The following is a 922746-nucleotide window of genomic DNA, read 5'->3' on the forward strand; positions in this document are numbered from 1 at the left end:
TCTATCCCTTGACTTTTTAAGTAGTAAGCAAGACTCTTCCAATAGTGACCTGTTGGCTCCATTCCTACTAATACATAATCTAAGTTATATTTCGCCTTTAATTGTCTGATTGAATCTAATAGACATTCGAAAGATTCTCTGGTATTCTTTATAAGGAACGGCTTTTTTATATATTCACCATTTACTACAAATTGACCATAGTGATTTTCCTTTGCTATGTCTATCCCTAATATTAATGTGTTAGGAACTATAATTCGATTATTCATATTGTTTTCCTCCTGATATAGATTGTTGTTGTCTTCTTGCAAGTGACACAATATATTTATATCAGGTTTTTTTATTTCATTCAAAGTCTAAAACTCTTTATTACAGGAATACTTGTATAAAATTTTAGAGTTTATTTATGCTTAAGAAATTAAATTATTATTTGAAGACAGAATACACTGCTATTATTTGATGCCTATTAATTATTTGTAAAGTTTATGTTATTAGCTTGTTGAACTACAGCATTAAGAAACTGTGATAGTCAGGCCAAATTCAACAGAGGCACTCGCCTTGGAAAATGTTGACTAAAGTATGGTTTTTTAGTATAATAATATTAGTCCAATATCAGACTAATATTATTTAGAAGAGGTTTTTACTATGGAATGGGTTTATTTAATTTTAGCTATTATTCTTGAAACCTTAGGAACTACTTTTATGAAGAATTCTGAAGGATTTACAAAATTACTACCAGCACTAGGAACACTTTTAACATATGGGTTATGCTTTATTTTTCTATCAATGTCATTAAAGAAGATACCTGTTAGTGTAGCATATGCTGTATGGGGAGCAGCAGGAATTACTATTATATCAGTGATAGGAATTTTTGTTTTTAAAGAAAGTGTCAGTGTGTTAAAAATGGTATCTATACTTTTTATTGTATTAGGGGTCATAGGACTAAATTTCAGTGGTGTTAGTCACTAACTTCTTTTATAATTAGGGTAGTATTATTTTATAATTGAAGGAAGAGTGTACAAGACATGAGTGAAGAAAAGGAATTTACTGAACTATTATATGTTTATTATCGATCTTGGTTTAAAATTAATGATATTTATCGTGTTTGGTCGAGGAGACATGAAATTCAAGATACAACCTTGTTTACTTTGTATGTAATAAATAAAAGTTCCCCTTATTGTACTCAAAATGAAATTCGAGATAAATTGAGTTTGCCGAAACAAACAGTCTCGTTAATACTATCTGGACTTGAGAAAAAAGGATATATCTTGAGAGAATTGAACCCTAAAGATCGTAGGAACAAAATTGTTAGATTTACGGATAAGGGAAGTCAATATGCAAGCAGTATACTTGAAAAACTTAAATTAGCAGAAGTAGAGGCTTTTGGGAATATGTCACCAGAACAAAGAAGAATTATGGTAGAGAACCTTTGTTTGTTATCTAATCTATTGGATAAAAGTCTTTCTAAATAATGTGACATTAATTAAATGGAAAATCATTATTTGAAAATTGAATAATACGGTGTATTATATAATTAAGAATTATCCATTTAGAAAAGTGGTGATAATATGAAAGATAAACGTTTTGAGACTGTATTTAACCAAGGGGTCATGGAAGGCTATAGGATAATAGTCGACAGAGAAACTGGAGTAAACTATTTATATGTTAGCAATGGAAGTTCTGGAGGGTTGACTGTATTGCTCGATTCAGAAGGAAAACCGGTTATAACAAAGAAACAAATTTAAAGTATAAAACACTGTATTATTCAAAGGAATTTTACGGTGTTTTTTATATTTGTAATATGAATTTTATGTGAATTAGTTAGATAATAACGAAATATATAATAACTTATACTCTGCAGGCTTTAATGGCATTTTTTATATAAAAGTATTAAACATATTAATATGGTTTATGAAAATATATTAATTGCAAACGCTAAATAAGTTACTCACAGAGGCATTATGGAAATGGTATTGGATGTTGAGGTACTATACTTATATTAAATGGCACAATGATTTACCAATATATCAGGTACTTATGGTACTAAAGAAACCAGAAAATGTTAGGAATATTAAAGGAAGTTTTGAAAGTACAGTACAGGGTTTAGAAGTGATGAAATACAACTATAAAGTTATAAAAGCCTATGAGATAGATAAAAATGAAATACTAAGTCAAAAGAATATAGTATTATATCCACTCAGGGTATTTATGAATCATGATGGAGAAACTGAAGAAGAGCATATATTGGAATGTTTAACAGCGGTAGAAGGATTAAAAGATGCGGATTATTATTTTCTTCTGGTAGAATGTTTGAAAAAGCTTTATCAAAAGAGTGAGTATGAAAAATTTGTAAAGGAGGAGATTTATATGTCATCGGCATTATATAAAGAGCCTTATGAAAAAGGTAAAGAAGAAGGACTACAGGAAGGATTAAGAGAGGGATTAAGAGAAGGCGAATTAAAGGGTGAAACAAAAACTCTTGCAAGGACTGCAGTAAAGCTCTTAATTAAGAAATTTGGTATAATACCAGATGATTTAAAACAGAGTATGCAAAAATTAGATGTGCCAACATTAGAAATTATAATTGATAATATTTTAGAATATGAAAATTTAGAACAGGTAAAAAAGTATATTCATCAGGCTGTAAATATTAAACAGAGGTTATAATTGTGGAGTTATACAAAATAAAGAAAATATATTTTTCAGTTATTATGGCACGAAAATAAATGAATAGTGCAATTCTTGTGGCAATATTGTAAATAAAGATGAAAATTACTGTAGTAAATGCGGTAAAAAATTATAAGAAAGAATCAGGCTTTGCAACCTGACTCTTTTTTTTACGTGTAATAGATGGATATGTAATTGTAGTAACAATAAATTAACTATATGATAAATTAATTGAAAACGGAATTTAACATATGTACTTTAAACTTAAAGGGGTATTATAAATATATATGTTAACTAAAGTTAAAGTGAAATCAAATAAACAAAGACTATAATTATGGAGTTATGAACGTTATGAATAATAGCAATATAAGGATAATTTACACTATATTTGTTTTTGTGATATTAGCGGCTTTTGATAACATTATTATAGGGCTGTTTCCACCACTTTTTTCCTCTATAGCAGTAGATTTGAATGTACCTTTATCTGCCTTGGGCATTGTTTCGGCTATTAATATATTAGTAACTTCCATTTCATCAATTTACTGGGGCTATCTGTCTGGTAAATTTAATCGGAAGAAACTTGTTATCACAGGAACTATTTTTTGGTCGGTATCAGTATTTTTAACATCCCACAGCAGTACTTATGTTCAGCTTCTTATTTTTCAGATATTTACTGGAATAGGATTGGGGTGCATAGCGTCAATTGGATTCAGTGTGTTAACTGATTATATTCCATATAAATTTAGAGGAATGCTTTTAAGCCTTTGGGGAATGTCACAAGGCTTTGGCGGAATAGCAGGATCACTAATGGCTTCACTTATTGCTGCCGCCACAAATTGGAGAAGACCCTTTGAAATTGTCAGTATAATAGGGCTTTTATTAATTGTTTTATATTTTTTTATAAAAGAACCTGAATTAGGGGAATCAGAACCTGAATTAAAAGAGCTCATTAAAAAAGGGTATGAATATAATTACAACATTGAGCTTAATCATTTATATGAAATAGCCTCCAAGAGCAGTAATGTTTTACTGTTTTTTCAGGGATTTTTTATGAACATTACAACTGGAAGTTTAATATGGCTTCCAACATTATATATTTCCAAAATTCAACATGAACATTACAGTATAAAAACAGCAACTATTGCTGCAGGATATATCTTCGCCTTGTTTCAAATAGGTGGTTTGACTTCGGGATTTTTTGGATACCTTGGAGATGTATTTCAAAGAAAAAATTATAAAGGAAGAGCTATTATAACTTCACTATTTGTTTTTATTACAATACCTTTTTATTTAGCAATGTTTATATTACCAATGAATAACTTATCATTGCCACATGACAACAATCCTGCTTTAATTTTTTTTAGTTTATTGAAGCAAATAGCTGTAAATCCTTGGATGACCTCAATGTTTGTATTGTCTCTTTTGGCTTCAGCAGCTCAATCTGCCAATACACCAAATTGGCTTGCACTTATAACGGATGTAAATCTTCCTGAACATAGGGGAACGGCCTTTAGTGTAGCTAATTTGGCTGGGAGTTTAGGAAGAACTTTGGGCAATGTAGGTGTTGGTTTTTTACTTGCTATTGTTTCTTTATATAAAGGTGAACCTTATAACTATGTAATTACGTTAATAATATTTCAGCTATTTCTTATTCCTTCAGCTTTATGCTATATAAAGATGGCTAAGAGTAATGATAGGGATATTAGAAAAATTAAATCGATTCTTTTTAAAAGATCAAAGTTAAATTGATTAAAATAAATAAACTAAATTTTATGTAATGTTTATTAGATTTATTATATAGATCTAACTAATGGAAAGGATGATATTATGACTAAAAATATACTTGTTATTTCTGCTGAGTTTACAGGACATGGACATAAAAGTATAACTGAGTCTTTATATGAAAAATTCAAAGATCATAGTGATGTTAAAATTTATATTATAGATGGATTTTCATTAGGAGGAAAACTTCTGAAAAGCATAGGTAAATCCTATGGTCCAATTACTAGAAATGTTAAAGAATTGTGGAGACTAATATGGAATTTATCGTCAATTAAACCATCATTGGTTAATAGGTTAATTGAGTCAGAAATAAAATATAATTTTATACAGGTATTAGAAAAAATAAAACCTGATTTAATTCTATCTGTGCATCCCAATTTTAATGGTTCTATTATAAATATATTAGAAGAATATAAAATAAAAATACCAGTGATTACTTTAATTGCAGATTTAGTAAGTATATATCCATTATGGGCAGATAAAAGAGCTGATTATATTATAAGTCCAACCCAGGAGGCAAAAGATAAGTGTGTTGAATTTGGTGTTTCAGAAGAAAAAGTACAAGTATTGGGATTTCCAGTTCGTTCAAGGTTTTATGAGCATACAGCAAGTTCCAAGGAAAGTAATTACTATGATATTGATAAACCTCTAAAATGTTTAATAATGAGTGGCGGTGAAGGTGTAGGAAATATGAGGAGAATAGCAGAAAATCTTCTTGATAATTTTAATTGTACTGTAAAAGTTATTGCAGGGCGTAATAAAAAATTAAGAAAAAAATTAGAAAAATCATTAACAGCAAAATATGGCCATGCTGTTCAAATATATGGATTTATGGAAAATATACAAGATTTAATGCTAGATTCTGATATTGCATTCACAAGGGGAAGCCCTAATGTTATGATGGAAGCCATAGCATGTAATGTGCCTTTAGTAATAACAGATGCTTTGCCTGGACAAGAAGCAGGAAACCCCAAATTTGCTGAGAAATATAATATTGGAGTAGTGTGCAAAGATATTAAAAACATACAAAATACTATAAGTAACTTACTTGCAAATAATGCACAGAAACTAAATCAAATCAAAAAATCTCAAAAAAGGTATAGTGACCCTTATGTTCCAAATAATATTGTGAATTTTATTTTAAATATAGATTGCCTAAATAGTGAAGTTGCAATACCGGGCATAAGTTTGGGATTTATAAAAATCCGTTAGCAATTACAGCTAAGATAAAGCTTAAAACTAGCTTGACTGATGTTACTTTTGCTGTAACTGATGGGGAGTGTCAGAGCTTAGATGGAATATCTGGGATACAGGTAGAAACCTTGAAGAAGGTTTATTTGCCGAAGATGTTATTAGGAATATAGTTCAAAAATATGATGGTGATGAATTTATAAATTCTTATAATAATTATGTTCAGGATGTCAATAAAACTTCTACAAAATCAATTTTTTCAATCAGAAGGAAGAGTAGGAAATTAATTTTATCCCTACTCTTTTTTTATTTTAATTAAGTTCTCAGGGAGTTAAAGCAGTTTTACTGGGTACACAAGTGTTGGCATTCCTGTTACTATAACCGACAAATAGATATTATTTGAATATCGTAAAGCAAGTTTTTGGATAATATAGCAGTTGTGATCATGGATAAAATTAGCGATGGCAAAGTATAAAATATAGTTTTTTTTCACAGCTGTAATAAGAACAAAATTAACTAAAAGTATTGAGCCTAAGGTAGAGATTTAAAAAAATAGAATCAGTAAAAACACTAAGAACGATGTGATATGATTGATTAATTTTAAGTGTATAAGAAAGTATATTGACAAATTAAGTTGGTAGAGCTATTATAGTTATAACAACTTATTTTAAGTAGGTGATAGTTTGGAAACACAATATGATTATACCAAATTAGTTGGGTATTTAATAATTAAAGGTGAGGTGTGCATTAAGAGAAAAATTCTTAGCTTGTTTCTAGAAAAGGGGTACCCTATTACCTTTGAGCAATGGACAGTACTAAATGTATTATATATGGAACCTGGTTCAATTCAAAGCGAAATTGCTGTAAAAACGTACAAAGATAAAACTAATGTAACTAGAATACTGGATGTACTTTCGAAAAATGGGTATGTAGTAAGAGAAAAACATGAAAATGATAGGAGAAGCTCATGTATTTACCTTACGGATGCAGGAAGGAAAATGTTTGAAGACCTTATACCCTATATTAAGTTAATTAATGAGCAATTTAGGAAAGATATATCTGATGAAGACTTAGGAATTTTTCTAAATGTATTAGAGAAGATATGTAAAAATGCCGAATAGGCATTTAAATTTTCTATAATAGTTGTTATAACTATAGTATGTATAACTACAAGGAGTTCAGTATATTTCAAGGAGGCGTTTTATGGTAAAGTTAACCTTAAAGGAAAAGTTCGCATTCCATCTTATTTTTAGCGAAAAGAAAACTTATTACAGGTGGTATGGAAGATTTTTATCTTTTGGAGTAGAGTATGAAAGAATAAAAAGAGTAGTAAGTAGAATTTCTAGTTGGTTACAATGGTGCAATGAATGGACTAAAGAAGGGAATCATTTATATAATATGGCAGAAGAGGCTTTACAAAATGGATATGCAACAAAAGCAAGAAAATTGTTTCATGAGGCAGTAGGCTGTTATCATATAGGTCAGCATATATTTTTCATTGATAGTACCCAAAAAGAAAGTACACAAGAGAAAGCCAGAAAAAGCTATAAAAAAGCAATCAGTTTATATGATGAAAAAGAAAAACCAATACGAATAGATATACCCTTTAATGGTGTTAAAATCCCAGGATACTTAAGACTTTCTGATAGCAACAATAAACCACTTATAATTTTTGTAAATGGCATGGATAATATTAAGGAAGCAGAAGGGCATTTCCAAGGGACATTGTTTAAACAACAGGGGTTTAATCACTTTACTTTTGATGGACCCGGTCAAGGAGAGATGTGGCAGAGGATGAAATTTGATGCAAAGGAATATCATAAGGCAGTGTCGGCTATTATTGATTGGTTTGAAGAACAAAAAATATATGAGATTGACTTAGCTAAAATTGCACTAGTGGGCTTTAGTCTTGGAGGGTATTTAGCACCAATATGTGCAGCATATGATTCAAGAGTAAAAGCGGTAGTTGGAAATAGCGGACTTGTTTATATAGGTGGATTAAAGGGGTTAAAAGCTCTAAACCCAATTTGGCAGAGAGGAGTTACTTATATGACTGGGTGTGAGAACTTAGAAGAGGTAAGAGATAAGTTCGACTGGGATATTGAAGAACAACCCAATTTAAAAGTACCTTTACTTTTCTACCATGCCGGGAAAGATGAGGTGATGCCGTCACCAAAAGTTCATGCAGAAAAAATGATGAGATGGGCAAAAGGTGAAAAAACTCTTAAGTATTATGAGAACGGTGAACATTGTACTCAGAATTATTTAGATGAAGTATTTCCTGAGATTATAGATTGGTTTAAGATAAAACTTGAAGGATAACATAATACCAGATGATTTAAAACAAGGGATACAAAAATTAGATGTTCCAACATTAGAAATTATAAAATTATAAAAATATAAGATTTATGACAATAAGATAAGAAAGGGAGATAAAAAAAGAGGAAGTTTCTACATCAAAAATACTCTTAATCATAGTTAAATAGTGATATAATAAAATTGTAATTAATATGCAGTCGTAAAATTAGGCGAATAAATCGTATATTTTATGGAGGTGCAATATGAGAAATTATATAGGAGATGTATTTTATACAGAAGATGAGTTTGAAGATATTCAGGCCAATTTTAATGGGAAAGCTGAATATGATAATGGAGCCATTTATTTAAGTTCTAACACTTCTCAAAAGCATAATATTATATTAAATAATATAAATGCATACTTAACATTATATTTTAGGGAAAAAAATTGTAGGGCATATACTGAACAAATAGAGGTTATCTTTAAAAGTGAAAATGATATAAAAAAATATAAGCCAGACATATTTGTTATGTGTGGTAATGCTGAAAAAAAAGGTGAAAGTTTCTTAACATCACCAAAAATAATTTTTGAGATTCTCTCAAAATCTACTTCTAAATTAGATAAGGGAGCAAAATATTATACTTATGAAAAATACGGAGTATTGGAATATAACCTTGTAGACCAGAATGGGTTTATCATTCAACACACCTTGATAGATGGATTATATGAAATAACCAATACTTTCAAAAAGGGAGATAAGTACATTAGTTCAATATTTACAGATTTGATTATTGATATTGATTTAATTTTTAGTGAATAATTAATAAAGGCATTAAGAAACGAATGATTCATATAATCTTATCATGGATGAGAAAGTTTAATTATTATCGTTGTAATATCCCCTTTCGAAATTCCAAAACTACTTGGATAATATAATTATTCTAAAGAGATATGTAAGTGTAAAAAAGTATGAAGAAAATTATTTAGGAGGTATAGAATGAAACGAATATCATTTAAGCGACCAACTAATTATTATGATGAGAGAATCAAGCAAGTAGATGAGAAAATTTGTCAATTAATAAAACAACGTAAGGAAATTTCAAATAATAATCCAGGTTATCCTCCTCTTGAATACATAGCTAACTGGGCAGAAAAATATGATTTATACGACGACCTATTAAGATTGATATTTGCTTCACTATGGAATGATAAAATATACAGACCTTTAATTGAGCCAGAAGGATTTTATAGGAATTTACCAGTATTAAAGTCGCTTGAAATAGATAATAGGCTCTTTTCTGTAGTTTCTATCCGTCAGTATTCTAACTCCAGTATTGTGAATTTCAATATAGATTGGAATGACACAAGTGATTTATCAGAGTATCAGTCACAGCATACTCATTTTGAATTATCTATAAGTGAAAAATATAATTGCCGAATGATGAATGGAACAGGTGGAGATGGGCATTTTCACTATGACTTTATTGTATCACCGCCATTACCAGACAATATTTCTGGGGTTGAATTAGTTTTTAAAGAATATACTCTTCCATTTACAGATATACCTATAGGTCACGATGTTATAATACAACTGTAATAAATAATTTGAGTTGGTTTATATTAGATTTAAGTGTTGTATATTTAGGGATATATTCTAAATAGTTAAGTGGGTACTGCTGCTGTTAAATAAAAAGTAGTACCTTTTTATTTTTGGGGTATACTAAGGATTATTATAGTATGGAAAGGAAGTGATAAAATGACTAACTTAATGACTGGAATACCCAATAGACTGGCTAAAGAAAAATCGCCATATCTTCTTCAACATGCTTATAACCCTGTTGATTGGTATCCTTGGGGAGAGGAAGCCTTTTCTAGAGCAAAAGCAGAAGATAAGCCGATATTCCTATCTATTGGGTATTCCTGAAATTAGTGGTTATAGTAGTCTTGTTGCCATTGGTGTCATGTTATGGCCAAAGAAAGTTTTGAAGATAGTGAAGTTGCTGAAATATTAAATAAATATTTTGTATCTGTAAAAGTAGATAGAGAGGAAAGGCCTGATATTGACAGTATTTATATGAGAGTTTGCCAATCTATTACTGGCAGTGGAGGATGGCCACTTACAATTATTATGACTCCTGAACAAAAACCTTTTTTGGCAGGAACGTATTTTCCTAAGGATAATATGGGAGAAGCTTTAGGACTGATAGCTATCCTAGAATATATACAAAAGGCGTGGAAAGATAACAAAGATCAGCTTCTTAAAGAAGGAGATAGTGTGCTGGACATAATAAATACCTTAAATAAAAACTCATCAGGAGAATTATCACAGGATATTCTAAAAAAAGCTTTCTTGGAATTTAAACAGAATTTTGATACTTTATATGGAGGCTTTGGAGGCTACCCTAAATTTCCTTCAGCTCATAATTTACTTTTCCTTTTAAGATATTTTTATAAAACTAAAGATGCTTTTGCACTGAAAATGGTAGAAAAAACTTTGGAGTCTATGTATAGAGGAGGTATGTATGATCATATAGGATATGGGTTCAGCAGATATTCTGTAGATAGAAAATGGCTTATACCTCATTTTGAGAAAATGTTATATGATAATGCACTTATTGCTATGGCTTATTTAGAAACTTTTCAGGTTACGGGAAATAAAAAATATGCCAAAGTAGCAGAGGAAATATTTGAATATGTTTTAAGGGATATGACCTCTAAAGAGGGTGGATTTTATTCTGCAGAAGATGCTGATTCAGAAGGAGAAGAAGGGAAATTTTATATGTGGTCTCAGGAAGAAATAAAAGATATACTGGGACAGGAACAGGGAAGTAAATTTTGTTATTATTTCAATATAACATCACAGGGTAATTTTAGAGGGAAAAATATACCCAATTTAATAGGGAATTCCATATTAGAGGAAGATGCACAATTTATAAAAAATTGCAGAGAAAAATTATTTAAGTATAGAGAAAAAAGAGTGCATCCACATAAAGATGACAAGATTTTAACTTCATGGAATGGTTTGATGATTGCAGCTATGGCATTGGCAGGAAGAGTGTTAAATAATAGCAAATATACTTTGGCGGCAAAAAAGTCTGTAGATTTTATTTATAAAAATTTAATTAGAAAGGATGGCCGATTATTAGCCAGATATCGTGAAGGGGATTCATCTTTTTTGGGTTATGCAGATGATTATGCATTTTTGATATGGGGATTAATAGAACTATATGAGACAACTTATAATCCAGAATATCTAAAAAATGCATTGGAACTGAATCAGAACTTTTTAGAAATTTTCTGGGATAGTGAAAATGGAGGTTTTTTTCTTTATGGAAAGGATAGTGAGAAACTAATAATAAGACCTAAGGAAATATATGATGGACCGACTCCTTGTGGAAATTCTGCAGCTGCATTAAATTTACTTCGGTTGTCTTATTTAGCCACAAGTTATGAATTTGAAGATAAAGTAAAACAGTTGTTTGAAAATTTTGCAGATGAAATAGAATCATCGCCAATATCATGTTCCTTTTCATTAGTGGCATTATTATTTTTTAAATATCCTGTTAAACAAATTATCATATCTGCAGGAGAAAATATTAATGAAGCAAGAAAAGTGTTGGATATGATAAATAAAAAGTATAATCCCTTTACCGTTTCAGTTTTGTATTCTCATTTAAATAAAGAATTGAAAAATATATGTCCATCTATAGAGGAATATATAGCTATTAGGGGTAAGGTTACTGTGTACGTTTGTGAAAATTTTACGTGTAAAGAACCTATAACAAATATGGATTTATTGAAGGAGATACTATCAAGGGATTCTTAGATTCAGGTGGGGGTTTACTCATATAGCAGCATTTAGATAAAAATTTTTAAAATTTTATACTTTATATTTTTATTTTAGTAAATAATAAATATGAAAATGGTAAAAAATGAAAGCATTATGATTGACATTAGTATAAAATTTAGGTATAATAAACCTATGTATAAAGGCATTGTGTTTGTGGAGGTATAGATGTTTGATAAATAAAAAATGTATCCATAATAAAGTAGTGGTGTTTATATATTAATAAATATATAGATGTTGCTGTGTTTTTGTTTTCATGCGAGAAGGCAGGCTGCTGACTGGATAAACCAGAGGCTTAAGAATAAAAGATAGAATTATATGTATAATTTTATATTGACTAGATAAACTAGAAATATATTAAAAAAATTTATTATTAAGTCGAAGGAGGATTTTAAAATGGAAAAAATGATGGGAACAAAAATGAATATGATGATGGGAAAGGGTATGATGATGAACAATAATATGATGGGAATGGATATGTCGATGCCTATGACACAAATGAATACAATGATGATTCCACGTGTAACTATGAAGATGGAAAAATGCGAAAATGGTATGAAAGTCATGTGTATGACAAAGGATGAAACTGCAGCTGCTATGATGCAGAATCTTTGCTCTATGTTAAGTGGTGGAATGGCTAGTATGTCTATGATGATGAACGGAATGAAAATGATGGAATGCAACATGATGATGGGAATGTGTAAATTTGAAATGAGCATGGACGGCATGATGATGTCATGGACTAGTGGAGATGACATGATGTGTAAAATGATACAAAAGTGTTGCGATTGTATGATGAATATGATGGAATGCGGATGCACTGCTGTAATGTGTATGAATAATACTCCAGTTTGCTGCTGTTAATAAAAACATAAAATAAATAATTTTTTAAGTAATCAAAATTAATGATTTAATTTAAAGAAATTGTGGCGATTTCTTTATAAAATACTTATCAATAGCAAAGTACTTGTACATTCAAGTACTTTGTATTTTTTATAAGGTATCAACAGCAAACTTTGCATTTTAAACAATGTAATTTATGAAAAATAAAAAAATCTACTTCAAATAAGGAAAAGAAAGTAGATTTAATATCTTAAAAATTAATATTCTATTCTATCCTTATCTGTCAGGATTCATCTCCTGCAGGAATTGACACCAATACATTCTAATGAAAAATGCTGGTTGTCGGGTTTCATCGGGCCAGTCCCTCTACCTCTCTCGATAAGTTATTTAATTATAATATTATTATAATCTAAATTATATTAGTAGTCAATACATTTTTTCAATTTAACTTTGTTTTTGATATTACAGAAGATATTTTCTTACTAAAGACTATCTGGCCATTTGAAAATAGCTTCTTTATAAATTGTGTTAGAAATTATAAAAGTTTAATTTTAATTATGAATAATATAATTTTAGATGAATTGGAATTGAATTTCAACAATATAGAGAAGGAAATTTTTGAGTAGGAAAGATATTGATGTCAAGGGAAATTTTGTGCAATATAAATTAACTGTTGACATATTAAATCATATGATGTTATAATAAGTGAAATTTATAAGTATAAAATTAAGTTTTGAAAAATTAATACGTTATACTCTTATCAAGAGCGGTGGAGGGACTGGCCCTTTGAAACCCGACAACCGGCATTAAATTTTAAATGTATCGGTGTCAATTCCTGCAGAGTTGTTTATAATATTCTGAAAGATAAGAAAAATAGTGTTTTATAAAATAACCTGGTAAAAAGCTATTTTCCTTATAAGGAAAATAGCTTTTTAGTTAATATAATAATTTTGAGTATAATCTGTATTTGATTTTAAAAAAAGCATTTAGGAGGAATATTCATGGATATAGAGAGTAGATTTTTAAGTATTATTAATAATAATTTTAAAGAGGATAATAAAGATGCTTTTGCTATTTGCCCTAAAATATTTTATAGTGGTTTAAGTGAAAGCGAGGTTTGTTCTATGCAGCAGATTTATAATTTAGCATATAATAAGGCGGTAGAAAAGATTGAGAATAAGTATAGAGGTTTTTATATATAGGATATAGAATTAAATTTAAAAGGTAAAAATAGAAATATAAATAAAAAGAAGTTTTTTAAACTTCTTTTTATTTATGTAATAATTTAGATTTTCAATGTGATTGGAAGAACTAAAAATATTAGTAGTATAAGTATGTTGAAATATGTGATATAAACAAATATAGTTTGACATTATGGTGAATTTTGCATTATAATATAAAAAAATAGATGATAATGATAATCGTTATTGTACTGAAATATAGTTTATATTAAAATAAATATTACATTATGATCAGTAATAATTGTTAAATATTATGTACTTAAATAATTATTATTTTAAAAAGGGGTGGGATGGTATGATAATGAATAATACTTTTTTTAGGTATATTACCTATAGTTTAGCGTTTTTTGTGGTTGATGGAATTATAAATAAAAATGGAAACAAAAATTTAAATAATAAAAATACTCATATTAATGTACCGAGTTTTAAGGGGATTGTGGAGGTTAAACATTATCTGCCAGGAAGAATCAGATTGTATGTACCTGTATTAAAAGATGATCTAGCGGCGAGAGAGGTTCTTATAAACCAACTGAGTAAAATTGAATTTATTGAATTAAAGGATATAAACATTTTTATAGGTACTATGCTTTTAAGTTTTGATATACAAAAAATAAAGCCTATGCTTGTAGTAGGTATTATCGTAAAACTCCTTGGGCTTGAGGAAAGCATAAATAATAGTGAGGAAAGTCTAGTTAAAAAAGAAATAAATAATTTAAAAAGCAGCCTTAATTTAGCTGTATATAATAAGACTAATGGAATATTAGATTTTAACTCTATTATTACATTAGGACTGCTTGCATCTGGTATAAATTCATGTGTAAAAAATCAGGGAGTACGTCCTAGCGGGATAAGTTATTTATGGTGGGCTTACTCTACCATTAAATAAAGGAGGAGTTTTATGGAAAATTTAAAAAAACATATTTTTAAATATTTTGCCAAAGTAAAGCTTGTTCACAGCATGCCGGGCAGATTGAGATTGAAATTGGTGAATGTTTCAAATATACCTGAAGAATATAGTTATTATATAAAATATTTAAAAGATGCTCTATGCATTCTTCCAGGTATAGATAAGGTTAAATTTAACCATGTAATAGGAACTATACTTATAGAGTATAGTGTGGACAAGGCTCATGAGGAAAAAATATTAAAATGGATAGATACCATAATAAAAGTAGGATCAGATAATTTTCAACTTATTAAAGATTATGGTGAAAATGATTTAGAGTATGTGGTAGATACATTAGAACAACAGCTTAAAGATGTTGTTCATAAAATTTGATGTTGCTTTTGGTTGGGAGGAGTTTAAATGGCATTAAATAAAAATATACCTCTATTTAAATGCAGTGTAATACATACTATGCCTGGTAGGGTACGAGTTGGGTGTAGAGCTTTTCAATATTTAAGTAAGCTCAATAGTAAGATAGAAAAAAATCTTACAAGTATGAGAGCTATAAAAAGTGCAAAGATTAATAATATAACTAAAAATATACTTATATTCTATGACAAAAGGTTAACGTCACAGGATGAGATATTGATTTTATTGAAGGAGGTTGTTTCTAAATATTCAATTACCGTATATAAAAATGAAAGGGAGGATATAGGTAGAAGAACATCACAAGTAAAAGAAGTGAGAGAAGAATCTACTGAAGACATTCTAAAGAGAGTAGCTGTAAATGCTGGAACTTTGAGTTATTCTTTAATTACAAAACAAAATTGGAGTCTTATATCAGGTACATCTATATTTAGTAAATTTACTACTATCCCTGCACTTATAAGTATAGGATTAATAGCTCCCCTTTTCAAGACTGGAATAGGGTCTTTTAGATATTCTTTAAAGCCTAATGCAGATACTTTAACTATAATTTCAATTATTTCAAGTTTGCTTTTGGGAAAAGATGTTTCAGCTCTTACAATAATAATGCTGTCAGATGTAGCGGAGCTTTTGACTGCATACACAATGGAAAAGACCAGAGATTCTATAAAGAATATGATTGATTTAAATGAAGAATATGTGTGGAAACAATTAGAGGATAAAACAGTTAAGAGGGTTTTAGTAAAGAGTATAAAAGAAAAGGATATTGTGGCAATACATACAGGGGAAAAGGTATGTGTAGATGGCAAAGTTCTGTCAGGAGTGGCAGTTGTGGATGAGGCATCTATAACTGGGGAATTTGAACCAAGTGTAAAAAGGACAGGCAGTTATGTATTTGCAGGAAGTATAGTGAAAAATGGTAATGTGACTGTTACCACTGAAAAAGCCGGGGATAATACAGTGGTTTCTAGAATAATACATCTTGTAGAGGAAGCTGCATCTAAAAAAGCTCCTATACAGGATTATGCAGATAAATTTGCAAGTTACTTGGTGCCGTTTAATTTTGCTTTTGCAATTCTTACATATTTTGCAACAAAAAGTGCATTTAAAGCACTGAATATGCTTATTATAGATTATTCCTGTGGAATTAAATTGTCTACGGCTACAGCTTTTTCAGCAGCTATTAATACAGCAGTGAAAAACGGAGTACTTATAAAAGGTGGAAATTATATTGAATCTCTTGCAAAGGCAGATACGTTAATATTTGATAAAACTGGAACGTTAACGGAAGGAAGACCTCAGATAGTTAGTATAATCTCATCAGATAAAACTATAAAAGAAGAGGATATAATAAAAATAGCTGTGACAGCAGAGGAAACCTCCAGTCATCCTATGGCGAAGGCTGTAATCAGGAAGTCAGGACAACTGGATATTGGAATTTCAAAGCATGGAGATATTGTCACCTATGTTGGAAGGGGAAATGAAACCACTTTAGAAGGGAAAATAGTAAAGGTGGGAAATAAAGCTTTCATGGAAGAGAGTAATATAGATACATCCCAGTTAGAAAGTGAAGAGGAAATGCTTATATCAAGGGGAGAAAGCATAATATATGTATCTTTTGACGGCAAGTTAATTGGCCTTATTGGAATACAGGATAAAATGAGAGATAATATGAGAAAAACAATAAATAATTTAAGGCATAAGGGTATAGATGAGATAATACTTCTTACAGGAGATCTAAAGGAACAGGCTGAGATAGTAGTAGATAAAATGGGGATAGACAGTTATGAAGCTGAGCTTTTGCCGGAAAATAAGGTACAAGCTGTATTGAAAGTTCAATCTCAGGGTTCCAAAACTGTAATGGTAGGAGATGGCATAAATGATGCACCTGCTCTTGCCTATGCCAATGTAGGAGTGGCTCTTGGAGGAAGCAGTACAGATGCGGCTTTAGAAGCATCTGATATCAGCATTCAAGGAAATGATCCCATGATGCTGACTTCTGTAATAGACCTATCAAATAAAACTATGAATATAGTAAGGCAAAATTTTGGACTTGTAATAGGTATAAATAGTTTGGGGCTTGTATTAAGTGCAGCAGGGGTGCTGCCTGTATTTTGGGGAGCTGTGCTTCATAATTCAAGTACCATACTTGTAGTGTCTAATTCATTAAGATTGCTTTTTCATAATATGGAGAGGGGGATATAAATGGAACAACCTAAAATAATAATTTTATTCAGAACGAATAATAGATTAAGACTCAAATTATCTCATCCGTTGAGAAATATAAGACAAGCTATCTGCGCAATGGAAGAAAGAGAAGGGGTAAAAAAAGTAGAATATAATCCTGTCACCAAGTCTGTACTTGTACATTTTAACTTATTTAAAATAGAATTGGAAGAAGTAATTTTAAGAATGCTAGTTATTTATTCTAAACAATATGATATGGTTCCAATTAAATTAGTAAGTAATACACCTACAAGGAATATACCTTCTCTTGCTATGTATTCTGTGGGATTTATTATAGCAGCATCAGCTATGAAATTTTTGGGGTTAAATTCAAATAAGAATGTAAGTGATTTATTAAATTGGGCTGCACTTGGGACTACTGCAGGAGCTATAGTGGAACATGGCTACAATGAAATAAATGAAAAGGGTGCTTTTGACCCTGAGGTAGTTTCTATTATGTATCTTTTGAACTCTATAAACAAGAAAAACTTTATAACTGCATCTGCTCTTACATGGATAACCACTTTTGGAAGACATATTTTAGATCTTCGCTATGATGAATTATCTATAAAAGTTAAAGAAGTGAAAGATATATGTACAAATGAAAGTTATTTTGAGATATCGCTTTATCATGGAGATGATCTTTATAAAAAGATGAATTTTGTAAGGGCTTTTCTAACAAATTTCATAGATAGACAGAATTTTTCCTATGGGGGAAATATACTTATAAATAGACATGGAATGGTTATGGGAAGAAATGGGTATGATAGCTTTAATAAAAAGTGCAGTCAAATTATAATGAATAATTTTTAAATTAAAAATAACTTTAAGGAGGAATATAATTTATGTTACAATCAATTAATAGTGATCACATTAAAGGAGCATTGGTAGGGGTAGGAGTATGTGCAGTAGGGTATTATGTGTACAGGAGAAATCAAAGACAGGTAGATTCTTTTTTAAAAGAAAAAGGAATAGATGTATGCAGGAATACATCTAAAGATTATAGAACCATGTCTTTAGAAGAACTTATGGAAACTAAAGAACTGATAGAAGATATAATAGCAGAAAGAGGATCAGCTGATGAAGTAGAAGATGATAAAGATTCAAGCAGTGCTGTTGAAACAGAACAATAATTGAGCTTTGGATATAAAGTGGTTCCCCCTGGAATTTTATGGGGAACTGCTTTTATTTTTTAAAATTTTAATTTGAAAATTGGTGACGGGAATTAAGAGGGTAAGATTGATTACTTTAGATACAATCTGTGATATACTATAGTTTAAATAATTTCTATTAATAAGTATAATACTCCTATTAAATTAATCAATATTTATTGGGAATTAGAATAATATATAATCTAAATATTAAAACTAAATGGGGGTGCATGAAAATGACTTTAATGGATTTTTTGCTTAGGGTGATCACAGCTCTTATTTTAGGTGGAATTATTGGAATTGAGAGACAATATAGGCATAGGATGGCGGGGATTCATACAAACGCATTGGTATGTGTAGGCTCTTGTCTATTTGTATTTTCTTCTTTTTTAATAGACACAGGAGATAAAACACGTATTGCAGCTCAAGTAGTCACTGGTGTAGGATTTTTAGGCGGCGGCGTGATAATGAGAGATGGATTTAATATAAAAGGATTGAATACTGCAGCTACACTATGGTGTACAGCTGCAATTGGAGTATTGGTAAGTGTAGGGGATCTTACCTATGCCTTTATAGGTGCACTGGTTGTGGCAATTCTTAATAGTTTGTCTGCACCTATTTCCAAAAGAATATATAAAGTAAAATCACAACAAGGAGATGAAGAAGAGTATTTATATACCATAAGTATAAAGTGTGATGAAAATGAAGAATTCCACATAAGAACTTTTTTAATGCATATGTTGGCAGAAGAAAAAATAGTTCTTAGAAATTTGGAAAGTGATAATACGGAAACTCCAGGGGTTGTTTTTGTCACATCTAAAATTATGAGTATGGGGAAAAATGATATGAGTATAGAAAAGATAGTAAGTAAAATAAGTTTAAGTTCGGGAGTTTTAGCAATTGGATGGGAAGTAAGCCAATAATATTTATTGGATTTTGAGAGGAGATTTGTTTATGGAACTATTAGTAAAGAGAATTAATAAGGAAGCTATTTTGCCATTTTATGCACATGAAGGAGATGCAGGACTTGACTTATTTTCTGTAGAAGAAGTTTTAATAAAACCTATGGAAAGAAAATTAATAGCTACAGGTATAAAAATTCAGCTGCCTCCAAATACAGAGGGACAGGTGAGACCAAGGAGTGGACTTGCATTGGCACATGGCATTACTCTATTAAATTCACCGGGAACCATAGATGAAGGATATAGAGGGGAAATAAAAGTTCTTATGATAAATTTAGGACAGGAAAATTTTTTAATAAAAAAGGGTATGAAAATTGCCCAGATGGTTATAAAACCTATAGAACAAGTATTAATAAAAGAAGTAGTAGAATTAAAGGATACAGAAAGAGGAGAAGGGGGATTTGGCTCTACAGGAACCATGTAACAGGCTATTTTATAATTAAGAATTAAGAGTGATCAAAATGGTATGCTTCACTCTTAATTTAAATCTTTACAATATTAGAATTGGAATAGCTGGCCCCTGTGAGTTATTATTAGAGATTCAGAAGGAAGATTTTTGGTAAGAGCTGCAAAATCCTTTGTTATTCCATATTTATTCCAAAAATGCATTGGTATAAAAAATTTAGGTTTGACTTGGTCTATGAAATATTCTCCTCCTAAAGAATAATATTCTTCCAGTCTTGGATCCACTGGAAAAAATGCGAAATCTACAGTTTCATGTTTCAATTTATGTATTTCTCTTTCAAAATTTTCTTTGGCAGAGACCTGTTCTTCTTTTGGTTCATCCTTCCAGTACCATAAATTCAAGTCTCCGGCGTGAAATATATTAATTCCATCCACTGTAATAAAAAAGGATACTCCTATATCTGTAGAACCATATGTTTTTATATATATATCATTTAAATTTAGTTCCTTATAAGGAGAGAATTTATAGTAATTTTTTTTAAAATTCTCAATGTGTATATCACTACTAAATATATATCTTATAGAAGAATTTAATTCCTGCCATTTTAATATTCTTGGATTGAAATGATCAGGATGACTGTGGGAACAGAACACTAGTATGTTTTTTTTATCTTTTAGAATATCTTCTGAAATGAATCCTTTTTCTAAGGTTTGATCCAAAGGGTTAAAAGAATCCTTGTAATAGTCGAATATTAAAAAGTGGTTTGAAGTTTCTACTGCAAAACCACTGTGATATAAATAATAAATTTTAATATTATAATTTTTCATGAATTTTCACCTTCCTGTGATTTGAATTGTTATCATTATATCATAATAATAATATGATATTGTGATATAATGGTAAATAAGAATATAAAGGAGAGTGATAATTATGAGATTTGTATTTGATCATAATAACATAAATGTATTAAATCTAGAAAAAAGTATAAAATTTTATGAAGATGCACTTGGATTTAAAGAAATAAAAAGGATAGAAGCAGAGGATGGCAGTTTTATATTGGTATTTATGGGAGATGAAACAGGAAAATATAAAATAGAACTTACATGGCTGAGAGACAGGGTGGAACCTTATAACCTTGGAGATAATGAAATTCATATGGCTGTAAGAACAGATGATTTAAAATCTGCATATGATTACCATAGCAAAATGGGATGTATATGTTATGAAAATAAACAAATGGGACTTTATTTTGTAAAAGATCCAGATGGATATTGGACAGAGATTTTAAGCCTTTAGAAGAATCACTTCATTAAAGTAGTCTACTGAATAAATTGATTTAAAAGGGATATAATTATAAAAAATTGATTTGGAGGTTAAAATATTGAATAATGTTAATCTTATAGGTAGGCTTACTAAAGATGCACAAGTAGTTGAAATGAAGTCTGGCAATAGAAGTGTCATAAATTTTATTTTAGCAGTGAACAAGGATTTTATAAATGACAAAGGGGAAAGGGAGGCAGACTTTATCCCCATTTCTTACTGGAGCAATCATGGTGAAAAGTTATGTTTATATTTAAAAAAAGGTAAGCTTATAGGAGTAAATGGCAGAATATGTATTAAAAGTTCTGTTAAAGAAGAAATAAAAAAATATTTTACCACTGTTGAGGCACATAAAATTGAATTTTTAGAACATAACAAAGAAGTTTTAGCATAATTTTAAAGAATATTATTTAAAGTAGAATAATTAAGGCAAACTTTGGGGGTGGCCTTAATTTTTTATACTTCAATATGAATGCAGAGTGTGATTCATAATGTAGTTATAGACATTATCTTTATCTAATTTTATCCAATGCGGTAAATTAGCTAATACTTCCTTTTCAAAGTAGGAGATAAGCAGGTCTAAATGCTTGGATAAGTTCTTTCCCTAAAGGATAACGTATTCTAAGTGCTAAAGACACTAGGGATACTGTTAATAAGGTTCAAATAGAGAAAAGTATTTTTCTATAGTAAACTCCACCTGAATCTAAGAATCACTTGATCCTTCATTGACAGAAGTGTAACTACATTGATAAAATGTAATTATATATGTAATTAGTGAGTTTAATTTTTAAATTGAGCATAGGCCCTATTAAATTGCTAAAATTAAGCTGGGGAGGGTGAGGTTGATTTTATGGAGAAAAAAAGGATACTTATAAGTAAGGATTGTGTAGATAAAATAATTTTGGGATTGAAAAGTATAAAGGTAAGCACCACAAATAAAGTAATAGTAGAAAATATAGAAAAATTATTGAATTTATTGAAAAAAGAGTTAGATGAAGAAAGCATTCCTTTAAAGGATAGAATACTTGAGAAAATGAAAGAAACAAAAGGGATAGACCCGGATATGAATGCCAACTTGTATATATTGTATCGTAACTTAGATAATGAACATATCACTGAACAGCAAGCTCAGGAGTTATTTGACACCTATGTAAAAATGGAATCCTATAATAAAAAAATTTATTAATGTAGATTTTTAATATATATACGATATATTATATAAAGGAGGGAGCTTTGTGAGGTTAAATTACAATATGCCAGCTTTAACTATGAATTTCATTCAAAAGCAGGCCTTAAATAGACAGAGTGGAAATTTACTAAAAATATCTAGCGGATATAAAGTAATTACTGCCAAGGACAATCCTGGTGCATTAGTAAAAAGTGAGAATATAAGAATGCAGATAGGAGGTCTTCAATCTGCTACTAGAAATGTTCAAGATGGCGTAAGTATGCTTCAAAGTGCAGAAGGTGGGCTGCAAGAAATTACAAACATGATTCAGAGAGTAAGACAGCTTACTGTACAGGCTGGTGGAGTAACTAATGAAAATGACAAGAAAATAATACAAAATGAAATAGATGAAACTTTGAATGGAATAAATTCTATGGCCAATAATACAGAATTTAATGGACTAAAATTATTGGGAAAGAACAAAAATTTAACCATGCCCGTAGGAGGAAATTCCGGAGAAAGCGTTATCATACCACAGATAGACTTAACTGATGGCAGTGAAAGTGTTATTTCGGAGTTATATAAAATTAAAACGGCCCAGGGAAAAGATATATTAGGAGATGACAATAGTGATGCATTAGAGGCTATAGATAGTTCTTTAAATACTGTGCTCTCTTTAAGGAGTCAATATGGTGCACTGGAAAACAGATTTCAAGCTACTTACGATAATATGCAGGCTTTAACTGACAGTATGACTTCTGCCGACAGCAGTATACGAGATTGTGATATAGCAGAGGAAATGATGAATTATTCTAAGGAAAGCATAATTATACAATCATCTACGGCTATGATTGTACAAGCAAATAAATTGCCTCAGGATGTTTTGGAGGTATTGAGAAATATTAAATAATACTTAAATTTAGCGTAAATATATAAAGGATACTTATTTAAAAAGTAAGTATCCTTTATATATTTATATTAAATGATTATGATATGGACTTATTTTTAATTCATAATATGTCATTATATTTTAAAATAATTTATTATATGTTTTTAATTGTCACAAATTATTTTTTTTTTTGTATATTTAAGGTAGATTGTAGTATACAATTATGTTAAAATAAAGTATATTAGGTATAAAGTTTTAATTGAAAATAAAATAAGATTAAAATTTTGATGTTTATGCATAGGATAATACCTTATATTTCCATGGAAAGGAGAAGTTTATAGTGTATATAGGAAATGTGTCAAATGATGAAGTGGTAAATGTCTTATTAAAAAAAGGATTAGATGCTGCGTCAGAAAGAAGCAAAGCTATATCCGATAATCTGGCAAATGTAAATACTGCGGGATATAAGAGAAAATATGTCACTTTTGAGGAATCTTTGAAAGATAGTGTATATAATTTGGAGCTTAAAACAGATGATGAAAAACATATTAAAATAGGAAGTAATTATGGACAAATAGAAACAAAAACGGACAGCAGCAATAGTATGACAGAAGATGGGAATAATGTGGATATGGATACTGAAATAGTAAATCAGGCAGCTAATACTCTTATGTACAGTGCACTTGTAAATCAAATGAATAGCAGATTATCTATGGAACGTTATGTAATAAGTGGGAAATAGGGAGGGAAATTTATGATTCAGGCTTTTAACACTTTAAGAATAAGTGCCAGTGGCCTTTCGGCAGAAAGGCTTAGAATGGATACTATAGCTTCTAATATGGCTAATGTGGAAACTACTAAAGGAGCTGATGGAAATCCCTATAGGAGAAAGATAGCGGTATTTCAAGAAAATTTGCAGAAACAATTAAATAAAGCTGGAAGATATGAAAATGTATCGCAAGGAGTAAAGGCTGTGGGCATAGTTGAAGATAATTCTGAATTTAAAAGGGTATATGATCCAACTAATGCAGATGCAGATGCAGATGGATATGTGTCTATGCCAAATGTAAATGTATTGAATGAAATGGCAGATATGATGGTAGCAGTTAGATCTTATGAAGCCAATTTAAGTGCCATTTCTGCAGAGAAGAGCATGTTTTCAAAAGCTCTAGATATAGGAAAGTAGGGAAATATATAAATGAAAATAAATGAGTATGTACCTGATAGTAGTATATTTGATTTTGATAAGATAAGTGGAAGTAATAATGGGGAAGATAAAAATTACATATCTGATTTTGCTTCTGTGCTAAAAAATGAATTAGATGAAGTAAATAACAAACAAATAGAGGCCAATAATAGTACAGAAGAATTTATACAAGGGGATAGAGTGGATATACATAATGTTATGCTGGATACTGAGGAAGCAAAGATGTCATTAGAACTTGCAGTGCAAATTAGAAATAAATTTGTGGAGGCATATCAGGAGTTGAATAGAACGCAGATTTAGAAGGAGTGCTAATTAATGGGTAAGCTATCACAAATTTTCAAAAATTTAATAGATAAATTCAAGAAACTGAGTAAGAATAAAAAGATAGCTTTTGGAGTGATAACAGCAGGAATTATAGCAGCCATTGTGTTTGCAGCAATATCACTTGGAAAAACAAAATATGCAGTTTTATTTTCTAATATGGATTCTAAGGATTTATCTTCTGTTTATAAACAGCTTCAGGACGATAAAGTGGATGTGAAAGTGGAAGGAAACTCTATTTTAGTTCCTGAAGGTGAAGTAGATGCAACTAGGATGAAAGTACTTTCAGAAGTTGAAATTACTAATGGCAGTGAGGGATTTGAACTATTAGATCAGAATAAATTGGGGAGTACGGATACAGAAATTAAAATAAATTATCAAAGGGCTCTTCAGGGAGAATTGGAAAGAACTATAAAGTCACTTCCAGAAGTGGAAAATGCAAGGGTACATCTTGTACTACCTGATGATACTGAATTTGTGAAGGATACAAGTCCGGGAAGTGCGTCTGTGACTTTAAAATTAAAAGAAGGACAAGAATTAAGCAAAGAACAGGTAAAGGCGTTGGTTTCTTTGGTGTCTGGTGCTGTTAAAAATGTACCTAAAGAAAATGTACAGGTTATAGATGATAATATGACTTTACTGTCTAAAGATTTATTTGAGGATGAAGCTAATAGTGAAGATAGTACTATTCCAGCTGAAAAACAACAGCAGCTTAAGGAGCAATATGAGAAGAATTTGGAGAAGAACCTATTGAGTATGCTTCAGGCTGTGTATGGAAAGGATAAAGTTCAAGTTAAAGTAAATGCGGATTTGGATTTTGATGCGGTACAACAGAATTCCACAACCTATGATAATAATAGTGTTGTAGTAAGTGAGCATACAATAAATGAAACAAACCAGGGGGATGCAACCAACCAAACTGGAAGTCCTGTAGATAACAACATGAGTAATACAATTACAAATAACACTACAGGAGGAAATTCAACCTATAATGAGACTACAAGAAATTATAATGTACCTAAGGTAGAACAAAAAACTGTAAAGGCTCCAGGAAGTGTAAAAAGACTCACAGCATCAGTAGCTTTAGATGGAGATGTGGATGATGCCACTAGAACAGCTATAAGAAATTTAGCGGTTTCAGCCATAGGATATGATGGTAACAGAGGAGATACCATAAGTGTAGAAGGGTTACCTTTTGATACCACGGCTCAAGATAATGCTAAAAAGGATATGGAAGATATGGAACAGGCAGAAAAGACAGCAAAGAGAAATAGATTATTTGCAATTATAGGAGGTATTGCAGCAGCAATAATTGCTACCATAATTGGGGTTATAATATGGAGAAGAAGACATGCAGAGGACGAGTTATTTGAAGATGAGCTTAGACCGGGAGGTATAGATGTAGTTATAGGTGATGAAGATACTAAAGCTAGTGAAAAGATTAAATTTAAGCCTTTGGAACTTGAACAGGATACAGAAGATGTTCATATTGAAAGAGAAATAAAGAAATATGCAAAGGATAAACCTGATCAAGTGGCAGATATAATAAAATCGTGGTTAGCTGAAGATGAGAGGTGATAAAAATGGCTAAGGACAATCAAAAGTTAACTGGTGTACAAAAAGCAGCCATATTGTTTATAACTCTTGGACCGGAAGCTGCTGCAGGAATATTGAAAAGATTGCCAGAGGCTGAAATACAAAAGATAACTTATGAGATAGCTAATATCAACTCAGTAAAGTCAGAGCAGAAAAAGGAAATACTTCAGGAATTTATGGAGATGAATAGAGCTCAGGATTATTTACTAGAAGGGGGAGTAGATTACGCCAGGAATCTTTTATCTAAAGCCCTTGGAACACAAAGAGCTATGGAAATATTAGATAAAGTTATAGAGGCCACCCAGCAATTTAGGCCTTTTGCCATAGCCCGAAAGGCAGATGCTCAGCAGCTTTTAAATATAATAGGTGATGAACATCCACAGACTATAGCACTTATACTTTGTTATCTTCAGGCAGATAAATCCGGTCAGATACTATCTGAACTTCCTGAAAGTATGCAGGCTGAGGTTGCATATAGAATAGCTACAATGAGTAATACATCACATATGGTAGTAAAAGAAATAGAAAAAGTGCTGGATAACAAACTCTCCTCTGTGGTTAAATCAGATATAAAAGTAATTGGTGGTGTAGAGACAATTGTAGATATACTAAATCAAGTGGATAGAACTACAGAAAAAAATATTACGGAAGGTCTTGAAAAACAAGATGCGGAACTGGCAGAAAAGATCAAAGAATCCATGTTTGTATTTGAGGATATTATCACTCTTGATGATGTATCTATTCAGAGAGTACTCAGGGAAGTGGATACAAAAGAACTTTCACTGGCTCTTAAAGGATGCTCAGAAGAGGTATCAGAAACTATATTTAGGAATCAATCCAAGAGAGCCGCTGCAGCATTGAAAGAGGACATAGAGTTCTTAGGACCTGTTAGGCTTATGGATGTGGAAAAGGCACAGCAGAGAATTGTAAATATTATAAGAAGATTGGATGAAGCAGGGGAAATAGTTCTTGCAAGAGGAGGAGAGGATGCAATCATCGTATAAAATTATAAAAGGTGACAGCATAAGTGGAAAGGGTGCTAAAAATATAGTTACAGTGTTTGAAAAGAATATTATTGAAGAAGAAAATAAAGATAACTCAATTATAAATAGTTATTCCAAAATAGTGAAATCCATGATAGAAGATGCACAGCGAAAAAGGGAAGAAATACTTTCCAAAGCCTACGAAGAAGCTGGAAAAATTGAAGAGGAAGCTTATAAAAACGCAAATGAAAAAGGATATAAAGAGGGATATGAAAAAGGATATGAGGATGGCTCTAAAAAGGCTTATGAAGAAGGATATACTAAAAATATAGAAAAGGCCAGGATTGAGGGAGAAGATATAATAAGCAAAGCAGACTCAATCTTGAAAGCTTCTGTGGAGGAAAAGAATAGATATTTAAAGGAAAAGGAAGAAGAAATTAAAAGATTTATGGTAGATTCAATAGAAAGCATTTTGAAACAGGAAATTAAAGATGAGGATAGCCTAAATACTATGGTATTTAATGAACTCTCACAGGTAAGAAATATTGAAACCTTTATAATAAAAAGTAGAAAAAAGTATTGTGACCAGTTTAAAAATCAGGTGGATATATGGAGAGAAAGGCTGCCTTTTAAAGGAGATATTTTTATAATACCTGATGAAACTTTAGAAGAAGGTACTGTAGTTATAGAAAAAAATAATGGGAAAAGTATCTTTTCTGTAGATATAGCCCTAGAAAAAATAAAGGAAATATTTAAAAATGTAGAATAACAAAAGTATTTAGTTTAAGGTGATGGTTACATGATAAATTTGAATTTTTCTGAACTAAATAGGAAAGTAAAAGTTGCCAATTTTACCTACCAGGAAGGTATTGTGAAAAAAGTAATAGGATTAACCATAGAAGTGGAAGGGATAAAAGCTTTTGTGGGAGAGGTATGTAATGTATATAATGAAGAAAATGGGAATATAGCCTGTGAAGTAGTTGGGTTTAAAGAAAAAGATGTAATATTAATGCCCCTTGGAGAACTTATTGGAATTTCACCAGGATGTAGAGTTGTACCTGGCAGGAGACCTTTAAGTGTAAAATGCTCAGAAGAATTATTTGGCAAGGTTCTAGATGGCCTTGGCAATCCTCTGGGTGAAAATGAAATTTCATCCGGGGTTTTATATGAATTGGATGCAGATCCACCAGATCCGTTAAAGAGAAAAAGAATTAAACAAGTGATTTCTACAGGAATACGGGCTATAGATGGGTTCTTGACCTGTGGAGAGGGACAGAGAATTGGTATATTTGCAGGAAGTGGAGTGGGAAAAAGTACAACCCTTGGCATGATAGCCAGGTATGCAGAAGCAGATGTGAATGTAATAGCACTTATAGGGGAAAGAGGAAGAGAAGTCAGGGACTTTATAGAAAAGGATCTGGGAGAGGAAGGACTAAAAAAATCCATTATAGTATGTGCTACTTCAGATAAACCGGCCTTAGTTAGATTGAAAGGAGCCTTCACTGCCACAGCCATTGCAGAGTACTTTAGGGATAAAGGCAAAAAAGTTATACTTATGATGGATTCAGTTACCAGATTTGCTATGGCTCAGAGAGAAATTGGACTTGCAGTAGGAGAACCTCCTGCAACCAAAGGATATACTCCTTCTGTATTTGCAAAACTTCCTAGACTTATGGAAAGATCTGGAATGTCTGACAAAGGTTCCATTACTGCCTTTTATACAGTTCTTGTGGATGGAGATGATTTAAACGAACCTATTGCAGATGCCGTTAGGGGTATATTGGATGGACATATAGTATTGTCTCGGTCTCTAGCTAATAAAAACCACTATCCGGCTATAGACATACTATCTAGTATTAGCAGACTTATGTCAGAAATAACTGAAAAATCCCATAAGAAAAGTGCTTCTTTTGCGAGGGATATGTTGTCTGTATATAAGAATTCTGAGGATTTGATAAATATAGGGGCTTACATTAGAGGAAATAATCCTAATATTGATATGGCAATAAATTATTATGACGGTATAATAAATTATTTAAAACAGAGTATGGATGAATATTCTTCCTTTGATAATAGCATAAACAGACTAATAGGTATGTTCAATTTAGGAAGTAATTAAAAAGCATTGTATTGTTGCCTATATAAGGAGGAGATAACTTGAAGGCATATAAGTTTAGGCTTCAAAAGCTTCTTGATATGAGAGTGGATAAAGAAGAGGAATGTAAAATTGAATTTAAGCGGGCTCAAAATGAAAGCTTTAAAGCAAAAGAAAAACTCATGGAGATGAAAGAAAATTACAGAAAGTATAATAATTTTTCGGGGTCTAGTTCTGTTATAGAACAAAAGATAAGACATATTTATATAAATAACTTAAGTTACAATATAGGTGAAACTGTTGAAGAGTTAAATCAAAAAGAAAAAGTTGTAGAAAGTAAAAGGGAAGAGTTGAAGCAGCGCCAAATTGATAGAAAAACTGTAGAAGTGTTGAAAGACAAGTACATAGATGATTTTAGAAGAGAACAAAATAGAATTGAACAAAATTTAAATGATGAATTTGCCCTTTATGGATTTATTAGAAATTTTAAAGCTAGATAGATAATTATTGAGTTGAGATAAAATAGTCGTTGAAAGGAGGTGAAAAATAAATGATAGATTTAAATAGTATACAATTAAATAATGTTTCCAGTACTAAAGTTAATAATAGCAGTAAAACTTCTAAAGATACTTCCAATGATTTCAGTACTCTATTAAAAACTTCTTCAGATAATAATACAGTAAAAAATAAAGACACATCTGTAGATAGAGCAAAAAATGAAACTTTAAAAGATAATGATGGAGATAAAACCTCTGTTGATAAAAATTTAAGTGGCAAAAAAGTTGAATTAAATGAAAAAGTGAAAAGTGAGTTAAAGAAAGCTGGTTTTAGTGAAGAAGATATAGAAAATTTGGAGGAAGACTTATCCCAGGGCAACATAAGCCAGAATGCTTTGATGTATTTAATAAATATATTGTTTAAAAGTGAGGATAATTCAACAGACAACTTGAATCTTCAGGGGAATAATGATGAATTTATAGAACAGATAAGTAATAAAATAAGCAGTGAAATTTTACAAAATTTAAACTATATTTCATCAGCTAATGAAGAACAAAATACAGCTGCTGTAGGCAGTGATGTGATATCTAAAATTATTAAGGAAAATGTAACTAATCTTTCGGATATTTTAGAGCAATTTGGAACATCACAGGAGTTTAATGATAAGCTTATAGAAAAATTAAATAGCAGCATTTCAGCCAGATTATCTCAGGAAGGAAGTATATATGACAAGGTTAAAAGTGAAATTAACACTGCATTGAAAAAAGAACTGAGTTTAAGTACACCTCAAGAAGAAAATATTAATAATTTATCTATATTAAAGCTGCAAAGTCAATATGACTCCAGTAAAATAGATGCAGATAACACTATTTTGCCTACATCATCACAAGGAGTATCCAATAATAACTCTGGTGATTCAGAGGAGAAAAATGCACAGTCGTCTATGGGAAATGGTACAGCTAAAAGTGAAGAAAGTATACTTCAGAAAATTATAGATGGCGGATCTTCAGAGGATAAAATTTCTAAAGTTACTACTTTTATGACTCATTTAAAAAATATGGATACAAACAATTCTGTACAGAATTTAGGGGAAATGGTTATAAATAAAAACTCTTTTGATTCAGATATAATAAAAACTTTGAAGTATATGGACATAAATAATGTTAAAGAGTTAACTGTTAAGATAAATCCTAAAGAATTAGGGGAAATTACTATAAATCTTACTATGCAGGAAGGAAAATTAAAGGCAGTGTTAACAACCTCAAATAAAGAAGCATATAATCTTTTAAATGCTAACTTACAGGATTTATCTAATAAGATTCAGACTAATGATATAAAGATTCAGGGATTATCTTTAAATATATATAGTGAAGATGCTACCTTTTTTAGGGACGAAAGTGGAAAAGACCAGCAGCAGGGCAGTGGTCAACAAAATAAAAATTCAACTTTAAATAATATAGTGGAAGATGAACAAGGTACTCAAAATGACTATTATTACAACAATAATGTAAATATACTGGCATAGGTTAAAAGTGAGATAAAGGAGGCGAATTATGTCAATAACACTGGATAATATGTTAAATCAGAGTTATAATCAAGCCTTTAGGACATTAGCGGCCAATACAAGTACCCAAGATACTCAAGAAACCTCAGATGACAATAATACGTCTGATGATACCCAAAAATATTACTCCATTTCATCCGATAAAAGTTCAGACACTACGGAAAATGGAACTAAAATAGTAAAAAAGAATACCGGATATGACATGGATTTAAATATGTTTTTAAAAATACTCTGTGCAGAACTTGAAAATCAGGATCCTACAGATAGCAGTTCACAAGGTTCAACGGAGTATATAAGCCAGTTGGCACAGTTTTCTGCTCTTCAGCAAATGATGAACTTGAATAATACAAACAAAGTTACTACAGCAAATTCACTTGTAAATAAATATGTAACTTTAAGCGATACGGATTCTGAAGGAAACTACATTACAGGTAAGGTAGTTGGAGTGGTGAAAGATGGAGATGACGTTGAACTCAAGTTAATAACAGGTACAACCACAGATTCTGATGGTAATACCTCTTATAAGACCGAGAATTACAACATAGATGATCTGCTTCAGGTGGATGATTCGGAGGCATATAATACAACTACTGCTGATATGATGTTTTTAAATGCTGCATCGATTATAGGTAAAAAAGTTGAAACAATCCAAAAGGATAGTAATGGAAACTATTATAGTGGAACTGTTCAATCTGTATCTCGGGGGACAGATGGCATAACTGTAAAAGTAAAAATTTCTGATGATGAAATTAAAGATTTCTATTTTAGTGAGATTTCAAAGGTGGAAGACTCATAAAAAGTGAGTGTGATGTCTATGGCATATAGAGTTATCAATGGCAAATTGCACTTTGCAGAAGAGCTGCCGCAAGTATGTAACAAACTGGATTATGTAAATGAAACTTCTAGTAAGGTGTCTTTTAAAGATACCCTAAATAACCAGATTAATAAGACAAATGGCTTTACCATATCAAATCATGCAGCAGAAAGACTTAAGAGTAGAAATATAAATTTAAGTGAAAAAGATATGAAAAATATAAACTCTGCTATAAATAGGGCAGAAGATAAAGGATGCAGAGAATCTGCACTGCTTTACAAAGACACAGTATTTATTACTTCCATAAAAAATAGAACTGTGATTACGGTTATGGATAAAAACTCAAGTGATAATAATGTATTTACCAATATAGACAGTATGGTAATAGTGTAGATGAAATTAAATGGCTGGACCTTAGGGAGGCCAGGTTCTGCGGAGAGAGTGAAACAGAACAAGTTTATTAAATTATTTAAAATTGGAGGGAAATAGATATGTTGCCATCGATGTATTCAGGGATTAGCGGCCTTAGAGCTAATCAGCAAAAATTAAATGTGATTGGAAATAACATAGCTAATGCTTCAACCACAGCATTTAAAACTCAAAGTATGAATTTTCAGGATATGATAAGTCAAAATCTTTCGGATCCAAGTGCACCAAGTACTAGCATAGGAGGAGTTAATGGAAAACAAAGTGGTCTTGGAGTGCAAATAGCAGGTATAAGCACAGATTTTACCACAGGAAGTATGGGGACTACAAATAGAAATTTAGATTTTGCAATAGATGGAACAGGATATTTTGTAGTAGGTACAGGTAAGCTGGGAGAAACTTCGGATGATACAGGAATTTCAATTGATGAAGATAATAATATACTGGGCGGGGGAGACAATGAAGTAGAAAATACCATAGAGGCCCATTATACAAGGGATGGATCCTTTTATTTGGATACCCAGGGCAATCTGATAAACCAGAATGGATACAGAGTTATGGGTTATCTGGTAACAGATGAAAACAACACTTCTACCATAACTTATCTGCAAAATGATACAGAGGATACATTTCAAAATGCTGTACAGTTTGTGGATGCCAATGGTACTGTAACTTCAGTTACGGATAAATTGGTACCACTATCCATTCCAAATTATATAACTAAGGATGATCAATTAGTAAAGGTTAAATCTTTTTCTGTAGGTAAAGATGGAATTATAACGGCGCAACTTACAGACTCAACTACAGCTGTTTTAGGCCAGATAGCTATGGTATCCTTTCAAAATGAAGGAGGACTTGTAAAAGAAGGAGGAAATGTTTATACTACATCCTCAAATTCAGGACAGCCTATAGTAATGAGTGGAAAAGGCGCTGAAAATGATAATAGTGAAGGTTATGGTCAAATAACCCAGGGATTTCTTGAAATGTCAAATGTGGATCTGGCACAGCAGTTTACAGATATGATAGTGGCTACAAGGGCTTTTCAGGCAAATGGCAAGATAATAACTACAGGGGATACTATATTGGAGGATCTAATAAACTTAAAAAGATAGCAGATAGTTTTTAGTTTAAAATATGTTGACTTTAAGATAAATAATAATTTATCTTATATGTCAATATATTTTAAAAACTGAGTTTCTATAGCCTAGTAATTACTTTACTTGAAATGTGCATATATTTGAGTTTATAATAAATTACATATTTTCATGATTTTGTTTATAAATTTTACATTGAATACTATGTAGGAGGATGTTAAAATTTATAAGGACTTTGAAAAATATTGATATATTTTAAGGAGGCATTTTATGATAAAACTTACAGGATTAGATGAAAAAGAATTTGTTATAAATTCAGATCATATAGAGAAATTAATAGAAATTCCACAAAGTGTAATTACTCTTGTAAATGGAAATAAATATATAGTCAAGGAATCCAATGATGAGATAATTGAAAAAATCATAGAATACAAGAGAAAAATATATATTTAGTCAATATGAAAAATTAATTTACAATTTTGCATAATATTTTGAAAGGAGAAAACACAGTGGAAAATAAAGAGAAAAAAAATGGTGGCGTGGGCTTAAAAGTAATTTTAATAGTGTTTTTTCTTGTGGCAGCGGTTGGAGCTGGGGTGTTTTTTGGATATAGTAAATTTTTAAGTGATAAAAATACAAATTCTAACGAAAATATGACTACTTCAAATGTAACCCAAACACAAACACAAACTCAAAGTGGAGAAAGTTCAAGTTATCTGCAGCATGTAGTTTCAGCTAAAACCTTTGACTTGAGTGAATTTACCATAAATTTAGCAGATGAAGATGGAAAAAATTATTTAAAGGTAAATGTATATCTTGGTTATGACAGTAAAAAATTGACTGATGAATTAACAGAAAAAACTCCAATTATAAGGGATGCTATTATAGAGGTTCTAAGGACTAAAAAGGTAGAAGACATAAATGACAAAAATATGGATAATATAAAAATAGAAATTATTCAAAGGATAAATCCAATGCTGGAAAAAGGAAAAATAAATAATGTATATTTTAGTGACATATTAACGCAGTAGTATATATGGATAGTTTTTTATAATTTGACTTAACATGGAGAAATTTATATGGATCTTGAATTATGGTGGATGATTTTTAAAATAATTATATCTTTAGGTTTCATACTCTGTCTTATATATATATCAGTAAAATATGGTGGAGGTAAACTTCAAAGTATTCAAAATGGCAGATATATAAAGGTAGTGGAGAGAACTCAGATTTCAAAAGAGAACAGTTTGTTAATAGTGAAAATTGGAGATAAGGCGTATGTGATTTCGTCCACTAATAGTAGGGTTGAAATAATATACGAATTAAATGAAACAGAAATATCAGATATGGAAAAAAAGAGAAATGTATATGAATATAAGAATTTAAAAGACTTATATAATAAAATGGAATTAAAAAATATTTTAAGGAAAACTAATGAGAATATTTTAGTTAAAAAACTTAAGGGTAAAAAGGAAGATAAAGATGAAAGGTAAATTCCACACAAATAGTATAATTATTTCAGTTTTAGTGGTATATTTTATTATTTTCACAGTTCATACAGTTCACGGCGCACCTACGGATTTTCCTATACCTAATATAGATATCTCTGTAGACAATGCTTCCACACCTCAGCAGTATGTGGGTAATATAAAGTTACTCATAATGCTTACAATACTTACGCTGCTTCCATCTATTATAATGATGATGACAAGTTTTGTAAGAATTGTAGTGGTCTTTGGATTCTTGAGAACTGCCATGGGAACTCAACAGTCTCCTCCTAATCAGGTATTAGTTGGACTTGCTCTTTTTCTTACGGTATTCATTATGTTACCTGTTTATGGAAAAATAAATTCTGAGGCCATACAACCCTATCTGCAAAATAGTATAACTCAAGAACAGGCTATAGAAAAGGGAGCCAAGCCCCTTAGAGAATTTATGTTAAAGCAGACAAGACAAAAGGATCTTAAATTGTTTGTGGATGAAGCCAAATTAAATTATGAGGTTACAAAAGACAATGCACCTCTTTATGTGGTGATTCCTGCGTACATAATAAGTGAATTAAAAACCGCCTTTCAAATCGGATTTTTGCTTTACATACCTTTTATGATAATAGATCTGGTGGTAGGAAGTGTGCTTATGTCTATGGGAATGTTTATGCTTCCGCCGGTTATGATATCACTTCCATTTAAACTTCTTTTATTTGTAATGACAGATGGATGGTATTTATTAGTAAAATCTTTAATTATAAGTTTTTCATGAGGGGGATTATATGAGCGAAAATATGGTAATGGGTATTATAAGAGATGCAATACAGACAGGGCTTTTGATTTCTGCACCTATCTTAATAATTTCCATACTGGTAGGTCTTATAATAAGCATATTTCAAGCAACTACCCAGATACAAGAGCAGACTCTCACCTTTGTACCTAAGTTAATAGCCGTAGCGATAGTAGGACTCCTTACTGGAAGTTGGATGCTTCACCAGATAGTAAGTTTTACTGAAAGAATTTTTACATATATAGCTAATATAACTCAGTGAAGAGACAATTAAGAGTTAATAATTAAGAAAGTTTTTTATGTATAAGTTAAATCATATTTAGGAATCTATAATAAAATTGATGGAGTGGGTAATTTGATAGATACTTTGTATTTTACAGCTTTAATACTTGTAACATTAAGAATATTTTGCTTTTTTACAATGATTCCTATATTTTTTCCAAATGGTACTCCTAATATAGTAAAAGTGGGATTGACTTTAGTTATAGCTTATATACTTTTACCAGGAATCGATTATTCTACTGTAAATACCATAAGTAGTACTATACCTTTTGTATATAATTGTATAAATGAGGCTGCGGCAGGGTTGACATTAGGCTTTCTGGTAAGCTTGTGCTTTACAGCTTTTAGGATCGCAGGAAGCTATATGGATTTACAGGTAGGACTTTCTATGATGAGTATGTTCGATCCAAATTCCAGCAGTAATACCACTCTACTAGAACGGCTCATGTATTGGTTCTGTATGGTAGTTTTTCTTGCTGTAGATGGACACCATATGCTGATAAGATCTCTCATAGATAGTTTTGCTGCTATAAAGCTGGGGAGTTTTTTTTTAGCACAGGGTTCTATTAATATTATAATAAAAGCATTTATAATGTATTTTTCTATAGCTTTAAAAATAGCAATACCCATACTGCTTATAATTTTGATAGCGGATTTAACTATGTCTCTTATTGCAAGAACTGTTCCACAACTTAATATAATGATACTTGGACTTCCAATTAAAATATTAATAGGGCTTGGCTCCTTCTGCTTTGCACTTCCTATATTTCTAAAAATTATGGGGAATTCTTTTCAAGCCATACCAGACTCTATAAAGGGATTCTATAATACACTGCCGCTGCTTATAATATTTGCATCTGATGATAAGACAGAGGAAGCTACTCCGAGGAAAAAAAGTGATGCTAGAAAAAAAGGACAGATTCCAAAGAGTAAAGAAATAGCCCTGGCTCTCACTCTTCTGGCTTCTACACTGGTTATACTTGCCCTTGGGGGATATGTAGGCTCTCAAGTAAAAGCTACTATGATAACATTTTTTAATAATTATCTGGTTATGTCTTTAGATTATGCCAGTGTGCAAAAAATAACTTTTATAACCCTTTGGAGATTAGCAATAATATTTTTACCTGTGGCTGTGCCTATACTTGTCATGGGGGTTTTAGCAAATTTTTTCCAAACCAGAGGACTTGTGACTTCTCATCCCTTAAAGCCGGATTTTTCAAAGCTAAATCCCATAAATGGATTTAAGAGAATGTTTTCCATGAGAGCTGTAATGGAACTTTTGAAAAGTCTTTTTATAATAACTGTAGTTGGAATTATAGGAGTGAAATTCGTAAAGGATAATTATCTATATATAATGACTTTAAGCAGTTTGAATTTTGAAAGTATAGTAAAGGCCATTTCAAAGCTTACAGTAAACATATTTTTTAGAGTAGCTATGATAATGATAATTATAGCTATAATAGATTACATATTTCAGATTTTTCAATACAATAAAGATTTAAAAATGTCTAAGCAGGAGGTTAAAGAGGAGTATAAACAGGATGAGGGAGATCCACAGATTAAAAGTAAAATAAAGCAAAAACAAAGGGAAATGGCTATGAGGAGAATGATGCAGGAAGTTCCAAAGGCTACAGTAGTAGTAACAAATCCTACTCATGTAGCTGTAGCGCTTAAATATGAAGAGAATCAAAATGCACCTGTAGTTTCGGCGAAAGGACAAGATTTAGTAGCTCTTAGAATAAAAAAAGTGGCCAAAGATTGTGATGTTCCTATAATTGAAAATCCACCTCTTGCAAGACTTATATACAAAGAGGTAGACCTGGATAAAGAGATTCCTATGGAGATGTATCAAGCAGTAGCAGAGGTATTGGCTTTGGTTTATAAGATGAGGTGATATTTTTGGAAGGAAGCAAAAGAAGATTTACTTTAAAGAACAATGTAGATATAATAATGGCTCTTGTAGTTATTATGATAGTGTTTATGATTATAATACCTATGCCGCCGGAACTTTTAGATATTCTTATGTCTTTTAATATAACATTATCTGTAATAATTATACTTTTAACCATGTTTACCACAGAAGTACTTCAATTTTCGGTATTTCCTACACTACTTTTAATTACAACTTTATTTAGATTAGCCCTCAATGTATCTTCTACAAGGCTTATATTAAAGGATGGTTATGCAGGAGAAGTTATAAATTCTTTTGGAAATTTTGTTGTAGGTGGAAATTATATTGTAGGAATAATTATATTTTTGATTATAGTAATTATACAGTTTATAGTAATAACCAACGGTGCCGGCAGAGTATCTGAAGTTTCAGCTAGATTTACACTGGATTCTATGCCTGGTAAGCAGATGAGTATTGATGCAGATTTGAATTCAGGATTGATTGATGAAAATGGTGCCAGAGCCAGAAGGTCCAAACTTCAGATGGAGGCAGATTTTTATGGAGCTATGGATGGTGCTTCTAAATTCGTAAAAGGTGATGCTATAGCAGGACTTGTAATTATGGTGGTAAATATAATAGCGGGAATAATAATTGGGGTTGTGGTAATGGGAATGGATATTTCAACATCAGCTCAAACTTATACTAAACTTACCATAGGTGATGGGTTAGTAACTCAAGTTCCAGCTCTTTTAATATCTACAGCCTCTGGTATACTTGTTACCCGTTCTGGAAGTAGTGAAAATTTTGGTACTGTGGCTATGAGACAGCTTACTGGATTTCCTAAAGTAATAGCTATGGCAGGAGCAGTTCTTCTATTTTTAGCAATTATACCTGGGCTTCCTCATCTGGCATTTTTTATATTGGCAATAGCTTGTGGCATAGCAGCTTATCTCCTATATAAAGATGAAAAAGAGCAGAATATGCAGCAGATTGAAATGGAAAATCAAGAAATGACTGAAATAGAAAATAAGGAACCGGAAAATGTAATGAATCTCATATCTGTAGAACCTATGGAAGTAGAAATAGGTTATGGTTTAATACCACTTGCAGATGAGAGTTCAGGGGGAGATTTACTTCAGAGGATAACTTCAGTTAGAAGACAATGTGCCATTGAAATGGGGATAATAGTACAGCCTATTAGAATTAGAGATAACCTTCAGTTAAAGACTAATGATTATGTTATAAAGATAAGGGGTACTGTAATGGCCAGAGGAGAACTTATTCCAAATATGCTGTTATGCATGGATCCCACTAATTCCAATGTTGCTATTCAGGGTATAAGTACTGTGGAGCCTTCTTTTGGACTGCCAGCTACCTGGATTAACAGAGATCAAAGAGAAGAAGCAGAAATTAAAGGATTGACAGTAGTAGACCCTACCACTGTCATGGTAACTCATTTAACAGAAACCATAAAAAATCACTCCTATGAATTACTTGGAAGACAGGAAGTTAAAATAATAGTAGATTCTGTAAAGGAAAAATATCCTACAGTAGTAGAGGAACTTATACCGGATTTACTTACAATAGGAGAAGTTCAGAAAGTACTTCAGAATCTCTTAAGAGAGAGGGTATCTATAAAGGACATGGTAACCATATTAGAGTCTCTGGCGGATAATTCAAGAAGCACAAAAGATATTGAGCTTCTAACAGAATATGTAAGATTCTCTTTGGGAAGAAGTATATGTAATTCTTTCATAGATGAAAATGGTGCTGTAGTAGTAGTTACTTTATCACAAGAATTAGAGAGTTTAATAGGCGGTAATATTCAGAAATCTATGCAGGGTTCCTTTCCTTCTGTAGATCCTGAAACTACAAATAAAATATTAAATTCTATAAAAAAAGTTCTGGATTCAGTTTATTTCTATGAAAATCAGCCTATAATATTGGTTTCGCCTAAAATAAGGGCACCTTTTAGAAAATTAATTGAGATGGTATTTCAGTCTGTAAATGTGCTATCGTTAAATGAAATACCAAATGATGTGGAGATAAAGACTGAAGGAGTGATTTCAATATAATGATCATTAAAAGATATAAGGCCAATAACATGAACGAAGCTATTACTAGAATCAGATATGAGTTAGGTAATGAAGCTATAATTATAAGTCAGAGAAAGATTAGAAAAAGTGGAATAATAGGTTTTTTTTCCAAAAGGATCTTAGAGGTTACTGCAGCTGTGGACAACAAAAAAGAAGAGGATAAAAAGAGACGTCATGATAATAAAGATGATATGAAACAAAGTGTTGAGGCTATAAAAAGAATAATAGATAATAAAATCAAAGATACAACTTTAGATGATAAAGCTGTACCAAATAATATTATAAAAAGTTCCAATACACCTAGAGGATTTTATGAAAATAGTATAATAGATAAAAATAATGATGCTGTGATAAAAGAAGTACAACAGATGAAAAATATGTTAAATGAAGTGATACAAGGTTCTTATGGAAATATTGGAAAAAGCAAGCTTCAAATAAGACTTGAAAATAGTGACTTTAGCCATGGTGTAGTAAAGAAAATATTAAATAGTATAAATGCAATGGATGATGATAGAGAAGAAGAGGAAAAATTAAAAGAAGTAGTAAAAGGCATGATAAAAGTGGATAATAAAGAACTAGAACATGTGGTTGTTTTAGTAGGACCTACGGGAGTGGGTAAAACAACCACCATTGCAAAGCTTGCTGGAAAACTTGTGCTTATTGAAAAGAAAAAAGTAGGTCTTATAACCATAGATACATATAGAATAGGAGCAGTAGAACAGCTTAGAACTTATGCAGATATAATGAATATACCTTTTCAGGTGATATTCTCCATGAAGGATATGGCAAAAGCTATAGATAATATGAAAAGCTGCGATATTATCTTAATAGATACTACAGGAAGAAGTAGTAAAAATGAGATGCAAATATCGGAGTTAAGGGCATTTATAGACAAGGTTCAGACCAGTAATGTACATTTAGTAATAAGTTGTACTACTAAAAATAAAGATATAGATGTAATAGTAAATGGATATAAGAAGTTAAATTACAGTGACATAATAATAACTAAGTTGGATGAGACATCAACTTATGGTTCTATATTGAATATATTACAATTAGCTAAAAAGCCTATAAGTTTTGTTACAACAGGACAAAATGTACCAGAAGATATAAAAATTATGGAACCTGAAGAATTAGCAAAGCTTGTATTGGGAGAGGATATTATATGCTAGATCAAGCTGAACAATTGAGAAAATTAGCTCAGGTAGATAAACAATCCAAAGTAGACCCGGTGTGTAATACAAAACCTAGGATAATAGCAGTTGCTTCTGGTAAAGGAGGGGTTGGAAAAAGTAATTTTGTAGTAAATGTATCTATAGCTTTACAAAAAATGCACAAAAAAGTTCTAATATTTGATGGGGATATGGGTATGGGCAATGATGATGTGCTTATGGGATTTTTACCTAAATATAATGTGTACGATATAATCTTGGGGAATAAAACTATAGAAGAGGTTATTATTAGAGGGCCTTTTGGAGTAAAATTGCTTCCAGGAGGAACTGGAATTTTAAAGATTGAAGGTATAACAAAAACTCAACGGGAGAATTTTATAAAAAAATTATCTTCTTTAAATGATGTGGAGTATATAATATTAGATACAGGAGCTGGAATAAACAGGGACGTGTTGGCTTTTATAAGTTGCTGCGAGGAGTTTATTACAATAACTACACCAGAACCTACTTCACTTACAGATGCATATAGTTTGTTAAAAGCTGTAAATCACTTTAAGTTGAAAGATAGAGCCAAGGTAATTATAAATAGAGTTATAGATATTAAAGAAGGAGAAAAAACTTTTAATAAATTTAACAGTGTAGTAAATAAATTTTTGAGTATTGAACTTGAGTATCTAGGATACATATCAGATGATAAAAATCTTATACAAGCTGTTAGAAATCAAATTCCACTTTTGATAAACTATCCAAATTCACAAGCTTCAAGAGATATAAATTTTATAGCAAATAAGCTCACAGGAGTTAAAAATTTTGAATCAAAAGCTAATGTTCAGAATTTATTTAAGAAAATTTTTAATATTTTTTCATAAAAAGATTAAAGCATACTATGACAGAATATAAGAAAAATGAAGGGAGACTAAAATTATGGCTTTGGCAAATGAATTAAATATAAAAGAAGAACTAGTTAAAAAATATCTTCCTCTAGTGAAATATATCGCGTCTAGAGTCATAATAGGAAAGACTAAATATATTGAATATGAAGATTTAGTCAGCTATGGAACTTTAGGTTTGATGGATGCCATAAATAAGTTTGATAAGGATAGGGGTATGAAATTTTCCACTTATGCCTCCATAAGAATAAAAGGTTCTATGATAGATGAGTTGAGAAGAAATAGTCCTATTTCCAAAGGGGCTATGGACAAGCTTAATAGATATAATGCAGCAGTGGAATATCTTCAAGGAGAATTAGGCAGAGAACCTAATAGTGTTGAAATATCAAATAAACTTGGGATATCTTTAAAGGAAATGATGGAAATTGAGAATTATATAAATTATATATCTATGGTTTCCTTAGAGGATCTGGTATTTTCCGATGAGGATAATATTCCTATTATGGGCACTATAGAAGATACTAAAAGCCCCAGTCCGGAAAGGAGCCTGGAGGAGAAAGAAAAATTAAAATATTTAGCCAAAGCTTTAGAAATTTTAAATGAAAAAGATAATTTAGTACTTACTTTATATTATTATGAAGAGTTAACATTAAAAGAAATAGGTCATATTTTAAATGTATCTGAGTCTAGGGTATGTCAACTTCATAGTAGGGCAATAGTGCATTTGAGAAAAGCCATGGCAAAGTTGAAATATATGTAAATTTATAGTGAGTAATTAGATGTTTTAAAAGAGGAGTTAATATGAATTTAATTATACTGATGATTATAATAGGAATACTTCTTATAGTATTGAATTTAAATGCAGTGATTAAGGAAAAGAAATCTTTTCAACATCAATTGACTGTGAAACAAAATAGCATGGAGGATTATAGAGCTGAAATTGCTAAGATAAAAAAGGAATTTTCAGAAACAATACTCAAACTTCATGAGGAAATAGAAAATTTAAGATATGAAAGAAAAAATCCAGCTGCTGAAGTAATGCTTTATAATGGCAGAGGCCAAAAAATTACTGAAAATATTGGCTTGGATAGTAATGAGACAGATAACAATTCAAACTATAACCCGGTTAATATTTTAGAAAATGAAAATAAGGATGGATACAGTGAAAATATTATTGTAAAGCAATCTGAAGAATCCACCAGCGGCGAACAGGAAAGAGAAACTGGCAATAATGTTAAAATCCATAAAATAAGAGAATTGCTTAAAGAAGGTATGTCTATAAATGAGGTGTCTGAAAAAACGGGCATTGATAAGGGGGAGGTTTTATTAATAAAAGAGTTATATACAGAATAAAATTAATTTTTGATTTTTTTAGCGATAGAAAAATATTAATAGGCATAGGTATAGGTATTCTAATAGCTACATTTGTTATGAGTGGTGTAAAAATTCAATATGAAATGAGTAAAAGTCAAATTGAGGATAAGGCCCGTTCTATGGGAATGAAATATCCAGATGAAATGAAGGTTATCAATAGTGGGGAGGAAAATAAATGATTAGAAGCTTTTATACAGCTGTATCTGGTATGATAGTTCAAGAGGCAAAGCAGGATGTAATAACAAATAATTTAGCTAATGTAAATACTGTTGGATTTAAACAGGACAACTTAAAAAGTATTCCATTTAATGAAGTACTTATACAGAATTATGATAAAGTAGTAAATGGAAAAAATGTAAGGAATGTAATAGGTTCTATGACACTAGGAAGTGAAATAGATTCAGTGGATACAGGATTTACTCAAGGTACTATAGAGTCCACTGACGTATCTACAGATTTTGCTATTGATGGTAGAGGATTTTTTACAGTTCGGAGAGAAGACGGAAATGAGTTTTACACAAGAGACGGACATTTTCATGTAAATACACAGGGAATACTGGTAGATGATTCTGGAAATACAGTTATAGGAAGAGATAATCAGACAGGAGCACTGGGTGCCATAAATGTAGGTGATGGAGATATGACTTCAGATGCTTATGGAAATATAAGTATAGATGGAAATGAAAGGTATAAAATATATACGGTAGATTTTAATGACTATAATGCCTTAACTAAGGTTGGAGATAATTTATATACTGGAGAAAATGCAGCAGAGATAAATACAGTAGTGAAACAAAAATCACTGGAAAAATCCAATGTAAATCTAGTAAATACAATGTCTGATTTAATAACCACTATGAGGACCTTTGAAACAGATCAAAAGGTAGTTCAGTCAATAGATGGAACTTTAGATAAATTGATAAATGAGGCGGGAAAAGTATAGAGTATATAAGAATTACTTTAGGAGGGATTTTCATGCTTAGAGCTATATGGAACAGTGCAAGTGCCATGAATGCCGAACAGGAAAAACTCAATAGTATATCTAACAACATGGCAAATGCAGAGACTGTTGGTTATAAAAGAGAGGTTGTAAATTTTCAGGATCTGGTATATGAAACTTTAGATAGAAATGGATATCCGGTCAATGATGAAGGGGAAAACACTATTAACGGTACGGGAGTTAGAACTACAAACTGGCTTAGAGATACTTTACAGGGCAGCCTTCAGGAAACAGGGTTAAAAGCAAATATGGCAATAGACGGAGAAGGATTTTTTAGAGTGACTCTTCAAAACGGTACTCAAGGCTATGAAAGAGCAGGAAATTTTAATGTGAATTCAATGGGAGAATTGGTGGATCCAGATGGAAACAGGCTGGAGGTAAATCTTACAGAAGAAGGAACTAATTTGATGAATTCAGGAGTTTTACTTAATAATGATAATTTTACAGTAGATAAAAAGGGACAAATATATGTGAATGTAGATGATAACAGTGTATTATATGGAAAGATAAATGTATATAATGCAGTAGGGCAGGACTCTATGTTATCCATTGGCGATAATATATACCTGCCAGCAGAGAATGTTCAAATCACTGAAAATCAAGATGCAAATATACTTCAGGGGTATTTAGAGCAATCCAATGTGGATCTGGGCAGGGAAATCACAGATATGATATTAGCTCAAAGAGCTTTTGCCCTGGGTGCAAAAGGGCTTACCACTGCTGATGAGATGTGGGGACTTATAAATAATATGAAAAGATAATTTTATGTAAACATATGTATTATATAAACATATAATGTATAGATGTAATATTTTCAGGAGGAGTTATATTATGTACAGGTGGCCAGATATGGAGCCGGATGAATATATGGACGAAAATGATGATATGTATGATGACATGGAGGATGATTATCAATACCCTATAGATATGTCTTATTATTATGAACCTGCTTTTTATAGAATGTATCCTGTTTTTATGGGTGGTGTAAATCCATATATGGGACATATGTATCCGGCGAATTACATGCCTCAAATGCCCCCACCAATATATCCTTATTATGAGGGATATTCCATGCCTTATTACAGGCAGGATTTAGATGAAGAAGAAGAAGATTTAAGAGAAGAGAGTATTAAAGAGGATAAATTAGAAGAAGAGGATGAAGCAGATCATTTAGAGTACTTAGAAGAGAATGTATTACCATATGATGAAAATTGTGATGTAAAGATGAGAACTGTAGATATGTCAGATATACGCGATTAATTATATAAAAGACCTGAAAAAGTATACTTTTTCAGGTCTTTTATATATTTTAAATTAAAAAATAATGAACAAATGTATATAAATATATACAAACAGTTAAATTACAATGATATAATAATAAATAGCTTATTAGAAAAATTTTTAATATTCTTTTATAATTTTTGTAAGGAGAAGAGGTAATATGAAATGCAAGGTTGAGTTTGTGATTAATAACAGAATTGAAATAGATGATGGTGGAGAAGTATATAAAAGTAATATTCAGGATGTATCGGAAGATTATATAGGTATAAGTGTTCCTACATGTAATCATAAGTATATGTCTCTTCGAAAGGGAGATAAAGTGGAGGGAATATACTATGAAGGAAAAAATATATATAAATTTTTTACGGTGGTTATTGGGCGTAAAATAGAGAAAATACTTATAATAATGCTTAGAAAACCAGAAAAAGTGGAACTTTTTCAAAGAAGAAATTTTGTAAGGGTGCCTTTGATAGTAGATATATTGTGTGCATTGATTCCTGTGGAAAAAAGTTTAAATAATTTAAATGATCAAGTAGAGGTATTTAAAGCATGTTCTTTAGATATGAGTGGTGGAGGAATGAAAATCATTGTAGATGCCAGTTTAAAAGATAAATTAAAACTGGGAGATAAGATTATGATAACACTTCCTCTTGAAAATGATAGATTGGATGTAAAAGGAAAACTGATTAGAATTCATGAGAATAGAGAAAATAAAAAATTAATATGTGGAGTATCTTTTGTAAACCTAGATAGATCAAACAGGGAAAAGATAATAAGAGGACTATTTCAAATAATGAGAGAACATATGAAAAAAGGTGTAAAACAGGATTAGAGCATAATGCAGGTTATTATTAATAACCTGCAAGTTTTATATATTTAGTTTTTTAAGAAGACATTGCGGCAGTAAGAGGTGGTATAACTTGTTTTTTTCTTGATAAAATGCCAGGTACATAGGCTCCATTATCTATTAGATTTACTCCAAAAGCCTTGGAGACAATATCTTTTTGTGTACCTGCAGCTATGAGTTCAGAACCTTCCCTTAATAAATCCGTTACCATAAGTATTATAAGTCCGAATTCTTCTTCAGAAGATTTTAATCCCATAAAATCCAATACATCCTGCCTTATGCACTTGAATTCTTCAGCATCCATAATTTGAACCTGACCAACTCCTACTTTAACATCAGAAATATTGAAAGTTTTAAAATCTTCATTTAATATCTCCTGTGGAGTTTTTCCCTTAAGAGAAGAAGAAGCTTTGAACATTTCTTTTGCAAAAGCTTCAGGATTTATGCCAGCTATAGCAGATAGCCTTTTTAACATCATTTTATCTAAATCTGTAGAAGTTGGAGATTTAAATAATAAAGTATCTGAAATTATAGCAGCACAGAGAAGTCCGGCAGTTTTTTGAGAAGGCCTTATTCCGTTTTCAAAAAACCTTGAGGCTACTATAGTTCCTGTAGATCCTACAGGTTCATTTCTAAAGTATATAGGAGAACCAGTCTTTACATCACCTATTTTATGGTGATCCAGTATTTCTAGAATTTCTGCATCCTCCAGTCCCTGGACGGATTGGGTTTTTTCATTATGATCCACAAGTATTACTCTTTTTTTGTTTTGCGAAATTAAATGATATCTGGAAATATTTCCTATGACTTTATTTTCAGAGTCTACTACGGGATAACTTCTATATCTGGTTTTTAACATGACTTCCCTTACTTTATCTATAAAGTCATAAGTTTTAAAAGACAATATATCGTCCTTTTTCATAACATATCCCACAGGAATACTTTGGGGAATCAATCTGGAAGTAGTAAAGGTATCAAAAGGAGTAACTATAATTGTACACTTCATTTCATCTGCCTTTTTTATTATGTCTTCATCTACTGTGTGGTTGCCTGTTATTATCATAAGAGAAGCTTTGCAATTTAGTATTGCATCCTGTGCATCCTGTCTGTCACCGCATATTACTATATCTCCTTCTTCTATCATAGCTGTCATACTTTCAGGCTGCATGGCAGCAACTATAATCTTTCCGTTAAATGTGGAGTTTTCATCAAAGGTATTTAGACATTTAGCTGAAAGAGTGTCTAATATGTTCTCAAGAGTGGTACCACTTTTTTCTATTATGTTGGCATTCCATATATCCATATAATAAGAGGTTACATTTGACTGAGATGCAATTCCTATTAACCTATCTTCTTCATCTACAACAGGAAGAGTCTTTACACTGGTCTTACTTATCATGGACCATGCGGTTTTTAAAGAAGTCTGTGGAGAGATAGGGTTTACACTATCGATATCTAAATCTGAAATCTGAGCTTTAACATTTGTCATTAACCTTTGGGGTTTTACATTAAAATAATCCAGCACAAACTGAGTTTCTTTATTTATATCTCCCAATCTTATGGGAATTGCATTTAAACCTGTTTTATTTTTAAATTCTGCATAAGCTATGGAAGAGCATATGGAATCCGTATCTGGATTACTATGTCCCGTGATGTATATAATGTCGTTCATAAATTTTTCCTCCTAAATATCAAGTGATTGTTAGGTTCAGTTGGAGTTTGCTTATAAGAAATACTTTTCTCCATCTGAACCTTACAAGAACTTATCCAAAGGCTATAATACATAACCCTTGGAATCACTTCATTGGTATACAAACAATAATATTATAGCAAAACTCTAATTAATTATCTACATGCAATAGTAACAGCATTCATATAAATAGAGATTATTCTGTCATAATGTAAGCTGAAAAGGGCATATATTAGTTGTATAAAATAAATATCCTGGAGGGATAGAATTGGTAGATGAGAGAGAATTAGAAAATGGATTAACTCAAGGGGAAGCAGAGAGAAGACTTAAAAAGTATGGTGCTAATTTACTAGAAAATAAGAAGAGAATATCCCCAGTAAAAATATTTCTTTCCCAGTTTAATGATTTCATAACCTGGATTCTTATAGTAGCTACTATAATATCTGGATTTATAGGGGAGAGGGCAGATGCTGTAACTATACTTATTATTGTAATTATGAATGCCATATTAGGATTTGCTCAGGAATTTAAAACGGAGAAATCTCTGGAGGCATTGAAAGAATTGGCATCTCCCACATCAAAAGTGATTAGAAGTGGTAAATTAAAGGTTATAAATGCCAGAGAATTGGTTATAGGGGATGTAGTACTCTTGGAAACAGGAGACAAGGTACCTGCAGATTGTGTTCTAATGTCTGAAGGTAATTTTATGGTAGATGAATCTATTTTAACTGGGGAATCTTTAGGGGTAGAAAAAAGTACTTCAGGGAAAAATAATTCTATATACATGGGCACCATAGTTGTAAAAGGCAAAGGGAAAGCAAAAGTAGTAGCAACGGGTATGGATACAGAGATGGGAAAGATAGCAGGTATGCTTCAGAATATTGAAAAGGAGAAATCCCCTCTTAAAGAAAAGCTCTCTTCTTTGGGAAAAGTATTAGTTGTAATATGTATAGTAATATGTATTATGGTAACTTTAACTGGTATGTGGAGGGGACAGGATAAATATCAGATGTTTCTGGTAGGAGTGAGCTTAGCAGTAGCTGCTATTCCAGAGGGGCTTACAGCTATAGTTACAGTTGCACTTGCCCTTGGAGTATCTAGGATGCTAAAAAGAAATGCTTTAGTGAGAAAGCTGCCTGCTGTTGAGACATTAGGGTGTACTTCCATAATATGCAGTGACAAAACGGGGACTCTTACTGAGAATAAAATGACTGTTAAGGCTTTATACTTTAATGGAAAAATGCACAAATTAGAAAAGATGAGTTTACCAGAGAATATTCTTATGAAAAAAGCTTTTACATATTGTAATGACTCTAACTTTGATCCTAAGAAAAAGAAGATTTCAGAGGCACTTATGGGAGATCCTACGGAAACGGCCCTTATAAAAGCTTTTTTTAAAGAAAGTAAATCTTTGAAGGATTTTTTAGATAAAGGCAGTAGAATTTATGATATACCCTTTGATTCAGATAGAAAAATGATGTCTGTTATAATGAAGGAGGGCTTGAAAAAGGTATGCTATGTAAAAGGGGCACCAGAAAGGGTAATAAATAAATGTAAATATATATTAGACAGAGGACAGGTAAAACTTTTTACAGCTATTGAAAAAAACAAGGCTTTAAAGTCAGTGGAAAATATGTCTTTTGATGCACTTAGATGTATAGCATGTGCTTATAAGGATAAAGAAGTTTATGCTAATAAGTCTCTTGAGAATAATTTGATCTTTATAGGAGTAGCAGGAATCATAGACCCTCCTAGAAGTGAAGTAAAAGATGCTGTGTTAAAATGCAAACTGGCGGGTATAAGACCTGTTATGATAACAGGGGATCATAAAAATACGGCTTTTGCCATAGGAAAAGAATTAAATATATGTAAAAGTCAAGGAGAAGTTATAACGGGAGAAGAATTAGACAAGCTAAACGATAAACAGCTTTCAAGCCGAGTAAATGATATATCTATATTTGCAAGGGTTAATCCGGGGCATAAGTTAAGAATAGTTAAAGCCTTTAAATCCAAAAACAATATTGTTGCCATGACAGGAGATGGGGTAAATGATGCTCCAGCTGTTAAGGAGGCAGATATAGGAATTTGCATGGGTATATCTGGAACAGATGTAACTAAAGAGGCATCTTCTATGATACTATTAGATGATAATTTCAAAACTATAGTATCTGCAGTGGAAGAGGGAAGGGTAATTTATAATAATATAAGAAAGTTTATACGATATTTGCTGTCCTGTAATTTAGGGGAAGTTTTGACTATGTTTTTAACTTCTTTATTTTATCTAGATACTCCACTGCTTCCTATACAAATATTGCTGGTAAATTTGGCTACAGATGGGCTTCCTGCCATAGCCCTTGGGGTAGATCCACCCCAGGGTGATATAATGAAAGATAAACCAAGAGCTAAAGATGAAAGTATATTTGCAAGGGGACTTAGTGAAAAGATAATTGTAAGAGGGGCATTGATTGGAGTTTGTACGGTACTTGCCTTTGTAGTAGGTCTTTATTTAGGATTTGGACTTAAAACTTCAAGAACTATAGCTCTTTGTACTCTTATAATATCACAACTTATACATGTATTTGAATGCAGATCAGAAAATCACTCTTTATTTGAGATAAGCTTATTTACAAATATTTATCTTATAGGTGCGGTAGCTACATCTATTGTTATGCTCTTATGTATACTCTATGTGCCATTTCTTCAAGGAATATTTCATACCTATCCTTTAGGTGTTTCACAATGGCTTATAGTGATATTCTTTTCTGGCATAATTGCATTTATCAATGGTATATATTTATACTTTAAATAATATTTAAATAATAAATGCAGGAATTGTTTTTTGCAATTCCTGCATTTATCATTTAAATCTCTTTATTTTTTGTACTTTAGGCATTTTGCCTTCTATAGGTATTAAGTCTTTTTTTGAAGTAATATTCCTTATGTTTATAAGGTCTAAGCTCTCTCTGTTTCCCTTTCCTCTTTTTCCCTTAAGACCTTGAACCAAAACTAAATTTCCCTGATTTATAGATATAAATTCCGGTTTTTTAAACCACTTTTTTCTGATATAAGAACACTTTACTATATTTTTACTTCTTTCAGGTCTGACTAAAAGAGTTACTGTTAATTTATTAAATATCCATAGTATAGTTTTTCTGGTTATTTTAACAGACACTACAGTACCTTGTACTTGAGTCAATCTATCTCCATATTTTTTTAAATAGGATTTTGTATAGTATTGTGCAATCTTCTCTTTAAAACTCATATAATATTAACCCCTTTATTACTTTATTTTTATCATAAGGCTGTAAGTAGCTAATACTCTCATCTTTTTTAAAGTTGGGAGATAAGCACTGCTGATTTCCTTTATAAGTTCTTCTAATATTTAGATGGAGAAAAGTATTTGCTGTGAGCAAACTCCATTTTAAACTTTAGAGACACTTGATAGGAAATTCTACTTGAATATAAGAATAATTTGATATTAAGGCCAAATATTCAACGGAAATAACAGACAAAATTTTATTATATTATATCATAGTTATGTATATTTTTAAAATATAACTGTTTATTCTTAAATTATAGTTTCCATATTAGTTTTATATATACTTATTTCTCATTTTCGTTCCTAAATAAGTTTTTAGGAATATTATTATATTAAGTAGCTAAAAAAGGGGGAAGAGATATGGATAGGGAGTTGTCTAAAGAAAAAATTATATATAATTTTAAATTATATGATATTGATTTTGCTCATCAAGATAAACATGATATAAGTAAAACATTTAAATTTATACCTGAATATAAAGAAGTATATGAAAAGATTAACATGGCATTGAAAATAAATAAAGAAGGATACAATATATATCTTATAGATGATTTTTCTGGAGATAAACTTGAGAATATCATGGAATTTATAAAAAGTACCATGGAAAACAAAAATCCTTTGCAAGATATATGTTATGTGGTAGTGAAAGATGTGAAAAAACCTAAAGTATTATTTTTAACTTCAGGTAAGGGCAGAGAATTGAAAGTTATGCTGAGAAAGGTGCAGAAGAAGTATTTTGAATGTACCTATGAATTTTATAATGGTTCTTCCCACAGGGAAAAAGAAATTCTGGTAGAAGAACTTCAGAAAGAAAGAAGCAAATTGATAAATGAAATTGTAGAAATATCCAACAAAGAAGGATTTACCTTGAAAATCACTGAAAATGGCTTTAATTTTATTCCTTTAAAACAGAATGGAGAAATGATGAACGAAAATGAATATGAAATACTGGGAATGAAAGAAAAAGAAAATATAATAGACAAAGTAAATATATTAAAAAATAGTTCAGAAGAAATACTTGACAAATTAAAGAATATAGAACTTGACCAAATTGAAAAAATTAAATTTATTATAAATAGCTATTATGAAAAAGAAACAGAAGACATAAAGAAAGAGTATTTAAAATTATTTAAAGAAGATAATGAAGCTTTAGAATTTCTGAATCAGGCATGCAGTAATATAGAAAATGAAATAAAGGATATATATTCTATAAGCTATGAAGATGATAAAGAGAATATATCCAGGATAATTTATAGATATTCTGTAAATGTTCTTGTGGATAATAGTGAAAATAAAGAACCTCCTATAATTTTTGAAGAAGATCCAAATGTGAATAATTTACTTGGAAGTGTGGAATATGAGAATATAAATGGAACCTATACTACAGGGGTAAATCTCATAAGACCGGGGTCTCTTTTAAAGGCAAATGGAGGCTGCTTAATACTTAGGGTAAGCAGTCTTTTAAATAATAAATCAGCTTACTACTATTTTAAAAAATCTATTATAAGCGGTAAAATCGATTTAAACTATGATAGAGGATATTTGGAACTATTGTCTTTAAGCGGATTAAAACCAGAACCTATAAAATTTAATGAAAAAATAATACTCATAGGAGATTATAATACCTATGATTTATTATATAGTTATGATGAAGATTTTAAAAAGATATTTAAAATCAGAGTAGAATATAATGCCCTTTTAAATATCAATAAAGAAACAAAAATATCTTTTCTAGGGAAAGTATTTTCCATATGCAGAAGCAATAAACTTCATGATGTGGATGAAGAAGGTATAAAAGAGCTGGCAAAATTTTTGTCGAGAAAAGCCGAGGATAGAGATAAATTGTTTATGGATGATTATGAATTGGAAAGAATTCTAATGATTTCAGACAATAGGGTGATAAAGGATGGAAGAAAAATTATAACTGGAACAGATATTATAAATACGGCATATGAAGAGGAATTAATAGAGAAAAGAATGATGGATATGTATAGGGCGGGACAGATATTTATAGATATAACCGGAAAAGTAGTAGGTCAGATAAATGGTCTGTCTGTCATTAATACAGGATATTTTAATTTTGGTAAACCTATAAAAATAACATGTACTTGTTTAAAGGGTAATGGAGATGTTATAGATGTACAAAAGGAAAGCGACTTAAGTGGTAAAATTCACAATAAGGCCATAAATATTCTTAAGGGATATATAAAAAGGCTAACGGGAGGGTATGATAAGTTTTCTGTAGATTTTTATTTAAGCTTCGAACAAGTATATGGACAAATAGATGGTGATAGTGCTTCTGTAGCTGAAGTAATAAGTATGATATCTTCACTTTCTAAAATAGGAATAAGACAAAATATAGCGGTAACAGGATCCATAAATCAGTTTGGAGAAATACAGCCTATAGGAGGGGTAAACGAAAAAATAGAGGGATTTTTCAAGATATGCAAAATACTAGGGGGAACCAAAGGCAAGGGAGTGCTTATTCCAAACTCCAATATTAAAAGTCTGGCCTTAAAAAATCCTGTGGAAAAAGAAATAGAAAAGGGTAATTTCCATATTTATTGTATGTCTAACTTGAAAGATGCAGTGGAAATTCTAATGGAAAGAGATTATAATACTGTAATTCATACAGCCAAAAGAGAACTAAAAAAATATTCTTCAAATAGGTAAAAATATGTGTGAATATAATTGACAATGTACTTATGTTCATTGTCAATTATACATTTAAACATTAAATCTAAAATGGACTACATCTCCATCTTTCATTATATAGTCTTTACCTTCAAGTCTATAGTAGCCTTTTTCTTTTGCAGCTGACTCTGAGCCGCATTCTACAAGTTTGTCATAGGATATAATTTCTGCCCTTATAAATCCCTTTTGTATATCAGTGTGTATTTTGCCTGCAGCTTCAGGAGCTTTTGTTCCCTGCTTTATTGTCCAAGCCCTTACTTCTGGAGTTCCAGCAGTTAAAAAACTCATAAGTCCCAGTAATTTATAACTGGCATTTATTAATTTATCGAGTCCTGCTTCACACAGCCCATATTCCTTTAACATCTCCAGTTTTTCATCCTCTTCTAAAGAAGAAAGTTCTTCTTCTATTTTAGCGGAGATAACTACTACCTGAGAATTTTCATTTTTGGCATATTCCTTAACTTTTTTAACAAATTCATTTTCCAAATTTCCAGAAATTAAGTCGTCCTCCGATACATTGGCTACATAAAGTACAGGTTTTGTTGTCAGTAAAAAGAAATCTTTAACAAATTCTTTTTCTTCTTTTGATAATTCTAAAGTCCTTACTGGCAATCCTTTTTCTAGATGGTCTTTTACCTTTAACATAATATCATGCTGGAATTTTGCATCTTTATTTCCGCTTTTAGAAAGCTTTTGTATTTTTTCTATTCTCCTATCCATCACTTCTATATCTGAAAATATAAGTTCTAGGTTTATAGTTTCAATATCCCGGATAGGATCTATATTTCCATCCACATGTACTATGTTTTCATCTTCAAAACATCTTACTACATGAACTATGGATTCTACTTCTCTTATATGGGATAAAAATTTATTTCCAAGGCCTTCTCCTCTGCTGGCACCTTTAACTAAACCCGCTATATCATAGAATTCAATGGCGGTATGTATCTTTTTTTTGGAACTATACATTTCTTCCAGTACATCCAGTCTTTTATCTGGGACGCTTACCACTCCTACATTGGGCTCTATAGTGCAAAAAGGGTAGTTGGCAGATTCTGCCCCTGCTTTTGTTATGGCATTGAATAAAGTGCTTTTTCCTACATTCGGTAATCCTACAATTCCAAGTTTCATTTATGTACATTCCCTTCTCAATTAGTATAAGCTAGTGTAAGATTCATTTAAAATTATACTCTACAAATAATATTATTTCAATAATCAAGTGATTCTTAGGCTCAGATGGAGTTTGCTATAGAGGAATGCTTTTCTCCATCTGAACCTTATTAACAGTATTCTTAGTGTCTTTAGCACTTAGAATACGTTATCCTTTAGGGGAAGAACTTATCCAGGGGCGTAGCAGTGCTTATTCCCCCACCTTTGAAGAAGCTGGTGAAGAAGCTGGGGGTGTTAGCAATGGTAGCGTTCGGATAAAGCACTTTAATAGATTTTAAAAAAATATTAAAATTATAATAAAAAAAGAGGAATTTACATGTTAGTATAGAATATTAATTTTTAGTGATTTAAACAGTTATTAAAAAAAAGTAAAATAAGTATCATATTAACAAATTATAAGTTTAAAACAGCAAAATTGGAGGATACTTTTTATGGAATTCAAGCATATACCTGTGCTATTAAAAGAAACTATAGATAGCTTAAATATTAAACAAGATGGAATCTATGTGGACTGTACTTTAGGGGGAGGAGGCCATTCTTTAGAAATATTAAAGAGGTTATCTGACAAAGGAAAATTAATAGCAATTGATCAGGACATTTCTGCCATTAATTGGTCAGGAGAAAGATTAAAAAATTTTAAGAATGTTATTTATGTACATAATAATTTTTATAATATACAACAAATTTTAAAGGAATTAAAAATTGATAAAGTGGATGGTGTAATTATGGATCTAGGAGTCTCTTCTTATCAATTAGATGAAGGAAAACGGGGATTTAGTTATATGAAGGATGCTCCTTTAGATATGAGGATGAATAGAGATAGTTCATTATCTGCTTATGAAATAGTGAATCAGTATAATGAAGAAGAACTTTGTAGAATTATAAGAGATTATGGGGAAGAAAATTTCTCCAGAAGAATAGCAAAATTTATAGTAAAGGCAAGGGAAGAATCTCCAATAAGTACTACACTACAGTTGGTAGATATAATAAAAAAGGCTATACCTTTAAAATTTCAAAAAGAAGGTCATCCTGCAAAGAGAACCTTTCAGGCCATACGTATAGAGGTAAATGAAGAACTCAAAATACTTGATAGGGCAGTGGAGGATAGTGCAGCAAATTTAAATACAGGAGGAAGGATAACCATTATAACATTTCATTCTTTAGAGGATAGGATAATAAAATCCAAATTTAAAATGCTTGAGAATCCTTGCACTTGTCCAGCGGACTTTCCCATATGTGTATGTGGGAAAAAACCTATTGTAAAGATTATAAATAAGAAGCCGATAGTTCCTACAGAAGAAGAAAAATCTATAAACCCGAGAAGCAAAAGTTCTAAATTAAGAATAGCTGAGAGAATTTAGTTCTAAAGTTTAGGTGAGGTGAATAAAGTGATATTAATGAATGAAGAAGATATGGTAAATGGTAATACCGTTCTACAGCCAGAGTACAGACCTTATATAGAAACTGAAGAAAAAAAATATGGCAGTAAAAATACAGGGAAAGATAAAAAGAACCGTATAAAAGTAAAGAAAAAGCTTAAGATTATAAGAAATATAGGTTTAGCTTTTATAGTAGGTGTTATTTTGGTGTATAGGTATTCTGTAATATATAATATGCAGACTGAATTAAATTCTGTAGAAATGAGTATAGATAACGTTGGCAGAGAAAATGAAAATTTAAAAGTAGACCTGGTAAAATATAATAATTTGCAGTACATAGAAAACACTGCTGTAAATAAACTTCATATGATAGTTTCAGACACAGGAAAAGCGGTTTATGTAAATATAGATAAAAAAACTGTAAAAACACAAGAGGATGTAGATGAAATAAAAACACAAAAAGGAATTTTAAATAAATTGAAGCAATTAATATGGAGGTAAGTAATTTTGTCTAAAATGGAATATAGGGACAGGGTGATTATCAGAAAGAGAATGATAATTGTTTTTAGCTTCCTGTTTATGGCATTTTTTTTGTTGATAATTAGAATGTGTTATGTAATGATATATAATTCACCTAAACTTAAATCTATGGCAATAGCTCAGTGGACAAGTGACGTGAAAATTGATGCCAAAAGGGGGAGGATTTTAGATAGGAATGGAAATGAGCTGGCAGTTAGTGCAAATGTTTATAGAATAGATTTAGATATGAATACTTTAAGAAGTACTATGGAGGAGAAGAAAATATCACAAGATAAAGTGGCTAGTGATCTTGCAAGTGCCCTTTCTATGGAAAAAAGTGAAGTATCTAAGATATTAAATAAAACTCTTCCAGGAGGGCTTCCTATTGCTTCGGCTACTTTAAAGAGAAGAGTTGAAAAAGATGCAGCAGATAAAGTTTCTGCTTTAAATTTAAATGGAGTTTTAATATCAGCAGATACCAAAAGATATTATCCAAATAGCAATTTTTTAGCTCAGGTACTAGGACACACTAATTCAGATGGAGTTGGTCTTACTGGAGTAGAACTTTATTATAATAAGGAACTAGCGGGAACCCCTGGCAGGAGAATTGCAGAATTAGATAGGAAAAGTGAGGAGCTTCCCTACACTATATCAGAATTTACAAAACCTGTAGATGGAAAGGATATAGTTCTTACTATAGATGAAATGATTCAGCATTTTGCAGAAAAGTCCGCACAGCAAGCATTAAATGATTATAAGGCCAATGCAGTTTCCATAATAGTTATGGATCCTAAAACGGGAGAAATACTTGCCATGGCCAATAAGCCGGATTATGATCCAAATAATCCCTGGATAGAAAATAAAACCTATGATGAATTACAGAAGATATGGAGAAATAGAGCGGTAAGTGATACCTTTGAGCCGGGTTCTATATTTAAAGTAGTAACTGCACAAACTGCCCTTGAGACAAATTCTGTAGGAGAAAATGATACTTTTTCTTGCGATGGAAGTATAACCATTGGCAACAGAACCATACACTGCTGGCAGACTTCCGGTCATGGAGTGCAAACTTTTCCAGATATACTTAAAAATTCCTGTAATGTGGGATTTGCCGAACTAGGAAAGAAGATAGGAAAAGAAAAATTAAATGCCTACATACAAAAGTTTGGTTTTGGACAGAAGACGGGAATAGATTTGCCAGGGGAAGCTAAGGGGATAATAAAAAAGACAGAGAATATAAGTGATATAGATTTAGCTACTATTTCCTTCGGACAAGCGAATACTGTGTCTGCAGTTCAGTATTTAAGGGCCTTTAATGCAGTGGCAAATGGAGGTACTTTAATTACTCCTCATGTTATGAAGGAAATACAGCATTATGATGAAAGCAAAGGAAAAGAAATTGTTGATGAAGAATATAACGTTAAAAATAACAGCAGTAAAATATTAGATGAAAATAAGACTGCACAGCTTAGAGGATATTTAGAGAGGGTAGTTTCAGAAGGTGGAGGTAAAAATGCCTTTATAGATGGATACCATATAGCGGGAAAAACTGGAACAGCACAAAAAGCTGGAGTTGGAGGATATCAGGCTGGAAAATATGTAGCATCTTTTGCAGGAATGGCTCCTTCAAGTGATCCAAGGATAACAGTATTAGTATCCATAGATGAGCCAGATCCCTATAATTATTATGCAGCTCAAACAGCTGCTCCTACGGCAAAACAGCTTTTTGCAGATATATTTAATTATCTTGCCATAAAAGGAGATTCAACTTCTGGAGATAGTAGTACAGCACAAAGTAATAGTACGGGAATTATTAGTACAGAGAAGGGCGATTAAAGTTATTGTTTACAGTTGGCTTTAAGAAAATTATAATAAAATAATGGAAGAGTCAATAGAAAATTAGTTTAAGGCATGCAATACCGTTATATATACAAGTGTTGCATGCCAATGCTATGTATAAATTTGATTTCATTGCTTTGGCTGAATTTAAAAGTAAATTCTATAATATAATTTAGGAGATGATATTTTGAATCTAAAAGACGTATTGAGGGGAATAGATTACAAAATTATTAAAGGAAAAAATGATTTAGATATAGAAGAAATTCAATATGATTCAAGAAAAGTTAAAACTGGAGATTTATTTGTATGTATTACCGGATATGTTACTGATGGACACAAGTATATAGAAAGTGCCTGTAAAAATGGAGCAGCAGCAATTGTAGTAAGCAAGAAAGTTGATTTCATTCCCGATTGCACTGTAATAGAAGTAAAAGATACCAGAAAGGCATTGGCACTCATTTCATCAAATTACTATGATAATCCTGCTGAAAATATGAAAATAATAGGTATAACTGGTACCAATGGCAAAACCACCTCTACATTTATGGTAAAATCTATATTGGAGACTGCGGGTTATAAAGTGGGAGTGGTAGGTACCATATCAAATTATATAGGAAACAAAAAGATACCTTCCCATAGGACTACACCTGAATCTTTAGAACTTCAGAAATTATTCAAGGAAATGGTAGATGATGGTGTGGATTATTGTGTTATGGAAGCATCTTCTCATTCCTTATACTTAGATAGGGTATATGGAGTAGAGTTTTGTCAGGCTCTATTCACAAATTTAACCAGAGATCATCTGGATTTTCATAAAACCTTTGAAGAATACTATAAATCAAAAATTATTTTGTTTAAAAATACAGTTAATTCTGTAATAAATATAGATGATAAATATGGAGAAAGGGTATATGGAGATGCCAAGGGTAAAAAATTAACCTATGCTATGGATAAAAATGCAGATTTAATGGCGGATGATTTAAAAATTCATTCCAGAGGAGTAAATTTTAATATATCATATGAAGGGAATACAAAGCATATAAATTTAAATATACCAGGAAAGTATAATGTAATGAATGCTCTTGGAAGTGCAGGGGTTTGTCTGGCCGAAGGAATAGATTTAAATATTGTAAAGAAGGGATTAGAAGATATGCCTTCTGTGCCAGGCAGATGTGAAATAGTCACAAAATCATATGATTTGGGATATGAAGTTGTAGTAGACTATGCTCATACTCCAGATGGACTTGAAAATATATTAAAATGTGCTAGGGAATTTACCAAGGGAAAACTTATTTCTGTATTTGGATGCGGTGGAGATAGGGATAGCACCAAAAGACCTATAATGGGAAAAATAGGTACAGAACTTTCTGATTTTGCAGTGGTAACTTCTGATAATCCTAGGGGAGAAGAGCCTATGGCTATAATAAAGGATATACTAACAGGTATTGAAAAAAGCGATTACATTGTAATTGAAAATAGAAAAGAAGCCATAAAGAAGGCTATGGAAATGGCTGAAACAGGAGATGTAGTAGTTATAGCGGGAAAAGGCCATGAAGATTATCAGGTTTTAAAGGATAGGACAATACATTTTGATGAAAGAGAAATAGTAGCAGAAATCATAGAGGAATCCACAGTTAACAATTAACAATTCACGATTCACAATTGTGAATTGTGCATTGTGAATCGTAAACTGTGAACTGTGAACTAAAAAAGGGGTGTTGTTTTTTGGAGCATATGAGTTTTGATGATATAGTTAGCGCTGTATCGGGGAAAGTAATACTAAAAGGGAAATATGCCGATTATAAAAATATAAGTACAGATAGTAGAAAATTACAACCAGGGGATATATTTATTGCCTTAAAAGGAGAAAAATTTAATGGGAATGAATATGTAGAGAGTGCAAGTAAAAGAGGAGCATCTCTTTGTATTATAGATGAAGTAAAATTTCAAAGTGAAGAAATAGGTGAATTTACCACTATAATTAAGGTTGAAAATGGAAATACCGCACTACTTGAACTAGCAGAGTTTTATAGAAGCAGGCTTGATGTAAAAATAATAGGTGTTACAGGCTCTGTGGGAAAAACTACCACCAAGGATATAATTGCAGCTGTACTTGGCGCTAAATTTAAGGTATTTAAAACAGAAGGAAATTTTAACAATCAGATAGGCCTGCCTCATATGTTATTTAAATTAGATAATAGTTATGAAGTGGCAGTGCTTGAAATGGGGATGAACCAGAGAGGTGAAATACATAATATGGTTAAGGCTGCACGCCCTGATATAGCAGTAATAACTAATGTTTTAAGAGCACATATAGGAAATTTGGGAAGTAGAAAAAATATATTAAATGCCAAACTTGAAATAACAGATTTCTTTTCTAAGGAAAATATATTAATTATAAACTCAGATAATGATTTATTAAGTACTCTAGAGGAAAAAAATTTTACTTTAAATAGAGTAGGATTGGGAGAAAATTCGGATGTTTCAGCTTATGACATAGTATTGGAGGAGGACTGTATTGAATTTAAGGTGTATGAAAATAATGTTAAAACAGAAGAAAAGTTTTTAATAAATATGCCGGGAAAATATAATATAGTAAATTCCCTTTTAGCTATTTCTTGTGGAAGACTTTTAAATATGAGTTATGATGAAATAAGAGAAGGCATTGAAAATATAAAACTTACTTCCATGAGAATGGAAATAATCAGGGAAAAAAAATTTACCATAATAAATGATTGTTATAATGCAAATCCTGAATCTATGAAAGCAGCTATTGATGTTTTGAAGGGGTTTAAATCAAGTAGAAAAATAGCTGTACTTGGTACCATGGGGGAATTAGGGGAAGAAGCATATAAGATGCACCAGGAAGTTGGAATGTACGCAGGAGAAAAGGATATAGACCTCTTAATAGGTATTGGAGAATATAAAAAGGATTTTGAAAGAGGGTTTAAATCAGCTAATAAAAAAGGAAATTTTATGGGTTTTGATAAATATGAAGATTTAACAGATTTTATTTTAAAATATATTGAAAGAGGGGATACCATACTTGTAAAGGCTTCTAGATTTATGAAATTCGAAATTATAATAGAAACACTAAAGAAAAGCAGCAGCTATTAGGAGGTGAAGACCCTTTTTATTTAGGGCATTTATATGTATAAACTTATCTGTTCTGTATTAATAGCATTTTTTATAGCTATGGTAGAAGGACCTATTTTAATTCCACTTCTACATAAGTTTAAATTTGGGCAGAGTATAAGGGAAGATGGTCCAAAAACTCATCTTAAAAAAGCAGGTACTCCAACTATGGGTGGAATAATATTTATACTGGCAACTTTTATAACTATGGCAGTAATAGTAAAAAAGCCCTCTGATGAGGCTATGATAGCTTTATATGCTTTTATAGGATTTGGAATAATTGGAGCCATTGATGATACTTTAAAAATAGTAAGAAGAAAAAATTTAGGACTTAGGGCCTATCAAAAAATGATATTATTGCTGGTTGTATCTGGAATATTTGCTTATTATTCTGCTAATAATCCATATATAGGGACTTCCATAATAATTCCTTTTAAAAGGGATACCTGGGATTTGGGTGTATTTTATATTCCTTTTATAATAGTGTATTTTGCAGCTACTACAAATGCAGTAAATTTAACAGATGGACTTGATGGATTGGCCACATCCGTCACACTCTTGGTAATGACTTTTCTGGCATTGGTAAGCTTTGCTATGGGACATATCACCTTAGCTGTTTTCTGTGCAGTCTTAGCCGGTGCACTTTTGGGATTTTTGAAGTATAATGCTTTTCCAGCACAGATATTTATGGGAGATACGGGTTCATTGGCACTTGGAGGTGCCGTGGGTGCAGTAGCCATGATATTAAAACTTCCATTATTGGTTATAATAATTGGAGGAATATATGTATTAGAGGCATTATCTGTTATACTTCAAGTGTTTTCCTTTAAATTTACAGGCAAAAGGATATTTAAAATGGCTCCTATACATCATCATTTTGAACTTTCAGGCTGGCACGAAACCAAGGTAGTTTCTGTGTTCTGTATAGTTACAGTAATACTATGTCTTTTAGGGTTTTTATCTTTATAAAATTTAGATAAAATGTAGGAGTTTTACATATTTCTGTGGGCCTTGTAAAGTAATAATCTAGGAGGATTTTTATGAAAATTGATAAATCAGATGCTAAAATGAGTTCTATAGACTTTCCATTATTTACAACTATAATGTTATTAACGGCTATTGGGGTAGTAATGGTTTATAGTGCAAGTTCTTACAAAGCATTTTTTGATAAAACCACACAAGACAGTATGTATTTTTTAAAGAAACAAGGCTTATGGGCACTGATAGGAACATTTTTTATGTTTTGTACAATTAAAGTGAATTATAGAAAAATAAGAAAATACACAAAAGTACTTATGATAATATGTGTGGTATTTTTGCTTATTGTATTTGCTTTTGAATCTACTAATGGTGCTCAAAGATGGATAAGGGTGGGAACTGTTGGATTTCAGCCTTCAGAATTAGCTAAATATATTGTGGTGTTATATATGGCAAGAAGCATAGAAGTTAAAGGTGGAAGGAAAATAGAAACACTACTCTATGGAGTAATTCCCTATCTTTTAGTATCAGGATTTTATGCAGGACTTGTATTTGCAGAAAAAAATCTTAGTATAGCAGCTGTAATAATGATAGTTACTCTTATAATTTTATATGTTTCCGGGGCTAAAATTATCCACATGCTTGGAGTTGTGGGGGTGGTAGGACTTGGAGGAATAGCTGGTATAATATTTGAACCTTATAGAATGGCTAGATTTACAAGCTTTTTAAATCCCTGGGCAGATCCTAAAGGAAGTGGATATCAATTAATACAATCCCTTTTAGCATTAGGTTCTGGAGGAATATGGGGGATGGGACTTGGAAAATCAAGGCAAAAATGTTATTACATACCGGAGCCTCATACTGATTTTATATTTTCTATAATTGGAGAGGAACTTGGGCTTATAGGATGTACAGTTGTGGTAGTTTTATTTGTGGTACTTGTATGGAGAGGTATTGTAATTGCAATAAAGGCTAAAGATACTTATGGCACTTTAGTAGCTACTGGAATAACTTCAGTTATTGCAGTGCAGGCTATAATAAATATAGCAGTTGTAACAGGGGCTATGCCGGTAACAGGAGTTCCATTACCTTTTATAAGTTATGGTGGATCGTCACTTGTAATAAATATGATAGCCATGGGAATACTTTTAAATATATCAAGGCAAAGCAGATATGGTTAGATTATGGCATTACAAAATCTGTAATGCTATAATTTATATAATTAATACTTTTGTAATAAAAAATATATAAAAATTTAATGGATATTTTTAATGAAATTAATTTTATTAAATGTTAATATGTATATGTATTTTAAGTTTATTATTTCATTTGTGATGTTAAAGTGAGTTGATATAATATGAGCAAGCTTTTAAAAAAAACAGATAATCAATTGATTCTTAAGAGAAGGAGAAAAAAAAGGTTAAAAAAGACATGCATGGGTATGATTTTCCTCATAGCAGTATTTCTTATACTATGTTTAAAGTTGCCTTATTTTAATATACAGCATATTAGAGTATATGGTAATAAAAGTATTTCAAGTAGTGAAATTATTCGTAATTCCAAAATGTATACAGGGAATAATATATTTTATATTAATCTAAGGGATATAAAAGACAATATATTGACTAACCCTTATATAAGGGAGACTACAATAACTAGAGTTCTTCCTAATACCATAAATATAAATGTTAAAGAAAGGTCTTCTATATTTTATTGCCAAAACAGTGATACATATTTTGTTATAGATAAAACAGGTATTTTGCTTGAGGAAAGAGGCAACATAAATAATATGCAGTTAGTAAAATTAGAAGGTATAAATTATACTAACAAGGATATAGGTAAAACTACAGAAAGTAAGGATGATAGGAAAATTAAGGCCATAACTGCTTTTGGAAATATGGTTGAAAACAATGACTTGTCTTTTAGAGTAACTGATTTAGATGTGAGTAATCCCATAGATATTAAGGCCTATTTTAACAATATATGTGTAAAATTAGGAACTGTGGATGATATAGATAAAAAAATAAATAGAGCGGTAAATGTATTATTAGATGCAAATTTAGTTAGTGCTAAAGGATACATAGATGTAAGATTTAATAGCAATCCTGTATTTTTTACTGAAAATTAGGAGGAAAAAAATAAAATGCGTAAGTTAACCTCTCAAATTAGTATGGCTTTGGTATGCGGTATACTTGGATTTATGCTTGCTTACCAGTTTAAAGTACTTATGAAACAAGAAAATGCCTTTAATTTAAGTAGAGAAAATGGCACAGATATCACGGTAGAGATAGAGCAGTATAAAAAAGAAAAGAGTGCTTTGGAGACAAAAGTAAGTGAGCTTCAAGATAAAATAAAAGACTATGAAGACGCTATGGCAAATAAAAGTGACTCTACAAAAAGTCTTCTGAAAAATTTGGAGGATAGTAGAATGCTTACAGGAGAAGTAGATGTAAAAGGACCTGGTATAATAATATACTTGACTCCAAATAGTAAGCTCTTTACCAATAATAATATTGGTAATCATATAACTGATAAGGATTTAGCTTATTTGGTAAATGAACTTAGGTTTGCAGGGGCAGAGGCTATATCTATAAATGATATAAGGATTGTTTTGAGGACAGGCATAAGAACTGCAGGCAATTATATACTTATAAACGATGAAAAAATATCACCTTCAAGTAGAATAGTAATAAAGGCTATAGGAGATAAAAATCTACTCTACAGTGCCATGGGATTTCCTGAAGTGTTTACAGATCTGAAAACCATATGTGAGGTTAAATTTGAAAAATCAGACAGCATAAATATAGAAAAATATAGTGGCACATATAAATTTGAGTATGCAAAACCTGTAAAAGAATAGTAGGATGTGGTGAAAATGATAGGCTTTATTGGTCTTATACTAGGAATAATTATAGGAATAGTCTGGAATGTGAATATTCCAGATAAATTTTCCCCTTATATGTCTGTGGCGATTCTAGCCTGTTTAGATTCTGTGTTCGGTGCTATAAGGGCTAATCTGTCTAAGCATTTCCGATTAGATATTTTCATATCTGGATTTTTTGGAAATGCAGTACTGGCAGCAGCACTTGCTTATTTGGGAGACAAGCTTGGAGTACCCATATATTTAGCGGCAGTCATAGTTTTTGGAGGAAGAATATTTGATAATTTTGCTATTATACGAAGGCTGTTAATAGAAAAAAGCAAATTACGTCAATGAGGTGAAGTAGATGAAGGCCACTGAAGCCAATATTTTTGTTTTTATAGCTTCTGTAATTATAGGTATACTTATATCTATGAATATAAGTATTTACAAGGGAAATACTAAAAAAACAGTATTTTTAAGTGCAAAACAATATCAAGATGCATATAGTTATAAAAATCAGCTTTATAGTGAAATATTATCATTAACAGGTCAGTATAATGATAATTACGATAAACTAAAAAAATATATGGATAATGAGGAAAATGAAGCTCAGCTTATAGGCACTATAAATGAAGAGATAGATAAAGCTAATATATTACTTGGAAAGGTAGCTGTGGAAGGTCAGGGAATAAGTATATATTTAGATGATGCTACCATGGAAGATGGACTGGATGTATTTGAATATCAGATGAGAATTGTTCATAATACTGATATTATACAGGTAATAAATGATTTAAAAAATGCAGATGCAGAAGCAATTTCTATAAATGGACATAGAATAGTAGATAGTTCTGAAGTATATTGCAGCGGACCTTTTTTAAGAGTGAATGGAGTGAAGATTGCAGCTCCCTTTTTAATTGATGCCATAGGAAATAAAGATGTACTTTATAATTATATGATATCAAATGAAAATTATTTAAAGACAATGATGGTTAGAAAAATAAAGGTCAATGTGGAAAAGTCTGATAATATACAAATACCTGCTTATAATGGAGAATATAAAGTACATTTTATGAAGAAGGAAAATTAAATATTTTTATACTTTCTGTGATATATAAATTTATTAGAAATTAATAAAAAAAAATAATTTTTGAAGGAATTTTAATATCTATGAAGAATAAATAATCTATGAGGTATTTTTGTAGTGTTTATTAAAGTTGTGCTTAAAGATATAAGGAGACGGTATTATTGTCAATTAAGGAGAATTTAAGTAAGATTGAAGAAGATTTAAGGGAAAGTAATGTTATTTTAGTAGCAGTCTCAAAGACAAAATCTATTAAAGATATACAAAAAGTCTACGATTTAGGTATTAGAGACTTTGGAGAAAATAAAGTTCAGGAATTTGTAAATAAAGAATCTAATTTACCCGAAGATATAAAGTGGCATTTTATAGGACATCTTCAAAGAAATAAAGTAAAATATATAGTAGGTAAGGTAGAACTTATTCATTCTCTGGATAGTGTAAAACTCCTCCAGGAATTAGAAAAACACTATAAAGCTAAAAATTTGACTGCAAATGTGCTTATTCAAATAAATATAGGACGTGAAGAAAATAAGACAGGCATATATTTAGAAAATTTAGAAGAATTAATAGAAGCCTGTGGGTTATGTACTAATGTTAAAGTTAAAGGCCTTATGTCTGTAATTCCCATAGGAGATGAAAAAAGTTGCAGAAGTTATTTTCGAAAAATGAAGTATATTTTTGAAGATTTAAAAAATAAGAGGTTCACAAACATTAGTATGGATATACTATCTATGGGTATGACTCATGATTATGGTGTGGCTGTTGAGGAAGGCTCTACTTTAGTAAGAATTGGGGAAGGTATATTTGGAAAGAGAAATTATAATAATAAATAGGAGGTATTTTTTATGGCTGGCAAGATGATAAACAAAATGATGGGATTCTTGGGGTTAGAAGATGATTTGGAAGAGGATATAGAAGAAGTTGAAGAGGAAAAAAATTCAAAAAATGATTTTACAGATGTAGAAAGTATTATGAATTCTAAAAGACAAAATAAAGTTGTAAGCATACATACTACAATATCAGCTAAAGTTAGGATAGTTAAGCCAACTACCTATGAAGAAGCAGCGGATATATGTGATGAACTTAAAAATAGAAAGATTATAGTTATAAATACTACAGGATTAGAAACCAGAATAGCTCAGAGATTGTTGGATTTTATGGGTGGAGCAAGTTATGCATTGGGTGGAGATCTGGAGGAAATAGAAAAGGGAGTATATATACTTTCCCCGTCTAGTGTAGAAGTTAGCAGTGATTTAAAAAATGAGTTATCTGCAAAAAAAATATTTGGCTGGAAATAATAGTATAAATAAAATAATTGGAGGCAAAAATGATAAGCAGTACTTTAGCCGTTGCAATATCTCTTTTATTTAGATTTCTTGAGGCTGCTATTATATTGGATGTAATTTTATCATGGATTATGCCAGGAAGAGGTAATGCCTTTGTAGAACTTTTGCATGTGTTTACAGAACCTCTTATGAGACCGGGTAGAATGCTTCAGGAAAGAATTATGCCTGGGCTTATGATAGATTTTTCACCTATAATAGCTTTTTTTATGATAGATATAATAAGGGGAATTGTATTTGCAATAATTGGAATGTTTATGTGACAACTTGCAGAAATTTCAAAGGAGAGTTATGGACAAAAATACTTTTTTAAGTAAATTTCACTTTCATAATGAAAGTGAAATACTATCTATATACGATAAAATAATTTTAGCAAATAAAATTCATAAAAATATATTTACGTCGGAGTTTTATCCCCCAAATCTTTGGAAGACCTTAGAGGATTTTAAAGAGCAAGTCGGGATAAATGTGTATAGCTATGGCATATTTGAAAATGCAGAAAGAAAGATTTTAGTATTTTCACAAAGTGAAGTATTAGATTATCCTGTAAGGCTTATGAAAATAAAATGCAGCTCCAAGTTTGTCAGACTTCAACATAAAGATTATTTAGGGGCACTTATGGCACTGGGAATTAAAAGAGGAAAATTTGGAGATTTGATAGTAAAAGAAAATAATGAATGTTATGCAGCTGTTTATGAAGATATAAGTGATTATGTATATATGAATTTAAGCAGTATAGGAAAATGTGAATGTAATATAACTTTTTTGGATACTAATATAACTGAAATTCCTGACTATGATTTTAAAACTTTTGATATAAATACTTCATCACTTAGAATTGATTGTTTACTGAGTTCCATGTGTAGAATATCTAGAAGTAAATCAGAAGAGCTTATGAAACAAGGCAAGGTACTTTTAGATTATTTGCCTGTGACTAAAAAAGATAAAATTATAAATGATTCTGGGTGTGTTATAACTGTGAGAGGATATGGAAAGTTTAAAGTTGTAAAAAAGTTAGGTTATACTAAAAGAGGAGGATGTAAACTTCACATAAAAAAATTTAATTGATTTGAGGTGCTTAGTATGTTGATAACTGCTGGGGAAATAACAAATAAAGAATTTAAAAAAGGTCTTAGAGGATATAATATAGATGAAGTAGATGAATTTTTGGATAAAATAGCAGAGTCTTATGAAGCTATGTGTAAGGAAAATTCTCTTTTAAAAGAAAAGCTTCAGCTTATGGAAGATAAAGTAAATCATTATAACAAAATGGAAAATACCATAAAAGGAACCCTCCTGTTAGCTCAAAATACCTCTGAACAGGTTAAGGAGAATGCAAAAAAGGAAAGTGAGTGTATATTAAAAAATGCCAATGATACCGCCCAGAAGATAATAGATAAGGCTCATAGTGATGTAATTCAAATTAATGATGAATTTGAGAGGGTAAAGCAGGAATTTAGTAAATTTAGAACAAAGTTTAGAAGTTTCGTCAAAACTCAATTGGAAATGTTTGATGATATGGAAAAAGATTTTGTAAAAAACTATGATATAGGCTATGAGGTAGATGAAATTCCTGAAGAGAATATTCAGGTGAAAAGTATAGAAAAAGTAGAACCAAAGGGTATTGAATTCTCTCCATCCTTAAGAGAAAGTAATTTAAATAAGGAAGAATATGCAGAGCCTATCGTAGATAAAGATGATGTATATGTGGATAAGTATGATACCAAAGAAATAGGTGACATTAAAGATGAAATTTTTACAGAGGAAGATGAGTTGGAAGAGATTAAGAATTTCTTTGTAAGAGGATAAAAAAAGGCCACTCTGAAATTAGAGTGACTTTTTTATTTCCAAGGTTTCTATATGTGTAAAAGTTGACAATTTAGAGTAAGTTATATATGCTATTTAGTAAGATTGAAAGAGGTGGGTGTATTTATTATGATTATTGGAATTATTGGAGCTATGGACGAAGAACTAGAGATAATATTGTCTGAATTAAAAGTTCATAAAACCCGATTGAAAGCTAATATGAAGTTTAATTCAGGAAAGTTATATGGTAAAGATATAATAGTGGTAAGAAGTGGTATAGGAAAAGTAAATGCAGCAATATGTACTCAGATACTTATAGATGATTTTAAAGTGGATATAATAATAAATGTGGGTATTGCAGGGGGAGTGGCAGAGGATATATATCCTGGAGATATAGTTATAGCAGATAATTTGGTACAGCACGATGTTAATGCTGTAGCCTTTGGATATGAAATAGGACAAATCCCTAGAGTAGATACATATGATTTTAAATGTGATAAAAAACTTATAGAAGAAGTTAAAAATGCTTGTTCTAAAATGGAAAATAAAAATAGTTTTGTGGGAAGAATAGTTACAGGAGATGAATTTGTTTCAAGTGCAGAAAAAGTAAAATATTTGTACAAGGAATTCAATGCTCTTGCTTGTGAAATGGAGGGCGGAAGTATTGCTCAGGTAGCTTATTTAAACAATGTGCCTTTTGTTATAATAAGATCTATATCAGATAATGCAAATAATGGTGCCAGCATAGAATATGAAAAATTTGCACCTATAGCTATAAAAAATTCTACAGAAATACTGAAAAGTGTAATTAAGAACTTGTAGTGAATGTAAAACAATAAGACTGGAGGCATTTAATGGAGATATTTATAATACTACTAGGGATTGCAGCAGATAGGCTTACCAAAGTGTGGATCATGCAAAATTTATCTGAAAATTCTCATATGGATGTAGTGAGCAATTTGGTGTCCCTTCTTTATATAAAGAATAAAGGGGCCGCCTTTGGAATTTTACAAAATAAATTATATTTGCTTGCTGCAATAACAATAGTTGTAATCATAGGCATGATATATTATATTTTTAAATTCAAGCCTCAATCAAAAATAATTAAAATAAGTCTGTCACTTATAATAAGTGGAGCTTTGGGTAATTTGATAGATAGAATACTATATAAATATGTAGTTGATTTTATAGCATTTCATCTTGGAGATATTTACTATTTCCCTATATTTAATATAGCTGATATTTTAGTGGTAACAGGTACTATAGCATTGGCATTTTATTTGTTAAAGGAAGAAAAATATGAAAATTAGAAATTTTTTAGTAAACGATGATGAAGAAAATTTAAGATTGGATTTATTTATTTGCAAACATATTCAGGATAAATCCAGATCCTATATTCAAAATTTAATAGAAGATAATTTGGTAGAAGTGAATCATAGGATGAAAAAATCCAATTATAAAACTAAAATGGGAGACAACATTAAGGTTTCTTTACCGGATGCTGTGGAACTTAATATAAAAGGGGAGGATATAGAGCTTGATATACTATATGAAGATAGTGATGTAATTGTGGTAAATAAGCCTCAGGGAATGATAGTGCACCCAGCTTCAGGAGTGTATACAGGTACTTTAGTAAATGCACTTTTAAATCACTGCAGAGAGGATTTGTCAGGTATAAATGGAATTGCAAGACCAGGTATAGTACATAGGATAGACAAGGATACTTCTGGAATACTTGTTATTGCCAAGAATGATATATCTCACAATAAATTATCAGAACAGTTAAAGGATCATTCTATGACCAGAGAGTATATAGCCTTAGTTGAAGGAATTATAAAAGAAGAGAAAGGAAGTTTAGATAAACCTATTGGAAGACATAAAAAAGATAAAATAAAAATGGCAGTGGTAGAAGGGGGTAAAAGGGCTGTCACCCATTATGAGGTAATTAAAAGATTTAAAGAGTACACTTTGGTTAAATGTATACTTGAAACAGGAAGAACTCATCAAATAAGAGTGCATATGTGTTATTTAGGACATCCTGTTGTGGGGGATCCGGTGTATGGGTATAAAAAACAGAAGTTTAATTTAAAAGGCCAGCTGCTTCACGCTCAAAAGTTAGGGTTTATACACCCAAGTACAGGTACATATATGGAGTTCCAGGTGGAAGTGCCGGGGTATTTTAAGAGAATAATAGATATTTTAGATAGTTAATAATTAATAGTGAAAAGTTAATGGAGATTTCCGGTATTCACCGAAAATCCGCCAAATTTGAATTTCGATAATTTAATTATATTTTTAATTTGAATTTTTTAATTCAGCAGCACTTTGCTGTGGTAGTATTAAATTTAATATTATTCCTATAATAGTTGAAAGTGCAACCCCAGATATTTGTACTGGAGAACCTCCCAAGGTAAAATCTAAAGAAGCTCCTCCTATGCCTATTACTATTATTACAGAAGCCAGTATAAGATTTCTGTTTTTACTAAAATCTATTTTATCTTCTACAAATATTCTAAAACCAGAAGATGCTATTATACCAAAGAGAAGTATACTTACCCCGCCTATTACAGGCATGGGCATATTCTCAATAAGAGTGGCTACAGGTCCTATAAAGGATAAAACTACAGCTATTACTGCAGCACCACCTATAACCCATACACTATATACTTTAGTTATAGCCATAACACCTATGTTTTCTCCATAAGTTGTGTTTGGAGGTCCTCCTGTAAAACCTGCAAACATTGTGGCTACACCGTCTCCCAGTATAGATCTGTGAAGACCTGGTTCCTTTGTAAAGTCTCTGCCAACTACATTGTTGGTCACATAGACATGGCCTATATGTTCTGCCAGAGTAACGAAGGCAATGGGAGCCATAAGCAGCATGGCATTTATATTAAACTTAGGAAACATAAAAGCAGGTACTTTAAAGAAACTACTGGATAGTATAGAATTTATAGCTTGTTTAGGTATAATACCTAAAGCCAGTGAGAGTATATAACCTACTATCATAGCTACCAGTATAGGTATCACAGCAAGAAAACCTCTAAAATACATACTTCCAATTACTCCTACGGCTAGTGTAACTACTGAAACTGTTATCCAGGCCCACCTTGGAACATTTTGCATTTGATCGTTTATAAAAGAAGGATTAAGTCCAGCCCAATTTATGGCTGTACCTGCAAGACCTAAGCCTATAACTATAACTATAGAACCCACAACCACAGGGGGAAGAGCTCTATTTAGCCAATTTACGCCACAAAGTTTTATTATAATTGCTACAATTATGTAAACCAATCCAGAAGCTATTACACCAGAGAGCATGGCTTCCGGTCCATAGTTTTTTGAAGCTATAAGTATTGGAGTTATAAAGGCAAAAGAGGAACCTATATATGCTGGAAGCTTGGCCTTAGTACACAGTATATACAAAAGAGTTCCTACACCACTACAGAATAAAGCAATGGATGGACTCATGCCAGTAAGTATTGGTACAAGTATAGTAGCACCTACCATGGCGAACAAATGTTGAAAACTCAGCGGCAGGGTAATCTTTAAAGGTAGTTTTTCTTCTACGTCTACATAATTTTTCATTTACAAACACTCTCCATTATTTTAAAAACTTTAGACTTCATATATTTTTACGGAATTACATTCATCTATTTCTGAAATTTCTACAGATACTATTTCGTCTCGAGATGTAGGAATATTTTTACCTACATAATCGGCTCTTATAGGAAGCTCTCTATGACCTCTATCTATTAATACAGCCAGCTGTATTAATTTTGGCCTTCCAGAATGTATGATTGCATCTATTGCAGCTCTTGCGGTTCTTCCAGTATAAATTACATCATCTACTAATATTATTTTTTTATCTTCTACATCTATTGGATGTGATTTTTTTAGGGCAGGTTGATCAGATAATCTGCTTAAATCGTCTCTGTAAAGACTTATATCTACACTTTCCACCCTTAACTTAAGTTTTTCAATTTTATAAATGTTTTCTGATATTCTTCTTGCAAGAGGATATCCTCTCCTTTTTATACCCACAAGTACTATATCTTCTGCACCCTTGTTTTTTTCTATTATTTCATGAGATATTCTGGTCAGAGTTCTATTCATGGCTTTTTCATCAAGTATAAGTGCTTTTAATTTCAATAGTTTCACCTCCTTATATTGTGTTAATTAAATAAAAAAGCCCTTCTCCAAACGAGAGGGCATAGAAGTATCTATTTTAATTGCCTTATTGACCTCACGGGATCATTTTAAAGGATATTAAATTTCTAATTAATTATAAGATAGTTTATAGGGGATTGCAAGTTTTTCATGAATTTTTGAATTTTAGTCTATTTGCTCAATAGAAGGCTTCTCAGGGGTTATGTATATAGTTTTATTGGAGTAGTATATTACCATTCCAGGTTTAGCTCCATTTGGTTTATGCATATTTCTAACCTCTGTATAATCTACAGCTACTTTTGAAGAATTTCGGGCTTTGCTATAATAGGCAGCAAGACTGGCAGCCTCTTCCAGAGTCTTGTCTGGAACTTTACCAAAATTTTTTACTATTACATGGGAACCTGCAGTATTTTTTGTATGAAACCATAAGTCTCTTTTGTCTGCAAATTTTAAAGTAAGGTAGTCATTCTGCAGGTTGTTTTTACCTACGTATATTTCTATACCGTCACTTGATATAAACTTTGCAGGTTTGAAAGCTTTAGTTTTTTTCTTATTTGTTGACTTTTTAAATTTAATATACCCTGTTTCCATAAGTTCTCTTTTTATTTCTTCAATATGATCATAACTGTCAGAATTTTTTATATTTATAAATACAGAATTTAAGTATTCAATTTCTTCTTTAGCTATTTTTAATTGTTCTTCAGCTGCTTTTTCTGTTTTCTTTAGTTTATTATATTTTTTGAAATAGCTTTGAATATTTTCAGAAGGTGTCTTGTTTATATCTAATTTTATGGTTATATATTCTAATATATTACTATAATAATTTTGAACTTTTATTTTGGAATCTCCTTTATGTATATTATAAATATTTGAAGTAAGCAGCTCTCCCTGTATTCTATATGTATCCTTATTGTTACAATCTTTTAAATTCTCCATTAAAATTTTAACTTTTTTATTACATCGTTCTAAGTTTATATTTATTAGTTTCTGCATATCAGAACTTTTGCTGTTCAATCTGTCTGTTTTATCTTTTTCATAATAAAAATCATCTATAAGTTTGGAAGGAGTGGAATAATGTACTTCCACGCAATCTTTTAAATAAGTCAATTTGCTGCAGTAGAAGTCTTTCATTTTTCCATCCTTAGTATAATAGGCAAAATAAAACTCGTTATCTTTAAACTTAGAAAAAATTTTGCTGCAGAAACCATGTAAAACAGTTATAGTTGATTCTTTAAAAATATCCAGTTCGGCTAACTTTAATTCAGATAGCATGTGATATAGTTCTTTTGAAAAAGAAGTACTTACACCTGTGAATATTTTAGAAAAAGATTTATTATCTAGGAATTTCATGTTTTGCAGTACATGTTTGAATTCTTCTCTTTTGTAACAAAAAGGATTCAATTTATTAGAAATAGGCGGAAAAATATATTTAATTCCAGGAAACAAGGATCTTATGGAATTAATTTCTGGTGTTATGTGTTTTATACTATCCATAATTATAGTGTCTTTTTTACGAATTAAAGTTATATTGCTGTGTTTTCCCATTATTTCTATGACCAGGGTATATATGTTGTCAAAACCTAATTCATTTAAGCTTTGAAAGTCTAAAAATATTACCCTATCTGTATCCAATTGGGATATATTAATTAATTTTGATGAATTCAAATATTTTCTTAAAATCATACAAAACATAGGAGGCTGCAGGGGATTTTTTTTATTTTTATCCGTAATATGTATTTTAGGATATATTGAACTAGAACTTATTAACAATTTATAGGGCGTTTTTTCATTTCTAATAGTTAATATTATTTCGTCTTTTTCTGGTTGATTTACTTTTTCAACCTTTCCTCCCAATAACTTTAATTTTAATTCTTGTAAAATGCTGTGTATAAAAATACCATCTAAGGCCATAAGGTTCACCCTCTCATATAGTTGTATATCTAATAGATTATATCATTTTAAATTTTTAAAATAAAGTTACAAAATTATTGTTGATAAAAGGGTAATACAGTAGTAAACTTAATTTGAAATATTTAGTGTATTTTATAGGAGGGCGAAATATAAAAATGAGATTTACTAAAATGCATGGAACGGGAAATGACTTTATAGTTATTGATGATAGAGAAAATAGATTTTTAGGAAAAGAAGAAGAACTTGCCTTAAGGCTTTGTAATAGACATTTTGGTATAGGAGCAGATGGAATATTAATAGTAAGAAATAGTGATATTGCACCTATTAAAATGGTAATAATAAATTCAGATGGATCCTATGCATCCATGTGTGGAAATGGAATAAGATGTTTTGCAAAATATATATGGGAAGAGAATTTAGTAAAGGATAAGATTTTAAAAATTGAAACAGGAGATGGAATAAAGGAGGCCGTTCTAACCATAAAAAATGGAAAAGTAGAAGAAATTACCATTAATATGGGAATGCCTTCTTTTGCTCCAGAAAAAGTACCCGTTGAGTTTAAAGAAGAAGTTATAGAAAAAGAAGTAAAAATTAAAAATAAAAATTATATTATAACTACTTTATTCATGGGAGTTCCTCATACAGTTATATTTGGTAAGCTTGAAGATTACGATGTGGCTGAAGGGGAGTACATTGAAAAATACCCTGTATTTACCCAGGGAACTAATGTTAACTTTTGTGAAATTGTAAATGAAAAAGAGGTAAAAGTGAAAACCTGGGAGAGAGGTGCAGGACCTACTTTGGCCTGTGGTACTGGAAGCTGTGCCTGTGTTGTAGCCGCCAATAAAATTGGCCTTACAGGAAAAGAAGTTAAAGTTTCAGTGCCAGGAGGAATACTGTTAGTAGAAATAAAAGATGATAATAGCGTGTTTATGACAGGTCCTGCAGCAATTTCTTTTAAAGGGGAATATGATATTTAATGCAATATTTTAAAAAAGTTATACTTTTTATGATGCTGTTTATTGTGAATGTTACTTTGACTGGGTGTGTTAATAAAAGAGAAGATGAAACTGAAAAAGTAAAAATACCTAATTATTCTAGTACCATTGTAGCTGAAAGTAATGAAAATGAAAAAAAGGTGTATAATGTTGATAATTATAACTTGTATGAAAATGGAACAACTGATGATGCAGCGCAAGTATTATATGACAAAGAAAAATCTCTCTATATATATTTAGTTGATAAGGATGCTGTGGGGAAATCTGCTGGCAACAAAATAATAGTAATAGATAAGGGAGTTAAAACTGAAATTAAAGATTTTTTTTCTGCTGTGGATATAAAATTAAATTCTTCTGGAGATAAAATCGCCTATAGGACCTTTAAAAATGATTCCCCAGCTAGTGCACAGGGAATGAAGATATATGATTTAAAAGGTAAAAAATATGTAAAACTTAACTCTAATGTATTAGTTTCAGGTAATCTATATAGATGGCTTGATGATCACAGAATAATATATTATGGTAGTATGGAAAATAAAAAAGATTCTGATAAAATATATATATATGATTTAAATACCTCTAAGGAACAAGTCTATTTAGAAGATACTAAAGGGTATTGTATCTATTTCACTTCTTTGGGAAATAATTTATTATTTCTTTCAAGAACAGGAGAAAGTTTATATTTATATTATTATGAAGATAAAAATAAGAAATTCAAACTTTTAAGTGATGATTTTGGAGAAATATATAAATCTCTGTCAGAAGAGGAAAATGAAACTATATTTTTCTTTGCAAATGTGGGAGAAAAAGGTACAGCAGTGTATAAATTTACGGCTGATAACTATGAATTAAAAAGAATTACATATGATTTTCCTCAAAATATCAAAATTTCTTCGGAAATGTCTAGAGATGAAAAAGGCAATGTGTATTTTGTAGGGTTTGAAAGTGAGGAAAGCAGCGGAGAGATATTTATGTATGATATAAATGAAAAATCCACAAATATTATATCGGATCATGAAGGAAATTATAATATTTATGGAGATAGGAGTAAAATAGGATTTAATTAATAATAAAAAGTACTGTGAAAATTTATTTACTGTACTTTTTATTATTTTAATTTTAAAATAAATGTTTAAAAAATTATATGCTGGATATAATTTCAGGTATATAAATTAATAGAAAGTGAGAGGTATAATGTTTTCTGTGGAATTAAAATATATAGATATTGAAGACGTTGTTTTAGACACAGAAATAGTTAAGAAGATACCAGAAGAAATAGCCAGGGATAATTGCTTGATAGCTTTAAAAAAGGTTAATGAAAAATTTATTATAGTCGTAGGTAAAAAATTAAATTTTCCATTAATAGAACAGCTAAAATTTATATTGGGCAGTGAATTATTATTTTTCAAATCAAATCAAAAGAAAATATATCAGTTAATAAATACTTATTATTGCAGACAAAATTTAGATCTTGCCTTAAAAGACATAAAATTTCATAAAGACATTTCAGAATTGACAATAAACTTCACATCTTACGGAAATAAATTTCAAAATTCTCCAGTGGTAAAGGCCATTAATTATATAATAGATAAAGCAATAGATGAAAGAGCCAGCGACCTGCATATAGAGCCCTTTCAGAGCAGTGTAACTATAAGGATGAGGATAGATGGAATAATAGGGGAGTATATTAAAATTCCTCTAAATGTATATCCACTTTTATGCGCCAGAATAAAAATAATGGCAGATATGAATATAGCAGAAAAAAGAATGCCTCAAGATGGCAAAATAAAATATGTTAAACAAAAACTAAACTATGATTTGAGAGTTTCTACACTTCCCACTATATATGGGGAAAAAATAGTTATAAGAATCTTATACAAAGATGAAGGTATAAAGCACTTAAATACTCTGGGCTTTTTAAAACAAGATGAAAAAAAAATAAGAAATATGATTTCTAAAGGTCATGGACTCATTTTAGCAGTAGGTCCCACTGGTTCTGGTAAATCTACAACTCTGTATTCCATTTTAAATACTATAGATAAACATGAAAAGAATATAGTAAGCATAGAGGATCCTGTGGAATATACTGTGGACAGTATAAATCAGGTAAATGTAAATAGTAAAATAGGGCTGGATTTTGCCAAAGGGCTTAGAAGCATATTAAGACAGGATCCAGATGTAATAATGCTTGGAGAGATAAGGGATGAAGAAACAGCACATATAGCCATAAGAGCAGCAGTAACAGGTCATTTAGTCATAAGTACACTTCATACAAATGATGCCTTTGAATCCATAGTAAGGCTTAAGGATATGGGCATAGCGGAATATTTTATTGAAGATGCATTAATAGGAATAATATCTCAGAGATTAGTTAGAAAAATATGTCCCTATTGTAAGACTAAATATGTGCCTTCATTTAGAGAAGTTAAAGAATTAAATTTGCTTTCTACAGATGTACTGTATAGGGGAGAAGGATGTATAAAATGCAATTATACGGGGTATAAGGGTAGGACAGTAGCCTATGAAATAGTCCATAGTGACCACATTGAAAAAGGATGTTTAAAAAATAATATTTCTAATATTAGAGAAAAGGTTAGACAATCAAATATGGTTTCACTCAGGCAGAATTGTATAGGGCTTATTAAATCAGGGGTTACTACTTATGAAGAGTTTCTAAGGGTAAGTTTTTAGTGAAATGAGGTGGTAAAATATAATAAAATATTGGGCACTTAATAAAAGTGGAAAAAAAATTAAGGGGCATTGTGAGGAATTTGAATTTGAAAAGCTTACATATGATTTAAAAGAAAAGGATTATTTTATATATAAGCAAGCCTTTGTAAAAAAATATAGAGAATTCTTATTAAAAAGAACTAATGTATTAGACATAAGCATTTTATGCAGTCAATTAAGTCTTATGCTAAATACGGGTATACCTTTATTTAAGTCATTTGAAATTTTAGAGACTCAATACAATAAAAGTAGGCTTAAAGTGGCTTTAAAAACTGTAAAAGAAGATGTTATAAAGGGCAGCAGTATACATGAAAGTATGAAGAAAGTTAAAAACATATTTCCGCAATTTATGATTGAGACTGTTAAAATTGGGGAAGAAGCAGGGAGACTGGAGGAAATATTAAAAAGATTATCCTCTTATTATGAAAAACAATATAATATAATGGCTGCTGTAAAGAATGCCCTTACATATCCTTTGTTAATTTTAATAACAAGCATGATTGTAATGGTATATTTGATGACTAAAATAATCCCCCAATTTGTAGATATCATCCTGTCTGCAGGAGGAGAAGTGCCTATTTTAACTAAGGCAGTAATATATAGTTGTGAATTTTTAAGACACCACTATATGAAAATATGTATAGTGTCCATACTAGCGGCAATTTTATTACATAAACTCAGTAAAAATGATAAGGTGGAAAAAGTTTCAGAAAGTATTAAAATGAAAATTCCTTATTTTAAAAAAATATACATAAACTTAATCATTTTTAAAATATGTTCTTCCATGTCCATACTTATGAAGTCAGGAATAAATATAGTTAAAGCTTTAAGAATTACAGGAGGATTGTTAGAAAGTAAAGTTATGACTGAAAGGATAGAACAGTGTGTAAGATGTATGGAGCAGGGAGAAGGTATATATAGCGCTTTAAATAGATTGCAGATAAATGACAGTATATTTTTATCACTTATTAAAACAGGTGAGGCTGCAGGTGAAATGGAAGAAATATTCTCAAGTCTTGAAGAATTGTTTGAAAACGATATAAATAGGTGTTTTAAAAGATTGACTAAGGTTATAGAACCTGTCGTAATAATATTTTTATCATTATTTGTAGGGATATTTGTCATAGCAGCTCTTATGCCAATTTTCAGCATAATGGATACTACTTTATAATATGCATTTCTTATCTGAACGCCAGAATTAGCTAATACTCTTCTATAGCAGACTCTATTTGAACCCAAGAATCACTTGATTAAAAAGGAAAGGAGGTGGAACATGAGAAGAACAAAAGTATTTAAGAACTGGAAAAGAGAAGGATTCACACTTATAGAACTTATGCTTGTAGTGGCAATAATCTTAATTCTTTTAGGGTTTTTGATTCCCAAATTTTCATCGTATCAAAACAAGGTAAAGACTACTAAGGCAATAAATACAGCTAAACAGATTCATACAGCAGCTATGGCCAGTTATGGAGATAACGAAGGAAATTTCAATGGAGAAGATGTGGAAAGTTATGTATCGGAACTTACTTCTGCAGAAAATCCACAGGTTCAAGAGGATTCAAGCAATACTCAATTTATAACAGTAAATTACAAAAGTGATGAAAATACATATACCTTAGAGATAGATGCAAAAGGTAATTCCTGTATAGTGAAGCAGGGAGAAAAACAAATATACCCTAAATAGATTAAATTTATTCCAAGGAGATAATTTATGATGCTTGAGATTAAGTTAAAAGGATTTACTCTTATAGAATTGATTCTAGTAATAGGTCTATTTTCCATACTTTTAAGTTTTACTCTAATTAATATGGGAGCTTTCAGCAGTATGAAAAATAGAATAGATGTTGATTTAACTGGTAATAGAATCATAAATTTTATAAATAATTCCAAGATTTATTGCAGGGATAAAGGTAAACAAGGGGGATACATATATTTTAATGTGAAAGATGGGAACATAACTTTCAGCAGTGGTCTGGAAGAAATATTTAAAATGGAATTACCAGAGGGTTTTACTTTAAATCAAGTAAGTAATGACAATAGAATAAAAATAGATAATAGGGGTATTACTGCAGACGCCTGCAGTATAAAATTTAAAGATAGAAAAGGAGAAATGCATTGTCTTACCATGTGTGTTGGAACAACTTATGTGGAATTCAAATATTAAAGTGCAGTATAAACAGTATTTTAAAAAAGATAGAATATTAATTAAAAAAGGATTTACTTTAATTGAAGTATTATGCAGTATAACAATTTTTTCAATATTGTTCATGACAGCTATCTCTATACAGTTAAATTCATTCAAAGTAAAAGAATATAATAAAGATTTATATAATTCCATTTTGATTATGGAGTATATTAAAAATAATATTATTTACAATTGCAGTTATGATGAAATTATGTATTTAAATAGTATGAATAAAAGATATATAAGCTGTAATGATTTAAATTTCCACAGTATTAAGGATAATAATCTAATTAATTTAGCCTCAGATGAAGTACCTGATGAGGAACCCTATGTTGTTTTAAGTATATCAGGATCAGAAGTCTTAAAGGTGAATTTACAATTTTATGAGAATATATATGGTAGTATAAAAGTTCGGGAGTGTGAATTCTATAAGGGAAACTATAAAAAATAAGATAAAGATTAAAAAGGGCTTTACAATTATAGAAATGGTTATGGTTTTATCATTAATAGGTATAATAATTAATCTTCCAATAACTGCCCTATCAAAATACATGAAGTTACATAGAGAAGAAATAAATTATAGCAGAGAGAATTTTTATGTGAATGAAGCATTCATTATAATTGAAAATGAAATAAAGAATGCAAAATATGTAGATATAAAAGATAATATGATAATTCTAAGAAGATATGACAATAAAGGGTATGATTATATAAAGAAAAATAAAGGCACTGCAATTGTAATTTCTTATGGAGCCGTTAATTCATCTAGTGTAAATAACATATTAAAGAATATAGAGAATTTTCAACTTGAAAGACAGGAGAAAGTATTCTATGTATCTATAAAGATGAAGAGAGGTGAGACTTATAGGAGATGCTTTGCCATAGAAAGAGAGAAGTTAAGGGAGGATTCATATTAGTATATGTGCTATTTATAGGATGTATTTGCATTCTTATTTCACTTGGATGCTATAGTATGGAAATGAATATCAGATCTAATGGAGTAGACACACATAAACAAACTTTTAAAATTAATATAACAGAAAAATATAAGGAATATCTTCTTACTGAATTAAATCAGTATATATGTGAAACTATATTATGTGAGACGACTAATGTGAAAGAGTATATGAATTCTTTAGATAATTTTAGAATATATTTTGAGGAATCCTGCATTTATTATGATGGAAATACAGATTGTTTCATTATTGAATATGTGATTGATGGGGATTTTTACAAACAGGAAACCTTTGAATATGAAATAAAAGGTAAGGATGCGGTATTTAGTTGTATAGATTATTCCTTTAAGAAAGGAGATTGAAAAATGTGGCAAAAATCATTTTTAGAGGTAGGAGGAAAAAACATAATTTATAGAGAAATATATAAGAAAAATTTTTTCGTAAATTTATTTAATAGAAGTAAAAAAAGAATTATTTTTTCAAATAAGCTTCAGGATATTAAAGTTAACTTAAAAAATAAAAAATTATGTATATTGGTTCATGGGGAAGAGATATATATAACATATATGGATTTACCAAAAATAAAAAGAGAAAATCTTTATGAGGTTGTAAGAAATGAATTAAAAAGTAGATTTAAAAATATGGATAATATAATGTTTTCCTATGAAATAGTTAAGCATAGTAAACACAGCTTAGGGCTAATTGTTTTTTGTATGAATTGGAGTAATATGAATATAGCAAAAGTATGTAATGATAAAGGAGGTAACATTAAAGGAATAATGCCTATTCAATTTTATATTTGGTCAACTTATAAAGATAAATTAGGAAAGGGAAATTATATATTTACTTTAATTAAAGAGGATACCTTGTATCTTATGGCTTGTGAAGGTGATAAGGTTGTATTTAATAATGTATTTAAAAATATAATTATTAAAGAAGAATTTTTAGGGATTTTAGAAGAATTTAAATTTAAATTAAATATTCTAATCCCCAAAATTAAGTTTTCTACCATAGTATTTGTAAATTTTCTATATAAAGACATAATAGAAGCTTTATGTAAAAAATATACTTGCAAGGATTTGGGCAATTTTAGTATTAAATAATAATAAAGCCCTATTAATATACACTAAAATTTAAATATGTCTGAATTCAAGAGGGGTAATTTTAATTATGAAAAACATATATTTTTTACCATACTGGTATATACAAAATAAAGAGAATAAAAAAAGTAAAAATCTGAAAATTTTTATTTTAATAATTTTAATTTTTAATATTATAATATTCAATATATATTCAATAAATAAAGGTAAACTCAGCAGCATAGAAAATAAATTGAAGGAGCATACTTTTATAGGAAAGTCACAATACAGCAGGGATAATACTATTAAAAGTTTCATGGATTTTTATGATTATATATCTAAAGAGAAAAATTTTAAAAGTATGAATATTGAAAACAAAAACATAGAAATAGATATAATGGGAAAGGAACAAGAGTGTCTCTCTTTAATTAAAGATATAGAAAATTCTAATAAATTTGTGGTAAAAAACTTTAGTTGTTTGGGGAATGATAAGGAAGAAAATACAAACTGGAAAATAAATTTGTTTTTAAAGTGATTCTATTTGAATTAAGGTGGAATATTAACTATGAATAAGGTAAATAATTTATATAGAGTTATTATAATATTTTTAATTTGTATAGGTGGTATACTTTTGGTAAAGAATTATAAAGTTATTTCTCTTATAAAATATCAAGATAATAAACTTCAATTGTTAGAGAAAAAAGAAATTAAAAAAAACTATAAAATAAGTTATGCAAAAGTTTTAAGTGAATTAAATAATATAGAAAATCTTAATATACTAAACTTCACAAATTCCAATAGTGAAAGTTTGTCACTTCAAGCTGAAATAATAGGAGATAAAAATAAAGTAAAGAGTGTTTTAACGCAAATTAAAAATACTGATAATTTCTATAGTATATCAAGTATTAGAATTCAACAGGAGGAGTTAAATAACATGAAAGTAGTAACAGATATAAAATTTAGAAAAAATGAGTAATATTTTCTGAATTTACAGATGGTATACAATATATAGTGCAATGTTAAATAAAAATATTTATTAGTTTTTATTTAAAGATGTTTAAATAATATGTTTGCAAATAATCATTAGTTTTGATAAAATAACATTGTTTAAGGTAATACTGTAGGGCCATTTAGTACAGTTTTTAATACAACTTACAGCATTTTTCAGCATAAAGGTTCCGCTGTATTTGTTGTTATTTGGTGAGTAGTGGTTTTTAAATTTTAAGGGAGTAATAAAAGTCCCATAGGTAAAGGTTTAATATGTATAAAAGTGTTATTCCCTATTAGAGAAAAGGGGGTAATTTAAGTGTTCAAAAAAAGAATTGAGAAATTAAGAAAGGCTATGAGGAAAAAGGACATTGATGGGGTCTTGCTGGTGGGAGATGTCAATAGAAATTATTTAAGTGGATTCACAGGAAATGAAAGTTTTTCTGTTATAACTTGTGATAAAGCTTTTTTTATAACTGATTCAAGATTTACAGAACAGGCCAGGCAGCAAGTTAAAGATTATGAAGTGGTAGAGTATGGCAGAGGTGTTTCCCTTATAGATTTTTTGAATGACTTGTTAAATAAAATAGATGTTAAAAGAATTGGATTTGAAGAAAACATACTTTCCTACAGTCAATATACTCTTTATACTAATAAATTACAATGTGAATTTGTTCCCATGGATGGAATTATAGAAAAATTAAGAACAGTAAAAGACGAATTTGAAATAGAATCAATACAAAAGGCAGCTGAGATTGCAGATAAAGCTTTTGAACATATAGTGAAATTTACAAAATGTGGTATGACAGAGAGGGAAATAGGTTTAGAGTTAGAATTTTATATGAAAAAATTAGGAGCTAAAGAGTTGTCTTTTCCATCTATAGTTGCATCTGGAATAAGATCCAGTCTCCCACATGGGGAAGCAACAGATAAAATTATAAATAAAGGCGAGTTTTTGACATTAGATTTTGGATGCATATTTAATGAGTACTGTTCTGATATGACAAGAACGGTTGTAATAGGCGAGCCAACGCAAAAAATGTTAAAAATATACAATGCTGTGCTGGAAGCTCAACAATTGGCTTTAAAGGAATATAAGCCTGGAACACCTGCTGCAGATGTAGACAGCATAGCTAGGGGCTATATAGAAAGAGAAGGTTATGGAAAGTATTTTGGCCACGGCCTAGGACATGGAGTGGGAAGACAAATTCATGAAGCACCTACCATATCATTTAAGAATAAGGATAAGTTAGAAGTGGGTATGGTGGTTACAGATGAACCAGGGATATATATACCAGATTTTGGAGGAGTCAGAATAGAAGATTTACTAGTAGTTACAGAAAAAGGAGGAAAGGTTCTATCAAAAGCCTCAAAAGAGTTAATATGTATAGGGTAATTATATAATATAATATTATATTATTATAATAGATCATAAAACTAGATAAAAATTGAAAAAGGTCGAATAAGAATAAGAAAGGGGTTAAAGCCGTTGTATCAACATTTTATATGTTGATTATGTAGGGTGATGTACATCCGAATTTATGTCCTTGGAGTGTAAGACCAGACCGAAATTAGCTAATTGCGAAATCGATGCATTATGAAGGGGAAAGTAAACTTAAGATTCATATGATCTAAGTTTACATGACGGCATAGATATAATGATATCAGCAGGAGATTTAAGAAAAGGAACTACTTTTGAACAAGATGGACAAGTGTATACAGTAGTAGACTTTCTTCATGTAAAACCAGGTAAAGGAGCAGCATTTGTGAGAACAAAACTTAGAAATGTTATAACGGGATCAGTTACTGATACTACTTTTAATCCCAGTGCCAAATTGCAAGAAGCAGTTATAGAGAGAAAAGAAATGCAGTACTTGTATTCAGATGGAGAATTGTATTATTTTATGGATCAGGAGACTTTTGAGCAAATTCCACTGGAATATGCAAAGGTACAGGAAGCAATAAAATTTTTAAAAGAGAACATGTTTGCTATAATAAAGTTTTATAAAGGAGAGGCATTTTCTGTGGAAGCTCCAAACTTTGTTGAACTTCAGGTAACCCATACAGAACCAGGAGTTAAGGGAAATACTGCTACAAATGTGTTAAAGCCAGCTACTCTTGAAACAGGAGCAGTTGTATCAGTACCTATATTTGTAAATCAAGGAGAAACCATAAGAGTTGATACAAGAAGTGGAGAATATATGGAAAGAGTTTAGGAAATACTAATGGCAAAATAAATTTAAGGATGTGGTATCATGCATTCTATTATATCTAAAGTATCTTATCTTAAAGGTTTAGTAGACGGGTTAAAAATTGATAAAAATACTAATGACGGAAAAGTTATTATAGAAATTGTAAATGTACTTAAAATTATAGCAGAGGAAATAGAGAACATATCTGAAGACCAGAAGGATATGAGGGCTTATATAGATTGTATGAATAAAGATCTGGCAGATCTTCAAGATAACTTATATGATGATGATTACGAGGCTTATAAAGATGAAGGAGAAAATTTTACAGAAATTCAATGTCCTAATTGCAATGATATGGTATATGTAGATAAAGATATATTAGAAAGAAGAAAAGAGTTGACATGTCCAAATTGCCATAACAATATATATATTAAAGATGATGATGTAAAAGATGAAGAATAAGATTGCATTGTTATCCCCCACTTTGAAGAATGGCAGCATTCAGATAAAAAATACCACTAAGGTCCTTGGATCTTGGTGGTATTTTTTATTTTTTTATTTATGTGGAATAATTCATGGAAAATAAAAATAAAAATTAATATAAAAGAAAGGAGATGAAAGATATAGATACTAAAGAAATTTTAAATATTATACCTGAAAACTTGAAAAGGGCCATAGGAGATTTAATAAAATCCCCTGATTTGCAAGAAATAAGAATAAGGACAAATAAACCTTTAATAATGCAGCTGGGCAGAAAAGAAGTTGTAGTTCAATATGTACCTAAATTAGAGGATTTAAAGGTGATAGTCCAAAGAATGAGTAATTATTCCATTTATGCTTTTGAAGAAGAAATTAAACAAGGATATATAACCATTAGAGGGGGACATAGAGTTGGCATATGTGGAAGGTGTATTATCGAAAAGAATGAGGTAAAAACTATAAAAGATATTGCATCTATAAATATAAGGATATGTAGAGAGATTATAGGGTGTTCTGATTCTATTATGAAGTTTATTTTAAAAAAAGATAAAGTAATAAATACTATAATAATTTCTCCACCCAAGTGTGGGAAGACTACCCTTATAAGAGATATTGTAAGAAATATTTCTCAAGGGATGAAAAGCTTAGGGCTTACAGGAAAAAAGGTTTGTGTAATAGATGAAAGAAGTGAGATAGGAGCTTGTTTTAATGGAATGCCCCAATTAAATGTAGGCATGAGAACAGATATATTAGATGGATGTCCTAAAAGTCAGGGTATAATTATGGCCATTAGAAGCATGTCTCCAGAGGTTATAGTTTGTGATGAGATTGGAACCTATAAGGATATGGATAGCATTTTAACTGCTCTGAATTCTGGAGTAAATTTAATTACTACTATTCATGGTTATGGAACAGAAGATTTGTACAGCAGACCTGTGTTTAAGGAAATAGTTGAGAATAAAGTATTTAAAAGAGCCGTAGTATTAAGCAGCAAAGAGGGCTCTGGTACAGTAGAATATATATATAATTTTTTAAATGATTCAGTAATATGGAGGCCATAAAAATGGTGAAATTTTTAGGATGCATTATGATATTAGCTGCATCTACAGGAATAGGTGTTATATATGGGGAAGGATTTAAAAAGAGAGTAAGACAGCTAAAAGAAATACAAAGGTGTATGTATCAGCTTCAAAATGAAATAATATACACTCATACACCTCTGCCAGAAGCTATTTTAAATACTGCATGTAAAAGTGTAAATCCTGTTAAGGACATATTTAAAGACATTTCTCAAATGTTAGAAAAAAATTCTGTCGATAGTGTGTATGAAGCTTTCAGCCATACATTAAAGGCTAGGGAAAATACTTTGAATTTAAAAAAAGAAGATACAGCTGCTTTGTTAGATTTATCTAGAACCCTTGGGGAATCAGATATAGAGGGACAGAAAAAGATGTTTTCACTAACACTCGAAAATATAAAAGAACAAATAGAAACTTCTCAAATTTTAATGAGTAAGAATTTAAAAATGTGCAGAAGTTTGGGTTTTTCATTAGGAGCCGTAATAGTAATAATTTCAATTTAAGTAATTTGTTTATGCTTTTTATGGTTTCTGGATGGTTAATGGGAAGGAAAAGGGGAGATAATCAAATGATGGACATAAGTTTAATTTTTAAGATAGCAGGGGTAGGCATAATTGTTATCCTTATAAATAAAGTTTTAGAATCCAGCGGCAAAGGGGATTATGCAGTGGTAACCAACTTAGCGGGAATTTTAATTGTACTTATGATGGTAATAGACTTGGTAAATAAATTATTCAATACAGTTAGAACTATGTTTCAACTTTAGGAGAGCGCCATGGAGATAATTAAAGTAGTAGCATTTGCATTTGTTGCATTATTTATAGTATTACTGTTTAAAGATAGAAGAGATGATATAGCAGTTTATATAAGTATAGTTTCTGGGGTTATGATATTTTTATTTATGATAACCAAGATAACTGCCATACTGCAATTTATACAGCAATTAGCAGCTAAGGCAAATATAAATTTTATTTATTTAACCACTGTATTTAAAATACTTGCTATTGCATATTTGGCTTCTTTTTGCAGTGAGATATGCAGGGATGCAGGACAGGGGAATTTAGGAGCAAAAGTTGAATTTGCAGGTAAAATTTTAATTTTAGTACTTGCAATTCCTATACTTATGGCTGTATTACAGTCAATTTTAAAGATTATGTAGGTGTTAATTATGAAAAATAGTGTATTGATATTAACTATAGTTTTATTAATATGTTTTAATGTACAAGCTTTTGATACAAACACTGCAGAAACAAATACACAAAGTAAAATAAATGTGGAAAATACTCAACAAAATACTGTGAAAAATGAAGAAGATGGAAGTGATCAGGAACAGATAAATCAATTCTATGATTATATAACAAATATGAAGACGGATAATGAGTTATTAAATGACATAGATGTGAAAACCTACGTGAAAAATTTTTTAAAAAGTGGAGAAGGAGGTATATCATTTAAAAAAATTTTAAGTGCAGTAATGTCCTATGGGGTAAGAGAGTTGAAAGCATCTTTAAAGTTATTAGTACTTTTAGTAATAATATCAATTATATGCACTCTTCTTACCAATTTACAAAGAGCCTTTAGCAGTGAACAATTATCTAATATAGCATATTTTGCATGTTACTCACTTATAATAATAATAATGTCAAAGAGTTTTTATATAGGAGTGGATATAGCCAAATCTGCTATAAACCAAATGACAAGTTTTATGGTAGCCTTAATACCTGTGCTTATAACCTTAGTAGCTTCTGTAGGAGGTTTTGTAGAAGCCGCAGTTATGGATCCAATCATAATAGGAGCTATAACTATAAGTGCAAATTTATTTATGTATATTATAATTCCTGTAATATCCATGTCCTTTGTACTTCAATTTGTAAATAACTTATCTTCCGAGTATAAGATAGACAAATTGACCAAGCTTTTAAATCAAGGTGCATTATGGACCCAGGGAATTATAATGACCATATTTATAGGGGTAATAACTATAAGAGGAATTACTTCAAAGACTATTGATCAGGTTACAGCAAAAACAGCCAAATTTGCAGTAGACAATTTTGTACCTATAGTAGGCAAGAGTCTGTCAGATGCTATATCTACCGTAGCTGGATATTCCGTATTATTAAAAAATGCATTGAGCAGTTTAGGGCTCATAGTAATTATAGCGATGCTTTTATTTCCTATAATTAAATTAATAATTATGATAGTTTTGTATAAATTAACAGCAGCCCTTATAGAACCTATAAGTGATGGAAGATTGGTGAACTGCATAAATTCTGCAGGAGATTCTCTTATACTTATAATGTCTTGTCTAATATGTGTGTCTATAATGTTCTTTATAATGATATCAATTGTAGCTTCAGCAGGAAGAGTTATGATATGAAAGGGGTGAAATGTTATGATTGAATCCCTGAGACAGTGGTTAATAGGCATATGTACAGCTGTATTTTTCATTACTGCCATAGAGATGCTTTTACCAGATAATAGTATGAAAAAATATTGTAAATTTGTATTGGGGCTTATATTGATTACAGTATTTATTAATCCGTTGATAAAGATATTTAATAAAGATTTTGATATAAACAGCTATACAGCAAAAGCTATAGAGAGCTTTGAAGAGAATACTAAAAGTGAAAAATCTTTAAAAGATTTTAATGAATATAAGGAAAAAAGTAAAGCAGACACCATAGAAGCTTTTGAAAGTAATCTCAAGTTAAGCTGTGAAAAAGACTTAAAGGAAAAATATCCAGATGGAAATTATAAGGTAATGGTGGAGGCTGCCTATGATGAGGAAAACAATATTGTATATATAAAAAATATGAATGTAGAAATTCAAAAAGGTAGTGTTGAAAAAGTGAAAAAAGTAGATGTAAGTGGTAAAACTACTTCTGTAAGTAATTTTGATGAAGAAAATAATGAGCAGTGTAATAAGATAAAGAACTACTTAAGCAAGGAATTAAATGTATCGGAAGATGTGATACATGTAAATTCTTGATGAGGAGGGGTAATTTTGAATTTTAAAAAATGGCTTAACGAGCTTCTTAAAAAAGGTGATAAAAAAAATTCTAATGATAAAAAAAATATTACGAATTTGGCCATAGTATTTTTAATAGGATTGCTCATAATTATAACTATAAATTTTTTTAGTGGTTACAGTAAAAATACATATAATAATTTAAATAGTAATAAAAGTAGTAGCACAGATGATACTAAAAAGGATACCACTGAAGAATCCACCTCCACAGATGAAAATAGCTCCCATGATTATGAAGAATCCATACAAAAAAATTTAAAAAATACTTTAGAACAGATAGAAGGGGTAGGAAAAGTAGAAGTCATGATTAGTTTTGAAAGTGGAGAGGAACATGTACCAGCAGTAAATGTAAATGATACAACTAATACCACAGAGGAGAAGGATAATGAAGGAGGAACGAGAAATACTACTCAAAAAAATAATGGAAGCACAGTGGTTATCACAAACGATGGGAGCAAATCAGAACCACTCATAGTAAAAACATACAATCCAAAAATCTCAGGGGTGTTTGTGGTAGCTGAAGGAGCTGAGAATAAAATAACTGAACTTAGGATATCAAAGGCTATAACTGATTTATTTGGATTATCCGAAGATAAGGTAAATGTATACCCTATGAAAAAGTAGTATATAAGTCTACCTTTAAGCATATAATTTTTTAGAGTTAGACATCTTAGAATAAATAATAAATCAAAGATGTCTTATATAGAGGGGGAATTAAAATGAATAAAAAGCAGGCAGTTATAATTGTAACTCTTTTAGCGTTAATAGTTTGTGTAGGAGTAGTTGCTACAAAACTCAATAGTCCTATAAATTATGTAAATGGTTTAGATAATAATGGAACTAGTAATAGTACAGTATCATCAAGCAGCACTAAAAGTAAAAGCACAGAGTCTGGTACTACACAATCTAAAGATAGTGAGTCTCAATTTTTCGAAGAAACAAGACTTACAAGAGATCAAAAAAATGCAGAAACTCTCCAAACCTTAAAAAATTTTATAGATGACCAAAATGTATCTCAGGATAATCGTACAGATGCTGAAAAAAAATATACTGCCCTGGCTATGAATGCAAATTATGAAATGAAGATAGAAAATACTTTAAAAAGTAAGGGGTATGAGGATGCCATATGCTCTATAGAAAATGATAAGGTTAGAATAATAGTTAAAAATAAAGAAAAATTAACAGATAAGAATACACGAGAAATAAAAGATGTGGTTATGAGTATTTCTAAATTGCAGGATGTGGAGATTGAAGTGAAGGAAAACTAAATTTTTAAGATTAAATGCAGTAAGGATAGTTACATAATAGATATAACATATGTGAAAATAATAATGAGTTAAAAATAGTTAAATTAATTGTAAAAGAAAAATTCATTTGATATAATGTATCTAATGTTAATCTTTCCATGATGTGAAATCTAGGAGGTGCAGTTATGGAAGAAAATATGAATAATGAAATTAACATGGGTATTGTAAAAATATCTGATGAAGTTGTAGGCGTAATTGCAGGTCTTGCTACTACGGAGATAAATGGAATAGTTGGAATGAGTGCCAGTCTTGTAGGGGGGATTACCCAAATACTAACAGGTAAAAAGAATTTATCAAAGGGCGTCAAAGTGAGTGTAGGAGAAAATAATGCAGCTATAGATTTATTTGTGGTAGTAGAGTATGGAGTAAGAATTCCTGATGTGGCCTTAAAGGTTCAACAAAATGTAAAAAGGGCAGTGGAATCTATAACGGGATTGGAAGTTTCAGCTGTAAATATACATGTGCAAAATGTTATGATTTCTAAGGCAGAAGAAAATGATGATATTGATATTATGGAAGAGTAAAATACTAACACCCTCTATGTTAAGAGGGTGTTTATGTTTAATGTGTGTATTAAAATGCTTAGATTATGTATAAATATATATTTGTATATAGATATACTTGAACTAGTATATTAGTTTAAGTATAATTATATCTGAAATGACAATAATTATTTTTAAAAGAGTATATATCCAGGCGGGAGGAAAAGATGAATAGAAAAAAGACTAGAGAATTGACCATGAAATTATTATTTCAAATGGCTATAAATAAAGAAAAAGCTGATGTCATTATATCAAATTTAAAAGAAAATATTGAAATGGAGCAGACAAGTCAAAAAAATAGTACATCACAAATTTATGGAGAAAATACCGGTGATTTGAAAAATATAGATATAGATTATGTAATAAGAGTGCTAAAGGGAATAGAAAAAAATGAAGATATGCTAAATATGGAGATTGAAAAATATTTGAGAAATTGGAAGCTGAATAGATTATCTAAAGTAGATTCTGCAATTCTAAAAATTTGTACATATGAATTTTTACACGAAGATGATATACCTGAAAAGGTATCTATAAATGAAGCCATAGAATTAGCTAAAAAATATTCATCTGAAAAATCTGCCTCATTTATAAATGGAGTGCTTGGAAATATGATAAAAGATGAAAAATAAAAAAGTGATAATATATAAGAGGTAAGGTATGTATATTAAAACGTTAACAGTGTCTGATATTAACCGTTACATAAAGAAAACTCTGGATAATGATTTTATACTTGGTAATTGTTCTGTTAAAGGAGAAGTTTCGAATTTTAAGTTTCACAGCAGTGGACATATGTATTTTTCTTTAAAAGATAAGTTTAGTAAAATAAATTGTATCATGTTTAAAAGTTCAGTGGAAAGGTTGAATTTTATGCCAGGAGATGGCATGAAAGTTATAGTTAAAGGAAGAATATCCCTATATGAAAAAGAAGGGGTATATCAACTTTATTGTAGTGAAATGAAGCCGGAGGGAATGGGAGAATTATATCTGGCTTTTGAAAAACTAAAGATAGAATTAGAAAAAAAAGGATTATTTGATATTTCACATAAGAAAAAGATACCTATCTATGCTAAAAAAATAGGAGTAATTACATCACCTACAGGAGCAGCAGTTAAAGATATAATAAATGTAACTAGAAGAAAAAATAAAAAAATAGAACTTTTAATTTATCCTTCACTAGTACAGGGAACAGGTGCTAGTGATAATATTATAAAGGGGATTGAAGCTTTCAATTCCATGGAAGATGTAGAACTTATAATTATAGCAAGAGGAGGAGGTTCTATAGAGGAGCTTTGGTGCTTTAACGATGAAAAATTGGCAGAAGCTGTGTATAGTTCTAAAAAACCTATAATAACAGGAGTTGGACATGAAATTGACTATACCATAGTGGATTTTGTATCTGACATGAGGGCACCTACCCCTTCTGCTGCTGCGGAAATTGGAGTTTTCAGTTTGGAAGAATATGTGCAGAAAATATTAAATTATAAAAATAAGCTCTATAATAGTGTTAAAAATACAGTAAATGATAAAAAGAATAGACTGGCTTTTGTGAAAAAAACTTTAGAAGTAAATAATCCTTTAACTTACATAGCAAATGAATATGAGAATATAGACAAAATCAAAGAATCCTTAGACTTCAAAATGAAAGTAACCATTAATGAAAAAAAAGAAAAACTAGGGAAAATAAATGCACTTCTTTCTGCCCATAATCCATTGAATATTTTAAATAAAGGATATTGTATAATAGAAGATGAACAGAAAAATGTTATATCTTCTATAGAAGAACTAAATAAAAAATATAAAGTTGATATTACCATGAAAGATGGAACTTCCAAAGTTGAGCTTATTCATTACAAAAAGTGAGGTGATTGTGGATTTATGCCTAGGAAAACAGAAACTTATGAAAGCATAATGTTAAAACTGGAAAATATAGTAGCATCTATGGATAGTAGTGAGTTGTCTTTGGAAAATAGTTTAAAAAATTATGAAGAAGGGGTAAAACTCTGCAATAAGTTATATAAGATTTTAAATGAAGCTGAAGAGAAAATAAAAGTTCTTACTGAAGAGGGAGAAAGGGATTTTGATATTGAATCTTAAAATTACGGAATGGAGAAGTATACTATGGAAATTAAAAGGGTATTTAAATCTCTAAAGGAAGAACTAGATATATATTTGATGGAATATATGAAAGGCAGGGGAACCTATAATAGAAAAATATATGATTCCATGGAATATAGTTTAAATGCAGGAGGCAAGAGAATAAGGCCTATGTTGTTTCTTCTAACCTATAGAATGTATAATACAGATTATAGTAAAGTTATGGATATTGCAGCGGCTATAGAAATGATACATACTTATTCTTTGATTCACGATGACCTGCCTGCTATGGATAATGATGATTTAAGAAGGGGAAAACCTACAAATCACAAAATATTTGGAGAAGCTATTGCAATACTCGGGGGAGATGCTCTCTTAAATGAAGCCATGAGCATTATGTTTAGGCACTGCATAGGAAAAGGGGAAAATGCCATAAGGGCTTGTAGCATTATTTCTGAAAGTGCAGGGGCAGAAGGAATGATAGGAGGGCAGACAGTAGATATTTTAAGCGAAAATGTAAAAATACCTGTAGATAAGCTCTATTATATGCACAGTAGAAAAACAGGAGCAATAATAAAAGCTTCAATAGTTTCTGCTGCAGTATATGCATCCACTGGAGAGAAAGAAATAGACAAATTAAAATGTTATGGTGAAAAGTTAGGATTGGCATTTCAAATAAAGGATGATATATTGGACGTATTAGGTGATGATGCTGTTTTGGGAAAAAAGACAAAAAGCGACTTGAATAATAATAAGACTACCTTTGTAACTGTTTATGGATTGGATAGATGTGACAGAATGTGCAGCGAAATTACGAAAGAGTGTATGGAAATTTTAAATGAAATAGAGGGAGATACCTCTTATTTAAAAGAGTTAACTCTGTTTTTATTAAACAGAAAAAAATAAAGTATTATGACACAGTAGAGTATTCAATTTCTATTATTATTGTGTAAAAGAGGATAGGTAAAATGTTTAATTTATTAGATAATTATAAAGATGTAAATGACATAAAAAAAATGTCTTTAGATGAGAAAAAACAGCTGGCTTTAGAAATTAGAGAATTTTTAATTGAAAATGTGTCTAAAACGGGAGGGCATTTAGCATCCAATTTGGGGGTTGTAGAACTTACATTAAGTTTATTTAGTATTTTTGATTTAAATCATGATAAGCTTATATGGGATGTAGGACATCAAGCTTATGTGCATAAGCTTCTTACAGGAAGAAAAGATAAATTTCATACCTTAAGACAATTTGGAGGAATAAGCGGGTTTCCTAAAAGATGTGAAAGTGTGTATGATTTCTTTGAAACTGGACACAGCAGTACTTCCATATCTGCAGCACTAGGTATGGCCAGAGCTAGAGACTTAAAGGGAGAAAAACATAATGTGGTGGCAGTTATAGGAGACGGAGCATTAACGGGAGGAATGGCACTGGAGGCACTAAATGACGTAGGCTACAGAAAGACAAAACTTATAATAATACTAAATGACAATCAAATGTCCATAGGGAAAAATGTAGGAGGAGTATCTAGATATTTAAATAAATTAAGAGTAGATCCAAAGTATAATAAATTTAAAGAAGAAGTGGAAAGTACATTAAAAAAAATACCTAATATAGGGAAAGGTATGGCTAAATATCTTGAAAGATTAAAAAATGGAATAAAAAAAATGGTAGTATCGGGAATGTTCTTTGAAGATATAGGAATAAAGTATTTAGGGCCCATAGATGGACATAATATAAAGGACCTTACGGAAGTTATGACTGCTGCAAAAAAAGTAAATAATCCAGTTATTATTCATGTAATAACTAAAAAAGGCAAGGGTTATGAATTTGCAGAGAAAAATCCAGGTAAATTTCATGGAATAGGGCCTTTCAATTGTAATAATGGAGAGATAGCAGCTACCTCCACCAATACATATTCCAAGGTCTTTGGAGATGAAATGGTAAACTTAGCAAGAGAAGATAAAAAAATAGTAGTTATAACTGCTGCCATGAGGGATGGCACTGGACTTCAAAATTTTGCAAAAGAATTTCCAGAAAGATTTTTTGATGTGGGAATTGCAGAACAACATGCTGTAACTTTAGCAGGAGGAATGGCAGTGGAAGGATTAAAACCTGTATTTGCAGTTTATTCTACTTTTCTTCAGAGAAGTTATGATCAGCTTCTTCATGATATATGTATTCAAAAGCTGCCGGTGGTTTTTGCTGTGGACAGGGCAGGAATTGTGGGAGATGATGGAGAAACTCATCAGGGTATATTTGATTTGTCCTATTTAACTGAAATGCCTAATATGACTGTTATGTCACCTAAATGTATGGCTGAACTTACACATATGCTAAAGTGGGCATTAAATCAAAATTATCCTATAGCTATAAGGTATCCTCGGGGAGGGGATAATGTATACCTTACGCCTTTAGAAGATTTTGAATTTGGCAGATGGGAATATATTTTAAATAAAGGGAAAATAGCATTGGTAGCCCAGGGAAGAATGGTGGAGCATGCAGTCTTGGCGGCAGAAAAACTTGAACAAATGGGAATTTTAGTAAGAGTTATAAGTGCCTGTTTTATCAAGCCCTTAGATAAGGTGATGCTTCGGGAGTTGGTGGAAGAGGATGTGACTATTATAACTATTGAGGATAATATAATAAGAGGCGGTCTTGGATCCTATATATTGGAGTATGTAAATACATTACATAGAAAAGTAGATGTAATAAATTTAGGATTTAAAGATGAGTTTGTAACACATGGGAAACCAAGTATTTTATATAAATTGTATGGACTTGATACAGAAAGTATTGTAGATAAAGTACTTAAAGTAGTGAAATTAAGTGGTATATTTTAAAAGTGACAAAGGAGTTTGTTATGTCAGAACCAAAGGAAAGAATAGATGTACTTTTAGTAGATAAAGGTATTTTTTCCTCAAGAGAGAGGGCAAGAGCCAGTATTATGGCAGGAGAAATATTTGTAGATGGACGGAGAGTAGATAAGTGTGGACAAAATATAAAAAGAAGCTCTAATATAGAATTCAGAGGAGAAAAGCTTCCTTTTGTGAGCCGAGGAGGGTTAAAATTACAAAAAGCCTTAAAAAAATTTGATATAGTTTTAAAAGACAAGGTATGTCTGGATATAGGAGCATCTACGGGGGGATTTACGGACTGCATGCTCCAGAATGGAGCTAAAAAAGTATTTTCCATAGATGTAGGATACGGTCAGTTTGCGTGGAAGCTTAGAACAGATGAGAGAGTAGTATGTATGGAAAGGACAAATATAAGGTATGTAACTTTTCAGGATATAGGGGAATATTGTGATTTTGCAAGTATAGATGTTTCCTTTATATCACTTAAAAAAGTTCTACCTGCAGTTATAAACTTATTAAAGGAAGATGGAAGTATAATAGCTCTTATAAAACCCCAGTTTGAAGCAGGAAGGGAAAAAGTGGGGAAGAAAGGAGTAGTTAGAGAACAATCTACCCATATAGAAGTTATTAAAGCAATTGTAACTTTTTTAAAAGAAAATAATTTAAAAATAATTTCTCTTGATTATTCACCTATAAAGGGACCCGAAGGAAATATAGAATATTTAATATATTTTACCAAGGAAAAAGAAATAAATGAATTGTTTGAAGAAGAGGATATAAATACTATAGTAAGATCATCACATGGGGAACTGAATGGAGAGGAACTATGAAGAATATAGGAATTAACGTTAATACAACAAAAGATCCAAATAAAGAAATGCTCAATTTTATAGTAGAAAGTATAAAAAATATAGATAGAAGTGTAAATATAAAGACATATGAAAATTGTATGGGGCTTGATGAAAATGAAAGCAGCAGTCTGGATGTAATTATAGTACTTGGAGGAGATGGAACTATATTAAACACTTCTAGAAATGTACTTAGATCAAAGACTCCTATACTTGGAATTAATATAGGTCACTTAGGTTTTTTGGCACAGGTGGAAATAAACAGTGTGGAAGCTGCACTAGAGAAACTTTTTAAAGGAGAGTATACAATTGAAAAAAGGGATATGATTCAGTGCACCTACAATGAAGGTAATAAAATAAAAAGGTACGATGGATTAAATGATGTGGTATTATATAGGGGAATTAAGTCAAGAATACAAAGATATGATGTGTATATAAATGATGCTTTTTATAATAGTTTTAGTGGAGATGGTATTATTATCTGTACCTCTACAGGGTCTACGGCATATAATTTATCTGCAGGGGGTCCTATAATACACCCACTCTTAGATGTATTATGCTTAACACCTATGTATTCCCAATTTTTTGCATCTAGAAGTATCGTATTAGACAGTAGATCTCGTATAAGTATATCAATAGAAAAGAATTATGAAGATTCATTTTTATCTATTGATGGCCAAAAATGGGTAGCAGTGAATGGCTCTCAAACCATAAAAATAAATAAATCCAAAAACAAAAGAAGACTTATTAAGTTTGATGATGCCTATTTTAATACACTTAGAGAAAAAATTATTTTTAATGCAAAAGGATGTGAAGGTGGAATATTATGAAGGTAACTAGACACGCTAAAATACTGGAGATTATTAATTCAGATAATATTGAAACTCAAGAGGAATTAGCAGAAAAACTTAAAGGCAGCGGCATGAATGTAACTCAAGCTACTGTTTCTAGAGATATAAAAGAGCTGAAACTTATAAAGGTATTATCAGATAATGGGAGATATAAGTATGCAACTATATCTCGTACGGAAAGTTTTTTATCTAATAAGCTTGTAAATATATTTTCTCAAACTGTAGTAAGCGTTGAAAATATAGATAATTTTGTGGTTATAAAGACTATTTCAGGCTCTGCCTCTGCAGCAGCGGAAGCTATAGATTCTCTAGGTTTTATAGGTATAGCAGGAACTATAGCCGGAGATAATACTATATTTGTAATGGCCAGGGACAGAGAGAAAGCTCACGGTATAACTCAAAAGATGAAAAAAATGATTTCACAATAGGAGGATATACTATGCTGCTTCAATTAAATATAAACAATTTTGCCCTTATAGAAAAATTAATTATATCTTTTGAATCAGGCTTTAATATACTTTCTGGAGAAACCGGAGCAGGCAAGTCAATACTCATCGATGCCATAAATTATGTCATGGGGAGTAAATTTAATAAAGATTTAATAAGAACAGGTAAAAATAAAACTTTTGTGGAAGCTGTTTTTACTATAGAAAATCCTAAAACTTTTGAAATATTGAATGAAGAAGATATTTCTGGAGAAGAGAACATGGTTATAATCAGCAGAGAATCCTTTCAATCTGGAAGAACTATTGCAAAGGTAAATGGAAAGTCTGTTTTAATATCTAATTTAAGGAAAATAAGCAGTACATTACTGGATATACATGGACAACATGATAGTCAGAACTTGTTGGCAGAAGAAAATCATATAAATTATTTGGACTATTATGGAGAAAGTGTTCTTCATAGCCCATTAAAGGATTATAGAAAAAAATATGAAAGTTTAAATGATGTTAAAAGAAAAATATATGAAATATCAGAAAAAGAGGGGGATAGAGAAAAAATTGTAGATTTTCTAAAATATCAGATAGATGAAATAGATTCTGCAAATTTAGTAGAAGGAGAAGAAGAAAAATTAAATGAAAAATTCAAAATTTTCTCAAATCGGGAAAAGATAAATTCTGTTATCAATGACTGTTATATAAAATTATACAGTGGAAAAGAGGGACAAATTTCCGTATATGATAGTTTAGGAGTAATTATAAAACAATTGAATTCCATAAAAAATATTATGCCTGAAATTGACAATATACATAATTCCTTTGAAAGTATATATTATGATGTAGAGGGAAATATAGAGGATTTAAGGAGTATTAAAGATAATTTTTACTATGATGTAAATGAACTGGAGTACATAAATAATAGAATAAATGAGATTAATAATTTTAAAAATAAATATGGGAGTAATATAGAGAATATACTAAATTACAGAGATAAAATGAAAGCTGAATATGAAGAAATGAAAAATATGTCTCAGGTTATAGAAAAATTAAATTTGGAAAAAATAAAATTAGAAGAGTTACTTAAATTAAAAGGTGAAGAAATCCATAAAATAAGAAGTAGGTTAGCAGAGGATTTAGAAAAAAAAATTAAAAATGAATTGGATTTTGTAGGACTTGAAAAAAGTAAATTTAAAATACAAGTTAAATTGGAAGATAAATTTACTTCAAAAGGCATGGATGATGTAAAATTTTATATAGCTACAAATCCCGGAGAACCATTGAAGCCCCTAGAAAAAATTGTATCTGGAGGAGAACTCTCCAGAATAATGCTGGCATTAAAAACAGTGTTTATAGACAAGGATTTTATTCCCTCTGTTATATTTGACGAAATAGATACGGGTATAAGTGGGAGAATAGCACAGTGTGTAGCAGAAAAAATGTATGCAATATCTAAAAAGCATCAGGTATTTTGTGTTACCCATCTTCCTCAAATTGCATGTATGTCAGATATTCACTATTGGGTTTCAAAACAGGTAATTGATAATATGACCTACACTAAAGTTAAAAAAATGGATAAAAGGGAAAAGGAATGTGAAATAGCCAGAATGATAGGAGGCAGTGAAGTTACAAAAATTACTTTAGAACATGCAAGAGAACTTATTAATATGGCGGATTTAAAAAAGGATAAAATTAAATAGTATTAATTTTATAAGTTATCTCTAAAGTATATAAAATGATAAATTATTTTTATGAGTACTTCAAGAGGTGACTTTTAACTTTTTGTATAAAATTTATATTCTAAAACAATACATTAACTCTAAATGAAACTATATGATAGCATAATAACATATTTAAAAGGGCAACTTAAAGCTAAAGAAGCAGTATAAGACAGGAGGCAAAACCATGGCAAAAAAATTTAGAAATATTCTGTATTGGATGTTAATTCCTATCCTGTTTGTAATATCAGTTGCCTATTATAAAGAAAATATATATAAAAATATTCATTGGTTTCAAAATAATAAAATGAAATCTACATTTAATACAGTGGCAGCTAGTGATGTTACTGTATATTTAGGTGGTCAGCCTATCGGGGTAAAGTTAAATACTAAAGGAGTCCTGGTAGTGGCTTTTTGTGATGTAGAGACTTCAAAAGGTAAGGTTTCAAGTCCAGCTGCATCAGCTGGAATACAAATAGGGGATAATATAATTAAAATAAATGATACTGTGGTAAAAAATTCTGAACAGACTCAAGCTGAAATAAATAAGACAAAAGGTAAAGATATTAAAATAGTAATAGAAAGAGATGGAAACAGTATAGAAAAGGTAGTAAAAGCTGTTAGTGGTATAGATGATAATAATTATAAAATAGGTTTATGGATAAGAGATTCTACTGCTGGAATAGGAACTCTAACCTTTTATGATGAAAAGAGTGGTATGTTTGCTGCATTAGGCCATCCCATAATAGATATAGATACAGGCACAAGATTGAATATAAATTCAGGAGAAATAGTAGAATCTTCTATTGTATCGGTTAAAAAGGGTGCCAAGGGAAATCCAGGGGAGTTGAAAGGTATATTTGTCAATGAAGAAGCTAAGCTTGGAAATATAGAAAAGAATACGGAATGCGGGGTATTTGGCAAGGGAAACAATAAGCTTAAAAAAGGAAGCAATTGTATTAAAATCGGTCTTAGAAATGAAATTAAAGAAGGTCCCGCTAAAATTTTAACTACCGTAGATGGGGATAATCCTGAGTTTTATAATATAGAGATAGAAAAATTGTTGTCACAGGATTTACCAGGACCTAAAAGTATGGTTATAAAAGTTACAGATAATAGGTTATTAAATAAAACAGGAGGAATAGTTCAAGGTATGAGTGGAAGTCCCATAATTCAAAATGATAAATTAGTGGGAGCAGTAACCCATGTGCTTATAAATAAACCTGATGTAGGGTATGGAATTTATATAGATTGGATGTTAAAAGATACAAATATATTGTCAAAATAAAAAATGTAGATAAAAGTTATAAAGGATTTGAGTAAATATAGAAAATATGGTAAAATAATATTGTAAAAGATAGCATTTTAAATGCTATCTTTTACATTTATATCATTAAGATAAATATATAAAAATTTTTTTATATAAAAAAGAAGGAAATAAAATTCCTGTGTCGAATTTATTAATTTGTTAACATATGGGAATTTATTAAAAAGGGGAGTGGTAAATATGGAAGAATCAAAAATAAGTGTAGTTATTGCAGATGATAACAAAGAATTTTGTAATATTTTAAATGATTATCTTTTAAATCAAAGAGATATAATGGTTACAGGTATTGCAAAAGATGGAGTGGAAGCTCTTAAGCTAATTGAAGAAAAAAGACCGGATTTAGTGGTATTAGATATAATAATGCCTCATCTTGACGGACTTGGAGTATTAGAAGAATTAAATAACATGAATGTGGAGCCAATGCCTCGGATAATAGTTCTATCTGCAGTGGGACAGGACAAGATAACCCAAAGAGCTATAACACTTGGTGCAGATTATTATGTAGTAAAGCCCTTTGATATGGATGTATTTACTCAGAGAATTAGACAGATGTTTAATAGCGTTATAAGCAGCGGGGAAGAGGTGAAGAAGACCGTATCTTTTATAGATGCAGGAGAAGTAAGGGTACAAAGAGATAATCCTACTGATTTGGAACAGGAAATAACAAATATAATACATGAGATAGGTGTACCTGCACATATAAAAGGATATATGTATTTAAGAGAGGCAATAACCATGGTAGTAAATAATATGGAATTATTATCTGCAGTTACAAAAGAACTATATCCATCCATAGCAAAAAAATATAATACTACTGCCAGCAGAGTTGAAAGGGCAATAAGACATGCGATTGAAGTAGCTTGGTCAAGGGGGCAGGTAGAAACTATAAATAGAATATTTGGATATACCATACATAATGATAAAGGCAAGCCAACAAATAGTGAGTTTATAGCTATGGTTGCTGATAAACTAAGATTAAAAAATAGAGTTAGTTAAATTATTTAGGATCTTCCGTTTATTTGCTGGATATGAATGGAAGATTTTTTTAAATATAAAAATCTAATAAGTATAATAAGCATTTAATTGACAAGAATAATGTTGAAGTATAAAATTGATTACAATGAATAGGTTCAAATAGATAACTTGAGTATAGGGTTTAAAAGAGGTTGATTTAACAATCCAATAAAGGTAGAGGTGTTTAACTATGAGTTTTTTTGAGAAGACCATAAGTAAAGAAACAATATTTAATGGAAAGATCATTGATTTAAATGTTCATACAGTTGAATTACCAAACGGGAAAACAAGTAAAAGGGAAATAATAAATCATGCAGGTGGAGTTGCAATAATTGCTTATAAAGACAGTGAAACTTTATTTATGGTGGAACAATTCAGAAAACCCATAGAAGGGGTTTTACTTGAAATACCTGCAGGCAAGATTGAAAAAAATGAAGATGTGCTTGAATGTGCTGAGAGAGAATTGGAAGAGGAGATAGGTTATAGGGCTAAAGAACTTAAATACTTAGGAAGAATAGTTACAAGTCCTGGATTTTGTGATGAATATATATTTATTTATAAGGCAGAAGAATTGTATAAAGGAAGAGATGACTTAGGAGATGAAGATGAATTCATAAATATTAAAGAGATTAAAATAGATAGAGTCAAAGAAATGATAAAAGAAGGAAAAATAATAGATGCAAAAACTATTTGTGCTCTTATGATGATATAATGTGTTTTTAACGGATAGTAAGTGTTATTTGTTTTTGTGCAACTAATATAAAGTCATATAACTCTTTTGTAAATCATAAATTAATTAAAAGAAGATGATTAACAAAAGGGGGATGAGATTATGTTAGAAAATAAAGCGCTAAGTTTAATAAATAGACATATTAAAAATAATTTTTGGCTGTATATTATAAGTTTAGTATGCTTTTTCACCGGAATAGTTATTGGAATATATAGTGTTAGATATATGGGTGGATTTGAAAAAAGTGATCTTTTAAGCTATCTCAAGAATTTCACTAAAGTAGTAGATTCAGGAAATGTAAATTATAAATCTATATTTTTAGAAACTTTAAAAAATAATATTCCCATAATTTTAATGGTATGGTTTTTGGGACTTACAATGATAGGAATACCTGTAATACTTATAATAGATATAATAAAAGGATTTACCATAGGATTTACTATGAGTTTTGTAATAAGCAGCATGGGGATTAAAGGAATGTGGTTTTCATTTCTTGGAGTGTTACCACAAAATATAATATACATACCATGTATAATATTTTCTTCTGTGCTTGCTATGGAATTTTCGCTTATGCTTTTTAAAGATAGAGCAAGAGTTCCATGGAAATCCCACATTCTAGTTAGATTTACATCTTATTCTATGTCTTTTCTGCTTGTGTGTATTATAATGTTTATAGGTTTTTTTATGGAATCTTATCTGACTCCTAATATGATTAAGTTTATTGTAGTAAGTTCCATGAGGATATTATTATGATTTTAGATGAACAAAAAACAAATTTTATTATAGAAGTATTGAAGTGCTTTTTCATATTAGTGTTTTTTGGAATGTTTTTACCTAAATTTATAGATTTAGTAATATATAATCTCGTAGTTAAGTCTCATTCCTATGATAATAGTATATTTGTGTACAATATATTTAGTAAAAATATAGATATAATATACAATTATATTACTGTTTTTAATGAATTTATAAAATTTTAACTCCCGAAGAGTAGGTGATAATTTTGGAAAGCTTTTTACTGGGCTATGCAGAACAACTGGAGAAAAAACACATGAGTAAAAATACGTTAGATGCATATATTAGGGATATAAATAGATTCTATAATTTTATAAAGAAGAGAGAAGGAAACTTAGAAGAAGTGGAAGTAGTGTCCATAATGGCATATGTACAGTACCTTCAAAAAGAAGGCAAGGCAATTTCATCCATAGTTAGAAATATAGTTTCTCTTAGAAATTTCTATAAATATCTAATGGTTAAGGGAGTAATAAACGAAAATCCTCTTTTGTACTATGAAATCCCTAAAGTAAAGCATAATATACCCAAAGTTCTAACTGTAGATGAGGTAGACAAGCTTCTTGATTCTCCAGATTCTACTACCTATAAAGGAATAAGGGATAAAGCTATGCTTGAGATAATGTATGCTGCAGGAATGAAGGTGATGGAACTTTTAACTTTAACTATATATGATATAGATCTAAAATTTTCATATATACGTTGTAAAAGTCTTAGGAACAAAGAAAGACTGGTGCCTATAGGTTCTGTGGCAGTAGAATATTTAAAAAATTATTTAGATATAAGACCCCAATTAAATATATATAATTTGGATACTTTGTTTTTGAATTTAAGAGGTGCAGCCATGAGTCGCCAGGGATTTTGGAAAATTGTAAAATACTATGCAAAAGAATCTAAAATAGACAAGGATATAAATGCCTTTACTTTAAGACATTCTTTTGCAGTACATTTGCTTCAAAATGGTGCAGATATTAAATCTGTACAGGAACTTTTGGGACATAAAGATTTATCTGCTACCCAAATATATTCTGCAGTACTAAAGAAGAATAAAATTGCAGAAGTATATAAAAAAGCTCATCCACGGGCATAATTAACATGTGTTTTAAATAGTTTTGTATAGTGAAGAGAGGATGAGCTTATATGAAGAGAGTAATTTTAATAGTATTTGACAGTGTAGGTATAGGAGAATTACCAGATGCAGAAGAATATGGAGATGTAGGAAGTAATACTTTGGGAAATATATCAAAAGCTGTAGGAAGACTTGAAATTCCAACTCTGTACAAATTAGGGATTGGAAATATACAGGGAGTTAAAAATTTAAGCGGATGTGAAAAACCTATAGGGAATTTTGGAAAGTGTGCTGAATTATCCAAGGGAAAAGATACTGTAACGGGACACTGGGAAATGGCAGGGATTGTTCTAAAAATTCCTTTAAATACTTATCCCCAGGGATTTCCTGAAGATATAATAGAAGAATTTCAAGTTAAAATCGGTAGAAAAGTCCTTGGGAATAAAGTGGCATCAGGTACGGAAATAATAAATGAACTGGGAAAAGAACATGTAGATACAGGATACCCTATAGTATATACTTCTGCAGATAGTGTATTTCAAGTGGCTGCCCATGAAAAAGTGATTCCACTGGAGGAATTATATAAAATATGTAAGATAGCCAGAGAAATGCTTCTAGGAGATAGAACCGTAGGAAGAGTAATTGCAAGACCTTTTATTTATGACAAGGGAAAGTATGTAAGAACTTCAAATAGAAAAGATTTTGCACTTGATCCTCCAGGAAAAACCATGCTGGACTATATAAAGGAAGCTGGATTAGATGTAATGGCAGTAGGTAAAATAGAGGATATATACAATAAAAGAGGAATAACAGAGGCAGTTCATATAAAAAATAATATGGATGGTATAGACAAAACCTTGGGTTATATGAAAAAAAATAAACAGGGACTTATATTTACAAATTTAGTTGATTTTGATATGCTGTATGGCCATAGAAATGATGTAGAAGGATATGCTAAAGCTCTTGTAGAGGCAGATAAAAGGATTCCTGAAATAATTTCTAATATGAATGAAAGGGATGTACTTATAATAACTGCAGATCACGGGTGTGATCCAACTACAAAAAGTACAGATCACTCCAGAGAATATATACCTGTTTTAGTGTACGGGAAAAATTTAAAAGCGTGTGTAGACATAGGTATAAGGAAAAGTTATTCTGACATAGGCAAAACTATATTAGAACTTTTAGATATAAAAAATGATCTTCAGGGAATTAGTTTTAAAGACTTAATAGACAAATAATTAAAAGGTAATTAAAAGGACATAAAAATCTTTCAAGTATTTGTTTATTCAAGCGCGGCAAGTAGCTAATATTCCTATCTTCTTCAAAGTGGGAGATAAGCGCTGCTGTGCGCCTGGATAATATCTTAAGGGAGAAATTTAGTATGGATATGAAATATATAATTCAGAAAAAAAAATCTGGTAGAAGTTTAACGTCAGAAGAAATAGATGAAATGGTACAGGGATATATAAAGGGACAAATACCTGAGTATCAGATGTCAGCTTTTCTTATGTCAGTTTGTTTTAAGGGCATGACTGAAGAGGAAACTGCAAATTTAACCATGTCTTTTGTTAATTCTGGAGATAAAGTAGATCTATCAGATATTAAAGGTATAAAAGTAGATAAGCACTCCTCTGGAGGTGTAGGGGATAAAATTAGTTTAATTGTTGTGCCTTTAGTAGCTTCACTAGGTATACCTGTGGCTAAAATGAGCGGTAGGGGATTAGGCCATACCGGCGGCACCATAGATAAGTTGGAATCCATAGAGGGTTTTAACACCCGGTTAAGTAAAAATGATTTTATAAGCAATGTAAATACATATAAAATGGCTATTGTAGGTCAGTCGGGAAATCTGACTCCGGCAGACAAGAAGATTTATGCATTAAGAGATGTTACTTCCACAGTAGATAGTATTCCTCTAATAGCAAGCTCAATTATGAGTAAGAAAATAGCTTCAGGGGCAGATGCAATAGTTTTAGATGTAAAGGTAGGTTCTGGTGCATTTATGAAGTCTTTGGGTGAAGCTAAGGATTTAGCAAGAACTATGGTTTCAATAGGTAAATCCCTCAATAAAAAAACTATAGCATTGGTTACGGATATGAATCAGCCGTTAGGACATGAAGTGGGAAATGCCAATGAGGTTAAAGAAGCAATAGAAGTATTAAAAGGTAAGGGTGCAGAAGACGAAACTTTAGTGGCACTTGCCATAGCTTCTTACATGGCTGTATTAGGTGGGGCATTTCAAGATGTAAATACTGCATATAAGGCTTTAGAGGAATTGATCAAGTCAGGCAGGGCAATAGAAAAATTCAGGCAATTGGTAGAGATACAAGGAGGAAATCCCCAGGTAATTGATAATCCCAAGTTGTTTCCACAGGCACAGAATCATATAGATATAAAAGCTCATAAGAGTGGATATGTATATAAGATTCAGGCTGAATCCATAGGACGGTCTGCAATGTTACTTGGCGCTGGAAGAAAGACAAAGGAGGATATAATTGATTTATCTGCCGGAATTACAATGGTTAAGAAAGTGGGAGATAAGGTTTCCTTGGGGGATACGCTCTGTATTTTGCACAGCAATATGAATGATTGTATGGAAGCGGAAAAAATAGCTCTAAATGCTTTTTCTATAGGGGTTACAAAACCGCCTGAAATTCAGTATATTTACGATGTTATAGAGTAAGGAATCTTCAAATTGTTATATGAGCGCTATCATTATAAGTATGATGTTAGTGCTTTATTTTTGATGAAAAGGTAAAAATAAGTTATAATTATATAAAATAACGAAAAGGATTGATACAATAAGATATAAGGTTAGTATAGAAAAGTGGTGAATTTATGGTTAATAATATTGATTTACCTAAGATAAAGCAAAAAATAATATTTATGCAAAGTAACCTGAATAAATTAAAGAAATTGCAAAAGATTTCTAAAGATATATTTATAGAAGATTTTAGAAATGTAGACAGTGCTAAGTATTTATTACAGGTGACAATTGAAGCTATGCTGGATATAAGTAATCATATAATAGCTAGAAACCGAATGGGGAAACCGAAGACTAATAAAGAAAGTTTTGAAATACTTGCAAAAGAGAGTATTATAGATAGAAAGTATGTAAATATCTGTTTTGCTATGGTTAAACTTAGAGAAGGAATTGTTCATATGTATTTTGATATTAATGATGAAATGATTTATGAAATAACTCAAAATAATTTAGAAGATTTCGAAGCTTTTATTCAAACTATAATTAAAAATATTAATCTATAAGTAAATTATTAATTTTATCCGAACAGCTACCATTGCTAATACTTCCATCTTCTTCAAAGTGGGAATAAGAACTGCTACGCCCCTGGATAAGTTCTTCCCCTAAAGGTGTGTTGTTTTTTTCTGCTAGAATTATAGTATTATGAGGTATTGTGTTGGAGAAAGTATGGAATTAAAGGCTTTATTGGTAATAATTTATTTTATCTATGAGATTAAAGTTGACCTTTGAGAATTTGAATATTAAGGATTCTCACAAGGCCACTATTATATACTTATAAAGTATGTGCAATTTTGTTTAACTCTTCAGACATAGAAGATATTTCTTCTATGCTGGCTGTAATCTCTTCTGAAACAGCAGCTTGTTCCTGAATTGAAACTAGTGAATTTTGGCTTTTTTCACAGGTTTTATTTACTTTTTCTTTGATAGAGTCAGTTAATTCTTTAATTTTTGGAACTGTGCCCTTGGATTGTTCAGACAGCTTTCTAATTTCCTGTGCAACAACACCAAATCCTTTTCCTGACTCTCCGGCCCGGGATGCTTCAATGGAAGCGTTTAATCCAAGCATGTTGGTTTGATTGCCAATCTTACTAATAAAAGATGACACTTCATTGATTTCTTCTGATAATTTTATTATCTCATTAATATCTTTATTGAGTTCTTTTTCATTTGTATATATGGCGGATGCAGATGCTGCCAATTGTGAAATTACGGAAGCTATTCCTGCAAGATTGTGTTCGAGGCCTGATGACATATCCCGGAGATTACTAGCAATTACCTTAGGTATTATTATACCCAAAGTAGCTACAACTTCCTGTGAATTATCCTCATCAAATAATGGATAACATGTTGTAAGGGTAGGTACTCCATGTGCTGTGCTGTCCCGTTCCAGTGAAATTTGTTTTTTTGTTTTTATAGCTTTGGCGGCAGTATTATCTTCATTTAAATTATATCCCACCTGGAGACGAGGTATATCAAATTTTTTTGAAGGCTGTCTATAAGCAATCTTCTCTAAATCTGTCATATAAAGAAAAGCACCCTCTGGGTACATTTCGGCTAAGATTGGTGCAAAATCAGTAAATGATTTTGCTGCAGGATGTAATCTTGGAAATACAATGGAGAATGCTCCTATGGGTTGGTTTTTTTCATTAACTAAAGGTTGAGCCAGTGTTGTTAACCTCATTCCGTAAAGGGAGCGGGGAACATTTTGTATTATTGTCCTGTTTTCTTTTATTGCCCTGCCTGCTATACTGTTAGAATTCAATTTTTCTCCAACATGGAATATATTTAAATCAAAATCTTTTGATGCCTTTCTCCAAACGAATGTGTCTCCTTCTATAATTAAATATAAAACTCCTCCTGATATTATATCAACATGTAATTCTGCTATAGCTTTTAAATAATCTATTCCATTTATAGAAATCATTATAATAACTCCTTTCTTAAAATCAATATAAGTTAAATATAGGGGTTAATGATTAATTTCATAATTTCATAAATATTTAAAAAGTTCATAATAGTATTTATATTTTATCATTTTAATTTTTATATTTCAATCCTGTTTTATAATTAGTCCTGTCTAAATATTGTATCATTGCTAAAAATATATAGAATAATTAGTTATTTTAATATATAATTAATAATGTAGAACTATAGTATAATGTGGTATGGTACAAATTAGAATGAATTAATATATTTTTTATAGAAAATTTCTAAATAGTAAATATTTTTAATGATATTTTAATATTGAACTTGTGGTTGAAAGTTAAAAAATAACTGTAAAAGGAGGAGACTAATTGTTGCGAAATATGTAGTAGAATCTATAAAGATCTTATTGTGAATTTTAATATTGTTAATGACAATTGTTCTATATTATTAGCTTAATTAATTGTAAATTAAATAAGTCTTATAGAATTCTATAGATTTTGGCAACGGTGCTGCAATAATGTATGTTGTGTTATTTATAGCCATAATATCAATATTTTTTATATTTAATTACATTAATATAAAAAAGAATAAAGAGTTAGTTGAACTTAACAAGAAATTTAAATTACAAAGAATGTATTTTGAAGAATTATTTAAGAATTCTCGAGATGGAATTGTTATAATTGATAATAAAGATAGAATTATAAACGTTAATGAATCTTTTGAAAAAATTTTTCAATATAAATTTGAGGAAATAAAAGGTTTATTTGCAAATGATGTTATTGCAAGCTTCAATATAGAAGATGCTTTTCAGTTTTCTAACATAATCATGCATGGTGGTACTGTTAACGCAGAAACTAAACGAAAAAGAAAGGACGGCTCCTTAGTAGATGTAAATATAATTGCTTTTCCCTTTATATTTGATACAAATCAAGTTGGATTATGTGCTATGTATAAGGATATTGGTTATAAAAAAAAGTCAGAACAGGAATTGCAACTGCAGAGGCTTTATTTTAGTCAACTTTTAGAGAACTCTCCTGAGGCTATATGTATGCTTGATAACGAAGATAGAATTATTGATGTGAATCCTGCATTTGAAAAACTCTTTGGATATACCAAAGAAGAGCTTAAAAATTATTATATAAATGATAGGATTGTTCAAAAAGAGGCAATTGGAGAGGCAGTTGGTATTTCTAAAAGTGTTATGAATGGAAATATTGTAGGATATGAAACCTTTAGGATGAGAAAAGATAAAAGTTTAATTAATGTGCATATACTTGCCCACCCTATATTATTTGAACACAAGCAAATAGGTGTATTTGGAATATATAAGGATATAACCGAACAAAAATGCTCAGAGAAAGCATTAAAGGCAAGTGAATATACTTTTCGCACACTCTTTGAAAGTTCGTCGGATTCAGTTATTATCGTGGAAAATAGTAAAATAATTGATTGTAATACAGCAGCTGTGGAAGTGTTGGGTTATGCATCTAAAATGGGGATAATCGGAAAAAGCCCATATGAGATTTCACCAGAAAAACAACCTGATGGAAGTATATCTAAAAAGAAACAAGATGATATATTAAAAAAAGCTGTTGAAAAGGGAAAATTTAAATTTGAATGGTGGAATGAAAAAATTGATGGGACTCTATTACCTGTGGAAGTTATGATGACCGCTATTTTACTTAATGGAAAAAAAGTTTTTCATTGTTTGTGTAGAGATATCACTGAGAGAAAAGAAATGGAACAGAAGTTGAAGTACTTAAGTTATAGAGATCAGTTGACATCTTTATATAATAGAAGGTTTTTTGAAGAAGAGTTAAAACGAATGGATGTAAAGTATAATTTTCCTTTGACTGTTGTTATGGCGGATGTAAATGGCCTAAAACTCATTAATGATTCTTTTGGACATACTGTAGGGGATGAACTTCTTAAAAAAGTATCGGAAGCTATGGAGAAAGGATGTCCAAAGGAAGGTGTTGTTGCTAGATTAGGTGGAGATGAATTTGTGATCTTGATGCCTAGAACAGATCTGTATAAAGCTAGACAAATTATAAATGATATTAAAGGTATGTTATTAAAAGAAAAAGTAAATTCTGCTTATGTAGATGTATCTTTTGGATATGAATGTAAAATAAATAATGAACAAAAAATTGAAGAAGTTTTAAAAAAATCAGAAGATAATATGTATAAGAGAAAGCTTTTTGAAAGTCCTATTATGAGGAAAAAAACTCTAGATTCCATTATTAAAGCTCTTTATGAGAGAAATGAAAGGGAAGCGCAGCACGCTCAGAAAGTTTCTGAATTATGTGAAAATATGGGTAAAGCTTTGGGATTACCAGAAAGTGAAATTGAAGAACTTAAAACTTTGGGATTATTTCATGATATAGGAAAAATAGCTGTGGATGAAAGTATACTTAATAAAGTAGAGGATCTTGCCTCATATGAGTTAGAACAATTGAAACGCCATTCGGAAGTAGGGTATAGAATACTAAATACAGTAAGTGATATGACACAAATAGCTAGATATACACTAGCACATCATGAAAAGTGGGATGGAAGCGGATATCCAAAATGTCTTAAAGGAGAAGAAATACCCCTTCAGTCAAGGATTATAGCTATAGTGGATGCCTATGATATTATGATTAATGAAAAAAGGAATGGAAAAACTCTAACAGAAGATATGGCGGTAAAAGAATTGAAAAAAAATTCAGGAACTTGTTTTGAACCAAGGTTAGTGGGGATATTTATTGAAAAGGTATTAAATAGGCCCTTAGTTGAAGAAGATACTGGGTAGTTAAGCATATAATTTAAGCGTATATCTCATAATAACAAAAAGATATTTTTAAATTTGTGAGGTGGTTGTTATGGATTTTAATGATGTAATAAAACTAAGAAGAAGCATAAGAAAATTTAGACCTGATGCTGTAGAGGACTCTCATATAAAGGAAATATTAGAAGCTGGCAGAATGGCGCCATCTGCATCAAATCTCCAATCTACACGATATGTAGTGATAAAAAGTGAAGAAGTAAGGAAGGAGATGGAGCAGTGTACTTTACCCTTTGTTACTAAAGCTCCAGTTATAATAGTATGCTGTACAGATACAGAAGTATTTTTGACTGCAGCCAAGAGATCCCGGGAATTAATAAATTCGGGAGCCTTTGAAGATAACGGCGAGGATAGAGAAAAAATCAACAAATATAAAGAAACCACTACATTGAATAAAGAAACTGCCAAAGCTTACTTATGGGAAAATGCAGGTATTGCTGTTGAACATATGGTATTAAAAGCAGTTGATTTAGGACTTGGAACTTGCTGGGTGGGGATTGTAGACCGTGAAAAAGCTAAAAAAATATTGAAATTGGAAGATAGATATGATATAGTGGCACTTCTTCCAATTGGATATCCAGATCAAGATCCATCTCCAAGGCCAAGGCTACCTATGGACGAAATACTTTTAAAGGAGATATAGAATAATATATTTTTAAATTTCATTAGTTACAGGGTTTTTAAACTATTCCTAAATTATAATTAATGCTCCCTCTGATTTTCAAATACGCAGAGGGAGCGTTTTTGTAAGCTATTTGATTTTAACAAGTACGTAAAAATCAATTCCTGTAATATTAAAAATTTTATTTTCCATGTCCACATTTCCGTATATATTTGAAAATATTAATTTGACTTTTATATTAGTATTTTCTTCAGACAGTGTCATTTCCTCCTGGGGCAGGGAATTTTCTTCTGGTATTATAGAGTGTTTTTCTATAAGTCCATTTATAAAAATATTTAAATTTTTAGTGTAAAGTTCATTTCCCCCATGATTGATTTTTATAGTAGAGGTATTATAGTCGTATGAAGCGGTGAAGCTGGAATTTGAAGGAGTATTCTCATCTTTAATGTTGGTAACATGAAATAAATAGTCATAATTTTCTATATTTATAGCTTGTTCTGCTTTATTTCTTGTAAAATTAAAATATTCCTTAGTAAAGTTATTTCTTGGAGTGCTAAAAGCAAATCCAAATATATCCTTTGTGTCACCTAATTTAAAGCCTTGCGGCAGGTAGTTAACTTCTTTAAGACTGTGGTTTCTATTAAAATAATCAAGTATACTGTTTATTTGAAATTTATCTTCTTGGGAGATATTATTAGAGACTTGTATTTGTTCGTTTTTTAGCATGTTATTTTTTATAAGAATTTTTTCGAATCTGTTGTTCTGGCTTAATTTTGAGATTGAATAGCTGCTTGTAGGGCCAAATACAGAAATAAGTGAAATTATAGAGAGAGTAACAGGAATCATTATATTCTTTGGCTTTTTAATAAATGATAAGTATACCATTATAAAAAATAGCCATATGCCTAAAATAACTATAAAATATCTATTTTCTGTTACACCGTAGGCATTTATTCTCATGCCTATGGATATAAACATCATTACAATAAGAGGTAATATAATTTTAGGGAAAAATTTTAAAAATTTATTTTGCCAGAGGTTTTCTTCTTTAATTGGAGTGATAAAAAACAATACTATAGTAACAATAATTGAGTACCATATAACTAAATGTGAAACCATACCTATAGGCCATTTGCTTGTTACTATTATTTTCACAAAATATATATAGAGTATTATTGTATATGCCGTCAAAAGAGGCATTATAATATATAACAGCAATATCTTTAATAGCTTAGGATAAGATTTTACAGGTACCTCTTTATGTTTAGAAGGTATTCCGGAAAGAAAATAAGACATTGAAAATAAAAATATTACAAGTAACCATGTGTAATAGTAAATCTTAGTTAAAACTTTTATTTCAAGCAATTTATCTATGGTAAATAAAATAGCTGAAAGTCCCAAATATAATATAATGGAATAAATCACTGTTATAAAAAATGATTTAAAAACAGTTATGACATACATTTCAAAATTTTCTTTTTTCACAAGATAAGGGATAAAAAGAAATGCCATGTATAGGGAAAGACTAACAGCAGAGTACCTGGTGATGGAATATAGTTCTGTGTTCCTTAAAAACAAGAAATAATATAGGATTAAAAATATGATTCCTAGAATATGACTTCCTATAAAAATTATAGGATTTTTCTCCTGGTCTTTTTTCTCTAAAAAAAGTTTTATGCAAAGTGAAACTGGAATTCCTAATGCAAAAATTAAAGATAGTCTGTATAATAAGTCTTTATCTGATGAAGTAGTTTCTGATATTATTATAAGTACTAGAGCAACAGAAGCCGAAAATAGTATAGTAAGTGGAAATCTCTTGAAGCTGGAATATAAACCCATTAAAAGTTTTTTAGTATAATTTATAAGTTTCATAGTGACCTCCCTGTGATTATAGTATATTATATTTAATATATTATCATAAATCATTTGTAAAATGGTTGAAGCTGAAGATAATATGTATAAAAAGAAAGTGTAGTAGAAGAAGTTATGGAAGTGCTTTATCAGAACAACAGGCCATAAGAGAATTACAAAAAAATGCTTATATACAGTTTGAACCAGAACTTATAGAAGTGTTTATTGAAAAAGTATTAAATATGTGTTTTTTATTTAAATAAAGGGGATGATATTTTTATGGATAAGAAAATTAATACACTGTATTTTAGTGCTACAGGCACTACTGAAAAAATAGTATGTGAAATAGCAAGGGAAATTTCAAAAGATATTAATGGTAAAATAATGAACATAAATAATATTGATTTTACATTGCCAAAAGTTAGAGAGGAATCTGTTTCTTTTTCAGAACAGGATATTGTTATTGTGGGGGTTCCTGTTTATGCAGGGAGAGTTCCAAATGTATTATTAAAATACTTGAGTTCTGTTAAAGGAAATGGGGCATTGGCTGTTTCGGTGGTGGTTTATGGCAATCGAAATTATGATGATGCTCTAATAGAATTGAAAGACATACTTGAATTAAATGCTTTTAAGGTCATTGGGGCAGGCGCCTTTATAGGAGAACATTCATTTTCTAAAATTCTTGCAAAAGGCAGGCCGGATGAAAAAGATATAACTGCAGCAAGGAATTTTGCCCACAGTATATATGGTAAATTTGTAACTGGATATGAAATAAAGAGTTTTACTGTAAAGGGAAATAAACCTTATAGAAAGTACTATAAACCTAAAAATAAAGAAGGAGTTCCGGTTGATATTAGAAAAGTTACTCCAAAAACCGATGATAATTGCACTGATTGCAAAATTTGTGTAAATGTCTGTCCTATGGGATCTATTGATTTTAAGGATGTATCTAAATTAAATGGTATTTGTATTAAATGTGGCGCCTGTATCAAGAAATGCCCTCATGGTGCAAAATATTATGATGACGAAGATTATTTAAGACATAAATATGAATTGGAAATTGATTTTGCCTCTAGAAAAGAACCGGAATTATTTATATAATGTTTTTATCCGAACGCTACCATTGCTAATACCCCCATATTTTTCAAATGGGGTATAAGCACTGCTATGCGCCTGGATAAGTTCTTCTAAGGTTCAGATGGAGAAGGGCATTCCTTGTAGCAAACTCCATCTGAACCTAAGAATTACTTGATAATTTAAATTAAGAAAAGAGGTATGAATTGTGTATTTTAGTAAAAAAGGTAAAGAAAACACTAAAGATACTGTAGAATTGGCATTAAGAACTGCCAGAGAAAAAAATATAAAATATATTGTGGTAGCTTCCTCTAAGGGAGATACTGCCAAATTTATGAAGGGAATCAAAGATTTACAGGTAGTGGTTGTAACACATGCAAATGGTTATCCTGAAGAGGGGAAAATGGAATTTCCAGCAGATATTCGAAGTTATCTGGAGAATAACGAAATAAAAGTATTGACCACTACCCATGTGTTAAGTGGGGCAGAAAGAGGAATCAGCAAGGTTTTTGGCGGAGTTAACGCTGTTGAAATAATTGCTCAGACCCTGAGAACCTTTGGCCAGGGTACTAAAGTTTGTGTAGAAATTGCAATAATGGCCTTGGATGCAGGATTTATACCTTATGGGGAACCGGTTATTTCTATAGGAGGTTCTGCTCGTGGAGCTGATACAGCATTGATACTTACACCTTCTCATGCCAGCAGTGTATTCAGTACCAAAATCCATGAAATTATCTGCAAACCTTCGTATTATTAATATTAAAAATTTTCAATACAACAGTATCATTTAGATATTGTTGTATTTTTTTATATGCTTATGTGATAATATTATTAATTTCGGGAAAAAATACATTTGAAGGGAGGAGAAAATAAAATGAAAAAAAGACAGATTAGTTCTATCTTACTTAGTATGCTTTTAATAATGGTTTTAATAATAGGACTTGGGAGTACAGTAGTTAAAGCAAAAGCTTTAACTGAGGAAGATAAGCAAGAAATTAAATCTATAAAGGCGGATTTGAGTATAAATGCAAAATCTGCATTACTTATGGAACCAACGAGTGGTAAAGTCATATTTGAAAAAAATGCTAATGAAAAATTAGAACCTGCTTCTGTTACCAAGATAATGGATATGCTTTTAACTATGGAAGCTTTGGATTCAGGAAAAATATCCCTGGCAGACAAAGTTACCGTCAGCGAGAATGCAAAGAAGATGGGTGGAAGTTCTATGCTGCTGGATACAGGAGAGGTTAGAAGTGTAGAGGATTTGATAAAAGGTATAGGAATAGCTTCTGGAAATGATGCTGCGGTTGCCATGGCAGAGTACTTAGGAGGTACGGAAGAAGCTTTTGTGCAGCTTATGAACAAAAGAGCAAAAGAGCTTGGAATGAATAACACACAATTTAAAAACTGTACGGGACTAAGTCAGGAGGGACATTATACTACAGCCTATGATATAGCACTAATGTCTAGTGAATTGTTGAAACATCCCAATATATTAAAATATACAGGAACTTATATGGAGACCATATCAGAAGGGAGAAAAAGTCCTATAGAACTAGTAAATCATAATAAGTTAGTCAGATTTTTTAAAGGGTGTGACGGGTTAAAAACAGGGTTTACAAATTCTGCTAAATATTGTATATCAGCTACTTCAGTAAGAGATGGTGCTAGAATGTTAGCTGTGGTCATGGGCTCTCCTACTTATAAAGAAAGAAATAAAGAAGCAAGTATGCTTATGAATTATGGATTTTCAAAATATACTTCCATCAATGTTTTAAAGAAAGAAGATGATATAGAAAAAGTTAATTTAAATAAAGGGGGAGACAAATTTTTTATGGCAAAGTCATCCTCGGATTTAAAGGTGACAGTTGAAAAAGGAAAGGAAAATAAGATCACCTGCAGGTGTGTTATAAATAAAAATAAAAGACAGTATAAAAAAGGTGAAAAGGTTGGATATTGTGATGTGTATATAGATGGAGAATTAAAAGGTAAGGTGGATTTACATAGTGATAGAGATGTAAAAAAACCGGGTATATTAGGAAATTTTAAAGATAATCTTAAAAATATTGTAAATGGGGGAGTATAATATACATATATTTATTATATAGTATAATAATACAAGTAGGAAATTCAAATTTAGTTGTATTTTAAAACATTTTAAGTAGATTGCAAGTTTAAAACAGTAATATACTTAAAAGACTAATTGAATTTCCGCCCAATTATCTGGTTATATTTTTAGGGAGGAGCCATTATGAATATCTTAAAATCTTTTACTAAAGATGAAATGGAGATTATAGAGGCAATAAGAGATTTATGTATAAAAAAAGGTGTAAGAGCCTATATAGTAGGTGGAGCTGTCAGGGATGCAATACTTCAAAATAAAATAAAAGATATTGATATATGTGTAAATTATAATCCAAATAGCATTATAACACATATAACACAATTGAAAGGGGTAAAATACTATAAGTATTATAAAAATTTTCAAACTGCTGCTGTAACTTTTCAAAATGGGGTTTGTATAGATTTAATAAGATGTAGAAAGGAATATTATAAAAAATATGGAGAGCTCCCCAAGGTGGAACCTTCAGACATATATGATGATCTGTATAGGAGAGATTTTACCATAAATTCACTGGCATATGATATAGTAGGAAATAGTATATTAGATGTTTATGGCGGCATAGATGATATAAAAAATAAGGTTCTTAAAAAGATACATTTTAATAGTTACAGAGAAGATCCTACCAGGATATTTAGAGCTGTAAAATATTGTGTAAGGTATGGATTTTATTTAGAAGACAAATGGGAAATAGAAAAGTGTATTAATGGAGATATATTTAATACAATAAGTAATGATAGAATAATGAAAGAAATATATTCTCTATGCTCTGAAATAAATTGGATAGGAAATATTCGTTTGTGTAATGATTTGAAAATATTTAATATTAATGGACAAGCATTGGAAGTTGAATATTCTGATTATGGAAAAGATTTGATTTCCATCTATAAAAATATAGATATGAGAATTTTGAGATTATTTTATTCCCTAAGAGATAAAGTCTATGTTAACATATTAATAGAAAACTCAATTTTAAATAGAAAATTGAAAAATACAATAAAATATTTTTCAGAGGAACTGCATGTGGTAATTAATTCTATAAAAAATACTTTAGATAACTATAAATTATATCAGTTGTTAAAAAGTATGAATGACTATGAATTGATATTCTTGAGTTGGTATTATGAGCTAAATTATAAAATTTATAATTATATAAATAACATGAGTACTTATAAACTGAGTTTAAATGGCAATGATATAATTGATCTTGGTATAAAAGAAGGTAAATCTATAAAGAAGATTTTGAATGGTGTAATGAAGATTGAATTAAATACAGCATTAAAATGGGAAAAAGAATATCTATTAAAAAACATAGGAGAAATGTATAAATGCCTTTAAATATAAAAATAGAAAATTTTCAAGGACCTTTCGATTTACTACTTCATCTTATAAAAAAAAATAAGATGAATATATATGATATAAAAATCCATAATATTACAGAACAGTATATTCAATACATAAACAATATGAAGGATATGGATCTGGAGGTGACCTCGGAGTTTATAGTTATAGCAGCATCACTTATAGAAATAAAGTCTAAAATGCTTCTGCCTAAACCTAAATTGGATGAGTCTGCTGGAGATGATGAAAAAGATCCAAGAAAACAACTGGTGGATAAGTTATTGCAGTATAAAAGATTTAAAGCAGCAGCGGAATTCCTTAAGGAAAGAGTGTTAAATATAGGTAAGATGTACGGGAAAATGCCAGAGATAATTGAAGTAAAGAATAAACCTGAAAATATGGAAGAGATCTTAAAAGGTACAGATATGGAAAAATTACATGAAATATATAAGAAACTTATTGATTTATATACAAACAAATTAAATAAAGAGAATACAGTTAATAAAAATATAACTGTAGATAAATTTAAACTAGAAGATAAGATGGAATATATAGTAGAAATTTTAGAAAGTAAAAAAAAGATTAGATTTTCAACTGTTGTAGAAAGCTGTTCTTTTAAAATAGAGAGAATTATAACTTTTGTTGCACTTTTAGAATTGGTGAAGCTTAGAACTATATCTATAATGCAATATAAAAATTTTAGTGAAATTTATATAGAAAGGGTAATTGAATATGGAGGAGAATCTTAATGAAAGTATATGTAAAATCGGTGAAAGTAATAGTATATCCAAGGATAACTATTTTTCTATAATAGAATCTCTGTTATTTGTATCTGGAGAACCCCTGACGTTAAAACAAATTGCAGCCATAATAGGATGCAATTTAGAATATACCAGAGACTTGATAAATGAGATGGCTTTTGAATATAAAAACTGCACTAGAGGTATAAAAATATTAAATAGTAATGATAAATACAGCCTGGTTACCAAATCTGAAAACAGCAGTTATGTGGAAAAATTGCTGAAAAATAATTTAAGACAATCTCTCTCTAGAGCAGCTCTTGAAACTCTAGCCATTATTGCCTATATGCAGCCTGTAACAAGGATAGATATAGATGAAATAAGAGGGGTAAAAAGTGATAGAGCATTAATGACTTTAATGGAAAAAAAGCTTATAGAGGAAAATGGAAGGTTAAGTGTTCCGGGAAGACCCATACTTTATGTTACAACGGAAGAGTTTTTAAAATATTTTGGATTAGATAGCATAAAAGAAATTCCTGGAATAGATGATTTAATTGACAATTATGAGTCAGTTTATAAATCAAATGAATCTTAAAAGAATTTATCTAAATTTTAGAATTGGCTAATACCCCCATCTTCTTCAAAATGGGGGATAAGCAATGAGGCGTGTCTGAGAAAGATATGAAAATTTACCTGTAACAAACTTTAAATTTAAGAGGAGGTTTTTTCTTTACTAGTCTCTTCTTCCTTTTTATTATCTTTTCCATCTTCTTTTCTGTGTGTGTTTTCTGGGTTCTTACATTTTGAACTTCCCATTCCTTTAATTAAATCCATTATCTGAGGAATGGAATCTACTATTTTATCATAGGTATTATTTTGATTTAAGGATAGAAGTCTTATGGAGTCACCTTTGGTAACTAAAAAAGCCACAGGCTTTACTGTAACCCCGGCTCCAGAGCCTCCTCCAAAAGGATATTCTAAATTAGATGTATCTTGATTATTAGAATTGAACTCACTTCCTCCAGATACAAAGCCTAAAGATACCTTTGAAATGGGTATTATGAAAGAACCATCTTTTGATTCTACCGCATCTCCTACTATAGTATTTACATCTATCATATCTTTCAAATTTTCCATGGTGCTTTTTAATAAGTTTTCTATAGGATGATTATCCATTGAAACTCCTCCTTTGAACTTTTAATAGTAAATTATAACTTACTCCTTTATCAAGTGATCTTTGGGCTCAGCTGGAGTTTACTGTAGAGAAATGCTTTTTCTCCACCTGAACTTTATAAGAATTTATCCAGGCGCGTGAACCTGCTTATCTCCCTTTGAAGAAGATGGGAGTATTAGTTAACTGCTGCGTTTGGATAAATATTTTATGTATGAAGAGGATTTAGTTTTTTAAGTTTTTTTCTATATTTAGCTAAAAGTATACCTGTATATATAATTTTAGCTAAACTTATGTAAATTATACTATTTATCTGTATTTTTAAATGCAAATTGTTAAAGTCAGGGGTTACGTAAATTTGATTTTGTTTTATGATGAATATTTTAGATAAAATGTTTAAAGTTAATGTATTTATTAAGGGTATAAAGCCATAAACTAAAGCTGTGTGAGCTGCATCTTCAAGGCCATAGGCAATTTTTATATCTATTTTAAGAGTAGATTTGAATTTTATTTCATCAACAAAATTTAAATTGTTTTTTATAGTCCTTATAAAAAGGGGTAATCTATTTTTTACTTCAGGATAATTCAAGGAGTAGTTATCCTTAATTGACTTAATTTTATTTGAAATATTTAAATTATAAACTTTAAAGATAAAATTTTTTTTAGAATATTTTATTTTTATTTTTACGGGAAAGGGAATAAAAAAAAGAACAATAAATAATGTAATAAATAAAAAAAAGAATAAGCCCATAATTTCCTCCATTTAATAGTATTTGTCTTTACTAATTTTTAACTATATAAAGAATTATATACTTATTTAGTAATAATTTTAATAGTAATATATTTATTTAAGGTAAAAATACTTAGTATTAATCAATAATAAGAGGAGAAGTAATTTATGAAAAGTATGGGATTAAAAAAAGTAAATATAATAATATTTTTTATTATATTTAATAATATATGTTGTTATAATGTATTTGCAGAGGGAGAACAGGGGATTATTAAAGCGCCTAATGTAAGTGCTAGATGTGCCGTAGCTGTGGATAGTAATTCTAAAGTAGTAGTATATGAAAAAAATGCTTATGAATTGGTTCCAATGGCAAGTACAACTAAAATAATGACAGCCCTTGTAGCTATGAAGTATGGAGATTTAAATAAAAAAATAGATATATCCCCTAAAGCTGCTTCCGTAAGAGGTTCTACAGTAGGCTATAAAAAGGGTGAGAGTATATTATTAAAAGAACTTTTATTTGGACTTATGTTGAGATCGGGAAATGATGCTGCCATAGCCATTGCAGAAGGCATTAGTGGAAGTGTAGAAGAGTTCGCAAAGCTTATGAATGAATATGCAGGTGAATTAGGTGTAATAAATACTCAATTTCAAACCCCTCATGGGCTGGACAGTGAAGGTCACTATTCTACGGCTTATGATCTTGCTCTGGTTACTTCGGCAGCTAAAAAAGAACCTTTATTTAATGAAATTGTAAGTTCTAAGGATGTGGATGGAGAAAAAAATAAATTTAGCAGAAGCTATCACAATATAAACAAAATACTGTGGCAGATTCCAGAAGCAAATGGAGTCAAAACTGGATATACTGGAAAGGCAGGAAAGTGTTTAGTTACTTCTGTAGCTATTGAAAAAAATGATATTATAATAGTGGTTTTAAATTCTCCTGGAAGATGGGAGGAAACAGATAAAATATATGAGTATGTAAATAAAAATTATAAGTTTGTAAAATTATTTTCCAAAGGAGATATTGCAGCAGAATTGAAGATCAATAGAAATAATCTAAAATTACAATGTGAAGATGATATTGTATTACCTATAAAAAATGGATTTAAATATACTACAAAAATTATAAAACCTCAGAAAATAGCATATAACGTAAAAAAAGGTGATAAAATAGGAATGCTTTGTGTATATGAAAATGATAAAAAAATATACAGCACTGCTTTAATAGCTTCCAGAGATGTAAAAATAAGAGGATTTATGCATAGAATTTTTGGCTTCAGGGGTAATGTAAATCCCCCTGAAGTTTCAATTGATTTTCAAATACCTAAATATCAAGCGATTCTTAGATAAAGCTTAAATTAAAGATAAAATAAATTTTCTTTTTTTGAATCTTCATTTAAGTTAAATCTTTTTATCTCAGGTAAGTCTTTGTCTTCTATATTCTTGAGTATATTTTCTAGTAATTCTTCATTAAATTTAACATTATGCCTTATACTCATTTTATTATCAATCCTATAGTCTATATAATCTGGAGTATTTTGTACCACATAGGTAGGAAAAAGGCTTTCTATAGATCTATATATAAGTGCATATTGATATATTGAAGCATCTATAATATTTCCATTATATACATTGAAACAATGGGCAAAACTTCTACTGTAATTGTCATTTATACGGAGACATAATATACCTTGAACTGCGGGTACATCCATATCTATACGATTACATAATTGATTTATAAGTGAAGCCATTAAAGGTCCATTATTTGAAATAGTATATTTGTCTATACAGTATTTACAGACATTTTTAAAAAATGCCTTTTCAGAAATTTTCATGCCTACTCACCTCCTGTTGAAATCATATTTTTAATAATATAATCTATTATTTTACATTGAAACAATTGATATTTAGGAAGTTATTTGTGCTATAGAGTGAGTCAATTCTCTATTACCTTTTAAATCTATCCATATTGGAAATTGCTAAATTATTTAATTTATCTGAAATTGATATAACTTCCTGCAAATTTGCATTGGTCTCTTCAATGGCAGATGTCTGCTGTTCTGTAGTTTCTAGGGTAGAATTTGATGTTTCTACAGTTTTGTCTACAGATTCTTCAATTTTTTTAGTAAGATCGGATATTTTCATGGCGGTGTTTTTGGAATTTTCAGATAATTTTCTGATTTCTGTAGCAACTACTCCGAAACCTCTACCCATATCTGCTGCTCTAGCTGCTTCTATAGCAGCATTTAATCCAAGCATTTTGGTTTCATCAGCTATACTTTTTATGGAATCTAATATGGAATTAATTTCCGTAGATATATTTTTTATATTAATGATTTCTTTATTTAAAGAATGTTGATTATTTGAAACATTAACTGAGGATGCTGACAATTCTTCCATTATGGCAGAAATCTGATTTAAATTGTCTGAAAGAACCTGAGAGGTTTTTTTCAACTGAAGTTCTTCATATCCTATTTTGGAAAGTGCATTTATAATAATATACAGTACTTCTGCCGCTGCTGTTATATTTTTTCTAGTAGTAATTTTTACTCTGCCTACGGCTTCTAAATATTTATTTTCATCAATACCTATTTCTTTTGCATTCTTTTTGTATATTGCGTCTTCTGGAGTAGAAGTTAAAATTTGACCACCTAAAATTGTTCCAATCTGCTGACCTGCAACTAATATAGGTGCCGCAAAATCTATCAATCCAGCATGACAGGTGTAAACGTAAGGTTTTCCCGTTCTTGTTGCCTCCAGTCCCCCTCTTTTATGGGATTCAGCACAGCGTCTAGTGCCAACATCCGTAGATTGGGTGAGTCTCAAACAAAAATCAGTATAAGAGCTTGGCTTAGTTACAGGATTTCCATCCATATCTACAGTTACACTGGCAATATCCATACTTTCAGCAAAGTTATCTTGAAACTTTTGGAGTAGATCAATATCGATAATATCCTTTATCTTAAGTGAACTTATATCAGATTCAAGTGAATTTGCATAGGATCTAAATGAACTTATATTAGAGTCTGTTGGCTTTTTAGTAATCATTTTTAACATAATTTTAACCTCCCCATAGAAATAATAAATTTGAATTATGAAAAACTGTTATATGTAATATTTTACCATATAATGCTGTAATGTTTCCTACTAATATATATAGTATATAATATATAAATATATTAGTATATACTATTATAATAGTATATTTATATTATTCAAGTAAAGGGTAATTTAAACTGTTATTGAAAAATATTGAGGAATTAGTAAATCAATTATAATTTTAAATACATATTAAAAACTATTCAAAAAAAAGCTAAAAAATTTTAAAATTAAAAAATGAAATCCCTCATATTTCTATATGAAATTTAAAAAAATGATGTATAATATATAGTGAAAAGTTTAGAATGTTTTAAAATACCAACAGTCAAAACTAATTAGTACAGTTATAAAAAAATTATGATACAGTATGAAAATTTATGGTATAATTATAGAAATAAAGGAGCAATGTCATATATTTAGAAAAGGCCAACAAATAAACAAGGAGATGTAATCAATGAAAAAGGAATCAGAGGGCATCGTAATTGAAACAACAGAAGATTTTGCTAGGGTTAAGGCGAGCAGACATGGAGACTGCAAGAATTGCGGTGCTTGTCCAGGCGATAATGCTACGGTGTTAGATGCTAAAAATCCTATTGGAGCAAAAGCTGGGGAACATGTCATTCTTGAAATGAGGGAACAAAATATGATAAGAGCAGCCTTTGTAGTATATATAATGCCTATTATATCAATTTTTTTAGGGGTTTTGGTTGGAACATGGATATTTAATGCTGTGGGGTATTATGAAATGGTATTTAAGGTAGCAGGTGGAATAGTGTTTTTTGCTATATCACTTGTATATATAAAAGTATTTGACAAGGCAACAGCTAAAAATGATGCCTCTAAACCTGTAATTAAAAAGGTATTATAATTGAAGTCAATTTTACGGCTCCTTTTAAATTAAATATGGTTTTTTATTAAATTAGAGGAATGTTTATTCTAATTTAACTTGTTATGTTGAATTTTATTTAAGGATTATAATTTTATATTAGAGTATAGATATTATTTACCTATACTCTAATATGGAAATTATTTTATATGTTAGTTTGTAAAAACTAATATTTTCACAATTAAATTTTAAAATTATTATTGAAAGAGGTGTTAAAAGTGTTAAAAAGTTTTCTGGGCGGAATACATCCTAATGATAACAAGAAGTACACCGCCAATAAGCCTATAGAAGTAGCACCTATACCTGATAAGGTATTCATTCCCGTTAGACAGCATATAGGTGCTCCTACATCTCCTATAGTGAAAAAAGGTGATGAGGTTAAGAAGGGACAGCTTATTGCTAAAAGTGATGCTTTTGTATCAGCTAATGTACATTCTTCTATTTCTGGAAAAGTTGTAGATGTGGCTGAATATCCACACCCTGGGTTTGGAAAATGCCTCACTATAGTCATTGAAAATGATGGAAAGGATGAATGGATAGAGGGAATACCAATTTCTAGGAATTGGCAGGATTTAAGCGATAAGGATATAATGAGCATAATAAGAGAAGCTGGTATTGTAGGAATGGGAGGAGCTACATTCCCATCACATGTGAAACTTTCACCGCCAGCAGATAAAAAAGTGGAATTTTTTATCTTAAATGGAGCTGAATGTGAGCCTTATTTAACATCTGATTACAGATCTATGCTGGAATATACAGATAGGATAGTATCAGGTGTTAAAATTATTATGAAAATCTTAAAAGCAGAACAGGGATTTGTAGGTATTGAAGATAATAAAAAAGACGCTATTGAGGTTATGGAGAAAGCTTTTCAAGGAACAGGTGTACAAGTTGTTGCACTTCCTACCAAATATCCTCAAGGAGCTGAAAAGATGCTTATAAAGGTGTTAACAGGAAGAGAAGTTCCATCAGGAAGACTTCCTATGGATGTAGGTGCAGTTGTTCAAAATGTAGGTACATGTATTGCAGTCAGTGATGCGGTGGAAAAAGGTATTCCACTTATACAAAGGGTTACAACTTTAAGTGGAGGAGCTTTAAAAGAACCTAAGAATTTACTGCTTAGGATAGGAACTACTTTTAAGTATGCCATTGATCTTTGTGGTGGATTTAAAGAAACTCCAGTTAAGGTTGTTATGGGTGGACCCATGATGGGATTTGCACAATCTAATTTAGAAGTACCTATACTAAAGGGTGTATCTGGTATACTTTCATTGTCTGAAAGTGATGCAAACACAGGAACAGAAACTGCATGTATTAGATGCGGCAGATGTTTAAATGCCTGTCCTATGAGCTTGAATCCAAGTATGTTGAGTATTCTTGGCCAAAACAATTTATATAGAGAAGCTAAAGAAGATTATAACCTTTTAGATTGTGTGGAATGTGGCAGTTGTGTATATGTGTGTCCTGCTAAGAGAAATATTGTACAATATGTTAAATATTTAAAAGCTGAAAATGCAGCTCAGGCAGCCAGAGATAAAGCTGAAGCAGAAAAAAATAAAGAGAAAGTTGCAAAATAATGTAAGGGGTGATTGTAAAATGGCAGAAGCACAAACAAAAAAAGATATTTTTACGGTTTCAACATCACCACATATTCGTTGTGATGAATCTATTTCTAAAATAATGTGGAATGTTAATTTAGCATTGGCTCCAGCAGCAATTTTTGCTATATATAACTTTGGCATTCCAGCACTAAAAACTATGGTAGTAGGTATTCTAGCTGCTGTGATTACAGAATATGCAGTTCAAAAAATAAGAAAGAAACCTGTAACTATTAAAGACGGAAGTGCTTTTTTAACAGGACTTTTACTTGCTATGTGTCTTCCACCTGGAATTCCTGCTTATATGGTTGCTATAGGAGCATTTATAGCTATAGCAATAGCTAAACATTCCATGGGGGGACTTGGATATAACATATTTAATCCGGCTCATATAGGAAGAGCAGCTTTAATGCTTTCATGGCCTGTAGCCATGACTACATGGACAAAGCTTACCACAAGTGTGGATACTGTAACTAGTGCTACTCCTCTTGGAATTTTAAAACTTGATGGATATTCAAAGTTAGTTGATACATTTGGAGGAACAGGAGCACTTTATAAGGCATTATTTATAGGTACTCGTAATGGCAGTATAGGGGAAACCTCTACAATATTGCTTGTTTTAGGCGGACTTTATCTTATATATAAACGTTATATCAATTGGCAGGTTCCTGTAGTAATGATTGCAACTGTAGGCATACTTACCTGGGCTTTTGGCGGAACTTCAGGATTTTTCACAGGAGATCCTATTTTCCATATGATGGCAGGTGGATTGGTCTTTGGCGCTTTTTTTATGGCTACGGATATGGTTACTATACCTATGACAGTTAAAGGACAGATTATTTTTGCTATAGGTGCAGGAGCTCTTACCTCCCTTATCAGATTAAAAGGTGGATATCCTGAAGGTGTTTGCTATTCAATATTATTAATGAATGCAGTTACTCCTTTAATAGATCGTTTTATACAGCCAGTTAAATTTGGTGCTAGGAAATAACTTCTTATGGATAATTATATAAAAAACACGTTTAAGATTACTAAAAATTTAACAATCCCAGTTAAATTTGGGACAAGGAGGTAGGCTCATGGAGAATAATAACAGTGTATTTAAGATTACTAAAAATTTAACAATTACATGCTTTATAGCTGGAGTTATAATTGCTTTAGTTTATTATATAACTGCTCCGGTAGCAGCACAGAAACAAATTGAATTAAAAAATAAAACTATGCAAAGCTTAGTTAAAAATGCAGATGATTTTAAATCTGTAAGTGGCAAGACAGATTGGTATGAAGCAAAGCAGGGAAGCAATACAGTTGCTTATGTATTACCTGCGGAAAGTAAAGGATATGGTGGGGCTATAACTATGTTGGTAGCCGTTACTCCAGACGGAAAAGTAATAGGTTTTAGTATATTGTCTCATAATGAAACACCGGGACTTGGAGCTAATGCGTCAAAAGACTCTTTTACATCACAATTTAAAGGTAAAACAGCTGAGGATCTTTTAGTTGTAAAAGATAAGTCAAATCATAAAAATATTCAAGCTATGACAGGTGCTACAATTACTTCAAGAGCTGTAACTAAGGGAGTGAAAGAGGCAGTTGAAAAGGTTACTACGTTTACGGGGGGTAAATAATTATGAAAGGATTATGGAATATATTTAAAAAAGGATTAGTTTCAGAAAATCCTATACTTGTTCTTGCACTTAGCTTATGTCCGGCACTGGCAACAACTAGTTCTGCTGTAAATGGTTTGACTATGGGACTTTGTGTATTGTTCGTTATAACTTGCAACAATACAGTAGTTTCTATAATTAAAAAATTTGTAAATCCTAAGGTCCGTGTACCAGTATATATAACCTGTATAGCAACCATAGTTACTGTAGTGGAACTTGTATTAGAAGCTTATGCACCTGAATTATACAGTCAATTAGGAATATATTTGGCACTTGTAGTTGTATTTGCTATAATACTTGCCCGTGCAGAGACATTTGCTTCAAAGAATCCTGTAATACCATCCTTCTTTGATGGATTGGGAATGGGTTGTGGATTTACTTTAGCTTTGGTTTTAATAAGTATAATACGTGAGTTATTTGGTGCAGGAACTATATTTGGAATACATGTAATGTGGGCTTCTTATAATCCTGCATTGATTATGATACTTCCACCAGGAGCTTTTATATTAATTGGATATTTAGTGTCCTTGGTAAAAGTTTATAATCAGCATGTGGAGAAAGTCAAAATGAAAAAGTTAGAACAATTAAGTGGAGGTGAGGTATAGTATGGCTTATTTAACTTTGTTTATAAGTGCAGTAATTGTAAATAACTTTGTTTTAACGAGGTTTTTGGGACTTTGTATATTCTTTGGAGTTTCTAAAAATTTAGATGCCTCATTAGGTATGGGTATGGCTGTTACTTCAGTTATTACTTTAAGTTCTATGCTTGCCTGGGTAGTTTATACTTTTGTACTTGTACCTTTTAATCTAGTATTTCTAAAAACTGTAGTTTTTGTACTTTTAATTGCAAGCTTTGTACAACTTTTAGAAATTATTATAAAAAAACAGGCACCTGCACTTTATAATATGTGGGGAATATACCTTCTTTTAATAGCTACAAACTGTGTTGTACTTGGTGTACCACTTATAAATGCTGAATCTAATTATGGATTTATAGAAAGTGTAGTTAATAGCATAGGTTCTGGTCTTGGATTTGCCCTAGCTATAGTTTTAATGGCAAGTCTTAGAGAAAAATTAAGATTAGCGGATGTACCTAAACCCCTAGAAGGTCTTGGAGTAGCTTTTATTTTGGCAGGAATGCTGGCTTTGTCCTTCATGGGTTTTTCAGGCATGATTTCGCTTTAGAAAGGGGCTGGTGAAATGCAGACAGCAATTATGGTTTTAATAGTAATGACCATTATAGGACTTTTGTTTGGACTTATTTTGGCCTATGTAGATAAAAAATTTGCAGTAGAGGTAAATCCACTTATAGAATTGGTAGAAGATGTACTCCCAAAGGGACAATGTGGAGGATGCGGGTATGCAGGATGTAAGGCATATGCAGAGGCGGTTGTGCTGGACGAAAGTGTTTCTCCTAATCTTTGTGTACCTGGGAAAGAAGAAGTTGCAAAGGCAGTGGCAGAACTTACCGGTAAGTCTGCTGGAGATGTTGAAGCAAAAGTTGCTCATGTAAGATGTTCGGGAGATTTATCAAATACAGTAAAAAAATATGACTACAAGGGAATAAAGGATTGTACTGCGGCAAATTTACTTCAGGGAGGACCTAAAGCCTGTGAGTATGGATGTTTAGGTTTTGGAACTTGTGTAAAACATTGTCCTTTTGATGCATTAACTATGGGGTCTAAAGGGTTACCAATAGTTGATACATTTAAATGTACAGGCTGTGGTTCTTGTGAAGCTGCTTGTCCAAAGAGCGTAATTCAACTGAGACCTTTAGGTTCAAAAGTTCAAGTTAATTGTAATTCTAAAGATAAGGGTGCACAGGTACGTAAATCCTGTAAGGTAGGATGCCTTGGATGTGGACTATGCATGAAAAACTGCTCCTATGATGCTATTAAGCTGGAAAATAATTTAGCAGTAGTGGATCACCATATCTGTATTGAAAAATGCAGTGAAGCTACTTGTCTTGCTAAATGTCCTACAGGAGCCATTAAAAAAATTACAAGTGCCATGGATTTGCAAGAGCAAAGTAAAGAAGAAGCTGCGGCAAATTCATAATTAGATGATAAAAACATGCTGCAGAAAAAACTGCGGCATGTTTAATTCCACCTGAACCTCTGAATTACTTGAGCGATCAGGAATCCAAGAAACTTTTAAATATGGGAATTCTACTTAAATTGTCCATTAGGAATTTTGTACACCAGCCTATAAAATATCCTGTTATTATGGCAGATATTAAAAGTACAGGCAGGTATATATATATTTTAAAGTCCTGAATTATAATAGATGCTATTAATAACTGACCTATATTATGAAATATGGCGCCGCATATGCTTATAGTCCAAAGACTCATGGAATTTTTAAAATATTTATATAATATAATCATAACTAAATTGCTTAAAATTCCACCAGCTATGCTGAACATAAATGCGGTCATTGTACCGTTGAACATTGAACCTAAAAGAGTTCTTAAAAGCATTACCAGTAATGCTTCCTTCCAGCCTAAAAGTATTAAAGTGGCCAGTGATACTGTATTAGACAATCCTAGTTTGATTCCAGGAAATAAAACTGGAATCTGTGCTTCTATTATATATATGACTAGAGCCATGCCTACTAGAAAGCTTAAAAAAACTAATTTTTTTGTTTTATTCATTTTTACACCCTAAGTATTTTTATTATAGAAAATTGTCACAAATGATCTAGTTATGATTTTACTATAATAGAAATTTATTTACAATGTTTATTGTAAAATTCACCCTTGTAAAAATGTAAATCAACTAAGAACCAATATAACTGTTGCCGTCCAGAGGAATTAATACTTGAAGTTCAGGTGGTTTAGATAAGTTTCCTACAGCATATATGGTATAAAATCTATCTCCACGTAATCGTATATTAGGTACATATAGAATTCTTTCATCGGAACTAGAAGACCTAGCTTCTATGGTATAGGTTCCAGGATCTACAGGTATATATGGAGTTATCTCTTTGTAAGATACATTTGAAAAAAGTGTATTCCCATCAGGAAGAACTACATTTAGGGTAGGTGCTTCAGGGGAAAGATGACCAAATCGTATAAATGCTTTACCTGGAATTTTAGGGCGGCGGACATCTTCTATAGATAGAAGGTCTATATTTGGATACTCATCTATGGCAGCCAGAGTAAATATTTTTTCCGGAGGTATGAATAAACTCTTATCTATAAGCGGATTTACAGTATTTCCAGAAGGAAATACTTTTATATGATATGTTCCAGAAGGTATAGTTACATAATCTGAAAAGTATTTATACAGTAAATTTCTAAACATAAGTCTATCGTTTAAATATACATCTATTGCAGGAGAATTTGGACTGGCATTTAAAAATCTTATATGGGATACAGCTCTAAATTTAGGAGCCCTGTAAAAATTCCGGGCACAATAAGGACAAATGAACATTAATAATTCACCTTTCATAAATTTATACAATAATAATATATGTATATAATCATATCTGTGATACAATTATATGAGATTTATAAAACAGAATTATATTAATACTGTTTAAAAAGATACTTACCTAAATAATATAAATTTAAAGAGGCTGGAATGTCACTTATATCTACATAGTCCATAGGATATTCTCCATCCCAGGGATAGATACACACATACTTTTCATTATATATGTCTATTAATAATTTTTCTTTGTTAAAGGTGAATGTAATTCTATAGGGAGATTTTTCCGGAAGATCTTTAGGTTTTGTAATAAAATTCTTCTTTTTAAGGGAAGACAGCATATTTTTTATATCTACAATATTATCTTTATCTAAATTTATTTCATCGTGAAAATTATTTTCTTCCATAGTACATTTTAATGGAGAAGATAAGGTTAAATTTTTAGCAAGTAAGTTTGTGTAATAAAAATTGTTTGGTTTTCGGGGATTAAATATATCATTGTTTAATTTATAACTAAGTCCTGCAAGAAATATAACCGGTATTAAAATTAATAAAAATTTTTTCAATTTATATCACACCTGACATAGAGTATTATAGTAAAATCTATGTTTTTATTTTAAGGGTTATACCTTAAATTTAATAATATATTAGTAATAAAAGTAGGAGGTTTTACATAATGAATTATAAAATTATTGCAGTAGATATGGATGGAACCCTTTTGGACGATGAGAGGCTGATACCAGAGTATAATAAAGATATGATATATAAAGCTATAAAGTTGGGAGTAAAATTTGTCATTTGTTCGGGAAGACCTCCTATGGCATTAAAGTTTTATTCTGAAATGGTATTTCCAGATGAACCTGTAATATGCTGTAATGGAGGGGTAATAATGGGAGAAAATAAAAATGTTATTAAATCAGTTCCCTTGAATAAATACAGCTTACTAAAGGTTATAGATATATTAAGAGAAGAGAAAGATACCTATTATCATTTTTATGACGATTTCGGACTTTATAGCGAGCAATTTAGGTATACCACTAAAAAATTTTATGATATTAATAATAGTCTCAGTGAAAAATTCAAGATGAAAATTACAATTGTAAAGAATTCAAAAACATTCATAAAACACTGCAGATGTAACATAACTAAAATAGTAGTTATAGACGAGGATGTAGAATATCTGGAGAGATTGAGAGATAAAATAGCTAAAGTTCCCGGCATAACAACTACAAAGTCAGATTTGTATAATATTGAAATAGTCAGCAGGGGTGTTTCAAAAGGCAGTGCTCTGGAATTTTTGGCACATTATTATAATATACCTATGGAGCAGTGCATAGCTGTGGGGAATGATGAGAATGATAAGAGTATGATTAAAACTGCCGGTCTTGGGGTAGCTGTATTTAATTCACGGGAAATTTTAAAAAAATCTGCAGATTACATTACAGAAACAGATAATAATAGTGGTGCTGTAGGAGAAGTTATTAAAAAATTTATATTGTAAAATATATTGACAACTATAAAATTTAGTTTTATAATATTAAATAACAATTTTAAAAGTTAAATCCTATGAGCAGGAGTAGTAAGTATTATAATTTAGGCTAAGAGAGTCTGAGATGGTGGGATTCAGACGCTAATGTTAATGCCGAATGGATCTGTAAGGTGTGATGTGAATTAATAGTAGCAATATCCGGTAGTCTACCGTTAAAAAGACAGGGTATCGAGAATATTCTCCGTACCTGAAAGAGAGAGTTTTATTTGGGTGGCTAAGAAATTGGGCATTTCTTCCTAAAAGGGAGAAATGCCTTTTATTTTTGATTGTACCATCTAATATAAGATTAATATGGGTGGTACCGCGGAAAATACACTTCGTCCCTTTTAGGGGATTGAAGTGTATTTTTTTAGTAACTTTGGAGGTGAAAAAGTATGTTAAATTTAAATGAAAGTGAATTTAATCTATTAAAAAATAATAAAGATGTCTTTCCTGTAATATGTAAATTAAATGGAGATGAAATAACGCCTATAAATATATTTTATAATCTAAAAGGTGAAAATAAAATAATAATGGAAAGTGTGGAATTCAATGAACAAAAGGGAAGATATTCTTTTATAACATGTAATCCCTATATGGAAATAAAAAGCTTTAAAAATGACATATTTGTAGAGCATAAAAATTCTAAATTTAAATTTCAAGGTAAAATAATGGACTTTATAGAGAAGTACATGGATATAAATTACAACACAAATTCAGTAGATATACCTTTTATTGGAGGGGCTATTGGATATGCGGGATATGACGTAATAAAACAGTATGAAAATATAAAAGATGATAATGAAGATGACTTAAAGATTCCTGAAAGTTACTTTATGTTCTATAAAAATTTAATATGCTACGATCACTTAAAGCATAGACTGATTTTAATATACAATGTGTTTCCAGAAGATGATATAAGTTATGAAGAAATCAATAGTTATTTTCAAATATTATACAGGCAGATTACTGGAAAAATAAAGGTTCATAATATTTCTAATAGTTCAAAAAAAGCGGAAGTTACTTCTAATTATACTAAAGATGAATTCTGTAGAAATGTAGAAAAGGCCAAAGAATATATAAAAAGCGGAGATATATTTCAGGTGGTTATTTCTCAAAGGTTAAAATGCAGCACTGAGCTTAAGGCCTTTGATATTTATAGAAAGCTGAGATATGAAAATCCATCCTCCTATCTTTTTTACATGGATTTTAAGGATTTTCAGGTAGTAGGCTCATCTCCAGAGAGGCTTGTGAGTGTGTATGGAGACAGGGTCAGCACTAACCCCATTGCAGGCACGAGAAAAAGAGGAACAAGCAGAGAAGAGGATGAAAAATTAAAAAATGAGCTTATAAATGATGAAAAAGAAAGGGCAGAGCATGTTATGCTGGTGGACCTTGGAAGAAATGATATAGGAAAAGTAAGTGAATTTGGAACCGTTGAAGTCACAAAATTTATGGAAGTACAGAAGTATTCCCATATTATGCATTTGGTATCTGAGGTTTCAGGAAAGCTAAGAAGTGGAATATCAAGTTTTGGTGCTTTTATTTCCTGTCTTCCTGCAGGTACGGTATCAGGGGCCCCTAAAATAAGGGCCATGGAAATAATAGATGAAATTGAAGATAGAAAAAGACTTCTCTACGCAGGAGCGGTGGGATATTTTTCTTATAACAAAAACATGGATACTTGTATTGCCATAAGGACAGTAGTTATTAAAGAAGGTTATGCATATATGCAGGCTGGCGGAGGCATAGTATATGATTCTGATCCTGAATCAGAGTATGAGGAATCTTTAAATAAGGCAAAGGCATTAATGGAGGTGGTGTAGTTGATATTGATGATAGATAATTATGATTCTTTTACCTATAATCTTTATCAATATATAGGAGAATTGTATGAGGATATAGTGGTAGTTAGAAATGATGAGGTTTCAGTGGAGGATATAGAGAAATTTAAAAACTTGCAGGGTATAGTTATATCTCCGGGACCTGGAGTACCAGAAGATTCAGGTATATGTATTGAGGTAATAAAAAAGTACGGAAAAGATATACCTATTTTAGGAATATGCCTTGGTCATCAAGCCATAGCCGTGGCCTACGGCGGAGATGTAGTCAGGGCAAAGGAAATACGACACGGCAAAACATCTATGGTGGAGCATGTAGAAAATGAATTATTTAAAGGAATTAAAAGTCCTATTAGAGCCATGAGATATCATTCTTTAATAGTGGATGAAGAATCCATAATTCCTACCCATATTATTAAAATTGCAGAAAGTGATGATGGTGTTTTAATGGGTATAAAGCACAGTGTTTACCCGGTGTATGGACTTCAATTCCATCCTGAGTCCATATTGACAGAATGCGGACGCGGTATAATAAAAAATTTCCTGCAGGAGGTATGTCATGTTAAATGAGGCTATAAAAGAGGTTTTATCAGGTAAGGATTTATCTGAAAGTCAATCTGAACAAGTTATGGAAAATATAATGAATGGACAGGAGCCTTCTACCCTAATAGCTGGTTTTTTAATAGCACTAAAAATGAAGGGAGAATCCATTCCAGAGATAACCGGCTGTGCAAAAGCTATGAGAAATATGGCAGTACCTGTAAAATTAAAATCTCAATATGCCATTGATACCTGTGGTACTGGAGGAGATGGGGGAAGGACTTTTAATATATCTACTGCAGCGGCTATTATAGCAGCTTCTGCAGGAGTAAAAGTAGCTAAGCATGGAAATAGGGCAGTGTCCAGTAAAAGTGGAAGTGCAGATGTGTTAAAAGAGCTTGGAATTAATATAAATTTAGAAAAATCCAAAGTTGAACACTGTATTGATAATGTGGGAATGGGATTTTTATTTGCACCTAGCTATCACAGCGCTATGAAAAATGTGGCAGGTATCAGAAGAGACTTAGGGGTTAGAACTATATTTAATATATTAGGACCTCTTACCAATCCTGCATTTGTGAAAGGACAGGTTATGGGAGTATATGACAGAGAACTTTTAGAGCCAGCAGCTAAAACACTTTTAAATTTAGGATGTGAAAGGGCCATGGTAGTTCATGGCGGAGACGGATTAGATGAAATTACAACTACTACGGTAACTTATGTATGCGAAGTTAAAGATGGAGAAATAAGAAAATACACTTTGTCTCCTGGAGATTTTGGTATAAAAACTACTTTTTACAAAAATATTGCAGGGGGTACTGCCAGGGAAAATGCGGCTATAATAATGGATATATTAAAGGGCAAAACTGGCCCTGAAAGGGATATAGTGGTGTTAAATAGTGCAGCTGCAATTTATATAGGCAAAAAGGCGGAGGATTTAAAAGAAGGGGTTCTAAGAGCCAATGAACTTATAGACTCTGGAAAGGCTTATGCCAAGTATGAGGAAATTTTAAATTACAACAATTGAGGCAGGTGTTGTGGGATGATATTAGATGATATAGTAGGCGTAAAGAAGAAGGAACTGGAGATTAGAAAGGAAAGTAAACCTCTAAGAGATATTGTAGATGAACTTAGCAGAATAGATGAATTTAAAATTAGAAATTTTAAAGGTGCCCTGATAAATGACAATATATCCATTATAGGGGAGATAAAAAGGGCATCTCCCTCTAAAGGTATAATAGACCGTAAATTTCAATTTGAAGGTATATGCAGCACATATGAAACACTGGATATAGATGCTGTATCTGTGCTTACTGAGCAGCATTATTTCAAGGGAAAGGATGAGTATTTAAAGAAGGCTAAAGAGTTTATTTCAAAACCTTTGCTGAGAAAAGATTTTATTGTAGATGAATATCAAGTTTATGAATCAAAGCTTTTAGGGGCAGATGCGGTACTTCTGATAGTGAGAATTTTAAAAGAAAATTTAGGCAAGTTTTATAAGATAGCTTCTTCCATAGGACTTCAATGTATTGTAGAGGTCCATAATAAAAGTGAACTAGATATTGCCCTTAAAATAGAACCGGAGATAATTGGAATAAATAACAGGAATCTTGAAAATTTTACTGTGGATTTAAAAAATACAGAAAATTTAATTAAGTATATACCGGAGCATACCGCTGTAGTTTCAGAAAGTGGAATAAAAACAAGTGTGGATTTCAAATATATAAAAAGTCTTCCTATAAATGGGGTATTAATTGGGGAGGGACTTATGAAAAAAGTTTATGATATAGAGAGTATCAAAAAATTCATAGACAGTGTAAAAAATGGATGACTTTCAATAGATAATTGGAGATGAGTGCACATTGATTAAAGTGAAGATATGCGGCCTTAAAAGAGAAGAGGATATTAAATGTGTGAATAAATATAAACCGGATTATGTAGGATTTGTATTTTCAAAGAGTAAGAGACAGGTAAATTTGGAGCAGGCTAAAATGCTTATAGCAAATTTAGATAGTAGTATTAAAAGTGTGGGAGTTTTTGTAGATGAAGCTTTAGAATATGTATACAACACATCAAAAATTTTAGCACTGGATGTAATTCAATTTCATGGCTCAGAAGATGAAGAGTATATGAGGCATTTTAATGAATTTACTATTTGGAAAGCTTTAAAAGTGAGGTGTAGGGAAGATATTCTAAATTTAAATTATAAATATGCAGATGGAATAGTTTTAGATAACAAGACAGCTGGAAGTGGGAAATGTTTTGACTGGGATATTGCAAGAGATATTAAAATTAAGAAGGACTTAATACTGGCAGGAGGTATCAATGAAGAAAATGTTGAAACTGCAGCTTATATAGTTAGTCCAAATATAGTGGATGTGTCCAGCGGCGTGGAAAGCCAGGGATATAAGGATTCCAGTAAAATAAAAATGTTTATTGAGAAAGTGAGGAATATTAAGTGAATAAATCATATGAAAATTCAGGAAGATTTGGCAGGTTTGGAGGACAATATGTACCGGAAACAGTTATGACTGCACTTATGGAACTTGAAGAAAGTTTTAACGAAGCAAAAGAGGATAGTAAATTTATTGATGAATACATGTACTATTTACAAGAGTATTCAGGAAGACCTACACCACTTTATTATGCGGAAAACCTTACTAAAAATTTAGGTGGTGCAAAGATATATTTAAAAAGGGAAGATTTAAATCATACCGGTGCACATAAGATAAACAATGTACTAGGACAGATACTTCTGGCAAAGAGAATGGGAAAGAAAAAGGTAATAGCAGAAACCGGTGCAGGACAGCATGGAGTGGCGGTAGCTACAGGGGCTGCCATGTTTCAAATGGAATGTGTCATATATATGGGAGAAGAGGACTGCAGGCGGCAATCTTTAAATGTGCTTAGAATGAAGATATTAGGGGCAAAAGTAGTTTCTGTAGAGTCAGGTACTAAAACTTTAAAGGATGCGGTAAATGAAGCTCTTAGAAAATGGGTGGAAAATATTGAAGATACCTTTTATGTAATGGGTTCTGTGGTGGGGCCTCATCCTTATCCAACTATGGTAAGGGATTTTCAAAGGATAATAGGGGATGAAACAAGAGAGCAGATTTTAAAAAAGGAAGGACGACTTCCCGATTATATAATAGCATGTGTGGGAGGTGGAAGTAATTCTATGGGTATTTTTTATCCTTTTGTAGAAGATAAAAGTGTAAAACTTATAGGAGTTGAAGCGGCAGGACTTGGGGTAGACACAGATAAACATGCAGCCTCTATGGCTAAAGGCTCTGTTGGAGTGCTCCATGGCATGATGACTTATCTCATTCAAGATGATGAAGGACAGATACTTCCTGTTTATTCTGTATCTGCAGGACTTGATTATCCCGGAGTAGGACCGGAACATGCCTATTTAAAAGATACAAAAAGGGCGGAGTACACTTATGTTACAGACCAAGAAGCACTGGATGCCTTTGGATATTTAAGCAGGTGTGAAGGTATAATACCGGCTCTTGAAAGTTCCCATGCGCTGGCCTATACAATGAAATTGGCACCTGAACTTTCAAAAGAAGAAATAGTTGTAGTAAATATCTCAGGACGGGGAGACAAGGACGTAGATACTATTTCAGAACTTAATATATTTGGGTAAAATTTTACAAAATATGGAGGATGTTTATGAACAGAATTGATTTTAAATTTAAAGAGTTAAAAGATCAAGGTAAAAAAGCACTTATACCTTTTGTGACAGCAGGAGATCCTAGTCTGGATACTACAGTTAATATTGTGCTTGAAATGGATAAAAAAGGAGCGGATATAGTGGAGATTGGAATACCCTATTCTGATCCACTGGCAGATGGCCCTATCATACAGGGTTCTTCTCAAAGAGCAATAGAGGGAGGGGCTAAAATTAAAAATATTATGGAAACTATAAAAAAAATAAGGGAAAAAAGTGAAATTCCACTTGTGTATTTGGTGTATTATAGTTCTATATTCAAATATGGTGTGGAAAGGTTTGTATCTGAGGCCTCTGCCGCAGGCATAAATGGAATTATAATACCGGATCTTCCTATAGAAGAAAGGGGAGATATAATGGATATAGTGGGAAAATATGAAGTTCATTTAATACCTCTTGTAGCACCTACTTCAAAAAGAAGAATTAAGGAAATAGCAGGCGGAGGCTCCGGCTTTGTATACTGTGTATCTAAAAATGGGGTAACTGGAGTGGAGGAACAAATCAAAACGGATATTAAAGAGTATATGGAGCTTGTAGGCAGTTATACAAAACTTCCTAAAGCTTTGGGATTTGGAATTTCAGGACCTGACATGGCAAAAGCCTTTAAGCCTTATTGTGATGGAATAATAATAGGAAGTGCTATAATTGATATTATATATAAATGTAGGGATGAAAAAGAAATATTAGACAAGGTAGGTGCATTTATTTCAGAGGTTAAAAAGAGTTTGGAATAAGGGGTAATCATTTTTTTTATGTCACTTATAGGTTATAATATATACTAAACCTTAAAGTTTTGAATTAGGGTCATTGTATGTATTAGGTTTAGGAGTGATATTTTTGGAAGAAAGAAAACAGATTCAGACTAGATTGAGAAGAATAGAAGGACAGATAAAAGGCATTGAGAAGATGATTGAAAGTGATATATGCTGCAGGGATATTTTAATACAAATTGCAGCGGTGAGGGCAGCAGTAAACAAGGTAGGAGGTCTGGTACTTAAAAATTATGCCAGAACCTGCCTGGTAGAAGATGAAAATAATAAAGCTAAAAATGATAATATAGAGGCTTTTTTAGAAACTTTTACTATGTTTCTAAAGTAAACAGTATAAAAGCAGAAGGATTAAAGTTGATTCATTTTAAAAAGTTTTCTTCTAAAAAGCGCAGCGGCCTTGAATATGGAGGATACTAAAAATATACCTACAGCTATAGTTCCTGCAATCTCCAGGGTGTTAAGGCCTGTAGACAGTGATTCATTTATATGGCCCTGTATAGACTGGAGCATGGTATTATACATTCCCCACCCTGGAACTAATGGAATAATTGAATATATTATAAAAGTTGTTGCAGGAGTTTTCAGCACTCTAGCCATTATTTCTGAATAGATGGATGCAAATACTGAAGCTGTGAAAAAACACAGTAGGCTGGAAGAATTCACATAGTGTGAAGAAAGTAGATAAAAAAACCAGGTAAATCCTCCACCTAAGGATGAAAATATTAAATTTTTCCCCCTTACATTTCCAAGTATACTGAATGATAAAGTGGCAATTAGGATATATATAGAATTTATTATCATAGAGCTATTCCTCCTATAACAAACCATAGTTTTAATACAACTCCTGTGCCTATGGCAATGGCTACAGCCACTAGAAAGGCTTCTATTCCCCTGGAAATACCAGAGATCAAATCCCCTGCAATGGTATCTCTTATGGCATTTGTTATGGAAAGCCCTGGTACCAGAAGCATAATGGAACTTATTATTATGGTATCTCTGTTAGAACCTATATTGTATTTAATGCTTATAAGTGCTATTAAAGCAGCTATAGAGCCGCATAATGTGTTTATAAAAAACTCATTTGCCCTAAGAAAATTAAGACTTCTAGAAGTTAAATTTATTAAAAGTCCTATAAAAAATGCTACTATAGAGTCTTTTATGTTCCCTCCGAAGGCAAAACAAAAAAAAGTTGTGGCTAGTCCTGAAAATAATAAGGTTATTTTGAGATTATAGGGACTAGAGGATTCAATTTTATTTAGTTTGATCTCCACTCTATATAGAGAATAATTATTTTTTTTTATATTTCTTGACAGGTTATTCACCCTGGATATTTTTTCTAAGTCCAATGTTCTATGGCGTACTCTTTTTATTACTGATATGGTTTGGCCGCATTCATCAGAGGCGGATACTATAATTACGTTTAAAGTTACAAAAGCATCTATACTGAATATACTATAACTGTTTCCTATTCTGGTTATGGTTTCTTCAACCCTATATATTTCAGCTCCGCTTTCCAGCATTATTTTTCCGGCATAAGCTGCCATATGTACTATTTTATCAACGTTCATAGATGATATTCTCCTTGCATGGAATAAATGATGAGATTATTATATCATAAAATTTGTGTTTATTATTCACAAAGTATACTTGTGTAAATTGAAGTTATAAAGTAATATGGTAATGAAACTGAAGGATTATAAAACTTATATTTTCAAAGGAGTGAATAGTACATGGATTTTAATGAGTTAAAAAATACTGATAAAGATATCTATGGAATAATTGAGGAAGAATGGGAAAGACAAAAAAATGGTATAGAACTCATTGCTTCTGAAAATTTTACAAGTAGAAGTGTAATGGAAGCCATGGGATCCTTTTTAACAAATAAATATGCAGAAGGGTATCCAGGCAAAAGATATTACGGAGGATGTTACATAGTAGATAAGGCAGAAGATTTGGCAAGAGACAGGATGAAAAAACTTTTTAATGCAGAGCATGTAAATGTACAGCCTCATTCAGGTTCACAGGCAAACATGGCTGTTTATATGTCTGTTTTAAAGCCGGGAGATACAGTTCTTGGAATGAGTCTAAATCATGGAGGTCATTTAACTCATGGAAGCAAAGTAAGTTTTTCAGGTAAATTATATAATTTTGTTTCCTATGGATTAAATAGTGATACGGAAATAATTGATTATGATGAAATGAGAGAATTGGCACTTAAACACAAGCCTAAGATGATAGTTTCCGGTGCCAGTGCCTACCCAAGGAAAATAGATTTTAAAAAGATAAGGGAAATATGTGATGAAGTGGGAGCCTACATGATGGTAGATATGGCCCATATTGCAGGGATTATTGCTGCAGGAAGACACGAATCTCCAGTACCTTATGCAGACTTTGTTACAACTACTACCCATAAAACATTGAGAGGACCTAGGGGAGGGGCAATAATATGCAAGGAAAAATATGGCGCTGCCCTTGACAAGACCATATTTCCAGGAATACAGGGAGGACCTTTAATGCATATTATAGCTGCCAAGGCAGTTTGTTTTGGAGAGGCACTAAAGGATGAATATAAGGAATATATAGATCAGGTAATAAAAAATGCCGAGGTCTTTGGAGAAGAGTTGGTGAAGTACGGATTCAGACTTGTAAGCGGAGGCACTGATAACCACCTTTTATTAGTAGATCTTACCAATAAAAATATTACGGGAAAGGATTTGGAAGAACTTTTAGATAAGGTAAACATAACTGTAAATAAAAATGCCATTCCTTTTGATAAGTTAAAACCAAATGTTACAAGTGGTATTAGAGTGGGAACTCCAGCTGTAACTACCAGAGGATTTAAAGAAGAGGAAATGAAAAAAGTAGCTTATTTTATCAACAAAGCGGTGGAAAATAAAGAAGGGGACTTGTCAGCTATTAAAAAGGAAGTAATAAAATTATGTGAGGCTTTTCCTCTTTATGAATAAGTCATTTTTAAATTTCAACTGTCTGTTTTAGCACAGGCAGTACTTTTTTGAAATTAAATTAAAGTTTAGGGTGTATTTATTTTTACAAAGCTAATAATATTCTAGAATATTTATGAATACAATTTATTAAAATAAATATAATGGGGTTGAGCTATATGATAAAAAAAGGAACTTTTATTGAAGTAAAAATAGTACACCATAACGAAAATAAAAACACAGTTAATGTGTTTTTAAGAGGAAATTGCTTGAAAAGCTGTGAGGTAGGAGAATATACAGAAATACTCACAACTACAGGTCACATAGCTGGAGGCATAGTTTCTGAAAATAACTTTTTTTATAGTTCTTTAGCTTCAAATGGTAAAAATATACAAGGGATACTTCTTATTAGAGAAAAAAGATAAGACTATACTGCATATTGTTCACAAAAAAATATATATATGATATAATATATGCGAATAATTTTGATAAAAATATAATAAACGTTCGAAAAAAAATAATAAAACAAGGAGAAAGTGCAATGAGTGTTAAAAGACTGTTCGTAGAGAAGAAAAAAGGATTTGACATAGAAGCTCAGGGACTTCTCAAAGATATTAGAGAAAGTCTTGGTATTTATCATTTAGAAGATATAAAAGTAGTAAATCGTTATGATATAGAAAATATAGATGATAGGGAATATGAAAAATCCAAATATATAATATTTTCGGAAAAAACTGTAGATAACATATATGAAGAAGAAATAGATATGGAAGAAAATACGAAGGTTTTTGCTGTAGAGTATCTTCCCGGCCAGTATGATCAGAGAGCGGATTCTGCATCTCAATGTATTCAAATATTAACTCAGAGTGAAAAGACACAGATTGCATCTTCAAAGGTATATATTCTCTATGGGGATATATCAGAGGAGGAATTTGTAAAGATAAAAAATTATTGTATAAATCCTGTGGATTCAAGGGAAGCCTCTTTGGAAAAGTTAGACAGCTTGGAAAGTGAATTAGTTATACCAGAGTCTGTGGAAATATTAGATGGATTTATAGAAAAAGATAAAGAAAAACTTGAGGAATTTATAGAAACTAAAGGTCTTGCCATGAGTATAGAAGATTTAATCTTCTGTCAGAGGTATTTTAAAGAAAAAGAGGGAAGAGATCCTACTATAACGGAAATAAAAGTAATAGATACATATTGGTCCGATCACTGCAGACATACTACTTTTATGACCGAATTAACTGATGTATCCATTGAAGATGGAAAGTTCTCAACTCCCATAAAAAACACTTATGAAGACTATTTAAAATTAAGAAATAGAATATATACTGAAAATAAAAAACCTGAATGTCTTATGGACATAGGCACCATTGCTGTGAAAAAATTGAGAAAAGATGGAAAACTAAAAGATTTAGATGAATCAGATGAAATAAATGCATGCAGTATAGTTGTAGATGCAGATATAAATGGGAAAAATGAAAAATGGCTTGTAATGTTTAAAAATGAAACCCATAACCATCCCACAGAGATTGAGCCTTTTGGAGGAGCTGCAACCTGTCTTGGAGGGGCAATACGTGATCCACTGTCTGGAAGATCCTATGTATATCAGGCCATGAGAGTTACAGGGAGTGGAGATCCAAGAACCAAGGTGGAGAATACACTGAAAGGAAAACTCCCACAGAAGAAAATAACCCTAGGAGCGGCAGAAGGGTATAGTTCCTATGGAAATCAGATAGGCCTTGCAACTGGAATGGTTTCTGAAATATATGATGAAGGATATGTGGCAAAGAGAATGGAAATAGGTGCAGTTATAGCTGCAGTTCCCTTTGAAAATGTAAAAAGAGAAAAACCCGTAACTTCCGATGTAATAATACTTTTAGGTGGAAGGACAGGAAGAGATGGCTGTGGCGGAGCCACAGGTTCTTCTAAAAAACATACAGAATCTTCAATACTCACATCTGGAGCAGAAGTACAAAAGGGTAATCCAGTCACTGAAAGAAAAATTCAAAGGTTATTTAGAAAGCCAGAGGTAAGCAAGCTTATTAAAAGGTGTAATGACTTTGGTGCAGGAGGAGTATCTGTAGCCATAGGGGAACTTACAGAAGGGCTTGAAATAAATTTAGATTTGGTACCTAAAAAGTATGAAGGTTTAGATGGAACTGAACTTGCCATTTCAGAATCTCAAGAACGTATGGCAGTGGTTGTATCGAGAGAAAATCAGGACAGGTTTATAGAATATGCAAGGCAGGAAAATTTAGAGGCAACTAAAGTAGCTGATGTTACAGGGGATAACAGATTAAAGATGTTCTGGAGAGGGGATGCCATTGTAGATTTAAGCAGAGAATTTTTAGATACCAATGGAGTAAGGGCATCAGTGGAGGTTAAAGTAAAATCTCCTGAGGATAAAAGCTATTTTCAGAAAAATATTTCAGATAAAAAGTATGAAAATAATAACATAAGAGAACTGTGGATTAAAACTTTAAAAGATTTAAATGTGTGCAGTCAAAAAGGACTGGTGGAGAGATTTGACAGCAGCATAGGTGCTTCTACTGTACTTATGCCTTTTGGAGGAAAATATCAGGATACCCCTACAGAAGCTATGGCAGCAAAATTGCCTGTATTAAATGGAGATACCAATACTGCCACAATAATGAGCTATGGGTATAATCCAGATATTGCTAAGTGGAGCCCTTTTCATGGAGCAGTTTATGCAGTGGTGGAATCTGCAGCTAAAATTGCAGCTTCAGGAGGGGATGTAAATAATATAAAACTTACTTTTCAGGAGTATTTTGAAAAACTTGGCAAAGAGCCGGAAAGGTGGGGGAAGCCTTTTTCTGCCCTGCTTGGAGCCCTTTATGCCCAAGAACAATTTGGCATAGCAGCTATAGGTGGAAAAGACAGTATGTCAGGAAGCTTTAAGGATATGGATGTTCCACCTACTTTAGTTTCATTTGCAGTTAGTACAGCAAGAGCTGACAAAATTATATCCCCAGAGTTTAAAGGTTATGAAAATTATGTAGTGGTTATACCTGCATTAAGGGATGAATTTTCTCTTCCAGATATTAAAAAACTCAAAGAAAATTATGGCATCATAAATAGTATGATTAAAGAAGGTCAAGTGTTGTCTGCCCATACCGTAAAAAGTGGGGGAATATGTGAAGCTGTGAGCAAAATGAGTTTTGGAAATAGAATTGGGATGAAGTTTAAAGATGATATAAGTTTCAAAGAATTATTTTCTCCAGAGTATGGTTCTATTATACTAGAAATAGATTCAAAAATAGATGTTGATGAAAAGCTTAAAAACACAGGGTTTAAACTCATTGGATTTACTCAAAAAGATCAATTTATAGAAGTAAATGGAGAAAAAATATCTATTTTGGATATGGTAGGTTCTTGGGAGGAAAGTCTTGAAAATATTTTTCCTACTTACGTTCCAGAAGAAAATAAGAAAATAGAAGTAGAATATTTTAAAAGAAATAATAAAATTTCTCCCGCCGTAAAAATAGCAGTTCCAAAGGTGATTATACCTGTATTTCCTGGAACTAATTGTGAATATGATACAGAAAAAGCCTTTAAAAAAGCAGGGGCTCAAGTAGAAACTGTTATAATCAAAAATTTGGCAGGCACGCAGATAGAGGAATCTGTAGATGCAGTTGTAAAGGGAATAAATTCTTCCCAGATTATTATGCTTCCCGGAGGATTTAGTGCAGGAGATGAACCGGAGGGTTCAGGTAAATTTATTGCCACCTTTTTTAGAAATTCTAAGATAAAAGAAGCCGTAATGGAGTTTTTAAATAAAAGAGATGGCCTTATGCTTGGAATATGCAATGGCTTTCAAGCCCTTATAAAATTAGGACTTGTACCTTTCGGGAAAATAAGAGATATAGATGAGTCTTGTCCTACCCTTACTTACAATAAAATAGGAAGACACGTATCTACCATAGTAAACACAAAAGTTATTTCCAATTTATCTCCATGGTTTAATAATGCAGAGGTAGGAGATATTCATTCCATAGCAGTTTCCCATGGAGAGGGAAGATTTGTGGCGGCAGAGGATGTTATTGACAAACTCAAAATTAAAGGTCAGATAGCAACACAATATGTAGATCTAAATGGCAATGCCAGCTGTGATGTTAGATTTAATCCAAATGGTTCCTACTTTGCAGTAGAGGGTATAACAAGTCCAGATGGGAGAATACTTGGTAAAATGGGACATTCAGAAAGAATAGGAGAAAATGTATTTAAAAATATTCCAGGGGAAAAAGATCAAAAGTTATTTGAGGCAGGAGTGAACTATTTTAAAATTTAAGTTATTCCTTATGTTATATAAAGGTGAAGTGTAAAAAGCTTCATCTTTTTTATTATTCCTTATAGAATCCTTATAATTATAGATTATTATTTAATCGAACAGGAGGATAGATTAATAATGAATGATTTAATTTTAGAGACTAAAGGGCTTTGTAAAAATTTTAAAGGACAAATGGCGGTAAATAATATATCGCTCAGAGTTAGGCGCAATTCTATTTATGGATTGCTTGGGCCAAATGGAGCGGGAAAGTCTACAATATTAAAGATGATAACCGGGATGCTGCGTGCAAGTAGTGGAGAAATTTTATTTGAAGGTCATAAATGGAGTAGAAGTGATTTGAAAAATATGGGGGCTTTAATAGAGAATGCACCGCTTTATGGAAATCTTACTGCAAGGGAAAATTTAAAGGTGCGTACAATAGTACTAGGATTACCGGATAGGAGAATTGATGAAGTACTTGAAATAGTGGATTTGAAGAATACAGGCAAGAAAAGAGCGCATCAATTTTCTATGGGAATGAAGCAGAGGCTCGGAATTGCAATTGCACTTTTAAATAATCCAAAGCTTTTGATCTTAGATGAGCCTACTAATGGACTGGACCCTTTTGGTATACAAGAACTTCGTGAATTAATTCGATCTTTTCCGGCACAGGGGATTACAATAATACTATCAAGTCATATATTGAGTGAAGTTGAACAAGTAGCTTGCCAAATTGGGATTATCTCAGGTGGAATTTTAGGGTATCAGGGGGATATGAAAAAGGGAGAAGACCTTGAAAAGTTGTTTATAGAGGTTGCAGGAAAATACAGAAGGGATGGGGAATAGCATGGGAGCTTATTTTAAATCAGAGTACTTGAAAATAAAACACACCTTTATAGGAAAACTTATCTTTATTGCCCCCTTTTTGCCAATAGCACTGTCCTTTGTTTTAACCACAAGATATTTTGAAATTGACAGTTACAATTGGTGGTATGTAATGCTTTTTCCAGGAATGATATCTTTATTATGTACATTAGTTGTTGTTAAAGATAAAAAAATGAAAAATACGGCAGTGCTTTCCTTACCTGTAGATTTAAAAAAGATTTGGATGGCAAAAGTGCTTGCATGTGTATGCATGATTGTGGTTGCATCTATGATTCATTTATTTGGCTCTGTATTCATAGGAAATGTTTTAGGAATAGGAAAATTTGGAAGTATTCCCATGATAAATGCAGTATTTGCAAGTATAGTTTTAATAATAACATTTCTATGGCAGATACCTTTATGTATGTTTTTAGCAAGCAAGATAGGAATGTTTTCTACAGTATTAATTAATATTGTTTGTTGTTTTATATTGGGAGTGATGACTGCTGTTAGTGATACACTATGGATGATACCCTATGCAGTTCCATCAAGACTTATGATTCCAATCATAAAAGTTTTGCCAAATGGGCTTAGAGCTATTCAAGAGAGTGAGACTTTTAGAACGGAATTATTATCGGACAGCGTTATATTACCTGGTATTATAATTACAGTTAGCTTATTTGTCATACTTACATTTGCCACTGCAAACTGGTATAAAAAACAGGAGGCGAAGTAATATGTGCACACCTATTAAATTTATAAAATCCGATTTCTATAAAATCCGTCGTACTGCAATGTTTTGGATACATATTATAGTTCCAATATTGATTTCATTATTATTTGTTGCATATTATGGAACTTCAACTGCAGCAGTAGATAATGTTTCTAAGATGGGGCTGTATATGCAAATTTTATCCGTGGGATTTCCACTAATAATTGGAATTGTCTGTGCCATGGATGTGGAACAAGAATACGATGCAGGGAACTTTCAGGGGCTCCTGATGTCAGAACACAAGCTTTTAAGCTTTTCAAGTAAAATATGTATGCTGCTTTTTATGGCATTTTTTTCTCTTATTATTGCCATCGGCATTTTTGTATTAGGATTGGAATTTTTAGTTCATAAGGATGTATTTAATTTCTATATTTATGGAAATATAATTTTGATTTTATTATTTAGTCAAATATTTTTGTATATACTACACTTATTATTAAGTTTTTGTTTTGGAACAGGAGTCTCCATAGGACTTGGAATAGCAGAAAGTCTGGTTTCAGCTCTTATGCTTACAGGACTTGGAGATGTAATAGGCAAATGGATTCCGTGCAGCTGGGGCGGCAGAATAATTCAAAATTATATTATATTGAATAGTGATGTATATGATATTAATGTACTACTGTATAAATTTCAGGGATTATATATGAATGAATTTAAATTAGGAATATATATTTGTGGCATTGCAACTATCATATTGTTTTTATTAAGTTTAATATGGTATAACTATTTTGAGGGAAGAAGTGAAAATTAGAAGGAAGTGATAGTATGGCGAATATACTGGCAGTTGATGATGAAGAGGGAATTCTTAAAATTATAAAAACAGCACTTTCAAGAGAAGGACACAGGGTTACCACGGCCTGCGATTTTTCATCTTTCCCTGTTGAAAGATGTTTGGATTATGATTTGATTTTACTAGATGTGATGATGCCAGATATAGATGGGTTCACTCTTTGTAAAAACATTCGTGACATAGTAGATTGTCCTATTTTGTTCCTGACTGCAAAGACTATGGAGGAAGACATTGTAAAAGGACTTGGCATGGGTGGTGATGACTACATCACAAAGCCCTTTGGAATCAATGAACTGCGCTCAAGAGTGGCAGCACACCTTAGAAGGGAACACAGGGAAAAACATAATAGTTTTATTGTATCTGGAGTGAAGTTCAGACTTTCGGCAAAAGAGGTGTTTATAGAAGAAAAACAGATACCTCTTACAAAAAGTGAGTATGAAATCAGTGAATTCCTTGCCATAAATCATGGGCAGGTGTTTTCAAAGGAAAAAATATATGAGACTATATTTGGTTTTGACGGTGAAAGTGACGGCTCAGCTATTGTTGAACATATAAAAAACATAAGGGCGAAGTTTGCAAGGGCAGGTTCTTCTCCAATTGAAACAGTTTGGGGGATTGGATACAAATGGGTTTAAAAGGTAAAAAAAGTTTGAAAGGTATATTTATCAGATATATATTATGCTTTTGTCTCGCAACAATTTTACTTTTAGTAGTATATTCATTTTTAGTTGTTGTGATGATTGAAAAGCATTTTATATTACCTGCCAATTATTCAGAGAAGAAGATTGAAGAAAACAGCAGTGCCATTTTGAATGCAGATAAGGTGACTAAAAATTTAATACCTCAGGGATGTAATTATGGTGTTTATGATGAAAAAGGCAGTATGCTTTATGGAAGTTTTACAGTTGAACAAGCTAAGCAAGCATGGAGGGCAATGAAGAATAATCAAAATATTATTTTTGGAGATCGCTATTATAAGGTATTTCATAGAAAAAAAGACATTTGTATTATTCAATATTCTATTAAGGCACAATTTGAATCACCTTTAATTAGAAAACATTTGGCAAATGTAGAGTTGTTAGGAGTAGTTTTATTTTTGATATTATTTATAGGAGAAGTTGTTCTGCTGGCAGTGGCATTTGGAAAATACCTATCTAAAGAGATTAAAGTTTTAATTGAAGTTTCAGATAACATAAAGAGAAAGCATCTTGACTTTGAGCCTAAACATTCTGATATTCATGAAATTGAAGAAGTCATTAATTCTTTAGATGATATGAAAAATGCATTAAAGGAATCTTTAGAAAAACAATGGGATATGGAAAAATTAAGGAAAAATCAAATTTCTGCATTGGCACATGATATAAAGACACCGCTTACCATAATAAAAGGAAATTCGGAATTAATGAAGGAAGATGGTAATATAAAATATAATGACTATATTTTAAAAAGTGCAGATGAAATTGAAAAATACTTAAGAATTCTTATAGATATTACAAAATCAGAAGATACACTGATCTTAAAGCAGGTTAAAATAAAGACCAAAGCATTTTTTGAAAGAATTGTAGATAAGGAAAGTGCGTTAGCTTCTGAAAAAAATCTTGAACTCATAAGTGAAGTGGAAAGTGCACCTGAATTTTTTTATGGGGATGAAGAACTTTTATATAGGGCTATTATGAATGTAATTTCAAATGCAATTGAGTACTCCCCGGAGTTTGGAAAATTGATTTTTAAAATTTATGGATGTAAAAATGAACTTGAGTTTTCAATTGAAGACAGTGGACATGGATTTTCAGAGGAAGAACTGAAATTTGCAGCAGAGCAGTTTTATAGGGGAGACAAGAGTAGAATTTCAAAGAATCATTATGGCATGGGACTATTTATTACAAATTCATTTATAAAGTTAAGTGGCGGAATTATGAAATTATCAAATTCTGAACAAATTGGCGGCGCAAGGGTAATTTTGAAAGTACCATCATTATCCAAATCTATCACAACCAATTAAGGGAATCAAGTGTCCGCTGGAACTTGACACAGATAAATTATTGTAATTTGTTGTTTATTTTAAATACCTATGGTTTAATTGAATTAGTGGAAAATAATATATTATGCTGGGGGGAGATGTGTAGATGACAAAGCCCATAATTATGACGGATGCCAGTTGTGATTTGCCAGGCAGTTTTATTATGGAAAAGAAAATTCCCTTTTTAGGTTTAATCTGTAACTTCAAGGGCAAGGATTATGAGGACAGTTTTGGAGAGTCTTTGAGCTACAAGGAATTTTATGAAGGATTAAGAAAAGGTGAATTACCCTATACATGTCAGATAAACGAATATAGATTTACTGAAAAATTCAAAGAACTGCTAAAGGAGAAAAGACCTATAATATACATAGGCCTGTCCTCAGGAATAAGCGGTACTTTCAACAGTGCAAAGCTGGCAAAGGAAGAGGTGTTAAGCCAATTTGAAGGTGCTGATATAACTTTAATAGATAGTAAATCAGCATCAATGGGGCTGGGTATTTTAGTATATAATGCTTATTATATGGCAGAGAATGGGTGCACTAGAGATGAAATTGTAAACTGGGTGGAAAGTAATAAACTTAAAATGAACCATTGGTTTATGGTGGAAGATTTAAAATATTTAAAAAAAGGAGGGAGGATACCTTCATTTAAAGCTAATGTAGGCTCTCTCTTAAATGTAAAACCAATTATGTGTATTCAAGAAGATGGAACTTTAAAAAGTGTAGTTAACCTTAGGGGGAGAAAAAAGGCAATTAAATGTATTGCAGAGAAGTTTAAAGAAAAAAGTATGTATACGGAAAATCAGATTATAGGTATTTCACATGGAGATTGTTTAGAAGATGCAATGTTCCTTGAAAAAATTATAAAAGAAGACTTTCCAAATAATAAATTTATTATAAATATACTGGGATTTGGTATGGCTGCTCACTGTGGATGCGGCACCCTTTCTTTGTTTTTTCTGGGAAATGGAAGATAGATTATTTTAAATTATGGTTCACCAGAGATACTGGAGACTTAGCTTCCTTAGCATAATAAGGATTTGCTTAGTCTCTTTTTATTTTTATGTGAGTATTTTAAAAGAAATATAAAGTTTACATTGTTTTAATACACTTTACATTCTTAAATTATATACTATTTTTAATTATTGGATATAAACCGATTTTTTAAAAGGAGGAAATCTATGAAAACTATTAAACATAAGATAATATTGGTAATCTCAATTACATGTATATTAAGTCTATTGGTGTCTTCAGCAGTCAGTTATTTTATATTTTACAATTCTATAATTGGAGAATCTAAAAATAAGATTTCAGCACAGTCGGATAAATATGCGGAAATTATTAATGGTTGGATTGAGGGGCAGGGAAAAATAGTAAGTGAGATTGGTGATAGTATACAACATATGGGAACTTCAGATGATAAAAAACTTTTGGAGTATTTAAAGAAAAAAACAGATTCAAATTCTTATTCTCTAGCAGTATATGTAGGTTTTAAGAATAAAAAATATTTAGACGGTTCCGGATGGGTGCCTGACAATACATTTGTGTGTACTGAAAGAATATGGTATAAAGATGCTGTTGAAAAAAGAGCACTGACCTATTCCGAACCATATGTGGACGCAGAAACAAAGAAAATGGTAGTATCCATATCTAAACCCATAATAGAAAATAATGAAGTGGTTGCAGTTGTAGGTTCTGATATCAGATTAGATACAATCACGAGTATTATAGATAAGGCAAAGCCTATAAGTAATAGCTATGCTTTTTTAATTGATAATAAAAATAATTTTATGGTTCATCCTAATAAGGATTTTAAGCCCACAGCAGAGGGAGCTAAAAATATTACAAAAGTAATGGATGGACATCTTTCAAACATATTGAATAAAAATATAATTTTGAATCAGGATTATGATGGCAAAGAAAAGTATTTTACTACTTCAAAAATTAATTCCTGTAACTGGACAGTCGGTTTGGCAGTGCCTAAAGCTCAATTGGAAAAACCATTGAGAGAATTAATCTGGTGGTTGACATTAGTAATTGGTGCTTCATTAATATTAGCAGTGTTGATTTCCATGTATTTTGGCAAAAGGATAGGAGATCCCATATTATCTCTGGTGAAAGTAGTAAATAAAGCTTCAAATTTTGATTTGACTTCAGATCATAGATTTGATTATCTATTAAAAAGAAAAGATGAAATAGGACAACTTGCAAATGCATTTAATATTATGAAGGAAGAATTAACCGGATTAATCGAGGATATATCACATAATTCCCAAAAGATGAGTATAGAAAGTAAAGAGTTCTCTGAAATTGTGAAGGAAATATCTTCAAAAATTCAGGAAACAGGCAGTGCTGTAAGAAGTATAACAGATGTTGTACAGGAGTCAGGTGCAGTATCGGAAGAAATCAGTGCATCTATAGAAGAAGTGGATTCTAGCATAAATGAGCTTTCAGGTAAGGCCGAGGAAGGAAGCAATAATGCAAATGAATTTAGACAAAGATCTGAGCATATAAAGGCTAAAGTCAAATCCATTATAGAAAATATTCAAAATTTATATAATGAGAAAGAAGAAAATGTAATAAAGGCAATTGAAGATGGGAAGGTGGTGGAAAATATAGTAATGATGGCAGATACTATTTCCAGTATAGCAGAACAGATAAATTTACTTGCCCTTAATGCATCAATAGAAGCTGCCAGGGCAGGACAACAGGGGAAAGGATTTGCAGTAGTGGCTGAAGAAGTTGGAAAGCTTGCAGAACAGTCTTCACAGGCAGTATCAGGTATCCAGGAGACTATTATAAAAGTCAAAGAGGCATTTGAAAAACTTTCTTATACCGCCAATGAGATATTACATTTTATAAATGGTGATATATACTCTCACTTTATGAGTTTTCAAGATATTGGAAATCAATATTATAATGATTCAGATTATACAAGTAGACTGTCTAATGAGATAGCGGCATTTTCCCAGCAGATTACCGCTACAATAAACCAATTAAGTGAAGCAGTTCAATTTATGGCATTAAATATACAAAATTCATTAGGAGATGCAGAAACAATAAGAACAAATATTGATAAAAATACTAGATCAATAGGACAAGTTGCTATAACAGCCCAAGGACAAACAGAAATGGCAGAAAAACTTAATAGAACAGTAAAGAAATTTAAAATTTAGATTCTGTTTAAAAATGGTGTTAATATTATGATAATCTTTAATAGAAGTGAAATCAGCTTCCATTAAAGATTATTATATTGATATCTATTTAAAAAAACATTATCTATATCTAATAATTTGTAAAATTAAAGTTACTTATAAATTTTTTATATATTATATTGCTATTTTCAAGATTAACTGATAGAATAGCATTAATAATTTAATTTAGCACTACATTGAATTAAAGCGATAAAATAAGGAAGTGATTTCTATGGCTAATTGGAGAAAATATATACCAGAGGGAACAAAGGATATTTTATTTCAAGAATGTAAAAAGAAAGTACAGATAGAAAATATATTAAGAGAAATTTATATAAATAGTGGATTTTTAGAGGTTAAATCCCCAACTTTAGAGTTTTATGATGTATTCAATATAGAAAATTCAACCTTGCCTCAGGAAAAAATATATAAATTAATTGATGGACAAGGAAGAATATTAGCTTTAAGAGCAGACATGACCACCCCTATTGCAAGAATTGTGGGGACTAAGTTAAAGGATGCAGTTTATCCTTTAAGGCTTTGTTATACTTCAAATGTATATAGAGTTAATGAGAGTTTAAATGGTAAAAATAGTGAAATAACTCAATCAGGAGTGGAAGTTGTAGGAATAAAGGATATTAATGCAGATGCAGAAGTGATTATAATGGGAATAAAAGCTCTTTTAAATTGTGGACTTGAAAATTTTAAAATAGAGATTGGCCATGCAGAGATGTTTAAAGCGTTGGTGGAAGATGTAAATCTTGATTATGAAGAGAAAGAAAAGTTGAGAGAAAGCATAGACACTAAGAACTTCACTGCGTTGAATGAAATTCTTCATGAAAATAAAGACAAATTTGAAAAAAGTTCTTTAAATATTTTAAAAGAACTTCCAAAGTTATTTGGAGGTATAGATATAATTGAAAAGACATCCTGTATCACTTGTAATAAAAGGGCCATAAGAGCTTTAGAAGATGTTAGAAAGGTGTATGAAATTGTAGAGAGTATAGGACTTGGGGAATATCTGTCCGTAGATTTAGGAATGGTGTACCATATAGATTATTATACTGGAATAATATTTAGAGGGTATACTCAGGGTTTTGGAGGAAACATACTAAGTGGGGGAAGATATGATAATTTGATAGCACAATTTGGAGAAAATAAACCGGCTACAGGATTTGCCATAGATGTGGATGGAATAATTAAATCCCTTCAGACAAATGGGAATTTTTCTGATAAAAATGATGAAAAAGTGCTTGTCTATTATAACAAACAAAATTTCAAAGAGGCATATGAAAGAGCACAAAGCCTCAGAGAGAAGGGAATAGTTGCAGAGATTACCCATTTTGATGAAGAAAAAGAGGCCAGAGAATATGCACATAGCAAAAATATGAAATTCTTAAAAATATAAAGTATTTAAAAGTAGACAATTAATATGTGGGTTGTTGTTTGTTTTTAGATACTTAAAGAAATGGAGAAATTGATATGGATGGTGAAAGAAAAATCAAAATAGCTCTAACTAAGGGAAGAATAGAAAAAGAAGCTGTAAAGATATTTGAAAGAGCTGGTGTAGATTGCAGTGAAGTTATAAATAAGGGGAGAAAACTTATTTTTCACAATATGGAAAGCAATATAGATTTTGTATTGGTGAAAGCTCCTGATGTACTCACTTATGTGGAGCATGGTGTAGTGGATGTGGGAATAGTTGGAAAAGATACTTTGCTTGAGCAGGATAAAAACTTTTATGAAGTGTTGGATTTGGGATTTGGAAAATGTAAATTTTCACTGGCTGGTCTTAAAAATTCTGATTTTTATTCAGGATATAACAGAAAAAAAATTGCCACTAAATATCCAAATGTAGCAAGGAGTTATTTTAGAAAGCTGGGGCAGGATGTGGAAATTATAAAAATAGAAGGATCTGTGGAACTTGCACCTATACTAGGGCTTGCAGATGCCATAGTAGATATAGTGGAAACAGGCAGTACCTTAAAAGAAAATGGTCTTGTTGTCTATAAAGATATATGCAGCATAAGTGCGAGGATGGTAGTTAATATGGCCAGTATGAAAATGAAAAAAGAAGAGATAGAAAAAATAATAAATAAGGTGCAAGTGCAGATAAATGAAATGGAAAAAGCTGCAAGGTAGGAGGGAGTCCATGAAAGAGGAAATCATAAGTATTATAAAAGCAAATACAAAAGAGGGAAAAAAATATTTTCATGACCTTAGAAATAAGGAGGAAGAAACACATAATAATGTGATTTTAGAAGTAAATGAAATACTTGAGCAGGTTAAGAAAAAAGGAGACACCTCACTTATAAAATATACTAATAGGTTTGACAGCTATAATGTGACAAAGGAGAATATGCTGGTAACCCAAAGCGAAACAGAAGATGCTTATAAATTAGTAGAAGATGAGTTTATAGAAGCGTTAAAAACAGCTTCTGAAAATATAATGTTTTTTCACCAAAAACAGAGAAGAAATTCCTGGATAACTACAAAAGAAGATGGAATAATACTTGGACAGCAAATAAGACCTTTGGAAAAGGTAGGCATATATGTACCTGGAGGAACGGCGGCATATCCATCTTCCGTACTTATGAATACTATTCCAGCCAAGGTAGCTGGAGTAGAAGAAATTATAATGGTGACACCTCCTATGAAAGATGGAACTATAAATCCTAGTATTTTGGTGGCTGCAGATATAGCAGGAGTAGACAAGATATATAAAGTGGGAGGAGCTCAGGCTGTAGGTGCACTGGCTTTTGGTACTGAGAGTATTAATAAGGTGGACAAAATAGTGGGGCCAGGAAATGTATTTGTAGCTATGGCTAAAAAAAGTGTGTATGGTTATGTGGACATAGATATGATAGCAGGACCTAGTGAAATATTGATAATTGCAGATGAGGGGGCAAAGGCGCCCTATCTGGCAGCAGACTTAATGTCACAGGCAGAGCATGATCTAATGGCTTCCTCCATACTTATTACCACTTCTGAAGATTTAGCCGAAGAGGTGAAAAAAGAGCTTGAAAAACAGATAGAACACTTAGAAAGAAAAGATATAATAAGAAAATCCTTGAAAGATCATGGAGTTATAATGCTGGTAGAAAGTATAGAACAGGCTTTGGATATATCAAATAAAATAGCTCCAGAACATCTGGAAGTTTGCATAAAGGATCCTTTTATGGTACTTGGGGATATAAAAAATGCAGGTTCTATATTTTTAGGGGATTTCTCACCGGAACCTTTAGGGGATTATATGGCAGGCCCTAACCATGTGCTGCCTACCAGCGGTACTGCTAGATTTTTTTCTCCTTTATCTGTAGATGATTTTATAAAAAAATCTAGTTTTACACATTATTCAGAGAAGGCACTTTTAAAGATAGGAGATAAAATTGTAAAATTGGCACAAGGGGAAGGGCTTACTGCACATGCTAACTCCATAATGGTAAGGAATAAAGCTTAAAAGGAGAGAGAAAACTATGATAGAGAAATTATTTAAACGAAATCTTCAAAATTTTGTACCCTATACTGTACCTAAATTGGATTATGAAATAAAATTGGATGCTAATGAGAGTTTTTTAAAACTAGATGATTATATGATGGGAAAAATATTAAATAAAATAAAAGATGTGGAGTTTAATAGGTATCCCGATGCCGGGGCAGAAAAAGTATGTAGGGCATATTCTAAATATGTTGGCATAAACAGAGAAAATATAATGGCAGGAAATGGCTCAGATGAACTTATACAGATTATTATAGCTGCACTTGTAGATAAGAATGAAAATATAATGACTGTAGAACCTGATTTTTCTATGTATGGAAATTATTCAGAAGTAGGTGGAGGGAAGGCTTTAATTTTTCAACTGGATGAAGAGTTCAATTTGGATGTAGATAAGCTTATAGAAAGTGTAAATGTGGAGAAAGTGAAAGTATTATTCCTGTCAAATCCCAATAATCCTACAGGAAAAGTTTTAAAAAGAGAGCAGATATTTAAAATATTAAATGGATGTAATTGTGCAGTAGTTGTAGATGAGGCCTATGTTGAATTTCATGAAGAAAGTATAGTAGACAGCATATATGAATATGAAAACCTCATAGTACTTAGAACCTGTTCAAAGGCCATGGCTTCAGCTGCCATAAGATTGGGATTTTTAATTACCAATTCTTTTATGTTAAATGAAATAAAAAAAGCAAAACCTCCTTTTAATGTAAGTTCTGTAACTCAGGCCATAGGTGAAACTGTACTTAAGGAAACAGAATATATAAAAAAATCTCTAGAGAATATAAAGAATGAAAGAAGTTTTTTAATAGATAAATTAAGTGCTTTTAAAGATTTTAAATTATATCCTACCTGTGCAAATTTTATACTTATAAAATTTAAAGATGCAGAATTTGTGTATAAATATCTCCTTAAAAATAAAATAGTTGTTAGAAATTACAAACAGGGAAGACTTAAGGACTTTTTAAGAATAACCGTGGGAAGCAGAGAAGAAAATGAGGCTGTTATAAATAATTTAAGTAAAATACTAAAATAATTTTCAGAAGGAAGGTGTCTTATTGAGAATAGGAGAAATTTCAAGAAAAACCTATGAAACGGATATAAAAGTGAAAATAGATTTAGATGGCAGGGGAAAATATAATATTGATACAGGTATAGGATTTTTTAATCACATGCTTTGTATGATAGCAAAGCATGGAATTATGAATATGGATATATATGCAAAAGGGGATTTAGATGTAGATTTTCATCACACCGTAGAGGATGTGGGAATATGTATTGGAAAATCCATAAAAAGGGCACTAGGAGATAAAGGGGGTATAAGAAGATATGGAACTTTTTTTATACCTATGGATGAAAGTTTGTCTATGTGCTCTGTAGATTTAAGTGGAAGACCCTTTTTAGTTTTTCAGGGAGAATTAAAAAACTCCAAGGTAGGAGAAATGGATACAGAGCTTATAGAGGAATTTTTTAGAGCACTTGCTTTTAATGCTGAAATGACTCTTCATATAAAGGTTTTTTACGGTAAAAATACTCATCACATTATAGAATCTGTTTTTAAATCTTTTGCCCATGCTTTAAGAGAGGCAGTATCCATAGATGAAAAAATAGAAGGTAGCTTGTCTACCAAGGGAATGATTTAATAAGGAGGGGATATTTTGATTTCTATTATAGATTACGGAATGGGAAATTTAAAAAGTGTAAAAAAAGCATTAAAATATATAGGGGAAGAAGCCCAAATAACTTCAGATAAGGATTATATAGAGAATAGTCAGGGAGTGATACTGCCGGGAGTAGGTGCTTTTCCTGAAGCTATGAAAAACCTAAGAAGCAAGAAACTGGATGTAGCTATAAAAAATGCTGTGGAAAAAGGGATACCGCTGCTTGGTATATGCCTTGGAATGCAGCTTTTATTTGACACTGGAGAAGAAATAGAAAACTGCGAGGGATTAGGTCTTATACCGGGAAATGTAACTAAGCTTTATGGAAATATAAAAATACCTCACATGGGGTGGAACAGTTTGAATTTAAAAAGGGAATGTGCCCTGCTGGAGTATATTCCGGAAAATAGTTATGTGTATTTTGTACACTCTTTTTATGCAGATATGAAATATGAAGAAAATTTAAACGCCTGCAGTGTTTATGGAATTGAGGTGCCTGCAGTTGTAAGTAATGGAAAAGTGTATGGAACACAATTTCATCCCGAAAAAAGTGGGGATGTAGGTATAAAGATGTTAAAGAATTTTGTAGCACTTTTAAATAAATAAAATTAGCTTATTTTAAGGAGGCGGCTTTATATGATAATACTTCCTGCTATAGATTTAAAAGGAGGAAAATGTGTCAGATTATATAAGGGGGATATGAATTCACAGGAGGTTGTGGCAAAAGACCCTTTGGAAACAGCACTAAAATTTAAAAGTGAAGGTGCCCAGTATTTACATATGGTAGATCTAGACGGGGCGTTAAAGGGAAATGGCGAAAATTTAGATATAATATCTAAAATAGTGAAGAATGTAGATGTACCTATAGAAGTTGGCGGAGGAATAAGGAATATAGAAACCATAGATAAATTTATAAAACTAGGTGTAAGTAGAGTAATACTTGGAACGGCGGCACTAAAGGATAAGGAACTGGTAATAAAAGCTGTAGAAAATTATGATGAAAAAATTGCTGTGGGAATAGATGCAAAAGATGGCGTACCTGCAGCAGATGGCTGGACCACTCTTAGTAAAACAAATTATATAGATTTTGGGAAGGAAATGGAGAAAATAGGAGTACAAACTTTGATTTTTACAGATATAAGTAGAGATGGAACTTTAGAGGGAACTAATTTAGAACAGCTTTTAAAACTTAAAAATTCAGTTAAATGCAATGTAATAGCTTCAGGTGGCATAAAGGATATAGAAGACATTAAAAGTCTTAAAAAGGAAAATGTATATGGTGCCATAGTTGGAAAAGCTATATATGCTAAAACACTTTCTCTAAAAGAAGCCATAGAGATAGGAGGAAATTAAAAATGCTTACTAAAAGAATAGTTCCATGTTTAGATGTAAATATGGGAAAAGTAGTAAAGGGGATAAACTTTGTAAATTTAAAAGATGTAGGAGATCCTGTAGATATAGCACAGTATTATAATAAACAGGGGGCGGATGAAATAGTATTTTTAGATATTACAGCCACCTATGAGAAGAGAAAAACATTAATTGACGTAGTTGAAAGAACTGGAGAAAAGGTATTTATTCCCCTTACTGTAGGCGGTGGAATATCAGGAATAGATGATTTTAAGGTTATACTTAGGGCAGGGGCAGATAAGATATCTGTAAATTCAGCGGCTATAAGAAATCCCAATTTAATATATGAGGCCGCAGATAAATTTGGTTCCCAATGTGTAGTAGTTGCAATAGATGCAAAAAAGAGAGCAGATGGCCAGGGTTGGGACGTATTTATAGAAGGTGGAAGGAAGAATACAGGAATAGATGCCATAGAATGGGTAAAAAAAGTGGAGAGTTTGGGTGCTGGAGAAATACTTCTTACAAGTATGGATGCAGATGGCACTAAAAATGGATATGATATAGAACTTACTAAAGCAGTAGCTGAATCTGTAAATATTCCTGTAATAGCTTCTGGAGGATGCGGCTCTTTAGAGGATTTTTACGATGTATTTGAAGATACTGGTGCAGACGCAGCCCTTGCAGCTTCTTTGTTTCACTATGGAGAGTTAGAAATAAAGGATGTAAAAGAATATCTTCATAAAAGAGATATTCCTGTAAGATTATAAGGAATAGTTCTTGTAAAAAATATAATTATGGAATATATTAAAATAGGTGATAATATGGAAAAGGAAATTTTAAAAAATATAGATTTTAAAAAAGGGCTTATTCCTGCTGTAATTCAAGATTTTGAAAATGGAGAAGTGCTTATGGTGGCATACATGAATGAAGAATCTTTAAATAAAACTATTGAAACGGGAAAGACCTGGTTTTGGAGCAGATCCAGAAAAGAGTTATGGAATAAAGGATCTACCTCCGGTCATTATCAATATGTAAAGAGTATAAATGTAGATTGTGATTATGACACACTTTTAATAAAAGTGGAACAGATAGGAGCTGCCTGTCATACTGGAAATAGAAGTTGTTTTTATAGAAGTATATAGTTTAAATAATAAAATTTTAAAAGGAGTAGTTATTGGTGGAATTACAAAGTGTGGTAGAAGAATTATATAATGTTATAAAAGATAGAAAAGAAAATCCAATAGAGGGTTCCTATACTAATTATCTATTTAAAGAAGGACTGGATAAAATACTAAAAAAAGTTGGAGAAGAGAGTTCAGAAGTTATAATTGCCAGCAAGAATGATAATAAAGAAGATAAGATTTGTGAAATATGTGATCTTATATATCATGTTTTAGTTTTAATGGCAAATGAAAATATAACTCTGGAAGAGTTAAAAAAAGAACTTGAAAAGAGAAGGCAAAAAATATGCAACAAAAAGCTGGACAGAAAAGCTATAGAGAAAATATAATTTTTCATGCTATTATGAGCTGCATATAAGTTAACAAATATTTAAGCATTTAAATAGTAAATATTTAAGAATTAATATCTATAATAAGAATTATAGAAGTTTAAATGTGAAAACTTTATTTAGGAGCTGATGATAGCTTGAAAAATATAAAATTAAATATTATACCTTTAAGTCTCATGCTTGTAATACCTGTAATAAATATAATTTATAGAAAATTAAACAATCCTCTCAATGGATGTTATAATCTAGTCACTTTTTTAGATAAACAGGTGCCCTTTATAAAAGAGTTTATAGTTATATATTGGGCATGGTATCCTTTTTTGATATTAGTACTGGTATATTTTTGCTTTAACTACAGGAATATTTATTATAAAACTATGATCACCATAATTTTAGGAATGCTTCTGTGTTATATGACCTATTTTTTCTTTCAGACAACAGTACCTAGACCTGCCCTTTACGGCAGAGATATTTTTATAGGTATTATTAAGCTTACCTATAGATGGGATAAGCCCTTTAATTGTTTTCCCAGCATACATGTCTTGACAACTTATGCAGTTATGAGGGGATGTGTGGAAGGGGTAAAAAATAAGTTCAATAAAATAAGTATAAATTTTACGGGTATATTTATAATATTATCTACTCAATTTGTAAAACAACATGTAATTTTAGACTTGATTTCTGCTATAATATTAGCAGAGATATTATATAGATTTGCTGCAGGATTTATCTTAGAAAAATGTGAAATGATATTTTCAAATAAATATATTAATATAAATAGTGAACAATAAGCAGTTTTGACAATTAAATTACATTCAAATTTTGGAGATAATGAATTATAATATAAGTATGAGTTTTTAGGAGGGGTAAAAATGGATAATTACAAATTGCTGTCTGACTTAGTGGAAGCGTCTACAAAACCTATATTGGATGCTAAAGGCTATTGGCAGACAAGTATAGTAAATGTTTTAAAAGCAAAACGTGAAGAATTTGGGGATCTTAATGCTTATAGCCTGGAATTAAAAGCTGACATTGTATACATAATGACAGTATGGAGAAAACAAAGAAAGGTTATATATGACTGGGTGGAAAAATCAGCACTGCCTTCAGTAATCGAAGTAAGCAGTATGCTCTCAGATATCGACAATACCTCAAAAACAGAGGTGGTAGATGGAGATGTAGTTTTAAAATCAGGGGAACCTTTAGGCGATGATGCTGCAAATATAGTTAAAAAATATAACTTCATAGAGAATATGAATAAAAGGGTAATGTTCATGGAAAGAGAATATTTTTATTGCCGTATAAGAGATAACATACTTTTAAACGTATACCAATTCATATGGGAAAATGGAGAATTGGGAGCTGAAGTGGTAAGAGATTGTACTAAAGAAACTGTGGATAAAGTGGCTGATTTAATTTCACGCTGTGCTGACGAATGTGTGAAGGTAAATGAATTTGTTTAAGTAATAAAAAAATTATAAATTTAATAAAGAGAGAAGGTTTTATCATTAATTATATAATAATTTAGTTGATGTTATTTGACAGTTAATGTTTTTGACTTTCTCTTAATTCTTAATTTTAGGGAGGATTATGCAGTGTTTGATACACACATACATACAATTTTTTCTACAGATTCAAATATGCAAATAGAAGATGCAATAAAATATATGAGAGAAAAGAATATATCAGGTATAGTAACAGAACATATGGATATTAATTTTCCCAAAAAAGATTCATTTTGTTTTAATGTAGAGGATTATTTTAATTCATATTCTAAATATAGGGGTAATGATTTACTTTTAGGAATAGAGCTTGGCATGAAAGAGGATTGTTTTAGAGAGAGTAGTGATTTAATAAAAAATAATTCCTTTGACTATGTACTTGGGTCAGTCCATTTGGTAGAAAATCTAGATCTTTATTATGAAGATTATTATAGAGGAAAAAGTAAAAGAGAAGCCTATATTAAGTATTTTGAAGTTATACTGGGTAATTTGGATAAATTTCAATTTATAGATAGTCTAGGGCATATTGATTATATAGCAAGATATGCTAAGTTTGAAGATAAGGAAATATACTACAGGGAATTTTCTGATATAATAGATGAAATATTAAATAAGGTGATAAAAGAAGGCAAGTGTCTGGAGTTAAATACACGAAGACTTGATAAGGATATATCAGTAAAGAATATGATAAATATCTATAAAAGATATAACCAGCTGGGGGGAAAATATATAACTATAGGTTCCGATGCCCATCAAATTGAAGCTATAGGAAGTAATTTTATGACGGCAAGAGAAATTTCGCAGTTCTGTAATTTAAAAATAGTGTATTTTAAAAATAGATTGATGGAATATGATAAAGGTTTTTAGTAAATAGAGTTTTATCTGCATATTTTTTTATGGCAATATTTATAACATCATCCATGGTCACTTCCAAAACGAAATTTAAGTCTAATTGATAGTTCATAAGAATCAATCATAAATTGGTGTAGTTTTTCAAGATATAAAATACTTTCCTTTCCAATAGTTTCATATATTTCATTTAATGATGGAATTATTTGTTTGTTAAGCATCCGTTCATACACTTAATCAATAAATATGTTTTTTATGTTTTCTTCAATACATATCCATGAACGTTTTGAAAACATAATTAAAGTATGATTTTTTTTAGATTGTTTTTTTATTATCTCAGTCATACTATGTCCTATAAAATCTGTAAGTACCAATACTACATCCGTATTTTTAGGGATTTCTATTTTCTTATCCCCTTTTTTTCTACCTGTAATGTGATTAACTTTATTAATTCCACATTTGTTCAGCTTATTTTTAATATTATCAAGTCTGTCCCCTCCTACAATTAAGATGTTCATAAAAATCTCTCCTTTTTATAATATATAGATTAAGAGTATTTATAAACTTCTTTCCTATTCCAAATAGTTTAAGAAAAAGTAAAAATAAAAACTCTTCTTGTAAGATAAGTCACAAGAAGAGTTCCTTCATGCTTCTCATCTTTCAGGTTTTATACCTGCTGGAATTAGCACCGTTGAATGATGAAAAATCATTCAGGTTGCTGGGCATCATAGGGCCAGTCCCTTCGCCACTCTGGATAAGAAGTTCCGTATTCAATTGAAAAAATGATAACAGATATATATACTGTTTGTCAATAGAAAAATAAATATTTTTATATTTTTTTAAATTTAAAATAGTCATAATATTTTAAAAATATTTAAGCTAAGGGAGATTAAAATATACTTCTACAAGTCCTACTGTGATACCAGCGTAATAACAACTAATTGTGGTCGGTTATTGATTCGGACAGGGAAGAGGCTGTTTCCGAGACCTCGGCTGACCACTATTTTAGTTTGGTTCTTTTCATGCAGACCCTCAGAATATTTGGGAAAGAAGCCTTGGTTCGGTGCGAAAAGTCCCCCAACAAGGGGTAAACGTATCTGTCCCCCATGAGCATGACCACTTAAAACCAAATCAATTCCATTATCTGCATATATGTGGAACAATTCTGGTCTATGTGATAACAAGATTGTGTAGTGACTGCTCTCATTTTTCATAGCCTTCAATTTTGCATCAACTATGGCTGCATTTATCCCAGATAAATTATAGTTTGTTGTAAAGGCTGGATCATCTAGTCCTAACAACCGGATAGAATCTACACCCCATTTGATTGTAGTACCTTTATTATTCAATATGATAACTCCGGCTTCTGCCATTTGTTTTTTCAATTTTTCATATTGCTGGATTCTTGATTCATGATTGCCTGTAACATAATATACAGGGGCTATATCCACAGCACCATTGATGAAATCCAGTGCTTTTTGAACGTCTGTATGTCTGGAATCAATTAAATCCCCAGTGACAGCAATCAAATTTGGAGATGATTCCTTCACTGCCCTGAGTAATTTGCTTTGATTGTTTCCAAATTCTTCATTATGCAAATCAGATACATGAATAATTCTAAATCCGTTGAAGGAGGTAGGAATTTTTTCACTATTAATATTGATTTCCGTTTTTTGTATGGACACATTGCTCCAATATAACCAGATGGAAGAAGTAACAAGAATAATTGATAAATATGGTAATATTGTCTTACATTTTTCACCTTTTATAATTTTCATAGGACTACTCTCCCTCCATGATCATCAAATTGATATATAAATTTCTAAATTAACAAATTTGATTAAATTATTTTTTTCCCCAGAGCTTAGTTAATCTATCTTTAATTTTAGATTCAAATCCATTGGATGTTGGCTTATAATACACAGTATTTTTATGGGAATCAGGTAAATACTGCTGGTTTACAAATCCACCGTAAGAGTGTGGATATAGATAACCAGTTCCATGTGCTGATTTTTCTGCACCCTTATAATGGGCATCTCTTAAATAAGGGGGTATCCCAGAATCTCTGCGGCTTCTAACATCTTTCAGCGCAGAATCAATTGCAATGCAGGAAGCATTTGATTTTGGTGCTGAGGCTACGTATATTGCTGCTTGAGACAATGCGTATCTACATTCGGGCATACCTATCATATGTACGGCATTCATGGCGTTTGTGGCTACTATTAAGGCCATAGGGTCAGCATTTCCAACATCTTCTGAGGCCTGAATAACAATTCTTCTTGCGATAAACATGGGGTCTTCACCAGCATCCAGCATTTTTCCAAGATAGTATACTGCTGCATCAGGGGAACTGCCTCGAAGTGACTTTATAAAAGCGCTGATGGTATCGTAGTGGGATGTACCTCCTTTGTCATATAAGGCCATTTTTCTCTGGATGCATTCTTTGGCATCCAGAGCAGTTATAAAAATCTTATCTTCCTTTTTTGATGAAGTTCTAACTGCCATATCCAAAGCATTTAAGGCCTTTCTTATATCACCGTTACTATGTATAGCAAAGTAATCAAATACCTCGGGGTCTACTTCTATTTTGAGATGACCAAACCCTTTTGGACTTTCAATAGCATTTCTCAATGCTTTTTTTACGTTATCTTCAGAAAGGTTCTCTAATTGAAAAATCATAGAACGGGAAAGGAGTGCATTGTTAACCTCAAAATAGGGATTTTCTGTGGTAACCCCTATCAATATGATTATACCTTTTTCAACTGCATTTAAAACACTATCCTGTTGAGCTTTGTTAAATCTATGTATTTCGTCAATAAATAATATTGTCTTTTTAGAATAAAATTTTAAATTGTTTTCTGCTTCCTTTATAATCTTTTTTACATCTGCTGTACCAGAATTTACAGCACTCAACTCATAAAAATTTGACTTTGTTGTATTAGCTATAATTCTTGCCAATGTGGTTTTGCCTACACCAGGAGGACCATAAAAAATTACAGAAGAAATATTATCTGTAACTATTGCTCTATATAACATTTTATCTTTACCTAAAATATGTTCCTGTCCTATAAATTCTTCTAAAGTCTCCGGTCTCATTCTTTCAGCTAGAGGTTTTAGTTCTTTGTGATTTCTTTCATTAGCCATATCAAATAAATCCATAATCTCACTATCCTTTTTAAATTAGTTTATATAAAATATATAATCATTAACATTTTTAGTTTTTCTAAAGTGGGGGATAAACTTTGTTATGTGCCTGGATAAGTTATTTTAAGAGTTAGATGGAGAAAAATACCCCTCACAAACAAATTCAAAATCTGGAACCAAGAGTTACTTGATATTATTATACTGTAAAAATAATAGTTTTTAATAATATCAAGTAATATTTAGTCATTTTTATTGTAAATAGTAAGTATTACGGGATATAAATATATAATTTGAGAAAGGGAATACATTTATTGTTGACAAGTTTACTCTGATTTGATAATATGATGGGGAAGTATTGTGATTTAAAAGGAAGTGATTAATTGAAGCTATCCACAAAGGGAAGATATGGAGTGAAAGCCATGGTAGATTTGGCTATTCATTACGGAGACGAACCTTTATCTATAAAGACTATATCAGAAAGACAGGGCATATCTGAGTATTATTTAGAGCAATTGTTCTCCAATCTTAGAAAATCTAATTTGATTAGGAGTATAAGAGGATCACAGGGAGGATACATTTTAAATAGAGAACCCAAAAATATAACTGTATGGGATATAATGGGGGTCTTAGAAGGTCCTATAGAGATATCGGATTGTGTAGATGATAATAATGAAAGTTCTTGTGATAATATAGATTGCTGTGCCACTAGACTTTTGTGGAGTAGGATAAAAGATGGAATAGATGAAATTATGAAGTCTACAACTTTACAAGATATGGTGGATGATTACAATAGCATGAAACAAAACAAACTGAAAGGGGACAAATAAATGGATAAAAAAGTATATATGGATTATGCGGCTACTACGTATACTAAACCAGAAGTTTTAGAAGAGATGATACCTTATTTTACGAAAAGTTTCGGGAATCCATCTTCCTTGTATTCCATGTCAGATACTCCAAGAAAAGCTGTGGATGAAGCTAGAGGGAAAGTAGCTAAGGCCATAAATGCAGAAAAGAATGAAATATTTTTTACTGCTGGAGGATCTGAAAGTGATAACTGGATATTAAAAGGTATAGCCTTCGGAAATAAAAATAAAGGAAATCATATAATAACTACTAGTATAGAACATCATGCTGTAATACATGCCTGTAATTTTCTAGAACAGAATGGTTTTGAAGTTACCTATTTAAATGTAGATGAATATGGATTTATAAGTCTTGAAGAACTTGAAAAATCTATTAAGGATACTACCATATTGGTATCTGTGATGTTCGCAAATAATGAAGTAGGTACAATACAGCCTATAAAGGAAATAGGAGAAATCTGCAAAAAGAAAAAAGTATATTTTCACACGGATGCAGTGCAGGCTATAGGTCATGTGGACATTGATGTGAAAGCAATGAACATAGATGCCCTTTCTATGGCAGCACATAAATTTTATGGTCCTAAGGGAATAGGGGCAATGTATTTAAGAAAGGGAATAAAAATTGAAAATTTGATACATGGCGGTGGACAGGAAAGAGGAAAAAGAGCTTCCACAGAGAATGTGCCTGGAATAGTGGGTATAGGAAAAGCAATAGAGTTGGCAGTTGATGATTTAAAGGATGAATCTAAAAGATTAAGTTATTTAAGGGATAAGCTGATAACTGGGTTAATGGAAAATATACCTCATACCAAGTTAAATGGACCTAAAGGTGATAAAAGACTGCCGGGAAATGTTAATTTAAGTTTTATTGGAATAGAAGGAGAAACTATACTCTTGGATTTAAATGATGCAGGTATATATGCATCTACAGGGAGTGCCTGTGCATCTGGGTCTTTAGATCCTTCTCATGTGCTTTTATCTTTGGGATTACCTCACGAAGTGGCACATGGCTCTCTTAGGCTTACATTAGGCTTTGGAACTACAGAGGAAGATGTAGACTATGCACTAAAGGTTATTCCAGAGATAGTAGCAAGGAGAAGGGATATGTCACCCCTTTGGGAAGATTTTATTAAATCCAAAAATAAAGGAGAGAAGGTAGAACAATCATGATGTATAGTGAAAAAGTTATGGATCATTTCAGAAACCCAAGAAATGTAGGAGAAATACCTGATGCAAATGGAGTCGGTGAAGTTGGAAATCCAAAATGTGGAGATATAATGAAGATGTACATAAAAGTTGAAGACAATATAATAAAAGATATAAAATTTAAAACTTTTGGATGTGGATCTGCTATAGCATCTTCTAGTATGGCAACGGAAATTATAAAGGGAAAAACACTAGAGGAGGCATGGAGTCTTACCAATAAGGCAGTGGCAGACGCACTAGATGGACTTCCACCGGTTAAGATGCACTGTTCGGTATTAGCTGAAGAAGCTATTCATAAAGCAATAAATGATTATAGGGAGTCTCAGGGATTGGAGCCCTGGAAGATTCAAACTCATTCAGAAACCATTCATGAACATGTTCACGGACAATAGATATTTGATATAAAAAATATAACTCGTTGGAGTTATATTTTTTATTTTTACGCACAAACTACAAATATATATTTCAAAATTAAGGTGATAGTTTGTATAGAACAAGAGATTTTATCTTTAAAGATGTAGTTAACCTTTCTGGCAATTTACTGGGCTTTATAAGTGATATAATATTAAACTTTAGTGACAAAAGAGTGCAGGGGTTTGTTATTACCCCTAACAGTTTATTTAAAAAAAGTTTGAATATATTTTTAGAAGATGTGGTAAGTTTTGCATCTATAGTAGTTGTTACAGATACAAATAGAAGGAAATTGTTACAATTCAGTAATATAAAAGGTATGAATGTGGTGGATAAAAGAGGATATTTAATTGGCATAGTAGAGGATATATTATTTCATAAGAGCACTTTCTCAATAAAAGCACTTATATTGTCTGTAGGATTTATAAATAATTTCATAGATGGAAAGAAAATATTACTTATAGATGATCTGATCTTAGGAGAAAAAAATTTATTATATAGAGGAGAAAGTGAAAATTTAAGGTTTTCTAATTCGCCTTATAAGTTATTGGATTTAAAAGAAAAGGGAAGAGCTTAAAATCTAAATTGTGGAAGATGATAATATGGCGGTTGAAAAAAAGAGAAAAATTAAATATGCAATACTTGCTGCGATCTTCATAGCTTTAATAATAATTGTTTTCAAAATTTCTGTACTTAGAGAAATAATATATTTAATGCTAATATCGTTTTTAATATCCTACACCTTAAAACCTATACAAAATATTATGGCCAATAAAGGTATTAGTAAAAAAATTAGTGCTTTTATTCTCATAGCTTTGGTAGGTTTATTCATTATAAGTATATTTGCAATTTTAATACCTTCCCTTTTTAAGGAAAGTCTAAGTTTGAATAATGCCATATACAGTATTCAAAATTTAGTAGATAATATTTATGGAAAGTTAAAATTGATTCAGGGAAATAGGACAATACATGTATTAATTAACAATTTTAATAGAAAAATTGATAGGGAAGTAACTACTGTGTTCACTAGAATAATTGATTCTTTAATGAAAATGGGACAGAATATCTTGTATGTAGTGGTTATTCCTGTAATAACATATTATTTCCTATCGGAAGGGGAATGTATAAATGAAAAAGTACTTTCTACATTTCCTGTAAAAAGTAGGAGTATAATTAAAAATATAAGTTGCCATGCAGATAAGATATTGGGTAGATATATAATAAGTCAGCTTATGTTAAGTGGATTTATTGGAATAGTCACGTTTTTTATACTTTTAATCTTGAAAATAGATTTTCCTATAATACTTTCTGTTTTAAATGCATTTTTCAATATAATCCCATATTTTGGTCCCATATTTGGAGCCATTCCAGCCATAGCCATAGCTTTAATACAATCTCCTGAAAAAGCTCTATGGACAGCAGTATGCCTTTATGTGCTTCAGCAAATAGAAGGAAATATATTATCCCCTAAAGTTACTGCAGATAGTATAAGTATGCACCCATTGGTAGTAATACTTCTCCTAATAATCGGCGGAGAAATAGCAGGATTTATTGGAATGGTACTTGCAGTTCCTCTAGGGGTCATAATTAAAGTGATGTATGAGGATTTGAATTATTATATGTTTTGAATTTTTTATAGTTTGAACGGTATATAAATTTTTTTGTATTAAAGTTTCAAGTATATTACAAAATCACAAATGTTTCGTGTTTATGATATAATCAGTTAAAGCACAAGTTTTGTAAAGGAGGGAACCGCCATACAGAAAGATTTAAGTTTATGTTGCTTTCAGAATATACTCCAAAGGCATAAATTGGTGGTGATTTTAATTGCAGCGGTGCTGACTACGGCATTTCTGATGTTTTTGGTCAGGTTGCCCGGCATGATGAGCAACAAGTTAGAAAGTATTACCGTAGAGGAACAAAATGGCGTGTATGACCTGAAGGGAATTAAGAATTTTAGCCGCAGGGTGGTTATTTTGCTGCCGGGCTCGGTCTATTACCCTAATTTGCTCCTAACACCCGAAAACTACAGTACTGCAGTACCGGAGAGCACGGACAGCACGGACAGATATGACAAGCTGCGAGCTGATTATTTATCCCAGCGTTTTGTAATTAATCTGCCTAGCAGCGAAGATGTTTATATGTTGACATTTAGGCTTTCAGGTAGGCACGCCATGAGAGCCTATGTAAACGGACAATTGGTGGGTCAGAGTGGTCAGACTGGTGTGACGAAGCAGGACACTGAGGTTTGGGAAAACAATCTGACCTGCTACGCTGCACCAAAGGAGGGGAAAATGGAGATTATCCTGCAATCGGCTCAGTTTTACCACTATAAGCGTGGTGCTTCTCTGGCAACATTGAGATTGAGTATGGCATCTCAGGGATTCCATGCGGGCCTTTATGACAAAATAAAGGGCCTTCTTGTGATGGGAGCACTTTTGTGTGCAGCGGTGCTGCTGCTTTGCATTTATCTGTTGAAATGGCATACAAGAGTACCGCTCTATTTTTCTCTTGCTTGCTTTTCTATGGCGCTGCGCGAGTGTATTCAAAGTCAGGTGTGGACGTATTTTTCCTTTCTGTCGGGAAAGCTGTCTTTTATGCTTGAATATCTAAGTGTGGTGCTGCTGACCATTTTTCTGACGCTGTATTTAGCGCAGAGCCTGACCGGATGCTTCTGGCGAGTAGTTAAATACATAACACTATCCAGCTCTGGCGTATATGGTATGTGTTTACTTTTCGGTGATTCAATTTTTTACACCTCGGTGCTTATTTATTATCAGGTGCTGCTTGTGGTTTGCATAGCATGTGCTGTTGTGGGTATATTCTGGAAGATGCGATGTCCTATCGATGAGCAGGCTGCTGCTTTGTATGGAATTGCGGTTTTTTACTTTGCAGCTGTAAGTGATATTCTAATGTATAACAATGTTTTTGGGGATTTGCATCCGAAAGTCTCTGTGTCCGAAGCTGCTATGATGGTCTTTGTGCTGGCACAAATTATTTCGCTGTTTCTGACGAACAATCGCCTGATTGCCGAAGCAAAGGAAGCAGAGCAAAGAATAATCGCGGAAAAAGAAGCGCTTGCAAGCATTAACCGTATGAAAACCGAATTTTTTGGTAATATATCACATGAACTGAAGACACCGCTAGTGGTGGTTTCCGGCTATGCCCAGACTACCATGCAGCTTGTGGAACGTTCTGGTGAAATTGATCGCAAAGAAGTAACCTGTAAAATGAAGCTAATTTCCTCTGAAGTTGAGAGGTTGTCTCTGATGGTAAGGCAGATCCTCGACGTGACATGTATAGAGGAAGGGCGTATGAGAATGGATAAAGTCCTCTGCTACGTTGATGAAATTATTTATGCAGCCATTGAGACGTATTATCCCATTCTCAATAAAAACGCCAACCGGCTGGAAATACGCATTGATGGTGTACTCCCTATGATAAACGCCGACCCTGTGAGAGTTTCCAGGGTAATTGTCAATTTGATTTCTAACGCCATACGTTTTACGGTGAATGGTACAATCATTGTGGCGGCTCAAGAGAAGCATTCCTACATTGTGGTCAGTGTTGCTGATACCGGTGTAGGCATTGGTCCAGAGAAGCTTCCCTTTATTTTTGAAAGGTATAACAATAAACAAAGATCTGGTGGAGGTCAGGATATCGGCACTGGACTTGGGCTTTACATCTGTAAGTATATTATCGAAGGGCACAGCGGCAAAATATGGGTGCAAAGTGAAAAGGGAAAGGGTACAACGGTTAGTTTCACTCTTCCAGTGGGATGAGGTTAATAACGAACTTTACTGAATATGTATTCCTCTTTTCCGGTGTTTTTTAGTTCAAAGAAACTGTTTGCATCCAGTTTTAACTTCTTCCGGAGGTTTGCCACATGTACAGCAATTACCTTGGAAGTACCTGAAGATGTTCCTCCCCAAGTACGTTGGTAAATTTCTTTACAGCTTAAGCGCCGTCCGGCGAATAGGGCAAAGCAGCCAAGAAGCTGAAGTTCTTTCTGCGTTAAGTGGATGTGTTCGCCATCGAGAATTGCCTCTCCGGCCAGTAGATCGATCATCAGGGGAGGCAACTCAATTTTGCCTGCAGTCATTACTCCCGCACGTCGAAGCTGGGCTGCTACACGGGCACTCAATACGTTCAAATCATAGGGTTTTACGACATAATCGTCCCCGCCCTGAAGCAAACCTTTTACAACGCTTTCGTTTTCATCTCTGCATGTTAAAAAGATGATAGGAGCGTTTGTTTTTTTTCGCAATTCGGCACAGAAGTCCCAGCCTGTACCATCTGGCATCATAACATCCAATAGAATCAGGTCGGGTGTATACTCCTCTAGTTCCATACGTGCTTGTGAAAGAGTGACCGCACAGATGATTTCGTAGCCTTTTCCTTCGAAATATTCCCGATTAATCTCAAGAACGTCGGTTTCGTCCTCCACCATTAAAATTTTTGCTTTTCGCATCATACCACCTTGTATAATGAACATATAGTAAAAATTCATTATACTTTTCCTTTCTTAGAGATTTTTACTATAATTATCATAAGACGCTGTGGATTAGTTTTATCACCTATAGCTGGACTATTTTAATTGAGGATCTAACCACTGTCTTATGCTTATCTGTTAATTAGTTAGATAACGCATGACGTTTTATATATAGCAAGGATACATTTGCATGAGATTTGTGGAACATGGCGTATAATACTATAAAGGAGTTGTTCTTATGATTTATATTGGTATAGATATAGCAAAAAACAAACATGATTGCTGTATTATAGATTCAGATGGTGTTGTTTATAATGATTCTTTACGTATATCCAATTCCCGTCAAGGCTTTGAATTACTTTATTCTTCAATACTTTCCATTCTGCCTGACAAGGATATTTCCAACGTAAAAATAGGACTTGAATCAACAGGTCATTACAGCACCGATCTCCAAAACTTTTTGTATGCTAAAGGCTTCAAGCTCTCCATTCTCAACCCTTTAGCTACAAATCTCTTCCGTAAAGCCCAGTCTCTTAGAAAAACTAAGACTGATAAAACGGATGCATTGGTTATTGCTAAAATGCTCTTTTCTGATGATACAAAATCCTATTCTCCTGTATCATACCAGATTCAAGAGCTAAAGTCATTAACCAGGCATAGATATCGCTTAATTGGATATAGGTCTAAGTTGAAAACATCTGTCAATAGATTGGTAGATATTATATTTCCCGAGCTGCCCGATCTTTTTTGGTCAATTCATCAATCTTCTTCCTATGCCCTTTTATCCATACTTCCAAGCCCAAAAGATATAGCTGGCTGCCACCTGACCAAGCTAACAAACATACTAAATACAGCTTCCAGGGGCAAGTATGGAAAAGATAAAGCTATTTCTCTAAAGGAGTCTGCTGCAAATTCTATTGGCACTAACTCAAGGTCTCTAAGTTTTGAACTCAAGCAAACCATTAGGTTAATACAGTCAGTACAACACGAGATTGATTCCTTAGAGCTTCTCATAAAAGAAATCGTTGTTGAGATCAATTCCCCACTTATTAGTATTCCAGGAATTTCATATACCCTGGCAGCTATAATATTGGCAGAAATCGGCGATATTAAAAGATTCACCACTCCCTGTAAACTCCTGGCCTTTGCCGGATTAGATCCCTCCACCTATCAATCTGGAAAGTACACTGCATCCCATACACCCATGGTCAAACGGGGTTCTGCTTACCTTAGATGGGCCATACTTATGGCTGGGAGAACTGTTTCAATGAGAGATGCCACTTTCTCTGCATATTTGTCGAAGAAACGCTCTGAAGGCAAGCACTATTATGTTGCCATGAGCCATGTTGCTAAAAAATTGATACGTATAATATTTCATCTTCTAAAGACCAATGCAACTTTTGCTCCACAAATATAAACTTATCCATAAAAATTAATATTTTTCAAAAAGCAATTTTCCATTGCTCTTTTTGTCATGCTTTCTTTTTTAAATTAAATAACTATAAAAATCTTTTAATTTTTACTTGACTTCATATAGTTAGTCTCTATAAACAGTTTACCATATTTTTCTCAAGGTTGGAAATTCCAAAAAACAACCATTTTCGATTAAGATTTCTTAATCTTCGGCACAAAACAAATTTTTTCTGATATTTTTAAATAAATAGAAGCAATAGCAGTATAAATTGTTTGAAATTGTCCATGTATGTACTGGATATTAAATTCAGAGAACTTTTGTTCATCATTATTTTACTGTATATATTGCAGTAAACTCTAAAAAGACAAATTTCTTAATAATAAATAATATATTGAAGAAAAATTAGAATTTTATCAATTCTAACAGAAAAACAGGGAGATGAAAATAATGTCAATGAAGAACGGCACTACGAAAAAATTAAGAAATAGATGTTTGATTTTATGGGGAATAATCACAATTTCTATTTTATTATATAAAAATTATAATTATGTTCATGTTCCTAATATAAAGAATAATAAAGTAATATCTACTAATGAAGTAACTAAAGATAAAGGTTACAAAAATCAATCTTTTAAGAAGTATGATACCAATAATAGTGAAGAAGATATAGATGAAAATACATATAAGAAAAAAGATGAGAATGCAGATAAGGATATAAATAATGAAGCTAATTTATTGCATATTATGGAAAAAATATTGAAGAAAATGTATCTAATAATAGAAAAGAATATATTTATGATGCGCAAAAAGTAAAAGACATATTGGATAATAAGTTTGAAAATGATGATGAGAAAATAGCATTTCTTACTTTTGATGATGGTCCATCTACTTCTGTAACACCTCAAGTATTAGATACATTAAAAAATTACGATGTAAAGGCTACCTTTTTTTTAGTGGGACAAAACATAGAAATAAATGAAAGAAGCGAAGAACTGGTGAAACAAATGTTTGAAGAGGGACATGCTATTGGAAATCATACTTATTCCCATAATATGAGGAAATTGTATCCCGGAAATCATATTGATGTAAATTATTATATGGAGGAAGTTGAACAAGCTAATGCGGTTATAGGAAATGCTATTGGACAAAAGTTCAGTACAAGAGTATTAAGACTTCCCGGAGGATATATGTCAAGAGTATATTACAGTGATCCCAATTTAAATGAATTTGATGAAAGATTGAAAGAAAAAGATATGTACAGTATAGATTGGAATGCCTATGATTTTGATGCAGAAGGCAGATGGAAAAATTCAGAAGAGCTTTTAGAGCGTGTAAAGGAAAGCGTGGGAACTCAAGAAAAGGTGGTTATATTAATGCATGATACCTATGGTAAAGAAGAAACAGCCAGGGCATTACCTGAAATCATAGAATACTTGAAAACTCAAGGATATGAATTTAAAACAATATTGTAATGTAAAATTATAACAATAAAGAAATTTATATTTCTATCAAGTAATTTGTATCATGGGTATATATGTTATATTATGTAATTAAAAGGGAGGTCAAATATGACAAAAAAATTTTTAGGATTTATTTTTGCATTTGCTGTGATTTTATTGTTTGGAATTAATGTAAAAGCAGATTCACCGCAAGTTACCAGGTTAGGAGGGTATGATAGATATCAAACAAATACTGATATTGTAAATCAAATGTGGGAAAAGTCAGAGTATGTTGTTATAGTCAGTGGAGAAAATTTTCCAGATGCTTTAAGCGCTACAGTCTTGGCTAAGAAATATAATGCACCAATACTTTTAACTTATCTTGATTTTTATAGTGAACAGGAAGAACAATTGGATAAACTTGGAGTGAAGAAAGCTTTTATAATTGGAGGAACAGGTGTTGTACCTAAATCTATAGAGGATACTTTAAGCAAAAAAGGAATAGAATATGAAAGAATATATGGAAATGACAGGTATGAAACCTCTGTAGCTGTAGCCAATAAAATAGGTAGTGAGAATGGTATTATAGTAACTACTGGCAGTGATTATTCAGATGCTTTATCCGTATCTTCTATAGCAGGAAAATTGCAGATGCCTATAATATTGTCTCAAAAGGATGGATTAGAGTATGCCCAAAATAAATTTATATCAGAAAATAATATTCCTAAAACCTATGTATTAGGTAGTATGGATGTAATAAGCAATATTACAGCCTATACCTTTCCAAATGCTAAAAGAATAGCCATGGGAAACAGCAGATATGATAGAAATTTAGATATAATAAATACTTTTACTAGTTACATTGATTTTAGTACAGTAATATTAGCTTCTGGTGCAGATTTCCCAGATGCATTAAGTGGAACGGCCCTAGCAGCTTTAAATGGGAACCCTATAATCTTAATAGGAGAATACTCTTATTCTGGACGTACAGAAAAGGCAAATGATAATTTTATTGAAACTTTACTTGGAAATGAAGACACAAAAAATATATATGCGTTAGGATTGGAAGGAAGCATATCAGAGGATAATTTAAACAGTATAGTAAACTCCTCAAAGGCTTTAAATATTGTAAAATCAAACATAACACTTAGTTCCAACTTAAGATTTGGAAATATGGGTATGTATAGTTATGATGGTAGTGATTATTATCGAATAGCTTTATATGCTTATAATGAAGCTGCTAACGTATGGTTAATGGGTAACTACAAATATGACTTTTTAGTGGATACTAAAACTTTAGAAATTTATAAAATGTATAATGATTCAGATGATATAATACCTTTAGATGGCAATAATATAGAATCGGTAAGTGATGGAGAAGTTCCAATGTTTAATGGCATGTTAAATATTCCAGTATTTAATGGTATATTAAATATTGAGCAGGCACTGGATTTGGTTAAGTCACAAATAGAACTTGAGGCTAACGAGTATATTCATATTCCTTTTGAAGAGTCCAGGTTGATAACTACCTATGATGGTGATAAATGTTATTGTATAGTTAAAGATTATAATGAAACAGGAGATCCAGATGATAGAACTGAACTGTGTGAGTATTTAGTTAATATATCTACGGGACAAGTTACACAATGTATTCAAGGACAATATACTCCAATAAGTTAAATATATCAAGTGATTCTTAGGTTCAGGTGGAGTTTGCTTACGAGAAATGCTTTTCTCCATCTGAACCTTAGAAGAACTTATCCAGGTGCGTAGCAGTGCTTATCTCCCACTTTGAAGAAGATGGGAGTATTAGCAATGGTAGCATTCGGATAAAAAGAACCCAAGTTTTTTACATAAAAGTTCAATTTTTTAAAATTGAACTTTTATGCTTATAAATTTTCATAGGTTTACCTTGACAGATTTATTGAGCAATATTGACATGAAAGTGTATTTAAATTATAATTTGTATCATAAATGGATATGTGGCAGTGAATAGAAGAAGTAAATATATTCTTATATGTAAAGAGAGGAAGTGGATGGTGTAAAGCTTCTCATATAGGGTTTATTGAAGGCTGTCTAGGAGCCTATTATGGTGTTTGAGAGATATGGGTTTTATAGTTTTAAATCTGTATAATTAGGGTGGTACCGCGAAAAACTTTCGTCCCTTTTATGGATGGAAGCTTTTTATTTTTTAAAATTATATATGATACAATAAAAAGGAGAGATGAATATGGAAAAATTAGGGTTGAATCAAATTAGAGAAATGTATTTAAGTTTTTTTGAAAAAAAAGCACATCTGAGATTGCCCAGCTTTTCTCTAGTACCTCAGAATGATAAAAGTTTGCTTTTGATAAATGCGGGTATGACTCCACTTAAGCCTTATTTTACAGGCCTTAAGGTTCCACCTAGTAAAAGAGTAGCTACCTGTCAAAAGTGTATTAGAACTGGAGATATTGAAAATGTGGGGAAGACATCAAGACATGGTACTTTCTTTGAAATGCTGGGAAATTTTTCTTTTGGAGATTATTTCAAAAAAGAAGCAATTCCCTGGGCTTGGGAATTTATTACAGAAGTTTTGAAGCTTCCCAAAGATAGATTATATGTTACAATATATTTAGATGATGATGAGGCACATGATATATGGGTTAAAAGTACAGATGTGGATCCTTCTAAAATTTTCAGATTAGGAAAAGAAGATAATTTTTGGGAGCATGGTGTAGGTCCCTGTGGCCCTTGTTCGGAGATTTATTATGATAGAGCACAGGAAAAAATAAACAGTGTAGAAGAATTTGTAGAAGCAGCTGATAATGATAAAATAGTTGAATTCTGGAATTTAGTTTTTACTCAATTTGACAAAGATGAAAATGGGAATTATAATAGACTTTCCAACCCTAATATAGATACAGGCATGGGACTTGAGAGAATGGCTACTATAATGCAGGAAGAAAATAGTATATTTGAAGTAGATACTATAAATGCTATATTAAAGGAAGTATGTAATATATCTGGAACAAAATATAATGAACACAAAAATAATGATATATCTATAAGGATAATAACAGATCATATAAGAAGTATTACTTTTATGATAAGTGATGGTATACTTCCATCTAATGAAGGGCGGGGATATGTGCTCAGAAGGCTTTTGAGGAGGGCAGCAAAGCATGGTAAGTCCCTGGGCATAAGTGATAGATTCTTATATAAACTTTCTGATGTTGTTATAGATAATTCTTGCGAGAGTTATCCTAAATTGAAAGAGAGAGAAGAGTACATAAAAAAAGTTATAAGGCTTGAGGAAGAGAGATTTGATGAGACAATAGACAGCGGAATGAAGATCTTAAATGAATTTATAGAGGAATTAGAAAATAGTAATAGTCTGCTCCTTGAAGGGGAAAAAGCCTTTAAATTATATGATACTTATGGTTTCCCAATAGAACTTACTGAAGAAATATTACAGGAAAAAAATATGGGGGTAGACTTAGAGGAATTCAACCAAAAAATGCAGAATCAAAAGGAAATGGCAAGATCTGCCAGGACAGAAACTAATTATATGGGAGCAGAAGATACTGTATTAAATAAAATTCCCCTGTATATAGACACTGTATTTGAAGGCTATGGCAGCTTAGAGTCCACTTCAAAGGTCAAACTTATGATAAAAGAAGGAGAGTTTGTTTCTCTCTTAAGCCAGGGGGAAAAAGGTGTTATATTAGTATCTAACACACCATTTTATGCAGAAATGGGAGGACAGGTAGGAGATAAAGGTATCATATATAATGAAAATTTTAAAGGTAAGATAATAGACTGTAAAAATAATGTAGCGGGAAAAATACTTCATTTTGTCGAAGTAATTTCAGGAAGTGTAAGTTTAGAAGATACTGTTTTACTGAATGTGGATAAAAATAGAAGAGATGATATAAGAAGAAATCATACTTCCACCCATCTTTTGGGAGAGGCATTAAGGAGGGTACTAGGAGAACATGTACACCAGTCCGGTTCTTATGTAGATGAACATCGATTAAGATTTGATTTTAACCATTTTGAAGCTTTAAATGATAAACAATTAAGAGAAGTTGAAGATCTGGTAAATGAAAATATAAGAAAGGCAAAAACAGTAAACACTAATTTAATGTCTTTAGAAGAAGCAAAAAAGAGTGGAGCGGTAGCAATTTTTGATGGTAAGTATTCAGATGAAGTAAGAGTTGTTTCAATAGGAGATTTCAGCAGAGAACTTTGTGGAGGTACTCATGTAGGTAATTCTGGAGAAATAGGACTGTTTAAAATAGTTTCAGAATCAGGAATAGCAGCTGGCATAAGGAGAATAGAAGCTGTTACTGGAAGAGAGGCAGTTGAATATTTATATTCAAAAAGTGATATGCTAAAGGAGATAGCAAATAAATTTAAATGCTCTGAAAAAGAAATTGTCCATAAATTAGATTTACAATTTAATGAATTAAGGGAAGTAAGAAAAGAACTAGAAGAGTTTAAGATAAAATTAGCGGGTAGTGCAGAGGAGAGCATTTTAAATGGTGTTAAGATTGTTAAAGGAATAAATTTGTTTACAGGGATATTAAAGGATGTAGATGGAAATGCACTCAGAGAACTGGCAGATAAAATTAGAAGCAAGTCACAAAATTCAGTAGTTTTACTAGGAAGTAACGTAGAAGGAAAGGTAAACTTGGTAGCTATGGCAACTAAGGATGCGGTGGAAAAAGGAGTTCATTGTGGTAAAATTATAAAAGAAGTGGCAGCTGTTACTGGAGGAGGTGGAGGCGGCAGACCTGATATGGCTCAAGCTGGTGGAAAATTTCCAGATAAATTAGAAGAAGCAATAGGAAAATGCAGTGCGATTATGGAAAAAATAGTTAAGTAGTATACATTTTATAAAATATGCTTTATAATATATTTAATTAGAATTGTTAGCGGGGTGAATATATATGAGCAAGGATAATACCATTCAGTTTGATATTTCTGAAAGTAAGAAGGCTTTAACTAGAGAAATATTAACTGAAGTTTATGATTCGCTAATTAAAAAGGGATATAATCCTGTAAATCAATTGGTAGGGTATTTGATTTCAGGTGATCCGACTTATATAACAAATTATAATGGAGCAAGGTCATTGGTTAGAAAGCTTGAGAGAGATGAAATACTTGAAGAAGTCTTAAAAGCATATTTAGGTATAAAATAAGAATGTCCTTTTTGGACATTTTTATTTTAAATATGACAATAATAAAAATAGGAGAGTAATAATTTGAGAATACTTGGATTGGATGTGGGAAATAAAACTATAGGAGTGGCTTTAAGTGATCCATTAGGAATAACTGCGCAGGGAATTACTACTATAAAGAGAAAGGGGGAAGATAAAGATATTGAGGAACTAAAAACCATATGTGATAAATATAAGGTGGAAGTAATTGTTTGTGGGCTGCCTAAAAATATGAATGGAACTTTAGGACCTCAAAGTGAAAAGGTATTAAAATTTTGTAATATTATAGAGGAAGTTATAAATTTGCCTATAAAAATGTGGGATGAGAGACTTACTACAGTGGCGGCTAACAGAGCCATGCTGGAAGCGGATTTGTCTAGGGCAAAGAGAAAAAAAATAGTGGATAAAATGGCGGCTACCTACATATTGCAGGGGTATTTAGATAGAATTTCAAAATAAAATTATTTTTGACATTAATCTTATAAGAGAGGTAATTTTAATATGGAAAATGATGTTAGCAGTTTAATGCTGGAGGATGAAAAGGGAGATAAGGTCAAATTTCAGGTGGTGACTAAATTTGATATAGAAGATAGAGAGTATATAATTGTAGTGCCTGAGGAAAATGAAGATTCTAAGGAGGCAATAGTACTAAAAATAGTTGAAGGGGAAGATGGAAGGGAAGCATTCATAACAGTGGAAGATGATGAGGAATTCAATCAGGTTTCAGAAGTTTATGAAGCTCTGTTTAATGATTAAAATAGTTTGTTAATGTTAAAACTAAAGGCTATAAGAGAGTCTATAGCTTTTAGTTTTAATATTAACTGATTTTCAATTGACAGCTATATTATGCTATATTAGACTTATACTGTGATAGTTTGTTTTAGGAATATTTTAAATTTAAAGGTGAAACGGGGTATAGTAATGTCGAAGCTTTCTACTTCAGAAATAGAGAGGTTAAAAAATAGTTTGAAAGAAAAGGGATATAAACTTACACCACAAAGACGGGCTGTAGTAGATATTATAATAAAGAATGAAGGAAAACATCTCACTACAGAGCAGATATATGATCAGGTTAAAATTGATTGTCCTGAAATTGGCTTGGCTACAGTTTATAGGACTGTACAGCTTTTAGAGGATATAGGAGTTATATGTAAATTGGATTTAAATGATGGGTGTAATAGATATGAAATAGTCCATAGGGAAGAAAACCATCATCACCATCATCTAATATGTACTAAATGTTCTAAAATAATTGAAGTAACTGATGATCTTTTGGAGTCTTTGGAGAGAAAAATAGAAGGAAAATATAATTTTAAAATCCTAAATCATAGTCTGAAATTTTATGGTATATGCAGTGAATGTACAAAAAAATCAAAATAAATATAAATAAATATAAAGAGAAGGAGGGAAGATTTTTTTGCGTAAAGAAAAAGAAAAAGTAAAAATTATTCCATTAGGTGGATTGGGTGAAATCGGGAAAAATCTTACGGTAATAGAATTTAAAAATGATATAATAGTAATTGATTGTGGTTTGAAGTTTCCCGATGAAGAAATGTTGGGTATAGACGTGGTTATCCCCGATATTACTTACCTGAAAAAAAATATTGACAGGGTAAGAGGAATATTTTTGACCCATGGACATGAAGATCATATAGGGGCATTACCTTATGTTCTCAAGGAAATTAATGTGCCAGTGTATGGTACCAAATTAACTCTGGGTATTGTTCAAACCAAGCTAAAAGAGCACAATTTAATTGATACAGTAGATCTTAAGTGCGTAAAAGCAAGAGATGTAATTAAATTAGAGAGTATGTGGGTAGAATTTATAAGAACTAGCCACAGCATAGCAGATTCCATGGCTATTGCTATACACACTTCAGCGGGTATTATACTCCATACGGGAGATTTCAAAGTTGATTATACACCCATTGATGGAAGTGTAATTGATTTAGCCAGATTTGCAGAACTTAGCAAAAAAGGTGTAACTGTTATGCTGTGTGATAGCACCAACGTGGAAAGACCAGGTTATACCATGTCTGAAAGAACTGTGGGAGAGGCCTTTGAAAAATTTTTTGCTTCTGCAAAAAGTAGGATAATAGTAGCAACTTTTGCTTCAAATATTCACAGAATACAGCAGGTTATTACTGCGGCAGAAAAGTATGACAGAAAGGTAGCAGTTTCTGGGAGAAGTATGGAAAATATAGTAGAAGTAGCTACAGAACTAGGATATCTAGATATTAAAAAAAATACAATTATAAATATAGATAATATAAATAAATACAATGGCAATAAAATAACTATAATAACCACTGGAAGTCAGGGGGAGCCCATGTCAGCTCTTTCGAGAATGGCAGCTTCCGAACACAAGAAAGTGAGTATTATTCCGGGAGATACTATAATAATTTCAGCTAATTCCATACCTGGAAATGAGAAATTAATTTCCAAAGTTATAAATCAATTGTTTAAAAAAGGAGCAGATGTAATATATGAAGCCTTGGCGGATGTACATGTATCTGGCCATGCTTGTCAGGAGGAACTAAAATTAATACACACTATTGTAAAACCTAAGTTTTTTATACCGGTACATGGGGAATATAGGCATTTAAAACAGCATGCAGATTTAGCTATAAGCCTTGGGCTTTCTCCAAATAATGTAATTATAGCAGACAATGGTGATGTTATAGAAGTTTCCAAGGATTCTATAAGAAAAAGTGGTACAGTAGTATCTGGACAGGTATTTGTAGATGGTCTTGGGGTAGGAGATGTAGGAAATATAGTTTTAAGGGATAGAAGGCATCTGTCTCAGGATGGAATACTTACAGTAGTAATTACTATGGAGAAAGAAAGTGGAAGTGTTATTGCAGGACCTGATATAATATCTAGAGGTTTTGTTTATGTTAGAGAGTCTGAAGATTTAATGGAAGAAGCAAAAGAATTAGTGAGAAATGCTTTGAATGAATGTGAGAAAAAGCATATTACTGAATGGGCAAATATAAAGTCTAATGTGAAAGAGGTACTTAGGTTGTTTCTGTATGAAAGGACAAAGAGAAAGCCTATGATATTACCTATAATTATGGAAGTATAATGCTTCTTTATCAAGAATATTTGTAAAGTTGACATTTTAATACTATAATATTAAAATGAGTGTATTATAATTTTGATTGGATACAAGAGAGTATCCAATTTTTTCAGTATATGTATATATTTTGACACATATACATACCTAATTTCAAATTGGAGGAATAATAATGGATTTATTTACAAGAAATGACATAAGAAATGTGGCAATAATTGCCCATGTTGATCATGGCAAAACCACATTGGTAGATGCACTTTTAAAACAGAGTAATATATTTAGAGCAAATGAAAAGGTAGAAGAAAGGGTTATGGATTCTAATGCCCTTGAAAGAGAAAGAGGAATTACCATACTTTCAAAAAATACTTCTGTAGTACATAAAGGAGTTAAAATAAATATTGTAGATACCCCAGGACATGCTGATTTTGGAGGAGAAGTTGAGCGTGTGCTTGAAATGGTAGATAGTGTTTTATTAGTAGTGGATGCCTATGAAGGACCTATGCCCCAGACAAAATTTGTTTTAAAGAAGGCACTGGAGCTAAAGCTTGAGCCTATAGTTGTGATAAATAAAATAGATAGACCAGATGCAAGGGCTTCTGAAGTTTTAGATGAAATATTTGATTTATTTGTAGAATTGGGTGCCAGTGATTCTCAGCTTGACTTTCAGGTGGTATATTGTTCCGCCAAGGCAGGTTTTGCAAAGTATGAAATAGAAGATGATTCAGCTACTATGGAACCTTTGTTTGATACTATAATAAAAAATGTTCCTGCGCCTGAAGGGTATATTGATATGCCACTGCAGATGCTGGTAACCACAATAGATCATAATGAATATGTAGGCAGAATAGGTGTGGGGAAAATAACTAGAGGAACTATAAAGAAAAATCAGCAGGTTGCATTAATAAGAAGAGAAAATAAAATAGAAAATGTAAAGGTATCTAATCTGTACACATATAATGGACTTAAAAAGGAAGAAGTAAATGAGGCTAAACTTGGTGATATAGTTGCAGTTTCAGGCATACAGGACATAAATATAGGAGAAACTATTGCAGATATATTAAAACCTGAAGCTATTGCTTTTGTCAATATAGATGAGCCTACGCTGAGTATGAACTTTATGGTAAATGATTCCCCTTTTGCTGGAAAAGAAGGGAATTTTGTTACTTCCAGGCATTTGAGGGATAGACTTATGAAGGAACTGGAGACTAATGTATCTCTTAGGGTGGAAGAAACTGATTCACCTGACTGCTTTAAGGTAAGTGGAAGAGGAGAACTTCATCTTTCAATATTGATAGAGACTATGAGGAGAGAAGGATATGAGTTTCAGGTTTCAAAACCTACAGTTATATTTAAAGAAAAAGATGGAAAGAGGTTAGAGCCTATTGAACATCTTATTATAGATGTGCCGGAAGAATTTATGGGAGTAGTTATGGAGAAATTAGGGCCTAGAAAAGCTAATATGGTAAACATGACCTCTGCAGTAAATGGCTATGTTAGATTGGAATTTAAAATACCTGCAAGGGGGCTTATTGGATTTAGAAATGAATTTATGACGGATACTAAAGGAAATGGCATAATGAACCATCTTCTTGATGATTATGAAGAGTATAAAGGGGACATACCTGAAAGAACAAGGGGATCACTTGTGGTGTTTGAAACGGGAACATCCATAACCTATGGGCTCTATAATGCTCAGGAAAGAGGCACATTGTTTATAGGACCAGGAGTGGAAGTATATGAAGGAATGATAGCTGGAGAGTGTTCTAGAGCGGAGGATATAGAGGTAAATGTATGCAAAAAAAAGCATCTGTCAAATACCAGATCCTCTGGAGCTGACGAAGCTTTAAAATTAGTACCTTTAAATGAAATGACTCTGGAAAAATCACTGGAGTTTATAGCGTCAGATGAACTGGTGGAAGTAACTCCTAAAAGTATAAGAATGAGAAAGAAGATATTGAATTCGGAACAGAGAAGGAAAGCCATGAGAAAAAAATAGGAAGGATTGTTAATGGTGAAAAAAAACTTAAAAAGTATTTTTTTACTCTGTAGTTTGGCTTTAATCATAATAGCGGGTGTTTTATATTTTGTGGTGACAAGCATAAAATACCCTCTTAGGTATAATAAAGGTAAAGTAAATATCAGTATAAATAATGAAAAAAATTTATCTCAGGTGGTAGATAAATTAGAAAAAGAAAAATTAATAAAAAATGCATTTATATTAAAATGGTATATAAACAGACATTTTGGAGATATTGGAGTAAAAAAGGGAATATATTCTTTTTCTAATAATATAACTTTAGATAATTTTGAAACTTACCTAAAGACGGGAATCAAAGATGATGAACCTGTAAAAGTTTTAATACCTGAAGGATATGATATAGAACATATAGGAACTGTTTTGGAGAAAAAGGGTATAATATCAAGTGCAGATTTTTTAGAAAGCTGTAAAAACTATGAATTACCTGATTTTATAAAAGCAGATTCTGAAAGAAGATATAATTTAGAGGGATATCTCTTTCCAGATACGTATGAATTTTTAAAAGGAAGTAGTGGAAAAGCTATAATTGATGTTATGCTGGATAGATTCAATCTGGTTATAGAAGAAATAGAGAAGGATACCCATGTACAATTAGAAGGTAATAACCTTGGTGATATAATAACCATGGCTTCCATAGTGGAAAAAGAAGTGGAAATTCCAGAAGAAAGAGGAAAAGCAGCTTCTGTGTTTTATAACAGATTACAAAAAGGAATGAAGCTTCAATCTTGTGCCACAGTATTATATGCCCTAGGAGTGCATAAGGATAAAGTATATTATAAAGATTTGGAAGTTGATTCTGTGTATAATACTTATAAAGTGAGTGGACTTCCAGAGGGACCTATATGCAATCCGGGAAAAGGATGTATCCTGGCAGCTATAAAACCTTCTAATACAAACTATCTTTATTTTGTTTCCAATAATGATGGCACACATTTTTTTACGGATGATAACGAAAAGTTTTTACAGGTAAAAGAGGCTACCCAGGGAGATTGATTTTTGGAGGAAAAAATGAGTAATGTTGCACATAATTATATAGAGTGTTATATAAGATCATTAATAGAAGAACATAAGGATGTATTAAAAGAGCTAGAGGACTACGCAAAAGAAAATTCCGTACCCATAGTTCAAAGGGAAGTAGCAAAATTTTTGGAACTTATGATAAATATAAAGAAACCTTTAAAAATTTTGGAACTTGGAACAGCCATTGGTTATTCTGCAATTTTAATGAGCATAAGTTCTGGGAAAAAAAGTTTAATAACCACTGTGGAGAGAGATAAGAATATGGTGAAAGTTGCCAGATCCAATATAGAAAAGTATAAATTTATAGATTGTATTCAGGTTATTGAAGGAGACTGTCTGGAGGTACTTAAAAGTACAAAAGAAGAATATGACTTTATATTTATGGATGCAGGTAAAGGACATTACAATCAATTTCTACCTTATTGTCTTAAATTATTAGATAAGGATGGAATAATAGTGGCAGATAATGTACTTTTTAGAGGAATGGTGGCATGGGATAAATTGGTAGTGAAAAGAAAAATAACTATAGTTAAAAGAATGAGAGAATATTTAAGTAATATATCTGACAATAATAAATTTGTTACATCAATTATACCTATGGGGGATGGTATAGCCGTTACAGTGAGGAGGAATTGATATGAAGAAACCAGAGCTTTTAGCCCCAGCTGGAAACTTGGAGAAACTAAAGACAGCCATAAATTTTGGGGCTGATGCAGTTTATCTTGGAGGAAGCAGACTGAATTTAAGGGCCTTTGCAGATAACTTTACAGATGAGGAGCTAAGAGAAGGAATAGAGTATGCCCATAGTAGAGGCAAGAAGGTATTTATAACTGTAAATGTATTTCCTCACAATGAAGATTTAAAAGGATTGGAAGATTATTTAAAAAAATTATATGAATTAAAAGCAGATGCAATACTTGTGTCAGATCCGGGAATAATAATGACTGCAAAGGAAGTTGTCCCTGATTTGGAATTGCATTTAAGTACTCAGGCCAATAATGTGAATTGGAAGTCTGCCAGCTTTTGGCATAGTCAGGGTATGAAAAGGATAGTGCTTGCAAGAGAGTTATCCTTCCAGGAAATAAGAGAGATAAGGGAACATCTATCAGAAGACTGTGAAATAGAAGCTTTTGTTCACGGTTCCATGTGTATATCCTATTCAGGTAGGTGCATGCTTTCAAATTACATGACAGGAAGAGATTCAAATAGAGGCCAGTGTGCTCAACCCTGTAGATATAAGTATTATTTAATGGAGGAAAAAAGACCTGGAGAATATTTTCCTGTATTTGAAGATGATAGAGGAGCTTATATACTAAATTCAAAAGATCTCTGCATGATAGAGCATATTCCTGAATTAGTAGAATGTGGTATAAACTCATTTAAAATAGAGGGAAGAATGAAAAGTTCTTATTATGTGGCTACTGTAGTAAAAGCTTATAGAAGAGCTATTGATGCCTATTTTAAGGATCCAAAGAATTATGTGTTTCAAAATAAATGGATGGAAGATTTGATTAAAGCAAGTCATAGAGTTTATTTTACAGGATTTTATTTTGGGGATACTTCTAGTGAAATCCATGAGACTTCTTCTTATATAAGAGATTACGATATAGTAGGTATAGTGAAGAGTTATGATGGCCGCAAGGGCATAGCAGTTATAGAACAGAGAAATAAAGTTTTTGATGGAGATAATGTAGAGGTATTGAGACCAGAAGGAGACAGCTTTTATGTAAATCTAGATGATATGAAAGATGAAGAAGGTAAAAAAATAGAAGCTGCACCGGTGGCTCAAATGATATTTACAGCTAAAGTAGGTAGAGAGCTTCAAGAGGGAGATATGCTTATAAAATTAAAAAAATTGTAAATATATTTCAATAATTATTTATTGATGAATAAAATGCCTTATTTTGGACAAAAATTTAGTCTAGATGAGGTGTTTTTATGTTGAAAATAAATAGAAATTTAATAAAGAATAGGCAGTGCATTTTATTTTTAATTTTTAATATTATATTTCTGATGCTGTATTTTAAAATAATAAGCCTGCAGTATTTAAAAGAAGATGAACTTAGTGTAATGGCTAATTCTCAGTATTCCTATAAAGAATCTTTAACAGATGCCAATTATATACTATATGATTGTAATGGACAACAGCTTATGAATTATAATAAAGAGTATTATGTTGTAATATCACCAGACATATTTTTGAAGGATAATCCAGATGTGAATTCAGAAAGCATGTTGACATTAATATATACTCTTAGAAACTATAATGAGAATTATGATCTGGCTAAGGTTGGCATATTGAATACCAGTGAAAAATTATACTATCAGATTGACTTAAGTACTTATAATAAATTAAAAAATATACATGATGTAAACGGATTTTATACATATGAATATTCCCCTTTAAATAGAACTGGAGTATGGAGTATAGAAAATTTACTGTTAAATCCCAAGAGAACTGCGGATAATACAATGAAATCTAAGGATTCTCTGGAGATGAAGATATATGAAAAGACTAAGGATAATGAAAAGTCTCAAATTGTATTTGAAAGGGATGCAAACGGTAAAATAATAAACCAAAAAACTACTTTGCCTGAAAATAATGTAAATGTAAGGTTAACTTTAGATAAAAGCGTACAAAATGGCATAAAAGAAATATTAAATACCAGTGAAAACAAAAATTTTGGCCAAATTGGAGTTGTGCTAATGGAAGCCAGTACTGGAAAAATAAAAGCTCTAGTACAAAAAGATGATACAAAACCTAATGTGAATTTAGGTATTGCTACTAATCATGGTTTTTTTCCGGGCTCTACATTTAAAGTTATTGTAGAAGAAGCTGGACTTGATAAAGGCATAATAAAAACAAATGATAAATTTACCAGTAAGGGGTTATATGGAGAAGAGAGCGAAAAGTATAATGTTTTAACACCAGAGGAAGCTCTGACACTGTCTTCTAATGATGTATTTGCACAAATAGGTAATAAAGTTGGATTTAATAATTTTTATGATAATGCAAAATCTCAGGGATTATTTGACAAAGTTTTAAATTTAGATGGAGAGAAAGAAGGAATATTTGAAGTCAAAAATCCTAATGTTAGTGATGGTAGTGTAGGACTTGCAGCTATAGGGCAAAATGTAAGAATAACGCCAATAGAAGCTATAAGTATACCAAATACGGTTGTAAATGATGGAGTGTATGTTAAACCTTATTTATTAGATGCTTATGTAGATAACCAAAATAATACTATAGAATCCTTAAATACAACAAGTAACTCCGTAATAAAAAAATCTACTGCAGAAGAGATGAAAGCTCAAATGATAAATGTGGTAGAAAATGGAACCGGTGAAGCTGCATATATAGATGGTATGGAAATAGGAGGAAAGACTGGAAGCACTCAAAGGATAGAATTGACAGGACAAAATAAAAATGCAGAAGAACACTCTGATGGATGGTTTGTAGGATTTTTTAAGGTTTCTGGAAAATATTATTCTATGGCTGTATTTGTTCAAGATATAGACAAAGATAGTGAAAGTGGAGGAAACACGGCAGCTCCAATTTTTAAAAATATAGTTTTAAAGATAACACCTTATTTAAAATAAAATATAAAAAATTAAATAAATTTCTTTATATATGCACTTTTTAAAAAGGCTGTTCATAGTATATTAATAAGCACTATTAGGAGGAGCAGCCAGTGTTTTTAACAAATTGCTTATTAGACATTCTAGGAAATGTAGTGTTTATGACAGCTTATGTTACTAATAATAGTTCATTTCCTCAACCTTTAAATGATGAAGAAGAAAGATATTATTTAAGGAAATTAAAAGAAGGAGATTTGCTTGCTAAAAGTATTTTAGTGGAGAGAAATTTAAGACTGGTAGCACATATTGTAAAAAAATATTCATATCCTGGTAAAGATGTGGATGATTTGATTTCTATTGGAACTGTGGGGTTAATTAAAGCAATAGATTCCTTTGATTCATGTAAGGGTACCAGGCTTGCAACATATGCGGCAAAATGCATAGAAAATGAAATATTAATGCTTATAAGGAATAATAAAAAAATTAAAAATGAAGTATATCTTCAGGATCCAATAGGTGTAGATAAGGAAGGCAATGAAATATCTCTTATGGATGTACTAAGTAGTGATGAAGATTCTATAATTGAAATAGTAGAACAAAAAATACAAGTAAAAAAATTATATTCTAAAATAAATACCTGTCTATCTCAAAGGGAAAAAAGTGTAGTGGAAATGAGGTATGGGCTTTTAGAAGGCAAGCCAAAAACTCAGAGGGAAATAGCTAAAATTCTGGGAATATCTAGATCTTATGTATCCAGAATTGAAAAAAAAGCTTTAAAGAAGTTATATAAAGAACTAAATTATGGTGCAAAGTAATATTAGGAGCAATAATGAAAGTAGAATTAATGTTTTTAATAAATTCCATTGTATATGTTAGGTTATATATCAAAAATTATAATAAAACATATACGTGGAATTTATAATAGTATTTATATATCTTTAGGTTCTATAAAAAATAACTTTATCTAAATTTAAAATATATATAAAAATTTAGAAATAAAAGACGATTATAGATAAGGAGTAGTTTACCTAATGGCTAGCAAATTTATCTTTAGTCAATTGCATAGTGTAAAAGTAGCTGTTATGAGTCTTATTTTTATACATTAATAGTGTAAATAGCAAATGTGTGTGAAAGGGGAGCCTAAAGTGGTATCACTAAAAAATTTATTGGAAAAAACTATAGAGGAAAATGCATCAGATTTACATCTCACAGTGGGAGCGCCTCCTGTTATGAGAATAGATGGAAAACTTAAAAGATTGGGAAAGGAAAAATTGCAACCATCAGATACAGATAGATTTAGTAGAGAAATATTAGAAGAAGATTATGAAAAGTATATGAAAATTGGTGAAATTGATATATCTTTTTCTGTAGCAGGACTTGGAAGATTCAGAGTAAATGTGTTTAAACAAAGAGGGAGTAGTGCTATTGCAGTAAGAGTTGTAGGATTGAAGGTACCTACTTTAAATGAACTTAATTTTCCTCCAGTGATAAAAGAATTATTAAGTCATAAGAGAGGATTAAATCTAGTAACAGGTCCTACCGGCTGTGGAAAAAGTACAACCCTAGCAGCTATGATAAATGAAATAAATTCTAATAGAGCAGCCCATATAATAACCCTTGAAGATCCTATAGAATATTTACATAAGCATAATAAGTCTTTAATAAGTCAAAGGGAAATAGGCAAGGATTCTTTAAGCTATGCTAATGCTTTAAAGGCAGTATTAAGAGAAGATCCTGATGTGATTTTAGTCGGAGAAATGAGAGATTTAGAGACAATATCTATTGCACTTACTGCTGCTGAAACTGGCCATATGGTGCTTTCTACTTTACATACTGTAGGTGCAGCTCAAACTATAGATAGAATTATAGATGTATTTCCACCTCATCAACAACAGCAAATAAAAATACAGTTATCTGCAGTAATAAAGGGAATAGTATCTCAGCAGCTTTTATCAAAGTCAAATGGAGATGGAAGAATAGCTGCACTTGAAATTATGATTGCCACAGAGGCTATTAAAAACATGATAAGGGAAGGCAAGACTCACCAAATAGAATCTTCTATACAAACGGGTATAAAATATGGAATGAAAACAATGGACATGTCTTTAGCAGAACTTTATAGAAAAGGATATATAACTTATGAATCTGCTCTTGCCTATTCTATCGATCACAATATACTTACTCGGATGATGTCTTTATAAATAGGATATAATAAAAAATAAAACTGAAGAGTTTTATTTTTTATATAAAGCTGTTTTACAATTCTCTTAACCATGTAAAAATAATTTACATAATTAAGAGAATTGCTATAGTAATTAATTCTTATTTATGCTAAAATAACCTTGAATTAGGGGGGATTAAATTGAGCATATTTAAAGAAATAATTCTTAATGCCTCTCGTGTTTTAACTTACATGGTCTATATAATATCAATATATTATCTGTGTATATCGTTTTTTGGAATATGGAAAAGAAGGGATGAACAAGAGGTAGAGCCTAAGAATAGTTTTGCATTAATTGTAGCTGCTCATAATGAAGAAATTGTAATTAAAGATATTTTAGAAAGCTTAAATGGACTTGAATATCCTAAAGAATTATATGATGTTTTTGTTATTGCAGATAACTGTACGGATAAGACGGCAATAAAAGCTAGAGAAAAAGGTGCCCTAGTGTATGAAAGGGTTGACGGTAGTAAAAGAGGTAAAGGATATGCACTGGAATGGATGTTTCGAAAAATTTTTAACATGAAAAGAAAATATGATGCAATTGCTATATTTGATGCGGACAATCTTGTACATAAAAATTTTTTAAAAGAGATGAATAAACAACTTTCTAGGGGGTATAAAGTTGTCCAGGGATATTTAGATAGTAAAAATCCTTATGATACTTGGATAACAGGAAGCTATTCCATAGCATTTTGGACCTGTAATAGAATGTTTCAACTAGCTAGAAGTAATTTGGGATTGTCAACCCAGTTAGGTGGAACTGGTTTTTGTATAAATACAGATATTTTACAGAAATTAGGATGGGGTGCAACTTGTCTTACAGAAGATTTAGAATTTACCTGTAAGTTGGTTTTATATGGGTATAAAATAGGATGGGCTCATAATGCTATAATATACGATGAAAAGCCTCTTACACTTTTTCAATCATGGAAACAGCGTAAGAGGTGGATGCAAGGGTTTGCAGATGTATCAAGCAGATATTTTTTTAAACTTATAAAAAAATCAATAAAAACTTTTGATTTTGTTCTCTTTGATTGTGCTCTATACAGCATTCAACCTATAATAACTGTACTCATAGGATTATCTGTTGTAAGTGGAGGAGTTCAGTATCTTATGAGAACATACCACCTAATATCCAATTTTAATACAGTGGTATATTCAGTGAATTTTAATTTGCTTACAATATCAGCGGTGTTACTTTCAATATTACAATTTATATATACTCCATTTATGTTGGTTTTAGAAAAAAAATTAGATTTAAAAATATTTTTTTACTACATAGTTTATCCTATTTATGCAATTACATGGTTTCCTATCTCGGTGCAGGGTATTATGAATAAAAATGATAAAGAATGGAGTCACACTACCCACAGTCGAAGTATAAAAATAAAAGAATTAGAGAAAGTTAATTAAGGTTATAAATATAATTTTGATTTAAGGGAAAAAACTGTAGGTTTTTTCCCTTAAATATATATTAGGGTTAATTTGGAATATATCATAATATAATTAGTTTAATATTATAAATATATTCCAATATAATAACATTACTATGAATAAATTTAATATTTTATATGAAATTACTATGAAATTATATTTAAAAAAATTAATGAATTGTAAATGAAATAAAGTTTCAGGAGGAAAAAAGGCTTTGTTTTGGATAAATATGAATTTAATTCCAATCCATATTATTTAACTGTATTTGAGATTTTATTAAAATGTGATAAAATATAAGAGGAAATTTAGCTTTTTTGTTGAATATATATTTTTGACGGTTTCCTTTATTCTATGGTTGATAATTTAATACTTTAGTTAATTCAATTATAGGTAGTAATATATAATTTTATTATTAGGAATGAAGTAAGTTAAGTTGCTAGTAATAATTTGTATGAAGATTAAATTGTCCTAAGATTTGAATTAAGTAGTGTTTTTGATATATCAAATGATTTTAATATTCACATGGAGTTTGCTATGATAAATAGTTTTCTCCACATGAATTTTAGAAAAACTTATCTGGAAACGCAGTAGTGATTATTCTCTATTTTAAACAATCTGGAGATATTAGTAACAGATGGATGTTTCTGGATAAATTAATGATAAGTGGTAAAAATCCACTTGAATCCGAAAAGTCTGTTTATGAAAAAAAGGGGGACATACTTTATGAGTGGATATATAATTGGAATAGATATAGGCTCATCCAATATTTGTGCTGCAGCAGGAAAAGTGGAAAGAAACGGAAAGATGCAAATATTAGGGATAACTTCTTCAGGCTGTAATGGTGTGAAGAAAGGAATAGTTGTGGATATAGATAAAACCTCTGAATCTATAAAAAATTGCATAAGTTCATTGGAGAGAATGATAGATATTAAAATAAATGAGGCATATATATCTTTGCCTGGAGGAATAAGTGAACTTATTTGGAATAAAGGGGTAATTGCTGTATCGTCAGAAGATCGTGAAATAAGGTATAACGATGTTAAAAGAGTTTTAAAAGCAGCTAAAATTATTACTATTCCAAACGACAAAGAAGTTATAGGGGTAATACCTGAGCAGTACATAATTGACGGTTATGATAATATAAAAGACCCTATTGGTATGAATGGACTTAGACTGGAAGTGGATGCCCAGATAATACTGGCTCGTTCAACCATAATAAACAATATTTTTAAAAGTGTAAATAAGGCAGGAATAAAGGTGCTTGGAATAGTATTTCAACCTATAGCTATATCCCAAGTAGTATTAAAAGAAGAGGAGATTCAAAGGGGAGTAGCTCTTGTAGATGTGGGTTCAGAGTCTATAAATATTTATATATATGAAGGAGGAATTTTAAGAAGTATAAGTACTATAGCTTTAGGTGGAAGTATTATAACAAATGATATTGCAGTATGTCTTAAGCTTCCTTTTTCAGAGGCAGAAAAACTTAAAATAAAATATGGGAGTGTAAGTGCGGATCCAGGGAAGAAAAGCTTAAAAATAGAGGTTAATGCAGACTATAATAAGGTTAAAGTTGATTATGATATTTTAGTTCAGATTATGGAAGCTAGGGTTGAAGAATTATTCTCTATAATAGATAAGGAAGTAAGAGTTTCTGAATACTATGATAAGCTTTCAGGTATAGTTTTAGTAGGAGGGGGTATAGCTACAATAAAGGGTATAGAAGATTTTGGTAAAAATCTGTTAGAAAAATTTATGAGGATTGGAACTACGAAATATATAGGGGCCTCAAGTCCGCTGTATGTTACAGCAGTTGGTATAGTAAAGGATGTTTCTAATTCAATAAAATATAAAAATATAGATACTACAACGAATAAAAATGAAGATGTAACTAGTTATGAGGAAATAGCTGTGGGATTAGGAAAGAAGAATGATAAGGATAAACATATGGGGTTTGTAACAAAAATAAAAGAATTTTTTACGGACTTTTTTTAATAAGGGAGGTTTAGGTATTGTGTTAGATTTTGATGTAGATGTTCAGCAATTTGCACAGATAAAAGTAATAGGATGTGGCGGCGGGGGAAATAATGCAGTAAATAGAATGATAAAAGAAGGATTAAAAAATGTTGAGTTTATAGCTATAAATACAGATAAACAGGCATTAATGCTTTCACAGGCGTCGCAAAAAATACAGATAGGAGATAAGCTTACTAAAGGACTTGGAGCAGGAGCAAATCCTGAAATAGGACAAAAAGCTGCAGAGGAGAATAAGGATGAGATAACACAAGCTATAAAAGGGGCAGATATGGTATTTATTACAGCAGGAATGGGAGGCGGAACTGGAACTGGGGCGGCACCTATAATTGCAGAAATTGCTAAATCCATGGGAATACTCACAGTAGGAGTAGTTACAAAGCCTTTCCCTTTCGAGGGCAGGAAAAGGATGCTGCATGCAGAAATGGGTATAAAAAATTTAAAGGATAAGGTAGATACCTTAGTTACAATTCCAAATGAAAGACTTCTTTCTGTAGTAGATAAAAAGACAACTTTAATGGAATCTTTTAGATTTGCGGATGATATATTAAGACAAGGTGTACAAGGTATATCAGATTTAATAACCATACCTGGTCTTGTAAATTTAGATTTTGCAGATGTAAGGACAATTATGATAGATAAAGGTCTTGCTCACATGGGAGTAGGGAAAGGAAATGGAGATAATAGAGCACAGGATGCTGCAAAGCAGGCTATATCCAGTCCGCTGCTGGAAACCTCTATAGTAGGAGCTACTGGAGTTCTACTGAATATAACTGGTGGACAGGATCTTGGATTATTAGAAATAAATGAAGCTGCAGAAATAGTTCAGGAAGCGGCAGATCCTGACGCTAATATAATATTTGGAGCTGTTATAGATGAGAATATAAAAGATGAAATAAGAATTACAGTTATAGCCACAGGTTTTGAAGCTGAAAAGGATGAAATTAAAGAAGATTTAACTGTAAAAAAGGATATTAAAAAATCTCAATCCAATAATATAATCAATAGTAAAAATGAAGCTGCTGCTTCTGTGGAATATGACAAGTTTAATGAAAATGATTTAGAAATACCTGCTTTTTTAAGAAGGCAGAAAAAATAAAAAATCCACATATGGCAATTAATTGCCATATGTGGATTTTTTATTTTTTTGCATACCTTACTTTCCACAAGTTCTTCTTATATCAAAAATCAATAACAATCTACAATCACTAAAAAGTTATTAAAGGGAAAGAAATTGTTAAGAATAAAAGGAAAATTATTGGCATAATATAGAAAATAAAAATATTATATACAATTGCAAAATGACAAAATTTTCAAATTTATAAGTATATAATATAAATAGATATTAATAAATTATGGCTGGAGGTGAACAATAATTGGTTGTATATTTAGATTTATTAATTTTAATAAATTTGATAGTGAATTTTTTTCTGTTATATATTACTGGAAGAACTTTGAAATTAATGATAAATTTTAAGCGCATTTTTTTAGGAGCTTTTATAGGAAGTATATATACAATTACGTTAATTTATCCTTGCCTAAGCATTTTTTCCACATTATATTTTAAATTAATAGTGGCAGTGGTATTAGTCTATGTTTCTTTCGGTAATAAAGGTATTATAACTGACTTCAAAATTTTATGTATATTTATACTATACTCTATGCTTTTAGCAGGGATATGTATGTTTATTCAATATAATAGATATTCATATGTAAATAGTGCTATGATAACTAATTTTCCATATCAATGGCTCTTTGTTTCACTTATGATATGTTATATAACTATCGATAGATTAGTAATTTATATTAAGGATAGAAGAGACCTGTTTACCCTAGTTTACGAAGTAGATATTATATTTAAAGATAAAGAAAAAAAAGTAAAAGCTTTCTTAGATACGGGAAATGAATTACGAGAGCCTGCTACCAATCTACCTGTAGTAATAGTTGAAAAATCTGTGTTTGATAGTGTGAACTTAGAAGAGTTCGGGAAATTTTATATACCCTATAGGGTTATAAATGGTTCTAATGGAAAGCTTCTGGGATTTAAACCGGATATAATAAAAATAAATTTTGGAAAGGAGGTAAAATATAGGGAAGTTATAATTGCTCTTTGTCAGGATAAGTTAAGTCAGCTTGATGATTATCATGCTCTTTTATCTAGAGGAGTAATATAAGTAAAAACAATTGATAGTGGAGGGTAATTATGCTTAAGTTAAAAATATTATTAAATAGAATACTGACAAAATTTAAATTTGCCATAAGAAATATATATTATATAGGGGGAAATGATGTATTGCCTCCTCCTCTTAGCAAAAAGGAGGAAGAGGATTTAGTATCTAGATTAGTTTCGGGAAATGAAAAGGTAAGATCAACCCTTATAGAAAGAAATTTAAGATTAGTAGTTTATATAGCTAGGAAATTTGAAAACACAGGAGTAAATGTAGAAGATTTAGTATCTGTAGGAACTATAGGACTTATAAAAGCAGTGAATACCTTCAATCCTGAAAAAAAGATAAAATTAGCTACATATGCTTCAAGATGTATAGAAAATGAAATACTTATGTATTTAAGAAGAAATAGTAAAGTAAAGGCAGAAATTTCTTTTTATGAACCTTTAAATGTAGACTGGGATGGAAATGAATTATTGTTATCCGATATTTTAGGAACAGATAATGATGTGGTGTATAGTTTTATAGAAGATGAAGTGGATAAGCAGCTTTTGGTCATTGCCATGAAAAAATTAAGTGACAGAGAAAAAGAAATAGTTAATTTAAGATTTGGGTTAAATGGTAAAAAAGAAAAAACTCAGAAGGAAGTTGCGGACTTACTTGGTATATCACAATCCTATATTTCCAGGCTTGAGAAGAGAATAATAAGAAGACTAAGAAAAGAAATAAATAAAATGTTATAAGTTTGTCTTTAGTATAAAATTCAGCGTCTTAGTAAATACTTAAAATGCTATATATTCTAAAGGGGCTGATTACATGATAATTAATAAGGTTGAAATTTGTGGCGTAAATACATCAAAATTGCCAGTTCTAAAAGAAAAAGAAATGAAGGAACTCTTAATAAAAATGCAGCAGGGAGATAATGACGCTAGAGAAAAATTTATAAAAGGCAATTTAAGATTGGTGTTAAGTGTAATACAGAGATTTAATAACAGAGGAGAAAATGTAGATGATCTATTTCAAGTAGGATGTATAGGGCTTATAAAGGCTATTGACAATTTTGATTTAAGTCAAAACGTTAAATTTTCCACTTATGCAGTACCTATGATTATAGGAGAAATAAGAAGATATTTAAGAGATAACAATTCAATAAGAGTGAGTCGTTCTCTTAGAGATATTGCGTATAAAGCACTGCAGGTTAGGGATAAATTAATAAGGGAAAATAATAAAGAACCTACTATATCACAAATAGCTAAAGAACTGGAATTGCCAAGGGAAGAAGTAGTATTTGCACTGGATGCAATTCAGGATCCTGTATCTTTATTTGAACCCATATATCACGATGGCGGGGATGCAATTTATGTAATGGACCAAATAAGTGATACAAAAAATGTTGATGAAAATTGGCTTGAAAATATATCTATAAAAGAGGCAATGAAAAAATTAAACGATAGAGAAAAATTAATACTTAACTTAAGATTCTTCGATGGAAGAACTCAAATGGAAGTAGCACATGAAATAGGAATATCACAGGCACAAGTTTCAAGATTAGAAAAAACTGCATTAAGGCACATGAGAAAATATGTATAAAATTTTGAATTTATTGTTTGGTTTATATTAATAAAAAGATGGAGGGATTACATATATGGAATTACAAAAAGATTTATTTTCTTTAACTAATTTAAGAGATATGGAAGTTATAGATATAAATACGGGAATAAAGTTGGGATTTATAAAAGATTTAAAAGTAAATTGCGAGGAACATAGGATAATATCTATTATTTTACCTTCCCAAACAGGTAAAGTATCTTTCTTTAACAAAAATGAAGATTTGGAAGTACCTTGGGATAATGTGAGAAAAATAGGGGTGGATGTAATTTTGGTAGATGGAGAAAATATATCGGATAAAAAGTAATAATTAGTAGAATTTTCGTTCTAAAGGTGTATAATTATTTATATACTATATTAAAAAGGACGTGAATAAAATTGAAATGCCCTTATTGTGGATATGGAGAAAGTAAGGTGGTGGATTCCAGAGCTACAGATGACAAAATGGCTATAAGAAGAAGAAGAGAGTGTTTAAAATGTACTAAAAGATATACAACCTATGAAAAAATTGAAAATGTTCCCCTGCTTGTCATAAAGAAAAATATGAGTAGGGAATATTTCGATAGAACAAAAATATTAAATGGACTTATGAAAGCCTGTCAGAAGAGACCAGTTTCAAGAAAACAGATTGAAGAAATAGCAGATGAAGTGGAGAAGAAAATAAGTAATAGTGTACTCACAGAAATAAATTCTTCTGATATAGGGGAAATGATTATGGAAAGTTTAAAAAAAGTAGATGAAGTATCCTATGTGAGATTTGCATCTGTATATAGGCAATTTAAAGATATAAATACTTTTATGGAAGAGATAAAAAATTTGATTTCTAATAGATAAAGTGGTCAATAGATATTCACCACTTATTTTTTTATCCCTAATTTGTTAAATCAAAGTTAAAAAAATATATATACTGCTATTGTTTGATAAAGAATGTTAAAATATATTTAAATAAAGTTCATTATAAAGCTAAAAATATGGAGGATAATATGGAAAGAATTTTAATTGAAGGGTATGAGTTTATAAAGATAAATTTTCCAGGAGCATCAGCGGTATTTTCAACGGCTAAGAATAATTTGAATTTTAACAAGTTAGAAGACATAGGGAGAAAAAATATTAATAATTTAAAAGGTTGGTTCAATCTAAAAAGTATAGGATATTTAAATCAAGTTCATGGATGCAACAGTATAATCTATAGAGGCAATCTAGAAGATGCAGATGGAATAATTACAAATGTACCCTATGAGGCTGTAGGAGTATTTAATGCAGATTGTGTTCCTGTGCTTTTATACGATAGAAAAGAAAAAGTTATAGCGGCAGTTCATAGTGGGTGGAGAGGTACTTTATCCTGTATTGTTTTAAAGACCATAGAAAAACTTCAAAGGGATTTTAAAAGTGATCCTTTCAATATATCAGCGTGTATAGGACCACATATTTGCAGCTCTTGTTATGAAGTGGGTGAAGAGGTAATAAATGAATTTAAAAATTCAACTTTTTATAAAGATAAATATATATTTGAAGGGCGGAATCTGAGTTTAAAAGAATGCATTTTATACCAGCTAAAAGATAGTGGAGTACGGAATGAGAATATAAGTTCTTTGGATATTTGTACTTCTTGTAACACAGAATATGAGCTGTATTCTTACAGGAAAAATAAATATCAGGGAAGACTTTTTTCTTTTATTTATCTTAATTCTCCTATAAATCGTGAATCGTGAACTGTGAATCGTGAATTGTGAACTATACAAAAGGGGTGTAATCATGTCAAAAGAAAAAATATTAATAGTAGATGATGAAGAGCATATATGTGAACTTATTAAATTCAATCTTGAAAATAATGGATATAAAACCATCATAGCTTCAGAAGGAATGGAAGCACTAAAAATGGCAAAGGAGGAAAGACCAAAACTTATTTTGCTTGATGTCATGCTTCCAGGAATGGACGGGTATGATGTATGCAAAGAAATAAGAAAAGATGAGTCAATAGCCTCTACTCCTATAATGATGATAACTGCCAGAGGAGAGGAATTTGACAAGGTTCTGGGATTGGAACTTGGGGCGGACGACTATATTACCAAACCTTTTTCTGTAAGAGAATTATTGGCTAGAGTGAAGGCTATACTAAGAAGAACTGCTATAAAAACTTTAGATAAGTACTATGTGTTTGGGGACATAAGTATAGATTTTGACAGACATGAAGTGCTTAAAAATGGAGAAAAAGTAGAATTGACACTTAAGGAATTTGAACTTCTTCAGATGCTTATAAAAAATAAAGGCAGAGTTATGACCAGAGATTTTCTGCTTGATAAGATATGGGGATATGAATATGTAGGGGAAACTAGAACTGTAGATGTTCATATAAGGCACATAAGACAGAAGATAGAAAGCTGCGATAAAAAACCTAAATATATTGAAACCATACGTGGAATCGGTTATAGATTTAACTGGAAAGAATAACGGGATAAAATGAAAAAAAAATTAATGTTATCTATGGTATCTACCCTTATATTTAGTATGATAATAGCTACTTTGCTATTTATAGTGATTGAAAATCGTGAATATATAAAAAATATGAAAGATACTTTAAAATTAAACAATGAAATTATAATGAATATAATAAAAAATGAAAAAATAGAGGATAAAAGCAGTTTTCTTAAAAAAATCTTTTCAAATGAAATTATGAGGGTGACTCTTATAGACAAAAATGGAAAAGTTCTTGGAGACTCCATGGCAGAGGAGTATACCATGAGTAATCATAACTTGAGAAAAGAAGTACAAGAAGCCAGAAAGGATGGAACAGGATATGATATCAGAATAAGTGATACCACACATAAAAAAACATTATATTTTGCTACCGTCTTTGAGAATGGATATGTAATACGAAGTTCATTAACCATGCAGACAATAAAAGGATTTGAGAATAATTATTTAAGATATTATATATTTATAATGTTCTTTTCAATATTAATATCTTTAATATTTGCCTCAAGACTTTCAAGATCAATAGTAAGGCCTTTGAAAAAACTTCAATATACTACTTTTAGTATAGCCAGTGGTAACTTAAATAAAAGGGTTATAATTAATTCTAAAGATGAAATAGGAAGGCTTAGTAAAACTTTTAATCACATGGCGGATAAACTGGAAAATACATTAAAGGACTCCATAGATAAAACAAATAAACTGGAAGCTATACTAAAAAGTATGGATAATGGAGTGATAGCAGTAGATACCAGTTATAAAATTATAATGATAAATCCCTATGCAAAAAAAATATTTGGAATTTCAAAAGATGTAATAGGGGAAAATTTAATGGACAGTATAAGAGATTTTGAATTGGAAGATATATTTAAAAGCGTAAAGAAGGAATATAAAGAGATTAGAATATTAAGACCTAAAGAGAGGGATTTAAGAATAAAAACAGATTATATTATAAATAGTAATGAAAAGATAGGTATAGTGGCGGTAGTTCAGGATATAACGGATATAAAAAGACTAGAAAATATGAGATCACAATTTGTAGCCAATGTTTCTCATGAACTAAAAACTCCACTTACATCCATAAAGGGATTTGCAGAAACTCTAAAATACGTGAAGGACGTAGAAAATAGAAATAAATTTTTAAACATAATAGATGATGAAGCGGAGCGTCTTACACGGCTGATAAATGATATACTTACACTTTCTCATATAGAAAGTAATGAAATGGATAAAATGGAACTTATAAATATAAATGGAATAATGGATGATGTATGTTATATGATGAAACCTTTTGCAGGTAAAAAGCATATAAAAATCAAGAAAATAAGCTGTGAGATGCCTGATATATGGGGGGATGCAGACAGGTTTAAACAGATGGTTATAAACTTAGTGGACAATGCAATAAAATATACCAATAATGGAGGATGGGTTAAAGTTGGTACAGCACTTCAGGACAATAACTGTTTAATATGGGTAGAAGATAATGGAGTAGGTATTTCCAAAGAGCATCAGGAAAGATTATTTGAGAGATTTTATAGAGTTGATAAAGCAAGATCCAGAAGTCAGGGAGGGACAGGGCTTGGCCTTGCCATAGTAAAACATATAATTTTAAAATTTAGTGGCACTATAGAATTAAACAGTGAGATTGGCAGGGGCAGTAAATTCACAGTTAGAATACCTATAGATATTAATAATAAGCAGAAATATGATAATTGAATAATTATATAGATTAGGTTAACATCTGATATATTTTAAAATATTGGATGTTAATTTTAATTAACATAGTTATAATAAAGGATTAACTTTAGTGGAATATTATAAGTACTGTGGAAATTGAAGTTGTTTTTTTATATGAGGTTAAATCTTAAGGAGGTCTATATTATTATGAATATAAGAATACGAAGAGGTTTTTTAGCAACTATGGCTATTGTACTGACTATGGGAATATTCATAGGCTGTGGAGGAAATAATAGTACAGAAGAGGGAGATAAGAGCACCAATCAGGAACTATCCGGTTCAATAACTTTAGCAGGTTCTACTGCGCTTCAACCACTGGCAGAACAAATAGGTAAAACATTTTCAGAAAAAAATCCAAAGGTAACTGTTAATGTTCAAGGAGGAGGAAGCGGTACAGGATTAAATTTGGCACTGCAGGGTACGGCAAATATAGGAAATTCTGATGTAACTGCAGAATCCAAGCTGGATGCAGATCAAGCAAAGCAGCTGGTAGATCATAAAGTTTGTGCTATAGGTTTTGCAGTAGTAGTAAATCCTAATGTAAATGTTGATTCTCTGACTAAAGAACAGATACAGAAGATATTTACAGGAGAAGTCACAAATTGGAAAGATGTAGGCGGAAGTGATATGAAAATAAATGTTATAAACAGAACTAAGTCATCAGGTACTAGAGCTACATTTAAAGATACTGTAATGGGTGGAAAAGAGGAAAAAGAGGGACTTGGAACGACACAGGACTCCAATGGAAATGTTGAAAATGCAATTAAGACCACAGAAGGAGCTATAAGCTATTTAGCACTATCTTATTTAACAGATGCAGTTAAGGACAATGTTAAAGCTTTAAAAATAGAAGATGTTGAAGCTAGTTCAGAAAATATAATTTCAGGTAAATATCCATTCTGGTCTCATGAACATATGTATACAAAGGGAGAAGCTGAAGGTGTGACGAAAGCATATATAGATTATGTATTAAGTGATGAAAATAAAGAAACCATAAAGAAGCTTGGATATATTCCTATGAGCGATATGAAATAGAAATTATTTTAGCTGGCTGTTTAGACAGCCAGTTATTTATAAAATAAAATTTTGAGGTCGGTAAATATGGAAAAAAAATCAGTTGGGTTATCAAAGATGACAAATATAGAAAAAAAGTCATTATGGCATAAACTAAAAACAGAATATATAGGCAGATTTTTTGCTACATTTTGTGGAGCTATGATTATAGTTCTTACTTTAAGTATAATATTTTTTATAGCTTCAAAAGGTATGGCTACTTTTGTAAAAAGAGGATATCCGCTATGGGAATTTTTATTTAGTTCTAAATGGGCACCAGACGGCAGTACTCCAAGGCTTGGAGCACTTATATTTTTTGCAGGGTCTACTTTTGTTTCTTTAGGGGCAGTTATAATAAGTGCTCCCATAAGTATAGCCCTTGCTGTATTTATGCATTACATATCTCCTAAGATAGGTTCCAAAATATTGCAGCCTTCGCTGGAATTATTTGTAGGTATACCCTCTGTAGTATATGGATGGATAGGATTTAGCGTACTTATTCCATTTTTAAAGAACAGCTTTCATGGAATCGGATTTAGTTTAATAGCGGGTATATTGGTTCTAAGTATAATGATACTACCTACCATATCCAGTATATCTGCAGATGCAGTAAAAACTATTCCAAGAAGTTACATGGAGGCATCTTATGGATTAGGGGCAACCAGATGGCAGACCATAAGTAAAGTAATAGTTCCCTCTGCTAAAAATGGCATACTTACAGGAGTGGTATTGGGACTCGCTAGAGCCTTTGGAGAAGCTCTGGCAGTACAAATGGTAATAGGAAATACCATAAAATTTCCGAGTGGTCTTTTAAGTCCTACATCTACCATGACTAGTATTTTAACCATGGATATGGGAAATACAGTATCTGGTACTGCATGGAATGATGCACTATGGTCTCTGGCATTATTTCTTTTAATAATTTCTTTTGTATTTATTTTAATAATAAAGGCTATTGGAAAAGGGAGTGAGGTTAAAAGATGAATGCTAAAATGAGAGATAAGTTATGGACTGGAGTTTTTTATGGATTAACTGTTTTTATAGTACTCATTTTGGTGCTTCTAATAGGATATATATTAGTTAAAGGCATGGGATTTTTAGAACCGTCTTTTTTATTTGGAGAAGCCAAATTTGGGGAATCTGGAGGTGGCATAGGGCCTCAGTTATTTAATTCTTTTTATATGTTAATAGTGGCGCTGCTCGTAAGTGTTCCTTTTGGTGTAGGGGCGGGGATATATTTATCCCAATATGCAAAAGAAGGGATATTTTTAAATATAGTAAGATTGTGTATAGAAACGATGGCGTCATTACCTTCTATTGTAGTTGGATTGTTTGGCCTTTTAATATTTGTAAACATGACAAATTGGGGTTTTACTCTTTTATCGGGAGCCTTTGCCATATCTGTATTGAATTTACCTGCTTTAACCAGAGTGAGTGAAAATGCCATAACTGCAGCTGCTGCACCTGTAAGGGAAGCCAGTTTAGGTCTTGGAGCCACCAAATGGCAGACCATAAGCAAAGTAGTTCTTCCATCGGCTATACCACAGATATCTACAGGTATAATACTTGCTGCAGGCAGAATATTTGGAGAAGCTGCAGCTCTTTTATATACTGCAGGTATGAGTGCACCTAAATTGAATTTTTCCTACATGAGTTTAATTGATAAGGGGTCTTCTTTTAGTATAATGAGACCTGCAGAAACTTTAGCGGTATATATATGGAAATTAAATTCTGAGGGAATGGTACCTGATGCAGCTCAGATAGCTAATAAGGCTTCTGCAGTCTTAGTAATTATGGTACTGCTTTTTAATCTTATAGCCAGGGTATTAGGTAGAAAAATATATGAATCATATACAGGTAAGAAATAAGGGGGAGAGTTGATGAATATAATACAGACAGAAGACCTTGATTTATATTATGGTTCTAATCAAGCTCTTAAGAAGATAAATCTAGGTGTAGAAAAAAATTCTGTTACAGCTTTAATAGGACCTTCAGGATGTGGAAAATCAACTTTTTTAAGAACTTTAAACAGGATGAATGATTTAATAGATTCGGTTAAAATTGAAGGGGAAGTATTTTTTGAAGGTAAAAATATATACAGAGATTATGACGTTATAGATTTAAGGAAAAGAGTTGGAATGGTATTCCAAAGTCCTAACCCATTTCCCATGTCTATATATGATAATATAGCCTATGGACCAAGAATACACGGTATGAAGAAAAAAAGCGTATTAGACGAATTAGTAGAGAATAGCTTAAGAGATGCAGCCATTTGGGATGAGGTGAAAGATAGATTGGACAGAAATGCACTTGGCCTATCTGGAGGACAACAGCAAAGGTTGTGCATAGCAAGAACTCTTGCGGTACAGCCAGACGTACTTTTAATGGATGAACCTACTTCAGCACTGGATCCCATATCTACATTAAGAATAGAAGAACTTATGGATGTGTTAAAGAAGAAATATACCATAATAATAGTGACTCATAATATGCAGCAGGCAGGGAGAATATCCGATTATACCGCCTTTTTCTTAAATGGGGAAATTATTGAAGCCGAAAAAACAGAAGATATTTTTTATAAACCTAAAGATAAAAGAACAGAGGATTATATAACAGGAAGATTTGGCTAATTTTACTGAAAATACTTTTTAAATATTGTAATATATGTCATAATATAATTAATAATTGAAAAGAGGTGGTTATTATGACCAGAAAGGCATTTGATTATGCATTGGAAGAAATGCATAATGATGTATTGAGAATGGGAAGTATGGTAGAAAAACAAATTCATCAGTGTATAGAGGCACTAGTTAAACAGGATGATAATTTGGCAAAAGAGACCATAAAAAATGATGACTTAGTAGATAGTCTATATAGAGAAATAGAAGATAAATGCATAAAACTCACTGCAAAAGAACAGCCTCTGGCCATAGATCTAAGGACAATATTTACAACAGCTAGAATAATAACAGATCTTGAAAGAATGGCAGATCATGCTGTAGATATAGCTAAAATAACTATAAAGCTTAAAGGTGAAAAGTATGTAAAAAAGTTGATAGACATAGGTAAAATGTCTAAAATAGTTAATGATATGATAAAAAAGGCACTGGATGCCTATGTAGATAGAGATGTTGATGAGACCTATGTTGCTTGTAAAATGGATGATGAAATAGATAGATTATATAAGCATGTATTTAAAGAATTAATAGAGATCATGAGTGAAGATCATGATAAAATAAACCAAGCTACTCAGCTTTTATTTGTTTGTAAATATTTAGAGAGAATAGCAGATCATGTAACTAACATATGCGAGGGAACTATATATTTAGTTACAGGAGAGCAAAAAGATTTAAATGAATAGTTTATGTAGAGGTTAGGCTTTAAACTGAAGAGGGTTTAAAGTCTTTTTTTTATTTAATTTTTATTAAATTTATGGTATACTTTATAAGGTCGAAAATGTATACTTTCAATGCCGGGAGGGATATAATGTTTACTTTTACTCCAAAAGAGGATAAGTTTTATGAGTTTTTTGTGCAAACTGCAAATATTGCTTATAAAGCTTCAAAAATGTTATTGGATTTTTTAGATGATCTTGAAAATTCAGAAAAAAATTTAAAAAAATTAAAAGAGGTGGAACACCAAGGAGATAAAAAACAACATGAACTATTAGAACAGCTAAACAGTACATTTATTACTCCATTTGATAGAGAGGATATATATGTTATAGCAAAGGATACAGATGATATTATTGACCTTATAGAGTCTACAGCTAGTAGGTTTGTAATGTTCAATGTAAATGAATGTACTGATGAAGCCCGTAGTTTAAGTAAAATGATAGTTGATTGCTGCAAGGAACTGATTCTTATAATGGAAGAGTTAAAAAATATGAAAACAAGTAAACATCTAGCTAAGAGGATAATAGAAGTAAATAGGATAGAAGAACAGGGAGATACTCTTTCAAGAAAAGCTATTGGAGATATATTTAGAAAAGATATGAAGGTTATAGATGTTATAAAATGGAGAGAAATATATCAATATTTAGAAGATACACTGGATGCTTGTGAAGACTTAGCCAATGTCATTGAAGGAGTAGTAATGAAAAATGCTTAGCAGTACTTTAATTTTAACAGTAGTAATAGTAATAATTGCATTGGTATTTGATATAATAAATGGTTTCCATGATAGTGCAAATGCTATAGCTTGTTGTGTATCTACCAGGGTTATGACACTTAAAGATGCGGTAGTAATGTCAGCTTTTTTTAATTTTATAGGAGCATTTATGAGTGTAAAGGTAGCACAAACAGTGGGAAAAGGTATAGTAAATCCCAATGATATTACTCAGAATGTAATTATAGCAGCACTTTTAGGGGCTATAATATGGAATTTAATAACCTGGTATTTTGGAATACCAAGCAGTTCTTCTCATGCATTAATAGGAGGGTTAGTTGGTTCTGCTATTGTATATAAAAGTTCTTTTCTCATAATCAATTGGGGGAGTCTTTTTTTTGAAGTTATACTTTGGCTTATACTATCACCTATAATGGGATTTATAATAGGATTTGTATTTATGACTATTATGAATATGATTTTAAAAAATACAAGACCCAGTACAGTAACCAAGATTTTTTCAAAAGCTCAGATATTTTCTGCTATGCTGATAGCTTTTAATCATGGAGGAAATGATGCGCAAAAGACCATGGGAATTATAACCATGACCCTGGTAAGTACAGGTTTTCTTCAGGTATTTGCTGTTCCGTTGTGGGTAAAAGTTTGTTGTGCACTGGCTATGGCTTTAGGTACAAGCCTTGGCGGAAAAAAGATAATAAAAACTATGGGATGTAAAATGGCTAAAATGGCACCTGTAAATGGCTTTTCAGCAGAAATGGGAGCCTCAGCAGTAATATTTACTGCCACTATGTTTAATGCACCAGTAAGTACAACTCACATAATAACTACAGCCATAATGGGAGTCGGTGCATCTAAGAGATTTTCGGCGGTAAGATGGGCTGTGGTAAAAGATATAGTTTTTGCATGGATAGTAACCATACCTGGCTGTGCACTTATTTCAGGAGTTTTAGTATTTTTGATAGAGTTAATTTAATTTTTAAAAATCTCTTCTATAAATAAATTTTAGAGAGATTTTTTATTTTTTTGGTATATATGCCAAGAAACTTTAATAATTGACTAAATAGGTATATTAGAGTATATTCTAAGTGTGCAATTTGAACCTTATTAACAGTATTCTTAGTGTCTTTAGCACTCAGAATACGTTATCCTTTAGGGGAAGGACTTATCCAGGCATGTAACAGTGCTCATTTCTCTCTTTGAAAAAGATGAGAGTATTAACTATTTTAACCCTCTAGATAAAAATTTTAACTGGGAGTTGTATGCATGAAAAATAGAATCAAGGCAATTAAACCTGGAAGTATTGCCGAAGAAATGGAAATGGAAGTGGGAGATTATCTCATATCCATTAATAATGCAAAAGTTAAGGATATTATAGATTATAAATTTCTCATAAGTGATGATTATGCAGAAGTAGAAATTCAAAAAGAAAACGGGGAAATATGGACTCTGGAGATAGAAAAAGAATATGATGAAGATTTAGGAGTGGAATTTGAAGATGCAATTTTGGATAAACCTAAAAGTTGCCATAATAAGTGCATTTTTTGTTTTATAGATCAGATGCCAGAGGGAATGAGAAAAACTCTTTACTTTAAGGATGATGACTCAAGGCTGGCATTTTTACAGGGCAATTTTGTTACTTTAACCAATATGCGCAAAGAGGATATAGATAGGATAATTAAATATAAAATAAGTCCTATAAATGTATCGGTGCATACTACCAATCCCAGGTTGAGAGTAAAAATGATAAATAACAGATTTGCAGGAAATATCTATAAAGTACTAAAAAAGCTTACAAAAAATCATATAAAAGTAAATTGTCAGATAGTATTGTGTCCTGATATAAATGACGGCAGAGAACTTAAAAGAACCATAGAAGATCTTTATAAATTATATCCAGAAGTGGAAAATGTGGCAGTGGTACCTGTAGGAGTTACAAAATATAGACAGGGACTTTTTAATTTAAAACAATATAATGAAAATTCCGCCAGAGAGCAGCTGGAAATTGCAGAAGAACTTCAGAAAAAATACATAAAAGAAGTAGGAGCTCCCTTTGTAAGATTTTCAGATGAATTTTATATTATTTCAAATAAAGAAATTCCCTCTGCAGAATTTTATGAGAATTATAAGCAGTTAGAAGATGGAGTGGGAATGGTAAGGATTTTTAGAGACAATATAAAAAATGGACTCAAGGATTTAAATTTAAAGGCAAAAGGTTCATTTACCTTTATAACGGGGGATTTAGCATATGAGGAAATAAAAAATGCAGCTAAAAAAATAATGAAAACAAATCCTCATATAATAATCCATGTAAAAAAGATAATAAACAATTTCTTTGGTAACACTATAACTATAGCAGGACTTGTTACTTCAAAGGATATATTAGAACAATTAAAATGTGAAATTTTAGGCAATTATTTGATTATACCAGAATGTATGCTGCGAAAAGGATATGAACTTTCACAGTCAAATAAAAGAGTATTTTTAGATGATGTAACTCTGGAAGAATTAGAAAATTCTTTAAATAGAAAAATACTGGTATGTGATTATACAGGAAAAGATTTAATACAGACCATAAATGAAAACAGTGAGGTGGAATGACTAATGGGAAAACCAATAGTGGCTATAGTAGGAAGGCCTAATGTAGGAAAGTCTACATTATTTAATAAATTAGCAGGAAAGAGAATATCCATAGTAGAGGATACTCCGGGAGTTACTAGAGATAGGGTATATGCTCAGGCGGAGTGGCTGAATTATAATTTTACCATAATTGATACGGGGGGAATTGAGCCTGAAAATAATGACGTAATAATTTCTAAAATGCGAAGGCAGGCACAGGTGGCCATAGAGACTGCAAATGTAATAATATTTATAGTAGATGGAAGAGAAGGACTCACCGCAGCCGATAAAGAAGTGGCTCAAATGCTCAGAAAGAGTAAAAAACCTATAGTGCTTGTGGTAAATAAAATAGATAATATGAAGCAGGAAAATTATATATACGAATTTTATAACTTGGGAATAGGAGAACCCATATCTATTTCTGCATCTCAGGGATTAGGACTTGGAGATATGCTGGATAAACTGGTGGAAAATTTTAAAAATGAAGGTAATGAGGATGAAGACAGCGAATATATAAAAATAGCATTTATAGGAAAGCCTAATGTAGGAAAGTCTTCTCTTATAAACAAACTTTTAGGAGAAGAAAGGGTAATAGTAAGTGATATTCCAGGTACTACGAGAGATGCTATAGACAGTTATTTAGAAACAGATGAAGGGAAATTTTTATTAATAGATACTGCAGGAGTTAGAAGAAAAAGTAAAGTTAAAGAAGAAATAGAAAAATACAGTGTTATAAGAACATATACTGCGGTTGAGAGGGCAGATGTATGCATACTGATGTTAGATGCTACCCATGACATAAGCGAACAGGATGAAAAAATAATAGGATATGCCCATGAATTAAATAAAGCTATAATGGTTGTAATTAATAAATGGGATTTGATAGATAAGGATACAAAAACTGTAAATAAATATAAGACCAGCATAGGAAGTAGTCTCTCATTTATGTCATATGCACCTTATCTGTTTATTTCTGCTAAAACAGGCCAGCGGGTAAATAGAATTTTTAAGATGGTAAGGGAGTGTTATGATAATTATTGCAAACAGATAAAAACGGGAATTTTAAATGACATAATAGGTAAAATAGTAATGATGAAAGAGCCTCCTGTTATAGGCAACAAAAGGCTGAAGATTTATTATGTTACACAAATAGGTACAAAGCCGCCTACTTTTGTGTTTTTTGTAAATGACCCTAAGTGTATCCATTTTTCCTACAGAAGGTATATTGAAAATCAATTAAGGGACAGCTTTGATTTTACCGGAACCGGTATAAAATTAGAATTTAGGGAAAGGAAGGAATAACTTATGTGTTTATCTGTATCTTTTTTGGGAGGGGGAAGTTTTGGAACTGCCCTTTCAGTGATGCTTGGGAAAAAGGGAATAAAGGTAAATTTGTGGGATAGAAAATCGCATATAGTAGAAGACATAAATGTAAAAAGAGAAAATATACAGTATCTTCACGGTGTAGTAATTCCAGAAGGAGTGAAAGCTTCTAATAATGCAGAAGAAGTTATAAAATCGGGAAATGTTCTAGTTTTGTCAGTACCTTCTCAGGCTGTTAGAGAGGTTTGTAAAAATTTCAAAAAATTCACAAGAAAAGATCAAATAATTGTAAATATAGCAAAGGGAATAGAAGAGGAAAGCACAAAGAGACTTTCACAGGTCATTGAGGAAGAACTGCCTGACAATAAAGTAGTAATACTTTCAGGACCAAGTCATGCAGAAGAAGTGGCAAAGGATATACCAACTACAGTAGTGGTATCTTCAAAATATATGGAATATGCAGAAAAAATTCAAGATTTATTTATGACAAAAAAGTTTAGAGTTTATACAAATGAGGATATTGTGGGTGTAGAAATTGGAGGCGCTGTTAAAAATATAATTGCACTGGCTGCAGGAATTTCAGATGGAATAGGCTATGGAGACAACTCTAAAGCTGCACTTATGACAAGGGGTATTGCGGAAATAATGAGAGTTGGAGAAAAATTGGGGGGAAAAAGAGAAACCTTCACAGGGCTTACAGGTATAGGAGATCTTATAGTTACCTGTACAAGTATGCACAGTAGAAATAGAAGGGCAGGTATACTTATAGGGCAGGGAATGCCTGTAAAAGAAGCAGTGGAACAAATAGGCATGGTGGTAGAGGGTATAAAGGCATGTAATGCTTTTTATGGATTAAAAGAAAAATTACAAGTACAGATGCCTATAACAGATGCCCTTTATAAAATATTATTTCAGGAAAAAGATCCTAAATATATTGTATATGAATTAATGAGTAGAGATAAAAAAAGTGAAATATATTAATAGATACTCTCTTTAAATTACTTGCAATCACACAAATTTCACATAGATTTTTGATATTTGTACAACAAACAAAGGTTATAATTTTTCCATAGTATAATCTCACATTGTGAATGTAGGTAAAAAGGGAGTGAATTTAATGAATGGAATGAAATTAGCAAATAAAATAAGATTTACAAAAGAAAATGTGGCACTAATATTAATTGTAGCACTTTCTTCTATATTAAATTTTGTGAATTTAAGTATAGAAGGCTATGGGAATTCTTATTATGCTGCAGCTGTAAAAAGCATGACTATGAGTTTTAAAAATTTCTTTTTTGTATCTTTTGATCCGGCAGGGTTTGTATCTATTGATAAACCACCTCTGGGTTTTTGGATTCAGGCTATATTTGCTAAAATATTTGGATTTAGCGGTGTCAGTATAATTTTGCCTCAGGCTCTGGCAGGAGTAATTTCCGTTATATTAATTTATGTTATTGTGAAGAGAGCCTTTGGCAGCCTTGCAGGACTCATTTCTGCATTATGTCTTGCAGTAACCCCAGTATTTGTAGCTGCAAGCAGAAACAATACAATAGATAATATGCTTGTGATGGTTTTATTATTTGCATGCCTTGCACTTTCCATAGCGGCGGAAAAGGGAAAATTTAAATACCTCATAATAAGTATGGTACTTGTAGGAGTAGGATTTAATGTAAAGATGCTTCAGGCCTATATGGTAGTTCCTGCACTATATATAACATACCTTCTTGCTGCAAATGTTTCGGTTAAAAAGAGAGTAATCCATCTTGTAGTAAGTACCTTTGTACTTGTGGCAGTATCATTGTCCTGGGCACTAGCTGTGGACTCCATATCTGCTGCAAATAGACCTTATGTAGACAGCAGTACCAATAATACGGTTATGGAACTTATAGTAGGTCATAATGGAACGGAGAGACTATCCCTTAGTTCATCTAGTAAAGGCATGGGGGGAGGCGCATCAGGAGGAAAGGGACAAACTCCTCCACAGTTTAAAGAAAACTCAAAAGCTAATGAAGGTACATCATCTTATTCAAAAACATCCGATTATAATTCCACAGAGTTTTCAGGGCAATTTCCTGGGAATCCAAGTGGTAATGGCAAAAATATGGAGGGTGGTGCAGGAGGACAAGGTCCTGGAGGTGGAAATACTCAAGGAGGAGTACAGTCCAGCACCTTTGGAGGTCAGGCCTCTCAGGGAATCACAAGACTATTTTCAAAAAATACACTTTCAGATCAAATATGCTGGTTTATACCCCTTGCCATATTTGGATTCATAGCTTCAGCTATTAAAGAGAAGTTGAGATTCAGGTTAGATAATAATAGAAAACAAGGGTTAGCTTTATGGTTTATGTGGTTTTTACCTGTCTTTATATATTTCAGCTTCAATACAGGTACATTCCATTCCTATTATTTAACTATGCTTGCACCGCCAGTTGCAGCACTTGCAGGAATAGGAATTACTTCAATGTGGGAATTTTACAAAGAAAGAGGCTGGAAGAGCTGGCTTTTACCTGGGGCGTTATTAGTTAATGGAGGTATTCAATTATTGGTAGCCAGTTACTTTAACAGCTATTCAGGTATTGTTAAGGCATTGATGATATTAATAGCAGTTTTATGTATAATACCTTCAATAATATTGGGTGTACTAAATATTTTAAAAGGCAAAAAAACATATGAACAAGATAAAATGCTCAGAATGAAAAAGATTCTGGTAGGAGTATCAATTATAGGACTTTTAATAACACCGCTTACAGGATCTTCACAGGTATTATTTAATAAGCTCAATGGTTCTTTTCCAGCAGCAGGATTGGAACTTCTATCTTCAAACCAACAATCAGGTTCTGGTCAGCAGGGAAACTCAGGCGGTAGTCCACAAGATAATATGAATAATAGCAATTCAAAACTTATAGAATTTTTGCTTAAAAATAAGACAAATGAAAAATATCTGCTTGTGGTTTCATCCTCTAGTGATGCTGCAGATATGATAATAAGTACTGGAGAGTCTGTAATGTCTCTCGGAGGATTTATGGGGAACAATAAGGCAATTACCCTGGATGAGTTTAAAGAATTAGTAAAAAATGGAGAAGTTAGATATGTAATGGCAGGAGGTTCAGGCGGAAGCAATTCCAGTAGTGAAATTATGAACTGGGTTAAAGAGAATGGAAAAGTGGTTTCTTCAAGTGAATACAGCAATTCTAGTGAATCTACTACTGAGTCATCAAATAGTACACAAAATGACACAAGTTCAAAAAATCAACAGGGAATGGGAGGCAGAGATTCTCAGAAACAACTATATGATTTAAAAGAGTATAGAGATAGCTTGTAGGGAAAAGAATTTAAATCAAGTGATTCGAGATTCAAGGGAATGGGATTATGTATAATAATTTTCCCCTTGAATCTTTTTGTGTATTTGGTATTATTTGTTTAAAATCCCCATACTTCATGGACAGCTTTTTAAAGATATGATAAAATAGGGACGTTAAAGTATTTCACTAGCTAATTTAAGTTGAGGTGGTAATATTGGCTAAAAGAATATATTTGGTAGAAGATGAACGAAATTTAAATGTTTTACTTGAAAAGTATCTCAGAAATGAAGGGTATGATGTTACTACTTTTTTTGATGGCAGCTGTGCAAAGAAAAGAATAAAGGATATGCCGGATCTTTGGATACTGGATATAATGCTTCCAGATATAGATGGGTATGAACTAATTAAATGTATAAAACAAAATAATAAAAGTACTCCTGTTATATTTATGTCTGCCAGAAATGAAGAATTAGATAGGGTAGTGGGACTGGAGCTTGGTAGTGATGATTATTTATCCAAACCATTTTTACCCAGAGAATTGGTTATAAGGACTAATAAGCTTATAGAAAGAATATATGGAAATGAACATAATACTAAAAATACAGATATAAATATTGGAGAATATTTAATTAGTAAAAATCAAAGGATGGTTTTTTTTAAGGGAGAAGAATTGCAGCTTACCAACAAGGAATTTGAATTGTTGAGTTATCTTACAGAAAACAAAAATAATTTAATATCAAGGGAACAAATTTTAATGAATGTATGGGGAAATGATTACTTTGGTTCAGACAGGGTAGTGGATGATACTATAAGAAGGCTGAGAAAAAAAGCAGATAAGTTAACCATAGAAACAGTATATGGCTATGGATATAAATTGGTTGTGAGAGTATGAAGAAACCTAAAATAAAGTCCTTAATGTTGAGAATATGGATGACATTTACAATTATGATTCTTATAATAATATGTTGTATTTCCCTTTTATATATGTTTGTATTTAGAGCTTTTGATGAAAAGGCTAAAATTGAAGATTTAAAGGTAGCCCATAATATGTTATTAAAAAATGATAATTTTAATGAGCCTTTAAGATTTGATAAGCTGAGAAATTTGAGGGAAATACAAAATTTGGTTGTTACTATAGATAATAATGAAACCAAGATAATGGATATAAATCAGCCTCCTAATCAACCTAGACCAGAGCAGAGTGATGAAAGAAATTGGATGATCAGCTTTACTAAATATGCAGAAAGCGGCCAAAAACAGTTTAAAGAATACTATAATAACAGGAAATTCTTTTTTATTATAAGTTCAATAAAAAATCAGCAGTCTGGTAAATCTTATCTTATTACCTATATGCCCTATTTTGCAGATAATAGTATATTATATAATGTGATTATTATAGGAATTATATTTATTATTATAGCATTTTTTACTTCAAAACTTGTAGCTTCTTATATTTCAAGACCACTTAAGGAACTAGAAAATTACACTAGAAGAATATCTAATAAACAATGGGGAGAGCCCATTAAAGTTAAAAGTAATGATGAAATCGGGAGTCTGGCAGATTCTATGAATGTTATGCAAAAAAAATTAAAATATGCAGATGAGAATGAAAAGCTATTTCTCCAAAGCATATCCCATGATTTAAAAACACCGGTTATGGTTATTATGGGGCATGCCGAGGCGATTATAGATGGAATATATATAGATTCTGTGGAAAAAACTGCGGAGATAATAAGAGATGAAGCTTTAAACTTGGAAAAAAGAATTAAAGAAATATTATATTTTAATACTTTAGAATATATGTTGGAGAATAATGTGGAAAATGAAAGTGTTGATTTGGGACAGATTGTAAATAATATGATAGATAGATTTAATGTACTTAAAAATGATATCCACTGGGAATTAGATATTCATAAGAGTCTGATTTGGGGCGATATGGAAAAGATACAAGTTTCTATAGAAAATATATTAGACAATGCGCTAAGGTATGCTAAAACTACCATAAATATAAGTTTGAAGGATGAAAATGGCTTTTCCACACTTGAAATTTATAATGATGGAAATAGTATTAAGAATGAAGATATGAAACATATATTTGACAATATGTACAAAGACAAAACAGGTAATTTTGGCATGGGGCTTGCTATTTCAAAAAAAATAATAGATTTTTATGGTGGAGATATAAAAGCTGTAAATAGAGAAAAGGGCGTAAGTTTTATAATTAAGTACCCTATTAAAAGCAATCATTAATTAAAGATGGTTGCTTTTTATGATCACATAAAATTCACACAACTATTACATATTGTAACTATAATTTTTATCTATAATCTTTATAAAGATGAAGTTAAGTGAGGTGTAAAGATGTTTAAAGATAAAGTTATCTATAGTGTTGTGGTACCTTTATATAATGAAGAGCTTGTAATATTTGAAAGTTATAAAAGACTTAAAGAAGTTATGGATTCTACAGGAGAAGAGTATGAAATTGTATTTGTAAATGATGGTAGTAAAGATGGTACAAAAACTAAAGTACAATTGATTTGTAAAAAGGACTTTAGAATAAAATTAGTTAATTTTTCAAGGAATTTTGGCCATCAGGCTGCAATAACCGCAGGAATGAATATAGCTATGGGAGAGGCTATTGTTGTAATTGATTCAGATCTTCAGGACCCCCCGGAAGTTATTCTGAAGATGATAGAAAAATGGAAAGAGGGCTATGAAGTAGTTTATGGTAAGAGAGTTAAAAGAGAAGGGGAGACTTTCTTTAAAAAATTTACAGCCTCCATATATTATAAATTGTTAAAATCTATGACTAGTGTGGATATACCTACGGATGTGGGAGATTTTAGACTTATTGATAAGAAAGTATGTGATGCATTGTCCTCACTGCCAGAGAAAAATAGATATGTAAGGGGGTTGGTTAGCTGGGTAGGATTTAAACAGACCTATGTAGAGTTTGTCAGGCAGAAAAGACTTGCAGGAGAAACAAAATACCCGTTAAGTAAAATGGTTAAGCTAGCTTTAGATGGCATAACTTCACTATCTTACAGGCCTTTGTCTCTTATAAATTATGTGGGGGTTTTTCTATTAATAGCAAGCCTGCTTTCAGCAATCATTATAATTATTAAAAATATAGCTAATAAAGTTGATATTTTAAGTATGGGATTAGTACTTTCCATCAATTCATTTATGATAAGTTTATTCTTTATAAGTATGGGGATAATGGGACAGTACATTGGAAGAATATTTGATGAGGTAAAAGATAGACCAATATATATAGTAGATAATATTGTAAGTTATGAAAAAATAGATTCGAATAATTTAGATATGAAAAGCTAGGGAGCTTGTTTTTCTCTAGCTTTTTATTTTAATTATCAATGCTTTCATAAAAAGATCTAGTAATAAAATGTTACATATAAAAATATATATATACTGTTAATATTAGATTATTGGAGGGCATATTTTGGAAAATTTTGATATATACAAAGATATTGCAGAGAGAACGCAGGGGGATATATATGTAGGAGTAGTAGGGCCTGTTAGAACAGGAAAATCAACTTTTATAAAAAGATTCATGGAAATTATGGTATTGCCAAACATAAATAATGCCTATAAAAAGCAGCGGGCTAAAGATGAATTACCTCAAAGTTCTTCAGGAAAGTCCATTCATACTACAGAACCTAAATTTGTACCTAATGAAGCTATAGAGATAAATTTAGAGGGAGGTGCCAAATTTAAAATAAGAATGGTAGACTGTGTGGGATATATAGTTAAAAGTGCATCAGGATACATGGAAGGGGAAGAAGCAAAAATGGTGACTACTCCTTGGTATGATTATGAGATACCTTTTGAGGAAGCGGCGGAAATTGGGACAAAAAAGGTAATAAACGAGCACTCTACCATAGGACTTTTGATTACTACAGATGGCTCTATAACGGATATAAACAGGGAAGATTATGTGGAAGCAGAGGAAAGAGTAGTAAATGAATTGAAGTCCATAAATAAACCTTTTATAACGGTTCTAAATTCACAGCATCCTTATGACCCTGATACCGTAGCTTTAAAGAAAGAATTAGAAAACAAATATGATGTACCTGTGCAGACCATGGATGTGTTAAATATGAAAGAAGAAGATGTAACAAGTGTATTTCAGAGAGTACTTAAAGAGTTCCCAGTTAAAGAAATAAATATTGACATGCCAGAATGGATAGAAAAAATGGATACTGCACATTGGCTAAAGGTGAACTTTATAAATTTGGTAAAAGAAATGTGTGATACTATATACAAAGTTAGAGATATAGATAGGTCACTTCAAGGAGTTCGTGACATAGAATTTATAGATGAACCTGTAATAAAGGAAATTAATATGGGAGAAGGAACTGCAAGGATCAATTTAAAGCCTAAGAAAAGTCTTTATTATAGAGTACTTAGCGAAGTTTGTGAAGAAGAAATTCAAGGGGAAAGTGATTTAATCAGTATAGTTGAAAAGATGCATGAAGCTAAGGTTGAATATGATAAAATATCAGGAGCCTTGAAGGAAGTTAAAGAAACAGGATATGGTCTTGTGGCACCACAACTCTCTGAAATGAAGCTGGAAGAACCTGAAATAGTAAAGCAAGGGAATAGATTTGGAGTAAAACTAAAAGCCAGTGCCCCTTCCCTTCATTTTATAAGAGCAGATATTCAAACAGAGGTTTCTCCTATTATGGGTACAGAAAGGGAAAGTGAGGAGATGGTAAAATCTCTGCTGGAGCAATTTGAAAGCGATCCCTCTAAAATATGGCAGAGTAATATGTTTGGCAAGTCCTTAGAAATTTTAGTAAAGGAAGGACTTCAAAATAAATTATATAAAATGCCGGAAGATATTCAAGTAAAAATACAAAAAACTCTCCAAAAAATTATAAATGAGGGTAATGGCGGCTTAATATGTATTATACTATAATTCTTTTAAAGTATTTACGATAACATATTCAAAAAATCAGTAATTATATATGTTTAATTGGGAACTTTAGATAGGTTTAAATTTAATTATCTGAAGTTCTAAATTTTTGATTTAAATGATATTTGTGTGCTAGCAGTCATTATGGAAAATAGAAATAAATTTTTAATTTATTCTTTTATTATGGGCATTTTATGTTATAATCGTTTTAAAGTTATAATTTATCTCATTTATACAGGAATTTAGGGATTTTTAAATCTTCCACTAGGAATTACCTTGAAATTATTATTAGTATTTATGTATAATTAATATGGATTCATAAGGTTATATATGTGGAAGGATGAAATTATAATGATTAGAAGTATGACTGGATTTGGAAGAGGTACTTTAGAAGATGAGAATCAAAGTTTTATAGTGGAAATGAAAAGTGTAAATCACAGATACTGTGATTTGAATGTTAAAATGCCTAAAAGTCTTATGCTTTTAGAAGATAAAATGAGAAAAGTCATATTACAAAGAATAAATAGGGGTAAGGTGGATATAATTGTAACTCAAAGGAGTTCTAGTAATTATGGTACAAAAGCCGTATTGGATGAAGGTTTAGCGGATAGCTATGTAGAATGTTTTAATAGAATCAAGGAAAAATATGACATAAAAGAAAATATACCCCTAAGTCTTGTGGCTAAATTTCCAGAGGTAATAACGTTAAAAAAGGAAGAAGAAGATGTGGAACATATCTGGAAGTATCTATCACAGGCTCTAAATGATGCACTTTCCATGCTTGTAGATATGAGAGAAAAAGAGGGAGAAAAGCTTGAGAAAGATCTATCTAAAAAATGTAATTACATTTTAAGTTTATTAATTGAAGTAGGAAATAATTCTCAGGAAGTGGTAAAAGATTATAGGAATAAACTTTCCCAAAGGCTAAGGAATTTATTAGAAGAATATCCGGTGGATGAAAGTAGAATTGAAATGGAAGTGGCCTTATTTGCAGATAAGTCTAGTATCGATGAAGAAATTGTAAGATTAAATAGTCATATAGTTCAATTTCAGAAGACTTTAACTGTAGATGAACCTGTAGGAAGGAAGCTTGATTTTATATTACAGGAAATGAATAGGGAAGCAAATACTATTGCTTCAAAATCTACAAATTTAAATATAACTAAAAGCATATTAGAAATAAAAAATGAAATAGAAAAAATAAGAGAACAAATACAAAATGTGGAATGAACTAGGAGGAAATATATGGGTATAAAGTTAATAAATATAGGCTTTGGGAATATTGTCTCAGCTAATAGATTAATAGCTATAGTTAGTCCAGAATCTGCGCCTATAAAGAGAATAATTCAAGAGGCGCGAGATAGGGGTATGCTTATAGATGCTACTTATGGCAGAAGAACAAGAGCTGTTATAATAACAGACAGTGATCATGTAATACTATCAGCAGTTCAACCTGAAACAGTAGCACATAGATTGTCAACTAAAGGTGAAGAAGATGAAATTAGTGAGGTTGAAGCACAATGAAAAAAGGGCTTTTAATTGTTATATCAGGGCCTTCTGGAACTGGCAAGGGGACAATATGCAAAGAATTAATCAGCAAAAATAATTTTTGGATGTCCATTTCAGCCACTACAAGATCCCCAAGAAAGGGAGAGGTAGATGGAATAAACTACTATTTTTTTACTGAAGAAATTTTTAAGGCCAAAGTGGAGAATAAAGATTTCTTAGAATATGCAAAAGTATATGGAAATTATTATGGAACTCCTAAATCTGAGGTTTTAAAGGCAATAGATGAAGGAAAAGATGTGGTGCTTGAAATAGATATTCAGGGGGCCTTAAAAGTAAAGGAAGCTTATCCTAAAGGAGTATTTATATTTATACTTCCACCTTCAATGGAAGAACTTAAAAACAGGATTATAAAAAGAGGCAGTGAAACGCCAGAGTCTCTTATGACCAGATTTAAATCAGCGTATAAGGAAATCAATTATGTATCAAAATACAATTATGCGGTTATAAACGATACTATTGAATGTGCAGTAAAAAATATAGAAAGCATAATTGCTGCTGAAAAGTGCAGAGTAGATAGAATTAAAGATGAAATATTAAGTTCCAAGGAGGGCGTTACTTATGAACAACTCGATGATAAATCCATCTATTGTGGATTTATTGAAAAAAGTGGAGAATAGATATACTCTAGTTACCATGACTGCTAAAAGGGCAAGACAATTAATTGAAGGTTCTGAAGCTTTAGTAGATATAGATTCAACTAAACCTGTAACCATAGCTATTAAAGAAATAAGTGATAGGGCAATTACTTATGAAACTGTAAAAGAAGGTATTAAATGATGAAAGGCGAGAAAAAAAACATAGTTATAGGTGTAACAGGTGGAATTGCAGTATATAAATCTCTGGATGTTATTAGCAAATTGAAGAAAAAGGATTTTCAGATAAAGGTAGTAATGACAAAAGCTGCTGCAGAGTTTGTAACTCCCTTGAGTTTTCAAACTTTAAGTCAAAATATAGTAAATATTGATATGTTTTGTGAACCTGAAGCTTGGGATATTCAGCATATATCTCTTGCTAAAGAAGCGGATTTGATGGCAATAATTCCAGCTACTGCAAATATAATAGGCAAAGTTTCAAATGGTATAGCAGATGATCTTTTGACTACAACTATTATGGCTACCAAAGCTCCTGTAGTTTTTGCTCCTGCAATGAATACCAATATGTATAATAATCCTATTGTACAGGACAATATAAACAGGCTTAGGAAATTAGGCTATGAATTTATAGAACCATCTACAGGAAAGCTTGCTTGCGGTGATGTAGGCACAGGTAAACTTGAAAATACGGATTCTATAGTACAGGTAATTGAAAATATGCTCTATGATATAAAAGATTTAAGAGGAAAAAAGGTTGTGGTAACTGCAGGACCTACAAGAGAAGACCTAGATCCTGTAAGATATATAACTAATAAATCCTCTGGAAAAATGGGATATGCCGTAGCAGAGGAAGCCAGAGATAGAGGGGCAGAGGTAACTCTTATTTCAGGCCCTACAAATATAGAAGTCCCTTTTGGAGTTAACTTTATAGGTGTAAGTACAAATGAAGAAATGTTAAATGCAGTGCTTAAGGATTTTGATAAACAGGATATAATAGTAAAAGCTGCGGCTGTATGTGATTATAAACCTAAAATTTATTCAGATAAAAAGATAAAAAAGAATGAAAATGAATTTTTACTACCTTTAGTTAAGGATATAGATATATTAAAAAGATTAGGTCAATTGAAAGATAAACAGATTTTGGTGGGATTTGCCGCTGAAAGCAATGATTTACTTGAAAATGCGGAGAAAAAATTAAAAGCTAAAAATTTAGATTATATAGTTGCCAATGACATAACAGGTTCTGATATTGGATTTTCTTCAGATGATAATAAAGTAACTATATTGTTTAATAATGGAGATAAAGTAAGTTTAGATAAGATGAATAAAAGGCAAGTTGCCAGAAGAATATTTGATATAATAATGTCTAGATAATTTAATTTTTTAGGTATTTTAAAATATAAAGTTTATTGTTTGAGAGGGATTGGCATTTAACATACCTCTCTTATTTGATGTTTATTTAAGGGTGATTAAGTGTATATATATGCAGGTGTAATTGTAAATAACAGTTTTATAAAATTAGATAAAATTTTTACCTACAAAATACCAGAAAAATTAAAAAACAGAGTAGAGATAGGTTTTAGAGTAAAAGTTCCTTTTGGCAGGGGAAATAAAAAATTAGATGGGTTTATAGTTAGACTCTATGGTAAAGAGCAGGAACAAATAGAGATTAAAGAGATTATTGATATCTGTGATGATTTTTCACTTTTCACTAAAAAAGATTTAGAGCTTATAGAAAATATGAGGGAAAAATATTTATGTACGTATCTTGAGTGTATAAAAGTATTTATACCACCAGGAATATTTAAAGGTATAAAAAATAAGAAGAAAAATTTAATCTTTATAGGGAGGAAACTAGAAGAAAAATTTAATAAAGAACCTTATAAGAGTATTTATGAATTAATAAAGAAGAATAATGGGCTGTATACTAAAAATTTTATAAGTAAAAATTATAATATATCAATGTCCTCTCTAAATACTATGATAAAATATGGGTTTCTTTTATCAGATGAGAAAATTATAAATAGATATAATACAGTTCAATATGAAAGCTATTCAAAGAAAAAACTAAATAAAGAACAACAAAATGCGGTGGATAAAATAATAAGTTCTAATAAAAAAATATTCTTAATTCATGGAGTTACAGGAAGTGGGAAAACTGAAATTTATATGCACATAGTAGAAAAAGCCTTGGAAGAAAATAAGGAATCCTTGGTATTGGTTCCTGAAATTGTACTTACACCTCAAATGGTTGAAAGATTTAAAGGTAGATTTGGAAAAGATATTAGTGTGGTTCACAGCAAACTTTCAGAGGGTGAAAGATATGATGAATGGATGAGAGTAAAACAGGGAAAGGTAAAGGTTGCCATAGGTGCAAGATCTGCAATTTTTCTTCCATTTAAGAATTTAGGTTTTATAATAATAGATGAGGAACATGAAGGAAGTTATAAATCAGACAGCAATCCCAAATATAATGTTAGAGAAATAGGGGAAATGAAATGCAGTCAATATGAGTGTAAAATGATACTAGGTTCAGCTACCCCTTCCGTAGAGACTTATTATAGATGTAAAAGGGGAGAAATTGAACTTATAACTATAGAAAATAGAGTAAATGGAATAAAAATGCCTGAAGTGGAAATTGTTGATATGAGAGAGGAACTTTTAAATAATAACAAGTCCATGTTTAGTAGAGCTTTGTATGAGGCTATTTGTGATAGACTGATAAAAAAGGAACAAATAATATTATTTTTAAATAGAAGAGGATATTCCACTTTTGTATCCTGTAGAAAATGTGGGTATGTTTTTAAATGTAATAATTGTGATATATCCTTTACCTATCACTATGATAAAAAAAAGCTCATGTGTCACTACTGTGGAAGTGTAAGTGATATACCAAAGATGTGTCCTAAATGTTTTAGTAAATATGTAAAGTATTTTGGGCTTGGAACAGAGAAAGTAGAACAGGAAATAAAAAAATTGTTTCCAGAGGCGAATATACTTAGAATGGATTTTGATACCACAAGAAGTAAAAATTCTTATGAGAATATTTATAACAGATTCAAAAATAAACAAGCAGATATATTAATAGGTACTCAAATGGTAGCTAAGGGTTTGGACTTTAAAGATGTGACTCTTGTAGGTGTTATAGCAGCGGATGTGTCTATTAATCTACCAGACTTTAGAGCAGCAGAAAGGACTTATGAGCTTATAACTCAAGTTTCAGGAAGAGCTGGAAGAGGGGAAAAGTCAGGAAAAGTAATTGTTCAAACTTATAATCCTGAAAATTATAGTATAAGATGTGCAGCTAGTAATGATTATAAGAGTTTTTACCAGGAAGAAATCAGTATAAGGGAAAATATGGAATATCCACCTTTTGTAGATTTACTTCTTATAAATATGAGTAGTAAAAATGAAAATTTATTAATAAAAAATATACAAAATGTTGGCATATTTTTAAAAAATATGTGGGAAAAGAATGATAAAATTACACTACTAGGTCCTTGTCCCTGCCAAATATCAAAGATAAAGGAATTATACAGATGGCAGATAATATTAAAGGGACAAATAAGAAGAGATGATGCAAAAAATATTAGAAAAACAGTTTATCATTTGTTGAAACATGTTTATAATGATATAAGAGTTAGTATAGATATGAATCCAAATAATATGTTGTAGGTATAGAGTTGTTAAATTTAGATGAATTCATATAAAGAAAGGAGTTGAATAAACTGCACAATATTTATAAAATTTTTACATTTTGTAAATATTTTCATGCGGTAAAATATATGGCTTTGAGAAATGTTATAAAATATGGGGATGAGCTTCTTAGAAAAAAAAGCAGAAAAATAGATGTTATAAATAATAGAATACTTACACTGCTTGATGATATGGAAGAAACTTTGTATAAAGAATGTGGAGTAGGACTTGCAGCACCACAGGTAGGAGTTTTGAAAAGGGCTGTAGTAATAGATATAGGTGAAGGTATATTTAAACTTATAAACCCTGAAATTATATATTCTGAAGGAAGTTATATAGATGTGGAAGGATGCTTGAGTATACCAGAAATCCAGGGAGAGGTAAAAAGGCCAAAGAAAGTAAAAGTAAAGGCTTTAAATGAAAAAGGAGAAGAAGTAATAATAGAAGGAGAAGATTTGCTAGCTAGGGCATTTTGTCATGAAATAGATCATTTAGATGGGATACTGTTTGTAGATAAGATGATAAAAAAATAGGGAGGAAATAAGTATATGGATATAGTTTTCATGGGCACTCCTGATTTTTCAGTACCTTCTTTGAAGAGATTAGTGGAGGAATTTCAGGTTAGAGCTGTAGTTACACAACCGGATAGACCAAAGGGTAGAGGCAGAAAAATGACTTTTTCCCCAGTTAAAGAAGAGGCTCTAAAGTATAATATACCGGTGTATCAGCCTACAAAATTGAAAGATGATAGAGAGATAATAGATGCTTTAAAAAAAATAAAACCAGAATTTATAGTTGTGATTGCCTATGGACAACTACTTACAAAAGAAATATTAGATATACCTAAAATAGGATGTATTAATTTACATGCATCCCTACTGCCTAAGTATAGAGGGGCAGCACCTATAAACTGGTGTATTATAGAAGGAGAAGAAAAAAGTGGTAACACTACCATGTTTATGGATACAGGATTGGATACAGGAGATATTCTCCTGAGTAGTACTTTTGAAATTGGAGAAAATATGACTGCAGGAGAGCTTCACGATATACTGATGGAAGATGGGGCAGAACTTCTGGTACACACATTGAAAGGATTAAAAGAAGGCACAGTTAAGAGAAAAAAGCAGGGAGAGTCTCCTACAGCATATGCAAAAATGCTTAGTAAAGATATGGCAAAAATAAATTGGAATTTGAGCAGTAAAAAAATAAAATGTTTTGTAAGAGGTTTAAATCCATGGCCTATTGCATATACTCCATATAAACAAAAAAATATGAAAGTATATGAAGTTGCAGTATTAGATGAAATATCAAAAAAAGAAGCTGGATATATATTAGATGTAGGTAAGGAAGGAATAAAAGTGGCCTGTGGAGAGGGAGTTGTATTAATAAAAAAAATACAATTTCCAGGTGGAAAACCTATGGAAGTTAAGGAATATATAAAAGGTCATTCTATAGAAAAAGATATTGTACTAGAAAAATAATTATAGGAGGTGTAAGTTATGTTTTATTGGGATAGCAGTTTTATCATACTAATACCTGCACTCTTGGTAGCAGCTTGGGCTCAATATAGGGTATCCTCTACTTTTAATAAGTATTCAAAATATAAAAGTCTTAATGGATATACTGGAGCACAAGTAGCTAGAATGTTATTAGATAGCAGTGGTCTTTATGATGTGCCTGTAGAGTTGATACCGGGAAAGCTAAGTGACCATTACGATCCGGGAAAGCGAGTTATGAGATTATCACAGGAAGTATATCATGGAAATTCTGTGGCATCAATAGGTGTGGCAGCTCATGAAACCGGCCATGCCATTCAACATAAAAATAGATATTTACCTCTTGTTATTAGAAATTCTATTGTACCGGCAGTTAATTTTGGTTCCAATGCTTCCTGGATATTACTTATAGCAGGATTTATTTTAGGAATTAGAAGTCTTGTTACAATAGGAATATTTTTATTTACATTAGTTGTTTTATTTCAGATAATAACCCTCCCAGTAGAATTGAATGCATCAAACAGAGCATTAAAGATATTGGAAGGAAAAGCTATACTTTATTCAGAGGAACTGAATGGGGCAAGATCTGTTTTAAGAGCTGCAGCTATGACATATGTAGCAGCAGTGTTAACTGCTGTAGCTAATTTACTTAGACTTATATATATAAGCAGAGATAGAAGTTGATAAAGATATCTTAAAGTTTTTGTGGAATTTATTTGATTAAATAAATATATATTTTTAAATAGAGGTAGAATATGAATAGTGCTAGAAGTGTAGCTGTGGAAGTTGTTAAAAAAGTACTTTATGATAATGCATATTCCAGTATAGTTTTAAATAAATATTTAAATAAATTTGATTTGAATAAAAAGGACAGGGCTTTAATTACAGAGTTGGTATATGGTACTTTAAAGTATAAATATACTATTGACTGTATATTAAAGAACTTTATAAAGAGCAATTTAGAGAAAATGAATAAAGATATATTAAATATGCTTAGGATTTCTATATATCAGTTAAGATATCTGGATAAAATTCCTGAGTTTGCGGTGGTAAATGAAGCTGTAGAATTTTCCAAAAATATTTCTTTTAAACTTTCTAAACTGGTAAATGGAGTACTTAGAAATTATTTAAGAAATAAGAGTAATTTATTTTGTGGAAATAAAGAGGATAAAATAGATAGAATATGTTTTGAATATTCTTTTCCCAGATGGATGGCTGAACTTTTTATTAATCAGTATGGAGAAGAACTAGGGAAATATATAATGGGTTCACTAAATGTTGTGCCAAAAGTTACAGTAAGGATAAATACTTTAAAGACTGATTACAAACATGCATGGAATGAATTGATTATTAATGGATATGATGTAAAAAGGGGCAATGTATATAAGGAAGCTCTCATAATAAATAAGGGTAGTAATATAGAGTTAAATCCTCTTTTTGAAAAAGGGCATATTACAGTACAGGATGAAAGTGCAATGCTTGTATCTTATTTTATGGATATTGAAGAAAATATGACAGTTTTAGATTTGTGCAGTGCCCCAGGAGGAAAGTCCTGTCATATAGGAGAATTGATGAAAAACACAGGGAATGTACACTGCTATGATCTATATGAGGGCAAATTATCGCTTGTTAGGCATAATGCAGAAAGACTGGGTATTAAAAATATAGCTTGCAAAAAGCTAGATGCTGCAAAGTATTTAGAAAGCCTTAAAGATACAGCAGATAGAGTTCTTATTGATGTTCCCTGTTCGGGGTTTGGAATAATAAGGAAAAAACCTGAAATTAAGTGGAATAAAAAAGAAGATTCATTGAGAGATTTAATAGAAATACAGAGAAAGATTATTTTAAATGCTGCAAAATATGTAAAGATAGGTGGTAAGCTTATATATTCTACCTGCACTTTAAATAAGAAGGAAAATGAGGAGAATATAAACTGGTTTATTTCTCGAAATCCCCAGTATAAATTGGATAAATTATATTGTGGGGACTTTCATAATATAATTTATCATGAAGAAGGGTATATGACTATATTGCCTGATAACCATATGGATGGGTTTTTTATTGCAAGATTGATAAAACAGAGGTAGGTGCAATATATGTATAACATTCTGGATTTTAATATAGAAGAATTAGAGAATTGGATGAAAGTAAATGATGAAAGTAAATTTAGAGCATCACAAATAATGGATTGGATATATAAAAAAAATCAATATGACTTTAATTATATGACTAATATTTCTAAAAATGTTATAGAAAAATTAAAAAAAAATTTTTATATTGGTATGCCGGAATTAATAGAGAAGCAAAAATCAAAATCACAAGATACATATAAATTTTTATATAAATTTCAAGATAAAAATATTATAGAGACAGTAGTTATGAAGTATAGATATGGAAATTCAATATGTGTTTCTACTCAAGTAGGATGCAGAATGGGATGTAAATTTTGTGCATCCACGGTAAATGGAATGGTAAGGAATTTAACCAGTGGAGAGATATTAGCACAAATCTTGAAATCCCAGACTGAAATAAATGGGAGAATTTCCAATATAGTTTTAATGGGTAGTGGAGAGCCGCTGGATAACTATGATAATATTTTAAAATTTTTAAATATGGTAAATTGCAAATACAGTTTAAATATAGGACAGAGGCATATAACTCTTTCCACCTGTGGTATAGTACCTAAGATAATGGAGTTAGCAGATGAAAATTTGCAGATAACACTTGCTATATCACTTCATTCCCCTGATAACTTTAGTAGAAGAGATATGATGCCTATTGCAAATAAATATTCCATAGAAGAAATAATATATGCCTGTAAATATTATATAAACAAAACGGGGAGAAGGGTTTCTTTTGAATATGCTCTGGTTAAAGGTGTAAATGACAGCCTGGAATTTGCTGAAAGATTAGTTCAATTATTAAAAGGACTGTTATGTCATGTTAACTTAATACCTGTAAACGAAGTTAAAGAAAATGATTTTAAAAAGTCTTCTGAAGATAATATAAAGAAGTTTTACAATAAATTAATTGAAAATAAAATAGAAACTACCATAAGAAGAGAAATGGGTTCAGACATAGATGCCGCTTGTGGACAATTAAGGAGAAGATATTTAGAATCAAAAAGTTATAGAAAGGGTGTAGAAAATGGTGGGGCTCTTGTCAGACGTAGGTAGAGTAAGAAAATTAAATGAAGATTTTGCAGATTTCTATAAGAATAAAGATTTAGGAGTATATGTAATAGCAGATGGAATGGGAGGTCATAATGCAGGAGAAGTGGCAAGTAAAATTGCGGTAGAAACAATTATCTCCTATATAAAGTCTAAAGAGGAGATACATACGGAAGATGATTTGTTGAGAGCTATAAATCTAGCAAATGACAAAATTTATAAATTGTCTAGAACTAACAAAAAATTTGGTGGAATGGGGACAACTATCACAGCTTGCCTGGCTAAAAATGGTGAAATGATAGTGGCTAATGTAGGTGACAGCGGATGTTATACAATAGGTTATAGTGGAATTACAAAGATAACTAAAGATCATTCCCTTGTACAACAGCTGGTAGATGAAGGTAGTATAACTGAAGAGGAAGCAGCTATACATCCCAATAAGAATATAATAACAAGGGCCATTGGAACTAATATATCTGTGGAAGTAGATACTTTTAGGGTGAATCTTCGTGAAGTAAGAAAAGTAATGTTGTGTACTGATGGGTTATCCAATGGGGTAAGCATGAATGAGATGTATGATATAATAGTAAAAAATGACAATAAAAATAGCTGCAGACAACTAATAGAGTTAAGTAACCTTAGAGGTGGGAGAGATAATATATCAGTTATTGTATTTGAAGGGGAGTGTAAAGATGATAGGCACTGTGCTGGGAAATAGATATGAGCTATTGAAAAAAATAGGAGAAGGAGGTATGGCTGTTGTATATAAGGCTAAAGACAATCTTCTCAATAGAAATGTAGCAGTAAAAATTCTTAAGGAACAGTTTTCAACTGATGTAGAATTTGTGGAAAAATTTAAAAGAGAAGCCACAGCAGCTGCCAGTCTTTCAGATAATAATATAGTAAATATATATGATGTAGGATCTCAAGAGGATATAAACTATATTGTTATGGAATGTGTTACGGGAAGAACTTTAAAGCAGATAATAAGAGAAGAAGGAAAAATACCTCAAGATAGGGCAGTGGAAATAGCTATTCAAATAACTAAAGCTTTAAAATGTGCCCATAAAAACAATATTATACATAGAGATATAAAACCCCATAATATTCTTGTAACAGAAGATGGAATAGTAAAAGTAACTGATTTTGGAATTGCAAAGGCTTCAAATTCTGTTACAATAACTAATTCAAATAAAATAATGGGCTCTGCGCATTATTTTTCTCCTGAGCAGGCAAAGGGAGGTTTCTTGGATTTTAGAACAGATATATATTCTCTTGGCATAGTTATGTATGAAATGGTTACAGGTCGGGTACCCTATGATGCGGAAAGTCCAGTATCTATAGCCTTAAAACACATACAGGAACCTGTAGTTCCTCCTAATCAGTTAAATGAGAATATTCCTGAAAGTTTAAATAAATTGATTCTGAAAGCTGTAGAGAAAGAGCCTATAAGAAGATATCAGACTATGGAAGATATGCTCTTGGATCTGCAGAAGATAGAAAATAATCAGAAATTAAGCTTATTAAATGATGATTTTAATAAGGATATGACTCGTATAATGGATCCCGTAGATATAGATGATGATTATAAAAATGAGGATGACTATTATAATGATGAAGAAGGATCAATAGATAGATTCAAGAATAAGATAGCATTAGATCCCAAGAAAAAGAAAATTATACTTATGATAGCTTTATTTATGCTTGTAATAGTTATAGGTGGAGTTTCAGGATATTTTTATAATAAAATATCCAGCAGTTCAAGTGAAGTTACAGTACCAAATATAGTAGGTATGAAGCAGGATGAGGCTAAGAAACTTGTACAGAGTAAAAAGTTAACCTTTGTGGTAAGTGCAACTGAAAAAAGTGATAAAGCCCAAGGTACAGTAATTAGCTGTTTCCCTAAATCGGGAACAAAGGTAAAGTCAAATTCAGAGGTAAGGGTTGTTATAAGTGAGGGGCCTGCTACTTTAGTGGTTCCAAGTGTAATTGGATTAGATCTTGATACAGCAAAGGATCTTATAACAAGCAGTGGACTTAGTGTGGGAAGTATATCTTCTAAATATAGTAATACAGTAGCATGGAATCAAGTTATAAGTCAGGATCCTGAACCGGATTCCAAGGTGGAAAATAATACAAAAGTGAATATTGTAATAAGCAAAGGACCACAAGTTAAGTATGTAACAGTTCCAAGTGTTTATGGTAAAAGCATAGAAGATGCAGAATCTATAATGGCAAATGCAGGACTTAAAGTTGCAAGAAATCCTGTAGATACTTCAGATAAATCTCAAGATGGAATTGTAACTAGCCAAAGTGTAGGAGCATCACAGCAAGTTAAAGAGGGTACTACAGTAACTTTAAATTATTATAAATATACTGAACCCAAAAATACTGAAGGCGAAGGTTCCAATAATGGTGAAGGCTCAAATAACGGCAGTGGCTCAAATAATGGCAGTGGCTCAAATAATGGAGAAGGTTCAAATGACGGCGGTGGCTCAAATAATGGTGGAGGCTCAAACAATGGTGGAGGCTCAAATAACGGAGATGGTTCAAATAATGGTGGAGGTTCCAATAATGGCAGTGGATCTGGCACACCACAAAAGGAATAGAATAATATATTAAATATTAGGAGGAATTATGCGGGGAACTATAATGAAAGGAATAGGAGGATTCTATTATGTAAACACTGATAGGGGCATAATTGAATGTAGGGCAAGGGGAAAATTCAGATATAATGGATTATCCCCTATGGTAGGAGACGAAGTAGAAATTAAACTGGAAAGGGATCAGGGAATTATTGATGAAATTTGTCCTAGAATAAGTCAGTTGAAAAGACCTGCTGTAGCCAATGTAACCCAGGCGCTGGTAGTATTTGCATTTAATCATCCAGAGATAAATGAGGATCTATTGAATAAATTTCTTATAAGCTGTGAATTCAACAATTTAAAACCTATAGTATGTTTCAATAAGTTGGATTTAGCTGATGAGGAAAAGAAATTGGACGTTATAGACATGATTAGGAACACAGGATATGAAGTAATATTTTTAAAGGCAAAAGAAGGGTATGGAATTTATAAGGTAAGAGAAAAGTTAAAAGATAATATTACCGTTTTATGTGGACCCTCAGGAGTTGGGAAATCTACTATTTTAAATGCCATTTGTGGAAAGGAACTTATGGAAACGGGGCAAATAAGTCATAAGTTAAATAGAGGAAAGCACACCACAAGGCATAGTGAGATAATAGAATTAGAAAATGGGTTTATAGTGGATACACCAGGCTTTTCTTCACTAGATATAGGACATATAACTAAAGATAAACTTCAATATTGTTTCCCGGAATTTATAGAATTTATAGGGATATGTAAATTTACAGGGTGCGTTCATCACAAAGAACCTGACTGTGCTGTTAAATCAGCCCTTTATAATGACAAAATAAATAAGAGAAGATATGATTTTTATGTTAAAACTTTAAATGAGATAAGCAGTAAGAAGAAATATTAGATTATTAAACATATTGGTATAAAAGGGGAGAGGTTACCTATGATAAAAATAGCACCTTCAATATTATCTGCAGATTTTTCAAAATTAGGAGAAGAAATAAAATCCCTAGATAAATGTAAGGCGGATTTGGTACATATAGATGTGATGGATGGAAGTTTTGTACCAAATATAAGTTTTGGAATACCTATTATTAAGAGTATAAAACATCTTACCAAAATACCTTTTGATGTACATTTAATGATAGAAGAACCTGCAAGGTATGTAAAGGATTTTGTGGATGCAGGAGCAGATATTATAACGGTACATTTTGAAGCGGATAGACATTTAGACAGAACCATAGATTATATAAAGAGCTTGGGAGTCAAAGCTTCCGTGGCATTGAATCCTGCTACTTTGGTGGACAATGTTAAGTATTTAATACCTAAATTGGATATGATACTTATTATGTCTGTAAATCCCGGTTTTGGGGGGCAAAAATATATAGAGTATTGTGACAGTAAGATTAAGCATGTTAGAGAACTTGCAGATAAGTATAATGAAAATTTAATGATAGAAGTAGATGGAGGTATCACCAAAGATAATATAGCCAGAGTGGTACGTAAGGGGGCCGATGTAATAGTTGCAGGTTCATCTGTATTTAAGGGAGGAGCTATAGAAGATAATATAAGGATATTGAGAGAGGAATTTTAGTATGAAAGTGCTTATAGTATCTGGAGGGACTGCACCCTCCAGAGAACTTATCCAGGAGCAAATTAAGGATAATCCACTGATAATTTGTGCAGATGGAGGAGGAAATTGTCTTTATAATTATAAAATTATACCGGAATATCTTGTAGGAGATTTTGATTCTATAGATGGAAAAGCATTGATGTTTTTTAAAAGCAATAATTGCAAAATAGAAAAATATCCCAGAGATAAAAATTTTACAGATACTGAAATTGCCTTAAATAAGGCCGTAGATTTAAGAGCAGATGAAATAATATTTACCGGGTGTACGGGAAATAGATTAGATCATGTTTTTGCTAATTTAGGACTTCTCTTAAAGTGTAATTATTTAAGTATTAAAGGATATATAAAGGATGAAAATAATAGCATTGAATTATTACAGGGCTCCAAGATAATAAAAGGACATGAGGGACAAACTTTTTCCCTTCACGCATATTGTGACTGTGTTAAAAATTTAAGCATAATAGGAGCAAGATATAAGCTGGATAATTATGATTTGTATATGGGAGATGGAAGGACAGTATCTAATGAATTTTTAGATAAGGATGTAAATATAATATTTGATAATGGAAAGTTACTTTTAATGAGGTCTAAAGATTAGTTTTAATTTAAATATAATAGCTTCTGTTTAAAAATATTGGTAACATATAAGGAGGAACAGCATATAATATTATAAAGCAATTTGTGGGGATAATAACATGAAGAGAAGAACTAAAAAGAAAGTGGGATTAGTAGCTGTATGTATAGGTGCTGGGTTTTTAATGACAGTTATTATCCCTATATGGGGCTGGATAATAGCTGCAGGAGCTGGATTAATTTATTGTGGATGGTACTTGATAGGATGTCATAAATAAGGAGGTAGTTTAATGAAGATTATTGCATTTAAGCTTCCCGGTGCTCTATCTGCAATTATAAAATTCTTTACTAAAAAAAAAAGTAACGTTAGGTAAAACAAAAATGCAATTGTTTATAACAACTGCATTTTTGTTTTTTTATATAGCACGTTGAACCTTTCCAGAACGAAGGCATCTTGCACAAACATGTATAGTTCTCGGTGTTCCCTTAACTATAGCTTTAATCTTTCTTATATTTGGAGACCAGGTTCTTTTAGATTGACGGTGTGAATGGCTGTACTGTACACCAAATACAACGCCCTTTCCGCATATCTCACATTTCTTGGACATTTGAAAACACCTCCTTAACAGTCTTTGAATTTAAACACAAATTATTTTACCACAGAATGTATAATATGTGCAAGTAAATATATAATTTTCTTCAATACAGATATACTATTAAAAAGTAAAACTTTAATATTTGCATGTTGATAATTGTTATTATCAGGTACATAATGGCAATTAATTATTAGGTAAATATGGGAGTTCCATGTATTATTGGCTCCTTGGGAGTAAAGAGCACACTACAAATACCTTTAGATAAAAGTGAATCTGAAGCTCTTGAAAATTCTGCAAAAGTATTAAAAAAGACCATAGCACATTTAAATATTTAATTGATCTTAACCATTAATTAGAAGTATACTCTAATTAATGGATATTTTCCTGAAATCTTACTAGAACTATTGTAGGTTGAATAAATGCTTTGTTTAATATAAAATATGTTTATGGTATTATAGGAATGTAAGGAGGTTTTTATATGATAGGTAGTATTGTTGGAGAAAATGGTTATATCGATTATTCTGAGGAAGTAGTTGCTAATATAGTTGGATTATCAACCATGGAATGCTATGGAGTAGTGGGTATGGCTTCCAAGAATGCAAAGGATGGTCTCTGGGAATTAATAAAGGGCGAAAATTTGAGCAGAGGAGTAAAAATTCGTTCTAAAAATAATGAATTAATGATAGAACTTTATATAATATTAGAATATGGAACAAAAATATCTGTAATTGCAAATAATATAATACAGAGGATAAAATATAATGTGGAAAACTACACAGGACTGAAGGTTTCAACCATTACTGTAAATGTTCAGGGTGTTAGAGTCTAGGGAGGTAATTCGTAAAAATGGAATACTTAAGTATAGATGGACAGTGTTTTTACAATATGATTGTAAACGCTAGTAACAAACTAGAAGAGCAAAAAGATTTTGTGAATTCCCTAAATGTATTTCCTGTACCGGATGGAGATACGGGAACTAATATGTCTTTGACCCTTAAAAGTGCGGTAGTAGAAATATCCAATGTAAAAGGTAAATCTATAGATAATGTATCTAAAGATTTAGCTAAAGGAGCCCTTATGGGGGCAAGAGGAAACTCAGGGGTAATACTTTCACAGATATTTAGAGGTATATCTAAGGGACTCCAGGGAAAAAACAAGGTGAATTCATCAGAATTTACACTAGCTTTAGAAGAAGGTGCAAAGGCTGCTTATAAGGCCGTTATGCGTCCAACAGAAGGTACCATACTGACTATTATAAAAGCTGCAGGAGAAGGTGCTGCAAAGTCTAAAAGGGAAAATGTAACTGAACTTCTGCAGGAAGTATGTGATTATAGTAAAAGAATGTTGGATAAAACTCCTGACATGCTTCCTGTGCTTAAAAAAGCAGGAGTAGTAGATGCAGGTGGCATGGGACTTTTAATCATATTTCAGGGAATGTATGAGGCCTTAAAAGAAGGTATAGAAGAAGTATATTTAAAGAAAGCTGAAGATATAGTAACTAAATCTTCAGCTAAAAGTGTGGAATTAGAAGAAATAAAATATGGATATTGTACAGAATTTTTTATTCATCTTAAGAACTCAGATATAAGTAGTTTTAAAGATAAACTACAGACTCTAGGAGATTCCATAGTAGTGGTAAAGGATGAAGATGTTCTAAAAGTTCATATTCATAGTAATGACCCGGGGGAAATACTGTCTCAAGCAATTAAACTTGGAGAGTTGTCAAAGATAAAAATTGATAATATGAGGCAGCAGCATAGAAATATTTTAAATGCAGATGGTGGTAAAACTCTACTTGAGGATACAAATAAAGATAGTGAAGGAGAAGGATATATTTCTCAAGAAGGTATTCAGGATAAAGAATATGCTTTTATTACAGTAGCTGCAGGGGAGGGTATTAAAAGAATATTTCAGGATTTAGGGGTAGATTATGTAATAGAAGGCGGCCAGACTATGAATCCCAGTACAGAGGATATATTAAATTGTATAAACAAATTAAATGCAGAGAATATATTTGTGCTGCCAAATAATAAAAATATAATTATGGCTGCCAATCAGGCTGCAGAACTTTCAGATAAAGTAGTAAGAGTAATACCTACTAAAACCATACCACAGGGGATAACTGCGATAACGGTTTTTAATCCTGGGGAGGGATTAGAAGAAAATATAAGTACTATGGAAAAGGCTATAAGCACTGTAATCACAGGTTCTGTTACCTATGCAGTAAGAGATACTGAAATAGATGGAAAAGACGTAAAAACAGGAGACATACTAGGGATTATAGAAAGTAAAATAGAGAAGGTTGGGAAAGATATATTTGAAATATGTGATAAAATTATAAGTTACATGGTAAAAGAGCACAGTGAACTTATAAGTATATATTATGGTAAGGATTGCAATGAAGATGAAGTAAATTCTTTTTTAGAGAAGCTTGAAGATAAATATGATGATATAGATATACAGTGTTATAGTGGAGAACAGCCCCTATATTATTTTATAGTTTCTGTTGAATAAAAAAAGCCAGTTAGGGCTTTTTTTATTCTTGCAAATTATTTTAGACTTTTAGTTGAAAAAGAAAAGAATTTTATTATAGAATATATTAAGGGTAGGTGATATATATGAATATATATGATGATATTAAATCTATAAAAGGAGTGGGAGCTGTGACTGCTGGAACCCTAAATAGCTGTTGTATATTCAATATATTGGACCTGATTTTATATTTTCCCAGGGATTATGAAATTATCTCTAGCTGCAGCAATTTAAATAAAGTTGGAACTGGAAAGGTTATAATGGACTGTAGAGTAAAATCTATAGGAAAAGATATAAGGACTAAGAATAAAAAGATACTTTCTACGGTTGTATTTGAAAATGAAAGTGGAACTTTTCAAGGTAAATGGTTCAATCAGCCTTACATGAAAAACAAATTTAGGATAAATAAAGTTTATAGGATAATGGGGAAGATTGAAAGATTTAATGGAAGTATTTCTATTATGAATCCTACTTTGGTTAGTAATGAGGCAAATAGTAAAAAAGAAGATAAGATAATACCAATTTATCCCTTGAAATCTGGTATTACAAATAATATTCTTATAAAACTTATATCTAAAGTGATTCATGAAGTGGATATAGAAGAAAATTTACCTCTTTGGATAGTTAAAAAATATAAATTTTGTAATTTAAATAAAGCTATAAAGGCAATACATAAGCCAGGCAGTATAGAAGAATTGGAAGAAGCAAAAAGAAGACTTAAATTTCAAGAGTTGTTTTCCTATTCCTTGAAAATTTTAATGTTAAAAAATTATCATAGTAAGAATAAAAAGGGTATAGCTTTTAAAATAGTTCCAGAATTAAAAGAATTTAAAAAAAGAATACCCTATGAGCTTACTAAATCTCAGAATAAGGTTATAAGAGAAATATTATTAGATGAAAAAATGGAACTACCTATGAATCGATTGTTACAGGGAGACGTGGGCAGTGGAAAAACTATAGTGGCTATCATAGCTATTTTTAATGTGGCAAAAAATGGGTATCAGGCAGTTTTTATGGCTCCTACAGAAATACTTGCAAAGCAGCATTATGAAGAATGTAAAAAGTTTTTACAAGATACAGGAGTAAATATACAGTTACTTTGCGGCAGTGTTACTGAAAAAAATAAAAAAATATTAAAAGAAGATTTAAAAGAAGGGAAGATAGATATCATAATAGGAACTCACGCTCTCATAGAAGATGATGTGGAATTTAAAAATATAGGAATGGTAGTTACAGATGAACAACATAGATTTGGAGTGGCTCAAAGGAGCAAACTCATAAATAAAGGTAAACATGTAGATACTTTAGTTATGACAGCAACACCTATTCCAAGAACTTTAAGTTTATGCCTACATGGAGATTTAAACATATCTACTATAGATGAACTTCCTCCTGGAAGAAAAAAAATACATACTTATTATACAGATAAAAAATCAAAGGATAGGGTTTATAAATTTGCAGTGGAAGAGATAAAAAAAGGCAGGCAAGTATATGTAGTATGTCCTTTAGTAGAACAAAATGATAATCTACATTTAAGTTCTGTAAAAGAAATTTATGATAAATTGAAAGAAAAATATTTCAAAGACTTAGAGATAGGTGTATTATATGGTAAGATGCCATCTAGTTCAAAAGAAGAAACTATGAATAAATTTAAAAGTGGGGAAATAAAAGCCATTATATCTACAACAGTTATAGAAGTGGGTGTTAATGTACCAAATGCTGCAGTTATGATAATAGAAAATGCAGAGAGGTTTGGACTGGCACAGCTTCATCAGCTGAGAGGAAGAGTTGGAAGAGGAGAATATAAATCCTATTGTATTTTAATCGCAGATATTAAGAATGATTTCATAAGAAGAAGAATGGAAATAATGAAAAGCAGCAATGATGGATTTTTTATTGCAGAGGAAGATTTAAAAATAAGAGGTTCAGGAGAGATCTTTGGATTCAAACAGCATGGGGAAAATGAATTGATTTTTTCAAATTTATTAGAAGATATACATATATTTAAGTTAGCTAATCTAGAAGCAAAGAGGTTTTTAGAAAGCAAAGGAAGTAAAAATGAAAAAATCACAAAAGAGCTTATGGATAAACTACAAAAGGCTTTTAAAATTATAAGTTTTAATTAGCTTAATAATTTAATATAAGAGAGTGTGTAACAACCATTGAAATGGTTTTGAATAATGGAAACATATATGTTAAAATATTATAGAAAAATATAGCATATGAAATATAGAAGGTAGGGAAGAGGATTATGAGAGTAATTGGAGGTCTTGCAAGAGGAAGAAAATTAATGTCACCTAAAGGATATAATACTACAAGACCTACTTTAGACAGGGTAAAGGAAGCTATGTTTAACATAATACAAAATAGAATCTATGGTTCTTGTGTGTTAGATATATTTGCAGGTACGGGAAGTTTGGGGCTTGAAGCTGTGAGCAGAGGGGCTAAAAAATGCCTATTGGTTGATAAGGATAAGGATACATTTTCTTTTTTAAAACAGAATGTAGAAAATTTGGGTTTTAGTGAAATCTGTGAAACCATAAATAGGGATTCTTATGAATTTCTTAGACAAATTGAAATAAAAACAGAAATATTCGATATAATATTTGTTGATCCTCCATATAAAAAAAATATGATTCCACCGATTATAGAAATAGTAGGAAGTAAAAAATTGTTGTGTGAAGATGGGATTATAGTTACCAAGATTGACACTGATGAGGAGATATATGAAGGGATTAACAATATAATTTTAACAGATCATAGAAAATACGGAAATACTACAGTGTGTTTTTATAAATACAAGGAGGACTAATTATTATGAGTAGGGCAATATATCCTGGAAGTTTTGATCCTATAACCAATGGACATTTAGATATAATAGATAGGGCATCTAAAGTATTTGATGAATTAATAGTAGGGGTATTGGTAAATCCAGATAAGAAGGGATTATTTACTGTTGAAGAAAGAGTAGAATTGATAGAAAGAGTAGTAAAGGATATACCAAATGTAAAGGTTGAAAGTTTTAGTGGACTTTTAATAGATTTCATGAAGAAAAAACAAAGTCAAGTTATAGTAAAAGGACTGAGAGCCGTATCGGATTTTGAATATGAATGTCAGATGTCTCTTATGAATAAAAAACTTGATCCTAATATAGATACGGTTTTTATGATGGCTAGTGCTATGAATTCGTTTTTAAGTTCATCTTCTGTAAAACAAGTAGCTATGTTTGGGGGATGTATTGAAGGATTGGTTCCTGAAGAAGTAATTATTGACATTATTAAAAAATTCGATAAAGCTTATAAAAATTGTTGATATACCTTAGGGGGAAAGAGTATGGATGTCATCAAACTACTGGAATATCTTCAAGAGATTGTAGATACTTCTGCCAAGGTTCCTTTAAGTAAAAAAGTTATGGTGAATAAAAGTGAAGTACTGGAAATATTAGATAGAGTGATTAACTGCCTTCCAAGTGAATTAAAAAAAGCACAGTGGATAATAGAGGAAAAGGAAAGAATTTTAACTGAAGCTGTACAAGAAGCAGATGATATAAAAAAACAAAATTTAAGTTTGTTAAGACGTCAGATAGAAAATCATGATATTACAAAAGAGGCCAATATAAGAGCTGAAGAGATTATTTCATCTGCACAAAAAAATGCCAGGGCAATAAGAATAGGTGCAAGAGATTATGCAGATGAAATGCTGAGTCAATTGGATAGTGAAATATCACGTAAGAGCAGTGAAATGGTGGCAAGTTTAAAGTTAGAACTTCAAGAATTTTTAGATAGTCTAGAAGGTAGTATAAATTTAAATACTGAATCTATAAAAGATAATATAAAACAGTTAAGAGATATGAAATAATTGTTTTAACTTAAATAACAGCCAGGGTACTATAAGTAAAATCAATGTAAGTATAAATACATTACTTAAATCTCCTGTAATTTTATAGTTAGGTAAAAAAGTTTGTGTAGATAACTTGCGAAAAGATAAATTATAAAGTAAGAAACTTATTATAGAGCATATAGTTCCCTGAAGTACTTTTCCAATTACATATTTTTTTATGGATATTTTAAATTTATAAGTAAAGGAGTAAACCTGGAATATAATACAAATACCACTAAAGGTAAATAAAAAACTTATAATTATAAGTTTTAAAGTAATGGAAGCAGTAGAAGATGATATAAGGTTACACCCATTTGTCATTTCTATTACTCCGAGTAAAGTACCTTCTACTATGTCTTTGGAAATCCCTATTATATTTGAAATTTTATATACTAGGGAATTAAATAAGAGATTGTGTTTTAAAATATTATCAATTACAGAAAACGTAATTACAAATCCGCCTATAGATATACAAGTTGTCAGAGAATTTTCTATGCTTTTTTTGATGGATGTTCCCATATTTTCATGAATATAGTTATGGGTTTTATTTAAGTTGTAATTTTTATAGGATTTTCCTGCAGGTAGTAAAAGTCCCATGACAATACAGGACAAAAAATTGGATAATAACAATATGTAGCCTATAAAGGAATTTTTAAGCATGGATATTCCTACAGAACCCAATATAAATATGGGACTTGCATTAGAGGCTATGTTTAAAAGTCTTTCGCAGGTAAAAGAATCTATCATGTTTTTTTCATATAGTTCACAGGCGTATTTAGCACCTAGAGGATAACCGCAGAGCATACTTATTATTACTACAAAGCTGCAATTTACAGGAAGTTTAAGTGGTTTGCACAAGATTTTCCCTATTAATTTGGAATATATATTTATTCCATCGTAACATAGGATTATATTACACACAACCAAAAATGAAAATAGGGATGGAAATACCTTGTAAAAAAACAAGGAACTTCCCATGATTACTCCATCTATACATAGCTTTGGAGCCATTATAATTTGTACTATTAAAATTGAGCAAATTATAGTTACAATTAGATTTGTGTTCTTAAATAAAATATATAAAAGAATTATTATTGCACATATTAAAAAATAAAGTAAAAATTCCAAAGTCAATCGCCTACTTTCTAAATACAAAAACTTTAATAAATATAACATATGATTTAGTAAAGTATATTTATTAAGCAGGCTACTTATTCTAAATTTTATCCATTATAAGTGGACTTGAAATATAATCTTGATTGAAGGCTATATTTTTATTTAAAAGACTATAGCCTTTCGTAGCCATAAGATCTAATTTTAGCACATCATTTACATTTTTAGGAAGTTTTGTATATACAGGTATGGAGGAATTTTGTTTTATTTTTTTTAATATTTCCGTGCCTTTATTATTAAAACCTAAAACTCTTGCATAAGGGCATCTATTTTTTCTTAAAGCTTTTGTATCTAAATTTTCAAACCCTAAAAAAAACTGACATAGAATTCTGCTTATACGGCTGTAAGCATATCGTTTGGTTTTAGTATAATTTATAATTTGGTCATAGGAAGAAGCATTTTTTAAAGCACTTTCTATTCTATTTTCAAGTCCCTCGGATACATCAGGTAAATATTTTATATTTTTTCCATAAAATAAATTTTTATATTTTAAATAAGGTAATAGAGAATCTTCAAAAGTAAATTTATAATTGAAGTGACTTAAATCCCTTAAAATACATAGTATATTATAAGGCAAAGCCTTTTCTAGTTCCTGTGGAGAATTATTTTCTTTTAAAAAATTGCGAATAGAAGTAGCACTTGAAAAGCGGTTGTTTATGTATGTACTGTTATATGGCTCTCCGATTCTTTTTATGGACACAGGATTAATAGTACTTTTAAGTCTTGCCAGGCTCTTACAGTATTCTATTGCCAGTATATTGTTAGGTAAATGAAGTATTTCTGTTATACTGTTATTTTTAAGAGGATATTTACGGCAAAGAAATTCTTTTAAAGCATTCCCACGGGCAGAAGCATAAGACATACCCTGGTGTAGTTTTTCTTTTAGAGTCAACTTTAATTCCTCTGGTTCTTCATATAGAATTTTGCCCATAAGAGTGAGCAATTTAATATCTTCACACTCACTGCCAAAGCATAAGTTTTTAACTACTCCTAAATTTTCCAAGAGACTTACAGCCCCGTAGGCAAAAAATTCTGCAGAGGATAAACTATATAAAGCTGGAAGTTCCAGTACTAAATCAACTCCGTTTAAAAGAGCCATTTTAGTTTTGGTCCATTTATCCACTATAGAGGGAGCCCCTCTTTGTACAAAATTTCCGCTTATTACAGCAATGATGCCTTCACAATTTGTTAGGGAGCTTGTTTTTTCAATATGATATTTATGACCATTGTGAAAAGGATTATATTCCACTATTATACCAGTTATTTCCATATGATAAAGTTCCTTTCTTTGGTATTTACACTAATATTATATCAATAAGATTTTGTTTATTATAAATATTTTATAGGAAATGTTAAAAAAATAATTATAAAATATTAAAATTAGATAATTTTCCATTGAAAAATATAGGTAAAAAGGATTATAGTATAAGTGTATGATTTTAATTATATCAATTTTAAATTTGGAAGGAGAATAAAATATGAAATTAATGGAAAATATTTTTGATTTAGCCAAGGCAAATAAGAAAAAAATTGTTTTGGCAGAGGGAGAAGAAGAAAGGAACATTAGAGCTTCCGAAGAAATAATAAAGGATGGTATTGCAGACATAATTTTAGTAGGAAGTGAAAGTGTAATAAAAGAAAGTGCAGCTAAATTTGGAGTTAACTTAGCTGGAGTGGAAATAGTAGATCCTGAAACTTCAAGTAAAACTGCAGGCTATGCCAATGCCTTTTATGAAATTAGAAAGAATAAAGGAGTTACACTGGAAAAAGCAGATAAAATAGTTAGAGATCCTATATATTTTGCAACAATGATGGTGAAACTTGGAGATGCAGAGGGCTTAGTTTCAGGTGCAATACATACAACGGGAGATCTTTTGAGACCAGGACTTCAAATAGTAAAGACAGTTCCAGGTGCTTCTGTGGTTTCCAGTGTATTTTTAATGAGTGTACCAGATTGTGAATATGGAGAAGATGGATTCTTGTTATTTGCTGATTGCGCTGTAAATGTATGTCCTACTGCTGAAGAATTATCTTCAATTGCAATAACTACAGCAGAAACTGCAAAAAATTTGTGTAAAATAGAACCAAGAGTTGCCATGCTTTCATTTTCTACTATGGGAAGTGCTAGTCATGAATTGGTAGATAAAGTTACAAAGGCAACAAAACTTGCTAAAGAAGCTAGACCTGATTTGGATATAGACGGAGAACTTCAATTGGACGCTTCCATAGTAAAAAAAGTTGCGGACTTAAAAGCTCCGGGCAGTAAAGTGGCAGGAAAAGCCAATGTACTTATATTCCCTGATATACAAGCGGGAAATATAGGATATAAGTTAGTTCAAAGATTTGCAAAAGCTGAGGCTATAGGACCTATATGTCAGGGATTTGCAAAGCCTATAAATGATTTATCAAGAGGCTGCAGCGTTGATGATATAGTAAAGGTAGTGGCTGTAACTGCAGTTCAAGCACAGGCACAGGGTTAGAATTTATATATAGAATTATATAGAAGATTAATTATTTAAAGAAGAATAAGCTGTCACTTTGTGGTATAATAAAATTCAACAAAGGATAGCTTATATAAAAAAATTATGAAAGCAAGACAGGGTTATATGAAAAATTAAATTACATATTTTATAAAAATTAAAATGCAGAGTATTTAGGGCTGAAAACTTTTAAATAGTTTGCGTTTATATATTGTATAGATTCTATGGATTTTGTTACAATATTAGATAATGAAAATAGGTTTTATATGCTAAAGTTATATAAATAATAAATAGTTGTATAATTTATCATTTATGGTTAAAATAATATTAGTATATATTTTACATATTAACACTTGGCGTTTTTGAATTAGTTGTGATTTTTGTGTGCTGGGAATGAATCAATTGCTTTAATAAACTTTTGATATAGGTATCGCTTTCACTTTACTTAAATTTTTATAAGTAATGCTTTAATAATCTTACTATTGACAATTTTGGTAAATTAAAAAACACAGGAAAAGCTTAAGATTTATATATACGTAAGTTAATAATTTTATAATAATAAATGTTATAGACTCTATGTTTAAATAAAGTGAACTACGAATATTATGAGTTTCTTTAATAGGTAAAACTTTGCTCTAGTATTAGTGTATGATTGATAAATAAATATTATTAATAATATTTATCAACATGAGAAGTGTTTGTTTAATTATGTTTTATAAAAGTTTATGTATGGTATAAAATTTTGAATAAACTTGAGTTTTTAAACAAGCATTATTTAAAGTGTTTTTAATGAGATTTAAAGGGATGTGAGAACAAGGTTTTTTTAAATAACTATAAACTTAGAAGTATTATAACAAGATATAAAGATTAATTTTATTGGGAGGAAAATGTATATGAAAATATTAGTAGTAAATTGTGGAAGCTCATCTTTAAAATATCAATTAATAGATATGGAAGATGAAAAAGTTTTGGCAAAGGGCCTTGTGGAAAGGATAGGGATAGATGGTTCCATTTTAACTCATAAAGTTAATGGTGAAAAACATGTGGTAAGTGAACCTATAAAAGATCATAGGGTAGCTGTGAAATTGGTATTAGAGGCTCTTGTAGATAAACAACATGGTGTAATAAAGGATATGTCTGAAATATCTGCTGTAGGACATAGGGTTGTTCATGGAGGTGAACAATATTCAGATGCAGTTATTATAGATAATAAGGTTATGGAATCTTTAAAGGACTGCAGTAAATTGGCACCGCTGCATAATCCACCTAATATAATAGGAATAAATGCTTGCAAGGCAATAATGCCTAATGCTCCTATGGTGGCAGTATTTGATACGGCTTTCCATCATACTATGCCAAAATATGCATATATTTATCCACTACCTTATGAACTATATGAAAGATACGGAATTAGAAAATATGGATTTCATGGAACTTCCCACAGGTTTGTATCAGAAGAAGCAGCTAGGCTTATGGGAAAAGACATATCAGAGTTAAAGATAATAACCTGTCACTTAGGAAATGGAGCTAGTATTTGTGCTGTGGATAGAGGAAAGTCAATAGATACAAATATGGGATTTACTCCACTTGCAGGTTTAGCTATGGGAACTAGATGCGGTGACATAGATCCAGCTATAATACCATTTCTAACAAATGAAATAGGTATGTCTATAGATGAAATAAGCAATATAATGAACAATGAATCTGGTATACTTGGGATGTCAGGAATAAGCAGTGATTTTAGAGATGTAGAGGAAATTGCAAGTTTTAAGCATGATAGAAGAGCACAGCTTGCATTAGATGTATTTTATTATAGGGTAAAATCTTTTATAGGTTCTTATGTAGCCGTTTTAGATGGAGTAGATGCTATAGTGTTTACAGCAGGTGTAGGAGAAAATTCATCTATTGGTAGAGCTGAAATATGTTCAGGACTTACGTATCTTGGAATTACCATAGATGAAGAGAAGAATAATATAAGAGGAAAGGCTACAGAAATAACTACTGCAAATTCAAAAACAAAGGTATTCGTAATTCCTACTAACGAAGAGCTTGTAATAGCTAGAGATACAAAATTTTTAGTTCAAAAGAAAATTTCACATAAATCCAAATAATAAATATAATAAGTTTTTAAGGCCATTTAAAGATAATAACAGAGTAAATTTTAGTTTATTCTGTTATTGTCTATATTAGAATAATAACTTGACTTTTTAAGGTTACCTTTATATAATAGGTTGTGGCTAATGTATAGAGGTGAGTATTGTGGAGCTAAATATATCAGAATTGTTAAAAGAAAAAAAAGCTGAAAGAAAACTCGATCTTATAATACAAGAAGATGGGCTTTATGATGGTATGGAATATATTAAATTATTACGCCCCATAAGTTTTGTTGGGATTTTAAGTAAGGTAGAAAATGATTTTACATTAAAGGGAAAAGTTCAAGGAGTATTAGAGCTCATTTGTTCAAGATGTATTGAAAAATTTTCCTATGGATTGGATATTACCATTGTTGAAAAATTTACAAATGTTTACAAAGAAAATGAAGATGATGAAACCATATTTATAGAGGATAATGTTATAGATATTTCCCAAGTAGTACAAAATAACATTATATTAACCTTGCCCATAAAAAGACTTTGCAAACAGAATTGTAAAGGGTTATGTCAGCAGTGCGGCACTAATTTAAATAAGTTCAAATGCCAGTGTAAAAACCATGATATTGATCTAAGATTAGCAAAGCTAAAGGATATGTTCTTCACTGATTAAGGAGGTGTTTACTGTGGGAAATCCAGCCAGAAAATTCTCAAGAGCAAGAAGAGACTCAAGAAGAGCACAAACTTTTAAGTTAAGTGCGCCACAATTAGTTGAGTGTCCTCAGTGTCATGAAATGAAACTTGCCCATAGAGTGTGCAAGATTTGCGGATATTATAAAGGTAAAGAAGTTGTTTTAACTGAAAATTAGTAAAACTGCTAATAAATCTTACATAAGAATCCCATCCTGTTGTTTTATTTTATTTATAATTTACTGTGATAAAACAATTTGATGGGCTTTTTATGGTTTAATATGTTTCAAGTAGAGATATCTTATGGTATAATGTTAATATTTAATTTTAGTTCCAATAATATGTGAAAATTAAAATGTGTATACCACTAACATTTAAGGATGTGAAATAAAATTATGATAATTGCTGTGGATGGCATGGGAGGAGACTTTGCACCTTATGCAGTAGTAGAAGGTATAGTTGAGGCAGTTAAGGAACAGGATATAAATATAATTATAACGGGAAAAAAGGAACTTATTGAAGCAGAATTAAAAAAATATGAATATGAAAGAGAAAAAATACGTATTTTAGATACTAGAGAAGTTATAACCACTTCTGAATCTCCAGTAATGGCATTAAGGAGAAAAAAAGATTCAAGTTTAGTTAAGGCTCTTCAACTTGTAAAGGAAGGAAAGGCAGATGCAGCTATATCCGCAGGAAGTACCGGGGCTCTTATGTCTGGTGCAACCTTGATTGTGGGAAGAATTAAAGGGATAGAAAGAGTAGCACTTGCACCTATGATACCAGGTAAAAATGGAGCTTTTATGATTATAGATACAGGGGCTAATGTGGATTGTAAACCCCATTATCTTTTACAGTTTTCACTTATGGGAAAAATATATTTTGAAAATGTACTTAAAATAAAAGAACCTTCCATAGGTCTTGTAAATATAGGAACAGAAGAAGAGAAGGGCAATGAATTGACTAAAAATACCTATAAGCTTTTAAAAGATATGAATTTCAATTTTGTAGGCAATGTGGAACCTAGAGAGGCTACAAATGGAGATGTAAACATATTAGTTTGTGATGGATTTGTAGGAAATACAATTTTAAAAACCTATGAAGGAGTATCTTTGAATTTAATTCATATGATAAAAGAGGAAATTATGAAATCAACCACAAGTAAGCTGGCAGGTGTTTTTTTAAAGCCTGTTTTTAAAAAGATAAAAAGCAGGTTAGACTATTCAGAATATGGAGGCTCTGCTTTTTTAGGCTGCAAGGGAATATGTGTAAAAGCACATGGGAGTTCTAATGGAAAGGCTTTTAAAAATGCAATAAAACAGGCAGTAATATGTTATGATAATGAGGTTATAGATAAAATAAAGTTTGAAATAGAAAAAATATATAATAGAGAAGAATAGTGTTATAGTAAAAATAATTATAAATATATTGGAATAAAATAATTAGTACATTTTTTAGTAATAGTTGTTGTTGACGGTATGTAAGTTATATAATATTATTTATGTATAAAAATTTTTTGGAGGTAAAATTATGATTTTTGAAAAGATACAGAAAATAATATCCGAGCAGTTGGGTATAGATTCAGAGGAAATAAGTTTGGAATCATCTTTTATTGACGATTTAGGTGCAGATTCACTTGATATAGTTGAATTAATAATGGCTGTAGAAACAGAGTTTGATCTAGAAATACCTGATGAAGAAGCGGAAAAGGTGAAAATAGTAGGAGATGTAGTTGATTACATAAAAGCTCATACTGAGGAATAGCATCAAAAGATAAGGTCCCGTTTCATACGGGACTTTAAATTTAAATTTTTCTGTAGGATCAAGTATAATTTGTAAAAGTAAATTTATTCTTGAATTTGTTCATTAATCTATAATTTGGATTTTCAACAAACTGAAGAATGTATTTCAAGGGAGAAATATAAAATGGAAAAGGTAAATTATTTTGAAGAAGTGGAAAAAACATTGAACATATCCTTTAATGATAAGGAATTAATAGATACGGCGTTAACGCATAGTTCCTATGCTAATGGAAAAAAAGGAGTGAAATTCAATGAAAGAATGGAGTTTTTAGGGGATTCTGTATTGCAGCTTTGTATATCTGAATATTTATTTTTAATATATAAGAGTAAGTCAGAAGGAGAACTCACTAAAAAGAGGTCATTGATAGTTTGTGAAAATTCTCTATATGAGGTAGCTAAAAAGTGGAATATTGGTAAATATATAAAAATGAGTAAAGGAGAGGAAATTACGGGGGGCAGGGAGAGAACCTCAATACTTGCAAATTGTGTTGAAGCTATTATTGCAGCTATTTATATAGATTCTGGATATAAAAAAACAAAACAATTTATAATAGACAGTTTTAAAGATATTATAGAAAAAGCTATAAAGAATCAAATAGTATTGGATTATAAGACCAATCTTCAGGAAATTGTACAGCAAGATGGAGATATACACATAGAATATATGCTCATAAAGTACGAAGGTCCTCCTCATAGGCGAAAATTTTATACCAAGGTTTGTGTAGCTAATAATGTGATGGGAAGTGGTGTAGGATATACTAAAAAGGAATCTGAACAAAATGCGGCCCAAGATGCTTTAAAAAAATTAAAGAGTGAGGACAAATGGAATAAAGAGGGGATAGATACAAATGAAAAATAAACATTATATAATACCCATATTTGTTCCCCATGAGGGATGCCCTCATAATTGTATTTTTTGTGATCAAAGGATAATTACTGGAAATGAACAAAAGGTGGATGTTAATTTTGTTAGGAGAACTATAGAAGACTATTTGAAAACCATAAAAAGAAGTACTTCTAAAGTGGAAGTATCTTTTTTTGGAGGGACTTTTACGGCTATACCCATAGATAAGCAGAGGGAATTATTAGGGGTAGCTAAAGAATATAAGGATGAAGGGCATATAGATTATATTCGTCTATCCACAAGGCCAGATTATATTGATAATTATATACTTGATAACCTAAGGGAGTATTCTGTGGATATAATAGAACTTGGCATACAGTCACTAGATAGTGATGTACTTCTTAAATCGGGAAGAGGACATTCTAGCGAAGATGTAAAATATGCATCTTATCTTGTGAAAAAATATGGATTTGTACTTGGACATCAAATTATGGTGGGATTACCCTGTGATACTTTTGAAAAGGATATTGAAACAGTGAGGAATTCAATAAGTATGAAGCCAGATATATACAGAATATATCCCGCTCTGGTGATAAAAGGAACCGCTATGGAGAATATGTATAAAAAGAAACAGTATAGACCCTATAGGCTCTCTGAAGCAGTGGATATATGCAAAACTTTATATTGTATTTTAAGAGCTAATAAAATAAAGATAATAAGGATAGGACTTCAACCTACAGAAAATATAAATTTAGGCAAGGATGTGATAGCAGGTCCTTTTCATCCTGCCTTTAGAGAACTGGTGGAAGGTAGAATTTATAACCACATCATAGAAGAAAATATACCTGTACCTTATAAAGGAGAAATAACTATTGAAATAAATAACAGAGACCTTTCCAAACTTTATGCAAATAAAAAGGAATATTTTAAGCATATGAAGGAAAAATTTATTCATTGTTCTATAAAAGTTGTACAAGATTTCTCCATGGGCAGAGAGGCTTTAAATATATTTGGGGAAAATTTCAATAAACATATAGAGTTGAATGATTATATAATAAATAATTATAAAAATTTTTAGAAGGAGATAAGTATCATGAAGAAGAATACTAGGGATAAAATGTTAAAAGTAATAATAGTTTTAGTGGTATTTATGTTTGTAATTGGATTACTTCCAATGCTTTTTTAACAGATAAGGAGTGACTTGTCTATGTTCTTGAAAACTATTGAGATAAAAGGATTTAAGTCTTTTGCGGATAAAACGGAGTTACTATTTACAGGAGGAATCACATCTATAGTAGGCCCAAATGGAAGTGGAAAGAGCAATATTTCAGATGCGGTTAGATGGGTACTTGGAGAACAGAGTGTAAAAACTTTAAGGGGAGGCAAGATGGAAGATGTTATTTTTGCAGGTACGCAATTTAGAAAACCATTAGGTTTATGCCAGGTCTCTCTTACCCTAGACAATGAAGATAAAAAACTTTCTCTTGAGTATTCTAATATAACTGTTTTAAGGAGACTTTATAGGTCTGGAGAAAGTGAATATTATATAAATAATGTGCAGTGCAGGCTTCGAGATATCCATGAACTTTTCATGGATACAGGTATAGGAAGAGAAGGGTACTCTATAATAGGTCAGGGTAGAATAGACGCCTTGTTAAGTGGAAAACAGGAAGATAGAAGACTTCTTTTGGAAGAAGCTGCAGGTATTGTTAAATTTAGATGGAGAAGATCAGAGGCAGAGAAAAAGCTAGAGAATACAGAAGTAAATTTAATAAGAATAGAAGATATTCTACAGACCTATGAGGAAAGATTAAAACCCCTTGAACTAGAAAATAAAAAAGCTGATGAATTTTTAAGGCTATCTGATGAGTTAAAGGATAAGGAAAAAGCAGTACTTATATATTCTCTAAAAAAAATACAGCATAAAATAGATGAACTAGAGAGTTCTATAGAACGCATAACAAGCAGTAATAGAGAATCACATTTAGAGCTTACAAAATTAAAAGAGGATATAAATGGATATAATATAAGAATGGAAAATATTGTAGATGAAAGCACCAGACGTGAAAAGGATTATTATGATAAAAGAGAATTGATTAATCAGGGAGAGAATAAGATAAAACTTTTAAAACAAAAAATAGAGGATCTAGAAGGTAACATAAAAAGAAATCATTTGGAGTTAAAACAAATAGAAAATGATAAAATTAAAAAATCAGAAGGAATAACTCTGCAAAATCAAAATCTTTTAGAATTAAAAAATCGGGAAAAAGAAGTTAATATAAGTATATTGGACTATGAGAATAATATAAAAAAAATTGAAAAAGATATTTATGGCAGGGAAAATATATGTAAAAAGTTGAAAGAGGATAAAATACAGTATTTTAGTAATATTTCAAAGCTTAGGAGTCACATTATTTCAATTAAAAAAGATGGAGAAAATATTGTAGAAAAAATTGATAAATTAAAAAGTTCCTATGAAAGTTACAGTGAAGCCATTATAATAAATTCTGAGAAAAAAAATAAGCTACTTGGTGAAATTTCTAATATAAAAAAAAATATATCGGTTTACCAAAATAAGATTGATGAAAATAACAGTGGAATTTTAGAATTAACCAATATATTGAATCTTAAAGAGAATAGTCTGCAAAAACTAAATGCCCTGCATAATACATTGGAAGCAAATTATAAAATGCTTGTAAATTTTCATAAACACTACGAAGGGTATAATAGAACTGTAAAAGCACTTATGGAAAATATAAAAAACCATAAGCTGGATGTGCCTGCACAGAGTTGTTTTTTAGTGGGAGAAATAATAAGTTTGCAGAAAAAATTTGAAACTTGTATAGAAATTTCCTTGGGGAATAGTATATCCAGTGTAATAACTAAGAATGAAATTATAGCTAAAACTATTATAAAATATCTTAAAGATAATAAAATGGGTAGAGCTACTTTTTTGCCTATTTCTATAATTAAAGGGAGAAAAATTTCAAATTTACATAAATTTGAGGATATAAAAGGTTTTATTGGAATTGCTAGTGAATTGGTAAGTTACAGTAAGGAGTTTAAAGATGTTTTGGATTATATATTGGGAAGAACAATAATCTGTGAAAATATAGATAATGCTTTTGAAATAGCCAAATTAGCAGAATACAGCTTTAAAATAGTTACTTTATCCGGTGATGTAGTAAATTCGGGAGGGGCGATTACTGGAGGAAGTCTTCAAAAGAGAAGCAGCAATATAATAGGCAGAAAAAGAGAAATAGAAGAAACTTTAGTTAAAATAGAAAATACAAAAGAAACTCTACAGGTTCTAAATGAAGATATAAGAAAGGTTAAGTCTGACAAGGAAAAACTTCATTACCAAAATGAAGATTTCAAGGAGAAAATATATTCAGAGAATATAGAACTTACTAAATTACATCAGCAAAATGATACCATAGAGGGAGAAACTGAAAAATTAATAGAAAGTAGAGAAACAGCCAATAGAGAAATAAAAATGCTTTATAAGAATAAAGAAACTAACTTAAATGAATTACAGGAAGAAGAGGAAAAATTAAAAGAGTATTCTAAGGAAGAAGTTAAAAATGATGATTATATTTTAAAAATGGAAGAGGAATTAAAAGAAGCTAGAAAGCATATTACAGATTTGAAAGAAAGTCTTACCAGTTTAAAAGTAGAAAGGGCTCAGATTAGTGAAAATATTTTAAGTGGTGAGAGAGAATTGTCAAGATTGCATCAGGAAATAAAATCCATGGATGTTAAAAATAGATCTATAGTCGAGGAAATCAAACTTTCTGAAGAAATTATACATAAGAATAAACTTAATATGTATTCAAATGAAAAAGAAGTAAAAGATTTAAAGCAATATATGGAAAAACTACAGGAAAATATAGAAGAAAGTCATGTAAAAACTATTGAACTAAAACAAAAAATAAATGATAGTAACGAGAAAGTAGATAATTTAACACTTATAATAAATAAAAAAGAAACATCTCTTCATAAAATACAGCTTGAACTTACAAAATTGAATTCTCAAAAAGACAATATATATTCGAGATTAAAAGAAGATATGAATATTACCTGTGATGGGGATATAGAGTACGATGTCCAAATAGAAAATTTAGAAGAATATAAAGGCAAAATAGTACATTTAAAAAGCAGTATTTCTAAGCTTGGAGTTGTGAACCTAGGGGCAATAGAAGAATATAAAAATTTACAGGAAAAAATAATTTTCTTAAGTTCTCAAAAAGAAGACTTGATAAAATCAAAACAAGAATTAAAAAAAGTAATAGATGCAATGACAGAAAAAATGAAGGGCGTATTTAAAGAAAATTTTGTTAAGTTAAAGAAAAATTTTAATGATACATTTAGAGAATTATTCAAAGGAGGAAGTGCCGATTTGGTACTTACTAAGGGAGATGAGCTTACTGGGAATATAGATATAACAGTACAACCTCCAGGTAAAAAACTTCAAAATATAAATCTTATGTCCGGAGGAGAAAAGGGATTATCTGCCATAGCTCTTTTATTTGCTATGCTGAAGATTAAGCCTACTCCTTTTTGTATATTGGATGAAATAGAGGCATCATTAGATGATGCCAATGTATTACGGTATGCAGAATTTCTTAGGAAGTTTTCAAGGGACACCCAATTTATTGTAATAACTCACAGGAAAGGAACTATGGAGGTAAGTGACGTTTTATATGGTGTTACTATGGAAGAAAAAGGAGTTTCAAAAATAATTTCTCTAAAATTATGATATAAGGAGATGACAGATATATTATGTTTAAAGGATTTTTTGATAAATTAAAAAATGGACTTGAAAAAACTAAAAATAATTTCACAGAAAAGATAACGGATCTTTTAAGTAAGGCAGTTAATATTGACGAAGAACTTTATGAGGAATTAGAAGAGATACTTATAACCTGTGACATAGGAGTAGAAACTACACTGTATATTATAGAAAATTTAAAGAAAAAAATAAAAGAAGAAAAAATAAAAGATCCATCTCTTTTAAGTAATTCTTTAAAAGAGGTGATAATGGATATACTGGGGGACGAAGAAAACAGCATAGAACCTAGTAATACTCCGGAAATAATTCTTGTAATAGGCGTAAATGGCGTGGGAAAGACTACTTCTATAGGAAAGATATGCTGTAGGTTAAAAGATGAAGGATATAAGGTGATTATGGCTGCAGCAGATACCTTTAGGGCAGCAGCTATAGAACAGCTGGAAATATGGAGTGAGAGGGCAGGAGTGGATATAATAAAACATCAGGCAGGATCAGACCCTGCTGCAGTTATTTTTGATGCCATTCAAGCATCAAAAGCAAGAAAGGCAGATGTTCTAGTTTGTGATACTGCAGGTAGATTACATAACAAAAAAAATTTAATGGAGGAACTTGCAAAAATAAATAGAGTAATAGATAGAGAGTATAAAGAGGCATATAGGCAAACCTTTCTTGTATTAGATGCTACAACGGGGCAAAATGCCCTGCAGCAGGCTAAACAATTTATGGAAGTTTGTCCCATAGATGGCATAGTACTTACCAAATTAGATGGAACTGCTAAAGGAGGTATAGTTATATCGATAAAGCATATGTTAAATATACCGGTAAAATTAATAGGAGTGGGAGAAGGTATATATGATTTACAGGAATTTAAAAGCAGGGAATTTATAGAGGCATTATTCTAGGTGTTAAGTAAAAATACTTGACATCATTTCAAAATTTTGATATTATAAGACTCGTTAAGAAATTTTAAAGTATTTTTAAATTGAGAGGGTATTATGGAAGAGAGAGTACGGCTTTCCATATTACTTGATATATATGGAGAGCTCTTAACGGAAAAACAGAGAAATGTTTTGGATCTTTATTATAATCAGGATCTGTCTCTGGCAGAAATAGCCGAACATACCAGTACCAGTAGGCAGGCAGTGTATGATATTATAAAAAGATGCCATATGCTTTTAGTACACTATGAAGATAAATTAAATTTGATGGAAGAAAAAAAATATATAGAAGAGAATAAAAAAGGCATTATCGACTTTATAGACTCACTGTACTCTGATAAAAATACTGAAGTATTAGATAAAATAAAAAACTATATAATGAATAATATTTGAGTTTAGGAGGATTAGCATGGCTTTTGAAGGATTAGCGTCTAAGCTTCAGGAAACTTTAAAAAAGCTTAGAGGCAAAGGCAAACTTTCTGAAAAAGATATAAAAGATGCTATGAGGGAAGTAAAACTAGCACTTTTAGAGGCGGATGTTAACTATAAAGTAGTAAGAAATTTTGTTAAAAGTGTTAGTGAAAAATGTTTAGGAGAAGAGGTGCTAAAAAGCCTTACTCCTGCACAGCAGGTTATAAAAATAGTAAATGAAGAACTTACCTCTTTAATGGGTAACAGCGAAAGTTCTATTGAATATTCTTCTGATGGGTTAACTATTATAATGCTAGTGGGACTTCAAGGATCAGGAAAAACCACCATGTGTGGAAAATTGGCACTACAGCTTAGAAAAAAGAATAAAAAACCTCTTTTGGTAGCCTGTGATATATATAGGCCTGCAGCAATAAAACAGCTGCAGATAGTTGGAAAACAAATTGATATACCTGTATTTTCCATGGGTGATAAGGTAGAGGCTGTAGACATATGTAAAGGTGCAGTGACTTATGCTAAAGATAATAAGTTAAATGTAATCATAATAGATACTGCAGGTAGACTTCAAATAGATGAAGAATTGATGGATGAACTGAAACAGATAAAAGAAAATATAAATCCACAGGAAATACTTTTGGTAGTGGATTCTATGACTGGACAGGATGCTGTTAATGTGGCATCTAGTTTTAATGAACAGCTTAATATAAATGGAGTTGTACTTACAAAATTAGATGGAGATACAAGGGGAGGAGCAGCTCTCTCCATAAGAGCTATTACAGGCAAACCTATAAAATTTGTAGGCATGGGAGAGAAAATGAATGATCTTGAAGTATTCTATCCAGATAGAATGGCTTCCAGAATACTAGGTATGGGAGATGTACTTTCACTTATAGAAAAAGCACAACAGTCAATTGATGAGGAAGAGGCCAAGAAGTTAGGAGACAGGATGCTGAATAAGGAGTTTAATTTTGAAGACTTTTTAGCTCTAATGGCTCAAACTAAAAAACTAGGGCCCATAAGTAAACTTATAGAAATGGTTCCAGGAGTAAATATGAAGGAATTAAAAGGAGTAGATCTTTCTCGGGGAGAAAAAGAGATGGTAAAGATTGAAGCCATAATTAATTCTATGACCTTAAAAGAGAGAAGGAAACCTTCCATTGTAAGTGGCTCTTCTTCGCGAAAGAAAAGAATAGCCGCGGGTTCTGGTACTAACATACAGACAGTAAATAAACTTCTTAAAGATTTTGAAAAGATTAAAAAAACAATGAAACAATTTAATGGTATGAAAAAAGGCTTTAAAAAGGGAGCATTTGGTAAATTTCCTTTTTAAAATATAATAAGGGTTTAGAGGAAGAATAGTTCATTCTTGATAAGCTTCACCTGAACCTAAGAATTGCTTGATACTACTAAGGAGGTGATATTAATGGCAGTAAAAATAAGATTAAGAAGAATGGGTGCTAAGAAAGCTCCGTTTTATAGAATTGTTGTAGCGGATTCAAGATCCCCAAGAGATGGCAGATTCGTGGAAGAAATAGGATATTATAATCCTGTAACTGAGCCTACTATCATTAAATTTGACGAAGAAAAAGCTGTAAAATGGATAAAAAATGGTGCTCAACCAACAGACGTTGTAAAGAAGCTTTTTGATAAGGCAGGTCTAAAGGATAAACTTGGTAAGTAATTAACTGGGGGTGTATTAAATGAAAGAATTAGTGGAGATTATTGCTAAATCACTAGTGGATAACCCAGATATGGTTCAAGTAAATGAAATTTCAGGTGAGCAATCTATAATTCTTGAATTAAAAGTTGCACCAGAGGATATGGGAAAAGTAATAGGAAAGCAGGGAAGAATAGCTAAGGCTATAAGAACTGTAGTAAAAGCTGCGGCTATAAAAGAGAATAAAAGAGTGGTTGTAGAGATAATATAGGAGTTAGATTATCTAACTCTTATATTATCTAAACTGTATTTCTTTTGTAGTTTAAACTATGAGGAATAAAGGGGAGTATATTCCCTGTTAAATTAAAACTTAAATATCAAACCCATCATGAAGCCACTACTGCTTGTGTTGGTGGCGATTCACAAAAAAACAGGATGGTATTTTCTATGAAAGATTTTATAACGGTAGGACAAATAATAAATACTCATGGACTAAAAGGAGAACTAAAAGTATACCCTTTAACCGATGATATTAATAGATTTAAGGAACTAAAATCTGTATATGTAGAAGGTATATTGAAAAGTATAACTGGATGTAAGCTGCAGTCTAAAAAGGTTATTCTTAAAATAGAAGGTATAGATTCCATAGAAAAAGCTCTGGAGTATAAGGGCAAATATTTAGAAGTATCTAGAGAAGATGCAGTTAAACTAGAAGAAGGAAGATATTTTATTGTTGATATAGTAGGATGTAGAGTAATAGATGAAGAAGGAGTTTTTTATGGAAAAATATCAGAGGTAATACATACACATCATAATGATGTTTACTGGATAAAAGGGGATAATGAACTTTTAATTCCAGCCATAGAGGACGTAGTTTTAAAAGTAGATGTAGAAAAACAGGAAATAATTATAAAGCCGGTGGAAACATGGATGTAAAAATAGATATATTAACCCTTTTTCCAGAAATGTTTCATATATTTAATTATAGTATAATTGGAAGGGCTATTGAAAAAAATATTTTAAGTATAAATACTTTTAATATAAGGAATTTTACCCAAAATAAACATAGAAAAGTAGATGATTATCCCTATGGGGGTGGTTCTGGAATGATAATGACTGCCCAGCCTATTGTGGATTGTATAAATAGTGTAAAAGCTCAAAATAAGGGTAATGTAGTGTATTTAGGACCTAGAGGTAAAATTTTCGACCAGTCTATGGCAAAAAAACTTTCAAGAGAAAAAGAACTAATATTTTTATGCGGACATTATGAAGGGGTAGATGAAAGAGTTTATAGGCATATAGACTTAGAAATATCTATTGGAGATTTTATAGTGACTGGTGGTGAAATGGCTTGTATTCCTATTGTGGACAGCATATGCAGAATGATACCTGGTGTACTTTCAAGTATTGAAAGTTATACTGAAGAATCTTTTTATAATGGGGTACTTGAATATCCACAGTATACAAGACCAGAATTTTTCAGGGGAGATAGGGTACCTGAAGTTCTCATATCTGGTCATCATAAAAATATAAGGAAATGGAGAAGGGCAAAGTCACTTATATTAACTAAAAGTAAACGCCCGGATTTATTTGAAAGAATAGAGCTATCCAAAGAAGATAGAGAACTAATAAAATTATATGAGAATGGATATACTGATTAAATAGTTCCTATTATAATTTAAGTTATAATCACAGATTTAAATTATATATTGAAAAAAAAATATGGTTGTGATAAAATTCTTTTTGTGTCATACGGGCGTTCCTCTGTCTATGAATATTACAAGATAAGAGCGTTTAATAATTGTTTAGGAGGTTATGCACAATGTTAGATATAATAAAGCAAATAGAATCAGAATATATAAGAACTGATCTGCCTAATTTTAACATAGGGGATACAGTAAAGGTTCATGTAAGAATTAAAGAAGGAAATAGACAGAGAGTACAGGTTTTTGAAGGTATAGTTTTGAAAAGACAAAATGGTGGTGTGAGGGAAACTTTCACGGTCAGAAGAGTTGCTTACGGTGTAGGTGTTGAAAGAACATTTCCTGTTAACGCTCCTATAATAGAAAAAATACAAGTAGTAAGAAGAGGTAAAGTAAGAAGAGCCAAATTATATTATTTAAGAGATAGAGTAGGTAAAGCGGCTAAGGTAAAAGAAATATTAAAATAAAAGAGGGGCTTTATAAAGTCCCTCTTTTGTATGTTAAGGTGGTGTAGAAGTGTGTTGAAGGAATTGATAGAACTTGGCAAATCTGTAGTGATAGCTATTATAGCTGCATTTTTAATTATAACTTTTGTATTTGAAACGGTAAGTGTAGATGGGCACTCTATGGATCCTACTTTAAACAATAAGGATCGTTTAATTGTGGAAAAAGTAAGTTACTATTTTAGAGCACCAAAAGCTGGGGATATAGTGGTAATAAAATATCCTGCAAATCCTAAAGAAAAATTTATTAAAAGAGTAATTGGGGTAGGTGGAGACAGGATAAAAATTGAAAATGGAAATCTTTATGTAAATGATGTACTTAAGAAAGAATCTTATATATTAGAACCCATGTTAGGTGATTTTGATGAGGTTACAGTACCTGAAAACACTGTATTTGTAATGGGAGATAATAGAAATAATAGCAGAGACAGTAGATTTTCCGATGTGGGATTTGTAGATTATAAAATGGTAGTGGGAAGGGCAGCCCTTAGAATATATCCTTTTAATAGGATGGGGAACTTAAGTTCAGTTGTAAATTAGAGGAGAAGAAATATATGGCTATAAATTGGTTTCCTGGACACATGGCTAGGACTAAAAGAGAAATAAAGGAGAGCTTAAAATTAGTAGATGCTGTCATAGAAATAAGGGATGCCAGGATAATAAGAGCTAGTAAAAATCCTGATATAGAGAATATCTGTGGCAGCAAACCTAGAATAATATTGTTAAATAAAAGTGATTTAAGTGAAGAAAGTATAACCAAGCAGTGGATAAGTTACCTTTCTGAAGATAATGTGAGGGTTTTAGCAGTAAATTGTAATACAGGCCAGGGTCTTAAAAGCATAAGGTCTATGTTAAATGAATTATTAGAAGAAAAGCATAATAGAATGAAAAAAAAAGGTGTTGCCAAAATAGTTGATAGAGCTATGGTAGTGGGAATACCAAATGTAGGTAAATCCTCCTTTATCAATAAAATGGCAAAAAGTAGTATAGCTAAAATAGGAGATAGGCCTGGAGTCACAAAAAGTAAGCAGTGGATTAAAACTAAATTAGGAGTAGAACTTATGGACACACCCGGTATATTGTGGCCTAAATTAGAAAGTGAGGAAACACAATTAAATTTGGCTTTTACCGGTGCCATAAAAGATGAAATTATGGATATAGAAAATCTGGCATTAATGCTTCTTAAAGTATTATGCAGGGATTATCCTGATAGAGTAATAAATAGGTATAAATTAGATGCATTAAGTGAAGAACCACTGGAGAATATGAATAACATAGCAAGAAAAAGAGGTGCTATATTATCTGGAAAAGAAATAAACTATAATAGAGTGTCTATTATGCTTTTAGATGAATTCAGAGGAGGAAAATTAGGGCCTATTTCTTTAGAAAAACCATAGTTATTGAGGAGTAATGGTAATGTATAAAAGTAGTGAAAATATAAATAGGCTTACTGAAGAAATAGAAAATTCATTCTGGGATAATTTGGAAAAATTTAATTTTGAAAAGATAAAAAGAGAAGTTACTAATTTAAAAAAAGAGTATTTTAGTTTTGAAGATCACAACATATTTATAAAGATCTTAAAAAGACTAAAGGCAGATAAGAGAAAAAATGTCAATGGATTATATTTGAATTTTTATAAATTTCTTTTGAATCAAAAAAAGGAAATTGAAAGAGTAAAACAAATGTACAATTTTGATAAATATTTTGGGAATTATATATATGTAGCTGGAACAGATGAAGTAGGAAGAGGGCCTTTAGCAGGTCCTATAGTTGCAGCTGCAGTTATACTTAATTTGAATTATGTAGAAGATAAAAATTTAATTTTAGGTGTAAAAGATTCTAAAAAACTTACTCAAAAGGCTAGATATGAATTATCACAGACTATAAAAGAAAAGGCTTTAAGCTATAGTATTGCAGTTATAAATAACAAAGAAATAGATAAGAGGGGAATTTCCTGGTGTAATAATGAAGTTTTAAGAAAAGCTGTATTGGGCTTGAAATTACCTGTAGAGTTGGTTTTATCTGATGGGTATGCTGTTAAGAATTTACCAGTTCGTAATGAATTTGTAATAAAAGGGGATTCAAAAAGTGTAAGTATAGCATCAGCTTCTATTATAGCTAAAGTCTATAGGGATGAACTCATGAGAGAGTATTCAAAGGTTTATACTGAATATAATTTTCAGAGTAATTCAGGTTATGGAACCAAGGAACATATTGGTGCCATAAAGAAGTACGGCACCTGTAAAATACATAGATTGAGTTTTTTAAGAAATATAGTATAAGATAAAACATATAAAGTTATATTTGAAAAGCATCTTTAATAAGTTTTATAGATGGAACATCATTATAAGTATTAAATATAATTTCTATTACGTCAAATCTGAAATTAAATTTAAATAATTTCTTTCTCAGCATATATATATTAGCTGCTTTGTAGATTTTAAGGCGTTTAGGATAATTCACAGACTCACAGGGATTTCCATATAATTTTCCATAGCGAGACTTAACTTCTATAAAGCAAATATAATCACCATCTTTTCCTATAATGTCTATTTCACCTACTTTACATCGGAAGTTTCTTTCAAGTACAGTATATCCTATTTGATTTAAATAATTTTTAGCAATATCTTCGCCCAGGGAACCTATATCCTTGTTAAAAGAATGCATAAATTTTCCCCTTTCATTTCCAACCTTTTTTATTATTATATCATTTGTAATAAAAATTTGCATTATTCACCTATTATTTTTTATTCAGTAAACTTTTGAATCATTTGATTCTAATTGCACTAGAATTTAAGTTATGTATTAGATTAGGTATGTATATATTTATGCAAATTAATAAGAAAAATATAGAAATTACGCTTCCAATGCTTATAATATCCATGTTATTAGTTCTTACTCCAATTAGAAACAATACAATTCCGAGCATTAATCCTAGGATTACAAATGTAAAATACATAAAACCACCCTATTTCTATAAAATTTGTATTAAATGACTTTTATTACATATATTATACAGTTATTGTAAAATAAAATAAAGATTTTTTCAGAGATTTCTATAAGATTTAATAGATTTTACTTATAAAAAATCCTCATTTATAAATTTTCTATAGTATAGGGCTTCTTTTATATGAATTTCTTTTATTTGTTCACAATCATTTAAATCAGCTATGGTTCTGGATATTTTTAGTATTTTACTATAAGCTCTAGTGGTTAAATTATATTTGATATAAATTTTTTTTATTAACTCTATGGATCTTTTATTAAGTTTACAGTATTTTCTTATAAGTGAGATGTTCATATCTGAATTATAGTATATATTTTCTTTTTTAAATCTTTCTTTTTGGATATCTCGGGCATTTTCTACTCTTTTTTTTATATTTATGGAACTTTCTCCTTTAGAATAATTTTCAATATACTTGAAATCGATGGGATTTACATATGTAAATAGATCTATTCTATCTAAAAAGGGTCTAGATAATTTTGATATGTACCTTTTTCTCTCATGTTCAGTACAAGTACAGGGCCTATTGGAAGAAAAATTTCCGCAGGGACATAGATTAGTGGCCAAAATAGTTATAAAATTACATGGAAAAGTAACGGTACCAGAAGATCTGCTTATGGTTATTTTTTTATCTTCTAAGGGCTGTCTTAAAGCTTCCAATACATTTTTTTTAAATTCTAATATTTCATCTAAAAATAGTATTCCATTGTGAGCTAGGGATATTTCACCAGGCATTAGATTTTTTCCTCCTCCTACTAGAGAAACAGAAGTGCTTGTGTGATGAGGACTCCTAAAGGGAGGAGTTTTAAGCAGCCCTTCTTTTTGTGGTAAATTTCCACTTACACTATATATTTTTGTAACTTCTAAGGCCTCCTTATAGCTTAGATCAGGTAATATGGAAGGCATTCTTTTAGCCAGCATGGTCTTTCCTGACCCAGGAGCACCTGAGATAAGTATATTGTGATTTCCAGCAGCGGCAATTTCCATAGCCCGTTTACAACTTTCCTGTCCTAATACATCTGAGAAATCAGGTAAAAATTGTTTTTTGGAATATGTTTTTTTATAGTTGTAGGGAAGCAGATCTCTGTGTTCTATAAAATAGACTACTTCCTTTAGATTTCTAAAGGCATAACAGTTACTTCCCTTTATTGAAGAACATTCTTCTGCGTTATTTATAGGAACTATAAAATTTATTATATTATTTTTTATACCTTCCATTGTTATTGGAAGTACCCCTCTTATCTTATTCAAGTCTCCGCATAGGGAGAGCTCTCCCATTATTAAAAATTTTTGTGAATCGTGAAAATTTATTTGATTTGTGGCAATTAATATTCCAAGGGCTATAGGTAAATCGAATAGAGAACCTACCTTTTTTATGTCTGCAGGAGCTAGATTAACTGTTATTTTTTTTACAGGAAATTCAAATCCAGAATTTATAATAGAAGTTCTTACCCTTTCTTTGGATTCTTTTACTGAAGTATCTGCAAGACCCACTATATTAAAAGATGGAAATCCCCTTTTCACATCTACTTCAACTGATATAATATTTCCCTCTATACCTAAAAAAGAAGCTGTATTTATTTTAATAGCCATTTTATGTTATCACCTCTGGCTAATTCTTGACAATAACTTACCATTTTAATCTTCTAGATATAAAAAATATTATAATTTTTCATATGTGTTTTTTAGCATCAAAGCGTCCTTTTCAAGCATAGGACTTTCACAGATTATACATCCCTTTGCTTTGAATTTTTTTAGACTTCTTAAACATTCTACATAATTGAAATCACTTTCAAGAAAGGGTAGATGATTCCTCTCCCCTTTTTCACTATAACGAATGCCAGATATATGTATATGCATATCATTTAAAGCTTCCTGTCCAAGTCTTTCTTCTACATATTGGAGAATCTGTTTAAAATCATCATAATTTTTTAATGCACCATTATATCTAGCATGAATATGGGCAAAATCTATGCAAAGTTTACAGGAAGGTACTTCTAGGCATAGAGAAACTAATTCTTCTAAACTGCCAAATTGGCTGCCTTTACCGGTGGTTTCCAGACGATAATCTACATTTTCATGGGGAAGCTTAAGCAAATTTCCTTTTATGGTATTATAAGTATCTTCTTTAGAATCTTTTAAATAAAATCCAGGGTGAAATACCAAGCTTCTTCCTTGAATTTTAGATAGTGCAGAAGCACCTTTTATAATTCTTTCTAGCGATTTCAGTTGTTTTTCTTCCTCATCTGCATTTAAATTTATGAAATATGACCCGTGAGCTGAGAGATAAAAATTATGCTCTATTTTTTTATTTAATATGGATTCTTTATTTTTATCTGTCACATTTACAGAACGGACAAAAGGCAGTTCCATGGCATCAAGGCCCAGGTAAGCCAGATAATCTATAGCAGAAGAATAATTGAATTTAGTGCTGCCATCTCCAAGTGGAAGTCCTGATATTCCAAATAATAACTTATTCATATTTAATCTCCTCAATCAAGTGATTCTTAGGTTCAGTTGGAGTTTTCTATAGAGAAATGCTATTCTCCAGCTGAACCTTATTAACAGTATTCTTAGTGTCTTTAGCACTTAGAATACGTTATCCTTTAGCCAGGTGCGTAGCAGTGCTTATCTTCCATTTTGAAGAAGATGGGAGTATTAGCACTGGTAGCATTCGGATAAAATCTTTTATTTAATAGTTAATATAACATATAAAAACTTCCTATGTAAACTTAAGCTGATATTTTATTGCTTAAGAATAAAATATTTGAATTGTGAGCATAATCTTTACATAATTATACATGGAGGATGTGAATAATATATGAATATATATGATCTGTGGTTTGCCTCTGCACGGATGTCTAATAAAATAAAAATTGATATTATAAAGAGGTTTTCTGATATACAGGAAATATATGAGAAAAATATTTATGATAATAATTATATATATTCTGTTAAGAAAAATGACAAAATATATATGGAATTTAAAAAAGCATGGGATAGAGAACAATTGCAAAATCTAATGGAATATTGTCTTAAGCAAAGCATTAAAACTGTAAATTTTTATGAAGAAGATTACCCGGAAAGGTTAAAAAATTATGGTGATTCTCCACCAGTTTTATTTTATAAAGGGAATATTAAGAATTTAAATAACAATTTAAATGTTGCATTGGTAGGCGCTAGGGATTGTAGTTTTTATGGAGAAAATATAACTTCATTAATAAGCAAAGAAATCTCTATAAATAATATTAATGTAATAAGTGGCATGGCAAGAGGAATTGACAGCTGTGCTCATAGAGCTTCCATAGAAAGTGGAGGATATACCTGTGGAGTACTTGGATCAGGGGTAGATGTAATATATCCTTCGAAAAATAAAAGATTATATGAAGATATTTTACAGAGGGGTTGTGTATTGTCTGAATTTATCCCTAAAACAAGGCCCTATGCTTATAATTTTCCTTTAAGAAATAGAATTATAAGTGGACTTAGTGATGTTATAATCATTGTGGAGGCAGGAGGTAAAAGTGGAGCTTTAATAACGGCTGGCTGTGCGCTAGAACAGGGTAAGGATGTGATGGCGGTACCGGATTCTATATTTTCTCCTAAAAGTAGGGGAACAAATAGGCTTATAAGAGATGGAGCTCATGTGTTTACATGCCTGCAGGATTTATTTCAATTATTATCGCTTTCTTATGTAAATAAAAATTATAAAAAAGAGGATATATTAAATGATAAAGAGGAAAAAATACTTAAAATTATAGGACAAATTCCTAGGAATATAGATGAAATATGTAGGATTACTAATATTGACATAAAACAATTATATGAGTTATTATTTGAATTGCAGTTAAAAAATAAAATAATATGTCTTTCTGGTAACTATTATGTAAAAATTGAAAGTAGTAGAAGTATTATGGATTAAGGTATATTTATTTAAATGAAGAATAATATTTAGTTAATTAAAGAGACTATAAAGTGATTCAGAGGTTTAGGTGGAGTTTGCTCATTAAGGATGCTTTTTTCCATCTAGCCCTTAGAAACACTTATCTAAAGGCATAGCAGTGCCCATTCCACATTTTGAGGAAACCAGGGGTGTTAGTTAATTTCAGCCTTATGATAAATATTAATGGGTAAAATAAGGGGGTGCAGTACTCTGGATTAGATTTTTACGATAACCAGAGCATAAAATGGGACAAAAATTAGTTATAGTTGAATCACCGGCAAAAGCTAAGACCATAGGAAAATATTTAGGCAAGAATTATGTAGTAGAAGCTTCAATGGGCCATGTTAGAGATCTTCCCAAAAGTCAATTGGGAGTTGATATAGATAATGATTATAATCCTAAATATATAACTATAAGAGGAAAAGGGGAAATCTTAGATAAACTCAGAAAGCAGGCAAAAAAGAGTGAAAAAATATATTTAGCTACAGACCCAGATAGAGAGGGAGAGGCTATTTCATGGCACTTATCTCATGTTCTGAAATTAGATGAGAATGAAAAGTGTAGAATAGAATTTCATGAAATTACTAAAAATGCTGTAAAAAATTCTATAAAATCTGCACGAGAAATAAATATAAATTTGGTTAATGCTCAACAGGCTAGAAGAATATTGGATAGGTTAGTAGGATATAAAATAAGTCCAATACTCTGGAGAAAAGTTAAATGGGGATTAAGTGCAGGTAGAGTACAATCTGTAGCACTTAAGATGATATGTGAGAGAGAAAAGAAGATACTGAGTTTTGTACCTGAAGAATATTGGACTATAGAATGTATGCTTCATAAGATGACCGAAAGCAAATGTTTTAATGTAAGACTTACTACTTTAAATAAAAAAAAGATTGAAATTTCTAATAAAGATGAAGCGGATAAGATCATCAAGGAATTGGAAAGTGGGGATTTTATTGTAAAATCCATTAAAAATACTTCTAAAAATAAAAATCCTCTTCCTCCATTTATTACAAGTACTCTTCAGCAAGATGCATATAAAAAATTGAATTTTTCCACAAAGAGAACTATGTCCATAGCACAACAGCTTTATGAAGGAGTGGACATAAAAGGCCATGGGACTATAGGTCTTATAACTTATATGAGAACTGATTCTGTAAGAATTTCTAAAGAAGCTCAACAAGTCTGTAGAGATTTTATAGTAAATCAGTTTGGAAAAGAATATGTTGAATCCACACCTAGGAATTTTAAAAGTAAGAAAAATATACAGGATGCCCATGAAGCCATAAGACCTACTAACATAGAGATAACACCAGATAAAGCCAAGGCAGATTTAAAACCAGATCAGTACAAGGTATACAAACTGATATGGGACAGATTTGTGGCCAGCCAAATGGCTTCTGCAAAAATTGATGTTACATCTATAGATATAGTTAATAATAATTATGGATTAAAAGTTGGAGGTTCTAAAATAAGTTTTTACGGGTTTATGAAAGTATATCAGTATGTAACAGAGGAAGAAAAATTAGATATAGTCCTACCAAAATTAGAAGAAGGAGAACTTCTGTTAAAAAAATCCATAGATGGAAAACAACATTTTACACAGCCGCCCGCTAGATTTTCAGAAGCATCCTTGGTAAAAACTCTTGAAGAAAATGGTATAGGTAGACCTAGCACCTATGCTCCTATTTTATCTACTCTTTTAGATAGAAAATATATACAAAGGGAAAAGAAGACTTTGATTCCAACGGAACTTGGAGATATAGTAAATAATATAGTTAGTGAATACTTTAAACAGGTAGTAGATGTGGAATTTACTGCTGAAATAGAATCTAAACTAGATAACATTGAAGAAGGAAAGGATAACTGGACTAAAGTAGTAGGAAAATTTTATGAACCTTTAAAAAAAGCTATTGAGATAGCAGAAAAAGAAGTTGCAAGAATTACCATAGAAGATAAAGTCACGGATGTAAAGTGTGACAAGTGTGGAAGAAATATGGTTATAAAACATGGGAGATTTGGAGATTTTCTAGCATGTCCAGGTTATCCGGAGTGTAAAAATACAAAACCTATAGTAGAAGAACTGGATGTTAAGTGTCCTAAATGTGGAGAGAAGATTTTAGTAAAGAAAAGCAGAAAAGGTAGAAAATTTTATGGATGTAGTTCTTATCCAGACTGTGATTTTGTAAGTTGGCTAGAACCCACAAATGAGCAGTGTCCTTTGTGTCACAGTTATATGGTTAAGAAATATAGCAAATCAAAAGGAAATTATTTAGAGTGTTCTAATTCAGAATGCAAACATAAAGAGTACAAAGAGTTAGAAGATAATAAGTAATATATTTTATAAAAAAGTCTTCCTTATAAAAATTATGTAAAAACCTTGGTGAATGTTTAAATAATTTTCCAGGGTTTTTAAACTTCTAACCGGTATATGTCAGTAAATCATAGTTGAATTATAATAATTATTATGTTATCATAATTAATGGATAAAATATAATTCTAAATATTTTAAAAAGTCAAAATTATTAGCACTATGGTTTAAAAAATTCTTTTTATCAGTATTAACAAGATATACATTTTTCAAATATTTTTAAGTAAGGTTTTAATTGATTAATCATTTAGGTATATAAAATAAATTCTAGTGGCAATGAGGAGGATATAAATGTCAACATTATTAGATAAAACAAGAAAACTCAATAAGATATTACAAAAATCAGGGGTGGAACCGGTAGTTTTTGATGATATATGTAAAATATTGAGTGAAGTTTTAGGCTGTAATGTCTATGTCATAAGCAGGAAAGGAAAAGTATTGGGGTATAATTTCCCAGATGGTTTTGAATGTAGTACAGTAAAAAATAAGATAATAAGTGAAATGAGATTTCCAGAACAGTACAATAATAGATTGCTGAATGCCCATGAAACCCTTCCGAACTTATCAAATCATGGAATTTGCGTTTTTGAAGATGGAACTCCTTGTGATTTGGAGGATAAAGTTACAACTATAGTTCCTATAATAGGGAATAGGGAAAGATTAGGTACTCTATTACTTGCTAGTTTTGGAGAAAAGTTTACAGATGAGGATTTAGTTTTGGGAGAGTATAGTGCAACTATAGTAGGTCTTGAAATATTAAAGTCTAAAAATGATGAGATTGAAGAAGAAGCTAGAAAAAAAGCTGTAGTTCAACTAGCAATTGGAACATTATCTTATTCTGAATTAGAAGCTGTAGAACATATATTTAACGAGTTAGATGGAAAAGAAGGATTGCTTGTAGCATCTAAAATAGCAGATAAGGTTGGAATAACTAGATCTGTAATAGTTAATGCACTTAGAAAGTTTGAAAGTGCAGGAGTAATAGAATCCAGATCTCTTGGAATGAAGGGAACTCATATCAAAATATTAAATGATAAATTGTTAGATGAATTGAAGAAGATAAAATAATTTTATCGTGGTTAAATATTGTAATTTTTATTGAATAGATGTATACCATGTGGTATACTACATAAGGTATTAAAATACACACATTATCTAATTTATAAGTAGGTGCCCCGTGGGTTGATTTGTAAATATGAAGATAATGGAGGAAAAACCTAGGAGGGAAATATAATGTCAATTATTTCAATGAAACAATTATTAGAATCTGGTGTTCATTTTGGCCATCAGACTAGAAGATGGAATCCTAAAATGGCTTCATATATTTTTACTGAAAGAAATGGAATCTATATAATAGATTTACAAAAGACAGTAAGAAAAATTGAAGAAGCTTATGAATTTGTGAAGAAAATTGCATCTGAAGGGAAGGACATATTATTTATAGGTACCAAGAAGCAGGCACAGGAAGCTATTAAAGAAGAGGCTAAGAGAAGCAATATGCATTATGTAAATAATAGATGGCTTGGAGGTATGCTTACTAATTTCTTAACTATAAGGAATAGAATCGGGAAGTTAGAAGAATTAGAAAAAATGGAAGAGGATGGAACGTTTGAAGTTCTTTCAAAAAAAGAAGTTATAAAATTAAGAAATGAAAAGCAAAAACTTGAGAGAAATTTAGGTGGAATCAAGGCTATGAATGCAGAAAATGTAGGTGCATTGTTCGTAGTTGATCCAAGAAAAGAAAAAAATGCTATTTCAGAAGCTAAAATTTTGGGTATTCCAGTAGTTGCTATAGTAGATACAAACTGCGATCCAGATGAAGTTGATTATGTTATACCTGGTAATGATGATGCAATAAGGGCAGTAAAATTAATTACATCTAAAGTGGCAGATGCAGTAATTGAAGGAAGACAAGGGGAACAATTAGCTGAGGAGTAATTTAACTTATAGAAGTTTTATATATTAGGGTCAAATACAAGTTAGGAGAGGAGTTGAAAAACCGTTGTTGGCAATTTTTATAATTGCCAGGTAGGGTGTTATGCATCCGAATTTAAGCCCTGGGAGTACGGGACCAATGGAAAGCACAGCTTTAAAATACTATGAACAGGGAAGTAAATGTAAGATTTTTAAAAATCTTATGTTACATGACGGATATATTTATGATAACTGCACAGATGGTAAAGGAACTTAGAGAAAGAACTGGAGCAGGGATGATGGACTGCAAGAAAGCTTTAAATGAAGCAGGTGGAGATTCAGAGAAGGCTATTGAAATATTAAGAGAAAAGGGATTGGCAGCTGCAGCTAAAAAATCTGGCAGAATAGCTTCTGAAGGATTAGTCAAGACATATGTTTCAGAAGATGGGAAGGTTGCTTCCATAGTAGAAGTAAACTGTGAAACAGATTTTGTAGCGGTAAATGCGGATTTCGTAAATTTTGTAGATAATTTAGCAAAACAGATTTCTTTGTCTGAGTCCACTACAGTAGAGGAATTAAGTGAGGAAAAGTATATATCAGATGATAGTAAAACCGTAAGCGAAACATTAGTAAATTTAATTTCAAAACTTGGAGAAAATATGGCAATAAGAAGATTTGAGAGATTGGCTGTTTCAAAGGGTTTAATTGAAAGTTATATACATGGTGGCGGAAGGATAGGAGTTCTTGTTAAACTTGAATGTGAAAAAGAAAGTGAAATTTTAAAAGAAGTTGCAAAAGATGCAGCTATGCAGGTTGCTGCAACTAATCCGTTGTTTTTAAGTAAAGATACAGTAGATGGCGCTACTTTGGATAAAGAAAAAGAAATATTTAAAGTTCAAGCATTAAATGAAGGTAAACCTGAAAAAATTGCTGAAAAAATAGTTATGGGTAGAGTTCAAAAATATTATAAAGAGAATTGTTTAATTGAACAACTATGGGTAAAAGACTCTGATTTAACTATTGACAAATATTTAAAGAGCAAGTCAAAAGAAGTGGGAGCACCTATAAAAATATCTAATTTCATAAGATTTGAAAAAGGTGAAGGTATAGAGAAAAAAGAGGAAGATTTTGCTGAAGAGGTTAGAAAGCAGATAGAGGGTAAATAGTAACTTAAAAGAGGACACTGCGTGTTCTCTTTTTTAGGGTGCTAAAAAATATTTTTTTATTGTAGTTTCACTTTACTATAGTTTGGAGGTATAATATAATGTGTAATCCTATATACAAGAGAGTAATGCTGAAACTTTCAGGAGAAGCTCTTTCAGGGGATATTGGATATGGAATAGATTTCGATATAACAAAAAGTATAGCCACTGAAATAAAAAAGTTGATATCAATGGGAGTGTCAGTAGGAATCGTAGTTGGTGGAGGAAATATATGGAGAGGAAGAAGCGGCAAGGGAATGGATAGGACCACAGCAGATTATATGGGAATGCTTGCTACATGTATAAATGCTTTGGCGCTTCAGGATTCACTTGAAGATCTAGGCATAAACACAAGAGTACAGACGGCCATTGAAATGAAAGAAGTGGCAGAACCCTTTATAAGAAGAAGAGCTATGAGACATTTGGAAAAGAACAGGGTAGTAATATTTGCAGCAGGTACAGGAAACCCTTATTTTTCTACGGATACCACTGCGTCCCTCAGGGCAGCGGAAATAGAAGCAGAAATTATATTACTTGCCAAAAAAGTAGACGGTGTTTACGACAAAGACCCTTATAAATATAGTGATGCTAAAAAATTTGACAAATTAACTTATATTGAAGTACTTGAAAAGGGACTTCAGGTTATGGATTCTACAGCTACATCGCTTTGTATGGATAACGACATACCTATTTTAGTATTTGGACTTGATAAACCGGAGAACATAAGTAAAATTGTTCTTGGGGAAAAAATTGGTACGCTTGTTTGTAAAGAATAGAAATAAGGAGGTATTTTTATGATTAAAGATATTTTAAATAAGGCAGATGAAAAGATGAATAAGACTGTAGATGTTTTAGTAAAAGAACTAGCTTCTATGAAAGCAGGAAGAGCTAATCCTGCCATATTAGATAAAATAGAAGTGGAGTATTATGGTGCAATGACCCCTATAAGTCAATTAGCAGGCATATCTGTTCCTGAGGCTAGAATACTTGCCATACAACCATGGGATAAAAGTGCATTGAAATCTATAGAAAAAGCAATATTGAAATCTGATCTTGGTATAAATCCATCAAATGATGGAGAGATAATAAGACTTATAATACCTGAGCTTACAGAGGAAACGAGAAAAAATATAGTTAAGAACATAAAAAAAACCGGTGAAGATTCAAAAGTGGCTGTAAGGGGAATAAGAAGAGAATGTAACGATAAATTTAAAGCTTTAAAAAAGAAAAATGATATTTCCGAGGATGAAATTAAAAAAGGTGAGGAACAAATACAGAAAAAAACTGACATTTTTATAAAGAATATAGATGCAATACTTGAAAAGAAAGAAAAGGAGATTATGTCATTATAATTAGATTTTAAAACCTGCCAATTTGCAGGTTTTTATTAAATATAAATTTTAATGAATGGAGATATATTCATGTTAAAGTTCTTTAATTCTCATAGGAGTAAAAAAAATGAAGATGAAAAGGTACATATTGATTTAAATAATATTCCATCACATATAGCTATTATAATGGATGGAAATGGAAGATGGGCCAAGAAAAGAAATCTTCCAAGAGTTATGGGACATAAAGCAGGAGTGGAGGCCATAAGGGAGATTGTAAAAGAATGTAGTAATCTAAAAGTGAAGTATTTAACTCTATATGCTTTTTCCACAGAAAATTGGAAAAGACCTAAAGAAGAAGTTAGTTCCCTTATGAATCTCTTAGTGGAATATTTAAGAAGAGAATTTAAAGAGTTAAATGACAATAATGTTGTAATAAATTATATAGGCAATATACATAAGTTACCTTCTTTGTGTGAAAAAGAATTGATTACATCTAATAAAAATACAAAAAACAATACAGGATTAAATTTAAATTTGGCACTAAACTATGGCGGAAGAGATGAAATAGTTAGAGCATTTAAACTTATGTATGAGGATATAAATTCCGGAAAAATCAGTAAAGATAATATAACTGAAGATACTTTATCTGGGTATTTGTATACAAAAAATATGCCTGATCCTGATTTAATAATAAGACCTAGTGGAGAACAACGTTTAAGTAATTTTCTTTTATGGCAGTGTGCATATTCTGAATTTTGGTATTCTGATATAAATTGGCCGGACTTTAAAGTTTGGCACCTTCATAAAGCTATTTTCGATTATCAAAATAGGGATAGAAGATTTGGAACTGTATAATAGTAAAATATATTTATCCAAAGGCTAAAGTTAGCTGACACTCCCAAACTTCTTAAAAGTGAAGGATGAGTACTGCCATGCCCTTGGATAAGTTCTTTTAGAGTTCAGATGAAGAAAAGTATTTCTTTTATAAGCAAATTTCATCTGAACATCTGAATCACTTGATAGTTTTTTGACTGTTGATATTTTTATATACCTTATTATGGAGGTGGAGTAGTGAATAATAGATATTTGGGAGCTGTTACATTAATACCTTTTGTTTTTATATTATTTTTAGGTGGTATTTATTTAAAATATGGTATTATGATAATTTCTCTTGTAGGAATGTATGAATTTTACAAAGTAACAAAAACTAAACGTTTAAATCCAATAAATATAATAGGATATCTACTATGTATAATTTATTATATAAGTTTAAAGACAGAAGTAAATTATAAATTTTTATTTTTTACTATTATAGTGTCCATTTTTATGCTTTTATGTGTTCTGGTTGTAGATATAGAATATAATTTTTTAGACATAGCTGTCACTTTATTTGGATTTTTATATATAGCCTTATTTTTTAGTACGATAACTCTGGTAAATAAGGGTTTGTATGGGAATTATATGGTATGGCTTATAGTTATATCTGCATGGTGCTGTGATACTTGTGCCTATTATACAGGCAAGTTTTTTGGGAAAAAAAAGCTCTGTCCTAAGGTGAGTCCTAAAAAAACTGTAGAAGGAGCTATTGGAGGAGTTATTGGAAGTGCCATAGCATGTTGTTTATTCGGGGGCTTTGCCATTATAATGGGAATACCTATGCCCTTATACCACTATATAATATTAGGTATATTAAGTGGCATATTTTGCCAATTTGGAGATTTGGCTGCTTCCTCCATAAAAAGATATACAAAAGTAAAAGATTATGGTAATTTAATACCGGGGCATGGGGGTATTTTAGACAGATTTGACAGCATACTTTTTTCTGGAGTTGTAGTATACTATTACTTAGTGTTTGTTGCAGCTATTTATGTATATTAAGATTTGTTATTTAGGGAGATTTTTCATATAGATGGAAGATCTCTCTTTTTGTCTTTAAGCTATTATGCTTATGAACCCATATTATTTTGAGAATATAATAAAATATTGTAAATTATATGTAAATGATAAGGTTATTTATTTTATAACATAAATATGGTATAGTTAATCATATTAAAATTATGTTTGGTTTGTAGTTGTATTTAGTATAAGGAGTTGTTACAATGAAAAAAATTTCTATACTGGGTGTTACTGGCTCTATAGGCACTCAGGCTTTAGACATATTGAGAAAGGATGAGGAAAACTTTAAGCTTGTAGCAATATCTTCCCATAGTAGTGTAAACAAACTTTTAGATATAGTAGATGAATTTAATCCTTCCTATGCGGTATTAACTGAAAGAAATGCTTACTTAAAATTTAAGGATCATTGTAGTAATAAAAATTTAGATACCAAAATATTATTTGGAATAGATGGGTTAAATACCATAGCCGCTTTGCCGGATATTGACATGGTGCTTACTTCTGTAGTTGGAATGGTAGGGCTGGTTCCCACTATAAAGGCAATAGAATCAGGTAAAGATATAGCGCTGGCTAATAAAGAAACACTGGTAGTAGCAGGAGAGTTAGTTACAAAATTAGCAAAAAAAAATAATATAAAGATATTTCCTGTGGATTCTGAGCATAGTGCCATTTTTCAATGCATTAAAGGAAATAACTTTCAGGATATAGAAAGATTGTATCTCACTGCTTCTGGAGGACCTTTTAGAGGAAAGACTAGAGAACAGCTTTTGAATGTCACCGTAAAAGAAGCATTAAATCATCCCAGCTGGAAAATGGGAAAAAAACTTACTATAGATTCTGCTACTCTCATGAATAAAGGACTGGAAGTTATAGAAGCTCATTTTCTTTTTGATATGCCTTATGAAAAAATAAAGGTAGTAGTTCATCCCGAAAGTATAGTTCACTCTATGGTAGAATATAAGGATGGAAGCATTATGGCACAGCTTGCCAGTGCCGATATGAGACTTCCTATACAGTATGCATTAAATTACACTAAAAGAAGAGAAGCTTTAGTAGATAGGCTTGACTTTTATAATATGAAAAATCTAAGTTTTGAAAAACCTGATATAGATACTTTTAAACCGCTTAAATTAGCATATGATGCAGGAAAAATTGGAGGTACAATGCCTGCTATACTAAATTGTGCCAATGAAGCAGCGGTGGAACTTTTTCTTCTTAATAAGATTAAGTTTTTAGATATAAGCTATATATTAGAAGAGTGTATGAATAAATTTACCTATTCTAACATATACACTGTAGAAGATTTACTACATATAGAAATAAAAGTGAAGAAATATGTAAAAGATAGATTTAGTAAATAAAAGAAATATGATTAGGAGGAATACCACTTGTATATAATATTAGCTATAATAGCGTTTGGTGTGTTAATTATAATTCACGAACTGGGACATTTTATATTAGCAAAATTAAATGGTGTAAAGGTAGAGGAATTTTCCATAGGTATGGGACCTAAGCTTTTTGGAATAAAAGGAAAGGAAACTGAGTATCTTATAAAACTTCTTCCTATTGGAGGTTATGTTAAAATGCTTGGTGATGAAGGAAAAAGTGATGATCCAAGGGCCTTTAATAATAAAAGTGCTGTTAGAAAACTTAGTATTGTAGCAGCAGGACCTATAATGAATTTTATATTGGGTATAATATTGTTTTCTATTATAGCTTCTGCTAGAGGATATCTCTCTCCTGTAGTAAGTAAAACCATCTCTAATGGACCGGCAGCTATGGCAGGAATTAAGTCGGGAGATAAAATAACCAAAGTCAATGATTCCAAGATATCCACCTGGGAGGATTTTGTTACAGAAATATATACCACTGCAGGAAATCCAATCAATATAAGTTATGAACGTAAAGGAATAACAAATCAAGTAAATGTAACTCCAATAAAGGATGAAAAGGAAAATAGGTATATTGTTGGAATTGAAGGCACTCAGGTAACTAATCCTACCCTAGCCCAATCCATGTCCTATGGAGTTATAGAAACTAAGTCACTTATAAAACAGACATTTAGTTTTTTTAAAACATTATTTAAAGGAAAGGCATCTATGAATGATGTAGGAGGACCTTTGACCATAATAAAAATTTCTGGTGCGGCAGCAAAAGCAGGTATATTGAGTTTATTGGCTTTTTCAGCCTACATAAGTATACAACTTGCCATATTTAATATAATACCATTTCCAGCTTTAGATGGAGGGTATATATTGCTATTTTTATTTGAAATAGTAACAGGCAGGAAAGTAGATGATAACAAGGTAGGTATAATAAACTATGTGGGTTTTGCTATACTTATGGCTCTGATGGTATTAGTCACTGTAAAAGATATATTTTATCCTATAAAATTTTAGTTTTTATTTAAACTCTAATATTTTAAAGAAGGTGAAAAGGTGAAAAGGGCAAATACTAAAGAAATAAGAGTAGGAAAGGTGGTTATAGGAGGTAATGCTCCTATAGCTGTGCAGTCGATGACTAATACGGATACAAAAAATACAAAGGCTACCATAGAACAAATACATAATCTTAAGAAGGCAGGGTGTGATATAGTAAGATGTGCAGTACCGGATATGGAAGCCTGTGATGCCTTAAAAACTATTTTAAAAGAAGTGTCTATACCGCTGGTGGCAGATATACATTTTGATTATAAGTTAGCTATTAAGTCCATAGAAAATGGAGTGTCAGCTCTTAGAATAAATCCAGGAAATATTGGGAATATAGATAAAGTAAAGATGGTGGTGAAATCAGCAGGAGAGAGAAATGTTCCAATTAGAATAGGGGTTAATTCAGGCTCCTTAAAAAAAGATATTTTAAATAAATATGGCAGGGTATGTGCTGAAGCACTGGTGGAGAGTGCGCTAGAGCATGTTAGGATATTAGAGGATATAGGATTTTATAACATAGTTATATCCATAAAATCTTCAAATGTAAATGACATGGTACAAAGTTACAGGCAAATATCTAAATTAGTAAGGTATCCACTTCATCTTGGAGTAACAGAAGCAGGAACTTTGTGGAGGGGTACTATAAAATCTAGTGTAGGCGTAGGAACTCTTTTGATGGAGGGAATAGGAGATACTATAAGAGTTTCTCTTACAGGAAATCCCGTAGAAGAAGTTAGAGTAGGCAGGGAAATATTAAAAGCATGTGGACATCTAAAAGAAGGAATAGAATTTATATCCTGTCCTACCTGTGGGAGAACAAAAATTGATTTAATTAAGATAGCTGAAGAAGTAGAGAAAAAACTTTCTAATGTGGATAAAAACATAAAGGTAGCTGTTATGGGATGTGTGGTAAACGGACCAGGAGAAGCAAAAGAAGCAGATATCGGCATAGCAGGAGGCATGGGAGAAGGACTTATATTTAAAAAAGGAAAAATATTGAGAAGGGTAAAAGAGGAGAATTTAGTGGATGCACTTATAGAAGAAGTGAAAAATATTTGATTTTTAAATAATGTATTGTTTAAAAATTCGCTCTCATATACCATCTTTTGGAGTTATCCGAAGGCTACCATCGCTAAACCCCCATCTTCTTCAAAAGTGGAGGATAAGCGTGACTAACGCCTCTGGATAAGTTCTTCTAGGGCTCAGATGGAGAAAGGTATTCCTTATAAGCAAACTCCACCTGAACCTCTGAATCACTTGATAGGTTGAGGAGGTAAAGAATGGGTGTGGATATTGTAAAGATGCTGCAAGAGGATTTGGATTTAGACAGTAACACCATGACAGAAAGTATAAAACTTTTAAAAATACAGTATCTCAAAAAGAGTAATAAATTAAAGGTAATAGTGAAGTCACAAGAAAGCTTGGATTCTCGTATACAAAGTAAAATACGGGATATAATTAATAAAAAATTGGGAGGCTTTTGCAGTATAGAACTTATATGTTATAAGGATATATCTAATATATGCTTAAAAGATATAAGTGAGGTTCACTGGATTGAGCTTACAGGCATAATGGCTTCATATATTCCTGTATGCAGAGAATTTTTAGAAAAATGTTCTAAGGAAGTAGAGGGAGATCTGCTTAAAATTTCTACCGGAAATGAGTTTATATGTAATTTACTTAAAAATAAAAATATAGAAAAACTTATGTGCAGAACTATAAGGGATTTATTTGGTGTTGAATGTTCTGTAGTTGTAAATTATGATAAGGCGTTGAACATTAAAGATTATTTGGAGAAAAGCGAAAGAGAAGAAAAAAAATATATAGAAAGTATTTTTAAATATAGGGATGAAAAGTTTAGAAAATCCAGTGATATGTCTTCTGCAGCAAAAAAAATTGAAGAACATAAAGGGGTAGATAGAAAAGAAAATTGTCATGAGAGAAGCCCTGTAATTATAGGAAAAGCTATAAGCGGAGTTCCTGTGGAAATTGTAAGTATAACTGATATATCTAAGACAGTTATAATAAAAGGAGACATATTTAAAAAAGAAATTATAGAGACCAAGACGGGAAGAAAAATAGTTACTTTTTATATAACTGACTATACAAGTTCTATTACAGTGAAGTTTTTTCCAAAGCCTAAAGATGTAGATAGAATAATAGAGGAAATAAAAGAAGGGCTCTATTGTATGGTCAAAGGAGAAGCTGTAAATGATATTTATGCAAGAGAGTTAGTCATAATGGCTAAGGATATAGTAAAAATTCACAAAGAAGAAAAAATGGATACCTCAGAAGAGAAAAGAGTGGAACTTCATCTACATACTCAAATGAGTGCTATGGATGCAGTTAGTTCTGCATCGGATCTTATTAAAAGAGCGGCTCTGTGGGGACATAAGGCTATTGCAATAACGGACCACGGTGTAGTTCAGGCATTCCCGGAAGCTATGGAAGCGGCTAAAAAGAACAACATTAAAGTTATATATGGTATAGAAGCATATATGGTGGATGATGGTATTCCTATTGCTGTAAATGGAGATGAAAAAACATTAGATGATACTTTTGTAATTTTTGATATTGAAACTACAGGTTTCTCTATGACAAATGATAATATAATAGAAATAGGTGCCATTAAAATAAAAGAAGGAAAAGTAATAGGTAATTTTAGTGAGTTTGTAAATCCAGAAAGGTCGATACCACTAACTATTACACAACTTACCGGTATCACAGATGAAATGGTACAAAATTGTGAAAATATAAAAGCTATTCTGCCTAAATTTATGGAATTTATAGATAATTCTGTAGTGGTGGCTCATAATGCTAATTTTGATGTGGGATTTATAAAAAAGAACTGCATGGAGTTAAATTTAAAATTTAAAAATCCAGTTATGGATACCATACCTCTCTGTAAATTTTTATTTCCAGAGCTTAAAAAGTTTAAATTAAATGTAATTGCAAAACATTTAGATATATCTTTAGAAAATCATCATAGAGCTGTAGATGATGCGGGAGCTACTTGTGAAATACTTTTAAGATGTTTTAAAATGCTCAAAGAAAAAAATATTTTGAACCTTGGAGATTTAAATAAAGAATTTTTGAGTAATATAGATGTTAAAAAACAGCCTATGTACCACCTTATAATATTGATTAAAAATCAGATAGGACTTAAAAATTTATATAAAATGGTATCTCAATCCAATTTAAATTATTTTTTTAAAAAACCCCGAATGCCTAAAAGCATTATTATAAAACATAGAGAGGGTCTTATAATAGGAGGAGCCTGTGAAGCAGGTCAAGTGTATAAAGAGGTACTTGGAGGTAAAAGTGACAGTGAGTTAAAGGACATACTAGACTTTTACGACTATTTGGAAATACAACCTTTAGGAAATAATTTATTTATGGTAAGAAATGGTCTGGTAAAAGATATAGAACAATTAAAAGACATAAATAGAAAGATATGTGACCTTGGAAGTATTAATAACATCCCTGTAATAGCTACAGGAGATGTACACTTTATGGATCCTAAAGATGAAATATTTAGACGTATAATAATGGCAGGCCAGGGATACTCAGATGCAGATAATCAACCCCCTCTCTACTTTAGAACCACAGAGGAGATGCTTTCCGAATTTGAATATTTAGGCGAAAAGAAAGCAAGAGAAGTTGTGATTGAAAATACTAATAAGATTGCAGATATGATAGAAGAGGTAAAACCTATACCTGATGAAACTTTTCCTCCGAAAATAGAAGGAGCAGAAGAAGAAATTAAAAATATGACTCTTAAAAAAGTGCATTCTATATATGGGGATAATCTGCCAGAGATTGTACAGGAGAGATTGGATAAAGAGTTGAATTCTATAATAAACAACGGATATGCTGTACTTTATCTTATTGCACAGAAATTAGTGGAAAAATCTTATAAGGACGGGTATCTGGTGGGTTCCAGAGGTTCTGTGGGATCTTCTTTTGTGGCAACTATGTCTAATATTACAGAAGTTAATGGACTTCCGCCTCATTATGTGTGTCCAAATTGTAAATACAGTGAGTTTTTTACGGATGGTTCCATAGGCTCTGGAGCAGATCTGCCCGATAAAAGTTGTCCTAATTGTGGTGAAAAACTTATGAAGGACGGTCATGATATACCTTTTGAAACTTTTTTGGGATTTGCAGGGGATAAAGAACCAGATATAGACTTGAACTTTTCAGGTGAATATCAACCTGTAGTACATAAGTATACGGAAGTTTTATTTGGAAAAGATCACGTATTTAGAGCAGGAACTATAGGTACTATAGCAGAAAAAACTGCTTATGGATATGTTAAAAAATACATAGCAGAGAAGAATATGGTGCTGCCTCAGGCTGAAATAGAAAGACTTACAAAAGGGTGTACTGGAATAAAGAGAACTACGGGACAGCATCCTGGAGGAGTTATGGTAGTTCCAGATGACAATGATATACACAATTTCACACCGGTGCAGCATCCTGCAGATGATAACAGTACAGAAATAATAACTACTCATTTTGATTATCACTCTATAAGTGGAAGATTGTTAAAGCTTGATATACTGGGTCATGATGATCCCACTGTACTTAGAATGCTTCAGGATTTAACAGGACTTGATCCTAAAACCATACCTCTTGGAGAGTCAAAAGTTATGAGTTTATTCACTTCTCCAGAGGCCCTTGGAGTTAGTGAAAAGGAAATCGACTGCTCTGTGGGAACTTATGGGCTTCCGGAATTTGGAACAAAGTTTGTAAGACAGATGCTGATGGATACCCATCCAAAAACTTTTGCAGATTTAGTGAGAATTTCAGGGTTATCCCATGGCACGGATGTTTGGCTTAACAATGCCCAGTATTATATAAAGGAAGGCTACACTACATTGCAAGACTGTATAGCTTGCAGAGATGATATAATGATATATTTGATTCAAAAAGGTCTTCCCCCTAAAACGTCTTTTACAATAATGGAAATAGTGAGAAAAGGGAAGGGACTTAAAGAAGAACATGAAGCTATAATGAGAGAACATAATGTGCCTAATTGGTATATTGAATCCTGTAAAAAAATAAAATACATGTTTCCAAAAGGTCATGCAGTAGCTTATGTAATGATGGCAGTTAGAATAGCATATTTTAAAGTATACTATCCCAAGGCATATTATGCTGCATATTTTACTGTAAGGGCAAATGAGTTTGATGCAGATATAGTAGTTCAAGGGGAAGGCGCCATAAAGAAAAAAATGGATGAGCTCTATGCTCAGGGCAATAATTTAACGCAAAAGGATAAAGGCCTTCTTACCATATTGGAACTGTGTTATGAGATGAATAAAAGAGGAATAAAATTTTTAAAGGTAGACTTGTATAAATCTCATGCTACAAAATTTTTAATAGAAGAAAGTGGAATAAGAGTTCCGATGAATTCTCTGGCAGGGCTTGGGGAAAATGCTGCTAAAAATATAGTAAAAGCCAGAGAGGAAGGAGAATTTATATCTAAGGAGGATTTAAGAATAAGGGCTAAAGTTTCTAAAACGGTAATAGATACTTTAAATAACCATGGATGTTTGGGTAATCTTCCAGAAACCAACCAATTATCTTTATTTATGTAAAATTGATATATCCTTTATATGTTAAGGCATATAATTAATAAATATATAAATAATCAGTGATTTAAAGTTCTGTATAATTTTTCTTGAAATACAATGTAGAGTGTGTTAGAATAAAAGTGGTAAATCTACAGCAATTTATTTGGTATGTAGGAGTGGGTTTGAGCCCGCTCTTTCTATTTGTCAAAAACGCAGCGAAAGTTGCGTTTTTAAATTATTAATGACTGTTAACATTTCTTAAGGGAGTGTGTAACATTATATGTAAGGAGGTTTAAAATGGGTAATCATATATTGGAAGAAAGAGTATTAAAACTTATAAAACCCATAGTTGATAATTTGAATTTTGAACTATATCATTTAGAATTTAAAAGAGAAGGAAATAATAATTATTTGAGAATATTTATAGATAAAGAAGAAGGAAATATAGCACTTGAGGATTGTGAAGCTGTAAGCAGGGCAGTCAGTGATATATTAGATAGGGAAGATCCTATAAAAGATCCTTATTATTTAGAGGTTTCATCTCCAGGTATAGAGAGAACACTTTATACCCATGAACATCTTAAAAGATATATTGGATTTAATGTGATAGTTAATATACAGGGACTTTTAAAGGGAAACAAAAAGTATCAGGGAAAACTTTTGTCTTTTGATGAAAGTGTACTAAGGGTTAGTTGTGAAGGAGAAGAGATTGTTATTCCAAAAAGTAAAATTTCAACTGTAAATTTAAAAGATGATCTTTAAGAGGAGGTATATTTTGAAATGAATCAGGAATTTATAGAAGCCTTAAAAGAAATAGTTAAAGAAAAAGGTATAAGTGAAGATTTATTGTTTACAACTATAGAAGATGCATTAGTTGCTGCCTATAAAAAAAATTATGTAGGACATGGAATAAGCAATCAAAATGTTAAGGTTACTATGAATAGGGAAAATGGAGAAATTCATGTTTATTCACAGAAAAGCATAGTAGATAATGTAGTAGATGATGTAAGTGAAATAAGTTTAGAAGATGCAAAAGAAATAGATCCAAATTATAATATGGGAGATGTAGTAAATATAGAAGTTACTCCCAGAAAATTTGGGAGAGTAGCTGCTCAGGCTGCAAAACAAGTAGTTATACAGAGGATAAAAGAAGAAGAAAGAAGAATTATATATAATGATTTTGTTGAAAAAGAGGATGATATAATAACAGGTACTGTAATTAGAAAAGATAAAAACAATATACTGGTGAACCTAGGAAAAACTGAGGCGATCCTTGGACCTAACGAACAAATACCTGGAGAAAAATATAATTTCAATGATAAACTGAAACTATATATTGTAGAAGTTAAAAATACTACTAAGGGAGCTCAAATTGTAATATCTAGAACTCATCCAGGTCTTATAAAGAGATTATTTGAACTTGAGGTGCCAGAAGTATTTGATGGAACAGTCGATATAAAGTCCATAGCAAGAGAAGCAGGTTCTAGAACAAAAATTGCAGTACATTCAAATGACGAAAATGTAGATCCTATGGGAGCTTGTGTTGGACCTAAAGGTGTAAGGGTTCAAAATATAGTAAATGAGTTAAAAAGTGAAAAAATAGATATAATAAAATGGAGTAAACTTCCGGAAGAGTATATAGCAAACGCCCTTAGTCCTGCTAAGGTCTTAGATGTTACTTTGGATGAAGAAATTAAATTTGCTCAAATTGTGGTAGATGACAGCCAGCTGTCACTGGCCATAGGTAAAGAGGGGCAAAATGTAAGATTAGCAGCAAAACTTACAGGTTGGAAAATAGACATAAAGAGTAAATCACAAAGTGATGTAGAAGATGAAAAAATTGATTAAGGTGGTGCTTGTATGAAAAAGAAGAAGATACCGCAGAGAATGTGCACGGGATGTATGGAAATGAAACCTAAAAAAGAACTTATAAGAATAGTAAAAAATAAAGAAGGAGAGGTTTTTGTAGATCCAACAGGCAAAAAGAATGGTAGAGGGGCCTATATATGCAGAGATAGCGAGTGTCTTGAAAAAGCTTTTAAGAATAAAAGAATTCAAAAAAATCTTGAAATACAGATTGATGAAGTATTATATAATAGTTTAAAGGAACAAATAGAAAATGAAAAATAAATTTTTGGGTTTTATAGGGTTAATAAAACGTGCAGGAAAGCTTTTAGAAGGATATAATATATGTGAAGAAAAAATAAAAAAAAATAAAGTCTATTTTATTGTAATGTGTCATGATATTTCTGAAAATACATGGAATAAATTTTTAAATTACAGTAATAAATATAAAATACCAATCGCAAAGCTGTCATATAGTAAAGAAGAACTTGGAAATGCAATAGGAACAAAGGAGATAAAAGTTGTAGGAGTTGCAGATAAAAACATGGGAAAAAAATTATATGATTTATGGCAGCAAGAGGAAAAACTTTAGTCTCGGGGGTGAATAGTTTGTCGAAAATAAGAATTTATGAATTAGCTAAAGAATTAAATATATCAAGTAAAAAATTAATTACACTGCTTTTAGAGGAGTTTGGAGTAGAAGTAAAAAATCATATGAGTGTAATAGAGGAAGAAGATGCAGATTTAATCAAGGAGTTTATTGAAGAAAATGAAGACAAAGAGGAATATTTAGAAGATAAATATAAAAATTTACCAGAAGAAAAATCCGAAAAATTTAAAAAAAATACCGGGAATACGGTTAAAATTGCAGATAAAAATAAGGATAAACAGGATAAACCTGTAAAAAACTTGGAAGAACAAGTTTCCAAAGAAAATCATGAAGTGGAAATAGAAGATACCATAACAGTAAAAGAATTTTCTGAAAAAATAGGTAAACCCATTACAGAAGTTATAAAACAACTTATATTTATGGGAGTAATGGCAGCCATAAATCAGGAGATAGATTTTAGTACTGCGGAAAAATTAGGAGAAAAATTTGATATTACCGTATTAAAAAAGAAGGAAGATATTGATAAAGGTGTAGCAGAACAAGATGAGGATGAGGACGAAGATATTAATGTAGAAAAAAGGCCTCCTGTTGTAACTGTTATGGGACACGTAGACCATGGAAAAACATCTCTTTTAGACGCTATAAGAAAATCTAAGGTAACTGCTACAGAGGCAGGAGGAATAACACAGCATATAGGTGCCTATACCGTTACCATAAATGGGGAAAAAATAACTTTTTTAGATACCCCAGGGCATGAGGCTTTCACTGCTATGAGAGCCAGAGGAGCTCAAATAACAGATATAGTTATTCTGGTGGTAGCTGCAGATGATGGAATAATGCCGCAAACTGCTGAGGCAATAAATCACTGTAAGGCAGCAAATGTTCCTATAGTTGTAGCTATAAATAAAATAGATAGACCTGGCGCCAATGTAGATAAAGTAAAACAAGAGCTTACAGAGTATGAACTTGTACCGGAAGATTGGGGAGGAGATACTATATGTATTCCTGTATCTGCACATACTAAAGAAGGAATTGATACGCTGCTGGAGATGCTTCTTTTAACGGCAGAAATGCAGGAACTGAAGGCAAACTCAAATAGAAATGGTAAAGGTACAGTGGTAGAAGCTAAATTGGATAAGGGTAGAGGAGCGGTTGCAACACTTCTTATTCAAAATGGAACGCTTAATGTGGGAGATTCCATAATAGTTGGAAGTACTTATGGCAGAATTAGAGCCATGTTTGATGATAAAGGAAATAAAATTAAATCAGCAGGACCTTCCATACCTGTAGAAATACTTGGATTATCTGAGGTACCTGCAGCAGGAGATAGGTTTCATCAGGTTAAGGATGAGAAAACTGCAAGGGATATAGCAGAAAAGAGAAAACAAAAAATAAGGGAAGAGTATTTGCAGTCCACTCATAAAGTTTCACTGGAAGACTTATATAATCAGATAAAAGAGGGAAAAGTAAAAGAACTGAATATAATAGTAAAAGCAGATGTTCAGGGTTCTATAGAGGCATTAAAACAATCTCTTCAAAAACTTTCCAATGAAGAAGTAAAAGTTAGAGTAATACATGGTGCAGTAGGTGCTATAACGGAAACAGATGTGACCCTAGCATCAGCTTCAAATGCTATAATAATAGGATTTAATGTAAGACCTGATAGTAATGCACAAGCGGCTGCAGAAAAAGAATCTGTAGATGTAAAGACTTATAGGGTTATATATAATGCCATAGAGGATATAAAGGCTGCTATGGTAGGAATGCTTGAGCCGGATTACAAGGAAGTTATACTTGGAAAAGCAGAAATAAGGCAGATTTACAAAATATCTAACGTAGGTACTATTGCAGGATGCTATGTACTAGAAGGTAAAATGGTTAGAAATTGTAAGGTTAGAATAATAAGAGATGGAATAGTTATATTTGAATCCGAACTTGCATCTTTAAAGAGATTTAAAGATGATGTAAAAGAAGCGGCAGAAGGATATGAATGTGGACTTTCGATTGAAAAGTTTAACGATATAAAAGAGGGCGATATTGTAGAAGCCTATGATATAGAAGAGATTAAGAAAAAAGAGTTATAAATGGAGAGGTGATAATTTATGACTAATTACAGAAGCGGAAGAATAAATGAGGAAATGAAGAGGGAGATAAGTAATATAATTAGAAATGATATGAAAGATCCAAGACTTAGTGCCATGGTAAGTGTTACAAAAGTGGATGTAACAAAAGATCAAAAATATGCAAAAGTATTTGTAAGTATTTATGGAGAAGATAAATCTAAGGATGATACATTTCAGGCACTTAAAAATTCAGAAAGCTTTATAAGGAGGGAAGTAGGGCATAGAGTAAAACTTAGAAATACCCCGGAAATAATTATAGAAATGGATAATACCATAGAGTATGGTATGCATATAAATGAACTTCTCCACAAAATAAAGGAGAATGAAAAACATGATAATGAATGATATAATAAATAAAATAAAGCACTGCAATAAGATTGCAATAACTTTTCATTCTTCTCCAGATGGAGATGCCATTGGAAGTTCACTTGCATTATTTCAGGGTTTAAAAAAAATTGGAAAAGAAGTTGAACTACTTTCCAAAGAAGAAATGCTAGAAGATTTTAAATTTTTATGCGGCAGTGAAAATATAGACCACAAAAAATTTAAGGTAAGTATGGATACTGAATGTGTAATAGTGTTAGATTGTGGAGACGTAAAGAGAATAAATGCGGAGTTAAACTTCGAAAACAGAAGCTATACTATAATAAATATAGATCATCATTTATCAAATGAACTCTATGGAGACTTGAATTACGTTGACACAAATGCAGCAGCAGTATCGGAGATAATATATCAGATAATTAAACTTATGGGAATTGATATGGATAAGGATATAGCAGAGTGCCTTTATACTTCTATAATTACAGACAGCGGTTCTTTTAGATATCCTTCCACTACTTCTGTAACTCATACTATAGCAGGGGATTTAATTAATACGGGTATAGATTTTAGTGAAATACACAGAGTCATTTTTGAAAACAAAAAATTTCAGAGAATTAAGCTATATGGGAAAGCCATAGAATCTATGAAATTAGCAGTAGGGGATAAGATCTGTACTATAGAAATTACAAAGGATATGCTCTTTAGTTTAGGTATAATAAAAGATACAGATACTTCAGATATCATTAATATAGGGATGAAAATAGACACTGTGGAAGTGGGAGTTCTATTAAAGGAAGTTGAAGAAGGAGTAAAGGTAAGCCTTAGATCTAAATCCAGGGTAGATGTGAGAAAAATAGCAGAAACTTTCGGTGGAGGAGGACACTTGAGGGCCAGTGGATTTGTCATTCTAGGTAAATCTATTGAAGAGGTAAAACATATAGTACTAGCGGAAGTTGAAAAAGAGTTCTTATGATGGATGGAATTTTAAATATAAATAAACCTGAAGGTATGACCTCTTTTGATGTGGTTAGAAAAGTAAAGTTTATGTTGAAAAATAAAAAGATAGGTCATACAGGTACCCTTGACCCAATCGCATCGGGAGTGCTTCCTGTTTGTGTGGGCAGGGCTACAAAATTTGCAGATTATATGGTTCAAAGTAAAAAAATATATTTGGCCGAGTTAAGGCTTGGAATTACTACGGAAACTTATGATAGAGAAGGAAGTGTAGTAAATACTAAAGATGTTCATTTAAAAAGGGAAGATATAATAGAGGAAATTTTAAGCTTTCAAGGGGAAATAGAACAAGTGCCGCCTATGTATTCGGCACTGAAAGTAAATGGCAAGAGACTTTATGAACTGGCCAGAAAAGGCATAGAAATAGAGAGAAAGAAAAGAAAAATAACCATATATTCTATAGATATTGTAAAAATAGAATTACCCTATGTATCATTTAAAGTAACCTGTTCAAAGGGTACTTATATTAGGAGTTTGTGTAATGATATTGGAAACAATCTAAATTGTGGAGGTACTATGTGGAATTTAAAGAGAATGTCTACAGGTAATTTTGACATTGCAGATTCCATTGCTCTTGAGGATTTAGATAGTGAAAATATATTAAAATGCATTATACCCATAGACAAGGCCCTTTATGGATATCCTGAAGTTTTGGTAGAAGATAGGTATGTAAAAAAGATATTAAATGGAATAAGTATAAAAGATGAAAGTTTTTTAAATAAAACAATAAAAGATAAACTATATAGAGTTTATATAGAAGGTAATAAATTTATAGGTATTGGAATAAATAAAGATTTTCAATTTAAAATGGTAAAATTGTTTGTTTGAGGTAATCAGATATGATAGTTATAGAAGATAATTTTGAAAAGCATTTTATGAAAAGTACATATATTGCTTTAGGGAGTTTTGACGGACTGCATTTAGGGCATATGAGTTTGGTGAACAAAACTATTAAACTTGCCAAAAATAATGGTGCAAAAAGTATGGTGTTTACTTTTAAGAATCATCCTCTTAATATTATAAATCCGGATCTGGCACCTAAAATTTTAATGGATACTGAGTGCAAGGTAAGTGTATTAAGAAATGCTGGATTGGATATAATAAATATGGCAAGCTTCAATAGGGAATTCATGAAAATCCATCCCGAAGATTTTATAATTCACCTTTTAAATAACTATAGAGCTAAGGGAATAGTGGTAGGATTTAATTATAGATTTGGATATAAAAATCTTGGAGATGTGAATTTACTTAAAAAAATGAGTAAAAATTATAAGTTTTCTCTAAGTGTAATAGATTCTGTGAAATATAAAGGGCAAGTAGTCAGCAGTTCAATTATAAGGACACTTATATCAGACGAGGGAGATATGAAAAAAGTCAATAAGCTTTTGACACGTCCTTTTGCAATACAGGGGAAGGTAGTACATGGAAAACATCTCGGGAGAAAGCTAGGTTTTCCTACAATAAATTTAAATTATGATAAAAAATTTGTAATACCAAAAGGTGGAGTTTATTATACCATAGTACAGCTGGATGATGGTATATTTAAAGGTATAACAAATGTAGGGTACAATCCTACTACCTGTGACAATAAGCTGAGTATTGAAACCCATATATTGAATTTTGATGAGGATGCATATGGAAAAAATGCAAAAATACATTTTATGGAAAGAATTAGGGATGAATTGAAGTTTAATAGTTTATCGGAATTAGCTCATCAGCTAAAAAAAGACAAATTATATGCAAGTAAGAAAAAATTACAAATTAATTTTAAAAATTAATTTACAATAAGAATTTTATTTGTTATAATTACAGGCGTGATCCTTATGCTAAGAATTTCGATTTGCCGACGGCATTCTTGGGATAATGGGGAATAACAATTGGAGGTGTAACATAATGGAAAAGGCAGTTAAACAAGAAATAATGGAAAAGTATGCAAGACATGAAGGAGATACAGGTTCTCCAGAGGTTCAAATAGCATTGCTTACTACAAGAATTAATCATTTGAATGAACATTTGAAGATTCATAAAAAAGATCATCATTCAAGAAGAGGACTTTTAATGATGGTTGGTAAGAGAAGAGGACTTCTTAACTATTTGATTAAGCAAGACATTGAAAGATATCGTGCTATTATTAAAGCATTAAATTTGAGAAAATAATTTTTGGAGCGGCTTTTACCGCTCCATTATTTTAAGGAATTGTAATTTATTGAGAGGAGGGAATTTTTTAATGAATGAAGTTATCCAAACTACTGTGGCAGGAAGGACTTTAAAAGTTGACTGTGAAAAAGTAGGTATGTTGTCTAATTGTGGTATGCTGATAAGCTATGGGGATACAGTGGTTTTAATTAATGCAAATGCTTCAGATAAACCAAGAGAAGGAATAGATTTTTTTCCTTTAAGTATAGAGTATGAAGAAAGATTATATTCTGTTGGAAAAATTCCAGGAGGATTTATAAAAAGAGAAGGTAAGCCCTCAGAGAAGGCAATATTAAATGCAAGGGCAATAGATAGACCTCTTAGACCTTTATTCCCAAAAGGATACAGAAATGATGTTCAGGTGGTGTGTACAGTATTATCTGTAGATCAGGATAATTTACCTAATATAGTGGCTATGAATGGAGCATCTTTAGCACTTTGTATGTCAAGTATTCCTTTTACGACTCCTGTAGGTTCTGTTGCTGTAGGTTTAGTTGATGGAAATTTTATAATAAATCCTAATTTAGAGGATAGAGAAAAAAGTACTTTGAATCTTACTGTATGTGCTACTAAAGATAGGGTCATGATGGTGGAAGCTGGAGCATGCGAAGTGCCAGAGGACATTATGTATGATGCCATAATTTTTGGATTTGAAGAATGCAAGAAAATAGCTTTATTTCAGGAAGAAGTTATGAAAAAGTATGGCAAGAAAAAAGATGAACCTAAGCTTTATAAAGTAGATAAGGATTTAGAAGAAGAGGTAAGGGAATTTGCTTTTGATATGATAAAAGATGCTATGTATATAGTAGATAGAGATGAGAGAAATAAGGTTTTAAAAGATATTGATGAAAAATTAGAAGAGCAGTTTTCTGAAAAGTATGCAGATAATAAAAGTGATATAGCTGATATAGTATATAGAGTAAAAAAGGAAATAGTTAGAGGTATGCTTTTAAATGAGCATAGAAGAGTAGATGGCAGGGGATTTGATGAGGTACGTCCTATAAGCTGTGAAGTAGGATTTCTTCCAAGGGCCCATGGTACAGGACTGTTTACTAGAGGATTAACTCAGGTGATGACTGTTGTTACATTAGGGTCTCTAGGTGATGTACAAATACTTGATGGAGTAGGTCTTGAGGATTCTAAAAGATATATGCACCATTATAATTTTCCATCTTATAGCACGGGGGAAGTTAGACCTTTAAGAGGACCTGGAAGAAGGGAAATAGGTCATGGCGCATTAGCTGAAAAAGCACTGGAACCACTTATACCAGTGGAAGAACAATTTCCTTATACCATAAGACTTGTATCAGAAGTTTTAAGTTCCAATGGTTCCACATCTCAAGCTAGTATATGTGGAAGTACACTGGCACTTTTAGATGCAGGTGTTCCTATAAAAAGACCTGCAGCTGGGATAGCCATGGGACTTGTAACTAGTGAAGACTTATCTCAGGAAGAGATATTAACGGATATACAGGGATTGGAAGACTTTTTTGGCGATATGGATTTTAAAGTGGGGGGAACGGAGAAAGGTATTACAGCTATTCAATTTGATACTAAAATTTATGGACTATCCAATAAGTGCATAAAAGAGACCCTTGAAAAAGCAAGAACAGCTAGATTATATATACTTGAGAAGATGAAACAGTGTATTCCAGAGCATAGGGCAGAAGTATCAAAATATGCACCAAAGACTTATATAATGTCTATACCTCCTGATAAAATAAGAGATGTAATAGGATCCGGGGGAAAAGTTATCAATAAAATAATAGCAGAAACTGGAGTTAAAATAGATATAAAAGAAGATGGAAAGATATTTGTTATGTCAGAAGATAGTGAAGGTGCTAAAAAAGCATTGAAAATAATAGATGATCTTACCAGGGAGATACTGGTGGGGGAAATATATTTGGGCAAGGTTACTAAGATAACTAACTTTGGAGCTTTTGTGGAAATACACAAGGGGAAAGAAGGATTAGTCCATATATCGAAGTTAGATTTTACAAGAGTTAATAAAGTAGAAGATATAGTTTCTGTAGGAGATGAAATATTAGTTAAAGTAATTGAAATAGATAATCAGGGAAGAATAAATCTTTCCAGAAAAGATGCTATAAAGGATTCAGAAAAGAAAGAACAAAATGAGAAGGATATGCAAAAAAAGTAGCAAAATAGAAGGGCTTAGGTGCCTTTTTATTTTTTAAATTAAACTATTTTTATAATTTTGAAGTTACTAATGTGGAAAAGGGGTGACTATTTCTATTGTATAATGTATTTAAACTGGATAATGGTCTTAGAATAGTTGTAGAGGATATAGATTATGTAAATTCTGTAAGTGTGGGATTGTGGGTAAAAAATGGCTCAAGAAATGAAAATGATGAAAATAATGGGATATCTCATTTTATTGAACATATGTTTTTTAAAGGAACCACTAATAGAACTGCCCTTGAAATAGCAGAGTGTATAGAAGATGTAGGAGGACAAATAAACGCATTTACTGGCAAGGAAGCTACATGTTTTTATGTAAAGGTATTAAATTCACATTTGGACTTGGCTATAGATGTCATATCGGATATGTTATTTAATAGTAAATTTTTGCCGGAAGATATAGAAAAGGAAAAAGGAGTTATAATTGAGGAGATAAATATGAGTGAAGACTCTCCAGAAGATGTACTTTCCGATCTTCACAGCAAGGCTATGTGGGGAAAAGACTCTATATCCTTTCCTATATTAGGAAGTATAGATACTGTAAAATCCTTTACACGAGAACATTTGATAGAGTACATATCCTCTTATTATATACCGGAAAACTCTGTAATTTCCATAGCAGGTAATGTAGAGCTAAGTAAAGTTGAAAAATTAATAGAAAAATATTTTGGTACATGGACTATATTGAATAAAAAAGTAACTCATTATTCTAGACCAGAGTTTTTAAATAATCATTTTTTCAAAAAAAAGAATATAGAACAGCTGCATCTCAGCTTAGGTATACCAGGAGTGGAAAATGGTAGTGATGATCTTTATACTCTCTTAATTTTAAACAACATGTATGGAGGGATGGCTTCTTCTATATTATTTCAGAAAATAAGAGAGGAAAGAGGACTTTGTTATTCAATATATTCTTATATAACCTCTTTTAATAATGTAGGGGCAGTGACTGTCTATGCAGGATTGAATGCCAAATATGCTTATGATGTAATAGCGAGAATAAAAGATGAAATGCTAAAATTTTCAACCTCAATTATAACAAAAGATAAATTAAAAAAATTAAAAGAACAGTTAAAGGGAAATTATATATTGGGACTTGAAAGTATAAGCAGCAGAATGTTCAATAATGGAAAATCTCTTCTGCTTTTAAATAGGTTGAATATACCGGAAAATATTATAGCCAAGATAAATGAGATAGATGAGGAAAGCATTGAAAGGATAATGAAAAATACATTTTATAAAGGTATAGTAAATTCATCTTTTGTAGGAAAAGAAATAGATATGCCTGTTATAGAAAATTTATTAGAGAAGGATAGTATTTCATTTAAAAAATCAAAGAAGAATTTAATTTAGAATCACTGATTCATATATTTTAAATTATTATTTATTTCTTTATACCTAAACCCTGTAATAAGTATATTATATTACTCATAATATAATATAACAGATAAAACATAGGGGGATGTAAGTATGGATGAAAATATAAAATTTTACAGTGATATGGAAAGATATGAAATTATAAATGTAAATGATGGCAATAAATTTAATTTTTTAGGCAATAACGACATAATAGTGGATTCAGAGGGGATTTTAAAAATGCTTATTTTAAATGATGGTAAGTCAAGATTTAGTATTTTTGGAAAAAATGAATTTATAGAAGTACCCTGGGAATATGTAAAGAAAATAGGTACTAAAACTATTATAATAGATGTGGATGAAAAATCCCTTAAAAAGGTACGTTAAAATAGTATACACTAATTAACATATTATCCACTATAAGCATATTGTATAATTAGTATACGTATGGGTAAGTTCTTCTAAGGTTCGTGTGGAGAAAAGTATTTATTATGAGCAAACTCTATCTAAACCTGAGAATTACTTCATAATAAGTTGTGTAATGGAGGATTAATATGAAAATAGTGATTCAAAAATTTGGAGGTACTTCTGTTTCTACTCATGAGAGAAGAGAACAGGTAGTAAATAAAATATTAAAAGCAAAAGATAAAGGATTCTGTCCGGTTGTGGTAGTGTCTGCCATGGGTAGAAAAGGCCAACCCTATGCTACAGATACACTACTTTCATTAATAAAAGAAGATTTTAAAATTAAAAATCCTTTAGGAGTAGATTTACTTATAAGCTGTGGTGAAATCATAAGTACAGTGGTCTTAGCAGATGAACTTTTAAGTCAAGGTCTAAAGGCAGTGCCTTTAACTGGGGGACAAGCAGGTATAATTACCGATGATAATTACAATAATGCTTCCGTTTTAAAAGTAAAAAAAGAAAGATTGTTAAATTTAATTAATGAAGGCAAAATTCCTATAGTTGCAGGGTTTCAAGGAGAAAGTGAAAGTGGGCATATGACTACTTTGGGAAGAGGTGGAAGTGATGTTACTGCATCAATTTTAGGGGTTGCCCTGGATTCTGAATCCATAGAAATATATACAGATGTAGATGGAATAATGACAGCAGATCCAGGAATAGTATCAGAAGCATTTTTAATTGAACAAATAAGCTATAATGAGGTGTTTCAATTTGCAGATCAAGGGGCAAAAGTAATACATCCAAGGGCGGTAAAAATAGCCATGAGTGGTAATATACCTCTTGTTGTAAAGAATACTTTAAATGATTGCAAGGGTACAATAATAACCAATTCTGTTATAGGAGAGTCGGATAAGGTAATAAGTGGCATAACTTCTATGGATAATAGAATTCAAGTTACAGTAAGTTACAATAAAAATGATAGAATATATAATACCTTACTAGACGAAATGGCCAATAATTCGATAAGTATAGATCTAATAAATGTATTTCCGAGTAAGCAGATTTTTACTATAGATAATAAAGATATAGATAATTTTAAGATAATAGCTGAGAATTTAGAGCTTGTATATTCTTTAATAGAAAACTGCAGCAAAATAGCTCTTATAGGAAGCGGTATGAGAGGTATACCAGGAGTTATGGCCAGAATATTAAAGGTGTTGTATGAAGAGGGTATAGAAGTGCTTCAGACAGCTGATTCACACACTACTATATGGTGTCTTGTTAAAGGTAGTGAAACAAGAAGAGCCATAAATGCACTTCATAAAGAATTCTTATTGGATGTAAAGTAAAATGTATATCAATCTTCCGAAATGCATAAGATAAATTTATTTAAGGAGGAGATTGAAATGCTGCAAAAAATGAATAAGGAAATGACGGAAAATAGTACTGATAAAAAATTAGATAATATAAAAGAATTTGGTATGTCCAGTATAGCAGATGGAAACAATAAAATTCAAATACTTCCTATAATAGGCCAAATAGAAGGACATGTAACCCTTCCGCCTGAAACCAAGGCAACTAAATATGAACATGTAATACCTAATTTAATTCTCATGGAAAATGATCCTAGGGTTGAAGGGGTGCTGGTAGTTTTAAATACTGTAGGAGGAGATGTGGAAGCAGGGCTTGCTATAGCAGAAATGATAAGGAGTTTAAGTAAACCTACAGTATCGCTAGTTATAGGGGGAGGTCACTCTATTGGAGTTCCTCTTGCTACTGCTTCTGATTATTCTTTTATATCTCCCACAGCTACAATGATTGTCCATCCAATAAGGATGAATGGACTGATCATTGGGGTACCTCAGACCTTTCAATATTTTAATAAAATGCAGGAGAGGATAAATGAGTTTATAGTTAGAACATCCAGGATAACTAGAGAAAAATTAAGTGATTTAATGCTCCAATCAGATGATCTATTAAATGATATGGGGACTATATTGATTGGAAAACAAGCTGTAGAACAGGGGTTAATAGATAAAGTAGGGGGAATAAGCGACGCTATTAAAAAGTTAGATACTATGTTAGAAAAAAAATAGAACACTGAAAATCACCATAGGGCAAATCCTATGGTAATTTAATTATATAAAAGCAATAATTGGAATACAAATTATCTTTTAAGAAATATTAAAGGAAAAACAAAAACAGTGTAGAATATTTTTTATATTAGGATATACTTAATAATATACTGGAGGTGATGGCATATATGTCTAGAATTAGACAAAAAAAAAAGTACTCGTTAGATGAAGATATAAAAGGTATATTGTTAACTACACTGGGAATACTTATGATGATAAGTGTATTTGCTCCTTCTTCTTCGGGTATAGTTGGAAAGCTTATGAAGAAAATTTTAATAATAATATTTGGAGTAGGAGCTTTTATATTTCCTATGTTGATAATATTTATTGGAAGTTGTCTTATTATAAAAAGGAATAAAATAACTTTTAATAATAAATTTTATGGCATTTTACTTTTTATGGTTAACACTCTGTTAGTTATACATATGGCAGTACTGTCTGATTATAACATGGAATATAATCTATTCCTGGCTATGAGGACATTATACAATTCTGATAATGTATTTCATGGTGGCATAATAGGGGTTTTAATAGATATACCATTATTTAGATTGTTTGGAACTGTTGGTTGTTATGTTATTTTTCTGGCCGTTTACATAATATCTTTTATAATGATGAGTAAATTTACTATTTACGACATATTGAATAAGCTTAGAAGATTATTGGCTCAAAAAAATAAATCAGAAAATACTAAAATAGAAGAAAAAGTTCTGGATGAAAACAATGATGACGATAATCGAGTTAAAAATAAAGATTTTATTAAAGGATTAAATAAAATTAGAATATTAGATTTTATGAAGTATGGAAGTATGGATAAAAAAGATGGATTAGATCACAGGGAGAAAGATAAGGTAAAAAGTGATGAATATTTAAAATGCCCTGTAGAATCTGAAGAAGATACCTCTTATGAGAAAAAGTTTAATCCTGTAAATATAGAGCCTATAAGTACAGAGTTTGAAGAAGAAGTAATACAAAGTGGAGATAATTCAGTTTTTCTATATAATTTCCCGCCTTTGAATTTATTAAATCAAAATGTACAGGTAAAATTGAACAAACAGGATAAAAAAGAGTTGATAAATAGTGCTAGTAAACTGGAAGAGACCCTTGCAAGTTTTGGAGTAGATGTAAAAATACTTCAAGTTAGCAGAGGACCTTCTGTAACTAGATTTGAACTTCAACCGGGTTCCGGAATTAAAGTGAGTAAGATTGTAAATTTATCTGATGATATTGCTCTAGGTCTTGCTGCTTCTGCAGTTAGAATAGAAGCTCCAATACCGGGGAAATCTGTTATTGGAATAGAAGTTCCAAATAGGGAACTTACATCTGTTTACTTAAGAGAAGTGGTTGAGTCGGAAGAGTTTGTAAATTCCCATCATAAATTGGCCTATTGCTTGGGAAAGGACATAGGGGGAAACTGCGTGGTATCTGATCTTACAAAAATGCCTCATATGCTTATAGCAGGTGCCACAGGCTCTGGTAAAAGCGTATGCATAAATAGTCTTATAGTGAGTTTGCTTTATAAATATTCTCCAGGAGATGTTAAACTTTTAATGATAGATCCCAAGGTAGTTGAACTTAGTGTGTATAATGGGATACCCCATTTGTTGATACCTGTGGTTACAGATCCTAAAAAGGCAGCAGGCGCCCTAAACTGGGCAGTGCAGGAAATGAACAGAAGATATAAATTATTTGCAAATAATGGTGTTAGAAATATAGAAGGATATAATGATTTATTTGATAAGGGAATAACAGAGGGAAAAATTCCTTTTGTGGTTATAATAATTGATGAACTTTCAGATTTAATGATGGTTTGTCCAAATGAGGTTGAAGATTATATAGGACGTCTTGCACAAATGGCTAGAGCTGCAGGAATGCATCTGGTTATAGCAACTCAAAGACCTTCTGTGGATGTAATTACAGGAGTGATTAAGGCCAATATACCATCGAGAATATCTTTTGCAGTGTCCAGCCAAATCGATTCTAGAACCATATTAGACAGCAGTGGGGCAGAACGACTGCTTGGAAAAGGGGATATGTTATTTTATCCTACTGGTATTTCAAAGCCTGTTAGAATACAAGGAGCTTTTATATCAGAAACAGAAGTTGAAAAAATAGTACATTATATAAAGAATAATGGAGGGGAATCTAAATATGAAGATAAGATAATAGAACAAATAGATCAAGGCATACCTACTTCTAATGCAAGTAATGACTATGATGAATTTTTAGATAAAGCTATTGAAATTGTATTAAATGAGGGACAAGTATCTACATCCTTGCTTCAAAGACGATTGAGAATAGGATATAATAGGGCAGCTAGAATAATAGAAGAAATGGAAAATAGAAAGATAATATCAAAAAAGGATGGCGGTAAACCAAGACAAATTTTAATTCATGGAAAAGATGATATACCTACCTAGTTCTTCTTAGATTTGGTGGGTTTTCTAAGTAATTGTATACAAAATTAAATGTTGAAAATTTTTTGTGTAAGTTGTATATTATATGAAGTGTTTCTATGTTATTTAAAAATAACTAAATGGGAGGAGACTTAGTGGATAAATTAAAAGTTGGACTAATAAGTTTAGGCTGTGATAAAAACAGAGTGGATTCTGAGATAATACTCGGCAATGTAAAGTCCGCCTATGAAATAGTTACGGATCCTAAGTTGGCAGATTTTATAATTATAAACACCTGTGGTTTTATAGAATCGGCAAAGCAGGAGTCCATAGATACTATACTTGAAATGTCCCAGTATAAGGGAAAATACAATTGCAGGGGTATTGTAGTAACAGGGTGTCTTGCACAGAGATACGGCATGGAGCTTATGGAGCTGTTACCTGAAATAGATATAATGCTTGGAGTAAATGATTATGACAAACTGGTAGAAAATATAAATGACTTTATAAGTGATAAACAAAATAAAATTTATAACTGTGGATATAGTGATTTTAACATAAATGAAGGTAAAAGAATACTTACAACCAAGTCTCATACAGCCTATTTAAGAATTGCAGAAGGATGTGATAATTACTGTACTTATTGTATAATTCCTAAAATAAGGGGAAAATACAGAAGTAGAAGTATTGAAAATATATTACAAGAGTGTAATGAATTATCACTTAGGGGGGTTAAAGAAGTAATACTTATTGCACAGGATACTACAAGATATGGAATAGATTTGTATAATAAAAAAATGCTTCCTGAACTTATGAGAAGTATATCGAAAATTGAAGGAATAGAGTGGATTAGATTGCTTTATTGTTATCCTGAAGAAATAACGGAAGATATTATAGATGAAATAGCTTTAAATGATAAAGTATGTAATTATATAGATATTCCCCTGCAGCATATAAGTGATAATATATTAAAACTTATGGGCAGACGCGGCAGGAAAAAAGATATATTAAGAAATATAAATGAACTTAGGAAAAAAATAAAGGATATCTCAATTAGAACTACTATAATAGTTGGGTTTCCAGGAGAAAGTGAAAAAGATTTTAAAGAATTAAGGAATTTTATAGAAAATATTAAGTTTGATAATCTGGGAGTATTTAAATATTCCAGGGAAGAGGGAACTATAGCTTATAAGATGAAAGATCAAGTTTCAGAAGAATTAAAGACGGCAAGAGAAGGGGAGCTTATGATGCTCCAGAAACATATTATATATTCCATGCAAAAATACAAGATTGGAAATAAGTATAAAGTACTTGTGGAAGGGAAAAAAGAAGGTGTATGGTATGGAAGAAACTATGCAATGGCTCCAGACATAGATGGAGTTATATACATAAAAAGTAAGAAGGAACTAAAAGTAGGTACTATGATTGATGTGAAAATTACAAATAGTGTTGAATATGATTTAGTGGGAGTTGTATATGATGAATCTGGCAAATAAACTTACAATAATTAGAATTTTATTGATTCCGTTTTTTTTGATTTTTATAACTTTAGAGGATGTACCTTATGGAAAATTTATTGCAATAGTTATTTTTATACTGGCATCTATAACAGATAAATTAGATGGGTACATAGCTAGAAGTAGAAATCAAATAACTCGCTTTGGTAAGTTTATGGATCCACTAGCAGACAAACTTTTGGTTACTGCAGCGCTTATATCATTGGTGGAATATCATATAATACCTACCTGGGTTGCCATGATAATAATAGCTAGAGAATTTGCAGTAACGGGTCTTAGGGCAGTGGCTGCTTCAGATGGTATAGTAATAGCGGCAAGTCCCTGGGGAAAAGTTAAAACTGTAACTCAAATAGTTGCAATAATACTTGCTTTGGTAAATTTGAATTATAATCATGTATCTTTGGGATTTGTAAAAACTGTTATAAGTCATCCACATAAAATGTTAAATTGGATTACAGGCATTGCTATGTTTTTAGCTATAGCAGCTACTTTAATTTCCGGGCTTGATTATTTTGTGAAAAATAAAGGTGTATTAAATCCAGATAAATAGTATGTAACGTTGATTAAAAAATATCTATAGGTTTATAATTAAAATATAACTTGGATGAAATTATTGACTGTACGAATAATATGGTATATAATTTATACAGAACATATGTTCTTACAAGAAGGGAAGTGTTCTTTTGGCAAATTTAAATAATGAAAAACTACAAGCTATAGAGTCTGCTATGTTACAGATAGAAAAACAGTTTGGAAAAGGTGCAATAATGAAACTGGGAGAAAACAGCATTTTAAATGTGGATGTTGTTTCAACGGGGTGTCTTGATTTAGATATAGCCCTTGGTATAGGTGGAGTACCACGAGGAAGAGTAATAGAAATATTTGGGCCGGAATCTTCAGGTAAAACCACAGTGGCACTTCATATAATTGCGGAAGCTCAAAAAACTGGCGGAGCAGCAGCTTTTATAGACGCAGAACATGCACTTGATCCTTCCTATGCAAAAAATTTAGGAGTGGATATAGAAAATTTAATAGTATCTCAGCCAGATACTGGAGAACAGGCACTGGAAATAGCAGAAGCATTGGTCAGATCTAATGCCATAGATGTATTGGTAGTGGATTCAGTAGCTGCATTGGTACCAAAGGCAGAAATAGAAGGAGAAATGGGAGATTCTCATGTAGGATTACAAGCTAGACTTATGTCTCAGGCGCTTAGAAAGCTTACATCCTCTATAAACAAGTCAAAATGTGTTACCATATTTATAAATCAATTAAGGGAAAAAGTAGGAGTTATGTTTGGAAATCCTGAAGTTACTCCTGGAGGAAGGGCGTTGAAATTTTATTCTTCTGTGAGAATGGACGTAAGAAGAATAGATTCCATAAAACAGGGAGATACCATGGTAGGAAATAGAACAAAAGTAAAGGTTATTAAAAATAAGGTGGCCCCTCCTTTTAAACAAGCTGAATTTGATATAATGTATAATCAAGGTATATCAAGAGAAGGAAATGTACTGGATGTAGGAGTTAGGGAAGAGTTTGTTCAAAAAAGTGGAGCTTGGTTTTCATACAAGGAAACAAGGCTTGGACAAGGTAGAGAAAATGCAAAACAGTTTTTAAGAGAAAATCCAGATATTTTATCTGAGATCGAAAGTAAAATAAGAGAAAAGTATAATCTTCCTATAGATAAGGACAATTTGTCAAGTGACAAAAATCAAAATGAAAAAAGTTCCAAGGAGGATAATAAAAAGCAGGATAGTAAGAATTTATCAAAATAAGATGCTTTAAGAGTAATATTTACAATGGTGCAAATAATGGTTAGGTGCCATAATTGAGGTTTAAATTAAATCTGGCTTTTTGTTTTACCTATGGTAGTTTTAAGGGTATAATTTTTAAAATAGAAATAGGAAAAATAATAAGTAATTATTAGTATATTGAATAAAATCATATAACTTGACAATAATTCAAATATAATATAAAATTAATACAAATTCTGGTTTATCATGTATTTAGGAATTACCAATTGAATAATATGACACCTTTTCTATGCTTGCATATTTAACAGAAATATAGATTTACATAATAAGAGCAAAGGAGGTGTTCATGTGAATTACATGATAATATATGAAATTATTGCTGGTATACTAATAGTTGTTGCTATATTAATTCATTTTAATATAATGAAAAATAAAGTAGCTGCTATAAAATCACAGACTATTTATGAGTCTAATAGATTAAAGGAAGAGGCAAAAAAAGAAGCTCAATCCCAAAAAAAAGAAGCTATACTGGAAGCTAAAGAAGAAGTTCATAAATTAAGAAATGATTTCGAAAGAGAATCTAGAGATAGAAGAATTGAAATTCAAAGGCTAGAAAAAAGAGTATTGCAAAGAGAAGAATTATTAGATAAGAAGAATGATGTCCTTGAAAAGAGAGAAAGTAGCCTGGATAGAAGACAACAGGAAATTGATAAAGTGCAGGCAAAAGTGGAAGAATTATACCAGAAGCAGAGAGAAGAACTTGAAAGGTTATCAGGTTTGAGTTCTGAAGAGGCTAAGGATATCTTGTTAGAAGAGGTTAATAAAGAAATAAAACATGAATCTGCTATGATGATTAAAGAAGTTGAAACAAAGGCTAAAGAAGAAGCGGATAAAAGGGCAAGGGAAATTATAACTTCCGCTATTCAAAGATGTGCAGCAGATCATGTGGCAGAAACTACAGTACATGTTGTAACGCTTCCTAATGATGAAATGAAGGGAAGGATAATAGGTAGAGAAGGTAGAAATATAAGAACCCTTGAAACTTTGACAGGTGTAGATTTAATAATAGATGATACACCTGAAGCTGTGATATTGTCGGGTTTTGATCCTATAAGAAGAGAAGTTGCTAGAATAGCACTGGAAAAACTTATAATTGATGGAAGAATACATCCGGCAAGAATTGAAGAAATGGTTGAAAAAGCTGAAAAGGAATTGGAAAATGATATTAAGGAAGAAGGGGAACAAGCAACTTTTGAAACTGGTGTACATGGTCTTCATATAGAATTAATAAAATTACTAGGAAGGTTGAAATATAGAACTAGTTATGGTCAGAATGTTTTGAAACACTCGGTGGAAGTTGCATATCTAGCTGGACTTATGGCATCAGAGATTGGAATAGATCCAACTATAGCAAAAAGAGCAGGATTACTTCATGATATAGGCAAAGCAGTGGATCACGAAGTTGAAGGACCACATGCTATTATAGGGGCAGAAATTGCTAAAAAATACAGAGAATCACCTGTAGTTGTAAATGCTATTGGAGCTCACCATGGAGATTTGGAATTCCAATCTTTAGAAGATGTACTTGTTCAGGCAGCAGATGCTATTTCAGCAGCAAGGCCTGGAGCTAGAAGAGAAACATTAGAAGCATATATTAAACGTTTGGAAAAATTAGAAAAAATAGCAAATACATGTGAAGGCGTAGAAAAGTCATATGCCATTCAAGCGGGAAGAGAACTTAGAATTATGGTTAAACCAGAAGATATTGATGATGCAGGAGCCCTTGAAATGGCAAGGAACATAGTAAAGAAAATTGAAGAAGAACTAGAGTATCCTGGCCAGATTAAGGTAAATGTTATTAGAGAAACTCGTGCAATTGAATATGCAAAATAATTTAAGTAATAAGTAAATTAATATAACATAGAAAAGTATTCCTTTTAGATTTTGCCTTTACAAAACCTAAAAGGAATTTTTGATTTTATGTAGAATAATATATAGTAGTATCAAATAAAGTTAATATAATATTTATAGGAGGTTTATTATGGAGGTATTAAAGGTTTCAGCAAAATCAAGTCCAAATTCAGTTGCAGGAGCGTTAGCAGGAGTTTTAAGAGAGAGGGGAGCAGCAGAGATACAAGCTATAGGGGCAGGAGCGTTAAATCAAGCTATTAAGGCTGTAGCGATTGCTAGGGGGTTTGTAGCACCTAGTGGAATCGATTTAATATGTATACCGGCGTTTACGGACATTGAGATAGATGGGGAAGAAAGAACGGCTATTAAATTAATAGTACAACCAAGATAGTAATAATTAATTATTAATGTTTATAAAAGGACTTGAAAGGTATATCAAGTCCTTTTATGAGGTACTAATTTGCAAAGCTATGTTGACTATATCATATACTGTGATAAAATGTAAAAAGATGTTTAGTTAAGTATCAATATGTATAAGTATAGTGGAGGGAATTTTATGGCAGCAGTAATTGAACTGATGAGACCTAAACAGTGGATTAAGAATTTTTTTATATTTGCAGCAATTATATTCTCGGGAAATTTTTTAAAATTAGAATTATTAAAAAATAATTTATTTACATATGTTCTATTTTGTATAGGATCTTCTGTAGTTTATATATTAAATGATATAGTGGATATTGAAAAAGATAGATGCCATCCTGATAAAAAGAATAGACCTCTTCCAAGTGGTCGTGTGTCTAAAAATACAGCTTTTATCTTAGCTGGTATATTATTTGTTCTAGTATTATGTTTTTCATATATTTTATTAGATGTAAGGATTGTATTTATAATATTATTATATATTATAGTGAATGTATGCTATACTTTTAAACTTAAAAATGTAGTTATAATAGATGTTATGACTATTGCTTTTGGATTCGTGCTTAGAGTTGAAAGTGGAAGTATCGCCACAGGAGCAGAAGTATCACCATGGCTGTTTTTATGTACAATGCTTTTGTCTTTATTTTTGGCTCTCAACAAAAGAAAAAGTGAACTTACAGCTTTAAAAGATAGAAGCAGCTCTTCAAGAATGATACTGGCAAAGTACTCTGTTGAGAATATTAATAAAATGCTTACTATAGTAAATCCATCTATATTGATGGCTTACTGTTTATATACCTTTGGCTCCATACAAAGTGATACAATGATATTTACAATACCCTTTGTTTTATATGGTATATTTAGATATGAATATTTAATGGACAGAAAAAATATAGGGGGTAAACCAGAAGACGTATTTGAAAAAGATATACCTTTTTTAATTAATATATTATTGTGGATTGGAGCTGTTATAATTATAATATACTTAAAACTATAGAAAGGACATAATTTAAATATGGAAATTATGAGTTTTTGGCATAAAAGTAATGATAAACAAAAATATGGGATGACTGAAAATAATACTTACTATAATGTAATTATAGCTATTGGAATTATTTTATCAATACTATGGATAACTTTTATAGATGCGAAACCATTTTCGGATTTTGACTATTACTATACTTTGGCTGTAAACATAGCTAATGGAGGTTCTTGGGGAAATACTTATACCTCTGTAGGATATTCTATAGTGCTGGGAGGAATATTTAAACTTTTTGGAGCCAGTATATTTAAAGCAAAAGTATTCAATCTATGTATAACTTTTATAAATTATATATGTTTTAAAGCTATTTTATCTAAGATAAGCTTAAAAGAGGGAGACAGGAAAATTATATTTACAATATTTGTATTGTTTCCAAATAATATATTTTATAATAATATTTTGGGCACAGAAGTACTTTTTACATCTGTATTTCTCATAATTACATATCTCTATTTTAGTGATATCAGGTATAAGTATTTTTTCATAGGAATACTCACTGGACTAAATACAATTGTAAAACCATTTTTTATGATAGTTTTTTTTGCTTTATTTTTAGTTGATATTGTAAAACATAAAAATCTTTTAAAAGCTGTATTAAATTCCATTACTGTACTTATAGTATCTATTATTGTAATTTCACCTTGGGTGTATAGAAATACAAAATTAATGGGACAATTCACCTTTGTATCCAATAATGGAGGAATAGTGCTTTACATAAATAATAATTCTCAAAATCATTCAGGAAGATGGATGGCAGCTTCTAAAGTTGAGAATTCTATTGTAAATACTGAAGAATATAAAAAGGCCAATAAGACAGAGCAAAATAAAATGTTAAGTGATGCAGCAAAAAAATGGATAAAGAATCATCCTGTGCAATTTATAGAACTAGGATTTAAAAGACTTTATAATACGTATTTTTGGGGTGATGATGTTTTATATAGTACCTATAATAGTGGTGTAAGTGCTTATTATAATAAAGTTCTATTTGCAGTTACAAATACCATAAAAATAATTGTGTTCCTGCCAGCTATTTTATATATTTTGATATATTTTTTAAAAACACTTATTTATATATTTCAAGGAAGATCTCAAGTGCTTGATAAATTTACTGTATATTCAATTGTAATATTTTTTATGTTTACTTCTATATATTTTATAACAGAAGGTCAAGGAAGATATTCTTTCCCAGAGATATTTATAATGGTATATTGTTTCTACTTTTTTTTGAAGAATTTATTTCAGAGAGTTAGAGGATAGAACTATGATTCCATTAATACTTATATCAGTTTTTTTAGGCGCAATGGGGCAGGTACTTGTAAAATATGGTGCGGTAAATTTAGAATTGAATTTTACTATAAAATATTTGCTCCCCAGTATTTTTAACATATTAAAAAACATGCCTGTAATGTTTGGAATTATATCCTATGGATTAAGTTTTTTGCTTTGGATAAAGGTTTTAAGTAAAGTAGAATTAAGCTATGCTTATCCAATGGTGAGTTTGGGATATGTGATAACTATGATATTTTCCTATTTTGTATTTAAGGAAAATATATCTTTTATAAGGATATTAGGAGTAGCTTTTATAATACTAGGAGTAGTATTGGTTTCAAGAAGTTAGAAATGAAAATGATACATGATTTAAATTTAAATTGTAATGGAGGAATAAAAATGATACTTTCAAAAAAGGCTGAAAAAATCCAGCCATCTATAACTTTGGCCATAACTGCTAAGGCAAAAAAAATGAAATCAGATGGAATTGATGTAATAGGATTTGGGGCTGGAGAACCGGATTTTAATACTCCAGAAAATATTCAACAGGCTGCTGTAAATGCTATGAAGGAGGGATATACAAAATATACTCCTGCATCTGGTATTGCAGAACTTAAAAAAGCTATTGTGAAGAAATTTAAGAAAGACAATGACCTTAAATATGATGAAAATCAAATTATAATATCTACAGGAGCAAAACAGTGTCTTACAAATGTATTTGCGGCAACTTTAAATCCTGGAGATGAAGTTATTATAGCTGTACCCTACTGGGTAAGTTATCCAGAGCTTGTGAAACTTTCAGATGGCATACCAGTATTTATAGATACTAAAAAAGAAAATGACTTTAAATATACTGCAGAAGATTTAAAGGCAGCATATAGTGAAAAAACTAAAATGATTATAATAAATAATCCTAACAATCCCACAGGTACTATTTATTCAAAGGAGGAACTTGAAAAAATTGCAGATTTTGCAAGGGAAAAAGATATTCTTATTTTATCAGATGAAATATATGAAAAGCTTATATATGATGAAATGGAGCATGTTAGCATAGCTGGCCTGTCTGAAGATGCCTATAAGAGAACCATTGTTATAAATGGAGTTTCTAAGACCTATGCTATGACTGGATGGAGAATAGGATATGCTGCAGCAGATAAGGATATAATTAAACTTATGTCAAATATCCAAAGTCATACTACTGGCAATCCTAATTCTATAGCTCAATACGCTTCTGTAGCAGCAATAGATGGAGAAGAGTCTCAGATAGAGGAAATGGTTAGGGAATTTAAAAGGAGAAGAGATTACATGGTAGATAAAATAAGTAAAATACCAGGTGTCTCATATCTGAATCCCAAGGGAGCTTTTTATGTAATGTTAAACATATCGGAAACTTTTGGAAAGAGTGTAGATGGGGTTACCATAGATGATTCATTGAACTTTTCAGAGCAGCTTCTAGAAAAAGAAAAAGTTGCAGTGGTGCCTGGATTGGGATTTGGAATAGATGGATACGTAAGATTGTCTTATGCTACATCTATGGAAAATATAAAAGAAGGACTGGATAGAATAGAAAGATTTATATTAAATTTTAAATAAAAAAGTAGAGGTGAATTATGTGGTTTCTAGAGAAGTTATAGTTAAAAGTCCCACAGGCTTACATGCAAGGCCCGCAACTCTTTTAGTTAAAAAAGCCTCTTCATTTAAATCAGAATTATATATAGAATTTAAAGAGAAAAGAGCTAATATAAAGAGTTTGATTGGAGTACTGTCATTAGGTGTAACTAAAGGGGCCAATGTAAAAATTACTGCATGTGGCGATGATGAATCTTTAGCAGTAGAAGAAGTAGTCAGATTAATAAAATCCCTGGAGGAATAAAATAATTTAGCTATAGGGAAGTTTAGAAATAGAAGATCTTGTTTTTAAGGTCTTCTATTTTAATTTATATTATTTACAGCTATTTTTGGTTTTAAAAAATAATATAATCATATTTAATCCTGCTACTCCTATAAGTATGTATAGTATTCTTCCTATTAAATTTACAGGCTCTCCAAATATGATTCCTATTATATTAAAATTAAACAGACCTATAAGTCCCCAATTTAGTGCACCTAAAACCATTAGGATTAAAGAAACTTTATCTATGATACTGAGTTTATACATATTTTTTATTTATTGAGAGAGACTTGCTGTCTCATTTTCAATAAAAACCCACCTACCTTTGTAAAATAATCATTAATTAAAGTATATTAATAATCTTACAGAGTAGAACTTAAGTTTTATAATTATATGCATAAAATGCACAATGATTTGATTATTATGTTATAATGTGAATGAAAAATTTAATTACATATATGGAGGAATTCTTACATGAGAGATACATATAATACACCCTTAAATAGCAGGTATGCATCTAAAGAGATGAGTTACATATTTTCAGATGAAGTAAAGTTTAGGACCTGGAGAAAACTCTGGGTAGTTCTTGCAGAATGTGAAAAGGAGTTAGGACTTAATATAACCTCTGAACAAATAGATGAGTTAAAAGCTAATATGGAAAATATAAATTATGAAGATGCTAAAAAAAGAGAAAAAGAAGTGCGTCATGATGTTATGAGTCATGTGTATGCTTACGGGCTGCAGTGTCCTAAAGCAAAAGGAATAATACATCTGGGAGCAACAAGCTGTTATGTAGGTGATAATACGGACTTAATAATTATGAGGAAAGGTCTTTACATATTAAAAAGAAAAATTTTAAATGTGATAAATTATCTTACAGAGTTTGCCTTGAAATATAGAGATTTACCTACCCTTGGGTTTACCCATCTACAGCCAGCCCAGCTTACTACAGTGGGAAAAAGGGCAACACTTTGGATACAGGATTTATATTTGGATATTGAAAATATTGATTTTGTAATAGATAAAATGAGATTTAGAGGAGTAAAAGGTACTACTGGAACCCAAGCTAGTTTTATGGAATTATTCAATGGAGATGAGGAAAAAGTAAAAAAACTAGATAAGATGGTAACTGAAAGGATGGATTTTAAAGAAGAATTTATGGTTACAGGTCAAACATATACTAGAAAATTGGATTCCATAATATTAAATACTCTTTCTGAGATTTCTCAAAGTGCCTATAAGTTTAGTAATGACTTAAGATTATTGCAAAATATGAAGGAGATGGAGGAACCTTTTGAAAAAAATCAAATAGGCTCTTCTGCTATGGCCTATAAGAGAAATCCTATGAGATGTGAGAGAATAGGGGCTCTTGCAAGGTATGTAATAATAAATACTTTAAATCCAGCTATTACTGCTGCTACACAATGGTTTGAAAGAACTTTAGATGATTCTGCCAATAAAAGAATAGCTATACCAGAAGCATTTTTAGCCTTAGATGGTATATTAAATCTATATATGAATGTATCTGAGAATATGGTGGTGTATCCAAAAGTGATTGAATCTCATGTAGCTAAGGAGCTTCCTTTTATGTGTACGGAAAATATAATAATGGAAGCAGTTAAAAGAGGAGGAGACAGGCAAGAACTTCATGAAAGAATTAGAGCCCATTCTATGGAAGCAGCTAAAATGGTAAAGGAATATGGAATGGAAAATGATCTTTTAGAGAGAGTTGTAAAAGATTCTTTCTTTAAAATGACTAAAGAAGAGATACTCTCTCTTGTTGATGCTAAAAAATTTATAGGAAGAGCACCAGGGCAAGTAATAGACTTTATAGAATACAAGATAAAGCCTCTTCTAGAAAACAACAAAGAATTTTTAGGAGAAGAAGCCGAAATAAATGTTTAAATCATATTTAAGTGGTCATTTTGAGTAAATACTTTAAAAGCTGTTGGTAACTATAAAATAAAGCCTTCATATTCTGATAGTATAATGCGTTTAGAATTATGGAGGTATTATAATGAAAAGAAGAGGAAATAATATAGATGATTTAATGCAGTTAGCTTTATATATGATACCTAAATATATGAAAAGAATTGATAGGTACAATAGAAGACATTATAAGGATTTAGGGCGTGATAAAGAGTATTATGAAGAGCAGCATATGGACAATAAAGAACTTATTGAATTTATAGAAAAAAATATTCTTAAAGAAGAGGGTATTTTAACAGGGAAAAAAGATAGAGATAAACCTAAAAAAATAGAAAATGAAAAGGCAGAGAATCTGTTAGAGAACAGTATAGTTAAAAAAGTAAAAGACAAAGTGGAAAAAAGACTTGATGACTTTGACGAAAAAGAGTCTGATTCTATAGATATTGATAAGGAGAAGGAAGTACAGGATAAAAAAATATCTGAAGATAGGAATAAAAAAGAAGAAGAAAATAAAGGGCAAATTCCTAAGGTGAATGAAAAGGGTAATAATGATGAAAAACAGGAACCTGATGAAAATAAAGTTTCTGATGAAAGTAAAGCTCCTGGTGAAGAAGAGAAAAAACAGATAACAAAACCAGATGGAATTGTTAAAAAAAGATATAGCACATTATCTAGCAGTAGGCATTGTATTACGTGCAATAGGAGTATATCAAATTTAATGAATAAATTAATTGGGGAAAAATTAGATGTATGTGTTAAAGATGATAAAATGAGTATACTTAATGAAGTAAATTTGATACATTCAGATGAAGTACTAATTAAGCTTACCAATGAATTAGAAGAAAAAATTATAATACCTATGAAAAACGTAGTTGGGATACAATCAAACAAACTTTCTTCTTTGGATAAATCTTTAAAGGAAGTGCCAAAGGGTTATTATTGTACATTTGAAAAAAGAATGGAAGAGTATTTTAATTCTCTTATTGGTAAAAAGGTAATAATACAGACATCAGGACAGGGAAAATTTGCATATATATATAATAAAACTATTACTGAAGTGGGATTAGGGCTCATAGTAATAGATAATGATATGATGGTTACATTTTCAAGTATAGTACTTATAAGGGAACTGAAAGATATCCAGAGCAAGGAATTATCGGGTGATTCCTAGATTCAAGTTTGGGTAAGTTCTTCCTATATTCAGTATATGAATTTAGGAAGAACTTAATAACTAAAATCAAGAGAACGTACCTAGATTTGTGTAAATCAAATCTAGGTACGTTCTTTTTATGTATGTAGAACTGGTAATAGTGGTAATAATAAGTATAAATAATTTTTGAAAGGAGATTAAATATGAATATACTAGAAGTACCAGACATTGATTTAAAAAAGGAATTAAAGAAGTGTAATAGTATGGAAGATTTAGTAGGGAAAAATGGACTTATGCAAAGGCTATTTGGAGGTATAATACAGCAGTTTTTAGAAGCAGAAATGGAAGAACATCTTGGAAGAGAAAAATATGCAAGGCTCTCTGATGAGGATAAAGACTATAGAAATGGATACAGTTCTAAAAACATTAGAACCAGTTTTGGCCCGGTTAAAGTAGACGTACCAAGGGATAGAAAGTCTGAGTTCGAACCTAAGATAGTCAAGAAATATGAAACTGTCTGTAATGAACTTGATAAGAAAGTTATAGGTTTATATGCACGTGGTATGTCTGTAGATGATATAAAATCAGAGATAGATGAACTTTACGGGGTAGATATATCCCCTGCAATGATATCCAAAATTACAGATAAGGTCATGGATACAGCTCTAGCATGGCAAAATAGAGCCCTTGATCCAATGTATCCTATAGTATATATGGATGCTCTATATTTTAAAGTCAGAGATGAACATAGAATTGTAAATAAGGCTGCCTATGTCTGCATGGCACTTGATGTAAAAGGCCATAAAGACATTTTGGGAATATGGGTTGGCGAACAAGAAGGAGCAAAATACTGGTTATCTGTATGCAATGATCTTAAAAACAGGGGTGTTAAAGATATTTTAATAGCCTGTATGGACGGTCTTAAAGGACTTCCAGATGCAATTAAAGTAGTTTTTCCTGAAATTAACATACAAAATTGTATAATACACCAGATAAGGAATTCTATAAAATATATACCATCAAAGAATGTTAAGACTTTTATGAAGGATTTAAAAGAAGTATATAAGGCAGTTAATGAAACAATGGCAAGTAAGTCATTACAATCACTGAATGATAAATGGGGAGATAAGTATCCTATAGTTGTACAGTCGTGGCAAAATAACTGGGAAAATCTATCTACATATTTTGATTTTCCTCAAGATATAAGAAAAATAATATATACAACTAACGCCCTGGAAGGTTTCAACAGGCAGCTTAGGAAATTCACTAAGATAAGGACTGTATTTCCTACAGACGATTCCCTTCTAAAAGCCCTATACCTGGCAACCGAGCAGATAATGCTGAAATGGACGGCACCTTCTCCAAACTGGGCAAATACGCTGGCCCAATTAACCATAATGTTTAAAGATAGAATAGAGCCATATATATAAAGATAAAGCCTGTACTATTTTATATAAAGATGAATAATAATAGTATTATTGCTAACAATACTATTATTAGAAAGCTAAACCACACTATTATTAGTTATTTCCTAAAAAATAAAAATTACTACAGGAATTTAATCCTATAGTAATTTCCAAATAAATTTTATCCCGTCTATTCTATTTACACAAACCTATGGACGTTCCCAAAATCAAATTTTAATTATCCCCACTTTCAAGTTTTAATTTTTTAATTCCATATTCTATTCTTTTTAAAGATTCATCTTTTCCTATAATATCTGCAATTTCAAAGGCACCCCCTGGGGTGGATTTTTTACCTGAGAGGGCAATTCTTACAGGCCAGAGTACTATTCCATTTTTAACCTTAAGTTCTGATATTAAATCCATACAGCATTTTTCTACATTTTCCAAAGTCCATGGAGAAAGTTCTTTAAACTTCGGAAGAATTTTTTCAAGAGTCAAAAGTGAATTTTCAAGGTTTGTTTTCATCTTTTTGTGTATATATATTTCTGTGGAGTATTCTGGCAGTTCATTGAAGAAATCTAACAGTTCAGGTATTTCACTTAACACTTCAACTCTTATTCTAAGTAATTCACTTATCTTTAAAAAGTCCAAATCTTTTGAAATTACATTTTTATAATAAGGAAGAGCAAGTTTATTGAATTCCTCCAAAGGTAATTTCTTTATATATTCTCCATTCATCCATTTAAGTTTTACATTATCAAAAATAGCCGGAGATTTGTTTATATTTTTATAGTTAAATAGTTCTACCAGTTCATCTAAGTCGAATATTTCTTTTTCATTTCCGGGATTCCATCCAAGGAGAGCTATATAATTAAGTACCGCTTCCTTTAAATAACCCTTTTCTATTAAATCCTGAAAAGAGGCATCTCCATTTCTTTTGCTGAGTTTTTGGTGGGCATCTTTCATTATTGGAGGACAATGGATGTATACAGGAACTTCCCAGCCAAAGGCATCATAGAGCCTGTTATATTTTGGAGCAGAAGATAAATACTCGCTGCCCCTGACCACATGTGTAATTCCCATGAGGTGATCATCTACTACATTTGCAAAGTTGTATGTAGGGTAGCCGTCAGATTTTATAAGTATCATATCATCTAATTCTGAATTATCTACAGAAATATCTCCATAGATTTCATCATGAAAGGTTGTAAATCCACTCTCAGGATTATTTTGTCTTATAACATAAGGTATATTTGATGCAAGCTTTTCCTTTATTTCTTCCTTTGAAAGTTTGAGACAGTGCTTATCATATTTATAAAATTCCTTTTCCTCATCATACTTGTTTTTTAGGCTGTCCATACGTTCTTTGGTGCAAAAGCAATAATAAGCTTCTCCCTTATCTATAAGTTCTTTGGCATATTCTAAATATATATCAGTTCTCTGGCTCTGTATGTAAGGCCCTACAGGACCACCTATATCAGGACCTTCATCATGCTTGAGTCCTGTAATTTCTAGCGTGTGGTAAATTATATCCAATGCACCTTCTACAAATCTTTCTTGATCTGTATCTTCAATTCTCAGTATAAAATCTCCTCCATCATGTTTGGCTATTAAATATGTATACAGTGCAGTTCTTAAATTTCCAACGTGCATGTATCCAGTTGGGCTTGGTGCAAATCTTGTTCTGACTTTAGTCATTTTTCTCACTCCCATTTATTTTAAAGTAAAAACCTCTCATCCTTTTTAGACGAAAGGCTACCAATTTGCTATTACCTTTAAATGATATAATAATAGAAATATTGTGTCAAGGAAGTTTTGTATGAGGATAATTATAAAAAAGAGAAAAATAGATTAAATAAACGCAATAAAGAACATACGTAAGAAAAATTAAGTATATCATAATATAGGGGGACAAAAATAAATTTGACATATATATATGCTATTGATATAAATAATATAGCATATATATTATTTGTATCACATATATCTTTGAATAATAAAGCTAATGTATATAATAGGCTTTTATATATTTATAAAATATTTTATAGGGGGAAAAATAATGTCTATGAAAGTTGCAATTAATGGTTTTGGAAGAATAGGAAGGTTATTTTTAAGAATTGCTCAGGAAAGATTGCGTGAAGAAGTAGAAATTGTAGCAATTAATGCAAGAGCAGATAATGAAACCCTTGCACATCTTTTTAAATATGACTCTTGTTACGGAAAATTCCAAGGCACTGTGAAAGCCACAGAAGACTCAATAATTATAAATGATTCTGAAATAAAAATATTTAGAGAAAGTGAACCAGAGAATTTGCCTTGGGGTGAATTAAATGTAGATATTGTAGTAGAATCTACAGGAAAATTTAAAGATAGAAAAAATTTATACAAGCATATAGAAGCTGGTGCAAAAAAAGTTATAATTACAGCCCCTGCTAAAGAGGAAGATATAACTATAGTTATGGGTGTAAATGAAGAAAAATTTGATGTGAATTCCCATAATATTATTTCAAATGCATCTTGTACAACTAATTGTCTGGCACCATTTGCCAAGGTGTTGGATGAAAATTTTGGTATTGTAAAGGGACTTATGACTACAATTCATGCCTATACAGGAGATCAGAGATTGGTAGATAAAAGTCATAAGGATTTAAGAAGAGCAAGAGCTGCAGGAGAATCTATAATTCCAACTACTACAGGAGCAGCAAAGGCAGTGGCAAAAGTGCTTCCAAATTTAGAAGGAAAATTAAATGGTTTTGCCCTTAGAGTACCTACAGTTACAGTATCCATTACAGATTTGGTCTGTGAACTTTCAAAGCCTGCTACAGTAGAAGAAATAAATAAAGCTTTTAAAAGAGCGGCTCAGGGTCCTATGGAAGGAATACTTGGATATTCTGAAGAACCACTTGTATCTATAGATTACAAAGGGGACAATAGATCTTCTATAGTAGATGGACTTTCGACTTTAATAATGGGAGATAATATGGTTAAAGTGGTATCCTGGTACGATAATGAATGGGCATATTCTTGTAGAACAGTAGATCTTGTAAATTATATTTCACTGCAGATGGAAGAAAATCATGAACAGCCCGATAAAATAGCGGTTAATAAAGCATAGATAGGATAAGTTGCTTATATTTTATTATAATAAAAAAGTATTTCTATAGGATTATATAGAAATACTTTTTTGTATATTTTAGGTTAATGATAACTATATTTTTTATGTTTTTTATACCTTCTGGATTTGTTTTTCATAAATAAGAAAATTAGAATCAATATAAATACAGGTATTAATATTATGCTGTATATGGAAAACATGTGTTTTAGAAAAGACTTTTTTGAAAGTCCAGAATAAATTTTATAACTCTTAGAAAAATCTCTTTGTTTTACCGTAAGAATTCCAATAGGAATTTCACCTTTTAAGGATTTCATATTTACAGTTGTAATGGTGATTTTTTGCTGTAGTTCTTTTTTATTAAGATCATTATCATAGTAGGATACATTATCCTCAGTTTTAATAGGAACCTTTATGGTTTTTTCAAAATTTGTAAAAGGTAGAAATTTAAATTTCACATCTTTTTTATCAATTACGGAATCTTTTTTATGAAGAATGTAAGGTGTTTTACTATAACTCCAGTTTATTATTTTTTCCATGTCATTAAATACATAGGTGTCATTTGCATCATATATGGAATTCATGACAATTCCAAGTATTTTTCTATTATCTCTTTCATATATTGCAACAAGACATCTTCCTGCAGGGTCTGTATAACCCGTTTTTCCACCTATACAGCCATCTTTGCCCAGCAGCTTATTGGTATTCATAATAGCAAATGAAGCACCCTTAGAAGTGGTTACTGTACTGGTAGATTTATATATAGTATCTCTTATCCAGGAATTTTTAAAGGCTTCTCTGGCAATAATACTCATATCGTAGGAGGTACTATAGTGTTCTGGACTATGCAGGCCATTTGGAGTGACAAAATGAGTATTTTTCAAATTTAAGCTTTGTACTTCTTCATTCATTTTGTCTGCAAATTCAGGTATACTTTTAGATATATTTTCTGCAATAACACATGCCATATCATTAGCGGAAAACATTAAAAGTGCATCCATTACATTTTTTGCAGATATAGTATCACCTACCTCTATGGGATGTGCAGCACTATTTAAAGAAGATTGAGGCTGGGCTTTAGCTTCTGCTGTATATGCAAGCATGTCCGTTTCTTTCTTGTTTTTTTCAAGGAGAATAGCCGTTAAAAGTTTTGTAGTGCTTGCAGGATATATTTTAGTATCTGGATTTTTTTCATATATTATTTCATTCGTTTGCATGTCCACTGTTATGGCTGAAGTACCGTATATTTCAGGAAGTGTATTAGAAGATTCATCTGCGGCAGATACATTAAGATTTAAACAAAGTGTAAATATAAGTACAAACAATATGATATTATTTTTCCTTTTCAAAAAACATCACTCCATTTGTTGAAAATTTATGTATATGTGTTATCAAGTGATTCAGAGGCTTAGGTGGAGTTTGCTGCAGAGAAATACTTATCTCCATCTGAACCTTATTAGCAGTATTCTTAGTGTCTTTAGCACTTAGAATACGTTATCCTTTAGGGAAAGAACTTATCCAGGCACGTTATCTATGCTTATCTCCATTTGAAGAAGATGGGAGATAAGCACTGGTAGTGTTGGGATAAAAATATTATAATTAATTATAACATTTTACAGTATACCACATAAAAAGGGTATTTTACAGTTAGATTTTAGGAGGTAGTAAGGTGATAAAAAAAATAGAAGATATATTTAAAGAAAGAAAACCACATATTATGGGAGAATTCAGTAAAAGTGCTGTGATGATTCCCCTATGTGAATCAGGGGAAGAGATAAGTGTACTTTTTGAAATGAGAGCACTAAACTTAAAGCACCAGCCGGGAGATATATGTTTTCCCGGAGGCAGATTAGAGAAGGGGGAAATTCCAGTATGTGCAGCTGTAAGAGAAACTATGGAGGAATTAAATTTAAGTAGAGAAGATATAAAACTTATAGGGGAAATGGACTATGTTGTGACACCCTATAATTTTATAATGTATCCTTTTGTATGTAAATTAATTAGAGAAGATATATTTCCAAGTCAAAGTGAAGTAGACCACATTTTTAAGGTTCCTCTTCAGTTCTTTATAGAAAATAAACCTTTGCTTTATGAGATACCGATAGTTTCACAACCAGGAAAGAGATTCCCCTATAGGCTTATAAGAAATGGCAGAAAGTATAAATTTAGAAGGGGAACGGTAAAACAGTATTTCTATAATTATGAAAAATATACAATATGGGGATTCACTGCCCTTATTATAAAAAGATTTGTAGATATAATTGTATCAAATGACCATAATAAATAACAATTAATAAAATGAAGTTATAAATAATGGGGAGAGAACATATGATTGATAGTAATATTGAAAATGATTATGTACAAGATATGGTTAATTACTTAATTCTCGTTCATGAAAAATTAAGTAAACCCTTTGAGGATTGTTTTAAAGAAAAATTAAGTGCTCTTCAGTTTAATACACTATGTGTACTTAGATCCTATGGAAGCCTAACAATGAGAGAATTAGCTGAAAGGATGAATTTATCTAAGCAGCAAATGACTAAAATTATTGCTAAGCTTGTTAAGATTAACTTTGCTGAGCGTAATTATGATAAAGATGATAGACGTATAATTAAAATATCTGCTACAAAAGAAGCTGATGAATATATTAAATTGGAAAGCAAGGCTTTTGCGAGAAGATTAAAAGATATAGTAAATTCATTAAATGAAGAGGACCTAAAAGATTTAGAAAATGCAATTAAAAGTATGAATAAAATACTTCCTAAGTTTCCTAAGTGGTTGAGTAAGTAGGATATGAAAAAGTAGAATTTAAGCGTAACATTTAATATTCTACTTTTTACTTGTGATATTGACATTGAAGAATATACATTGTATTATAAATATAGTAGATATATGTCTATAGTAAATATGAGTTTACTATATTTGTATATGTACTATAACGTTTTATAAAATAGAAAAACGGAAAAATAGTTAAAATAATCATTAAAACTTAACATCAGATGAAAGTGTTATGCATATTATTGAATATATCAGTAATCTGTGAAAAAATTTTATGATATTTCGTTATAATACTAAAATTTCTTAAGGAGTAGAAATATGGAAAGGGATATACAGTTCGTAGCAAAGAATAATAGAGGTAAATGGATGTTATGGATACAGATAGATGGCAAGAAAGTGCTCTTAACAAATACACTAAGCTCTGAAGAAGAAGCAAAAAGTTTTATAAAAAGCTTTCTTGAAAAACCGATAAATTTAATTGAATAAGAGTTCAATTTTGAGAATTGAAAATAAGTAAATATTAAGATATTTGGACAATGCCACATAATGTACCTAGAGTTTTAGATGAATCTAAGACTTTTTTTAATGTTTAAAAATAATTGTAAGGGAGAGCTAGAGAACAGTTCAAGAAATATTCAATGTCTCTTAATATTTCACACAGAAAAACATTGATATACCACTGGAATAACATGGGTGCTGCATTAAATCGTCATAAAGGATAACTAGAATATTAAGTATAGCAGCTGCAATAAATATTTTAAATTCAGGAGGTAATGAAAATGTTAAAAATGAAGTATAAAATAATTTCAGCCGTAATGCTTGCAGCACCATTGTTAATCAATACAGGAATTGGAACAACCGTCAGTGCACATTCTGCCAGCAATAAACCTGCGGTGGTTTGTAAGTCCAAATATAAAACACCTGCAAAACCAGTAAAGAAGGTAGTAAACAAGCATAAAGTTAAGGCATCAAATGCTAAACCAGCACCAAAAGTAGTACATTCACCAGCAAATGCTCATAGATAATAGTATTCAGGTATGAATAGGCCTATTGGGATTTTCTCAGTAGGCTTATTTTCATTATTACATAAAAGGATAATATCTTGTCATGTTAGAACTTGATAATATTTTTCATTTAAAAACCAATGACGGAATTAGGAGAAGAACTTTATCGGGTATGCCGTAAAAGAATAACAGAATTAGAATATGATGTTACGGAAGGTATTTCTCAAGATGAGCAAATCACTGCATTTGAAGTACTTGCCAAAATACGAGAAAATATTACAAATGAAAAGGAGAAATAAATTTGTAATTAAATATATTATTAGATCATATTATAGTGTTTAATATGTTTATTAAATTTGACTAATATATAGGTCCAGTTTTATATATTTTAATGTTAAAGATATATAAAACTGAACTATTAGCAAAGTTAATGTTAAAAATTGATACATATTATTTTATTAATCTAATGTTTTTGATATATAAATCATTTACTAATTCATCTAAAGAGTTTTATTTTCCACGATTATGTCCGGAGCCATTAGGTGATCCGCCGTTGTGTCCGGAGCCATTAGGTGATCCACCGTTATGTCCAGCTCCATTAGGTGATCCACCGTTGTGCCCAGGATTATTAGGTGGTGCTGGTAATTCCCAACTGGTACCCCAGGCAGTAAATACATTTAATATTGAGTATTCTTGGCTTTGGGTTATAGTACCTGCTGCTACTAAAGCATCTAGTTGAGCCTTAAAAGTTGATCTTGTTGTTATTTGACCACTATAATATAAATTTAGTACTATTGTTTCTTGGCTTTGAGTTATAACACCTGCTGCTACTAAGGAATCTAATTTAGTTTGGAAATTTGCAAAAGTGTAGTTATACTTATAAACTATAGGTTGTACACCATTATTGATAGGGTGTGCGCTAACTGTTGTTCCAATTCCTGTATTTAGTAACAATGGTGCTGTAAGCATTACAGCTGAAATTAATTTGTACTTTGTTCTTGACATTTTTATTGCCTCCTAAATTTTTTATTATTATAGTACCTTTAAGTGATTTTCACTTAAATTCCTTTTCAAATAAAATTGTAATTAAGGATTATGACAACTGTATTGCGATACGGTGTGAAACTCATGTAATTTGTCCTGTAATTTCACAATAAATAACCAAATTTGTGAAAAATAGAAACATACTAAGTTTTATGTATGAAAATTATGTGATACTGGCTTATAAAATTCATATATTTATTAATTTTTACAAATATTGATAAAATTTAAACTCTTTGATGTCCTAAATAATTAGTTTTTTTATCACAAAGGCGCACAAATAAATGCCATTATTTTAAAAATATTACACAATAACTATACAAAAGATATATTTTGTATAGTTATTGTAATATATTTTTGAAAAAAATGCAAACATTTCATAATGCACTATATATTAAGTTCGGATATCAATTTTTCAACTGTATATTATGTAATTATTATACAATTATTATAAGAAATATATTATTGTATTTAATTAAATGTCATATATGCAGACATAATAATACAAAATATATCTTTTGTTTTAATAAATATATACTAATTATTTTTTTGTTTAGTTTTTATCTTTTATGCGGCCAGATAATTGATTGCTAAACTATTATATTAGATTATAATTGGAGGTAATGTCATGAATACCCTTAAAAAAACTAACGATATTGAGCAGGATGAAATAATAAAATTACATAAATATCAGTTAGAAGATATAATTCAAAATCTACCTGATGCTTTTTTTGTCTACAATAAAGAAGGCTATATTGTATTATTAAATGCCATGGCACGTAAACTATACCCTCAATTAAATGCTCAAAAGACAATAGAAGAAGCTCATAGCTGTCTTCAATATTATGATTTAGATAATAATATTATACTTCCAGATAATTTTCCAACAAGGCGAGCATTCAAAGGTAAAAAAGTAAAGAATGAGAGAGTAGTTATTAAACGATGCCATAAAATTCAAATTATAGAGGTTAATGCTACTCCTATTTTTGATGAAGAAAATAATCTGGTTTATGTGGTGGTGTCTCATCATGATGTTTCAGAATTTATAAAGAATCAGGAAGAGATTAAAGCTCAACAAGAAAAATTATTAAATGCAGAAAAATCCAGAAATGAAATTCTCGAAGAAGAAATGAAGTCAAAAGAAGAATTCTTCTATCTTATGACTCATGAGTTCAAAACTCCTATATCAGTTATAAATTTAGCTCTGCAAGCAATTGATTTAATGTATAAAAAAGAAATAACGGAAAATGTTAATAAATATTTAAATACTATTAAGCAAAATGTTAACAGGCAGCTTCGTCTGGTTAACAATTTACTTGATATCGCTCGTATCGATTCAGGTCACTTAAAGATGAATAAAAGCTGTTTTAGCATTACTCATGTTATTGAGGCAATTGTAAATTCAGTTCAATTATATGCAAAACAAAAAAATGTGATATTAAAATTTAATACTAATTTATCAAAGAAGAATATTTATTCTGATGAAGAGAAGCTGGAACGTATTTTGCTTAATCTGCTATCTAACGCTTTAAAGTTTACTCCAAGTGGAAAATCGATTATTGTAACTCTTTCTACAAAGAAATATAAAAATGAAGAAATGATTTCTATAAGTGTACAAGATGAGGGGATGGGAATACCTTTAGATAAACAAAAAACTATTTTTGAACGTTTTGGTCAGGTAGATAGCAGCTTGTCACATCAAGCTGAAGGTACTGGTCTAGGGCTGCATCTTGTCAAACTTCTAGTAAACTCTCTTGACGGTGAAATACTATTAAATAGTACAGTTGATGAAGGTAGTATTTTTACAGTGCTGCTTCCTTCAAGTAAATCTGAAATTTATTATGAGAAGACTGTATCTAACGGAACTAGTAACCAGTTTTTTAGTAATGATAATCGAATTATCCAATCTACTGCAATTGAATTTTCAGATATATATTTCTAGTAAGGTACAGGGATTATTACAGAAAATCTATTGTTACTTTTAGTATTATTGCTGTTTCATGTATAATCTGAGTTTCATAGGATAATTTAAGGCATAGAAATTACATTCCTTTGCTTTATTATATTAAGCGATATAAAACAAAGGGATGTAAATATAAAAAATAGTGTGAACTAAACACAAAGGCGAAATAGGGGCTAGAGATAGCTTTTTTATTTTGCCTTTATTTTAATGATGTATTAATATGTTTTTCAAAAGGCACTATTGAAAGGTGGATAAAGAGTGGATATTAAAATAATTCAGAGCGATAATAAATCAATTGCGATTGTTCAAAGTAATGATATATTAATAAAAGATACTCAGTCAGCTTTGAACTTTATAGCAACTATTTCGTATGAAACAGAATGCTATAGAATTGCTTTAAATAAAGAAGCTATTACAGAAGATTTTTTTAAATTAAGTACCCGCCTTGCAGGAGAAATATTACAAAAGTTTGTTAATTACAATGTAAAACTTGCTATTATTGGTGATTTTACCTGCTATTTGAGTAAATCACTGAAAGATTTTATATATGAAAGTAATAAAGGAAAGCATATATTTTTTGTTTTTAATAAGAATGAAGCAATAGAAAAATTATCTATGTAATTTTAATTTAATAACAGAAAACTTTTGAGAACTAACATATTTAGTTTCCTCAATTGTAAATTGAATTGCAGTAAGAACTTAATATATTATAGGTAAATATAATTTTGATGAGAAGAGATTGTATTTGTACTGAAGGAATTATTTTTTAATTTACAATTCCTTCAGTTATTTAATAATATTATTCTTCGTAAGTGGCAGAATACTTATGGAGTAATTGTTGTTTTAAATTCCATAGATTCTGAGATAAATCTACATAGTAGTGATGAGGATTTTCAAATCTTAATACTTCAGGCCAGAATTTAGTTATTTCTTCTTGTGCTTTATTTCTTATATGCATTACATCTGGACTTTCATATACAAGTTTTCCTTTATCGAATATTTTTACTAATAATTCTTTTGCATAGTAATTTTTTAATCTTTTCTTTTTCCAGGTAAAAGTAGGATCAAATAATTCTATAGGTTCACCTATATTGATATCTTCATTACTTAAGGCAATTAAGTCTCCTACGGCTTTATCTTCTTTTTTACTAAAAATTCTATATATCTTTTTAAAACCAGGGTTAGTTATTTTTTCTTCATTTTCACTTATCTTTATTTTAGGTATTATGTTTTTATCTTCACCTTCTACGGCAACCAATTTATATACTCCACCAAATACAGGCTCTGATTTTGCAGTTATTAATCTTTCACCTACCCCAAAAGAGTCAATACAAGCACCTTGGCTTAGAACATCTCTTATAATAAATTCATCTAGAGAGTTTGAGATGACTATGTCAACATCTTCAAGACCCGCTTCATCTAATATTTTTCTACATTTTTTAGTTAAATAGGTTATGTCTCCACTGTCTATCCTTATACCTTTAGGTTTGTATCCATTTGGAATCAAAATTTCTTTGAAAACCTTTATAGCATTGGGCAGACCGGATTTTAATACATTATATGTATCTATTAAAAGTATACAGTTATCCGGATATACCTTTGCCCAAGCTTTAAAAGATTCATATTCAGAAGGAAATAGCTGTATCCAGCTGTGGGCCATTGTACCTACTGCAGGTATGCCAAACATCTGCTCTGCTATAGTACAAGCGGTAGAGCTGCATCCTCCTATTACTGCGGCTCTTGCACCATATACAGCACCGTCATAACCCTGGGCACGTCTTGAGCCAAATTCCATTACAGGTTTGCCAGAAGCTGCTTTACAAATTCTGCTTGCCTTTGTCGCAATTAGAGTCTGATGGTTTATAGTTAAAAGTATCATGGTTTCAATAAACTGAGCTTGAATAGCAGGACCTCTTACAGTTAGCAGGGGTTCATTTGGGAATACAGGGGTACCTTCTGGTATTGCCCACACATCACAACAGAATTCAAAATTTTCTAAATAATTTAAAAAGTCTTCTGAAAATTGCTTTTTGCTTCGCAGATACTCTATATCGTCTTTTGTAAATTTCAAATTGGATAGATATTCAATTACCTGCTGGACACCTGCCATAATACAGTATCCTCCTCCGTCTGGAACACTTCTAAAAAACATGTCAAAATAGGCAATTTTAGTACCTATATTATTTTCGAAATACCCATTGTTCATGGTAAACTCATAAAAATCTACCAGCATAGTAAGATTCCTTCCGTTTCTTACGTCGAAGTTCTTTGCGTTCTCCATAATAAAAATCTCCTCTATTTATGTTTTAATTCACACAATTGTGACAAAAATTAAGTATATATAAACATTGTAATACTTAAAAGAAAATATTACAAGACTGGAGTTTAACACACTACTAGGCAGGTTTAGGAGATTTTAATATGATAAATAATTTAGATGTAAATCAAATAAAGGCAGTTAATACAAATTTTAAAAATGTAGTAATTTGTGCTCCTCCGGGTTCTGGCAAAACTACAGTTATTATAAATAGGATAAATTATTTAATAACCCAAAAAAATATAAAACCTAAAAATATAGTGGTAATAACCTTTACCAGGGCTTCTGCCCTTGATATGAAATACAGGTATCTTTCAATTATGAATAAGAATCCACTACCTTTTTTTGGTACTTTTCATTCTCTATTTTATAATATGTTGAAAAGATATAAAGGGGAGATAAACATGGTGGAATCTTTCAAAGTCTATAATTTGATTAGCTCTGTACTTATGCGTTATGTAGGATTTGTAGAAGAAGAAAAAATAAGGGGAGTTTTAAATGATATATCACTTTTTAGAAGTAGTAGTAAAAGCATGGAATATTTCAACAGTAAAATTGATAAAACTGTGTTCATACATTGTGTTATAGAATACGAAAAATATAAGTCTAAAAATAATTTAATGGATTTTGACGATTTGCAGCTGGAGGTAAAAAATATTTTAGAAACAGATAAAAATATACTTAAATATTATAATAATTTATTTACATACATACTGGTAGATGAATTTCAAGATTGTGACAGACTTCAAATAGATATTTTAAAATTAATTGGTAAAAACAGTTCTGTATTTGCAGTGGGAGATGAAGACCAATCCATATATGGCTTTAGAGGCTCTGATCCCATATGTATGGTGGATTTCAACAGGCATTTTGAAGAAGGTCAAAAATTGTTTTTAAAGAAAAATTACAGAAGCGTATGTAATATAGTTAAAATGTCTCAAAATTTAATATGTAACAATAAAAATAGAAATCTAAAATGTGTTGAAAGCAGTAGAATGAAAAGAGGAAATATTAATTTTAAAATTTTTGAAAGTGAAAAAGAACAGGCCTGCTATTTAGCCGATATTATAAAAGAAATTATAGAGGCAGGAAAATGCAGATGCAGGGATATAGCCCTTTTGTACCGTACTAATATAGAGTGTGTCAATATAATAGACAAATTATTAAAAGATGGTATAAAATTTAAATTTTTACATGGTAAGTATAATTTTTATAGTCATTTTATTTGCCAGGATTTAATATGCTATTTTAAGCTGGCCCTGGATATGTGTGATAAAGAAAGTTTTATAAGTATAGTAAATAAGCCTTTTAGATACATAGGAAAAATAAATATAGAAAAAGTCAGAAATAATAGAGTGAAGGAAAATTGTTTCGAGATTTTAAAAAATATAGAAGGAGTACCTGTTTTCCAGATTAAAGCTATAGATAAGCTTCAAAGAAACATAAAAAAATTGATAAAGATAAAACCTAAAGAAAGGGTAGAATTTATATTAGATAAATTGGAATATAAAGATTATCTACATAAACATTGTGAAAAATTAGCCTCTAATATGGAAGAGTACTATTATGTTATAGAGCAATTCAAACAAATATGTGAAGACTTTACTAGTATTTATGAATTTTTAAAACATGTTGAAACTGCAGAAGAATTTTTGCATAAAAATTTACAGGAGGAAGATGCAGTTATATTAAGTACTCTCCACGGTGTGAAAGGCATGGAGTTTAAAAATGTATTTGTAATAAACTGTAATGAGGGGGCAATTCCACACTCAAATGGTATTTTGAATAATTTGGAAGAGGAAAGGCGACTTTTTTATGTAGGCATTACTAGGGCCATAGATAATTTATATTTATGCTCTACAAGTACCATAAAAGGCAGGGCAGTGGAAGTATCTAGATTCATAAGGGAATGTAACCTGGCTGATTTGGAAGGGGTTAATTCACTGTTCAATCTTAAAGTAGGGGATTTAGTAGTTCATAAAGTTTTCGGCCAGGGAAAAATAACTGAGAGGGAAGATAAAAGGGTAAGCATATTATTTTCAGATAATATTGAAAGAAGCTTTTGTAGTTCGGTACTTTATAGGGGGCAGTTAAGCCAAAAAGAGTCAAGTGATTCAGATGTTATATGATACTATTTTGATTTTATCAATAATAACTATGTTATAAAAAATAATGTGTCGCATCTATGAAATTGAAAGTATAAACCATGCTCTTTGCTAAGAAAATAAAGTGAGTATGTTTCTATTTTCATTGGCAGCTGTAAAGCAAATCATGAATAGTTGAAAATTAAATAATGTAATGTTAAAAAATAAGAATATTTTACTGTAAAAATTATGTTCAAAATAATAAAATTATAGTATAATTACCACTAATTAATTTAAAATAGTAATTCATTGTGAATCATTAATAACAAAATACTCTTTTTCTTTTGGAATAATATTTTTTAGGACTTTTAGATATTATTAAATATTTAATTTCTTCGATGTAAATGGAGGATAGTGTAAAAAAATAAGGTTATCTACTAATATTGAGGTGAAGGAGTAATATGGAAAATTTTAAGATTACAGATCTAAAGACAAACAAACAAATTCAATTTATGAATAATAAAGTCTTTTTTATAGGTAAAATTATAAAAATAGAGGAAAAATTTCTGGTAGTATCTATTTCTAATTTGCAAGACAACTTTATAATTTTTAATGTAAATGCAGTTGCAAACTTTTTTATCATTTTTAATAATAATGCTTATTGGTGTAACTCTATAGTTATAGGGTGTAAAGCAGGTGATTATTCTCAATTGGTAATTTTAGAACGACCAAAAATTATTAATAAGATAGAGAGAAGAAACTGGCCAAGGGTACCGGCAATATTAGATATTGAATATTGTGTCTTACCCAATAATATAAATAAGCTAAGCAAGGTCACTCAAATGTGTCAAAGAATGAAAAAAAAGACATTTACCATTGATATTAGTGTAGGTGAAATAGCCATTATAACCTATGAAAAAATTGAAAGTGGAAAATTAATTTTTCTTTCTTTTAAGATTAAAGAAAATATTGTTTCTATATGCTCTGTTATTAGAACAGAAGCCAATGAAAGGAATGCAAACTTTAAGACTGCACTAGAGTTTCTGGATATTGACGTTAATCATCGAAATATTATTAATGAGTATATTGGTGAAAAAATGAAATCTAATACATAAAGAACGCAGTCTTCTTTAAATATAACAACTAAAAAATGATTTAATTTTCTTTTTAAATCTGTTTCCCATATAATCTTACATATTTGTTATCTCTTTCTTTAATATTGTATTAATTGTTTAAAAATTTGAAGGAGGGGAGAAATATTCAGGCAAGTCCCTCCTTATAATTATTTAGTCAAATGCCTTAAATGAACTACATATATTTTTAGGATCACTGCATTCCATAAGATAAGACATTATACAAACTCCCGATGCTTTTGCTCTATATACATCTATCATGCGTTCTAATTTAATTCCACCAATAGCAAGTACAGGAATAGATACAGCACAGCATACACTTTCTAAGAAATCTAATCCACGTGCAGGTACCCCTTTTTTACAATCAGTAGGGAAAATATGTCCAGCAGCGATGTAATCCGCGCCATATGTCTGTGCCTGAATAGCTTCTTCTACGGTATGAACAGAGGTACCTTTTATTTTAAAATCAGTAAGTTGTTTGTGATTTTTTAAATAAGTTTTTAAAGGCATATGAATTTTTGAAATCCCGAGTTTTTTTGCTACTTCAATGTGGGTATGGATAATTAAAGATATTTTATACTGTAAACAGATTCTCTGACACAAATAGGCAAGCTGTTCATATTCATATTCTGATAGATCCTTTTCTCGTAAAATAATTCCTTCAGGTTTTGCCCTTGCAATTTGGTTAATTCTATTTAAAAAATTATCCTTGCACAATAATCGATTAGTTACACAAATCACCATTTTATCACACCTATTATACACGAATATAATCAGTATATACTGGCTGGAGACCGTGTTTTAAAAGCATTTTGTATACATCATCCACACTTCTTGAATCAGAAATTTCAAATTGCTCGTCACTTTTTGAATCTTCTTCATGACCTCCTACACTAACTTTTACACCTGCAGAAATTTTTGTTGCACACATCCCCACTACATTATCGCGAAAACCAGCACGTTCTCTAGTAGAAATTGTAATACCAGCAAAAGGCATAAAAAGTCTATAGGACAACATGACCTGTAATAGCTGTGGTTCATAGACATCATGTGGATTTTCATTGCTATTATTGATAAACGGTCGCAGCCTTGGAGGAGAAAAAGAAATCTCTGCATGTGGATATTTCTTTTGTATAAGGTAGGCGTGGATTCCAGTAGCAAAGGCATCTTTTCTAAAATCATCCAATCCCAACAATGCCCCAAATGCTGCACCTCTCATACCACCCTTTATGGCACGTTCTTGAGAATTAAAACGGTAAGGATAAATACGTTTATTACCACTGAGATGAATTCTTTCATATGTATCTGTATTATAGGTTTCCTGATATACACATACATAATCTGCACCACAATCATGTATATACGCATATTCCTCAGTATTTAAAGGATATACCTCAATTCCCACTAGGTTAAAATAATTTGCGGCCAACTTTACTGCTTCACCAATATAGCTTACATCTGACATTCGTCGTGATTCACCTGTAAGCAGTAATATATCCTGAAGTCCTGTTTCAGAAATATTCTTTAATTCTTTCTCTATTTCTTTCATAGTCAATCTTGCACGGCGTATTTTATTATGACAATTAAATCCACAGTAAACACAATAATTCTCACAATAATTTGCAATGTAAAGTGGAGTAAATATAGACACAGAATTTCCAAAGTGTTTTTGTGTTTCATGTTTAGCTTTCTGTGCCATTTGTTCTAAAAATGGAAATGCTGCCGGTGATAACAATGCGCCAAAATCTTCAATTGTTAAATTATCCTTTATAAGAATCTCATTTATTTCTTCTTTGGTATAACGATTATAATCATAATTATCTACCATATATAACACAGTATCCATAATGCTTGAATCAATGATCTCCATATATGGTTTATACTTCATATGATCTGTTTTGATTTTTTTCACTATTTTTCTCCCATCCGACATTTAATTTTAACATGCCTATAAAATCAATATTTCAAAAACCCGGTAAGTGGACTGGAAGCTTCTGCTCCGCAGTCAAGTACACGTCCTAATCCTGCAAGATATGCCCGTCTACCTGCTTCAATAGCAGATTTAAATGCTTTTGCCATGAGACCTACATTTTTTGCTGTAGCAATAGCAGTATTGGCCATTATTGCATCAACTCCCATCTCCATTGCCTGACAAGCTTGAGATGGTTTTCCAATACCTGCATCTACAATAATTGGAATATCAATTTCATCTACCAATATCTTAATAAAATCATGAGTGAGAAGTCCTTTATTACTGCCAATAGGTGCACCCAGTGGCATAATAGCAGCAGCACCTACATCTACTAGTGAACGTGCTACATTTAAATCGGGATACATATATGGCATTACAATAAATCCTTCTTTTGCTAAAATTTCTGTTGCTTTAATGGTTTCATAATTATCAGGAAGTAAATATTTTGAGTCGTGAATTACTTCAATCTTTACAAAATCTCCACATCCCAGTTCGCGAGCTAACCTTGCAATCCTTACAGCTTCCTCTGCATTTCTGGCTCCGGAGGTATTTGGTAATAGAGTAATATCTTTTGGCATGTAATCAAGTATATTTCCCTCTCCTCCCACATTAGCACGACGCAGTGCCAATGTTGCCATTTCTACACCAGCATTATCTATAACTATTTTTGTCATTTCAAGTGAAAATTTACCTGATCCCAAAATAAAACGGGAATTAAATGCGTGTCCACCAATTATCATATTATCATTATTTTGTTTCATATTATTTTCTCCTTGTGAATGTCATTTTATCATATCTCTTCAATTCCAATAAGAAGACGTAAAATCATATTAGCCTGATGTCCTGCACAAATTTGTACTCGTGGAGCCATAAGACCATTTCCCTGACATGCAGAGCTTTCTAGATCTCCACAAATGTATAAATTTTTCATCTTTCTTTGAGTTTTAATCAAATTTGAGCTGCCATAACCTGCCATACCAGAAGCACAAACAATTTTGGAATTTGAAAGTTCTATAAGCAAATTATTAACTAGCATTGCTTTTGATTTTGGATTATCAAATGCTTCACAGACTATATCATAACTGTTAAATAACTCCAATACATTAGACTCATCTATACGAATAGTTTTCGTTTCTACTATAATAAAAGGATTAATTTCCTTAATCTGTTCAGCCAGTGCATCTGTTTTTAACATACCGAGGTGACGGACATAGTAGCTCTGGCGATTTAAATTACTTGGGTCTACTACATCAAAATCTACCAGCAATAAATGGCCTACACCTATACGTGCTAACATCACAGCTATATTAGATCCAAGTCCTCCCAGACCAGCTACAGCAACTTTTCCTTTTTTAACTTTTTCAAAAACATGTGGAGTATGTCGTGCTGCCATCATGCTTTCAAGTTCATTCATAGGTGGCATTACGCCTTTAGCGATAACATTAATTATATCCTGTGGATGTAAAATACAATCTTCTTGAATTTGAAATCCATTTATAATTAAAACATCATCTTCTTTTCCCAAAGAAGATCTTACTTCAAAAGCAGTTTTCCAGTCACCTATTTGCTTTTTTCCATTTATAATTACCTCCATAAGTTTATCCTCCTCCAACAAAATGCACAATTTCCACTGTATCCAGATCTACCAATTGTATATCTGCATAGGTTGCTCTTGGAACAATTTTGCCATTAACCTCTACAGCAACTTTTCTTAGATTATACCCATTTTTTTTTAGGAAGTACAATAAGGTTATTTCTTCTTTCAGTGGAATGAAAATTCCATTTACCTTCATTTTTCCACCTCTCTTTCCAATTTTTAATTAGTAACAAAAAAAGAATGCAAACAAGTTACACCCGTGGTGGTGTACCCCATTTACATTCTTTATCATGTAATTTACCATAAAATATATAAGATGTCAATAAAAATTTATAGAGGTCTCGGGGTAACCGTATTCTATAGTAATTTCCAATTTGCACTTATTTAAATAAGTAAGATTATGATACTATATATTAACATTGGCGGTTGCAGTAATTTCCTTTTTTCTTTTTCATTAAAAGTTTTAGGGCTTCATCTGTATATCCTGGAGCAATTATTCCATCTGATACAGATCTACTCAAAATTGTTGCAGTAGATACATCCACAATAGCACTTATAGCTGCCCAATCACCATAGGAAGACATTCTATCTGCACCTCTGGCTTTTGCATAAGTAGAAGCCACAGAAGATAATTCAATATCTTCAACAAAATATGCCTTTTTTAATACATCATTTAAAGGGAGGCTCACTACAGCACCAGCTGGACTTACATGTTTAAAAGATGCTGCTGAGGTTAATCCTAGTGTTTGTTTCAATTCTTTCACCAATTGCCATGAATTAAAGGCATCCATAAAATTAATATAACCTGGTTTACCATTCAAAATTTTAATATGGTAATACTTTATCTTTTACATAAATTCTTGAGGGATTTTGATACACATAAATTCTAAGTTATAAATCATACAACTTAATTATTCAACAAGCTATATAAAATAAACTAAAGTCTACTTGCAATTTTCTTATTTAATGATTTAACTATAAAAATTGAATAATTCACTGCAACACCGCACTATTCAAGTTGAATTTTGAATTTTGCGGTGTTTTTACATCTTTTTTATCCTATGTATCTTTTCTATTTCTTTAATTATCGTATGATGTGAGAATTTGTTTGTGGATAAGCTCTTAATTTATTCACGAATGATAATATATCCTCAAACTAGGTGAATTTTATAAATTTTAATTTATCACATCCTAGGTATAATATTCATCATACGTACTTTATTATTCATAATCAAAATAAACTTGAATATATTTTAGTATTAAATATATATCATTAACTTGGGAGAGGCTTTATTTATGGAGAATAAAAATAGCTGTCCAATGAATTTGGAAAAAGAACTTAGTGCAAGAAGATTGGCTACGGAAGCAATATACCTAGTTAAAAGTAGACAGGCAAAAAAGTTAAACTCTATATGGCTGGAGGTTACCGGATGTTCAGGGAATATTATTTCTTTTTTAAATAGTGTAAATCCAGGACTCAATTATATTTTAAATGAATTAGTTAACTTAACATACAATAACACACTGATGACATCAGAGGGAGAATTTGCTTTTGAAGCTTTGCTAGACACTTTGAATACTGAATTTATATTGTTAATAGACGGAGCAGTGTCTACTAAAGAAAATGGCATGTATAATATAATAGCCCATTACAAGGGAAAGCCTGTCACAGCCTTAGAAGCAGTAAAGATGGCAGGTGAAAAAGCTAAATATGTTTTAGCAGTAGGAACTTGTGCATCTTATGGTGGCATTTCTGCTGCAAAGCCTAATCCATCTTTGAGTAAAAGTGTATCTAATATATTGAGTCGTGAAGTTATAAAATTACCTGGTTGCCCTTGTCACCCAGATTGGGTTGTTGGCACTATTGCACATTTAGCCGCTTTTGGCAAACCCCAATTAGATAGTGAAGGAAGGCCAATTTTATTTTATGGAGTGACTATCCATGACAGATGTACAAGGAGAGGTTATTTTGATAAAGGTATTTTTGCAAAAAAATTTGGGGAAGAAGGTTGTATGTTTAAATTGGGATGTAGAGGACCTGTGACTAAAACAGATTGTCCAAGAAGAAAATGGAATGCATATGTAAACTGGCCTATTGAAGATAATACTACATGTATTGGATGTGCTAATTCAAGATTTCCAGATGGAATGGAGCCTTTTGTAAGATATTAGGATAGGAGGATTCTATGAAAAAAACTATTACAATTGATCCTATAACAAGAATTAGTGGATTTTTAGAAACTAAAATAGAAGTTGAACAAGATGTAATTATTAATGCAGAAACTAGTGGACTCCTATTTAGAGGTTTTGAAAAAATGCTTAAAAGTAGGCAGCCCTTAGATGCCATATATTTTACTGAAAGAATTTGCGGCATATGCTCTACAGCACATGCCATGGCTTCTACACTGGCATTAGAGGATGCATTGAAGGTTAATGTAAGTGTAAATGATATGTATATACGAGATTTAATGCATGGTTTTGAATTCATACAAAATCATTTGAGACAATTTTATAATTTGACTATGGCAAGTTATGTAAAAATGCCTAATATTAGTCCACTATATTCAGATCAATATGATGATTACAGACTTTCAGAAGCTGAGAATAAAAAATTAAGTGATCACTATATTGAGAGCATAAAATACAGTAGATTAGCCCATGAAGGTTTAGCTGTGTTGGGTGGCAAAGCACCTCATTCCCATGGTATTTTTGTTGGTGGAGTTACGGTAAATATGGATTCATATAAGTTGGTAAAAATTCAATCTATAATAGCTAAATTAAGGGAATTTATTAGTAATATTATGATGGAAGATATAAAAATAATTTCTGAATATTATCCGGACTATTTTGAAATGGGGCAAACTTATAATAATTTTATGAGTTATGGTATTTTTAATCATTACGCTGAACCTGAAATAAGTTATGTAAAACCGGGTGTGTTAATTGATGGAAAGAAACAAAACTTTGATAGTAGTAAAATTACAGAAAATATACTGCACAGTTGGTATGTCAGTGATAAACAGAATGAGAATCCATCAGAAGTTAATATTGATGAAATTGATTTAGCTAAGAAAGAAGGATACAGTTTTATAAAATCACCTAATTATGATGGCTATTCTATGGAAGTTGGACCTTTGGCCAGATTAATAATTGCAGGTGAATATAATGGCGGTAGCTCCTGTATGGATAGAAATGTTGCAAGGGTACTGGAGACTAAAAAGATAATAGAAATTATGAGTGGTTTGTCAAGACGCATCAAACTACTTCCTAGTAATCAAGAGGTATATAATATTCCAGATGAAAGTTTTGGTGCAGGGCTAACTGATACTACAAGAGGAGCATTGGGACACTGGGTCAAAATAGAAAATAAACTTATAAAGTACTATAATATTATAACTCCAACAGTTTGGAATATGAATCCTAAAGATGAAAATGGAAGGTTTGGAATTGGAGAAAAAGCATTGGTTGGAACTAAAATAAGAAATATAAAAGAACCTATAGAAGTGGGAAGAATTTTAAGATCTTTTGATCCTTGTGTTTCTTGTGCAACTCATTTAGTAAGTAATAAATGTGAGCTTGCTTATGTAAAGGTACTAGTATGAAGGTAAAAGTTATTGCAATAGGAAACACCTTAATGGAAGATGACGGTGTTGGTATTGTGGTTTTAGAAAAACTAAGAGAAAGTTTTGTGAAAAATAATATAGAAGTCATAATTGGAGAAACAGATTTTGAGTACTGTATTTCTTTAATAGAAGAATGTGATTTTATATTTTTTATAGATGCAGCTTACTATGGTAAAAATCCAGGAGAGTTAACAATAAATTCACTGGCTGAATACCAGTATAGCAAAAAATATTACACGCAGCATAGTTACAATGTAATAGATTTAATAAAATCATATTGTAAAACTGTTAATGGATATATTATAGGTATTGAAGTAGGTAAGGTTAGTTTTAAACTTGGTCTTAGCAGAGAGATTGAGAATAATATTAATATAATTTCAGAGAATGTTTTCAAAGAAATCTTATCTAGGTTACCCTGCAAAATTTAGGAGGATAGATAATTGGATTCTTATACTATTCAAAGTTTATATAACATTGACAAAAGAATTAATTACTATACACTGCGCATGATGGCGGTAGGATGTCCATATATTAAAAATTATTATGGAGGTCTAATAAAAAGTGAAGCAAAAAAATTGAATAAATTAGTAAATGCACTCCTTAAAAATAGTGAATTTAGGCAAAATAAAAAACAATTTACTCTTGAGGAATTATCAAAATATAATGGCGCCAATGGGAATCCTGCATATGTAGGTGTTAATGGGGTAGTATATGATTTGAGTTTAGTTCCCTCCTGGGGCGGAGGAACCCATTTTGGGTTATATTCAGGAAAAGACTTGACAGGTCAATTTACTGCATGCCATAAGGAGAATATAAAGATATTAGAAAATTTGCCCAAAGTCGGTGTCATAAAAAAATAATTTGGGAGATGATTTTTATGCATGATATCATATTACTAAGTAAAATATCACAGAGCTTAGATCGTTGTTGTAAAGAAGGAAAAATTTCAAAAATAAATAAAATGTCTATTATTGTAAATAAAGATAGCCATATTAATGATAATAATCTACTTCAATATCTTAAAAACTATAATGAAAATTTAATAGATACTTGCACAGAAATAAGCATTGAAATTGGAGACTTACCAGATCAAACTGCCATCATTAAGAACATAGAAGGTGACTCAACTGAATGACGAGCAGAAAGATAAGTATAAAAAAAGATATTTGATAAATGTATATGGTGTAGTGCAGGGAATTGGTTTTAGACCATTTGTATATAATACGGCTAAGGAATATGAAATTTGTGGATGGGTAAATAATTCTGGTGGTTGCGTTACTATTGATATAACTGGAACTTTAGATAATGTTAAAAAGTTTATACTTAAAATAACTAAAAATGCTCCACCTCCAGCTATCATAAATTCAGTGAAATGTAGAACTCTAGAATATTTATATTATGATGATTTTAATATTAGAGAAAGTTCTAATGAAAATGATACAGTAAAATTTATACTGCCGGATATGAGCACTTGTGAAGATTGTGCTCGGGATATAATGAATGATGCAGGAAGGCGATATAGATATGCTTTTACAAGTTGTACTAAGTGTGGTCCAAGATATTCTGTAATAAAAGTATTGCCTTATGATAGAAAAAATACTACTATGGATTATTTTAAAATGTGCGGTAATTGTGAAGATGAATATACTAATCCACTAGATGGAAGATTTCACTCAGAGACTAATTGCTGTAGAGAATGTGGGCCTTCATTAGTGCTTATAAATAATAAGAACCAGACTGAAAAATGTGGAGATGTAATTGATAAAACTATTGAACTAATAAAATTAGGAAAAATAGTTGCAATAAAAGGAATTGGTGGCTTTCATTTAGTATGCAATGGTAGAAATAAAAAGGCCATAAGTGAACTTAGAAATAGAAAAAAGAGGCCTAATAAGCCATTGGCAGTTATGATGAAAGAAATTCATACTGTAAAAGAATTCTGTGAACTAAATAAAAAAGAAGAACAGATTTTAACTAGCAGAAAAAAGCCAATTGTACTATTGAAAAAAAAATCTAATATAAATCTTCCAGATAATATAGCACCAGGCCAAAGAAAGCTTGGTGTTATGCTTCCTTATACCCCTATACATTACTTAATATTAGAAAAGGAGTTAGACATACTTATAATGACCAGTGCTAATATAAGTGGATCTCCAGTTGAATATAAAAATAATAGTGCATTTAAAAATCTTAAAGATGTGGCGGATTATTTCTTAATGCATGATAGAGAAATTTACATTCCAATTGATGATTCTGTTGTTAAAGTATTTAATGATGAGGAATGTGTTATAAGAAGTGGAAGAGGATATGCCCCATCAATGGAAAATATTAAGGTTGGAGATAATATTATTGCTTTAGGACCTGAAGAAAAAAACAGTATATCACTCTCTAAAAATGGTTACGTGTATACCAGTCAGTATATGGGTAATTTACAGAACTTTAATTGTTATAAAAATTATGAATATGTGTTGAATCATTTGTGTAAATTGCTAGATATAAGTCCTAAAGTATTGGTAGAAGATATGCATCCATTTTATATTTCAAGCAAGTATGGAAATAATAAAGACCGAAAAATAATAAAAGTACAGCATCATCATGCCCATATGGCAAGCTGTATGGCAGAACATAACGTTGAGGGAAAAGTTATTGGAGTCATATACGATGGAACGGGTTTCGGAGTGGACGGAAATATATGGGGCGGAGAGTTTTTTATTGCAGCAGGATATAATTTTAACAGGGTAGGGCATTTTGAATATGTAAGTATACAGGGAGGAGATACATCCATAAAACAGCCCTGGAGATGCGCTGTGAGTTACTTATATTTTTTTGGATATTCTATAAATGAATTTATAAGTGACATAGATAAAGATAAGTTCGATATAATTATTCAAGCTTTAAAAACATCATTAAATTGTTATAAGTCTTCCAGTGTTGGACGGTTTTTTGATTGTATTTCAGCTTTGATAGGCCTTGTGAGATCTATTACATATGATGGTGAAGCTGCCATAGCTCTAGAAAATATAATGGATGAGAATGTACATGAATGTTATAACTATAAAATAAAAGATGAGGGTAATGTTTTTTTAGTAGAAATTAAAGATATTATTCATGGGGTGCTGGTTGACATTAATAATAGCGTTAAAAAAAGTACAATATCTGCTAAATTTCATAATACAATTTCAAAACTTACCTGTGATTTAGTCTTTAAATTATCAAAACTATATAAAATATATAAAGTGGTTTTAAGTGGAGGAGTGTTTGAAAATGAACATTTACTTAAATCCATCTACAATGAACTTAAAAAAGCAGGATTAGAAGTTTTTTTTAATTCTAAAACACCTATAAATGACGGTGGAATTTCATTTGGACAAATTGTAATTGCAGATGAGATTATAAAGAAAGAGGGTATGTAAAATGTGTCTTGCGATTCCAGGCATAATAAAATCTATTCATGGAAATTTAGCTAAAGTGGATATTATGGGTATAGAAAAAAATGTGGATATTGAACTTATAGAAAATCCTGAAATAAAAGATTATATTTTAATACATGCGGGTTTTGGAATAGAGAAGATTGATAGAGAATATTTTCATTACTTAAAAAAGGTATTTCAAGAGGAAATAGAAAATGAGTGAAAATGAGCTCCTAATTAATTTAATTAATAAAATCAAAAACAGTGATATAGGGCGCTTCACCATAATGGAGATATGTGGTACTCATACTCAAAGTATAGCAAAAATGGGCATAAGGAAATTACTTTATCCAAAGGTAAATTTAGTATCAGGGCCAGGATGCCCAGTTTGTGTTACATCGGAAGGTTATATAGATGCAGCCATTGAACTTTTAAACAGAGATAATATTATATTGACGACCTTTGGTGATCTGATGAAAGTTTGGGGAACAAAAGAAAATTTGATAGAACAAAGAGAAAAAGGAAAGAAAATCAATATAGTATATTCTCCTTTAGATGCACTTAAAATCGCAGAAGAAAATAAAAGTTTTGAAGTAGTTTTCCTAGCAGTTGGTTTTGAAACTACTGTTCCGTTAATCGGACTCACTGTAAAAAAGGCAAAAGAAAATAATATTAACAATTTTTTTATTTTGAGTAGTTTAAAGGTTATGAAGCCAGTTTTACATAAAATATTAAAGGATGAAAATTGTAAAATTCAAGGAATTATATGTCCGGGACATGTGGCAGTTGTAACAGGTGCTGACTATTTCAAATTTATTAAGGAAAATTATAATATTGCTTCTGTAGTATCTGGTTTTGAGAGTTTAGATATTATATCTTCAATATATTTTTTAATCAAACAAAATTGTAGATGTGAAAAAAAGTTTGAAAATTTATATAGAACCTGTGTAACGCCAAATGGAAATTTACTTGCCAGGAGGATTATTAAAGAATGTTTTTTTCAAAGTAGCTGTATGTGGAGAGGTATTGGCAAAATTGAAAAGTCGGGTTTGTATTTAAATAGAAAATATGAAGAATTTGATGCTGTAAATAAATTCAAATTGACAATAGAAGAAAAAAATAAAAGTGATTGTATATGCGGTGAAATCATATTAGGGAAAAAGATTCCTTATGATTGTGAGTTTTTTGGGGGAGAATGTATTCCAGAGTCTCCAGTTGGGCCCTGCATGGTGTCTTCAGAAGGGTCTTGTTCTATTTATTATAAGTATGGGGGGTATAAAAAATAATGAATGAAGTTATTAAATTAGTTCACGGTCATGGTGGAAAACACACAAATGAATTAATTGAAAGTATCTTTTACAAATATTTTAACAACACTATTTTAGACTTGGGGGCGGATTCAGCTATATTTCCTGTAAGTCAAGGCAAAATGGCATTTACTACAGATTCTTTTGTTGTAAAACCTCTATTTTTTTCTGGAGGGAATATTGGGAAGCTTGCAGTTTGTGGTACTGTAAATGATTTAGCTGTGTCAGGGGCAAAGCCCTTATATTTAAGTGCAGGATTTATAATAGAAGAAGGTTTTCCAATTGAAACTCTTGATTTAATAGTTAAAGAAATGGCTCTGCAGTGTGAAGTTTCAAAGATTAAAATTGTAACCGGGGATACTAAAGTTGTTGAAAAAGGCTGTATAGATGGATTGTTTATAAATACTTCCGGAGTAGGTATTATTGAAAACAATTATGAAATAAAGAATGTTGAACCTGGAGATAAGATAATTGTAAGTGGGAATATAGGAGAACATGGTACTACTATAGCCCTTGAAAGGTATAATATAGATATAAAAAGCAATATTAAAAGTGATTGTGCTCCAGTTTATAGAATTATAAGCACGCTTAAAGAATACTATCCTTTTATAAAAATAATGAAAGATCCCACAAGGGGAGGGCTTGTTACAATATTAAATGAAATTTCAGACAGAGTAGGCTTAAGTGTAAAGCTCCTGGAAGAAAGTATACCCATTGAAAGAGAGATATCTGCCGTAAATCAAATATTAGGATTGGATCCACTATACATGGCTTGTGAAGGAAGAGGTGTGTTTGTAGTTAAGAGTGAAATGGCTGAGGAAATATTAAATAAGCTTCATAATTTAGAGCAGTGTGGCAATGCAAGTATCATAGGGAGCTTTACTGATGATTTAGAGCATATGGTATACATGGAAAATTCCTTTGGTGGTATGAGGATTCTAAATATTTTAGATGGAGAGATGCTGCCAAGGATATGCTAAAAGGGTATAAAAAATTATTAAGCAGAAAGAGCTTACATTATTAAAACTAATCTAAAACAGTCAAAATCATAAAAAAATAGAGAGCAATTGGGATGTATTTAATGACTAAGCAGCTTAAAATGATTTGTTGTAAAGTTTATCACTTTTTGAAGTTCATTAGTTGCATGACTTCTTATATAATCCATTATCACTTCATTTGCAACATTTCCGACAAAATGAACCTAATGTATAGTTACTTAATATAACCATATACGCCTGTCTCAATAATAATTTGTTTATGATATTATTAATTAAGTCGTAGAAATAAATTTTTGCGTGTTAAATCCTAAGTATACCATTTTAAGGAGGAACTTATATAGAACTTGAAGAAAAGGTAAAATTCCTTAAATATATGTCAATTTATAGTATATACTTTTCAGCACATAACACAGCTGCTGGTATTGTCTCCCCCTAGTGTGGTATGGTTCAGCCAATGTGGCTTATTCCAATTTATAGAAATTTTGAAAGCTATATTTCTAGGATATATAAAAAAGCATGATTTTAAGGTGTTTGGTTGGTATAGAATTGCACTTGGTATTCTTGTTATACTTATAACGATCGTTTATTTCATCCAATTTATTGAAGATACTTTGCACTTCAGTGACATTATCTATACTTTTCTGGAACTAAAAGAAGTATTTTATTCAATACTGATGATACCATATTTTGTTATTAGCTAGAGTGAAAAATACTCTAGTTTTATTTTTTATGGCTACTTTTATTGGACACTATAACTAAATCGTATATAGGTATTGATATTGCACAGTTCATAAATCTTATTCTTTTCCCTCCGAACATACCTTATCTTCTTTTATCGAAAGACTTTTTCTCGACTGTAATTCATACAAAGAGTATTCTGTCATGAAGGCTCCTGTTAATGCCAAGGGTTACCATAAATAATTGAGTTTTGAAGCTGGACATTTATAATCTATCCTATAATAAAAATCTGTGTATATTGCAAAAAAAAATGGAATACTAAGCATGAGGTGATTTACATGGAAAGTGTATGGAATTCTGAGGTTAATTTTAGAAAAAGAGAAGCCTTAAATAAAAATATAGAATGTGATATTGTTATAATAGGGGCTGGAATGGCCGGACTTATGACAGCATATATACTTAATAAGAGTGGAAGAGAAGTTGTCGTTATTGATGCAAAAAGCATCGCAGGTGGAGTTACGAAAAATACAACTGCCAAGATAACATGTCAACATGACCTAATTTATAATAATTTAATAAAGGAATTTGGTGAAGAAGGAGCAAGGCAATATGCTAAGGCTAATGGACTTGCAATACAAAAATACAAGGAAATAATTGATGAAGAAAATATTGATTGTAATTTTGAATACAAGGATTCATATGTGTATTCTTTAGATAATACCCAAAGTCTTGAGGATGAATATAATGCAGCTAAGAAGTTAGGAATCGATGCAGAATTAGTAGATGAGTTAAACCTTCCCTTTAAGATTAAAAAAGCGTTGAAATTTAAGAATCAAGCACAGTTTAATCCACTTAAATTTTTAAGACCAATTTCAGAAAAACTCACTATTTATGAAAATACAACAGCACTTGATATTACTGAAGAAAATTCTGTAGTTACAAAGGATGGAATAAAAATTAAAGCAAATAAAATAGTAGTAGCAACACATTATCCATTTTTAAATACCCCAGGCTATTATTTTATGAAAATGCACCAGGAAAGATCTTATGTTATAGCTTTAGAAAATGCTCAAGATGTAAATGGAATGTATATAGGCATTGATAAAACCGCATATTCATTTAGAAATTATAAAAATTTGTTATTGTTTGGAGGTATAACTCAAAGAACCGGTGAAAATGAGGAAGGTGGAGCTTATGATAAGTTAAGAAAAGCAGCCAAAGAATTTTATCCAAATTCCATAGAAAAATATCATTGGTCAGCACAAGATTGTATGACCTTAGATAATATACCTTACATAGGGCATTATTCATCAAAAACTCCTAATATCTACGTTGAAACGGGATTTAAAAAATGGGGGATGACAAGTTCAATGGCAGCTGCAATGATAATAAGTGATATGATTCTTGAAAATGGAAATGACTTTTCAGAAATATTTTCACCTAGAAGATTTGATGCATCGTCATCCATGGAAAATGCTGCTAATGATCTTATAATAACAGCAAAGAACTTTATTGCACAAAGAATAGATATTCCTGATAAAAATTTAGAAAATATTCAAAAAGGCCATGGCGGGGTTGTAGAATATAAAGATCAAAAGGTTGGAGTTTATAAAGATAATGATGAAAATATATTTACAGTATCAACCAAATGTGCTCATTTAGGATGTGAACTTCACTGGAATGCTGATGAATTAACCTGGGATTGTCCTTGCCACGGCTCACGATATGATTATAAGGGAAATTGGATACAAAGCCCTACAAATAAGTCTCTTGATGAAATATAAGTTTATAAATAAATGTTAAATTTCGAATTATTATACTATAAAAAATTTATCGTTAATGAATGAAAATATCCTAAAACAAATACATGAAATCTACTCGTTAAGATGGCAGGTTGAGCTTATTTTTAAGATATGGAAATCAATATTTCACATATCTAATGTAAAACCGGTAAAAATTGAGCGTTTTAAATGTCAACTGTATGGTAAGCTCATTCTGTTAGTCTTAAGTTCTATAGTTATGTTTAAAATGAGAGCTGAACTTTTGGAAAAGAATAGATTTGGGGCAAGTGAGATCAAAGCCGCATAAATAATACATGAACACATTGAAAATCTTTATTTAGTTTCATGAGAAAGACTTCAAATAACTGTAAAATTTTAACGAGAATGTATAACTGTATACGTAAAAATGGACGAAAATCACACCGTAAGGACAAAAAAATCTTCTTTGACATTCTTGGAGTTTCCTACAACCGTCAAGAAAAGAGGCGCAAATCCGCCGCATAAAACAATTTCATTATAATATAATTTAGAATTTATGTATTCAAAAAATTATAAATACATGAATCTTTTTTATTTCACTTAAATCTATACCAAACTAAACAATACATATGTTTACATCTCTAAGAAAGGGTAAACTACTTCCCTTTTGTTTTATTAGAATTTCTACATTGTTATATCTTTCAAAATTTCTCCAAAAGCAATAAAAGCACACACGAACTTAATACGCCCCAAATAGAAGGAATCTGACTTTTCGAATCTAATCAGTAATTTTCTAAAGCGATTCATCCAGGGGTAGTGGGAGCATCCGTTTCATGAAAAGGGCTATCCAAAACAATTGTAATCCAGTGTTTTGTATTCATATGGTATGCTGGCAAAATCCCTTGGTGGCTTCCTAATAAACTATTTAATGCTGGGTCGCACTTCAAGTCTAATATCTCATCACTTCCTTTTTTTGTAAAATCTAATTTAATTCTCGGTACATTCATAATTAGTCCGTACCATTTGCCGCTACCATCATGTCTAAGCACCGCATAATCTGGATATTTATCAGGCTCTGTATCAAATTTTTCCTTTACATAATCAAAAATTTCTTCTTTTTCTATCGTAAAAATGCCTCTCAAGATTCTAATTTATCGGTATTTGATAAATAATTCATATGTCACATTAATTTACATTTATAACAATTTCACAACATGCTCTTGGAGTAGGTAATCCAACTAACTGTTCTGGACATACCAGTATCGCTTGTCCTTGCTTCACTAATTCAACTATAGCTCTATGTTTATTATTTAGCATCATCTCGTGGCAATTTATACCAAATATAGTAAAGTAAATGGGATCTTTATACCCTAAAATTTTTTCATCGAACTCACGTTAATATTACAAATAAAATAAAAGGTGGAATTTCAGGGAAACATACTTTTAGATATTTGATCATTTTTTGATATATTATCAATTTAAATGAAGCAAATTAAGAGGATTCTTATATGATACTAAAATGTAAGATTTAATGTTTTTTCATTTTCTATAAATTTTATACAATGATAATTATATAAAATTTACATTAAATGTATATTAGTTTACTTATTTAGTTTTATATAAATAAAAGCAACATATTATTTTTATGTAGACATTACTAGGACCATAGATAACTTATATTTATGTTCTACAAGTACCGTAAAAGGCAGGGCAGTAGAAGTATTCAGATTCATAAGGGAATGTAACCTGGCTGATTTGGAGGGGGTTAATTCACTGTTCAATCTTAAAATAGGAGATTTAGTATTTCATAAAGTTTTCGGACAGGGAAAAGTAACTGAGAGGGAAGATAAAAGGGTAAGCATATTATTTTCAGACAATATTGAAAGAGCTTTTGTAGTTCGGTACTTTATAGTGGACAGTTAAGTCAAAGGGGAGGTGTTTATAACAAATGAAATTTCTATGACATTATTGTGTTAAGAGGATATATCCACTTTGTTTTTAATTGTATGCCTTAATGCAATCTTAATACTATAGTGGATATCGTAATGCTATATTGACTTTTACTATGCTACAATTAAAATAAAAAATAATTTTTGTATAAAGAGGTGCTTTTTAGTGGGTATTCACCAAACAAATTCAAATTTACTTACGGAGCAGCTTTTAAATATGTCCACAGAAAAAAGGCAGGGAAAGTTGAGGATATATTTTGGGTATGCGGCAGGTGTGGGGAAAACCTGTGCCATGTTAAATGATGCTCATGAAATGAAAAAAGATGGCATTGATGTGGTTGCCGGATATATTGAACCACATGCCCGTCCGGAAACTATGGCTCTATTAGATGGTCTGGAGCTTTTACCACCGCTGGAGGTACTATATAGTGGCATTATGTTGAAAGAATTTGATCTTGATAGTGCTCTTAAGAGAAAGCCACAGCTTATTTTAGTGGATGAGCTGGCCCATTCAAATGCAGCAGGATGCCGTCATAAAAAGCGATATCAGGATGTGGAGGAATTACTTCATGCAGGTATAGATGTGTATACTACCATCAATGTTCAGCATATAGAAAGTTTAAATGATGTTGTCGCCTCCATCACTGGAATTTCAGTACGTGAACGTATTCCAGACAGCGTGTTTGATGGTGCAGATCAAGTAGAACTTGTGGATATAGAACCGGATGATTTGATAGATAGACTCAATAAAGGGAAGGTATATGGTAGAGAACAGGCACAAAGGGCACTTGTCAATTTTTTTACAAAAGAGAAGCTGGTGGCCTTACGAGAGATTGCTTTACGCCGGACGGCAGATCAAGTGAACCGGGTTGCGGTATTAAACAATAAACAATCAAAAAACGGTGGTCATTATACCAATGAACATATTTTAGTATGTTTATCCTCGGCCCCTTCCAATGCCAAGGTCATACGTACAGCAGCCAGAATGGCAGATGCCTTTCATGGCACATTTACAGCACTGCTTGTGGAAACACCCCAAATCAAGGAGTTATCGGAAAAGAATATGATAAAGCTAAGAGAAAACTTGCGGCTAGCGGAGCAACTAAGTGCTCAGATTGCTACGGTGTATGGTGAAGATATTCCTATGCAGATTGCAGAATATGCCACAGCAAGTAGGGTATCAAAGATTGTCATAGGACGTTCTAACCATGTTAAGAAATGGTTTGCAAAAACCAATTTTGTAGATAGGTTGATTACGTTGGCACCCAATCTTGATATTTATATTATTCCAGATACACAGTCATCTTTTTATGTTAGAACTTATAAGTTTACAAAGCCCCTGGAGTTATCACTGCCTGATATTTTTAAATCTGCAGGTATTTTATTTGTATGTACTCTGATTGGGCTGTGGTTTGATTCTCTTGGATTCAGTGAATCAAACATTATTATGGTATATATTTTAGGTGTTTTGTTCAATGCTATGGTTACAAATGGGAAAATATACAGCGCAGTGGCATCTATATTAAGTGTACTGGTGTTCAATTATTTCTTTACATACCCTTATTTTTCTCTTTTAGCATATGATCCGGGATACCTTGTTACCTTTTTAGTTATGCTGATGGCCTCTTTTATAGCTAGTACATTGACAAAACGGGTAAAGGAACAGGCTCGTTATTCTGCACAAAAAGCTTATCGTACGGAAGTGCTTCTTGAAACCAACCGGAAATTACAGCAGGCAAAGGATAAATCTGAAATTTTCAGCGAGACGGCACATCAATTGGTAAAGCTTCTTGACAGAACTGTGATCTTTTATCCCGAGCAGCACAATACATTATCTGAACCACTTGTTTTCTCAAAGGATGGATGGGAGGGTGATCTTAAGACTTACTTGAAAACAGATGAACGTGCAGTAGCTGAGTGGGTGTATAAAAATAATAAACGTGCTGGTGCTACAACAAATACTCTTTCTGCTGCCAAATGTTTATACCTTGCGGTGCGCAGCAGTGATGTGGTATTTGCCGTTGTTGGAATTGTCATGGATAAGAAAGTACTGTTGGAGGCTTTTGAAAAAAGCCTGATGATTGCTATGTTGGGTGATTGTGCTCTGTCTCTGGAAAAAGAAAAACTCAATGAAAGGCAAAAACAGATTTCCATACAGATACAACAGGAGAAGCTCCGCGGCAATTTGCTCAGAACAATCTCCCATGATTTACGCACGCCTCTTACAAGTATATCGGGCAATGCTGGTATTCTCATGGGAAATTCTAAAGTGTTAAGCGAAGAACAAAAAAAGGGGCTTTATACAGATATTTATGATGATTCCATGTGGCTTATCAACTTAGTTGAAAATCTTCTGTCTATTACTCGAATTGAAGACGGTAAGATAAACTTGAATTTGCAGCCAGAACTTTTAGAGGAAATTATTGCAGAAGCACTGTGCCACATTAACCGCAATAGCGTGAATTACCATATCGAAACAATAGTGGATGATGAACTGATCATGGCAAAAGTGGATTCTCGTCTCATTATCCAGGTCATTATTAATATTGTAGATAATGCCATTAAATACACCCCTCCTGGGTCTCATATCGTAATTTCAGCCAAAAGGAGAAAACAATTTATTTTAGTGGAAATAGCAGATGATGGTCATGGTATCGAAGATGAGGCAAAAGACAGGTTATTCGACATGTTTTATACTGTAGACAATATCCGTGGAGATAGCCGCAGGGGACTGGGGCTTGGACTTTCTTTATGTAAGTCTATTGTTCATGCTCACGGCGGTACAATTTATGTAAAAGATAATATTCCGCAGGGTACGGTGATTTGCTTTACCTTGCAAGCACAGGAGGTAAAATTATCATGAATAAACCATTGATTCTTGTAGTGGAAGATGATAAAGCCATCCGTAAGCTTATTACCACTACACTGGAAACACAAGGGTATAGATACCATACTGCAGAAACTGGAAGTGCATCTATTTTAGAGGCAGTTTCTAGGCAGCCAGATATTATAATTCTGGATTTAGGTTTGCCTGATATAGATGGTGTCGAAATTATTAAAAAGATACGGGCATGGTCTAATATTCCCATTATTGTTGTCAGCGCCCGAAGTGAGGATAGGGACAAAATTGATTCCTTGGATGCTGGTGCAGATGATTATTTAACAAAGCCTTTCAGTGTTGAAGAGCTTTTAGCACGACTTCGGGTTAGTCTGCGTCGTATTCGCTATGATAATAAGAAGCTTCTAAAGGATGCTGCTATTTTTATAAATAACGGTTTAAAAATCGACTATGAAGCTGGCTGTGTGTGGTTGGATGGAGATGAGGTACATCTTACTCCCATTGAATATAAATTGATTTGTCTACTTGCTAAGAATGTAGGAAAGGTTCTGACGCATAATTTTATTTTACATGAAATCTGGGGAAACTATTCAAGTGATATTTCTGCTCTTCGTGTTTTTATGGCAACTCTTCGAAAAAAGATAGAAAAAGAGCCTTCAAAACCCAAATACATTCAAACTCACATTGGAGTTGGCTATCGTATGCTGAGAGTTGTGGATGACAGTGAGATCATTTAAATTGTATTTTATAAAAAAGCATAATAAATTAGATAAATACGGATAATAACTCTGTACTATTTCTTTATAAAAGTGCAGGTTATTTTTGTCGTTCAATTTTTGGGAAATATTTGAAAAAATCATCTTAATGAAGTATTAATGTGATTAAAAAAACTCTAACACTGGCTTAATAAGAAATGTGATACACTAAAGCATATTCAAGGGAAGGAGGGAATTGAAATGGATTTTTTAATGCTTGGTATCTTAGCAGTGTGTTTTATATTAGCTAAACTTTTAACTGATTGGTGCGGCCGTCATGTGGAAAAATAGTACAATAGGAGGGCTTTTTATGATATTACTTGGAATTATCATTTTAGCGTTAGGAGCATATTTGGTATATGCTCTGATAAATCCGGAAAAATTTTAATTGAAGATTGGAGGAAAATTTATGTTGCAAATCATTTTGATATTGGCAATCTTCATTGTTCTTGTTATTCCAATGGGAAAATATTTATACCATATTATGGCCAGAAAGCATACTTTTTTAGATCCAGTTTTTGACCCCATTGATGGTGCGATTTACCGTATATGTGGTATTGATAAGAAAGAAATGAATTGGAAGCAGTATGTTACAACACTGCTTGCAACCAATGCACTCATGGTACTAATTGGATATTTGATTTTAAGACTTCAGGTACTTCACATTTTTAACCCCAATGGCATCAGTGGAATGGAACCAAGTTTGTCATTTAATACCATTATCAGTTTCATGACAAATACAAACCTTCAGCACTATTCCGGGGAATCTGGACTTTCATATTTAAGTCAGATGATGGTAATTACCTTTATGATGTTTACTTCTGCGGCTACTGGATTTTCTGCTGCCATGGCGTTTATTCGAGGTCTTGGGGGGAGAACAAAAACTATGGGTAACTTTTACGTGGATTTAATACGTATTATAACCCGTGTTTTGCTCCCCATTTCCATATTAGGTGGATTACTTCTTGTTTATCTCGGAGTTCCTCAAACCTTGTCAGCCAATTTGACTGTTGGAACAATTGAAGGGAAGTTTCAGGATATTGCCATGGGACCAATAGCTTCTCTGGAAATAATTAAACATTTGGGAACAAATGGAGGGGGATTTTTTGGTGCAAATTCGTCAACGCCATTTGAAAATCCTAATATATTTACAAATATTATAGAAATAATTTCCATGATGATTTTACCAGGTGCTTGTGTAGTTGCATTCGGTCACATGGTTCATGATGGTAAAAAAGAAGAAGAAAAGAAAAATCCAAAGAGAATTTTTTTTGGAAGAGAAGGAAGGACGATTTTTGTTGTTATGTCCATAATCTTCATAATGGGGCTTGTTATCTGCTTCGTGTCTGAGAGTGCCGGAAATCCTTTATTGGCACAAGCCGGATTAAGTCAAAGCATGGGGAGCATGGAAGGTAAGGAGGTACGGTTTGGCATTGCCCAATCCTCACTTTTTACAACAGTTACGACTGCTTTCACTACAGGTTCAATCAACAATATGCATGACACTTTAACGCCTATGGGAGGATTTGTTGCACTGCTTTTTATGATGCTCAATGTGGTATTTGGGGGCAAGGGTGTAGGACTTATGAATATGATCCTTTATGCTATTCTTGCAGTTTTTATATGTGGACTTATGATTGGCCGTACGCCGGAATATCTGGGTAAAAAAATTGAAGGAAAGGAAATGAAGCTGACAGCACTGGGGATTATCATCCATCCTTTGATTATTCTAGCCTTTGCTGCACTGGCAATAGCAGTTCCAGCGGGGTTAAAAGGAATCACCAATCCTGGTTTTCATGGTTTGACCCAGGTTGTATACGAATATGCATCTTCAGCTGCAAATAACGGTTCAGGGTTTGAGGGATTGGCTGATAATACCTATTTTTGGAATATCACTACAGGGCTTGCTATGTTCTTTGGACGTTACTTATCCATTATAATTCAGATTGCCATTGCAAGTTCACTAATGTTGAAACGTCCGGTGAGCGAATCTGTGGGTACGCTTAAAACAGATACAGGAACATTTGCGGTAGCATTGCTCATGGTTATACTTATTATTGCTGCACTCACATTTTTTCCAGTGCTGGCACTTGGCCCTATTGCGGAACATTTGACTTTATGGAAATAAGGAGGAGTCTTTCATGAATAAAGATACAAAAACAAAATTTATTACAAAAGATATTCTTAGGACCTCCATATTTGGAGCCTTTAAGAAACTTAACCTCAAATATATGGTAAAAAATCCTGTTATGTTTGTGGTGGAAGTGGGTTTTGTGGTGACTATTCTCCTTTCATTCTTCCCGGATATTTTTGGAGATAAGGGGAATAACCTGCGTTTATATAACATAGTAGTATCCTTTATTTTACTCATCACAGTATTTTTTTCAAACTTTGCAGAGTCAATTGCAGAAGGTAGAGGAAAAGCACAGGCTGAAAGCTTGAAGAAAACTCAAAAAGACATGCAGGCCTGTGTTATAAGTGACGATGGAAAAGAGACTATTGTCAATGCCAGCATGCTAAAAAAGGGTGATATTGTTTTAGTAAAGGCAGGAGAATTTATTCCCAATGACGGTGAAGTAATTCAGGGAATTGCCTCCGTAGACGAATCCGCTATTACTGGAGAGTCCGCTCCTGTGGTAAAGGAAAGCGGAGGAGATTTTGCTTCCGTAACTGGCGGTACTACAGTAGTAAGTGACTGGCTGAAGATACAAATTACTTCTGAGCCCGGACATTCCTTTATTGATAGAATGATTACCATGGTAGAAGGTGCTTCGCGTAAAAAAACACCGAATGAAATTGCACTAAATACATTATTGGTAAGTTTAACCATAATTTTTCTGATTGTTATTGTTACTCTTTATCCCATAGCGGTATATATGGAGGTGCGTATTCCTATTTCCACACTTGTTGCATTAACTGTATGTCTTATTCCTACAACTATTGGAGGGCTGTTGTCTGCAATTGGTATCGCGGGTATGGATCGTGTTACCCGTTTTAACGTCATTGCTATGTCCGGTAAAGCAGTGGAAGCCTGTGGAGATGTGGATACTATGATTTTAGATAAAACTGGAACTATAACTTACGGAAATCGCATGGCATCAAAATTTATACCTGTAGGAAATGTGAAAGAGCAGGAGTTAATTCATTATGCTGTTATAAGTTCTTTAAGAGACAACACTCCAGAGGGAAAATCCATTGTAGAGCTTGGCGGGAAGCTTACTGGGATACAAAATGAAGATATACCTGGTATGGAGTTTATAGAGTTTACTGCGCAGACACGTATGAGTGGCGTGAAGCTTCCAGATGGCACAAGAATCCGCAAAGGTGCTTCTGACGCAATTGAGAAGTATGTTCAAGAATTAGGTGGTGTGATTCCAAAGGATTTAGCTGTGCAGGTAAGGGAAGTGTCAAAGCTTGGTGGTACCCCTCTGATGGTTTGTGTGAATGACAGGATTTTAGGAGTTATTTATTTGAAGGATACTATAAAAGCTGGGCTTGTAGAGCGCTTTGCAAGACTTAGGGCTATCGGAATTAAAACTGTAATGTGTACCGGTGATAACCCTTTAACAGCAGCTACTATAGCACAGGAAGCCGGTGTGGACAGTTTTATTGCAGAATGCAAACCGGAGGATAAGATTGAAGCCATTAAAGCTGAGCAGGCTGAGGGCAAGGTGGTTGCCATGACAGGTGATGGTACCAATGATGCCCCAGCACTGGCACAGGCAGATGTGGGTATTGCAATGAACAGTGGAACTTCTGCGGCAAAAGAAGCAGCCAACATGGTGGATTTGGATTCCGATCCCACTAAAATATTGGATGTTGTAGAAATCGGAAAGCAGCTTTTAATTACACGAGGTTCATTAACTACATTTAGTATTGCTAATGATGTAGCAAAGTATTTTGCAATTATACCTGCCATATTTATGGGGGTCATTCCGCAGATGAATATATTGAATATTATGTCACTGTCTACATCCTATAGTGCAATTTTGGCCGCTTTGATTTTTAACGCTGTTATTATTCCATGTCTGATTCCACTTGCCATGAAGGGGGTTAAATATAAACCACAACGTTCTGAAAAGTTGCTCACCCGTAATATGTTGATTTATGGTCTGGGAGGTATTATAGCACCTTTTGTAGGAATCAAAGTGATTGATCTTATTATTACGCCATTGCTTACGACCTTTGGCCTATAAAAAATTCTTTTTGGGGAAAAGGAGGGGGTTTTTATGGATAGCTTTCTAAAGAATGTGGGTATTATGGCAATTGGATTTCTGGTGGTCTATATCTATAAAAAGATAGTAGACTATTATGATCTTGAACAATTGGAATCTCTTGAATGTGACAAGGAGTGTGAATTCATTAAAAAAGTTGATAAAGAAATGCCCTACCATAACACCCTTGGGTTTAGAATAGGAGGTGATAAAATGAGTACATTTTTTAAAGCAATAAAAAAAACATTTTTGGTTACACTGGTGCTGCTATTAATATGTGGGCTGGCTTACCCTCTGATTATCACAGGCATCAGCCAGATAATATTTCCCAAGCAGGCTAATGGAAGTTTAGTGATGGTAAATGGTAAGAATGTTGGTTCTGCTCTTATAGGTCAGGATTTTACAGATGACAGATTTATGAAAAGTCGTCCATCTGCAGTTAATTATAATACGTATACTAAGGAAGAAAAAGATAATGGTCAGTATACTGGAGTTGGGTCTGGGTCAAAAAATTATGCACCTACCAATCCTGAACTAGTCAAACGTGTACAGAAGGACATAAATGAATTTTTAAAGGCAAATCCTTCTATTAAAAAAGAGAATATTTCTACTGATTTATTGACGGCATCTGGCTCTGGCCTTGATCCACATATAAGTCCTGAGTCCGCTGCTGTTCAAATTCCAGCTTTAGTGGAAAATACTGGTTTATCAAAGGATAAGCTGGAGACAATTGTTAAAAATAATACGCAGGGCAAAGCTTTTGGGGTTTTTGGAAGCGAGACAGTAAATGTACTGAAGGTAAATCGGGATATTGCAAAGGAATTGGGATTGTTTAATAAAAAATAAGCGGAATGTCGATGTCCTGTTTTTAAATTTTTATGATGACTTGACATAATAAAAAATTTAATGAAATATACCTAAAGTTTTCATTCTAAAATATAATTTATATAGACTTTAGGTATATTTTTGAATTGTAATATAATAAACTGTCAAATGGTGAATTTCTAGTGTTATGCTCATGGCTAATCAAAAAAAATCACTAAGGGGGTTTTATGTATGCAGGCTGTTTCAAAAATTATGAATTGTAAACTTTAAAATATTTGGGGTATGTAATTTTTAATGGTGAAATAATCGTATATTTGAAAAAGCCATTACCATATTATATTCATTGCATGCGTCTATTACTATATCGTCTCTCAATGAACCACCAGGCTGGACTATATATTTTACACCACTTTGAAATGCTCTATCAATGTTATCTCTAAATGGAAAGAATGCATCTGAACCTAAACATACTCCGGATAAATTAGATAGCCAAGATGCTTTTTCTTCCTTTGTCAGTCTATTAGGTATTTTATTAAGCACTTTATTCCATTCCTTTATCTCCACTTTAGTAATATCATCTCTTAAGTATTGTTCTATGACATTATCTTTGTTTGGTGTTGAAACGCCTTCTTTGAAAGATAAACTGAGAACAGCAGGATGTTGCCTTAAATACCATATATCTGCTTTTGATGCGGCCAATCTTGTGCAGTGTACACGGGATTGCTGTCCTGCACCAACACCAATTGTTTGACCGTCTAAAGCAAAACATACAGAATTGGATTGGGTGTATTTTAAAGTGATCATTGAAACAAGTAAGTCTCGTTTTGCTTCATCTGTAATGTTTTTAGTATTTGTCACTATATTATCAAGCATATCGTGTTTCAGTAGAATATCATTCCTTTTTTGCTCAAATGTTATGCCGAATATTTCTCTTCTTTCTATATTTTCAGGTTTATAATCATAATCCATTTTAATAATGCAGTAATTTCCTTTTTTCTTTTTCATTAAAAGTTTTAGGGCTTCATCTGTATATCCTGGAGCAATTATTCCATCTGAAACAGATCTACTTAAAATTGTTGCAGTAGATACATCAACAATATCACTTATAGCTGCCCAATCACCATAAGAAGACATTCTATCTGCACCTCTGGCTCTGGCATAAGCAGAAGCCACAGGAGATAATTCAATATCTTCAACAAAATATGCCTTTTTTAATATATCACTTAAAGGAAGACCTATTGCAGCACCGGCTGGACTTACATGTTTAAAAGATGCTGCTGCGGGTAATCCTAGTGTTTGTTTTAATTCTTTCACCAATTGCCATGAATTAAAAGCATCCATAAAATTAATATAACCTGGTTTACCATTCAAAATTTTAAATGGTAATATTTTATCTTTTACATAAATTCTTGATGGATTTTGATGTGGATTGCATCCATATTTAAGTATAACTTCAGAACTTCTCATTACTATAACCTCCAAAATAATTCAATCACTAATCTTTTGATATTAGTTGTTACTTCAAAATCCTTTGAGCTGTTGTTTCAAAGGATTATTTAGTAACTGACAGCTATTTTATTTTACTTGATTAACTTCGATAGCTCCTTAAATAACTGTGTTCCCGCCATTTTCAACAAATCGAAGAACACCGTTTCGGTGTTACTTATCACAGCTCCCATTGCCGACATTTGGGATAGACCGTTTAAGTAATTTTCTTTTGTACGAGAACATACAGCGTCACCTACAACAAACACCTGATAATTACGAGCAAGTAAATCTCTAACTGTTTGAAAAACACATACATGGGTTTCCATTCCTGTAATAATAATTTTCTTTTTTCCTGATTGTTTTAAGGTATTAATTACTTCATCAGTGCAGCTGGAAAAAGTAATTTTTTCATGGACTGATACTTCATTAATATTGTAGTGTATTTCTGGAACTGTTTTTCCAAGACCTTTTGGATATTGTTCGGTGATAATTGTGGGAATCTCTAACTTATTGGAGACAGATAGTAAGGTATTGGTATTTTGAATTACTTTTTGGGAAGTGGGCATTGCAGGAACTAGACGTTCCTGAATGTCAATAACTATTAGTGCTGATTCTTCTTGTATTAAAGTAAATTTATCCATTAAATAATCTCTCCTTTTTTAATATAGCTTAATTAAACTTTACAGTAAAAATCATTTATAATCTAAAGTAATCTATTTTATTATACAATAAAATAATCAAAAATATATGATAGAGATAGAGTTCAATATGCTATTTTAAATGGGGGTGGAAAACTATAGATTTGGTTCACAGGTAAAATATCAAAAAGAGATACCAACTGAACTTATTCTATATAGGGTAACTGCGGGATAAATGTAATAAAATTACTATATTGGACAATGCTTGACTTATTTTGTATAATTGATTCAAAGTAGCAGAGTAAATATTATGCGTAAAGTGTTAGAGAATGGGAGGTTGTCTCTAAACGAAAAGCTTAAATACTTGTTATATAAGATTTAAAGCTTACGATATAATGTTGCTTCCGCTGTTACATTAAAGAGATCTTAATATTTATTTCTTTTCTCTTTAGTGTGGCTGCATTAAAGAGAAAAGAGGTGGTTCTGTGAAAAAATTAAATTAACTTTCTGTGTAAGTTAGATTTAAATTATAACATACTGGAGGTAAGATATGTGAAAAGCAGAATGAATTTAAGATTTCTTGTTATTACAGCAGTTTTTATTGCTATTGCAATTGTTTTAAGACCCTTTGCTATAACTGTGGCTGCAGGCGGTATATTAACCATGAGAATAAGCTTTGATGCCATATGTTACACAGCACCGGGACTTATTTTTGGTCCGCTATATGGGGGAATTGCAGGGGGATTGATAGATGTATTTGGATATATGATGAAACCTATGGGTGGATATATTCCTTTGTTCACCATAACTAATATAATAGCAGGCATTTTACCTGCTGTGCTGTGGAGGGGCATAAGAAATAAAAGTAATTACAAAATTAGAAATTATTACAGTATATTCTTTATATTGCTGTTCCTAATAGGTTTTATAAATTTTATTATAGTGAAATTTATGTCTAATACTACTTTAAGCAGATTATTGATGTTTTTGGGCAAAAAATCTCAATACTTTAGTTATGGATTTATGCTGATAGGTATCATAGGTATTTTAATCTTGCTTATAAATCTATCTATTAATAAAAATTCGGGCAAGTTTCATAGTTTTATAAACAATTACTATTTTAAGATGGTAATTGTTTTAGGCATTTCGGGAATTTTTATATGTACTATAAATACCTATATTCTACTTATATTCACTCCAGCTCTTATAGCTAAAGGATTTATGTTCTTATGGATACCTAGAATAGTTGAAACTTTACTTATGACTGCAATTAATTCTTATATAGTATGCATAATTCTATATTCCTATAATTTATTTTATAGTAGAGTAGTTAAAAAGGCTTAAAAAGGATTTAGTTTATCCGATAAATATAAATACAATATGTAAAGTGAAATTTTAATATACATTATAAATATTATGTATATTAAAATTAATGTAAACACATAAACTATAAATATTAAATTCAGTATATAAAAAAATGCTATATGATTGACAAAAACTTAAGTTCAGTATTATAATTACATTACTTTTACTTTAACGGATCTTGGGAATATTAGCTAATTTTAGCGTTCGGATAAAAAGGTAAATATTAATACAGATTATTGAAAATATGCTAACTAGAGAGACTAGAGGCTGTATTTTATTATGTATAATAAGATACAGCCTCTTTAATATTAACTATATTTAAAAGTTTAACAAGATAAAGTATTTTTAAATTAAGTAACTAATGGATATATTAGTATATTTGAGTGGTTATTCATTTTGAAAAAGTTAAAATAATTTTATTGTGAGGTGAAATGTTATGAAATTTTTTGAAAAAGCTAAAACGGGGACAAAATTAATCTTAGAGCTTACTAATGTCATGAAATTTTTTAAAAGATCCAAGGTGAGAACAAAATTAATTTTACAATTTACTTTGGTTGCATTGTTTATAGCAATAGTCGGTATTATATCAATATTATCTTTAAAAATTGTGACAAATAATTCAGAGGATATGTATAATGTTGGAATACAAAGTGTTTTTGTATCAGATAACATAAAACAAAATCTGATACAAATTGAGAAAGACCTGTTAGAGTTAGTTTACGTAAGGGATGCTTCCCAAAAAACATATTTAAAAAATGACATTAAGACTATGAGTTCTAAAAATGAAAAGAATATTGCAACTCTTGAAAAACTTAAAATGAGTGCAAATGAAAAACAGATGTGGTTAGATTTCACTAAGCAACATCATCAGTATATTCTAATAAGGGAGAACATTATACAGTTTGTAGACAGTAATAATCTTGATGAAGCAGTAATACAATATGAGGTTATGGAAGAAGTAAATAATAACATTTTGAAGACTTTAGATAAATGTATTAATAATAGTATCAATAAAACAAATAATATAAATATAAAAAGTAATTCTATATACATAAGAAATAATATAATAATAGGTATATTAATGATAGCCTGTATATTGGCGGCAATAGCTCTTGGAATGTTTTCCTCGAGAAATATAAATAATTCTTTATCTAAAATAGAATCCTTTGCAGAAAGGCTTTCAAAATTTAATTTTTCCTTACCTATGAATGGGATAAAAGGAAATGATGAGTTTACCAAAACTGGAAAAGCCCTTAATATTGCCCAACAAAATATAAAAAATTTGATAAAATCACTTATAGAAAATGTACAAAAAGTTAATGTATCAAATGAAGAACTTTCTAGAGCAGTGAAAGAATTATCATTGAATTCACGGAATATAAATAATGCAGTAAAAGATATAACATTAGGTATACAGGAAACAACTTCTTCTTCAGTGCAGATAACTGCATCTATGGAGGAAGTTGATTCAAGTGTGAGTGAACTGGCAGGAAAAGCTACTGAAGGAAGTGGCAATGCCAATAAATCCAGAGAAAGAGCTTCTGAAGTCCAAATAAAAGGTGAAAGTGTTATATTAGAAGTTAAGAACTTATATGATGAAAAGAAAGATAGAATGGTACAAGCTATTGAAGAAGGTAAGGTAGTAGGTAATATAAAAGTAATGGCAGATACCATTGCAGATATAGCAGGACAGACTAATCTCCTCGCACTTAATGCAGCTATAGAAGCTGCCCGGGCAGGAGAACAGGGAAGGGGTTTTGCAGTAGTGGCAGAAGAGGTAAGAAATTTGGCAGAACAGTCAGGTAATGCAGTAACAAGCATAAAAGACACTATAGTGAAAGTTCAGAAGGCATTTAAAAATCTTTCTGATAATAGTGATGAAATATTAAAATTTATAAATGAAAATGTAAATCCTAGAATGGAACAGTTTGGTGAAATGGGAAGTCAATATTATAGTGATGCCAATTTTGTGAGTAAAATGTCTGAGGAAATAGCAGCTATGTCTGAGGAACTTAATGCTACTATAAATCAAGTTAGTGAAACAGTAAATAATATGGCTGAATCTGCACAGAAATCTTCTGAAAATACCAAATTAATAGAAGAAAGTATTCTTAAAAATACAGAATCCATAAGACAAATAGATTCAACTACAAAGGGGCAGGAGAAACTTGCACAGGATCTTAATGAAATAATACAGAAATTTCAAATATAATCTTTATTCGAAGAAGGTTCAGGTGCAGAAAAGTATTTCTCATAAGTAAATTTCACCTGAACCTTAGAAATCACTTGATTGAATGTTTAACCATATTATTATATAATTCTATTAGGCTCATATTGTTAAAATATGAGCCTAATAAGCATAGAAAAAGAGGTAATATTATGGAAAGTACTAATCTTAGTTCACAAGATATAATATTTTCATTGGATATAGGAACAAGATCTGTAATAGGCACTGTAGGGATATTAAAGGATAAAAAATTCCGTGTAGTAGCAGAGAGGTGCATAGAGCATGAAGAAAGGGCAATGGTTGATGGTCAAATACATGATGTGGCTCTTGTGGCAAATGTGGTAAATACCATAAAAAGTGAACTTGAAAAAGATTTAAGTATGAAAATAAAAGATGTGGCTATTGCCGCTGCAGGAAGGTTTCTTAGAACTATAGTAGTAAAGGAAGAAATAGAAGTAGATTATACAAGAGAGATAGATAGGAATATTATAAGAAGTTTGGAACTAACTACGGTAAAGTCTGCCGAAAAAAAAATAAATGAAAGTGTTAAGGGAAGATTGTACTGCGTAGGGTATAGTGTAAAGAACTATTATTTAAATGGATATGTTATAAGTAATCTGTTAAGTCATAAAGGAAATAATGTATCTGCAGAGGTTATAGCAACCTTTCTTCCAAGGTCTGTAATAGATAGTTTATATTCTGTTATGGAAAAGGTGGGTCTTAACGTTGTAAATTTAACTTTGGAACCTATTGCCGCCATGGAAGCTGCTGTTCCACAAAATTTAAGATTGTTAAATCTAGCTCTAATTGATATAGGAGCAGGAACTTCAGATATAGCATTAAGTAATAGGGATAGCATAAGTGCCTATGGCATGGTACCTGAGGCAGGAGATGAAATAACAGAAGTTATAGCTCAAAATTATTTAGTGGATTTTAATACTGCAGAAAGTATAAAGAGGCAGTGTGACAAGCATAAGAATATAACTTATACAGATGTGTTAGGTATAGAAAATGAAATATCATCAGAAGATGTAGTAAAACTTATAACTCCTACTGTGAAAAAAATAACAGATAAAATTGGAAGTAAAATAATAGAGTTAAATGGGGGTAAGCCTCCTAACGCTATTTTTTTGGTGGGAGGTGGGGCACATACTCCTAAATTAAAAGAGTTTTTAGCTAAAGGGCTGAATATACCGCTTAAGAGAATTGCCATGAAAGGAAGAGAAGCTGTGGTGGATTGTGTTTGTACAGATAATTCCTTAGGGAGCACGGGAGTTACAGTTTTAGGCATAGCCTTAATTTGCATAAAAAGGTTGGGACATGGTTTTATTGATATAATGTTAAATGGAAAGGTGGTAAGTCTTTTTGATTCCCATAGGCATACAGTTATGGACGCAATGCTGCATGCGGGTATAAATCCGGGTGTATTGATAGCAAAAAATGGGGATAACATAAGATTTACTTTAAATGGAATAAAAAGAGTTGCTTTTGGAACGTTGGCCTCTAGTGCGGAGATAACTGTAAATGGATTTTCCAAAAGTATAGATGAGGAAGTGAAGGAAGGGGATAACATAGAAATAAAATATGCTCTTAATGGAGAAGCAGCTTCACCTAAAATTAAGGATTATATAAAAAAAATATATTCTATAAGTTTTTTTATAAATGATATAATAGAAAATTTAGAACCTATTGCCTACATAAATAAGAATAAGGTAAGTTTAGAAAGTAATATAAATGAAGGAGATAACGTAGTGATAATTTTTCCAGAAACTTTGAGAGATTATGAAAAGTATTTTTCTCTTCATAATCAAGATAGTGAAAAATTTCTGTACTATTTAAATGGAAAGGAATTGGATAAAAATTATATAATAAATGAAGGAGATAGAATTTACAGAGTACTAAAAAATCAGGAAGAAAAAGAGCAAATTACAGGTAATATAGGGGAAAATTCAATAGAGGATAAAGTACATAAGATTACAAAAGAGAATAAGGAGAATTTTCAGCAAATAAATAAAATCAAAGAAGATAATAAAAAAGAAATAACTGTTACTGTAAATGGTAAGAATATAGTACTTAAAGAGAAAAAAGAGTATATATTTGTAGATATATTTAATTATGTGGAATTTGATTTAAGCAGGACAAAAGGAAAACTATACTTACATTTAAATGGGAACAATGCAGGATATTATGATAAGCTGTCTCAGGGAGATATAATAGAGCTTGGATGGGAATAGAGTCTTATAAATAATTGGAGGTAGAAATATGGATAGAGATTTTTTTAGTATGGCACAGTCTATAAAGAAGGAATTAATTGATATAAGAAGAGATCTTCATAGACATCCTGAACTAGGGTATGAAGAGGAAAGAACTTCTCTTAAAATAAAAGAATTCTTAAAAAAAATAGGTGTAGAATATATGGAAACTGCTAGTACAGGGGTTTGTGGAATAATAAGGGGAAAAGGAAATAAAACTATAGGTATAAGGGCTGATATAGATGCACTTCCTCTGAAAGATCATAAAAACTGCAGCTATTCTTCTAAAGTAAAAGGAAAGATGCATGCCTGCGGTCATGATGCACATACCACTATACTTTTAGGAACAGCTAAAGTTTTAAATAGCGTAAAGGACGAATTGAAAGGAACAGTAAAGTTGTTTTTTGAGCCTGCAGAGGAAACTACTGGAGGAGCTAAACTGATGGTAAAGGAAGGGGTGCTTGAAAATCCCAGAGTAGATAGGGTAATAGGACTTCATGTGGATGAAAATATAGAAGTGGGAAATATAGGCGTAAAATTGGGGGTGGTAAATGCAGCTTCTAATCCATTTACCATAAAAATTAAAGGAGTGGGAGCTCACGGTGCAAGACCCCATATGGGAGTCGATCCCATAGTTATAAGCAGCCATGTAATATTATCACTTCAAGAAATTATAAGCAGGGAACTTCCTCCAACTGATGCGGCAGTCATTACAGTAGGTTCCATACATGGAGGAACTGCTCAAAATATAATACCAGAAGAAGTTGTAATAGCTGGTACCATGAGAACTATGAGAACTGAACATAGGGAATATGTTAAAGAAAGACTCAGGGAGATAACCTCTGGTGTTGTAAATTCTATGAGAGGAAAGTATGAAATAGATATAGAAGAGAGCTATCCTTGTCTGTATAATGATGATGATGTAATTAAAGATATTTTAAAGGCAGCTTATAAGGAAATAGGAGAAGAACATGTAAAAATGCTGGAAAGTCCAAGTATGGGTGTGGAGAGTTTCGCTTATTTTTCTATGGAAAGGCCTTCTGCATTTTATTATTTAGGTTGTAGAAATGAAAGTAAAAATATAATATATCCAGCTCATGGAAGCTTATTTGATATAGATGAAGATTGCCTTCCTATTGGAGTTTCCATACAGTGCAGGGCAGCTTATGATTTTTTGAAATAAGCGGTATTGTTAATATGGTCAAATAGTATATTGGATAAATTATGCCTAAAGTTTTCATTGTAGATATGATTAAACTTTAGGTATATTTTTAAAAAATCTATCTGAAGGTATTCTTACATTACATATGAATTTTGATATAATAAATTTTATATATTGCTTTATGCAATAATAGTATTATATAATTAAATATTGTTGGTATAAAATTTCAAAATAAAAAATATTTAAGATACCAGGAGAGATAAGATGAAAGTAGAAATAGGAAGTAATGAATCAGGTCAGCGATTGGATAAATTTTTAAGAAAATGGCTTCAGGATGTACCTATAAGCGGCATATATAAGGCTATAAGAAAAGGCGATATTAAAGTAAATGGAAAAAAGACTAAAGAGAAGTATTTCCTTATGGATAAGGATATAGTAGAAGCTCAATATATAGTTTCAAAGGGGAAAAATTTTGAGTTTAATAAGGTAAACAGTAATTTTTTGAAGATAACCTATGAAGATGAAAATATGATTCTGGTGGAAAAGTGGCCGGGAGTATTAGTGCATTCAGATAAAAAGACTGATGATGTGACTTTAACAGATTATGTATTATCTCATTTATATGACAAGGGAGATTTTAAACCGGAAACAGAAGTTACCTTTACTCCTTCTCCCTGTAATAGGCTGGATAGAAATACTTCGGGTATAGTAATATATGGAAAAAACTATGAGTCGTTGAAATTGTTAAATGAAATAATAAGGGAGAGAAATATAAGAAAATATTACCAGGCATTGGTGAAGGGAAGAATAAATGAAGGTATTTATGAAGGATATATATTAAAAGATAGAAAAAATAATATTTCCAATGTATATGATTCACCTAAAAAGAATACGAAAAAAATATCTATGGATGTAAAAGTTCTTCATACCTGTGGTACCTATTCCTTAGTGGAATTGGAATTAATTACAGGTAGAAGTCATCAGTTAAGGACACATTTAGCACATTTAGGAAATCCTATAATAGGAGATACTAAATATGGCATATCTAAAATAAATAGTTTTTTTTATAACAAGTATGGATTAACCTATCAGTATTTATATGCCTATAAGGTAATTTTTAAGGATTGTACTGGAAAGTTAAGTTATATGAATAACAAAACTATATCAGAAAAGCTTCCACCTATATTTAAAAAGATAAAAAATGATATATTTAATAAATTTTAAATATTTATTGTTTTGCAAGTTTTTTGACAGGGAGTTTTAAATTATGAAAGAACAATCAACAACTAAAGGTTTTGCCATACTTTCTATGGCAGGAATGTTAGTAAAGGTATTATCTGTACTGTATATTCCTATATTGATGAAAATAATTGGAGAAGAGGGCTATGGATTATATGGCGCATCCTATCAGATATATGCCTTTATCTTTGTACTTGCCAATTCAGGCATACCTGTAGCTATATCAAAACTTATATCTGAACTTGCTGCAGTTGGAAATTATAGAGATGCAGTTAAAGCATTTAAGATAGCACGGTTTATTCTAGTAATCCTAGGTATAGTAATGGCCGCATTTCTTATGGTTTTTGCATTACCTTTAGCTAAAGCAACCCATTACAAAGAAGTGTATTTATCGCTTATAAATCTTGCCCCGGCTATATTATTTACCTCTATTGCTTCAGCATATAGGGGGTATTTTCAGGGACGGGGAAATATGACTCCTACTGCAGTATCCCAGGTAATAGAACAAATATTAAATACAATATTTACTCTTGTGTTTGCTGCATATTTAATGAGATATGGAGTGGAAGCAGGCTGTGCAGGAGGAACCATGGGAACATCTATAGGGGCTTTAGCCTCTGCAAGTTTTTTAATTATGTGCTATGGAAAAAATAACAAATTTAAAGCCCCGGAGGGTGCGCTGCAGGTAGACAATGCGAGACTTACTACCCGGGAACTTGTAAGGAAAATTATAACATATGGGCTGCCCATAACACTATGTGTAGGCATGACCTATGCTGGAAATATAGTTGATTTATGGAATACAAAAAAGAGGCTCATGGACGGAGGAATAAGTGAAATCGGAGCAACTATACTCTATGGTTATCTTACAAAATATCAACAGCTTTTAAATGTTCCAATCTCTATAATATCTTCACTATCCATGGCAATACTTCCTGCTATATCTGCAGCAGTGGCTATTAAGAATGGAAAGAAGATAAAAGATAATATAAATTATTCTTTAAGACTTTGTTTTTTAATTGCAATGCCCTGTGCAGTAGGACTTTCTGTTTTAAGTGGACCTGTATTTTCCATGCTTAAGTTTGGAAAAGGTTCTTATATTATGACCTGGGGTGCCATTGTGCTTGTACTTATGTCTATTATGCAAATTCAGACTACCATATTGCAGAGTATAGGAAAACTTTTTACTGCTACTTTTTATTCTATATTAGGTATAGCTATAAAAATATGTGTAAATTATTATCTGATTTCAATACCTGAAATAAACATATTGGGAGCGGTAGCAGGAAGCATTTTAGGATTTATTATACCTATAACCTTAAATCATAGAATTATTAAGAAATCCTTAGGAGTGAAGGTGAGTCTGATAAGTCATGCAGTTAGACCTGCACTGGCTTCTGCAGTGATGGGGGCCGTGGTGTTTTTTGTGTATTCCTCCATAAATTATATATCCCTGTTTATAAAATTTCAATATATATCAAATGCTCTTTCAACTGTAATATCTATACTAGTTGGAATGGCAACATATGCTATTGCATTAGTTCTGGTGGGAGGTATAGACAGCAGAGATATACAGTCAATGCCGGTTAGAGTAACTAAGTTGATGCCTAAATTTATATTGAGAAAAGTATTTTTAAAGAGAAAACTTCTATGAATGACCATAGAAGTTTTCCTTTATAATTTCATGCATATTTAAAATAAGAATAGTAAAATAGGTTATAATCAAACTTATACCGCATCCATATATGTTTATCCATGGAATGCCTGTAAGTATGTATATTAATACAAGTTCTATAACAGAAGAAATAAGGGAGTTTCTAAGTATTATATTTTGCTTTCCAATGCCATTTAAAATACCGAAAGTGGAAATGGAAACAAATACTACAGGAGCAGATAGTGCAGCAAATTTTATGTAGGAATCAAGATCATATCTTTTATAAAATAATTCTCCCAAATATCCAGACAGGGTAATACATAGTATCATAGTGGCAATGCCCAGAAAAAGAGATATCTTTATTATCTGAGACACCCTATGTTCTATGGCCCAATAATCTCTGTTATTCATTTTTTCAGATAAATCCGGAATCAGCACTATGGACATGGAATTTATAATGGTAATAGGCAGAAAGATTATATTAAGAGCCATACCGTCAAACTTACCTATCATGCTTAAGGCCAGGTTATATTCTATACCGGAGGCTACAAGTCTTCTTGGTACTATTAAAGTGGAAATTGCAGAAAGTGCTGTAGTTAAAAATCCATTCAGACAGAGGGGAAAAGATATAACAAGTACATTAAATAAAAGTTGTATTTTATCTTCATAGTAGGAAGAATTAAATTTTAGTCCTTTCTTTTTAATTCTATACATCATATATAAGATGGCAAAACTTATAAATTCTCCAATGGCTAAAGTCACATAGGCCGCAGTTACAGTACTCCTTATATCCTTCAAGGAAAATAAAGATATTATAATTACTATTAAGGCAATTCTTAAAAATTTTTCGGATATATCTATAATAGCTGGTATTTTTACCTGTGATATTCCATAAAAATAACCTTTAAGTATGGAAGAAAGGGCTATAAAAAATATACCGGGACACATAACTTGAATGGCGTGTATAGCTCTTGGATCCTTTATTATTTTTATTCCTATGTAAGGGGCATTTATAAATATTATACATACTATAAATGTAGCTAATACAGAGTTAAAGGTAAGAGATACATCTATAGAGTTGTTTAAATTATTAAAATCGTCTTTGCTAAAATATACAGCGGCTACTTTGGATAAGGCTGTTACCATACCTCCCGATAGTAGACATACAAATAAGTCGTATACAGGCATTATAAGCCCATAAAGCCCCATGCCCTCTGCACCTAATTTTCTGGATAATATTATAGAAAATATAAATGCAAATACAGAGGTGATTGAATTTGCAAAAATTAAAATAAGTGAACTTTTTAAAAATCGGTCTCTTTTCATAAAAACTCCTGTTTTTAAATTATAGTATTTTTAGATAGAATTATTTAATATTAATAATTATGATGATAACATGCAGTATATTCTTCTTAAATTAATAATTAAGAGGAAAGAATGATTTTTAAATACTCACTCATATGTGTGGATTTTTCTAATATATATTTAGTGATATATATATTTTAAGGAGAGTACTATATATGAAAAAGTTACTAAAATTTTTATCTATAATTGCAGTTGTAATTCTGTCAGGTAGTATGCTTAAATATTATTTCTATAAAACTCATTCAAAAATTAAAATTGAAATAAAAGATGTTACTTTAAGCTGTAACTTAAAATATAGAGGATTAAAAGGTGCGGTAGACTTTGCGAAGGATGAAAAAGGTAATTATTACATAGCCTATAAGAATAGGATACAAATTATAAAAAATCATGGAGAAAGTTATGATATATTGAAGGATTCGAATTTAAATATTTGCAGCCTGGATTATTATAAGGGGAATTTGTACTATTCCTCTGGAGATAAAGTATATGGATATTCTATAGAAGAGGATAAAAATTCCATACTTATAAATGGCATGCCAAATTATGGAGATTATAAAGATAGTTTGGTAAGGATAAGAAATGGATATATGTACATATCCATAGGAGCTGCAACCAATTCCGCAGTAGTAGGAGAGGATAATGTATGGGTAAAGAATAACCTTTATGCTCATGACGTTACTCCAGCAGATATAACCTTAAAAGGTATAAATTTTGGAAAAGAAAAGAGGGGAGCTTTTCAAAGCTATAATACCCAAAGTGTACAGGGGCAGATAGTTCCAAAACATTTTCCAGGGAATGCTTCTATTATAAGATATAACTTAACGAAGGGAAGCAGTGAAACTTTTGCATGGGGAATAAGAAATGTAAATGGAATGGATTTTACAAGTGAAGGTAAATTTATATGTACCCTAGGGGGAATGGAAAATAGAGGGAGCAGACCCGTTATAGGGGATACGGATTATATATATGAAATCAAGAAAGGGGTATGGTATGGGTGGCCAGATTACAGCGGGGGAGATCCTGTTACTTCGCCTAAATTTAAGAGTGTTAAAAATTCTCCTCTGCAATTTATACTGGCCATTCATCCAAATACCAATCCTCCGGCACCTTTATATCAGCATAAAACTGTAGGAACTATGGGTACACTTGCTGTAGATAGAGAAGGAGTTTTATCCCTAAAAAATTGTATATTTTTTTGGGATAAGTCAGATAGTATAATATACAGTTTTAGGGGAATAGGATCGCCTATGGAGGAAATTAAGTTTAACGATAAAACTAATATTTCAAGTATGAGAATATTTAACAAAGAATTATTGGCACTTGACGAAAATAAGGGTTATTTATATAGTATAAACAAAGGCAAAATTGATGAACACATAAAATCGGACAGAAACATTTACCCATATATAATCTTTGTATCAATACTATGTGTTATATTAATTTTAAAAATTCAAATTCAGTAATGAGGAGATTATTTTTTAAATGAAGCATGAAATTGAGAAAACCTATGGAAATGCTGTAAAGAGAATATTTTTTGCAGTAAATCCCATTAAGAAAAAACTTATGAAAACCAATTGTACCGTTCATAAATTCATAATGATACAATCCATTGCAATATTACAAAATGATGGATACCAGGAGGAATATAATTTTTTTAGGAAATATATAAAAGCTTTAAATGCAGGAGTAACCTGGGCGGATCAGGACTTTAAGAGTTCCAATCATTTCTATCATGTAAACAGAGAAAAAGGATTATATGGATTTTCAGATGCACTGACAGAATGTAGAAAATATTATAGTCAGTCCTTACAGCTTTTTAATATTGGTCAAATAGAAAAAGCTTTATTTTATTTCGGTGCATCCTGCCACCTTGTTCAGGATGTCACAGTTCCACATCATGTGAATAATAGGCTTTTAAACAGTCATAGAAAGTTTGAACTCTGGATAATAAGCAGACTTATGACAGATTATTCTTTCATAGCAGAAGATGGAGTTATAATATATGAAAATCTGGAAGATTTTATAAAAAATAATGCTATAATGGCAAATAGTATTTATATAAAAAATAGCAATATAGAGTCTATAAATGAAAAGTATGGTAAAATAGCTTCAGTTATTTTAAAAGAAGCTCAGAGGACTACCGCAGGCTTTATGATTAAATACTATGAAAAAGTAAAAAACTTTAAAATTCTCCCATAAAAGGGAGGATTTTTTATATTTTTCAAGAACATATATAGTGAGGCGGTGCTTCCACTATATTGATAAAGGATAGTGATATAAATGAGTAAAACTATATTCATAAATATGGAGAACCAAATATTCAGAGGAAATTTATTAGATGTGGGGCTTCATAATGAAGGTATAATATATAATGTATATAAGGAATTCAATGATAATATAAATGTAGAATATATAAATGGAAAGGAAGAAGAGGAGAATATAAAAGAGGATTATTATGATAACTGTATATTGTTGTTTTCCTTTAATAAACTATGGCTTAATTTTAAAAAGAAAAATTTTATAAAAGATATCTGTAAGTATTTAAAGGAAGATGGTTTGCTTTATATATGGGATGTAGATAAAGGCTATAATAAAATTTTTAATGGACATGTAAAAATATTAATTCCAGGAGGAAAAATAAAAAAAATAAAAATAAGAGATTTTAATATTTTGAAAAATAATTCTAAAGAAAATACAGTAAAATTATTGGATAAATATTTTAAAATTCTGGATTTGAAAAATTCAGATGGACTTTATTATATAAAAGCACAGAGGAAAAATCCGGTTTAGCTGGATAGAGAAAGGAAGTGAACATATGAAGATACTGTTAACAGCACTTAATTCAAAATTTATTCACAGTAATCTGGCAGTAAGATATTTAAAAGCCTATACTAGAGAACTCCCTTATAATTGTGTTATAAGAGAATTTACTATAAATGACAGGAGAGAAAAGATATTAGAGGAAATTATAGGGGAGAAGCCTGACATAGTGGCTTTTTCCTGTTATATATGGAATATAGAATATATTAAGTCATTAGCTGTACTTATTAAACTTGTAAATCCCTCCATTAAAATATTGTATGGAGGACCTGAAGTATCCTATGACAGCTGTAATATTTTAAAGAATATGGCAGGAGAATATATAATAATGGGGGAAGGGGAAGATACCTACTATGAATTTGTAGAGTTTCAGATAAAGTATTTCAACAAAGGGAAAGAAAATATTGATTCTCAATTTTTTTTGGATTTAAAGGAAATAAAAGGACTCTGCTTTAAATGGCAAGGCAAAATATTTTTAAATGAAGATAGAGAATTAATGGATATGAATAATATAGCATTCCCCTATGAAGAACAGGATAATTTAAAAAATAAAATTGTATATTATGAAGCCAGTAGAGGATGTCCTTTTTCATGTAAATACTGTCTTTCTTCCACTATTCATAAAGTTAGATTTTTAGACATAGAAAGGGTAAAGAGAGAAATTAAATTTTTAATAGATAAAAATATAGCTCTTATAAAATTTGTAGACAGAACTTTTAACTGTAATCCTAAATTCACCCTAGAACTTTGGAAATTTATAATAGGGTGTGATACACAAACCACTTTCCATTTTGAAATTTCTGCAGATATTCTTACGGAAGAGGAAATAGCGTTATTGAAAGAATCCCCAAAGGGAAGAATTCAATTTGAAATTGGAGTTCAAACTACCAATGAAAATGTGTTAAATAATATAAACAGATATGTTAAATTTAAAGATATAAAAGATAAAGTAAAAAAAATTAAAGCAAATAATAATATAAAACAGCATTTAGATTTGATAGCAGGACTTCCAGGGGAAGATTTTAAATCTTTTAAAAAATCCTTTAATGAGGTGTACTCCCTGCAGCCAGAAGAGATCCAAATGGGATTTTTAAAGTTATTAAAAGGCTCCCCTATGAGAGAAGAGGCTATAAAGTGGAAAATGGTGTATTCTCCCTACGCCCCTTATGAAATTCTAAGTACCAATCATATAACCTACGATGAAATTGTAGTTTTGAAAAAAATAGAACATATGGTAGATAAATATTATAATTCTGGAAAGTTTGCAAATATAATAAAGTATTTTATTCGCAAATTTGAACAGGCATTTGATTTTTATTATAGTCTTGCGATGTTTTTTCATGATAAAGGATATTTTAATAGAAGTATATCCTCTGCAGATTACTATAAAGTATTTTTAGAATTTCAGGAAGAATATTTTAATGAAAGCAGTATGGAACTTAAGGAGATAATAAAATATGATTATTTAAAATTCAATAAGAAAAAATGGCTTCCTGGTTTTTTAGTAAGGGAAAGGAGTAAGGAGGAAGAAGATTACATAAAAGAAAAAATTGAAAAAGAAAATATAAAATTATCTAAAAAGTATCATATAGAAAAATTTTTTATAAATGTAGAAAAATTATTAAAGTCATCTGTATTGGAAAAAAAAGAGGGATATGTAATATTTGATGATATGGGAAATAAAGAACTATATTTATTTCATAATATCTGAGGTATCTTTGTTTACATTCATAATAAATTAGGGTATACTGGTGTATATACATTTATTGTGGAGGAGAAAAGATGAATAACAATGTAAGAAAACTTACTTATGCAGGACTTTTAACTGCTTTAGCTATTATAATTCCTACTACTTTTGGATTCTTAAAGATACAAGCAGGACCTTTTACTGCTACACTGGCTTCTCATGTACCTATGTTTTTATCCATGTTTTTGGGCCCTTTTGCAGCAGTAATGGTGGGCATAGGCTCTGTCATTGGATTTTTGATAACCTCACCAGCTGTAATAGCTGCAAGAGCTTGTAGTCATATATTTGTTGGACTAGCAGGTGCCTATATGCTGAAAAGAGGAATTTCTTTTAGAAATGTAGTATTATTTACTTCACCTATACATGCTGTACTTGAAGCCATAGCTGTAATACCTTTTGGATTTACTATGTATAAAGTTCTTGTAGTTATAGGAGCAGGTACGTTTATTCATCATATGGTAGATGGAATCATTGCTGCTGTTATTGTGGGAATACTTGCTAGAAGCTTAAGTTTGAATTTAAAGGAAATATAATATAGTGTAGATATAATTAAAGAACAGTATGTTTTTATGCTGTTCTTTTACTTTTGTAGGTGATGTATTTTATTCTTTGAAATTGTTTTTTTGGTACTCCAAAATTAACTTGTCCAATTTTTTACTGCATTTAACAACTATATCGTCGGTAAGATCTCTTGTTTTCATTAATATGTACAAAGTCTGTTTTAGTTGATTTATTTCTATGTCCAAATTTTTTAAATAAGTTTTCATTATTACATTACTCCTCCAGGAAAAAACTATACTACTTCTATATATTTTAACAGATAATAGATAAATAAACACATCTTTTATTAGTCATTAATATACAATATAATACAAAAATCAACAATGAATGTTTATATAAAGAGTGTAAAGCTTTTATTAAACTTTAATAATCTTTTAAATAGGGGAATGTTTAAAAAAGGTTGACAATATAAAATAATTTATTCAAAATAAAGTTAAATCAATAACTGAAACTAATAAGAGGTGGAAAACATGTCAGTAACAATAGAAGATATAATAAAAGATTTAGAACTAGAGGTTATAAATAAAGGGAAAAATGTAAATGAAATAAATGTAAGTGATATAAATAGACCGGGACTTCAATTTAGTGGATTTTATAATTATTATGCCAATGAAAGAGTTCAGATAGTGGGAAAAGCTGAATGGAGTTTTTTAGATGCCATGCAGCCAGAGCTTAGGAAAAAAAGATTGGAAAAATATTTTGAATTTGATAATCCAGGAACTATAGTTACCAGAGGGCTAATACCCCACAAGGAATTTTTAGAAAGTGCTATTAAAAATAAAAGATGGATACTTAGAACCAATAATATATCCACAAGATTTATAAATAGACTTATGAATTATTTAGATGTTAAGTTGGCTCCTGAAACAAGGCTTCATGGTGTTTTAATGGATGTGTACGGTATAGGTATACTTATAACAGGAGAAAGCGGTATAGGAAAGAGTGAAACTGCCTTGGAACTTATAAAGAGAGGACATAGACTAGTAGCTGATGATGCAGTGGATGTAAAACAAATAGATGGAGTACTAAATGGAACTTCTCCATACATCACCTCGGGAATGATAGAGGTGAGAGGTATGGGTATAATTGATATTTCTGCTCTTTATGGGTTAAGTTCTGTACTTAAAACAAAAAACATTGGTCTTGTGATATGTCTGGAACAATGGAAAAAAGATGAAAATTATGATAGGTTGGGCATAGACAAGGAGTATATGAATATACTAAATGTACCTGTAAGAAAATTAAAAATTCCTATAAGGCCGGGAAGAAATTTGGCGGTTATAATAGAGGCTGCAGCTGCAAATTACAGGTATAGTCTTGTGTCTAATGTAACTCCGGTGGATGTAATAAGTGAGAGGATACAACAACTTAGAAAAGAAGATGGTGGAGATGAATAAATTTTATATAAGAAAAATCATGAAGGAAAAAAGAGATAATTTGTGTAATTTGGAAAAAGAAAAATTGGACAGCATAATATTTGAAAAAGTTATAAAAAGTGAAGAATATAATAAAGCAAAAAGTGTATTTATATTTGTAAGTTATAAAAGCGAAGCAGATACCCATAATATAATAAAGGCAGCTTTAAAAGAGGGAAAGTTGGTTTGTGTTCCTAAAGTAATATATAAAAATGGCTATATGGAAGCTGTTAGAATATATGATTTCAATGAATTAAAAGAAGGAGCCTATAAAATATTAGAGCCCCAAAATACAAATTTGAAAGTGGAAGAAACATCTATTGATATTTGTTATGTACCTGGGCTGGCTTTTGATAAAAGTGGCGGCAGAGTAGGTTATGGCGGAGGATATTATGATAGATTTTTAAAAAAACTTAGAAATGATTCGAAAAAAATTGGACTTGCCTATAGTTTTCAGATTTTAGATAAGGTTCCTATGGGAAAATATGATGTATGCATGGATGGAGTTATTTCTAATTGAGGTACTAGTAATATGTGAGTATAATGGTATCATTTACTTATAAATTGTTGTAAAATTATAAGAAGTTGTGACATTCTCTATGTAGAAAAATCTACAACTGCTAAGGCTGTCAAGCATTTCATGAATAAAGGTTATATTTATAAAAAACAGATTGAGAACGACAAACGATATTGGTACTGAAACAAGTGATAATCAACTTACATGAAGAAAAAAGGAGATAACTTCTAATAATTTTAAGGAGGTAATTAACATGGAACGCAGCGACAATCATACGAGGATTACTTTGGTAATTGTAATGATTACTTCTTTTATTACTCCATTTATAAGCAACGCCATTAACCTTGCCATCCCCTCTATCGGTATTGAGTTCGGTGGCAACCAAAATTTGCTGAACTGGGTGGTTTGCGGTTTTTTACTTTCATCTGCCGCTTTTTTGCTGCCCTTTGGACGCTTGGCAGACCAGTTTGGAAGAAAAAAAATATTCTTAATTGGCATGATATTTCTGGCAGCCTCATCCCTAGCCTGTGCTTTAGCGACGTCTCTGGTCGCCTTGGTATATTTTAGAATTTTGCAAGGAATTGCTAGCGCAATGATATTCAGCAATTCAATGGCTATTTTAACGTCAGTAGTACCGCCTGAATCCAGAGGTAAAGCATTGGGATTAAACGCCGCGGCAACATACATCGGATTATCGTGCGGTCCTGTATTGGGAGGTTTGATCACAAGTGTATTTACATGGCGTGGTGTATTTTATTTCAATCTGCTGATTGCTTTGATTATTATTGTTATGACCGTATGGAAATTGAAGGGGGAATGGATAGGGGTTGCCACTAAATTTGATATATGGGGAATTATTTTGTGTATAGCAGCTCAGGTCTTATTATTGTTTGGGTTGACTGCTCTAACGAACGGCTTACTTTATCAAGTTAGTTTTGCTGTAGGGATTTTATTATTGATCGTATTTTTCCTATACGAGAAAAACCATTCTAATCCACTCATTCCCATCGAAAGTATTATCAAAAACAGACCCTTTGCTTTTTCTAATTTAGCAACGTTAATTAACTACAGTGCAACATTCGCTTTGAGCTTTATGTTATCATTATATCTGCAAACCGCGCTGAAAATTGATACGGCTACTTCAGGACTTATTTTATTGGTTCAGCCGATCATTATGGCTGTGCTTTCTCCGGTTACGGGTACATTATCAGATAAGATAAAACCTGCGGTTCTTGCTTCATTGGGAATGGGGATCTCTGCATTGGGTCTATTCTTCTTCATTTTTCTAAGTACTCAGACCCCAATTGTGATGATAATTCTTAATTTGGCGTTTATAGGACTTGGTTTTGCTCTGTTTTCCTCACCCAATACGAATGCCATAATGAGCTCGGTTGATCAGACATTGTACGGTGTCGCATCTTCAATTATGGGTAACATGCGACTACTGGGCCAGTCTATCAGTATAGCTATTATTTCACTCATTACTTCAATTTTAATGAGAAACCTGTCAATCGGCTCAGTAGGGTATGTCGATCAGCTCATGCTCAGTTTAAGAACGGCGTTTATAATATTTGTCGTACTCTGTGTTCTTGGCGTGTTAGCCTCGCTAGCAAGAGGCGAGGTTAACAGAGAAGCAGAAGAAAATTGAGATAGAGTTGAGTTGCTCTTAAGCTTCTCACACATTGTGTAGGTAATTAAGATAATGTATGTATTGAATCTTTCCATGCAATTATTAAACGTGAATAGATAAGTCGTTTTAAAATTAAAAAGGTCAACATTCCTAAAGTAATTCTTTACAACCTAAAGTAAGCTTAATTTTCCCAAATTCACACTCCAAATAGTATGATTGAACAATAATCATACTATTTTTGCTATTCCTAAAAATCTTTATATAAAAAACCCTGGTGACTCCAGGGTTTTTATTAAAATATATTAAATTGAGTGAAATGTAAAGTATTTTTGTGATATCAAGCATTATATCCAGTTATCCTATACTTATACATAAAGTGTAAACAGGAAAGTTAGAGATTATTGTTAATGGATATGAAGAAAGTATAAGGTAATATTATATCTAAGTTGTTTAGAGTCATTTAGTATATTCTCCTTATGAAAGTAGATAATAATTTTATTGAAAAAGAAAGCATACCAGAGAATAAAAATAAAGGAGATACACTAACATGAAGAAACATGTACCAATAAATAAAGGTAAAAAAATTAAGAAACGATATAACTGGTATAAATTACTTATAGTAGGTTTTGTAACTTATATCATTGGATTAGCAGTTTTGATATTTACACATAATCCCAATATGTTTCCAGCTATAGTTATACTGGGAAATTTTCTTATACCAGTGACTTATGTGGCATTTTTTTATGAAAGACGCTATTTTAGCAGGGTAAGGATGATAGACATTTTAGCAAGTTTTTTTTATGGAGGGTTTTTAGGAACTTTTTCAGCAGGAATAATAGAACCCATTTTTATAAATAGTCTTGATTTAAAATCTGTACTCATAGTTGGGCTCATTGAGGAATTTACAAAAATTATTGGTGTTCTGATTTTAATAAGACATAGATGTAATAGTTTGAGGATAGATGGAATTATTCTGGGTGCTGCTGCTGGCATGGGCTTTGCAGCTTTAGAAAGTTCAGGATATGTTTTTACAACTTTTTTAAGAGCGGGAGGTAGTTTGTCTTTGGTTGTATATACCACTTTGCTAAGAGGAATATTATCTCCACTAGGCCATGGCACATGGACAGCAATATTAGGGGGCACCATTGTAAGTCAATGTTTCCGTGGAAATACTAAAATAAATGTAAGGGTAATTGAAGCATATATAACTGTAGTTATACTCCATGCACTTTGGGATGGTATCCCATATATAATGTCAATATTTACGTCATCTAATATTGCTTTTTTAACAGGAGATGTTATTGTAGGTATGGTAAGTGTTTTGATACTTTATATCATGTGGTGGAAGGGGAAAAAGCAATTATATTATATGAATGATTTAACTTCATAATTTCTACATAAAAGATTAGTATAATTATTATATTAATCTTTTATGAATCACTTGATTTGAGGAAGGTGGTAATGTGATGTCTCCAAAGAAAATTCTTGTGGTAGATGATGAACAAAAAATAGTAGATGTTGTAAAAGCATATTTGGAGAAGGCGGGATATGAAGTCCATACAGCTTATAATGGTACTGATGCGGTGAAATTATTTGAAAAGATTAGTCCGGCATTAATTGTACTGGATTTAATGCTGCCGGACATATCTGGTGAAGATATATGCAAAATGTTAAGAAAAAAATCCAGAGTTCCAATAATTATGTTAACTGCTAAAGTGGATGAAAAAACTGTATTGGAAGGCTTTAATATTGGAGCTGATGATTATGTAACTAAGCCTTTTAGCCCTAAACAGCTGGTGGCTAGGGTGATAGCACATTTAAGAAGAACAGAAGAGGAGGCAATACCACTTTCAAATATTTTATCATTCAATAATGGAGACTTAGTATTAAATGTCATCAAACATGAGGTAAGGAAAAATGGAATAACTGTGAATTTAACGTCTAGTGAATATAATATATTAATGACACTGGTGAAATATCCTCAAAAGACTTTTACTAGAGAGGAATTAGTAAATTTGGCTCTTGAGGAAGATTTCAATGGATTTGACAGAATTATAGATGCTCATGTTAAAAATTTAAGACAAAAAATTGAAGATAATTCTAGAGAACCTAAATATATTTTAACCGTATATAAAGTTGGTTATAGATTTGGCGGTGAGTAGCATGCAGAGAAGCCTAAAAAGAAAATTGTCTTTTTCATATATTTTTGTAGCGCTAATTTGTGTAGTTCTAATTAGTATATTAGCCAACTTTTTTTTGGAGAAACAATTTAAAAATTATGTTATACAAACCCATGAACATACCAGCCAGAATATAATAAATTCTCTAGTTCAGCTGTACAACAGCCATGGATGGAACAAAGATGTAATAGAGACTACTGGTATAAATGCACTTGAGAATGGAATTATACTTACTGTAAAAGATTTGTCAGGGAAAACAATTTGGAATGCAACTTCATACAATAATGGTATGTGTCAAGCAATGCTTGATCATATGTCAAAAAATATGATGAAGCTTTATCCAAATTGGAAAGGCAGTTATAAACAAGATGAATACCCTCTAATGAAAAATTCTCAAAAAATAGGCACTGCCATAATTGGATATTATGGTCCTTTTTACTATAGTGATAGGGATTTGATGTTTTTAAGTACTTTAAACAGAATATTAATAAGTGTGGGAATTATATCATTGTGTCTTGCTTTAATATTAGGTGTAATTATATCAGGGAGTTTGAGCAGGCCAATTTTGCGTGTTATAGAATCTGCTGAAGAAATATCAAAAGGCGATTATAGTACCAGGATTAATGAAAATTCTAATATTATTGAAATAAATAATCTTACATGTACAATAAATAATCTTGCAGAAACACTGCAAAACCAGGAAAATTTAAGAAAAAGGCTTACTGCAGACGTTTCTCATGAGCTCAGAACACCTCTTACCACACTGCAAAGTCACATGGAAGCCATATTAGATGGAATATGGGAACCCACACAAGATAGAATTAACAGCTGTCATGGAGAAATAATGAGAATAAATCGTATGGTAAATGATTTGGAAAGGCTTGCTGAGTATGAGGGAGAGAATCTTATATTAAATAAATCAGAGTTTAACATAAGTGAAGTAGTTAAAAATATTATGCTTAACTTCGAAAATGAATATGTAAGCAAGGGAATTGACCTTATTTTTAATAGTAAAGATATATTCATTTGTGCTGATAAAGACAAGATAAGCCAAATAATAATAAATTTAATTTCAAATGCTTTAAAGTATACAAAACAAGGTGGTAAGGTTTTAATTCAGGCCCATAATAAAAATGATTATCTTGAACTAATAGTTCAAGATAATGGGCAGGGAATACCAAAGGAAGATCTTCCATATATTTTCGAAAGATTTTACAGAGCCGATAAATCACGAAACAGACTTACAGGGGGAGCGGGAATAGGGCTTACGATAACTAAATCCTTAGTAGAGGCACATAAAGGAAAAATAAGCGTTGAAAGTGAATTAAATAAGGGTACAACTTTTAAGGTATCCATACCTATGAAGTAATAAAAAGGTTACAATGTTTCAAAATATTGTAACCTTTTTAGAGATGTCTTTACAGTAATTTTTTATTTCCGTAGTGAATTGCAGCAATACCCCCCGTAAGGGATAAATAACCAGTATCAATAAAACCAACTTGTTGGAAAGCAGATTGAAGTTCGGCTTTTGACATAAAGCTATTTACTGAATTCCTAAGATAATAGTAGGCAGTTTTATCCCCTGTACCTAAATAGCCTATAATGGGCAGCATATAATTAAAATATATTGCATACAGATTCTTGAAAACAGGAAGCGATGAATTTGACAGTTCCAGACAAACCAATCTTCCATCCCATTTCAAAACCCTGTAAATTTCACATAAGGCTTTTAATCTATTTTTTGCGTTTCTTAAACCAAAGGCAACAGTGACACAATCAAAACTTGAATCCTCAAAGGGAAGTTTTAGTATATCTCCTTTAATTAATTTGAATTTATAATCTTTAATAGATTGATTAAGCTTGATATTTCCCACACTGAGCATTTGTTCATTAAAGTCCAATCCAATAACTTCAGTGTTTTTGCCTACAGCTTTACAAGCATATTCTATCATTTTACCTGTTCCGCAGCATACATCTAATATTTTATCGTTTTTATTTATATTACATAGTCTAATGGCTTTTTTTCTCCAATAGCTGTCAATATTTAATGTTAATATAGTATTAAGCCTATCATAGTTATTTGCAATAGATGAGAAAATATTATATACATTACTGTTATTATTCATAAGGTATCCCTTCTTTTACATAATAGGAAGTAAAACAAATATGGTTAAATCCCAAATAGCATGAGATATAATTACACTGGAGAGACTCTTTTGCTTTTTGTACATCCATCCCCAGTATATTCCACAGACAAGGGCAGCTATGACAAGCATAATGTTCCCTGTAATAATATGAACTCCTGCATACAGAAGTGCAGTTAGAATGTACCCTTTATTTTCTCCCAATTTTTTTGATAGTGTATTTTGGATAAATCCACGCCAGTAAATTTCTTCACATGGTCCAATTATAAAGATAAGCAATAAACTAATCCATAAAAGATTCCCTTGTGTTTTAATGCTATATATGGATGATATTTGTGCATTTTTAAATGGTAAAATATAAGCAGATATAATGTTGCCTATATAAAATACCATATACAAACATACAGCTGATAAAATACCCATTACAATATTTTTTGATGTTATTTTATCTATTCTAATAATTTTAGTATCTATAATATATGATATAGATACTAAAAAAATAATAGATAAACTCATTTCCAGCCAAAAGTTAATAGGTTTTATTACAAACATTACATACCATAAAATAGCGGCAATCAATATGGTGATAAATAAGTATTTAGTATTATTTCTCTCCAAAATTTTACCCCCTTAAATTTACAACGAAAGGTATTAGTAGCGAAAGAATCAGTATAATACCAAATTGTCCTTGAAGCTGTGCTGTGTCCTTATCAAGGGACACTATACCTGAAGAAGCTGACCCAGAATATAATTTTCTTATATTTTTATGGGCTGTAGGTACAGTAATTAAACAAAATAGACTCCAAATTGGAAGTATTCTATAAAAACACATTATTATTATAGAAACATATGATAAAATTACAAAACTGAAATAAATATTTTGGGCACTGCTTCTTCCGACTATTATAGATAAAGTTTTTATTTCTGCCTTTTTATCATGACGTATATCTCTTATATCATTAGCATGTAAAATTGCAGTAGTTAATAAACCAACAGGTATGGAAATAAAAAATGCTTTCACACTTATATTTTGTGCTTGTACATAATAGGAGCCTATTAACATTAACGGACCAAATGTTAGAAATACAAGGGGAGCACCTAAGCCTCTATACTTTAAAGATAAAGGCTTTCCAGTATATGAATATACAGCTAGAGTACCTATTAATCCTATCAACAAAACCAATGCTCCTCTTTTATATGATAAAAATATTCCTATAAAAGCTCCTAAAGCTAATAAAATAAATCCCCCTGTATATACTTTTTTTGATGTTAATAGATTTTCAAGTATAACACCACTTGAACCATAAGAATCTTTTGTATCAACCCTATTTTTAAAATCATCATGGTCGCTGAGGAGGTTGGCACTTGCTTGTAATAAAACAATAGCAATTAGCGACAAGATAAAATATCCCAATTGAAATTTTGATTCTTTTATTGCAAATATGGCTCCTAAGGTTACGGGAATTATGGAACCAGTGAAGGAAAAGGGTCTTACAGCTTTAAACCATATTTTAAATTTTGTTACTAACATTTTTTCCCTTCTTTCTAATATTCCTTGATAGGTTTTGGAGAAGATTATATCTTCTCCAAATGAAAATCAAATTACATACGCATTGCCATAGGCATTGAGAATAAAATTATATTTATAACCGCTAAGAGTAACATCAGCAGTGTATAAACAGCAGAGGTACCTATTGGCTTTTTATCATCTTTACTGTTTTTTGCTATTTTATATGCAGTATAAATTGAACCTATAGTTCCCAGGAAAATTAATATATATTGAAGCGCTTGAATAGTTGAGGTATCTAGTATCGCCGCAGAGGAATGGGGAATCTGCATTCCTAAAACACCCATTGCCGTGTAAACAACTGATTTACCTTCATCAAGTAAGTGAAATAGGTTATGTGCAATATGTCCGGCCATATCTAAAGGAATAATAGCATATCCGAATTTGGTGAAATTATCCTTAAGTGAAGCGCCATTAAATTTTTTTGCTAATAAACTAGTAAAGGCAAGTAGTAAAATCGGTATTAACATTGCTACAATGAAAGTTACAGTGAATGTTACATAATAGCTTGTTGTGCCAGTGACATTTTCCAGCCATTTTAATATGCCATTCCATATATTAAGCATGGTTATATTTTGTACAAATACAATACCCATAATTACAATTGCCAGGAAAGAAACCTCTAACTTTGGTTTTTTAACCAACCATAATTCTTTGGTTGGAACACGCGGGGTCATCCTGATTGAATTATTAGGACAATTTTTTATACAGTGCCCGCATAAGTTGCATTGAGCACTGGTGTCCATAGTTCTTGGAAACTCAAACATAGGACAACCTGGGGCTGACTTTCCTCCTTTATAGCAGGCTGCAGCATTACATTTTGAACATTTTTCTGGAGTACCGCGCAGTTCGAGCATACCTGTTCTGGAATAGTTACCAGACAAACCTCCTAGAAAGCATAGATACCTGCACCATGTTCTTCTTTCAAAAAGTGCACCAGAAAGTACAACAGCTGTGGTAATCATCAAAAGAAGAACTCCGGAACCCCGGGGTGATTCTACAATACCCCAAATATGATCACTCCAGGTAATCATAAGAAATATTCCGTCAATAATCCATATGCCATATTTTTTTAAGAATTTTGGAACAGGCTTGTTACTTCCAACAAATTTTTGTACCACATCATTTAAAGTTCCAAAAGGACAAATTGTGCACCAAAATCTACCTAAAAAGAGTAAGATTATGGGTAATAAAGGCCACCATAATACCCATGTGCCTGCAGTACCGAAATTGTCATGTGCTTCTGCTGGACCGGCAATGAGTTCAAATACAATAAATGCAAAGATCAGTGCTACCGGCAGCTGAAATATTCCGGGATACCATTTACTTTTTATAAACCTAGTAAATGTCTTATTATTCAGCAGATTTATATTGTGTTGTTTGTCTGATTTATTTTGGCAATTATTATGATTTGACATAATATACCTCCTTTGGAGTTATGCATTTCTTGCTTTTTTCTTTTTTAAAGCTGCAATAACAATAATAAGTACAATTACTCCTAAAAAGCCTCCAATTATAAACCAATTAGGTCCGCTGCTAACAACATCAACATTAAAAGTTGTATTTTTATCTTGTCCATTTACAGTAAACATAGTTTTTACATCCCATGTGCCTTTATTAGTAAAATCAGCACTTCCCATATACTCGCCTTTTTCACTGCTTTCTTTTAATTCAGTAGCCATTGTTTTAGAGTCTCCCATGTCATGTGAACTCATGTCCATCGAGCCATCCATTTCAACTGTAACTTTTACATCGGCATTGCTTATTGGTTGATTATTTTCATCTTTTAACATTATTGTAAAGTCATTACTTCCTGTCATTACTTCTTCACTATTAAACATAATTGAAGCATTTATACCATCAACTTGTTTATGGATTTCTTTACCTCCACTACTTGCAAATACAAGTGATGAAAATGCCAAACCGAAAATTAAAGTTGAAATTACACTTCTAGTTATTTTTTGATTCATTTTATGATCTCCTCTTTCATTTAATTTAATTGTTTATCCGAACAGCTACCATTGCTAATACTCCCATCTTCTTCAAAGTGGGAGATAAGCAATGCTATGCGCCTGGATAAGTTCTTCCCCTAAAGGATAACGTATTCTAAGTGCTAAAGACACTAAGAATACTGTTAATAAGGTTCAGATGGAGATAAGCAGTTCCCACAGCAAGTTTCACCTGAACCTAAGAATCACTTGATTTTTGTAATTATCTTAAATACCCTTAAGCATTACTTACTTTGGGATGTGAAAAATTGATGATGTAGTTTACTAGATTTATTAAAGCTTCTTTATAACAAGAGTTTTTAAATGGTTTAACTGAATCTAGTGAATTTTTAGCAAAATTATGTGCATCCTCAAGAGTTATATTTAGAGCAGTATTCTGGTCCCCATCTATATAATCATCTACTATTTGATAGGCCATACCTAGGTTGAAACCATAGTTTTCTAGCAATGAAGCTGCTTCACCTGAAGCTCCAGACAAAGCAGCTCCCAGCTTGCAGCATATTGCCATGAATAATGCTGTTTTACCTCTAATAATTTCTAGATATACTTTCTTTGTAGAAATAGTATTTTTTGCTTGAAGAATTTCTGCAGAACACATATTTTCTGCTAATTTAACTACTTCCCTTCCATATTCTTTTGGTAATGAGTTGGTAACGATAGAGAAGGCATGAGAGTAAATAACATCGCCAGCTAGTACTGCTATTTTTCTTCCATATATTTTATTTAAAGTTTTTTGTCCCCGCCGAAGAAAATCATCATCAATTATGTCATCGTGAATTAAACTTGCACTGTGAATTAATTCAAGAGCAACAGATAATTGAATCAATTGATGATAAGTTTTTAGCGGCAGTTGTTCGTTAATTATTTTGGAGGATAATAGTGCTAAAGTAGGACGTAGTTTTTTACCTGGAATCTTAAAAAAATGATTTAAAATTTCCTGTAATGAATCTGTTCTAAAGCTTTTGTATATATTTGTTAATTCCTGTTCTACAGAGGATATCTCTCTACTTATAGGCATATACATTTCCTCAAATTTCAATTGTGATTTCACCACCTTTTTTATTTGAAATATTTAATAATTATTAGACTTAATCAACTTTTTAATAGCAGATTGTATCAACGCCTATATAATATAAACTTAGTGTGAAGATAATATGAAGAACGGAAAAAAATATATAAAAAACTAGAAAGGCGTTGATCTTTCAGGCCTTCTAGCTTTTTAAAGTTTTACTTAGATCTTCATACCATCTTCACATCAAATTTATATTATATACCCGTAAGACAGGAAATATTGAATAAATATCAAGTAAAAATATATAACTTGATTTAAATTATAAAATAAGGAGCTGATGATTCTTGCATATTTTAGTTTGTGTGAAACAAGTGCCTGATACTACAGAAATTAAAATAGATCCTAAAACCAATACCCTAGATAGATCTAGTGCACCTACTATTATTAATCCATATGATGCTCATGCTGTTGAAGAAGCAGTTAGAATTAAAAATAAATTTGGAGGTAAAGTTTCAATTATATCCATGGGTCCGCTCCAGGCACAGGAAGTGATTAAAAAATGTATAGAGATGGGGGCAGATGAAGGATATCTTCTCTCAGATAGTTCATTTGCAGGATCAGATACACTGTCTACTAGTTATATACTTGCAATGGGTATAAAGAGAATAATGGATGTAGAAAAGATTGACATGGTATTTTGCGGTAAACAAGCTATAGATGGTGATACTGCCCAGGTTGGTCCTGGAATTGCCAGCCGCTTAGGAATACCTCAGTTAACTTATGTTGAGAAGATAGAATCTTTAGATGTCAATAAAAACAATGTTGTAATATATAGAAAAATTGATAATGGGTATGAGGTTGTTCAATCTGAAATGCCCTGCTTGATTACTATTGAAAAAAATATTAATCAGTTAAGTTTTTCGCCATTACCAAATATGATTAGAGCAGTACGCTATAAATCAAAAGTCTGGGGGGTTGATTATCTTAAGGCTGATTTGACTCAATTAGGGCTTAAGGGATCTCCAACTTCAGTTCGCCGCATATTTCCTCCGCCTCAGAGAGCAGGTGGTGAGCTGCTCCATGGAAGTACAGAAGAAGTAGTAAAAATACTGGTAGATAAATTAAAGGGGGAAATAATTAAATGTCAGTTATAATTGCAGGTTTTTGTATAGGTTGCGGAGGCTGCATTCCAAATTGCTCAAATAATGCTTTGAAAATTGATTCTCAGGGCAAATTAGCAGTTGACAAAGAAAAATGCAATGAATGTGGAAATTGTGTTTCTGTATGTCCAGTGTCTGCACTAAGTATATTAGGTGATAAAAAGAGTATACAAGAAATAAGAAACATTGATAATAAAAAAAATAAGATGTTTTTAAATAAGGATACTAAATTTAATAAATATAACGGGGGTGTATGGGTTTTCGCTGAACAGCTTGAGGGTAAGCTTGCCCCTGTTACCCTTGAACTTATAGGTGAGGCAAAAAAACTTGCTTCAAAATTGAATGTGCAAGTATCTGCCGTTCTGCTGGGAGATAAGGTCGAATTTATATCAGGAACACTTTTTGAGTATGGAGCTGATAAAGTGTATCTTATAGATGATTCAGTGTTTCATTTTTACAGGGCAGAAACTTACTACAAAACTTTTTGTTATTTGATAGAAAAATATAAACCAGAAATATTACTAATGGGGGCAACTACTACAGGCAGGGATTTAGCCGGTGCTGTAGCCACGCATTTGAGGACAGGACTGACAGCAGATTGCACTGCACTGGATATTGATTTACAAAAAGGGGTACTTCTTGCTAGCCGTCCTGCTTTTGGAGGCAATATTATGGCAACAATAGTATGTGAAAATCATCGCCCGCAAATGGCTACTGTACGTCCAAGAGTTATGAAAATGCTTGATCCAGATCCGAGTAGGGAAGGTATCCTTGTAAAAGAGACATTTAAAATTAAAGAGGAGTTGCTTAAGACTAAAGTTCTTAGAATTATTAAAGAACAGGCAGAAGATATGAAACTGGAGGATGCTAAAATCATTATAAGTGGTGGCCGGGGAATGCAAAATGAACAAGGGTTTAAGCTGCTAAGGAAACTTGCAAAGGTATGTGGAGGTGTGGTAGCAGGAAGCCGTGGGGCTGTTGAGAAAGGGCTTATAGACTATAAATATCAAGTTGGACAGACAGGGCAGACTGTGGCTCCCAAATTATATTTTGCAGTAGGGATTTCAGGTGCAATTCAGCACATTGTTGGAATCCAAGGAGCTGAAACTATAATTGCTATAAATACAGATCCTGATTGTATTATGATGAAGCTTGCCACATACAGCATTTTAGGGGATGTGTTTGACATATTACCCAAATTAATTCAAGAGTTTAAGCAAGCATTACTTAATAAGGGGATTGATAATATAGGTATAAAGGGGGGTGAGCATATTGTCTGAGAAATTTGATGTTATTGTTGTAGGAGCAGGTGTTGCGGGACTTTCAGCAGCTTATGTAATGGCTAAAGCAGGACTTAATGTTATAGTTATTGAAAAGGGAAAGTACCCTGGAGCAAAAAATGTAATGGGTGGAGTATTATATCGTCATATGATGGATGAAATTATTCCTGATTTTTGGAAAGAAGCTCCACTAGAAAGGCCTATTGTTGAACAGCGCTTTTGGTTGATGGATGAGAATTCTGCAGTACAAACTGGTTACAGAGATATGGAATGGTCTAAGCCTCCCTATAATAATTTTACGGTTTTTAGAGGAAAATTTGATCAGTGGTTTGCAAAAAAATGCATTGAAGCTGGGGCACTTATTATCAATGAAACTGTTGTAAAAGAATGTATAGTGGAAAGTAATAAGGTAGTTGGTGTTTTCACTGACAGACCTGATGGGAAAATTTATGCTGATGTAGTGGTTCTTGCAGATGGAGTAAATTCACTGCTTTCTAAAAGTCTTGGATTTCATGGCGAATGGAGAAAGGATGAAGTAGCTCTTGCGGTTATGGAAGAATTAAAAATACCTTCAGAGAAAATTGAAGAACGTTTTAATCTTAATAAGGGTATGGGAGCAACTATAGAAATATTTGGTGATGGCACATTAGGAATGGTAGGTACAGCTTTTATATATACTAATAAGGAACATATATCAATTGGCTGTGGTGCTTTGCTTTCCCAGATGGCTAATAAACAAGTAAAACCCTATGAACTGCTTGAATATATAAAACAGCATCCAATGATAAAACCTTTAATTGCCGGGGGCGAGTCCTGCGAATACTATGCACATTTAATTCCGGAAGGTGGATATAAAAGTATACCTAAATTAGTAGGAGATGGTGTTATACTGGTAGGTGATGCTGCCCAGTTTGTAAATGGTATTCATCGGGAGGGTTCAAATCTTGGGATGACATCTGGACGTTTTGCTGCAGAAACTATAATACGTGCAAAGGAATTGGATGAATTTAGTGAACGTACACTTTCTTATTATCAAAAGCTAATTAAAGACAGTTTTATTATGAAAGATTTAAAAAAGTACAAAAATGCTTCTCATGTGCTTGAAGAGAATCCACATTTTTTTAATCATTATATACCTGCAGCTAATAAAGCAATGAGTGAGATGTTTACAGTAGATGGAGTGTCCAAAAAAGATAAACAAAAACTCATTATTAAACAGATGACTAAAGGAAGTTCATTATGGGGATTAGCTAAAGATGGATTTAAACTATTTAGGGCGGTGAAATAATGAGTGATATTAAAAATAAAATAAATATTGATGATAAATTGTTTTTAAATACCTATAATGTTGATATTACATCACACCTTGACATTAAGGACCCTAAGATATGTGAAAATTGCAAGGAGAAAATCTGTACTCATATTTGTCCAGCTCATGTTTACCAATGGAAAGATGGACATATTATTGTCAGTTATGAGGGATGTCTTGAATGTGGAGCATGTCGTATTTGCTGCAACCATGATAATATTAATTGGAAATATCCACGAGGAGGTTTTGGTATACAGTTTCGAATGGCATAGTGTATTTAATTATAAAAGGTTTTGGTAAATTTTATTTGCTGAGACCTTTTGGCATTGCAGGTGTATCTTCATAAAATCTTTAAATGATAGAACTTTATTATAAACTTACACAGCCAATGCCAAGTATATCCTGTCAGGGCAAGGAACGCCACAGAAAATGCAACCTTATACGGGACAGGGACAGGCTCAGACTTCAACTAATGAATCAACCCAGACGGTCTACGTTGTTCGACATGGGGTTCGTCCAAACAATAAAAGGGCTCCAGTTCCGAACGAGAATTTGGTCGGCTGTATCCTCACATATGACAGCAGCAAAATAAAAAACTAATTAATCAATCACGTTACGCACCACTCCATCAGACTGGGGCTAGCTCAAAAGTAAACTAAGCCAGTCTCTTTTTTTATAACAATTCCTGTACCTAATTCAGTTACTCTATTGGCTACAAAAAGCTGATTAGCGAATTGAGGAACCAAAATCGATAGAACATTATTTCACATCTGAATACTTTTTATTGTTTAGCATTGCTTAGCGCATTCTCTACAGACTCCATAATACCATTACTGCTGAAAGTGGCTCCTGAGACTGCATCAACACTTGTAGACTGACTATCTATAATTTCCTCAATAACTGTGCTGGCTGCCCTATCATAAAATTTTTCATCATCTTGGTAAGAAAGAGTAGTAATGTCAGTAATTTTACCATTTTTAACGACTACAGAAACTGTTGTTGTACCTCCCCTAAACCCGGTACCAGAGCCTTCATAGGTACCATCTTTATATTGTGAGCTCGTGCTAGTAGTTGCATCAGAAGATACTTCTGTATTAGACTGACTGTTTGTAACATGTTGGTCATTACTACTTGAATCAATAGTTGATGAAGAATCAGGTGAATTTGTTGATATTCTGGCATTGCTCAGCGCATTCTCTACAGCTTCCATAATACCATTACTGCTATAAGTAGCTCCTGAAACTGCATCAACATTTGTAGACTGGCTATCTATAATTTCCCCAATAACTGTACCGGATGCTCTATCGTAGAATTTTTTATCATCTTGGTAAGAAAGAGTAGTGATGTCAGTAATTTTACCATTTTTAACAATTACAGAAACTGTTGTTATGCCTTCTCTAAATCCTGTCCCAGAGCCTTCGTAAGTACCATCTTTATAAAGAGTACCTGCAGTTGCAGTACTTTGACTGCTTTGTGTTTCTGTCTGCGTATTGTTTAGCCCAGCTGCACTTACTCCAAGGTTACCTACATAATAAAAGCCTGTCATAACAGATACAGCTGCTGCTCCTGCAATAAGAGGGCGTACATCATCTCCACATACAGTCAAAGTAATATTCTTTCTTGGACACGCGGTAATACACTGCATACAATTTATGCATTCACCACTCTTTATAACATCATATTTATAAAGAGGTATTTCCATGGCACAATTGTTTGTACATATTCTGCAATCACCACATTTTGTTCTTAATTTTTGTATTTTTGCAATTTTCAGTTTTGATATAATGGCAAATACTGCACCAAGTGGACAAAGATAGCGGCAGAAAAACCTTTCAATAAACATTGAGGCAATAGTAATGAGAATAAAAAGAATAAACCCAACAGTTAGATTTACTGCTGCATAAGAAAAATCAGGTGCTTTTCCTACAGAATCTACCATTCCAAAAACATCCCAAGGACTGAAGGTACTAAATGCAGTGATGTTAAAAGTGCATATAACCAAAATTAAAAATGCTAATAAGATATATTTAAGATATTTAAAAACTCTGTCTATATTTTCATTGATTTCGAATTTTATTTTAAATACTCTACTTGATATTTTATAAATAAAATCACCAAAGGCTCCATAGGCACACATCCATCCACAGAAAAATCTGCCTATTATAATTGTAAATGGAATAATAACAACAACTTCTACTAATTGAGGAATCAGCTGAGTAAAAGCAATATTTTGCCTGATTAAAGCTACATAAATCTGCTTAATTCCTGTAAATGTATCTATGTATAGTGATGGTAGAAATATAAAAAATATGATTTGAATCAGAAGTCTTGAAACCTGTATTATTGAAATTTTAGCTTTCTTCATTGATGGTATCTCCTCTCAAAATTATCTAATAATCCTTCTGTAACAAGAATATCCTTGTTCTTCAAAATAAATATAGCTTCAGCATTAATACTTCTTAATAAAGATATTGATTTATTAATATCCTGTACAAAAAGAGCAGTACTCACAGCATCCGCATCAGTTGAACATTCGCATAGTACAGTTGCGCTTAAAAGCTCATTTTTTGATGGATATCCCGTGTGTGGATCTATAATGTGATGATACCTTTCCCCTCCTTTGATGAAAAACTGTTCATTACTGCCGGAGGTTACAACTGTCTTATTTGTGACTGATACTCTTCCGATATATTGTCCTCTAGCGGACAACGGGTTTTGAATGCCAATTCGCCAAGATGCACCTGTTGGATTATGTCCCATTGTTATAATGTTTCCTCCTAGGTTGATCAAGGCATTTTCAATTTTATATTGCAACAGCACACGTTTAACTTCATCAGCTGCATATCCTTTTGCAATACCACCCAAATCAATTGATTGTCCTTTATTTTTTAAAAAAACTGTACATTTTTTATCATCCAATAGTACATCTTGATAATTTACCAGGGGTAAAACTTTATCAATCTTTTTTCTTTCTGGTACATAATTTTGTTTTGATCCAAACCCCCAAAGTTCAGTTAAAGGCCGAATTGTTATGTCAAAGGCTCCACCTGAAGCCCTTGAAAAATCCAAGGCACGTTTTAGTAAATTAAACGTGTCAATATTTATTTTCTGTGCTTCAAGTCCAGCATAGTGATTTATTTGCATTACATCACTATCATTTTTAAAGGCAGACATTCTATAGTCAATTTCCAGAATTCTCCTACAAGCACTATTCAGAGCATCTTCACAGCTTGAACCATAAACAACTATTGTATTTATAGTTCCCAGTGCAAAAAATGTTTTTTCATATTTCTTATTGTAAGTTGTCTCTTTTAGAATCATAATGATCACCTTCTATTATGGTTATTAACTCTAAAAACTTATATTTATTAGAGTTTTCTAAAGTTTATATATGTGTTAGTTAGAATGTTAACTGAAAACTTTGTGATAACAATCAGATTTTTATGTGAAATTTATGTGATTTGAATTAATCAAATAGATGTGCTTTTCAAAACTGTTTAATTAACTTTTAGAATACTATTGATCTTTTATAATTTATAAGTATTGCCTTTTTATAATGAAGTAAGAAAATACTATAAGCTCATAGTGTGAAATTTAAATCGTTTTGTAATTAATCTATTCATTAAACTGTATTTAATTCATATTGCACCATTTCTTATAAAATACGCACATTAGTATTGTAGCTAATAACGCCATTACTGAACCGAAATAAAAAGGAGCACTATTATTAACCTTATCATATAATACACCAGCTATAAGGCTTGCAGGAAGTAAGGTCATTCCTGTTAGTGAATTATATATTCCTAGTCCTGTTCCCCTCTTATTCTTATCTATAAGGTCTGAGACTAATGCCTTTTGTACCCCATCTGTTGCTGCACTGTAAAGTCCATATAAGGCAAATAGCAAAATAATCAGGATTTTATTATTTGTTCTTCCAAAACCAAAATATATTATGGAATAAAGCATATATCCAAAGATAATAAGCCTTTCTCTACCAAACTTATCAGAGAGCACTCCCATAGGAACAGCAAATACTACAGACATAGAGTTGAATATCAAGTATACAAGAGGTATAAACAAAGCTTTTATACCAATGTCATTAGCCTTTACCAGTAACAAAGCATCAGTTGAATTACCAAGGGTAAAAATAAAAGCAATCCATAAAAACACATAATACTTAGTAGAAAAGTCCTTAAAAGCAATTTTTTTAGGGAGAGTATCTTTACTCTTTTTAGCCTCCTTCACAAAGAAAATTATAGTAAGCAATCCAAATATCCCAGGTAAAATTGAAAACATAAATACCTTACGATAATCTCCAGGGAATACTGACAAAATTGCAAAGGTAAGTAGTGGTCCTAATATAGCGCCACTATTGTCCATAGCTTTGTGAAACCCAAAACTCTTTCCTTTTTCACTATCACTTGATGAGCCCGCTACAAGACTATCTCTTGGGGCAGTCCTTATTCCCTTTCCAACTCTTTCACTAAATCTAATAACTAGAGCCTGCAAAGGTGAAGTTACTATTGAAAATAATGGAGATAAAATAGCGGTAAATCCGTAGCCTATAACCATGAAAGGTTTATTTTTGCCAATTTTATCACTCCACCAGCCTGACAGAGCTTTGAGAACTGATGCTGTACTCTCTGCAATTCCTTCAATAAGTGATACTTCTGTCTTTGAAGCACCTATAGACATTAGAAATAATGGCATAATAGCATATATCATTTTTGTAGTTGTATCAGTTAAAAAGCTAGTTATGCCAGCAAAAAAAATATTCCGTTCAATACCTAAAACTTTTTTCTCTTTTTCAATATTAATGTGTAAACACCTCCTTCTTTATTCTTGTGTTATTTACAAAAATTCACTATTACTTGTAATAGAATTATGGTTAGTGGGCTATATAAGAACTTTGTCTAGCATTAGGAGCAGAGATCTTATAAATATGGATTGAACTAAAAAGGTGTAAGAAAAAAGGCTGTTTTTGAAACACGTCTTTTTGTTTCTATACTTGTATAACAAGATTAATATATATCCTAATCACGTTTGTAATATTCTATAGATTATTATGAACATAGCAATAACAAGCCCTGAACCATATATTATTTTGTTGTATTTTGCTAACCATTTTGGTAAATATATATCAAATCCAACTTCAGGATTATCAGTGTATTTATATCCTAAAACAGTTAAAGGACATTTTCCTTTAAAAATTATTAAAATTATACCTTCAATAATTTCTAAGCCAATTGCAATCCACAAATATAAATTTATCTTATTAAAAATCCCTGTATATAATATATAGAAAAATACAAAAACATAAAAAAACCATATTATTGTATGCATTAGTTTTATATAAAATAATTTCTTACTCATACTTTTTCCTCATCTAAAATATTTACTATTGATATATTAAATTACACTTGTGACACTTCCAAAGAATAATGTATCTTAAATTATTCTCTGGAACGAGATTATACATTTAACTTTATCTCATTTTGATACTAATTTTTAATCATTTCATCTGCATGGTAAGAACTTCTTACCATGCAGATGAGACAAATTTAAAACCTAGATCTAAAGCTATTTCTTTATACTTTTTAAATACATCAGGATGAACGTATTCTACAACAGCATGGTGTTTTGAAGAAGGCGACAAGTACTGACCCATTGTAACAATGTTACAATCTACTTTTCTCAAATCTTTTAATACTTTTATAATATCTTCTTCCTTTTCTCCAAGTCCCAACATAAATCCTGATTTTGTTAAAATTGAGTTGTCCATAATCTTAACTCTTTTTAAAAGTTCCAATGAGCGCTTATAAACTGCCATTGGTCTTACTTCCTCATATAAAGCAGGTGTTGTCTCTACATTGTGGTTTATTACATTAGGGTTTGAATCCACCACTTTTTTAAGGGCAGTTTCACTTCCCTTAAAATCAGGTATTAGAACTTCTACTGTTATATTTTTATTAAGCTTTCTTATTTCCTCTACAACACTGGCAAAATGAGAAGCCCCTCCATCTTCTAGGTCATCTCTTGTAACAGAGGTTATTACTGCATGTTTCAAGTTTAATTTATCAACTGCTTGAGCTACATTAAAGGGTTCCTTTTTATCAACTTTTTCAGGCCTGCCTTTAGTTACATTACAAAATGTACAGTTCCTGGTACAATTTTTCCCAAGTATCATAAAAGTTGCCCTGCTCTTATTAAAACATTCCATTCTATTAGGACAATTTGCCTCACTACATACGGTATTTAAAGAATCGTTTTTAAGTATTTCTTTTACATCTCGAGAGACTTGTCCCGCTCTTATTTTTATTTTTAGCCATTTAGGTTTTCTCTTATACATAAAATGCAATCCCTCGTTTCCTTCTTTAATATGCTAATTTTTTAACACATCTCCATAAAATTAAATATATGACTATTTAAACATAACCTCCATAATATCTTTTTGGTTTATGTTATGCATATACCTTATAATCTTACAAATATGAATTAAACACCACATGAATTAATTATACAACACTATATTTATATATTTATTAATTGCATAGAAGTAATCTAATGTTTCATTTAAAGTAGAAAATTATAAAAAACGTCTATTGATAATAAAATCTTCATAAAATCTACATAAGATTCTTGTATAATGCAAAAGTATATATAATCTGACAAATTGGAATAAGTGTGATATTTTATATATTTAGACATTTTGCTAAAGTGTTTAATATAAACATTACATTAATTTACTAAAATACATTATTTAGTATAAATGTATTGCTTCATTCATTTACACTAAATGAGTATTAAAGTTAGGAGAGGGAGTATTGAATAAAAGATTAAAGCAGTTATTAATGGCATTAACACTTACGGTAGCAATCAATAGTGTAGTTTTTGCACAACCGGAATTAAATAGTAGTAATTCATATTCAAAGGTTCAAGAACTTGAAGCAAGTATAGAAAACTTGGACAATCAGATAGAAGGGATAATGGATAAAATCGATGATAATAAAAAGCAAATAATAGTAAAAGAACAAGATATTAAGAATTCAGAGAATGAATTAAAAAAAGTTAAAATTGATATGAAAAAACAAAAGCAATTATTTAACAACAGAGTAAGAGCGTTTTATATAAATGGTTTTAGTGGATATTTAGATATACTTTTAGACTCTAGAGGACTAGGGGACTTCATTTCGAGGGTGGACACGATTAGCAGAATTATGAGCTATGATACTAAGGTTATTTCAAATTATAAAACAAAACAAAAAGATATTGCAGATAAAGTAGACAAGCTAAAAGTAGAAGACAAAAAATTATTAGCGTTAAAATATGAGAATGAGAATAAATTAAATGAACTTAATAAAAATAAAAGTGATCAAGAAAAGCTAATAGAAGAAGCTAAACAGCAGCAGAGACAATATGCACTGGTTGAACAAAATGCTGTGAGTGCAGCTGTAAATCAGGTTGCTAATATAAGAAGTGAAGCACCTAAGATAACTCTATCTAGGGGTAGTTCGCCTATAAGTAATGATAATGTTGTAGCGTATGCTTCAAATTTTCTAGGAACACCGTATTTATGGGGTGGAACTACACCTAGTGGATTTGATTGTTCTGGTTTTACTCAATATGTATATAAACACTTTGGAATTTCTATAGGAAGAACTACATATGATCAGATAAATGATGGAGTAGGTGTATCAAGAGAACAATTACAACCGGGGGACTTAGTTTTCTTTGGTAAAGGTGGTAACCCTACTCATATGGGGATGTACGTAGGTAACGGTGCAATGATACATGCTCCTCGTACTGGAGATGTAGTTAAGATTTCACCGGTTGATAGGAGGGACTATATAACAGCTCGCAGAGTTAAATAATGTATATGTAGGAATTATGAAGTTAAACTTATGTATGAAATATCTCACATAGTATCTTTTTAATTATAATTTTTACTTTAAATTTTATTTCTCCATAAGATCTATATATGTTTTTAGTATTATTAATACAAATAATAAACTACCTATTTGGAGGTAAAAATATGCGTTACTTAAATCATGGAAATCATTCACATGAGAGTAGTGAAAATTTTGATGCTAATAATATATATAGTACTAATCACAAGCATAAAAACTATCATTCAATACTTATGATTGTGTGCTGTCTGCTTCCTTTAGTAGGGATTATTGCTATTAACTATTTTAATATTGAAAACAGATATCTAGCTTACTTCTTATTCTTATTATGTCCTTTAAGCCATATGATGATGTCTATATCTGAAAAAAGAGAAAAACATAAGTAGCAAAATCACCTCATATTCTCGGACGTAATCATTATGAAACTGCATGCAACATATTCTATTTGTCAATAATAACAAAATTCCTTTATGTATAACTTATTAGAATCTTCATAAAATCTCCATATTAATTATATATAATTAGTATTATTTCAGTAATTTAAATAAATATTCACATTTCAATTGAAACGAGAATCATAATAATGCAAAAATTAAATCCGATAGATTAATGAATAAGTTATTAATTTATTTACTGGTAATATGTTCTTTAAGTAGAAGTTATTATTTAACGTCCAGCGGGGTAAATAAGAAGATATTAATTATATAATAAGTGGGAAGGTAATAAATTATGGTAAAAATTGACAATAAGGTTCTGAATTATGTTCAGGGTAAAAATTTATGTTTTGTGGTATTCATTAAGAATACATCAATAGATTGCGATTGTGGTAACATTCATAATGATGTGAAAACTGTTAAAATTAGGGTTTTATTTGAAACTGACATAATAGACGAGGAGTTATACGATATTTATAAATATAATAATATTAAAGTATTTGTTTTAAAGGATTTAAAGATCGTTGGGGATATAAATATTTATCAAAAAGCAAAAATACCTTTTATAAAACCTATATTTGGAATTAAAGGTATCACAGCTTAATAATATCTTATTAAATAAACAACCCTGCTGATGGATTTAATCATGAAAAACAAATATTGAATAAAAAGAGGCTCCTATTGTAGAATAGAAGTATTTCTATAATAGGAGCAATTTACATGCTCATATTTATCCGAACGCGGCAATTAGCCAATACTCCCATCCTCATCAAAGTGGAAGATAAGCACTGCTACGCCCCAGGATAAGTTCTTCTAAGGTAAGTTAATAAATCTTCATTTTATCTACATAACTCTGCTATATACTATACACGAATAATAAAAATTAAAAAATTTGACATGTTTTAATATTGAAAAGAGGTGTTTAGTTTGGAATTCTTAGCAAATAACTGGTTCTACTTTTTAATATTTGGAGTAATGATATACATGATGTCCAAAGGAGGAGGATGTTGTGGAGGCGGGCATACAAATCATAATGGATATGGAGATTCTCATGAAGGAGGATGCTGCGGAGGCGGGCATGTGAATCATAAAAATATGAAGAAAGATTATGAAGAACACAGTGTAGGATATATTGAAAATTCAGTAGATATGGCACGAGATCCTGTGTGTGGCATGTATGTGTCTAAAAAGGATGCCCTATGCCGAGTAATAAATGGTAGGACATATTATTTTTGCAGTCAGAATTGTGCTGATAGGTTTGAAAGAAAATATGTAATGAAAAAAGAAGTTATATAGCAAATTTCAATAATTAGTAAAGCGAGTATAATAAGGTATTCTATTTGTAAAAATAGAAGTATATAGATTGAACAAGAATTTTAGGAGGAGGGATTAATATGATGCACGGATATTGGGGATGGGGAATGATGCCTATGATGATTGTATGTCTTTTACTTATAATCGCTATAGTAGTATTTTTCATAAGATCATTTAATGGTAGAAGCGGTTACCGAAATGACAGAAAACCAATTGAAATACTGAATGAGAAATTAGCATCCGGTGAAATAAGTGAGGAAGAATATAAAAGAAAAAAGCAAATATTAACTGAGAAACACGACATTGATAAATAGTTACAGACAAACAAAGTCATGATCACTTGTAAAGTAGAACATCATAAAATAGGAAGTCTGATATAACACATTTACTGTTTATCGGATTTCCTTGTGCCTTTGTAACATTTAAAATGGCTTAATGCCGAAGCCTTTGAACATAACAAAGGAAGCGAGAAGATAGATGAAATTATAGAACTTTTATCAAAAATAATTGTTAAATAGCACTTGTTTATGTTTATAGGGAGGGAAAATACATGGAGGCTAAATCATTTAAAATAGAAGGAATGACATGTGCATCTTGTGCTAAAGCAGTAGAAAGAGCTGCGAAAAAGCTTGATGGCGTTATAGAATCAAGTGTTAATTTAGCCACTGAAAAATTAATTATAAGCTATGAGCCCTCAAAGATAAGAGTTATAGATATAAAGAATGCAGTAGAAGAAGCTGGTTATAAGGCAATGGAAGAAGCTGCAGTAGATATGGATAAAGAGAGAAAAGAAAAAGAAATAGAACTCTTATGGAAGAAGTTCATTATATCTGCCATATTCACAGTACCCATACTTTATATGGCAATGGGTCATATGCTAGGACTTCCACTACCTGATTTTGTTAATCCCATGATGAATCCAGAAGTATTTGCTTTAACACAATTATTCTTAATTATACCTGTTATAATTGCAGGTAATAGATATTACACAATTGGGTTTAAAACACTATTTAAAGGAAGCCCTAATATGGACTCACTTATTGCAATAGGTACATCCGCAGCAGTTCTTTATGGTGTATTTTCAACAGTTAAGATTATCGGTGGAGATGTAAGTTATACTAAAGACTTATATTTTGAGTCAGCAGCAGTAATTATTACTTTAATAACTCTTGGTAAATATTTAGAATCTGTTTCTAAGGGAAAGACCTCTGAAGCTATCAAGAAACTTATGGGACTTGCTCCTAAAACAGCCATAGTTATAAGAGACGAAAAAGAAAGAGAAATTACTATTGAAGAAGTAGAAGTAGGAGATGTAATAGTAGTTAAACCAGGAGAAAAGATACCTGTTGACGGAGAAGTTATTGAAGGTATTACTTCAGTAGATGAATCAATGTTAACAGGTGAAAGTATTCCGGTAGAAAAAAATGCTGGAGATAAAATTATTGGGGCAAGTATAAATAAAAATGGAACTATAAGATATAAAGCTACTAAAGTTGGTAAAGATACAACACTTGCCCAAATTATAAAGTTAGTAGAAGATGCTCAAGGTTCCAAAGCTCCAATTGCAAAACTTGCAGATGTTATTTCAGGGTACTTTGTCCCTATAGTTATATCTTTAGCAGTTATTTCAGGTTTAGCATGGTACTTCTTTGGTGGAGAATCAGGAATATTTTCACTTACAATATTTATATCCGTTTTAGTAATTGCTTGTCCATGTGCCCTAGGTTTAGCTACCCCAACAGCAATTATGGTAGGTACAGGTAAAGGAGCAGAATACGGTGTTTTAATAAAAAGTGGTGTAGCACTAGAAACTGCCCATAAGATACAAACTATAGTATTTGATAAGACAGGTACTATAACAGAAGGAAAACCAAAGGTTACTGATATAGTTACTGTAAATGCTATAACTCAAAATGATTTATTACAATTAGCTGCATCATCAGAAAAAGGTTCAGAACATCCCCTTGGCGAGGCGATTGTCAAAGGCGCAGAAGAAAAAGGACTAGAATTTAAGAAGCTTGATTTCTTTAGAGCTATTCCTGGGCATGGGATTGAAGTCAAGATAGATGGTAAAAATATATTACTCGGAAATAAAAAACTCATGGTCGAAAGCAGAATATCATTAACAGGATTAGAAAAGGCTTCAGATAACTTAGCAGAAGAAGGTAAAACTCCAATGTATATAGCTGTAGGTGAAAAAATAGCAGGAATTATAGCTGTTGCAGATACTGTTAAGGAAAATAGTAAAAAGGCAATAGAAAAGCTTCATAATATGGGAATTGAAGTAGCAATGATAACTGGAGACAATAAAAGAACTGCCGAAGCTATTGCTAAACAGGTAGGAATAGATAGAATTCTAGCAGAAGTTTTACCGCAAGACAAAGCGAGTGAAGTAAAGAAACTTCAGGATGAAGGTAAGAAAGTTGCAATGGTTGGTGATGGTATAAATGATGCTCCAGCACTAGCACAAGCTGATATTGGTATAGCTATAGGTTCGGGAACAGACGTTGCTATGGAATCAGCAGATATAGTTCTTATGAGAAGCGATTTAATGGATGTTCCCACGGCTGTGCAATTAAGTAAAAGTACTATAAGAAATATTAAGCAAAATTTATTTTGGGCATTTGCTTATAATACAGTTGGAATACCGGTTGCAATGGGAATCTTACACATATTTGGAGGCCCACTATTAAATCCTATGATAGCAGGAGCTGCAATGAGCCTTAGTTCTGTATCAGTTTTAGCTAATGCTTTAAGATTAAAAAGATTTAAAACAGCTAGATAAATATTTAAATATAATTATATGAAATTAGGAGGAATATAAAATGAAAAAGAAGATATCAATTAAAGGAATGACTTGTAGACATTGTGCTATGCATGTTGAGGAGGCACTAAATGAAATATGTGGAGTAAAATCTGCAAAAGCCGACCTTAAAGAAAAAGATGCTGTAGTTGAGCTTGCACATAATGTAGATGATGAAAAATTTAAGACAGCTATAGCTGATGCTGGTTATGAAGTAGTCACAATAGAGACAGTATAAAGATTTAAAGACAGTAGGTAGATTTTTGAATGAATTCAATAGCTACTTAGAATCACAGGTAAGACAACTAAAATAAGGAGTGATAGCATATTAATAGTGTATTTTGTTTTTAGGAATTAATAGTGCTAATTTAGATTAAAGCTGTTGGTAAGAATTTCAACAACAGCCTTTTCATTTTTTGTATGTTATAGCATTTGGAATTTTGTAGGTTTATTCTAGGCTTTGTTCCAAGGGTTCTAATAACCCTCAATGAGCCTATAAGCAATTGATTTGCTGGAGACTTAGAAACAATAAATGTTGATATGTGGTAATTTTCATAAAACTTTTACAATATAGTGATATAATAAAAATTTAAATTTTTATTTAGAGAAGGTGATATAGTGGATAAAAGACATATTTTAGTAGTTGATGATGAAAAAGCGCTGCGAAGTTTAATGCGAGATTACCTTATAAAAGCAAATTACAGCGTCTCAGAAGCTGCAAATGGAGAAGATGCTGTAGAAGTATTTTTCAATCAAAAAATTGATTTAATCATACTTGATATAATGATGCCTAGAATGAATGGTTATGAGGTGTTGACAGAGATTAGAAAACACACAGATGTTCCTGTAATTATGCTTACCGCAAAAGATGATGAGGAAAGTGAAATATTAGGTTTTAATCTCAAAGCCGATGATTATGTAACTAAGCCGTTTTCGGCAAAGGCTCTTATGGCAAGAATAGAAGCGGTTTTCAGGCGTTATTTAAAAGAAGGGGAGCATGAAAGAATAGGAGTTCTAGAATATCATAAGAGCAAGTATGATATCATATTGGATAATAAGCCATTGAACCTGACTAAAAGGGAGTTTGAATTGTTTACATATTTATTTATAAACAAAGGGATTGTTTTAACCAGAGAAAAAATTTTAAATAATGTCTGGGGATTTAATTATGAGGGAGACATTCGAACAGTGGATGTATATATAAAAGAACTTAGAAAAAAGCTGACTAATAAAGCTGATTATATAAAGACCATAAGAGGGGTAGGGTATGAATTTGAGGTGAAACAATGAAACGATCTATTAAGATGAATATGTTTTTCGTTCTCAGTGGTCTCATTTTGGTAATGGTGCTTTTGTACTATATAACTAATGCAGTATTTCTTGAAAAATATTATACGTATAAAAAGATAAGTTTTATGACAAGCAATTATGAGCATCTGCACCAGCTATACAGTAATAACAACAATGCTTTTGAGGAAGAATTAAATACTCTTATCTACGATCATAATATAAATATTTTTGTATATCCTCAGGAAGATATGACATCTGGAATATTCCCAAGGATTCTTACACTTCTGAACAGCAAAGCATTGATACAAAGAAGTAGTATATTAAAAAAGACTGAAGATTATACCATTAGAAAAATATCCCTTAAGAAAATGTCTTCTGAAATTATTTTATTTGCTGGAAACTTAAAAGGCAATGAGAAATTAATAATGTATCTCCCAGTAGCATCAATTAGCAGCAGTGCGGAAATCTTTAATGAATTTTTGTTATATGTAGCACTAGCTGCATTAATAATAGGTATAGTAATTTCAATTATTATGGCAGAAAAGTTAACCAAGCCAATAACTGAAATTTCTAGAATGTCTGAGAACATGAAATTACTAGATTTCACCGGCAGGTATAAGGGAAATAGAAAAGATGAAATACAGGATTTGGGAGAAAATATGAATGTACTTTCCAAAATATTAGACAATACCATAACAGAGCTTAAAAATAAAAACAATAAGCTGGCACTTGATATTCATCAAAAAGATAGGATTGAAAAAATGCGTAAGAAGTTTTTACAAAATGCCTCACATCAGTTGAAGACGCCTATTACCATTGTAAAGGGCTATGCGGAGGGCCTTATGGATAATGTAGCGGATGATGAGGAAAGCAGAATAAATTATGCATCCACAATATATAAAGAAGCGGAAAACATGGAGGAATTAGTCATGAAAATCCTATCCCTTGCCCGTCTTGAAACAGATGACTATAACCTAAAATTAGAGCGTTTTGACATAAATAAACTTATTGATGAGGTCATTGAAAGGTATGCTCCACTATTTGAACAACGTCAGATAATACCTAAATTTATTCATTATGATAAAGTTTTTGCTTATGCTGATAGAAATTTGATTTCCGATGTTGTATCTAACTATTTAACCAATGCTATTCATCATGTAGATGAAAATAAGGAAATAAATATTTCTGTGAGTATATGTAAAAGTTACACACGAATTGAGGTCTATAATTCTGGCAAAAATATTCCCCTAGAGGAAATAGAAAATATTTGGCAGAGTTTTTATAAACTTGAACATAAAGATGGATATAAAGGAAGTGGTCTAGGTCTTTCTATTGTTTCTGCAATAATGGAATTGCACAATTGTGAATATGGAGTTGTAAATCAAAATAGAGGAGTTGTATTCTGGTTTCAATTGGGAAGTTAATTTTTATAAAAATAATATAAAATACGGTATTACTTTCATAAAAGTTTCATACTGCTGTCCTATACTGAAATTGTAAAATTAAAAAAAGATTTTACAAAAATAAAAAACGTGCCAGAAGCACAAGGAGGTTTTAAATATGAAGAAGGCAAAATTTTTATCAGGGGTATTAGCAAGTGCACTGATTTTAAGCAGTACAGCAGTATTTGCGGCTGACAATCAAAAACAATCACAAGGTGATGGGATAACTGCAGCGCAGCAGGCGAGCAGTTCATCTTTACAGCTTACTGAAAAATTGAATACAAGAATTGAGGAAGCAGTGTCATCAGGTAAGATCACGCAGGAGCAGGCGGATAAAATAAAAGAAAGACTGAGTAGTTCCCAAACAAAATCTAAGCTTCAGGCTTCTTTTAATGGAGACATGGGAAAATTAACAGAAAGACTGGATACTGCAGTGAAGGAGGGCAAAATAACACAAGAACAAGTAGATAAAATACTAGCAAAGCTTAATCAGAGAAAAGCAGATGTGAAAAGTAAAATTGATGCAGCTGTAAAATCAGGAAAAATAACACAGGAACAAGCGAACAACTTTCTTAATAACTAATGAAGTAGCAACTTTAAAATCCTAATTTACTATTACAAGCATAAAAAGCACCTAATTTCTTATTTGAGGTGACCCCTTAAAGTTAGACTTTATTGCGTATCAGTTTTTACTGGTACGCAATTTGTTATGCAATATTAAGCCAGATCCTGTATTCTACAGGACTCATCCAGTTTAATGATTGCTTAATTCTTCGTTCATTATAATATCGTATATATTCTTCAATAGCAGATTTCAACTCATCGTAATTATAATAAACAACACCATAATACATTTCTTGTTTCATAATCCCAAAGAAGTTTTCCATTACTGAATTGTCATGGCAATTCCCTTTACGTGACATACTTTGATATATTCTGTTTGCTTCTAAAGCGTGTGCATATGCCTTCATCTGATAAGCCCAACCTTGGTCAGAATGAAAGGTTCTGCGATACTTGCAGTCAACAGTTATTTCTATGGCTTTATTTAAAGCATTCATTATATTTACTGCGGAAGGATTCTGTGAAATTCCATAACTTATGATCTCTCGATTATACAAGTCCATAAATGGGTCAAGATAAAGTTTCTTTATTGCCATTCTTCCTTTTTCATCAACCTCATAATACTTAAATTCAGAAGTATCTGTAGTGATCTTTTGATGTGGAATACTCGTGCCAAATCGACGACGAAGCCTGTTTGGTGTGACCTTACCCACCTTACCTTTATATGAGCTATATTTTCTGCTCTTTCGGGTAAATGAAGTTACCTGAATTCCCAATTTCTGAACAATCCGTTGTACTTTCTTGTGATTCACAGCTATCCCTTGTTTCTGCAATTTACCATAAATTCGTCTATATCCAAAATCTTTATGTTCTTTACGAATCTGAAGAATTAACTGTTCTAGTTCCTCATCTGGATTTTTACGATTAAATCTTTGTTGCCAGTACATATATGTGGCTTTCGGATAACATGTAATTGCGAGAATATCTTTTAATTTGAATTCTCCTCGGAGGCTGTGGATGATTCTCGCTTTTTGTTCTGAGGTATTCCCTCTAAACGCAGCCTCCTCAGTTCTTTTAAATAGGCATTCTCGATTCGTAGTTTAAGATTTTCTTCTTCAAGTTGTTTAAGGTATTCTGCATCTGTATTTATTTTTCTACTCTTATCAGAACTAATATCTTTCGGTTGTACCACTTGTGGTCGCCGCCCTTTCATTTTGGGTTTCAAGGCATCAGGACCAGCTATTCTGTAATCATTTACCCACTTGCTTATTAATGCTGGATTATTTATTCCAACTTGTAGGGCTAATCCCTGATATGAAACTTCAGTTGTTAAGTATGATTCTACAACATGGAGCTTAAAATCTAAAGAGTAAGTTTGATTTTCTCGTTTTCTTATTAATCCATCAGACCCAAACGCATTGTATGCTGCAATCCATTTTCGTAAATCTTTTGTAGAAGGAATATTATATTTTTTTGATAGAAAAGAAACGCCTCCTGCACCTTCTAGATATTCTTGCACAACTTTCATCTTAAATTCATAACTATATTTTGCCATATAAAAACCGACCTCCCATCAGCTAGCGTTTATGTCTAACTTCTGGGGGTCGGTTCATATTCCACATTAGGTGCTTATCTGTTTTTTTGTACGTTTTTGTATTTCTTTAAAAATATCCCTTAGATAGTTTTTTATCTTTATGAATATAGACAATTTTGCTTTTTACACATTCATATTTATCTCAGGTTTTTTTCAACTTTTGATTTAACCCACTTTATGCTCACAGTTAAGAGGTCTAATAAATAAATTTTAAGGTGAGTTAATAAATCTTCATTTTATCTACATAACTCTGCTATATACTATACACGAATAATAAAAATTAAAAAATTTGACATGTTTTAATATTGAAAAGAGGTGTTTAGTTTGGAATTCTTAGCAAATAACTGGTTCTACTTTTTAATATTTGGAGTAATGATATACATGATGTCCAAAGGAGGCGGATGCTGCGGAGGCGGGCATACAAATCATAATGGATACGGAGATTCTCATGAAGGTGGGTGCTGCGGAGGTGGGCATATGAATCATAAAAATATGAAGAAAGATTATGAAGAACACAGTGCAGAATATATTGAGAATTCAGTAGATATGGCACGAGATCCTGTGTAAGGCATTTTATTTGTAAAAATAGATAAGTATATAGATTGAACAAGAATTTTAGGAGGAGAGATTAATATGATGCACGGATATTGGGGATGGGGAATGATGTCTATGATGATTGTATGTTTTTTACTTATAATCGCTATAGTAGTATTTTTCATGAGATCATTTAATGGTAGAAGCGATTACCGACGTGATAAGGAACCAATTGAAATATTGAACGAAAAATTAGCATCCGGTGAAATAGGTGAAGAAGAATATAAAAGAAAAAAGCAAATATTAACTGAAAAATATGACATTTCTAAGAATTAATTGTATCAATCTAGGTTAAGGCTGTCGGCAAGAATTTCAACAACAGCATTTTCATTTTTTGTATATTAGAGCATTTGAAATATCATATATATAATGTTAATAAATTAAAAATATTATATAAAATATATATTTATTAATTAAATCCATTCGATAATTTAGTTGATATACACTTCAAACAAAGGTTTTTAAGCTGGCTTCTTAAGAACAAGGAAAGAAACCTAATAAAAAATGAAGTGATTTTTTGGAGGGTGATTATGACAGGAAAGACACATGCAGCGGTGGGACTTTGCGGAGCGGCGTTTTTATTAGTTCCTAAAACAAGTATAGAAACTTCTATTATAGGTTTGGGTTTTGTGGTATTGGGATCATATGCCACAGATGCAGATTTGAAAATGTCTAAAGCAGGCCATGTTATAAGTGATATTATACATATGGCTATTTTGTTGTTAGGATTATATTTGGCGGATACATATCTGTTTCATTACAATGTTATAAATTTAATAAGTAAAAATATGCCCGGGCCGCTGAAAATAATAGGTATTATATTTATAATTGGCTCAATAGTTTTGGGAAGAATAACAGGTCATAGAAAATATATGCACAGCTTATTAGGCTTTATGACCATGACTATGGGAGTATGGCTCATTGCAGGGGAGTTTGCCGTTTGGTTTGCACTTGGATATGCACTGCATATGTTATTTGATTTATTAAATGAAAAGCCAGAATATCTATTATTTCCATTACCTGTGGGAGGTTTCTGCTTTTCACTGGTCAGTTCTAGAGGTGCGGCAAATACTATGATATCTATTATTAGTTATACTGCTTTTTTGTTTAAAATAGCATACATATGTATAACTTAAAACATTTTTATAAGCATTTTTAAACAGAACAGGCAGCTTACCTTGTGGGTCAGCTGTCTATTTTGTGTTTGTTTTTTGAAAGACAAAAGATTAGTATTTTGTTATTAAGTGATTCAGAGGTTCAGGTGGAGTTTGCTATAGAGAAATGCTTATTTCTACCTTTGAAAAAATGAAGTATTAGTAATTCTGGCCTTCGGATTAGAGTGAAATTATATCACTATATAACAAAATCATATCACTATATAACGCATAATTGTCTTTAAAATATAGTTGAAGTTTTGATAATATAAGGCATTATAGCAATATCTAATTTTAAAGTTATATACACAGGGGCATATTGTTCTTGTACTTGTTATCCCATAAAATATGGATAGATAATAATTTTCATTTAATAATTTTTTGAAAAAATTATTTTGCACTAACAATATAATTTAGGGGGGAGCTACATGAAAGAAAAAGGTAAAAAAACTTTATCTGTTTACAGTATAATGTTACTATTGGTATTTAGTTTTATATTCTCGATAAATGTAAAAGCTGAAAATTCATCATCAATAGGTATAAACAGGATAGGAGGAGCAGATAGATATGAAACAGCTGTAAAAATTGCCCAAGCAGGCTGGCAGTCATCTGATTATGCAATATTGGCAAACGGAGAGAATTATCCAGATGCCCTTTGTGCCGTTCCTTTAGCAAAAACTAAGGATGCTCCGGTGCTTCTGACCACAGGAAGTAATTTGAACCAGGATTCACTGAATAAGATGAAAGAGCTAAAAGTTAAGCACGTAATTGTAGTTGGCGGAAAAGGAGCAATATCGGACAATATTATAAGTGACATAAAATCACAGGGCATATCTGATGTAGAAAGAATAGGTGGACAAAATAGATATGAAACTTCCGTAAAAATAGCTGAAAAGCTAGGGACTGTTACTAAGGCGGTTGTTACCAGCGGGGAGGGATATGCAGATGCACTTTCAGCATGTACTGCTGCGGCTATAGAGAAAATGCCAATACTTTTAACAAAGAATACCGATTTACCAGATGTAACAGCAGATTACATAAAATCAAATCCTCAAATAACCACAACTTATATAATAGGAGGAACGGGTTCTATAAGTACTTCTGTTGATAATGAACTTCAATATCAAAAGAGAATTTATGGTCTTGACAGATATGAAACAAATGCCGCAGTATTAAATGAATTTGCTTCAGATTTTGACTTCAAAAATGTTTATCTGGCACTGGGAAATGGAGCTACAGGCAGTGAATTTGCAGATGCCCTTACTGGGGGAGCTCTAGCAGCTAAAATGAAAAGTCCTCTTGTAATAACAGGAAAAACTTTGAGTTCTGCTACAGAGAAATTTATTAAAGAAAAAATCTATAAAGACTGCAATCTTACAGTAATAGGTGGAACAGCTAATATATCTGATTCGCTGGCTCAACAAATTAGGGATTCCTCTGGGGCTTCTGAAACCTCTGAATCACCTACAGGCGGCAGCAGTAGTGGTGGAGGATCTGGAAGTTCAAGTTATAAAAATATTACTTCAGCAGTAAAAGAATATTCTTCCTATAAAGATATTGTAAGCAGTATAAACAATGGTGAATATTTTAAATTAGAAGATGATAATTCTGACACCATGAACCTACAATTAAAAAAAGATAATGTAAATCCCATTCAAGGTGTATTTCAAAATGCTGTGGATGTATATACTAGTACAGGGACTGTAGATGAACAACAGATAAGATATGATGTAGAAAAAGTAAATGAGGAATGGGATGTAATATATGGAAAAAATATTACCGTAAAAATTGGAGAAGATACTAAAAGTTTAAGTGCTTTTTTTGGAAGTTTAGGCTCCAAATATTTTGATAGTAATGGTAAATTAAATGCAGATATAATAGTAGAACAGGTAAATAAAAAGCTTGGAAGTGATTATGATTACGATGATTTTAGGACAAATTTAATTGAAGGTATAAAAAACTATTTTGATAATAATTCATCATTAGAGAAGAATTCATTGCAACTTAAGATTATGGGATTGAAAGTAAATAGCATTAAAAAAGGTACATCTACTTTGTATACTTCTACTTCTTATGGAAAAGATGCTTTAAATAAATTGATAGATATATTAATACCATCTGCAGATACAGATATTACTGGAGTGTATACTATTTATATAGAAGGAAATAACTATATAAAAATTGATGTTAAAAATGCAGATACTGCGCAACCCGTAAAAATGGCAATGGATATTAACTATTATTTTGTAGAGAATTCAGAAGGGAAACTGGAAGTGTTTAATACATCAGATGGACAGGGAGTTAGTGTTAAATCAGGCAGTAAGGTTTATGTACCGATGTTTGATAAAACCATTGACATACCTGGGGAAGGCGGATTGTTACAAGAACAGATAGATTGGATGACCAATAAAGAATTTTATACTTTTACTGGAAGGGAAACTTCAGATAACTCTATGATTAAATCCATAAATCTCACAGAGGAAGACCCTGCTAAGTTTAATGAAGCGTATCCTGATGGGGATTTTAAAGCTCCGGTTCATTGTTTTGTAATAGAACTTAATGATACAGTGCCAACAGATGGTGCTCCAGTAACTTTCGATGCTGATTTTCAGGCCACAGAAGAAGGATTAAAAGGATATAATGATCTAAATGGGGAAACAGAAGGATTGGCTTCCAGTATTAATTTTATATTCCAGGGCAAGCTTAATATAGCTTCTGCAGCACAACCTGTAAAAATGGCAATGGATATTAACTATTATTTTGTAGAGAATTCAGAAGGGAAACTGGAAGTGTTTAATACATCAGATGGACAGGGAGTTAGTGTTAAATCAGGCAGTAAGGTTTATGTACCGATGTTTGATAAAACCATTGACATACCTGGGGAAGGCGGATTGTTACAAGAACAGATAGATTGGATGACCAATAAAGAATTTTATACTTTTACTGGAAGGGAAACTTCAGATAACTCTATGATTAAATCCATAAATCTCACAGAGGAAGACCCTGCTAAGTTTAATGAAGCGTATCCTGATGGGGATTTTAAAGCTCCGGTTCATTGTTTTGTAATAGAACTTAATGATACAGTGCCAACAGATGGTGCTGCAGTAACTTTCGATGCTGACTTTCAAGCCACAGAAGAAGGACTAAAAGGATATAATGATCTAAATGGGGAAACAGAAGGATTGGCTTCCAGTATTAATTTTATATTCCAGGGTAAGCTTAATATAATTGATTAAATATTTATAGAAAATTTTTAGGCGTATTTTAAAGATCTATTTTACATTTTTTAAAATCTTAAGTATCGTGAATTTCTAAATACGCCTAAAGTTATAGAATGTGTCTTTTTATATATTTATAATTGTAGTTTTTGAATTTTGAGATTTAAAATTTAAATTAAAGGGGAAATTATCTATGAAAATTAACTTTGCAGCACCTAATAATGTAATATTAGAAAATAATGCTGTAAATAATATTGCTGCAGTTGTAAAACAGAAAAATGCAAAAAAGATTCTGTGTGTTTTTGGAGAAAGAATTAAAGCGACTGGTATTTCTGATATGATTATTGATACTTTAAAAAGCGAAAACGTAGATGTAATAACTTATGAGGGAGTAATTTCAGAACCTCCTAAATACATAGTAAAAGAAATTTATGAATTAGGCAGAGAAAAGCATATAGATGTCATAATAGCAATTGGAGGCGGAAGTACTATTGATGCAGCTAAAGCCGCGAATTTAATGCTAACTAATAATATGAATATAGAGGATATGTTGTTATATAAGAAGATAATTAAAAATAAAGGCAAATTTTTTATTGCAGTTCCTACTACAGCTGGTACAGGAAGTGAAGTAACTGGTGCAGCTGTTATAACTGATGAAAAACTAAAGAAAAAATTAATTCTAATTTCAAATTTTATAGTTCCAGATTTGGCCATAATTGATCCCATTTTAACATTAAAATTACCTAAAGATATAACTGTATCTACAGGTATAGATGTGTTTTCACATGCTTATGAAGCGTATACAAGCAGTAATGCTAATGATATGTCAGATACTCTAGCACTAAGAGCATTTAAAATTGTAGTGGATACATTACCCCAACTTGTTGATGATTTAAATAATGAAATTTTTAGAGAAAAAATGAGTTATGCGAGCATGTTGGCTGGCCTAGCTTTAAATGGGGCAGGATCTGGTATGGGACATACCATAGCACATTCCATAGGTGCTAAATGGAATATAGCTCATGGGTATGCTTGTGCACTGGCATCGCCGGAATCTATTAAAAACTTGGCCTTGTATATCCCACATAAAGCAGAAAAATTACTATATATACTGAATGACAGTACACAATATGAATCCTTGGGAGAAGAATTAAGTGAACAATTTATGAAGTTTAATGAAAAAGTAGGGGTACCTAACATTGAGGAATTAGGGATAGATTCCTCCAAAAATTTAGATATAATAAATTCTATAGCAGATGATGTGATTAATATGACGGCTTTATTTGGAGGAGATATTACACAGATAGATAAAAACAAAATAATGGAACAATATTCATTAATATTAAATAGGATAATTTTTTAAATTGATTTATCTAAATGGGGCAATTAGCCAATACTTCCATGTTATTCAAAGGTTTATTCAAAAAAGTGGTTTTATTATATTCAAAAATAAGGTAAAGTTGAAATATGTAGAAATATGTTGTATTATTTTACTTTACTGATAATATTTTCAGTGATATAATTTAGCATGTATTGATAATGACATTCATTATCAATACATGCTAAATTTATTTTTACAAAAAGTAAATTTAAAGAATTAATTGGCGAATTGTCTTTTTAAATAAGCAGAAAGACCAACTATAATAAGTCAAGTACTTTTTAAAAAGAAGTTATATTAAGTTTATGATTTTAAAAACTGTATGACAAAAAGACTTGCACTGCTACAAGTTTGAAATGGTTATAATTGCAAAAAAATTATGAGGTTTCTTTAATCTCATAAGGTTTATTGTTTTTTAGAACAGCATAAGTGATATGGCATAGTTTTCTGGAAACTGCACCAATACAGGTTAAATGATGTTTGCCTTCGACTCGTTTTTTCTGGTAGAAGGCATTTAAAACAGGATCATTGAATGCAGCTACTAACGCAGCCTGGAACAAAGCTTTACGCAAGTAAGGCGAACCTCTTTTACTCATAACATTATGTATGTTTTCATATTCTCCTGATTGAGAAACAGAAGCATCAATACCAGCATAGGCAACGAGCTTTTTTGGTGAATCAAATTTATTAATATCACCTATTTCACCTAGTATTGTGGCACCAGTAACAGGACCAATTCCTGGAATTGTTGTAATAGGTGATTCTAAAGAAACCATAAGTTTTTTGATTTCAGTTTCGGTATCTTTTACCTGCTGTTCAATGAAAGACATCTGCTCAATTAGAGCTTTTAGCTGGAAGGAGAAACTATCCTTGCAGAAGGTAATACCAAAGGAATTGGAGGCAGTTGATTTTAACTTTTCAGCTTTTGCGTCACCTATTTTCTTGCGACTTAGTTCTGCAAGAAGTTGTGCCAGAGTATCAGCAGAAATAGATTCAAAATCGCTGGGTGAAGAGAACTGTAAAAGAATCTCTTTTGAGGTCTTACCAAATATGTTTGAAAAAATAGATTGATATTCAGGAAATACCTGATCAAGGACACAAATAATTTTTCGCTTTAAATCGGAAATGGATGATACTAAGTATCCACGGAATCTCGTTAAGGTTCTTAAGGAAAAAATGGTTTCATCAGAAAGCACTGTTTCAACAAAAGAGCCGTAGCGTATTAAGTCTGCGATTAAAATAGAGTCAATAGTGTCATTCTTTCTTTTACGGATTTCAGTACCTTTACGCCATCCATCTGTTTGAATTGGATTGATGACATGAATAAGGAAACCTTTATCGTATAAAAAAGAATAAACGGCTAACCAATAGTGCCCAGTTGCTTCCATACCAATTTCGAAATTAGCAGGATTATCAGAATGGCTGGTAAGCTTAGAAAATAAGGCTTCGCCACCCTCAGAAGTATTAGGAAAAGAAAATGCCTTGAATGCAATCTTACCTGCATCATCCATCATGGAAGCAACATGATTATTTTTACCAATATCAATACCTAAGTAAAACATAATATCACACCTTTAAAAGAGTATTTTAGATTGGGAATCCCCTTATCTAGTAAGCGTCACTACCTCGTGATAAATACGAAGAAATACCAAATGGTATTCAACATCCAACTCATTCGCGAACTGCTTATTAGAAAGAGGTATCAGTCTTTCGAGTACGAGTTCTAAGACTCAAGGAGAAAGCGATAATCCTCTCAATCTAATAAAACAATTATCTCTCAATTAGAGAGAAAACTAAAGAATAGGTTATAGGTTTTCCTAATGAAATAACCTAAATATATTATACGAGTATTCCTGTAATAAAGAGTTTTAGACTTTGAATGAAATAAAAAAACCTGATATAAATATATTGTGTCACTTGCAAGAAGACAACAACAATCTATATCAGGAGGAAAACAATATGAATAATCGAATTATAGTTCCTAACACATTAATATTAGGGATAGACATAGCAAAGGAAAATCACTATGGTCAATTTGTAGTAAATGGTGAATATATAAAAAAGCCGTTCCTTATAAAGAATACCAGAGAATCTTTCGAATGTCTATTAGATTCAATCAGACAATTAAAGGCGAAATATAACTTAGATTATGTATTAGTAGGAATGGAGCCAACAGGTCACTATTGGAAGAATCTTGCTTACTACTTAAAAAGTCAAGGGATAGAGCTATGCTTGGTCAATCCATATCATGTTAATAAAATTAAGGAGCTTGAAGATAATAGTCCAACTAAGAATGACAAAAAAGATGCCAAGATTATTTCTAAACTTATATATCAAGGTCAATACCTAAACTGCATGTTTGAGGAAGAACTCTACGTAAATCTTCGATTATGCAGCAACAATAGGCAAGAGCTAAAAAAACAGTTTATCTCAGAAAAAGTAAGACTAATAGCGCTATTAGATGAATACTTTCCAGAATTTAAAAAGATGTTTTCAGATATCTTAGGAAAGTCCGCTTTATGTATACTGAAAACATGTCCTTTCCCACAAGATATAGTGAATATAGGAGTTTCTGAGCTTACTCAAAAGCTTCTAGATGCTACACATAATCGTGTTGGATTTAAGAAAGCAGAGCTGGTTTTTAATGCAGCTAAAACTTCAATAGGAGTGCCTGTAGGGCTTGAAGGGGCCAGATATAGATTAAGGCTTATTTTAAGGCAATTAGAAGCTTTACAAAAGGAACTAGATGATGTGGAAAAGCTCATGGAAGAATATCTTTTGCAGACAGGTTATTCAGAATATTTACTTAGCATAAAAGGTGTAGGCATAGTAACAGCTGCGGGTTTTCTAGCTGAAATTGGAGACATATCAAAATATGACAGCTATAAGCAAATACAGAAAGTGGCAGGACTTAACTTGAAAGAAACCAGCTCTGGCATGAAAAAAGGTAAAACTAAAATTAGTAAAAGAGGTCGTTCAAATTTAAGAAATATTCTATATCAGGCAGCAACTGTTATGGTAGCTAAGAATACTGCATTTAAAGAAATATATACCCATTTAACGAAAAGACAGGAAAATCAATTAACCGGAAAACAAGCAATAGTTGCACTAAGTGTAAGACTTATAAAAGTTATGTACACTTTATGCAAGAAAAAAACAACATATACACATGACAAAGTTCATGGGTTGACAAGTTATGGTATATTGAAATTTATAGTTCTTTAAGAGTAAGGTAAAGCGCGTTCAAACCCCCATAAGGGCTTAATTGACCCAGTATACGAGGATTAATGCTAGCACCTGCTCTAAAATGCAGAACGAAGGAATGTAGAGACATAGATATGTACTCCGTGAGACATGGTAGGGTAAGCATTAGAGCTATATAGGTGTGTTTCCTTCAAAATATTGGAATATCACTTACACTCTTATGCACACGTTCAACCTTCTCCATCCAGTATTACCTATATATTCAATATACTCACATATTTAAATTTAACCACTTGTTTATAAATAATGAAATTCTATGAAAATAGAAGTAAATAAAAGATAAATTAAAATTTATTGAGGTAGGAGAAAAAAATGACAAAAAATATTAAACTTTTTTGTTTGCCATATGCTGGGGGCACATCTATGTATTATATGAAATGGAAACAATATTTATGCAGCAATATTGAAGTATATCCTCTAGAAATGGCAGGAAGGGGAAAAAGATTTGGTTCAAATTTGTTTGAGAATATGTATGATGTTGTAAAGGATCTATTTAGTATATTAGCAAAAGAATTAGATAAATTAGGTGACTTTGAATATGCATTTTTTGGACATAGCATGGGAACTGTTATAATTTATGAACTAATGAAAAAAATAAAACAATATAATTACAAAGAACCCATACATATATTTATGTCTGGTAGAGTTCCACCTAGCTTTCAGGAAAAAAAATTATTTACAATTTAAGTTATGATGAATTTAAAAGAGAAATATCAAATTTAGGGGGAGTACCTGATGACATAATTAATAACAATGATGTATTTGATATATTTCTCCCTATATTAAGAGCAGATTACAAAATAATCGAAACTTATAAATTTTCAAAATCCCCTAAATGGAATTTTGACATTTCAGTATTAAATGGGAGAAATGATCCAGAGGTTGAGGATTATTATATTTCTAAATGGGACATGTATACAAATAAAAAATGTAATTTTTATTTATTTGATGGAGGTCATTTCTTTATTAATGAAAATACAGTTGAAGTTGTAGAGAAAATAAATAATATTCTTATTAGAAATTTAGGAGAAAAATCTTTTTTCAAGGAGGCTAAAATTTAGTGTTTAACAATGAAAAGTTTTTTTGGTCACCTGCGGCAAGATGGGAAAAAAAAGATGGTCAGGTAAAGATTGAAGTATTTTGCTATAAAGATTATATTGTTGAGTTATTTCCTGAATTCTATTTTTTTACACAGAAAGGTGTTTATGTAAATGACTTAATTGATAAATTTCCGAAATATGATAAGGACAGATTAAAAAGTTTTATACAGGATTTAATTAGAAAAAAGATATTAGTTGATTCTCCACTTATACCTCATGAATTATTTTATAGTGGAAATTACCTTTTTCAAAATAAACATAGTGAAAATATAAAATATGATAAATTAGAATTTGAAAATTTTAAGAGTATGCAGTTAAATAGAAATTACAAAACGCCTAAGGGTCTGAAGATAAATTTATATAGTGATGAGCAATATCCCTATTGTATAAGTGAACGAAAAACATGCAGAAGTTTTAATACAAATGAAATAATTAGTTTTGAAGTATTCTCAAAATTAATAGCTGTTTTTAGACAAAGAAGAATTAATGGACAAATTAAATATTACTATGCTAGTGCTGGAGGACTTTACCCTATAGACATATATATTTATATAAAGGAGAAGAGAGTAGAAAATTTAAAACAAGGTCTTTATTATTATAGTCCTTTAGATAATTCAATAAATATTGTAGATGAATGTTGTCATGTAAACAAAAATGCACACTATTTTATGAATCAATCTATATTTAATCAATCGGCTTTTTCAATTTTTTTTATTTATAATATGGAAGTTACAATGCCTAAATATGGTGGTATCGGATATTTATATTCGTGTATAGATATAGGTATAATGGTAAGTTCACTTACTTTTGTTGCAGGACTATATAATATTGGTTTATGTTCTATAGGAGATATGAATTTTCATAAAATAGAAAAATATTTTCAGCTTAATAAAAATCAAGTTTATATACATACAGTGGAATTAGGACTGAAGTTAGAAGATTAAAGTTATTACATTGCTGTAAAATTTATGGAAGGAGTATTACGAAATGGATTCTTATGTAAGATCGGAGAAGCTTGAAATCAAAAATTTTCCAAAAGAATTGTCGACTTTATTAAAAATAGCTGGTGACTTTTCCAGAATAAATGGAAGAGGGATATATTTTATTGAAGAAGATGAATCGGAAATATTTTTGCCGTATTATAAATTGTATGAAAATGCAGTAAGATTATGCAGTGGATTACAGAAATTAGGTGTAAAAAGGGGAGATAAGTTAATATTTCAGTTAAAAAGTGAATTTAATTTTATAAATATGTTTTGGGCATGCATAGTAGGAGGATATATACCGGTTCCTCTCCCAATTTCAAATATATATTCTTATAATTCACAAGATCTAGTTAGATTTTTAAATGTTACAGAGCAGCTATCACATCCTAAAATTATTTCTGAAAAATTATTTCAAGAGTTCTTCAATGAAGGTGCATACAGTAATTTAACTGTAATATATTTTGAAGATATTGATAAATCCTATGAACAGAATAATAAAATTCAGCTGCCTTTGCCATCTGATATTGCTTTTATTCAATTTTCCTCGGGAAGTACAGGAAATCCTAAAGGGGTTATACTTACACATAATAATTTAATTCATAATATATTTCAAATTAATGAAAAAAGTAAAAGTACCAATATGGATTTTATGGCTAATTGGATGCCACTTACCCATAATCTGGGATTAATCGCTCTTCATATTGCACCTTTAGGTGCTTTTAGTAATCAAATTAAGTTCAATACAGAGCTATTTATTAAAAAACCTGAATTATTTATGAAAAAAATAACTATTTATAAAGCTACTATGTCGGGCTTCCCTAATTTTGCATTATCCTTGCTTTTAGAAAGAATACCAGATGATGAATCTCAAAATTATGATTTATCTCATCTCAGGCTTATTTATAACGGTGCAGAACCTATATCAAATAATGTAATTCAAAAATTCAATAAAAAGTTTTCCAAATGGTATTTAAATAAAAAGGCTATGCATGCTACCTATGGAATGGCAGAAGCAAGTGTTATCATCTCTCTTCAGGATATGGATGATTCTATTATCAGTCATAAAATTATAAGAAATGAATTTTCGTTAAATAACAATATTATATATTCAGAAGACAATGAAGATACTATAGAATTTGTTGATGTGGGATATCTGCTGCCAGAAATGGAAGTCAAAGTATTGGATGATGATGATATTTTATTGGAAAATGAAAAGGTAGGTAATATTCTGGTAAAGGGTCCTAATATAACATCTGGATATATTAATGATGATGGAATGAATGAAAAATTATTTCTAGATGGATTTCTAAGAACGGGAGATTTAGGATTTGTTAAAGATGGAAGATTGGTAATAACAGGACGCAGAAGAGATTTGATCTTTTTTAATGGGCAGAATTTCTATGCTCATGATATAGAACATTTATGTGAAGAAATTGATGAAGTTGATTTTGGACAAGTGGCTGCATGTGGGGTTACAAATTATAAAAATGGTAGTGAGGAATTAATAATTTTCATACAATTTAGGGAGGAAATTAAAAATTTTAGTGAAGCTACCTTAAGAATAAAAGAATATGTAAATAGAAGAATAGGACAAAGTATTACCCATATATTGCCTGTAGAATATATACCTAAAACTGCAAGTGGGAAGATACAAAGGCAGGAGCTTGGACAGAGGTATTTGAATGGCGAATTTCATGATATCATTTTAATGATAAATGAAGAAATAAAAAACTGTAATAATAAAAATAATACAGCAAGAAATAAAATAGATTTTGATTTAATAAAGTTATGGGGCAGAATATTGAACTTGGAAAACATACGAATTCAGGATGATTTTTTTAAACTTGGAGGAGATTCTCTGAAATTAATTCAAATATGTTATGAAATAAGTAATATATATAAAGTTGATATAAATTCAAGTGAGTTTATAAAGTTAGGTAATATTTTAAATATAAGTGATTATATTCAAAATAATAAAAATTTAATAAGTGAACAAAAATATCCTGTATCAGCACCCGATACTAAAAATCTTAATGTTCCATTTCCTTTATCCGAAGTACAGTCTGCCTATTTTACAGGGAGAAACAGTGGATTTGAAATGGGAGGGGTATCAACTCATATATATTATGAAATAGAAACAAAGCTGGATATAGATAAATTTAACCAAAGTCTCAATAAGGTAATAAAACATCAGCCTATGTTGAGGGCCATAATTCTTGAAAGTGGCCAGCAGAAAATACTTGAAAGTGTGCCAAAATACAATATAAAAGTGGAAGATATAAGTGAACTCAATTATGACAGCCAGCAGGAAAGAATATTGGAAGAAAGAGATAGGATGTCTCACTATATATTTAAAACAGATATATGGCCTCTATTTGAATTCAAAGCTTTTAAGACAAATATCAACAAATACTATATGCTTATAGGATTTGATCTTTTGATATCAGATGGGACTAGCATGCGTATATTGGTGAAAGAAATAATAGAAAATTATGATTGCTTTCATAAAGGCTACCAAAAGCTTAAGTTTAATTTTAGAGATTATGTAACGGCATGCGAAGAATTTAAGATATCAAAAGTTTATGAAAATGATAAAAAATATTGGATGGAAAAACTCAAGGATTTTCCACAGGCACCTAAACTGCCTTTAAAGCAGGAGCCTTCAGAGGTGGCAAGCCCTCATTTCAAAAGACAGAATAAAATTATAAGTAAAAATATCTGGGAGAATATAAAGAAAAAGGCCAAAGAAAATAATATAACTCCTTCCGTACTTTTGTGTACAGCCTATGCACAGATACTAGGCCACTGGAGCAATGAACCTCATCATGCGATAAATGTGACTGTATTTACAAGATATCCTTTCCATGAGGATGTAAATAAAATCATAGGGGATTTTACATCAGTAATGTTACTTGATGTAGATTTAAAAACCGGTACATCTTTTTGGGAAAAGGCATCAGAGGTTCAAAGTTCTATGATGGAAGCGCTGGAGCACAGACACTACGATGGAATTAATTTTATAAGGGATATATCAAAATATAATGGATTGGGAGCAAAAGCTGTAATGCCTATAGTGTTTACAAGTCTACTGTTTTCCATGGACAATGAGGAAAAAGGAGTAGGATTTACAGAACTTGGGGATATAAAAATGGGAGTAAGCCAGACATCACAGGTATATCTGGATTATCAGGTAATGGAGATAGGGGGAAATTTATCTATAACATGGGACTATGTAGAAGAATTGTTTGAAGAAGATATGATAAATACCATGTTCCAGCAGTATGTAAAGCTGGTGGAAAGTTTACTGGAACACAGGGAATATAGACTTCAGGCAGAAGAAGAGACAATAAAATTTATAGATAATTATAACCACAGGGAAGAATTCATACCTGAAACCACCCTTCAGGAGCTGTTTATGAAAAAGGCAAAGGAATGCCCTGAAAATACAGCTCTCATATTTGAAGACAGAAGTATGAACTATAGGGAACTGGATATTAAATCAAACCAGGTAGCCCATTACTTAAAACAGCAGGGATTTGGCAGCAGTGACTTTATAGGCATAGGTAGTGTAAAAAGTTTATGAAAAACTATAAAATAATAAATTTTTAGGGCACCCATAAATGTAAGTTTGTTACAAATAACCGCAGTTGCCCTTGACAAACATTATCCAAATTTTGTTTTACCTTGAAGAGGGCGAAGGGAAAAGATATAAAGACATGACAAAAAGCCCTCTGAAAACCAATTTTAAAATTTGTCTAATTCGGTTTGTCAAGGGTTCGCTGACGCCAACAGCTGCTTTAGGGCTCAGCTAAATAGATATAAAATCTTAGGAGGTAGCCTGTGATATACAATAGTCTTGAGCTAGTTCAACAAGCTTACACCAACGAGCTGGCATGGTTTGAAGACTTTGAAGTACAGGTATTTGAACTGGAACCTTATGATTAAGTGTTGAATGAGTTCTTAGAAAATTAAAATATGCAGCAAATAATGTTACAAATGCTATAGAACCATCTGAACTATTAAAACCACAGGTTGTCCTATAACTGCCTTTAAAGGTTCTATTAAGACGTTCAATTATCTGTTTTAAAGGTCTGTATTCCTTTGAAACGTCATCATTGTTTGTAAGACCTATGACTTGAGTAATATCGAAGTTAATGTCTTCGCTTGCGAAAAAATGTTGTGCCAACAAGTAGATTGGATTACCATCAACAATGAAATTTAGTTTTTTAGGTATATCCTTAAGCTTTGATAAAACGTCGTCTAAAGCTTTAACTGCTGAAAGAGTATCTCTATTTGGTGAAACTCTATAAGAAAGAATAATTTTCTTAACAGAGTCAAAGAAAAAGAAGATATACTGCCATTTACCGTTAACTTTTATGTATGTTTCATCACCACAAAAAGAATTAGATAACTCATAATTGTAGTTATCAACAAAGGGCTTTACCACATGGGATACAGCATCAGCGTAGTTTAAAACTGTTTGATGAGATATTTTAATACCGTGAATATCCCTCATTATTGAAGCCGTCTGTCTTGAAGACATATGGTAGTTTATGTAGTAAGACATAATTAATCCTAAAGTATGAGACGAAACCATTATTTTAGGCAGACTAATTTTAGATTTAACAGGGCTTTTACTGCTAAAAGGCTTATAGTCAAAAGTAAATTCCCTAGTTATATATCTAACTTTATAGTTGTGAGGGTTATTTTTAAAGTCTTCTCTTTCTTTTTTAGTCATTGAAGCTAAATTGGTTTTATAAAAATCACACTCATCATTCTTACATTTATGCACATAAAAGTCCTTGCGAGTTTTGATTTTTTCAAGTGTTTTACCACAGTAAGGACATTTTAAAATAACGGACTTTTGAAAATAATTTTTAGGGTTAAATACTGTGTTGCATACCTTACAAAGGTATTGACCTCTGCCACCATTATTATCGTAAAGATACTGGTGGGGAGCACCACATTTAGGACACTTAACTTCTTTAGGAATGATAGTTTTATTCTTACGTGGCTTAACAGGTGTAAGTTCTTTCTTGTGACTTTCAAAATAGTTATGTAGAAGAACTTTATAATCAAGCTTTTCAGGTATTTCAAATATAGGTATTTTGTCTACCTGAAGCTTTCTATATTCCTTTTTTACTGGTTCGTCAGAGGCAGGGGTAAACATGGGTTTGCCAACTAAAAGAATAAATAATAGGTTAATCATATTGTGTAGGTAAATAATGTATTTAACAAGAAACTCGTTAATCATGCTTGTAGCTTGCTCCTTTCTTCTTTGCTGGAAATTATGACTTTGCAAATCACTAATTTACCCTAAAAGTTTGGGGGGAGCAAGTTATTTATATAAAATTGTTAAAAATAAAAGGGTTACGTCAGAAATTATATTAAAATTTTTGACAATACCTAGGCATATATGGGGAAAGAAATATGAAAACCATAGTAAATATAATGGGAGTGTTAAAGGCAGGAGCAGCGTATGTACCTGTAGATCCAAAATATCCTGAAGATAGGAAAAGATATATACTGGAAAACAGTAACTGCAGGACTATACTAAAGTCAAGTTTCTATGAAGATAAAAATTTAAGTATATACCCGGAAACAGTACCCAAAATAAAGTATAATCCACAGGATACTGCCTATATCATATACACTTCGGGAAGTACCGGGAGACCTAAAGGAGTAGTAATATCTCAAAGTGCTGTAGTAAATACCATAATAGACATAAACAAAAAGTTTGATGTAGGTGAAAAGGACAGAATAATAGGACTGTCATCCCTATGCTTTGATTTATCTGTATATGATATATTTGGAGCCCTGTCTTCTGGAGCTTCCCTTGTACAGATTAATGATGTAAGGGATGTAAAAAATGTCATGGATGTAGTGAAAGAAAAAGGTATCACCATATGGAACTCTGTACCTGCAATAATGGATATATTGCTGGAAAATATGAATTTAAATAGTATAGAAGATTATAAATATAATAATGTGTTAAGACTGGTAATGCTGAGTGGGGACTGGATAGGACTTAATCTTCCTGAGAAAATAAAAGAAAATTTTCCAGAAGCCAGGGTAATAAGCCTGGGAGGAGCTACGGAAGCTTCCATATGGTCTATATACTACCCTATAAAAGATATAAAAGACAGCTGGAGGAGTATACCTTATGGGATGCCTCTTGCAAATCAGAAATTTTATGTACTGAATTATGAAATGGAATTCTGTCCTTCAGGAGTACCGGGAGAGCTTTATATTGGAGGAAGGGGACTTGCCAGAGGATATATGGCAGATAAAGAAAAGACGGAGAATGCATTTATAGAACATCCTAAACTGGGCAGTCTGTACAGAACGGGAGATTATGGAGTACTAAATAGTGAAGGGTATATAGAATTTTTGGGGAGAAAAGATCATCAGGTAAAAATAAGAGGACACAGAATAGAACTGGGAGAAATAGAAAATGCACTGATAAAACATGAAAATATAAAAAATGCAGTGGTTGTAGACAGTAAGGATAATAAAGGAAGAAAGTTTTTGTGTGCCTATATAGTAAGTGAAGTTAGATTAAAAAGAAGTGAGCTAAAAGAATATATAGAGGGGAAACTTCCAGAATATATGGTACCTAAATATTTCGTAGATATAAAGGAGATACCATTGACAGCCAATGGCAAGGTGGATAGAAAGAATCTGCCGCAGCCAGAGGTAGAATTGGAGGATAACTATGTGGCTCCTAGAAATGAAGTAGAAAAAAAATTGGTGGATGTATGGAGTGAGATATTGAATTGTAACAATATAGGAATAGAGGATAATTTTTTAGCATTGGGGGGAGATTCTTTAACAGCAATAAAAATGTATGCAAGACTTAATGGCGAATTTGAAATTACTATAAATGATATATTTCAAAATCAGACAATTTCAAAGTTATCACAAAGAATCAAAAGTAAGAATAATAACTTAAAGTTCAGTATTGAAAAGTACAAGAAACAATATCTTCAAAGGAAAGGCATGTTTTGTGACCTAGAACAAAAATTAGAAAAAGAGTATAAGGATTACAGAAGAAAAAATAGAGAATATTATTGTGAAATTGATCTTTCCAAAGTTAAGGTATATGAGAGTATTTTAATTACAGGCTCTACAGGATATGTGGGAAGCCATTTGCTTTATGAGTTTTTAAAAAATACTAATTCTATAATATACACTATTATAAGAGGAAGTAGTAGGGATAAAGTTAAAGAAAAGCTTAAGAACAAAATAATATTTTATTTTGGATATGAATTTTATGAAAAATATAATAGTAGGATAATACCATTTAATGGAGATTTGACAGAAGAATATCTTGGATTAAATAAGGATACTTATGATGAACTTGGAAGAAAAATTCACTGCATAATAAACTGTGCAGCTAACGTGGCTCATTTTGGTGTATATGATGAACTGTATAAAACAAATGTTAAAATTGTAGAAAAAATTATTGAATTTGCCCAAAATTCAATCAAAAAAGATATATTTCATGTATCTACTACTTCTGTTGGAACAGGAAAATTGAATGGTTATTCTAATGTTCTTTATACAGAATATGACTTAGATATTGGACATGAGATTGATAATTTTTATTCCAAGACTAAATTTGAAGCAGAAAAACTTATGGTACAGGCCAGAAAAGAGGGCATTAATACCACTATATTAAGGCTTGGCAATGTGGTATTTAACTCCCAATCTGGAATGTTCCAAGAAAATATAGAAAAAAGTGCATTTTACAACTTGATAAATACTCTCGTTAAACTTGAGGCAATACCTGAATTTCCATTTGGATTTTTGGAATTTTCATATGTAGACTATGTATGCAAGGCTATGTTCTTGCTTATCACAAGAAAAGAATTACAAAATGAGATATATCATATAAAAAATTCTAAAAAAATTACTTTTAATGAATTTTCTAATTATTTACAAAAGATAGGTATTGAAATAAATAGGTACGAATATGAGAAGTTTCTTGACTATTTATACTATAATTATAAAAATGAAAATTTAAAGGATCATATTGACAGCCTATTGGTACACACATACTTAATGCCTTGGAGTGTGGAGACATTTTTTGTGGATGCTTCTGAAAAAACGGAAATGTTATTGGGAAAAATGGGCTTTAAGTGGAAAAAACCAGATGCTAAATTGATAAAGAGAATGATAGATTATGGTATTAAGGTAGGCTTTTTCGATATAAAGTTAGCAGTTAATAATTAATTCAATGCCATGACAAGGGGCTTACAATACCTTGTACACAATATATTTTAAGGAGATATAAGATGAATCAAATAAAACAAGATAAGAAGAAGTTTAAAATGACCTATTGTATAGGAACAAATTTTGATCCAGAATTGATTGAAATAATTTCAAAGTATAATAAACAAAATATCTTTAATTCTGTTTTCGGTAAATTAAAAAGTGACTTCATTGGCGGAGGTAGAGCATCTACATTTCTTCCTGATATATCTATGAAAGAATTAAAAAGTTATATTAAATTATGTCATGATAATGATTTAGCATTTAATTATCTAATAAATCCTATGTGTATGGAAAATCAAGAAGTTGAATCGAGCAGTCATATGAAAATATTAAGGTATCTTTATGAACTTATTAACATAGGAATAGATTCTATTACTATAAATTCTCCTTATTTATGTGAAATAATAAAAAAACAGTTCCCGGATTTAAAGGTAGTTATAGGATTATATGCTTATATTTACGATATACATCATGTACGATATTGGACAAACCTTGGCGCTGATGAGATAACTTTAGGACATAAAATTAACAGGGATTTTGAAGCATTAGAAAAAATGCTAATTTATACAAGAGATAAGAATGTTTCAATGAGACTTATTGCTAATAATGTATGTCTGCATTCATGTCCTTATGCTGTAATGCATGGGACAGGGCAATCTCATGCAAGTCAAAAATGTAATGCATCAAAAGCAGAATATATAGACTATTGTATATTGAAATGCTTAAATGAGAAAGTGAGAAATCCCGTTAATTTAATTAGTTCAGATTGGATTAGGCCTGAAGATATAGGATATTATGAGGAACTTTGCAAAAAGACAAATAATTATAAATTATCTATAAAACTTGTAGAAAGAACTAAGACTACAGAATTTCTTACAAGAGTTATTAAAGCTTATGCTACCCGCTCTTATGATGGAAATCTACTTGATATACTTTTATGGCCTAAAATGAGTGAAATGTTAAAAGTCCAAAAAACACCAGAGCAGATGAAATTACTTGCAAGTCAATACAATGTAGATGAGCTTACCAAATATTTTGATATATTTAATCTTCCTGAAGTATATATTGATAATAAAAAATTAAATGGATTTTTAGATAAATTCGTAAAAAATTTTGAATGTGATAAAAAACTTTGTGCTGGAATGAATAATCAAGAGTTATCAGAGGGTAGTAAAGGTGTATCTGAAATTATATGTTCCTACTGTAATGAATGGGTAAATAAAGCTATTTCTTATGACAATGATGAAGTAAAAAAATGGCTGAATAAATATGATGATGTTGAAATGGGATTAAAAGAAAGTAGAATATTTTCTAAAATTTAATTCCTAAATTAAATATATATAAATAGGAGTAATTTACCTTTTTATTTTCCTACCATATAATGAATGGTGATATATTTAGGGTGATACCATATAAAATGGTGAAGCCCTTTTTTAAAGTTAATTATTGCTTATTTACCAATCTTCATTCAAAGGGGATAAGTATTGATTATGCCCCAATAAGTAAATTCTATCTGAACACATAAATTACTTGATTCGGTGAATATTCCTGTAATTTTTTGGTCCTATGCCATAAGTTTTTTTAAAAATTCCAGCAAAATGTCCAGCATTATTATACCCTACTTTTGCTGCGATGTTTTTGATACTGTAATCTGAATCTTTTAATAACAAAAGGGCATAATTCATACGCATTTCTCTTAAATAATCATAGGCTGTAGCCCCATAAATTTGTTTGAAGGCCATTTGAAATCTTGTTGTGCTCATGTTTGCAATTTTACCTAATTCCACTATAGAAGGATAAGAAGATAGATTTTTTTTCATAAAATTAACAACTTTTTTTAAATATCTTAAATCTTTATTATCTAACTTTACACTTAAGGATTCCTGATATTGTCTTTGTTCTAGATTGTGGGTAATTAAGGATAGTATTTCTAGAATTTTGCTTTCAAAATATAGTTGCTGGGAAGTGCCTTTTGCCTGGCAATCTCTAATCTGTTGAAAAATAAAATTTAATTCAGGAATATTAGGATTTTGTGATAAAAAGTGAAAAGCGTCTTTATGATTTTTATAATCTTTTAAATATTCATGATTCAAAAAGTTATGATAATAATCTTCAGTTATTAATATTTTAGTAAAACGAGCTGGCTTTCCCACATCACAATAAGCATAGACCAATTTACTAGTATTTATATAGTAACAAATACCCCTTTCTACAAGGTTCAGTTTTTTACCTTTTATTTTAAAAGAACTGGAATCTGTTTCAAATTGACTTATCTCTAAATAATTTTGACTAATTTCAGATATACGTACAAAATTTTCTTTTGGAGTAAAATCTGCAATCAATATAAAGAATAAATTATTCCAATTGATTTTTCGAAGAAATCCTTCTCCATATTGAGGAAACATCTTATATGTACTGTCATAAGGGTAAGAAAGTTCAGGTATATATACAAAGTTTAGTTGTTTTAGGGCTATCTCATAATATTCTTCAAGGGATTTAATCAAAATAAATTCCTCCTATTTATACAAATTCATTTAATGTTTTTAGTGTAACATAAAATAATATCACGATAAAGTCAAATAATATCATAATATAACTGTAATCATGTTTAAAATATGGTTGTAATACTGTTCACATAAGGGATTACAGAGATTCTTAATTTTAAATTTGAACATGGGTATACATATTGCTTTGATATTTATTATACCATAAAATATGAATAGATAATAATTTTCATATGATAATTCTAAAATTTTTCTAAGATTATACTAAAGGAGGGAAATCATGAGGATTGCTATTGCGACAGTTACATCTAAAGATGTTTTAAATGATACAGCAACAAGAAAAAACCCATAATTAGTTAGTGAAAGGAAATGGTAAATATGAGTGGAGATAGTAGAATAAAATTAATGAGTGAAGGTAATATTTCTAAGAGTTTATTTAAATTTGGGATACCTATGATTGCAGCTATGCTTGTAAATGCACTTTATAATGTAATAGATGCTTATTTTGTAAGTGGACTTGGGACAAGTGCCATGGCTGCAGTATTTGTGGCATTTCCTATATCACTTATTTTTTCAGGAGTAGGATTGACTTTTGGAAGTGGTGGAGGATCTTATATATCTAGACTTTTAGGAGCAGGAAATAAAAATGAAGCCAGCAAAGTTGCATCTACAGCGTTATTAAGTTGTATATTTATAAGCATAATTATAGCTATATTATTTTTGATTTTTTTAAGTGATATTTTAGTTTTTATGGGAGCCACTGAAACTATATTACCTTACGCAAAATCTTATGCAATTATATTCATAATAGCATCAATAGTAAGTGCTTTTAATGTTTCTATGGGTAATCTAGCAGTATCCCAGGGTGCTTCAGTCATTTCTCTGGTTTCAATATTTACAGGTGCTATTTTAAATGTAATTCTATGTCCTGTATTTATATATGCACTTAATCTGGGAGTAAAAGGTTCAGCTATTGCAACGCTGGTGGCTCAAAGTGTTACTGCTTTAATATATATATGGTATATTTTTAGTGATAAAAGTTATGTAAAAATATCAATTTCTAATTTTTCTTTAAAGAAAGAAATTTATTCTCAAATATTTAAAATAGGAGTTTCTATGCTTATTTTACAATTATTAACAACTATATCCATGGGATTGATAAATATGGCAGCTAGTGATTATGGAGATTCTGCAGTAGCAGCTATGGGAATTGTAACTAGAGTAGTTTCATTAGGTACTTATGTTGTGTTTGGATATATGAAAGGATTTCAACCAATGGCAGGATATAATTATGGGGCGAAAAATTACACAAGATTAAGAGAAGCAATAAAAGTTTCTCTTAAATGGACTACAGGCTTTTGTGCTATATGGACAATTGTAATGTTTGTTTTTTCAAGAGTCATTGTTTCTATGTTCAGTAGTAATCTTGAAGTTATTGATATAGCCAATAGGGCGTTAAGAGCTAATAATATTATGTTTATTACATTTGGTTTTCAATTTGTATATTCAACATTATTTTTAGCAATTGGAAAAGCCAAGGCAGGGGGTATATTGAATATGGCAAGACAAGGCATATTTTTTATTCCTGTAATATTAATTTTGCCACAAATCATAGGGTTAAACGGAGTGATTTATACTCAAACCATTGCAGATTTATTTGCAACCATATTGACAGGTGTACTTGCATTAAGTATAAGAAAACAGATAAATACTTTAATAAACATGGACAAATTACGGATATAGAAAGAACAGATGTAACAATAATGTGATTATTAGGTTCAGGTGGAGTTTGTCTGTGAGAAATGCGTATCTCTACTTTAAAGAAAATGGTTTAGCTAATTACTGTGTTGGAATAAAGATTATTAAACCTGTTTGAAGAACGAAAAATAATAACATGAAAGGATAGAAAGTTTAACTTTCTGTCTTTTTATGTTCAAATGATTATCACATATGTATTGTGATGTTATTAGATTTTTAAAAATTTGTTACAATATAATTAAATCAAACTTATTTATACAGCATAATATGATAAAATCTATCTAAAAGAAAGCAGACTGGAGTGATATTATTGGAAAACAAAGAATTACCTTTAATAAGTATAAAAGATTTGAAAATTAGCTTTGGGGAAAAACAGGTGTTGAAAGGGGTGAATTTGAAGGTATATAAAGGTGAAATTATAGGATATATAGGACCTAATGGTGCAGGGAAAAGTACTACGGTGAAAATAATGCTTGGACTCATAGGGGAATATGAAGGAGAGGTAAGAATCTTAGGACAAGACATAAGTGACGGTAATATAGAATATAAAAGGAAAATAGGTTATGTACCTGAGACAGCAGAAATATATGATAGTCTTACAGCCAGAGAATACCTAACTTTTATAGGAGAACTCTACGGATTAAATTATAATGAAGTAGATAAAAAAGCAGAAAGACTTATGAAGCTATTTGGTATATATGAAGTTTACAATTCAAGAATAACTTCTTATTCTAAAGGTATGAAACAAAAAGTACTTATAATATCAAGTTTACTTCACAATCCAGACATACTATTTTATGATGAACCTTTAAGCGGATTAGATGCCAACAGCGTTATTGTAGTAAAAGAAATACTTGCAAAACTGGCACTTCAGGGCAAAACCATATTTTATTCATCTCATATAATGGATGTAGTAGAGAAGATAAGCAACAGGATAGTACTTCTTAATAATGGTGAAATTATAGCTGATGGGACTTTTGAGGATTTAAAAAATAAATCGGAGGAAAAATCACTGGAAAGAATATTTAATAATTTAGTAGGGTTCAATGAGCACAGGTCCATAGCTGAAGAATTTGTATCTATAATTGAAAAGAGGCAGCAGTTATGAAAGATTTCAGAGTATTAAAGTTTTTGGATAAGTTTCAGGGTGTATTTAAAAAATATGGTATAGATTACATTGTAATGAGAAGGATACTACAGATGAAGCTTCTCATGGATGGAAGACGAGTGCCTACAATATTAAAAAATTCTTCTAAAAAGAAAAGTGAAAATGAAAATAATTTGAAAAAGTCGTTATTATTTTATGTAATTATAGGGATAATTATGGTTCCATTTGTTCTTATGGATAAAAATTTTATGTTTCAAATGAGTTTTGTATTTGGAATTCTCATGTTTATGCTTATGACTTCCTTAATTTCTGATTTTTCTTCCGTACTTTTAGACATAAGGGATAAAAATATTATATCTTCAAAACCAGTACATAATGAAACTTTAAGTACTGCAAAAATAATTCATGTATGCATATATATGTTTTTAATAACCATTTCAATTTCTGGGACAGCTTTGGCAGCAGCCTTAATAAAACAAGGATTTTTATTTTTTTTAATATTTCTTATTGAAATAATTCTATCCGATCTATTTATAGTAATAATAACAGCTCTATTGTATCTGGTCATATTAAAGTTTTTTGACGGTGAGAAATTAAAGGATATAATAAATTATGTTCAAATAATACTATCTATAACCATAACTTTAGGATATCAATTTATAGGGAGATTATTCAATATTGTAGACTTAAAGCCAATCTTAACTCCCAAATGGTGGCAGTATTTTTTACCACCAGTATGGTTTAGTGCTCCTTTTGAACTCATATTGAAGCATAATTACAGTCATTTTATTGTGATATTTGCTGCATTAGCATTAATTGTACCCATAGTTTCCATAATTATATATGTAAAGTTTATACCAACTTTTGAAAAAAATCTGCAGAAGTTAAACAATAACGGTGTTCAGAGTAAAAAGGTTAAAGGTAAGCTGTCTATAGCCTTATCCAGTATAATATGTTCAAATAGAGAGGAAAAAATATTTTTCAAATTTGCCTCCTATATGATGAAAAACGAAAGGGAATTTAAGCTTAAGGTTTATCCATCACTGGGATTTTCATTGATTTTTCCATTTATATTTATATTCAATAACATAGGGTATAAAAGCTTATCTAACATAGCTTCCAGCAAGATGTATTTGAATTTATATTTTTGTACATTAATACTTCCCTCTGTAATCATGATGATGAAATATTCCGTAAACTATAGAGGTGCCTGGATTTATAAAACTATGCCAATTGAAAACACTGCTTCTATATTTAAAGGAACTTTGAAAGCTTTCATTGTAAAGCTTATGCTTCCGGTATATGTTCTGGAATCTATACTGTTTGTATTTATATTTGGTATCAGAATAATTCCGGATATATTTGTATTGCTTTTTAATATTTTGTTGTTTACAGTTATATGTTTTAAATTAATGAAAAAATCCCTGCCTTTCTCAGAAAAATTACAGACTTCAGCACAGGGAGAAGGACTAATTTTAATTGTTCTTATGATATTACTAGGAGCATTGGCAGGAATACATTATTTCTGTACTTTTATAAGTTATGGTATATATGTATATTTAATTATATTGATTATATTGGTCACAGTCTTATGGAAAAAAGCTTTTAATGTATCTTTGTAGATTATTTAATACAACAATTAACTAAAACTAAATTTTATGTGGGATATTGAAATGTGAATTTAGTGTAATTTTGTGTAAAAATTAGTCATATTAGTTAATTGTACGTTAATTCCGTGTTAATATTTGTCATTTTACACGTTGAATTATTGACTTGTATATTTCTAAAAATATATAATGTATGTATTGTATTGGAATTATGAGGGTTTTGTATCTGGAGGAGTTCCATATGGTTAATATCTACGCTGTTACTATAAGTGATAATGTGAATTTTCATAAATTGAATGAGTTAATGCCGTTTATTTCTGAAGAGAAACTTCACAGAGTAAAAAAATTTTATAAATTGGAAGATTTGAAAAGGGGAGTGATGTCTGAAATATTAATAAGATTTATTTTATGTAAAAACTTTCATGTAAGAAATGAAGATTTAAGTATTACAAAAAATTATTATGGAAAACCATTGTTAAGTTACCCCAAAGATATTCATTTTAATGTTTCTCATTCAGGACACTGGATAGTGTGTGCAGTACATAATCTACCAGTAGGCATTGATATTGAACAAATTAAACCTATTGATTTTAGTATTGCTCAGCGTTTTTTCTCTGAAAGTGAGTATGGCAGTATTCTAACATCAGATGAAGGTTCTAGATTGCCTTTATTTTATGAATTTTGGACTTTAAAAGAAAGTTATATTAAAGCTGTTGGAAAAGGCCTGTATATGGCACTTAATTCATTTAATATAAAACTTTGTAATGATGGCATACGGGTTGAAAGAGAAGGTAGTTTTGAGGATTGTTATTTCAAACAATATGATATAGATAAAAATTACAAACTTTCAGTATGTGCCAGAGCCAATAATTTTTCAGATAACATTATACTATGGAGTGACTTAGAATTGTATAAAATGTTCAAGGCCCTTGTGAGGTGGTAAAATGGATAAAATTAGATTAATCTGCTTGCCTTATGCTGGTGGATCATCGATGATTTACAGTAAATGGACAAAATATCTTAACAGATCTATTGAAATATACAGAGTTGAACTGGCTGGAAGGGGAAGAAGGAGAAACATACCCTTATATACAACCCTTGAAGACTCAGTTAATGATGTTTTTTTATCAATAAAAGATTTTTTAAATGACTCTTCATATGTAATATTTGGACATAGTATGGGGAGTATAATTGCCTATGAACTAAGCTGCAAAATTAAACAATCCGGTCTAAATAATCCTCTTAATATAATATTTTCAGGTTCTAATGCTCCACATGTTAAAAGTAAGAGAGAACTTTGTTATAGGCTACCTGAAGATAAGTTTAAAAATATTATCCTAGAATATGGTGCTACTCCTGCTGAAGTTTTTGAAGATAGAGTATTAGCTAGCTATTTTGTTCCAATACTCAGGGCTGATTTTAGGATTCTTGAAACATATCAATATAATGATAGAGAAAACCCATTTGATTATCCCATAACTATTTTTTATGGTATGCATGATAAATTGGTGGATGTCCAAAAAATAGATGAATGGTCAGGTTATACAAGAAAACAATGTAAGAAATACGCCTTCCAAGGAGGACATTTCTTCATAAATGATAATATGAAAAATGTGGTTGAAACTATAAATCATGTTATAACAAGTCTGTAAAATACTTATTCATAAAAAATGCATAGCCAAACTCTAAGATATAGGTTGTATTCATGAAAATTAACTTATATATAAAGAGCTGACTATGACAAATAACCAATAATATATTACACTAAAACCAGAAAAAATGCTATGTAAAATTTTATCCACGTGGCTTAAAAAACTAGAAAATTTAATGTGAAATGAAAGTATATTTTATCAGGATAACTGTCCATAAGTCAGATACTTTAATAACATATGGAAGGGGAATTTAAAGTGTGTATTAATCAAATAAATCCAGCAGATATGAAAGTGCAAGTATATGAACTTATATCAAATGTAACTGGGCATAAAATTGAAGATCTTGATTGTGAAATGTTTCTTGAAGGCGATTTGGGAATTGATTCAATTAAAATGGTAACATTGATGAATCAGCTAATGAAGCTTGTACCTACTGAACGATTAGATGAGTTTACATCTATGTATCCTATAGTACGGCTCATGTCATTGCAAACAATAGGTGAAATTGTCCTTATATTTGAGGAGTTTTACAATGTGGAGGAGTTAAGTCAAAGTGAAAAAGATGATTTAGTAATTTTGAATGCTCAATATCCATTTTTAGTATCCTATTGGTCGGTGGGGACATTAACTATTTGTTCAGGTGTAAAAATTCAGGGGTCACTTTATTTAAATCAACTGCAGGAAAGTTGGATTGAATTAGTAAAGAGGCATCCTAGTTTGCGAGGGGAATTTGATGTTTGTGAGGGAGCAAAAAGTTTTAAAGACTATAGTCTTAAAGTATTTAGTAATCCTACCTTACCTGAAATAGAGGTACAGGATATAAGACATATGCCTGAACAGGCTAAAAGCCAGACAATTAATCAGATTATTGAAGAAATTCTAAACAACTCCTTTGATATTTTTGTATACCCGCTTCATAGATTTATGGTGATTCAGATAAATGACACTGAATATGAACTAATACTTGCAAATAATCATCTGATTTCAGATGGATTGGGAAATCAGCAAATCCTCAGAGAGATACTTGAGATATATGCAGCAAAAATACAGGGTGTCAGCGTAAAATTATGGGAAAGTGTATCCCTCGGCGATTATAATAAAGTAGTTTCAGAGATGAATAATTGGAATGATCCTGAAGAAAACAAAAATTTAGATAGTTATTCTCGAGTTTGCGGGAAGGCAAAGTATAGTTTTAATCCTTTTGGCAGGGATAATGCTGATAATGAATTTGCCCAAGTTGAGACTAAGAAATACTGGATAAGTGAAAATATTACCAGGCTTCTTATGGACAAATCAAGAGCATGGAGAGTATCTTTGTTTACTCTTATAGTTAGTGCTTATTTAAAATCTGTAACACAACTGGATGAGGACAGTGATCAAATTATATTAAATTTACCTACTGGGGGGAAGGTATATCCTAGTATTGATGCAACAGGACTTATAGGGTGCTTTGCTCAGAATATGTCACTAAGCTTTAATTCGAAAGAGGCTGATGAGGATTGGGTGACATTAGTAATGAGGGTGGATAAAGAAATAAAAGATAAAATATCTGCAGGAATAGACAGGGCTCAAACCTACATTGCTGCCAAAATGGCAAAAGATGAGGATATGCTTGAAGATGGAAAGATGTCTAAAACAACAGCAGCTTTTGTACGTTCCAGCTTAAAATCAAACTTATATCTTTCTTTTGTTGGAGATACTCACATAAAAGAAAGATATGGCAGCTTAAAAATAGTTGATTATGAAGCATATACATCAACTAATGCAGGAGCCATAGATAATGTTATTGAATTATTCCAAAATCAAATCTTTATCTCATCCAATTATGATAGTTTGCATTTTCATGAAGATGATATTAATTTGTTACTTAAAAAATTTATAGATAATCTTTATTTTCTTGCAAATTATAAAATGGAAAACCAGGATGAAGTACTAAGGCTAGAGGTTTCGGAAGATAAAATGTTACTTGGAGAACTCCAGAAAATAGCCGAGGAAATTTGCTGTACATCTATCTGTGAACAGGATGTACATAAGGATCTGGAGGCTGATTTTGGAGTTGATTCTTTACAGCGTATTCGTATAATAACAAGATTGTGTAAACTTCATGAAGGGGTTGATAAAAACTCTCTTTTTGAATGCAGGACTTTAAGTGAAATGGCTTTATTAGTTGAAAAAAATCGAAGCTTAACAGAGAGCTATTCTGAGGAGAAAGAACAAATTCCATATAGACAAATTGTGAAACAGTGCAGGGCTACGCCTGATGCAATAGCTATTATGTATAAGGATGAAAGTGTAACCTATAGGGAATTAGACCGTATATCAAACAGAATTGCTAATTATTTAAAAAGTCAGGGTGTTAAAAGAGGTTCCCTTGTTGGAATAATGGTATTTCCAGGTCCTATGATGTTACTTGGAATGATAGGCATTATGAAAGCAGGTGCAGCTTATGTTCCAGTGGATCCTAGTTATCCAACAGAAAGAGTTCAATATATACTAAATGACTCAGGCATAGAAATTTTACTTACTGAGCATGGGTTAAAAACGTCATTAGAACAATTAATAAAGGAGGATTCTGTCATAAAAGCCCTTATGTATTTGGACTATGGCACTCCTTTGGGTTCAATATACAACTACAAGCAGACTTTAAAGGAACAATGGATGGCTGCCAATGATAGTGAGCCTGAAGTTATAAATTCTTCTGATGATTTAATGACAGTTCTTTATACTTCAGGTTCAACTGGAAATCCCAAGGGGGTTATGCTGGGGCATAGAGGTTATATGAATAGGTTAAAATGGCATCAGGATACTTTTAGGTTAAAGCCGGGAGAACGGGTGGCACAGAAGACATCTTGTTGCTTTGATATATCTGTCTGGGAACTTTTCTGGCCTTTAATGTATGGAGGTATAGTATGTCCTGCCAGTAAGGAAACTGTAAAAAATCCATGGAGTTTAGGAAAGTGGCTCATAGATACAAAAATAAATATAATGCATTTTGTACCATCCTTGTTTGGAGAATTTGTAAATGCTTTAGAGGATGATGATTATAACTTTAAGGATTTAAGATGGTTAATTTTTAGTGGCGAAGCGCTGCCAATGGCTACAATACAAAAATGGATAGATAAGCATGGTTTATCAATAGGGCTTGCAAATCTTTACGGACCTACTGAGGCATCCATTGATGTTACCTGTCACATAATTGACAAAAGGCCTGGAACTAATGGAGAAAACAGTATTCCAATAGGCAAACCTATTGACAATGTGTTCATCAAAAATTTAGATGAAGATATGAAAGAACTTCCAGATGGGGAAATGGGGGAACTTTGGATTGGCGGTGTTCAGCTTTCCAGTGGCTATATGAATAATAGGCAGAAAACAGAGGAAGCCTTTAAGCCTAATCCTTTTAAAGATGTTCCAGGTGATTATTTGTATCGAACAGGAGATCTAACCTCCAGAAGGCCAGATGGGAGTTATGAGTATCATGGACGCAAAGATAATCAGGTGAAGATAAGGGGATTTAGAGTTGAGCTGGGAGAAATTGAAGCAGTGCTTGGAAGTCATCCTTGTGTAAATGAAACTGCTGTAGTTGCAGTGGACTATATTCAGGGGCAAAAGCAATTATTTGCCTGGGTTTCAGGTAATAAAGTAGATGATAGTGAATTAAAAAAGTGTGTAACAAAGAAACTCCCTTATTACATGGTTCCCCATCGCTTTGAATGGGTGACCGTTTTGCCAAAGACTCCTAATGGGAAGCTTGATAGAAAAGTTTTGAATGAATTATCCCAGAGGAAACTAAAGGGTAATGTGGTTGAAGATGCACTAACCAGTGAAATACCACTGTCACCTGCACAGAATTGGCTAATGAATTATTTTGATTATCCATATCAGTGGACCGGATATACAAGGTTTTTATATAAACAGCCTTTAGATTATAAGCTATTTAACAAAGCCCTTTCAATATTAACTGATAACCATGATGTTTTAAGAAGTGTATTAGTTAATAAAGGAGAAAAATGGCAGCAGAAATTTTTGCCTTTAGGACAAAATGTGGCAGCAGATTTTTATGATGGTTCTCATATGGAGCATCAAGAGAGAGACAAAGAGGTGAAAAATTTAATTGATAAAATTATTTTAGATCTAAAAGTAGACAAATGGCCTCTCTGGAAAGTGGTTGTTGTAAGGGTAAATAGTTCTCTTTATGATATTTCTGTAATTGGACATCACCTTATTTCTGATGTTATAACAAATCAACTGTTGTTTAAGGATATATGGAAAATATATAGACAACTTATTTTGACTAAAGATGTTAAGCTTGAAAAATCCAAATCATATGGGGATTTTGTTATGCGAGTTAATGAAGAAAAGAAGAATAAAGGTATGGAATTTGTAGATTATTGGAAAAAACAATTTCCTTCAGAATTTTATTCCCTTAAGATTCCTGAGGATTTTAACCTGGGCAGTAATACTGAGCAGTCTGCCAGTTCAGAAATGTTCATTTTAGATAAGGCTAAAACACAGCAGTTGTTGACTACTGCAAAGAAATGCTTCGGAACAAGTGTGTATCCAATTTTACTGGCGCCGCTTTATAAGATGCTGCAAAGGCTTTATAACAAATCATGGATAGTAGTAAGCCATAGAATGAATGGAAGGGATCTGGGTAATAATATATTTTTCCAGACTGCAGGAAATTTTGCAATAAATTATCCACTGGGAGTTACTATAGGACACAATGAAGATTGGAATGAAACAGTCCACAAGATTACAAATGCTATGAATGGAGTTCCAATGAAAGGTATAAGTTATGATTTGATTTCAGACAATTTGCCTTCATATCTATATCCTGATTTGAATTTAGCATCCATAAGATCAAATTATCTGGGAAACAGGGATGTACCTCAATACGATATATTTGAATTTTCAAAGGATGATATTGACAGGAGATATTCCCATCCTGATCAAAAGAGAATTTCATTAATTGAATTCTTCTATTCTATAGTAAATGGTGAGTTAAATTTAGAAATAGAATATTCTAAGAATATGTACAGTGAATCTACCATAAAACGTCTTGGAGATGAATACATGAAAGTTTGTATAGAGATGATTTCCTATATCAATAATCAGAAAAATACTGAAGATAATAGTACTTTAAAGCCTCTTTCATTAATAAGGGGAAGTAAAGAGGAGGGTTTTTTATCAAACAAAAGTGTAATTGTAACTGGTGGAGGAAGAGGCATAGGAAAAACTATTGCCATTGAAATGGCTAAAGAAGGTGCTGAGATAGCTATTATATCAAGGACAGCAGGTGAATTGGAAGAAACAGCAGCAGAGATTAAAAGAATTGGCAGTAAAGTTATAACTATAACAGCAGATATCAGCAGTTATAATGCTATGGAGAATGCTGTGAAAAAAATTGCTTCTGAATTTGGTAAAATAGATGTTCTTGTAAATAACGCAGGAATAACGAAAATGGCTCCTTTCACGGATATTAAAGAAGAGGAATGGAAGAGAATTGTAGAAGTCAATTTGTTTGGAACATATAACCTGTGTTGTTTGACCATACCTTATTTTGTAAAACAAAAATCGGGTAAAATTATTAATTTGGGTTCTGATTCATCTTTTATAGGATATCCTTTGATGAGTGCTTATTCAGCATCTAAGCATGGAATTATTGGATTAACTAAATCCTTAGCCGAAGAGTTCAAGGCTAATAACATTCAGGTAAATGCAATTTGTCCGGCTATGGTAGATACAGATATGGCTCCAGGTGCATTTAAGAAAAATGCTATGTCACCTAAAAAAGTTGCCGATTTAGTTTTATTCTTATCTTCAGATAAATCAGATTATATTACTGGAGAAGCTATTAAAATTTTTGGAAAGCAGGATATGTACTGGTTTGGATCTCAGCATATATCCGCTCTCAGAGCTGCATTGAGTAAAAGATAAGGAGGAATGACAAACTATTATGAATTTAAGAGAAAATGCACATTTGCTGCTTCAAAAAAAAAATGGGTACTTTATATTGTAGGTTTATTCCTGGGAACTGCAATGGGGATCATAAATCCCCTTGCATCCACTCACCTAGAAAAAAATAATGTGGGAAACTTATATATTGGGATAATTTCATCATCTTTTTTTCTTTTTATGTCAATAGGTTCTATTCTAATGGATAAAAGAATGAGAAATAAGGACATAAAAGTAGTTATGTTATTAGGGGCATTAATTGCTGCAGGGGCCTGTGGTATTTTTCCTTTGGTTACAAACTTATTTCTCTGGCTTTTTTTAATGGTAATTATGGGGTTTGGCATAAGTGCTGATATGGTTGGAGTACAAACAATGCTCCACAATTTAACAGAGGATAATACAAGAGGAATAGTCAGTGGCTTATATTCATTTTGTTTTGCTGTAGGTTTTATATTTAGTTCTGTTATAGGTCCACAGCTATATATATATAGAACCTGGCTTCCTTTTATGGTTCCTATAGCTGCGCTCATATTGTGTCCAATAATTATAAGGTTCAATTTTAAGGAAAAACTAATATTTCCAGAAAAGCCAGAGGGAAATGTATTAGGAAAAGTATTTATTGGACTTCAGGGGGCGTTTTTATATGGTTTTACAGAAACCACTCTAATTACTCTCTATCCTATCTTTCTTCTCCGTGAAGAATATGGCCTTTCATATCTTGGATATGCTCTGGGAATATTTGTAGTGGGAAGTATTGTAGGTACTATACCTATGACTTACATTTCAGATAAGTTGGGAAGAAAGAAAACTTTGATAGTTATTATTGTTATTTCTGTATTTACGGTTTTAGGAATTATAATTTTCAATAATTTTGCTCTAAGATTAATTTTCTCATTTTTATCTGGTGCTGCTATTGGACCTATATATCCATTATCTCTGGCAGTTACAGTTGAAAATCTGGATAAAGAAGATATACCTTCTGGAACCTCATTATTTACTTTCTCTTATGGAATTGGATCCACTATAGGTCCGGTAATCTCATCTACAGCTATGAGCCTGTTTGGAAATGACTATATTTTTAGTGTGTGTCTATTAATTTTTGTTGTATTTCTTTTTACGGTCTATATTAAAAGAGGTAAATATGAGTATAATTTGAGAAACTATAATTAAGGGGATGATTACATGAATAAAGCTAAAAATAATACAAAAATGTCAACTGCCTGGGGGAAGCCTGTAACAGGCAAGTATTGCAGTAAAATAAATATTGGTAACTTATTAATAGAAGCTTCAGAAAATCAAAAGCATAGAGGGATATTGTTTATCCAGGATAATAATAAAGAAGTTTTCTTAACCTATAAACAAATACTTGAAAAGGCTATTTACTGTTTAGGAATGCTGCAAGAAAATGGTTTAAAGCAAGATGATTTTGCAATTCTTTCCTTTGAAAATAATATTGACTTTGCCATCAGCTTTTGGGCTTGTATACTTGGCGGAATTATACCTGCACCAATTTCATATCCTTCATCCTTCAAGAGGAAAAATGCTTCTTTAGAAAAGCTTATAAATGTGTGGAATACCCTTGAAAAACCTGTAATAATAAGTGATGCTTCCATGATTGGAAGTATGGAAAATAATGAGTTATATGCGGATTGTAAAGATATGTTAATGTTAGATGTATCAATTTTAAGGCAGAGTACAATAAAAGGTTCAATAAATCTGTCACCATCAGAAAAGCCTGCTTTTATACAATTCAGTTCAGGAACTACCAATAAACCTAAGGGAGTGATTTTAACACATAAAAATTTATTAACTAATATAGAAGGAATTATTGAAGGTGCAGGTTTAACTTCAGAGGATAGATTTTTTTCATGGATGCCTTATTATCATGATATGGGTTTAATCGGCAATCACTTAACATTAATTGCTTTGGGTATATTTCAGATAAACATGCATCCTGTAAAGTTTGTAAGAAGACCTGCTCTTTGGTTTGATTTAATTTCCAAACATAAAGTTACTGTAACTTCCAGCCCTAACTTTGGCTATAGATTACTGCTTAGAAAAATTACAGACAAACATCTTGAAGCTTGGGATTTAAGTTCCCTAAGATTAATTTTTAATGGAGCAGAACCCATTTTTGTACCCCTAGCTAAAGAATTTATGGAAAAATTGGCTGTATGTAATTTATCTGAAACAAGCATGTATATGGTGTATGGAATGGCTGAGGCTTGTTTAGCAGTTACTTTTCCAATTGCAGGTACTAAACCAGAAAGCCATTGTATCAGCAGAAATAGCCTTGTAAATAATTCAATAGCTGAAGAGATTGATGAAGGTAATTTTGATTCATTTCAGGTGGCCAGTGAAGGATATCCTGTTCCTGGAACGGGAGTTCGTATTGTAGATGCGCAGGGAAAAGTAGTTTTAGAAAAACAATTGGGGGAAATTCAAATAAAAGGTGACAATGTTACTTCAGGTTATATTAATAATCCAGAAGCAACCCTTAATTCCTTTCAGGATGGGTGGCTAAAAACAGGTGATATTGGTTTTATGGTTGATGGAAAGTTATGTGTAACAGGGCGTATGAAGGACATAATTTTTGTTAATGGACAAAATTTCTTTGCACATGATATTGAGTTTAAATTAGAAGAATTTGAGGGGGTAAAACCAGGCAAAGTTGTAGTATGTGCCTGGCATGATGAGAAAGAAGGAAGGGAAAAGGTTGCCTTATTTTCTGCACTTCGTATTAATAAGGATAATTTAAAAAGCTTTTATGCAAATATACTTAGTAAAATAAATGAAATTTTTGGTATTGCCATTGAATATGTTGTTCTGATTAAATCTATTCCTAAAACCACCAGTGGTAAAATACAGCGTTTTATGCTGGTACAGTCATTTTTAAATAATGAGTATGAGGGTGAAACATTTACCTCAGATGAGTTATTATTTAATGGGATAGAAAAAATAGAGAAAAGTGGAACATTCCGGCCTTTAATATCAGGACAAAATATAGATAAAATACGTGAAATTTGGTCAAAAGTACTGGACAGACCTGCAGAAAGTATAGGATATGAACAGTCATTTTTATCATTAGGAGGAACTTCAGTAAAAGCAGTGCAAGTTTTAGGTATGTTAGAAGATGAATTAGAATTAACTTTAAGCCATGATATACTTATCAATTGTGAAACTATAAGTGATATGGATGAATATATTAGAAGGTTGCATGAAGAAAATACCTCAGAAATCAATGTGACAAAGATAGCTCCATCCCTAAATAAGGATGATGACATAGCAGTAATAGAAATGGCCTGCCGTTTCCCTGATGCATCAACTCCTGAAGAGTTCTGGAATAATATCGTAAATGGAAAGTGCAGTATTGATGAAATACCTGCAGATAGATGGGATATAGATAAATACTATAGTACTGATGTTGATCCAATAAAAACAAATTGCCGTACAGGTGCTTTTATAGATAAACCTTTTGATTTTGATGCTAAATTTTTTAATATATCTGATGAGGAGGCCGCTGTTATGGACCCTCAGCAGCGAATTATGCTTGAATTAGTATTTGAAATATTAGAGAGGGCAGGGTATTGTAAGAAAAAAATAGGTGGGGAAAATTTGGGATTGTTTATTGGAGCTGGTACAAATTCCTATTATGAATATCATTTAAATACTTTAAATATGTCAAATCTCAAAAGCTTTGATAGTTTTAACTCACTTACAAAAGAAGAACAAAAGTCTATTCTTGAGGAATGGAAAAATAAGCTTGGTATAACCCATTTCCATCCTAATTTACTTGTAGATAATATTTTGAATATGGTTGCAGCTAGAACCTCTCAGGAATTTAATTTAAAAGGGCCTAGTATGGTGGTAGATACAGCCTGCTCATCCTCAATAGTGACTATTCATCTGGCCTGCCAGTCTCTTCTTAGAGGTGAATGTGAATTTGCCCTGGCAGGAGGAATTAACCTTTTACTCACTCCTACTCCATATATATATTTTAGTAATGCAGGTGCCCTGTCAACAAGCGGACTGTCAAGAGTTTTTGATTCTCAGGCTGATGGTTTTGTTCCAGGAGAAGGTGCAGGTCTAGTTTTGCTGAAGCCTTTGAAAAAAGCTTTGAAAGATGAAGATAATGTTCTTGCAGTTATCAAAGCAAGTGCGATAAATAATGATGGACATTCTATAGGAGTTATGGCACCTAACCCTGATGGCCAGCGTGAAGTAATTGAATCCTTGTATATAAATAATGGTTTCAATCCTAAGGATATACAATATGTGGAAGCACATGGCACTGGTACAAAGATTGGGGATTTAAGTGAAGTTAGAGCTCTAGACAGAGCTTTTAAAAGGTGGAGTCCTGAAGCTAATTCCATAGCTATAGGGTCAGTTAAATCAAATATTGGGCATCTTCTCAGCGGTGCGGGTATAGCAAGCTTTATTAAAGTGGTATTAGCCTTAAATAATAAAATTATGCCTCCTAATGTGAATTTAAATGAGCTTAATCCTTCTATTAAATTTGATAGAACTCCTTTTTATACTATTTTTAAGGCAAAGGAGTGGAAGGTTTCTCCAAACATAGCCAGACGGGCTTCTATTAATTCCTTTGGATTTGGAGGTACTAATTGCCATATGGTTATTGAAGAGACTCCTGAGTTAACTAAAACAAAGCCCGAAAAAATATATGAACATTCTAAGCATGTTCTATGTCTTTCTGCAAATACAAAAGAATCATTAAATCAAAAAATAAGAAATTTAGTAGAATATCTTAAAACTAATAATAAAAGTTCCTTGGGAGATATATGTTATACAGAAAATGTCACCAGAACACTGCTTAAATATCGCTGTAGTGTGGTTGCAGATTCCTGTGAAGATTTAATGGATAAGCTTCAAGAAGTGAAATTAGATCATATTGATGGTAAAGTATTCCCTAAAATAGCATTAATGTTCACAGGTCAGGGATCACAATATGTTGGCATGGCAAAACAGCTATATGAAAATCTTCCTATTTTTAGGGCATATATTGATGAATGCTCTGAAGTGTTTTTCCCTTATCTTAATGAAAAGATAACTGATTTGATTTATAGTGACAAAGCAGACGAAATGCTTCTTGCAAAGACAAATATTACACAGCCGGTGGTATTTACCATTGACTATGCTTTTGGAAAGCTCTTTACAGATTTAGGGGTTAAACCTAACTATGTGCTTGGTCATAGTATTGGTGAGTGGTCAGCAGCTTGTCTCTCGGGTATAGTAAGTCTACAGGATGCTGCAAAAACAGTAGCTGCCAGAGGCAAATTAATGGAAGAGCTGCAGTCATCGGGCAGTATGTGTGCAGTGTTTACCTCTGGAGACAAACTCCAAGGGTTACTTGAAGCTTTTGAAGGTAATGTTTGGATTGCAGCATACAATGGAACCCATCAGGTTGTATCAGGGGAAGTAAATGCAATAGAAAAATTTAGTGAAGTACTGCTAAAAGAGGGAATAGGATTTAAAAAATTAAATGTTTCCCAGGCTTTTCATACGCCGCTTATGAAGCCAATGCTGGATGATTTCAAGGCAGTATTAGAGGGGGTAACCTTTAATTCTCCTAAAATACCTGTAGTATCAAATATCACAGGGGAAATAATGAATAAACCTTTTGATACTGAATACTGGATTCAGCATATTCTTCAACCTGTAAAGTTCGAGCAAAGCTTGAAATATTTATCAGACAACTCTGTAGATACCTTTATTGAGTGTGGCCCTGATAAGATATTATCAGGAATGGCAAGAGGTATAAAAACTAGCAATACTAAAACAATTTTCACAGCTTCAGACCGCAAGAAGGATTCATGGGATACCTGTTTAGGCACATTGTCTTCACTCTTTTGCTTAGGGATTAATATAAATTGGGAAAAATTTGAGCAGGGTATTTGCTATAATAAGGTTCAATTACCGTCATATCCATTCCACAGGAGTACATATAGGCCTGATTTTGGAATGGAAAATATAAAGGTACCAAATAGCTGGTTTTATAGTTGGAACTGGAAAGCTGAATCAGACAACTCTCTTAGTTTATTACCTGCAGGGAGTGTAGTAATATTTGATGATGGAAATGGCATTGGAGAAGAATTCAAATCAATGTTTGATGAAAAAGAAAATAAAATTTATGTTGTTAGCTCAGGAAGTGAATACAGCTGGGATTCCAATAAAAATTTTATAATTAATCCATTAGTGGAGAGGGATTATGTTGAGCTTTTTAAAAACATTCCAGAACCTATAGCTGCGGTGATACATTTATGGAATTTTAAAAGGGAAGCCTGGAAATCAGAATTTATATTTGATGACGGGGTGGTTCGGGAGGATATTTACAGTATAGTGTGTATTGGAAAGGCTTCAAAAGAGCTTAATGCAGACAATATTAGATTATTGCTGGCTACAAACAGCGGCATATCTGTAACTGAAAATTATAAAATCTTTAATCCACACCAATCTATTGCTGTAACTTTAGCATTAGCTTTAGATCAGGAAAATACTTTTATAAATTCATATTGTATAGATATAGATAAAAAAGAGTATAAATCTAATAAAGAACTTGCTGAAATCCTATTTAATGAGATAGGGAAGGAAATAAATGATGAGGGTATAGTAGTTATCAGAGATGGAATAAGGTATGTAAGAGATTTAATCAACACAGGTGAATTGAATAAATCTTCAAAAATCCAGTTTAATGATGGCGAAACCTATTTGATTACGGGAGGTGCGAGTGCTGTAGGAGGTGAAATTGCCAAAGCATTTGCTAAAAAAGCTAAAGTTAACCTAGTTTTAACAGGCCGTGAGAAATTACCATTAAGAGAAGAGTGGAATACACAAATATCTAATAATGCTAAATGTGCTAAAAAGATTGAACTAATTTTAAGCCTTGAAAAACTTGGAGCAAATGTTATTTATGAAGCCGTAGATGTGACAAAAATTAATGAAATGGAAGTTCTTATAGAAAAAGTAAATAATATATATGGATCTATTCAAGGTGTAATTCATGCAGCTGGTACTTGGGATTTCTCAAGCTTTAAGCTTTTAGATAAAAGCGTTGATACAGTGAATAGTGTTATAGAACCTAAGGTGCAGGGAGCGGTAATAACTGATTATGTTACGAGAAAAGAACCTCTAAAGTTTTTTGTCATGCTTTCATCAGTATCTTCCTCGAAGAAGATCTGGTCAGCAGGACTTGGCGATTACGCTGCGGCAAATTCCTTTTTGTCCACATACAGTTTTTACAGGGCATCTGAAAATGCACCGGGAAAAACTATTGCATTAAATTATTCTCTATGGGCTAAAACTGGAATGGGCTCTAATCTTGGGAATATGGCTTCAATGGCAATAAAAGTTCAAGGGTTGAATCCTCTTCCTGCTGAGAAAGCTGTGGAAGCACTAATGAGAGTATTGTCAGATGGAAGTCAAAGAGTAATACACATTCTAGATAAGCTTGAAATAACACAGGAAAAGAAACCTCTTTCAATTAAGGTTAATACACTAGACTTTAAAAAGTCCCAAAATATCAGAGAGACTGTCTATAAAATTATTGCTGACCAATTGCAGATTCATCAGGAAGAACTGGATATAGGACAGAATTTTCTCCAGTTAGGCTTGGATTCACTGGGAGCAGTTAAGGTTATGGAAAAGTTAGGACATAATCTTGGAATAGAATTATATCCTACATTAATATTTGAATATCAAACTCCTGATTCATTGGCACAATATATTGAGAGGGTTTATTCTGGAGATTCTGATGGTGTAACAGCACAAAAAATAGATATTTCAGAAAAAAATATTTTTTCAATGGAAAAAATAAAGGATATTGCAATAATAGGTGCTAGTGTTAGAATACCAGGTGCAAATACTTTAGATGAATACTGGAGTATTCTTGAAAGCGGCAAATGTATGATAAGAGAAGTACCATCAGAAAGATGGTCATTAAAGGATTATTTTAGCACAGATGTAAACTCCTTGTATACTTCTTATTCCAAGTATGGTGGATTTATAGATAAACCCTATGAGTTTGATCCTATGTTCTTTGGTTTGTCCCCAAGTGAAGCTGCTGTTACTGATCCGCAGCAGAGAATTTTTCTGGAAATTGCATGGGAAGCATTACAGCAAGCTGGCTATGGAGGAAGATATGGCTCAAATAATATTGGAGTTTTTGTAGGCTGTGAACAAAATACCTATGCAGAACACTTTGCGAATTATGGAATTTATATGAGACTAAAGAATTACTTATCAAGTAATCACATATTTAATAACATAGGTCATGCAGAACAGGATGAAATAATGAACAGTATTTTTAATGTGTTGAAACCAGCAGAGATGCTTCCTGATTTTGTTGCAGGAAATAGTTTAAATGAGGTAGCAGCTCGGGTAAGTCACTGTCTGAATTTTACTGGGCCAAGTTTAACAATTAATTCAGCATGTTCATCTTCCCTGGCGGCACTGCACCTGGCATGTGAGAGTATTAGAACAGGACAAAGTGAAATGGCTATAGTTGGAGGTGTGAATTTGAATCTTTCGCCAACTCCCTTTATAGGACTAAGCAGAGTAACGGCCTTATCTAAAAAAGGAGTTTGTTACCCTTTTGACAGCAGGGCAGATGGTATGGTACTTTCAGAAGGGGCCAGTGCAGTACTGTTAAAACCACTAGAAAATGCCATGAGAGACGGGGACAATATACTGACTGTAATTAAAGGTTCTGCCATGAATAATGATGGACATTCTCAGGGCTTAACAGCTCCTAGACCTCAGGGACAGGCAGATGCTATAAGAAAAGCGTATTTGGAAGCAAATATTAATCCAGAAACCGTATCTTACATTGAAACTCACGGTACAGGTACACCTTTGGGTGACCCTATTGAAATTGAAGGTATGACTCACGCTTTTCATTCCTTTACATCAGAAAAAGGTTTTTGTGCCATTGGGTCAGTTAAATCTTCCATAGGACATATGTTATCCGCATCTGGAGTTACAAGTTTAATAAAAGTAGTTCTTGCACTTAAGAATAAAAAAATACCGCACACTGTAAACTATGATAAGTCAAGAAGTAATCCTAATATAGATTTTGCTAATTCTCCATTTTATGTTGTTAGTGGAGAACCAATGGAATGGAAAAGTAGCAACATGACTCCCCTAAGGGCAGGAGTGAATGCTTTTGGCTTTGGTGGAACCAATGTTCATGTAGTTCTGGAAAAAGCTCCAGACATGAGGGAATATGAAGAAGAAAGACCTCCATACCTGTTACAGTTAACTGGCAGAAATGAAAATGTGGTGAAACGCATAGCTGCTAATTTAAAGAATCACATAGAACAGCATGAAAATTTAAGTGCAGCTTCAATTTGCTTTACTGTAAATAGTGCTCAAAAGGAATTAATTACTAAGACTGCAGCAGTAGTGAAATCAAGGGCACATTTGCTGGAAGTGCTTACTTCACTTGAAAATGGCAGCAGCATTGAAGGAGTTTATAAGGGACGTTCTCACCCAAATCGTGAAAATCAAGCTTATCTTATGCTGGATGGCAACATGAAGATTTTTGAAGATTGTAAACATGATCTATGTTCCCGTTTTGCTGCATTTAATACCGCATACAGAGAATGTATGGATAGATATAAGGAGCTGAAAAATGGATATAGTGAAGAAATTGAACCTATTGATTCTTTTGCAGTTCAATATGCACTTGGCATTCTTTTAAATGATTTTAATTTAAATATTTGCGGAATAATCGCACAGGGTATGGGTATTTTGACTGCAGCGGTTTTAACAGGTTTAATAAATTTAGACCAGGCTTTGGGGCAGCTTATTCATATTAGCATTATAGAAGATGGTAACTATTCTAAGAGTAATGAAAATGCCGTGTATTTAAATTCTCCTATATTAACACCTTCAGGAGCTATTGAAGAGTTTTTGGATATTCCAATAAAGGTTATAGAAAATATTAAAAGTTTAGATGGATTTGTGAATAAAGATCAGGTAGTTATTTATCCTGGCAAAGTTGATGAAATTAAGAATAAAGAATTTTATGATGATAGATTGTTTAACTGGGTTGAGATGAATATAAATGAAAATGCTGTAGAATCTATTATAACAGCATTTGCTAAGCTTTATGTACTGGGAACTAGGTACAATCCTAATAAATTCTCTACAGGCAAGGAGAAAAAGGTGTTACTTCCTACCTATCCCTTTGAAAATGAAACCTATAAAATATCTTTTAAAGAAAAGGCAGTTGATGTAGAGGTAAATTCAGCCACTACACAGCAAAAAGGATTATTAAAGATGGATGGCTATTATACACTTTCTGATGTGGAAAGAAAATCAAGTTGTAATGGCTTAGGCAATGACTTGAAGAAGTTGATTATTTAAAAAATATAACTATAAAAACAAGCAGTAAAAATTATGCGAAGGGAGATTGGGCATGTCAAATGTAAAAAAAATAGTACTTAGTGCAGTTTGTATTGTGATTCTAGTTGTGGGCATCATTGGAGGAAAATATTTAATTTCTGTGCAGAAGTATAAGAAAGCAATTGAAGAATTAAAAATTAGTAATGTGGATTTATCAAAGGTTTCGGATGGTAAATATACAGGGTCCTATGATGTGGGGTATGTGGGCGCAAAAGTTGCAGTTACAGTTAAAAATAACAAGATTGTAGATATAACTCTGCTAAGTCATAAAAATGAAAGGGGAAAGCCAGCAGAAGTTATTCCAGAAAAGGTGGTAAAAGCTCAAAGTCTGCAGGTGGATACTATTTCAGGGGCAACAAATAGCAGTAAAGTAATTTTAAAAGCCATTGAAAATGCATTGGAGTCTGGTGAATAATCAATTGTCGGGTTGGTGGATATGTTTATTTTTTATCCTAGGCTGCAGCTATAGTTTATTTAAAAGGTTAAAAAGTATTTGTCCCAAAATAAAATTACCGGTTAAAAATTTATTAAATTACCATTGTGTTTTTTCTGTAATAGCAACAATTTTAGCCTTTATCCATGCTGGAAACAACTTAACCCACATTAGGTTTTCCAATGGATACATTAGCCTTATATTGATGATTTTGGTAACATTAATTGGAATACTTATGAAGTATTTTAAAAAAATATATGTAAGGCATAAAATGTTTTGGCTATATACTCACATATTTTTAACTATTATGCTAATTGGAAGTATTTCACTGCACATATTTAGGTATTTACTTTTATAATTTCACTTTTAAGTGAAATAGGCAGCCTTATCTTATTGATTTAGCTGTCTATTTTGCATTTATAAGTTATAAAATATATATTTGTTATTGGCTTTTGTATAATTATCTACAATTTTAATACTAAGTTTTTCTACAACAATTGTACAAGCTCAAATTTTATCTTCTAAAGATAATTCAAGTTCGGTTACTGTATATCAAAAAAATAAAATAAAAAATCTATATGCGCTTTTTCAAAGAGCTAAAAATAATATTAATGATAATGATTTAAAACTTGATATCTATATTCTACTCTTGTAGAATATACACTAAGGAGGTGATTTATATTGTCAATTATGAAAATTCCTGAATCAGAATTAGAAGTTATGAAAATTATCTGGTCTAGTGAAATTCCTGTATCTTCAAAAGAAGTAGTTAAAATTATGGAAGAAAAAAAAGGATGGAAAATTACAACTACATTAACATTACTCTCACGCTTAGGAAAGAAAAAGTTTATAACAGCAACAAAGGGTAAAAAAATTACCTACTATACACCTATAGTAACAGAAAATGAATATTTAGGGTTAGAAACAAGAGATTTCTTTAAAAAAATTCATGGAAGTTCATTAAAAAGCTTTATTACCACACTACATGAAAATAATGATATTACAGATGATGATTTAAATAAATTAGACGAATGGATTAAAGATAGGTGATAGTATGATGGAAATATTTATAAAAAATCTATTATATGCGTCTATAGTGGGTAGTATAGAAATTATGTCTATTATCGTTTTAAAAACGACTTTACTTAAACGATATACTTGTGCATTTAACTATTATATATGGCTGGCTGTAATATTCAAAATGATTACGCCTTTTAAAATTCCAATTTATATTCCAGAAAAGATATCTTATATTTTTCAACACTCTCCGAACAATGTAAAGACAATTATAGAAAGTGGAATTTCTTTAAGTGAGAGTATGAAAATAAAAAATAATGCTAATATAATAACTGCCAATTATCCTATAGAAAACTATTTTATAATACTGTTTTATATATGGCTCATTGTATCCATAATACTTTTATCTTATCATATTATTTCCTATATTATCTTCAACAATAAAATTAAACATTTCATTTATGATGTACCTGACAGTGAAATTAGAAATATATATTCAAAATTGTTAGTTGAAATGAATATTAAAAGAAAAATTTCTCTCAAGCTCTGCTGGGGAATCTCAACACCTCTGGGCATTGGAATATTTAATTCCCATATATTAATTCCTTGTGTTTCATATGATAACCAAGAATTAAAATATATCTTAAAACATGAACTTATGCACTATAAAAGACATGATATGATATATAAGATTTTATTATTAATAACTGTAACAGTATACTGGTTTAACCCTTTAGTTTATATAATGTATAAAATAGTAAGTAATGATTGTGAATTATCTTGTGATGAAGCTGTACTTAAAAAATCGAATATGAAAGAAAGAAAATTATATGCATCAACTCTTATTAATTCTTTAAGACTTAATAAAAATAATGTAATAAAGCAGAATTTAATTACAGGTTTTAATAACAATAAAAATATACTAAAAAGGAGATTAGAAAATATGTTGAATTTAAAAATAAAACAAAAAGGTGTAATTTGGGGAATCTTAATTACAGTAATAGTAGTTTGTTCATTTATAAGTGTCAATGTACTTGCAGAAGCTACTAAAAACAATAGTACATCGGCAATCGAAAATACAAAAACACAACAACAAAAAATAACAAGTGATAATTATTCTGATGCCTTACAAGAATATATTAAAGATAATCCTACTAAATTTGATAAAGATAATCCCACTAAAATTTTAGATGACTTTATGAAGGAAAATAATTTAGATCATCTTACTGTTGACTTTACTGCACCTGTTAACACAGACTAGATATTAAGTAACCAATTATCTTCCTGCTGTAGAGATCCATGACAGATGCAAGATAACACCATCCATCTTTTACAGTATGTATATAAGTTATATATGTACACCATTTTTCGTTAATAGTACTTGCATTGAAGTATCTTTTTAAGATATTTTCTTTTCCCTGTATGGTGGAACTGGATTGAACCGGCCTGAATTTTTTACATACAATGGCCCGTATACCTAATTCTCTCATAAGTCGCTGGGTTCTTTTAATGCTTATATTTATATTTGCCCTAGCTTATGATTTATTTTTATTGCACCATAACGTCCCTTACTATCTCTATAAATATCTAGAATAGAGGATTTAATCTGTTCATTTTGAATACTTCATGTACTCTGGCTGCGCCTGGAATTTTTATAAAAAGAACTTCTTGGTACGTTAAAAATCTCACACATTAACTTAATACTATAATTATTTTTGTTATCTTTAATAAACTTGTATAATACATTTAAATTTTCTTTGCAAATATGGCCATAGCCTTTTTTAATATCTCATTTTCTTTCTCCAACCTGGCCATTTTTTTTATCAATGCCTGATAACCATCTGTCGTAATAGTTTTGTTATTATCTATCTGTATAGATGTTGATTTTTTAACCCACGATTTTATTGTTGATTTAGATGCGTCATATTCGTTGTTTAACTCACTTAAAGATTTACCTGATTTATAAAGTTCTACTATTGTATTTTTAAAATCTTCTGTATATCTTTTGGATTTATTTTACATCTTTCTAGACACTCCTTTTCTTTTATTCTATATTGTTCGAATTTTTGTGTCTACATTTTTATACTAGCACCAATTATTACTATGATATATATTTGATTTTACTTTTGTTACAACTTACTGCATTATCACAATTATGTAGCAACCTTGACGCTACTCATTGAACCAAGGGCATATGATAATAGTGAACTTTTATATTCCTATTAGCAATCTCCATTCTTTTGCAGCCAATACTTTTCTAATTTTGAAGTCAGAACTCACCACTTTGAAGATAGCTTTTTAATAAACTATAAAGTACTTAGTTGAAACATATCAATTTTAGAGTAATTAACATTCGATTGACTGCTACTCAATGTAACAAGACAAATATCATTTGGTATGCTTAGTGGTATGCTTAGAAATCTTGCCTTTAAAAATATATAATTTTTATTCGGATGCAGCACTCTTTTATCTTGAGTTGTAATTATTTCTATTATATTTTCATTTACTATAGCAAATGTTCCCCCTTTAAATTCGATATCAAGAAAATTAACAGTGTCATTATTAAGGACATATTTAGTTTGGTCCTTAACGTTAAGCATATTAATGTTACGTTTCTCATCATCTATAATTGCTATGTACTCATGTGGAAATACTCTAACAACCTTGTGCTTTATTGACTCCTGATGAAATTTGTATAACTTAGGATATAATCTCTCAATTTCTTTATAATCAATTTTTTGTATTGTCTTTTCATATGCACAAACCCTATAGAACTCACCCTTATATATTGTTAAAACTAAGCCATTCTCATTCCATTCATATAAAGTTGAAAAAATTAAACTCTCTAATCCATTATTTAGATAAATCACTTTATATTCATAGTTTGCAATATCAATATGCACCATACATTCGTTATCTGGGCAAAATAGTAACATTTCTTTATTATTAATGAAAGAGGAGTACACTGTTATACCTTCAAAAATATTTAATCTTTTTATTAAATCAAGATTGTTATCAAGTATTAGTATACCATCATAGTTATCATTAATGATTATTTTATCCGATAAAACCTCCATAAAATATATATCGTTCTGCTTAAATTCTTTTGTCTTTATAAGCACTTGACTTCACCTCCAAAATAAATATTTAGTAGAAAGGCATGTATACAACAATGCCTTTCTACTGAAGATATTATTTTACATTAATCTTTTTTGTTGAGTCTACAGTTTCTGGTATTAGCTCTCCAGTTTGTGGATTAGCTTCACCAATATGATTTCCCCTCTTATCAAATACCTCCAAATGTGATGCCTCTCCTGTGTGGAAAGTATCACGGTAATAATAATTATCACCATTTTTGTAAACTTGAGCACCTTTAACCTTAATATTAGTCTTCTTATAATCTTTACTACTTAATACGGTCTCCTTATCTAATGGTACACGATTATCTTTTATGTAATCTGGAGCTTTACCCGGCCCTTTATTCCCTTCACCTTTAATCAATGAGAACAAGTCTTCACTAAAATTATGTGCTGATTTAATTGTAGCAGCACCCCTATGGGTTACAAGACCTAAACTTGCAGCGTTTAAAGCAACACCAGCAGGAGCGAGTACTACTGTACCGTCTGCTGTAAACCCTAAAAGCTCTCCCCCAGCTCCAGTTCCAGCCTCTGCAGCTCCAAATGCAAATGACCCTATATCACCAGCTAACTCACCTATTTTATATGGTATTGATTTAGCCATACTGCTTTGATTTATTCCACCAACAGTAAATACAGTCCCCCAAAAAATATTTTTATCAAGTGAATTACCTGCTCCCTATTATAAAGTCTTCTCCAGACTTCTTTATAGACTTAAGAAAACCATCATTATCTGCTAGCTCTAAAAGTGGTCCATATATATTTGTGTCACCAAACTTTAATTTTAAATTATCAGCTATCTCTTGACCATTAGCTTCCTTTATCGCTTGTCCTTTTAATTCAGCATATTCATCTTTACTTAATACTTTTTCTACATATGATAATAGCTCTTTTTCTCCATTAGTCAAGTCATTTGGATTCTTTAACATTAACTGTATTACTTTATTCTTATCTACTTGTCCATTTTCTGAAATAGCAGAAACACCCCTAAATTCAGATATTCCTACAGTTATTCCTGATATTTTTGAAAATACTGAACATATATTTTCTTCCATATCTCTTACACCATTACAATATGCATTAAATGAATCATTGAATTCTGTCAAACTTGTTGTTTGATTTTTAAGTGAATTTTGTAAATTGAGGACATTTTCTTCTAATACTTCTACCTGTCTTTCAGATCCTTAGGCTAGTTTTATTCTATCCTTTGCAATATCTACCACAGCATTTTTTGTATAGCCATTATCTACTAGATATTTGTTGAATGATTGAATACTATTTACTTTCTTATTTATAGTTGATAGCTCATATCGATTTTCAATGAGGTAGTCCCTATAGCTGGTGATGTAGAATCTTTTCATTTTTCCAGTGAAGTCTATCCCTCTACTCGCAAGAAATGCTACAAAAGCAGAAGTGTCTCCAATATAACTTTCTATTGTTTTTACACTCTTTCCATATTCTTCTAGATGTATCTTGAATCTTTGTACCAGTTCATTTAATCATGCTTACTTGTTCCTTTCATTGTTTTAGGCATAGAAAAAAGGCTAATGCCTTTTTTGTCAGCATTAGCCTTCATTATTACTATAATATATATTTGATTTTTACTTTTGTTACAGCTCACTACATTATTACAATTATGCAGTGAACTATTTTGTATCTTTTATCAATTTCCATCCATTGTTTCTGTAATTACTTTTATGCAGTTAGGATTTATAATTATTTGCAGCCAGTCCTAAATTTTTATTATTGTGATAGCATATTAAAAAATTGATTAACATTATCAGCTACTTTTTCTGTAACAGGCTGAAAGTCATCTGAATCTTCATGGTTCCATACTACAATACATGGATTAATATTCTTTCTGTAATCGAAGCATATAAAATCTCCTGCAAATAAAGTTGCTATTGGAATAACATTCATACCTATTAAATCCTCATCATCAATTAGTCTACAATCTAATTGTGTTAACACTGATGTCAAATCATACCATCCATATGTTTCATTTTCCTTTGGTTTATCAAGAAGACATAAAAATCTTTCAATTACATACTCTTTTCCGTTACTATATAGAATATTGGTTATAGGTTTACTTCCATTAAAATTTCTCAAGAAGTCCTTATATTCCATTGGTAATTCTACCCTATACGTTTTTTCGAACCATTCAATTCTTTCATTACTTGGCTTTGGTAATATTATGCTAGTTTCATCAATCTTCAACATTATCAACTCCTACCTTATCCCATATGATGACCAGTTTCCTAAGCTCCTGCCACCTTTATGATTTATAATATTGTGTATACCGAATGGTACTAATTCCATTCTACCATCAATTTCGGAATGGTGCCATGTCGTTCCTTATGGGCGACCACCTTCAATTTGACTATCAAGCCATTTAAATTGTTCCTTATCTGTAGAATTCCATAACTCTTTTGGAAGTTGTTCTACTCTTTGAATTTGACCTGCACTTTCAAAATCTGGATACCTGGTTCCAAGTTTCATTTGCACATCTGGAATTAATCTTCTATCAATTGCTTTTTGTCTAATTGCCTTACGCTGTCCCGCTGTTAGTTCAGCTCCTCCTGGTATATCTTCTGCCCAGTTCCATACTTTATTTGAATTTACTACGTCTGCATAATCATTAGCTAACGTACACTCAGCATTACTTACCCCCTGGTATGATAAGCTTGTAAAGATTAAATAAATAGTTCCTATCAAAAACTTTAATTATAGTTCTTTTATAATCCTAAAGTTACTTTTATAACTATTGTTTAATCACTCTAATTTTGAGACAATATTCTCGTATAGATAGAGGTTTACGTCCGCCCCCTTGAGGCTTCCTTGACCTCGTGACTAAGACTGTTACCTCATCTCTGCGAGATATTGCGTATAAGCTGGATGTTGGTTATATTTATATAATTCTTCGTATATCGAACCAGGATGTAACTTGCATTGAACTGGGGATTCTATCTAAATTAATATTAAAGGAGATTTTTTATGTATATTGTTGGTATTGATATTGGTAAAAATAATCATGAAGCTACTATTATTGATGATACTGGCGCTATCATTGGTAAATCACTTAAATTTACAAACTCTCATAATGGTGCAAATAAGTTAATTGAGTACATATCTAAAAATATTGGTTCTTCTGAAGTTATCTTTGATTTGGAAGCTACAGGACATTATTGGCTTTCATTATATTCATTTTTACTTGAAAAAGGCTATTCGATTAATGTTATAAATCCTATTCAATCTGATAGCTTTAGAAACCTCTATATAAGACAAACTAAAAATGATACTGTAGATTCATTTATCATTGCTGAAGTCATAAGATTTGGCAGATTCACTACAACTCAACTTGCAGATGACAAATTACTTTCACTAAGACAACTTTGCAGATATCGATTATCTTTAGTTGATAGTGTTTCTGAGCTTAAATGCAGAATAATCACGGTTCTGGATCAAGTTTTTCCTGAATATGAAAAGCTGTTTTCCGATACTTGGGGAACTAGTTCTAAAGCCCTTCTTGAAAAATATCAAACACCTGAAGATATATTAGCACTTGATATATCTGCACTAGCTAATTTCTTAAAAACACATAGTCGCGGTCAGCTTGGCTATGCCAAAGCAGAAAAAATTAAAGATGCAGCTCAAAATACTTTTGGAATTAAAATTGCTCAAAGTGCTTTTAAATTTCAACCTAAACAACTTATTGACCAAGTATTATTTATATAAAACCAAATTAAGAGTTTGGATGAAGAAATTGAATTTTATTATAATCAATTTGATTCCCATTTAATTTCAATTCCTGGTATTGGATCTATAACTGCTTCTATCATTCTTAGTGAGATTGGAGACATAACTTGCTTTAAGAATGCATCAAGCCTTGTTGCTTATGCTGGCATTGACCCTACTGTAAAACAATCTGGCCAATTCTTAGCCAATAACAGTAAAATGTTCAAGCGTGGTTCTCCATATCTATGACGTGCCTTATTTCTTGCTGCTTCAACCTGCACTTTACACGAGAGTCCTCTTAATGACTATTATAACAAAAAACGAAGTGAAGGTAAGCACCATCTTACTGCCATTGGAGCGGTAGCTCATAAGCTTACCCATATTGTTTTTGCTATTATGAGAGATAATAAGGACTACGTCCCTATGGTATAGTCCTTACTTAATATAAAGTTTCATTTTAAAAAGCATTAGTTTTAATGTTCTTTTTGTTGTACCATAAAATCCAAAGTTTCCAAAGCTTCTTTAGCAGCATCAACAATATTTTGATTATCTGATAGTAAATAATTACTTATTATATTTCTATATTGTATTTTACCACTTGACCCTAATATTGTAATGATGTTTTCTAAAATTTGACTAGATTCAACATTTAAGTATTCATTTAAAAATGATATATCAAAGTCATCTAAATGTGAAATATGTAAAAATGCTGTACAAATAACATCTATACATGCCTCTATAATTTCATTATTAGTAGTATTTAGCAACTCTTTTTTTATTTTTTCTAAATAATTTAGCGCATCATTTAATAAAATATCCTTATCGTATTCAAAAATATCTCCTATATGGTAAATTGAATTTACTAACTGTCTATCACTACTCATATTAATTTTTCTTCTCCTCTCTTATGGATTTTTTATTGGAAGGAAAACTTGGACAGGAAGCTTTAAATGATATGCATATACATATATCCGGCATTCGTTATAGTGAAAAAGGGGAGAGGAATCACCTACCCTTTCTTGAAAGTGATTTCAATTATGTAGACTGTTTAAGAAGTCTAAAAAAATTCAAAGCAAAGGGATGTATAATTTGTGAAAGCCCTATGCTTGGAAAGGGTGCTTTGATGCTAAAAAACATATATGAAAAATTATAATATTTTTTTATATCTACGGAAAATTTTTGGCGCTTACTTCTATTGTTTTGACGCTCTTTCCATCTTCCGCTAAGTGTATTTTAAAATTCTATACCAATGCATTTGTCATTGTTGTTTACCCCCTTCTTTTTCAGCGTTAGCCTTTACTGTTTCTGCCATGTACTTTTTTACTCTTGTTGCTCCTCACTGCTTTATTTAGATTATGCAGTGAATTTTTGTAAACTCTGCTTGTTCAAAACTATGAATATAATCACAACTTTACTTTATTAATATTTGTTGATTTTTTTTTGCAGTTAGTTAGCTCTATATTCTGAAGTGAGTCTAACTAATTTTTAATCATAGTACCCATTTTCGAATATAATTACTCCTTCAACGGGTTCTAAAGGGTCATCCTCTGCAAATGGAGCATATATGCCAACTCCATACTTATATGATGTTAAACCTGTATCTTCATATTCAGTCTCTTCATCCAACATCAAAAATAAGTTCTTAACATCCTTATACGATTCTCCTATTAAATTTGTTCCATTAAGTGTTACAATTGCTGGTTTGAAAAACTCTATTGCTTCACATACACCAGGGTCTTTGTAATAAACATAACACATATCAAAGGCATCTGTTTCAAATTCATCATCCTCAAACTTTTTAAATTTCCTTGGCTTGATACGTAAAATGTTCTCAATTTGTTGACTAGTCATACCTAATAAAATTTTTCCTACACCTACATATGGTTCTATTGAAAATTCCATGCTCTAAACCTCCAGTTTATTATTTAATCTTTGAATGCAGTTCTTTTGTATAATCTAGCATTTGTTGAATAGCATCATCATACTTATCTTTAAATTTTGTTCTAACATCACCAATATCCATCTGTTGAGCTTCTTCAAATTTGCCTTGGTCAATTAAATCTTTTTGAGTTTGTCTATACTGCTTTGCTTTCTTTGAACTTCCCCAACTTGCAGTATCCATATGATCTTTTGTTTCCATTCTAATACCTGGACCCTCTCCTTTAGAATATGGACTTATTGAATTAGCTGGCATATGATGAACTTGACCACCATTAGCTGGCACATCTTTATAAGCACCACCTATTTTTTCAGCTTCACTCGCCCCCCTGGTCTTTGTAGGTGAAACAAAAACAGTTCCTGCTGATATCTTTGGCTCATTAGTATAAAAAAGTTTATAACCATATAATTTATTGCTAATCACTTGACCATCTTTTGTCATTATATCATCATCAGAAAGTTCTACTCCATTAAATGTAAGTGGAGAATTTTCTGTTAAAACATAAGTATAAATATATCCATCTTTTTCATAAGTTATTTGTTTAGGCAAATTAGATATCTCATTTGGAAAATATGTCTTAATTCCTACATTAAGTCCTAAAATATCACCCTCAATATATTTTTCTGCTTCTTCATATGTAAATACGGTTTCTTTTATTTTCTTATATTCATCTTTACTTAGTACTTTTTCTACATAGGATAATAACTCTTTTTCCCCATTAGTCAAATCCTTTGGATTTTTTAGCATTAATTGTATTACTTTATTCTTATCTACTTGTCCATTTTCTGAAATAGCAGAAACACCCCTAAATTCAGATATCCCTACAGTTATTCCTGATATCTTTGAAAATACTGAACATATATTTTCTTCCATATCTCTTACACCATTACAATATGAATTAAATGAATCATTGAATTCTGTCAAACTTGTTGTTTGATTTTTAAGTGAATTTTGTAAATTGAGAACATCATCTGCAATTGGGAATGATGTAAAAGTTAAACTATTTGCTAAATTTAATATTTCTTCAAATTTAGAATTCATCTTTTTATAATTATCTATACATTCATCAACATTGTTATTTATTCTAGGTTGTCCTTCATATTGGAGCGAAATAACTCCTGTATCATCATTTGTAAGGGCTGCTCCTCCTGCACTTCTTTTTATGCAGTTTACGAAATCCTCACTTTGCTTTTTTAATCTAACTGCCCTTGGCTTTTCTTCATTTTCTAAAGCATTTTTCGTATACTTTATATCTTCTATTAAATTTGTATAAGACTCCTGTTTTTTAATATGCTCTTCCATAAATTTATCTTTTGCTTCACCTGACCATCCAGCTTCAGTAAGCTCTGCGATAGTTTTATTTATATTTTCTTTTTTTTCTTCTAATGTCTTTATAATGTTTTCATCTTCATTTATTGTATTAGTTAATTCCCCTATATCTAATTTAAAATCCATTTACTTTTCCCCCATGTACTTTAACATTAGCAATATATATCTAATTTTTACATTAATATTCATGTATTTCCTTTATTCTAATGTTTTTGTACATGTGTGTCAATATTGTTTTATTCTTCCTTTAGGACAAACGCATGAAAATATATAACTACTTGAATACTTCATGTACTCTGGCTGCACCTGGAATTTTTATAAAAAGAACTTCTTGGTACATTAAAAATCTCACACATTAACTTAATACTATAATTATTTTTGTTATCTTTAATAAACTTGTAATACATTTAATTTTTCTTTGCAAATATGGCCATAGCTTTTTTTAATATCTCATTTTCTTTCTCCAACCTGGCCATTTTTTTCATCAATACCTGATAATCAGCTGTCGTAATAGTTTTGTTATTATCTATCTGTATAGGTGTTGATTTTTTAACCCATGATTTTATTGTTGATTTAGATGCGCCATATTCGTTGTTTAACTCACTTAAAGATTTACCTGATTTATAAAGTTCTACTATTGTATTTTTAAAATCTTCTGTATATCTTTTGGATTTATTTTACATCTTTCTAGACACTCCTTTTCTTTTATTCTATATTGTTCGAATTTTTGTGTCTACATTTTTATACTAGCACCAAAATAATAAAGGGTCATTAAAACTATAAAATAATTTTTAATAACCCTTTATTCGATAAACTCATTTAATTAAAATAAAAAAAAACTAAGCTGAATATGATATTAGTAAAACCTATTAAAAAGGCACTAAGGTGAAAGTTTATTCTGGTTTTACGCAAAGTTTTATCTTCAACTGCATAATTCAATCTCAGTCTGTCTCCACTTCCAAGACTTCCAGATAATATTGCTGATAAAAGTAAAAAATGCATAAATAAATAAATTAATAAGTTTTTCTTGGTTCAGATAGAGAAAGGTATTTCTCATAAGCAAACTCCACCTGAACCTGAGAAGAAGTTGATAAAACTAATGTTGCGTTTTTTCCTTTTTTTGTTCATTAACATTATTTGTTTTGTTCTCTTTTTTATTTTTATTATCAGTTACTACATTTTTAGTTTCACTTTTTATAGTTGGTTCTGATGTCTGTTTTTTTGCATTCTTACTGGTCACTGAAGTTGAATTAGTGACAGTGGAATCTGCAGTAGTATCTGTTGTTGTAGTATCAGTTGTAGTTGATGTAGTAGTACTTGTTTCACCTGTTTGTGTATTTTCATTATTTTGGGAATCTTTCTTTGTCTGTTCTTTTGTTTCCTTTATCAATTTACCCACGCTTATCTTAGAGGCTTCTTTTTTTGTTTCAATAGCTTTTGTGAGATTTTGTTTTTCTATATCTAATGCCTGTTGTTTTTGTTGCAGTAAATCTTCTGCAGTCTTAATTGTTGTTTCATCTCCCGATTTCTTTGCTTTTTCAATGGCTGCTTTAGCTTCATTATATTGTTTTTTAGTATTATTATAAACTGTGCGTTCTTTTTTTAGAGCTAGTATAGCATCTCTTTTTGCTGTCTGCATTTCTATAACTTTTGCTACTACATCTTTTGCTTTATCTCCAACTTTATTTTGAAGTGCAGCTAATACATCAAGGGATTTTTTTTGTTTATCAGTAATTTTACTTTCTATATATTCCAGTTTTTTGAGTTTGTCTTGATTATCTACGGTTTGATTATTGTTTATCGCATCTTCAATTTTATTTTCAGCTGCGTCCATATTACTCTGATAATCATTAAGGGCTGTGTCCGCAAGATCCTTCTTATTTTTACTTACCATTACCTCGCTTTCGCCTAATCTTTCTTGAGCTATTTGAGATAACTTATCTGCTTTTGTTTCATCTGAAAAACACAATGTAACTTTTATACTATCAACTCTTTTATCTGCTGGATATAAAATACTATCTGGTGTTATACCAGCCCGATCTTTTAGAGTTGCTGTATTAGCAGCAAATGTTGTGCCGCCTATGCTTAATGTCATTATTACACTTGCTGCTAAAATTGTTATTTTCTTCATTTCAATCATCCTTTCTACATACGCATTTAACTAAATCATTAAAATATACGATGTCTTAATATATTTTAGGGGGTTTAATAAATTCCCCCTAAAATTTTTATTTATTGCGTATAATATTTATAGATGAGGTGATTTCATGCAGAATATCAGTCACTTGTTCTATGAAAACAGAAATAAATTTATTAGTGAAAATAAAAACTTTATATATAAATGTACCTATACTGTTTCCAAAAGATATCTTCAATGGGAAAATGATGACGAACTAAGCATTGCTTTAATTGCATTTAACAAAGCTTGTGATAGTTATACAGAATCTAAAGGAAACTTCTATGCATATGCAAAAATTATAATTAGAAATGCATTAATTGATTATTTTAGAAAAAATAAAAATTCACCTTTGCTTACCTTTGATAATGGTGATTATATCATGGAAAAATTAGATAACAACAATTCAATATCCAAATTTGAATTAGAACTGGAAAATAAAAATAGAGCAGATGAGATTATTGAATTAAATAAAGAACTTATAAAATATAAAATTGATTTTACTAGCCTTGTAAATAATAGTCCCAAGCATAAAGATACAAGAAATAATGTTCTAAAGCTTGTTTTCAAAATATGTAATAATAGTGAAATTAGCAATTCTATATTAAATAATAAGCAATTACCTGTTAAACAAATATGTATGTGTACTGGATTCAATAAAAAATTTATTGATAAATGGAGAAAATATATTATTGTTTTATTTATAATATTTAACAGTGAGAATTTCCTTTACATAAAGTCTTATTTAAATATAAAAGTAGGTGAAAATGATGGGTGAAAAAGAGGGGATAGTAATAAGTATAAATGGAAAATATGCTAATTTGCTTACTTCTTGTGGTGAATTTATAAAAGTAAACTGTAATGGAAAGAAGCCTAATATTGGAGAAATATTTAAAGGAGATGAAGTTTTTCATAATTTTTTTTATCTTAATGGGAAAATAATAGCAGCTGCAGCATGTATAATGTTTATATTATTTATAGGTGGAGGTGCGAAGGCTTATTATAGTCCAGTAGCTACAATTCTGGTAAATATAAATCCACATATTGAATTAAAGGTAAACTTCTTAAACAGAATTATTTCCTCCAAAGCATTAAATGGTGATGGCAGTAAAATATTAAGTCAGGTAAAAATAAATAATGTTAATATCAATAATGGTTTAAAGATAATAATTGATGAATCTAAAAAAGATAAATTTATTAATGAGGATTATATCAAAACAAAAACTATTTCTGTTAATATAAGTGGTAAAAATATAGATATTTCTGAGTTTAAATCCAATATAGAAACTTCTAATTTAAATGTTAAGATTCAATCTAATGGTAATATAATTTTAAATAAGAACTCAAATAGTAATTCAAATAGCAGTACAAAGATTACTAATAATGATACATTTAATAATCCGTCAAATAATGTAAAGTCATTAAGTAACGAAAATAATAATAAAGAATTAAATAGTAATATCAATAAGAATAGTTCTTCGGGAAAAAATGGTTCTGTTAATGGAAATAATTCTACCTTAGATAAAAATAATGATGGAGGGCAAACTAATTTAAGACAATCACAATATTTAGATGGTAATAGAATTAAAGAAGAGCAAAATTATCAGAAAAGAACTGATAAAAATGAGGATAATAACCATAATAATAATTCCAGTAAAAACAACCTATCTAAACAAAATTCCAATTCAAATGGTCATAAATAAAACATTAAGACCTGAAAAAAATAAAATCATAAATGCTTAATTTTATTAAAGAATCTGAAAGTATCAAGTGCTTCAAAGGTTCAGGTAAAGCTTATTCATGAGGAATGTTTTTCCTTACCTGAACCTTTTTCTTGTTGTATATTTTTATTATAATATCAGGTTGTAGACAAATTCTAAAAGAGATGACCTTACCTCAATAAAATAGACAACAAGAATCCATAATTATCTTAACTTTTCTTAGCATTACTATGAAACCTCCCCCATCATAAATGGAGGAATATATCCATTTGTTGAATGAATCCTATGACGGTTATAGAATAATTCTATGCATTCAAAAACAGTTTTTTTTGCCCTCTTCTCTAGTTCGGAAATTATAATCGTTTAACCATCTCATCTTAAGCTTACCCCAGAAGGTACTATGCATATTTACCTGTTTTTTCATTAGTTGGTTTAACTGAAGAATTTTCTACAATTAACTTTTTCCAGCATTGACCTGTTCTCGTATCTAAAACAACTATATATTTCTCATCAACCTTAATCATTTGATATGTACCAATTTGATTATTTTCACTTATACTTATAATGTATCTTCCAAGTATGACACTTCCACTTATTATAAATAATCCTATTATAACAACGAGTAACACTATTATATAAATATTCATGGTAGTCCTCCTATTACTTTAATTTTATCATTATAACCCATAACTATTTTTTCTAATTTTGCAGTTTCATTAAGTATTTAATATATTTTTTTGTTTTATTTAATTATATTCATAAAATGACATATTTTTTAATATATGTATAACATTATTATGGATAACTATAAAAATTATCACTGTATTGAAAATAGTTTAGGTACTGGAAACGTTGTTATAGAGTTACTAGTTTATCATTTTCATATCAAATAAAATGATGAATTAGTAAGTAGTAAACTATTTAAAATCTTGATTACTCGTATGTCAAAAGTGGATAATGTGGAGGCGTTTTTTGAAAAAGGTTAAATATATTATTAGTTTTTATAGTATATTTATAGGACTTTTAATTATTGGAGAAAGTCACATTTTTTATTTAGATAATTTTTATAATCAATTGTACGGTCTCAGCTAAATTGACTGAATCTGAAAAATAAGCTATGGCCATTGAAAGCAACAACTGCCTGTAAGCAGTTATTTAAGACACTTACAGGTAGTCAGTTATATGGTGGATAGGCAAATGCTTTTTATTTTACCATTACAACAAAATTGTCTTTACCCATAACAGCTGCATTCATTTTTGATATTTTTTTAAGAACGTTTTTATTTTGGATTACTACAAATAATGCAGACTGTTGATTTCCCCCACTTGGAGCATATTTGCCTGCCTCTAAAACGGCATTTAGTTCCTCATCCTTAATTTGTTCAGGTTTATACTTTCGTATACTTCTTCTGTTTAGCAAAGTTTTAATTGTTTCATTCATCATTAATCTTACCTCCTAATTTATTAATATATAAAAATAATTTATATAGTCTCTATACTTTTATTAAATGTATTTTCAAATTTAACTAACATTTTTATACATTAATTCTCTATATAAAGAATCTCTTTTGATGAGTTCATTATGGCTGCCAATTTCAATAATCTCACCATTTTTCATAACAATTATTTTATCAGCATTTTTTATAGTAGAGAGTCTATGAGCGATTATCAAAGTGGTTCTGTCCTTAGCAATATTGTCTATTGCTTTTTGTATTAGTTTTTCTGTTTGGGTGTCAACATTGGAGGTAGCCTCGTCAAGTACAAATATGGATGGATTATGAGCAATTGCTCTTGCAAATGAAATAAGTTGTCTTTGTCCGGCAGATAAAGTACTGCCTTTCTCCATTACTGGCTCTTTAATTCCATTTTGAAAACTGTCTACAAATTTGCTGACACAGGATACATTTATTGCTTTACTAAATTGTTCATCATCAATATTATCATACAATGTAATATTACTCTTAATGTTACCAGAGAACAAAAAAACATCCTGTAAAACTACAGATATACTTTTTCGTAAATCTTTAAGTTTTATATGATTAATATTAATTCCATCAATTAATATTTCCCCTTTTTGAATTTTATAAAATCCATTTATAAGACTAATTATAGTTGTTTTTCCAGCTCCGGTTTCGCCGACAAAGGCTGCAGTTTCTCCCTTACTAAGTTTAAAACTTACGCCCTTTAACACCCAATCTGTATTATTATATGAAAACCAAACATCTCTAAATTCTATATTTCCTTCAATATTCTTTATATCAATTCCTTCATCTAAATTTTCAAGAGTAGTTTCTTCGTCTAATAATTCAAAGATTCTATCAGCAGATACTAAAGCTGACTGTATTGTGGTGTATTGGTCTGCAAGATCGGCAATTGGGTTAAAAAACTGTTTTATATAGGTAGTAAAGGCATAGATGACTCCTAGTTCAATACTATGGTTTGATATTTTATTAATACCGTAGAATAAAAGAATAGCGATTGTAATATTTTGAAAAAAATCAGTTCCGGGTTTTAAAAGGCTGTTTAAATGAACTTGAAGCGATGTAGTTTTAAAATAACTATCATTTAATTCCAAAAACTCTTTCTTTTTCTCCTTTTCTGCTCTAAATATTTGTATGATTTTCATGCCAGATATATTTTCAGCCATAAAACCGTTAATTCTTCCTATTAAACTTTTAATATTGAGAAAATTTCTTTTGATTTTCTTCTTAAGAAGAATAAGAATGAAAGCCATTATAGGTATTACTGAAAAGGAGATAAATGTAAGTTTGATACTCATCATGAGCATTGCGTAAATAATACCAATCAGTAAGAAAAAGTCTTTAAATAAATTTATAATTACATCTGTATACATTTCACTTAGTGCTTCTACATCGTTGGTTGCCCTGGTTATTAATCTTCCAGAAGAAATTTTATCTAAATAGTGTAAGGGAAGAAACTGTATAGTTTTAAATACCCTGATTCTTAAATCTTTTATAATTTCCTGACCGGACTTATTTATTAAATTTTCCTGGGCGAAAGAAGTAAAGCTGCCTAACAATGCAGTAATTAAATATAGAAAAGCCATAAATGGAATTGAGTAAAAACCATTTTGAAAAATATTTTTTACCAAAAAATCATCAATAACGAGTTTTAAAATATAAGGTTTGGCTATTTGGGTTAAATTTACTATAAGTGCACAGATTGCTGCAATTATTACCTTGCTTAAATGAGGTTTGGCTAATTTTAAAAGTTTTACTAAACTAGTATTATGATACTTCAATTTCTTTTTCGTTATATTTATATTGTTCTCTGTAGATATCATAATATATACCCCTTTCTTTTAAGAGTTCACTGTGAGTGCCTCTTTCACATATGCTGCCATTATCTAATACTATAATTTCATCAGCTTTTTTTATTGCAGATATTCTATGAGCTATTATAATATTTGTTTTGCCTTTACGTATGTTTCTTAAATTATCTAGTATTTCAGCTTCTGTTATGGTATCTACAGCAGAAAGAGAGTCATCCAATATTAAAACGGCGGGATCTTTAATTATAGCTCTTGCTATGGCTACACGCTGTTTTTGTCCACCGGAAAGGTTAATACCTTGTTCACCAAGAATGGTATTGAATTTATCTTTAAAGGAATTTATACTATTTTGGATGCAGCTGTTTTCAGTAGAAGATTTTATGTCATCATAGGAATATAAATCTTTAAAAAATGTTATATTATTTTTTATTGTTGAAGAAAATAAAAAATTATCTTGAGGAACATATCCAAAACTACTTCTTAAGTTTTCCAAGGAAATATTATTTATATCTATTCCATCAATAAATATTTTTTGAGGTTCAACATTGTATATTCTAAGTAAAAGATTTACCAGAGTACTTTTGCCGGAACCTGTTTTTCCTATAATTCCTAAAGTATGACCTTTTGGGATCTTAATATTAATTCCACTCAAAGATTTTTCATTTAATTCAGGATAGTAAAAGTCTAAGTTTTTAAATTCTATGTTACCCTTAATTTTTAAAGAAACCAGTTTACCATTATCTTTTATTTTAGAGCTTGTATTAAGTATATCATTTAATCTATCTAGTGATGCCATACCCCTTTGATATATGTTAATAACACGGCCAATAGAAATTATAGGATTTATAATCATGGTTAAATAAGTGTTAAAGGCCACGAAATCTCCTAGGGTTATTTTACCATCTAAAACCATTCTACCTCCAATAATTAAATTAATGGCAAAACTAATATTAAAACAAAATTCAATGGCAGGGGAAAGTAGTGAAGAGGTTTTTACCATATTTAGATTGGCTTTAGTAATCCGATCATTTAATTCTTCGAAGTTTTCTATTTCTTTTTCTTCTTGAACATATGTTTTAATAACTCTAATTCCATAAATATTTTCCTGTACCTTATCTGATATAGATGCAAAACTTTTCTGGACATCTGTAAATTTCATTCTAATAAGTTTTCCTATATTCAACGTAAAGAAAATAATAAAAGGAACAGGTATTAATGTAATCAGGGTAAGATGCCAATTTATAGTCGTACACATGGCATATATAGAGGCAGTACACAATACAATGCCATTTATGGACATTGACATAGCTGGTCCAAAAGTCATTCTTATAGCTGATATATCGTTTATAGCATAAGCAATTAAGTCTCCTGTTTTTCTTTTACTATAAAATTCGGAAGTTAATTTTTGTAGGTGTACAAAAAATGTTTCTCTAAGTTCACATTCAAGTCTTCTGGAATTTGAAATAATTAAATTTCTCCATATATATGTACATAAAAACCCTCCAGCTGCTATAATTAGTATATAGAGTATATTAGTTATTACCAAATTTTTACTAAAACTGTTTATTTTTAAAATGTCAATTATTTTTCCCAGCACTTTTGGAAACAGTGATTGTATATAAGAGGATAAAATCATAAAGAATACTCCTGTAGTATAGGAAATTTTATATTTTTTTATAAAATCCCAAATTATGTTTTTTGTCATAAATTCACCTCCAAAAGTTACGTAATTAAATTTTCCTTACAGAATCTCTCTCAACTAAAGAGGTGTATATTGCAATATTTTCTTTGGGTTTATAGGGATCATTAATCTTTTTTAATAATAAATCTACAACAACTTTACAAGAATACTCAATGTTTAAATCCACAGTAGTGAGGGAGGGTACAGTTAGTGATGAAATTTGCGTATTTCCTGTACCTATAATAGATACATCGTCTGGTACATTAATATTAATGTCATGAAAAATTTTTATAAGTTCTAAAGCGGCAAAGTCAGTATTACATATCATTGCAGTTGGTTTGTTTTCTTTATTGAATAATTTAATAATTTTATCTTTATAATTATTTTTCATATCTATAAAAAATTCATTTTTCATTTTAATACCGTTCTCTTCCAGGCAGGTGCCTATTCCCATAAGTATTTCTTTATTTCGAAACAATTCATGCATATCTTCCAAGTAACCTATATTTTTATGGTTGTTTTCTATTAAATATTTACATTGTTTATAGGCACTGTTACTGAAGTTAAACCAAACAGTGTCATAGTCGTAAGATGGGGAATAACCTGAATATATGACTAGGTTGTCGATTTTAGTATTTATAAAATCAATATATTCATGATTGAATCTTCCAAGTAAGATTACACCATCATAATGTGTTCCTCTGGATAATTTATAGGGAAGATACATTTTATCCTGTCTATCCTTATCAACAAATTCAAGGTCATATTGTGCATGTGTTTGTTGAAGTATTTTTTCTATACTCTGAACTTTAATACTAAAATCAGTAACGTCATTAATTAAAGGTTTTTTATGAAGAACTAATATATTTATGCTGGATGATTTTTTACATTTTGTGTATTTCAGTTCTCTAGCCTTTTTTAGTACTTTATTTCTTAACTCGTTGCTCACTCCCGACTGGCCAGATAATGCTCTGCTTACTGACATATTAGAGATTCCAAGATTATCGGCAATATCCGAGATGGTAATTTTATTTTCTTTCAAAATTAATACCTCCTAATTTTTACGCAAATATATTATACCTAATATAAAATAATATTGCAATAAAAAAGATATATTTTAAACGTTATAAATAATTATTTATAACGTTTAAAATATATGTTGAATAAATTAAAATAAAGTATTGACATTGATATTTTATATTATTATAATAAAATACAAATAAGCGTTAAAACTGGACTTAAGAAAACTAGTTTAATATTTATACTTAATTATATACGTTATAAAAATCACATATATAACGTATATTAATAAGGTGGCGATTTTTAATTTGTGCTTTAGGTTTAGTAGAGTATTAAATCAAATCTCAAATTAAACGTAAGCTCACTTAACATATAAGAGGCTTAATTTCTCATATTAAAGTATTTGATATGGAGAATTAAGTCTTTTTATATTAACACTAATTCATAGGATATTGAAGTATTTAACAAAAATATTCATGTACTAATATTCAAAGTTTAAGGCTTATTATAAATAATACATTATAAAGAGGAGAGATTTAATATGTCAAATGTAACAGCTTTTGCAGGAGTGGATGTTGGCTCATTGGGAACAAAAACAGTAATTTTAGTGGATGGAGAGATTGCTGGATTCAGTATACTTCGTACTGGACCTAATACTGAGGAAAATGGGCTGAAGGGTTTAAATGCTGCACTTGAAAATGCGGGCCTTCAGCGTGAAGATTTAAAGTACATTATTGCTACAGGATATGGCAGGATTTCTGCACCTTATGCCAATAAAACCGTTACCGAAATAACTTGCCATGCTAAAGGGGCCAATTATGTTCATCCACAGACCCGAACTATTATCGATATGGGAGGGCAGGATTGTAAGGCTATCCGATTGGATGAATATGGTAATGTAACAGATTTTGCTATGAATGATAAGTGTGCTGCAGGAACAGGACGTTTTCTTGAAGTTATGGCAAATGTGTTGAAAGTAACTTTAGATGAATTGGGGCCATTATCTCTGAAAGCAACTGAAATATTGCCTATAAGCAGCACCTGCACTGTATTTGCGGAGTCGGAAACTGTTTCTTTGTTAGCACGTGGCGAAAAAGCGGAGAATATCATTGTCGGTATTCATCATGCCATTGCCAATAGAATTAGTGGTATGTTTTCAAGGGTTGGGATTGAAACTGACCTATTTTTCTCTGGAGGGGTAGCAAAGAATATCGGAATGAGAAAAGCATTGGAGGATGTGTTGAAAATCAACATTGCCGCTCCAGAAAAGGATCCTCAATTGGTGGGAGCAATCGGTGCGGCTGTTCTGGCACAAAATGCATGGAAAAAGTTAAAAGCATTGGATAACATCGGAGAACATCCTGTGGCATTGTAACAAAAAAAAATTGACATTCCAAAATTAATAAAGGAAATAGAAAGGAGAAAAAAATGAGTTTGTTGACACTTGAAAAAATAAATGAGGCGGTAAAGCATCGTCCCGCAGAACTGGAAAAAGCCAGGGCTGAAGGGAGAAAAGTCGTCGGCTGGTTAAATTATAATGTTCCTGAGGAATTAATTTATGCATTGGATTTGATTCCTATACATTTAGGTACTGGAGGAAATGATCGTCTGGTGGAATTGGGAGCACGCTATATTTCAGTAATGAATTGTGTTTTTACTCGCCAGGTGATAGGACTTTTTTCAGAAGGTAATGATCCATATATAAAAAATACAGATGTAGTAGTAATAGACGTCACTTGCAAGCAGTTATACCGTGTTGCTGAGATAATAAAACATTATTTTTCTATAAACACCGAAATAATTGGAGTTCCTTATAATTTTGATGTTCCTGCAGGTAAAACTTATTTTCGTAATGAAATTAAAGCATTCACAGAAAAATTAGAGAAAATCGCAGGGAAAAAAATTGAACAGGAAAAACTAGAAAAATCGGTTGAAATCTATAAAGAAATTCGTGAATCCATTAAAAGGCTTTATAAATGGCAAGCTGAACCTATTGCGCCAATTTCCTGGCGAGAAGTATATAATATCGTTCAGGCAGGATATTATCTTGATAAAGAAATCTATCTAAATCTATTAAGAGAACTTCTGACTGAACTCACAGATGCTGTACCCAGCCAGCAAGTTTCGGCAACAGAACCGAGGATTTTTGTTTCCGGGAGCATTATTCCTCCAGGAGATAGGAAAATATTAGATATAATTGAGGAAAAAGGAGGACGGGTTGTTGTTGACGATCTTTGGTCAGGTTTTGCACCTTATTTTGATACGGAAATAGAAGAACCTAGTATTGAGGGAATAAGCGATGCTTATATATTAAGGTATACTCATGCGTCCTTACCTCAGCTTAAGAATGATACAGATAGAAGACTAAAAAATATTCGCAGACTTATCAAAGATTTTCAGGCCAATGGAGTTTTATTTCACACATTAAGATATTGTGATTCGTTTACTTTCAAGGCAAATGAAACAAAAAATGTTTTAAAAAACGATGGCATTCCGTTTTTAGAGATTCATACTGAATATGCTGGTTCAGATTATGGAGCCATAGGGACACGAATTGAGGCTTTTGTGGAAATGTTAAAAGTAAGAACCCTTAATATTGTTTAGTATAGGGGTTGGGCAAATGATAAAAATACAAGCAGAAAATATCGAAAAGAGATTTCCTATTAAAGCCAATCAACGAATTTATGCAAATAGTAATAAAATAGGAGAAATTCAAGTTTTGAAAGATCTGAATCTTTCTATAAAAAAAGGAGAATTTATTACAATCGTAGGCCCCAGTGGATGTGGCAAGTCTGTATTTCTCGATATGGTTGGAGGATTAACTAAGATGTCTAGTGGAAATGTATTTCTTGATGGAAAGAAAGTAAATGGTTCTGATCCTCAGGTAGGGTATGTTTTTCAGCAATATGCTCTTCTACCATGGAGAACGGCTATATCAAATATTGAATACCCTCTGGAAATAAGAGGAATTGAACCAGCAAAGCGAAAAGAAAAGGCAAAAAAATTGATATCACTCATCGGATTAAATGGCTTTGATAAATGGCTGCCTTATCAACTTTCTGGAGGAATGCAGCAGCGTGTTGCAATTGCAAGATCTCTTTCCACTGATCCTGAGGTATTATTGATGGATGAACCATTTGCTGCCCTTGATGCTCAAACAAGAGAGTTGCTTCAAGAGGAACTTTTAAGAATTTGGGAAGGGATAAGAAACACTGTTATTTTTGTTACTCATAGTATAGAAGAAGCCATTTTTCTTGCTGACAGAGTGGTAGTTATGACTGCAAGACCTGGAAGGGTAAAACATATCATTGATATTCACCTCTCAAGGCCAAGAGGGGAAAATACCAGAGCTAGCAAAGAATTTGGAGCTTATAGACATAAAATTTGGGCTGCTTTAAAGGATGAGGTTAATAAAGCTCAAAAGGATTGGAAGTTATTTGCAGGTAATAATGGAAGATAAAGGAGGAGAAAATATGTTAAATAAAGTGGAGAAAGAACAGAATACTATCTCTTACGATGAAAATTCTAACATGATTTCAGATGAATCCAGAGGTCAATTGATAAGTAAGATTATTAATCTAAAAGGGAAAATTGGTTCCTTTTTTTGGGGAGTTCCGCTTGTGGTGCTGTTCTTTCTTATATGGGAGATTGCTCCAAGAATTGGGATTCTTAGTCCCATTTTCTTTCCGCCTTTTTCAAAGGTGGTTCATGCATTATTGGATCTTATTCTAACAGGAGAACTACAAACTAATATCATAGTCAGCCTTTCTAGGGCTTTTATAGGGTTTTTGTTTGCGGTCATTATAGCTGTACCTTTAGGTTTCATTATGGGACGATATAGTTTATTTGAAAAGGTTATGGATTTATTGATTCAGGGATTGCGTAATACTTCCCAATTTGCTCTTCTTCCTGTATTTATTATGTTACTTGGTATTGGAGAAGCATCGAAGATCGCAATGACTTTTAATGCGGCAGTATGGGTTATTTTAATAAATACTATTAGTGGAGTAAAAGGTATAGATCCTTTATTAATCAAATCCGCAATATCAATGGGAACATCTGATAAAGAACTTTTGAAAAAAATAATATTTCCAGCAAGTTTTCCATCCATTGTAACTGGAGTCCGTTTGGGTATTAAATCTTCACTTATGTCGGTAATTGCAGCTGAAATGCTTGGCGCAAAATCAGGAATTGGTTTCCTTATTCAAAATTCACAGCTAACCTATAGAATTCCACAAATGTATGCAGGAATTTTAGTTCTTACCATGTTAGGAGTGATTCTCAATTATTCTCTTGTTTGGATAGAAAAAAAAGCTACATCTTGGAAGACACAAGATGGAAATGTAACTTTCTAAATAATATAAAATGAAATTTAAAAAAGGAGAAAATAAAATGAATAGTAAGTTAGAAACAACAAAGATTTTCAAATTTCCCGAAAGTATAAAAGGAGCTTTTATTAAAACCCCTGGAATTCATTTCAAAGATGGAACTTATGTGAGTTCAGAAGAGATTTGGGATTTTATGACAGTCGAAGCCCCTATCAGATTTCCTTATGCGTATAGTCTTGAAAAAAATTATCAAAGTCGGTTATCAAGAGATGTGGAATTCTTTAGTGGAATTAAACATTCATATTTGAACCTAACTTTCAGAGATCGTTTATTGAGAGCTCACGCCAATGGTACTCCAATAGTTCATGTGCAAGGAGGACAAACAGTTGATCCTTATTTTGCTGCAGGGGCTATTCCAGTTGTTCCAGGACCATTAAGAGGATGGGCCAGAGATATGGAGGAAGGTTTGGATGTAAGATCAGCAGGCAGACGTGCAATGAAGATTATGGAATCAGGACGTCAGACCATCTCTATAGAATGTTGTAATAACCCTATTGGTTCAATTGAATCGATCCGTCAAAAACTTGTTCCTGTAGATCTAATTGCACCCTATCTTTGCTTGCGCTGCACGGATATTGCGTATGTTCTTGAGTCTTATCGAACAAGTATCAAGGACATTCCCTTGCATTTCATAGATTTTCCAGTGACCAGAGATAAGAAATGGACTGTGGAGTATGTAGCTGAATTGATATATGAATTAGTAAAAAAACTGGGTGATTTAAGGGGTGTTACTATTGCCAATGAAGATCTATGGAAAGAAATTAAACTGGAAAATAGAGGGCGTAGATTAGCTCGTGAGACGGTGGAAAGCATATGGAAAGCAAAAAAATTTCCTGTCACAAGTACGGATTTATCTAGCATCATTACTTCGGGGAGGTTTGACCGAGGTGATTCTTTAGCTAGTACAGAATTTTTAGAGCAGGCCAATAAGGAAGTTAAAGAAAGAATCAGTAAGGGGATTAAAGGTGCAGGCCTGTCAGATAAACCTGTTAAAATTCTTTCTGTTGGATCCTGTTTTGGACTTAGAGCTGATTTTGTGGAAGAAAAGGGAGGGGTTATCGTTGGTACAGACGATCATCTAAGTAAGATATATGCAGATGTCGTAGAGTCCGGTGATCCTTATGAGGAAATTGCTAAGTCAATATTATCATATAAATATGAGCAACCTACAGAACAGAGAGCCCAATATGTCATTGATTTGGTTCGTGAATCTAAAGCTGATGGTGTGGTTTGCGGATATAACTGGGGATGTAATTATCAGTCTGCTTCTTCACGTATGATTGCTGATATTGTAAAAAAAGAAACAGGAGTCCCAACAATCAATATTGAAGTTGCAGAATTAGGGTTATTGGAAGGAAATGAGCAAACTCAGAATCGACTTGAGGCATTTATAGAAATGTTGGATAATTAATATTTATACCCATAAACTTTACTTTGGTAATCAGGGGAGCCTGAGAAAATAAGTTAATATATTAAAGATTATAGAGGGAGATGAATAAATAATGTTAAAAAGCAAGAAGTCCATATGGGTTATATCCATTGTTGTTATTATTGCTTTAGTAGTAACAGGCACTTTATTCTATATTAAAGTGCAAAATAATGCTAAAGCACAGCAAAGCACTAAAGTAGAGGAAAAGGTTAATGTAATCAGAATTGGAAGCACAGCTCCAGGCCATTTTAAATTTATCTTAAGCCAACAAAAAAAATTGCTGGATGATGAGTTTAAAAAGGATGGTATAAAAATCGAGTATCATACTTTTGATGGTGGACAAAGTGTTATGACAGCTTTAGCAACTGGGAGTTTAGATATTGCTTATACCGGAACTGATCCAGCTGTGCGTACTGCTGCTTCAGGAGCAGATGTAAATTTAATAGGAATTTCAAGTTTTGATAAAGGTGGAGCATCCTACATCGCTGTTAAAAAAGATTCTCCAATAAAATCAGTTAAAGATCTTAAAGGGAAAAAAGTTGCTTTTTTAACCGGAACAATGAGACATGCAACTATTGCCAAAGCATTAAAAGCGGAAGGACTTTCTTTAGACGATATTCAGGGAGTTAATCTTGCTTTTGATGCTTCAGGCCCTGCTTTAATTCGAGGAGATATAGATGCGGTTGTTGAAAGTCTTAGTACTTTTGCGCCTTTGCTAAATACCGATACTATAAGGATTATTCTTGACGGGTCAAAACATCCAGAGTGGTCAAGCCCAAGTGCTATTTCTGCTAGTGGCAATTTTGTGAGAAAACATCCTACGCTGGTAAAAAGATTATTAAAGGTTGACCTCGCAACTTCTAAGTGGGCTGATGCTAATTATGAAGAAGCCATTAAGGTTTTTGCAGAAGGGACAAAGCAGACAGCAGAAGCAGTAAAATTGAGCTATCCAGACAAGAAATTTTATCAAGATCCTAAGATTACAGAAGATGCTATAAATGCTTTTAAATCAGAAGAGGATTTCTTAAAAGAAGCTAAACTTGCAACTGGAAGCGTAGATTACAAAAAATGGGTAAATAGTAGCTTTGTTGATGAAGTATATGGGGAACAAAGTAAAAAGTCCATAAAGAAATAAAGTAACTTTTGTGCATTGGTAAAGCCTATTATTATTGTAATTATGAGATACAAAGGATAATAAAAAATAAGACACTGTATAACTAGATTTTAATAGTCCTATAGGGTCTTACTTTTTTCTGTATCTCTTATACAGTAGAGTTGTTCAACGGAAAAAGCTACATCAAAGTCTTAAAATAAAAAATTATGTATTAGTGTTAATTTTGTAATACTAAAATTAGGAGGAAATTTAGGTGAATGTGTTATCAATGCGAGAATTGCTTGGCGAGAAGCTATTAGTGAAGAAAATATCAAATAGAATTATTAAAGGTTTTCCAGCTTTGAAGCATAAGTATTTTAGATATTTTTTAGCTGGGCAATGTATATCACTTATGGGAACTTGGGTGCAAAGAACAGCTCAGCAGTGGGTTTTTTATGATATTACCAAATCAGCATTTTTACTTGGAGTTTTAGGAGTTTTTCAATTTACCCCAATGCTTTTATTTTCTCTTCTTGCAGGTGTTTTCGTTGACAGATTTCCTAAAAAAAAGCTTTTATTAATAACACAATTTCTACAAATGATGCAGGCGTTTGTATTTGCTATATTAATATGGTCGGGACATATAAAATATTGGCATGTTTTAATATTAGCAGGTGTTTATGGTATTGTTCAAACTTTTGATATGCCCACAAGACAGTCGTTTTTTATAGAATTGGTAGGTAAAGATGATTTAATAAGTGCTATAGGAATGAATTCTACTATTGTAAATATAGCAAGAATATTAGGACCTGCATTTTCAGGTATTATATTATTTAAATTAGGACCTATTTTCTGCTTTCTTATTAATGGTTTTAGCTTTATAGCGGTTCTTATAGGATTAATTAGTATTAAGTCTTATTATGCAGGCATAAGAAAGAAGACATGTAATATCATGGATGATATTGTAAATGGTTTGAAATACATTAAGTCGCAAAAAACAATACTTACCGCAGTAATATCAATGCTTTTTGTTGGGACTTTTGCATTTAATAATGAAGTTATTATACCTGTTTATGTAAAGGAAGTTTTGCATAAATCTGCTGGAGTTTATAGTACTCTTCTATCGGCTTCTGGGATAGGTGCCCTAATTGGATCTGTAAAATTTGCTTCAAATACAAAAAGAAGATTAAATGTAATATTCATTAGTAGTTCAATTTTATCCATGTGCTTAATAACTCAAAGTTTTATTCATACATATTATGTTTCTATATTAATACTAATAATATATGGATTCTTTAATATAATTTTCATGGCATCAATTAATTTTATAATTCAAATAAATTCACGTGATGAATATAGAGGAAGAACAGTAAGTGTTTATAGTCTGGTGCTTGTTGGAACAACTCCAATCGGAAATTTATTTGCAGGGACAATAGCTGAATATTTAGGTTCTAATGCTAGTTTTCTGCTTTGTGGTGTAACAACTCTAGTATTAATGTTTTTTGTTCTTTTTAAATTTAAAGAGGTTTTTTATTCGTGAAATTCGTATATTGTTTACTAACTAAGGCCACATACTAGATATTAATTCTAGCATAGGGCCTATTTTTATAAATATGTAAGCTATAACTTTTAGTCTCCTTTATATGGTATATGATTTTCAATAAATGCTACTTCAATTCCAAGTTCTTTCTTACTAGAAAAATAAAAGTAAAAGGAACCTGCTGTTTTTATTAAGCTCTGTTTACAGTTATAAATTAGTGAAGTTAATTCTTTAATATCAAATTTACAATAATATGGTGGAATTATTAATAAATGTGTAGTAAAATTATTCTTGGATCAATCAATATAACAAAAAACTTTATTAAAAATAAGTTGAGTGAAGTGAAAATAAAAATCAGAAAACAATAATTTAGATTGGATATCCTCTAACTTTGAGTCCTCTGTAAGGGATGGTACTTCTACAGAAACTATAATGATTTTAAATAAGAGTAAGCAAATGTTTTATCTAAATAAGACTGCAGATCCTGCTTGGAAGAAGAATCGACTGCTCTAGAAAGTATAGGATGATAAAAGTGAAAGTCTTAAAACTGTTTCACAGAAATTAAATAACGTGGTAGGTGGATTTAAACTATAAAAAGTTAAAGTATTATGCTATACACTGTCAAAGAAAATGGATAAAAGGGTAAATAATGGGTGATTTCTGGGTTCAGGCGGAATCTATTTATGTAATATTTTATGAAGGATTTTTGATATTTTTAGAGAATTAAATTTACTTATAACAGTAAAAATAAGGAGGTAAAAGAGTGGAAAAAGAATTATTAGAAAATAATCAGCTTAAAAAAGGTTTAAAAAATCGTCATATGCAGATGATTGCCATCGGAAGTGCCATTGGAGTTGGTTTATTTTATGGCTCAGCTGATGCCATAAAGATAAGTGGTCCTTCAATTATTTTAGCTTATCTAATTGGAGGAGTGTTCATACTTTTTATTATGAGGGCACTTGGTGAGCTTGCAGCAGATGATCCTAATTCAGGGTCTTTTAGTTATTACGCAAATCGTTATTTAGGTCGTTTTGCGGGATTTTTTACCGGCTGGACTTATTGGTTTGAGGCGATATTATGCATTATGGCAGAAGTTACAGCTCTGGGAATTTATGTTCAATTTTGGTTTCCGTCATTTCCGAGATGGTTAACTGCTTTAATATTTTTGCTAATGTTAATTTTAATTAATTTACTTGGTGTTAAACTCTATGGAGAATTTGAATTTTGGTTTTCATTTTTTAAAGTGGCTGCTATTGTATGTATGATTATTTTTGGAGTGTTAATAATATTCTTTGGTTTTGCCAATGGAAAGCATGCTGTTGGAATTTCTAATCTTTGGGCTCATGGGGGCTTTTTTTCTAATGGAGCCGAAGGGTTTGTATTGTCATTTATTTTTGTAACATTTGCTTTCGGAGGTGTGGAACTCACTGGTGTAACTGCAGGTGAAGCAGAAGAACCTAAAAAGTCAATACCAAAAGCAATAAATAGTGTATTTTGGCGTATATTGATTTTTTATGTTGGTTCTATGTTTGTTATGCTGTCACTTTATCCGTGGAATAAAATTGGCTTAAATGGAAGTCCATTTGTGCTTATATTTGCTAAAGTTGGAATTCCATATGCTGCATCAATTATTAATCTTGTAGTGATAACAGCTGCACTTTCTGCTGTAAATAGTAACTTGTACGCTATAGGAAGGTTGCTTTATAGTTTATCTTTAAATAATAATGCTCCAAAAGCATTTGCAAAAATAGATAAATCAGGGGTACCTAAAATTGCTATTTTGTTTAGTGGTTCATTAACGTTAGTTGCTGTAGTATTGAACTATCTTATTCCTGCTAAAGTCTTTTTATATCTTTCATCAATATCAACTTTAGCCATTGTGTGTGCTTGGGGAGCTATAGTTTTAACTGAATTAAAGTCAAGAAAAGAAAAGATCTCCAATAATGAAGAAATAAATTTTAAAATGCCTTTATATCCGTTTTCATCATATATTACTATGGTGTATTTAGCGGCAGTTTTTGTTTCATTAGCATTTTTACCTAGCACAAGGGTAGCCCTCTACATTGCACCAATTTGGGTATTGATTCTGATAATTTTATATAAAGTCCTTATAAGAATGGAAGAAAAACATATCCAAAATAGTGTAGCCAATAAATAATGATTAAAATTATTAAGAAAGGACTGATTAAAAATGGACTTTAATCCTATAAGTGAAGATCCAGTAAAATTAGATAATAATTACCCTACATTAATAGATGGATTTACATGTGATAGTAATAATTCCAAACTTATGGGTACAATATATGTTGCTCAGGGAAAAGGGCCTCATCCCACGGTGCTTTTATTACATGGCATTCCCGGGTACGAACAAAATTCTGACATTGCACATGTTTTATTAAGAACGGGGTATAATGTAGTGATATTTCATTATAGGGGTAATTGGGGTAGTGAAGGGACTTATTCTATAGGACATATATTTGAAGATATAGAGAATGTAATCGAATTTTTGAAATGTAGACAAAGTGTAGAGTCTTACAGAGTAGATAGTAAAAACATAATTTTAATTGGACATAGTCTTGGGGGATTTAGTGCACTTATGGCTGCATCAAATCATCCCGAAATAAAATTAGTAGCAAGTATTGCCGGATTTAATTTTGGATTATATGGAGAAATAATTTCAGCTAACAATAATTTGGTGAAGTCGGCTATTGAAAATTTTGAATTTATTAAATCACCTGTTATTAAGGGTATTACTCCTACTAAATTTGTAGAAGAAATCATAGAACATAGAAAGAAATGGAACATACTGAATATAATAAAAAAGTTGAAAGGTCATTCAGTGCTTATGATTGGAGGAATAAGAGATAATATATCACCCATAGAGCAAAATTTTAAATTAATTGTAGAAGCTCTAGAAAAAGAAAGGGTTGATTTCAAGGAAGTATTATTAGATGGGGATCATTGTTTTTCTGATAAGAGGATAGTTCTTACAAAAGAAATATTAAAATGGCTTCAGGTATATATTAGAAAATAGTAATGGTGAGCCGTAGTTAATCCCATACTCAAATGGTTAGCCACTGCTAAGTGTTATCGAATAGGCGTCCATCATAATCTTTTAATCAAATACAATACAGAAGATGGGGATTTTATCATATTTTCCGGACCAAGTGGTTGTGGTAAAGCAACTTTATTAAATATGATTGGGGTAATTGAAAAATTTGATAATGGGGAAATAATGCGCTTGACTTAGAGTTAACTCCAAGTGGTAAAGTATAAATAGTTATATTTTTTTATAAACCTATAAAAAAGAATAGGAGGATTTAAAGATGTCAAAAAGTCTTGTTGCATTTTTTTCATATTCGGGAAATACAGAGGTTATTGCAAATGTCATAAAAGAAAATGTTGGTGGTGAGCTTTTCCAAATAAAAACAGTTGAATCTTATCCAACTAATTATAATAGAGTTGTGGATAAGGCTAGACAGGAGCAAAGTGTCAATTACAGACCGGAACTAGCAGTAAAAGTCACTGGTATGGATTCTTATGACATAATTTACATTGGTTATCCTAATTGGTGTAATACAATACCAATGGCGGTATTTACATTCTTTGAGTCATATGATTTTTCTGGAAAAACAATCATACCATTCTGCACACATGGTGGAGGTGGCATGGGTAGAAGCACAACAGATATCAAAAAACTTTGTCCAAATTCAAATGTCTTAGAAGGCTTAGCAGTCAGAGGAAGTAGTGTTAATAAAGCAGGAAAAGATGTATCAGCATGGTTGAGTGAAATTGGTGTTATTTAAGAACGCTAAGTCAAACATTTGAAAACTTTTCTATAGGACTTCTTAACCTGGAGTTAATTCTAAATAGTAAGACTTGGATATCAAAATTGAATTTATTAAATCAATATTTTTTAAAACAGGAGTGATTAAATATGGAAAAATCAAAAGTTTATTTTACAGATTTTCGTACGAAACTTGGAGAGGGTCTACCTACCAAGCTAAAAAGGCTGATTAAAGATGCAGGTATCGGACAAATCGATATGGATAATAAGTTCGTTGCAATCAAGATGCACTTTGGTGAACTTGGCAATCTAGGTTATCTTCGTCCAAATTATGCTAAAGCTGTAGCCGACATGGTGAAAGAACTGGGGGGTAAACCCTTTCTAACAGACTGCAACACTCTATACCCTGGCAGCCGTAAGAATGCCCTTGAGCATCTAGAATGTGCGTGGGAAAATGGATTCACCCCCCTTACAGTAGGATGTCCTGTTATTATCGGAGATGGATTAAAGGGGACTGATGACATCGCGGTACCTGTAATAGGTGGTGAATATATAAAAGAAGCTAAAATTGGCCATGCAATTATGGATGCTGATGTGTTTATCAGCTTAACTCACTTCAAAGGTCATGAAATGGCTGGCTTTGGTGGTACCATTAAGAACATTGGAATGGGCTGTGGTTCCCGTGCTGGAAAAAAAGATCAGCATATTAATGGTAAACCTCATATCATAGAGGAGCAATGCCGAGGCTGCCAAAGATGCCAGCGTGAATGTGCTAATAATGGTCTGTTTTTTGATGATGTAAAAAAGAAAATGACTATCAACACAGAAAATTGTGTTGGCTGCGGTCGTTGCCTAGGTGCATGTAATTTTGATGCAATCGAGTTTGCAAACTGGTCAGCCAGTGAAGAACTGAACTGCCGTATGGCAGAATACGCCAAAGCAGTAGTAGATGGCCGCTCTTGCTTCCATATTTCCCTTGTGGTGGATGTTTCACCTAATTGTGACTGCCACAGCGAAAATGATGCTCCGATACTTCCAAATCTAGGCATGTTAGCTTCATTTGATCCTTTGGCACTGGATCAGGCATGTGTGGATGCCTGTATGGAGGCTGCCCCGCTGATTAATAGCCAGCTGTCCGATAACATAGCAAAATCCGACTTTGTTGATCATCATGACCACTTCACTAACTCTACACCGGAATCGGAATGGCGTACTTGTCTTGACCATGCAGAAAAAATAGGAATCGGTACTCGTGAATATGAACTGATTGTTATTAAATAACATAAGCTGTACACAAAGATTACTGTAATCTTGAAAAACAACAAATACTAGAAGCTAATGAACGATAATCAGCAAAATAGTCCCCAAATGTTTTGAGGGCTATTTTGTTGATATTGAAACTATAGTTTTAATTCTGTTGATACTTTGATATAGACAACTCTCTATATCATGTATATAATATACATATAGAGAGTTGTCTATGTGTATATACTAATAATATGATTACAGACCAATGGAGGTGGATCAAATGAAACATAACTATGCTGAATATGTACCAATATTTAAAGCACTTGCAGATGAGACCAGATTAAAAATAGTTGATATGCTTTCCTGTGGTGAGATGTGTGCTTGTGATATTTTAGAGTTTTTTAATATTACACAGCCAACACTTTCATACCATATGAAGATTTTAACTGATTGTAATATTGTTAACGCCAGAAAAGAAGGTTCTTGGATGAAATACTCTCTAAACTTACTTAAATTTGAGACATTTGAGAAGTTCGTGAACGACATCAGTAAAAATACTGATGATTGCATATGCAAAAATTACTGCAAAAATATTAAAAAATGTTCCGATGATTCTGAGTGCAAATAAGTCTTATAGGAAATTAGAAATTTGGGAGGTTAGTAAATTTGAATAATAACAATTATTTCAATTCTGAAAGAAAGCTTAAGAAGAATTCTAAAGTAAAAATAGTAAGAATAAAGCAAAAACCTGATGATACATCTATTTCTTCTAACTATGAAACAGTACAGAACTCCTGTTGTTGTGGAAGTGAAAGCAAGGAATCATGTGAACACATTACTAAATATGATATAAAACAGAAATGGATAATTGGAGAAATAAGTACCTCACAAGGCTGTGTACCATGCATTTCTACTAAATTGTCACTTACTGATATATGGGGTACATGGAAAGTACGCTTTGGAGTAAACAGAATGAATTATAAAATCAATTCAGGACTCTATGCAGTAGGAACACCTGATAACACAGCCCCTATTCTGGTAACATCAAACTATAAACTGACCTTTGATACTTTGAGAAAAGAGCTAGATGGGCTTAATGTATGGATAGTGGTACTAGATACGAAAGGGATAAATGTATGGTGTGCAGCAGGTAAGGGCACATTTGGAACTAAGGAACTTGTGAACAGAATTTCAAAAGTAAGGCTTTCTCAAATTGTATCACACAAAACGTTAGTACTTCCTCAGCTTGGGGCACCTGGAATAAGTGCTCACCAAGTTACAAAACAGTCTGGCTTTAAGGTGGTATATGGTCCTGTGAGAGCTAAAGATATAAAAAAGTTTTTAGAATCAGGAATGAACGCCACAGAAGAAATGCGTGAAGTAAAGTTTAATATAATTGACAGGGTGGTTCTGACACCAGTTGAATTTGTGAGTACTTTTAAAATTGCCATGTTAGTTTTTGGAATAATGTTTGTTATAAATTTATTTGCCGTTAATCCCTTTGGAGTAATTGATTTTTATGCATTTATAGGTGCATTGCTGGTGGGCTGTGTTATAACCCCTATATTACTGCCATGGATTCCAGTAAGGGCTTTTGCTGCAAAAGGCTGGATTATGGGACTTATTTGGGCAGTTACTGTAAATATACTTAATGGTTGGTCTGCAATACCGGAATATGGTGCATTAAAAACCATTGCATATTTATTGATTTTGCCATCTGTAGCCTCATATTATGCTATGAACTTTACCGGATCTTCTACTTATACATCTTTTTCAGGTGTAATAAAGGAGATGAAGATAGCAGTTCCTGCAATTGCTGTTTCAATAGGACTTGGAGTAGGATTGCTTTTAGTAAACAGCTTTATTCACATTTAAGGAGGTTATTATGAAGAATAAGTATTTGAAAAATGTCTGTACACTTAAGGTTGATTCAGATAAGTGTGTTGGTTGCGGAAGATGTATTGAGGTCTGCCCGCATAAAGTATTTAATCTAAATAAAAGTAAAATTGAACTTGTTAATAAAGACGCTTGTATGGAATGTGGTGCATGTGCAAAAAACTGTGCCTTTAATGCCATTGAGGTAAAATCAGGCGTTGGATGTGCCTACGCAGTTATAATGGGATGGCTTTTAGGCACTGAACCTACATGTGATTGTTCAGGTGACAACAGCAGTGGATGCTGTTAAATAGAATGGAGTGACTTATATGAGTATCGAACCCAAAAACAAATTGTCTTTTTTAGATAAGTTTTTAACACTTTGGATTTTTATTGCAATGGCAATAGGTATTTTATTAGGTTGGGGAGTTCCAGGTTTATCAGAGGAATTATCTAAATTATCTGTTGGTACTACATCTATACCCATAGCAATTGGACTTATTGTAATGATGTATCCCCCACTTGCAAAAGTAAACTATAAGGAGATTGGAAAGGTATTTAGGAATCCAAAAGTTTTAGGATTATCACTTATCCAGAACTGGATTATAGGACCAATACTAATGTTTATACTTGCAGTAATTTTTTTGAAATCATATCCTGCATTTATGACAGGACTTATATTAATTGGTCTTGCAAGATGTATTGCTATGGTTATTGTGTGGAATAGTTTAGCTGACGGCGATACGGAATATGCGGCAGCTCTTGTAGCGTTTAATTCTATATTCCAAATTATATTTTATTCTATATACTCTTATATTTTTATTACAGTCTTACCAACTTGGATTGGTCTTACAGGTTACAAGGTAGATATATCAATGGGAGCAGTTGCTTCATCAGTAGCAGTTTATCTGGGAATACCATTTGCGTTAGGTATATTAACAAGACTTTTATTAGAACCTAAAATGGGCACTGAATGGTACACAAAAAAGTTTATTCCTAAAATAAGTCCTTTGGCATTAATTGCTTTATTATTTACTATAATAATTATGTTTACTTATAAGGGGAAATATATAGTGGAGTTACCTATGGATGTGATAAGAATAACTATACCACTTATAGTTTATTTTGCTATTATGTTTACAGTTTCCTTCTTTATTAGCTTTAAAGCTGGTATTGATTATAAAAAAACGACTACTCTTGCATTTACGGCTGCAAGTAATAACTTTGAACTTGCTATTGCTGTAGCAGTTGCGGTGTTTGGGGTAGAATCTAAAGAGGCATTTACAGCAGTAATAGGACCACTTGTTGAAGTTCCAATTATGATAGGACTTGTGAATGTAGCTCTTCATTGGGGAAGAAAGTATTTTGGTTTAAAACAAGAATAATTATATTTATTATGTGTTGTGAATTTAATTAAGAAATGATAATAAAGTACATGAGAGGAGAAAATTTATGAAAGTTGTTATAATAGGTGCTGTAGCTGGTGGAACATCTGCGGCCGCGAAAGCAAGAAGAAATGATGAAAATACAGAAATAAAAATATTTGATATGGATTACGATATATCTTATTCAGGATGCGGATTACCTTACTATATAGGAGAAGAAATACAGGATAGAGGCGATTTAGTTCCAAGAAATGCTGAATTCTTTAAGAAAAAATATAATGTAGATGTATTTAGAAGACATGAAGTTTTAAAAATAATTACATCGTATAAAGTTTTGATAGTAAAGAATTTAGAGACTAATGAGATATTTACTGAAAACTATGATAAATTAGTGATTGCCACAGGAGCAAAACCTATAGTACCTAATATACCAGGAGCAGAGAAGAGTAACGTGTTTTATTTAAGAAATGTACTTCAAGCAGATAAGATAAAAGAATACATATTAGCTCACAAACCTAAGTCAGCAGTAATAATTGGAACTGGTTTTATAGGATTAGAAATGGCGGAGAACTTAAAGAATCTTGGGATTGAAGTTACACTGGTAGAACGTCTAAATCAGGTTACTCCTGGATTAGATAGTGATATGGCTGTATATGTAGAAAAATACTTGAAAGACAAAAATATTAATGTAATTTTAGATGATTCAGTAGTTGAATTAAATGGATATGGATTAATAAATCAAGTAGTCCTGCAGAGTGGTAAAGTATTAAATACAGACTTTGTAATTATGTCTATAGGGGTAAAACCAAATGTAGAGATTGCAAAAGAAGCTGGAATTGAACTTGGAGCCAAAGGTGCTATAAAGGTAAATACAAAAATGATGACCAATATAGAAAATGTATATGCTTGTGGGGACTGTGCTGAAAGTTATTCTGTTATTACAAAAAAGTCTTTTTATAGGCCATTAGGTTCAACAGCAAATAAAATGGGTAGGATAGCAGGAGATCAGCTTTCAGGGGGCAATCTTGAATTTAGGGGTATACTTGGTACTGGTATTTTCAAAATTTTCGATATGACCGTTGCTCAAACTGGTCTTACAGAAAGAGAAGCTCTTAATGAAGGTTTTGAACCAGTTGTTTGCCATAATATCAAGCCAGATAAACCAACATACTATAATGGAAAAGAAATGGTTATTAAGGCTGTCGCAGATAAAAAAACTAGAAAGCTTCTTGGAGTTCAGATAGTAGGATATGCTGGTGTTGATAAGAGGGTAGATGTATTTGTTACTGCAATAACCTTTGGGGCTAAGGTGGAAGATTTATTTCATTTAGACTTGGCATATGCTCCACCGTTTTCAACAACGAAAGATCCTGTTATGTACACAGGAATGATTTTAGATAATGTAATAAATAGGGATAGAAAACTTATAACACCTAATGAGCTTCATAAGCTTATAGAAAGTAGAAATGATGTTACAGTTATTGATGCAAGAGTTTGTAGACAGTTTGAAGAATCTCATGTAGACAATGCTATAAATATACCACATGATGAAGTAAGAGGAAAGGTTAACCAATTGGATAAAGAAAAACCAATTGTAGCTTACTGCAATAAAGGCGTAACAGGAAATGCAGTGCAGAATATATTAATGAATAATGGATGTAAGAAAGTTTATAATATTTCTGGCGGTCATGAGAATTATAAAACACAAACTAATTAACTAGAGTGAAAAATGCTCTAGTTTTATTTTTTATGCTTATTTTCTTTTTCACTGCAAAAATATTATATTCAATTATTAGTATGAAAATAATGTTATAATACTTGATATCAATCAATTTATTTTTGTTTTGTGGAGGTAATATAACTTACTTGACTAGGGAGGATAACAAAAAAGCAATTAAATTCATATTATATAAATATAAATTATTTAGGGGGGGCTCATGATACCATATATTATAAAACCAACAGATACAATGAATTTAATTGTTACTAATCCTTATTTAAATCCTCCATACGTAAGGCCTGGAATTATAATATTTATGTCTTTACCTTTATATAGATTTGTTACTTATAATATTCTTGGAAGTACGAATAAAATAAGTAAAGCTCAGATGAATGCTTTAACTATATGGAGAAAATGTATTGTTCAGCTTGCGAGAAAACATCCCAATGAAATGTATATTAATGGACCAACAATAGAAAATAATGTAGGTTTAACATTTGATGATGGCCCTGATTCATCAGTAACACCTAGAGTATTGGATATATTAAAAAGTAATGATGTAAAAGCTAATTTTTTCTTTGTAGGAACCCAAATAAATTATTTTCCTAATATAGTAAAAAGAGCTTATGATGAAGGCCATTTAATATTAAACCATAGTTGGAATCATCTGTATTTCACCAAAATAGATATTGAAACAATAAGAGAAGAGATTATTCTTACTGAAAATAAAATAAATGACATCATTGGTAAAAGGCCAGCTTTAGTGAGACCTCCATATGGAGCAACAGATGAAAAAGTTTTAGCTGCAGTCAGTGGAACAAACAATAAAATTGTTATTTGGTCCATTGATTCCATGGATTGGGTTCAGAATATAGACAAACAAACTATTGTGAAAAATATACTTGATAATGTTAGGCCAGGTGATATTATTTTAATGCATAGTAGTGTGGGACATAAAATAAATGTGGAAATTTTACCAGAAATTATAGATGGATTAGGAAAAAAGGGTTATAGAATTGTTGATTTAAGCGTATTGCTAAAAATAAAACCATATAAGTAAAATGATTATAATATACTTAACTTCTCTTTCTAAGAAACTAATCTTCAAGATGTTGAATTTATGGAACTTGATGATATCAAAATTTTTAGCTTCTTTTACCTTAGCTGGCTCCATAAAAGGAAGCAGTGGAAATTGGGGATGTGGGAGATTCCATTTCTAAAATTCAAGACCATATTTCAAATTTAGCAAAATTGAGTGATGGATTTTTTATGAGGGTAATTTTAAAATAGATAAAGATAACACTATTAGAGTTATATGGAATAAAATAGATTCAATACACTCTGAACTCCACAAAATTGGACATGTAGTAATAGATAAAATTAAATTTGGAAATAAAAATGAAACTTTAAGTAATTCAAGTAGAGCTAAAGATTTATCGTTAGAAATTATTAAAATATTAAATGATATAAAAAATCGGGCAAATATGTTTGCTAAAAAGGGTGAAAATGTATTTTTTTTATGTATAAATAGCTCTAAATTATCAAGTAACTCTTAGTTTCAGATGGAGTTTTTTAATTTGAAAGGGGCTAGTAATTAATTGAATATGAAAAAATTAAAAAGAATAATTTTAGATAGTGAGGAAATTCTCATAGAAAAAATTTTGAAATATGCAAAAGAACGAAATTATGTAAAATATACTTCAACTTTAAAAGAGGCATGGCGAATGTCAATATCAGGGCTTTCGGAATCCCTTATAAAAGCCATTGAAAAAAATAACTCTATCCTTGAGATGGGACCAGATGATGATTTTACTAAAAGTGAAGTTGCTAAATTTGGGGTTTTAGAAGCACAAAAACATCGTTCAAGGGGTGTTACATTAGGCATGTTTCTAGGACTTATGAAATATTATCAACAAGCATATATAGATATTATTGATGAAAGTAATTTTTCACTTAAAGAAAAGAAATACTTTTCCCAGTATATTAAAAGATATTTTGACCATATAGAATTGGGCTTTACTATAGAGTGGGCAGGATTATCTGGAAAACAAGAGTTAGAAGAGCTTCAGAAATCAAATAGAGAAATGACAAATGAAAAGAATAAATACCTAACTGTCTTTGAAAGTATTTATGATCCTATTATACTTGTAGATAGAGATAATAATATTGAAAATATAAATTATAGAGCAGCAGAAGTTTTTTTAAATGCGGCTGTTCCAGGAACAAAATATTATGGAAATGTGAATATAGATGGGAAATTAGCATGGATAAATGAAGAAGTTAGTAAATTTGTTAATTCAAATAAAGATGAAATTTTACAGGAGAAAACAATTGAAACTAAAATTGGTGAAAAAACTTTTTTAGTAAAATTTAAGAAAATGCTTGATGTAAGTGAAAAGTATAGAGGGACTGTTATTATATTTAATGACATAACCCAAAGAATAAAAATAGAAAGAGAATTAAAAATTAAAAATGAACAACTTAAATATTATGCATCTACTGACTGTATGACAGGAGTTTTAAATCGCAGAACAGGGCTTATGACATTGGAAAAGGAACTATCTCTAGTATGTAAGGGGGATAGACCTTTATCCGTATGTTTTGTAGATATAGATGGATTGAAAAAAATTAATGACACCTATGGTCACGTAGAAGGAGACTGGGTGATTAATTTTATTGTGTCAAATATTAAATTACTGGTAAGAAAGATAGATACGGTGAGCCGCATGGGTGGAGATGAGTTTCTCATAATTTTTCCAAATTGTTGTGAAGAGGATGCTGAAAAAATAATCAAGAGGATATGTTGTGGATTGAAACAGCATAAAAAGCCTTTTAAATGTTCTTTTAGCTATGGAATAATAGAAATAACAAAAGACAGCAAATTCAGTGTCAATGATGTAATTAAAGTTTCAGATGAAAAGATGTATAAGAATAAATTATCAAAAAACATATCAAGGGAATGATGAATTATTTAGGTTTAAAATTAACACACTAATATAAACTGAACTTGTCATAGATAACAAATATATGAACTAAAATCATGTGAATTTTAGTTTTAGGGGACTAAATTATGGGCTATAGTTTTTATTGGTGGTGTTTTTTGTGAGAATATTAAATATAGACAATAATTTCCGGGAAATTGATGGGGATATTGAGCTCATGGATAATCATTATTGGATAATTTTATCTATAGATGAAATTGACAGACTGGATAATTTTATATCTGTAGATAGAGAAACCATAAATGAGTGTAAAAGTTTTTCACAGGTACCAAAAATAAGTTTTTTTGATGGATATATTTTTTTAATATGTAATGTACTTAACTACGTAGAAGAAATAGTGATGGCTAAAGAATTAAATGTATTTTTAAGTAGAAATTATATTATAACTGTATATAAGGACAGAATTGATATATTAGATATTCTAATAAAGGATATAAACGATTCTAAAAATTGTTTTGTACTGAAAGACAATCCAAAGGTGTGTATACTTCTCTATTATATTTTAGACAGGATAGTAGTTAGAAACCATGATATAATATCTGAACTGGAAGTTGAAGCAGACAGAATTGAAATAAGCATTTTGAAAAATCCAAGACATGAACAAATAGACAATTTAATAACTCTTAGAAGACAGGTCTATAAGATAAGAAAATATTTAAGTCCTCTTATATACATAGGAGATAGTTTAGTTATAAATGATAACCTTGTAATTGATAAAGAGAGCATGAAGTATTTTATAAATTTAAATAAGAAAATAGAGAAACTTATGTCTTCTCTTGAAAGTTTAGTTCAGGATTTAGCTTTGGTTAGAGAAGCTTTTGAATCAGAAATAGCCAATAAAACCAATGAACTTATGAAAATTTTCACAGTAATAGCAACTATATTTTTGCCTTTAAATTTAATAAGCAGCATGTATGGTATGAACTTAAAAGGAATACCATTTGTAGAACGGGATAATGGATGTCATTATGTAATATTAATTATGGTAGTTGTAGCCATAACTCTTATATGTGTATTTAAGAGAAAAAAATGGCTTTAAATTAATTTAACAGTATTGTAATAAAATTATTGTGATAAAATATAAATGGTAATAAAATGAATGTTACCATTTGTTTTTTTCATAGTATTATTGTAAGTTAAATACAGATAAGGAGAGATAGAAATGTCAAAGGATTTAACTAAAAAGTATAAATATGCCTGGGATAAATATTCAAAGAAAGATTTTAAGCTTCTCTTTGAGTTGTCAGATGGATACAAGGATTTTATGTCCAGGTGTAAAACTGAAAGAGAATGTGTAAGAGAATTTATATTAAGAGCTGAAAAAAATGGGTATAAGGATTTGGAAAGTATTATAAATGAAAAGGCTGTCTTAAAACCAGGTGATAAAGTTTATGCCAACAATAAGGATAAAACTTTAGCACTTTTTATAATTGGAAATAAAGATATACAAGAGGGTATGAGAATACTGGGAGCTCATGTAGATTCTCCAAGAATTGATTTAAAACAAAATCCTCTCTATGAAGATACAGAGCTGGCACTTTTGGATACTCATTATTACGGGGGTATAAAAAAATATCAGTGGGTTACAATTCCTCTTGCCATTCACGGGGTAGTAGTAAAAAAAGATGGTAGTAAAGTAGAAATAGTGGTGGGAGAAAAAGAGGATGAACCTGTGGTTGGAATATCTGATTTACTTGTACATTTATCTTCAACCCAAATGGAGAGAAAAGCAAACAAAGTAATAGAAGGAGAGGATTTAAACATATTAGTTGGAAGTATTCCAATTCAGGATAAGGAGGCTAAAGATAGGGTAAAACAAAATATTTTGAGGCTATTAAATGATAAATATAAAATGGAAGAAGAAGATTTTGTATCTGCTGAACTGGAGGTAGTTCCTGCAGGACCTGCTAGGGACTTTGGCCTGGATAGAAGTATGATTATGGCTTATGGACAGGATGATAGAATATGTGCATACACTTCTTTTGTGGCAATGATGAATATAAACAATCCCGACAAGACCTGTGCTACTCTTTTAGTAGATAAAGAAGAAATAGGAAGTGTAGGGGCTACTGGAATGCATTCAAGATTTTTTGAAAATACAGTGGCAGAAATTATAGCACTTTGTGGAGATTATAATGATTTAAAATTAAGGAGAGTTTTAACGAATTCAAAAATGTTGTCTTCAGATGTTAGTGCTGCTTTTGATCCCAACTACCCTTCTGTTATGGAAAAAAACAATTCAGCTTATTTTGGCAAGGGGATAGTATTTAATAAATATACTGGTTCTAAGGGTAAATCTGGATGCAATGATGCAAATCCAGAATATATAGCTGAACTAAGGAATATAATGGAAAAAGATGATGTGTACTGGCAAACTTCAGAACTTGGAAAGGTGGATCAAGGGGGAGGAGGAACTATAGCCTATATATTGGCACGATATAATATGCAGGTTATAGACTGCGGCATAGCACTACAAAATATGCATGCACCTTGGGAAGTTGCCAGCAAAGCTGATATATATGAGGCCGTAAAAGGGTATACTGCTTTTTTAAATAGAATATAACAAAAAATGCTGTATCAAGTGATTCTTAGGTTCGGTTGGGGTTTGCTATAGAGAAATGCCTATCCCCACCTGAACCTTATTTTTAGTACATGTAAAAATTAATATAGTTACATACTATTTAGTTTATCTAAAAATATATTTATTCCATCCTCATCTAAAAAAACTTCACCTATGGCATGAGAATGTTTTGAACTCTTATCTTTTTGTGAAGTGCTGCCATGGAAATCAGATCCTGCAGTTATCATTTTGTTGTATTTTTTAGCATATTCTATAAATTTATTTGTATCTTCTGCACTATTGTTAGCATAAATTGCTTCTATACCGTGGAAAGGAAGCTTGATTAATTCTTCTATATCAATGTCCTTTATAAGTACAGGATGGGCTAATACAACTAAAGCATTTAATGATTGAAGTATTTTTATGCCTTCCAATGTAGAAAGCTTTTTATTGGGAACATAAGCGGCACAGGATTCGCCTATAAAGTTTTTAAATATATCTTGAAAACTATAATTATATCCCTCATCTATAATGGCTTGAGCAATATGAGGTCTTGTAATAATTCCATGAGCATTTTTTACTATATTCTCATAAGAAATATTTATATTAAAAAATTTATTTAGATTATAAACTATTTTTTTGCCCCTTTCTACTCTGTATGAATCCATTTCTTTTAAAAAATTTTTAAATTTCAATGATATAAAAGAGGGGTCTTTGAAATAGCCTAGTATATGGACACTTTTGTTATTATATAAGGTAGATAACTCAAGGCCAGGAATAACCTTTATATTTACCTTTTCTCCTTGGTATAAAGCACTGTCTATACCAGATATGGTATCGTGATCTGTTATAGCTATTATATCCAAACCTGCTTTTTTTGAATTAGTTACTATTTCCGCAGGAGATAGTTTTCCGTCAGAAGCAGTTGTATGTAAATGAAAATCTCCTTTTTTATACAATAAAATCACCTACTTGTTAAAATTTGATATATATAAATTATACTTTAAAAAAGAAATATTTTATATAAAATATTGGATTAATATAATTTTTATATATAAAATATTTCTATTTGTAATAAATATTGACTTATTTTCATATAAACTTATAGTGTAATAATTTTTATATGGAGCAAACTTATAATGTAATATAAAACAAAGAATATAAAAAAGAATATAGAAAAAGAGGAGGAAATTAATCATGGCAAGTAACAGAACAAATAGAGTTTTAGTTCCCCAGGCTAAAGAGGCTTTGAATAGATTTAAAATGGAATCAGCAAGGGAAGTAGGAGTGAATTTAAAAGAAGGATACAATGGAGATCTTACTTCAAGAGAAGCAGGCTCTGTAGGTGGAAATATGGTTAAAAAAATGGTTCAGGCGTATGAACAGAACTTAAAATAGAATAAACATGAATTAAAGTCAGATGAAATTTATTTCATCTGACTTTTTTAATGCAATTTAATATACTTTTTAAATATTTTAATAGAAATATATAAATTCATAGAATAAATTATTTTATGCCGCTTATTTTACCTCTAAGGGCTTTTATTCGTCCATTTACATAGTTTAAAAGTTCAGGTTTATTGTCCTTTATATTCATTGGGGCATTGGAAACTATACTTATAACATTCAATCTGTTGGAATTTATTTCGCTAGCAATTTCATGAGCTAAATGCTTATCTTTGGTCTTCCAATAAGCATTATTGAATTCGTTTGCTTGTTTTTTATTATAGTATCCTTTTTCAATGCCGAATTGAAATAAATCGGCAGCAGATTCTAACTCATCCAAATCTCTGGATTTTAAAGTTTCATCAATAAGAGTTTGAAATGTTTTCATTATTATACTCCTTTTCAATAAATTGTTGGAACTAATATATCTATACTTTTAAACTTGAAATTTGTTCTATATAGACAATATTACTTATACCTTTTTTCTTTTATTTTGTCAATATCGATTTTAAATATACATAATACGAGTGCTTTATATATAAAATATTGCAGATTATATATATTTTTGTCAATATGTTAAGTTTAAAAAGATTTTTATTTTTAAATATTTTTTGTGATTTAGGTAAAGACTATGTTTATGTAAAATAAATATTTTATTGAAAAGGAGTGACTTTCGTGGGTGATACAAAAAGAGAGTCAGAGAAATCTTCTATAGGTGGTTATATAGTAAGATTTATTTTAACAGTAATTGTACTGGGGATAACTTCATTCTTAACACCTGGTTTTAGAATAGTAGGACTATGGTCTTATTTAGTGGCAGCAGTTGTGATAAGCTTAATAGACTATTTTGTAGAAAAATTTATGGGTGTAGATGCGTCTCCTTTTGGAAAAGGAATAAAGGGTTTTATAATTGCAGCTATAATATTGTATTTAACTCAATTCTTAGTGCCTAATATGAGTGTATCTATATTGGGAGCTATTATTGCATCAGTTGTTATAGGAATATTGGATGCTGTAATCCCTGGAAGAGTAATGTAAAATGTTGTTTTTTTAGATTTAATTCTTAATAATGATATAAATTACAATCTAATAACAAAATTTAATATTTTTGTTTAGAATAATTTTTACACACCGAAATTGATAAATTACTTCAATTTTGGTGTGTTTTTGTATTGAATAATATTAATATTTAATTACTAATAGAATGTTTAGTATTTTTCAATTTTTTGTTATAATTAAAAAAACAATATTTACTTGGAATTGTTTGCTTATAAATATTAGACAAAAATATATTAAAAGTTAGTTTGGATTTAATAGACCAATATTCATATATAATATAAGAGATGAACTAATTAGAGATGGAGGGATAACAAAATGTTTGAATGGAAGGATGATTATAATTGTGGCATTAAAAGGATAGATGAAGAGCATAAGAGACTCTTTGAAATAGGTGAATCTGTATACGATCTTATAATAAATGAAAACCATGTAGATTATTTTGGGGATGTTTTAAATTTAATTGATGACCTTAAAGAATATACTGTGTATCATTTTGAAGATGAAGAAAGAATAATGAAGCTTTATGATTATCCCAAGTACAAGGAACAAAAAAAAGCTCATGATGCCTTTATAAATAAAATCGAAAGTTTAGATTTGGAAGAACTAGATGAGGACATACAAAAATCTGTATTAAAATTATTGGATTTTATTTATGATTGGATATCAAAACATATACTAGGTATGGATTTGAAGTTAAAAGATTATTTTGATAGTCTAAAACCAAAAAAATCAAATGAATCAATTTAAAATATATTTTGAGCTTTGTCATAATGAGTAGAGAAATGTATTAAAATACCATTGACTAATATTTACTTATAGTACATAATGTATTTGTACTATAAGTGAATATTTAAGATAGAGGCGCAAAATTTATAAGTAAAGTTTTGGAGGTAAGCACAATGAAGGGACTTGAAAGGAAATTTTGCCGAAGTGTTCAACAGATGCTTTGATGTTGAATTAACTGGTTTTGTATAAAATATATACAAGACTGTCACAAATATAATTTGTGAAGAGCTATCATTCATTGTGGAATTAATATATTTTTATATTTATAACCTTGGGTGTACACTCTCAAGGCTATTTTTATGTTTATCTTACTTACTTCACTTATGGGGATTTTGATACCAATAAGGGGGAGAAAAAAATGGAAAGCTCAGTAGAGCAAAATAATGAGCGTGATAATGAACTAAAAAGAGGACTTAAGACTAGACATTTAAGTATGATTGCCATAGGAGGAGCTATTGGAACAGGAATATTTTTAGCATTAGGTGCTACTATTAATCAGGCAGGTCCTGGAGGAGCACTAGTAGCTTATGGCTGTATAGGAATTATGGTTTATTTTTTAATGACGGGCTTAGGAGAAATGGCTACTTATATGCCGGTTTCAGGCTCTTTTGGTGTTTATGCCACTAAATTTGTAGATCCGGCTTTAGGATTTGCATTAGGATGGAATTATTGGTACAATTGGGCAATAACTGTAGCTGCAGAAATGGTAGCAGGAGCGCTCATAATGAAATATTGGCTGCCAGGTGTACCAGCTATTGTGTGGAGTGTGTGTTTTTTAGCTGTAATAGTTTTATTAAATTTATTATCTGCAAGAGCTTATGGAGAATCAGAATTTTGGTTTGCAGGCATCAAAGTAGTAACCGTTATCGTTTTTATATTAGTAGGAGTAGCAACTATTATAGGCATATTTAATGGGAATCCAGTAGGACTTAAAAATTTTACAGTAGGAGAAGCACCTTTTGTAGGCGGCTTTAAATCTATATTCTTGGTATTTTTGATTGCAGGTTTTTCTTTCCAGGGTACTGAATTAGTGGGCATAGCTGCGGGAGAAAGTGAAAATCCAGAAAAAACCATACCAAAAGCTATTAATAGTATATTTTGGAGAATACTAATATTTTATATAGGAACAATATTTGTAGTAGGTGCCATAATTCCGTATATGAATGCAGGAGTTGACACAAGTCCTTTTACTCTGGTATTTAAAAAGGCTGGTATAGCAGGAGCTGCATCTCTTATGAATGCGGTTATATTGACTTCAGTGCTGTCAGCAGGAAACTCTGGAATGTATGCTTCAACTAGAATGTTGTATTCTATGGCTAAAGATAAGAAAGCACCTGCCTGGCTGGCAAAAGTTAATTCACGAGGAGTGCCTGTAAATTCATTGATACTTACAACAATAGTAGCATCTGCATGTTTTTTAACAGGGCTTTATGCGGAAAGTACAGTGTATGTTTGGCTGGTAGCAGCTTCAGGTCTTGCAGGATTTGTAGCATGGCTTGGTATAGCAATTTGCCATTATCGTTTTAGAAAAGCTTATGTTGCTCAAAATAGAGATTTTGGAAGATTAAAATATAAGGCTAAATTATTTCCTTTAGGACCTATAATAGCATTGGTACTTTGTATCATAGTTATCTTGGGACAAGGAGTTACTTATTTTGAAGCTAACAATATAGATTGGAGTGGAGTAACTTCATCTTATATAGGACTTCCGCTATTTTTAGGATTGTGGATATGGTATAAGAAAAAATATAGTACTAAGGTAATAAAGCTAGAAGAAGTAGATTTTGACAGTATTGAAGAGGAAGTAAAATTATAATAGATAATTTAATTGATTAATTGCTAGAGAATAGTTTATATTCTTTGGCAATTTTTTATTTTGCATATTTAATTAATGTATATTTAGCACAAATAGTCTACAGCAGTTTTGTTCTTATTAGATATATAAAATATATTGATGTTATGATAAATTATTAATAATAAAATTAGTAATTTGGAATAAATACTTATTTTTTATTTTTAATATATCAATAAGCTTCTGAAATGACTATTTTTAATCTTAGTTAAAGGGGATGGATATTATGGATTTTAGAATTGAAAGTGATTCTATAGGAGAAAAAAAGGTTCCTAAAAGTGCATATTATGGAATAAACACTTTAAGGGCTGCAGATAATTTTAAAATTACAGGACTTAAAATTCATGAAGAATTTATAAAAAGTATTGCAGAGATAAAAAAGGCTGCTGCTATAACTAATGAGGGTATTGGACTGCTTGGTGAACATATTAAAGAGACAATTGTAAAAGCTTGCGATGAGATAATAGATAGTAAATTTAAAGATCAGTTTATTACAGATCCTATACAAGGTGGGGCAGGTACATCTATAAATATGAATGTAAATGAAGTGATTTCAAATAGAGCCATTGAATTATTAGGGGGAGAAAAGGGAAATTATAATATTGTCAATCCAAATGATCATGTGAATATGGGGCAGTCTACTAATGATGTTATTCCAACAGCAGGTAAAATTACAACTATAAAACTTATTTTAAGGTGTATAAAACAGCTGAAAATATTAAAGAGAGTGTTTAAAGAAAAAGCTGATGAATTTAATGATATTGTAAAAATGGGTAGAACTCAGCTTCAGGATGCAGTACCTATTAGATTAGGACAGGAATTTAATGCCTATAGTTCAGTGATAAAAAGAGATATATTAAGATTAAATCAGGTTATAGAAAGCTTAAAAGAAGTCAATATAGGTGGAACGGCCATAGGAACAGGTATAAATGCAGATATGAGGTATCAAATAAAAATAATACCGAACCTCAACAAAATTATACAAATACAATTAAACCAGGCGGAAGATTTAATTGATTCAACTCAAAACTTAGATAGTCTCGTAATAACTTCAGCGGCTATAAAAACCTGTGCAGTTAACCTATCAAAGATAGCAAATGATTTAAGACTCATGTCATCAGGACCGAGAACAGGCTTTGGAGAAATAAATCTTCCAGCAAAACAAAATGGCTCTTCCATAATGCCGGGAAAGGTTAATCCTGTAATACCAGAGGTAATTAATCAGATAGCTTTTAATATTATTGGAAATGATGTTACCATTAATATGGCTGCAGAGGCAGGTCAATTGGAATTAAATGCCTTTGAACCAATTGTATTTTTTAATTTATTCCAGTCTATAGAAACTTTGACGAACGGTATTAATACTTTTGTTGAAAACTGCGTTCAGGGTATTACAGCAAATAGAAAAAGATGTAAGGGACTTTTAGAAAACAGCATAGGAATACTTACAGCTCTTTGTCCTTATGTAGGATATAAAGAAGCTGCTAAAATTGCTAAAAAAGCTATGAATACTGGAGAATCTGTGAGGAAGATTATTCTAAGAGAAAAAATTTTAAATGAAAGAGAAATTAACAGTGTATTAAATACTGTGGATATGACAAAACCTGGAATATCGAGGAAATATGTAGTTTATAAATAGAAATATAATTACTTAATTGTGAATAAATATATTTATAGTTTAATCCTTTATTAACACAAACTGAAAAATAATTGTAGTAGAATATATAATAAATGAAATACTGTATTGGAGGTTTTAAAATGTCAATTTTAGTTTGTGGGGGAGCAGGGTATATAGGGAGCCATATGGCAGCAGAGCTTTTGGAAAGAGGAAAAGAAATTGTAGTATTGGATAACTTTGAAAAAGGACATAAATCTGCTGTACTTGGAGGCAAGGTTTACCAGGGCGATTTAAGGGATGAAAATGTAGTGGATAAGGTGTTTAAAGAAAATAACATTGAATCAGTAATAGATTTTGCAGCTTATTCTCTGGTGGGAGAGAGTGTAGGGGAACCTCTTAAATATTTCGAAAATAATGTTGTAGGTACTTTGAACCTATTAAAGTCTATGAGAAAATATGAAGTAAAATATATTGTATTTTCTTCTACTGCTGCAACTTATGGAGAGCCTAAAAACATACCTATCTTTGAAGATGATTCAACATATCCCACTAATCCCTATGGAGAATCCAAGCTTACGGTAGAAAAGTTGTTAAAATGGAGTGATAGGGCATATGGTATAAAATATGCTGCACTAAGATATTTCAATGCGGCAGGTGCACATATTTCAGGACTTATAGGAGAAGATCATGACCCTGAAACACACTTGATTCCTATAATACTTCAGGTGGCTTTAAAAAAGAGAGATAAAATATTTATATTTGGAGATGACTATAATACAGAAGACGGAACTTGTGTTAGGGATTATGTTCATGTTATGGATTTAGCTAATGCCCATCTTTTGGCATTGAATAAAATTATTGAGGATGAAAAAAGTGGAATTTATAATTTAGGTAATGGCAGAGGCTTCTCTGTAAAAGAAGTAATTGAAGTTTCACGAAAAGTAACTGGACAAAAAATAAAAGCTGAAATTGCTCCTAGAAGAGAAGGAGATCCTGAGACACTTATAGCCTCTTCTAAAAAAGCGGAAGAAGAACTTAATTGGAAACCAAAGTATAATTCACTTGAGACAATTATTGATACTGCATGGAAATGGCATAAAGATCATTTAAATGGATTTGAAAAGTGAAATATATTAATGGGTAATTATATATTGACAAAAAAATGTTAATAGTAATATAATAAGGTGTAGGTTATGTGATTTTATTCATAACGCTTGCATAAAGTGTTATAAGCTAGAAATATAATAGATAGGCTGTATACCTATTATTTAGATATTGTGATAGGAGGAGGCCGTCTCTTAAAATAAAAGAGGCGGTTTTTTATATTATATAGTAACTTCGGATTTTTAGTTTTTATCTAAGCGCTGCCATTGATAAACTCCCATCTTCTTCAAAAGTTGGGGATAAGCAATGCTGTGCGTCTGGATAAGTTGTTCCCCTAAAGGATAACGTATTCTAAGTGCTAAAGACACTAATGTTAATAAGGTTCAGATGGGAATAGGCATTTCTTATAAGCAAACTCCACCTGAACCGCTGAATCACTTGATTTAAAAGAATAGAAATGGGAGAGGAGCTGAAAAGTGTTAAATAAAGGTATACTTATTTAACTGTTAATATGGATTTTAAAAAGTTAGCGGCAGAAGAGATTAAAAAAAATACGGATTTAGAATTGAATTTTATAGAAGGTTTGATAGAAGTACCACCAAAACCTGAAATGGGAGATTACGCATTTCCATGTTTTCAATTGGCAAAAGTATTGAAAAAGGCACCAAATATAATTTCTAAGGAATTAAAAGATAAATTGCACAGCAAGTACTTTGAAAAAATTGAAAATTTAGGACCTTATGTGAATTTCTTTGTAGATAAAAAAATATTTACTGAATATACTTTAAAAGAAATATTATTAAAAGGAGACAGCTATGGAAGTTCAGACATGGGAGAAGGAAAAAATGTAGTTGTAGAATATTCATCACCTAACATTGCAAAACCTTTCCATGTAGGACATCTTTTTAGCACTTCTATAGGAAATGCCTTATACAAGATGATAAATTTTCAAGGATATAATTGTACGAGAATAAATCATCTTGGAGACTGGGGAACTCAATTTGGAAAGCTTATAGCGGCTTATAATAGATGGTGCAATGAAGAAGAGTTAAATAGAGACCCTATAAAGGAACTTTTAAGAATATATGTAAAATTCCATGAAGAAGCAGAAAAAGATCCTTCACTTAACGAAGAAGGCAGAATGTATTTTAAAAAATTAGAGGATGGCTCGGAAGAAGAAATTAAACTTTGGAAAAAATTTAAGGATCTAAGTCTTAGAGAATTTAAAAAAGTATATGATTTATTGAAGGTAGATTTTGATTCCTATGCAGGAGAGAGTTTTTATACTGACAAAATGGATGCAGTTGTAGAAGAAATAGATAGAAAAGGACTTCTTGTTGAAAGTAACGGTGCAAAAGTAGTGCTTCTAGATGAATATAATATACCTCCTTGCATTGTAAAAAAATCAGATGGAACGACCATATATGCAACTCGTGATTTGGCTGCAGCTATATATAGGAAAAAAACCTATGATTTTTATAAGAGTATATATGTGGTGGGACTTGATCAATCTCTTCATTTCAAGCAGGTATTTACCACACTTAAATTAATGGGTAAAGATTGGGCGGACTCATGTAAGCATGTGGGGTTTGGATTAGTTAGATTTGCAAATAAAAAACTTTCTACACGAAAAGGAGATGTAATATTCTTAGAAGAACTTTTAAATAAATCTGTAGAAAAAACTCTTGAAATAATAAATGAGAAGAATCCTAAGCTTGAAGATAAGGAAGAGGCGGCTAAAAAGATTGGTATAGGAGCTGTGATATTTACCTATCTGAAAAATAATAGAGAGAAAGATATAGTATTTGATTGGAATGAAATGCTGAGTTTTGAAGGAGAAACTGGCCCTTATGTTCAATATAGCTATGCAAGGGGAAAGAGTATTCTTAGAAAATCAGGAGAAGCACCCTATGATGAAAACCAGATAGACTGTAGTAAATTGGGCAGCAAGGAGGAATTTGAACTTGTAAAGATCCTTGAAAACTTTAATAAATCTATAATAAATGCTATAAATAGATTGGAACCATTTATAGTCACCAGGTATGTAATAGATGTGGCCAAAGCTTTCAATAAGTTTTACAATGCTCATAGTATTATAAATGCAGCAGATGAGGATACTAAAAAGGCCAGATTGAATTTGGTAAAATGTACCTGTCAGGTATTGAAAAATGGATTAAATCTAATGGGTATAGAAGTAGTGGAAAAGATGTAGATGAGATTTTAAATATTTTATCTGAAGGTTGTTGGAGCTGTGATGGCTCTGAAGCTTGACGAAGGTAGGAATAAATATTGTTATTTCACCGGATAATCAGATAATATAGAAAGGAGAAGTTACGTTAAAGTAACACATATTATGGAAATTAAAGAATATGATCGTCTGGTAAATGTAGAAGGTAATGCATTTTTGAGTTGTGACATGGGAAATATAGCCTATTTTGATATAGAAACGACTGGTTTCGATAGAGAATGTGATAATATAATACTTATATCTCTTGGGAGGTTTATTGATAAAAATAAATTGTCAATAAAACAGTATTTTGCAGATACTCTACAGGATGAAAGTGAAGTATTATATAATTTTGGCATGGATATATTAAAATATGATAAATGGTGTTCTTATAATGGAATAGCCTTTGATGAGCCTTTTGTAAAAGAGAGAATGCACCGGAATAACATATACTTTGAGTTTCCTAAATATCATGTAGATTTATATAGACTCATAAGACCTTATTACAAGCAGCTGGGTATGGAAAGGTGTAACTTAAAGACTGTGGAAAAATATTTGGGTATAAATAGGAGAGATAAAATAGATGGGGGAATCAGTGTAGATTTATATAGAGAATTTTTAAAATCTAATACTGAGGATATAAAATATACCATAATGCTTCATAATTATGAAGATGTTTTAAATCTGCCTAAAATACACGAATTTGCTTTTAAAGTAAGAAATGATAAGTTACTGGTGAGAGAAAATTGTATTACAGAAAAACAAAAAAGATATTTAAAAATTCTTTTAAAGAAAAATAATGTAGATTTAAATATACAATTTGAAAAAATATCTAAAAAAGTTGCATCACAAATTATAGATTATCTGATAAAAGGGGAAAAGGACGTAGAAAAATTTGATAATATCATAAATGGCAGTTATTGATAAATGTTTAATTCAAATTAATAATATATTTAACTTTTGGAAAATTTTTAGACTTTTAAAAAAAAACATTGTATAATTAAAAAGGAGGGGTGTTGTTATGGTTCAGGAAATAATGAAATCAAATATTGTAAAGTTGAAAAAAGAAGACAGTCTGTGTAAAGCTTTAGATATGATGGATGTTCATAATGTAAATGGGGCACCTATAGTTGATGAAGATGGACAACTGACGGGCATGATAGTAAAGGCGGATATATATAGATTTTTGATGGAGGAAGGTCATTATGATACCTGTCCTGTGGATTGGGCAATGACAAAGGATGTAGTTGTGGCTAAAAGTGAAGAGGATATTATGACTGTGGCAAAAAGAATTAGAGAAAATAATATAGTAGCCATTCCTGTAATAGACGATAAAAATGTGGTGAAGGGTACCGTTTCTATCGAGGATATAATGGATTATGTAATTAAAAAGTCTTGATTTTATTATCAGGACTTTTTAAAAAATATATTTAATATTTTTTATTGGAGTTGCAAAACTAACTTACATAACATATAAGATAGTAATATTGTGTATTTTAATTTTAATAATATATAAGGAGAATGGAATATGAGTATTGCAGCTTTTTTTGATATTGACGGTACTTTATATAGAGAAGGTCTTATAACGGAAGTTTTTAAAAAATTAGTAAAATATGAAATAATACCTGGAGAAAGATGGTATAAGGAAGTAAAACCTGAATATGAAAGATGGGATAAAAGAAAGGGTAACTACGACAACTATCTTCTGAAAATGGCAAATATATATATAGAAGCTATAAAAGGACTCCATAGATCTCAAATAGAATTTATAGCTAAAACTGTAGTGGCTCAGAAAGGAGATAGGGTATATTCTTATACCAGAGATATGCTAAAATGGCATAAAGAAAATAAACACATAGTAGTAACTGTATCTGGAAGTCCTGTAGAGCTAGTTAGAGAAATGGCAATTAAATATGGATTTGACGATTATGTAGGAGCTGTATATATAAGAAATGAGGATAATATATATACAGGAGAGGTAGTTCCTATGTGGGATAGCACTAGCAAAGAAAAAGCCATAAAGATGTTAACTGAAAAATATAGTATAGATTTAGATAAAAGTTATGCTTATGGGGATACTTTAGGTGATTTTTCTATGATGAAGATGGTGAAAAATCCAGTTTGTGTAAATCCAACCAGAGAACTGGTGAGAAAGGTGTTAGAAGACCCTGAGGTAAGCAGTAGGGTAAAAATAGTAGTTGAGAGGAAAGATATGATATATAAGCTTGGAGCTTCTTGTATAAAGGAAATCTGAATCTTATATATCATAATAGTATATGAAACTGTGTGGCTAAAAGGAATTGGAAAAGAGTGGTAATGTGATAGAGAGACTTAACAATGTAGATGTTGAAAGACCTATAGTAGAAAATTCATTGAAGATAGAGAAAAGCAGGTGTATTTTTAGAGATGCTATATTTTTTGATTTAGAGCATTATATATACAAAAAACCTATATGTATAGGGGTGTTTGGATGCTGTTTTTATGACCATGAAAATGAAGTGTTAAAAGTGACACAGTATATGATAGAAAATAAAAAAGATGCAAAATTAATACTGCAGCTGGCAAAAGAATACTTTGAAAATATGATTAGAGAGAATAAAAAGTATATAGTAACCTTTTCGGGAAATAATGATTTCACAGTTATAAATTATCTTTTTGAAAAATACAATATGGAATTTAATAATATAGAAGATTATTTTATAAGTGTAGATCTGCAAAAACAGTATGAAAAAGAAATCCATAAATCTATAGGACTTAAAGCATTGGAAAAAGAATTTGGAATTACAAGAGAGGATAAAGTTATAAGCGGCTCAAATTTAGCTAAAACCTTTAGTAAAATAATTAAAGATAGCGAGTATATAAATAGAATGCCCCAGGTAAAAAAAGAAAAGATATTATTATACAATGAGCAGGATATAGTGAGCTTGTTTAACATATATACAAAATGGAATAATGTATTTATAGGTAATAAATAGTAAATTAGTGATAATTATATTTGTGATATAAAAGTTTTTGTACATTTATAAAAACTTTTATTTTTTTATTATTGTATATTTATAATGAAGTAATTCTAAGGTTAATAGGAGTTTGCTCAAGAAAAATGCTTTTTTATATGAATTTTTCAAGCACTTATAAAAAAATATTAAATTAATTTTTATAAAAAAATATTGCATATTTATTTATAAAGTCATATAATAACTACATATTTAAAAAATATGTAGTTATTATATTTTTATAGGCAATTATGATCTAAAAGGAGGTAAATTAATTTGGTACAAGTAGGCGTTGTTGGGGGAACAGGTTATGTAGGAGCAGAATTAATAAGGCTCTTATCAAATCATAACAAAATAAAAATATCAGGGATATCATCTACAAGTTATGAAGGTAAATCTATTAATAGCCTATATCCAGGTTTTTATGATTTGAAAGAACTTGTATGTGAAAAGGATGATGAGGTTATAAAAAGAAGTGATTTGATTTTTTTAGCTCTGCCTAGCGGAGTAAGTGAACCTATTGTAGAAAAGGCAGTGGCCAAAGATAAAATATGTATAGATATGGGTGCAGATTTTAGATTTAAAAATGAATCTTCATATAAAAAATGGTATGGTAAAAATTTTATTACACCAAAGTTGCATGAAAGTTCTGTGTATGGACTTCCAGAGCTAAATAGAGAATATATAAAAAAATCCCGAATTATAGGAAATCCAGGATGTTATGCCACTTCTGTTCAAATTGGTGTTTTACCCCTTATTTCTGAAGGATTAATAGAAGAAAAAGGTATAATTGCAGATTGTAAATCAGGATTAACTGGTGCAGGGAAAACTCTTAGTGAAAGTAGTCATTTTGTAAATTGTAATGAGAGTTTTAGTGCTTATAAGGTCGCAAATCACAGGCATACTCCAGAAATAGAGGAAAATTTAAATAGTGTATCAAAAGAGGAGGTAAAGCTTACTTTTATTCCACATTTAATTCCAATAAACAGGGGTATTTTGTCTACCATATATACAACCCCTAAGGGTCCAATAGATATAGAAAAAATACACCAGAAATATTGTGAATTCTATAAAGAGGAACCTTTTGTAAGAATTCTTCCTCTAGGGGAAGTATCTAAGATAAACAATGTAAGACTTTCTAATTATTGCTGTATTTCTATACATTATGACAGCGAAAATAATAAACTTATAATCATATCATGTTTAGATAATATGATAAAAGGAGCAGCAGGACAGGCAATTCAAAATATGAATATTGTATTAGGTTTTGATGAAAAAGAAGGACTTACTGCCCTGCCAGCTGTTTTTTAATTAAATTTTAAGGAGGACATTTAAGATGAATTTAGAAATTATAGAAGGAGGAATTACCTCTCCTAAAGGTTTTACAGCTTCAGGAATTAGCTGTGGCCTTAAGAAGAATAATTTGCAGGATTTAGCTCTTGTAATGTCAACTAAACTTTGTAATTCAGCAGGGGTATACACTAAAAACATAGTTAAGGGGGCACCTCTTTTAGTAACTAAAGATCATTTAGAAAATAAGAAGGCTCAAGCCATAATTATAAATAGCGGAAATGCCAATACCTGTACAGGGGAAGATGGAATAAATCATGCAAAAGAAATGTGTAAATATACAGGGGAAGAATTACAAATTGAAGAGGATAATGTACTTGTAGCTTCCACAGGAATTATAGGGGTAAAATTAAATATTGGTGCCATAAAAGAAGCCATTCCACGACTTGCTAAAAAGTTAAATAAAAATGGTGGAAAGGATGCAGCAAGGGCTATACTTACCACAGATACCTTTAAAAAGACATTGGCTGTAACCCTGGAACTTGGAGGAAAAACTGTAGTAATTGGAGCTATGGCTAAGGGTTCTGGAATGATACATCCTAATATGGCAACTATGCTTTCTTTTATTACCACAGATATAAATATAGATGCCAACCTTTTAGACAAGGCATTAAAAGAAAGTGTAAAAGTAAGCTATAATAGGATCTCTGTAGATGGAGATACCTCTACAAATGATATGGTACTTGTCATGGCCAATGGATTAGCTGAAAATTCCATTATAGATGAGGAAAATGAAGATTATAACACATTTTTAGAGGCATTAAAGAAGTTAAATATAGAATTGGCTAAAATGATTGCAAAAGATGGAGAGGGTGCTACTAAATTAATAGAATGCACGGTTATGAATGTACCTGGAGAAAAGGAAGGTGAAATTCTAGGTAAATCTGTAATATGTTCAAGTCTTGTAAAAACTGCTTTATTTGGACGAAATGCCAATTGGGGCAGAATATTAGATGCTATTGGATATTCTGGAGTGGACTTTGATATAAATAAACTGGAAGTATCCATGGAAAGTTCAAAGGGGAGTATATTGGTATTTAAAAATGGTAATCCTGTAGATTTTTCAATTGAAAAATCTGTAGACATACTTTCAGAAAATACAGTAGGCATAGTTTTAAATTTTAACTCTGGGAATTACAGTGTATGCTGCTGGGGATGTGATTTAACTTATGATTATGTAAAGATTAATGGAAGCTATATGTCTTAAGGGAGGTACGGGAGGAATTGAATTATAATGAGGTGGCAAAAATATTAGCGGAATCACTGCCATATATTCAAAAATACAGAGGAAAAACAATAGTTGTTAAGTATGGTGGCAGTGCTATGTTGGATGAACAGCTTAAAAAATATGTTATAAATGATTTAGTACTTATGAAATGTGTGGGAATAAATTTAGTAGTTGTTCATGGAGGAGGTCCATTTATTTCTTCTTATTTAAAAAAGTTAAACAAGGAAAGTATTTTTATAGATGGATTAAGATATACAGATGAAGAAACTATGGATGTAGTTCAGATGGTACTTAGTGGAAAGGTAAATAAAGATCTGGTAAAATTAATTCAAAGTTATGGTGGAAAAGCCCTTGGACTTTGTGGAATAGATGGAGCTATGATAAAAGCTGAAAAAATCTCCAAAGGCGTAGATTTGGGAAAAGTAGGAGAGATAACAGATATAAATACTGAAATCATTATAAGTTCTATAGATAATGGATATATTCCTGTAATAAGCAGTATAGCTCTTGGGGATGATAACGAAACCTATAATATAAATGCAGATACATGTACCTTTAAAATTGCGGCAGCTCTAAAAGCACAAAATTTAATACTTCTTACAGACGTACCTGGAGTTATGAGGGACATAGATGATAACTCCACTTTAATTTCAGAATTAAGGTTAAAGGATATTAAAGCTCTGTATGAAGATAATATTATAAAAGGAGGGATGTTGCCAAAAATTAATTGTTGTGTTGAGGCCATTAAGTCGGGAGTTAAGAGTGCACACATTATTGACGGTAGAGTACCTCATTGTCTTCTTGTGGAATTATTTTCAAAAGAAGGTATAGGAACTATGATTTATTAGGAGGAGATTAATTTGGATTATTTAAATTATGCAAAAGAATATCTTATGAATACTTATAACCATCTTCCTGTGGTATTCACTCACGGAGAAGGGTGTAAGTTATTTGATACGGATAATAAGGAATATCTGGATTTTACATCAGGTATTGGCGTAATGTCTCTAGGCTATGGAAATAAGAACTGGATTAAAGCTGTAGAAGCCCAACTGGAAAAAGTAGTTCATACTTCTAATATATTTTTGAATATTCCTGTATTGGAACTAGCCAAAAAATTTACTGAAATTTCAAATATGACTAAAGTGTTTTTTTGTAATTCTGGTGCAGAAGCTAATGAAGGAGCCATAAAATTAGCAAGAAAGTATAGTTTTGATAAACATGGAAAGGCTAGAAATACTATACTTACATTGAAAAAGAGTTTTCATGGAAGAACTATAACTACATTAAAAGCAGGAGGACAGGAAAAGCTTCATAAATATTTTTACCCCTTTACTGAAGGTTTTAAATATGCAGAGGCCAATGTAGAAGAATTAGAAAAATCCATAGATTCATCAATTTGTGCTATTATGATAGAACCTATTCAGGGAGAAGGAGGAATAAATCCACTAAGTGAAGAATTTATTCATAAGGTTTTTGAAATAGCAGAGAAGGAAGATATCTTGGTTATATGTGACGAAATTCAATGTGGTATAGGAAGAACAGGAAAGATCTATGGTTTTAATAATTATGGTGTTTGTCCAGATATTATATCCACTGCAAAAGGTCTTGGAGGAGGATTACCTATAGGTGCTGTGCTCTGTAATGAAAAATTGAACAATACCTTTGAATATGGAGATCATGGCTCTACTTTTGGAGGAAATCCTGTTTGTGCAGCAGGTGCCCTAGAAGTATTGAACATAATAAGTGAGGATTCTTTTTTAGAGGAAGTAAGTGAAAAAGGGGAATTTATTAAGGAGTATTTTAAAAGTAAAAATAAAAAGAACATATTAGAAGTTCGTGGAATGGGACTTATGATAGGAATAGAAATTGAAGGGGAAGCATCCAAGGTACAAAAGAAAGCTCTCCAAAAAGGTCTTCTTGTATTAACCGCAGGACCAAATGTAGTGAGATTATTACCACCTCTTATTATTCCAAAAGAAGAATTAGAAGCAGGATTAAATACACTATATGAAATTATAGAGGAAGAGTAATTTATATATTAAAAATATATTTAAATCAAGTAAAAGAAATCTGCTGTAATTTAAGTAGATTTCTTTTTATTATAATAAATAAATGTGATAATAACCTCTTTGTAAAAGTATAAATAGATATATCTATTTTATTAATATAGAGGTTACATTTATGAGGTGGTTTATTAATTTACATAAGCTTGAGAAAAAGACTATTTTACTTATGTTAGCATTGCTTTATGTGAGCATATTATTTTCTTTTGGATTTATTTACTGGGACATAGCCAATGATTCCCAGGGAGAATTTTTTATATTCCAAAATGATGTGAACATGAATACAAAGGTAGAAGCCTTTAGAAAGAGTTTGAATATCCCCATATATAATAAGGAATTTAAAGACATGGTAAAATATTTAATATCCTCTAATGAATATAAAAGACCTATTGCAAAATTAGAAGCTCCTGGATCCTCATTTTCTGCAAACATATTCGCCTTTGATAAAATATTAGGAGAAAATTGGGCTAATTATTATTATCTTTTATTTCAAAGTCAAGGTATTACCCATATAAGTATAGAAGACTTAGGAGAAGATAAAGTGAGTAGTAAATTTAATAGTAATAAGTTAAAAATATGTTTTTACAAGATAAATGAGGAGGAAAAATATAAGGATTTTAAGAGCTATAAAAAAAGTGATAAGAACAAATTTGAAAAAGTAGACAGCAAATATGTTTGGATAAATAATTATACCTTACTTTATAATGAAATTTTTAGGAAGGAATATTTTTATTATCCTCTAAATTTTTATTTTCCAAAGCTTATAGAAAACTCCATATCTTTTTTAGATGATAGTCCTTTGGTACTGAGAGCTATAATAAATGGAAATTTCAAATATCCAATATGGAATTTTATGTATTTTAGTGCTGTTACTATGACTACATTAGGTTATGGAGATATTTTGCCTAATTCTATGGTTGTTAGGATATTGGTTATGCTTGAAACTATATTTGGAGTAATTATAATAGGGGTATTTGTATCCTGTTTGTTTTGGAATAAAAAATCAAATGATTCTTAGGTTCAGGAGGAGTTTGCTGTAGGGAAATGCTTTTCTCCACTTAAACTTATGGGATTTTGAAACTAAAAAAATTTACATTATATATATTATGTAAATTTAAAGTTAAAGTAAACAAGTAGCATAGAAAAATATAAAAATATATACTATAATTATAAAAAAGTGCAAAAAACTAAAGATGAAATAGTAAACAATAAAAATTATAATAATAAAAATGGAATGGAGAGAAAACATGGAGAAAATCACTAGTTTTACAATTAATCACTTGGAACTATTGCCTGGGGTATATGTTTCAAGGCAGGATAATATTAATGGAGCAATAATAACTACCTTTGATATTAGGATGACAAGACCAAATTTTGAACCAGTAATGAATACTGCTGAACTTCATACTATTGAGCATTTGGGAGCAACCTTTTTAAGAAATCACAGCGAGTATGGCAGTAAGATAGTTTATTTTGGTCCTATGGGCTGTAGAACAGGATTATATTTATTATTAGGAAGTGATAGAGGATTTGAATCAAGGGAAATTATAGGGTTAGTTAAAGAGATGTTTCAATTTATTGCAGAATATGAGGGTGAAATTCCAGGTGCACTGCCAAAAGATTGTGGAAATTATCTTGATATGAACTTACCTATGGCTAAATATTTAGCAAAAAAATATTTAGAGAATGTGCTGGATAATATTGGTGAAAAAAATCTTAATTATCCTAAATAAAGTAATTCTTAGGCCCAGAAGGTGCTAAAATCAGCTAATCCCCCAGCTTTTTCAAAGGTGGGGATTAGCTGATTTTAGCGTTTGGGTAGGTTCTTTTCTAAAGATAAAAATTAATTCAATGACAGTATATCTTTAATTACCTCACCTGCTATTATCATTCCTGCCACGGGAGGAACAAAGGAATTGCTAGAGGGTATTTGACGTTTTGACAGGCATTTTTTTGAGCCACCAGTGCATACACAGCCTTCCTTGCAGGTTATGACTTCTTCTATTTTTGGTTTTTTAGGTATTTCCTCGGAATACAATACCTTTAAGTTTTTTATTTTTCGTTTTTTGAGTTCATGTCTCATTACTTTAGCTAGGGGACATATTTTTGTATCATAAATGTCAGATATCTTAAATTTAGTAGGATCTAGTTTATTTCCAGTCCCCATACAACTAATTATATTTATATTATGATTTTTACACCATACTATAAGGGATATTTTTGAAGATACTGTATCAATGGCATCTATTACATAATCCGTGGAAGGAGGTATAATGGCATCTATATTACTTTCATCTGCAAATATTTTATAAGATTCCACCTTACAATTGGGATTTATATCTAAAATTCTATCTTTTAAAACATCTGCTTTATATTTACCTATTGTATGGAAGTTGGCATGTATCTGTCTGTTTATATTTGTTAGACAAACAGTATCATCATCTACTATGACAATATGACCTATACCTCCTCTTACCAGAGCTTCAAGGGTAAAACTTCCTACACCACCTAAACCAAATAGTACTATAGTACTGTGTTTTAATTTTTTTAAAGCTTCTTTTCCAAACAGTAGTTCGGTTCTGGAAAGGGCATGTTGTTTCATTAAATGATCTCCTATTCATAATAGTTTAATTATTTTTAACTTAAATGACAATATTAAAATTATATAATGTACAGTATTTTTAATCAATAGTCTTATAGCACTAAGTAATTCTTATTTGGGTGGAATTTTCTATAATGTGAAGTATTAGCTTTTTAATGGATTAGTAAATTGTATCTTAAATATTAAATTTTTATCTATCGTTGAATAGTCCACAATAATAAACTATAATTAAGGGTATATAGTAATTAATTGTAAGGTTTCAAATGCTTAAAACAATACGTGAGGTAATTAAAAGAGGGTGTTTTATTATGAAAATAGGTTTGTGTCAAATGATGGTTTTGAAGTCTTCAAAAAGTGACAATGTAAAAAGAGCAAAGGAATATATACGGAAGGCTGCAAATAAAGGAGCTGACATAGTAGCATTACCGGAAATGTTTAATTGTTACTATAATATTAAGTATTTTAGAGAATATGCAGAAAAGGATAATTGCAAGGGAGAAACTTTAAGCATGTTGTCCTCTGCGGCTAAAGAGATGGGAATATATATAGTTGGAGGCTCCATACCTGAAATTGATGATAAAGGAAATATATATAATGCTTCTTTTGTATTTAATGATAAAGGAGAATTAATAGGGAAGCATAGAAAAATGCATTTATTTGATATAGATATAAAAGGTAAAATAACATTTAAGGAGTCAGATGTTTTAACTCCAGGAGACAAAGTTACTGTAATAGATACAAAGTGGGGAAAAATAGGTGTAGCTATATGTTATGATGTAAGATTTCCTGAACTTATGAGGCTTATGGCACTTCAAGGGGCAAAAATCATATTTATTCCAGCTTCTTTTAATACAACTACAGGACCATCTCATTGGGAACTGTTATTTAGAAGTGCTGCAGTAGAAAATCAACTATATACCGTAGGAATATCACCAGCAAGAAATATAAATTATTCTTATGTTGCCTATGGAAATTCTCTTATAGTAGATCCCTGGGGGAAGATATTAAATATATTAGATGAAAAAGAGGGAATACTATTATCGGAGATAGATTTGGAATATATATATGAAGTAAGAAAATCTATACCTGTATTTGAGCATAGAAGAGAGGATTTATATAAAATTACTTTAGCATGAAAAGAAAAAATATATAAGTTTTGTTAGTCAGAATATTTCGACATATACCACATAAGTAAAAATCTGTGGTATCATGATATACGGTATTTTATGTATATTTGTTTCAGTATAATAGAATAAATATATTATAAGGAAGGATTTTTGTGATGAAAGAGTTTATTTTTAATTTTACAGCTATTTTTCAAATATCGATTTTTACAATCACAATGTATTACCTAATACTTTCTTTATTTGGACTCTATAAAAGAAGAGATAATGGTGCAGAAAAATGTATGCCTAAAAATACTTTTGCACTTTTAGTAGCAGCTCATAATGAAGAGATGGTTATTGCAAAAATAATAGAGAGTCTAAAAGATATTGACTATCCCAAAGATATGTATGATATTTTTGTTATTGCGGATAATTGTGATGATGATACAGCATCTATAGCAAGAAAATATAATGTAAATGTATTTGAAAGAAAAGTTCCGGATAAAAAGGGAAAGGGATATGCACTGGAATGGATGTTCAATAAAATATTTAAGATGGATAAACAATATGATTCTATAGCTGTTTTTGATGCGGATAATTTGGTTTCAAAAAATTTTTTAATAGAAATGAATTATAAACTATGTCAAGGATATAAAGTTGTTCAAGGTTACATAGATAGTAAAAATCCCAATGATTCATGGATAACAGGTTCTTATTCAATTTCTTTTTGGACCGCCAACAGGCTTTTTCAACTTTCTAGGTCAAATCTTGGATTATCAAATCAAATCGGAGGCACAGGCTTTTGTATGAATACGGAGATACTAAAGCAGCTTGGATGGGGTGCTACTTGTTTGACTGAAGATTTAGAATTTACCTGTAAATTAGTACTAAATGGATATAAGGTAGGATGGGCTCATAATGCTGTAGTATATGATGAAAAGCCTTTAACACTAAAACAATCCTGGCATCAAAGAAAAAGATGGATGAAAGGATTTACTGATGTTGCCTCAAGGTTTTTCTTTAAACTTATAAAAAAGGCACTAAGAGATAAAAATCTCACTGCACTTGACTGTGCCATATATACTGTACAGCCTTTTGTCACCTTGTTAATAGGGCTTTCAGCTTTTATAACTATTCTACAGAATACCCATGGTTTAAATATATTTGTTATAAATATATATTTTATACCTATATTATGGAAAGCATTTAGTATAGTTCAATTTCTAGTAACCCCCTTTATAATGATGTTAGAAAATAAACTGTCAAAGAAGATGTTTTCTATATTTGTTCTATATTCCTTCAATATAGTAGTACTCGCGCTGGTGTTTGATTCACCTACTCTATTAGAGACGGTATCTGGAAGTATTTTATATCTTTTGATATTTGTAATAGGCATATCCTTATTAGGAGGTAAAAATTCTCTTAGAATATTTATATGGTATCTGCTCTATGGTATATATACTTTAACATGGATACCGATAACAATACAAGGAATATTGGACAAGAATAACAAAGAATGGAATCACACTAAACATATAAGACAAATAAGTATACAGGAAGTAGAATAATAAAATTAATCCTCAATGTATGACTGAGGATTAATTTTATTATTTAAGTATACTATAATATATTTAATATACGAGTAGGATGATAATATGATAGAAAGATTACATAAATACATGGCTGCCTGCGGGGTAGCGTCAAGAAGAAAATGTGAACATATAATATCTGAGGGAAGAGTAAAAGTAAATGGAGCAGTTATAAGTAAACTGGGAACAACAATTGATGATGAGAGAGATGAAATTCTAGTAGATAATAAAATAATAAAGAAAGAAAATAAAAAGGTGTATATATTATTAAATAAGCCGAGAGGATATATATCTTCTGTTAAAGATGATAGGGGACGCAAAACACTTCTTGATATAGTAAAGGTAAATGAAAGGGTCTATCCCATAGGAAGGCTTGACTATAACACATCAGGAGCCATAATACTTACCAATGACGGGGAAGTATATAATAATATAGCTCATCCAGGGAGTAATAAATCTAAGATATATATTGCTGCAATAAAAGGAATACCTTCTAATGAGGAAATAAAACGATTTGAAAATGGCATAGATATAGGAGGATATATAACAGCTGAGGCAAAATTTGATTTTATTAGTTCAAATAAGGAAAGTTCAAAAGTAAAAATAGAAATACATGAAGGAAGAAACAGACAGGTTAGAAAAATGTGTGATGCCATAGGCCATCCTGTAATAACTTTAATGAGAATTGCCATAGGAGATATAAAACTAGGCAATCTTAAGGAGGGAGCGTGGAGATATTTAAGTGAAAAAGAAATACAATATATAAAAGGTGGAAAGTTATTATGAAGAATGAGTTAAAATTAATTTCATCAAAAGAATTTAGTGACTATGAAGATATGTATAAAATTGTGGATTTTTTGAATAAAAATTTAAATGGTTATGGTTTTACTTTTGGAATATGCGAGAAAGATAATAAAAGTGTAATAAATATTTATAAACATGATTAAATAGTTAATTGAATAAACAATTGAATATTATATTGATAATTTACTCAATAGATGTTAAAATGAAACAAATATTGCAAAGTTGACATGGATGGAGAGAAAGGAATGAAGTAAATGGAAAGCACTAACAATCAGGACTTAATAAGAACAATTCAAATTAAATTTCCAAGATTGAGTAAAGGTCAAAAATTAATAGCTGAATATATTTTGAAACATTATGACAAAGCTGCCTTTATGACAGCTGCAAAATTAGGGGTAAATGTAGGAGTAAGTGAATCAACTGTAGTTAGATTTGCAAATGAACTTGGATTTTCAGGATATCCTAAGCTGCAGAAATCTCTTCAGGAACTTATAAAAAATAAACTTACTACGGTACAGAGAATTGAATTATCAAATGATTTTGTAAGTCAGGAAAGTCCACTGAAAAGTGTTCTAAAATCTGATATGGAAAATATAAGAGCTACTCTTGAAAAAATAAATCATAAGACTTTTGATGATGTAGTAAACAGTATATTTAAGGCAGATAAGATATATATAATAGGACTTAGAAGTTCCACTGCTATTGCAGATTTTCTGGGCTTTTATTTGAATTTGATATTAGACAATGTAAAAGTTGTAGGATATGGAATAAGTGATATTTTTGAACAAATGATAAATTTAACCAGTGACGATCTGGTAATAGGCATAGGATCTCCTAGATATGCTGTGAGAACTATTGAAGCTCTGGCTTTTGCCAAAAGCAGAAATGCTAGGGTAGTAGCTATTACGGACAGCCTTTTATCTCCTCTGGCAGCCAGAGCAGATTATACCTTGATTGCTCAAAGTAATATGACTTCTTTTGTGGATTCACTAGTAGCTCCATTAAGTGTAATTAATGCACTTATTATCGCTGTTGGATTACAAGAAAAGGAAAAAATTTCCTCTACTTTTTCAGATCTTGAAACTATATGGCAAGAATATCAAGTATATTCATTAAAGGATCAAAATTAGTTGGAAATAAGGTGTATGAATTAATGTCAAAGGTGATAGTAATTGGAGGAGGTCCATCTGGAATGATGGCAGCAATAACTGCTGCAAATAGAGGATTTGACACTATCTTGGTTGAAAAAAATGAAAAGCTTGGTAAAAAGATGTTCATATCTGGAAAGGGAAGGTGTAATATAACCAATTCAAAGGATATAAGTGAATTTTTTGATCATATTCCTGTAAATTCTCATTTCCTGTATAGTTCACTTTATTCTTTTACAAATAAGAATACTTTTGAATTTTTTGACGATTTAGGGGTAAATTTAAAAGTTGAAAGAGGAGGAAGGGTTTTCCCACAGTCTGATAAATCCTCTGATTTAATTAAAGCTATGGAAAAAGAATTGATAAAGAAAAATGTAATGATAAGGTTTAATTCTAAAATTAAAAAATTTATTTGCAAGGATAACTTTATAAAAGCAGTCCAACTTGAAGATAATTCACTTATAGAAGGAGAGTTATTTATACTCTGCACAGGTGGCATGTCCTATCCACAAACGGGTTCTACTGGAGAAGGATATAAAATGGCTGAAAGTCTAGGGCATACCATAACAAAAATTACACCGGCCCTTGTTCCTATAGAAATTGCAGAGGATTGGATAAAAATATTGCAGGGACTTTCTTTAAAAAATATAGAATTAAGTATAGTGGATTCTAATAATAATATCTTATATAGGGAATTTGGAGAAATGCTTTTTACCCATTTTGGAATTTCAGGACCTGTTGTTTTGAGTTCCAGCAGGGTAGTAAAAAATAATAGAAATTTAAGGGCAGTTATAAATTTAAAACCTGCTCTTGAGTTTCAGGAATTGGATAGAAGATTGCAGAGAGAATTTTTAAGTTATTCAAATAAAAGTTTTAAAAATTCTTTAGGAGGGTTACTTCCTAAAAAACTTATTGACATAATTTTAGATTTATGTAACATAAAATTAGATAAAAAATGCAATTCTATAACTAAAGAAGAGAGACAGAATTTAGCTGGATTATTACAAAATTTTACTATGCACATAAAAGGGCTTAGACCCATAGAAGAAGCTATAGTTACATCTGGAGGAGTGAGTGTTAAGGAAATAGACTCTTCTACCATGAAGTCTAAAATAGTTTCGAATTTATATTTTGCAGGGGAGATAATAGATGTAGATGCAAATACAGGAGGATTTAATATGCAGATTGCATTGTCTACTGGATTTTTAGCAGGAAGTAAAATTAAAAATGTATTATAAATTTAATTAAATCAATGATAATATAAATAAAGGATTTTATGTTTTTTTATAGAATATATAAGTAGGATTTTAATATGAGTAAGATTTCTCATGTAAATTTGGATATGTTTCTTGAGCAGAGAAAGGCGGAATGACATTTTGAATATATCTGTAGCAATTGATGGACCTGCAGCTGCAGGTAAAAGTACTATAGCAAATATTATAGCCCATAAATTTAATCTTATGTATATAAATACAGGATCTATGTACAGAGCTGCTGCACTTTTATGTATGAGAGAAAGAGTATGTTACAAGGATGTAGATAGGGTATGTGAAATTGTAAAATCACTTAAAATGCATTTTGAAGAAGATAGACTTATTGTAAATGGTGAAGATTTAACAGAGGGTATAAAGCATCCTGATGTAAGTAATAATGTATCTAATTATGCTGCTATTTTTAAGCTTAGAAAGTTACTTGTAAAATCGCAGCAAGATATGGCAGGAAAATTTAATGTGATTATGGATGGAAGGGATATAGGTACTGTAGTTTTAAAAAATGCACCTTTGAAGTTTTTTCTTACAGCTAGTGCCAGTGAAAGGGCAAAAAGAAGATATTTGGAATTAAAGAAGAAAAGTATAGATGTGGAGTATAATGAGATATTGGATGAGATAATTAAAAGAGATTATATAGATTCCCATAGGGAATCTTCACCCTTTGTAAAAGCAGAAGATGCTATAGAGATAAATTCATCTGGACTTTCTATTTACCAGGTGGTAGAAATTATTTCAGGTTACATAAGAAATTACATTAAAGAACATAACTAAAGGTGAATAGTATGAATATTATATTAGCAGATAAGTCTGGATTTTGTTTTGGGGTGGAGAGAGCTGTTACCGAGGCTATAAGTGCCAGAGAAAAATTCAAAAAGAAGATATATACTTTAGGTCCTTTAATTCATAATAGTGATGTAGTAAATAATTTGAAGAAAAAAGGTATATATCCTATAGAATTAGATGATATATATAGTCTCAAAGAAGATGATGTAGTTGTAATACGTTCTCACGGTGTAGCAAAAGACATATTGGCTCTTTTAGAAAGTAAAAAGATTAATGTGGTGAATGCTACCTGTCCTTATGTTTCTAACATACAGAAAAAAGTGGAAAAATACTATAAATTAGGGTATAGTATATTGATAGTAGGTGATATTAACCATCCAGAGGTATTAGGTATAAATGGATGGTGTGAAAATACTGGCATTATATCAAAGAATGGTGTCGATTTAGATAAGTTACCTTTAAAAATATGTATAGTTTCACAAACTACAGAAAAACAGTCTAATTGGGAAAAGGTGTTGAATATAGTAGCTAAAAAGTGCAGGGAGTTTATTGCATTTAATACTATATGCAGTGCCACAGAGTTCCGTCAGAAAGCCGCAGAATGCATATCAAAAAAAGTAGATATGATGGTAGTAATAGGGGGTAAAAATAGTTCTAATACCACCAAGCTTTATGAAATATGTAAAAGTAATTGTAATAATACAATTCATGTTGAAAATTCAGGAGAAATACCTGATAATATAATTAAGACTAATAAAATTAAAACTATAGGTGTTACAGCAGGAGCTTCAACACCCAATTGGATAATAAAGGAGGCAGTTTTAAAAATGAGTGATGACAAAAATTTAGAGTTAAATGAACAATTATCTTATATGGACAAAAATGATACCCAGATAATATTAGGGGAAAAAATTAAAGGTATAGTAATATCTGTGAATTCTAAAGAGGCTTTTTTAAATATAGGATATAAATCAGATGGCATACTTCCAAAATCTGAAATAACAAAGGAAGAGGATAACAATTTAGAGGAACTAATTCATATTGGAGATGAATTAGATGTTAAAGTAGTAAGAAGGCAAAATGAAGATGGATATGTGGTATTATCCAAATTGGAATTAGATAGAGAAAATGCTTATAAGGAATTGGAAGATGCAAATATAAATGATACATCTTTAAAAGTTACAGTAAAAGAAGATGTAAATGGAGGATTAGTAGCCAATTATAAAGGAGCTAGAGTTTTTATACCAGCCTCCCATGTGGAACTATATCATGTAAATGATCTTTCTCAGTATGTAGATAAGGAATTGGAAGTTAATATAATTGAGTTTAAACAAGAGAGAAAAGGAACTAGAGTAGTAGCTTCAAGAAGGGAAATTTTAAGAATTGAAAGAGAAAAAAGGGAAGAGGAAACTTGGAACAGGCTTGAAAAAGATATGGTGGTAGAAGGAGAAGTTAGAAGATTAACTGATTTTGGTGCATTTGTTGATGTGCAGGGGGTTGATGGACTTCTTCATGTATCTGAACTGTCCTGGGGAAGAGTTAATAAACCAGGAGATGTGCTGAAGATAGGTGATAAAATTCAAGTTTATATATTGGATGTAAATAGAGAAAAGAAAAAGTTATCTCTGTCTCTAAAGAAACTTATGGAGGATCCATGGAATAATGTGGATATAAAATATCCAGTTGGAAATGTAGTTCTAGGAAAAGTAGTTAGATTTGCTAATTTTGGTGCATTTATAGAATTGGAACCGGGAGTGGATGCATTAGTACACATATCCCAAATAAGTCATAAGAGAATAGATAAACCTTCAGATGCACTGGAAATAGGACAGGAAATAAAGGCTAAAATTTTAGAAGTAAATAAGGAAAGTGAAAAAATAGCTTTAAGTATAAAAGAAGTAGATGAAATTTGATATTTATTCTGGAAAATTTTCACATTTACCATTTAAAATTTAATACCCAAAGATAAAATATAGGTTATTTTACAAATATATTTACTTAAATTTAAGTAAATACTATATTTTTATATGATATACATAGGAAATCAGAGAAATCTTTAAAAAAATAGAGATTTTAAAAGTAAATTTTTAATATTAGCATTATATATTGACTTTTCTATTATTTTTGATAAAATTTAATTGTTATATTTTTTTCAAAGGGGGTAAATGTGAAAGATGAATGAATTAGGGAGACATATTTTAGCAGAGATTTATGGATGCGATGGCGAAATATTGAATAATAAAGACTTTATAGAGAAGATAATGGTAGATTCAGCTTTAAAGGCAGGAGCAGAAGTAAGGGAAGTTGCATTTCATAGATTCAGCCCTCAGGGCATAAGCGGGGTAGTTATAATATCTGAATCCCATCTAACTATTCACACCTGGCCTGAACTTGGCTATGCTGCTGTGGATGTGTTTACTTGTGGAGATAGAATTAATCCTTGGGATGCTTGTAACTACATGACTGAAAAATTTAATGCAAAAAATATGACGGCAACTGAAATAAAGAGAGGTATATTTGAACAAGTTGTAGAAGTAAAAGCCTCAAATATATAGGAGATCATCGCCGGAGGATGGTCTCTTCTTATTTTAAAGTCCATTTATTATTCTAAACAATAGGTTTAGGGGAAATTTTATATGTATGAATGTGTATCACTGGTAAAGAGGAATTTAAATTGTTTTAAAAAACTAAATTCCAAAAGAACTCTGTTTAATAATTTAAATAAAGATTTTTTTGAAATTTATGATAAATCTAGTTTTGCTAAACAGATATTCTTGAGAAGAACAGTAAAATTACTTAGAAATAACTTTGATTATATAGGTTATATTTGGACTGATATAGTATGTAAAAATGTTTATAATATAAATGCTATGAATGTATCCTTTATTTCTAATAAGGAGTCAGATAGTGTACCCTATATACATTTAATAAGTACTATAAAGAAACATTGTGTTCTAAAATATTTGTGCGAAGACAATAATTATAATTCCACACTACTTGAAGATATAGGCTTTGAGAAGAAAGAAGGTACTTTAGTTCTTTGTAGGGAATTACATGAGAGTATAGATTTGGGTATTCATGAAAACTTAAAATTTGAAATGTTTAAAAGGGGAAGAGATGAACAAAAAAGATGTAAAATACAAAATGAAATATTTCAGGAGCATAATAGAATACCTTTGACTTTAGAAGATATATATATGGAACAATTGCAGAGTTACTATTTTGAAGAGGGAGCTGTTTTTTTAAAAAGAAATGCGGAATATATAGGATACGGTCAGATTATAATAGAAAATAATATTCCCATCATAGTTAACTTCGGTATAATAGAAAAGCATAGAGGCAGGGGATATAGTAAATATCTTTTAAATTATCTTTTAAATATAATATATCAAAATGGCTTTCGTAAAATAATGATAAAGGTACGGGATTCTAACTATATAGCACTAAATTTATATAGAAGTGTTGGATTTAAGGTTAAAAAAGAAAGATTTAATTGGGAACTAGAGAAGTAATTTTTTAAAGAATAATTTTCTTATTATCAGAGTAGTGCGGAGATTTTCATAGAATAAATGAGAGTTAACTTTAAGGGTGTAGTTTTAAAGTTAACTCTTATTTATTTTATATTAAATTGCTAAGCGTTAAAGATATATCTATTTTTTAGTTTTTATATATTCTTCCAGAGCTATTTTTAATAAATTCATAGCATCTTTCAAATCACCGCAATTTAAGCAGTAAGATATTCTTATTTCATCTTTTCCAAGGCCCTCAGTAGCATAAAAACCATCAGCAGGAGCAACCATTACAGTTTTACCATCTTTATTAAAATCAGTTAGTAAAAATTTTGCAAAATCCTGTGCATCAGATATAGGTAATTTAGCAACTATGTAAAAAGCACCACTAGGTTTTCTGCATATAACCCCTGGGATTTTTTGAAGACCTTCCATTAATATATTTCTTCTCTTTTCATATTCTTTTCTTGTTTCTACAAAATAGCTGTCAGGGGTATCCTTTAAGGCTGCTGCTCCAATTTGTTCTACTGTAGGAACACATAGTCTAGTTTGACACAGTTTCATTATGTTATGCATAAATTCTTTATTCTTTGAAGCTACCAGTCCAATTCTAGCACCACAGGCACTATAACGTTTAGATATGCTGTCTACAATTATTACTCTGTCAGCTATATCCTTTAAAGTAAGTGTAGAAGTATATTTTAATCCATCATATACAAATTCTCTATAAACTTCATCTGCTATTAAGTATAAATCATGTTCTTTAACTATATCTGCAAGCATTCTAAGTTCTTCAGCCGTATATACAGTTCCCGTAGGATTACCAGGATTTGAAATCATAAGTGCCTTTGTTTTAGGGGTTATTTTGTTTTCAATTGATTTTTTGTCTGGCAAGTGAAAGCCATCTTCAGCTTTTGTTAAAAATGGAACCATTTTGGCAGAAGCCGATTCTGCGAAGCCATTATAATTTGTATAGAAGGGTTCAGGGGAAACTATTTCATCTCCTGGATCACATATTGTCATAAAAGTTAACATTATGGCTTCACTACCACCATTAGTTACTATCAGTTCTTCTTTAGAAAACTCCGTGCCCCATTTTTTGTAATATTCTATGAAGCTTTCCTGAAGTGCATCCATACCTTGTGAATCTGTATATTTTAATACATTTTCTTTAAAATTTTCAATTGCTTTAAAGAAAATATCTGGAGTTAGTACGTCCGGTTGACCAATATTTAAATGGTAAACTTTAATACCTCTTTTTTTTGCTTCTGCAGCATAAGGTGCCAGTTTACGAATGGGTGAAAACTGCATATTTAAAATTCTATTTGATAATCTCATATAAATGTCCATCCTCTCCTAAGTTCTAATATATTATATATACAATAATATAGTTTTCGAAGAAATTTTTCAACAATAATTTTTATTCCAAGCTGGTATCCTTATTTTATTTAGAATGGAAGATAGGTGTTGGTATTAAAATATTTATATTTAATGGACATTATTATTAAAAAAATATTAAATTTTTTGTTTTTAGCAGGAGTTTTATGTCATTTTGAAGAAATATTTAAATATCAAAAATAACGGAGTTTAAATGAAATGAAATGGTTGATGAAAAAGATAATTCATATTAAAAATAATTATATAATTCAGTTAATAATTTTATTAGCTATAGGAACAATTTTGTTAAATACCCTTTTTGTATATCCTGTTATAGGAAAATGTGATAATGGAGATTTTGGAAGACTGCTCCTATATGGGGGATTGTGGGATTTATCCACTACCTATGAGGGAATTTATGATAGATTCGTACACTTAAATTATATAATATCAAAATCACACATGTTCATATTTTTTGGAAAAAACTGGGTTTCGGGAAGTATATTATTAAAATTAGCAGTATTTATATCGCTGTTATTGCATCAGTTTGATAATAGGCTATTTAATATAAGATATTTAGCCTTTGTTTATTCTGTAATATTTTTATGGGGAATATTTCTTATAGTTAATTTTAAAAGATTATCTACTTTATTAAAGGCAGCAGTGGGGATATGTATTATTTTGTTTTTTACAGATACATCCTATATATCTTATTTTAATTCTTTTTACGGAGAAGCAGGCACTATTGTATTCTTTTTTTTGAATATAGGTACTTATCTTAATTTAATAACTAAAGAGAAACCTTTAATAAGGCATTTTGTATATTTTTTCATTGCTTCTGCAGGTTTTTTAACTTCTAAAGCACAGGAGCTGCCGCTGCTTGTTTTTATGCTTATAATTTATGCAGGATTATTTATTTATTATAAAGAAAAAAATTATAGAAAATGTATTATAATAGGGTCATTATTAGTCACCATACTTTGTAGTGCCTCTTATATTTCATTAACAGATAGAATGAATCAAAATAATATATACCAGTCGGTTTTCTTAGGAGTTTTAAGAGGTTCTTCCAGTCCTGAAAAAGATTTGGAGGAGCTTGGGGTGGATAAAAAATTCATGGTTTTTTACGGGAAATCTTTTTATAATAGACATTCTGGGCATGATCCTGTGGGAGAGGAGATGTTAAGGGAGTTTTATCCCAAGGTTTCTCCTATGAAAATATTGTTTTTTTATATAAAGCATCCAAGCCGGCTTTGGGAAAAAATTGTGGAGTCTGCGGAGGGCGCTTATGCTTTTAAAACACCAGGTCCTTGGAATTTTGCAAAAGGACAATATGATCCAAATAAAGCAGTGAATACCTTTAGGACTAATCTTGTAAATAATTACCCCAAAATACATAGAAATATTTTTGTTTTTATTCTGTTTTCACTAATATACTTTACTATAACATTGATTTATTTTATAAAAAATAAAAACAGGGATTTACGTCTTCTTATATTAATGTTATTATTTATTCTTGTATCAGGAGCATCTCAATTTATTTTACCGGTTATAGGCTCAGGTCATGGTGATTTTGGCAAACATTTATTTTTGTTGAATCTTTGTTATGATATTATGGTGGTAATAGCTTTAGTATGGCTTGTGCATATTATATCAAAAATTATCAGGAAAAATAAACTCTTAGATTTAATTAGAAAGTAGGTATTTAAATTGAAAAGCTATTTACCAACTATATTCTGTTTTTTGTTAATAATTTTTTTGATTGTATTTTTATTATATGGAACAATAAAACATTCTATTATTAAAGCCATAAAGGAGTTAAAAGAAAAAAATATTCTGTGATTTTATCCGAAAATCTTATTTGATGCATCTAAAATAAACCATTGATTTTTGATTATCAATCTCAATATTAGAGTACAATGAAGATAATTTTAATCTTAATTCTTCAATGGATTGAAAGGGCGGTGTAAACCAACCTTTTTTTGCCAGTAGAGAGTTGACTATGAAATCTGTGCGTTTACATTGTCCTTTAATATAAAAACACCCGCAAAAGATACCACCTTTTTTTAGAACACGTGTTGTCTCTAAAAATGCTTTTTCTTTATCAGGGAAAGCGTGGAATCCATTCATGGAAAGTATAATATCAAATGTTTCATTATTGAATTCTAGATTTCCCACATCACCTTGCATATAATTAATATTTTTAAGTTTACTATGGGAAAATCTTTTTTGGGCCTGAAGCAGCATATCCTCTGAATAATCTACACAGGTTATTTGGGCATTTGGTAACATGCTGTATTTATTTAATGTGAATACCCCAGTGCCAACTGGTACATCAAGCAATTTTCCGGCAAAATCATCTGGAATTATTTTTAAGACCTTATTAGCGATTTCTATATCATTTATACCACCCCAAAAAAACCATATATACAGTTTAGACCACCATTTTGTTTGAGTTAGTGTATCATCATAAATGTTTTTCGAAATCGCATATGCTTTTTTAATTTTGCTTTCATTCATGTTTTCACCCCACTGTAATGCAAATTTCACAACTACCTTCAATGATTATTATATCAATAATAGCAGATTTTTATAGATAGATAAAGGCATACCATATTTTTAAAAATAAACATAATCTTAGTTCAGTATGTTTATTTTTTATTGATTATTGTGTTATAATACAGTGTGAATTTAATGCCATTGGAGGTAACATGAATGGAAGATAAATTTAGAAATAAAAGTTTCTTTATTTCTACATATGGATGCCAGATGAATGAAGAGGATTCAGAAAAATTATCTGGAATACTAAAAAAGATGGGATATAAAAGAGCAGAAAATAAATTTTCCGCGGACTTGATCATATTTAATACCTGTTGTGTAAGAGAAAATGCAGAACTTAAGGTATATGGAAATTTGGGAGCTTTAAAAAAATTTAAAAAGCAAAGGCCTGAACTTATAATAGCCTTATGTGGTTGTATGATGCAGCAAAAAGGTATGGCAGAAAAAATAATAAAAAAATTTCCCTTTGTGGATATAATATTTGGAACTCATAATGCATATAAGTTTCCAGAGTATTTAAATAGGGTAAACCAGCAGAATATATCCGTAATAGAAATACAAGATAAAGAAGATGGAATTGTAGAGGGAGTTCCAATAGATAGAGAAAGCAGTGTAAAAGCTTTTGTAACTATAATGTATGGCTGTAATAATTTCTGTGCGTACTGTATAGTACCTTATGTAAGGGGACGTGAGAGAAGCAGAAAACCAGGGGATATTGAGAATGAAATAAAAGAACTGGTTTCAAAGGGATATAAGGAAGTTACGCTGCTGGGCCAAAATGTAAATTCTTATGGAAAAAATCTAAATCCAAGGGTAAATTTCAGTGAACTTTTAAGGAGAATTAATAATGTAGATGGAATTAAAAGAATTAGATTTATGACCTCCCATCCTAAAGATCTAACGGATGATGTAATAGATGTAATATCGGAATGTGATAAAATATGTGAACACATACATCTACCTGTACAATCAGGTTCTACCTGTATACTTAAGAAAATGAATAGAAATTATTCTAAGGAACAGTACTTGGCTCTTGTAAGTAAAATAAAACACAAAATTCCACATGCATCTATAACTACAGATATAATTGTGGGTTTTCCCGGTGAAACAGAAGAAGATTTTGAAGAGACATTAAAACTGGCAGAAGAAGTGGAATTTGATTCTGCATTTACATTTATATATTCCAAAAGAGAAGGTACTCCTGCCTATAAAATAGAGGAGCAAATTTCTGATGATGTAAAACATGAGAGATTTAACAGGCTTGTAGAGGTAATAAATAAATCTGCTGCTAAAAAAAATAAAGTCTATGAAGGAAGAATAGAAGAAGTATTGGTAGAAGGCCCTAGTAAAAATGACAGTACAAAACTTATGGGAAGGACCAGAACTGGAAAGTTAGTTAATTTTCAAGGAGACAAAGCTTTTATAGGTGAATTGGTAAAGGTTGAAATAACTAAAGCAACTTCTTTTTCCCTTTTAGGTAGACAGATATGATGGAAAGGAGGAAATAAGGTGGGATTGACTCCAATGATGAAGCAGTATATGGAAATAAAAGAAAATTATAAAGATTGTATACTGTTTTTTAGGTTAGGCGATTTTTACGAGATGTTTTTCGACGATGCAAAAATAGCTGCTGCGGAACTGGAATTGGTACTTACAGCAAGAGAATGTGGACTTAAAGAAAAAGCGCCCATGTGCGGAATACCCTATCATGCTGCAAAGTCATATATAGGCAGGATGGTGAATAAAGGATATAAGATAGCCATATGTGAACAACTGGAGGATCCTGCACAGTCTAAGGGTATTGTAAAGAGGGGAATTATTAAAGTTATAACTCCCGGGACTTATATGGATACCTACTTTTTAGATGAAAATGAAAATAATTATATAATGTGTTTGTACATAAACAATAAAGGTACTAATTGTGCACTATGTTTTGCAGATATATCCACAGGAGAATTTAATTGTACAGACACTCCTTTTAATTTATCCGTAATTTTAGATGAAATATGCAAGTTTAACCCAAGGGAAATGATAATTCAGGAGAATATAGATTCCAATATACTTCAGGGCATAGTGGAAGTTTTTAATGAAACTTTTAGCAGGGTAGATGAATGTTACTTCCAAAGGGGAGAAGAAGTATTAGGGGAACAGTTTAAGGATTTAAGTTTAAGGGAATATACACCTGAAGTTATAAAATGCTGTGGTGCTTTAATTAAGTATATACAACATACCCAAAAGACCAATCTTTCTCATATAAATAAATTTCAATATTATAATATAGTAGATTATTTAACTATAGACATAAATTCCAGAAGAAATCTAGAAATTGTGGAAAGTCTCAGGGAAAGCAAGAAAAAGGGTTCCCTACTTGGAGTTATAGATAAGACTAATACTTCCATGGGGGGAAGACAGCTTAGAAAGTGGATAGAGCAGCCTCTCATAGATAGGAATAAAATAATAGAGAGATTGGACTCAGTGGAGGAAATTTTAAATAATGTATGTTATCATGAAGACTTAAAGGAAGCTTTAAAGAATATATATGATATTGAAAGATTAGCAGGAAAAATATCCTCTAAAAGTGTAAATGCAAAAGAATTGAATTCTTTAAAAAGCTCCATAGAAAAGATACCTGATATAAAGGCCATATTGTCTAATTTTGAAACAAGTTTATTAAAGAATATGTATAAAAATTTAGATGAGTTAAGAGATATTTATATGTTATTGGATAAGGCTATACTAGATAACCCCTCTGTTTCTCTTAAAGAAGGAAATCTGATAAAAGAAGGGTATGATAGCGAAATAGATAGGTTAAAGGAGGCAAAAGTTAAAGGTAAAGACTGGATAGCATCTCTTGAGACCAGTGAAAGAGAACTTACTAAAATAAAATCCTTAAAGATAGGATATAATAAAGTATTTGGATATTATATTGAGGTAACTAAAAGCAATTTAAATCTGGTGCCGGAACACAGATACATAAGAAAGCAGACTCTATCAAATGCAGAAAGGTACATAACCCCAGAGTTAAAAGAAATGGAAGATAAAATTTTAGGTGCAGAGGAAAAATTGATATATTTAGAATATAATGCTTTTGCAGAAGTAAGGGATAAAGTAGAAAAAGAAGTTAGCAGAATGCAGAATTCAGCTAGAATAATTTCAGAGGTGGATTGTTTAGCTTCTCTTGCAAGAGCTGCCCTTGAAAATAATTACTGCAAACCTGAAATAACTCTTTCAGACAGAGTGTTTATAGAGGAAGGAAGACATCCTGTAGTGGAGAATATGCTTTCTACAGGAGAATTTGTATCCAATGATACAGATATTGACACGGGAGAAAATCAACTTCTTTTGATAACGGGACCCAATATGGCAGGAAAATCCACTTATATGCGTCAGGTGGCCTTGATTACCATCATGGCTCAAATAGGCAGTTTTGTACCTGCTAAAAGTGCTTCTATATCTATATGTGATAAGATATTTACAAGAATAGGTGCCTCTGATGATCTGGCCTCTGGAAAGAGTACTTTCATGGTTGAGATGTGGGAGGTCTCAAATATTCTTAAAAATGCCACTAATAAGAGTTTAATATTATTAGACGAAGTGGGTAGAGGAACAAGTACCTATGATGGATTAAGTATAGCCTGGTCTGTAATAGAATATATATGCAGGGAAAGTAAGCTTAGATGTAAGACTTTATTTGCAACTCATTATCATGAACTTACTAAATTGGAAGGTAAAATAAAAGGGGTAAAAAATTATTGTGTATCTGTTAAAGAAGTGGAAAACAACATAGTTTTTTTAAGAAAGATTATAAGAGGAGGGGCAGATCAGTCCTATGGTATTGAAGTAGCAAAACTGGCGGGCCTTCCAGAGGAAGTTCTAAAGAGAGCACGGGAAATACTAAATAGTCTTGAAACTGAAAAGACAAAAGAAAGTATGGAAGGAACCAATCTGCCAAAGAAAAAGAAAGAAGAAAAGACTTCCAGCCAGGGAGAGCAGTTAAAATTTCTAGATATAGAAAAAGAAAATTTAATCAATGAAATTGGGGATATAGATATATTAAATATGACCCCTATGGAAGGGTTTAACAAACTTTATGATATAATAAAGAAAGTTAAGTCTATTTGATAATGAGAAAGTATTTTTTAAAATAAAGGATTGATTTATAATGAAGAGAATAAATCTTTTGGATATGGATACTTCTAATAAAATTGCTGCAGGAGAGGTAGTTGAAGGACCTTCTTCTGTGGTAAAGGAGCTTCTGGAAAACAGTATAGATTCAGGAGCTAAAAATATTACTATAGAAATAGAAGATGGGGGACAAAAATCTATAAGGATAATAGATGATGGTGTGGGAATACACCCGGAGGATGTAGAAAAGGCCTTTATGCCTCATGCTACCAGCAAAATAAGTACTTTAGAGGATTTAAACAAGATATACACCATGGGATTCAGAGGGGAAGCTTTATCTAGCATAGCTGCTGTATCTCATGTAATCCTTAGAAGTAAGGTAAAAGATGAGTTTAACTATGGAAGGGAAATTTCCATAAGTGGAGGGGTCTTAAATTACATACAGGATACAGGATGCAATATAGGAACTACGGTTTTAGTAAAAGACCTTTTTTTCAATGTACCTGCAAGAAAAAAATTTTTAAAGTCTTCAGGAAGGGAAGGAGCTCTTATTTCTGATATAATAAACAGGCTTTCTTTAGCTAACCCTAATATAGTATTTAAGTTTTTCAGAGATGGAAAAAAATCTTTAGTTACCTATGGAAGTGGAGAGCTAATGGATGTTATAAGATGCATATACGGCAAAAATATATATGAAAATATAATACCTATAGAGAATCACAGCGATATAGTTTCAATTTATGGATATATAGGCAATTCAGAAGTAAGCAGGGGAAGCAGAAATAATCAAAGTATATTTGTAAATAAAAGATACGTCAAGGATAAATCTATAACTGCAGCAGTAGAAAAAGCTTTTAAATCATTTTTAACTGTAAATAAGTTTCCTTTTTTTGTGCTGTTTCTAGAGCTATTTCCTGAATTTGTAGATATAAATGTTCATCCTGCAAAGTGGGAAATAAAGTTTAGTGATTCAAGAATGATATTTAAATTTGTATTTGATACAATTCATCAGGCTCTTAGAGAAAGCTTGAAAGATTCTTTTAAAATAGATATAATAGAAGATAAAATTCTAGAGAAAGAAGAAGAATCTGTACAGACAAATAAGATTCAAATTCCTATTGATTTAAGGCCTCCAATTTATGAAAGTTATATAAAAGAGGAATATGGTAATAATGAGAAACAGGAAGATAATATTTCTTTTGAATATGGAAATACTTTAGAGGGAGGTAACACTGCAGAAGAAAATATAAGGTTAAATGATTCTTCAAAAGAGAGTAAGATTTCCAAGCTCCCTCCCTTTAAAATGATTGGTCAGTTTAACAATACATATATAATAGCAGAGGCAGCTTCTAATCTATATATTATAGATCAGCATGCAGCCCATGAAAAAATTCTCTTTGAAAAATATAAGAGCAATATAGAAAAGGAAGAAGTAATAAGTCAGATATTGATTACCCCTGTAGTTATGGAACTTACTAATGACGATTATGCATGCTACGTGGAAAATAAAGATGTATTTAAAAAGGCAGGATTTGATATAGAATTATTTGGAAATAATACTATAAATGTGAGAGAAGTACCTGTAATACTGGGAAAACCAGATATTAAAAATTTGTTTATAGACATTATAGATAACTTAAAAAATATGGGTTCTGGAGATACTGTCGAGGTAAAGTATCTTTCCATAGCTACTCTTGCTTGCAGGGCTGCCATAAAGGCAAAACGCAATCTGTCACAAGTGGAGATGGAGCATCTGCTTCATGAATTAGGATTTTTAGAAGACCCTTTTACCTGTCCTCATGGAAGGCCTACCATAGTGAAATTTACATTAAATGACTTAGAGAAAAAATTTAAGAGGATACAGTAGGGGGAGTAAATACATGAAGAAACTTTTTATACTGGCAGGGCCTACTGCAGTGGGAAAAACAGATATTTCAATAGAAGTGGCAAAAAAAATAGATGGAGAAATAATATCTGCAGATTCCATGCAGATATACAAGTATATGAATATAGGTTCTGCCAAAATTGCAAAAGGTGAAATGCAGGAAATTCCCCATTATTTAATAGATATTATTGATCCAAAAGAGAATTTTAATGTATCAAGGTATAAGAATTTGGCTGAAAAAACCATAGAAGATATATATAGTAGAAATAAATTTCCCATGTTAGTAGGGGGAACAGGGCTTTATATAAACTCTCTTATTTGCAATTATGGTTTTACAGATGCAAAAGTGGATGTAAATTATAGAAATTATCTGGAGAATTTAGCAAAAGTGCAGGGAAGGGAATATGTTCACTCTCTTTTAAAGGACATAGATGCTGTTTCCTATGAAAGGTTGTATCCAAATGATTTAAAAAGGGTTGTAAGAGCACTTGAAGTACATAAACTTACAGGAAAGACTATAGGTGAGTTTAATAGTAAAGATAGTTTATATGATATACCTTATAAAATATATTACTTTGTGCTTAATATGGATAGAGTTAAATTGTATGAGAGAATAAACAAAAGAGTGGATTTAATGATAGAAAAGGGCCTTATAGATGAAGTTAAAAATTTAAAATCCATGGGATATACTAAAGATATGCAATCTATGAAAGGCATAGGATATAAAGAATTAATCAGGTATTTAGAAGGGGACATATCCTTAGATGAAGCTGTATACCTAATTAAGAAGGGAAGCAGAAATTATGCAAAAAGGCAGTTAACCTGGTTTAGAAAAGATGAGAGAGTTATTTGGGTAAATAAAGATGAATTTACCTCAAATAAAGAAATAGTGAATTACATAATTAATACATTAGTAACTTGTTAAAATGTTAAATATTGATATAATATATATTATATCAAACATTTTTTTCTAAAATAAAAAGTAAGTACCAATAATTTTGTTATAAAACTAAAAATTGCTACAAATAAAGATTACGGAGGGAGAAAACTATGAGTAAACCAGCAAATAATTTACAGGACATATTCTTAAATGGTGCTAGAAAAAACAGGATCCCGGTTATTGTATACTTAACTAATGGTTTTCAGATTAGAGGAATTGTAAAAGGTTTTGATAATTTTACGGTTATATTAGAGTGTGATGGAAAACAAATGATGGTATATAAACATGCACTTTCTACTATTACACCATCAAAGGCAATTCTGTTTAATACTCCTGCAGCAACAGATGACAGGTCATAAACTTATTTTAAAAATTTGCACATAGAAAAGGAATAGGCAATTTCCTATTCCTTTTCTATGTGCAGGTAATACTTAGGAGGTAATAATTTTGTTAAATATAACAAAAGAAAAACTTAAAAATATATACAAAATAAAGGATAAAGTAATTTCTCTATATGAGAAGTCATTAGAAGATGTTAAAGATGAGTTCATATATTATGATGAAGTAAGGGAATATAATCAATTAAAAGTTTTGAATGCTCTTCAGGAAGAGGGGATAAGTGAATCTCATTTTACCAATTCTTCTGGCTATGGTTATGGGGATATAGGAAGGGACTCTTTAGATAGAGTATATGCCAGAGTATTTAATTCAGAAAGTGCACTTGTAAGACCTCATTTTGTAAATGGAACTCATGCACTATGCTGTGCTCTCTTTGGCAATTTACGTCCGGGAGATACCATGTTATCTGTTTGCGGAACTCCCTACGATACGCTGCATAATTTAATAGGTACATGCAGTGACAAAAAAGTAGGTTCACTTAAGGAATATGGTATAAATTATCATCAGATAGATTTAACTCTGGATAATAAAATAGATTTTAAAAGTATAGAGAAATATCTAATAAAAAATGATAAAGTAAAAATAGTACATATACAGAGATCAACAGGTTATGGCTGGAGAAAATCATTTTCCATATCAGAAATAAAGGAGATAATAGATTTTGTGAAAAAAATTCATCAGGAGTTAATATGCTTTGTGGATAATTGTTATGGAGAATTTATAGATATAATGGAACCTACAGATATAGGAGCGGATTTAGTGGCAGGATCCCTTATAAAGAATATAGGAGGAGGAATAGCACCTACCGGAGGATATATAGCGGGAAAGGAAGAGTATGTAACACAGGCTTCCTATAGGCTCACAGTACCAGGTATAGGAGGAGAATGTGGTTCAACTTTTGGAGTAATGAGATCCTTATATCAAGGATTGTTTCTAGCACCGCATATTTCTATAGAAGCAGTAAAAGGTGCCGTTTTTTGTGCTAGAATTATGGAACTTGCAGAATTTGAAGTTCTACCTAAATACAATGATAAAAGAAGTGACATAATACAGTGTATTAAATTTAATGATAAGATAAAATTAATACACTTTTGTAGGGCCATTCAGAAAGCATCTCCTGTAGATTCTTCTGCACAATGTGAACCCTGGGATATGCCGGGATATTCAGATCAGGTTATAATGGCTGCAGGAGCATTTATACAGGGTTCTTCCATTGAGTTATCTGCAGATGCTCCTATACGAGAACCCTATATAGCTTATTTGCAGGGGGGGCTTACTTTTGATCATGCTAAAATAGGAATACTTATGGCTTTATCCAGTATAATCTGACAAAGTAATTATTCATCAGGGTTAGGCTGATTTTACTCATATTGTCTATAAATGCCTATTAATCTTCCAATTATTTTACAATCATCTACTATAATGGGGGGCATATTTTTATTTTCAGGTTGTAATCTTATATGATTTTTCTCTTTAAAAAATCTTTTTAATGTGGCTTCATTTTCAATGAGAGCTACTACTATGTCCCCGTTTTCTGCAGAGTGCACTTTTTCTATTAGGGATAAATCTCCGTCTAATATACCTGCATCCACCATACTTTCTCCCTTTACCCTCAACATAAATATTTCTCTTTTGTTTTTTATATAATCCATGGGAAGTGGGAAATAATCCTCTATATTTTCTACTGCTATAATAGGCATACCGGCGGTTATGGTACCTATTATAGGCACTTCTATCATTTCTTTTTTCTGAGATTTTTCAATAACTTCTATAGTTCTGGATTTAGTGGCATCTCTTTTTATAAAACCTCGTCTTTCTAGTTTTTCAAGATAACTGTGGACGGTAGAAGTAGATTTTAATCCCACAGCAGTACATATCTCTCTAACAGAAGGAGGATAACCTTTTTGTTTAATTTGTGATTTTATAAAGTTATATATTTGAGATTGTCTGTTATTACTGCGTTCTGTCATAAGATACACTCCTCTAAATTTATTTATGTGAATTATATCACAAAAGTTGACAAATAGCAAACTTATGTTCTATACTAAGTTTACTGATTCTGAAGTTAATGTTAATATAATAAATATTATGTAAATTAAACAAAAAGTAAACCAAAAATCAAATAATTTAAAAAAGGAGTTTATTATATTTATGAATAAAAAGCAATGTATATTTAATGAAAAAAAAGCCTGTAATAACTGTAATGAGTGCAATACATGTGATTTAAATCCTAGTAAAAAGTGCAATAATTGCGGTAAGTGTCTGGAATTAGAGGGCTATGATATGAAAGCAATAAAGATTGATACAATTTTAGATGATGAAGATGAATTAAGGGATTATCAAACTGAAGAAACCGAAATAATGTCATATGACCAAAATGATTCTTATATGGAAGATATGAAAGAAGGTACTGTAGAATTTATAGATGATGTAGATGGCTTAAGAGAAATTTTAGATAATAAAGATAGATTCAAAAAGATAATTCATGAAGAGTATCCTGGATTGATAAAAATTATAAAAGACAACAAGTAATTACTTTAAGGGATAGCACCAACATTTCCGATGAAATCTGATAAACCCATGCTATAGTAAAGGAGAAAAGAATGTTAAATGCAAGAAGTTGAAAAAATTGAAAAATTTATATCTATAATCGATAAAAAGCTTAGGCCTAATATAGTTATTCGAAGTATAAATTCAGAAAAGCCAGTAGTAGTAAAACACATACCAGATTCTTGGAATTTATTAGGCTGTGGTAATTATGCTGCAGTATTTACTCATAAGGCTTTTGATGATTATGTAGTGAAAATATATGCTAAGGGAAGACCAGGATTAAAAGAAGAAGTAGAAGTATATAAAACTATTGGGAATCATCCATCTTATTCATACTTAAGTTATCATACGAGTGAATACCTAATACTTACGAGGATTAAAGGTGTTACATTATATGACTGCCTTAGACTTGGAATAAAAATTTCTTCGAAAATAATAAAAGATATTGATGAAGCTCTTAAATATGCAAGAAAAAGAGGTCTTTACCCACACGATGTACATGTAAAAAATATAATGATGGTAGAAAATAGAGGGGTTGTAGTTGATATTTCCGATTTTAAGCATACGGAATATTGTTCTTTATGGGATGATTTTAAAAAAGTTTATTACAAATATTATGTACCTATTTTTTATAAATTCACAATACCTATTCCAAAATTTATACTTGATTTAATAAGAAAAAGTTACAGAACCTATAAAAAATTTAATGGTTAATATAATAAATATTATGTAAATTAAACAAAAAGTAAACAAAAAAAACAGAAATAATAGAAATAAAGGCAAAGGCAATTGTTTTGCATCAATTGCCTTTGCCTTTATTTCTCAGTTATATTTAAAGGATTGGATTTTATGGCCTCTCTAAGCTTTTCATCATCCACATGGGTATATATTTGAGTGGTAGACACACTTTCATGGCCAAGTATTTTTTGAAGGCTTCTTATGTCCACATGACCGTATTTATACATAAGGGTGGCCGCAGTGTGTCTTAATTTATGAGGTGTATATTTTTCGCTGTCTAAGTTGGCTTTTTTTAAATACTTCTTTAACATGATTTCAACAGATCTTTTATTTATTCTAGCGTAATTTTTGCTTATAAAAAGGGCATCTTTATCCTTTATTTTATTTAAATATTCATCTCTTGAAGTCAGATAATTCTTAAGTGCCTCCAGGCAGGATTTATTCAGGTATATGGTTCTCTCTTTATTCCCTTTTCCTATTACAGTGAGGGTATCTTCTTTGATGTTGGATATATTTATACTGCAGAGCTCTGAAAGTCTCATTCCACAGTTTAAGAAAAAAGTTATAATACAGTAATCCCTTTCTTTGAACTTTCCATCAATGGACTCAAGTAAAAGCTTGCTTTCTTTTAAACTTAAGTAAATAGGGTTTCTTTTGCTTATTTGAGGGGATTCTAGTTCTAGAGCAGGATTTTCATTTATTAATTTGGCTTTGCTGCAAAGGTATTTAAAGAAAGATTTTAAAGAAGCCACTTTTCTGGCTCTGGCATAACTCTTGTTATGTCTATAGTTCTCTATAAAAGATATAAAAGCAAATAAATCACTTAAAGTTATCTGTTTTATAATATTGATATCAATATCCTTTATTTTTATGTTCTCAAATTGAGAACCCTCTTTTTCTAGTCCTTTGTAAAGCTTTAAAAATCTTAAGAACATAGTCAAATCGACTTTATAGCCTTCTAAAGTATTCTTTGACTTACCCTTAATTGTACCGAGATAATTTAAAAAATCATTTAAATATCCAGGGAGTTCTGGATTGTATATTTGGTTTAAACTATATTTCATAATATAAAAGGCCCCCTTTTTAATATATAAGATCGCTAAATAATCATTTAACGATCTTATATATTCTACAAAGGAAGGTAAAAGTCCTTCTTATTTACTTTGTTTTGGTTTACTTTTTTTAAATTAACATAATATTTATTATATTAACTACTCTATCTTTTTATTTTAGTACTGAATAATTTTCTATATTTAAGGTAAAATATAGAAATGATATATTAAATACTAAAAAGAACTGGAGGTATTTGCTGCTAAACAATCAATAATTTATATGCAGCTTATAAATTTATGAAAATAGGACTTCCAAAAGGATTATTATATTGTAAATATCATATTTTTGCAGAAACTTTTTTCAAGGAATTAGGTGCAGAAATAATAACTTCTCCTGACACTAATAGATATATACTAGATATGGGGGTAAAATATTGTGTAGATGAAGCTTGCCTTCCAATAAAAATATTTCACGGTCATGTAGCTTCCATAAAAGATAAATGTGATATAATTCTTATCCCTAGAATAATGCAACTGAATAAAGATGAATTTATCTGTCCTAAATTTTGCGGTCTTCCAGAAATGGTATTAAACAACATACCTGGCATGCCAGAGGCATTGACCTATCCTATATATGCATTTTCTAAGAATAAAATTAGAAACTGGATTTTGAATGCAGGCTTAAAATTTAGTAAAAATCTTTTAGAGATAAATAGAGCCTATGAAAAGGCCATCAAAACTCAAAAATCTCACAACTTATCATCAAATAGATTGAATAATATGGGTTTTTCTAGAAATGTAGCCCTAGTGGGTCATCCGTATAACTTATACGATAGTTTTGCCAATATGAACATAATTAAAAAATTAAATAAATTAAACATAGGTATACTTACTGAGGAAGATATAGATACAGTACAAATAAATGATGAAATAAAACACTTGTTCAAAAAACCTTTTTGGACCTTTGCCAAGAATTCCTATGGTTTTTCCACTTATGCTGCAAAAACTAAAAAAGTAGAGGGAATAATATATGTATCTTCTTTTGCCTGCGGCATAGATTCTGTAGTAATAGAGCTTATTAAAGATAGATTAAAAAACTTTCCCTTCTTAGTTCTAAAAATAGATGAACAAACTGGAGAAGCTGGTTTTGATACTAGAATTGAAGCTTTCTCGGATATGCTTGAAAGGAGATGTGAAAATTTATGAAAATAACTTTTCCGCATTTAGGAAATACATGTTTTGCAGTAAAAGCTCTATTTGATGGACTAGGAATTGACTATATAATACCTCCATTAAGTAATAAGAACGCATTGGAAATAGGTTCATTATATTCTCCTGAAGAGATGTGTCTCCCTTTTAAAATAATGATTGGTAACTACATTCAAAGTATAGAAAAAGGAGCAGATACAATTTTAATAGTAGGAAGCTGTGGTCCTTGTAGATTTGGAGAGTATTGTGAACTTCAAATAAACTTACTAAAAAATCTAGGCTATAACCTAAATTTTATAGTTATAGATTATCCTAAAGATATAGGTATAAAAGAATTTATGCGAAGAATAAATCTAATTACATCAAATAGTAAGAAAACTACTGGAGAAAAGCTCAAAATAGCATCACTAGCATTAAAAATAATTAATTTAATAGATAAAATAGAAAGCAAGGCAAAATTGTTAGCTGGTTATGAAGTTAAAAAAGGTGAATGTAAAGATATTTTAAAAGAATGTAAACAAAAAGCCTTTAAAAGTACTTCTCCAAAGGAAATGCTCCGTATATTAAAAAAATATATGGAAAAATTAAATGGAATTTCTATATGTAAAAGCAAAAATCCTTTAAGAATTTCTATAATAGGTGAAATATATACCATCATAGAACCTTTTTCAAATTTATTTATAGAAGATAAACTTATGGATTATGGTGTATCTACATCCAGATATATTACTCCAAGTTGGTGGGTTAAAAATGCAGCTCTATCTACATTAAAATTAAATTCACTTGATATAAGAAGAGCTTCTAAAGAATACCTACATCTATATATAGGCGGCCATGCCCGTGAATGTATAGGTGAAGCTCTTATATCTCATAAGCAAGGATTTGATGGTGCAATTCAAATTTTTCCTGTAGGCTGTATGCCTGAAATTGTATCAAAATCTATACTTCCTACTATATCAAAGGATAAAAACTTTCCTATACTAACTTTAATAGTAGATGAAATGACTGGGGAAGCTGGGTATACCACTAGAATTGAAGCTTTTTTAGATTTACTTGAAAGGAGAAAAAACAATGTATTATATGGGAGTTGATGTAGGTTCTGTAAGTACAGATATTGTAATAGTAGATAAAAATATAAACATATTAGATTCTCTGTACCTTAGAACAAAAGGAAGACCTATAAATGCAATTCAGGAAGGTTTTAAACTTCTAAAAAACAAATATAAGGATAAAGACATAAAAGCTGTAGGTACTACAGGCAGTGGACGACATATTGCATCCTCCATTATAGGTGCTGATGTAATAAAAAACGAAATAACTTCTCATGCTATAGCAGCTTTAAATCTAAATAATTCCGTAAAAACCATAATAGAAATAGGTGGTCAGGATTCTAAAATAATAATTTTAGAAAATGGTATTGTTTCAGATTTTGCAATGAATACGGTATGTGCAGCCGGAACTGGTTCTTTTCTTGATAGGCAGGCAGAAAGATTAGATATTCCTATTGAAGAGTTTGGAAACTATGCTTTAAAATCCAGCCATCCTGCCAGAATAGCTGGAAGGTGTGCCGTATTTGCAGAATCTGATATGATACACAAGCAACAAATGGGATATAGTAATCCTGATATAATAAAAGGACTCTGCAATGCTTTAGTTAGAAATTATTTAAATAATGTAGCAAAAGGAAAAGATATAAAATCCCAGATATTCTTTCAAGGTGGAGTTGCTGCAAATGTGGGAATGAAAGCTTCCTTTGAGGAAACATTAGGAAAAGAAATAATAATCCCTAAAGACTTCAAAGTAATGGGTGCCGTGGGAGCTGCTATTTTAGCAAAAGAATGTTTAGAAAAAAAGAAATCCCCTACTAATTTTATGGGATTCAATCTAGCAAACGTAAATTTTGTATCTAAAAGTTTTGAATGTACAGGGTGTTCTAACAGATGTGAAGTAGTAAAAATATTAAATAAAGAAAGAACAGTAGGTTTTTTCGGAGGAAGATGTGAAAAGTGGAATAAAATTATTTCAGCATAGAAAATTTCTGTGCTGAAATAATTTTATTCCACTTTACATAATATATTTGACAAAATATAGACTTATAAAATATAATTAAATGAGTAGATACTAACATATACCCTAATAATTTATGCAAAAGGATGTGGTTTGGTGGAAAAAAAGGGTCGTAAAATATTCAAAGTATTTGTTAAATTCTTGTTTATGCTTATCGGAGCCGCCATGGCAGCTGTAGCTCTGGAAATATTTTTAATTCCTAATAGTGTAATAGATGGAGGTGTTACCGGTATATCTATTATGTCTAGTTATCTCACAGGTTTACCCCTCGGGTTATTTATTTTTATTTTAAATATACCTTTTCTCATAATCGGATATAAGCACATAGGAAAAACTTTTACAATCTCTACTTTATTTTCTGTAACTGCTTTATCAATTATTGTTTCTTTTCTAGAACCTGTTAAAAGTATAACAAATGATACTCTTTTAGCCTCAGTTTTTGGAGGAATACTACTTGGAATTGGTATTGGATTAATTATGCGAAATGGTGGTTGTTCTGATGGCACAGAAATTATAGCTATAATTTTGGACAAGCGCACTGGATTCTCAATAGGTGAAGTAGTAATGATTATTAATATATTTATATTAAGCAGCGCAGGAATACTATTTGGTTGGGACAGAGCCATGTATTCCATGGTGACCTACTTTATAGCTTTTAAAATGATTGACATAACTGTAGAAGGATTAGATGAATCAAAAGCTGTATTAATAATTACTGATAAATCACAAGATATAACAGATGCTCTTCTTGCAAGGCTTGGTAGAGGAGTTACTCTATTAGATGGAAAAGGAGGATATACTAACACGCCTACTAATGTGTTGTATGTAATAGTATCTCGATTAGAAATATCTAAATTAAAATCTATAGTTAGTGATTTTGATAAAAATGCACTTATAACTATAGGACATGTAGAGGTTTCTGGAAAAAGCTATAAGAAAAAGTCAATTCATTAAGCCAGGAGTATTTTAACACAATGTTAAAATACTCCTGGCTTTATATTCTATAACAATTATTTAATTCCACATATTTTTAGTTAATGATTCAATATGTTTTTTTCTTTTTTCTGTTTCATCTACATCTATGGTTATTTTATCTCCTTGAATAATAAGGACACATCCCTCTTTTGCATTAATCGGTAATTTTATCCGTTTTATGTCTATCATAGTTCTATCTTCTTTTTCACAAACAGCATAAGGACCTTCAAACCTATCTATTATCACCTTTATTTCGTCCATTGCTAAATCCCCCTTTAATACTTTAATAAAAAACATATACGTTTACGTTTGTATTTTTTATATATTATACCATATTTTTCTAAAATCAGTCTACTTTTTTACTGATAAATATATAAACTTGATTGTTATCTTTTAAAAAATTTATATTAATAAATAATTCCAGTAATACACCTATAAATATCCAAACCATAGAATTAATTAATATATAACTTGTGAAATATGCCACATAATTTAAAGTAAAAGTGAGATTTTTTAATATATATGAATTAGACGTTATTACAAATATGGAACAAAAAATTCCTAAAGGAATCCATAAAGTTAAAAGTCCTATAAGTATCTCATTTAACTTTATAATAATAGTAGATGTGTTTTTTAATTTTCCATTAGAAAACTTGATATACAAATTCCATCTTACACTTTGAGCCAATATTAAAAGAACGGAAAAACTTATAATCATATATATAGCATAAAATAAGAATTCTTTTAATAAGTAACCTTGTCTAAAAGTTACACCCTTTACAATTAAAAATATCAATATAAACATAATTATGATCATAAGATTTTCAAAATTAAATATAAATTTTGTTTTTCCTTTAATTTTCATCCTTTCCCATTCTTCATAATTATATTTCATAGCTCCCTCCTATGCTAAGTGCTTATTTATATTTATTATATAGTATATGCTATTTTTTGTTAAGTAGGTTTTTGGGGTTTACTTTTTATTTTATTAACATAATATTTAATATGTTAATAAAATAAAAATCCATAATCAACTCAATTTAATTATGGATTTTTATTTTATTTGTTCTATTTTTTAATTTTTATTATATTGGGGTTCCTGCTGTTGTATAAATTGTTGCCTTCCTTGAAGTACTTGAAGTGCTTCATCTAGATTTTGTGCTATATTTTCAAAATCATTTTTAGCATTTTCATCCTGTGTCTCCAAAGCAAAGGTCTTCATAGTTGCACATGCGCTTTGAATTCCAGCTATGGCTTGCTGCATTTGAGTTCCAACTGTCATATTTTATCACCCCCTTCTGAAATAATTTATCCTTTGGGTTTAAAAATTAACGCCCCTATAAACCCAAATATTATAGCTGCTGAAATACCTGCACTGGTTACTTCAAAAGTTCCCGTCAAAACTCCTATTAATCCATATCTTTCAGCTTCCATAAGGGCTCCTTTTACCAGAGCATTTCCAAAACTGCTTATAGGTACAGAAGCACCTGCGCCTGCAAATTTTATTAAAGGCTCATATAAGCCAAAACCTCCTAGTATGGCTCCTATTACTACAAGAGTAGTTGTAGTGTGTGCAGGAGTAAGTTTAAATACGTCCATCATTATTTGTCCTATTACACATATTATTCCTCCTACTAAAAATGCCCAAAAAAATTTTTCCATTAACCAAAATGCACCTCTTTTCTATATTTCTATGGACACTGCATGTGCAACGCCAGGTATACTTTCCTTCTGTTGATAGGACATAGGTGACATCAGTGCCCCTGTGGCAACTATTAATATCTTTCCTAATCTTTTTCGCTCCATTTCCTTTAAAAAGTGTCCATAAGTTACTATAGCAGAACAGGCACATCCGCTAGCACCTGAAAATACAGGCTGATCTTTTTTATAAATTAGAGTACCACAATCTCTAAATACTCCCTGTGAAAATTCAAACCCGTCTCTTTTTAACATATCCTCTGCTATTTCATGGCCAATCTTGCCTAAATCACCAGTAGCTATAATATCATAATCAGAAGGTTTTCTTTTTAAATCTCTAAAATGTGCTTCAATGGTATCCACAGCAGCTGCCGCCATAGCAGCTCCCATATTAAAGGGATCTGAAACTCCCATATCCACCACTTTCCCTATGGTAGCTGTGGTAACTTTAGGTTTATCATTAGCTTTTCCAATAACTGCAGCACCAGCTCCAGTTACCGTCCATTGTGCTGTTGGAGGTTTTTGACCTCCATATTCTGTAGGATATCTAAATTGTTTTTCAGCAGCAGCATTATGGCTTGAAGTTCCACAAAGTACATACTCTGCCCCATTATTGTCAATAATAAAAGATGCCAAAGCTAATCCTTCCATAGAACTTGAACAGGCACCAAATACCCCTAAATAAGGTATCTTTAGAGTTCTTGCTGCAAAACTGCTGGTAATTATTTGATTCATAAGATCTCCGCTTATGAAAAAATTTATATTTTCATTTTTCAATTTTGAATTTTTTACAGCTAAATCACAAGCTTCTTCTAATAATTTTTTTTCAGCTTTCTCAAAACTATCCTGGCCTATCCAAATATCTTCATGAAGTAAGTCAAATTCCTTGGCTAAGGCACCTTTTGCCTCAAAGGGTCCTCCTACAGTGGAACATCCAATTATTGCAGGCTTAGACTCAAATACCCAAGATTGATGTCCCTGAATCATTTAAATCCCACCTAACCATTTAATAATTATCTGTAATGTAGCAACTACAAATGCAGCAAAAACTCCGAAAGTTATTACAGAACCGGCCAATTTGAACATATTGCCTCCTACCCCAAGCACATATCCCTCAGTTTTATGTTCTATAGCACAAGAAGCAATAGAATTAGCAAATCCAGTAACTGGTATGGCAGTTCCTGCCCCAGACCACTGTGCAATATGATCAAATACCCCAAATCCTGTAAGAATTACAGAAACTATTATTAAAACTGCAGAAGTAGGATTACCGGCAGTTGTCTCTGTGAAATTAAAATACTTTATGAACATAAATTGGAGTCCCTGACCTATGGTACATATAATTCCTCCTACCAAAAATGCTTTAAGGCAATTTTTAAGTACTTTTCTTTTAGGTTCCTTTTCCTTTGCAAGATTTTGATATTCTCTCTGCAGAGGAGTCAACTTTTTAGTCTTTTTATTTGACATATTGTCACCTTCTATCTTAATAAATAGGGCTTTAATTCCTCTAATACATTTTTTAATATAATAGAATCTTTTTCATAACTGTTCTTTAACCTTTCATCTTCTGTCTCAAGCCCAAAAGACATTAAATCTGACTGAGCTTTTTCTAGGTTAGCATATAACATTTCTCTTACATTGCATTTTGGGACTTCAATAACGTCATCAAATAAATCCACATAAAGTTCTCCTTTTGAATTTACTTGACCTATAAACACATTATCTAAGTATACTCCCAATAACTCTAGTTGAGTATTTAGCCACCCTTGATTTAATCCTAAATTACTTAAGGATTCATTTATTATGTTTCCATCCAATATTACAGTTTGAGGTGCTCCTTCAGGTGCTACCTGTATTCCTAAATCCTTTGCAGTAACTGGTTTTTTATCCGATTTTAATACCACATTCATATCTCCCGTAGATTCCATTACCGCAAATTCCACATCTGCTAAATTAAATATATTTTTAAAACGAAGTTCCCTCAGTAAATCTTCCCCACTATATCTTATTTTGCCTAAGTTTTCTTCCATAACTTTTCCTTCTTTTATAACTACAAGTTCCCTGCCATTTATTAGATCATATATAACTTTACTTTTCATACATATATAATCTAAAGCAATAGGTAACAAAAACCATACACCTAGTGCCAGCATGCCCCATACCCAGTTGCTTATAACATTTACAGAAATTAATGCTACAAGAATTGCTATTACACTATAATTTATAAAGTTAAAAGCATTCATCCTAGCTGAGTGTTTCTTTCCCATAATTCTTATAAAAGCTATGGATATAAAAAATAATAATATAGATTTAACTAAAATTGCGATCCATGGTTTCATATACAATATTCCTCCAAATCAGTTACCTTTATACTGAGGCTCTTCATACTCCAAAAATTTTAATCTTTTATCTAAATTTTGGGTTACCCCATCAACCTCTTCCAAAGCTTTTTTATAGGCAGCTTTAGCTTTTTTATTTTGTTCTTGAAGAGAATATATCCTCAAAGTACTCTCAATGCTCCTAAGCGCAACCAATGTATTTTTTACTCTTGATCCAACAGTCAATATACCATACCTCCTTATAACTTCACACTCTCCAACCCATAATTTTATCCGAACGCTTTATACTATTATTAACTTTTCACAAATAGTTTTACCATATTTAAAAGAATTATTACATATAATTAATTTTCTACAAAAATAGAGTGATGCAAACTTCACATCAATCTACCTTAAATTAATTTTAAAAATCCACAGCATATTTTTTTATTTAACTACATAATCTCTTATATAATTTTGAAAATCCCATAGATGTAGAAAACGTTCTGCACTATTATACCCTGATTTAAATAATTTTGCTCTCATTTCTTTAGAAATATTAAACTCAGTAGCCTTAACTCCAAGAGTCGGGATAAAAACAGTTCTAACTGCATATTTATCTTTTACATATATCTCCTCATTTTTACCGAGCATAGTTTCCATTATATCAAATAAATATGAAATAAAGTCAGTTTTTTTAGATTCTTTATAACTCACACTGTTTTCTACTAGTTTAAATCCTATAGTAGGCCAGGCCGGAACTTTTTCCGTATCAAATATCCAAATAGGAAAATTACTAAGTATACCTCCATCAACTATATAACTGCAGCCTTCTTTATAATGAAATTTTACTGGTTTAAAATATAAAGGTATACTAATACTCATTCTCACTGCCTCGGATATTTCAAATTTCATAGGGTCTATTCCATAATTTTTTAAATCATCTGGCAATATCAACATAGTCTTTTTTGTTATATCCGAAGCTATTATTTTAAGAGGAGATTTTCCATCTATACTTATATCTCCAAAAGTTATCTTACCTTTTTTAATCAGTAATTGTCTTATATATTTCTCCACAGCATCTGAAGAATATATACCTTTATCTTTAAAAAATGAAATAGATTTTTTTATCATGGAAAGCTCCCATATTTTTTTCTTCTTGAAAAATATTTTTTCATCCAAATTCATAATGATATCTTTCAATTCTTCCCCTGTATACCCCACTGATAAAAGAGCAGCTATTATTGCCCCAGCAGAAGTTCCTGCAAATCTATTCCATTTATACCCCATTTTTTCAAAATAACATACTGCCCCTACAAGACCTATTCCTTTCATTCCCCCACCTTCAAATACAGCATCTACTATCAATAAAATCACCTCAATATATAAATATGTAAGTGATCAAAAATAGGCTACTTTAAGAAATTGAATATTATTTAAAATAAGTGGGAAAATACATTATATACTTTATAAGGAGGATGGTAAAAATGAGAATTGAAATTCACTATAGAGGAATAAAAAACGCTAATATTGCAGTAGAAGAACTTAACCTGAATGGTTTTAACACTGCCCTTGATTTAAATGATAATTACATAGACATAAATACTATGGATTCAGATTCAGAGATGAACTTTTCAAATATAATAAATTATAGAAATTCCTTATACAGTTATCATCCTGGAAGTCCTATAATGGGCGGTTTGGGTAGTTTCAGAGAGATTGAAAACATCTGCTATAAAGTAATAGTGGATGCGGATTTTATTACGGATGATGATATTAATAAATTAAATAAAATTGTAAAAGAAACTGGTGGAGAAATTAGAACATCTATTTCACCTACTGCACCACTAGATAACCCAGATGAAACTCCAGATGAGACTGAAGTTCTTTTTTAAATTGATTCATATAATTTATAGAAGAAAAATTTTAGTGTTTTTCTTCTATAAATGCAAGTGCTGCAGCTCCTATAACACCTGCGTCTGTTCCTAAAAGTGCCGGAAATATACTTGTATTTTTACTTAATGTATCAAAACATCTTCTTTTCACTACTTCATTTATTTTATCAAAGATGATTTTTCCTCCTTTTGAAACTCCTCCACCTATAATCACAGCTTCAGGATCCAAACAAGTAATTATATTCGCTACACATATACCCAGATAATTTAAAGTTGTATCCAGTATATTTTTTGATATACTATCTCCTAATTGAGCTTCTTTAAAGACCTCTTTTGAAGTTATATTTTTATATAATGCAAGGGTGGTGTTATATCCCATCTCTACTGCTTTTTTTGCTTCTCTAGCTATGGCTGTTCCAGAGGCCATTACTTCTGCACATCCAAAATTACCACAATTACAAAGCGGACCCTGTGCATCTAAGGTCATATGTCCTATTTCCAGAGCATTTTTGGTATTACCCCTATATATCTGTCCATTTAATATTGCTCCTCCTCCTATCCCCGTGGAAACAGTTATAAACACCATATTATTAATTCCTTTTCCTGCACCAAACACGTGTTCACCTATAGTTGCGGCATTACCATCATTATCTAAAAATACGGGCATCTTAAAATGATTTTTCAAAGGGCCTACAATATTAAAATTTTTAAAGGGCAGGTTCGGAGTGCATATAATTTCTCCTTTGTCAATATCAAGAGGACCCGGAGCTCCTATTCCAATACATTTTATTTTTCTACTGCAGACTCCGCCAAAGTTCACTACTTTTTCTATGATTTTTATTATATTATCTAATATATATTTTTCTCCTTTTTCCGCTTTTGTAGGCAAGGTATACTTATATATTATTGTTCCCTTAAAATCCACTAAAGCAGCAGCTATTTTAGTGCCCCCTAAATCAACCCCTATTACATATCTTTCTTCCAAGCTGAATCTTCCTCCAAACAATTTAATTTATAAATTCTAGTTTCATAAGGCTTTAATACAAATTCTGTAGCATATTTCTCTTTATCTATGGGATAATTACCCAATAGATAATTTGAATAACTCAATTTTATTGTATCATATCTATATAACACATTAACCGCACTCAAATTACATATTACAATGGCTTTTTCACTTTTAAAACTTCTAATATATGCAAATATACTCATATGATCTTTCAAAATCATTTTGTAATCTCCATAAATAAAAACTTTATTTTCTCTTCTAATACTAATCATTTTCTTATAAAAATTAAGTATGGACTTGGAATCTTTTAATTGATTTTCCACATTAATTTTCTTATAATTTTCATTTACACCAAGCCAGGGAATACCTGTGGTAAAACCTGCATTCTTTTTATCATTCCACTGCATGGGACTTCTTGCATTATCTCTTGAGGACAGTCCTAATATTTTCATTACTTTTTCTTTAGGTACTCCCTCCTTTATCTTGGTGTAATAGAATTCTTTGCTTTTTATATCGTTATATTCTTCAATATCTTCTAGCTTTATATTGGTCATACCAATTTCCTGTCCCTGATATATGAAAGGAGTACCCTTCATCATGAAATACATAGCTGCAATACAAGTAGCGCTTTCTCTCAAATACTCATTATCCCCCAGAATAGAAACAATACGAGGTACATCATGATTTTCTATAAATAGTGCATTCCACCCTTTGTTCTCCAGCACTTCCTGCCACTTAGATAGGATTCTTTTTATATCTAATATACTTATTTTATGATATGACTGTGCTTCAAATAAATTCAAAAGTTCAAATTGAAATATCATATTAAATATGCCATCTTTTTCATTTACCCAGAGAGGCGCTTGTTCCACAGTAACCCCATTTGCCTCCCCTACAGTAACAATATCGTATTTATTAAGTACCTTTTCTTTAAGTTCTTTTAAATAATAAAAGATCCCTTGAACGTTAGTATATCTCTCGAAGGCATCTACATACCTTTCCCCTTTAACATAAGGCATTCTTTTATCAAGCACATCTTTCTTAATATGACTTATGGCATCTATCCTAAAGCCGTCTACGCCTCTTTCAAGCCACCAATTTATCATATCATATATTTCCTCACGCATTTCCTCATTTTCCCAGTTTAAATCCGGTTGATTTTTAGAAAACAAGTGAAAATAATACTCTTTGGTATTTCTGTCATATTCCCAAACAGAGCCTCCAAATATGCCTTTCCAATTATTGGGTTTCTTATTTTTTATCCCCTGCTTCCATATATAAAAATTTCTCTTAAAATTATTCCTGCAGCTTCTAGATTCGATAAACCATGGATGTAAATCACTGGTATGATTTATAACTAAATCAATTATAATCTTCATATCACGCATATGAACTTGTTTTAGAAGATCATAAAAATCATCCAATGTTCCAAACTCTGGTGAAATATCCCTATAATCGCTGATATCATATCCATTATCACAATTAGGGGATTTATACATGGGAGAAATCCATATCACATCAATACCCAAATTCTTTAAATAATCCAATTTTGAAATTATACCTTTTAAATCCCCTATACCATCCCCTGTAGAATCCATAAAGCTTCTCACATATATCTCGTAAAATACCGCTTCTTTCCACCAGAGTTGTTGTTCCATTTTAATCACCTCTTGTAATACTATACCCCAAACCCAACTATATTACAGTTTTTCTTTAGTATATCCATTTATTATTTAGAAAGATTACTTCTCCTTAATTTTTATCTCCATAATAGTTCCCTAAATAAAAAACACTATTGAGAATTGGTTTGTCAATAGTGTTCTTGTTTGAAATAACTTTCAACTATTCTCTATTTACTTAAATCAATTTTATGCAAAAACATATGAATATTTAGTGCATACAGTGTATATTACGAAGCGGTACAGAACACAGATGCTCCCGTTAGGCTAAATGAATGGTATTTGAGAAAAATATAACATAATATAATTAAAATGGACAATGGCACAATATAATTATATTATACTATATGATATAAAAAAGTTGCAAATTTTTAGTACTTGCACTTATTTTATCAATGATTGTAAGTACACAATGTTTTGGACAAGCGATTAGTAATACTATCATATAAAGGATTTTTAATAGCTAAGAATACCTATGGAACAACTAAATTAAGTGATATATGTATTAGCAGTAATCATTCAATTGATGAGAACAATTTAAATAAAATTCTAAGTACACAAAAAATAGATGTAAAAAGCGTAAATACCGTAGATGTAAAAAATATTTTACCAACAGCTCAAAAGAGCATAAATATGCAAACCTCAACATCTTATGACTGGAGATATTTACAAGTACCTATAGTTACACAAAGAACTTCAGATGGAGTACAACATGGTATGTGTTGGGCAGCTTCTGTTGCAAGTATTGTTAATTATAAATTGGGTGAAAATATAACAGCTGCTGATGTATGTAATTTAATGAATATTGGTTACGATACTGGAGCAAATGGAAATACTGCTAGCCTTGCACTTAACATATATGGTGTATCTTCATATGCAGTAGGTTCACCAATTAGTTTTCAACAAGTTACTAGTTATATTAATAATAATAAACCTGTATACATGAGATCAACTTCTAATATAGGAAACCATGCTACAGTCATAAATGGATGGATAACATCCTCAGATGGTAATGCATTACTCCTAATGGATCCTGCTTATGAATGTTATAAACAAGCATATTCTTCAGGAAATACATTTTACTTTATTTTTGGAAATACTACCATGACTTGGTATGCAACAGTATGTTTGGTTTAAATTTTAAACTAGTATGTAAAAAGATTTTCGTTGTAGGTACTTCTAATAGGGGTAATACCAGCATTGGATAAAATAAACGCTTACTAGTTACTTTACGATATATGCTTTTCAGTATATGACAAGGCGGCCGGCATTGCCTCTAATGGTAAAATTTTATTTAATAGGTGTATATATGAAAAAAATATATATTTTAATTTTTTTATTAAGTATAATAATTTGTATTTTATTATGCTTAATGTATATAAATAGAAATAATACGACCAAGAATTTTTTAAGTAAAAATATAGATACCATTTACATATATAAATTAGGTGAAATGAAATCTATAAATAGTACTGATAAAAACACTATCTTAAAATTTAAAAATTCTTTAAACTTAACAGAAATAAATGATTCAGAAAATAATTTAGAGGGTAATATATATTCAATAAAAATAGTAAATAAACCATCATCAAAAATAGCTTATCAAACTTTAATTATATTTTCTAACAAAATATATATTACATCATGTGATAGTAAAAATAATGTATTATCAAGTAAATGGTATGTGTCAAAAAATAATATTATAGATTTTTTTAATAATTTTTATTCTTCTATAAAAAATTAAAAGGCAGCTATAGATTATAAATTTGGATATAGTTTAGCTGTTGATGGATACCTTAAATTCAGAAGAATTGAGAATAGAAATACATGAAGGACTTAATGTAGTTGAAAATTGGAACTCAGCTAATTCATTTTTTATGGTAAAAGTGATGAAATATCAACAAATAAAATTGAAGATCAAGAACTTTAAGTATTAAGTCTTCATCTATTACAAAATTGTCTAGTATATATATATTGATGATACAACAAGTATTATCTCAAAAGAATATGGCTCAAAGATTCCTATAGACGCATATAACATTGTAGGACAGACTTAACTTCTATATTCTAAGTATACTCTTTAAAGCTATGAGTATACTTTTTACTTTGCTCCTGGTTAAGTAAGTAGACGGTAATCTTCACAGATACCGCCCCTCTCAGAACCGGACGTGCCCAATTAAGGTATCCGGCTCCCCATATGAACCTATTTCATAAGTAGGATTTAGATTAACTAAAGAATTGGGTTTAGGATTTACGAATGGGTAATATTCTAACAATCTGCCTATTTTATCCCAGTTTAATTTAGTTCGTTGGCTTCTCTTCTTTAACCAGTAATACATTGTGATTTTATGATTTGCCTTTTGTATTTCAGTAAGTTACCCCAATTATCACTAAAACCATAATAATTATAATATCCTTGTAGTTTTTAATTTACTTTTTCCCATATTAGACCTAGTGGAAGATTTCTATTTTCTTTTATCCACTTATTGAATTCATTAACTTTGGTCTGAAATTTCTTTGAGGCTGTTTTCCATTTTAATTTGAAATTTCCTTTTCTACTATCCTTAAACAATATTCACATTATCAGTTTCAGGTTTTATAAGTGCAAAAATTATTAATCCCCATATTGCAGATAAAAGCGAAGCTGCTATTATACTTATCTTCGCTGTAGATAATATAGCTTCATCTGAAAATGATAAAGATGAAATAAATATTGACATTGTAAATCCAATGCCTCCAAGCACACTTGCACCATATAAGTGTTTTTGGTTTACTCCTAAAGGAAACTTAGCAATACCTAATTTTACTAATATTGTTGAAACTCCAAATATACCCAATTGTTTTCCTAAGAAAAGTCCTAAAATAATTCCTACGCTAACAGGTGTTGACATAATTGTTGAAAGACTGCTCATATTTATAACTACTCCTGCATTAGCTAATGCAAATATAGGCATAATTAAATAAGAAGAACATGGTGATATTGCATGTTCAAGTTTATTTAGCATTGATTCTTTAAATACTTCTTCATCTCTTGAACCAGGTATTATCATTCCAAGTAATACTCCTGCCAATGTAGCATGTATACCTGATTTGAACATAGTAAACCATAGTACAATTCCAATAATAATAAAAATAGCTGAAGATTTCACTTTAAATTTATTTGCTAATATAAGCACACCAACAATAGCTAAGCTTAATAAAAAGTAAAACCATGATATTTCAGTGCCATAAAATATTGCAATTACAATAATTGCTCCCAAATCATCAACTATAGCCAAAGCTGTAAGAAAAACTACAATCCCCTTAGGTGCTTTTTTACCAACTAAAGAAATTACCCCTAATGCAAATGCAATATCCGTTGCCATAGGAATTCCGAAACCATTGATAGTTAGTTGATTATAGTTAAATAATGCATAGAGAATTGCCGGTACAACTATTCCACCTATAGCAGCAGCAATTGGCAGTATAGTTGTTTTTAAGGATTTAAGCTCCCCAATTAACAGCTCTTTCTTAATTTCCATACCAATTACAAAGAAAAATACTGCCATTAATCCATCATTAATCCAATGAGAAATTGGCATTGATACAGATGTTGCTTTATACCCAATTGTTATATTCTTATGTAATATTTCATTGTAAATTGGAGCAAAACTTAAATTTGCTAGTAGGATTGCAGTAACAGTGCAAATTAACAATATTATTCCACTAAAAGATTCGCTTTTAAAAAAATCTAAAAAACTATAAGTTTTACTATTTGTGTTATTTTTCATACCTCATATCCTTTCTTATATCATTAAAATTATCTTACAAAAATGAAAAGAGATTGAAAACCTTAATTAAGCTTTCCACCCCGGAAACTCAAATTACTTGAAAGTAAATTTAATAATATTCTCAACCGAATATAGTTATTAGTTGAGTTTTATTGTTGATCTGCATATCTCCACCATACAAATGTTGCTATTGCACCAGTGATGCCTGTCAAAAAAACAAGCAAAGTAAGCGATTGGAGAACTTAAGAAAATCGCTATTAAACTACAAACAGAATACGTACCAGCATTTATTAAATAAATCTGCATATTAAATCCGGGTATAGAAATTAACACCCCAATAATGGTCGCTACTAGGAATGCAGTGATGGCTAAAAATGTACTCCAAAGGATAACCGAGATAAATTTTGCAGTTATAATTATACTTCTCGCCAATGGCAAGGCAAGTAAATCCTTTATCGTACCATCTGAGTACTCCCTTCCAAAAGTCCAACTTGTAATAAATCCAAAAAGTATAATACCACCAACCGAAATCATCTGAGAAATCAGACCTAAATACGACTGCCAACCTGCAACCGATATAATTTTAGCCTTTTGCGTTATTATTCCAGACTTTTGTGCTAAATCGGGATGCATTGCTATAAACATAAATAAACTGCAAACCAAAGGCAAGAATAAGAAACTGATAACGGATATATAAAAAATCTTTGATTTTCTTATTTTAAGACATTCTGTTAACACAACTGTAAATAAAGCGTTCATCATCAAACCTCCTTTTGTGCGATAATTCTAAAAAAATACGACTCAAGCTCCTCGTTCCTTGTAAATAAAGATTTAGGAGGACATTCGTTTTTTACAAGTACTTCAGCTATTTTCTCCGGGTGCATAACAGCTTTTTCATCACAACATGTTAGAACAGATTTACTTTCAGTAATTTTGTAGCCATTATTTAAAAGTATTGATTTTGCACGATTATTATCAGTTGCTTCAATTAGTACCGTTTTCTCCCTCAAATTTTCAAAATCATGAGCATTGAACTCACTTATCAATTTTCCTTGATGAATGATACCAATTCTACTTGCTGTTTTAGAAATCTCCCCAAGCAAATGGCTTGAAATAAGTATTGTTATCCCCATGTTTGCAGCAAGATCTTTAAGCAAGTTCCGTATTTCAACAATTCCAGCTGGGTCTAACCCATTTGTCGGTTCATCCAGAATCAATATTTTCGGCATGTGTATTAGTGCTCTGGCTATGCCCAACCTTTGTTTGTTGCCCAGTGACAAAGCTTTTGATCTTTTATTGATGTGTTCAGTTAAAGCAAGCTTTTCAATGATTCTTTTTGAAACTGAAATATCTTTTATATTTCTGAGTTTCCTTGCAATTTCAAGGTTTTCATATACAGTAAGTTCGGGGTAGGCATTCGGCATTTCAACCATATAGCCAACATTTTCCCATAACCTATAATTTCCTGCATTCACAATATTGCCATTTATATAAGCCTTGCCCTCTGAAGGCTTAATCATTCCTAGCAGCATTCTTATCATTGTGGTTTTACCTGCACCGTTAAGACCTAAAAATCCATAAATTTCACCCTCAGAAACATTTAATGAAACATTATTTACTGCTGCTAATTTTCCATAATATTTAGATATATTATCTGTTGCAATGATACTATTCATAATCCTTCACAACCTTTTCAACAATGCTTTGAAGTAAAATATCTGTTATTATGCTGTTATCACTATCAGATTGATTCTGTATACAGGCTATCATTGCCTTTTGAAACACCTTAGCCACTATAGGATGTGGATAATTAAATCTAATTTTATGATTTTTAAATATTTCAAGCCTTAAAATATCAGATTTTAATTCCGCATCAACTTTTTCCTGTGGCAATTTACGATATAGAAGTTCAATTATTTCAGAATTCACCATACCAAGCAAAGGATACTCAGTAAGCTTTTCTAAGGCGGTTTTCAGAAATAGAAAAACCTTTTTCTTATCAGAATAATTATCAAACGATAGAATTGATTCAAGGTCGTTGAATAATTTTTGCTGGTAGTAAGTACTAATATCTAAAAACAGTTCTTCTTTGGTTTGATAGAATGAATAGAATGAACCTTTTGCAATGTGTGCAGCACTTGCAAGTTCATCAATTGTCACTTTTTTAATACCATGTGACACAAATAGTTTTTGTCCCTCTTCTCGTAAAATAGTAATGATTCTTTCTTTTTCAGTTTCAGTAAAACCTTTTGGCACAATATCACTCCTATCCATATGACTATACTTAAACATTTGGTCATATAGATTGTATAACAAATATATTAGTTTGTCAATAAAAATAGCTTAAGTAAACTACAGTGCCCCTTTTAAGGCATCATTACACATTACATAAGTGCTCGTCAAAATTCAACAATCAGGGAACATTCTATACGTTTATATCGTCCCTGGAATTATAATTATCTATACATTCATCTGGTGTTCTGTTTAAAAAACTTTCTTTTATAATCTATAGCTTTATATTTTACTATAGCTGCAATCCAATATTTAAATTTCCCCTTTTTCTTCCTTCAAGAAGCTTCTCATAAATTAACACGAAGTGCCTGAAGAGTTTCTGACATTTTGTTTACTCGATTTTAGATAATGTTTTTAATTATAATAAAACAAAAACAGCAACAGAAAATACCTCAATTTCCTAATGCCGTTTTTATTAGTATGATAATAACACTCTCAAATTTACTGTTTTAAAATTCTTACCGTATATTAATTGTTATGTAATGATATTAAATTTCACTATCAATAATAAATATATAAGAGTTCATGAATTAACTATTTACTTTACACTTCTTTCACTATAACCTTTTGCGCCATTCCCCTTCCCAGTGCAAGTCTGGTTTCCCCTATTTTTATAATTAAAGGTCCTTCGTCATTTCTAACCATCTGTATAACCATTCCTTTATTCAATCCCATTTCCATTATTTTTTTACATATACGCTCACTGCCTTGTATATCGTTAACCTCAGCATATCTCCCTATAGCTACACCATTTAATGGCATCATACATGGCACCTCCTCCTTTTTCTCATTCACATCTAGATCATTATCTTGTCCAACTTTAAATTATGTATAAAGTTATTCTAAAATTCAGATAAAGTTCGCCCATAACATAAATGCTACTTTTCTCTATCTAAACTAATAACTTATCCAGAAGCATGCCGATGCTTGTCCTCTGATTTAAACAATTGGGAAATAATAAAAAACGGCAATCTTCAGATAAATTTCTATTAAAAACATTCTAATAATGATATTCAATATCATTTATACATAATTTATTATAATATACTAATTTTTTTTTGTAAATACACTACACTATATCAAAGGATCATTTTTTATTGAATATACTACTTTGTAATTTAACCATTTTAGACTTTTTTCATTAAAGAATCACAGTTTTAAAATATAAAAACAGCTGGACAGATTTTCCAGCTGTTTTTATATTTTAGTGTTCATGATTTTCAGATTTATCGCAGCCAGAGCAACCACAGCCACAACCGCTGCCTCCTTTGTGAGACTTATAAGTTTTATATCCAGCAAATGCTATTATGCCAAATAAAATTACTCCAACTATGACAGTAGACATATTATACCACCGCCTCCTGTTTTTTAGAATCACTAACTTTATTATTAACCTTAACAGGTTTTCTAAATAAGAGGTAAATCAATACACAAACTAGAGCAATAGCAACAACTGTACCTATGCCAAAACCTCCGCCTGCAAACAATGAACCTAATTGATATACAATCAATGCAATAATATAGGCAAATACAGTCTGATAGCCAATAGTAGCCCATGTCCATTTTGCTGAAGCCATTTCATTACGAACAGCACCTATGGCAGCAAAACAAGGAGCACATAATAAATTGAATATAAGGAATGTATATGCTGAAAGAGGAGTAAATGCCGCTTGAAGACTTCCCCAAACCTGTGCACCGTCTTCAGCCACTTCTGCAAAACCATAAAGAATACCAAAAGTTCCTACAACATTTTCCTTAGCTATTAATCCAGTTATTGAAGCTACAGCAGCCTTCCAATCACCCCATCCAAGTGGTGCAAACAAAGGTGCAATTACATTTCCTATACTAGCAAGTATGGATTGTTCTATATCCACCATTTTAAAAGTCCAGCTAAATGAGCTTAATAACCAAACGCCGATAGTAGCAAGAAGTATTACAGTTCCTGCTTTCTTAACAAATGCTTTTGAACGTTCCCATGTATGAATGAGAACACCTTTAGCACCTGGTACATGATATACTGGAAGTTCCATTACAAAAGGAGCCGGATCTCCTGCAAAAACCCTCGTCTTTTTTAGAATAATACCTGAAACAATAATAGCTGCAATTCCTAAAAAATATGCAGAAGGTGCAACCCAAACAGAACCCGGAAATAAAGCCCCTGCAATTAAGGCAATGATAGGTAATTTTGCACCGCAAGGTATAAAAGTAGTGACCATAATTGTCATTCTCCTATCAAGCTCATTTTCAATGGTTCTACTTGCCATAATGCCTGGAACGCCACAGCCTGTTCCCACAAGAATTGGAATAAAAGACTTACCTGACAATCCAAATTTTCTAAATAGTCTATCCATAATAAATGCAATACGTGCCATATAACCACAGTCCTCAAGTAAAGCAAGACATAAGAATAATACCATCATTTGAGGCACAAAGCCAAGTACAGCACCTACACCGGCAACGATACCATCTAAAATAAGAGAATTCAACCAATGAGCAGTACCTATAGCTGTTAGAAAACCTTCCACTGCATTAGGTACAATATCAGTAAACAAAACATCATTTACCCAATCGGTCATCCATGATCCTATTGTTGAAATAGAAAGATAATAAACAAGGAACATAACAACTGCAAAAATAGGTAATGCCAAAATACGATTGGTTACAATCTTGTCAATTCTATCAGAAACTGTTAATTTACTTCTATTCTTCTTATGAACAGCTTGTTTTACAACTTTGCTTATATAAGAATATCTCTCATCTGTAATAATACTTTCACTATCATCGTCAAATTTTCTCTCACACTCATCTATAATACTTTCTATACGTTCTTTTATATCATCTGGGAGAGTTATCTGTTCTTCAATTTTCTCATCCCGTTCAAATAATTTTATAGCAAACCAGCGAGAATTTAGTCCATTTAAATTATTTTTTATAGTATTTTCAATTTCTGACAAAGCACTTTCTACGGCCTTTGAAAAAGTATGCGCTGGTGAAGAAACAACCTTCATTTTGGCAAGCTGTATTGCTTTTTCAGCTGCTTCCTTAGAGCCAATGCCTTTTAATGCAGATGTTTCGATAACTTCACAGCCAATAGCTTCTCCTAGTTTCCTTATATCTATGGTATCTCCATTTTTACGAACCATATCAATCATATTTAAAGCCATAACCACAGGCACGCCAATTTCCGTAAGCTGTGTAGTAAGATATAAGTTTCTTTCAATATTGGTACCATCAACAATATTTATAATACAGTCCGGCTTTTCATTAATTAAATAATTTCTTGAAACAACTTCCTCCAGAGTATAGGGAGAAAGAGAATAGATACCCGGTAAATCTTGAATAATAACATCTTTATGACCTTTAAGTTTACCTTCCTTCTTTTCTACAGTAACACCAGGCCAATTGCCCACGTACTGGGAACTGCCTGTTAAATTATTGAACATAGTTGTCTTACCGCTATTTGGATTACCAGCAAGAGCAATTTTAATTGACATTTACATCCCTCCTAATTGGTGTCAATCACTTTAAATTTATAACTTTTAGTGAAGTGTTAATCTAACTAACTTCTACTATTAAAGCTTCTTCTTTTCTAAGACTGAGTTCATAACCTTTTACATTAATTTCTACAGGATCTCCAAGAGGAGCTACCTTACGCACATATATTTCAGTACCTTTAGTCAAACCCATGTCCATAAATCTTCTTTTAATGGCACCTTTTCCATGTACCTTAACAATAGTAACTGTTTCACCACATTTGATGTCTTTTAATGTTTTCATATACTTATCTCCTTTCCCTTATAAATATGCTATACAATAATTCTCTTTGCCATAGATTTATTTAAGGCAATACGAGCATCTTTTACATTTACAATAATATCTCCAGCTATTTCAGCCACTACAGTTACATGTTCCCCAAGAACAAATCCGAGATGTTCCAAATGGCGGCGAACATCGTCATTACCTAGAATATTCTTAATACTACTTGTCTCTCCTACCTTTATCATTGTAATCGGCATCATAATATACTTCCTCCTCTTCTACAAATTCTACAAAAACCATGATATGAATTTATTTAAAACGTTATTTCTTCATGCTAGGCATTATTTCTTTAAAAAAACATTCTCCCCACAAATCATTATCCATACAATAACTAAATATATTTCAATTAAATTTACGATAATGACATTCAATATCATTCACTATATATTTTTATTATAATACACTAATTTTTTTTTGTAAACAGAGTATGCAAAATTGTTGTATTTTTTGCAAAAAAAATAAAATCAGGACTTAATTCGCCAAGTCCTGATAGAACTTCCTATATTTTTATTAGACCTACTGCTTTTTAGGAGCTAAAATCATAAACATATTATTCCCCTCTAATTTAGGAGCTCTCTCTACAGATACTTCCTCTCCAACTTTACCCAAAAATACATTTAAAACATTTCTACCTAAATTTGTATAATTATTTTGTCTCCCTCTAAACCTTATAGATACTTTAACCTTATTACCTTTATCCAAAAACTTTCTTGCATTATTAGCTTTAATCTCTATATCATTTTCCTCAATAGTAGCACTTAGTCTAATTTCTTTCAACTCAACAATTTTCTGATTTTTTTTAGCAAGCTTTGCCTTCTTAGACTGTTCATAGACAAACTTACTATAATTCATTATCTTGCATACAGGTGGTTTAGCCTGTGGTGACACCATCACCAAATCCATACCCTTTTCCCTGGCTATATTTAAAGCTTCCTTAGTATTTATAATAATACTATCTTTTTCCCCTACCAATCTGACTTTCTCTACTCTAATTTCTTCATTTAAGTTATTAACTTTATTAATAATATACACCTCCGTGATTTTAAATTTACCTATTTATTATTATATATAAGGATTTACCCTTCTGCAACTATAAATATACTTATTTATTGTATTATTCCAATATTTACTCATCTAAGACAAAAGCTTAAACTCTAAGTTTTTTGCAATCCGTCAATTCTCTTTTCGGAATATTCTTTGTAAAAATACTCAGACATAAAGTAATTATAGGTAAAACATAACACAATAATGCATAAGGTCCATATTTAATTGATGATATTCCTGTAAGTGCTAGAATAAACAGCGAATTTCCATTCCATGGTATTAATGGAGCCATCACAACTCCCGTATCAGATATGGTTCTAGCTAAAACATAATTTTCAATTTTCAATTTTTTATATTTATCTCTTAAAAGTTCTCCAGGTAATATTATTCCCATGCTTTGATCACAGATTATAGTTAATATAGCACTTATGATCCCTGTTTTTATAATAATCTCTTCTTTACATCTTACTTTAGAAATCATTTTATTTATTATGGGATTTATAATTCCAGTGCCACTAAATATACTGCTTAAAGCAACAGCCATCATTATTATAAAAAATATGCTGATTATTGACTGAATTCCTCCTCCCACCAATATTTTATTCAATTCTAAAGAAGTAGTATTACCTTTATATCCAAATAGTATATAACTAAAAATTTTTACTAAAGATACTTTTTGACAAAAGATACTTATTACTGTTCCTACAGTTACTCCTGCAAGTAGGGAATTAACCATCTTTATGCCCAAAAAGCATAACAAAAATATTAAAACTGGTACTAATAAAAGCAGAGGAGACATAAAATAATTTTCCCCAATAGATTTTTGGAAATCACCTAATGCATATTCTGCTATAGTATAATTTCTGCCCATATAGAAATAAACTATAGATACAATTATACAAGCAGGTAAAGTAGTCCTCAACATATATATAAGTGCTCTCTTATAAGATATTCTAATAGTAGAAATCATAAGATTTACAAGTCCTGAAATTGGAGAAAGTTTATCTGCTAAAAATGCACCTGAAACAATGGCCCCAAGGAGAATATAATCTGGAACCTGAAACACTTTTCCGAGGCCAAGTAATGCAATTCCTATAGTACTTATACATGCAACTGCAGAACCAATAAAAATTGAAACTAAGGATGTAAATATAAATGCTACAAATATTAAATTCTTGCCTATTATATAATCAAATCCATAAAACATCATAGCAGGTATGATCCCTGAAGAAAACCATATTGGAATAGTTATTCCTATGAGTACTATTAATATAAAAAGTTCCCTGCATTCTATAAAACTATTTATAATCATTATTAAAAGTTCCTTAAAAGTAAAACCACATACTTTGAACATGCATAAAGAAAAAATTACACTTATAAACAGTCCATAAAATAAAAGTACGTTAAAAACTATACACATTATAATAGATATAAGTGTAAAAGTTAAAATAAATGTTCTATGCCAAATAGAAATATTATCATTTTTCACTCTGAAACCTTCTCCCTGAATTAAAACATGTTTAAATAAAGATAAAAGATACTCTCATATATTATATTAAATAGATTATTCCATACTGTACCATGGTATCACGAAAGTTCTTAAGGTACAAGTATTTACTTCTATGAATTTAATACACTATATATTTATAAAAAACTCCATAAAAGAAGTATAGTTATTCCTATCAGCACTACTGCAATTATATAAGCTCTTATATTTATGAACAAGCTATTCTTATATTTGCCCATAATATCTTTTTTATTTGAAAGCAATATAATAAAAATTATAATAGGAATCATTATAATTCCGCCTATTATCTGAGTAATAAGTGCCATATAATTTAAAGGGAGATTAGGTACTAAAATAATTAGTGCGGCCACAGCTACACTTCCCATATATACGGCATAAAATTTATGGGCTTCTTTTATTTTATTATTTAAACTATGGGGCCAATTAAAGGCATCTGCCACACACCAGGAAGAGGATAGTGATATAGTAATTGAGGCTAGAAGGCCTGCGTTAAATATGCCAAGAGCAAATAATATACCTATACCTCTGCCAAAATAATTTGTAAAACCAAGTATCAATTCAGCAGGTCCTGCATTTTCTATATTCTGTACATGACCAAACAATGCCGCTCCAGAGATAAGTATACAAATAGCGATTATTACCTGAACTATGCATCCTATACGAATATCCAGACGTCTTGCAAAAATATGACTTTCTCCTGTACCTCCTTTATCCATATAAGCACTGTTTTGAAAAAATACCATCCATGGAGCTATTGAATTACCTGCAATAGCTGCAGTATACCATAATAAATCATTATTTCCATGGATTAGATTTAAAGACATAAAATTATATGAACTAGTCACTGCACTTGGATGAACAATAAAGGCAATTACAATAAATATCACATTGGAACTACCAATTAAAAGTGCCATTCTCTCTTTCTTCTTATATCCTGCAAATATAATAATTGATAACACAAGTATTAAGCTGATAGCTGTCCCCATCCAAATAGGTATTCCAATAACAATTAAGCCTGCAGTCATACCTATAAATTCTGTGGAAAGCATTAAAATATTTTCAACAATCAAAGCAGCTACATGATATTTTACCCAATATCCTCCATAATATTTTCCGATAAGCTTTATAAGACTGCTTCCACTTATAGTTCCAATCCTCATTGACATTTCCTGAACTGCATAAGGTATTATAATAAGAGAAATACACAGAGGTATAAATAGACTTATGCCAAATTTCATACCTGTTACACAGTAAGATATTACCCCTCCAGCATCATTGTCTCCCATGGCAGCTAAGAGTCCTGGTCCTATAACTGTCCATAATAATGTACTGCGACTTAAATATTTTTTTTCTTTTCTATCTATAGTATTATAAAATTTTGACTTACTTATATTAAATCCTTCTAATCTATTTTCATTTGAACCATTCATTATATTGTTACCTCCAAAATAGATTACATCTCTAACTGAATCTAATATCATAGTATACTTATATGTAGAAATTGTTTCTTATTTTTCAAATTAATATTGAAATAAATTCAACATTAACAAAATTATTAAAGTCAATTATACTAACGTAGTGTCTAATGCATATACTTTAATATAACTAATTATTGATTTTAGCTTAAATAACCTTTTAATTAATTAAGGAGTGAGATAAGCGTGTATGAAAACAAAAAAAAATCTGAATTAGGCTCCATGATTAGAACTTTATTAAAAGAAAATTCACTTTCTATGCGTAAATTAAGTTCTATAAGTGGAATAGATACTGCCACCATTTCAAGAATTGTAAATGGCAAACAAAGAGCAAATATGAATCACCTTAGGATTCTTTCTAAATATTTAAATGTGCCTATAAAAAAATTATTAATAGCGGACGGATATGACATGACATCTTTAAATGATGAAGATCCCATGGATTCACCTTCCCTTATAAAAAACATCCATGAGCTCTTAAAATTACCTGATTTATTAAATTACAAATGTGATTTGTCAAAAATAGAAGAAGAACTGGAAAAGTATAAAATATATGCTCTTACAGAAGAAGGGAAAAGCATCATATATAAAAATTTTAATAAAAAAATAGAAGCTGTAAATGGAGATGGTTTTTTTATAGAGGAATTAAAGGAAATGTACAAAAAATTCTGTGATGAAAGTCTTCCAGAAGAGATTCATGCCCTACTTGGAAGTGGATTGCTTTATTTTATACTTTCTGTAGATATTATACCTGATTATATATTTCCAATAGGCTATTTAGATGATATTATAGCTATAAAACTAGTACTCCATAATATGCTAGAGGTAAAACAAAAACATGAAAAAGATATGTATAAAATACTTTAAATGTATATTTACGTTAAAACTATAAACTAAGGCACCAAACCTTTAGATTTAGTGCCTTAGTTTATAGTTCTCTCAATATTTTTCTTAAAAGTAATTTTAAATTTTCAGATACCATAGATGAAGTTTTTATAACATCATCATGACTTAAGGGCTGCCTGAGTATTCCTGCCGCCATATTAGTTACACAGGATATTCCCATAACTTTCATACCACTATGATTTGCTGTAATGACTTCTGGAACTGTAGACATGCCTACTGCGTCTCCTCCTAGTACTCTTAACATATTTATTTCGGCAGGTGTTTCATAACTTGGTCCACTCATGTATACATATACTCCCTGCTGCAGCTGTATATTTAATTGAAGAGCTGCATTTTTGGCTATTTTTATAAGTTCTTTATCATAGGCCTCGGACATATCTGGAAATCTAGTTCCAAAGTCCTTTAAGTTTTGTCCTATAAGTGGATTCTGTCCAGATAAATTTATATGGTCGTTTATAAGCATAAGCTCCCCGCTTTTATAATTTTTATTTACTCCTCCTGCAGCATTAGTAACTATGAGAATTTCTACTCCCAATTTTTTCATTACCCTGATTGGAAAAGTTACCTCTTCCATTGAATACCCCTCATAATAATGAAACCTTCCCTGCATTGCAATTACATATTTACCTTCAAGATTTCCTATAACAAATCTATTCTTATGTCCTTCCACTGTAGAAACAGGAAAATGTGGTATTTCATTATAATTACAAATTCTAGGTTCTTCAATCTCCTCTGCCATGTCTCCCAACCCTGATCCCAGTATAATTCCTATCTTAGGGGTGGTTTTTATATTAAAGTTTATATACTCCACTGTTTCTTTTACCTTCATATTCAAATCCATAATTAATCCCCTTTCCAATATGTAAAAACTTTAATTCCATTATAAAAAAGAAGGCGGCATTTCACTTAAATCATAAGGTGTTTCCTGATAAACATAATAATTAAGCCAATTTGAAAACAGCAAATCCGCATGACTTCTCCATTTTACTACAGGCTTTTTATCTGGATTATCATCTGGAAAATAGTTTTTAGGTATTTTTATATGTTCACCTTTTGAAATATCTCTCATATATTCATCTTTTAATGTAAAAGGATCATATTCTGAATGGCCTGTTACAAAAATCCTTCTTCCTTTGTTGTCCAAAATCAGATAAACTCCTGCTTCTTTAGATTGTGCCAGTATAGTTAATTCCTTAACTTTTTCAATATCTTCTTTTTTCACTTCTGTATACCTAGAATGGGGTACATAAAATTCATCATCAAATCCTCGTACTAATTTTTCTTTTTCCTCTGTAACTTCATGTTTAAATACCCCAAATAACTTTTCTTTTAATATGTACTTTGGTATACCATAATGATAGTATAATCCAGCTTGTGCCCCCCAACATATATGTAATGTAGAGTATACATGATATTTGCTCCACTCCATTATCTCTTTCAATTCTTCCCAGTAATTAACCTTAGAAAATTCCAACTGTTCTATTGGAGCTCCCGTAATAATTAATCCGTCAAATTTTTCATTTTTTATCTCATCAAAAGTTCTGTAAAAATTGGTTAAATACTCTTCTGAAGTATTTTTACAGACATGAGTTTTTAAATGGAGTAATTCAACCTCAATTTGCAGTGCAGTATTACCTATAAGTCTCAGCAATTGAACCTCCGTAGTAATTTTAATTGGCATAAGATTTAAAATAGCAATTTTAAGCGGTCTTATATCTTGATGAAAAGCTACATTTTCAGGCATAATAAATATATTTTCACTATTTAAAATTTCAACAGCAGGTAGGTCATCTTTTATCTTTATTGGCATAGCATCACCTCTGAAGTTAAATTTCGCTAAATTTTATTATATCACAGCTAATTATATTTGAAAACTAAAATTTTACAAAAAAGCCGCACTATAATAACAACAATTATAGTACGGCTTTAATTTACTTTCTTTGGTCTATATATTATAGAAGAAGTATATTTGTATACAAAACATAAAGAACACAAGAATCTACCTTACACCAATATATATAATTTAATATCCAATTATAATCTTTTATTATATTGCTATAAGTTAAAAACTATAATTAAACAGTTCACCACCTATATTGATGATTCGTTCAACCATGCAGCATACCTACACAGCCATATACAACCCTTTAGCTGTATACAACCATCTCAGCACCCTGAATGACCTTCGCTGAACCTTATACAACAATTTGGGATCCTATTATAATCAATATAATTAACTATAATAAAACCTTTCACCGACATATAAGATCCACCTCTAATTGTATACATCATATTTTTTAACTTTTAGCGTGAACATTACAAAAACTTACCAAGAAGTATTTTAAAATTATCTACTAAATTTCTAAAAAACTATATACAATTTTAGGCTAGCTTATATATATTCTTAAATATAAGAACATATATAAGCTTCGGCTCAATTCTCATGCTCTTTACACTATTTAATATACCCTGATGTAAAAAAATAATTCAATAATTTTTATGTAAATTATGGAATTTAAGCACTGCTTATCCCCACTTTGATAGAAGATGGGGGTGTTAGCAATGGTAGCGATCGGATAAATTACTTTCTAAAACTATTTCAATCATGACCTAATGTAAATTACACATCATTTTAATGGTATAAACAAATACTTACAATATTGAATTTTCATTAAGAATATTATCAAATAATATCTTTAAATTGTAACTTTTATACCATTTTCAACGTCATTATTAGTGTAACTAGGTAACTTGTAAAGGGGGGTTGTAACTTATGATGGATGATGAAAAGAATACTGGGGTAGATGACATAAAATCTATTGACAGGATGTGTGGGGCTACCTGGGAAACGCTGTATCGTTTTATATACTTTAAAGTGCAAAATCGTGAAGAAGCTGAAGATATTACTCAGGAAACTTATTTTAAGGCTATTTCATATATACAAAAAAATAATATAAAAGTGGATAAATTTATAGGTTTCTTAAAAACTATTTCACTAAATATCCTGAGAGATAAATGGCGTAAAAGCAAACGGCAGGGCAGCATAGTTAACTTTGACAATATAAACCCGGAGTCAGCGTCAGTGGAAGATTGCACAGAGGATATGGCACAGCGTGAAGTTATACAAAATGCATTAAAGCTTTTAAATGAGGAACAGCGCACTGTTATTGAACTGAGAATATTAAAAGGATTCTCCGTAGAGGATACTGCAAGGCAGATGAATAAAAAAGAGGGCAATATCCGGGTTTTACAATATAGGGCATTACAAAACCTTACAAAAATTCTCAAGGATGAGCATTAAATTATGGAGGTGTGAATTAATGACTGATAAAGAAAAGAAATTAACAGATTATATTGATAGTTTAAATAATGAAAAAAAGCCTAAAGAACATGGAAACGCAGCAGATACACCTGAAATGGAGGAACTTTTTGAAACTGTAAGGTTAGTACGCAGTTTAAAAGAGCCAGCTCTTCCAGAAGATAATTATGTTAAAAATTTAGCTAATAATGTAAGTAAGCAGCTTCTGAGAGAAAAAGCATTAAAGAGGTCAGGGAAAAGACGGCTTTTAGGAATAGCTTCTGCTGCTGCAGCTGTTGCATTAATCGTTATATTAAATATACTGCGGCCTTTTGGAAAATTGGATATGGTCTATGCCATGGAGAAGGCATTTCAGGAAGTAAAAGCTTATCATGGGGTTCTTCAGGTTGTAGAAACTAATGCACAGGGAAAATCTGTAGTGCAGTCAAAAATTGAAGTATGGGCTGATAAGGAAGGAAAATATTATGTTAAAGGGTTGGAAGGATCACAAAAGGATGTGATTACTGTAAACAATGGACAAAAGAAGTGGCAGATTCAGCCCGGGCAAAAGGAAGTAGAGGTATTAGCTGCTTTTCCAGATCCCTATAGTTTTACATTTGAATTGGGCAAAGAGATAGATGACGTAAAAAATGCACTTGAAACTAAAATTGTAGGTGAGGAGAAAGTTTCAGGAAGAGCTGCTATTATAATGGAAGTAACTCCAAAGGGAGGAATCCCCTATAAAATATGGATTGATAAAGACACTAAAATGCCACTTCAAAAACAATCTGCCATGCAGTACTCCATTCAATATAAGGTATGCTATACAAATATAGATTTTATTGAAACCATTCCTAAGGAACTTTTAGCCTACAATGTACCAAAAGAGTTTAAAGAAATAGATACGAATACAGAGCAAATTGTAAATAGTCTGGAAGATGTTAAAGAAATCTTGAGGTTTACACCTACAATACCTGAAGATGTACCATCATCATTTGTTCAAAACAATATATCCATAGTAAATGATGCTAAAGTTGTTAAAATAAATTATACCTCTAAAGATAACAAAAAGAAGGTTGTGATTTTACAAAAAAAATCTGATAGTGAATTTAAGCCAGCATCTATGGCAGCTTTAGGAAAGGTAAACAACAATATAGCAGAAATTCAATCGCCTATACAAAGTGAGGCAGGAGTTCTTCAAGGACAAGGAGCTTATGCAGATATAACAGGTATAAGTTCGGTTAGGTGGAAGCAAGATGGCTTTGAATATGCTGTCGTTGGAAACACTTATTTAGAAGAGTTAGAAGTATTCATAAAGGGGTTAACTAGTGGTATAGTTGATATATCATCAAAAGAACAGTCATCAGATAAACCACAAATTGAAGTTCCTGTTGATTTAAAAGTAGAAGAACAGGAACAGAGAAATGTGGATGTAGGACATTCACCATGGAAATTAGATCCTGTTTTTGTAGCTCAGGTTTTCGCAAGTTTAAAAATTTCACCTGAAGGTATTCAAGGAGAGTATCCTATTAAATATGAAGAATTAAAGATGATTGAAAATACCGGCAAAGAGGCAATTGTAGAGGTAGGCGGAGATAAAACCACTATAAAAAGAGTGTATTTAAAAAGACTTATAAGAGAAGATAATACAGGAATATGGACTGTAGTTGGATATGACCCATTGAAAAATCAATAATAGTATTTTATTTTAAAAAAGTTGTAGTTTTCTACAACTTTTTTGCTTGGAAGAATAAATATACCATACATATGCTAACACTATTAGAAAATTAAAAAAGAGGTGTTGCTTATGAAAGTTACAAATGTTGAGGAATTAATGGAAAAATTAGAAAAGGTAAGAGAGGCACAGGAGAAATTTTCTACTTATACTCAGGAACAGGTAGATGAGATTTTCAAACATGCAGCTATGGCAGCCAATAGTGCCAGAATAAAACTTGCTAAAATGGCTGTAGAAGAAACTGGCATGGGAATTGTAGAAGATAAAGTTATTAAAAACCATTTTGTTTCAGAATATGTGTACAATAAATATAAGGATGAACAGACCTGCGGAGTTTTAGAAAGAGATGAAGGCTTTGGTATGGTTAGAATTGCAGAACCTGTAGGTGTTATTGCAGCAGTTGTGCCCACTACAAATCCCACCTCTACGGCAATATTTAAGGCACTAATAGCCCTTAAAACTCGAAATGGCATAGTTTTTTCACCTCATCCTAGAGCTAAAAGATCAACTGTTGCTGCAGCAAAAATAGTCCTTGATGCTGCAGTTGAGGCAGGGGCACCGGCAGAAATTATAGGATGGATAGATGAGCCGTCAATTGAACTTTCTCAGTTAGTAATGAAGGAGGCAGATTTAATTCTTGCTACAGGCGGGCCAGGTATGGTTAGAGCAGCTTATTCATCGGGAAAACCTGCCATAGGAGTTGGCCCTGGAAATACCCCTGTTATAATTGATGACAGCGCAAATATTAAAATGGCAGTAAATTCCATACTTCTTTCAAAAAGCTTTGACCATGGTGTAATTTGTGCTTCGGAACAGTCGGTAATGGTACTAGATGGAGTATATGAGGAAGTAAGGAAGGAATTTTCGGAAAGAGGAGGCTATATACTGAAAAATGATGAAATAGATAAGGTCAGAAAGACTATTTTAGTCAATGGAAGCATAAGCCCTGATATTGTTGGACAGAGTGCTTGTAAAATAGCAGAAATGGCAGGAGTGAAAGTGCCTGAGAGAACAAAGATACTTATAGGTGAAGTAGATTCTGTAGAACTTGAAGAACCATTCTCCCGTGAAAAATTATCTCCGGTTCTTGCTATGTACAGGGTTAAAAATTTCAATGATGGTCTGGAAAAGGCAGCAAGACTGGTTGAATTGGGAGGCATAGGCCATACTTCTGTACTTTATGTAAATACTATGACCCAAAAAGAAAAAGTGGAAAAATTCGGTGAAGCTATGAAGACAGGCAGAACCCTTATAAATATGCCGTCAGCACAGGGAGCTATAGGCGATTTATATAACTTTAAACTGGCTCCCTCATTGACTCTTGGTTGTGGTTCCTGGGGAGGAAACTCCATATCGGAAAATGTTGGACCAAAACATTTATTGAATATAAAAAGTATTGCTGAGAGGAGAGAAAATATGCTTTGGTTTAGAGTTCCTGAAAAAATTTATTTTAAATATGGTTCACTTGGAGTTGCCTTGAAAGAATTAAAGACTATGCATAAGAAGAAGGCCTTCATAGTAACAGATAAAGTTCTTTATCAATTAGGATATACAGATAGTATTACAAAAATTCTTGGAGAAATGGGAGTAGGTTATAAAATATTTACAGATGTGGAACCAGATCCAACCCTTGCCACAGCTAAAAAAGGTTCATCAGAAATGCTTGAATACAATCCAGATACTATTATATCAGTTGGCGGCGGCTCCGCAATGGATGCTGCAAAAATTATGTGGGTGATGTACGAACATCCTGAAATAAAATTTGAAGACCTGGCCATGAGATTTATGGATATAAGAAAGAGAGTTTATACATTCCCTAAGATGGGCGAAAAAGCTATGATGATTTCGGTGGCTACATCTGCAGGAACAGGATCAGAGGTTACTCCGTTTACAGTAATTACTGATGAAAAAACAGGAGCCAAATACCCTCTGGCGGATTATGAATTAACACCAGATATGGCTATAATTGATGCAGAGCTTATGATGAATATGCCAAAGGGACTAACTGCAGCATCGGGTATAGATGCACTCACCCACGCCCTGGAGGCTTATGTATCTGTAATGGCTTCAGAATATACCAATGGGCTGGCACTTGAAGCAATAAGATTGATATTTAATTATTTACCACTGGCTTATGCGGAAGGAACTACTAATGTAAAAGCCAGAGAAAAAATGGCACATGCTTCAACTATGGCAGGTATGGCATTTGCCAATGCATTTTTGGGAGTATGCCACTCCATGGCCCACAAATTAGGAGCAGCACACCATATACCTCATGGAATTGCCAATGCACTTATGATAGATGAAGTTATAAAATTTAATGCAGTAAATGATCCGAGAAAACAGGCAATATTTCCTCAGTATAAATACCCCAATGCCAAGTGGAGATATGCCAGAATAGTTGATCATCTGCAGTTAGGCGGAAATAGTGAAGATGAAAAGGTAGGACTTTTGATAAAGGCAATAGATGAGCTAAAGGAAAAGATAAACATTCCTAAAACCATCAGAGAGGCAGGAGTTGCGGAGAAAAAATTTTATGCTACCTTAGATGATATGTCGGAACAGGCCTTTGATGATCAGTGCACAGGGGCAAATCCAAGGTATCCGCTTATAAGTGAAATAAAACAGATGTATATAAATGCCTTTGATAAAGTAAGTCCTGTTGTAGAAGAAGAAAAACTAAAGATACCTGTGGCAAAAAGGTAGTGATTAAAAATTAATCACTTGATAACATAAATGGAGTATTCACATATACTATTTAAGTAGATATTCTTAGGAGGAGTATATGTGAAGTTTTACTATCCATACTTAGGTTATAAAAGAGAATGCAAGGAGGTACCCATAGCATTCCCACCCCAGCATCAACCTGTTCAGCCGGGACTTGAATATATTATGTGTCCAAGACCAATATTTAACAATCCTGATTACAGGGGAAGCGGCAAGTTACAACATAAGGTTGTCTTGATTACAGGTGGAGACAGCGGTATAGGGAGAGCTGTGTCACTAGCTTTTGCAAAAGAAGGAGCAGATATTGCCATTGTATATTTTAATGAACATAGGGATGCAAGAGAAACAAAAGAACTGGTAGAAAATGAAGGTAGTAAGTGCATTTTAATTCCTGGGGATTTGAGAGAAGAATCTTTTTGCAAACAAATAGTTGAAGATACTGTTTCTGCTTTTGGATGCTTAGATGTACTAATTAATAATGCAGGGGTACAATTTCCACAGAGTAGACTGGAAGATATTAGTACGGAGCAGTTGGAGGATACTTTCCGTACTAATATATTTCCATTATTTCATGTTACTAAGGCAGCTCTACCTCATCTTAAAAAGGGAAGTGTAATTATAAACACAGCTTCCATTACTGCCTATGCAGGCAGTAAACTCCTTATTGATTACTCATCAACTAAAGGTGCCATTGTAAGTTTTACCCGCTCATTATCCCTTTCTCTGGTATCAAGAGGCATACGTGTTAATGGTGTAGCTCCAGGGCCTGTTTGGACTCCTCTTCAACCTTCAAGTTATTCAGCAGAATATATTACAACTTTTGGTACGGATACTCCTATGAAGAGAGCAGGACAGCCCGTTGAACTTGCACCAGTATATGTTTATCTGGCATCTGATGATTCCACTTATGTTACGGGACAAATATTTCATGTAAATGGTGGAGGATTTATAGGTTCTTAAATTTCTATGAGAAGTAATTACAAAATATAATATAGCAGGATTTACTGATAAAAATGTATTGATTTCTGGCGAATATTCCATTGAGGAGTTGAAAAAAATGAATGTAACTGAAGCTGTAAATTCCCAAATACCGCTTATTAAAAATGGAAAGCCACTATTGGAGGATAAACAAGTGGCCTGTATCCTCTATATTTATGATTAGTGAGTTATAAACTAAAAAGAGAAGCATTTTTACTTCTCTTTTTGATTCAATTTATGAATTTAAATTATGCTTTACATCCTCCTCTTTGAAGAGCTGTAAGTCCTGTACGTACAATTTCTTTGATCCCATAAGGTTTCATGATTTCAATAAAAGCGGATATTTTATCTTCATCTCCAGTTATTTCAATCATCATACTCTTTTCATCCATATCAACTATATTTCCCCTAAAAGTATTTACAGTCTCCATAATTATCAATTTATTACTTGGCTCTGCAGACACCTTTACCAGTGAAAGTTCCCTATACACTGAAGGATCATCTGTTAAATCTATTATTTTTATAACTTCAATTAACTTATTCAGCTGTTTACTAATCTGTTCCACCTCATAGTCATCCCCAATAGATACAATGGTTATCCTGGATATTTCAGGATCCTCTGTGATTCCTACTGTAAGACTGTGGATATTATATCCCCTTCTACTGAACAGGCCAGCTACTTTACTCAAAACACCTGAATGATTTTCTACTAATATTGATAATATATGCTTTTTTATGGTACTCACCTCTTCCTAAAAAGTTCTTTCATGTGGATCAACAATACACTCTATTAAAAATGCTCTGTCTGAATTTAAAGCTTCCTTAAAAACTTCCTCAAATTCATTATCATTTGCCACTCTTTTTGCTAGTAATCCATAGGCTTCCGATAGTTTAATAAAGTCTGGATTAGTTCTAAAGTTAACCCCAAACTCATCAAGGGATCTATTATTTTGAATTTCTCTAACCATACCAAGTCCTGAATTATTGAAAACCACTATAATTAGATTTACATTTTTTTCAGTAACGGTACCCAGTTCAAATACACTCATCTGGAATCCACCATCACCTGCAAAAGCTATAACTCTCTTATCTGGACAAGCAAGCTTGGCTCCAATAGCTGCTGGAAGGGAATATCCCATGGTACCAAGTCCCCCAGATGTCAAAAGCTTTCTATCTCCTGTTATTCTAAAATTACGTGCACACCAGAGTTGATTTTGACCTACATCTGCTGTTAAAATAGCATCTTCTTCTACCATGTCAGATACAACCTTTAAAACATATTTAGGGTTTACCTTATCTGTAGGTTTTCTAACTACCTTTAAGCTTTCTTTCCATTCTTTAATCTCATTCAGCCAATTCTTAGTTTCTATAGGTGATATTTCTTTTGTTAACTCCGCTAAAATATTAGCACAGTCTCCAACTATTGGAATATAAGTATCCAAATTTTTTCCTATTTCTGCAGGGTCAATATCTATATGAATTATATCTGCATTTTTGGCAAAAGTTTTCACGCCAAAGGTAGTTCTATCTGAGGCTCTAGCTCCAATAAGTATTAAAACATCTGAATTTTCAGCGGCCTTATTTGCATAGGCAAAGCCATGAGTCCCTATTAAGCCCACATAATATTCACTATTTTCATTCATGCTCCCTTTTCCCATAAGAGTATGTATAACAGGTATGTGAGATTTTTCCACAAACTCTTTTAGTTCTTTTTCAGCTTTTCCCAGTATAACTCCTCCACCCACACAGATAATTGGCTTTTCACTGGTTTTAAGTCTGTCTAATACTTTATTTATCTGTTTTAAGTGTCCTTTGGTAGTAGGTTTATATCCTCTTATATTAACACTTTCAGGATATTCAAAGTCAATATCTTCTTCCATTATATCCGTAGGTATATCTATAAGTACAGGTCCTTTTCTGCCAGTATTTGCTATATAAAAAGCTTCTTTTATAGTCTTAGGTATGGATTCTGCATCTTTTACAAGAAAATTATATTTTGTAAAAGATTCTGTAGCACCTGTAATATCTACTTCCTGAAACACATCTTTTCCAATTAATACGGACTTAACCTGACCTGTAATGATAACAAGAGGAATAGAATCCATATATGCCGCAGCAATGGCTGTAATAACATTTGTTGCACCAGGGCCTGAGGTAACGACACAGACTCCCACTTCTCCTGTAGCCCTAGCATACCCGCTAGCGCAATGTCCTGCACCCTGTTCCTGTCTTACAAGTACATGTTCAATATCTGATCTCCTAAAAGCTTCATATATAGGAACTACTGTAGCACCAGGATACCCAAATACCATTCTCACATTTTCTTGTTTTAAACATTGGATAACTGCTTCAGCAACTTTCATGGTCATCTCTCCTTGTAAATTTAATTTGATATTTTTAGTAAATTCTATGTAGTGAATATTAATAGCAGATTGTAGTTAATATGCTTTTTAAGTACAAAAAAACAGACCTCTTCATGGGGCGAGAAGTCTGTCCGCGGTACCACCCAAATTTTACTCAATTAAATAACGACACATGCCGGCACGACTTACTAAATTTCAGTCTACAGCTTAAGGGTGAGTTTCAGTATAAAGTATCTATGGCTTTTCACCAATTGCCACTCTCTTTAAAATACTTATAAACCTACTTGCCCCTATCATAGCTTTTATACACCCAATTATAATATTTTTAAACATCAATAATATTGCAGTAAATATTCTTTATTATTAAAACAAACATAAAAAAACAGGCTTCCTTATGAGGCGAGAAGTCTGTTCGCGGTACCACCCAAATTTATTACTTAATTTAATAACGATTCATATCGGCACAGCCTACTACTATTTCAGCCTGCAACTCAAGGGCGAGTTCAACACAACATGCCTATGGGATTTCACCAATTCCCACTCTCTTTAAAACACTCTCTATATCTACTGTTCCCTATCATAGTTTTTACTATTTAAATATGAACTAAGTATAATATAAATCAATTTACATGTCAATAGATTTTTTAAATTTTTATATAATTCTATACATTAAAATATTGTTAAAGAGAAAATAGCAAACTCACTTCATGTGGTATTTAGCCTACATAAAGTGAGTTTCCTTGAAATAGCTGCACAATCAACATCAAGCACTATAATTTAAAATCAAATATATATTGTGAATTGTGAATCGTGAATTGTGAATTAATTCACTATCCCCTTAAAGATGTTTCTCCCATTAAATATTCGTCCACACTTTTTGCTACTTTTCTTCCATCATTTAATGCCCATACTACAAGAGACTGTCCCCGTCTCATATCACCAGCTACAAATATTCCCTCTTTTTCAGTCATATAATTTTCATCAGCTATTACATTTCCCCTGGCATCAAATTTTACTCCAAGTTCTTCCAACAGCCCTTCATGTTGAGGATGAAGGAATCCCATAGCTAAAAGAACCATATCCACTGGCTGTTGAAACTCCGTGCCAGGAACTTCCTCCATTATCATCCTGCCATTGTCATTTTTCCATTGAACCTTTACGCCTTCAAGAGCTTTTAATACTCCCTTTTCCCCTATGAACTTTTTAGTGCTTACACACCACTCTCTAATACATCCTTCTTCGTGAGAAGTTGTTACTTTAAGAGTTTTAGGGAATATTGGCCAAGGCATTTTGTCATCTCTCTCCACTGGAGGTTTTGGCATAACTTCATATTGATAAACAGCTTTGGCCCCTTGTCTTATGGAAGTACCTATACAATCCGATCCTGTATCTCCTCCACCGATAACTACTACTATTTTCCCTTCTGCAGTTACACTTTTCCCCTTAATGGATTTTTTTGACACTCTTTTATTCTGCTGCTTTAAAAAATCCACTGCAAAATATACCCCTTCAAGTTCTCTTCCTTCAATATTAAGATTCCTTGGAATAGTAGAACCTCCTGTTAAAACTACTGCATCAAAATTTTTCAAAAGTTCACAGGTAGAGTAATTTACTCCCACATTGGTATTGGTTTTAAAAACTATTCCCTCTTCTTTCATTATATTTATTCTTCTAGCTACCACATATTTTTCCAGTTTAAAATCAGGAATACCATACCTTAGTAATCCCCCTGGCTCATCCTCTCTTTCAAATACAGTAACACTATGACCTACAGAGTTAAGTTCTGCAGCTGCAGCAAGCCCAGAAGGTCCTGAACCTATTACAGCTATACATTTCCCCGTTCTTACCTTTGGAAGAACAGGTTGTACCCAGCCTTTCTCAAAAGCTTTTTCTATTATATTAAGCTCTATTTCCCTCACTGATATAGGTTCTCTGTTTACTCCAAGAGTACAAGAGCCTTCACAGAGCGCAGGACATATCCTTCCTGTAAATTCTGGAAAAGTATTGGTAAGGGAAAGTCTCTCAAATGCTTTTTTCCATTCACCTTTATATATGAAATCATTCCAATCTGGAATTAAATTTTGAATAGGACACGCCCAATTGCAAAAAGGAGTGCCACAATCCATACATCTTGCTGACTGTAAATTCAATTTATCCTCTGGAAATTTATAATATACTTCCTTATAATCTTTAATTCTTTCTTCTACTGCCCTCTTCTTTGGATTTTCTCTTTCATATTCTTTAAAACCAGTTAATTTTCCCATAATATACCTCCTACATATTAGAAGCAGCAGCTGCTTCTGATTTTTGTTGTTCAAGTATAAGTTTATATGCAGTAGGTATTACTTTCTTAAATTTGGTTTTATAAGTATTCCATTGATTAAGAATTTTTTCAGCCTTTGCACTATCTGTATATTTATAATGTTCCTTCAACAGACTATCTATCATTTCCATATCGTCACTATCTAAATTCTCCTGAATTTCTACCATTTCCATGTTGCATTTATCATTGAAAGAATTATCTTCATCCAGTACATAGGCTATACCGCCACTCATACCAGCTGCAAAATTTCTACCCATTTTACCTATAATAACTACTACTCCTCCAGTCATATATTCACAGCCGTGATCTCCAACACCTTCCACTACTGCCAAGGCCCCACTATTTCTTACAGCAAATCTTTCTCCTACACTTCCATTTAAGAACAGCTTTCCAGATGTAGCTCCATATAGAATAGTATTTCCCGCTATAATATTATTTTCTTCTACAAAAGTTGCTTCTTCTGGAGTTTTAATAATAACTTTACCTCCTGATAGTCCTTTGCCCACATAATCGTTGGCATCACCTTCCAATGTCAAAGTAAGTCCACGTACTCCAAAAGCACCAAAGCTTTGTCCTGCAGAGCCTTTAAAATTTATTGTAATAGTATCTTCAGGTAGTCCAACACTTCCATACTTTTTAGCAATTGTACCACTTAACATTATACCTACTGAACGATTTACATTTTTTATCTCCATGTTAATATCAACTTTAGATTTATCTGCTATTGCTTTCTTTGACATTTCAATAAGTTTATAGTCTAGTGCTTCACTAAGCCCATGATCCTGAGGTATTACACAATAAGATTTAATTCTCTTTGGCATATATGGTTTATACAAAATTGAAGATAAATCCAGTCCCTTGGCTTTCCAATGGTCAATAGCATCCTTTGTTTCTACCATATCTACCCTTCCAACCATTTCATTTACTGTTCTAAAACCAAGTTTAGCCATATATTCTCTTACTTCTTGTGCAATAAAAGTAAGGAAATTTATTATATATTCAGGTTTACCTTTAAAATTCTTTCTAAGTTCCGGATCCTGCGTAGCTATACCCATGTCACAGGTATTTTTATGACATTTTCTAAGCATAGTACATCCCATTACTACAAGAGCTGTAGTTGCAAATCCAAACTCTTCTGCTCCAAGCAGGGCTGCAATAATTACATCTCTTCCGGTCTTTAACTGTCCATCAGTTTGAATCCTCACCCTGCTTCTTAAATCATTTAATAAAAGTACCTGCTGGGTTTCTGATAGCCCAAGTTCCCAAGGTATTCCCGCATGTTTAATAGATGAAATTGGTGATGCCCCTGTGCCACCATCATGTCCACTTATTAATATCAAATCTGCATGAGCCTTTGCCACTCCTGCGGCAATTGTTCCTACCCCTACCTCTGAAACCAATTTAACACTGACACTTGCTTGGGGGTTTACATTTTTCAAATCATATATAAGCTGTGCCAAATCCTCTATGGAATAAATATCATGATGAGGAGGTGGCGAAATAAGATCTATTCCAGGCGTTGAGTGTCTCGTCTTTGCAATATATTTATCTACTTTTCTCCCTGGAAGCTGTCCACCTTCACCTGGTTTTGCCCCTTGAGCCATTTTAATTTGAAGTTCATCTGCATTAACTAAGTATTCAGTAGTTACTCCAAAACGTGCTGAAGCCACTTGTTTTATAGCACTTCTTTTGGAATCACCATTAGGTTCAAGTATATACCTTTCAGGATCTTCTCCACCTTCTCCTGTATTACTTCTTCCCCCTATTCTATTCATAGCTATAGCTATGGTTTCATGAGCTTCCTTACTTATAGACCCAAAAGACATAGCTCCAGTACAAAATCTTTTAAGTATTTCACTTGTTGGTTCAACTTCTTCTATTGGAATTTCTTTTCCTTTTTTAAGTTTAAATAGTCCTCTTATTGTACATAAATGCTCATCTTGATTATTTATTATATCTGCATATTCCTTATAAAGTCCATAGTTATTGGTTCTAGATGCAACTTGAAGCTTATATATGGTATCAGGGTTAAAGAGGTGAAATTCCCCTCCTTTTCTCCATGAATAATTACCCCCTACATCCAGCTGAGAAACAGGTTTTCTTATTTTATTAAATGCATTGTTATGTCTTGTAAGTACTTCCTGAGCTATTACGTCAATGCCAACTCCCCCTATTCTAGAAGGCATTCCTTCAAAATACTTATCTATAAACTCTGAATCCAGTCCTATAGCCTCAAATATCTGTGCCCCATGATAACTTTGGAGAGGAGATATACCCATTTTTGATAAAACTTTAAGTATACCCTTATTTACAGCTTTAATGTAATTTTTCTTTGCCTCCTCCGGTGTAATATCCTTCATATCACCATCTTTTATCATCTGATCTATAGTCTGATATACCAGATAAGGGTTAACTGCTGAAGCACCACAGCCTACAAGTAGTGCAAAATGCATAGTTTCTCTTGCTTCTCCTGTTTCTACTATAATTGAAACCTTTGTACGACTCTTTTCCCTGATAAGGTGATGTTGTACAGCTGACACTGCCAGAAGGCTTGGTATAGCCGCTTCATAGGAATCTACATTCTTATCGCTGAGCACTAGTATATTGTAGCCTTCCTTTATTCTCTTTGACGCCCTCTCACAAATCTTTTTAAGAGCTTCTTTAAATCCCTCTATTCCCATATCATATTTAAAAGTGATAGGTACCGTTGTAGTCTTGAAATTTTTATCTCTTAAACTCTTTATTTTTGATATTTCCTCATCTGTTAGTGTAGGACTGTATATTTCTATAAAAGGATCAATTGAAATTTCAGTATTTAATACATTTGCCTGAGTAGAACCTATATAATTAAAAAGTGACATTACAAGTCTTTCCCTCATAGGGTCTATAGGAGGATTAGTTACCTGGGCAAAAAGTTGTTTAAAATAAGAAAATAATAACTGACTTTTATTTGAAAGCACTGCAAAAGGTGCATCATTTCCCATAGAACCCACTGGCTCTTTACCATCCTTTGACATAGGCTCTATTATTCTCTTTAAATCTTCAATAGTATATCCAAAAGCTTGTTGTTTTTCCTTTAATACATCAGGAGTTATTTCCTCTTTTTCCTTAACAGAACTGAACATGTCAAGGGTAAACCTTAGCTTTTTCAATATTTCCCCATAAGGCTTCATTTTACATATTTTTTCTTTCAATTCCTTATCCTTAATGATTTTTCCCTTTTCAGTGTCTACAACAAACATTTCTCCTGGTTTTAGTTTTCCTTTTTCTGCTATATCACTTTCTTTAAATTCAAGTACTCCAACTTCCGATGCCATTACCACCAGTCCACTTTTTGTCACTATATATCTTGCAGGCCTCAAGCCATTTCTATCTAAGGTAGCACCTACTTGTATACCATCAGAAAAAGAAACCGCAGCAGGTCCGTCCCATGCCTCTATTAATGAACCATGATATTCATAAAAATCCTTTTTGTACTGTTCCATATGATGGTTTCCAAGCCATGCTTCCGGTATAAGCAGCATAAGTGCATGTGAAAGAGACCTTCCATCTTGATATAACAATTCCAGTGCATTATCAAGAGAAGCAGAATCACTACTCTGGGAATCCACTATTGGAAAAAGCTTCTGTATATCCTTCCCAAAAGTATCAGATTTAAGTACACCTTCACGCGCCTTCATCCAGTTCCTATTTCCTCTTATGGTATTTATCTCTCCATTATGGCCAAGATATCTAAAAGGTTGTGCCAAATCCCAGGTAGGGAAAGTATTGGTACTATACCTTTGATGTACCAGTGCAATAGCACTCTTAAAATTTATATCATTTAAATCAATATAAAACCTTTTTATTTGTTCTGCCAGTAATAATCCTTTATAAACTATAGTTCTACTTGAAAGGCTGCATATATAAAAGGATTTTACTGTATCGCCAAGAAGTTTTCCTACTTCATTTTCCACTCTTTTTCTAATTACATATAATTTTCTTTCAAATGCATTTTGATCTTTTAAATTTTTTCCTATAAATATCTGTCTTATAATAGGCTCTGTGCCTTTTGCTGTTTCTCCTATACTCCTATTGTCAGTTGGAACATCTCTCCATCCTAATACCTTTTGTCCTTCCTCTTCTGTCACTCTTTCAAGTATTCCTTCACACTGCAGTCTTAAAGCGGTTTCTTTAGGAAAAAACACCATTCCAACAGCATACTCTCCAGACTTCGGTAATTCCATTCCCAAATTGTCACAGCTTATTCTAAAAAATTCATCTGGAATTTGAACAAGTATGCCTGCCCCATCTCCAGTTTTAGTATCAGAACCTACTGCCCCTCTGTGAGTTAAATTAACTAAAATTTGAATACCTTTTTTTACAATATCATGGGTTTTTTCACCTTTTATACTGGCTATAAAACCCACTCCACAAGAATCCTTCTCATATTCAGGATCATAAAGCCCTTGTTTTGAAGGAAATCCCAAACTATAATTCATATCGTCAGCCCCTATCTAAAAAACTTTTGAATAAAAATGCATTTCTCTAAGCCCCAGAAATGCACCTCAAACCTATTCTTCTTTATTATCAATAAATACAATAATATCTTTAAATTTTAATTACCTCACATTAAAGCTATCATAAATTTATTAATATTTTAATAATGATTTTATCACATTTTTTTATACTATGCAAGTTTTATAAATTATAATTTCACTTTTTTATACAAATTATTTAGTGTCTCAAATCATTTATTTGCACAGAAGTTTTTATTCTTCTACTATTATATATATATTTATGTTATAATAATAAATAGTGGTTAATTTGCCCTCAAAAATAAATATAAAAATTCTAAATGAAAAGTAGTATATTCTTGTTATTTATGCAAAAATCTATAAATTTAAAACTTTAGCTTTAATATATAATCTGTATTGATATACCGCCATTAAAAGGTGGTTTTTTATATATAAATAAAAAGGAGATATGATATGTATAAAAAAAATTATAAAATGAAAAAAACAATATCAATGAAAATGTTCATTGCTGAATTTGGAAAAAACTTTTCAGAACATATGAAAAAAAGGTTGATGGAACTAGATGTAAGATGTGTGTTAACTAGAAAGGAATATGAGAATGTACTTGATTTTAAACACGTTGAACACACTATGTTTGACTGCACCCTAGACTCCACTTCAGAACCTTGTCAAAAAGAATATGCTTATGGTCAGCTTATTGTAGTTGAAGATATATTGTATTTTTCAGAAAAATGCATAGAAAACGATAAGGTTATGCAATCCCCTATTGTAAATGAAATCTATAATTCTTTAGACAGCAAGGATATGATAGTTTTCAATGATACCAACGCAAAAAAAATTGATGACACAAATATTGATTACGTTATTGATACCATGCTCACAGTCTATCCTGAAGTATCTCAGAAATATAAAGACATTATAAAACATATGAGCTTATATGATGACAAATAATAATTTAATAAAAACTGTTGTAAGTTTATTAAGGACTTATTCATATAATATAAATAAAAAATAAGTAATATTGAAGTTTAAAAATGCATTTCAGGAGGTTTATATAAATGAAAACAATATGTGTTTATTCTGGTTCTAATCCCGGTTTACACCCAGAATACCAAAGAAATGCCAGACTCCTTGGCAAAATATTAGTTGAAAATAAAATAGAATTAATATATGGTGGTTCAAGCGCAGGACTTATGGGAGAAATATCAAAAGAAGTTTTAAAAAATAACGGAAAAGTTACAGGGGTTATCCCAAGAGGACTTTTCTCAGGTGAATCAGTTCATAAAAGCTTAACCAGACTTATTGAAGTTAAAGATATGCATGAAAGAAAAAAAGTTATGTCTGATTTATCTGATGGATTTATAGCCCTTCCTGGAGGCCTTGGCACTTATGAAGAGTTATTTGAAGTTCTCAGCTGGGCTCAACTTGGCATTCATAAGAAACCTATCGGATTGTTAAATGTATTAAACTATTTTAACCCTCTTATGACTATGCTTAATACTACCTGTATAGAAGGTTTCATGAACCAATCCAGCTTAAAAATTATTTCAATATCGGACAACCCTCTCTCATTAATAGAAAAAATGAAAAATTATACTCCTCCTATAATGAAAACTAAATGGCGTGAGTTATCTTAAAATTAAATGAATGCAAAAAATTAAGCCTACTTAAATAAAGAGGCTTAATTTTATCCAATTATCATTTTACTTGTCCGTGTTTTTCATAATCAGTTATTTGAAAAATCGAGTTATTTTCATCTAAAAATACCACTATGGGTTTATGAGTTTTAGCCTCTTCTTCATCCATTTGACAATAAGTCATTAAAATAACCTTATCTCCTGGCTGTACATATCTTGCAGCAGCTCCATTTAAACAGATTACCTTACTTCCTTTTTCCCCTGCTATAACATAAGTTTCAAGTCTGTTTCCATTATTTATATCCACAACTTGAATCTTTTCATACTCAATTATGTGGGCACTTTCCATAAGCTCTCTATCAATTGTTATACTTCCTACATAATTAAGATTTGCTTCCGTAACAGTAGCTCTATGGATTTTAGACTTCAGCATATTTAACTGCATTGTTTTCCTCCCATAAAATAAAGTGTAGTTCAAACTTGATACTACCCAGCTTATTTTAACATATACAAGGCATATATTCAAAAATATATTTAAAAACAACAAATTTTTTATTAATATCTGATTTTCCTTGTAATTTTTATATATTTTTTAAACAATTTTTTCAATAACATGTTATTCTAGTTATATGATTAAATTTATAGAAGTATATTTATTTAAATTTTATAAAAAATAAATATATAAATTAAAAAATTGAAGTAGGAGAGATACTATATGAAAATCAAAAAAATTTCAACATTAACTATATTCACCCTGATATTATTAATTATTTTAGTAAACTGTAAAGAACATATTGATAAAATATATACACCTTTCAGCTCCACATCTTCAAATTCAAATTCCAGTTATTTAAATAATACCGCCACATCTTCAAATTCAAAAGACATGGCGGAAATGGCCAATATAAATTTGAGTACTGATATATATCAACAATATTACATAAACAGAGTAACCACTTTTATGAATACATATAGCGGGCATGGAAAAATAATATTCTTAGGAGATAGCTTGACAGACATTGCTGAATGGAATGAACTATTGAATAATCCCAATGTATTAAATCGAGGTATAAGTTATGATACAACTTCTGGTGCATTAAATAGAATAAGTGAAATAACAAGATTAAAACCCAGCAAAATTTTTATTATGCTTGGAATAAATGATATAGGCAAAGGGTTAACATCAAGAAATATAATAAGTAACTACTCTAAAATACTGGAAAGCATAAAAGAGAATTCCCCCAACACCACCATATATATTCAGAGCGTATTACCTATAAATAAGGATTTATTTAAAACTACTACAAATAGTAAAGAAATAATAGAGCTAAACAATTCTTTAAAAGAACTTTGCAAAAATTTTGATATTAAATATATAGACTTATACTCTCTTTTTACTTTACCTAATGAAAATAAACTTTACAAGGAATATACAGTAGATGGACTACATATAAACGGAAAAGGATATATAGTATGGAGGGATGCAGTTAAAGATTACTGTAAATAAAACAGTGTAAATAATTTTTCTTAAAGTTAACTTCTATCAGAAAACCATATTTCTATTTCACGTACTGCACTCTCTACACTATCGGAGGAATGAACTGCATTTTCAGATTTTGATAGTGCAAACTTTCCTCTTATAGTCCCTACATCTGCATCTTTGGGATCTGTAGCTCCATTTATCTTTCGAACTACTTCTACTGCATTGTCTGATTCTATAATTAAAGCACAGACTTCACCGCGTGTAATAAAATTAATCAATTCTTCAAAAAAGGGCTTACCTTTATGTTCATTATAATGCTTTTTGGCTATATCTATAGTTGGCTTTACTATCTTTAAAGCAGCTATATGTAAACCTTTTTTTTCATAAACAGATATTATCTCACCCATTAATTTTCTTTCCATGGCATCTGGTTTTATAAGAACCAATGTCCTTTCCATATATATCACTTCCTTCTATTTTTTATCAAGTAATTCTTAGGTTCAGGTGGAGTTTGCTGCAGGAACTGCTTATCTCCATCTGAACCTTAGAAGAACTTATCCAGGCGCGCAGCAGTGCTTATCTCCCACTTTGAAGAAGATGGGAGTATTAGCTAATTCTAGCGTTCGGATAAAATATTCATTAAAATCCATCATATTAAATACTTTATCAATTTATGATAAAGTATTATAAATATAATGGATTCATTTATAAATTTGGATAGTAAAATTAATCAGTTACTATTTATTTTTATTTTGTCTTGATTGTTGATTTAACTTTTTAGTTTCTTCCAAATTATTTACACTATTAGTAAAACCTGTGGAATTACTTTTTTCCCTTGACTGCTGATTTAATTGTCTGGTTTCTTGAATGTTTGAACCATTATTCGCCAAAGAATTCATAGAATTTGATGCATTTGCTTTTTTATTTCTAGATTGTTGATTTAATTGTCTGGCTTCCTGTAAATTCTTATCATTAATATTCATACTTTTATTCTCCTCCCATATTACAAATCTATAGTCTGACACTTTGAAATTACGTTTATATCTTGCCACTATTCTTTTTCATTTATACTGTAATATAATTCACATATTATTTTTTAATACAAGAGAAGAATACATTTAAAATTTAATATATCAATTGTCTAACATCAGCAAATATTCAAAGGCTTCATCTACATAACGATTATATGCATCACTATTATTAAGAACATACACTCCTGATTTCTTAGTATGACTTCCTTCACAATATCTAATTTTATATTTATTTTTATGAACAGATACATTTATACTTTTACCATTATTAGAGCTCAATTCAAATTTTTCTCCAGTAATATCCCATTTTATAACATTGCCATAAACTTTAACAGTATTTTCATTTTCATTAACTTCTACAGTAGAATTTTTTACAGAATACTTGTCTAGTACACCTTTCATATCAGCTGCAAAGTTATTAATTGCACTTAGTGCCTTTTCACTGTCAATTGTTTTACTGCATAATTCATAAATATACTTTTCTTTCCAATCCATCAGCAAACATCCCCCATATTTTTGTTTTAATTAAATTATATAATCTTTTCTTCAATATTGGAATAAAATAATATAATTTATTTTTTTATTTATATTATATGTTTAATATGTACTGACTTAAGATTAAAAAGTAAAACTTTTTTACATAATTACTGTTCTTTATTTGTTTCTCCTATATCTTTGTTTTCATCCTGCTTTTCTACTTCTGTGTCCTTCTCACCTTCTACATCTTCTACCTCATTTACATCTATGACTTCTTGTTCTTTAATGTCCTCCTGTGAATTATCGTCACAATTATATGATTCACCAAAAATTTTTGAAAGTTTTTTATTAATTATACCTATACCTATTAGAATACATACAATTCCTCCATATAGACCAATAAATTGAAATATTCCCGGCAATAATTGAGACGGCACTAATTGCCCAAGTACAACATTTGCAGAATATCCTTGAGCCACATATTGATTTACAGTTTTTCTAAATAATATAATATCATTTACTAATAATGCTATTCCAACTAGCAGCGTCACCAAAGCAGCAATATAAAAAGCAGTCCAGCTGGAAAACTTACTTGATTTTTTAGATACTCTCTTACTTTCAAATTTCATAATAATTTTTCTCCATTTCCGCCAAAAAGGCTTTTATAATAATTTTATAATAATGAATATTATTACATACTACTAAATAGTTATTACACCTATGTGTCAATATTGTTAACAATTTATAACCAGTAACACAATCACATCAATAACTCTTAGTATTATATATTATATCACATAATCCATAAATTATATGAGTTTCCTATGAGAGGAATTTTTAACACCACCCTATCCTCAACTATCCTTTTAATATCTGCCATCAAAGAGCATATTCTTTTTTATCTAAACTTGTAATAATTAAAACCATTAATACACAAAATAACACTAATATATAATATATCTGAAAAATTAATAAATTTTGCATATAATTCTTTAAAAACTATCTTTTAGATCAAGTGATTTTTAGATTTAAATTTATTGACACAAGTACAAAAAAGATGTTTAATTATATTACTGACTAGTCAGTAATATAATTAATCCAAAGGGATGAAGATATGCATTTTTGATAAGCGAACTCCATCTGAACCATCCTATTACCTAGAGTTTACAGGAGTGTTGAAATATGATAAAAAACATTATAAAAATATTCAAAAGAGATATGAAAAGCATAATAAAAAATCCAATAGCACTTCTTATTATTACAGGTGTTTGTATCATACCTTCCTTATATGCATGGATTAATATAAAAGCCGTTTGGGACCCTTATGCAGAAGTAAGAACCCGTAATATTCCTGTAGCTATAGTTAATAATGATAATGGTACAAGTTTTAGAGGTGAAAATATAAACGCCGGAAATAATATTGTTAACAATTTAAAAAATAACCATAAAATAGGATGGAAATTTGTCAATTCTAAAAAAGCCAATATAGGCATTTTAAACGGAACTTATTATGCAATGATAGAAATTCCCAAAGATTTTTCTTCCCGCCTTGTAAGTATAACCTCTGATAATCCTAAAAAACCAGAAATTGTTTATAAGGTAAATACAAAGAGCAGTCCTCTTATATCCAAAATAACCAGTTCTGCTAAAGATACCTTATTGGATTCAATAAAATCTAATTTTGTATACTCTGTTAATAAAACCATTTTCTCCTTTTTAAATACTATTGGAGAAGATGCAGATAAAAATAAAGAAGATATTATAAATTTAAAAGATAACATTATAAAATTAAATGACAATATGGATCTTATAACCTATGTTCTTGGAAATATAAAGAACAGTTCAAGTAACTTAACTCCAATACTAAATGAAATAAAAACTACTTTTCCTTTGATGAATTCAGGAATAAACATTTTATCAGAAAACAATGATAACAATAAAGACTTTATAAACTCTCTTCAGCCTTCACTAAATAATACTTTTGATAATATTGCTATAAACCTTGAGAATGCCAAAGGTGATATTTATAGAACTGAAGCTTTAATAGAAAATTTGAATTCTTTAATTACAGAGTCAAATTCTTCAAGTATAAATTCTACTGTAGACAAAATTGGCTATGAAATTGACATATTAATCAATGAGATTGACCCCATTATTGATTTCCTTGAAAAGATCAATGATTTTAAAAGCAATACCAAAATATCGGATCTGTTAAAGTCTTTAAATACTATACAGAAATCCTTAAAAAATGAAAAAAATAATATAAAGAGCCTACAAAATGAACTTACTAATACTAATCAAATTAATGAAGATATACTAAATTCTATGTCACATAACATAACAAATCTAAAAGTCCAACTAATAGATGCTCAAAATGAATATAACAAAAACACAAGAAATGCATTAAATTCAATAGCTAAAGAAATTACTGACTATACAGATAATACTTCTTCAATACTAAAATCTGTTCAGGATTTTAACAAACAGGGCGATAATGCCATGGATACTTTAATTCATGGAAGTGAATTAGTTGCTGCTGAATCTGGCAAATTGAACAGTAGATTACTTCAGTTTAAAGACAATATAAATAAATTAAGCAATGAATTAAAACTGGTTACAAACAACGATATAATACAAATAATTACTATATTGCAGAACAATCCTGAATTAATGGGGGATTTTATATCAAGTCCTTTTAATGTAAAGGAAGAAAATATATATACCGTTTCTAACTTTGGTTCATCCATGGCCCCTATGTATACGGCTCTTGCCATGTGGGTAGGTTCCATTATGCTTGTAACACTATTAAGAGTAGATGTGACCCCCTTTGAGGGAAGTGGTAACCTTACTTTAAAAGAAAAATATTTAGGCAAATTGCTGACTTTTATAGCTTTAGGTGCAATACAAGGTATTATAGTTACACTGGGAGACAAATTTTTATTACAGGTTCAAATGGTAAATGTTTTTCTCATGATAATGGTTGCACTTGTTTCAGCCATTACATTTACAGTAATAGTATATACATTGGTATCTATACTAGGTAACTTCGGAAGAGCTATTTCTATTATTTTTCTCATAATACAGATAGCAGGGAGCGGTGCCACTTATCCTATACAGCTTCAATTATTGATCTTTAGAATACTACAGCCTCTATTTCCATTTACTTATTCTGTTAGTGGTTTTAGAGAGGCTGTTGCAGGTCCCCTTATATCAACTGTAGTTTTAGATTTTGTAGTATTAATTTTAATTTCAATATTTTTTATATTAATTGGCTTATTCCTTAAAGAGCCACTGCATAATAAAATTCATAAATTCCAAGTAAAATTCAAAGATTCAGGTATAGGAGAATAGGTCAGCTTTGGAGGTAGTATATGAAAACCATATTTAAAATTTTAAAAAGAGATTTAATCAATATAATAAAGAATCCCTCAGTATTTATAGTAATTTTAGGATTTTGTGTTTTACCCTCTCTCTATGCATGGATTAATATAAAAGCTTCTTGGAATCCCTATGCTGAAATCAACACCAGAAGACTTCCCATAGCTGTAATTAACAATGACAGCGGAAGTACCTTCAACAATAAAAATATAAACATAGGCAATGAAGTTGTTAAAGAGTTAAAAAAGAATACAACTCTTGACTGGGTATTCATAGATGAATGGCAGGGAAATTACGGATTGAATACGGGTAAATATTATGCATTAATTGAAATACCACAGGATTTTTCCAGTAAAATGCTAACCGTAACAACGCAAAGTCCTGAAAAGCCTAACATTATATATAGATCTAATGAAAAATTAAATGCTGTAGCCACTAAAATTACAGACTCTGCAAAAACCAATTTAATAAACAAAATAAAAAGTAATTTTATAAAAACAGCCAGCCAGGAGGTTTTTAAGGAATTAAACTCCTTAGGAAAAGATTTAGAAACAGATAAGCCCCAAATTATACAACTAAAGGATACTATTCCTGAAACTGTTTCTAGTATAAATGACATAAAAAAATACATATCAGAAATAAATACTAGTTCAGAAGAATTACAAAAATATTTAAACACACAAAAATCTGATTTTCCTAAGTTATTACAGCAAATAAATAGTGTTCAAAATATTTTGGCACAAAGCAAATTATTGGTTCTGTCTACCAAACAAACCTTAAATTCAACACAAAACAATTTAAACAATGATATAAATGAAATTCAATCTTTAAATAATCAGATACAGGATCTTTTAACAAATTTAAATAACATAAACAAAATAAATATTGGTTCGGATTTAAATATTACCGTAATAAACCAATTAATTAATCTGGATAACTCCCTCATTAAAAAAATTAACAACACCCTTGACATTCTGGATTTCATTAATGATTTTCTTCCGAATAAAGGTGCAAGTGAACTTATAGATTCACTTAATATACTAAAAAATTCAGTACAAACTGAAAAAACATATTTAAATAGATTAAAATCTTTAATTAACAGTAATTCCTCTGAAGATAACATTACCTCAGTTATAAATGAACTATCTAATTTAAGCAACCAAATATCTATGAATGTTGTCTCTGTATCCAACGCTTTTTATCTGGACACTTATCAGTCAATAGACATTGCCACAGACAACTTAACAAATAGTTTAAATAATATAGATTTTATACTGGAATCCACAAAAGTTCTTGTTCCACAACTAAATACTTTGGCCAATTCTGAAATATTAAGCAGTAAAGCTTCAGTTAGCCAGACTGATAACTTAAATAAGAAATTAGAAGATATTCAAAGTAAACTAAATGAATTAAGCTCTAAGATGGAAAATTTAAATGAAGAAAATTTAAATGAAATAATAGATTTTATGGAGAAAAACCCGGATGAACTTTCAAATTTACTCTCATCTCCCATAAATATAAAAAATGTTGAGGTTTATAATTCAGGACTATTTGGATATGCAGTAACTCCTTTTTATACCACACTGGCAATATGGGTAGGGGTACTACTATTGTCTTCTATATTATCTTTTCACTGCAAGGATTTTGACGATAACAAAAAACTGACAGTAACACATAAATATTTTGGAAAATTAGTCCTGTTTTTAATATTATCTTTCATACAAACTATTATTACTATACTAGGGGATGTTTATCTGATAAAAGTTTACCCTCAGAGTATGGGTCTTATGATATTGATATCATTGGCCTGCAGCATCACATTTACTATTATAATATATACACTGGCATCCATATTGGGAAATATAGGGAAAGCTATTGCGGTAATAATTATGGTTTTTCAAATTGCAGGGGCCGGAGGAATTTATCCTATAGAAACTCTTCCAAAAATATTTAGTACACTTGCACCTTTTTGGCCTTTCACTTATGCCATAAGAGGATTCAGGGAAGCCATTGGTGGCCCTCTATGGAAAGATGTATATAAAGATCTTATAGCAATGGCTGGTTTTTCCTGTGTATTTTTACTTTTATCCCTTTTAAAACGACCTTTGCATAATTTGATAGAAATTTCAGAGCACAAATTTAGAGAATCAGGTCTTTAAATGAAGTACTTTTCATTCGAAATAAGTTATTGACAAAAATAAACTTTTAGTATAGAATGTAATGTAAAATCAAATTAAATCTTATCAAGAGTGGTGGAGGGACTGGCCCTATGAAACCCGACAACCAACATTTCATTAAAATGTAAAAATGTATGGTGTCAATTCCAGCAGATTATTTCTGAGAGATAAGGAAAATAGTTTTAAATTAGTTTATTATAAAAGTTATTTTTCTTACAGAAAAATAACTTTTATTTATTTTAACTCCAAAATCGAAATTTGAATAATAAAATTTTTATTTGATTGCCACTAAAACTATTATAATTTAAGGAGGGATTTTATGCCAATAAATATACCTAATAATCTTCCAGCTTCTAAAGTATTAAAGGCTGAAAATATATTTGTTATGAATGAAAATCATGCAGTAAGACAAGATATAAGACCACTTAATATAATTATATTAAATTTAATGCCCCTTAAAACCGTTACTGAAATACAACTTTTAAGATTGCTAAGTAATTCACCTATACAAGTTGATATATCTTTAATGTATTTAAAATCTCATAATTCAAAAAATACTCCTGCGGAATACTTAATTAAATATTATGAAACCTTTGAAGAAATAAAAGACAAAAAATTCGATGGTATGATAATAACTGGTGCACCTGTAGAAAAATTCGAATTTGAAGATGTTGATTATTGGAAAGAATTAACTGAAATTATGGATTGGAGCACCCGAAATGTTTATTCCACTATGTATATATGCTGGGCCTCTCAGGCAGGACTTTACCATCACTTTAAAGTTCCAAAATATGCTCTGGAACAAAAAATATCCGGTATTTTCTCTCATACTTTAAACAAGGCCAATATTAAACTTTTTAGAGGTTTTGATGATGTATTTCATGCACCACATTCCAGGTATACCTTTGTAAAAAGAAATGATATTGAAAGAGTTCCTGAACTAAAAATAATTTCTGAATCCAAAGAAGCTGGTGTCTATATAGTAGCTACAAAAGGTGGTCGTCAGATCTTTATTGCTGGACATCCTGAATATGATACTTTAACATTAAAATCAGAATATGAAAGAGATATAGCACTAAATTTACCTATAGATGTACCCAAAAATTATTTTCCAGATGATAATCCAGATAAAATGCCTTTATCAAATTGGAAAAGCCATTCTAATCTGCTATTTTTAAACTGGCTTAATTATTATGTATATCAGGAAACACCTTATGATTTAAATAAACTCTAATAATATCTCATTATAATAAATAGGAGCAAGATTTATATAAAAATTAAATCTGCTCCTATTTATTATAATTATTATTTACCAATTACTATAATCCGCATTTTTTTAATGCCTGTTTTAAATCTGCTATAATGTCACTGGCACTTTCCAGTCCTATGCTAAATCTAATATATCCTTCTCTAAACTGCTCTGGATAAAAATTAATTCTCTCATCACTTGGTCCGGTATAGACAATCAAACTTTCGTCATGCCCTAATGAAACAGCCTGGGTAATCAATTCCAGTGAATTAATAAATTTATTGTGGGTATCTACATCTGCTTTAAGTGCAAAAGCAATTATTCCAGAATACATATTCATCTGTTTCTTGGCAATATCATGCTGTGGATGGCTTTCCAGTCCTGGGTATGCTGCAAACTTTACAACCGGATTGGACTCCAGAAATTCGGCAACCTCCAGTGCAGTATCACTATGCTGTTTCATACGCAGAGGTAGAGTTACAACTCCACGCATAATTAGCCATGCATTAAAAGGACTTATTGTCCCTCCAAGATTAACCATGGCCTCACGTTTTATCTTATCTATAAGTTCTTTTTTCCCGATTACTGCCCCTCCCATGGCATCTCCATGTCCATTTATATATTTTGTCAAACTATGTATGACAAGATCAGCTCCAAGCTGTAGAGGTCTTTGTAGAAATGGAGATGCAAAAGTGCTGTCAACACTCAATAGTGCTCCAATGGATTTTGCAATTTTAGATATTTCTTCAATATCACTTATTTTAGTAGTAGGATTTCCTGGAGTCTCAATATGAATCAGTTTTGTATTTGGCCTTATTGCTTTTTTTATCTTTTCCAAATTAGAAGTATCCACAAGACTTGTTTCTATGCCATATTTATCTGGAAGATATTCATTTAGCAATCTATATACTGCTATATATGAAACATTTGAACAAATCACATGAGATTCTTTATTTAAAAAAGAAAAAAACACTCCAGCCAGTGCAGATACACCGCTTGCAAGCACTACACAGTCCTCTCCCCCTTCAAGGGAAGCTAACTTTTCCTGAAGATAAACTTGATTGGCGGAAGTGTTTCTTGTATATAGTAATTGATCTGCATCACTCCAATTTATAGAAGATGCATCTTCAGGCAGTCTATAGCAATTTGCCATAGTTATAGGACGTCTTATAGCTCCTGTTTCCTTGTCAATTCCATTCCCTACATGAATACATTTTGTTATAAAATCAATATTGTTCTTATCAATCATTTTATACTTTTCCCTCCAATATTTTATGGATGCATAATGCTGCCCGGTATCCTCAGCATTATGCAATACTAATAATTATTCCTTTAAGGTACCAATGAATTAAAAACTACTTACTAATTGTTGGTAATTCTTCTTATAAATATTTTTTATTTCATCAACTTTGTCAAATCTTTCCCAAGGAGCATCTATATCAGTTCTCCCAAAATGTCCATATGCAGCAGTATTTTTATATATAGGTCTCCTTAAATCAAGTTCTTTTATAATAGCAGCTGGTCTCAAATCGAACACTTCATTTATAATTTCCACTATTTGATCATCACTTATCACTTTACCTGTACCAAAAGTATCTACACTTACAGATACAGGTGAAGCAACACCTATGGCATAAGCTATTTCTATTTCAATTTTATCTGCTATACCTGCTGCCACTAAATTTTTTGCCACCCATCTTGCGGCGTATGCTCCTGACCTATCTACCTTTGTGGGATCCTTTCCTGAAAATGCTCCACCACCATGTCTGCCATATCCTCCATAACTATCAACTATTATTTTTCTCCCTGTAAGTCCGGAATCTGCTTCCGGTCCCCCTTTTACAAATCGTCCCGTAGGATTAATCAAATATTTTGTATGGGAATCTAAAAGCCCACTTGGTATTGCTGCTTTTATAACTTTATCTATTATATCTTTTTCAATTTCATCATGATTTACATTATCTTCATGCTGGGAAGATACAAGTACAGTATCTATTCTAACAGGTTTTCCTTTTTCGTACTCTACTGTAACCTGGGTCTTCCCATCAGGTCCTAAATAGGGAATTATATTGCTTTTTCTCACCTCTGAAAGCTTTTTTGCAAGCTTATGAGCTAATACTATAGGAAGAGGTAAATATTCAGGAGTTTCATTAGTTGCAAATCCAAACACTATTCCCTGATCTCCCGCTCCAATTGCCTCAATATTATCTTTTTCACCATTTCTAGATTCCAGAGAATCATTTACTCCAAGTGCAATATCCAAAGACTGTTCATCTATAGATGTTATTATGGCACAACTAGCTGCATCAAATCCAAATTTTGAATTACTATATCCAATATCACTTATGGTTTTTCTCACTATCTTAGGTATGTCTATATAGGCTTTAGTTGATATCTCCCCCACTAAAATTACAATTCCAGTATTAACAACTGTTTCGCAAGCAACTCTGCCATTCTCATCTTTCTCAATAATGGCATCTAATATGGCATCTGATATTTGATCGCAAATTTTATCTGGATGTCCCTCTGTAACGGATTCTGATGTAAATAATCTACTCATTTTTATTACCTCCAATTCATTACTCAATATAAAATAGCGAGTCAATTCTATATATTTTTCATTATCTTATGGGGTTTTTAGGCTTACCGTTAAAATAAAAAACTTCCTTGAAGAAACTTCAGGAAGTTTATATCCTAATCGTCTCTTATCTATCAGGCTTCTCATATTAATACCTGCTGGAATTAGCACCATGAAATACAAATCTTCTGGTTGCCGGACATCATAGGGCCAGTCCCTCCGTCTCTCTTGATAAGAAATCTATATTTAATTAACTCATTTTTGATTTAAATACACTATAAGGCTTTTGAAATATTTTGTCAATATATAAATTGAAATATATTTAATTTTTTTATAGATTAAAAATAATATATTAGCTATATTCAAGATATCTATTAAACTCCCAATCTGTTACAGATTGTTCGTAAAGATTTATTTCATTTCTTCCAATTGCTAAAAACAATTTTATAAATTCTTCATTAAAATACTTTTTAGCTATTTTGCTCTTCTCAAGTTTATCTAAAGCTTGTTCTAAATTTTTAGGTAACAATTTTTCAGTAGTTAAATATGCATCAGTAGAGGTACTTTCACATAAATTAAGTTCATTTTCTAATCCATACAATCCCCCTGCAAGACTAGCTGCAATTGCTAAATATGGATTTGCATCTGAAGAGCCTATTCTCTGCTCCAATCTACTACCTTTCCCATTGCTAAGAAGCGAGCGTACAGCTACCGTCCTATTGTCATACCCCCAAGATTCACTAACAGGCGCAAATGAATATTTATTGAATCTTTTATATGAATTAATAGAAGGAGATGTAAATGCCATGAATTCACTGGTAGTGTTGGTTAAGCCTGCAAGATATCGATTTGCAATTTTTTTGTCATGTTGAAATATATTCTTATTTAATTCTAAATTCCATAGACTCTGATGAACATGGAATCCACTTCCAGACTCTTGAGTCCAAGGTTTTGCCATAAACGTTGCATAAAGATCATACTTTCTTGCTGCTTCCTTAACTATGCTTTTTAGCAGTACAGTTTTATCCGCAGCATCTAAAGCATCACCATATTCAGTTATTATCTCAACTTGTGCAGGTCCATATTCCATATGGGTAGCTTCAAGCTCTATACCAATGTCATTTAAATTATTACGTATTTCTCCAAGGATATATTCTAATTCTAATCCCTTACTTAAGGAATAGGTATGAATTCCTTGATGCAGTTTCTGCCTCTCATTATCAAGTAGATAAAACTCCAATTCTACCCCTACTAGAGGCCTATATTTAAGCTGTTCATACCTAATAACAAGTTTTTTAAGTATCTCTCTAGGTGCATATTTAAAAATTTCACCATTTTCCTCATAAATTTCGCCAAATACAAAAGCACTGCCCTTTCTCCATGGTATCTCTCTAAATGTTGATAGTATAGGTTTCACTATTACATCTGGACATCCTGTATTAAAATCCGTAATTTCCACTCCCTCAAAAAGATTACCTTGTATATCCCAACCCAAAGAAGCTCTACATACTCCAAAACCACTTTTATAATTTTTTAAAAAACTTTTAGCAGGAATCATCTTTGCTCCCAATATTCCAAGAGTATCAGCATGCACAACTTCTATGGTATGTATGCCTTTTTCTTTAATTATTTTCTCCAATTCATCTATCAAATCTATCTATCCTCTCATTCAATAATATTTTTTATAAACAGGAAATGATGGCTTTTTATACCATGAACACTGAAAAATATATTATATTGCACTTTTCTTTCTATCGATTTTAAATTGTTCATTAATATCTTTTACGTTAACTTCAATATCAGAAACTAAATTAGGATTTTTAGCCTTACATATAAAAAACCAGATGGCACCCGCAGCTAACCATGCTAAAAACATAAATGGAAAAATATTATATGGATACACCGGAAGTGGATATATACTTCCTACAATAGGAATTAAAAGTATAATAAAAGTTACTATAGAAACTATTATATGTTTAGGCTTCAGTTCTTTTTCCTTGTACAAATATACTGGTGAAGCTATTGTAACAAGTGCATAGTTAAAAAGAAAACCGAAAGTAGCAATTGTTCCCAACCAACCATAAATATCAAATATACCATTATGAAGACATATTAGAATTATAGGGATTACTGTAGCAATTAGTGAAATTAATGCAATTGATATATGAGGTGTTTTATTATTCTTGTGGACATTGCTCATGGAAGAATTTACTATACCGTGCCTGCCTATGGAAAATAGCACCCTAGCACCTGCATTGGCACAAGCTAGGAAGCTAGCCCAAAAGCTGAACAAAGTACCTAAAGAAATGATTACTCCAAAGAAACCAACAGAATTTAAATTTGCTAGAGTGGTAAGAGGTGCTTGCGCTTCATTTAATTTAATTTTACTTCCAATATACCCAAGGACTTCTATATATGCAAATATAATAAATAAAATTCCTACTATAGCCGAACTAACTAATACTGCCTTTGGAATGGTGTATAATGGTCTTTTTGCTTCTTCCCCAAGAGAGGATGCACTTTCAAATCCAACATAACTAAAAAATGCAATTACAAGCCCTATTCTAATGCTCGAAGGTGAAACATCCTTAAGGGTTAATTGTGCCAAATCTATTTTGAAGCCATTATGAACTACTACAATGATACCTAAAATAGATATGGATATTATTGAAACAGCCTCTAATATGAGGGTAAGTTTAGCTGATAGTTTTATATCTTTATATGCCACATACCATGCAGTGGCTGCACCAACTATACCTAATGCAACAAGTGGAATATTAATTCCCAGATACTGAAGCAGTACATTTGCAAAATTTATAAAACCACTTAAAACTGCACTTGTAGTAAGCCCATATGCCAGCAGAAGTGCCCATCCTGATATAAATCCCACTGTAGGTCCAAGTCCGCTGACAATATACATGTATAAAGATCCTGAGGATGCAGATCTTGATGTAAACTGATTTAAATTTATTGCTACAAATAATATGGCTATAAGTGCAAAAGCATATGCAAGCCAGGTACCATTACCTGCAGTACCATAAACCAGAGGTATAACAAATGCTAAAGAAGCAGTAGGTGCAATGCTTCCAACAGATTGTGCCAATATCTCAATAAAAGATAAATATTCTGATTTTAAACCCACTTTATTTTCTTCAAAATTATTTTTTTTAATATTACTCATAAAAATCCTCCTGGCGCTAATTTAAATTAATTTTAATATTTTTACATACAATTTATCATACAAAAGAGAGTGAGTAATTGCTCTCTTTTGTCATAAACTTTTTAAGGCACATTTTAATGATTCAACTGTCAAATTTAATTTATCTTCATTTGATAAAATCGTATTCTTAGAACAAAAAAATGCATTCATTCTCTTACTATGGTATTCTGAGACTAAGGAATATGCAAAAAGTGTAATATAATTATCAATTAAATAAGCTGCTACTTCATCTTTTATATTTTTATCTATATCTCCATGCTTTTTACTCTCTTTAACCATTTTAATAGTATAAATACTAGTGGCCTTTCTTAATTTTTCTGATGACTTAGTTGCAAATCTTTTCATTGAACTAGAACCCAAATCACAATAAATAGAAATATAATCAGGATAATCTTCAATTAATTGTTCAATTCCCTTTAATAAATTATAGATATAATCATATAAAAACTTTGATTTTTCTACATTTGCTCTATAAACTTTCTCCTCTAATATATTTGTAATATAATCTAAAACTGAAAAAAACAATGAGTCTTTATTCTTGAAATATTTATAAAGTGCTCCATTTGAAATGCCTGCCTCTTTGCATATATTATTTATAGTTGCATGATGATACCCCTCTTCTGCAAATACACTGGCAGCTGCATTTAAAATATATGTCTGTTTTTCTCTAGATAATTGTTTAAAAGTTTTTAAAATATTTTTCCCTCCTTTTTCATCTTTTTTATTTAAAAAACCATTTTAGAGAATTGTCCATTAATTTTTTAAATAAACCATATGTACTTGAAAATGCCTTTGTTTGTTCAATTATGTTTACCTTTCTTAACCTATATTCTTCTCCAAAACAATCTTTATCGTTAAAAGTTTCAAGTAATACTTTGATATTTTTCAGCGTATATTCAGGATGAAATTGAAAACCAATAGTTGGAAACTTATTGCTAACAAAAATCTGATTTTTTGCTGTCTCTGTAAAGGCTAAGGAACTACAATTTTCAGGAAGATCATAGTGATCTGAATGGCACATAAAAGATATAAAATTTTGTCCAAGATCTTTCAATAAAATATGTTCTTCTGCCTCAGCTCTAAGCTGTACTCTAAACCATCCTATTTCTTCCTTATGGGCTTTGTACACCATTTCTCCCAAAGCTTCCGCAATAATCTGACTTCCAAGACAAAATCCTATCACTGCTTTATTGTTATTTAATGCCCACTTAATATATTCAATTTCTTTATAAAGCCATGGATCCTGTTCTTTATCCCATAGATGCTGTATTCCACCATGAAGTACTATTAAATCGAAGTCTTTAATTTCAGAAAATCTAGTGTGTTCATCTATAACTATTTTCTTAGTTTCATAATTTAAATTATCTTTTAACCAATAATCTAAATTTGTGAGCTTAGGATAGTCATTATCATGTATAAATTCAGCTATTCTCATAAGCTTCTCCTAATCTTTTAAGTTATTATTTTACTTTTTAAGATAAATTTTAAATCCTTTAGTGTAATCAAGTTATTCAGAGGTCCAGGTGGAGTTTGCTTCAGATAATTGCTTATCTCTATCTGAACCCTATTAACAGTATTCTTAGTGTCTTTAGCACTTAGAATACTGTTATCCTTTTAGGGAAAGAACTTATCCAGGCGCATTATCCTTGTTTATCTCCCTCTTTAAAGAAGATGGAAGTATTAGCTAATTGCTGCGTTCAGATAAATTAAAAAGACCAAAATTACATTCTATAACTTTAGAACATAATTTTGGCCTCTAGTTTACTAGTGAACCTTAATAAATTATAATATTTATTTTACTATTAAAATTTACTTTATTGGAAATTAAACTTTTTATATATAGTATTATAATAAAATATATTTGTCAATACAAAATTTAAATATATTTTATTATGGATAATATATTTCGAATATTTCGATACATGAATATTTTACCAAAAATATTCATAGAAATTAAATTTTATAAATTAATTATAACTTGTAAATAAAATATAAAATTCTATATATATTTTTTTCAAAATATTCATATTAAATTGACATATGAAAATATTTTATTATTTTTATGAAATTTGCTACAAATATATACAATACACGCATTTTATTTATATACAAATAAAGCCTGAATATGATACCAAACCATACCCTTGCCTATGTTTTAGCTCACCATTTACTACTACTTAATCGTGAATACTCCTACTTGAATTTCACACTTTGATTATATTACAAAAACCTTACAATAAGGCTAATTCTACAAAAAGACTTTTTCATTGAGGTATTATTAAAAATATTACCTGTGATATACATTAAAGGAAAAGATTTATTAATTTTTATTCATATATATAGATGTATATAAAAAATATTACTTTATCACCATAATATTCTGATAATTTTTAAAAATGTTTGTAATTCATTCATAAAATAGAATTAATTTATTCATATTTATTATTTATACTCTAAGATAAGTTTTTAATAAATATGTAAAAACTTAATATGAAATTTAATATAATTTCATAAAAATTTTAGGGGGTTTACTTTATGAATAAAAAAATCAAATTGTTAATTGCGTCATTAATTATTGCATCAGGCATACCAACTGTTATTCCTACTATGGCAAAAGCAGCATCAAACACTTGCAGTAGTCCAGTAGTTCAGCAGGTTTCATTGAAATATGATTTAAATAACTATTCCCAGCTTAAGAATTGTCTAAAAAACTACACAGTTGTTACTTCAAAAAATGCTTGTAAAAATAATAATTCTACTACTAAGCCAACAACAAACAACAATGGAACCAGTACTACTAAACCAACAGAAAATACCGGAAACACCGGTAATACAGGAAATACTGGACAAACTTCCACTACCACTAAGCCGACAGAAAATAGTGGACAAACTTCTACCATAAGTGCAGAAGCAAATGAAGTAATTAGATTAGTTAATGTAGAAAGAAGTAAAAATGGACTATCTCCGCTTAAGGCAAATGCTGAATTATCCAAAGTAGCCACAGCAAAAGCTCAAGATATGATTGACAATAGTTATTTCAGTCACACTTCTCCTACATATGGCTCACCTTTTGATATGATGAAGAAATTTGGTATAAGCTATACAGCAGCAGGAGAAAATATTGCTTACGGACAAAAAGATGCAGCAGAAGTAATGAATTCCTGGATGAATTCTTCAGGTCATAGAGCAAACATATTAAATTCTAATTTCACAGAAATTGGAGTTGGAGTTGCTAAAGATAAAAATGGAACTCCATATTGGGTTCAGATGTTCATAAATCCCGGAAAATAATTCCAACAACAAAGCCCAAATTATTTTTTAATATATATCACGTAAGATCGCTAAATCACAATTTAGCGATCTTATTGTAATTTATAATAATTTTGTCTATAGCTTATCAACAATTACTGAAATATTAATCTGAATTTTTCCAAAAACGTATATTTAAAAGCTGTCATCATTTAAATATACGTTTTATGACGACAGCTAGTAAATTCAAAACTAAATATCAAGATTAAAATATGCTTTGTATTGCTTCTTCCTGCTCCTGAGTGATAGTACCATCAGATACCAGATTGTCTAAAATAGAATCTATCCTGCTATTTCCTTGCTTTTCCCTTTGACCAAAAATACTTTCAAAAGCAGATTTTATAGCATCCTCCTGATCCTGACTAATAGTATTATCAGATACTAAATTATCTAAAACAGATGTTAACGCATTATTCCCTTTTTCTTGTGATTCACTTTCCGTACGAGCATTTTCAAATGCAGATTGTATAGCATTTTCTTGCTCTTGAGTAATGATTCCACTAGATACTAGACTATCTAATGGATTTATATTATTATTTTCTTCTGATTTACCTGACTTAAAAGCAGATTTAAAACTTTCTTGTATTGCAGTTTTTTGTTCTTGTGTAATAGTTCCTTCAGATACCAGGTCATCCAAAACAGAATCCACTCCATCATCTTTTCTTCCCTGTATGTGACTTTGAGCAAAAACACTTTCAAAGGCAGATTTTATGGCATCTTCCTGAGCCTGAGTAATAGTACCATCAGATACCAGGCTATCTAAGGTTGAAGTTAAACCATTATCACTTTTTTGCTGTGTTTCATTTTCTGAAAAAGCACTTTCAAGAGCTGATTGTACAGCGTTTTCTTGTTCTTGGGTAATAGTGCCGTTAGATACAAGAGTATCCAATGGATTTACATTATTGTTTTCTTTTGTTTCATCTGGTTTAAAATTACTTTCTATTGCAGTTTTTTGTTCTTGTGTAATAATTCCACTAGATACCAGATTGTCTAATGGGTTAGACACTTTATTATATGTTCCTGAATTTGTTTGGTTTGATTTAAAAGCAGCATTAAAAGCATTTTGTATAATAGTTTCTTGATCCTCAGTAATAGTCCCATTAGATACTAAATTGTCTAGAGAATTAATTATGTTTGATGTGCCCCCAGCAAAAATAGAACTTCGGTATGCTTGTCCTATACTTCCAATAGAACTTTCCGTTTTATTTTCGTCCTCATTTGTAGAAGTTTCAACTTGTGAACTTAAAATTTTTTGAATACTTTGATTATACCAGTTGATTGTGTTTTGATCATTACTTATAGTATTCATGAATATCACCCCTTCAATTTTAAAAATAGCACCAGTGCTTATCACCTTATGTATCTAATTTTGATCACACCCATGCCTATTATAAAATATTTACTGTATAACTAAAGTTTATCAACTATTTCTTAAAATTTCCTTAATTTAAAAGAGGTAATCATTATATTCATTAGCCCATAGTTTTTGTGCCTTTTTCCATATTTTCCTCACAAGATTTAATAGGTCTTGTGTCAAAATATTAATTTGCTCTACACAGGCACTTACTTCTTCTGTAGCAGCCGCTTGTGAATGTGTTATATTAGTAATATCTCCTATATTATCGACAACTTTTTCTATAGATAAATTCATATCTTTAAGGCCGCTGCCTATTTTTTCTACAGCGTTTGAACTGCTAACTGATAGCTTACGTATTTCTGAAGCCACTACTTGAAATCCACGTCCTTCGCTGCCGCTTCTTGCAGCTTCAATAGATGCATTTAGTCCTAATAAATTGGTTTCATTTGATAAATTTTTAATAAATTCTATTACTTCTTCTGTTTCCTTTGTACTAGTCTTTATTTCCTGAGCTATTTTCATGGTTTCCTGTTGAAAATTAGCCAATTCCTGAGCTGTAGTAGTTATACTTTCAATGCTCCCCACCATTTCTTTCATGGAATGATAAAAATCTTCTATCTTTTTTGAAAGCTTAATATTCAATTTTTCTTTCACCTTTTCATCTGTAATATTTCTTATAGATCCTGCAACACGCAGAGGAATCCCTTCTTTATTACGAATAGTGCCACCCTCTGCATGAAACCACCTATAGGTTTCATTCTTTAACTTAAGACGATAATCTATACTGTAAGGAGTTTTACTAGAGTAATCGTTTAAATGATCAACAAAAGCCTTTAAAGCCTTATCATGATCATTAGGATGTAATTTATCACTCCAACTGCTTAAAATGTTAGGGAAATCCTGTTCATTTGAATAACCTAGCATATGGCGAAATTCATCTGTCCACGTAAATTTGTTATCAGGATTAACTGGATCTCCGGCTATAACCTCCATATCCCATAGACCAATTTGTGAAGCTTTGTTTACCAATTCAAATCTTGTAAGTATAAATTCATTTTGCTCTTCTTTTAATTTACTATCATGAATATCATATAATAATCCTACAGTATGCACTGGCTCTCCATTACTCCTTCGCATTGTATCTCCAAGAATGCAGAACCAATGATACTCACCACTTTTTAATTTGAGTCTGCATTGTACATTATAAGGAGCTCTGGCGGAATAATCCTTTAGATGAGTAACAAAAGCTTTTAAAGTATTATCATAATCATCAGGATGTAATTTATGGCTCCAACTGCTCAAAATATTTGGGAAATCCTGTTCATTTGAATAACCTAGCATATGGCGAAATTCATCTGTCCATATAATTTTATTATCAGCATTAACCGGATCCTGAGCTATAACCTCCATATCCCATAGACTAGCATTGATTAATTTATTTACTAGTTGAAAACGCTGAACCATATAATCGACTGAACTCTGTTATGAGTCAAGCATACCATTAATATTTTCAATAACTTTTTTTATATCTGATGAGAAATTTCCATAATCGACGCGAACTTTTAAGTTTCCATGCTGTATTTGTTCTAGTATCCTTTCTGTTTCAGACAATAAGTAATTTAATTCATAATTATTACCACCAGCTTTAGATTTAAAAATCATAACATATATCTCCTTAATCATAAAATTATTTTTCAGAATTAGACTCAAGTAATTCAGAGGTTTAGGTGGAATTTGCTATAGACAATTGCTCTTCTCCATCTGGACCTTATTAACAGTATTCTTAGTGTATTTAGTACTTAGAATACGTATCCTTCAGGGGGAAAACCTATCCAGACGCATATCATTGCTTATTTCCTACTTTCAAAAATATAGTATCATTGGCTAATTCCAGCATTCGAATAAAATCCTACTAAAATAATTATACCAAAAAATAAATAAAGCATACCATGGTAATCTAAAATCTGTGTAATATTGTATACACATTTTTGTTTATTTGTCATTTCAATTCCTCATATGTAGTCTAAAATCATAACTGGTCCGAAAGCTGCTGCTGCAAGCCCAAGAGTTTTAATTCCTCATAGGTAATCTAAAATCCGCAAGTTGAAGGATATAAAACACCTGCGATAGCCATGTTTCAATTCCTCATAGGTAATCTAAAATCCATAAGCCTTTTTAATAATATCTACTACACCATTAAAGTTTCAATTCCTCATAGGTAATCTAAAATCATCTTGTTCAGCTTTTTTCTTCGCTTTAATATCTGCGTTTCAATTCCTCATAGGTAATCTAAAATCCTGCATCCCAGTTGCTATTATTTGAGGAAGGTTTGTAGGTTTCAATTCCTCATAGGTAATCTAAAATCATAGAGGTGCAAAACTACAAAGTAGCTTATATGTACTGTTTCAATTCCTCATAGGTAATCTAAAATCAAACAGAAGTTGAGTTTAATGAGAAAAGATATACTGGTTTCAATTCCTCATAGGTAATCTAAAATCCCTTTCCAGTCCAGGGAGCCAATTCATAGGAGTTCCTGGTTTCAATTCCTCATAGGTAATCTAAAATCTTTCTGGTAGAAATGCAAATACAAAGAAAGATGCATAGTTTCAATTCCTCATAGGTAATCTAAAATCGAAGCAGTAAGAATAGCATATTTTGGAGAATATAAATGGTTTCAATTCCTCATAGGTAATCTAAAATCAGAATTTAAGTTCGTTGAAGTGCGAGTACCAGTGCCGAGTTTCAATTCCTCATAGGTAATCTAAAATCTTGGAGATATAGGATACAGTCTATATTTATACGATAGTTTCAATTCCTCATAGGTAATCTAAAATCCCATCCACATATTATTATAACAGGGTTTATGAAAATATCAACATGTTAATGAAGTGTTAATAAGAATCACAAACCCTTATCATTATTCATCTTTTTAATTTATCGAACCCCGTGGTTTTTTACGCTACTAGGGGTCGACGGAAAAATTATTGGTGTTACCTTTATCATCTAATCCAAAAAATCCTTTAAATTTTTTAATTTGATATTATAATCTTTAATCCATGTTTTATAAGCTTGATCTTCCAAAAAATCAACCATTTTAGATATTTCCTGCGTTTCATTGAAATATTCCAAAGCCAGGTAGTACTGTTCCCTGTCATTTTCAAATAAAACTATTGGTGGAAAGTTATTGCCTATAAGAAGATAATTGACCAGCATCCTGCCCGTTCTTCCATTTCCATCAGCAAAAGGATGTATATTTTCAAACCAGCAGTGGAAATATGAAATCACTGTTAAAACGTTATTATCATTTATTTTCACTTCATTAATTTCTTTAAACAAAGAATCTAAGTTTTCTTCTACTTCATCAGGACTTACCCCTACGTCATGTAAGCCAACTATATAATCACCTTTTTTAAATTCTCCTGGACTTTCTCCTTTTAATAACAACTGCTCTGAAAAACAATTTTTCATCAATGCATAATGAATTTTTTTTGCTAAATCAATAGATACCTTTGAATCGTATTTTTTACATAATTTAAAAATATTTTTGCATAACTCCCTGTGATTCTCTATTTCCACAAGTGTTTTCTTATTTCCTTTAAAATCTGCAACTTTTTTCCCTTTAAAGATAGTTTCAACATCTCTCAATCTTGTCTCATTATTTTCTATTTTATTCGAAGAATATGTAAACTTAAGAAAAAATCTATCTAACAATTCTTCACTTATACCTTTTCTCCAAACTTTAATACAATCTTTATAAGACATTAAAATCCTCCTTAAATATATTCTAATCTACTCTTAAAATATAAACCACAAATATTGATACAACATTATTCCAGACTTCTACTTTCTTTTTACTTCAATGCATCCAAACCCTTGAGAATTTTTGGAGCCAATTCCTGCATTGTAGGCTATATCCATAAGTTCCTTTGAACCCTGAATCAAAAATTCTCCATCCCATCCTTTTATAACATACCCCTTATACATTACAATTCTCTGTTTTAACTTTTCCCTATATAAAGGAGTTATTGAAAAACATTTATCTGAAGGTTCTGCCCCATAATAGGCTTTATATTTATGTATCAAATTTCTTCTTATAAGTTCACTGAACTCACTTTCTAAAGGATTATAATAGTAAGTTTTGTTACCTTGATAATTTTGAAATGTACTATAGACAACTATAGGAGATTTTGTATACACTATTTCTTTTTCAGAAAGTTTACTGTAGGCACTTTCAATACCCTCTATACCAACTATATTGTTTCCAAATTTAAAATTATCCTTTGCTATCACATTTAATACAAGATAATTCAAAAATCTGTCTTCAAGGGAGGAAACAGTGAAATTGGCGTTATCAAAAAAACTTATAATTTTCTTATCTCTGTATATTTTAAATTTGCCATATATTTTTGAAAATGTAAAAAGTTTATATCTTCTATTTTCAAATTTAAATCCACAATCATGTATAAATTTTTGATAGTTTTCATTTCCAAGCCAGTTTAATATTACTGCCTGCATTATACTATTATACTGACGTACAAACTTTATAATTTATTATAAAAACTTTATAAATTTATAAAACTTATTTCCTTTTTCAATACACCCCATTTTGCCTAAGCTACTTTGGTTTGATATGATGCTCCAAAGGCTTAAATTCGGTCTCGTCAATACCTACATATTAGTAGTATCTTTCATGTGATTATCCTACTAATTTATAATTTGCTAAATCAATACTTGCATTTTTATCCCTATCAATTACAATCCCACACGCACATTTATAAATTCTATCAGATAGCTTTAAATCTTTTTTGATAGCTCCACAACATGAACATTTTTTGCTTGAAGGATAAAATCTATCAGCTTTTACAAATTCAATACCATTCCATTCACATTTATATTCTAAAGTATTTATAAACTTATTGAATGATTGTTCTTGTATAGCTTTAGATAAATGTTTATTTTTTAATAAACCAGTCACGTTCAAGTCCTCAACAACTACTCTGCTTGGCTTGGTTTTCACTATAGCATTAGTAGTTTGATGAATATGATTTAAACGTATATCGGATATTTTCTTGTGTAGTAACTTAATTTTCTTTTCAAGTTTTATGATGTTATTTGTTTTATTCGGTTTTTCACTTTTTTTGAAGGCTTTTTCAGATTTCAACTTATCATATTTCCTTGAAATTTGCCTTTGAAGTTTTAGTAATCTTTTATTCAATTTCTTAACTTTTTTAGATTTATTAATGTTTTTAAAAGGTTTATCAATATTACTTACAACAGCTAGTTCCTTTATTCCTAGATCCACGCCAATACTCTCACCAGTGAGACAAAGCTTATGGGTATTTTCTACCTCAAAACCTAAGGATAAATACCAGTGGTGTCCATTATGTTTTATTCTTGGATTAGTTACTTTTATTTTATCTTTTTTATAATTTCCTATGGGAAGTCTGCCTTCATCTTTCATCTTAACGAATCCTATTCTTTCCAATTTAATAAATTTATCTTTAACTACAAATTTATTATTTAGATGAAAAAATGAATTTTCACACTTATTTTTCTTTTTAAATTTAGGATAACCATGTTCATCTTCAAAAAACTCCTCAAAAGCATCTCCTAAGTCTTTAAGTGCTTGTTGTGGTATTTCCGAAGACACTTCTCTAATCCAAGGATATTCTTCACTATTTCTAAGCTCGGTAAATATTTTTCTTAATTCTCCTATTGATAAAGATTTCTTATTTTCCTTATAATAGCTATTTAAGTAAGCTAACCCCCAATTGTAAGTAAATCTTGCAACTCCTGCACTTTTCCACATTAATATTTCTTGCTCTTTAGTAGGGTATAATCTAACTTTAATTCCTCTAATCATCTTCAGTAAGTTCCTTAATCATCTTTTTTGTCTTGTTGGCTATCTTACCTTGAAGTCTGCAACTAAATACACTTATTATTTGAACTAAATCTTCTACAACTTCTTCTTCCTCAGTCTTTTCAGTATTATCTATAATTTCAATTTCAACATTTTTATAATCACATATATTCTTTATAAGTTCATAACCAAACCTAACAAGTCTATCTTTATACAATATTACAACTTTACTAACTTGATTTTGAAGAATAAGTTCAATCAATTCATTTAATCCTTTTTTATCATAATTAATACCACTACCAATATCACTTATTATTTTAAATTTATATCCTTTTGAAATTAAATAAATCCTTACATTTTCAATTTGTCTCTCTAATGCTTCTTTTTGTTTACTACTTGAAACTCTACAATATCCAACGACTATCTTATTGTCTTTGTTCACTTCACCATTGAATTCTTTAAGTTGTTTATCCGTATAATATCTATATCCTGTCTTCGGGTCTACATATTCAGGTTTTAACTTGTTGGCATTGTCCCAATTTCTCAATGTTTGTTGTGAACGATTTATTATTTTAGCAAATTGGCCAATTGGGTATTTTTTCATGGTATCCCCTCCTATAGATATCATAGCAAATAAATACCATCAACTCAACATATTTTATAAAGTTATTATAATAAATTATCAAAGTTTATACTTTTACCCACAAACGCTACTCTGTGGATGCTATTTCGCTCACGCTAATAGCCACTTCCTTTCAGAACGTGCAAAGACTATTTCTTCTCCTTCACCATTACGTGTTAAGGGCAGACCTTTTCGAGAATCAACCACTTATTCCCTACGGTATCTCTACCTAGTCGTTGAAGGTTCTCCATATCTTTCGACTTAGGAGCTTCCCTGCATGAACAGCCATTGTTTACAGATACTTAGGATTTAACCTTATATCCATCCTTACGTTTTTTCTACTTTCGTCCCTACATATACTGCTTTCGCGCATATTGTGGTGTAAGGCTTTAGGCGTTACCTGCAATTAAATCTGTGTCCTACACTCATTTCTGAATGTACGCAGCTAAAGTTTATAAAAATCTTTGGTCTTTATAGAATTTTATAAACTTTTTGTTACTGTATAGGTAAATTCAAACAATCTTTAAATTTTAAATTTATATTCAGTCTCATACCAATCAGCTCCAATTATTAAATTATATAAAGAGTTCCTGAGAATTTTTTACTACTCCTATTTGTTCTCTTTTTGAGTATTTTGTACTGTTAAACTTATAGATTATAACAGAATCCTCTTTTTTATCCATAATATTCTCTATTTCTATTTTTAATTTTTTAAAATTAGCCATACTGAGTTCCCCCTCAAATACAGAGTTTTGAACCCAAGTTAAATATCTCCTGCATAATTTTAAGGCTTTCCCCACTCTTTTTTCTCCAAAATCGTAAACTAAAATGACAAACATTATTACCACCTCGCTATAAAGCCGACATACTCTTCATCTTGTGTAATATGTTTTTGTATTTTATAAAGCTCCATTCTGATTAATCTCTTATAACTGACTGGTTTATTAAGATTGGGATGCTTTATGGTGGTGTAGAGTTTGCTGTTATACTCTTGTAAAAATTTCTTTTTACCACTTTCAGATAACAATATACCATTAAATTCTTCTTGAAAATCCTTTACTGTAATTATGTTTTTATTTAAAAGTGAAAATATACATCTATCCACCATTATGGGCTTAAATATTTCAGCTATATCTAAATTCAAAGTAAACCTTCTCATATTTGTAGAATGCAGATATCCTATTCTTGGATCTAGATGTGTGTGGTATATTTCTCCCAGCACGGTAGAATACATAACAGAATTTCCAAAACTTATAAGTGCATTTATATTATCCTTAGGAGGTCTTTTGCTTCTTCCTCTAAATTTAAATTCTTCGTTCTTAATTATTTTATTAAAACAAGTATAGTATTTTTCCCTTATGTTTCCTTCTAATGCCATAAGCTGTTCAATACTTTCTGTCCCTTCCATAGTTTTTGACTTATTAAAAATATCTGTTATTTCACTTTCCAGCTCAATTCCCCTGCTTTTATAGTATTTAAGAACTACTATTATATTTTCCACTGCAGTTTGTATAATTTTCCTTGCAATATTTATCCTTTTATCAAAATCTAAATAAAACTCACACTGCTTTAATATGACATATCCTGAATTATAATGTTCCCTTGGATAAAAGCTTCCCATATAATATCCAAAATAATTAAAAAAATGCAGACATATTTCTTTTTGAGATACAAAATCTAAGAATCTTTTATTTAATGTGACTTCTCCAAATATCCATATGGTATCTATTTCTTCTACAGGTATGTGTTTTTTGTTATCTTCACCTTCAAAATATATTGTATTTTCTTTTCTCTTTAATTCTCCGTCATTAAATATGTAAATGTCCTTTTTCATTTTATCCACCTCCAATTTAACTAAGCAAAGCAATATTCTCTATAGGCACAATTTTTACAATAGGGAATCTTTTTTACACCAGGAGGCTTGTCTAAACTACATATATATTCTATGTGAGAGATCATTTCGGCCAATTCTTTACTTGAAGTATCATCTAATATAACTTCTTCTCTTTTTCTCTCTTCAGGATAGAGAAGCTGACCACTGGCATGTATCCCTGCATCTTTTAAGGTCTTTAGATAAAACATCAGCTGCCATTTAGATGCTTCTTTATATTTAGATGATTTTTTGGTTTCCCCTATTACCATGTTATCCTTGGAGCGAAATATTACATCAAATTTTATATTGCCAAAACTTATTTCCTTTTTGTTTCTTTTATAAGTATTTTGGTGTATAAATCTTCCTATATCTACATTTTCATCCTGCTGATCCGGTACAATTTTTCTGGACATAAGCCATAATTCTCTTTTGCAAATATTATAATACCATAAAAACACGCCATTTATATCCAACTGTAATTCTCCCTTCCACAAATTATATTTTTATGAACTAGAATACTTTATTTACATAATTATATCATAATAATCTTTCTCATAATCATCAAAAAATGATAACTATAAAAAACAACCCAGGGGTTGTTTAAACACATTAGTAAAATTATAAAATTTTTATTATTGATTCAAATTCCTCATAGGTAATCTAAAATCCTTTAGAATATTTTCTATGTGTTTTGTTATAGTCTGGTTTCAATTCCTCATAGGTAATCTAAAATCTGAAATTTTAGGTGATGGTGGAGTCCAACAAGTAACTAGTTTCAATTCCTCATAGGTAATCTAAAATCTTAAATGAAACAATAAAAGAGTATAATGAAACAATGTTTCAATTCCTCATAGGTAATCTAAAATCCTGCTCTAAATGCAGTTACGTTAACAACAGATCAAAGTTTCAATTCCTCATAGGTAATCTAAAATCTAACTATTTTCAACCTGTTTGCTCTCAGTAAATTTAGTTTCAATTCCTCATAGGTAATCTAAAATCATGAGAAAAGCTAACATAAAGAGCATAGATTTAACTTAGTTTCAATTCCTCATAGGTAATCTAAAATCAGGCAGTTACTCCTTTGAATTTAAAAACTGAATTAGAGTTTCAATTCCTCATAGGTAATCTAAAATCTACTAGGTTCCCTTTTTCTTTGCCTTGGGATTTATAGTTTCAATTCCTCATAGGTAGTCTAAAATCTGGTAGTTATACAATTCCTTTTTCTTTGGCTAAAGCCCTGTTTCAATTCCTCATAGGTAGTCTAAAATCCAATATTTTTTCAAAACGCTCTTTTTGCTTAATCTGTTTCAATTCATCATAGGTAGTCTAAAATCTTGCTTGCATTTCCTGTATTATCCAAAGTTATAGCTTGTTTCAATTCCTCATAGGTAGTCTAAAATCTGTCACATCCATGATAGCCTGTTGTTCTTGAGGAGGTTTCAATTCCTCATAGGTAGTCTAAAATCCTGTGTAACTGCTATTGCTCCCGCATGATATTTTCGTTTCAATTCCTCATAGGTAGTCTAAAATCTTTCATTGTCATTATTCATTTCCCTCCATTTTCTTTTGTTTCAATTCCTCATAGGTAGTCTAAAATCTTTCAAGATGAAGAATATGATTGGCATATCAAAGATGTGTTTCAATTCCTCATAGGTAGTCTAAAATCTGAAAATGGTAGAAAAAACATTTGAGACTTGTTCTACGTTTCAATTCCTCATAGGTAGTCTAAAATCAGAAAAACTAGGAGCTAATGTCGGAGATACAGTGGAGGGTTTCAATTCCTCATAGGTAGTCTAAAATCGGACAAATTATTGCTATTACTAAGTTACAAGAATGTTAGTTTCAATTCCTCATAGGTAGTCTAAAATCTGAAAAGTGCTGTATTGCAGCAGTATCCTAAGAAAAAGTTTCAATTCCTCATAGGTAGTCTAAAATCTTTTTCTTACTCACATCATTTCCCTCCAATTCTTCTTTGTTTCAATTCCTCATAGGTAGTCTAAAATCCTTAGTGGATTCTAAAGAAGGAAAAACACATTCCCTTTGTTTCAATTCCTCATAGGTAGTCTAAAATCAATCTTTTATTGTATAACTGTCCTTATGTATTATAAGTTTCAATTCCTCATAGGTAGTCTAAAATCTATAAGATAGCATTTCTTGTTTTGCACCATATCTAAGTTTCAATTCCTCATAGGTAGTCTAAAATCCAGGAAAAGGAAAAGAAAGATATATGCTGGTTGATGAGTTTCAATTCCTCATAGGTAGTCTAAAATCTATTAAATCCAGATTGGACTTGCAGAGGTATGCAATAGTTTCAATTCCTCATAGGTAGTCTAAAATCTAGTCAGGAGGAATAAAGTATGATTTTTTTTAAAAGGTTTCAATTCCTCATAGGTAGTCTAAAATCGTATCCGCCTAACACGATTTTTCATTAATCAATGAGAGTTTCAATTCCTCATAGGTAATCTAAAATCAAATACGTTCTTTGATAGAAACGGAGAAGGTGCATCGGTTTCAATTCCTCATAGGTAATCTAAAATCTTAAAACGTGGAAAGGATGTAATATGTAATTTTCCTAGTTTCAATTCCTCATAGGTAATCTAAAATCCCAAGCCTTGAAGACTTAAAACAATCATTTCTTTTTTGTTTCAATTCCTCATAGGTAATCTAAAATCCCATCCACATATTATTATAACAGGGTTTATGAAAATATCAATATGTTAATGAAATGTTAACAAAAGTCATAAACCCTTATTAAATCTTATTTTTTTAATTTGTCGAACCCCCGGTTTTTTTACACTATTGGAGGTGGACGAAAAATCTATTCAGTCCTCTCAGAATCTCTCAAATTAAAATCTATACTATAACTGCACTTTATTTATCCACGAATATTTATTATTAGCCATCGCAACTATATTCATCTTTTTCTTCGCAAATACAGTCACCTATATTGATGCGACAGTTTACATCTTAATTGTATCACCATAAAAGGAAATGAACTGTTAATTTTTTCGTTTTTTGATAATACTGTAAACTGAACTGAACATCCCAAATAAAATACCAGTTATAGGAAATACAATCCAATTAATATACCATTTATCAAAAACAAGCCCACTAACTAAAAAAATACACACCGCCAAAGGCCATATTATAGCAGCAACTGCACCAATAACTTTATTATTTTCTACATTTTCTTTTGAAAAATTATCAATCCTTAAAATAAATGTAAAACTTTCTTTAATACTTCCATAATATATAAATATAAAAACAGCAATTGCTATTATAATAAGTAAGATAATTACTCCATAGATAGATGCAGTATCTCCAAAAACAGATGCTGCAAAAATTGAAACTGGAGATAAGACACAAAGACACACACCTAGTATTAAAGATACCATATAAGTTGATGTAAAATCATTATATCTCTGCTGCAATAGGGATTTTACAGAAAGGGGCACATTAAAACCTTTTTTCAAATATTTATATCTTTCAGACTTCATACCGGAATAAATAAATAGAGCCACTGCAGGTACGATCATAACGAATAATGTAATAAGACCAATCATATATCCTGTATCTTCAGAAAATCCTCTGCCAATAATACCTTCATCTACAAGAGTAGTAATTAATATTAATAAAGCAGTACCTGTAATACACAAAAACACACCTATTCCCACTAATATACCTGTTTGTTTTTTCATAGTCATATAATTCTTTACTTCTTCCTCAGTAATAGTTGGAAAATTCATCTCATCTTCATGAAGATTAACTCCAAGTTCACCGATTAATTCATCAATATTGCCAAACTCTGAAATTACAATACCAATAGCTTCATTTTCTGATTTTTTCTCACTTTTTAACTCATTGTACTTTTCCTCCATATTAATCAATAAATCATTTTTTAGTTTAAATAGTTCATCTGTTTTTGGAAGGGCGGCGAATACATTGTCCAAATAATTTTTTATAGTTTCCATTTTGTTAGCTCTCCTTGATAAATTTATTTATTACTTCTTTTGTCAAATCCCATTCCCGACACTTTTCTTTATAATACACTCGACCAAGAGGAGTAATTCTATAATAAGTACGTCTTTTTCCAAAGGTTTCATCCTTATAAAAAGACTCTATATATTTGTTTTTTTCAAGTCGATTAAATGTTGAATAAAGAGTAGTTTCTTTTATAATATACTTATCCTCAGATAACCTTCTGATATTTTTTGATATTTCATATCCATAAGATTCATCCTCTAAAAGCATAAAAAGAATGATTATATCATTATATCCCCGGATAACATCACTACTTATCAAAGAATTCACCTCATTTTACTTTATCTGTCGTAGTAATTTTATTATAACACAATTACTACGACAGATAAAGTAGTTTTTTAGATTTAAAAAATATTAGCATCTTAAATTCTGTGTGCTATTAATATAGAATGTTATTTATTTGATTTTTTATCTTTAACCACCATTATAACTATAGCGGCACAAATAATTCCTCCTACCAGTAAAAAATCAGAAATCATACACATTCCTTTCTTCAATAATTGATATAATTTATTATATATAATCCTCTTAATTTTTGATATATGGATAAATCAAATGAACCTATTTAAAAAAACAACCTCAAAGGTAGTTCCTTTACCTATTTTACTTTTTACATTAATCATACCCTGATTTCCTTCAATTATGGATTTTGAAAGTGCCAGCCCAATTCCAATAGATTCTTCACTTCTATTTGTTCTTCCCTTATAAAATCTCTCAAATATATGTTTAATTTCTTCCCTGTGTATTCCTTCGCCATTGTCCTTAACTATTATTCTAGAACATACCTGAGATTTCTCCGTAAATACCTGAACTTTCCCACCTGGTTTAGTGTGCTCAATGGCATTCTTAATTATATTTATAATAGCTTCATTTATCCAATTTGGATCATGATTAATCATAATTTCATTCTCTTCAGGATAAAATTCAACTTTAACATTTGCACTTTCTGACTTTATTTTAAGTGATTCTATAGAAGCTGTTACAGTTTTATTTATATCATTACTTTTTATTTCAAATCTTACTGCTCCTACATCAAGTCTTGCAAGTTGAAGCAAACTCTTTACAAGCCACTGAATTCTATTTAGCTGATTCTGGCTAATCCTTAAAAATTCAATTTTCTTTTCTTCATTTATTTTTCTATTTAAAAGTATGTCATTATATATTATCAAAGAAGAAATAGGAGTTTTTATCTGGTGGGATATATCTGACAGGGTATTTATTAGAAAATTTTTTTCTTTCTGAATTTGAATTAAGTTATTTTTTAAAATAGCTCTCATATTGTTAAATGTATGAGCAAGCCTTGCAAATATACCTTCGGTATTTTCATAAATACCTACATCAAAATTGTAATCTATTACATTTTTTGCTGCAAACATAAGACTCTCCAGCTTTCTATACATTTTTACATATTCCATGCTATTTATTAAAAATACAATTATAAAAAAACATGCCATAGAAAAAAGCATAGATTTACTCAAAGTACTATAATCCTCTTTTAATCCAGGTAATAAGTTTATATTTAAATTTTCCTTATAATCATACTTATTCAGTATTTTTATTCCAAACTCAACATCTTTTAAGCTGCTTTCCTTTGTTATTATAGGCACCACTTCATCTTCAAGTTCGGGGTGAATTCTTACTATTTTTCCTATTAAAGCTACATTGTTATTTATATAATCTTTTTTCACCATTTCATAACCCCTATGGAGAATAAAAGAGTTCACTGCTATAAATGCTATTGCCAGAATCAATATAATGCATGAACTCCTCTTAATTTCCGGATTTTCATAGTACAAAATCATATTATTTTACTCCCTTTCAACTTTTATATCCCACTGGTACCCAAAACCTCTTTTAGTCTTTATGTACTCAGGACTTGAAGAATCCTGTTCTATCTTTTCTCTTATCCTTTTTATATACACAGAAAGAGTATTTGTATCAAAGTACTCCCCGCTTCCATCAGTTAAATTATCCAATATCTCTTCCCTACTCATGACCCTCTGGGCATTATTCATAAATAGTAAAAGAAGCTTATATTCCTGTATGGAAAGTGCTAAATCATGTCCTCTTTTATAGGCTTCCAATGTTTCTGTATTCAAAACTATATCTTTGCATCTAAATATTTTAGGCTTATAATTATTGCTTTCTGTTCTCCTCAAAATAGCTTTAACCCTAGATACAAATTCCTTTACCCTAAAGGGTTTTGTTATATAATCGTCTGCTCCTATATCCAGTCCCAAAACTACATTTACTTCTTCATCACAGGCTGTTAGAAATATAATTGGAACCTGACTTTTTTTACGTACATATTTACATACATCATATCCATTTCCATCTGGAAGCATCACGTCTAACACCAAAATATCAAAAACTTCACTATTGAAAGCCTCTACTGCTTCCCGAGCATATGAGCATTTTACAACATCATATCCTTCATCTATAAGTGTAAATTCAATGCCAAGGGCCAGTGCTTTATCATCCTCAAGAAGCAATATTTTATTCAAATTAGCCACCTCCACTAAAAATTATATTTTAAAATATGTGTTGTAATAATCATCTGATAGATTATAACTAATCTTCTTCTCTTATGACATCTATTATATTTTCTTTTTTAATCTTTGATAGAGGTTTAATTACAGATATGAGTCCTATAAATACTGCAGCTATTGCACTAATAAATATCATATTCCATGGGATAGTCCATGTAAAATCCATAATTTTTCTCATAGGAGAAGATAATGCATAAGATAGTAGGCTTCCTACAATTCCTCCATAAAAAGCACCATATAATCCATATAGAACTCCTTCTGTTAAAATCATAAATCTTATATTTTCATAAGTCATGCCAAGCGCATTTAAAGAGGCTATTTCTTTTCTTCTTAAAACCAAGTTTGTAGTTATGGTATTTATTATATTAACGGCCCCTATGAAAGATATTACAGCTATAAACCCGTACATAAGAATTAAAAGCTGAAGTGAATCCGCTCTCCTTGACTGATTTATTTTAACTATATCTCTTAATTTTACCCCATTGCTATCACATAAAGGCTGTATGAATTCATTGAATTTATCCTCATTTTTCTCATCTTTCAACGTTATATCTGCTGTTTTAATTGGGAGGTTATCTGTATCTTTTCCAGTTATATTTTTCATAACATCTTTTGTCATTATTATATGGAAAGCCCTATTATCACCATTATAAAAATAATAAGGTTCACTTTCTACTACAGCTGCCACTTTAGCTTTAACCATGTTGTAATTTGTTAAATTGGAACCATTATTCTCTTCCGTATAATCTTCACCAGTCATGCCCTTATAGAACATGTTTTTATTTATATAAAAACTATCCCCAACTTTTAAATTGCTAATTGCACAATTATAATATTTTTTATTTACAGTTATTATATTATTTTTAACTATAATAACTCCATTTTCCTGTTTCATGTAATCAGTATCCATTTTACCATCTTTTATATAGTCTTTAATACTCGTCATTTTATCCTTGTCATATATGTCAATGACTGTATCCAGAGAATTCATAACTTGATTTTCAAAATTTACTTTTTTATATATTTCAGGTGCATTTTTATCTACATAATTGTTCTTTTCACTATCAGAAATAAAAATATTTGACTTATAGGTTCCATAGGATATATATGCTTTATCTACAAGATTATTTTTCTTTATTTTATTTATAATATCAGTCTTAAGTGAGCTATCACCACTTTTATCAATTATACCAATAACCTGAAAATGCATTTTATCACTTTCAGACGGAGCCTCTGTGAAATTTTGCATCATACTTATAAAGGCGGAAAAGAATATAAATAAGGCTATACTTATTACCATGGAAAAGACAGTGACTCTGAACTTTTTCCTATTTCTTTTTATATTTTTAAATGCCATAACACTTTCCACATTTAAAAAATTTTTAAGTATTCTTCCTCTGTTTCTATTTATCTTTTCCTTTGATATATATGCCCTACTGCTTATGGCAGCTAAAGGTGATACCTTCCCTGCAGATCTTGCAGGAATAAATGCAGATATATATACAGCTGCTAATCCTACCAGAACACTTATAATAAGTACATAGTATGGAATTACTATTTTTAAAGTCCCAAATAGTGTATCTGACATTATACTAAATACTTTACTTACCACAAACATTGCAAATATTCCCCCTAGAAGTCCCAGCGGAATCCCCACAATACTTATTATGGAAGCTTCTCTTAAAACTATTTTTCTTATCTGGGAAGGTGTGGCTCCCACGGCCCTTAAAAGTCCAAACTGTTTAATTCTCTCCATTACACTTATTTGAAATGAATTATATATAACTGCTGTAGTAGCCATTATAATTATAACTATTACTATTGCTGCTGTAGAATACAGACTTTTATTCAAATCACTGCTGCCTTCACCTAAGTAATCCAATAGATGCTTATTACTTATGCAGTTTTCCTTAAATTTCTTACTTAACTCATCTACGGTATTACGTATTCCTGCACTTTTATATATAGTCATATATATCGTTGATCTTTTCATGTCAAATTTATTTGAATAGGTCATTCCTAAAGCAATTCCACTGTACTGAGTTTGAATTTGATTTGGAATAATTCCTGTAATTTTAAAATTTTTTATCTCTCCATCAGCTGTTCTTAATTTTACAGTATCACCTATTTTGGTGGAATTGTCCATATATTTAAATATCCAATTCTCAAGTGCTATTTCCCCTTCTTTCTGTGGAAGCCTTCCTTTAATGGCTTTATAATAGTCTGGCAAAAGCTCCAGAGAATTTTTATCGAACTTATCAATTTCTATCTTCTTGCCTCCATTTACATCACATTCAAACCAGTTTTCCTGAATACCTATGGTATCAATTTTAGCATTGTTTTTTAATTCATTATAATCTTCATTACTTATATCTGAAATTTCAACATGAAATCCACCTTCTGATTTTATGGTACTTTCAATAAATGAATTTTGCAAGCTCTTTATAAAAAGTCCCACAGAGGTTATTAGGGCCACAGAAAGTATTATCCCAAAAATAGTAAGTACCGTTCTCTTTTTATTGTGTTTTAAATGTTTGTTTGTTATTTCCTTATAGCTTTTCATGTATCTATCACCCCCTATTTAAATTTACTCATTCCATTTTATCTCCCCGTCACTTATGGTAATTATCTTTTCTGCTTGCTCAGCCACATTCATATCATGGGTTATAACAATCAAAGTTTGATTATATTTTTTAGAGGACAATTTTAAAAGTTCTATAACTTCCCTGCCATTTTTACTGTCCAAATTTCCAGTAGGTTCATCTGCCAGAATCAAAGCAGGCTTATTTATAAGGGCCCTGCCAATGGATACCCTTTGCTGCTGCCCCCCTGAAAGCTGGGATGGAAGGTGCCCAATCCTATCTTTCAATCCCAACATATCTATTACTTCATTTAAATAATTCTTATCTACTTTTTCCTTATCTAAAAGTGCAGGAAGAGATATATTTTCTTCTACATCCAACACCGGTATAAGGTTAAAGAATTGAAATACAAAACCAATATTTCTTCTTCTGAATATAGCCAGCTTTTGTTCATTTAATTTATATATGTCCTCACCATCAACATACACTTTTCCATCTGTTGGCCTATCAAGTCCTCCTATCATGTGGAGAAGTGTACTCTTGCCTGAACCAGAAGCTCCCATTATTGCTATAAATTCACCTCTATTTATAGTAAAAGATACATTTTTTAATGCCTCTACCTTATTCTCTCCTTCACCGTAAATTTTTGATAAATTTTCAACTTTCAATATATCACCCATAGCTTTTCCCCTTTTTCTATAATTTGTTACAGATAATCATCTTTATTTTCATTATATTTTTTCGGCTGTACTATAGCAATGACTTCAATCTTACAACTTAAATATAAATCTTACATTTTTGTAATATTTATATTTCCATAAGCTAAATATTTTCAATACTGTTGAATTTACTTTAATTTATAAAAGCTCTGGGGATCCCCAAAGCTTTTATAAGTATTTTTATTCTTGGAAATTTATATATTTAGGTATTTTTGCAGTACTTATACCAACCTGTTACTGGAGATATTTTAGACAATTTTCGAGTAATACGGGTAGCTTTTTTAGAAACTTTTATAATGTCATATCTTTTTTAGAAATAAAATATGGTTTTTATTGTATTTATTATAAAATATACTTGGGAGTTGGTACAGTTATGAATTTTGCAATGAGACTTAGAGAACTTAGAGAAGAAAACAATTTAACCCAAGGAGCAATTGCTTCAATTTTAAATCTCACCAAAGCAAATATATCAAAATATGAACTTGGAAGACTACAGCCTAATATTGAAACACTGAAGCTTTTATCAGATCATTTTAATGTTTCAATAGATTATCTAATTGGGGTAACAAACATAAAAAAAGTGGAATCCAATTACCTCTCAAGGATTCCTATATTTCAAATTACTAAAAATCATCCATCACTATTTATCGCTGAAAATATCAGCGGATATGAATATTTTGACAAGCCTCAGGAGCTTTCTAAAAATTACTTTTTCTTTAAAATTAAAGATGACAGCATGTCAAATGCCCGTATATTTAAAGACGATTTAGTGTGTATTTGTAAACAGGATTATATAGAAGATAATAAATTAATGCTTATACAGGTGAAAAATATAGGTATTATACTAAGGAGAGTATTAAAATGTGGAGATAACTTAATAATATTACCAGAAAATCATAAATATAACCCTATAGCATTGTCTAAAAAAGATCTAGAAGAAGATTCTTTCAAAGTTATTGGTAAGGCAGTTTATGTTAAATTTTATATACACGAATAGGCAATAATCCAAATTGACTATTCGTATCTTCTCTAATATCCGGCTTCCTTATAAAATATAAAATTTTCATCTTCATAATCAAAATCCATATGACATAGAGTACTATAGATATTACTTATTTCATCTGATACTGCACCTTCATAAAATATAAATTCATCATTACCAATTATTTTCTTATACATATCTGGCAATTCGGAAATATCTTCACATCCGTAATCTTCTAATATTTCATCTAATTTAAATTTTGATAAGTTTGAATAAATAATAGAGGCAAACTCCTCAGCTAACCCTCTCAGAAGTGAATCTTCGGGTACTTTCATCATATTTAATATTTTTTCCTCTGTCAGTTCATCTTTTACACCTAAGATAAAACTTGATGAAGAACTATTGGTAACAAAATCCATTCTTATTTTCATAATTTATACATTTCCTCTCTATTGCACAATATAATACTTCTGCATAATGGGCATCCTCCCATGCAATTAACTTTTTCCCTGCAATTGGGACATGATTTTTTTAGTTTATTTCTAAAACTTTCAAATATATCACTGTTCCAGGCATCACTTATACTTTTATTTTTTAACTCCACAGACCATTTTAATTTCTGATCAAAACTACAGGGCAGAGCTTTCATATCCGGGGTAATATACATTGACCACCTAGCTGCTTCACAGGTATCAATACTATGAATATTGAAATTATTATTAAAATTTATTAATGCCGGTACACTGCAGCTGTCAAAACCTATTTTGAAAGAATGTTTTTTTGACATTATATTACTAAAGAAATTTTTTACAGGTATGTCTTCACATTTTAACACTTTATCTTCTTTGCCCAGGCCCACAGGCTTATGTAACAAAAATATAACTGCATTTATGCCTTTAGGGAAGCTATTATTATGAAGCATGTATAATGCTTCTTCAATACTTTTATTATTCAATACATAATGAATATTAACTTTCATGCCAGAATGTATAAACATGTCTATGGCCTTTGTAGTATACTCATGAAAATACCATGAGACTGCAACTGCGCCACAATATTTTTTTGTCAATTCCACTTCTGTCTCATTTAACAAAAATCCTGAGGTGGTATAATTGGGAACAATATTATTTATCCTTGTATACTTTAATATTTCACCAAAGTTTTCATGTTTATTAGGATCACCTCTTCCTCCAAGGGCTACCTGGAAAGTCTTCCCTTTTATTTCATTTATTATTGTAATATAATTTTCTAAACTCATATTTTCATCCTGTATATTCATGCCATCTTGATAGCATTGAACTCCTGCCTTTAAGCACAATCCAGATTTTCCATGAATACAATGACCCATAATTCCTATATCTATAAGTTCGGGAAAAGAAGATTGGAATGCTTCTACTCCAGTGTCTTTTCCCCTGTCATTCAATATTCCTGTTCTCATATAAAATCCATTTTCTGTATTAAATATGGAAATAAAATTATAATTTTTATCAAACTTTTTTAATATCATTAAGCTCTTTACTCCTTTAATTTACTCTCATGAGATGATTCTAGGGATCAGATTGAACTTACTTATGAAGAGTACTTTTTCCAGTGGTATATAAATATTATAATATCTTTTTTAGATACTTTCAATATATTAACAACTATTTTTTCTTAAATAGATACTGATATATTTAAATGCCACCTACATAAGGTAACTATTTTAGCTGTGCTGTCACCATAACTTAATTTTAAATACAACAAAAAGAGGTATCTAAAATAAGAATACCCCTTTCATTAAAAATATTAGCACTTCTATATCAATTTATTTATGGGACCAACAGGACTTAATATACTTACTATTTTCTCATATGGAATTTCTATTTTAAACAATCCATAGTAATAAGGTGTATATTCATAAATTTGATAATAAAGCACTAAACTATTAGGAGTTAAATAAAATTGCTGATTTTCAGTAATTCCATTGTATTCATTAATTAAAGTAATATTATTTTCTTTGATATACTGCTTTGCTAGTGGATCTAAAAATCCCTTATAATATACTTTGCTATTAAAAAGATCACTGAAACTATAAATTTGACCAGTTTTTACATTGGCTGTCATAGAAGAATACAGAGTAGAACCGTGGGCTGCCCTATTTACATAAATATACATGCTGAACAATATGCTTAAAATCCCATTTTTATTTAACATCACTTCATAATTTCCAAGCACCTCATTAAAGTCTACAACTCCAATTTGAAGTACCTGTTTTTTAAAAAGTTCACTTACCTGATTTATAATTTCATTATTGACTTTATCCACACCACTTCCTTTACAATTTAAAGGATCTATAAATGGATACTGTATACTAAAATTAGCAGGGGCAAGCTTTTGTTCCTGCAGTTTTATGGATTTTTTAAGATCTTCTTTGTAAGTGTCATTACGATAATAAGGCTCTTCAGCTTCAAAAGGATATTTATATTTATGAGGATACCTAAAGTAAATCATTCTGGATTCCTTTCATATACACGCTTTCACCCTCTATTATATTCTTCTAATTTAAATAATATGTCAAATTGCATTATCTTCCGATGTTTTTGATTTTTTCATTTTAAGTCTGATTTCATCTCCTTTATTGCGATAAAACCTTAAAGCTGTAATTGCAACTCCCACTAAACATAAAATTCCAGCAGATATATATACCCATCTCATTCCATAGATAAATATATCATCCCTGCCCTTAACATAATCCACTACCCTATATCCAATCCTGTAACTCATTCTATTATACAGAAGTAAAGTGGCAACAGCTGTACCTAAAACCAACCCCAGATTTCTAATAAGTGCATTTACACTTCCGGCTATACCAAGTTTATTTTTAGATACAGTTGACATAACCAGTGAATTATTAGGGGATTGAAACATTCCATTTCCTATAGTCATAACTACTATATATACTACTAAAATAATTAGAGAAGATTTTTCACTTAAACTGGATATTAAAAACAGACCTATGCTTGTAAGCAAAAGACCAATTAATGTAAGTATTTCCGAGCCAATCTTATCTGACATATATCCGCTAATAGGAGCCACTATAGATAATACCACAGGAGATACCATCATAAATAGCCCTGTTGCAGCAGGTGAAAATTTTAATACATCCTGAAAATAAAAGGGTAATATTATATTTGAAGCACCAATACAAATAAAAGAAATAAAGGCACATATTATACTTATAGAAAATAAGCTTTTCTTAAAAATTCCAAGTTCAAGCAGGGGAACTTGTATTTTATTTTCCACAATAATAAATATTACAAAGGATACAAATGAAATAATAAAGGCACTTATTACAAAAGGATTATTGTATCCTATACTCTGGCCTTGAAGCAGTGCTCCAAATAAAAGTACTATAAATACAGTAAATAGAAGAGAGCCTTTTCTATCTACTTTTTCCTCAACTACATTATGAGATTTTGGTAGTACTTTCATTACCATTATAAATACAATTATTCCAATAGGCACATTAATTAAAAATATATATTCCCAGCTCACAGCAGAGACAATTAGCCCTCCAATAGGTGGACCTGCCATAGAACCCAGTGCAACAAAAGTTCCTATCAGTCCAAGTGCTCTACCCCTCTCATGTTTTGGAAAAACCTGAGTTATAATTCCTTGATTGGTGGCCATTGTAGCAGCAGCTCCTATTGCCTGTACAACTCTTGCGGCTACAAGTAAAGGTAATGAATCTGTAAGCCCACATAAAAAAGAACCTAATGTGAAAACTACCAATCCGAACTTAAATACTCTCGTTTTTCCTTTTATATCCCCCAGTCTTCCAAATATTAAAATGGTAGCTGAAATGGTTATAAGAAAACTAGTAACCACCCATGAAATTTGTGCCATATTAACATTTAGTTTATCTGACATATTAGGTAGGGCCACATTTACAATGCTTCCATCCAATGTGGCCATAAAAGTAGCTGAAATAACAGTAAATAAAATTATCCATCTTTTTTCATAGGTTTGATTTTCAGTCTTATTCAATTCTTTTTCATCCTTTCGCAGTTTTTCTCCCTATATTTTTTGCCATTTTCTAAAATTTGTTCTAAAAATTCTATAGATATTTTAATCTTCTTCTTATCATTTCCCTCTATTAAAATATCAATCCAATTGTGAATGGTTTCTATGATTTCGGGAATTATATTTCTGGCCTTGTCCGTTATATAGAGCTTATATGCCCTTATATCTTCCTTATTTTCCTCTTTTTTTATATAACCCAGTGATATTAATCTTTTAATAGTTCTTGCAGACATGGATTTATCTACATTAAGTTCTCTGCTTATGTCACTTTGGCTTATACCTTCTTTTTTATTCAATACAAGTAAATATGGGTATGTACCTGTAGTAAGATTATATTTTTTAAGTTTTTTATCAATATAAACCTGGGTACATCTATATATATTGTTAGTTAACTTAATTAAAGTTTGTGCTTTATCATTCAATTCTATTTTGCCCCTTTCATTAGATAAAATAACACAATACAGTTGATTAGTCAACCATATTATAATCCATGGAATTCGCTTGTATATATCACAGCTTTAATCTATACTATACTAAAATCATGTATATGTTTAGGAGAAAATGTCTATGAATTTAAAAGAAAAAATTAAAAAACTTCCTTCTTCTCCTGGCGTATATCTCATGAAGGATTCCCTTAATAGTGTCATATATGTAGGAAAATCAAAGAATCTAAAAAGCAGAGTTGCATCATATTTTCAAAATTCAAAATCACATACTCCAAAAGTTCTAAAGTTAGTCAAAAACCTAAGAGATTTTGACTATATACTTACGGATACAGAATTCGAAGCATTTATTCTGGAATGTAAATTGATAAAACAAATAAAGCCTATATATAACAAACAAATGAAGAATACCCAATCTTATTGCTATATAAAGATTAACCAGAAATATCCTGATATTAAAATCTCCAATGAATATGTAAAAAATGATGGAAATCTTTATTTTGGACCATACTCAAGTAGAAACACAGTAGAACGAGGTATTCAGGGTATAAAGGAATGCTGTAAAATATTTTGCAGCAGCAATTTCCAAAAAGCTTCATGCTGTTTAAATTATTCTTTAGGCTTATGTTTAGGTATGTGCTTAGGCAGTACTGAAAAAAAACAGTACTCCGCTATTTTTGATAAAATAATAAATCTGCTCAACGGCACTGATAAAAGTATCATTAAAGAAATGGAATACAACATGAATAAAGCATCAGAAAAATTTAATTTTGAAAGTGCCGCTAAATATAGGGATTATATAAGTGCAGTAAATTATCTGCTAAATAAAGCCAAAATCTCTAAATTCACAAAAAAGAATAAGAATATAGCTTTGCTTGAATATTTAGAATGTAATAGTGTGAAATTTTTTCTCATTAAAGGAAATGAAATTATCTTTAGTAAAAAATATCATCTAAAATGCCTTGGTTTTGAAAAATTAAGTTCTTCCTTAAAAAGTAATATTTTATTTTACTTTGATAATAAAACTCCAAAAAAGTCCATAGAACTCCATAAGGAAAAAATGGACGAATCTCAGATAATCTATTCTTATTTAAAAAGTAAATCAGTCAACCGTACATATGTTGTGATTTCTTCCAAATGGCTTAATAATCCAAATGATACAAGTATAGATAAGGCCATTAATAAATTATTATTTCCTATATCCCATTAGATTTTAAAGCAAAAACTCTTAATTGTTAGCTCAAATAAAAAAGGTCTGCCCACAGCCAAACTATCCAGTTAGTTGTGCAGCAGATCTTTTAAGTTAATTTCATGTCACTTGATATCCTAAGTTCAATACCACTTTTCTTTTCCTGCATCATCAAATCTACCAAATATACAATTTGTGCCCCTGCTTCTACTGGAGGAGTACCACTTCTATGTATATTTGAAATTACAGTTCTTTGAGATTCAGGCTTTTTAGTACTTGATTCATAAGCCATATAGCTGCTCATACTTTCACCTGTTGCAAGTCCCGGTCTTTCACCTATAAGAATAATGGTAACTTTCGCATTTAATGCCTCGCTTATTTTATCCATGGTAGCTACCCTGGCATACTTTACAAATATAGGAGTTCCTATTTTATATCCTTTTGCTTTAAGTCCGTCAATTATTATACCGTATATATCTTCTAAATTAACTGTAATAGCCGGAGAACTTAATCCATCTCCAGCTATTATTTGAACATCCGGATTTTTTATACAGTTATCCTTTATATACTCCATAGTTTCTTTGGAAAATTTTCTTCCAAGGTCAGGTCTTTGTATATACTGTTCCTTATCTTTTACCATGGTTTGAACCTTTAAAAAATTAAGCTTATCTATAATACTTTCATCTACATGTGACCAAACTGCATCCATTGCCACTGCATGATCTGCTCTCAATTTTAGAAGAGTTTCAGTTTTATACCTAGTTCCTGCCCTGCCCACACAAATTCTTGCATTTGTTGATTTTTTCATACGCTTATATATTTCATAATTGCTATCCACAATCTCACCTCACTAGACCATTGATTTTTTTAAAAACAGTGAAGCATCTCCAGCTATATCTGTAAGCTTTCCATTTTGTAAAATACCCAGCTGTTCCAGTCTTCTTTCAAATTCTTTAATGGGAGTTTTACCTGTAATTTCTCTAAGAGTTGCAATATCATGATAGCTTGTGGATTGGTACATAAGCATTACATCATCAGCACAGGGAATTCCCATAAAATAAGCACAATTAGCATTTGTTAAAAGCATTGCTAGATTATCCATATCATTTTGTTCTGCCTTCATATGGTTTGTGTAGCATACATCAACTCCCATAGGCAAGCCAGTAAGTTTACCCATAAAGTGATCTTCAAGTCCAGCTCTTATAACCTGGCTTCCATCATACAAATATTCAGGACCTATAAATCCTACCACTGTATTTACTAAAAATGGATTATACCTTTTTGCAAAACCATAGCACCTGGCTTCCATGGTAAGTTGATCCGCACCATTGTTTCCATCCGAGGAAAGTTCTGAACCCTGTCCCGTTTCAAAATACATAAAATTTGCTCCCTTTGAATACTTATTTTCTCTCATAAGGAAGTAGGCCTCATCCATAAGGGCAGTATTTATGCCAAAATTCCTGTTGGATATTTCTGAGCCCGCTATGCTTTGAAACATCAAGTCCATAGGTGCTCCCCTCTTTAAAACCTCCATCTGGGTAGTTACATGGGAAAGTACACAATTTTGGGTTGGAATATGCCATTCAGAAGTAAACTCCTTAAATTTACACAAAATTCTGTATACACTATCTATGCTGTCATTTACAGGATTCAATCCAATTACGGCATCACCTATACCATAACTTAGTCCTTCCATAACCGATGCCATTATTCCCTCTATATCATCCGTTGGATGGTTTGGCTGAAGTCTTGAGGAAAGAGTTCCTCTTTCCCCAATTTTAGTATTACAGCATGCGGTATTACAAATTTTCTGTGCAGCATATATAAGATCCATATTACTCATAAGTTTTGTCACTGCTGAAATTATTTCAGCAGTCAATCCATCTCTTATTAATTTTATATCCCTTTCTTTGGCACTTAATATAAACTCTCTAAGTTCTCCCACTGTCATATGCTTTATTTTATTATAGGCAAACTTATCTATGGAATCTTGTATAATTCTTGTTACTTCATCTTTTTCATAGGGAACAACGGGATTATTTCTAAGATCCTCTAAAGTTATATCTGCCAATACAATTTTTGCCGCAATTCTCTCTGCAGTACTGCAGGCTGCAATTCCTGCAAGGGCATCTCCAGATTTTTTTTCATTGGCCTTAGCCAGTAAATCTTTTATATCCTTAAATTTGTATACTTTATTAAATAAAATAGTCTTTAAATTCATAGAAATCACCTGTCTTAAACATATTTAAATTGCCCTATCCTGTTCTGTAATTTTTTGTGATGCCTCCTTTTCTGATGATACTTCAGTAAATCTTGAATATACAAAATAATATATGATGGCAAGTATATAAGCACCTATTACAAAAGATACAGTTGATATATTCGAATACCCAACAGTCACAAGTAAAATTACATCAAGTACAAGGGATATTATAGGAAGTGTAATTGAAACTTTATATGGTCTTTCTAAATCAGGTTCTTTTTTTCTTAAAATTAACAGTGCCGCCATACTCACTGCATGAAGCGCAATAGCTCCAAAACTTGAAATTACTATAATTACTGAAGTACTATTTAAAAGTACAAATAGCATTCCTATAAGACTTGGTATAATTGTTGCCGCTACAGGTGAGGCTTTCGAATTCACTTTTGATAAAAATTTAGGTAGATATCTGGATCTTGACATTGCAAATATCTGCCTTGAATATCCAATTATTATTCCATGAAGACTAGCTATAAGCCCAAAAAGTCCTATAAAACTCATCAATTTAGAAAATGCATTCCCTTTTCCATATATTACATCAAGTGCATCAGGAAGAGGTGAATCAGTTGAGCCAAGTGCCTTAGCATCCATTACTCCTGCAGTACATACAAAAGTAACAAGTGCCAGCACTACAAGAGTAAGTATGGCAAGTATAAAGCCCTTAGGTACATCTTTCTTTGGATTTTTACATTCTTCTGCAGACATTGCCCCGCCTTCTGCAGCTAAATAGAACCATATGGCAAATGGTATAGCATTAAATACGCCTCCAACCCCTCCACGGAAAGCACCCTGTCCCACTATCCTTGTAATATCAATATGAGTAAAACTGGCACCTGTAAATATTACAAGTCCTACAATGGCAACAATAGTAATTATAGTTTCAATTATAGCTGCAGTTTTAACTCCCCCACAATTTATAATTACAAAAATTCCATAGAATACAAGAGCAGCCGCAGTTATTGGTACGGCCGGTATTATAAAATGAACATAGGCACCAATAGATATGGCTATAGCTGGCGTAGCAAATAAAAACTCAACTACAGAAGAAAAGCCTGCCAAAAAACCTCCGAATCTTCCCATAGCCCTAGTTGCATATTCTGCAGATCCTCCTGCATCAGGTATGGCAGTGGAAAGTTCTGCATAACTGAACATAAAAGCAGTATAAAAAACAGTTACAATTACTATTGCTATTATAAATCCCACCGGTCCTGCAAATGCCAATGCATTATTCCATCCAAAATACATACCTGATATAACCATACCAACTATAATAGCCCAAAGCTGAAATGGTGATAATGTCTTCTTTAATTCACTTTGCATTAAAAACCCTCCCAAAACTATTTATAATTTCCATCAATGAATTAATTGTTAAATATTAAAGTTTTCACAGCAACAGGTATAATTCCACCAACAGATTTCCCAATATCTATGTAATCTCCATTGTCAGTGGAAATTCCGTCTATACATATTACTTTTCTAGAAAAATTACACCCAGCTTTTATTGTCTGTCCAAGTGCCTTTGCAAAATCATTTTCTACCACAACTATAATTGGATAATCCTTTATAATTTTAAAACATTTTATTATTCCTCCAGCCATTAGCTGTATTTGCCTATAAGAAGGACTTAATGGTCCCTTAAAGGAAATGGCCACCATAGAATCACCATACATTTTAATTTTTTCTGATACATATTCATACATCACATCTTGGTCTTCTAACAAATCATCCTTTATCTTTATAATAGGTATATTTTTTATTGGCAGTATGTCTTCATCAAAAATTATGGTACTTCCGCTTATTCTTATAGAATGACTTCCTGCCCCTATTACTGTGGCCCTTATTTTTTCCTCTGGTTCCAAAAATTTATATTTACCTTCCTTTAAAATGCCTCTTATATACACTCCTAGAAGTGGTCCTATATCCTTGTACTTTAAAGTATCCTCCAGTGTATTTACCTCATAATCACTATATACAAATTCCGCAACCCCTCCTGAAAACATAAATAGTGGTGCCGTCAATTCTTTATTTTTATGCTGGATAAAAAGCTCCATTTCTTCTGAAGATAAATTTATGTTACTTCCAATTTTAAAAATAATATCTGCAGATTTACTTACAAGCATATTTAAATCACAAAATTTAGGCTTGCTGCCGATATTGATATTTAAATTTAAGCTTTCCAGCAGCCTTTCTATCTTTTCAGATATGTAAATTATATTACCGCTGTCATCAAATTCAATTAACTTTCCTCCTATATGCAGGGCAAAAGAATCCACTATTTTTCCTTCACTAAACACACATGCATTAGTTGTACCACCTCCTATATCAAAATTTACAACTTTCCCGGAAATATTTTTAGAAACCTTGTAAGCTCCGGCCCCATATGCTGCCAGTATTGATTCCAGATCAGCCCCGGCAGTTGCCACTACAAAATCCCCTGCAAAGTCTGAAAGAATATTTAAAACCTGCTGTGCATTTTCTTTCCTTGCAGTTTCTCCGGTTATTATTACTGCCCCGGTAGAAATGTGTTCTTTTTTCACATTGGCTCTATTATATTCCTGCTGTATTATGGATTTTAGTTTTTCTAAATTTATGCTTTTTCTGGATACCAGTGGGGTAAAGTATATTTTACCTTTATAAATTATTCTTTTATCTACAATTTTAACTTTTGGTACAAAAAAAGAATCCGCTGTATTTTGTATTGTGATTTCACTAAATATAACTTGTGTAGTGGTGGTACCAATGTCAATTCCCACACTTAATATTTTGTCATTCACTATTTTGGTACACCTCCTCCAAGGTTACTAAATGAAAAAGAGCCTAAAATACCTAAAATATTTTAAGCTCCGCTGCCCTCTAACTATTTATCCGAGCGCTACCATTGCTAACACCCCCATCTTCCATCAAAGTAGGGGGATAAGCACTGTTACGCGCCTGGATAAGTTCTTCTAAGTCTCAGCTGGAGAAAAGCAGTTCTCATAAGCGAACTCCACCTGAACCTAAGAATCACTTGATAAATTTTTAAACAAAAATTATAAATTTTGAATGAAATGCTCCATTGCATTTCATTTATAATTTATATACAGTTTACCATGACAATTTGTTAATGTAAAGAGTGTTTTTATAAAAAATTAATAAAATATCCTCCTATAATTTAATGTATTTCTAATGTACTTTGGTATATTAATTCTCAAACCAAAAAACTGCTTTTGTTCCGCTTTTACTTGAATCAATATTTATATCTCCATTTAATTTATCCTTTACTATGCTTTTTACGATGTCCAGTCCCAAGCTTTCATTTTTAACTAGATTTATATCAAATCCTTTTCCGCTGTCAATAACTGATATATTGGAATACATAATACCTTTTTTTATAATTATCTCTATGAATCCTTCATTTTTATCTACAAAAGCATGCTGAAGGGAATTTTGAAGTAATTCATTTAACACTATAGCTATAGATGTAGCCTTATCTGAGTCCACATAAAAACTATCTCCAATAAATTTTATATCTATCTGTTTATTGCATTGAATAAAGTTTCTAATGGCATTATCTTTAATTTTGGATAGTATATTTTTTATATCCACATCATCAATTCCATTTTGTGCCAGCACCTCATGAGTTGCAGCTATGCTAAGTATTCTGCCTATGCTTTCTTTAAATGCCTTTTTAGCTTCTTCGTTATTTATCCTCCTGGACTGCAGCCTTAAAATACTTGCTATAGTTTGAAGATTATTCTTAACTCTATGATGTATTTCTCTTATTGCCACAGCTTTTAAAATAAGCTGCTTTTCTTTTTCTTTTATATCTGTTATGTCCTTAATTAACATAACAACCCCGCATATACTGTTATTTTTTTTAAGAACAGCATACTTTATCTGCAGCGAAAAATTTCCTATTGAAACTTCAGATAATATAGAATTATTCTCCTTCAATACTTTACAAAAACTAGTTTTACTTAAAGCAAGATTATCAAATTTCATTCCCACAATCTTATCTTTATAACCAAGTTTTATGTAAATATCCTCTGCAATATGGTTAGCATAAATAGAAATTCCACACTCATTAAATATAATAATAGCATCATTAATCAGATTAAAGTCTACAGTATCAGACAGTTCTGGACTCTTTAAATTCATAAGTGTCTGACTTAACTGCTCTGTGGTTTCAGACAATATTTCCATATTTCTATTTTTACTTAAATCCTCAGTTATGTCTTTTTCCATTATAAGCACACCTATTACTTTATCCTCACTATTTTTAATAGGTACTGTATTTTGTTTTACTACTTTATTTTCCTGGGTAATTGCCTTTAAATCTGAAGTTCCCATGCCTATCTGAAGCGTTCTAAGTGCAGCTGGTTCATTTTCCATTAAAGCAAGTTCCCCCACTACTGTTCCCCTATATAAAGATATGGAATTTGAAGGCTTAGCTTCCGAAACTACAATGGCAGTTCCTGATTCTCTGGTTAGGCAGTCAATAAAAATGTCTGCTTTAACTAGATTGGATACACTTTGAAGATACTTTTCCATATTTTCTAAAATCTTTATATCTTCCTGAGATAAGTTTGTGTATGTCCTGCACAATTTTCTAAGCATGTTAATCTACCTTTCATATCCTCTTATTAAACTTCTTGAAGTCTGTAAAATAGAGCACTGCCTATCCATGCTAAGCTTTCTTATTCTTTTATAGGCATCTTCTTCTTTTATAGAATACCTGTCCATTAACATCTCTTTAGCTCTATATATTATCTTCATATCTTCAATTTTTTGCTTGGCACAAGCTGCCTCATTTTTAATGTCTTTTATTTCCTTACTTTTTGATATGGCAATTTCAATTTGTGGAATTAGATTTCTTTCATCTATAGGTTTTACAACATACCCTATAGCCCCCACTTCTTTTACCTTATCCATAAATTCTTTTCCGCTATAAGCTGTAAGCATAACTACAGCATCTGCCAAATTTTCCTTTGCTATAATTTTAGCAGCCTGTATACCATCCAGGTTTGGCATCTTTATATCCATAATGACTAGATCTGGTCTATTTATCCTGCACAATTCAACAGCTTCAAGTCCATCAGAGGCTTTTCCAACCACATTATATCCACAACATGTAAGTATTTCAAAAATATCCATTCTAGTAATGGGTTCATCTTCCGCAAGCACTATCTTGTCTTGCATATACTCCGCCTCCTCTGTAATCAAATTATGAATTAAACAGTATATTAATTATCATTTTATCACAAAATACTTATTAATTGCTATGATTTAATATTTTTTCTGCAAATTAATATTAGATCATAAATATTTTAAATTTGGACTTGTGAAAAATCATTGTAAATAAAGTTCCCTGCAAATTGAACAAGCCATTTCACGTATTTTATAATTTTCATTATTGCAGGCATTTATAATAAGAGGCCTATAAGTTTCATTATAGCTATTACGCATATAGCACAATACATCTACCTTCCATTTCCAAAGTTCTTCTGCTGATAAATAGAAAAATTTTGGCTGGACTTTCTCGCGATAAAATTCTTCTTCCATATTTAAAATATTCTCTGGAGTTAATGCAGAAGATAATTCTGCAAGGCCAGGAAATTCTTCTTCCTCCTTCCATTTTCCTTTATTCATAGGACATACATCCTGACAAATATCGCAGCCATAAATGCAATTTCCAAATGTTCTACTTAATGGTTCCTGGGGTAAGTTGCGTCCACCAAAGGTAGTTAGAAAAGAAACACACTCAGTTGGCGACATAGTATAGGGAGCAGAAAGAGATTTTGTAGGACAGGATGCTATACAACGATTACAGGCCTTTGGGCATTGTGGAACTTCATTTGTTTCTTTTAACTCCATTTCTCTGTCAGTTATCCAGGCTTCAAGATGAACCCATGAACCAGACTCTGTGTATAGGAAATTATTTCTGCGAATAATACCAATTCCAGCTTGCAAAGCTGCCCACCGCATTCCAACCACTCCAAATTTTTGATTTGTTTCCACCTTTAAACCAAGTTCCTGCATATATTTTTCTAATGCACGATTATTCTGATATTCTCTTGTATTTTTATCAATACGTGTATCAAATAAATATGACTTAGCTATATGTCCCTTTACTACCTCTGGAATTTTATACTTTCCATATGATGCCGCAAGTACCACCACAGACTTTGCCCATGGATACATTGCCAGTGGATTAAGTAAACGCTTCTGATTTTCATAAAACATCTTTGATTTTGGAACTTTTTCAATACGTTCTTTAAATTTTTCAGCATAGCCCTCCATCAAACTAATAGGAATAATACCACATTTTTCATAACCCAGTTCATAAGCCTTGTTTTGAATCATTTTCTCAATTGTATGCATATTGAGCTCCTCCTTTTATTAAGTTTATTGAATTTAACGTGTATATACACGTTAATTGACAAAAAATTTCAAGGTACTAAAGCCTCAATTTTAGAAAGTAATACTGTTAACATGTCTATATTATCTTTACCTAGGTACCCCTCCAAAAAACTTTGTGCCTTATTCCAAAGTTCTTCTGCATGCTTATAAGTTTCAATTCCCTTATGGGTTAATCTAAGTTGTCTATTTCTAGCCGTTTCCGTTGATATATCTTCTACAAATCCACTTCTCTCTAAAGGTTTAAGATTTCTCACAAGGGTAGTTCTATCTAATCTCATGATTACAGCCAATTCACTTACACTCACTGGTTCCAATTGGTTTATATGTTTAAGTAAAGAGAATTGACTTATCTTCAAGTTACTTGGCAGCAGAAATTCATTATAAATTTCTGTTATTGCTTGTGAAGCTCTTCTAATATTAAGACAGTTACAAGGGGATGGTTTTTTCTCATAAATATTTCTCTTCATAGTTATTACCTTTCTTCATTTTCGTGCATCTACACTATAAATATATTCCTTAAACAATGTTTTGTCAAATTGTATATACACAAAAAATATGTTTAATTTTTTGAGTTTTCAGTCAACTTACCTGTTGAAGACTTACCTTTGATTATCAATCTATCTTTTAAATATGTTCCTACAATCACCACAGCTGTTAAGCATAGTGTGCTGCATATAAATATTACTATAATCACAATATCACTTATATTGCCACCCCCTCTGCTGTCAATTAACCACAATGACCTCTTTTGTAAGAGATAAATTCCGGAAGGTGGCCAACTAGAAACATTTTCATTCTCTCGGTAAATATTACAGCATATTTTAGCTGCTTTTCTATGTAAGAGCTTTATCTATTTACCCTATTTTAAACTTTATCAAAAATTTAGTTTTTTCTGGAATACTTTCTACAGATATAGTCCCATTATTTTTCTCAACTAATTGTTTAGTAATATACAGTCCGAATCCATGAAGATCATTTTGTTTAACTTTTGTAGAAAAACCTCTATTGAAAATTTTTTCTATTATATTTTCAGGAATAACATCTCCATTATCGGCTATCTCAATACAAAAGCTTCTATCTTCCTTAAAAGTTATGATGGATATTTCCTTATTTTTAACATCTGATTTGATAAATGCTTCAAAAGCATTATCTACAAGATTACTTATAATACTTATTAATTCATCTTGTTCAATTTTTAGTAAACTAAAGGGTTCATTAATTATCACCTTGAAGTCTATGTTGTTTTTTACTGCATAGCTATTTTTTATGGATAATAGCCCATCTATGTAATCATTACCTGTATTCAAATATCTAAAAGAGGAATGTATTGTATCTGAAATTTTTCGTACATAACTATCTATTTTTTCTATAGTATCAGACTTATTTAACAGACATAATCCCTGTATAACATTGACATGGTTGGCAAAATCATGTTTTTCCTGCCTTATTATACTAATTATTTCTTCCATATGTTTAATGTGTTTTTCTTGAATCTTATAATTGATATTTATATTTACAGCTAATTGTTTTTCTTTTAAGCTTCTGAATTTTGATATTAAAAATACAAAGTAAATGATAAAAATAATAATGTTATAGGTTTGAATATTTTTTATATGAAAAATGCCATAGTTAATACAAAATATAAATAGAGTAAATATGCCTAATTCAATTATTAAATTAGCGAAGATAGCACCTTCTTTTTCAAATAATCTAAGTTTAGTAAAATATGAGTTAAACTTAAAAATCATAGCTACAATAAGTATTTGAAGCAAAATAGAAATTATTGTAGCTATCAATACATATGTGTTATTTAAAAAAATTTCATTTAAGTTTATGTTAAATATAAGCATTAAAATAATTTCAATAAAAGTTTCTGTAGTTAAAAGTATTGTAAGAAATAAAGAAACTATAACCGTGGAATCAAAAATTTTTATTCTTGTAATGCAGGTAAGTAATAAAATATCAAACACTACAAGAAACAGTGTATGATAAACCTTTAATATATAAAATGTACTCCAATAAGTTGCGAAAACAAATAATATAAAAAATAAGGCTGACCTAATTTTATTTTGTATTACAAATCTTTTATTATCATATAATGCCTCAAAAATACTTAAAAGAAGTAATGCTTCTATAATGTCTATAATTATTTCTCTCATAGCAATATGCATATAATTGTTCCTTTCATTCTAGGGTTTTTATAAAAATCTCTAAACACTATATTTATAAAAACCCTATAGATTATTTCAAAAGTTCATCAGGACATTTTGGTTGGTGAAGGCCCATCGTACATGTTGGATGTAAAATTATTGGTGATAAAAGCAAAGACAAAACACCTAACATTTTCATACTCTTCTTTAAGAGCCCATTTTTAAAAAATTTCATTTTTCATATCCTCCTTTTAGAATAAAAAGCTTTATTTTATAAATTCTACAATATTTTAAATTTTCCTTCTATTTTTTACAAAAAAATAAAACTTAACAAAATTAAGTTTTATTTTCCGCACAAATTGAATTAAGTTTATAATAAATTTGAAAGAATCCATTCACAAAATGAATTTGAAGGTTCAGGCGTAGGCCTTGCCATAGTACAGAGAATATTAAAAAGACATGGAGGTAAAGCATGGATAACTGCCGAAGAGAACAAAGGTGCTGTATTTTCTTTCAGCTTACCTCACAATGTTACTGAAACAAATATGAAATATGAAGTAATCTCATAAATTATTTAAACAATTCTTCTACATCTACAGTAAATCCAGTAAAAATACTGGACATTATACTGCCACTATTTTTAACAACATCAAGTTGATCATATAATCCATCATCATTAAGGCTATATATCTGCACCGTATTAATTATAGGATTTACAATCCAATATTCTTTAACACCATATTTCATATATAAGTTTAGTTTTACCACCAAGTCATTTGATTGATTGGAAGGTGATACTATTTCCATTATAAGAGTGGGTATACCAACATATTTATTGTCTTCTATACCAGTTTTATTACAAATAACAGAAATATCAGGTATTACCACCTTATCTTCTTCAATATCTTCCCTATGCAGCTGTATATCATAAGGTGCTGAAAATACTTCACAGTCTCTTCCTTCTAAAAAATTGAATAATTTAACATATAATCTACCTGATATTCTTTGATGTTTTGTAGATGGTGAAGGAGACATATATACAACTCCATCGATATATTCTAATATATCATCAGTTTCTTCCTTCATTTTATAAAATTCATCAATAGTAATGAATTTTTTCTCTGGTAAATTCATAAATTCAACTCCTAATACCAACAATTCATTTAATGACTTAAAATTGTAATTACATTTTACCATATGAATCTTCTGACACACAATCATTTCCACTGACAATCTGCACAATTCCATGTCCACCATCAACTATGACTCTATCTCCCGTATTAAGTCTTGCAGTGGCATTACCACATCCAACTACCGCTGGAATGCCAAGTTCTCTGGCAACTATGGCAGCATGAGATAATGGTGCACCAATATCTGTAATTATAGCTGCGGCCCGGGGAAAAAGAGGCGTCCAACCTACATTAGTAGTAGCTGCTACTAAAATCTCACCTTTTTTAAGATTTTCTCCATCTTCAGGATTTATAATAACTCTCACAATTCCTTCTAATTTCCCTGCTGCTCCTGCAAATCCCTTTAGTGTCTCAGAATCAGATTGGCCAGCTGCAGCTGCATTAGAGTCATAATAGTCACTTCTTCTATTTGGGTTTTGTAACCAATCAAAAGCATTGAAAGCCCCACGGATAATGGATGGCAGGGGAGGCAATTTTTTATACTTATTATAATTATCTTTTCTTGCAGCAATATGTCCTACTGCTGAATCATCTCCTAAAAGCAGATTTAAAACTTCATCAATGTATAAAAAAAATATATTATCTTCTATGCCTGTAAGTTCTCCTGCCTTGATGGCAAAAGCACGATTCACCCTAAATGCCCTTGTCCACTCTGAACGCACTGATTCCCTGAGACGTGCTGCTTTATTTGCCTTTATTATTTTTTTCTCAATGCTTCGTACCTTCCGAGGAAAGCGCTTTTTCAATTCCTCTAAAGCATTTTCATATTCTGTCTTCTGCCTATCCAGCAGACTTTCTACATTTGTATTTGATTTTTTAAATTCTTCTATTTGGTTATTAAGCCATGTTTCATTCTCCAGAGAATCCGGTATGGATAGTTCAAATTCATGGGGTCCTCTATGACCGTACTGCATTTTGTATTCATCCCTGCTCATTTGTCCCCTTATAATCTTTGATATTCCTACAATGGGGCCAAGACTTTCAAGAGATGAATTTCCCCTGAAATTTGACATTAGTATATTAGTATCCTCAATTCCCACCAGGTTTACAAGTTCATTTTTCAGTTTATTGGCAAGTACCATTTTACGGCCGCCTGCAAGCGCAATCCATAAAGCTTTAAAATTATAAGGCAAAAGTTCTTTTTTCCATAAGTTATAAAGCTCTTCTCTGCTTTTTATTTGGCCAATCCTTTTTCTCATATTTATACACCATGTAGGTGAATCTTTTAAATGGTCTGGTATTTTACTGGAACTTTCAATAATTTTCTTTAAACGATGTCCCACTGTGGGAATCATCTGTTTTATCAAACCTAACTTGGAAAATGGATAAACAGGTACCTCTACTCCCTCTGGCATTTGTCCAAATACTTCACTCATTATTCCTATAAGGGATTTTATACTCTTACCAAAAGCAGGATATATGGACAATGCATAACTTATATTTGTGTATGCCCTTCCATATACATTACCAGAAAACAGATAATATCCGGGGATTGGAGTTTGTTCTTCATCTAAATCTCTTATAATAGACCAGCTCAGCGGGGTAAAAACATCTGACATTGCCTCTCCCACATTGTTATTGGTCCAAATATAATCTCCTTCAAGAGAATCATTCCATTCATAGGTATCTGGATTACCTGTCCTCAAAGTTGTAATAGGTCTTGCTTGAAGTATATATAACTTTTCATCCTCTACAGCCCACTCAATATCCTGGGGAGCATTGTATTTTATATGAAGGCTGGATGAATACTTATATAATTTTGAGGCATACTTTTTTAAGTCTGCAGGTCCCTCATACTTTCCTTTAGGTCTGTTAAGTGTAAAAGTATGTGCATTTGACTCTCCTGATACAAGTTTTTCTCCTAATCCATATACAAAATTCCCTACCATATTCACATGACTTCCTGTAATTGGATCAGCGGTAAAAAGCACCCCGGAAATTTCAGATTGTACCATGAGTTGAACCACTACAGCAATCTGATGGGAGCTGTCTATACCCTGGATAGAACTATATACTTTTACCCTTTCTGTTTGTGTGGATTTAAAAACTATATCTATGGCATTTTTGATCTCCTCATATGTTTTTACATTGAGAACTGTTTCGAACTCTGGTTCTAAAAATATATACAAATGTACTCATTTTTAGACAATTCGCACTTATTTTATCTAAAGATAATTTTAAGCCCTGAATGTACCAGTTCATTTATATATCTTTTAAAATATACAAATTTATCCTACAACCGTATTTTAAGATTTTATAAAAATAAGTATTCAACCCTCATTTCTGATAAAACATATGCTTCTTATTATTAAGAGTTACATATATTTGTGATTAAATATTTATTTTTTATTAACTAATTTTATTTTCTAAAATCTCTTTAACTTTCTTATAATTAGTATAAAGCGTTATTTTCTTATCATATTTTCTATTTAATATATTCTTACTTGCATTTATATCTGAGTGTAATTTACCACATTTAGGACAAGTAAATACATCTAAAGTTCTTTTACCAAAGCTTCCACAAACATTACATACCTTGCTTGTGTAAGCTGGATTAATATAGGTATAGCTAATATTATTGTATTCGCATTTATATTCAAGCCTTTCTCTTACATATCCTTTAATCCATCTTGATAATTTTCTCTTAACTGATTTAGGATATCTACCACTCCAATTAACAAAGTCTAATTGTTCCATTACTATCTCAGTAGGCCTTTCCTTTTTTATTAATTGGTTTAAAGAATGGTTTATATAAGATTTAACTGTCTGTTCATATTTTTGCTTATTATGAATATATTTCACTTTTCCTAAATTATTTTCTTTTATGGTGGCAGCCTTTTTAACATCTTCTTGTTCCAAATATTGATTGTATAAAGTCCAAAATCTATTTCTTTGGGAATTTACCCTATTCAATCTTTCGGTTTCTTCATTTAAGAAATTATTCAGCTTATCTCCATAAAAATTGCCGCTTGATACTACAAATAAATATCTGTATCCTTTGTCTAAACCTATAATATTCTCTTGATTGTCATTCTTTTTAATTTGTACTTTTAAAGGCCTATGGATTTCCATCTTATTATTTACTATTTTGGTAATCAAAGTCTTACTATGTTTATTATTATCAGTCAATTTAATAGGTAATCTTTTTCCTTTTTTAGTACAAGTTATTCTTATATGTCCTTCTTTATAAGAATATAATCCCTCATCTATTGAAAATGTTCTACCTATTTTAGAATAAGGTATCTGTCCTTTATATCTTCTTGTATACCTTTTAATAAGGCCATGAAGATATTTATAATTCAAGTCTTTATTTTCAAATATTCTAGGAATATCAAAAGATTGATTGGTTAACACTTTCCAATAGTAATTGTCAAATTTCAAGACATAATTAATATAATGCTTATCTTCATTCGATAGATTATCATTTACTTTAACTTGTTCTCTAATCCTTCTTTTAGTGTTAGTCCATTGAGATTTAATATTGCTCATAGCTTCACTCAAAGCTAACTTCCAATATCTCGCAGGTAGTTTCCATTGACTATAAAAATTAGTCCTAACCCATTCATCTCTTACTTGTCTATCCTTACCTAACAATGGAATACTATTAATTCCACTGTATCTTGAATACACATAATTTTTTACATTTTTATATTGGTTTGCAATAAACAATACTTCATTTAAAGTTTGTACATCCAGTTCGTAAGAATATTGTTTTACAGTTTTCACAATAGCAGCCATTGATTCGCCTCATCTCTATTATGTATTTATACATAAGTATCCCCCATTTTGTCTACACATATTTATTATACTAATATAAATACATAAATATATTTAAAAATAATATTATTGGCTATCAGCAAAAACAATATAAAAATTAAAATAACTATGAAGTAAATAAAAAATTAAAGTTGATAAAGAACACCGTTCTGTTAATAATTATGTTTATAATTTAATGATTAAAGATTTAAAAAAATAGTTTTTAGCAAAACTCTTATAAAATTTTAAAATACGGTTGTAATTGCGAATTATTAATATGAGACATTTATACATGTTTTTAGAATGTTCACTTAGTGTCGCTAATACCAAGCAGTTCTCTTATGAACTTCCTATATTTTTATATAGGCACAGACTATATCACAATCCTCTAAACAAGGATTCTCCCCACTTCCCTATGCTTATAGGTACGAGATTTTCTCTAGTCGTTGAACTTTACCCTATTCGGGTCTTAGCTGCTGATTGCCCATTTCTAAGGCACTTAGGATTTAACCTTATGCCATCTACATTATTTTTTCTACTTTCGTAACATTCACGCTTGATTCTATTTCATATCTACGTTGTAGTTAATATAGCTTTAGGGTATTCCAGCAATTCAAGGAGTTTTGGACAATTTTACATCATCACTCTACACTCTTTACGAATGTAGGGAGCTTTTAATTCTAAAAATATACTTCTGTCTATATCTGAATATATTTAGGTATATTTTTAACAACTATAGGTTGCTCCTGCAAAAGAAGCTTTTTGAGAATCTTCACTTAAAGCAGAAGATCTAACTGCAAACAGTGACTTTCCACTTTTCTCTTTAATTGCATTTAAATAGTACTGTATTTTATTCCATGCTTCACTTTTAAGCTCTCCTTCTTGGAAAGCTGCAGGTAAAATTACAAATCCCTCCGGTACAGGATAGCCATCCTGAAACATCCTAGAAAGCATATACCCCTTACCTCCTGCAAATTTTTCAAGTTCTGGAGTAAGTTCTTTAAAACTTTTAACCATATCCAACATATCAAACACCTTCTTCCTTTATGGATTAACTATTTTAAAAATATTATTTATAAAAACAATTTTCAAGCATCTTTTTATATATATCCATTTCGGCAATGGCTTTTTCATAATTGATTTGTCTTGAAGGTGATAACCTGGCATCCTCCAGCACCCTGGCATTAAATCCCTGAAAAGTCCACATAACTACATTTATTGCTCTCTTTACATCTACATTTTCTCTAAATTTAGAAACATCAATGTTTTCAAATACTTTGGAAGAAGCACTATTCATAGCTTCTTTGTTCCTAACCTCCAAGTCATTTTTCACATCACTTGATTCTTCCACATTTGCAACCTCTATAAACTTAAGTATTTCTGGATATTTATTTAATAGTTCTAACTTAATCAGTTGAATTTGTCTCAATTTAACAAAAAAATCCTTTTCATCTAAATTAATTTTTTTATAAAATTCCTTCATACTAAGTTCTATACAGTAATCATATAAAAATAAAAATAACTGCTTTTTATTTTTGAAATAGTGAAATAACAGCCCTTTTGATATATCAGCATCTTGAACAATCTGGTTTGTAGACGCATTTTTATAGCCCTTTTGTGCAAATTCCTTTAGTGCTGCATTTAAAATACGCTGCTGTTTTTCCTCACTTAAGCTCAAAAATTTTGAAAAAATAATATCACCTTCTTCCAAATGAATTAAAATAAATTGACCACACCAGTCAATAATGAAATTATATCATTATTGACTGGTGTGGTCAATATCTGTTATTCCCAATTTTCCCATACTTCAGAATCATATCCAACAGTAGCCTGTTTGCCGTTGCGAACTATAGGAGTTTCATATAATCTAGGATTATTTAAGAGCATTTCTTCTCTTACACTGCTGCTTCTTATCTTGTCCATATTTAGTGTCTTGTATTCTTTCGCCTTCACATTGATTAAGTTATTTAAACCTACAGAAGCTTTAACACTTTCAAGTTCCCCCTTGCTGAGTCCTTTTTGGTTTAAATCTATAAATTGATACTTTATTTTTCTCTCTTTAAAATACCTTTCTGCCTTCTTGGTATCAAAGCATTTTTTAGTACCAAATATTTGAATGTTCATAGCTCCCTCCTATTATTCATTTCTCAGTGAATCCACAGGATTCAGTTTAGAAGCTCTCCTAGCTGGAACCATACCTGCAGCTACAGATACCAGTATAGTAAATAACAATGTAAATACGAAAACTGAAATATTTGCATCTATTATTTTCATGCCGGGCTGTATGCCCCCTATATTATACATTACCACAACTTTATTTATAACAATACCTAATACAAGAGCTGTTATACCTCCAAAAAGACCCCCTATAAATCCCAGGCTTCCAGCTTGAACTGTAAACATTCTGCTTATATTCTTTCTTGATGCACCCTCTGCCTTCATTATACCTATGGATTTGGTTTTTTCATATACTGCCATGGTCATGGTATTTATTACCCCTATGGATGCCACCAGAAGCACTATTATACCTGCGGCAGTTAAAAGTGCCTTTATTATAGTCATCATGGTTTTTAAGGTTTTAGTGCTTTCAACTTGTGAATTTGTAACATATCCCATTTTCTTAATACTGCTGTCCACACCTTCTACACCCTCTGCGGTATTTACCTCCACACTTATATTGTTATATCCCTTTTCCTCCATGTAATTTTCTTCCTCTGTATAATATTGTTGAATTTTTGCCGCTGTTTTACTGGAAGCTGTTATTACATTTTTTCCATTATCATAATTTTTATTTACCACCCCTGAAACTTTTGCATTTATTATAAGGGGATCTTTCTCAGGAAGTCCTGGAATAGACGGCAGATAAACTCTCATTTCTATATCTTTTCCAATAATGCTTTTATAGTCCTTTATACCAGCTTTATCCGCAAGTCCCTGACCTAAGAGTACAGAATCTTCATCTCCCTGTTTTATAATCTTCCCTGCAATAATGGGATTATATCCATATTTTTTGCTCTTCTTTTTATCTGACTTTATTTCATTTTGCTGTGAGTTTAAAAATATGGGAAGTTCCAGATTGCTTCCTTTAACATTTACCTCGGAAATTTCTTTTCCATTTATAAAAGCCCCCTGTATCTGGGTGTCAATAGATGCACTGACTTCCTCTACATTCTTCATACTCTTAAATTTATCAAGTACAGCATTGTCTATCTTTTTAAATTCACTTTTATTTTCCTGTGAATTTTTACTGCTGTTTTGTTCAGGTTTTACTTGAATTATTCTCATGGTATCCATCTGTTTTATTTGATCCAGGGCTATTTTTTGGATTCCCTGTCCAAAGCCTGCCATTAAAACCACCAGCATTGCCCCTATAGCTATGCCAAAGGATGTAAGTACAGTACGGATTTTTCTCCTGCCAAGATCTGAAAATGCCATTTTTAAACAATCTGAAAATTTCATGTAAATCTCCTCCTTATGAATTTAAAGCATCTACAGGATTCATCTTTGAAGCTTTTCTGGACGGATAAATCCCTGATATTATGGAAATGGCAATTGAAAAGGCCAAAGTAGCCAGTGGAAGCCAAAGAGGCATATTCAAATTAACAGATTGTGTTATATCCCTGCTTTTCATATACATGTTCAAGGCAAACTGAATTATGCCTAAATTTATACTGCTAAATACAATTCCCATTATACCCCCTATAAACCCTATTACTCCTGACTGGGTGATAAATATGTTGTGGATATTATTTCTATTTGCTCCTAATGACTTCATTATACCTATAAATCTAGTTCTCTCATATATAACCATAGTCATGGTATTTACAATACCCACACTGGCAACAAACAACACTATTAATCCAAGGAGGGCAAGTATTACTTTTATTACCTTAAACGAATTCTGTATTTTTTCTATCATATCCTGATAGCTGACGTATAAATACCCCATTTTTTTTATTGAATTTGTTATATCAGAAACATTTTTCGAATCCTTTGTATATACAATTACACTGTCATATCCCAAATTTTCTATGTAATCCTTCTGAAGCGAAGTATAACTGCTGATTTCTGAAGCAATATCCAGTGATGATATTATTTTTTCATCCTCATGGAACTTATCTCCTATTATCCCAACTATTTTTGCTTTAATCTGAAAAGGCTGCAGAGTAATATTGGAATTATTGGTTCTAGACTGTGTAATCAGTGCATCCTTTCCCAGAACTTCATTGTAATTTTTTATGCCCATGGAGTCCAGATATTTTTTGCTTACAAGTAATGCTTCCTTATCTGATTTTACTAAATTTCTCCCTGCAATTATAGGTTTTAAGCTGCTATCTTTATTTTTATCTCTAACAGATGCAATTTTTTCATCTGTAAAATAATTATCGTTATTGTAAAGTGCCGTTATTTTAGTTCCTTGATTATCTTCCTTATTTTCTATCTTTATATTTTCTGCAGATGTATTTACAAATGCCTGTACATTTTCTACATTCTTTATATCTTTAAACTTCTCAACGGTATCTCCACCAATCTTTTTGAACATATCATTCATGTCAATATCACCAGAGTCTGTTTCATACATATCATAATATTTAAAGTTCATTACCTGAATTTGCTTTAACTGTGAAACATCCACCTCTTTTAAAATTAAATTCTCACCTGAGGTTCCAATACTCACAAGAGTCACTATCAGCATAGTTCCAATGGCAACTGCCAGAGAAGTGAGAAAGGTTCTTCCTTTTCTGCTCCCAAGGCCATTTAAAGCCACTTTTAATATGTCTTTAAATTTCATCCTGTTCTACCTCCTGCACTTTACCATCTTTTATATTTATAATTCTCCTTGCCCTTTTTGCCTCTTCCATGTTATGGGTAACCATAATAACTGTATACCCTCTCTCATTCAAATCACTTAAAAGATTCATTATAAGTTGTCCATTTTTTGAATCCAAATTTCCTGTGGGCTCATCTGCAAAAATTATTCTAGGTTCATTTACAAGAGCTCTTGCTATACTCACCCTCTGACGCTGTCCTCCCGAAAGCTCTGTGGGCTTATTTTTTATCTTATCTTTAAGTCCCACCATTTCAAGGGCCTTTTCTGCCTTTACTTTCCTCTTTCTTTTATCAATACCAGAAAATATCAAAGGCATCATCACATTTTCAAGGGCAGTTTGTGTATTCTCAAGATTAAAGGATTGAAATACAAAGCCCACAGACTTATTTCTATACTTTGACATATCCTTATCCTTAAGCTTGCTTATATCCTTTCCGTCTATAAAAATACTTCCTGATGTAGGTGTATCAAGCCCTCCCACAAGATGCATCAAAGTAGATTTACCTGAACCTGAAGGTCCTACTATAGCTGCAAATTCGCCTTCTTTAATAGTTAAATTTACATTATCCAGTGCAATTACCTTTTCCTTACCCATATTATAAATCTTTGAGACATTTTTTATTTCTATCATATAATTTTCCTCCATTTTCAAGATAATACTATTCAGATATTCTTCTAGTGTATTATAACTATAGTACACTAGAAGAATATCTGTTGTCAATATAACTTTATAATGAGGATGTAATTAGCCAAATCCTCCAAGTTTTTCAAGATGGGGAATACACATCTTATTTTTCAGGGTATGATATTTTTTTCAATTTCCCATCTCTTAAAATATAGATTCTCTATTTCTTTTCTACTGAATTCAGTTAGAAATTGGTTACCAAATCAACTAAAAAATATCTCCAGCAATTAGAAAAAGATATTAACAAGGATCTAATAACTCATGGAAAAAATATTCACTTGATTTTTTGAGGCTATGTAGGGTTAAAGCTTCTGCTACATCTGACCGTCACAATTAAGTGACATCCTCTCACAAACAGGAAAAAGCCGCTTTGATACAATGGAAACCTCCTATCCCAAAGCCACCGCTGCCGTTAAGGGGAAAAAAGGACGCACTAATCACGCCCTCCGCACACTCTTTTTTCGATCAAGTGATTCTTAGGTTCAGGTGGAGTTTGCTTTAAGAACTGCTTATCTCCATCTGAACCTTATTAACAGTATTCTTAGTGTCTTTAGCACTTAGAATACGTATCCTTTAGGGGAAGAACTTATCCAGGCGCATAGCAGTGCTTATCTCCCACTTTGAAGAAGATGGGAGTATTAGCAATGGTAGCGTTCGGATAAAGAAAAGCAGCGGCTTTGATTTTCGTTATCAAAACCACCGCTTGGCTACCGCTGTTCTATTGAGAACTATAGACTATTAGTCGTCGTAACCGAGGTTTTTTTTTATTTTTCAATGGTAGAAGCTTTTTTGGTGTCGGGTAAAAACTTTTCTATTCCGTTCCCACCTTTAGCGCCTCACTCATAGAAACCGCATTGACTTTTTTCCTGCACAACAGCTTCGACAATTCATAGGAGACCATTACGACGACAAATCCTACTACAATGTAAAGAGGATCAATCATCAAGGGCATTGAAAAAGTAATGCTGTTTTCCAATGCTTTCATCAGCCCTCCCATTGCCGCAAAACTGAGCGGGATTCCAATGAGATACCCGAGTATCACGACAGTTGTTGAGCTATTCAGGATTAGAGAATTCACTTCCTTTTTCCGGTATCCGAAAATCTTCATCAGTGAAATCGTGTTCTTATTTTCTTCAATAATCATGGAAGTAACAACATAGATGATAAGCACTCCAATGAGAAACGCCACCGCTGAAACGAAAAAGATCAGCGACACCACGGGCGCCATGGATTCTCTTACCGCAGCAGCCTTCTCTTCCATGGACACTACGTTGTACGGCTGGTTTTCTGGAATATCCAGTAGCTTGTTACTGCCAAGCCCCGTGTAGCTTTCTTCCGGCATCCCGAATTTCTCATTATACTCGGCAAGCGGCATAAAGATAAACCTGTTATAGGAATCCGCGATACTGTCGATTTTCAACGAAAATTCCTGATAGTCCGCTTTGCGGACGATGGTAATCGTGTCTCCCGGCTTTGCCTTTAGCCGATCAGCAAGTGGCCTCGTTATAATAACCTGATTCATACTCAGTCTGTTGCCGGATTCATCCATAAGCGTATACATTGCGGAATCCGGCATAACACCAGTGACATAAAAATCTCTGTTATCATCACCCATTGGCAGAAATTTCGATGCAGAGAAAGGTTCGGAGCCCGCAGGCGGCCGCCCATTTTGCAGGTTATAGAAGACATACTCGTACTGGAAATTGTATGAGCCTTCCACATTACTTGTCAGGAGATAATCCATACCACTTTTCAGGAAAAAGCCATAGAGCAGAAGCAGTGTGGCCACTACGCAGCCGCCGAGCAGCAAGGCAAGCCGGGACAGACTGCGGAGTTGTTCCCGAATCTTGAATTTCAAAGTAAATTTAAGTTTTTCAAGATGAAACCTGCGCTCCAGAAAATTTACCTTACTCTTTTTCCTATTCCCCTTCATCAGCTCGGCGGGCGAATATTTCAGCTCTTTATGGATCACAAGGAAGCCGCTCAATCCAAGGAATAAAACGGGGAGGAGAAGGCTCGTGATGATCACAACCGGATTATAATTAATTCTGGTCAACGGTATGTCGAAGTAACCGAGCAGAAACAGCAAAAAGGCACGCACGGTAAACAACCCAATGATGGTTCCAATGACACCTCCGATTGCGGCGATAACAAGCGGGAATTTCAAATAATAGTGATAAAGTTCCTTCCTTTTATATCCTAACGCATACAATGCGCCTGCGATTACCGATTCGCGCTTGATCATCCGCCCAATGATGTTGCCAAGTAAAACAGCAGTCAACAATAGAACCGCGATAGGTACAACCTTGCTCATAAAATTTATGGAATCATTTTTCATTGTGGCAGAGTTGACCCGGCTATTTCCGCTGGTATCCGTCCATTGCCCGATGCCTATACCCCGGCTTTTCAGCATCTCTATGAATTTTGCCGACTGGGCACGCGGGCTTTCTTTCGGATGATTGAATTTCACCGCGTAGAAACTGCTTCCTTTGCCGAGCGCAGCAAAGTCCTCGCGGCTTACGACTGCAATACCAAAGTTCTGCGGCGAATATACGAGGTCCGTTTCTGATTTCAGCGGATAAATATAATTCGGCAGTGCCATAAAACCAGCAACCGTAAACTGCTTATCCATTATGGTCAGCACATCACCGATTTTATAATTTTGGGCGGCGGCAAAAGCCGGGTTGAGCAGGATTTCTCCGCTTCCGTTTAGTTCATTGCCTTCGATGATGACCGGAATATTGATTTTATCATTTTTAGTGAAAACGCGCAGCGTGATCCCTTCTAAAAGCACATAATCGATGCTTTTGCCTTCCTCAATGACCGCGTCTCCCGCCAGTTCAAGCTCGGGTAAACTATCTATGCTTTTGTCAGTTATAAAAGAAGCGTCTTCCTGCACATATCCTTTTTCAAATTCATTCGTTAGCCGTTTTAGGTTGCTACCTACTAAAACCATACCCGTAAACAGCACGCAACTTAAAAGAATCAGTAAAACGGAGCCGATATATTGCGCCTTGTTCTCGAAGAAAACACGTTTGATTCTCTTATTGATGACCATTACCATTCAATCCTTTCCGCTGGAACAATTTGCTCATTCGCCAATTCTTCCACGATTTCACCGCTCCTGAGTTTGAACACCTGGTTCGACATACCGGCAATGGCGACGTTGTGGGTGATCATCAAAATGGTGGTTCCATATTTCTTGTTCACCTCTTGCAGGAGTTTCAAAATGCTGCGAGACGTCTGAAAATCCAGCGCTCCGGTTGGTTCATCACAAAGCAGCAGCTTCGGATTTTTGACAATCGCCCTTGCAATGGATACCCGCTGCTGTTCACCACCGGAAAGCTCCCGGGGGAAGCGGTGCTTTTTATCCTGCATACCGACTGCTGCTAAAACTTCGTCAGTATCGAGAGGTGATTTACTTATATTGGATACCACTTCAATGTTCTCCCCAACTGTAAGATTGGGAATCAAATTATAAAACTGGAAGACGAAACCAACGTCCCGGCGCCGATAATCGGTTAACCCATCATCATTCAGATTGTTGATCTCAACACCGTCAACGAAAACCCGTCCACTGTCCCCGCGATCGATACCCCCGAGGATATTCATCAGTGTGGATTTTCCAGAACCGGAAGGCCCGAGGATGACGCCGATTTCTCCCTTATCGAGCTTCATCCCGATTCCTTTTAAGACTTCGGTCTTCACCACACCCGTCGTGTAGCTTTTCTTTATGTTTTCAACATCAATGAACATATCATCTTCCTCCTTTTATCGATATAAGATTTTGCAAAGAATCTGCAGATACTCGTCAAGCTCTCTTAGCATTTCCTCAGAATGCGCCTTGTAGGCGTCAACATCGTCGCCATACCGGAACAAGCTGTCGATGTAGCCATGCATCGTCCACATAATGATGTTTTGTGCCTTTTCACTGTCAATATCATCCTTGAACAGCATATTGTCATGATTGGATCTTTGGCGGACCAACTGCACCGCAATAAAGGGCGACGATTGCGGCAAATCTCCCGGAAGCCCTTCCGGAAAAACATCCTTTACTGCTGAGTCAGAGTAGGTTTTCACCAGAAACCCAAACATAAGCGGGTAACGAAAGAACATCTCTAGTTTCTGTTTTGACACAATCCTGATATTTTCAAGAAAGTCACTGCTTTCTAAAATAACCTTTCTATACTCCATAATAATAATGTCCAGTGAATACTTAATGAGAAACAGGAAAAGCCCCCTTTTAGAGCCAAAATAATGAAATATTAATCCCTTAGATATACCTGCCTTCTTGGCTATTTCATCTAAATTTGCCAGATGGTATCCTTTATTGAATTCCCTAAATGCTTCTGCGATAACCCGTTCACGTTTTTCTTCTTCCATAGTCATAATTTTATGGTCTTTGATTTTATATTCACATATAAATTCGGCATCGTCTTTCTTCCTCGCCATTAATATAACCTCCAACCTCATATTCTATTGACTTAAAAGTCAATATATCTATTTCAGTATAGCATCCGTTGACTCTGAAGTCAATAACGCATACAAAAGTTTGCATGCCATAGGGTTAGGGCATCATAGTGCTGTGAGAGCATGGACTCTATAACCTGCATTCGCCTTCACAAAACGGTAAGCAGGGCAACTGGTGGCCACAGTTGCCCATTTTCTGATTGAATATTATCTAATAATTATTCGTTCTACTCAAAAGTCAATAATTCTGATATAATATTTACAATAGATAATTATGATTATAATGCGTGTAGGTGTGGCAAATTTATATGTTGTGAGGAGTTTGAGTTGATGGATGATTCCACGAAGATAGATATGGAGGAAGCACTCCGAGCCATAGCTTCAATGATTGAGCGGAGTGAGAAAGCACAAGAAAAATTTGCACAAGGTACTTCCCAGTACACGTTGCAAAGGAACAGGATCAAAGCGCTTTATGTAGCCTCGTCATTAATAATAAATGAATTAGCAGAGAATGATGTAACAGATAAATTTACGAAAGAAGACTTGGAAAAAGCGCTTGCACCAATAGCTTCACTGATTAGCAAGAGTGAGAAAGCCCAGAAAAAATTAGACCAAGGCACCTGGCAGCATACGATGCTCAGGGATAATCTCAAAGCACTATATATAGCTTCACCATTGTTAACAAAGGCATCGAGCGAAATAAATGCCAGAAAAGAGCAGACAGAATAATATATCCGTGGTATAAGTATAATTCTCAGATAATTAATTGACGCTTTATTCAGATAAAATTTCGTCAATTAATCCATAATCTTTTGCTTGTTCAGCTGTCATATAACAATCTCTTTCCATATCTTCTTTAATTTTTTTTATGGGCTGACCCGTAAGATTAGCATATATCTCATTCAGCTTTTCTTTTGTCCTTTCAAGCCAATCACTATGAATCTTTATATCTGTGGCTTGCCCTTGAAGTCCTCCTGATATTGAAGGCTGATGAATGAGCACTTCACTATTTTGCAATGCAAAGCGTTTACCCTTAGTCCCTGATGCCAGCAGCAGTGAAGCGGCACTCCCCGACTGACCTATACTAATTGTAGAAACATCACATTTAATATAATTCATTGTATCCATAATGGCGAACCCATCTGTTACAGAACCACCGGGGCTATTAATATAAAAATGAATATCTTTATCACTGTCCTCAGATTCTAGAAAAAGCATTTGTGCTATAATTAAACTTGCTGATTCATTAGTTACCATGCCATTAAGCATTATAATCCTATCACTTAGTAGTCTTGAAAAAATATCATAAGAACGCTCTCCACGAGATGTGTGTTTAATTACCATTGGTACAAGATTACTCATATTAACCTCCTTATGCCATTTATGCAGCAATATTCGTAATTTTATTGAGATATGTTCTGATACTTATAACATTATTTGATTTATTACTTCCATACACCCTCCTGTACTTTCCTGGCGTCAAGCCATAAACTCTCCTAAAAGCTCTTGAAAATGATTCTTGAGAACCATACTGATATTTTAGAGCAATGTCCAAGATGGATTGATTTGTATGGATAAGTTCCTCTGAGGCTTTTTCCATGCGCCGCTTGTTTATATATCTGGCTGCAGATTGACCTACTATTTTATGGAATATCCTATGATAATAATACTTTGATAAATTGGCCTTTTGTGCAAGATCCTGAAGACTAATCTTATCATCTAGATTTTTTTCAATATACTTAAGCGAGTCATTCACCTTTGAGCGGTAATCCATATACATCCTCCTTTCAAGAAGATATATTAATTATATACTTAATTTAAAATTAGTTCTTGATAATTCTTGCTCAAATTACTCTCTCCTCGCATTTACCCAAAATAACTTTTTAAAGTATAATGATAACGTTCAATTTTCCAACGTTGTCTATACCATTTGATTTTTTCAACTGCTTATTCAAGGTTTTCTACAAGCAATTACATTTATATGTTTTGGAACATCTTTGAGGCTTGAATCTAAAGCGTCAAGCCACTTTTGACTTTCTTTATCTGATGTAGAGCGTTCACGTTTGGTAACCCGTTTTCCAAGTTCTTTTGGAACATGTGTCCATACATGTCTTAATAAAATGCCAAGAGGAATACCATCTACTGTTACTGCAAGAGTGGTATGATTTAACAACCCAAGATCATGTTCAGTGTTACCATATACACCTAATCCTTTAGTTGCAGGATGATCTTTATAATCTAATGTGGTAGTATCCTAGATTGCAAAGACAGTGTCATACTTTCTCATACGATCGATAGTTTGTTCTCTGTGGCTCATTAGGATTACCTCCGGTTTAACTCTATTGTTACTAAAGAATCTATATGTTGCCTGTGTTCCAGCATAGCTTTTACATGCCTGAGGTATTGAACTTTCAGGGTTTCCGTAGAAAGAGTTAGCTATTTTAGTTAACCTCTTATTTAGTCTATTATCCGCAAAAGGTGCATCATTAAATTCCTGTAGTACCCAATCATTAGTATGCATACAAACCTCCTAAATTATTTAGTCTTATATGCATATTAATATATTTATTTATGAATGTTCAAATGTATGTTTTGGCTCTGTATACGTTACTTACTAATTAATTCCCAAACTTATGTGCAATGTATAGCGTCTAACGTGGGGTTTTCTCATACAAAAAGATATAAGGATTAATGCCCTATATCTCTGAGCTTGTCATTATAACCTTACTGGTACATCTCTATCCTGAAGATATTTTTTTACATCTCTTATTTTTAATTCTCCATAATGAAACAATGAAGCTGCTAGAGTTGCATCTACACATGTATCCTTGAATACATTATAGAAATCCTCTAAGGATCCGCATCCTCCGGAGGCTATTACTGGAATATTTACTGATTCTACAACAGCTTTAGTCAATTCTATATCATAGCCTCTTTTAGTACCATCTGCATCCATACTTGTAAGAAGTATTTCTCCTGCTCCTAGACTTTCTACTTTTTTAACCCACTCTATCGCATCTATACCCGTATTTTTCCTTCCTCCTTCTATAAATACATCCCAACCCTGTCCTCCTGATCTTTTTTTTGCATCTATAGCAACTACCACACACTGTGAACCGAATTTATCTGCTGCCTCGTATATTAAATTTGGATTTCTTATGGCCGCCGAATTTACAGATATTTTATCTGCACCTGCTCTAAGTATACTCTTAAAATCATCTATATCCGATATTCCTCCTCCTACAGTGAGAGGAATAAATACTCTTTCTGCAGTTTTCTCCACTACATCAATTAATGTTTTTCTTTTTTCATAGGTAGCAGTAATATCTAAAAATACTATTTCATCTGCCCCCTGCCCGTTATAGTGCTCAGCTATTTCTATTGGATCTCCCACATTTTTCAAATTGATAAAATTTATTCCTTTTACAACCTTTCCTATATTTACATCTAAGCATGGAACTATTCTCTTAGTAAGCATATTAATTTCCCCCCATTTATATAGCTTCTTTTAAAAAAGAGTTTTTAAATATATGAGTTTCTCAATTATAAGTCTATACACACTTTCATTTTTAAGCTTTAGCGTTGTGCATAGTATATTCTTAGCTTCAACCTAATGAAAATTCATATATTTAAAATTTATTGATGAAAATATTAATATATCAAAATATATCTTTTATTTTGCACTTTGCTGTATTGTAAGTTCTACAAAATTTTTTAACATTTTAATTCCCACATCTCCACTTTTTTCAGGATGAAATTGAGTGCCATATACATTTTTCTCGTTGATAACAGCTGGTACCTCTACTCCATAGAAACTATAGGCATTTAAATTATTCTTAAATTTCAACTTAGCATAAAATGAATGCACAAAATACACATAACTATTTTGTTGTACACCTTTTAAAATTTGACACTCTTTTTCTATAGTTAAACTATTCCAGCCCATGTGAGGTATTTTTATATTTCCATGAAGTTTTGTTATATTACCATGTACAAGTCCCAATCCATTGCAATGTTCTATTTCTTCACCTGTGTCAAATAAAAGCTGCATTCCCAGACATATACCAATTAGAGGTATGCCTTTTGATACAATTTCTTTTAGTACCAAATCTAATTTTTTATTTTTTAAATTTCTCATAGTTTCCGGAAAAGCTCCTACTCCAGGCAATATAACTCCTTTGCTGCTTTCTATATCATATTTATCTGAAGTTATCTTTGATTCTGCACCTATATAACTTAATGCCTTTTGAACACTTTTTAAATTTCCCATTCCATAATCTATAATACAAATCAAAATTGTTACCCCCTTTCTGTAAATCTTTCCAAAAAGCTAGTCTATCTTCGTAAAAACACTTTCTTTATCAATTAATTATGTCATACAAATTAATGTGATTTTATGAAGAATACGGTAAAAACTAGTATGCTACTATTCTATCATTGCGACTTAACTATATACACTATATATAAATGATAGCATATTATTAATTATTTATGCAAATTTTGAATTTTTGTTATATTTGGTTCTGTAATATTATCAATTATTTATACGTTAGCGTCTCTTTACTTTTTCCATTTATTAAATAAGCATATTTTTAGTCTAAATTATATAAAATTTAATAAATATTTGCATTTTATATAGGAATTTTGAAATTTATGTAGAATATATTAATTTATGAAATTTATAATTATAAAATATTAATATGAAAGGTTTGGTTAATATGAAGATATCACTTATCAATCCACAAACTGAAGTAAACGGAATGAGAGAACTTTATGGGTATCATGAAAATTTAGGAATAGCACTTATCGCAGCTTATTTGAGAGCTAATGGACATGAAACTTCTATCTATGATCTACGTGTTGATAAACTAAATGAAAAAGAACTTGTAGATATATTAATAAATAATAATACTGATTTAATAGGATTAAGTATAAATTATGCCACTTTTCCTTCTGCATTGAAAATTGCTCAAATCCTGAAATTTCAGTCCAAACATTGTACGGTTGTATTAGGAGGAGAACATTCAACTTATTTAGATAAGGAAATTCTAGAACAGTATTCTATAATTGACTGTATTATTAGGGGAGAAGGTGAGGATACTTTTTTAAAATTAGTTAATACTAACCTGAGTTCGAAAAAATAAACTACAATTTTGTATAAATATAGATATAGAAAATGCAAAAAATAATTTAACTACAAATGAAGAAATTATTTAACATTTATTCACATTTAAAGCAATATTGTGATTAAGCTAAATGAAGATGTTTGTCCAATTTCAAGGAAGGTTTTTTAGGAAGAAAACTATATGCTGCTAGTCCAGAAACTATATTTACCATAAAGTTGGTAAGGCTTCTATGACGGCTATGCTCTATTTGACATACATTCTTCAAATGATCGTTTACGTTCTCTATAACAGCTCTTTTCCTAAGAATAATTTTGTCTTCCATACACATTAACTTGTTTTTCATATTCCTTTTTAGTTTTGTTATGAGCTGTACCCCCTTGGAATACAGTATATCTGATATTTTCTTGGACAAATAACCTTTGTCCCCAAATAATTTTCCGTAGAGTTCTTTTGAGAGTTGTTCTATAACCTCTATATTCCTGTCATCCACATTCCCGGGTGTCAGATAGAAAGAAAGAATTTCACCCTTGTCATTTATGACAAGATGAAGTTTGAAGCCATAAAACCATCCTGTTGAACTCTTTCCCCTTTCTGCAATTCCCTTGAAAACCTTGTGGGAATGGATTCTCCTGTTATGGCATACATCTAAAGTGGTGGAATCAATGAAAGAAATTCCTGTACACTTGCCAATTCTAAATTTTCTCATGTATAATAGTAGTGGAAGCAATGTTTCCTGCATTAGTTCTACAAACCTGTTATAGCTTACAAGCTCAGGGAAATAGGGTCTTAGAACAGTTGATACATACTTTATATAATAGGCTTTGAAATTTCTGTAGGCTGATAAGTGAAAGTATATGATTATTGTCATGACTTCACTAAGCGATAAGTTTCTACTTTTTATTATTGAAAAATGACTACAGTTGTTTTCCTCTATAAAATGGCTCCGGCAGTATTCTTCAAAAGCTATACAATAGTTATCAACATCGTAAAATACTTCAAATAATAAATTTTGCATAAAATCCCATCCTTTTGTTTTGTTTTTTCTCTGTATTTATATAATAAAACATTTTGATGGGATTTTTTATATCTATAAATACTTTTTTTATTTTCGAACTCAGGTTAATACTATTGAAAATAATGAAGATATTAGAAAAGTAAAAAATATTTCTTTTATTGATAAGAATGGGAAAAAATTTACTAGGACAAATGATGAATCAAGCATAACAATTTTAGATACCATTGCCTTTGCAGCAAGAGATGTTGCAATTTCTGCTATCAAAAAAAATATTCCCATAGAAATTGGAATTCTAGCTGAAAGAGGGTGTCCTTTTTCTTGTTCTTTTTGTAATGGAGATAGATTTTTCTCAAATGGTAAAGTAGGATTAATAAGAAGAAGATCCCCCTTGAATGTTGTAAATGAAATGATGTCATTAACTCCTTTATTTAAAAATAAAGAATTAATACTACATTTTTATGATGCAACATTTATTACACGTTCTGCCGATAGTAGAGCATGGATAGATGAATTTTGTTCTTTACTTGAAGAACGTAATTTGAAAATTCCTTTCGATGCTTTCATAAGATCTGATAGTTTTGATTTTGATAGAGACGAAGAACTTATTAATCGTCTTGTAAATAACGGATTAATTGGCACGTATGTTGGATTAGAGGCTGGCGATGATGATACTTTACAACTTTACAATAAAGGCATTAAATCAATCCCTATACACTATAGATAAATTGAAAAAATTTAAAATCGAAGGTTATACTAACGGAGTTATATGTTTTCACCAAGATGTAACCTTAAAAGAAGTAATGCATACTACAACATTTTTATATAAAATAGGTTTATGTAGTTTTTGGAATATAGTATCTAGAGCTGAAACTTTACCTGGTATTCCTTTAGAAAAACAAATGTCTGTACTACCAAGAAAAAATATATGGGACGTCGAAAATTATTATTTTAAAGATGAAAGAGTAACACTTTTATATAACATACTAGTAAAAATAAAATCTTCTTATTTTATTGCTCAATATGAAGATTATCTAAGCAGAAAATTAAGATATTCACTTAAACTTAAAGAGTTTTATCTTACAGATAAACTAATAAATTCTTTAAGTAAAGTTGTTGAAAAAGACATTTTAGAAATGCAAAAATCAACATATGAATTTATAGTAACTACGATTAATGGTATCGAAAACCACACTATAGTTAATTGTGAACAATATACTAAAGAAATTATTATATATGTGAGCCAAATAACTTCCAAGTTACATAATATTTATATTAAATATTCACATTTATTACACTCCAAAAGATATGTTAGCTCAGAAGTACAGGGGGTAATTTAAAATTGAGTAAAACAAAAATAATATATATTAAGTTATGTTTATCTGCATTTTTTTGGGGTGGTTCAGCTATTGCAGGAAAAATTTTATTAAAAGAGATGAGTCCTTTATCTGTGACATTCATGCGATTTTTTTGGGCTACAATTATTCTTTTTTTTGTTTGTAAATTTAATATGAAAACAATGAGAATTTCTTTAACTTTAAAAGAACACTTAGCATTATTTTTGATGGGGTTTGTAGGAATTTCTTTGTGTTATTGTTTTTATTTTCAAGGATTGAATATAAGTTCTGCATTTAATGCTTCTCTTATGGAAGCTACGATTCCATTATGTACTTTATTCATTTCTGTAGCTATAAAAAAAGAAACTTTTACAAAAAATACTTTATCAGGAGCTTTAATAGCATATTTAGGCGTTTTTATTATTATAACAAAATTAAACCTACACATTATATATACTTTAAATTTTAATATAGGTGATATTTTCTTACTTATAAGTACACTTTGTTTTGGAATATATAATGTATTGTACCGCAATATAGCACCAGATATTCCATCTATAGCTCAAACCTTCTATATTTTTTTATATGGCACAATAGGAATTATTCCTTGGATATTATATTATATGTATTCTGCTAATTATCGCATTAATACACACAATTTCTCTATTATAAGCGTATGCTGTGTAATTTTCTTATCTTTAGGCTCTTCAGTATTAGCTTATTTATTTTTTAACCAAGGGATACAAGTTTTAGGTGCATCAAAAGCTTCCATTTTTATAAACTATGTTCCTATTATTACAATTCTATTATCAATAATTATTTTAAGCTATATTCCAGCGATCACTCAAATTATTGGTTCAATTGTCGTTCTAACTGGAGTATATATATCTCAAAGAAATTCTATACATCAACAAGAGACCATAAGTGAATACTCACAGAAATAAAATTTTTGCTTGAAAGTATTACCTCTTATGTGGGTTGTAACAGCCCTATATAAGGTGGAAAGTATCTTAAATAAATTAGATAAATAAACGACAGTTTTATTTACTTTGTCCCCTAAATTTCTTTTTCTACAGTTTTTAAACCATCTAATTGAGAATATATGCTAGATATAGAAAATCGGTGATTTAAATATATCTCTTGAAAGGCAAATGCAAGATGAAGAATTTCCGTAAGACTGAAGCCTAGTAAATTTATATTAAAGCTAAAGAGCCCTTTATGAGTTTTTCATAAATGGCTCTTTTATAATTCGATTAGACAGTATACATCATCTATATTTACCAGTTTTCTTTTTTTTTAATGTAAACATGGATCTTAAATTGGTTTTCTTCAAAATCAAACACAACTTCCCAGGTTAATAAAAGTATATCTGATATTCTTAATGCTGAATTAAGTCTCAATACTATCAACGCATAATTTCTCATGTTTCCTGATCCAATTAAATACTTCTTTAAATCATTTATTTTTTTAACTGATCTTATAGGTCTACCCTTTCCATTTTTACCTCCAGTTTATTACATTTATTATCTATATATATTATATTATGTGTAACTAAAAATTTCAATTTTATATTTTAAAACATAAAAAGCAGGCATATAAATTTCAGTTCTAAAACTATTACCAAAATCAAAGTACCAAAACAATTCTAAAATAACCTTTATGGTACTTATATTTGGTTATCATTGTCTTAAAGTGGGTTTTTTCGAAATGTTGACGATACCCCATGGCTATCAAACTAAGGAAAAAATAGTACCCATTTATAAAAAATAGTACAATAAATAATAGAAATCTGTTTTTTATAGGGAGGGCTAAAAAATAGCAAAAGAAAAATTAATAACACAAAATGGAATCAAGGAATTATCAAACCATATACTAAAATACTTTTCAAAAGAAGAAGTTGAAAAGATAGCAAGAAAGGTTGGATTTGCACAAAGAGAAGGTAAATTAGCAGCATGGGAATTCCTTTATTTATGTGCATTTTCACAATTGGATGTATCAAAAGATACACTTGTAACAATGAGTGCTAATACAATTGATTTGATAGGAATAACAATATACATGACCAATATATCAAATGATATATTGATTACAAAACAAATACATGATATTTATTCATTAAGATGGCAGATTGAACTAATATTCAAGATATGGAAGTCAATATTTCACATATCTAGTGTAAAACCAGTAAAAATTGAACGTTTCAAATGCCAATTATATGGTAAACTTATTTTACTAGTTTTAAGCTCCATAGTGATGTTTAAAATGAGATCTGAACTCTTAAAAAAGAAGAAGTTTGAAACAAGTGAAATTAAAACAGCACAAATAGTGCATGAATATGTTCAAGAGCTGTATTTCAACTTTATGACACCTTCAAGTAATTTCAAAGTTTTAACAAGAATATATAACTGTATATGTAAAAATGGGCGGAAATCGCACCGTAAGGACAAAAAGACCTTCTTTGACATTCTTGGAGTATCCTACAACCATCGAGAAGGAAGGTGTGAAACCGCCGCATAAAACACTTTTATTATATTATAATTTAAAGTTCGTGTCTTCAAAAAATCATGAACACAGGAGCTTTTCTGATATGCAAAAAATCGTATTAAAATAGTATTTATTCCAAAATTTGTTTTGCCTTAATCCCTTACAGCAACTAATTTAATTCATTATTCTCGTGTCTTAGCTCGATGGTCATGTGGCACTACCCCAAATTAGGAGTGATACAAATTCAAAATAACATCACTTACTATAATTTTGAATTAATTTAAAAATAGTTTTATTTGCATTATCATTATATAATCCACTGTGATAACACACTATATTTTCTATATCATACTGAGTGAATTTCTGAAGTGATTTCACCGCTTCACCCATATCATAAGTATGCACCTGGTTAGGACCCATTAAATGCCCATCCTGAATATTCATCTCATCACCAGTTATAAGGGTTTTACTACATTCATGATAAAAAGCAATATGGCCCGGAGTATGTCCTGGGGTATAAATTACTTTTATTCCTCCACAATATGGAAGTATATCACCATCTGATACGACGTTATCAACATTAGTCTTGGAGTTAGCAAAGCCATTCTTCAGTATTTCATAGAAACTTTTCCTGTCATCAGGTGAAGTTTTTTTATTTTTCTCAATCTGTGCCAATTTTATTGGCATCTTCTCTCCTGTTATATATGGTTTTTCTATTTCATGTGCAATTACTTCAACTTTTCCGTGGAGCTCTTTTACAATACTTGCAAGAGAACCTACATGGTCTATGTCCTGATGGGTTAAAAGTATCTTGTTGATTTTTTCAAAAGTCAACCCAGCAGCTTTTACTGCTTCCCGAAACCTTTCCAATTGGCCAGGAAAGCCTGTATCTACAAGCACCATATCTTTATCATCCCACATTAATATAGGATAAATGTTGGTCATTCTGCCCATAATATTGCAAGATATTTCAATCATTTCAATACCTTCCGCTATTCTCAAATTACTACCTCCTCTCATTTACCCAAAATAACTTTTTAAATTCTACTTATTCTTTAAAAAAGCAAAAATTTTTTTTAAGATACCCTTAAAAGAAAAATTACTATTTTTATTTACTAAAGGCATTGTAGGATTTTCCAAAGATGCCTCTTTTTCCTCCTGAATGGGTTCTTTAAAAAATCCATCATATTCACATATATTTAATCTATCTTCTAAAAGAGCACCATCCACCATATAGAAAAATTTTTTTAATTTCTCTATATTTTCAATGTTATCCATAATAAACTCTATAAATTCATGCTTTTCATGGTCAATATCATCTAAATAAGAATCTTCCTTTGAAAGATCAAATACATAACCTGCCTTTATTTCTGTAGAAAGTCTCTTTATACTTCCCCTGGCCAAAAATATAATATTTATTGAGTCCTTTATCTTAGGTTCTTTCATATAGGTTATAAAGCCTAAATTTCTCCTTACTTCAAAGGGAAGTACCCTATATAGATATTTAAGTATTCCTTTTGAAGTAGAATTTATATGGCTGTAATCCACATCCAGTACAATATATATTTTTCTGCAGTATTTAACTGACTTAAAACAGGCTTTAATTAAATCCTCAAATACTTCCCTATTCATATTGGCTGCAGAAAACATGTCTTCTATAGGATTGAAGCAGTCATCCTGACTATTTAGTGGAATTTTACTTATCTGCTCCAGGGTGTTTCCTTCTTCTATATCATAATCCCTTATAAATCCTGAAGCATATATTATTTTTTCGGGGTTTTCTATATAATTTTCTCTTTCTTCTTCTGGAATTATATAACTATGGGTAAAATAACGATTTCTCTGCCCTGTATAGTCTTTTCCCACAAAAGCAGATTGGCCAATTATCATTTTGTTTCCCGTATTTGCACAAAACAGTGCCACAGGATATTTAAGTATGTCCTCTTCTCCTGCAAGCTGAGCAGGAGCTTCATAAAAACATAAATTCTGAAGAGTGTTTATTATAAATTCATTTTCAAGTCCAGAACTTTTAGCTACTGTATCATAGCCTGGGGTCTCACTGAATACTCCCTTTCTATCCCTACCTCAATAAATTTTAATTTATCTTTTATTTACTTCTATTTTCATAGAATTTCATTATTTATAAACAAGTGGTTAAATTTAAATATGTGAGTATATTGAATATATAGGTAATACTGGATGGAGAAGGTTGAACGTGTGCATAAGAGTGTAAGTGATATTCCAATATTTTGAAGGAAACACACCTATATAGCTCTAATGCTTACCCTACCATGTCTCACGGAGTACATATCTATGTCTCTACATTCCTTCGTTCTGCATTTTAGAGCAGGTGCTAGCATTAATCCTCGTATACTGGGTCAATTAAGCCCTTATGGGGGTTTGAACGCGCTTTACCTTACTCTTTTCAAAGAACTATAAATTTCAATATACCTATGCATATATTAAATTAAGCTGCTTGTTGATAACTTGTCAACCCATGAACTTTGTCATGTGTATATGTTGTTTTTTTCTTGCATAAAGTGTACATAACTTTTATAAGTCTTACACTTAGTGCAACTATTGCTTGTTTTCCGGTTAATTGATTTTCCTGTCTTTTCGTTAAATGGGTATATATTTCTTTAAATGCAGCATTCTTAGCTACCATAACAGTTGCTGCCTGATATAGAATATTTCTTAAATTTGAACGACCTCTTTTACTAATTTTAGTTTTACCTTTTTTCATGCCAGAGCTGGTTTCTTTCAAGTTAAGTCCTGCCACTTTCTGTATTTGCTTATAGCTGTCATATTTTGATATGTCTCCAATTTCAGCTAGAAAACCCGCAGCTGTTACTATGCCTACACCTTTTATGCTAAGTAAATATTCTGAATAACCTGTCTGCAAAAGATATTCTTCCATGAGCTTTTCCACATCATCTAGTTCCTTTTGTAAAGCTTCTAATTGCCTTAAAATAAGCCTTAATCTATATCTGGCCCCTTCAAGCCCTACAGGCACTCCTATTGAAGTTTTAGCTGCATTAAAAACCAGCTCTGCTTTCTTAAATCCAACACGATTATGTGTAGCATCTAGAAGCTTTTGAGTAAGCTCAGAAACTCCTATATTCACTATATCTTGTGGGAAAGGACATGTTTTCAGTATACATAAAGCGGACTTTCCTAAGATATCTGAAAACATCTTTTTAAATTCTGGAAAGTATTCATCTAATAGCGCTATTAGTCTTACTTTTTCTGAGATAAACTGTTTTTTTAGCTCTTGCCTATTGTTGCTGCATAATCGAAGATTTACGTAGAGTTCTTCCTCAAACATGCAGTTTAGGTATTGACCTTGATATATAAGTTTAGAAATAATCTTGGCATCTTTTTTGTCATTCTTAGTTGGACTATTATCTTCAAGCTCCTTAATTTTATTAACATGATATGGATTGACCAAGCATAGCTCTATCCCTTGACTTTTTAAGTAGTAAGCAAGATTCTTCCAATAGTGACCTGTTGGCTCCATTCCTACTAATACATAATCTAAGTTATATTTCGCCTTTAATTGTCTGATTGAATCTAATAGACATTCGAAAGATTCTCTGGTATTCTTTATAAGGAACGGCTTTTTTATATATTCACCATTTACTACAAATTGACCATAGTGATTTTCCTTTGCTATGTCTATCCCTAATATTAATGTGTTAGGAACTATAATTCGATTATTCATATTGTTTTCCTCCTGATATAGATTGTTGTTGTCTTCTTGCAAGTGACACAATATATTTATATCAGGTTTTTTTATTTCATTCAAAGTCTAAAACTCTTTATTACAGGAATACTTGTGTAATAATGTTGTTCAATCATTTTATTCCCTTCCCCCATCTAAATAATTCATGCAGTAAAGCAGCCACAAAAAAGGTTCATCCACTCTCACAGGATTTATACTTGTGCTGCTGTCTATTTGAAGGTTATGAGGATTACACCCCAAAGATGACACTGCAAAATATCCTGTAGTTTTAAAATATGTATCCATGGCTCCTTTGAAAGCACTGTCTACCCTGGCTAAAAATTTTCTCACTTCACCGTCAATATTTTCAAATTCATTTAAATTAAAAAACTTTCTGTGGTTGTAATTTTTAAATATATTACTGTTTTTACTTATGTATTCTTCATCATTTAAATTTTTCAGCATATCACTTTTAGTTATCACTACCGCCGTAGGTATAGGGGTTCTCTCCCTTGACTGCTTAGATATAAAATTTTCAAATAAATATACAAGTATATCTTTTGATTCTTGATATTTTTCTGTAAAGTCTCCCTTAAATTCCCTGTTCGCAATATTTATCTTTTTTCTTAGAGCCCTCATCTGCAGGGGATCTACAAGAAATATTATACCATCGGAATTCTTTATATGTTCTCCGTGTTTTTCTATATACCCCTTGTCCGTCATACCCTCTCCAGGTACGTCATAAAAAATAAGGGTAATTGGTGGTATTTTATCGTCTTTAAATTTAAAATTTTCTATAAGTGGTTCCATATGCTGTTTTGGGGTAGGGTCCGGCATTATATTCTTTTCAAAAATTCTTTCCTGGTTTTCTCTTATATCATCGTTATATGTGGAACTTCCTGCAATCATGGAAGCATCTATTCTCTCGCTAGTATATCTTTCAAGAACATATAAAAGAGTGGTCATATACACAGACTTTCCTGCCTGAGAAGCCCCTACAACGGAAATAATTTTAGAAGGTCCTCTTCCCGAGGTTATGGGAAGTTCATTATGACAATGAGGACACAGCCTTTCATTAGTACTTATATCGTACTTATCCTTAATTTCTATAAGCACTTTATCCACCCTTGTTTTACTGCTCTCTGGAAGACTTTCTGCCCTGACTACAGGGTTTATTTCTCCAAGCAGCCCTTTTCCTATCTTTTTATTGTATTCATTAAGCACTTCATCTACTGTTTTTTCATATTCAGGGTCCCCTTTTTCAGAATGAGAGGCCCTAAAAACTACCTGATCGGTTTTGAATTTTTTAAAACAAAAAGGACATTTTATCATAAAAGGCCCCTTTTCATAAGTTGCCTTTATATAATCCTTATTTTGTTTTTTTCTGTTCCCGGAAAAAATTTTCATAAAACCCATAGATTCCACTCCTTTCCTGCAAAGAGGATTCAACTTGAAAGGTATTTCTCTTACCTTCCTTTTAAAGTATAGGCACTACCATATTTATTTACATCCTTTATAAAAACTTTTACATATTCATTTTTATTTACTTTTATCTCCGGCATAATATTTTTCCCTGCAGAAATATTATCAATAAAATCAAAGGCTATACCATCTTCTCTATTAATGGGATAAGAATTTGACTTTTTCACATAGCATAATACGTCCTTATTTAAAGCTGTCTCTGAATCTATAATAATTTGCAGAACTTTTTCTTTAGAGAAAAAGTTTCTTAAAGGCTGCAGCTGTCTTATTTCATAATAGATTTCAGGCTTTCCTGTGTTTATGAGCACTTTGTTTTTCCCATTTTGCTGCTTTAAAAGTAAAATTTCATCTTCTTTTAGGGCTGCAGGAAAAATATAATATGTGTATTGACTTATTTCCTTCACAAATTCCCAGTATCCGTTAAATTCTCTGTATTCTTCTCTAGTATATAGTTTAACATTACTCTTATCTATGTCATCTAGTGAAAAATTATCCAAGGTGTTTGTTTTTACTATATACACTATATCAATATTTCCGGGCCATCTCCATCTTATAGTAAATTTATCCTTATCTAATTCCCAATGTACGTTGTATATTTCATCTTTATTGTCTAAAAGTTCAACTATTTTCATAACATTACCTTCCTTTAGATGATGAAAATCTAAACTATATGGGGCAATAGACCTGCATCAATACCGTGAAGCAGGTATTCATTTTCCAGACAATAGTTATAAAATTCAATAGAAGATTTTACATATATAATGTCTTTTGCCCCAAATCCTCCCATTAGATTCAATTTCTCAATACCGCTGCTTTTTATTTCATGTATATATCCTATTTTATAGTTTCTTGTTTTTCTGTCAAAATCAAAAGCATATTTTATAAAATCACTGCTGTAATCTCCAAAAAAATATTTTTCCTGGTACCCCTTTACATCATAATTCATAATGTGACTTTTAAGTGCAGAATTGTCCTCAAGTATATTGTATAGTTTACGATAAAGTTCTTCCCTTGAAAGTACCTTTAAATTATAGTCAGAAAGATTGACATTTGCTCTTTTATTAAACTCTTCCTCAAAAGACAGTTTAAATTCATCTTCCGTGAAAATATATTTATTGCAAAATAGTATCATTTTTTTAAGTACTTTTTCCTTTCCTTCCCTCAATAACACTGAAAGATTTCCCATATAATTATCTTCTAAGTAAAAGGCTTCACCATGATCTTTCTCAAGATTATCCAAAATATTCTTTACCACATTTTTATAATAAACTTTTACATTTTGTGATGCATAGTCATCTTCATTCTTTATTATACTGTCTTCATAGCTTTTAATCGTCTCTCCTATGCACATAAGGTTTTTTGCTTCTTCTGAAACCTCACCATGGATTTTTAACAAAATGTTCTCATACTGTTTAATTATATTTTTTGAAATATTTAATCTTAAAATTTCAAGCTTTCTTTCGTATATATCTTTAAATATTTTTGTCTTAGCTTCCTTTATCCCTTTACTTTTAACAAAAAAATTTTCAAGGCTGAACCCCTCTATAAATCTTGATTCATATAAACTGTTGATTTCATTTTTTATGTTATCTATAATTCTGTCTATAAATTTTATTTTATCTCTCAGATATTTTATTGTGGGGCCTTCTTCTCCCATCCAATTTAAAGCACAGTATAACCCAAGCTTAGTATTGTCTGTTATATTTTCCTTTACCAGAGCTTTAATTTGTGCTTCAATATTTATGGCCTCCAAATTATTTTTAGAAGGTATTATAAAATTTTCCCGAAAAAAATTTTCACATCTGTCTCCATACAATTTTTCTTCAATTTGTTTTAAAGTAAATCCTTCTACTTTTGAAACAGGTGACATCATAATGCCCTTCATATCCATTATGGATATGTGCTTTGGTAAAATATCATCAACTTTTGAATTTAAACCTAACTCATCTATCTTTAGGATTTCAGTTATAAATTCCACTTTTTTCATGGATAATTCATTTAATTTTCCTACAATTCTTTCATAGAAATCCTTAAGTACTGTTATACAAATGGCACCTCCTGGTCTCCTCACTTTAGAGAGTCCTGCTGTAACATATCTGTTTAAGGAATCTTCCCTTAGTATATTTGCCTTAAATCTTGCATTATCGTAATGCTGATTTTCCGTATTTGCGAAGTTGTCAATACTTACACTTCTATTTTTTATAAGATTTAAGTAGGCTATTATTTCATAATTATTCACCATGGAATTCTCTGGTATTATACCCTTTTCATTTTTTTCTTCCAAAACATATGTCATATAAAATACAGCTCCACTAAAACTTACGGAAAGCTCTCTATCCTCTCCATACACATCTGTTTTTTCATCAAACCTAAAACCTTCACTTTGCATATATTCTATTTCCCTGAAAAAACTTACTGAAAGGGCTCTTGAAAAAAACTCATCTTCCATATTCTTTTCCTTTACGAGAACATAAAGATCCAAAGTGCCCGTCTTAAATACTTCCAGCATTTTTTTTCTTATTAGCAGAGTTACTTCAGGAACTAATATATTCAAAGGATCATCTGAGGCAGTAACTACAGAAATGCTTATATTTTCAAAAGAATTAAACAAACTTCCACTAGATAATATTTTATCTCTTAGTATTTTTATCTTTTTATTTAAATTTTCTAATTCTTTCCTGTCACTATAAAATTTTTCCCTTATATTTTTTCTCAAAGATTTTTTATCTTTAAAATCAAACTGAAAATTAAAAGAGTCGTCTTTGTGTTCCACATTATCTGCAGTAATATTTATAAAAGCTATACCTTCTCCATTATCCCACTTATGCCTTATACTGCTTTCTATATACTTATATGCTTCTTTAACACCATCTCCTAAAAATACAAAAAGTATAGGGTTATTTGCACTCCTGACTACCTTATTATGATAAATTCTTCTTTGAATTATTGAATCATATTCCTCCTTGAAATTCTCCAATATATATTCCATAAAAATTCCTCCTGGGGAGATAGAAGGCAAGGACTCACCTTACCTTCAAAACTATTGTTCCAATTGTTTTCTTACTTCCTGCAGTCTTGAAAGCATTTCATTGTAAAAAGCAAAAAGTTCATCTCCATTTACCAATTGATACTTTCTTATATCCAATTCCCGAATACATTCTTTAAAAGTTTCAAGTAGAGTATCTATATTTAAAATAAGAGTTTTTGTATCCTCTTCCATTGAAAGATTTTCAAGTCTTCTGTCAGAGGTTACATCTATAATTACCTTATCTCTTTCATCCAGTGAAGCATATTTTTTAAATACGGCTTCATGGTGATATTCTTTTTCTTTTAAAGTATTTATAAAAGGTTCTATACTTACTTTACTGTCATCTCTACCATTGTAAATATAAAATACTCCCTTTTTCACTATGGTATCTGTATACAATGCCCTTAAAAAATTGTCCATGTCTGCCTGAGCCTTACTTAAGCCTTCTATAGTACTCTCAAGCTCTTCTTTTTTAGCCATAATTGCTTCATATTTTTCTACTTCTTGTAATAAAAGTCTGGTAAGTTCAGGAGTTCTTATAAGATTGTTTTGTGCCCTTTCCTCATCACTGCTTTCAAATATATAATATTTTTGCATATCATGGTTTTCCACAGGGGTAATTCCCTCTTTTAAAAGTTTTTCAATATCTGTTATAGCCCTTTTTATTTCCCCTATATTAGGTGTATCTTCCTGCATATCAATGCTGTACTGCTCCATAAATTCATCTATATCGAAATCCTCTGTAATAATACATTTATATCTTTCATTGCTTCCTTTTTCCGTATCTATTACACACCCAAGTTCTACTCCTCTTTTAAAAAGTTCCCTTACCTCATCATTATAGTTCTTTACCCTTTCATTTACATAAGTTGTACCCCAGGACTGCTCTGGAATAGGTGAAGGGAGATATATCCAGTTTCTATTTTCACTTTGATATAGGTGTCTTCCTATTCCATCCCTTTCAAACAGTGTTTTTTCATAAATTTCTTCATAATGCTTTATAGGAGCATAGGAATAAAGAGGTACTCCATTTTTGGTGTTGAGCCAAAATATCCTATTAGTCACTGTACTTTCCTTAATATTAATGGAATCACCCCTGTGGGAATTTCTCTTATACTCTTTAATTCCCTCAAGAATCTTTTTGGCATTTGTAGGTACTGAAACCATACTCCATGTAGGAAAATTCACAGCCTCCATGTTGTTTATATGGAAAATAGGAACTGCATCCTTGTCAAGCTTTGGTGCTATGTTATCCTTTATTATGCTGATAATGGATTTATCTTCTCCATATTGAAGACCTAAAAATTCTTCCATGGACTGGGTTATTACATTTCCATATTCTTCAGATACAAAATTTGAAATTGATCCCACCACATCTATATGAACCTCATCCAGCCATTTTTGGGATTCCTCCAAAAGTCTATAGGAAAATTTCCTCACAAGTTCATCTGCAGTCTCCTTATTTACGACCCTCTCTATATAATCTGTTAAATCCGGTACCCTAACTACCGTCCAGGAATAAGTTCTTCCAAGGGCTCCTTCTATTTCTTCACCTTTTGCCAGTATATCCCCATCTTCTTTGAATATTTTATTTAATTCATTTAATATGTCTGTATATACCTTATAGATTTTATGGTTTAGTTGACTTAAATTTTCAATTACTTTTTCATAGAACTCTATCATCCTTACAATTCTTTCTTCTTCTGCTTTTAATATATACTCCTCACTTTTTGCTTCTATGAAATCATTTTTTCTACCTTCTTTAGTGAATAAAATTGCCTTCTTAGCCTGTATGAATCTGTCCTCGGCCAGTTCATTCTTTAATTTTATTTCTCTGGATATATTAGACAGTCTTTCCTTAAGGGATGTGATTTCCACCTCCAATGTCTTTATGACACAAAAGCCCTTTGAAAATAAAATTCTAGAGGCATAAAAAGGCCCTCTTTTTGGATCCTTAAAAATCCCATCCATCAATTCCCGTGCTTCTTTTTCGATCTGACCCGGATATTGAGTTTTCACCTTATTATATTCATTTATGCAGTCTCTCAAATATTCTTTCATTTCCTCATCAATATTAACTGACTGCTTTTTTATTACATTGCTGTAGTTGTATTTTTCTCTATCTTTGTACCCTGTTATTGGCTTTCTGTTTTGAACATGCTCTTCAAATCTTTCAATTACCCCATCTTCATCCAGTTTAAGCCTTCTTATAAACTTATCCACTTCATTTTCCTCTGGAATATTATGAAACATATACTGCATTTTCTCAAAAAGTTTATAGGCAAGATATGTAGTTATTTCCTCAAGAGGCAGTACTGCAGAAGATGCTCCTATAATTACATACTTGTAGTTTGACATATAGGGTTTTGCCATATTATCAGTATTTTGTTTTAAATTACTTATATAGTCCTGTATTGCAAATACTCCACCGGATTCCCTTACTTCACTGGACATGAAGTTAACGATATTCTCCGCTGTAACATTCATGCAGTAATCATAGGCATTACTCATAGGTCTTCCATCTATATTGGTGGCAGAAATCAAGTGACACAGATTAAAAGGGGGCATTGGTGAATCCACAGTAAGTCTGTTTCTATATTTTTGTGTGAATCTCTCGTGTCTGTCTCCTATACCCATAAGATAATCCAATTCTTTAAGTGCTGCAAAACCATTTTTTATAATATAGGATTGTGCTGACTGATTATCTGCAGACCTTGACAAATTCACATCCGGTGTAAACAAATACCCCATTATATTAACCTTGTCATCACCTTTTGAACCATATATATTATTCATTATTCCCCTTACTATATAAGCTATATCTATAAAGGTACCACTGCCCGTTCCCCCTGAAAGCCCGGAAAGTATAAATACATGAAGAGTTTCTTCTTTGTCTTCCTGCAGTAATCTTATCTTCTTTTCAATACAGTCAACAATTTCATTGATTTTTGTAAACAGCAAAAGCCTCCCTACCTGTCTTACTCCCCCAGCACCATCGGTACCGCTTTCAGAAGACAGCTCCGGTGACAGCCACTCCTTTATACAATCATCCAATATTTTACGATCTTTTAAAATAGATCTTATCTCTGCATTTGACAGCATGACCAATTCACTTTGAGGGTCAAGTCCTACTCCTCCATTTCCAGGATATCTTTTATTCTTTTCTCCCTGGTTGGTTTCAAATCCTAAAAATTCTACCTTTTTAGGCTTATCTTTTCTTGTATTTGAAATAATATCCTCCTCCAGGATAAATCTCTTGTTGATTTGATATTTCAGTCTAAGCATTGCATCTATGCCGGTCCCACCAAGTCCTATTATAAGCATAGGGTTTGGTATGGTTTCTATACGTATCTTATCGCTTATAATTCCTCCACCCCTGCTCACTTCAAGATCTTGAAGATGTTCTCTAATTCTACTGTTCATAATTTATCTTCCCTTCATATAAGTTTACCTTTTAACCTATTTAGCATGAAATTCCACCAGTATGCTTTTTGGAACTTTATTTAAAAGAACTTTTATTTTATTTCCATTATAGAGCGTCACTCTTGAACTATTCTCCAGTATTTTTCCTGACTTTTGAAGAGTACAGTTTGACTTATTAACTATCTCTAAACCATCGTCATTTTTGAATACAAATTTTATGGGTTCAGTTTCTGAATATTCTTCTTTAAGCTCCAATACATCAAATAGAGTAAAACTTCCTGTGTAGCTGTCTAAATTTCTGAATTGTGGAGACAAAGCCTCACCGGTATTCTCATCTCTTATGTTTAGCTCTATACGGCCAAAGCCCCTGATACGTTTTTTCTTTATTACCATAATAATTATATAAATACAAATAGCTGCCAGTATAATTCCAATTACAGTTAAAGTTATTGGATTTTTAATAAAGGGTTTTGACTGAGTCTCAGACACAGCCCCACTGGTATTATCTCCTATAACCAGGGTATTGCTTTCCCTGTAAAAGCTGTCTCCATCTACCCTTACTTTAAGCTCATATTTTCCCTCTTCTAAATAGGAATACTCACCTTTAAATAAATTGTCTCCTGAAGTTAAAGGTATTTCCTTAGTGGAGTTGTCTTTTAGATTTTTAACAATAAGTTTTGCCCCTACATTTTTATAAAGTTCCTCATCTGTAACCTTATCTCCATTACTGGTAAAATAGGCTTGAATTTTCACCTTGTCTCCCTTACCTGGATTTTCAGGAGTAAAAGCTGCCTTCAGCTGAATATCGTAGTTAAATATATAACTTACTTTTATATCATTTCCACTTACTCCTTTAACCTTAACTGTCCACTCTCCCTTTACCGGGTTGATAAGTTTAAGCATTGAATATTTATTAGATGAGGTGAACAGGGTATTTTCAGAGGGTATTAAAACCTCCTTGCCTGAAGGATTTAAAAGTTTTACTTCTACAGGAGTACTTGAAAGCATTGATATATTGGCCTCAAGTACATTTGAATTTGGGATATTCACCTTCAATTCCTGAAAATCTCCATTAGCTTTAATAGTTCCTCCATCTTGAACCTTAAGCTTTGAATTATCTGCATATATATCCGTTAGGATGGCAGGCAGATCCGAGGCTGTATTTGTTATGTAGTTTTTACCTCCAGTAGAACTGGATATGTCACCAAGCTGGGTTTTATCTACAGTTCCATTATAATTAAGTCCTATGGTATATACAGGATAACCTTTACTTTTGCAGATTTGAAGGGCATTTTTCAAATCATTTAAAGACTCATCCTGACTCCTCTCAGGATCATTTTTCCCATCGGATAATAAAATTATAACGGGATTATTTCCACTTTTATGGCCGCTTTCCATTAATTTTACTGCTTCTAAAAGTCCCCTTCCTGTATCTGTTTTCTGACCAAGAGAAATATCCGAGGCCATACTCTTTATTCTGTCTTTGTCTTCCGATGAATTTATGCTATCTAAATTATGTTCTCTCACTATGCTGTCTGAATAGGCTACAAGACCTGCCTTGTTACCTTGAATCTGACCCATATCAAGAAACATTTTTATGGCTTCCTCCCGTATTTTTTCAGGGTCACTTTCTGCCATGGAACCACTGGAATCAAGTACAAAAATCACATCCATGCCGGTTCCAGATTGTGCTGCCAAAGCACCTGAAAAAGGAATAAAAGCCACCTGAAGTACATATATTAAGATTACAACTAAAACCCATTTAGCTTTATTTTTCACATTTATACACTCCTCACACTTTCATGTTTCCCCTTTTCTAAAAATTCAAACTTACTATTTGTCTCACCTAAAATCCACTTTACAACCTCTGCTGCAGCAGTTTCTTCATATGGGAACAAACTGCAGGAAAAGAATTTATAACTTGCAAAGTTATATTCAAATTTTTTTATTATGGCATCTTCTCCCATCTCTCGAAGAAAATCTTCTATAGGTCCATTATACCCAAACAAGTCCATTTTATTTATTACAATTGCAGAAGGTATTGCAATAAGCTTCTTAGGGTCGATTTGATTAATTTCCCTTAATGCCAGTATAAAACGATCTATAAAATCATGTATATTTATATCCATGAACCCACTTTTTACAGATTCATTTTTCTTAATATACTTTTCTCCCTGGGCCATGCACAAGGGATCTATGACAAAAATCAAACCTTCTATATACTTATAGTGCTTTTGTGTTCTTATGTTAGCTCTTGAATTAAAATATTCCCCTCCAATATCATAAAAATACAAAAGTTTTTCATTGAAAAACCTAGATGAATTTATAAAAATATTATATACTTCTGTGTGACTGTTATCAGTCTTTTCAGGTGGAATACCTTTTTTAAAGGATTCCAAACATCTTCTAATCTTATCCCCACAATTTTCATTTAGAAATTCTATATTCCATTTTCTCTCTCGTGAAATATGATCCTTTAAGGTATTTATAGCAGAATATATAAAGGAAGTTTTCCCGGAAGATTCAGGACCTACAACAGGTATACACAGGGGAGAGGATTCTCTGCTTTCAATATCTCCTCCACATACAGGACATATGGCCTTAAGTTTGAATCTTCCTCCTAAATTAGTACAGGGAATTACTTCTTTGCACTTGCACCTTCTTTTAATTATACCATAGGGTCCCGGAGTTAACATTTTATGAACCCTTCCACAGTTTGGACATATATAATAAGGTATATTAAATCTGGTTAGACACCTTGGACACACTCCTCCTATTTTCCCTCTTTTGAATTTAAACTTTTCACCACATAACACTATAAAATAAAACAGGTAAATGGGCATACTTATAATGGTTACTATTAAAAAATGTATTGAGACACAGATTACATTTATTAAATTACCCAATATATATATTACTTTTTGAGCAGTCTTTACCCTGTAATATGTAAAATATGATTTTGTATTGAGTTCATTCTTTAACATTAAAATATTACCACTGTTAATGGATTTTGCACTTTCATAAGTATTTGACAAATCCTCATACTGTTTATTAAAAAAATATTTTTCCGCTGCAGGTTCTCCCAATTTTGCCTTGGTTTTCAGTGAATATTTTCTATTAAAACTATAATTGAAGGCTTTAAAATAGCTTAATGCACACTTAAAAAATCCATAGATTATTCCTGCAATTATGCCTGCTGTACCTAAAAACACCAATGAAATAAAATTAAGCATATCTTCTAAAAATCACCTCCTGACAGTTCAATTATGGGTTTTTACTGCTTCTTAAAAAATTTAAACCGGCTTTTATTCTTATTTTTTTCATGTACTTTGGTCATAATATACTGCCATTTTGTGATGATTTGCTCCACCTGCACAAGCCTTTTAATCTTTTCTGTAAAGTAACTATTATGCTCTTTTAATTTTCTTTCAGAAATCCTTGTAAGTATATCTACAATTCTATTATCTAAAATTTCCTCTGTCTCTTCCTCCATACTTTCCATATTCTTAAATACAGCTATGATAAAATCCAAAAATATGGTATATCCCTCTATGCCATAGGCTCTTAATACATCTCTGTACTTTTTGGTGAATACAATATCTTCCAGAGTATCCATATATACATTATAAAAAATATCTGAATACACTTCACACCATAAAATCTTCTTAACTTTAAAATGTTCTCCTGCATTTTTAAGGTATACACATATACTGGATAAAAACCACCTTAAATATCCTTCATATTTATATTCATCCATATTAGAAAAATCAATTTTAATCTTTTTAAGCAGTGTAACTTTATTGTCCTCTTTGGAATTTTGAATTTTATTTCCTATATATAACAATTCTACTGTGCTCAAAGGAGTTTTTATTTTAAACCGATTTTTTATGTCTACAGACTTTTCTATAATATAATTTTCCTTTTCTGCATCTTCTATACCGATCTTTTCTTCAAAATCTGTAAAAAGTTTTTCAAGTACATTTTTACAGATTAAGTTTATTATAGAACCCTTATCTATGTAATCTATTATATTCTTATATTCTTCCAGTGGAATATCCTTATTATATAGGTATAACTCAAGAGATTCGGAAAATTTTTTATCTCTGTAATCTTGAAAAAAATAAAACACTTCCTCACAATAATTCACAAAAAAATTCTCTTTATCACCATTTTCTATTAGTTCAAAACTATATATAGAAAACAAAAAGTTCTCTGCACCATCTAATCTGTTTATTTGAGAATATATTTTTCTCTTCCACTGGCTGTCTTTATTTCCTTCATCTATAATAAAACCTGCCAGAATTTTTTCAACTTCATTACGTCTTTTAGAATAATTATTAATATAATAGGCTCTTAAAATTATCTTTGCAAAGTATTCATAATCTTTTTTAAAAAAACTTAGTATGTCTAAAATATCTTCTGGAGATTTTATTAGCATTTCCAGACACTTATTAAATAAAATAGTTATATTCTTACTTTCTCCATCCATACTAAATAGAACTTTTCTGCTTTTAGTATCACATTTATTATTAAAAATAATTATATCCCGTGCCAGGGTATTAAAATAGAACTTTGCATGTCTTACTTTTCCTCCCCTGACGTAGATTTCAATATTTTTTATTCTATCTATATTAAGTGAAGCTCGAGTAAACTGCTCTATAGACACTTGCTCTAAATTTCTTATTCTATGGTATAGATCTATTATATCCTGCAGGGGAATCTCTTCAACATCTACCAGAAGATAATGAATAGAATTAAAAAAGAATTCATAAGTTTTTGTTGTATATTTCCTGTTTTCTATTTCCAGTCCAGCTTTAAACAAAAATTTTGTTATTATCTCCAAAAGTTCCAAGTCCACCTGGGTACTTATTTTATCAAGATTCGGGTCAAGCAAATTAAAAAGCTCATAATAAGCTCTTATAGATTTATAGCTAATTGCAAAACTCAATGCTTTTTTAATGTTTTCAATGTTGGATTTTTCTATTCCTCTTTTTACTATGTTATATAGATTTACACAGTTATCTATATCTCTATCCAAGAAATTATATTCAAACTGACCTATAAAATCTATAAAAGGCATGAATATTTCCTTAGAGACTGTATAACCTACTTCAGCCAATTTTATAAAACTGCTGCTGCACCTAACTTCATAATTAGATTCCTTGGAAAAATTGTGGATATGATACCTATATGATTTCTGACTCTCTTTAAAATTAAATTTACTTCCTTTCTTATCTACACCACAAATTATATAGTTTAAATCCTCAGGATTATAACAATAGGTAGTAAAGCTAAATTGCCTGGCCAATTTTTTAGGAATACACATTAAAACTGCTCCAATCCAAAAAGGTATGTTATTTTTATCATCACAATATATTATCCTTTTTTTGCTTTCACTGTAATCCAGAACTGACTCCATAAGCTGTATAAACCCTTTTCTTTTTTTATTCACCGCATCTTTTTTAATAAATTGGCTTATGGTATCAAAATTAATTATATTACCTGGTGGTATTTCTTCCAGCTCCGGCAGATAAAGAATTTCTTCTCTATTTTGTTCTTCGTCCGTTAGAAATTCCCTAAAAACAGGAGAGCCATAAATTTCTATGGGATAAAAATCCCAGGGCTTTTGAGATATAAGCACATGACAAAAATAATTTCCATATCTTCCCGAATAATCTCTGCCTATATATTTACTGCTGCATATGCAGTATTTATTATTTTTGAGTTTAAAGGAGGAAAAGGACAGTGGAAACAATTCATCTATTTCTTCACGAGAAGGCAGTGTAGGTAGGTTGTCTGGAGGTACATATACACAATAACTTTCAATCTCTTTTCGTTCTTCATCTGTAATACCCTCTGACATAGAATACGTCTGGAATCCCATACCGGAAGATAAGCCCTTTTTACATGAAGTATAAAAAAGCTGTTTAATTGCCATAACTCACAATCACTTCCTTTTTTCTCCCTTTATCAGTTTATGTTTGTATAAAAGCCACAAAAAGGGATCTTCTACCCTATGAGGTCTTAATTTTGTAATTTTCCCATCTACAGAGTTACATCCCAGAGCAGTTAACCCAAAATATCCATATTCTTTAAAATTTAGGCTGAGCTGCTCTGCAAAATTTTCTCCTCCCCAGCTTCTGACTAAAGATTCCATAGTTCCATTCATATCCTCAAAATCTGATAAGTCAAAGCAGGCCCTGCTTATATGTTTGCTGGGATAATTTATACAGCTTGAAGGGTCTACCAGAGATTCCACTGCATCCACTTTTGAAAAAGCCACAGCCACAGGTATGTCTATAAGCTTATTCATTTTTATACCATTTGCTTTTCTGATTAGATTTGCAGTCCTTGAGAGCAAATCCTCTATTTTTGTATTTTCCTCTGGAAGCGCTGTTCCCTCTGGCAGTCTCTCTCTTACATTTTCCAGCTGCAGTGGGTCAAGAAGAAATATTATACCGGAAGAATTATATATATATCTATTTTCAGTTTTCATGGTATCTTCAGAATCCAGGTCTTCACCTGCAGTATCAAAAAAAGCAATGGTAACTACATTACTTATTCTCCTGCTTTTGAAAAATTTCCCCATAATCCCCTGTTCTTTAAATGTAAGGTTATAGATAAGAGGCTGTTTTACAGAGGAATCTGTTTTAGCAGAACGAGTTACTCTTATAAGCTCATTTCTTTTAAAAACCGGATTATAAAAATCATTTCTATATCTGTTTATGGTAGCATCATTTACTGCAGAAAGGCTGCAACTAAAGGCAGAGCCTATTTCATTCATTATTTTATTTATTAAAACTGCAATGTAATGACTTTTCCCTGCCTCTTTTGCCCCAATTACTGCAAATACCAAATCATCATATTGTCCTATGGCAAAGGGCAATTCCGCCTGACAGGTTGGACATATCTTTATATGAGTTCTCTCTCCGCATTCTCCGCAGCATATGGAATCCAGTATTTCATTTTTATTTTCCTCTCTGACTGGTTTCAGTACGATACCTTCTTTAGCATTTTTACATACGTCAGGATCATTTTTACACATAAAGTTCACATCATTTAAACTATGTTTTGAAAAACAATAGGGACATATATAATAATCTTTCTTTTTTAAGTTAAACTTCATCTGAAATCCTCCTTGGTATGTGCCTTATATTTAAAGTCACTTAAAATACAGTTTATCCTTTGCAGGGGATATTATTCTATACATTTTACTATTCACATCTTCTATAAAAAATAATTTTACATACATATTTCTTCCTATACTATCAATAGGTATAGTAAAAGACAGGCTCTCATCCCTTGTAAGCGTTTCATAATCGGTAGTAACAAGATTTTCTCCCTGGGATTTTTGAAGAGGCATATTCCCTGCTCTGCCTATTAAAACAAGTGGTGGAACATTTATTTCTTTCTTATCTGTGGATAAAACTAACTCCGCAGTTTTCAATTTTCCTAAAATATTTCTTTTTATTTTTATTTCATAGAATATTTCCTCTGGTATTTTATTTACTACAAGCCTTCTTTGTCCCTGAGAAAATATCATCTTTTTACCATATTCCACTAGGGTATAAATAGAAAAGTAGTAATTGCCCTCCACTACTCTGTCCATTGTATAGTCTCCTTCAGAGGAACCAGCCTTTCTTTCTATCAAAATGTGATGGGCAGAGGAATCTTTAGAACTTAAGGAAAATTTATCCATTCTGTAGCACAACATAACTTTATTTATACCCCGGGGCCATCCCCACTCTAAAGAAAGCTGGCCATATTTCACTTCAGCCCTTACAAAAGAAACTTCCGGAATATTATTTATATCAAATACTTCCTCTGGTGTATTGTAGAAAGGTTCATTTTCTGACATACTTTTAGTCTCAGAGTCCTGAGATATATTATTATGAGGTTTTAAATCCTCTTCTGTACTTTCCATGACCTCTATTTTTTTTATATCTTCATATTGCTTTTCTTCTATAGCTTTGCCATCAGATTCCTGTATATATACACTGTCTCCAGTTAACTCTTTTATTTTTTCTCTTATCTCATATTCAGATAATAAGGAGAATTTATTTACAAAATTATTTATTTCCTCTGTGGATATAGTATCTTTATATGAAAGTATTATATCCACTTCATCACTTAATTCCTCAAGTTCACGTTGTTTTTTCTCCTCCATAAATAATCCCCCTCAGCCTAGTACTGTATTCTAAATGCTTAGAATAATTTACCATTAAACCCCCAGTCACTTACCTCACTAAAAGTTATATATATGCTGTCTCCTGGTATATCAAGCTCTTTTTCATAAAGAGAACATATTAAATGGGTAACCTTATCTTTATATTCTCTTTCAGTAGTTCCAAATATCTTTACCTCCACAAAAGCTGCTTTATCCATTTCTTTTCCTCTAAAATAAACAGTTTTATTATCATCAAAACTTACCATGAGCCATTCTTCAGATTTTCCTGGAATTTCTGCAATAATTTCTCCCATTTTTCTCTTTAAATCTTCCTTTTGCTTTTTTGAAAGTTCCATTGTCAGTCTTGAACCTATATAAGGCATAAGCACTCTTCCTTTCTTTTACGTATTATATAATTTTGATTAAAATCCATTTTTATCATAATATGTAGTTATCTTATTAACATTATACGATAAATCCAGAAATTTTGGAGTAGTTTCTACAATATTTATTATGTTTATCAAGTGATTTTTAAATTCAGTTAGATTTTTCCCATAATATTATTATATCTAATTTTTTAAAATAGTTATGGAGCAATATAAATGACGTGCACCTTAAAAAATACACACATTGCACATTTATACTGCTCCATTTTATCCTCAGTAAATTATCCTAAATACTTCATATTTCAACTATTTCAATGAGCTCATCATCTGATTAGATTGATCTTTTAATTGTTGCACCTCTGTTGCCTGAGCATCCTTTGTAGGATACCAGCCTTTCTGTCTCATAGTATCAAAAATTTTGTATTGAACATCCTGAGCATTCTTGAAATTATTTACCAAAGTATTTCTTAAATTGACACAAGAAGTTTCTGTTATCCCTGTACTATACGCTGAAATAACCTGTTTTTCACTAGTTAAAAGGTCCTGCATAAGTTCCTTTTCATCCATAATTCTAATTCTCCTCTCTTTTATTGATGTGAATCCAAGTATGTTTTTAAAGAAACAAAATTTTGTTTGTGAACTTGAGCAGCTTCACTGCACAAATTCTTTATTTGAATATCACCGCACTTTCCTGAACAATCATTAAATTTCTTATTCATCAGTGCTTCATATCCGATTTGATCCTTTAATACCTTTAAATTGCCAGAATCTAATTGTTTTTCACCAGTTACCATAAATTTTCCCTCCTTAAACTTTTTTACAAATATATTGTTCCCTTATAAATTAAAATTATATATAAATTGAGTATATTTATTATTGGACTCGCCTTCAAACAATATCAGGTTCAATTTTTCTATTTCATATTTAATTAAACGGGAAAAATCTATTTTTCCTTTCTCAAGTTTAAATAGGTCAATCCATAAAAAAGGATTAGTCCAAAAACAGTCAATAATATTATCATGATTTTACCATTATTACTTGATATATAATTTTCCATTAAAGGTAATCTTGAGACAATCCCGATAACCCCTAAAATCCATACAAAAGGTAAAAAGGACCACCAAATCTGTCTAACTTGATTATTACGAGTAAATACGAATGCAGTAACACCAATAAGCAATATGGATATTATACAAATTCCTGATAAGTTCGATAAGTATACCGTTAAAATGGAAGGAGTAAATAATTGAATTAATACAAATAATCCTATAATTAAAATAAAAAACAGCCATATAAACAGAAAATCAGTAAATTTTTTTGTAATGATTTTTTTATAAATGCCCTTGTGTAGTATGAAAAATACGATTCCCACAACTAGAAAACTCAATATTCCATTTAAAATTAATACAAGTATATTTATCCCTTTATCCCCAGTGGTTAATGCACTCAGTAGAGAAAAGAATGAACTAATAATAAAAACCAAACCTACTAGTTTAAGAATTTCTTTCTTGCTGGCTTTTCCAAGATTGTGAATTAACTCATCTGCTGCCGCCTGCGGATTTTTTCCAAAGAATTCTTCTGCAGATTGTCCATGGTTTTGAGCAGATATTATATCCTGTAAAATTTGTAGTAATAAACTTTCTACTTCATAATCATCGTAAAATAAACCAGCGCTGCGAATATACAACAACAGCTTTTCATAATATTCTTTGTTATTATCTGTTAGTTTTTCTCGTAATTGATTATTCTCTTCAATCATTTTTTCTACAGAATTGCCTTGTTTACTCATATAGCTTTTCTCCTTTCAAACATATCAGATTGTCAACAGTAGATGCCAAGTCTTCCCACTGTTCAATAAATCCTTGGCAATGAATCTTTCCTTCTGGAGTTATATGATAGTACTTTCTATCTGGACCCTCTGGTGAAGGTTTTATTGTACTTGAAAGATAACCTTGCTTTTCTAATTTTTGTAATAATGGATACACAGTACCTGCAACTATTTTCTTAAACCCATATTCTTTTAACAACTGTACCATTTCATATCCGTATACTTCATTTCCCAAAACAACAAGAAGAACACATCCTTCAAGTACACCTTTCAAAAGCTGAGTTTGCTTCAAAGTATCCCTCCTAACCTCATCTATTATGCATTACATATTAGTTAATATTATTATAAATGAATTCAACTATTATGTAAAGCATAATAGTTGAAAATATTATCTACGCAAATACCCCGGATAACTTAGGACTTCAATTTGTTCAGTAATCTCATCCAGTAGATGTTTGGCACTATGCAATCTGTATGCCAAAATATCATGTTCTCCTAAAATATAAGCTTCAAAGTATATATTTTGACGTCTAATTCTATATCCTATATAATTAACTTTAATCACAATATTATAATTAATTGGAGGAAAATTAAATGGGATTATTTGACGGTATAATGGGAAATGCCTCTGAAGTAAATACAGATCAGGTACAAAAAGATTTTGCTAATATATTGACCTCTTCAGAAAATGTTGAAAAAGCATATAAATTAATTCGTGACATGTTCATTTTTACAGATAAAAGACTTATATTAGTGGATAAACAAGGAGTTACCGGTAAGAAAACAGAATACCACTCAATTCCATATAAAAACATTACTCACTTCAGCATAGAAACCTCAGGAAATTTTGATTTAGATGCAGAATTAAAAATTTGGATATCAGGAACTCAACTGCCTATAGAAAAACAATTTAATAAAAGTCTAAATATATATGAGCTTCAAAGTGTACTAGCCCATTATGTATTGAAATAGATTTTGTGAAAGGGTATTTGTTTTAAATAGTAAAATATCCTTTCTTCATGTTGTGAAGTATTTTATATTTTAAAATCGTTATATATAATGTAATACTAAAAATTATACTAATTGGAGATGAAATTATTATGTTTATTACAACTATCAAAGCTTTAGTTTATGAATACCTATGTGTAATATTCTTTTGTGTTATATTTCAAATAATTATGATTAAAGAAGAACATAAAAATGGACATAGGTATAGTTTAAATCATTTTGTATGGGTATACATTTTTTACATATATATAACCCTTGTACTTATTTGTACTGGTATTGGAACTATTTATGAATTTACACGATATACCAAACTACATGAAACTATTTCTATATTAACTCAATTTAATCTGATACCCTTTAACTCTATTTCTGGAGGTATTATGACGCATTTTGCAAATATCATAATGTTTATGCCTCTTGGTTTTCTTCTACCATTTATCTGGAGACAATTCAAATCACCTTGGAAAGTAATAGGTACAGCATTACTTTTTTCAATGATGATTGAATTAAGTCAACTTTTGAATATGCGATCTACTGATATAGATGATTTAATAATGAATACAATTGGAGCATTTTTAGGATGGACAATTTATTCTTTATTCAAAAAATTATTTAAAGATAACCATGAAAAACAATTTCATAATTTAGATAAAGCAACACTATCTTTTTTAGCTCATTATGAAGCTTGCTTTTATCTGATTCTTTCATTTGCAGGAGTATTTTTTCTTTATAATCCACTATTATTCTAACTTAGTCGAGTAAAAGACTACAAATATAATTTAAATTTACATTTATAGCTTTTTATTCCATAATATCTTCTATAATATCACCATCTTGCATTTTAATAATTCTAGTGAGCTGCTCAGCAATTTTAAAAATTGTATATATCATATTAAGAAAAATGTTATGGAGATTATATTGGGAAATACAAGCTGGAATTAAATGGGCAATATTAGGGCGTGCATCTATTATATATTTCTTGAAATTAAAAAGAATTGATGTAGCTGGTTTTGTGGTATTTTTGATTCATTCAATTATAAAAAACCTCAATGGCTTCTTTTAACTAAACTATAGCACATTTTTTAAAAAAATAAACCCAATTTTAAAATAAATTATCGTAAATTATAATAATTTATTTTTTTATTTAGAAATTTTATTAACTTTTTTAACTTAATAATAGGTATTAAGTGTAACTTTTTATATATTAAAATTGTCTAATTAGTGTATGATAAATTATTCTCAGATGCTTTTATAGAGGAGTGAGGTAGTGAAAGAAACAGATAAAATTCAAATTCTTGTGGATAATGCTAAAAAAGGGGATGATACATCATTTGTTGAGTTAATAAATTCTTATAAAGAAAATCTTTATAAAATGGCGTTTATATACGTTAAAAATGAACAGGATGCTTTGGATATTGTGAGTGATACTGTATATAAAGCTTATATGAATATAAATAAATTAAGAGAATCACAGTATTTTAGCAGTTGGATTATAAAAATACTCATAAATTTATCTATAAATAAATTGAAAAGTAATAAAAATATTGTTTATGTAGATGATTATAATTTATTAGATAAAGATAGCAATATTTCAGAAATAGAATTTAACATATCTAAAAATATTGACTTATATAATGCTATGGATAATTTGAGTATAAAATATAAAAACTTAATTATTTTAAAATATTTTCAGGATATGACTATTCCTCAAATTTCTAAACTTTTGGAATATCCGGAAGGTACGGTAAAAGTTTATTTACGAAGAGCATTAAAAAAATTAAAAGTTGAATTAGAAAAGGGGTATATTTAAATGAAGTATGAGCCTAAAAATGGATTTGAAAAAATTACTATATCGAACAGGCTTGATGACGTAATTAAAAAATCTATTTCAAAAGCGAAGAGGGATAAAAAAATAAGAATTATAAAACTAAAGTTGATTAAGATTAATGCTGCGATAGCTTCATTGATTATTATTTTTATCAGTAGTGTTAATTTTGTACCTGCTTTTGCAGAGTCATTAAATGATGTGCCTGTAATATCATCTATAGCCAATGCCGTACAATTTCATTATGATAAAAATATAAATAGTGCTGTAAATCAAAATTTGTCTCAAGATATAAGTAAAATTCAAAAAGATAAAAATATAAGTATTACTATTGATAATATAATTACAGATGATAAAGATATATTTATATTATATACGTTAAATGGAACAATGGCTGATGAGGATATCAAAAATCTTTTGTTGGAAAAATTTTCTATAAGTGATAACAATGGAAAAATTCTCTTGAGTAGTAATGATTTTAGGTCGCAAATACTTCCGCCTAAGCTGAATAATAAAAATGAAGATAGCTTATCGTTAAGCAATACAAATTATAAATGCATAATTTCATCATTAGGTAATTCTATTAAAAATTATTCTCAAAATAAGAAAACTTTTGGTTCAATAGAGTTAATAAGTATAAAGGATATGAAAATACCTGATGAAATAAATTTAATGGTTTCAGGTATTACTGAAGCATATAATATGTCTTACTCTAAAGAAGCTTACAGTAATTTTACTTCAAAATTCAATAGAGAGCCAAAAAATATATCTGGCAATTGGAATTTTGAAATAAAACTTGACAAAAACCTAAAATCACAAAAACCAGAAAAATATAATAATATTCCATTTTCAATTAATAATACTGATTTCACTTTAAAAAGTGTAAAAATCTACCCTACCCATACTGAAATTAGGATACAATTAGGTAAAAATAGTATCGATAAATCTCAATGTAACTCAATTGGAAGAATAATTGGAGGGGATAATAGCAAATTGCCTTATTTGACAGATGAGAAAGGAAATAAATATAGTATTTCAGGAAATGCTCTGGTAAGTATGGATTCGGAAAATTGTATAAATTTATCATTTGAAAGCCCTTACTTTAACAAAATAAATAAATTATATCTGGTGATAAATCAACTTAATTATTCAAATGGTGAACCTTATGTAAATATAAATCCAACAAAAATAAAAATTAAATAGTTTTTATATCTGTTTTTTTTTCACCTACTTTTAAGTATTATGTTTTATTATAACATATAATATCAATAAAAAAATATTATAGGGTCTATTGATAGTATTTCCAATCAATTGTATAATATTGGAAAGGAGTGGTAACTATGGAAAATAATATAATTAACAATTCTAAAATCAATATGTACAGAACTAAAGATGTTGCTGAAATGCTGAACACTAATACTCAAACAATCAGAAATTATTGTGCTACTTTTAGAAATATCTTAGATACCAATCATAAAAGTGGTCAGCATAGAAATTTCACTGTAGAAGATATCAATAAACTAAAGTTAATCAAACAGTTGTTGCAAGAAAAACATTTGACTTCAAAACAGATAATCGAATATTTTAATAATTCTAAAAATAATGAACTTAATAATTTTGATTTTAAATTATTAGTACAAGCTATATCTGATGCTATGCTCCCTCAAATAGAAGATATCATTATTAAAAATCTTCAAACGCAAACCGGTGATATTAAAGATGCTATTACCGATAAATCTGATGATATAAATAACAATATAAATAAATTGTTATTTGGTGAAGAAGAAATTAAAACTACTGTAAATCAAATTAAAAATGAACAAACTCAATATATAAGCAGGGTCCAGAGAAGAAGGAATATAAGAAAGAAACGAGGTATACACTTTTATTTAAAAAAATTTTGTTTTTGGAATTTCTTAATACCTAAGAATACCGAAACATAAGAAAACTATTAGATAAAACAAAAATTTAAAGCCCTATACTACCTGTATAAGTAGCATGGGGTTTTGGAATATATATACGACAATATCATATACATAGAAAATGGAGATTTAGTTACTAAGAGATAGGTTATAACCTGTAAATACAACAAAGATAGATGTTCCATAGCCGTCCAGTTTCATCCTGGTTTAATCCCTGATTTAATGGTGTTTAAAGGGTGTTATACTAAATTTGATTTTGATATAAAAAAATATATAAAGAGTTTTTTACACCTGTAAAATATATGAATTGCTAAAACAGTATGAACCTTTTGGACAAAGGATGTTTGAAATAGATCAGTTGAGGTTTTTGTTGGGTATAGAATCTCATGACTCCATGCTCTTTACGAACATGGGGTGCTTATCGTCTTATTGATAAATCTATAAATAATGCTTTATATTATTGCAGTTATTCATACATTTACAACTACTATTTAGTTGCACCTCTTAAATATTTATTTCATATTTATTATAAAATACAAAAATATATTAAAAGTATAATAAAAATAAAGAAAAAATAAATTTATTCTATAAAAAGATTTTTAAATATACCCATGTCTTTTAGCTGCTTTAATTGCCCTGACTCTACTATTTACCTCAAGCTTGCTGTATATATTGATTATATGAGATTTAACTGTAGCCAGTGAAATACAAAGATGCTCTGCAATTTCTTTATTTGATGCACCTGCTGCTATTTCATTAAGCACCTCAATTTCCCTTTTGCTTAAAATAGATTTTGTCTCAATCTTACAAATATTTATTATCTGCCTGTAATGCACCTTTTCTGCATAACTCAGGTTAATATAAAAGTCTGATTCATATTTCATAACAAACTTACATACAATTTCACTTTGAAAATAATAGGGCTAAAGGATTTTATCTTCACAGCTATAAAATAGTGCTTCCCTAAATAGATTTATTATTTCACGCTTTTTCGCCAAATTGTCATATATCATATTAATTTTAAAAAGAGATGCCTGCACCATTTTTAGCTTTATTTTATTTTTTCGGGAATATTTTAAAATCTCATCAGTAAGTTTTATAGCTTCTTCAATTTTTCCCTCTCTAAACAATATATTTGCATAAAGCAGTTTGCTATCCAGGCTCCTCTGTGTTTTATCCATACTTTCATAATCTGCTTTAAAACGTATCACCAGTTCACCGTAAAATTTATTCAGCCGGAAACCGTATTTTAAAAGAGAGGCCATAAATGTAATATTATTATAAGTTCTCATATTCATAAGTTCTCTAACCAGCTTAAGGGCCTCTTCTGTGTCTCCAATAACAAATTTATATTCTGCTAAATTATACCTATATCCCCTATCTGCTGAAAGAACTATACTAGAAATATATTCACCTACATTTTCAAGGCACTTTTCTGCATTCTTTAAATCCATCTGCTTTAGATAAATACCTGTAATACCTATATAAAAGTTTGTATTAAAAATATTCACATCTTCATTGGATTTTAGTATTTTATTCATCTCATTATATAAAAACTCACATTTATTGAATTCTCCCATGTCCTCTAATATCTGAGATTTTATACCAAAAGAAAAGAAGTGAATATAAAAGTTATTATGGATTGATGCATAACTCATAGCCTTATCTATAGAATTTAAAGCCTCATCATATCTGCACCGGGCATATAATAAGGATGCATCTTTCATGAGTATAAAAGCCTTTGTAGTTTCTTTCAAAGATAACTTGTCAATTTCTGAAATTGGCATAACTTCAATCTCATTTAATTTAAAAGTATCTTCCACAAACACACTTGAAAATTTAAATGCTGAGAAAGTTGAATCCCCTACCTCAATAAATTTTAATTTATCTTTTATTTACTTCTATTTTCATAGAATTTCATTATTTATAAACAAGTGGTTAAATTTAAATATGTGAGTATATTGAATATATAGGTAATACTGGATGGAGAAGGTTGAACGTGTGCATAAGAGTGTAAGTGATATTCCAATATTTTGAAGGAAACACACCTATATAGCTCTAATGCTTACCCTACCATGTCTCACGGAGTACATATCTATGTCTCTACATTCCTTCGTTCTGCATTTTAGAGCAGGTGCTAGCATTAATCCTCGTATACTGGGTCAATTAAGCCCTTATGGGGGTTTGAACGTGCTTTGCCTTACTCTTTTCAAAGAACTATAAATTTCAATATACCTATGCATATATTAAATTAAGCTGCTTGTTGATAACTTGTCAACCCATGAACTTTGTCATGTGTATATGTTGTTTTTTTCTTGCATAAAGTGTACATAACTTTTATAAGTCTTACACTTAGTGCAACTATTGCTTGTTTTCCGGTTAATTGATTTTCCTGTCTTTTCGTTAAATGGGTATATATTTCTTTAAATGCAGCATTCTTAGCTACCATAACAGTTGCTGCCTGATATAGAATATTTCTTAAATTTGAACGACCTCTTTTACTAATTTTAGTTTTACCTTTTTTCATGCCAGAGCTGGTTTCTTTCAAGTTAAGTCCTGCCACTTTCTGTATTTGCTTATAGCTGTCATATTTTGATATGTCTCCAATTTCAGCTAGAAAACCCGCAGCTGTTACTATGCCTACACCTTTTATGCTAAGTAAATATTCTGAATAACCTGTCTGCAAAAGATATTCTTCCATGAGCTTTTCCACATCATCTAGTTCCTTTTGTAAAGCTTCTAATTGCCTTAAAATAAGCCTTAATCTATATCTGGCCCCTTCAAGCCCTACAGGCACTCCTATTGAAGTTTTAGCTGCATTAAAAACCAGCTCTGCTTTCTTAAATCCAACACGATTATGTGTAGCATCTAGAAGCTTTTGAGTAAGCTCAGAAACTCCTATATTCACTATATCTTGTGGGAAAGGACATGTTTTCAGTATACATAAAGCGGACTTTCCTAAGATATCTGAAAACATCTTTTTAAATTCTGGAAAGTATTCATCTAATAGCGCTATTAGTCTTACTTTTTCTGAGATAAACTGTTTTTTTAGCTCTTGCCTATTGTTGCTGCATAATCGAAGATTTACGTAGAGTTCTTCCTCAAACATGCAGTTTAGGTATTGACCTTGATATATAAGTTTAGAAATAATCTTGGCATCTTTTTTGTCATTCTTAGTTGGACTATTATCTTCAAGCTCCTTAATTTTATTAACATGATATGGATTGACCAAGCATAGCTCTATCCCTTGACTTTTTAAGTAGTAAGCAAGATTCTTCCAATAGTGACCTGTTGGCTCCATTCCTACTAATACATAATCTAAGTTATATTTCGCCTTTAATTGTCTGATTGAATCTAATAGACATTCGAAAGATTCTCTGGTATTCTTTATAAGGAACGGCTTTTTTATATATTCACCATTTACTACAAATTGACCATAGTGATTTTCCTTTGCTATGTCTATCCCTAATATTAATGTGTTAGGAACTATAATTCGATTATTCATATTGTTTTCCTCCTGATATAGATTGTTGTTGTCTTCTTGCAAGTGACACAATATATTTATATCAGGTTTTTTTATTTCATTCAAAGTCTAAAACTCTTTATTACAGGAATACTTGTATATTTATTTTAAGTACATCATATATTTCTTTACATTTTTCAAACTCCAGATTAGCATAATTATAAAAGAAATATTGGTATGCAAAATCGGGATTTTGTATAATAAATTCTTCTGGAATTCTTTCACCATATATAAATAAAGCCATGTTTCCAGGAAGTTCTAATATACACTTCATTACACTGAAATAATCCCCAGCAAATATTAATTGCTCAATACACTGATCAAAATCTCCTAAATTTCTCATAATATCTGCTGCCTTTACATGAAACTGAATTTGGGTTTCCTTATGAATGTCTTTAAATTTTTCTTTTAAATATTCTTTCAAAATATTGTGATATCTATAAATTCCTTTTTCCTCATCAATGCATATAATTAAAATATTCTTTTTCTGAAGACTGTCCATTACTTTTTCAAAGTCAATTTCTTCTAAAAGCTGCTGGGCTATTTCCTGATTGAAATATGGCAGTATAGAAGTTACCACAACAAATTGCTTTTCTTCAGTACTTAATAACTCATATATTTCTTTAGTAAGATATTCTGTCACAAACCTGTTCTGAAAACTTAACTTCATAATATCATCTTCATTTTTTCCAACAGCACCAGCAGCCACAAGCTGCAGTCCTCCAATCCAGCCTTCACAGAGATCATTTATAAAATCCAGTATCTCCTGCCTAAAATTCACCTTTAAAGTGTCCTTTAAAAATTTTATTCCCAATTCTTTAGAAAGCTTTAAGTCATTTTCATCTATCAAAAGAAGTTTGCTATCCATATTAAGAGTACCTAAATACAAAAGAGGTTCCTGCCTTGTGAGCAAGATTACATGGACATTATTAGATACATTTTTTAGAAAAAATTCTATAGTATGAAGCAAAAAACTATCTGTAATATAATAGAAATCATCCAAAACTATAAATATGTCCTCTTGATTACTCACAGCATTAATCAGAAGTGTAAGCAGATTTTTGAGGCTGCTCTTTTCCAAATTGCAATTATATAAAAATATAAGTTCCTGCTTTGATGCCTCAAGGCACCCTCCTACTGCTTTAATAAAGTAATTCCAGAACAAGAAAACATTATTGCAGCTCTCATCAAGAGATATCCATTTTAAGTTTGAAATAGATCTTTCCTTGGCAAAAGAAGTTATAAGAGTAGTTTTCCCTGTTCCTGCACCGCCTTTAATTAAAATAACTCTGTACTCACTCATCCCATCTAGTTTTGAAAAGAGTTCTTCCCGTATTATATAATTTTTTCTAGGCTGTGGAATTTTAAGCCTTGTACTCATTAAAATCAGCTTATCATTAATCATATGCCCCTGCTCCCAATTTGAATTCTATTATATAGTTTACTTCAATCCCTTCTAAGCACATAGTCTTTTTTCATTTTTATCACGGAAAAAACAAAAAACACTAAAGATATTACTATTACATATATAACCTGCGGCAGCACTTCTAAAACTGTTTTTCCACCTTCCAATCCCTGTACAAAGCTTAAAAAGTCTTTCTGTGGAATAATCCATATAACTTTCTCAAGTATTTCATTTCCCTTTTCAAAGGAATAAAAACTTCCTCCTAGAATTGTTGTAATTATTACAATTGAACCTCCTACCATATTTGCAGTATCCGATATTTTTACAAGAGAATTAATAAACATCGAAAAGGTTATGCCAAGGGAGCATATTATTGCCAAAAAACTCCCATACTGTACTAAACTGAAGCCTATATTAAACCTTAAAATACATTTCATCATCAATAATATAAAAAATGCCGGTACAAAAATAAAGAAAAAAGTAAATATAAAATGAGACATCAAATATTTTAGAAAGGATACCGGTGAAGCTGCAATTCTTTCTATTTGTTTCAATTCCATATCTTCTGCCAGAGTAAACATGAATAAAATACACTGAAGCAAAATAAACATAAAAAGATATCCTATAATATTAGTACCTACACCTCTGCTATCTTTAACTTGTGGTACAAAACCTTCCGGCTTCCTTACTATTTTCTCCAATATTTTTCTAAAATCATCACCTTTTATTGTATCGACATGATATTTTCCATTACCCTTATCAATTATAATACCATCATACCCACCAAGTACTAGTTGGGACTTGGGAGGTTCTCTCTCCATAATAGTAAATTTAATATTATCTGATTTAAAAACCGATACCTTGCTTTTAGTTACCACTGCAATACTATATTTAACTTTTAAATTTGAAGTTAAATATACTGCTAAAATTATAGAAATCATTGTCATTAGCAGTGAAATAACAATATAATATTTTCTGCTTTTAATTCTGTAATAGTTATTCTTAAGAAAACTTATCATATATAGTCCTCCGTTCTATAAAATTTTCCACATAAAAATATAGCTATCGCAGATAATAGGATTAATATAATCACTGTAGGTAAGCAGCAGGAAAAATCTCTATCGTATATAACTTTAAAAATGTCCGTAACAATCCATTTTACCGGTGACGCATAGCTTATCTTTTCTACAGTATTTCCGAATCCATCAAGTCTGAAAAATAGTCCTCCTAATATGGCTGAAATATTTATCACAATACTTAAAACCTGGTTAGCAGTGTTTTCACTCTTGAAAATACAGCAAAACAATACTCCAAGGGCAGAAGCAAAAATCTCAAACAACATCAGTATTAAAACTATAAGACCAACATTTTCACCTCCGAAGTTAACCTTTAAAGTAATATTTAGAAGTATGATTATCAGTATGTGAAAAATAGAAGAAAAAGTAAAAGTAGCTGCTATTTTGGAAATATATATATAATCTTTAGGTATGGGAGAGTAGATTATCCTCATATTCGGCCGTTTAATACGCTCCTCCATAAAGCTATTTGAGGCTATGGTGGAAGTATTAAAAACTATATAAATCATTATAGAAATACCATAATAATCATAGGAAGTAATGATTCTCCCATAATTGCCGCTGGTTAAGAAACCTAGAATCAAAACCATTAAAAATGGAAAAACGGCAGCATAAAAAATCCACATAGGGTTAAATAATAAATTTAAGAAGTCCCTCTTGAATATCTGTAAAAATCTATACATATTTACGCTCCTAATCCCTTAATTTTCTTCCAGTTAAATTTAAAAATACACTTTCTAAACTGGCAGTTTCACAGGTTAAATTATTAATCTTAACAAAATTATTTACAAGAATTGAAATAAGCTTATCCAGATTCTCAACTCCTATTAACGTTGTAATTTCCAGTTTGCCTCTTTTTATTAAAACATCTTTTACGCCTTCTACATTATAGAAGTCTTCTAAATTAACCTTATCTGTAGAGTCCACTTCAATAATGAACCTTTTATAATTTACTATTTTTTCTTTCAATTTTTCCTTTGTTCCAGATGCTATTATCTGTCCTTTATCCATTATAATAATCCTAGTTGATATTTCTTCAACTTCCTCCATATAGTGAGTGGTATAAATAATAGTTGTGCCTTTTTCCCTCATAGTTTTAACAGAACTTAAAATGTGATTTCTTGATTGTGGATCAATACCGACAGTAGGTTCATCCATTATGAGTATTTCCGGATGATGCGCAGTGGCACAGGCAATGTTAAGCCTCCTCTTCATTCCTCCTGAAAATGTATTTACCTTATCTTTTGCCCTTTCAGCTAGCCCTGCAAATTCAAGAGCTTCGGCGATTCTCTTCTTAAGCTTATTACCCTTCAGGCCATAAAGTGAAGCAAAAAATCTAAGATTTTGTTCCGCTGAAATATCTTCATATAGTGCAATATCCTGAGGTACTATCCCCAAATGCTGTTTAAAATTCCTGTTACCTTTTTCTACTTTTTTCCCATTGTAACATATTTCCCCTGATTCATAATCCAAAGCTCCTGTAAGAACATTTATGATAGTACTTTTACCTGCTCCATTTGGGCCAAGAAAACAAAGTATTTCGCCTTTTTCTACTCCAAAAGATATACCTTTGATAACTTTACTGTCTTTATAGCTTTTTTGAAGATTTTTAACACTAATTATTTCCTTCATCTCAAACCACTCCCTTTATAACAATTATAAATTTCAGGGACAAAAATAAAATCAACCTTTCGGTTGATTTTAGATGTTGATTTATCAGTATTTTAAAATGATTAGTTAACTTTAAATATATTTTTATGATGAATACTTATATCATTATTTAAAGTTATTTTCATATTGATATTTATCATAGATTTTATAGTTGTTTAGCTACTCATAATGAGACCTTTTGTAAATTAAATTTAGTATTAAACTAATACTTTTAACTGATTCATTTTTTTTATTTCGCCGTATATGAAAATTAGAGATATCACTGCTGTAAAAAAATCAGATAATGGGACAGATACAAAAACACCAGTGACTTTAAGAAATATTGGGATGATTAACATTAATGGTATTAAAAATAAAAATGGTTTCATTATTGATAAAAATAATGCAGGCTTAGGTTTGCCAATATACTGAAAAAAACTTGCAGCAATTACTTGAACACCTACTAAAGGACTCATAAGTATCAGTACTCTTAAAATAGGAACCGTCAATGCTATTAATTCATTATTAGATGTAAAAACACCCACTATTTTATTTGTAAAACTAATAATTATAACTAAAAATCCCAATGAAATTACAACTGATGTTAAAATTCCAAGTTTTAAACTTTGTTTTACCCTATCAAATTTTTTAGCACCATAATTAAATCCTATAATAGGCTGAAGAGCTTGTCTAATTCCATACATAGGAACGGTAATAAACCCGAACATACGATTATATATACCAATTGCAGAAATATATAAGTCAGATCCTCCATAAATTCTTAATGAATTATTTAATACTATGGCTACAATTCCATAAGCCAGTTGAGTCATAAACGTGGATACTCCTAAGGAAATTGCTTCCTTTAATAACTTTATATCAATTACTAAATTTTTAACTTTTACTCCTAAAATTTTACTATTAAAACAGATGTATACCAATAAAAATATGAAACATATTATTTGGGAAATGTCTGTAGCAATGGCAGCTCCTTTTATCCCATATTTAAGTCTTGTAACCAATATGTAATCTAACGGAATATTAATTACAGGTCCTATTATCATGCTTATCATAGCAATATTAGCATGTCCTTCTGATTGTATGATGCTATTGGAAACAATACTAAAAACGAAAAAAACACTGCAATATAAAGTAATTCTAAAGAATGTTACAGCATAGGGTAGTATAGTTTCTAAGGAACCAAAAATATACAATATAGGTCTCATGAAAGCCAGTCCTATAACCATAATTAAAATTCCTAATAGAACAGAGGATGTTAATGCAGTACCCACAGCCTTTTCTGCTCTTAGTTTATTTCCGGCTCCAAGACTTCTGGAAATTATAGAAGCAATTCCAACTCCGATCATTTGAGAAAGAGCCAGTATTATTTGTTGAATAGGAAAGACTATAGTTAAAGCTGCAATTCCTAAGCTACCATTAGCTTGATTACCTATAAAAATTGCATCAATAAGATTATATAATACATTAGCTAAAAATACACTTATGGCAGGAAGAGAAAACTTAAAAAGTAGCCTTTTTATATTACCTTCCAGAATGAAATTTTCTAGTTCAGTCATTTTATTACCTCCAATTTATACCTGTTACACTCACTTAATGAAATACTATTCCCTCTAAATATCATTATTCATAAAAAACACCTCTTTTCTAAATCCAATAAAATTACATTAAAAAAATGCAATAATTTATACATATCTTAATATTCTGTATTGTCACAATTTATATTTTATACTTATATTTATCTTACTGTTATAACAGTAATACTGATATTATCCTATATCAGTGCTTATATGTTAGAATTATTTCGTCTAATTTGCTATACACAAAAACTCTATTTTAGGCTAAAATTGACGATATTAGATGATTTGCCCTAATTTTAAATATACTCAAATTTATATATAACAAAACTAACAAACTTAAAATATCTCTAAATTACTTCAAATACCTATATTATACTAATATAGATAAAGACAATTATACTTTAAGCAAAAAAGAGATTAAAGATAAATCCATCTAATAATGTTATAATATATCTTAAATTATAAATTCTAATTAACCCATTTTTATATATTAATCTGAAAGTAAAAATAGTTTATCTTTTGTTAAGCTGTAAGGTGGAGGGAATATCTATGGATAGAAAAATAACATTTTATGTAACTAGACATGGTGAAACTATGTATAATATATTAAACAAAGTACAGGGATGGTCTGATACACCATTAACCCCAAGAGGGATTAAAATAGCAAGACTTTTAGGGAAAGGCCTAAAAAATATATATTTTGTGGCAGCCTATTCTAGCGATAGTGGACGAGCAGTTGAAACAGCTGAGATTATTCTTAATGAGAGCGGAAATAAACAGATTAAATTATATCGTGACAAACGACTAAGAGAATGGGGATTTGGAAGTCTAGAAGGAGAATCTAACAAAAACTTTTTGAATATTATACTACAAGAAATGCCTGATGTTAGTATAGCACAACTTAATTATAATTTACCACAGATTTCTGAAGTGGTTGTTCGCTCTGACACTATTGCATGGGCAGAAGATTTTTATACAATTGAAACCAGATTGAAATCTGTTTTCAAAAACATGGCAGATACAATTTCACCAAGTGGTGGAGGAGATGTTTTAATTGTGACACATGCTTTTACTATTAAAACATTAATTTTTATATTTGCAAAGCACCGCCTGAATGAAGTAACAAATATAGAAAATGCAAGCATAACAAAAATAGTATATGAAAATGGAAATTTTCAAATTAGTGATATTAACAATACTCAATACATTGGATAAATAACCTTTGTCCCCGAATAATTTTCTATAAAGTTGTTCTATGACCTTTGCAATGCTTATACTGGCTCTGTAACTATTTATTGAAAACATTGGAGACACCACATAGCAAATCAGAATTATATCTGGGACCAAAAAGACCTCTATAGATTTAGGTGGAGTTTGTCACAAGGAAATGCTTATCTCCACCTAAACTTTAAAAGAACTTATCTAAGCATACAGCACTTATCTCCCGCTTTAAAGAAGATGTGAGTATATACAAATGGCAGCATTCGGATTAAAACTCCATAGCTAAGTTACATGCCTGACGAATTGCAGTGAGAACATTGCCAATACCCCCAGAATCTCCTATATTATGTACAGAAATGTTTCCAGCTGAAAGTGTATCAAACAAAGATGTATTAGGCTTTGAACCTACTGCTAGTACAATTGTGTCACAGGGAAGTTCCGCCTTAATCACTTCTTTACTTTTTGGATTAGTAGATTCTATGAAAACTCCCTTATTGGTCACTTCTGCTATTTTAGAGAAAGAATATTGTTTTACACCAAGCCGCCTTAGATCTTTCAATACAGGCCAACCGCAGCCAGGATCAAATCCAGAACCAATTTTTGCAATATCTATAATAGCTATATTACGACGGGATGTATTTAACATCATACTTATTTTCTCACTACCTTCAGATTTTTGAGATTCCATAAAATAAAGTTGTTCCTTAGAGAGAGAGGCCTCATGAGCCAAATACGCTGCTGTTTCACAGCCAACAGAACTGCCGCCAATCACTACTACATTACGGCCAGCCATCTCTTTACCTTCAAGAATTTCAGAAAAGGTAACTACAGAAATATTACCATCTCCAGGTAAACTAATAGAAGAAGGAATACTTCCAGTTGCCACTACTACCTCATAAAAATTTTCTTTCTCAATTCCTTCAATAGTAGCTTCCTTGTTAAGCACCACCTTTACACCTGTTTTCTTCAACATAGCATTAAAATAATGCACTAAATTTTGAAATTCACCTTTTGATGGAGGAGTGCTTGCCAGATGTAATTGCCCCCCAATAGTATCTTTCATTTCCCAAATAGTAACTTTATGACCTCTTTCTGCTGCTCTTATTGCAAATTCACAACCAGCAGGACCTGCACCTATAACCAGAATATTTTTTGATGGCTTAAGTTTGGTATCCTGAAGAAGGAATTCCCTGCCGGCATATCCATTTACAAGACATTCCACAGGTTTGTCAAAAAACAAACGCCCAAGGCAGCCCTGGTTACATGCAGTACAGCGGCGAATTTCCTCTACTCTACCTTCTTTTACTTTAATTGGCCAATCCGGATCAGCTATAAGCGTACGTCCCACACCGATTAAATCTGCCTGACATAAAGCTAGAGTACGCTCTGCCACAACAGGGTTATTAAATCGGTTTGAAGCCATAACAGGAACACTAACTGCATCTTTTACCCCCTGTGCCAGATACGCATAGCCTCCTTGTGGAACATCTCCAGGCAATTGAGGAATGTTGGTTTCATGCCAGCCTCCAGTTACATTTATCATGTCAATGCCAGCCTTATCTAACATTTTACAAAAAGCCACACAGTCTTCATTTGTATTGCCGCCCTTAATAAAATCATTTCCAGAAACACGCATAAAGATGGGATAATCATCTCCCACCGCTATGCGCAGGGCTGATAGTACTTCCAGTGGAAAACGACAGCGATTTTCAAAACTTCCCCCATACTCATCTTCACGCAAATTAGTAACAGGTGATAAAAACTGGCTAATCAAGTATCCTGCAGAACCTACGACTTCCACTGCATCAAAACCTGCTTTTTTTGCCCGCAGTCCAGCATCAGCCCAGTGTTTTATAACCAGTGTGATTTCATCCTTTGTCATAGCTCTTGGTGTTTCACCTGTGTAGCGAGAATAAACAGCTGAAGGGGCAAGTGCAGCATCATCTCCAGTAATATATTTGGTTCTCCCATATCTGCCGGTATGCATAAGCTGCACTGCCACTTTAGCACCACGTTTATGCATACCATCGGTAAACTCTTTATACCCCAAAATATAATCATCACTTTCGAGGCTCATAATATTGGAATATCCCCGGTAATTGTCAATAACGCATCCCCCTACAATAATTAACCCTGCACCACCCTCTGCACGTCTCCAATAATATTCATTAAATCTGGCAGTAGCAAATCCATCAGGAGTATAACCATGATGCATTGCCGGCATTACAAGGCGATTTTTTAAAATAAGACCATTTATAGTAATAGACTTAAACAAATTTCTAAAATTCATCATATTACCCTCCTCCTTGACTATAATTTAAAATTTTATCCTCCAATAGGTTTCCAGCTATTTTTGTCCCATAGATTTTGAAACTTCTTCTAAAACTTGAACCCTACCTTAATAACCTAAAGATTATACGCACTTTCAAATCCTGTTTCATAACATTTTGTATTCTTCGTATTGAAATTGTGTTGTTGTACCCAAAACATTCGAAAAACAGCTTGCAAACACCGTTGTTTTGTTTTTATGGTCTCGATTTGCCTTTCCGATCATGCATTCGTGAAAAATTCTGCTATTGCTGTGCTGCATGTATAAGTGGCATAAAAATGTCGTCTACAATCTCCGCTATGACTTCGTCGGATACGGGTTTCAGCTTTGTAATCAGCTCGTACTGCAGCAGATCCACTGGCAATGAGATGATCCGGGGCGTCAGCTTCTCAAGTCGGATTTCTCCGCGAAGTTCCGCATTTTTCAAAATCACCGCCATAGCCTCTGTCAGCTTGCTCTCTGATCTCCGCTGGATCATTTGCGGCATGGATGCGGTGATCGTGCGCCACACCAGTGGTTCCATCATAAGTCCCCTAATCGTCTCCGTGCCGATTGTTTTCAGCGGTTCAACACGCGCATACAGATAGGCATACACATCGCTGCGCAGGTTTCCGGTATCCGGTATCTCATTTGTAATTTTAGGAAAATAATATTTACGCAGAGCAGCAATCACAAGCTCAGACTTATCGGCCCAGCGGCGATAAAGGACGGATTTGTTTGTCCCCGCCCGTGTTGCGATGCTCTCCATCGTCATATGCGTGTAGCCGATTTCAGTGAGTTCCTCCCATGCGGCATTCAGGATTGCTTCTTCCAGAACTTCTCCGCGGCGGCGCGTACCTTTCTTTCGTTTATCCATGTTTTATTTCCCTCCGAACCTCAACAATAAATGTACTTCTGTCATAGAAATATATATAAAAAACTTAAGGTTTCCTATTGACAAAGTTCTATATTTATTATATCATAGTCTGAAAAGAAACTCAATGTTTCTTATTGTGACTATGAAAGGAGATTTCTCATGAGTACAGAAAATGTAAAACCGGCAAAAGAAAAACTCGATCCGATCGTGCTCAGGACTGCCATTGTTCTGGTTTTCGGTGCACTTGCGCCACTGTTCGATTCGACGATGGTCAATGTGGCCATCCATACAATTGCATCCGATATGAAAGCAGCCATTTCTACCGTACAGTGGGTCACCACGGGATACGTTCTGGCGATGGGGTTGGTCATCCCGATTTCGGGGTGGGCCACCAAACGGTTTGGATGCAAACAATCCTACATCTTCTCATTGGTGCTTTTTTTTATCGGCTCCGTGTGCTCTATGTTGTCATGGAGCATAGGAAGCATGATTGTTTTCCGAGTCATTCAAGGTATCGGCGCCGGGTTACTGATGCCGGTACTGCAAACGGAGCTTGTACAGGTTTCCGGCGGACGTAATCTCGGGCGGATCATGTCCATCATCAGCATTCCCGCTCTGCTCGGGCCGATCCTTGGCCCAGTGTTAGGAGGAATTATAGTCAGCAGTGCGAGTTGGCGCGCTATCTTTTGGGTCAATATTCCAATCTGCATCGTGGCGATCCCGTTAGCCGTATGGGGAATACCGACCGACAAGCATGTGGAAAAGAAAGCGTCCCTGGATGTGATCGGCATACTTTTGCTTTCCCCCGCGTTTGCCCTTTTGATCTACGGCATTGCCCAGGTTGCGACGCAGGTCAGATTGAATGACAGTGCAGTCTTTCCCCTTATCATCGGTATCGTTTTGATGGCGGCTTATGTCGTCTATGCTCTGAATACGAAACGGGAACCGGCTCTGAATGTGCGGCTGTTCAAATCCATCAATTTTTTCGCTTCCAATATCCTGCTGATTCTGTGCGGAATCATCACGAACGGGGCCATGCTGATGCTGCCGCTCTATTATCAAGAGGTGCGCGGAGCAAGCGCCCTGTATGCCGGATTGTGGCTGCTTCCACAAGGAATCGGCATGCTGCTCACCAGAAGCTGGGCCGGAAAAGTGGCCGACCGCGACGGCTCGCGCAATATCGTGCTGCTAAGTCTCGCTGGTATTGCAATTGGTACGCTGCCGTTTGCTTTTGCAGGTACGAATACGAATTATATCCTTCTGTCTATCGCCTTGTTGATCAGAGGGGCGGGACTTGGCGGTCTGCTGATTGCAATCATGGCATCCGCTTATGTCGGACTTCAAAGAGAGCAGGTTCCTCATGCAAGCACTGCTACGAGGATATTCCAGACTATCGGCGGAGCTTTCGGGTCAGCTATTCTTGCCACCGTCGCTCAGCAGCAGATGGCAGGTCGCGCCGACTCCGATCTTCATGCGATTGCTCATTCCTTCAACGTCTCTTTCTGGTGGGCAATCGGTTTTACTGCGGTGGCGGCGATCCCCACGCTGTTCTTGGCAGTGCGTAAAAAATCAGGACCGAAAACGGCCCTACAGGAAACAGATTCGCAGGCAGATGGACAGCAGTAAAAGCAGCATGAAACTGAGGTGCTGCTATAAATAACAATTGAATTAATTATAAGAGCTAAGGGCAAACTTGTTAAAAGAATGGACGCAAAGCAATATGGTTTAAGGTGCTTAATAGCACTATGACAGCCTGGCTGCCGTAGAGACTTTGTGTCTAAACTGCCTTCTCAGCGGCAGGTTTTTTGTCCTTGTGTGCCCAGCATGGCGTAATCTAAACGGTTAAAGTCGTGTGTTTTGAAAACTGTCATCAGCTAACCAGTAAATGTCTGGTCAATGACTGGCACAAAAAAGATTTACTCAATTATCATTTCCATAAAGCCAACCGTAAATGGTAAAAAATCAAATTTTTTAGTACCTTTATGTATAAAATCATTTTTCTGATACCATTGTTTTAAAATAGTATTTTCCTCAATAATACCAATACTCATAATTTTTCCATTTAACTTTTTAACCTTAATTTTTGCAAACACTAACAATTTTTCTCCATATCCGTAATGTCTATATTCCGGCAGGACAGTAATTTTTTCTAATTCATATTGTTCTTCACTTTTCTTTTCTAACTGCATAAATCCAACAATTTTATTATAAGCATTTATTGAATACATGAGATTCCCTTTATTTTTATCTGAAATCAATCTACTTACTTTAATAAATGCACCATTAGTAGGACAATTTTCAATAGTTAATCCAAAATCTTTTGCCACTGTCCCAAATCCTTGCCTTATAACTTCTGCACACTCTTCTAATTCATTTAATGATACTTCTTTAATAACATATTCTTTCATACCCAATCCCTCAATTTCAAATAATTTATTATAAAGGCCTGTTTCAAAATGTAAAAACTCATTTTGAAACAGGCCATCCACTAACCTTGAATACTCTCTAAATATTCATCATAGGTCAACCTTTTATCTATAAATCCATTATCAGTAAGCTGTATAATCCTATTTGCTATAGTCTGGATAAATTCATGATCATAGGATGAAAATAAAATGATACTCTTATAATCTAAAAGTCCGTTGTTTAATGCAGTAATGGATTCTAAATCCAGATGATTGGTGGGCTGATCCAAAATAAGCACATTGGCATTTTCCATCATCATCTTTGCCAGCATGCATCGCACTTTTTCCCCTCCCGAGAGAATATTCACCTGCTTTAATGCCTCTTCCCCGGAAAACAAAATCTTACCAAGAAATCCTCTAATATAGCTTTCAGATTTTTCCTCTGAAAATTGTCTCAGCCAATCCACTAAATTTAATTCCCGTTCATTAAAGTACTCTGAATTGTCCTTTGGAAAATATGACCTGGAAATGGTAACTCCCCATTTATACCCTCCACTATCTGGTTCCATTTCTCCCATAAAAATTTTAAACAATGTAGTCTCTTGAATTTCATTTTCTGATATAAAAGCAATCTTATCACCCTTTGATACTGTAAAACTGACATTATTCAATACTTTTTTTCCATCTATAATTTTTGTGATTCCGTCAACTATTAATATATCATTTCCCACTTCTCTTTCAGGCTTAAAACCCATAAAGGGATATTTTCTGCTGGAAGGCTTGATATCCTCTAAAGTTATTTTATCCAGTAACTTCTTACGAGATGTAGCCTGATTTGATTTTGAGGCATTGGCACTGAAACGCTCTATAAATCTTTGCAGATCTTTAATCTTTTCTTCTTTTTTTCTGTTTTGTTCCTTTGCCATCTTAAGTGCAAGCTGGCTTGACTGGTACCAGAAATCATAGTTTCCAGCATATATTTTTATCTTTCCATAATCCACATCCGCCATATATGTACACACTTTATTTAAAAAATACCTATCATGGGATACAACTATGACAGTACCTTCAAAATTAATAATAAACTCTTCTAACCATTTTATAGATTTAACATCTAAATGGTTGGTAGGTTCGTCTAAGATAAGTATACCGGGATTTCCAAAAAGCGCCTGTGCCAGAAGTACTTTTACCTTTTGGGCACCTGTAAGTTCAGACATTTTTTTATTATGAAGATTTATATCTATCCCAAGGCCTTGAAGCAGTGAAGAAGCTTCAGATTCTGCTTCCCATCCATTTAATTCTGCAAATTCACCTTCCAATTCAGATGCCCTTATGCCATCTTCATCTGTAAAATCAGGTTTATCATAAAGGGCATCTTTTTCCTTCATTATTTCATAAAGCCTTAAATTACCCATAATTACTGTTTCCAAAATCTCATATTCATCATATTGAAAATGATCCTGTTTTAGCACAGACATTCTTATATGCTTTGAAATACTTACCTCTCCTGTACTAGGTTCTATTTCTCCTGATAATATTTTTAAAAATGTAGTCTTTCCTGCACCATTTGCCCCTATAATTCCATAGCAATTACCCTGGGTAAACTTTAAATTTACATCTTCAAAAAGCTTTCTCCCCTTATATCTTAAACTGACATTATTTACATTAATCAAATTATACCCATCCTCTACTGTATTTTTGTCATTACGGAAGGATTATATCATAATTCAACTAAATAAGCATTAAAATTTTTTCTAATATCCCTATATACATTTATGCTGATAATACTCTTTTAAATATATAATACTTACTTTGCAGCTTTAAGCTTTGCATTCTTAATAAACAATTCAGATGGAGAAAAGGATTCCTCATAAGCAAACTCCACCTGAACCTTAGAATCACTTGATATAATAATGCATATCCCTAATTCTCCATATATTTACCTTAATTATATATGACTATATTTTTATTTTCAATTTAGTCCATTAATTTTTACAGGCAATAATCACTCTCTTCTTCCGAGAAGCTTCAGTACATCTATTTACAACCTTTAAATACAATTAAAAAACTAGAATTTAGGAATCTCTAGAATAGCCCCTCTGTTTCCTGAAGTTACCATTGATGCATATCTTGCAAGGTAGCCTGTGGTAATTTTAGCTTGTCTAGGTTTCCAATTTGCCCTTCTTCTCTCCAATTCTTCCTCACTGATTTCAAAATTAATAGAATTTGCCTCTATATCTATCTTTATTATATCTCCCTCTTCAATCAGTGCAATATTACCTCCTACTGCTGCTTCAGGAGAAACATGACCAATTGCAGCACCTCTTGTAGCACCACTAAAACGTCCATCTGTTATTAATGCCACGCTGCCCCCAAGACCTCGTCCCATAATTGCGGAAGTTGGATTAAGCATTTCTCTCATGCCAGGTCCGCCTTTAGGACCTTCATATCTTATAATAACTACATCTCCAGCCACAATTTTTCCTGTGTTTATAGCATTTAGAGCATCTTCCTCACAGTCAAATACCCTTGCAGGTCCTTCATGCTTTAACATCTCAGGTGCCACTGCAGAACGCTTTACAACACAGGAATCCGGAGCTAAATTGCCTTTAAGAATTGCAATTCCGCCAGTTGTGCTGTAAGGATTTTCAACAGGTCTTATTACCTCTTTATTTTTATTTATACAGCCTTTAATATTTTCTGCCACGGTTTTTCCTGTACATGTAATCAAATCTGTATTTAATAGATTTAGTTTATCTATCTCATTCATAACAGCATAAATACCACCTGCTTCATTTAACTCTTCCACATAATTATGTCCTGCTGGTGCAAGATGACAAAGGTTTGGAGTCTTTTCACTGATTGCATTTGCCATATCCACATTTAATTCAATGCCAGCTTCATGGGCAATAGCCGGTAAATGAAGCATACTGTTTGTACTACATCCAAGAGCCATATCCATAGTTAGAGCATTCTTAAAAGCAGCCTCTGTCATGATATCTCTAGGTCGTATATTCTTTTCTAGAAGCTCCATTATTTTCATACCAGCATGTTTTGCAAGTTTTATTCTGTCAGAATAAACAGCAGGTATTGTACCGTTACCTCCAAGTGCCATTCCAAGAACCTCTGTTAAACAGTTCATGCTATTTGCAGTATACATACCTGAACAGGAGCCGCAAGTAGGACATACCTTGCTTTCAAACTCTTCTAATTTTTCTTCAGTTATTTTCCCCCCGTTAAAAGCGCCTACTGCCTCAGATACACTGCTAAAGCTTACTTTACATCCATCTACTTTTCCTGCGAGCATAGGGCCTCCACTTACAAAAATAGTTGGAATGTTAAGTCTCGCTGCAGCCATTAAAAGTCCCGGTACATTTTTATCACAGTTAGGTACCATTACCAGCGCATCAAAAGCATGGGCCATAGCCATAGCTTCTGTAGAATCTGCAATTAAATCTCTTGTAACAAGAGAATATTTCATGCCCTGGTGTCCCATGGCAATTCCATCACAGACAGCAATGGCAGGAAAAACAATTGGAGTACCTCCAGCCATTGACACTCCTGTCTTTACGGCCTCCACTATTTTATCTAAATTCATATGACCTGGTACTATATCGTTCTTTGAACTTACAATACCTACAAACGGTCTTTCTATTTCTTCTTTTGTCAAACCCAACGCATTAAGCAGGGCACGCTGTGGTGCACTTTTAGTTCCTTTTGTTATTACATCACTTCTCACTAAAATAACCTGGTTAAGAAAACTTAGACAAACTTAACCTCTCCTTTCTATTTATTTTTATTTTTCTAAGTTTTTAAAACCAATATATTTTATTAAATCTCCATAATAATTTACAAGATTTAATTCCATATCTTTTTAATATTCTTTCTTCTATTGTTGTTATATTACATTGTTTCTTTTTAGGGTATAAAGCTGTAATATATCCTATGTAATTTTCTCCATTTTTCTTCGTATATTTAATTAAATCTCTATGTTTAAACCCTTGTAAATTCTCTATATTAGCTTTTGATTTCCTTCTCATTAGTTTAATTGCCCAATTTTTTATATTGCAGTCATCAGAATTAATTTTTAAATCAGTTATAACTAATGCATCATTACTATGATTTTTCTCTATATTCCAATCTATTCTTTTATTTGCTGTATCTCCACCAGTGGTTAATATTAATTTAGCTAATTTACTTAATTCTTTTCTAAGATATGTTTTCCCTTGCATTACATGTTGTGCATAGTCAAATCTTATATTTTTACCTTTTATCATATCTTGATAATGTTTAATAAATAATTCTTCCTTACCTTCTGTCTTTTGATGACATTCACTACATAAAGTTATAAGATTACTAAGATTATTATTACCGTGTAACCTTCTAGGAACAACATGATGTACTTCTAAAACACAACTAGATTTACCGCATTCCATACATTCACAACCATCTCTCAATATAACTGATTTTCTTATGTTTTCATCTAGCCTGTTAGATTTTTGATATTGCCATTTGTATAATTTTTTACCTTCTATTAAAGCTCTTATATCTATTGCAACATCTTCTAAATGATATTCTGTTATATTGATATATTTATTTAGTTTATTAATAACTCTTAAAATAGCATCTTTCTTTTGTTTAATACTTGGTGCAATTCGATTTTTTCTTTTACTATTTGCTCTATTATTAAATTTTTTAGGTCTATATCTTTTGTGGTATCTATGATATCTTCTATAATCTCTACGAATATCCATCAAATGTTTAACATCTTGACGTTGTTCTATTGTTCCTTTGAATATTACTTTATTTTTAGTTTTACATTTTTGAATGATGCCAATGCCTACATGTAAACTTCCATCATCTATACCACAAACAAATTCTGATTCATCTTCCTTATCCTTTATTTCCCTTTTTAATTGAATAACCATAGGATATTTATTAACTTGTATTGCTTTGTTTTTTCTAATTAAGTACCATGCTTTATTTATCTTACATGGACTTAACTTATTGCCTTTATTGTCAATAACAAAAGCATAATTATTATTTTTTATCATTTCTGATAAATCTCACTTTCGTGGAAATTTTCTTCTTGCCAATGTCATAAAGAGGACATGTGTTTCCCTGTTATCTTTACAGGACAATAGTAAAGTTTCCTGATTTGCACTCATAGAGCTTCAGACTGAAGATTACATCTAAAGGTATGTCTTTACCTTACTTTATAACGTAGTTCATTATGCTAAGATATTTTCATATCTATACACTCACTTAGGCTTGAGAACATCAAATAGTCACTATACAAAATATTAAATGTCCAATTTTGTATAATTATTTACCAACTATTTGAAGTTCCCTAGTATAATATTATTAAACTATATGCTTTTATTGTAAGTTGTGTGATGTCTGTTGTCAACTATACATTATATATTTTGAATAATTATCCCCAGCATAGCTCAACATTATAAACTTAAGGAAATTTGATTAACATTTTTGTTTATCAGGTTTCCTACTTGTATGTATACATTAAAATAAAGGTAGGGGTGGTTATATGTTTAATAGTTATATTAATAGATTTAAAAAATGATTGACTCTATTAAAACAAGTGAAAGTGAATTTGTTTAGACTATCCAGAGGGGGGCCAACATTTGCGATAAAACCAGTGCTAAGACATTAAATAGATAAAAAATCAATTTATAGTAAACATATACTAATTTATAGTATATGTTTTTCAAGGTTTGCCAATCTGAGATCTCTTGCTTTAGTGTACCTGTCCATGACTTCTACATATTTAGCATCATTTGACGTTCCATCACAAATATCACAACATAGAAAACTTCCCGATAATAAGTCATATGTAATTGTATTTTTGTTGCTGCCTTTGAATCTGAACCTCCTGTCCCTTTAAATTTGTTATAAAACTTTTGCAGTAATTCATAACTGGAGAGCCATTTACAAGTATTCTTCCAAAATATAATTTTTTATTCTGTACGGCTAGTGACTTATTTTGTTTTACCATCATAGAATTAAAAAATTTTTGCATAAACTTTACTGAATATTCGTTATATCTATCATTAAGAGCCTGGAGTGACATTAATATGTTATACTTTTAATTATGTCATCTGGCAAACATGCATCAATATTTTGATGTCGTTTAACATTCCAACCATTATCTTCAGCCCACTTTAGAAACTTTTCAATTCTGTCTTTCATTAAATTCCCCCCATATAGGAAATGCTGAAATTATCTTCCCTTTTGTTGTTAACATTCCTTCATAGTGAAATCCTACTGCCTTTCCTCTTGCATTTAATTGTCCTTCTAATATATGTTCTAATGAACCTTCTTTAAAATTTTCAACATTTTTTAAATCTGCTATTGACTTCACATAGCTGAGCTTGGGGCTGAGTTTGTCTTATTATCTTTTAGTGGTACAGTCTACTGTTTTTAGGATCTATGACTTTTTTATCACTATAAAAAGCAATGAACTAGCCTACTTATTTTCAGCTAGTTCATTTAGTCTTTTCTTCACTGCATTATTGAAATTATGCAGTAAGCATTAAGGAATGATTTTATCCATAATAGTGATACTATGGATAAATAAATATTAAAAAATGTTAAATTCTACGTGCGGAATGTAGGTTATATTGTGCCTATATGGTCTTATAGTCTAAATCATATAGCATAGTATTTTCGCAGTTAGTTTATACCAAATTTTGTAGCAAGTTCTACCTTAACTATTCAAAGTTAGTTTAAACCTGCTAGAAATTCATTAACTGCCATCTCAAATTTACTAGGATTTTTTTCCATTATGTCACTAAATAAATCTATAACTGTCTTCTTTATGGAACTATCTGAATTAGAAATAACTTTCACATAAATTTTTCGTGATGGAGCATCATTTAAAATTCGTTTATGAAGTACTTTAACCCATTCTTTAGCATGAGGATACATATCTGGTATAGCCTCTGCAAGCTTAGCTAAAGCTTCTTCTGCTCCGAACATTTTATCGTAAGATTCAATTGCATGTATTAATCCAAACATTACTTCATCATGTTCAGTTGAATCATCGAATCCTAAACACAGATATTTAATATTATTAACATCTTTCATACTAATAATATTTTCAACCGCTTGTTCAAAGTTTCTAATTTCTTCTTCTGTTTTAAGTAATCTATTATCCTTCAGCTTTTTTGCTTCAATATTTATATCCATTGTTCTTAACTCTCCTTACTTTTTATATAAATCTGGATATAGCTTCTTATTCATTTTTATCACATCTTCAAGCCCCTGTCTAATATCAGGTGTATAAAGATTGTCGTTTTGATATATACTTCTTGCATCTCGAATGTCGTGTGCTAGTGCATTACGAGGTGATAAATTTAGATAGTTTTGTAGTTTTTCCCCAGTCATACCATACGTATCAGTCAATCTATGCCTACCACCCTGACCCGGGAATGGCTGCTCCATATTCATCGCAACACCATCATTTTTAGGTACTCCTGCATTTGGTTCCATATATTTTGCTGATGGCATATGATGAGGAGTTATATTATCTCCACGTGAACCGGCATCTATCAAATCTTCATAAGTTCCAACATCACCCTCTCGAGGAAGTAGAGCTTTACTCGCCTCCTGGTATGCCTCTTTTCCCTTACCAACAATCTTTTTAGTTATATTCTTAGCAAGTTTTTCAATTTCACTAGCTCCACCAGCACCATTCATTGCAAATACAGTTCCGTTACTTAATTTGCCTGCTGCCTCTTCTACTTCTGGTGACATTCCTGCTTTTATTCCCTTGTATATCTTTCCTAATAGACTTCCTGCTCCTAGTGTACCTAGTCCAAACAACTGCTCTCCTGTACTATAGTGCTTTCCTGATACTAAATCCTTTCCTTCAACTATTTCACCTAACATTTTAAATCCACCAAATACTGGTATGAAAACAAGGGGGGTTTGCAATGTACTTGTATTCTGTGTGGATGGACTGAATGGATTTAAAGATGCAATAGGAACTGTATATCCTTTTACCAAAATCCAGAGATGTATAATTCATCAGCTGAGAAGCAGTATGAAATACATACCTTATAAAGATAAAAAGGTATTTGCAAAAGACTTGAAAGCTGTCTATGGTGCAGTAAATGAGGATGCCGCACTCGAGAATCTCATGGATGCAAAAGAAAAATGGGAAAGCAAATACCCAAATGCCATAAAAAGTTGGGAAGACAACTGGGATAACCTTGTAACTTTCTTCATGTTTCCTGATTATATCCGTAAAATCATGTACACTACAAATGCCATAGAGAGTCTTAACAGTCAGTTTAGGAAAGTAACCAAAACTAAGCTTATATTTCCAAATGACGATAGTCTCATGAAAATGTTGTACCTTGCCACGCAGAGAATAAGCAGGAAATGGACCCGTTCCTATGAAAATTGGGATATGGTTGTAAATCAGCTTAATATCTTATTCAGCAAAATATTGAACAGAGGAGCATAGAACCCACCAGGGACTCTGTCCCCGGACCCCTGAGGTTTATCCTCATGTGTTCTGTCAGGAACGGGTAAAACGGATAGTTTTTATCCTATCCGTTCCTGCATAGAACACCAATAATCGCTCAGGTTGCTCCTCAGCAGTGCCCTATATTATTATTGGCGTGTATATTATTGACCAAAAGTGGATATAATATACAATGTAATGCTGGTTGATAATTCGCAGTTATCGATACTAATTTGCATTAATTTACAAATCATAACATTCCAAAATTATTTGTCGAAAGAAAGAGAATACATATAATTATTTACACGGCCGAAAGCCTACTTCGAAAATGATACTTAGTTATTCCAAGAAAGCTTATCCATGGGATAATGCATGCATTGAATCCTTCCATGCAATCATTAAACGTGAATGGATAAATCGCTCTTTAGAATTAAAAATTATCGTCATGCATATATTCTTGTATTTGAATACATTGAAACATTTTATAATACCACAAGGATTCATAGTCATTGCAATTATATGTCACCAAATGAGTTTGAAAAAGCATATGAAAACGCCAAAGAGCTTATTACATCAACAGCAAGCTAAAATATGGAAATTGATTAGAATTTTCTCATTTTAATTTGTACTTTTTCTTGACATAGCACCATTGCTATGACCATGGGTTATTTTAATGCAATTATCATCTGATAATGGAGATCGGTATTCTCATAAAACTCATCTAATCTTGATAAAGGATGTCTGTCTACTAAAACATTAGCAATAATGGCTTCAATAGCAGTTCCCAGTGATACAATTCGTCTTTCTTTATCAAAATTTATCTTACCATTAATATATTTTGCAATCTTAAGCTTTCTGCAGTATTTTAAAATTAATGGTATAGCTCCATCCATAACAGGTTTTATATTTTTTATATTCATTTTTTCCTTCACGTACTATATTTGAACAATATAATAACATATTCTAATATCTTAGTAGAGTACTAAATCTAATTAATTATTTGCTAATTTTTACATGTGGAATGTAAGTTACTGCATTATTTAGATTATGTAGCTAATTTTCTGTAATCCTCTTCTTCAAAAACTCAATAAAATCATCTGCATAACGTTTATTAGCATTTAGAGAATAGATTGGATATTCATTTTCGTCATTCTTCATAGATAAATCAAAATAGAAAACATCATCATTTGCTTCACAAATTACAACTGCATTATCAGGATAATTTTCATTTTTTCTGTTTAATTCATACATATATACTATGTCTCCGCCAACAACAGAATCAAAGTCCTGTTCATATATACTATATATTTCTTCTCCGTAAATTTCTCCTCCACTATAGTTTTTTAACCACCATTTATAAGAATTAGGCAGTTCAAATCCTAAACGTTCTTCTGCCTTCTTTATCCATTCCTCGGATATTCCATCTCCGAAATCAGCAAACTCAACACAATTTTCCGATTCTGCAATTATGTTTTTTATTTCATCATACTTATTCATATTGTCCTCCTAATTTTAATTTGTAAAATCGTTTGCTTTATTTATCCAATAATCTTCTCTCCATGTGTCAAACACCCCTCTATTTATTCCAGAAGGCAATTCGCCAGTGTTAATATGGATTGTAGAATAGTTTTTTTGATGAAAAGATTGACTAACTTCAGCTATGGAACCCGATTGTGTTTGAGTTAAATGATGTAAGTTTATTGTTTTACCATCATATCCAATCGGAGCTCTACCAGATGCCATTCTTTCTACATTTGTACCAGTAACAGTTTTACCTTTTACCTTCCAAGAACTTATTGTATTAGGGTCAAACAAGTCATTTCTTTGATAGACTTTATTACCATTAAATTGTACAGTATTATCCCAGTACTTGTAAACTGGTTTATTAGCTTGTGTAACCCCCTGGTAGGTGAAACAAAAACAGTCCCTGCTGATATCTTTGGTTCATTAGTATAAAAAAGTTTATACCCATATAATTTATTGCTAATCACTTGACCATCTTTTGTCATTATATCATCATCAGAAAGTTCTACTCCATTAAATGTAAGTGGAGAATTTTCTGTTAAAACATAAGTATAAACATATCCATCTTTTTCATAAGTTATTTGCTTAGGCAAATTAGATATCTCATTTGGAAAATATGTCTTAAGCCCTACGACCATTCCCAAAGTAGTACAATTAATGTATTTCCATGCTTCTTCATACGTAAATATAGTTTCTTTTATTTTTTTATATTCGTCTTCTCCTAAAACAATTTTTGCATATTCTAGTATTTGCTTTTCTTCTGCTGTTAACTCTCCTGGATTCTTTAACATTAACTGCATTACCTTATTCTTATCTACTTGTCCATTTTCTGAAATAGCAGAAACACCCCTGAATTCAGATATTCCTACAGTTATTCCTGATATTTTTGAAAATACGGAACATATATTTTCTTCCATATCTCTTACACCATTACAATATTCATTAAATGAATCATTGAATTCTGTCAAGCTTGTTGTTTGATTTTTAAGCGAATTCTGTAAATTCAAAATATCATCTGTAATTAGACATATTCCTTGAATATCAAAAGTTCTATCAGAAGAAATTTGCTGAGGTAGCTACACATCAGCATAAACGAGCACTCGCATTAACATCTCGTAAATTGATTCGTTTGATTTTTGGATTGCTGGCTAAAGATCAACTCTACTCTTCAAATAGGGTAGATAAATAAATAGATTTTATATGAACATACGTTCTTTATTTGACGTATGCTTGTTAAAGTTACCCTTTTTTCTAGATTTCATTTCATCTTTTTTCATTTTGTTCTTGACATATTACCAAATTGCTTTCAATTTCTTTACATGGAAAAAGAGCCAATGCTTGTTCATTAGAAACATTGATTCTTATCGTTGTTATAACATATATTTAATTTTTCTTTTAGTTACAGCTCACTAAGCTATAATACAACACTTATTGAATTTACTCCTATTTATTAATTTCTACTATTATGCAATCTATATACACATTATTCTATATTGACTAATTGCAATAGAAAATCGCCGAAATCATCAGCTATCTTTTCATATTTTTGATTTTTATTATCTTCACCAGGTATATACGCTACTACTACTGGCTCTTTTTCTTCGTTTAAGTTGTTAAAATCCAGGCAGAATAACTCATCACCACCTGTTTCATATATGACAACTAAATTCATAGGTAAATCTACTTCTTCTCTTTCAGTAAGTGTATACCATATTCCATCTGGTACTGAAGACTCCTCAAAATCATCATCTATGACACCTAAAATTTCTTCTGCACCATAATTTCCTGCACCATATTTAATAAGAAATTCTTTATATATTCTTGAGAATTTTATTCCAAGTGCATCTTCTGCCTTCTCAATTAACTCCTCTGAACGTTCTCCAATAAAATGACACTTCTCTTTGTTTTTGCTCATAATTTCTACTGCTTTTTGATAATTAACGTAACTCATTTATTTGCCTCCTCATTACTTAAAATCATTAGCCCTGTTCTTCCAATAGGACTTTCTCAAACTATTAAATGCATTTCTATCAATTCCTGATGGAATAGTATTAGGATTGATATGGATTATACTTTTATTTTCTTGATGGAATGTTCGAGTAACTTCTGCTATTGCACTTTCATTTGTTTGAGTCATATGATGTAAGTTTATTGATTTTCCGTCTGTTCCTAAAGGTGCTAATCCTTGCTCCATTCTTTCAATGTTAGTTCTACCCATCTTATCAATTTTATTTGGATCTATTATATCATTTCTTTGATATACTTTTGTACCATTATGCTCAACTTTATCTGTCCAGAATTTTCTTCCACTAGTTGAACTAGCTTCAGCCGCCCTCTGGTATGGTGAAACAAAAACAGTTCCTGCTGATACCTTTGGTTCATTAGTATAAAAAAGTTTATACCCATATAATTTATTGCTAATCACTTGACCATCTTTTGTCATTATATCATCATCGGAAAGTTCTACTCCATTAAATGTAAGTGGAGAATTTTCTGTTAAAACATAAGTATAAATATATCCATCTTTTTCATAAGTTATTTGTTTAGGCAAATTAGATATCTCATTTGGAAAATATGTCCTAAGTCCTACATTAAGTCCTAAAATATCACTCTTAATATATTTTTCTGCTTCTTCATATGTAAATACGGTTTCTTTTATTTTCTTATATTCATCTTTACTTAGTACTTTTTCTACATATGATAATAACTCTTTTTCTCCATTAGTCAAGTCATTTGGATTCTTTAACATTAACTGCATTACCTTATTCTTATCTACTTGTCCATTTTCTGAGATAGAAGAAATACTCCTAAATTCAGATATCCCTACAGTTATTCCAGATATTTTTGAAAATACTGAACATATATTTTCTTCCATATCTCTTACACCATTACAATATGAATTAAATGAATCATTGAATTCTGTCAAACTTGCTGTTTGATTTTTAAGTGAATTTTGTAAATTGAGGACATCATCTGCAATTGGGAATGATGTAAAACTTAAACTATTTGCTAAATTTAATATTTCTTCAAATTTAGAATTCATCTTTTTATAATTATCTATACATTCACTAACATTATTATTTATTTGAAATTGTCCCCCATATTGGAGTGAAATAATTCCTGTATCATCATTTGTAAGGTCTGTCCCACCCCCACTTCTTTTTATGCAGTTTACAAAATCTTCACTTTGCTTTTTTAATCTAATTGCCCTTGGCTTTTCTTCATTTTCTAAAGCATTTTTCACGTACTTTATATCTTCTATTAAATTTGTATAAGACTCCTGTTTTTTAATATGCTCTTCCATAAATTTATCTTTTGCTTCACCTGACCATCCAGCTTCAGTAAGCTCTGCGATAGTTTTATTTATATTTTCTTTTTCTTCTTCTAATGTCTTTATAATGTTTTCATCTTCATTTATTGTATTAGTTAATTCACCAATATCTAATTTAAAATCCATTTATTTTCCCCCATGTACTAATCACTTTATTGTATTTTAACATTAGCAATATATATCTAATCTTTACATTAATATTCATGTATTTCCTTCATCTTAATGTTTTTGTACATGTGTGTCAATATTGTTTTATTCTTCCTGGATGCTGTAAAATATTTTAAGTTATTTTAAATTCATTGAGCTCTCTTCTGGCTCTCAAATTCTATTACTTAACTTTTTTAACATTTTATAAAAGCACTTATTGAAATTTTTAGAAGATTAACTTGTTATAACTATATATATCTATACGTTAATTCTGAACACACCTGCACAGCAGGTGATTTTCATATAGACAAAAATAAGTGTTAATTTTTATAATTATAAAAATTAACACTATTTTACTCTTCATATATACCCATGCCCCTCATTGCACGTATAATATGAAGCTTCATTGCAGTTTTTGCCCCCTCTGCATCTCTTTTAGATAAAAATTCCATTATCATGCGGTGATCATTTAGTGTATCTTGTATTACAACTTCATTATCATCTGACAACATAACACCCTTATCAATGGATTTATAAAGTATAGGCATAAGCCTATTCATAAATTCATTATGGGTGGCCTTTGCAATGGATTTATGAAAAGCCCTTTCAGTTTCAGTTCTGTCTTCTTTATTTAAAATTTTTTGTTCTTCTAGTCTACCATAGTAAATTATTCTTTTTATCTCCTTGTCTGTAGCCCTCTTTGCAGCATAATAGGCAGTTTCAGGTTCAAAAATCAATCTCATTTCATATAAGTCTCTGGCATTTAACTTTATTGTAGAAAGTTCCTCCAATCCAAAGTTTTCATGAAAACCTTCCTGATTTACTACAAATGTGCCTTTTCCCCTTCTAATTTCAAGAACATTACGGGCAACCAAAATACGAATAGCTTCCCTTAATGTAGTCCTGCTTACCTGCATAAGGACAGAGAGTTCATTTTCATTTGGAAGTTTATCTCCCACCGAAAACTTTTTATCTATAGTAATCATTGAAAATATATCCTCTGCAACACTTTGAGATAAATTCTTTTCTCTCCTTGGCATAAATCTCCTCCTTTTGCCTCCATATCTCTATAATATAATAAAATATTATGCCTTTCAAGAGAGATGTCATATGTTCCTCTACACATATGACATAGTATTACTATAATAATCAAGTAATTCAGAGGTTCAGGTAGAGTTTGCTATAGTGAAATGCTTATCTCCCATCTTAAAGAAGATGGGAATATTAGCTAATTCCAGCGTTGGGATAAAAACTTTACACATTTCTGGTCATATTCACCAGCACTTCTGAATTGGAAGTAACTCCCTCCAATGTAGAAGTTATTTCTTCTGTGGATGCAGCCTGTGATTCAGCCATAATTTTTGTACTGTTTATTTCTTTAATGACTTCATCTATAGCTCCTCTCATTTCTAAAAGTAATTTTGATATTTTCTTCGCCGATTCCCCACTTATTTGGGAAAGCTTTCGCATTTCATCTGCAACAACTGAAAAGCCTCTTCCCGCCTCTCCTGCTCTTGCAGCTTCAATAGCTGCATTTAAAGCTAGCAAATTGGATTGGGAAGATATGCCTGTTATGATATTCAGTATTCCATCTGTCTCTTTTATCTTTTCTCCTGTGGATTCAGCGGAGTCTACAATATTATTCATTGAACATAAAAGTTTTTGTGAATTAGCAGCAATTTCCTCTATACTTGCATTTGTCTGTTGTAATGAACTAAACATACTTTCCGTTGCCTGTTCCACCTTTAGGTGCCCAGTTAAACTCTTGCCTATGCCAACCCCTCCAATAACTTTTCCCTGTGAATTTTTAATTGGATATGAAACAGACTTAAATGGTACCCCATATACTTCTTCTGCTACTGTAACAACGTATATTTCACCATCATGAATCGTTTTATATAATGGCTCATCCACAGACAACTTCTGTCCGATTTTAATATGGAGATCAAGAGTGTCACCCTTACGATAGTACAAAAACTCATTAGTATCTGCTACAGCTACTACTATATCTTCTTGGAAAATATCTTTTAATACAGGTGCAACTTCTAAAAATGATTCAAGTATTTTTTCCATGCTTATTATGCCTCCCAAAATATCTTATTTAGTAGCTTTATTCGATTCATTTCACAAATACTTTAATACTTATATACCCATTAGGATATATTTTTCTACTTATACACATTTTTTTCTAATCTTCAATTTCAATTTATCTATCATCTTTTTATCATCGCATATTTTATTTCCCGATGTGGTAAGATAGTTTCCTGTAATTGTAGCATTGGCTCCTGCATAAAAACAATTTTCTCCAAAGCCTTCTATAAGATTTCTTCCACCTGCAAGTCTTATGAAAGCTTTAGGATTTATAAATCTAAAGATTGCTATGGTCTTTAATATTTCATTTTGGCTTAACTTAGGAGCATTTTCCAGTGGTGTTCCTTTAACCGGATTCAATACATTTATGGGAATGGATTTGGCCTCAAGCTCCTTAAGCTGAAAAGCTAATTTAACTCTATCTTCCAGGCTCTCTCCAAGTCCAATAATTCCCCCTGAACACACCTCTAGCCCTGCTTTTTTCACTGCATTTATAGTATCTATTCTTTCATCGTAGCTGTGGGTTGTACATATTTCCTTATAATATTCTCTGCTGGTTTCTAAGTTATGATGATACATTGTTACCCCGCATTGTTTCAATCTAATCAAATCTTCATATCCCAATATACCAAGTGAAGCACATAAATCTATTCTATTCTCTTTATTTAGTTCTTCATATATATCCAATACCTTTTCAAAATCTTTTCCACGAATTCCCTTACCACTTGTAACCAGAGAAAATCTATTTACTCCTTCATTTTCATTTTCCCTTGCCAATTTTAAAGCTTCTTCTTTTGAAACTAGTTCATAATTTTCTACATTGGTTTTATAATGTCCAGACTGGGCACAAAACTTGCAATCTTCAGTACAATGTCCTGATTTTGCATTCATTATAGTGCATAGATCTACTTCCACACCGCAATAAAAATTCCGTATATTATCTGCACTATGGCATAACTGTTTTACATCTACTTCTCCTTCAATACTCGTTAACTGCATAGCTTCTTTAAAATTTATAGCTTGTCCCTCTAAAACTTTTTCTTCTAAGTATTCAATAAATTTTTTCAAGTTAAACTCCCCTTCCATAATATTTTAATTAATATATACTATATATTAATATAATATCTTCATATTGTAAACCTTAAAAAAACATGGGTTTACAATAAAAAACTTATTGAGGAGAGCAGCATTACCATACTCCACCTTGAAGAAGAAGTGAGGGGATTAGCTAATTACAACCTTTGGATAAAAGTTTAAAAATTATTTTTCTCATCTACTTTTACCTGAAAATTTTGTAATAATTTCTGCTGAAATAAATGAAACTAAGGGAACTGTAAAGATTATTGCCATACTGCCAGTTAACCCCTGAATTATTTCTAAACTTACCATATCCATATTGATAAGTTGATTATAGCTTACATTATAAGAATAAATTATTATGAGCATAGTAAGTGATGCCCCTGTAAAAGCTAAAATTAAAGTATTGGCCATAGTGCCCATCATATCTTTTCCTACATTCATTCCTGACTTAAATAGCTCTTTTTTATTTATATTAGGATTAGATGTATATATTTCCTGTATAGAAGAAGCTATTGATATACTAAGATCCATTACAGCTCCTAGAGATGCTATTAAAATTCCTGCAGTTAACAATTGATATACTTTCATACCAGATACATTAGAAATCATATTGAGACTTTCAACTCCAGTTAAATTAAGACCTGTCAAATGGGCAAAGTGGCCAAATATGAGTTCAATTATCCCTGCAATTATAACACCAGATATGGTACCTAATATAGCCGATAAAGTTTTTGCACTCCAGCTATTTAATAAAAATAGTGTAACACAGGTTGTTATAATTATTACTATAATCGAGGCTAAAATCGGAGAATACCCCCTGTATAACAGAGGTATAAATAAAAATATAATACAGGTTAATGTAAATACAAGACCTAATACAGATCTAAATCCCTTTTTCCCACCTATTATGCAAATGGCAGCAAAAAAAATAAATATAAATATATATTGAATACTGGCTCTGTAATAATTATATACTGTCACACCATATGTACCACCATTAGCTGTAGAAATATCTACTATTATTTTCATGTTAGGCTTTAGATATACATTATGAGTGTCACTTAAATAATTTGTTACTTTTTTAACCTCATCTTTATGTTCTCCTGAAAGAATTTTGATTTGAGCCTCCTGAGTACCAAAATATATGTTTTTAGATTGTTTAAATTGTGTTAAAGAATTGTTTTTTACGGATACTACCTCTGCTTTTTCATATCTTATGTAAGATTTTCCATTTTGCTTATTATATGTTACAGGATTACTTACATTAAAATAGTATAAAAAAATACCAAATAATAATACCACTATTAAAAAAATTGATACTTGAAATATCTTTGAATATCTAATCATGAATACTCCTCCATGTGGCTTTAACTTAGATGTTATTTTAAAAATTATATTATATATTTTAAAATATACAATGTTAATGGAATGTACTGATAAAGGTTCTGTAAAGTTTACGTTAAATATAGAATGTTATTGTTATTTTACATAAATTTTACATAAATGAGACAGATAAAATACAAAAATATCATTAATATATATATTAGCTGTAGATGAAAATTATTTTAAGGAGGAAATTTTATGAAACAGTACGCAGAAAAAATATCATTATTTTTTCTATGCTTTTTGTTTGTACTTTCAAGTCTGGTAATACCCATACCTGTTAGTGCCGAAACTACAACAACCCAAAGTATCAGTATAGATGAAACAACAGCTTCTGCAGATGATACTATTAAAGATGTAACCCTTGCACCTGGAAAGGATCAGTCCCAATTAAATTTCACATGGTATTCCAAAAGTGCTTCAGAGCCACAGGTACAGCTTGCTCTAAAGTCTGATATGAGTGGAAGCGAATTTCCTATAGATAAAGCTCAAACATTCAATGGAGAAAAATCTAACGGAAATGATGAATATATTTCTAATAAGGTAACAGTAACAGGGTTAAAACAAGGCGTAGAATATGTATACCGTATAGGTGACGGAACTAACTGGAGCCAGGTTAACAGCTGCACTACTCAGGATATATCAAGTGGATTCAACTTTTTGCTTGCAGGAGACCCACAAATTGGTGCCGGCGGTGATCTAGCTAAAGATGGTGCAGGATGGTTAGATACATTAAATAAAGCTACAAACAAATTTTCTAATTTTAGTTTTATAATGTCCGTAGGTGACCAGGTAAATAACGGCTCAGAACTTAATGGACAAAGCAATGAATTGGAATATGATGAGTTCTTTAAACCAGATCAGCTAAAAAATATGCCTGTTTCCACAATTCCAGGGAACCATGAAAGCTATGGATCAGGCCATATTACTCATTTCAACCTTCCGAATATGTCTGATAAATATGGTATTTTTACTGACAATGGGTATGAATCAGATAAAAGCAGCGGCACTACAGGCAATGATTACTATTATGTGTATGGAAACACACTGTTTATGATGCTTAACAGCAATGATATAAATGCCCAGGACCATAAGGCATTTATGCAGGAGGCAATAGCTGCAAATCCAAACATAAAATGGAAGATAGCAGCAATGCACCATTCCATTTACAGCTCAGCAAATCATGAGACAGATGAAGATATAGCTGCAAGAAGAGTTACCCATCCAGAAGTCTTTGAGGATCTCGGCATAGATGTAGTTTTGTCCGGACATGATCACAGTTATACAAGGACTTATCAAATGTCAGCGGGAGAAGCCGTTAATGTTGAAGATGCAAAAGATGGTAAAGTTACAGATCCAAAAGGAGTTCTATATATATCTACAAACTCAGCCAGCGGTAGTAAATATTATGAGCTGCAGCAACCTGATGTGAATAACTATTATGAAGCTAAAAAAGAACAGGATCATGTTCCAACATTTTCGGATGTAAACATAAAAGATAACAGCTTCACCATTACAACTTATAGGACTGATACCATGGAAGCTATCGATACTTATACTATAAATAAACAAGCTTTTAAACAAGTAAGATTAGGTGGTTCAAATAGATATGAAACTTCAGTAAAAATATCACAAAATGGATGGACTAATGCAGATTCAGCAGTATTAGTTTCCGGGGAAGCTTTTGCCGACGCACTTAGTGCAGCACCTTTTTCAAAACAAATAAATGCACCTATACTGTTAACTTCAAATGATTCACTTGATAAAAACACAGCAGCAGAACTTTCAAGATTAAAAGTGAAAAAAGCATATATAATTGGAGGTACTGGAGTTGTATCAAGTCCAGTAGAAAATTCTATAAAAACTATGGGAATAAATACAGAGAGAATATCCGGTTCAGACAGATATGCTACTTCACTTGCAGTTGCAAAACAAATAAGTAGCCCAGGACAAGTATTTATAGCTTCTGGAAACGGATTTGCAGATGGCATATCCATATCATCTTATGCAGCCTTATCAGGAAGTCCTATACTTTTGACAGATGGCAGCCAGTTAAGTGATGATGCTTTGCAATATATAAAAGACAACAAAAGTACACCATACATAATTGGTGGAACTGGAGTTATAAATGATAGTATAGTTAAAAATTTAGAAGCTGAAAGGATATCAGGCCCAGATAGATATGCCACAAATCTTGCCGTATTAAATAAATTTAATGATAAATACAATTTATCCAATATTTATCTTGCCTCAGGAAGTGAATTTGCAGATGCCCTCTGTGGTTCTGCTTCAGCTGGTAAAGAAAATGCACCAGTTGTATTACTTAATACAAATAATTATAGTGCTATAAAAAATTATGTTAAATCAAAAACAGCAAATACCAATCGGATTGATATTCTGGGAGGAGAAGGAGTAGTATCTCAAGATATTGTTAATCAGATTTTACAATGAAAAATTACTTTCCTAATCAACAATCTTAGTATTACCTGAAATAAACTCATTACTTACTTGCATGACACCACTTAATACTGCTTTAAATAAGCAGCATTATATCCTTATAATCTGTTATTAATTTTTATCCATATAGATAGAAATAATATAACAAGTGCCAGTATCATTATATTAATACTGGCAAATTTTTTTCCTTCTTTCCAAACTTCTATACCTACTTTAACTGTATAGAAACAAATAAGAATATAAACTAATATTATTATCCATCCCATGGTTAATCCTCCTGTAGCTTTTGTGGTGGATTAAGCTGTTTTCCAAAACTCTTTATTGTTACATCAAAATTTACAGAGACTTCTGCTTTTGTATATTTATCCATCCAGTTGTACTTCTTATATTCTTCAAAAGTCCAAAATTTTTTTCTAACCTCTAATTCCCATAAAAAAGGCTCTCCACCAAATACTTCTTGTGTCTTTTTTACGAGCTTACCTGCTTTTTCTTCAAGCTGACTCTTTATTGCATTTCTCAGCAGCTGCTCATTATCTTTAACTTGAACATATTTTACAAAGCTGGGTATGGCTAAAACTTCTACTTTTACAGGTACGATAACATTAATCCTTGGTTTATTTGAACTAATGTCAATTTTAATTTTAGTATCTTTACTCTTTATCAGCCTTGCAGATACTTTATATGTTCTATCAATTGGATCTTCAAAGGTAAAAAGCATACTCTTTACTTCATTTTTAGGCCTTAAAAGTACCACAAACCTATTTTCATTACCTGTAAGACTTCCTATCATTTTTCCTCTTTTAAATACTGCTGCACCTATCATTTGGGTTGGATTACCTCCTTGCAAATCCACCTGTCCTGGAAGATAATCAGCTTCATTTCCATCATCATTAGAAGAATATCGCCTTGTCGTCGTATAAACTCCTAGAAATAAGCTTGCATTTTCTTCCGTTCTCTGTAAAAATCTATTTAAATCAGATATAGTTATAAATCCCGTATCTCTCCATCTATTTATGATAAAATCAAAATACTTATTTGTTCTATCTTCCAGTTTTGGATCATTTTTATTTAAAAATTCAGATGCTTTTTCACGACACACAAATATACTCATGGACCTTCTAAATTCCTTATCCCTAAGCGCTGCCTCTAAAACATGGAAAAATTCTGAAGTTTTCGCAAAATCTTCGCCTACAATGAGAATTCTAGCATGTGCTAGAGTAACCCTTCTGGCCACAACTACATTTGCCATATCCCTAGCTGTAATTAAATCCGGTGATTCGAAGGTAACATTTTCATTTTTTTGTTGATTAGCAGACCCACTCACATTTGCAGAACCCATGCCATATTTTACATTAGCAATCTGATATGTAATACTCAGATTATTATTTTTTCCCTTATCAATTCCTATAGCAGATACATATCCCTGCTCCTCTAGTTCCACAACATCCTTATAGCATCCGCTGCATAAAATCATCACTAAAATAGCAGTAATCAGGTAACAGATTATCTTCCTCATCACTTTTTATAATCCCCCTTCCACTGTGAAATTGCCAAAAGCACTAGGGGTAATATTATACTAACAATGGCTATTATGGGTACTGCTCTACTGTTAAAAAAATCAGAAAAATCACGTGAACTCTCAGGTATTACACTTAGTATAGCTATAAGTGCGGCTATAGGTGGAATTAGAGATTCAATTTTCATCAATTTTAACATATAGGTAAAGATAGCAGAAACTAAATATAGAGCTATGGCATAATAAATTGTAATTACTACAACCACACATGGAAAAAATATAGCCTGCAAATTTGTAATGAACCTAGTTAAATGGAGCATCCTGGTAAGTGTGTGGAAAGGATAATTCATAACTATAATAGATGGATAATCAAAAGTCATCTGAAAGAATGCAAAAGAAACACTCAGGATAAAGGCAGATACTGCCAGTGCAATTAAACTGGCATGTTTAAAGCTTTTATAATTTCTAAACATAGGATAACAAACAGATAATGCTATTATTCCCTGATAAATAAAACTATTACGTATACCTCCTATTATAATATGTTTCACACCTTTTCCTGCAACAGGAAATAAAAATTGGGTTGTTATGAGGGGTATGGAAAATAAAATAAGAGCAATAAAAATACCTATAATATAGAATATTAACATCAATGATGTTCTTGCAATGGCTTTTAATCCTAATATAGCTATAAAACAACTAGTTCCCATTAGTACAATTATCAAATAATATATGTTCGTATTAGGGAAAAAAATTGTATTAATAGCATTACAATCATCAGCTAAATTCGAGGAAATAATTGTTACATTTGTTATTAAAAGCACATAACTTATCAGAAAGCCAATATACTTTCCAGTCAAACAATAAATTATGTCTATAAGCCCTTTATCTTTATATCTCTTTAAAAGACATAATACACTTAATATTGGTAAAATTAATATTGCTGCAGAAAATATAGGAATCATCCATCCCGCATTCTGGGCAGTTTTAAACAAAACACTAGCTGTATTATTGGTGATTTTCTCAAAAAATATAATAATTATTAAAGCCGCACATTCTCTAGCACCAATTTTGCTGTGAGAATTTTGGAGCATTTAGGATCCACCACCTTACTTTATTTTTGCCTGCATTCATCCTGTGGATTCATGTTAGTAGGTCTTTGTTTTTGCTTAAATATAGGCTTTCTTGTAATAAAATCCTTAGAAGAAGGATAATATGGGGCCTTAGGCGAAAAAAATGGAATTCCAAAGGATTCAAAAGCACAGGTATAAGCTAAAAAAGCTGTGGCCAATAATCCAACTCCGTAGAGTCCACCAATGGCTCCAACTATCAAAAATGCAAACCTCCCTATTCTCACTAAAAAACTTAAGTTCATCTCCGGAATAGCAAAGGAAGATAACCCTGTAAGAGCTACAATTATTACTAACATAGGACTAACAATAGTAGCTTCTACTGCTGCCTGACCTAAAATTAGTGCTCCAACAATTCCTATGGTAGATCCCATACTTGAAGGCATTCTTACCCCTGCTTCCCTCATAAGTTCAAAAGATATTTCCATTAATATAATCTCAAATATCACAGGTAAAGGTAACTTTTCCCTTGAGGCAGCGATAGCAATAACTAAATCAGTAGGAATCATATCTACATGATAAGTAGACACCGCTATGTATATTCCTGGAAGAAACAAAGAGATAAAAAATGCAACTATTCTTATAAAGCGTAAGAAATTGCCATACATCCATCTTTGATACATATCTTCAGAGGTATGAAAAAAGCTCCAAAAGGTTACCGGTACAATAATAACATTAGGTGCAGCTCCAATTAAAAGCGCTATATGTCCCTCCTTTAAAAAAGAAGAAACTCTGTCCGGTCGCTCTGTCTCAATGGTAGATGGAAGAATTGAATAGGGTCTGTCTTCTATCCATTGTTCAAGAATAGATGCATTTTCAATGCTTTCATCGGTAATTTTACTTATTCTCACTTTGACTTCTTTAAGCAGTTCAACATTTACAATATTTTTTATATACATAATAAATACCTCATTATGATTGCCTTTGCCAACAGGCATAACTTCTGTAATTAACTGCGGATTCTTTAATGATTTTCTTATTAAGGAACGGTTACCTTCATTCCATTCAGTAAATGCTTCTTGGGGACCTTTCAATGTATTTTCAACTATTGGCTTTTCTATATTTCTATGCTGAGATTTTGAAGTATGAATAAGTAAGGCCTCATTGTACCCATCAACAAATAATATGGTGTCTCCATTTAAAATCCCTTCAATTGCATCTTTATATATACTTACTTTTGAAACAATTTTCATAGTTAAAACCTGTTCCATTAAAATTGTTCCTATATCTCCACATAGATTCTGCAGCCTAGTATACATCAGCGGCGAAATAATATGACTTTCCACTCTCTCTTTATCTACAATTGTATCCAGACATAAAATGCTTCCCTTTTTATCTAGGCACTGTATGTATATATCTTTAATAAGATAGTCTTTATTTATGGGATAAGAAAAAATTTCATTCATTTTTTCTACATTTTGATTTAAGTTTATTGATATAGGTTCTTTTATCATATTGTTATCCACAGTAGAAGCTTTCAAACATAGTCACCCCCGGTTCTATAATTTCTGGAAACTTGTTATTACATAATCTATTTAAGATATTATGTGCATTTTTTAATAAAATATGAAAAATTACAGTTAACTCTTAAATACTGCAGCAGCTTTACAATCAGAAATTGCATGATAATTCATACATTAATAATTTATAGGTTATTTTTTTAATAAATACATAAAAATTTACCTACAAAACTTGACTTTCAATAAAATAAAAAATATAATAATACGAAACAATACAAAACGTAACTAAAATACCTATTTTGAGAGATTATATAACTTTTAATACTAAAATGAATTAAAACATCTAAAAAATTGAGAGGTGAAAAATTATGAAAATAAGAACTGATTATGTAACAAACAGTAGTTCTGTAAGTTACATAATTACAATGAATGTGGACTTTATTGAGTTTATGAAGAAGAAAAAACCCGAATTTTATACTAACAATGTAAAAAGAAGTAGAATCTATAATGCAGTACGAGAAGATTTAATCAATACTGGAACAAAGGTGAAATTACTTGACAGAGAAGTATACTCTAAGAGATATGCACTTATTAAAAAGAGAGACTGTAAGTATGATATTTCATTTGATAAACCTATAGAAGATATAGACTTTTCAACTTTAAGTGAGGAAGAATTATGGTCTTATATATATGGCGAATATTTTGTAAACGGAAAACTTTCTGGCGAATTTAAAGGCTTTGGCTCTGTTCAGGTAATAAAAGATGATACTCCTCCCATAGAAAAAAATTGTGAAAATATAGCTTGCGGCAGTTGTGAAAAAAAGGATACTGATAAATGTGACAAAATCAAGTGATATTTACTGGAGGTAGAGTAGATGAAAGTAAGAAGGCATAGTAAAAATTATAACTTCTATGGAGATACTGAAACAGGAGTAACTATGCGCTGGGGAAGCTCCATTAATACTAATCCAGAATATGCACCCTGGCCTGAACTAGCGGATATTTCAATTAGCAATCATTGTACAAAAGGATGTGAATTTTGTTATAAGGGAAGCACAGAAAATAATTCTTTTATGCTGCTGGATGAATATGATTATGTTTTGTCCTCTCTAAATAGTAAAAGGTGGGGAAATGTATTTCAAGTTGCTTTAGGTGGTGGTGAACCTTTGGAACATCCATCTTTTATAAAAATAATTAAAAGAACAAATGAAAAAGGTATTGTAGCAAATTTTACAACTAACGGAATTCATCTTGATAAAACTACAATCAAATATATTAAAGATAAAGTAGGTGCCGCTGCAATATCAATAGGTACAGTGAATGAATTAAAGCTAGATAAAATAAAACTTCTTACAGATGAAGGCATAAAGGCAAATATACATTTTATCTTAGACAATACATCAATATATGAGGCTATAGACATTTTAAAAGGCAAGTATAATGATTTGCTTAAAAATATTAACGGTATAATCTTTTTAACCTACAAACCTAAAGGGAGAGCTTCTATGAATAAATGTTTAAATATAGATGAGAAGCTTGAAGAATTTACAGCCCTGACAGAAAAGAGCATGTGTACTGCCAGAATAGGTTTTGATGCCTGTTTTGTACCAGTTTTAATGAAATACACAGATGTTAACGTGGACTATATTGATTCCTGTGAATGTGGTTTTTTTTCAGTTTATATTGATGAAGAACTAAATGTAATACCCTGTTCCTTTGCCAATAATCAAAGATTTTCATACAATTTAAAAGAATATACTATGGAAACCATATGGCAGCAGAAATACGAGAATTATAGAAAAGAAATACTAAAGAATACCTGTATTAGTCATTGTAAGAACAAAATACACTGCCGTGGAAAATGTATTTATTATGATAAGTTGTCCTTTTGTTATAAAGGTCCGGAAACTGAAAAGCAGATTTTAGAAGTCTATTAAAAAATAACATTATAAGATCACAAATGCATAAGGGGGATTAAAAATGATTAAAAAAATAAGAACAATCATACTTGGATTAACTCTTATTATAGTTACTGTTAGTGTTACTGCCTGTGGTAGTAACACTAATGCTAAACAAACAACATCAGAAACTAAAAAAACTACTAGAGAAGTTACTGATATGGCTGGACGCAAAGTTAATATACCTGCTGAAATTGATAAGATCAGCTGCATACATCCTATTCCTTCACATATGGTTTGGAGATTAGCACCGAAAAAATTGGCCAGCATTGATAATCAGTTTAAAGATCGACTATTTTTTATGAATAACGAAGAGGTCAAAAGACTTAAAAGCCTTCCCATAACAGGAACCTTTAACACTGGAGATATGAGCAGAGAACAAATGCTTACCATAAAACCAGACATTATTATATCTTTAAAGAAAGATACAAATCTTGACAAAGAACAAAAGGATTATTCCTCTCCAGTAGTTGCAGCTTCAAAGGACAGTCTTTTAGATTATGAAGAATCCTGGAAACTTATAGGTAAAATAGTAGGAAATGAAAAGGAAGGAAATGAACTGGCGAATTACTGGCATAAGACCATTTCCGAAGTTACAGATAAAACATCCAAAATTCCGGAAAATGAAAAGCTGAAAGTATATTATGCTCAATCAGACATAAATAAAACAGTGGGAACAAAAAGTATTATGGCTTCAATTATACGAGATGCAGGAGGAATAAACCTTTATGATACTATTTCCATATCAAAGGCAGATGAAGAAAATGAGAGTATAACTGCTTCTATGGAGCAAATTCTTAAATTTGATCCAGATGTGATTATAACCAAAACCTCCGGAGCACGTGATGAAATACTTTCAAGTCCCCAGTGGAGGGGTATAAATGCTGTAAAAAATGAACGTGTTTATGCATCTTTAAAATACGAAATGTTAGATAGAATTCAGTCATTAATGGGCCTAGTATGGACAGCAAATACTCTTTATCCTGATAAAGTAAACCTAGATATCGATAAAGAAGTTAAAACTTTTTACTCAAAAGTATATTTGTATGACAACATAACAGATGCGCAAATACATGAGGAAATTACTAAATAACTTTAAGTGAGCAAATTTCATTTTATATATTTACAAATGGTTTTGCCCATTTAAACTAATATAAATCAAAAGGGTGATTTAAATGAAAAGTGTAAGTGAAATAGAACAAAAAGCAAGAATATCAATATGTATGTCTAATTCCATAAAAAAAGAAAAAATCAAAAAAAATAATGTTATGCTTATTCTCGTTTTAATGCCTGTAATTGCTTTCATATTATCCCTTACTCTTGGAAGATATGGCATTCCACTTTCTCAATTATTTGATATTTTTGCAGGCAAGCTTTTTAATCTTCCTATAACCTGGCCTCAAACTGTAGAAACGGTTTTATTTCAAGTTCGTATTCCTAGAATTATTGCTGCAATGATGGTGGGAGCTGCCTTAGCCACAGCAGGTGCCACATATCAAGGGTTATTCAAGAATCCCATGGTTTCTCCAGATATTTTAGGTGCCTCTGCTGGTGCAGGTTTTGGAGCTGCTATTGCTATTTTAATGTCTTTCAACATTGTAGGTATACAGTTTTCTGCCTTTTTAGTAGGACTTGCAGCTGTAATCCTTACATACACAATCGCCAGTATTATAGGTAGAGGAAATAATGCCATTTTAGTACTTGTACTTACAGGAATGGTCATTTCCACCTTGTTTTCATCTTTTATTTCTATTACTAAATATATAGCTGATCCAGAAAGCAAATTACCGGCCATTACTTTCTGGCTTATGGGAGGCCTTTCTTCTGTCAGTACAAGAGATGTAATGATTCTAATTATTCCACTAATTTTGGGAATCATTCCTATATTGCTTTTAAGATGGAAACTCAATGTTCTCTCTTTTGGAGAAGAGGAAGCCCAGGCCATGGGAATAGACACCCGTAAAATTCGTATAATAGTCATCATTTGTTCAACTTTGCTTACAGCATCATCTGTATCAGTCAGTGGGATGATAGGCTGGGTAGGACTTATTATTCCACATATAGCTAGGCTCCTGGTAGGACCCAATTATAAGCTCTTATTGCCTGCTTCTATACTTATTGGAAGTACTTTTCTACTTTTAGTAGACGATGTAGCCCGCAGTGCATTTACTGTGGAAATCCCCCTTGGGATACTTACAGCCATTATAGGTGCTCCTATATTCATTTATCTATTGTTGAAAGGAAGGAGAGGTTGGATATGAAGCTAGAAATTAAAAATGCCATTTGCGGTTATGGATCCAAAGCTGTGGTTAAAGGTATATCTGTAAATGTAAAATCTGGAGAAACACTATGTTTGCTTGGACCTAACGGTGTAGGCAAGACTACATTTTTTAAAACTATTTTAGGCTTTTTGAAATTACAAGGCGGAGAGATTATTTTAGATGGAGAAAATATCAACAATTTGTCTAGGAAAAAACTAGCTAAAGCTATTGGGTATGTGCCTCAAGCCCATACCCCTCCCTTCCCCTTTTCTGTACTTGATGTTGTTACCATGGGGCGTACTGCTCATTTAAGAGCTTTTGCATCACCTTCAAAAAATGATATAGCTATTGCAGAAGAATCTCTAGAAACTTTAGGAATATCATTTTTAAAGGATAAAATTTATACAGAAATCAGTGGAGGAGAACGGCAAATGGTTTTAATAGCAAGAGCGCTAACCCAGCAGCCAAGTATTCTTGTTATGGACGAACCTACTTCTAATTTGGATTTTGGTAACCAAATCAGAGTACTTGAGCAGATCAACTCCCTGGTAAAAAAAGGCTTAGGAGTTATTATGACTACACATTTTCCTGATCATACTTTTCTCTGTTCCAGCAAAGTAGCATTGATGCAGAAAAATAATATATTTACTGTGGGCAATGTAGATAATGTGGTTACGGAAGAAAATTTAAGGTCAGCTTATGGAGTTGATGTAAAAATTACCAGTACAGTAAATAGCCAAGGTGAACCTATAAAGGCATGTATACCTTTGCTAACCAACTAACTATTGCTAGAAATTAATAGATAATACCGATTAATTTATGAATTATGTAAGGAGATGTGTTCAACTTTGAAAAAACAGAGTTTTAAACTGTTAAATATATTTTTAATAATACTGACTTTAGTGCTGTGGTCAGCAGGATGTACAAATAAACAATCTGAACAAACCCAGAGTGAGAGTACACAATCTACTAAAAGAACTATTACAGATATGTCAGGAAGGAAAGTAATTATACCTTCCCATGTCAACCGAATAGCCATAAATGGAACGGCAATGACTCAATTAGCAGTGATGATAGGAGGTGCTGATAAAATAGTTGCAACATTGCCTTCTATTAAATCTAATCCCTGGTATATAAAAATTTATCCTAAAATAGAAACAGTATCGGCACCTTTTGATAAAGAAGTGAATATTGAAGAACTTATTAAATCAAAACCAGATGTAGTTGTATTATGGTCGGGTAAAGAAGCACTTCAGAAAAAAATAGAACAATTAAATATACCTGTAGTTATAATATCCTACGATACACCAGAAGAACTTAAAAAGTCTGTAACTTTAATGGGAAATTTACTTGGAGAAGAAGAAACTAAAAAAGCTTCTGAATTTTGTTCCTATTATGATTCTAATATAAAACGTATTACTGAAAAAACTTCATCTATTTCTGACAATGACAAGTTAAAAGTGTATTATTCAGCAGATAGCCCTTTAAGTACCGATGGAAATAACTCAATAGTTACTTCCTGGATAGAAATAGCTGGGGGCATAAACACAGCTGCACAAAATGGAGTTACAGGTATGTCTCAAACTGTTTCTATGGAAAATGTAGTCCAATGGAATCCTGATGTAATTATAGTCAGAGATGCACCTAACAAAGATGCAATTTTAAAAGATGAGCGATTTAAAGACATTAATGCAGTTAAAAATAATAAAGTTTATATAAATCCCAAAGGTGTTAATGTATGGTGTGCAAGAAGTGGTGATAATGCATTACAAGTATTATGGGCAGCTAAAACTTTATACCCTGACATGTTTACAGATATAGATATGAATAGAGAGGTAGAAGAATTTTACAAAACATATTATGATTATAATGTAAACAGTGAAGATCTAGAAGATATAATGAATCCTAAAAAATAAATTCATGAATTAAAAAGCTCATATAACATTTTGTATTCCTATGTTATATGAGCTTTAACAAATAACATTAGCCTTGCAAAATACTATGAAATAGTAGATAATATGCTTAACGATTACTACTTTAATTTAAAGTGGTTCAATTCATATTATTTTATTAAAAAGGTGGATCATTTCTATGAAAGATAAAACATCATTATCCGCACAAGAAGTAGCGGAACTTTTAGATATATCAAAAAATACAGTATATGATTTGATTAAAAAAGGTGAATTGCCTTCTTATCGCATTGGCCGAAAGGTTCGTGTTGATATTGAAGATGTTGAATATTATAAAAATAAAAGCAGAACTAATAATATTAAAATTATTAATCCTGTTACTGAACCTAAGACTCAAATACCTCAACAGCCGTTAATGGAAGACAAAAATTTTATAATATGCGGCCAGGAACTGCTTCTTGATGTATTGACACAGCACCTGGGACATTACCCAAATGAATTTCAAGTACTAAGGAGATATATAGGAGGTTATGATGGGTTAATAAACCTCTATAAAGGCAATGTTTCTGCTACTTCTTGCAATCTATGGGATTCAGACAATAACATCTACAATATACCTTATGTCCGCAGATTATTACCTGGTATTCCCTGTGTAATTGTCCGTCTTGCCTGTCACATGCAGGGTTTTTATGTCTCAAAAGGAAATCCTAAAAATATATCCTCATGGGATGATTTAACAAAGCCTGGCATTGTCATGGTGAATAGAGAAAAAGGTTCTGGTGTACGTATACTTATGGATGAACAATTTAAAAAGCTTGAAATATCCGGAAAACTTATCAATGGCTATAATGTAGAAGTTTTTTCTCATTTTGCTGCAGCCAGTGCTGTATCCAGGGGTGAGGCAGACATTGCTGTGGGAACGCAGAAAACTGCTTCCCAAGTAGAAAATATAGAGTTTATACCAATACAGAAACAAAAGTGTGATTTAGTTATAAAAAAAGAAGACTTTGATTCTCCAATTATTCAAGCAATACTTTCCGTTCTAAATTCCCAGGAATTTAAAATGGAAATTCAAGGTATTGACGTATATGATACAAGTGAAACAGGAAAAATCATAGGAGAAAGCTAATAAAAATTATTCATATTGTGCCCAGCTAATCTCCTTTGAACGGTATGCCCTTTCCCAATCATTGCCCATGATCTCCAGAATGTTAAGCATACCATCATATCCCAAATATGCTCTATCCACATATATATCTCTATTTGTGGGATTTAAAACATCAAAGGCAACCTTTATTCCTATTTCTTCTGCCATGTACTTCTCCCAGGCAGAACCAATAACTGTATCAACATAAAAATCACTTAATCCTTTTTTAATCTGATATCCATCTACAGAAAATGCCACCTTGGGTGAAATACCCAGGGTGCTTAGCTCCCAGTTGAGTACTTTTTTTGCTTCTTCTTTATCTGATTTTATCATTATAATTTCAGGAATCATTTCTAATTCTTTAAATAACATTCTCACAAGGCCAATTCCCATAGTAGCATCTGCAGATATGGCAATCCTGCAGTTCCGATAACGTGGAATTATCATAAGTGCCCTCTTTCTCAGTAAACTTATTACTTTTTCTTCTCCTTCTTTAATTATTTGTTCCACTTTGTCTTCAACACCAAAGTGCATGCCTATTGCCCTAAGCCACCTGGCAGTATTTTCTGTACCAATAGGCAGTGGAATATCAGAAAGAATTAAAGGTATATGATGTATCTTCTCCATTTTTTTTGCAAACTGATAACCTGCATCATGGCTTAAAAGTATATTAGCTGAAGCTGAAGCTGAATTTTCAATTTCTTCCATGGAAGTATTATGTGGAAGAACTGCCTGAACATTTATCCCTAATGAATTTAAAGTTTTAATTACCCAATTTAGATCTTCCCACCATGTAGGATTTAAATTTGCCTGCGGTGATATAATATTTACACTATTTTTGTATTTCTTTTTACTTTTCTTTATAAGAGGTATAATGGCATTTAGCGCTATATCCTGTCCGTCATAGCTGTTACCTCTAAATCCCCCTGCAACTATAGGTATAAGTCTTGCCTTTACCTCGGGCTGCATACTTTTACATATCCCTTCTATATCTTCACCAATTATATCCGCAGCACAGGTACCCACCACAAACATAGTTTTAGTACTAAAAGTATTATCCGCATCTTTTATAAGCTGCTTAAGTTTTTCCGAAGCTCCCATAATAACATCTGTTTCAAATAAACGGGTACAGCCTACTTTTCTCCTGGTAAAATCTATCTCATGCAAATCATATGCATTTGCCACTGTTGCTGCACAACCTTGTGGTGAATGAATAACAATACTCACATCATCTATTCCTGCTATTACGCTGGCAACACCTTCAAGAGCACATCCTAAAACCGGATCCTTGCTGTGCTCACAATTATGGAATTTTAACTCATCATACATTTGCCTCTCCTCCTATGTGCATATACTGTACAATCAGGCATATCTTGACCTAGCTTAGGTGTTAATGATTGGATAGATGCAAGGCCTGACTTTTCAGGAAAAACCATTCTTTTAGATAATGAACTCCTTGGCCTAAAAGAATATTCCAGTGCTGTTTTAACACACTTAGCCACTTTAAGTGCCCCCCTAAATCCAAATCTCGGACGATTCAGTATAGCATTTAAATCCACCAAAGGTATGGTTGGAAAGCTGAGAGAAGAGCCAAAATAAACAGCTGAATCCTCACTGAGTCCCCCAAGAAAAGCCAGCAATTCCTCTTCCGTCTGCTTCATGGATTCATATTTACCAAAAGCAATAGTACCTTTTGTAATTAAAACCTCAGGATCCAATCCAGTTTCTAATAAGTAATCTATACTGGTTTCCCTTGCCTCTGTACTCCAGGGATGAAAATTAAATATAACTGGACGCATTCCAAGATCACGTTCAAGCATATGTGCAATGGATAATGATTTAATAGCATCATGTCCCTCAACAATAGCCAGTTTCCCTTGAAGAAATTTTTTAGCTTCCTCAAATTCATCTTTTATTTCATTATATTCTCTTTCTATTAAATCTTCAGCTTCTTTTTCCATTCCTAATTTTTTAGCTGCACCTTTTAACCATTTTTTAGTGGCACTAATACCATAAGGCAATATCGTGGAGTTTAATGGAGTTCCATATTCCTCTAACATAGCGTTTCCTATAGCATAGCCTAAATCAAGACAAAGAGTACAATTTACAGCAACACTCGGTGCCCTTTTAATTTCCTCTAAAGTACAATTGCCTGCAATAACTGAATTAACCTCTGCACCCATTCCTTTTATCAACCTTACCAGTTCTTTTACATCTGTATCCACTTCAGTTCTTTCAGGTCCCATTTTACCTCCTACAATATTTACAGAATGTGCTAATCTAGCTTTTTCTTCTTCAGTAGGAGGGTCCATAAATCTTACAATTTGTTTAAATACCAGATCAAATCCACTTCTATATTCTCCTGCAAATCCTTCACAATGTATGGGCATTATTTTGGCATTTATCTCATCCTTTATTTTATCTGCCACAGCATCCACGTTATCCCCGATAATCCCAGTCGCACAGCTGGTAGCGATAAAAATTACATCCGGATGATATTTATTATCTACTTCCTTAATGGCCCCTTTTAACCCTTTCTCTCCTCCATATATTACATATTTTTCATCCATATTGGTACTAACTACTGCCTCATAAGGGGCACCACTGTTTCTACTGTTGGTTAACTTATATGATTGTTTAACTCCATAGGCACATCCGCTGGGGCCATGGGCAATAACAATGGAATTCCTTATACCACTTAAAATTTTCGTAGCTGTCCAAAACTTACAGGGACGAGTATGGCTGCCCTGCAGATTAGTTTTAATCTTGCCTTCTTTAGCTAAACGGTATAATCTACTCAATTTACCATGAAAAACAATACTATCATTTATACTATTCAATAAAATGCACCCCCTGAGAATTTAATTAATTGAGCATATTGCCCATTAATAACTAATTGATTGTTAGTCAAATGGGCAATATACTTGAAATTATTAGCTTATTGATTTATTATGAACTACCATGTATTTAAAATCCATTCTCTATCATGCTTGTTTTCCATATCAGCAAACATGGTGTTAGCAATCATGTCAGCCAGCAGCATAGCACCTTTGTATCCAATAACAGGATGTCTCCATAAACCTGACCTATCAAAAGTCGGGAATCCCACTCTAACCATAGGAATTTTGTAGTCTATTGCCATAAATCTGCCTTTAGAATGTCCCATGATTAAATCTACCTCTATTGATTTATCCTTTAATCTGCGCTCTAATTCCCACAAATCAGAATTCCATATTACTTCTATATCACAATTTGCACTCTCTTCTATTTCAGTTAATCTTTGATCCTTTTGATAAGCCTTGTTATCATCTCCCAGTAAAAGAAGTACAGGCTCTAATTCACATTCCAAACAAAACTGTGCAAGTCCTATAACCAAATCAGGATCACCATAAATTGCAACTTTTTTATTGGCAAAGAACATATGAGCCAGATTTACCATGGTATCAATGGCTAATCCACGTTCCTCAACTAATGATTGTGGTATTGGCTTACCTGTTATCTTACTGATATTTTTCAAAAATTTATCTGTATTTTTTATACCAATAGGTATATCCTCAATTACTGCTGGAACTTTAAATTTTGTTTCAAGCAGCTGAGCCGCAGCACCTCCTTCGTATTTACATAAGGCTATAGTACCAAGAGAATTTGCAGAATCTTCTATATCCTCTACTGTTGTATTCCCATATGCAAATCTGGATTTATCTGGCATAATCGGTGCCATAAATGTTTCTGTATCTATGAGTATATTTCCCTCTACGTCCATTTCTTTTAATATATGCTTAATTTCAGCTACATCACCGGGATTCAGCCATCCAGTTATAATATTTAATTTACCATTTGGCTCCCCCTTTTTTGCTAAAGCATTGACAAATGCTTTTATAGCCACATTATAACCCTGAACATGGCTCCCACTATAACTTGGGGTATGAACCGGAATAAGGGTAACTTTTCTATCAGGATGTGATTTCTTTAGCTTCCTATTCATAATTTCTACTATACCTTCAATATCATCACCTATGGTTTCAGTTGAACAAGTAGTAACAACAGGAATTATTCTTAAGTCTGGATACCTGTCTACAAGCACCTGAATTCCTTCTTCAGCATTTTTCTTTCCGCCAAAAACAGCTGCATGCTCATGTATGGAAGATGATGCCATTTCAAAATTTTCTTTAAAATGCTGTGCAAATAACAGTCTGACAAACATTGAACATCCTTGTCCACCGTGCACTAAAGGAATGCAGTCCTTTAATCCGATGGATGCAAACTCCGCACCACAAGGTTGACAATTGTATATTGGATTTACTATTCCCGCCCGTTCTTTTTCTTTTATTTTTAAGGACATACTATCACCTCTATTCTAATTTGTTAATAATTTGGATTTTTTAATTCGGCATTTAACGATCTTGTTACTACTACATCTAACAATTTTATCTGAAGGTCATTAATTACAGATTTTTTTTCTGATTCATCAAGTTCTAAAAACCACGGAAATTTCTTTTTTATAACTTCCGAAAATGCTTTTCCTTCAGTATAGAAATATTTATCCATTAATGTCTCATCTTTCACGTGCTTACCTGTACAAATTTCAAATGTAGCATCCAAAATTCCTTTTATATTCTCCTCCCTATCCCAGGAACGAGAATAAAATTGCCACAAATAACGTTCTTGAATAAACGAAAATAATTCTTCTACTCTGTTTTTCATAGATATCCCTACACCTCTCTTATATCTTCTCCGGCAAGTTCCCAAAGTGGAGATCTGGTAGCATTATATACATCTCTTGCCAAATTTACAAAACCTTCAAATCCCATGTAAGGTCCATTATGATATGCGTGTCCATTAATATATGGTATGTGCAGTTTTTTAACTAAGTCACCAACTCTAGGACCTGTAAATATCACATCCGGTTTAACTTCATCCAAAACCTCAAAGAATTCCAATTCGTTGGCATCATCTAAATAAATTGCCCCCGTTTTTCCTCTTGCAATTACTTTTTCAAAGTCTTCCTGATGTCCAAATTTTGACGACATTGCCACAACTTCTACACCTAAATCATCTTCAAGGGATTTTGTCCAGTGCCATAATCTTGGTCCACCTGTCCATATGCAAGCCTTTTTACCCTTCAATTTTTCTTTGTACCAGTCAAGTTTTGGCTTCCATTTTGCATATTCTTCAGAAATTAGCTCCTCTACTTTATCCTCTATGCCAAAGAATGTTCCTATTTTTCTCAGTCCTTCTGCAGTATAATCAAAGCCCCATGAATCAATATCAATACGAGGAATATTGTATGTTTTTTTCAATTCATTGGCTATATACCCTGCAGATCTGGCACAGTTAACTACACTTAGCTGGGCCTTATGCATGGACCTGAGGCCATCATAGGTACCATTACCTGTAAAATGGGCTATCACTTGGATTCCCATCCTGTCAAGATATCTGCTCAGAACATAGCTGTCTCCCTGAATATTATAATCTCCAATAAGATTTATGGTATATGGACTTTTGATTTCAGGTTCAAAAGTTCCTACCTTTTCATTCATCCAGCTAATATTGAACACATGGTGTCCTTTAGACTGGCTAACTCCTGCAAACCCGGCACATTCAGAACAAAATATATCTACATCCCCTAATTCTTTCTGCACTTCTCTTGCAACTGCTTTAGGGTCATCACCTATTAATGCCGTGGCACAAGTAGTATACACTATCATTCTTTTTATATCTGGAAATTCAGCAAAAGCTTCCAGCATACTTTGCTTTAATACTTTTTCACCGCCAAACACAACATGCCTTTCTTTAACATCTGTTGACCATGCATGTTTAAGCTGAAAATTATCATTGTCACTTGGATAACGCTTTGTGTGCCATGTGTTATATGCACATCCCACAGGACCATGAATTATCTGAATTGTATCTTTGAGAACTCCACCTATAACAAGCTTTGATCCGCAAAAGCTGCAGCCTCTTTCAGAAAGTGTTCCTGGAATGGTATTTACATTTGCATCAGGTAAAAACATTGTGGTGTCTTCTCCAGGCTGCTTCACATAACAATGTCTTTTTCGCTCTGGAATAGTTTCATCACACTTAAATAACTTTAATGGCATTTTTCACATACCTCCTTAATTTTTAAATATTATACTTTATTTGAAGTAAACTACCTCCACTCTGTTCATACTTTTAATTCATATATCTTTAAATCTCTAAATAATATACAAAAGAGGAGGAGGTATTTACAACAATTAGACTCATTAAGAACCTGGCAGACTTTAAGCATACATGGGAATTTTCAATTAATCTAATAGACCATATTTAATAACCATTTGTTCCAGGTCATTAATTTTTAAAGGTTTAGGTATAACAAAATTTTTATTTTCTATGATTTTACGTGCTAATTCTCCATATTCCTTTGCCTGATTGCAGTCAGCATCATATTCCACTACTGTCTGTTTATTAAACTCTGCCTTTTGAACTATATTATCCCTAGGTATAAAGTGAATCAGTTGAGTACCTATGGCATCAGTAAATTCTTCCATGAGTTCTAACTCTTTATCAACCATACGGCTGTTGCATATAATACCACCTAATCTCACTCCACCTTGATCTGCATATTTCAGTATTCCCTTACAAATGTTGTTTGCCGCATATACTGCCATCATTTCTCCAGATGCAACAATATATACTTCCTGTGCTTTTCCTTCACGAATAGGCATTGCAAATCCTCCGCATACAACGTCACCTAAAACATCAAAGTGCACAAAGTCAAGATCAGGAGAATAAGCTCCAAGCTCTTCCATTAAATTAATTGAGGTTATAACACCCCTTCCTGCACAGCCAACACCAGGTTCAGGTCCTCCAGATTCAACACAGCGGATGCCTTTAAATCCTGTTTTAATAACAGCTTCTTCTGTTATTGAATCTTCCCCTTCTTCTCTAAGTGTATCCATTATTGTACTCTGGGTCAGTTCTCCAAGTACCAGACGTGTACAGTCTGCCTTGGGATCACACCCATGAATAAAAACTTTTTGTCCATAGAAATGAGCCAGTGCTGCAGCTGTATTTTGCTGTGTAGTTGATTTACCTATTCCACCTTTACCATAAAATGCTATCTTTCTTGTCATTTTTTATTCCCCCTTTAAATTATAAATATTAAAATAATTAAGCTTTATATTGATTTTCCACTTTCAACTAATAGATATCACCTCCCTATTTAATTAATAGTTAATAATTTATAGTTACATCTGTTACTTTCCAATAACAGAAGATAACTGACAGTCAACTTCTTCAAATTTCTGAACAGCCCGGAGAATACCTTTATCTATAGGATCATACATCTCTATAGCTCTAATTCCCTCTGTTTCTAATTTTTCTTTTGGATCAAGCCCAATTCTGAGTACAAGCACTGCATCACAGTCCTTTATAGATTTAATTATTCTTGAAATTTTATCATCATGTTCATCACAGTCCTGAATTCCTGTACAATATTTATTTACATCTCTTTTTTCCAAAAATTTCACAGTACCTGAATCATATGAATAAATGTAGAATTCATCAGCATGTCCGAAATGTTGATCTATATTAATACCTGATTTGGATGAAACTGCAAATTTATACTTTTTGCCTTTAGATATACACTTTTTAAGATCATGTTTTTCTACTTTAACAGAATTTTTACTTTCACAGATTCCACATCCTGCATTTCTAAAATCTATAGAGCGATCTTGGGATAAAGTGCCTATTGCATCTGCCCTACACTGTCTGCAGTGGTACATTTGCTTTATATCAACTTCACATTCTTTCCTCATTTGATTCAACTCTATATTTGAAACCAGAGGTAAATGTTCAAATCTACTTCCTGGGACTGGTATCATCTGCATTATGTTTGTCATATATGCCCCACACTCTTTAACCTTTTTAACAACTTCTTTTATATGCTTATCATTTATTCCTTTAAGCATAACTATATTTACTTTACACACTATGCCATTTGAACATAAATACCTAAGACCTTTAAGCTGGTTATCTAAAAGTATTTCTGCCCCTTCTTCCCCCACATATTTATGGCCTAAATAGTTAACTTCCTTATATATTTTTGCTCCTATTTTTTTATCTACAGCATTTATGGTTACTGTGACATGGGATACCCCAAGTTTTATAAGTTCATTTGCATAAAGTGGAAGCATAAGACCATTAGTTGATAGACAAAATATAGTTTCAGGGGACTCTTCCCTTATAAGTGTTAAAGATTTTCTTACCTCTTGAAAATTTGCCAGTGCATCCCCAGGACCTGCTATGCCTACAACAGTTAGATTTTTCATATTACTTTTAACTACTTTAAATTTTTCAAGGGCTTCTTCCGGACTTAAAATTTCACTTGTAACTCCAGGTCTACTTTCATTTGCACAATCATATTTTCTACTGCAGTAATTACAGCTTATATTACATTTAGGAGCCACAGGTATATGCATTCTGGCAAATTTATGAGCGTTATCTCCAAAACATGGATGTATATTTGATTTCATCTCCCTATTAATTGGAACATAGATTTCACATGGATTATAATCTATAGCCCTTAAATTTTTATTTTTCAACTCAATCATCTCCTTATCAGCTTTTCATTCAGAATCTTTTATATTTACCTTAGATTACCAATTGCAGTTTAAAAACTATATTGAACCTGCTGCTCTTTTATGGTATAATTTTAGTATATACGGTTAGAATTTGGCATGTTCTAACTCATTTTTTGAGTATATCTCTTGGCATTTCCTTCACAAAACTAAGAGGTATACTCCTATGTTCATATTGACCTATCTAAATTATCTACAACCTAATTACAATTATTTTTCTATATTTCTAAATTAATTACCAATATAACTATCTAACAATAAAATATTGATTGAACATCAATCTTTTTAGATTCTTATAAAAAGTGTTAGTATGATTTTGAATAATAATTATATGAAAATATACCACATTTTTTCTAAAAAGGCAATAGTTTGATTAGTATATTATTAAAATAAATATATTATTATTAATAATATATCAGAAACATAGCATTTAAATTGATATATTATTAATTATCTAAAACTCTACTCTTTTTATTTACACATCCTCTCTTCTAATCTTTAATAGTAATAATATCACATAGCATTTTTATTCGAATTTATTTTAATTTGTATAAAACATTATATTATTATATTGTTAATATTGTAATGTAATGTTTCGTAAATTGCAATAGTATTTTGATTATTTATCAAAAAATCCATAACTTATTGATAAATAGTTAATTATACGTTGGCTTTACAAACGATTTACTATATTATTTTGGAATTCCATAATAAAAACTTATCTCGTTTTAAATGAAAATCCATTACAACAACTTGACTTTTATCAAAATAAAAAATATAATAATACGAAACAATATAAAATATATTTAAAACATCCATTTATATTGTATAATATAATTTTTAATACCAAATTATTATGTTTTGTAAAAAATATTTATCATACTTTATTGAACATTAAGGACTGATATTAAATAGAAAATATATCATCTGAAGGTCAAAAATAATGGTGAGGTGCTTGTAGTGAATTTCTTTGAAGTAATTGGAAATAGCATTCTTATTGAACTTAACAAAAAAAATTGGACTCAATCTATGTTTGCCCATAAGATTGGAGTTTCAGATGAGGTATTTAAACAAATTGTACAAGGTAAGAAAGCACTAAATGCTGTTGAAATAACTAAAATTGCAAATACTTTAGATGTAGATCCAGAAAAGCTCTTAAGGGAAGAGAAAAAAATTTACTGTGAAGATAATTTATCTGAAAAATTCGTTAACAGCTTTTATAATAAAGATAATTTTAAACTTATATATTTTATAATTGAAGAATATATAAATATGGAGGAAGATTTGCATGAATTCAAATTATCTAAAAAAAATACTTCTGGAAAATGACATCAAAAGTATCAAATCCAAAATTAATATATTGATAGAAGAAAATCACATCATTAACCCTATAATAAAAGATGATATGTTTAAGCTATTAGAATCAGTAGGTAAAGTACTCTATTATCCTATCAAGGATAATGTGTGTGCTTTTTATATTAAAATAGACAATAATCATTTCAAAGAAAATATTATCTTTATAAATACCTTCATGCCCTATGAGATACAAATATTTGCAGCAGCTCATGAATTTGCACATATTATTGGTATTGCCGGAGATCATGAAGAGCTTCTTGTAGAGGATAAAATATTTAATTATGTATTTGATAGTGTGGAGAACATAGATAAAAATGAACTGCTAGCAAATTATTTTGCCTCTGAGTTATTGGTAAAAGATATAATTTTAGAATCACAACTTCTAAAAATGAAAATAAATAAACTAGATTCTATAACTATAGAAGATATTATAAGGCTAATGGATATATTTTTATTTCCTTATAAACCTATGGTACTAAAATTATATTGTATAAGTAAAATATCCTATGAAAAATATAAAGAATTAATTAATATTAATTGTAATAATTCCATATTTCAATTACAAAATAGACTTGGTTTGTGTTCTAGGAACAACGAACTAACAAGAATTAAAAGCTTCTCTAATTTTATCGATTTAGCAATTAATTCTTATGAGATGACCGTAAGAACTTATGATAAATTAAAATATGTATTAAAATTATTTGATTTGACACCTGAAAAACTTGGTGTGAAAAAAAAATTACCTAAACATCTTTCAAAAGAAGGGTTAGAAGAGATACCTTATGACTTATAATGGAAAATACAGCTGTTTAATTTTAGATGCGGATATTTATTATAAGTTAGTACAATTTGAAGACATAAATGCTTTTATAAAAATCATTGATAATATAACAGATAAGGCCTACATACATGAATATGTTTATAAAGAAGAGATTCTCACAAAAAGAGAGCAGCTAGAACAACTGATAGCCATGAAAAAATTAGAGATATTATATCCAAAAAATATACTTGATAAGATTGGATATAGTGTGTACAAGGATTCATTTAAAATTTTATGTGAAGAGTATATAGGCCTTGAAAATCTCTGTAAAAGACACGGCCATTTAGGAGAAGTGTATTCACTAGCCATTGCAAAAGCATTAAGTATAACTATATTTATGTCTGACGAGGGCGGACTTAAGCCAATAATTAAAAGACTCTTAAATACAGGAATAAATGATATTAATATGTTCAGATTAAAAAATATTATTCATTGGATAAGACACAACCCAGAGTGTAACATTACAAGGCGGGAAGCAAAAAAAATTTTTTGCTATACCTGCAGTAAAGGAAATATAAAAAACAGAAAAAGATGTTTCGATGATATATGGAAAATTTAGATACTCTTAAATATTATAGTTGATATCTAAAATCAAAGATAATAACGTTCAAATCAAGAACGTTCATAAAATAAATAACTTTTATTAGGAGGAAATTCTATGTTAATGATTAAAGCTATTATAAGACCAGAAAAAGTAGAGTCAGTTTTATCCGCACTTTCAAATGCAGGTTTTCCCGCTGTTACAAAATATGATGTTGTAGGAAGGGGCAAACAGCAGGGGCTTCAAGTGGGTTCCATACATTATGATGAAATTCCTAAGGAAATGCTCATGATTGTTATTGATGACAATGACAAAGATGAAATAATAGATACTATAATACGCACAGCAAAAACTGGAGAAGAAGGGGCATTTGGAGACGGTAAAATTTTCACAGCACCTGTAGAGGAAGTTTACACAATAAGTACAGGCTCTAAAGAACTTTAAATAAAGGAGATGACACTATGAAAGAAATTAACGCTATTATTAGAATGAATATGGTGAGTAAAACTGCAGCTAATTTGAAAAAAGCGGGATTTCCTTGTTTTACCTGTAGAAAAGTTCTTGGACGCGGTAAAAAAATGGTAGATCTTAAGGTATCTAATGGTGAGATATCTATAAATAGACAGCAAGCAGAAAATTTGTCTGAACAACACAGACTAATATCAAAAAGATTGTTTACAATAATGGTAAATGACCAGGATGTACAAGAAGTAGTAGATATAATTATCAGCACAAATCAAACTCATAACCCAGGAGATGGGAAAATATTTGTAAAAGATGTTACTGAGGTTATACGAATAAGAACTTCAGAAACAGGTGTACTGGCTTTATAATATAAGAATTATCTGTTAAAAAATAAGGATTTATTATGTTGTTTTACACTACCTAATAAATCCTTTTTCTATTGAATTATTGTAAAATAGGCCTGATTACCTCAACATGTCTTATATTTAACAGTTACTTTAAGCCGGCCCTTTTCTTCTATTTCAACATCAGCCTTTAAACCAAAATTATCCAACTTTTTTTCAAACCACTTTGGGACATGACTGCAGTTTATTACCAATTCAGAAAAGGTTTGATTCTTGAAAAATGGAAGTAATATTTGTTTGGTAGTAATATTTGGATTCTGTTGTTGTACCTTAATAAGATCTAAAAAATAATGTCCTTCTTGCCCAATCTTAACAGGTTCACATACACACTTATCTTGAGATTGTGGAGAAGATTTTAATAATTTACGTTCTTCATCCTCCTCTGTTTCCATGACATGATCTAGAAATTCATAAGGCCTTCCGGTTATTTCCCATGAATTCACTTCAAATCTCTCTAAAATGCTGTAGGGAATTCCTCCAATTTTTCTTCCTACAAAAATTTTGCATTGTCCTAGAGATTCTACCATCTTTATAATTCTTTCTCGAATTAAATTTACATCAGTTATTTTGTATATTGAAAAAATTATTTCATCTTTTATTTTCCAGTCTTTATCTTGTTTAGTATATATTTTAACTACACCTGGTTCTAAAAAAGAAGCTATTTCTCCATTATCATTTTCTAATACTGCAATTTCTTTATTCATAATCCCTATACTAAATTTGTAATATATTTATAAATTTAGTATACTATCCCCCTTTCACAATAATATTTTAACAATTTAATTCATTATTATAATCTCTTCTAAAGCTTTCTCAATTCCTTCATCTACAGTTGTATTTATCTGAATTACTTTAATACCTTTCTGCTTTAGTTTCTTCATAGCCTCTACTCCTATTTTTAAAGTTAGCACAATATCACAGTCTTCTACAATTTCTAATATTTTAGAAATTTTCTCATCATGGTTACCACATTCCTCAACTCCTATACCGTGCCTATAGACTCTTCTTATTTCTATAAAATTAATGCCATTTTTACCATAGGAATAAATATAAAATCTATCAGTATGTCCAAAATGTTCATCTATATTCTCACCTGTCTTGCTTGAAATTGCCAGTTTATAATTATCTTTTTTATGTCTGGCATCATAGGCTTTATTTTTCCAATTTAACTTTTTATTTGTAACCCACACTTCAGGATTAGGAATTTCACAAATAACTAACCTGTCAGTACCTATTAAAAATTTACTCAAAGAATTTCTTATATCTTCATAAGATGCAGAAGTCTTTATTACGTAGGTAGTTATATCCAGATAATGGCACCAATCTTCATAACTTTGTATAGCCTCTTTCACTTTTTCGTTATTATAATCCGGATGGCTTAAATCATAACTTACCATGTACATCCCCATAGTAATCTCCTTCCTATTTCCATACAAATAAACATATAAAAAAGTTACCTTATATTATTTGGTATAAATAAGACAAATACTAATAACCTAGAGCTAATGTTTAAATAATTACTCTGACAATTTTATAATATCTTTAATTTGTTGTTCCATTTCCATTAAATCATCAAAATCTTTACAAGACACCTTGTAGCCTTCAAGCATATATAAAACTTTAGCAAACTTTACAAAATCACAATTACCGGCACGTTCTCCTATACCAGTAACAGTACAATCTACAAATGCAGCTCCGGCCTCTACTGCTCCCAAAGAATTAGCAAGCGCCATTCCAAAGTCATTATGTGTGTGTACTTCTACTTCTACCGGCACCTCCTGTCTCAATTTATCTATGTGATAAAAAATTTTCCCCGGATATAAAATACCTACTGTATCTGCATATCTAACTCTCTTTACTCCCATTTGAAAAACAGTTTCACATAATTCAACTAAAAAACTTATATCTGCCCTGCTGGCATCTTCCAATCCCACAGATACCTCATATCCTTTGTCCAAAGTGTAATCAACACATTTTTTTATAGCATTTACAACCCAGGCTCTGTCTTTCCCCAATTTGGATTTGATTTGAAGATCTGATGAAGGAATGGATATATGAATTATATCTACGCCACAATCTATAGAATGGTTTATATCAACTATGTTCATCCTATTCCATGATGATATCTTGCTGCTCAAATTGAGACTTACAATTTTTTCAATACTTATCTTTTCGTCTCCCCCCATGGATGGAATCCCCGCTTCTATCTGGGTAATACCCATATCACTTATAATTTTAGCGATTTCTACTTTTTCTTTTATACCTAATGCTACACAAGCCTTTTGTTCTCCATCTCTCAAAGTGGTATCTACAATATTAACATTCATTTTACATCCCCCCTCTTTTTCAATGCACAATTAACAATTCACAATGCACAATTTTTTTCAATGTGTAATTCACGGACTTTTCAAATTTGCAAATTCCAGCTAGATGACAGCCAGTTTTACTCAGTGGACAACTTACATTTATATATGTGACAACAAAACTATCTTATTGTAAACAGGTATTTTTAAAATCATTATAAATTTGAATTAATTCCTCATCAAAAATATTTCTCTTTAATTTAATGCTTACTTCCCTTATTTTACTTAAAAAATTATTTCCATTAATTCCTTCATAGTCTATATTTAACTCTTTAAGACGCAGCATTACTGCTTTTTTCCCTGAATGTTTTCCTATATACATGGTCCTCTTTTCTCCAATATCGTAGGGATTATACGGTTCATAGGTATATGGATTTTTTGCTATTCCATCCACATGAATACCAGATTCATATTTAAAGATATCTTCTCCAATTACAGCTTTCATACAGTAGACTTTTTCCCCTGTCAGCTGTGTATATACTTTTGCCAGTTCGCCTATTAATTTTAAATTTCCGGATACTTCACCCTCTTTTATCACTTTAAGTCCTAAGACAACTTCCTCTAGAGATGCAAATCCATAAATTTGTCCATTAAAAGCTGCTGTTATACAATCCGCCCCATCTGAACAAGCTTCCACAGCTATTGCCGTTGCCATATAAAACCTATTATCCGGACAAAAGTCCACATCTGTAGAAAAATGAGTTTTTATATTTTCTATTAATCCGCTCCATCCTGATAAATTGTATTTTACAACACCCTTTATTCTCACACAGCTTATGTCTAACTTATTAAAAATTTCATTACTTTCACTTGAGAGCAATTTATCCAAAATTTTAATGTCTGCCTCAAGTATTATTTTCTTATCTTTTAGTTTATTTAAAATATCCTCATTAAAAGTAACAGCCTTTTTATAATCCACAGCTATATATTTAAATTTAAGTTCACATTTATTTAAAAAATATATATCGCAAATATCATCTATACTGTATATATAATCTAGGTCTCTAGGCAAATTTTTAATTTTATTTAAAGTACTCTTATTTATCTCTATTAGATCTACCCCTATTTCCTTTAATAATATTAAAAAATTTTTTATCATATTTTCATGAATCTTTTCTGATCTTTTCATAATTTCCGGTAAAGTTCTATCTATAATAAATTTTTTATTATGCTTTATTATAACTGACATAATGCACCCTCCTTTATTTAATTAACATTTAAAATAGACAGTAATAATAACATTTTATGTTACAATAAGTTATATAGGGTTAGAATTTAACATATCCTAATTCATTTTTTTAAGTATACCTCTGGCATTTCCTTCACAAAACTAAAAGGTATACTCCCATATTTCCATTTTCTCGTCAAATAAACATAGTGTCATATATCCTTTTTATTTAAACATATAAGACCTGTATCATTCCAATTTAAATGTCTATAAAAATTTAATGCGGGAGAGTTGTCATTTTCCGCTAAAAGCTGCAGTCTTTTTGCCTTCTTTAAAGCTGCCCATTTCTCTATTTTAAAAAGGAGTTTTTTTCCAATGCTCCGTTTCCTGTAAACCTCTTTAACAATTAGATCTTCTACCAATACAGATATGCCTCCTTCAGCAGTTGAAATCAAAGCTTGGCCTGAGACCATTCCCACAATTTGACCATCATACTCTGCTATAAATACACACCGATTTTCCTGGTCTTTAAGCATGCTTTCAAGACCTCTCCTTTGCTTTTCCTCATTGAAAATAAAATCTTCCTCAATGGAAAAAAGGACTTTTAACAATTGAGTCATCATTTCAATATCACCCTGGTCAGCTCTCCTTATGCTTAAATCCATTTTCATAGTGAAAATTCCTCCTATCCCTATAAGAATTAAATCACTTCAATCCACACTTGGCAGCTTTATTATGTTTTACTTTGTTTCGTATTATTATATTTTCTATTTTATCAAAAGTCAAGTTTTTTAAATATTTTTTTATTAATTTATTAAAAATATAATGTTATATATAATAATATAATATTTGGATTTTGAAACTGTACTACATACTATAACATTTTTTGACATACACCTTTTTTATCCTAACGCATTAAATTGTCCTCTCCTCTGATAGGTATAGGTGAAAACCATACTTATATGTACTTATGGATACTTATTACTTATTTCATCAAAATATATAAAATTTCAATTTGCTTTAAAATGCCATTCATATTATTATAATATTATGTGGAATATTATAATAATTAAGGGAGAGTGATGTAATATGCTCAATAAAAGCAAGAGGGAAAAAATTGTTCCACTTTTTCTTCTTATGTTATTTATGACAACGTATACCCATTTCACCCCAGTTGTACATGCAGACTCAGATGAAAAGTCACAAATAACTCAATTTGAAGCCAAGAAAAATATAAGTACAATGAAAACCTGGACTATAAAATTCAGAACACCAGTAGATGAAAATTCCCTATTTATAAATGTAGCAGACTCTCAAGGAAACTTTATGAATGTAAAAATTTTTACAGACAGTTCTGGAAAATATGTTTATGTAGATCCTCCAGAAGAAGGTTACAAGCTAGGACAAACATACTATCTTAATATCTCCAAAGATATAGTATTTAAAGACCCGGGCAGATCACTTAAAAATGATATACAGATGAAATTTACAACTAATGATATAGGAACTATAAACATAGATGAAACTACTTCTATAATTACGGCAAACAATACTTTTGCATTTAATTTAATGAAAAATTTAATATCAGAAGATAATACTGAAAACATAATCATTTCCCCTTTAAGTATATCCAGCATACTTGCCATGACCCAAAATGGAGCAGCTGGGGAAACAAAACAAGAAATGTTAAATTGCATAGGACTTAAAAATATAAGTGACAGTGATATTAATAAACAGTATTATAGCCTATTAGACTATTACAACAATTTAAAATCAACTGACTTGAAAATGGTAAACTCAATATGGACAAATAAGCAAATAACTCTCAACAGTGATTTTAAAAATACAGCCGAAAAATATTATGACTCTCAGGTAAGTTCTGAAGATTTTGAGGATGCAGATACTTTAGTGAAAATAAATAAATGGGTTAACGATCATACAGGAGGTCAAATTCAAAAAATACTAGACAGTATAGATAAAGATACTGGAGCCATTTTAATTAATTCTCTATATTTTAAAGGAACATGGGAAGATCAATTTTCAACTAGTAATACAAAAAAAGAAGATTTCACTTTATCCAATGGCAATAAACTAAATATAGATACTATGCAGAATACCTCTTACGTAAATTATCTGGAAGGACCCAATTTTCAGGCAATTTCACTGCCTTATTACGACAATATGGAAATGGATATATTTTTACCTAATGAAGGCGTAAACATAAATGATTTTACCCAAAGTATTACTAAAGAAAAATTTGATACATGGATAAATAACTTTAAAAGCACCTATGTTCTGCAGCAGATTCCTAAATTTAAAATGTACTATGATGTAGATTTAAATGATACATTAAAAGCTTTAGGAATGGATAAAGCTTTCAACTCTAGAGAAGCAAATTTTACAAAGCTTACAACTAGTACTATAACAAGCCAGGAATACTTATACATAAATAAAATAAAACACAAAGCTTATATAAGTGTAAATGAACAGGGCACAGAAGCAGCTGCTGTCACAGCTGTAATCATGAACCCTACCTCTGCACGTCCTGGTAATCCAATTTATTTTAAGGCAAACAGACCTTTCTTCTTTATTATAAGAGATACCAAGACAGGAGGCATATCCTTTATGGGAAAGATGGATAATCCAAATGCATCAGACACAGAGCCAACAAATTAAATTATAAATAAAAGATTTATCCCTGCTTAGTTCGGGATAAATTTTTTTATTTAATCTCCCTTTTCAAGTCTTAGGAACATGGGATATAAAATTTCCTTTAAAAATTAGGATTCATTATTCAACAAATATCGCCTCCATATCCCATTACAAATTAGTATAACTCATTGCATTACATGTTAAAATTTTTTTAAATATATTAACAAAAACTTCTGTAAAATATAATTATTTTATGTCTTTTCTATGTTATTATTATAATTAACTTAATAATTGAAAGATTATCGTACGATTTAATACATTAAATATGTTTTCAAATTTTATATTAATATCCATTTAAATAACAATATTATATTATTTTCTATTAAGATATAATAAAGAAGGTGGTATAAAATGATTAGAATTTACACTGATGAACTAATACAAGGTATGGTTTTGGGAGATTCTATTTACTGTAAACAAACTGGCAAGTTATTGTTAGTTGGCGGCACAATACTTTCAGAAGCAACTATTAGACTCCTAAAACAAAATGGCATATCTACAGTGAAAATAGTAGATCGATATACCTTATTTGTAAAACCTACGGAGACTATTTCTAAAGAACTCAAACAAGCATTGGATCTGGAAATTATAAAACATGCTCCTGATTCTCTGGAGGCAAATACTTCTGATAATATGGTCCATGTATCGAAAATTGCAAGAGAAGTTGTTTCAAAATTAATTGAAGATGAAATTATTTTGAATTTCTGTACTGAAATGAAAATATTAAACAATGAATATTTATTTAAACATAGTGTGAATACTTGTGCCATATCACTTTTAGTAGCTGGAGCAATGGGACTTGGTAAAAATCAAATGTACATTATAGGTGCCGGTGCATTACTGCACGACATAGGATTATGTGAAATGCCTTTTTTAATTGATTTACATGAAATGACTCCTCAGCAAACTTTATTATGGCAGCAGCACCCTACATAAGGATATCATTTTACAAAAGAAAAAGCTCTCTCTCCCGAAATCACAGAAATTATACACTATCATCATGAAAAATGGAATGGCTCCGGTTTTCCTGAAAAACTTAAAGGGAACAATATACCACTAGGTTCTAGAATCGTTGCCGTATGCGGTGAATATGACAAGCTGCTTGTATTTGGAAAATATCAGCCCTATCAAGCTATTGAATATCTTTATGGAAGTGGAGGTTATTTATTCGATATTGATGTAATAAATGCCTTTACCAACAATTTGGCAGTATACCCATTAGGCTCTTTAGTGAGATTAACCACTAAAGAAGTTGGTGTAGTTGTTAATGTGAGAAAAAATTTAGGTCCAAGACCCATTGTTCGTGTATATTTTAATAGAGTAAACAGACCTTTAAGTGAAGTAAAAGATGTGGATTTAGGTATAGAAAATACTATATTTATAGAAGAAGTACTTTAATACCTATCAAATGAATTTCAGAAGAACTTATAGACCGCATCAGTGCTTATATTATACTTTGAATAAGGTGGGAATATTAGCTAATTCCGCAGATAAAGTAAAAAACACCACTACTATATTGTAATGGTGTTTTTTACCTTGATATTGTAAATAATTTCAGAAATAATATCTATTCTCTTAAAAGGCATAATAAGATAATATCCATCTACATAGGGGTAAATTTGCTCTGCAATATCAGTGGATATTTTAACTGCAAGTTTAGCTGCCTCTTCTTTTGAAATATCCTTATATTGTTTTATAATTTCTTCTGAAACCCTTATTCCGGAAATTTCATTATTCATAAAGCATGCATTTCTGTAGCTTACAACCGGAATAATTCCCCCTAATATCCTGGCAGGTAATTCTCTGCGTGCCAACTTTAGATTTTCCAGGGCCTCTTCTGTTAAAATAGGCTGTGTCAAAAACATGGCTATACCATTTTCTATTTTGGTTTTGGCTCGTTTAAGTTCAGTATTAAAATTTCTTGAATTCACATTTAGAGCACCACAGATATTAAAAGGAGATGAAAATATTGTATCATTTAAATTGGTAATATAATTTGCAAGTATTGCAGAATTAAAACTGAACATTGCCTTAACTTCATCTCTCTCAGCAGATGGTATAGGATCTCCAGTCACCACCAGAACATTGTTTACCCCTTCAATATTCAATCCTAAAAGCAGTGCTTTTGTAGCATTTATATTCCTATCTCTGCAGGTCATATGGGGAATAGTTGTGATGTCTAATTCCCTCTTTAGCTTACAGGCTAAAAGACTGCTGTCTACTCTTGCCCTTGCAATAGGACAATCTGCAATGGTTATGGCATCAATTTCCTGTTCTTTAAGAGTTCTAGCACTATTTAAAAAGAAATCTACTTCTGTATCAATTGGAGGATCCAGCTCCACTGCGATAATTTTCTTACCTTTATTAATTTTCTCTAAAAGTACATTTTTAACAACTGGTTTTTCAGTGTGAATTTTTTCTGCCTGTTTTTTTAAAACAATTTCTGATTTAGATAATTTTTTTAACTTTATAACAGTTTCTCTTATGAATTCTGGAGTTGTACCACAGCAGCCCCCTAAAATAGACACACCTTGTTTTGCAATTTCCAGCATTCGCTGGGCAAAATATTCTTTAGTGTTGTCAAAAAAGGTTCGGTTATCTATCACTGTAGGATAACCAGAATTCGGCATAACAGATATGGTTTCATTTCCTATATTAAAAGTTTTAATATACTGCAGTAAATGATAAGGGCCGGAAAAACAATTAAAACCACAGGCATCAATAGTCGGTATCTTTAAAATATTTTCTATAAGTTTTTTTCCCGACTTTCCAACTCTTGTATAGCCTTCTGGTGAAACTGCAAACTCCACCAAAATGTATGCTTCCGGATCTTTTCCTTTTATATATTCAGAGATTTCTTTTAGATATTCATCACTGCTGAAAGTTTCAAATATAAAATATTTTGCTCCAAGCTCTAAAAATAAATCCACTATTTCTTTATACCCTTCGTATAAATCCATACTTTCTAAAAATGGGATTGGCCCAATATCTGCAAAAACTAAAACATCTGTGTCCTTTGCCGCCTCTTTTGCAATTTCATACCCATTTACAATAACTTCTCTTACCCTATTAAAATCACTTTCAAGACTAACTTTATTTGCTCCGAAAGTATTGGTTTTAATTGCCATGCAGCCTGCACCTATATATTCCCTATGTATTTTTAGTATAGTATTTCTATCATAGATATTTGCAAGCTCACATTTAGGCAGTGGATTTTTAGAAATATGGGGGTAATATGTTCCCATTGCCCCGTCAAAAATTAAAGGTTTCTCTTTTATATTCATACATACTCTCCTAATTTATTCCTTACTTTTTGGGCTGCTTCCACAAGATTTTTAAGACTTGGTATAGTTTCTTTTTCACCCCGGGTTTTTAATCCACAGTCTGGATTTATCCAAAGCTTTTCTTTATTAATTTTTTCGAGCATTGAATTAATTCCTTTAACAATTTCTTCTACACCAGGTACCCTAGGTGAATGAATATCATATACGCCAGGTCCCACTGCAGTAATAAAATTATTTTTATTTAAAGCTTCAACAATGGATAGATTTGAACGTGATGCTTCAAAGGAAATTACATCTGCATCCATAGAATCAATATCTTTTACTATTTCTTCAAATTCACTATAACACATATGTGTATGTATTTGAGTAGTTGCCTTGCTGCTGCTGTGAACCAGCCTAAATGCAGGAATTGCCCAATCTAAATATTCACTGTGCCAACTGCTCTTTCTAAGAGGCAGTTTCTCTTTTAATGCAGCCTCATCTACTTGAATTATATTAATGCCATCAGCTTCAAGGTCTAAAATCTCTTCCTTAATAGCCAGTGCAATTTGAAAAGCCATTTCCTTTAAAGAAATATCCTCCCGTGGAAAGGACCAGTTAAGGATGGTTACAGGTCCTGTAAGCATGCCCTTTACAGGCTTTGATGTAATCCCTTGAGCATATTTAGAGTATTCAACGGTAATAGGTTTTGCCCTAGATACATCTCCCCATATTATAGGAGGTTTAACACAACGTGTACCATAAGACTGGACCCATGCTCTTTGTGTAAATAAGAAACCATTAAAATTTTCTCCAAAATATTCTACCATATCATTTCTTTCAAATTCACCATGTACTAAAACATCAAGTCCAATCTTCTCTTGAAGTTCTATACATTGCTTAATTTTTTCCTTTAACTTTTTTACATACTGCTCTTTTGTAATCTCACCTCTTTTAAATTTCGCCCTGGTTGATTTTACTTCAGAAGTCTGTGGAAAAGAACCTATTGTAGTAGTTGGAAGCAGTGGAAGTTTAAAAAAATCCTTTTGAATTTTCGCTCTTTCATCAAACTTTGGAAGTCTTATAAAATCTTTTTTAGTTAAATTTTTAACTTTTTTCTTTACTTCAAAGTTATCACTATTTAATTTTTTTGTAAACAGGGAAGTATTATTCTTATATTTATTTGAAGTTACATAATTTGTATCACCAAAAAGTTCCTTTAGTTCTGTAAGTTCTACTAGTTTTTCTTCTGCAAAAGCAAAATGGGATTTATAATCTTCAGATAGTTTTTCTTCATTTTTTAAAGTATAGGGAACATGCAATAAAGAGCAAGAGGTACTTATTACAATGTTATCTTTTTTAACATGCCTTGAAAGTTCATTTAAAACTATAAGGGACTTCTCATAAGAATTTTTCCATATATTTTTTCCATTTATTATGCCTGCAAAAAGAAATGTATCCTCTGGAAATCCCATATCTTTAATTAACTCTAACGATTTTTTTCCCTCTACAAAATCCAACCCTATTCCATCAAAGCTAAGAGAAGTCACTTCCCTGTAACAATCTCTGATATCTCCAAAATATGTTTGAATTAATATGTTAAGTTTACCTTTATTTTTTAATAACTCTGTATATATTCTTTTAAATATTTCTATATCATTTTCACTTAAATCCGTGACTAAAATAGGCTCATCAATCTGTACCCATTCCACTCCTAATTTATTTAATTCTATAAAAATATCTCCATATGCTTTCACTATATCTTCAATAAAATCATTTATTTTTTTTGTACCATTATAATGGGCTAGTTTAAGGAAAGTAAATCCACCTATAATTACAGGCTTTGTTTTAATTCCAATCTCCAGAGCCTCAGTATACTGATTAAAAAGTTCCTCACCATTTAGCTTAATTTCTGTATTGTCTTCCACTACCGGTACTATATAATGATAATTTGTGTTAAACCACTTCTTCATGGGAAGTGCTTTAACATCGCCTTTTTCTCCTTGATATCCTCTGGCCATTGCAAAATAGGTATCTAATTTATTAAGACCTAAAAATTTATAATTATCCGATATTACATTTAAAAGAGCTGCTACATCAAGCATTCCATCATAAAAAGAAAAATCATTTGACGGTATAAAATCAATGCCTGCCTGATCTAATAGTTTCCATTGCCTTTTTCTCAAACCTTTTACATTTTGCTGCAGCTTTTCCAAAGATAAATTTCCTTTAAAATAATCCTCTGTCCAAAATTTTAGTTCACGAAGTTCACCTATTCTAGGATAACCAATAATTGAGTTTTTCATAGCACTATATCCTTTCAGCAAAAATTTTTTCTAAGTTAATCATAACAAAAATTCCTACCTATAGTGTAAATCCAAAAAACTATTACTTGTTATAGTTACAAACTATAACAGAGAATATGATCCGGTTTAGCTAATTGTTTTAGCTGCATTTCTTCATTATTCCCACAACTATTCCAAGTATTTTAGCCTGATTGCTTCTTACCTGTATTGGCTCATATTCTTCATTTTCCGGTATTAAAAGTACTGTGTCTCCCATTTTCATAAATCTTTTTAAGGTGGCATTTTCCATATCCACTGCAACTGCCACAATATCACGGTTATCCGCAGCATTTTGTTTTTTTATAACCACTAAATCTCCATTATCTATATTAGATTCTATCATACTGTCTCCTTTTACTTTAAGCACAAAATGCTCTTCATTATTATTAAACCAATGTGCCGGCAGCCTTAATAAATCTTCATAATTTGAATTCATAAAAATTGGACTTCCAGATGCTATACTATTATATATTTTAAATGAACTTAAATCTTCTGCTGTATATTGTTCTTCTTCATCATTATCTTTTACAATTATTTCATGAAAACTATCTGAATCGAAGGTAATTGTGAACTTTTTATCGTGTTTCAAATCCATATATTTATAATTTTCTGTATTTTGAGGAAGCATATTTATATTAAATTCAGGTATATCATTTATTTCTTCAAAATCTTTATTTATTACAATGCACTGAAACCCATTAGTAACTAATCCATATTGACAACTGCTGCAGTTACTCATATAGCTTTTCAACTGGCTTAGTGCAGTAGACAAGGTCATTCCTGGGGCTTTAACTTCAGCCAATATATAGGGTATTTGTGTGTCATTACTATATATTTGTACACACACATCTATAAATCCAATTTTAGAAAAACTATTAATTTTATATTCTACTTTTAATAAGTCTTCAGGATATTTATAAGTTTGCTGCAATTCTCTTAAAAACCACTGTCTAACTTTTTCTTCATTGGAATACAGATCTAATATAACATCTTTGAAATAATATTTATCCAAGTCTACTTTATATAGTTTACTTAGTTTACAGTTATCTTTTATTTTTAAAAATTTAGGATTTATATCTTCTATAAACCTGGAAGGTCTTCCACTGCTGGTTAAATACAATTTCTCCGTAGCCCTGGTCATACCCACATACAAAAGCTTTCTTTCTATTGATTCCTGTATTTTTTGTTCCTCTGAAGCTCCATAAGAAATATGCGGTATAGTACCTTCGTTTAAGCCAACTATTATAACTACTTTAAACTCCAATCCCTTAATGGAATGCATAGTTATCAGCTTAATATTGTCACTGTCAAAATTTTCATTATTCTTGCCTACCAGAATATTAGGGATTTTATTCTGCTCCAAATTCCGTTTCATATTATTTAATATAGTTCTATTCTTTGCGACTATTACTATATCTCTTAAACTGTATTTTCTGCACAAACTATTTATTTGTTTCATTATATAAATGGATTGTTCCTTTTCATTAATAAACCCTTTATATACAGGATATGAACCTTGCTTATCGATCAATAAAGGTTTTACATAATTATCATCCTCCACAATATTTATGTCTTTCTCTATCAAGCTGTAAGCAGCCTGAGATATTTGTGTAGTGGTTCTGTAACTTTTAGATAAAATATTGCTCTTTCCAGTCATGTCAAACCCTATACTTGCAAAACTTCTCCCCTTTACAAGCCATGAATGAGTATATATACTTTGGGCAGTATCTGCTACAAACATAAAACTTGAATATTCTTTTTCAAGATAAAGAGTTTTTAAAAATTCCAATTGAGTTCTTGTAAGATCCTGACTTTCATCTACTATTATATGAGTATACTTTTTCACCACATTACTTTTGGCTTCTTCCAAAGCCATAAGAGCCATATCTCCAAAATCAATATGTCCTGATTTTCTTAATTTTTTATTATAGAGTGTCATAAGTTCAAATATAGCTCTTCTTATCTCGGAATTTTTCATGAGCTTTTGAGGACTTTCGCCGCTCTTTTTTAAGGTTCTTCCTATCCTATCTACATTTTGATATTCTTCCAATTCCATATAGTTACAGGCTTTAATCCATTCTATTTCATCTAATAGAAATTGGGAATTTTTTATATCTAATATTGAACTATCTAAAACTTTGCCCATTTGTGCAATAGATTCATTAATTAGGGTATATTTAACATTATTATCAGCTAAATCATACTTCACTCTGTTATTTTTACTATATCTTTTATAATATTTATATATAACTTTATCTATATTATATATTTCAACTTTAGATGAATCCACCTGAAATAAACTCTGGAAATCAATATTATCTTCCTCTTGTATTTTTTCATATATATACTTTATATAATTAATAAGAGTTCTATTAAAAGTTATCACCAATATTCTATCCTGTTTTTCAAAACAATAGTGGTTAAGTAAAAATGATATTCTATTTACTGCCACTGTAGTTTTTCCCGAGCCTGCCACTCCCCTTATAAGACTATGACCAGAAGGCCTTAATTGAACTAATTTCTTTTGTTCTACATTAAGCTGCATATACATATCCCCCCAAATGTAAAATTCGCACATTATGTTCACATTATAACTTATTTTTACTTTTTTATCAAAAATGCAACATTATCAATATAATAGTGATGAGCCATCCAAGCTAGCTGACAATAATTTTGAAAGTATTCTATATGATAGAGAGCAAGCCTTTCAGATACATAAAACTTTACATTGTATGGATGAACCTTATAAAGAAGCATTTACTCTCAGGGTATTTGGAGAATTGTCTTTTAAACAAATCTATTAAATTTTGGAAAAACTGAAAGCTGGGCAAGAGTTACATTTTATCGCGCAAAACAGAAAATACAAAATTTGATGTAATTAAAATCACTGATGTATGCAGACTTTCTGACGGCAGAATCGCCTATGAGGTAGAAGATATGTTTAATATTAGAGATTAAAAGGTCGTGAAAATAATTATCTAATTTCACTTTCCCCCTATATTTTTAAACATAGGGGGCTTGTAATGCTTTAATTGAACTAATTTTTTTGTTCCACATTAAGCTGCATATACATATCCCCCTAAAATGTAAAATTCGAACATTGTGTTCATATTATGACTTATTTCTGCTTTTTTATCAAAAATACAACATTATCAATAGGAATTTATTGGGAATTAACTATATATTATTGTAATTTTATAGTACATTATGTAGTATATTTTCAGAATATTTGATATAATATTTTTGGGTGAATCTATAAAAAAGATAATATTAATACCTCAAGTTAAAAAATAACTTACAAAGAATTCTCGGAAATAATCGGAAATAAATTGTTTAATCACCATGGGTGATATAAAATAAGCCGAATTTCAAAGGTAAAGAAAGGAATATAATAAGCATGGAAGAGGGTACAAATATTTTTTCAGGTTTGGAAGAATTAGGATTTACAAACGCAGACAGTATTGAAGTATATAAGAAATATAAAGAAGAAAAGATAGTAAAAGAGACCCCTAAGATAACAGAAGATATGCTTTTGTATGATAAAGAAGTTACTTGTCCAGTATGCCAGCACAAATTTTCAGTTCGTACAGTAAAAATAGCTGGTTATAGAATGAAAAAAAAAGAAAGTGATTTTTATATAAAATATGACATTATAAACCCGTACTTCTATGATGTTTGGGTATGTAATATGTGTGGTTATGCTTCTATGAAGGCTGATTTTTATAAATTAAGATCATTTGAGATAGAAAGCATACAGAAAAACATTACTCCTAAATGGCGCGGCAGAAAATATCCCACAATATACGATATTAATATATCATTAGAAAGGTATAAGCTATCATTACTTAATTATGTAATTATTGATTCCAATTCCAGTAAAAAGGCTATAAATTGCTTGAAAATTTCATGGCTATATAGAGAGCTTGGAGATATAAAAAATGAGGAATTATTCAGGAAACAAGCTCTTATAGGACTTAAGGATGCGTACTTAAACGAACAACTTCCTGTATATGGTATGAATGGTTTTACAATCTTGTATTTAATAGGTGAATTAAATAGACGTTCAAGTAATTATGATGAAGCGTTAAGGTATCTAGGAGAGGTAATAACTTCCAAAAGTGCAAATAGGAAGATAAAAAATTTGGCAATAGATCAAAGAGATTTAATACGAGAAACATTAAAGAATAATGAAGAGAATAATACAAAAGATGTTGTGGAAAGCAAGAAAAAATCGGGTTTATTTTCAAAACTATTTAAACAAAGTTGAATTTAAGGCCGTGGAAATAATAAGGTTCAGATGGAGTTTTCTATCTCCATCCGAACCTTAAAATCACTCCCTCACCAATTCCCCTACTCCTTCAGAAAAAGTAGGATGAGGGTGAATTACATGGGCCATTTGTGAAAGAGTCATACCATTTACAATAGCCAATGTAAATTGACTTATTATATCCGTTGCTCTGGCACACATAAGTTGTGCCCCAATAATTTTTTCCGTTTCCTTTTCCGCAATCACCTTCATAAAACCTCTCTCTTGCATTGTCAAAACTGATTTTCCATTTGCCATCATTGGATATTTTTTAGCGATTACATCAATACCTGCCTCTTTTGCTTTATTAGCCGTAATACCTACTACAGCAATTTCAGGATTGGTATAGACACAACCTGGAATTACTTTTACATCTAAAGATTCTTCTTTTCCCATAATATGCCTAACTGCACAAAGTGCTTCAGAGGAAGCTGCATGAGCAAGCTGTATGCCCCCAATAACATCACCAATAGCATATATGGAAGGACAACTGGTTTTATAATATTTATCCACCGAAATCTTTCCTTTTTCTGTTTTAACAGCAAAATTTTCATCAAAAAGTCCTTCTGTACTAGGCTTTCTTCCAATTGCCACAAGCACACCATCTATTTCAATATGCTGTAATTTTTCCTTTTCTCTGTAGGTACACAGAATTTTTCCTTCTTGTGTTTGTTCTAGTTTTTCCACACTGGCAGATGTATGAATATCTACTTCCTGCTTTTTTAAAATCTGCTTCAGATTGGTACCAATTTCCCTATCCATATCAGGAAGAACCCGGTTCATTGCTTCAATAACCGTTACTCTGCACCCAAAAGCACTGTACAGGGATGCAAATTCCATTCCAATAACACCGCCGCCAATAATAACAAGGTGGTGAAACAAATCCTCTTTGTTTAAAAGTTCATAGCTTGTAACAACATTTTTCAATTGGATGCCAGGAATAGGAGGAATTGCGGCACTAGATCCCGAAGCTATAATAATTCGTTCTGCCTCAATAATCTTCTTTTCTCCATTTTCACTGACAGCTACTTGATGTGCATTAACAATCTTTCCTGAAGCATAAAAAACATCTACTTTATTTTTTTGAAGTAACATTTTCATGCCACTAGAAAGCTTATTTATCACTTCTTGCTTATATTGAAGCAAAGCAGGTACATTAAGCACAGCTTTTTCCACCTGTATTCCAAACTTTTTGCTTTCCTTTATTTCCTGATAAATACCTGCTAAATGTAATAAAGCTTTCATTGGAATACATCCCCTATTTAAACAAGTACCACCTAATTTATCTTTTTCAATAACTGCAGTTTTCATTCCGGATTTTGCTGCTTCAAGAGCTGCTGCACTACCTCCGGGTCCTGCCCCTATTACAATCAGATCATATTTATAAGCCATGTTTTTCTCCTTTACATATTGTCATGAATCAACATTCCTATATCTCTTGCAACAACCTGTTCCCATCCCTTTGCAAAATTTTTAGCCAGTATATCTTTTAACTGATTTTCCTCATAAGTGCATCCAATGAGTACTTTGGGAATTCTCAAAATCAATTCCTCATCCATGGCATCAGAAAATGCATTTAACGATTTTATCTTGCCCCCCTGAACTTGAAACTGCAGTTGTATATCTCCCCAATTAAAACGTGCACACATTTCATGCTGAAATTCAATTTTTCTTCCATATTTCCATTCCCAGGATTCAAACTTCTCCTTTAAAATTTCAAACTCTTCTTTTTCAATTTGGGACTCACTAATTTTTTCAGGATTTAATCCATACACTTCTCCAAAAGATTCTATAAGCTTCTCACACATAACATCTGTTGTAAGTGATGGACAAAGCTTTCTTAAATTTATCACTCTTGATTTTACAGAACTTACACTTTTAGATTGCAATTTTTCTTTTGAAACATTAAGATACTTAGACATATCTTCAGTATTTACATCAATCAAAAGTGTTCCATGATGATAACAAAAATCACCTGACTTATAAAATGCATTCCCCGAGAACTTTCTCCCATCTACTGTAATATCATTTCTTCCTGTTTTTTCTGCATTGATTCCCAGTTTTTTCACAGCTTCTATAATTACTTGAAGCTGCATATCTACATTATAGTTATCTTTTTTAACTGCAAATGTAAAGTTTAAATTACCCAAGTCGTGATATACGGCTCCTCCCCCAGACAATCTACGTACCAAATATCCTCCATCATCTTCAAGTTCTCCTACCTTACATTCCTTCCAGCAATTCTGATTTCTTCCTATAACTACCGTATGACAATTTTGCCACAGATATAAAATGCATTCATTATCTCCTACATGAAAGGTTAAATATTCTTCAAGGGCCAGATTTTCATAAGGATAAGTTCCCTTTCCCTTTATAAATAATAACTTCTCTACCATTTACAAGACGCCCTTTCTTGTATTATTTTTACTTTCCATGTAATACTGAAGTTTAGGTTTTGTAGCTGCTAGAACTTCATCAGGTCTTCGGACTACTGTATTATACGGATACTCATGAACCTTTTCTGGTGCTTCTTCTGCCTTTTTGTATATCTCTTTAAAAACAGAAATTGCCTCATCTAATGTTTCTTTTGTCTCAGTTTCCGTAGGTTCAATCATCAATGCCTCATGGACGATTAATGGAAAATATATGGTAGGTGGATGTACACCATAATCAAGGAGAGCTTTTGCTATATCCAGCGCTAAAACTCCATGTTCTTTTTTCATATTTTTCATAGTTACTACAAATTCATGCATACAGGTTCTATCGTAGGCCACATCATAACGATCAGATAGTTTTACTCTCATATAATTAGCATTTAATACTGCATTTTCAGCTGTTTCCAAAATACCGTCCTTCCCTAACATGATAATATAGGTAAGAGCTTTTACAACTACTTGAAAATTACCGTAAAATGATTTTACATCACCAATACTTTCTTCTGTCTTATGTAACATATAAGTATCATCTTCTTGTTTTACAACTATTTTTCCTGGAAGAAATTTTTTTAAAAAATCCTTGCAGCCTACAGGACCACTTCCCGGTCCTCCTCCTCCATGAGGTGCAGAAAATGTTTTATGTAGATTAATGTGTATAACATCAAACCCCATATCTCCGGGTCTTACAATTCCCATAACTGCATTTAAATTGGCACCATCGTAATAATTTAATCCTCCTGCTTCATGAACCATTTTAGTTATTTCCAGAATATTTTTATCAAATAAGCCCAAAGTGTTAGGATTAGTCAACATAAGTCCTGCAGTATCTTCTCCAAGTACCTCTTTTAATTTAACTATATCTACACATCCGTCTTTCCCTGAAGGAATACTAATTACCTTAAACCCTGCCATAGCAGCACTGGCAGGATTGGTTCCATGTGCTGAATCCGGTACTATAATTTTATCTCTTTTTTCGTCATTTCTACTTTCATGATAAGCTTTAATCAAAAGTAATCCTGTAAATTCTCCATGAGCACCTGCCGCAGGCTGCATGGTCATGGCATCCATTCCTGTTATTTCACATAAATACTTTTCTGCCATGTAAAGCAGTTTAAGACAACCCTGCACTGTATTTTCAGGCTGCAGAGGATGAATTTTTGTAAAGCCTGAAAGAGATGCTGTTTCTTCATTGATTTTGGGGTTATATTTCATAGTACAGGACCCAAGTGGATAAAATCCATCATTAACTCCATGTGCTCTTTTTGCCAGGCTGCTATAATGTCTGCTGATTTCACTCTCTGACAACCCCGGAAGACGCATTTCGTTTTGCCTAAGTGCGCAGTTTGGAATTACAGAAGGTACATCATTTTCAGGTAATATACTGGATTTTCTTCCCGTATTTCCTTTTTCAAATAACAATTTCATTTTTTCTGCATCTCCTTTACAATACCAACCAATTTATCCATATGAACCCTGGTATTTAATTCTGTGGTACACCATAGTATTTCTTTTTCTCCTATAGGAAGTCCTCCCAAAATGTTTTCCTTCTCCAATTTTTTAAGTATTTCATCTGCATTATTATCTGAAACTGTTACAAATTCATGAAAAAATTCCTGTGAATACTTTAATTTCAGTCCCACATTTTCCAGTTCCTTTTGCAAATAATGGGCCTTTGAGGTACATTGAGTGGCCGTTTCTCTTATGCCTTCACTTCCCATAACTGCCATGTAAACTGATGCTGTCATTGCGCATAGTGCCTGATTGGAACAAATATTGGAACTTGCCCTCTCTCTTTTAATATGCTGTTCTCTTGCCTGCAGCGTCAGCACAAAGGCTCTTTTTCCATCCATATCTACAGTTTCCCCTACAATACGTCCGGGAAGTTTTCTCATCATTTTAGAAGTGGATGCCATAAATCCAAGGTAAGGTCCTCCAAAAGATAGTGGCATTCCAAGGGGCTGTCCTTCCCCAACTGCAATATCTGCACCACACTCTCCTGGTGTCTTTAAAATCCCAAGAGAAATAGGATTACAGCCCATTATAAAGCTGGCTCCCTTTTCATGCACCACCTCTGAGATTTTATCGCCATCCTCTATAATTCCATAATAATTTGGCTGCTGCATATAAAAACATGCTGATTTATCATCAAGCATCTCCTTGAGCTTTTCGTAATCTGTAACACCATCTTTTTCAGGTACAATAAAAAGTTCCCCGCCGCTGCCAAAGCAATAAGTTTTAATGGTATTCATGACTTCAGGATTTATGGTTTCAGATACATATATATCTTTTCTCTTTTTATTTCTACACATAGCCACCGCTTCTGCCGCTGCACTGGCACCATCATAAACAGATGCATTGGAAACATCCATACCTGTGAGTTCACAAATCATAGTCTGATATTCAAAAATAGACTGTAAAATTCCCTGACTGATTTCTGATTGATAGGGCGTATATGCAGTTTGAAATGTTTCTTTTGAAAGCACATTCTTTACAACAGCAGGTATATAATGATTATATGCTCCTCCCCCCCTAAAAATATATTTAAAAACTTTATTCTTTTGGGCTATTTCTTCCATTTTTACTAATGCTTCTATTTCAGATATTCCCTCAGGCAGATTTAATGCTTTTTTTAGTCTTACCTCTTTAGGAATATCATGAAATAAGTCATCAAAACTTTTATATCCTATTTCATTTAGCATCTGTAACTGTTCTTCTCTGGTATTTGGCACATAAGTTCCCATGAAATTACCTCCATTTTGTTATTCCTTTTCGCTATTTACAACTGCCTCATATTCTTCAGCTGTCAATAAGTTTTCCCTATCACTGATTTCTCCTATTTTTACAAGCCATGCTTCATAAGGAGCCTCATTGATCCATCCCGGTCTGTCTAAAAGCTCTTCATTAACTTCTTCTATCACACCGCTTAATGGTGCATATACATCCGATGCCGCCTTAACAGATTCCACATCTAAAAATACTTCCCCTGCGGTAACTTCATCACCTTCCTCTGGAAGATTTACAAATACCAGATCCCCAAGTTCACTTTGAGCATAGTCAGTTAGTCCCACCAAAGCCTTATCTCCTTCTATTTTTACCCATTCATGCGATTTGGTGTACATAAGTTCTTTTGGAAAATTCATGTTTTATTCCTCCTATTTGCTTTTTTATAAAATGGCAGCTCTACTACCTCTGCTTCTATTTTTTTTCTTCTTGCAATTACTGTTACACTGGTTCCCAGCTTGCTGTAATCCGAGGAAAGCAGTGCCATAGCTGCGGGATAACCAATATATGGGCAGTGAGTTCCAGATGTGGTGATTCCAATATTATAATCTCCTGAATAAACCTCCATATTCTCTCTTATAATACCTCTCCCCGTAACTTTTAGTCCTACCCTCTTTTTTTGTACTGCTCCCTTTCCCTTCTGCTCCAGTGCCTTTTTACCTATAAAGTCCTTTTTATCCATTTTAACAAACATGCCAAGACCTGCTTCCATGGGGGTTATTTCATCATTCATCTCATGTCCATACAAAGGCATGGCAGCTTCCAGTCTAAGTGTATCTCTGGCACCTAAACCACAGGGAATCAATCCCTCTTCCTTACCTGCATCTAAAAGAGTCTCCCATATCCTAGGTGCTTCTTCAGATTCCATATATATTTCATAGCCATCTTCTCCGGTATATCCTGTTTTTGAAATCATGCACTTTACCCCTTTTAAAGTACAGTTAAATATGCCGCTGTAATATTTCTTAGGTATTTCATCTAACTTTGCCACCTTGCTTATAACTGAAAATGATCCCGGACCCTGTAGTGCAATCTGTGCCACATCCTCTGAAATATCCTTAAATACCACATTTCCCTCACCATGAGATTTCATCCAGCTATAATCCTTATCTTTATTTGCGGCATTGACCACAATCAAATAATCATTGTATTTTACTTTATATACAATCATATCATCCACTACGCCGCCTTTTTCATTGCACATGGGACTATATCTTGCCTGGCCATCATACATTCCTTCAAAATTATTGGTAAGCAAATAATTAAGATTTTTTAAGGCATCTTCTCCTCTGCAAGTAATTTCTCCCATATGAGATACATCAAATAACCCACAGGCTTTCCGCACTGCCATATGCTCTGTTATTACTCCCCCTGCATATTGAACTGGAAGCAGATAACCTGCAAAAGGAACCATTTTCCCTTTATACTTTAGATGTTTTTCATAAAGTGGTGTCTTCTTTTCCATTGCTCCATCCCCTTTTCAATAATAAAAAAGCACATAAATAAACAACCTATTTATTTATGCGCTCTGTCTTTTATACCTGAAAGATTTTAGCTTCTTCGGTGTATTGCTACTTTCCAGAGTTTCGTCAAAATCCAGTCCTTTTACCTGAGAGTTTACTGCAACTTCCCCTTCGGTGCCGCCATATTTCTGGCAGTCTCTCCTAAATTTATCATTCGAGTATTAATTTTTATTAATAAAATATTAGCATAGCCTTTTTACAGTGTCAACAAAAACACTAAAGCTTGTATTAATTTCTTAAATTTTACCCCTTATTATTTGCAATAAAAAGATTAATGTATAAAATTATTATGAAATTCATATAATTTTTAACCTTTAGCAATATCTATACATAATATGTATTTTTTATAATTATTATGCATAAAAATTCTAGATAATGTTATACAAATTTCTCCTGTAGCATAGGATATATAGGGCTCTGAAAAAAAATATCCCTGAACCAAATGAGCACCAAATTCAACTACATAATTAAGTTCAATTTGGGTTTCCAGTCGTTAAAATGCTCTTAACATTTTAAAATATACTCTAATCTTCTTCTCTCAAAATATTTATATTTTTTCCTTTCATTATTTTATTCATATTTCTAACAGCACACATTTTTCCACACATGGTGCAGGTATCCTCATGTTCTGGAGTAGATTCTCTTCTATATCTCCTTGCTTTTTCCGGATCAATTGCCAACTCAAACATTTTTTTCCAATTGAGTTCTTTTCTTGCCTCACTCATTTTATAATCCCATTCTTTAGCACCTTTTATATTATTGCTTACATCTGCCGCATGTGCCGCTATCTTAGAAGCTATGATTCCCTCTTTCATATCTTCCAGATTCGGAAGCCTTAAATGTTCTGCCGGAGTAACATAGCATAGAAAATCTGCACCATTTGCAGCTGCTATTGCTCCCCCAATGGCACTTGTTATGTGATCATATCCTGGTGCAATATCTGTAACCAAAGGTCCAAGTACATAAAAAGGCGCCCCATGACACAGCTTTTTTTCCAGCTGCATATTAGCAGCTATTTCATTTAAGGACATATGTCCCGGTCCTTCAACTATAACCTGTACATTCTTTTGCCAGGCTCTTTTGGTAAGCTCTCCGAGAGTTATAAGTTCCTTTATCTGACTTGCATCTGTAGAATCATTAATACTTCCTGGACGGCAGGCATCTCCGAGACTTATAGTAACATCATACCTTGCACATATATCTAAAACTTTATCGTAATATTCATAAAATGGATTTTCTTTATTGTTTAGTTCCATCCATGCATATAAAAGAGAGCCTCCTCTCGACACTATATTAGTGAGCCTTTTATTTCTCTTAAATACTTTTGCAGTTTCTCTATTTATTCCCGCATGTATAGTCATAAAATCTACCCCATCCTGGGCATGCTTTTCTACTACAGCTAAGAATTCTTCCGGTGATATATCACTCAATTCCTTATCATAAAATCCTACTGCATCGTATATGGGTACGGTACCTATCATAGCAGAACACATCTCTACAATTCTTTTTCTAAACTCTTCAGTTTTACCATAGGAACTTAAATCCATTATAGCTTCTGCTTTCATTTCAATTGCAGTTTTAACTTTCTCAAGCTCCATATCTATGTTAGCACAATCTTTTGATATACCTAAATTAACATTTATTTTAGTCTTTAATCCTTGTCCAACACCCTGAGCATCTAAGGATTTATGGTTTTTATTTGCAGGTATTACTATTTTGCCTTCAGCTACAAGCTCCCTTAAAATTTCTACATCCATACCTTCTTTTTGAGATACTACTTTCATCTCTTTTGTTATAATTCCCTTTTTAGCAACATCCATTTGAGTAGTAAAATTCATACTTTATCCTCCTTTTATTGTTGGTTCTCTATACACTGACCGATTATGTTAACAGGTATTAGAACTGGCAGCGTTGGGATAGAAACCATAATAAAAAGCATGATTCCGTAGAATTATGCTTTAATTACTTAAATGCTTACACAAGCAACTTCCTACGCTGGCATTATCCAGATCAGGTTTAGGGTCAAAGAATTTACTTCTTAATCTCAGCCGGAAACACCAGCCCCCCTGTACATAATATTCAATTTTCTTATTACATAATGGTATCATAGGATTTATTAGTAATCAAGTAAAAAATATATTTCAATTTAAATTAAATCCTTTAATAAGCTTTCCTAATTTTATGGCACTTTCCTCGTTATTATTAGTTTCTGCTAATACAGATTCATTTCTATTATTAACCTGATTCACACTTGAAGCAATATCTGCGGTGGTCTTAGCCACTTCTGATACCGAAATTGCTATGTCTTCCATACTTGCTGTAATTTGATCCACAGAATCAGAAATATTTTTAGAAGATTCTGCAGATTTAGCAACTATATTTTTTAAAGTATCCCCATCTTTTTTGTATTCATTGCTAGTGGAAATTAGTTTGTCATAATCTTTTAAAACGTCCTTCTCTATAAACTCCAAAATATCTCTAGATGAACTGGAAAGCTTTTCAACTGCAGCTAAAACTATATGAACTTCACTTTGTATTTGTGCTACTGCATCTGATGATTCTTCTGCAAGTGTTCTCACCTCTTCTGCAACAACTGCAAAACCCTTTCCTTGTTCACCAGCTCTTGCAGCTTCTATTGCTGCATTTAATGCTAGAAGATTAGTTTGTTTTGATATTTCATCTATACTTAATGCCATTTCTGATATTCGATTAACAACAGTGACCTCTTTTAATGCCCTTTCTAAACTTGTTCTTGTCTTTATATATATTTCTTCTGCAATTTTTTTTGATTGGATAGAATCATTGTTGATAGTAACTGCTTTTTCCTGTATATTTAAGGCTATTTCTAATCCTTCCTGTGATTTTTGCTCACTAATATTCACTTCTTCCTTCACTGTAGTGGCCATGGATGTTACTTCTTCAACTGCAGCAGAGGATTCTTCCATTCCTGCAGATATTTCTTCTGTAGAAGCTGATATTTGTTCAATTTCAGAACTTATCTCTGAAAACATTTTATTTGTTAATTCACTGCTTCCGAGAATACTATCGCTTTCACTCCTTATCAAAATCATGCTCTTATTAAGCTTTTCAATTGCACTATTTAAACCTCTAATAGTTTGTCCTATTTCATCATTAGAAACTACCTTCATTTTAAAATTTAAATTGCCTTCTGCCAATTTAGATGCACCATCTACTACTTCTTTAATCTGAGTTAAGATACTCTTTCTTATAAAATGTGTAAATAACATACCCATTAAAATACTTACTATTAAAAAAATAATTATCTCTTTTAAAGAATCATTTACTGTTTTTTGTGAAATCTCAGCTCTTGATTGTTCTAATTGTTCTTGAAAATCCACCATATCTTGTATACTTGATAATAGTTTATTTTCCGTCTTATTTAATTCATTAAGTATATCTTGAAGCTCCTCATTTGTTACATCAATTTTCATACCTCGTTTAACTGAATTATCAAATTGTAAAAATGCACTGTCGTCATTATTTCGTATATTTTTATAAATCTCCTTACCTTTTTCAGTATAAATTAATGCTTCAAGTTGTTTTTCTTTTTCTTTATAAAGAACTCTATTTTTATCTATTATTTTCTCTTGTTCCTCCATATATTTCATGTCGCTGGTAACAGCTATATTTCTTACACTGACAGCCATTTTATTCATACACTCTCTCATATCATATGTCAAACTCAATTTTTTATTTTCTATATTCACAAGCTGGTCAATACTCTGGTTGATTTGATTTAATCCATATATCGACAATAAGCACACTCCTACTGTTAATACAGTCATTAATGAAAATCCAATTCTCAGCTTATTAGAAAGTTTTATTTTGTTAAAATTCATAAAAATCCCCCCTTTTAAGTTAAGGTATTGTCAAAAATTTTAATATAATTTCTGACGTAACCCTTTTATTTTCAACAATTTTATATAAATAACTTGCTCCCCCCAAACTTTTAGGGTAAATTAGTGATTTGCAAAGTCATAATTTCCAGCAAAGAAGAAAGGAGCAAGCTACAAGCATGATTAACGAGTTTCTTGTTAAATACATTATTTACCTACACAATATGATTAACCTATTATTTATTCTTTTAGTTGGCAAACCCATGTTTACCCCTGCCTCTGACGAACCAGTAAAAAAGGAATATAGAAAGCTTCAGGTAGACAAAATACCTATATTTGAAATACCTGAAAAGCTTGATTATAAAGTTCTTCTACATAACTATTTTGAAAGTCACAAGAAAGAACTTACACCTGTTAAGCCACGTAAGAATAAAACTATCATTCCTAAAGAAGTTAAGTGTCCTAAATGTGGTGCTCCCCACCAGTATCTTTACGATAATAATGGTGGCAGAGGTCAATACCTTTGTAAGGTATGCAACACAGTATTTAACCCTAAAAATTATTTTCAAAAGTCCGTTATTTTAAAATGTCCTTACTGTGGTAAAACACTTGAAAAAATCAAAACTCGCAAGGACTTTTATGTGCATAAATGTAAGAATGATGAGTGTGATTTTTATAAAACCAATTTAGCTTCAATGACTAAAAAAGAAAGAGAAGACTTTAAAAATAACCCTCACAACTATAAAGTTAGATATATAACTAGGGAATTTACTTTTGACTATAAGCCTTTTAGCAGTAAAAGCCCTGTTAAATCTAAAATTAGTCTGCCTAAAATAATGGTTTCGTCTCATACTTTAGGATTAATTATGTCTTACTACGTAAACTACCATATGTCTTCAAGACAGACGGCTTCAATAATGAGGGATATTCACGGTATTAAAATATCTCATCAAACAGTTTTAAACTACGCTGATGCTGTATCCCATGTGGTAAAGCCCTTTGTTGATAACTACAATTATGAGTTATCTAATTCTTTTTGTGGTGATGAAACATACATAAAAGTTAACGGTAAATGGCAGTATATCTTCTTTTTCTTTGACTCTGTTAAGAAAATTATTCTTTCTTATAGAGTTTCACCAAATAGAGATACTCTTTCAGCAGTTAAAGCTTTAGACGACGTTTTATCAAAGCTTAAGGATATACCTAAAAAACTAAATTTCATTGTTGATGGTAATCCAATCTACTTGTTGGCACAACATTTTTTCGCAAGCGAAGACATTAACTTCGATATTACTCAAGTCATAGGTCTTACAAACAATGATGACGTTTCAAAGGAATACAGACCTTTAAAACAGATAATTGAACGTCTTAATAGAACCTTTAAAGGCAGTTATAGGACAACCTGTGGTTTTAATAGTTCAGATGGTTCTATAGCATTTGTAACATTATTTGCTGCATATTTTAATTTTCTAAGAACTCATTCAACACTTAATCATAAGGTTCCAGTTCAAATACCTGTACTTCAAAGTCTTCAAACCATGCCAGCTCGTTGGTGTAAGCTTGTTGAACTAGCTCAAGACTATTGTATATCACAGGCTACCTCCTAAGATTTTATATCTATTTAGCTGAGCCCTAAAGCAGCTGTTGCCGTCAGCGAACCCTTGACAAACCGAATTAGACAAATTTTAAAATTGGTTTTCAGAGGGCTTTTTGTCATGTCTTTATATCTTTTCCCTTCGCCCTCTTCAAGGTAAAACAAAATTTGGATAATGTTTGTCAAGGGCAACTGCGGTTATTTGTAACAAACTTACATTTATGGGTGCCCTAAAAATTTATTATTTTATAGTTTTTCATAAACTTTTTACACTACCTAAGTTAAACCATTATTGCTATACATATTTTGCAAAAGCATTCCCTATAATTATATATAAAATAATGATTTTTTATATATATCGACACATATTTATATAACTTTATCATTAGTTAAATGTATATTTTACGAAAATATACATTTTGGATATGACATAATTCTACAAATTAAAAATCAACATCAAATAACTTCGCCAAATATTTTAGCGAAGTTTATAATTTTCCTTATAACTTAAATTTATATTGATCCCCAGTACTTTTGCATATATTAAAAAATGAATTATATCTTTATCTAAACCTTTTTCTAGATTTTTCAATTCCTCTTCCTCAAAACCAGAAATACTTGACAAATCTGCAAAAGTTCTTTTATTCTCTTCTCTACACTTTTTTAAAATTTCTCTTAACTTTAAATATTTTTCTTCTGCTTCTATGTATTTTTCATTTACATTCATATTATGAATCCTCCTATGAAGTGATTCTAAGGTCCAGATGGAGTTTACTTATCAAGTGATTCTTAGGTTCAGGTGGAGTTTGCTATAGAAAAATACTTATCTCCATCTGAACCTTAGAAGAACTTATCCAGGCGCGTAGCAGTGCTTATCTCCCACTTTGAAGAAGATGGGAGCATTAGCAATGGTAACGTTCGGATAAAGAATACCTTTCTCATCTGCACCTTAGAAAAACTCTTCTTAGAATTCTCTACTTCAACATTCACTGGTTATAGTAGTAATTTGGGCTAAAATGTCCTCTGTAAGTTTATTGAGTTTTTTATAATCGCTGCACTCTGTATATATCTTACATAAAGGCTCTTCTGCATCTGGCATTACCAGTGTCCATCCATCTTCAAAATTAAGTTTTACCCCTTCAATTAGATCCACGGATTTTGAAGTATTCTCTTCTATTAAATTTCTCATCAATCTCCCTTTCATATTCCAGGGACACTTTATTTCCTTTTTCATAGTATAATATTTGGGTATAATAGAGGTTATCTGTGAAAGAGTTCTGTTGCAGTTTGCCATAAAATTAATAATCATGGAACACACACTTACTGCATCCAATGTCATAAGATATGCACTTACCATATCTCTTTTATTTATACCCGTTGTATTTTTTAAGTAGGTTTCCAATATAACTTTATGGGCAGTTTTGGTTCTTATAAATTTACACCCGCATATCTTAGCCAACTTTTCCATGGTGGAAGATGCTGTAACTGGAACTACTAAAGTTCTTATGTCATGGGTTTTAAGCATAACCAATGCATTTAGGGCATCATATAGATTATCTTTTATTATACCTCCTTTTTCATCTATAATAATCGGTCTTTCACATTCTTCATCTATTTCAATTCCCAGATTGGCACTGTCCTCTATAACTTTTCGAGCCAGTCCTTCCGTATCTCCAAACTTATCATAAAGTTTTACCTCCACTTTAAGCTCCTTTAAAATTGCAGTAATTACTTCAAATACCATGGGATCTTCAATACTTAACACTGCCCTATACTTTTGATTTTTTATATTTTCAAGAGAAAATCCATTTACAAGCTGTCTTTCATAATATTCTAGACAATTGTATATATGTTCCATATGCTTGAACTTATCTGGTTTAACTCTTCTAAAATCCTCTCTTGTGAAGCTGCTTTCTATCTTTCTCTCCATGGCCCTATCTATATTGAGTCCATTTTTATCCATAAATATTATAGTAACCTTTTCAGGGGCATTCCTATTTACACATACATATATTCCTGCCTGAGCTCCAAAAAAAAGAATTGACTGTCTTATAAAGGCCATGGGCATCTTTTTCAAATCCATAACCTCCAAACCCATAGATAAAAGCCCTGTAGCCAGGGAATATTTAAACATCTGTGCCGCCCCATTATCACTGCAGGCTATGGCAACCCTGGAATCTGCCTTTAAAACAGAACCATAGGCAGAACCAAGTTTTGACACACACTCTGGAGTTATATCTACATTTATCTCTCCACTAATACCATTTTTCCCAAAAATAGATTTTGAAGCCTTTTCCTTCCATATTATATTGGAATTTACCAGAGTACCGCTTTCTATTATTTTATTTGGCCATATCTTAACTCCAGGTTTTATTATGGCCTTATCCTTTATAATGGTATCACTTCCAAGGGCAGCTTCTTCAAATACAGAACACTTTGATTTAACTTGTACTTTCTTACAAAGTACCGCCCCTCTTATTTGGGCTTTGTCTCCTATATAGCAATTATTAAAAAGTACACTTCTTTTTATGGTGGCATCAGAACATATAATATTATTCTCTCCCAGTACAGTATAAGGGCCTATCTGTGCATTTTTATATATTTTGCTTCCTTTTCCTATATATACAGGTGTTGAAATTTTAGCCTGAGGACTTATTTCACAATCTTCCCCTATCCATATGTCTTCACTATATTTTTGTGCTTTTATATTTATATTTGCAAACCCCTTTAATATATCAAAATGACATTTCATATACTGATCGATATTTCCTATATCACACCAGTAACCTTCTGCCACATATCCAAACACAGCTGCCTTTTCCTTAAGCAGAAGGGGAAAAAGTTCACTGCTAAAATCGAATTTCTTATTTTTTTCATAGTACTTAAATATTTCTGGTTCTAAAATATATATTCCTGTATTTACCTTGTCGCTAAATACTTCACCCCATCCTGGCTTCTCCAAAAAACCAGTTACTTTCCCTCTGTCATCTGTAACCACCACCCCAAATTCTAAGGGTACCGGTTCTTCTTTAAGTACCAAAGTTGCCACAGCACCTTTGCTTTTATGATAAGAAATAGCTCTGGATAAATCTATGTCCGTAAGGGCATCTCCGCTTATAACAATAAAAGTATCATTTAGAAATGCTTCTGCATTTTTAACACTTCCTGCAGTACCTAATGGAGTTTCTTCTATAAAGTAACTTATATTAACCCCAAAATCCCTGCCATCCCCAAAATAATTTATTATTTCATCCGGAAGATATTGTAGGGTGGCTCCAATATCTTCTATTCCAGTATTCTTAAGTAATTCTAATGCATATTCCATTATAGGTTTACCCATAATGGGCATCATGGGTTTAGGTATGTTACAGGTTAAGGGCCTTAACCTGGTTCCCTCTCCTCCGGCCATTATTACAGCTTTCACAACCATCACACCCTCTATCCATTTTTAATATTTACGCCTTGCTTTTTTCTTTACTTTTGGTACTGGTTCTTTTTCTTCCTGAAGTCTGACTTTTACTTTTAACACCAGCCCCTACTTTTACCTTTTTATCTTTATTTTCTTTTCTATCTTCCTCTCTACTTTCCCTAAGATCTTCATAATATTCTAAGATCTCTTCCTTTTTAAAATTATCTCTTGCAGGTTCATTGTGATTAGTTCTTGCAACTTCCGCTAAATCCTTATTTTCCTCATTTAAACTTTTATACAATCTGTAATCTTCTCTAAAAGATTCATTATTATTTCCCATCTCTAATTTCCTCCATTCCGTACCACCGGCTTCTTCTAAAACTTCATCATACATTTTCATAGTAAGAGCTGCTACTTTATCCCATGTAAATTTATCTTTTACAGTACTTTTACCATTATCACTTATATACTTAGCAAAGGCCTCATCGTGTAATAGCTGGACTACATTATCTGCTATACTATTGGAATTTCCATTTATACATTTAAGTCCGTTATCTCCATGATCCACAATCTCACTTAATCCCCCTGTATCTGAAACAACTACAGGACATCCTGCTGCCATAGCCTCCAGAGCCACAATACCAAAAGGCTCATAAAGAGATGGAAATACCGCTGCACTAGATACTCTGTATAATTTATCCTTTTCTGATTCATCCATATATCCTGTAAATAAAAATTTATCTTCCAATCCAAAATATTTGACTTTATCCTTCAATTCCTCTGTCATAGGACCTGTACCTGCTATTATAAATTTAGAATCATTGTATCTACTTATTATACTAGGAGCTGCTTCTATAAGAAGATGTATTCCCTTCTCAAAAACATGCCTTCCTATACAAAAGATTATCTTTTCATTGTCCATGGCATATTTTCTTCTGAATGAAAGCCAATCAAATTCAAATTCAAATTTATCCACATTAATTCCATTTGGAATAACCCATATCTTTTCTTCAGGAGTTGAAAACAGCTTATTTATCTGGCTTTTCATATAATTACTGCAGGCAACCACTTTCCATGACTCATAGGTAAGCATCCATTCTGTGGCAGATATATATCTTTGAGTTACAGTATTTATTCCCCCATTTCTTCCGTATTCTGTAGCATGCATAGTACATACAACAGGTATCTTAAAAGACCATTTTAAAGTCTTTGCACAAAATGCAGTAAGCCAATCATGAACATGTATTAAATCAAATTTTTCACATTCATTTATCAATCTAATAGCTCTTTCTACCATGGCAAAATTAAGCTGCATTACCCACTTTGTAAAATCCTGTGTATCTATAGCATAAGGTGTAACCCTGTGAACAAAAACTCCCTTATCATTTTCATCCACAGGCGCCCTGCCTTCTTCACAGGTAATAACATGAACTTCATTTCCCTTCTCACAAAGAGAATGGGATAAATAATATACATGATTTGATAATCCTCCTATAGTTTTAGGAGGGTATTCCCAAGAAATCATTAAAATTTTCATTATATCACTCTTTTCTTTATAAATTTTATCTTTAAAATCATCAGTAAAATTGTAAAAATTTACTGATATAGTTTTGTTTCTTATGATTTTACCTACTTATAAAAATAAGAAATTTTAAGTTCATATTTATTATAATTACTTTTCCACTTACTTATACACTTTATCATAATATTCCATAATCATTCTATCTGCTGAATATCTTTCCACCATAGCATTTACACTGGCTATCATCATTTCATTCCATTTATTTTTATCGTTATAATAAGTTTCCAAAACTTTGTTAATTAATACATCATAGAGACTTTTTCCATCATGAATATCCTGTTCGCTTTCAGTTCTACCTATAAATCCATTTCCTATCTGCCATCCTGTAACTTCATCCCAACAAGCCTCTGGCCACCATCCATCCAATGTACTTAAATTCAATACTCCATTTACAGCAGCCTTCATACCCGAGGTACCGCAAGCTTCCTTAGTAACCCTTGGATTGTTAAGCCATACATCTACTCCCCTTGTGAGTAGTGCTCCTTTTTCCATATTGTAATTATTGAGAAAAACTACAGATTGAGCATATTTTTCTTGTATACTTAAAATATGCTTTATTATCTCTTTCCCGGTAAAATCCAAAGGATGTGCCTTTAAAGATATTATTATCTGTACCTTTTTGCTTTTCAGAAGAGGTGCAATCTTTTCTTCATTACTAAATATTAAATCCCCTCTTTTATATGGTGCTGCTCTCCTTGCAAAACCTATAATCAAACTATCCTTATCTAGTTCTACTCCTTTTTCTTCATATACATACTGTATCATCCTAATTTTATTCTTCATATGGAGTTCTAACAGATTTTCTTTCTTTCTAGCAGCTTCTATAATAGACTTATCTCCCCAGGTATTTATATTTATCCCATTGGTTATACTTATAATATCACTTCTATTATGGACATTCTTCCACATTTCATTTGCCGTTCTTCCATGCATAGCTGAAACTGCATTGGACTTTTTAGAAAGTCTAAGTCCTGCTGCAGTCATATTGAAAGGATTTCCTCCTATCTCTGCTATAAAATTTCTATCCAGTCCATCATAGGCATCCATATACTGCAATATATCCAGTCCATGGGATTCGTTTCCCTCTATAATAGGAGTATGCGTGGTAAATACAATATTATTCCTGCAGTTTCTCCAGGCCTCATGAGCATCTTCCCCTCTGCCAATTCTCTCTCTTATAAGTTCAAACCCAGCAAAAACAGCGTGTCCTTCGTTGAAATGATATATATCTATATCCTTTTTCAATGCCCTTAAAGCTCTTACTCCTCCTATTCCAAGTACCATTTCCTGAGCTATTCTTTCTTCTTCAAACCATCCATATAATTGGCCTGTTATCCATCTATCCGAATTTTCAGGAAGATCTGTATCCAGCAGATAAAGTTCTGAATTGCCAAAGCAATCCACTTTCCACACTTTACAATGTACAACTCTTCCTCTTATTTTCACATTTACCTTTATTCCCGTATCTTGAAGAAAATCATACTCATAATTATAGAAAGAATCCACTATTCTCTGCTTGTCATCTATATGCTGTTCTACATAACCTTGTTTCCATCTTATTCCTATGCCAGTTACAGGAAGATTATTTTCTTTAGCCGCTTTAAGGTAATCTCCCGCCAGTATTCCAAGTCCCCCAGCATATATTTTAAAATCAGAGTTTAATCCAAATTCCATACAAAAATAAGCAACTTTGGGGCAATCTCTACTCACTATCTTAACATCTCCTTTTTCTATTTTTATAGAAGACAAATTTAAAACTTTATTATAAATATCCAATTTAATATTAAATATTTTTTACATGCATAAATTGTAATAACTGTGATAATATTATATTTTTACACTATATAATATTTACTTTCTTATTATATGTATGATAAGCTTTATTATACATGAAAACAAAGGAAAATATTAACACAGAATCAGTACTTTTATACTATTGATTGAAAAAGATAGAAAAGGTGCTGTTGTATTAGCAATTTTAAAAATCGTTAATGCAACAGCACCTTATTTATTTTGTTGAAACTCGCTTTATTTTAAGAACTTTTTTTCATATAATTAATATAGTAAATTTAAATATAGATTTTAAGAGAATTAGCAAAGAATAATAAATCTTAATTATCACAAGGAGGCAAAAATATTGAAAGAAGAAATCGTTGAAAATTTGAGAAAAATTACAGGAGAAGATTGGGTCATCAATGATTTATCCCAAATGAAAAGTTATCTATATGACGAGACTGAATCTTTAATTCGTATTAAACCCTCAGAGGATTGTATAGTAGTTAAGCCTGGTTCACCAGAGGAAATATCCAAAATATTAAAATATGCCAATGAAACATTAACACCTGTGGTTCCAAGAGGAGGCGGCACCGGTGTATGTGGTGCCGCAGTACCTATAAAACCCAGTATAATTCTTTCTCTTGAAAGATTGAATAAAATCATTGAACTGGATGAAAAAAATTTGATGATTACTGTGGAGTCAGGAGCTACTTTAGCAGATTTACTCCAATCATTAGGTAAACAGGATAAATTATTTTTTCCTATACATCCTGGAGATGAAGGTGCACAAATTGGCGGCATGGTTATGGAAAATGCGGGAGGTACAAAAGCTGTAAAGCATGGAATCATGAGAAATCATGTAAAAGCATTGGAAGTAGTCCTCCCTACGGGAGAGATAGTTAATTTTGGTGGAAAACTCTTAAAAAACAATATGGGTTATGACTTGCTCCATATGATGATAGGAAGCGAGGGAACTCTTGGTATAGTTACAAAAGCTACTTTAAGACTTTATGCAAAAAATAATTATACGGGTACACTTTTAATTTCCTTTGATACAAGGCGGGAAGCTTGTGATGCAGTACCAAAAATACTCCAGGAAGGGATTACCCCTTTAGCTGTTGAATACATGGATAGATTTATCTCAGAAAAAGCTGCAGAACACCTTGGAACTATCTGGCCTGCCACTGAAGGCTCTGTAGACTTGATGTTCATGCTGGATGGAGCTACAGAGGACGAATTATACTCAACCAGTGAAAAAATTGTAGAGATATGCGAAAAACATAATGCAGTGGATAGTATTATAGCAGAAACCGCAAAAGAGCAAAAAAATCTTTTGGACATACGCAGCAACGCCTACACTCCTTTTAAGGAACATGTAGCAGACGGTCTTGATATGGCAGTTCCTCCGTCCTCAGTACCTGACTTTTTTGATGATATAACAACCCTTGCTGAAAAATACAATACTATAATTCCAGCTGTGGGCCACATAGCAGATGGAAATATTCACAATTTCATTATGAGCGAAAATGGCAAATTACCTTCTTATTATGAAGAATTCAAACAGGAAATGTATAAAATTGCATTAAAATACGGTGGTACAATAACTGCAGAACATGGTACTGGAAAATCACGAAAAAAATATATGCCTCTTCAGTTTACCCAAAGGGAAATTGACATTATGAGTGGAATTAAAATGGCTTTTGACCCAAATAAAATTCTTAACCCCGGTACTGTGGTAGACTAAAAAATATCATAATTCAAGTTAAAAGTTAAGAGTCATGGGACAAATCACCCATAACTCTCACTTTTTAACTTATTAACTATTCATTTTGTAAAGAATAGTTAAATTGACTATTATAAAGTTTTGAATACGCTCCTCCCTTTTTAAGAAGTTCATGGTGATTTCCCTGCTCCACAATGTCTCCATTATCCATTACCAGGATCAAATCAGCATCACGAATTGTAGACAATCTATGTGCAATAATAAAGCTGGTTCGATTTTTCATAAGATTGTTCATGGCTTTCTTTATTCTTACTTCTGTACGTGTATCTACAGAACTGGTTGCTTCATCTAAAATAAGAACCTTAGGATTTGAAAGTATTGCCCTTGCGATAGTTAAAAGTTGTTTTTGTCCCTGAGATATATTTGAAGCTTCTTCATTAAGAATCATATCATATCCACCTGGAAGAGTACGTACAAATCCATCCACATATGCTGCCTTTGCTGCAGCTTTTACTTCTTCATCCTCAGCTTGAAGTTTTCCATATCTTATATTTTCCATTATGCTTCCATTGTAAAGCCAGGTATCCTGAAGAACCATGCCAAACATAGATCTAAGATCCCCTTTAGTATAATTTCTTATATCATATCCATCCACCAGAATAACACCCTTATTTACATCATAAAAGCGCATCAAAAGTTTTACTACGGTAGTTTTTCCAGCCCCTGTAGGCCCTACAATTGCTACTTTTTGTCCTGGATTTATTCTAGCGGAAAAATCATTAATCACGATTTTATCGGAATTATATGCAAATTGAACATTCTTAAATTCAACGCTGCCTACAGCATTTTCAATTTTCACAGGATTTTGAACTTCAGGAACTTCTTCTTCCTCTTCCAAAAATTCAAATACACGCTCTGCTGAAGCAGCTGTCTGTTGAAGTATATTGGATATATTGGCAATCTGAGTAATAGGCTGGGTAAATGATCTTACATACTGTATAAAAGCCTGAATATCACCTACCTCAATGGTCTTCTTTATTGCAAGCCATCCTCCTAAAACACATACGCCTACATACCCCAGATTGCTCACAAAATTCATTACAGGCATTACTATGCTAGTTAAAAATTGAGATTTCCAGGCAGATTTATAAAGAGTATTATTAAGCTTATCAAATTTTTCAATACTGTCTTTTTCTCCATTAAAAGCTTTCATAACTATATGTCCGCCATACATTTCCTCTACATGACCATTTACATGTCCCAGATAATCCTGCTGCTCCTTAAAGTATTTTTGAGAATACTTTATTATAAACATCATAATTATCATAGACAGTGGAATTATACAAAGGGCTACCATAGTCATGAGAACACTTATACTAAGCATCATAATAAATATACCAATTACAGTGGTAACGGATGTGATAATCTGTGTAAGACTCTGGTTAAGTGTTTGGCTTAAGGTATCAACATCATTGGTGACACGAGATAATACTTCACCTTGATTTGTACCATCAAAATATTTAAGGGGTAATTTATTTATTTTTTGAGAAATTTCCTTTCTCATTTTATAACTTACCTTCATAGAAACTCCAGACATTATCCATCCCTGCATATAAGCAAATAGTGAACTTATTAAATATAATGCCCCAAGTATAACTATTATTTTCCCTATATAATTAAAATCCACTCCTGTTCCACTACCTGAAAGCTTATTCATAATCCCTTCAAATAACTTTGTTGTAGCATTGCCCAGCATCTTAGGACCTATTATAGAAAAAGATGCACTAACTGCTGCAAATATAACCACAACAACCACAGAAACTTTATATTCATTCATATACCTTATGAGATTTTTCATTGTATCTTTAAAATTATTTGCTTTCTCCCCTCCCTGGATCATTCCTCCAGGTCCTCTTGAGGTCTTTTCTATTTTTCTCTTCTCACTCATGCCAACTCCTCCTTTGAAAACTGTGACAATGCAATTTCCTTATATACATCACAATTCTCCATAAGTTCTTTATGAGTACCTGTCCCTACTATACTGCCATTGTCAAGAACTATTATTTCATCTGCATCTATAATTGTGGAAATACGCTGTGCCACAATAAGGAATGTACAGCCTGCAGTTTCTTTTTTTAGTGTTTTCCTAAGTGCAGCATCTGTTTTAAAATCAAGAGCTGAGAAACTGTCATCAAACAAATAAATTTCAGGTTTTTTAAGTAGTGCACGGGCAATAGATAATCTCTGTTTCTGCCCTCCAGATACATTTGATCCTCCCTGGGAAATTTCAGTTTTGAATCCTTCTGGTTTAGTGTTTATAAATTCCATGGCTTGAGCAATCTCTGCGGCATTTTTAATATCTTTTTCCGCTGCATTCTTGTTTGCATATTTAAGATTGGATTCAATTGTACCACTAAATAAATAACTCTTTTGAGGTACATATCCTATTTTGTCACGAAGCTCTTGCTGTGATACATCTTTTACATTTACACCATTTACAAAAATTTCTCCCTTCGTTACATCATAAAAACGCATAATCAGATTTATAAGAGTAGTTTTACCCGAACCTGTAGAACCTATAAATGCAGTAGTTTTGCCTGGCAGTGCCTTGAAACTAATATTTTTAAGTATGTCCTCTTCGGCTCCCGGATATCTAAAAGACACATTCTTAAATTCCACCACACCTTTTATGCTATCATCAAAATGTTTAGGTGTTTTGGGATCTGAAATTAAAATTTCCTTTCTAAAAACCTCATCAATACGTTGTGCTGAAACAGATGCTCTAGGTATGAGAATAAACATTACTGCAAGCATTAAAAAAGCCATGATTATCTGCATTGCATATTGCATAAAGGCCATCATATCTCCCACCTGCATACTTGCATTTGCCACCTCATGGGAACCTATCCACACGATAATCAACGTTACCCCGTTCATAATAAGCATCATAACGGGCATCATACAGGCCATTACACGATTTACAAATAGATTTGTATTGGTAACATCCTTATTTGCCCTGTCAAAGCGTTTTTCTTCAAAATCTTGAGTATTAAAAGCTCTTATTACCATCATTCCTGAAAGACTTTCACGGGTTACAAGGTTAAGTCTGTCAATAAGTTTTTGTATAATCTTAAATTTAGGAAAAGCCACTGCAAATATTATAAAAATCAACCCTAAAAGTACTATAACTGCCACTGCAATAATCCATGACATAGAACTACTTTTTTGGACAGCTCTTATTACACCTCCAATTCCCATAATAGGTGCATAAAATACCATTCTTATCATAATTACCATAAGCATTTGTATTTGTGTTATATCATTAGTACTTCTTGTTATAAGGGAAGCTGTTGAAAAATCATCAAACTCTTTATTTGAGAATTTCTCCACTTTTTCAAATATATTTTTACGGAGATTCCTTGCAAGTCCTGCAGCTGTTTTAGACGCTAAAAATCCCACTATTATGGTGCATATACCACCTAATAATGATATAAGAAGCATAATCATTCCCGTATTTATGATATATCTATTCTGCATCTTATCCGTATTCATCCCCAGAGCCTTATACTCAGCCTTAACTTCTGAAACAGCAGATTGAGTTATCATGCTGTCATCTAAATTTGAGATTTTATTATCTATGCCTTTAATTATCTCTTCACGCTGATTATATGGCATGGAGGAAATTACTGCAAACAGATCTGTATTCACAGGTACTTTAAATCCATTAAAGGATATTATTCCATTTTCACTATTGGATTTAATCTTTTCAATACTAGAAACTCTAAGTATTGCCCTGCCCATTATATTATTCAGTTTTTCTCTTTCACTCTTTTTTATATCTTCAACTACAAAAATAGGCTCATTTTTAAGATTAGGATACTCCTTTAAATACTCTTCATAATCTTTACTGGACTTATCAATAAATTTATAGCTCTTAAAAACCTCTTCTTTATCTTCTTCATTCATGAGTAATTGTGTCTTATTCATTTCACTTTGTCTTATTGCCTGGGGAACTGCATCTAAAATACCCCCTTGTTGTATACCCTTATTCACAATATTAGAAGTGTAATCTGGAAGAGCCAAATCACACATAGCCTGCACAAACAAAAGTACTACGGCCATAATAATCATTGCAACAAATGGTTTTAAGTATTTTATTAATTTTATCATTATTAGATTTACTCTCCTCATTCAATAATATAGGTTTAAAATTATTTCTTTTTATTTATCAATTTTTCTAACAAATCCAACCCCTCAAGTATTTTATCAATTTCATTAGATGGAACTCCATCTATAATATCTTCAAATTTCTTCTCAATTTCACAAAAATTATCGTGAAAACTTCTTTTAAATTTTTCAGTTACACTTATATATACTACCCTCCTATCTGTCTTGCTTCTAATTCTCTTAACCAATCCCTGTGTTTCTAGTCTATCTACAATTCCTGACACAGTACTATTAGACAATCCTATCTTTTTACTTAAATCACTTATTTTCATCTGTCCATGTCTATGTAATATGCCAACAAGCATCCCCTGTGTTCCTGTAAGATTAAAGGGATTAAACCTATTTGCCATACTTTTTTTAAAAGAAAATAGAATTACTTTCATTTTGGTCACTATTAAAATACCTTTATTCTCTTCTGTCATGGATTCACCTACCTTAAATTTAAAAAATATTTTCTATCCGAATATTTTCTATCCGAATATTTTATTTATGAATCATTTTACTACTTATATTTTTTAAAGTCAACACTTTTAAAATACATATAGTTATTGAAGATGTGTCATATTAAATATAAAATAATTATATACTAATCAATTAATAATGAAAGCAGGAAATTTATATGTTACTTAACTTGTTTAGAGGAATACTTATAGGCTTAATAACAGGAATGCCTACAGGTCCTATTGGTGCCATATGTCTTAAAAATACTATAGCCTTTGGAAATACCTATGGCTTGGTATCAGGATTAGGTTCAGCACTGGCAGATAGTATCTATGCAGCACTGGCTTCCTTAAGTTTCATAATAGTGGAAAAATTTATTCTCCTGCACGGATTATATTTTCGTATCATAGGTGGGATTATATTAATTTGTTTTGGTATCTACACTTTTATAAAAGAAAAATCAGATAATAATACCTGCAAATCAGCTAAAACAGAATCATTAAATAATACTTCTTTATTTAAAGCTTTCATATCAACTTTCCTAATGGCATTTGCAAATCCACTTACAATTTTTTCTTTTATAGCTGTATTTACGGGATTGCATTTAATACATATAGGAAGAGACATGTCTAGTAGAATACTTTTGATAGTGGGAGTGTTTATAGGGAGTATGTTTTGGTGGTTTATATTAATTTTTATGACTGGTAAATTCAGTAATAAGCTAAATTCCAAAAATACAAAATTTATAAATAAAATTTTAAATTCTATAATAATATTTTCTGGAATTATAATATTCTTAGGGGCTTTTAATACATTTAATATAAGAAAGCCTCCCCTTTTACATTCAAAGTTATTTCAGGTAATTCTGAACGTAAAATACAAACTGACTCCCCACAGATATAGATAAAAATTACTATGTATGTAATCTATTAATTTTGTATAATAAAAACAGGTTTCCCAAATAGTTGTCCTAAGGGAAACCTGTAGAAAAGATTTATTACAAAATTATTTCTTTAAACATTCTTCATTATCTTCAAAAATTATATAAGGTACTGTAACTATTGCTATATTTCTTCTTCTAAGCAGCATGGTTTTAATAAATAATGCAGTCTGATTGTGTAGTATATTTCCCCACCACCTAGTAACCACAAATTGAGGAAGTACCACTGTTACCGTATCTTTAGAACCTGCTGCATATTCTTCAGATTCTATAAATTTAACTAAAGGTCCCACTACACTTCTATAAGCAGATTTCTTTACCACTATAGGTATACCTATATCATATTCATGCCATTTTGATAAAAGTCTGGCTGTAGCCTCATCATCTATTGAAACATGGAAAACTATTATATTATTGGATATTGTTCTGGCATAGTTTAAAGCCTTCAGAAACGACCTATTTAAAGTGTCTATGGGAACAATAACATATCTTTTTTGCTTTGTAAAATCTATTTCCTTAGGTCTTTCATTTACCGCAAGCTTTAACTGCTGAGCTACCTTTTTGTAATGTCTATTTATTTCTACCATAATATAAACAACTGCAGGTATTAATATAAAAACAATCCAGGCTCCCTGCAAAAATTTAGTTATACCTAATATGACAGCTGTAGCAAAAGTAACTACTGCCCCTATACCATTTATAATCGCTTTATGCCTCCAGCCTGTATTTTTTAATTTTACCCATCTTTTAAACATTCCTGCCTGTGACAAAGTAAAAGATATAAATACTCCCACTGCATATAAAGGCAGCAAACTGTGGGTTTCCCCATTAAATATAACAACAAGTATAGAAGATATTATACATAACATCATAATTCCATTAGAATACCCAAGTCTCTTTCCTCTTTTGGCAAATTGTCTAGGTGCAAATCCATCTTTTGCTATAAAAGCCAGTAATAATGGCAGTCCTGTAAAAGCAGTGTTGCTGGCCATTATAAGTATGATAGTAGTAGTTATCTGAACCAGATAAAACATAATATTGTGGCCAAATATCTGAGAAGCAAGTTGGGCAACTACTGTTACTTCAGTGTTAGGTACTGTATGATAAAGTGTGGATAGATAAGATACCCCTCCAAATATTATAAGTACAACAATTGCCAAAAGCTCCAGAACTATACGGGCATTTTTTTGTGAAGGCTCTTTAAAACTGGGGATGCCATTACTTACGGCTTCTATACCAGTAAGTGCCGTACATCCTGACGAAAAGGCCCTTATAAATAATAATAGGGTTATATTGGATACAACTTCTGGTATTTTGTATACCGGTTTAGGTACATAGCCAAATACCTTTACTTTAAATATTCCAACTATAATCATGCACAAAATAACAGCCATAAATATGTAAGTTGGAGTACCAAATACTTTAGATGATTCCCTTATACCTCTAAGGTTTCCTATGGTTATAATAACTATAAAAAATAGAGTTATAGTAACCCTATGAGGTGATAAGAAGGGTATTGCAGAAATTATAGCAGCAGTACCTGCCGATGTGCTTACCGCCACAGTTAGTATGTATCCAATGGTTAAAGATGCCCCTGCCACAAGTCCGGAAACCGTTCCTAGATTATCTTTTGCAACAATATAAGAACCTCCTCCTTGGGGATAGGCATCTATAGTTTGTCTATAAGACAATGTAACCAAGATCATTAAAAATACAACACACAGTGCTGAATAAAACATATATTTATAGGACATTATACCCAAAACCGGTATAAGTACCCATAGTATTTCCTCCCCTGCATAGGCTACAGAGGATATTGCATCACTGGATAATACAGGTAGTCCCCAAAGCACATTAAACTTTTCAGATTTAAGTTCTGTAGTTTTAAGACTCCTACCTATTAATAATCTTCCTAATTTAGATAACATTTTTACACCTCTAAAAGCAAATTTTCTTTTAACTTTAGTATGAGACGATTATATATTATTATTCAATTTTATAATAGCTTTATTTACCATATTTAAAGCTCATTTTCAATGAAATTATCCAGTTTAACTCAATAAAATAACTCATTTAATTGTTTTTCACACTTATTCTTCAATTTAATACTATTCACATTAAATCCACAGATTACTTTTTCCACTACTACAGAGCACATATACATGAATATTAAAGTATAGAGTGCCTTTGGTAAACCTCTTATAAAAATTACCATAAAACTAAAAATTCCAAATTCTCTATCTATAGTTTTAAAACCCAGTATAAATATTGGTATATTTAAAGAAAATTATCTAATCAAGTAATTCAAATGTAATTAAACTTATATTAGAACAACTCTATTTCTACCTCTAACTTTTGCCTCATAAAGTGCTGAATCTGCCCTTTCAATGCACTCTATAAAACTTATACTATGATTAAAGTTAACTAGTCCAAAACTCATGGTCATGTGAAATATTTTGTCATTATATTCAAAAATTTCATTCTCAATTATAGCTCTGATATTTTCAATTACAGATAATGCATACTTTAAATCTGTTTCAGGAAGAAAAATTACAAATTCTTCTCCTCCATACCTGGAAATCACATCCTCTTTACGTAAATTATCTTTAAATATACATGCTATTTTTTTTAAAACTTCATCTCCGCATCCATGTCCATATGTATCATTAATATTTTTAAAAAAATCCACATCTCCAATAGCCAATGAAAATGACGTAGGCCTTGTACTAATTTTTTTTATTTCACATTCAAATTTCTGCCTTAAATCTCTTCTGTTGGATAATTTAGTAAGAGGATCAATTCTAGACATATTATCTAAATACATATTTAATCTAGTCAATTTAAAATTTGCTTTATTTAGCTTACACTTTTCCTGTTCCAATAATTTATTTTTATTCTCAATTTCTCTAGTCCTATATTTTACTGCCTTTTCTAATTTAAAGTTTATACTTTTTAATTCTCTTAAATAAAGTTTATTTTCATAATGTTCTTTCATAAAGAGTTCTACAATATTTTTTATATATCTTAAAGTGTTGCAATCAGTATTTTTCGAAATATATAAGTAATAATTTGAATAATTAAGTTCAATTTTTATATATTTACAATTATTAATATTTTCTTGCAAAATAAATAAATCATCTAGATTACATAATTTTTTTAAATTAATGATTAATTCATCTGTTCTATTCATAGATTCACCGCCAATCGAGTAAAACTATCCTTATTGTATATTTTTATAGGACGACAACTATTTTACTAATATTTTCAAATTATATTTTAATTAAATAAATCAAAAACTATATTTTAAGAAAATTAATACTTTATAATAAAAGATTATATCCCATAAACAACCCTTTTTCTACTTTATAATACTTTTTTTTATGTTTATTTCATGTTTTTTATATAAAAATAAATGTATTAGAAGATAATTCTATATTATAATCTAATACATTAAATATAATAATACACCTGCTGGTGTCATTAACTATTGTATTTTCATTTTTTATAAGAAGTATCAATTACTTTAATAGCATCGATTAATTGTTCTGGTTTGCTTATAATAAGTTTATTATTATTTTCGAACTTATTTTTATCATATCCCCAGCCATATTCCACTAAAATCACATTTTTTATCCCTGCTTTTTTAGCAGAATCATAATCAGATAATCTATCACCAATTGCTATAACTTCATCCTTTCTAACATTATATTCATTAATTACAGTTTCAAATTCTTCCGACTTATCCAGCTCCTGATGTCCGTACTTATGTCCTATGACATCTGAAAAATATTTATCTATATTATAACTTGAAAGCTTTTGCATTACTTCTTCCTTGTAATTTGAAGATACTAATACCAATTTGTAACGACTGCATGCCCATGATAAGACATCTTTTATACCTTGAAAAATACCTGGTTTTTTGGTAATAATCTCTTTTCTAAATATCTCCACTGCTTTTTTTTGTTTATCAGAGTCCATGCCAAGATTGTTATAACACTCATGAAAATCATAACCATATATATTTCTAAATTCCTCAATTGTAGATGGTATTTTCACATCTAACTCACTACCTATAACTTTATATATGTCATAAATGTTAGGAAAAGAATCCACTAATACACCATCGTAATCAAAAATTATTAATTTAATCATTTTAATTCCCCCTCTAAATATAATGTCTAAATACTTATTAACATTATAAATTATTTACCATAACAATTAAACTTTTCTATATAAAATTAAAAATCCCCCTATATTTTTTTAAAAAAGTAAACGTTTTAAAGAATTATATGAATATTTTAAATATTCTTAAATATACATATATAAAATTAAAATTATACAAATTTAATCTATTAAATCTAAATTAACATATATAGTTTATCCCACAAAATCTATACTATAATTAATATTAATAGTTTATGAATATTTATGAGAAAAGTTCATTAATTCTGACTTTTAAAAGAAGGAAATATATTTTTTTTAATTTTTAGTATAATTTTAATTGACATACACATACTATAGAGATATAATAGAAAAAAGTAAAAGGACGGTGAATACATTGAGTAAGATAAACGATAAAAAATCGGTTCTAATAACTTCGGAGGTTATTGAAGAGTGTCTTTGCGAATCTTTTGATATTACAGAAAAAAATACTCTATCACGTAAAAAAAATAAGACTCATCTAAAGTAATGCCTTTGTTATACGCTATTCTATTTTTGAAAAAAAATAGAATAGATGTATGAAAAGGCTTTTTTTATTGTTATCATTTCTTCTTAGAAAGCTATTTATATATTATACATAAAATTTGTTAAAAATTTCTCCAATTATATTAACTTTACAAAATATTTACATTTATCTTCTTTTTCATATCCTGTTGATCTTGTGAATTTTAATTTTCTATTAGGTGATAAGCTAATTATTGTATTAGGAAGAATAAGTTATAAATATAGTAAAACTAAACACACTCTTTTACAAAGTGCATTTAGTCAACTGAAAATAATTCTATATTTCTTTATAAAGGTTACTTTCCTTACCAACACGAAGTTCTGCAAGTAAAGGAATTATTCTTTTAAAATGCTCAGTATTATTATGTTTTTCAATAGCTTTTCCATCTTCCCATTCTTCTATAAATGTAAGTATGGAATCATCATTTATATCTTCAAACAAGCCATAAGAAATACAGCCTGCTTCCTGTCTGCTTTTTTCAATTAATTCTTCTGCCAATTCAATAAATTTTTCTTTCTGACCTTTTTTTAACATATTTTTTGCAACTATTTTTATCATTATTATCAATCCTCTCTTAGAAATTAGAATTACATACATTTACTTAAAATATGGTACACCATTATAAGAAAGAAGTAAATGAAAGAAACCTTATCATGAATTCTATCGTATATGAATAAAAACTTCATACTGATGATAAACTATATCTATTATATAATCTATTTTTTTAACAAAAATTCTAAGGATATATGGAGTAAATCATGAATCTAAATATTTTTAAACTATTTCCTGAAATGATAAAAGATCAAAATAAATATCCTTTCCCTCACACAAATATGACCTTTAAGGCATTGGTTGATGCTGCTATACCTAAAACTCCTAAGTTAGCAGAAAATCATGGGCCTATTCAATTATTCGGAGCATTGGACTGTAATATCCATGGATATGAAATATGGATATTAAATCACTTTGTTTCTTTACATATACCTCCATTAGATGTGAATATTCATCTGGCTAACTCAACTGCAAAAATGTTGGATATGGCTGCCAGACAATTGATTGATTCCAAAGAAAATAAAAAATCTATAGATTCTAAATTATTCAGGGAAAAATATATATTTGCATCCCTTGAACCAGAAGATCGCTTTCGTGCCATAAGTCTTTTAGAGGAATTAAAAATTAATCCTGCAAATTTGCCACTGCCTTTTTATAATAATCCTGGTCTTATAGTTTCTCTGACTGCCGGAATAGTTATGTTTATTACAATAGGTTACTACACTGAATGGTCAGCCTATGGTTCAACAAGTATGGAAACACCTAATAAACGAAAATTAAAGCAATTTCCTATAGGATGGGAGCAGGTAGAATATCCAGGCCCTTCTAAAGGATACCATGCTTTCAGAGGATATTTATGAGTAAAATTCTACCTGAACCTAAAATCACTTAATCATATAAGTTCGTAAAATAGGAGGTGTATTTTATGGAAAAAGATACTGATGTAATAGTTATAGGTGCAGGAGGAGGAGGTCCGGTGGTTGCCAAAGAACTTGGTGAAAAAGGCATAAAAGTTTTATTACTTGAAGCAGGAACATGGTATGGAAACAAAAAATGGCCCAATCCACTCCAAGAACAAGGGGCCAAAAGTTCTAATACTACTGAAGACTTAAGCGATGAAATTTTACATAGATGTTTTACAGATTATGAAGGAGATACAAACGACAATGTAATTGGCAGATTTCGCTGGGGAACTGCAGATAGGCGAAAACCTGCTTGGTTTAGAAGACTTCCTCAAGGAGGCTTTGCCTGGCAAAGTTCCAGTGTAGGTGGCACTACACTGCTTTACTTTGGAAATTCTCCTAGAGCTTTTCCTTCATCTGTAAATAATACATGGCCAATTTCATATAAGGAGTTAATTCCATACTATGAAAAAGTTGAATCCACACTTCCCGTTTCTCAGGCTCCAATGACAGATAAGGAGGAGTTATTTTTTTATGGTGCTAAGAAAGCTGGATGGCCAATTTTAAAAACTCTTGATATAACAAATCCAGGATATAGAACTCAGCCTAATGCAATCTTACCTCCTGATCTTGATATAAACAATTTAGATTTTAAATTTGAATATAGTACAGAAGGCTGCACTCTTTGCGGCCATTGCATCAATGGGTGCAGCATAGGCCCTTCAGTAGAAAGAGTGGCAAAACGCTCTACACTAGTGAGTTATATTCCTTTAGCCTTAAAAACCAATAACGTAGAAGTCAGACCTAATACATTTGTTACAAAAATTTTAACGAGAAAGGATAATACGGGAAACTTAAAATCTGTAGGCATTAAATATAAGGACACATGGACAGGAGAAAATGGGGAACTTAAAGCAAAAGTTATAGTAATGTCTGCAGGTCCTATAGAATCTCCCAGATTGTGGTTAAATTCGAAACTCCCAAATAACCCCTGGATAGGAAAGGGATTGACAAATCATTGGTTTGACTGTATATCTGGAATATTTAAGGAAAAAGTTTTAATGAATATATTAGGTACCCCTGATGTACGACCCTATGTAGGTCAAAATTCGGCAGCCAGATTTGACTATCCAGGCCTTGGCGCACTCCAGGGACTAGGTGTAAGTCCTGGAATATACTCTACACTATCATATTCCCTAAGCAGATATGGCTACAATTTTTTACATAAGCCTGCCCCTGAAGAACCCTGGGATATCAGAGGAAGGGTAGTAGGCCAGGAACTTAAAGAAATTATGATGTCATATCCACAGACTTTAAGTATTTTACTATTTACTGACGATACTCCAAATGATAGAAATACTGTTACACTGGATAATCTCATAAAGGATGAAAATGGTTTTGTACCTGTAATTAAATATATACCTTCCAAAAATGATATACAAAAAAGAGATAAACTTGCAGCAATTGCAGCAGATATACTAAAGAAAGCAGGTGCTAGTAAAATTATACGCACAGACTGTACCTCTGGCCTATTAGTTCATATGCAAAGCACTATGCGTATGGGGCACGTTACTGATACAAACTGCGAAGCAAAACAGGTAAAAAGACTATTCATTGCAGACAACAGTGTACTATATAACAGCTTAGGAGGAGCTAATCCTACTCTTACAACACAGGCTCTGGCAACACGGACGGTAGAAAAAATAGTTCATAAATATTTTAATTAGTTGCAAATTTTTGCTATATCCCTAAATAAGTGATTCTATATTCAGGGGAAGTTTTTTTATCTGAATTTTAGAATTACTTATTTATCCTAATATCAAATCTCCCATTAATACTCCTGTAATTTCACTTTCTTTATTTCTAACTGGAACTGAAAGAGCTATACAATAATTATTGGTATCTACAGATATATAGGGCTCAGACTGATATTCCTTTCCTTTTATTGACTCTTTAAAATAGGGTCTGTGAGAAAAACTAGTATATACCTCTTCTTCGCTATAGTCCAATGTTATAGCTTTTCTAAGTCCATCCCTCTGTACTAGTCCAAACAATTCAAAATAAGGGTATTTATCTATATTTTTTGTTAATATTTCAGTACAAATATTATATTCCATGGTACTTAATCCTTCAATTTGTGCTACCTGCCTGAGTACCTCTAATCCTGTTTCTATGTTTCTACGTACTTCCTCATTTACATTATAATCTTTGGCAAAAGAGGATATGCCCTCCTTTAAACTCTTATTCATATCTGATAAATTCGATATAGAATCAAAGGCATTTTTCATAGCAGATAACTGTTCTTGGGAAGCTGATGCCACTTGCTGGGTAGCTGCAGAAGTATTTTCTGATATTTCACATACCTTTCTCATAAGATCTCTTATATCAATTACTTTTTTATTTTGTATATTTATAACTTTATTTATATCTTCTATGGAATCTATAGATTTTTTACTTTCTATATATATATTATCTAAATTTTCTTTTGTAGCATTGGAAAATGTTATGGTTTCACTAAATATTTTAGCTTCATTATCCATGTTAGCAGATATGTCCGTTATTTCTGATTTAATCTCATCTATTATATACTGAATTTCTTTGGCCTGATTGGAGGATATAGCAGCCAGTTTTCTTATTTCATTTGCCACTACTGCAAAACCTGAACCACTTTCTTTTGCCTTTGCAGCTTCTATAGAAGCATTTAAAGAAAGTAAATTAGTATTTTTACTTATATCATTTACTGCATCTGCTATATTTTGAATTTTAAAAGCTTTTTCATATAAATTTTTTACTTTTGATACTAATTTTATATTTAGCTCTGAAGACTGATTCATCTTTTCAATCAATTCTTCGTAAGTTTCACTACTGTGTTTTACTACTTCCATCATGGAATGAGCATTATTTGCAACCGACTCTCCATTTTGTGATATAGATTTATGTCCTTCCACAAATTCTTTAATAAGTGTCTCCGTTTTAATTACATCATTCATCTGTTCTATCATATCCTGGGATATATTATTTATAGCAGAACTGGTTTCTTCACCTGATCTCTCTACCAATAATGTATTTGAACTTAAATCTTCGCAGTAATTTACAACTTTATCAGTCATTATATTGGTTTCATTTATAAATCCCCGTATACTTAAAATCAATATATTTATACTTGAACACAGATCACTAAAAATGCTTTTATCATGTGTTTTTATTTTTTTTGTTAAATCTCCCTGGGATATCTCTTCTATAGACTTATTAATATCTTCCAAGGATTTAAGAGTCAAATTTAATATTATAAGAACAGATGTGACTAAAATTATAATTAATAAAACCCATACAATATTATTTAATATAATGCCCTTTCCTCCAATAATACTAGAAACAATAAAAACTAATAGTGTTAAAAATATCGAACTTACTCCAAATATAAGGCCTATCCTTTTACCTTTCATATTTAAAACCTCCCAAAAACAAAATTGAAATACAAAAACCTCTTCTTATAATTAAGAAGAGGCCAAAAAACCACAGCATCCTCTCATCTTTAAGGAAACATCCTTCAGGATTTAGCACATTTCTAGAATATCTAGCTGTTGCCGGGCTTCACAGGGCCAGTCCCTCCACCTCTCGTGATAAGAGCGTATATAATAATATGTATTCATTTTTTATTACAATAAATTATATACATTATGGCTATAATTTGTCAACAACTTTATAGGATTCAAAATTGATTTTTAACACTATATTTTTATCAATAACTAATTGTATTTATAATATCTTTAACTTTTACATCTGAATTAAATTCTGCATCATCTATATAGAGCATTATCACAGGATAATCAGATCTTTCATACTTAAATATATTATCACTATCCTCACTGAAAACAGTAGGATTCCTTTTTTTACACACTTCACTATCTGCATCTATAAATATTTCCACATAATTTTCTGCTCCAATTATATTTTTAGCATACTCTCTATCTTCTTTAAACCTGCTTACAGATGTAACTATGGTTATGGTACCACTATCTGCAAACAAATTAGCCACCTCAGCAATTCTTCTGGTCTGTTCATGGGCGTCCTTAGAATTGAATGTAAGATCAGAGCTAAGTCCAAACCTTAAATGAGATGAGTCAAGATAATACACTTTTTTTCCTAAATCCATGAGTTTTTTCTCAAGTTTAACTGCTATTTCATTTTTTCCGCATCCTGGAAGTCCTGTAAGCCATATAACTTTTCCTCTTTGGCCCAATCTTAATTCTCTATCCTTTCTTGATACAAGCCTCTTTCTTATGGATATATTTTTACTTTTCACATCTTTTATTTCCCTTTTTAATGAATCTTCTATATTGGAAATAATTCCGCCTCCACTTATATCATAGTCTTCTACTATTACAAATCTTCCCGTAGATTGAAACTCATTAAATTTATCAAAACAAATAGGCTCCTGGGTTTTTATAGTAACTTCAGCTACATCATTTTTCTTTAAAAAAGCCAGATTTTCACTGCTGGCCAATGTGGCTGCATCAATTATCTTATTTACAGATATTATTTTAAACTCTACTTCCTGAGTTTCAATCTTCAGTTTATAGATTTTATCCTTTACCAATTTATTATCTCCAAGCCAGAATACATTAGCATTAAATACATTTCCTACAGTAATTGGAGAATCCTTATGGCATATAACTTCTCCTCTTTTATTGTAAAATTCATCCTCTAAGGTAATTCCCACGGACATTCCTGCAGTTACTACATCTGTCTTATCCTTTTGCTGCCATACTTCAATACTCCTTACTTTTGTGGATTTCCCTGAAGGATAAATTATAATTTCATCACCCTTTTTTAAAGTACCTGATTGAATTCTACCTGCTATAATTCTTCTGCTGTCAAATTTATATACATCCTGGATAGGAAATCTAAGCTCTTTTTCTTCAATTCCCTTATCTTTTTCTATACTATCCATACTTTCTAAAACATTTTGCCCATTGTACCAAGGCATCTTATCTGATTTACTGGCTATATTTTCGCCATTTGAAGCAGAAATAGGTATATATTTTTCTGGATATATATTTATGTTATTTAAAAACTCATTAAATTCTACTTGGACTTCATTAAATCTCTTTTCCGAATAATCTACTAAATCCATTTTATTTATAACTACAAATATCTTTTTGATACCGATAAGCGAAAGAATATATCCATGTCTCTTTGACTGCTCTTGAACACCTTCTTTAGCGTCTATAACTAAAATAGCCGCCTCTGCACTGGCAGCTCCTGATATCATATTCTTTAAAAATTCCTTATGTCCTGGTGCATCTATAATTACATAATCTCTTTTTTTTGTAAAAAACTGAAGCATAGTTATATCTATGGTTATACCCTGTTTTTGCTCCTCTTCAAAAGCATCCAACAAATAGGCATACTCAAACTTTTTTCCATTATCTTCAGATATTCTCTTTACTTTTTCAATTTCACCTTCAGGCAGTGAATTAGTATCATAAAGCAGTCTGCCTATTAAAGTGGACTTTCCATGATCTACATGTCCAACCACTACTATATTTAAATTTTCTCTGTCTCTTGCCATTTAAATACCTCCTAATTTATTAAAGCCGCACAAATTACACATTCTGAATCGTGAACCATCAATTGTGCATCGTGAATTATTACATATATCCTTCTTTCCTCAATTTTTCAAGTGCATGGGCATCTGCTTTATCCTGAGCTCTTCCAGATCTTTCTGTCTCATTGGTGTTTTTAAGCTCTTCTATTATTTCATCTAAACTTGACGCATTGGAATCAATAGGATTTGTACAAGGTGCACATCCAAGGCTTCTATATCTTTTACCATTCTTCGCAAAATAAAGATCCACTACTGGAATATTCTCTCTCTTTACATATTCCCATATATCTAATTCAGTCCAGTTTATAATAGGATGTACTCTTATATGGTTACCCTTTTTAAAATCAGTCTTAAATTGATCCCAGAGTTCAGGTGGTTGATCTGTATAATCCCATTTAGATTCTGCATTTCTCTCACTAAATACCCTCTCCTTTGAGCGGGAACCCTCCTCATCTCTTCTAATGCCTACAATAAGACCTTCAAATTTGTGCTTATCTATTACCTGTTGAAGTCCATCTGTCTTTAGTGCCCTGCAGCAAACAAGTCTTCCCTTTTCCGGTCCCATACCTTCTTCTAATGCTTTAGTATTTGTGTGTACTATTAAATTTAAATTATACTGTTTTGCCACCCTATCTCTAAATTCTATCATTTCTGGAATTTTTAGTGTAGTATCCACATGTATAAGCGGAAATGGACAATTTCCGAAAAATGCTTTTTGTGCCAACCACAACATTACTGTGGAGTCCTTGCCTATAGACCATAACATTCCAAGCTTTCCAAGCTTTTTATAGGCTTCTCTAAAAATATAAATACTTTGTGCTTCTAATCTATCTAAATGATTCATTTATCATTTCCCTCTTTCTAATATCTATTTGACTCTTTTCTATTGGTCATTATTGCGATTCCAACATTATTATCATCATTTATTAAATGCCATTTTAATTCATCTCCATCTTTGCTAACATACAAATAGGAACCATTGCCGCCTATGTCTGCTCCTAAATAATACTTAATTGAACCATTTGCACATTCTTTAACACAAGCTGTACATCCCCAGCAGTCACTTTCATATTTTAAATATGCTTTCCCATGATCATCTGCATATATAAGATTTCCAGGACAGACATTTTTACATTTAAGGCATCCAATACAACTTTCCCTATCAATTTTTATGCTCATATATTTTATCCCTTTCTACTATATTTCTAAATATAATATGCACCTTTCCTTTCTTATACACGGAATTAACATATTTTACCCAATTTTTGTCATCTCTAAGAGGAAAATTGTTATTTTGCTGATAACATTTCCACCTTGTTTCACGTCTTGCCTTTAAATGGGCTATAACGACCTTGCATATATACAATCTGTCAATTAATTCATATATAAATAATAGCTCATGTAAATTCCCGGCTTTTAGTCCTCTGCTCATTTCAAGCAGCTCCTCTATCCTGTTTTCAGCTCTGCATAATTTTTCCATATTATAGCTATAATTTTGTGATATGCCTCCCGCATATTCATCCATAGTTTTCTGCATAGCTTCTTCCAACTCATAAACACTATAAAAATTTTGTTTGTTTTCAAAGAATCTATTTACTTCACTAAGTTTGTTCTTTATACTTTCTTTATCTATATACTCAATATTTACGTTTTTAATATAATTCAGCACTGAATCTGCTGCAATCTCACCTTCCGCAAAACACCCTGTTGCATATTTTTTGGGACTTCCTCCACTTACATCACCTGCACAATAAAGTCCTGTCAAAGTTGTGGCTCTTTTTGTATCTACCCAGTATCCACTAGCACCATGACCTCCCACCAAATATGGTTCAGTTCCCTCGATTTCCACATCTTCCACTCGTGAAATTCCATCTTTACTTATCCATTTTAGTGCCTGGGACGGTGCCATATTCAGATAAGCTTTTATCAAATCATCTTTCTGAATCTTGGTAATATGATTAATCTTTAAAGAACATGGCCCATTACCTTTTTTGTTTTCCATTACAGTAGCATAAAGTCTATTTATAGTTGTGGGCTTCCCGTAATCTCCCACATATTTTTCACCTTTGCCATTCACCTGATAAGCTCCTATTCCCTGAGCTATAGTTCCTGTAGGTGCTATAGTATCTTTGCACCTCAATGCAACAAATCTCATCTCAAAAGTTGTCATTTCAGCCCCTGCTCTTATTCCCATTGCGTACCCAGCTCCAGTATTGAAAGGTGAATACCACATCTTATGTTTTGAAAATCCGGGGTTATTAGGTTTATATATGCCTGATGCTCCTCCTGTTGCACATATTACTGCTTTTGCATGTATTACATAAAGTTCCTTGTGGTGGATGGAAAATCCATAGGCGCCTATAATTTTTTGCTCTTTCTGTATATAATCTATAATATTTACTCCATTCAGCACATGTATGCTGTTTTGACTCTCCACTGCATTTGAAAGTATGGGTTTAATATTTTCTCCATTTATCTTTATACTTCTCCTGCCTCTCTTTACATATTCTCCTTTTGAATCCTTTAAAATAGGAAGTCCCATATCCTCCATCTCACGGGTCACACTATTGAGTTTTTTTGCTATGGTATATACCAAATCCTCTCTTACGACTCCATTAAATTCTTCTTTCACATAATCTACAAAAGACTCAGGGGTCTCACCTTCATTTATATAGGCATTTAAAGCGTTAATCCCACCTGCAAGGCATCCACTTCTTTTTATATTTGCCTTCTCCACAATAAGTACACTTGTTTCTGGAGACTTTTTAGCTATTCTAAACGCTGCAAAACAGCCTGCCGTACCTCCACCTATTATTAATACATCAGTATGCAGTTCTTTAACCACAAATTCCATTTAATCACTCCTGTACCTTACAAGACAAAAAGTCCAATATTTTATTTACACATTGCTGAACAGTATCCAAATTGGTAGATACAACAATCTCAGGATTATCAGGTACCTCATAGGGAGAATCCACACCTGTAAAATCCTTTATTTCACCATTTCTAGCCTTTTTGTATATTCCCTTTGGATCTCTGCTTTCGCAAACTTCAATAGGGCAATCAACATATACCTCTACAAAATCTTTCCCAAGCAATTTCCTGACATTGTCTCTATCCTCTTTAAATGGAGATATAAAAGTTGAAATTGTAATAATCCCAGAATCCACAAACAGTTTACATACCTCTGCTATCCTTCTTATATTTTCAATTCTGTCTTCTTTGGTAAACCCAAGATTGGAATTTAAACCATGCCTTACATTATCACCATCCAAAAGATAAGTGAGCCTTCCCATATTATATAATCTCATTTCAAGTTCAGAAGCTATGGTAGATTTTCCAGATCCAGAAAGACCAGTAAACCATATAAGAATTCCATTTTGCCCAAGCAGTTTTTCTCTCATCTCCCTATTTACCAATGCTCTGTGCCATGATATGTTAGTTGATTTCACACTCAATAAAAATCCCTCCATTATTCTCAAACTTTTCACCATTGATGAATTAAGTTATCTTTATAGTTTATTTATTCATACCCCTGTCTTGCAAAAAAATATTTTATATATATGCAGATGTAGTATCAGATTTCAAATTGTTTTCAATAATTTCTACTTTATTATCATCATTAAATAAATATAATCTGTGCACAAGAACAATTACTTCTTCGCCTAAATTGAGATTATCCTTTTCTAGCGAATAAACTCCTGAAATTTCAGTATTTCCTATTTTAGCAGTTACTACCCAGTTGGAACCTGCAAAAGAAATATCTGTAATAGTACCTTTGTCACAGGCAAGCTCAGATTGTATTTCCCCCTTTCTTCCAATTTCAACAAATTCAGGTCTTATAATAGCTTTTGCTCCCGATGGAAGCCGCTTAAATGCTTTAAATTCACTAAAATCCTTAATAATAGTTGATTCACCAACAAATGTTGCTACAAAAGCAGTTTTGGGATTTTTATATATTTCAACCGAACTTCCTATTTGCTCAATACTTCCCAAATTAGTTATTATAATTTCATCTGCCACTTCCACCGCTTCTTCTTGGTCATGGGTTACAAATATACTAGTTATTCCCAATTTATGTATCATCTGTTTGAGCCAGGTTCTAAGTTCTTTTCTTACTTTTGCATCAATAGCAGCAAAAGGTTCATCAAGAAGGAGCAGCTGTGGTTTTGGAGCAATAGCCCTTGCAAAAGCAACTCTTTGTTTCTGACCTCCTGACAATTGACTTGGATATCTTTTTTCCAAACCTTTAAGTCCAATAAGTTCTATTAATTCTGTAACTCTTTCTTTTATATATTTCTTATCTTCCTTCTTAATAGAAAGTCCAAATGCTATATTTTGATATACCGTCATATTTCTAAAAAGAGCATAATTTTGAAAGACGAACCCTATTCCCCTTTTTCCTGGGGATATATCATTAACTAACTTCCCATCAATATAAATTTCTCCGCTATCAGCAGTCTCAAGCCCTGCAATTATACGAAGTATTGTAGTTTTTCCGCTTCCACTTGGCCCAAGCAGTCCTATCAGCTTTCCTCGTTCTATCCCAAAGGATATATTCTTCGACGCTTTATAACTTCCAAAATTTTTATTAAGGTTTCTGACTTCAACATACATATTATTTCACCTCTTTTTTCACTTTCCACTCAATAATATTCCTCAAAATTAAAATCACAATAGCTATAAATACTAAAATTGATGATACTGCAAAAGATGCAGAAAATTGATATTCATTATATAATATTTCTACATGCAGTGGCAAAGTGTTAGTTTCTCCTCTTATGTGTCCAGAAACTACAGAAACAGCTCCAAATTCACCTATGGCACGGGCACTGCACAATACTATTCCATACAGAAGTCCCCATTTTATATTGGGCAGTGTTATTTTTGTGAATATTGTCCATAAATTTGCCCCCATGGAGGCTGCCGCTTCTTCCTCATCAGTTCCCTGAGTAATCATCAGAGGTATTATTTCCCTAGCCACAAAAGGAAAAGTTACAAATATGGTAGCCAGTACTATGCCGGGCAGTGCAAAAACTATTTTTATATCATGTTGAAATAGAAAATTATAAAATAAACCGCCTCTTCCAAAAGTCAGTACATATATCAATCCAGCTATAACCGGCGAAATAGCAAATGGAAGATCTATGAGCGTAATTAAGAAATTTCTACCTCGAAATTTAAATTTTGTTGCAGCAAAGGCCATTATTGCGCCGAATATAGTATTTAAAATAACCGCCAGGCCGGAAGCTATTAAAGTAAGTTTCACAGCCGAAATAGTATTTTCCTCTGTAATAGCCATCATATATGCATCTTTACCTTTTTTAAAGGCTTCTATAAATATAAGTATCAGTGGCATTCCCAGCATTATAAATAAAAATATTATAGTTGCTGCTATGAGTAAATACTTAATTACACTAGATTTAGTATAGTATCTCTTTTCCAATTTTCTCACCCCTATGCATATTTGTTGGCTCTCCATTGAATTAAATTTATAATAAACAACATAAAAAATGAAAATACAAGCATAACCAAAGCTATGGCTGTTGCTCCCGAATAATCAAACTGTTCAAGTTTGGTCATTATCAAAAGAGGAGCTATTTCAGTTTTCATAGGTTTATTTCCAGCTATAAATACCACAGATCCATATTCACCTATTCCTCTTGCAAAAGCAAGTGAAAATCCAGTTAAAAGAGGAGCGACGAGCTGTGGAAATATTACCTTGAAAAAAATTTGTATTCTAGATGCACCTAAAATAGAAGCTGCCTCCTCTATGCTAACATTTAAATCTTCTAAAACCGGCTGCACTGTACGTACAACAAAGGGTATTCCTATAAATATCAATGCCACAGTAATTCCAAATGTAGAAAAGGATCCCTGTATGCCAAATTTAGCCAATATAGAACCAATCCATCCATTTTTTGAATAAAGTGTTGTAAGTGAAATGCCTGCAACAGCTGTAGGAAGAGCAAAGGGCAAATCTATACATCCATCCAGAAATCTTTTAAAACGAAAATCATATCGTACAAGTACCCAGGAAATAATCAATCCGAAAACAGCATTTATGCCGGCTGCTATAAATGCGCATCCAAAACTTATCTTATATGATGCTATCACCCTTGGATTTGTTACAGTTCTTATGAAATCATCAAATCCCATTTTAGATGTTTGAATCAATATTGTACTGAGCGGAATTAAAACTATTAAACTCAAATATAAAATAGCCAATCCCATGGATACATTAAAACCCGGGATAACTCTTGTCTTTTTAGTCATTTTACGCCTCCTTCCTGTATTGCTATAGTATCTGCATATAATGTATACATTATATGCAGATACTATAGCAATAGCATTATATAATAACTTCTAAGATTTAAAAATCTTAGAAGTTATTTTACCATATATAGTATTACTGTTTAGGCTGATATATCTGATCAAATGTTCCTCCATCTTCAAAATGAGTTTTTTGAGCCTTGGTCCATCCACCAAATAAATCATCTATTGTAAATAAGTTAATTTTCGGAAATTGATTTTCATATTTCTTTGCAATTTCCTCATCTCTAGGACGATAGTAATTCTTTGCAGCTATTTCCTGTCCTTCTTTCGAATACAGGTATTTCAAATACTCTTCAGCCACTTTTCTAGTACCTTTCTTATCTACTACTTTATCTACCACAGCTACCGGTGGTTCTGCAAGTATGCTCATAGAAGGCACAACTATATCAAACTTATCTTTTCCCAATTCTTTTACAGATAGGAAAGCTTCATTTTCCCAAGCTATAAGAACATCTCCTACTCCTCTTTCAACAAAAGTAGTTGTAGCACCTCTTGCACCTGAATCCAATACTGCCACATTTTCATATAACTTCTTCACAAACTCTTTTGCCTTGTCTTGATCATTATTGTTCTTCTTTAAAGCATATCCCCATGCTGCAAGATAGTTCCACCTGGCACCACCAGATGTTTTGGGATTTGGCGTTACTATGGAAATTCCTTCATTTACAAGGTCATCCCAGTCCTTTATCTGTTTAGGATTACCTTTTCTAACAAGAAATACTATAGTGGAGGTATAAGGAGAACTGTTATCTTCAAACTTCTTCTGCCATCCTTCATTAATTAGGCCCGCCTCTTGAATTGCATCTATATCGTAAGCCAAGGCTAAAGTAGCAACATCTGCTTCCTGTCCTTCTATAATTGATCTTCCCTGTTTACCTGATCCACCATGAGATTGTTTTATTGTAACATCCTGTCCAGTCTTTTCTTTCCAATATTTTGCAAAGGCTTTATTGTACTCCTGATATAATTCTCTTGTAGGATCATAAGAAACATTCAGAAGTTCAACTGATTTTTCACTTTTTGATGATCCTTCAGTATCAGTGGCACTTTGGCTTCCGCATCCTGTAAAAGATGCCAGTATAAAAATACCAATCAATGAAATTAAAATGCTAAACTTAAATTTTTTCACAAAAAATCCCCCTTTAATTTAAAAAAAGTTTTATTTTATCAAAACACTCATAAAAATCCAAGTATTTTAACTTAATACATAATTTATTCACAATTTTCTCGTTATTTTTCAAGTCAAAATAATTTTATCAGTATATACTTTTTGCTGTTTTGGTAAAAAGTATATGGGCTTTTTCATTTCATGATTAAAATTTTATGCTAACTTAACCTCCTTTTTCTAGTCAGCCCAATAAAAAACTTCCTGTGGAGAAAACACAGGAAGCTATATCCTCTTGTTTCTCATCTTTCAGGGTACACCTGCTGGAATTGGCACCATTGAATATAAAACTTATTCAGGTTGCCGGACATCATAGGGCCAGTCCCTCCGTCTCTCTTGATAAGAAATCCGTAATTAAATTTTAAGTACATTATATAACATCCAAATCATTTTATCAATAGAAAATTAACGAATTCTTTTAATGACATTTTCTTTATGTTTTAGAATACAAACATAATATCAAGCTTATTAAGTATACTCATTACTTAATTATTTACATCTATCTTAAAATTTGAAACTGTTCTCATAAGTTCTTCAGATAACTTTGCCTGATTATCAGACATATTTGAAACTTTTTTTATAACACCAATAACTTGAAGTATTTTACTCTTTATTTTATCAGCATTCTGTGAAGAATTTTTAGCATTTGTACTCATATTTTCAATTACTTCACTTACCTGTCCAACTGCAGCTGTTATTTCTTCTGTCATGGTGGCTATTTCTTCTGACACATAACTTACGAAATTAGAATCTTCATAATACTGTTTTCCCATATCACCGAAATTTTTAAGTTGTGTATTCATATCTTTACTAATGAACTCCAATGCTTGATTACTATTATTAGAAAGATTTTTAAATGCGGTTTGAACTTTGTTAATAGTTTTTTTTATTCCATCTACTGCATCTTTAGACTGCTCTGCAAGCTTTCTAATTTCTTCTGAAACTACAGCAAAACCTTTCCCATGTTCTCCCGCCCTTGCTGCTTCAATAGCTGCATTTAAAGAAAGTAAATTTATTTGCACTGCTATATCAGCTATTGTATCTGACATAACATTTATATTTTTAACTACTTTACCCTCTTCAATAGCTTTTAGTATTTTTTCTCTTATTTCATTGTGAATCACTACTATACCTTTTTCAGTCTCTTTATATTTCATTTGTACATCTTTAGCTCTTTCTTTAGCATTACTGGCATTATTACTAGCTTCCATAGTCCTTTCTGACAATTGATTTATGCTGGCATTCACTTCTTCTACAGATGCATTTATTTCTTCTGAAGATGTACTTGTATCTTGAACAGCATTATTTATTTCATTAGCAGCCAAATCTATATTTTCAAAACTAGCATCCAATTCATGTACTGATAAAACTACCTGTTGACTGGAATTTCTCATGTTCTTGGAATTTTCAATCACAATTTTAATTAAATCCTTAATATTTTTCTGAGCTTTGTTTAAATCACGACTCACTGCTGAAAATTCATCTTTGCCTAATATATCTATATATGTACAAAAATCATAATTTGCAATTCTACTTGCAAATTGCTTTATCTTTTTTAAAGGAATAGTACACTGTCTTGTAATAATTATACCTAAAATTATGGAAAATATAATTCCTAATAAAATATATATAAGTATGCCAATGCTAGCAGAATTAAAAACTTCTGCATTGTCTGTATTCGATTTCTTTGCTTCATTAAGACTTCTGTCAACAAGTGCATTAATATTATCAGACATTGGCTGCCAGCTTTCATCCATATCCCTATAATACTTATTTGCTTCATCATATTTGTCATTTTTTATTGCAGTTAATAATTTTTCTTCTAAAGATTTATAGTTTTGAAATTTCTCCATAAATTTATCAAAGTACTTTTTCTCATCTTGGCTCATAGGAAGAGTATTATATGTTTTAATATCCTGACTGTTTTCATCCATACTTTTTTGGATATCCTCAAGTAAAGCTGATAATTTATTTTCATCTCTTAAATAAACTATCTGAACAATATCGTTTTGTCTTCTAACCAACTGCTGTTTTATATCTGTCAGACTATATACACTTTGAAGATTATCACTATACATATTTCTAGAATTTAAATTTACTTTGTCTAATGAAAATATTCCTACACTTCCTATTAAAGCAATTATTATTACTATAATTAAAAAAGCTAACAACATTTTTTGTCCAATTTTTATTTTTCTTAAAAATAACATTTTTTGTCCCCTTTCATAATTGGCAATAGTTAATTTCCTATTAAGTCAAAATGATTTTGTTATATACTTTTTACCATTTTGGCATAAAGTATATATGCTTCTCTTTTATTTCATGATTATTAGAATCACTCAATTAAATAAGTATACAGGAAAAGGTCAAATTAGCCTATTTTATAGATTATAAAATTCACATCTATACATAAACTAACTTGACCTCTAGTTTTTCTAGTCAGTTCAATAAAAAGCTTCCTGTGTGGAGAAACCACAGGAAGTTATGTCCTTTCGTCTCTCATATTTCAGGTTATATTACCTGCTGGAATAGCACCATTATAATATAACTTTTAAAATGACTTGTCAACAATATTTTTAAATTTGAAATTATCCAATTCTTCACTGGTTATAATACAAAAGTTGGATTCTTCCCTGTCTCTATATTCCTGAGTACCTTTCACTTCTGTTTCTATTTTACGCTCTAAACCAGCTGCTCCTGGCACTCTAAATTTTCTTTTGTCAATTTTTTCTATAGGTATTTCTAACCATTTATTCAGCTGAGGAACCCATTCATAAGGAACTCTATAAGCCCTGTATACCATATTTAGTTTTGATTTTCCCTTACCCTCATAAGGACTTATATATTCCCAAACTATTTCATGATCTTTGGTAACCTCAAATATACGGCCATCTGATCCTTCCGTTATTAAAGTGTTTCCATTAGGAAGTCTCTGGGCATTACTTATAAATGGGCTATAAAATCTAGCGGCATCTAATGGTTGTATAAAACCAGCTTCTTCTGGAGTGTACTGCCATATTATTTTTAAAGTGATAGGATCAATTTCCAATACTCTGGAATAATCTCTAATTGCATTCCTATTTCCTGTTGGGGAACCTGGATTAGGTAATCCGTAACCAGCCCAACCTCCATTATCAAATATAAGAATATTACCTTCCCCTGGCAAACCCTTAGGTATTAAATGCACATTATGTTGTCCTATTATCCATCCCAATTTTATAAGCTCATCACTTGTATCATAATAAGGCCCTATCTTCCACACAATTTTTCCTGTCTCCTTATCTACAATAGCTATAATATTGGATTCCCTACTGTCAAGAATGATGTTTTCTGGTGAAAATCTTTTATCTCCATTATCAAACCATTTATTAGGTCCAAGTAAAGATATAGAGTTAATATGCAGCCAATCTCCTATACCACCGTCAGCTGTCCTCATATTAGGATTACGATAAAGAATATTTCTAGATATCTCATTAAATCCTAATTCATCAAAATGTTCATTTGCTCTCCACTCCCAAATAATTTTTCCATCCCATGTAACTTCAATAATTTTATCATCTAAAAGTACTTTATCAGATATTCTAGAATTTTTAACATTTTCATGTGTAAGAATAAGTGTATTACCCCTATCAATTTTTGGTGTTAATCCAGGTGCGTAATATCCAACTGGATTGCCCTCCCTCTGATAATCATGATGCTGTCTTGCCATCCACTGAGGTTCTTCTTCTGGATCTTCTATGAATTCATTTTTATTGAATTTCCAAACAATATTTCCATTCCAATCTACTTGTACTAAATCAATCATATCCTGAAATCCATATTTGGGATTTCTCTCCCCTGTGCTGCCTATAACATATCCACCTGGCAGCAGCTTATTGGGAAATCCATGTAAATTTTTCCACAACTGCAGTTCCTGCCCATTCATATCTATCAACAATGCGCCTTCATCTGCTGCCTGAAAAATAGTGTAACCACTCCATGCCTTTTCAGGATTATAAATTGTTACCCCGGTAGGATAAACACTCGGGTATCCCATAGTAATTTCCTCCATTCAAATCTAGATTATTTTATTAAATTTTTATTTGTATACAACCTTATGAAAATAAATTATTATCTTAAGCCACCCTTTTTATAGCATCTTTATTATTAACTATCCCATATTTTTTCATAGTTAAACTTGCTATAGTCACTAATATTTTGTCCGTAAAATATCCCATAAGCCCTAAGCATATCAATCCTATAAATATCCATTCTGTCTTAAAATATAATCTTGAAGTCCATATCAAATATCCTATACCTTTATTTGCAGCAAGCATTTCCGCACCCACAATGGCACCAAATGAACCACTCATAGCCAGTCTTACTCCTGTAAATATATAAGGTATGGCTGCTGGAATTATTACATTAAACATTATTTGAGATTCAGAAGCTCCAAGACATCTAGCTGCTCTTATTTTTTCTTTCTGTACACTAGACACCCCAGCTTCTGTATTTAACATAACAGTAAAAGTAGTAGCATACATAATTAAGATAATTTTCCCTTCTTCACCTACACCAAACCACAGTAAAAATAATGTTAAAAACGCAAGTGCAGGTACAAATCTAAAAAAATTCAAAATAGGATCTACAAACATTTTTATTGCTTTGATTCTTCCCATCAATACACCTATGGGAATACCTATGAGATTTCCCAAAATCCATCCTGAAAGAATTCTGCTCAAACTTATGCCAATAAATTGAAAGAGACTTCCATCTTTAATTAAATCCTCTCCCCCAGATATTACTCTCAATGGGTCCGGAAAGAAATCTGGATTTGAAAATTTGGATCCTATGCCCCAGATTATAATTATACAAACCCAAGATATAACACCCCATTTTAATAGTTTATTAAAACCTCGCATCAATTTTCCTCCCTTATGCTAACGCACTCTCTTTTTCCTGAACGTACATTTTCCCTTCAAATTCATTCAAAAGGCTTTTATATTCTTTATTAAATACACTACTGGTTACATCCCTCGGATATTGAAAATTCACATCATAAGTTTTATATATTTTAGAATCAGGCGACCTGGACATAATACCTATTTTCTGCCCAAGTATAAGGGCTTCTTGAATATCATGGGTAACGAAAATAATAGTTTTCTTAGTTTCAAGCCATATTCTCACCAGCTCCTTCTGCATTATTCTCCTAGTCTGAGCATCCAATGCTCCAAAAGGTTCATCCATTAATAATATTTCTGGATTATTTGCAAGTACTCGTGCAATTTGAACTCTCTGCTTCATACCGCCGGATAGCTCACTGGGAAATTTTTTTTCATGCCCGGATAGTCCAACTAACTTTATATATTTATCAGATATAGACGCTCTTTCTTCTTTTGCTACTTTTTTCATTCTTAATCCAAATTCTACATTTTCTTTTACATTAAGCCATGGGAAAAGGGACGCATCAGGATGCTGAAATACAACTGCCCTTTCTCTCCCAGGTTTTACCACTCCCTTGTCATTTATTAATACTTCACCTTCAGTCTTTTCAATAAAGCCTGCAATTATATTGAGTAAAGTAGATTTTCCGCACCCGCTGGGTCCCAATAGAATAAAAAACTCTCCCCCTTGTAGATTGAGATCTATATTTTTAAGAATATAATTAGAATCACCGTAGCTCTTACTTAAATTTTTAATTGTTATTGAATTTATTTTTGACATTTTAATTTTCCCCCTATTCCATGAATAATTTTAATATATGGTTTTATTTTATATTTTCAGGTTTATAAGTAAGTCTTTGTGGAAGTGCCTCTTCTAAAGGCTCCGTATCTATCTTGTCTTTTAAATTAAAACCACCCTTAATTAATTTATTGGCGGATGCATATTCATATACTTCCTGTAATTGTTTTACATCATCATCATTCAACCTTATATCATTTGAACGTGTTTTAATATCTTCTTCTAAACTATCCTTTGGAACCTTCAAAGCTTTGGCCATAATTTCAGCTGCTTCTCCTGGATTTTCACTTATATATTTAGTAGCATCATTCAACGCCAGTAATATATTTTTTCCCACATCTTTTTGTTCTAAAAATTTACTATTAGCCATCAAAAATCCGCGGAATGCAAAGGGTATATCTGCCGAACTCCCTATAATCTTAGAACCCTGTACTTTTAAAGCCTTATTTAATAAATCTCCTGAAAAAAATGCTGCTTTAACGTCGCCTTGCTGAAATGCTGAAAGAATTTCTGCATTTGCACCAAATTGTTGTTTTTTTACTTCATCTATTTTTATGTTATACTTTTCTACATACCTAGCTATAATATATTCATATACAGTTCCTCTTTGAACTCCAATTGGCTGCCCCTTTAACTCACCTGGAGAATTTATTCCGTCACGGGTTACCATTTTAATCCTACTTGCATCAAGTTGCTGAAAAAAACTAAAAATTTTTAAATCCCCACTGCTCAATCTGGAAAGTGCCGCATAATCTGCTGCCTGTCCTACATCTATTTGATTAGTCAATACAGCATCTATGGTGTCAATTCCATAAGCATATGGAATGACCTGAGCATTAATACCATATTTCTTAAAATAACCTTTATCTCTGGCAACATAAAAGATAGTTGAAAAAGCACTAGAGTCAGCTCCAATTTTAACTGTTACTTCCTTCCTGGATGAATCCGACGTACTTTGAGTTTGCGAACCACCGCCGCATCCGGCAGCTACAATCATCATTCCCACAATAAATAAAATGATTAAAGATAGTTTTTTACTTTTCACTAACATCTACTCCCTCACATTTATTTTAAATACTCTTTTCCACTCATCTTGTCATCTTCATCACCTCTCAATTTTTATTTGTTTTCTATTAAAAAATACATAATAAAAAGCCAAGCATAACCTATGAATAAAGATTTATACATAATTTAATCTCTACTATAAGTTAACTTGACCTCCAGTCTTTCCAGTCGGTCCAATAAAAAACTCCCTGTAGAGAAACTACGGGAAGTTACATTCTCCTGTTTCTCATCTTTCAGGCTAAATATATACCTGCTGGAATTAGCACCATTGAATAATAAACATATTCAGGTTGCCGGATATCATAGGGCCAGTCCCTCCATCACTCTTGATAAGAAGTTTTATATTTAAGTCTACTTTTATTTAAATTGATGTTACTATTAAACCTTCAGATATTTCCACCTGCCAGCTTTTATTCTGAAAATATACATAATCGCTCTAATACTGTAATCCAAAAAAATACCTATCATCAACCCATAAAGACCTGCATTTAAAAACTTAATTAAGCCATCGGCCATTATAAGCCTAAATATCCATAACCCTGCAATCGATGAAAATATTATATATTTAATATCTCCTGAACTTCTTAACACACTTGAGCCCGTTTTTTCAATACCTAAAAATGGTGAAACTAAAGAAAATCCTCTAATTACAACAATACTTGCAGTTACAACTTGTAAATCTTGAGAAAATAACCTTGCAAATAGAAAGGCTCCAGAAAATTCTATGGTTGTTGAAAATAAGCCAGTAAACATTGCTATCCTAATGTTTTCATAAGCATAAGCTTCCGCCTTTTTGAAATCCTTTTTTCCTAAACTTTGTCCAATAGTAGTAGTTGTGGTCAAAGAAAGTCCCAATAACGGTAAAAATGCCATAGAGTGTATACTTCCTCCAATTTGAAATGCAGCTGCTTCAACAGTCCCCATAGATACAACAAGTATTTGCTGCATTAAAAATCCTCCATTCATAATTAGGTTCTCCACACATGCAGGAATCCCAATTCTTATTATTCTCTTTATTACTTTAAAATCTACTTTAAATTTACCAAAATCAATAAGACTTACTTTAGACTTTTTCCTAAATAAAATACAAACTATTACTATCCCCCCAACGATTCGTGAAATAGTAACAGCTATTGAGGCACCTTTCACACCTAGGGAGTTCAAATAAATTACTCCTTTATACTCTAGCCCATAAATCAATAATAAACTCAATATCACATTTATTGTATTTTCAAATATAACTACATACAAAGGTGTCTTTGTATCTCCAATTCCTCTCAAACATCCCCCTGTAACCATCTCTATTACAAAAAATGGCATCCCTAAACATACAATTTTGTAATAGGTTCTAGCTAAACTCATTACTTTAAAATCAGCAGCTCCAAAAAAGGTAATTATTATTTGATTAGAAAATACAAATCCTAAAAAAGCAATAGAAACTCCAATTAATATACTCATAAATAGTGATTGTACCAAAACATATCTTGCATCTTTAATGCCTTTTTCTCCAGTAACTCTAGCAATTATTACTGATGAGCCCATGGCAAGTCCAGTGAAAATAGTTTGAAAAAAATTGACCAAATTGTTGACCATTCCAACTGCTGCAATAGATTCTTTTCCAAGCTTTGAAACTAATATAGTTGAAACTATGCCAACCATCATAATCAACATCTGTTCCATTATAGTTGGCCATGCTAGTTTTATAATATCGTGACGTATTTCTTTTCTTGAATATGTTGTATCCATTAAAGTCCCCTTCTAAATCAGAAAAAAGCTTCTAGTTTAGCTAGTTAATTAAACTGGAGTTTCTAGCCACTATTGAAATTTATCCGACAACGCAATTAAAATACATCATCATATTATCAATAATTTTCATCTAATAGAGGAATAACTTCAACACGATTTTCTCCAGGGGATTTCTTAAAGTCCAATATTTTTAACTCTGATGGATCCACTCGTATTATTATATTGTCACCTAATCCATTTTTTTTGATTCTTTCTTTAAAATTAGAATTTTTATTGCCTATTATCTCAATAGCTTTTTTAAGTTCCGCTTCATCTGTTATTTTTACAGCTTTGCCTTTTATTGTAATATTAACAAAGGATGCTAATTCTTGATTTTCATGCTGGAAAAATACTGAAACATTTGCATTATGTTTAATTTGTTCAACTTTAGCACTTCCTCCAATAGTTGAAAAATAAGTTGTATAGCCATCTACGCCAAAAGCACCTAAAACCCTTAATGCAGGAGCATTTTCACCATTTACTGTAGCTAATATTATATATTTTGTACTATTTAAATATTTCTTTATAAAATTCTTATCAATTGACATTTGTATATACCTCCAAATAATATTCAATTTACATATTTAAATAAAACTATTTTATTACAACATCCACCTGCCGCCATTTACATCTAAGCAAGCTCCCAGAATATAACTGGCATCTTCTGATGCTAAAAATAAAACTGCTTTTGCAATCTCGCCAGTGGTACCTAATCGTTTCAATGGTATATCTTCAAGAATCTTCTCTCGTTCTTTTTCTTTACGGGAATTCCATTCACTTTTAGACTTTTCACCACTGATAATTATACCCGGTGCAATTGAATTCACTGTAACACCATAATGCACCAGTTCTCTTGCCAAGTGCTTTGTAAAACCTACTACCCCAGCTTTTGCAGCTGCATAATGAGGTCCTCCAAGAATTGATATTGCCCTTCCTGCTTGAGATGCGATATTTATTATCCTACCTTGCTTTTGCCTTTTAAAATTTTCAATAACGGCCTTAGAGCAAAGAAAAACACTTTTTAAATTTCTGTCAATAACAGCATCCCATTCTTCTTCTGTTAAATCTTCCACTGTTTTTGAGCCGCTGTCACCACCTGCATTATTGACTAGTACATCTACTTTGCCATACTTTTCAATTACGGATCTGAATAAATTTTCAACCTCTGACTTTTTAGTCACATCAGCTGTTATTCCATAGCCAGTACCACCATTATCATTTATCTCATCCAATACTTTTTGTACTTCAGCTTGATTTCTTCCATTTACAATGACCACAGCTTCTCTACTAGAAAATTCTAAAGCTATTTCTCTGCCTATACCTTTAGATGAACCTGTAACAACTACAACTTTCCCTTTAAAACTCATTTTAACCTCCTATTTTGTTTTAAAGATTCTGCCTCTGACTCACTCAAGTAACAAAAGCAAAATCTATATTCCATAATTCCACTTTGACCATCACAATATAAGCATAGTTAATTTTAAACTGCTTCTTTTTTAAATACAGGCAATAATTCATCTCCTATTTTATATAAATCATGACAAAGTGTGGTAGGTGCTGCATTACAATCATACAATTGATCATAAGTAAATCCTGCTTTTCTAAATATATTATAAACTTTATATGCCATATCCAGATGCCATTCAGGTTCTGGAGTACGATGTCCCTCAAGTTCTGATCCTGGATTTGGGCACCATGCCCCTGCCAAGCATATTACTCCCTTTGATGCAAGGTATTCCACTCCTTCCAAAGTAGATTTTTTAGGCTCAATTCCAGCAACTATATTTGATCTTACCCTACCATATCCAAACACCTTTACTGCACGTTCTAGAGCTTTTATCCAGTTCTCCCAACCGCCGCATTGTTCTACTTTACCCGGACAGATACTTTTAAAAATATTCTTATCCCAAATTTCTATATTCATTGCAATTGTCCTATATCCCGCTTCCTTATATTTGTCAATCACTTCAAGATCAAGTGGAGCTCCTATAACTCCCGTTCCATTAAAGTCCTCCAGACCAGTATATTCTTTAATAGCTTCAGCTACATCAATGTAATACTCTACCTCTCTTCTCTCTGCTACAAAGCCCCCACTTATAGTAATATGTTTTGCACCATTTTTATAAGCTTCCGCTGCAGTTTCTCCTATTTGATTGGGATATTTCCACTCTATTCCCTCCTTTTCTGCATAAGTATCTTTTGTGGCATTTATATTACAAAATAGGCAATCTAATCCCTTATCTTTTAATGCACACTCATTACTATAGGCTACAAAAATAGCACCTTCTCTATTGTAGGTAGCTACATTAGACATATCCATACCATCGGAAGTTTTATAATCATAATATTTAGGATGGCTTAAAAATTCTATTGGAAATATCTCATTTTGATTTTCTGTGAGATAGTATTTATCATTTTCATACTTAATCTCATATCTGGAATTATTATCCCATCTAAAACCTACCTTTAATCCTCCTGGTGTACTGAACCCGGTGGGAAATTCAATTCCTACATGTGGCTCATGGTCATATTCAAATAATGTATGAATTTGCTTTTGATATTTTCTATTGAAATCCAAGTGTTTGAATATCTCAGGACTTACTTTTATTCCTTCGACCATAGATGCATTTTTTATGGCCAATTCTCTGTGAAGCTGTTCTTTTATATTACTCATATGAAAAAATCCTCCTACTTAATTTTGTTTAAGAATAAATAATACTGCTCTCTAATTCCTTTTTAATTTCATTAACCTTATCAAGTTTTTCCCAAGGCAAATCTATATCTGTTCTCCCAAAATGTCCATAAGCAGCTGTACTTTTATATATAGGTCTTCTCAAGTCAAGATCCCTTATAATTGCGGCTGGTCTTAAATCAAACAACTTATCTATGATTTCCACTATTCTGCCATCGCTTATCTTTCCTGTACCAAAAGTGTCTACACTTATAGATACTGGCTTTGCAACACCTATGGCATAGGCTATTTCTATTTCTATTTTATCGGATATTCCTGCCGCCACTAAATTCTTTGCTACCCATCTTGCAGCATAAGCTCCAGATCTGTCAACTTTGGTTGGATCCTTCCCTGAAAATGCACCACCGCCGTGTCTTCCATATCCTCCATAGGTATCAACTATTATCTTTCTGCCTGTAAGTCCAGAATCAGCCTCTGGTCCCCCTTTTACAAATCTTCCTGTTGGATTTACAAGATATTTTGTATTTAAATCTATCAATTCTTCCGGTATTGTCACTTTAATAACTTCATCTATTAAGTCTTTCTGAATTTTGTCATGGCTTATGTCTTTCTCATGCTGGGAAGATATAAGTATGGTATCCACCCTTATAGGTTTATCTCCCTCATATTCTACTGTAACTTGTGTTTTCCCATCAGGTCCTAAATATGGAATTATGCCTTTTTTTCTTACTTCTGCAAGTTTTCTTGAGAGTTTATGTGCCAGTGATATGGGAAGAGGAATATATTCTGGAGTTTCATTTGTTGCAAATCCAAATACCATTCCCTGATCTCCAGCTCCAATTGCTTCAATATCATCCTTTTCACCCTCTTTAGATTCCAGTGATTCATCCACTCCAAGTGCAATATCTGAAGACTGTTCGTCTATTGAGGTTATTACTGCACAGTTAGCTGCATCAAATCCAAACTTTGAATTATTATACCCTATGTCACTTATGGTTTTTCTCACTATCTTTGGTATATCTACATAGGCTTTAGTTGATATCTCTCCCACTAAAAGCACAAGTCCAGTATTTACAACCGTCTCGCAAGCCACTCTTCCGTTTTTATCCTGTTCAGTAATTGCATCCAGTACTGCATCCGATATTTGATCACATATCTTATCTGGATGTCCCTCTGTAACAGATTCCGATGTAAATAATCTACCCATTTTTATCAATCTCCTTTTTTCTATGTTTTATCTTTTCTTGTTACCATTTTAGTAAAAAGTCTATTTGCATTTATATCTTTTTAATCCTATACTTGTTCATAGTTAAAAATTCATATAACTCATGTAGTCCTTTCATATTTCACCTCCCAACTTTTATTTATTTTCTACTAAAAAATGTACAATAAAAGGCCAAGTATAACCTAATGGATAAGTTAACTCGACCTCCAGTATTCTAGTCAGTCCAAATAAAAAACTTCCTATGGAGAGAACCCATAAGAAGCTGTATCCTATTGTCTCTCATCTTTCAGGTTATATTACCTGCTGGAATTAGCACCATTGAATATGAATACATTCAGGTTGCCGGGCATCATAGGGCCAGTCCCTCCACCTCTCTTGATAAGAAGTTCTATATTTAATTATTCATCTTTTGATTTAAATTATATAATCTTTAAAATGTTTTGTCAATACCAAATTTAATTATAATTTCGAAAAATTAGTATTTTAAATTATAATAATTCTAATAATCCAAATATATATTATTTTCATTCTATTTTCGAGCAATTCTAAAGATGGTTTTCTTAAATTTACTAACCATATATATCCTTATGGACTAATTCTGTAAAAAGTTCTAAATTATTAAGCAATACATTTTTAATAGTTTGTATAGTATTTTGTAATTTTTCAGAACCGAATTGCGGATTCCAATCAGTCCACAATTCATCACTGATCGCCAAAATATTACATACATCTATTCCCCTATATTTTCCTACAACATATAGTGCTGAAGTTTCCATTTCCACAGCAGCAATACCTTTTTTCTTGTAATCCTCGACTTTACTTTTTAGCTCTCTATAAATTGCATCTGTTGTCCAAATGGCTCCAGTGGTTGAATGGATAGCTTCATTGCAAAAAGCTTTTTGTAATTGTTCCAATAGTCTTTTACTCGGCAGACCCTCGGAATTATCTTTTAAATAATGATAAGAGGTCCCTTCTTCACGAATACAATTATTTGCAATTACTATACTTCCCACAGGTATGGAGGGCTGTAGACTTCCAGCAAAACCAATTCCTATAAAAACTTTTGCACCACAAACAATAAGTTGTTCAAGTGTGCTAACCGCAGATGGCGCACCCACTGGTAGGGCGACAAAAGTTACATCTCGGCCATTAGTTGTCCAATTGTAAACAATACTATTTTTTGTCCAATTTGCCATGGGTTCTAACTGAAATTCCTCTGCAATAGTTTTTATTAAATTACCATCCCACGAGCCAATAACTATAGGAGCAATTTTGTAATCATCTATTGATATTCCTTGTCTTAATGCTAAATGTTCTAGAAACAATGCTGCATTAATTTTTTCTTCCATAACTATTTTTCTCCTTTTAATTAAGATGAACCTGCAATAATCGCAGCCTTCCCTTTAAAACTCATTTTATCCTATCTAAAATATACAGACCACACGCGCTGTATTACATCAGTTAAAATTTCTAACCAGTGTAGCTATATCTTCAAGTAAAGTAACTGCACCTTTATATCCTATATAGGTTTTATCTAAAACCACACTGTCCCATATAGGAAAGGATATATGGTGAATAGGAACATTAATTTTACCTGCAATTTCGTCTTCTAATGAACTTCCAAGTATCAATTCAACTTCACTATTTTCAATGATTTCATTTATTCTCCCTTGATCCTCTTCAAAATATAAATCTACTTCCTCTGAAGATAAAGAGCTCTCCATTTCTTTTATTAAATGCTCTTTATAAATATCCTCTGGATTATCTGTAATAATAATAGTTTTAGGTATAAGTCCTAATTCTTCTAAAAAGCTACTTATACTCGATACCAAATTTGATTCAGAAATAATTGCAAATTCTTTTTGTAAATTATATTCATAATAAAAATCCGCTATGTTTTCCAAATAATAATTGAGTCTATTCTCTTCAGACCTTATAAATTCATCTATTATATTTTCACTTATATCAAGCTGTCTGCCAATTTTTTTTATAAAAGAACCTGTATTGAAACCCACAGGTAAACTATTAAAATTTAAATAAGGTATATTATATTTATCTTTTAAATATTCTACTGCTCTTATTCCTCGAGATGAAAATACCAAATTTAATCCGGCATTAGGAATCTGCTGCCATTTTTCAATACCTTGTTCAAATCCAAATAAAGTATTTACTCTTAATCCTATAGACTCTAAAATTCTTTTTAATTCAAATAAATTGCCCTGCCAAAACACATCCTGATTTGGAATAATTCCAAATATATTTACAAATTCTTTTTCCCTTTTAGAAGATACCTCATAAATTTTAGGCAGCTGTTCAATTAAAGTTCTTACTGTAATTTCATATCCATAGTGTATATCTCCCTTAAATCCAGGAGCTTGTACATTTATAACAGGATATTTCTGTTCCTGAGCCTCTTTCGTCATAGCCGGTATATCGTCACCCACCAGTTCAGTAGCACATCCGCTTAAGACTACATATAAATCAGCATCCAGCACTTTAATGGTATTTTTTATCTGCTCTCTCAATCTAGATGTTCCTCCAAAAATCACCTGCTTTTCAATGACATTACTAGAAGACACCTGAATACCACCAGTATACCCAGAGCCTCTATTACCACTTACTTTGTTTACTCCTAAATATTGTTGAACTGCACAACCTGCAGTTGAATGTACAATAGGTACAGCTCTTTCTATATTTTCAACTGTCTGAAGTGCTCCAGAGAATGCACAGCTATTTCTTGAAGCATCAACTATGCTAGTATTATTTATATCCATACCTTATTTTACCTCCTGTTTTATATACCAATTAGTACTTCTGTTATACCAATTTTTGTTATAAGGTAACTTATCTGCTTTTGCAAGTTTCTCCACAAATTTTTTATTTTTAATTGCTTTATTAATGATCTTTATAAAATTTCTAACACCATTAAATCCCAGTATATCCAAATTATCGACAGCAACAGAGGAGATTCCAAGCTTTGCGGCTAAAACACTATGATGACTTAATCCTATATATAAATCAGGATTCAATCTATTTAAAATACTTTCCTCTTCAAAAGGCTGCCCATCTGCCACATGAAATTTTATGTTTTCATCTAAATTTTGAATATAGATTAAATCTTCTTTATTTAAATTATCTATATGATCTACAGTTATTCCCGCTAGGCTTCCTTCAAATTCTTTTATTAACTTTACAACTGAAAATGCCTTAGAAGCAGGTAAATTTATATATACTCTTAATCCATTTAATTTATTCTTATTCACATATTCTTTTAAATTATCAGAATGTTTGTAAAGTATATCTTCTACATTTTTTTCTAATCCCAAAGTTTTTGCTATACTTATAATCCAATTATTTGTCCCTTGCACACCTATAGGATATAAATTTGATAAAAATGGTATTCCATATTTTTCTTCTAGCGATTTAACAAAATAATCTCCTTCATCCTTGTTTATACTGATAGAAAGTGCTGCTTTAGATACTTTATTGATATTTTCTAATGTTGAAAATCGTGGTAATATATTTGCTTCAATACCTATTTCATTTAATAAATTTTTAATTTCATCCAGTTCTCTTTCACTTTCAGATATAGATATTAAATTTATAAGATTAGATTGAGTTTCTTCTTTTTTATTTGTAACTAAATATTTGCAAATGGCATGAAATACAATATCGCTTCCATATATTCTAGCTTTAGATTTAAATCCATCAGAAAAAATGGGAACAATTTTTATATTTAATTCGTCCTCAAGTTCAATTAAAGGAGATAAAATATCATCATTATTTATAGCTATTACAGGTGTGGCCACAATAAAAACTACACTAGGCTTATAACTTTTATATAATTTTTTTATTGCCAATTCTAATTTTTCACCACTTCCTAAAATTGAATCTTTTTCATTTAAATTGGTGACAATCCATCTTCTAGAATTAGAATTATCTTTAGATAAGATATTTAATTGAACTGCACTGCATCCAAGTGGTCCATGAATTACTATACCTGCATCATCAATACCACTAAGTGCCTGAAGAATGTATATAATCTCATCAAATGAGGTTTGAGAAAATGTTCTTATCTTCTGATCTATTTTACCTTCTTCTATACTATTTAGAATTTGATTAACATCTCCAAAATATGCACTTAAGGTATTCAACCTTTTTTCTCTTATTTGAGGTTTTCTCCTGTCCAACAATCCCATCCAAAATTCCTCCTGTTCTTAATTATCATTGTGGAATTATACACTTTACCTTAATCTACTTTATATTTTCAGGTTTATACGTAAGTTTTTCTGGAAGTGCTTCCTTTAAAGCATCCGTATCTATTTTATCTTTTAAATTAAATCCACCTTTAATCAATTTATTAGTTGAAGAATATTCATACACATCTTGCAGCTGTTTTACATCGTCGTCATTTAACCTTATGTCATTCGAACGTGATTTAATATCTTTTTCCAAACTATCTTTTGGAGCTTTTAAAGCTTTAGCCATTACTTCAGCTGCCCCTGATGGGTCTTGATTCATATATTCATTAGCATCATTCAATGCCAATAATATATTTTTTACTACATCTTTCTGCCCCAAAAATTTGCTGTTAGCCGCCAAAAATCCACGAGCTGCAAATGGTATGTCTGCCTTACTTCCTATAACTTTAGCTCCTTTTACAGTTAAAGCTTTATCTAGAAGGTTTCCAGAAAAAAATGTTGCTTGGACATCTCCTTTTTCAAATGCCGATAGAATTTCTGCATCTGAGCTAAATCCCTGTTTTTTCACTTCGTCTATTTTTATATTATATTTTTCCAAATACCTCACCATAGCATATTCATCTACAGTACCTCTTTTGACTCCGATAGGCTTCCCTTTTAATTCTTCAGGAGAATTTATTCCATCACGAGCCACCACTTTCTCTTTACTTGAATCAACTTGCTGAATAAAGCTAAAAATTTTCAAATCTCCGCTGCTTAATCTGGAAAGTGCTGCAAAATCCATTGCCAATCCAACATCAACCTGATTAGTAAGTACAGCATCTATAGTATCAATTCCATAGGAATATGGATTGATTTGAGCATTAATACCATATTTTTTAAAATAACCTTTATCTCTGGCAACATAAAAAGCAGTGGAAAAGACACTGGAATCAGCTCCAATTTTAACTGTTACTTCCTTCTTAGATGAATCTGACGTACTTTCATTTTGTGAACTACTGCCGCATCCAGTAACTATAACCATTATTACAGTAATAAATAAAACAATTAAAGATAATTTTTTAATTTTCATCAATATCTACTCCTCATTTAAATATAGGTAATAATTCATCTTCTATTTTATACAAGTCATGACAAAGTGTTGTAGGCTCAGCATTACAATCATATAATTGCTCATAGGTAAATCCTGCTTTTTTAAATATACTATATACTTTATATGCCATGTCCAAATGCCATTCCGGTTCCGGTGTGCGATGTCCTTCCAAAGCTGAACCTGGATTCGGACACCATGCCCCTGCAAAACATATTACTCCCTTTGATGCAAGATATTCTACACCCTCCAATGTAGAATTTTTAGGTTCAATTCCAGCAACTATATTGGATCTTATCTTACCAAATCCAAACACTTTTACAGCATATTCCAGAGCTTTTATCCAGTTATTCCAACCACCACATTGTTCTACCTTACCAGGACAAATACTTTTAAAAATATTCTTGTCCCAGATTTCTATATTCATTGCCATTGTTCTATATCCTGCTTCCTTGTATTTATCAATAACCTCTAAATCAACCGGGGCTCCTATAACTCCTGTTCCATTAAAATCATCTGAACCTGCATGTTCTCTAATAGATTCAGCTACATCGACGTAATAATCCACTTCTCTTCTCTCTGGAATAAATCCTCCTGTAACCGTAACATGTTTAGCTCCTTCTTTATACGCAGCTGCCACCACTTCACCTATCTGTTTTGGATTTTTTATAAAGATTTCTTCCTTTTCTGCATAGGTATCTTTGGTGGAATTTATGTTACAAAACAAACAATCCAATCCTTTGTCTTTCAACGCACATTCATTACTATATACTACAAAGATAGTACCTTCCCTATTATAGGTGGCTATATGTGACATCTCCGTACCATCTGAAGTCTTATAATCATAGTATTTGGGGCGATTTAAAAATTCTATAGAAAATATTTCTTTATTGCCTTCTGTAAGATAATAAATACTATTATCATATTTAATTTCATATCTAGAATTATTATTCCATCTAAAATTTACTTTCAATCCACCTGGAGTATTAAATCCTACAGGGAAATCAATACCATTATACGTATGATGATCCATTTCAAATAATGTATGAATTTGCTTTTGATATTTTTTATCAAAATCCAAATGTTTGAATATCAGAGGTTCCGCCTTTATTCCTTCAACCATCACTGCATTTTTTATAGCCAATTCTCTGTGCAATTGTTTTTTTATATCACTCATATAAAAATCCTCCTACTTAAAATTTTATTTACAGATGACACTACCCCTTCTAACTCAATTAAATTGAAGCGGGGCCTTCTACAACTTTAGGGTCAAACTTGTATATTTTATCCCCCCAGTTTCTAGCCCAATCTCTAAGTTCATTAACACTTAATGGATTAGGTATGCTTAAATCCTCATCTTCTGCTATAAACTTTGCTAGTTTTCTATAAATATCAGCATGTTCAGATTTTGGATTAGCTTCAATTACAGTTTTCCCATAGAGTTCACTTTGAGACACTACTAATGACCTTGGAACGTATCCCACTACTTTAGTCCCCGTTTTTCCAGCAAAATCACTCACTATTGCCTTAGAATAACTTGCACTTAATCCATTACCAATTATCCCTCCAAGCTTTGCCCCTCCAGTTGGTGCATATTTATTTATTGCCTTAAAAAGATTATTTGCAGCATAAATGGCCATAAAATCTGATGATGTTACAACATATGCTCTATCTGTAATACCATCTCTTATTGGTACTGCAAATCCGCCGCACACAACATCTCCTAAAACATCATACAGTACATAATCTGCCTTATACTTTTCGAATAAATCTAGTTCCTGTAGAAGTGAAACTGCTGCATTAATTCCTCTACCTGCACAGCCCACTCCTGGAACCGGTCCTCCAGCTTCAATACATAGAACTCCCCCAAACCCCACTTTGGAGATATCTTCTAATTTAACATTACTACTTCCTCTCAAACTATCTAATACCGTAGTAAGATAATTTCCTCCCCTTAAAGTGTTAGTGGAATCACTTTTTGGATCACATCCAATTTGTATTACCCTATATCCTGATTCAGCCAAGGCAGCACTGATATTTGAAGTAGTTGTAGACTTTCCTATTCCGCCTTTACCATAGATAGCTATATGCTTTGTCTTTTTAATCATAATAAATTTTCCTTTCTCAATAATTTTACTATGCCTATACTTTTTACTATTTTGGTATAAAGTGTATACAATTTCATTTCTCTATTTTTTCATTTCCATCACCCCACATATTCTTACTTATTTTCTACTAAATACATACACAATAAAAGGTCAAGCATAACTTATTATTATAAGTTAGCTTGACCTCCAGTATTCTAGTCAGTCCAAATAAAAAACTTCCTATGGAGAGAACCCATAAGAAGCTGTATCCTATTGTCTCTCATCTTTCAGGTTATATTACCTGCTGGAATTAGCACCATTGAATGTAAATACATTCAGGTTGCCGGGCATCATAGGGCCAGTCCCTCCACCTCTCTTGATAAGAAGTTATCTAATTCATTTTTAATTTACGTACATAATATAACTTTTAAAATGCTTTGTCAACATAAAATTTTTATTTATTATAATTTATCTTTTTATTTTCATTATATTTTACTGTCAATGCATCTTTCCAAAAGCAAAGCCGCAGCCCCTATTGAAATTGCATCCTCTTTAAAATATCCATCTCTTTTAAAAATAACCTTTTCAGGAACATATCTTACACACGTTTCATAAAACAAATCCGAATTAATTAAAGGTCCACTTAATATAACACAATTTAAATCCAATAAATCAATATAAAATTCCATACTTTTTCCCAATTTAGAGGCAGCATCAAAAATTATCTTTTCAGACAGTTCATTGTTTTTTTGAACTGAAAGGCATACCTTATTAAAATCAACATCTTGATTTGTATTGATAACCATATGCTCAAAAGCATATTCATTATCATCTACTGTTTTTATAATTCTATCTTGTAAAATTGTCCCTTCCCTTACTCTCAATCCACAATTAAAATAAGCTAGATTTTTAAATTGTTTTCCACTGCCATATAAATACTCTGCAATAGCAGCTGAATTTGCACCATTTTCACTAACTACATTACATTCCAATTTTTTTTCAAGTATTTCATCTATATTCACATCATTCCAGACATCTGTTTCAATTCCAAGTCCTACTCCAATAAGATCAATAAGCTCCAAACTTAATTCTATGTAAGCATCACTTATAATTCTTACAATTTTTTCCACAACTTCATTATATGAATTGGAAGAATCAACATAAAAACTCTTTTTATAAAAAATTTCCATTCTTAAATTTACTATGGAAACTTGTACATGAGTTTTAGATATATCTATCCCTATAATATAAAATCTACATACGTTTATATCATACAGAATAGGTTTTCTACCTCCTGTAGATTCTCCTATACATTTCTGTACTATAATACGTTTTTTTTCAAGAGGACTCATAATACGATTTAATGAAGTCAATTTCATTCCTGTTCTAAGCAGGATTTCATTCTTAGTCATGGCTCCATCTTTCTGAATTAAATTAAATATATTTTTTTCATCCGGGTTTAAATCTTTAAATAATCTATAATTGTCCACCATAATTATCATACCTTTAAAAATCAAATACAAAAAACTTACCCCTATAATAAACTGAAACCTAGGGCTATGTCAATAGCATAACAGTGAAAAATATATTATTGACAGGATTAATTTAAGTATGTTAGTATTTAAATAATTAAATATTAAATTCTTATCAAGAGAGGTAGAGGGACTGGCCCTGTGATACCCGGCAACCTGATTGTTTTCAATGGTGCTAATTCCAGCAGGCATGTATTTGCTTGACAGATGAGAAACTTGAATGAAAGACTTTCTTGTAACTCATAGCAAGGAGGTTTTTATTTTGGTTATCAAGTTTTTACGGTTTAGGAGTTTGCTCATGAGAGGAACCTATCTAGAGGGCAGTAGTGCTTGTTTACCACTTTGAAAAAGCTGAGGATATCAGCTAAATTACAGTTTTTGGATAAATTTATATTTTCTTTTTACCAAAACGGTTAAAACATCAAATGGTGTGAATTTTCTTATGCTATTTAATATTAAAATAACAAGGAGGACGTCATGAATATAAAAATAAATGGAGATCCTAAAGAAGTAAAGGATGGATTAACAGTAACAGAACTTTTAAAAATTGAAAATGTGGAAATGCCAGATATGGTTTCCGTGCAATTAAATGATGAATTTGTAGACAGAGCTAACTTTTCAACTACTGTAGTAAAAGAAAATGACAAAATAGATTTCTTATATTTTATGGGTGGTGGGACTTTTGGATTATAGTGAAAAACAAATAGAAAGATATTCAAGGCATATAATACTATCAGAAGTTGGAGTAGAGGGTCAAGAAAAGCTTCTTAATTCCAAAATACTCATAATTGGAACTGGAGGCCTTGGAGCACCTGCGGCTATGTATCTTGCAGCTGCAGGAATAGGAACCCTGGGTCTTGTAGATGGAGACAATGTGGACCTTTCCAATCTTCAAAGACAGATAATACATGAAACTGAAGATGTAGGAAAACCTAAAGTTCAGTCTGGAAAGGAAACTGTAAACCGTTTAAATCCTGATGTAAATGTAATTACCTATAATGAATTGGTAGATTCTCGTAATATTTTAGACATTATAAAAGATCAAAACTACGATTTTATTATAGATGGTACCGATAATTTTCCAGCTAAATTTTTAATAAACGATGCTTGTGTACTTTCTGAGAAGCCTTTTTCCCATGCGGGAATAATAAGATTTAATGGACAACTCACCACATATATACCAAACAATGGTACACCTTGCTATAGATGTATCTTTCAATCACCACCACCTGCTGGAGTAGTACCTACCTGCAGAGAAGCGGGAGTACTCGGTGTTATGGGAGGAGTAATAGGTACTCTTCAGGCAACAGAAGCAATTAAATATTTACTTAATCTTGGAAATAATTTAGCTGGATATCTTTTAACTTACAATGCACTTACTATGGAATTTAGGAAAATAAAATTAGGTAAAAATGAAAACTGTGGAGTATGCGGACAACATCCTACCATAAAAAATCTTATAGATTATGAACAAGCAGCCTGCGACTTAAGAACAGGAGAGTTGAAAGGGTGATTATATGATTTATATAGATAAATTAGAATATGAAAAGATTGTAGAACAAGCAAAAAATGAATTTCCTCATGAATGCTGCGGATATTTGTCGGGAAGTATATCTGGAGAGGATATATTTATAAAAGAAATATATCCTTTAATAAATATAGATAAAAGCAGTGAACACTTTTCTATGGATCCCAAGGAACAGTTTAATGCTTTAAAATCTATAAGGAATGCAGGACTTAAGATCATCGGGAACTATCATTCACATCCTTATTCTCCCTCCAGACCTTCTGAAGAAGATAAAAGACTCGCTTTCGATACTAAAATATTATACGGAATTTTATCACTTGAAAAACCTGAGCACGTATTTAATCTATTTAAAATAGATAAGGACAAAAATGTGGAAAAACTAAACTATACTATAAAATAGTTCCACATTTTTAAAAAGTAAATTAGTGGGAGTGATATTTATATGATAGCTATAAATGAAGAAAACTATAAATCTATAGAAGACATTAAAGATAAATCGGAACAATATAAACTAGCTACAATAGACCCTTTAAGATTCAAGGCCTTTAGAGTTTCCATGGGAGTATATGAACAAAGAGAAAAGGAAACCTATATGGTAAGAACCAGAATACCCGGTGGTGTTATAAACTTAGAACAATTTAAGTGCATAAGTGAACTTGGTGCAAAATATTCCCAGGGTAAAATCAGATTTACTTCAAGACAGGATATTCAATTTCAAAGTGTCAATTTAGAAAGTGTATACCCTATAATGAAATCTCTTATAGAAGTGGGAATTATTACAAAAGGTACTGGAGGAAATACTGTAAGAAATGTAGCATGTTCCCCTCTTTCCGGGGTTTCATTAGATGATGTATTTGACGTAACTCCTTATGTAAAAGCTGCTACTAATTATTTAATAAAAGATCCAACTACAATGAATCTTCCTAGAAAATACAAAATAGCTTTCTCAAATAGTAATGAAGACACTGCAAATGCTACAGTATCGGATCTTGGATTTATAGCCAAAATATTGAATAATAAAAAGGGATTTGAATTGTATGGAGGCGGTGGATTTGGAGGAAGCCCTTCAGTATCCCTAAAATTAAGAGATTTTATAGAAGCAAAGGATATTCTCTACTATATACAGGCTATGAAAAATCTCTTTGAAAAGGAAGGAGACAGAACCAATAAGAACAAAGCTAGAATAAGATTTATAGTCAAAAGACTTGGGCAGGAAAAATTCATCCAATTATTTAATGAAGAAGTAGATAAATTAAAATCATCTGTAAATCTAGATGTAGATGTAAATGAAAATGAGTTTATATTAAACACCTCGACAGATATAGTAAAAGAAGCAGCTGTATCTGAAGAATTAAAAAATATATTATTTCCTCAAAAACAGTCAGGATATTATTCTGTCTATATACATCCACAAAGCGGTCATTTAAGTACAGATAATTTAGATGCTATACTTGGCTTTGTTAAAAACTTAAATTACAAAACCTCAATCAGGGTTACAAATACTCAGGGGTTTTTTATAAGAGATCTTAAAGAAAATGATGCTGAAAAATTAATTGGTATGATCAAAGATTTTACTTCTATTTATAATATAGATAATTCTCTCACCTGTGTTGGAGCTTCCACATGTCAGTTAGGACTTTGTCTTTCACAAAATCTCTTAACTGCCATAAAAGAAGAGTTTAAAAATACTTCTCCAGAAATAAAATCCTCTCTTCCAAGATTATATATATCAGGATGTCCTAACTCTTGTGCCCAACATGAAAAAGGACAGATAGGACTTCATGGAAGAGCTAGAAGAACCGAAGGAGGACTTATACCTATGTACTCTGTTTCTCTGGGAGGAAAAGTCGGTTCAGGATGTGCCAGGATGGGAGATGCCTTTGGAGATATTCCAGCTAAAAAAGTTCCTGAATTTCTCCATGAGCTATCAAAATTAAAAGTTAATTCAAATTATGATGACTTCTATGAGTTTTTAGCTGATAAATCTTCTGATATAAAAGAATTAATAGAAAAATATAGCCACATAGAAAAATTTATTGGTGAATCGGATATTTTCTTTGATTTTGGAGCCTGTGAAAAATTCTCCTTGAAAAACAGAGGTCCTGGAGAATGCAGCAGTGGAGTGATGGATGTAATTAAGCTTGATTTATCCAATGCTAAATCTTCCCTTGCTAAATATAAGGAATCTGAAAGCCAACAGGATTTATATTCCTCTGCTGTATCTTCTGCAAGAACCCTTCTGGTACTTAGAGGAATAGATACAAATAAACCTAGGGAAATATTCAAAGAGTTTGAAAAAGCCTTTATAGATACAAGTTATGTTAAATCTTCAATAAAAAAGCTATTTGAAAATCTTATAGATTACAAGCTTGGAGATCTAGAAAATATATCTGATAAATTTTCTGAAATAGAATATTTATATAAAAAAGTTGAGGCTATGTATGAATCCTTAAATGGAAAGCTGGAGATAACTCTTCCTAAGGAAGAGCAGAAAGATACACCATTTGATGATGGAAAACAACCTGAAGAAAAAAAGGACTATGAAATCATCGATTTTAGAGGAATAAAATGTCCTATGAATTTTGTAAAAGCTAAAATTGAGTTATCCAAAATTAAACCAGGACAAAAAAGAGGATTTTATATAGACGATGGTGATCCAATAAAAAATGTACCGGAGAGCATAAAAAAGGAAGGACATAAGATAGTTTCCATAGATAGGAATTATGAAGGTTATAATCTTTTAGTTGTAGAAAAATAATATCAAATTCACAATCAGTCAACTGACATAATTATATTTGATTGTGTCAGTTGTAATGAATTGAGGTGGAACTATGAAATTCAATACTAAGCTTATACACGGAAATTTAAAAACAGATGCAACAGGTGCTACCAATGTTCCCTTGTATTTATCAAATGCCTATGCCCATACTAGTGCAAAAAAACTGGAAAATATATTTAAAGGCAGGGAAATGGGATATTCCTATACAAGAATATCAAATCCCACAGTTACTTCTTTTGAAAGAAGAATTGCCAGTATAGAAAATGGTTTAATAGCAACCTCTGCTGCCTCTGGTATGAGTGCCATCTATATTTCAATAATGAACATAGTAGAACCTGGAGATGAAATAATTGCTTCCAGCGGCTTATATGGAGGAACCTATACATTAATAAGAAATTTAAAATTATTAGGTATAAAGGTGAGATTTTTAGAAAATATAGATAAAGCAACTTTAAAAGAAGCTATAAATAAAAATACTAAGTTAGTTTTTGCTGAAACTATAGGAAATCCCAAATTAGATGTTTTGGATATAGACTCTGTATCTAAAATTTGCAAAGAAAATAACATAGTTTTAATGATAGATTCTACAATAACTACTCCCTACCTTATAAAACCCCTGGAATATGGAGCAGATATTGTAATTCACTCTACATCAAAATATATAAATGGTACTTCCAATTCCATAGGAGGCATTATAGTAGATGGCGGCAGCAACAAATATATGGATTCAAAATATGAAAATTTTAGACCTTATACTAAAAGATATGGAAAAATGGCCTTTACAGCTAAGTTAAAAGATACCATAGAAAGAGATATAGGTCCTGCCCTATCCCCCTTTAATGCTTTTTTAAATCTTACAGGAATAGAAACTCTTTCTCTTAGAATGAAGGAACATTGCAAAAATGCCTCAACTGTAGCTGAACATTTAATGCGAAATAGTAAAATAACTGATGTAAATTATCCGGGTCTTGAAAACTCAAGATACTATGATTTAATAAAAAAATATTATCCAAATGGAAGTGGAGGTATTTTGACTTTCAGGCTTGGAAGCAAAGAAAAAGCCTTTAAATTTGTAGATAATTTAAAGCTTATTTTAAACCTCACAAATATAGGTGATACTAAATCCATAATAATTCACCCTTCTTCCACCATATGTGCTAATAATACTAATGAAGAGAAACAACAGATGGGAGTTTATGAGGATTTGCTCCGTTTATCCGTAGGAATAGAAGATGTTGAAGATATACTTGAAGATATTGAAAATGCTTTAAAATACATTTAATTTTTATTCATTACTACTATTGAAAGTTCGAAGGTTTAGTAATATTGCTGCATTTAAAAATAGCACCCTTAAATTTTGTTCTTACGAAACAAAAGGGTGTCTTCTTTATTTTGGTTTACTTTATCTTTTAATTTACATAATATTTATACTGTATACTATAATTTTATCGTATAATTTTTATTTTAAAGTATTTATATCATAAAAAATAGCATCCAAGATTAAGGATGCCAATATAACTATTTAACAATTTCTATTTGTAGCCGTAGTATATGCTTTAAGTATAACATTATAATTATGTTTAGCTTTTTAAAATTTCCATTAACTCTTTTAATTTATAATGTTGATAAAATTCTTCCCCTTTTTCATCAATTGTTTTTAAATGTCTCTTAATCATAGTTTCAATTATAGACATATCCTCCAAATATTTTCTATAGGAACAAGTACATTCTACTAAAGTATTTTTATATTTACATTTTGCTCTCAAAGTATTATCCCACCTAAAAACATGACATTGGATTTCTTCATTATTGTACTTTAAATAATATGGAAAATCATCATATTTCATAAAATCACCTCTTAATTATTAACAATTTATATGTTATAAGGTTATTGTGATTATCTAAGATTTTTCCTTAACTGTACATTTTTATTTTATCTATTATTTTAATATTCCACAAAATAATTAAATATCCTTCTATATGCACAAATAATATTAAATAAACATCAAAAAATGAAAATTACCATAGGAAAATACTCCTATAGTAATTTTCAGATCAAGTGATTCAAAGGTTCATCTCATAATTTATTTTAATGCTTCTACAACTTCAATAGATTGGACATTAACTTCATAAGATTGTTTATCTTTTATAGTAATCCACAGCACCTTTTCTTTTTCTAAATTAACATTAGACAATCTTTATCTTGGATTTTAGTTGACATAAAATTAACTCTTCATTAAATAATATAATATTTTTTACATTACATATCTAATAATTTAATTAAATTATAATACTATGGAGAAATAACATGTTAAATTATGCATAACAAGCAAAATTCTTGTTTATATAGTTGAGGATTATACGTAAATGTTGTTTTAAACGAATGACTAATTAATTTCATATATAATTTAAAATTAATATAGGATAGTTAGTTAAATATTTAACTAACTATCCTATGTTTTTAACTTAATATTCCTCTTTAAAATTTTTTTGCCAATTACTCTTTTCAACTCCGTCTATTTTATCAAATACATCTTTTAAATAAAAAAATGCTTTATTAATTTCAATATCTCTTTTATTTTTAATAACACCATTTTCTTTTACGCTTTGATAAAAACTATTCTTATGCTTATTAAATCCTATATATACTTTTATACTTGCCCCAAATTCCTTATAATTACCATATAAATATGGTTCTCCTTCTTTTATGGTATTAAATATCTGTAATATTTGATCTAATTTATCCATTTTATCTGCCTCCTTCTCATCTAATAATTTTATTTTACTACGCTTGTCAACTTATTGCAATTGTGGCGTTAAAAGCTTACCAAAAATGGTCTTTCACAAAGTTTATTCTTTTCTTACCTGAATTACATAAGCTTCACATTAATATATCACTAAACAATCATATTTTTTAAGTATTATTTTATTGTCAAGAAAACTTAAATCAAAAGCCTATATTTTATTCACTAAAATAACACAGATTTCACATTGTTGGAATGTATTTTACACATAATTATTAATTATAATTTATTTCAAAAGAAAGTTAAGTTAAATCAAAATAGTGTGATAAGCACTAAATATTACGAGGAGTGAAAATAATGAAAAATTATAATAATATTGAAAATAGAGTTATTGAAGTATCAAAATATATCATGGCATCCAGAGCGACAATAAGAAATACAGCAAAAGTGTTTGGAACTTCTAAAAGTACAATACATAGGGATATGACGAAAATACTACCTCAATTAAACCCCCAAATAGCTGAACAAGTAAAAAATGTTTTAGCATATAATAAATCTATTAGACATATAAGAGGCGGCGAAGCTTTAAGAATAAAAAAACAAAAAGAACGTATGGGGATTACCCAATATACCAGTTAGAGGAAAATTCCCTTGATACTTTTATCCTGCTTTTTTACTATATCTATCAATTTTTTACGACTCATAATTATTCCATGCATTTTACATATATTTTTTTATAGTAAAATGCATGGAATTCTACGTTAATGTATTTTATCATCTTCATAAATATATTTAATCTTCATTCACAAATATTCCATTTTATTCATAGTATATCATTGTAAATAAATTTGTGGAGGTACTTCATGAGCATCAACAATGATGTTAATGACACTATAAGTAAAGAAACGCCTGAGAATTCCTATGACTTTGAAAACTCCTACGATTTTGAATCTACTATGTATTGTCCCTACTGTTCCATGCCCTATACCCGATTAATGGATGATGAGTACATGGAGGAAGATCCTTATGATGATGAGCTTGAAGACGATGAGGACTTTTCGTATTATCCTGGATATAGACGGAAAGATCCGAGAAAACGCAGAAGGAGACGCAGACGCAAAAGGGGACGTAGACGCAGACGTAAAATGCATAATATGCCAATAGGATTTATCGTACCTGTTATGCTGCCATATAGTGGTTATGACGATTGGTATTAGTATTTAGAATTCTTACTTTATATAACCTACTTAATTTGTATAATACAGAAAATAGACGCCAGTTTTATTACTGGTGTTTATTTTTTACATGATCTAAATTCATTGCATTACATAAAATTAAATTGCATTACAAGTTTTATATGGATAAATCAAATAATTTCCTAGTGTTATATATTTTAAAGTAACAAAACATTATATTGAAAAATAACCTGATATTATACACAGTTTTATCAAAAATAAAAACTCACAATAAATAATAGACGGAGGTTATTTGCATGTATTGTATTGATGCTGGAAGTATTTATTGTCCATGTCATCTTGCAGAAACTCTTAACTGCGTGGCTTGTTCTCAGCTTTCTGGTGAAAAATTCTGTCAATGTAAAAATTGGCATGGTATATGTATATATGAACAATGTATGTCAAATGGAAATAAAGTAAAAAAATTGAGAGAAACTTATACCTCATATATATTAAAAAAAGAAGTACCTCAGGATGATTTATGTATATTTACACTAAAGGCTCCCGAAGATCTTGTAAAAGAGCTAACTTATCCTGGAAGTTTTGTATTTATGAGAGGTGAAGAAAGTATAAATTATTATGATGTTCCCATATCAATAATGGAAGCTAACACAGATGAAATTTTTTTAAAAGTTGCCATAAAATTAATTGGTATAAAGACAAAAAAACTATTTCAGTTAAATAAAAACCGAAAAATACTACTTAGGGGTCCTTTTTCAAATGGAATAATGGGATTATCAAATATTTATAATGCCAAGGGTGGCACATCTTTAATTATAGCAAGAGGAATAGGTATTTCGCCTTCAATTTCCGTTATGAAAAATCTACACTGTAATAATAACAAAATTATATCTATTTTGGATACCCAATTTGAAAATAACTTTGCCAGGGAGTACTTTGAAGAGTATAGTTCTAAAACCATACACTGCAGTATATTAGATGATGGAAATATTACAGAGGAATTTAAATCTATTTTAAAGGAAATCATGGATGATGAAAATATAAATATAATTCACTGTGGTGGTTCCGATACATTAACTTATAAAATTATCCAATTAGTAGATAAATCTATAAATTTCTCCTGCTGTAACAATGCCAAAATGAACTGCGGTGAAGGAATATGCTCAAGCTGTACCAATAGCTGTGGAAATAATGGAATTAAGAGGTTATGTAAAATTCAAATGGATCCAAGAGATTTATTTAAAAATAAGGAATTATATAGGAGGTCTTTTCAATGAAGGCAGTAGTAATTGGTTCCGGTTGGTCTGGATGTGCAGCAGCTCTAACTGCTAAAAAAGCAGGGGCAGATGTAGTTATGTATGAAAAAACAGATATGGTACTGGGCCTTGGAAATGTAGGGGGCATAATGAGAAATAATGGTAGATATACAGCTGCTGAAGAAATTATTGCCCTTGGAGCAGGAGATTTAATAAATATTACAGATAGTGTCACTAGGCATAAAAATGTAAATTTCCCAAGTCACAATCACGCCTGGTTGTATGATGTAAACAAAATAGAACCAATTGTAAGAAACTATATCTTATCTAAAGGAATAAAATTGAACTTGATATCACGGGTAGTAGATGTTGAGATGAAAGGAAATAAAATTAAAGGTGTCTACACCTCTAATGGAGAATATGAAGAAGGTGATGTATTTATCGAAACTACAGGTTCCACAGGTCCTATGGGAAACTGTATGAAATACGGAAATGGATGCTCCATGTGTATACTAAGGTGTCCAACTTTTGGTCCGAGAATAAGTATAAGCAACTGTGCGGGAGCTGAAGATTTCCATGGAGAAAGGACAGATGGAAATTATGGAGCTTTTAGTGGCTCATGTAAACTTGCCAAAGAAACTTTATCTAAAGAGCTTGTAAATAAATTAGAAGAAGACGGTGTGGTTGTTCTTAAAGTTCCAAAAGAAGATATAAACTTGGATAAGCTAAAAAATAAAGTTTGCCAACAATATGCCTTAAAAGAATTTGCGGAAAATATAGTACTTCTTGATACGGGACACGTAAAACTTATGACCTCTTATTACCCCTTAGATAAATTAAGAAAAATACCTGGTTTAGAAAATGCCAAATTTATAGATCCTTATTCCGGTGGTAAAGGAAATTCTATACGATATTTATCTGTGGCACCAGTTTCTGATGACTTAAAAGTAAACAACGTAGAAAATCTATTCTGTGCAGGAGAAAAAAGTGGATTATTTGTAGGTCATACTGAAGCCATTTGTACAGGTTCTCTGGCAGGACATAATGCTGTAAGATGTGCACTTGAAATGCCTACTTTAATCCTTCCAAAGGACACAGTCATAGGGGATATAATAAGCTATGCAAATTATAAAATACGCACTAAAGAAGGACGAAAAAACAGGTATACTTTTGCCGGTTCAGAATATTTTGAGAAAATGAAAAAAACAGGACTATACACCATAAATTCAGTAGATATTAAAAATAGAATATCTGCCCTTGGTTTATCAGATGTATTTAATAAGAGTCTAACTTAAAGGTAAGGTACTTGGATTTGATTTCACATAAATCTAAGTACCTTTTTACATCTATTTATTAAGTTACAACTTCCAAATCACAGTCTCCAGTGGCTTCAATACATCTGCAATATCTTCATCTCTTTCTGTTATTCATGTACAATAAGTTCAAATACATCAGGCCTGGAATAATGACCAAATACATCAAAATCTATTCTGCTCTGAACAATTTTATCTAAGTCCAAATCTGCAACAAGTATGTCCTCCTTATTGTAAACAGGTTCAATTATGTATTGTCCAAAAGGATCAACTATACAGCTTCCGCCAGGACACATAATTTCAGGTTGTGATTCCAACTCATGATAATAATTAAGATCTGTTGGATACATACTTTTCTCCACATATTGGTTGCATCCAATTACAAAGCATCTTCCTTCTAAAGCAATATGTCTCATTGTACACTGCCATTCTTCTCTTGAATCTGCCGTAGGTGCTACATAGATTGTCACCCCTTTTGCATACAAAGCCGCACGGGCTAAAGGCATATAATTTTCCCAACATATTAATGATCCCATTCTGCCATAAGGTGTATCAACTACTGTAAGAGTACTCCCATCCCCTTCACCCCATACACAACGTTCTGTTCCAGTTGGTTTAAGTTTTCTATGTTTTCCTAAAAGTTTTCCATCAGGTCCAAAAAATAAGTTTGTACAATAAAGTGTTCTGTTTATCTCTCTGCTGTCTTTTTCTACAACTCCAATAGATAAGTAGACATCTGCTTCCTGAGCTGCTTTTCCAAGAATATCTGTAATATTCCCGGGAACTGCTACGGAACTTTCATAGTAACGCTGCCAATCTTTACGTCCTTCCATAGTTCTACTTCCTACAACAAATCCAAAAGAAAGTCCCCTTGGATACGCAGAAATAAATGCTTCAGGAAAAACTACAATACTAGCTCCCATTTCCCCTGCTTTCTTAATTAATGTAAGAGTTTTCTCAACAGTATCATCAAGATTCATAATAACTGGTGATGTTTGAACAACTGCAACTCTCACTGATTTAATAAAATTTTTTGTCATGATATCACTCCTATAATAATTTAACAAATTCTTTTCTCACTGATAAACTCCAAAGGTCGGTGAAGTTAACTCTAATGACAACAAAAATAAAGATCCCAAAAACTAAAAATGCACCCTTTGCCAAGTAGTGCATTTTTAAGCTAGAAACGCTTTAATTACTTAAAAAGTTCATCCCCGCTTTTAAAATCAAATCCAGGATGGTGGTCAAATTTTACAGCGCCAACAGATGCTTTTCCCCTTACAGCCTTACTCACAAGTGCTATACCTTCATTTCCAAATCCTGCACAAAGTTCTATGGCCTTTACACCTTGAGAAACCAGTTCTACTGCAGCTGTTTCAGCTTCACTATAGTTCTTTACCCCCACTACAGTTAACTGCAAAACAGGTGTATCTATCACTGCTCTATGAATTTTATAATCAACTTCTGGAGCAACAAATATAAATGCAGCATTAACTTTCATTTTTATGATCATTCCTTTCATCTTATTCAAGGCACAAAACACAGTAAAATTTAGTGCTATGAACAAATTTTATTTTATAATTAATCATATATTGGCATATATGCATACCTTCCCACTTTAACAATCTTCACGTATAATTATACTATATATGTCAATATCGCACTAATTCAATTTTCTAAAACCATTTTTCCTATTAAATCTTTTAATATACTAAGTATATATTAATAATCATTTGTAATATTTTAAGTATCTGCTCCTATATTCAGAAGGAGTACGCTTCATATATCTTTTAAATACTCTACCAAAATAGCTTGTCCCATTAAAACCTACCTGAAAGGCAATATTAGAAATAGAATCTTTACTTTTCAAAAGCAATTCACATGCTTTTGAAATTCTATATTCCATTAAATATTGAAAAGGTGTTACCCTTAAAACTCTTTTAAAGCTGCGGCAGCACTCACTTTTGCTAATATTTGCTGCCATTGCAATGTTATGTAATAAAATATCCTCTGAATAATATCTATGTATGTACTGAAGCGCTAATTTTACACGCTCTTCATCAAAGGAAAATACAGCTGCACACTCTTTAATATCTCTTTTTATTTCTCTCAATAGATTTAACCAGAGACTACTTAAAAAATTTCTTATTTCCAATTCATATCCATAAGGTTTTTCATTTGACAATAGGAAAACTTTCTTTAAACACTTTAAAATATTTTTTTGCCATTGAATATCGGGTGTTAAATAGATAAATTTAAAATCACTACTTTGTAAAATTGGATTCACATATTTTTTTTCAATAATTGACTCTTCAGTACCTCCTATTAAAATAGGATGAAAAACAATGGAAAACATCATACACTCATTATTGTCATAAGGTTTAATTTGGTGGAGCACATTGGAATTTACCATGATTCCCTCTCCAGGCTTTAAAATTACTTTTTGATTTTCAACAGAAAAATACATCCTGTCACACAGTGAATATGAAAACTGTAGTTCTTTATGCCAATGCCACCTAATATGGCCATCTTGAAACAAGTTAAATTTATCCGTATAGATTGCTATTGGGAAACTGTGGGAACCATGTTTTGTAGTTTCCTGTAAATTGTCATCTACTTCTATTTTTGCTACCTGCATATTTATCATCTCGCTAATATAGTTTTAAATATTGACAATATATTAATTGTTATGCATTAAAAATAATAATAAAATTATTACAGATTTATTTAAATAAATCAACATAATTATAGTAAATTAGATAATTAATTTGGATAATTACGAAGAAAGCGAGTGAGAATATGGTAAACTTTCAACCAAGAATAAAAGGAATACTACTTGTAATTACAGGGGCCATGTTTTGGGGAATATCAGGTACTGTGGCCCAATATCTATTTCACCAGAAAGGTTTTACCCCAGAATGGCTTGTTGTAGTTCGCCTCCTGGTATCAGGATTACTTTTATTATTATATACTTCTTGTAGAATCAATCATAATATATGGGATATCTGGAAACTAAAACATAATGGCCTACAACTTATATTTTTCGGCATTATAGGTATGTTAGGTGTACAATATACCTATTTCGCTGCTATCAAATATGGAAATGCAGCAACAGCCACCATACTTCAATATTTATCACCCATAATAATTACCTTTTATCTAGTCATTTCCACCAGAAGAATTCCAATCCTGCAAGAAACACTATCTGTTATACTGGCAATATTAGGCACATTTTTTATCATTACAAAAGGCAATCCTCACAGTTTATCTATTTCCAAGCTGGCCTTATTTTGGGGAATTGCTTCAGCTTTCACAGCAGCCTTCAATACATTGCAGCCCCGTTCTCTTCTTGCCAGATGGGATTCTTCAATTATAGTTGGCTGGGGAATGCTAATTGGTGGACTAGCTTTTAGTCTTATTAATCCACCCTGGAATTTTACAGGTGAATGGTCTATTGCTTCTATATTGGCTGTTATGTTTGTAGTGCTATTTGGAACTCTCATCGCCTTCTATTGTTACCTTGAAAGCTTAAAATATATACAGCCAACAGAAACAAGTATATTATCCTCTGTTGAACCTTTATCTGCAGCCTTTTTATCCGTGGTATGGCTGCATGTTCATTTTGGTGTATTTCAATGGTTAGGAACACTATGTATTATAGTTGCAATTATAATTTTATCTGTTGTAAAAAATAAAGAAGTGGTATATGAATAAAATTAATTATACTGTACTCCTGAATTATTTAAATTTTATACATAAATCAAATATGTGGTAACTATACTTAATTTATTTTAATATAATAAATCTGAGGTGAATTGTAATGTCACTTTTTGATTCAATAACTCCTAAAGATCTGTCCATTTTAGCAAATCTAATTGCACTTGCACTTACAGAAGGAAAATCTTCTGATGAGAATAATGTATTGGGAAATTTTTTAACTGCGGTCTCATCTAACATACTTAATATTGCATCCCAACAAGAAAATCTTAAATCTTCTGAAGAAAAAAAGAATCAGATTAAAGACCTTCAGAATCAAATTAAAGACCTCAAAAAATGATTTATAGCACATGGATAATTTTACTATTCATGTGCTTTTATAATGAATTTTTTTACAAAAATTAGGAGGAAATAAAAAATTTATATGGAATAATATGTAATTATAACTTATTTTTAGGAGGAATTTTATCATGAAAAAATTTTTTAAACCAACCTTTATCTGTATATTAATTTTAAGTTTTATAATAATGCCTTGTAAAGCCGCCATCAGCATTAAGCAAAAATATATAAGCTACAAAAAAGTAAAAATATATACTGAAGCCTATAATTACTCTCCAAACAAAAAAGAAGCAATTATATTCTTACATGGCCTGGAAGGTAATCACAGTCATGGGGAATTTCTGTATGATAAAAGCAACCCATATATGACAATAACTTTAGATTATCTAGATCATGGCAGCAGTGATCATATACCCTTTGTTTCATGGAAAACTCAACTGGACTCAATAAAAGAAGTTTTAGATTCATACGGTATAAAAAAAGTACATCTGATAGGGCATTCTTTTGGTGCAGATACAGCCATGATGTTTGCTGAAAAATATCCAGATAGAGTAAAAGATATAGTTCTGCTTGATAGGGCCTACTATAATTTCAAAGATCTTGAACAATTTAATATGACAAAAAATCTTAGTGCCGTTTTAGAATATGATCCAGAATCAGGCTTATCAAAAGATGAACAGATGCAGTATATAAATATGTCCTGGGATAATGATATTACAAAAACCTGGAATATAAACAAAAATGTACTGCTAATTTCCGCAGATACAAAAAATTTCACAGGAGATCCTTCCACAGGCACTCCCTCATTAGCAAAAATTATATCCATGATTAAAGAAAATCCACCAGAATTTGGGATAGATCCATCTGAAGCAGAATTGCTTCCAGATATGACAGAAGATAATGTGTTAGACTTAGTTGACTTTTTAAAGATAAAATCTGATAGATTTAACCATGTAAATAATAAATTTAGTGTAGTACACACTTCCTATACCCATGGTGAAATGGTAAGAGATTCTAATGCTATGAATGAAATGAGAACTTACGTTATAAACTATCTCAAAAGTAAAAACCATACTATCAAGTGATTTAGAGTTTCAGATGGAGTTTGCTGCTTGGAGTGCTTTTCTCCATCTGAATATAAAAAATCATCATTTCAAAATCATAAGAGCTATCTTCCATAAAACAGGTGCTATAAGAACAGTAACAATTCCTGAAATAGCCATAGCTAGTCCACTCATGGCTCCTTCAGTTTCTCCTATTTCCATAGTTTTAGCTGTACCAATAGCATGAGAAGAAGTACCCATAGCAACCCCAAAAGCAACCTTATCTTTGATTTTCAAGATCTTAAATAAAAAGGGTCCTACAACTGAACCTAATATTCCCGTCATTATAATAGCAATAACTGTAATAGAAGGCACTCCTCCTAACTGTTTTGACAAAGCCATTCCAATAGGAGTAGTTATGGATTTAGGTATTAGAGACTGTATAAGTACGTTAGATAACTTGAAAAATTTTGAAAACGCAATAATACATACAATCCCCATAATACAGCCGCACAATATACCTGTAAAAATAGGTATAACATTTTTCTTAAATAAAGAAAACTCTTTATACAAAGGCACTGCCAGTGCCACTGTAGCAGGATATAAGAAAAATGATATTATATCACCTCCAATATTAAAACTTTCATATTTTATATGAAAGCTTGTTAAAAAAAATATTATTAAAGCTATTGCAATTAATAATGGATTAAAAATAGAAATATTGGTCTTTTTATTTATGTACATTCCTATTTCATAAGCAATCAATGATATTAATATTCCAAATACACCAGTGTTAATTAAATTATTCATTTAAATGCACCTTTCTTAAGAGAATAACTACATAGGCAGTCACAATCCAAACTATTATGGTAGAAATGACAACTATAAACATAAAAATTATCCATTTACCTTTTAATACATTAAATGATACCATAAGGCCTACTCCTGCTGGAATAAATAGAAAAGACATATGTGATAATAATACATTACTTATATCTTCTATCATTTCAATCTTAATTATACCTGTACATAGTGCTAAAAAAAGTAAAATCAGCCCTATGACAACACCTGGAATAGGTATAGGACATATCCTCTCTAATAGCTGCCCTAAAAAACACATTGCTAAAATAATCATTAATTGCCTTAAATACTTCATTATACCACCCACTTACTTTTATGTTTTAATATTTTAATCTCTCCGCTATAAATAACTTATTTCTACACAAAACTCTATATTCCTTCTGATTTTCACATCAACATAGAATTAATAATATTTTTGATATACTGTATTTTATGTAAATTCCTTATTTTTAGATTTAATACAAATTTCTTAAACTTATTATTGAATAAAATTTATTTTAATGATATCATTTACTTGCAAGACTATATTAATCATACTAAATATAGTAAAAACCTGCACTATAACCACAGTGCAGGTTTTATTTAAACATAAACCATTAATATTTTTCTGTAAATATCTCGAAATATGCTTGAGGATGTGCACAGGCAGGGCAAACCTCCGGTGCTGAACTTCCTTCGTGAATATATCCACAATTAGCACACTTCCATTTAACTACTTCATCTTTCTTAAATACAGTACCATTTTCTACATTTTTAAGTAATTCTAAATATCTTTCTTCATGATGCTTTTCAACTTCAGCTATTTTTCTAAAAACCACTGCTATAGCACGAAATCCTTCTTCATCTGCTACATCGGCAAATGCAGGATAAAGCTGGGACCACTCTTCATTTTCTCCTGCAGCAGCAGATTTCAAAACAGTTTTAGTATCCCCTAAAGAAACTGGATAAGAGGCATTTATTTCTACAGATTGTCCTTGCAGATCATTATTTAAAAATTTGAAAAATCTCTTTGCATGTTCCTTTTCATTTTCCGCAGTTTCTAAAAATATGTTGGAAATTTGGACATATCCTTCCTTCTTAGCAATAGACGCATAATAAGTATATCTGTTTCTTGCCTGAGATTCTCCTGCAAAAGCTTTCATTAAATTTTCAGCAGTTCTTGTACCTTTTAAAGATGCCATAAAAATTACCTCCTAAAATAAATTTTATTATTAAACAATTTTTTCTTAATTTGTGGTTATAATAATATCTTATAATATATTTACATTATATTCAACTATTATAAACGTCTTAATTTACATATTAATCCTTATTCTTATAAAATGTACAAAATATTTAAACAAAAAAATCAGAAACACCTTTAAATAGTTATATTAGTTTAACTAATATAAAACTAAATACAAGGTGTTTCAAAGTGACATATATGTATGTATTATATTACTACATAAATAAAAATAATTCTACAAAAAACACTATTTTAAATCAAAATAATCATGGGATTATTCACAAGAATCCCCAAACCAGCATTAATTACAATCTTCCTATATAATCCTCTAATAAATATTCAATTGAATAGGGAATATTATTTATATTTTTTAAAAATTTATAAATAAAAACTGATATACTTATAATGTGTATTATAATAGATATATAATTATTGAAGAGCCCTTCATTATACAGGTCTATGGTAAAATAGTTTCAAAAATATTCAGATTGTGAAGGAGATAGATTATGGATAAAGATAAAAAAATTGCTGTTTTAATTGATGCTGATAATGTATCTGAAAAATATATAAAGTACATTTTCGATGAAATTTCAAATCATGGGACACCAACTTATAAAAGGATTTACGGTGACTGGACCAAGCCTCAGTTGGCTTCATGGAAAAATGTACTGCTCAATTATTCTATTAGTCCAATACAACAATATGGTTATACTACAGGGAAAAATTCAACAGATGCCGCTCTTATAATTGATGCTATGGATATACTCTATTCGAATAATGTTGATGGGTTCTGCATCGTATCCAGCGATAGTGATTTTACTAAGCTGGCAGCACGCTTAAGAGAAGCAGGTATGTTTGTTATTGGCATGGGAGAGAAGAAAACCCCTACTCCTTTTATATCTGCCTGCGAAAAATTCAAATACCTTGAAGTATTGGCTTCAATGGCTTCAAAACCTGCTGAAAATACAAATAACAAAGAGTCCCAAAAACAAGAAGAACCAAAGGTTGGAATGACAAGTATGGATAAATTAATAGAAGCCATAAAAACTATTATCACTGAAATATCCGATGAAGACGGTTGGGCATTTTTAGGTGAAGTGGGCAGCACCCTTAATAAACGATATCCAGACTTTGATACCAGAAACTATGGTTACTCAAAACTTACCCCTTTTGTGTCTTCTTTAAAACATTTTGAAATTAGATCTATAAGGACCAGTAATCCAAGTATAAGTCTTAAATATATTAGAAATAAAGACTGAATAGAATTGATTAAAGTTAGGCATAAATTTAAGTTTTATACCTAACTTTTATAATCTAAAAATCACATTATTTTAACATAATTATGCCATTATTTCGCTACATTCTCCTGTTATTATTTAAATATATAAATTTAGGAGAGGTGAAATATATATGACTATTGTTAAAAATATCTATAATACCTTTGTGAATAGTAAAAAATTTAGACATATTACAAAATTCAGTTGTGTGGGCGGTTTAAACACTATGATTGATTTTATACTGTTTTGTATATTAAATAGTCTGTTTGGTGTTAACTATATTATAAGTCAGATAGTTTCTTATGGTGGCGGTACCTTAAACAGCTACATTCTAAATAAATTCTGGACTTTTAAGGATACAAAAGTAAAAAAGAAAACACTAAAGGAAATTATTCAATTTATCACAGTTAACTCTGCTTCTTTGAGTATCAGCTTAATAGGATTAAGTATATTAATGGATAGTTCTTTCAATTCTCTTTTAGCAAAAATTATTTCTATGGTATTAGCTCAAGGGGTTAATTTTTTAGGATATAGATTTTGGGTTTTTGGCAGATTTATAAATTCAGTGCATACTACTAAAAAGGCAGCATAAAATTTAAATCTTATGAAATGAATCCCTTCATAGTTGTTCTTTTCTTAAAAAATTTTCTCTTAATTTCTGCAAAATGGCTTTTAGGTATAAAATATGTTAATTATACCAATAGTATTCTTACATTTTTTAAAAAAGTGTATGTTTTAAATCGGATGGAAAAATTTGTATTTCATTTTAGATATGTGATTATTTGTATTTTTATAATTGGGCTCCACATATATTCATGTTTATCATTGTATATTACTATGTTTCATACACTTATAAAATAAGGCTATTTTTATAGTCATTTTCTATTGTATTGTATATATTCCAAAAAATACATTACCATAATTAGTGTATATATAATTAAATTTCCTTAACAGCTTATTATATATAATGATTAAATTTGTTTTAAAGCATTTTTACACCTTTAAATCCATTAACTTAATAATGATACACCCTAAAAATACTGTTAATATAACAACCATAGATAAACCTAAATTTCTGAAAATGAAATCTAAAGGTGAAAAACAAATTAAAATTATTATGATAATAGAAATTAGGAGGAATTAAAAATGTTAAGATTTAAACACAAATTGCTTTCAGCTTTAATACTTGCAGCACCATTATTATTAAATACAGGAATTGCCACAAGTGTTCATGCATCCGATGCAAAAAATATATCCCTACTCTGTCAATCTTCATGCCCTTCAACGGCATCAAATAATTGTACAGATCCTACTAATTGTACAGACTCTACTAATTGCAAAGATTCTAAAAACTGTACCACGTCTTCTAATTGTATAAATGTTAATGGAGTAAACTACGATTGTGGAAACTTTGATTATTCAGCACTTAGTAATTTAGGAGTTAACTGTACAAAATAAAATTAACATCTATTTAAATTAAAATAACTGTTTAATAATTATTTAGTCACACGTAAAATTTTATTTACGTGTGACACAAATTCTAATATAATCATTAAAATCCCTGGATTTAAAAAGTATTTTATAATTAAACTGATATATATTAATAATCTCCCCTGCCTTCAGTATTTACCTTGAATTTCACATTAATCTGTATTTCAGAATCGCATACCACTTTATCCCAATCCGTACCGGTACCTCTTCCGTATTTTGATATTGCAATTTTACCCAAATCTAGAACATCAGTTTTATACTTACATTTAATATTTTTTATAGCTTCATTAGCTTTTTTTTCTACAAAATTTTTCATATCTGCTTCATATCTTTTTAATAGCTGAGAATTTGAACATAAATTACTGTATAATTCATTGGACACCATGTTCCCTTGTATATCTAAATATATTATAAATTTATATTTTCCATCTTCTCTATAACATTTAACTTTTCTTTTTGAATATGCATAACAATTAATATAATGTTTTGAATCTTTTTGTAATGTCAATATCCCCCTAACTCTGTTTTCCTTCAAAATATTAATTATCCTTGTTTCATTCATATCTGCTTTTCCCACCATAACATCTCCTTTGAATATGGCAAGCCCTGTAGTTTCTATGGTATCATCCTTTAGCTCTATATAGGGTAATAATACATTTCTTCCCTCAGCATCTACTCTAACTATTAAATCCATAGCAGTGTACTGCATAGAAAAAAAGTTGTATTCACGCAGATTTTTTATCATTCCTTCAATATATTCCGCAGCATTAGAGTACTCTTTAGTTTTATATTTGAATATGTCTTTAGCATTTCCCTTACATACTGCGCATAACGCTCTGTCATTTGTAGCTTGATTCTTTACCCATATATCTAAAAAATTTTTTATCCCAAACATTGCAGTTTCTTCACTAAATAAAAACACTCTATTAAGTCCTAAAGTTGATTTTTTTCCCTCTTTTAATTGTCTATTTTGAATCGTCTGTCCTAAATTACCATTACTTCCAGTAATAGTAGTGCTCATTACTTGATTTACATTTTCAAAGGAATATACCAAAAGGGGTATATTATAAGATATATCATTAGAACTCTTTTCTATATCAGCTCCTACTCCTACTGGTATTTCCATATTTTCTACAAGCATTCCACTTGTACCTAAAAAACACACAATAAATATTATAACTACAGCAATGTGCAAGACAACCTTGAATTTATTCATAACTATCACCTTTTAAAATCGAATTTATATTTATAATTCCCTAAAGTTATTGAAATATTTATCCCACTGAACCTCTGAGTCACTTGATTTGCTGCTATAACTAGAAATACCGCAGTATTCAAATATATATGAACACTGCGGTATTTCAGGTGGTTTAAGAAGCTTGGAACATTAGCTAATTGCATCCTCCAGATAAATTTAATATCCTAAATCTTCATTAAATATAAATACATGAATCCTGGAATCATCAAGTTGGTTCCTTATTAAGGTATACTCGTTACATATTCTACTTTTGCTGCTGCAATCCATACAACGGCCTGTGGTGGTACAGGGTGTATTGCAATTGAGTCTCCTGGCATTGGCAGGAGCAGACACTCTCTTATTTCTCTCTACAGCTTCTTCCAGGTTTTTTACAATTTTATTCACTCCACAGACTACAATAACCTTATCAGGCCCAAAGAGCATAGCTGCTACTCTATTGCCTGTACCATCTACGTTAAACAGTTCTCCTTCTTCAGTTAGGGCATTAACACTAGTAAAAAATGCATCTGCAAAAAAAGTTTCTCTGTGTATCTGCTTTTTTTGTTCTGGAGTTACGCCCTCTGCTGCCCTGTCTAAAAACTTATACCTGCCGCCTCTTAGATATTCCAGTATACCGGTTTGCTCTAAGGTAGCAGACCCTCCACAACTCACCACAGAATCTTTTTTCACCAACTGCTCTATTTTACTGAAAAATTCCTGTCTATCTTTCACATAAAACCCATTTATGTTGTTCTTTTTCAATGCCTCAATAGTCCTTTCTATCTTTTTGTCATTTACCCATAAAATATTTTTATCCATAAAGCCACCTCCAAAATTTACTTCAAACTATAATTATTACATTGCCCTATTTATGTAATTGAAATATGGCATATTATATATTATAATGATTATATAATAATTAAATACTTAATGCTAGGGGTGCCTTGTGGCTGAGAAACACCAGTTGTTAACCCTTCTACCTGATCTGGATAACACCAGCGTAGGGAAGCGGATTTTTAGAAAAATAATGAGTCGTATTCCCATGGAATGCGGCTCTTTTAGCACCTTAGCTGAGTAAGGAGGTTTTTAATGTCTTTAATAAAAAATTTTACAGAGATTTTATCTCACCCAACTTCTATTTTTGCATTAATCGCCGTTATTATCTTTATACTGTTCTGGGCGAAAGTTAAAAATGTTAAATTTACTACGCAACTTGTCACTCAAATAGGTATAGCACTGGCACTGGCTACCATACTTAAAATATTTAGAATATATCATCTCCCTCAAGGTGGAAGTGTAACCTTGGGAAGCATGGTACCTATACTTCTTATGGCTTTGCTTTATGGCCCGGAAGTTGGTTTTATTACTGGATTTTTATATGGAATTATAACCTTAATACTAGATCCATACATACTTCATCCTATACAAGTTATATTTGACTACCCTCTGCCATTTATGGCCTTAGGTATAGCAGGATATTTTAGGAACAGAAAAATTGCAGGTACATTTTTAGCTATTTTGGGAAGATTTATATGTCACTTTATATCTGGAGTAATCTTTTTCGGAAGCTTTGCACCCAAAGGAATGTCTCCTGCAATTTATTCTCTCACTTTAAATGGCATATTCATAGCTGTTGAAGGTGCAATATGTATTGCAATAATGATAGTACTTCCTGTAAAACATTTAGAAACAATTATAAATAAAAAGATAATATCTAATTGAACTAACGAGGCTAATGGCTCTAAAGCCATTAGCCTTGAAATTTTTTAATACTTCATTTATCATATTTTTTCTTATCCCCTTTAAAAACTTTTCTTCTCTCAATAAATTCTTTAGAAAGTTCCATAAGAAAACCAGTTTTACGTTCTTTTGTATTAAATTTATCCTTCAATTCACCGTGTTTTTTTATTTTTATGTAATATTTCATAATTGTGTATGCTGCTGAATAAAAGGCAATGATTATAATACCTGCTATGAGACCTGATGCCTGGCCGGGAATAAAAGGCATGCTTAAAATAATAGCAATAAGACTTATAACAGTAATCCATGAAATATAGCTGTGCTGTTTCTTTTCTATAATATACACATGATTTTTACGCAGTCGAATTTGTGAAGCTACAATCATTACATATGTAAAAAGCAGAGAAAATCCTCCACAACTCACTAAAAATAAATACACCCTCGGAAATAAAAGTCCCATCATCAATCCTAAAAACATAGCTGCACCAGAAAACACCATACCTTTGTAGGGAATATTGGTGTTATCCTTTAGCCACCTAGGAGCATAAGCTTCATCTGCAAGGGAGCGAATCATCCTTCCTATGCCAAACATAGCCGCCAGCATTGTAGAGAGTATTGCTATAATCATTACTATATTTATCACATTTCCGGCCCAGTTCATTCCCCATCTATTAAGTGCAGCTACCATAGGGCTTACATTTTCACCAAGAACATCAGTAGGAATTAACAAAAGAACTGCATAGATGGAAGCTATGTAAAGAATCACAAGACTTGACACAGTATATTTTATGGCCCTTGGAATAGTCTCTTTTGGATTATCGGTCTCTGAAGCTGCCAGGCCTATTATTTCAAATCCTGCATAGGCAAACATAACCGTAAGCATACTTCCTGCAATACTTTTTATTCCTCCTGGAAGCAAAAAAGAAAGTTTTACACTTTTAATCTCCGCTGCACCTGTATTCAGCCTTAAAAGACCTGTAATTAAAAATAGGGCCATAATTATAAAAGATACCACTGCAAGCAATTTAACAGCAGCAAGACCACTTTCCAGCTTACTTAACTTATCAGCACCTAACAAATTAAGCAGTGTAATTATAATGATAATTATACTTCCTAAAAAAGACATGGATATGGCAGGAAACCATCTGCGAATCAAAATAGATACAGCTGCAGCTTCACTTGACATAGCAAGAACCATACCAGTCCAGTATACCCATCCCACAGTAAATCCAGCTCTTGAACCAAAGGCCTTTCTGGTAAACGTGAAAAAAGAACCGGGTGACGGATCTGCCACTGTCATTTCTGAAAGTGCGGAAAGAATAAAATACACTAAAATTCCTCCTAATATATAGGAAATAATTATAAAAGGACCCAGAGCATGAATAGCCACAGAAGAACCCAGAAAAAAAGAACCTCCAATTATAGTTCCAAGGGCCATCATTGTAAGTTGCAGCACAGATAATCCCTTATGCTTTTTTTCCATAATTCACCTCCAGATCATATGATTCTGAAAATAGTATGTCTCAATAACAAAAAAATATGCCCAAATATAAAAAAATGGGTACCTAAACCCATTTTATAGAAATATGCCATCTATTTTTTATTTTCCCTTCAACTTTACTCTTGTAGTATATAAATAAGGGTAATACAAGAGGACCAAAAAACAGTTCTCATCATAAATTTTTTATTCAACAGCAAAAGACCCACAAAAAATAATGCTATATTTCCAACCCATTGGGTAATTGCCGGTTCTATATATGATATATGTTCTATTAACAGGGATATTCCAGTTATTCCACTTTCAAGATAGTATAAATTATAAATATTTATCCTATATATTGAAAAATAAGTAAGCAGTGATCGTTGCTTTATATTTTTGAATTTGCCATTTCACTTAAAGTATCTGACATTTCGGAAACTTGTTGAACACTAGATGTAATCTCCTGTATTGCCGCTGTTTGCTGTTCCGTAGTTTCAAGAGTAGAATTAGAGGTTTCAATAGTGTTATCCACTGATTCTTGTATTTTTTTAGTGAGATCTACTATGGTAGAAGCTGTCTGCTTTGAATCTTCGGATAATTTTCTTATTTCACTGGCTACAACTCCAAATCCTCTCCCTAATTCCCCGGCTCTAGCTGCTTCTATAGCCGCATTTAAACCAAGCATTTTGGTCTGCTCTGCTATATTTTTTATAGCATTTAATACACTGTTTATTTCTAAAGAAATACTTTTAACTCTGGTAATTTCCTCATTTAAAACTTTCTGGTTACTACTTACATCTACAGAGGATGCTGCTAATTCTTCCATGGTAGCTGAAATTTGTTCAAAGTTTTCAGAAAGATTTGACGCAACCGTTCCCACTAAGATAGATTCATATCCTATTTTACAAAGAGCATTAGCAACTACATACAGCACTTCAGATGCTGCCTTTACATTTTTTTCATCTACCTTGTAAACATGATTTGAAGCCTCTACGTACTTATCCGCATTCACCCCTATTTCAGCGGCAGTATCCCTAAAACGTGATTCTCCTGGATGTGAATACATAACTTGTCCACCTAATATGGTTCCTATGGTTTTGCCTTTTATCATTATAGGTGCAGCAAAATCAATCAACCCTGCATGACAGGTATAAACATAAGGCTTTCCAAGTCTTGTAGCCTCTTCTCCTCCTCTTTTATGAGACTCTGCACAGCGTGCCTCTCCTGCAGAAGTGGACTGGGTAAGATCCAAACAAAAATTAGTGTAGGAACTAGGTTTTGTTACAGGCTTTCCATTCTTATCTACTGTTACACTTGCAATATTCATACCATCAGCAAAGTTATCCTGAAACTTTTGCAATATATTTATATCTATAACATCCTCCACTTCTAATAAATCTAAATCTACTTCTCCATTATCCAATATTTTTATCATTGTAATGCCTCCCTTTACAAATAAAATTAAAATTTTTATTACAATATATATTATATATTATATACGTGTGAAATTCTTAACTCTATATAAAGTTTTAATACCCACTTTACACTTGTATTTATAAGAATTTTCAACTATAATGTAAACTATATTATAGTATAATATATGATTTTTATCTATATATTTATATTCGTATAACTTATAAAAATTATTATATCTATATATTATATAGATAGTAATTTAAAAAGATACAGGATTCCTGAATTTAAACTTAATTTACACACAAATTAAGTTTAAAAACAGAAATCCTATAAATTGCGGCATTTACTTTAATGCTTTAAAGGGGGGAAGATAAAAATATAACTACAGCCAGGTAAATACTTAAATTTAAATATGGATTTTTCTATAAGTAATCTAAAATTATCGGCTCTAAACTGTAAATTAAAATAAACAGGGGGTAAAAAATGAGTGCATCATTAATAATTATTATACTTTATATAGCAATGCTCTTTGTAATAAGTTCCTTTGCCAAACGAAGAGTATCCAAAGAGGGAGAAAGTTATACCCTAGCAGGTAGAGAACTTTCAACTCCTCTTATAGCCTGCTCACTTATAGGTCTTGCCATTGGGGGTGCTTCCACCATAGGTGTTGCAGAACAGGCCTATGGTATAGGTCTTGCTGCAGGATGGTACACTGTGGCCTGGGGATTTGCAGCTATAGTTATGGGACTTGTTACTGCTGAAAAATATAGAAATTTCAATGTATCCACGGTACCGGAGCTTTTTGGAAAGTTCTATGATGAAAAAGGAAGATTTATCTGCGTTATATGTCAGATGATTATTCTTATAGTAGTTGTGTCACTTCAGTATATTGCCGGCGGTTCCATTTTATCTTCACTTTTACCTGGAGTATTTACATTAAAATCTGGTATGGTAGTTAGTGCCTGTGTATTTATAGGTATAACTTTTATGGGCGGAATGTGGTCTGCAGGATTATGCAATTTATTTAATGTACCTTTAAAATATGCAGGAGTTATACTCTGTACCATATTAGCTGTAATATCCACCGGCGGATTTGAAAATATAAGATTAAACCTGCCACAAAATGTACCTTATTTCAGCTTCACCCAGGGTACTGGTATATGGATAATTTTAAGTTGGTTTTTAATTATGCTGACTCAGGTCATGTCCATGCAGGGACCTGTACAGATAGCTTTTGCAGCTAAGGACTCTAAAACTGCAAAAAAAGGATTTATAATAGGTGGACTATGTATGATTCCCATAGGATTCTTATGTGCCCTTATAGGTATGTCAGCCAAGGTGGCTTTTCCAGATGTAAGTGCAACTTTAGCACTGCCTAAGATGATATTGTCACTAAATCCTGTAGCGGCAGGCATAACTCTTGCAGCACTTTGGGCTGCAGATGTATCTACTGCTTGTAATTTGTTATTGGGAGCGTCTACACTATTTTCACAGGATATATACAAAAAATCCATAAATCCAAAAGTAGATGACAAAAAATATCTTATAATAAATAAGGTATCAGTTATTGTGCTTGGAGTATTTACTTTTGTATTGGCTTCGTCCATGTCGGGTATATTAAAAACTATTTCTATAGGTTTGAGTCTCTGCACTGCCTTTACAATAGTATTCTTATTTACCATATTCTGTCCTAAACTATGCAGAAAAAGCTCTGCTTTTTACACTACTTTAGTAAGCATAATAGTTTTATTTGTATGGCAAATAGTGCCTTCATTTAGGATATTCCCTCATGTAATATTTATGGAATGGCTGGTATGTCTTTGCACCTTCCTATTGATAGCAGTACTAGACAGACACAATATATTTACATCTGAACAGTTAAAATCCATTGAAGATGTGGTATAAATTTAGAATGTTCTAAAAATCATACATATACATTGTTAAAACACATTGGACAGAAAATATATTTTTTAATACATTTCTGTCCAATTTTTATTCTATTAATTTTTTGAAACATATTTTCCCCACAAAATTCTAATCTGGTTAAGGTGATGTAAAATATTTAAAATGTAATCCGCCTTCTTTTGAGAACCAATAATTAACCCTTCAAATTGACCTTTATCATTATTAGATTTTTTAATGATATTGGTAAGTTCATGGTTTATCTTTTCTACATCACTTAAATTATTCTTCTGAGAGCTTTTTACATCATTAAAATGTTTTAAAAATTCCCCCTGTGACAATACAATACCATCCATCAATACATCTGATTTTTTAATACCCTGAACTGCGCTGGAGACTTTGTCCATTCCTTCCTTTGACTTTATGCTGAGCTGTTCTATAATTTCTGTCATACCTTTTAAAGAGTTTATTATATCTTTTACATTTTCCTGAGAATTAACAGATAGTTTTTTTATTTCATCTGCGACAATAGAAAAACCTCTTCCATATTCTCCTGCCCTTGAAGCTTCTATAGATGCATTCAATGAAAGTAATTTTGTTTGTTTTGCTACACTTGAAATAACATTTGTAAATTGTTCAATACTTTCATACTGTGTCTTTAATTTATCACACAAAATTATAAACTCATTAAACATTTTCTCTATAATATTCATTTCTCCATCCATAAGGGCATTTTGCTCTTTTACATTGCTGACCTTTTCCGATTCTTTAATGGAACTTTTAAAAAGTTTTTCTATCAAATCATTAGTATTTTTACTGCTTTGGGCTAAATCCTGAAGATGTTCCTCAACTTTTTTTATCTGACGTTCCGTATATCCCGATTCATTTAAAAGCATGTCTATGTTAGATGTAGATATTTCCTCTTCTTTTATTATACTATTAGTTTCTTTTTCTATTTCTTTATTTAATTCAAATACCTGAGTTATATATGGGAATATGTACTTTGTATTATCTTCATCAATATTTTTGGGATGTATCTTCCTATTAAAACTTCCTGTCATATGCTTAATCACCCCTATTCCACCAACAGCATTACCATAGTTTGGTTTAAATGTTTCTTATAATATTGTTCCCCATAACTTATAAATCCGGCAGTATTTCTACAAAATGAAGTCATTTCCCTATCGAAATCTTTCCATATGCTGTCTTTAATAAATAACAATTTTCTAAATATACAATTTATAGAAAATACAAAAGAAGGTTTAAAAGATACATTTTTTAATGTTTCTCTCAATACACCCATAGGCTCCACAGGTTTTAAAAGATATACAAATGTATTTATCATAAGTTCACTATAAAATGTAATAGACTTATCTTCATTTACTTTCATGGGAGAAGCAATAAGTATATCATCTTCATATAATTTTCCAAGAGGGTTGCTCATAAAATATTCTGGAAGTCTATTTTCACTTACTCCCACTGCACGAGCATATTCCGTACTTGCAGGATTATTATTAAAAGTCACTACCCTTCTTTTTACCACATCGGCTTCAGTAACTCTCAATATTTTATCCGTTTTTACATATATATTTTCCTTGATAATATCCGTCCTTCTCTTCAGGTTAAAAAACAAGGCAATATTCATAACCCTTTTATTTCCCATATAAATATAAGTCTCTTTGAATTTCTCATTATCTCCTGCACTACCGCCTATAATTTTAAAATTAGATTCTATAAAATAAAAAGTACTTAAAATACTTTCTTCAATTCCCTTCAGTCCATCACACAACAGCAGCATAAATGCATTTTTATTACCCCTTACATTTTCATAGGCCTTTTTAAGCTCATTTATACTTAATATGGGTGGGTATGAGATCTCTACCATCTCTACCTCTTTTTTATTATATTGAAAACCGATAATCACCCCATCTGTATATCCTCTATATGTATATTCTCCTGCAGTTGAACAGAGTATGATATCTTTATAAACATTTTTAGATAATTCTTTTATATTATCCACAGAGGAAAATAAGACAATTCCCTTATCTTCATCAGCCTCTCCCATGAATTTAACAGCTTCCTGCACTTTCGAAAAACATAAAGCTTTCATATCCAATCTCCTTATTTCAACAATTTATGCTAATTTAAATCATACTAAATATTATATCATAATTAATAAGGATTTTCCGTACATAACATGAATTATTTATAATAGATACCTAATTTTTATACATTTTGCCATTTAAATTAATTAAATATATAAATTAAGAAGATATTCCCACAAGATAGCAGAAGCATGTGATTCCCAGTTACCACAGTGTTAAAGTTATCTTCCATAATGACGATATTACTAATAATTACTTTATAAGGGGGATTATAACTTTGATTACGTTTAAAAATGGAGTTATCAACTTTTCTAACATAATTAGCAATAATCACGTTAGAAATAAAACATCATCATTAAAACCAATTGAAGATTTATCTGCAAAATTAAATAATAATTTACTACATGATATAGGCTACATATCCGACGATGCAAAATTACAATATGAATACATGCAAAAATTAACAGGAGCAGAAAATAATACGGAAAATAAGTCTACTGCACAAGCCACGGAAAATATACACAACAGTGGAAATACATTTATATCTGAAAACTCTGTAGATGCCGACTTTATAGAAAAATATGCTTTAAATTATTCAACAATAAGAAAAGAAATTATGGAACAATTTTCTCCAGAAGAATCAGATGAAAAAATAGCTATTTTAGATAAAGCCTATAATGATGCCATTAACACTGCGGCTCAAAGTGTAACTAATGACTTTCAATATTTTTTTGACTATGCTTCTACAAAATGGAGCTATGGAAATACTTCAAATGATAATAAATTTGATGCAGAAGCCTTTAAAGACAACCTACTTTCCCTGGCTGACAAAGCCATTTCTATAGTAAGACAAGCCTTTCAAAATAAGGATTCAGACATCTTAAATAATCTGGAATATAATATTAAAATAAAACTTTCCGGTAATGAATCAGTTACAAATATTGAAAATATCAACTACAATGACATAAAAGAAATCCATAATTTTTTAAAGGAATTACCTAAATTCAAAGATCATGTTAGAGAATACTCCTCAGATGGCACATACAATCCAGTTCCCGGCAATTGGTCCACAGAAGACACAGCAAATGCCATAAACAAAGCCTATACTATGACGGAGAACTTACTAAAATCAGGTAAAATTTCTGATTTTGCAGGAAAAAAAGTTTTTAATACCCTGTTAAAAAACATATCAGCCTATCATAAAAGTTTTGCATTTAGTTCTCAATCAGATGAATATCAAAATCAAATCAATAAAGATAAAGCTTACTATGAGTTGTTAAAAAAACAATATGAGAAATATGAAAAAAAACTGGAAGAAGTTCAAAAACAGAAAAAAATGAAATTAATGCTGATTTATCTCGAAATAATGTCCCCTATTAAAGATCAGCTAACAGAGGCAAAAAATAGATTGGATGAATCTATGGCTAAAAAAGAAGCCCTAGAACAAAATCCTGAAAGTGTAGTAAATACGGGAGCTTACAAGGACATAAGCAGCCGTGAAATATTCAATGAAGAGGCTAATATAACTTAAAGCACATCCCCTATTAAGCATTAGACTATACCTTAATAGGGGATGTACTTAAGTTAAAGTATTTTTCCATGTTTTGTTATTCTGCTTTCTTCATCCAGTGCTCTTACCTGCTGAGCCAAGTTATTTATGCTGTGGTTTAACTCTTCAATTTTTTCCATGGAAACATCATTATACTGTGCTTGTACTACAATTTCCTTCATCTTTATAAGCTTTTCTTCTATAATATTCAGCATTTTTTGCCTATATTGAATCCACTGCAGTTCCTGATCTAATATTTCCTTCAATTTTTCATTCTCATCCATAAATATTATGCCTTTACATCCAATTTGCTTCCTAAATTAGGATCAACTGCCATGCTATTTATCATATCTGTCATATTTACAGCATTCTGCTCTGATGCATTCATAGCCATTTTAGTAATGGCTATACCTGCTGATTGTTTAACACTATACTCACTCATTGCTGCAGAAAGTGCCGCTATATCCATAATATCCCTCCTTTAATATTTACAATCTATATTAGTTTTCGTATATTTTAATATTTACTTTAAATTACCAAATATTTCTTACAACCATCTATATAACCATAATTAGTTAACGTGAATCATTTGATTTGCAAATCTTTTCAAATCATATATATGGTGTTCAATTATCTCTTTCACTATATTTAAATTTACTGTTTGATAATCATGAACAGCTATATTTCTAAATCCAACCATAGATTTTAAATTACCGGCAAGTTCTTCATCTATAATATTGTTATGAAATAAAAATTCAAATGCATCCCTGCTATTTTGAGGATTACACATATTCTATTATTATTTTTACGAACTCTTCTATATCTTTTAAATCATTGTTTATTATTCCATACACCAATTCCCTATCTAACTTTATATAATCATGCACTAAGATATTTCTAAAGCTAGCCATATTACACAGATTTATTTTTATTTTTTCATCAAGTATATTATTTTCATATAAAACTAAAAATATATCTCTGTTATTCTCTGGTTTTCTATATCCCATATCTGATATAACATGATTTCCTATATCAAGAATACATTCAATACTCAAATGAAGGAACCTTTCAGCAGCTCCATATATAAGAGGATCTTTAATATATGTTTCTTTATCATATTTTTTTATAGTTTTAAGTATGTTTACATATTCATTTAATTGATTTATCCTTGAGATTACTATTTCTCGTTTAACCATAAATTTTATCCTCCAAAAAATTCTCCCTTTCTTATTTTTTCAATCATAGCATTATCATATATATCAGAATAATATTTAAAATCAAAATACTCTCTTAAGGCCAAAGATTCAAAATCACCTATTTCATCATGATCTTTAATAACTATTCCATTGTAGATTATTTCATATTTTAATAATAAAGGTGCATTGTCTAGAGAAACTATATCTACATCTTTTTTAAAAAAGGCTTTTCCCTCTTCTATGATATCTCCCCTTATATAGGCCTCTTCTATAAGAGAACTTTTTTCCTCAAAATATATCGCTATATCTATATCACTATTTTTCAAAGCTCTGCCATTTGCTTGTGAGCCAAAAATATAGGCAAATTTTATCTTGTATTTTTTATTTATCCTTTCGATAAAATATTTAGCTTTATCTATAATATAATTCACCATATACCCTACCTCTCTTTTTATATTACTTCTTTATTTAATCTGCAAATCACAAATCCACTTCTTTTCTATTGTTATATTCCTTTCATTTCTTACATTTTATCACATTATCCATGATTTAAACACTTAAAAAATGCGAGGGCTATCATTCCTAACACCCCAAACTTCTTCAAGGTGGGGGATAAGCACTGCTGCGCACCTGAATAAGTTCTTCTATGTATTTAAAAGTGAAAGTAATAAAAAAAGATGGCAGCTGCAATATACTACCATCTTCTTTATTACAAATTTATTTTTTCTATATAGTGACAATTAACATCAATATGATTTAAAAATAATAACAACCTTTCATAGATTGGATAAATTTTATCACCATACTTTACTTCTAGATTTTTTCCAATATCTTTTACAGTTTTATTGCCATCTATTTGTAGAAACACATAACTTCCATACTCATCCATAGTAATCTTTTTATATCCCGGAATTCTGAATTTAAACTTTCTAAAAAACTTTTGGATCTTGTGATCTTGTTTTTCAAGTATAGTCACAATATGGTCTTTATCAACTTCATATTCCAAATTATCCGAGATTTTAAATATTATATTTAAAACTTCTTCATTGTTATTCATTATTTTTCACTTTACTTTTCAGTATAGGTATCATGGACGCTATTACAAGAACTATCAACATTACAAATGCCACTCCATTAGTAGCTGCAAATCCGCTTGGACCATTTCCTTTTACAATACCTGATACTTGAAGTATTATACCAATAAGTCCTATTATAGATCCACCGGCAACAAGTCCAGAGGATAAACTTACACCATTAGAAAGTTTAGTTTCCTTCTCTTTCTCAGTTTTAGAAATTTTTTCTACAAACAAACGTACGAATGCACCTATCAATATTATAGAAGTGGTAGATATAGGTAGATAGAATCCTATAGCAACTGTCATTACAGGAAGTTTTACCAAGAATAAAACAGCTCCGATAACAGCTCCAACAATTATCATGACCCATGGTAATTGATTTGACATTATACCTGCAGTCAATGTTGACATCAAATTAGCCTGAGGTAATGCAAACGGTACGTTATCACCAGTCATTGCAAGTTGACTTGAAAGTAATAATATGACACCAGTAACTACTGCAACACCAACTACACTAGCTACGGCAAAATATTTCTGCATTTCATTCTTGTCACCGCCAACTATAAAAGTAACTTTTTGTGATTGACTGTAACCACCAGCTGCAGCTATGGCAGTAACTATAAATGTGCCAAATAATAGCAGAGTTCTGTTATCTCCAATGTTTTTCCATCCCATTCCTACAAATAATAATGTGACAATAACTATAGAAGCTATAGTCATACCAGATACAGGAAGGTTTGAAGTTCCTATAGTACCAGTTAAACGACCGGATACTATAACAAATAGCAAGGATAACAATAGTGATAAAATACAAGCAATTACTGCCATCAATATGTTACCACCAGATACCAGAAAGCCGCCTATAAAAGCTATTACTATACCACCGAGTAATATTAGGGTTTCAGCAGATGAACTACCAGTACCCTTTGAAGACTTGGCATTAAGAGTTTCCTTTATGGAAGACCCTATAGTTGGTATAAGTCTTATAGCACTTATCAAGCCGCCAGAAAGCATCATACCTGCTCCGATATATTTTACATAACTACCTGCTATATCCTTAACCTGCATGGCGTTTATAGCAACATGCGGATTATTCCATACAGATAGACCACCTTGTCCTAAAGAAGTAAAGTAGCCTATTAAAGGCATAACAGCAAAATTAGATAATATAGAGCCAGCAAACATAGTCAATGCTACTTCCATACCAACTATAAATCCTATACCTAGTAATAGTGGATTAACTTCAACTTCAAATTTCCATTTGTAGAAGGATTCGTTTACATAACTTATAACATTGTTAGCCACATTTAAAAATGAACTAGTTAAAACAGTTATAACACCACCTATTCCAAATCCAATTCCCATATACTTGATTGATTCTTCAGCACCTTCTGAAGCAACAAGTGTTTCAGATATAGCCATTGACTCAGGATACATTAATTTACCATGTTCCTCAACTATTAAATAGTTGTACACAAGGGAAGCTATTCCTATACCAAATAGTGCTCCACCTACACCAACAACAAGACCTTCCAAGAAAGAAACTTTTGAACCTATTAAAAGAACTGCTGGTAAAACAAATATCATACCACTGGCAATGGATTCTCCACCACTTGACATACCTTGAAGCAAGTTTTTACCAAGAATACCTTTTCGTTTAGCAAATATAGCTATAAATACGGAACCTAATATAGAGCCAGGTATGCCAGCTGCAACTGTAAGCCCTGCCTTCATACCTGAATAAGCAGTAGATGCTGCAAATAGCACAGCTAGAAGAATACCGATTATTAACACAGCAGCATTTCCACCAGATTTAGAACCACTGGAAATATAAGGAACATAATCTTTGCCAGATATGCCTCCATAGGCGCCTTTAGATAATTTTTTATTCACAATATGTACCTCCTTTTATAACAATAATTATAAATAAGATCAGATATTTATAAGATAATGCCTATTTATATTTCATCACAAAAGCAGAAAAAAATCAATACATTTAATTATTTGATTTTTCATTTTTTAGCTATCTAGGTATGAATATTAAGATTTAAACACTAAAAAAATACGAGAACTAAATCTCGCATTCCATTTATCTACCATAGAATTGATAACACTAGAATTGATAACACTATATTAATAATTTTAATGACAATGATATAATAACAGGAAGCGTAACTATCATTAAAATCATACTCTGTATAACGGTTCTGGCAGCATACTCTGGATTACAATTATATTGTTCAGCTAATATAACATTTAAAGAACCTGATGGTAATCCAGTTAAAACAGCAATTATTACTGCCACCTCTCCTTTAATACCTATTAATAATAGTATTCCAATCACTGCTAAAGGGAATATCAGCAGCCTCAATAATGATACAAGATAAGAATATTTATCCTTTAATATTTCTTTTGGTCTTATATCAACTAATGTGCATCCAATTATTATCATGGACAGTGGAACCATCATTCCTCCAACTGTGGACAGGGATTCATTTATAAATACAGGAAATCTATAAGGAGATAAGTATATTATAACTGCTGCAAATGATGATAATGTAACTGGACTTTTAAATATTGAACTTATATTAAATTTTCCTTTATTACTTAACAAATTAGTTCCATAGGTGAAGAAAAATATTTGATAAAACATATTATAAATCACGGTATAAAGCATTCCATTACTGCCAAATAATTCATCAGCTATTGGAAAACCTATAAATCCAACATTAGCAAATACAGACATTGTGATAAATATTTTCTTGGTTGAATTATCTGTTTTGAATGTACCTGTAATAAGATGGGTGAGTATTAATGTGGAAATATAATACATAAAGCACAATAAGGCAGTAATTAAAAGCCCTCTGGATAATTCTTTTGAAAATGGATTGGATGATGATGAAAGAATACTTACTGGCAATATAGCATTTAATAATAAATTGGATAACCCTTTTTGAAATTCATTGGTTATAATACCTGCCTTTTTCAACACAAATCCAAATAAAATCATGAAAAATATTTTTCCAATAATCTCAATCAATGTACCTATTATCATACTGTATATGTCCTTCCATAATTCATAATTGTGCTCAAATAAAACCGTTATATGGCTTTTGAGCAACGCTATTGTGAAGCCATTTAATTAAAGTGGTAAAATCAAAAACAGGTAATTTAACCGCCTTTTGAATTGCTGCTGCATAAGGAGGCATATCACTGCATTCTAATAAAATAGCTCCTGTATCTGGTGCTTTTTTAATGATCTCCATGGACTTTGCAACTACTTCTTGTTCTACAATACTATTATCAAACTCTCCCCTGCCTTCCAATATACATGAAAATTCTGGTTCATGCCTTAGATCTTCAATAATTAATTGTTCTTTATTTACAATTCCGCAATTTTGTAATAGTTTATCCGTTAGGGATGACTTATCTGCAGTTAAAACGCCAATCTTTTGATTTGGTTTTATAATAGCAGTAATCCATGGTATTTGTATCAAACTTGAAATAGCTACAGGTACATCTAGAGCTTCCGATAGTTCTTTTTGAAAACTTCCAAAAAAACCACAAGCTGCACTAATAGCTCGTACTCCTTCTTTTTCCAACTGTTTTCCTGCTTTTATTAAATCGTCTAAAACACTTTTCTCTGCTTTAAACAACCTGGGTATATCTAGTCCATCTACTGCCTTTAATCTAACTGGAAAATCAAATGTATAGGCATTGACAATATTGCCTGGTACCATAGGGTACCAGACATGTTCAATATATAAAATGCCGATGGAATAACCTGCTATATTTTGTCCTTTTAACATTTTAACTTTACCGCAAGAATTTACTGAAGATATATATTCATATGTTCTATTATTCATCAACATTCTCTCCCATCCAATTGAGCTGTTTTAGCCTTAAACCTGCTGAATTTCAGCTGACTAATATCAAAGTCTGTTTCTTCACCGGCCGCCATTTGTGCCATTAGCTTTCCTGTAATAGGTGACAGACAAATTCCATCACCTTCATGACCTGCTGCTATATAAAAACCTGGAATTTCATTCACTTCAGATACTATAGGTAAATGATCTTCTACAAAGGGTCTGACACCAGCATAACTTCTTATACAATTGACATCTTTTAAGCAGGGAAAAAATCTCAATCCCCTTTCAGCAATAGCTTTCATAGCTTCAATTTCTGAGCGGTTATCAAATCCTCTAAATCCTCTGTATCCCCCTAATAATATATTCTCAGCATGGGTGTATTCAATATTAAATGCTACATTGTATTCTTCAACTAAAGCACTCACATTTCTTTTGAAATTAATATCATCAAATTTACTCATCATATATCCAAATTCTAATATTTTGTGAAATACAATTTTTTTAGTTTTTTCTGATACTAAATTCATGCCCTTTCTAGGCTGTATGGGAATGTCAATCCCCACCATATCTCCAATTATAGGTGCCCACACTCCAGCACAATTAATTATTTTCTTAGTAATTATTTCTCCTTCATCAAAAATAATTTTTTCAACTTCATTATTACTTCCTAATTTAATCTCCTTAATATTACAGTATGTAAATACCTCTAATCCCAACTTTTTTCCCTCTTCAATAAATGCAAAACATACTTTATAAGGACTCATTGCCGCATCTCCCGGAGTCCAAATTCCACCTACCATATCCTCTGCTAAATAGGGCTCCATATCCTGCAGCATTTTAGAGTCAATCATTGACATATCATATCCATCTCTCTGCTGCTCAGCCACATAACTGGAGGCAGCTTCATATTCAGCTTCAGTTTCACAAACATACAAACATCCTTTTTGGTCAAATTCAAAATCATAGCTGAACTTTTCTGATAATTCCTTATAATGGGCAATACTTGCAGCTCCCATTTTTGTATCAATTCCGGGTTTTTTATCACATATAAGTGCCACTGCGTCACAATGACTTGACGAACCATGTGCTATATCTCCACTATCAATTATTGCTACACTAAAGCCTTTTTCAGCCAGATGGTATGCAACACTTGTTCCTATTGCACCTGCTCCAATTACTGTTACATCAAATATATTATTCATTGTACTTCCCCCTCTGCAAGTTCTCCAAAAGAAATTGGTCTCACCGGCGGCCTTGCAGTTGAACTCCCTGCTTCCTTAAGTGTAATTCCAAGTTCCTGGCACAAAATTTGCTGAACCAACTTTTCGCAAGTTCTTCCCTGACATAACCCCATGCCAGCACGCACACGCCGCTTTACGCCAGTAACATCTTTTGCCCCTTGTCTGATTGCCTCTTTAATTTCTCCTAAAGTGACTTCTTCACAGCGGCATACTAATATATCATCAGTGAACTTCCCACTCACTACAATACCTCCCTTTTTATGCTGCGAACTTCATCAGCAAACTCCTGCGGTATTTCTAAAGTAACAACACAAGTATGATCATAAAATTTAGGATTCATAGTTTTAACTATCTTTCCACCACAAACAACTTCCCCTTTCCTGTTTACTCCCTTCACAAAACTGCCTACTTTGGGAAGGGGATAATACTCATAGGGAAAAGTAACTGCTGCAGTAGTTTCAGAATAGGATTTATCAACAATAAATATTGCCATACCAGAACATTTAGCAACACATATTCCACATCCAACACATTTGTCAAAATCAACAGTAGGCAAATTTATTATAGGTTCACCTATTTTTATAGCTCCTTTTAAACATGCTGTCTCGCACGGATTACAAGGTATCTCCTGTACACACTCTATAACAGCTACAGGCCCTTTACTATACCTTTCATTACCGGGTAATTTTTGAATTGATTTTAATTCTTCATATTCCAAATAACCTGTATCAATTAATGCCATTTTATCCACCTTCTTATAATCTTATTTACAAATTGGTATCCTTATTTTGTCTTCATATTCTTTCATAATTTGTTCTTTTGCCCTAAGACGTCTTTCTCCAAAAGGTCCTAATCTTAAACTTTTCAAACGCTGCCAAATTTCCTTTTTCTTATTTTCTGCAATATCATCATCTATATATCCAAGCTTTTGAGCAGCAGAAATGCCTGCAATACGTCCTTCTTCAAGCGCTGTATTAGCTTCTTCCACACCAGTTGTATCTCCCGCTACATATATTCCTTCATTTGATGTTTCCATATCTTTATTGTGTAGAGGTACCTCACCGCCAAATATAGCGTTAAATGTAAATTGGCATTTCAATAGTCTGGCCAATTCAACTGAAGGTTTTAATCCTACTCCAATTGCAACCACATCAGCTTTAATTATTTTTTCCGTCCCTACAATAGGCCGATACTTTTCATCTACCTCTGCAATTACCACTTCACAAACTTTATTGTCTCCTTTGACTTCAATTATAGTATGTCTAATATATATTGGAACCCCTGCTCTTTTGATCTTAGCAGCATGCACACCATATCCTCCTATTTTAGGAGCTGCTTCAACCAAAGCCACAACTTCACAGCCTGCCTGCATAAGCTGATAAGATACTATTAAGCCAACATTGCCGCTTCCAAGCATGACAACTTTCTCACCTGGCTTTACATGGTTAACATTTACCATGGTTTGTGCCGCACCAGCTCCCATAACTCCAGGCTTAGTCCATCCTTTGAATCTAACTACATTTTCAGATGCTCCAGCTGCAATTATTATTTTTTTAGCTTTAACAGTGATAAGCTTTCTTTTTTCATTATCATTACCTTTTTCTATTCCGACCTTATTACCTGGAAACAATCCTATAACAGTACTTCCAAGCCAAATTTCCACTCCATTCTCTTCTGCTTTTTTCACTAGCTCTCTGCCAATATCCATACCCCTTACACCAGACCTATGAGCAGAAGAACCAAAAAACTTGTGTATTTGCTTGAACAACTGACCTCCAGGTTTCATATTCAAATCTACCATTAAAACTTCAGCCCCTGCCAAAGACGCTTCAATTCCTGCAGCTAATCCAGCAGGACCAGCTCCAACTATTACAATGTCCTTTTCTATCATAATTAAAATCTCTCCCTCCCCAAACCATACTGGGTTTCTATTACCATGCCAGTTTTTACAGGAGTAATACATGTTCTTACATTTGGCGTTCCATCTACAATCATGGCACAATCCGTACATTGACCAATTCCACAAAACAATCCTCTTGGTTCTTTGCGTTTTAATGTATACCTGTTAATAAAAATATTATTTGCAAGTAATGCTGCAAGTATAGGTTCTCCCTCCCTAGCCATTATAGTTTTGCCATCAACAGTTATTTCCACCATAGTTGAAGGCTCATTAACATCAAGTACAATATGGTTTTCTACTCTTAAACACACATCCAAGACCTGCCTTCTCTTTTAAATTTTTATATTGCCGCTGTAATTGACATTTCTACTACAGCTCCACCTGACATTCCAGCTGCCTGTACACAGCATCGTGATGGATACGGTTTGGTAAAATAGCTTGCATACACTTCATTCATAAGGGGGGCATCTTCCATATTTACAATATATATTGTGCATTGAATAATTTTGTCCATGCTTGAGTCTTCTGATTCCAGGATCAACTTAAAATTCTCCATAATCTGCTTTGTCTGTTCCTTAATTCCTCCTTCCACCAAATTGCCTTCTTTATCTATTCCAATTTGAGAGGCATAAATCATTCCATTATAAACTAGTCCTTGGACATAAGGTCCTTGTGCTAATGCACAACTATCAATGCTTATTTCTCTTTTCATAACCAAACACCCCTTAAAATTTAATTTCTAATTCTTTATTTACCAAACTTTCAGGTTTTTCATTTTTCGCCAATCTCAAAACTAGCTGTTTTAAAGCTCTCCTTCTACCTTCATAAAATGAATCTTCAGATATAAATGCTGCATGGGGAGTAATAACTGTATTTTCTAATGAAAATAATTCACTTTGTTCATTATCTTCATCCTCAATAACATCTACTGCAGCTGCTTTAATCCACCCTTCTTTTAAAGCTTTTATTAATGCGGTTTCATCCACAACCTTACCTCTGGCAGTATTTATGAGATATGCACTCTCCTTCATTAATTTTAGTTCTCTCTCTGAAATTAAATGGGTTGTGGATGCCATTAACGGACAGTGTAATGAAACAAAATCTGATTTTATTAACAATTCATCAAATGTTTCTACCTTTTCTGCACCAAACTCTTCTAAATATTCTTTTGTTTTTGTAGGGGCATATACCAAAACATTTAATCCCATGGCCTTTAGCATTGGCATCATAGCTTTGGGAATACTCCCAAAGAAATATAATCCTATTGTTTTGTCCGTTAATCTGTATGTTTTATATCCACATAAAGGATCCCATTCGCCTTTTCTTACCAACCTATCCAGAAATGTTATTTTTCTTACCAAATCAATAATCATTCCAATGGTATGCAGGGCAACTTCTTCTGTACAAAATCCTGGAATATTGGTGACACATACATTATTCTCAGTAGCTGCAGAAATATCTACATTATTATAGCCAATGCTTTGAAGAGTAATTATTTTCAGATTAGGCAGACTCTCTATAATTTGTTTTGTCATCTGCTGGTACTCTACTACTACACCATCAAAATCATAGGCATATTCAATAAAAGGCTTTTTTCCTTCTCTGTCCTTAATTTCAACAAGTTCCAGACTGTCAATGCCCCATTCTTTTAATAAAGAATTTTCATAATCTAAACTGTCATCAATGTTATAATAAAGTACTCTTTTCTTATCCATTATTGTTCCTCCTATTTCTTCCATATTTCACCCAACACTTTATCAATAATTGTTATACCTTTATCTATTTCATCTTCAGTAACATTTAAAGGTGCAGCAAATCTCAGTCCATTTCCATAAACCCCACATGCCAGAGTCAATAGTTTATTCTTAAAGCATTTATCTCTAACTTTTTCAAATAAATCACCTGCCGGAGTGCCATCTTCATAGGAAAATTCTATAGCTACCATTAACCCTAATCCTCTAATATCAGATATGCAGCTGTACTTTTCTTTTAAAACTTCCAGCTTCTTTCGCAAATATGCCCCCATATTATTGACATTCTCTAAAATATTAGCGTTCTTGTATTCCTCCAATACTGCTAATGCAGCTGCAGCACATACAGGATTTCCTCCAAAAGTAGTGCCATGCATACCGGCATGCCATTCATCCATTATCTCCGGAGTAGATATTACTGCACTCATTGGAAGCCCTCCTGCAATTGCCTTTCCCACGGTCATAATATCTGGAACTACATCAAAATTCTCTCCTGCAAACATCTTGCCAGTTCTGCCGTAACCAGATTGAATTTCATCGAATATCAATAAAATTCCATGTTTGGTGCAAATATCTCTAACACCCTGTACAAATTCCTTGGTAGGTACCACATAACCCCCTTCACCTTGTACCGGCTCCATTATAATTGCCGCCACCATCTCCGGAGCCACAACATATTTAAACAAACTATCTAATTCATTTAAACAATACTCTGTTCTTTGCTTTTCATCAAAGCCCTTTGGGCATAGATCTTTAGAGGGATAAGTGGAAAAATAAACTGATCCAACCATAGGTTCATAATATTTTCTATACTTTGAGTTAGATGCAGTAATAGTTGTTGCACCTAAAGTTCTACCATGAAATGAGCCTTTGAAGGCTATTATTGCAGGTCTTTTAGTATATGCTTTAGCCAATTTTAATGCTCCATCAATTGCTTCTGCACCACCATTTGAGAAAAATATTGAATTTAAATTTCCAGGGGTTACTTCAGATAATCTTTTAGCAAGCTTTAGAGTGGTTGGAAAATTAACTAAATTAAATGAACCATTCATCAGTTTTTTGGTTTGCTCTACAACAGCTTGTACAACCTTCGGATGGCAGTGTCCTAATGCATTAACTGCAATACCCTGTACAAAATCCAAATACTCATCACCATTAATATCTGTCATATAACATCCTTTACCGCTTTCCATAATTAAATCTGTAGCTTTAGCTAAAGCCGGACTTAAATACTGTTTATAATTTTCATAATTCATTTTTTACTCCCCTTTATTTACAAATTTTTATACCAAAACATTCAATATTTCATATACATCCTTTTCCTCCAGTTTAATTGGATTTAAAGGTAATAATCTATACTCCATTGTTCCCTTGACTATTTGAGGAAACATCTCTTTTTTTACATTTACCTCGGATAATTTACCAGGTATTTTTAAATCTAAAGCCATCTCCCTTATTCTCTCAATAGTCTTTAAGGCTCCTTCTCTGACAGTGAGTCCCTCAACTTTCTCACCTAACAGTTTGGCTATTCTATAAAATTTTTCTAAATTTCCAACCATGTTCTTTTTGATTACAGCCGGCAGCAGCATAGAATTGGCAACACCATGGGGTATATGAACTATGCCTCCCATAGCCTGGGAAATTCCATGTACTGCACCAAGTCCAGCATTTGCAAAAGCTACTGCAGCAAGTGTACTTGCAACAGCCATTTTCCCTCTAGCTTCTAAATTATCAGGTGTAAATACTGCAGTATAAATATTCTTTCCTATAAGCTCTATTGATTTTTCTGCATATGTATCGCTAATTATTGATGCATTTTTTGAAACATAAGCCTCAATAGCATGTGTAAGTGCATCCATTCCCGTACTTGCAGTTACCAATTGGGGCATACTTGTTTGCATGGCAGGATCCAATACTGCAATTTCTGGTATTAGATAATTATGGGTTACTGACAACTTTATATTATTTTCCTCATCTGATATTACACTTGCAGCAGTCACTTCACTGCCGCTGCCTGCTGTTGTGGGAACCACAATTAAAGGTAATGATTTGTTTTCTACAGTTTTATTTCCATTGAACAAATATTCTTTTACAGATCCTTCATTATTTTTTAACATACATATTGCTTTACAAATATCAATAGTACTTCCTCCACCAACTGCAATTACAACATCCGAGCAGCTGCTCTTTAATACCTCCGCAGCCCTGTCAACTACTTTTACAGTAGGTTCTGGAATAATATCTGTAAATAAAGTTACATCAAAATCTTTATCCATTAAATTAGATATGAATATCTTAAAACAATCTGTTTTTTCAAAAGACTTACCTGAAACTACAAATATTCTTTTAAAATTTAATTCCTTTAATAAACTATTTAATTTTAACGCTGAGTTAACCCCAAAAATAATTTTCGTAGGCATTTTAAATGTAAATTCCATTATTTTATCCCCCTATACAAGTTACTGTGCTAACTTTCTTCTATATTTTCCAGTATTTGCTTCAATCAAAGCAAAAAGTTTATCAAATGCTATACAAATAATCCAATATATTAATGCTGCTACTATATAAGTTTCCATAAATCTCTGGGTACCAGTAGCATAATTTTTAGCAGCTCCCATCATTTCAATAATACTTACCATATATGCCAGTGAGGTGGCTTTCAATATATTAACAAAATGATTGCCAAAAATAGGCACACATACAACTACCATCTGTGGAATTATTATTTTTTGCATAGTTTGAAAGGTTGTAAATCCAATTGAATCACATGCTTCAGTTTGTCCTCTTGGGATGGTATCATATGCTGATATTATCATGTCACACATATAGGGAATATAGGTTATTCCAAATGCAAATATGCCAAACATCAATTTGGGTGGATTTTTTATATCATATTTAAAACCTAAGCTATCTCCTAATGAAACCAGTATAGTGGGCATTGAATAATATAAAATATATAATATCACTAGTACTGGAATACCTTTTAAAAATGAGTTGATAAAGTGTATTACTTTAGACAATAAAAATATATTTTTCTTGACTATAACTGAAAATATCAAGCCAACTACTAATGCCAGAATTGTAGCAGTTACAGCCATATATAATGTAATTGGGAACTTGGATATTATAGGTTTTATACACTGAATCATATATTCCATATCTAAATTCATAGTAAATCCGCCTTTCTTCTATTTGCAACGATTTTTAACTTGCTTTCCTATTAGCTAAAACAGGATTATTATATCTATTAAGTCTAGCTGTTATATTGCTAGAGACAATGGTAAGTATTAATCCCATTATCCAATATATAAATGCTGCCACTATGAAAGTTTCCGTTTGTCCAACACCATAATTGTTGTATGAAATTTGCTTGGCCATTCCCATTAAATCCGTTACTCCTATGGCTATACCTAATGAAGTATTTTTCATAAGTTCAATAATCATATTGGTTGTATTTGGGAGTGCCTTTGCTGCTACCTGTACAAATATTATTCTTCTAAATGTCTGGAACTTAGTCATTCCAATACTTTGTCCTGCTTCTATCTGTCCTTTGTCTATATCCAGATAGGCCGAGCGGAATATTTCAGCAAAAAATGCAGCTTCATTGAGACTAAAAGCAATTATTGCATAAATTATGTTGTTCCAATTTGCAGTTGATATTCCAAAACTATCTAAAATCAGTGGAATCCCGATAAAAGCCAATAAAAGTTGGACAATCATTGGTGTACCGCGCATAAATGATATATATATACTGGCAATACATCTAACAACCTTATTCTTACCTACTTTTGCATATGTTAATATCATTCCCACTACCAGTGCTATTACCACTGAAAAAAATAATATTTCTAAAGTAATGGGCAGTGCATTTAATATAATTGGCATTTTACTAATCATAAATTCTAGTTTTTCCACAAAATACCCCCCTACTGAGCATATTTCTTTAATTTTGCCAGAGGAGACCATAACTCCCCGGCATTTTTAGTTGAGTTTATTTTTTAAATACATCTGATAAAGCACCAGTTTGTTTTGCAATCTCCCAAACGTCTTTATTTCCCAACCATTTTTTAGATAAATCAGATAGTTTACCTTCTTCATACAATTTAACTATACATTTATTTATCTGGTCTCTTAAATCAGTATAATTTTTATTTAATACAACTACACATGGGGCACAGTATATAGGTTCTGAACAAAAAAGCTCCATTGGTTCTTTTTCCATGATGTCATAAAACATTGTATCCCCGCCAAACCAACAATCCCATTGTCCATTTGCCACGCCGCGGCATCCATCTGCATAGGGTATATAGTTTGAAACCTCTTCCTGTGTGAATTTAACATCAGGATATTTCTTAGCTAAATCATGCAATACTACATATAATCCATCATTAGGAGGATTGGGAACTAATGTTTTTCCATTTAAATCTTCAAATTTAGTAAAGCTATCGGCTTTACGGGATATCAAATTTACAGGATAATAAGATTGTGGATATGACAAAATAAAATTTTCTTGTCTTGCAGGAGTTATAAAATGTGCCGAGCAAGATAAGGCATAAGTACCTGCCTTAACTGCCGCTGCACCTGCATCTGGCTCAACAGAATTATAATGAAATTTGTACTCAGGCAACATATCGTCAACCATAGTCAAAAATTCGTAATCATAGCCTTGAAACTTACCATTATCATCTACATATGTATAAGGTGCCATTCCAGTCAAAATAGCAATCTCTACTGTTTTTGGATTCTCTGCGGTAGGTTTGGCTGAAGTATTATCTGCTGTATTAGATTTACCACATCCCGATAAAAATATGGTAGATATCATTATTGCACCAATTAGCACATTAAATATTTTTTTCATTATCATTGCCCCCCAAATACTTTTATTCTTTAAAATTCATTAACAATTTGCTAACTATACACGGATTTTCCCTCTTCCTTCATAATTCTGGATAAAAATTGTTTTGTCCTTAATTTTTTTGGATTATTGAATATTTTTCCAGGTAATCCTTCTTCAACTATTACTCCATTTTCCATAAACACCACATGTGTCGCAATTTCCTTTGCAAAAGCTATTTCATGAGTTACCACCACCATTGTAATACCTGTCTTAGCCACTTCTTTTATGGTATTTAATACTTCTCCCACCAATTCTGGATCTAATGCCGAAGTTGGTTCATCAAATAATATTACTTCAGGATTTAATATTAAAGCTCTTGCTATTCCTGCTCTCTGCTGCTGCCCTCCTGAAACCTGTGAGGGGTAGTTATGCAGCTTATCTCCAAGTCCTACACTTTGCAATAACTCTATACTCTTTTCTCTTGCTTCAGATTTAGGTACCTTTTTTACTACTACTAGTCCCTCCATGACATTTTCAAGAATTGTTTTATTTCTGAATAGATTATACAGTTGAAAAACCATTGCAGTTTTACATCTTAATTTCCTTATATCCTTTTTAGAGCCCTCTTTACAATCAACCTCAAAATTATCCACTGTTACACTGCCAAGATCAGCTCTTTCTAAAAAATTAATACATCTAAGTAAAGTTGTCTTACCAGAACCACTTGGACCGAGTATTACCACAATCTCACCTTTTTTTACATTCATATTAATTCCTTTTAATATTTCACTTTTGCCAAAAGATTTATGAATATTATTAAGCTGTACCATATAATTCATACATATCCTCCTTGCCGCAATTGGTATTACCGGTAATACCAATTATTAATTTATTAATAATTATATCATGATTTTGATAATTGTCAATATTTTTTCTGCATTTTTAGAAATTTTAATATCAAAACTTCTATATAAACCCCATTTTTACCATAAAAGTAATAATATAAATAAAAAGCTCCACAAGCAAATTCAATCTGAAAAAAGTGGATTCACAACAAATACATACTACACCACAAAATATTGGTGAAAATGTGGACGTTCCTAAAAACCTACGATATAATGTGATTAAATAAAAATGTTCTTGAAATTAAAAGGGCTTATTAAAAAATGCCCTTGACAATATATAAAAAAGGATGTACTGTTGATATAATCTCTTAGTATAATATAAAAAAATCTAAATATTTAATATAACAATAAATTTTCAAAGAAAAAAACTTTGAAAAATGCAGAAAAGTATGAGGATTTTATACAAGTATTAAATTATTTTTCATATAATTAATCTACAATATTAGGAGTAGACTAATGATCTATCAACTGGTACTACCGGTATTACAAATTTAAAGTATTGGAGGTAATCACTATGAGTAAATTCTTATATGCCAATATTGTAGATGATTTAGAATCAAAAATTAAAAAAGGTGATTTAATTGATGGTACAAAATTACCATCTGAAAGATTAATGGCTGAAAAATATAATGTGAGTCGTAATGTAGTTAGAGAGGCTTTTAAAGTAATGGCTGAGAAGGGCCTGGTTGAAATACATATTGGCAAAGGCGCTTATGTATCTATTCCCAAGGAAAATGTAATAACCAGTAAACTGCAAGAAGCTATAAGTATTAGCAAATCAAATCTAAATGAAATTTTGGAAGTAAGAAAAATTTTAGAAGAGGCTGTGGCCAAAAGAGCCATTCAAAAAGCTACTAAAGAAAACATAAGAAATTTAGAAGAAATATATAATAGAATGGAATCTGCAATTGGAGATACATCAAAATTTACACAGGAGGATATTAATTTTCATATAGAATTAGCAAAATGTACAGGCAATTTGACTCTAGTGTTACTTATAGATACATTTAACAATATTTCAGATAAAAAATTATACAAACTAAATTCTTTATACCCTAATAGAGCATTAAAGGCTCAAGCTGAACATAAAGACATGATAAGATCCATAAAAAATAGGGATGAAAAGAAAATGATGATGGCTGTAGATTCACACATAAATTGCCTTGCTTCAGAAATGGAAATGTTAAACAGTTCTTTACGGAATAAACATATGGCAGATAAGTTGTAAAAAAGCACCCACCCCTTTCACCTACCAAAATAGGAATAGATTTACAGGGACGTATCTACATTTGAGTTTACAAATCTAAGTGCGCCCCTTGTTTCCTTAATTTATCCGATCGCTACCATTGCTAACACCCCCATCTGTAAGGTATGCAACACAGTATTTAACCCTAAAAATTATTTTCAAAAGTCCGTTATTTTAAGATGAAGTCTCAAAGGAATACAAGACCTTTAAAACAGATAATTGAACGTCTTAATGGAACCTTTAAAGGCAGTTATAGGACAACCTGTGGTTTTAATAGTTCAGATGGTTCTGTAGCATTTGTAACATTATTTGCTGCATATTTTAATTTCCTAAGAACTCATTCAGCACTTAATCAAAAGAAAATATTTAACAATAGACTTCCACTATATTCTTTTCCCTATCACCTATCTTTACCCTTACTTCATCCACTTTTCCTGCTTCACCTTTAAGTTTTCTCAAGTCAAATATCAAAAGATATCCTCTATGCAGACTGTATTGATCTAAATATTCTCCAAGTTGGACAAGTCCTTTTTTATGGTATTCTTCCCCTTGCCATCTCTTTAACTCCAATATATACATTTTTTTATTATAGGTTATAACTATGTCAAACCTTTTTTCCTCTCCACCCTGCACTTCTTTAAATGCAAATCCTGTGCCATTTACTATGGGACTTATAAAGGCTAAAAATAATAACCTGCCATCTGCTTCCAAGAAGGATTCTCTTTTTCTTGAGTATTCATGTTTCATAAACTCCTGGAACTTTATAAGTACCTTTTTCACATCTAAACTCCCGTCTTCTTTTATAAATTTTGACTTGTAATTATATTTAGATATTTCAGCATATTCATTATTTCTTATCACTTTCATCATCATGTGGTTATATATCAGCTGCTCATAAATTTTATTATTTATTTTACAATTTCCATTTTCTTCTTTTAAAATACCATATAATGTTCCTAAATTTACTATCTCATCACTTTTTACATATGTTATATCTTCTCCATCTAAAACTATATTTCTTACAAAATCATATAGTTCTCTATTGTTTTCAATATTTTTAATTAAACTCTGAAAATTTGTATTATCATCATTTAAAAGTTTCTTCACAGCCATATCCATATATTCTTTTTTCCACTTCAAATCGCCCTCTGACATTATTTTTTCATCCATTATTTTGCAGAGCTTACTTACAAGGAAAGGATATCCCGAAGTATAGAAATGGAGTCTTTCTGAGAAATATTCTTTATCCAGTACTACCCCTTTATTTTTTACATAGTCATCCAGCATAGTACCTATTTCTTCTTTTGAAAAACTCATGTCCACATCAAAATCCGAGGCTATATTCCAGGGACTGTTATATTTATGTTCTTCATCCGATCTTATCTTTATCTTTAAACTTTTCACATCGTGCACCCCTGCCAGTATTACGCTGTGAAATGTAATATCCATTCCTTCATTTCTGAGTAGATACTTGTTTCTAAGCATTCCCAAAAAATCTAAAAACAATTGATTGTTACTGCTTTTATCCACCTCATCTATAATAAAAACTACTTTTTTTTCAGCATATTCTACTAGGTCTGTTATGAATTCACTGAATTCATCCATTTTATTTACCTTATTATTATATTTTCTAATAAACTCCACCATATTTTTTTCTTTACTAAACTTAAAATAATTTATTATCTGTGTCATTACACTTTTTAAAAAACTTTTCATTTCATTATAAGTTTCTGAATCTATTGCCTCAAAGCTTATTTTTATAGGTAAATAATTATTATCCTTTTTTAGTTCCCTATTAAGTAAAAATAATGTAGTAGTCTTTCCATACTGCCTTGGTCTATTTATCACAAAATATTTTCCCTTTTCAATAAGTTTAAAAACTTTATCTAATTTATTTGATATATCTACCATATAGTGCATTTCTGGTATACAGGTTCCCGTTACATTAAATTCCTTTTCCATAACTTTTACACCCCACTTGTATCTATTACCAACTTTATCAGTATATTCTGCCATATATTTTTTTAATTCCTGCATCTATCTACTTATCTTCATCTTCTCCCTTATTATAATCTATAACAATAATATCTTTCCATTATAATTTATATTTTTATTATAGTCATAGAAAGTTAACTTTGTACAAACATTTGTTCTTTTTTACAATCATCTAAAGACGACAAAAAAGAACAGCCACTTCTGACTGTTCTTACAATAATATACATCTTTTTGATCCTTTCAACTATGCTTTTAGCAGATAAACACTTTTATAGATTTTTTTACTCATAGTATGACCACATTCTTAAAACTTTTATCATCTTCTTTTCTTCTAATACTTCATAAACTAGCCTATGCTGTATATTTATTCTTCTTGAATAAAGCCATTTTAAATCCCCCACTAACTTTTCATATTTAGGTGGGATTTGATAGGAATTTTTAATCATTATCTTTAGTAATTCCTTAGCTTTTTTGTCTAATCCACAAGCATCTAATTTTTTAGCATCTTTTACTGCCTGCTTTGTAAAAACTACTCTATATTCCATCCTATATCCTGTAATGTTTTACATTCTTCAACGGGTTCCTTTTTACCTTCAAGAATACTTTCTTTCATCCCAGGTATTGATACAAGATTCAATGTTTCCTGTATTGCTTCCCAATCTTTTAGACTTAACATAACAACATCTCCATTTTTACTAGTTATCTGTATAGGTTCAGAATTTACTATAGTTTGGTTTATTATATTATATATATCACTTCTAACTGAAGTAACATTAAAAGTCTTCATACAACCACCTCTTTAATTACATTATATGGCACGTTTTTACGAACGCCTATACTTTTAGTAATATTTTATATATTAATTAAATTATTTTTTATCTATACTAAATAAAGAATTGAATGAAATACAAAAAGAGATATTTGACAATGATTTTTATAATTTTGTAACAATCTATATGCAAAAAATTCATAGACTTTTTCAGCATTAATAGCTTTGTTACTGTTGTAATATTGCATAAATATCAACTATTTTAAAATTTCACGATTAATGATGCTTTTATTTCTTGCGTCCTTTTTCTATTTAACTATTACAAATTACAAAATCATCTTTAACCTTCTAATTAGCTTTTTTGAAATTTCCTCATTTTATGTTAATATATACCAGAACATAAGTTCTTATGCATCTCTCAATAACGGATATTTTATTCAATGTGGCATCATTCATACACTTTTAATAACTTTTCCAAATCATTAAATTCATTAATATACATCTTTTTGATCCTTTCAACTATGCTTTTAGCAACTGTTTCATCATACATATGAGATGTCCTATTTCTATCTAACATCATCTCAATCCATAAATCTCCATTAGATATTATCTTATGCTTAAAAGCCACTTTTATAGTGCTTCTTGGTGATAAAGCTTCATCTAATACTCCTTGATCCTCTAAATATAGCTTCATAACCTTCCAACTCTGCTCGAATGTAAATTCAAATCTTTGAATAATACCATCTATTATTATATCATCTGTAATGTCTTTTTCTAAAGCTTCTCTTAATCGGCTTAATGCATTTGTAAAATCATATATTCTTTGATCTAATCTCTTCATTATATATAACGACACCTTCTTTTAGTATATTTTTTATTAATTCTTCTTTGCTAAGCTCATTAATGGATAATATATCAAAACTTAGACAAGTATCTAATTCATTTATATCCATATTTATCTTTGCTAAAATTAAATGAGTTACACCTTCACCAAATATACATAAATCTATATCGGAATTATGCCTATTATCCCCTCTAGCTCGGGAGCCAAATAATAAAACTTTTTTAACCTCTGTATATCTACTAAAAATCACTTCTAACTCAGTTTTTAATTTATCATCTATCAATTTTAATCACCCATACTAAAAATATTCATTTTTTATCAATTATATCATATAATTCCCTTATCCTCTTTTTATAAAAGCCGTGAAAAATATGTGTCAAATAAGAAAGTAGATAAAATGCATTAAATGGTTGAATCATAATTAAATTCTCCATAAAATTTTTATTAAAGATGGTAAATCATATCTCTTGCCTGTGTAAAACCTTCTGAAATTTCTTCTATAGTATTATAATTTTCTATAAATCTTCTTCATTATATTTACTACTTTTTCCATTTTATCTTTATTCTTTTCTAAAAAAATTATGATTTCTTCTATACCAGGCTGTTTGTAAACATGTGCTATTCTATTTCTGTATCTTCTATATACATTTAAAAAATCCAGCAGGTTTTTATCTATAATTTTATTTTCGTATAGTTTTATTAAAGATTTTTCCATATCATCACTAATCTTATACAATTTTAGTTCTTTTAAACACATAGATGTAAAACTCTCAATTAATATAAAATACTCTAAAAAGGTTTGTTTTATAGATGATTTTATCAAACTATTTAAATCTTCATCCTCAATTTCCTCTAATTTAAATAGTGCCTTATTTAAGAGGCTTATTGTTTCCTCTATATTTTTTATCAAATCATACAATCTAAGCTTATTCATCAAAAATCAAATCCCTTTCTCTGAAGAATCTAAAGGTTTCATTTTCCTTATATACCCTTTCCACCTCCATATAATCTAAATTGTATAACTTACAATGGTCATCATCGTATATAATTTTTCCATTATCATATATACTAACTTTCATATTTAACTGAGTATCTTCTGATTTTAAATCAACTATATCCACATCTCTACCTAAAAGTTTTTCAAGGGATTCTTCCATAATCATTATTACATCAGTAGTAATTTTATTTTTACTTAAAATTGCAATATCTACATCAGAATATTCTTCAAAATTCTCTGTTAAAATACTGCCAAATACTACAGCTGTGTTTATTTTATTTTGTTTAAATATATCTATTGCCTTTTTTGATTTTAGCTTATCTAATATATTTATTTTACCACCATCCATAGTAATATTGTCACTTCCTTATTTAATTTTGATATTTCTTTTTTAGTTGTATTACCCTTTCTTCAGGCAGCTCAGTTATATCAACTATATCTGCTATGCTATCTCCTCGTTTTAGCATTTTTTCAGCTATCTTTATTGCTTTTTCAGTTTCTCCTTCTTCCCTTCCTTTTGCCTCAGCAGCCTTAATTTCTGATTTTTGAATACGAAGTCTTTTTAAATCATTTTCATATATTTCTCTTTCCTCTTTATTCAGGTACATAATATCAAGCTTTTCTATTGCCTTTTTCACTGCACTATCTTCTGCCAGTTCTTGTGGTATTTTTTCTTTATCTATTTCATAGGCCCTATTTAAAAAAGCTGCTCATCTTCTGAAAGTACTGAATTTATAAATGAAATTAATATGTCCTTATTCTCGGAACTTCCAAATAATTTCTTAAATGCAAAATCTACTTTAGGATTTAACCTGCACATTACAAATTCACTCCTTTTCCATAGTTCTCCACCATTTCTTCCTTACATTCTATCACATTATTTAGGATTTAAACACTTAAAAAAATAGTTGCCAGAGTGCACATTGCAACTGACAACTATTTTAGATAATTTTTAGTATTTACATAAAAGGTACAGTAAGTCTTTATCCAAACTTCTCTCTATCAACGAAATCTTTATACCTTTGCATCTAATTCCATTACATACTTTTTTCCCAGTGCCTATCACCCTAGTAAAAAAGCTGAAGCATAGGTTAACAATATTTACGTTAATCTAATTCTCCAACTTTTCTCAGCGCATTTTCATACAACTTCTTAGATATTCTATAATTAGCTTTAATAAGTGAATCAAGATAATTTCTAAGTTCTATTATCTTACCCTTTTTCTTCGCTATAATTAATACTCCTATAATACCAATTGATTGTAATAACTTACCTATAACTGATAGTCCAATAATAGGGCTAGAATTACATATAACTTTAATCATTAATGCTCTCCATTCTACTTAGTAAACTTTTAATTGCTATATCATCCATTTTTTCATGTTCTTCTGTATATTCCCCCCAAGGGATTCCTCTATCTTTTAGAACATCTATAAATTCACCTAGTGAAAGCTTTGATAACTCTGCTGCTCTTGCTAAAGTAACCATATTCCCAGCAAATAACCCTATAGCGATTGAAACATTTACTTTTTCATCTATAGTTTTTCCTCCATTTAGCATATTTACTATTGGAATAATATCATCATATACTTTAATATTTGCTGACATACTTATCCACCATCCTTTTTCCAATATTATATCATGTTTTAATACCAATATCTATTTTGTAAAATTTACACCTCTCAGAGCAATAATATCCTAATAGTTTTAGAAATTTATTCACCATTTTTCTAAATAACGGTTACCCTACTATTTCAATTTCCTCTAATTTAAATAGTGCTTTATTTAAAAGGCTTATTGTTTCCTCTATATTTTTTATCAAATCATACAATCTAAGCTTATTCATCAAAAATCAAATCCCTTTCTCTGAAAAATCTAAATATTGTCACTTCCCTATTTGATTTTGATATTTCTTTTTTAGTTGTATTACCTTTTACATAGTTCTCGCCCTTTCTTTCTTACATTTTATCACATTATCCATGATTTAAACACTTAAAAAATAGTTATCATATAATTACATGTGATTATTGACAATTTTACTCTTTTCAAGTGCCTGTCACCATGGTTTATGATACAATATTGATGACTAATCAAAAACTGCAATGAAATAAGGGGGTTACATTTCATGAAAAATAAATTTATAATAGGAATTTTGGTCAGCACTTTTTTACTATTGGCACCTAGTGTAAAAGCAGCAAACTTTACTGACAATCAAACAGTAGACTCTAATAAAACATGGACAATCAAATTTACGGATGAAGTTAGATTTGATAGTGCAACCAAAGAAGGAATAACTGTAACAGATACCAAAGGTGTCACAATAAATATAGGTATTCAATTGGGACAAGACAGTAAGACAGTTATAGTGACGGCTCCAGAAGGTGGATATACAAAAGGTGAGAGTTATATCTTGAATGTTGGAAGCAAAGCCCATTCCATTAAAGGTAAAGCATTAAAGAATGAATACAAATTACATTTTAATATTAAAAAAGATACTAATAATATAGTAACATTTAAGGATGCAAATTTAGAACAGAAAATAAGAACTATAATAAACAAGCCTACTGGAAATATTTATAAAAGTGATGTTGAAAACATTAAAGAACTGAATATTGAACTAGGTGAAATACAAGACATAAGTGGAATTGAGAGTTTAACCAATTTACAAAAACTTGATTTATACGGTAATAAAATCAGCGATATAACTGTATTAAAAGATTTAATTAATTTACAAGAATTAAATCTAGGTTATAATAAAATCAATGATATAACTACATTAAAAAACTTGACCAATTTACAAAAATTAAATCTATATGTCAATCAAATAAGTGACATAAGCGCATTAAAAGACTTAACTAATTTAAAAACGCTTGATTTAGAGGACAACCTAATCAGTAATATAAGTATATTAGAAGGATTATATAATTTAAAAATACTTGATTTAGATTATAATAAAATCAGCAATATAAGTGCACTAAAGGGATTATATAACTTACAAAATATTAGTGCATACAAAAATCAAATAAGTGACATAAGTGCACTAAAAGGATTGTATAATTTAAAAACGCTTGATTTAACAGATAATCAAATAAGTGACATAAATGTACTAAAAGGACTATATAATTTAAGAATACTTTACCTGGGAGATAACCAAATTAGTGATACTGATAAACAATTATTACAAAATGCACTTTCAAATTGTACTATTAAATATATAAGAGATTATAAATAAAAAAATACTAGGGACCTTGGGACAGGTCCCTAGTGTGTTATGCCCCTTTGTTCAATATTTTCATGAAATTCAATTTAAAAAGTATTTTTCCAGTTCCTCCACCTTTTCCATATCAAACAGATTCACAGCTATAATATCCAAGGCTTCATCTGATAAACTATTTATTTTATGGGTATAACCATCTGGAAGTTTAGTAAATTTCTTAACAAGCATTTTAGTAATCAATTCTGACTTACCTTCTTTTCTACCTTCTTTTCTGCCTTCTTTTCTACCTTCTTTTCTCCCCTCTCTTCTGCCTTCTTCCAACCCTGTTTCTCTGCCTTCCCTTATGATATTATCTATAGTTTTACCTAAATTAGATACCATAGAATCAACCTCCCCTTGACTGGATTTTTCCAATATCTCTTCTATCTTTATTTTAGATTCACTGTCTAATCTCGGCTTATTATACTTTTAAGCCATGCTTTAAGAATGTCAAATTGTTCTGGAGTTATCTTTTTAAGTACATATGCTGTCAACCTCAGTCTCTTTACCAAATCTTCCTTACTTATTTCCTTGTCAAGCAAAAATACCGTAGATACCATGTTCGCCATATCTTCAAGCTGTTCTTCATTATATCTGTAAATATCAAACAACATATACCTGAAGTCTATTACATTTTCACCAAACAGCTTGCTTCCACTCAATACATCCTTGAAATTTTTACAGGCAGTCCATGTATTTTTACCATTGTAAAGTACCATAGGAATAATAGATGGAAGTTTAAAATCTTTTTTACTCCTGTCATTCTTTGAAGTATTTTTAAGTATTTCTCTCCATATCTCTACCATATAAAATAGTAATCTCATGGGCATCCTGTAATCCACACGAGATTGAAATTCCAGGAGTATATAAAATATTATTTCCTCTCCCTCTATATTCACCCTATATACTATATCCGACTCTTCTTCACTGAAATCTTCAAGTACGTATGACTTGTCAACAAGTATCAAATCCTCGCTTTTGATTAGGTTAACCCACTCCTTTTTCACAAACCCGCGTAAAAGCTCCAGAAATGTTTCCTTATGGGAAAATATATACTTATACCCTACGTCATGTTCATGGTGAACCCTGCTTTTCCCCATACCATCTTCCTCCCGGTAATATCCTTATTTGCTGTTAGTATATACCAGAACATAAGTTCTTATACATTAAATTCTACATCTGCTATTTTTATTTTATCAAAATATTTTATGATGATCCACACTTTCTATATCAGTTCAAATTATAAATTGCAGTTGATTCTTAATTGATGTTTAACGTTGGTTATAAATGTGATAAAATGTAATTATTATAGGAAATTTATATGTATATTTATAAGTCATAGATTTTTAAGTTGAGGGGTAGATAAATAATGTTCATCAATCATAATATAAATGCAACAATTGCTTATAATAGAGCAAATTTAGCTGGAAAAACAAAATCTAATGCCATGGAAAAACTATCTTCAGGTATGAGGATAAATAAGGCAGCAGATGATTCCGCTGACTCAACCATTTCCCAACAAATGAGAGCTCAGATTAGGGGACTTGAGCAAGCAGGTAGAAACATTCAAGATGGAACTTCACTTATTCAAACAGCGGAAAGTGGATTAAGTGAAATAGAAAATCCTAATTTACAAAGGATAAGAGAGCTTTGCGTTAAGGCATCAAATGGAACATTAACTGATGAAGATAGAAAAATAATACAAAAAGAAATAGACGAAATAAGAAATGGTATTAATGATATTGCGAATAATACTGAATTTAATACAATTAAGCTTTTAAGACCTCCTATATCCGAAACTCCTATAACAGCTCCAGGTAAAGCAGATATTGTATTTATTATTGATAAAACAGGTAGTATGTCTGGCACTATTACTAATGTACAAAATAATATAGAATCTTTTGTAGGTCAATTACAATCAAATAATGTAGACGTTAGGTTAGGGCTTGTAACTTATGGAGACTGCAATCTATCAGAAGGTGGAGATTCTATAATTAAAAAAGATTTTACAAATGATGTAGAAACTTTTAAAACATTCATTGGAGAAATTGTTGTATCTGGAGGAGGCGATATGAATGAATCTGGATTGGAAGGGATTGAGGAAGGAGCATTAATGTATTCTTTTAGAGATACTACTTCTAAACAGTTTATTTTAGTAACAGACGCAAAAGTACATAACTTTTCAGAAGATGGTGAATCTTTATACGATATTGACAGTGTGGCAGATGATTTAAAAAATAATAATATTAAATTGACAGTAGTAGGATCCATAGACGAAGATATTAAAAATCAATTAAAAAAGCTTTCCGATTCAACTGGTGGAAGTTATTTGAATTTATCAGGAGATTTTGCTTCACAATTAAGTAGTTTAGCTTCTAATATTGCGGAAGATTCAGCTGAAATTATGCAAGAGGATGAAATGCCAGTATTAAATCTTCAAGTAGGAGCAAATTCAGGACAAGAATTTAAAGTAGAGCTTTTTGATGCAAGAACTAAAAATTTAGGAATAGATAGTATTAAAGTTGATTCAATTAAAGAGGCAGAAAAATCTTTGAAAAAAGTAGATAAAGCCATAGAATTAGTGTCAAATCAGCGTTCAAAATTCGGTGCATATGAAAACGCTTTAGAACATATAAAAAATAATGTGGAAAACTATAATTACAATATAACTTCTGCAGAATCAAGAATATCTGATGCAGATATGGCAAAAGAAATAATGAAAATGACCAAAGGCAGCATAATTGAACAATCAGCTCAATCAATTTTAAAGCAGGCACAAAAAATGCCAGAGAGTGTTATTGATTTAGTGAACAAGTGGCAAGAGAATGTTTAAGAATAATTACAAATAATAATTATATATCTAAAGACAGGAGAATAAGAAATGCCTTTTGTTGAAAATACCAAAGTATACAAAATGAATAGAATAGAAAGGAACATAATCATAGGAAGTCTTCTAGGTGATGGCAGCCTTGCGCTTTATGGCAGAAGTAAAAACGCATATTACAGGGAACATGGATGTGAAAAACAAATTCCATATAGGAAATGGAAAGCTGAAAAACTGAAAAATCTTGACTTCAAAATACTTACAAACTGTAAGAATCCCAAGCTGTGTTCCCCCAGCAGTAATATCTATACCAAACTACACAACTTATTTTATAAAAATGGAAAAAAGGTACTTACTCCAGAAAATATATTACTTCTGGATCATCCAATAGGACTCGCATGTCTTTATATGGATGACGGCTCATTGGTTATAGATTCAAGTAAAAGGAAAAATGGATCCATATACATTTTCCCGAGAATATACATTTACACTCTCAATTTTTCAAAAGACGAAAACATAATATTAAAAAATCATATAGCGAAAAAATTCAATATATACACAAAACTAAAGAAACGTAAAGATGGAAAACATTATATATTGGAAATAAATAAGAAAAACGAAATAATAAAATTCATAAATACAGTAAATCCCTTTGTAGAACAAATACCCTGTATGCACTATAAAATGAAGCTCAGAGAAAGATTTGAAGAAAAAAGATTGACATTAATAAATCAAGGCTATAAAAATATAAACAATTGGTCTGAAAATATAACAGAAAACAAGTATTCTAAAGATGAAGAAAACTTCATTATAATATCAAAACAAGCTGGAATTTCAGATAGAAAAATTGCATCTCATCTAGGTAGAAACTACTGGGGCATAGTAGACAAAGTTAGAAGGTTAAAGCTTCAAAATAGGATTTAATGTAATCTGAAATTTCTTCTGTTTTCCTCATCCAGAGTTTTAACCTAACTTAATTTATTATCTGTATCTTTGCTTCGGTTAAAATTGTAATTCTTGATATATATAGTTTTTATCAGTCATATTTATATAATATAACAGCAATTCTCACAGCCTCAGCAATATCATTTTCATTTTTTACTGAAAATTGATACCACCCAAATCCTCCATTAAATTTATTTCCAACATTATTAAGCTCCAGTATTTGTGAATCTATAGGCATGCCATCTGTTCTAACAAAAACATCAATATTATTAGACTGTGGTTTTAAAGTGAGCATACAATAATTTTGATTTTTTCTACCTGTAGCATATGGCTTCTCAAATCTGAAACCTGTGTCCCTCATATTTTTTACGTAGCTTCCCTTATTACAAGAATATTTAGAAACACCAATAACCAATTTAAAAAATAACTTTTTTAGATAATCATCACATTTATAAAATATATTATAGAAATCGGGTCAATTATCCATTTCATCTTTTATTCTTTCCTTCCTTAATTCCATCTCAATACACCTCACAAATTATAAAATGCCTATAATTTAAACTGCTTTTGTGGCTCTATCTTTCCAGATTATATTCTCTTACTTCGAATACCCATTATTAATACAATCACTATAAAAATAAATTTTGAATTTTTTCGTCTTTCATACTTATTCCATGAATCTCTCGAAAAATTTTAACATTAAAATTACTTTAATAAGCAGAAATAAGCAGATTAATTCATTAAATATCTTCACAACAACTTAATATTTATTTTTACTCATGAGTTACACACAATTTTTAGGATAACTTTATTAAATTTCTTAATTTTTTATCAATATAGCCATATATGCCATAGTGTTGTATCCATTCTGTTTAAACAATTCAAATGTATTATTGAAAAACACATTATTGTGTTCCACTGCCCTTGAAAATGAATATACAAGTCTGATTATGAGCCTTTCATCTAATTTCTCATTATAAGCTGACATACCAATTAATAACATTTTAATAAGGGAATAATATATAACTAATCTCATATAATCATCAAAAACTCCCCATTTAGACTCTATAGGAAATAATTGATTGAATACATAATTTACAAGAAGATTTTCAAGTATGTATTCATGATCTTTCATAAATGGTTCATAAATATTTAGATATGCTTCTCCGTATAACTTTACTATATCTTCTATTTTAGCCTTATCAGTATATTCTATTCCACTCAAAAATTCTGTTACACAATTAATATAGGGTCTGGCATTTTGGGAAAATCCAGTTGAAAATCTGTGGTCATTAAATTCCTTCATAAGTTCCATCTGGATACTTAAATTAACAGGTATAGAATCCAAATACTTTTCTAAATCTCCACTTTCAATGATATTGTTATATTCCTGAATAATTGACGGTACAATTTTGATCTTTTCACTATTTACACATTCCTGAAGCTTTTTTAGAAAAAGTCCTAGAATAATCAGTCTATTTGTAATTGAATATTTCCTATTCTGTAAAAGGGTTATTATAAATATTCTAAGCTCCCAGAAATACTTTTTTACTTTGTTAGAATACCTGATATCATTTATATTAATCTGTCTCATAATATTATTATCAATATCTGCAGATTCCTCCAATTCATCAAACTCCATAATATCGCGATTCAATAATACCAGTCTTGCCATCTCAGGACAGGAAAGTGTAGCTGATTCTTCATACACTTCATTTACTATATTTGTAAATTTGGGATATATCCTGCATACTTTTGATAAAAATTCTGGTCCCAGTTCTTTATGTATTTTACAAAGTTTATCTTCCTCCAAGAACGGGCAATCGCCATTTTGTTTCATCTTTATTTTTGCATAATTTTCTGGAGAAGCATTAGATCTATTTCTTTTAATATTTAAATTCAACAAGAACTTCAAAGATGACTCATTACTTTTCCTGTATTTCTTATAAGTTTTATTATCTATATTTACTTTCCACCCATAACAGCAATTATCCTCACATTTTGATCCTATACATTGAAATTTTCCCATATATTGCGGCATTAATACAACTCTTGTTTTCACCATAGACTCTCCTATTCAATTTTATTAAAATAAATTATATGGTAAAGAGCCAGAGTTATTTACCCTGACTCCCTAAAATAATTCTATTTACTTCAGATTCTTTTTAAGGGAACTCCGTCTCCTCATATTAGAACTTATCTCAATAATTGAAGAACCTGTTGAGGCTGTTGATTTGCTTGCGTATCACCAATGATCTTTCAATCACTGCCAGACTATATCTTCACCCGCTTTTTAAATTAAAAGTCATGAATTAAGAATTAACAGTTATAGTTGAAATTCAGTTCGCTGAATTTCCTCATTCACTCTTAACTATCCATTTTCAACTTTCAACTAATTTCCGGGGTTGGGCACTTCGGGAAACCTCATCCCTACGAGTTTCATCACCATACAAGTTTCTATAACTGTCAATTGTTCACTTTGAACTGTCACCTGCTTAGATGGTATACTCTAGTCGTTGAACCTTCTCCAGCCTTTCGGCACAGGAGCTTGGCTGCTGATTATCCAATCTGTTTGCTTTTCAACCTGTTACACCTGCCCTTTCGAGCTTTGTTTTAGGGAAACAGCTTAAGGAAGTTCCAGCAATTCACCCAATATACTTGAAGATTACTCCCCAAGAGACCCTATAAATACTCAACCGAAATTCCAAATAGATTACCTAAGCAGCTGTAATACCTGCTGTGGCTGAGTATTTGCTTGAGCCAGCATTGCCTGAGCAGCCTGAGAAAGAATACTGTTCTTTGAGTACTCAGACATCTCAGATGCCATATCCACATCTCTAATTCTTGATTCCGCAGAAGTCAAATTTTCTGATGAAACTCCCAAATTGTTTATTGTATGCTCCAATCTATTCTGGTAAGCACCAAGTTTTGAACGTTGTGTTGATACAGTTTCTAAAGCATTGTTTATTGTAGTTATTGCGGAATTTGCTGATGATTGATCTGAAACATTTATTCCGCCAACATTAACTGCATCCCCATCAGTTAAAGCAACTGTTGCTGCAAATACCGTAACTGAAGCTCCATTAACATTACCTTTAAATGTAACACCATCTGCTGTAACTGCTACTATTGTTCCATTGCCATCTACTAATGTTTTATTTGTATCATCATAAGTGTAATTTCCTGCCTGCAGTCCCGAATTTGTAAATTGAGCTGTTCCTTTATAAGTCGTAGTTCCTGCAGCATCTGTTGCAACTGTAACTGATCCGGAAGTCACTGCTTGAGTGAATACAAGGTGATCATCACCAGCAGATCCATCAGCAGCTTGAGTGGTATAATCTAATCCATCTGCACTTTTTGCAACAACATTACCACTGCTATCTTGAAGTTCATAAGTAGCACCATTTTTAGCAACTGAATATGTTCCATCAGTTAATGTATCACCAACTCCTGCACCAGGTGTATAAGTTCCTGAATTAGTTAATTCAGCTTTACCTGTAATACCTAATGCAAATGATCTCATATCACTAACATCAAGAGTTAAATTTTGGTTTTCATTTGCTCCTATTTGGAAAGTTCCAGAAAAATTTCCATCTAAAAGCTTTTGAGTGTTAAATTCAGTTGTATTTCCAATACGTCCAATTTCTTGTGCTAATTGATCTACTTCCTTTTGTATTTGTGATCTATCAGTAGCTGTATTTGTATCACTTGATGATTGAACAGCAAGTGTTCTCATTCTCTGAAGTATGCTGTGAGTTTCATTTAATGCACCTTCAGCAGTCTGGATAAGTGATATAGCATCCTGTGAATTAGTTGAAGCCTGGTTTAAACCATTGATTTGTCCTCTCATTTTTTCGGATATTGCAAGACCTGCTGCATCGTCTCCAGCTCTATTTATTCTAAGGCCTGAAGAAAGCTTTTCCATAGCTTTACTGGAATTATTTGAATTGATGTTCATATTTCTCAGAGCATTGTTTGCCATAAGATTGTGATTAATAATCATAATATTTCCTCCTTGATTTTTGTATTGGACATCCTTGTCCTTTTTATTTATAGCTACCTCCTTTTAAATTATAACTAATTATTAGTTATGCCTTAATTGGAGTTTACTAACAGATTATTTTGTTTAGTTGAGAGTGGAGAATTGAAAGTTGAAAGTAATTTATGTAGTAAACTCTCAACTCTCAATTTTCAACTAATATTATCTAAGTTTCTCTTTAGTTGTCTTCACTATAGATGCAAGCATTTTATTTAATTCTTTACAGTCATTTACGATTGATTCTGATGCTTTTACATTTATATATCTAGCTGCTTTTAGAAGTTCCAACCAGTAGTCAGTTTCTGAAGCTTCCTTTAAGGCTATATTCATTTTCATTAAAAAATCTTTTTTACTCGATGCCTGTACAGCTTCCTTAACATTAGCTCCTATGCTGGTTCCAGATCTTAAAACTTGTTTTGAAAGAACATATTCTCTCTTTTCTCCACATAAATACTTATATAACTCAACTATCCTTACGGAAAATTTAAAAGCTTTATTGTAAACCAGACTTTCTTTCAACCATTCAACCTCCTAAATGTATTGATTTATTAGCATTATCAACAAATCAATTCACATTTAATCAGTTGAATTTATTTTTTCCTTAGTAAAATTTTCTTTAGTTAAGAGTGTGGAGTCAATAATATATAGTATTGGTGGAAATTTTTTAACTCTGTTAAAAAATTTCTTCATACACTTTCCATTCTCAACTCTCCACCTTCAACTATTCTCATACACTTTTAACTTTTTCTATCACTCTAGTTCAATTATCGACTTTGCATTGTATGCCTTTATACTTTTTTATATTTTTTTACTGAATATTTTCGGGGAATTTCCTATATTGCCGTAGGCACCGCTGGCAGTTTTATTTTTGGATATATTTTTTAGTTTTTCTTTTATAAATAGTGCTTTCTGCTTCATAAGCTCCCTAGCTTCATTTTCAATTTTATTTATATTAAGTTTTTTATAAATTTCCCTGGTCTCATCTTTTTTATCAGCGTAAGAAATAAGTTCATTTAAAGTATCCTGTCTTTTCTCCAATTCACTTTGAAGAGATTCAATATCATCTTTTTCAAGCAGTTGTATAATCCTTTCTGTACACTTTCTATAATTCATTAATACTTCTTCAACTGTCCTTTTCATAACAGTCATTCCCCTCTCTCAGCCAATTATTCAAACTAATTATTTAAGTTAATAGTGAAGAGTGTATGGTATATAGTAATGGGTGAAATATTTTGATAGAATCAAAATATTTCTTCATTTACTTTTAACTATTAACTCTACACTCTTAACTAAATTACCAATTAACCAAGGTATAGTGACAAAGTTGATTGCTGTGCATTTAACTGTTCCATAGCCACTTCCAACTGTGTAAATTGATTATAATATTTGGTCTGATCGGCATTCATTCTCTCCGTTAAAGTATTTATAAGAAGCTGCTTCTGGTATATCTGATCTGGAAGAGTTCCTGTTCCACTTCCTCCTGTTACACTATAATCATCTTGTAGATTTGCATATTTTGTAAGCGTACCACTATTTAGCGTAGTACCTATTACACCTACATTGTTATTTATAATCTGATTTATCCTCTCAAATATTCCAGATTCATTAAATTTTGTTGTAGTATCCTTACTATCAGATGTAGTTGTAAAGAGCTTCATTATATCATCTATATGATTGGTAATAATATCTGTAAACTGCTGATCATCAGTTATAGAAAGTTTAGCCCCTTGACTGTAATCATCTGATGTATCAATTCCAAGAGCATTGGAACCTATACTTCCAAAATAAAATGATGATATACTCTTTCCACTGCTGTCTACAACCGGGGTATTAAAGGCACTTGTAAGATCATTTAAAAGCTGCTGCAGATTATCATCATTTCTAAGTATACCTTGCTTAGCCTTATCTTCCCAGTTGGTTATATCTGTATCACTCATTTCCTCCTTTTGTGAGTCCGTAAGTGGTTTATAATCATAATCTTTCTTTTCATTCAGTTTATCCTGTATTTCTCCTACTAAATTATTGTATTTATCTATAAAGCTTGAAATCAAGTCGTGTACCTTCGAAGTATCCTGAGTTACCGATATACTCACCGGACTATCTGTAGAATTTGCATCCACCTCAATGCCACTACCTGTAATATCAACTGTAGAATTTATATCTGATATAGTATAACTCATTCCATTTACAGTAAAATTATTTGAACTCTGAGTACTTGTAACATATTTATCTGACCCCGGTTCTTTTATGGCAACTAAGGCATCTTGTCCATTTTTATTCACGTTTTTATCTGATTCACTAATTTTCAAATTGCTTAATGCATTATTAGTGTCCTCAATCTTCAAAGTAGAACCTAAACCTGTAGTTGTGGTTTGAATTGAAAATTTCCCTGTAAGCTCATCAAATTTTGCAGTAACAGCTCCTTCCGTTTCATTCTTAATAGCATTCACCAATTCTCCAATTGTAGAACTTTCATTAACATTAATAGTCTTCTCAGAAGTTGTGGAGCCATTACTTCCATAAGATACTTTAAAAGAAACTTTTCCATCGGTATTTGTAATACCCAACTCTTTTAATGTAGTAGAATCCGTAACATCATCACCAATATGCTCTCCAGTTGTAATCTCTAATTTGCTTTCTCCTGTTATAGTGGCACCTTTTGCTAACTGACTTACTAGTATTTTATAAGTTCCAGCTGTTACATTAGAAGAAGCTTTAGCTCCCACTGTACTTTCACTTGAACTTGTCGCCGTCATATTATTATAACTATTTGAAGACATCAGATAATTTTCACTATTTGTTATATCAAAATACGTGCTTTGTAAATCTTTTACATCTGTTATAATACTCTGATAGGCTTCTTGCTTCCATTTTATAAGCTGTTGAGCCTGCTTTGCCTGATCTACCTTACTCTGATCTGCTATAAGCATCTTTTTTACCATTGCATCTATATCAAGTCCCGTATTAAGTCCTGTAATTCTCAATGTATTTCCTCCACCAGCACCGGTTGAACCTACTGGTACACTGCTAGTTGTACTAGTTGCCATATAAATTACCTCCTTTTTCAATTCACAATTTTTAAGAAAGTTAAGAGTGTAGAGTTAATAGTATAAAGTTAATGAGGATTTTCAGGTACCACTGGAAATCTTCAATCACTATATACTCTTCTCTTAATTATTCACTTATTCAAGTGTCAATTATTTCTTAATGGTACCTATTTTTGAAATTTTATAAGCCTGTTCCCAAGTGTCCTTTACATTTTCTATTAGTGGAATTATCTCATCTAATATTGCTATATCCTTTTTCATATTTGCATCTATAAGTCTTCTCACTATAAAATCATATACGCTCATAAGGGATTGTCCCCAATCTCCTGCCCTTGAAACATCCAATGTAGCTATAAGTTCATAGAATATATTCTGTGTTTTAATTATATTTTCATGGGCCTTTTTTATATCTTTGTCAATCACTGCCTGTCTTCCTATTTTTACAAACTTAACTGCTCCATCCACCAGCATTAAAAGCAGCTGATCCTTGGATGCATAATTTATACTGTTAGTTTTATAGGTACTGTAAGCATTAGCTGTATACATATAGCAAATCCTCCTTTTTTGAGTCAATAGTTTATAATTAAGAGTGAAGAGTAAAGGTTGAAATTTTTTAACAAAGTTAAAAAATTTTTTCATTAACTATTAACTATTAATTCTTAACTTTTAAAATTACTTTTTTACATCTAAAATAGTTCCTCTTTCCCTGTCCTTTGAAATATTGTCCTTCTGTTCTTTAAAAGCCTCTATTTGTACTTCTTCTGTCTTAACAGCTTTTACTAAAATAGCTTTTTTATTTTTTCCCTGTTTATACTTGTTAAGCTCGGAACTAAAATTCCCCTGCCTATCC

The 922746-nt window shown here is 31.3% G+C and carries 867 protein-coding genes, 18 pseudogenes, 2 CRISPR repeat arrays, 17 riboswitches and 4 other annotated features (2 of these 908 running past the window's edge); of the genes and pseudogenes, 533 read left to right on the top strand and 352 right to left on the bottom strand.

Going from position 1 to position 922746, the window contains the following annotated elements:
• Positions 1-266, bottom strand: partial view of an IS110 family transposase gene (locus BS101_RS07035; protein ID WP_073538179.1) — the start only. 988 nt of this gene lie to the left of the window's left edge; 266 of the gene's 1254 nt are visible here — the first part of the coding sequence; it begins with the start codon at positions 264-266; the stop codon falls past the left edge of the window.
• Positions 267-642: 376 nt separating this feature from the next.
• Between BS101_RS07035 and BS101_RS07040 the strand changes: the two genes are divergently transcribed.
• From BS101_RS07040 to dut, 22 genes and pseudogenes are all read left to right on the top strand, one after another.
• Positions 643-966, top strand: a complete 324-nt coding sequence (locus tag BS101_RS07040; RefSeq protein WP_073538180.1) for a DMT family transporter — start codon at positions 643-645, stop codon at positions 964-966.
• 56 nt (positions 967-1022) lie between these two features.
• The gene (locus tag BS101_RS07045; protein WP_073538181.1) at positions 1023-1469 is read left to right on the top strand and encodes a MarR family winged helix-turn-helix transcriptional regulator; all 447 of its coding nucleotides are present in this window, start codon (positions 1023-1025) and stop codon (positions 1467-1469) included.
• 96 nt (positions 1470-1565) lie between these two features.
• On the top strand, positions 1566-1742 hold the full coding sequence (locus BS101_RS07050) for a DUF6440 family protein (protein WP_073538182.1): 177 nt from the start codon (positions 1566-1568) through the stop codon (positions 1740-1742).
• A gap of 292 nt (positions 1743-2034) precedes the next feature.
• Positions 2035-2664 (top strand): DUF4351 domain-containing protein, encoded by a 630-nt coding sequence (locus tag BS101_RS07055; RefSeq protein WP_198039572.1) that lies wholly within the window; start codon positions 2035-2037, stop codon positions 2662-2664.
• A gap of 73 nt (positions 2665-2737) precedes the next feature.
• Positions 2738-2800: pseudogene (locus BS101_RS24550) on the top strand (zinc-ribbon domain-containing protein); the annotation flags it as partial.
• A 215-nt stretch (positions 2801-3015) separates the two neighbouring features.
• Positions 3016-4413 (top strand): MFS transporter, encoded by a 1398-nt coding sequence (locus BS101_RS07065; protein ID WP_198039573.1) that lies wholly within the window; start codon positions 3016-3018, stop codon positions 4411-4413.
• 78 nt (positions 4414-4491) lie between these two features.
• Positions 4492-5658, top strand: a complete 1167-nt coding sequence (locus tag BS101_RS07070) for an MGDG synthase family glycosyltransferase (protein ID WP_073538184.1) — start codon at positions 4492-4494, stop codon at positions 5656-5658.
• 67 nt (positions 5659-5725) lie between these two features.
• Positions 5726-5956: a hypothetical protein gene (locus BS101_RS07075; RefSeq protein WP_073538185.1), complete on the top strand. Its 231-nt coding sequence runs from the start codon at positions 5726-5728 to the stop codon at positions 5954-5956.
• 364 nt (positions 5957-6320) lie between these two features.
• A complete protein-coding gene (locus tag BS101_RS07080) occupies positions 6321-6758 on the top strand; it encodes a MarR family winged helix-turn-helix transcriptional regulator (protein WP_073538186.1) in 438 nt (145 codons plus the stop codon).
• An 82-nt stretch (positions 6759-6840) separates the two neighbouring features.
• A complete protein-coding gene (locus BS101_RS07085; RefSeq protein ID WP_073538187.1) occupies positions 6841-7959 on the top strand; it encodes an alpha/beta hydrolase family protein in 1119 nt (372 codons plus the stop codon).
• 239 nt (positions 7960-8198) lie between these two features.
• A complete protein-coding gene (locus BS101_RS07090) occupies positions 8199-8756 on the top strand; it encodes a Uma2 family endonuclease (RefSeq protein ID WP_073538188.1) in 558 nt (185 codons plus the stop codon).
• 177 nt (positions 8757-8933) lie between these two features.
• Complete coding sequence (locus BS101_RS07095) at positions 8934-9533, top strand: hypothetical protein (RefSeq protein WP_073538189.1); 600 nt, start codon at positions 8934-8936, stop codon at positions 9531-9533.
• Positions 9534-9692: 159 nt separating this feature from the next.
• A pseudogene (locus BS101_RS07105) lies at positions 9693-11762 on the top strand (thioredoxin domain-containing protein).
• Positions 11763-12245: 483 nt separating this feature from the next.
• Positions 12246-12647 carry a hypothetical protein gene (locus BS101_RS07110; protein WP_416232343.1) on the top strand — a complete coding sequence of 134 codons (402 nt, stop codon included), beginning with the start codon at positions 12246-12248 and terminating at the stop codon, positions 12645-12647.
• 252 nt (positions 12648-12899) lie between these two features.
• Positions 12900-13011: riboswitch (SAM riboswitch) on the bottom strand.
• 369 nt (positions 13012-13380) lie between these two features.
• Positions 13381-13497, top strand: a riboswitch (SAM riboswitch).
• Between the two features lie 130 nt (positions 13498-13627).
• On the top strand, positions 13628-13828 hold the full coding sequence (locus BS101_RS07115) for a hypothetical protein (protein ID WP_073538193.1): 201 nt from the start codon (positions 13628-13630) through the stop codon (positions 13826-13828).
• A 334-nt stretch (positions 13829-14162) separates the two neighbouring features.
• Positions 14163-14753 (top strand): HMA2 domain-containing protein, encoded by a 591-nt coding sequence (locus BS101_RS07120; RefSeq protein WP_073538194.1) that lies wholly within the window; start codon positions 14163-14165, stop codon positions 14751-14753.
• 12 nt (positions 14754-14765) lie between these two features.
• Positions 14766-15146 carry an HMA2 domain-containing protein gene (locus tag BS101_RS07125; RefSeq protein ID WP_073538195.1) on the top strand — a complete coding sequence of 127 codons (381 nt, stop codon included), beginning with the start codon at positions 14766-14768 and terminating at the stop codon, positions 15144-15146.
• A 27-nt stretch (positions 15147-15173) separates the two neighbouring features.
• Positions 15174-17384 (top strand): heavy metal translocating P-type ATPase, encoded by a 2211-nt coding sequence (locus BS101_RS07130; RefSeq protein ID WP_073538196.1) that lies wholly within the window; start codon positions 15174-15176, stop codon positions 17382-17384.
• Positions 17385-18218: a hypothetical protein gene (locus BS101_RS07135; protein WP_073538197.1), complete on the top strand. Its 834-nt coding sequence runs from the start codon at positions 17385-17387 to the stop codon at positions 18216-18218.
• A gap of 32 nt (positions 18219-18250) precedes the next feature.
• The gene (locus tag BS101_RS07140; protein ID WP_073538198.1) at positions 18251-18538 is read left to right on the top strand and encodes a hypothetical protein; all 288 of its coding nucleotides are present in this window, start codon (positions 18251-18253) and stop codon (positions 18536-18538) included.
• A 254-nt stretch (positions 18539-18792) separates the two neighbouring features.
• On the top strand, positions 18793-19479 hold the full coding sequence (locus BS101_RS07145; protein ID WP_073538199.1) for an MgtC/SapB family protein: 687 nt from the start codon (positions 18793-18795) through the stop codon (positions 19477-19479).
• 31 nt (positions 19480-19510) lie between these two features.
• Complete coding sequence (gene dut / locus BS101_RS07150) at positions 19511-19942, top strand: dUTP diphosphatase (RefSeq protein WP_073538200.1); 432 nt, start codon at positions 19511-19513, stop codon at positions 19940-19942.
• Between the two features lie 74 nt (positions 19943-20016).
• Here the strand turns inward: dut and BS101_RS07155 are convergent, their stop codons facing one another.
• Positions 20017-20751, bottom strand: coding sequence for an MBL fold metallo-hydrolase (locus BS101_RS07155; RefSeq protein WP_073538201.1), 735 nt, complete (start codon positions 20749-20751; stop codon positions 20017-20019).
• 103 nt (positions 20752-20854) lie between these two features.
• Here BS101_RS07155 and BS101_RS07160 point away from each other — a divergent pair, with 103 nt between their 5' ends.
• The 32 genes from BS101_RS07160 to BS101_RS07310 all read left to right on the top strand — a co-directional run bounded on the left by BS101_RS07160 (position 20855) and on the right by BS101_RS07310 (position 46994).
• The gene (locus BS101_RS07160) at positions 20855-21220 is read left to right on the top strand and encodes a VOC family protein (RefSeq protein ID WP_073538202.1); all 366 of its coding nucleotides are present in this window, start codon (positions 20855-20857) and stop codon (positions 21218-21220) included.
• Positions 21221-21305: 85 nt separating this feature from the next.
• Positions 21306-21638: a single-stranded DNA-binding protein gene (locus BS101_RS07165; RefSeq protein ID WP_073538203.1), complete on the top strand. Its 333-nt coding sequence runs from the start codon at positions 21306-21308 to the stop codon at positions 21636-21638.
• Between the two features lie 456 nt (positions 21639-22094).
• Entirely contained in the window at positions 22095-22430 is a 336-nt protein-coding gene (locus tag BS101_RS07170) for a hypothetical protein (protein ID WP_073538204.1), read from the top strand.
• 49 nt (positions 22431-22479) lie between these two features.
• Positions 22480-23322 (top strand): flagellin, encoded by an 843-nt coding sequence (locus tag BS101_RS07175; RefSeq protein ID WP_073538205.1) that lies wholly within the window; start codon positions 22480-22482, stop codon positions 23320-23322.
• A gap of 319 nt (positions 23323-23641) precedes the next feature.
• Entirely contained in the window at positions 23642-24043 is a 402-nt protein-coding gene (gene flgB / locus BS101_RS07180; RefSeq protein ID WP_073538206.1) for a flagellar basal body rod protein FlgB, read from the top strand.
• Positions 24044-24055: 12 nt separating this feature from the next.
• Positions 24056-24487, top strand: coding sequence for a flagellar basal body rod protein FlgC (flgC, locus tag BS101_RS07185; protein WP_073538207.1), 432 nt, complete (start codon positions 24056-24058; stop codon positions 24485-24487).
• 12 nt (positions 24488-24499) lie between these two features.
• The gene (gene fliE / locus BS101_RS07190; protein ID WP_073538208.1) at positions 24500-24808 is read left to right on the top strand and encodes a flagellar hook-basal body complex protein FliE; all 309 of its coding nucleotides are present in this window, start codon (positions 24500-24502) and stop codon (positions 24806-24808) included.
• A 15-nt stretch (positions 24809-24823) separates the two neighbouring features.
• Positions 24824-26407, top strand: coding sequence for a flagellar basal-body MS-ring/collar protein FliF (gene fliF / locus BS101_RS07195; protein WP_073538209.1), 1584 nt, complete (start codon positions 24824-24826; stop codon positions 26405-26407).
• Between the two features lie 5 nt (positions 26408-26412).
• Positions 26413-27429 carry a flagellar motor switch protein FliG gene (gene fliG / locus BS101_RS07200; protein ID WP_073538210.1) on the top strand — a complete coding sequence of 339 codons (1017 nt, stop codon included), beginning with the start codon at positions 26413-26415 and terminating at the stop codon, positions 27427-27429.
• Positions 27413-28177: a flagellar assembly protein FliH gene (locus tag BS101_RS07205; RefSeq protein ID WP_073538211.1), complete on the top strand. Its 765-nt coding sequence runs from the start codon at positions 27413-27415 to the stop codon at positions 28175-28177. The genes fliG and BS101_RS07205 overlap by 17 nt, the downstream gene beginning before the upstream one ends.
• Positions 28178-28207: 30 nt before the next feature.
• The gene (fliI, locus tag BS101_RS07210; protein ID WP_073538212.1) at positions 28208-29527 is read left to right on the top strand and encodes a flagellar protein export ATPase FliI; all 1320 of its coding nucleotides are present in this window, start codon (positions 28208-28210) and stop codon (positions 29525-29527) included.
• Between the two features lie 38 nt (positions 29528-29565).
• Complete coding sequence (gene fliJ, locus BS101_RS07215) at positions 29566-30003, top strand: flagellar export protein FliJ (protein ID WP_073538213.1); 438 nt, start codon at positions 29566-29568, stop codon at positions 30001-30003.
• A gap of 50 nt (positions 30004-30053) precedes the next feature.
• Positions 30054-31526 carry a flagellar hook-length control protein FliK gene (locus BS101_RS07220; RefSeq protein WP_073538214.1) on the top strand — a complete coding sequence of 491 codons (1473 nt, stop codon included), beginning with the start codon at positions 30054-30056 and terminating at the stop codon, positions 31524-31526.
• A 28-nt stretch (positions 31527-31554) separates the two neighbouring features.
• Complete coding sequence (locus BS101_RS07225; protein WP_073538215.1) at positions 31555-32361, top strand: flagellar hook capping FlgD N-terminal domain-containing protein; 807 nt, start codon at positions 31555-31557, stop codon at positions 32359-32361.
• An 18-nt stretch (positions 32362-32379) separates the two neighbouring features.
• Complete coding sequence (locus BS101_RS07230; RefSeq protein WP_073541174.1) at positions 32380-32772, top strand: TIGR02530 family flagellar biosynthesis protein; 393 nt, start codon at positions 32380-32382, stop codon at positions 32770-32772.
• A 98-nt stretch (positions 32773-32870) separates the two neighbouring features.
• Positions 32871-33917 (top strand): flagellar hook-basal body complex protein, encoded by a 1047-nt coding sequence (locus tag BS101_RS07235; RefSeq protein ID WP_073538216.1) that lies wholly within the window; start codon positions 32871-32873, stop codon positions 33915-33917.
• Positions 33918-34169: 252 nt separating this feature from the next.
• On the top strand, positions 34170-34352 hold the full coding sequence (locus BS101_RS07240) for a flagellar FlbD family protein (protein WP_012101542.1): 183 nt from the start codon (positions 34170-34172) through the stop codon (positions 34350-34352).
• 56 nt (positions 34353-34408) lie between these two features.
• Positions 34409-34930, top strand: coding sequence for a flagellar basal body-associated FliL family protein (locus BS101_RS07245; protein WP_073538217.1), 522 nt, complete (start codon positions 34409-34411; stop codon positions 34928-34930).
• A gap of 48 nt (positions 34931-34978) precedes the next feature.
• The gene (gene fliO, locus BS101_RS07250; protein ID WP_012101544.1) at positions 34979-35392 is read left to right on the top strand and encodes a flagellar biosynthetic protein FliO; all 414 of its coding nucleotides are present in this window, start codon (positions 34979-34981) and stop codon (positions 35390-35392) included.
• Entirely contained in the window at positions 35382-36158 is a 777-nt protein-coding gene (gene fliP / locus BS101_RS07255; RefSeq protein WP_073538218.1) for a flagellar type III secretion system pore protein FliP, read from the top strand. The genes fliO and fliP overlap by 11 nt, the downstream gene beginning before the upstream one ends.
• A gap of 10 nt (positions 36159-36168) precedes the next feature.
• Positions 36169-36438 (top strand): flagellar biosynthesis protein FliQ, encoded by a 270-nt coding sequence (gene fliQ, locus BS101_RS07260; RefSeq protein WP_073538219.1) that lies wholly within the window; start codon positions 36169-36171, stop codon positions 36436-36438.
• A gap of 93 nt (positions 36439-36531) precedes the next feature.
• Positions 36532-38352, top strand: a complete 1821-nt coding sequence (locus BS101_RS07265; RefSeq protein WP_073538220.1) for a fused FliR family export protein/FlhB family type III secretion system protein — start codon at positions 36532-36534, stop codon at positions 38350-38352.
• A gap of 56 nt (positions 38353-38408) precedes the next feature.
• Complete coding sequence (flhA, locus tag BS101_RS07270; RefSeq protein WP_416232344.1) at positions 38409-40424, top strand: flagellar biosynthesis protein FlhA; 2016 nt, start codon at positions 38409-38411, stop codon at positions 40422-40424.
• Entirely contained in the window at positions 40424-41617 is a 1194-nt protein-coding gene (gene flhF / locus BS101_RS07275) for a flagellar biosynthesis protein FlhF (protein ID WP_073538222.1), read from the top strand. The genes flhA and flhF overlap by 1 nt, the downstream gene beginning before the upstream one ends.
• A complete protein-coding gene (locus BS101_RS07280; protein ID WP_073538223.1) occupies positions 41611-42486 on the top strand; it encodes a MinD/ParA family protein in 876 nt (291 codons plus the stop codon). The genes flhF and BS101_RS07280 overlap by 7 nt, the downstream gene beginning before the upstream one ends.
• Positions 42487-42541: 55 nt before the next feature.
• Positions 42542-43267: a FliA/WhiG family RNA polymerase sigma factor gene (locus BS101_RS07285; RefSeq protein WP_073538224.1), complete on the top strand. Its 726-nt coding sequence runs from the start codon at positions 42542-42544 to the stop codon at positions 43265-43267.
• 41 nt (positions 43268-43308) lie between these two features.
• Positions 43309-43860, top strand: coding sequence for a hypothetical protein (locus BS101_RS07290; protein WP_073538225.1), 552 nt, complete (start codon positions 43309-43311; stop codon positions 43858-43860).
• 77 nt (positions 43861-43937) lie between these two features.
• Complete coding sequence (locus BS101_RS24220; RefSeq protein WP_265874094.1) at positions 43938-44060, top strand: hypothetical protein; 123 nt, start codon at positions 43938-43940, stop codon at positions 44058-44060.
• Positions 44057-44824 carry a flagellar basal-body rod protein FlgG gene (locus BS101_RS07295; protein ID WP_073538226.1) on the top strand — a complete coding sequence of 256 codons (768 nt, stop codon included), beginning with the start codon at positions 44057-44059 and terminating at the stop codon, positions 44822-44824. The genes BS101_RS24220 and BS101_RS07295 overlap by 4 nt, the downstream gene beginning before the upstream one ends.
• Positions 44825-44856: 32 nt before the next feature.
• Positions 44857-45642, top strand: coding sequence for a flagellar basal-body rod protein FlgG (locus BS101_RS07300; RefSeq protein ID WP_073538227.1), 786 nt, complete (start codon positions 44857-44859; stop codon positions 45640-45642).
• Positions 45643-45712: 70 nt separating this feature from the next.
• Positions 45713-46141 carry a hypothetical protein gene (locus BS101_RS07305; protein ID WP_242951423.1) on the top strand — a complete coding sequence of 143 codons (429 nt, stop codon included), beginning with the start codon at positions 45713-45715 and terminating at the stop codon, positions 46139-46141.
• A gap of 181 nt (positions 46142-46322) precedes the next feature.
• Positions 46323-46994, top strand: coding sequence for a flagellar brake protein (locus tag BS101_RS07310; protein WP_073538229.1), 672 nt, complete (start codon positions 46323-46325; stop codon positions 46992-46994).
• Positions 46995-47046: 52 nt separating this feature from the next.
• On the opposite strand, the gene BS101_RS07315 is transcribed toward BS101_RS07310, so the two are convergent.
• A complete protein-coding gene (locus BS101_RS07315) occupies positions 47047-48681 on the bottom strand; it encodes a putative manganese-dependent inorganic diphosphatase (RefSeq protein WP_073538230.1) in 1635 nt (544 codons plus the stop codon).
• 286 nt (positions 48682-48967) lie between these two features.
• Here BS101_RS07315 and BS101_RS07320 point away from each other — a divergent pair, with 286 nt between their 5' ends.
• The gene (locus BS101_RS07320) at positions 48968-51508 is read left to right on the top strand and encodes a calcium-translocating P-type ATPase, PMCA-type (RefSeq protein ID WP_073538231.1); all 2541 of its coding nucleotides are present in this window, start codon (positions 48968-48970) and stop codon (positions 51506-51508) included.
• A 48-nt stretch (positions 51509-51556) separates the two neighbouring features.
• On the opposite strand, the gene BS101_RS07325 is transcribed toward BS101_RS07320, so the two are convergent.
• Positions 51557-51961, bottom strand: a complete 405-nt coding sequence (locus BS101_RS07325; RefSeq protein WP_073538232.1) for a hypothetical protein — start codon at positions 51959-51961, stop codon at positions 51557-51559.
• Between the two features lie 417 nt (positions 51962-52378).
• Between BS101_RS07325 and BS101_RS07330 the strand changes: the two genes are divergently transcribed.
• Complete coding sequence (locus BS101_RS07330; protein WP_073538233.1) at positions 52379-54691, top strand: AAA family ATPase; 2313 nt, start codon at positions 52379-52381, stop codon at positions 54689-54691.
• A gap of 54 nt (positions 54692-54745) precedes the next feature.
• Here the strand turns inward: BS101_RS07330 and ychF are convergent, their stop codons facing one another.
• Positions 54746-55843: a redox-regulated ATPase YchF gene (ychF, locus tag BS101_RS07335; RefSeq protein ID WP_073538234.1), complete on the bottom strand. Its 1098-nt coding sequence runs from the start codon at positions 55841-55843 to the stop codon at positions 54746-54748.
• 470 nt (positions 55844-56313) lie between these two features.
• Between ychF and rsmH the strand changes: the two genes are divergently transcribed.
• The 19 genes from rsmH to BS101_RS07430 all read left to right on the top strand — a co-directional run bounded on the left by rsmH (position 56314) and on the right by BS101_RS07430 (position 73039).
• Positions 56314-57243, top strand: a complete 930-nt coding sequence (rsmH, locus tag BS101_RS07340) for a 16S rRNA (cytosine(1402)-N(4))-methyltransferase RsmH (protein WP_073538235.1) — start codon at positions 56314-56316, stop codon at positions 57241-57243.
• Between the two features lie 36 nt (positions 57244-57279).
• Positions 57280-57762, top strand: coding sequence for a hypothetical protein (locus BS101_RS07345; RefSeq protein WP_198039603.1), 483 nt, complete (start codon positions 57280-57282; stop codon positions 57760-57762).
• A gap of 6 nt (positions 57763-57768) precedes the next feature.
• Entirely contained in the window at positions 57769-59616 is a 1848-nt protein-coding gene (locus BS101_RS07350) for a stage V sporulation protein D (RefSeq protein ID WP_073538237.1), read from the top strand.
• A gap of 190 nt (positions 59617-59806) precedes the next feature.
• Complete coding sequence (locus BS101_RS07355) at positions 59807-61264, top strand: UDP-N-acetylmuramoyl-L-alanyl-D-glutamate--2,6-diaminopimelate ligase (protein WP_073538238.1); 1458 nt, start codon at positions 59807-59809, stop codon at positions 61262-61264.
• 80 nt (positions 61265-61344) lie between these two features.
• Positions 61345-62736 carry a UDP-N-acetylmuramoyl-tripeptide--D-alanyl-D-alanine ligase gene (locus tag BS101_RS07360; protein ID WP_073538239.1) on the top strand — a complete coding sequence of 464 codons (1392 nt, stop codon included), beginning with the start codon at positions 61345-61347 and terminating at the stop codon, positions 62734-62736.
• 33 nt (positions 62737-62769) lie between these two features.
• Positions 62770-63723, top strand: a complete 954-nt coding sequence (gene mraY / locus BS101_RS07365; RefSeq protein ID WP_073538240.1) for a phospho-N-acetylmuramoyl-pentapeptide-transferase — start codon at positions 62770-62772, stop codon at positions 63721-63723.
• 77 nt (positions 63724-63800) lie between these two features.
• A complete protein-coding gene (gene spoVE / locus BS101_RS07370; RefSeq protein WP_073541176.1) occupies positions 63801-64913 on the top strand; it encodes a stage V sporulation protein E in 1113 nt (370 codons plus the stop codon).
• 176 nt (positions 64914-65089) lie between these two features.
• Positions 65090-65860, top strand: coding sequence for a cell division protein FtsQ/DivIB (locus BS101_RS07375; protein ID WP_073538241.1), 771 nt, complete (start codon positions 65090-65092; stop codon positions 65858-65860).
• Between the two features lie 15 nt (positions 65861-65875).
• Positions 65876-66592: a DUF881 domain-containing protein gene (locus tag BS101_RS07380; protein ID WP_073538242.1), complete on the top strand. Its 717-nt coding sequence runs from the start codon at positions 65876-65878 to the stop codon at positions 66590-66592.
• A gap of 15 nt (positions 66593-66607) precedes the next feature.
• Positions 66608-66949 (top strand): small basic family protein, encoded by a 342-nt coding sequence (locus BS101_RS07385; RefSeq protein ID WP_073538243.1) that lies wholly within the window; start codon positions 66608-66610, stop codon positions 66947-66949.
• A 10-nt stretch (positions 66950-66959) separates the two neighbouring features.
• Positions 66960-67685 (top strand): DUF881 domain-containing protein, encoded by a 726-nt coding sequence (locus tag BS101_RS07390; RefSeq protein ID WP_073538244.1) that lies wholly within the window; start codon positions 66960-66962, stop codon positions 67683-67685.
• A 158-nt stretch (positions 67686-67843) separates the two neighbouring features.
• Positions 67844-68512, top strand: a complete 669-nt coding sequence (locus BS101_RS07395; RefSeq protein WP_073538245.1) for a YggS family pyridoxal phosphate-dependent enzyme — start codon at positions 67844-67846, stop codon at positions 68510-68512.
• Between the two features lie 12 nt (positions 68513-68524).
• Positions 68525-68977 (top strand): cell division protein SepF, encoded by a 453-nt coding sequence (locus BS101_RS07400; RefSeq protein ID WP_073538246.1) that lies wholly within the window; start codon positions 68525-68527, stop codon positions 68975-68977.
• 29 nt (positions 68978-69006) lie between these two features.
• Positions 69007-69285 carry a YggT family protein gene (locus BS101_RS07405; protein WP_073538247.1) on the top strand — a complete coding sequence of 93 codons (279 nt, stop codon included), beginning with the start codon at positions 69007-69009 and terminating at the stop codon, positions 69283-69285.
• A 28-nt stretch (positions 69286-69313) separates the two neighbouring features.
• Positions 69314-70090, top strand: coding sequence for an RNA-binding protein (locus BS101_RS07410; RefSeq protein WP_073538248.1), 777 nt, complete (start codon positions 69314-69316; stop codon positions 70088-70090).
• A gap of 15 nt (positions 70091-70105) precedes the next feature.
• Positions 70106-70831: a DivIVA domain-containing protein gene (locus BS101_RS07415; RefSeq protein WP_073538249.1), complete on the top strand. Its 726-nt coding sequence runs from the start codon at positions 70106-70108 to the stop codon at positions 70829-70831.
• A 126-nt stretch (positions 70832-70957) separates the two neighbouring features.
• Positions 70958-71650 carry a 5'-methylthioadenosine/adenosylhomocysteine nucleosidase gene (locus tag BS101_RS07420; RefSeq protein WP_073538250.1) on the top strand — a complete coding sequence of 231 codons (693 nt, stop codon included), beginning with the start codon at positions 70958-70960 and terminating at the stop codon, positions 71648-71650.
• A gap of 32 nt (positions 71651-71682) precedes the next feature.
• Entirely contained in the window at positions 71683-72138 is a 456-nt protein-coding gene (gene lspA / locus BS101_RS07425; protein ID WP_073538251.1) for a signal peptidase II, read from the top strand.
• A complete protein-coding gene (locus BS101_RS07430; protein WP_073538252.1) occupies positions 72128-73039 on the top strand; it encodes an RluA family pseudouridine synthase in 912 nt (303 codons plus the stop codon). The genes lspA and BS101_RS07430 overlap by 11 nt, the downstream gene beginning before the upstream one ends.
• Positions 73040-73123: 84 nt before the next feature.
• On the opposite strand, the gene uraA is transcribed toward BS101_RS07430, so the two are convergent.
• The 3 genes from uraA to BS101_RS07445 form a co-directional block, all read right to left on the bottom strand.
• Complete coding sequence (gene uraA / locus BS101_RS07435; protein ID WP_073538253.1) at positions 73124-74416, bottom strand: uracil permease; 1293 nt, start codon at positions 74414-74416, stop codon at positions 73124-73126.
• 30 nt (positions 74417-74446) lie between these two features.
• A complete protein-coding gene (pyrR, locus tag BS101_RS07440) occupies positions 74447-74980 on the bottom strand; it encodes a bifunctional pyr operon transcriptional regulator/uracil phosphoribosyltransferase PyrR (protein ID WP_073538254.1) in 534 nt (177 codons plus the stop codon).
• A 183-nt stretch (positions 74981-75163) separates the two neighbouring features.
• Positions 75164-76909 carry an Rqc2 family fibronectin-binding protein gene (locus BS101_RS07445; RefSeq protein WP_073538255.1) on the bottom strand — a complete coding sequence of 582 codons (1746 nt, stop codon included), beginning with the start codon at positions 76907-76909 and terminating at the stop codon, positions 75164-75166.
• Positions 76910-77064: 155 nt separating this feature from the next.
• Here BS101_RS07445 and dapF point away from each other — a divergent pair, with 155 nt between their 5' ends.
• The 42 genes from dapF to hepT (BS101_RS07655) all read left to right on the top strand — a co-directional run bounded on the left by dapF (position 77065) and on the right by hepT (BS101_RS07655) (position 111480).
• Positions 77065-77889: a diaminopimelate epimerase gene (gene dapF, locus BS101_RS07450; RefSeq protein ID WP_073538256.1), complete on the top strand. Its 825-nt coding sequence runs from the start codon at positions 77065-77067 to the stop codon at positions 77887-77889.
• Positions 77889-78974, top strand: coding sequence for a hypothetical protein (locus BS101_RS07455; protein ID WP_073538257.1), 1086 nt, complete (start codon positions 77889-77891; stop codon positions 78972-78974). The genes dapF and BS101_RS07455 overlap by 1 nt, the downstream gene beginning before the upstream one ends.
• A 115-nt stretch (positions 78975-79089) precedes the next feature.
• A complete protein-coding gene (locus tag BS101_RS07460; protein ID WP_242951424.1) occupies positions 79090-80598 on the top strand; it encodes a GspE/PulE family protein in 1509 nt (502 codons plus the stop codon).
• A 199-nt stretch (positions 80599-80797) separates the two neighbouring features.
• Complete coding sequence (locus tag BS101_RS07465; RefSeq protein ID WP_265874979.1) at positions 80798-81808, top strand: type II secretion system F family protein; 1011 nt, start codon at positions 80798-80800, stop codon at positions 81806-81808.
• A gap of 102 nt (positions 81809-81910) precedes the next feature.
• Positions 81911-82321, top strand: a complete 411-nt coding sequence (locus tag BS101_RS07470) for a type II secretion system protein (RefSeq protein ID WP_073538260.1) — start codon at positions 81911-81913, stop codon at positions 82319-82321.
• A 27-nt stretch (positions 82322-82348) separates the two neighbouring features.
• Positions 82349-82801 carry a type II secretion system protein gene (locus BS101_RS07475; protein ID WP_242951425.1) on the top strand — a complete coding sequence of 151 codons (453 nt, stop codon included), beginning with the start codon at positions 82349-82351 and terminating at the stop codon, positions 82799-82801.
• On the top strand, positions 82782-83273 hold the full coding sequence (locus tag BS101_RS07480) for a prepilin-type N-terminal cleavage/methylation domain-containing protein (RefSeq protein ID WP_083585812.1): 492 nt from the start codon (positions 82782-82784) through the stop codon (positions 83271-83273). The genes BS101_RS07475 and BS101_RS07480 overlap by 20 nt, the downstream gene beginning before the upstream one ends.
• Positions 83242-83739, top strand: a complete 498-nt coding sequence (locus tag BS101_RS07485) for a ComGF family competence protein (RefSeq protein ID WP_083585668.1) — start codon at positions 83242-83244, stop codon at positions 83737-83739. Before BS101_RS07480 ends, BS101_RS07485 begins: the two co-directional genes overlap by 32 nt.
• A 56-nt stretch (positions 83740-83795) precedes the next feature.
• Entirely contained in the window at positions 83796-84140 is a 345-nt protein-coding gene (locus BS101_RS07490; RefSeq protein ID WP_073538262.1) for a hypothetical protein, read from the top strand.
• Between the two features lie 3 nt (positions 84141-84143).
• Positions 84144-84881 (top strand): hypothetical protein, encoded by a 738-nt coding sequence (locus tag BS101_RS07495; RefSeq protein WP_073538263.1) that lies wholly within the window; start codon positions 84144-84146, stop codon positions 84879-84881.
• 67 nt (positions 84882-84948) lie between these two features.
• Entirely contained in the window at positions 84949-85392 is a 444-nt protein-coding gene (locus BS101_RS07500) for a hypothetical protein (RefSeq protein WP_073538264.1), read from the top strand.
• Between the two features lie 30 nt (positions 85393-85422).
• A complete protein-coding gene (locus BS101_RS07505; RefSeq protein ID WP_073538265.1) occupies positions 85423-85833 on the top strand; it encodes a hypothetical protein in 411 nt (136 codons plus the stop codon).
• A 330-nt stretch (positions 85834-86163) separates the two neighbouring features.
• Positions 86164-87240, top strand: coding sequence for a M24 family metallopeptidase (locus BS101_RS07510; RefSeq protein WP_073538266.1), 1077 nt, complete (start codon positions 86164-86166; stop codon positions 87238-87240).
• A gap of 262 nt (positions 87241-87502) precedes the next feature.
• Positions 87503-88060, top strand: coding sequence for an elongation factor P (efp, locus tag BS101_RS07515; RefSeq protein ID WP_012101597.1), 558 nt, complete (start codon positions 87503-87505; stop codon positions 88058-88060).
• Between the two features lie 39 nt (positions 88061-88099).
• The gene (locus BS101_RS07520; protein WP_073538267.1) at positions 88100-88498 is read left to right on the top strand and encodes a CD1247 N-terminal domain-containing protein; all 399 of its coding nucleotides are present in this window, start codon (positions 88100-88102) and stop codon (positions 88496-88498) included.
• A 152-nt stretch (positions 88499-88650) separates the two neighbouring features.
• A complete protein-coding gene (gene spoIIIAA / locus BS101_RS07525) occupies positions 88651-89577 on the top strand; it encodes a stage III sporulation protein AA (RefSeq protein WP_073538268.1) in 927 nt (308 codons plus the stop codon).
• 2 nt (positions 89578-89579) lie between these two features.
• Entirely contained in the window at positions 89580-90098 is a 519-nt protein-coding gene (gene spoIIIAB / locus BS101_RS07530) for a stage III sporulation protein SpoIIIAB (RefSeq protein ID WP_073538269.1), read from the top strand.
• Between the two features lie 65 nt (positions 90099-90163).
• On the top strand, positions 90164-90361 hold the full coding sequence (gene spoIIIAC, locus BS101_RS07535) for a stage III sporulation protein AC (protein WP_073541181.1): 198 nt from the start codon (positions 90164-90166) through the stop codon (positions 90359-90361).
• 9 nt (positions 90362-90370) lie between these two features.
• Positions 90371-90754 (top strand): stage III sporulation protein AD, encoded by a 384-nt coding sequence (gene spoIIIAD / locus BS101_RS07540; RefSeq protein WP_073538270.1) that lies wholly within the window; start codon positions 90371-90373, stop codon positions 90752-90754.
• A gap of 9 nt (positions 90755-90763) precedes the next feature.
• Positions 90764-91972: a stage III sporulation protein AE gene (gene spoIIIAE / locus BS101_RS07545; protein WP_073538271.1), complete on the top strand. Its 1209-nt coding sequence runs from the start codon at positions 90764-90766 to the stop codon at positions 91970-91972.
• Positions 91973-91987: 15 nt separating this feature from the next.
• On the top strand, positions 91988-92584 hold the full coding sequence (gene spoIIIAF / locus BS101_RS07550) for a stage III sporulation protein AF (protein ID WP_073538272.1): 597 nt from the start codon (positions 91988-91990) through the stop codon (positions 92582-92584).
• Positions 92585-92599: 15 nt separating this feature from the next.
• Positions 92600-93247, top strand: coding sequence for a stage III sporulation protein AG (gene spoIIIAG, locus BS101_RS07555; RefSeq protein ID WP_073538273.1), 648 nt, complete (start codon positions 92600-92602; stop codon positions 93245-93247).
• A gap of 95 nt (positions 93248-93342) precedes the next feature.
• Positions 93343-93891, top strand: a complete 549-nt coding sequence (locus BS101_RS07560; RefSeq protein ID WP_073538274.1) for a SpoIIIAH-like family protein — start codon at positions 93343-93345, stop codon at positions 93889-93891.
• A 164-nt stretch (positions 93892-94055) separates the two neighbouring features.
• On the top strand, positions 94056-94454 hold the full coding sequence (locus BS101_RS07565) for an Asp23/Gls24 family envelope stress response protein (RefSeq protein WP_073538275.1): 399 nt from the start codon (positions 94056-94058) through the stop codon (positions 94452-94454).
• Between the two features lie 185 nt (positions 94455-94639).
• On the top strand, positions 94640-95101 hold the full coding sequence (gene nusB / locus BS101_RS07570; RefSeq protein ID WP_073538276.1) for a transcription antitermination factor NusB: 462 nt from the start codon (positions 94640-94642) through the stop codon (positions 95099-95101).
• Positions 95102-95129: 28 nt separating this feature from the next.
• A complete protein-coding gene (gene xseA, locus BS101_RS07575; RefSeq protein WP_073538277.1) occupies positions 95130-96332 on the top strand; it encodes an exodeoxyribonuclease VII large subunit in 1203 nt (400 codons plus the stop codon).
• A 15-nt stretch (positions 96333-96347) separates the two neighbouring features.
• Positions 96348-96566 (top strand): exodeoxyribonuclease VII small subunit, encoded by a 219-nt coding sequence (locus tag BS101_RS07580; RefSeq protein WP_073538278.1) that lies wholly within the window; start codon positions 96348-96350, stop codon positions 96564-96566.
• A 24-nt stretch (positions 96567-96590) separates the two neighbouring features.
• Positions 96591-97472 (top strand): polyprenyl synthetase family protein, encoded by an 882-nt coding sequence (locus BS101_RS07585; protein ID WP_073538279.1) that lies wholly within the window; start codon positions 96591-96593, stop codon positions 97470-97472.
• Between the two features lie 62 nt (positions 97473-97534).
• Positions 97535-99409 carry a 1-deoxy-D-xylulose-5-phosphate synthase gene (gene dxs / locus BS101_RS07590; protein ID WP_073538280.1) on the top strand — a complete coding sequence of 625 codons (1875 nt, stop codon included), beginning with the start codon at positions 97535-97537 and terminating at the stop codon, positions 99407-99409.
• Between the two features lie 20 nt (positions 99410-99429).
• Positions 99430-100254: a TlyA family RNA methyltransferase gene (locus BS101_RS07595; protein WP_073538281.1), complete on the top strand. Its 825-nt coding sequence runs from the start codon at positions 99430-99432 to the stop codon at positions 100252-100254.
• Positions 100251-101102: an NAD(+)/NADH kinase gene (locus BS101_RS07600; protein ID WP_073538282.1), complete on the top strand. Its 852-nt coding sequence runs from the start codon at positions 100251-100253 to the stop codon at positions 101100-101102. Before BS101_RS07595 ends, BS101_RS07600 begins: the two co-directional genes overlap by 4 nt.
• Positions 101099-101551, top strand: coding sequence for an arginine repressor (locus BS101_RS07605; protein WP_073538283.1), 453 nt, complete (start codon positions 101099-101101; stop codon positions 101549-101551). The genes BS101_RS07600 and BS101_RS07605 overlap by 4 nt, the downstream gene beginning before the upstream one ends.
• Positions 101552-101562: 11 nt before the next feature.
• On the top strand, positions 101563-103260 hold the full coding sequence (gene recN / locus BS101_RS07610) for a DNA repair protein RecN (protein WP_073538284.1): 1698 nt from the start codon (positions 101563-101565) through the stop codon (positions 103258-103260).
• Positions 103261-103465: 205 nt separating this feature from the next.
• Positions 103466-104566, top strand: coding sequence for a SpoIVB peptidase (gene spoIVB / locus BS101_RS07615; RefSeq protein ID WP_073538285.1), 1101 nt, complete (start codon positions 103466-103468; stop codon positions 104564-104566).
• 219 nt (positions 104567-104785) lie between these two features.
• Positions 104786-105601, top strand: coding sequence for a sporulation transcription factor Spo0A (gene spo0A, locus BS101_RS07620; protein WP_073538286.1), 816 nt, complete (start codon positions 104786-104788; stop codon positions 105599-105601).
• A 208-nt stretch (positions 105602-105809) separates the two neighbouring features.
• Positions 105810-106331, top strand: coding sequence for an NUDIX hydrolase (locus BS101_RS07625; protein ID WP_073538287.1), 522 nt, complete (start codon positions 105810-105812; stop codon positions 106329-106331).
• Between the two features lie 120 nt (positions 106332-106451).
• Positions 106452-107102: a stage II sporulation protein M gene (spoIIM, locus tag BS101_RS07630; protein WP_073538288.1), complete on the top strand. Its 651-nt coding sequence runs from the start codon at positions 106452-106454 to the stop codon at positions 107100-107102.
• Positions 107099-107329: an endonuclease III gene (locus BS101_RS07635; protein ID WP_073538289.1), complete on the top strand. Its 231-nt coding sequence runs from the start codon at positions 107099-107101 to the stop codon at positions 107327-107329. Before spoIIM ends, BS101_RS07635 begins: the two co-directional genes overlap by 4 nt.
• A gap of 23 nt (positions 107330-107352) precedes the next feature.
• The gene (gene xerD / locus BS101_RS07640) at positions 107353-108231 is read left to right on the top strand and encodes a site-specific tyrosine recombinase XerD (protein ID WP_073538290.1); all 879 of its coding nucleotides are present in this window, start codon (positions 107353-107355) and stop codon (positions 108229-108231) included.
• 50 nt (positions 108232-108281) lie between these two features.
• Positions 108282-109451, top strand: a complete 1170-nt coding sequence (locus tag BS101_RS07645; RefSeq protein ID WP_073538291.1) for a phosphopentomutase — start codon at positions 108282-108284, stop codon at positions 109449-109451.
• Positions 109452-109594: 143 nt separating this feature from the next.
• Positions 109595-110896, top strand: coding sequence for a pyrimidine-nucleoside phosphorylase (locus BS101_RS07650; protein WP_073538292.1), 1302 nt, complete (start codon positions 109595-109597; stop codon positions 110894-110896).
• A gap of 155 nt (positions 110897-111051) precedes the next feature.
• Positions 111052-111480, top strand: a complete 429-nt coding sequence (gene hepT / locus BS101_RS07655) for a type VII toxin-antitoxin system HepT family RNase toxin (RefSeq protein WP_073538293.1) — start codon at positions 111052-111054, stop codon at positions 111478-111480.
• 269 nt (positions 111481-111749) lie between these two features.
• Here hepT (BS101_RS07655) and BS101_RS07660 read toward each other — a convergent pair whose 3' ends face one another.
• Complete coding sequence (locus tag BS101_RS07660; RefSeq protein ID WP_073538294.1) at positions 111750-112901, bottom strand: methyl-accepting chemotaxis protein; 1152 nt, start codon at positions 112899-112901, stop codon at positions 111750-111752.
• 519 nt (positions 112902-113420) lie between these two features.
• Here BS101_RS07660 and BS101_RS07665 point away from each other — a divergent pair.
• Together BS101_RS07665 and BS101_RS07670 are read left to right on the top strand one after the other, a co-directional pair.
• Complete coding sequence (locus BS101_RS07665) at positions 113421-115697, top strand: PAS domain S-box protein (protein WP_073538295.1); 2277 nt, start codon at positions 113421-113423, stop codon at positions 115695-115697.
• 70 nt (positions 115698-115767) lie between these two features.
• Entirely contained in the window at positions 115768-116373 is a 606-nt protein-coding gene (locus BS101_RS07670; RefSeq protein ID WP_073538296.1) for a nitroreductase family protein, read from the top strand.
• Between the two features lie 108 nt (positions 116374-116481).
• Here BS101_RS07670 and BS101_RS07675 read toward each other — a convergent pair whose 3' ends face one another.
• Complete coding sequence (locus BS101_RS07675) at positions 116482-118116, bottom strand: DUF4153 domain-containing protein (RefSeq protein WP_322977296.1); 1635 nt, start codon at positions 118114-118116, stop codon at positions 116482-116484.
• Between BS101_RS07675 and BS101_RS23245 the strand changes: the two genes are divergently transcribed.
• The 8 genes from BS101_RS23245 (at position 118028) to scpB (ending at position 124075) form a co-directional block, all read left to right on the top strand.
• A complete protein-coding gene (locus BS101_RS23245) occupies positions 118028-118210 on the top strand; it encodes a hypothetical protein (RefSeq protein WP_198039633.1) in 183 nt (60 codons plus the stop codon). The two genes, BS101_RS07675 and BS101_RS23245, sit on opposite strands and share 89 nt — an antisense overlap.
• A 79-nt stretch (positions 118211-118289) precedes the next feature.
• Positions 118290-118466 (top strand): hypothetical protein, encoded by a 177-nt coding sequence (locus tag BS101_RS23250; RefSeq protein WP_242951427.1) that lies wholly within the window; start codon positions 118290-118292, stop codon positions 118464-118466.
• A gap of 16 nt (positions 118467-118482) precedes the next feature.
• A complete protein-coding gene (locus BS101_RS07680) occupies positions 118483-119304 on the top strand; it encodes an EFR1 family ferrodoxin (RefSeq protein WP_073538298.1) in 822 nt (273 codons plus the stop codon).
• 181 nt (positions 119305-119485) lie between these two features.
• Positions 119486-120034 (top strand): pyruvate kinase alpha/beta domain-containing protein, encoded by a 549-nt coding sequence (locus tag BS101_RS07685; RefSeq protein WP_073538299.1) that lies wholly within the window; start codon positions 119486-119488, stop codon positions 120032-120034.
• Between the two features lie 117 nt (positions 120035-120151).
• Positions 120152-121363, top strand: a complete 1212-nt coding sequence (locus BS101_RS07690; RefSeq protein ID WP_073538300.1) for a D-alanyl-D-alanine carboxypeptidase family protein — start codon at positions 120152-120154, stop codon at positions 121361-121363.
• A 165-nt stretch (positions 121364-121528) separates the two neighbouring features.
• Complete coding sequence (locus BS101_RS07695) at positions 121529-122737, top strand: CCA tRNA nucleotidyltransferase (RefSeq protein ID WP_073538301.1); 1209 nt, start codon at positions 121529-121531, stop codon at positions 122735-122737.
• On the top strand, positions 122728-123489 hold the full coding sequence (locus tag BS101_RS07700; RefSeq protein WP_073538302.1) for a segregation/condensation protein A: 762 nt from the start codon (positions 122728-122730) through the stop codon (positions 123487-123489). Before BS101_RS07695 ends, BS101_RS07700 begins: the two co-directional genes overlap by 10 nt.
• The gene (gene scpB / locus BS101_RS07705; RefSeq protein WP_073538303.1) at positions 123473-124075 is read left to right on the top strand and encodes an SMC-Scp complex subunit ScpB; all 603 of its coding nucleotides are present in this window, start codon (positions 123473-123475) and stop codon (positions 124073-124075) included. Before BS101_RS07700 ends, scpB begins: the two co-directional genes overlap by 17 nt.
• Before the next feature lie 116 nt (positions 124076-124191).
• Here the strand turns inward: scpB and ytfJ are convergent, their stop codons facing one another.
• A complete protein-coding gene (gene ytfJ, locus BS101_RS07710; RefSeq protein WP_073538304.1) occupies positions 124192-124656 on the bottom strand; it encodes a GerW family sporulation protein in 465 nt (154 codons plus the stop codon).
• 203 nt (positions 124657-124859) lie between these two features.
• Positions 124860-125240: a DUF2953 domain-containing protein gene (locus BS101_RS07715; RefSeq protein WP_242951428.1), complete on the bottom strand. Its 381-nt coding sequence runs from the start codon at positions 125238-125240 to the stop codon at positions 124860-124862.
• 309 nt (positions 125241-125549) lie between these two features.
• Between BS101_RS07715 and BS101_RS07720 the strand changes: the two genes are divergently transcribed.
• Entirely contained in the window at positions 125550-126734 is a 1185-nt protein-coding gene (locus BS101_RS07720; RefSeq protein ID WP_073538306.1) for a D-alanyl-D-alanine carboxypeptidase family protein, read from the top strand.
• Between the two features lie 8 nt (positions 126735-126742).
• Here BS101_RS07720 and BS101_RS07725 read toward each other — a convergent pair whose 3' ends face one another.
• Positions 126743-127219, bottom strand: coding sequence for a hypothetical protein (locus tag BS101_RS07725; RefSeq protein ID WP_073538307.1), 477 nt, complete (start codon positions 127217-127219; stop codon positions 126743-126745).
• A 112-nt stretch (positions 127220-127331) separates the two neighbouring features.
• Positions 127332-128432, bottom strand: a complete 1101-nt coding sequence (locus tag BS101_RS07730; RefSeq protein WP_073541182.1) for a PocR ligand-binding domain-containing protein — start codon at positions 128430-128432, stop codon at positions 127332-127334.
• A gap of 505 nt (positions 128433-128937) precedes the next feature.
• Between BS101_RS07730 and BS101_RS07735 the strand changes: the two genes are divergently transcribed.
• From BS101_RS07735 to rnfB, 7 genes are all read left to right on the top strand, one after another.
• Positions 128938-129351: a SoxR reducing system RseC family protein gene (locus tag BS101_RS07735; protein ID WP_073538308.1), complete on the top strand. Its 414-nt coding sequence runs from the start codon at positions 128938-128940 to the stop codon at positions 129349-129351.
• 236 nt (positions 129352-129587) lie between these two features.
• Positions 129588-130946 (top strand): electron transport complex subunit RsxC, encoded by a 1359-nt coding sequence (gene rsxC / locus BS101_RS07740; RefSeq protein ID WP_073538309.1) that lies wholly within the window; start codon positions 129588-129590, stop codon positions 130944-130946.
• A 19-nt stretch (positions 130947-130965) separates the two neighbouring features.
• Positions 130966-131958 carry an RnfABCDGE type electron transport complex subunit D gene (locus tag BS101_RS07745; protein WP_012101651.1) on the top strand — a complete coding sequence of 331 codons (993 nt, stop codon included), beginning with the start codon at positions 130966-130968 and terminating at the stop codon, positions 131956-131958.
• An 88-nt stretch (positions 131959-132046) separates the two neighbouring features.
• Positions 132047-132595 carry an RnfABCDGE type electron transport complex subunit G gene (locus BS101_RS07750; protein ID WP_073538310.1) on the top strand — a complete coding sequence of 183 codons (549 nt, stop codon included), beginning with the start codon at positions 132047-132049 and terminating at the stop codon, positions 132593-132595.
• 2 nt (positions 132596-132597) lie between these two features.
• Positions 132598-133239, top strand: coding sequence for an electron transport complex subunit RsxE (gene rsxE, locus BS101_RS07755; RefSeq protein WP_073538311.1), 642 nt, complete (start codon positions 132598-132600; stop codon positions 133237-133239).
• A 1-nt stretch (position 133240) separates the two neighbouring features.
• Positions 133241-133819, top strand: a complete 579-nt coding sequence (locus BS101_RS07760; RefSeq protein ID WP_073538312.1) for an electron transport complex protein RnfA — start codon at positions 133241-133243, stop codon at positions 133817-133819.
• Positions 133820-133834: 15 nt separating this feature from the next.
• Positions 133835-134692 (top strand): RnfABCDGE type electron transport complex subunit B, encoded by an 858-nt coding sequence (gene rnfB, locus BS101_RS07765; RefSeq protein WP_073538313.1) that lies wholly within the window; start codon positions 133835-133837, stop codon positions 134690-134692.
• A gap of 76 nt (positions 134693-134768) precedes the next feature.
• Here rnfB and BS101_RS07770 read toward each other — a convergent pair whose 3' ends face one another.
• From BS101_RS07770 to BS101_RS07780, 3 genes are all read right to left on the bottom strand, one after another.
• A complete protein-coding gene (locus BS101_RS07770) occupies positions 134769-135287 on the bottom strand; it encodes a Gx transporter family protein (RefSeq protein WP_073538314.1) in 519 nt (172 codons plus the stop codon).
• 124 nt (positions 135288-135411) lie between these two features.
• Entirely contained in the window at positions 135412-136086 is a 675-nt protein-coding gene (locus BS101_RS07775) for a DUF4397 domain-containing protein (RefSeq protein ID WP_242951429.1), read from the bottom strand.
• A 77-nt stretch (positions 136087-136163) separates the two neighbouring features.
• Positions 136164-136631, bottom strand: a complete 468-nt coding sequence (locus tag BS101_RS07780; RefSeq protein ID WP_073538316.1) for a DUF4883 family protein — start codon at positions 136629-136631, stop codon at positions 136164-136166.
• A 110-nt stretch (positions 136632-136741) separates the two neighbouring features.
• Between BS101_RS07780 and BS101_RS07785 the strand changes: the two genes are divergently transcribed.
• The 9 genes from BS101_RS07785 (at position 136742) to BS101_RS07825 (ending at position 144805) form a co-directional block, all read left to right on the top strand.
• Positions 136742-137566, top strand: a complete 825-nt coding sequence (locus BS101_RS07785) for a Cof-type HAD-IIB family hydrolase (protein ID WP_073538317.1) — start codon at positions 136742-136744, stop codon at positions 137564-137566.
• A 56-nt stretch (positions 137567-137622) separates the two neighbouring features.
• Positions 137623-137942 (top strand) — a binding site (T-box leader).
• A gap of 46 nt (positions 137943-137988) precedes the next feature.
• The gene (gene trpE / locus BS101_RS07790) at positions 137989-139419 is read left to right on the top strand and encodes an anthranilate synthase component I (protein WP_073538318.1); all 1431 of its coding nucleotides are present in this window, start codon (positions 137989-137991) and stop codon (positions 139417-139419) included.
• Positions 139420-140004 carry an anthranilate synthase component II gene (locus BS101_RS07795; RefSeq protein ID WP_073538319.1) on the top strand — a complete coding sequence of 195 codons (585 nt, stop codon included), beginning with the start codon at positions 139420-139422 and terminating at the stop codon, positions 140002-140004.
• Entirely contained in the window at positions 139994-141001 is a 1008-nt protein-coding gene (gene trpD, locus BS101_RS07800; RefSeq protein WP_073538320.1) for an anthranilate phosphoribosyltransferase, read from the top strand. The genes BS101_RS07795 and trpD overlap by 11 nt, the downstream gene beginning before the upstream one ends.
• Positions 141002-141016: 15 nt before the next feature.
• Positions 141017-141805 carry an indole-3-glycerol phosphate synthase TrpC gene (trpC, locus tag BS101_RS07805; protein WP_073538321.1) on the top strand — a complete coding sequence of 263 codons (789 nt, stop codon included), beginning with the start codon at positions 141017-141019 and terminating at the stop codon, positions 141803-141805.
• A gap of 31 nt (positions 141806-141836) precedes the next feature.
• Complete coding sequence (locus BS101_RS07810) at positions 141837-142436, top strand: phosphoribosylanthranilate isomerase (RefSeq protein ID WP_073538322.1); 600 nt, start codon at positions 141837-141839, stop codon at positions 142434-142436.
• Positions 142433-143623 (top strand): tryptophan synthase subunit beta, encoded by a 1191-nt coding sequence (gene trpB / locus BS101_RS07815; RefSeq protein ID WP_073538323.1) that lies wholly within the window; start codon positions 142433-142435, stop codon positions 143621-143623. The genes BS101_RS07810 and trpB overlap by 4 nt, the downstream gene beginning before the upstream one ends.
• Positions 143624-143649: 26 nt before the next feature.
• Positions 143650-144441: a tryptophan synthase subunit alpha gene (trpA, locus tag BS101_RS07820; RefSeq protein ID WP_073538324.1), complete on the top strand. Its 792-nt coding sequence runs from the start codon at positions 143650-143652 to the stop codon at positions 144439-144441.
• Between the two features lie 103 nt (positions 144442-144544).
• Positions 144545-144805, top strand: a complete 261-nt coding sequence (locus tag BS101_RS07825; protein WP_073538325.1) for a metal-sensitive transcriptional regulator — start codon at positions 144545-144547, stop codon at positions 144803-144805.
• A gap of 20 nt (positions 144806-144825) precedes the next feature.
• On the opposite strand, the gene BS101_RS07830 is transcribed toward BS101_RS07825, so the two are convergent.
• Together BS101_RS07830 and BS101_RS07835 are read right to left on the bottom strand one after the other, a co-directional pair.
• Positions 144826-145278, bottom strand: coding sequence for a threonine/serine exporter family protein (locus BS101_RS07830; RefSeq protein WP_073538326.1), 453 nt, complete (start codon positions 145276-145278; stop codon positions 144826-144828).
• Positions 145275-146045 (bottom strand): threonine/serine exporter family protein, encoded by a 771-nt coding sequence (locus BS101_RS07835; RefSeq protein ID WP_073538327.1) that lies wholly within the window; start codon positions 146043-146045, stop codon positions 145275-145277. Before BS101_RS07835 ends, BS101_RS07830 begins: the two co-directional genes overlap by 4 nt.
• Before the next feature lie 162 nt (positions 146046-146207).
• Between BS101_RS07835 and glyA the strand changes: the two genes are divergently transcribed.
• The 23 genes from glyA (at position 146208) to BS101_RS07950 (ending at position 169738) form a co-directional block, all read left to right on the top strand.
• Positions 146208-147443, top strand: coding sequence for a serine hydroxymethyltransferase (gene glyA, locus BS101_RS07840; protein WP_073538328.1), 1236 nt, complete (start codon positions 146208-146210; stop codon positions 147441-147443).
• A 155-nt stretch (positions 147444-147598) separates the two neighbouring features.
• Positions 147599-147844 (top strand): hypothetical protein, encoded by a 246-nt coding sequence (locus BS101_RS07845; RefSeq protein ID WP_073538329.1) that lies wholly within the window; start codon positions 147599-147601, stop codon positions 147842-147844.
• A 116-nt stretch (positions 147845-147960) separates the two neighbouring features.
• Positions 147961-151734 (top strand): phosphoribosylformylglycinamidine synthase, encoded by a 3774-nt coding sequence (locus tag BS101_RS07850; protein WP_073538330.1) that lies wholly within the window; start codon positions 147961-147963, stop codon positions 151732-151734.
• Between the two features lie 117 nt (positions 151735-151851).
• Positions 151852-152559, top strand: a complete 708-nt coding sequence (locus BS101_RS07855; RefSeq protein WP_073538331.1) for a lantibiotic protection ABC transporter ATP-binding protein — start codon at positions 151852-151854, stop codon at positions 152557-152559.
• Between the two features lies 1 nt (position 152560).
• Positions 152561-153313: a lantibiotic immunity ABC transporter MutE/EpiE family permease subunit gene (locus tag BS101_RS07860; RefSeq protein ID WP_073538332.1), complete on the top strand. Its 753-nt coding sequence runs from the start codon at positions 152561-152563 to the stop codon at positions 153311-153313.
• Between the two features lies 1 nt (position 153314).
• Positions 153315-154100 carry a lantibiotic immunity ABC transporter MutG family permease subunit gene (locus BS101_RS07865; RefSeq protein WP_073538333.1) on the top strand — a complete coding sequence of 262 codons (786 nt, stop codon included), beginning with the start codon at positions 153315-153317 and terminating at the stop codon, positions 154098-154100.
• 14 nt (positions 154101-154114) lie between these two features.
• Positions 154115-154774, top strand: a complete 660-nt coding sequence (locus BS101_RS07870) for a response regulator transcription factor (RefSeq protein WP_073538334.1) — start codon at positions 154115-154117, stop codon at positions 154772-154774.
• Entirely contained in the window at positions 154765-156141 is a 1377-nt protein-coding gene (locus tag BS101_RS07875; protein WP_073538335.1) for a sensor histidine kinase, read from the top strand. Before BS101_RS07870 ends, BS101_RS07875 begins: the two co-directional genes overlap by 10 nt.
• Before the next feature lie 124 nt (positions 156142-156265).
• Positions 156266-157135 carry a DegV family protein gene (locus tag BS101_RS07880; RefSeq protein WP_073538336.1) on the top strand — a complete coding sequence of 290 codons (870 nt, stop codon included), beginning with the start codon at positions 156266-156268 and terminating at the stop codon, positions 157133-157135.
• A 204-nt stretch (positions 157136-157339) separates the two neighbouring features.
• Positions 157340-159334, top strand: a complete 1995-nt coding sequence (locus BS101_RS07885) for a methyl-accepting chemotaxis protein (protein WP_073538337.1) — start codon at positions 157340-157342, stop codon at positions 159332-159334.
• Positions 159335-159584: 250 nt separating this feature from the next.
• The gene (locus BS101_RS07890; protein WP_073538338.1) at positions 159585-160760 is read left to right on the top strand and encodes an ATP phosphoribosyltransferase regulatory subunit; all 1176 of its coding nucleotides are present in this window, start codon (positions 159585-159587) and stop codon (positions 160758-160760) included.
• A 74-nt stretch (positions 160761-160834) separates the two neighbouring features.
• Positions 160835-161494: an ATP phosphoribosyltransferase gene (hisG, locus tag BS101_RS07895; protein ID WP_073538339.1), complete on the top strand. Its 660-nt coding sequence runs from the start codon at positions 160835-160837 to the stop codon at positions 161492-161494.
• Between the two features lie 10 nt (positions 161495-161504).
• Positions 161505-162812: a histidinol dehydrogenase gene (gene hisD / locus BS101_RS07900; protein WP_073538340.1), complete on the top strand. Its 1308-nt coding sequence runs from the start codon at positions 161505-161507 to the stop codon at positions 162810-162812.
• A 16-nt stretch (positions 162813-162828) separates the two neighbouring features.
• Positions 162829-163884 carry a histidinol-phosphate transaminase gene (gene hisC, locus BS101_RS07905; protein WP_073538341.1) on the top strand — a complete coding sequence of 352 codons (1056 nt, stop codon included), beginning with the start codon at positions 162829-162831 and terminating at the stop codon, positions 163882-163884.
• A gap of 22 nt (positions 163885-163906) precedes the next feature.
• Entirely contained in the window at positions 163907-164491 is a 585-nt protein-coding gene (gene hisB, locus BS101_RS07910) for an imidazoleglycerol-phosphate dehydratase HisB (RefSeq protein WP_073538342.1), read from the top strand.
• 15 nt (positions 164492-164506) lie between these two features.
• On the top strand, positions 164507-165115 hold the full coding sequence (gene hisH / locus BS101_RS07915) for an imidazole glycerol phosphate synthase subunit HisH (RefSeq protein ID WP_073538343.1): 609 nt from the start codon (positions 164507-164509) through the stop codon (positions 165113-165115).
• Between the two features lie 30 nt (positions 165116-165145).
• Entirely contained in the window at positions 165146-165862 is a 717-nt protein-coding gene (gene hisA, locus BS101_RS07920) for a 1-(5-phosphoribosyl)-5-[(5-phosphoribosylamino)methylideneamino]imidazole-4-carboxamide isomerase (protein WP_073538344.1), read from the top strand.
• A 2-nt stretch (positions 165863-165864) separates the two neighbouring features.
• Entirely contained in the window at positions 165865-166626 is a 762-nt protein-coding gene (hisF, locus tag BS101_RS07925) for an imidazole glycerol phosphate synthase subunit HisF (RefSeq protein ID WP_073538345.1), read from the top strand.
• A 54-nt stretch (positions 166627-166680) separates the two neighbouring features.
• Entirely contained in the window at positions 166681-167001 is a 321-nt protein-coding gene (gene hisI / locus BS101_RS07930; protein ID WP_073541190.1) for a phosphoribosyl-AMP cyclohydrolase, read from the top strand.
• A 35-nt stretch (positions 167002-167036) separates the two neighbouring features.
• Positions 167037-167369: a phosphoribosyl-ATP diphosphatase gene (gene hisE, locus BS101_RS07935; RefSeq protein ID WP_073538346.1), complete on the top strand. Its 333-nt coding sequence runs from the start codon at positions 167037-167039 to the stop codon at positions 167367-167369.
• A gap of 137 nt (positions 167370-167506) precedes the next feature.
• Entirely contained in the window at positions 167507-168160 is a 654-nt protein-coding gene (locus tag BS101_RS07940) for a phosphatase PAP2 family protein (protein WP_073538347.1), read from the top strand.
• A gap of 81 nt (positions 168161-168241) precedes the next feature.
• The gene (locus BS101_RS07945) at positions 168242-168832 is read left to right on the top strand and encodes a hypothetical protein (protein WP_073538348.1); all 591 of its coding nucleotides are present in this window, start codon (positions 168242-168244) and stop codon (positions 168830-168832) included.
• Between the two features lie 132 nt (positions 168833-168964).
• The gene (locus tag BS101_RS07950; protein ID WP_073538349.1) at positions 168965-169738 is read left to right on the top strand and encodes a histidinol phosphate phosphatase; all 774 of its coding nucleotides are present in this window, start codon (positions 168965-168967) and stop codon (positions 169736-169738) included.
• Between the two features lie 47 nt (positions 169739-169785).
• Here BS101_RS07950 and BS101_RS22650 read toward each other — a convergent pair whose 3' ends face one another.
• From BS101_RS22650 to BS101_RS07965, 4 genes are all read right to left on the bottom strand, one after another.
• Entirely contained in the window at positions 169786-169941 is a 156-nt protein-coding gene (locus BS101_RS22650) for a DUF3788 family protein (protein WP_198039634.1), read from the bottom strand.
• Positions 169942-169953: 12 nt separating this feature from the next.
• Positions 169954-170238 (bottom strand): DUF2325 domain-containing protein, encoded by a 285-nt coding sequence (locus BS101_RS07955; RefSeq protein WP_012101694.1) that lies wholly within the window; start codon positions 170236-170238, stop codon positions 169954-169956.
• 132 nt (positions 170239-170370) lie between these two features.
• Positions 170371-170481: riboswitch (SAM riboswitch) on the bottom strand.
• A gap of 150 nt (positions 170482-170631) precedes the next feature.
• Positions 170632-171498, bottom strand: a complete 867-nt coding sequence (locus tag BS101_RS07960) for a metallophosphoesterase (RefSeq protein ID WP_073538350.1) — start codon at positions 171496-171498, stop codon at positions 170632-170634.
• Positions 171499-171565: 67 nt separating this feature from the next.
• A complete protein-coding gene (locus tag BS101_RS07965) occupies positions 171566-172879 on the bottom strand; it encodes a replication-associated recombination protein A (RefSeq protein WP_073538351.1) in 1314 nt (437 codons plus the stop codon).
• 365 nt (positions 172880-173244) lie between these two features.
• Here BS101_RS07965 and BS101_RS07970 point away from each other — a divergent pair, with 365 nt between their 5' ends.
• The 6 genes from BS101_RS07970 (at position 173245) to BS101_RS07995 (ending at position 179129) form a co-directional block, all read left to right on the top strand.
• Positions 173245-173691, top strand: a complete 447-nt coding sequence (locus tag BS101_RS07970) for an RrF2 family transcriptional regulator (RefSeq protein ID WP_012101704.1) — start codon at positions 173245-173247, stop codon at positions 173689-173691.
• Positions 173692-174900 carry a cysteine desulfurase NifS gene (gene nifS / locus BS101_RS07975; RefSeq protein ID WP_073538352.1) on the top strand — a complete coding sequence of 403 codons (1209 nt, stop codon included), beginning with the start codon at positions 173692-173694 and terminating at the stop codon, positions 174898-174900.
• Positions 174900-175328, top strand: a complete 429-nt coding sequence (gene nifU / locus BS101_RS07980; protein ID WP_148204873.1) for a Fe-S cluster assembly scaffold protein NifU — start codon at positions 174900-174902, stop codon at positions 175326-175328. Before nifS ends, nifU begins: the two co-directional genes overlap by 1 nt.
• Positions 175329-175420: 92 nt before the next feature.
• Entirely contained in the window at positions 175421-175924 is a 504-nt protein-coding gene (locus BS101_RS07985; RefSeq protein WP_073538353.1) for a PRC-barrel domain-containing protein, read from the top strand.
• 25 nt (positions 175925-175949) lie between these two features.
• Positions 175950-176975: an AI-2E family transporter gene (locus BS101_RS07990; protein WP_073538354.1), complete on the top strand. Its 1026-nt coding sequence runs from the start codon at positions 175950-175952 to the stop codon at positions 176973-176975.
• 186 nt (positions 176976-177161) lie between these two features.
• Positions 177162-179129, top strand: a complete 1968-nt coding sequence (locus BS101_RS07995) for a HAMP domain-containing sensor histidine kinase (protein WP_242951472.1) — start codon at positions 177162-177164, stop codon at positions 179127-179129.
• A 2-nt stretch (positions 179130-179131) separates the two neighbouring features.
• On the opposite strand, the gene BS101_RS08000 is transcribed toward BS101_RS07995, so the two are convergent.
• Positions 179132-179821 carry a response regulator transcription factor gene (locus tag BS101_RS08000; protein WP_073541191.1) on the bottom strand — a complete coding sequence of 230 codons (690 nt, stop codon included), beginning with the start codon at positions 179819-179821 and terminating at the stop codon, positions 179132-179134.
• Between the two features lie 256 nt (positions 179822-180077).
• Here BS101_RS08000 and BS101_RS08005 point away from each other — a divergent pair, with 256 nt between their 5' ends.
• From BS101_RS08005 to BS101_RS23255, 60 genes are all read left to right on the top strand, one after another.
• Complete coding sequence (locus BS101_RS08005) at positions 180078-181256, top strand: IS110 family transposase (RefSeq protein ID WP_073537605.1); 1179 nt, start codon at positions 180078-180080, stop codon at positions 181254-181256.
• 444 nt (positions 181257-181700) lie between these two features.
• Positions 181701-182066 carry a hypothetical protein gene (locus BS101_RS23740; RefSeq protein WP_242951430.1) on the top strand — a complete coding sequence of 122 codons (366 nt, stop codon included), beginning with the start codon at positions 181701-181703 and terminating at the stop codon, positions 182064-182066.
• An 8-nt stretch (positions 182067-182074) separates the two neighbouring features.
• A complete protein-coding gene (locus BS101_RS23745; protein WP_242951431.1) occupies positions 182075-182725 on the top strand; it encodes a polysaccharide deacetylase family protein in 651 nt (216 codons plus the stop codon).
• A 96-nt stretch (positions 182726-182821) separates the two neighbouring features.
• Positions 182822-184372, top strand: a complete 1551-nt coding sequence (locus tag BS101_RS08015; protein WP_073538356.1) for a cell wall-binding repeat-containing protein — start codon at positions 182822-182824, stop codon at positions 184370-184372.
• Between the two features lie 299 nt (positions 184373-184671).
• Positions 184672-184861 (top strand) — a binding site (T-box leader).
• 61 nt (positions 184862-184922) lie between these two features.
• Positions 184923-187562 carry an alanine--tRNA ligase gene (gene alaS / locus BS101_RS08020; protein ID WP_073538357.1) on the top strand — a complete coding sequence of 880 codons (2640 nt, stop codon included), beginning with the start codon at positions 184923-184925 and terminating at the stop codon, positions 187560-187562.
• Positions 187563-187626: 64 nt separating this feature from the next.
• On the top strand, positions 187627-187878 hold the full coding sequence (locus tag BS101_RS08025; RefSeq protein ID WP_012101712.1) for an IreB family regulatory phosphoprotein: 252 nt from the start codon (positions 187627-187629) through the stop codon (positions 187876-187878).
• A 63-nt stretch (positions 187879-187941) separates the two neighbouring features.
• Positions 187942-188355, top strand: a complete 414-nt coding sequence (gene ruvX / locus BS101_RS08030) for a Holliday junction resolvase RuvX (RefSeq protein ID WP_073538358.1) — start codon at positions 187942-187944, stop codon at positions 188353-188355.
• A gap of 42 nt (positions 188356-188397) precedes the next feature.
• Positions 188398-188652: a DUF1292 domain-containing protein gene (locus tag BS101_RS08035; RefSeq protein ID WP_012101714.1), complete on the top strand. Its 255-nt coding sequence runs from the start codon at positions 188398-188400 to the stop codon at positions 188650-188652.
• Between the two features lie 165 nt (positions 188653-188817).
• A complete protein-coding gene (locus BS101_RS08040) occupies positions 188818-189276 on the top strand; it encodes a Fur family transcriptional regulator (protein ID WP_012101715.1) in 459 nt (152 codons plus the stop codon).
• A gap of 37 nt (positions 189277-189313) precedes the next feature.
• The gene (locus BS101_RS08045; protein WP_073538359.1) at positions 189314-190981 is read left to right on the top strand and encodes a ribonuclease J; all 1668 of its coding nucleotides are present in this window, start codon (positions 189314-189316) and stop codon (positions 190979-190981) included.
• Between the two features lie 163 nt (positions 190982-191144).
• The gene (gene typA, locus BS101_RS08050; RefSeq protein WP_073538360.1) at positions 191145-192968 is read left to right on the top strand and encodes a translational GTPase TypA; all 1824 of its coding nucleotides are present in this window, start codon (positions 191145-191147) and stop codon (positions 192966-192968) included.
• 12 nt (positions 192969-192980) lie between these two features.
• The gene (mltG, locus tag BS101_RS08055; RefSeq protein WP_073538361.1) at positions 192981-194003 is read left to right on the top strand and encodes an endolytic transglycosylase MltG; all 1023 of its coding nucleotides are present in this window, start codon (positions 192981-192983) and stop codon (positions 194001-194003) included.
• Positions 194004-194018: 15 nt separating this feature from the next.
• On the top strand, positions 194019-194666 hold the full coding sequence (locus BS101_RS08060) for an O-methyltransferase (protein ID WP_073541193.1): 648 nt from the start codon (positions 194019-194021) through the stop codon (positions 194664-194666).
• A 1-nt stretch (position 194667) separates the two neighbouring features.
• Positions 194668-195891 (top strand): peptidase U32 family protein, encoded by a 1224-nt coding sequence (locus tag BS101_RS08065; RefSeq protein ID WP_073538362.1) that lies wholly within the window; start codon positions 194668-194670, stop codon positions 195889-195891.
• Between the two features lie 77 nt (positions 195892-195968).
• The gene (locus BS101_RS08070) at positions 195969-197630 is read left to right on the top strand and encodes a penicillin-binding transpeptidase domain-containing protein (RefSeq protein ID WP_073538363.1); all 1662 of its coding nucleotides are present in this window, start codon (positions 195969-195971) and stop codon (positions 197628-197630) included.
• A 92-nt stretch (positions 197631-197722) separates the two neighbouring features.
• Positions 197723-198424, top strand: a complete 702-nt coding sequence (gene sigK / locus BS101_RS08075; RefSeq protein ID WP_012101724.1) for an RNA polymerase sporulation sigma factor SigK — start codon at positions 197723-197725, stop codon at positions 198422-198424.
• A gap of 330 nt (positions 198425-198754) precedes the next feature.
• On the top strand, positions 198755-199810 hold the full coding sequence (locus BS101_RS08080; protein ID WP_073538364.1) for a type IV pilus twitching motility protein PilT: 1056 nt from the start codon (positions 198755-198757) through the stop codon (positions 199808-199810).
• A gap of 161 nt (positions 199811-199971) precedes the next feature.
• A complete protein-coding gene (locus BS101_RS08085; protein WP_073538365.1) occupies positions 199972-201246 on the top strand; it encodes a glycosyltransferase family 2 protein in 1275 nt (424 codons plus the stop codon).
• A 744-nt stretch (positions 201247-201990) separates the two neighbouring features.
• Positions 201991-203259: a cell division protein FtsA gene (gene ftsA, locus BS101_RS08090; protein ID WP_073538366.1), complete on the top strand. Its 1269-nt coding sequence runs from the start codon at positions 201991-201993 to the stop codon at positions 203257-203259.
• Between the two features lie 19 nt (positions 203260-203278).
• Complete coding sequence (ftsZ, locus tag BS101_RS08095) at positions 203279-204397, top strand: cell division protein FtsZ (RefSeq protein WP_073538367.1); 1119 nt, start codon at positions 203279-203281, stop codon at positions 204395-204397.
• 277 nt (positions 204398-204674) lie between these two features.
• Positions 204675-205472: a sigma-E processing peptidase SpoIIGA gene (gene spoIIGA, locus BS101_RS08100; RefSeq protein WP_073538368.1), complete on the top strand. Its 798-nt coding sequence runs from the start codon at positions 204675-204677 to the stop codon at positions 205470-205472.
• Positions 205473-205501: 29 nt separating this feature from the next.
• Complete coding sequence (gene sigE / locus BS101_RS08105) at positions 205502-206209, top strand: RNA polymerase sporulation sigma factor SigE (protein ID WP_073538369.1); 708 nt, start codon at positions 205502-205504, stop codon at positions 206207-206209.
• A 73-nt stretch (positions 206210-206282) separates the two neighbouring features.
• Positions 206283-207056 carry an RNA polymerase sporulation sigma factor SigG gene (gene sigG / locus BS101_RS08110; protein ID WP_012101731.1) on the top strand — a complete coding sequence of 258 codons (774 nt, stop codon included), beginning with the start codon at positions 206283-206285 and terminating at the stop codon, positions 207054-207056.
• Positions 207057-207111: 55 nt separating this feature from the next.
• Positions 207112-207381, top strand: a complete 270-nt coding sequence (locus tag BS101_RS08115; protein WP_073538370.1) for a YlmC/YmxH family sporulation protein — start codon at positions 207112-207114, stop codon at positions 207379-207381.
• Between the two features lie 71 nt (positions 207382-207452).
• Positions 207453-207908: a transcriptional regulator NrdR gene (gene nrdR / locus BS101_RS08120; protein ID WP_073538371.1), complete on the top strand. Its 456-nt coding sequence runs from the start codon at positions 207453-207455 to the stop codon at positions 207906-207908.
• 149 nt (positions 207909-208057) lie between these two features.
• Positions 208058-208786 carry a peptidoglycan editing factor PgeF gene (gene pgeF / locus BS101_RS08125; protein ID WP_073538372.1) on the top strand — a complete coding sequence of 243 codons (729 nt, stop codon included), beginning with the start codon at positions 208058-208060 and terminating at the stop codon, positions 208784-208786.
• Positions 208787-208829: 43 nt separating this feature from the next.
• On the top strand, positions 208830-209525 hold the full coding sequence (locus BS101_RS08130) for a response regulator transcription factor (protein ID WP_073538373.1): 696 nt from the start codon (positions 208830-208832) through the stop codon (positions 209523-209525).
• 9 nt (positions 209526-209534) lie between these two features.
• Positions 209535-211262 carry a two-component system histidine kinase PnpS gene (pnpS, locus tag BS101_RS08135; protein WP_073538374.1) on the top strand — a complete coding sequence of 576 codons (1728 nt, stop codon included), beginning with the start codon at positions 209535-209537 and terminating at the stop codon, positions 211260-211262.
• A 168-nt stretch (positions 211263-211430) separates the two neighbouring features.
• Positions 211431-212318 (top strand): phosphate ABC transporter substrate-binding protein, encoded by an 888-nt coding sequence (locus tag BS101_RS08140; RefSeq protein ID WP_073538375.1) that lies wholly within the window; start codon positions 211431-211433, stop codon positions 212316-212318.
• Between the two features lie 96 nt (positions 212319-212414).
• On the top strand, positions 212415-213320 hold the full coding sequence (pstC, locus tag BS101_RS08145; RefSeq protein WP_242951474.1) for a phosphate ABC transporter permease subunit PstC: 906 nt from the start codon (positions 212415-212417) through the stop codon (positions 213318-213320).
• Positions 213317-214204, top strand: a complete 888-nt coding sequence (gene pstA / locus BS101_RS08150; RefSeq protein WP_073538376.1) for a phosphate ABC transporter permease PstA — start codon at positions 213317-213319, stop codon at positions 214202-214204. The genes pstC and pstA overlap by 4 nt, the downstream gene beginning before the upstream one ends.
• 12 nt (positions 214205-214216) lie before the next feature.
• A complete protein-coding gene (gene pstB / locus BS101_RS08155; RefSeq protein ID WP_073538377.1) occupies positions 214217-214966 on the top strand; it encodes a phosphate ABC transporter ATP-binding protein PstB in 750 nt (249 codons plus the stop codon).
• Positions 214967-215040: 74 nt separating this feature from the next.
• The gene (gene phoU / locus BS101_RS08160) at positions 215041-215697 is read left to right on the top strand and encodes a phosphate signaling complex protein PhoU (RefSeq protein WP_073538378.1); all 657 of its coding nucleotides are present in this window, start codon (positions 215041-215043) and stop codon (positions 215695-215697) included.
• 125 nt (positions 215698-215822) lie between these two features.
• Entirely contained in the window at positions 215823-216446 is a 624-nt protein-coding gene (locus BS101_RS08165; protein WP_073538379.1) for a DUF47 domain-containing protein, read from the top strand.
• Positions 216439-217437: an inorganic phosphate transporter gene (locus BS101_RS08170; protein ID WP_073538380.1), complete on the top strand. Its 999-nt coding sequence runs from the start codon at positions 216439-216441 to the stop codon at positions 217435-217437. Before BS101_RS08165 ends, BS101_RS08170 begins: the two co-directional genes overlap by 8 nt.
• A gap of 290 nt (positions 217438-217727) precedes the next feature.
• Positions 217728-219062 carry a DUF512 domain-containing protein gene (locus BS101_RS08175; RefSeq protein ID WP_073538381.1) on the top strand — a complete coding sequence of 445 codons (1335 nt, stop codon included), beginning with the start codon at positions 217728-217730 and terminating at the stop codon, positions 219060-219062.
• Positions 219063-219065: 3 nt separating this feature from the next.
• Positions 219066-220382: a ribosome biogenesis GTPase Der gene (der, locus tag BS101_RS08180; protein WP_073538382.1), complete on the top strand. Its 1317-nt coding sequence runs from the start codon at positions 219066-219068 to the stop codon at positions 220380-220382.
• 3 nt (positions 220383-220385) lie between these two features.
• Positions 220386-221384, top strand: coding sequence for an NAD(P)H-dependent glycerol-3-phosphate dehydrogenase (locus BS101_RS08185; RefSeq protein WP_073538383.1), 999 nt, complete (start codon positions 220386-220388; stop codon positions 221382-221384).
• Positions 221385-221520: 136 nt separating this feature from the next.
• Complete coding sequence (locus BS101_RS08190) at positions 221521-223725, top strand: glycosyltransferase family 39 protein (RefSeq protein ID WP_073538384.1); 2205 nt, start codon at positions 221521-221523, stop codon at positions 223723-223725.
• A gap of 194 nt (positions 223726-223919) precedes the next feature.
• Positions 223920-224597 (top strand): response regulator transcription factor, encoded by a 678-nt coding sequence (locus BS101_RS08195; protein ID WP_073538385.1) that lies wholly within the window; start codon positions 223920-223922, stop codon positions 224595-224597.
• Positions 224594-225955 carry a HAMP domain-containing sensor histidine kinase gene (locus tag BS101_RS08200; protein WP_073538386.1) on the top strand — a complete coding sequence of 454 codons (1362 nt, stop codon included), beginning with the start codon at positions 224594-224596 and terminating at the stop codon, positions 225953-225955. Before BS101_RS08195 ends, BS101_RS08200 begins: the two co-directional genes overlap by 4 nt.
• Positions 225956-226066: 111 nt before the next feature.
• A complete protein-coding gene (locus BS101_RS08205) occupies positions 226067-227041 on the top strand; it encodes a glycosyltransferase family 2 protein (RefSeq protein WP_073538387.1) in 975 nt (324 codons plus the stop codon).
• A 124-nt stretch (positions 227042-227165) separates the two neighbouring features.
• Positions 227166-228644, top strand: coding sequence for a stage IV sporulation protein A (spoIVA, locus tag BS101_RS08210; RefSeq protein ID WP_073538388.1), 1479 nt, complete (start codon positions 227166-227168; stop codon positions 228642-228644).
• A 348-nt stretch (positions 228645-228992) separates the two neighbouring features.
• On the top strand, positions 228993-229871 hold the full coding sequence (locus BS101_RS08215; RefSeq protein ID WP_073538389.1) for a YicC/YloC family endoribonuclease: 879 nt from the start codon (positions 228993-228995) through the stop codon (positions 229869-229871).
• Between the two features lie 15 nt (positions 229872-229886).
• Positions 229887-230165 carry an extracellular matrix/biofilm regulator RemA gene (remA, locus tag BS101_RS08220; RefSeq protein WP_012101753.1) on the top strand — a complete coding sequence of 93 codons (279 nt, stop codon included), beginning with the start codon at positions 229887-229889 and terminating at the stop codon, positions 230163-230165.
• Complete coding sequence (gmk, locus tag BS101_RS08225) at positions 230162-230827, top strand: guanylate kinase (protein WP_073538390.1); 666 nt, start codon at positions 230162-230164, stop codon at positions 230825-230827. The genes remA and gmk overlap by 4 nt, the downstream gene beginning before the upstream one ends.
• Positions 230769-230987 carry a DNA-directed RNA polymerase subunit omega gene (gene rpoZ, locus BS101_RS08230; protein ID WP_012101755.1) on the top strand — a complete coding sequence of 73 codons (219 nt, stop codon included), beginning with the start codon at positions 230769-230771 and terminating at the stop codon, positions 230985-230987. Before gmk ends, rpoZ begins: the two co-directional genes overlap by 59 nt.
• Positions 230984-232177 (top strand): bifunctional phosphopantothenoylcysteine decarboxylase/phosphopantothenate--cysteine ligase CoaBC, encoded by a 1194-nt coding sequence (gene coaBC / locus BS101_RS08235; protein WP_073538391.1) that lies wholly within the window; start codon positions 230984-230986, stop codon positions 232175-232177. The genes rpoZ and coaBC overlap by 4 nt, the downstream gene beginning before the upstream one ends.
• Positions 232178-232276: 99 nt before the next feature.
• Entirely contained in the window at positions 232277-234478 is a 2202-nt protein-coding gene (gene priA / locus BS101_RS08240; RefSeq protein WP_073538392.1) for a primosomal protein N', read from the top strand.
• Positions 234479-234588: 110 nt separating this feature from the next.
• Positions 234589-235032, top strand: a complete 444-nt coding sequence (def, locus tag BS101_RS08245; protein WP_073538393.1) for a peptide deformylase — start codon at positions 234589-234591, stop codon at positions 235030-235032.
• A 15-nt stretch (positions 235033-235047) separates the two neighbouring features.
• Positions 235048-235980 carry a methionyl-tRNA formyltransferase gene (fmt, locus tag BS101_RS08250; RefSeq protein ID WP_073538394.1) on the top strand — a complete coding sequence of 311 codons (933 nt, stop codon included), beginning with the start codon at positions 235048-235050 and terminating at the stop codon, positions 235978-235980.
• 18 nt (positions 235981-235998) lie between these two features.
• The gene (locus BS101_RS08255; protein WP_073538395.1) at positions 235999-236679 is read left to right on the top strand and encodes a zinc metallopeptidase; all 681 of its coding nucleotides are present in this window, start codon (positions 235999-236001) and stop codon (positions 236677-236679) included.
• Positions 236680-236750: 71 nt separating this feature from the next.
• Entirely contained in the window at positions 236751-238082 is a 1332-nt protein-coding gene (rsmB, locus tag BS101_RS08260) for a 16S rRNA (cytosine(967)-C(5))-methyltransferase RsmB (RefSeq protein WP_073538396.1), read from the top strand.
• Between the two features lie 9 nt (positions 238083-238091).
• On the top strand, positions 238092-239171 hold the full coding sequence (gene rlmN / locus BS101_RS08265) for a 23S rRNA (adenine(2503)-C(2))-methyltransferase RlmN (RefSeq protein ID WP_073538397.1): 1080 nt from the start codon (positions 238092-238094) through the stop codon (positions 239169-239171).
• Positions 239143-239883 carry a Stp1/IreP family PP2C-type Ser/Thr phosphatase gene (locus BS101_RS08270; protein WP_073538398.1) on the top strand — a complete coding sequence of 247 codons (741 nt, stop codon included), beginning with the start codon at positions 239143-239145 and terminating at the stop codon, positions 239881-239883. Before rlmN ends, BS101_RS08270 begins: the two co-directional genes overlap by 29 nt.
• On the top strand, positions 239858-241774 hold the full coding sequence (pknB, locus tag BS101_RS08275) for a Stk1 family PASTA domain-containing Ser/Thr kinase (protein WP_073538399.1): 1917 nt from the start codon (positions 239858-239860) through the stop codon (positions 241772-241774). The genes BS101_RS08270 and pknB overlap by 26 nt, the downstream gene beginning before the upstream one ends.
• A gap of 28 nt (positions 241775-241802) precedes the next feature.
• A complete protein-coding gene (gene rsgA, locus BS101_RS08280) occupies positions 241803-242666 on the top strand; it encodes a ribosome small subunit-dependent GTPase A (RefSeq protein WP_073538400.1) in 864 nt (287 codons plus the stop codon).
• Positions 242667-242705: 39 nt separating this feature from the next.
• Positions 242706-243356: a ribulose-phosphate 3-epimerase gene (rpe, locus tag BS101_RS08285; protein ID WP_073538401.1), complete on the top strand. Its 651-nt coding sequence runs from the start codon at positions 242706-242708 to the stop codon at positions 243354-243356.
• 1 nt (position 243357) lies between these two features.
• Entirely contained in the window at positions 243358-243993 is a 636-nt protein-coding gene (locus BS101_RS08290) for a thiamine diphosphokinase (RefSeq protein WP_073538402.1), read from the top strand.
• Positions 243994-244090: 97 nt separating this feature from the next.
• Positions 244091-244246: a hypothetical protein gene (locus BS101_RS23255; RefSeq protein WP_198039574.1), complete on the top strand. Its 156-nt coding sequence runs from the start codon at positions 244091-244093 to the stop codon at positions 244244-244246.
• Between the two features lie 138 nt (positions 244247-244384).
• Here BS101_RS23255 and rpmB read toward each other — a convergent pair whose 3' ends face one another.
• Entirely contained in the window at positions 244385-244576 is a 192-nt protein-coding gene (rpmB, locus tag BS101_RS08295; RefSeq protein ID WP_012101769.1) for a 50S ribosomal protein L28, read from the bottom strand.
• 188 nt (positions 244577-244764) lie between these two features.
• On the opposite strand from rpmB, the gene BS101_RS24365 reads away from it, so the two are divergent.
• From BS101_RS24365 to BS101_RS08325, 7 genes are all read left to right on the top strand, one after another.
• Positions 244765-244899, top strand: a complete 135-nt coding sequence (locus tag BS101_RS24365) for a hypothetical protein (RefSeq protein ID WP_265874145.1) — start codon at positions 244765-244767, stop codon at positions 244897-244899.
• Between the two features lie 143 nt (positions 244900-245042).
• Positions 245043-245393, top strand: a complete 351-nt coding sequence (locus BS101_RS08300) for an Asp23/Gls24 family envelope stress response protein (RefSeq protein ID WP_012101771.1) — start codon at positions 245043-245045, stop codon at positions 245391-245393.
• Between the two features lie 17 nt (positions 245394-245410).
• Positions 245411-247078 carry a DAK2 domain-containing protein gene (locus BS101_RS08305; protein WP_073538403.1) on the top strand — a complete coding sequence of 556 codons (1668 nt, stop codon included), beginning with the start codon at positions 245411-245413 and terminating at the stop codon, positions 247076-247078.
• A 104-nt stretch (positions 247079-247182) separates the two neighbouring features.
• Entirely contained in the window at positions 247183-249222 is a 2040-nt protein-coding gene (recG, locus tag BS101_RS08310; protein ID WP_073538404.1) for an ATP-dependent DNA helicase RecG, read from the top strand.
• Positions 249223-249347: 125 nt separating this feature from the next.
• Entirely contained in the window at positions 249348-249908 is a 561-nt protein-coding gene (gene rsmD, locus BS101_RS08315) for a 16S rRNA (guanine(966)-N(2))-methyltransferase RsmD (protein WP_073538405.1), read from the top strand.
• A gap of 5 nt (positions 249909-249913) precedes the next feature.
• Positions 249914-250408: a pantetheine-phosphate adenylyltransferase gene (coaD, locus tag BS101_RS08320; RefSeq protein ID WP_012101775.1), complete on the top strand. Its 495-nt coding sequence runs from the start codon at positions 249914-249916 to the stop codon at positions 250406-250408.
• A gap of 21 nt (positions 250409-250429) precedes the next feature.
• Complete coding sequence (locus tag BS101_RS08325; protein ID WP_073538406.1) at positions 250430-250954, top strand: ATPase; 525 nt, start codon at positions 250430-250432, stop codon at positions 250952-250954.
• Here the strand turns inward: BS101_RS08325 and ylbJ are convergent.
• Together ylbJ and BS101_RS08335 are read right to left on the bottom strand one after the other, a co-directional pair.
• The gene (gene ylbJ / locus BS101_RS08330) at positions 250937-252103 is read right to left on the bottom strand and encodes a sporulation integral membrane protein YlbJ (RefSeq protein WP_073538407.1); all 1167 of its coding nucleotides are present in this window, start codon (positions 252101-252103) and stop codon (positions 250937-250939) included. The genes BS101_RS08325 and ylbJ overlap by 18 nt on opposite strands.
• 88 nt (positions 252104-252191) lie before the next feature.
• Positions 252192-253418 (bottom strand): nucleotidyltransferase, encoded by a 1227-nt coding sequence (locus BS101_RS08335; protein WP_073538408.1) that lies wholly within the window; start codon positions 253416-253418, stop codon positions 252192-252194.
• Positions 253419-253626: 208 nt separating this feature from the next.
• Here BS101_RS08335 and pta point away from each other — a divergent pair, with 208 nt between their 5' ends.
• The 21 genes from pta to BS101_RS08435 all read left to right on the top strand — a co-directional run bounded on the left by pta (position 253627) and on the right by BS101_RS08435 (position 272359).
• Positions 253627-254628, top strand: coding sequence for a phosphate acetyltransferase (gene pta / locus BS101_RS08340; protein ID WP_073538409.1), 1002 nt, complete (start codon positions 253627-253629; stop codon positions 254626-254628).
• Positions 254629-255521: 893 nt separating this feature from the next.
• Entirely contained in the window at positions 255522-256739 is a 1218-nt protein-coding gene (locus tag BS101_RS08345; protein ID WP_073538410.1) for an acetate kinase, read from the top strand.
• A 148-nt stretch (positions 256740-256887) separates the two neighbouring features.
• The gene (locus BS101_RS08350) at positions 256888-257391 is read left to right on the top strand and encodes a YceD family protein (protein WP_073538411.1); all 504 of its coding nucleotides are present in this window, start codon (positions 256888-256890) and stop codon (positions 257389-257391) included.
• A 13-nt stretch (positions 257392-257404) separates the two neighbouring features.
• The gene (gene rpmF, locus BS101_RS08355) at positions 257405-257587 is read left to right on the top strand and encodes a 50S ribosomal protein L32 (RefSeq protein WP_012101782.1); all 183 of its coding nucleotides are present in this window, start codon (positions 257405-257407) and stop codon (positions 257585-257587) included.
• Between the two features lie 216 nt (positions 257588-257803).
• Complete coding sequence (plsX, locus tag BS101_RS08360) at positions 257804-258808, top strand: phosphate acyltransferase PlsX (RefSeq protein ID WP_073538412.1); 1005 nt, start codon at positions 257804-257806, stop codon at positions 258806-258808.
• A 130-nt stretch (positions 258809-258938) separates the two neighbouring features.
• The gene (gene acpP / locus BS101_RS08365; protein WP_073538413.1) at positions 258939-259172 is read left to right on the top strand and encodes an acyl carrier protein; all 234 of its coding nucleotides are present in this window, start codon (positions 258939-258941) and stop codon (positions 259170-259172) included.
• 162 nt (positions 259173-259334) lie between these two features.
• Positions 259335-260069, top strand: a complete 735-nt coding sequence (gene rnc, locus BS101_RS08370) for a ribonuclease III (protein WP_073538414.1) — start codon at positions 259335-259337, stop codon at positions 260067-260069.
• Positions 260059-261132: an elongator complex protein 3 gene (locus tag BS101_RS08375; protein ID WP_073538415.1), complete on the top strand. Its 1074-nt coding sequence runs from the start codon at positions 260059-260061 to the stop codon at positions 261130-261132. The genes rnc and BS101_RS08375 overlap by 11 nt, the downstream gene beginning before the upstream one ends.
• A gap of 15 nt (positions 261133-261147) precedes the next feature.
• Positions 261148-261240, top strand: a complete 93-nt coding sequence (locus BS101_RS22660; protein WP_148204830.1) for a DUF4044 domain-containing protein — start codon at positions 261148-261150, stop codon at positions 261238-261240.
• Between the two features lie 21 nt (positions 261241-261261).
• Positions 261262-264813: a chromosome segregation protein SMC gene (smc, locus tag BS101_RS08380; RefSeq protein WP_073538416.1), complete on the top strand. Its 3552-nt coding sequence runs from the start codon at positions 261262-261264 to the stop codon at positions 264811-264813.
• A 23-nt stretch (positions 264814-264836) separates the two neighbouring features.
• On the top strand, positions 264837-265748 hold the full coding sequence (gene ftsY / locus BS101_RS08385; protein ID WP_073538417.1) for a signal recognition particle-docking protein FtsY: 912 nt from the start codon (positions 264837-264839) through the stop codon (positions 265746-265748).
• 93 nt (positions 265749-265841) lie between these two features.
• A complete protein-coding gene (locus BS101_RS08390) occupies positions 265842-266177 on the top strand; it encodes a putative DNA-binding protein (RefSeq protein WP_073538418.1) in 336 nt (111 codons plus the stop codon).
• 16 nt (positions 266178-266193) lie between these two features.
• Positions 266194-267543, top strand: coding sequence for a signal recognition particle protein (gene ffh, locus BS101_RS08395; RefSeq protein WP_073538419.1), 1350 nt, complete (start codon positions 266194-266196; stop codon positions 267541-267543).
• Between the two features lie 93 nt (positions 267544-267636).
• Positions 267637-267894, top strand: coding sequence for a 30S ribosomal protein S16 (gene rpsP, locus BS101_RS08400; protein WP_073538420.1), 258 nt, complete (start codon positions 267637-267639; stop codon positions 267892-267894).
• Positions 267895-267913: 19 nt separating this feature from the next.
• Positions 267914-268141: a KH domain-containing protein gene (locus tag BS101_RS08405; RefSeq protein WP_012101792.1), complete on the top strand. Its 228-nt coding sequence runs from the start codon at positions 267914-267916 to the stop codon at positions 268139-268141.
• Positions 268142-268317: 176 nt separating this feature from the next.
• Entirely contained in the window at positions 268318-268806 is a 489-nt protein-coding gene (gene rimM / locus BS101_RS08410) for a ribosome maturation factor RimM (protein ID WP_073538421.1), read from the top strand.
• On the top strand, positions 268797-269531 hold the full coding sequence (trmD, locus tag BS101_RS08415) for a tRNA (guanosine(37)-N1)-methyltransferase TrmD (RefSeq protein WP_073538422.1): 735 nt from the start codon (positions 268797-268799) through the stop codon (positions 269529-269531). The genes rimM and trmD overlap by 10 nt, the downstream gene beginning before the upstream one ends.
• 161 nt (positions 269532-269692) lie before the next feature.
• Positions 269693-270040, top strand: coding sequence for a 50S ribosomal protein L19 (gene rplS, locus BS101_RS08420; RefSeq protein WP_073538423.1), 348 nt, complete (start codon positions 269693-269695; stop codon positions 270038-270040).
• 51 nt (positions 270041-270091) lie between these two features.
• On the top strand, positions 270092-270616 hold the full coding sequence (gene lepB / locus BS101_RS08425; RefSeq protein WP_073538424.1) for a signal peptidase I: 525 nt from the start codon (positions 270092-270094) through the stop codon (positions 270614-270616).
• 14 nt (positions 270617-270630) lie between these two features.
• Complete coding sequence (ylqF, locus tag BS101_RS08430; protein ID WP_073538425.1) at positions 270631-271473, top strand: ribosome biogenesis GTPase YlqF; 843 nt, start codon at positions 270631-270633, stop codon at positions 271471-271473.
• A 19-nt stretch (positions 271474-271492) separates the two neighbouring features.
• Positions 271493-272359 (top strand): ribonuclease HII, encoded by an 867-nt coding sequence (locus tag BS101_RS08435; RefSeq protein WP_073538426.1) that lies wholly within the window; start codon positions 271493-271495, stop codon positions 272357-272359.
• Between the two features lie 16 nt (positions 272360-272375).
• On the opposite strand, the gene BS101_RS08440 is transcribed toward BS101_RS08435, so the two are convergent.
• The 3 genes from BS101_RS08440 to BS101_RS08455 form a co-directional block, all read right to left on the bottom strand.
• Positions 272376-272744 carry a YraN family protein gene (locus tag BS101_RS08440; RefSeq protein WP_012101799.1) on the bottom strand — a complete coding sequence of 123 codons (369 nt, stop codon included), beginning with the start codon at positions 272742-272744 and terminating at the stop codon, positions 272376-272378.
• 412 nt (positions 272745-273156) lie between these two features.
• Positions 273157-274674: a YifB family Mg chelatase-like AAA ATPase gene (locus BS101_RS08450; RefSeq protein ID WP_073538428.1), complete on the bottom strand. Its 1518-nt coding sequence runs from the start codon at positions 274672-274674 to the stop codon at positions 273157-273159.
• Between the two features lie 69 nt (positions 274675-274743).
• Complete coding sequence (locus tag BS101_RS08455; protein WP_073538429.1) at positions 274744-275562, bottom strand: TIM barrel protein; 819 nt, start codon at positions 275560-275562, stop codon at positions 274744-274746.
• Positions 275563-275902: 340 nt separating this feature from the next.
• Between BS101_RS08455 and dprA the strand changes: the two genes are divergently transcribed.
• The 39 genes from dprA (at position 275903) to BS101_RS08650 (ending at position 320138) form a co-directional block, all read left to right on the top strand.
• On the top strand, positions 275903-277003 hold the full coding sequence (gene dprA / locus BS101_RS08460) for a DNA-processing protein DprA (RefSeq protein WP_073538430.1): 1101 nt from the start codon (positions 275903-275905) through the stop codon (positions 277001-277003).
• A 265-nt stretch (positions 277004-277268) separates the two neighbouring features.
• Positions 277269-279362: a type I DNA topoisomerase gene (gene topA, locus BS101_RS08465; RefSeq protein WP_073538431.1), complete on the top strand. Its 2094-nt coding sequence runs from the start codon at positions 277269-277271 to the stop codon at positions 279360-279362.
• A gap of 327 nt (positions 279363-279689) precedes the next feature.
• Entirely contained in the window at positions 279690-280466 is a 777-nt protein-coding gene (gene codY / locus BS101_RS08470; RefSeq protein ID WP_073538432.1) for a GTP-sensing pleiotropic transcriptional regulator CodY, read from the top strand.
• Between the two features lie 165 nt (positions 280467-280631).
• Positions 280632-281336, top strand: coding sequence for a 30S ribosomal protein S2 (gene rpsB / locus BS101_RS08475; protein ID WP_012101806.1), 705 nt, complete (start codon positions 280632-280634; stop codon positions 281334-281336).
• A gap of 221 nt (positions 281337-281557) precedes the next feature.
• Positions 281558-282478, top strand: coding sequence for a translation elongation factor Ts (gene tsf, locus BS101_RS08480; protein ID WP_073541196.1), 921 nt, complete (start codon positions 281558-281560; stop codon positions 282476-282478).
• Between the two features lie 98 nt (positions 282479-282576).
• Positions 282577-283290, top strand: coding sequence for a UMP kinase (gene pyrH / locus BS101_RS08485; RefSeq protein ID WP_073538433.1), 714 nt, complete (start codon positions 282577-282579; stop codon positions 283288-283290).
• 18 nt (positions 283291-283308) lie between these two features.
• Positions 283309-283866, top strand: coding sequence for a ribosome recycling factor (gene frr / locus BS101_RS08490; protein ID WP_073538434.1), 558 nt, complete (start codon positions 283309-283311; stop codon positions 283864-283866).
• Between the two features lie 69 nt (positions 283867-283935).
• The gene (locus tag BS101_RS08495) at positions 283936-284700 is read left to right on the top strand and encodes an isoprenyl transferase (protein ID WP_073538435.1); all 765 of its coding nucleotides are present in this window, start codon (positions 283936-283938) and stop codon (positions 284698-284700) included.
• A gap of 216 nt (positions 284701-284916) precedes the next feature.
• The gene (locus tag BS101_RS08500; RefSeq protein ID WP_073538436.1) at positions 284917-285723 is read left to right on the top strand and encodes a phosphatidate cytidylyltransferase; all 807 of its coding nucleotides are present in this window, start codon (positions 284917-284919) and stop codon (positions 285721-285723) included.
• 221 nt (positions 285724-285944) lie between these two features.
• Positions 285945-287102: a 1-deoxy-D-xylulose-5-phosphate reductoisomerase gene (locus tag BS101_RS08505; protein ID WP_073538437.1), complete on the top strand. Its 1158-nt coding sequence runs from the start codon at positions 285945-285947 to the stop codon at positions 287100-287102.
• A 27-nt stretch (positions 287103-287129) separates the two neighbouring features.
• Positions 287130-288140: an RIP metalloprotease RseP gene (gene rseP, locus BS101_RS08510; RefSeq protein WP_012101813.1), complete on the top strand. Its 1011-nt coding sequence runs from the start codon at positions 287130-287132 to the stop codon at positions 288138-288140.
• Between the two features lie 39 nt (positions 288141-288179).
• Positions 288180-289229: a flavodoxin-dependent (E)-4-hydroxy-3-methylbut-2-enyl-diphosphate synthase gene (gene ispG, locus BS101_RS08515; RefSeq protein WP_073538438.1), complete on the top strand. Its 1050-nt coding sequence runs from the start codon at positions 288180-288182 to the stop codon at positions 289227-289229.
• Between the two features lie 221 nt (positions 289230-289450).
• Positions 289451-293773, top strand: coding sequence for a PolC-type DNA polymerase III (locus BS101_RS08520; RefSeq protein WP_073538439.1), 4323 nt, complete (start codon positions 289451-289453; stop codon positions 293771-293773).
• Between the two features lie 273 nt (positions 293774-294046).
• The gene (gene rimP / locus BS101_RS08525; RefSeq protein WP_073538440.1) at positions 294047-294511 is read left to right on the top strand and encodes a ribosome maturation factor RimP; all 465 of its coding nucleotides are present in this window, start codon (positions 294047-294049) and stop codon (positions 294509-294511) included.
• 18 nt (positions 294512-294529) lie between these two features.
• A complete protein-coding gene (nusA, locus tag BS101_RS08530) occupies positions 294530-295597 on the top strand; it encodes a transcription termination factor NusA (RefSeq protein ID WP_073538441.1) in 1068 nt (355 codons plus the stop codon).
• 12 nt (positions 295598-295609) lie between these two features.
• The gene (gene rnpM, locus BS101_RS08535) at positions 295610-295879 is read left to right on the top strand and encodes an RNase P modulator RnpM (protein ID WP_073538442.1); all 270 of its coding nucleotides are present in this window, start codon (positions 295610-295612) and stop codon (positions 295877-295879) included.
• On the top strand, positions 295869-296186 hold the full coding sequence (locus BS101_RS08540; protein WP_073538443.1) for a ribosomal L7Ae/L30e/S12e/Gadd45 family protein: 318 nt from the start codon (positions 295869-295871) through the stop codon (positions 296184-296186). Before rnpM ends, BS101_RS08540 begins: the two co-directional genes overlap by 11 nt.
• Before the next feature lie 17 nt (positions 296187-296203).
• Complete coding sequence (infB, locus tag BS101_RS08545) at positions 296204-298288, top strand: translation initiation factor IF-2 (RefSeq protein ID WP_073538444.1); 2085 nt, start codon at positions 296204-296206, stop codon at positions 298286-298288.
• Between the two features lie 18 nt (positions 298289-298306).
• Positions 298307-298672 carry a 30S ribosome-binding factor RbfA gene (rbfA, locus tag BS101_RS08550; protein WP_073538445.1) on the top strand — a complete coding sequence of 122 codons (366 nt, stop codon included), beginning with the start codon at positions 298307-298309 and terminating at the stop codon, positions 298670-298672.
• Positions 298659-299624, top strand: a complete 966-nt coding sequence (locus BS101_RS08555; RefSeq protein WP_073538446.1) for a DHH family phosphoesterase — start codon at positions 298659-298661, stop codon at positions 299622-299624. Before rbfA ends, BS101_RS08555 begins: the two co-directional genes overlap by 14 nt.
• Positions 299624-300493 carry a tRNA pseudouridine(55) synthase TruB gene (gene truB, locus BS101_RS08560; protein WP_073538447.1) on the top strand — a complete coding sequence of 290 codons (870 nt, stop codon included), beginning with the start codon at positions 299624-299626 and terminating at the stop codon, positions 300491-300493. The genes BS101_RS08555 and truB overlap by 1 nt, the downstream gene beginning before the upstream one ends.
• 11 nt (positions 300494-300504) lie before the next feature.
• The gene (locus BS101_RS08565) at positions 300505-301443 is read left to right on the top strand and encodes a bifunctional riboflavin kinase/FAD synthetase (protein WP_073538448.1); all 939 of its coding nucleotides are present in this window, start codon (positions 300505-300507) and stop codon (positions 301441-301443) included.
• Between the two features lie 115 nt (positions 301444-301558).
• The gene (rpsO, locus tag BS101_RS08570) at positions 301559-301822 is read left to right on the top strand and encodes a 30S ribosomal protein S15 (RefSeq protein WP_012101825.1); all 264 of its coding nucleotides are present in this window, start codon (positions 301559-301561) and stop codon (positions 301820-301822) included.
• A 70-nt stretch (positions 301823-301892) separates the two neighbouring features.
• Positions 301893-304019: a polyribonucleotide nucleotidyltransferase gene (locus BS101_RS08575; RefSeq protein ID WP_073538449.1), complete on the top strand. Its 2127-nt coding sequence runs from the start codon at positions 301893-301895 to the stop codon at positions 304017-304019.
• Between the two features lie 95 nt (positions 304020-304114).
• Complete coding sequence (locus tag BS101_RS08580; RefSeq protein WP_073538450.1) at positions 304115-305413, top strand: M16 family metallopeptidase; 1299 nt, start codon at positions 304115-304117, stop codon at positions 305411-305413.
• A gap of 117 nt (positions 305414-305530) precedes the next feature.
• Complete coding sequence (locus BS101_RS08585) at positions 305531-305803, top strand: YlmC/YmxH family sporulation protein (protein WP_073538451.1); 273 nt, start codon at positions 305531-305533, stop codon at positions 305801-305803.
• Positions 305804-305970: 167 nt separating this feature from the next.
• A complete protein-coding gene (gene dapG, locus BS101_RS08590) occupies positions 305971-307170 on the top strand; it encodes an aspartate kinase (protein ID WP_073538452.1) in 1200 nt (399 codons plus the stop codon).
• Positions 307171-307227: 57 nt separating this feature from the next.
• Positions 307228-307917, top strand: a complete 690-nt coding sequence (locus BS101_RS08595; RefSeq protein ID WP_073538453.1) for a ClpP family protease — start codon at positions 307228-307230, stop codon at positions 307915-307917.
• A 167-nt stretch (positions 307918-308084) separates the two neighbouring features.
• Positions 308085-310376 (top strand): FtsK/SpoIIIE family DNA translocase, encoded by a 2292-nt coding sequence (locus tag BS101_RS08600; protein ID WP_073538454.1) that lies wholly within the window; start codon positions 308085-308087, stop codon positions 310374-310376.
• A gap of 131 nt (positions 310377-310507) precedes the next feature.
• The gene (gene rimO, locus BS101_RS08605) at positions 310508-311848 is read left to right on the top strand and encodes a 30S ribosomal protein S12 methylthiotransferase RimO (protein ID WP_073538455.1); all 1341 of its coding nucleotides are present in this window, start codon (positions 310508-310510) and stop codon (positions 311846-311848) included.
• Complete coding sequence (gene pgsA, locus BS101_RS08610) at positions 311832-312419, top strand: CDP-diacylglycerol--glycerol-3-phosphate 3-phosphatidyltransferase (RefSeq protein ID WP_073538456.1); 588 nt, start codon at positions 311832-311834, stop codon at positions 312417-312419. The genes rimO and pgsA overlap by 17 nt, the downstream gene beginning before the upstream one ends.
• A gap of 178 nt (positions 312420-312597) precedes the next feature.
• Complete coding sequence (gene recA / locus BS101_RS08615; protein WP_242951475.1) at positions 312598-313644, top strand: recombinase RecA; 1047 nt, start codon at positions 312598-312600, stop codon at positions 313642-313644.
• 327 nt (positions 313645-313971) lie between these two features.
• Entirely contained in the window at positions 313972-315516 is a 1545-nt protein-coding gene (rny, locus tag BS101_RS08620) for a ribonuclease Y (protein ID WP_073538458.1), read from the top strand.
• A gap of 148 nt (positions 315517-315664) precedes the next feature.
• Entirely contained in the window at positions 315665-315925 is a 261-nt protein-coding gene (gene spoVS / locus BS101_RS08625) for a stage V sporulation protein SpoVS (protein ID WP_012101836.1), read from the top strand.
• A 165-nt stretch (positions 315926-316090) separates the two neighbouring features.
• Complete coding sequence (locus BS101_RS08630; protein WP_073538459.1) at positions 316091-316951, top strand: decaprenyl-phosphate phosphoribosyltransferase; 861 nt, start codon at positions 316091-316093, stop codon at positions 316949-316951.
• Positions 316952-316978: 27 nt separating this feature from the next.
• Positions 316979-318253, top strand: coding sequence for a hypothetical protein (locus BS101_RS08635; protein WP_198039575.1), 1275 nt, complete (start codon positions 316979-316981; stop codon positions 318251-318253).
• 4 nt (positions 318254-318257) lie between these two features.
• The gene (locus BS101_RS08640; RefSeq protein ID WP_073538461.1) at positions 318258-318614 is read left to right on the top strand and encodes an SMR family transporter; all 357 of its coding nucleotides are present in this window, start codon (positions 318258-318260) and stop codon (positions 318612-318614) included.
• Positions 318615-318664: 50 nt separating this feature from the next.
• Positions 318665-319858 carry a pyridoxal phosphate-dependent aminotransferase gene (locus BS101_RS08645; RefSeq protein WP_073541198.1) on the top strand — a complete coding sequence of 398 codons (1194 nt, stop codon included), beginning with the start codon at positions 318665-318667 and terminating at the stop codon, positions 319856-319858.
• Between the two features lie 19 nt (positions 319859-319877).
• Positions 319878-320138, top strand: a complete 261-nt coding sequence (locus BS101_RS08650; RefSeq protein WP_073538462.1) for an HPr family phosphocarrier protein — start codon at positions 319878-319880, stop codon at positions 320136-320138.
• Positions 320139-320207: 69 nt separating this feature from the next.
• On the opposite strand, the gene BS101_RS08655 is transcribed toward BS101_RS08650, so the two are convergent.
• A complete protein-coding gene (locus BS101_RS08655) occupies positions 320208-320423 on the bottom strand; it encodes a DUF378 domain-containing protein (RefSeq protein ID WP_073538463.1) in 216 nt (71 codons plus the stop codon).
• 207 nt (positions 320424-320630) lie between these two features.
• Here BS101_RS08655 and purB point away from each other — a divergent pair, with 207 nt between their 5' ends.
• From purB to BS101_RS08670, 3 genes are all read left to right on the top strand, one after another.
• Positions 320631-322061: an adenylosuccinate lyase gene (purB, locus tag BS101_RS08660; protein ID WP_073538464.1), complete on the top strand. Its 1431-nt coding sequence runs from the start codon at positions 320631-320633 to the stop codon at positions 322059-322061.
• Positions 322062-322173: 112 nt separating this feature from the next.
• Positions 322174-323256 carry a hypothetical protein gene (locus BS101_RS08665; RefSeq protein WP_073538465.1) on the top strand — a complete coding sequence of 361 codons (1083 nt, stop codon included), beginning with the start codon at positions 322174-322176 and terminating at the stop codon, positions 323254-323256.
• Between the two features lie 182 nt (positions 323257-323438).
• Positions 323439-324665: an IS256 family transposase gene (locus tag BS101_RS08670; protein ID WP_073538466.1), complete on the top strand. Its 1227-nt coding sequence runs from the start codon at positions 323439-323441 to the stop codon at positions 324663-324665.
• Positions 324666-324875: 210 nt separating this feature from the next.
• Here the strand turns inward: BS101_RS08670 and gltX are convergent, their stop codons facing one another.
• Positions 324876-326339, bottom strand: coding sequence for a glutamate--tRNA ligase (gene gltX / locus BS101_RS08675; protein WP_073538467.1), 1464 nt, complete (start codon positions 326337-326339; stop codon positions 324876-324878).
• Positions 326340-326700: 361 nt separating this feature from the next.
• Between gltX and gap the strand changes: the two genes are divergently transcribed.
• Positions 326701-327756 (top strand): type I glyceraldehyde-3-phosphate dehydrogenase, encoded by a 1056-nt coding sequence (gap, locus tag BS101_RS08680; RefSeq protein WP_073538468.1) that lies wholly within the window; start codon positions 326701-326703, stop codon positions 327754-327756.
• Positions 327757-327839: 83 nt separating this feature from the next.
• Here gap and BS101_RS08685 read toward each other — a convergent pair whose 3' ends face one another.
• Positions 327840-329102, bottom strand: coding sequence for a D-alanyl-D-alanine carboxypeptidase family protein (locus BS101_RS08685; RefSeq protein ID WP_073538469.1), 1263 nt, complete (start codon positions 329100-329102; stop codon positions 327840-327842).
• Between the two features lie 320 nt (positions 329103-329422).
• Between BS101_RS08685 and BS101_RS08690 the strand changes: the two genes are divergently transcribed.
• The 5 genes from BS101_RS08690 to BS101_RS08705 all read left to right on the top strand — a co-directional run bounded on the left by BS101_RS08690 (position 329423) and on the right by BS101_RS08705 (position 331834).
• On the top strand, positions 329423-330040 hold the full coding sequence (locus tag BS101_RS08690) for an NUDIX hydrolase (protein ID WP_073538470.1): 618 nt from the start codon (positions 329423-329425) through the stop codon (positions 330038-330040).
• Between the two features lie 41 nt (positions 330041-330081).
• Positions 330082-330543, top strand: coding sequence for a MarR family winged helix-turn-helix transcriptional regulator (locus tag BS101_RS08695; RefSeq protein ID WP_012101852.1), 462 nt, complete (start codon positions 330082-330084; stop codon positions 330541-330543).
• A 306-nt stretch (positions 330544-330849) separates the two neighbouring features.
• Positions 330850-331017 (top strand): hypothetical protein, encoded by a 168-nt coding sequence (locus BS101_RS22665; protein WP_156876020.1) that lies wholly within the window; start codon positions 330850-330852, stop codon positions 331015-331017.
• A 293-nt stretch (positions 331018-331310) separates the two neighbouring features.
• The gene (locus BS101_RS08700) at positions 331311-331556 is read left to right on the top strand and encodes a hypothetical protein (RefSeq protein ID WP_073538471.1); all 246 of its coding nucleotides are present in this window, start codon (positions 331311-331313) and stop codon (positions 331554-331556) included.
• Between the two features lie 119 nt (positions 331557-331675).
• Positions 331676-331834, top strand: a complete 159-nt coding sequence (locus BS101_RS08705; protein ID WP_242951432.1) for a hypothetical protein — start codon at positions 331676-331678, stop codon at positions 331832-331834.
• A 211-nt stretch (positions 331835-332045) separates the two neighbouring features.
• Here the strand turns inward: BS101_RS08705 and BS101_RS08710 are convergent, their stop codons facing one another.
• Positions 332046-332540 carry a hypothetical protein gene (locus BS101_RS08710; RefSeq protein ID WP_073538472.1) on the bottom strand — a complete coding sequence of 165 codons (495 nt, stop codon included), beginning with the start codon at positions 332538-332540 and terminating at the stop codon, positions 332046-332048.
• A 664-nt stretch (positions 332541-333204) separates the two neighbouring features.
• Here BS101_RS08710 and BS101_RS08715 point away from each other — a divergent pair.
• Both BS101_RS08715 and BS101_RS08720 read left to right on the top strand, forming a co-directional pair.
• Positions 333205-334518 carry an ATP-binding protein gene (locus tag BS101_RS08715; protein WP_073538473.1) on the top strand — a complete coding sequence of 438 codons (1314 nt, stop codon included), beginning with the start codon at positions 333205-333207 and terminating at the stop codon, positions 334516-334518.
• Positions 334519-334797: 279 nt separating this feature from the next.
• Positions 334798-335160 (top strand): DUF4180 domain-containing protein, encoded by a 363-nt coding sequence (locus tag BS101_RS08720; protein ID WP_073538474.1) that lies wholly within the window; start codon positions 334798-334800, stop codon positions 335158-335160.
• 178 nt (positions 335161-335338) lie between these two features.
• Here the strand turns inward: BS101_RS08720 and BS101_RS08725 are convergent, their stop codons facing one another.
• A complete protein-coding gene (locus BS101_RS08725) occupies positions 335339-336820 on the bottom strand; it encodes a nicotinate phosphoribosyltransferase (RefSeq protein ID WP_073538475.1) in 1482 nt (493 codons plus the stop codon).
• A 140-nt stretch (positions 336821-336960) separates the two neighbouring features.
• Between BS101_RS08725 and BS101_RS08730 the strand changes: the two genes are divergently transcribed.
• Entirely contained in the window at positions 336961-338985 is a 2025-nt protein-coding gene (locus tag BS101_RS08730; RefSeq protein WP_073538476.1) for an ATP-dependent helicase, read from the top strand.
• Positions 338986-339401: 416 nt separating this feature from the next.
• Positions 339402-340055: a PilZ domain-containing protein gene (locus BS101_RS08735; protein WP_073538477.1), complete on the top strand. Its 654-nt coding sequence runs from the start codon at positions 339402-339404 to the stop codon at positions 340053-340055.
• 171 nt (positions 340056-340226) lie between these two features.
• On the opposite strand, the gene BS101_RS08740 is transcribed toward BS101_RS08735, so the two are convergent.
• The 6 genes and pseudogenes from BS101_RS08740 to BS101_RS08765 form a co-directional block, all read right to left on the bottom strand.
• Positions 340227-340817 carry a thiamine phosphate synthase gene (locus BS101_RS08740; RefSeq protein ID WP_073538478.1) on the bottom strand — a complete coding sequence of 197 codons (591 nt, stop codon included), beginning with the start codon at positions 340815-340817 and terminating at the stop codon, positions 340227-340229.
• 13 nt (positions 340818-340830) lie between these two features.
• Positions 340831-341961 carry a 2-iminoacetate synthase ThiH gene (gene thiH / locus BS101_RS08745; RefSeq protein ID WP_242951476.1) on the bottom strand — a complete coding sequence of 377 codons (1131 nt, stop codon included), beginning with the start codon at positions 341959-341961 and terminating at the stop codon, positions 340831-340833.
• A 68-nt stretch (positions 341962-342029) separates the two neighbouring features.
• Positions 342030-342806, bottom strand: a complete 777-nt coding sequence (locus BS101_RS08750; protein ID WP_073538480.1) for a thiazole synthase — start codon at positions 342804-342806, stop codon at positions 342030-342032.
• Positions 342807-342835: 29 nt separating this feature from the next.
• Complete coding sequence (thiF, locus tag BS101_RS08755; protein ID WP_073538481.1) at positions 342836-343639, bottom strand: sulfur carrier protein ThiS adenylyltransferase ThiF; 804 nt, start codon at positions 343637-343639, stop codon at positions 342836-342838.
• A 4-nt stretch (positions 343640-343643) separates the two neighbouring features.
• The gene (gene thiS / locus BS101_RS08760) at positions 343644-343838 is read right to left on the bottom strand and encodes a sulfur carrier protein ThiS (protein WP_073538482.1); all 195 of its coding nucleotides are present in this window, start codon (positions 343836-343838) and stop codon (positions 343644-343646) included.
• Positions 343839-344070: 232 nt separating this feature from the next.
• A pseudogene (locus BS101_RS08765) lies at positions 344071-344527 on the bottom strand (hypothetical protein); the annotation flags it as partial.
• Positions 344528-344938: 411 nt separating this feature from the next.
• Between BS101_RS08765 and BS101_RS08770 the strand changes: the two are divergent.
• The 11 genes from BS101_RS08770 to BS101_RS23750 all read left to right on the top strand — a co-directional run bounded on the left by BS101_RS08770 (position 344939) and on the right by BS101_RS23750 (position 355746).
• A complete protein-coding gene (locus BS101_RS08770; RefSeq protein ID WP_073538483.1) occupies positions 344939-345814 on the top strand; it encodes a hydrogenase small subunit in 876 nt (291 codons plus the stop codon).
• 14 nt (positions 345815-345828) lie between these two features.
• Positions 345829-347244, top strand: coding sequence for a nickel-dependent hydrogenase large subunit (locus BS101_RS08775; protein ID WP_073538484.1), 1416 nt, complete (start codon positions 345829-345831; stop codon positions 347242-347244).
• Complete coding sequence (locus BS101_RS08780) at positions 347241-347693, top strand: hydrogenase maturation protease (protein WP_073538485.1); 453 nt, start codon at positions 347241-347243, stop codon at positions 347691-347693. The genes BS101_RS08775 and BS101_RS08780 overlap by 4 nt, the downstream gene beginning before the upstream one ends.
• A gap of 12 nt (positions 347694-347705) precedes the next feature.
• Entirely contained in the window at positions 347706-348125 is a 420-nt protein-coding gene (locus BS101_RS08785; RefSeq protein WP_073538486.1) for a cytochrome b5 domain-containing protein, read from the top strand.
• A gap of 17 nt (positions 348126-348142) precedes the next feature.
• The gene (locus BS101_RS08790) at positions 348143-348400 is read left to right on the top strand and encodes a hypothetical protein (RefSeq protein WP_073538487.1); all 258 of its coding nucleotides are present in this window, start codon (positions 348143-348145) and stop codon (positions 348398-348400) included.
• Entirely contained in the window at positions 348384-350678 is a 2295-nt protein-coding gene (hypF, locus tag BS101_RS08795) for a carbamoyltransferase HypF (protein WP_242951433.1), read from the top strand. Before BS101_RS08790 ends, hypF begins: the two co-directional genes overlap by 17 nt.
• Before the next feature lies 1 nt (position 350679).
• Positions 350680-350898 (top strand): HypC/HybG/HupF family hydrogenase formation chaperone, encoded by a 219-nt coding sequence (locus tag BS101_RS08800; protein ID WP_073538488.1) that lies wholly within the window; start codon positions 350680-350682, stop codon positions 350896-350898.
• The gene (gene hypD / locus BS101_RS08805) at positions 350891-351961 is read left to right on the top strand and encodes a hydrogenase formation protein HypD (RefSeq protein ID WP_073538489.1); all 1071 of its coding nucleotides are present in this window, start codon (positions 350891-350893) and stop codon (positions 351959-351961) included. Before BS101_RS08800 ends, hypD begins: the two co-directional genes overlap by 8 nt.
• On the top strand, positions 351961-352962 hold the full coding sequence (hypE, locus tag BS101_RS08810) for a hydrogenase expression/formation protein HypE (protein WP_073538490.1): 1002 nt from the start codon (positions 351961-351963) through the stop codon (positions 352960-352962). Before hypD ends, hypE begins: the two co-directional genes overlap by 1 nt.
• A gap of 1034 nt (positions 352963-353996) precedes the next feature.
• Positions 353997-355442, top strand: coding sequence for an FAD-dependent oxidoreductase (locus tag BS101_RS08820; protein ID WP_073538492.1), 1446 nt, complete (start codon positions 353997-353999; stop codon positions 355440-355442).
• A gap of 55 nt (positions 355443-355497) precedes the next feature.
• Positions 355498-355746 (top strand): transposase, encoded by a 249-nt coding sequence (locus BS101_RS23750; protein ID WP_242951434.1) that lies wholly within the window; start codon positions 355498-355500, stop codon positions 355744-355746.
• 475 nt (positions 355747-356221) lie between these two features.
• On the opposite strand, the gene BS101_RS08830 is transcribed toward BS101_RS23750, so the two are convergent.
• Both BS101_RS08830 and BS101_RS08835 read right to left on the bottom strand, forming a co-directional pair.
• Complete coding sequence (locus tag BS101_RS08830; RefSeq protein ID WP_242951435.1) at positions 356222-356560, bottom strand: MmcQ/YjbR family DNA-binding protein; 339 nt, start codon at positions 356558-356560, stop codon at positions 356222-356224.
• A gap of 43 nt (positions 356561-356603) precedes the next feature.
• On the bottom strand, positions 356604-356738 hold the full coding sequence (locus BS101_RS08835; protein ID WP_083585673.1) for a DUF523 domain-containing protein: 135 nt from the start codon (positions 356736-356738) through the stop codon (positions 356604-356606).
• A 435-nt stretch (positions 356739-357173) separates the two neighbouring features.
• On the opposite strand from BS101_RS08835, the gene BS101_RS23755 reads away from it, so the two are divergent.
• The 7 genes from BS101_RS23755 (at position 357174) to BS101_RS08865 (ending at position 366021) form a co-directional block, all read left to right on the top strand.
• The gene (locus tag BS101_RS23755) at positions 357174-357341 is read left to right on the top strand and encodes a hypothetical protein (RefSeq protein ID WP_242951436.1); all 168 of its coding nucleotides are present in this window, start codon (positions 357174-357176) and stop codon (positions 357339-357341) included.
• 243 nt (positions 357342-357584) lie between these two features.
• The gene (locus BS101_RS08840) at positions 357585-360230 is read left to right on the top strand and encodes a sensor histidine kinase (protein ID WP_242951477.1); all 2646 of its coding nucleotides are present in this window, start codon (positions 357585-357587) and stop codon (positions 360228-360230) included.
• Positions 360227-360943 carry a response regulator gene (locus BS101_RS08845; protein WP_073538494.1) on the top strand — a complete coding sequence of 239 codons (717 nt, stop codon included), beginning with the start codon at positions 360227-360229 and terminating at the stop codon, positions 360941-360943. The genes BS101_RS08840 and BS101_RS08845 overlap by 4 nt, the downstream gene beginning before the upstream one ends.
• Before the next feature lie 328 nt (positions 360944-361271).
• Complete coding sequence (kdpF, locus tag BS101_RS24555; protein ID WP_148204874.1) at positions 361272-361349, top strand: K(+)-transporting ATPase subunit F; 78 nt, start codon at positions 361272-361274, stop codon at positions 361347-361349.
• A gap of 21 nt (positions 361350-361370) precedes the next feature.
• A complete protein-coding gene (gene kdpA / locus BS101_RS08855) occupies positions 361371-363089 on the top strand; it encodes a potassium-transporting ATPase subunit KdpA (RefSeq protein WP_073538496.1) in 1719 nt (572 codons plus the stop codon).
• A 13-nt stretch (positions 363090-363102) separates the two neighbouring features.
• The gene (gene kdpB / locus BS101_RS08860; RefSeq protein ID WP_073538497.1) at positions 363103-365157 is read left to right on the top strand and encodes a potassium-transporting ATPase subunit KdpB; all 2055 of its coding nucleotides are present in this window, start codon (positions 363103-363105) and stop codon (positions 365155-365157) included.
• A gap of 231 nt (positions 365158-365388) precedes the next feature.
• On the top strand, positions 365389-366021 hold the full coding sequence (locus tag BS101_RS08865; protein ID WP_073541207.1) for a K(+)-transporting ATPase subunit C: 633 nt from the start codon (positions 365389-365391) through the stop codon (positions 366019-366021).
• A 270-nt stretch (positions 366022-366291) separates the two neighbouring features.
• On the opposite strand, the gene BS101_RS08870 is transcribed toward BS101_RS08865, so the two are convergent.
• On the bottom strand, positions 366292-367467 hold the full coding sequence (locus tag BS101_RS08870; protein ID WP_073538498.1) for a phosphoribosylaminoimidazolecarboxamide formyltransferase: 1176 nt from the start codon (positions 367465-367467) through the stop codon (positions 366292-366294).
• A 113-nt stretch (positions 367468-367580) separates the two neighbouring features.
• Positions 367581-368129, bottom strand: a complete 549-nt coding sequence (locus BS101_RS08875; protein ID WP_073538499.1) for a hydrolase — start codon at positions 368127-368129, stop codon at positions 367581-367583.
• Between the two features lie 292 nt (positions 368130-368421).
• A riboswitch (THF riboswitch) is annotated at positions 368422-368538 on the top strand.
• Positions 368539-368678: 140 nt separating this feature from the next.
• Between BS101_RS08875 and BS101_RS08880 the strand changes: the two genes are divergently transcribed.
• From BS101_RS08880 to BS101_RS08905, 6 genes are all read left to right on the top strand, one after another.
• A complete protein-coding gene (locus BS101_RS08880; RefSeq protein ID WP_073538500.1) occupies positions 368679-369470 on the top strand; it encodes an ECF transporter S component in 792 nt (263 codons plus the stop codon).
• Positions 369471-369927: 457 nt separating this feature from the next.
• Entirely contained in the window at positions 369928-371703 is a 1776-nt protein-coding gene (locus BS101_RS08885; protein WP_083585674.1) for a methyl-accepting chemotaxis protein, read from the top strand.
• Between the two features lie 167 nt (positions 371704-371870).
• Positions 371871-373952: a cell division protein FtsA gene (locus BS101_RS08890; RefSeq protein WP_073538501.1), complete on the top strand. Its 2082-nt coding sequence runs from the start codon at positions 371871-371873 to the stop codon at positions 373950-373952.
• Between the two features lie 28 nt (positions 373953-373980).
• Positions 373981-375153 carry a M20 metallopeptidase family protein gene (locus BS101_RS08895; protein WP_073538502.1) on the top strand — a complete coding sequence of 391 codons (1173 nt, stop codon included), beginning with the start codon at positions 373981-373983 and terminating at the stop codon, positions 375151-375153.
• A gap of 243 nt (positions 375154-375396) precedes the next feature.
• Entirely contained in the window at positions 375397-376356 is a 960-nt protein-coding gene (locus BS101_RS08900; RefSeq protein WP_073538503.1) for an RluA family pseudouridine synthase, read from the top strand.
• 43 nt (positions 376357-376399) lie between these two features.
• A complete protein-coding gene (locus BS101_RS08905) occupies positions 376400-378025 on the top strand; it encodes a putative polysaccharide biosynthesis protein (protein WP_073538504.1) in 1626 nt (541 codons plus the stop codon).
• Here BS101_RS08905 and spoVB read toward each other — a convergent pair.
• Complete coding sequence (spoVB, locus tag BS101_RS08910) at positions 378020-379351, bottom strand: stage V sporulation protein B (protein ID WP_073538505.1); 1332 nt, start codon at positions 379349-379351, stop codon at positions 378020-378022. The genes BS101_RS08905 and spoVB overlap by 6 nt on opposite strands.
• Positions 379352-379545: 194 nt before the next feature.
• Here spoVB and BS101_RS08915 point away from each other — a divergent pair, with 194 nt between their 5' ends.
• From BS101_RS08915 to BS101_RS08935, 5 genes are all read left to right on the top strand, one after another.
• Positions 379546-380853, top strand: coding sequence for a hypothetical protein (locus BS101_RS08915; RefSeq protein WP_073538506.1), 1308 nt, complete (start codon positions 379546-379548; stop codon positions 380851-380853).
• Positions 380854-380872: 19 nt separating this feature from the next.
• The gene (locus BS101_RS08920; protein ID WP_073538507.1) at positions 380873-381589 is read left to right on the top strand and encodes a zinc dependent phospholipase C family protein; all 717 of its coding nucleotides are present in this window, start codon (positions 380873-380875) and stop codon (positions 381587-381589) included.
• Positions 381590-381670: 81 nt separating this feature from the next.
• A complete protein-coding gene (locus BS101_RS08925; RefSeq protein ID WP_073538508.1) occupies positions 381671-382180 on the top strand; it encodes a hypothetical protein in 510 nt (169 codons plus the stop codon).
• A gap of 25 nt (positions 382181-382205) precedes the next feature.
• Positions 382206-383921 (top strand): B12-binding domain-containing radical SAM protein, encoded by a 1716-nt coding sequence (locus BS101_RS08930; protein ID WP_073538509.1) that lies wholly within the window; start codon positions 382206-382208, stop codon positions 383919-383921.
• 71 nt (positions 383922-383992) lie between these two features.
• A complete protein-coding gene (locus tag BS101_RS08935) occupies positions 383993-384490 on the top strand; it encodes an ECF transporter S component (RefSeq protein ID WP_073538510.1) in 498 nt (165 codons plus the stop codon).
• A gap of 69 nt (positions 384491-384559) precedes the next feature.
• Here the strand turns inward: BS101_RS08935 and BS101_RS08940 are convergent, their stop codons facing one another.
• Positions 384560-384724 carry an aspartyl-phosphate phosphatase Spo0E family protein gene (locus tag BS101_RS08940; RefSeq protein WP_073538511.1) on the bottom strand — a complete coding sequence of 55 codons (165 nt, stop codon included), beginning with the start codon at positions 384722-384724 and terminating at the stop codon, positions 384560-384562.
• Positions 384725-384988: 264 nt separating this feature from the next.
• Between BS101_RS08940 and hprK the strand changes: the two genes are divergently transcribed.
• From hprK to BS101_RS08980, 7 genes are all read left to right on the top strand, one after another.
• Entirely contained in the window at positions 384989-385915 is a 927-nt protein-coding gene (gene hprK, locus BS101_RS08945; RefSeq protein ID WP_073538512.1) for an HPr(Ser) kinase/phosphatase, read from the top strand.
• Positions 385908-386453 carry a 5-formyltetrahydrofolate cyclo-ligase gene (locus BS101_RS08950; protein ID WP_431732548.1) on the top strand — a complete coding sequence of 182 codons (546 nt, stop codon included), beginning with the start codon at positions 385908-385910 and terminating at the stop codon, positions 386451-386453. The genes hprK and BS101_RS08950 overlap by 8 nt, the downstream gene beginning before the upstream one ends.
• A gap of 72 nt (positions 386454-386525) precedes the next feature.
• Positions 386526-386633: a MarR family transcriptional regulator gene (locus BS101_RS08955; RefSeq protein ID WP_073541211.1), complete on the top strand. Its 108-nt coding sequence runs from the start codon at positions 386526-386528 to the stop codon at positions 386631-386633.
• Positions 386634-386703: 70 nt separating this feature from the next.
• Positions 386704-388098 (top strand): MFS transporter, encoded by a 1395-nt coding sequence (locus BS101_RS08960; RefSeq protein WP_073538514.1) that lies wholly within the window; start codon positions 386704-386706, stop codon positions 388096-388098.
• A 529-nt stretch (positions 388099-388627) separates the two neighbouring features.
• Positions 388628-389470, top strand: a complete 843-nt coding sequence (locus BS101_RS08970) for a PrsW family intramembrane metalloprotease (RefSeq protein ID WP_073538516.1) — start codon at positions 388628-388630, stop codon at positions 389468-389470.
• A gap of 73 nt (positions 389471-389543) precedes the next feature.
• A complete protein-coding gene (locus BS101_RS08975; protein ID WP_083585675.1) occupies positions 389544-390242 on the top strand; it encodes a response regulator transcription factor in 699 nt (232 codons plus the stop codon).
• Between the two features lies 1 nt (position 390243).
• Positions 390244-391629, top strand: a complete 1386-nt coding sequence (locus tag BS101_RS08980) for a sensor histidine kinase (RefSeq protein ID WP_073538518.1) — start codon at positions 390244-390246, stop codon at positions 391627-391629.
• A gap of 49 nt (positions 391630-391678) precedes the next feature.
• Here BS101_RS08980 and ubiE read toward each other — a convergent pair whose 3' ends face one another.
• The 6 genes from ubiE to BS101_RS09010 form a co-directional block, all read right to left on the bottom strand.
• Positions 391679-392386: a bifunctional demethylmenaquinone methyltransferase/2-methoxy-6-polyprenyl-1,4-benzoquinol methylase UbiE gene (gene ubiE / locus BS101_RS08985; protein ID WP_073538519.1), complete on the bottom strand. Its 708-nt coding sequence runs from the start codon at positions 392384-392386 to the stop codon at positions 391679-391681.
• A 15-nt stretch (positions 392387-392401) separates the two neighbouring features.
• Positions 392402-393022, bottom strand: a complete 621-nt coding sequence (locus tag BS101_RS08990) for a CPBP family intramembrane glutamic endopeptidase (protein WP_073538520.1) — start codon at positions 393020-393022, stop codon at positions 392402-392404.
• 4 nt (positions 393023-393026) lie between these two features.
• On the bottom strand, positions 393027-393935 hold the full coding sequence (gene menA, locus BS101_RS08995) for a 1,4-dihydroxy-2-naphthoate octaprenyltransferase (RefSeq protein ID WP_073538521.1): 909 nt from the start codon (positions 393933-393935) through the stop codon (positions 393027-393029).
• A gap of 71 nt (positions 393936-394006) precedes the next feature.
• Positions 394007-395389, bottom strand: a complete 1383-nt coding sequence (locus tag BS101_RS09000; RefSeq protein ID WP_073538522.1) for a 4Fe-4S binding protein — start codon at positions 395387-395389, stop codon at positions 394007-394009.
• Positions 395390-395407: 18 nt separating this feature from the next.
• Positions 395408-395941 (bottom strand): FixH family protein, encoded by a 534-nt coding sequence (locus BS101_RS09005; RefSeq protein WP_073538523.1) that lies wholly within the window; start codon positions 395939-395941, stop codon positions 395408-395410.
• A 256-nt stretch (positions 395942-396197) separates the two neighbouring features.
• The gene (locus BS101_RS09010) at positions 396198-397019 is read right to left on the bottom strand and encodes a polyprenyl synthetase family protein (RefSeq protein ID WP_198039576.1); all 822 of its coding nucleotides are present in this window, start codon (positions 397017-397019) and stop codon (positions 396198-396200) included.
• Positions 397020-397354: 335 nt separating this feature from the next.
• Here BS101_RS09010 and BS101_RS09015 point away from each other — a divergent pair, with 335 nt between their 5' ends.
• From BS101_RS09015 to BS101_RS09030, 4 genes are read left to right on the top strand one after another with little or no spacing between them, the layout of a single operon-like run.
• Positions 397355-398146: an electron transfer flavoprotein subunit beta/FixA family protein gene (locus tag BS101_RS09015; RefSeq protein WP_242951437.1), complete on the top strand. Its 792-nt coding sequence runs from the start codon at positions 397355-397357 to the stop codon at positions 398144-398146.
• A complete protein-coding gene (locus BS101_RS09020; protein ID WP_073538525.1) occupies positions 398134-399432 on the top strand; it encodes an FAD-binding protein in 1299 nt (432 codons plus the stop codon). Before BS101_RS09015 ends, BS101_RS09020 begins: the two co-directional genes overlap by 13 nt.
• Positions 399425-400720: an FAD-dependent oxidoreductase gene (locus BS101_RS09025; protein WP_073538526.1), complete on the top strand. Its 1296-nt coding sequence runs from the start codon at positions 399425-399427 to the stop codon at positions 400718-400720. Before BS101_RS09020 ends, BS101_RS09025 begins: the two co-directional genes overlap by 8 nt.
• A complete protein-coding gene (locus tag BS101_RS09030; protein ID WP_083585676.1) occupies positions 400720-401013 on the top strand; it encodes a ferredoxin family protein in 294 nt (97 codons plus the stop codon). Before BS101_RS09025 ends, BS101_RS09030 begins: the two co-directional genes overlap by 1 nt.
• Positions 401014-401522: 509 nt before the next feature.
• On the opposite strand, the gene BS101_RS09035 is transcribed toward BS101_RS09030, so the two are convergent.
• The 5 genes and pseudogenes from BS101_RS09035 to lipA form a co-directional block, all read right to left on the bottom strand.
• Complete coding sequence (locus BS101_RS09035) at positions 401523-403106, bottom strand: FMN-binding protein (protein WP_073538527.1); 1584 nt, start codon at positions 403104-403106, stop codon at positions 401523-401525.
• Entirely contained in the window at positions 403103-404062 is a 960-nt protein-coding gene (locus BS101_RS09040; protein ID WP_073538528.1) for an FAD:protein FMN transferase, read from the bottom strand. The genes BS101_RS09035 and BS101_RS09040 overlap by 4 nt, the downstream gene beginning before the upstream one ends.
• 312 nt (positions 404063-404374) lie before the next feature.
• On the bottom strand, positions 404375-405559 hold the full coding sequence (locus tag BS101_RS09045) for an MFS transporter (RefSeq protein WP_073538529.1): 1185 nt from the start codon (positions 405557-405559) through the stop codon (positions 404375-404377).
• Between the two features lie 219 nt (positions 405560-405778).
• Positions 405779-406114 (bottom strand): hypothetical protein, encoded by a 336-nt coding sequence (locus tag BS101_RS09050; RefSeq protein ID WP_073538530.1) that lies wholly within the window; start codon positions 406112-406114, stop codon positions 405779-405781.
• A 128-nt stretch (positions 406115-406242) separates the two neighbouring features.
• Positions 406243-407090 (bottom strand): annotated as a pseudogene (lipA, locus tag BS101_RS09055) (lipoyl synthase).
• A gap of 475 nt (positions 407091-407565) precedes the next feature.
• Here lipA and BS101_RS09060 point away from each other — a divergent pair.
• The 10 genes from BS101_RS09060 (at position 407566) to BS101_RS09105 (ending at position 416514) form a co-directional block, all read left to right on the top strand.
• Positions 407566-408612, top strand: a complete 1047-nt coding sequence (locus BS101_RS09060; RefSeq protein WP_073538531.1) for an NlpC/P60 family protein — start codon at positions 407566-407568, stop codon at positions 408610-408612.
• Between the two features lie 161 nt (positions 408613-408773).
• Positions 408774-409034, top strand: a complete 261-nt coding sequence (locus tag BS101_RS09065) for a hypothetical protein (protein WP_073538532.1) — start codon at positions 408774-408776, stop codon at positions 409032-409034.
• Between the two features lie 343 nt (positions 409035-409377).
• Complete coding sequence (locus tag BS101_RS09070; RefSeq protein WP_073538533.1) at positions 409378-409686, top strand: hypothetical protein; 309 nt, start codon at positions 409378-409380, stop codon at positions 409684-409686.
• A 323-nt stretch (positions 409687-410009) separates the two neighbouring features.
• Complete coding sequence (locus BS101_RS09075) at positions 410010-410378, top strand: YHS domain-containing protein (RefSeq protein WP_073538534.1); 369 nt, start codon at positions 410010-410012, stop codon at positions 410376-410378.
• Positions 410379-410476: 98 nt separating this feature from the next.
• Positions 410477-410710, top strand: coding sequence for an SHOCT domain-containing protein (locus BS101_RS09080; RefSeq protein WP_073538535.1), 234 nt, complete (start codon positions 410477-410479; stop codon positions 410708-410710).
• 236 nt (positions 410711-410946) lie between these two features.
• Complete coding sequence (locus BS101_RS09085; protein ID WP_073538536.1) at positions 410947-413181, top strand: heavy metal translocating P-type ATPase; 2235 nt, start codon at positions 410947-410949, stop codon at positions 413179-413181.
• 40 nt (positions 413182-413221) lie between these two features.
• On the top strand, positions 413222-413437 hold the full coding sequence (locus BS101_RS09090) for a heavy-metal-associated domain-containing protein (protein WP_073538537.1): 216 nt from the start codon (positions 413222-413224) through the stop codon (positions 413435-413437).
• A 380-nt stretch (positions 413438-413817) separates the two neighbouring features.
• A complete protein-coding gene (locus BS101_RS09095; RefSeq protein WP_073538538.1) occupies positions 413818-414489 on the top strand; it encodes a response regulator transcription factor in 672 nt (223 codons plus the stop codon).
• Complete coding sequence (locus BS101_RS09100) at positions 414486-415913, top strand: sensor histidine kinase (protein WP_073538539.1); 1428 nt, start codon at positions 414486-414488, stop codon at positions 415911-415913. The genes BS101_RS09095 and BS101_RS09100 overlap by 4 nt, the downstream gene beginning before the upstream one ends.
• Before the next feature lie 136 nt (positions 415914-416049).
• On the top strand, positions 416050-416514 hold the full coding sequence (locus BS101_RS09105) for a hypothetical protein (RefSeq protein WP_073538540.1): 465 nt from the start codon (positions 416050-416052) through the stop codon (positions 416512-416514).
• A gap of 124 nt (positions 416515-416638) precedes the next feature.
• On the opposite strand, the gene BS101_RS22305 is transcribed toward BS101_RS09105, so the two are convergent.
• Positions 416639-418047 (bottom strand): IS3 family transposase gene (locus BS101_RS22305; protein ID WP_242951439.1). Its coding sequence is split into 2 segments (ribosomal slippage): positions 416639-417570 and positions 417570-418047, totalling 1410 coding nucleotides; the frame shifts between segments, so codons are not numbered across the junction.
• Positions 418048-418410: 363 nt separating this feature from the next.
• Between BS101_RS22305 and BS101_RS23260 the strand changes: the two genes are divergently transcribed.
• The 5 genes from BS101_RS23260 to BS101_RS09140 all read left to right on the top strand — a co-directional run bounded on the left by BS101_RS23260 (position 418411) and on the right by BS101_RS09140 (position 424415).
• A complete protein-coding gene (locus BS101_RS23260) occupies positions 418411-418653 on the top strand; it encodes a hypothetical protein (RefSeq protein ID WP_073538543.1) in 243 nt (80 codons plus the stop codon).
• A 66-nt stretch (positions 418654-418719) separates the two neighbouring features.
• Entirely contained in the window at positions 418720-418956 is a 237-nt protein-coding gene (locus BS101_RS09125) for an SHOCT domain-containing protein (RefSeq protein WP_073538544.1), read from the top strand.
• A 254-nt stretch (positions 418957-419210) separates the two neighbouring features.
• The gene (locus BS101_RS09130) at positions 419211-419816 is read left to right on the top strand and encodes a metal-dependent hydrolase (protein WP_073538545.1); all 606 of its coding nucleotides are present in this window, start codon (positions 419211-419213) and stop codon (positions 419814-419816) included.
• 446 nt (positions 419817-420262) lie between these two features.
• Entirely contained in the window at positions 420263-423070 is a 2808-nt protein-coding gene (locus tag BS101_RS09135; protein WP_073538546.1) for a cell wall-binding repeat-containing protein, read from the top strand.
• 175 nt (positions 423071-423245) lie between these two features.
• The gene (locus tag BS101_RS09140; RefSeq protein ID WP_073538547.1) at positions 423246-424415 is read left to right on the top strand and encodes an iron-containing alcohol dehydrogenase; all 1170 of its coding nucleotides are present in this window, start codon (positions 423246-423248) and stop codon (positions 424413-424415) included.
• A gap of 392 nt (positions 424416-424807) precedes the next feature.
• Here the strand turns inward: BS101_RS09140 and BS101_RS09145 are convergent, their stop codons facing one another.
• Positions 424808-425992 (bottom strand): IS110 family transposase, encoded by a 1185-nt coding sequence (locus tag BS101_RS09145; RefSeq protein ID WP_073538548.1) that lies wholly within the window; start codon positions 425990-425992, stop codon positions 424808-424810.
• 397 nt (positions 425993-426389) lie between these two features.
• Here BS101_RS09145 and BS101_RS09150 point away from each other — a divergent pair, with 397 nt between their 5' ends.
• From BS101_RS09150 to BS101_RS09165, 5 genes are all read left to right on the top strand, one after another.
• Positions 426390-427655, top strand: a complete 1266-nt coding sequence (locus BS101_RS09150) for an IS110 family transposase (protein ID WP_073538549.1) — start codon at positions 426390-426392, stop codon at positions 427653-427655.
• Positions 427656-428006: 351 nt separating this feature from the next.
• Positions 428007-428381, top strand: a complete 375-nt coding sequence (locus BS101_RS24225; protein WP_083585678.1) for a thioesterase domain-containing protein — start codon at positions 428007-428009, stop codon at positions 428379-428381.
• Positions 428369-428755, top strand: coding sequence for a thioesterase II family protein (locus BS101_RS24230; RefSeq protein WP_431732550.1), 387 nt, complete (start codon positions 428369-428371; stop codon positions 428753-428755). Before BS101_RS24225 ends, BS101_RS24230 begins: the two co-directional genes overlap by 13 nt.
• Positions 428755-429738: a SagB/ThcOx family dehydrogenase gene (locus tag BS101_RS09160; RefSeq protein ID WP_073538550.1), complete on the top strand. Its 984-nt coding sequence runs from the start codon at positions 428755-428757 to the stop codon at positions 429736-429738. Before BS101_RS24230 ends, BS101_RS09160 begins: the two co-directional genes overlap by 1 nt.
• A 43-nt stretch (positions 429739-429781) precedes the next feature.
• On the top strand, positions 429782-433363 hold the full coding sequence (locus tag BS101_RS09165; RefSeq protein ID WP_073538551.1) for an AMP-binding protein: 3582 nt from the start codon (positions 429782-429784) through the stop codon (positions 433361-433363).
• Between the two features lie 243 nt (positions 433364-433606).
• Here BS101_RS09165 and BS101_RS09170 read toward each other — a convergent pair whose 3' ends face one another.
• Positions 433607-434989: a DDE-type integrase/transposase/recombinase gene (locus BS101_RS09170; protein WP_207649442.1), complete on the bottom strand. Its 1383-nt coding sequence runs from the start codon at positions 434987-434989 to the stop codon at positions 433607-433609.
• Positions 434990-435192: 203 nt separating this feature from the next.
• On the opposite strand from BS101_RS09170, the gene BS101_RS09175 reads away from it, so the two are divergent.
• Both BS101_RS09175 and BS101_RS09180 read left to right on the top strand, forming a co-directional pair.
• Positions 435193-438015 (top strand): amino acid adenylation domain-containing protein, encoded by a 2823-nt coding sequence (locus BS101_RS09175; protein ID WP_278335283.1) that lies wholly within the window; start codon positions 435193-435195, stop codon positions 438013-438015.
• Between the two features lie 62 nt (positions 438016-438077).
• Positions 438078-439379: a U32 family peptidase gene (locus tag BS101_RS09180; protein WP_073538554.1), complete on the top strand. Its 1302-nt coding sequence runs from the start codon at positions 438078-438080 to the stop codon at positions 439377-439379.
• Between the two features lie 204 nt (positions 439380-439583).
• Here the strand turns inward: BS101_RS09180 and BS101_RS09185 are convergent, their stop codons facing one another.
• On the bottom strand, positions 439584-440561 hold the full coding sequence (locus BS101_RS09185; RefSeq protein ID WP_073538555.1) for an AraC family transcriptional regulator: 978 nt from the start codon (positions 440559-440561) through the stop codon (positions 439584-439586).
• A gap of 378 nt (positions 440562-440939) precedes the next feature.
• Here BS101_RS09185 and BS101_RS09190 point away from each other — a divergent pair, with 378 nt between their 5' ends.
• The 11 genes from BS101_RS09190 (at position 440940) to BS101_RS09245 (ending at position 465777) form a co-directional block, all read left to right on the top strand.
• The gene (locus BS101_RS09190) at positions 440940-442304 is read left to right on the top strand and encodes an MATE family efflux transporter (protein WP_073538556.1); all 1365 of its coding nucleotides are present in this window, start codon (positions 440940-440942) and stop codon (positions 442302-442304) included.
• Positions 442305-442629: 325 nt separating this feature from the next.
• Positions 442630-443427 carry an ABC transporter ATP-binding protein gene (locus BS101_RS09195; RefSeq protein WP_073538557.1) on the top strand — a complete coding sequence of 266 codons (798 nt, stop codon included), beginning with the start codon at positions 442630-442632 and terminating at the stop codon, positions 443425-443427.
• A complete protein-coding gene (locus BS101_RS09200) occupies positions 443424-445049 on the top strand; it encodes a hypothetical protein (RefSeq protein ID WP_073538558.1) in 1626 nt (541 codons plus the stop codon). The genes BS101_RS09195 and BS101_RS09200 overlap by 4 nt, the downstream gene beginning before the upstream one ends.
• A 226-nt stretch (positions 445050-445275) precedes the next feature.
• Positions 445276-445977 carry a 4'-phosphopantetheinyl transferase family protein gene (locus BS101_RS09205; protein ID WP_073538559.1) on the top strand — a complete coding sequence of 234 codons (702 nt, stop codon included), beginning with the start codon at positions 445276-445278 and terminating at the stop codon, positions 445975-445977.
• Between the two features lies 1 nt (position 445978).
• Entirely contained in the window at positions 445979-446686 is a 708-nt protein-coding gene (locus tag BS101_RS09210) for a thioesterase II family protein (RefSeq protein WP_073538560.1), read from the top strand.
• Between the two features lie 255 nt (positions 446687-446941).
• The gene (locus BS101_RS09215; RefSeq protein WP_242951440.1) at positions 446942-452626 is read left to right on the top strand and encodes a non-ribosomal peptide synthetase; all 5685 of its coding nucleotides are present in this window, start codon (positions 446942-446944) and stop codon (positions 452624-452626) included.
• 6 nt (positions 452627-452632) lie between these two features.
• Positions 452633-453814 (top strand): MFS transporter, encoded by a 1182-nt coding sequence (locus tag BS101_RS09220; RefSeq protein WP_073538562.1) that lies wholly within the window; start codon positions 452633-452635, stop codon positions 453812-453814.
• Between the two features lie 12 nt (positions 453815-453826).
• On the top strand, positions 453827-463027 hold the full coding sequence (locus BS101_RS09225; RefSeq protein WP_073538563.1) for a type I polyketide synthase: 9201 nt from the start codon (positions 453827-453829) through the stop codon (positions 463025-463027).
• Between the two features lie 52 nt (positions 463028-463079).
• A complete protein-coding gene (locus BS101_RS09230) occupies positions 463080-463481 on the top strand; it encodes an FMN-binding protein (protein WP_073538564.1) in 402 nt (133 codons plus the stop codon).
• A gap of 699 nt (positions 463482-464180) precedes the next feature.
• Positions 464181-464549, top strand: coding sequence for a BlaI/MecI/CopY family transcriptional regulator (locus tag BS101_RS09240; RefSeq protein ID WP_073538566.1), 369 nt, complete (start codon positions 464181-464183; stop codon positions 464547-464549).
• 4 nt (positions 464550-464553) lie between these two features.
• Positions 464554-465777, top strand: coding sequence for a M56 family metallopeptidase (locus BS101_RS09245; RefSeq protein WP_083585680.1), 1224 nt, complete (start codon positions 464554-464556; stop codon positions 465775-465777).
• Here the strand turns inward: BS101_RS09245 and BS101_RS22685 are convergent.
• The 9 genes and pseudogenes from BS101_RS22685 to BS101_RS09285 form a co-directional block, all read right to left on the bottom strand.
• Positions 465764-466006 (bottom strand): hypothetical protein, encoded by a 243-nt coding sequence (locus BS101_RS22685; protein WP_156876022.1) that lies wholly within the window; start codon positions 466004-466006, stop codon positions 465764-465766. The genes BS101_RS09245 and BS101_RS22685 overlap by 14 nt on opposite strands.
• Positions 466007-466262: 256 nt before the next feature.
• Positions 466263-466517, bottom strand: a pseudogene (locus BS101_RS24560) (transposase); the annotation flags it as partial.
• Between the two features lie 305 nt (positions 466518-466822).
• A complete protein-coding gene (locus tag BS101_RS09255) occupies positions 466823-467638 on the bottom strand; it encodes a hypothetical protein (protein WP_073538568.1) in 816 nt (271 codons plus the stop codon).
• A 70-nt stretch (positions 467639-467708) separates the two neighbouring features.
• Complete coding sequence (locus tag BS101_RS23765; protein ID WP_242951441.1) at positions 467709-468257, bottom strand: hypothetical protein; 549 nt, start codon at positions 468255-468257, stop codon at positions 467709-467711.
• 64 nt (positions 468258-468321) lie between these two features.
• Positions 468322-468759 carry a hypothetical protein gene (locus BS101_RS09265; protein WP_198039578.1) on the bottom strand — a complete coding sequence of 146 codons (438 nt, stop codon included), beginning with the start codon at positions 468757-468759 and terminating at the stop codon, positions 468322-468324.
• Positions 468760-468837: 78 nt separating this feature from the next.
• Positions 468838-469143: a phage integrase N-terminal SAM-like domain-containing protein gene (locus tag BS101_RS09270; protein WP_083585681.1), complete on the bottom strand. Its 306-nt coding sequence runs from the start codon at positions 469141-469143 to the stop codon at positions 468838-468840.
• Positions 469144-469396: 253 nt separating this feature from the next.
• Complete coding sequence (locus BS101_RS09275) at positions 469397-469873, bottom strand: SMI1/KNR4 family protein (protein WP_083585682.1); 477 nt, start codon at positions 469871-469873, stop codon at positions 469397-469399.
• A 9-nt stretch (positions 469874-469882) separates the two neighbouring features.
• Positions 469883-469996: pseudogene (locus BS101_RS24565) on the bottom strand (HNH endonuclease); the annotation flags it as partial.
• A 12-nt stretch (positions 469997-470008) separates the two neighbouring features.
• Complete coding sequence (locus BS101_RS09285; RefSeq protein ID WP_073538570.1) at positions 470009-470368, bottom strand: hypothetical protein; 360 nt, start codon at positions 470366-470368, stop codon at positions 470009-470011.
• A 279-nt stretch (positions 470369-470647) separates the two neighbouring features.
• On the opposite strand from BS101_RS09285, the gene BS101_RS23770 reads away from it, so the two are divergent.
• Complete coding sequence (locus BS101_RS23770) at positions 470648-471388, top strand: IS110 family transposase (RefSeq protein ID WP_242951442.1); 741 nt, start codon at positions 470648-470650, stop codon at positions 471386-471388.
• A gap of 15 nt (positions 471389-471403) precedes the next feature.
• Positions 471404-471637 (top strand): IS110 family transposase, encoded by a 234-nt coding sequence (locus BS101_RS23775; RefSeq protein WP_242951443.1) that lies wholly within the window; start codon positions 471404-471406, stop codon positions 471635-471637.
• A gap of 224 nt (positions 471638-471861) precedes the next feature.
• On the opposite strand, the gene BS101_RS23780 is transcribed toward BS101_RS23775, so the two are convergent.
• Positions 471862-472272: a hypothetical protein gene (locus BS101_RS23780; RefSeq protein ID WP_242951444.1), complete on the bottom strand. Its 411-nt coding sequence runs from the start codon at positions 472270-472272 to the stop codon at positions 471862-471864.
• 35 nt (positions 472273-472307) lie between these two features.
• On the opposite strand from BS101_RS23780, the pseudogene BS101_RS09300 reads away from it, so the two are divergent.
• Positions 472308-472541, top strand: a pseudogene (locus BS101_RS09300) (AP endonuclease); the annotation flags it as partial.
• 332 nt (positions 472542-472873) lie between these two features.
• Here the strand turns inward: BS101_RS09300 and BS101_RS09305 are convergent.
• From BS101_RS09305 to BS101_RS09320, 5 genes and pseudogenes are all read right to left on the bottom strand, one after another.
• Entirely contained in the window at positions 472874-473290 is a 417-nt protein-coding gene (locus BS101_RS09305) for a hypothetical protein (RefSeq protein WP_073538571.1), read from the bottom strand.
• Positions 473291-473309: 19 nt separating this feature from the next.
• Complete coding sequence (locus BS101_RS09310; protein ID WP_073538572.1) at positions 473310-474782, bottom strand: hypothetical protein; 1473 nt, start codon at positions 474780-474782, stop codon at positions 473310-473312.
• Positions 474783-475063: 281 nt separating this feature from the next.
• Positions 475064-475318 (bottom strand): annotated as a pseudogene (locus tag BS101_RS24570) (transposase); the annotation flags it as partial.
• Between the two features lie 157 nt (positions 475319-475475).
• On the bottom strand, positions 475476-475658 hold the full coding sequence (locus BS101_RS24575; protein ID WP_198039579.1) for a DUF5316 family protein: 183 nt from the start codon (positions 475656-475658) through the stop codon (positions 475476-475478).
• Positions 475659-475752: 94 nt separating this feature from the next.
• Positions 475753-476787, bottom strand: coding sequence for a DUF5667 domain-containing protein (locus tag BS101_RS09320; RefSeq protein ID WP_073538573.1), 1035 nt, complete (start codon positions 476785-476787; stop codon positions 475753-475755).
• A gap of 136 nt (positions 476788-476923) precedes the next feature.
• Here BS101_RS09320 and sigI point away from each other — a divergent pair, with 136 nt between their 5' ends.
• Positions 476924-477610: an RNA polymerase sigma-I factor gene (gene sigI / locus BS101_RS09325; protein WP_073538574.1), complete on the top strand. Its 687-nt coding sequence runs from the start codon at positions 476924-476926 to the stop codon at positions 477608-477610.
• Positions 477600-478535: an anti-sigma factor domain-containing protein gene (locus tag BS101_RS09330; protein WP_083585684.1), complete on the top strand. Its 936-nt coding sequence runs from the start codon at positions 477600-477602 to the stop codon at positions 478533-478535. The genes sigI and BS101_RS09330 overlap by 11 nt, the downstream gene beginning before the upstream one ends.
• 416 nt (positions 478536-478951) lie before the next feature.
• On the opposite strand, the gene BS101_RS09335 is transcribed toward BS101_RS09330, so the two are convergent.
• The 5 genes from BS101_RS09335 to BS101_RS09355 form a co-directional block, all read right to left on the bottom strand.
• Entirely contained in the window at positions 478952-479200 is a 249-nt protein-coding gene (locus BS101_RS09335) for a hypothetical protein (protein WP_073538576.1), read from the bottom strand.
• A 557-nt stretch (positions 479201-479757) separates the two neighbouring features.
• Positions 479758-479997, bottom strand: coding sequence for a nitroreductase family protein (locus BS101_RS09340; RefSeq protein ID WP_242951445.1), 240 nt, complete (start codon positions 479995-479997; stop codon positions 479758-479760).
• A gap of 78 nt (positions 479998-480075) precedes the next feature.
• On the bottom strand, positions 480076-481857 hold the full coding sequence (locus BS101_RS09345; protein WP_073538577.1) for an ABC transporter ATP-binding protein: 1782 nt from the start codon (positions 481855-481857) through the stop codon (positions 480076-480078).
• The gene (locus tag BS101_RS09350) at positions 481802-483550 is read right to left on the bottom strand and encodes an ABC transporter ATP-binding protein (protein WP_073538578.1); all 1749 of its coding nucleotides are present in this window, start codon (positions 483548-483550) and stop codon (positions 481802-481804) included. Before BS101_RS09350 ends, BS101_RS09345 begins: the two co-directional genes overlap by 56 nt.
• Before the next feature lie 25 nt (positions 483551-483575).
• Positions 483576-484568: a LacI family DNA-binding transcriptional regulator gene (locus BS101_RS09355; protein WP_073538579.1), complete on the bottom strand. Its 993-nt coding sequence runs from the start codon at positions 484566-484568 to the stop codon at positions 483576-483578.
• 519 nt (positions 484569-485087) lie between these two features.
• On the opposite strand from BS101_RS09355, the gene BS101_RS09360 reads away from it, so the two are divergent.
• From BS101_RS09360 to BS101_RS09460, 21 genes are all read left to right on the top strand, one after another.
• A complete protein-coding gene (locus BS101_RS09360; protein ID WP_073538580.1) occupies positions 485088-485921 on the top strand; it encodes an acyl-CoA dehydratase activase in 834 nt (277 codons plus the stop codon).
• A 53-nt stretch (positions 485922-485974) separates the two neighbouring features.
• A complete protein-coding gene (locus BS101_RS09365) occupies positions 485975-487150 on the top strand; it encodes a 2-hydroxyacyl-CoA dehydratase subunit D (RefSeq protein WP_073538581.1) in 1176 nt (391 codons plus the stop codon).
• 16 nt (positions 487151-487166) lie between these two features.
• A complete protein-coding gene (locus BS101_RS09370; RefSeq protein ID WP_073538582.1) occupies positions 487167-488006 on the top strand; it encodes an ABC transporter ATP-binding protein in 840 nt (279 codons plus the stop codon).
• Between the two features lie 13 nt (positions 488007-488019).
• Complete coding sequence (locus BS101_RS09375) at positions 488020-488901, top strand: ABC transporter permease (protein WP_198039580.1); 882 nt, start codon at positions 488020-488022, stop codon at positions 488899-488901.
• 10 nt (positions 488902-488911) lie between these two features.
• Positions 488912-490345, top strand: a complete 1434-nt coding sequence (locus tag BS101_RS09380) for a 2-hydroxyacyl-CoA dehydratase subunit D (protein WP_198039581.1) — start codon at positions 488912-488914, stop codon at positions 490343-490345.
• 91 nt (positions 490346-490436) lie between these two features.
• Positions 490437-491498, top strand: a complete 1062-nt coding sequence (locus tag BS101_RS09385; RefSeq protein ID WP_073538584.1) for an aliphatic sulfonate ABC transporter substrate-binding protein — start codon at positions 490437-490439, stop codon at positions 491496-491498.
• 232 nt (positions 491499-491730) lie between these two features.
• A complete protein-coding gene (locus tag BS101_RS09390; protein WP_073538585.1) occupies positions 491731-492996 on the top strand; it encodes an MFS transporter in 1266 nt (421 codons plus the stop codon).
• Between the two features lie 763 nt (positions 492997-493759).
• A complete protein-coding gene (locus BS101_RS09395) occupies positions 493760-495154 on the top strand; it encodes an amino acid permease (RefSeq protein WP_416232336.1) in 1395 nt (464 codons plus the stop codon).
• Between the two features lie 33 nt (positions 495155-495187).
• Positions 495188-496030: an alpha/beta hydrolase family protein gene (locus BS101_RS09400; RefSeq protein ID WP_073538586.1), complete on the top strand. Its 843-nt coding sequence runs from the start codon at positions 495188-495190 to the stop codon at positions 496028-496030.
• An 84-nt stretch (positions 496031-496114) separates the two neighbouring features.
• Positions 496115-496246, top strand: a complete 132-nt coding sequence (locus tag BS101_RS24370; protein ID WP_322977302.1) for an ATP-binding cassette domain-containing protein — start codon at positions 496115-496117, stop codon at positions 496244-496246.
• 76 nt (positions 496247-496322) lie between these two features.
• A complete protein-coding gene (locus tag BS101_RS09410) occupies positions 496323-496802 on the top strand; it encodes a flavodoxin (protein WP_073538587.1) in 480 nt (159 codons plus the stop codon).
• A 131-nt stretch (positions 496803-496933) separates the two neighbouring features.
• Positions 496934-498064: a DUF362 domain-containing protein gene (locus tag BS101_RS09415; RefSeq protein WP_073538588.1), complete on the top strand. Its 1131-nt coding sequence runs from the start codon at positions 496934-496936 to the stop codon at positions 498062-498064.
• A gap of 247 nt (positions 498065-498311) precedes the next feature.
• On the top strand, positions 498312-498659 hold the full coding sequence (locus BS101_RS09420) for an ArsR/SmtB family transcription factor (protein WP_073538589.1): 348 nt from the start codon (positions 498312-498314) through the stop codon (positions 498657-498659).
• Between the two features lie 38 nt (positions 498660-498697).
• Positions 498698-499906, top strand: a complete 1209-nt coding sequence (gene hgcA / locus BS101_RS09425; RefSeq protein ID WP_347472895.1) for a mercury methylation corrinoid protein HgcA — start codon at positions 498698-498700, stop codon at positions 499904-499906.
• Positions 499907-499916: 10 nt separating this feature from the next.
• Positions 499917-500216 carry a mercury methylation ferredoxin HgcB gene (hgcB, locus tag BS101_RS09430; RefSeq protein WP_073538590.1) on the top strand — a complete coding sequence of 100 codons (300 nt, stop codon included), beginning with the start codon at positions 499917-499919 and terminating at the stop codon, positions 500214-500216.
• Between the two features lie 19 nt (positions 500217-500235).
• Positions 500236-501291, top strand: coding sequence for an ACR3 family arsenite efflux transporter (gene arsB, locus BS101_RS09435; RefSeq protein ID WP_073538591.1), 1056 nt, complete (start codon positions 500236-500238; stop codon positions 501289-501291).
• A gap of 67 nt (positions 501292-501358) precedes the next feature.
• The gene (locus BS101_RS09440; protein WP_073538592.1) at positions 501359-503008 is read left to right on the top strand and encodes an FAD-dependent oxidoreductase; all 1650 of its coding nucleotides are present in this window, start codon (positions 501359-501361) and stop codon (positions 503006-503008) included.
• 220 nt (positions 503009-503228) lie between these two features.
• The gene (locus BS101_RS09445) at positions 503229-504071 is read left to right on the top strand and encodes a polysaccharide deacetylase family protein (protein WP_073538593.1); all 843 of its coding nucleotides are present in this window, start codon (positions 503229-503231) and stop codon (positions 504069-504071) included.
• A gap of 544 nt (positions 504072-504615) precedes the next feature.
• A complete protein-coding gene (locus BS101_RS09450) occupies positions 504616-505974 on the top strand; it encodes a sensor domain-containing diguanylate cyclase (RefSeq protein ID WP_242951446.1) in 1359 nt (452 codons plus the stop codon).
• Positions 505975-506113: 139 nt separating this feature from the next.
• On the top strand, positions 506114-507052 hold the full coding sequence (locus BS101_RS09455) for a magnesium transporter CorA family protein (RefSeq protein WP_073538595.1): 939 nt from the start codon (positions 506114-506116) through the stop codon (positions 507050-507052).
• A gap of 123 nt (positions 507053-507175) precedes the next feature.
• Entirely contained in the window at positions 507176-508576 is a 1401-nt protein-coding gene (locus BS101_RS09460; protein WP_073538596.1) for an aminopeptidase, read from the top strand.
• Positions 508577-508683: 107 nt separating this feature from the next.
• On the opposite strand, the gene BS101_RS09465 is transcribed toward BS101_RS09460, so the two are convergent.
• Positions 508684-509532, bottom strand: coding sequence for a PHP domain-containing protein (locus tag BS101_RS09465; protein ID WP_073538597.1), 849 nt, complete (start codon positions 509530-509532; stop codon positions 508684-508686).
• 238 nt (positions 509533-509770) lie between these two features.
• On the opposite strand from BS101_RS09465, the gene BS101_RS09470 reads away from it, so the two are divergent.
• A complete protein-coding gene (locus BS101_RS09470) occupies positions 509771-509971 on the top strand; it encodes an alpha/beta-type small acid-soluble spore protein (protein ID WP_012620447.1) in 201 nt (66 codons plus the stop codon).
• A gap of 109 nt (positions 509972-510080) precedes the next feature.
• Here BS101_RS09470 and BS101_RS09475 read toward each other — a convergent pair whose 3' ends face one another.
• Positions 510081-510407 (bottom strand): hypothetical protein, encoded by a 327-nt coding sequence (locus BS101_RS09475; protein ID WP_012101934.1) that lies wholly within the window; start codon positions 510405-510407, stop codon positions 510081-510083.
• A 287-nt stretch (positions 510408-510694) separates the two neighbouring features.
• On the opposite strand from BS101_RS09475, the gene BS101_RS09480 reads away from it, so the two are divergent.
• The 16 genes from BS101_RS09480 (at position 510695) to BS101_RS09555 (ending at position 528035) form a co-directional block, all read left to right on the top strand.
• Positions 510695-511057, top strand: coding sequence for a phage holin family protein (locus BS101_RS09480; protein ID WP_012101935.1), 363 nt, complete (start codon positions 510695-510697; stop codon positions 511055-511057).
• Positions 511058-511393: 336 nt separating this feature from the next.
• Positions 511394-511825: a bacteriohemerythrin gene (locus BS101_RS09485; RefSeq protein ID WP_073538598.1), complete on the top strand. Its 432-nt coding sequence runs from the start codon at positions 511394-511396 to the stop codon at positions 511823-511825.
• Between the two features lie 101 nt (positions 511826-511926).
• Positions 511927-512103, top strand: a riboswitch (Lysine riboswitch).
• A 119-nt stretch (positions 512104-512222) separates the two neighbouring features.
• Positions 512223-513680, top strand: coding sequence for an amino acid permease (locus tag BS101_RS09490; RefSeq protein ID WP_073538599.1), 1458 nt, complete (start codon positions 512223-512225; stop codon positions 513678-513680).
• A 262-nt stretch (positions 513681-513942) separates the two neighbouring features.
• The gene (locus tag BS101_RS09495; protein ID WP_073538600.1) at positions 513943-515355 is read left to right on the top strand and encodes an aspartate ammonia-lyase; all 1413 of its coding nucleotides are present in this window, start codon (positions 513943-513945) and stop codon (positions 515353-515355) included.
• Positions 515356-515474: 119 nt separating this feature from the next.
• Positions 515475-516461, top strand: a complete 987-nt coding sequence (gene galE / locus BS101_RS09500; RefSeq protein WP_073538601.1) for a UDP-glucose 4-epimerase GalE — start codon at positions 515475-515477, stop codon at positions 516459-516461.
• 488 nt (positions 516462-516949) lie between these two features.
• On the top strand, positions 516950-518650 hold the full coding sequence (gene argS, locus BS101_RS09505; RefSeq protein WP_073538602.1) for an arginine--tRNA ligase: 1701 nt from the start codon (positions 516950-516952) through the stop codon (positions 518648-518650).
• A 141-nt stretch (positions 518651-518791) separates the two neighbouring features.
• Complete coding sequence (locus BS101_RS09510; RefSeq protein ID WP_073538603.1) at positions 518792-519589, top strand: ribonuclease H-like domain-containing protein; 798 nt, start codon at positions 518792-518794, stop codon at positions 519587-519589.
• Between the two features lie 97 nt (positions 519590-519686).
• Entirely contained in the window at positions 519687-520064 is a 378-nt protein-coding gene (locus BS101_RS09515) for a CBS domain-containing protein (RefSeq protein WP_073538604.1), read from the top strand.
• 129 nt (positions 520065-520193) lie between these two features.
• Positions 520194-520919, top strand: a complete 726-nt coding sequence (locus BS101_RS09520) for an HAD-IB family hydrolase (protein ID WP_073538605.1) — start codon at positions 520194-520196, stop codon at positions 520917-520919.
• Between the two features lie 64 nt (positions 520920-520983).
• Complete coding sequence (locus BS101_RS09525; RefSeq protein ID WP_073538606.1) at positions 520984-521640, top strand: ribonuclease H-like domain-containing protein; 657 nt, start codon at positions 520984-520986, stop codon at positions 521638-521640.
• Between the two features lie 294 nt (positions 521641-521934).
• Positions 521935-522969, top strand: a complete 1035-nt coding sequence (gene argC, locus BS101_RS09530) for an N-acetyl-gamma-glutamyl-phosphate reductase (protein WP_073538607.1) — start codon at positions 521935-521937, stop codon at positions 522967-522969.
• Between the two features lie 25 nt (positions 522970-522994).
• The gene (gene argJ, locus BS101_RS09535; protein WP_073538608.1) at positions 522995-524215 is read left to right on the top strand and encodes a bifunctional glutamate N-acetyltransferase/amino-acid acetyltransferase ArgJ; all 1221 of its coding nucleotides are present in this window, start codon (positions 522995-522997) and stop codon (positions 524213-524215) included.
• Between the two features lie 17 nt (positions 524216-524232).
• Entirely contained in the window at positions 524233-525084 is an 852-nt protein-coding gene (gene argB / locus BS101_RS09540) for an acetylglutamate kinase (protein ID WP_073538609.1), read from the top strand.
• 12 nt (positions 525085-525096) lie between these two features.
• Positions 525097-526269 (top strand): aspartate aminotransferase family protein, encoded by a 1173-nt coding sequence (locus tag BS101_RS09545; RefSeq protein ID WP_073538610.1) that lies wholly within the window; start codon positions 525097-525099, stop codon positions 526267-526269.
• A 151-nt stretch (positions 526270-526420) separates the two neighbouring features.
• Positions 526421-527320, top strand: a complete 900-nt coding sequence (locus BS101_RS09550) for a potassium channel family protein (RefSeq protein WP_073538611.1) — start codon at positions 526421-526423, stop codon at positions 527318-527320.
• A 229-nt stretch (positions 527321-527549) separates the two neighbouring features.
• Positions 527550-528035 carry an S-ribosylhomocysteine lyase gene (locus BS101_RS09555; protein ID WP_073538612.1) on the top strand — a complete coding sequence of 162 codons (486 nt, stop codon included), beginning with the start codon at positions 527550-527552 and terminating at the stop codon, positions 528033-528035.
• Between the two features lie 110 nt (positions 528036-528145).
• Here the strand turns inward: BS101_RS09555 and BS101_RS09560 are convergent, their stop codons facing one another.
• Positions 528146-528904, bottom strand: coding sequence for a tRNA threonylcarbamoyladenosine dehydratase (locus BS101_RS09560; RefSeq protein ID WP_073538613.1), 759 nt, complete (start codon positions 528902-528904; stop codon positions 528146-528148).
• A gap of 308 nt (positions 528905-529212) precedes the next feature.
• Between BS101_RS09560 and BS101_RS09565 the strand changes: the two genes are divergently transcribed.
• The 10 genes from BS101_RS09565 (at position 529213) to BS101_RS09610 (ending at position 539117) form a co-directional block, all read left to right on the top strand.
• Complete coding sequence (locus BS101_RS09565) at positions 529213-530040, top strand: carbon-nitrogen hydrolase family protein (protein WP_073538614.1); 828 nt, start codon at positions 529213-529215, stop codon at positions 530038-530040.
• 146 nt (positions 530041-530186) lie between these two features.
• The gene (locus BS101_RS09570; protein ID WP_073541225.1) at positions 530187-531578 is read left to right on the top strand and encodes a glycosyltransferase family 2 protein; all 1392 of its coding nucleotides are present in this window, start codon (positions 530187-530189) and stop codon (positions 531576-531578) included.
• Between the two features lie 87 nt (positions 531579-531665).
• A complete protein-coding gene (locus BS101_RS09575; RefSeq protein WP_073538615.1) occupies positions 531666-532385 on the top strand; it encodes a pseudouridine synthase in 720 nt (239 codons plus the stop codon).
• Positions 532382-532546, top strand: a complete 165-nt coding sequence (locus tag BS101_RS09580) for a YpmA family protein (RefSeq protein WP_073538616.1) — start codon at positions 532382-532384, stop codon at positions 532544-532546. The genes BS101_RS09575 and BS101_RS09580 overlap by 4 nt, the downstream gene beginning before the upstream one ends.
• A gap of 111 nt (positions 532547-532657) precedes the next feature.
• Positions 532658-533533 carry a MurR/RpiR family transcriptional regulator gene (locus BS101_RS09585; RefSeq protein ID WP_073538617.1) on the top strand — a complete coding sequence of 292 codons (876 nt, stop codon included), beginning with the start codon at positions 532658-532660 and terminating at the stop codon, positions 533531-533533.
• 23 nt (positions 533534-533556) lie between these two features.
• Positions 533557-534789 carry an NAD(P)/FAD-dependent oxidoreductase gene (locus BS101_RS09590; protein WP_073538618.1) on the top strand — a complete coding sequence of 411 codons (1233 nt, stop codon included), beginning with the start codon at positions 533557-533559 and terminating at the stop codon, positions 534787-534789.
• A 138-nt stretch (positions 534790-534927) separates the two neighbouring features.
• Positions 534928-535593, top strand: coding sequence for a (d)CMP kinase (gene cmk / locus BS101_RS09595; protein WP_073538619.1), 666 nt, complete (start codon positions 534928-534930; stop codon positions 535591-535593).
• A gap of 11 nt (positions 535594-535604) precedes the next feature.
• The gene (locus BS101_RS09600) at positions 535605-537518 is read left to right on the top strand and encodes a bifunctional 4-hydroxy-3-methylbut-2-enyl diphosphate reductase/30S ribosomal protein S1 (protein WP_073538620.1); all 1914 of its coding nucleotides are present in this window, start codon (positions 535605-535607) and stop codon (positions 537516-537518) included.
• Between the two features lie 261 nt (positions 537519-537779).
• Positions 537780-538160, top strand: a complete 381-nt coding sequence (speD, locus tag BS101_RS09605; RefSeq protein ID WP_073538621.1) for an adenosylmethionine decarboxylase — start codon at positions 537780-537782, stop codon at positions 538158-538160.
• 81 nt (positions 538161-538241) lie between these two features.
• Positions 538242-539117 (top strand): GNAT family N-acetyltransferase, encoded by an 876-nt coding sequence (locus tag BS101_RS09610; protein WP_073538622.1) that lies wholly within the window; start codon positions 538242-538244, stop codon positions 539115-539117.
• 138 nt (positions 539118-539255) lie between these two features.
• Here the strand turns inward: BS101_RS09610 and BS101_RS09615 are convergent, their stop codons facing one another.
• Positions 539256-540452, bottom strand: a complete 1197-nt coding sequence (locus tag BS101_RS09615) for a pyridoxal phosphate-dependent aminotransferase (protein ID WP_073538623.1) — start codon at positions 540450-540452, stop codon at positions 539256-539258.
• Positions 540453-540710: 258 nt separating this feature from the next.
• Between BS101_RS09615 and BS101_RS09620 the strand changes: the two genes are divergently transcribed.
• A complete protein-coding gene (locus tag BS101_RS09620; protein WP_156876023.1) occupies positions 540711-542192 on the top strand; it encodes a hypothetical protein in 1482 nt (493 codons plus the stop codon).
• 156 nt (positions 542193-542348) lie between these two features.
• Here BS101_RS09620 and BS101_RS09625 read toward each other — a convergent pair whose 3' ends face one another.
• Positions 542349-543011, bottom strand: a complete 663-nt coding sequence (locus BS101_RS09625) for a class I SAM-dependent methyltransferase (RefSeq protein WP_073541233.1) — start codon at positions 543009-543011, stop codon at positions 542349-542351.
• A gap of 195 nt (positions 543012-543206) precedes the next feature.
• On the opposite strand from BS101_RS09625, the gene miaB reads away from it, so the two are divergent.
• The 6 genes from miaB (at position 543207) to BS101_RS09655 (ending at position 551728) form a co-directional block, all read left to right on the top strand.
• A complete protein-coding gene (miaB, locus tag BS101_RS09630; protein ID WP_073538624.1) occupies positions 543207-544541 on the top strand; it encodes a tRNA (N6-isopentenyl adenosine(37)-C2)-methylthiotransferase MiaB in 1335 nt (444 codons plus the stop codon).
• Between the two features lie 18 nt (positions 544542-544559).
• Entirely contained in the window at positions 544560-547172 is a 2613-nt protein-coding gene (mutS, locus tag BS101_RS09635; RefSeq protein ID WP_073538625.1) for a DNA mismatch repair protein MutS, read from the top strand.
• 40 nt (positions 547173-547212) lie between these two features.
• Complete coding sequence (gene mutL / locus BS101_RS09640) at positions 547213-549042, top strand: DNA mismatch repair endonuclease MutL (RefSeq protein ID WP_073538626.1); 1830 nt, start codon at positions 547213-547215, stop codon at positions 549040-549042.
• A 13-nt stretch (positions 549043-549055) separates the two neighbouring features.
• Positions 549056-549985, top strand: a complete 930-nt coding sequence (gene miaA / locus BS101_RS09645; protein ID WP_073538627.1) for a tRNA (adenosine(37)-N6)-dimethylallyltransferase MiaA — start codon at positions 549056-549058, stop codon at positions 549983-549985.
• A 125-nt stretch (positions 549986-550110) separates the two neighbouring features.
• Complete coding sequence (gene hfq, locus BS101_RS09650; protein ID WP_073538628.1) at positions 550111-550359, top strand: RNA chaperone Hfq; 249 nt, start codon at positions 550111-550113, stop codon at positions 550357-550359.
• Between the two features lie 88 nt (positions 550360-550447).
• Positions 550448-551728, top strand: coding sequence for an aminotransferase class I/II-fold pyridoxal phosphate-dependent enzyme (locus BS101_RS09655; protein ID WP_073538629.1), 1281 nt, complete (start codon positions 550448-550450; stop codon positions 551726-551728).
• Between the two features lie 32 nt (positions 551729-551760).
• Here the strand turns inward: BS101_RS09655 and lexA (BS101_RS09660) are convergent, their stop codons facing one another.
• Positions 551761-552369, bottom strand: coding sequence for a transcriptional repressor LexA (gene lexA, locus BS101_RS09660; protein ID WP_073538630.1), 609 nt, complete (start codon positions 552367-552369; stop codon positions 551761-551763).
• A 181-nt stretch (positions 552370-552550) separates the two neighbouring features.
• On the opposite strand from lexA (BS101_RS09660), the gene BS101_RS09665 reads away from it, so the two are divergent.
• Both BS101_RS09665 and BS101_RS09670 read left to right on the top strand, forming a co-directional pair.
• Positions 552551-552931, top strand: coding sequence for a hypothetical protein (locus BS101_RS09665; protein WP_073538631.1), 381 nt, complete (start codon positions 552551-552553; stop codon positions 552929-552931).
• A gap of 78 nt (positions 552932-553009) precedes the next feature.
• Positions 553010-553663 (top strand): serine/threonine protein kinase, encoded by a 654-nt coding sequence (locus BS101_RS09670; RefSeq protein WP_073538632.1) that lies wholly within the window; start codon positions 553010-553012, stop codon positions 553661-553663.
• Positions 553664-553764: 101 nt separating this feature from the next.
• On the opposite strand, the gene BS101_RS09675 is transcribed toward BS101_RS09670, so the two are convergent.
• Positions 553765-554751: a tyrosine recombinase XerC gene (locus BS101_RS09675; RefSeq protein WP_073538633.1), complete on the bottom strand. Its 987-nt coding sequence runs from the start codon at positions 554749-554751 to the stop codon at positions 553765-553767.
• 285 nt (positions 554752-555036) lie between these two features.
• Between BS101_RS09675 and BS101_RS09680 the strand changes: the two genes are divergently transcribed.
• From BS101_RS09680 to BS101_RS09695, 4 genes are all read left to right on the top strand, one after another.
• Complete coding sequence (locus BS101_RS09680) at positions 555037-555945, top strand: acyl-CoA dehydratase activase-related protein (protein ID WP_073538634.1); 909 nt, start codon at positions 555037-555039, stop codon at positions 555943-555945.
• Complete coding sequence (locus BS101_RS09685) at positions 555942-557039, top strand: 2-hydroxyacyl-CoA dehydratase (protein WP_073538635.1); 1098 nt, start codon at positions 555942-555944, stop codon at positions 557037-557039. The genes BS101_RS09680 and BS101_RS09685 overlap by 4 nt, the downstream gene beginning before the upstream one ends.
• Positions 557020-557979: an acyl-CoA dehydratase activase gene (locus tag BS101_RS09690; protein ID WP_073538636.1), complete on the top strand. Its 960-nt coding sequence runs from the start codon at positions 557020-557022 to the stop codon at positions 557977-557979. Before BS101_RS09685 ends, BS101_RS09690 begins: the two co-directional genes overlap by 20 nt.
• 132 nt (positions 557980-558111) lie before the next feature.
• Positions 558112-558969 carry a YitT family protein gene (locus BS101_RS09695; protein WP_073538637.1) on the top strand — a complete coding sequence of 286 codons (858 nt, stop codon included), beginning with the start codon at positions 558112-558114 and terminating at the stop codon, positions 558967-558969.
• Positions 558970-559029: 60 nt separating this feature from the next.
• Here the strand turns inward: BS101_RS09695 and BS101_RS09700 are convergent, their stop codons facing one another.
• From BS101_RS09700 to BS101_RS09740, 9 genes are all read right to left on the bottom strand, one after another.
• Positions 559030-559251 (bottom strand): DUF3006 domain-containing protein, encoded by a 222-nt coding sequence (locus BS101_RS09700; protein ID WP_073538638.1) that lies wholly within the window; start codon positions 559249-559251, stop codon positions 559030-559032.
• Positions 559252-559336: 85 nt separating this feature from the next.
• Positions 559337-559885: a hypothetical protein gene (locus BS101_RS09705; RefSeq protein ID WP_073538639.1), complete on the bottom strand. Its 549-nt coding sequence runs from the start codon at positions 559883-559885 to the stop codon at positions 559337-559339.
• Between the two features lie 180 nt (positions 559886-560065).
• Positions 560066-560272, bottom strand: coding sequence for a DUF1657 domain-containing protein (locus BS101_RS09710; RefSeq protein ID WP_073538640.1), 207 nt, complete (start codon positions 560270-560272; stop codon positions 560066-560068).
• Positions 560273-560298: 26 nt separating this feature from the next.
• Entirely contained in the window at positions 560299-560652 is a 354-nt protein-coding gene (gene spoVAE / locus BS101_RS22695) for a stage V sporulation protein AE (protein WP_073538641.1), read from the bottom strand.
• 21 nt (positions 560653-560673) lie between these two features.
• A complete protein-coding gene (gene spoVAD / locus BS101_RS09720; protein WP_073538642.1) occupies positions 560674-561675 on the bottom strand; it encodes a stage V sporulation protein AD in 1002 nt (333 codons plus the stop codon).
• Positions 561676-562155 carry a stage V sporulation protein AC gene (gene spoVAC, locus BS101_RS09725; protein WP_073538643.1) on the bottom strand — a complete coding sequence of 160 codons (480 nt, stop codon included), beginning with the start codon at positions 562153-562155 and terminating at the stop codon, positions 561676-561678. It lies immediately after the preceding gene.
• Positions 562156-562166: 11 nt separating this feature from the next.
• Entirely contained in the window at positions 562167-563027 is an 861-nt protein-coding gene (locus BS101_RS09730) for a DUF421 domain-containing protein (protein ID WP_073538644.1), read from the bottom strand.
• A gap of 18 nt (positions 563028-563045) precedes the next feature.
• Complete coding sequence (locus BS101_RS09735) at positions 563046-563252, bottom strand: DUF1657 domain-containing protein (RefSeq protein ID WP_073538645.1); 207 nt, start codon at positions 563250-563252, stop codon at positions 563046-563048.
• 201 nt (positions 563253-563453) lie between these two features.
• Positions 563454-564374, bottom strand: coding sequence for a patatin-like phospholipase family protein (locus BS101_RS09740; RefSeq protein ID WP_073538646.1), 921 nt, complete (start codon positions 564372-564374; stop codon positions 563454-563456).
• Positions 564375-564493: 119 nt separating this feature from the next.
• Between BS101_RS09740 and BS101_RS09745 the strand changes: the two genes are divergently transcribed.
• Positions 564494-564901, top strand: a complete 408-nt coding sequence (locus BS101_RS09745) for a hypothetical protein (RefSeq protein ID WP_073538647.1) — start codon at positions 564494-564496, stop codon at positions 564899-564901.
• A gap of 31 nt (positions 564902-564932) precedes the next feature.
• Here BS101_RS09745 and BS101_RS09750 read toward each other — a convergent pair whose 3' ends face one another.
• On the bottom strand, positions 564933-565886 hold the full coding sequence (locus BS101_RS09750) for an ROK family protein (protein ID WP_073538648.1): 954 nt from the start codon (positions 565884-565886) through the stop codon (positions 564933-564935).
• Positions 565868-567568: a glycoside hydrolase family 13 protein gene (locus BS101_RS09755; RefSeq protein ID WP_073538649.1), complete on the bottom strand. Its 1701-nt coding sequence runs from the start codon at positions 567566-567568 to the stop codon at positions 565868-565870. The genes BS101_RS09750 and BS101_RS09755 overlap by 19 nt, the downstream gene beginning before the upstream one ends.
• Positions 567569-568006: 438 nt before the next feature.
• Here BS101_RS09755 and BS101_RS09760 point away from each other — a divergent pair, with 438 nt between their 5' ends.
• From BS101_RS09760 to BS101_RS09770, 3 genes and pseudogenes are all read left to right on the top strand, one after another.
• On the top strand, positions 568007-568726 hold the full coding sequence (locus BS101_RS09760) for a papain-like cysteine protease family protein (protein ID WP_073538650.1): 720 nt from the start codon (positions 568007-568009) through the stop codon (positions 568724-568726).
• A gap of 235 nt (positions 568727-568961) precedes the next feature.
• Positions 568962-569333 (top strand): hypothetical protein, encoded by a 372-nt coding sequence (locus BS101_RS09765; RefSeq protein ID WP_198039582.1) that lies wholly within the window; start codon positions 568962-568964, stop codon positions 569331-569333.
• Between the two features lie 52 nt (positions 569334-569385).
• Positions 569386-569590 (top strand): annotated as a pseudogene (locus BS101_RS09770) (Tn3 family transposase); the annotation flags it as partial.
• Positions 569591-570153: 563 nt separating this feature from the next.
• Here the strand turns inward: BS101_RS09770 and nhaA are convergent.
• The 13 genes and pseudogenes from nhaA to BS101_RS09830 form a co-directional block, all read right to left on the bottom strand.
• Positions 570154-571359: a Na+/H+ antiporter NhaA gene (gene nhaA, locus BS101_RS09775; protein ID WP_073538652.1), complete on the bottom strand. Its 1206-nt coding sequence runs from the start codon at positions 571357-571359 to the stop codon at positions 570154-570156.
• A gap of 138 nt (positions 571360-571497) precedes the next feature.
• Positions 571498-572121, bottom strand: a complete 624-nt coding sequence (locus BS101_RS09780; RefSeq protein ID WP_083585685.1) for an ABC transporter permease — start codon at positions 572119-572121, stop codon at positions 571498-571500.
• Positions 572121-573035 (bottom strand): ABC transporter ATP-binding protein, encoded by a 915-nt coding sequence (locus BS101_RS09785; protein ID WP_073538654.1) that lies wholly within the window; start codon positions 573033-573035, stop codon positions 572121-572123. Before BS101_RS09785 ends, BS101_RS09780 begins: the two co-directional genes overlap by 1 nt.
• The gene (locus tag BS101_RS09790) at positions 573028-573615 is read right to left on the bottom strand and encodes a TetR/AcrR family transcriptional regulator (RefSeq protein ID WP_198039583.1); all 588 of its coding nucleotides are present in this window, start codon (positions 573613-573615) and stop codon (positions 573028-573030) included. Before BS101_RS09790 ends, BS101_RS09785 begins: the two co-directional genes overlap by 8 nt.
• 221 nt (positions 573616-573836) lie before the next feature.
• Positions 573837-573923: pseudogene (locus BS101_RS24580) on the bottom strand (sigma-70 family RNA polymerase sigma factor); the annotation flags it as partial.
• A gap of 271 nt (positions 573924-574194) precedes the next feature.
• Positions 574195-574416: a FeoA family protein gene (locus BS101_RS09795; protein WP_012101994.1), complete on the bottom strand. Its 222-nt coding sequence runs from the start codon at positions 574414-574416 to the stop codon at positions 574195-574197.
• 439 nt (positions 574417-574855) lie between these two features.
• Positions 574856-574996, bottom strand: coding sequence for a FeoB-associated Cys-rich membrane protein (locus BS101_RS09800; protein WP_073538656.1), 141 nt, complete (start codon positions 574994-574996; stop codon positions 574856-574858).
• 1 nt (position 574997) lies between these two features.
• Positions 574998-577145, bottom strand: a complete 2148-nt coding sequence (feoB, locus tag BS101_RS09805) for a ferrous iron transport protein B (RefSeq protein WP_073538657.1) — start codon at positions 577143-577145, stop codon at positions 574998-575000.
• Between the two features lie 61 nt (positions 577146-577206).
• Positions 577207-577428: a FeoA family protein gene (locus tag BS101_RS09810; RefSeq protein WP_012101997.1), complete on the bottom strand. Its 222-nt coding sequence runs from the start codon at positions 577426-577428 to the stop codon at positions 577207-577209.
• A gap of 29 nt (positions 577429-577457) precedes the next feature.
• On the bottom strand, positions 577458-577670 hold the full coding sequence (locus BS101_RS09815; RefSeq protein ID WP_012101998.1) for a FeoA family protein: 213 nt from the start codon (positions 577668-577670) through the stop codon (positions 577458-577460).
• A gap of 316 nt (positions 577671-577986) precedes the next feature.
• The gene (gene infC, locus BS101_RS09820; protein ID WP_083585687.1) at positions 577987-578502 is read right to left on the bottom strand and encodes a translation initiation factor IF-3; all 516 of its coding nucleotides are present in this window, start codon (positions 578500-578502) and stop codon (positions 577987-577989) included.
• Between the two features lie 115 nt (positions 578503-578617).
• Positions 578618-580003 carry a Na+/H+ antiporter NhaC family protein gene (locus BS101_RS09825; protein WP_073538659.1) on the bottom strand — a complete coding sequence of 462 codons (1386 nt, stop codon included), beginning with the start codon at positions 580001-580003 and terminating at the stop codon, positions 578618-578620.
• A 155-nt stretch (positions 580004-580158) separates the two neighbouring features.
• On the bottom strand, positions 580159-581523 hold the full coding sequence (locus BS101_RS09830; RefSeq protein ID WP_073538660.1) for an NRAMP family divalent metal transporter: 1365 nt from the start codon (positions 581521-581523) through the stop codon (positions 580159-580161).
• Between the two features lie 180 nt (positions 581524-581703).
• Between BS101_RS09830 and BS101_RS09835 the strand changes: the two genes are divergently transcribed.
• Positions 581704-582384 (top strand): DUF1232 domain-containing protein, encoded by a 681-nt coding sequence (locus BS101_RS09835; RefSeq protein ID WP_073538661.1) that lies wholly within the window; start codon positions 581704-581706, stop codon positions 582382-582384.
• A 61-nt stretch (positions 582385-582445) separates the two neighbouring features.
• Here the strand turns inward: BS101_RS09835 and BS101_RS09840 are convergent, their stop codons facing one another.
• Positions 582446-583264 carry a purine-nucleoside phosphorylase gene (locus BS101_RS09840; protein ID WP_073538662.1) on the bottom strand — a complete coding sequence of 273 codons (819 nt, stop codon included), beginning with the start codon at positions 583262-583264 and terminating at the stop codon, positions 582446-582448.
• A 39-nt stretch (positions 583265-583303) separates the two neighbouring features.
• A complete protein-coding gene (metA, locus tag BS101_RS09845; RefSeq protein WP_073538663.1) occupies positions 583304-584233 on the bottom strand; it encodes a homoserine O-acetyltransferase MetA in 930 nt (309 codons plus the stop codon).
• Between the two features lie 963 nt (positions 584234-585196).
• On the opposite strand from metA (BS101_RS09845), the gene BS101_RS09850 reads away from it, so the two are divergent.
• The 4 genes from BS101_RS09850 to BS101_RS09865 all read left to right on the top strand — a co-directional run bounded on the left by BS101_RS09850 (position 585197) and on the right by BS101_RS09865 (position 591143).
• A complete protein-coding gene (locus BS101_RS09850; RefSeq protein ID WP_073538664.1) occupies positions 585197-585724 on the top strand; it encodes an RNA polymerase sigma factor in 528 nt (175 codons plus the stop codon).
• A 19-nt stretch (positions 585725-585743) separates the two neighbouring features.
• Positions 585744-587417 carry a LolA family protein gene (locus BS101_RS09855; protein ID WP_073538665.1) on the top strand — a complete coding sequence of 558 codons (1674 nt, stop codon included), beginning with the start codon at positions 585744-585746 and terminating at the stop codon, positions 587415-587417.
• A gap of 111 nt (positions 587418-587528) precedes the next feature.
• Positions 587529-590162, top strand: coding sequence for a bifunctional acetaldehyde-CoA/alcohol dehydrogenase (adhE, locus tag BS101_RS09860; protein WP_073538666.1), 2634 nt, complete (start codon positions 587529-587531; stop codon positions 590160-590162).
• Positions 590163-590243: 81 nt separating this feature from the next.
• The gene (locus BS101_RS09865) at positions 590244-591143 is read left to right on the top strand and encodes an SDR family oxidoreductase (protein ID WP_073538667.1); all 900 of its coding nucleotides are present in this window, start codon (positions 590244-590246) and stop codon (positions 591141-591143) included.
• Positions 591144-591409: 266 nt separating this feature from the next.
• Here BS101_RS09865 and ilvN read toward each other — a convergent pair whose 3' ends face one another.
• The 4 genes from ilvN to gltB all read right to left on the bottom strand — a co-directional run bounded on the left by ilvN (position 591410) and on the right by gltB (position 600328).
• On the bottom strand, positions 591410-591898 hold the full coding sequence (gene ilvN / locus BS101_RS09870) for an acetolactate synthase small subunit (RefSeq protein WP_073541242.1): 489 nt from the start codon (positions 591896-591898) through the stop codon (positions 591410-591412).
• Positions 591899-591913: 15 nt separating this feature from the next.
• On the bottom strand, positions 591914-593524 hold the full coding sequence (gene ilvB / locus BS101_RS09875) for a biosynthetic-type acetolactate synthase large subunit (protein WP_073538668.1): 1611 nt from the start codon (positions 593522-593524) through the stop codon (positions 591914-591916).
• A gap of 111 nt (positions 593525-593635) precedes the next feature.
• Positions 593636-593830, bottom strand: a binding site (T-box leader).
• Between the two features lie 86 nt (positions 593831-593916).
• Positions 593917-594114, bottom strand: a binding site (T-box leader).
• Positions 594115-594354: 240 nt separating this feature from the next.
• Positions 594355-595788 carry a glutamate synthase subunit beta gene (locus tag BS101_RS09880; RefSeq protein ID WP_073538669.1) on the bottom strand — a complete coding sequence of 478 codons (1434 nt, stop codon included), beginning with the start codon at positions 595786-595788 and terminating at the stop codon, positions 594355-594357.
• A gap of 10 nt (positions 595789-595798) precedes the next feature.
• The gene (gene gltB, locus BS101_RS09885) at positions 595799-600328 is read right to left on the bottom strand and encodes a glutamate synthase large subunit (RefSeq protein WP_073538670.1); all 4530 of its coding nucleotides are present in this window, start codon (positions 600326-600328) and stop codon (positions 595799-595801) included.
• 489 nt (positions 600329-600817) lie between these two features.
• Between gltB and BS101_RS09890 the strand changes: the two genes are divergently transcribed.
• Together BS101_RS09890 and BS101_RS09895 are read left to right on the top strand one after the other, a co-directional pair.
• Positions 600818-601315, top strand: a complete 498-nt coding sequence (locus tag BS101_RS09890) for a hypothetical protein (RefSeq protein ID WP_073538671.1) — start codon at positions 600818-600820, stop codon at positions 601313-601315.
• Positions 601316-601422: 107 nt separating this feature from the next.
• A complete protein-coding gene (locus BS101_RS09895; protein ID WP_073538672.1) occupies positions 601423-602001 on the top strand; it encodes a TIGR00730 family Rossman fold protein in 579 nt (192 codons plus the stop codon).
• A 61-nt stretch (positions 602002-602062) separates the two neighbouring features.
• On the opposite strand, the gene panD is transcribed toward BS101_RS09895, so the two are convergent.
• Complete coding sequence (panD, locus tag BS101_RS09900) at positions 602063-602446, bottom strand: aspartate 1-decarboxylase (protein WP_073538673.1); 384 nt, start codon at positions 602444-602446, stop codon at positions 602063-602065.
• 270 nt (positions 602447-602716) lie between these two features.
• On the opposite strand from panD, the gene BS101_RS09905 reads away from it, so the two are divergent.
• Positions 602717-603508 (top strand): GDSL-type esterase/lipase family protein, encoded by a 792-nt coding sequence (locus tag BS101_RS09905; protein ID WP_073538674.1) that lies wholly within the window; start codon positions 602717-602719, stop codon positions 603506-603508.
• A 26-nt stretch (positions 603509-603534) separates the two neighbouring features.
• On the opposite strand, the gene ndk is transcribed toward BS101_RS09905, so the two are convergent.
• The 4 genes from ndk to BS101_RS09925 all read right to left on the bottom strand — a co-directional run bounded on the left by ndk (position 603535) and on the right by BS101_RS09925 (position 605621).
• Positions 603535-603942 (bottom strand): nucleoside-diphosphate kinase, encoded by a 408-nt coding sequence (gene ndk / locus BS101_RS09910; protein WP_073538675.1) that lies wholly within the window; start codon positions 603940-603942, stop codon positions 603535-603537.
• Positions 603943-604221: 279 nt separating this feature from the next.
• Positions 604222-604467 (bottom strand): hypothetical protein, encoded by a 246-nt coding sequence (locus BS101_RS09915; RefSeq protein WP_073538676.1) that lies wholly within the window; start codon positions 604465-604467, stop codon positions 604222-604224.
• Positions 604468-604617: 150 nt separating this feature from the next.
• Positions 604618-605010: a hypothetical protein gene (locus tag BS101_RS09920; RefSeq protein ID WP_073538677.1), complete on the bottom strand. Its 393-nt coding sequence runs from the start codon at positions 605008-605010 to the stop codon at positions 604618-604620.
• A gap of 149 nt (positions 605011-605159) precedes the next feature.
• On the bottom strand, positions 605160-605621 hold the full coding sequence (locus BS101_RS09925) for a hypothetical protein (protein ID WP_073538678.1): 462 nt from the start codon (positions 605619-605621) through the stop codon (positions 605160-605162).
• A 553-nt stretch (positions 605622-606174) separates the two neighbouring features.
• Here BS101_RS09925 and BS101_RS09930 point away from each other — a divergent pair.
• The 3 genes from BS101_RS09930 to metA (BS101_RS09940) all read left to right on the top strand — a co-directional run bounded on the left by BS101_RS09930 (position 606175) and on the right by metA (BS101_RS09940) (position 611781).
• Positions 606175-608343, top strand: coding sequence for a YhgE/Pip domain-containing protein (locus BS101_RS09930; RefSeq protein WP_073538679.1), 2169 nt, complete (start codon positions 606175-606177; stop codon positions 608341-608343).
• 20 nt (positions 608344-608363) lie between these two features.
• Entirely contained in the window at positions 608364-610529 is a 2166-nt protein-coding gene (locus BS101_RS09935) for a YhgE/Pip domain-containing protein (RefSeq protein WP_073538680.1), read from the top strand.
• A gap of 78 nt (positions 610530-610607) precedes the next feature.
• A riboswitch (SAM riboswitch) is annotated at positions 610608-610721 on the top strand.
• 145 nt (positions 610722-610866) lie between these two features.
• Entirely contained in the window at positions 610867-611781 is a 915-nt protein-coding gene (metA, locus tag BS101_RS09940; RefSeq protein WP_073538681.1) for a homoserine O-acetyltransferase MetA, read from the top strand.
• 85 nt (positions 611782-611866) lie between these two features.
• On the opposite strand, the gene BS101_RS09945 is transcribed toward metA (BS101_RS09940), so the two are convergent.
• The 7 genes and pseudogenes from BS101_RS09945 to BS101_RS09970 form a co-directional block, all read right to left on the bottom strand.
• Positions 611867-613045, bottom strand: a complete 1179-nt coding sequence (locus tag BS101_RS09945) for a trans-sulfuration enzyme family protein (protein ID WP_073541244.1) — start codon at positions 613043-613045, stop codon at positions 611867-611869.
• Positions 613046-613144: 99 nt separating this feature from the next.
• Positions 613145-614356, bottom strand: coding sequence for a methionine adenosyltransferase (metK, locus tag BS101_RS09950; RefSeq protein WP_073538682.1), 1212 nt, complete (start codon positions 614354-614356; stop codon positions 613145-613147).
• A 142-nt stretch (positions 614357-614498) separates the two neighbouring features.
• Positions 614499-614612, bottom strand: a riboswitch (SAM riboswitch).
• Positions 614613-614726: 114 nt separating this feature from the next.
• Positions 614727-616025 carry a glutamine synthetase family protein gene (locus tag BS101_RS09955; RefSeq protein ID WP_083585690.1) on the bottom strand — a complete coding sequence of 433 codons (1299 nt, stop codon included), beginning with the start codon at positions 616023-616025 and terminating at the stop codon, positions 614727-614729.
• A gap of 81 nt (positions 616026-616106) precedes the next feature.
• Positions 616107-617555, bottom strand: a complete 1449-nt coding sequence (locus BS101_RS09960) for an APC family permease (RefSeq protein ID WP_073538684.1) — start codon at positions 617553-617555, stop codon at positions 616107-616109.
• Between the two features lie 90 nt (positions 617556-617645).
• A complete protein-coding gene (locus BS101_RS09965; protein WP_073538685.1) occupies positions 617646-618119 on the bottom strand; it encodes a hypothetical protein in 474 nt (157 codons plus the stop codon).
• Positions 618120-618290: pseudogene (locus BS101_RS24585) on the bottom strand (TetR/AcrR family transcriptional regulator); the annotation flags it as partial.
• A gap of 25 nt (positions 618291-618315) precedes the next feature.
• Positions 618316-619029: a type 1 glutamine amidotransferase gene (locus BS101_RS09970; protein WP_073538686.1), complete on the bottom strand. Its 714-nt coding sequence runs from the start codon at positions 619027-619029 to the stop codon at positions 618316-618318.
• Positions 619030-620129: 1100 nt separating this feature from the next.
• Between BS101_RS09970 and BS101_RS09975 the strand changes: the two genes are divergently transcribed.
• Positions 620130-620885 (top strand): CAP domain-containing protein, encoded by a 756-nt coding sequence (locus tag BS101_RS09975; protein ID WP_073538687.1) that lies wholly within the window; start codon positions 620130-620132, stop codon positions 620883-620885.
• A 223-nt stretch (positions 620886-621108) separates the two neighbouring features.
• Here BS101_RS09975 and BS101_RS09980 read toward each other — a convergent pair whose 3' ends face one another.
• From BS101_RS09980 to BS101_RS10050, 16 genes are all read right to left on the bottom strand, one after another.
• Positions 621109-622212: a hypothetical protein gene (locus BS101_RS09980; RefSeq protein ID WP_073538688.1), complete on the bottom strand. Its 1104-nt coding sequence runs from the start codon at positions 622210-622212 to the stop codon at positions 621109-621111.
• Positions 622213-622350: 138 nt separating this feature from the next.
• The gene (locus BS101_RS09985; RefSeq protein WP_198039584.1) at positions 622351-623724 is read right to left on the bottom strand and encodes a methyl-accepting chemotaxis protein; all 1374 of its coding nucleotides are present in this window, start codon (positions 623722-623724) and stop codon (positions 622351-622353) included.
• A gap of 18 nt (positions 623725-623742) precedes the next feature.
• Complete coding sequence (locus BS101_RS23270) at positions 623743-623922, bottom strand: hypothetical protein (RefSeq protein ID WP_198039585.1); 180 nt, start codon at positions 623920-623922, stop codon at positions 623743-623745.
• A gap of 339 nt (positions 623923-624261) precedes the next feature.
• Positions 624262-625095: a CRISPR direct-repeat array (repeat unit 30 nt; unit sequence GTTTCAATTCCTCATAGGTAATCTAAAATC).
• A 168-nt stretch (positions 625096-625263) separates the two neighbouring features.
• On the bottom strand, positions 625264-626022 hold the full coding sequence (locus tag BS101_RS09990) for a Fic family protein (protein ID WP_073538689.1): 759 nt from the start codon (positions 626020-626022) through the stop codon (positions 625264-625266).
• A gap of 78 nt (positions 626023-626100) precedes the next feature.
• Entirely contained in the window at positions 626101-626775 is a 675-nt protein-coding gene (gene cas6, locus BS101_RS09995) for a CRISPR-associated endoribonuclease Cas6 (protein WP_083585692.1), read from the bottom strand.
• A gap of 181 nt (positions 626776-626956) precedes the next feature.
• Positions 626957-628123, bottom strand: a complete 1167-nt coding sequence (locus BS101_RS10000) for an RNA-guided endonuclease InsQ/TnpB family protein (RefSeq protein WP_073538691.1) — start codon at positions 628121-628123, stop codon at positions 626957-626959.
• Positions 628116-628724, bottom strand: coding sequence for an IS607 family transposase (locus tag BS101_RS10005; protein WP_073538692.1), 609 nt, complete (start codon positions 628722-628724; stop codon positions 628116-628118). Before BS101_RS10005 ends, BS101_RS10000 begins: the two co-directional genes overlap by 8 nt.
• Before the next feature lie 593 nt (positions 628725-629317).
• Complete coding sequence (gene cas2 / locus BS101_RS10010; protein ID WP_073538693.1) at positions 629318-629581, bottom strand: CRISPR-associated endonuclease Cas2; 264 nt, start codon at positions 629579-629581, stop codon at positions 629318-629320.
• Positions 629582-629583: 2 nt separating this feature from the next.
• Complete coding sequence (cas1b, locus tag BS101_RS10015; protein ID WP_073538694.1) at positions 629584-630576, bottom strand: type I-B CRISPR-associated endonuclease Cas1b; 993 nt, start codon at positions 630574-630576, stop codon at positions 629584-629586.
• A 20-nt stretch (positions 630577-630596) separates the two neighbouring features.
• Positions 630597-631088, bottom strand: coding sequence for a CRISPR-associated protein Cas4 (cas4, locus tag BS101_RS10020; RefSeq protein WP_083585693.1), 492 nt, complete (start codon positions 631086-631088; stop codon positions 630597-630599).
• 165 nt (positions 631089-631253) lie between these two features.
• Positions 631254-633287: direct repeats of the CRISPR family, unit length 30 nt; unit sequence GTTTCAATTCCTCATAGGTAATCTAAAATC.
• A 327-nt stretch (positions 633288-633614) separates the two neighbouring features.
• Complete coding sequence (locus BS101_RS10025) at positions 633615-634586, bottom strand: permease prefix domain 1-containing protein (RefSeq protein WP_073538696.1); 972 nt, start codon at positions 634584-634586, stop codon at positions 633615-633617.
• A gap of 4 nt (positions 634587-634590) precedes the next feature.
• Positions 634591-634917 (bottom strand): PadR family transcriptional regulator, encoded by a 327-nt coding sequence (locus tag BS101_RS10030; protein WP_012102036.1) that lies wholly within the window; start codon positions 634915-634917, stop codon positions 634591-634593.
• 290 nt (positions 634918-635207) lie between these two features.
• A complete protein-coding gene (locus BS101_RS10035; protein WP_073538697.1) occupies positions 635208-636458 on the bottom strand; it encodes a sensor histidine kinase in 1251 nt (416 codons plus the stop codon).
• A 6-nt stretch (positions 636459-636464) separates the two neighbouring features.
• Positions 636465-637160, bottom strand: a complete 696-nt coding sequence (locus tag BS101_RS10040; RefSeq protein ID WP_073538698.1) for a response regulator transcription factor — start codon at positions 637158-637160, stop codon at positions 636465-636467.
• A 67-nt stretch (positions 637161-637227) separates the two neighbouring features.
• Positions 637228-639768 (bottom strand): ABC transporter permease, encoded by a 2541-nt coding sequence (locus BS101_RS10045; RefSeq protein WP_073538699.1) that lies wholly within the window; start codon positions 639766-639768, stop codon positions 637228-637230.
• A gap of 24 nt (positions 639769-639792) precedes the next feature.
• The gene (locus BS101_RS10050; protein WP_073538700.1) at positions 639793-640467 is read right to left on the bottom strand and encodes an ABC transporter ATP-binding protein; all 675 of its coding nucleotides are present in this window, start codon (positions 640465-640467) and stop codon (positions 639793-639795) included.
• A gap of 412 nt (positions 640468-640879) precedes the next feature.
• Between BS101_RS10050 and BS101_RS10055 the strand changes: the two genes are divergently transcribed.
• Positions 640880-641503 (top strand): helix-turn-helix domain-containing protein, encoded by a 624-nt coding sequence (locus BS101_RS10055; protein ID WP_073538701.1) that lies wholly within the window; start codon positions 640880-640882, stop codon positions 641501-641503.
• A gap of 32 nt (positions 641504-641535) precedes the next feature.
• Here BS101_RS10055 and BS101_RS10060 read toward each other — a convergent pair whose 3' ends face one another.
• The 5 genes from BS101_RS10060 to BS101_RS10080 form a co-directional block, all read right to left on the bottom strand.
• Positions 641536-641919 (bottom strand): hypothetical protein, encoded by a 384-nt coding sequence (locus BS101_RS10060; protein WP_073538702.1) that lies wholly within the window; start codon positions 641917-641919, stop codon positions 641536-641538.
• Entirely contained in the window at positions 641916-642995 is a 1080-nt protein-coding gene (locus BS101_RS10065) for a radical SAM/SPASM domain-containing protein (RefSeq protein WP_073538703.1), read from the bottom strand. Before BS101_RS10065 ends, BS101_RS10060 begins: the two co-directional genes overlap by 4 nt.
• 287 nt (positions 642996-643282) lie before the next feature.
• Complete coding sequence (locus tag BS101_RS10070) at positions 643283-643978, bottom strand: RsiV family protein (RefSeq protein ID WP_073538704.1); 696 nt, start codon at positions 643976-643978, stop codon at positions 643283-643285.
• Positions 643979-644041: 63 nt separating this feature from the next.
• Positions 644042-645514 (bottom strand): MFS transporter, encoded by a 1473-nt coding sequence (locus BS101_RS10075; protein WP_073538705.1) that lies wholly within the window; start codon positions 645512-645514, stop codon positions 644042-644044.
• Complete coding sequence (locus BS101_RS10080) at positions 645511-645972, bottom strand: MarR family winged helix-turn-helix transcriptional regulator (protein ID WP_073538706.1); 462 nt, start codon at positions 645970-645972, stop codon at positions 645511-645513. Before BS101_RS10080 ends, BS101_RS10075 begins: the two co-directional genes overlap by 4 nt.
• A 145-nt stretch (positions 645973-646117) precedes the next feature.
• On the opposite strand from BS101_RS10080, the gene BS101_RS10085 reads away from it, so the two are divergent.
• Positions 646118-647203 carry a UvrB/UvrC motif-containing protein gene (locus BS101_RS10085; RefSeq protein WP_073538707.1) on the top strand — a complete coding sequence of 362 codons (1086 nt, stop codon included), beginning with the start codon at positions 646118-646120 and terminating at the stop codon, positions 647201-647203.
• 88 nt (positions 647204-647291) lie between these two features.
• On the opposite strand, the gene eutC is transcribed toward BS101_RS10085, so the two are convergent.
• The 11 genes from eutC to BS101_RS10140 form a co-directional block, all read right to left on the bottom strand.
• On the bottom strand, positions 647292-648023 hold the full coding sequence (eutC, locus tag BS101_RS10090; RefSeq protein WP_431732551.1) for an ethanolamine ammonia-lyase subunit EutC: 732 nt from the start codon (positions 648021-648023) through the stop codon (positions 647292-647294).
• 9 nt (positions 648024-648032) lie between these two features.
• Positions 648033-649403, bottom strand: a complete 1371-nt coding sequence (locus BS101_RS10095) for an ethanolamine ammonia-lyase subunit EutB (protein WP_073538709.1) — start codon at positions 649401-649403, stop codon at positions 648033-648035.
• Positions 649404-649427: 24 nt separating this feature from the next.
• Positions 649428-650762 (bottom strand): ethanolamine permease, encoded by a 1335-nt coding sequence (eat, locus tag BS101_RS10100; protein WP_073538710.1) that lies wholly within the window; start codon positions 650760-650762, stop codon positions 649428-649430.
• 41 nt (positions 650763-650803) lie between these two features.
• Positions 650804-652216, bottom strand: coding sequence for an ethanolamine ammonia-lyase reactivating factor EutA (locus tag BS101_RS10105; protein WP_083585694.1), 1413 nt, complete (start codon positions 652214-652216; stop codon positions 650804-650806).
• A gap of 406 nt (positions 652217-652622) precedes the next feature.
• Positions 652623-654038, bottom strand: a complete 1416-nt coding sequence (locus BS101_RS10110; RefSeq protein ID WP_073538712.1) for a sensor histidine kinase — start codon at positions 654036-654038, stop codon at positions 652623-652625.
• Positions 654039-654044: 6 nt separating this feature from the next.
• A complete protein-coding gene (locus BS101_RS10115; RefSeq protein WP_073538713.1) occupies positions 654045-654620 on the bottom strand; it encodes an ANTAR domain-containing response regulator in 576 nt (191 codons plus the stop codon).
• A gap of 150 nt (positions 654621-654770) precedes the next feature.
• On the bottom strand, positions 654771-655802 hold the full coding sequence (locus tag BS101_RS10120) for an epoxyqueuosine reductase (protein WP_073538714.1): 1032 nt from the start codon (positions 655800-655802) through the stop codon (positions 654771-654773).
• A gap of 68 nt (positions 655803-655870) precedes the next feature.
• Positions 655871-656308 (bottom strand): MarR family winged helix-turn-helix transcriptional regulator, encoded by a 438-nt coding sequence (locus tag BS101_RS10125; protein ID WP_073538715.1) that lies wholly within the window; start codon positions 656306-656308, stop codon positions 655871-655873.
• A 92-nt stretch (positions 656309-656400) separates the two neighbouring features.
• Positions 656401-656580 carry a hypothetical protein gene (locus BS101_RS10130; RefSeq protein WP_073538716.1) on the bottom strand — a complete coding sequence of 60 codons (180 nt, stop codon included), beginning with the start codon at positions 656578-656580 and terminating at the stop codon, positions 656401-656403.
• 115 nt (positions 656581-656695) lie between these two features.
• Positions 656696-658000: an ATP-binding protein gene (locus BS101_RS10135; RefSeq protein WP_242951448.1), complete on the bottom strand. Its 1305-nt coding sequence runs from the start codon at positions 657998-658000 to the stop codon at positions 656696-656698.
• A gap of 82 nt (positions 658001-658082) precedes the next feature.
• Entirely contained in the window at positions 658083-658226 is a 144-nt protein-coding gene (locus BS101_RS10140) for an AgrD family cyclic lactone autoinducer peptide (RefSeq protein ID WP_073538718.1), read from the bottom strand.
• A 154-nt stretch (positions 658227-658380) separates the two neighbouring features.
• Between BS101_RS10140 and BS101_RS10145 the strand changes: the two genes are divergently transcribed.
• Complete coding sequence (locus tag BS101_RS10145) at positions 658381-658560, top strand: ATP-binding protein (protein ID WP_083585817.1); 180 nt, start codon at positions 658381-658383, stop codon at positions 658558-658560.
• A gap of 1 nt (position 658561) precedes the next feature.
• Here the strand turns inward: BS101_RS10145 and BS101_RS10150 are convergent, their stop codons facing one another.
• From BS101_RS10150 to BS101_RS10205, 12 genes are all read right to left on the bottom strand, one after another.
• Positions 658562-659125, bottom strand: a complete 564-nt coding sequence (locus BS101_RS10150; protein ID WP_073541246.1) for a Uma2 family endonuclease — start codon at positions 659123-659125, stop codon at positions 658562-658564.
• 49 nt (positions 659126-659174) lie between these two features.
• Positions 659175-661310, bottom strand: coding sequence for a PEP/pyruvate-binding domain-containing protein (locus BS101_RS10155; protein ID WP_242951449.1), 2136 nt, complete (start codon positions 661308-661310; stop codon positions 659175-659177).
• Positions 661311-661530: 220 nt separating this feature from the next.
• Positions 661531-662919: an RNA-guided endonuclease TnpB family protein gene (locus BS101_RS10160; RefSeq protein ID WP_073538719.1), complete on the bottom strand. Its 1389-nt coding sequence runs from the start codon at positions 662917-662919 to the stop codon at positions 661531-661533.
• 744 nt (positions 662920-663663) lie between these two features.
• Positions 663664-663963, bottom strand: a complete 300-nt coding sequence (locus BS101_RS10165; protein WP_073538720.1) for a PEP/pyruvate-binding domain-containing protein — start codon at positions 663961-663963, stop codon at positions 663664-663666.
• A gap of 43 nt (positions 663964-664006) precedes the next feature.
• Positions 664007-664615 carry a TetR/AcrR family transcriptional regulator gene (locus tag BS101_RS10170; protein ID WP_242951450.1) on the bottom strand — a complete coding sequence of 203 codons (609 nt, stop codon included), beginning with the start codon at positions 664613-664615 and terminating at the stop codon, positions 664007-664009.
• A 107-nt stretch (positions 664616-664722) separates the two neighbouring features.
• The gene (locus tag BS101_RS10175; protein ID WP_073538721.1) at positions 664723-665061 is read right to left on the bottom strand and encodes an arsenate reductase family protein; all 339 of its coding nucleotides are present in this window, start codon (positions 665059-665061) and stop codon (positions 664723-664725) included.
• A gap of 12 nt (positions 665062-665073) precedes the next feature.
• Entirely contained in the window at positions 665074-666396 is a 1323-nt protein-coding gene (locus BS101_RS10180; protein WP_073538722.1) for an ABC transporter permease, read from the bottom strand.
• A 13-nt stretch (positions 666397-666409) separates the two neighbouring features.
• Positions 666410-667729, bottom strand: a complete 1320-nt coding sequence (locus BS101_RS10185; RefSeq protein WP_073538723.1) for an ABC transporter permease — start codon at positions 667727-667729, stop codon at positions 666410-666412.
• Positions 667719-668399, bottom strand: coding sequence for an ABC transporter ATP-binding protein (locus BS101_RS10190; RefSeq protein WP_073538724.1), 681 nt, complete (start codon positions 668397-668399; stop codon positions 667719-667721). Before BS101_RS10190 ends, BS101_RS10185 begins: the two co-directional genes overlap by 11 nt.
• A gap of 865 nt (positions 668400-669264) precedes the next feature.
• A complete protein-coding gene (locus tag BS101_RS10195) occupies positions 669265-671511 on the bottom strand; it encodes an ABC transporter permease (RefSeq protein WP_073538725.1) in 2247 nt (748 codons plus the stop codon).
• On the bottom strand, positions 671511-672209 hold the full coding sequence (locus tag BS101_RS10200; protein ID WP_073538726.1) for an ABC transporter ATP-binding protein: 699 nt from the start codon (positions 672207-672209) through the stop codon (positions 671511-671513). The genes BS101_RS10195 and BS101_RS10200 overlap by 1 nt, the downstream gene beginning before the upstream one ends.
• Before the next feature lie 15 nt (positions 672210-672224).
• Entirely contained in the window at positions 672225-672905 is a 681-nt protein-coding gene (locus tag BS101_RS10205; protein ID WP_073538727.1) for a TetR/AcrR family transcriptional regulator, read from the bottom strand.
• A 348-nt stretch (positions 672906-673253) separates the two neighbouring features.
• On the opposite strand from BS101_RS10205, the gene BS101_RS10210 reads away from it, so the two are divergent.
• On the top strand, positions 673254-673652 hold the full coding sequence (locus tag BS101_RS10210; RefSeq protein ID WP_073538728.1) for a hypothetical protein: 399 nt from the start codon (positions 673254-673256) through the stop codon (positions 673650-673652).
• Positions 673653-673697: 45 nt separating this feature from the next.
• Here BS101_RS10210 and BS101_RS10215 read toward each other — a convergent pair whose 3' ends face one another.
• The 6 genes from BS101_RS10215 to hisH (BS101_RS10240) form a co-directional block, all read right to left on the bottom strand.
• A complete protein-coding gene (locus tag BS101_RS10215) occupies positions 673698-674285 on the bottom strand; it encodes an ATP-dependent Clp protease proteolytic subunit (protein WP_073538729.1) in 588 nt (195 codons plus the stop codon).
• Between the two features lie 19 nt (positions 674286-674304).
• Positions 674305-674697 (bottom strand): helix-turn-helix transcriptional regulator, encoded by a 393-nt coding sequence (locus BS101_RS10220; protein ID WP_073538730.1) that lies wholly within the window; start codon positions 674695-674697, stop codon positions 674305-674307.
• 177 nt (positions 674698-674874) lie between these two features.
• A complete protein-coding gene (locus tag BS101_RS10225) occupies positions 674875-675096 on the bottom strand; it encodes a hypothetical protein (protein ID WP_073538731.1) in 222 nt (73 codons plus the stop codon).
• Between the two features lie 81 nt (positions 675097-675177).
• On the bottom strand, positions 675178-675444 hold the full coding sequence (locus tag BS101_RS10230; RefSeq protein WP_073538732.1) for an IS4/Tn5 family transposase DNA-binding protein: 267 nt from the start codon (positions 675442-675444) through the stop codon (positions 675178-675180).
• Positions 675445-675639: 195 nt separating this feature from the next.
• A complete protein-coding gene (hisF, locus tag BS101_RS10235; protein ID WP_073538733.1) occupies positions 675640-676401 on the bottom strand; it encodes an imidazole glycerol phosphate synthase subunit HisF in 762 nt (253 codons plus the stop codon).
• 195 nt (positions 676402-676596) lie between these two features.
• Entirely contained in the window at positions 676597-677217 is a 621-nt protein-coding gene (gene hisH / locus BS101_RS10240) for an imidazole glycerol phosphate synthase subunit HisH (RefSeq protein WP_073538734.1), read from the bottom strand.
• 424 nt (positions 677218-677641) lie between these two features.
• On the opposite strand from hisH (BS101_RS10240), the gene BS101_RS10245 reads away from it, so the two are divergent.
• The gene (locus BS101_RS10245) at positions 677642-678067 is read left to right on the top strand and encodes a B12-binding domain-containing radical SAM protein (RefSeq protein ID WP_073538735.1); all 426 of its coding nucleotides are present in this window, start codon (positions 677642-677644) and stop codon (positions 678065-678067) included.
• Positions 678068-678170: 103 nt separating this feature from the next.
• Here the strand turns inward: BS101_RS10245 and BS101_RS10250 are convergent, their stop codons facing one another.
• On the bottom strand, positions 678171-679064 hold the full coding sequence (locus BS101_RS10250; protein WP_073538736.1) for an IS982 family transposase: 894 nt from the start codon (positions 679062-679064) through the stop codon (positions 678171-678173).
• Between the two features lie 19 nt (positions 679065-679083).
• On the opposite strand from BS101_RS10250, the gene BS101_RS10255 reads away from it, so the two are divergent.
• From BS101_RS10255 to BS101_RS10275, 4 genes are all read left to right on the top strand, one after another.
• On the top strand, positions 679084-679788 hold the full coding sequence (locus tag BS101_RS10255) for a B12-binding domain-containing radical SAM protein (protein ID WP_073538737.1): 705 nt from the start codon (positions 679084-679086) through the stop codon (positions 679786-679788).
• A gap of 1 nt (position 679789) precedes the next feature.
• A complete protein-coding gene (locus BS101_RS10260; protein WP_198039586.1) occupies positions 679790-680401 on the top strand; it encodes a hypothetical protein in 612 nt (203 codons plus the stop codon).
• Between the two features lie 2 nt (positions 680402-680403).
• A complete protein-coding gene (locus BS101_RS10265) occupies positions 680404-681342 on the top strand; it encodes a DMT family transporter (RefSeq protein WP_073538739.1) in 939 nt (312 codons plus the stop codon).
• 925 nt (positions 681343-682267) lie between these two features.
• On the top strand, positions 682268-682915 hold the full coding sequence (locus tag BS101_RS10275) for a transposase (RefSeq protein ID WP_347472934.1): 648 nt from the start codon (positions 682268-682270) through the stop codon (positions 682913-682915).
• 222 nt (positions 682916-683137) lie between these two features.
• Here the strand turns inward: BS101_RS10275 and BS101_RS10280 are convergent, their stop codons facing one another.
• The 18 genes and pseudogenes from BS101_RS10280 to BS101_RS10360 form a co-directional block, all read right to left on the bottom strand.
• The gene (locus BS101_RS10280) at positions 683138-683884 is read right to left on the bottom strand and encodes an MBL fold metallo-hydrolase (protein WP_073538741.1); all 747 of its coding nucleotides are present in this window, start codon (positions 683882-683884) and stop codon (positions 683138-683140) included.
• A gap of 42 nt (positions 683885-683926) precedes the next feature.
• Positions 683927-684532, bottom strand: coding sequence for a hypothetical protein (locus tag BS101_RS23785; protein WP_347472935.1), 606 nt, complete (start codon positions 684530-684532; stop codon positions 683927-683929).
• A gap of 57 nt (positions 684533-684589) precedes the next feature.
• Positions 684590-684952, bottom strand: a pseudogene (locus BS101_RS23790) (hypothetical protein); the annotation flags it as partial.
• A 397-nt stretch (positions 684953-685349) separates the two neighbouring features.
• Positions 685350-686603 carry an IS110 family transposase gene (locus BS101_RS10290; protein ID WP_073537418.1) on the bottom strand — a complete coding sequence of 418 codons (1254 nt, stop codon included), beginning with the start codon at positions 686601-686603 and terminating at the stop codon, positions 685350-685352.
• Between the two features lie 138 nt (positions 686604-686741).
• Complete coding sequence (locus BS101_RS10295; protein WP_073538742.1) at positions 686742-688019, bottom strand: TRAFAC clade GTPase domain-containing protein; 1278 nt, start codon at positions 688017-688019, stop codon at positions 686742-686744.
• A gap of 50 nt (positions 688020-688069) precedes the next feature.
• A complete protein-coding gene (locus BS101_RS10300; RefSeq protein WP_073538743.1) occupies positions 688070-688717 on the bottom strand; it encodes a hypothetical protein in 648 nt (215 codons plus the stop codon).
• A 29-nt stretch (positions 688718-688746) separates the two neighbouring features.
• Positions 688747-691074, bottom strand: a complete 2328-nt coding sequence (locus tag BS101_RS10305; protein ID WP_073538744.1) for a hypothetical protein — start codon at positions 691072-691074, stop codon at positions 688747-688749.
• 51 nt (positions 691075-691125) lie between these two features.
• Positions 691126-694536, bottom strand: a complete 3411-nt coding sequence (locus BS101_RS10310; RefSeq protein WP_073538745.1) for a tubulin-like doman-containing protein — start codon at positions 694534-694536, stop codon at positions 691126-691128.
• Between the two features lie 36 nt (positions 694537-694572).
• Positions 694573-696315 carry a vWA domain-containing protein gene (locus BS101_RS10315; protein ID WP_073538746.1) on the bottom strand — a complete coding sequence of 581 codons (1743 nt, stop codon included), beginning with the start codon at positions 696313-696315 and terminating at the stop codon, positions 694573-694575.
• Between the two features lie 2 nt (positions 696316-696317).
• Positions 696318-697769, bottom strand: a complete 1452-nt coding sequence (locus BS101_RS10320; RefSeq protein ID WP_073538747.1) for a TRAFAC clade GTPase domain-containing protein — start codon at positions 697767-697769, stop codon at positions 696318-696320.
• 41 nt (positions 697770-697810) lie between these two features.
• The gene (locus BS101_RS10325; RefSeq protein WP_073538748.1) at positions 697811-700474 is read right to left on the bottom strand and encodes a hypothetical protein; all 2664 of its coding nucleotides are present in this window, start codon (positions 700472-700474) and stop codon (positions 697811-697813) included.
• A gap of 9 nt (positions 700475-700483) precedes the next feature.
• Entirely contained in the window at positions 700484-701662 is a 1179-nt protein-coding gene (locus BS101_RS10330) for a hypothetical protein (protein WP_073538749.1), read from the bottom strand.
• 36 nt (positions 701663-701698) lie between these two features.
• Positions 701699-702703, bottom strand: a complete 1005-nt coding sequence (locus tag BS101_RS10335; RefSeq protein WP_073538750.1) for a hypothetical protein — start codon at positions 702701-702703, stop codon at positions 701699-701701.
• 38 nt (positions 702704-702741) lie between these two features.
• Positions 702742-703086, bottom strand: a complete 345-nt coding sequence (locus BS101_RS10340; RefSeq protein ID WP_073538751.1) for a phenylpyruvate tautomerase MIF-related protein — start codon at positions 703084-703086, stop codon at positions 702742-702744.
• A gap of 309 nt (positions 703087-703395) precedes the next feature.
• Complete coding sequence (locus tag BS101_RS10345) at positions 703396-703656, bottom strand: spore coat protein (protein WP_012102068.1); 261 nt, start codon at positions 703654-703656, stop codon at positions 703396-703398.
• A gap of 20 nt (positions 703657-703676) precedes the next feature.
• Complete coding sequence (locus tag BS101_RS10350; protein WP_073538752.1) at positions 703677-703883, bottom strand: hypothetical protein; 207 nt, start codon at positions 703881-703883, stop codon at positions 703677-703679.
• 149 nt (positions 703884-704032) lie between these two features.
• The gene (locus BS101_RS10355; protein ID WP_073538753.1) at positions 704033-704878 is read right to left on the bottom strand and encodes a DUF1129 family protein; all 846 of its coding nucleotides are present in this window, start codon (positions 704876-704878) and stop codon (positions 704033-704035) included.
• Entirely contained in the window at positions 704871-705209 is a 339-nt protein-coding gene (locus BS101_RS10360; protein WP_073538754.1) for a PadR family transcriptional regulator, read from the bottom strand. The genes BS101_RS10355 and BS101_RS10360 overlap by 8 nt, the downstream gene beginning before the upstream one ends.
• Positions 705210-705511: 302 nt before the next feature.
• On the opposite strand from BS101_RS10360, the gene BS101_RS10365 reads away from it, so the two are divergent.
• From BS101_RS10365 to BS101_RS10385, 5 genes are all read left to right on the top strand, one after another.
• The gene (locus BS101_RS10365) at positions 705512-705889 is read left to right on the top strand and encodes a PH domain-containing protein (protein ID WP_073538755.1); all 378 of its coding nucleotides are present in this window, start codon (positions 705512-705514) and stop codon (positions 705887-705889) included.
• A 128-nt stretch (positions 705890-706017) separates the two neighbouring features.
• Positions 706018-706674: a VanZ family protein gene (locus BS101_RS10370; protein ID WP_073538756.1), complete on the top strand. Its 657-nt coding sequence runs from the start codon at positions 706018-706020 to the stop codon at positions 706672-706674.
• Between the two features lie 518 nt (positions 706675-707192).
• On the top strand, positions 707193-707735 hold the full coding sequence (locus BS101_RS10375) for a sigma-70 family RNA polymerase sigma factor (RefSeq protein WP_073538757.1): 543 nt from the start codon (positions 707193-707195) through the stop codon (positions 707733-707735).
• Positions 707736-708953 (top strand): DUF4179 domain-containing protein, encoded by a 1218-nt coding sequence (locus BS101_RS10380; protein WP_073538758.1) that lies wholly within the window; start codon positions 707736-707738, stop codon positions 708951-708953.
• Between the two features lie 137 nt (positions 708954-709090).
• Positions 709091-709693, top strand: coding sequence for a MerR family transcriptional regulator (locus BS101_RS10385; RefSeq protein WP_073538759.1), 603 nt, complete (start codon positions 709091-709093; stop codon positions 709691-709693).
• A 578-nt stretch (positions 709694-710271) separates the two neighbouring features.
• Here the strand turns inward: BS101_RS10385 and BS101_RS10390 are convergent.
• From BS101_RS10390 to BS101_RS10425, 8 genes are all read right to left on the bottom strand, one after another.
• Positions 710272-710556 (bottom strand): response regulator transcription factor, encoded by a 285-nt coding sequence (locus BS101_RS10390; RefSeq protein WP_073538760.1) that lies wholly within the window; start codon positions 710554-710556, stop codon positions 710272-710274.
• A 39-nt stretch (positions 710557-710595) separates the two neighbouring features.
• A complete protein-coding gene (locus BS101_RS10395) occupies positions 710596-711495 on the bottom strand; it encodes a tetratricopeptide repeat protein (RefSeq protein WP_156876027.1) in 900 nt (299 codons plus the stop codon).
• Positions 711496-711923: 428 nt separating this feature from the next.
• Complete coding sequence (locus tag BS101_RS10400) at positions 711924-713177, bottom strand: IS110 family transposase (RefSeq protein WP_073537418.1); 1254 nt, start codon at positions 713175-713177, stop codon at positions 711924-711926.
• Positions 713178-713277: 100 nt separating this feature from the next.
• Complete coding sequence (locus BS101_RS10405) at positions 713278-714600, bottom strand: hypothetical protein (RefSeq protein ID WP_073538762.1); 1323 nt, start codon at positions 714598-714600, stop codon at positions 713278-713280.
• Between the two features lie 41 nt (positions 714601-714641).
• Entirely contained in the window at positions 714642-715619 is a 978-nt protein-coding gene (locus BS101_RS10410; protein WP_073538763.1) for an ABC transporter permease, read from the bottom strand.
• A complete protein-coding gene (locus BS101_RS10415) occupies positions 715616-716359 on the bottom strand; it encodes an ABC transporter permease (protein WP_073538764.1) in 744 nt (247 codons plus the stop codon). Before BS101_RS10415 ends, BS101_RS10410 begins: the two co-directional genes overlap by 4 nt.
• A 10-nt stretch (positions 716360-716369) precedes the next feature.
• Positions 716370-717308, bottom strand: coding sequence for an ABC transporter ATP-binding protein (locus BS101_RS10420; protein WP_073538765.1), 939 nt, complete (start codon positions 717306-717308; stop codon positions 716370-716372).
• Between the two features lie 236 nt (positions 717309-717544).
• Positions 717545-718903 (bottom strand): MATE family efflux transporter, encoded by a 1359-nt coding sequence (locus BS101_RS10425; protein ID WP_073538766.1) that lies wholly within the window; start codon positions 718901-718903, stop codon positions 717545-717547.
• Between the two features lie 570 nt (positions 718904-719473).
• Between BS101_RS10425 and BS101_RS23795 the strand changes: the two genes are divergently transcribed.
• The gene (locus BS101_RS23795) at positions 719474-720139 is read left to right on the top strand and encodes a histidine phosphatase family protein (RefSeq protein ID WP_073538767.1); all 666 of its coding nucleotides are present in this window, start codon (positions 719474-719476) and stop codon (positions 720137-720139) included.
• Between the two features lie 274 nt (positions 720140-720413).
• Here BS101_RS23795 and BS101_RS10435 read toward each other — a convergent pair whose 3' ends face one another.
• On the bottom strand, positions 720414-722438 hold the full coding sequence (locus tag BS101_RS10435) for an FAD-dependent oxidoreductase (protein WP_073538768.1): 2025 nt from the start codon (positions 722436-722438) through the stop codon (positions 720414-720416).
• A gap of 280 nt (positions 722439-722718) precedes the next feature.
• The gene (locus BS101_RS10440) at positions 722719-723330 is read right to left on the bottom strand and encodes a TetR/AcrR family transcriptional regulator (RefSeq protein ID WP_073538769.1); all 612 of its coding nucleotides are present in this window, start codon (positions 723328-723330) and stop codon (positions 722719-722721) included.
• 159 nt (positions 723331-723489) lie between these two features.
• Here BS101_RS10440 and BS101_RS10445 point away from each other — a divergent pair, with 159 nt between their 5' ends.
• Entirely contained in the window at positions 723490-724956 is a 1467-nt protein-coding gene (locus tag BS101_RS10445) for an MDR family MFS transporter (RefSeq protein WP_073538770.1), read from the top strand.
• Positions 724957-725006: 50 nt separating this feature from the next.
• A riboswitch (cyclic di-GMP riboswitch) is annotated at positions 725007-725095 on the top strand.
• A gap of 151 nt (positions 725096-725246) precedes the next feature.
• Here the strand turns inward: BS101_RS10445 and BS101_RS10450 are convergent.
• The 8 genes from BS101_RS10450 to BS101_RS22710 form a co-directional block, all read right to left on the bottom strand.
• Positions 725247-725738, bottom strand: a complete 492-nt coding sequence (locus BS101_RS10450; RefSeq protein ID WP_073541249.1) for a GNAT family N-acetyltransferase — start codon at positions 725736-725738, stop codon at positions 725247-725249.
• Positions 725739-725818: 80 nt separating this feature from the next.
• Complete coding sequence (locus tag BS101_RS10455; RefSeq protein WP_073538771.1) at positions 725819-727408, bottom strand: ABC-F family ATP-binding cassette domain-containing protein; 1590 nt, start codon at positions 727406-727408, stop codon at positions 725819-725821.
• Positions 727409-727803: 395 nt separating this feature from the next.
• Complete coding sequence (gene ilvD, locus BS101_RS10460; protein ID WP_073538772.1) at positions 727804-729474, bottom strand: dihydroxy-acid dehydratase; 1671 nt, start codon at positions 729472-729474, stop codon at positions 727804-727806.
• A gap of 73 nt (positions 729475-729547) precedes the next feature.
• Complete coding sequence (gene iscB, locus BS101_RS10465) at positions 729548-730789, bottom strand: RNA-guided endonuclease IscB (protein ID WP_073538773.1); 1242 nt, start codon at positions 730787-730789, stop codon at positions 729548-729550.
• Between the two features lie 791 nt (positions 730790-731580).
• On the bottom strand, positions 731581-731772 hold the full coding sequence (locus BS101_RS10470) for a hypothetical protein (protein ID WP_156876028.1): 192 nt from the start codon (positions 731770-731772) through the stop codon (positions 731581-731583).
• A 153-nt stretch (positions 731773-731925) separates the two neighbouring features.
• Positions 731926-732114: an EndoU domain-containing protein gene (locus tag BS101_RS10475; protein WP_073538775.1), complete on the bottom strand. Its 189-nt coding sequence runs from the start codon at positions 732112-732114 to the stop codon at positions 731926-731928.
• Between the two features lie 359 nt (positions 732115-732473).
• The gene (locus BS101_RS10480) at positions 732474-732941 is read right to left on the bottom strand and encodes an Imm30 family immunity protein (protein ID WP_073538776.1); all 468 of its coding nucleotides are present in this window, start codon (positions 732939-732941) and stop codon (positions 732474-732476) included.
• Positions 732942-732956: 15 nt separating this feature from the next.
• Entirely contained in the window at positions 732957-733643 is a 687-nt protein-coding gene (locus BS101_RS22710; protein WP_156876029.1) for a type VII secretion protein, read from the bottom strand.
• A 22-nt stretch (positions 733644-733665) separates the two neighbouring features.
• On the opposite strand from BS101_RS22710, the pseudogene BS101_RS10490 reads away from it, so the two are divergent.
• Positions 733666-734223 (top strand): annotated as a pseudogene (locus tag BS101_RS10490) (IS256 family transposase); the annotation flags it as partial.
• 408 nt (positions 734224-734631) lie between these two features.
• Positions 734632-734811, top strand: a complete 180-nt coding sequence (locus BS101_RS24590; protein WP_242951452.1) for an IS3 family transposase — start codon at positions 734632-734634, stop codon at positions 734809-734811.
• A 77-nt stretch (positions 734812-734888) separates the two neighbouring features.
• Here BS101_RS24590 and BS101_RS10500 read toward each other — a convergent pair whose 3' ends face one another.
• From BS101_RS10500 to BS101_RS23280, 4 genes are all read right to left on the bottom strand, one after another.
• Positions 734889-735143 carry a DUF4277 domain-containing protein gene (locus BS101_RS10500; protein ID WP_073538778.1) on the bottom strand — a complete coding sequence of 85 codons (255 nt, stop codon included), beginning with the start codon at positions 735141-735143 and terminating at the stop codon, positions 734889-734891.
• Positions 735144-735276: 133 nt separating this feature from the next.
• Positions 735277-735720, bottom strand: a complete 444-nt coding sequence (locus tag BS101_RS10505) for an SMI1/KNR4 family protein (protein WP_073538779.1) — start codon at positions 735718-735720, stop codon at positions 735277-735279.
• A 15-nt stretch (positions 735721-735735) separates the two neighbouring features.
• Positions 735736-736038 (bottom strand): HNH/ENDO VII family nuclease, encoded by a 303-nt coding sequence (locus BS101_RS10510; protein WP_198039588.1) that lies wholly within the window; start codon positions 736036-736038, stop codon positions 735736-735738.
• Positions 736017-736754 carry a hypothetical protein gene (locus BS101_RS23280; RefSeq protein ID WP_198039589.1) on the bottom strand — a complete coding sequence of 246 codons (738 nt, stop codon included), beginning with the start codon at positions 736752-736754 and terminating at the stop codon, positions 736017-736019. Before BS101_RS23280 ends, BS101_RS10510 begins: the two co-directional genes overlap by 22 nt.
• Positions 736755-736761: 7 nt before the next feature.
• Here BS101_RS23280 and BS101_RS23800 point away from each other — a divergent pair.
• A pseudogene (locus tag BS101_RS23800) lies at positions 736762-736936 on the top strand (IS110 family transposase); the annotation flags it as partial.
• Positions 736937-737230: 294 nt separating this feature from the next.
• On the opposite strand, the gene BS101_RS10525 reads toward BS101_RS23800, so the two are convergent.
• The 6 genes from BS101_RS10525 to BS101_RS10550 all read right to left on the bottom strand — a co-directional run bounded on the left by BS101_RS10525 (position 737231) and on the right by BS101_RS10550 (position 743743).
• On the bottom strand, positions 737231-737698 hold the full coding sequence (locus tag BS101_RS10525; protein WP_073538781.1) for an SMI1/KNR4 family protein: 468 nt from the start codon (positions 737696-737698) through the stop codon (positions 737231-737233).
• Between the two features lie 15 nt (positions 737699-737713).
• Positions 737714-739204: an HNH/ENDO VII family nuclease gene (locus BS101_RS22715; protein ID WP_073538782.1), complete on the bottom strand. Its 1491-nt coding sequence runs from the start codon at positions 739202-739204 to the stop codon at positions 737714-737716.
• A 374-nt stretch (positions 739205-739578) separates the two neighbouring features.
• Positions 739579-740265 carry a FadR/GntR family transcriptional regulator gene (locus BS101_RS10535; protein WP_073538783.1) on the bottom strand — a complete coding sequence of 229 codons (687 nt, stop codon included), beginning with the start codon at positions 740263-740265 and terminating at the stop codon, positions 739579-739581.
• A 214-nt stretch (positions 740266-740479) separates the two neighbouring features.
• The gene (locus tag BS101_RS24235; protein WP_073538784.1) at positions 740480-741298 is read right to left on the bottom strand and encodes a methyl-accepting chemotaxis protein; all 819 of its coding nucleotides are present in this window, start codon (positions 741296-741298) and stop codon (positions 740480-740482) included.
• A 99-nt stretch (positions 741299-741397) separates the two neighbouring features.
• On the bottom strand, positions 741398-742384 hold the full coding sequence (gene bioB, locus BS101_RS10545) for a biotin synthase BioB (RefSeq protein ID WP_073538785.1): 987 nt from the start codon (positions 742382-742384) through the stop codon (positions 741398-741400).
• Positions 742385-742585: 201 nt separating this feature from the next.
• The gene (locus BS101_RS10550; RefSeq protein WP_073538786.1) at positions 742586-743743 is read right to left on the bottom strand and encodes a YibE/F family protein; all 1158 of its coding nucleotides are present in this window, start codon (positions 743741-743743) and stop codon (positions 742586-742588) included.
• A gap of 234 nt (positions 743744-743977) precedes the next feature.
• Between BS101_RS10550 and BS101_RS10555 the strand changes: the two genes are divergently transcribed.
• Complete coding sequence (locus BS101_RS10555) at positions 743978-746230, top strand: cell wall-binding repeat-containing protein (protein WP_073538787.1); 2253 nt, start codon at positions 743978-743980, stop codon at positions 746228-746230.
• Positions 746231-746334: 104 nt separating this feature from the next.
• Here the strand turns inward: BS101_RS10555 and BS101_RS22720 are convergent, their stop codons facing one another.
• Genes BS101_RS22720 through BS101_RS10570 form a run of 4 tightly spaced genes read right to left on the bottom strand, consistent with a single transcriptional unit; the run spans position 746335 to position 750363 of the window.
• Positions 746335-746502 carry a hypothetical protein gene (locus BS101_RS22720; RefSeq protein ID WP_156876030.1) on the bottom strand — a complete coding sequence of 56 codons (168 nt, stop codon included), beginning with the start codon at positions 746500-746502 and terminating at the stop codon, positions 746335-746337.
• Positions 746503-746504: 2 nt separating this feature from the next.
• A complete protein-coding gene (locus BS101_RS10560; protein ID WP_073538788.1) occupies positions 746505-747752 on the bottom strand; it encodes a Ger(x)C family spore germination protein in 1248 nt (415 codons plus the stop codon).
• A complete protein-coding gene (locus BS101_RS10565; protein WP_073538789.1) occupies positions 747752-748846 on the bottom strand; it encodes a GerAB/ArcD/ProY family transporter in 1095 nt (364 codons plus the stop codon). Before BS101_RS10565 ends, BS101_RS10560 begins: the two co-directional genes overlap by 1 nt.
• Positions 748847-748866: 20 nt before the next feature.
• A complete protein-coding gene (locus BS101_RS10570; protein WP_083585700.1) occupies positions 748867-750363 on the bottom strand; it encodes a spore germination protein in 1497 nt (498 codons plus the stop codon).
• A 347-nt stretch (positions 750364-750710) separates the two neighbouring features.
• Here BS101_RS10570 and BS101_RS10575 point away from each other — a divergent pair, with 347 nt between their 5' ends.
• The 7 genes from BS101_RS10575 to BS101_RS10605 all read left to right on the top strand — a co-directional run bounded on the left by BS101_RS10575 (position 750711) and on the right by BS101_RS10605 (position 757600).
• A complete protein-coding gene (locus BS101_RS10575) occupies positions 750711-751196 on the top strand; it encodes a hypothetical protein (protein WP_073538790.1) in 486 nt (161 codons plus the stop codon).
• Between the two features lie 21 nt (positions 751197-751217).
• Positions 751218-752279 (top strand): radical SAM protein, encoded by a 1062-nt coding sequence (locus BS101_RS10580; protein WP_073538791.1) that lies wholly within the window; start codon positions 751218-751220, stop codon positions 752277-752279.
• A 43-nt stretch (positions 752280-752322) separates the two neighbouring features.
• The gene (locus BS101_RS10585; RefSeq protein WP_073538792.1) at positions 752323-753393 is read left to right on the top strand and encodes an ABC transporter substrate-binding protein; all 1071 of its coding nucleotides are present in this window, start codon (positions 752323-752325) and stop codon (positions 753391-753393) included.
• An 82-nt stretch (positions 753394-753475) separates the two neighbouring features.
• Positions 753476-754561, top strand: coding sequence for a FecCD family ABC transporter permease (locus BS101_RS10590; protein WP_073538793.1), 1086 nt, complete (start codon positions 753476-753478; stop codon positions 754559-754561).
• Positions 754558-755343 (top strand): ABC transporter ATP-binding protein, encoded by a 786-nt coding sequence (locus BS101_RS10595; protein WP_073538794.1) that lies wholly within the window; start codon positions 754558-754560, stop codon positions 755341-755343. The genes BS101_RS10590 and BS101_RS10595 overlap by 4 nt, the downstream gene beginning before the upstream one ends.
• A 66-nt stretch (positions 755344-755409) precedes the next feature.
• Positions 755410-756477 (top strand): ABC transporter substrate-binding protein, encoded by a 1068-nt coding sequence (locus tag BS101_RS10600; protein ID WP_073538795.1) that lies wholly within the window; start codon positions 755410-755412, stop codon positions 756475-756477.
• A gap of 175 nt (positions 756478-756652) precedes the next feature.
• Positions 756653-757600 (top strand): helix-turn-helix transcriptional regulator, encoded by a 948-nt coding sequence (locus BS101_RS10605; protein ID WP_073538796.1) that lies wholly within the window; start codon positions 756653-756655, stop codon positions 757598-757600.
• 6 nt (positions 757601-757606) lie between these two features.
• Here the strand turns inward: BS101_RS10605 and BS101_RS10610 are convergent, their stop codons facing one another.
• The 7 genes and pseudogenes from BS101_RS10610 to nifB form a co-directional block, all read right to left on the bottom strand.
• Entirely contained in the window at positions 757607-758947 is a 1341-nt protein-coding gene (locus BS101_RS10610) for a nitrogenase component 1 (RefSeq protein ID WP_073538797.1), read from the bottom strand.
• Positions 758932-760458, bottom strand: coding sequence for a nitrogenase component 1 (locus BS101_RS10615; protein WP_073538798.1), 1527 nt, complete (start codon positions 760456-760458; stop codon positions 758932-758934). The genes BS101_RS10610 and BS101_RS10615 overlap by 16 nt, the downstream gene beginning before the upstream one ends.
• Before the next feature lie 116 nt (positions 760459-760574).
• The gene (locus BS101_RS10620; protein ID WP_073538799.1) at positions 760575-761960 is read right to left on the bottom strand and encodes a nitrogenase component 1; all 1386 of its coding nucleotides are present in this window, start codon (positions 761958-761960) and stop codon (positions 760575-760577) included.
• 23 nt (positions 761961-761983) lie between these two features.
• Complete coding sequence (locus BS101_RS10625; RefSeq protein WP_073538800.1) at positions 761984-762322, bottom strand: Fe-only/vanadium nitrogenase subunit delta; 339 nt, start codon at positions 762320-762322, stop codon at positions 761984-761986.
• Positions 762323-762330: 8 nt separating this feature from the next.
• Positions 762331-763719, bottom strand: a complete 1389-nt coding sequence (gene vnfD, locus BS101_RS10630; RefSeq protein ID WP_073538801.1) for a nitrogenase vanadium-iron protein, alpha chain — start codon at positions 763717-763719, stop codon at positions 762331-762333.
• 186 nt (positions 763720-763905) lie between these two features.
• A complete protein-coding gene (gene nifH / locus BS101_RS10635) occupies positions 763906-764733 on the bottom strand; it encodes a nitrogenase iron protein (protein ID WP_073538802.1) in 828 nt (275 codons plus the stop codon).
• A gap of 123 nt (positions 764734-764856) precedes the next feature.
• A pseudogene (nifB, locus tag BS101_RS10640) lies at positions 764857-766143 on the bottom strand (nitrogenase cofactor biosynthesis protein NifB); the annotation flags it as partial.
• A gap of 1056 nt (positions 766144-767199) precedes the next feature.
• Between nifB and BS101_RS10645 the strand changes: the two are divergent.
• The 5 genes from BS101_RS10645 to BS101_RS10665 all read left to right on the top strand — a co-directional run bounded on the left by BS101_RS10645 (position 767200) and on the right by BS101_RS10665 (position 769789).
• Positions 767200-767568 (top strand): helix-turn-helix domain-containing protein, encoded by a 369-nt coding sequence (locus BS101_RS10645; RefSeq protein WP_242951453.1) that lies wholly within the window; start codon positions 767200-767202, stop codon positions 767566-767568.
• Complete coding sequence (locus BS101_RS10650; protein ID WP_073538804.1) at positions 767528-768388, top strand: ImmA/IrrE family metallo-endopeptidase; 861 nt, start codon at positions 767528-767530, stop codon at positions 768386-768388. Before BS101_RS10645 ends, BS101_RS10650 begins: the two co-directional genes overlap by 41 nt.
• Positions 768378-768974, top strand: coding sequence for a hypothetical protein (locus BS101_RS10655; protein WP_073538805.1), 597 nt, complete (start codon positions 768378-768380; stop codon positions 768972-768974). The genes BS101_RS10650 and BS101_RS10655 overlap by 11 nt, the downstream gene beginning before the upstream one ends.
• A 99-nt stretch (positions 768975-769073) precedes the next feature.
• Complete coding sequence (locus BS101_RS10660) at positions 769074-769400, top strand: P-II family nitrogen regulator (RefSeq protein ID WP_073538806.1); 327 nt, start codon at positions 769074-769076, stop codon at positions 769398-769400.
• Positions 769401-769417: 17 nt separating this feature from the next.
• Complete coding sequence (locus tag BS101_RS10665; protein WP_073538807.1) at positions 769418-769789, top strand: P-II family nitrogen regulator; 372 nt, start codon at positions 769418-769420, stop codon at positions 769787-769789.
• 101 nt (positions 769790-769890) lie between these two features.
• Here the strand turns inward: BS101_RS10665 and anfO are convergent, their stop codons facing one another.
• The 5 genes from anfO to BS101_RS10690 form a co-directional block, all read right to left on the bottom strand.
• A complete protein-coding gene (gene anfO / locus BS101_RS10670) occupies positions 769891-770529 on the bottom strand; it encodes a Fe-only nitrogenase accessory protein AnfO (RefSeq protein WP_073538808.1) in 639 nt (212 codons plus the stop codon).
• Positions 770530-770604: 75 nt separating this feature from the next.
• Positions 770605-771234 carry a NifB/NifX family molybdenum-iron cluster-binding protein gene (locus tag BS101_RS10675; RefSeq protein ID WP_073538809.1) on the bottom strand — a complete coding sequence of 210 codons (630 nt, stop codon included), beginning with the start codon at positions 771232-771234 and terminating at the stop codon, positions 770605-770607.
• Positions 771235-771342: 108 nt separating this feature from the next.
• Positions 771343-772152: a homocitrate synthase gene (locus BS101_RS10680; RefSeq protein ID WP_073538810.1), complete on the bottom strand. Its 810-nt coding sequence runs from the start codon at positions 772150-772152 to the stop codon at positions 771343-771345.
• Between the two features lie 163 nt (positions 772153-772315).
• The gene (locus tag BS101_RS10685; protein WP_073538811.1) at positions 772316-773377 is read right to left on the bottom strand and encodes a homocitrate synthase/isopropylmalate synthase family protein; all 1062 of its coding nucleotides are present in this window, start codon (positions 773375-773377) and stop codon (positions 772316-772318) included.
• Between the two features lie 191 nt (positions 773378-773568).
• Positions 773569-774027, bottom strand: a complete 459-nt coding sequence (locus tag BS101_RS10690) for a GNAT family N-acetyltransferase (RefSeq protein WP_073538812.1) — start codon at positions 774025-774027, stop codon at positions 773569-773571.
• 418 nt (positions 774028-774445) lie between these two features.
• Here BS101_RS10690 and BS101_RS10695 point away from each other — a divergent pair, with 418 nt between their 5' ends.
• The 4 genes and pseudogenes from BS101_RS10695 to BS101_RS23820 all read left to right on the top strand — a co-directional run bounded on the left by BS101_RS10695 (position 774446) and on the right by BS101_RS23820 (position 777466).
• The gene (locus BS101_RS10695; protein WP_073538813.1) at positions 774446-776032 is read left to right on the top strand and encodes a serpin family protein; all 1587 of its coding nucleotides are present in this window, start codon (positions 774446-774448) and stop codon (positions 776030-776032) included.
• A 387-nt stretch (positions 776033-776419) separates the two neighbouring features.
• Positions 776420-777004: a hypothetical protein gene (locus tag BS101_RS23810; RefSeq protein WP_242951454.1), complete on the top strand. Its 585-nt coding sequence runs from the start codon at positions 776420-776422 to the stop codon at positions 777002-777004.
• A 39-nt stretch (positions 777005-777043) separates the two neighbouring features.
• Positions 777044-777229: pseudogene (locus BS101_RS24375) on the top strand (HD-GYP domain-containing protein); the annotation flags it as partial.
• 42 nt (positions 777230-777271) lie between these two features.
• Positions 777272-777466 (top strand): hypothetical protein, encoded by a 195-nt coding sequence (locus BS101_RS23820; RefSeq protein WP_242951455.1) that lies wholly within the window; start codon positions 777272-777274, stop codon positions 777464-777466.
• Between the two features lie 113 nt (positions 777467-777579).
• Here the strand turns inward: BS101_RS23820 and BS101_RS10705 are convergent, their stop codons facing one another.
• From BS101_RS10705 to lexA (BS101_RS10715), 3 genes are all read right to left on the bottom strand, one after another.
• The gene (locus tag BS101_RS10705; protein ID WP_073538814.1) at positions 777580-779352 is read right to left on the bottom strand and encodes a bifunctional homocysteine S-methyltransferase/methylenetetrahydrofolate reductase; all 1773 of its coding nucleotides are present in this window, start codon (positions 779350-779352) and stop codon (positions 777580-777582) included.
• The gene (metE, locus tag BS101_RS10710; protein ID WP_073538815.1) at positions 779349-781637 is read right to left on the bottom strand and encodes a 5-methyltetrahydropteroyltriglutamate--homocysteine S-methyltransferase; all 2289 of its coding nucleotides are present in this window, start codon (positions 781635-781637) and stop codon (positions 779349-779351) included. The genes BS101_RS10705 and metE overlap by 4 nt, the downstream gene beginning before the upstream one ends.
• A 139-nt stretch (positions 781638-781776) precedes the next feature.
• The gene (gene lexA / locus BS101_RS10715; RefSeq protein WP_073538816.1) at positions 781777-784221 is read right to left on the bottom strand and encodes a transcriptional repressor LexA; all 2445 of its coding nucleotides are present in this window, start codon (positions 784219-784221) and stop codon (positions 781777-781779) included.
• A 151-nt stretch (positions 784222-784372) separates the two neighbouring features.
• Between lexA (BS101_RS10715) and BS101_RS23825 the strand changes: the two are divergent.
• Positions 784373-784554 (top strand): annotated as a pseudogene (locus BS101_RS23825) (sigma factor-like helix-turn-helix DNA-binding protein); the annotation flags it as partial.
• 519 nt (positions 784555-785073) lie between these two features.
• Positions 785074-785943: a DUF2225 domain-containing protein gene (locus BS101_RS10725; RefSeq protein WP_073538817.1), complete on the top strand. Its 870-nt coding sequence runs from the start codon at positions 785074-785076 to the stop codon at positions 785941-785943.
• Positions 785944-786006: 63 nt separating this feature from the next.
• Here BS101_RS10725 and lpdA read toward each other — a convergent pair whose 3' ends face one another.
• From lpdA to BS101_RS10765, 8 genes are all read right to left on the bottom strand, one after another.
• Positions 786007-787374 (bottom strand): dihydrolipoyl dehydrogenase, encoded by a 1368-nt coding sequence (gene lpdA / locus BS101_RS10730; RefSeq protein ID WP_073538818.1) that lies wholly within the window; start codon positions 787372-787374, stop codon positions 786007-786009.
• A gap of 11 nt (positions 787375-787385) precedes the next feature.
• Positions 787386-788378 carry a lipoate--protein ligase gene (locus tag BS101_RS10735; protein WP_073538819.1) on the bottom strand — a complete coding sequence of 331 codons (993 nt, stop codon included), beginning with the start codon at positions 788376-788378 and terminating at the stop codon, positions 787386-787388.
• Entirely contained in the window at positions 788379-789842 is a 1464-nt protein-coding gene (gcvPB, locus tag BS101_RS10740) for an aminomethyl-transferring glycine dehydrogenase subunit GcvPB (protein WP_073538820.1), read from the bottom strand. It abuts the gene before it with no gap.
• The gene (gene gcvPA / locus BS101_RS10745; RefSeq protein ID WP_073538821.1) at positions 789839-791158 is read right to left on the bottom strand and encodes an aminomethyl-transferring glycine dehydrogenase subunit GcvPA; all 1320 of its coding nucleotides are present in this window, start codon (positions 791156-791158) and stop codon (positions 789839-789841) included. Before gcvPA ends, gcvPB begins: the two co-directional genes overlap by 4 nt.
• Positions 791159-791176: 18 nt before the next feature.
• On the bottom strand, positions 791177-791557 hold the full coding sequence (gene gcvH, locus BS101_RS10750; RefSeq protein WP_073538822.1) for a glycine cleavage system protein GcvH: 381 nt from the start codon (positions 791555-791557) through the stop codon (positions 791177-791179).
• On the bottom strand, positions 791554-792663 hold the full coding sequence (gcvT, locus tag BS101_RS10755) for a glycine cleavage system aminomethyltransferase GcvT (protein WP_073538823.1): 1110 nt from the start codon (positions 792661-792663) through the stop codon (positions 791554-791556). Before gcvT ends, gcvH begins: the two co-directional genes overlap by 4 nt.
• A gap of 122 nt (positions 792664-792785) precedes the next feature.
• Positions 792786-792875: riboswitch (glycine riboswitch) on the bottom strand.
• A 370-nt stretch (positions 792876-793245) separates the two neighbouring features.
• On the bottom strand, positions 793246-794559 hold the full coding sequence (thiC, locus tag BS101_RS10760) for a phosphomethylpyrimidine synthase ThiC (RefSeq protein WP_073538824.1): 1314 nt from the start codon (positions 794557-794559) through the stop codon (positions 793246-793248).
• A gap of 132 nt (positions 794560-794691) precedes the next feature.
• Positions 794692-794799, bottom strand: a riboswitch (TPP riboswitch).
• A 63-nt stretch (positions 794800-794862) separates the two neighbouring features.
• Entirely contained in the window at positions 794863-796581 is a 1719-nt protein-coding gene (locus tag BS101_RS10765; protein WP_073538825.1) for a methyl-accepting chemotaxis protein, read from the bottom strand.
• A gap of 221 nt (positions 796582-796802) precedes the next feature.
• Here BS101_RS10765 and BS101_RS10770 point away from each other — a divergent pair, with 221 nt between their 5' ends.
• Complete coding sequence (locus BS101_RS10770) at positions 796803-798185, top strand: DDE-type integrase/transposase/recombinase (RefSeq protein WP_207649431.1); 1383 nt, start codon at positions 796803-796805, stop codon at positions 798183-798185.
• A 465-nt stretch (positions 798186-798650) separates the two neighbouring features.
• Here the strand turns inward: BS101_RS10770 and BS101_RS10775 are convergent, their stop codons facing one another.
• The 4 genes from BS101_RS10775 to glgP form a co-directional block, all read right to left on the bottom strand.
• Positions 798651-798899: a hypothetical protein gene (locus BS101_RS10775; RefSeq protein ID WP_073538826.1), complete on the bottom strand. Its 249-nt coding sequence runs from the start codon at positions 798897-798899 to the stop codon at positions 798651-798653.
• Between the two features lie 252 nt (positions 798900-799151).
• Positions 799152-801596 carry a mannose-1-phosphate guanyltransferase gene (locus BS101_RS10780; RefSeq protein ID WP_073541257.1) on the bottom strand — a complete coding sequence of 815 codons (2445 nt, stop codon included), beginning with the start codon at positions 801594-801596 and terminating at the stop codon, positions 799152-799154.
• Positions 801597-801627: 31 nt separating this feature from the next.
• Positions 801628-803118, bottom strand: a complete 1491-nt coding sequence (locus tag BS101_RS10785; RefSeq protein ID WP_073538827.1) for a glycosyltransferase family 4 protein — start codon at positions 803116-803118, stop codon at positions 801628-801630.
• Positions 803119-803265: 147 nt separating this feature from the next.
• Complete coding sequence (gene glgP, locus BS101_RS10790; RefSeq protein ID WP_198039466.1) at positions 803266-804873, bottom strand: alpha-glucan family phosphorylase; 1608 nt, start codon at positions 804871-804873, stop codon at positions 803266-803268.
• A 427-nt stretch (positions 804874-805300) separates the two neighbouring features.
• On the opposite strand from glgP, the gene BS101_RS10795 reads away from it, so the two are divergent.
• Complete coding sequence (locus BS101_RS10795) at positions 805301-806683, top strand: FAD-binding oxidoreductase (RefSeq protein WP_073538828.1); 1383 nt, start codon at positions 805301-805303, stop codon at positions 806681-806683.
• 76 nt (positions 806684-806759) lie between these two features.
• Here BS101_RS10795 and BS101_RS10800 read toward each other — a convergent pair whose 3' ends face one another.
• Genes BS101_RS10800 through BS101_RS10810 form a run of 3 tightly spaced genes read right to left on the bottom strand, consistent with a single transcriptional unit; the run spans position 806760 to position 811311 of the window.
• Positions 806760-808610 (bottom strand): ABC transporter ATP-binding protein, encoded by a 1851-nt coding sequence (locus tag BS101_RS10800; RefSeq protein ID WP_073538829.1) that lies wholly within the window; start codon positions 808608-808610, stop codon positions 806760-806762.
• Complete coding sequence (locus BS101_RS10805) at positions 808607-810832, bottom strand: ABC transporter ATP-binding protein (RefSeq protein WP_073538830.1); 2226 nt, start codon at positions 810830-810832, stop codon at positions 808607-808609. The genes BS101_RS10800 and BS101_RS10805 overlap by 4 nt, the downstream gene beginning before the upstream one ends.
• A 41-nt stretch (positions 810833-810873) precedes the next feature.
• A complete protein-coding gene (locus BS101_RS10810) occupies positions 810874-811311 on the bottom strand; it encodes a MarR family winged helix-turn-helix transcriptional regulator (RefSeq protein WP_073538831.1) in 438 nt (145 codons plus the stop codon).
• A gap of 197 nt (positions 811312-811508) precedes the next feature.
• Between BS101_RS10810 and BS101_RS10815 the strand changes: the two genes are divergently transcribed.
• Entirely contained in the window at positions 811509-812237 is a 729-nt protein-coding gene (locus tag BS101_RS10815; protein WP_073538832.1) for a LysE family translocator, read from the top strand.
• 98 nt (positions 812238-812335) lie between these two features.
• Here the strand turns inward: BS101_RS10815 and BS101_RS10820 are convergent, their stop codons facing one another.
• The 4 genes from BS101_RS10820 to BS101_RS10835 form a co-directional block, all read right to left on the bottom strand.
• Positions 812336-814198, bottom strand: a complete 1863-nt coding sequence (locus BS101_RS10820; RefSeq protein ID WP_073538833.1) for an APC family permease — start codon at positions 814196-814198, stop codon at positions 812336-812338.
• Positions 814199-814590: 392 nt separating this feature from the next.
• Positions 814591-815460, bottom strand: coding sequence for a GGDEF domain-containing protein (locus BS101_RS10825; protein WP_073538834.1), 870 nt, complete (start codon positions 815458-815460; stop codon positions 814591-814593).
• A 305-nt stretch (positions 815461-815765) separates the two neighbouring features.
• Positions 815766-816422, bottom strand: coding sequence for an HAD family hydrolase (locus BS101_RS10830; protein ID WP_073538835.1), 657 nt, complete (start codon positions 816420-816422; stop codon positions 815766-815768).
• Positions 816423-817272: 850 nt separating this feature from the next.
• Positions 817273-817554, bottom strand: a complete 282-nt coding sequence (locus tag BS101_RS10835; RefSeq protein ID WP_073538836.1) for a putative quinol monooxygenase — start codon at positions 817552-817554, stop codon at positions 817273-817275.
• 200 nt (positions 817555-817754) lie between these two features.
• On the opposite strand from BS101_RS10835, the gene BS101_RS10840 reads away from it, so the two are divergent.
• Positions 817755-818408 carry a hypothetical protein gene (locus BS101_RS10840; protein WP_073538837.1) on the top strand — a complete coding sequence of 218 codons (654 nt, stop codon included), beginning with the start codon at positions 817755-817757 and terminating at the stop codon, positions 818406-818408.
• A gap of 65 nt (positions 818409-818473) precedes the next feature.
• Positions 818474-820177 (top strand): GMC family oxidoreductase N-terminal domain-containing protein, encoded by a 1704-nt coding sequence (locus BS101_RS10845; RefSeq protein ID WP_073538838.1) that lies wholly within the window; start codon positions 818474-818476, stop codon positions 820175-820177.
• A gap of 81 nt (positions 820178-820258) precedes the next feature.
• On the opposite strand, the gene BS101_RS10850 is transcribed toward BS101_RS10845, so the two are convergent.
• The 27 genes from BS101_RS10850 to BS101_RS10980 all read right to left on the bottom strand — a co-directional run bounded on the left by BS101_RS10850 (position 820259) and on the right by BS101_RS10980 (position 852952).
• Complete coding sequence (locus tag BS101_RS10850; RefSeq protein WP_073538839.1) at positions 820259-821896, bottom strand: methyl-accepting chemotaxis protein; 1638 nt, start codon at positions 821894-821896, stop codon at positions 820259-820261.
• An 80-nt stretch (positions 821897-821976) separates the two neighbouring features.
• Positions 821977-822080: riboswitch (SAM riboswitch) on the bottom strand.
• 112 nt (positions 822081-822192) lie between these two features.
• Positions 822193-824025 carry a GTP-binding protein gene (locus BS101_RS10855; protein WP_073538840.1) on the bottom strand — a complete coding sequence of 611 codons (1833 nt, stop codon included), beginning with the start codon at positions 824023-824025 and terminating at the stop codon, positions 822193-822195.
• Positions 824026-824104: 79 nt separating this feature from the next.
• Positions 824105-824905 (bottom strand): sulfate adenylyltransferase subunit CysD, encoded by an 801-nt coding sequence (gene cysD, locus BS101_RS10860; protein ID WP_073538841.1) that lies wholly within the window; start codon positions 824903-824905, stop codon positions 824105-824107.
• A gap of 17 nt (positions 824906-824922) precedes the next feature.
• The gene (locus tag BS101_RS10865) at positions 824923-825240 is read right to left on the bottom strand and encodes a 4Fe-4S dicluster domain-containing protein (RefSeq protein WP_073538842.1); all 318 of its coding nucleotides are present in this window, start codon (positions 825238-825240) and stop codon (positions 824923-824925) included.
• Positions 825224-826915: an adenylyl-sulfate reductase subunit alpha gene (locus tag BS101_RS10870; RefSeq protein WP_073538843.1), complete on the bottom strand. Its 1692-nt coding sequence runs from the start codon at positions 826913-826915 to the stop codon at positions 825224-825226. The genes BS101_RS10865 and BS101_RS10870 overlap by 17 nt, the downstream gene beginning before the upstream one ends.
• A 4-nt stretch (positions 826916-826919) precedes the next feature.
• Positions 826920-827534, bottom strand: coding sequence for an adenylyl-sulfate kinase (cysC, locus tag BS101_RS10875; protein ID WP_073541261.1), 615 nt, complete (start codon positions 827532-827534; stop codon positions 826920-826922).
• A gap of 82 nt (positions 827535-827616) precedes the next feature.
• Positions 827617-828678, bottom strand: coding sequence for a sulfate/molybdate ABC transporter ATP-binding protein (locus BS101_RS10880; RefSeq protein WP_073538844.1), 1062 nt, complete (start codon positions 828676-828678; stop codon positions 827617-827619).
• Between the two features lies 1 nt (position 828679).
• On the bottom strand, positions 828680-829507 hold the full coding sequence (gene cysW, locus BS101_RS10885) for a sulfate ABC transporter permease subunit CysW (RefSeq protein WP_073538845.1): 828 nt from the start codon (positions 829505-829507) through the stop codon (positions 828680-828682).
• An 11-nt stretch (positions 829508-829518) separates the two neighbouring features.
• A complete protein-coding gene (cysT, locus tag BS101_RS10890; RefSeq protein ID WP_073538846.1) occupies positions 829519-830337 on the bottom strand; it encodes a sulfate ABC transporter permease subunit CysT in 819 nt (272 codons plus the stop codon).
• Between the two features lie 133 nt (positions 830338-830470).
• A complete protein-coding gene (locus BS101_RS10895; protein WP_073538847.1) occupies positions 830471-831526 on the bottom strand; it encodes a sulfate ABC transporter substrate-binding protein in 1056 nt (351 codons plus the stop codon).
• A 275-nt stretch (positions 831527-831801) separates the two neighbouring features.
• A riboswitch (SAM riboswitch) is annotated at positions 831802-831908 on the bottom strand.
• A gap of 139 nt (positions 831909-832047) precedes the next feature.
• Positions 832048-833772 carry a methyl-accepting chemotaxis protein gene (locus BS101_RS10900; protein WP_073538848.1) on the bottom strand — a complete coding sequence of 575 codons (1725 nt, stop codon included), beginning with the start codon at positions 833770-833772 and terminating at the stop codon, positions 832048-832050.
• A gap of 341 nt (positions 833773-834113) precedes the next feature.
• Positions 834114-835598, bottom strand: a complete 1485-nt coding sequence (locus BS101_RS10905; protein WP_073538849.1) for an aryl-sulfate sulfotransferase — start codon at positions 835596-835598, stop codon at positions 834114-834116.
• A 79-nt stretch (positions 835599-835677) separates the two neighbouring features.
• Complete coding sequence (locus tag BS101_RS10910) at positions 835678-836463, bottom strand: ABC transporter permease (protein ID WP_073538850.1); 786 nt, start codon at positions 836461-836463, stop codon at positions 835678-835680.
• 13 nt (positions 836464-836476) lie between these two features.
• The gene (locus BS101_RS10915; RefSeq protein ID WP_073538851.1) at positions 836477-837265 is read right to left on the bottom strand and encodes an ABC transporter ATP-binding protein; all 789 of its coding nucleotides are present in this window, start codon (positions 837263-837265) and stop codon (positions 836477-836479) included.
• A 43-nt stretch (positions 837266-837308) separates the two neighbouring features.
• A complete protein-coding gene (locus BS101_RS10920) occupies positions 837309-838328 on the bottom strand; it encodes an ABC transporter substrate-binding protein (protein WP_073538852.1) in 1020 nt (339 codons plus the stop codon).
• Between the two features lie 243 nt (positions 838329-838571).
• Positions 838572-838684, bottom strand: a riboswitch (SAM riboswitch).
• Between the two features lie 42 nt (positions 838685-838726).
• Positions 838727-840094, bottom strand: a complete 1368-nt coding sequence (locus tag BS101_RS10925) for an MATE family efflux transporter (protein WP_073538853.1) — start codon at positions 840092-840094, stop codon at positions 838727-838729.
• Between the two features lie 116 nt (positions 840095-840210).
• Positions 840211-840681: a pyridoxamine 5'-phosphate oxidase family protein gene (locus BS101_RS10930; RefSeq protein WP_073538854.1), complete on the bottom strand. Its 471-nt coding sequence runs from the start codon at positions 840679-840681 to the stop codon at positions 840211-840213.
• 54 nt (positions 840682-840735) lie between these two features.
• Positions 840736-841500, bottom strand: coding sequence for an SDR family NAD(P)-dependent oxidoreductase (locus tag BS101_RS10935; RefSeq protein WP_073538855.1), 765 nt, complete (start codon positions 841498-841500; stop codon positions 840736-840738).
• Positions 841501-841613: 113 nt separating this feature from the next.
• A complete protein-coding gene (locus BS101_RS10940; protein WP_073538856.1) occupies positions 841614-842807 on the bottom strand; it encodes a radical SAM protein in 1194 nt (397 codons plus the stop codon).
• Positions 842808-842835: 28 nt separating this feature from the next.
• On the bottom strand, positions 842836-844032 hold the full coding sequence (gene metK, locus BS101_RS10945) for a methionine adenosyltransferase (protein ID WP_073538857.1): 1197 nt from the start codon (positions 844030-844032) through the stop codon (positions 842836-842838).
• A 294-nt stretch (positions 844033-844326) separates the two neighbouring features.
• Positions 844327-844435, bottom strand: a riboswitch (SAM riboswitch).
• A 184-nt stretch (positions 844436-844619) separates the two neighbouring features.
• Positions 844620-845399, bottom strand: a complete 780-nt coding sequence (locus BS101_RS10950; protein WP_073538858.1) for a nucleoside phosphorylase — start codon at positions 845397-845399, stop codon at positions 844620-844622.
• A gap of 108 nt (positions 845400-845507) precedes the next feature.
• A complete protein-coding gene (locus BS101_RS10955; RefSeq protein ID WP_073538859.1) occupies positions 845508-846824 on the bottom strand; it encodes a nitrogenase component 1 in 1317 nt (438 codons plus the stop codon).
• A gap of 3 nt (positions 846825-846827) precedes the next feature.
• Positions 846828-848249, bottom strand: a complete 1422-nt coding sequence (locus tag BS101_RS10960) for a nitrogenase component 1 (protein WP_073538860.1) — start codon at positions 848247-848249, stop codon at positions 846828-846830.
• Between the two features lie 55 nt (positions 848250-848304).
• Positions 848305-849324 (bottom strand): ABC transporter substrate-binding protein, encoded by a 1020-nt coding sequence (locus BS101_RS10965; RefSeq protein WP_073538861.1) that lies wholly within the window; start codon positions 849322-849324, stop codon positions 848305-848307.
• 13 nt (positions 849325-849337) lie between these two features.
• A complete protein-coding gene (locus tag BS101_RS10970; protein ID WP_073538862.1) occupies positions 849338-850519 on the bottom strand; it encodes a radical SAM protein in 1182 nt (393 codons plus the stop codon).
• Between the two features lie 58 nt (positions 850520-850577).
• Positions 850578-851450: an AAA family ATPase gene (locus BS101_RS10975; RefSeq protein ID WP_073538863.1), complete on the bottom strand. Its 873-nt coding sequence runs from the start codon at positions 851448-851450 to the stop codon at positions 850578-850580.
• A 256-nt stretch (positions 851451-851706) separates the two neighbouring features.
• A riboswitch (SAM riboswitch) is annotated at positions 851707-851815 on the bottom strand.
• A 99-nt stretch (positions 851816-851914) separates the two neighbouring features.
• Positions 851915-852952: an ROK family transcriptional regulator gene (locus tag BS101_RS10980; RefSeq protein ID WP_073538864.1), complete on the bottom strand. Its 1038-nt coding sequence runs from the start codon at positions 852950-852952 to the stop codon at positions 851915-851917.
• Between the two features lie 118 nt (positions 852953-853070).
• Positions 853071-853175, top strand: a riboswitch (SAM riboswitch).
• A gap of 263 nt (positions 853176-853438) precedes the next feature.
• Here BS101_RS10980 and thiS (BS101_RS10985) point away from each other — a divergent pair.
• The 5 genes from thiS (BS101_RS10985) (at position 853439) to BS101_RS11005 (ending at position 858550) form a co-directional block, all read left to right on the top strand.
• Positions 853439-853654, top strand: a complete 216-nt coding sequence (gene thiS, locus BS101_RS10985) for a sulfur carrier protein ThiS (RefSeq protein WP_073538865.1) — start codon at positions 853439-853441, stop codon at positions 853652-853654.
• Positions 853644-854474, top strand: a complete 831-nt coding sequence (locus tag BS101_RS10990; RefSeq protein WP_073538866.1) for a HesA/MoeB/ThiF family protein — start codon at positions 853644-853646, stop codon at positions 854472-854474. The genes thiS (BS101_RS10985) and BS101_RS10990 overlap by 11 nt, the downstream gene beginning before the upstream one ends.
• A gap of 4 nt (positions 854475-854478) precedes the next feature.
• Positions 854479-854889 carry a M67 family metallopeptidase gene (locus BS101_RS10995; RefSeq protein WP_073538867.1) on the top strand — a complete coding sequence of 137 codons (411 nt, stop codon included), beginning with the start codon at positions 854479-854481 and terminating at the stop codon, positions 854887-854889.
• A gap of 42 nt (positions 854890-854931) precedes the next feature.
• The gene (locus BS101_RS11000; RefSeq protein ID WP_073538868.1) at positions 854932-857247 is read left to right on the top strand and encodes a sulfurtransferase TusA family protein; all 2316 of its coding nucleotides are present in this window, start codon (positions 854932-854934) and stop codon (positions 857245-857247) included.
• Positions 857248-857320: 73 nt separating this feature from the next.
• Positions 857321-858550 (top strand): O-acetylhomoserine aminocarboxypropyltransferase/cysteine synthase family protein, encoded by a 1230-nt coding sequence (locus BS101_RS11005; protein WP_073538869.1) that lies wholly within the window; start codon positions 857321-857323, stop codon positions 858548-858550.
• Between the two features lie 298 nt (positions 858551-858848).
• On the opposite strand, the gene BS101_RS11010 is transcribed toward BS101_RS11005, so the two are convergent.
• The 3 genes from BS101_RS11010 to BS101_RS11020 all read right to left on the bottom strand — a co-directional run bounded on the left by BS101_RS11010 (position 858849) and on the right by BS101_RS11020 (position 860016).
• Positions 858849-859115 carry a hypothetical protein gene (locus BS101_RS11010; RefSeq protein ID WP_073538870.1) on the bottom strand — a complete coding sequence of 89 codons (267 nt, stop codon included), beginning with the start codon at positions 859113-859115 and terminating at the stop codon, positions 858849-858851.
• Positions 859116-859352: 237 nt separating this feature from the next.
• Positions 859353-859463, bottom strand: a complete 111-nt coding sequence (locus tag BS101_RS24245; protein ID WP_265874375.1) for a hypothetical protein — start codon at positions 859461-859463, stop codon at positions 859353-859355.
• A gap of 271 nt (positions 859464-859734) precedes the next feature.
• The gene (locus tag BS101_RS11020) at positions 859735-860016 is read right to left on the bottom strand and encodes a hypothetical protein (protein WP_073538871.1); all 282 of its coding nucleotides are present in this window, start codon (positions 860014-860016) and stop codon (positions 859735-859737) included.
• 353 nt (positions 860017-860369) lie between these two features.
• Here BS101_RS11020 and spoIIID point away from each other — a divergent pair, with 353 nt between their 5' ends.
• The 4 genes from spoIIID to BS101_RS11040 all read left to right on the top strand — a co-directional run bounded on the left by spoIIID (position 860370) and on the right by BS101_RS11040 (position 863759).
• Positions 860370-860651 carry a sporulation transcriptional regulator SpoIIID gene (gene spoIIID, locus BS101_RS11025; protein WP_073538872.1) on the top strand — a complete coding sequence of 94 codons (282 nt, stop codon included), beginning with the start codon at positions 860370-860372 and terminating at the stop codon, positions 860649-860651.
• Positions 860652-860875: 224 nt separating this feature from the next.
• A complete protein-coding gene (locus BS101_RS11030; protein WP_073538873.1) occupies positions 860876-861229 on the top strand; it encodes a hypothetical protein in 354 nt (117 codons plus the stop codon).
• Positions 861230-861504: 275 nt separating this feature from the next.
• On the top strand, positions 861505-862485 hold the full coding sequence (locus BS101_RS11035) for a sulfide/dihydroorotate dehydrogenase-like FAD/NAD-binding protein (RefSeq protein ID WP_073538874.1): 981 nt from the start codon (positions 861505-861507) through the stop codon (positions 862483-862485).
• Positions 862482-863759: an FAD-dependent oxidoreductase gene (locus BS101_RS11040; RefSeq protein ID WP_073538875.1), complete on the top strand. Its 1278-nt coding sequence runs from the start codon at positions 862482-862484 to the stop codon at positions 863757-863759. The genes BS101_RS11035 and BS101_RS11040 overlap by 4 nt, the downstream gene beginning before the upstream one ends.
• 128 nt (positions 863760-863887) lie before the next feature.
• Here BS101_RS11040 and BS101_RS11045 read toward each other — a convergent pair whose 3' ends face one another.
• The 3 genes from BS101_RS11045 to BS101_RS11055 all read right to left on the bottom strand — a co-directional run bounded on the left by BS101_RS11045 (position 863888) and on the right by BS101_RS11055 (position 866415).
• Positions 863888-864817: a carbon-nitrogen hydrolase family protein gene (locus tag BS101_RS11045; RefSeq protein WP_073538876.1), complete on the bottom strand. Its 930-nt coding sequence runs from the start codon at positions 864815-864817 to the stop codon at positions 863888-863890.
• Between the two features lie 155 nt (positions 864818-864972).
• Entirely contained in the window at positions 864973-865278 is a 306-nt protein-coding gene (locus BS101_RS11050) for a DUF6506 family protein (protein ID WP_073538877.1), read from the bottom strand.
• A gap of 228 nt (positions 865279-865506) precedes the next feature.
• Positions 865507-866415, bottom strand: a complete 909-nt coding sequence (locus tag BS101_RS11055) for an AraC family transcriptional regulator (protein ID WP_073538878.1) — start codon at positions 866413-866415, stop codon at positions 865507-865509.
• A gap of 161 nt (positions 866416-866576) precedes the next feature.
• Here BS101_RS11055 and BS101_RS11060 point away from each other — a divergent pair, with 161 nt between their 5' ends.
• The 3 genes from BS101_RS11060 to BS101_RS11070 all read left to right on the top strand — a co-directional run bounded on the left by BS101_RS11060 (position 866577) and on the right by BS101_RS11070 (position 868918).
• Positions 866577-867491, top strand: a complete 915-nt coding sequence (locus tag BS101_RS11060) for an EamA family transporter (protein WP_073538879.1) — start codon at positions 866577-866579, stop codon at positions 867489-867491.
• A gap of 106 nt (positions 867492-867597) precedes the next feature.
• Positions 867598-867834, top strand: coding sequence for a hypothetical protein (locus tag BS101_RS11065; RefSeq protein WP_073538880.1), 237 nt, complete (start codon positions 867598-867600; stop codon positions 867832-867834).
• A 130-nt stretch (positions 867835-867964) separates the two neighbouring features.
• Positions 867965-868918, top strand: coding sequence for an alpha/beta fold hydrolase (locus tag BS101_RS11070; RefSeq protein ID WP_073538881.1), 954 nt, complete (start codon positions 867965-867967; stop codon positions 868916-868918).
• Between the two features lie 63 nt (positions 868919-868981).
• On the opposite strand, the gene BS101_RS11075 is transcribed toward BS101_RS11070, so the two are convergent.
• The 3 genes from BS101_RS11075 to rbr form a co-directional block, all read right to left on the bottom strand.
• The gene (locus tag BS101_RS11075) at positions 868982-869686 is read right to left on the bottom strand and encodes an LrgB family protein (protein WP_073538882.1); all 705 of its coding nucleotides are present in this window, start codon (positions 869684-869686) and stop codon (positions 868982-868984) included.
• Positions 869679-870032, bottom strand: coding sequence for a CidA/LrgA family protein (locus BS101_RS11080; RefSeq protein WP_073538883.1), 354 nt, complete (start codon positions 870030-870032; stop codon positions 869679-869681). The genes BS101_RS11075 and BS101_RS11080 overlap by 8 nt, the downstream gene beginning before the upstream one ends.
• Positions 870033-870333: 301 nt before the next feature.
• On the bottom strand, positions 870334-870918 hold the full coding sequence (gene rbr / locus BS101_RS11085; RefSeq protein WP_073538884.1) for a rubrerythrin: 585 nt from the start codon (positions 870916-870918) through the stop codon (positions 870334-870336).
• Between the two features lie 550 nt (positions 870919-871468).
• Between rbr and BS101_RS11090 the strand changes: the two genes are divergently transcribed.
• The 3 genes from BS101_RS11090 to BS101_RS11100 all read left to right on the top strand — a co-directional run bounded on the left by BS101_RS11090 (position 871469) and on the right by BS101_RS11100 (position 873697).
• Positions 871469-872221 (top strand): NYN domain-containing protein, encoded by a 753-nt coding sequence (locus BS101_RS11090; RefSeq protein WP_012102370.1) that lies wholly within the window; start codon positions 871469-871471, stop codon positions 872219-872221.
• A 151-nt stretch (positions 872222-872372) separates the two neighbouring features.
• Positions 872373-872831 (top strand): GtrA family protein, encoded by a 459-nt coding sequence (locus BS101_RS11095; protein WP_073538885.1) that lies wholly within the window; start codon positions 872373-872375, stop codon positions 872829-872831.
• A 554-nt stretch (positions 872832-873385) separates the two neighbouring features.
• On the top strand, positions 873386-873697 hold the full coding sequence (locus BS101_RS11100) for a hypothetical protein (RefSeq protein WP_073538886.1): 312 nt from the start codon (positions 873386-873388) through the stop codon (positions 873695-873697).
• Between the two features lie 142 nt (positions 873698-873839).
• Here the strand turns inward: BS101_RS11100 and BS101_RS11105 are convergent, their stop codons facing one another.
• Complete coding sequence (locus BS101_RS11105) at positions 873840-874946, bottom strand: Ger(x)C family spore germination C-terminal domain-containing protein (RefSeq protein ID WP_073538887.1); 1107 nt, start codon at positions 874944-874946, stop codon at positions 873840-873842.
• Between the two features lie 198 nt (positions 874947-875144).
• Positions 875145-875786, bottom strand: a complete 642-nt coding sequence (locus tag BS101_RS11110) for a lactate utilization protein (protein WP_073538888.1) — start codon at positions 875784-875786, stop codon at positions 875145-875147.
• Between the two features lie 106 nt (positions 875787-875892).
• Positions 875893-875991: riboswitch (TPP riboswitch) on the top strand.
• 65 nt (positions 875992-876056) lie between these two features.
• On the opposite strand from BS101_RS11110, the gene thiT reads away from it, so the two are divergent.
• Positions 876057-876689 (top strand): energy-coupled thiamine transporter ThiT, encoded by a 633-nt coding sequence (thiT, locus tag BS101_RS11115; protein ID WP_073538889.1) that lies wholly within the window; start codon positions 876057-876059, stop codon positions 876687-876689.
• Between the two features lie 52 nt (positions 876690-876741).
• On the opposite strand, the gene BS101_RS11120 is transcribed toward thiT, so the two are convergent.
• The 3 genes from BS101_RS11120 to BS101_RS11130 form a co-directional block, all read right to left on the bottom strand.
• Positions 876742-878190, bottom strand: coding sequence for an amino acid permease (locus BS101_RS11120; RefSeq protein WP_073538890.1), 1449 nt, complete (start codon positions 878188-878190; stop codon positions 876742-876744).
• A gap of 134 nt (positions 878191-878324) precedes the next feature.
• The gene (locus tag BS101_RS24380) at positions 878325-878579 is read right to left on the bottom strand and encodes a YitT family protein (RefSeq protein WP_347472936.1); all 255 of its coding nucleotides are present in this window, start codon (positions 878577-878579) and stop codon (positions 878325-878327) included.
• Positions 878576-879622: a PocR ligand-binding domain-containing protein gene (locus BS101_RS11130; RefSeq protein WP_073538891.1), complete on the bottom strand. Its 1047-nt coding sequence runs from the start codon at positions 879620-879622 to the stop codon at positions 878576-878578. Before BS101_RS11130 ends, BS101_RS24380 begins: the two co-directional genes overlap by 4 nt.
• Before the next feature lie 464 nt (positions 879623-880086).
• On the opposite strand from BS101_RS11130, the gene BS101_RS11135 reads away from it, so the two are divergent.
• Complete coding sequence (locus BS101_RS11135; RefSeq protein WP_073538892.1) at positions 880087-881508, top strand: sodium:solute symporter family protein; 1422 nt, start codon at positions 880087-880089, stop codon at positions 881506-881508.
• Between the two features lie 95 nt (positions 881509-881603).
• Here the strand turns inward: BS101_RS11135 and BS101_RS11140 are convergent, their stop codons facing one another.
• Complete coding sequence (locus BS101_RS11140; protein ID WP_242951241.1) at positions 881604-882578, bottom strand: methyl-accepting chemotaxis protein; 975 nt, start codon at positions 882576-882578, stop codon at positions 881604-881606.
• A 2-nt stretch (positions 882579-882580) separates the two neighbouring features.
• Positions 882581-883615 (bottom strand): FIST signal transduction protein, encoded by a 1035-nt coding sequence (locus tag BS101_RS11145; protein WP_073538893.1) that lies wholly within the window; start codon positions 883613-883615, stop codon positions 882581-882583.
• Between the two features lie 272 nt (positions 883616-883887).
• Here BS101_RS11145 and BS101_RS11150 point away from each other — a divergent pair, with 272 nt between their 5' ends.
• Positions 883888-885141, top strand: coding sequence for a hypothetical protein (locus tag BS101_RS11150; RefSeq protein ID WP_242951242.1), 1254 nt, complete (start codon positions 883888-883890; stop codon positions 885139-885141).
• A 53-nt stretch (positions 885142-885194) separates the two neighbouring features.
• On the opposite strand, the gene BS101_RS11155 is transcribed toward BS101_RS11150, so the two are convergent.
• The 22 genes and pseudogenes from BS101_RS11155 to BS101_RS11260 form a co-directional block, all read right to left on the bottom strand.
• Positions 885195-885443: a hypothetical protein gene (locus BS101_RS11155; RefSeq protein ID WP_073538895.1), complete on the bottom strand. Its 249-nt coding sequence runs from the start codon at positions 885441-885443 to the stop codon at positions 885195-885197.
• A gap of 5 nt (positions 885444-885448) precedes the next feature.
• Positions 885449-885628: a YjfB family protein gene (locus tag BS101_RS11160; protein WP_073538896.1), complete on the bottom strand. Its 180-nt coding sequence runs from the start codon at positions 885626-885628 to the stop codon at positions 885449-885451.
• Between the two features lie 102 nt (positions 885629-885730).
• A pseudogene (hepT, locus tag BS101_RS11165) lies at positions 885731-885940 on the bottom strand (type VII toxin-antitoxin system HepT family RNase toxin); the annotation flags it as partial.
• A 1-nt stretch (position 885941) separates the two neighbouring features.
• On the bottom strand, positions 885942-886355 hold the full coding sequence (gene hepT, locus BS101_RS11170; protein ID WP_073538897.1) for a type VII toxin-antitoxin system HepT family RNase toxin: 414 nt from the start codon (positions 886353-886355) through the stop codon (positions 885942-885944).
• A gap of 5 nt (positions 886356-886360) precedes the next feature.
• Positions 886361-886789 carry a type VII toxin-antitoxin system MntA family adenylyltransferase antitoxin gene (mntA, locus tag BS101_RS11175; protein WP_073538898.1) on the bottom strand — a complete coding sequence of 143 codons (429 nt, stop codon included), beginning with the start codon at positions 886787-886789 and terminating at the stop codon, positions 886361-886363.
• A gap of 275 nt (positions 886790-887064) precedes the next feature.
• Positions 887065-887412 (bottom strand): PqqD family peptide modification chaperone, encoded by a 348-nt coding sequence (locus BS101_RS11180; protein ID WP_073538899.1) that lies wholly within the window; start codon positions 887410-887412, stop codon positions 887065-887067.
• Positions 887405-889324, bottom strand: coding sequence for an OPT family oligopeptide transporter (locus BS101_RS11185; RefSeq protein WP_073538900.1), 1920 nt, complete (start codon positions 889322-889324; stop codon positions 887405-887407). The genes BS101_RS11180 and BS101_RS11185 overlap by 8 nt, the downstream gene beginning before the upstream one ends.
• 235 nt (positions 889325-889559) lie before the next feature.
• On the bottom strand, positions 889560-890486 hold the full coding sequence (locus tag BS101_RS11190) for an AEC family transporter (RefSeq protein ID WP_073538901.1): 927 nt from the start codon (positions 890484-890486) through the stop codon (positions 889560-889562).
• A 34-nt stretch (positions 890487-890520) separates the two neighbouring features.
• The gene (locus tag BS101_RS11195) at positions 890521-891297 is read right to left on the bottom strand and encodes an aspartate/glutamate racemase family protein (protein ID WP_073538902.1); all 777 of its coding nucleotides are present in this window, start codon (positions 891295-891297) and stop codon (positions 890521-890523) included.
• On the bottom strand, positions 891297-892502 hold the full coding sequence (locus tag BS101_RS11200) for an NAD(P)/FAD-dependent oxidoreductase (RefSeq protein ID WP_073538903.1): 1206 nt from the start codon (positions 892500-892502) through the stop codon (positions 891297-891299). Before BS101_RS11200 ends, BS101_RS11195 begins: the two co-directional genes overlap by 1 nt.
• The gene (locus tag BS101_RS11205) at positions 892499-892783 is read right to left on the bottom strand and encodes a (2Fe-2S)-binding protein (RefSeq protein WP_012102395.1); all 285 of its coding nucleotides are present in this window, start codon (positions 892781-892783) and stop codon (positions 892499-892501) included. Before BS101_RS11205 ends, BS101_RS11200 begins: the two co-directional genes overlap by 4 nt.
• Complete coding sequence (locus BS101_RS11210; protein ID WP_073538904.1) at positions 892783-893283, bottom strand: 4Fe-4S binding protein; 501 nt, start codon at positions 893281-893283, stop codon at positions 892783-892785. The genes BS101_RS11205 and BS101_RS11210 overlap by 1 nt, the downstream gene beginning before the upstream one ends.
• A 21-nt stretch (positions 893284-893304) precedes the next feature.
• The gene (locus BS101_RS11215; protein ID WP_073538905.1) at positions 893305-894432 is read right to left on the bottom strand and encodes an NAD(P)/FAD-dependent oxidoreductase; all 1128 of its coding nucleotides are present in this window, start codon (positions 894430-894432) and stop codon (positions 893305-893307) included.
• A 2-nt stretch (positions 894433-894434) separates the two neighbouring features.
• Positions 894435-894758 (bottom strand): (2Fe-2S)-binding protein, encoded by a 324-nt coding sequence (locus BS101_RS11220; RefSeq protein ID WP_012102399.1) that lies wholly within the window; start codon positions 894756-894758, stop codon positions 894435-894437.
• A gap of 23 nt (positions 894759-894781) precedes the next feature.
• On the bottom strand, positions 894782-895153 hold the full coding sequence (locus BS101_RS11225; protein ID WP_012102400.1) for a RidA family protein: 372 nt from the start codon (positions 895151-895153) through the stop codon (positions 894782-894784).
• A gap of 13 nt (positions 895154-895166) precedes the next feature.
• Positions 895167-896156 carry a C-terminal binding protein gene (locus tag BS101_RS11230; protein ID WP_073541267.1) on the bottom strand — a complete coding sequence of 330 codons (990 nt, stop codon included), beginning with the start codon at positions 896154-896156 and terminating at the stop codon, positions 895167-895169.
• Between the two features lie 11 nt (positions 896157-896167).
• A complete protein-coding gene (locus BS101_RS11235) occupies positions 896168-897448 on the bottom strand; it encodes an aspartate aminotransferase family protein (RefSeq protein ID WP_073538906.1) in 1281 nt (426 codons plus the stop codon).
• A 27-nt stretch (positions 897449-897475) separates the two neighbouring features.
• Positions 897476-898630 carry an iron-containing alcohol dehydrogenase gene (locus BS101_RS11240; protein ID WP_012102403.1) on the bottom strand — a complete coding sequence of 385 codons (1155 nt, stop codon included), beginning with the start codon at positions 898628-898630 and terminating at the stop codon, positions 897476-897478.
• Between the two features lie 21 nt (positions 898631-898651).
• Entirely contained in the window at positions 898652-899362 is a 711-nt protein-coding gene (locus BS101_RS11245) for an amino acid ABC transporter permease (RefSeq protein ID WP_012102404.1), read from the bottom strand.
• Positions 899363-899396: 34 nt separating this feature from the next.
• On the bottom strand, positions 899397-900107 hold the full coding sequence (locus BS101_RS11250; RefSeq protein WP_148204841.1) for an amino acid ABC transporter permease: 711 nt from the start codon (positions 900105-900107) through the stop codon (positions 899397-899399).
• A 76-nt stretch (positions 900108-900183) separates the two neighbouring features.
• Positions 900184-901050, bottom strand: a complete 867-nt coding sequence (locus tag BS101_RS11255) for a transporter substrate-binding domain-containing protein (RefSeq protein ID WP_073538907.1) — start codon at positions 901048-901050, stop codon at positions 900184-900186.
• 50 nt (positions 901051-901100) lie between these two features.
• Complete coding sequence (locus BS101_RS11260; RefSeq protein ID WP_073541269.1) at positions 901101-901859, bottom strand: amino acid ABC transporter ATP-binding protein; 759 nt, start codon at positions 901857-901859, stop codon at positions 901101-901103.
• 589 nt (positions 901860-902448) lie between these two features.
• Between BS101_RS11260 and BS101_RS11265 the strand changes: the two genes are divergently transcribed.
• Positions 902449-903162, top strand: a complete 714-nt coding sequence (locus tag BS101_RS11265; protein WP_073538908.1) for a FadR/GntR family transcriptional regulator — start codon at positions 902449-902451, stop codon at positions 903160-903162.
• Between the two features lie 384 nt (positions 903163-903546).
• Here the strand turns inward: BS101_RS11265 and BS101_RS11275 are convergent, their stop codons facing one another.
• The 11 genes from BS101_RS11275 to BS101_RS11325 form a co-directional block, all read right to left on the bottom strand.
• Entirely contained in the window at positions 903547-905142 is a 1596-nt protein-coding gene (locus BS101_RS11275; RefSeq protein ID WP_198039611.1) for an AAA family ATPase, read from the bottom strand.
• A 314-nt stretch (positions 905143-905456) separates the two neighbouring features.
• The gene (locus tag BS101_RS11280) at positions 905457-905720 is read right to left on the bottom strand and encodes a Txe/YoeB family addiction module toxin (protein WP_073538910.1); all 264 of its coding nucleotides are present in this window, start codon (positions 905718-905720) and stop codon (positions 905457-905459) included.
• Positions 905705-905962 carry a type II toxin-antitoxin system Phd/YefM family antitoxin gene (locus BS101_RS11285; RefSeq protein WP_073538911.1) on the bottom strand — a complete coding sequence of 86 codons (258 nt, stop codon included), beginning with the start codon at positions 905960-905962 and terminating at the stop codon, positions 905705-905707. The genes BS101_RS11280 and BS101_RS11285 overlap by 16 nt, the downstream gene beginning before the upstream one ends.
• 430 nt (positions 905963-906392) lie before the next feature.
• The gene (locus BS101_RS11290) at positions 906393-906785 is read right to left on the bottom strand and encodes a nucleotidyltransferase substrate binding protein (RefSeq protein WP_012102412.1); all 393 of its coding nucleotides are present in this window, start codon (positions 906783-906785) and stop codon (positions 906393-906395) included.
• Complete coding sequence (locus BS101_RS11295) at positions 906757-907071, bottom strand: nucleotidyltransferase family protein (protein ID WP_073538912.1); 315 nt, start codon at positions 907069-907071, stop codon at positions 906757-906759. Before BS101_RS11295 ends, BS101_RS11290 begins: the two co-directional genes overlap by 29 nt.
• A gap of 222 nt (positions 907072-907293) precedes the next feature.
• A complete protein-coding gene (locus tag BS101_RS11300; RefSeq protein WP_073538913.1) occupies positions 907294-907722 on the bottom strand; it encodes a HepT-like ribonuclease domain-containing protein in 429 nt (142 codons plus the stop codon).
• Positions 907715-908134, bottom strand: coding sequence for a type VII toxin-antitoxin system MntA family adenylyltransferase antitoxin (mntA, locus tag BS101_RS11305; protein WP_073538914.1), 420 nt, complete (start codon positions 908132-908134; stop codon positions 907715-907717). Before mntA (BS101_RS11305) ends, BS101_RS11300 begins: the two co-directional genes overlap by 8 nt.
• Positions 908135-908156: 22 nt before the next feature.
• Complete coding sequence (locus BS101_RS24385; protein ID WP_322976917.1) at positions 908157-908423, bottom strand: hypothetical protein; 267 nt, start codon at positions 908421-908423, stop codon at positions 908157-908159.
• 59 nt (positions 908424-908482) lie between these two features.
• Entirely contained in the window at positions 908483-908605 is a 123-nt protein-coding gene (locus BS101_RS24390; protein ID WP_073538915.1) for a PD-(D/E)XK nuclease family transposase, read from the bottom strand.
• A 286-nt stretch (positions 908606-908891) separates the two neighbouring features.
• Positions 908892-909110 (bottom strand): DUF3368 domain-containing protein, encoded by a 219-nt coding sequence (locus BS101_RS11320; protein ID WP_073538916.1) that lies wholly within the window; start codon positions 909108-909110, stop codon positions 908892-908894.
• Entirely contained in the window at positions 909103-909393 is a 291-nt protein-coding gene (locus BS101_RS11325; RefSeq protein ID WP_073538917.1) for a UPF0175 family protein, read from the bottom strand. Before BS101_RS11325 ends, BS101_RS11320 begins: the two co-directional genes overlap by 8 nt.
• Before the next feature lie 517 nt (positions 909394-909910).
• On the opposite strand from BS101_RS11325, the gene BS101_RS11330 reads away from it, so the two are divergent.
• Positions 909911-911017 carry a leucine-rich repeat domain-containing protein gene (locus BS101_RS11330; RefSeq protein WP_073538918.1) on the top strand — a complete coding sequence of 369 codons (1107 nt, stop codon included), beginning with the start codon at positions 909911-909913 and terminating at the stop codon, positions 911015-911017.
• 69 nt (positions 911018-911086) lie between these two features.
• Here the strand turns inward: BS101_RS11330 and BS101_RS23835 are convergent, their stop codons facing one another.
• Both BS101_RS23835 and BS101_RS11335 read right to left on the bottom strand, forming a co-directional pair.
• Positions 911087-911383, bottom strand: coding sequence for a DUF4351 domain-containing protein (locus BS101_RS23835; RefSeq protein ID WP_242951243.1), 297 nt, complete (start codon positions 911381-911383; stop codon positions 911087-911089).
• 65 nt (positions 911384-911448) lie between these two features.
• Positions 911449-912141: an Rpn family recombination-promoting nuclease/putative transposase gene (locus BS101_RS11335; protein ID WP_242951244.1), complete on the bottom strand. Its 693-nt coding sequence runs from the start codon at positions 912139-912141 to the stop codon at positions 911449-911451.
• Between the two features lie 269 nt (positions 912142-912410).
• Between BS101_RS11335 and BS101_RS11340 the strand changes: the two genes are divergently transcribed.
• Complete coding sequence (locus tag BS101_RS11340; protein WP_073538919.1) at positions 912411-913874, top strand: flagellin; 1464 nt, start codon at positions 912411-912413, stop codon at positions 913872-913874.
• A 48-nt stretch (positions 913875-913922) separates the two neighbouring features.
• Positions 913923-914789: a hypothetical protein gene (locus BS101_RS11345; RefSeq protein ID WP_073538920.1), complete on the top strand. Its 867-nt coding sequence runs from the start codon at positions 913923-913925 to the stop codon at positions 914787-914789.
• A 112-nt stretch (positions 914790-914901) separates the two neighbouring features.
• On the opposite strand, the gene BS101_RS11350 is transcribed toward BS101_RS11345, so the two are convergent.
• The 8 genes from BS101_RS11350 to BS101_RS11385 all read right to left on the bottom strand — a co-directional run.
• Positions 914902-915225: a hypothetical protein gene (locus BS101_RS11350; RefSeq protein WP_242951245.1), complete on the bottom strand. Its 324-nt coding sequence runs from the start codon at positions 915223-915225 to the stop codon at positions 914902-914904.
• Positions 915226-915630: 405 nt separating this feature from the next.
• A complete protein-coding gene (gene fliB, locus BS101_RS11355; RefSeq protein ID WP_073538921.1) occupies positions 915631-916875 on the bottom strand; it encodes a flagellin lysine-N-methylase in 1245 nt (414 codons plus the stop codon).
• 648 nt (positions 916876-917523) lie between these two features.
• Positions 917524-918813: a flagellin gene (locus tag BS101_RS11360; RefSeq protein WP_073538922.1), complete on the bottom strand. Its 1290-nt coding sequence runs from the start codon at positions 918811-918813 to the stop codon at positions 917524-917526.
• A gap of 198 nt (positions 918814-919011) precedes the next feature.
• A complete protein-coding gene (locus BS101_RS11365; RefSeq protein WP_073538923.1) occupies positions 919012-919368 on the bottom strand; it encodes a four helix bundle protein in 357 nt (118 codons plus the stop codon).
• A gap of 279 nt (positions 919369-919647) precedes the next feature.
• A complete protein-coding gene (locus tag BS101_RS11370) occupies positions 919648-919989 on the bottom strand; it encodes a hypothetical protein (protein ID WP_073538924.1) in 342 nt (113 codons plus the stop codon).
• A gap of 161 nt (positions 919990-920150) precedes the next feature.
• Positions 920151-921896 (bottom strand): flagellar filament capping protein FliD, encoded by a 1746-nt coding sequence (fliD, locus tag BS101_RS11375; protein ID WP_073538925.1) that lies wholly within the window; start codon positions 921894-921896, stop codon positions 920151-920153.
• Between the two features lie 150 nt (positions 921897-922046).
• The gene (fliS, locus tag BS101_RS11380; RefSeq protein WP_073538926.1) at positions 922047-922442 is read right to left on the bottom strand and encodes a flagellar export chaperone FliS; all 396 of its coding nucleotides are present in this window, start codon (positions 922440-922442) and stop codon (positions 922047-922049) included.
• Between the two features lie 126 nt (positions 922443-922568).
• On the bottom strand, positions 922569-922746 hold the 3' portion of the coding sequence (locus BS101_RS11385) for a hypothetical protein (protein ID WP_073538927.1). The gene runs 125 nt beyond the window's last position; 178 of the gene's 303 nt are visible here — the last part of the coding sequence; its start codon lies beyond the right edge, outside the window; its stop codon occupies positions 922569-922571.

It is taken from the genome of Clostridium kluyveri (assembly GCF_001902295.1).
Taxonomy (GTDB): domain Bacteria; phylum Bacillota; class Clostridia; order Clostridiales; family Clostridiaceae; genus Clostridium_B; species Clostridium_B kluyveri_B.

Bases quoted from the DNA above. Each gene is read 5' to 3' on its own strand.
- BS101_RS10610 (WP_073538797.1), bottom strand. From the start codon at position 758,947: ATGTATGATGAGTTAAAATTCCATAATTGTGAGCACAGCAAGGATCCG.
- BS101_RS10220 (WP_073538730.1), bottom strand. From the start codon at position 674,697: ATGGATTACCGCTCAAAGGTGAATGACTCGCTTAAGTATATTGAAAAA.
- BS101_RS11255 (WP_073538907.1), bottom strand. From the start codon at position 901,050: ATGAAAAAAATATTTAATGTGCTAATTGGTGCAATAATGATATCTACC.
- BS101_RS10195 (WP_073538725.1), bottom strand. From the start codon at position 671,511: ATGGTCATCAATAAGAGAATCAAACGTGTTTTCTTCGAGAACAAGGCG.
- BS101_RS09485 (WP_073538598.1), top strand. From the start codon at position 511,394: ATGTTTGAATGGAAGGATGATTATAATTGTGGCATTAAAAGGATAGAT.
- BS101_RS11345 (WP_073538920.1), top strand. From the start codon at position 913,923: ATGCCTTTTGTTGAAAATACCAAAGTATACAAAATGAATAGAATAGAA.
- BS101_RS10000 (WP_073538691.1), bottom strand. From the start codon at position 628,123: ATGATTAGAGGAATTAAAGTTAGATTATACCCTACTAAAGAGCAAGAA.
- BS101_RS07125 (WP_073538195.1), top strand. From the start codon at position 14,766: ATGGAAAATTTAAAAAAACATATTTTTAAATATTTTGCCAAAGTAAAG.
- BS101_RS08840 (WP_242951477.1), top strand. From the start codon at position 357,585: ATGTCCACAGAAAAAAGGCAGGGAAAGTTGAGGATATATTTTGGGTAT.
- BS101_RS07225 (WP_073538215.1), top strand. From the start codon at position 31,555: ATGTCAATAACACTGGATAATATGTTAAATCAGAGTTATAATCAAGCC.
- hisF (WP_073538733.1), bottom strand. From the start codon at position 676,401: ATGCTTACTAAGAGAATAGTTCCATGCTTAGATGTAAATATAGGAAAG.
- BS101_RS09445 (WP_073538593.1), top strand. From the start codon at position 503,229: ATGATACCATATATTATAAAACCAACAGATACAATGAATTTAATTGTT.
- BS101_RS10390 (WP_073538760.1), bottom strand. From the start codon at position 710,556: ATGAAATATGAATCAGACTTTTATATTAACCTGAGTTATGCAGAAAAG.
- BS101_RS08790 (WP_073538487.1), top strand. From the start codon at position 348,143: ATGCATGATATCATATTACTAAGTAAAATATCACAGAGCTTAGATCGT.
- BS101_RS23255 (WP_198039574.1), top strand. From the start codon at position 244,091: ATGAAGAGAAGAACTAAAAAGAAAGTGGGATTAGTAGCTGTATGTATA.
- BS101_RS09815 (WP_012101998.1), bottom strand. From the start codon at position 577,670: ATGATGCCGATTACAATGATAAAGGTAGGAGAGACAAGTAGTATTAAG.
- BS101_RS11075 (WP_073538882.1), bottom strand. From the start codon at position 869,686: ATGAATAATTTAATTAACACTGGTGTATTTGGAATATTAATATCATTG.
- thiC (WP_073538824.1), bottom strand. From the start codon at position 794,559: ATGAATTTTACTACTCAAATGGATGTTGCTAAAAAGGGAATTATAACA.
- BS101_RS09220 (WP_073538562.1), top strand. From the start codon at position 452,633: ATGACAAACTATTATGAATTTAAGAGAAAATGCACATTTGCTGCTTCA.
- BS101_RS09050 (WP_073538530.1), bottom strand. From the start codon at position 406,114: ATGAGTAAGAAATTATTTTATATAAAACTAATGCATACAATAATATGG.
- BS101_RS09625 (WP_073541233.1), bottom strand. From the start codon at position 543,011: ATGAATGAAAGCAAAATTAAAAAAGCATATGCGATTTCGAAAAACATT.
- BS101_RS11135 (WP_073538892.1), top strand. From the start codon at position 880,087: ATGAGTGCATCATTAATAATTATTATACTTTATATAGCAATGCTCTTT.
- BS101_RS10810 (WP_073538831.1), bottom strand. From the start codon at position 811,311: ATGACAGAAGAGAATAAAGGTATTTTAATAGTGACCAAAATGAAAGTA.
- BS101_RS09225 (WP_073538563.1), top strand. From the start codon at position 453,827: ATGAATAAAGCTAAAAATAATACAAAAATGTCAACTGCCTGGGGGAAG.
- BS101_RS22665 (WP_156876020.1), top strand. From the start codon at position 330,850: ATGGAAAGGGATATACAGTTCGTAGCAAAGAATAATAGAGGTAAATGG.
- rpsB (WP_012101806.1), top strand. From the start codon at position 280,632: ATGTCAATTATTTCAATGAAACAATTATTAGAATCTGGTGTTCATTTT.
- BS101_RS09065 (WP_073538532.1), top strand. From the start codon at position 408,774: ATGCGTTACTTAAATCATGGAAATCATTCACATGAGAGTAGTGAAAAT.
- BS101_RS09890 (WP_073538671.1), top strand. From the start codon at position 600,818: ATGTATAAAAAAAATTATAAAATGAAAAAAACAATATCAATGAAAATG.
- BS101_RS08875 (WP_073538499.1), bottom strand. From the start codon at position 368,129: ATGGATAAATTTACTTTAATACAAGAAGAATCAGCACTAATAGTTATT.
- BS101_RS07945 (WP_073538348.1), top strand. From the start codon at position 168,242: ATGGATAATTACAAATTGCTGTCTGACTTAGTGGAAGCGTCTACAAAA.
- BS101_RS08255 (WP_073538395.1), top strand. From the start codon at position 235,999: ATGTTTTATTGGGATAGCAGTTTTATCATACTAATACCTGCACTCTTG.
- BS101_RS08065 (WP_073538362.1), top strand. From the start codon at position 194,668: ATGAAGAAACCAGAGCTTTTAGCCCCAGCTGGAAACTTGGAGAAACTA.
- BS101_RS11030 (WP_073538873.1), top strand. From the start codon at position 860,876: ATGAGCATCAACAATGATGTTAATGACACTATAAGTAAAGAAACGCCT.
- BS101_RS11285 (WP_073538911.1), bottom strand. From the start codon at position 905,962: ATGAAGACTTTTAATGTTACTTCAGTTAGAAGTGATATATATAATATA.
- BS101_RS09580 (WP_073538616.1), top strand. From the start codon at position 532,382: ATGAAGAATGAGTTAAAATTAATTTCATCAAAAGAATTTAGTGACTAT.
- ndk (WP_073538675.1), bottom strand. From the start codon at position 603,942: ATGGAAAGGACATTGGTTCTTATAAAACCAGATGCCATGGAAAGAAAA.
- BS101_RS07650 (WP_073538292.1), top strand. From the start codon at position 109,595: ATGGATATGAAATATATAATTCAGAAAAAAAAATCTGGTAGAAGTTTA.
- BS101_RS09565 (WP_073538614.1), top strand. From the start codon at position 529,213: ATGAAAATAGGTTTGTGTCAAATGATGGTTTTGAAGTCTTCAAAAAGT.
- rpmB (WP_012101769.1), bottom strand. From the start codon at position 244,576: ATGTCCAAGAAATGTGAGATATGCGGAAAGGGCGTTGTATTTGGTGTA.
- rbfA (WP_073538445.1), top strand. From the start codon at position 298,307: ATGACTAATTACAGAAGCGGAAGAATAAATGAGGAAATGAAGAGGGAG.
- BS101_RS09675 (WP_073538633.1), bottom strand. From the start codon at position 554,751: ATGAAATATAGTTTAAACCAAATATACAATCCAGAACTCCCTGGATAT.
- BS101_RS09245 (WP_083585680.1), top strand. From the start codon at position 464,554: ATGATGGAAATATTTATAAAAAATCTATTATATGCGTCTATAGTGGGT.
- BS101_RS22715 (WP_073538782.1), bottom strand. From the start codon at position 739,204: ATGGATTTTAAATTAGATATTGGTGAATTAACTAATACAATAAATGAA.
- BS101_RS09475 (WP_012101934.1), bottom strand. From the start codon at position 510,407: ATGAAAACATTTCAAACTCTTATTGATGAAACTTTAAAATCCAGAGAT.
- BS101_RS08930 (WP_073538509.1), top strand. From the start codon at position 382,206: ATGAAGATACTGTTAACAGCACTTAATTCAAAATTTATTCACAGTAAT.
- metK (WP_073538682.1), bottom strand. From the start codon at position 614,356: ATGAGTAGATTATTTACATCAGAATCCGTTACAGAGGGACATCCAGAT.
- mraY (WP_073538240.1), top strand. From the start codon at position 62,770: ATGTATAAACTTATCTGTTCTGTATTAATAGCATTTTTTATAGCTATG.
- BS101_RS24235 (WP_073538784.1), bottom strand. From the start codon at position 741,298: ATGGAAAAAATACTTGAATCATTTTTAGAAGTTGCACCTGTATTAAAA.
- BS101_RS07500 (WP_073538264.1), top strand. From the start codon at position 84,949: ATGAAAAACATATATTTTTTACCATACTGGTATATACAAAATAAAGAG.
- thiS (WP_073538482.1), bottom strand. From the start codon at position 343,838: ATGAAGGTAAATGGAATTTTCATTCCACTGAAAGAAGAAATAACCTTA.
- spoVB (WP_073538505.1), bottom strand. From the start codon at position 379,351: ATGAAAAGAGACCGATTTTTAAAAAGTTCACTTATTTTAATTTTTGCA.
- BS101_RS09515 (WP_073538604.1), top strand. From the start codon at position 519,687: ATGGTTCAGGAAATAATGAAATCAAATATTGTAAAGTTGAAAAAAGAA.
- thiT (WP_073538889.1), top strand. From the start codon at position 876,057: ATGTCTTTAATAAAAAATTTTACAGAGATTTTATCTCACCCAACTTCT.
- BS101_RS07305 (WP_242951423.1), top strand. From the start codon at position 45,713: ATGTACAGGTGGCCAGATATGGAGCCGGATGAATATATGGACGAAAAT.
- BS101_RS09985 (WP_198039584.1), bottom strand. From the start codon at position 623,724: ATGGTTCAGCGTTTTCAACTAGTAAATAAATTAATCAATGCTAGTCTA.
- BS101_RS10335 (WP_073538750.1), bottom strand. From the start codon at position 702,703: ATGGAGGAGAAAAAACAACGTGAACTTGAGGAATTAAGTGATGAAGTG.
- BS101_RS08735 (WP_073538477.1), top strand. From the start codon at position 339,402: ATGGAAAATTTTAAGATTACAGATCTAAAGACAAACAAACAAATTCAA.
- BS101_RS10180 (WP_073538722.1), bottom strand. From the start codon at position 666,396: ATGAAATTTTCAGATTGTTTAAAAATGGCATTTTCAGATCTTGGCAGG.
- BS101_RS07050 (WP_073538182.1), top strand. From the start codon at position 1,566: ATGAAAGATAAACGTTTTGAGACTGTATTTAACCAAGGGGTCATGGAA.
- hisD (WP_073538340.1), top strand. From the start codon at position 161,505: ATGAAAGAGGAAATCATAAGTATTATAAAAGCAAATACAAAAGAGGGA.
- BS101_RS08730 (WP_073538476.1), top strand. From the start codon at position 336,961: ATGATAAATAATTTAGATGTAAATCAAATAAAGGCAGTTAATACAAAT.
- BS101_RS10975 (WP_073538863.1), bottom strand. From the start codon at position 851,450: ATGATTAAAAAGACAAAGCATATAGCTATCTATGGTAAAGGCGGAATA.
- BS101_RS08635 (WP_198039575.1), top strand. From the start codon at position 316,979: ATGAGTTTTTGGCATAAAAGTAATGATAAACAAAAATATGGGATGACT.
- anfO (WP_073538808.1), bottom strand. From the start codon at position 770,529: ATGAATAAAGAAATTGCAGTATTAGAAAATGATAATGGAGAAATAGCT.
- trpC (WP_073538321.1), top strand. From the start codon at position 141,017: ATGATATTAGATGATATAGTAGGCGTAAAGAAGAAGGAACTGGAGATT.
- BS101_RS11260 (WP_073541269.1), bottom strand. From the start codon at position 901,859: ATGGTACAGCTTAATAATATTCATAAATCTTTTGGCAAAAGTGAAATA.
- BS101_RS11100 (WP_073538886.1), top strand. From the start codon at position 873,386: ATGTTAAGATTTAAACACAAATTGCTTTCAGCTTTAATACTTGCAGCA.
- BS101_RS10435 (WP_073538768.1), bottom strand. From the start codon at position 722,438: ATGATGAATTTTAGAAATTTGTTTAAGTCTATTACTATAAATGGTCTT.
- sigE (WP_073538369.1), top strand. From the start codon at position 205,502: ATGCTTAAGTTAAAAATATTATTAAATAGAATACTGACAAAATTTAAA.
- BS101_RS10445 (WP_073538770.1), top strand. From the start codon at position 723,490: ATGAGTACAGAAAATGTAAAACCGGCAAAAGAAAAACTCGATCCGATC.
- eat (WP_073538710.1), bottom strand. From the start codon at position 650,762: ATGCAAAGTGAATTAAAGAAGACATTATCACCATTTCAGCTTTGGGCT.
- fliD (WP_073538925.1), bottom strand. From the start codon at position 921,896: ATGGCAACTAGTACAACTAGCAGTGTACCAGTAGGTTCAACCGGTGCT.
- rpsP (WP_073538420.1), top strand. From the start codon at position 267,637: ATGGCAGTAAAAATAAGATTAAGAAGAATGGGTGCTAAGAAAGCTCCG.
- lexA (WP_073538816.1), bottom strand. From the start codon at position 784,221: ATGCAGCTTAATGTAGAACAAAAGAAATTAGTTCAATTAAGGCCTTCT.
- BS101_RS07130 (WP_073538196.1), top strand. From the start codon at position 15,174: ATGGCATTAAATAAAAATATACCTCTATTTAAATGCAGTGTAATACAT.
- BS101_RS07565 (WP_073538275.1), top strand. From the start codon at position 94,056: ATGGAAGAAAATATGAATAATGAAATTAACATGGGTATTGTAAAAATA.
- BS101_RS10585 (WP_073538792.1), top strand. From the start codon at position 752,323: ATGATTAAAAAAATAAGAACAATCATACTTGGATTAACTCTTATTATA.
- BS101_RS10525 (WP_073538781.1), bottom strand. From the start codon at position 737,698: ATGAGTTACGTTAATTATCAAAAAGCAGTAGAAATTATGAGCAAAAAC.
- BS101_RS07045 (WP_073538181.1), top strand. From the start codon at position 1,023: ATGAGTGAAGAAAAGGAATTTACTGAACTATTATATGTTTATTATCGA.
- BS101_RS07845 (WP_073538329.1), top strand. From the start codon at position 147,599: ATGATAAAAAAAGGAACTTTTATTGAAGTAAAAATAGTACACCATAAC.
- BS101_RS24390 (WP_073538915.1), bottom strand. From the start codon at position 908,605: ATGTGCAGGTTAAATCCTAAAGTAGATTTTGCATTTAAGAAATTATTT.
- BS101_RS10590 (WP_073538793.1), top strand. From the start codon at position 753,476: ATGAAAAGTGTAAGTGAAATAGAACAAAAAGCAAGAATATCAATATGT.
- BS101_RS07835 (WP_073538327.1), bottom strand. From the start codon at position 146,045: ATGAACGTTGATAAAATAGTACATATGGCAGCTTATGCCGGAAAAATA.
- BS101_RS10880 (WP_073538844.1), bottom strand. From the start codon at position 828,678: ATGTATGTTGAAGTCAGAAACCTTAATAAAAATTTTGGAAGTTATAAA.
- BS101_RS10620 (WP_073538799.1), bottom strand. From the start codon at position 761,960: ATGTCCTTAAAAATAAAAGAAAAAGAACGGGCGGGAATAGTAAATCCA.
- kdpB (WP_073538497.1), top strand. From the start codon at position 363,103: ATGAATAAAGATACAAAAACAAAATTTATTACAAAAGATATTCTTAGG.
- BS101_RS07875 (WP_073538335.1), top strand. From the start codon at position 154,765: ATGGGTTTAAAAGGTAAAAAAAGTTTGAAAGGTATATTTATCAGATAT.
- BS101_RS09330 (WP_083585684.1), top strand. From the start codon at position 477,600: ATGATGGGTGAAAAAGAGGGGATAGTAATAAGTATAAATGGAAAATAT.
- BS101_RS09615 (WP_073538623.1), bottom strand. From the start codon at position 540,452: ATGAGATTATCAAATAGAATTTTAAATATGCAGTTTTCACCCATTCGT.
- adhE (WP_073538666.1), top strand. From the start codon at position 587,529: ATGAAAGTTACAAATGTTGAGGAATTAATGGAAAAATTAGAAAAGGTA.
- BS101_RS10210 (WP_073538728.1), top strand. From the start codon at position 673,254: ATGGATGATTCCACGAAGATAGATATGGAGGAAGCACTCCGAGCCATA.
- BS101_RS10505 (WP_073538779.1), bottom strand. From the start codon at position 735,720: ATGAATAAGTATGATGAAATAAAAAACATAATTGCAGAATCGGAAAAT.
- BS101_RS09935 (WP_073538680.1), top strand. From the start codon at position 608,364: ATGAAAACCATATTTAAAATTTTAAAAAGAGATTTAATCAATATAATA.
- BS101_RS07170 (WP_073538204.1), top strand. From the start codon at position 22,095: ATGGAGAAAAAAAGGATACTTATAAGTAAGGATTGTGTAGATAAAATA.
- fliQ (WP_073538219.1), top strand. From the start codon at position 36,169: ATGAGCGAAAATATGGTAATGGGTATTATAAGAGATGCAATACAGACA.
- BS101_RS11145 (WP_073538893.1), bottom strand. From the start codon at position 883,615: ATGAAAGCTTTATGTTTTTCGAAAGTGCAGGAAGCTGTTAAATTCATG.
- BS101_RS10025 (WP_073538696.1), bottom strand. From the start codon at position 634,586: ATGGAAACTATAAAAAATTATTTGGACAATGTATTCGCCGCCCTTCCA.
- BS101_RS11105 (WP_073538887.1), bottom strand. From the start codon at position 874,946: ATGAATAAATTCAAGGTTGTCTTGCACATTGCTGTAGTTATAATATTT.
- BS101_RS09610 (WP_073538622.1), top strand. From the start codon at position 538,242: ATGTATGAATGTGTATCACTGGTAAAGAGGAATTTAAATTGTTTTAAA.
- trpD (WP_073538320.1), top strand. From the start codon at position 139,994: ATGTTAAATGAGGCTATAAAAGAGGTTTTATCAGGTAAGGATTTATCT.
- BS101_RS10665 (WP_073538807.1), top strand. From the start codon at position 769,418: ATGAAAGAAATTAACGCTATTATTAGAATGAATATGGTGAGTAAAACT.
- BS101_RS23795 (WP_073538767.1), top strand. From the start codon at position 719,474: ATGGATAGAAAAATAACATTTTATGTAACTAGACATGGTGAAACTATG.
- BS101_RS08165 (WP_073538379.1), top strand. From the start codon at position 215,823: ATGTTTACTTTTACTCCAAAAGAGGATAAGTTTTATGAGTTTTTTGTG.
- BS101_RS07400 (WP_073538246.1), top strand. From the start codon at position 68,525: ATGGCTGGCAAGATGATAAACAAAATGATGGGATTCTTGGGGTTAGAA.
- acpP (WP_073538413.1), top strand. From the start codon at position 258,939: ATGATTTTTGAAAAGATACAGAAAATAATATCCGAGCAGTTGGGTATA.
- BS101_RS10190 (WP_073538724.1), bottom strand. From the start codon at position 668,399: ATGATAGAAATAAAAAATGTCTCAAAGATTTATAATATGGGTAAGGAA.
- dapF (WP_073538256.1), top strand. From the start codon at position 77,065: ATGAGATTTACTAAAATGCATGGAACGGGAAATGACTTTATAGTTATT.
- topA (WP_073538431.1), top strand. From the start codon at position 277,269: ATGGGACAAAAATTAGTTATAGTTGAATCACCGGCAAAAGCTAAGACC.
- menA (WP_073538521.1), bottom strand. From the start codon at position 393,935: ATGTTAGTAACAAAATTTAAAATATGGTTTAAAGCTGTAAGACCCTTT.
- BS101_RS08885 (WP_083585674.1), top strand. From the start codon at position 369,928: ATGAAATTTTTTGAAAAAGCTAAAACGGGGACAAAATTAATCTTAGAG.
- BS101_RS10555 (WP_073538787.1), top strand. From the start codon at position 743,978: ATGAAACAGTACGCAGAAAAAATATCATTATTTTTTCTATGCTTTTTG.
- BS101_RS07145 (WP_073538199.1), top strand. From the start codon at position 18,793: ATGACTTTAATGGATTTTTTGCTTAGGGTGATCACAGCTCTTATTTTA.
- dprA (WP_073538430.1), top strand. From the start codon at position 275,903: ATGAATATATATGATCTGTGGTTTGCCTCTGCACGGATGTCTAATAAA.
- lexA (WP_073538630.1), bottom strand. From the start codon at position 552,369: ATGACAGAACGCAGTAATAACAGACAATCTCAAATATATAACTTTATA.
- BS101_RS08585 (WP_073538451.1), top strand. From the start codon at position 305,531: ATGGATGAAAATATAAAATTTTACAGTGATATGGAAAGATATGAAATT.
- BS101_RS09945 (WP_073541244.1), bottom strand. From the start codon at position 613,045: ATGATTGATAAGAACAATATTGATTTTATAACAAAATGTATTCATGTA.
- BS101_RS09380 (WP_198039581.1), top strand. From the start codon at position 488,912: ATGAAATTTAAAAAAGGAGAAAATAAAATGAATAGTAAGTTAGAAACA.
- BS101_RS09855 (WP_073538665.1), top strand. From the start codon at position 585,744: ATGACTGATAAAGAAAAGAAATTAACAGATTATATTGATAGTTTAAAT.
- BS101_RS07490 (WP_073538262.1), top strand. From the start codon at position 83,796: ATGGAAATGAATATCAGATCTAATGGAGTAGACACACATAAACAAACT.
- BS101_RS11000 (WP_073538868.1), top strand. From the start codon at position 854,932: ATGATAGCTATAAATGAAGAAAACTATAAATCTATAGAAGACATTAAA.
- BS101_RS08750 (WP_073538480.1), bottom strand. From the start codon at position 342,806: ATGAAACAAAATAATGATAATATGATAATTGGTGGACACGCATTTAAT.
- BS101_RS10035 (WP_073538697.1), bottom strand. From the start codon at position 636,458: ATGATTTTGTACTATGAAAATCCGGAAATTAAGAGGAGTTCATGCATT.
- miaB (WP_073538624.1), top strand. From the start codon at position 543,207: ATGGAAGATAAATTTAGAAATAAAAGTTTCTTTATTTCTACATATGGA.
- fliG (WP_073538210.1), top strand. From the start codon at position 26,413: ATGGCTAAGGACAATCAAAAGTTAACTGGTGTACAAAAAGCAGCCATA.
- pgsA (WP_073538456.1), top strand. From the start codon at position 311,832: ATGAATCTGGCAAATAAACTTACAATAATTAGAATTTTATTGATTCCG.
- BS101_RS10320 (WP_073538747.1), bottom strand. From the start codon at position 697,769: ATGCTTAATTTTATTTCATTGGTGTTTTTAGGTACAGCAGGCATAATT.
- BS101_RS09200 (WP_073538558.1), top strand. From the start codon at position 443,424: ATGAAAGATTTCAGAGTATTAAAGTTTTTGGATAAGTTTCAGGGTGTA.
- BS101_RS08895 (WP_073538502.1), top strand. From the start codon at position 373,981: ATGGATAGAGATTTTTTTAGTATGGCACAGTCTATAAAGAAGGAATTA.
- BS101_RS09005 (WP_073538523.1), bottom strand. From the start codon at position 395,941: ATGAATCAAAAAATAACTAGAAGTGTAATTTCAACTTTAATTTTCGGT.
- BS101_RS08800 (WP_073538488.1), top strand. From the start codon at position 350,680: ATGTGTCTTGCGATTCCAGGCATAATAAAATCTATTCATGGAAATTTA.
- BS101_RS08915 (WP_073538506.1), top strand. From the start codon at position 379,546: ATGAAAAAGTTACTAAAATTTTTATCTATAATTGCAGTTGTAATTCTG.
- BS101_RS10960 (WP_073538860.1), bottom strand. From the start codon at position 848,249: ATGGGATTGTTGGACAGGAGAAAACCTCAAATAAGAGAAAAAAGGTTG.
- BS101_RS09730 (WP_073538644.1), bottom strand. From the start codon at position 563,027: ATGAAACCATGGATCGCAATTTTAGTTAAATCTATATTATTATTTTTT.
- BS101_RS08290 (WP_073538402.1), top strand. From the start codon at position 243,358: ATGAAAGTGCTTATAGTATCTGGAGGGACTGCACCCTCCAGAGAACTT.
- BS101_RS11235 (WP_073538906.1), bottom strand. From the start codon at position 897,448: ATGAATTATGAAAATTATAAACAGTATTTAAGTCCGGCTTTAGCTAAA.
- BS101_RS08450 (WP_073538428.1), bottom strand. From the start codon at position 274,674: ATGGCTATTAAAATAAATACAGCTTCTTTTTTAGGTATAGAGGGAAAT.
- BS101_RS10385 (WP_073538759.1), top strand. From the start codon at position 709,091: ATGGAAAATAATATAATTAACAATTCTAAAATCAATATGTACAGAACT.
- BS101_RS09590 (WP_073538618.1), top strand. From the start codon at position 533,557: ATGTCAAAGGTGATAGTAATTGGAGGAGGTCCATCTGGAATGATGGCA.
- metA (WP_073538663.1), bottom strand. From the start codon at position 584,233: ATGCCAATAAAGATAAAAGATGACCTACCTGCTGTTGAAATTTTAAAT.
- feoB (WP_073538657.1), bottom strand. From the start codon at position 577,145: ATGTCAATTAAAATTGCTCTTGCTGGTAATCCAAATAGCGGTAAGACA.
- BS101_RS10425 (WP_073538766.1), bottom strand. From the start codon at position 718,903: ATGACTGAACTAGAAAATTTCATTCTGGAAGGTAATATAAAAAGGCTA.
- BS101_RS09905 (WP_073538674.1), top strand. From the start codon at position 602,717: ATGAAAATCAAAAAAATTTCAACATTAACTATATTCACCCTGATATTA.
- BS101_RS07055 (WP_198039572.1), top strand. From the start codon at position 2,035: ATGGTACTAAAGAAACCAGAAAATGTTAGGAATATTAAAGGAAGTTTT.
- BS101_RS10300 (WP_073538743.1), bottom strand. From the start codon at position 688,717: ATGAAAATAGTTGAACTTTTAGACAATAAAGATGAAATATACAACGTA.
- BS101_RS07315 (WP_073538230.1), bottom strand. From the start codon at position 48,681: ATGAACGACATTATATACATCACGGGACATAGTAATCCAGATACGGAT.
- BS101_RS08845 (WP_073538494.1), top strand. From the start codon at position 360,227: ATGAATAAACCATTGATTCTTGTAGTGGAAGATGATAAAGCCATCCGT.
- ylqF (WP_073538425.1), top strand. From the start codon at position 270,631: ATGGCTATAAATTGGTTTCCTGGACACATGGCTAGGACTAAAAGAGAA.
- efp (WP_012101597.1), top strand. From the start codon at position 87,503: ATGATATCAGCAGGAGATTTAAGAAAAGGAACTACTTTTGAACAAGAT.
- BS101_RS08300 (WP_012101771.1), top strand. From the start codon at position 245,043: ATGATAGGTAGTATTGTTGGAGAAAATGGTTATATCGATTATTCTGAG.
- BS101_RS07965 (WP_073538351.1), bottom strand. From the start codon at position 172,879: ATGGATTTATTTGATATGGCTAATGAAAGAAATCACAAAGAACTAAAA.
- BS101_RS08405 (WP_012101792.1), top strand. From the start codon at position 267,914: ATGAAAGAATTAGTGGAGATTATTGCTAAATCACTAGTGGATAACCCA.
- BS101_RS07140 (WP_073538198.1), top strand. From the start codon at position 18,251: ATGTTACAATCAATTAATAGTGATCACATTAAAGGAGCATTGGTAGGG.
- BS101_RS09345 (WP_073538577.1), bottom strand. From the start codon at position 481,857: ATGATATCTACAGAGAACAATATAAATATAACGAAAAAGAAATTGAAG.
- BS101_RS09340 (WP_242951445.1), bottom strand. From the start codon at position 479,997: ATGATGAATGAAACAATTAAAACTTTGCTAAACAGAAGAAGTATACGA.
- BS101_RS07595 (WP_073538281.1), top strand. From the start codon at position 99,430: ATGTCAGAACCAAAGGAAAGAATAGATGTACTTTTAGTAGATAAAGGT.
- BS101_RS09850 (WP_073538664.1), top strand. From the start codon at position 585,197: ATGATGGATGATGAAAAGAATACTGGGGTAGATGACATAAAATCTATT.
- BS101_RS10115 (WP_073538713.1), bottom strand. From the start codon at position 654,620: ATGCAAGACAAGATAGTGCTTGCGGAAGATGAACCCATTACTAGAATG.
- BS101_RS09490 (WP_073538599.1), top strand. From the start codon at position 512,223: ATGGAAAGCTCAGTAGAGCAAAATAATGAGCGTGATAATGAACTAAAA.
- BS101_RS07410 (WP_073538248.1), top strand. From the start codon at position 69,314: ATGGACAAAAATACTTTTTTAAGTAAATTTCACTTTCATAATGAAAGT.
- BS101_RS11370 (WP_073538924.1), bottom strand. From the start codon at position 919,989: ATGAAAAGGACAGTTGAAGAAGTATTAATGAATTATAGAAAGTGTACA.
- BS101_RS09450 (WP_242951446.1), top strand. From the start codon at position 504,616: ATGAAAAAATTAAAAAGAATAATTTTAGATAGTGAGGAAATTCTCATA.
- BS101_RS11180 (WP_073538899.1), bottom strand. From the start codon at position 887,412: ATGAATAACAATGAAGAAGTTTTAAATATAATATTTAAAATCTCGGAT.
- pknB (WP_073538399.1), top strand. From the start codon at position 239,858: ATGATAGGCACTGTGCTGGGAAATAGATATGAGCTATTGAAAAAAATA.
- BS101_RS08215 (WP_073538389.1), top strand. From the start codon at position 228,993: ATGATTAGAAGTATGACTGGATTTGGAAGAGGTACTTTAGAAGATGAG.
- BS101_RS07990 (WP_073538354.1), top strand. From the start codon at position 175,950: ATGGCGGTTGAAAAAAAGAGAAAAATTAAATATGCAATACTTGCTGCG.
- pgeF (WP_073538372.1), top strand. From the start codon at position 208,058: ATGGAAAGAATTTTAATTGAAGGGTATGAGTTTATAAAGATAAATTTT.
- BS101_RS10415 (WP_073538764.1), bottom strand. From the start codon at position 716,359: ATGTATAGATTTTTACAGATATTCAAGAGGGACTTCTTAAATTTATTA.
- rpoZ (WP_012101755.1), top strand. From the start codon at position 230,769: ATGAACAACTCGATGATAAATCCATCTATTGTGGATTTATTGAAAAAA.
- BS101_RS10175 (WP_073538721.1), bottom strand. From the start codon at position 665,061: ATGAACATTCAAATATTTGGTACTAAAAAATGCTTTGATACCAAGAAG.
- BS101_RS07735 (WP_073538308.1), top strand. From the start codon at position 128,938: ATGAAAAAGGAATCAGAGGGCATCGTAATTGAAACAACAGAAGATTTT.
- BS101_RS09665 (WP_073538631.1), top strand. From the start codon at position 552,551: ATGAATAAAAAGCAATGTATATTTAATGAAAAAAAAGCCTGTAATAAC.
- thiS (WP_073538865.1), top strand. From the start codon at position 853,439: ATGAATATAAAAATAAATGGAGATCCTAAAGAAGTAAAGGATGGATTA.
- BS101_RS07230 (WP_073541174.1), top strand. From the start codon at position 32,380: ATGGCATATAGAGTTATCAATGGCAAATTGCACTTTGCAGAAGAGCTG.
- BS101_RS09385 (WP_073538584.1), top strand. From the start codon at position 490,437: ATGTTAAAAAGCAAGAAGTCCATATGGGTTATATCCATTGTTGTTATT.
- thiF (WP_073538481.1), bottom strand. From the start codon at position 343,639: ATGGAGGTAATTATAAATGGAAAAAAGCAAATAGGTGACTGGAAAACT.
- BS101_RS08900 (WP_073538503.1), top strand. From the start codon at position 375,397: ATGAAAGTAGAAATAGGAAGTAATGAATCAGGTCAGCGATTGGATAAA.
- spoIIID (WP_073538872.1), top strand. From the start codon at position 860,370: ATGAAAAATTATAATAATATTGAAAATAGAGTTATTGAAGTATCAAAA.
- BS101_RS10950 (WP_073538858.1), bottom strand. From the start codon at position 845,399: ATGGAAGAAAAAATTAATGCAGCATTGTTTCTAGAACATTTAGCATTA.
- BS101_RS10400 (WP_073537418.1), bottom strand. From the start codon at position 713,177: ATGAATAATCGAATTATAGTTCCTAACACATTAATATTAGGGATAGAC.
- fliI (WP_073538212.1), top strand. From the start codon at position 28,208: ATGATAAATTTGAATTTTTCTGAACTAAATAGGAAAGTAAAAGTTGCC.
- BS101_RS11050 (WP_073538877.1), bottom strand. From the start codon at position 865,278: ATGAAAGTTAATGCTGCATTTATATTTGTTGCTCCAGAAGTTGATTAT.
- BS101_RS07205 (WP_073538211.1), top strand. From the start codon at position 27,413: ATGCAATCATCGTATAAAATTATAAAAGGTGACAGCATAAGTGGAAAG.
- BS101_RS08980 (WP_073538518.1), top strand. From the start codon at position 390,244: ATGCAGAGAAGCCTAAAAAGAAAATTGTCTTTTTCATATATTTTTGTA.
- BS101_RS07415 (WP_073538249.1), top strand. From the start codon at position 70,106: ATGTTGATAACTGCTGGGGAAATAACAAATAAAGAATTTAAAAAAGGT.
- BS101_RS10925 (WP_073538853.1), bottom strand. From the start codon at position 840,094: ATGGATACAACATATTCAAGAAAAGAAATACGTCACGATATTATAAAA.
- BS101_RS10165 (WP_073538720.1), bottom strand. From the start codon at position 663,963: ATGTTGGATATGGTTAAAAGTTTTAAAGAACTTACTCCAGAACTTGAA.
- BS101_RS23770 (WP_242951442.1), top strand. From the start codon at position 470,648: ATGTATATTGTTGGTATTGATATTGGTAAAAATAATCATGAAGCTACT.
- BS101_RS11330 (WP_073538918.1), top strand. From the start codon at position 909,911: ATGAAAAATAAATTTATAATAGGAATTTTGGTCAGCACTTTTTTACTA.
- BS101_RS10560 (WP_073538788.1), bottom strand. From the start codon at position 747,752: ATGAGGAAGATAATCTGTTACCTGATTACTGCTATTTTAGTGATGATT.
- ffh (WP_073538419.1), top strand. From the start codon at position 266,194: ATGGCTTTTGAAGGATTAGCGTCTAAGCTTCAGGAAACTTTAAAAAAG.
- purB (WP_073538464.1), top strand. From the start codon at position 320,631: ATGAGAGATACATATAATACACCCTTAAATAGCAGGTATGCATCTAAA.
- BS101_RS08645 (WP_073541198.1), top strand. From the start codon at position 318,665: ATGATACTTTCAAAAAAGGCTGAAAAAATCCAGCCATCTATAACTTTG.
- BS101_RS07695 (WP_073538301.1), top strand. From the start codon at position 121,529: ATGAATATCTTAAAATCTTTTACTAAAGATGAAATGGAGATTATAGAG.
- ftsY (WP_073538417.1), top strand. From the start codon at position 264,837: ATGTTTAAAGGATTTTTTGATAAATTAAAAAATGGACTTGAAAAAACT.
- BS101_RS09930 (WP_073538679.1), top strand. From the start codon at position 606,175: ATGATAAAAAACATTATAAAAATATTCAAAAGAGATATGAAAAGCATA.
- BS101_RS07870 (WP_073538334.1), top strand. From the start codon at position 154,115: ATGGCGAATATACTGGCAGTTGATGATGAAGAGGGAATTCTTAAAATT.
- spoVAD (WP_073538642.1), bottom strand. From the start codon at position 561,675: ATGATTCAGGGACATCAATCTTGGGTATTTGAGTCTAAGCCTGCAATA.
- BS101_RS08060 (WP_073541193.1), top strand. From the start codon at position 194,019: ATGAGTAATGTTGCACATAATTATATAGAGTGTTATATAAGATCATTA.
- hprK (WP_073538512.1), top strand. From the start codon at position 384,989: ATGTCAGTAACAATAGAAGATATAATAAAAGATTTAGAACTAGAGGTT.
- BS101_RS10060 (WP_073538702.1), bottom strand. From the start codon at position 641,919: ATGAAAATAAGAATGGATTTTGTTACCAATAGTTCTTCATCAAGTTTT.
- BS101_RS09680 (WP_073538634.1), top strand. From the start codon at position 555,037: ATGAAAATAGGACTTCCAAAAGGATTATTATATTGTAAATATCATATT.
- mltG (WP_073538361.1), top strand. From the start codon at position 192,981: ATGGTGAAAAAAAACTTAAAAAGTATTTTTTTACTCTGTAGTTTGGCT.
- spoIIIAD (WP_073538270.1), top strand. From the start codon at position 90,371: ATGGAGATAATTAAAGTAGTAGCATTTGCATTTGTTGCATTATTTATA.
- BS101_RS10140 (WP_073538718.1), bottom strand. From the start codon at position 658,226: ATGAAATTTTTTAAAAATGGGCTCTTAAAGAAGAGTATGAAAATGTTA.
- BS101_RS08920 (WP_073538507.1), top strand. From the start codon at position 380,873: ATGAAGCATGAAATTGAGAAAACCTATGGAAATGCTGTAAAGAGAATA.
- nifH (WP_073538802.1), bottom strand. From the start codon at position 764,733: ATGACAAGAAAGATAGCATTTTATGGTAAAGGTGGAATAGGTAAATCA.
- BS101_RS11275 (WP_198039611.1), bottom strand. From the start codon at position 905,142: ATGGAAAAGGAATTTAATGTAACGGGAACCTGTATACCAGAAATGCAC.
- recA (WP_242951475.1), top strand. From the start codon at position 312,598: ATGTTACAGATAGAAAAACAGTTTGGAAAAGGTGCAATAATGAAACTG.
- BS101_RS07330 (WP_073538233.1), top strand. From the start codon at position 52,379: ATGGATAGGGAGTTGTCTAAAGAAAAAATTATATATAATTTTAAATTA.
- BS101_RS07345 (WP_198039603.1), top strand. From the start codon at position 57,280: ATGAATGAAGAAGATATGGTAAATGGTAATACCGTTCTACAGCCAGAG.
- BS101_RS10805 (WP_073538830.1), bottom strand. From the start codon at position 810,832: ATGATAAAATTAATAAAATACTTAAAACCATTTGTTGCAATGATTATT.
- BS101_RS09090 (WP_073538537.1), top strand. From the start codon at position 413,222: ATGAAAAAGAAGATATCAATTAAAGGAATGACTTGTAGACATTGTGCT.
- BS101_RS10480 (WP_073538776.1), bottom strand. From the start codon at position 732,941: ATGGATATAAATATTGAAGCAAAAAAGCTGAAGGATAATAGATTACTT.
- BS101_RS10185 (WP_073538723.1), bottom strand. From the start codon at position 667,729: ATGAAATTTAAAGACATATTAAAAGTGGCTTTAAATGGCCTTGGGAGC.
- BS101_RS07325 (WP_073538232.1), bottom strand. From the start codon at position 51,961: ATGAGTTTTAAAGAGAAGATTGCACAATACTATACAAAATCCTATTTA.
- pstC (WP_242951474.1), top strand. From the start codon at position 212,415: ATGACAAATATAGAAAAAAAGTCATTATGGCATAAACTAAAAACAGAA.
- ytfJ (WP_073538304.1), bottom strand. From the start codon at position 124,656: ATGGATAATCATCCTATAGAAAACTTATTAAAAAGCACCATGGAAAAT.
- BS101_RS10770 (WP_207649431.1), top strand. From the start codon at position 796,803: ATGATTAACCTATTATTTATTCTTTTAGTTGGCAAACCCATGTTTACC.
- BS101_RS07625 (WP_073538287.1), top strand. From the start codon at position 105,810: ATGAGTTTTTTTGAGAAGACCATAAGTAAAGAAACAATATTTAATGGA.
- BS101_RS23810 (WP_242951454.1), top strand. From the start codon at position 776,420: ATGATTAGAATTTACACTGATGAACTAATACAAGGTATGGTTTTGGGA.
- BS101_RS10340 (WP_073538751.1), bottom strand. From the start codon at position 703,086: ATGCCTTATATAGGTTCAAGACTGACAATGGAACTTTCAAAAAAGCAA.
- BS101_RS07115 (WP_073538193.1), top strand. From the start codon at position 13,628: ATGGATATAGAGAGTAGATTTTTAAGTATTATTAATAATAATTTTAAA.
- BS101_RS11230 (WP_073541267.1), bottom strand. From the start codon at position 896,156: ATGGATAAGAAAAGAGTACTTTATTATAACATTGATGACAGTTTAGAT.
- spoVAC (WP_073538643.1), bottom strand. From the start codon at position 562,155: ATGTCAAATAAAAAGACTAAAAAGTTGACTCCTCTGCAGAGAGAATAT.
- lspA (WP_073538251.1), top strand. From the start codon at position 71,683: ATGGAGATATTTATAATACTACTAGGGATTGCAGCAGATAGGCTTACC.
- spoVAE (WP_073538641.1), bottom strand. From the start codon at position 560,652: ATGGAAAAATTTTTTTGGGCATTTTTAGTAGGAGGAATAATATGTGTA.
- BS101_RS09920 (WP_073538677.1), bottom strand. From the start codon at position 605,010: ATGGATTGGAAAGAAAAGTATATTTATGAATTATGCAGTAAAACAATT.
- spoIVB (WP_073538285.1), top strand. From the start codon at position 103,466: ATGGCAAAAAAATTTAGAAATATTCTGTATTGGATGTTAATTCCTATC.
- BS101_RS10595 (WP_073538794.1), top strand. From the start codon at position 754,558: ATGAAGCTAGAAATTAAAAATGCCATTTGCGGTTATGGATCCAAAGCT.
- BS101_RS10085 (WP_073538707.1), top strand. From the start codon at position 646,118: ATGAATTTAAAAGAAAAAATTAAAAAACTTCCTTCTTCTCCTGGCGTA.
- BS101_RS10200 (WP_073538726.1), bottom strand. From the start codon at position 672,209: ATGTTCATTGATGTTGAAAACATAAAGAAAAGCTACACGACGGGTGTG.
- BS101_RS11215 (WP_073538905.1), bottom strand. From the start codon at position 894,432: ATGATAGAAAAGGACATTGTAATAGTTGGAGCTGGTCCTGCTGGATTA.
- BS101_RS10625 (WP_073538800.1), bottom strand. From the start codon at position 762,322: ATGAAAAACAGAGTAGAAGAATTATTTTCGTTTATTCAAGAACGTTAT.
- hgcB (WP_073538590.1), top strand. From the start codon at position 499,917: ATGAAGAATAAGTATTTGAAAAATGTCTGTACACTTAAGGTTGATTCA.
- rnc (WP_073538414.1), top strand. From the start codon at position 259,335: ATGGAAAAGGTAAATTATTTTGAAGAAGTGGAAAAAACATTGAACATA.
- codY (WP_073538432.1), top strand. From the start codon at position 279,690: ATGTCAACATTATTAGATAAAACAAGAAAACTCAATAAGATATTACAA.
- BS101_RS08200 (WP_073538386.1), top strand. From the start codon at position 224,594: ATGAAGAAACCTAAAATAAAGTCCTTAATGTTGAGAATATGGATGACA.
- lpdA (WP_073538818.1), bottom strand. From the start codon at position 787,374: ATGGCTTATAAATATGATCTGATTGTAATAGGGGCAGGACCCGGAGGT.
- BS101_RS11335 (WP_242951244.1), bottom strand. From the start codon at position 912,141: ATGGGGAAAAGCAGGGTTCACCATGAACATGACGTAGGGTATAAGTAT.
- BS101_RS09170 (WP_207649442.1), bottom strand. From the start codon at position 434,989: ATGATTAACCTATTATTTATTCTTTTAGTTGGCAAACCCATGTTTACC.
- BS101_RS08505 (WP_073538437.1), top strand. From the start codon at position 285,945: ATGAAAAAAATTTCTATACTGGGTGTTACTGGCTCTATAGGCACTCAG.
- BS101_RS10550 (WP_073538786.1), bottom strand. From the start codon at position 743,743: ATGATTAGATATTCAAAGATATTTCAAGTATCAATTTTTTTAATAGTG.
- BS101_RS10055 (WP_073538701.1), top strand. From the start codon at position 640,880: ATGAATTTTGCAATGAGACTTAGAGAACTTAGAGAAGAAAACAATTTA.
- BS101_RS08780 (WP_073538485.1), top strand. From the start codon at position 347,241: ATGAAGGTAAAAGTTATTGCAATAGGAAACACCTTAATGGAAGATGAC.
- BS101_RS10125 (WP_073538715.1), bottom strand. From the start codon at position 656,308: ATGAAGAGAAATATTTATGAGAAAAAACCATCCCCTTGTAACTGTCTT.
- hepT (WP_073538897.1), bottom strand. From the start codon at position 886,355: ATGGTTAAACGAGAAATAGTAATCTCAAGGATAAATCAATTAAATGAA.
- BS101_RS09880 (WP_073538669.1), bottom strand. From the start codon at position 595,788: ATGGGAAAATTAACTGGTTTTAAAGAATATGAAAGAGAAAATCCAAAG.
- BS101_RS08440 (WP_012101799.1), bottom strand. From the start codon at position 272,744: ATGCATTCTTTTAACAAGGATATAGGTTCCCTGGGCGAAGATATTGCT.
- ftsA (WP_073538366.1), top strand. From the start codon at position 201,991: ATGAGTGGATATATAATTGGAATAGATATAGGCTCATCCAATATTTGT.
- BS101_RS09705 (WP_073538639.1), bottom strand. From the start codon at position 559,885: ATGAAATATAATTATGAAGAATGGGAAAGGATGAAAATTAAAGGAAAA.
- BS101_RS09780 (WP_083585685.1), bottom strand. From the start codon at position 572,121: ATGATGAACGCTTTATTTACAGTTGTGTTAACAGAATGTCTTAAAATA.
- BS101_RS10735 (WP_073538819.1), bottom strand. From the start codon at position 788,378: ATGGTAGAGAAGTTATTATTTATAAAGGGAAAGGGAACTTATCCTTAT.
- BS101_RS10705 (WP_073538814.1), bottom strand. From the start codon at position 779,352: ATGAATATAAAAGAGAAACCTTTAATTTTTGACGGGGCAATGGGAACA.
- BS101_RS07420 (WP_073538250.1), top strand. From the start codon at position 70,958: ATGATTATTGGAATTATTGGAGCTATGGACGAAGAACTAGAGATAATA.
- BS101_RS08130 (WP_073538373.1), top strand. From the start codon at position 208,830: ATGTCAAAAGAAAAAATATTAATAGTAGATGATGAAGAGCATATATGT.
- BS101_RS08390 (WP_073538418.1), top strand. From the start codon at position 265,842: ATGGAAGAGAGAGTACGGCTTTCCATATTACTTGATATATATGGAGAG.
- gcvPA (WP_073538821.1), bottom strand. From the start codon at position 791,158: ATGGGAACTTATGTGCCAAATACCAGAGAAGAACAGTTACAGATGCTA.
- BS101_RS10850 (WP_073538839.1), bottom strand. From the start codon at position 821,896: ATGAAAGGTAAAAGGATAGGCCTTATATTTGGAGTAAGTTCGATATTT.
- typA (WP_073538360.1), top strand. From the start codon at position 191,145: ATGGATTTATTTACAAGAAATGACATAAGAAATGTGGCAATAATTGCC.
- BS101_RS07960 (WP_073538350.1), bottom strand. From the start codon at position 171,498: ATGAAAATTATAAAAGGTGAAAAATGTAAGACAATATTACCATATTTA.
- BS101_RS08595 (WP_073538453.1), top strand. From the start codon at position 307,228: ATGCTGCAAAAAATGAATAAGGAAATGACGGAAAATAGTACTGATAAA.
- BS101_RS09830 (WP_073538660.1), bottom strand. From the start codon at position 581,523: ATGATATTAGATTCAGTTAGAGATGTAATCTATTTTGGAGGTAACAAT.
- rpsO (WP_012101825.1), top strand. From the start codon at position 301,559: ATGGAAAAGGCAGTTAAACAAGAAATAATGGAAAAGTATGCAAGACAT.
- cysC (WP_073541261.1), bottom strand. From the start codon at position 827,534: ATGGAGGGATTTTTATTGAGTGTGAAATCAACTAACATATCATGGCAC.
- BS101_RS10915 (WP_073538851.1), bottom strand. From the start codon at position 837,265: ATGTCAAAAATAAATTCAATAACAATTAAAAATTTAAGTAAGAGCTAC.
- BS101_RS09970 (WP_073538686.1), bottom strand. From the start codon at position 619,029: ATGAGAATAGCTGAATTTATACATGATAATGACTATCCTAAGCTCACA.
- BS101_RS10725 (WP_073538817.1), top strand. From the start codon at position 785,074: ATGGAAGAGGGTACAAATATTTTTTCAGGTTTGGAAGAATTAGGATTT.
- rsmD (WP_073538405.1), top strand. From the start codon at position 249,348: ATGAGAGTAATTGGAGGTCTTGCAAGAGGAAGAAAATTAATGTCACCT.
- BS101_RS09470 (WP_012620447.1), top strand. From the start codon at position 509,771: ATGGCAAGTAACAGAACAAATAGAGTTTTAGTTCCCCAGGCTAAAGAG.
- nusA (WP_073538441.1), top strand. From the start codon at position 294,530: ATGAATCAGGAATTTATAGAAGCCTTAAAAGAAATAGTTAAAGAAAAA.
- BS101_RS08175 (WP_073538381.1), top strand. From the start codon at position 217,728: ATGAAAAATAGAATCAAGGCAATTAAACCTGGAAGTATTGCCGAAGAA.
- BS101_RS10955 (WP_073538859.1), bottom strand. From the start codon at position 846,824: ATGGATATAAATAATACTAGCATAGTTGATGCTTCAAGAAATAGCTGT.
- BS101_RS08555 (WP_073538446.1), top strand. From the start codon at position 298,659: ATGATAATGAATGATATAATAAATAAAATAAAGCACTGCAATAAGATT.
- BS101_RS11005 (WP_073538869.1), top strand. From the start codon at position 857,321: ATGAAATTCAATACTAAGCTTATACACGGAAATTTAAAAACAGATGCA.
- BS101_RS09560 (WP_073538613.1), bottom strand. From the start codon at position 528,904: ATGAAACAACATGCCCTTTCCAGAACCGAACTACTGTTTGGAAAAGAA.
- BS101_RS08775 (WP_073538484.1), top strand. From the start codon at position 345,829: ATGAAAAAAACTATTACAATTGATCCTATAACAAGAATTAGTGGATTT.
- galE (WP_073538601.1), top strand. From the start codon at position 515,475: ATGTCAATTTTAGTTTGTGGGGGAGCAGGGTATATAGGGAGCCATATG.
- kdpF (WP_148204874.1), top strand. From the start codon at position 361,272: ATGATATTACTTGGAATTATCATTTTAGCGTTAGGAGCATATTTGGTA.
- BS101_RS10675 (WP_073538809.1), bottom strand. From the start codon at position 771,234: ATGGGGATGTACATGGTAAGTTATGATTTAAGCCATCCGGATTATAAT.
- BS101_RS08495 (WP_073538435.1), top strand. From the start codon at position 283,936: ATGTTAAAGTTCTTTAATTCTCATAGGAGTAAAAAAAATGAAGATGAA.
- BS101_RS10695 (WP_073538813.1), top strand. From the start codon at position 774,446: ATGCTCAATAAAAGCAAGAGGGAAAAAATTGTTCCACTTTTTCTTCTT.
- BS101_RS10420 (WP_073538765.1), bottom strand. From the start codon at position 717,308: ATGAAGGAAATAATTAGTGTTAAAAATCTTCAAAAAAGCTATAAAGAC.
- scpB (WP_073538303.1), top strand. From the start codon at position 123,473: ATGGAGGAGAATCTTAATGAAAGTATATGTAAAATCGGTGAAAGTAAT.
- pnpS (WP_073538374.1), top strand. From the start codon at position 209,535: ATGAAAAAAAAATTAATGTTATCTATGGTATCTACCCTTATATTTAGT.
- BS101_RS24365 (WP_265874145.1), top strand. From the start codon at position 244,765: ATGGGAGTTCCATGTATTATTGGCTCCTTGGGAGTAAAGAGCACACTA.
- vnfD (WP_073538801.1), bottom strand. From the start codon at position 763,719: ATGCCATTAAAGTTATTTAAGTGTGATGAAACTATTCCAGAGCGAAAA.
- BS101_RS08770 (WP_073538483.1), top strand. From the start codon at position 344,939: ATGGAGAATAAAAATAGCTGTCCAATGAATTTGGAAAAAGAACTTAGT.
- BS101_RS07090 (WP_073538188.1), top strand. From the start codon at position 8,199: ATGAGAAATTATATAGGAGATGTATTTTATACAGAAGATGAGTTTGAA.
- BS101_RS09925 (WP_073538678.1), bottom strand. From the start codon at position 605,621: ATGAAATTTGAAAGTAAGAGAGTATCTAAAAAATCAAGTAAGTTTTCC.
- BS101_RS09745 (WP_073538647.1), top strand. From the start codon at position 564,494: ATGAGAATTGAAATTCACTATAGAGGAATAAAAAACGCTAATATTGCA.
- rimP (WP_073538440.1), top strand. From the start codon at position 294,047: ATGGGTAATCATATATTGGAAGAAAGAGTATTAAAACTTATAAAACCC.
- BS101_RS08015 (WP_073538356.1), top strand. From the start codon at position 182,822: ATGACAAAAAAATTTTTAGGATTTATTTTTGCATTTGCTGTGATTTTA.
- BS101_RS10305 (WP_073538744.1), bottom strand. From the start codon at position 691,074: ATGGAATATATATTGGAGAATTTCAAGGAGGAATATGATTCAATAATT.
- rsmH (WP_073538235.1), top strand. From the start codon at position 56,314: ATGGAATTCAAGCATATACCTGTGCTATTAAAAGAAACTATAGATAGC.
- rsgA (WP_073538400.1), top strand. From the start codon at position 241,803: ATGCGGGGAACTATAATGAAAGGAATAGGAGGATTCTATTATGTAAAC.
- BS101_RS07855 (WP_073538331.1), top strand. From the start codon at position 151,852: ATGAATGATTTAATTTTAGAGACTAAAGGGCTTTGTAAAAATTTTAAA.
- BS101_RS07380 (WP_073538242.1), top strand. From the start codon at position 65,876: ATGCGTAAGTTAACCTCTCAAATTAGTATGGCTTTGGTATGCGGTATA.
- spoIIIAA (WP_073538268.1), top strand. From the start codon at position 88,651: ATGAAAGATATAGATACTAAAGAAATTTTAAATATTATACCTGAAAAC.
- BS101_RS22685 (WP_156876022.1), bottom strand. From the start codon at position 466,006: ATGAGAGAATTAGGTATACGGGCCATTGTATGTAAAAAATTCAGGCCG.
- BS101_RS23270 (WP_198039585.1), bottom strand. From the start codon at position 623,922: ATGATTTTTAAATCTAAAGCTGGTGGTAATAATTATGAATTAAATTAC.
- sigG (WP_012101731.1), top strand. From the start codon at position 206,283: ATGATAATTAATAAGGTTGAAATTTGTGGCGTAAATACATCAAAATTG.
- BS101_RS10930 (WP_073538854.1), bottom strand. From the start codon at position 840,681: ATGTCAATTGATAAGAATTTTATAAAGAAATATTTAAATAGTACAAAA.
- BS101_RS08335 (WP_073538408.1), bottom strand. From the start codon at position 253,418: ATGGAAATAACTGGTATAATAGTGGAATATAATCCTTTTCACAATGGT.
- BS101_RS10500 (WP_073538778.1), bottom strand. From the start codon at position 735,143: ATGAATATAAAAAATATAAAACCTGTTATGGATGGAGCTATACCATTA.
- BS101_RS08655 (WP_073538463.1), bottom strand. From the start codon at position 320,423: ATGTATAAACTCAGTATCATAGATAAAGTTTCTTTAATCCTAATGGTT.
- BS101_RS09320 (WP_073538573.1), bottom strand. From the start codon at position 476,787: ATGAAGAAAATAACAATTTTAGCAGCAAGTGTAATAATGACATTAAGC.
- argJ (WP_073538608.1), top strand. From the start codon at position 522,995: ATGAATTTAGAAATTATAGAAGGAGGAATTACCTCTCCTAAAGGTTTT.
- BS101_RS09000 (WP_073538522.1), bottom strand. From the start codon at position 395,389: ATGTCAAATCATAATAATTGCCAAAATAAATCAGACAAACAACACAAT.
- BS101_RS11280 (WP_073538910.1), bottom strand. From the start codon at position 905,720: ATGGAATATAGAGTAGTTTTTACAAAGCAGGCAGTAAAAGATGCTAAA.
- fliF (WP_073538209.1), top strand. From the start codon at position 24,824: ATGGGTAAGCTATCACAAATTTTCAAAAATTTAATAGATAAATTCAAG.
- coaBC (WP_073538391.1), top strand. From the start codon at position 230,984: ATGATGAAAGGCGAGAAAAAAAACATAGTTATAGGTGTAACAGGTGGA.
- BS101_RS10365 (WP_073538755.1), top strand. From the start codon at position 705,512: ATGGGATTATTTGACGGTATAATGGGAAATGCCTCTGAAGTAAATACA.
- BS101_RS11210 (WP_073538904.1), bottom strand. From the start codon at position 893,283: ATGGCATTAATTGATACAGGTTATTTGGAATATGAAGAATTAAAATCA.
- BS101_RS09040 (WP_073538528.1), bottom strand. From the start codon at position 404,062: ATGATTCTAAAAGAGACAACTTACAATAAGAAATATGAAAAAACATTT.
- BS101_RS07290 (WP_073538225.1), top strand. From the start codon at position 43,309: ATGAATTTAATTATACTGATGATTATAATAGGAATACTTCTTATAGTA.
- BS101_RS07065 (WP_198039573.1), top strand. From the start codon at position 3,016: ATGAATAATAGCAATATAAGGATAATTTACACTATATTTGTTTTTGTG.
- BS101_RS09670 (WP_073538632.1), top strand. From the start codon at position 553,010: ATGCAAGAAGTTGAAAAAATTGAAAAATTTATATCTATAATCGATAAA.
- BS101_RS07955 (WP_012101694.1), bottom strand. From the start codon at position 170,238: ATGAACATCTTAATTGTAGGAGGGGACAGACTTGATAATATTAAAAAT.
- BS101_RS09230 (WP_073538564.1), top strand. From the start codon at position 463,080: ATGTCAAATGTAAAAAAAATAGTACTTAGTGCAGTTTGTATTGTGATT.
- cysT (WP_073538846.1), bottom strand. From the start codon at position 830,337: ATGACTAAAAAGACAAGAGTTATCCCGGGTTTTAATGTATCCATGGGA.
- BS101_RS09365 (WP_073538581.1), top strand. From the start codon at position 485,975: ATGAGTTTGTTGACACTTGAAAAAATAAATGAGGCGGTAAAGCATCGT.
- kdpA (WP_073538496.1), top strand. From the start codon at position 361,371: ATGTTGCAAATCATTTTGATATTGGCAATCTTCATTGTTCTTGTTATT.
- BS101_RS07390 (WP_073538244.1), top strand. From the start codon at position 66,960: ATGAAGGCCACTGAAGCCAATATTTTTGTTTTTATAGCTTCTGTAATT.
- BS101_RS10870 (WP_073538843.1), bottom strand. From the start codon at position 826,915: ATGGAATTTGTGGTTAAAGAACTGCATACTGATGTATTAATAATAGGT.
- BS101_RS10565 (WP_073538789.1), bottom strand. From the start codon at position 748,846: ATGCTCCAAAATTCTCACAGCAAAATTGGTGCTAGAGAATGTGCGGCT.
- BS101_RS09795 (WP_012101994.1), bottom strand. From the start codon at position 574,416: ATGATGCCATTAAATGGTGTAGCTATAGGGAGATATGCTGAGGTTAAC.
- spoIIIAE (WP_073538271.1), top strand. From the start codon at position 90,764: ATGAAAAATAGTGTATTGATATTAACTATAGTTTTATTAATATGTTTT.
- BS101_RS10330 (WP_073538749.1), bottom strand. From the start codon at position 701,662: ATGAAGTTTAACTTAAAAAAGAAAGATTATTATATATGTCCCTATTGT.
- BS101_RS08700 (WP_073538471.1), top strand. From the start codon at position 331,311: ATGTTAAAAATGAAGTATAAAATAATTTCAGCCGTAATGCTTGCAGCA.
- BS101_RS09575 (WP_073538615.1), top strand. From the start codon at position 531,666: ATGATAGAAAGATTACATAAATACATGGCTGCCTGCGGGGTAGCGTCA.
- spo0A (WP_073538286.1), top strand. From the start codon at position 104,786: ATGGAAGAATCAAAAATAAGTGTAGTTATTGCAGATGATAACAAAGAA.
- BS101_RS09980 (WP_073538688.1), bottom strand. From the start codon at position 622,212: ATGAATACTATAAGTAATGATCAAAACACAATCAACTGGTATAATCAA.
- BS101_RS07095 (WP_073538189.1), top strand. From the start codon at position 8,934: ATGAAACGAATATCATTTAAGCGACCAACTAATTATTATGATGAGAGA.
- BS101_RS23835 (WP_242951243.1), bottom strand. From the start codon at position 911,383: ATGGTATCTAATTTAGGTAAAACTATAGATAATATCATAAGGGAAGGC.
- BS101_RS07680 (WP_073538298.1), top strand. From the start codon at position 118,483: ATGGATAAGAAAATTAATACACTGTATTTTAGTGCTACAGGCACTACT.
- BS101_RS09550 (WP_073538611.1), top strand. From the start codon at position 526,421: ATGAGGTGGTTTATTAATTTACATAAGCTTGAGAAAAAGACTATTTTA.
- BS101_RS09130 (WP_073538545.1), top strand. From the start codon at position 419,211: ATGACAGGAAAGACACATGCAGCGGTGGGACTTTGCGGAGCGGCGTTT.
- BS101_RS11200 (WP_073538903.1), bottom strand. From the start codon at position 892,502: ATGAATAATATATTTGATGTAACAGTAATTGGAGCAGGTGCAATAGGA.
- BS101_RS10835 (WP_073538836.1), bottom strand. From the start codon at position 817,554: ATGATAAAAATAGTTGCAAAAAATATGTTAAAAAAAGGTCAGAAAGAA.
- BS101_RS10905 (WP_073538849.1), bottom strand. From the start codon at position 835,598: ATGGGATACCCGAGTGTTTATCCTACCGGGGTAACAATTTATAATCCT.
- BS101_RS07155 (WP_073538201.1), bottom strand. From the start codon at position 20,751: ATGAAAAATTATAATATTAAAATTTATTATTTATATCACAGTGGTTTT.
- cas2 (WP_073538693.1), bottom strand. From the start codon at position 629,581: ATGTTTGTCATTTTAGTTTACGATTTTGGAGAAAAAAGAGTGGGGAAA.
- BS101_RS10940 (WP_073538856.1), bottom strand. From the start codon at position 842,807: ATGAGTAATATAAAAGAACAGCTTCACAGAGAATTGGCCATAAAAAAT.
- BS101_RS11360 (WP_073538922.1), bottom strand. From the start codon at position 918,813: ATGATTATTAATCACAATCTTATGGCAAACAATGCTCTGAGAAATATG.
- arsB (WP_073538591.1), top strand. From the start codon at position 500,236: ATGAGTATCGAACCCAAAAACAAATTGTCTTTTTTAGATAAGTTTTTA.
- truB (WP_073538447.1), top strand. From the start codon at position 299,624: ATGGATGGAATTTTAAATATAAATAAACCTGAAGGTATGACCTCTTTT.
- BS101_RS09600 (WP_073538620.1), top strand. From the start codon at position 535,605: ATGAATATTATATTAGCAGATAAGTCTGGATTTTGTTTTGGGGTGGAG.
- BS101_RS07700 (WP_073538302.1), top strand. From the start codon at position 122,728: ATGCCTTTAAATATAAAAATAGAAAATTTTCAAGGACCTTTCGATTTA.
- BS101_RS08705 (WP_242951432.1), top strand. From the start codon at position 331,676: ATGACGGAATTAGGAGAAGAACTTTATCGGGTATGCCGTAAAAGAATA.
- der (WP_073538382.1), top strand. From the start codon at position 219,066: ATGGGAAAACCAATAGTGGCTATAGTAGGAAGGCCTAATGTAGGAAAG.
- BS101_RS09310 (WP_073538572.1), bottom strand. From the start codon at position 474,782: ATGGATTTTAAATTAGATATAGGGGAATTAACTAATACAATAAATGAA.
- BS101_RS10160 (WP_073538719.1), bottom strand. From the start codon at position 662,919: ATGGCTGCTATTGTGAAAACTGTAAAACAATATTCTTACGAACTGGAT.
- BS101_RS08740 (WP_073538478.1), bottom strand. From the start codon at position 340,817: ATGGTGATTTGTGTAACTAATCGATTATTGTGCAAGGATAATTTTTTA.
- BS101_RS10005 (WP_073538692.1), bottom strand. From the start codon at position 628,724: ATGAAAAAATACCCAATTGGCCAATTTGCTAAAATAATAAATCGTTCA.
- BS101_RS22710 (WP_156876029.1), bottom strand. From the start codon at position 733,643: ATGTTAGGTGAAATAGTTGAAGGAAAGGATTTAGTATCAGGAAAGCAC.
- BS101_RS09895 (WP_073538672.1), top strand. From the start codon at position 601,423: ATGAAAACAATATGTGTTTATTCTGGTTCTAATCCCGGTTTACACCCA.
- rimM (WP_073538421.1), top strand. From the start codon at position 268,318: ATGAAAGATTTTATAACGGTAGGACAAATAATAAATACTCATGGACTA.
- BS101_RS07085 (WP_073538187.1), top strand. From the start codon at position 6,841: ATGGTAAAGTTAACCTTAAAGGAAAAGTTCGCATTCCATCTTATTTTT.
- flhF (WP_073538222.1), top strand. From the start codon at position 40,424: ATGATCATTAAAAGATATAAGGCCAATAACATGAACGAAGCTATTACT.
- BS101_RS08905 (WP_073538504.1), top strand. From the start codon at position 376,400: ATGAAAGAACAATCAACAACTAAAGGTTTTGCCATACTTTCTATGGCA.
- pstB (WP_073538377.1), top strand. From the start codon at position 214,217: ATGAATATAATACAGACAGAAGACCTTGATTTATATTATGGTTCTAAT.
- BS101_RS09420 (WP_073538589.1), top strand. From the start codon at position 498,312: ATGAAACATAACTATGCTGAATATGTACCAATATTTAAAGCACTTGCA.
- BS101_RS08305 (WP_073538403.1), top strand. From the start codon at position 245,411: ATGGAATACTTAAGTATAGATGGACAGTGTTTTTACAATATGATTGTA.
- BS101_RS07445 (WP_073538255.1), bottom strand. From the start codon at position 76,909: ATGGCCTTAGATGGTATTTTTATACACAGCATTTTACAAGAATTAAAA.
- spoVS (WP_012101836.1), top strand. From the start codon at position 315,665: ATGGAGGTATTAAAGGTTTCAGCAAAATCAAGTCCAAATTCAGTTGCA.
- BS101_RS08970 (WP_073538516.1), top strand. From the start codon at position 388,628: ATGAAGAAACATGTACCAATAAATAAAGGTAAAAAAATTAAGAAACGA.
- BS101_RS08600 (WP_073538454.1), top strand. From the start codon at position 308,085: ATGTCTAGAATTAGACAAAAAAAAAAGTACTCGTTAGATGAAGATATA.
- BS101_RS07520 (WP_073538267.1), top strand. From the start codon at position 88,100: ATGCATTCTATTATATCTAAAGTATCTTATCTTAAAGGTTTAGTAGAC.
- BS101_RS09510 (WP_073538603.1), top strand. From the start codon at position 518,792: ATGGAAATTAAAGAATATGATCGTCTGGTAAATGTAGAAGGTAATGCA.
- BS101_RS09690 (WP_073538636.1), top strand. From the start codon at position 557,020: ATGTATTATATGGGAGTTGATGTAGGTTCTGTAAGTACAGATATTGTA.
- BS101_RS08640 (WP_073538461.1), top strand. From the start codon at position 318,258: ATGATTCCATTAATACTTATATCAGTTTTTTTAGGCGCAATGGGGCAG.
- BS101_RS10840 (WP_073538837.1), top strand. From the start codon at position 817,755: ATGAATCTAAATATTTTTAAACTATTTCCTGAAATGATAAAAGATCAA.
- BS101_RS11155 (WP_073538895.1), bottom strand. From the start codon at position 885,443: ATGGATGAGAATGAAAAATTGAAGGAAATATTAGATCAGGAACTGCAG.
- fliP (WP_073538218.1), top strand. From the start codon at position 35,382: ATGAAAGGTAAATTCCACACAAATAGTATAATTATTTCAGTTTTAGTG.
- hisG (WP_073538339.1), top strand. From the start codon at position 160,835: ATGGATGGTGAAAGAAAAATCAAAATAGCTCTAACTAAGGGAAGAATA.
- BS101_RS10120 (WP_073538714.1), bottom strand. From the start codon at position 655,802: ATGCATACAATTGAGAAAATGATTCAAAACAAGGCTTATGAACTGGGT.
- BS101_RS07160 (WP_073538202.1), top strand. From the start codon at position 20,855: ATGAGATTTGTATTTGATCATAATAACATAAATGTATTAAATCTAGAA.
- def (WP_073538393.1), top strand. From the start codon at position 234,589: ATGGCTTTGAGAAATGTTATAAAATATGGGGATGAGCTTCTTAGAAAA.
- BS101_RS10350 (WP_073538752.1), bottom strand. From the start codon at position 703,883: ATGGTAACTGGTGAAAAACAATTAGATTCTGGCAATTTAAAGGTATTA.
- pstA (WP_073538376.1), top strand. From the start codon at position 213,317: ATGAATGCTAAAATGAGAGATAAGTTATGGACTGGAGTTTTTTATGGA.
- hisI (WP_073541190.1), top strand. From the start codon at position 166,681: ATGGAAAAGGAAATTTTAAAAAATATAGATTTTAAAAAAGGGCTTATT.
- BS101_RS09520 (WP_073538605.1), top strand. From the start codon at position 520,194: ATGAGTATTGCAGCTTTTTTTGATATTGACGGTACTTTATATAGAGAA.
- BS101_RS10450 (WP_073541249.1), bottom strand. From the start codon at position 725,738: ATGAAAGAATATGTTATTAAAGAAGTATCATTAAATGAATTAGAAGAG.
- BS101_RS08000 (WP_073541191.1), bottom strand. From the start codon at position 179,821: ATGATGCGAAAAGCAAAAATTTTAATGGTGGAGGACGAAACCGACGTT.
- BS101_RS10470 (WP_156876028.1), bottom strand. From the start codon at position 731,772: ATGCAAAAATTTTTTAATTCTATGATGGTAAAACAAAATAAGTCACTA.
- nhaA (WP_073538652.1), bottom strand. From the start codon at position 571,359: ATGAAAAATAACACAAATAGTAAAACTTATAGTTTTTTAGATTTTTTT.
- BS101_RS08205 (WP_073538387.1), top strand. From the start codon at position 226,067: ATGTTTAAAGATAAAGTTATCTATAGTGTTGTGGTACCTTTATATAAT.
- BS101_RS08725 (WP_073538475.1), bottom strand. From the start codon at position 336,820: ATGGAGAACGCAAAGAACTTCGACGTAAGAAACGGAAGGAATCTTACT.
- BS101_RS09495 (WP_073538600.1), top strand. From the start codon at position 513,943: ATGGATTTTAGAATTGAAAGTGATTCTATAGGAGAAAAAAAGGTTCCT.
- BS101_RS08630 (WP_073538459.1), top strand. From the start codon at position 316,091: ATGGCAGCAGTAATTGAACTGATGAGACCTAAACAGTGGATTAAGAAT.
- pta (WP_073538409.1), top strand. From the start codon at position 253,627: ATGAAATTAATGGAAAATATTTTTGATTTAGCCAAGGCAAATAAGAAA.
- gap (WP_073538468.1), top strand. From the start codon at position 326,701: ATGTCTATGAAAGTTGCAATTAATGGTTTTGGAAGAATAGGAAGGTTA.
- BS101_RS07560 (WP_073538274.1), top strand. From the start codon at position 93,343: ATGAATAAAAAGCAGGCAGTTATAATTGTAACTCTTTTAGCGTTAATA.
- rsxE (WP_073538311.1), top strand. From the start codon at position 132,598: ATGAAAGGATTATGGAATATATTTAAAAAAGGATTAGTTTCAGAAAAT.
- BS101_RS07725 (WP_073538307.1), bottom strand. From the start codon at position 127,219: ATGAAAATTTCTGAAAAGGCATTTTTTAAAAATGTCTGTAAATACTGT.
- BS101_RS07110 (WP_416232343.1), top strand. From the start codon at position 12,246: ATGATGGGAATGGATATGTCGATGCCTATGACACAAATGAATACAATG.
- glyA (WP_073538328.1), top strand. From the start codon at position 146,208: ATGGATTTTAATGAGTTAAAAAATACTGATAAAGATATCTATGGAATA.
- ubiE (WP_073538519.1), bottom strand. From the start codon at position 392,386: ATGAATAATAACAGTAATGTATATAATATTTTCTCATCTATTGCAAAT.
- BS101_RS09975 (WP_073538687.1), top strand. From the start codon at position 620,130: ATGAATAAAAAAATCAAATTGTTAATTGCGTCATTAATTATTGCATCA.
- BS101_RS07475 (WP_242951425.1), top strand. From the start codon at position 82,349: ATGATGCTTGAGATTAAGTTAAAAGGATTTACTCTTATAGAATTGATT.
- BS101_RS08925 (WP_073538508.1), top strand. From the start codon at position 381,671: ATGAGTAAAACTATATTCATAAATATGGAGAACCAAATATTCAGAGGA.
- gcvT (WP_073538823.1), bottom strand. From the start codon at position 792,663: ATGGAAAAGAAGACACCACTTTATGAAAAACATCTAAAGTATAAAGGG.
- BS101_RS07745 (WP_012101651.1), top strand. From the start codon at position 130,966: ATGGCAGAAGCACAAACAAAAAAAGATATTTTTACGGTTTCAACATCA.
- BS101_RS10855 (WP_073538840.1), bottom strand. From the start codon at position 824,025: ATGGCAAGAGACAGAGAAAATTTAAATATAGTAGTGGTTGGACATGTA.
- BS101_RS11065 (WP_073538880.1), top strand. From the start codon at position 867,598: ATGTCACTTTTTGATTCAATAACTCCTAAAGATCTGTCCATTTTAGCA.
- BS101_RS11245 (WP_012102404.1), bottom strand. From the start codon at position 899,362: ATGAATTTAGATATGGAATATATGATTCAGTGTATAAAACCTATAATA.
- BS101_RS07375 (WP_073538241.1), top strand. From the start codon at position 65,090: ATGAGCAAGCTTTTAAAAAAAACAGATAATCAATTGATTCTTAAGAGA.
- BS101_RS11060 (WP_073538879.1), top strand. From the start codon at position 866,577: ATGGTAAACTTTCAACCAAGAATAAAAGGAATACTACTTGTAATTACA.
- BS101_RS10765 (WP_073538825.1), bottom strand. From the start codon at position 796,581: ATGAATTTTAACAAAATAAAACTTTCTAATAAGCTGAGAATTGGATTT.
- BS101_RS07635 (WP_073538289.1), top strand. From the start codon at position 107,099: ATGATTTTAGATGAACAAAAAACAAATTTTATTATAGAAGTATTGAAG.
- hepT (WP_073538293.1), top strand. From the start codon at position 111,052: ATGGTTAATAATATTGATTTACCTAAGATAAAGCAAAAAATAATATTT.
- iscB (WP_073538773.1), bottom strand. From the start codon at position 730,789: ATGATAAAAAATAATAATTATGCTTTTGTTATTGACAATAAAGGCAAT.
- BS101_RS10150 (WP_073541246.1), bottom strand. From the start codon at position 659,125: ATGAATTTACCAGAGAAAAAATTCATTACTATTGATGAATTTTATAAA.
- BS101_RS09100 (WP_073538539.1), top strand. From the start codon at position 414,486: ATGAAACGATCTATTAAGATGAATATGTTTTTCGTTCTCAGTGGTCTC.
- nifS (WP_073538352.1), top strand. From the start codon at position 173,692: ATGGATAAAAAAGTATATATGGATTATGCGGCTACTACGTATACTAAA.
- BS101_RS09555 (WP_073538612.1), top strand. From the start codon at position 527,550: ATGGAGAAAATCACTAGTTTTACAATTAATCACTTGGAACTATTGCCT.
- BS101_RS07295 (WP_073538226.1), top strand. From the start codon at position 44,057: ATGATTAGAAGCTTTTATACAGCTGTATCTGGTATGATAGTTCAAGAG.
- BS101_RS23245 (WP_198039633.1), top strand. From the start codon at position 118,028: ATGCAAAGTGAAACTGGAATTCCTAATGCAAAAATTAAAGATAGTCTG.
- BS101_RS10065 (WP_073538703.1), bottom strand. From the start codon at position 642,995: ATGATATTAAAAAAGTTTGATAAAAATTATAATTTTATTTCCATATTT.
- BS101_RS09140 (WP_073538547.1), top strand. From the start codon at position 423,246: ATGAAAATTAACTTTGCAGCACCTAATAATGTAATATTAGAAAATAAT.
- BS101_RS11055 (WP_073538878.1), bottom strand. From the start codon at position 866,415: ATGCAGGTAGCAAAAATAGAAGTAGATGACAATTTACAGGAAACTACA.
- BS101_RS09350 (WP_073538578.1), bottom strand. From the start codon at position 483,550: ATGACAAAAAACATAATTTGGGATTTTATAAAAAAATATAAAATTTCC.
- trpE (WP_073538318.1), top strand. From the start codon at position 137,989: ATGTTAAATTTAAATGAAAGTGAATTTAATCTATTAAAAAATAATAAA.
- BS101_RS09440 (WP_073538592.1), top strand. From the start codon at position 501,359: ATGAAAGTTGTTATAATAGGTGCTGTAGCTGGTGGAACATCTGCGGCC.
- BS101_RS09305 (WP_073538571.1), bottom strand. From the start codon at position 473,290: ATGGAATTTTCAATAGAACCATATGTAGGTGTAGGAAAAATTTTATTA.
- BS101_RS22660 (WP_148204830.1), top strand. From the start codon at position 261,148: ATGAAGAAGAATACTAGGGATAAAATGTTAAAAGTAATAATAGTTTTA.
- BS101_RS09685 (WP_073538635.1), top strand. From the start codon at position 555,942: ATGAAAATAACTTTTCCGCATTTAGGAAATACATGTTTTGCAGTAAAA.
- BS101_RS08820 (WP_073538492.1), top strand. From the start codon at position 353,997: ATGGAAAGTGTATGGAATTCTGAGGTTAATTTTAGAAAAAGAGAAGCC.
- fliE (WP_073538208.1), top strand. From the start codon at position 24,500: ATGAAAATAAATGAGTATGTACCTGATAGTAGTATATTTGATTTTGAT.
- hfq (WP_073538628.1), top strand. From the start codon at position 550,111: ATGAGTAAACCAGCAAATAATTTACAGGACATATTCTTAAATGGTGCT.
- BS101_RS10690 (WP_073538812.1), bottom strand. From the start codon at position 774,027: ATGAAAATGGATTTAAGCATAAGGAGAGCTGACCAGGGTGATATTGAA.
- spoIIIAB (WP_073538269.1), top strand. From the start codon at position 89,580: ATGGTGAAATTTTTAGGATGCATTATGATATTAGCTGCATCTACAGGA.
- BS101_RS10410 (WP_073538763.1), bottom strand. From the start codon at position 715,619: ATGATAAGTTTTCTTAAGAATAACTATTACAGAATTAAAAGCAGAAAA.
- BS101_RS09145 (WP_073538548.1), bottom strand. From the start codon at position 425,992: ATGTTTTACTTAGGTATTGATATTGGTAAAAATAATCATGTTGCTTCC.
- metK (WP_073538857.1), bottom strand. From the start codon at position 844,032: ATGGGTAGATTATTTACATCGGAATCTGTTACAGAGGGACATCCAGAT.
- BS101_RS08865 (WP_073541207.1), top strand. From the start codon at position 365,389: ATGAGTACATTTTTTAAAGCAATAAAAAAAACATTTTTGGTTACACTG.
- BS101_RS07605 (WP_073538283.1), top strand. From the start codon at position 101,099: ATGAAGGTAACTAGACACGCTAAAATACTGGAGATTATTAATTCAGAT.
- BS101_RS08695 (WP_012101852.1), top strand. From the start codon at position 330,082: ATGATTGATAGTAATATTGAAAATGATTATGTACAAGATATGGTTAAT.
- BS101_RS07880 (WP_073538336.1), top strand. From the start codon at position 156,266: ATGACAAAGCCCATAATTATGACGGATGCCAGTTGTGATTTGCCAGGC.
- rpe (WP_073538401.1), top strand. From the start codon at position 242,706: ATGATAAAAATAGCACCTTCAATATTATCTGCAGATTTTTCAAAATTA.
- BS101_RS07830 (WP_073538326.1), bottom strand. From the start codon at position 145,278: ATGATAATAAATTCTATATATATCCTAATTGCCACTTTATCATTCAGT.
- BS101_RS08025 (WP_012101712.1), top strand. From the start codon at position 187,627: ATGAGCAAGGATAATACCATTCAGTTTGATATTTCTGAAAGTAAGAAG.
- hypE (WP_073538490.1), top strand. From the start codon at position 351,961: ATGAATGAAGTTATTAAATTAGTTCACGGTCATGGTGGAAAACACACA.
- BS101_RS08070 (WP_073538363.1), top strand. From the start codon at position 195,969: ATGTTGAAAATAAATAGAAATTTAATAAAGAATAGGCAGTGCATTTTA.
- BS101_RS07480 (WP_083585812.1), top strand. From the start codon at position 82,782: ATGTGGAATTCAAATATTAAAGTGCAGTATAAACAGTATTTTAAAAAA.
- hisC (WP_073538341.1), top strand. From the start codon at position 162,829: ATGATAGAGAAATTATTTAAACGAAATCTTCAAAATTTTGTACCCTAT.
- BS101_RS07770 (WP_073538314.1), bottom strand. From the start codon at position 135,287: ATGAATAAAACAAAAAAATTAGTTTTTTTAAGCTTTCTAGTAGGCATG.
- BS101_RS11080 (WP_073538883.1), bottom strand. From the start codon at position 870,032: ATGAAGTATTTAAGGCAATTAATGATTATTTTAGCAATGTGTTTTTTA.
- BS101_RS11325 (WP_073538917.1), bottom strand. From the start codon at position 909,393: ATGTCAGCAAATATTAAAGTATATGATGATATTATTCCAATAGTAAAT.
- frr (WP_073538434.1), top strand. From the start codon at position 283,309: ATGATTAAAGATATTTTAAATAAGGCAGATGAAAAGATGAATAAGACT.
- BS101_RS09460 (WP_073538596.1), top strand. From the start codon at position 507,176: ATGTCAAAGGATTTAACTAAAAAGTATAAATATGCCTGGGATAAATAT.
- recG (WP_073538404.1), top strand. From the start codon at position 247,183: ATGAATATATATGATGATATTAAATCTATAAAAGGAGTGGGAGCTGTG.
- BS101_RS08140 (WP_073538375.1), top strand. From the start codon at position 211,431: ATGAATATAAGAATACGAAGAGGTTTTTTAGCAACTATGGCTATTGTA.
- BS101_RS10815 (WP_073538832.1), top strand. From the start codon at position 811,509: ATGTTACTTAACTTGTTTAGAGGAATACTTATAGGCTTAATAACAGGA.
- BS101_RS11290 (WP_012102412.1), bottom strand. From the start codon at position 906,785: ATGAAGAGATTAGATCAAAGAATATATGATTTTACAAATGCATTAAGC.
- BS101_RS11195 (WP_073538902.1), bottom strand. From the start codon at position 891,297: ATGAATAATAGAACATATGAATATATATCTTCAGTAAATTCTTGCGGT.
- BS101_RS07300 (WP_073538227.1), top strand. From the start codon at position 44,857: ATGCTTAGAGCTATATGGAACAGTGCAAGTGCCATGAATGCCGAACAG.
- BS101_RS10685 (WP_073538811.1), bottom strand. From the start codon at position 773,377: ATGTCAGTTATAATAAAGCATAATAAAAAATTTATTATAGATAGAACT.
- rsmB (WP_073538396.1), top strand. From the start codon at position 236,751: ATGAATAGTGCTAGAAGTGTAGCTGTGGAAGTTGTTAAAAAAGTACTT.
- trmD (WP_073538422.1), top strand. From the start codon at position 268,797: ATGGATGTAAAAATAGATATATTAACCCTTTTTCCAGAAATGTTTCAT.
- BS101_RS10655 (WP_073538805.1), top strand. From the start codon at position 768,378: ATGACTTATAATGGAAAATACAGCTGTTTAATTTTAGATGCGGATATT.
- BS101_RS08345 (WP_073538410.1), top strand. From the start codon at position 255,522: ATGAAAATATTAGTAGTAAATTGTGGAAGCTCATCTTTAAAATATCAA.
- BS101_RS10380 (WP_073538758.1), top strand. From the start codon at position 707,736: ATGAAGTATGAGCCTAAAAATGGATTTGAAAAAATTACTATATCGAAC.
- BS101_RS10290 (WP_073537418.1), bottom strand. From the start codon at position 686,603: ATGAATAATCGAATTATAGTTCCTAACACATTAATATTAGGGATAGAC.
- BS101_RS24575 (WP_198039579.1), bottom strand. From the start codon at position 475,658: ATGCATTTTTTACTTTTATCAGCAATATTATCTGGAAGTCTTGGAAGT.
- BS101_RS08270 (WP_073538398.1), top strand. From the start codon at position 239,143: ATGGTGGGGCTCTTGTCAGACGTAGGTAGAGTAAGAAAATTAAATGAA.
- spoIIIAC (WP_073541181.1), top strand. From the start codon at position 90,164: ATGATGGACATAAGTTTAATTTTTAAGATAGCAGGGGTAGGCATAATT.
- BS101_RS11070 (WP_073538881.1), top strand. From the start codon at position 867,965: ATGAAAAAATTTTTTAAACCAACCTTTATCTGTATATTAATTTTAAGT.
- BS101_RS24220 (WP_265874094.1), top strand. From the start codon at position 43,938: ATGAGTGGTGTAAAAATTCAATATGAAATGAGTAAAAGTCAAATTGAG.
- BS101_RS08170 (WP_073538380.1), top strand. From the start codon at position 216,439: ATGCTTAGCAGTACTTTAATTTTAACAGTAGTAATAGTAATAATTGCA.
- BS101_RS11300 (WP_073538913.1), bottom strand. From the start codon at position 907,722: ATGAATAAGCTTAGATTGTATGATTTGATAAAAAATATAGAGGAAACA.
- BS101_RS10440 (WP_073538769.1), bottom strand. From the start codon at position 723,330: ATGGATAAACGAAAGAAAGGTACGCGCCGCCGCGGAGAAGTTCTGGAA.
- BS101_RS09180 (WP_073538554.1), top strand. From the start codon at position 438,078: ATGAATCAAATAAAACAAGATAAGAAGAAGTTTAAAATGACCTATTGT.
- BS101_RS09150 (WP_073538549.1), top strand. From the start codon at position 426,390: ATGAATAATCGAATTATAGTTCCTAACACATTAATATTAGGGATAGAC.
- BS101_RS10845 (WP_073538838.1), top strand. From the start codon at position 818,474: ATGGAAAAAGATACTGATGTAATAGTTATAGGTGCAGGAGGAGGAGGT.
- BS101_RS23765 (WP_242951441.1), bottom strand. From the start codon at position 468,257: ATGGCTAAATCAATACCATATAAAATAGGTGAGTTAGCTGGTGATATA.
- BS101_RS07220 (WP_073538214.1), top strand. From the start codon at position 30,054: ATGATAGATTTAAATAGTATACAATTAAATAATGTTTCCAGTACTAAA.
- BS101_RS10070 (WP_073538704.1), bottom strand. From the start codon at position 643,978: ATGATTTACTTTAGGTATCCTCATAAATATAAATATCCTTTTGAAGCT.
- BS101_RS07580 (WP_073538278.1), top strand. From the start codon at position 96,348: ATGCCTAGGAAAACAGAAACTTATGAAAGCATAATGTTAAAACTGGAA.
- BS101_RS24225 (WP_083585678.1), top strand. From the start codon at position 428,007: ATGACAAAAAATATTAAACTTTTTTGTTTGCCATATGCTGGGGGCACA.
- flgC (WP_073538207.1), top strand. From the start codon at position 24,056: ATGATTCAGGCTTTTAACACTTTAAGAATAAGTGCCAGTGGCCTTTCG.
- fliO (WP_012101544.1), top strand. From the start codon at position 34,979: ATGGATCTTGAATTATGGTGGATGATTTTTAAAATAATTATATCTTTA.
- BS101_RS23780 (WP_242951444.1), bottom strand. From the start codon at position 472,272: ATGAGTAGTGATAGACAGTTAGTAAATTCAATTTACCATATAGGAGAT.
- BS101_RS07670 (WP_073538296.1), top strand. From the start codon at position 115,768: ATGGATTTTAATGATGTAATAAAACTAAGAAGAAGCATAAGAAAATTT.
- panD (WP_073538673.1), bottom strand. From the start codon at position 602,446: ATGCAGTTAAATATGCTGAAGTCTAAAATCCATAGAGCTACTGTTACG.
- BS101_RS09335 (WP_073538576.1), bottom strand. From the start codon at position 479,200: ATGAATATTTATATAATAGTGTTACTCGTTGTTATAATAGGATTATTT.
- BS101_RS11225 (WP_012102400.1), bottom strand. From the start codon at position 895,153: ATGAAAAGAGAAATAAGCATTGATAGTTGTGCATTAGCACAAGGACCT.
- gltB (WP_073538670.1), bottom strand. From the start codon at position 600,328: ATGAATTATAGTTTGGGATTTCCTTCAAAACAAGGGCTTTATGATCCT.
- BS101_RS10205 (WP_073538727.1), bottom strand. From the start codon at position 672,905: ATGGCGAGGAAGAAAGACGATGCCGAATTTATATGTGAATATAAAATC.
- BS101_RS11265 (WP_073538908.1), top strand. From the start codon at position 902,449: ATGAGTAAATTCTTATATGCCAATATTGTAGATGATTTAGAATCAAAA.
- mntA (WP_073538898.1), bottom strand. From the start codon at position 886,789: ATGGTGAATTATATTATAGATAAAGCTAAATATTTTATCGAAAGGATA.
- BS101_RS07645 (WP_073538291.1), top strand. From the start codon at position 108,282: ATGAAGAGAGTAATTTTAATAGTATTTGACAGTGTAGGTATAGGAGAA.
- BS101_RS08375 (WP_073538415.1), top strand. From the start codon at position 260,059: ATGAAAAATAAACATTATATAATACCCATATTTGTTCCCCATGAGGGA.
- BS101_RS11340 (WP_073538919.1), top strand. From the start codon at position 912,411: ATGTTCATCAATCATAATATAAATGCAACAATTGCTTATAATAGAGCA.
- BS101_RS07600 (WP_073538282.1), top strand. From the start codon at position 100,251: ATGAAGAATATAGGAATTAACGTTAATACAACAAAAGATCCAAATAAA.
- BS101_RS11045 (WP_073538876.1), bottom strand. From the start codon at position 864,817: ATGACAAAAAATTTTATTAAATCAGTGAGAGTTGCAGTTGTTCAAACA.
- BS101_RS10110 (WP_073538712.1), bottom strand. From the start codon at position 654,038: ATGCTTAGAAAATTGTGCAGGACATACACAAACTTATCTCAGGAAGAT.
- BS101_RS09020 (WP_073538525.1), top strand. From the start codon at position 398,134: ATGTCAGTTATAATTGCAGGTTTTTGTATAGGTTGCGGAGGCTGCATT.
- BS101_RS10605 (WP_073538796.1), top strand. From the start codon at position 756,653: ATGAAAGATAAAACATCATTATCCGCACAAGAAGTAGCGGAACTTTTA.
- BS101_RS07240 (WP_012101542.1), top strand. From the start codon at position 34,170: ATGATAAAACTTACAGGATTAGATGAAAAAGAATTTGTTATAAATTCA.
- BS101_RS09960 (WP_073538684.1), bottom strand. From the start codon at position 617,555: ATGAGTAATATTAAAAAAAATAATTTTGAAGAAAATAAAGTGGGTTTA.
- BS101_RS10245 (WP_073538735.1), top strand. From the start codon at position 677,642: ATGAAGATATCACTTATCAATCCACAAACTGAAGTAAACGGAATGAGA.
- BS101_RS23750 (WP_242951434.1), top strand. From the start codon at position 355,498: ATGAATGAAAATATCCTAAAACAAATACATGAAATCTACTCGTTAAGA.
- BS101_RS09785 (WP_073538654.1), bottom strand. From the start codon at position 573,035: ATGAATAGTATCATTGCAACAGATAATATATCTAAATATTATGGAAAA.
- BS101_RS09400 (WP_073538586.1), top strand. From the start codon at position 495,188: ATGGACTTTAATCCTATAAGTGAAGATCCAGTAAAATTAGATAATAAT.
- BS101_RS08540 (WP_073538443.1), top strand. From the start codon at position 295,869: ATGAAAAATAAATTTTTGGGTTTTATAGGGTTAATAAAACGTGCAGGA.
- BS101_RS08710 (WP_073538472.1), bottom strand. From the start codon at position 332,540: ATGTCAAGAACAAAGTACAAATTAATTTCAGCTGTAATGCTTACAGCA.
- dxs (WP_073538280.1), top strand. From the start codon at position 97,535: ATGTTTAATTTATTAGATAATTATAAAGATGTAAATGACATAAAAAAA.
- miaA (WP_073538627.1), top strand. From the start codon at position 549,056: ATGAAGAAACTTTTTATACTGGCAGGGCCTACTGCAGTGGGAAAAACA.
- BS101_RS10135 (WP_242951448.1), bottom strand. From the start codon at position 658,000: ATGAGAGAAATAATTATAGACATTATAGAAGCATTACTTCTTTTAAGT.
- plsX (WP_073538412.1), top strand. From the start codon at position 257,804: ATGATAATTGCTGTGGATGGCATGGGAGGAGACTTTGCACCTTATGCA.
- BS101_RS10660 (WP_073538806.1), top strand. From the start codon at position 769,074: ATGTTAATGATTAAAGCTATTATAAGACCAGAAAAAGTAGAGTCAGTT.
- BS101_RS11160 (WP_073538896.1), bottom strand. From the start codon at position 885,628: ATGGATATAGCGGCACTTTCTGCAGCAATGAGTGAGTATAGTGTTAAA.
- smc (WP_073538416.1), top strand. From the start codon at position 261,262: ATGTTCTTGAAAACTATTGAGATAAAAGGATTTAAGTCTTTTGCGGAT.
- BS101_RS10215 (WP_073538729.1), bottom strand. From the start codon at position 674,285: ATGAGTAATCTTGTACCAATGGTAATTAAACACACATCTCGTGGAGAG.
- BS101_RS10900 (WP_073538848.1), bottom strand. From the start codon at position 833,772: ATGTTATTTTTAAGAAAAATAAAAATTGGACAAAAAATGTTGTTAGCT.
- BS101_RS23785 (WP_347472935.1), bottom strand. From the start codon at position 684,532: ATGTTTTCTGCAGCCAATATGAATAGGGAAGTATTTGAGGATTTAATT.
- BS101_RS07585 (WP_073538279.1), top strand. From the start codon at position 96,591: ATGGAAATTAAAAGGGTATTTAAATCTCTAAAGGAAGAACTAGATATA.
- fliB (WP_073538921.1), bottom strand. From the start codon at position 916,875: ATGGTGAAAACAAGAGTTGTATTAATGCCGCAATATATGGGAAAATTT.
- BS101_RS09125 (WP_073538544.1), top strand. From the start codon at position 418,720: ATGATGCACGGATATTGGGGATGGGGAATGATGTCTATGATGATTGTA.
- BS101_RS10910 (WP_073538850.1), bottom strand. From the start codon at position 836,463: ATGCGAGGTTTTAATAAACTATTAAAATGGGGTGTTATATCTTGGGTT.
- BS101_RS09080 (WP_073538535.1), top strand. From the start codon at position 410,477: ATGATGCACGGATATTGGGGATGGGGAATGATGCCTATGATGATTGTA.
- BS101_RS09070 (WP_073538533.1), top strand. From the start codon at position 409,378: ATGGTAAAAATTGACAATAAGGTTCTGAATTATGTTCAGGGTAAAAAT.
- BS101_RS07860 (WP_073538332.1), top strand. From the start codon at position 152,561: ATGGGAGCTTATTTTAAATCAGAGTACTTGAAAATAAAACACACCTTT.
- cas6 (WP_083585692.1), bottom strand. From the start codon at position 626,775: ATGCAGGCAGTAATATTAAACTGGCTTGGAAATGAAAACTATCAAAAA.
- BS101_RS11120 (WP_073538890.1), bottom strand. From the start codon at position 878,190: ATGGAAAAAAAGCATAAGGGATTATCTGTGCTGCAACTTACAATGATG.
- BS101_RS24590 (WP_242951452.1), top strand. From the start codon at position 734,632: ATGGATAAATCGCTCTTTAGAATTAAAAATTATCGTCATGCATATATT.
- BS101_RS08960 (WP_073538514.1), top strand. From the start codon at position 386,704: ATGGAACGCAGCGACAATCATACGAGGATTACTTTGGTAATTGTAATG.
- BS101_RS07850 (WP_073538330.1), top strand. From the start codon at position 147,961: ATGAGTGTTAAAAGACTGTTCGTAGAGAAGAAAAAAGGATTTGACATA.
- BS101_RS11190 (WP_073538901.1), bottom strand. From the start codon at position 890,486: ATGATAATAGGTACATTGATTGAGATTATTGGAAAAATATTTTTCATG.
- BS101_RS10575 (WP_073538790.1), top strand. From the start codon at position 750,711: ATGAAAATAAGAACTGATTATGTAACAAACAGTAGTTCTGTAAGTTAC.
- BS101_RS09990 (WP_073538689.1), bottom strand. From the start codon at position 626,022: ATGTCTTATAAAGATTGTATTAAAGTTTGGAGAAAAGGTATAAGTGAA.
- mntA (WP_073538914.1), bottom strand. From the start codon at position 908,134: ATGGATGGTGGTAAAATAAATATATTAGATAAGCTAAAATCAAAAAAG.
- BS101_RS10370 (WP_073538756.1), top strand. From the start codon at position 706,018: ATGTTTATTACAACTATCAAAGCTTTAGTTTATGAATACCTATGTGTA.
- BS101_RS08115 (WP_073538370.1), top strand. From the start codon at position 207,112: ATGGAATTACAAAAAGATTTATTTTCTTTAACTAATTTAAGAGATATG.
- BS101_RS10405 (WP_073538762.1), bottom strand. From the start codon at position 714,600: ATGATTAATGATAAGCTGATTTTAATGAGTACAAGGCTTAAAATTCCA.
- cas1b (WP_073538694.1), bottom strand. From the start codon at position 630,576: ATGAAAAAGGACATTTACATATTTAATGACGGAGAATTAAAGAGAAAA.
- metE (WP_073538815.1), bottom strand. From the start codon at position 781,637: ATGAAAAACTCAATTATTGGTTATCCTAGAATAGGTGAACTTCGTGAA.
- BS101_RS09840 (WP_073538662.1), bottom strand. From the start codon at position 583,264: ATGGATTTGAATATGAAGGTAAAAGAAACAGTGGAGTATATAAACTTT.
- alaS (WP_073538357.1), top strand. From the start codon at position 184,923: ATGGAAAAATTAGGGTTGAATCAAATTAGAGAAATGTATTTAAGTTTT.
- BS101_RS09190 (WP_073538556.1), top strand. From the start codon at position 440,940: ATGAGTGGAGATAGTAGAATAAAATTAATGAGTGAAGGTAATATTTCT.
- BS101_RS22650 (WP_198039634.1), bottom strand. From the start codon at position 169,941: ATGCTTAACAAACAAATAATTCCATCATTAAATGAAATATATGAAACT.
- spoIIIAF (WP_073538272.1), top strand. From the start codon at position 91,988: ATGATTGAATCCCTGAGACAGTGGTTAATAGGCATATGTACAGCTGTA.
- BS101_RS09105 (WP_073538540.1), top strand. From the start codon at position 416,050: ATGAAGAAGGCAAAATTTTTATCAGGGGTATTAGCAAGTGCACTGATT.
- BS101_RS09800 (WP_073538656.1), bottom strand. From the start codon at position 574,996: ATGTCTACTGTCATAGTTGGAGTAATTTTATTTGGCATAATAGCATTT.
- BS101_RS09275 (WP_083585682.1), bottom strand. From the start codon at position 469,873: ATGTTGAAGATTGATGAAACTAGCATAATATTACCAAAGCCAAGTAAT.
- argS (WP_073538602.1), top strand. From the start codon at position 516,950: ATGGATTTTAAAAAGTTAGCGGCAGAAGAGATTAAAAAAAATACGGAT.
- xseA (WP_073538277.1), top strand. From the start codon at position 95,130: ATGTATATTAAAACGTTAACAGTGTCTGATATTAACCGTTACATAAAG.
- nusB (WP_073538276.1), top strand. From the start codon at position 94,640: ATGAATAGAAAAAAGACTAGAGAATTGACCATGAAATTATTATTTCAA.
- BS101_RS07665 (WP_073538295.1), top strand. From the start codon at position 113,421: ATGTATGTTGTGTTATTTATAGCCATAATATCAATATTTTTTATATTT.
- nifU (WP_148204873.1), top strand. From the start codon at position 174,900: ATGTATAGTGAAAAAGTTATGGATCATTTCAGAAACCCAAGAAATGTA.
- BS101_RS10325 (WP_073538748.1), bottom strand. From the start codon at position 700,474: ATGGCAATTAAACAGCTTTTTTATACTTCATGTAAAAAGGGCTTATCT.
- BS101_RS10535 (WP_073538783.1), bottom strand. From the start codon at position 740,265: ATGCCAAGGAGAGAAAAGAATTTATCTCAAAGTGTTGCAGAGGATATA.
- recN (WP_073538284.1), top strand. From the start codon at position 101,563: ATGCTGCTTCAATTAAATATAAACAATTTTGCCCTTATAGAAAAATTA.
- BS101_RS09375 (WP_198039580.1), top strand. From the start codon at position 488,020: ATGTTAAATAAAGTGGAGAAAGAACAGAATACTATCTCTTACGATGAA.
- spoIIM (WP_073538288.1), top strand. From the start codon at position 106,452: ATGTTAGAAAATAAAGCGCTAAGTTTAATAAATAGACATATTAAAAAT.
- coaD (WP_012101775.1), top strand. From the start codon at position 249,914: ATGAGTAGGGCAATATATCCTGGAAGTTTTGATCCTATAACCAATGGA.
- BS101_RS09810 (WP_012101997.1), bottom strand. From the start codon at position 577,428: ATGAAAACATTAAAAGACATCAAATGTGGTGAAACAGTTACTATTGTT.
- BS101_RS07730 (WP_073541182.1), bottom strand. From the start codon at position 128,432: ATGATTACTAAAAAGCCAACAGACTCTAATATAAGTTCATTTAGATCC.
- rlmN (WP_073538397.1), top strand. From the start codon at position 238,092: ATGTATAACATTCTGGATTTTAATATAGAAGAATTAGAGAATTGGATG.
- trpA (WP_073538324.1), top strand. From the start codon at position 143,650: ATGAACAGAATTGATTTTAAATTTAAAGAGTTAAAAGATCAAGGTAAA.
- BS101_RS07135 (WP_073538197.1), top strand. From the start codon at position 17,385: ATGGAACAACCTAAAATAATAATTTTATTCAGAACGAATAATAGATTA.
- BS101_RS09755 (WP_073538649.1), bottom strand. From the start codon at position 567,568: ATGGAACAACAACTCTGGTGGAAAGAAGCGGTATTTTACGAGATATAT.
- BS101_RS09585 (WP_073538617.1), top strand. From the start codon at position 532,658: ATGGAAAGCACTAACAATCAGGACTTAATAAGAACAATTCAAATTAAA.
- fmt (WP_073538394.1), top strand. From the start codon at position 235,048: ATGGATATAGTTTTCATGGGCACTCCTGATTTTTCAGTACCTTCTTTG.
- mutL (WP_073538626.1), top strand. From the start codon at position 547,213: ATGAAGAGAATAAATCTTTTGGATATGGATACTTCTAATAAAATTGCT.
- BS101_RS23740 (WP_242951430.1), top strand. From the start codon at position 181,701: ATGTCAATGAAGAACGGCACTACGAAAAAATTAAGAAATAGATGTTTG.
- BS101_RS11240 (WP_012102403.1), bottom strand. From the start codon at position 898,630: ATGGAATTTACATTTAAAATGCCTACGAAAATTATTTTTGGGGTTAAC.
- BS101_RS10995 (WP_073538867.1), top strand. From the start codon at position 854,479: ATGATTTATATAGATAAATTAGAATATGAAAAGATTGTAGAACAAGCA.
- BS101_RS07865 (WP_073538333.1), top strand. From the start codon at position 153,315: ATGTGCACACCTATTAAATTTATAAAATCCGATTTCTATAAAATCCGT.
- tsf (WP_073541196.1), top strand. From the start codon at position 281,558: ATGATAACTGCACAGATGGTAAAGGAACTTAGAGAAAGAACTGGAGCA.
- BS101_RS07505 (WP_073538265.1), top strand. From the start codon at position 85,423: ATGAATAAGGTAAATAATTTATATAGAGTTATTATAATATTTTTAATT.
- sigI (WP_073538574.1), top strand. From the start codon at position 476,924: ATGCAGAATATCAGTCACTTGTTCTATGAAAACAGAAATAAATTTATT.
- BS101_RS07285 (WP_073538224.1), top strand. From the start codon at position 42,542: ATGGCTTTGGCAAATGAATTAAATATAAAAGAAGAACTAGTTAAAAAA.
- BS101_RS07760 (WP_073538312.1), top strand. From the start codon at position 133,241: ATGGCTTATTTAACTTTGTTTATAAGTGCAGTAATTGTAAATAACTTT.
- BS101_RS07775 (WP_242951429.1), bottom strand. From the start codon at position 136,086: ATGAAAGGTGAATTATTAATGTTCATTTGTCCTTATTGTGCCCGGAAT.
- BS101_RS10310 (WP_073538745.1), bottom strand. From the start codon at position 694,536: ATGAACAGTAGAATTAGAGAACATCTTCAAGATCTTGAAGTGAGCAGG.
- hisA (WP_073538344.1), top strand. From the start codon at position 165,146: ATGATAATACTTCCTGCTATAGATTTAAAAGGAGGAAAATGTGTCAGA.
- BS101_RS07885 (WP_073538337.1), top strand. From the start codon at position 157,340: ATGAAAACTATTAAACATAAGATAATATTGGTAATCTCAATTACATGT.
- BS101_RS07040 (WP_073538180.1), top strand. From the start codon at position 643: ATGGAATGGGTTTATTTAATTTTAGCTATTATTCTTGAAACCTTAGGA.
- BS101_RS08670 (WP_073538466.1), top strand. From the start codon at position 323,439: ATGAATATACTAGAAGTACCAGACATTGATTTAAAAAAGGAATTAAAG.
- BS101_RS11035 (WP_073538874.1), top strand. From the start codon at position 861,505: ATGTATTGTATTGATGCTGGAAGTATTTATTGTCCATGTCATCTTGCA.
- BS101_RS08520 (WP_073538439.1), top strand. From the start codon at position 289,451: ATGGGTGTGGATATTGTAAAGATGCTGCAAGAGGATTTGGATTTAGAC.
- BS101_RS09035 (WP_073538527.1), bottom strand. From the start codon at position 403,106: ATGAAGAAAGCTAAAATTTCAATAATACAGGTTTCAAGACTTCTGATT.
- uraA (WP_073538253.1), bottom strand. From the start codon at position 74,416: ATGAAAAATTATGTAGACGTAGAAGAAAAACTACCTTTAAAGATTACC.
- BS101_RS09085 (WP_073538536.1), top strand. From the start codon at position 410,947: ATGGAGGCTAAATCATTTAAAATAGAAGGAATGACATGTGCATCTTGT.
- remA (WP_012101753.1), top strand. From the start codon at position 229,887: ATGGGTATAAAGTTAATAAATATAGGCTTTGGGAATATTGTCTCAGCT.
- pyrH (WP_073538433.1), top strand. From the start codon at position 282,577: ATGTGTAATCCTATATACAAGAGAGTAATGCTGAAACTTTCAGGAGAA.
- BS101_RS07405 (WP_073538247.1), top strand. From the start codon at position 69,007: ATGATAAGCAGTACTTTAGCCGTTGCAATATCTCTTTTATTTAGATTT.
- rplS (WP_073538423.1), top strand. From the start codon at position 269,693: ATGTTAGATATAATAAAGCAAATAGAATCAGAATATATAAGAACTGAT.
- BS101_RS08185 (WP_073538383.1), top strand. From the start codon at position 220,386: ATGTGTTTATCTGTATCTTTTTTGGGAGGGGGAAGTTTTGGAACTGCC.
- fliS (WP_073538926.1), bottom strand. From the start codon at position 922,442: ATGTATACAGCTAATGCTTACAGTACCTATAAAACTAACAGTATAAAT.
- gcvH (WP_073538822.1), bottom strand. From the start codon at position 791,557: ATGAATTTTCCAAAAGAACTTATGTACACCAAATCGCATGAATGGGTA.
- BS101_RS07750 (WP_073538310.1), top strand. From the start codon at position 132,047: ATGGAGAATAATAACAGTGTATTTAAGATTACTAAAAATTTAACAATT.
- BS101_RS07690 (WP_073538300.1), top strand. From the start codon at position 120,152: ATGAAAAAAAGACAGATTAGTTCTATCTTACTTAGTATGCTTTTAATA.
- dapG (WP_073538452.1), top strand. From the start codon at position 305,971: ATGAAAATAGTGATTCAAAAATTTGGAGGTACTTCTGTTTCTACTCAT.
- BS101_RS10230 (WP_073538732.1), bottom strand. From the start codon at position 675,444: ATGCATACTAATGATTGGGTACTACAGGAATTTAATGATGCACCTTTT.
- flhA (WP_416232344.1), top strand. From the start codon at position 38,409: ATGGCTCTTGTAGTTATTATGATAGTGTTTATGATTATAATACCTATG.
- thiH (WP_242951476.1), bottom strand. From the start codon at position 341,961: ATGAAGTATAAACCATATATGGAGATCATTGATTCAAGCATTATGGAT.
- BS101_RS09765 (WP_198039582.1), top strand. From the start codon at position 568,962: ATGTATATAAATAGAAATAATACGACCAAGAATTTTTTAAGTAAAAAT.
- gmk (WP_073538390.1), top strand. From the start codon at position 230,162: ATGAAAAAAGGGCTTTTAATTGTTATATCAGGGCCTTCTGGAACTGGC.
- gcvPB (WP_073538820.1), bottom strand. From the start codon at position 789,842: ATGAAATTGTTATTTGAAAAAGGAAATACGGGAAGAAAATCCAGTATA.
- BS101_RS11110 (WP_073538888.1), bottom strand. From the start codon at position 875,786: ATGGATAAAAATATTTTATGGGTAAATGACAAAAAGATAGAAAGGACT.
- BS101_RS10785 (WP_073538827.1), bottom strand. From the start codon at position 803,118: ATGAAAATTTTAATGATTTCTTGGGAATACCCTCCTAAAACTATAGGA.
- BS101_RS08035 (WP_012101714.1), top strand. From the start codon at position 188,398: ATGGAAAATGATGTTAGCAGTTTAATGCTGGAGGATGAAAAGGGAGAT.
- BS101_RS11010 (WP_073538870.1), bottom strand. From the start codon at position 859,115: ATGAAATATGATGATTTTCCATATTATTTAAAGTACAATAATGAAGAA.
- ychF (WP_073538234.1), bottom strand. From the start codon at position 55,843: ATGAAACTTGGAATTGTAGGATTACCGAATGTAGGAAAAAGCACTTTA.
- rnfB (WP_073538313.1), top strand. From the start codon at position 133,835: ATGCAGACAGCAATTATGGTTTTAATAGTAATGACCATTATAGGACTT.
- BS101_RS10820 (WP_073538833.1), bottom strand. From the start codon at position 814,198: ATGTTATCTAAATTAGGAAGATTATTAATAGGTAGGAGTCTTAAAACT.
- BS101_RS10095 (WP_073538709.1), bottom strand. From the start codon at position 649,403: ATGAATTTAAAGACTATTTTATTTAATAAAGTATACAAATTTAAGGAT.
- BS101_RS10680 (WP_073538810.1), bottom strand. From the start codon at position 772,152: ATGAATGTTAATATTGTAGATACCACTTTGAGAGATGGAGAACAAAAG.
- BS101_RS11095 (WP_073538885.1), top strand. From the start codon at position 872,373: ATGACTATTGTTAAAAATATCTATAATACCTTTGTGAATAGTAAAAAA.
- phoU (WP_073538378.1), top strand. From the start codon at position 215,041: ATGACCAGAAAGGCATTTGATTATGCATTGGAAGAAATGCATAATGAT.
- BS101_RS11320 (WP_073538916.1), bottom strand. From the start codon at position 909,110: ATGATTAAAGTTATATGTAATTCTAGCCCTATTATTGGACTATCAGTT.
- BS101_RS11020 (WP_073538871.1), bottom strand. From the start codon at position 860,016: ATGGATAAATTAGATCAAATATTACAGATATTTAATACCATAAAAGAA.
- dut (WP_073538200.1), top strand. From the start codon at position 19,511: ATGGAACTATTAGTAAAGAGAATTAATAAGGAAGCTATTTTGCCATTT.
- metA (WP_073538681.1), top strand. From the start codon at position 610,867: ATGCCAATAAATATACCTAATAATCTTCCAGCTTCTAAAGTATTAAAG.
- BS101_RS07385 (WP_073538243.1), top strand. From the start codon at position 66,608: ATGATAGGCTTTATTGGTCTTATACTAGGAATAATTATAGGAATAGTC.
- BS101_RS08835 (WP_083585673.1), bottom strand. From the start codon at position 356,738: ATGATGCTAAATAATAAACATAGAGCTATAGTTGAATTAGTGAAGCAA.
- BS101_RS09915 (WP_073538676.1), bottom strand. From the start codon at position 604,467: ATGAATATTAATGATAAGAATTTACAGGAAGCCAGACAATTAAATCAA.
- rbr (WP_073538884.1), bottom strand. From the start codon at position 870,918: ATGGCATCTTTAAAAGGTACAAGAACTGCTGAAAATTTAATGAAAGCT.
- BS101_RS09710 (WP_073538640.1), bottom strand. From the start codon at position 560,272: ATGACAGTTGGAACTCAAATGCAGCAAGCCATAGCTGGAATTCAAAGC.
- BS101_RS10355 (WP_073538753.1), bottom strand. From the start codon at position 704,878: ATGAGTAAACAAGGCAATTCTGTAGAAAAAATGATTGAAGAGAATAAT.
- BS101_RS09410 (WP_073538587.1), top strand. From the start codon at position 496,323: ATGTCAAAAAGTCTTGTTGCATTTTTTTCATATTCGGGAAATACAGAG.
- BS101_RS10830 (WP_073538835.1), bottom strand. From the start codon at position 816,422: ATGATTAAATTAATAATTTTTGATTACGATGGTGTATTAGTGGATTCT.
- BS101_RS10580 (WP_073538791.1), top strand. From the start codon at position 751,218: ATGAAAGTAAGAAGGCATAGTAAAAATTATAACTTCTATGGAGATACT.
- BS101_RS09205 (WP_073538559.1), top strand. From the start codon at position 445,276: ATGGTTAATATCTACGCTGTTACTATAAGTGATAATGTGAATTTTCAT.
- BS101_RS08890 (WP_073538501.1), top strand. From the start codon at position 371,871: ATGGAAAGTACTAATCTTAGTTCACAAGATATAATATTTTCATTGGAT.
- BS101_RS08190 (WP_073538384.1), top strand. From the start codon at position 221,521: ATGAATGGAATGAAATTAGCAAATAAAATAAGATTTACAAAAGAAAAT.
- BS101_RS09360 (WP_073538580.1), top strand. From the start codon at position 485,088: ATGTCAAATGTAACAGCTTTTGCAGGAGTGGATGTTGGCTCATTGGGA.
- BS101_RS10865 (WP_073538842.1), bottom strand. From the start codon at position 825,240: ATGAGCATAAAAATTGATAGGGAAAGTTGTATTGGATGCCTTAAATGT.
- BS101_RS08005 (WP_073537605.1), top strand. From the start codon at position 180,078: ATGATTTATATTGGTATAGATATAGCAAAAAACAAACATGATTGCTGT.
- BS101_RS10965 (WP_073538861.1), bottom strand. From the start codon at position 849,324: ATGAAAATTAAAAAATTATCTTTAATTGTTTTATTTATTACTGTAATA.
- BS101_RS07235 (WP_073538216.1), top strand. From the start codon at position 32,871: ATGTTGCCATCGATGTATTCAGGGATTAGCGGCCTTAGAGCTAATCAG.
- BS101_RS11040 (WP_073538875.1), top strand. From the start codon at position 862,482: ATGAAGGCAGTAGTAATTGGTTCCGGTTGGTCTGGATGTGCAGCAGCT.
- BS101_RS11130 (WP_073538891.1), bottom strand. From the start codon at position 879,622: ATGATAAAAATATTGGATAATGGAGAAGTAGATTTAGATTTATTAGAA.
- BS101_RS09030 (WP_083585676.1), top strand. From the start codon at position 400,720: ATGAGTGATATTAAAAATAAAATAAATATTGATGATAAATTGTTTTTA.
- hisF (WP_073538345.1), top strand. From the start codon at position 165,865: ATGCTTACTAAAAGAATAGTTCCATGTTTAGATGTAAATATGGGAAAA.
- BS101_RS07890 (WP_073538338.1), top strand. From the start codon at position 159,585: ATGGCTAATTGGAGAAAATATATACCAGAGGGAACAAAGGATATTTTA.
- BS101_RS10775 (WP_073538826.1), bottom strand. From the start codon at position 798,899: ATGAATGTAAATGAAAAATACATAGAAGCAGAAGAAAAATATTTAAAG.
- BS101_RS08935 (WP_073538510.1), top strand. From the start codon at position 383,993: ATGAATAACAATGTAAGAAAACTTACTTATGCAGGACTTTTAACTGCT.
- BS101_RS08435 (WP_073538426.1), top strand. From the start codon at position 271,493: ATGTATAAAAGTAGTGAAAATATAAATAGGCTTACTGAAGAAATAGAA.
- BS101_RS07280 (WP_073538223.1), top strand. From the start codon at position 41,611: ATGCTAGATCAAGCTGAACAATTGAGAAAATTAGCTCAGGTAGATAAA.
- BS101_RS09210 (WP_073538560.1), top strand. From the start codon at position 445,979: ATGGATAAAATTAGATTAATCTGCTTGCCTTATGCTGGTGGATCATCG.
- BS101_RS10800 (WP_073538829.1), bottom strand. From the start codon at position 808,610: ATGAGTGAGAAGAGAAAAATAGAAAAGACCTCAAGAGGACCTGGAGGA.
- BS101_RS08950 (WP_431732548.1), top strand. From the start codon at position 385,908: ATGAATAAATTTTATATAAGAAAAATCATGAAGGAAAAAAGAGATAAT.
- BS101_RS10825 (WP_073538834.1), bottom strand. From the start codon at position 815,460: ATGAATAGAACAGATGAATTAATCATTAATTTAAAAAAATTATGTAAT.
- speD (WP_073538621.1), top strand. From the start codon at position 537,780: ATGAATGAATTAGGGAGACATATTTTAGCAGAGATTTATGGATGCGAT.
- BS101_RS08715 (WP_073538473.1), top strand. From the start codon at position 333,205: ATGAATACCCTTAAAAAAACTAACGATATTGAGCAGGATGAAATAATA.
- BS101_RS07470 (WP_073538260.1), top strand. From the start codon at position 81,911: ATGAGAAGAACAAAAGTATTTAAGAACTGGAAAAGAGAAGGATTCACA.
- BS101_RS10250 (WP_073538736.1), bottom strand. From the start codon at position 679,064: ATGCAAAATTTATTATTTGAAGTATTTTACGATGTTGATAACTATTGT.
- BS101_RS08325 (WP_073538406.1), top strand. From the start codon at position 250,430: ATGGATGTCATCAAACTACTGGAATATCTTCAAGAGATTGTAGATACT.
- BS101_RS10295 (WP_073538742.1), bottom strand. From the start codon at position 688,019: ATGGGTTTTATGAAAATTTTTTCCGGGAACAGAAAAAAACAAAATAAG.
- gltX (WP_073538467.1), bottom strand. From the start codon at position 326,339: ATGACTAAAGTCAGAACAAGATTTGCACCAAGCCCAACTGGATACATG.
- BS101_RS10050 (WP_073538700.1), bottom strand. From the start codon at position 640,467: ATGGGTGATATATTGAAAGTTGAAAATTTATCAAAAATTTACGGTGAA.
- BS101_RS07455 (WP_073538257.1), top strand. From the start codon at position 77,889: ATGCAATATTTTAAAAAAGTTATACTTTTTATGATGCTGTTTATTGTG.
- BS101_RS08565 (WP_073538448.1), top strand. From the start codon at position 300,505: ATGATAGTTATAGAAGATAATTTTGAAAAGCATTTTATGAAAAGTACA.
- BS101_RS08575 (WP_073538449.1), top strand. From the start codon at position 301,893: ATGAATGAAGTTATCCAAACTACTGTGGCAGGAAGGACTTTAAAAGTT.
- cysD (WP_073538841.1), bottom strand. From the start codon at position 824,905: ATGAATCATTTAGATAGATTAGAAGCACAAAGTATTTATATTTTTAGA.
- BS101_RS08455 (WP_073538429.1), bottom strand. From the start codon at position 275,562: ATGAATAAGTTATTATTTGGAATATCAGGACTTCCACTTGGAGATGGC.
- BS101_RS07495 (WP_073538263.1), top strand. From the start codon at position 84,144: ATGTGGCAAAAATCATTTTTAGAGGTAGGAGGAAAAAACATAATTTAT.
- BS101_RS09135 (WP_073538546.1), top strand. From the start codon at position 420,263: ATGAAAGAAAAAGGTAAAAAAACTTTATCTGTTTACAGTATAATGTTA.
- BS101_RS10345 (WP_012102068.1), bottom strand. From the start codon at position 703,656: ATGGATGAAAAGGAACTTATGCAGGACCTTTTAACTAGTGAAAAACAG.
- BS101_RS10650 (WP_073538804.1), top strand. From the start codon at position 767,528: ATGAATTCAAATTATCTAAAAAAAATACTTCTGGAAAATGACATCAAA.
- BS101_RS08870 (WP_073538498.1), bottom strand. From the start codon at position 367,467: ATGAGAAGTTCTGAAGTTATACTTAAATATGGATGCAATCCACATCAA.
- BS101_RS07310 (WP_073538229.1), top strand. From the start codon at position 46,323: ATGAAATGCAAGGTTGAGTTTGTGATTAATAACAGAATTGAAATAGAT.
- BS101_RS07720 (WP_073538306.1), top strand. From the start codon at position 125,550: ATGAAAAGTATGGGATTAAAAAAAGTAAATATAATAATATTTTTTATT.
- BS101_RS07785 (WP_073538317.1), top strand. From the start codon at position 136,742: ATGAATTATAAAATTATTGCAGTAGATATGGATGGAACCCTTTTGGAC.
- BS101_RS10935 (WP_073538855.1), bottom strand. From the start codon at position 841,500: ATGAGTTTTAAAGGGAAAGTTGTAGTTGTTACAGGTTCATCTAAAGGT.
- BS101_RS09700 (WP_073538638.1), bottom strand. From the start codon at position 559,251: ATGGACGAAATAAAGGTGATAATAGATAGGTTTGAAGGTCCTTATGCT.
- BS101_RS10045 (WP_073538699.1), bottom strand. From the start codon at position 639,768: ATGAAAAGCTATAAGGAAATAACAAACAAACATTTAAAACACAATAAA.
- rnpM (WP_073538442.1), top strand. From the start codon at position 295,610: ATGAAAAAGAAGAAGATACCGCAGAGAATGTGCACGGGATGTATGGAA.
- BS101_RS08665 (WP_073538465.1), top strand. From the start codon at position 322,174: ATGAAAAGAAGAGGAAATAATATAGATGATTTAATGCAGTTAGCTTTA.
- BS101_RS09620 (WP_156876023.1), top strand. From the start codon at position 540,711: ATGAAATGGTTGATGAAAAAGATAATTCATATTAAAAATAATTATATA.
- hypD (WP_073538489.1), top strand. From the start codon at position 350,891: ATGAGTGAAAATGAGCTCCTAATTAATTTAATTAATAAAATCAAAAAC.
- BS101_RS09165 (WP_073538551.1), top strand. From the start codon at position 429,782: ATGGATTCTTATGTAAGATCGGAGAAGCTTGAAATCAAAAATTTTCCA.
- BS101_RS08940 (WP_073538511.1), bottom strand. From the start codon at position 384,724: ATGAAAACTTATTTAAAAAATTTGGACATAGAAATAAATCAACTAAAA.
- BS101_RS09570 (WP_073541225.1), top strand. From the start codon at position 530,187: ATGAAAGAGTTTATTTTTAATTTTACAGCTATTTTTCAAATATCGATT.
- BS101_RS09370 (WP_073538582.1), top strand. From the start codon at position 487,167: ATGATAAAAATACAAGCAGAAAATATCGAAAAGAGATTTCCTATTAAA.
- ilvB (WP_073538668.1), bottom strand. From the start codon at position 593,524: ATGAAAGTTGCTGAAGCAGTTATCCAATGTTTAAAACAAGAAAATGTG.
- BS101_RS08040 (WP_012101715.1), top strand. From the start codon at position 188,818: ATGTCGAAGCTTTCTACTTCAGAAATAGAGAGGTTAAAAAATAGTTTG.
- BS101_RS07070 (WP_073538184.1), top strand. From the start codon at position 4,492: ATGACTAAAAATATACTTGTTATTTCTGCTGAGTTTACAGGACATGGA.
- BS101_RS09415 (WP_073538588.1), top strand. From the start codon at position 496,934: ATGGAAAAATCAAAAGTTTATTTTACAGATTTTCGTACGAAACTTGGA.
- BS101_RS11090 (WP_012102370.1), top strand. From the start codon at position 871,469: ATGGATAAAGATAAAAAAATTGCTGTTTTAATTGATGCTGATAATGTA.
- BS101_RS07120 (WP_073538194.1), top strand. From the start codon at position 14,163: ATGATAATGAATAATACTTTTTTTAGGTATATTACCTATAGTTTAGCG.
- BS101_RS07660 (WP_073538294.1), bottom strand. From the start codon at position 112,901: ATGATTTCTATAAATGGAATAGATTATTTAAAAGCTATAGCAGAATTA.
- BS101_RS22720 (WP_156876030.1), bottom strand. From the start codon at position 746,502: ATGGGATGGATAATAATATTAGTTTATATTCTTATTTGTTTCTATACA.
- BS101_RS07430 (WP_073538252.1), top strand. From the start codon at position 72,128: ATGAAAATTAGAAATTTTTTAGTAAACGATGATGAAGAAAATTTAAGA.
- BS101_RS10970 (WP_073538862.1), bottom strand. From the start codon at position 850,519: ATGAGTGATATAAAAAAACAATTGCACAGAGAATTGGCTATAAAAAAT.